Annotated in this window: 613 protein-coding genes, 11 tRNA genes and 9 pseudogenes (1 of these 633 only partly in view); 276 read left to right on the top strand and 357 right to left on the bottom strand. The window is 56.1% G+C overall.

The genetic code is table 11. The features are described from left to right. From tuf (PHA01_RS05595) to PHA01_RS29335, 8 genes are all read right to left on the bottom strand, one after another. Positions 1 to 879 (bottom strand): elongation factor Tu (gene tuf, locus PHA01_RS05595; protein WP_271893879.1); only part of this gene is annotated, 879 nt, incomplete at its 3' end. A 65-nt stretch (positions 880 to 944) separates the two neighbouring features. Further along, entirely contained in the window at positions 945 to 3,032 is a 2,088-nt protein-coding gene (gene fusA / locus PHA01_RS05590) for an elongation factor G (protein ID WP_114429381.1), read from the bottom strand. A 33-nt stretch (positions 3,033 to 3,065) separates the two neighbouring features. Further along, on the bottom strand, positions 3,066 to 3,536 hold the full coding sequence (rpsG, locus tag PHA01_RS05585; protein ID WP_099999168.1) for a 30S ribosomal protein S7: 471 nt from the start codon (positions 3,534 to 3,536) through the stop codon (positions 3,066 to 3,068). Between the two features lie 60 nt (positions 3,537 to 3,596). Then, positions 3,597 to 3,968, bottom strand: coding sequence for a 30S ribosomal protein S12 (rpsL, locus tag PHA01_RS05580; protein WP_008121760.1), 372 nt, complete (start codon positions 3,966 to 3,968; stop codon positions 3,597 to 3,599). A 494-nt stretch (positions 3,969 to 4,462) separates the two neighbouring features. Next, positions 4,463 to 5,635 (bottom strand): YcaO-like family protein, encoded by a 1,173-nt coding sequence (locus PHA01_RS05575; RefSeq protein WP_271893876.1) that lies wholly within the window; start codon positions 5,633 to 5,635, stop codon positions 4,463 to 4,465. Then, on the bottom strand, positions 5,619 to 6,425 hold the full coding sequence (locus PHA01_RS05570) for a nitroreductase family protein (protein WP_271893875.1): 807 nt from the start codon (positions 6,423 to 6,425) through the stop codon (positions 5,619 to 5,621). Before PHA01_RS05570 ends, PHA01_RS05575 begins: the two co-directional genes overlap by 17 nt. Next, on the bottom strand, positions 6,425 to 7,312 hold the full coding sequence (locus PHA01_RS05565) for an McbB family protein (protein ID WP_271893873.1): 888 nt from the start codon (positions 7,310 to 7,312) through the stop codon (positions 6,425 to 6,427). Before PHA01_RS05565 ends, PHA01_RS05570 begins: the two co-directional genes overlap by 1 nt. Positions 7,313 to 7,425: 113 nt before the next feature. Further along, positions 7,426 to 7,566, bottom strand: coding sequence for a hypothetical protein (locus tag PHA01_RS29335; protein ID WP_417020917.1), 141 nt, complete (start codon positions 7,564 to 7,566; stop codon positions 7,426 to 7,428). Between the two features lie 198 nt (positions 7,567 to 7,764). Between PHA01_RS29335 and PHA01_RS05555 the strand changes: the two genes are divergently transcribed. Then, positions 7,765 to 9,561 (top strand): ATP-binding cassette domain-containing protein, encoded by a 1,797-nt coding sequence (locus PHA01_RS05555; RefSeq protein WP_271893869.1) that lies wholly within the window; start codon positions 7,765 to 7,767, stop codon positions 9,559 to 9,561. A 17-nt stretch (positions 9,562 to 9,578) separates the two neighbouring features. After that, positions 9,579 to 9,860, top strand: a complete 282-nt coding sequence (locus tag PHA01_RS05550; RefSeq protein WP_271893867.1) for a hypothetical protein — start codon at positions 9,579 to 9,581, stop codon at positions 9,858 to 9,860. 342 nt (positions 9,861 to 10,202) lie between these two features. On the opposite strand, the gene rpoC is transcribed toward PHA01_RS05550, so the two are convergent. The 13 genes from rpoC to PHA01_RS05485 form a co-directional block, all read right to left on the bottom strand. Then, complete coding sequence (rpoC, locus tag PHA01_RS05545; RefSeq protein ID WP_112531266.1) at positions 10,203 to 14,411, bottom strand: DNA-directed RNA polymerase subunit beta'; 4,209 nt, start codon at positions 14,409 to 14,411, stop codon at positions 10,203 to 10,205. A 141-nt stretch (positions 14,412 to 14,552) separates the two neighbouring features. Next, positions 14,553 to 18,710, bottom strand: coding sequence for a DNA-directed RNA polymerase subunit beta (gene rpoB, locus PHA01_RS05540; RefSeq protein ID WP_271893866.1), 4,158 nt, complete (start codon positions 18,708 to 18,710; stop codon positions 14,553 to 14,555). 185 nt (positions 18,711 to 18,895) lie between these two features. Then, entirely contained in the window at positions 18,896 to 19,273 is a 378-nt protein-coding gene (gene rplL / locus PHA01_RS05535) for a 50S ribosomal protein L7/L12 (RefSeq protein WP_112531268.1), read from the bottom strand. Positions 19,274 to 19,320: 47 nt separating this feature from the next. Next, on the bottom strand, positions 19,321 to 19,839 hold the full coding sequence (gene rplJ / locus PHA01_RS05530) for a 50S ribosomal protein L10 (RefSeq protein ID WP_112531269.1): 519 nt from the start codon (positions 19,837 to 19,839) through the stop codon (positions 19,321 to 19,323). 344 nt (positions 19,840 to 20,183) lie between these two features. Then, positions 20,184 to 20,882, bottom strand: a complete 699-nt coding sequence (gene rplA / locus PHA01_RS05525; protein ID WP_224515642.1) for a 50S ribosomal protein L1 — start codon at positions 20,880 to 20,882, stop codon at positions 20,184 to 20,186. Positions 20,883 to 20,886: 4 nt separating this feature from the next. Next, on the bottom strand, positions 20,887 to 21,315 hold the full coding sequence (rplK, locus tag PHA01_RS05520; RefSeq protein ID WP_112531271.1) for a 50S ribosomal protein L11: 429 nt from the start codon (positions 21,313 to 21,315) through the stop codon (positions 20,887 to 20,889). 141 nt (positions 21,316 to 21,456) lie between these two features. Continuing rightward, the gene (gene nusG / locus PHA01_RS05515; RefSeq protein WP_271893862.1) at positions 21,457 to 21,987 is read right to left on the bottom strand and encodes a transcription termination/antitermination protein NusG; all 531 of its coding nucleotides are present in this window, start codon (positions 21,985 to 21,987) and stop codon (positions 21,457 to 21,459) included. A 37-nt stretch (positions 21,988 to 22,024) separates the two neighbouring features. Next, entirely contained in the window at positions 22,025 to 22,225 is a 201-nt protein-coding gene (gene secE, locus PHA01_RS05510) for a preprotein translocase subunit SecE (protein WP_106716822.1), read from the bottom strand. Between the two features lie 228 nt (positions 22,226 to 22,453). Beyond that, positions 22,454 to 22,529: transfer RNA gene (locus PHA01_RS05505), tRNA-Trp, on the bottom strand. 116 nt (positions 22,530 to 22,645) lie between these two features. Then, positions 22,646 to 23,770 carry a COG3904 family protein gene (locus tag PHA01_RS05500; protein ID WP_271893861.1) on the bottom strand — a complete coding sequence of 375 codons (1,125 nt, stop codon included), beginning with the start codon at positions 23,768 to 23,770 and terminating at the stop codon, positions 22,646 to 22,648. A gap of 251 nt (positions 23,771 to 24,021) precedes the next feature. Beyond that, positions 24,022 to 25,197, bottom strand: coding sequence for an elongation factor Tu (gene tuf, locus PHA01_RS05495; protein WP_114429373.1), 1,176 nt, complete (start codon positions 25,195 to 25,197; stop codon positions 24,022 to 24,024). Positions 25,198 to 25,286: 89 nt separating this feature from the next. Beyond that, positions 25,287 to 25,360: transfer RNA gene (locus PHA01_RS05490), tRNA-Gly, on the bottom strand. 121 nt (positions 25,361 to 25,481) lie between these two features. After that, positions 25,482 to 25,566, bottom strand: a tRNA-Tyr gene (locus PHA01_RS05485). Between the two features lie 239 nt (positions 25,567 to 25,805). On the opposite strand from PHA01_RS05485, the gene rlmB reads away from it, so the two are divergent. Together rlmB and PHA01_RS05475 are read left to right on the top strand one after the other, a co-directional pair. Continuing rightward, positions 25,806 to 26,669, top strand: coding sequence for a 23S rRNA (guanosine(2251)-2'-O)-methyltransferase RlmB (gene rlmB / locus PHA01_RS05480; protein WP_271893860.1), 864 nt, complete (start codon positions 25,806 to 25,808; stop codon positions 26,667 to 26,669). A gap of 89 nt (positions 26,670 to 26,758) precedes the next feature. Further along, positions 26,759 to 26,834, top strand: a tRNA-Thr gene (locus PHA01_RS05475). A 152-nt stretch (positions 26,835 to 26,986) separates the two neighbouring features. Here PHA01_RS05475 and PHA01_RS05470 read toward each other — a convergent pair. From PHA01_RS05470 to PHA01_RS05445, 6 genes are all read right to left on the bottom strand, one after another. After that, positions 26,987 to 27,277, bottom strand: a complete 291-nt coding sequence (locus PHA01_RS05470; RefSeq protein WP_271893859.1) for a helix-turn-helix transcriptional regulator — start codon at positions 27,275 to 27,277, stop codon at positions 26,987 to 26,989. A gap of 258 nt (positions 27,278 to 27,535) precedes the next feature. Next, entirely contained in the window at positions 27,536 to 28,375 is an 840-nt protein-coding gene (locus PHA01_RS05465) for a protein NO VEIN domain-containing protein (RefSeq protein ID WP_271893858.1), read from the bottom strand. Beyond that, positions 28,372 to 30,282, bottom strand: coding sequence for an SNF2-related protein (locus PHA01_RS05460; protein ID WP_271893857.1), 1,911 nt, complete (start codon positions 30,280 to 30,282; stop codon positions 28,372 to 28,374). The genes PHA01_RS05465 and PHA01_RS05460 overlap by 4 nt, the downstream gene beginning before the upstream one ends. 11 nt (positions 30,283 to 30,293) lie before the next feature. Next, positions 30,294 to 31,619: a hypothetical protein gene (locus PHA01_RS05455; RefSeq protein WP_271893856.1), complete on the bottom strand. Its 1,326-nt coding sequence runs from the start codon at positions 31,617 to 31,619 to the stop codon at positions 30,294 to 30,296. A 7-nt stretch (positions 31,620 to 31,626) separates the two neighbouring features. Then, on the bottom strand, positions 31,627 to 32,097 hold the full coding sequence (locus tag PHA01_RS05450; protein ID WP_271893855.1) for a BglII/BstYI family type II restriction endonuclease: 471 nt from the start codon (positions 32,095 to 32,097) through the stop codon (positions 31,627 to 31,629). Next, complete coding sequence (locus PHA01_RS05445) at positions 32,094 to 32,993, bottom strand: DNA-methyltransferase (RefSeq protein WP_271893854.1); 900 nt, start codon at positions 32,991 to 32,993, stop codon at positions 32,094 to 32,096. The genes PHA01_RS05450 and PHA01_RS05445 overlap by 4 nt, the downstream gene beginning before the upstream one ends. A 387-nt stretch (positions 32,994 to 33,380) precedes the next feature. Between PHA01_RS05445 and PHA01_RS05440 the strand changes: the two genes are divergently transcribed. The 4 genes from PHA01_RS05440 to PHA01_RS05430 all read left to right on the top strand — a co-directional run bounded on the left by PHA01_RS05440 (position 33,381) and on the right by PHA01_RS05430 (position 38,504). Then, the gene (locus PHA01_RS05440) at positions 33,381 to 33,572 is read left to right on the top strand and encodes a hypothetical protein (protein ID WP_271893852.1); all 192 of its coding nucleotides are present in this window, start codon (positions 33,381 to 33,383) and stop codon (positions 33,570 to 33,572) included. Between the two features lie 163 nt (positions 33,573 to 33,735). Further along, positions 33,736 to 35,109, top strand: coding sequence for an AAA family ATPase (locus PHA01_RS05435; protein WP_271893850.1), 1,374 nt, complete (start codon positions 33,736 to 33,738; stop codon positions 35,107 to 35,109). A gap of 4 nt (positions 35,110 to 35,113) precedes the next feature. Beyond that, positions 35,114 to 35,950: a DUF4435 domain-containing protein gene (locus PHA01_RS29330; protein ID WP_417020904.1), complete on the top strand. Its 837-nt coding sequence runs from the start codon at positions 35,114 to 35,116 to the stop codon at positions 35,948 to 35,950. A 526-nt stretch (positions 35,951 to 36,476) separates the two neighbouring features. Continuing rightward, entirely contained in the window at positions 36,477 to 38,504 is a 2,028-nt protein-coding gene (locus tag PHA01_RS05430; RefSeq protein WP_271893848.1) for a hypothetical protein, read from the top strand. A gap of 232 nt (positions 38,505 to 38,736) precedes the next feature. Here PHA01_RS05430 and PHA01_RS05425 read toward each other — a convergent pair whose 3' ends face one another. Beyond that, the gene (locus tag PHA01_RS05425) at positions 38,737 to 39,888 is read right to left on the bottom strand and encodes a hypothetical protein (RefSeq protein ID WP_271893847.1); all 1,152 of its coding nucleotides are present in this window, start codon (positions 39,886 to 39,888) and stop codon (positions 38,737 to 38,739) included. Between the two features lie 1,885 nt (positions 39,889 to 41,773). After that, positions 41,774 to 43,168, bottom strand: a complete 1,395-nt coding sequence (locus tag PHA01_RS05420) for a tyrosine-type recombinase/integrase (RefSeq protein ID WP_271893845.1) — start codon at positions 43,166 to 43,168, stop codon at positions 41,774 to 41,776. Positions 43,169 to 43,665: 497 nt separating this feature from the next. Between PHA01_RS05420 and PHA01_RS05415 the strand changes: the two genes are divergently transcribed. Then, positions 43,666 to 44,040 (top strand): VOC family protein, encoded by a 375-nt coding sequence (locus tag PHA01_RS05415; protein WP_271893842.1) that lies wholly within the window; start codon positions 43,666 to 43,668, stop codon positions 44,038 to 44,040. Positions 44,041 to 44,105: 65 nt separating this feature from the next. Then, positions 44,106 to 44,297, top strand: a pseudogene (locus PHA01_RS05410) (glycine betaine ABC transporter substrate-binding protein); the annotation flags it as partial. Positions 44,298 to 44,312: 15 nt separating this feature from the next. Here the strand turns inward: PHA01_RS05410 and PHA01_RS05405 are convergent. The 11 genes from PHA01_RS05405 to PHA01_RS05355 form a co-directional block, all read right to left on the bottom strand. Further along, complete coding sequence (locus tag PHA01_RS05405; protein WP_271893839.1) at positions 44,313 to 44,915, bottom strand: dimethylsulfoniopropionate lyase; 603 nt, start codon at positions 44,913 to 44,915, stop codon at positions 44,313 to 44,315. A 130-nt stretch (positions 44,916 to 45,045) separates the two neighbouring features. Continuing rightward, positions 45,046 to 46,035: a GlxA family transcriptional regulator gene (locus PHA01_RS05400; RefSeq protein WP_271893837.1), complete on the bottom strand. Its 990-nt coding sequence runs from the start codon at positions 46,033 to 46,035 to the stop codon at positions 45,046 to 45,048. Between the two features lie 2 nt (positions 46,036 to 46,037). Further along, complete coding sequence (locus PHA01_RS05395; RefSeq protein ID WP_271893836.1) at positions 46,038 to 46,838, bottom strand: pyrroline-5-carboxylate reductase family protein; 801 nt, start codon at positions 46,836 to 46,838, stop codon at positions 46,038 to 46,040. Positions 46,839 to 46,862: 24 nt separating this feature from the next. Continuing rightward, complete coding sequence (locus PHA01_RS05390) at positions 46,863 to 47,720, bottom strand: ABC transporter permease (protein ID WP_271893834.1); 858 nt, start codon at positions 47,718 to 47,720, stop codon at positions 46,863 to 46,865. Continuing rightward, positions 47,717 to 48,565, bottom strand: a complete 849-nt coding sequence (locus PHA01_RS05385) for an ABC transporter permease (RefSeq protein ID WP_271893833.1) — start codon at positions 48,563 to 48,565, stop codon at positions 47,717 to 47,719. The genes PHA01_RS05390 and PHA01_RS05385 overlap by 4 nt, the downstream gene beginning before the upstream one ends. Positions 48,566 to 48,577: 12 nt before the next feature. Then, on the bottom strand, positions 48,578 to 49,666 hold the full coding sequence (locus PHA01_RS05380; protein WP_271893832.1) for a quaternary amine ABC transporter ATP-binding protein: 1,089 nt from the start codon (positions 49,664 to 49,666) through the stop codon (positions 48,578 to 48,580). A gap of 85 nt (positions 49,667 to 49,751) precedes the next feature. Next, positions 49,752 to 50,603: a glycine betaine ABC transporter substrate-binding protein gene (locus PHA01_RS05375; protein WP_271893830.1), complete on the bottom strand. Its 852-nt coding sequence runs from the start codon at positions 50,601 to 50,603 to the stop codon at positions 49,752 to 49,754. 79 nt (positions 50,604 to 50,682) lie between these two features. Beyond that, positions 50,683 to 52,029: an NAD(P)/FAD-dependent oxidoreductase gene (locus PHA01_RS05370; protein ID WP_271893829.1), complete on the bottom strand. Its 1,347-nt coding sequence runs from the start codon at positions 52,027 to 52,029 to the stop codon at positions 50,683 to 50,685. Next, positions 52,026 to 53,543 (bottom strand): aldehyde dehydrogenase, encoded by a 1,518-nt coding sequence (locus tag PHA01_RS05365; RefSeq protein ID WP_271893828.1) that lies wholly within the window; start codon positions 53,541 to 53,543, stop codon positions 52,026 to 52,028. Before PHA01_RS05365 ends, PHA01_RS05370 begins: the two co-directional genes overlap by 4 nt. Beyond that, on the bottom strand, positions 53,536 to 54,447 hold the full coding sequence (locus tag PHA01_RS05360; protein ID WP_271893826.1) for a dihydrodipicolinate synthase family protein: 912 nt from the start codon (positions 54,445 to 54,447) through the stop codon (positions 53,536 to 53,538). Before PHA01_RS05360 ends, PHA01_RS05365 begins: the two co-directional genes overlap by 8 nt. Then, positions 54,444 to 55,154, bottom strand: coding sequence for a GntR family transcriptional regulator (locus PHA01_RS05355; RefSeq protein WP_417020903.1), 711 nt, complete (start codon positions 55,152 to 55,154; stop codon positions 54,444 to 54,446). The genes PHA01_RS05360 and PHA01_RS05355 overlap by 4 nt, the downstream gene beginning before the upstream one ends. Before the next feature lie 344 nt (positions 55,155 to 55,498). Here PHA01_RS05355 and PHA01_RS05350 point away from each other — a divergent pair, with 344 nt between their 5' ends. The 4 genes and pseudogenes from PHA01_RS05350 to PHA01_RS05335 all read left to right on the top strand — a co-directional run. Next, positions 55,499 to 55,894, top strand: a complete 396-nt coding sequence (locus tag PHA01_RS05350) for a hypothetical protein (RefSeq protein ID WP_271893823.1) — start codon at positions 55,499 to 55,501, stop codon at positions 55,892 to 55,894. Between the two features lie 632 nt (positions 55,895 to 56,526). Then, positions 56,527 to 56,757, top strand: a complete 231-nt coding sequence (locus tag PHA01_RS05345) for a hypothetical protein (protein WP_271893821.1) — start codon at positions 56,527 to 56,529, stop codon at positions 56,755 to 56,757. 191 nt (positions 56,758 to 56,948) lie between these two features. Then, positions 56,949 to 57,722 carry an NAD kinase gene (locus tag PHA01_RS05340; RefSeq protein ID WP_271893819.1) on the top strand — a complete coding sequence of 258 codons (774 nt, stop codon included), beginning with the start codon at positions 56,949 to 56,951 and terminating at the stop codon, positions 57,720 to 57,722. Positions 57,723 to 57,927: 205 nt separating this feature from the next. After that, positions 57,928 to 59,118 (top strand): annotated as a pseudogene (locus PHA01_RS05335) (DEAD/DEAH box helicase); the annotation flags it as partial. Positions 59,119 to 59,453: 335 nt separating this feature from the next. Here PHA01_RS05335 and PHA01_RS05330 read toward each other — a convergent pair. Both PHA01_RS05330 and sufA read right to left on the bottom strand, forming a co-directional pair. Further along, complete coding sequence (locus PHA01_RS05330; protein WP_224505996.1) at positions 59,454 to 59,774, bottom strand: TfoX/Sxy family protein; 321 nt, start codon at positions 59,772 to 59,774, stop codon at positions 59,454 to 59,456. Between the two features lie 10 nt (positions 59,775 to 59,784). Beyond that, positions 59,785 to 60,159 carry a Fe-S cluster assembly scaffold SufA gene (gene sufA / locus PHA01_RS05325; protein ID WP_271893816.1) on the bottom strand — a complete coding sequence of 125 codons (375 nt, stop codon included), beginning with the start codon at positions 60,157 to 60,159 and terminating at the stop codon, positions 59,785 to 59,787. Positions 60,160 to 60,287: 128 nt separating this feature from the next. On the opposite strand from sufA, the gene PHA01_RS05320 reads away from it, so the two are divergent. Then, positions 60,288 to 60,860 (top strand): hypothetical protein, encoded by a 573-nt coding sequence (locus PHA01_RS05320; RefSeq protein WP_271893815.1) that lies wholly within the window; start codon positions 60,288 to 60,290, stop codon positions 60,858 to 60,860. A gap of 156 nt (positions 60,861 to 61,016) precedes the next feature. Here the strand turns inward: PHA01_RS05320 and PHA01_RS05315 are convergent, their stop codons facing one another. From PHA01_RS05315 to PHA01_RS05285, 7 genes are all read right to left on the bottom strand, one after another. After that, positions 61,017 to 61,427: an SUF system Fe-S cluster assembly protein gene (locus tag PHA01_RS05315; RefSeq protein WP_417020902.1), complete on the bottom strand. Its 411-nt coding sequence runs from the start codon at positions 61,425 to 61,427 to the stop codon at positions 61,017 to 61,019. Between the two features lie 5 nt (positions 61,428 to 61,432). Then, positions 61,433 to 62,674 carry a cysteine desulfurase gene (locus PHA01_RS05310; RefSeq protein ID WP_271893813.1) on the bottom strand — a complete coding sequence of 414 codons (1,242 nt, stop codon included), beginning with the start codon at positions 62,672 to 62,674 and terminating at the stop codon, positions 61,433 to 61,435. 32 nt (positions 62,675 to 62,706) lie between these two features. Next, positions 62,707 to 63,978, bottom strand: coding sequence for a Fe-S cluster assembly protein SufD (gene sufD, locus PHA01_RS05305; RefSeq protein ID WP_271893811.1), 1,272 nt, complete (start codon positions 63,976 to 63,978; stop codon positions 62,707 to 62,709). 11 nt (positions 63,979 to 63,989) lie between these two features. Continuing rightward, positions 63,990 to 64,745, bottom strand: coding sequence for a Fe-S cluster assembly ATPase SufC (gene sufC, locus PHA01_RS05300; RefSeq protein ID WP_271893810.1), 756 nt, complete (start codon positions 64,743 to 64,745; stop codon positions 63,990 to 63,992). Between the two features lie 89 nt (positions 64,746 to 64,834). Further along, positions 64,835 to 65,041 carry a hypothetical protein gene (locus PHA01_RS05295; protein WP_271893809.1) on the bottom strand — a complete coding sequence of 69 codons (207 nt, stop codon included), beginning with the start codon at positions 65,039 to 65,041 and terminating at the stop codon, positions 64,835 to 64,837. Further along, positions 65,041 to 66,570: a Fe-S cluster assembly protein SufB gene (sufB, locus tag PHA01_RS05290; protein WP_112530944.1), complete on the bottom strand. Its 1,530-nt coding sequence runs from the start codon at positions 66,568 to 66,570 to the stop codon at positions 65,041 to 65,043. The genes PHA01_RS05295 and sufB overlap by 1 nt, the downstream gene beginning before the upstream one ends. 168 nt (positions 66,571 to 66,738) lie before the next feature. Continuing rightward, complete coding sequence (locus PHA01_RS05285) at positions 66,739 to 67,914, bottom strand: cysteine desulfurase family protein (RefSeq protein WP_271893808.1); 1,176 nt, start codon at positions 67,912 to 67,914, stop codon at positions 66,739 to 66,741. 338 nt (positions 67,915 to 68,252) lie between these two features. On the opposite strand from PHA01_RS05285, the gene PHA01_RS05280 reads away from it, so the two are divergent. Next, positions 68,253 to 68,927, top strand: a complete 675-nt coding sequence (locus tag PHA01_RS05280; RefSeq protein WP_027231414.1) for an alpha/beta hydrolase — start codon at positions 68,253 to 68,255, stop codon at positions 68,925 to 68,927. Here the strand turns inward: PHA01_RS05280 and PHA01_RS05275 are convergent. Next, positions 68,924 to 70,054, bottom strand: coding sequence for an anhydro-N-acetylmuramic acid kinase (locus PHA01_RS05275; RefSeq protein ID WP_271893807.1), 1,131 nt, complete (start codon positions 70,052 to 70,054; stop codon positions 68,924 to 68,926). The genes PHA01_RS05280 and PHA01_RS05275 overlap by 4 nt on opposite strands. 102 nt (positions 70,055 to 70,156) lie before the next feature. On the opposite strand from PHA01_RS05275, the gene tyrS reads away from it, so the two are divergent. Further along, positions 70,157 to 71,410 (top strand): tyrosine--tRNA ligase, encoded by a 1,254-nt coding sequence (tyrS, locus tag PHA01_RS05270; protein ID WP_271893806.1) that lies wholly within the window; start codon positions 70,157 to 70,159, stop codon positions 71,408 to 71,410. A gap of 209 nt (positions 71,411 to 71,619) precedes the next feature. Here the strand turns inward: tyrS and PHA01_RS05265 are convergent, their stop codons facing one another. Beyond that, complete coding sequence (locus PHA01_RS05265) at positions 71,620 to 75,051, bottom strand: YhdP family protein (protein ID WP_271893804.1); 3,432 nt, start codon at positions 75,049 to 75,051, stop codon at positions 71,620 to 71,622. Positions 75,052 to 75,159: 108 nt separating this feature from the next. Here PHA01_RS05265 and PHA01_RS05260 point away from each other — a divergent pair, with 108 nt between their 5' ends. Both PHA01_RS05260 and PHA01_RS05255 read left to right on the top strand, forming a co-directional pair. Beyond that, positions 75,160 to 75,633, top strand: coding sequence for a peroxiredoxin (locus PHA01_RS05260; RefSeq protein ID WP_112530939.1), 474 nt, complete (start codon positions 75,160 to 75,162; stop codon positions 75,631 to 75,633). Between the two features lie 117 nt (positions 75,634 to 75,750). Next, entirely contained in the window at positions 75,751 to 77,034 is a 1,284-nt protein-coding gene (locus tag PHA01_RS05255) for a M23 family metallopeptidase (RefSeq protein WP_271893803.1), read from the top strand. A gap of 32 nt (positions 77,035 to 77,066) precedes the next feature. Here the strand turns inward: PHA01_RS05255 and prfB are convergent. The 12 genes from prfB to PHA01_RS05195 form a co-directional block, all read right to left on the bottom strand. Beyond that, positions 77,067 to 78,195 (bottom strand): peptide chain release factor 2 gene (prfB, locus tag PHA01_RS05250; protein WP_271893802.1). Its coding sequence is split into 2 segments (ribosomal slippage): positions 77,067 to 78,125 and positions 78,127 to 78,195, totalling 1,128 coding nucleotides; the frame shifts between segments, so codons are not numbered across the junction. Positions 78,196 to 78,409: 214 nt separating this feature from the next. Next, positions 78,410 to 80,869 (bottom strand): penicillin-binding protein 1A, encoded by a 2,460-nt coding sequence (locus PHA01_RS05245; protein WP_271893801.1) that lies wholly within the window; start codon positions 80,867 to 80,869, stop codon positions 78,410 to 78,412. 328 nt (positions 80,870 to 81,197) lie between these two features. Continuing rightward, positions 81,198 to 81,377 carry a hypothetical protein gene (locus tag PHA01_RS05240; protein WP_271893799.1) on the bottom strand — a complete coding sequence of 60 codons (180 nt, stop codon included), beginning with the start codon at positions 81,375 to 81,377 and terminating at the stop codon, positions 81,198 to 81,200. 268 nt (positions 81,378 to 81,645) lie between these two features. Continuing rightward, a complete protein-coding gene (locus tag PHA01_RS05235; protein ID WP_271893798.1) occupies positions 81,646 to 82,011 on the bottom strand; it encodes a GFA family protein in 366 nt (121 codons plus the stop codon). 75 nt (positions 82,012 to 82,086) lie between these two features. Next, entirely contained in the window at positions 82,087 to 83,265 is a 1,179-nt protein-coding gene (locus PHA01_RS05230) for a BaiN/RdsA family NAD(P)/FAD-dependent oxidoreductase (RefSeq protein ID WP_271893797.1), read from the bottom strand. Then, positions 83,262 to 84,056 (bottom strand): YdcF family protein, encoded by a 795-nt coding sequence (locus tag PHA01_RS05225; RefSeq protein WP_271893795.1) that lies wholly within the window; start codon positions 84,054 to 84,056, stop codon positions 83,262 to 83,264. Before PHA01_RS05225 ends, PHA01_RS05230 begins: the two co-directional genes overlap by 4 nt. Before the next feature lies 1 nt (position 84,057). Next, a complete protein-coding gene (locus tag PHA01_RS05220) occupies positions 84,058 to 84,543 on the bottom strand; it encodes a GNAT family N-acetyltransferase (RefSeq protein WP_271893794.1) in 486 nt (161 codons plus the stop codon). A 10-nt stretch (positions 84,544 to 84,553) separates the two neighbouring features. After that, a complete protein-coding gene (gene gatA / locus PHA01_RS05215; protein WP_271893793.1) occupies positions 84,554 to 86,035 on the bottom strand; it encodes an Asp-tRNA(Asn)/Glu-tRNA(Gln) amidotransferase subunit GatA in 1,482 nt (493 codons plus the stop codon). Between the two features lie 15 nt (positions 86,036 to 86,050). Then, positions 86,051 to 86,533, bottom strand: coding sequence for a GNAT family N-acetyltransferase (locus PHA01_RS05210; protein ID WP_271893791.1), 483 nt, complete (start codon positions 86,531 to 86,533; stop codon positions 86,051 to 86,053). A gap of 8 nt (positions 86,534 to 86,541) precedes the next feature. Further along, complete coding sequence (gene gatC / locus PHA01_RS05205; RefSeq protein ID WP_271893789.1) at positions 86,542 to 86,829, bottom strand: Asp-tRNA(Asn)/Glu-tRNA(Gln) amidotransferase subunit GatC; 288 nt, start codon at positions 86,827 to 86,829, stop codon at positions 86,542 to 86,544. A 90-nt stretch (positions 86,830 to 86,919) separates the two neighbouring features. Further along, entirely contained in the window at positions 86,920 to 88,536 is a 1,617-nt protein-coding gene (locus PHA01_RS05200; RefSeq protein WP_271893787.1) for a hypothetical protein, read from the bottom strand. Between the two features lie 48 nt (positions 88,537 to 88,584). Further along, positions 88,585 to 89,289, bottom strand: a complete 705-nt coding sequence (locus PHA01_RS05195) for a metal-dependent hydrolase (RefSeq protein WP_271893786.1) — start codon at positions 89,287 to 89,289, stop codon at positions 88,585 to 88,587. Between the two features lie 97 nt (positions 89,290 to 89,386). On the opposite strand from PHA01_RS05195, the gene ruvX reads away from it, so the two are divergent. Beyond that, a complete protein-coding gene (ruvX, locus tag PHA01_RS05190) occupies positions 89,387 to 89,887 on the top strand; it encodes a Holliday junction resolvase RuvX (protein WP_112530924.1) in 501 nt (166 codons plus the stop codon). Here ruvX and PHA01_RS05185 read toward each other — a convergent pair. Both PHA01_RS05185 and PHA01_RS05180 read right to left on the bottom strand, forming a co-directional pair. Next, the gene (locus PHA01_RS05185; RefSeq protein ID WP_271893784.1) at positions 89,851 to 90,186 is read right to left on the bottom strand and encodes a DUF6105 family protein; all 336 of its coding nucleotides are present in this window, start codon (positions 90,184 to 90,186) and stop codon (positions 89,851 to 89,853) included. The genes ruvX and PHA01_RS05185 overlap by 37 nt on opposite strands. A 249-nt stretch (positions 90,187 to 90,435) precedes the next feature. Next, positions 90,436 to 91,344 carry a LysR family transcriptional regulator gene (locus tag PHA01_RS05180; protein WP_271893783.1) on the bottom strand — a complete coding sequence of 303 codons (909 nt, stop codon included), beginning with the start codon at positions 91,342 to 91,344 and terminating at the stop codon, positions 90,436 to 90,438. 161 nt (positions 91,345 to 91,505) lie between these two features. Between PHA01_RS05180 and PHA01_RS05175 the strand changes: the two genes are divergently transcribed. Continuing rightward, a complete protein-coding gene (locus tag PHA01_RS05175) occupies positions 91,506 to 92,369 on the top strand; it encodes an NmrA family NAD(P)-binding protein (RefSeq protein ID WP_271893782.1) in 864 nt (287 codons plus the stop codon). Between the two features lies 1 nt (position 92,370). Here PHA01_RS05175 and PHA01_RS05170 read toward each other — a convergent pair whose 3' ends face one another. Then, positions 92,371 to 94,002: an acyl-CoA dehydrogenase family protein gene (locus tag PHA01_RS05170; RefSeq protein WP_271893781.1), complete on the bottom strand. Its 1,632-nt coding sequence runs from the start codon at positions 94,000 to 94,002 to the stop codon at positions 92,371 to 92,373. A 527-nt stretch (positions 94,003 to 94,529) separates the two neighbouring features. Here PHA01_RS05170 and PHA01_RS05165 point away from each other — a divergent pair. From PHA01_RS05165 to dprA, 4 genes are read left to right on the top strand one after another with little or no spacing between them, the layout of a single operon-like run. Next, on the top strand, positions 94,530 to 95,495 hold the full coding sequence (locus tag PHA01_RS05165) for an aspartate carbamoyltransferase catalytic subunit (protein ID WP_271893779.1): 966 nt from the start codon (positions 94,530 to 94,532) through the stop codon (positions 95,493 to 95,495). Continuing rightward, positions 95,492 to 96,778 carry a dihydroorotase gene (locus PHA01_RS05160; RefSeq protein WP_271893778.1) on the top strand — a complete coding sequence of 429 codons (1,287 nt, stop codon included), beginning with the start codon at positions 95,492 to 95,494 and terminating at the stop codon, positions 96,776 to 96,778. Before PHA01_RS05165 ends, PHA01_RS05160 begins: the two co-directional genes overlap by 4 nt. Positions 96,779 to 96,798: 20 nt before the next feature. Then, a complete protein-coding gene (gene plsY, locus PHA01_RS05155) occupies positions 96,799 to 97,413 on the top strand; it encodes a glycerol-3-phosphate 1-O-acyltransferase PlsY (protein WP_271893776.1) in 615 nt (204 codons plus the stop codon). Further along, positions 97,410 to 98,543, top strand: a complete 1,134-nt coding sequence (dprA, locus tag PHA01_RS05150; protein ID WP_271893774.1) for a DNA-processing protein DprA — start codon at positions 97,410 to 97,412, stop codon at positions 98,541 to 98,543. Before plsY ends, dprA begins: the two co-directional genes overlap by 4 nt. On the opposite strand, the gene PHA01_RS05145 is transcribed toward dprA, so the two are convergent. Then, positions 98,511 to 98,711 (bottom strand): hypothetical protein, encoded by a 201-nt coding sequence (locus PHA01_RS05145; protein WP_271893771.1) that lies wholly within the window; start codon positions 98,709 to 98,711, stop codon positions 98,511 to 98,513. The genes dprA and PHA01_RS05145 overlap by 33 nt on opposite strands. A 326-nt stretch (positions 98,712 to 99,037) precedes the next feature. On the opposite strand from PHA01_RS05145, the gene topA reads away from it, so the two are divergent. The 6 genes from topA to rpmG all read left to right on the top strand — a co-directional run bounded on the left by topA (position 99,038) and on the right by rpmG (position 107,043). Then, positions 99,038 to 101,650: a type I DNA topoisomerase gene (topA, locus tag PHA01_RS05140; RefSeq protein ID WP_271893770.1), complete on the top strand. Its 2,613-nt coding sequence runs from the start codon at positions 99,038 to 99,040 to the stop codon at positions 101,648 to 101,650. Positions 101,651 to 101,661: 11 nt separating this feature from the next. Beyond that, entirely contained in the window at positions 101,662 to 103,983 is a 2,322-nt protein-coding gene (gene rnr / locus PHA01_RS05135; protein ID WP_417020901.1) for a ribonuclease R, read from the top strand. Next, positions 103,983 to 104,414, top strand: a complete 432-nt coding sequence (locus PHA01_RS05130) for a DUF983 domain-containing protein (protein WP_271893769.1) — start codon at positions 103,983 to 103,985, stop codon at positions 104,412 to 104,414. The genes rnr and PHA01_RS05130 overlap by 1 nt, the downstream gene beginning before the upstream one ends. Further along, on the top strand, positions 104,411 to 105,148 hold the full coding sequence (locus PHA01_RS05125; protein ID WP_271893768.1) for an NUDIX hydrolase: 738 nt from the start codon (positions 104,411 to 104,413) through the stop codon (positions 105,146 to 105,148). The genes PHA01_RS05130 and PHA01_RS05125 overlap by 4 nt, the downstream gene beginning before the upstream one ends. Positions 105,149 to 105,151: 3 nt before the next feature. Next, positions 105,152 to 106,327, top strand: coding sequence for an MFS transporter (locus PHA01_RS05120; RefSeq protein WP_271893767.1), 1,176 nt, complete (start codon positions 105,152 to 105,154; stop codon positions 106,325 to 106,327). A 548-nt stretch (positions 106,328 to 106,875) separates the two neighbouring features. Further along, the gene (rpmG, locus tag PHA01_RS05115; protein WP_008122896.1) at positions 106,876 to 107,043 is read left to right on the top strand and encodes a 50S ribosomal protein L33; all 168 of its coding nucleotides are present in this window, start codon (positions 106,876 to 106,878) and stop codon (positions 107,041 to 107,043) included. An 82-nt stretch (positions 107,044 to 107,125) separates the two neighbouring features. On the opposite strand, the gene PHA01_RS05110 is transcribed toward rpmG, so the two are convergent. Both PHA01_RS05110 and PHA01_RS05105 read right to left on the bottom strand, forming a co-directional pair. Then, a complete protein-coding gene (locus PHA01_RS05110; RefSeq protein WP_271893764.1) occupies positions 107,126 to 108,505 on the bottom strand; it encodes a PleD family two-component system response regulator in 1,380 nt (459 codons plus the stop codon). Between the two features lie 18 nt (positions 108,506 to 108,523). Next, complete coding sequence (locus PHA01_RS05105; RefSeq protein WP_008122893.1) at positions 108,524 to 108,895, bottom strand: response regulator; 372 nt, start codon at positions 108,893 to 108,895, stop codon at positions 108,524 to 108,526. Between the two features lie 307 nt (positions 108,896 to 109,202). Here PHA01_RS05105 and PHA01_RS05100 point away from each other — a divergent pair, with 307 nt between their 5' ends. Beyond that, on the top strand, positions 109,203 to 109,490 hold the full coding sequence (locus PHA01_RS05100) for a DUF3572 domain-containing protein (protein WP_271893760.1): 288 nt from the start codon (positions 109,203 to 109,205) through the stop codon (positions 109,488 to 109,490). An 83-nt stretch (positions 109,491 to 109,573) separates the two neighbouring features. Beyond that, a complete protein-coding gene (locus PHA01_RS05095) occupies positions 109,574 to 110,905 on the top strand; it encodes a DNA polymerase IV (RefSeq protein ID WP_417020900.1) in 1,332 nt (443 codons plus the stop codon). A 104-nt stretch (positions 110,906 to 111,009) separates the two neighbouring features. Here PHA01_RS05095 and dnaE read toward each other — a convergent pair whose 3' ends face one another. The 27 genes from dnaE to PHA01_RS04960 all read right to left on the bottom strand — a co-directional run bounded on the left by dnaE (position 111,010) and on the right by PHA01_RS04960 (position 140,954). Continuing rightward, the gene (dnaE, locus tag PHA01_RS05090; RefSeq protein ID WP_271893939.1) at positions 111,010 to 114,492 is read right to left on the bottom strand and encodes a DNA polymerase III subunit alpha; all 3,483 of its coding nucleotides are present in this window, start codon (positions 114,490 to 114,492) and stop codon (positions 111,010 to 111,012) included. Between the two features lie 394 nt (positions 114,493 to 114,886). Next, positions 114,887 to 115,570: an ABC transporter ATP-binding protein gene (locus tag PHA01_RS05085; RefSeq protein WP_112530908.1), complete on the bottom strand. Its 684-nt coding sequence runs from the start codon at positions 115,568 to 115,570 to the stop codon at positions 114,887 to 114,889. Between the two features lies 1 nt (position 115,571). Further along, entirely contained in the window at positions 115,572 to 116,858 is a 1,287-nt protein-coding gene (locus PHA01_RS05080) for a lipoprotein-releasing ABC transporter permease subunit (protein WP_271893756.1), read from the bottom strand. Next, positions 116,855 to 118,195 (bottom strand): proline--tRNA ligase, encoded by a 1,341-nt coding sequence (gene proS / locus PHA01_RS05075; protein WP_271893754.1) that lies wholly within the window; start codon positions 118,193 to 118,195, stop codon positions 116,855 to 116,857. Before proS ends, PHA01_RS05080 begins: the two co-directional genes overlap by 4 nt. A 580-nt stretch (positions 118,196 to 118,775) precedes the next feature. Beyond that, positions 118,776 to 119,045, bottom strand: a complete 270-nt coding sequence (locus PHA01_RS05070; RefSeq protein ID WP_112530905.1) for a DUF1467 family protein — start codon at positions 119,043 to 119,045, stop codon at positions 118,776 to 118,778. Positions 119,046 to 119,047: 2 nt separating this feature from the next. Then, entirely contained in the window at positions 119,048 to 119,452 is a 405-nt protein-coding gene (mce, locus tag PHA01_RS05065) for a methylmalonyl-CoA epimerase (protein WP_271893752.1), read from the bottom strand. A gap of 7 nt (positions 119,453 to 119,459) precedes the next feature. Next, positions 119,460 to 121,133: a ribonuclease J gene (locus PHA01_RS05060; protein ID WP_271893751.1), complete on the bottom strand. Its 1,674-nt coding sequence runs from the start codon at positions 121,131 to 121,133 to the stop codon at positions 119,460 to 119,462. A 20-nt stretch (positions 121,134 to 121,153) separates the two neighbouring features. Continuing rightward, entirely contained in the window at positions 121,154 to 121,993 is an 840-nt protein-coding gene (locus PHA01_RS05055) for a biotin--[acetyl-CoA-carboxylase] ligase (RefSeq protein WP_271893750.1), read from the bottom strand. A 7-nt stretch (positions 121,994 to 122,000) separates the two neighbouring features. Beyond that, on the bottom strand, positions 122,001 to 123,437 hold the full coding sequence (gene nuoN / locus PHA01_RS05050; RefSeq protein ID WP_271893749.1) for an NADH-quinone oxidoreductase subunit NuoN: 1,437 nt from the start codon (positions 123,435 to 123,437) through the stop codon (positions 122,001 to 122,003). Between the two features lie 19 nt (positions 123,438 to 123,456). Continuing rightward, positions 123,457 to 124,962 (bottom strand): NADH-quinone oxidoreductase subunit M, encoded by a 1,506-nt coding sequence (locus PHA01_RS05045; RefSeq protein ID WP_271893748.1) that lies wholly within the window; start codon positions 124,960 to 124,962, stop codon positions 123,457 to 123,459. Continuing rightward, positions 124,962 to 126,953, bottom strand: coding sequence for an NADH-quinone oxidoreductase subunit L (gene nuoL / locus PHA01_RS05040; protein WP_271893747.1), 1,992 nt, complete (start codon positions 126,951 to 126,953; stop codon positions 124,962 to 124,964). The genes PHA01_RS05045 and nuoL overlap by 1 nt, the downstream gene beginning before the upstream one ends. A 7-nt stretch (positions 126,954 to 126,960) precedes the next feature. Further along, positions 126,961 to 127,269 carry an NADH-quinone oxidoreductase subunit NuoK gene (gene nuoK / locus PHA01_RS05035; RefSeq protein ID WP_112530899.1) on the bottom strand — a complete coding sequence of 103 codons (309 nt, stop codon included), beginning with the start codon at positions 127,267 to 127,269 and terminating at the stop codon, positions 126,961 to 126,963. After that, entirely contained in the window at positions 127,269 to 127,901 is a 633-nt protein-coding gene (locus tag PHA01_RS05030; protein ID WP_112530898.1) for an NADH-quinone oxidoreductase subunit J, read from the bottom strand. The genes nuoK and PHA01_RS05030 overlap by 1 nt, the downstream gene beginning before the upstream one ends. 203 nt (positions 127,902 to 128,104) lie before the next feature. Next, positions 128,105 to 128,608 carry an NADH-quinone oxidoreductase subunit NuoI gene (nuoI, locus tag PHA01_RS05025; protein WP_112530897.1) on the bottom strand — a complete coding sequence of 168 codons (504 nt, stop codon included), beginning with the start codon at positions 128,606 to 128,608 and terminating at the stop codon, positions 128,105 to 128,107. After that, entirely contained in the window at positions 128,605 to 129,651 is a 1,047-nt protein-coding gene (nuoH, locus tag PHA01_RS05020) for an NADH-quinone oxidoreductase subunit NuoH (protein ID WP_271893746.1), read from the bottom strand. Before nuoH ends, nuoI begins: the two co-directional genes overlap by 4 nt. A gap of 18 nt (positions 129,652 to 129,669) precedes the next feature. Continuing rightward, positions 129,670 to 131,751, bottom strand: a complete 2,082-nt coding sequence (gene nuoG, locus PHA01_RS05015) for an NADH-quinone oxidoreductase subunit NuoG (RefSeq protein WP_271893744.1) — start codon at positions 131,749 to 131,751, stop codon at positions 129,670 to 129,672. Beyond that, the gene (locus tag PHA01_RS05010; protein ID WP_271893743.1) at positions 131,751 to 132,062 is read right to left on the bottom strand and encodes a pentapeptide repeat-containing protein; all 312 of its coding nucleotides are present in this window, start codon (positions 132,060 to 132,062) and stop codon (positions 131,751 to 131,753) included. The genes nuoG and PHA01_RS05010 overlap by 1 nt, the downstream gene beginning before the upstream one ends. Further along, the gene (locus tag PHA01_RS05005) at positions 132,062 to 132,682 is read right to left on the bottom strand and encodes a helix-hairpin-helix domain-containing protein (RefSeq protein ID WP_271893742.1); all 621 of its coding nucleotides are present in this window, start codon (positions 132,680 to 132,682) and stop codon (positions 132,062 to 132,064) included. Before PHA01_RS05005 ends, PHA01_RS05010 begins: the two co-directional genes overlap by 1 nt. Before the next feature lie 10 nt (positions 132,683 to 132,692). After that, positions 132,693 to 133,994 carry an NADH-quinone oxidoreductase subunit NuoF gene (nuoF, locus tag PHA01_RS05000; RefSeq protein WP_210002372.1) on the bottom strand — a complete coding sequence of 434 codons (1,302 nt, stop codon included), beginning with the start codon at positions 133,992 to 133,994 and terminating at the stop codon, positions 132,693 to 132,695. A 64-nt stretch (positions 133,995 to 134,058) separates the two neighbouring features. Continuing rightward, entirely contained in the window at positions 134,059 to 135,228 is a 1,170-nt protein-coding gene (locus tag PHA01_RS04995) for an NADH-quinone oxidoreductase subunit E (protein WP_271893739.1), read from the bottom strand. Further along, complete coding sequence (locus tag PHA01_RS04990) at positions 135,228 to 136,418, bottom strand: NADH-quinone oxidoreductase subunit D (RefSeq protein WP_271893738.1); 1,191 nt, start codon at positions 136,416 to 136,418, stop codon at positions 135,228 to 135,230. Before PHA01_RS04990 ends, PHA01_RS04995 begins: the two co-directional genes overlap by 1 nt. Positions 136,419 to 136,460: 42 nt before the next feature. Further along, a complete protein-coding gene (locus tag PHA01_RS04985) occupies positions 136,461 to 137,069 on the bottom strand; it encodes an NADH-quinone oxidoreductase subunit C (protein ID WP_271893736.1) in 609 nt (202 codons plus the stop codon). 9 nt (positions 137,070 to 137,078) lie between these two features. Beyond that, on the bottom strand, positions 137,079 to 137,660 hold the full coding sequence (locus tag PHA01_RS04980) for a NuoB/complex I 20 kDa subunit family protein (RefSeq protein WP_112530888.1): 582 nt from the start codon (positions 137,658 to 137,660) through the stop codon (positions 137,079 to 137,081). Beyond that, entirely contained in the window at positions 137,651 to 138,016 is a 366-nt protein-coding gene (locus PHA01_RS04975) for an NADH-quinone oxidoreductase subunit A (RefSeq protein ID WP_112530887.1), read from the bottom strand. Before PHA01_RS04975 ends, PHA01_RS04980 begins: the two co-directional genes overlap by 10 nt. A 407-nt stretch (positions 138,017 to 138,423) precedes the next feature. Further along, positions 138,424 to 139,635, bottom strand: a complete 1,212-nt coding sequence (locus PHA01_RS04970) for an MFS transporter (protein WP_271893734.1) — start codon at positions 139,633 to 139,635, stop codon at positions 138,424 to 138,426. Between the two features lie 336 nt (positions 139,636 to 139,971). Further along, positions 139,972 to 140,358: a hypothetical protein gene (locus tag PHA01_RS04965; RefSeq protein ID WP_271893732.1), complete on the bottom strand. Its 387-nt coding sequence runs from the start codon at positions 140,356 to 140,358 to the stop codon at positions 139,972 to 139,974. 158 nt (positions 140,359 to 140,516) lie between these two features. Then, on the bottom strand, positions 140,517 to 140,954 hold the full coding sequence (locus tag PHA01_RS04960; RefSeq protein WP_224505940.1) for an SRPBCC family protein: 438 nt from the start codon (positions 140,952 to 140,954) through the stop codon (positions 140,517 to 140,519). Positions 140,955 to 141,076: 122 nt separating this feature from the next. Between PHA01_RS04960 and PHA01_RS04955 the strand changes: the two genes are divergently transcribed. Further along, positions 141,077 to 142,147 carry an adenylate/guanylate cyclase domain-containing protein gene (locus PHA01_RS04955; protein ID WP_271893730.1) on the top strand — a complete coding sequence of 357 codons (1,071 nt, stop codon included), beginning with the start codon at positions 141,077 to 141,079 and terminating at the stop codon, positions 142,145 to 142,147. A 322-nt stretch (positions 142,148 to 142,469) separates the two neighbouring features. Here PHA01_RS04955 and PHA01_RS04950 read toward each other — a convergent pair whose 3' ends face one another. Beyond that, positions 142,470 to 144,473 carry an ABC transporter ATP-binding protein/permease gene (locus PHA01_RS04950; RefSeq protein ID WP_271893938.1) on the bottom strand — a complete coding sequence of 668 codons (2,004 nt, stop codon included), beginning with the start codon at positions 144,471 to 144,473 and terminating at the stop codon, positions 142,470 to 142,472. A gap of 378 nt (positions 144,474 to 144,851) precedes the next feature. Between PHA01_RS04950 and PHA01_RS04945 the strand changes: the two genes are divergently transcribed. Next, entirely contained in the window at positions 144,852 to 145,139 is a 288-nt protein-coding gene (locus tag PHA01_RS04945; RefSeq protein WP_271893729.1) for a DUF1236 domain-containing protein, read from the top strand. A gap of 399 nt (positions 145,140 to 145,538) precedes the next feature. Continuing rightward, positions 145,539 to 145,886 (top strand): hypothetical protein, encoded by a 348-nt coding sequence (locus PHA01_RS04940; RefSeq protein WP_271893728.1) that lies wholly within the window; start codon positions 145,539 to 145,541, stop codon positions 145,884 to 145,886. A gap of 69 nt (positions 145,887 to 145,955) precedes the next feature. On the opposite strand, the gene PHA01_RS04935 is transcribed toward PHA01_RS04940, so the two are convergent. After that, positions 145,956 to 146,032: transfer RNA gene (locus PHA01_RS04935), tRNA-Asp, on the bottom strand. 190 nt (positions 146,033 to 146,222) lie between these two features. Between PHA01_RS04935 and PHA01_RS04930 the strand changes: the two genes are divergently transcribed. After that, positions 146,223 to 146,298: transfer RNA gene (locus PHA01_RS04930), tRNA-Val, on the top strand. 146 nt (positions 146,299 to 146,444) lie between these two features. Here PHA01_RS04930 and lon read toward each other — a convergent pair. The 9 genes from lon to PHA01_RS04890 form a co-directional block, all read right to left on the bottom strand. Next, positions 146,445 to 148,865, bottom strand: a complete 2,421-nt coding sequence (lon, locus tag PHA01_RS04925; protein ID WP_271893725.1) for an endopeptidase La — start codon at positions 148,863 to 148,865, stop codon at positions 146,445 to 146,447. A gap of 334 nt (positions 148,866 to 149,199) precedes the next feature. Continuing rightward, positions 149,200 to 150,474 carry an ATP-dependent Clp protease ATP-binding subunit ClpX gene (gene clpX / locus PHA01_RS04920; RefSeq protein ID WP_008120789.1) on the bottom strand — a complete coding sequence of 425 codons (1,275 nt, stop codon included), beginning with the start codon at positions 150,472 to 150,474 and terminating at the stop codon, positions 149,200 to 149,202. Between the two features lie 139 nt (positions 150,475 to 150,613). Continuing rightward, complete coding sequence (locus tag PHA01_RS29325; RefSeq protein ID WP_417020916.1) at positions 150,614 to 150,784, bottom strand: ClpX C4-type zinc finger protein; 171 nt, start codon at positions 150,782 to 150,784, stop codon at positions 150,614 to 150,616. Positions 150,785 to 151,006: 222 nt separating this feature from the next. Then, positions 151,007 to 151,636, bottom strand: a complete 630-nt coding sequence (locus PHA01_RS04915) for an ATP-dependent Clp protease proteolytic subunit (protein WP_271893723.1) — start codon at positions 151,634 to 151,636, stop codon at positions 151,007 to 151,009. Positions 151,637 to 152,281: 645 nt separating this feature from the next. Beyond that, positions 152,282 to 153,415 carry a hypothetical protein gene (locus PHA01_RS04910; RefSeq protein ID WP_271893721.1) on the bottom strand — a complete coding sequence of 378 codons (1,134 nt, stop codon included), beginning with the start codon at positions 153,413 to 153,415 and terminating at the stop codon, positions 152,282 to 152,284. Positions 153,416 to 153,562: 147 nt separating this feature from the next. Then, entirely contained in the window at positions 153,563 to 153,907 is a 345-nt protein-coding gene (locus PHA01_RS04905) for a cupin domain-containing protein (protein WP_271893720.1), read from the bottom strand. A gap of 4 nt (positions 153,908 to 153,911) precedes the next feature. Beyond that, on the bottom strand, positions 153,912 to 155,198 hold the full coding sequence (locus tag PHA01_RS04900) for an O-acetylhomoserine aminocarboxypropyltransferase (RefSeq protein WP_271893718.1): 1,287 nt from the start codon (positions 155,196 to 155,198) through the stop codon (positions 153,912 to 153,914). Between the two features lie 263 nt (positions 155,199 to 155,461). After that, the gene (locus PHA01_RS04895) at positions 155,462 to 155,899 is read right to left on the bottom strand and encodes a CoA-binding protein (RefSeq protein WP_271893716.1); all 438 of its coding nucleotides are present in this window, start codon (positions 155,897 to 155,899) and stop codon (positions 155,462 to 155,464) included. 24 nt (positions 155,900 to 155,923) lie between these two features. Next, positions 155,924 to 156,472: a hypothetical protein gene (locus tag PHA01_RS04890; RefSeq protein ID WP_271893715.1), complete on the bottom strand. Its 549-nt coding sequence runs from the start codon at positions 156,470 to 156,472 to the stop codon at positions 155,924 to 155,926. Positions 156,473 to 156,742: 270 nt separating this feature from the next. Between PHA01_RS04890 and PHA01_RS04885 the strand changes: the two genes are divergently transcribed. Next, positions 156,743 to 157,183: a PaaI family thioesterase gene (locus PHA01_RS04885; protein WP_271893714.1), complete on the top strand. Its 441-nt coding sequence runs from the start codon at positions 156,743 to 156,745 to the stop codon at positions 157,181 to 157,183. A gap of 57 nt (positions 157,184 to 157,240) precedes the next feature. On the opposite strand, the gene PHA01_RS04880 is transcribed toward PHA01_RS04885, so the two are convergent. The 3 genes from PHA01_RS04880 to PHA01_RS04870 all read right to left on the bottom strand — a co-directional run bounded on the left by PHA01_RS04880 (position 157,241) and on the right by PHA01_RS04870 (position 160,921). Further along, positions 157,241 to 157,678, bottom strand: a complete 438-nt coding sequence (locus tag PHA01_RS04880; RefSeq protein ID WP_271893712.1) for a hypothetical protein — start codon at positions 157,676 to 157,678, stop codon at positions 157,241 to 157,243. Next, positions 157,675 to 160,374: a S10 family serine carboxypeptidase-like protein gene (locus PHA01_RS04875; RefSeq protein ID WP_271893711.1), complete on the bottom strand. Its 2,700-nt coding sequence runs from the start codon at positions 160,372 to 160,374 to the stop codon at positions 157,675 to 157,677. The genes PHA01_RS04880 and PHA01_RS04875 overlap by 4 nt, the downstream gene beginning before the upstream one ends. Positions 160,375 to 160,489: 115 nt before the next feature. Beyond that, on the bottom strand, positions 160,490 to 160,921 hold the full coding sequence (locus tag PHA01_RS04870; RefSeq protein ID WP_271893710.1) for a winged helix-turn-helix transcriptional regulator: 432 nt from the start codon (positions 160,919 to 160,921) through the stop codon (positions 160,490 to 160,492). A gap of 89 nt (positions 160,922 to 161,010) precedes the next feature. Here PHA01_RS04870 and PHA01_RS04865 point away from each other — a divergent pair, with 89 nt between their 5' ends. Then, positions 161,011 to 161,826, top strand: a complete 816-nt coding sequence (locus PHA01_RS04865; protein WP_271893709.1) for an oxidoreductase — start codon at positions 161,011 to 161,013, stop codon at positions 161,824 to 161,826. 55 nt (positions 161,827 to 161,881) lie between these two features. Next, positions 161,882 to 162,883: an NADP-dependent oxidoreductase gene (locus PHA01_RS04860; RefSeq protein ID WP_271893708.1), complete on the top strand. Its 1,002-nt coding sequence runs from the start codon at positions 161,882 to 161,884 to the stop codon at positions 162,881 to 162,883. Between the two features lie 111 nt (positions 162,884 to 162,994). Here PHA01_RS04860 and PHA01_RS04855 read toward each other — a convergent pair whose 3' ends face one another. Continuing rightward, entirely contained in the window at positions 162,995 to 163,648 is a 654-nt protein-coding gene (locus tag PHA01_RS04855) for a hydrolase (RefSeq protein ID WP_271893706.1), read from the bottom strand. Positions 163,649 to 163,801: 153 nt separating this feature from the next. On the opposite strand from PHA01_RS04855, the gene PHA01_RS04850 reads away from it, so the two are divergent. From PHA01_RS04850 to PHA01_RS04815, 8 genes are all read left to right on the top strand, one after another. Beyond that, positions 163,802 to 164,683: a LysR family transcriptional regulator gene (locus tag PHA01_RS04850; RefSeq protein WP_271893703.1), complete on the top strand. Its 882-nt coding sequence runs from the start codon at positions 163,802 to 163,804 to the stop codon at positions 164,681 to 164,683. 339 nt (positions 164,684 to 165,022) lie between these two features. After that, positions 165,023 to 165,487, top strand: a complete 465-nt coding sequence (gene rplM / locus PHA01_RS04845) for a 50S ribosomal protein L13 (RefSeq protein ID WP_112551331.1) — start codon at positions 165,023 to 165,025, stop codon at positions 165,485 to 165,487. A gap of 2 nt (positions 165,488 to 165,489) precedes the next feature. Continuing rightward, a complete protein-coding gene (gene rpsI, locus PHA01_RS04840) occupies positions 165,490 to 165,969 on the top strand; it encodes a 30S ribosomal protein S9 (RefSeq protein ID WP_112530868.1) in 480 nt (159 codons plus the stop codon). Positions 165,970 to 166,275: 306 nt separating this feature from the next. Continuing rightward, a complete protein-coding gene (gene speB / locus PHA01_RS04835; RefSeq protein ID WP_271893702.1) occupies positions 166,276 to 167,229 on the top strand; it encodes an agmatinase in 954 nt (317 codons plus the stop codon). Positions 167,230 to 167,289: 60 nt separating this feature from the next. After that, entirely contained in the window at positions 167,290 to 168,228 is a 939-nt protein-coding gene (gene argC, locus PHA01_RS04830; protein ID WP_271893701.1) for an N-acetyl-gamma-glutamyl-phosphate reductase, read from the top strand. 53 nt (positions 168,229 to 168,281) lie between these two features. Then, the gene (locus tag PHA01_RS04825; protein WP_271893700.1) at positions 168,282 to 169,133 is read left to right on the top strand and encodes an aminoglycoside phosphotransferase family protein; all 852 of its coding nucleotides are present in this window, start codon (positions 168,282 to 168,284) and stop codon (positions 169,131 to 169,133) included. A 71-nt stretch (positions 169,134 to 169,204) separates the two neighbouring features. Next, a complete protein-coding gene (locus PHA01_RS04820; RefSeq protein WP_210002326.1) occupies positions 169,205 to 169,444 on the top strand; it encodes a type II toxin-antitoxin system Phd/YefM family antitoxin in 240 nt (79 codons plus the stop codon). Continuing rightward, positions 169,444 to 169,833 (top strand): type II toxin-antitoxin system VapC family toxin, encoded by a 390-nt coding sequence (locus PHA01_RS04815; RefSeq protein WP_271893699.1) that lies wholly within the window; start codon positions 169,444 to 169,446, stop codon positions 169,831 to 169,833. Before PHA01_RS04820 ends, PHA01_RS04815 begins: the two co-directional genes overlap by 1 nt. Here PHA01_RS04815 and PHA01_RS04810 read toward each other — a convergent pair. Beyond that, complete coding sequence (locus PHA01_RS04810) at positions 169,830 to 170,927, bottom strand: COX15/CtaA family protein (RefSeq protein ID WP_271893698.1); 1,098 nt, start codon at positions 170,925 to 170,927, stop codon at positions 169,830 to 169,832. The two genes, PHA01_RS04815 and PHA01_RS04810, sit on opposite strands and share 4 nt — an antisense overlap. Before the next feature lie 186 nt (positions 170,928 to 171,113). Here PHA01_RS04810 and PHA01_RS04805 point away from each other — a divergent pair, with 186 nt between their 5' ends. Both PHA01_RS04805 and PHA01_RS04800 read left to right on the top strand, forming a co-directional pair. After that, complete coding sequence (locus PHA01_RS04805) at positions 171,114 to 171,995, top strand: hypothetical protein (RefSeq protein ID WP_271893697.1); 882 nt, start codon at positions 171,114 to 171,116, stop codon at positions 171,993 to 171,995. Between the two features lie 130 nt (positions 171,996 to 172,125). Then, the gene (locus tag PHA01_RS04800; RefSeq protein ID WP_112530862.1) at positions 172,126 to 172,344 is read left to right on the top strand and encodes a DUF2842 domain-containing protein; all 219 of its coding nucleotides are present in this window, start codon (positions 172,126 to 172,128) and stop codon (positions 172,342 to 172,344) included. Here PHA01_RS04800 and PHA01_RS04795 read toward each other — a convergent pair. After that, complete coding sequence (locus tag PHA01_RS04795) at positions 172,336 to 172,719, bottom strand: nuclear transport factor 2 family protein (RefSeq protein WP_271893696.1); 384 nt, start codon at positions 172,717 to 172,719, stop codon at positions 172,336 to 172,338. The genes PHA01_RS04800 and PHA01_RS04795 overlap by 9 nt on opposite strands. A gap of 70 nt (positions 172,720 to 172,789) precedes the next feature. Next, on the bottom strand, positions 172,790 to 173,806 hold the full coding sequence (locus tag PHA01_RS04790) for a polysaccharide deacetylase family protein (protein WP_271893695.1): 1,017 nt from the start codon (positions 173,804 to 173,806) through the stop codon (positions 172,790 to 172,792). A 168-nt stretch (positions 173,807 to 173,974) separates the two neighbouring features. Here PHA01_RS04790 and PHA01_RS04785 point away from each other — a divergent pair, with 168 nt between their 5' ends. Next, a complete protein-coding gene (locus PHA01_RS04785) occupies positions 173,975 to 175,102 on the top strand; it encodes a GNAT family N-acetyltransferase (protein ID WP_271893694.1) in 1,128 nt (375 codons plus the stop codon). On the opposite strand, the gene PHA01_RS04780 is transcribed toward PHA01_RS04785, so the two are convergent. Next, positions 175,099 to 177,333, bottom strand: a complete 2,235-nt coding sequence (locus PHA01_RS04780; RefSeq protein WP_417020899.1) for a GumC family protein — start codon at positions 177,331 to 177,333, stop codon at positions 175,099 to 175,101. The two genes, PHA01_RS04785 and PHA01_RS04780, sit on opposite strands and share 4 nt — an antisense overlap. 242 nt (positions 177,334 to 177,575) lie before the next feature. On the opposite strand from PHA01_RS04780, the gene PHA01_RS04775 reads away from it, so the two are divergent. The 5 genes from PHA01_RS04775 (at position 177,576) to PHA01_RS04755 (ending at position 182,345) form a co-directional block, all read left to right on the top strand. Further along, positions 177,576 to 178,097 carry a polysaccharide biosynthesis/export family protein gene (locus PHA01_RS04775; protein WP_271893937.1) on the top strand — a complete coding sequence of 174 codons (522 nt, stop codon included), beginning with the start codon at positions 177,576 to 177,578 and terminating at the stop codon, positions 178,095 to 178,097. Positions 178,098 to 178,105: 8 nt separating this feature from the next. Further along, positions 178,106 to 179,227, top strand: a complete 1,122-nt coding sequence (locus PHA01_RS04770) for a glycosyltransferase family 4 protein (protein ID WP_271893691.1) — start codon at positions 178,106 to 178,108, stop codon at positions 179,225 to 179,227. A 64-nt stretch (positions 179,228 to 179,291) separates the two neighbouring features. Beyond that, positions 179,292 to 180,833 (top strand): undecaprenyl-phosphate glucose phosphotransferase, encoded by a 1,542-nt coding sequence (locus PHA01_RS04765; protein ID WP_271893690.1) that lies wholly within the window; start codon positions 179,292 to 179,294, stop codon positions 180,831 to 180,833. Then, on the top strand, positions 180,830 to 182,098 hold the full coding sequence (locus tag PHA01_RS04760) for an O-antigen ligase family protein (RefSeq protein WP_271893689.1): 1,269 nt from the start codon (positions 180,830 to 180,832) through the stop codon (positions 182,096 to 182,098). The genes PHA01_RS04765 and PHA01_RS04760 overlap by 4 nt, the downstream gene beginning before the upstream one ends. A gap of 7 nt (positions 182,099 to 182,105) precedes the next feature. Then, positions 182,106 to 182,345 (top strand): hypothetical protein, encoded by a 240-nt coding sequence (locus PHA01_RS04755; RefSeq protein WP_271893688.1) that lies wholly within the window; start codon positions 182,106 to 182,108, stop codon positions 182,343 to 182,345. A gap of 43 nt (positions 182,346 to 182,388) precedes the next feature. On the opposite strand, the gene PHA01_RS04750 is transcribed toward PHA01_RS04755, so the two are convergent. Beyond that, complete coding sequence (locus PHA01_RS04750; protein WP_271893687.1) at positions 182,389 to 184,551, bottom strand: mechanosensitive ion channel family protein; 2,163 nt, start codon at positions 184,549 to 184,551, stop codon at positions 182,389 to 182,391. A 207-nt stretch (positions 184,552 to 184,758) separates the two neighbouring features. Here PHA01_RS04750 and PHA01_RS04745 point away from each other — a divergent pair, with 207 nt between their 5' ends. Next, the gene (locus PHA01_RS04745) at positions 184,759 to 185,079 is read left to right on the top strand and encodes a hypothetical protein (protein WP_112530852.1); all 321 of its coding nucleotides are present in this window, start codon (positions 184,759 to 184,761) and stop codon (positions 185,077 to 185,079) included. 138 nt (positions 185,080 to 185,217) lie between these two features. On the opposite strand, the gene PHA01_RS04740 is transcribed toward PHA01_RS04745, so the two are convergent. Continuing rightward, positions 185,218 to 185,294 (bottom strand) — tRNA-Pro (locus PHA01_RS04740). Between the two features lie 271 nt (positions 185,295 to 185,565). Further along, positions 185,566 to 186,462 carry a DMT family transporter gene (locus PHA01_RS04735; RefSeq protein ID WP_271893686.1) on the bottom strand — a complete coding sequence of 299 codons (897 nt, stop codon included), beginning with the start codon at positions 186,460 to 186,462 and terminating at the stop codon, positions 185,566 to 185,568. A gap of 160 nt (positions 186,463 to 186,622) precedes the next feature. Here PHA01_RS04735 and PHA01_RS04730 point away from each other — a divergent pair, with 160 nt between their 5' ends. The 4 genes from PHA01_RS04730 (at position 186,623) to PHA01_RS04715 (ending at position 190,128) form a co-directional block, all read left to right on the top strand. Next, positions 186,623 to 187,510: a LysR family transcriptional regulator gene (locus PHA01_RS04730; protein WP_271893685.1), complete on the top strand. Its 888-nt coding sequence runs from the start codon at positions 186,623 to 186,625 to the stop codon at positions 187,508 to 187,510. A gap of 226 nt (positions 187,511 to 187,736) precedes the next feature. Then, entirely contained in the window at positions 187,737 to 188,027 is a 291-nt protein-coding gene (locus tag PHA01_RS04725; protein WP_271893684.1) for a hypothetical protein, read from the top strand. 788 nt (positions 188,028 to 188,815) lie between these two features. Beyond that, positions 188,816 to 189,481, top strand: coding sequence for a nitroreductase (locus PHA01_RS04720; protein ID WP_271893682.1), 666 nt, complete (start codon positions 188,816 to 188,818; stop codon positions 189,479 to 189,481). Between the two features lie 74 nt (positions 189,482 to 189,555). Beyond that, complete coding sequence (locus PHA01_RS04715; protein WP_271893680.1) at positions 189,556 to 190,128, top strand: NADPH-dependent FMN reductase; 573 nt, start codon at positions 189,556 to 189,558, stop codon at positions 190,126 to 190,128. A 59-nt stretch (positions 190,129 to 190,187) separates the two neighbouring features. Here PHA01_RS04715 and PHA01_RS04710 read toward each other — a convergent pair whose 3' ends face one another. Further along, complete coding sequence (locus PHA01_RS04710) at positions 190,188 to 190,709, bottom strand: GNAT family N-acetyltransferase (RefSeq protein ID WP_271893679.1); 522 nt, start codon at positions 190,707 to 190,709, stop codon at positions 190,188 to 190,190. 254 nt (positions 190,710 to 190,963) lie between these two features. Between PHA01_RS04710 and PHA01_RS04705 the strand changes: the two genes are divergently transcribed. The 6 genes from PHA01_RS04705 (at position 190,964) to PHA01_RS04680 (ending at position 197,550) form a co-directional block, all read left to right on the top strand. Continuing rightward, positions 190,964 to 192,325 (top strand): DUF1254 domain-containing protein, encoded by a 1,362-nt coding sequence (locus PHA01_RS04705; protein ID WP_417020915.1) that lies wholly within the window; start codon positions 190,964 to 190,966, stop codon positions 192,323 to 192,325. A gap of 246 nt (positions 192,326 to 192,571) precedes the next feature. Continuing rightward, positions 192,572 to 195,670, top strand: coding sequence for an autotransporter outer membrane beta-barrel domain-containing protein (locus PHA01_RS04700; protein WP_271893678.1), 3,099 nt, complete (start codon positions 192,572 to 192,574; stop codon positions 195,668 to 195,670). Positions 195,671 to 195,778: 108 nt separating this feature from the next. After that, complete coding sequence (locus PHA01_RS04695) at positions 195,779 to 196,132, top strand: hypothetical protein (RefSeq protein ID WP_271893677.1); 354 nt, start codon at positions 195,779 to 195,781, stop codon at positions 196,130 to 196,132. Between the two features lie 27 nt (positions 196,133 to 196,159). After that, a complete protein-coding gene (locus tag PHA01_RS04690) occupies positions 196,160 to 196,912 on the top strand; it encodes a membrane-anchored protein (protein ID WP_271893675.1) in 753 nt (250 codons plus the stop codon). A 57-nt stretch (positions 196,913 to 196,969) separates the two neighbouring features. Then, positions 196,970 to 197,221 carry a hypothetical protein gene (locus PHA01_RS04685; RefSeq protein WP_271893674.1) on the top strand — a complete coding sequence of 84 codons (252 nt, stop codon included), beginning with the start codon at positions 196,970 to 196,972 and terminating at the stop codon, positions 197,219 to 197,221. A gap of 17 nt (positions 197,222 to 197,238) precedes the next feature. Next, the gene (locus tag PHA01_RS04680) at positions 197,239 to 197,550 is read left to right on the top strand and encodes a hypothetical protein (protein WP_271893671.1); all 312 of its coding nucleotides are present in this window, start codon (positions 197,239 to 197,241) and stop codon (positions 197,548 to 197,550) included. 145 nt (positions 197,551 to 197,695) lie between these two features. On the opposite strand, the gene PHA01_RS04675 is transcribed toward PHA01_RS04680, so the two are convergent. The 6 genes from PHA01_RS04675 to PHA01_RS04650 form a co-directional block, all read right to left on the bottom strand. Next, positions 197,696 to 198,253 (bottom strand): MerR family transcriptional regulator, encoded by a 558-nt coding sequence (locus tag PHA01_RS04675; RefSeq protein ID WP_112530843.1) that lies wholly within the window; start codon positions 198,251 to 198,253, stop codon positions 197,696 to 197,698. Positions 198,254 to 198,387: 134 nt separating this feature from the next. Beyond that, positions 198,388 to 198,708 carry an integration host factor subunit alpha gene (locus PHA01_RS04670; RefSeq protein WP_106716952.1) on the bottom strand — a complete coding sequence of 107 codons (321 nt, stop codon included), beginning with the start codon at positions 198,706 to 198,708 and terminating at the stop codon, positions 198,388 to 198,390. A 121-nt stretch (positions 198,709 to 198,829) separates the two neighbouring features. Continuing rightward, positions 198,830 to 199,801, bottom strand: a complete 972-nt coding sequence (locus tag PHA01_RS04665) for a beta-ketoacyl-ACP synthase III (protein ID WP_112551315.1) — start codon at positions 199,799 to 199,801, stop codon at positions 198,830 to 198,832. After that, positions 199,798 to 200,883, bottom strand: a complete 1,086-nt coding sequence (gene plsX, locus PHA01_RS04660; protein ID WP_271893670.1) for a phosphate acyltransferase PlsX — start codon at positions 200,881 to 200,883, stop codon at positions 199,798 to 199,800. Before plsX ends, PHA01_RS04665 begins: the two co-directional genes overlap by 4 nt. A gap of 76 nt (positions 200,884 to 200,959) precedes the next feature. Further along, positions 200,960 to 201,529 (bottom strand): YceD family protein, encoded by a 570-nt coding sequence (locus PHA01_RS04655; protein ID WP_271893669.1) that lies wholly within the window; start codon positions 201,527 to 201,529, stop codon positions 200,960 to 200,962. A 15-nt stretch (positions 201,530 to 201,544) separates the two neighbouring features. Further along, positions 201,545 to 202,102, bottom strand: a complete 558-nt coding sequence (locus PHA01_RS04650) for a ubiquinol-cytochrome C chaperone family protein (RefSeq protein ID WP_271893668.1) — start codon at positions 202,100 to 202,102, stop codon at positions 201,545 to 201,547. Positions 202,103 to 202,227: 125 nt separating this feature from the next. Here PHA01_RS04650 and PHA01_RS04645 point away from each other — a divergent pair, with 125 nt between their 5' ends. Beyond that, on the top strand, positions 202,228 to 202,752 hold the full coding sequence (locus PHA01_RS04645; RefSeq protein WP_417020898.1) for an outer membrane protein assembly factor BamE: 525 nt from the start codon (positions 202,228 to 202,230) through the stop codon (positions 202,750 to 202,752). Between the two features lie 55 nt (positions 202,753 to 202,807). On the opposite strand, the gene PHA01_RS04640 is transcribed toward PHA01_RS04645, so the two are convergent. From PHA01_RS04640 to PHA01_RS04605, 8 genes are all read right to left on the bottom strand, one after another. Then, positions 202,808 to 204,961, bottom strand: coding sequence for a sodium-translocating pyrophosphatase (locus PHA01_RS04640; protein WP_271893666.1), 2,154 nt, complete (start codon positions 204,959 to 204,961; stop codon positions 202,808 to 202,810). 567 nt (positions 204,962 to 205,528) lie between these two features. Beyond that, positions 205,529 to 206,035, bottom strand: a complete 507-nt coding sequence (nusB, locus tag PHA01_RS04635; RefSeq protein ID WP_112530836.1) for a transcription antitermination factor NusB — start codon at positions 206,033 to 206,035, stop codon at positions 205,529 to 205,531. Between the two features lie 3 nt (positions 206,036 to 206,038). After that, complete coding sequence (locus tag PHA01_RS04630; protein ID WP_271893664.1) at positions 206,039 to 206,500, bottom strand: 6,7-dimethyl-8-ribityllumazine synthase; 462 nt, start codon at positions 206,498 to 206,500, stop codon at positions 206,039 to 206,041. A gap of 51 nt (positions 206,501 to 206,551) precedes the next feature. Beyond that, positions 206,552 to 207,166: a riboflavin synthase gene (locus tag PHA01_RS04625; protein WP_271893662.1), complete on the bottom strand. Its 615-nt coding sequence runs from the start codon at positions 207,164 to 207,166 to the stop codon at positions 206,552 to 206,554. A gap of 10 nt (positions 207,167 to 207,176) precedes the next feature. Further along, the gene (ribD, locus tag PHA01_RS04620) at positions 207,177 to 208,274 is read right to left on the bottom strand and encodes a bifunctional diaminohydroxyphosphoribosylaminopyrimidine deaminase/5-amino-6-(5-phosphoribosylamino)uracil reductase RibD (RefSeq protein ID WP_271893660.1); all 1,098 of its coding nucleotides are present in this window, start codon (positions 208,272 to 208,274) and stop codon (positions 207,177 to 207,179) included. A gap of 5 nt (positions 208,275 to 208,279) precedes the next feature. Then, entirely contained in the window at positions 208,280 to 208,762 is a 483-nt protein-coding gene (gene nrdR, locus PHA01_RS04615; RefSeq protein WP_271893658.1) for a transcriptional regulator NrdR, read from the bottom strand. Positions 208,763 to 208,908: 146 nt separating this feature from the next. After that, positions 208,909 to 210,201 carry a serine hydroxymethyltransferase gene (glyA, locus tag PHA01_RS04610; protein ID WP_271893657.1) on the bottom strand — a complete coding sequence of 431 codons (1,293 nt, stop codon included), beginning with the start codon at positions 210,199 to 210,201 and terminating at the stop codon, positions 208,909 to 208,911. A gap of 170 nt (positions 210,202 to 210,371) precedes the next feature. Next, positions 210,372 to 211,652 carry a L,D-transpeptidase family protein gene (locus tag PHA01_RS04605; protein ID WP_271893655.1) on the bottom strand — a complete coding sequence of 427 codons (1,281 nt, stop codon included), beginning with the start codon at positions 211,650 to 211,652 and terminating at the stop codon, positions 210,372 to 210,374. Positions 211,653 to 211,987: 335 nt separating this feature from the next. On the opposite strand from PHA01_RS04605, the gene PHA01_RS04600 reads away from it, so the two are divergent. Next, positions 211,988 to 213,031 (top strand): hypothetical protein, encoded by a 1,044-nt coding sequence (locus tag PHA01_RS04600; RefSeq protein ID WP_271893653.1) that lies wholly within the window; start codon positions 211,988 to 211,990, stop codon positions 213,029 to 213,031. Continuing rightward, positions 213,028 to 213,807, top strand: a complete 780-nt coding sequence (locus PHA01_RS04595) for a hypothetical protein (RefSeq protein ID WP_271893652.1) — start codon at positions 213,028 to 213,030, stop codon at positions 213,805 to 213,807. Before PHA01_RS04600 ends, PHA01_RS04595 begins: the two co-directional genes overlap by 4 nt. 136 nt (positions 213,808 to 213,943) lie before the next feature. On the opposite strand, the gene ldtR is transcribed toward PHA01_RS04595, so the two are convergent. The 3 genes from ldtR to PHA01_RS04580 form a co-directional block, all read right to left on the bottom strand. After that, entirely contained in the window at positions 213,944 to 214,459 is a 516-nt protein-coding gene (gene ldtR, locus PHA01_RS04590; RefSeq protein ID WP_114429215.1) for a transcriptional regulator LdtR, read from the bottom strand. A gap of 138 nt (positions 214,460 to 214,597) precedes the next feature. After that, on the bottom strand, positions 214,598 to 215,026 hold the full coding sequence (locus PHA01_RS04585) for a DUF6163 family protein (protein ID WP_112530829.1): 429 nt from the start codon (positions 215,024 to 215,026) through the stop codon (positions 214,598 to 214,600). 10 nt (positions 215,027 to 215,036) lie between these two features. Next, on the bottom strand, positions 215,037 to 216,092 hold the full coding sequence (locus PHA01_RS04580) for an enoyl-CoA hydratase/isomerase family protein (protein WP_271893650.1): 1,056 nt from the start codon (positions 216,090 to 216,092) through the stop codon (positions 215,037 to 215,039). Positions 216,093 to 216,244: 152 nt separating this feature from the next. Here PHA01_RS04580 and hemB point away from each other — a divergent pair, with 152 nt between their 5' ends. The 6 genes from hemB (at position 216,245) to PHA01_RS04550 (ending at position 220,591) form a co-directional block, all read left to right on the top strand. Next, a complete protein-coding gene (gene hemB, locus PHA01_RS04575; protein WP_271893649.1) occupies positions 216,245 to 217,282 on the top strand; it encodes a porphobilinogen synthase in 1,038 nt (345 codons plus the stop codon). Between the two features lie 80 nt (positions 217,283 to 217,362). Next, positions 217,363 to 217,833 (top strand): RDD family protein, encoded by a 471-nt coding sequence (locus PHA01_RS04570; protein ID WP_271893648.1) that lies wholly within the window; start codon positions 217,363 to 217,365, stop codon positions 217,831 to 217,833. A 49-nt stretch (positions 217,834 to 217,882) separates the two neighbouring features. Next, positions 217,883 to 218,302, top strand: coding sequence for a hypothetical protein (locus PHA01_RS04565; RefSeq protein WP_271893647.1), 420 nt, complete (start codon positions 217,883 to 217,885; stop codon positions 218,300 to 218,302). Positions 218,303 to 218,416: 114 nt separating this feature from the next. Further along, positions 218,417 to 219,163: an arginyltransferase gene (locus PHA01_RS04560; RefSeq protein WP_112551303.1), complete on the top strand. Its 747-nt coding sequence runs from the start codon at positions 218,417 to 218,419 to the stop codon at positions 219,161 to 219,163. Between the two features lie 11 nt (positions 219,164 to 219,174). After that, the gene (locus PHA01_RS04555; protein WP_271893645.1) at positions 219,175 to 219,606 is read left to right on the top strand and encodes a hypothetical protein; all 432 of its coding nucleotides are present in this window, start codon (positions 219,175 to 219,177) and stop codon (positions 219,604 to 219,606) included. A gap of 82 nt (positions 219,607 to 219,688) precedes the next feature. Then, positions 219,689 to 220,591: a DMT family transporter gene (locus PHA01_RS04550; protein WP_271893644.1), complete on the top strand. Its 903-nt coding sequence runs from the start codon at positions 219,689 to 219,691 to the stop codon at positions 220,589 to 220,591. 11 nt (positions 220,592 to 220,602) lie between these two features. Here the strand turns inward: PHA01_RS04550 and PHA01_RS04545 are convergent, their stop codons facing one another. The 4 genes from PHA01_RS04545 to parC all read right to left on the bottom strand — a co-directional run bounded on the left by PHA01_RS04545 (position 220,603) and on the right by parC (position 228,090). Beyond that, entirely contained in the window at positions 220,603 to 223,749 is a 3,147-nt protein-coding gene (locus tag PHA01_RS04545; protein ID WP_271893642.1) for an efflux RND transporter permease subunit, read from the bottom strand. After that, positions 223,746 to 224,954, bottom strand: coding sequence for an efflux RND transporter periplasmic adaptor subunit (locus PHA01_RS04540; protein WP_271893641.1), 1,209 nt, complete (start codon positions 224,952 to 224,954; stop codon positions 223,746 to 223,748). The genes PHA01_RS04545 and PHA01_RS04540 overlap by 4 nt, the downstream gene beginning before the upstream one ends. Positions 224,955 to 224,980: 26 nt before the next feature. After that, positions 224,981 to 225,703: a TetR/AcrR family transcriptional regulator gene (locus tag PHA01_RS04535; RefSeq protein WP_271893639.1), complete on the bottom strand. Its 723-nt coding sequence runs from the start codon at positions 225,701 to 225,703 to the stop codon at positions 224,981 to 224,983. Positions 225,704 to 225,810: 107 nt separating this feature from the next. Continuing rightward, complete coding sequence (parC, locus tag PHA01_RS04530) at positions 225,811 to 228,090, bottom strand: DNA topoisomerase IV subunit A (RefSeq protein ID WP_271893636.1); 2,280 nt, start codon at positions 228,088 to 228,090, stop codon at positions 225,811 to 225,813. A gap of 195 nt (positions 228,091 to 228,285) precedes the next feature. Between parC and PHA01_RS04525 the strand changes: the two genes are divergently transcribed. Further along, positions 228,286 to 229,485: a hypothetical protein gene (locus PHA01_RS04525; protein ID WP_271893634.1), complete on the top strand. Its 1,200-nt coding sequence runs from the start codon at positions 228,286 to 228,288 to the stop codon at positions 229,483 to 229,485. Between the two features lie 76 nt (positions 229,486 to 229,561). Here PHA01_RS04525 and aspS read toward each other — a convergent pair whose 3' ends face one another. Next, positions 229,562 to 231,352, bottom strand: coding sequence for an aspartate--tRNA ligase (gene aspS / locus PHA01_RS04520; protein ID WP_271893633.1), 1,791 nt, complete (start codon positions 231,350 to 231,352; stop codon positions 229,562 to 229,564). 148 nt (positions 231,353 to 231,500) lie between these two features. Between aspS and rnd the strand changes: the two genes are divergently transcribed. Together rnd and PHA01_RS04510 are read left to right on the top strand one after the other, a co-directional pair. Further along, positions 231,501 to 232,691, top strand: a complete 1,191-nt coding sequence (gene rnd, locus PHA01_RS04515; protein WP_271893630.1) for a ribonuclease D — start codon at positions 231,501 to 231,503, stop codon at positions 232,689 to 232,691. A gap of 201 nt (positions 232,692 to 232,892) precedes the next feature. Further along, entirely contained in the window at positions 232,893 to 233,813 is a 921-nt protein-coding gene (locus tag PHA01_RS04510; protein ID WP_271893628.1) for a DMT family transporter, read from the top strand. 2 nt (positions 233,814 to 233,815) lie between these two features. On the opposite strand, the gene PHA01_RS04505 is transcribed toward PHA01_RS04510, so the two are convergent. Then, positions 233,816 to 234,829 (bottom strand): serine hydrolase domain-containing protein, encoded by a 1,014-nt coding sequence (locus PHA01_RS04505; protein WP_271893627.1) that lies wholly within the window; start codon positions 234,827 to 234,829, stop codon positions 233,816 to 233,818. A gap of 562 nt (positions 234,830 to 235,391) precedes the next feature. On the opposite strand from PHA01_RS04505, the gene PHA01_RS04500 reads away from it, so the two are divergent. After that, positions 235,392 to 237,770: a family 20 glycosylhydrolase gene (locus PHA01_RS04500; protein ID WP_271893626.1), complete on the top strand. Its 2,379-nt coding sequence runs from the start codon at positions 235,392 to 235,394 to the stop codon at positions 237,768 to 237,770. Between the two features lie 118 nt (positions 237,771 to 237,888). Then, on the top strand, positions 237,889 to 238,845 hold the full coding sequence (locus PHA01_RS04495) for an alpha/beta hydrolase family protein (protein ID WP_271893624.1): 957 nt from the start codon (positions 237,889 to 237,891) through the stop codon (positions 238,843 to 238,845). 148 nt (positions 238,846 to 238,993) lie between these two features. On the opposite strand, the gene PHA01_RS04490 is transcribed toward PHA01_RS04495, so the two are convergent. Continuing rightward, a complete protein-coding gene (locus tag PHA01_RS04490; RefSeq protein WP_271893623.1) occupies positions 238,994 to 239,758 on the bottom strand; it encodes an HpcH/HpaI aldolase family protein in 765 nt (254 codons plus the stop codon). Positions 239,759 to 239,943: 185 nt separating this feature from the next. On the opposite strand from PHA01_RS04490, the gene PHA01_RS04485 reads away from it, so the two are divergent. Continuing rightward, the gene (locus PHA01_RS04485) at positions 239,944 to 240,903 is read left to right on the top strand and encodes a GGDEF domain-containing protein (RefSeq protein WP_271893622.1); all 960 of its coding nucleotides are present in this window, start codon (positions 239,944 to 239,946) and stop codon (positions 240,901 to 240,903) included. 6 nt (positions 240,904 to 240,909) lie between these two features. Here PHA01_RS04485 and PHA01_RS04480 read toward each other — a convergent pair whose 3' ends face one another. Together PHA01_RS04480 and PHA01_RS04475 are read right to left on the bottom strand one after the other, a co-directional pair. Continuing rightward, positions 240,910 to 241,623, bottom strand: a complete 714-nt coding sequence (locus PHA01_RS04480; protein ID WP_271893619.1) for a class I SAM-dependent methyltransferase — start codon at positions 241,621 to 241,623, stop codon at positions 240,910 to 240,912. Positions 241,624 to 241,710: 87 nt separating this feature from the next. Next, the gene (locus tag PHA01_RS04475; RefSeq protein WP_112530811.1) at positions 241,711 to 242,031 is read right to left on the bottom strand and encodes a DUF1476 domain-containing protein; all 321 of its coding nucleotides are present in this window, start codon (positions 242,029 to 242,031) and stop codon (positions 241,711 to 241,713) included. Between the two features lie 309 nt (positions 242,032 to 242,340). Here PHA01_RS04475 and purC point away from each other — a divergent pair, with 309 nt between their 5' ends. From purC to purQ, 4 genes are read left to right on the top strand one after another with little or no spacing between them, the layout of a single operon-like run. Further along, positions 242,341 to 243,105, top strand: coding sequence for a phosphoribosylaminoimidazolesuccinocarboxamide synthase (gene purC, locus PHA01_RS04470; RefSeq protein WP_112530810.1), 765 nt, complete (start codon positions 242,341 to 242,343; stop codon positions 243,103 to 243,105). Between the two features lie 19 nt (positions 243,106 to 243,124). Continuing rightward, positions 243,125 to 243,364 (top strand): phosphoribosylformylglycinamidine synthase subunit PurS, encoded by a 240-nt coding sequence (gene purS, locus PHA01_RS04465; RefSeq protein ID WP_106716990.1) that lies wholly within the window; start codon positions 243,125 to 243,127, stop codon positions 243,362 to 243,364. A 20-nt stretch (positions 243,365 to 243,384) separates the two neighbouring features. Then, the gene (locus PHA01_RS04460) at positions 243,385 to 243,639 is read left to right on the top strand and encodes a hypothetical protein (protein WP_271893616.1); all 255 of its coding nucleotides are present in this window, start codon (positions 243,385 to 243,387) and stop codon (positions 243,637 to 243,639) included. Next, entirely contained in the window at positions 243,636 to 244,304 is a 669-nt protein-coding gene (gene purQ / locus PHA01_RS04455; protein ID WP_271893615.1) for a phosphoribosylformylglycinamidine synthase subunit PurQ, read from the top strand. Before PHA01_RS04460 ends, purQ begins: the two co-directional genes overlap by 4 nt. A 185-nt stretch (positions 244,305 to 244,489) precedes the next feature. On the opposite strand, the gene ppx is transcribed toward purQ, so the two are convergent. Beyond that, positions 244,490 to 245,998: an exopolyphosphatase gene (gene ppx, locus PHA01_RS04450; RefSeq protein WP_271893613.1), complete on the bottom strand. Its 1,509-nt coding sequence runs from the start codon at positions 245,996 to 245,998 to the stop codon at positions 244,490 to 244,492. After that, positions 245,995 to 248,226: an RNA degradosome polyphosphate kinase gene (locus PHA01_RS04445; protein ID WP_271893612.1), complete on the bottom strand. Its 2,232-nt coding sequence runs from the start codon at positions 248,224 to 248,226 to the stop codon at positions 245,995 to 245,997. The genes ppx and PHA01_RS04445 overlap by 4 nt, the downstream gene beginning before the upstream one ends. A 635-nt stretch (positions 248,227 to 248,861) precedes the next feature. On the opposite strand from PHA01_RS04445, the gene PHA01_RS04440 reads away from it, so the two are divergent. The 3 genes from PHA01_RS04440 (at position 248,862) to PHA01_RS04430 (ending at position 250,818) form a co-directional block, all read left to right on the top strand. After that, positions 248,862 to 249,113: a hypothetical protein gene (locus PHA01_RS04440; protein WP_271893611.1), complete on the top strand. Its 252-nt coding sequence runs from the start codon at positions 248,862 to 248,864 to the stop codon at positions 249,111 to 249,113. Between the two features lie 185 nt (positions 249,114 to 249,298). Continuing rightward, entirely contained in the window at positions 249,299 to 249,544 is a 246-nt protein-coding gene (locus PHA01_RS04435; protein WP_271893609.1) for a zinc-finger domain-containing protein, read from the top strand. Continuing rightward, entirely contained in the window at positions 249,541 to 250,818 is a 1,278-nt protein-coding gene (locus PHA01_RS04430) for an FAD-dependent monooxygenase (RefSeq protein WP_271893607.1), read from the top strand. Before PHA01_RS04435 ends, PHA01_RS04430 begins: the two co-directional genes overlap by 4 nt. A gap of 3 nt (positions 250,819 to 250,821) precedes the next feature. Here the strand turns inward: PHA01_RS04430 and PHA01_RS04425 are convergent, their stop codons facing one another. From PHA01_RS04425 to PHA01_RS04395, 7 genes are all read right to left on the bottom strand, one after another. After that, entirely contained in the window at positions 250,822 to 250,983 is a 162-nt protein-coding gene (locus tag PHA01_RS04425; protein ID WP_271893605.1) for a hypothetical protein, read from the bottom strand. Continuing rightward, positions 250,983 to 251,276, bottom strand: a complete 294-nt coding sequence (locus tag PHA01_RS04420; protein ID WP_271893604.1) for a hypothetical protein — start codon at positions 251,274 to 251,276, stop codon at positions 250,983 to 250,985. The genes PHA01_RS04425 and PHA01_RS04420 overlap by 1 nt, the downstream gene beginning before the upstream one ends. Before the next feature lie 108 nt (positions 251,277 to 251,384). Beyond that, positions 251,385 to 252,188, bottom strand: a complete 804-nt coding sequence (locus tag PHA01_RS04415; RefSeq protein ID WP_271893603.1) for an amino acid ABC transporter ATP-binding protein — start codon at positions 252,186 to 252,188, stop codon at positions 251,385 to 251,387. A gap of 13 nt (positions 252,189 to 252,201) precedes the next feature. Next, positions 252,202 to 253,359, bottom strand: a complete 1,158-nt coding sequence (locus PHA01_RS04410; protein ID WP_271893602.1) for an amino acid ABC transporter permease — start codon at positions 253,357 to 253,359, stop codon at positions 252,202 to 252,204. 2 nt (positions 253,360 to 253,361) lie between these two features. Beyond that, positions 253,362 to 254,558, bottom strand: coding sequence for an amino acid ABC transporter permease (locus tag PHA01_RS04405; RefSeq protein ID WP_271893601.1), 1,197 nt, complete (start codon positions 254,556 to 254,558; stop codon positions 253,362 to 253,364). A gap of 145 nt (positions 254,559 to 254,703) precedes the next feature. Next, entirely contained in the window at positions 254,704 to 255,732 is a 1,029-nt protein-coding gene (locus tag PHA01_RS04400) for an amino acid ABC transporter substrate-binding protein (RefSeq protein WP_271893600.1), read from the bottom strand. A gap of 239 nt (positions 255,733 to 255,971) precedes the next feature. Further along, positions 255,972 to 256,766, bottom strand: a complete 795-nt coding sequence (locus PHA01_RS04395) for a phosphatase PAP2 family protein (protein ID WP_271893599.1) — start codon at positions 256,764 to 256,766, stop codon at positions 255,972 to 255,974. 247 nt (positions 256,767 to 257,013) lie between these two features. Here PHA01_RS04395 and PHA01_RS04390 point away from each other — a divergent pair, with 247 nt between their 5' ends. The 3 genes from PHA01_RS04390 to copM all read left to right on the top strand — a co-directional run bounded on the left by PHA01_RS04390 (position 257,014) and on the right by copM (position 259,067). Continuing rightward, positions 257,014 to 258,189: a cystathionine beta-lyase gene (locus tag PHA01_RS04390; RefSeq protein WP_271893598.1), complete on the top strand. Its 1,176-nt coding sequence runs from the start codon at positions 257,014 to 257,016 to the stop codon at positions 258,187 to 258,189. 56 nt (positions 258,190 to 258,245) lie between these two features. Then, complete coding sequence (locus PHA01_RS04385) at positions 258,246 to 258,599, top strand: hypothetical protein (protein ID WP_271893596.1); 354 nt, start codon at positions 258,246 to 258,248, stop codon at positions 258,597 to 258,599. Positions 258,600 to 258,680: 81 nt separating this feature from the next. After that, positions 258,681 to 259,067 carry a CopM family metallochaperone gene (gene copM / locus PHA01_RS04380; protein WP_271893594.1) on the top strand — a complete coding sequence of 129 codons (387 nt, stop codon included), beginning with the start codon at positions 258,681 to 258,683 and terminating at the stop codon, positions 259,065 to 259,067. A gap of 62 nt (positions 259,068 to 259,129) precedes the next feature. On the opposite strand, the gene PHA01_RS04375 is transcribed toward copM, so the two are convergent. Continuing rightward, positions 259,130 to 259,468, bottom strand: coding sequence for a BRA0787 family protein (locus PHA01_RS04375; RefSeq protein ID WP_271893592.1), 339 nt, complete (start codon positions 259,466 to 259,468; stop codon positions 259,130 to 259,132). 335 nt (positions 259,469 to 259,803) lie between these two features. Between PHA01_RS04375 and PHA01_RS04370 the strand changes: the two genes are divergently transcribed. The 3 genes from PHA01_RS04370 (at position 259,804) to PHA01_RS04360 (ending at position 261,818) form a co-directional block, all read left to right on the top strand. After that, positions 259,804 to 260,646 (top strand): FkbM family methyltransferase, encoded by an 843-nt coding sequence (locus PHA01_RS04370; protein WP_271893590.1) that lies wholly within the window; start codon positions 259,804 to 259,806, stop codon positions 260,644 to 260,646. Positions 260,647 to 260,854: 208 nt separating this feature from the next. Next, a complete protein-coding gene (locus PHA01_RS04365; RefSeq protein ID WP_271893588.1) occupies positions 260,855 to 261,181 on the top strand; it encodes a hypothetical protein in 327 nt (108 codons plus the stop codon). Between the two features lie 151 nt (positions 261,182 to 261,332). After that, on the top strand, positions 261,333 to 261,818 hold the full coding sequence (locus tag PHA01_RS04360) for a hypothetical protein (RefSeq protein ID WP_271893586.1): 486 nt from the start codon (positions 261,333 to 261,335) through the stop codon (positions 261,816 to 261,818). A 1,052-nt stretch (positions 261,819 to 262,870) separates the two neighbouring features. Here PHA01_RS04360 and PHA01_RS04355 read toward each other — a convergent pair. Further along, a complete protein-coding gene (locus PHA01_RS04355) occupies positions 262,871 to 263,857 on the bottom strand; it encodes an MlaD family protein (protein ID WP_271893585.1) in 987 nt (328 codons plus the stop codon). Positions 263,858 to 264,034: 177 nt separating this feature from the next. On the opposite strand from PHA01_RS04355, the gene PHA01_RS04350 reads away from it, so the two are divergent. Continuing rightward, positions 264,035 to 264,664, top strand: coding sequence for a LysE family translocator (locus tag PHA01_RS04350; protein WP_271893584.1), 630 nt, complete (start codon positions 264,035 to 264,037; stop codon positions 264,662 to 264,664). An 87-nt stretch (positions 264,665 to 264,751) separates the two neighbouring features. Next, a complete protein-coding gene (locus PHA01_RS04345) occupies positions 264,752 to 265,261 on the top strand; it encodes a GNAT family N-acetyltransferase (RefSeq protein ID WP_271893582.1) in 510 nt (169 codons plus the stop codon). A 12-nt stretch (positions 265,262 to 265,273) separates the two neighbouring features. Here PHA01_RS04345 and PHA01_RS04340 read toward each other — a convergent pair whose 3' ends face one another. Beyond that, positions 265,274 to 265,930 (bottom strand): phytochelatin synthase family protein, encoded by a 657-nt coding sequence (locus PHA01_RS04340; protein ID WP_271893581.1) that lies wholly within the window; start codon positions 265,928 to 265,930, stop codon positions 265,274 to 265,276. A 269-nt stretch (positions 265,931 to 266,199) separates the two neighbouring features. On the opposite strand from PHA01_RS04340, the gene PHA01_RS04335 reads away from it, so the two are divergent. Both PHA01_RS04335 and PHA01_RS04330 read left to right on the top strand, forming a co-directional pair. Then, entirely contained in the window at positions 266,200 to 266,439 is a 240-nt protein-coding gene (locus tag PHA01_RS04335; protein ID WP_271893580.1) for a hypothetical protein, read from the top strand. Between the two features lie 137 nt (positions 266,440 to 266,576). After that, on the top strand, positions 266,577 to 266,786 hold the full coding sequence (locus PHA01_RS04330) for a hypothetical protein (protein ID WP_271893579.1): 210 nt from the start codon (positions 266,577 to 266,579) through the stop codon (positions 266,784 to 266,786). A gap of 932 nt (positions 266,787 to 267,718) precedes the next feature. On the opposite strand, the gene PHA01_RS04325 is transcribed toward PHA01_RS04330, so the two are convergent. After that, complete coding sequence (locus PHA01_RS04325; RefSeq protein ID WP_271893577.1) at positions 267,719 to 268,615, bottom strand: LysR family transcriptional regulator; 897 nt, start codon at positions 268,613 to 268,615, stop codon at positions 267,719 to 267,721. Positions 268,616 to 268,781: 166 nt separating this feature from the next. On the opposite strand from PHA01_RS04325, the gene PHA01_RS04320 reads away from it, so the two are divergent. Beyond that, positions 268,782 to 270,182 carry an FAD-dependent oxidoreductase gene (locus PHA01_RS04320; RefSeq protein WP_271893576.1) on the top strand — a complete coding sequence of 467 codons (1,401 nt, stop codon included), beginning with the start codon at positions 268,782 to 268,784 and terminating at the stop codon, positions 270,180 to 270,182. A 28-nt stretch (positions 270,183 to 270,210) separates the two neighbouring features. Here PHA01_RS04320 and PHA01_RS04315 read toward each other — a convergent pair whose 3' ends face one another. The 4 genes from PHA01_RS04315 to PHA01_RS04300 form a co-directional block, all read right to left on the bottom strand. Then, positions 270,211 to 271,788: an anti-phage dCTP deaminase gene (locus PHA01_RS04315; RefSeq protein ID WP_271893574.1), complete on the bottom strand. Its 1,578-nt coding sequence runs from the start codon at positions 271,786 to 271,788 to the stop codon at positions 270,211 to 270,213. 362 nt (positions 271,789 to 272,150) lie between these two features. Then, a tRNA-Arg gene (locus PHA01_RS04310) sits at positions 272,151 to 272,227 on the bottom strand. Positions 272,228 to 272,280: 53 nt separating this feature from the next. Continuing rightward, complete coding sequence (locus tag PHA01_RS04305) at positions 272,281 to 272,586, bottom strand: ETC complex I subunit (protein WP_112527958.1); 306 nt, start codon at positions 272,584 to 272,586, stop codon at positions 272,281 to 272,283. A gap of 76 nt (positions 272,587 to 272,662) precedes the next feature. Continuing rightward, a tRNA-Pro gene (locus PHA01_RS04300) sits at positions 272,663 to 272,739 on the bottom strand. Between the two features lie 308 nt (positions 272,740 to 273,047). On the opposite strand from PHA01_RS04300, the gene yghU reads away from it, so the two are divergent. Continuing rightward, positions 273,048 to 273,923: a glutathione-dependent disulfide-bond oxidoreductase gene (gene yghU / locus PHA01_RS04295; protein WP_271893573.1), complete on the top strand. Its 876-nt coding sequence runs from the start codon at positions 273,048 to 273,050 to the stop codon at positions 273,921 to 273,923. A gap of 53 nt (positions 273,924 to 273,976) precedes the next feature. On the opposite strand, the gene PHA01_RS04290 is transcribed toward yghU, so the two are convergent. Together PHA01_RS04290 and PHA01_RS04285 are read right to left on the bottom strand one after the other, a co-directional pair. Then, positions 273,977 to 274,978 carry a diguanylate cyclase domain-containing protein gene (locus PHA01_RS04290; RefSeq protein ID WP_271893572.1) on the bottom strand — a complete coding sequence of 334 codons (1,002 nt, stop codon included), beginning with the start codon at positions 274,976 to 274,978 and terminating at the stop codon, positions 273,977 to 273,979. A gap of 153 nt (positions 274,979 to 275,131) precedes the next feature. Next, on the bottom strand, positions 275,132 to 275,713 hold the full coding sequence (locus tag PHA01_RS04285; protein WP_271893571.1) for an HdeD family acid-resistance protein: 582 nt from the start codon (positions 275,711 to 275,713) through the stop codon (positions 275,132 to 275,134). Positions 275,714 to 275,941: 228 nt separating this feature from the next. Between PHA01_RS04285 and PHA01_RS04280 the strand changes: the two genes are divergently transcribed. Together PHA01_RS04280 and PHA01_RS04275 are read left to right on the top strand one after the other, a co-directional pair. Then, positions 275,942 to 276,703, top strand: coding sequence for a potassium channel family protein (locus tag PHA01_RS04280; protein ID WP_271893569.1), 762 nt, complete (start codon positions 275,942 to 275,944; stop codon positions 276,701 to 276,703). A gap of 188 nt (positions 276,704 to 276,891) precedes the next feature. After that, a complete protein-coding gene (locus PHA01_RS04275) occupies positions 276,892 to 277,275 on the top strand; it encodes a YciI family protein (protein ID WP_271893568.1) in 384 nt (127 codons plus the stop codon). Between the two features lie 110 nt (positions 277,276 to 277,385). Here PHA01_RS04275 and hdaA read toward each other — a convergent pair whose 3' ends face one another. From hdaA to PHA01_RS04260, 3 genes are read right to left on the bottom strand one after another with little or no spacing between them, the layout of a single operon-like run. Then, positions 277,386 to 278,078: a DnaA regulatory inactivator HdaA gene (hdaA, locus tag PHA01_RS04270; RefSeq protein ID WP_271893567.1), complete on the bottom strand. Its 693-nt coding sequence runs from the start codon at positions 278,076 to 278,078 to the stop codon at positions 277,386 to 277,388. Positions 278,079 to 278,112: 34 nt separating this feature from the next. Further along, a complete protein-coding gene (locus PHA01_RS04265; RefSeq protein WP_334311994.1) occupies positions 278,113 to 279,300 on the bottom strand; it encodes an AI-2E family transporter in 1,188 nt (395 codons plus the stop codon). Next, the gene (locus tag PHA01_RS04260) at positions 279,275 to 279,829 is read right to left on the bottom strand and encodes a CDP-alcohol phosphatidyltransferase family protein (RefSeq protein WP_271893565.1); all 555 of its coding nucleotides are present in this window, start codon (positions 279,827 to 279,829) and stop codon (positions 279,275 to 279,277) included. The genes PHA01_RS04265 and PHA01_RS04260 overlap by 26 nt, the downstream gene beginning before the upstream one ends. 178 nt (positions 279,830 to 280,007) lie before the next feature. On the opposite strand from PHA01_RS04260, the gene purM reads away from it, so the two are divergent. Together purM and purN are read left to right on the top strand one after the other, a co-directional pair. Next, positions 280,008 to 281,093 (top strand): phosphoribosylformylglycinamidine cyclo-ligase, encoded by a 1,086-nt coding sequence (gene purM / locus PHA01_RS04255; RefSeq protein ID WP_271893562.1) that lies wholly within the window; start codon positions 280,008 to 280,010, stop codon positions 281,091 to 281,093. Further along, positions 281,090 to 281,707: a phosphoribosylglycinamide formyltransferase gene (purN, locus tag PHA01_RS04250; RefSeq protein ID WP_271893561.1), complete on the top strand. Its 618-nt coding sequence runs from the start codon at positions 281,090 to 281,092 to the stop codon at positions 281,705 to 281,707. The genes purM and purN overlap by 4 nt, the downstream gene beginning before the upstream one ends. Here purN and PHA01_RS04245 read toward each other — a convergent pair. Continuing rightward, entirely contained in the window at positions 281,704 to 283,815 is a 2,112-nt protein-coding gene (locus PHA01_RS04245) for a molybdopterin oxidoreductase family protein (protein WP_271893559.1), read from the bottom strand. The genes purN and PHA01_RS04245 overlap by 4 nt on opposite strands. Positions 283,816 to 283,939: 124 nt before the next feature. Here PHA01_RS04245 and PHA01_RS04240 point away from each other — a divergent pair, with 124 nt between their 5' ends. After that, a complete protein-coding gene (locus tag PHA01_RS04240) occupies positions 283,940 to 284,587 on the top strand; it encodes a glutathione S-transferase family protein (RefSeq protein WP_271893558.1) in 648 nt (215 codons plus the stop codon). A gap of 10 nt (positions 284,588 to 284,597) precedes the next feature. Here PHA01_RS04240 and PHA01_RS04235 read toward each other — a convergent pair whose 3' ends face one another. Next, complete coding sequence (locus tag PHA01_RS04235) at positions 284,598 to 285,395, bottom strand: hypothetical protein (RefSeq protein ID WP_271893557.1); 798 nt, start codon at positions 285,393 to 285,395, stop codon at positions 284,598 to 284,600. Between the two features lie 87 nt (positions 285,396 to 285,482). Then, positions 285,483 to 286,325, bottom strand: a complete 843-nt coding sequence (locus tag PHA01_RS04230; protein ID WP_271893555.1) for an EamA family transporter — start codon at positions 286,323 to 286,325, stop codon at positions 285,483 to 285,485. Between the two features lie 163 nt (positions 286,326 to 286,488). Between PHA01_RS04230 and PHA01_RS04225 the strand changes: the two genes are divergently transcribed. From PHA01_RS04225 to PHA01_RS04210, 4 genes are all read left to right on the top strand, one after another. Beyond that, positions 286,489 to 287,337, top strand: a complete 849-nt coding sequence (locus tag PHA01_RS04225; protein WP_271893553.1) for a 23S rRNA (adenine(2030)-N(6))-methyltransferase RlmJ — start codon at positions 286,489 to 286,491, stop codon at positions 287,335 to 287,337. 69 nt (positions 287,338 to 287,406) lie between these two features. Further along, positions 287,407 to 287,853, top strand: coding sequence for a hypothetical protein (locus tag PHA01_RS04220; RefSeq protein WP_271893551.1), 447 nt, complete (start codon positions 287,407 to 287,409; stop codon positions 287,851 to 287,853). 12 nt (positions 287,854 to 287,865) lie between these two features. Further along, the gene (locus tag PHA01_RS04215) at positions 287,866 to 288,606 is read left to right on the top strand and encodes a ribonuclease T2 family protein (protein ID WP_271893550.1); all 741 of its coding nucleotides are present in this window, start codon (positions 287,866 to 287,868) and stop codon (positions 288,604 to 288,606) included. Between the two features lie 86 nt (positions 288,607 to 288,692). Then, on the top strand, positions 288,693 to 289,289 hold the full coding sequence (locus tag PHA01_RS04210; RefSeq protein WP_271893549.1) for a glutathione S-transferase: 597 nt from the start codon (positions 288,693 to 288,695) through the stop codon (positions 289,287 to 289,289). A 55-nt stretch (positions 289,290 to 289,344) separates the two neighbouring features. On the opposite strand, the gene PHA01_RS04205 is transcribed toward PHA01_RS04210, so the two are convergent. Further along, positions 289,345 to 289,989, bottom strand: coding sequence for an outer membrane protein (locus PHA01_RS04205; RefSeq protein WP_112527919.1), 645 nt, complete (start codon positions 289,987 to 289,989; stop codon positions 289,345 to 289,347). A gap of 502 nt (positions 289,990 to 290,491) precedes the next feature. Between PHA01_RS04205 and PHA01_RS04200 the strand changes: the two genes are divergently transcribed. The 6 genes from PHA01_RS04200 to PHA01_RS04175 all read left to right on the top strand — a co-directional run bounded on the left by PHA01_RS04200 (position 290,492) and on the right by PHA01_RS04175 (position 295,218). After that, positions 290,492 to 291,259, top strand: a complete 768-nt coding sequence (locus tag PHA01_RS04200; RefSeq protein ID WP_271893548.1) for an SDR family oxidoreductase — start codon at positions 290,492 to 290,494, stop codon at positions 291,257 to 291,259. Continuing rightward, the gene (gene uvrC, locus PHA01_RS04195) at positions 291,256 to 293,355 is read left to right on the top strand and encodes an excinuclease ABC subunit UvrC (RefSeq protein WP_271893546.1); all 2,100 of its coding nucleotides are present in this window, start codon (positions 291,256 to 291,258) and stop codon (positions 293,353 to 293,355) included. Before PHA01_RS04200 ends, uvrC begins: the two co-directional genes overlap by 4 nt. Positions 293,356 to 293,464: 109 nt before the next feature. Then, on the top strand, positions 293,465 to 294,049 hold the full coding sequence (gene pgsA / locus PHA01_RS04190) for a CDP-diacylglycerol--glycerol-3-phosphate 3-phosphatidyltransferase (RefSeq protein ID WP_112527913.1): 585 nt from the start codon (positions 293,465 to 293,467) through the stop codon (positions 294,047 to 294,049). A gap of 3 nt (positions 294,050 to 294,052) precedes the next feature. Further along, positions 294,053 to 294,307, top strand: coding sequence for a molybdopterin converting factor subunit 1 (moaD, locus tag PHA01_RS04185; RefSeq protein ID WP_112527909.1), 255 nt, complete (start codon positions 294,053 to 294,055; stop codon positions 294,305 to 294,307). A 3-nt stretch (positions 294,308 to 294,310) separates the two neighbouring features. Continuing rightward, positions 294,311 to 294,784 (top strand): molybdenum cofactor biosynthesis protein MoaE, encoded by a 474-nt coding sequence (locus PHA01_RS04180; protein WP_271893544.1) that lies wholly within the window; start codon positions 294,311 to 294,313, stop codon positions 294,782 to 294,784. Beyond that, a complete protein-coding gene (locus PHA01_RS04175) occupies positions 294,781 to 295,218 on the top strand; it encodes an META domain-containing protein (protein WP_271893542.1) in 438 nt (145 codons plus the stop codon). Before PHA01_RS04180 ends, PHA01_RS04175 begins: the two co-directional genes overlap by 4 nt. Before the next feature lie 58 nt (positions 295,219 to 295,276). Here PHA01_RS04175 and ndk read toward each other — a convergent pair whose 3' ends face one another. Together ndk and PHA01_RS04165 are read right to left on the bottom strand one after the other, a co-directional pair. Beyond that, positions 295,277 to 295,699: a nucleoside-diphosphate kinase gene (ndk, locus tag PHA01_RS04170; protein WP_112527903.1), complete on the bottom strand. Its 423-nt coding sequence runs from the start codon at positions 295,697 to 295,699 to the stop codon at positions 295,277 to 295,279. Positions 295,700 to 295,801: 102 nt separating this feature from the next. Continuing rightward, positions 295,802 to 297,259 (bottom strand): MFS transporter, encoded by a 1,458-nt coding sequence (locus PHA01_RS04165; RefSeq protein ID WP_271893539.1) that lies wholly within the window; start codon positions 297,257 to 297,259, stop codon positions 295,802 to 295,804. A 97-nt stretch (positions 297,260 to 297,356) separates the two neighbouring features. Here PHA01_RS04165 and PHA01_RS04160 point away from each other — a divergent pair, with 97 nt between their 5' ends. Next, positions 297,357 to 297,869 carry a DinB family protein gene (locus PHA01_RS04160; protein WP_271893536.1) on the top strand — a complete coding sequence of 171 codons (513 nt, stop codon included), beginning with the start codon at positions 297,357 to 297,359 and terminating at the stop codon, positions 297,867 to 297,869. 91 nt (positions 297,870 to 297,960) lie between these two features. Beyond that, positions 297,961 to 299,862, top strand: coding sequence for an ABC-F family ATP-binding cassette domain-containing protein (locus PHA01_RS04155; RefSeq protein WP_224505725.1), 1,902 nt, complete (start codon positions 297,961 to 297,963; stop codon positions 299,860 to 299,862). An 8-nt stretch (positions 299,863 to 299,870) separates the two neighbouring features. Here PHA01_RS04155 and PHA01_RS04150 read toward each other — a convergent pair whose 3' ends face one another. Further along, on the bottom strand, positions 299,871 to 300,536 hold the full coding sequence (locus tag PHA01_RS04150) for a GNAT family N-acetyltransferase (RefSeq protein ID WP_271893534.1): 666 nt from the start codon (positions 300,534 to 300,536) through the stop codon (positions 299,871 to 299,873). 7 nt (positions 300,537 to 300,543) lie between these two features. Then, positions 300,544 to 301,980, bottom strand: a complete 1,437-nt coding sequence (locus PHA01_RS04145; RefSeq protein ID WP_271893531.1) for an MFS transporter — start codon at positions 301,978 to 301,980, stop codon at positions 300,544 to 300,546. Positions 301,981 to 302,097: 117 nt separating this feature from the next. Here PHA01_RS04145 and PHA01_RS04140 point away from each other — a divergent pair, with 117 nt between their 5' ends. After that, entirely contained in the window at positions 302,098 to 302,733 is a 636-nt protein-coding gene (locus PHA01_RS04140; protein ID WP_271893528.1) for a helix-turn-helix transcriptional regulator, read from the top strand. Here the strand turns inward: PHA01_RS04140 and PHA01_RS04135 are convergent. Genes PHA01_RS04135 through PHA01_RS04120 form a run of 4 tightly spaced genes read right to left on the bottom strand, consistent with a single transcriptional unit; the run spans position 302,712 to position 305,864 of the window. After that, positions 302,712 to 303,263 carry a GNAT family N-acetyltransferase gene (locus PHA01_RS04135; protein WP_271893525.1) on the bottom strand — a complete coding sequence of 184 codons (552 nt, stop codon included), beginning with the start codon at positions 303,261 to 303,263 and terminating at the stop codon, positions 302,712 to 302,714. The two genes, PHA01_RS04140 and PHA01_RS04135, sit on opposite strands and share 22 nt — an antisense overlap. Further along, the gene (locus PHA01_RS04130) at positions 303,260 to 303,853 is read right to left on the bottom strand and encodes a hypothetical protein (RefSeq protein ID WP_271893523.1); all 594 of its coding nucleotides are present in this window, start codon (positions 303,851 to 303,853) and stop codon (positions 303,260 to 303,262) included. The genes PHA01_RS04135 and PHA01_RS04130 overlap by 4 nt, the downstream gene beginning before the upstream one ends. A gap of 10 nt (positions 303,854 to 303,863) precedes the next feature. Further along, entirely contained in the window at positions 303,864 to 304,313 is a 450-nt protein-coding gene (locus PHA01_RS04125) for a DNA polymerase III subunit chi (protein ID WP_271893520.1), read from the bottom strand. A gap of 54 nt (positions 304,314 to 304,367) precedes the next feature. Then, positions 304,368 to 305,864: a leucyl aminopeptidase gene (locus PHA01_RS04120; protein ID WP_271893518.1), complete on the bottom strand. Its 1,497-nt coding sequence runs from the start codon at positions 305,862 to 305,864 to the stop codon at positions 304,368 to 304,370. Positions 305,865 to 306,150: 286 nt separating this feature from the next. Here PHA01_RS04120 and PHA01_RS04115 point away from each other — a divergent pair, with 286 nt between their 5' ends. From PHA01_RS04115 to rsmA, 6 genes are all read left to right on the top strand, one after another. Then, entirely contained in the window at positions 306,151 to 307,353 is a 1,203-nt protein-coding gene (locus PHA01_RS04115; protein ID WP_114429440.1) for an LptF/LptG family permease, read from the top strand. Continuing rightward, a complete protein-coding gene (gene lptG / locus PHA01_RS04110; protein ID WP_271893514.1) occupies positions 307,353 to 308,441 on the top strand; it encodes an LPS export ABC transporter permease LptG in 1,089 nt (362 codons plus the stop codon). The genes PHA01_RS04115 and lptG overlap by 1 nt, the downstream gene beginning before the upstream one ends. Before the next feature lies 1 nt (position 308,442). Beyond that, the gene (locus PHA01_RS04105; protein WP_271893511.1) at positions 308,443 to 310,782 is read left to right on the top strand and encodes an LPS-assembly protein LptD; all 2,340 of its coding nucleotides are present in this window, start codon (positions 308,443 to 308,445) and stop codon (positions 310,780 to 310,782) included. 140 nt (positions 310,783 to 310,922) lie between these two features. After that, entirely contained in the window at positions 310,923 to 311,879 is a 957-nt protein-coding gene (locus tag PHA01_RS04100; RefSeq protein ID WP_417020897.1) for a SurA N-terminal domain-containing protein, read from the top strand. A 15-nt stretch (positions 311,880 to 311,894) separates the two neighbouring features. Then, positions 311,895 to 312,908: a 4-hydroxythreonine-4-phosphate dehydrogenase PdxA gene (pdxA, locus tag PHA01_RS04095; protein ID WP_271893510.1), complete on the top strand. Its 1,014-nt coding sequence runs from the start codon at positions 311,895 to 311,897 to the stop codon at positions 312,906 to 312,908. Beyond that, positions 312,905 to 313,726 carry a 16S rRNA (adenine(1518)-N(6)/adenine(1519)-N(6))-dimethyltransferase RsmA gene (gene rsmA, locus PHA01_RS04090; protein WP_271893509.1) on the top strand — a complete coding sequence of 274 codons (822 nt, stop codon included), beginning with the start codon at positions 312,905 to 312,907 and terminating at the stop codon, positions 313,724 to 313,726. Before pdxA ends, rsmA begins: the two co-directional genes overlap by 4 nt. Here rsmA and gmk read toward each other — a convergent pair. The 7 genes from gmk to fabD all read right to left on the bottom strand — a co-directional run bounded on the left by gmk (position 313,723) and on the right by fabD (position 320,171). Next, positions 313,723 to 314,370, bottom strand: coding sequence for a guanylate kinase (gmk, locus tag PHA01_RS04085; RefSeq protein WP_271893508.1), 648 nt, complete (start codon positions 314,368 to 314,370; stop codon positions 313,723 to 313,725). The genes rsmA and gmk overlap by 4 nt on opposite strands. A 2-nt stretch (positions 314,371 to 314,372) precedes the next feature. After that, a complete protein-coding gene (locus tag PHA01_RS04080; RefSeq protein ID WP_271893507.1) occupies positions 314,373 to 315,260 on the bottom strand; it encodes a YicC/YloC family endoribonuclease in 888 nt (295 codons plus the stop codon). A 49-nt stretch (positions 315,261 to 315,309) separates the two neighbouring features. After that, entirely contained in the window at positions 315,310 to 316,536 is a 1,227-nt protein-coding gene (mltG, locus tag PHA01_RS04075; protein WP_417020896.1) for an endolytic transglycosylase MltG, read from the bottom strand. A 73-nt stretch (positions 316,537 to 316,609) separates the two neighbouring features. Continuing rightward, positions 316,610 to 317,872: a beta-ketoacyl-ACP synthase II gene (fabF, locus tag PHA01_RS04070; protein ID WP_271893504.1), complete on the bottom strand. Its 1,263-nt coding sequence runs from the start codon at positions 317,870 to 317,872 to the stop codon at positions 316,610 to 316,612. 105 nt (positions 317,873 to 317,977) lie between these two features. Further along, on the bottom strand, positions 317,978 to 318,214 hold the full coding sequence (locus PHA01_RS04065) for an acyl carrier protein (RefSeq protein ID WP_091880344.1): 237 nt from the start codon (positions 318,212 to 318,214) through the stop codon (positions 317,978 to 317,980). Positions 318,215 to 318,475: 261 nt separating this feature from the next. Next, positions 318,476 to 319,213: a 3-oxoacyl-[acyl-carrier-protein] reductase gene (gene fabG, locus PHA01_RS04060; protein WP_271893501.1), complete on the bottom strand. Its 738-nt coding sequence runs from the start codon at positions 319,211 to 319,213 to the stop codon at positions 318,476 to 318,478. Between the two features lie 13 nt (positions 319,214 to 319,226). Beyond that, entirely contained in the window at positions 319,227 to 320,171 is a 945-nt protein-coding gene (gene fabD / locus PHA01_RS04055) for an ACP S-malonyltransferase (RefSeq protein WP_271893500.1), read from the bottom strand. A 441-nt stretch (positions 320,172 to 320,612) separates the two neighbouring features. Here fabD and rpsF point away from each other — a divergent pair, with 441 nt between their 5' ends. From rpsF to PHA01_RS04000, 11 genes are all read left to right on the top strand, one after another. Then, positions 320,613 to 321,038 carry a 30S ribosomal protein S6 gene (gene rpsF / locus PHA01_RS04050; protein ID WP_106717052.1) on the top strand — a complete coding sequence of 142 codons (426 nt, stop codon included), beginning with the start codon at positions 320,613 to 320,615 and terminating at the stop codon, positions 321,036 to 321,038. After that, positions 321,038 to 321,286, top strand: coding sequence for a 30S ribosomal protein S18 (gene rpsR / locus PHA01_RS04045; protein WP_008128538.1), 249 nt, complete (start codon positions 321,038 to 321,040; stop codon positions 321,284 to 321,286). The genes rpsF and rpsR overlap by 1 nt, the downstream gene beginning before the upstream one ends. Positions 321,287 to 321,488: 202 nt before the next feature. Further along, the gene (locus PHA01_RS04040) at positions 321,489 to 322,460 is read left to right on the top strand and encodes a DUF2232 domain-containing protein (RefSeq protein WP_271893496.1); all 972 of its coding nucleotides are present in this window, start codon (positions 321,489 to 321,491) and stop codon (positions 322,458 to 322,460) included. Between the two features lie 26 nt (positions 322,461 to 322,486). Beyond that, complete coding sequence (gene rplI, locus PHA01_RS04035) at positions 322,487 to 323,056, top strand: 50S ribosomal protein L9 (RefSeq protein WP_271893495.1); 570 nt, start codon at positions 322,487 to 322,489, stop codon at positions 323,054 to 323,056. A gap of 193 nt (positions 323,057 to 323,249) precedes the next feature. Next, positions 323,250 to 324,530 carry an SAM-dependent methyltransferase gene (locus tag PHA01_RS04030; RefSeq protein WP_271893493.1) on the top strand — a complete coding sequence of 427 codons (1,281 nt, stop codon included), beginning with the start codon at positions 323,250 to 323,252 and terminating at the stop codon, positions 324,528 to 324,530. A 266-nt stretch (positions 324,531 to 324,796) separates the two neighbouring features. Further along, positions 324,797 to 326,290: a replicative DNA helicase gene (locus PHA01_RS04025; protein ID WP_271893492.1), complete on the top strand. Its 1,494-nt coding sequence runs from the start codon at positions 324,797 to 324,799 to the stop codon at positions 326,288 to 326,290. Positions 326,291 to 326,294: 4 nt separating this feature from the next. Continuing rightward, entirely contained in the window at positions 326,295 to 327,461 is a 1,167-nt protein-coding gene (gene alr, locus PHA01_RS04020; RefSeq protein WP_271893490.1) for an alanine racemase, read from the top strand. Further along, positions 327,461 to 328,861, top strand: coding sequence for a DNA repair protein RadA (gene radA / locus PHA01_RS04015; protein WP_112527853.1), 1,401 nt, complete (start codon positions 327,461 to 327,463; stop codon positions 328,859 to 328,861). Before alr ends, radA begins: the two co-directional genes overlap by 1 nt. A 41-nt stretch (positions 328,862 to 328,902) precedes the next feature. After that, positions 328,903 to 329,508: a CvpA family protein gene (locus PHA01_RS04010; protein ID WP_112527851.1), complete on the top strand. Its 606-nt coding sequence runs from the start codon at positions 328,903 to 328,905 to the stop codon at positions 329,506 to 329,508. A 145-nt stretch (positions 329,509 to 329,653) separates the two neighbouring features. Next, positions 329,654 to 331,147 carry an amidophosphoribosyltransferase gene (gene purF, locus PHA01_RS04005; RefSeq protein ID WP_271893489.1) on the top strand — a complete coding sequence of 498 codons (1,494 nt, stop codon included), beginning with the start codon at positions 329,654 to 329,656 and terminating at the stop codon, positions 331,145 to 331,147. Between the two features lie 9 nt (positions 331,148 to 331,156). Next, the gene (locus PHA01_RS04000) at positions 331,157 to 331,909 is read left to right on the top strand and encodes an SDR family NAD(P)-dependent oxidoreductase (RefSeq protein WP_271893488.1); all 753 of its coding nucleotides are present in this window, start codon (positions 331,157 to 331,159) and stop codon (positions 331,907 to 331,909) included. Here PHA01_RS04000 and PHA01_RS03995 read toward each other — a convergent pair. Further along, positions 331,906 to 332,964: a helix-turn-helix domain-containing protein gene (locus PHA01_RS03995; RefSeq protein WP_271893486.1), complete on the bottom strand. Its 1,059-nt coding sequence runs from the start codon at positions 332,962 to 332,964 to the stop codon at positions 331,906 to 331,908. The two genes, PHA01_RS04000 and PHA01_RS03995, sit on opposite strands and share 4 nt — an antisense overlap. A 145-nt stretch (positions 332,965 to 333,109) precedes the next feature. On the opposite strand from PHA01_RS03995, the gene PHA01_RS03990 reads away from it, so the two are divergent. Both PHA01_RS03990 and PHA01_RS03985 read left to right on the top strand, forming a co-directional pair. Further along, entirely contained in the window at positions 333,110 to 333,811 is a 702-nt protein-coding gene (locus tag PHA01_RS03990) for a hypothetical protein (RefSeq protein ID WP_271893485.1), read from the top strand. Between the two features lie 43 nt (positions 333,812 to 333,854). Next, a complete protein-coding gene (locus PHA01_RS03985; RefSeq protein WP_271893484.1) occupies positions 333,855 to 334,853 on the top strand; it encodes an alpha/beta hydrolase family protein in 999 nt (332 codons plus the stop codon). 19 nt (positions 334,854 to 334,872) lie between these two features. Here PHA01_RS03985 and pssA read toward each other — a convergent pair whose 3' ends face one another. The 5 genes from pssA to PHA01_RS03960 form a co-directional block, all read right to left on the bottom strand. Then, a complete protein-coding gene (pssA, locus tag PHA01_RS03980) occupies positions 334,873 to 335,715 on the bottom strand; it encodes a CDP-diacylglycerol--serine O-phosphatidyltransferase (RefSeq protein WP_417020895.1) in 843 nt (280 codons plus the stop codon). Between the two features lie 10 nt (positions 335,716 to 335,725). Continuing rightward, entirely contained in the window at positions 335,726 to 336,424 is a 699-nt protein-coding gene (locus PHA01_RS03975) for a phosphatidylserine decarboxylase (RefSeq protein WP_271893483.1), read from the bottom strand. Between the two features lie 105 nt (positions 336,425 to 336,529). Continuing rightward, entirely contained in the window at positions 336,530 to 338,416 is a 1,887-nt protein-coding gene (locus PHA01_RS03970) for an ABCB family ABC transporter ATP-binding protein/permease (protein WP_417020894.1), read from the bottom strand. A 2-nt stretch (positions 338,417 to 338,418) separates the two neighbouring features. Beyond that, complete coding sequence (locus PHA01_RS03965) at positions 338,419 to 338,790, bottom strand: ArsR/SmtB family transcription factor (RefSeq protein ID WP_271893482.1); 372 nt, start codon at positions 338,788 to 338,790, stop codon at positions 338,419 to 338,421. 90 nt (positions 338,791 to 338,880) lie between these two features. Beyond that, entirely contained in the window at positions 338,881 to 340,128 is a 1,248-nt protein-coding gene (locus PHA01_RS03960; protein ID WP_271893480.1) for a LysM peptidoglycan-binding domain-containing protein, read from the bottom strand. Positions 340,129 to 340,302: 174 nt separating this feature from the next. Between PHA01_RS03960 and PHA01_RS03955 the strand changes: the two genes are divergently transcribed. Both PHA01_RS03955 and PHA01_RS03950 read left to right on the top strand, forming a co-directional pair. Next, positions 340,303 to 340,908 (top strand): LOG family protein, encoded by a 606-nt coding sequence (locus PHA01_RS03955; RefSeq protein WP_112527829.1) that lies wholly within the window; start codon positions 340,303 to 340,305, stop codon positions 340,906 to 340,908. A gap of 17 nt (positions 340,909 to 340,925) precedes the next feature. Further along, positions 340,926 to 341,939, top strand: a complete 1,014-nt coding sequence (locus PHA01_RS03950) for a CorA family divalent cation transporter (RefSeq protein WP_271893477.1) — start codon at positions 340,926 to 340,928, stop codon at positions 341,937 to 341,939. Here PHA01_RS03950 and rarD read toward each other — a convergent pair. The 4 genes from rarD to cysS form a co-directional block, all read right to left on the bottom strand. Further along, positions 341,936 to 342,832 carry an EamA family transporter RarD gene (rarD, locus tag PHA01_RS03945; protein ID WP_162701878.1) on the bottom strand — a complete coding sequence of 299 codons (897 nt, stop codon included), beginning with the start codon at positions 342,830 to 342,832 and terminating at the stop codon, positions 341,936 to 341,938. The genes PHA01_RS03950 and rarD overlap by 4 nt on opposite strands. A 192-nt stretch (positions 342,833 to 343,024) precedes the next feature. After that, positions 343,025 to 344,638: a citramalate synthase gene (gene cimA, locus PHA01_RS03940; protein WP_271893475.1), complete on the bottom strand. Its 1,614-nt coding sequence runs from the start codon at positions 344,636 to 344,638 to the stop codon at positions 343,025 to 343,027. After that, on the bottom strand, positions 344,635 to 345,141 hold the full coding sequence (locus PHA01_RS03935; protein ID WP_271893474.1) for a GFA family protein: 507 nt from the start codon (positions 345,139 to 345,141) through the stop codon (positions 344,635 to 344,637). Before PHA01_RS03935 ends, cimA begins: the two co-directional genes overlap by 4 nt. Then, positions 345,138 to 346,586 (bottom strand): cysteine--tRNA ligase, encoded by a 1,449-nt coding sequence (cysS, locus tag PHA01_RS03930; RefSeq protein WP_271893472.1) that lies wholly within the window; start codon positions 346,584 to 346,586, stop codon positions 345,138 to 345,140. Before cysS ends, PHA01_RS03935 begins: the two co-directional genes overlap by 4 nt. A gap of 375 nt (positions 346,587 to 346,961) precedes the next feature. Between cysS and PHA01_RS03925 the strand changes: the two genes are divergently transcribed. Then, positions 346,962 to 347,129, top strand: a complete 168-nt coding sequence (locus PHA01_RS03925; protein ID WP_112527813.1) for a transcriptional regulator — start codon at positions 346,962 to 346,964, stop codon at positions 347,127 to 347,129. Here PHA01_RS03925 and PHA01_RS03920 read toward each other — a convergent pair. Beyond that, entirely contained in the window at positions 347,106 to 347,720 is a 615-nt protein-coding gene (locus tag PHA01_RS03920) for a LysE/ArgO family amino acid transporter (RefSeq protein WP_271893471.1), read from the bottom strand. The two genes, PHA01_RS03925 and PHA01_RS03920, sit on opposite strands and share 24 nt — an antisense overlap. Positions 347,721 to 347,757: 37 nt before the next feature. Continuing rightward, positions 347,758 to 348,522 carry an SOS response-associated peptidase gene (locus tag PHA01_RS03915; RefSeq protein ID WP_271893470.1) on the bottom strand — a complete coding sequence of 255 codons (765 nt, stop codon included), beginning with the start codon at positions 348,520 to 348,522 and terminating at the stop codon, positions 347,758 to 347,760. Between the two features lie 104 nt (positions 348,523 to 348,626). On the opposite strand from PHA01_RS03915, the gene PHA01_RS03910 reads away from it, so the two are divergent. The 7 genes from PHA01_RS03910 to PHA01_RS03880 all read left to right on the top strand — a co-directional run bounded on the left by PHA01_RS03910 (position 348,627) and on the right by PHA01_RS03880 (position 352,951). Continuing rightward, positions 348,627 to 349,058, top strand: a complete 432-nt coding sequence (locus PHA01_RS03910; protein WP_271893468.1) for an NUDIX hydrolase — start codon at positions 348,627 to 348,629, stop codon at positions 349,056 to 349,058. 80 nt (positions 349,059 to 349,138) lie between these two features. After that, complete coding sequence (locus PHA01_RS03905; RefSeq protein ID WP_417020893.1) at positions 349,139 to 349,507, top strand: TIGR02301 family protein; 369 nt, start codon at positions 349,139 to 349,141, stop codon at positions 349,505 to 349,507. A 102-nt stretch (positions 349,508 to 349,609) separates the two neighbouring features. Next, a complete protein-coding gene (locus tag PHA01_RS03900) occupies positions 349,610 to 349,867 on the top strand; it encodes a hypothetical protein (protein WP_112527803.1) in 258 nt (85 codons plus the stop codon). Positions 349,868 to 349,880: 13 nt separating this feature from the next. Further along, entirely contained in the window at positions 349,881 to 350,693 is an 813-nt protein-coding gene (locus PHA01_RS03895; RefSeq protein ID WP_271893466.1) for a hypothetical protein, read from the top strand. 100 nt (positions 350,694 to 350,793) lie between these two features. After that, positions 350,794 to 351,252 carry a carboxymuconolactone decarboxylase family protein gene (locus tag PHA01_RS03890; protein ID WP_271893465.1) on the top strand — a complete coding sequence of 153 codons (459 nt, stop codon included), beginning with the start codon at positions 350,794 to 350,796 and terminating at the stop codon, positions 351,250 to 351,252. 58 nt (positions 351,253 to 351,310) lie between these two features. Beyond that, positions 351,311 to 352,108: a sigma-70 family RNA polymerase sigma factor gene (locus PHA01_RS03885; RefSeq protein WP_417020914.1), complete on the top strand. Its 798-nt coding sequence runs from the start codon at positions 351,311 to 351,313 to the stop codon at positions 352,106 to 352,108. Between the two features lie 54 nt (positions 352,109 to 352,162). Further along, complete coding sequence (locus tag PHA01_RS03880; RefSeq protein ID WP_271893463.1) at positions 352,163 to 352,951, top strand: PhzF family phenazine biosynthesis protein; 789 nt, start codon at positions 352,163 to 352,165, stop codon at positions 352,949 to 352,951. Here PHA01_RS03880 and PHA01_RS03875 read toward each other — a convergent pair. After that, entirely contained in the window at positions 352,939 to 354,273 is a 1,335-nt protein-coding gene (locus PHA01_RS03875; protein ID WP_271893462.1) for a dihydroorotase, read from the bottom strand. The genes PHA01_RS03880 and PHA01_RS03875 overlap by 13 nt on opposite strands. A gap of 76 nt (positions 354,274 to 354,349) precedes the next feature. On the opposite strand from PHA01_RS03875, the gene ygfZ reads away from it, so the two are divergent. Genes ygfZ through PHA01_RS03850 form a run of 5 tightly spaced genes read left to right on the top strand, consistent with a single transcriptional unit; the run spans position 354,350 to position 357,859 of the window. Then, positions 354,350 to 355,201, top strand: a complete 852-nt coding sequence (ygfZ, locus tag PHA01_RS03870; protein ID WP_271893461.1) for a CAF17-like 4Fe-4S cluster assembly/insertion protein YgfZ — start codon at positions 354,350 to 354,352, stop codon at positions 355,199 to 355,201. Between the two features lie 12 nt (positions 355,202 to 355,213). Beyond that, a complete protein-coding gene (locus PHA01_RS03865; RefSeq protein ID WP_271893459.1) occupies positions 355,214 to 355,858 on the top strand; it encodes an HD family hydrolase in 645 nt (214 codons plus the stop codon). Positions 355,859 to 355,862: 4 nt separating this feature from the next. Continuing rightward, positions 355,863 to 356,378: a tyrosine phosphatase family protein gene (locus PHA01_RS03860; protein ID WP_271893457.1), complete on the top strand. Its 516-nt coding sequence runs from the start codon at positions 355,863 to 355,865 to the stop codon at positions 356,376 to 356,378. A gap of 2 nt (positions 356,379 to 356,380) precedes the next feature. Continuing rightward, positions 356,381 to 357,337 carry an NUDIX hydrolase gene (locus PHA01_RS03855; RefSeq protein ID WP_271893456.1) on the top strand — a complete coding sequence of 319 codons (957 nt, stop codon included), beginning with the start codon at positions 356,381 to 356,383 and terminating at the stop codon, positions 357,335 to 357,337. A 9-nt stretch (positions 357,338 to 357,346) separates the two neighbouring features. Next, a complete protein-coding gene (locus tag PHA01_RS03850) occupies positions 357,347 to 357,859 on the top strand; it encodes a cupin domain-containing protein (protein WP_271893455.1) in 513 nt (170 codons plus the stop codon). A 3-nt stretch (positions 357,860 to 357,862) separates the two neighbouring features. Here PHA01_RS03850 and panB read toward each other — a convergent pair whose 3' ends face one another. The 6 genes from panB to PHA01_RS03820 all read right to left on the bottom strand — a co-directional run bounded on the left by panB (position 357,863) and on the right by PHA01_RS03820 (position 363,512). Then, positions 357,863 to 358,678 (bottom strand): 3-methyl-2-oxobutanoate hydroxymethyltransferase, encoded by an 816-nt coding sequence (gene panB / locus PHA01_RS03845; protein WP_271893454.1) that lies wholly within the window; start codon positions 358,676 to 358,678, stop codon positions 357,863 to 357,865. Between the two features lie 19 nt (positions 358,679 to 358,697). Further along, the gene (panC, locus tag PHA01_RS03840) at positions 358,698 to 359,543 is read right to left on the bottom strand and encodes a pantoate--beta-alanine ligase (RefSeq protein WP_271893452.1); all 846 of its coding nucleotides are present in this window, start codon (positions 359,541 to 359,543) and stop codon (positions 358,698 to 358,700) included. Continuing rightward, a complete protein-coding gene (gene nadC, locus PHA01_RS03835; RefSeq protein WP_271893931.1) occupies positions 359,540 to 360,403 on the bottom strand; it encodes a carboxylating nicotinate-nucleotide diphosphorylase in 864 nt (287 codons plus the stop codon). Before nadC ends, panC begins: the two co-directional genes overlap by 4 nt. Before the next feature lie 11 nt (positions 360,404 to 360,414). Beyond that, positions 360,415 to 361,974: an L-aspartate oxidase gene (locus PHA01_RS03830; protein WP_271893450.1), complete on the bottom strand. Its 1,560-nt coding sequence runs from the start codon at positions 361,972 to 361,974 to the stop codon at positions 360,415 to 360,417. 14 nt (positions 361,975 to 361,988) lie between these two features. Then, the gene (nadA, locus tag PHA01_RS03825) at positions 361,989 to 363,062 is read right to left on the bottom strand and encodes a quinolinate synthase NadA (RefSeq protein WP_271893449.1); all 1,074 of its coding nucleotides are present in this window, start codon (positions 363,060 to 363,062) and stop codon (positions 361,989 to 361,991) included. Positions 363,063 to 363,293: 231 nt separating this feature from the next. Continuing rightward, positions 363,294 to 363,512: a hypothetical protein gene (locus PHA01_RS03820; protein ID WP_271893448.1), complete on the bottom strand. Its 219-nt coding sequence runs from the start codon at positions 363,510 to 363,512 to the stop codon at positions 363,294 to 363,296. 132 nt (positions 363,513 to 363,644) lie between these two features. On the opposite strand from PHA01_RS03820, the gene PHA01_RS03815 reads away from it, so the two are divergent. Next, positions 363,645 to 364,883, top strand: coding sequence for an MFS transporter (locus PHA01_RS03815; RefSeq protein ID WP_271893447.1), 1,239 nt, complete (start codon positions 363,645 to 363,647; stop codon positions 364,881 to 364,883). A 56-nt stretch (positions 364,884 to 364,939) separates the two neighbouring features. Here PHA01_RS03815 and PHA01_RS03810 read toward each other — a convergent pair whose 3' ends face one another. The 12 genes from PHA01_RS03810 to rpoZ all read right to left on the bottom strand — a co-directional run bounded on the left by PHA01_RS03810 (position 364,940) and on the right by rpoZ (position 375,032). Next, positions 364,940 to 365,227, bottom strand: a complete 288-nt coding sequence (locus tag PHA01_RS03810) for a PTS sugar transporter subunit IIB (protein ID WP_271893446.1) — start codon at positions 365,225 to 365,227, stop codon at positions 364,940 to 364,942. A gap of 29 nt (positions 365,228 to 365,256) precedes the next feature. Next, positions 365,257 to 365,718 (bottom strand): PTS sugar transporter subunit IIA, encoded by a 462-nt coding sequence (locus PHA01_RS03805; RefSeq protein ID WP_271893444.1) that lies wholly within the window; start codon positions 365,716 to 365,718, stop codon positions 365,257 to 365,259. 20 nt (positions 365,719 to 365,738) lie between these two features. Further along, positions 365,739 to 367,145, bottom strand: a complete 1,407-nt coding sequence (locus PHA01_RS03800; protein WP_271893443.1) for a PTS galactitol transporter subunit IIC — start codon at positions 367,143 to 367,145, stop codon at positions 365,739 to 365,741. 165 nt (positions 367,146 to 367,310) lie between these two features. Next, positions 367,311 to 368,078: a DNA repair protein RecO gene (recO, locus tag PHA01_RS03795; RefSeq protein ID WP_271893440.1), complete on the bottom strand. Its 768-nt coding sequence runs from the start codon at positions 368,076 to 368,078 to the stop codon at positions 367,311 to 367,313. Between the two features lie 15 nt (positions 368,079 to 368,093). Then, positions 368,094 to 369,035 carry a GTPase Era gene (era, locus tag PHA01_RS03790; protein ID WP_271893439.1) on the bottom strand — a complete coding sequence of 314 codons (942 nt, stop codon included), beginning with the start codon at positions 369,033 to 369,035 and terminating at the stop codon, positions 368,094 to 368,096. Beyond that, complete coding sequence (gene rnc, locus PHA01_RS03785; protein WP_271893438.1) at positions 369,035 to 369,745, bottom strand: ribonuclease III; 711 nt, start codon at positions 369,743 to 369,745, stop codon at positions 369,035 to 369,037. Before rnc ends, era begins: the two co-directional genes overlap by 1 nt. 7 nt (positions 369,746 to 369,752) lie before the next feature. Further along, entirely contained in the window at positions 369,753 to 370,535 is a 783-nt protein-coding gene (gene lepB, locus PHA01_RS03780; protein ID WP_271893437.1) for a signal peptidase I, read from the bottom strand. An 89-nt stretch (positions 370,536 to 370,624) separates the two neighbouring features. Continuing rightward, complete coding sequence (gene acpS, locus PHA01_RS03775) at positions 370,625 to 371,029, bottom strand: holo-ACP synthase (RefSeq protein WP_271893436.1); 405 nt, start codon at positions 371,027 to 371,029, stop codon at positions 370,625 to 370,627. Continuing rightward, a complete protein-coding gene (locus tag PHA01_RS03770; RefSeq protein WP_224505670.1) occupies positions 371,026 to 371,589 on the bottom strand; it encodes a DUF2062 domain-containing protein in 564 nt (187 codons plus the stop codon). Before PHA01_RS03770 ends, acpS begins: the two co-directional genes overlap by 4 nt. 76 nt (positions 371,590 to 371,665) lie before the next feature. Beyond that, on the bottom strand, positions 371,666 to 372,244 hold the full coding sequence (pyrE, locus tag PHA01_RS03765) for an orotate phosphoribosyltransferase (RefSeq protein ID WP_271893435.1): 579 nt from the start codon (positions 372,242 to 372,244) through the stop codon (positions 371,666 to 371,668). Between the two features lie 9 nt (positions 372,245 to 372,253). Then, on the bottom strand, positions 372,254 to 374,473 hold the full coding sequence (locus PHA01_RS03760; protein WP_112551241.1) for a RelA/SpoT family protein: 2,220 nt from the start codon (positions 374,471 to 374,473) through the stop codon (positions 372,254 to 372,256). A gap of 160 nt (positions 374,474 to 374,633) precedes the next feature. Next, positions 374,634 to 375,032: a DNA-directed RNA polymerase subunit omega gene (rpoZ, locus tag PHA01_RS03755; protein ID WP_271893433.1), complete on the bottom strand. Its 399-nt coding sequence runs from the start codon at positions 375,030 to 375,032 to the stop codon at positions 374,634 to 374,636. Between the two features lie 299 nt (positions 375,033 to 375,331). Between rpoZ and PHA01_RS03750 the strand changes: the two genes are divergently transcribed. Both PHA01_RS03750 and PHA01_RS03745 read left to right on the top strand, forming a co-directional pair. Further along, entirely contained in the window at positions 375,332 to 375,907 is a 576-nt protein-coding gene (locus PHA01_RS03750) for a LabA-like NYN domain-containing protein (protein ID WP_112527748.1), read from the top strand. An 11-nt stretch (positions 375,908 to 375,918) separates the two neighbouring features. Further along, a complete protein-coding gene (locus PHA01_RS03745) occupies positions 375,919 to 376,572 on the top strand; it encodes a uracil-DNA glycosylase (RefSeq protein WP_271893930.1) in 654 nt (217 codons plus the stop codon). A 4-nt stretch (positions 376,573 to 376,576) separates the two neighbouring features. Here the strand turns inward: PHA01_RS03745 and smpB are convergent, their stop codons facing one another. Both smpB and dapA read right to left on the bottom strand, forming a co-directional pair. Beyond that, positions 376,577 to 377,065, bottom strand: coding sequence for an SsrA-binding protein SmpB (gene smpB, locus PHA01_RS03740; RefSeq protein WP_112527746.1), 489 nt, complete (start codon positions 377,063 to 377,065; stop codon positions 376,577 to 376,579). A 77-nt stretch (positions 377,066 to 377,142) separates the two neighbouring features. Continuing rightward, a complete protein-coding gene (gene dapA / locus PHA01_RS03735; RefSeq protein WP_271893430.1) occupies positions 377,143 to 378,024 on the bottom strand; it encodes a 4-hydroxy-tetrahydrodipicolinate synthase in 882 nt (293 codons plus the stop codon). A 1,531-nt stretch (positions 378,025 to 379,555) separates the two neighbouring features. Between dapA and PHA01_RS03730 the strand changes: the two genes are divergently transcribed. The 3 genes from PHA01_RS03730 (at position 379,556) to PHA01_RS03720 (ending at position 384,144) form a co-directional block, all read left to right on the top strand. Continuing rightward, positions 379,556 to 380,560 carry a M10 family metallopeptidase C-terminal domain-containing protein gene (locus PHA01_RS03730; protein WP_271893428.1) on the top strand — a complete coding sequence of 335 codons (1,005 nt, stop codon included), beginning with the start codon at positions 379,556 to 379,558 and terminating at the stop codon, positions 380,558 to 380,560. A 586-nt stretch (positions 380,561 to 381,146) separates the two neighbouring features. Further along, entirely contained in the window at positions 381,147 to 383,255 is a 2,109-nt protein-coding gene (locus PHA01_RS03725) for a lytic transglycosylase domain-containing protein (protein ID WP_271893426.1), read from the top strand. A 4-nt stretch (positions 383,256 to 383,259) separates the two neighbouring features. Further along, positions 383,260 to 384,144 (top strand): alpha/beta fold hydrolase, encoded by an 885-nt coding sequence (locus tag PHA01_RS03720; protein ID WP_334311993.1) that lies wholly within the window; start codon positions 383,260 to 383,262, stop codon positions 384,142 to 384,144. Positions 384,145 to 384,197: 53 nt separating this feature from the next. Here PHA01_RS03720 and PHA01_RS03715 read toward each other — a convergent pair whose 3' ends face one another. The 4 genes from PHA01_RS03715 to PHA01_RS03700 form a co-directional block, all read right to left on the bottom strand. Beyond that, on the bottom strand, positions 384,198 to 384,857 hold the full coding sequence (locus PHA01_RS03715) for a hypothetical protein (RefSeq protein ID WP_271893425.1): 660 nt from the start codon (positions 384,855 to 384,857) through the stop codon (positions 384,198 to 384,200). A 29-nt stretch (positions 384,858 to 384,886) separates the two neighbouring features. Next, positions 384,887 to 385,105 (bottom strand): hypothetical protein, encoded by a 219-nt coding sequence (locus PHA01_RS03710; RefSeq protein WP_271893424.1) that lies wholly within the window; start codon positions 385,103 to 385,105, stop codon positions 384,887 to 384,889. Between the two features lie 73 nt (positions 385,106 to 385,178). Then, positions 385,179 to 385,844: a BON domain-containing protein gene (locus PHA01_RS03705; RefSeq protein WP_271893423.1), complete on the bottom strand. Its 666-nt coding sequence runs from the start codon at positions 385,842 to 385,844 to the stop codon at positions 385,179 to 385,181. Between the two features lie 313 nt (positions 385,845 to 386,157). Then, entirely contained in the window at positions 386,158 to 387,273 is a 1,116-nt protein-coding gene (locus PHA01_RS03700) for a porin (RefSeq protein ID WP_271893422.1), read from the bottom strand. A gap of 402 nt (positions 387,274 to 387,675) precedes the next feature. Here PHA01_RS03700 and PHA01_RS03695 point away from each other — a divergent pair, with 402 nt between their 5' ends. The 4 genes from PHA01_RS03695 to PHA01_RS03680 all read left to right on the top strand — a co-directional run bounded on the left by PHA01_RS03695 (position 387,676) and on the right by PHA01_RS03680 (position 391,590). After that, complete coding sequence (locus PHA01_RS03695; protein WP_271893421.1) at positions 387,676 to 388,005, top strand: DMT family transporter; 330 nt, start codon at positions 387,676 to 387,678, stop codon at positions 388,003 to 388,005. A 90-nt stretch (positions 388,006 to 388,095) separates the two neighbouring features. Further along, positions 388,096 to 389,118, top strand: coding sequence for a porin (locus tag PHA01_RS03690; RefSeq protein ID WP_271893419.1), 1,023 nt, complete (start codon positions 388,096 to 388,098; stop codon positions 389,116 to 389,118). A 172-nt stretch (positions 389,119 to 389,290) separates the two neighbouring features. Then, positions 389,291 to 390,325, top strand: coding sequence for a porin (locus PHA01_RS03685; RefSeq protein ID WP_271893417.1), 1,035 nt, complete (start codon positions 389,291 to 389,293; stop codon positions 390,323 to 390,325). A 332-nt stretch (positions 390,326 to 390,657) separates the two neighbouring features. Beyond that, a complete protein-coding gene (locus PHA01_RS03680; protein WP_271893416.1) occupies positions 390,658 to 391,590 on the top strand; it encodes a tyrosine-type recombinase/integrase in 933 nt (310 codons plus the stop codon). A 78-nt stretch (positions 391,591 to 391,668) separates the two neighbouring features. Here PHA01_RS03680 and PHA01_RS03675 read toward each other — a convergent pair whose 3' ends face one another. Continuing rightward, the gene (locus PHA01_RS03675; RefSeq protein ID WP_271893415.1) at positions 391,669 to 392,847 is read right to left on the bottom strand and encodes a GAF domain-containing sensor histidine kinase; all 1,179 of its coding nucleotides are present in this window, start codon (positions 392,845 to 392,847) and stop codon (positions 391,669 to 391,671) included. Positions 392,848 to 393,182: 335 nt separating this feature from the next. Here PHA01_RS03675 and PHA01_RS03670 point away from each other — a divergent pair, with 335 nt between their 5' ends. Then, entirely contained in the window at positions 393,183 to 393,512 is a 330-nt protein-coding gene (locus PHA01_RS03670) for a hypothetical protein (protein ID WP_271893414.1), read from the top strand. A gap of 16 nt (positions 393,513 to 393,528) precedes the next feature. Here the strand turns inward: PHA01_RS03670 and PHA01_RS03665 are convergent, their stop codons facing one another. Beyond that, positions 393,529 to 394,032 (bottom strand): DUF2380 domain-containing protein, encoded by a 504-nt coding sequence (locus tag PHA01_RS03665; RefSeq protein ID WP_271893413.1) that lies wholly within the window; start codon positions 394,030 to 394,032, stop codon positions 393,529 to 393,531. A gap of 984 nt (positions 394,033 to 395,016) precedes the next feature. Further along, positions 395,017 to 395,757: a cation efflux transmembrane domain-containing protein gene (locus tag PHA01_RS03660; protein WP_271893412.1), complete on the bottom strand. Its 741-nt coding sequence runs from the start codon at positions 395,755 to 395,757 to the stop codon at positions 395,017 to 395,019. Positions 395,758 to 395,821: 64 nt separating this feature from the next. On the opposite strand from PHA01_RS03660, the gene PHA01_RS03655 reads away from it, so the two are divergent. After that, positions 395,822 to 396,247, top strand: a complete 426-nt coding sequence (locus PHA01_RS03655) for a MerR family transcriptional regulator (RefSeq protein WP_271893411.1) — start codon at positions 395,822 to 395,824, stop codon at positions 396,245 to 396,247. A gap of 89 nt (positions 396,248 to 396,336) precedes the next feature. Further along, on the top strand, positions 396,337 to 396,660 hold the full coding sequence (locus PHA01_RS03650; RefSeq protein ID WP_271893410.1) for a YnfA family protein: 324 nt from the start codon (positions 396,337 to 396,339) through the stop codon (positions 396,658 to 396,660). A gap of 35 nt (positions 396,661 to 396,695) precedes the next feature. Here the strand turns inward: PHA01_RS03650 and PHA01_RS03645 are convergent, their stop codons facing one another. Then, on the bottom strand, positions 396,696 to 398,687 hold the full coding sequence (locus tag PHA01_RS03645; RefSeq protein ID WP_271893408.1) for an adenylate/guanylate cyclase domain-containing protein: 1,992 nt from the start codon (positions 398,685 to 398,687) through the stop codon (positions 396,696 to 396,698). A 223-nt stretch (positions 398,688 to 398,910) separates the two neighbouring features. On the opposite strand from PHA01_RS03645, the gene PHA01_RS03640 reads away from it, so the two are divergent. Next, positions 398,911 to 399,063 carry a hypothetical protein gene (locus PHA01_RS03640; RefSeq protein WP_162701866.1) on the top strand — a complete coding sequence of 51 codons (153 nt, stop codon included), beginning with the start codon at positions 398,911 to 398,913 and terminating at the stop codon, positions 399,061 to 399,063. A gap of 51 nt (positions 399,064 to 399,114) precedes the next feature. On the opposite strand, the gene PHA01_RS03635 is transcribed toward PHA01_RS03640, so the two are convergent. From PHA01_RS03635 to PHA01_RS03620, 4 genes are all read right to left on the bottom strand, one after another. Then, positions 399,115 to 399,927: a class I SAM-dependent methyltransferase gene (locus tag PHA01_RS03635; protein ID WP_271893405.1), complete on the bottom strand. Its 813-nt coding sequence runs from the start codon at positions 399,925 to 399,927 to the stop codon at positions 399,115 to 399,117. Continuing rightward, positions 399,878 to 400,744 (bottom strand): helix-turn-helix domain-containing protein, encoded by an 867-nt coding sequence (locus tag PHA01_RS03630; protein ID WP_271893404.1) that lies wholly within the window; start codon positions 400,742 to 400,744, stop codon positions 399,878 to 399,880. The genes PHA01_RS03635 and PHA01_RS03630 overlap by 50 nt, the downstream gene beginning before the upstream one ends. An 83-nt stretch (positions 400,745 to 400,827) precedes the next feature. Further along, a complete protein-coding gene (locus PHA01_RS03625) occupies positions 400,828 to 401,217 on the bottom strand; it encodes a nuclear transport factor 2 family protein (RefSeq protein WP_271893402.1) in 390 nt (129 codons plus the stop codon). A gap of 221 nt (positions 401,218 to 401,438) precedes the next feature. After that, positions 401,439 to 402,350 (bottom strand): alpha/beta fold hydrolase, encoded by a 912-nt coding sequence (locus tag PHA01_RS03620; RefSeq protein ID WP_271893400.1) that lies wholly within the window; start codon positions 402,348 to 402,350, stop codon positions 401,439 to 401,441. A gap of 243 nt (positions 402,351 to 402,593) precedes the next feature. Between PHA01_RS03620 and PHA01_RS03615 the strand changes: the two genes are divergently transcribed. Genes PHA01_RS03615 through PHA01_RS03605 form a run of 3 tightly spaced genes read left to right on the top strand, consistent with a single transcriptional unit; the run spans position 402,594 to position 405,874 of the window. Next, on the top strand, positions 402,594 to 403,052 hold the full coding sequence (locus PHA01_RS03615; protein ID WP_210001910.1) for a (2Fe-2S)-binding protein: 459 nt from the start codon (positions 402,594 to 402,596) through the stop codon (positions 403,050 to 403,052). 3 nt (positions 403,053 to 403,055) lie between these two features. Beyond that, positions 403,056 to 405,212, top strand: a complete 2,157-nt coding sequence (locus tag PHA01_RS03610; protein ID WP_271893398.1) for a xanthine dehydrogenase family protein molybdopterin-binding subunit — start codon at positions 403,056 to 403,058, stop codon at positions 405,210 to 405,212. Between the two features lie 11 nt (positions 405,213 to 405,223). Next, positions 405,224 to 405,874 carry an Isoquinoline 1-oxidoreductase subunit gene (locus tag PHA01_RS03605; protein WP_271893397.1) on the top strand — a complete coding sequence of 217 codons (651 nt, stop codon included), beginning with the start codon at positions 405,224 to 405,226 and terminating at the stop codon, positions 405,872 to 405,874. Positions 405,875 to 405,880: 6 nt separating this feature from the next. Here the strand turns inward: PHA01_RS03605 and PHA01_RS03600 are convergent, their stop codons facing one another. Beyond that, on the bottom strand, positions 405,881 to 407,359 hold the full coding sequence (locus PHA01_RS03600; protein ID WP_271893396.1) for a pyridoxal phosphate-dependent decarboxylase family protein: 1,479 nt from the start codon (positions 407,357 to 407,359) through the stop codon (positions 405,881 to 405,883). A gap of 13 nt (positions 407,360 to 407,372) precedes the next feature. Further along, a complete protein-coding gene (locus PHA01_RS03595; RefSeq protein ID WP_271893394.1) occupies positions 407,373 to 408,461 on the bottom strand; it encodes a PLP-dependent cysteine synthase family protein in 1,089 nt (362 codons plus the stop codon). A gap of 88 nt (positions 408,462 to 408,549) precedes the next feature. Here PHA01_RS03595 and PHA01_RS03590 point away from each other — a divergent pair, with 88 nt between their 5' ends. Then, positions 408,550 to 410,628, top strand: coding sequence for a transcriptional regulator (locus PHA01_RS03590; RefSeq protein ID WP_417020892.1), 2,079 nt, complete (start codon positions 408,550 to 408,552; stop codon positions 410,626 to 410,628). A gap of 156 nt (positions 410,629 to 410,784) precedes the next feature. Beyond that, entirely contained in the window at positions 410,785 to 413,181 is a 2,397-nt protein-coding gene (locus PHA01_RS03585) for a glycosyl hydrolase family 28-related protein (protein ID WP_271893393.1), read from the top strand. Positions 413,182 to 413,193: 12 nt separating this feature from the next. Here PHA01_RS03585 and PHA01_RS03580 read toward each other — a convergent pair whose 3' ends face one another. Beyond that, the gene (locus PHA01_RS03580) at positions 413,194 to 413,568 is read right to left on the bottom strand and encodes a hypothetical protein (protein WP_271893392.1); all 375 of its coding nucleotides are present in this window, start codon (positions 413,566 to 413,568) and stop codon (positions 413,194 to 413,196) included. A gap of 205 nt (positions 413,569 to 413,773) precedes the next feature. Here PHA01_RS03580 and PHA01_RS03575 point away from each other — a divergent pair, with 205 nt between their 5' ends. Next, positions 413,774 to 414,544, top strand: coding sequence for a pyrroline-5-carboxylate reductase (locus PHA01_RS03575; RefSeq protein WP_271893391.1), 771 nt, complete (start codon positions 413,774 to 413,776; stop codon positions 414,542 to 414,544). 44 nt (positions 414,545 to 414,588) lie between these two features. Here the strand turns inward: PHA01_RS03575 and chrA are convergent, their stop codons facing one another. Continuing rightward, on the bottom strand, positions 414,589 to 415,998 hold the full coding sequence (gene chrA / locus PHA01_RS03570; protein WP_271893390.1) for a chromate efflux transporter: 1,410 nt from the start codon (positions 415,996 to 415,998) through the stop codon (positions 414,589 to 414,591). Further along, on the bottom strand, positions 415,998 to 416,816 hold the full coding sequence (locus tag PHA01_RS03565; protein ID WP_271893389.1) for a sulfurtransferase/chromate resistance protein: 819 nt from the start codon (positions 416,814 to 416,816) through the stop codon (positions 415,998 to 416,000). Before PHA01_RS03565 ends, chrA begins: the two co-directional genes overlap by 1 nt. 202 nt (positions 416,817 to 417,018) lie before the next feature. On the opposite strand from PHA01_RS03565, the gene PHA01_RS03560 reads away from it, so the two are divergent. From PHA01_RS03560 to PHA01_RS03550, 3 genes are all read left to right on the top strand, one after another. Beyond that, on the top strand, positions 417,019 to 418,065 hold the full coding sequence (locus tag PHA01_RS03560) for a DMT family transporter (protein ID WP_271893387.1): 1,047 nt from the start codon (positions 417,019 to 417,021) through the stop codon (positions 418,063 to 418,065). A gap of 95 nt (positions 418,066 to 418,160) precedes the next feature. Further along, a complete protein-coding gene (locus PHA01_RS03555) occupies positions 418,161 to 418,682 on the top strand; it encodes a hypothetical protein (RefSeq protein ID WP_271893386.1) in 522 nt (173 codons plus the stop codon). Between the two features lie 130 nt (positions 418,683 to 418,812). Continuing rightward, positions 418,813 to 419,307, top strand: a complete 495-nt coding sequence (locus PHA01_RS03550; RefSeq protein WP_271893385.1) for a DUF3237 domain-containing protein — start codon at positions 418,813 to 418,815, stop codon at positions 419,305 to 419,307. 426 nt (positions 419,308 to 419,733) lie between these two features. On the opposite strand, the gene PHA01_RS03545 is transcribed toward PHA01_RS03550, so the two are convergent. From PHA01_RS03545 to PHA01_RS03535, 3 genes are all read right to left on the bottom strand, one after another. Next, a complete protein-coding gene (locus tag PHA01_RS03545) occupies positions 419,734 to 420,672 on the bottom strand; it encodes an adenylate/guanylate cyclase domain-containing protein (protein WP_271893927.1) in 939 nt (312 codons plus the stop codon). A gap of 208 nt (positions 420,673 to 420,880) precedes the next feature. Continuing rightward, on the bottom strand, positions 420,881 to 421,798 hold the full coding sequence (locus PHA01_RS03540) for an NADP-dependent oxidoreductase (RefSeq protein ID WP_271893926.1): 918 nt from the start codon (positions 421,796 to 421,798) through the stop codon (positions 420,881 to 420,883). A 196-nt stretch (positions 421,799 to 421,994) separates the two neighbouring features. Beyond that, on the bottom strand, positions 421,995 to 423,029 hold the full coding sequence (locus PHA01_RS03535) for a LacI family DNA-binding transcriptional regulator (RefSeq protein WP_271893382.1): 1,035 nt from the start codon (positions 423,027 to 423,029) through the stop codon (positions 421,995 to 421,997). Between the two features lie 164 nt (positions 423,030 to 423,193). Between PHA01_RS03535 and PHA01_RS03530 the strand changes: the two genes are divergently transcribed. The 6 genes from PHA01_RS03530 (at position 423,194) to PHA01_RS03505 (ending at position 429,279) form a co-directional block, all read left to right on the top strand. Beyond that, positions 423,194 to 424,216 (top strand): Gfo/Idh/MocA family protein, encoded by a 1,023-nt coding sequence (locus tag PHA01_RS03530; protein WP_271893380.1) that lies wholly within the window; start codon positions 423,194 to 423,196, stop codon positions 424,214 to 424,216. 11 nt (positions 424,217 to 424,227) lie between these two features. Then, positions 424,228 to 425,124 (top strand): sugar phosphate isomerase/epimerase family protein, encoded by an 897-nt coding sequence (locus tag PHA01_RS03525; protein ID WP_271893378.1) that lies wholly within the window; start codon positions 424,228 to 424,230, stop codon positions 425,122 to 425,124. Positions 425,125 to 425,192: 68 nt separating this feature from the next. Continuing rightward, complete coding sequence (locus PHA01_RS03520; RefSeq protein ID WP_271893377.1) at positions 425,193 to 426,401, top strand: ABC transporter substrate-binding protein; 1,209 nt, start codon at positions 425,193 to 425,195, stop codon at positions 426,399 to 426,401. A gap of 74 nt (positions 426,402 to 426,475) precedes the next feature. Next, positions 426,476 to 427,378, top strand: coding sequence for a carbohydrate ABC transporter permease (locus PHA01_RS03515; RefSeq protein WP_271893376.1), 903 nt, complete (start codon positions 426,476 to 426,478; stop codon positions 427,376 to 427,378). 15 nt (positions 427,379 to 427,393) lie between these two features. Continuing rightward, the gene (locus tag PHA01_RS03510; protein WP_271893375.1) at positions 427,394 to 428,206 is read left to right on the top strand and encodes a carbohydrate ABC transporter permease; all 813 of its coding nucleotides are present in this window, start codon (positions 427,394 to 427,396) and stop codon (positions 428,204 to 428,206) included. A gap of 5 nt (positions 428,207 to 428,211) precedes the next feature. Next, the gene (locus tag PHA01_RS03505; protein ID WP_271893372.1) at positions 428,212 to 429,279 is read left to right on the top strand and encodes an ABC transporter ATP-binding protein; all 1,068 of its coding nucleotides are present in this window, start codon (positions 428,212 to 428,214) and stop codon (positions 429,277 to 429,279) included. On the opposite strand, the gene PHA01_RS03500 is transcribed toward PHA01_RS03505, so the two are convergent. After that, positions 429,276 to 429,449 carry a hypothetical protein gene (locus PHA01_RS03500; protein ID WP_271893371.1) on the bottom strand — a complete coding sequence of 58 codons (174 nt, stop codon included), beginning with the start codon at positions 429,447 to 429,449 and terminating at the stop codon, positions 429,276 to 429,278. The two genes, PHA01_RS03505 and PHA01_RS03500, sit on opposite strands and share 4 nt — an antisense overlap. 241 nt (positions 429,450 to 429,690) lie before the next feature. On the opposite strand from PHA01_RS03500, the gene PHA01_RS03495 reads away from it, so the two are divergent. From PHA01_RS03495 to PHA01_RS03465, 6 genes are all read left to right on the top strand, one after another. After that, the gene (locus PHA01_RS03495) at positions 429,691 to 430,650 is read left to right on the top strand and encodes a sugar-binding protein (RefSeq protein ID WP_271893370.1); all 960 of its coding nucleotides are present in this window, start codon (positions 429,691 to 429,693) and stop codon (positions 430,648 to 430,650) included. Between the two features lie 78 nt (positions 430,651 to 430,728). Continuing rightward, on the top strand, positions 430,729 to 432,270 hold the full coding sequence (locus PHA01_RS03490) for a sugar ABC transporter ATP-binding protein (protein ID WP_271893925.1): 1,542 nt from the start codon (positions 430,729 to 430,731) through the stop codon (positions 432,268 to 432,270). Between the two features lie 24 nt (positions 432,271 to 432,294). Then, positions 432,295 to 433,278, top strand: a complete 984-nt coding sequence (locus PHA01_RS03485) for an ABC transporter permease (protein WP_271893368.1) — start codon at positions 432,295 to 432,297, stop codon at positions 433,276 to 433,278. Between the two features lie 447 nt (positions 433,279 to 433,725). Further along, on the top strand, positions 433,726 to 434,826 hold the full coding sequence (locus PHA01_RS03475) for a tyrosine-type recombinase/integrase (RefSeq protein ID WP_334311992.1): 1,101 nt from the start codon (positions 433,726 to 433,728) through the stop codon (positions 434,824 to 434,826). Positions 434,827 to 434,928: 102 nt separating this feature from the next. Next, positions 434,929 to 435,141, top strand: coding sequence for a helix-turn-helix transcriptional regulator (locus tag PHA01_RS03470; protein ID WP_271893364.1), 213 nt, complete (start codon positions 434,929 to 434,931; stop codon positions 435,139 to 435,141). A gap of 251 nt (positions 435,142 to 435,392) precedes the next feature. Continuing rightward, a complete protein-coding gene (locus tag PHA01_RS03465; protein ID WP_271893362.1) occupies positions 435,393 to 437,042 on the top strand; it encodes a site-specific integrase in 1,650 nt (549 codons plus the stop codon). 324 nt (positions 437,043 to 437,366) lie between these two features. On the opposite strand, the gene PHA01_RS03460 is transcribed toward PHA01_RS03465, so the two are convergent. The 4 genes from PHA01_RS03460 to PHA01_RS03445 form a co-directional block, all read right to left on the bottom strand. Next, positions 437,367 to 438,533 (bottom strand): pPIWI-associating nuclease domain-containing protein, encoded by a 1,167-nt coding sequence (locus tag PHA01_RS03460; protein WP_271893361.1) that lies wholly within the window; start codon positions 438,531 to 438,533, stop codon positions 437,367 to 437,369. Between the two features lie 71 nt (positions 438,534 to 438,604). After that, the gene (locus tag PHA01_RS03455; RefSeq protein ID WP_271893360.1) at positions 438,605 to 439,099 is read right to left on the bottom strand and encodes a hypothetical protein; all 495 of its coding nucleotides are present in this window, start codon (positions 439,097 to 439,099) and stop codon (positions 438,605 to 438,607) included. Between the two features lie 1,072 nt (positions 439,100 to 440,171). Continuing rightward, the gene (locus tag PHA01_RS03450; RefSeq protein ID WP_271893359.1) at positions 440,172 to 441,329 is read right to left on the bottom strand and encodes a hypothetical protein; all 1,158 of its coding nucleotides are present in this window, start codon (positions 441,327 to 441,329) and stop codon (positions 440,172 to 440,174) included. Between the two features lie 111 nt (positions 441,330 to 441,440). Then, entirely contained in the window at positions 441,441 to 442,067 is a 627-nt protein-coding gene (locus tag PHA01_RS03445) for a hypothetical protein (protein WP_271893358.1), read from the bottom strand. A 210-nt stretch (positions 442,068 to 442,277) separates the two neighbouring features. On the opposite strand from PHA01_RS03445, the gene PHA01_RS03440 reads away from it, so the two are divergent. Beyond that, the gene (locus PHA01_RS03440; RefSeq protein WP_271893357.1) at positions 442,278 to 442,619 is read left to right on the top strand and encodes a hypothetical protein; all 342 of its coding nucleotides are present in this window, start codon (positions 442,278 to 442,280) and stop codon (positions 442,617 to 442,619) included. 269 nt (positions 442,620 to 442,888) lie between these two features. Here PHA01_RS03440 and PHA01_RS03435 read toward each other — a convergent pair whose 3' ends face one another. Next, positions 442,889 to 443,104 (bottom strand): hypothetical protein, encoded by a 216-nt coding sequence (locus PHA01_RS03435; protein ID WP_271893356.1) that lies wholly within the window; start codon positions 443,102 to 443,104, stop codon positions 442,889 to 442,891. Positions 443,105 to 443,403: 299 nt separating this feature from the next. Between PHA01_RS03435 and PHA01_RS03430 the strand changes: the two genes are divergently transcribed. The 6 genes from PHA01_RS03430 (at position 443,404) to PHA01_RS03405 (ending at position 456,205) form a co-directional block, all read left to right on the top strand. Further along, entirely contained in the window at positions 443,404 to 444,726 is a 1,323-nt protein-coding gene (locus PHA01_RS03430) for a DNA cytosine methyltransferase (protein ID WP_271893355.1), read from the top strand. Between the two features lie 12 nt (positions 444,727 to 444,738). Continuing rightward, positions 444,739 to 446,847 carry a hypothetical protein gene (locus tag PHA01_RS03425; RefSeq protein WP_271893352.1) on the top strand — a complete coding sequence of 703 codons (2,109 nt, stop codon included), beginning with the start codon at positions 444,739 to 444,741 and terminating at the stop codon, positions 446,845 to 446,847. Continuing rightward, positions 446,844 to 448,355 carry a hypothetical protein gene (locus PHA01_RS03420; protein ID WP_271893351.1) on the top strand — a complete coding sequence of 504 codons (1,512 nt, stop codon included), beginning with the start codon at positions 446,844 to 446,846 and terminating at the stop codon, positions 448,353 to 448,355. Before PHA01_RS03425 ends, PHA01_RS03420 begins: the two co-directional genes overlap by 4 nt. Then, on the top strand, positions 448,352 to 453,808 hold the full coding sequence (locus tag PHA01_RS03415; RefSeq protein WP_271893349.1) for an ATP-binding protein: 5,457 nt from the start codon (positions 448,352 to 448,354) through the stop codon (positions 453,806 to 453,808). The genes PHA01_RS03420 and PHA01_RS03415 overlap by 4 nt, the downstream gene beginning before the upstream one ends. Positions 453,809 to 453,814: 6 nt before the next feature. Continuing rightward, on the top strand, positions 453,815 to 454,267 hold the full coding sequence (locus tag PHA01_RS03410) for a very short patch repair endonuclease (protein ID WP_271893347.1): 453 nt from the start codon (positions 453,815 to 453,817) through the stop codon (positions 454,265 to 454,267). Positions 454,268 to 454,954: 687 nt separating this feature from the next. Continuing rightward, positions 454,955 to 456,205 carry a DNA cytosine methyltransferase gene (locus tag PHA01_RS03405; RefSeq protein WP_271893346.1) on the top strand — a complete coding sequence of 417 codons (1,251 nt, stop codon included), beginning with the start codon at positions 454,955 to 454,957 and terminating at the stop codon, positions 456,203 to 456,205. Here the strand turns inward: PHA01_RS03405 and PHA01_RS03400 are convergent. Together PHA01_RS03400 and PHA01_RS03395 are read right to left on the bottom strand one after the other, a co-directional pair. Continuing rightward, complete coding sequence (locus tag PHA01_RS03400) at positions 456,202 to 457,146, bottom strand: response regulator (RefSeq protein WP_271893344.1); 945 nt, start codon at positions 457,144 to 457,146, stop codon at positions 456,202 to 456,204. The two genes, PHA01_RS03405 and PHA01_RS03400, sit on opposite strands and share 4 nt — an antisense overlap. Then, positions 457,143 to 459,560, bottom strand: coding sequence for an ATP-binding protein (locus PHA01_RS03395; protein ID WP_271893343.1), 2,418 nt, complete (start codon positions 459,558 to 459,560; stop codon positions 457,143 to 457,145). Before PHA01_RS03395 ends, PHA01_RS03400 begins: the two co-directional genes overlap by 4 nt. 270 nt (positions 459,561 to 459,830) lie before the next feature. Here PHA01_RS03395 and PHA01_RS03390 point away from each other — a divergent pair. Next, a pseudogene (locus PHA01_RS03390) lies at positions 459,831 to 460,141 on the top strand (hypothetical protein); the annotation flags it as partial. Positions 460,142 to 460,564: 423 nt separating this feature from the next. Here PHA01_RS03390 and PHA01_RS03385 read toward each other — a convergent pair. The 6 genes from PHA01_RS03385 to PHA01_RS03360 form a co-directional block, all read right to left on the bottom strand. Next, the gene (locus PHA01_RS03385; protein WP_271893342.1) at positions 460,565 to 462,643 is read right to left on the bottom strand and encodes an nSTAND1 domain-containing NTPase; all 2,079 of its coding nucleotides are present in this window, start codon (positions 462,641 to 462,643) and stop codon (positions 460,565 to 460,567) included. A gap of 13 nt (positions 462,644 to 462,656) precedes the next feature. Continuing rightward, entirely contained in the window at positions 462,657 to 465,821 is a 3,165-nt protein-coding gene (locus PHA01_RS03380; protein ID WP_271893341.1) for an SAV_2336 N-terminal domain-related protein, read from the bottom strand. Further along, the gene (locus tag PHA01_RS03375) at positions 465,818 to 466,792 is read right to left on the bottom strand and encodes an AAA family ATPase (RefSeq protein ID WP_271893340.1); all 975 of its coding nucleotides are present in this window, start codon (positions 466,790 to 466,792) and stop codon (positions 465,818 to 465,820) included. The genes PHA01_RS03380 and PHA01_RS03375 overlap by 4 nt, the downstream gene beginning before the upstream one ends. After that, positions 466,758 to 468,611, bottom strand: a complete 1,854-nt coding sequence (locus tag PHA01_RS03370) for a caspase family protein (protein WP_271893339.1) — start codon at positions 468,609 to 468,611, stop codon at positions 466,758 to 466,760. Before PHA01_RS03370 ends, PHA01_RS03375 begins: the two co-directional genes overlap by 35 nt. Further along, on the bottom strand, positions 468,608 to 469,765 hold the full coding sequence (locus tag PHA01_RS03365) for an alpha/beta hydrolase family protein (RefSeq protein ID WP_271893337.1): 1,158 nt from the start codon (positions 469,763 to 469,765) through the stop codon (positions 468,608 to 468,610). The genes PHA01_RS03370 and PHA01_RS03365 overlap by 4 nt, the downstream gene beginning before the upstream one ends. Before the next feature lie 855 nt (positions 469,766 to 470,620). Further along, entirely contained in the window at positions 470,621 to 473,386 is a 2,766-nt protein-coding gene (locus PHA01_RS03360) for a hypothetical protein (RefSeq protein ID WP_271893335.1), read from the bottom strand. A 2,376-nt stretch (positions 473,387 to 475,762) separates the two neighbouring features. On the opposite strand from PHA01_RS03360, the pseudogene PHA01_RS03355 reads away from it, so the two are divergent. Continuing rightward, positions 475,763 to 476,340 (top strand): annotated as a pseudogene (locus tag PHA01_RS03355) (integrase core domain-containing protein); the annotation flags it as partial. Between the two features lie 18 nt (positions 476,341 to 476,358). Here PHA01_RS03355 and PHA01_RS03350 read toward each other — a convergent pair. Both PHA01_RS03350 and PHA01_RS03345 read right to left on the bottom strand, forming a co-directional pair. Further along, positions 476,359 to 479,082, bottom strand: coding sequence for an esterase/lipase family protein (locus tag PHA01_RS03350; RefSeq protein WP_271893334.1), 2,724 nt, complete (start codon positions 479,080 to 479,082; stop codon positions 476,359 to 476,361). A 146-nt stretch (positions 479,083 to 479,228) separates the two neighbouring features. Next, positions 479,229 to 480,017 (bottom strand): M15 family metallopeptidase, encoded by a 789-nt coding sequence (locus tag PHA01_RS03345; protein WP_271893332.1) that lies wholly within the window; start codon positions 480,015 to 480,017, stop codon positions 479,229 to 479,231. A gap of 270 nt (positions 480,018 to 480,287) precedes the next feature. On the opposite strand from PHA01_RS03345, the gene PHA01_RS03340 reads away from it, so the two are divergent. The 6 genes from PHA01_RS03340 to PHA01_RS03315 all read left to right on the top strand — a co-directional run bounded on the left by PHA01_RS03340 (position 480,288) and on the right by PHA01_RS03315 (position 487,865). Continuing rightward, a complete protein-coding gene (locus tag PHA01_RS03340; RefSeq protein WP_271893330.1) occupies positions 480,288 to 481,130 on the top strand; it encodes a hypothetical protein in 843 nt (280 codons plus the stop codon). 555 nt (positions 481,131 to 481,685) lie between these two features. Beyond that, entirely contained in the window at positions 481,686 to 483,176 is a 1,491-nt protein-coding gene (locus PHA01_RS03335; protein WP_271893329.1) for a D-Ala-D-Ala carboxypeptidase family metallohydrolase, read from the top strand. 33 nt (positions 483,177 to 483,209) lie between these two features. Then, on the top strand, positions 483,210 to 484,100 hold the full coding sequence (locus PHA01_RS03330; protein ID WP_271893328.1) for a hypothetical protein: 891 nt from the start codon (positions 483,210 to 483,212) through the stop codon (positions 484,098 to 484,100). 46 nt (positions 484,101 to 484,146) lie between these two features. After that, positions 484,147 to 485,229: a Tle-like phospholipase domain-containing protein gene (locus tag PHA01_RS03325; protein ID WP_271893327.1), complete on the top strand. Its 1,083-nt coding sequence runs from the start codon at positions 484,147 to 484,149 to the stop codon at positions 485,227 to 485,229. A gap of 198 nt (positions 485,230 to 485,427) precedes the next feature. Then, positions 485,428 to 486,837, top strand: a complete 1,410-nt coding sequence (locus tag PHA01_RS03320; protein WP_271893326.1) for a hypothetical protein — start codon at positions 485,428 to 485,430, stop codon at positions 486,835 to 486,837. Then, complete coding sequence (locus PHA01_RS03315) at positions 486,834 to 487,865, top strand: esterase/lipase family protein (protein WP_271893325.1); 1,032 nt, start codon at positions 486,834 to 486,836, stop codon at positions 487,863 to 487,865. Before PHA01_RS03320 ends, PHA01_RS03315 begins: the two co-directional genes overlap by 4 nt. Before the next feature lie 601 nt (positions 487,866 to 488,466). On the opposite strand, the gene PHA01_RS03310 is transcribed toward PHA01_RS03315, so the two are convergent. Continuing rightward, a tRNA-Ser gene (locus tag PHA01_RS03310) sits at positions 488,467 to 488,558 on the bottom strand. Between the two features lie 88 nt (positions 488,559 to 488,646). Then, positions 488,647 to 488,907, bottom strand: a complete 261-nt coding sequence (locus PHA01_RS03305; RefSeq protein ID WP_271893324.1) for a DUF982 domain-containing protein — start codon at positions 488,905 to 488,907, stop codon at positions 488,647 to 488,649. A 195-nt stretch (positions 488,908 to 489,102) separates the two neighbouring features. Here PHA01_RS03305 and PHA01_RS03300 point away from each other — a divergent pair, with 195 nt between their 5' ends. From PHA01_RS03300 to PHA01_RS03290, 3 genes are all read left to right on the top strand, one after another. Then, a complete protein-coding gene (locus PHA01_RS03300; RefSeq protein WP_271893323.1) occupies positions 489,103 to 489,453 on the top strand; it encodes a hypothetical protein in 351 nt (116 codons plus the stop codon). Beyond that, the gene (locus tag PHA01_RS03295) at positions 489,450 to 489,839 is read left to right on the top strand and encodes a DUF930 domain-containing protein (RefSeq protein ID WP_271893322.1); all 390 of its coding nucleotides are present in this window, start codon (positions 489,450 to 489,452) and stop codon (positions 489,837 to 489,839) included. The genes PHA01_RS03300 and PHA01_RS03295 overlap by 4 nt, the downstream gene beginning before the upstream one ends. Positions 489,840 to 489,917: 78 nt before the next feature. Further along, positions 489,918 to 490,286: a hypothetical protein gene (locus PHA01_RS03290; protein ID WP_271893320.1), complete on the top strand. Its 369-nt coding sequence runs from the start codon at positions 489,918 to 489,920 to the stop codon at positions 490,284 to 490,286. A 46-nt stretch (positions 490,287 to 490,332) separates the two neighbouring features. Here PHA01_RS03290 and PHA01_RS03285 read toward each other — a convergent pair whose 3' ends face one another. Beyond that, positions 490,333 to 490,671 carry a hypothetical protein gene (locus tag PHA01_RS03285; RefSeq protein ID WP_271893318.1) on the bottom strand — a complete coding sequence of 113 codons (339 nt, stop codon included), beginning with the start codon at positions 490,669 to 490,671 and terminating at the stop codon, positions 490,333 to 490,335. A 237-nt stretch (positions 490,672 to 490,908) separates the two neighbouring features. On the opposite strand from PHA01_RS03285, the gene PHA01_RS03280 reads away from it, so the two are divergent. After that, the gene (locus PHA01_RS03280; RefSeq protein WP_271893317.1) at positions 490,909 to 491,070 is read left to right on the top strand and encodes a hypothetical protein; all 162 of its coding nucleotides are present in this window, start codon (positions 490,909 to 490,911) and stop codon (positions 491,068 to 491,070) included. Here the strand turns inward: PHA01_RS03280 and PHA01_RS03275 are convergent. Further along, positions 491,064 to 491,750: a CerR family C-terminal domain-containing protein gene (locus PHA01_RS03275; protein WP_271893316.1), complete on the bottom strand. Its 687-nt coding sequence runs from the start codon at positions 491,748 to 491,750 to the stop codon at positions 491,064 to 491,066. The genes PHA01_RS03280 and PHA01_RS03275 overlap by 7 nt on opposite strands. A 91-nt stretch (positions 491,751 to 491,841) precedes the next feature. On the opposite strand from PHA01_RS03275, the gene PHA01_RS03270 reads away from it, so the two are divergent. Genes PHA01_RS03270 through PHA01_RS03255 form a run of 4 tightly spaced genes read left to right on the top strand, consistent with a single transcriptional unit; the run spans position 491,842 to position 496,913 of the window. After that, the gene (locus PHA01_RS03270) at positions 491,842 to 492,876 is read left to right on the top strand and encodes an HlyD family secretion protein (RefSeq protein WP_271893315.1); all 1,035 of its coding nucleotides are present in this window, start codon (positions 491,842 to 491,844) and stop codon (positions 492,874 to 492,876) included. Beyond that, positions 492,873 to 494,645, top strand: coding sequence for an ATP-binding cassette domain-containing protein (locus PHA01_RS03265; protein ID WP_271893314.1), 1,773 nt, complete (start codon positions 492,873 to 492,875; stop codon positions 494,643 to 494,645). Before PHA01_RS03270 ends, PHA01_RS03265 begins: the two co-directional genes overlap by 4 nt. Then, on the top strand, positions 494,645 to 495,784 hold the full coding sequence (locus PHA01_RS03260) for an ABC transporter permease (RefSeq protein ID WP_271893313.1): 1,140 nt from the start codon (positions 494,645 to 494,647) through the stop codon (positions 495,782 to 495,784). The genes PHA01_RS03265 and PHA01_RS03260 overlap by 1 nt, the downstream gene beginning before the upstream one ends. A gap of 7 nt (positions 495,785 to 495,791) precedes the next feature. After that, positions 495,792 to 496,913, top strand: a complete 1,122-nt coding sequence (locus tag PHA01_RS03255) for an ABC transporter permease (protein ID WP_271893311.1) — start codon at positions 495,792 to 495,794, stop codon at positions 496,911 to 496,913. 26 nt (positions 496,914 to 496,939) lie between these two features. Here PHA01_RS03255 and PHA01_RS03250 read toward each other — a convergent pair whose 3' ends face one another. Next, entirely contained in the window at positions 496,940 to 497,527 is a 588-nt protein-coding gene (locus tag PHA01_RS03250) for a TetR/AcrR family transcriptional regulator (protein ID WP_271893309.1), read from the bottom strand. A gap of 182 nt (positions 497,528 to 497,709) precedes the next feature. Here PHA01_RS03250 and PHA01_RS03245 point away from each other — a divergent pair, with 182 nt between their 5' ends. From PHA01_RS03245 to PHA01_RS03235, 3 genes are all read left to right on the top strand, one after another. Continuing rightward, positions 497,710 to 498,933 carry an efflux RND transporter periplasmic adaptor subunit gene (locus tag PHA01_RS03245; RefSeq protein ID WP_271893307.1) on the top strand — a complete coding sequence of 408 codons (1,224 nt, stop codon included), beginning with the start codon at positions 497,710 to 497,712 and terminating at the stop codon, positions 498,931 to 498,933. Between the two features lie 36 nt (positions 498,934 to 498,969). Then, a complete protein-coding gene (locus PHA01_RS03240; protein WP_271893306.1) occupies positions 498,970 to 502,188 on the top strand; it encodes an efflux RND transporter permease subunit in 3,219 nt (1,072 codons plus the stop codon). 670 nt (positions 502,189 to 502,858) lie between these two features. After that, positions 502,859 to 503,128, top strand: a complete 270-nt coding sequence (locus PHA01_RS03235) for a hypothetical protein (protein ID WP_271893305.1) — start codon at positions 502,859 to 502,861, stop codon at positions 503,126 to 503,128. Between the two features lie 45 nt (positions 503,129 to 503,173). Here the strand turns inward: PHA01_RS03235 and PHA01_RS03230 are convergent, their stop codons facing one another. Next, positions 503,174 to 503,695, bottom strand: coding sequence for a DUF1236 domain-containing protein (locus PHA01_RS03230; protein WP_271893303.1), 522 nt, complete (start codon positions 503,693 to 503,695; stop codon positions 503,174 to 503,176). Positions 503,696 to 503,866: 171 nt separating this feature from the next. Here PHA01_RS03230 and PHA01_RS03225 point away from each other — a divergent pair, with 171 nt between their 5' ends. Both PHA01_RS03225 and PHA01_RS03220 read left to right on the top strand, forming a co-directional pair. Beyond that, a complete protein-coding gene (locus PHA01_RS03225) occupies positions 503,867 to 504,967 on the top strand; it encodes a pyridoxal phosphate-dependent aminotransferase (RefSeq protein ID WP_271893302.1) in 1,101 nt (366 codons plus the stop codon). Positions 504,968 to 505,006: 39 nt separating this feature from the next. After that, positions 505,007 to 505,372, top strand: a complete 366-nt coding sequence (locus PHA01_RS03220) for a DUF423 domain-containing protein (protein WP_271893301.1) — start codon at positions 505,007 to 505,009, stop codon at positions 505,370 to 505,372. Between the two features lie 6 nt (positions 505,373 to 505,378). Here PHA01_RS03220 and PHA01_RS03215 read toward each other — a convergent pair whose 3' ends face one another. Then, positions 505,379 to 505,756, bottom strand: coding sequence for a hypothetical protein (locus PHA01_RS03215; RefSeq protein WP_271893300.1), 378 nt, complete (start codon positions 505,754 to 505,756; stop codon positions 505,379 to 505,381). A gap of 71 nt (positions 505,757 to 505,827) precedes the next feature. Next, positions 505,828 to 506,325 carry a hypothetical protein gene (locus tag PHA01_RS03210; protein WP_271893298.1) on the bottom strand — a complete coding sequence of 166 codons (498 nt, stop codon included), beginning with the start codon at positions 506,323 to 506,325 and terminating at the stop codon, positions 505,828 to 505,830. Between the two features lie 142 nt (positions 506,326 to 506,467). On the opposite strand from PHA01_RS03210, the gene PHA01_RS03205 reads away from it, so the two are divergent. The 5 genes from PHA01_RS03205 to PHA01_RS03185 all read left to right on the top strand — a co-directional run bounded on the left by PHA01_RS03205 (position 506,468) and on the right by PHA01_RS03185 (position 512,554). Next, positions 506,468 to 507,124, top strand: a complete 657-nt coding sequence (locus tag PHA01_RS03205; RefSeq protein WP_271893297.1) for a TetR/AcrR family transcriptional regulator — start codon at positions 506,468 to 506,470, stop codon at positions 507,122 to 507,124. Next, positions 507,090 to 508,253 carry an isovaleryl-CoA dehydrogenase gene (locus tag PHA01_RS03200; RefSeq protein WP_271893295.1) on the top strand — a complete coding sequence of 388 codons (1,164 nt, stop codon included), beginning with the start codon at positions 507,090 to 507,092 and terminating at the stop codon, positions 508,251 to 508,253. Before PHA01_RS03205 ends, PHA01_RS03200 begins: the two co-directional genes overlap by 35 nt. A gap of 43 nt (positions 508,254 to 508,296) precedes the next feature. After that, on the top strand, positions 508,297 to 509,904 hold the full coding sequence (locus PHA01_RS03195) for a carboxyl transferase domain-containing protein (RefSeq protein WP_271893294.1): 1,608 nt from the start codon (positions 508,297 to 508,299) through the stop codon (positions 509,902 to 509,904). Between the two features lie 23 nt (positions 509,905 to 509,927). Beyond that, a complete protein-coding gene (locus tag PHA01_RS03190) occupies positions 509,928 to 511,934 on the top strand; it encodes an acetyl/propionyl/methylcrotonyl-CoA carboxylase subunit alpha (protein ID WP_271893924.1) in 2,007 nt (668 codons plus the stop codon). Between the two features lie 92 nt (positions 511,935 to 512,026). Next, positions 512,027 to 512,554: a Dps family protein gene (locus PHA01_RS03185; protein WP_271893292.1), complete on the top strand. Its 528-nt coding sequence runs from the start codon at positions 512,027 to 512,029 to the stop codon at positions 512,552 to 512,554. 54 nt (positions 512,555 to 512,608) lie between these two features. On the opposite strand, the gene PHA01_RS03180 is transcribed toward PHA01_RS03185, so the two are convergent. Together PHA01_RS03180 and PHA01_RS03175 are read right to left on the bottom strand one after the other, a co-directional pair. Further along, the gene (locus PHA01_RS03180) at positions 512,609 to 512,845 is read right to left on the bottom strand and encodes a hypothetical protein (RefSeq protein ID WP_271893291.1); all 237 of its coding nucleotides are present in this window, start codon (positions 512,843 to 512,845) and stop codon (positions 512,609 to 512,611) included. 121 nt (positions 512,846 to 512,966) lie between these two features. Next, the gene (locus tag PHA01_RS03175) at positions 512,967 to 513,233 is read right to left on the bottom strand and encodes a sel1 repeat family protein (protein ID WP_112527615.1); all 267 of its coding nucleotides are present in this window, start codon (positions 513,231 to 513,233) and stop codon (positions 512,967 to 512,969) included. Positions 513,234 to 513,673: 440 nt separating this feature from the next. Here PHA01_RS03175 and PHA01_RS03170 point away from each other — a divergent pair, with 440 nt between their 5' ends. Continuing rightward, a complete protein-coding gene (locus PHA01_RS03170; RefSeq protein WP_271893288.1) occupies positions 513,674 to 514,021 on the top strand; it encodes a DUF2147 domain-containing protein in 348 nt (115 codons plus the stop codon). A gap of 386 nt (positions 514,022 to 514,407) precedes the next feature. Here the strand turns inward: PHA01_RS03170 and bla are convergent, their stop codons facing one another. Then, positions 514,408 to 515,298 (bottom strand): class A beta-lactamase, encoded by an 891-nt coding sequence (gene bla / locus PHA01_RS03165; RefSeq protein ID WP_271893286.1) that lies wholly within the window; start codon positions 515,296 to 515,298, stop codon positions 514,408 to 514,410. 195 nt (positions 515,299 to 515,493) lie between these two features. Between bla and PHA01_RS03160 the strand changes: the two genes are divergently transcribed. Together PHA01_RS03160 and PHA01_RS03155 are read left to right on the top strand one after the other, a co-directional pair. After that, positions 515,494 to 515,895, top strand: coding sequence for a GFA family protein (locus PHA01_RS03160; RefSeq protein ID WP_271893284.1), 402 nt, complete (start codon positions 515,494 to 515,496; stop codon positions 515,893 to 515,895). A gap of 1,183 nt (positions 515,896 to 517,078) precedes the next feature. Next, positions 517,079 to 518,587 carry an AMP nucleosidase gene (locus tag PHA01_RS03155; protein WP_370637017.1) on the top strand — a complete coding sequence of 503 codons (1,509 nt, stop codon included), beginning with the start codon at positions 517,079 to 517,081 and terminating at the stop codon, positions 518,585 to 518,587. Positions 518,588 to 518,590: 3 nt separating this feature from the next. Here PHA01_RS03155 and PHA01_RS03150 read toward each other — a convergent pair whose 3' ends face one another. Continuing rightward, positions 518,591 to 519,358, bottom strand: coding sequence for a VOC family protein (locus PHA01_RS03150; protein WP_271893282.1), 768 nt, complete (start codon positions 519,356 to 519,358; stop codon positions 518,591 to 518,593). Between the two features lie 90 nt (positions 519,359 to 519,448). On the opposite strand from PHA01_RS03150, the gene PHA01_RS03145 reads away from it, so the two are divergent. After that, positions 519,449 to 519,895: a MarR family winged helix-turn-helix transcriptional regulator gene (locus PHA01_RS03145; protein WP_271893281.1), complete on the top strand. Its 447-nt coding sequence runs from the start codon at positions 519,449 to 519,451 to the stop codon at positions 519,893 to 519,895. A gap of 2 nt (positions 519,896 to 519,897) precedes the next feature. Here PHA01_RS03145 and PHA01_RS03140 read toward each other — a convergent pair whose 3' ends face one another. Further along, complete coding sequence (locus tag PHA01_RS03140) at positions 519,898 to 520,254, bottom strand: VOC family protein (RefSeq protein WP_271893279.1); 357 nt, start codon at positions 520,252 to 520,254, stop codon at positions 519,898 to 519,900. 491 nt (positions 520,255 to 520,745) lie between these two features. Between PHA01_RS03140 and PHA01_RS03135 the strand changes: the two genes are divergently transcribed. Then, the gene (locus tag PHA01_RS03135; protein WP_271893278.1) at positions 520,746 to 521,753 is read left to right on the top strand and encodes an endonuclease/exonuclease/phosphatase family protein; all 1,008 of its coding nucleotides are present in this window, start codon (positions 520,746 to 520,748) and stop codon (positions 521,751 to 521,753) included. Here the strand turns inward: PHA01_RS03135 and PHA01_RS03130 are convergent. Further along, the gene (locus tag PHA01_RS03130; protein ID WP_271893276.1) at positions 521,741 to 523,408 is read right to left on the bottom strand and encodes an electron transfer flavoprotein-ubiquinone oxidoreductase; all 1,668 of its coding nucleotides are present in this window, start codon (positions 523,406 to 523,408) and stop codon (positions 521,741 to 521,743) included. The genes PHA01_RS03135 and PHA01_RS03130 overlap by 13 nt on opposite strands. 257 nt (positions 523,409 to 523,665) lie before the next feature. Here PHA01_RS03130 and PHA01_RS03125 point away from each other — a divergent pair, with 257 nt between their 5' ends. From PHA01_RS03125 to PHA01_RS03115, 3 genes are all read left to right on the top strand, one after another. After that, positions 523,666 to 524,277: a hypothetical protein gene (locus PHA01_RS03125; RefSeq protein ID WP_271893274.1), complete on the top strand. Its 612-nt coding sequence runs from the start codon at positions 523,666 to 523,668 to the stop codon at positions 524,275 to 524,277. Positions 524,278 to 524,328: 51 nt separating this feature from the next. Then, entirely contained in the window at positions 524,329 to 525,156 is an 828-nt protein-coding gene (locus tag PHA01_RS03120; RefSeq protein ID WP_271893272.1) for a uracil-DNA glycosylase, read from the top strand. A 93-nt stretch (positions 525,157 to 525,249) separates the two neighbouring features. Then, the gene (locus PHA01_RS03115; RefSeq protein ID WP_271893271.1) at positions 525,250 to 526,497 is read left to right on the top strand and encodes an MFS transporter; all 1,248 of its coding nucleotides are present in this window, start codon (positions 525,250 to 525,252) and stop codon (positions 526,495 to 526,497) included. 3 nt (positions 526,498 to 526,500) lie between these two features. Here the strand turns inward: PHA01_RS03115 and PHA01_RS03110 are convergent, their stop codons facing one another. After that, on the bottom strand, positions 526,501 to 527,415 hold the full coding sequence (locus tag PHA01_RS03110; RefSeq protein ID WP_112527593.1) for a DMT family transporter: 915 nt from the start codon (positions 527,413 to 527,415) through the stop codon (positions 526,501 to 526,503). 263 nt (positions 527,416 to 527,678) lie between these two features. On the opposite strand from PHA01_RS03110, the gene pepN reads away from it, so the two are divergent. The 3 genes from pepN to PHA01_RS03095 all read left to right on the top strand — a co-directional run bounded on the left by pepN (position 527,679) and on the right by PHA01_RS03095 (position 533,727). Further along, positions 527,679 to 530,324 carry an aminopeptidase N gene (pepN, locus tag PHA01_RS03105; protein ID WP_271893270.1) on the top strand — a complete coding sequence of 882 codons (2,646 nt, stop codon included), beginning with the start codon at positions 527,679 to 527,681 and terminating at the stop codon, positions 530,322 to 530,324. Between the two features lie 251 nt (positions 530,325 to 530,575). After that, positions 530,576 to 532,897, top strand: coding sequence for a PAS domain-containing sensor histidine kinase (locus PHA01_RS03100; protein WP_271893269.1), 2,322 nt, complete (start codon positions 530,576 to 530,578; stop codon positions 532,895 to 532,897). An 83-nt stretch (positions 532,898 to 532,980) separates the two neighbouring features. Next, complete coding sequence (locus PHA01_RS03095; protein WP_271893268.1) at positions 532,981 to 533,727, top strand: hypothetical protein; 747 nt, start codon at positions 532,981 to 532,983, stop codon at positions 533,725 to 533,727. A gap of 5 nt (positions 533,728 to 533,732) precedes the next feature. Here the strand turns inward: PHA01_RS03095 and PHA01_RS03090 are convergent, their stop codons facing one another. The 6 genes from PHA01_RS03090 to PHA01_RS03065 form a co-directional block, all read right to left on the bottom strand. Further along, a complete protein-coding gene (locus tag PHA01_RS03090; protein ID WP_271893266.1) occupies positions 533,733 to 536,708 on the bottom strand; it encodes a bifunctional [glutamine synthetase] adenylyltransferase/[glutamine synthetase]-adenylyl-L-tyrosine phosphorylase in 2,976 nt (991 codons plus the stop codon). Next, a complete protein-coding gene (locus PHA01_RS03085; RefSeq protein WP_271893264.1) occupies positions 536,705 to 538,105 on the bottom strand; it encodes a sensor histidine kinase in 1,401 nt (466 codons plus the stop codon). Before PHA01_RS03085 ends, PHA01_RS03090 begins: the two co-directional genes overlap by 4 nt. Continuing rightward, positions 538,102 to 538,791, bottom strand: a complete 690-nt coding sequence (locus PHA01_RS03080) for a response regulator transcription factor (protein ID WP_262293795.1) — start codon at positions 538,789 to 538,791, stop codon at positions 538,102 to 538,104. Before PHA01_RS03080 ends, PHA01_RS03085 begins: the two co-directional genes overlap by 4 nt. Before the next feature lie 159 nt (positions 538,792 to 538,950). Next, complete coding sequence (locus PHA01_RS03075) at positions 538,951 to 540,489, bottom strand: Do family serine endopeptidase (protein WP_271893260.1); 1,539 nt, start codon at positions 540,487 to 540,489, stop codon at positions 538,951 to 538,953. 137 nt (positions 540,490 to 540,626) lie between these two features. Then, entirely contained in the window at positions 540,627 to 541,208 is a 582-nt protein-coding gene (locus tag PHA01_RS03070; RefSeq protein ID WP_271893258.1) for an invasion associated locus B family protein, read from the bottom strand. Between the two features lie 7 nt (positions 541,209 to 541,215). Further along, a complete protein-coding gene (locus PHA01_RS03065; protein ID WP_271893257.1) occupies positions 541,216 to 543,810 on the bottom strand; it encodes a YadA-like family protein in 2,595 nt (864 codons plus the stop codon). A gap of 554 nt (positions 543,811 to 544,364) precedes the next feature. Between PHA01_RS03065 and PHA01_RS03060 the strand changes: the two genes are divergently transcribed. Beyond that, the gene (locus PHA01_RS03060; protein ID WP_271893256.1) at positions 544,365 to 545,255 is read left to right on the top strand and encodes an MBL fold metallo-hydrolase; all 891 of its coding nucleotides are present in this window, start codon (positions 544,365 to 544,367) and stop codon (positions 545,253 to 545,255) included. Positions 545,256 to 545,360: 105 nt separating this feature from the next. After that, a complete protein-coding gene (locus PHA01_RS03055; RefSeq protein WP_271893254.1) occupies positions 545,361 to 545,930 on the top strand; it encodes a cytochrome b in 570 nt (189 codons plus the stop codon). Between the two features lie 3 nt (positions 545,931 to 545,933). On the opposite strand, the gene PHA01_RS03050 is transcribed toward PHA01_RS03055, so the two are convergent. From PHA01_RS03050 to PHA01_RS02915, 28 genes and pseudogenes are all read right to left on the bottom strand, one after another. Next, positions 545,934 to 546,410, bottom strand: a complete 477-nt coding sequence (locus PHA01_RS03050; protein WP_417020891.1) for a cytochrome c-type biogenesis protein — start codon at positions 546,408 to 546,410, stop codon at positions 545,934 to 545,936. After that, positions 546,407 to 548,404 (bottom strand): heme lyase CcmF/NrfE family subunit, encoded by a 1,998-nt coding sequence (locus PHA01_RS03045; protein WP_271893253.1) that lies wholly within the window; start codon positions 548,402 to 548,404, stop codon positions 546,407 to 546,409. The genes PHA01_RS03050 and PHA01_RS03045 overlap by 4 nt, the downstream gene beginning before the upstream one ends. Further along, positions 548,401 to 548,844 (bottom strand): cytochrome c maturation protein CcmE, encoded by a 444-nt coding sequence (ccmE, locus tag PHA01_RS03040; RefSeq protein WP_114432062.1) that lies wholly within the window; start codon positions 548,842 to 548,844, stop codon positions 548,401 to 548,403. Before ccmE ends, PHA01_RS03045 begins: the two co-directional genes overlap by 4 nt. Further along, on the bottom strand, positions 548,844 to 550,013 hold the full coding sequence (gene ccmI, locus PHA01_RS03035; protein WP_271893252.1) for a c-type cytochrome biogenesis protein CcmI: 1,170 nt from the start codon (positions 550,011 to 550,013) through the stop codon (positions 548,844 to 548,846). The genes ccmE and ccmI overlap by 1 nt, the downstream gene beginning before the upstream one ends. A gap of 82 nt (positions 550,014 to 550,095) precedes the next feature. Further along, entirely contained in the window at positions 550,096 to 550,740 is a 645-nt protein-coding gene (locus tag PHA01_RS03030) for a hypothetical protein (protein ID WP_271893250.1), read from the bottom strand. Beyond that, positions 550,737 to 551,474 (bottom strand): hypothetical protein, encoded by a 738-nt coding sequence (locus PHA01_RS03025; protein ID WP_271893248.1) that lies wholly within the window; start codon positions 551,472 to 551,474, stop codon positions 550,737 to 550,739. Before PHA01_RS03025 ends, PHA01_RS03030 begins: the two co-directional genes overlap by 4 nt. After that, complete coding sequence (locus PHA01_RS03020; protein ID WP_271893246.1) at positions 551,411 to 551,659, bottom strand: hypothetical protein; 249 nt, start codon at positions 551,657 to 551,659, stop codon at positions 551,411 to 551,413. The genes PHA01_RS03025 and PHA01_RS03020 overlap by 64 nt, the downstream gene beginning before the upstream one ends. Before the next feature lie 275 nt (positions 551,660 to 551,934). Continuing rightward, positions 551,935 to 552,375: a hypothetical protein gene (locus tag PHA01_RS03015; RefSeq protein ID WP_417020890.1), complete on the bottom strand. Its 441-nt coding sequence runs from the start codon at positions 552,373 to 552,375 to the stop codon at positions 551,935 to 551,937. 70 nt (positions 552,376 to 552,445) lie between these two features. Next, complete coding sequence (locus PHA01_RS03010) at positions 552,446 to 553,747, bottom strand: sensor histidine kinase (RefSeq protein WP_271893921.1); 1,302 nt, start codon at positions 553,745 to 553,747, stop codon at positions 552,446 to 552,448. Between the two features lie 259 nt (positions 553,748 to 554,006). Beyond that, positions 554,007 to 554,678, bottom strand: a complete 672-nt coding sequence (locus PHA01_RS03005) for a response regulator transcription factor (protein ID WP_271893244.1) — start codon at positions 554,676 to 554,678, stop codon at positions 554,007 to 554,009. Positions 554,679 to 554,712: 34 nt separating this feature from the next. After that, positions 554,713 to 554,964: a hypothetical protein gene (locus PHA01_RS03000; protein WP_271893920.1), complete on the bottom strand. Its 252-nt coding sequence runs from the start codon at positions 554,962 to 554,964 to the stop codon at positions 554,713 to 554,715. A 93-nt stretch (positions 554,965 to 555,057) separates the two neighbouring features. Continuing rightward, positions 555,058 to 555,276 (bottom strand): hypothetical protein, encoded by a 219-nt coding sequence (locus PHA01_RS02995; protein ID WP_224505547.1) that lies wholly within the window; start codon positions 555,274 to 555,276, stop codon positions 555,058 to 555,060. Between the two features lie 145 nt (positions 555,277 to 555,421). Continuing rightward, entirely contained in the window at positions 555,422 to 559,264 is a 3,843-nt protein-coding gene (locus tag PHA01_RS02990) for a baseplate multidomain protein megatron (RefSeq protein ID WP_271893241.1), read from the bottom strand. Between the two features lie 41 nt (positions 559,265 to 559,305). Next, complete coding sequence (locus PHA01_RS02985; RefSeq protein ID WP_271893240.1) at positions 559,306 to 559,737, bottom strand: NlpC/P60 family protein; 432 nt, start codon at positions 559,735 to 559,737, stop codon at positions 559,306 to 559,308. Next, positions 559,734 to 560,612, bottom strand: a complete 879-nt coding sequence (locus PHA01_RS02980; protein ID WP_271893239.1) for a DUF2163 domain-containing protein — start codon at positions 560,610 to 560,612, stop codon at positions 559,734 to 559,736. The genes PHA01_RS02985 and PHA01_RS02980 overlap by 4 nt, the downstream gene beginning before the upstream one ends. Beyond that, positions 560,609 to 561,241 carry a DUF2460 domain-containing protein gene (locus tag PHA01_RS02975; protein ID WP_271893919.1) on the bottom strand — a complete coding sequence of 211 codons (633 nt, stop codon included), beginning with the start codon at positions 561,239 to 561,241 and terminating at the stop codon, positions 560,609 to 560,611. Before PHA01_RS02975 ends, PHA01_RS02980 begins: the two co-directional genes overlap by 4 nt. Positions 561,242 to 561,248: 7 nt before the next feature. Further along, positions 561,249 to 561,830, bottom strand: a pseudogene (locus PHA01_RS02970) (phage tail tape measure protein). 8 nt (positions 561,831 to 561,838) lie between these two features. Then, entirely contained in the window at positions 561,839 to 561,997 is a 159-nt protein-coding gene (locus PHA01_RS02965; protein ID WP_417020913.1) for a phage tail assembly chaperone, read from the bottom strand. Between the two features lie 44 nt (positions 561,998 to 562,041). Next, entirely contained in the window at positions 562,042 to 562,380 is a 339-nt protein-coding gene (locus tag PHA01_RS02960) for a gene transfer agent family protein (RefSeq protein WP_271893237.1), read from the bottom strand. Beyond that, positions 562,380 to 562,793 carry a phage major tail protein, TP901-1 family gene (locus PHA01_RS02955; protein WP_271893236.1) on the bottom strand — a complete coding sequence of 138 codons (414 nt, stop codon included), beginning with the start codon at positions 562,791 to 562,793 and terminating at the stop codon, positions 562,380 to 562,382. Before PHA01_RS02955 ends, PHA01_RS02960 begins: the two co-directional genes overlap by 1 nt. Before the next feature lie 28 nt (positions 562,794 to 562,821). Beyond that, positions 562,822 to 563,232, bottom strand: a complete 411-nt coding sequence (locus PHA01_RS02950) for a DUF3168 domain-containing protein (RefSeq protein ID WP_271893233.1) — start codon at positions 563,230 to 563,232, stop codon at positions 562,822 to 562,824. Next, complete coding sequence (locus PHA01_RS02945; RefSeq protein ID WP_271893231.1) at positions 563,229 to 563,384, bottom strand: hypothetical protein; 156 nt, start codon at positions 563,382 to 563,384, stop codon at positions 563,229 to 563,231. Before PHA01_RS02945 ends, PHA01_RS02950 begins: the two co-directional genes overlap by 4 nt. Then, positions 563,381 to 563,716: a phage head closure protein gene (locus tag PHA01_RS02940; protein WP_271893230.1), complete on the bottom strand. Its 336-nt coding sequence runs from the start codon at positions 563,714 to 563,716 to the stop codon at positions 563,381 to 563,383. Before PHA01_RS02940 ends, PHA01_RS02945 begins: the two co-directional genes overlap by 4 nt. Next, entirely contained in the window at positions 563,716 to 564,285 is a 570-nt protein-coding gene (locus PHA01_RS02935) for a head-tail connector protein (protein ID WP_271893229.1), read from the bottom strand. Before PHA01_RS02935 ends, PHA01_RS02940 begins: the two co-directional genes overlap by 1 nt. An 833-nt stretch (positions 564,286 to 565,118) precedes the next feature. Next, positions 565,119 to 566,192 carry a hypothetical protein gene (locus tag PHA01_RS02930; protein ID WP_271893227.1) on the bottom strand — a complete coding sequence of 358 codons (1,074 nt, stop codon included), beginning with the start codon at positions 566,190 to 566,192 and terminating at the stop codon, positions 565,119 to 565,121. 330 nt (positions 566,193 to 566,522) lie between these two features. Then, on the bottom strand, positions 566,523 to 567,758 hold the full coding sequence (locus tag PHA01_RS02925) for a phage major capsid protein (RefSeq protein ID WP_271893225.1): 1,236 nt from the start codon (positions 567,756 to 567,758) through the stop codon (positions 566,523 to 566,525). A 250-nt stretch (positions 567,759 to 568,008) separates the two neighbouring features. Further along, positions 568,009 to 568,160, bottom strand: a pseudogene (locus PHA01_RS02920) (HK97 family phage prohead protease); the annotation flags it as partial. Positions 568,161 to 568,170: 10 nt separating this feature from the next. Then, a complete protein-coding gene (locus PHA01_RS02915; RefSeq protein WP_271893224.1) occupies positions 568,171 to 568,449 on the bottom strand; it encodes a hypothetical protein in 279 nt (92 codons plus the stop codon). On the opposite strand from PHA01_RS02915, the gene PHA01_RS02910 reads away from it, so the two are divergent. Beyond that, the gene (locus PHA01_RS02910) at positions 568,448 to 568,747 is read left to right on the top strand and encodes a hypothetical protein (protein WP_271893222.1); all 300 of its coding nucleotides are present in this window, start codon (positions 568,448 to 568,450) and stop codon (positions 568,745 to 568,747) included. The two genes, PHA01_RS02915 and PHA01_RS02910, sit on opposite strands and share 2 nt — an antisense overlap. Before the next feature lie 124 nt (positions 568,748 to 568,871). Here the strand turns inward: PHA01_RS02910 and PHA01_RS02905 are convergent, their stop codons facing one another. The 16 genes and pseudogenes from PHA01_RS02905 to PHA01_RS02835 form a co-directional block, all read right to left on the bottom strand. Further along, a complete protein-coding gene (locus PHA01_RS02905) occupies positions 568,872 to 569,105 on the bottom strand; it encodes a DUF7683 domain-containing protein (RefSeq protein WP_271893221.1) in 234 nt (77 codons plus the stop codon). 111 nt (positions 569,106 to 569,216) lie between these two features. Next, positions 569,217 to 570,239, bottom strand: a complete 1,023-nt coding sequence (locus tag PHA01_RS02900; protein ID WP_271893218.1) for a colicin E3/pyocin S6 family cytotoxin — start codon at positions 570,237 to 570,239, stop codon at positions 569,217 to 569,219. Positions 570,240 to 570,376: 137 nt separating this feature from the next. After that, positions 570,377 to 570,643: pseudogene (locus PHA01_RS02895) on the bottom strand (HK97 family phage prohead protease); the annotation flags it as partial. Between the two features lie 22 nt (positions 570,644 to 570,665). Then, complete coding sequence (locus tag PHA01_RS02890) at positions 570,666 to 570,944, bottom strand: hypothetical protein (protein WP_271893217.1); 279 nt, start codon at positions 570,942 to 570,944, stop codon at positions 570,666 to 570,668. Positions 570,945 to 570,975: 31 nt separating this feature from the next. Beyond that, positions 570,976 to 571,254 (bottom strand): hypothetical protein, encoded by a 279-nt coding sequence (locus PHA01_RS02885; RefSeq protein WP_271893216.1) that lies wholly within the window; start codon positions 571,252 to 571,254, stop codon positions 570,976 to 570,978. A 49-nt stretch (positions 571,255 to 571,303) separates the two neighbouring features. Beyond that, on the bottom strand, positions 571,304 to 571,780 hold the full coding sequence (locus tag PHA01_RS02880) for a hypothetical protein (protein WP_224505533.1): 477 nt from the start codon (positions 571,778 to 571,780) through the stop codon (positions 571,304 to 571,306). A gap of 556 nt (positions 571,781 to 572,336) precedes the next feature. After that, positions 572,337 to 572,738, bottom strand: a pseudogene (locus tag PHA01_RS02875) (HK97 family phage prohead protease); the annotation flags it as partial. 23 nt (positions 572,739 to 572,761) lie between these two features. After that, the gene (locus PHA01_RS29580; protein WP_465248731.1) at positions 572,762 to 572,995 is read right to left on the bottom strand and encodes a DUF7683 domain-containing protein; all 234 of its coding nucleotides are present in this window, start codon (positions 572,993 to 572,995) and stop codon (positions 572,762 to 572,764) included. Positions 572,996 to 573,028: 33 nt separating this feature from the next. Next, positions 573,029 to 573,424, bottom strand: a complete 396-nt coding sequence (locus tag PHA01_RS02870; protein ID WP_271893215.1) for a hypothetical protein — start codon at positions 573,422 to 573,424, stop codon at positions 573,029 to 573,031. A 476-nt stretch (positions 573,425 to 573,900) separates the two neighbouring features. Then, a complete protein-coding gene (locus PHA01_RS02865; protein ID WP_106715840.1) occupies positions 573,901 to 574,140 on the bottom strand; it encodes a hypothetical protein in 240 nt (79 codons plus the stop codon). A gap of 626 nt (positions 574,141 to 574,766) precedes the next feature. Next, positions 574,767 to 575,261 (bottom strand): annotated as a pseudogene (locus PHA01_RS02860) (HK97 family phage prohead protease); the annotation flags it as partial. Further along, positions 575,251 to 575,619: a DUF6107 family protein gene (locus PHA01_RS02855; protein WP_114432087.1), complete on the bottom strand. Its 369-nt coding sequence runs from the start codon at positions 575,617 to 575,619 to the stop codon at positions 575,251 to 575,253. The pseudogene PHA01_RS02860 and the gene PHA01_RS02855, both read right to left, overlap by 11 nt. Before the next feature lies 1 nt (position 575,620). Continuing rightward, the gene (locus tag PHA01_RS02850) at positions 575,621 to 576,790 is read right to left on the bottom strand and encodes a phage portal protein (RefSeq protein ID WP_271893211.1); all 1,170 of its coding nucleotides are present in this window, start codon (positions 576,788 to 576,790) and stop codon (positions 575,621 to 575,623) included. A gap of 466 nt (positions 576,791 to 577,256) precedes the next feature. Next, positions 577,257 to 578,549: a DNA-packaging protein gene (locus tag PHA01_RS02845; RefSeq protein WP_465248732.1), complete on the bottom strand. Its 1,293-nt coding sequence runs from the start codon at positions 578,547 to 578,549 to the stop codon at positions 577,257 to 577,259. Then, complete coding sequence (locus PHA01_RS02840; RefSeq protein WP_271893210.1) at positions 578,431 to 578,967, bottom strand: hypothetical protein; 537 nt, start codon at positions 578,965 to 578,967, stop codon at positions 578,431 to 578,433. Before PHA01_RS02840 ends, PHA01_RS02845 begins: the two co-directional genes overlap by 119 nt. Positions 578,968 to 579,259: 292 nt before the next feature. Then, positions 579,260 to 579,892, bottom strand: coding sequence for a LysE family translocator (locus tag PHA01_RS02835; protein WP_271893209.1), 633 nt, complete (start codon positions 579,890 to 579,892; stop codon positions 579,260 to 579,262). A gap of 268 nt (positions 579,893 to 580,160) precedes the next feature. Between PHA01_RS02835 and PHA01_RS02830 the strand changes: the two genes are divergently transcribed. From PHA01_RS02830 to PHA01_RS02820, 3 genes are all read left to right on the top strand, one after another. Next, a complete protein-coding gene (locus tag PHA01_RS02830) occupies positions 580,161 to 582,311 on the top strand; it encodes a transglycosylase domain-containing protein (protein WP_271893207.1) in 2,151 nt (716 codons plus the stop codon). A gap of 308 nt (positions 582,312 to 582,619) precedes the next feature. Then, a complete protein-coding gene (locus PHA01_RS02825; RefSeq protein ID WP_271893204.1) occupies positions 582,620 to 583,204 on the top strand; it encodes a DUF1214 domain-containing protein in 585 nt (194 codons plus the stop codon). Next, entirely contained in the window at positions 583,197 to 583,742 is a 546-nt protein-coding gene (locus PHA01_RS02820) for a DUF1254 domain-containing protein (RefSeq protein ID WP_271893202.1), read from the top strand. The genes PHA01_RS02825 and PHA01_RS02820 overlap by 8 nt, the downstream gene beginning before the upstream one ends. A 46-nt stretch (positions 583,743 to 583,788) precedes the next feature. On the opposite strand, the gene PHA01_RS02815 is transcribed toward PHA01_RS02820, so the two are convergent. Together PHA01_RS02815 and PHA01_RS02810 are read right to left on the bottom strand one after the other, a co-directional pair. Next, entirely contained in the window at positions 583,789 to 585,099 is a 1,311-nt protein-coding gene (locus tag PHA01_RS02815) for an MFS transporter (RefSeq protein WP_271893201.1), read from the bottom strand. Between the two features lie 156 nt (positions 585,100 to 585,255). Beyond that, positions 585,256 to 585,447: a hypothetical protein gene (locus PHA01_RS02810; protein WP_271893199.1), complete on the bottom strand. Its 192-nt coding sequence runs from the start codon at positions 585,445 to 585,447 to the stop codon at positions 585,256 to 585,258. Positions 585,448 to 585,615: 168 nt separating this feature from the next. On the opposite strand from PHA01_RS02810, the gene PHA01_RS02805 reads away from it, so the two are divergent. Next, positions 585,616 to 586,575: a DUF2336 domain-containing protein gene (locus PHA01_RS02805; protein WP_271893197.1), complete on the top strand. Its 960-nt coding sequence runs from the start codon at positions 585,616 to 585,618 to the stop codon at positions 586,573 to 586,575. Here PHA01_RS02805 and PHA01_RS02800 read toward each other — a convergent pair. The 5 genes from PHA01_RS02800 to PHA01_RS02780 form a co-directional block, all read right to left on the bottom strand. Beyond that, entirely contained in the window at positions 586,572 to 586,919 is a 348-nt protein-coding gene (locus tag PHA01_RS02800; RefSeq protein ID WP_271893196.1) for a DUF1491 family protein, read from the bottom strand. The genes PHA01_RS02805 and PHA01_RS02800 overlap by 4 nt on opposite strands. A gap of 223 nt (positions 586,920 to 587,142) precedes the next feature. Beyond that, a complete protein-coding gene (locus PHA01_RS02795; protein ID WP_271893194.1) occupies positions 587,143 to 588,015 on the bottom strand; it encodes a peptidoglycan-binding domain-containing protein in 873 nt (290 codons plus the stop codon). After that, on the bottom strand, positions 587,990 to 589,798 hold the full coding sequence (locus tag PHA01_RS02790) for a sensor histidine kinase (RefSeq protein WP_271893192.1): 1,809 nt from the start codon (positions 589,796 to 589,798) through the stop codon (positions 587,990 to 587,992). The genes PHA01_RS02795 and PHA01_RS02790 overlap by 26 nt, the downstream gene beginning before the upstream one ends. A gap of 355 nt (positions 589,799 to 590,153) precedes the next feature. Continuing rightward, positions 590,154 to 590,480, bottom strand: coding sequence for a MocE family 2Fe-2S type ferredoxin (locus PHA01_RS02785; protein WP_271893190.1), 327 nt, complete (start codon positions 590,478 to 590,480; stop codon positions 590,154 to 590,156). A 20-nt stretch (positions 590,481 to 590,500) separates the two neighbouring features. Next, positions 590,501 to 591,559 carry a fatty acid desaturase gene (locus tag PHA01_RS02780; protein ID WP_271893189.1) on the bottom strand — a complete coding sequence of 353 codons (1,059 nt, stop codon included), beginning with the start codon at positions 591,557 to 591,559 and terminating at the stop codon, positions 590,501 to 590,503. A gap of 130 nt (positions 591,560 to 591,689) precedes the next feature. Here PHA01_RS02780 and PHA01_RS02775 point away from each other — a divergent pair, with 130 nt between their 5' ends. Beyond that, entirely contained in the window at positions 591,690 to 592,721 is a 1,032-nt protein-coding gene (locus tag PHA01_RS02775) for a LacI family DNA-binding transcriptional regulator (protein ID WP_271893188.1), read from the top strand. A gap of 94 nt (positions 592,722 to 592,815) precedes the next feature. Here the strand turns inward: PHA01_RS02775 and PHA01_RS02770 are convergent, their stop codons facing one another. Then, positions 592,816 to 593,841, bottom strand: a complete 1,026-nt coding sequence (locus PHA01_RS02770) for a methyltransferase (protein WP_417020889.1) — start codon at positions 593,839 to 593,841, stop codon at positions 592,816 to 592,818. 279 nt (positions 593,842 to 594,120) lie between these two features. On the opposite strand from PHA01_RS02770, the gene PHA01_RS02765 reads away from it, so the two are divergent. After that, on the top strand, positions 594,121 to 594,579 hold the full coding sequence (locus PHA01_RS02765) for a DUF5330 domain-containing protein (RefSeq protein ID WP_271893186.1): 459 nt from the start codon (positions 594,121 to 594,123) through the stop codon (positions 594,577 to 594,579). Positions 594,580 to 594,636: 57 nt separating this feature from the next. Next, on the top strand, positions 594,637 to 595,077 hold the full coding sequence (locus tag PHA01_RS02760; protein ID WP_224505514.1) for a SufE family protein: 441 nt from the start codon (positions 594,637 to 594,639) through the stop codon (positions 595,075 to 595,077). Here PHA01_RS02760 and PHA01_RS02755 read toward each other — a convergent pair. Together PHA01_RS02755 and PHA01_RS02750 are read right to left on the bottom strand one after the other, a co-directional pair. Next, entirely contained in the window at positions 595,074 to 595,868 is a 795-nt protein-coding gene (locus PHA01_RS02755; protein WP_271893184.1) for a DUF6456 domain-containing protein, read from the bottom strand. The genes PHA01_RS02760 and PHA01_RS02755 overlap by 4 nt on opposite strands. Further along, positions 595,865 to 596,314 carry a helix-turn-helix domain-containing protein gene (locus PHA01_RS02750; protein ID WP_271893183.1) on the bottom strand — a complete coding sequence of 150 codons (450 nt, stop codon included), beginning with the start codon at positions 596,312 to 596,314 and terminating at the stop codon, positions 595,865 to 595,867. Before PHA01_RS02750 ends, PHA01_RS02755 begins: the two co-directional genes overlap by 4 nt. A 199-nt stretch (positions 596,315 to 596,513) precedes the next feature. Here PHA01_RS02750 and PHA01_RS02745 point away from each other — a divergent pair, with 199 nt between their 5' ends. Beyond that, on the top strand, positions 596,514 to 596,813 hold the full coding sequence (locus PHA01_RS02745) for a cytoplasmic protein (protein ID WP_271893941.1): 300 nt from the start codon (positions 596,514 to 596,516) through the stop codon (positions 596,811 to 596,813). A 194-nt stretch (positions 596,814 to 597,007) separates the two neighbouring features. After that, positions 597,008 to 598,708, top strand: coding sequence for a calcium-binding protein (locus PHA01_RS02740; protein ID WP_271893182.1), 1,701 nt, complete (start codon positions 597,008 to 597,010; stop codon positions 598,706 to 598,708). Positions 598,709 to 598,927: 219 nt separating this feature from the next. On the opposite strand, the gene PHA01_RS02735 is transcribed toward PHA01_RS02740, so the two are convergent. Beyond that, complete coding sequence (locus PHA01_RS02735; RefSeq protein WP_112527519.1) at positions 598,928 to 599,365, bottom strand: Ros/MucR family transcriptional regulator; 438 nt, start codon at positions 599,363 to 599,365, stop codon at positions 598,928 to 598,930. A gap of 396 nt (positions 599,366 to 599,761) precedes the next feature. On the opposite strand from PHA01_RS02735, the gene msrB reads away from it, so the two are divergent. Next, the gene (msrB, locus tag PHA01_RS02730; protein ID WP_271893181.1) at positions 599,762 to 600,166 is read left to right on the top strand and encodes a peptide-methionine (R)-S-oxide reductase MsrB; all 405 of its coding nucleotides are present in this window, start codon (positions 599,762 to 599,764) and stop codon (positions 600,164 to 600,166) included. An 88-nt stretch (positions 600,167 to 600,254) separates the two neighbouring features. Next, the gene (locus tag PHA01_RS02725; protein ID WP_271893180.1) at positions 600,255 to 602,360 is read left to right on the top strand and encodes a S9 family peptidase; all 2,106 of its coding nucleotides are present in this window, start codon (positions 600,255 to 600,257) and stop codon (positions 602,358 to 602,360) included. 359 nt (positions 602,361 to 602,719) lie between these two features. Here PHA01_RS02725 and PHA01_RS02720 read toward each other — a convergent pair whose 3' ends face one another. Beyond that, positions 602,720 to 602,989 carry a hypothetical protein gene (locus tag PHA01_RS02720; RefSeq protein WP_271893178.1) on the bottom strand — a complete coding sequence of 90 codons (270 nt, stop codon included), beginning with the start codon at positions 602,987 to 602,989 and terminating at the stop codon, positions 602,720 to 602,722. A gap of 269 nt (positions 602,990 to 603,258) precedes the next feature. Between PHA01_RS02720 and PHA01_RS02715 the strand changes: the two genes are divergently transcribed. Continuing rightward, positions 603,259 to 603,594, top strand: coding sequence for a metallophosphoesterase (locus PHA01_RS02715; protein WP_271893177.1), 336 nt, complete (start codon positions 603,259 to 603,261; stop codon positions 603,592 to 603,594). Positions 603,595 to 603,707: 113 nt separating this feature from the next. Here the strand turns inward: PHA01_RS02715 and PHA01_RS02710 are convergent, their stop codons facing one another. Next, positions 603,708 to 604,421: a L,D-transpeptidase gene (locus tag PHA01_RS02710; protein WP_112528079.1), complete on the bottom strand. Its 714-nt coding sequence runs from the start codon at positions 604,419 to 604,421 to the stop codon at positions 603,708 to 603,710. A 318-nt stretch (positions 604,422 to 604,739) separates the two neighbouring features. Between PHA01_RS02710 and PHA01_RS02705 the strand changes: the two genes are divergently transcribed. Both PHA01_RS02705 and PHA01_RS02700 read left to right on the top strand, forming a co-directional pair. Continuing rightward, positions 604,740 to 605,618, top strand: a complete 879-nt coding sequence (locus PHA01_RS02705) for a branched-chain amino acid aminotransferase (protein WP_271893175.1) — start codon at positions 604,740 to 604,742, stop codon at positions 605,616 to 605,618. A gap of 166 nt (positions 605,619 to 605,784) precedes the next feature. Then, complete coding sequence (locus PHA01_RS02700; RefSeq protein WP_224505506.1) at positions 605,785 to 606,384, top strand: superoxide dismutase; 600 nt, start codon at positions 605,785 to 605,787, stop codon at positions 606,382 to 606,384. A gap of 50 nt (positions 606,385 to 606,434) precedes the next feature. Here the strand turns inward: PHA01_RS02700 and PHA01_RS02695 are convergent, their stop codons facing one another. Continuing rightward, positions 606,435 to 606,830 carry a PIN domain-containing protein gene (locus PHA01_RS02695; protein WP_271893174.1) on the bottom strand — a complete coding sequence of 132 codons (396 nt, stop codon included), beginning with the start codon at positions 606,828 to 606,830 and terminating at the stop codon, positions 606,435 to 606,437. After that, complete coding sequence (locus PHA01_RS02690) at positions 606,827 to 607,069, bottom strand: AbrB/MazE/SpoVT family DNA-binding domain-containing protein (protein WP_271893173.1); 243 nt, start codon at positions 607,067 to 607,069, stop codon at positions 606,827 to 606,829. The genes PHA01_RS02695 and PHA01_RS02690 overlap by 4 nt, the downstream gene beginning before the upstream one ends. Positions 607,070 to 607,242: 173 nt before the next feature. On the opposite strand from PHA01_RS02690, the gene PHA01_RS02685 reads away from it, so the two are divergent. After that, a complete protein-coding gene (locus PHA01_RS02685; RefSeq protein ID WP_271893172.1) occupies positions 607,243 to 608,061 on the top strand; it encodes a hypothetical protein in 819 nt (272 codons plus the stop codon). 109 nt (positions 608,062 to 608,170) lie between these two features. On the opposite strand, the gene PHA01_RS02680 is transcribed toward PHA01_RS02685, so the two are convergent. The 4 genes from PHA01_RS02680 to PHA01_RS02665 form a co-directional block, all read right to left on the bottom strand. Continuing rightward, positions 608,171 to 609,190, bottom strand: a complete 1,020-nt coding sequence (locus PHA01_RS02680; RefSeq protein WP_271893171.1) for an ATP-binding protein — start codon at positions 609,188 to 609,190, stop codon at positions 608,171 to 608,173. 218 nt (positions 609,191 to 609,408) lie between these two features. After that, positions 609,409 to 609,915, bottom strand: coding sequence for a putative pterin-binding protein (locus PHA01_RS02675; RefSeq protein ID WP_271893169.1), 507 nt, complete (start codon positions 609,913 to 609,915; stop codon positions 609,409 to 609,411). A 58-nt stretch (positions 609,916 to 609,973) separates the two neighbouring features. Further along, positions 609,974 to 610,666, bottom strand: coding sequence for a class I SAM-dependent methyltransferase (locus PHA01_RS02670; protein WP_271893168.1), 693 nt, complete (start codon positions 610,664 to 610,666; stop codon positions 609,974 to 609,976). A 168-nt stretch (positions 610,667 to 610,834) separates the two neighbouring features. Next, the gene (locus PHA01_RS02665) at positions 610,835 to 611,479 is read right to left on the bottom strand and encodes a response regulator (RefSeq protein ID WP_271893166.1); all 645 of its coding nucleotides are present in this window, start codon (positions 611,477 to 611,479) and stop codon (positions 610,835 to 610,837) included. 512 nt (positions 611,480 to 611,991) lie between these two features. Between PHA01_RS02665 and PHA01_RS02660 the strand changes: the two genes are divergently transcribed. From PHA01_RS02660 to xth, 7 genes are all read left to right on the top strand, one after another. Further along, positions 611,992 to 612,270, top strand: a complete 279-nt coding sequence (locus PHA01_RS02660; protein ID WP_271893165.1) for a hypothetical protein — start codon at positions 611,992 to 611,994, stop codon at positions 612,268 to 612,270. Between the two features lie 282 nt (positions 612,271 to 612,552). After that, positions 612,553 to 612,753, top strand: a complete 201-nt coding sequence (locus tag PHA01_RS02655; protein ID WP_271893163.1) for a hypothetical protein — start codon at positions 612,553 to 612,555, stop codon at positions 612,751 to 612,753. A gap of 336 nt (positions 612,754 to 613,089) precedes the next feature. Beyond that, entirely contained in the window at positions 613,090 to 613,443 is a 354-nt protein-coding gene (locus tag PHA01_RS02650; RefSeq protein WP_271893161.1) for a hypothetical protein, read from the top strand. 164 nt (positions 613,444 to 613,607) lie between these two features. Continuing rightward, on the top strand, positions 613,608 to 614,054 hold the full coding sequence (locus tag PHA01_RS02645) for a c-type cytochrome (protein ID WP_271893160.1): 447 nt from the start codon (positions 613,608 to 613,610) through the stop codon (positions 614,052 to 614,054). Positions 614,055 to 614,062: 8 nt separating this feature from the next. Beyond that, positions 614,063 to 614,989: a cytochrome c gene (locus tag PHA01_RS02640; protein WP_271893159.1), complete on the top strand. Its 927-nt coding sequence runs from the start codon at positions 614,063 to 614,065 to the stop codon at positions 614,987 to 614,989. 132 nt (positions 614,990 to 615,121) lie between these two features. Beyond that, positions 615,122 to 616,090: an aliphatic sulfonate ABC transporter substrate-binding protein gene (locus tag PHA01_RS02635; protein WP_271893157.1), complete on the top strand. Its 969-nt coding sequence runs from the start codon at positions 615,122 to 615,124 to the stop codon at positions 616,088 to 616,090. A gap of 121 nt (positions 616,091 to 616,211) precedes the next feature. Beyond that, entirely contained in the window at positions 616,212 to 616,982 is a 771-nt protein-coding gene (xth, locus tag PHA01_RS02630; protein ID WP_271893156.1) for an exodeoxyribonuclease III, read from the top strand. Between the two features lie 7 nt (positions 616,983 to 616,989). Here the strand turns inward: xth and PHA01_RS02625 are convergent, their stop codons facing one another. Both PHA01_RS02625 and PHA01_RS02620 read right to left on the bottom strand, forming a co-directional pair. Further along, positions 616,990 to 621,048, bottom strand: coding sequence for an autotransporter domain-containing protein (locus tag PHA01_RS02625; protein ID WP_271893154.1), 4,059 nt, complete (start codon positions 621,046 to 621,048; stop codon positions 616,990 to 616,992). 191 nt (positions 621,049 to 621,239) lie between these two features. Continuing rightward, positions 621,240 to 622,766 (bottom strand): helicase HerA-like C-terminal domain-containing protein, encoded by a 1,527-nt coding sequence (locus tag PHA01_RS02620; RefSeq protein ID WP_271893152.1) that lies wholly within the window; start codon positions 622,764 to 622,766, stop codon positions 621,240 to 621,242. A 476-nt stretch (positions 622,767 to 623,242) separates the two neighbouring features. Between PHA01_RS02620 and PHA01_RS02615 the strand changes: the two genes are divergently transcribed. Beyond that, positions 623,243 to 623,608: a DUF2267 domain-containing protein gene (locus PHA01_RS02615; protein WP_112527475.1), complete on the top strand. Its 366-nt coding sequence runs from the start codon at positions 623,243 to 623,245 to the stop codon at positions 623,606 to 623,608. Positions 623,609 to 623,661: 53 nt separating this feature from the next. Here the strand turns inward: PHA01_RS02615 and PHA01_RS02610 are convergent, their stop codons facing one another. Further along, a complete protein-coding gene (locus PHA01_RS02610) occupies positions 623,662 to 624,426 on the bottom strand; it encodes an SDR family oxidoreductase (RefSeq protein ID WP_271893151.1) in 765 nt (254 codons plus the stop codon). A 188-nt stretch (positions 624,427 to 624,614) separates the two neighbouring features. On the opposite strand from PHA01_RS02610, the gene PHA01_RS02605 reads away from it, so the two are divergent. The 5 genes from PHA01_RS02605 (at position 624,615) to PHA01_RS02585 (ending at position 629,859) form a co-directional block, all read left to right on the top strand. After that, positions 624,615 to 626,057, top strand: a complete 1,443-nt coding sequence (locus tag PHA01_RS02605) for a methylmalonyl-CoA mutase family protein (RefSeq protein ID WP_271893150.1) — start codon at positions 624,615 to 624,617, stop codon at positions 626,055 to 626,057. 1 nt (position 626,058) lies between these two features. Next, positions 626,059 to 628,191: a methylmalonyl-CoA mutase gene (scpA, locus tag PHA01_RS02600; protein ID WP_271893149.1), complete on the top strand. Its 2,133-nt coding sequence runs from the start codon at positions 626,059 to 626,061 to the stop codon at positions 628,189 to 628,191. Between the two features lies 1 nt (position 628,192). Continuing rightward, complete coding sequence (locus PHA01_RS02595) at positions 628,193 to 629,185, top strand: magnesium transporter CorA family protein (protein WP_271893148.1); 993 nt, start codon at positions 628,193 to 628,195, stop codon at positions 629,183 to 629,185. 72 nt (positions 629,186 to 629,257) lie between these two features. Further along, on the top strand, positions 629,258 to 629,479 hold the full coding sequence (locus PHA01_RS02590; RefSeq protein WP_106715755.1) for an AbrB/MazE/SpoVT family DNA-binding domain-containing protein: 222 nt from the start codon (positions 629,258 to 629,260) through the stop codon (positions 629,477 to 629,479). Then, positions 629,476 to 629,859 carry a type II toxin-antitoxin system death-on-curing family toxin gene (locus tag PHA01_RS02585; RefSeq protein ID WP_112527467.1) on the top strand — a complete coding sequence of 128 codons (384 nt, stop codon included), beginning with the start codon at positions 629,476 to 629,478 and terminating at the stop codon, positions 629,857 to 629,859. The genes PHA01_RS02590 and PHA01_RS02585 overlap by 4 nt, the downstream gene beginning before the upstream one ends. Before the next feature lie 54 nt (positions 629,860 to 629,913). Here the strand turns inward: PHA01_RS02585 and greA are convergent, their stop codons facing one another. After that, positions 629,914 to 630,387, bottom strand: a complete 474-nt coding sequence (gene greA / locus PHA01_RS02580; RefSeq protein WP_271893916.1) for a transcription elongation factor GreA — start codon at positions 630,385 to 630,387, stop codon at positions 629,914 to 629,916. An 81-nt stretch (positions 630,388 to 630,468) separates the two neighbouring features. Between greA and PHA01_RS02575 the strand changes: the two genes are divergently transcribed. After that, entirely contained in the window at positions 630,469 to 631,812 is a 1,344-nt protein-coding gene (locus tag PHA01_RS02575; protein WP_271893146.1) for a TIGR03808 family TAT-translocated repetitive protein, read from the top strand. On the opposite strand, the gene PHA01_RS02570 is transcribed toward PHA01_RS02575, so the two are convergent. The 4 genes from PHA01_RS02570 to PHA01_RS02555 are packed head-to-tail and all read right to left on the bottom strand — an operon-like array spanning position 631,805 to position 634,636. Continuing rightward, positions 631,805 to 632,824 (bottom strand): asparaginase, encoded by a 1,020-nt coding sequence (locus PHA01_RS02570; protein WP_271893144.1) that lies wholly within the window; start codon positions 632,822 to 632,824, stop codon positions 631,805 to 631,807. The genes PHA01_RS02575 and PHA01_RS02570 overlap by 8 nt on opposite strands. Continuing rightward, the gene (locus PHA01_RS02565) at positions 632,821 to 633,186 is read right to left on the bottom strand and encodes a type II toxin-antitoxin system PemK/MazF family toxin (RefSeq protein WP_334311991.1); all 366 of its coding nucleotides are present in this window, start codon (positions 633,184 to 633,186) and stop codon (positions 632,821 to 632,823) included. Before PHA01_RS02565 ends, PHA01_RS02570 begins: the two co-directional genes overlap by 4 nt. Beyond that, positions 633,167 to 633,409, bottom strand: coding sequence for an antitoxin MazE family protein (locus tag PHA01_RS02560; protein WP_224505483.1), 243 nt, complete (start codon positions 633,407 to 633,409; stop codon positions 633,167 to 633,169). Before PHA01_RS02560 ends, PHA01_RS02565 begins: the two co-directional genes overlap by 20 nt. 60 nt (positions 633,410 to 633,469) lie before the next feature. Then, positions 633,470 to 634,636: an acetyl-CoA acetyltransferase gene (locus PHA01_RS02555; RefSeq protein ID WP_271893143.1), complete on the bottom strand. Its 1,167-nt coding sequence runs from the start codon at positions 634,634 to 634,636 to the stop codon at positions 633,470 to 633,472. Positions 634,637 to 634,831: 195 nt separating this feature from the next. On the opposite strand from PHA01_RS02555, the gene betC reads away from it, so the two are divergent. The 3 genes from betC to betB all read left to right on the top strand — a co-directional run bounded on the left by betC (position 634,832) and on the right by betB (position 639,667). Beyond that, positions 634,832 to 636,352, top strand: coding sequence for a choline-sulfatase (betC, locus tag PHA01_RS02550; RefSeq protein WP_271893142.1), 1,521 nt, complete (start codon positions 634,832 to 634,834; stop codon positions 636,350 to 636,352). A gap of 14 nt (positions 636,353 to 636,366) precedes the next feature. Then, positions 636,367 to 638,016, top strand: coding sequence for a choline dehydrogenase (gene betA, locus PHA01_RS02545; protein WP_271893914.1), 1,650 nt, complete (start codon positions 636,367 to 636,369; stop codon positions 638,014 to 638,016). 187 nt (positions 638,017 to 638,203) lie between these two features. After that, complete coding sequence (betB, locus tag PHA01_RS02540; protein ID WP_271893141.1) at positions 638,204 to 639,667, top strand: betaine-aldehyde dehydrogenase; 1,464 nt, start codon at positions 638,204 to 638,206, stop codon at positions 639,665 to 639,667. Here the strand turns inward: betB and PHA01_RS02535 are convergent. Then, complete coding sequence (locus PHA01_RS02535) at positions 639,664 to 641,913, bottom strand: AGE family epimerase/isomerase (protein ID WP_271893140.1); 2,250 nt, start codon at positions 641,911 to 641,913, stop codon at positions 639,664 to 639,666. The two genes, betB and PHA01_RS02535, sit on opposite strands and share 4 nt — an antisense overlap. A 191-nt stretch (positions 641,914 to 642,104) precedes the next feature. Here PHA01_RS02535 and PHA01_RS02530 point away from each other — a divergent pair. Both PHA01_RS02530 and PHA01_RS02525 read left to right on the top strand, forming a co-directional pair. Next, positions 642,105 to 642,181, top strand: a tRNA-Pro gene (locus tag PHA01_RS02530). Positions 642,182 to 642,462: 281 nt separating this feature from the next. Beyond that, positions 642,463 to 642,708: a YMGG-like glycine zipper-containing protein gene (locus PHA01_RS02525; RefSeq protein ID WP_209997623.1), complete on the top strand. Its 246-nt coding sequence runs from the start codon at positions 642,463 to 642,465 to the stop codon at positions 642,706 to 642,708. A 114-nt stretch (positions 642,709 to 642,822) separates the two neighbouring features. On the opposite strand, the gene PHA01_RS02520 is transcribed toward PHA01_RS02525, so the two are convergent. Continuing rightward, positions 642,823 to 643,881, bottom strand: a complete 1,059-nt coding sequence (locus tag PHA01_RS02520; RefSeq protein ID WP_271893138.1) for a LacI family DNA-binding transcriptional regulator — start codon at positions 643,879 to 643,881, stop codon at positions 642,823 to 642,825. 219 nt (positions 643,882 to 644,100) lie between these two features. Here PHA01_RS02520 and PHA01_RS02515 point away from each other — a divergent pair, with 219 nt between their 5' ends. From PHA01_RS02515 to PHA01_RS02495, 5 genes are all read left to right on the top strand, one after another. Further along, positions 644,101 to 645,090, top strand: a complete 990-nt coding sequence (locus tag PHA01_RS02515) for an autoinducer 2 ABC transporter substrate-binding protein (RefSeq protein WP_209997625.1) — start codon at positions 644,101 to 644,103, stop codon at positions 645,088 to 645,090. Between the two features lie 70 nt (positions 645,091 to 645,160). Continuing rightward, on the top strand, positions 645,161 to 646,669 hold the full coding sequence (locus PHA01_RS02510) for a sugar ABC transporter ATP-binding protein (RefSeq protein WP_271893136.1): 1,509 nt from the start codon (positions 645,161 to 645,163) through the stop codon (positions 646,667 to 646,669). After that, positions 646,662 to 647,657, top strand: coding sequence for an ABC transporter permease (locus PHA01_RS02505; RefSeq protein ID WP_271893135.1), 996 nt, complete (start codon positions 646,662 to 646,664; stop codon positions 647,655 to 647,657). The genes PHA01_RS02510 and PHA01_RS02505 overlap by 8 nt, the downstream gene beginning before the upstream one ends. After that, positions 647,654 to 648,649, top strand: coding sequence for an ABC transporter permease (locus tag PHA01_RS02500; protein WP_271893133.1), 996 nt, complete (start codon positions 647,654 to 647,656; stop codon positions 648,647 to 648,649). The genes PHA01_RS02505 and PHA01_RS02500 overlap by 4 nt, the downstream gene beginning before the upstream one ends. A gap of 4 nt (positions 648,650 to 648,653) precedes the next feature. Beyond that, the gene (locus PHA01_RS02495) at positions 648,654 to 649,508 is read left to right on the top strand and encodes a sugar phosphate isomerase/epimerase family protein (RefSeq protein ID WP_271893131.1); all 855 of its coding nucleotides are present in this window, start codon (positions 648,654 to 648,656) and stop codon (positions 649,506 to 649,508) included. Here PHA01_RS02495 and PHA01_RS02490 read toward each other — a convergent pair. The 4 genes from PHA01_RS02490 to PHA01_RS02475 are packed head-to-tail and all read right to left on the bottom strand — an operon-like array spanning position 649,501 to position 652,869. Further along, positions 649,501 to 650,283, bottom strand: coding sequence for an ABC transporter ATP-binding protein (locus PHA01_RS02490; protein WP_271893129.1), 783 nt, complete (start codon positions 650,281 to 650,283; stop codon positions 649,501 to 649,503). The genes PHA01_RS02495 and PHA01_RS02490 overlap by 8 nt on opposite strands. Beyond that, on the bottom strand, positions 650,280 to 651,080 hold the full coding sequence (locus tag PHA01_RS02485) for an ABC transporter ATP-binding protein (protein WP_271893127.1): 801 nt from the start codon (positions 651,078 to 651,080) through the stop codon (positions 650,280 to 650,282). The genes PHA01_RS02490 and PHA01_RS02485 overlap by 4 nt, the downstream gene beginning before the upstream one ends. After that, positions 651,077 to 651,892, bottom strand: coding sequence for an ABC transporter permease (locus PHA01_RS02480; protein WP_271893125.1), 816 nt, complete (start codon positions 651,890 to 651,892; stop codon positions 651,077 to 651,079). The genes PHA01_RS02485 and PHA01_RS02480 overlap by 4 nt, the downstream gene beginning before the upstream one ends. Continuing rightward, positions 651,889 to 652,869: an ABC transporter permease gene (locus PHA01_RS02475; RefSeq protein ID WP_271893124.1), complete on the bottom strand. Its 981-nt coding sequence runs from the start codon at positions 652,867 to 652,869 to the stop codon at positions 651,889 to 651,891. Before PHA01_RS02475 ends, PHA01_RS02480 begins: the two co-directional genes overlap by 4 nt. Positions 652,870 to 653,001: 132 nt before the next feature. On the opposite strand from PHA01_RS02475, the gene PHA01_RS02470 reads away from it, so the two are divergent. Continuing rightward, positions 653,002 to 653,262 (top strand): antitoxin, encoded by a 261-nt coding sequence (locus tag PHA01_RS02470; protein ID WP_271893123.1) that lies wholly within the window; start codon positions 653,002 to 653,004, stop codon positions 653,260 to 653,262. Beyond that, positions 653,259 to 653,663 carry a type II toxin-antitoxin system VapC family toxin gene (locus PHA01_RS02465; RefSeq protein ID WP_271893121.1) on the top strand — a complete coding sequence of 135 codons (405 nt, stop codon included), beginning with the start codon at positions 653,259 to 653,261 and terminating at the stop codon, positions 653,661 to 653,663. Before PHA01_RS02470 ends, PHA01_RS02465 begins: the two co-directional genes overlap by 4 nt. A gap of 7 nt (positions 653,664 to 653,670) precedes the next feature. On the opposite strand, the gene PHA01_RS02460 is transcribed toward PHA01_RS02465, so the two are convergent. From PHA01_RS02460 to PHA01_RS02445, 4 genes are all read right to left on the bottom strand, one after another. Then, positions 653,671 to 655,287, bottom strand: coding sequence for an ABC transporter substrate-binding protein (locus tag PHA01_RS02460; protein WP_271893119.1), 1,617 nt, complete (start codon positions 655,285 to 655,287; stop codon positions 653,671 to 653,673). A gap of 13 nt (positions 655,288 to 655,300) precedes the next feature. Further along, positions 655,301 to 656,428, bottom strand: a complete 1,128-nt coding sequence (ppaT, locus tag PHA01_RS02455; RefSeq protein ID WP_271893118.1) for a pyridoxamine--pyruvate transaminase — start codon at positions 656,426 to 656,428, stop codon at positions 655,301 to 655,303. A 66-nt stretch (positions 656,429 to 656,494) separates the two neighbouring features. Beyond that, positions 656,495 to 657,373 carry a transglutaminase family protein gene (locus PHA01_RS02450; protein WP_271893117.1) on the bottom strand — a complete coding sequence of 293 codons (879 nt, stop codon included), beginning with the start codon at positions 657,371 to 657,373 and terminating at the stop codon, positions 656,495 to 656,497. 275 nt (positions 657,374 to 657,648) lie between these two features. Then, a protein-coding gene (locus PHA01_RS02445; protein WP_271893115.1) for a circularly permuted type 2 ATP-grasp protein crosses the window boundary here: on the bottom strand, positions 657,649 to 658,741 show its 3' end. 1,310 nt of this gene lie beyond the right edge of the window; only the last 1,093 of its 2,403 coding nucleotides appear in the window; its start codon lies off the right edge, out of view — the gene reads right to left on this strand; it ends in the stop codon at positions 657,649 to 657,651.

Below are 658,741 nucleotides of genomic sequence, written 5' to 3'. Positions count from 1 at the left end.
TGGCTTGGCAAGGATCTGGCCGCGCTCGACGTCTTCACGGCCAACGCCGCGGATCAGTGCACCGATGTTGTCGCCGGCCTGGCCCTGGTCGAGCAGCTTGCGGAACATCTCAACGCCGGTCACCGTCGTCTTCGTCGTCGGCTTGATGCCGATGATCTCGACTTCTTCACCAACCTTGACGATACCGCGTTCAACGCGGCCCGTCACAACCGTACCACGGCCCGAGATCGAGAAAACGTCTTCGATCGGCATCAGGAACGGCAGGTTGATCGGACGCTCTGGCGTCGGAATGTACTTGTCGACTTCCGCCATCAAGGCACGAACGGCGTCTTCGCCGATTTCCTTGTTGGAGTCTTCAAGCGCTGCCAAAGCCGAACCCTTGACGATCGGAATGTCGTCGCCGGGGAAATCGTACTTCGACAGAAGCTCGCGTACTTCGAGCTCAACGAGTTCGAGCAGCTCGGCATCGTCAACCTGGTCGACCTTGTTCAGGAACACGACGATCGCCGGAACGCCAACCTGACGGGCAAGCAGGATGTGCTCGCGGGTCTGTGGCATCGGGCCGTCGGCAGCCGAAACAACCAGGATCGCGCCATCCATCTGTGCCGCGCCGGTGATCATGTTCTTCACATAGTCGGCGTGGCCGGGGCAATCGACGTGCGCATAGTGACGGGCTGGCGTCTCATATTCGACGTGTGCCGTCGAAATGGTGATGCCGCGCGCCTTTTCTTCCGGCGCTGCGTCAATCTGGTCGTACGGCTTGTACTCACCGAAATACTTCGTAATCGCTGCCGTCAACGACGTCTTGCCATGGTCAACGTGACCAATCGTGCCAATGTTGACGTGCGGCTTGTTACGTTCAAACTTGCTCTTAGCCATCTGAGCTCTCCGTTAACTGTTCGCCTGCTCAGGCTTTACTTCAACTGTCACGCGCAACCTTATGGTTACGCAAACTTCTTCTGAATTTCCTGCGCGACTGCTGCCGGTACAGGTTCATAGTGATCGAACTGCATGGTGTACTGTGCACGGCCCTGGCTCATCGAACGCAGGTTGCTCACGTAACCGAACATGTTGGCCAGCGGCACCTGTGCATTGATGACGGTCGCAATGCCACGCGGTTCCGTACCGAGGATCTGACCACGACGTGAGTTCAGATCGCCAATCACGTCACCGACGTAATCTTCAGGCGTAACGACTTCGACCTTCATGATCGGCTCGAGCAGCTGGGCACCAGCCTTCTGCGCACCTTCGCGGAACGCAGCGCGAGCTGCGATTTCGAAGGCGAGAACCGACGAGTCCACATCATGATATGCACCGTCGATCAGCGTGGCTTTCACGCCCAGCATCGGGAAGCCTGCGAGCGGACCCGCACCCATGACGCTCTGGATACCCTTTTCAACACCCGGGATGTATTCCTTCGGAATGGCACCGCCGACGATCTTCGATTCGAAGATGAAATCGTCGCCGTCATGCGGCTCGAAGATAACCTTGATACGGGCGAACTGACCCGAACCACCGGACTGCTTCTTGTGGGTGTAATCAATCTCGGCCTTGCGGGTGATCGATTCACGGTAGGCAACCTGGGGGCTACCTGTATTTGCCTCGACCTTGAACTCGCGACGCATACGGTCAACGAGAATGTCGAGATGAAGTTCGCCCATGCCAGAGATGATGGTCTGGCCGGATTCTTCGTCGGTGCGGACGCGGAACGAAGGATCTTCAGCAGCAAGACGATTGAGCGCGAGGCCCATCTTTTCCTGATCGGCCTTGGTTTTTGGCTCGACCGAGATCGAGATAACCGGCTCGGGGAATACCATGCGCTCGAGGATAACCGGCTTCAACGGATCGCAGAGCGTATCACCCGTTGTGGTTTCCTTGAGGCCTGCGAGAGCAACGATGTCGCCGGCAAAGGCTTCTTCGATGTCTTCACGCGAGTTGGAATGCATCTGCAGCATGCGGCCGATACGTTCGCGCTTTTCCTTGACCGTATTGTCGAGCGAAATGCCCTTGGTCAGCTTGCCGGAATAGATGCGGCAGAAAGTCAGCGAACCAACGAACGGATCGTTCATGATCTTGAAGGCGAGCATGGAAAGCGGCTCGTCGTCGGACGACTTGCGGGTCGTTTCCGCATCGGTCTTCGGATCGATACCCTTGATGGCGGGAACGTCTACCGGCGAAGGCAGATATTCAACAACACCGTCAAGCAAAGGCTGTACGCCCTTGTTCTTGAATGCCGATCCGCAGAACACCGGATGGAAGTCAACGCGGCATGTGCCGATGCGGATGAGAGCGCGCAGAGCGTCATTGTCCGGCATGTTGCCTTCGAGGTAAGCCTCGGTCGCAGCTTCGTCGACCTCGACGGCAGTCTCGATCAGCTTTTCGCGATACTCTTCAGCCTGGTCCTTGAGGTCGGCAGGGATTTCAACGACGTCCCACTGCGCGCCGAGCTGTTCGTCGCGCCAGACAAGTGCCTTCATCTCGATCAGATCGACAACACCCTTGAATTCTGTCTCGGCGCCAATCGGCAGCTGCATGACGAGAGCCTTGGCACCAAGACGGGTCTTGACCATCTCAACGCAGCGATAGAAATCGGCGCCGGTCTTGTCCATCTTGTTGACGAAGATCATGCGCGGAACATGATACTTCTCGGCCTGACGCCAGACGGTTTCCGTCTGCGGCTCAACACCGGCATTGGCGTCGAGAAGCGCAATCGCGCCATCGAGAACGCGCAGCGAACGCTCTACTTCAATGGTGAAGTCGACGTGGCCAGGCGTATCGATGATGTTGAAACGGCGCATCTTGCCGTCACGGCCCTTCCAGAAGGTCGTGGTGGCAGCGGACGTGATCGTGATGCCACGCTCCTGCTCCTGCTCCATCCAGTCCATGGTTGCGGCGCCATCGTGGACTTCACCGATCTTGTGCGACTTGCCGGTGTAATAAAGAATACGCTCGGTGGTCGTGGTCTTGCCGGCGTCGATGTGCGCCATGATACCGAAATTCCGGTAGTCTTCGATTTTATATTCGCGAGCCATGATATGGTGCCTCTAGGACTAATGTTTTCGCAATTACCAGCGGTAATGCGAGAATGCGCGGTTGGCTTCTGCCATGCGATGCGTGTCTTCACGCTTCTTCACAGCCGAGCCGCGGTTGTTTGCAGCATCGAGAAGTTCACCGGACAGGCGATCGATCATCGTCGTCTCATTGCGGCCACGAGCTGCATTGATCAGCCAGCGGATGGCAAGAGCCTGACGGCGCTCCGGACGAACGTCGACCGGAACCTGATACGTTGCACCACCAACGCGGCGCGAACGAACTTCAACGTGCGGCGCTACATTGTCGAGAGCCTGATGGAACAGGGCAACCGGCTCCTGCTTGCTCTTGCTCTCAACTGACTCAAGCGCACCGTAAACGATACGCTCAGCAATCGACTTCTTGCCATGATGCATGACTGCATTCATGAACTTGGTCAGAACGAGATCGCCGAACTTAGGATCCGGATTGATCTCACGCTTTTCTGCACTATGGCGTCTGGACATATTCTTTGTCTCTTATCTGCATCGGGTTGACCTACCTGGTGGCCAAAGTCCCGGAAAATCTTACTTCGGACGCTTCGCACCGTACTTGGAACGGCGCTGCTTGCGGTTCTTGACGCCCTGGGTATCCAGAACACCACGGATGATGTGGTAACGAACACCCGGCAAATCCTTTACACGGCCGCCGCGGATCATCACGACGGAGTGCTCCTGAAGGTTATGCCCCTCACCCGGAATATATCCGATGACTTCAAATCCGTTCGTCAGACGCACCTTGGCGACCTTACGCAGAGCCGAGTTCGGCTTCTTCGGGGTCGTCGTGTAGACGCGAGTGCAAACGCCGCGCTTCTGCGGGTTTTCCTGCAGAGCAGGGACTTTATTGCGCTTGACCGGCGCAGTGCGCGGCTTGCGGATCAACTGGTTTACGGTAGGCATTCAACCTTCCCTCTTTGTAATGCGTATCAAAGCGCTAGGCTTCGGCACAAATCTCGTATCTTCGCCCGTCAGGGCCGTTTCAGCGCCATGCTCATGCACGAATTCGGGCAACTAAACCACCGCAAGGGTGGTTGCCCGAATAAAAGCAGAGGAAGCCCTAAAGGCCTCATGCGAGCGGCAAATTGCATTTCGATCGTAAAACGAACCCTGTTTGAGATGAACTCCAGAGCGTGTCGCTCCGAAACGGCCAATCTCACATCGGCTCAGATGGGCTGCTGATACTGTGTCCCCGGGCTTTCGTCAAGCCTGAAGCCACAATATTATTAAGGTTTGCAGCGTTTGCAGGCTCTTGCGGGCCTGAATGTAAGATAGTTTCGCCGGACGAGGATTAATTCAAGCAATATTTCGTTTTCTTCACAGAGATTCATCCCGATTCGGGTGACCGGACGCATTTACCGAGTCGTTCGGCTTCTTACTCTTAGAATCCAGACTGACTAACTGAATGGCATGGCAGTCAGACGTAGGGGTCTGCCCTCCGCAATTTTTGCCAACCAGCGATTCTGATTGTTATTGCCCAGGCCAGGATTCATGTGAATGAAGAAGTCGGGCGAAAAGATCTTACAGAATGTCAGTTTGTTAAGACCAACATAGCGGCTTTGTGAAAAGGCGAACAGGCTTGGCGTTATGTCGAACAATGACTTCTTCAATTCATCAAGTGACCCGTCGTCATCGTTGACACGCGACAGAGGCGCTACCTCCACATCCAGTTCGAAGTCCCGCCGGTTGGCTTTCTGAAAAGCTTCCTTGAGTTCGGTTCCGCCATACTCGGTCGTGTCAAAGAATTCCATCTGGGGAAGAAGGATGCTGGTCTGCCAGACCTCGGTGAGCGCCTTTGCAAGCGCTGACTGCCAGGTCAATGCAGCACAGGCACCGCATGCAAATTGCACGAAGTCGGATTCGGATCGCGCCCTGTAGACCACAAACAAAACATGCGCGCCCTTGAGAAACGAAATGTTGTAGCAGTTCAGTGTCCCTCGCGTGGTCAATCGCTGCAACAATACCTTGATCCTCTGATCTGCAATGTCGCCGGGCTCCAGTACAGACAGGACCTGACACCGCCCCGACGCCCACATTGCCGCCAGACTTTGCCGTTCTACAAATTCAAGTAAGGCATTTTGCAAAGCCATCGCTTTGTTCGAATGAAGCGCCGATCCCGACGTATCGCGCGTCGGGACAAACTGCTGATCAGTCGTTGCATGAAGCGTAAACAATATCCGGGGTAACCGAACATTTTGGCCGGTTCTCATGTCCAGGACCGCCACCGTGTCGAACCTGTGTGCGGCAAGCGATGTGCCGAGTTGGCCAGCACCGCAAGCCTCGATCATTGCTGCTTTCAATGCATACTTGGTTTCCCGGGATATATTCAGTTCATCAATGGTTGCACCACCGTTCGATGCGATATTCCGGAATGCAACAAAACGCTCCATATACTCCCCGAACGCCTTGAGATGTATGTCAGGTCCATAACCAAACCCGTGGCCTTGTATGCGGCTATCGTCACTTGTTCCAAAAACTGAAGGTTCGGAAATGAGCGGAGAACTCGAAGCCTCAACGACAAAGTTTGGCACCGGCGTAATGACAGGGCGAAATCTATGCTGGATTGCCATTCTGTTTCTTTTCAATTCCGAATACCTGAACAATGGCAGGCAAGAGTAACCGACCGTCCAGATGACAGATCTGTGCAATCTGACGCTCGGAAAAGCCCGACAGGACGCGAGATGAAACTCCGAATGTCTGCGCACAAGCCAACATGTTCTGATACATCGAGCCCGCTTCGAGAAGTGAAAGCCTGTAGCCGCGCGAACGGTACTTGAAGATCGATTTTTTCAAGTTGACGCAATAGAGAACACAGAAGGACGGATTTGGTATGTCTGTCAGACTGGAAAAGCCGGTAACTGAGACATGGGCATTCAACACCTCGAATGCGTTTGATACGGGAAGAAAATGGAGGGCTGACAAGCTCTGTCCACCCCGGACCCGCGGGCCAGTGATTAGAACCGCTTCTATTGTATAGAGCGCTCCGCCGGAAGGATACGGACGCCGCCTCTGCTGATCGGCCGCCAGCGCTTGAGCAAAAATACGGCTGATCAAAGAAAACTCAATGTCAATTTCAGCATCGCCATGTCGCAGCGATTCGAAACGCCCGACGCTTTCAACGGCCTCTTCCCGCGGAAGATCGATCGTTTGTGTGAGATGTGAAAATCTTGTCTCGACAAATTCGGCGCGCTTCAGGTGCGCTGGGGTCAGCGCGGGAAAACCGAATAAACTTTCAAATCCCGATCCGACAGGCGTTATACAACTCTGATGAAATTCCCTGACCTGGTACTCCACATCCTTGTCAACGAACTGGCTGGCAAAACCAATCTGATTTATTGATGCCGTTTCGTGAATTTTCATCAGTCAACTCTCCCAGTCGTATCCGGCAGCGCAAAGTCATGTTCACGCATGGACGAACTGAAGTTCGAGTGATTGGCGCGATGGCGTTGAATCGATCCGCTGTCGAGATTCATTTCGGTGATAGTACCCAGATCGTCTGAAAAGACAGGAAGCATCTCGGATGCGATCAGCTGCCGGAAGCGCGTATAAAGCAAATGCAGTGCAGCGCTCTCCTCTAGCGCCGACCTCGATAATGTGGGGATTGCAGTCGCACTGATCGCGCTGGCTTGAGCGAAGAATATATCCGCCCAACTGGAAGGCTTGAATTTGGATGATCGATCGAGCCCTGCAAGATTGTAGAGCGAGCTGAAATGATCCGGCAGCGCCATTCGGGCCGAGTAAAACCCGTCAATGACAAAGTGCCTTAGTACAAAATAGGCATGCAGCAGGAACACATCGGGTTTCCGATGACAAAGATCTACAACGAAGCGCGATAGTCCCTGATCATATTTTGCCTGGACGCAGATAAGTATTGTAGACCCCGAGATATCACCGAGGTCGTCAACGACAGCGGCATAGATAGCGTCGTTTCGCTCGATCTGGGCCGCAATCAGTGTTGCGATGGCAGGGTCTCGTGAATAGACCGCAACCCTCACATCTTCGCGATAGCGTTTCAGTATGTTGATTCTTTCGAGAAAATTCCGGCCAGCTTCCGGATCGATACTCTGATCCGAAAAAATTTGGTCAATAGCGGATTGCCCGGCCGAAGAGCCCAACGCCCTCAAACGATCCAGCGCGTCGATCATCGAGTTGTCATGTAACCGCGTCACTCCCGAAGGCGTGCATATGAATGGCATATCGTCATCGTCACCGACGATGTTGGCAAATGGCTGGATGTTGAATTGCATCGTCGATCTCTGGATTTACAGCGGTCCCTAACGCCTCTGCTCGGCGCCATCTTGAAATGTTAAAATAGGTGAAGGAGGCGGCACACCCGGTTGCTGCGCACCGCCTCTCCCGCTTAACCGCCGAAGCCCTTGGTGGAGCTTGACGAACTGCTGCTCTTGCCCGATGCACCGCAACGGCTGCTGCTATCGCACTTTGCGCTGCTACTGGAGGATGAGCTGCTTGGGCTTACGCCACTCGACCCGCCAAACACCATCGTCGCGTTGCTATCTTCTACAAAGTCAACCTGATCGCCGAATTGCCCTGGACTTAGAAAATGAATTAACACTCCAAACCTCCTTGGAAGATTTCGCTACAAATAGAAGCATATATTATTTGAAATTCATTTATATACTACGATAGTCCTATGGGTTAACGCGTGAAATTTCGATAATGTAATACGAATGGAGTTAGGTTGCATAAGATTGCATCCGTGTATCACTTATATATTTGGAATATCGTTATGAACAAGGCCAATGTATTCAACTATGTGTTTTCCCTGACATTCCAAAGCAAAAGACAATTCGCGCTACTGCTGTTTTTGATCGGAACCATCACTGTCGTCAGCGCGACGATGTCTGCCATTCCCATATTGTTCGCAATGGGCATTGATCTTTTGTCTGAGGGAAAGGGCTCGGCGACCGGTGTATCGCTGATACTGGCGTTCTCGGTGAGCCTCCTTGTTGCTTCCGTCATTTCGCAATTCGAATGGCTGACATTTGGCCCATTTAATCTGCGCCTGCAGCGGCATCTCACATTGGAAGTGTTCAATCACGCGCTTTCACTCCCCTATTATGTGATGCGGCAACACACGTCGCATGAGATTGGGCGTATCGTTGAAAAAGGCCTCGACGCCATAAGAGACATTACATCGAGCCTTGCTTTCTCCATTGCACCGACAATCGTCGAGCTCACTATCGCAGCCTGTGTGATAGCATTTATGGTTGATCCCTGGATTGCCATATTGTTGATCGCCGCTCTTGCCGTTTATGGATATCTGGCAAACCTGTCAGCGGAACGCATACGGACAGCCACAGAAAGTGCAATGGGGAGCGGGACTCAAGCTTGGACATATGGTCTCGATGCTGTTGCCAATGTGGATCATGTTCAACAAGCAAACCTGCGCCCGGCAATCATTGAACAGCTCAACAAAAAACTGAAGATAAACGACGAACACTGGAAAGTGACCTTCACGCAGCGTGTTTATTACGGCGTACTGCAAACGCTTATATTCGGCGGTGTTGTGATCTGGGTCTTGTGGCGTGGCGCGCTCGACGTATCCGCGGGAACTCTCACAGTTGGCGAGCTTGTGCTCATCAATACCTATATTGTCCGGCTGCTCCAGCCGGTAGAAACATTGGCGCGTGTTTATCGGGAAATACATGCTTCCGCCGGAGAAGCGGCTCTGCTGATGCGTCTTCTGGCGGAACATCCAATTCCTGCAACGCAGAGTTCTCATTTGCCAGTGACCAGCAGACCCTGGGCTCTGCAACTCACTAATGTGGGTGTGACGATAGGTACGACTCCCGTGATCATTGCCCTGGACCGTTCGGTCGCGCCGGCCAGCCGCCTGTTTATCGTCGGTGCTTCCGGTATGGGGAAAAGTAGTCTTCTTCGAGTGCTTGGTTGTTTGGTCCCTGTATCGAGCGGACATCTCACCATCGAGTCTGTCGACGTGACGGAGGCGAATTCAGAAGCATTCCGAAATGGTATCGCAGTGGCCTATCAGGATTGCCTTTTGTTTGACCTGACAATCAGAGAAAATATCGCACTCGGCTCCAACGCATCGAAGGGTGCAATTGATGCCATCATGTCCGAATTGGGATTGAATGACGTTATGAACCGGCATCGAGACGAGAATGAGCCGACGGTGGGGGAGCGCGGCAACAGATTGTCCGGTGGCGAGAAACAACGCATATCCTTGGCTCGCGCGCTACTCAAACCTTCCAACCTCCTGCTGTTGGACGAGCCGACAGCTTCCCTTGATGAAGTAAACAGAACACGCGTGGTTGCCGCGCTTAACAACCGGAAAGGCCGGCAGACCGAAATCATAGTTACCCACGACACAGGGCTCATCGAACCGAATGACGCCGTCCTCTATTTGCTGGAACCTGGAAAAACTCATCATGGAACCCATATCGAGCTCCTCGGCATAAAAGAATATTCTGATTTCATAAACGGCACGATCTTAGTAGAAACTGAGTCACGTTGAAATTGGGAACCAATTCTATGCCATCGGACAATGCGGAAGCAAAAACAGTTCATCTCATCGTTGCCGATGTCTGGAAGGACAAGGATGACGAGCCGCGCCAGGTTCACCTGCTGCTGATGAACGACGATGCCGACGGGCTGGTAGAACTGGCGCTGAAGATTCTCGCCAATTCCGGCTATGAGGAAGCCGAGCTTCTGGAGATCGGCACGCTGACCGAAGAGCCCGAAGAAGAACCGCACCTCTCTGCATGGAAAACCGCCCTCACCGGCCAAGCGGCGCTGATCGAGTTCAACGAGTAGGGATTGGGCTTTCTCGTCATACGTTCAATTATGTCTACCGCAGTCTACGGTTGAGCTGACGGCATGCGCACCACCTCTCTGAGCCTCGACGGATGACGCACACTTGAGCTCTGCATCGAACGGTTTGGTTTTTGGATAGCTCAAATCGATCCCTGCAAGGTTTTCGCACGAGAAGACTCGAATCCCACATAAGAACCGCCGAAACCTGCACAAGAAATGCCGATTCTGGCGCAAGAATTTCCATTCTTAGTAGAATTTTAGTTGTGCTCGATTGAGACCGTCATGAAAAAGGCCGCCGCGGATTGCTCCGAGCGGCCTCTTGGTCTGGTGTTGGCTGCCAGCTTATTCGGCCGGCTGGCCAGTCATATCCGTCAGCATCGGGCCGGCTTTCGCGGCGCTTGCTCCGGCTTCCTTGCGGCGCTCGTCGATGATCAACTCGTCGCGAGCCCCGGCAATGCGGCGGATCTGCTTGACCGTGCCGCCGGTACCTGCCGGGATCAGACGTCCAACGATGACGTTCTCCTTCAGGCCCTGCAGAGCATCCATCTTGCCGGCAACAGCGGCTTCCGTGAGGACGCGCGTTGTTTCCTGGAAGGACGCTGCCGAGATGAACGACGGGGTCTGCAGCGAGGCCTTGGTGATGCCGAGCAGCACCGGAGTGCCGTAGCCTGGCTTCTTGCCATCCTCTTCCAAACGCTCGTTAATTTCGTCCAGTTCGATCCGGTCGACGTGATCGCCGGAGATGAACCCGGTGTCGCCCGACTCGGTGATCTCGACCTTCTGCAGCATCTGACGAACAATCACTTCGATGTGCTTGTCGTTGATCAGAACGCCCTGCAGACGATAGACTTCCTGGATTTCGTTGACGAGGTAGGAAGCCAAAGCCTCCACGCCCTTGATCGCCAGGATATCGTGCGGTGCAGGATTGCCGTCGAGGATATAGTCACCCTTTTCAATGGCATCGCCGTCCTGAAGATGGAAAGGCTTGCCCTTGGGGATCAGATATTCGACGGGCTCCACAGTTTCGTCGTTCGGTTCGATGACGATGCGGCGCTTGTTCTTGTAATCGCGGCCAAAACGAACAGTACCATCGATTTCGGCGATGATAGCATGGTCCTTCGGACGACGTGCTTCGAACAGTTCCGCGACGCGCGGCAGACCACCGGTGATGTCCTTGGTCTTGGCGCTTTCCATCGGAATACGGGCAAGAACGTCGCCCGCCTTCACATGCGAACCAGGCTCGACCGACAAGATCGATTCAACCGACAGCTGGAAGCGAGCATCGCCGCCCTTTGCCAGTTTCAGAACCTTGCCGTTCTTGTCCTTGACGACGATGGCCGGCTTCAGATCGGAGCCGCGCGGCGTCGAGCGCCAGTCGATAACCACGCGCTTGGTGATACCGGTGGACTCGTCCGTCGTTTCCGTAACCGAAAGACCATCGACCATGTCTTCGAATTCGACATGACCTTCGACCTCCGTCATGACCGGGCGGGTATAGGGATCCCACTCGGCAACACGCTGGCCGCGCTTAACATTATCGCCGTCATCGACATAGATGCGCGAACCGTAGGTGACGCGGTGTGTTGCGCGTTCCTTGCCGGTCGCATCGACAATGACAACAGCCATGTTGCGGCCCATGACGACCAGATGGCCATCCGAGTTGCGCACCACGTTGCGGTTGCGGATCTGCACCGTGCCTTCATAGCTGGCTTCGAGGAACGACTGATCGACCACCTGCGCAGTACCACCAAGGTGGAACGTACGCATCGTCAACTGCGTGCCCGGCTCACCGATGGACTGAGCAGCGATAACGCCGACAGCCTCACCCTGGTTGACCGGGGTACCACGGGCCAGATCGCGGCCGTAGCACTTGGCGCAGATGCCGCCACGGGTCTCACAGGTGAGAGCCGAACGGATGCGGATCGACTGAACACCAGCCTTTTCGATGGCATCGATATCGAACTCGTCGATGATGTTGCCACCCTTGACAAGCACGTCACCCGAAACCGGATGCAGGATATCTTCAAGCGCCGTACGGCCGAGAACACGCTGGCCGATGGTCGCAACAACCTGACCGGCATCGACGATCGGCTGCATTGTGAGGCCCGTTGTCGTGCCGCAATCAACCGAAATGACGATACAATCCTGAGCGACGTCAACGAGACGGCGTGTCAGATAACCAGAGTTGGCCGTCTTCAAGGCGGTGTCGGCAAGACCCTTACGGGCACCGTGGGTCGAGTTGAAGTACTCGTTCACGGTCAGGCCTTCCTTGAAGTTCGAAATGATCGGCGTTTCGATGATTTCGCCCGAAGGCTTGGCCATCAGACCGCGCATACCGCCCAGCTGGCGCATCTGGTTCGGCGAACCACGAGCACCCGAATGCGACATCATGTAGATCGAGTTCATCTGCTTCTGGCGGCCAGTAACAGGATCGAACTCGACGGCCTTGATGCGCGCCATCATTTCGTCAGCGACCTTCTCGGTGCACTTGCCCCAAGCGTCCACGACCTTGTTGTACTTCTCGCCCTGAGTGATCAGGCCGTCATTGTACTGCTGTTCGTATTCCGTTGCCAAAGCTTCGGTTTCAGCAACCAGCTTCGCCTTGGTTTCCGGAATGACCATGTCGTCCTTGCCGAACGAGATACCGGCGCGGCAAGCATGACCGAAGCCAAGCTGCATGATGCGATCGCAGAAAATGACCGTCTCTTTCTGTCCGCAATGGCGATAGACCGTGTCGATCATCTTGGAGATGTTCTTCTTGGTCATTTCCTGATTGCAGATGTCGAAAGGCACGTTGTGGTGCTTCGGCAGGAGCTCACCGATGATCATGCGGCCAGGTGTGGTCTCATAAATCTTCGATGTCGGCTTGCCGTCTGCATCGATGCTCTTGAAGCGACCCTTGATCTTTGTATGCAGGGTCACTGCACCGCTGCCGATGGCGTGGTGAAGTTCGCCCATATCGGCAAAGGCCATGCCCTCGCCCGGCTCCTTCGCCGCAACAATCGACAGATAGTATAGGCCGAGGACCATGTCCTGCGACGGAACGATAACCGGCAGACCGTTTGCAGGGTGCAGGATGTTGTTCGTCGACATCATCAGAACGCGGGCTTCAAGCTGCGCTTCCAGAGAAAGTGGGACGTGGACAGCCATCTGGTCGCCGTCGAAATCCGCATTGAAAGCGGTACAGACGAGCGGGTGCAGCTGGATTGCCTTGCCTTCGATCAGGATGGGCTCGAATGCCTGGATGCCAAGACGATGCAGCGTCGGAGCACGGTTCAGGAGAACCGGATGCTCGCGAATGACTTCATCGAGAATATCCCAGACTTCCGGCTTTTCCTTTTCAACCAGCTTCTTCGCCTGCTTGACAGTCGAGGAGTAACCCTTGGCGTCAAGACGCGCGTAGATGAATGGCTTGAAAAGCTCGAGCGCCATCTTCTTTGGCAGACCGCACTGATGCAGCTTCAACTCCGGACCGGTCACGATGACCGAACGGCCGGAATAGTCGACGCGCTTGCCGAGAAGGTTCTGACGGAAGCGGCCCTGCTTGCCCTTGAGCATGTCGGACAGCGACTTCAGCGGGCGCTTGTTGGCACCAGTGATGACGCGGCCACGGCGGCCGTTGTCGAACAAAGCATCAACCGATTCCTGAAGCATGCGCTTCTCGTTGCGGATGATGATGCCAGGAGCGCGCAGTTCGATCAGGCGCTTCAGACGGTTGTTGCGGTTGATAACGCGGCGATAAAGATCGTTGAGATCGGACGTCGCAAAACGTCCGCCATCCAGCGGAACAAGCGGGCGCAAGTCCGGCGGGATCACCGGAACGATCTTCATGATCATCCATTCCGGACGGTTTCCGGATTCCAGGAAGTTCTCGACGATCTTCAGACGCTTCATGAGCTTCTTCTGCTTCAGATCGGAAGTCGTTGTTGCGAGTTCCTCACGCAGATCTCCGGCGATCTTTTCCAGATCCATCGAAGCCAGAAGTTCATGAATAGCCTCGGCACCGATCAGCGCGGTGAAGGAATCCTCACCATACTCATCGACCGCGATCATGTATTCTTCTTCCGAAAGAAGCTGATGCTCCTTCAGGGCAGTCAGGCCCGGCTCGGTCACGATATAGTTCTCGAAATAGAGAACGCGCTCGATGCCCTTCAAGGTCATGTCGAGCAATGTGCCGATACGGCTAGGCAGAGACTTCAGGAACCAGATGTGCGCAACCGGGGCTGCGAGTTCGATATGGCCCATACGCTCACGGCGAACGCGTGACAGCGTGACTTCCACACCGCACTTTTCGCAGATGATGCCCTTGTATTTCATGCGCTTGTACTTGCCGCACAAGCATTCATAGTCCTTGATCGGCCCGAAGATCCGAGCACAGAAAAGACCATCCCGCTCAGGCTTGAAAGTGCGGTAGTTGATCGTCTCCGGCTTCTTGATCTCACCGTATGACCAGGACAGAATCTTCTCAGGGCTGGCGATCGATATCCGGATGGAATCGAATGCCTGCACAGGCACCTGAGGATTGAAAAGATTCATGACCTCTTGGTTCATGCCGTTTCTCCATGGGGCAAAGAGTGCCCTCTACTTGCGATGGATATCCGCCGCCGCGGGTCCATCTAGATCAAATGCCGCTTCCTCAGCGGCCCGAAAAACTGGTCGGGTGCGCGAGCAATGCCGCGCACCCTTCCCTTTTTACTCTGCAGCGTCAGGCAATGCCTGCTGTTGCTGTTCTTGGGCACGAGTATCGTCCAGCTCGACATTGAGACCGAGCGAGCGCATTTCCTTGACGAGAACGTTGAAGCTCTCCGGAATGCCGGCTTCGAAAGTATCGTCGCCACGGACGATTGCTTCGTAAACCTTCGTACGACCGGCGACGTCGTCGGACTTGACCGTAAGCATTTCCTGCAGCGTGTAAGCCGCACCGTATGCTTCCAGGGCCCAGACCTCCATTTCACCGAAGCGCTGACCGCCGAACTGGGCTTTACCACCCAGAGGCTGCTGGGTAACGAGCGAGTAAGGTCCGATCGAACGGGCGTGGATCTTGTCGTCGACCAGATGGTGCAGCTTCAGCATGTAGATGTAGCCGACGGTCACCTGACGATCGAAAGTCTCACCCGTACGTCCGTCATAAAGCGTCGACTGACCTGAAGAATGCAGGCCCGCCTGTTCCAGCATCACATTGATGTCCGGTTCATGCGCACCGTCAAACACCGGCGTTGCAATCGAAACGCCACGCTTCATCTGTTCGCCAAGACGAATGATGCTCTCATCGTCATAGTTGCGAACCGGCTCGTTGCGGTCATTGTCCGGAATGATCGATTCAATCGTCATTCTCAGCGGTGCAATGTCGCCCTGTTCACCCTGTGCGTGCTGTGCCTTGTAGGCCTCGATCAGTTCCCCGATCTTCTTGCCCATTCCGGCGCAAGCCCAGCCCAGATGCGTTTCGAGGATCTGCCCGACATTCATGCGGCTTGGCACGCCAAGCGGATTGAGCACGATATCGACATGCGTTCCGTCTTCAAGGAACGGCATATCCTCAACAGCAGCGATACGCGAAACAACGCCCTTGTTGCCGTGACGGCCAGCCATCTTGTCGCCTGGCTGGATCTTGCGCTTCACAGCGACAAAGACCTTGACCATCTTCATGACGCCTGGAGGCATCTCGTCGCCGCGCTGGACCTTTTCGACCTTGTCCATGAAACGCTGCTCGAGCAATTTCTTGGAGTCGTCGTACTGGTTGCGCAGAGCTTCGATTTCGCCCTGGATCTTCTCGTCCTCGACAGCAAACTGCCACCATTGCGAACGTGGGTATTCGCCCATGACGTCCTGTGTAACGACAGTGCCCTTCTTGAACGCCTTCGGTCCGGCAACAGCAGACTTGCCATCGAGAACGTCGGCCAGACGGCCATAGACGTTGCGGTCAAGGATCGCCTGTTCGTCGTCGCGGTCCTTGGCCAAACGCTCGATTTCCTCGCGTTCGATCGCCATGGCGCGTTCGTCCTTTTCAACGCCGTGGCGATTGAAAACGCGAACTTCCACAACTGTACCGTAGGTCCCGGGCGGCATGCGCATCGAGGTGTCCCGTACGTCCGAAGCCTTCTCACCGAAGATGGCTCGCAGAAGCTTCTCTTCCGGGGTCATCGGGCTTTCGCCCTTCGGTGTGATCTTGCCGACAAGGATATCGCCCGGCTGAACTTCCGCGCCGATATAGACAATGCCGGCTTCGTCCAGGTTCTTCAGCGCTTCTTCCGAAACGTTCGGAATGTCGCGCGTGATTTCTTCCGGTCCGAGCTTCGTGTCGCGGGCCATGACTTCGAACTCCTCGATATGGATCGAGGTGAAGACGTCATCCGAAACGATCTTTTCAGAAAGAAGGATGGAATCTTCGTAGTTGTAGCCATTCCACGGCATGAACGCGACGAGCACGTTGCGGCCGAGCGCCAGATCGCCCAGATCCGTCGAAGGACCATCAGCGATGATGTCACCCTTCTCGATCCGGTCACCGACACGAACCAGCGGACGCTGATTGATGCAGGTGTTCTGGTTCGAACGCTGGAACTTCATCAGGCGATAGATATCGACGCCCGACTTGCCCGGTACGAGATCTTCCGTCGCACGGATAACGATACGGGTCGCGTCGACCTGATCGACGATACCGGTACGGCGCGCGCCGATTGCGGCGCCGGAGTCGCGAGCGACGACCGGCTCCATGCCCGTTCCAACAAACGGCGCTTCGGCACGAACCAGCGGAACGGCCTGACGCTGCATGTTCGAGCCCATCAGAGCGCGGTTGGCGTCATCGTTTTCAAGGAACGGAATGAGCGCTGCTGCAACCGAGACAAGCTGCTTCGGCGAAACGTCCATCAGATCCACGTTTTCACGCGGCGCCATCAGAACTTCACCCGCATGACGGCAGACAACGAATTCGTCCGTGAATGCACCGGAAGCGTCGAGTTCCACATTGGCCTGTGCCACGTGATACTTGGCTTCTTCCATCGCCGACAGATAAACCACGTCGTCCGTGACCTTGCCGTCGATGATCTTGCGGTACGGGCTTTCAATAAAGCCGTACTTGTTGACCCGGGCAAAGGTTGCGAGCGAGTTGATCAGACCGATATTGGGGCCTTCCGGCGTTTCAATAGGGCAGATACGGCCGTAATGCGTCGGATGAACGTCGCGGACTTCGAAGCCGGCGCGCTCGCGGGTCAAACCGCCAGGTCCCAATGCCGAAAGACGACGCTTGTGCGTGATCTCGGACAGCGGGTTGGTCTGATCCATGAACTGCGAAAGCTGCGAGGAACCGAAGAACTCACGAACAGCGGCGGCTGCCGGCTTCGCGTTGATCAGGTCCTGCGGCATTACCGTGTCGATTTCGATGGACGACATACGCTCCTTGATGGCGCGCTCCATGCGGAGCAGACCAACACGGTACTGGTTTTCCATCAATTCGCCGACCGAACGCACACGGCGGTTGCCGAGATTGTCGATGTCGTCGATTTCGCCGCGGCCATCGCGCAGATCAACCAGCATCTTGACGACAGCCAGGATGTCTTCCTTGCGCAGGATGCGAACGGTGTCTTCCGCATCGAGATCGAGACGCATGTTCATCTTGACTCGGCCAACAGCCGAAAGATCGTAACGCTCACTGTCGAAGAACAACGACTTGAACATTGCTTCGGCGGAGTCGATCGTTGGCGGTTCACCCGGACGCATGACGCGGTAGATGTCGAACAGCGCGTCCTGGCGGTTCTCGTTCTTGTCAACGGCAAGGGTGTTGCGGATATACGGCCCAATATTGACGTGATCGATATCGAGAATGTTGATCTCGGAGACGCCCGTGTCGAGCAGGACCTTGAGTGTCTTCTCGTCCAGTTCATCACCGGCTTCGAGATAAACTTCACCCGTCTCCATGTTGACGATATCTTCGGCGAGATAAGTGCCGAGCAGATCGTCTTCTGTCGCCTTGATGAATTTCAGGCCCTTTTCAGCAAGCTGCTTGGCACTGCGTGCCGTCAGCTTCTTGCCTGTTTCGAGAACAACCTCGCCCGTATCGGCATCCACGACGTCCGTGGTAGCCTTGAAGCCGCGGAAGCGATCCACGGAGAACGGAATACGCCAAGTGTCGCCATCGCGGTTAAACGTGAGCGTGTTGTAGAAAGTCGACAGGATTTCTTCCGAATCCATGCCAAGCGCCATCAACAGCGACGTCGCAGGGATCTTGCGGCGGCGGTCGATACGCGCATAAACGACGTCCTTGGCATCAAATTCGATGTCGAGCCAGGAACCGCGATAGGGGATGACGCGCGCAGCAAACAGCAGCTTGCCGGATGAATGCGTCTTGCCCTTGTCGTGATCGAAGAAGACGCCCGGCGAACGATGCATCTGCGATACGATCACGCGCTCGGTGCCGTTTACAATGAACGTGCCGTTATCGGTCATGAGCGGCATATCGCCCATGTAAACGTCCTGTTCCTTGATGTCCTTGATCGACTTCGCGCCTGTATCCTCATCGATATCAAACACGATGAGGCGCAGCGTCACCTTGAGTGGCGCAGCATAAGTCAGATCGCGCTGACGGCATTCGTCAACGTCGAATTTTGGAGATTCGAACTCGTACTTGACGAATTCGAGCATGGAAGCACCCGAGAAATCCTGGATCGGGAAAACAGACTTGAACACAGCCTGCAGACCTTCGTCCAAACGCCCGCCCTTGGGCTCTTCCACCATCAGAAACTGATCGTAGGAAGCCTTCTGAACCTCGATGAGGTTCGGCATCTCTGCGACTTCCGGAATCTTACCGAAAAACTTGCGTACGCGCCTACGACCATTGAAAGAATGGGTCTGAGCCATCGTCGCTCCTCGTCTTTATGCCAGAAACTGGCCTGTTTCTTAAAACCGCTCATGCGGCCCCGTGAACGGGACAAAACCCGTTTCCTGAAAGCAGCGAAATTGCCATCAGGAAAAGGGTTGAGTACCGGGCCCTCCGTGGAGGGTAGTTGGCGGACAGGTTGCCCTGCCCGCCAATAGTGCAAGGTTTACTTGAGTTCGACCTTGGCGCCAGCTGCTTCGAGCTGTGCCTTGATCTTGTCAGATTCTTCCTTGTTAACGCCTTCCTTGACTGCCTTAGGAGCAGCTTCAACGAGGTCCTTGGCTTCCTTGAGGCCGAGACCGGTGATAGCGCGGACTTCCTTGATCACGTTGATCTTGTTAGGTCCGGCTTCGGTCAGAACGACGTCGAATTCAGTCTTCTCTTCAACTGCAGCAGCAACTGCACCACCGCCGGCAGCGGCAGCAGCAGCAACCGGAGCAGCAGCAGAAACGCCCCACTTCTCTTCAAGAAGCTTCGAAAGTTCAGCAGCTTCAAGAACAGTCAGGTTGGACAGGTCATCTACGATCTTTGCGAGATCAGTCATTTTGGTATTCCTTTACAAGGTTCGATATATTGACAGCGAGAACGGCCTTATGCCGCTTCGTCCTTCCGGGCATAGGCGCCAAAAACGCGGGCAAGCTGAGCTGCCGGTGCGTTGACGACCTGAGCAATGCGAGAAGCCGGTGTCTGGATCATACCAACCAGCTTTGCGCGCAACTCGTCGAGAGATGGAAGTGCAGCAAGTGCCTTTACCCCATCCGGATCGAGAGTTGTTGCTCCCATCGAACCACCGAGGATGACGAGCTTTTCGTTACCCTTGGCAAATTCAATGGCGATCTTTGGTGCCGCTATCGGATCGTTGGAATAAGCAACGAGTGTCTGACCTGTGAACAGGTCAGCGATGCCTTCCGAATCCGTGCCCTGAAGAGCGATCTTGGCAAGGCGGTTCTTCGCGACTTTAACGGTGCCACCAGCATCACGCATCTTGGAGCGAAGATCGCTCAGTTGCGCAACGGTGAGACCGGTATAGTGGGCCACGACAACTGAACCAGAGTCCTTGAAGACCCCATTCAGCCACGCGACGAATTCGCGCTTTTCCGCTTTTTCCACTGTCTCTCTCCATTTGGCAGAAACGCGAGATTGCGTTACTGCCGGGTTGCCTTTTGCTGCAAGTCTTCAGTCCGAAGACCTAAACCACACAGCACTTGAGGATCCTGTCCCCCCTGCTTCGCCGAGATCGGCTGCAAGCGAAAGGCAACTACGGTTCGAACCTTGTTCATCGGGCTAAGCCCTTTAACCAAAGTTTTTCCACGTCTCATGCGGGTTCTGACGAATTAAGGCGAACCACCCGCAATCTCGGACAGGATAACCGGATTTGCATCCGGTTATCCAGGCCCCGAAGGGCCTGGAATTATTTTGTTTCAAACAGCTAAGCCTGAAACTTCAATCAACACTTACGCAATGCGTACTGTTGCTGGATCGATCTTTACACCAGCACCCATCGTCGAGGAAATCGCGACGCGCTTGACGTAGTCACCCTTGGCGCCAGTCGGCTTTGCCTTGGTGACGGCATCGGCGAATGCCTTGATGTTCTCTTCCAGCGCCTTGGCATCGAAGGATGCCTTGCCGACGCCGGCGTGAATGATACCGGCCTTCTCGACGCGGAACTCGACTGCGCCGCCCTTGGAAGCCTTCACGGCAGCCGCAACATCTGTCGTAACCGTGCCGACCTTCGGGTTCGGCATCATGCCGCGCGGGCCGAGAACCTTACCGAGACGGCCAACGAGCGGCATCATGTCCGGTGTGGCAATGCAGCGATCGAAATCGATCTTGCCGCCATTGACGATCTCGAACAGGTCTTCCGCACCGACGATGTCTGCACCGGCGGCCTTGGCTTCATCAGCCTTCGGACCACGAGCGAACACGGCAACGCGAACTGTACGGCCAGTGCCATTCGGCAGATTGACGACACCACGAACCATCTGGTCCGCATGGCGAGGATCAACACCGAGGTTCATTGCAACTTCGATCGTCTCGTCGAACTTGGCAACAGCACGCTCCTTGACCATGGCAATTGCCGAGGTCAGGTCATACAGCTTGTTACGGTCGACACCTTCACGAACTTTCGCTACACGCTTTGATAGTTTTGCCATCGTCTTAGCCCACCACTTCCAGGCCCATCGAACGGGCAGAACCTTCAACCATACGCATGGCGGCTTCAACGTCCGCTGCGTTCAGGTCTTTCATCTTCGCCTGAGCGATTTCACGCACCTTGTCGCGCGAGATCTTGCCGGCAACGACCTTGCCCGGCTCTTTCGAACCCGACTTCAGGTTTGCGGCCTTCTTCAGGAAGTAAGACACCGGCGGCGTCTTCATCGCGAACGTGAAGGACTTGTCCTGATAGTATGTAATTACGACCGGAATGGGCGAACCCTTTTCCAGTTCCTGCGTGGCCGCATTGAAGGCCTTGCAGAATTCCATGATGTTGATGCCACGCTGACCAAGCGCCGGTCCGATCGGCGGGGACGGTGTTGCCGATCCTGCCGAAACCTGCAGCTTGAGCTGGCCTGCTACTTTCTTAGCCATAACTTCCTGCCTTTAATCAAAGTGCCGGATAACCGGCGGTTGCAGTTTGGTGGTGCGGATCGAAAGCCCGGCTAAGGCTGCCTTACCTCCCACCATGTTTGCCGCTGACGCAGCAGGCGGCTTCAGAGAGCCGCCGATTGATCAGACTTTTTCAACCTGACCAAATTCCAGATCGACCGGCGTAGCGCGGCCGAAAATCGAAACCTCGACCTTGAGGCGCGAACGCTCTTCGTCGACTTCCTGTACAGTGCCGTTGAACGAGGCGAACGGACCATCGGCAACGCGAACACTTTCGCCAATCTCGAACGAGATCGAAGCTTTTGGACGCTCGACACCTTCCTGGACCTGCGTCAGGATGCGGTCGGCTTCCTTATCGGAAATCGCAATCGGCTTGCTGTCCGAACCGAGGAACCCCGTCACCTTCGGTGTGTTCTTGATCAGATGATAGGCATCATCCGTCAGATCGGCACGAACCAGGACATAACCCGGAAAGAACTTGCGCTCGGCATCGACCTTGCGGCCACGGCGCACCTCGACCACCTTTTCAGTCGGCACGAGAATCTTCTCAAAAAGATGCGACAGACCCTTCTGCCTAGCCTTTTCTTCGATCGACTCGGCGACCTTCTTCTCAAAATTCGAATAGGCGTGAACGATATACCAGCGCGCGGTCATTGCTATTTCCCAATCCCGATTTTCTTGTCAGCCTGCGTTAACGACCAAGACCGAGAATCATATCGATTCCGTATGCCATCAACTGATCAGCTGCGAAAAAGAAAATCGCAGCAAAAAACGCCATTACCATCACCATCGCGGTGGAAATGAGCGTTTCGCGACGCGAAGGCCATGTGACCTTTGCGGTTTCAGCGCGCACTTGCTGAAAAAAAGTTATTGGATTCGTTTTGGATGCCATTTACCGCTCGTGCATGTCATGTTGCTGTAAACATGCTGTGCTGCAACTTAAACAACACCATCTGTCCACACCATTGCGGCCCGTAAAGCTGATCGTTCAGCTCCACGCACCGCGTGTCTGTTAAGCCTACATAGAACCGATTCCGGTAAAACACAAGGCCCCCGGATTCGTTTCTTTCCAAACATCTGCCCATTGCACCATCCAATCGTGCACCGGCAGACTATGTGTTGGCAGGGGAGACAGGATTCGAACCTGCGACCTACGGTTTTGGAGACCGCCGCTCTACCAACTGAGCTACTCCCCTATGTTCGGGGCGTACATTCCACAAAGCGGAGAGCTTTTCAAGTCCCAAAGGTATGATCAAGCTGTCATTGACAAACTTCTCGAACCGACCCCGCTGCCGAGACGCTCGATAATTGTTTATTTAGTGGCGATTGCGCTTAGTTCAATACAGTTTGCTGGTTTTGGCTCTTTTGCACAGGCGCTCGCGCTGGAGAAATCACCCACATCGCCGGAACCGGTTATCATTCGAAAATTCAACAACTCATCATGGTTCAGAATGGAAATATCGCTTGCCGGAATTGAAAGCATTTTAGCGACAATGCCAGCGTCGACATCCATTTCATTGAAGTAAGCATTGAGTCGTTTGCGATAACCTTTGGATAGTTCGGTTGTCTTGTACGTTCCGGCCGATCTACGCCCAACGATTTTCGTATCAACGATTTTCTTTTTGCCTTTTACGATCCGGTAGCGTGTCTGATATTTTATCATCGTTTTGGTAACTGTGGTGGTGATCTGGTGAACACCCAGCTCTGCCCACAAACCGACAAAACGTTTGGTGCCGCCGGCAACGATAAATGGGCAAGCTGACATGCAAGCTGCCCAACCGGGATAGGCAAAGCCCGCATAGGCGCCATCCGAATATTTTGGCTTGCACCCTTTCTGCTCAGGATCACATTCATAGAAGCTGGTTTTTCCAACCGCAATGTCGAGCCCCCGCTTTCGGATCAAACGTCCTATTTCCATGGCCGCGTCCACCGCACCGCCATTCGATTCGATCACAATGGGCAATCGCCGCTTGCCCAACTGTCGCAGGACCTTGCGCAATCTTGAGGGGCTATCCGCCGTAATCGTACCTGAGGCCGCTATCCACTCGGGACAGGCCGGTTCGCAGCTTGCGGAAGCGTTCCGCACGATAGCAAATCGCATGGTCTGATCGGTGATCTTGAAGGGCTTGGGAGCCTTGTCTGGGGTCGACAGCCTTGCTGGAGCATACGGCTCAGAAGGTACAGCACTTTTTGCGGGAAGATCGGGTAATCGAATCGGTGCATAGGGTACAGAAGAAACCCCACTGCTCTTGGGGAGATCAGGAAGCCGAACGGGCGTATAGGGCTCAAAAAGCACCACGCCATTTTTTGGAGGCCGAACCTGCTTGGGGGGACGATTGGTCTCGGAGGGCACGAAGGAACGTCCCAATAGTCCGCCAGGAGTGTAAGGGCGGCTGATATTTCCTGGCGTGGTAAAACCCGGCTGATCCTCCGCCATGGCAGCAAGCGCCGGTGCCGTCGCTGTGTATTGCAGAGCAGGAACCATCAGGAAGACGAGCAAGAAAAGCGGGTAGCGATATTCAACGGGTACTATCTGGAACACTCTAACTCCGCAAATATCTGGACTGGCTTTGCGTCAATTAGATACCAGAAGCTGCAACGGAGAGAAGTTAGACTTTGGTGCTAAGGCCAGCATAAAAAAAGGGCGGCCCGGTGGACCGCCCCTCCCGATTTTACGATCAGAAAGTCTTATTCGATAATCGAAGAAACAATCCCTGCACCGACGGTGCGGCCACCTTCACGGATAGCGAAGCGCAGCTTCTCTTCCATGGCGATCGGCACGATCAGCGTCACATCGACTGCGATGTTGTCGCCGGGCATGACCATTTCCGTGCCTTCCGGCAAAGTCACAACACCCGTCACGTCGGTCGTGCGGAAGTAGAACTGCGGACGGTAGTTGGAGAAGAATGGCGTGTGACGGCCACCTTCGTCCTTCGTCAGGATATAGGCTTCTGCCTTGAACTTGGTGTGCGGCTTGACCGAACCTGGCTTGGCAAGGATCTGGCCGCGCTCGACGTCTTCACGGCCAACGCCGCGGATCAGTGCACCGATGTTGTCGCCGGCCTGGCCCTGGTCGAGCAGCTTGCGGAACATCTCGACGCCGGTCACCGTCGTCTTCGTCGTCGGCTTGATGCCGATGATCTCGACTTCTTCACCAACCTTGACGATACCGCGTTCAACGCGGCCCGTCACAACCGTACCACGGCCCGAGATCGAGAAAACGTCTTCGATCGGCATCAGGAACGGCAGGTTGATCGGACGCTCTGGCGTCGGAATGTACTTGTCGACTTCCGCCATCAAGGCACGAACGGCGTCTTCGCCGATTTCCTTGTTGGAGTCTTCAAGCGCAGCCAAAGCCGAACCCTTGACGATCGGAATGTCGTCGCCGGGGAAATCGTACTTCGACAGAAGCTCGCGTACTTCGAGCTCAACGAGTTCGAGCAGCTCGGCATCGTCAACCTGGTCGACCTTGTTCAGGAACACGACGATTGCCGGAACGCCAACCTGACGGGCAAGCAGGATGTGCTCGCGGGTCTGTGGCATCGGGCCGTCGGCAGCCGAAACAACCAGGATCGCGCCATCCATCTGTGCCGCGCCGGTGATCATGTTCTTCACATAGTCGGCGTGGCCGGGGCAATCGACGTGCGCATAGTGACGGGCTGGCGTCTCATATTCGACGTGTGCCGTCGAAATGGTGATGCCGCGCGCCTTTTCTTCCGGCGCTGCGTCAATCTGGTCGTACGGCTTGTACTCACCGAAATACTTCGTAATCGCTGCCGTCAACGACGTCTTGCCATGGTCAACGTGACCAATCGTGCCAATGTTGACGTGCGGCTTGTTACGTTCAAACTTGCTCTTAGCCATAACTGTCGTTCTCTCGTCATCACAACCGGTCTAGGGCCGGCACCATGTTTGTAGCTCAGACGAGACAGCGCGCCGTCCGTCAGCAAATCTGGAGCGGGTAGCGGGAATCGAACCCGCATATTCAGCTTGGAAGGCTGCTGCTCTACCACTGAGCTATACCCGCATATCTCGCTGATCCGTGCATCTTTTTGGACGCAGCAGAATACAGCAACACATAGATAGCGCATAACCGTTCCAAAACCGAATCGGGCTTTGAACTATGCGCCAGGCGTCGGTTCCGGCAGTGGTGGAGGAGGTTGGATTCGAACCAACGTAAGCCAAGCTAACGGATTTACAGTCCGTCCCCTTTAACCACTCGGGCACTCCTCCGGTCACTGCCGATGGAACCGCGCCATTTGGCACTCTGCACACAGCTTTCCGGAGACAACCGGGCTGCTGCTTGCGGAGGGCCTTATGCCGACTAGCCTCCATGGTGTCAACACTTCCCTGCAGAAAATGAACGGCTTGTGGAAATAGGCTAAAGAAATATGACGGCGGAGCAACCAACACGAGCAATTTCCGCCACAAGCATATATCGCCCGGCGCCATGAAAGGTTATATGTCGCGCCATGGCCGATCAAAAACCCACACACACACAAAAAGATTCACACTACGCAACGCTGCGTCGCCAGTTCCGCGATCAAAAGGCCGGGGGACCTCCGCAGCAAGCCGAGCGCGCATCACGACCACCCGTCAGCGGCACGCCAGCGCCGGAAGGTCTGATACGACTCTACGGCTTGCATACGGTACGCGCAGCACTGGACAATCCGGCTCGCAAGATCAAGCGGATGCTCGTTACCAAAAACGCACTGGACCGGCTGGAAATCACCAATACCGCCGCCCTGCCCTTCGACGTTGACATCGTCGAGCCTCGCGCCATCGACAAGGAGACCGGCTCAGAGGCCGTGCATCAGGGCGTGATGATCGAAGCTCAACCGTTGAAGGCGCAATCGCTGAAAGCGCTGCAGGAGAGCCCGCTACTACTTATTCTCGATCAGGTGACCGATCCGCACAATGTCGGCGCTATCATGCGCTCGGCCGTCGCCTTCGGTGCCGGTGCTATCATCACGACGGCTCGCCACAGCCCGCAAGAATCTGGCGTTCTCGCGAAAGCCGCGTCTGGCGCCCTCGAACTCATCCCCCATGTCGAGGTACGAAATCTAGCTGACGCCATCGCCGAGCTACATGAAATCGGATTCATCACCATCGGCCTTGATTCGGAAGGGCCGTTAGAGCTGGAAAATACGATGTCCAAGGGCCGGATCGCCCTGGTGCTTGGCGCGGAAGGCAAAGGCCTGCGGCAGAAAACACGTGAAACCGTCACGCACCTTGCGCGGCTCGACATGCCCGGCGCAATCAAATCGTTGAATGTATCGAACGCAGCGGCCATTTCGCTTTATGCAGCGCAGCGCTTCTTGAAGAGCAAAGATTAGAGGGCGTGGACACCGGGCCAGGTATTTATTTCCGGCAAATGACATTTTTCATTTTACAGACGGAAGGTTTGTGCTAATCGGACGCCGCTGCCCTTGTAGCTCAGTTGGTAGAGCATCTGATTTGTAATCAGAGGGTCGGGAGTTCGAGTCTCTCCGGGGGCACCATAAATCCTCTTGAAATCAAATAGTTAACTGGTCTGCGTGAGGCTTTACCCTCATTTAAAATGGTCTTTTCCGGCTTGGGGGATACCCTAGGGGTCACATTGTCACAGGCTATCAGGGCGAACCATACCGGGGCATTTTTTAGAAGTCTTCCCTTATTGTGAGGCCAGACCGGCCATAAACAAGTCAATGTCAGTTTTACGCCACAACCGGCGACCGCCAAGGTTCACGGATTTGGGGAAGCCTTCGACACGCGAAATAGATTTACCTGTCTTGGTCGTATAGCCATGTTCAAAGCGCCAAATCGTCATGACGCTAATGCCGAGCAGTTTCGCAAAGTCCGTCTGGTTATACCATTCACGCTCTACTGAATTGAATTTCGAATAGACCGCGAACCAACTGCCAGACTGGGTCCAACTCCCAGCGGCGGTATTCTCTATATTCATACTTAACCTCCATCTATTTGACGCAGAAAATGCGTCGCTACGTAGAAGATTGTGGCAAGGTGATAATATTACAAGAGTGGCTGGATGCAGCCTTCCCTATATAGCTAGCGAAATGTGTAAAAGCCGCGCCATCAGCTGAGACGCCGGTCTTTGAAATTCGGGCAAATTTAACTGCTAGCTTCGGCCCGTCTGGATACCAATCTGACCCCGGAGGCAAGGACTGTGTATCCAAACTAGTGAGCCCATCCCAGCATGCGATCATTTAGCTCCTCCAACCGGAACCTCAGTTTGTGACCAGCGTCCCTTTTCGTTGTCGCTCGGGATGTGGAGAGCGATTTCCGCTTGAGTTCTTACATGCAGATCTGGAGGCATTTTGCTCATATCCCAGATATGGAAGATGTACGCAGGACCAAACTTCTTCGCCTGTTCCCACTCATTTCGCGTAACGATGAACTTCAAAGGAGTGACGGTAGTCGACTTCACTTCGATCATTTTGTTTACAAGTCCGAATTCTCCTAAGTCAAATGCGAGGACGTCATACCCGGCCCAGTTATCGTCAAGTCCTTTCCAAACGGGCGACGCATTGATTCCTAGCTTTGTCATGCGAGCCGTTTCATGCTCAATGGTCAGTAACTCTGCTTCTCTCGCTTGATCCATTCTGGCAGTGTCCGCAAGAAGCCGGGCGTGAGCGCTGATCCCGTCCCACCACATAACAACATCGCGGGTAGGAGGGACGTCCGCCAGGCCCGCAGCTTTGAAAACGTCTCGATCATCGTCGCTTGTGAGCGAATCCAAGAAGCGCATACGGCCTTGCCGCATTGCTTTTGACCAGAGGGGCTGATGCTTTGTAACAACCGCAGAAATACATGATTGGTAGAAGACCACGCCCTGCAAGGGGCAGCCAGGATCTACGATTTCGGTCAGATATGCAGAGGCTTCCAGATCTAAATTCACGCCGTCCGGTTCTAGTCGCTCTATGAGAGCGAGGACTTCCGGAGTCGGCAGATCGGGATGCCTGACAGCATATCCCCGAAGGAGGCGCACTCCTTCAAACGCCGAAAGAGAAAACACCCGCTCTGTAGGAATTCCGAAGTTCATTCGCCTTCATCTACCGAGACCGGCATCCTGCCTTCAAGTTCGGCAATCAGATCGATCAGGTCTTGAAAATTGACATCGTAATCGATTGGGTCATCGGCCTCTTCCTCGGCGAAGGCGATCTCATGTAGATCCGGATCGTCGAGGAGAATCTGCATGTTGCGGATTTTTTCCGCCAGTCGGCGACTGACCGACAGATCCACGCTACCAATTTCAGGTGGGGCCTTCGATCGGTAGACGAAGATATCGGTCTTTTGTCCCGGCTCGAGGCCAAGCCTATGGATGCGGTCGATCGACTGAAGAAAGTGGGTGGATACGTAGCTCCGATCCACGTAGATCGCGTTGTGACATATCTTATGAAGGCTGATCCCCTCTCCTGCCGCTGCAGGGTTGGCTATTAGAGCACTACAACTGCTATCAAGATGGAAACGACGTACACGTCCTTCTCTGGTACCGGGATCCTGGTCTGACCCTGAGGGAACGCCGCCGTGCAATGTAACAGGGTTTAGGTCAACGAGAGCAGATGCCAGCGACCTAATCGTTTCGGTGAAGATGGTCCAAATCACCACTTTCTCGCCGCGCCGGGCCAACTTGCGCGCATGGTCCATGACCGCGGCCATCTTCGCAGAATAACCCTCTTCCATGACAGCATCAGCGATTCCTGGCGCAATTTCGTAATCGTCATTTCCCATTGCGGTCAGCGCTTGGCTCGGATTGACCGAAAGCTGTAGCAGCCTCATCACAGATCGCCGGGCCTTCAAAAACTGAACCTGGCCCATTTCGTGGTTTACGGAGGCTGAGAACTGCCGGAGAAACTCGCTACGAATGATCGAGTAGAGGGCAAGCTGCCCCGGCTTCATCGCTACATCCACAAAATACCGGTTTGCGGGAGGAAGCCCGAGCTCCTGCTTGGTAGTGCGCACATAGAGATTTCCCAGCACCTCCCGCGGTGGTCGACCGCGTGAAACTTCCAGTCCATAACCATGACCGGGCCAAAGAAAATCGAGCTGCGATTGAATATCCGAAGCAGCCTGAGGCATAGGCGTCCCGGTCAGAATGTCGCGCCGGACGGGAAGTGTGGCGACATTCAAAAGGAAAGCACCACGCTGTGACTGGAAGCCAGCCTTCATCCGGTGCGCTTCATCCAGAACTAGATGGACAGGTTTCCTGGCCAAGTGGGCGGTTATCACTCCCTGTTGGCGGAGCATCAGGTCATATGACATGAGAAAACGGGTCGCGCCCGATACCAGGGCAGCAGCCGTACTCTCCTCTGTCCCGTCCAGTACAGTAAAGTGTTCCGTAACATTGTTCGGCGCGTCAGGCGCCATGCACTCGTCGACGATATCTCGCCATGCCTGGAATGCAGCCTTCGGAGCAACGACGAAGAGATGCTGGCCTGGTTTCCGGGTAAGCATGTGCAGGGCAAAGAGCACAGTCGTCTTCCCTGCCCCCGGCACCGAAAAATTTGCCCCATTTGAAAGCGACAGAAGTCTCGAGAGGTCACGAAGCTGGAATGATTTCAGCTTACGCTCGGTAAAACTCAAATCGATCAGCTGAGCCTCAATCTGATCAGGGGTTATGCTCAACTGAAGCGTAGTCTGTTGAATGCGTGTCTGTCTGATTTCGGCTGCAAATGCCTGGAGCTTCTCAGATGCAATCCCATTTGGTCGGAAACGAAAATTGAGTGATTTTTGGATCGTGCGTGATCCAAATTCACGAATGATGGTCAACATATCCGGCCACGATAGCTGAACAGACGTATCAGTCAGTTGCGCGTCAATATTCCTCGACACTACGAACAGCTTGATCCTGGACCAGATGGGGACACTAGAGTCAGAAGGCAGCACCGACAGCCGGCCCACGTTTCCTGCCAGGTACTCAACACTTACGTTTGAGGCATCAATGGTCATTACGCGCCTATTCAGGAAGGTCCCAAAGAACCTGCCTTAAGATTTTCGAGCTTCTTGTCGAGCTTCGACAACAAATCGCGGATAGATACGAGCTGCTTACCAATAGCAGGATAGGTCCCCGCGCTGGCTGTGGAGAGATCGACGCCAGCCAATTTGGCATGAACTTGTGCCAGTCCCTTCAGCGCAGCGTTGCTGGATTTCTTCCCCCTCTCCTTCTCAATCGAGTTCTGAGCAGCCTCGATCAGGGCTTCGACAGCCTCCTCCCGGGTGTCATCGTTACGCAATGCATTGACGACCCCGGCGAAATCCTGGGGTGTATCCGGAGTCTGTATGTCCAGATCGAAGCCCAATTCCTCCTCGTCAGGCTCGGCTCCAGCTGGGGCGCTTGTCGAGATATCGAGCTGATCGGCGACGTCGGTCAAAACCTCTTCAGCGAGCTGCCCGAAGGCCGCGTTTAACGCATATAGCCTCCCTGGAATCTGGTCACGGTTATCAAACAAGGACCAAGCAATCGCCCGACTCGCATTCTGTAGCGCAACCGGCTTGTTCGATAACTTTTTAGGCAGATCTCCGAAAATCTGCTGCGCATCGCCGCTCACCAGAGAATATTGGCCAGGTTTCTTTGCCCACTCGTTCAGATAGAGATCCGCTTCGTCGATAGACTGGAGCAGATTCTTGATGTCCGGCTCATTACGGCGAAGCTGATCTGCAACCTGTTTGGCCGTTCGGCCCTTATTCACCTGACGGCGGACAAGCTGTGCATCACCAATCCAATCGTACTCGAGCTTTGTCTGCGGTCGCGCCTGCTCATTGGCCTCGATGTCATCGACTTCATCGGGTGTGGTATCGGGCGGTAGAACCATGCACCGAACGTAGGCCCACCGTGAAGTCACTGATTCCTCGGCAGCATACAGTTCTCGAATGGCGCTAAGGCGCCTATTGCCGTTCACGACGACACCGGTACTCGTTATCAAGATGGCAGTCCGCTGACCTTCCTTTTTCAGAACATCGACGATAGACGATACTGAGGCAGACTCACGCTTTGCCAGCTTCGCAAGGATGCTGTGCTGAACGGTTTGGACCATCGTGGATTCTTGGCCCTTGGAAAAATATCCGTGATCAAGTCCTTCTTTTCCGATTGCATCCTGCTGTTCGGAGAACGTGCGACAGTTGTCCATCCTGTAGACAGGCAGGTCGACCGGCAAGCTCGCAATCTTCAGTGGGGTCTTATCACCTCGAAAGTCGTAGAGCACATCGGTTTCCGTAGACGCTTCAATACGGTTCTTGATGAGCGCTTCCCGCTCTGACCGCGTCGTCAGTTTGATTTCATATTTCATTATTGCCTCACTCGAACGCCACAACGAGAATTGGAACGGTGATTACGCGATCGAAAAGCTTCAGTTCCCGACAGACGCGTTCTGCGTTTGCAATGTTGTCGCCGATCACGCCTGCCGCATCCTTACTCGGTAAAGCAATGGCCGCAGCCTCGATGCGTCCCTTCTGAAACAAATATTGGAGCTTCAGTAGGTCGTAGGGTGCACGGCTCATATTTCCCGTCTGCAACTGAAAGGCAAGATCTTCCTTTAAGGCAAACACCGTGAGCATCAGGTCTTGATCAAGCCGGACATTCATCGCCCAGCCCTCGTTAATAAACTCGTTCTCCACATGCTCGCGGATACGCAGCGTGGGCCGTGAGTTTTTCTCGATGTGGACCGCGGGGGCTTCAAAGACGCCGGTCAGCCATTCCTTCAGGTCCCGTCGTCCCCAAACCGCACCCGAGTTGTGGTGATCGTCATAAGTGAACGCTAGCTTCATTCGATTTCCTTGGCGCTCGGATCATAGACGGGCTTGTTCATCGGCCGCGTTCTCAGTTCGCCAGCACGCAGCTGGTGAATGCGCTCCCAAGCAACGTCGATATACGCCTGATCCAAATCGCAGCCATAAGCATCGCGCCCATGTTTCAGGGCAGCGATCGCGGAAGATCCAACGCCTACATAGGGATCAAGTACTTTGTCGCCCTTGTTAGTCAATGAGAGGACTAGTCGCTCTACCAGCCCGACGGGGAACTGGCAGGGGTGGTCTGTTTTCTCCACATGATTTGATTTTACATTCGGAATATCCCACACGTCGGCGGGGTTTTTTCCCAATGGGTTGCTCGAAATTTTTCCCTTGTTTGGCCCCTTGAAGTGCTTCTTTTCAGGATACTTAGACGGGACACGAACGGGATCCAGATTGAATGTGTACTCATCTGATCGTGTGAACCAAAGAATGGTCTCGTGCCTGCCGGAGAAACGCTTTTGGCAATGAAGCCCGTGGCCGAACGTCCAAACAATCCTATTCCGTAAATGTAGTCCATGATTCTTAAAAAGCGGGTAAAGAACAATGTCGAGCGGGAACACCTCTCCATCATCAACGTGGTTGCCAACCTGCCAGCAGATCGACCCATTGGGATGAAGAAGCCTTACCGCTTCGGCAATGCAAGCTGCTTGTCCTTCGATGTAGCGTTCCTGGGATCTCCGCTCCTCGTATTCCTTGCCGAGGTTGTATGGAGGGGAAGTGACAATCAACTTCATGGAGCCGGCAGGCAGCGCCCTCATGAATTTAAGATTGTCTTGGCACGATATCTCTGCGTGGGCATCGCGTTTTAGCCGTGTAACGGCGGCTTGCTGCCAATTCCCCCCGGTTGTCGATCTATCTGCTACAGCCACCATGACTCCTCAAAATGTTCACGCATCGTTCTATCAATGATGCCTGTTTTGCTGTTACTAGGGAAGGTCAAAGTATATCTTCTAGAGTTTTCAGCCGCCTCGTCCCCAGATGTTGTTACACAAGTCCTTGAGCGCCAGCTTTCTCAGCTCTTAGGTGGTAGCTCATGCTATCCAGCCGTTCAGAATAACTTTGCCTACTTTTCTTTCTCTGACGTCACAAATCGCGCCACATGGATATCCACTCGCCGTTGCCGCGCGAATTGCTCGTGTTTGTTGAACACGAGTGACGCAATTTAGCAAAAACGTCGCTACCCTCTCTGCGAGACCGAGGTCGCGGCACTCACTGCGGTCTAGATAGGAATTGGGGGCGTTTGATCCTCGGAGGACGAGGTGGTTAATTCCGAACACCCACTCAACCTTTTTGGTTTCGCCTTGAAGATGGTCTCAGGATTGTTGAGCAACCGTGGTCGCCTGCTTAGTGTTCTGATGCTGTCGCTGCATTATCTGATTCGGACGTTTGAACACACCCTGCAACAGCAGTTGCCAGCACCAAACAGAGCACCGCCCGCCGGTGGTGCGTAATATCTCCGTGGTAACCACTGAAGCGACTGCCTATCGGATCCGCTTGACTATCGTGATGGTTGCGTCACCGTCAGTGATAATTTGCACTTTTCGCCCGTCTCAGTCTCTGGACATCTGCTCTTATGACTGTATTGGTTACGACAACGGCAGTGGGGGAATTTGCATGAAGCTAAATAAGTTTGTTGGTCGAGGAATCCACGGATATCTCGATCTTGATTTCAATTTTTTGGACAATTTGACGTTCCTGACCGGCATAAATGGAAGCGGAAAGACAACAGCTCTAAATGCGATTGTTGCTCTGATTAGCCCGAACCTCGCGACGCTGGCTAATCTCGACTATAAGAATTTGTCCGTCGACCTAGAGCATCAAGGTCGGAAACTACAAATAAGATCGCAGAAGCGTGAAGATTCGATAATCTTTAAGGTTTCTTCAGTAAAAGAAGACCTCAAATATCCCCGATACTTGTCCGATCATGACTTCCCTAGTGCAGCGTTGGTTGAGGCAGAGTCTGAACATTACCGCGAAGTACAAGCCGCGATGAGCAGCCACCCTACCTTGCGGGCGATCGCTGCGCTGCCGACCCCAATGTTTCTAGGGCTCGATCGGCGCGCCCGAATTGAAGACGATGTGCGCAGACCTCGCGCAAATCTGCGGTACGCCCGTTTAAGCCGAAATATTTTCGGGGCGTCGCTATCCCGCAGTTTAATTGAAGCGTGTGACCTCGCGGAAACAAAGTATCGCGATGCTCTCATCGAGTCTGGAAAGTTAGCAGAGCAATTTCAACAAGAAATTCTGCTCAATCTCATTACCTTTGACGATAGCGATCGGTACAAGTTGAGCGCTCCCAGCGACGCCGATCGGAGGGAGATTACCAGAACCAAGGGTGACCTCGACGGCCTTGCAAAGATACTGCGACTACCTGAGGACGAGGTACGCGAACGTATGGGACCATTCCTGGACGAGCTAGCCGAGTTGGCTTCAAAAATACCAACGAAAACAAACGTCGAGGACGCACTTCAACACAAGCAGGGCACTGCCATGTTAAACAAATTGTTTACTTGGTCCGGCAAACAGCCCTATTTGCGGAGAATCAAAGCTCTATCAGCGACTGTAAGGAAGTACAATTCGTTGAGAGATGAAATTTTACTTCCAACAACAAAGTATTTGGAACTGGTCAACAGATTCTTAAATGACAGCGGGAAAGAAATCGCCATTACGGACAAAGGATACCTGTCTGTAAAAATTCAGGGCGTGCAACATGAGTCCCAAATAACATCGCTTTCGTCAGGAGAGGCTCAAATTTTTGTTATACTAACGCAACTCGCATTCAACCCACTGGCGCAAAAAGATAATGTTTTTATCATCGACGAACCGGAATTGTCGTTGCACTTACAATGGCAAGAATTGTTAGTTGAAAGCATGATATCAGCGAATTCGAACGTGCAGTATGTGCTCGCGACGCATTCACCCTCGATAATACTCGAGAAAGTCGCTAGCTGCGTCGACATTTCCCGCCAATTTAGCAAATTGAGCTGACATCATGATTAGCTATTCCGCTAGGGCTGTCCGCGCGATCGGATTCTTGAAGGCCGCATATAACGATATCGAAATTTTCGTCGAAGACACAGCAAATCCAACAATGTGGCTGCGGCTGATTCAGAAACTTGTTCCTCCACACATACGTCTGGAGAGTGTAACACCTCTAAGAGGCAGAGACCGAGTGGTTGATGCGTGCCGCCGCGACCAACAGGCAGATGGCCGTAGGAGGCTTTACATCATCGATGGCGACTACGATCACCTTCTAGGTCGGAAAAAGCCTCGACTGAGGTATCTTCATCGGCTGAGAGCTTATTGCTCTGAAAACATCATCGTTAGAGAACAGAGTCTTGTCGAAATTGGTCTTGATTGTTCCGTTACGGCATCCAGACATGCAGTAGCAACTAAGCTTGATTATCAGAACTTAATAGAAACCTATGAGCACTTACTAAGGGAACTATTTATAGTTTATGCCGCGACTCATCTAATTTGCTCCAAAATTCAAACTGTCGGAATTTCTATAATGGAGTTTACATCGAACAACCTTATTGATCCTAAGAAAATTCGAAAGCGTATGTCAGACGTGATACGACAGGTTCGACGAGAAGGAAAATCTCTCGAATTCTCAGTCATGCGGAAGGAAGCAAGGACGAGAGCGAGTTCGCTGCCGCTTGAAATGATCGTCTCTGGGAAGGATTACATATTCCCAATCGTGTATGTTCACATGCGCAGTAAGTTCTCATTTAGAGGTAACCAAGAACAATTGAAGGTTTTGCTGGCAAGAGAGTTTCAGCCGCTTTATTCGCCTCATCTGTCACTAGCGATCAGACGCAGCTGCTGATTTTCTGCCGTAGTCACCCCGACCCAGATTAAATGAGACCGGTCAAGTTGGCCGCTTCTGGCACTCTTTTGCAGTCCTCAAAAATGGCCGCATCGGAAAACATCTATGGAAGGGGCCACACCATATCCCAGTGCGGTCCACGGACCGTGCAAACGATGAGGCCTTGAAAACGAGTCACGTGTTTCCTACTTCACCGAAAGATTGAGCCAGCAGGGTGTGGCTCGTAACAAGGAGGTGATCCCCCCATGAAGAAGGAACCAATGGTGCGCACGGCTTTGCCGACAAGTCGCATCGCAATTAGATGAACTCTGCCGTCGCGGTTATAAGCCGCGATGATGAACGCTACCTGAGCGGTAAACAAGTCCGCCAACGCTGCGGCAACATAAGCAGCATGACGTTGTTCCGCTGGCAACACGATCCAGCAAGAGGCTTTCCGCAGTCTGTCCCCCTTTCCGAACATCCCTACCGGCGCTTGAGCGATCTCATCGCTTGGGAAGAATCGCGTGCGCGGAAGGAGGCGGCATAAATGAATATGACGCTCAAGCTGATAGCCGCTTCAATCAAGCAACTCCATCACGTGCATCCGGAATACGCGACCTTTGCCTCGAATGTCGAAGCTGCCATGCGCAAGAATTTCGAGGAATGGGGACATGCACCCTCCGAAAAGCACTGGATAGGCCTTCGCGCCATAATCCAGATAATCGAGGCGATGGCGCTGGGCGTGGCAATTCCCAAATACTACCTGTCCGGCTTGCCGACCGGCATTGGCAAAACGACCACGTTGATTGAATGCACCAAAGAACTCATCCGCATAGGTGAGACCACTGGGAATCCTGTCGGCATTCTGATTCTAACGAACACGCTTGACCAGATTCCGGTACTCATCGAAGCGATGGGACTTCAGGACTATCAATACGCGGTTCGTACCGGCGCAAAGAACACAGACTTGAACAGCCGTGGCGTCGGTCTCGACACATTGGAGGACGATGCCAGACACATGCGGGCGCAGGTCTTGTTCACCACGCAACAGAAACTCCACGCCGTCGCCAGCAAGACCGACATTCCGTCATTTAAGAACATGCCAAATTTCAAATTCCAAAGACAGCCGAGGGCAGTTCGTGTTTGGGATGAAGCTATCATTCCAGCGCTGCCGCACGTCGTGACGGCCTACGATATCGACCATTTGAAAAAGCCATTGCTCAGAAAGGGCTTCAAAGAACAGGCCGATGCTCTGGACGCACTCGTCACGGAAATGAAGACTTTGGGAGATGGCATAATCGATGTGCCATGCCTACAATTGCCCAACCCAGAGAAATATCCCGATCTATATGGCAGTGACGACGCCATAAAAACCGTAGAGTCCCTTGTTCACATGGAAGACGGCAGAGCGAATCTTCGCCACGATGTGTATAGTGGCGCGACCGTCCTTCACTATGAGGAAATCCTGCCACCCCATTTCGAGCCGCTGCTTGTCCTCGATGCCAGCGCCGACATACGAGTGGTGTACGACGCCTGGGAAATAGGCCGAAAGAACCTCGTTCGACTGCCTGCCGCCAAGAAGACTTACAAAAACCTGACCATCTACCATTGGGATCACGGTGCAGGCAAAACGTTCCACAACGTCAATTCAAAGCGGCTGACGCTTGCAGACGGTATCGCGGACTTGATCGCCTACGCTGATCCTGATGAGCCTATTCTACTCATCATCCGCAAGCACGGCAGCGTTTCGAAAGATCGCAAGAACACCCAACGTATGGAAGTCACAATCAAAGACGCCGTGGCACGTCGCATGGCCGGTGGAGGCCGGTCGGGTCCACCGCTGCACTTCCTGACGTGGGGCTATCACCTCGCCACGAACAAGTACAAAGACATCAAGCATGTGATCGTGGTCGGAATGCTGGAATACAGCGGAGCGCAAGCCGAAGCGATGGCACGTGGTTCATATGGTATGTCCGTCACGAAAGAGTTCACGGAAACTGATCTTTCCAAATTCCACAAGGGAGAAATCGCACACAACCTATTTCAAGGTGTTGGTCGTGGCATGGTCCGCAAAAGCACCATCGACGGCGACGTGCCCGAAGGCTGCACGCTCCACATTATCTATCCGCTGAAAGCCGGTAAGCGGAGCGTTGGCCACGAGATTCTCCTTAAGATATTTCCCGGCGCAAAGATTCTCGACTGGGTGCCAGCCTCCGATATGACGCTGAAGCCGACCGAGGTGAAGCTGGTCAATGAACTGGCACGCCTCGCGAACTCGTCACCGGAAGGCGGCAGGGCCACATGGAAGCAACTCGGTGCAGTGGTCGGGCTGGTAGCAAAGAAAAATTCAAATGTCTTTGAGCGGCTACGAGAACCACGTGTCATAGCAGAGATGGCAAAACGTGGAATCTGCATCGAACATCGTCAGGGCGACCGACGTGGAAATCGAGTTTACCGCTGTGCGAATCCCCGCATGTCGGATGCGTCTCGTGATGCGATAGCAATAGCGCAAGCCAAACGGGCAGGCCAACGGCAGAAGCGACAGGAACGGCACGCGCTGAAGAAAGCGGCATGACCCATGTTGATGGTCGATGGCATGTATACTTACTTCTTCAGCCGCTTGCCCCTCGCGTGGCACGTGCGTTCCACATACTTTGCTCTGTTATAAAGGAAGGACACTCTTAATAACAGGTCGAGGTATGTAGCGTGAGATGTGTCGTTGCGGGTACGTGGTGCGGTAAACGGCTCAGGGAATAAGATAGCCCCCGTCGCGCACCAATATGTGTGCCCAGCCGGTTCGAGGGCGCTCAGGTCTTTTTCACTCTGGCTTTCTTCCCACCAACGCCGGGCGTGTCGGGCTCGCCGGGGGGCGCGGCGGTCACGTCGCCGTTCGGTGATGGTGGCGGCAACTGGGTCACTGGCGTTGCGCTGATCTGGGGGAAGACCAGCTGCGAGACAATTTCCTGAAGGCTTGTAATGGCTTTTTCTTCATCAGGATCAAGCGGCCCATCTTCCGGGATTGCTTGATGAGAGATAAACCGAATCTCGATTTCCATGCCGCGCTCAACGCGGGAGTAGATCGAATTCAACGCCCATTCTAAATGCTGTTCCAGTTCGTGCTTACGTCCTGCATCCGCTTCACTCAGCTTGACTAGCTCTTTGACCTTTTTTTCAACCTCATCCGCGACAGTCTTCTTAATCTGTTTGTCGAGAAGGTCCTGAAAGTCGGTATCCTTCAGTTGTTCAATCTGCGCCGTTTTCGCTCGGATTTGATTGATTTCCTCAACCCGCTTCCACGTGTCCAGCGCCCACGTTGTGGCAGCGCCAAGTGCAGCAATTGTGGTCGCGGAGATGCCAAAGAAGAAAAGGGGATCGGACGTTGATATCTGCTTGATTTCGATTTCTTCGGTTGATCCGGTCGCAACCTCAGAGAACACCCGGATGATTTTCCGGATGGCACCCAACTCGACAATCAGCTTATCTAAATGATTGTCGAACAACGAGCGGGGAAGCAAAAAGCCTATTTCAGGCTTTTGATCAGTCGCGGCCTCCACGCCGAGTGAATCGAATGCCGCCTGCAATTGCCTCAAGTGGTTGAGAAATTTCTCCCTCGCATCGGCGAGCTCTGTAATTTCTTTCTGCGCGACCGACAAAGTCACGGGGTTATGCTGGATCAGTAGTTCAATCTGTGTGCTCAACTCCCGCGACAGCAGATTCTCCGCGTTTATCTCCCGCAGGAGATTTTTCTGCGCAGGCGTAAACTCTAGCTCTGCTTTTATAAGGGCACTTTCCAACTGTATAAATGCGTTGGAGTAAGCTTGCTGAAACGAGGGATCAGTCGGAGACCCAGCCAAATTGGCTATAGAAGTGCTTACCGAGTGAAGCAGTTCTTGAACTCTGTACTCATCTTCTTTTTCCACAAGCTTATCGACAATTTCGCGTAAACGTTCTGCATTCATGATATTTCCCCGCTTCCCCTAATCGGCAAGCAACATACAAACAATTTTTTCGGAAAACGCCAGTTCTAAGTTTTAATCCTTGCTTGTACCTAGCCGCGACCGACGCCCGGCTTAGGCCCGATTTCGATTTTGACCTCGCCTTTGCGTGTGCATGCGGTGCATCGGAGCTTCGCTTCTATGTCCGTTAAGCTCATCGACGCGGGGCTTTTCGCGGCGCGATAGAGGGCCTTGGGGTCCATAAGGACGCTGTGCTTACAGCGTTCACAGGTGACGCGGATGCATTGCCAAAGATGAGAAATCGGATAGGCGCATTGCGAGCGGGGGCCTCAAGGCTGGATGTGATCGCAACACGAGAGACAGGATAATTCTGTTCGCCGGAACGGGCAATCCCAATCAGAGTGGCAGCCTAACAGTCCTTAGGAGACAGGCAATGCGATTGCGCGAACTGCAAGAAATTTAGTATGGCGAACGCACTGGCACGCTGTAGTTTTCAGGCTTGAACGCTTTCAAGAAGGAAAAGTCTGTGCGGGTCGTGACCGATGATCCTGAGGTCTTTCTCCATGCGATCAAGAAGGCGCTGAGCGACGCGGACGGGCCGCCCATTTCATTCAGCAAGTAGCGTGGAAAAAAGACGCCGGAGTGTGAAGCCGTTGTACAAATGCTCCGTAGGATCCGGCCCACTATTGTCCCTGCATTCTGACAAAAAAGTAGATCGACGCCCAGCCAAGAAAAAAGCAGGTGAAGAACAATGTATACGCCCGGACCATGCCCGGCCCAGAAGCAGAGCGCCATCTGGAGGTTGCGAAATCATATAGGTCATAGTGTATGACGATAAACCCATTGACTGCCATGGGCACAATAAGGAGCAATATACTCAGTATACTCATCGGATCCCCGGTTCTTCGGTTACGCCACCATTATATAACCGTAACAGATTAATTACCCACTCCTCGCCCTCGTCATCAATCGGTGGAACGGGCTTTTTTCATTTTTTAAATTTCTATTCGCCGCCAATGCATGGCACATAGGACTTCAGCCGCCCGGGCGAGCCGGGCACTGGGGAACATGCCGACCCCCTACCCACGTAGCGCAAGCACATCGAGCGTGCCCACTTTCTGCCGCAATGAAGTGGCCCTAGCTGTATCCCCTGAGATTAACAGAGGCCCGTCGTGGCTGGAACAGCAGCAATATCAAAGGCTTATTTTAGGGCCTTCTGATTGCGTATCGCAAGGCCATAGTCTCGCGCACCAAGTTGGCCACCTCTCCGCGCCTGCTACGCTAACCATCTTAGCCATGTGACGATGTGGTTTGAGCGGCTGTGAGCGGCGTTGTGAACATGCCGCCTTAAGGGCAAGCGGGCTTTGGCACGAAACTTTTTTGCCTGCCACGATGGCGAAGAAAGCACGCATCTCAGCCTTCAATATGTAAAATCGATCAAATTGATATATCAGTTACATAGCCACCAATTTGCCCAGCTCTTGGCTGTTCCGGCTGTCTCACGGCAAAACGCGTCGCAGTTATCTCTTTGCGATAGAGAGGACTATGAACAATGCAATAAACATTATCGCTGCGACAGACCACATAATAGAAAGGATAGTTGCCTCTTTCTTTCTATTAGCAAAAAAGTAACTTATATAATTGTTTTCTTTGTCTATAAATACGCGGCGTCTGTCTTTATATATCACGACAAGAACCCCAAATATGCACGCAACGAAAAATGCTGCCAAGAAAAAGAAATAAAGTGTAAATAAAAAACTGCTCGATATGTCGGTCGGTACACCTTCCATGCTTGTGCATCCTTATTGAGAACCGTCAGTTACATAGTGCGATATTGTGCATCTTATCAAATCCCTGTCCAGTTATTAAGCTCCCACCGTACCAGCGCCTAAGCAGGCTGCGCCTCGCGTATCGGAATGACGTTGTCATGGCGTGGCTTCAGAGGGCCACCGCGTTCCAGTCGCCGGACGGCCTCACCCCACGCTTGCAACGCCTCCTCCTGTTCGTCGGCCAAGTCATCCACCTGATAGACATCTTTGAGCGTGCCTGCCTTCTCCGGGCTCTTGTGGCTCAATATGGCCTCTGTCACGTCGGACGGCGTTCCAAGTTTCTGCATGCCGGTTGCAGCGGTACGGCGTAAGTCGTGGGTCCAGAAATTCACGATATCGACAGGCTCGCCGCGCTCCTCATTCGCAATCGCCTGCATGGCCGCATTCAAGCGCTTCTTCACTTTGCTAAAGCCGCTAATCGGCGTGTCGCCGGTCGTGGTAAAGACATAACCCTTCGAGGTGGGCAGGCCCTCTAGAACGGCCATAGCGGCATCAGACAGCGGCACCCAGTGTTCCTGTCCATTCTTCATGGCTTCAGCTGGCACGAACCACTCGCGCTTGTCCCGGTCGATGTGCTCCCATTGCATCGTTGCCACCTCCTCCCGCCGTGACGCTGTAAGGACGATCAGTTTCCAGCAATCGCCGAACGGATAGCCCAACGTGTCAGCGGCCTGTAGGAGCCAGCGCAACTCGTCATCCGACGAGCCTTTAGCCGTGCGACGGTAGAGCAAGACGCGCTTGCGGGCTTTTACCACGGCCTTGGATTTGACGTTTTCTAGCGGCGAATGGATCAGAATGTCATTCTCGGATAGCCAGTTGAAAAAGTGGCGGACGTAGGCAAAGGCATTTTTGGCCTTGGCGTTGTGGCCTTCCGCTATGACCTCTAAATCGTGTTCGCGAACATCCTTACGCCATTCCATCGGATCGCGGTCGATCGGTAGCTTGCCCCAGATAGCGACAGGCGTTCCCGGCATGACGGTCCAGCCGCCCTCGCCGTCCGACTTCAGGCCAAGCGCATCGGATATCGTCTTGTAGCTTCGCAGCTTGGAGGCATGTTCTTTCAAATAGCGTTCCACCAGCGGCCTGAAGAGCATCTTATCTTTGTTGGCCTCTATCGCGGCTTGGCGCAGCTGTTCCTTGCGGTGTTCCTTGGGATCGATCCGGGCAGCAACATCCGGATTTTTGCGGAGTTTGTTCGCGGCGATCACAGCGTCACGCGCATCCGATAGAGAGACGGCGGGATACATGCCCAACGCGATTTTCTTGAGCTTACCCGCCACGCGGTACTTGTGCACGAAGCTCTTTGCGCCGGTCGAGCTCGCGAAAAGGTAGAGGCCCTTCTCCTTGCTGTCGGCTTCCTCTTTCACGTTAACCACGGTTTCGCCTTTTTGGTTGAGCCGTGGCTTTGGCGCTGGCCAGTTCTTGACGGTCTTGTCTGTGAATAGCGTTGCCATGACTTTCCCTCCAAGGTGACTTTCAGGGGATACTAAAACCGTGATAACGAGTGATATCCTCTGTTCGGCTTAATGTAGGCCGAACGTCCAAAACATCAAGTAGCACAAGGGTTTGTGGGAGGAAATGAGAGGCTGTGATAGGCCTCAAACTGCGATTTGTAATCAGAGGGTCGGGAGTTCGAGTCTCTCCGGGGGCACCATACAATTTCATTATGCTATTGTTTTTGTGGTCTTTCGCTGGAAACGTCTAGTTGTATCGCAAGCGAACCCGACCGCTCTCGGGAAAGTCAAAGGGACGACGAACACCCAAAGGGCACTGCCCCTCTGGACTCTCCGCCCTCTGTTCCTTGCCATGAATAGCTGAGACATGCCATTAAAGTCTGAGACGCAAAGCGGCGCGATGCACTGCTTTGTAGCGCATGCAGACCGCAAGGCAGCTGTGACATGCTCCGGTTGTCCTTCCGTCAGGCAGGCCCACACACTTCCTTGGAGAACTCATGTTTGACCACGTCAAATTCGGAGCCAGCGACTATTCAGCGAGTAAAGCGTTCTTCCTCAAGGCACTCGAACCTCTCGGCGTAGCTATTGTCTCGGAGGGACCGCCGACATACGGTGTCGAGCTTAGCCCAAAGGGTAAGGCTTCATTGTGCCTGTACCAAACCGAGGAGAAGCCGGCGCACCTTCACTTGGCGTTCACGGCCGAGAATCGTCAGCAAGTCGAAGCCTTCTATCGCGCGGCTCTGGAGGCGGGTGGCAAAGACAACGGTGCACCCGGTCTGCGCCCGCACTACCACGCGAACTATTATGCAGCTTTCGTCATTGGTCCGGACGGGCACAACATCGAAGTGGTTTGCCACGAAATCGAGGCATAGCCCGTCTAATCGAGCGACGGCCACAAGCGGGCGCCGCGCACTCGCTGGGATGGGCTTGCGAAACCGTTACACTGCTGGCCAAGCCTTTCTCTGAAAAAGTCGCTCTGGTCGTGCTGGATTATCTCAAGAAGCGCTCCTGGAGCAACGATACGGTCAACAAACTGATGGCGTAGATGACTGACAATCGGGCAATAGGTGAAGACGGGGCCAAGCATTTCTTCAAGGAAAACAAGGACATTTGGACCAAATGGGTCGCCCGGAAGCCGGAATGTTTACAGCGATTTTTCCGTACGCAACGCCCAGAATGCAAACAGCGGTTTGTCGAGGGATCGCATGGCGTGTTTGATGTCGGGGACATTATAGAACGAACCGCCAATACCGGGTGAAAACCAATCACCCATACCCTGTCTGAATTCTCCCTTCGAGAGAACGAGGTACACCTCCTCGGGCGAATGGTCATGGTCCGGGTAGCGAACATTCGGAGCCAGCAGGGTAGCGCCGAGCCACACGTCCGTGCGTTGTTCAAAACCGCCAGGGCCAAGGATCATTGCGTTGGCATGGCCGTCGACAAAATTTTCGCTCGCTGTGTTGTTGTAGGTTGAGCGACGACGCCATTCCAGGGACGGTTCAATCTTACGGAACTGGTCGACAAGACGACCCAGCGTCTGGTGCCCGGCGTCAACCTCGAGCGCGCTATCGAGATAAGAGCACACAGGCAATCTATTTCCCGGATGCAACGTCTCCGTGCCGGGTTTTTCCAGTGCCGAGAATATCTTTTGAAGAGAAAAGAGCGACTCCGGTCCTTGCGCAAACTCATTATAGGCAGCCAACGCGGCGTCGACGAACGACTGGAGAGCTTCGTTGCGGCTTGTCATTGCAGTTACCTCTCTTCTAGCGCAGCGAGTCGCCTTACGGGTCCACTACGAGGTCGGTCAGCGGCTTTGAGCAGCATGCAGAAACATGCCTGCGTCAATCTCGCGCTAACGGATCTGGCCGCCATGTTGCTCAATGCGCCATCTCTTCCCTCATCCGGCGAGGCGTTTGGCCATAAGTCCTTTTGAAGACCTTTCCGAAGCGCCCGGCGCTTTCGAAGCCGACCTCTATGGCGATGTCGATCAATGGAGCTTTGCTCTGCGAAAGCAGCGCCCGAGCCCGTTGCATTCTCAGTTCCATATAGACCTGAGCAGGCGACTTTCCTATTTTCTGCTGGAAAAGACGCTCCAATTGGCGACGCGAGACACCGGCGGAGTCCGCCAGTTTCTTGAGGCTGATGATGTTTTCGACATGCTGCTCCATCACAATAAGAATGGACTTCAGACGATCATCATTACAGTCGATATCAAGAGGCCTGCGTGGCTGCACGTCGAGCGCAGTCCGGGCTCTTTCTATCTGCAGCACCTCAAGCGCATTGCGTTCGGCGTCTTTGCTGATTGATTGGCGCACAATCAACGCCGCCATGTCGGCCGCACTACTGCCGCCGGCACACGACCCGCGTGTTCTGTCGAGCTCATAGAGCCGATCTGACCGTACGATCAGATCGGGAAAGCGTTCCTTGAAGGCCTCATAATGAAGCCAGCTAACGCACGTTTCATGGTTTTTCATCAGGCCCGCCTCAGCCAAAATGAAAGATCCGGTACATACACCGATCAGAGGCACTTTTTGCGCGTCGGCGCGCTTCAGGAACGCGATGGTATCGTAGTCGACTGGGCGCTCAACGTTGAGGAGCCCTCCGACGACCACGATGTACGTGAACTGGGCAGGATCGACGAAATCCGACGTTGGCGCCACCTCGACGCCGCAACTCGATTTGATCAGGTGCCTTGTACTGCCGAGAACCTGCCAGTCGGCGAGCACGCGGCCGGATCGATCGAGCTCGTCACTTGCGAGGCGCAGCGTGTCGACGAACATGGCGAAAGCCGATAGCGTGAATGACCGCGCCAGCACGAAGCCTACCCTCAATCGCGGCGTTCCAGAATCCGCAGGTTTGTATCTCATCGTCAATCCTCCTTGGACCTGATCGAAAGAGCCTGGGCCTTCCGGAATGCGGCATCGAGACCGGCGCCAACCGTACTGTCAAATCCCATCTGCCGCATGGCAATGATGCCAGCTGCCGTCGTGCCTTTGTAATCCACGAACGCCTTGACGGTGTCAGCCGGCGACAGACCATTGACTTCCTGAAGCCTGCCGGCCCCAATCATGACCTGCTCTGCAGCGCGGCGTGCTATGCCAGCGGGCACGCCTCGTTTGACGGCGTCCGCCATCATCGCTTCGGCGAGCAAAGCCGGGAATGCCGCACCTGAGCCGGACATCGCCGTGAAATAGTCGATATGCTCTTCCTCGCTCACCGCATCGACCAAACCGCAACTGCGAAACAGCGTTGCTATCGTATCGCTATCCTTGGGTTCGGGCGAATCTATGAAGAAGGGAGTATAGGAATATCCGAGTTCCGCTGCCGCATTGGGCAGCGCACGGCCGACACGAGTGCTGCCTGTTCTTTGCTTGATGTCTTCGACCGTCACTCCAGCCATGACCGAAATCACCAGTCGTCGGTCGGCATTGATGTCAACCGCTCTCCAGTCATCCGGCCTCACCGAGAGCACTATGACATCAGACCTCTTCACAAGTTCACTGTTGTCGCCTGTCCAATGGCAATTCACAGAATTTTCGGGTATTCCACGCCGGAACGAGCAAGTGAGCTGCTCAACGGAAATTGTGCGGGAACCGACAAGCGCTTTCGCGATGGCTGTCCCCAGCCATCCCGAACCTCCAATTATACCTACACGGCCGACATCAATCATGGCTCGGACTTCCCTCTTTGTGGTTTAAGCCGCGGTTCCAACCGGGTTACGGCCGCGTTGCAATGCGCCTCGCGTCAGCCTGTCGAGGAGAATGGCAATCGCGACGATAGCCAGACCTGCCCGCAAGCCAAGTCCCATTTCCATGCGGGTCAGGCCGCGCGTAACCTCGGCGCCAAGACCACCTGCCCCAACGAGGCCGGCCAGAACGACCATTGCCAACGATAGAAGTATGCACTGGTTCAAGCCCACCAGAAGCGTTGGCATGGCCGATGGAATTTCGATTTTTAGAAGAATAGATTTTGGAGACGCGCCGGTCGCCTGTCCAAGCTCAAGCAGGTCTTTCGGGACTTGGTTGAATGCCAGCGTCGTCAATCGCAGCATCGGTGGGATGCCGTAAACAATTGTAGCAATGATGGCAGGCACGCGGCCGAGGCTGAAGATCATGACGGCCGGAATGAGATAAACCCAAGGCGGAACGGTCTGCATGATGTCGAGCACTGGACGGATGGCGGATTCAAATCTCCTGTGCCGCGACGCGAGGACGCCTAAGGGAAACGCAATGAAAACCGAGATGATAACCGCGACCGTGACAAGAGCCAGCGTCTGCATTGAAGCCGTCCAAAAACCGACCAGCCAACAGAAGGATAAGGAAATCAATGTGATCAAAGCGACACGCACACTGGTGACGGCCGCAGCGAGAGCGACGGCCGCAAGAATGACCGCATAGGGCGGCAAGAATAACAGGGCCGTTTCGATGCCGCCCAACACGGATTCTATCAGTCTTGCCAGCCCGTCAAAGAATGGATGAAAATTGGTGTTGAGCCAATCGACGGTTGGAGCCAGGTACTTACCGGGTGATAACTGGAATGACTCAGGGTTCATCGGTCTGTCTCCTTCATACGGTCGACCGCGCTTTGTGTGAGCCGGTCGAGGACCATCGTGAGTATGACAATGGCAATCGCAGCGTTGATCGAAGTAGCGATATCCAGCGTTCGGATGGAGCCGTAGATAGTCTCACCGAGGCCACCTGAGCCAACGATACCCGCTATGACGACCATACCGAAGGCCATCATGAGGCTTTGATTGATGCCCGCCATCACGCTGGGGACCGCGAAAGGAAGTCGGATCTTGGTAAACATCTGCCACGGCGTTAGACCAGTCGCTTGGCCTAGTTCGATGAACTCACGTGGTGTCATACGGATGCCGAGTGACGTTAACCGGATCGCCGGCGGCATCGCAACGATAACAGTGGCGATAAGTGCCGTCGCCGGTCCATAGCCTAGGAGTGCGATCGCAGGAAGGAGATAGATGTAAGGCGGAAGTGTCTGAATGAGGTCGAGTACAGGCTCCAGGACACGGTCAAGTGTCGGCGAAAATCCTGCAACGACACCAATCGGAACCCCTACAAAAAGGGCGAGCACAGTCGCAGTCATCACCAGGGCGAGCGTACTCATTGTCTCGGCCCACAATCCCATGAAGGCACATAGGATAAGGGCAAGACCTGCCAACGCACCAAACCAGATATTGACCAGGCGCGATCCGAGCGCTGCAGCGATGATCGCGATCACATAGAACGGGGCCAGCTGAAGCAGCCAAAGGATGCTGTCGTACGTACCCTCGAGAACCGCGCGGATGAAGTCGAACAGGCCTTCACCGTTGTCGCTGATCCAGCTAAGCGCGATGTCTGTCCATTCATCGAACGTATCGGTAATGACTGAGATATCCATGCCATTTCCCCTCTACCCGACGTCCACTGTGGCCGCTGACGTTCCGGCAACACCGCGAAGCAGGCCACGTGTGGTCACCACACCGATGATCGCGCCGTTATCAACCACTGCGACAGCGTCGCGATCCGACTGCATCGTCAGATCGATCAGCTCGGCGATGTCAGCCTCCGGCGATGCGTGCAACAGGGAGTCCAGCTTGGCGTCAGCATGCAAACGCCTGTATTCGGCGACTGGCTGCATCACCGAATGTGCTCTGACCAGATGGATTTTTGAAATGCCCGCCACAAAGTCGGCGACGTAACCGTCGGCGGGCTTGGTGACGATTTGCTCCGCGGTGCCCACCTGGACGATCACGCCGTCCTTCATAATTGCGATCCGGTCGCCGATACGGATGGCCTCTTCAAGGTCATGCGTGATGAACACGGCTGATTTTCCGAGCGACTTTGTCAGTTGCCGGAACTCGTCCTGCAGCTGTCGGCGAATGAGCGGATCAAGCGCGCTAAATGGCTCATCCATGAGGATGATTTCAGGATCCGCCGCAAGGGCTCGGGCGAGACCGACGCGCTGCTGCATGCCGCCAGACAACTCGTCCGGGTAACGTGCTGTCCAATCGCCGAGGCCGACCTTTTCCAGCGCGGCCCGCGCGATCTCATTCCGCTCGTCCTTTGCGATGCCTCGGACTTCAAGGCCAAAGGCGGCGTTCTCGAGCACCGTCCGGTGCGGGAGAAGTGCGACGCTCTGGAATACCATGCCGATATTTCGCGCCCGCATATCTCGGAGCTCGCCGGCATTGAGGGAAGCAATGTCTTTGCCCTTCACTGTAATCTTACCGGAACTCGGCTCGATCAGCCTGTTCAGCAAACGGATAAGTGTCGATTTTCCGCTGCCGGAAAGGCCCATGATGCAGAAAATCTCACCACGCCGGACCTGAAGGCTCGCGCCGGAGACCCCGACCACGCAGTTGAACTCATTGAGAACCTGCGACTTGGACAGCCCCCGCTCGGAAACCGCCTTTGCAGCAGCCGACGAGCGAGCACCGAATATCTTCCAGACAGACTGGCAGTCCACTAGCACTTCATTGGCATCGTTGATCGTGTTCATCGCGTTCCCCGCAAGCCAGCCTTCTGCTGGTCTGATTGTTGCCGATTGCGGGCCGCCGCGTCGGGACGACCCGCATTTTTCAAGGTCACTCGCTCTTGATATTTTCCCAGCGCTTCAAAAGGTCCGCGTGTGTATCGGTCCAATCCTTCACAGCCTCGTCCATGGTCTTGCCTTCGTTAACTGCGCTGTTGATCGCGGTTATGTCGGCGAGCGGGACGTAGACGCTGGCGAGTATCTCGCGGGCATGTGGGTTTTCTGCCGAGAAACCCTTCTGCCCGATCCAGTAGTAGCTCTGGGGTGGTGGGAATACGCCCTTGGGATCCTTCAGGAACTTTACATCGTACTTCTGCATCATCCAGGACGGCTCCCAGATGGTCACTGCAATCCATTCCTTGCGATCAGTGGCCGACTTCAGTGCTGCGGTCATCGCCGCGGTACTGCCTTCAACAAGCTGAAGCTTGAGGTCATACTCTTTGACGGAATTGCTTGTGTCGCGCATCAGTCCCGAACCGGGTTCTATGCCCACGATCTTGCCACCAAACTTGTCGGCGTTTTCATTGAGCTGGTCCATGGAGTCGATCGTCACATATTTCGGGACGGCCACGCCCTGGAACAGACCGTGAGAGACTGGAGCGATTTTCTCGAGGCGTTTCTTGTTCTTGTCCCAATAGTCCTGAGCGACGTAGTCAGTCTGTGAGGCGAGGATCTGGATGTCGCCCTTTGTCAGCGCAGCGTAGGCAATGCCCCACTCGGAGAACGGCACGACCTTCACAGTGTAACCGGAGTCTTCCAGTACTTGTTTAGTGATCCCAGTGATAGGGGTGAGGTCCTCCCAGGACATCGTTCCTACGGTAATTGTCTTCTCCTCGGCATGGGCAGACAGCATGGTCATACCGACCACCGCCGCCGCGCAAAGCGCCTTCCACAAAGTCTTCATCGTCACTCTCCTGCTTTCTTGTTCCCGTTCTTGTTGAAGACCTGCGTATGGCGCGGTCTTCACATTGCGCGGTAAGGGTTTATCCCTCGCGGCCTGCACGCAATTCCTGCAAACGGATCACAGCGTTGACGCCGAGCCAGGCGAACGGCTCGGGCGGAAGCTTCGAAGGCTTCGGCTGATCCGAAAATTTATCGAGCATGTTGGAGCGGGTGCCGGTCGCCAAATCAGCGGCCATGAGGCCCGCAAGCGTACTTTTCACGGTACCGAGGCCATTCTCGCAGCACGCAGAATAGAGGCCCTCATCTACCTCGCCGAAGGCGGGTACGTGGTTCAAACTGAGACAAAGACGCCCAGCCCAACTAAATTCGAACGGCACGGCTGACAGGCCTGGAAATCTGGCATCAAGAGAGTGGCGATGCTCCTCGGCCATTTTCGCCATGCGCCGATCCGTCACTGTAATCGTTGTCTCATAAGTGTATTTCGTGCGGATCACGATGCGCGATTGACCGCCGGAGGTGATCTTGCGAACCGTGGCGCCCATTGCATCGGCCGGAAGCAGTGCCCACTGGTCTCGTCCGGACATTCTGCGGCCGAAATCATTGGCGGGGAAAGGAGCGGTCATCGACGCATAGGCGAAGATGTGCATCAGACGCCCACTGAAGTATCCAAAATCATCGATGTGGCCGTTGACAGCGACGATTACCTTCTTGGCGGTGACTTGCCCCTTCGGCGACGACGCGATCCAGATGCCATTGTCCCGTTTCAATGAGGTAACGGGTGAGCGTTCGAACAAGTCAACATTCTTTGATAGCCCTGCCGCGAAGGCACGAATGTAATCGGCAGGTTGAATCAAGACTGCGCCCGGTGTGTATAGCCCACCAAGGTAATAGTCCGATCCCGTGAGTTCGCGCATCTCAGCGGCGTCAAGAAAGGCATGTTTCTCACCGGCGTTCCTGAGGGATTCACCAAACGCCATATTCAACTTCATGCCGCGCGCAGTCGCCGCCGCATTGATTTTTCCCGATGGATCGAACGTCTCACGAGACATTCCGTATTCCGCAGCTGCTTCGGATGCGAATGCTATGGCCAGTCGGTTTTGGGCCATTTCGAGTGTGGTCGCATCGGTACCGCCGCGCGAATATTCGCCTGATGACAGATTGTGAGGAACATCGATCATATATCCCGAATTTCGGCCGGACGTCCCTTTGCCCACTTCACTTGCGTCCAGAACGACGATTTTGTCGTTCGGTCGAAGCTGGACCAGACGACGCGCGGCAGAAAGTCCAGCGAACCCCGCTCCGATGATCAACCAGTCGGCCGTCACGCTGCCTTCGAGGCTCCGGACGGGAAACGAACGCTTACTGATCGCCTCCCAGCCCGAGATGCCGTTTTCTGCCGGCAGACGTTTCACAGGCTTCGTGATCATCTCACCGTCTCGGCCACTGACCGTTCGGATACATCGATCCAGATCGTCTTCAACTCGCAGTAGTTGTAGTGTGCGAAGACCGACTTGTCGCGCCCGCCAAAACCGGATTCTTTGTAGCCGCCGAATGGTGTCGTTGCGTCGCCTTCGCCGAAGCAGTTGACGGTCACAAGGCCCGCCCGGATTTCCCGCGATAGCTTGATGGCCTGACGCAGGCTTGCCGTGTAGACGGACGCCGTCAGGCCATAGTTCGTGTCGTTGGCGAGAGCTACGGCTTCTGCCAGGGAGTTGAACGTCGTGACAGAGAGTATCGGGCCGAAAATCTCTTCCTGAAACAGGCGACTTGCCGGCGTAACTCCGTCAATGACCGTCGGCTCGATGTAGATGCCCTTTTGCGTTTCGCCGCCATAGGCGACAGAGAGCTTCTCGCTTTTTACACTGTCGAGAAAAGAGTTCACCTTGTCGAAATGATTTTTGCTGACGAGCGCGCCAATTCGATTTTCGGGATCGAGCGGGTCTCCCATCTTCCATTCGCGCATGTAGGCACCGATCCGATCAAGCAATTCGTCCTTGACCTTGGCATGCACGATGAGCCTCGACGTGGCGGAACAGTTCTCTCCCATATTCCAGAACGCGCCGTTGACTATCTGTTCGGCGACGAGGTCGAGGTCCTCGGCATCTTCGAGAACGACAGCCGGATTTTTGCCGCCGCATTCAAGGACCACGCGCTTGAGATTGGAGTCCGCAGCATAGCGCAGGAAACGACGACCTGTCGGTGTCGATCCGGTGAACGCCACCATGTCAACGTCCATATGCATGCCGATCGGTTCACCGACTTCCTTGCCCCCGCCGGGTACGACATTGAAGACGCCCGCCGGGATACCTGCTTCATGGGCAAGTTCCGCAACACGAAGCGTGGTCAGAGTTGTCTCTTGAGCGGGTTTCACAATCACCGAGCATCCGGCTGCAAGAGCCGGACCAATCTTCCAGGCCAGCATCAGGAGCGGAAAGTTCCACGGCAAGACGCAGCCCACAACGCCTACGGGTTCGCGCACGACCATAGTCAGTGCGTTCGAGCCCACGGGTGCTGTATGATCATAAAGCTTGTCGATGAGCTCGGCATGCCAACGGAGGGTATGGATTGTATCTGGGATGTCGACTGTCTGGCATTCGCGCACAGGCTTCCCGCTGTCGAGACTTTCCATCACTGCCAGTTCATGACGATGCCGCTCGAGAAGCTTGGCGAAGTTAAGCAGCACGGCCTTGCGCTCTGCGGGCGACTGGAGATGCCAGCGACCATCATCAAACGCCTCTTTGGCTTTGGACACGGCGAAATCGACATCGCTGGCGTCGCACGCAGCGATCTCGGCAAGCGTCTCGCCGGTCGCCGGATTGGTAGTTTTGAATCTCTTGCCTGAGTTTGCCGGACGGAAGGCTCCGCCAATGAAAGCATTGGTCGGAAACGGGATGTCCGCGGCAATCGCCTTATATTCGGCAGCGGTCAACGGTTCATGCATGGTTGGCTCCCGACGTGATATGGGCGACCGTGCGCTTTAGGTTGGCGACGACAGTCTGGAGGGCTCGCTTTTGCTCGGAATTGAGTGGGCGCAGCGGCGCACGAACGCTTCCGGTTTCGAGCCCGATCAATTCGCATCCATATTTGATCGACTGAACGAACTTGCCGCACTCAAGAAAATCCATCAGAGGCAGCATGGCCGTCATAATGGCGCGGCCCTTGTCGAAATTCTTTTCGAGCACGCAGGCTTCGTAGAGGGCGACATGTTCACGCGGGAGAAAGTTCGAGCCGGCGCAAACCCAGCTTTTGGCACCCCATGCGAAGAATTCCAAAGCTTGGTCATCCCAACCGCAGGAAAGCGCAATATGGGGAAACTTGCGGGCAAGCAGATGGAGATTGGCCGTGTCGCCGGAACTCTCCTTGATGGCCACGACGTTCCTGGATTTGCCGACCCGGGAGAAGTACTCATCCCCCATCACGACCCCCATACGGGCAGGATAGTTGTAAAGCATGATTGGCAGATTGGCCGCTCGGTCGACAGTGAGTGCATGGACCGCGTTCTCGCGCTCGGTCGGCAAGGCATATGGCGGGGAAGAAACGAGAACCGCGTCTGCGCCAATTTCCTTTGCTGCTTTGGCGTATTCGACCGAATCTTCTGTTCTGGTTGCGCCCGTCCCGATGATTAGTGGCAGCCTCGTACCGATCACATCCTTGGCGTAGGCCGCAAGATCGAAACGCTCTTGGGCGCTTTGAGAATAGTATTCACCCGTCGATCCACCTACGATTATGCCGTGCACTCCTGCTTCGATGAGCGATTCGAGCACTGCCGCAAAGGCGCCACGGTTGATCTGGCCATCTTGGCCGAGCGGCGTGATCGCCGGCGTATAGATACCTTCGAAAGTCACGGCACCTTCTCCATGGATGTGGCGGGTTTTTCAACGAGCGCATCCGCCCTCATTCCCTCCGGCGCGATGAACATCTCCATGTTTTCGCGCGACAATTCCCAATGCTCGAATACAAGATCGACGACTGTGTCCTCGTCGTGCGCGTTGATTGCAGCGATGAAGCCATCGTGGTGTTCCACGGCGAGTTGCAGTCGCTTGCGCATGTCATCGTTCCGCGGCCGGAAAAACGTGTGACCGATACGGGCATGGTCGATCAACAACCGGCCAAGGCTCGGCTGCAGATAGGCGTTGTAGGACATCTCACCGATGATCTCGTGAAAGCGGTTGTTCTCCAGCACCATGGCGAAGGCGTCGCCGCTGACACTGGCGCTGCGGAAGCGCTCCTGCGTATCCTTAAGATCCGACAACTGGCGGGGCTTGAAGTTCTGGACAGCCAGTCGGCCGATGGCAGCGTAAACCATCGGAGCAACAAGGAAGAAGTGGCGAAGCGTCTGATGGTTCATCGGAATGACGCGTGCGCCGCGGTTCTCGCGGATATCGACGTAACCCTCGCCCTGTAGGCGACGGAAAATCTCGCGGACAGGCGTTCGGGAAAGCCCATAGCGCTCGCTCAGACTCACCTCGTCCAGATCCTCATCAGGATCCAGTTCCATCGTTAGAATCTGCCGCTTGAGATCGTCGTAAAGGCTGTTCTTGCCGCGCTTCATCAAAACCTCCCGCTGAATTTCCGTCGATCATGCCATTTGACCAGTTCGATGCCGCAAAATTCGCATGGTGCCGGACCAAAGTCAACAAAATTGTATTTTTTGATTACACAATTTAAATACGTGAGAAATACATATCGGATAAATGGGAGTTTCGAAGGAGAAAATTTGTGCGCACGCCGGCAAACAAGCATTTGGCGGAGTGAGGTGGGTGTATGGCCGGGCGTTCTGCTGTGCTGCTTCCTCGGCTCAGTCAATCGTGGCGTCATCATGCGGTAAGGTTGTCGTCAACCTGTGCATGTTGCTATGATGTATCGGACCAGCCGATTGGCTTATTGGAGGTTGCCATGACATCCGGAAGCAACAAAACTGACAGTGAAGCCTACGAGTTGGCAAGCAGAACAGCCGATGCACAACGAGCCAAGCTTCCTGACTGGCAGCGCAATCAAATCAGCGATGCCGATATGCAAACTGGAGAAACGTGGTTTGTTTGGGGTTTTTACGGCGCGATGACCGATGACATCGAGCGGCGGAGACGGCTGCTGGTTGCTTACGTGAACAACAAATATACCGACGGAAAGAGTAGCGAACAGCTCTTCGACGAAATCTCCAAAGCTGCGCAAGAAGGAAACCGTTTGTTCGATGCGATAGCGGCAGCGGGCGGTCAGGCGTACCGGGAAGGCGGCGACGGCCATTTGGCGAACATCGCGACAATCTTTCTGAACGTGGGCAGAAACCACTAGGCAGGCGCACGCTGAGGAAAAAATCCGCGAGGCCGCCATATGGGGCTTCTGCAAAAATGGGGAGGAAAAAGACGTAACGTTTGCGTCTCTTCTCCTCCCAGCTAGGCTGACCGTTAAATCGGGGTGCAATCAAGGTCTAAAGTCGGTCAGTGCGGCGAGAATACACCCGCTGCGGGTTGCGGTATGTGTAGCTATATTGCTATCCACCGAAAGGCGTATTTCGCTTCCTTGCATGGCTTTCATGGAGAAAAAAGGGAGGAGAGAGACAAACGCATGGCGGGGGGATGCTGTGCGTTCGTAGATCTCTATCTCCTCCCAGTACAGGCCGATCATCGGCAGGACTTGGGAGTCCTCCCGATCGACCGAGGGAATAATACAACGCTGCATTGAGAACGTATGTGTGACAAAGGAACTCCCTATCTCAAGTTGCATCAATCCTAATGGTACAACTTGCCGGACGGTTGTCATAAGTCGTTTGGATGAAAGTGGTACTCCGCGCGCACAAAAAGTCCGACGCTTGCAAAAATATAGTGGTTATCAGGCTCACCTACCCACTATGGGTTGATTTCAGAGGGCCGAATCAGGTCAAATCCTGAAATGACGCGGCAACTGCGGCTGGAAGGATTGAAGAGATGACCATGAGCTTCGAGGAGTTTCAAGGTTCGCGTGACTACAGTGACGATCTCCATGCGGAAGGTTTGTGTGAAGGCGAAGGCTTCGTCTACGCCGATGGACTTTGTTGCATCGAAAAGAGCGGCGCGGTGTACTTGCTGCACAGCGATGGCCGGACACTGGTGAGCAGTGATCTGACGACGCTCGAGCGAGAGCTTTATCAGCGGTTTTATCGGGCTGCCGCAGCTTAAACACCGCGCTCGCAGCACATTGGAGATTCAATCCATTGGCGGCAGCCACTTGTCGCCTGATTGACTTGCAACAGCATTCCTTCGGTGTCTTCCCGTAGCGCTGCCATTTTCCAGAATGTTTTATGGTCTTTTTTGCCAGATCGCTTCCGGCGTGTTAGGCACGTGCCAGTCGTTCGGATATGCAGGCAGCCATGAACCGGAAAATTGAAACATTTGCTTTTCTTTCCTCCGGCACGCCGGATTCAGACGCAGCATTGCATGATCTCACTAATATCTATGGGCAGACCGAAGCCAAGGATGCCGATGTCATCGTTGCGCTTGGCGGCGATGGGTTCATGCTGCAGACGCTGCAGCACTACATGAACCAGGGCAAGATGATCTATGGAATGAACCGTGGATCGGTCGGCTTCCTGATGAACGAGTTCAGCGACACCGCGCTGAAGGAACGGGTGGAGGCAGCGCAGTCGGAGACAATCCGGCCATTGAAAATGGTAACGGAGTCCGCCGACGACGGTACGTTCACGGCGTTTGCGTTGAATGAAGTCTCTCTGCTGCGTCAGTCATACCAGGCCGCCAAGATCAGGATCAGCGTCGATGACAAGGTGCGGCTGGAAGAACTGATCTGCGATGGCGTCATGGTCGCAACGCCTGCCGGCTCGACCGCATATAATCTTTCAGCGCAAGGACCCATCCTGCCGCTTGATGCACGGCTCCTTGCCCTCACCCCGGTTTCCGCTTTTCGCCCCCGGCGCTGGCGCGGTGCACTGCTGCCGAACAAAGTGACAGTGCGGTTCGATATCCTCGAGCCAGAGAAACGGCCGGTAAATGCCGTCGCCGATCATATGGAAGTAAAATCCGTTCTATCGGTCACAGTTGAAGAAGCATCTCAACTCAGGGCGACCATTCTGTTTGACAAGAACCATTCCTGGAACGAACGAATTCTCAAGGAACAGTTCCTTTATTGACAACATCAGAATAAAATGATGCACAATTGTAACGAACTCTTAAATCTGGGCTGATCCAAGAGTTGACTTTTGCTGGCATGCGCCGTAACGCCATTGTCAGCAAACGCTGTGCAAATCGAGAGTGCCTGATGCTTTGATGCAGATGACGCCCTAGCCGACAACAGGCATGCGCAGCACCGACTGCAGATAGAAAGTTAAATCTCCATTGACCACCTTTGCTGACCTGGGCCTTTCGCCGAAAGTGCTCGATGCTGTAGAAGCAGCAGGATATACAATACCAACACCGATCCAGCTTGGCGCGATCCCGCATGCGCTGCAGCGCAAGGACGTTCTTGGCATCGCCCAGACCGGCACCGGCAAGACCGCCTCTTTCGTTCTGCCGATGCTGACGCTGCTTGAACAAGGCCGCGCGCGGGCACGCATGCCGCGCACACTCATCCTTGAACCGACGCGCGAACTCGCAGCGCAAGTCGAGGAGAACTTCGTCAAGTATGGCAAGAACCATCGTCTTAACGTCGCACTGCTGATCGGCGGCGTTTCCTTCGACGACCAGTTGCGCAAGCTTGAACGCGGCGCTGATGTGTTGATCGCAACGCCCGGACGGCTGCTCGACCATTTCGAACGCGGCAAGCTGCTTTTGAGCGCCGTCGATATTCTCGTCATCGACGAAGCCGACCGCATGCTCGACATGGGCTTCATTCCCGATATCGAACGTATCTGCAAGTTGATCCCCTTCACACGCCAGACGCTGTTCTTCTCGGCAACCATGCCGCCGGAAATCACGAAACTGACGGAACAATTCCTGCATTCTCCCGTCCGCATCGAAGTTGCTAAGGCTGCGACGACGGCGAAAACCGTAGAGCAGCAACTGGTCAAGTCAGGTAAGAAGGATTGGGAAAAGCGCGCGGTGCTGCGCGATCTCATCCGTGCCGAAGCCGACGGACTGAAGAACGCGATCATCTTCTGCAATCGCAAGAAAGATGTCTCCGAGCTTTTCCGCTCGCTGGTGAAGCACGAATTCGATGCCGGCGCCTTGCACGGCGATATGGATCAGCGCGCACGCACGACAATGCTGGCGAACTTCAAGGACAACAAGTTGAAGATCCTCGTTGCGTCCGACGTCGCCGCGCGTGGGCTGGACATTCCCGATGTCAGCCACGTGTTCAACTTCGACGTCCCGATCCATTCCGAAGACTACGTTCATCGCATCGGCCGTACGGGCCGTGCCGGCCGTTCCGGCAAAGCCTTCACACTCGTAACGCCAGCCGATGTCAAATATCTTGCGTCGATCGAAAAGCTGATCGGCGAGGATATCAACTGGTATGATGGTGATCTGTCCACCCTGCCCGTCTCGACCGAACAGGACGACGCACCGCGCCGTGGCCGCAATAGCCGCGACAAGAGCGCGCCAAAGCGCAGGCCTCGCAATGAGGGCCGTGAACGCGAACGCCCGCAGTCCGAAATCGACATCATCGCAGCGGCTGAAAAGGCCAAAGAGTTTGATGCGCAGCCGATAGTCGATGATCAGCCGATCGTTCGTACCGCTGAGAAGCCGCAAAAGGCCGCGATCAAAGCGGAAAACGAGCAGCGGCGTGCTCGCGTCCCGCATGCCGAGCCGCGCCGTGATCACCGTCGCGACCGCGATGATATGGGTTCGGCACCGATTGGCTTCGGTGATGAAATCCCGGCTTTCATGCTGATTGACACCAAAGTCTGAGAAATTTCAGGCTGTTACTTGGCCACGCGCAATGAGGCCTCGTACGCCCGCCTTGCCCATTCCGTCATGATGTCGGGGTCATCGAAAGCCTCTGCCGGGACAGACCAATAGGGCATGCCGACGGGCTTCCTGCCCTCGCGCTCATAGGTCCATTGGCGGCAATTGGCTGCCTCAAATTCGGGCGCTGAGACCTTATCTGCTTTCAAGAGAATTTCGTCACTGACTTCGAGCGCAATGATGGTGCCTTCGAAGTAGATGCCCTTGCCGCCAAACATGCGTTTGATCGTTACTGGCCCAAGCCCTGAAAACAAATCCTGAATTGCGTCATTGTCCATGACGAAAAAGTCAGGAAGCGGCTGATGCCAGCGTTTCCGGCTTGGCCGGCATTAATTCAACAGACTCCCCACAACCACAGGCCGAAGTCTGGTTGGGATTGTTGAAGACAAAGCCCGTGCGCAGCTTGGTCACTTCAAAGTCCATCTGCGTGCCCAAGAGGTAGAGCACAGCTTCCGGCGCGACGAAAACCTTCGAGCCGTCTTTTTCGACGACATCATCACCGGCTTTTGCTTCGGTAACGAGATCGACCATATATTCCATGCCTGCGCAGCCGCCCTTCTTGATGCCGACGCGAATGCCGAGCGCATTTTCGCGCGTCGCGACGATCTCGCTCACACGCTGTGCGGCGGCGTCAGTCAACGTCATGACAGAAAAACGACCCATTTCTCATCTCTCTTGTTCGAGATCGCTGGAACGATCACTCGAATAACATAGTTAGTGTTACACAACCGTCACTGCAAGTGTTCAAACTGTGCTCGACTGATAAACATGACTGGCAGAGGGCCGAAAGCATGAATTATCGCCATCTCGTTCTTTGCAGCGCAGCAGTGTTATCGCTGCATATCGTACCAGGGCTCGCGCAGGAAGCGAAACAGCCTGAAGCCCCTACACCTGCACCTGCGGAAACGCCGGTACCGAAGGAACAAGCGGCAACCGCAACGCAGACACCCCCGGAATATCTTGATGATCGGAGCAACCCCGAGGCCCTGATCAAATCGTACTACAATGCCATCAACCGGCAAGAATATGCTCGCGCCTACAGCTATTATGCTTCGGATAGCCCCCCGCAACCATTCCCGCAATTTCAGGCGGGGTATGAAACCACCGCAACGGTCAGCGTGCTGTTTGGCAAGGCTGTCGGCGAAGGCGCGGCCGGTTCGGCCTATTGGAGCCAGCCAATGGCGATTAAATCCGAGGCAAAAGATGGTAGCGTCACGGTGTTCAACGGCTGTTATCGTCTAAGATTGGCAAACCCGGCGATCCAGGGCGTTCCCTACGTGCCGCTCTCCATCTTGGACGGAACACTGCAGAAATCAGAGCAGCCATTCGAACAGAGTGTGCCGGAAGGCTGCGAAGCGCCTTAGAGCCAAAACCTGCTTAGGGTCGTTGAGATTCGCGATCATGACGAATCGAAAACGGTGGTTTTCGAGAACCGGAGCGGAGCGTACTTGAAGTACGTGAGCACCGGATCGCAGAAAAATGCCGTTTGCAGATCGTCAGGGCGTGAATATCAACCCACCCTAATACCAGCCGACGGCGACCTGCGCCTCTTCCGACATGCGATCGGGCGTCCACGGTGGATCGAATGTCATGGTGACATCGACAAAGCTCACGCCCTCGACCGCGCTAACAGCATCCTGCACCCAGCCAGGCATTTCGCCGGCAACCGGGCAGCCAGGTGCCGTCAGTGTCATTTCGATCTTGACCGAGCGGTCGTCTTCGATGTCGATCTTGTAGACCAGACCGAGTTCGTAGATATCGGCAGGAATTTCCGGGTCATATACGGTTTTCAAGGCACCAATGACATCATCGGTCATCCGCGCCAGCTCGTCGGCAGGAATAGCCGACACGGTCTCGACCTCGGCCTTCGCAGAACCGGTTTCAACGACCGGCGTTTCAGCTTTTTCCAGTGTCTCGACTTTTTCCGTCATCGTCATCACCCAAAGAATTTCCGCGCCTTTTCCAGCGCATCGGCGAGAACATCGATCTCGTCTCTTGTATTATACATCGCAAACGATGCACGGCATGTGGATGTTACACCGAAGCGTTTCAATAGCGGTTGGGCGCAATGGGTACCTGCCCGCACGGCAACACCTGCACGGTCAATCACCATCGATACGTCATGGGCATGAATGCCCTGCAGTTCGAAGGAAATAATTGCACCCTTGTCCTTGGCATCGCCAAAGATACGTAGCGAATTGATCTCGCGCAGACGTTGGTGTGCGTAGTCGCGCAAATCTTCTTCATGCGCGAGGATGGCAGCGCGGCCGATTTTCTCGACATATTCAATCGCTGCACCAAGGCCGATAGCCTGGGCAATCGGCGGGGTGCCGGCTTCATACCTGTGTGGCGGGTGGTTATAAGTGACAATATCCTCCGTCACCTCCTCGATCATTTCGCCGCCACCCTGGAATGGTCGCATTGCTTCGAGCATTTCCTTGCGCCCATAAAGCACACCGATGCCCGACGGTCCGTAGATCTTGTGGCCGGTAAAGACGTACCAGTCGCAACCGAGATCCTGCACATCGACCGGCAGGTGCACCGCACCTTGGCTGCCATCGACCAGCACCGGAATACCGCGCGCATGGGCGATACGGACGATCTCCTTGATCGGTGTCACTGTTCCAAGAACGTTCGACATATGGGTGATCGCCACGAGCTTGGTGCGGTCGGTCAGCCGCTTCTCGAATTCCTCGATGTGGAATGCACCTTGTTCATCGACAGGCACCCAGACAAGCTTGGCGCCCTGGCGTTCACGGATGAAATGCCATGGCACAATATTCGAGTGGTGCTCCATGATGGAGAGCACGATCTCGTCACCCTCGCCGATATTCGGCATGCCATAGCCATAGGCGACGGTATTGATCGACTCTGTCGCGGATTTGGTGAAAACGATTTCATCAACCGACGCTGCATTCAGAAACCGGCGGACGCTTTCCCGTGCTTTTTCATAGGCATCGGTCGCAGCGTTCGACAGGAAATGTAGCCCGCGATGCACATTGGCGTATTCGTTGGAATAGGTGTGCGTGATCATATCGATCACAGCCCGTGGTTTCTGGGCCGAAGCGCCATTATCGAGATACACCAGCGGCTTGCCATAGACTTCGCGCGACAGGATGGGGAAATCCTGGCGAATTGCATCTACGTCATAGCCGCTTTGAATGATCCTTGTATCCATGATAGCCGCGCTTTCCATATAGGTTCAGTCGATCAGACGTGTGCTGCGAGCCATTTGTCGAGAATGTCTTCGAGTGCTTCGACCAATGGCTCGTTTTCCAGCTCTTCGACGATTTCGGCAACGAAGGCCTTGATCAGAAGACCTCGCGCTTCATTTTCCGGAATACCGCGTGCACGCAGGTAAAACAGATGATTGCCATCGATCTCTGTAACTGTTGCGCCATGGCCGCAGGCAACGTCATCCGCAAAAATCTCCAGCTCCGGCTTGGCGTCGAATTCGCCATCATCCGAGAGAAGCAACGTGTTGCATGCCATGCGCGCGTCGGTCTTCTGGGCGATCTTGTTGACCTTGATCTGACCCTGAAACACGCCGCGCGCGCGATCAGTGACGACATTTCGGATGATCTGCACCGATGTTGTGTTTTCGACCAGATGACCGAGTGTCATGGTGACGTCCGTATGGCTGTCGCCGCCGAGCAAGTTGACGCCGCGCAACTGGAAATCGGAACCTTCGCCCTTCACCAGCACATGCACTTCCTGACGGACGAGCTTGCCGCCGGCATTGACGATGTAAACCGTCAATTTGGCATTCGAGCCAATCTTGGCGATGAACTGCGCCAACTGCGTTGCCTCGACACCCTGCTCGCGCAGGATGATCCAGGTAATTTCCGCATCATCAGCGACTGTCACATTGCTGACGCTGGTTGAAAAACCTTCACCCTCGCCGCCGGTTTGGCGCTCAATGATTGTTGCCTTGACACCCTTGCCGAACTTGACCGGAAAACGCACATGGCCCTGGCCGCGAAGCTGGGCGTTCTGCAATTCGAGCGGCGTTTCCAGTTCCACGCCATCGGCAAAGGCAATCGCCCAGCCATCGGTGACATAGGCCGCATTGATCTGGCCGATCGCGTCGTCGCCGTCACGAATGGCAAGCTCGCGGATCACCGAACCATCGGACAGTTTATCGCTGAACTTGCTGAATTCGACACCTTCGAGACGTGGATGGGTCAGCGCGACACCGTTGGAAACGGTCGCCACCGCAGATCCTGCGATAATCGCCGGCAAGGCGTTGGTTCCCGCGGTCCCGTCATAGGCGGGAATGTTGCGCAGCAACGTGCGCAGATCAGTGTAGTGCCAAGCCTCGACGCGACGCGAAGGAAGGCCTTGCGTCTTCAACGCTTCAATCGCGTTATCGCGGGCGCTGGCGATTTCACCGTCGCCCGGGAGCTCGCCCATCCGGTCGACGAAAGCGTCGACCAGTGCCGATTCAGCAGGTGTGGGTTGGCGTCCTGTATGAACATTCATGACGTTATTCCTCAGGCTGCCTCACCGATAATATCGGCATAACCATTCTCTTCCAGCTCGAGTGCAAGATTCTTGTCGCCCGACTTGATTACCTGCCCCTTGTAGAGAACGTGGACAGTGTCCGGCACGATATAGTCGAGCAAACGCTGGTAGTGGGTGATGACGATCACAGCGCGATCGGGCGACCGCAACGCATTGACGCCATCGGCAACGATCTTGAGCGCATCGATGTCAAGACCGGAATCGGTCTCGTCGAGAACGCATAGCTTCGGCTCCAGCAGCTTCATCTGCAGGATTTCTGCACGTTTCTTCTCGCCGCCGGAGAAACCGACATTGAGCGGACGCTTGAGCATGGCGATATCCATGTCGAGCGATGCAGCTGCTGTCTTCACGCGCCCGATGAACTCGGGAATTTTTAGCGGTTCTTCACCGCGTGCCTTGCGCTGTGAATTCATCGCTACCTTCAGGAATTCCATCGTCGCAACACCCGGTATCTCCATTGGATACTGGAACGCGAGGAAAATGCCCTTTGCTGCACGCTCGGACGGGTCGAGCTCCAGAATGGATTCGCCATTGTAAAGAATGTCGCCTTCGGTGACTTCGTAGTCACTACGGCCCGCGAGAATATAGGACAGAGTCGATTTTCCGGAACCATTCGGCCCCATGATCGCAGCGACTTCACCAGCCTTGACGGTGAGATTCAGGCCGCGAATGATCTCGGTGTCCGTGTCTGCGATCTTCGCATGAAGGTTTCTGATTTCCAGCATTGTACTACCTTTTAGATTCCGGGAATCAGCCTTGGCGATCCCTAACTTTCAATCTTGGTTCTGTCGGCCAATGACACGTGCCGTGCCGACTATGATGAGCTCTCACCGCTGAGGGTCTTGAGGCGCTCGACCACTGACGCAAGTTCCTTGCGCGCTCTGATCAGTTCCGGTTCGAGGACCCTTTCCGTCGCGGTAGACGAACGCGCAATCGTATCAGTCAACTCGTCGATCACTTCACCCAGTTCTTCATAACGCCGGCGAAGCCTGTCGAGTGCGTCAGTAGTGATTGGTGCCATTATCCGACGCTCCCCTCGAGACTGATGCCGATAAGCTTCTGCGCTTCAACGGCAAATTCCATCGGCAGTTCCTGTATGACTTCCTTGACGAAGCCATTGACGATGAGTGCAATCGCCTCTTCTTCCGGAATGCCGCGCTGCATCACATAGAACAGCGCATCTTCCGAGATCTTCGAGGTAGTCGCCTCGTGCTCGAATTGCGCAGTCGCATTCTTGGCCTCGATGTAGGGCACCGTATGCGCACCGCAATCATTACCGATCAACAGCGAGTCGCACTGGGTGAAGTTGCGGGCGTTCTCCGCCTTGCGATGGGCCGAAACCTGACCGCGATAGGTGTTGTTCGACTTACCCGCCGAGATACCCTTCGAGATGATGCGGCTCGACGTGTTCTTGCCCAGATGCAGCATCTTGGTGCCGCTGTCGATCTGCTGATGACCATTGGAAACGGCAATCGAGTAGAATTCGCCGCGTGAATTGTCGCCGCGCAGAATGACGGAAGGATATTTCCAGGTGATCGCGGAACCGGTCTCGACCTGCGTCCATGAAATCTTGGAATTAACGCCGCGGCAATCGCCACGCTTGGTGACGAAGTTGTAGATGCCGCCCTTACCTTCCGCGTCGCCGGGGAACCAGTTCTGCACCGTCGAATATTTGATCTCGGCGTCATCGAGTGCAATCAGCTCGACAACAGCCGCATGCAGCTGGTTTTCGTCGCGCTGCGGTGCCGTGCAGCCCTCGAGGTAGGACACATACGCACCTTCTTCCGCGATGATCAGCGTCCGCTCGAACTGGCCGGTATCCCGCTCGTTGATGCGGAAATAGGTGGAAAGCTCCATCGGGCAGCGCACGCCCTTCGGCACATAGACAAACGAACCGTCAGTGAAGACAGCCGAATTCAACGTCGCGTAGAAATTATCCGAAACCGGAACAACCGTTGCGAGATACTTCTTCACCAGATCCGGATGTTCGCGGATCGCTTCGGAGATCGAGCAGAAGATGACACCGGCTTTTGCCAGTTCGGCCTTGAATGTCGTGACCACCGAGACGCTGTCGAACACAGCATCGACCGCGACGCGGCCGGACTTGTAGACATTGTCGCTGGCTTCTTCGTCTTCGTCGCTGGGGCTCGCTTCGCCGACCTTGCGTACACCCGCGAGGATTTCCTGCTCTTTCAGCGGAATTCCCAGCTTCTCATAGGTGCGCAGCAGCTCCGGATCGACATCGGCAAGCGACGTCGGGCCGGTCTGGTTCTTCGGACCGGCGTAATAAACCATGTCCTGGAAGTCGATCTTTGGATAATTCACACGCGCCCACGTGGGCTCTTCCATCGTTAGCCAGCGTTCATAAGCCTTCAGACGCCATTCAAGCATCCAGTCCGGCTCATTCTTCTTGGCAGAGATAAAGCGAATGATATCTGCATTAAGGCCCTTCGGCGCCTTATCCATTTCGATAAGGGTTTCAAAGCCGTATTTGTACTGGTCCACGTCAAGCGTACGGACCCGGTCAATGGTTTCCTGCACTGCAGGCATTGGCGTTCTCCATCCACGCGGGGTTCAAGGTCCCGCAGTTGCAAACGTCAAGGCAGTATGTCGTCTTGAATATCTGCCTCTATGTAGTGCGCAATCGCACGATTTAACACCGGTATTCACCGGATTTTTTTCAATTAACGGCGATAATCCGCCAATAATCGAATTTCTTTATGCGGCATCGGCCGCGGCTGGTTTCGAGCGATCGCGTCGTGCGACCATAATCTTCAGCGCTTCCAGAAAAAGCGCGATCTCTTCGTCACTCGTATCCGGCCCTGTCGAGACCCGCAGACCGCCTGTTCCATCGCCATATCCCATCGCCGCAAGCACCTGGCTTGGCCCGACTTTTCCGGATGAACAGGCGGACCCGGCCGATAGCGCGATTCCGGCAAGATCGAAAGCGATCTGTGCCGTCTCCGCTTTCAACTCGGCCAGTGAAAACATGGTGGTGTTCGGCAGGCGGTCAACAGCCTCACCATAGATAAAGGCGTCAGGCGCGATCGCCCGCACGGTCTGTTCTATCATTTCGCGTTTCTGTGTTGGCCAGCCGCCAGAATCCAGACGTTCCCTGGCCACGCGTGCCGCTGCGCCGAACCCGGCAATAAGTGGCAATGCTTCGGTGCCGCCCCGATGGCCCTTTTCCTGTCCGCCACCGCGGATGATGGGCTTCGGCATCACCAGATCAGATACGGCCACGATTGCGCCAACACCTTTTGGACCACCGATCTTGTGCGACGACAGGATGAGATAATCCGCAGAAGATGTTGTAATATCGAGCGGAATTCGTCCGGCTGCCTGCACCGCGTCAACAATGAGGAATCCGCCGAACTCCTTCACCAAGGCGCCAATCTTCTCGATTGGCTGCAAGACACCGGTTTCGTTGTTGGCTGCCTGCACCGCAACAAGCGGCAGCCCCTGGTTGCGATCATGGGCAACAAGAAGCGCACGCAGCTGCTCCAGATCGAGCAGGCCGCTATCGTTAACACCCACCACCTCAACCTGATCTGCCGGAAACTGGCCGCCTGCAAGGATGCAAGGGTGCTCGCTTGCGCTGACATAAAGCCGCGAAAGGCGCATCGCCGCCCGCCCCATAGTATAATGTGGCGTCAGGAGGGTTGAAGCTGCCTCGGTCGCACCCGATGTAAAGACCACATGATCAGGCTTGGAGTTGACCAGCGCGGCGACATCGCGGCGCGCGGCTTCAAGAATTGTCTTGGTCGCACGGCCTTCCAGATGAACGGATGACGGATTGCCGGTCTGCATCAGCGCATTGACCACAGCATCGCGCGCTGCCGCAATCAGCGGCGCACTTGCATTGTAGTCGAGATAGGCGCGATTGCGGGCCATGCTTCTCCTGATTCCTGTTCTTTTGGTAAAAAGCGCAATTTTCTTGAAATTCAGCCTCGTACCAGCCTATTAAGCCGGTTCGAGATTAGTTCTACACCAGTTTTGAACGGTTCTAAACTGGTTTTATGGTCGCTGTTGATTGTCGTCAAGCCCGACAGATCAATAAGAGCCCGTTTGGAAAGTCGCTGCGGCGAGGCATATGGCGTGGTTTTCGAGAACCGGAGCGCAGCGTACATTAAGTACGTGAGCACCGGAAGCGCAGAAAACCGCCTCAGATGACCGCCGCAGCAGAGTTTCAAAACGGGCTCTAAGTAGCCACGGCGCAAACTGGAGTACACATGCCTGAAGTGATTTTCAACGGACCAGCGGGACGTCTTGAGGGCCGATACCAGCCTTCGACGGAAAAAAATGCCCCGATCGCGATTGTCCTGCATCCCCACCCGCAATTCGGCGGAACCATGAACAACAAGATCGTCTACGATCTGTTTTACATGTTCCAGCAGCGCGGGTTCACGACGTTGCGTTTCAATTTCCGGGGCATCGGCCGCAGCCAGGGCGAGTTCGATCATGGTTCAGGCGAGTTGTCGGACGCCGCCGGCGCGCTTGATTGGGTGCAGTCGCTCCATCCGGATTCCAAGACCTGCTGGGTCGCCGGTTATTCGTTCGGCGCCTGGATCGGCATGCAACTGTTGATGCGCCGCCCCGAGATCGAAGGATTTATCTCGGTCGCACCACAGCCAAACACCTATGATTTCTCATTCCTCGCGCCGTGCCCTTCTTCCGGACTGATCCTTCATGGCGATCAGGACAAAGTTGCACCGCCCAAGGATGTCCAGGGCCTGGTTGATAAGTTGAAGACGCAGAAGGGTATCACCATCACGCAGAAGACGATGGTTGGTGCCAACCACTTCTTCTCGGGCATGACCGACGAGGTCATCGCAGAATGCTCCGATTATCTCGATCGCCGTTTGAATGGCGAATTGGTCGAAGCCAAGCCGAAGCGCCTGCGCTAGGCAGGTTTGACGAGCACGCCCCCGGACACGGGGGCGCTGCAACCGGTTGTCGTTGGCCAGGTCAACGGCAACCCGTCCAGGGCCCGCACGGCGAGATAGGCCCAGGCTTCGGCTTCCATCGAATCGCCGTTGAACCCCAGATCCTCAGCAACGATAACCTTTGCCCCGGCATTGGCTGCGCCTTGCGTGAGATCGGCCATGATCGTCGCATTCTTGCGGCCGCCGCCGCAAATGACCCAGAGCGATGGTGTTTCTGGCGAATAGGCGCTGGCCTTGAGGACTGCATCGGCGGTCACTTTGGCCAAGGTCCGCGCGCCGTCTGAAAGTTCCAGATCGCCGAGGTCGGCAAGCGTAAAATCATTGCGATCGAGTGATTTCGGAGGAGCGAGATCGAAAAACGGTTTCGCCAGATAGCGTGTGACCGCCTGGCCTATCACCAGCCCTTCGCTGGCGATCGTACCGCCTGCATCGTAGGCGATGCCTGCCTTTTCGGAGACCCACTGATCGATCAACGTGTTACCCGGTCCGGTATCGAAGGCGACCGGATCAGAATTGCCGGAAACAATGGTGACGTTGGATATGCCGCCGATGTTGACGAAGACGACAGGCTTGCCCTTGTTGAGTTCAGGCGGAACCCGCGCAGCCAGCGCCTGATGATAGGCAGGCACCAATGGTGCGCCCTGCCCGCCATGCACCATGTCATTGGCCCGCATGTCGTAGACAACTGGAATGCCTGTCCGGTCAGCCAGCATTTTCCCATCGCCGAGCTGTACCGTCAGCGCCTGAAGCGGTCGGTGCAGAACTGTCTGACCATGAAAACCGATCACGTCGACATCGGCTTTACTCAGGCCGTGGCTCGAAAGAAAAACCGAAACCGCATCGCCGTGACGTTTTGTCAGCTCCGCTTCCATCACGCCAAGTTCACCTGGCCTCTCGGTTCTCGACCCGATTGATTTCGCATCGTCGAGACTGACTTCGATCTGGCGCTGGAAAGCACGTTCGTAGGGCATGAAGTCCGATGGACCGCGCCGCACTTCGCTTCTGCCATCAGTTTCGAGGAGTGCGATGTCGATTCCATCCATGGACGTTCCGCTCATCAGGCCGATTGCGCGCCGTATCGCTGCCAAGACACTGCCTTTCTTGTGATTCGATAGAGAATGATGTTAAACGGCTCCGTCTCTCACGGCACGCATTTCGTGCACGCCGATTCAATCTCAGGAAAATATCTAATGTCTGCCTTCAAATCCGAATTTCTGCACACGCTTTCAACGCGCGGCTTCATCCATCAGACCTCCGACGATGCTGGTCTGGATGCGCTCTTCGCCAAGGAAACCGTGTCGGCCTATATCGGCTTTGACCCAACGGCCTCCAGCCTCCACGCAGGCAGCCTGCTGCAGATCATGATGTTGCACTGGATGCAGAAGACCGGTCATCGTGCGGTGGCACTGATGGGCGGTGGTACCGGTATGGTCGGCGATCCATCCTTCAAGGATGAGGCGCGCAAGCTGATGACCCCGGAGATCATCCAGAGCAATATCGATAGCCTCAAGAAGGTCTTCGCCAATTACTTATCCTTCGGCGAAGGTCCGAAAGACGCGCTAATGGTCAACAATGCCGAATGGTTGTTGCCGCTCAATTACCTCGAGTTTCTGCGCGATGTCGGCCAGCATTTTTCCGTCAACCGCATGTTGTCCTTCGATTCGGTGAAGCAACGGCTCGACCGCGAGCAGTCGCTTTCCTTTCTTGAATTCAACTACATGATCCTGCAGGCTTATGATTTCGTCGAGCTTAACAAGCGCTATGGCTTGCGCCTGCAGATGGGCGGCTCGGATCAGTGGGGGAATATCGTCAACGGTATCGACCTCGGTCATCGCCTTGGCACGCCGCAGCTCTACGCCCTCACCTCGCCACTTTTGACCACTTCGTCAGGAGCGAAGATGGGTAAGTCGATGAATGGTGCGGTCTGGCTTAACGCAGATTTGCTGAGCCCCTACGATTTCTGGCAATATTGGCGCAACACCGAAGACGCCGATGTCGAGCGGTTCCTGAAACTCTACACGACCTTGCCGCTGGATGAGATCAGCCGCCTGGCCGCGCTGGGCGGGGCTGAAATCAACGAGACCAAGAAGGTTCTTGCCACGGAAATCACAGCGCTTCTTCACGGCCGCCATGCTGCGGAGGAAGCTGCGGAAACGGCCCGCAAGACTTTCGAGGAAGGCGCTTTGGCAACTAATTTGCCGACCGTCGAAATTGCAGGCAGCGACCTCGACGCTGGAATTGGCATTCTGGCGCTTCTCGTCAAAGCTGGTCTTGCCGGATCGAATGGTGAAGCGCGCCGGCACATCCAGGGCGGTGCTGTGCGGGTGAACGATGCCAGCATTTCCGATGAGAAGTCCCAAGTTGGGACGTCTGAAGTAACGGCAGAGGGCGTGATCAAACTCTCCCTCGGTAAGAAGAAGCATATTCTGGTGAAGCCGGTTTAGGTCGGCAGTCCATGCCGACTATCTCTCCCCTTGTGGGAGAGAAAGGATTTTCCTGGATTTAGCCTCTTTGCTAAATCCTTGGAAAACCCAAGAGAGGGGATTTGCCTCTAAAGCGCTTGATCCCCTCTCTTGCGATTTCTAGCACTTGGCAATCGCCAAGATGCTGAAATCGCTTTCTCCCCCACAAGGGGGGAGATAAGCAAAGCTCTCTACTGAAATTCAAAAATGGAACGGAAAATACCCGGCGCGATCACCGAAATCGGGTTGACGATGATCTGCGGCTGTTTCAATGGCCCGATCAATTTGTAGGTGATGCCGATCAACCCGCCATCGCGGCCATTACCAAGGAAAAGGCCAAGGATCGGGACATCGCCGAAGATACGGTTGATGCCGTAGGCGGGCATGAATGTACCTGTCAGTGACATGTTGCCCTGCGGATCGCTGAGCACGCCCTGGAACGTCGTGCCGATCGTCGAACCGCGGATAACGCCATTGGCTAGGTTGATATAATTCGAGCCTTTTTCGATTTGCGAGAAACCGCGGTCGAATGTCACTTTCGACACATCGATGTTCTTCTTCACCGCATCGTTGAGGCTCGTACCATTGGGCGCTGTGGATACAAGTTTGGCCAGACGCGGTTCGTTGACCAGTGTGAAATCGCGCGCGTCGATCTGTCCCCGCAAAGGACCATCACCCTTGGAATCGAGCGCAACATTGATGCTGCCCCCGGACATCTTATCGTAAAAACCGAAGAAGCGTAGCACCGCGCCTGCGTCCTTCGACTGCAGGCTGATAGACCGCGCACCACTTTCTGAACTATCGGCCGCCACTACTTTCTGTCCGGTTTTGGTTACGGCGTTGAAGGCAAGACCCGAAACATTTGAGCCAACGCCTTCAAAGGACAGGGAGACATTGCCAAAATTTTCGGAGTAAAAACCGGTCACGTTATCGATGTCGGCGTTGACCAGCACGCGCTGCTTGCTGTTGCTGTCATTGCCTCCGTTTTTTTTCTTGTCTGTTATCTGATTGAGCAAAGGGCGGGCGTCGAATGAACTGCCTTGCACACCGACCCGGTATCCATATTTGGTGCGGTCGACCTTTACGGCGATGTCATCACCGCGATTTAACCTGACGGTACCGAAGTTAGCCGAGGTCATGTCGCCATCCACGACATTCACATCGCCCTGCAAGCGGAAAGTGTCGCCGGAAATGTCAAGGTTGCGGATACTGGCGTTGTCTCCATCTTGCTGGAGCGAGAATTTCGCAGTCGCTTTTACGCCCGCTCCCTTGGTCCAACCGAGTTGTGCAAGTTTGATTTCCGCCTTCGTCAAGTCAGCGGTAGCGACCCGCGACCCGTCGGCCGCCTTGTCGATCTCCACGGAAATTGGGCCGGAAAGCAACGGATCAAGCGCCGGGAAAAGTGCGTTCCGGGTCTTGTCATCGAGTTGTAAAGTTACACTCTGTTCGCGCTTCGCCGTGTTTTTCCCCAAAGGTTCAAACATCGTCACTTCGGCCGGTATACCGTTCACCTTCGCGGTGGCCTCGATGCGCGCCTCATCCTGATTGACGGAGAGCGTTCCGTCAGCATCGGTTATTGTCTGCCCATCGATCTTTTTGGCGATCGAAACATTGGATAATTGCATGTCAGCCGACCATTTAAGGCTGCCGTCCGGTGCGTGCCGTGTCACCGGAAACGTCACGAGCACATTTGCCTTTACATCGCCTTTTATGTCCTCCGGGGCAAAAGGAAGGTTCTTCAAGCCGTTGATGGGTTTAAACCCGATAAATTCGGAGACGGCTGAAGCGTCGCCAACAACATTCAAATCAAGGTCGGACAGGACTGGACGCTGCGGCCCCCACGGAATGACAAGCTTTCCATCGACGATCTTCACCTCGTGATTGGCGGGCGTGATTGACGACCCCTTCTCTAGGCTTATCGTCGTATAGGCGCCTCGAACGCTGATTTTCCCGGCGGCGTTCCGAACAGCCGGTAGTTCTCCGATAATATCAAATCCCGCGTCCGTGACATTGAAATCGACTTCAACCTCATTATCCTCGAGGGGCGGCGGCTTGTCTGGTCCATTGAATCGTCCGGCCGGAAACGTCACTTTGATTGTGCTGTCCTTCGCCTCACCGTCGTGCATCTTGTCGATAAGCCAGCGTCGAGCACCCGTAGCGACCCAGATGGGCCATAGCTGCTTCACATCCGCGACCGGCATTTGGGGTATCTGCAGGTCAAGGTTCATCGCAGGTGAACCGCCGCCAAAAGTAACGCTGGCGTTGCCGGACAGCGAACTTTCCTTGCTTGCCAGCACTTCTATCTGCGAGACATCAAGGTGCTTCAACGTCAAATCATACCGGCCCGCAAGGCGCGCGTCGAAGGGAAGCGCCGGAACGGGGGAATCGGCAGGAGCTGATTTGGCATCTTTGGTGCTAAGTTCGAACTGGTAACCCGGATTGGCCGCTGACCCAGGAACAGGCGGCAGCGTCTCCCGTCCGATTGCTCCTTCGACAATACCCGTGAATCCACCGAAATGAATGTTCGACGGTTTGATCGCAATCTGGTCGACCCCGGATACGTGCTCGAAATTGATCTGCGAAGCCACTTTCATGTCTTCGACATTGCCAATTGTGACTGGTCCTTCGCTGACATTCAGCGCGCCCCAGACCCGTGAGGGCTCGGAAGCGGTCGCCGCCAAGCCATCCAGCTTCACCTCAGCCAGATTGTCGTAAGTTAGATAAGCGCCGTCTGGCTTGATGCCGTCTATATCCGGCACCGGTGGCGTGCCGAATTTACCTGCGAGCGGAATTTTGCTGACGGCCAGCGAAAAAGCTTCGATCTTCGCTCCGATCGCCGAACGCTTGGCCTGAGCGTTGATGTCGACTTGCTTTCCGCGCCACTCCACCGTGCCATTGATGGCAACCGGCCCACCGGTTTCCGATAGATCGAGATTGACGATGCGCAAGCGTTCGGGCGCTCCGGCGAGAGTAAAATCAAACGTTGTATCTGCAATTGAGATATCGCGCGTCTCGCGCTGATCAAGCAGCGATACCGCACTTTCGAGACCCGAAAAAATCGCTGCCGATGCACTGTCGAGATCGACAAGGCCGCGATCGTCCTTGGGCACCAAAGCCATGAAATCGAACGGCACAACCGAGGTGACCTTGATCTGCGCGCCGTCGAGTTCCAGCCGCTCGACCCGGATATTCCCATGTAACAGGGGCAAGGTTGCGAGGCCGATACGCACTGACCGCACATTGTTTATCTGGATACCGCGCTTTGCATCGGTGATATTTACGTCCCGCGCCTCAAGTGCAACGTGGTGGCGCTGGTCTAGAGAAATCTGCGCGGAATTGATCGTGGCATCTGCGTTCGGCCCGAGAACCGTTTGCAACGCGGTTTGCGCGCGCTGTGTCAGCGCCTCTCCCCCAATGCCGACGCGTAATATGACGAAAGCGATGCCGGCCAACACCGCGATAAGGATGGCAAAGGAGCATGTGGCACCGGCGGCGAAATGCAGCCGCGATCGCCTTCGAGGCGTCGCTACGGGAACCTCGTCTTGCTCGCAAGCAGAAGGATATTGGTGCAGTTTCGTGAAGTCCCGCTTTGTAAAGCGGACTCTTTTCGGTTTCTCTGTCAAATTCCAAAGCCAATTGAGGAATCAATTGGGAAACCGTAGACGATTCCCGCACCTCTCTATAATTGCGTAAGTAGCGATCGGGTTCAATCATCAAAGAAAGGCATTCCTATGACTATTTTGGATATCGGTAGCACCCCGCCGGACTTCACCTTGCCGCGTGATGGTGGCGGTACAATCACCCTGTCGGGCCTTCGCGGAAAGCCTGTCGTTCTCTATTTCTATCCGAAAGACGACACGAGCGGCTGCACCCAGGAAGCGATCGAATTCTCCGGTCTCAGACCGCAGTTCGAGAAGCTTGGTGCGAAGGTCATCGGAATGTCGCCAGACCCCGTCAAAAAACACGACAAGTTCAAGACCAAACATGATTTGAAAGTCGATCTCGTTGCGGACGAAGACAAGGCTATCATCGAAGCCTACGGTCTTTGGGTTGAGAAGAGCATGTATGGCCGGAAATATATGGGCGTGGAGCGGACGACTTATCTGATCGATTCGGCCGGCAAGATCGCCAAAATCTGGAACAAGGTAAAAGTTCCGGGACATGCGGCCGAAGTACTCGAAGCAACCAAGGCTCTTGGGACATAATTTGCCCGTTTTAGTTGCAATTTGATTGAAATACAGTGCAGTTGTCAGGATTTGTTAACCCTAACAGAGTGTAATCGCTGTATAAATTGAAGCTGCAAATCAACGGGCGTAGCCGCAATGAAGAAGCCTCAAAATACCAGCATCTTCGGCAGCACCAAAGAACCTCACACGATCATTATCGCGCGGGGCGAAACCGTCCGGCATTTTACCATCAAGCCGTGGATGGCACTTCTGGGTGGCACCCTCGCCCTTGGCTTAGCCGGCAGCTATCTCCTCGCGACATCCTATCTGGTCTTTCGCGACGATCTCATAACCGGCAGCGTCGCCCGCCAAGCCCGCTTGCAGCAGGCTTATGAAGACCGGATAGCTGCGCTGCGCATTCAGCTCGATCGCATCACAAGCCGGCAATTGCTCGACCAGAAATTGATGGACGGCAAAGTCAGCGAGCTCATTCAACGGCAAAGGGCACTGAGCGAGCGGCATGACAAGCTTGCGCCAGTGCTGCAGCGCGCTGAAAAAGCCGGGGCCGTATTGCCGGGAGACGCTGCCAATGCTCTTTCGATGGAGGGTAACGGTCAGGACGTGGTGAATTCCGACGATGCAGAAGGTTTTTACGGCATCGATCCAATCATTACGGGACCAACGACTTCAACACGCAAGCCGGAGCCTCGCCCCGACAAGGCCAAAACCAGCGTGGACAAGGCCGAGCTTTTGCTCAAGTCCGTCGATCATTCCTTGACCGGGATAGAATCCCGGCAGACTCAGCAAATGCAGAAGCTCTCCAACACCGCCTATGAGAGCGCCGACAGGATTATGGGAGCCCTGGCTGCGACCGGCGTGAAACCTGTTGCTGACGATGAGAATGCCGGTACGGGTGGACCATTGCTGCTGGCAAGCACAAATCCGACGTCCGGTTTCGACACAAAATTTGCCGATCTGGATGAGGCGGTACAGCGGCTCGAGAGCGCCAGGAGCCTTGCGAAATCCATTCCTATCGCCAATCCGGTCCCCGGAATGCCGGTTTCGAGCCCCTTTGGTTCACGCGCGGACCCGCTTCTTGGGATGGTCGCATTTCATTCCGGCATGGATTTTCGTGCCATATCGGGAAGCTCGGTACATGTCACCGCCAACGGAACGGTGACCGCCGCCGATTATACTGGCGGCTATGGCAATATGGTCGAAGTCGACCACGGTAACGGACTAACAACGCGCTACGGCCATTTGAGCCAGATTCTCGTAAGCGTCGGCCAGCGCGTGAAACTTGGCGATACGATCGGCAAGGTCGGCAGCACCGGCCGTTCGACGGGCCCTCATCTGCATTATGAAGTTCGCAGAAGCGGCAACGCGGTCAACCCTGTCGGGTATCTGGCGATCGGCCGAAAGCTGGCAGCCGAACTTTAAAACGACAATCAGGACGTCAGGCTACACCAAAATCACGCGATGTCTTCGACTTCGACATCCGATCCGTGCACGCGGTGGGCCAGAGCGGCCTCCATGAACATATCGACATCACCGTCGAGCACATCCTGCGGGCTTGTGCTTTCAACGCCGGTGCGCAGATCCTTCACCAGCTGATAGGGTTGCAACACGTAGGAGCGGATCTGATGTCCCCAGCCGATATCGGTCTTGGAGGCTGAAATCGCATCCGCGGCCTGTTCACGCTTTTCCAGTTCAGCCTCGTAAAGACGAGCGCGCAACATCGACCAGGCCGTCGCGCGGTTCTTGTGCTGCGAACGCTCCGCCTGACACTGCACGACAATACCCGTGGCGATATGCGTGATACGGACCGCCGAGTCGGTCGTGTTCACGTGCTGACCACCGGCACCGGATGCGCGATACGTATCGATGCGCACATCTGCTTCCGTGACCGCGATGTCGATATTGTCATCGACGACAGGATAGACCCAGATGCTCGAAAACGATGTGTGTCTGCGTGCATTGGAATCATAGGGCGAAATACGCACGAGCCGGTGTACGCCTGATTCAGTCTTCAAAAGACCGTAAGCATTGTGCCCTTTGACCAGGATGGTGGCAGATTTGATGCCAGCTTCTTCGCCATTGTGGACTTCGAGCAATTCGACTTTCATGCCCTTGCGCTCTGCCCAGCGCGTATACATGCGCAGGAGCATATTCGCCCAGTCCTGGCTTTCCGTACCGCCAGCACCGGAATGTACTTCCAGATACGTGTCGTTTGCGTCGGCTTCGCCAGAAAGCAACGTATCGATCTGGCGACGATCGACTTCCTGTTTGATCGCGCGGATATTCTCTTCCGCCTCTGTCACGATCGACTTGTCTTCTTCCTCCTCGCCCATGGCAATCAGTTCAACATTGTCGTCGAGAGATTGCGTCAGCGTGCGAATCGAATTGATGCCGTCTTCCAGCTGCTGGCGTTCACGCATCAGCTTTTGTGCTTCCTGCGCGTCGTTCCAGAGTGCAGGGTCTTCGGCGAGCTGATTCAGATAGCCCAGGCGTTTGATTGACGTATCCCAGTCAAAGATGCCTCCTCAGCAGGCTTATGGCCTGCTTGATCTCATCGACGAGGGTCTCGATTTCGGCGCGCATCGGCAATCCGTTCCTTCTCTATGCTCAAATTTCGGCGGACCATATTGACTGGTCCGCGCGATGTAAAGCGTTCAGATTTGCAAGAATTTATACAGCGATCCGCACAGAGGTGTGTTGAGATTCAGGTCAGGAAGAGCCGAAAATGGTGGTTTTCGAGCACCGGAGCGCAGAAAAACGCCATTTGCAGGCCGTCCTGGCATGAATGGAAATGCACCTAGAAGAGGCCGCCGCCTCCGCCCTGTATCGCCCGATTGACGTTCGGAGACTGCACGCCGACAGGCGAGCCCTCGGAGAACGTATCCATGCCGATGACGGAATAGCTGTCGGCAGGTCCTGTACCCGGCTTGAAGGCTTCCATGATCACATTTGGACCACCAGGCGATGCTCGCATGCCTGTCTTGCGATCGATCGGGAGGACAGCCATGCCTTCCGGTACGCGGAAATCGACGGAGCGCTGCCCCTGTAGCGCAGCTTCGGCAAAGTCCTTGAACACTGGTGCCGCGAGACCGCTACCGGTAAAACCGTGGCCCATAGGGGAAGGATTGTCATACCCAAGGTAGACACCGAAGACCAGATCCGGCGTGAAGCCGATGAACCACGCGTCTTTTTCATCGTTGGTGGTTCCGGTCTTGCCGGCAATCGGACGATTAAGGCTTTTCAGGATCGTCGCAGTGCCGCGCTGAACCACGCCTTCCATCATGGACGTGATCTGGTAGGCGGTCATCGGATCAAGCACCTGATCACGATCGTCGATCAGCTCGGGTTCCGGCTGGTTCTTCCACTCGTCCGCCGAACAATTATCGCACTTGCGTTCGTCGTGCTTGAAAATCGTCTTGCCGTAGCGGTCCTGAATCCGGTCGATCATCGACGGGGTTATCTTGCGGCCGCCATTTGCGATGATCGAATAGCCGGTGACCATCCGTAGTACCGTGGTTTCACCCGAGCCGAGCGCCATCGCGAGAACCGGCAGCATCTTGTCGTAAATGCCAAACCGCTCGGCATATTCGGCCACGAGTTTCATGCCCATGTCCTGGGCCAGTCGCACAGTCATCAAATTGCGCGACTGCTCGATACCGTAACGCAATGTGGAAGGCCCTGCGAATTTGCCGCCGTAGTTCTTCGGCGCCCAGATTCCAAGACTGCCGCCCTGATCGATGGAGATTGGCCCATCAAGCACCACCGAAGCCGGTGTATAGCCGTTATCGAGCGCGGCGGAGTAGACGAAAGGTTTGAAAGACGAGCCCGGCTGACGCATTGCCTGCGTTGCCCGGTTGAATTCGGATTCGGCAAAGGAGAAGCCGCCGACCATAGCAAGCACGCGCCCCGTATGCGGGTCCATCGCCACCGCGCCGCCTTCGATTTTCGGCACCTGATGAAGATCGAATTCCGCGTCGCTGCCCTCTTTCTTCTGAACGAAGATAACATCACCGACGTTGAACACGCTCTCCAGCGACTTGGCAGTGGTGCGCTTTTCATCAATGAGCAGGCGGAAAGCCCATTTGACATCGGCCGCTGCGATGGTGCCCTTCTTGCGTTCGGTGACAAGCTTGTCCGATGCGTCCCGCTCCGGCTGGAGCCCGATGGTGGCCTGCTCCGGTGTCACCTCAAGAACGACAGCCACCTGCCAATCGGGGACATCGGAAAACGCTTTTATCTCTGAAAGAGGAATGCCCCAGTCGCCGTTCGTCGAAATGGTCTTGTAGGCGCCGCGATAGCCTCGCGCTTCATCGTATTTGAAAAGGCCGTGCTGCAACGCTGCGCGCGCCTGCACCTGCATTTTCGGGTCGAGCGTTGTGCGAACCGACAGGCCGCCCTCGTAAAGCGCATTTTCGCCATAGCGGGCGATGATCTGCCGACGGACCTCTTCCGTGAAATATTCAGAAGCAAAGAGATAATTGCCGGTGTGACGCGGCGTAACGCCAAGTGGTTCCGCCTTGGCTACTTTTGCTTCCTCGGCGGTCACATAGCCATTTTCAGCCATGCGGTCGATCACCCAGTTACGGCGCTCGACGGCCCGATCCGGCTGCCGGAACGGGTGGTAGTTCGATGGCCCCTTGGGCAAGGCCGCCAGGTAAGCTGCTTCGGCCACGGTCAGTTCATTGACCGATTTGTTGTAATAGGTCAGCGCAGCCCCGGCGATACCGTAGGAGTTCAGGCCGAAGAAAATTTCGTTCAGATAGAGTTCGAGAATACGATCCTTGGAATAGGCCTGCTCGATGCGAAAGGAAAGAATCGCCTCCTTGACCTTACGTCCGATGGTCTGATCGTTGCTCAGGAGGAAGTTCTTGGCCACCTGCTGCGTGATCGTCGATGCACCAACCGGGCGGCGTGAGCCCCAATTCTGCACATTGGTGATGACGGCACGAGTAAGACCAGCAATATCCACACCGGGATGCTGATAGAAATTCTTGTCTTCGGCCGAGATAAATGCCGCCTTGACGCGATCAGGAACTGCCTGGATTGGCAAATAGAGCCGGCGCTGGCGTGCAAATTCAGCCATCAACGAACCGTCGGAAGAATGAATGCGTGTCATGACCGGCGGCTCATACTTCGCTAGTACTTCGTAGTCAGGCAGGTCTTTCGACATGTTGACAACGTAGAGCGCGACGGCACCCGCTCCCAGAAGCGCCATGACAGTGCCGATTCCGAAAAAATATCCGATCAAGCGTATCATTTGTATCCGGAACCCATTTCACCTGTTGGCATGTGCGTTACCAATGCATGAGCAGATCATGCAGATTGCATCGTGGAAGACACCAACCCCGAAGGCCTTCCCGGTCCGGCAATCGAATAGTGCAATGCCGGTAACTCGTTGACGCAATTGAGCGACAAATGTGACAAAGGCAAGGACAACCCGCGCGTGTTCACAATATAAATACCAATTGTGGGGTTTGGGCAACGCACGGAAGAGTGATTTTCTTTATAATCTTGAAGGCAACGAGCAGCTGCAAAGCCCCCACTGCTTCCTCTCTTCGCCGGCCGCCAGTTCAGTACCTGTTTGCCTAACTGGTCGTAATTCCGACTTTGCGCTGAATTTCTTCGATGGTTTCCTTCACGAAGAACGTTAGCCCCGCCGTGGTTGTCACAATGTGGGTCCCTGTTCCATACGGGTTGAAAGAGACGACGTGAGCGAAGTTAAGTGTAATGTGATCGCCATTGACGTCAGTCAGATTGATCCACATGGCCGTACCTCCCTGCTTGTAACGAACGTTAGGTCGTAAACTTATGAATCTGGTAGAAATGGCGCCTGAAACGGCAAGAAGATGCGAGGGAAGCGGAGGATATGGTCCATCTTTCCGGCAACATCGTCGCAAAGGACTTGAAAATGGATAAACATTTCCTTCGCCTTTGCTCCTTGTATCCGAAAAGATGGCCTCATACCATTTCCATCAGATTCATGAGTCTACGCCCTACCTCAGGGAAGCAGGATTCCCTCGTCGAGGCAATGACTTACCAGAGATTTCTCCCGTCCAGCGTTTCCACCGGCAACGAACCAATGTCGAAATTGTCAAAGAGGCGGACGTTGACGCTAATTCGTGGCTTGTCGAAATCCGGCTTGTAATCAGTCCATGTCGGCAATTGGGAAAATGTCCCGCAACCGCAGACGTTGCAGTGATGGTGCTTGCTAAAGCCATTGCGCGAATAGATCGCATCTGCCTCGGGCGTGACCGATAGCTTCACCTGATCGGGCGTATAATAAGCCCAGAGCGCGCCGCGTTTTGTGCAAAACGTACAGGTGCACGCCGTTGCAATGGCCGGCGCCTCACTGATTTCGAATTTGATTGCGCCACAGTGGCAACTTCCCAGAATTGTCATGAGCTACTCCGAGATCATTGGTTCATCCGGTAATGATAGCGATAGAGTTCACGATTGAAACCAATAATCGCGTTCCTATACGGCCTGCCCTGCAACCCAGCCAGATGACCATGCCCATTGGAAATTATAGCCGCCGAGCCAACCCGTTACGTCGACGACCTCACCGATAAAATAAAGACCTTTTGTGGATCTGGCTTCCATCGTTTTCTGGTCAAGCATATCCGTATCGACGCCGCCGAGCGTCACCTCCGCTGTACGGTAGCCTTCGGAACCTGCTGGTCTGACTTGCCATTCATTGACCGATTTTTCCACGGCAAGAAGCTGCTTGTCTGAAATATCCGCCAGATGCGTTTCTATGCTGCTGTTTTCCGCGATCAGTTGTGCCAGACGTTTTGGCAACAGTTCGCCAAGCGCCGTCTGCAGCGCTTGCCGGCCGTTGCGGGCGCGTGCAGCGCGTAATGCCTCGAAGACTTTGACACCCGGAAGCATGGCTACCGAAATCACATCACCTTCCCGCCAATAGGATGAAATCTGTAGGATAGACGGGCCGCTCAGACCGCGATGGGTAAAGAGCATGGCCTCGCTGAACCTGGTCTTGCCGTGACTCACAACTACATCGACAGAAATGCCAGACAGGGGCTTCAGTGGTACCAGGGTGTTCTCATCGAAAGTCAGTGGCACCAGCGCCGGCCGTGTTTCAGTGAGCGAAAGCCCAAATTGCCGGGCAATATCGTAACCGAAACCTGTCGCGCCCATTTTCGGTATGGATTTTCCGCCGCAAGCAACGACCAGGGACGAACACCGTACGCGTTCGCCCGACAGATCGAGTTCAAACGCATCGCCTGACTTCGCGACAGCATCGACGGTCGTGCGCAAACGGAGCTCAACCCCTGCCCGGTTCATTTCCGCAACCAGCATATCGATGATCTGCTTTGCCGAGCCATCGCAAAAGAGTTGACCGAGCGTCTTTTCATGCCAGGCAATGCCATGGCGATCAACGAACGCGATGAAGTCGCGCTGGGTGTAGCGGCGCAAGGCCGAAATGCAGAAATGCTGATTCTTGCTGATAAAGTTCTGCGGTGCCGCATTGAGATTGGTGAAATTGCAGCGGCCACCACCCGATATACGAATCTTTTCGCCGGGCGCTGCAGCATGGTCGACAATAAGAACTGAGCGGCCGCGCTTACCCGCCTCAATGGCGCACATCATGCCTGCGGCGCCAGCACCTATGATGAGGACGTCCACCTGTTTCATGGCGATGGCAAAAGCTCGCCTGTCCGTCCCGTCAGGCGGTAAGCGACCAGTCCGACCCATTCTCTGAGCGCTATCGACAGATTCTGCAGCGAATCCTGCGGATTGTCATGCGTAACGCCTATACCCTCGTCACCCGAGGTCCGGTAGTCGGAGGGCCATGGCACGACATCGAACCCGACCGTGCGAAAGATCCCCACGGAGCGCGGCATATGGAATGCCGAGGTAATCAGCACCCAGGTTTCGCCGGGTTTCGGCTTCACCATTTCCTTGGTGAAAACCGCATTTTCATAGGTGTTGCGCGACTGGCTTTCCATGATCAGCCGATCCGGGGCGATGCCGAGTGCCGTCAGCAAACGGGGTGCTGTCACGCCATCGCCCTCGCCCTTGAGCAACAAATTACCCGATCCACCCGTCACGACGACCTTGGCTTGCGGATGGCGCGCTGCGAGAATTGCCGCTTCGACAAACCGGTCGCCGCTGGAGTTCATCTCATAGCCGCCGCGGACAAGGTTCACACCGCCCTCGAAACCGCCCCCCAGCACAATGATCCCGTCGATCTTTTCCGGCAACGAGGCCGGTCGCTGAAAGCGATCCTCGAGCGGATGCATCATCAACGCGCCCAGCGACGTCCATGCACCAAGGCCGAGGATCAGAAAAGCCCCCGCCGCTGTCAGCAAAGCGAAACGCCGCCACGAGAGCAGCAGCGCAAAAAACGTAATACCGGTCAGCAATATGGAGAAATTCAGCGGCTCGGCGAAGAACCAGAGGATTTTGGACAGAGTGAAGAACATTCTATCTCAGCTCCGCCAGCATTTTTACCTTGTCCATCTCACGCTCGAGGCTCGTTGACCATTCCGGCCCCTGTTCGATGACAGTGAAGCCTTCGCGCTCGTAGAGACGGATGGCCTTCACATTGCGCGCATGGGTGCTGATCCGCGCACGCAAATACCCCGCGCCGCGAATATTGGACATCAAGGTTCGGAGAATTGCCGAACCTATCCCTTGGCCCTGAACGACGGGATCGACCCACAGATCGGAGATATAGTCGTTGTCCTCTTCCCGGGCGCCCCAGCCAAGGACGACGTTGTCCACTTCACCGACCAGAACGTTCCCGTAGGATGTTTCTGCGAAGGCGCGGAATGCCTTTTCGACATGCATTCGCATGCCAGGCAATTCGGGCTCGAACGAAAAAACGTTGGACGCCCAGGCGCGTGCGCCGACCACAGCAATGGCTGCAATGTCGGCCTCTGCTGCAGGTCGAATGCGAAATGAGGACATCTCGCTTAAGTTACCACCATTTCGGAGCGTTGAACTTGCCTGCCGCCTGTTCGATGACATAGGCGGTCTGGAACAGCGTTTCCTCGTCGAACGGCCGCCCGATCAGCTGCAGGCCAAGCGGCAGCCCGCGCGCATCGAGGCCAGCGGGGACAGCAATCCCTGGAAGACCGGCCATGTTCACGGTGACGGTGAAGATGTCGTTGAGATACATTTTGACCGGGTCAGCCGCCATGTCCTGATCGGCAATGCCAAACGCTGCCGAAGGCGTCGCCGGGGTCAGGATCGCATCGACACCCGCGTGAAAGACGTTCTCGAAGTCCTTCTTGATCAGGTTCCGCACCTTCTGCGCCTGGAGGTAGTAGGCGTCGTAATACCCGGCCGAAAGCACATACGTGCCGATCATGATGCGGCGCTTGACCTCTTCGCCGAAGCCGGTGGCGCGGGTCCTTTCGTACATGTCGACGATGTCCTTGCCTGGAACGCGCAGGCCGTAGCGTACGCCATCATAGCGGGCAAGGTTCGATGAAGCCTCGGCCGGGGCCACGATATAATAGGCAGGCAGCGCATATTTCGTATGCGGCAGCGAGATATCTACGATCGAAGCGCCGGCGTCTTTCAGCCATGCAATGCCCTGCTGCCACAGCTTTTCTATTTCTTCCGGCATACCGTCGACGCGGTACTCCTTGGGAATACCGATCTTGAGGCCGGCAAGCGGCTTGCCAATGGCCGATTCGTAGTCGGGTACAGCGATATCGACCGAGGTCGTGTCCTTCGCATCGACCGAAGCCATGGATTTGAGCAGTATCGCCGCATCGCGCACATCACGGGCAATCGGCCCGGCCTGATCCAGCGACGATGCAAAGGCGACGACACCCCAGCGCGAGCAACGGCCATAGGTCGGCTTGATGCCGACGGTGCCTGTGAATGCGGCCGGTTGGCGGATCGAGCCGCCGGTATCGGTGGCCGTGGCACCAGCGCAAAGCCGTGCGGCAACGGCAGCGGCCGAACCGCCAGACGAACCACCCGGCACAAGATCGGCATTGGAACCCTTGGCGCGCCACGGGTTTTTCACAGGCCCGTAATAAGAGGTTTCGTTCGACGAGCCCATGGCAAACTCATCCATGTTGAGCTTGCCGAGCATGACCGCGCCATCCGCCCAGAGATTGGCGGTGACGGTCGACTCGTAGTGCGGCTTGAATCCGTCGAGGATATGCGATGCAGCCTGGGTGTGAATGCCTTCGGTACCGAACAGGTCCTTGATGCCAAGCGGAATGCCTTCGAGCGCTCCGGCATTGCCCGAAGCAAGACGTGCATCCGAAGCTTTTGCCATCTGCAGCGCCTTTTCCGGCGTGGTGACGATATAGGCGTTCAGCGCCTCGTTAGCGTTCTCGATCGCCTGGATATAAGCGCCAGTCAGCTCCGTAGCGGTGATCGCCTTGGCTTTCAGCTGCTCGCGCGCCTCGGCAATGGTGAGAGCGGTCAGATCGGTCATAGTCTTTTCTGGTCCTTATTGAGCTGGCGCGAGGGTCAGCCACTTTTCGTAAAATGCACTGTGTTCGGAGTCCGGATAGTCGAGCAGGACGCCGCAACGCGTGAACCCGGATCGCTCATAAAGCCGATAAGCATCCGCAAATCCCTCGCCAGCGCCCGTCTCGAGAACAAGCCGCGTGATACCCTTTTCCTTGGCGAGTTCAGTTATGGCCTTGAGCAAGGCCGACCCGACGCGCTGACCCCGCACCGTCGGCCGGGTGAACATGCGCTTCACCTCGCCAACGTGGTTTCCGTGGTCTTTCAAAGCGCCGCAACCGACTGCCGCACCATTCTCGTCACGCGCCACGAAAACCGTCGTATCTGCACCCGCCATCTGCTCCACAGTCATCTTGAACTGGAACTCGATGGGCGAAAGCGGTAAAAGATGATCGTTCAGGTCGCTGACCAGCGCCCTGACGTCATCCTGCAGCGGCGTTTCAATGGCAACGGAAATAGCCATCGCTCAGCCTATTCCACGACTTTCGGCACCACGAAGAAATTCTCTTCATGGATCGGTGCGTTGGCAACAATATCAGCCGCCTTTTCGCCATCGTCGACAACATCCGCGCGCTTCTTCATCGCCATGGGCGTGACGGATGTCATCGGCTCCACACCATCAACATTCACTTCGTTCAACTGTTCGACAAAGCCGAGAATGGTGTTCAGCTGCCCTGTCATACGGGCCGCATCGTCTTCGGTCACGGCAATACGGGCAAGATGCGCAACGCGTTTGACGGTGGAAATATCGACAGACATTCGGGATTCCTGAAAATTCGGATCTTGGATTACGCAGCTATAGTGTCCGTTGCGGCCAAGCGCAACGGACAAGACAATTTGAAAGTGATGCTATTGCGGGGCTGGCGGGGCAGGATCCGAATTGTCCTCCTCGTCGTCAGGCACGATCACATTGTCATCCTGCGTCGGGTCGTCGGGCATCGTCGTGGTGTCGTCGTCGGGCGCAGTGACACCCGCACCATCAATTGCCGGATCGACGACCGGATCCGGGCCCTTTACCGGATTCCCGTTGACGCTCACCGACCCGTCGGATTTCTGGTCGACGATCCATTGTATGTGCCCGTTTGGCAGCTGCGTGCCGAAATCCTTCGCGAGTTTGGCAAACACGATGTAGTTCTTGATCTCAGGCTCCTGTTCGGAGGCCGTCGTCAACCGAGCAACAACCGCATCGAAATTGCTCATCTCCCAGGTGGTGTGGCTCTCCGGTTTCAGAGCAGTGAACGAGACCTCGCCTTCAACCGAAAGCTCGGTATCAGCTGTACGGACAAAGCTCCTGTCAATCACCATCTTCGGCGGGTTGGCCATGAATGCGGCAGCTGTGTTTGCTTCAAATTCGTCGGAAAACGGTTTTGCACGGCTCAAATCCATGTCGGTGACTGCTGCCCGGACAACCGTGTCGAGATCAAGACCCTCCGTACCAAACACGAATTCCACATCAGTCGGCAAAAACGGCACGCTCCACGCAGGTATCGGCAACGCAGGATATCTCAGACCGTTGGTCCGCAGCGCATAGTGATAGCCGCCGCTCTTGCTGATGCCATCGAAGTCGATTTGCTGAGCCATGGTCTTGGCAGCAAATGGTCCAACAGGAGTCTCGACGTTGAGATCGGTAAACTGATACGACCCCGCAAGCTTGTCCCAAAATGGCAGGGCGGCGAGGAGTTTTGCCTTCAGATCGGCCTGCTCCTGATCCTTCAGTGTCGTCTCGTCCATATGCGCGATGAAAAATTTCCAGAGCTCCAGAAACTCCAGGCTGCGAAAGCCCTTGCCTTCGGCATTGGCGCCGATCTGGCCTCCGCTCAGAACGATCTTCATCGGCTGTGCGGCAGTCGCGACATCCCCTGAAGGCGGCGATTTGACAGTCACAGTCTCCAGAAAATTTGTCGCGGAATGGTTGCTGTTGAAATTAACACCGCCGGATGGCGCAGCCATGCCAAGCATTTCACCCTTGGCCGAATTGACACTCGCTTCGACGTCCTGGGTAGGACTTGTCGTGTTCATTTTCACGGCGCCATAGGAAAACGACGCCTTCGAGAAAGCGCCGATTTTGGGATCGAACGTTCCGTTGATATTCGCATTGTCAACGGACCACTGAACCGCCTCACGCCCTGCCGGGGTTGTTACTTCGACTGACCCACCGGGAATCGCTGTCGATGAGACGTTCCAAGATCCGTCGGCAACTGGCTTTATCAGCAGGCTGTATTCACCGAAATCGCCCTTGAAATAATCCTGCTTGGGAAGCGTTTCGATCAACTTCGCTGTGCTGAAGGTAATGCGGTAACTGTCTCCATCGGGAACAACCGAGACGATATTCTTCTCGATTGCTCTCTTTCCAAGATATTTGGACAGAATTTCGGTAAGGGCTTTTGCACCGGAGACATCGACGGCCTGTGCATGCACCGGCGTCGTGGCAACCAGCAAACACGAGATCAGAAACAGTTTACGCACTTGTGCTCCAAGGATTGTGGATTGAGGAACGTGCTGTAGCACTATGTATCAAACCGTAAAATGCTCATTCGCATTTGCAACGATAACTTCGCTCGTACCGCCTTCCATACCGGCGACGAACTTATCCGCCGTCTGATCGATGATCGGAAATGACCCGTAGTGGCAAGGTATGACTTTGCTGAATTTGAAATAGCGCCGGCTCGCGAGCGCAGCAACTGCACCTCCCATGGTGAAGCGGTCACCGATTGGAACAATACCGATTTCCGGCTGATGCAATTCATTGATCAGCGCCATATCGGAGAAGATGTCCGTATCGCCCATGTGATAAAGTGTCGGTTCATCGTCGAAATGCAGCACAACGCCGTTGGCTGAACCCAACGAATGGGAAACGCCGTCCTCGGTCATTTGTGCGGAAGAATGCAGCGCGTTGACATAGGTTACGGTGAAACCGTCATAGGACACCGTGCCGCCTGTATTGGTCGGATCAACCCGATTGACCCCGCGCGAGCCGAGCCACGTTACCAGATCGGCATTACCGGTCACCAGCGCGCCTGTCTCCTTCGACAGATCAATCGTATCGCCCACATGATCGCCGTGGCCGTGGGTCAGGATGATGTGTTTGACGCCCTTCGCGGCTTCTTTCACGTCCACGCCCTTGGCTCTCGGGTTTCCGGTCAGGAACGGGTCGATAAGAATGGTATTTTTTGCTGTTTCAATCCGAAAGGCCGAATGGCCAAGCCAGGTAATCTTCATATCCATCTTCCTTCAACTGCAAGTGAACCCTCGCCATAGGCTTCTATTGCCGGTATGTGACAATAAAGCGATCCATGAAAGTGCGGAACCTATCAAATTGACGGTACTGACAATTGAACAGCTCGAAGAGCACGTAGCGGATGGCAAAACGGTGGCCGGCCTTGACCTCGGTACGAAGACAATCGGTATCGCCATTTCCGATCGTGGTTTTTCTTTCGCCAATCCCCGTCCCGTGCTGAGGCGCAGCAAATTCACCCACGACGCACAGGATCTGTTGAAGGCCTTGAGTGCTGACAATGTCGGCGCAATCGTCATCGGGCTGCCGGTGAACATGGACGGCAGTGAAGGTCCCCGGGTGCAGGCAACCCGCGCTTTTGTCCGCAATATGGAAAAGCTGACCGAGCTTCCATTCGTTTATTGGGACGAGCGCCTGTCGACCGTTGCCGCCGAGCGCGCCTTGATCGGAATGGATGTATCGAGACAGAAGCGCGCCGAGCGGATCGATTCAGCGGCAGCAGCTTTCATCCTGCAAGGCGCATTGGACCGTCTGCAAACCCTGCGTCAGGAAGCCGACGTGGATGGCAATTCCTCGACATAGTTTGCTGTGGTTGCTGCACGTGCAGCACGCCAAGCCTGCACCCAGGCAATGATCTGGCGACGGCGGCGAAATGCTATCAGACAGAGAACGAGACCGGTATCGACGATGCAGGCGCGTGCAACCAGTGGTGGAATCGTTTCCGGCGGAATCCCCAGCATATTTCCGTAGATTGTGAAAACCTGATCGTGCATCTCGCGGCTGAAGAAAAACATGCCCATGCTCAGATCATAGAGCGAGAGAAAATACCAACCCCACAGGAAGCCCAGAGGCCCAGCCCAAAAAATCAGGAAGCTGCGCATTCAGTTTCTCCTCGATTGGGCTGGTCTAATCATTTCGTCTTAACCCTGCGTTTTTGCAGTGCATTTTCAGGTTGTAGTGATATCGTTTAAGAAACACACCGCAACGTAAACCTTTTGTTAAGGTTAATTTATAAAAATTTAATTCAAATTGAAGGCATTAGCGAGCCCCCTTCTGCGCCGCCGATGCGATTTTTCTGGTCAGTCAGCAGATTTTTTGACAATAGAAGGCGGCACACGCAGCGCGTGCACTTAGTTCGTTGCGATTGTCTCGGCGACGAAGTCGATAAATGCGCGAACCTTCGCCGCCGGCAGATGACGCGAGGGATATAAAGCGTGCAGAGGAAACGTTTCGCCCTGCCAATCAGGAAAGAGTTCGACAAGAACTCCCTCGTCGAGCAAATCCTCAACACCTGTCGATTTAACGCGAGCAATGCCGACGCCGCCGAGGCAGGCACCCAACATTGTTCCGAATTCGGTGACCACCAATCGGCCCGCCGTTTTGACAGACACAATTTTTCCCGCTCGCCGGTAGTCCCAATCCCCGAGCGCTTCGCCGGTCAGAGAATCGCGGACTTGGATGCATTCATGACTTGCGAGCTCCAACGGATGAATCGGTCGTCCGAATTTTGCCAGATATGCTGGCGAAGCCACGGTGATCGTGCGCGTTTCCAGCAGCTTGCGGACGATGAGAGAGGATGCAGGCGGCTGGCCAAAGCGCACCGCTATATCGAAACCCTCGCCGACAAGATCACCTAGCTGTTCGCGGGTGATCAGTTCCAACGAAATTTCCGGATAGCGATCGAGAAAGCGCCCGATATTGGAAGCTAGCATCATCCTTGAAAAGAACGCATCCACGTTGACTCGCAGGCGGCCCCGCACGACAGCCGAAGATCCCGCAGTATGGGTGAAGGCGTCCTCGATGCCTGACAGAAGAGGGCCAATCTCGCTGTAGAGCCGCCGTCCCTCGTCAGTCAGCGTGACGGATCGCGTCGTCCGATCGAGTAACCGAACGCCAACGCTCCGTTCAAGCCGCGTAACGGCTCTGCTCACGCCCGATGGAGACAACCCCAGCGCATCAGCTGCGCGGGCAAAGCTGCCAGCTTCAACGATTGCAGCCAACACACCAACATTGGCAACCAGGCGTCCGTCGAAAGCCATCTCACTGCCTGTCCTCTATTCATGATCCAACGTCATGAATGATATGACATAATCGCACTTCCGGCAATAATGATAGAGCGCTTATAAATCTGGCAGCAGATACTCGTGAGGCAACATTTGTCTCGATGTATCTGGAAGCTGAGCAATGTCAGGAGATCTCGATGTACGCCATTACAGGAATAACCGGCCAGGTCGGCGGAGTGCTGGCACAGACACTCTTGGACGCAGGCCGATTGGTCCGGGCCGTTGTGCGGAATTCTGAGAAAGGTCGGTCGTGGGCACAGAAGGGCTGCGAAGTTGCCGTCGCGGAAATGGGAGATCCGTCCGCCCTCACCACTGCCTTCAAGGACGCTTGCGGCGTATTCGTCTTGCCGCCTTCGGAATTCGATCCGGCACCCGGCTTTCCCGAAGCACGTGCTGTCATCGATGCAGTTTACACAGCGATCAAGGCAGCCCGTCCGGGAAAGGTAGTCGTTCTTTCGACCGTGGGAGCACAGGCAACGCAACCGAACCTGCTGACACAAAGAACGCTGATGGAGCAGAAGCTCAGTACACTGGAAATTCCCGTGACTTTCCTTCGTCCGGGATGGTTTATGGAAAACTTCGCGTGGGACATCCCCTCCGCACGCGACAACGGCGTCATTTCAACATTTCTGCAGCCGGTAGACAAAACCTTTCCAATGATCGCTACGGCGGATGTCGGTCGCGTGGCAGCTGAACTTCTGCAACAGGAATGGCAGGGACGGCGGGTCGTCGAGCTCGAAGCTGAACATCGTATCAGCCCAGGCGAAGCCGCGGCCACATTCTCCAAGATCTTCGACCGGCCGGTTCGGGTCGAAGCTGTCCCACGCGAGACATGGGCCAGTCTGTTCAAATCACAGGGAATGAAGGACCCTATGCCACGTATTCAAATGCTCGACGGCTTCAACGAGAGCTGGATCGACTTCGAAGGCGGCGAGCAAAACTCGCTGAAAGGCAAGGTTACCCTCGAAACCGTACTCAAGGGGTTGATCGACGCCGCATAATTCAGCCCGCCGCCGGATAAAGCGAGCTGATAATATCCTTGGCGTTGTGCCGCGCATCGAGCATGCCGTAGGTCGTGCGCCACTGTCCGCCCAGACGAGTTTCGATGAAAGCGTCGGCGATATCTTCGGACTGCAGATGCCGCAGCTCGGCGCCAGCGGCCGCGAGCGCCAGTTGCTCGGTCAATATGCGCGCTGCACCTTCATCGTTCTCGGCGACTCGCATCGCAGCGCGCAGGACTTCAACGGTGCCCTGCCCGCCACGCCCGAGTTGCGCGCCGATCCAGTTGAGCACTTCGTCGAAAAGCTGCGGACCGCGCTTCAGCACACGCAGCACATCGAGTGCCATGACGTTGCCGGATCCTTCCCAGATCGCGTTGACCGGAGCCTCGCGGTAATAGCGCGCCAGATTGCCTTCCTCGATATAGCCATTGCCGCCGAGACACTCCATCGCCTCGTAGAGCATCGCAGGCGCAATCTTCGCCACCCAGTATTTGACAACCGGCGTCATCACGCGAGCAAATGCCGCCTCGCCGCGGTCTTTTGCAGCATTGTCGAACGCCCGCGCCAGACGGAGCGACAGCGCAGTCGCGCCAGCTACGTCCAGCGCCATGTCCGCCAGAACCCGCAGCATCAGCGGCTTGTCGATCAGCGGCCCTTCGAAGACGATGCGATGCCGGGCATGGTGTACTGCCTCCGCCAAGCCCGCACGCATCAGCCCGGCCGAAGCAATCGCGCAGTCGAGGCGGGTCAGCGTCACCATGTCGATGATCGTCTTGACGCCGTCGCCGGGGTTTCCGACCATCTGGCCGAGCGCATTGTCGAACTCGATTTCCGAGGAGGCATTGGAGCGATTGCCCAGTTTGTCCTTCAAACGTTGAAAACGAAAGCCGTTCGAAGAGCCGTCAGGGAGAATACGCGGCACGAGAAAGCAGGATAGCCCCTCACGCGCCTGCGCCAGTACCAGGAATGCATCCGACATCGGCGCTGACATGAACCATTTGTGCCCGGTGATGCGATAAAACCCGCTTCCGGCCGGTTCCGCCTTTGTCGTGTTGATGTGGACGTCCGTGCCGCCCTGCTTCTCGGTCATCCCCATGCCAAGCGTCAGCCCGGTCTTCTTCGCCGGCGATTTATTGCTGGAATCATATTTGCGCGGCAGGATCAGCGGCGACCATTCGCGATAGAGATTAGGCGCAGCCATCAATGCCGCCAGAGAGGCACTCGTCATGGTCAGGGGGCACAGATGCCCGCATTCCAGCTGGGATGTCAGGTAAAAACGCGCTGCCCGCGACTGATGCCGCGATCCGGCTTCCGGCTTGCCGTCTTCCCATATGGACGAGTGCAGGCCTTGCGCCACAGACCGACGCATCAACGCATGATACGCCGGATGATAGTCGACAACGTCGATTCGATGCCCCTGACGGTCATGCGTCCTGAGCTTCGGCACCTCGATATTGGCAAGCCTCGCCAGATCTTGTGCGTCGCCGGAGAGTACGAATTTGCCGTTCTGTTCCAGCTCCGTGCGCACGGATTGCGGCAATCGCTTGGTGATCTGCATCATCAGTGGATCGCCAAGATAGGCGTTGAGGCCGGTCATCGGTGGCGTCTGGTTGAGAACGTCGTGGGTTTTCAAGAAACTGTCCTGATTCAATTTTCAATGGTCGCGCAAAGCTGCTGCCTACGCGATTGCTTGCGCGTCGAACTCTTTATGGGATGAAGACTCTGACAAGCGGTTAACTCACTCAATATATGGACTCTCGGCCTTTAGTCGATATTCATCGCCATAACCTTTTCGCACTTTCAGCTTTTCCGATCAAATTATTGGGGAACGAAGCATGTTAGCGCCCAGACCGCTTGCGACAACAGGGCATCGAGCCTATAGGGGGGACTAAGGGTCGGGACCCATTAATATGATCGAAATGGCGCCTGAAACGGCAAGAAGATGCGAGGAGAGACGCGAAGGGCGGGGTCTTCCCCCCGGCCGAGCGGCTCGACACTGCAGCTTGCAGCCGCTTCGGCGTCCGGAGGATAGGGTCCATTTGCCCGCCAACTTCGTCGCAAAGGCTCGACAATGGATGAACATTGCCATCGTCTTTGCTCCTCGTATCCGAACAAATGGCCTCCTACCATTTCGACCAGATTAATAGGTCCCGCCCCTATATGACATCAAAAGAGCCCCCTCTCCTGTTTCCCCATCGCCACTTGCTTGGCATCAAGGGCCTTTCGCCTCAAGACATTATCCAGCTGCTCGATATCGCCGAAAGCGAGATCGCGGTTTCACGGCAGTCCGAGAAGAAAAAGGCGACCTTGCGCGGCCGCACTCAGATCAATTTGTTCTTCGAGGCGTCGACCCGCACCCAATCATCCTTCGAACTCGCCGGAAAGAGGCTGGGCGCCGACGTCATGAACATGGCGGTCGGAAATTCCTCGGTCAAGAAGGGTGAAACGCTGATCGACACGGCGATGACGCTCAATGCCATGCGGCCCGATATCCTGATTATCCGCCATGGCTCGGCCGGAGCCGCGGCGCTTCTCGCACAAAAGGTCGGCTGTTCGGTGGTCAATGCTGGCGACGGCGCACATGAACATCCAACGCAGGCGCTGCTCGATGCGCTGACGATCCGCCGCGCCAAGGGCAAGATCGCCCGGCTGACCGTTGCCATCTGCGGCGACGTTTTGCACTCTCGCGTGGCGCGGTCGAACATGATCCTTCTCAATGCCTTAGGCGCACGCGTTCGCGTTGTCGCTCCCTCGACCCTCCTTCCCGCGGGCATTGCGCATATGGGTGCGGAAGTCTTCCACACCATGGAAGAAGGCCTGAAAGACGCCGACGTGGTGATGATGCTGCGGCTGCAGCGCGAGCGCATGACAGGCTCATTCGTACCATCGGTGCGCGAATATTTCCGCTACCACGGCCTGGACCGCGAAAAACTCAAATACGCCAAGCCCGATGCGCTGGTCATGCACCCCGGTCCGATGAACCGCGGCGTTGAAATCGCGTCGGATGTAGCCGATGGCTCGCAGAGCGTCATTCAGGAACAGGTCGAGATGGGTGTTGCCGTGCGCATGGCGGTGATGGAAGCGCTGCTCGATCCGCGCCGAAATGCCGAAGGAGTGGCCGGATGAGCGCCACCGTTCTGCAAAATGCCCGCATCGTCGATCCCTCGCGCGGGCTCGACGAAACCGGCACGATCATCATCGAGAATGACAGGATCGTCGCCAGCGGTGCCAATGCCCGCAATCAGGGCACCCCGGAAGGTGCCGCCATCATTGACTGCAAGGGCAAGGCGGTGCTTCCAGGTCTGGTCGATGCGCGCGTCTTCATTGGTGAACCAGGCGCGGAACATCGCGAAACCATCGCGTCTGCCAGCCATGCCGCAGCAGCGGGCGGTGTCACGTCAGTTATCATGATGCCGGACACCGATCCGGTCATCGATAATGTCGCGCTGGTGGAATTCATCAAGCGAACGGCCCGCGATACGGCGGTGGTCAATGTTTATCCGGCGGCGGCGGTCACCAAAGGCCTGCACGGCGAGGAAATGACCGAGATCGGCCTGCTTCGTGAGGCTGGTGCAGTTGCTATCACGGAAGGCCGCAATTCAATCGCCAATACGCAGCTGATGCGCCGCGCGCTCACCTATGCCCGTGATTTCGGTGTGGTCCTCGCGCACGAAGCACAGGACCCGCACCTCGGTAGCAACGGCGTCATGAACGAAGGACTATATGCGAGCTGGCTGGGGCTTTCCGGCACGCCGCGCGAGGCCGAAGTGATCCCGCTCGAGCGTGACATGCGTCTGGCCGCGCTGACACAGGGCGCCTACCACGCCGCGCAGATTTCGACTGCCATGTCGGCAGAGGTGATTTCCCGCGCCAAGCAGAATGGCCTGAACGTAACCTCGGCCGTATCGATCAATCATCTCTCCCTGAACGAAAACGATATCGGTGAATTCCGCACGTTCTTCCGCTTGCAGCCGCCGTTGCGCCTGGAGGAAGACCGCCTCGCCATGGTCGAAGCCCTGCGCGACGGCACGATCGATATCATCGTATCTGCGCATGATCCTCAGGATGTCGATACCAAGCGACTGCCATTTGCCGATGCGGCAGCTGGCGCGATCGGCCTTGAAACGCTGCTTGGCGCAGCACTGAGATTGTACCACAATGGCGACGTTCCGCTTCTGCGCATCGTCGAAGCGATGTCCAGTGTCCCCGCCAGGATTTTTGGCCTCGATGCGGGTTCGCTGCGTGCGGGTTCGAAGGCGGATATGACCATAGTCGATCTTGACGAACCGTGGGTAGTGAAGGAAGAAGACTTACGGTCGCGTTCCAAGAACTCTTGTTTCGAGGGCGCACGTTTTCAGGGCCGCGTCGTACAGACATTTGTTGCAGGAAAGTCAGTCTTCACGATCTAATTTCACCTAAGGGGATATGCATGTCGGATTTCTTCACTGGGCAGGCAGGATTTCCGCTTCTCTTCTTTGCGCTCGTCTTCAGCTATCTGCTCGGATCCATTCCTTTTGGTCTGATCCTGACCCGCATGGCTGGCCTTGGCGACGTGCGCAGCATCGGTTCCGGCAATATCGGTGCGACCAATGTCCTGCGCACCGGCAACAAGAAACTCGCCGCTGCAACCTTGGTCCTTGATATGTTGAAGGGCACCGTGGCGGTGTTGATTGCCGGCATCGCCAGCCCTGAAGCCGCAATCATTGCTGGCTTCGGTGCCTTCCTCGGCCATATCTTTCCGGTCTGGTTGAAATTCAAGGGCGGCAAAGGTGTTGCCACCTATCTTGGCGTTCTGCTCGGGCTGTTCTGGCAGGGTGCGCTGATCTTCGCCGCCGTCTGGCTGATCATAGCCTACACTTCTCGCTATTCTTCTCTCGCCGCCCTTTTCGCGGCCATCATCGTTCCGATTGCACTCTACATAATAGGGGTGCACCAGATCGCAGCGCTTTTCTTCGTCCTGACGATCATCGTCTTCATCAAGCATAGAGCCAATATCCAGCGTCTTGTCTCAGGCACCGAAGGCAAGATCGGCGCCAAAGGATGAATGAAGAAAAGAAGGGCATACGCCTTTCTGACAGCCAGCGCTTGAGCTGGCTTCGGTTGATCCGCAGCGAAAATGTCGGTCCCGCGACCTTCCGCGATCTGATCGTTCATTGCGGTTCTGCGAGCGATGCATTGGAAATGCTGCCCGAACTCGTCAGGCGCGGCGGCGGCGGCCGGCCAATTCGAATTGCCAGTTTGCAGGATGCTGAGCGCGAAATGCAGGCGGCGGCAAAAATGGGTGCTGTTTTCGTCGGCATAGGTGAGCCCGACTATCCCCGCTATCTTCGCCAATGCGACAATCCCCCGCCATTGGTCGCGATCAAAGGGAATCCCGAGGTCTTCAGGCTACCGCCCGTTGCCATCGTCGGCGCACGCAACGCATCGTTGGTGGGGATCAAGTTTGCGCGGATGATCGCACGGGAGCTGGGTGAGGCCGGTTACGCGATTATCTCCGGTCTTGCACGTGGAATAGATACGGCAGCCCATGAGGCCAGCCTGGACTACGGAACCGTGGCCGTCATGGCAGGCGGGCTGGACGTCCCCTATCCTCCGGAAAACCTCAATCTCTATAAGGCAATAAGCGCGCGCAATGGGGCCGCGATCAGTGAAATGCCATTCGGTTGGGATCCCCGTGCCCGGGATTTTCCTAGGCGCAACCGTATTATCGCCGCCCTGTCGCTTGGCCTGGTTGTGGTTGAAGCCGCCGAACGCTCCGGCTCACTGATCAGTGCCCGGCTGGCGGGAGAACTTGGCAGGCTTGTTTTCGCGGTCCCTGGCTCTCCTCTCGACCCGAGGGCCAAGGGCACCAACGGGTTGCTGAAAAACGGAGCCATCGTGACAACCAGTACCGAAGACATAATAACTGCATTAACGCCACTGGTCGAACGGCCTGTTTTCGACGATCCAGCGTTTCTTGCACCAGATATGGATTTCCCGCCAATCAATCCACCCGACGAAACCGATCGGGACCGGTTCGTCAATCTCCTCGGCCCCGTTCCAGTCGATATCGACGACCTGATCCGTACGAGCGAACTACACCCGTCGGTGGTAATGCTGATTCTGCTCGAACTCGATCTAGCTGGACGTTTGCAGCGTCACTCAGGCGGACATGTTTCGCTTGTTTACGCGTGAAGCTGTCCCCAGTTCCTTCTGCAACTGGTCACTGCTTTCGATATATGCAATTTCTATAAGATACGCCAACATCTCCAGCCGGTTCGTTTTGGCCATTGCTCGTAACTCACCGAGCATTTGCTGAATAAATCTGGCGTTTTCAATTTGATCAATTCGACTTTCGCTCATAATTTGATCCTTAAATATAAATTTATATCGAAAATATGCGCTATACTTTGACTCAGAAATCTTAATTTATGCCTATATAAGCTGCTGTTTTTTATACTCTATATACGAAACCGTATATGACTCGCACAGGAATTCACCATAGGCTTGAACTCATAAGGAAAATACCATTAATTGCATAAGTTATGCGAGCAACCGCAGGTTGTAATTCACGATTTTTGATGTACAGACCTTGACGTTGTGTCGAAGCCTGTTCATTTCACAGGCCTGTTCCGAAGCTAAATTAGTGCTTTTGCAATCTGACAAGGGCAGGAAAGCTCAAATCTGTAATGAATGTTGTCGTCGTCGAATCGCCTGCCAAGGCCAAAACAATCAACAAATATCTCGGTTCGGGTTATGCGGTCCTGGCCTCGTTCGGCCATGTGCGCGATCTGCCGGCCAAGGATGGATCGGTGCGCCCTGACGATGATTTCTCGATGTCGTGGGAAGTCGACTCGGCCTCGGCCAAGAGACTAAGCGAGATTGTCAAAGCTTTGAAAGAGAGCGACGGCCTCATTCTCGCAACCGATCCGGATCGTGAAGGCGAGGCTATTTCCTGGCACGTGCTCGAAGTACTGCAGCAAAAAAAGGCGATAGGAAAGAAGAGTGTCCAACGCGTCGTCTTCAACGCGATCACCAAGAATGCAGTGCTGGAGGCCATGGCCAATCCGCGCGACATCGATATGCCGCTCGTCGATGCCTATCTCGCACGCCGCGCTTTGGACTATCTTTTCGGCTTCACCCTCTCCCCGGTGCTTTGGCGCAAACTCCCGGGCGCACGCTCCGCTGGCCGCGTCCAATCGGTAGCATTGCGGCTCGTCGCGGATCGCGAAGCGGAAATCGAACGCTTTATCCGCGAAGAATACTGGAATATCGCCGCGCTCCTGAAAACACCGCGCAATGACGGGTTCGAAGCACGGCTTGTGTCAGTCGATGGCAAGAAACTTGGCAAGCTCGATATCAAGAATGGCGAACAGGCCGGTGAGATTCGCGGCATGCTGGAAGGCGCGTCCTTCAAGGCAGCCTCGGTCGAGGCGAAGCCGATCAAACGCAGCCCCGGCCCGCCCTTCACCACATCGAGTTTGCAACAGGCGGCCTCCGGTCAGCTCGGATTTTCCGCATCACGCACGATGCAGATTGCGCAGAAGCTGTATGAAGGTATGGACCTCGGCAGCGAAACCGCTGGCTTGATCACTTATATGCGTACTGATGGCGTGCAGATGGCGCCCGAAGCCGTTCAGGCGGCGCGCCAGACGATCGGCAAGGTTTTCGGCGAAAAATATGTGCCGGAGAAGCCGCGCTTTTACGCCACGAAGGCGAAGAATGCCCAGGAAGCGCACGAAGCGATCCGCCCGACCGATTTCAATCGGCATCCCAAGGACATGCGCCAGTTTCTTGATGCTGATCAGGCACGGTTGTACGAGCTGATCTGGAAGCGAGCGATCGCAAGTCAGATGCAGTCGGCGGACATCGAAAGAACTACGGTCGAAATCGATGCGCAGAACGGCTCGCGTTTCGCACAACTGCGCGCGACAGGCTCGGTCATCAGGTTTGATGGTTTTCTCGGTGCTTATACGGATCACCGCGAGGAAGAAGACGTCGATGAAGATGGTGGACGTCTCCCGGAAATCCGCTCCGGAGAGGCTCTGGCCCGCGAGAAAATCAACGCAACACAGCACTCGACTGAACCGCCGCCGCGCTATTCGGAAGCAACGCTCATCAAGAAGATGGAGGAACTCGGCATCGGCCGTCCTTCCACCTATGCATCGACGCTCGCCACCCTTCGCGATCGCGAATACATAACCATCGACAAGCGCAAGCTCATTCCAGAAGCCAAGGGCCGCCTGGTCATTGCCTTCCTGGAAAGTTTCTTCAAGCGCTATGTCGAATATGATTTCACCGCCGATCTCGAAGAGAAACTCGATGAGATTTCCGATGGAAAGCTGAAGTGGAAGGATGTTCTGCGGGCTTTCTGGACCGATTTCTTCGGCTCTGTCGATGGAATCAAGGAACTCCGCGTTACCAATGTGCTGGATGCATTGAACGACCAGCTTGGCCCGCTCGTGTTTCCGCCGCGAGAAGATGGCAGCGATCCGCGTATCTGTCAGGTCTGCGGTACAGGCAATCTGTCGCTGAAGCTCGGCAAGTACGGCGCGTTTATCGGATGTTCGAACTATCCTGAATGCAAATTCACGCGTCAGCTTGGCGGCAGCGAAGCGGCAAACGAAAACGGCAATGGCGGCGATGAGCCAAAGCTGCTTGGCAAGGATCCCTATACGGACGAGGATATTACCGCACGCAATGGCCGGTTTGGGCCCTATGTGCAGCGTGGTGATGGCAAGGAAGCCAAGCGCGCCAGCCTGCCAAAGGGCTGGACGTTCGATACACTGGATCATGAAAAAGCTCTGGCGCTGCTGTCTCTGCCTCGTGATGTGGGCCAACACCCCGAAACGGCGAAGATGATCTCGGCCGGAATCGGGCGCTACGGCCCTTACATCACGCATGATGGGACCTATGCGAACCTGGAGAATGCGGAAGACGTGTTCTCGATCGGCCTCAATCGTGCAGTTACCGTGCTTGCGGACAAGCAGGCAAAGGGCCCGGGGCGCGGTCGGGGTACGCCTGTAGCGCTCAAGGATCTTGGCGAGCATCCCGATGGCGGCGTGATCACCGTTCGCGACGGCAAATACGGCCCCTATGTGAACTGGGGCAAGGTCAATGCCACGCTGCCGAAGGGCAAGGACCCGGCGGGCGTGACCGTTGAGGAAGCTCTTGCTATGATCGCTGAAAAAGCGGGCTCGAAGGGTACCAAGAAAGCACCGGCCAAGAAGGCAACGGCAGCCAAAAAACCTGCCGCGAAAAAACCGGCTGCGAAAAAGACTGCCACCAAAAAAGCAAGTTAGGAAAAAATCGATTGGCACGCCGTATCTCTCCCCCCAACGGAAAAAAGCGGTCTGCCAATTCTGACGCTTCCGGTCGCGAACAGCATATGCCAAGCCGCGATGAAATTCTCCAGTTTATCAAGGAAAATCCGGACCTTGCCGGCAAACGTGACATCGCCAAGGCATTCAATATCAAAGGCGATGCACGGATCGCACTGAAGGACATTCTGCGAGACTTGACTGGCGATGGCTTGGTCGAAAAGCGAGCCAAGCGGCTCGCCGTACCCGGCAGCTTGCCGAGCGTGGCAGTCCTCGACATTACCGGACGTGACGGTGACGGCGGGTTGATCGCCAAGCCTGCTGAATGGGACGCCAACCACCAGGAACGGCCGCCTGTGGTTTTCATTCGCGCCTCGCGCAATCAGAAAGGCCCGACTCCCGGTGTGGGCGATCGTGTTCTCGCGCGTATTTTTCACGGTGCCGACCCTACCGGACCTGCTTACACGGGACGTGTCATCAAGAAGATCGAGCATCGCAAGGATGCCGTTTTGGGCGTGTTGCGCAAGCTGGACAATGGCGAGTGGCGCCTCGAGCCCGTCGAACGGCGGCAAGTCGAACTCGCCATCGATCCTGCCCAGCTGAACAATGCCAAGGCAAACGATCTTGTCGAAGTCGAGGTTTCGAAAATCAGCCGCTACGGGCTTGCACTTGGCCGTATCACGCAGGTCGTGGGTTCCGTTGCGAGTGAAAAAGCCCTGTCGATGATCGCCATCCATGAGCATGAGATCCCGCATGTCTTTCCGGATAGCGTCACTGCGGAAGCCGAAAAGGCCAAACCCGCAACCATGGCGCATCGCGATGACTGGCGTCATGTTCCATTGGTGACCATCGATCCGGCCGATGCAAAAGATCACGATGATGCGGTCTATGCCGAGCCTGATCCGGACGAGAAAAATCCGGGCGGCTTCATGGCTACCGTCGCCATCGCCGATGTCGCAGCCTATGTAACCCCAGGTTCACAGCTCGACCGCGAGGCATTGAAGCGCGGCAATTCGGTGTATTTCCCCGACCGCGTCGTGCCGATGCTGCCTGAGCGTATTTCCAACGATCTTTGTTCGCTGAAAGAACTGGTGGACCGCCCTGCCCTTGCCGTCCGCATGATCTTTGATGCCGAAGGGCGCAAGATTTCGCACACCTTCCATCGTATTATGATGCGCTCGCACGCCCGGCTCTCCTACCCGCAGGCGCAGGCGGCGATCGATGGCGCGACGGACGAGAAGACAGCGCCGATCCTCGATACGATCCTGAAGCCGCTCTGGGCGGCCTATGCCGTGCTGAAGCGCGGCCGAGACGCGCGAGAGCCACTGGAACTAGATCTCCCCGAGAAGAAGATCCTGCTTACACCCGAAGGCAAGGTCGACAAGGTCGTGATCCCGCCGCGGCTCGATGCGCATAAGCTCATCGAAGAATTCATGATCCAGGCCAATGTTGCCGCTGCCGAAACGCTCGAGCGCAAGAAGCAGCCACTGATCTTCCGCATCCACGATGCGCCTTCGCTGGCCAAGCAGGAAACGCTGCGTGAGTTCCTGCGGACCATGGATATTTCACTGGCCCGCGGCGCAGAACTGCGTCCGAACCAGTTCAACCATATCCTGAAGCGCGTCGAGGGCAGCGAGCAGCAGGACCTCGTCAATCAGGTCGTGCTGCGTTCGCAATCGCAGGCGGAATACAACCCCGCGAACATTGGGCACTTCGGCCTCAATCTTCATCGTTATGCGCACTTCACTTCGCCTATCCGCCGCTATGCCGACCTCATCGTGCACCGCGCTTTAATTTCGGCATTGGGCCTTGGACCGGATGGCCTGACGCCAGACGAAGAAGCGGCATTGCCGGAGATCGCCGCCCTGATCTCGACATCCGAGCGTCGTGCCATGGCCGCCGAGCGCGACACTGTCGACCGGCTGATCGCACACTATCTGGCGGACAAGGTGGGCAGCAGTTTCGAAGGCCGCGTCCAGGGTGTTACCAAGGCCGGCCTGTTCGTCTCGCTTGCGACATATGGCGCGGACGGATTTATCCCCATTTCAACTTTGGGTGATGATTACTATCTTTACGACGAAACCAACCACGCTCTGTCCGGCGAACGCAGTGGCAAGGGTTTCCGCCTCGGTGACGTCGTCGAGGTTCGTTTGGTCGAAGCCTTGCCAGTTGCCGGCGCATTGCGGTTCGAGATGCTTTCAGAACCGCACCCGGTGCCGAGCGGCGTGCGCTCGCACCACAAGGCAAAGCGTTTTGTACGCGGAAACCAGAAACGTCCGTCTACCGTATCGCGGGGCGGACGAAGAGGCAGGTAATGGCAGAACAGATTTTCGGCGCCGATATGGCGCCCGCGAGAGAGCGCCGGCCGGTGTGGCAAGCGATGTGGCGCGGATTGCGCTGTCGCTGCCCGCATTGTGGCGAAGGCAAGCTATTTCGCGCCTTCGTCAAGCCGGTCGACCATTGCGCCGACTGCGGCGAGGACTACACCCATCAGCGCGCCGATGATTTTCCAGCCTATATCACCATCACGATCGTCGGCCACATCGTCCTCGGCGGATTTCTGGCGGTTGAAACCCTCGTCATATTGTCCAATTGGGTGCATCTGGCCATCTGGGTTCCCTTGACGATCCTGTTGTCGATAGGTTTGCTGCAGCCGGTCAAAGGCGCCATCATCGGATTGCAATGGGCAAATTACATGCATGGTTTTGGCGGCGAGACTGACGATCAGGAGCCGCGGGAACAGTGAATGATCAAGGCAACGCCATCCCGATCCAAATGGATAAGCGGTTAGTACCTATCCGGCCACGCGATGCTGCTTCGCTATTGCTTATCGACCGCTCCGGGCAGGATTTGCGCATTCTCATGGGCAAGCGGCACATGCGTCACGTCTTCATGCCGGGAAAATTCGTCTTCCCAGGTGGGCGGACGGAACCTGCGGATGGCCGCATATCCGCCATTGCCGAACTCTCCGACATTGATCAAGCAAAACTGCTGACCGGCATGGGCAGTCGCTCAAGCGTTCAACGCTGCCGGGCGCTCGCGCTCTCTGCCATTCGCGAAACCTATGAAGAGGCAGGGCTTCTTCTCGGGCGCCGGCATCCGGATGCCGTTTCGATATCGCACCCGGACTGGGCCGCTTTTGTCGAACGCGGGATTCTTCCTGACCTTTCCGTGCTGCGCTATTTTGCGCGAGCCACCACGCCGCCCGGTCGCTCCCGCCGTTTCGATACACGGTTCTTCCTTGCTTTTCGTGATGCCGTCGCCGATACCCTTCCCGAAGCAACCGGGCCGTCACTGGAACTCGAAGAATTGTGCTGGCTGCCTTTCCGCGAGGCCAACCAGCTGGATATTCCCGAGATCACCCGGACGATCATAAAGGAGGCCGAGGCGATTCTTGAAGCAAATCCCGCCCTGGACCCGGGCAACGCCGTTATTCGTTACCGCATGAAATATGGACGATTCGTCCGAGAGGTTTTTTGATTTATGGATGCAACGCCGACCACTGACCAGACAACAGTCCGGTCTTCCTGGCGCGCGCTTGTCGCGGCCATCGCCACCATCAGTTCCGTTGGTGTCGCCATCGGACTTGGCATTCCACTCCTGAGCGTCATTCTGGAGAGCCGCGGCCATTCGGCCACCATGATAGGCTTGAACGCCGCGGTCGCGGGCATCGCGTCGATTGTCGCCGCCCCCTTCGCTGCTCCCATCGCAGCCCGGTTCGGTGTAGTGCCGACCCTGCTTGGAATGTTGCTGATCGGCGGTTTCTCGTTCGTTGGGTTTCACTTCTTTACCGAGTTCTGGATGTGGGTCGTATTACGCGTTTTCCTGCATTTCGCGCTGACAATGCTGTTCATCCTTTCCGAATATTGGATCAATGCTGCGGCCCCTCCCGAAAAACGCGGGCTGGTGCTTGGTATATATGCCACCGTCCTTTCCGTGGGGTTTGCGCTGGGGCCATGGCTGTTCTCGCGCATCGGCAGCGTCGGCATCATGCCGTTTGCTGTCGGCTTCGGCATCATCATCTTCGCCATGTTGCCGGTGCTTTTCGCGTCGAAGGAAAGCCCGGATTTCCATGAAGAGGAGCATGTTCCTTTCGCACCGTTCATTTGGGCTGTGCCCACTGCGACGGCAGCGGTCTTTGTCTTTGGCGCAGTTGAAACCGGTGGCTTCGCGCTGTTTCCCGTCTTCGGCTCCCGGGTCGGCTATAGCGAAGCCAATGCGGCTCTCCTGCTCACGACCATCGGGCTCGGCAACGTGCTGCTGCAAATTCCAATTGGGCTCCTCAGCGATCACGTCAATGATCGTCGCAAGATCCTGCTTGTCTGCGCGTTGATCGGCTTGGCGGGCATGTGCGTCCTGCCATTCATCTATTCCAACTGGTATCTCGTCGCGGGATTGCTGTTTGTCTGGGGCGGCGTTGTAGCAGGCCTTTACACCGTTGGCCTGGCACACCTGGGCTCGCAGCTCACGGGGCGCGAGCTTGCCTCGGCCAATGCGGCCTTCGTCTTCTGCTACGCAGTCGGTATGCTCGTCGGTCCACAAGCCGTCGGTATCGGCATGGATCTGATGGGGCCCGCGGGCTTTGCAGTCGCTCTCGCAATATTTTTTGCCGCTTACGCGCTTTTGGTGGGCTCACGCCTGATCAGCCGCAGAGGTTAGGGTCGGGACTCTAAGCGAGTACAACTACAGCGCGCTTGGAATTATTCGCCACGGTGTTATATTGAGCCCGGAGTGAGAGGCGAGCTTTCGCCCGCCTCCCTTTCCCTATAGGTTGAATTGAACCCGGAACACAACTTGCCAGCTGGTCCGGGTTCTTTTCACTATAAGGGTGATGCTAAGTGGGCGTCGCCACATGAATCACCTCCAAGGTTGAAGGCAAGGCTCTTGCCGCAGTCGGGGGAGCCTGTCTCCCCCGATACACTGGCTGGCTCGGTGTTGTTGCTTTTGCCTTCAAAACTCGAAGTTCGACTCATCGCGTGATTTGAGTTGGTCGGCAACGAACGCAGGGTTGAATCACATCTCGTCAAATGTGGTATGAGGTTGTCCTGCAGTTAGGACACGCCGATTGATCGATTATATTGGCGCGGTGACCGACGCGGGCTTGACTTTTGGCACCATTCAGTTAAGTGTCCGGCCGAATTTCCGCTTATGGCCACGTTGCTGGACTTGAATAGCGGTCCTCAATAATCAGAACAGGTAAACTGAAAATGGCCAAGGCTGCGAATATCAAGATCAAGCTTCTGTCGACCGCTGACACCGGTTTCTTCTACGTTACGAGCAAGAACAGCCGTACCAAGACGGAGAAGATGTCTTTCCGCAAGTACGACCCGGTCGCACGCAAGCACGTTGAGTTCAAGGAAACCAAGATCAAGTAATCTTGTTGTTCCGGAAACAAAAATGCCGCCTTCAGGGCGGCATTTTTGTTTGTAAATTCCATGACCTGTTGATTGTTATTCGTCAGGCCGCGGCCGACACAACGCGATTGCGTCCGGCAGCCTTTGCACCATAGAGAGCGTCATCAGCGCGCTTCAGCAGACTTTGCACAGTGTCTTCCTTGGATAGAACGCTGGCAATGCCGATGCTGATTGTCACGGGAGCCCCGGTCCCGTTTTGATTGACGACAAACGGTGTCGCTGCGACCTCGCGCCTGATGCGCTCGGCCACAACGGCAGCGAGCGCCGAATCGGTGTCCGGCATCACGATGAAAAACTCCTCGCCGCCATAGCGGCTCGCAAGATCGCTCCCGCGCACATTCCGTCGCAAGCGCCTTGCAAATTCCCGCAACACCTCGTCCCCGCCGTCGTGACCATGCGTATCGTTTATAAGCTTGAACCGGTCGATATCGGTCATGAGAATGGACAAGGGCCGACGGCGTTCGACAGCGCGCTTGAATAGGGTTGCCAGATGCGTCTCAAGATAGAGACGATTATGCAAACCTGTCAGGCTATCCGTCACCGCCATTTCGTAGGTCTTGACGACACTGGCGCGCAAGCCATCATGATAGGCTTTACGTCGAAGCTGTGTGCGCAACCGTGCCAGCAATTCATTCGGGTTCAGCGGTCGCACCAGATAGTCGTTCACACCCAACTCCAAGGCGCGTCGGATCAATGGTTCTTCACCCCGATCTGCCACAAGGATGATAGGCAGCGACCGCGTGTTGTCGAGCGACCGCAATTGCGCACAGATGCGCAGCGGGTCGAAGTTGGTGAAGCTCGACGAAATGATCAGGCAATCATGGTTGCCTTGGATAGCGTCGAAGAATCCCGTTTGCGGATCCGTTTGAACGTCGACGACACCTTCGTCGGCCAATATGCGCTGAATTCGTTCGGCGCTTTCGGGTCGTTCGTCGATCAGCAGGACGCGGGCATTCTTGGTGCTGCCCTCACTGCCAATTGGGAACCGCAAGAGCGACTCCAATCCGACATCGCGGGTCGTAGCAACCCGTAACCGCAGCTCGTCGGTCAGGTTTTTCAACCGCACCAAGCTCTTCACGCGTGCAAGAAGTTGCAAGTCGTTTACGGGTTTGGTCAGGAAATCATCAGCGCCAAAGTTCAGTCCGGTAATCCGGTCTGTGTCCTGATCCAGAGCTGTGACCAGCACCACGGGGATATGTGCGGTAGAGGCTTGCGACTTCAGTCTACGGCAAACTTCGAAGCCGTCCAATCCTGGCATCATGATATCAAGCAGAATGAGGTCAACATTGCTGTTCTCGCATATCTCCAGGGCCTGATAGCCGTCCGATGCCGTGACGACTTCATAATATTCCGCGCTCAGCCGTGCTTCGAGCAGCTTCACATTGGCGGGAACATCGTCAACGACTAGTATGCGGGCCGTCATATTTAACTCCCCTGACGGTCAAGCGTCGCCAAGATAAGATTTGATGGTTTCGATGAACTTCGGCACCGAGATGGGTTTTGAAATATAAGCCTCACAACCGCCTTGCCGAATACGCTCCTCATCACCCTTCATGGCAAAAGCAGTAACGGCGATGATCGGGATTACATGCAGATCGTCGTCCGCCTTCAGCCATTTCGTGACTTCCAGACCCGACACCTCGGGCAGCTGAATATCCATGAGGATCAGATCAGGCCGATGTTCGCGAGCCAAATCAAGCGCTTCCAGCCCATTGCGGGTCCGGATGGTTTCATAGCCGCTGGCTTCAATAAGATCGCGGAAGAGCTTCATATTAAGCTCATTATCCTCGACGATCATAACTTTCTTTACCATCGGCAATTTCCTGTTGATCATGCTTGAAAGACGCGCGCCGTCCGTGAAGAACTATGGGACAAAGATCCGGTCGCAGCCCCAACTGTATGGATGCATTTGATAGCCTGTGATGATTGATGAAAAGGTAACTCTTCAGCCCAATCCCGAAATGCTGCTGATCATGTTTAACCAAGGATTTATTGAACATCTTCTTTTGATCATATTCAACCGGCTACAGCGAAATTTGGGTACACGAAACAGCGTGTAGGACTGTGAGACGTACTATTCTGGGTTGCAGGACCCGGCAAACCATGAACAGGCGGTGTAAATGAGGAATCAGATCAATCTCGGCGACGCGGAAACCTTGGCCATCAATGCTTTGATATTCCTGGCCGACGACAGTGAGTTGCTTGCCCGGTTCCTTGCTTTGACCGGAATTACCGCCGATCAGATTCGGACGGCGGCCGGCGAACCGGGATTTCTGGCGGGTGTTCTCCAATTCTACCTTGGGCACGAACCGACGCTAATACGCTATTGCGAGGCAACAGGCACAGATCCTGCCCTCTTCCAGGAAGCACTTCGGCTCCTTCCTGGTGGCCGGCAAGATATCGATTGAACGGTTGATAGGCTCGGCTGGTCGTTGCAAGGTAGAGACAGCTTCGCTAAGGTCTGCTCGTTCCTTTTATGTTCCGGACCCCGATGGCAACCCTCAACGATCCGAGATTTGGTTTTTGCCGTGACTGTCTGGCCGCCCAGAAGTCGGAAGGACGCCGCTGTCATCTCTGCGGGAGCCCACGTCTCGTGCGCCATCCGGAGCTTTATCGCCTCAGCATCGCGCATGTGGACTGCGATGCGTTCTACGCTTCGGTGGAAAAGCGCGACAATTCGGAATTGCGAAACAAGCCCGTCATTATTGGGGGCGGAAAACGCGGCGTCGTTTCAACAGCTTGCTACGTCGCCCGCATCCATGGTGTGAAGTCGGCGATGCCGATGTTCAAGGCTCTGGAGGCTTGTCCGCACGCTGTCGTTATCAGTCCCAACATGGAAAAATATGCCCGGGTCGGTCGCGAGATTCGGCAAATGATGCGCGATTTGACTCCTCTGGTCGAGCCGTTGTCGATCGATGAAGCCTTTTTGGATCTGTCGGGGACCGAGCGCCTGCATCACGATCCACCTTCCCGTGTGATGGCGCATTTTTCAAATCGAGTAGAACGAGACATGGGGCTTTCCGTTTCTGTCGGTATTTCCTACTGCAAGTTCCTGGCGAAGATCGCCTCGGACTTCGAGAAGCCACGCGGCTTTTCTATCATCGGAGAACAAGAGGCACCCGCGTTCCTGGCCGACAAACCTGTTACGATGATATGGGGCGTCGGCAAGGCGTTCAATGCAACGCTGGAGCGCGATGGCATTCGCACCATAGGCCAACTTCAGACGATGGAACTTGGCCCCTTGATGGCTGCCTATGGTACTATGGGGCAGCGCCTTTACCATCTATCGCGGGGACTTGATACGCGCCGCGTTGAACCTGACAGCGAGAGCAAAAGTGTATCCGCTGAAACGACCTTCAATGAAGACATCGCATCGCTCGAAGAGCTCACGCCAATATTGCGGTCTTTATCGGAAAAAGTGTCGAGGCGCCTCAAAGCGGCGGACATCGCTGGAAGGACTGTCGTCCTTAAATTGAAGACTCGGGATTTCAAACTCAGAACCCGAAACCGCCAGTTGGCCGATCCGACACAACTGGCCGACCGGATTTTCCGTACCGGCTTTTCGCTGCTTGAAAAAGAAATCGACGGCACGCGATTTCGTCTGCTCGGGATCGGCGTCAGCGACCTTGGCAACGATGATCGCGCTGACCCGCTCGACCTGGTCGATATTCAAGCGACTAAACGTGCGGTTGCCGAAACGGCAATAGACAAGCTCCGCGGGAAATTCGGCAGCAATGCTGTCGAGACCGGATACACGTTCGGCAGGGTCAAATCTCGAGTCGAAGCTCTGCCCGATGATACGGATTCAAACGAAAACCGGTGAATATCGGACAAGACTCTCCGAATCTGGAACAAGAATAGTCAAATCGGGAACAAGAATTTCTACCCGGAATTGCAATTCAGTTGTGACTCGTTGAACTGTACCCCTCAGGCCATCTCGACTTCCACAATTCCCGGTATGGCTTTCATCGCACTGGCGACCTGCGGACCGACACGATAGCGGTTCGGCAGTTCGATCTCCACTTCGGTTGCGCCATTTTCCTTGATCAGGATCAGGCTCACTACCTGGCCATCGTTCTGCGGCGCCAGATAGGGTGTAATGGCACTTAGCGGTTCGCTGGAACGCATATAGAGGCGCAATGCCTTCTGCATGCGGGTTGCCTCATCTTCGAGTGATTGCGCTGTCTGGATGCGCAGGCTGATGCCTTCAGGCCGGTCCTCGGCGCCAACAGTGACCACCACGGAGCGACCGGGTTCAAGCAGATCACGGTACTGAGAGAGGGCTTCAGAAAAGAGTACTGCCTCGAATTGTCCTGAAGAATCAGAGAATTGGATGATTCCCATCTTGTTACCGGTTTTGGTCTTGCGCTCTTGCTTGGCCGTAATTGTCCCGGCAAGACGCCCCGCGTTGGCGCCGCGTTTGACCGCCGCCGAAAACTCCGACCAGGTCTGGACGCGCATCTTTTCAAGCACTGCACGGTACTCGTCGAGTGGATGCGCCGAGAGATAAAAACCCGCCGCCTCGAATTCCCGTCGCAACTTCTCCGCCGAAAGCCAAGGTGCAGCTGCAGGGAGCTGAATGGTTTGGGCGCTTGCGGCCATTCCCCCGAATATATCGGCCTGACCGCTAACGCTGTCTTCCTGCGTGCGTTGTGCATGACCGATAATCCGGTCGAGCCCGGCAATCAGCGCAGGCCGTTCACGCCCGAAACAGTCGAAAGCCCCAGCATTTATAAGGCTTTCGAAGACGCGGCGGTTGACGACACGCGGATCGATCCGCTCGCAGAAATCCTCGAGGCTGCCGTAGGGCGTCGCACCGCGCTTCTCGACAATATGATCGACAGCCGCTTCGCCAACGCCCTTGATGGCCGCGAGCGAATAGAAGATGCGGTTCTCGCCAACCTCGAACAAACGGTAAGACGTATTGACTGATGGCGTGACGACTTCGATGCCAAGCCGCACCGCCTCCCGGCGGAAATCGTTGAGCTTATCCGTGTTAGACATGTCGTATGTCATTGATGCGGCAAGGAATTCCACTGGATAGTGGGCCTTCATATAGGCCGTTTGGAACGACACGATCGCATAGGCCGCGGCATGGGACTTGTTGAATCCGTAATCGGCGAACTTCGCGAGCAGGTCGAAGATGAAATTGGCTTGCGGCTTGGTCACACCACGCTCGACGGCACCGTCGACAAACCGGACCCGCTGCATGTCCATTTCGGCGCGGATCTTCTTGCCCATGGCACGCCGAAGAAGATCGGCTTCGCCGAGCGTATAGCCCGACATTTCCTGCGCGATCTGCATCACCTGTTCCTGATAGATGATGACGCCTTGGGTTTCCTTGACGAGATGATCGATTTTCGGATGAATCGACGCCATCTCCTCATCGCCGTTCTTACGGGCATTGTAGGTCGGGATGTTCTCCATCGGACCCGGCCGATAGAGCGCGACGAGCGCGATGATATCTTCAATCCGGTCGGGCCGCATGCCGATCAGCGCCTTGCGCATGCCGGTGCTTTCCACCTGAAACACGCCGACTGTCTCGCCGCGCGATAGCATCTCGTAGGTGAGCTTGTCGTCGAAGGGCAGATTCGAAAGATCTACTGCGATGCTGCGCCGCTTGAGGAGATTGACGGCTGTCTGCAGAACTGTCAGCGTTTTCAGACCAAGAAAATCGAATTTGACCAGCCCAGCCTCTTCAACCATTTTCATGTTGAACTGCGTAACCGGCATATCCGAACGTGGATCGCGATACATCGGCACAAGTTCCGACAAAGGCCGATCCCCGATCACGATACCCGCCGCGTGAGTCGACGCGTGGCGGTAAAGCCCCTCCAGCTTCAAGGATATGTCGAGCAAGCGCTCGACGACAGGCTCCTTGTCACGCTCCTCGCGCAGTCGCGGTTCGTCTTCGATCGCCTTCGATAAGGTCACTGGATTGGCGGGATTGGCCGGCACCATCTTGGTCAGACGATCAACCTGGCCGTAGGGCATTTCCAGAACGCGGCCCACATCGCGCAATACGGCGCGAGCCTGGAGCGTACCGAAGGTTATGATTTGAGCTACCTGATCACGGCCATATTTACCCTGAACATAACGAATAACCTCATCGCGCCGCTCTTGGCAGAAGTCGATATCAAAGTCGGGCATCGAGACGCGGTCCGGATTAAGAAAGCGTTCGAACAGCAGCGAGAACCGGAGCGGGTCAACGTCGGTGATCGTGAGCGCATAGGCGACGAGCGAACCCGCACCTGATCCACGTCCGGGGCCGACTGGGATATCATGAGCTTTGGCCCATTTGATGAAGTCGGCAACGATCAAAAAGTAACCCGGGTACTTCATCCGAGTGATGATAGATATCTCGTATTCCAGCCGTTCCGAATATTGCTCGGCTGTATGGCCTCCGGCTAGCCCCAAGGTCTGGATGCGCTGCGCAAGGCCCTCCCTTGCCTGGCGCGCCAGTTCATCGGCCTCGGCTCGCAACGCCGCCTCCGGATCGTCGCTCTCGCCCGTAAAGCGCGGCAAAATTGGCGCACGGTTCTTGGGATAATACGAACAGCGCATTGCGATCTCGACAGTGTTCTCAACCGCCTCAGGCAGATCGGTAAATAGTTCCACCATCTCATCTTCGCTCTTGAGGTAGTGGTCCGGCGTCAACCTGCGGCGATCGTCAATCGACAGGAGCGAACCGGAGGCAATCGCCAAAAGTGCATCATGCGCTTCATAATCAGCACTTTTTGAAAAAAACACGTCGTTCGTCGCGACGAGCGGCAGTTCCAGTTCGTACGCAAGTTCAACCTGCGCTGCCTCCAATGCGCGATCATAACCGCGATGACGCTGGAGTTCGACGTAGAGCCGATCACCGAACATCGATTTCAAATAGTTCAACCGCTGCCGTGCACGATCAATCCGATCATCCTTGATCGATTTGGCGATGGGACCTTCGGGACCGCCAGACAAAACGATGATACCGTCCGTACGACCTTTGAGCCATGCCGATGTGATATGCACCGGATCACCCGCTGCCGTTTCGAGGTATGCGCGGCTGACAAGGCGCACGAGATTGGCATAACCTGCCTCCGTGGCAGCAAGGAGCACGAGCGGCGCCAGTCCCAGCGCTTCGCGCCTGTTGGCGGTGCGGCTTTCCTCCGCTTGGTCATGAAAGGCAACATCAAGCTGGCAGCCAATAATGGGCTGCAGACCTGCCTTCGATCCTTTCTGGGCAAATTCGAGCGCCCCAAAAAGATTGTTAGTGTCGGTTATCGCAATCGCCGGCGCTTTGTTGGCAACGGCAAGATCAATAACTTTCGGGACCTGCAGGGCACCTTCAAGTAAGGAATACGCAGAATGGACTCTAAGATGCACGAAGCGCAGCGCCTGTTTGCTCGCGACCCCTAGACTGCTGTTGATCTGTCCATCTGCCAATTATTCTGTCTCCGAAAACCTGAACGGAGAAACTGATTCACCGCGCCGGTATAGTCCGACATGCGCGATGAAGTGTCCACCTGATTTGGGGATTTCGCTTCCTTCAACAGTGGACAGAAATGGGATCGCAGGATTTCCGATCTTAGCGATCCCTGATCTATCAGATTGCGCTCACCCACATTGCAAACGTCGCAATGAACAGGCTGACTGTAACGAATGACATAACATCCTGGAAAAGTTCGCTCATCGGTAAAACCCTTCTTCGTTGTCTGTATGTCTATCTTTTGTTCCTTTTTTGTTCCAAAGTCAAGCAGATCTAATCACCCATTGCCGCTATGGTTTTCGAAATATTAATGGAAGGTAAAATGGGGTTGCGCGATCAGAGGTTGGTGATTTTGCCATCCTTGAGCGTCACACGCCTGTCCATGCGGCGCGCCAGCTCAAAATTATGAGTGGCGATCATGGCTGACAGCCCCGACTGCCTCACAAGTGCTTCAAGTGCTTCGAACACATAGGAAGATGTCACGGGATCGAGATTGCCTGTCGGTTCGTCAGCGAGGAGCACCAAGGGTGCGTTCGCCACAGCACGGGCAATAGCCACGCGCTGCTGCTCGCCGCCGGAGAGTTCGCTGGGACGGTGCGAAGCACGCGCACCAACCTTCATGTAATCGAGTAACTGCTGCGCGCGCTCGGATGCCACCGCTGGCTTCATGCCGCGAATTAGTTGCGGCATCATAACGTTCTCCAATGCGGTGAATTCCGGGAGAAGGTGATGGAACTGATAGACAAAGCCTATGTCGTTTCGCCGTATGGCCGTGCGCTCTTCATCGGAAAGCGAACCACAGGACCTGCCATCGAGAATGACATCGCCGCTGTCTGGCCGCTCCAGCAATCCAGCCGTGTGGAGCAACGTCGACTTGCCGGCCCCGGAAGGCGCGACAAGCGCCACCATCTCACCCTTGCCAAGTGAAAAGCTGGCATCGTTGAGAATGACCAGCTCACGGCCAATCTCATCATAACGGCGGCCGACATTTGTCAGCTGCAAAATTGGCCCTGCCACCATTTTATTCGTACCTCAAGGCTTCAACGGGATCGAGCTTGGCTGCGCGCCATGCTGGAAACAGCGTCGCCAGAAATGACAAGACCAATGCCATGAGGATGACCGAGAAGGTCTCGTTGAAATCCATTTTGGCAGGCAAGGTGCTCAAGAAATAGAGTTCAGGATTGAACAGCGTCGTTCCGGAAATCCAGGAAAAGAATTCTCTGATTCGTTCAACGTTGAGACATACAACGACACCAAGAACCACACCTGCAATCGTTCCGGTCACACCTATCGCAGCACCCGTCATAAGAAAGATGCGCAGGATCGAGTTTCGCGTCGCCCCCATGGTCCGAAGGATGGCAATGTCATGCCCCTTGTCTTTCACCAGCATTATCAATCCGGAGATGATATTGAGAGCCGCGACGAGGACGATCAGCGTCAGAATCATGAACATGACATTGCGCTCAACCTGAAGGGCGGAAAAGAATGTCTGATTGCGCTGACGCCAGTCGGTCAGCAGGATCGATCGTTGTGCCGCATCCTCGATCGGTTTCTTCAATGCATCGATATTGTCCGGGTTATCGGCGAATATCTCGATCGATTGAACCTTGTTTTCCTGGTTGAAATAGAGCTGCGATTCATCGAGCGGCATAAGTACAATCGATGCGTCATACTCCGACATGCCAATCTCGAATATGGCCGTAACCGGATAGGATTTGACACGCGGAGCCATGCCAAGTGGCGTCACATCCCCGTCCGGAGATATCAAGGTAAGTTTATCACCGAGACCGAGACCCATATTTTCAGCCATACGCGTTCCGATAGCTACGCCGCCAGCTGTGTTGAATCCCTGAAACGTACCTTGGCGCACGTTTTTGGAAACAAGCTGAAGTTTCGCAATGTCTTCCTCGCGTAGGCCGCGTACCAGGGCTCCAGCCCCTGCCCCGACATTACCTTTGGCCAACACCTGTCCCTCGACAACCGGAATGGCAAAGGAGACACCGGGGACAGCGTCGACGCGTTTGATGACCGCATCGTAGTCGTCGAAAGGCCGATCCATCGGCTGCATGATAACATGACCGTTGATGCCGAGGATGCGCGTCAAGAGTTCAGCGCGAAAGCCATTCATCACTGCCATCACGATGATCAACGTCGCAACACCAAGCATGATCCCCGTAAAAGAGAACCCGGCAATCACGGAAATGAACGTTTCCTTGCGCCGGGCGCGCAAATAGCGCCAGGCGATCATACGTTCATAGGCTGAGAACGGCTTGGAACCGTTCGGCGCGGTGACTGCCTTTTCGCTCATAAAATCCCTGCCTGAACGCCCGCGAGCTTGTTAAGCGCAGCTTCGATACTCAAGGACTCACGCTCGCCGGTCGCTCGATCCTTGATCTCGACCTCGCCTGCCGCAACGCCGCGCGGGCCGACTATGACCTGTGTGGGTAGACCGATCAGATCCATTGTGGCGAACTTGGCACCCGGGCGATCATCCGTATCGTCGAGCAGGGGCTCAAGGCCAGCATTTGTCAACGCATCGTACAATTTAGCCGAAACGGTGTCGCAGGCTGCGTCGCCAGGTTTCATGTTCACAATGCCCACACCGAAGGGCGCGACGGCTTTCGGCCAGATAATGCCATTCTCGTCATGCGACGCTTCAATGATTGCAGCGACTACACGTGTTGGCCCAATACCGTAGGAGCCCATTGAAACCGGGTAGTCCTTGCCATCTGGTCCGGTTACCCTAGCGCCCATTGGTTCGGAATATTTCGTTCCAAAGTGGAAAATGTGGCCCACTTCGATACCGCGAGCAGCGAGTTGCTGCGAAGCACCGACCTTCGCCCAGGCGGCCTCGTCATGCATTTCGTCGGTGGCAGCATAGGGCGTGGTCCAACGCTTAACGATATCGGCAATCTGCGCGTCATCATTAAAGTCGGTATCGGGACCGGGCACAGGCAGATCGAGATAGGCGCGATCGCAGAATACCTGGCTCTCTCCAGTATCGGCGAGGATAATGAATTCGTGGCTGAGGTCACCACCAATCGGACCCGTATCGGCCCGCATGGGAATGACTTTGATACCCAGTCGCGAAAACGTGCGCAGATAGGCAACGAACATACGATTATATGCCGCTTTCGCACCCTCAAAATCCAGATCGAAGGAATAGGCATCCTTCATCAGGAATTCGCGCGACCGCATGACCCCGAAGCGCGGACGGCGTTCATCGCGAAACTTCCACTGGATATGATAAAGATTCAGCGGCAAGTCTTTGTAAGATCTGACATAGGCGCGGAAAATTTCGGTGATCATTTCTTCGTTGGTCGGACCGAAGAGCATGTCGCGATCACCGCGATCCTTGATGCGCAGCATCTCGTCGCCATAGGCGTCATAACGTCCACTTTCGCGCCAAAGATCAGCGGACTGTATTGTCGGCATGAGGAGCTCAATCGCACCGGAACGATTCTGCTCCTCGCGAATAATGGCGCTCACCTTGTTCAGAATCCGCAGACCCGCCGGCAACCAGGCATAGATGCCCGCCGATTCCTGGCGTATCAGACCTGCACGCAACATCAGGCGGTGGGAGACGATTTCCGCCTCCTTGGGGTTTTCTTTCAGGATGGGTAAAAGGTAACGGGAAAGCCGCATGGAGAATCACCAAATTGAACATCGCCTGAGTGCTTTAAGAATCAGGCAAAACCAAGTGCAAAGTGATGTTTCTTTACCGGCTTCCCGGAGGATTGGGAACCCGTAACGCCAAATGAAACGGGCGGGTATTTATAAGAGATTCACTGCCTTGCTGGATTTGTAAGCAAAAAATGACAAGAACGAATATTTTTCGTGACATTTCGCAGGCAGTCCGCTATTTTTTTAATCATAAGGAGAAAGTAAGAATATTTCTGCTTTCCTACGCGGTCAAAGTCTTGGGAGGATGTGACCTAGGCGCGGTTTTCCGCAGCCGCCACGCAAGTGGATTTGGTCAGACGCGATCTTTAAAATGCAAGGTGAAAGCCTTGCATTTTTTTTGTCTGAATTTGTCGAATCAATACGTTGCCGTATTTTCTTGAAGTAACTTATCACTTGCCTTCTGGCGCTTCAGCTTCCAACACTTTATTGTAATAAAATTGCGGTAGGAACGATGTGAGAGATTACTGGCGCGCGCCGCATCCAATTTCATTAGCAAGCTAATTTGATTTTTTTCGTGGCGGGTAATTCTAACGGACCAAATTTAGTCCAGTTGCGGGAAAAAAACCGGCAGATCGTTTACGCCGTAACCCAGCACCTCATTCACGACATAGAAGATGGCAAATATAATTGTAGCCACAATCGTCGTCAGCAGGAAAACTCGGCCCATGCGGTGCTTGTGCGGTGCGCTCGGTGTTGTTCCCAGCGTCACATCGTCTTCGTCGGCCTGCGTGCGAAGGCCAATTGGCAGCATTGTGAAAAGAGTGAGCCACCAGAATATGAAGTACACCGCCATTGCGGTTGCGATTGGCATTCTTATTCTTGCTCCAGTTCAATCAGCGTTCCGCTAAAATCCTTCGGATGAAGAAAAATAACGGGCTTGCCGTGCGCGCCGGTCTTCGGTTCGCCATCACCAAGAATGCGCGCACCCTGCTTTTTTAACCGATCGCGCGCTGCGTGGATATCGGGCACTTCGTAGCAGATATGGTGCATACCGCCCGACGGATTCTTGGCCAGAAACGCGGCAATGGGCGAGTCCGCACCCAAGGGTTCCAGCAATTCGATCTTGGTATTGCCAACATCGATGAAGACGACGGTGACACCATGTTCCGGCAAAGCTTGTGGCTGTGTCAGTTTTGCACCAAGTGTATCGCGATAGATCACGGACGCTGCCTCCAGGTCAGGCACGGCGATCGCGACATGATTGAGACGTCCCAGCATGGTTTCCTTATGGGCGGGTCACGAAAACCGTAACCACGGGCTTTTTACCCCAGACCTCATTGGCCGCGGCACGAACTGCCCTGCGCACTGCTTCGCGCACCATGGCAATATCCTTGCGTTTTTCGCGCGGAATACTTTGCACCGCGCTCACCGCTGCATCATACAGCAGATCCTCGAGCAGCTCACCTTCGGCGTCATTTTCCGGAAGCCCGATCGGAACGATTTCAGGGTCCTCCATGATGTTGAATTTTTCGTCCAGCAGCATCGAAACCGCAACATGTCCGACATAAGAGAGCTTGCGGCGATCAACGATGCCGACCTCTTCCTCGTCACCAATCAGCTTGCCGTCCTTGTACCACCGGCCAATAGGAGCCTGATCGATGATTTCGGCCCTGCCCGGTGCGAGTCGCAGTACGTCGCCATTGCGTACCTGCGGCACTTCCGGAATTCCCGCCATCGCCGCCAGCGAACCCTGTCCGACCAGATGCGCGGCCTCGCCGTGCACGGGTACGAGGATGCGCGGACGTACCCACTCGTACATGCGCTTCAATTCGTTGCGGCGCGGATGACCGGAGACGTGTACCAGTTGATCGCCGTCGGAAATGATGTGGATTCCCTGCTCGATCAACAGGTTTTTCGTGTCGATAATCGGCTTTTCGTTGCCGGGAATCGGGCGCGAAGAGTAGATCACCGTATCGCCCGCCGATAATGCAACGTTGCGCATTTCGTCGCGCGCAAGCTTGGCAAGCGCCGCGCGCGGCTCGCCCTGGCTGCCAGTCAAGATGATCACCATGTTTTCGCGCGGTATATAGCCGTAGTCGTCCTCGGACAGGAATTCGGGAACGCCATCGAGATAGCCGAGCTCGCTCGCTACATCGATCATACGCTTCATCGATCGGCCAAGAACCAGCGTTTGCCTGCCGGCATCGCGCGCTGCCAAAGCTATCGAGCGAATGCGCCCAACATTCGATGAGAACGTCGTTATCGCAACGCGGCCGCGGGCATTTTCTATGATCTCACGCAAGCTTTCGCCTACTTCGCGCTCGGACGGAGACTCACCATCGCGTAAAGCATTGGTGGAATCGCACATCATCGCGAGCACGCCCTCGTCGCCAAGTGCGCGAAACCGCGCTCCGTTGATGAGCGGTCCGAGCGAAGGCTCCGGATCCATCTTCCAGTCGCCCGTGTGAATGACCGTACCCAGCGGTGTCTTGATCGCCAGCGAAACGGGCTCAGGAATCGAATGGGTAACGGCAATCGCCTCGAACTCGAATGGACCCACGTTAAAAGTCTCACCTGCACGGTAGATCGTTACAGGAATATTCGGCGCACCGGGTTCCGACTGGCGCTTGGCAGCAAGCAGACCCGCCGCGAAGGGCGTTGCATAAACGGGAACGTTCAGTAAGGGCCAAAGGTCGAGCAACGCACCGTAGTGATCCTCGTGGGCATGCGTAATGACAATGCCCCTTAGATTGTGGCGTTCCGCTTGCAAAAAGCGAATATCCGGCAACACCAGATCAGCACCCGGCAGATCCGGGCCGGCAAAGCTCACGCCCATATCGACTACGACCCATTCGCGCTTGTGCGCAGGACCATAGCCATACATAGCCAAGTTCATCCCGATCTCGCCGACACCACCTAGGGGCAGGAAAACAAGTTCTACTTGATCGGAACTAGCCATTTATACTCCTAAACTAAAATCTACTCAGCGCGTGCCGATGCCACCGCACCAAAATGAACGTCGCCAGCGGCAATCTTTACCCGTTCGCCTTCATTGTCGCGAATGACAAAGCGGCAATCTTCATCGATAGTCTCGAATATACCACGCAGCACCGCTCCGTCGACTCGGACGGCGACTTCGCTGCCCACGCCTGCCGCCCGTGCGAGCCAGCGCTTGCGAATCTCCGCCAGCCCCCGGCCTTCGCCCCAGATTCTGCTGTTTTCTTCCCATGCATCGGACAGCGCCAGAAAAAGTGTTTCTGCGTCGCAATTTGCGCCGAGCTTCTTCAGCGACGTAGCTGGATAAGGGACATCGTCAGGGTAGACGACTATATTGACACCAATACCGACAACGATCGCCAAGCGATTGTCTGGCATTTGCGTCGATTCCAGAAGAATGCCCGCAAGCTTCGCACCGTCTGCCAAAAGATCATTTGGCCATTTCAGCTCAACTCGTAAAGCTGATTTACCGCGCCCGGTACGTCCCGCTCCATCGATTCCTACTTTGAATGCCGCCGCGGGACAAACAGCATCCAAGGCATCGGCAAGGGACAGCCCAGCGACGAAGCCAAGTGTCGCGGCGGTTTTCAGCTCGAAGTTTCCGGTCAGGAGCAGCGAAGCGGCAAGATTGCCATGTGAGGTCGCCCAGGCGCGTCCTCGCCTTCCGCGGCCGCTCTCCTGCTGTTTGGAGACGATCCACAGTTTTCCGGGATCGCCCGCCTGCGCACGTTCCAATGCCACGGCGTTGGTCGAGCCGATCGTATCGAATGCCTCCAGCCGAAAGCCGTCTTGCTCTGCCAGAGGCGAAAGTGAGAATCCCATCGGGCTCCTAGAAAAACGTCTTGGCGGCAGCGTTCGCAAACGTGCTGACTGGGCCGCCCACCAGGACGTAGAATAGCACCAGCAGGCCGGATACTCCAAGGACCAGGCGCAACTCGCCTGCCATGGGTACGAACGCCCCGACTGGTTCGTCGAACCACATGATCTTGATGATGCGCAGATAGTAGAACGCACCGACGACCGACGCCACGATACCAATTATAGCCAGCGCATAGAGGTTGGCCTGCATGGCTGCGAGGAAAGTATACCATTTGCCCCAGAACCCAGCGAGCGGGGGAATACCGGCCAACGAGAACATCAGGATCGTAAGAATGGTGGCCATGATTGGATTCGTCCGTGACAGGCCGGCAAGATCGCCGATCAACTCGACATTGCCCTCCTTGCGACGCATGGCAAGAATGAAAGCGAACGTGCCAAGTGTGGTGACCAGATAGATCAGCATATATATCGCGACGCCCCGCACACCGACGAGTGTACCGGCTGAGAGCCCGACAAGTGCGTAGCCCATGTGGCTGATTGAGGAATAGGCCATAAGACGCTTGATATTGCGCTGGCCAATAGCAGCGAATGCACCAAGAACCATAGATGCGATCGCGATAAACACGATGATCTGCTGCCAATCATGGGTGATAGGCTGAAAGGTCTCGACGGCAACACGTGTAAACAACGCCATGGCTGCCATTTTCGGTGCAGTCGCGAAGAAGGCGGTGACCGGTGTAGGTGCGCCCTCATAGACGTCCGGCGTCCACATGTGGAACGGTACCGCCGAAATCTTGAAGGCAAGACCCGCAAAGATGAATACGAGCCCAAACACAACGCCAAGCTGCCGCTCTGAGCTGCTTAGTGCCTGTGCGATAGCTTCAAAACCGGTGTGCCCGGTAAAGCCATAGACCAAAGAAATGCCGTATAGGAGCATGCCCGAAGAGAGGGCCCCGAGAACGAAATATTTGAGGCCAGCTTCCGTCGAGCGCGCGCTATCGCGGTTGATGGCAGCGACGACATAGAGTGCAAGCGACTGCAGTTCCAGGCCAAGATAGAGCGATAGTGTGTCATTGGCCGAAATCATCAGCAGCATGCCGAGCGTCGCCAATAGGGCCAGGATCGGGAACTCGAATTTGTCAAACTTCTCGGCTTTGGCAAAACCGACCGACATGACAAGCGTCACTATAGATCCGACCAGGGTCAAGACCTTCATGAAGCGAGAAAAAGGATCGCTGACGAAAGCGCGCCCGAAGACGTGACCGTCCTGCGGGAACAGAACGACAAGCGCTAGCGCCACAAGCAAGATGGCTACCGTAAGACTGTTGACAAGCGAATAGGCCCGCTCCCCAGAAAACGCCCCGATCATCAGTAGCGCCAGTGCGCCCACCGTTATCAGGAGTTCAGGAGCCATAAGCGTCAGGTTGGCAATCATGTCGGTCTGCATCGGCCTTGGCCTCTTCCTGCTATTTCAACGCCAGTGTGGCAGCTGAGGACAGCGCGTTATTATACTGATTGATCAGAGCGTGTACGGAACTGGCCGTCGCATCGAAGATAGGCATCGGATATACGCCGTAGAAAATTGTCAGGATCACGAGCGGGTAGATCACTGCCTTTTCACGTGGTGACATATCCAGGAGCGACTTCAGGCTTTCCTTGTCCAATGCTCCAAATATGACGCGCCGATAGAGCCAGAGCGCATAAGCAGCCGAGAAGATGACGCCACTCGTTGCAAACAGAGCAACCCAAGTGTTGACGCGGAAAACACCAAGCAATGTCAAAAACTCACCGATGAATCCTGATGTGCCCGGCAGACCAACATTGGCCATCGTGAAGATCATAAACACGACTGCATATTTCGGCATGTTGTTGACAAGACCGCCATAGGCAGCGATTTCGCGCGTATGGGTTCTGTCATAGACGATACCTACACAGAGAAACAGTGCGCTGGATACCAGGCCGTGCGACAGCATCTGGAATATCGCGCCTTGAATGCCCTGCTCGTTAGCTGCGAAGATGCCCATCGTAACGTAGCCCATGTGGGCAACGGATGAATAGGCAATCAGCTTCTTTATATCTTGCTGCGCCAGCGCAACGAGCGATGTGTAAACGATGGCGACCACGGAGAGCGTATAGATCAGCGGTGCAAAATCGGCCGAAGCATTCGGGAACATCGGAAGGGAGAAACGTATGAAACCGTATCCACCAAGCTTCAACAGGATGCCGGCCAGAATGGCGGACGCCGCCGTCGGCGCTTCAACGTGGGCATCCGGCAACCAAGTGTGCACCGGCCACATTGGCATCTTCACAGCAAATGAGGCGAAGAAGGCGAACCACAACCAAGTCTGCATCGACGCCGGAAACTTGTAGGCAAGCAAGGTCGGAATATCCGTCGTACCGGCCTGCCAGTACATCGCCATGATGGCAAGCAGCATCAATACCGAGCCAAGCAAGGTATAGAGGAAGAATTTGAAGCTGGCATAGACGCGCCTCTTGCCACCCCAAACACCGATGATGATAAACATCGGCACGAGAACGGCTTCGAAGAACACGTAGAACAGCACGATATCGAGCGCGCAGAACACACCGATCATCAGAGTTTCGAGAACCAGAAACGCGATCATGTATTCCTTGACGCGGGTCTGGATCGCTTCCCAACTCGCCAAGATGCACAGCGGCATCAGGAAGGTGGTGAGGATGACGAACAGCATCGAAATGCCATCGACGCCCATATGATACGAAATTCCGGAGTCGAGCCAGTCAGCCTTCTCGACAAACTGAAAGCCAGCTTGGCCGTTATCGAAATAGTACCAGATCGGCAATGAGAGCAGGAACGTAATGATCGTCGTCCACAAGGTCACATTGCGGATGTTGCGGCGCGCAGCATCGCTATCGTCCCGGATCATCAGGACAAGTAAGGCACCGACCAATGGCAGGAAGGTAACAGTCGAGAGAATTGGCCAGTCGGTCATCAGAAATTGCTCCCGAGCATCATCCACGTGACGAGTGCGGCGACCCCGATGAGCATCGCGAACGCATAATGATAAAGGTAACCGGACTGCAGGCGAACGACCCGGTTGGTGACGTCAACCACACGCGCGGAAATTCCGTCCGGACCATGCCCGTCGATCAGCCAGCCATCGCCCTGCTTCCACAGGAAGCGGCCGAGAGCCTTTGTCGGACGTACGAACAGGAAGTCGTAGAGCTCATCAAAATACCACTTGTTGAGCAAGAACTGGTAAAGGCCAGGATGCTGTGCGGCGAGCCGTCTCGGTGTCTCGGGTGAGCGAATATAGAAGTACCAGGCAACGATAAACCCTACCGCCATAGCAAGGAAGGGCGACATCGCCACCAGGAACGGCACGTGATGATGCTCTTCGAGGATTTCGTTTTCCGGCCCCGTGAAGATCGCGCCCTTCCAGAATTCGGCATATTCATGGCCGAAGAAATACTCGCGGAATATAACACCGGCGAACAACGCACCAGCCGCCAGAATGAACAGCGGAACCAGCATGACATAAGGCGACTCATGCACATGATGCATCACGTCGTGGCTTGCGCGTGGCTTGCCGTGGAAAGTCATGAAAATCAGGCGCCATGAATAGAAGCTGGTGAAGATCGCCGCTACGACAAGGAGGATAAAGGCGTAACTGGCCATTGGGCTGTGCGACGCGAATGCGGATTCGATAATCATGTCCTTCGAGAAGAACCCTGCCGTACCGATAAGCGTCCCTGGAATGCCCAATCCTGTCAGGGCAACAGTCCCGACGATCATCATCCAGTAGGTTTTGGGGATCAACGTTCGCAGTCCGCCCATATGGCGCATGTCCTGTTCATCCGAAACGGCGTGAATAACGGAACCCGCACCAAGAAACAGCAGCGCTTTAAAGAATGCATGTGTGAACAGGTGGAAAATGCCCGCACCGTAAGCACCGAGGCCCAAGGCAACGAACATGTAGCCGAGCTGCGAACAGGTCGAATAAGCGATCACGCGCTTGATATCGTTCTGCACGAGGCCAACAGTTGCAGCAAAGAACGCTGTGGTTGCGCCGATGAATGTCACGAAAATCAACGCAGTATGCGACAATTCGAAGATTGGCGACAGGCGCGCAACCATAAATACGCCGGCCGTGACCATGGTCGCAGCATGGATGAGCGCAGAAACCGGTGTCGGGCCTTCCATGGCGTCCGGCAACCAGGTGTGCAGGAGGAACTGCGCAGACTTACCCATCGCACCCATAAAGAGCAGCAGGCAGGCAATAGTGATCGCGCCCTGTTTGTCGAGCGCATAGCCAAGAAAGTTCAGGACAGTCTGACCACTCTCAGCAGCACCCTCTGCCGGAAGATACTGCGCAGCGGAAGCAAAAAGAGTGTCGAACTGAACTGTATCGAAAAGCACAAACAGCGAGAATATACCGAGCAGGAAGCCGAAATCGCCGACGCGGTTGACAACGAAGGCTTTGATGGCCGCTGCATTTGCGGAAGGCTTCTTGAACCAAAAGCCGATCAGAAGATAGGAAGCAAGGCCGACACCTTCCCAACCGAAGAACATCTGAACCAGATTATCGCCGGTCACCAGCGTCAACATGGCGAAAGTGAATAGCGAAAGATAGGCGAAGAAGCGCGGCCGATCCGGATCATGGTGCATGTAGCCGATCGAATATGTATGGACCAGCGCCGAGACAGTGTTGACGACAACCAGCATTACCACGGTCAGTGTATCGATACGGAGCGCCCAGTCGAAGCTTAACGAACCCGACTCGACCCAGTGTGCAACTGGAATCTTGAACGCCTCGCCATGACCAAGTGCCACGGTCGCAAACGCAATCCAGGACAGGACCGCGCATACGATCAACAAGCCGGTCGTAACATATTCGCTCGCCTTCGCACCGATCGATGAGCCGAAAAGGCCAGCAATCAAAAAGCCAAGAAGCGGAAGGAAGACAATCGCCAGATACAGCATGCCCCCGTCAACCTTTCATCATGTTGACGTCTTCCACGGCAATCGACCCGCGATTGCGATAGAACACGACGAGAATAGCAAGACCGATCGCTGCTTCTGCAGCGGCAACGGTCAAGACAAACAGTGCAAACACCTGGCCGACCAGATCGCCCAGAGCAGCGGAAAACGCTACGAAATTGAGGTTGACTGCGAGCAGGATCAATTCGACCGACATCAGAATGATGATGACGTTCTTCCTGTTAAGGAAGATGCCGAAGATCCCGAGCGTAAACAGCAGGGCAGAAACAGTCAGATAGTGTGCGATACCGATTTCCATCATGACACCTCTGTCAGGCCCTTGCCTGTTTCAACTTGTTTGACCTCGATGGCCGTTGCCGGCGTACGTGCGACCTGCTCTGAAACGTTCTGTCGCTTGATGTTCGGTTTATGACGAAGCGTCAATACGATCGCGCCAATCATCGCAACCAGAAGGACGAGACCAGCAATCTGGAAGAAGTAAACGTAGTCTGTATAGAGAATGTCGCCGAGCGCCGCCGTATTGGTGCGCGTCGCTACGTCAGGCGTTGGCTGGAATGCCACTGTGCCCAATTTCGGTGCAAAGACCGATCCGCCCAGAACGATAATCAGTTCAGCAGCAAGGATCAGACCGACGAGTGCGCCGATAGGTGCATATTGCAGCGCGCCGCTTTTCAGTTCAGCGAAATCGACATCAAGCATCATGACAACGAAGAGGAACAGAACCGCGACCGCTCCAACATAAACGACCAAAAGGATCATCGCCAGGAACTCGGCGCCGGTCAAAAGGAACAAACCTGCCGCATTGAAAAATGCGAGGATCAAGAACAACACGGAGTGCACAGGATTGCGTGCCGCAATCACCATGAACGCACTGGCGACGGTTATGAAGGCGAAGAGATAAAAAAACGCCGCCGCGATACCTGTCAGCATGGGTTCCCCCGATTTCCATTCCGGCAGGGCTTTCCTGCCATTTCTAACTTCGTCTTACAGCAATTCCGGACGGGAAACCGGTTCCCACTTCCCCGAGATTGCTCTGATGCGATTCACGCGATTTGCGCGCGTTCGCAGCCTCTTAGCCCATGTTCCGGTCCGATAGAAGCTATCGTCCCAAGGACACAAGCGCGCACGCATTTTTACCGGTAAGGCGCGTCCATTGCGATGTTGCGCGCCAGTTCCCGCTCCCAGCGATCGCCGTTAGCGAGCAGCCGGTCCTTGTCATAGTAAAGTTCCTCACGGCTCTCCGTGGCGAACTCGAAGTTCGGTCCCTCGACAATGGCATCAACCGGGCACGCCTCTTGGCAAAAACCGCAATAAATGCATTTCACCATGTCGATGTCATAGCGCACGGTACGGCGGGTACCGTCATTACGGCGCGGGCCTGCTTCGATTGTGATGGCCTGCGCCGGACAGATCGCTTCGCAGAGCTTGCAGGCGATGCAACGTTCTTCCCCGTTGGGATAACGGCGCAACGCATGCTCGCCGCGAAAGCGCGGGCTGAGCGGACCCTTCTCGTATGGATAATTCAAAGTCGCCTTCGGAGCAAAGAACTGCCGCATCGACAGAAAGAACGCCCCGACAAACTCCAGAAGCAGGAGGGATTTGGCAGCTTGTGCCAAGGAACCGGTATTCGAACTCATGGCGTAAGACCCGTGATTTTAAGGAAGGCCGCCGTCGCGATGACCATGAAGAGCGAGATAGGCAGGAACACCTTCCAACCCAGGCGCATCAACTGGTCATAGCGATAGCGCGGAACGAATGCCTTCACCATGGCGAACATGAAGAAGCAGAAGAACAGCTTGAGGAGGAACCAGACTACCCCCGGCACCCAGTTGAGGAACCACACGTCCACTGGAGGCAACCATCCGCCCAGGAACATGATAGTCATCAGCGCGCACATCAATGTAATTGCAACGTATTCGCCAAGGAAGAACAACAGGAAGGCGGTAGACGAATATTCAATCATATGACCGGCGACCAGTTCCGATTCCGCTTCAACGAGATCGAAGGGCGGACGGTTGGTTTCTGCCAGTGCCGAGATGAAGAAGATGATGAACATCGGGAACAGACCGAGCCAGTGCCAATCCAGAAATGAGCTTGGCAGCCCCACAATCGTGCCCAAACCATCCCTCTGTGAATTGACGATATCTGTCAGGTTCAATGAACCGACGCAAAGCAGAACAGTGACGATAACGAAACCGATAGAAACTTCGTAAGACACCATCTGCGCTGCAGAGCGCAAGGCGCCGAGAAAAGGATACTTCGAATTCGAAGCCCAACCGGCCATGATCACGCCGTAAACTTCGAGCGAAGAAATGGCGAGAACATAAAGAATGCCAACGTTGACATTGGCGACCGCCCAGCCCTCGTCCACAGGGATGACCGCCCACGCTGCCATGGCAAGTACCGACGAAACCAGCGGCGCCAGCAGGAAAATCCCCTTGTTGGCCCCGGATGGAATGATCGGCTCCTTGACGACGAACTTTAGAAGATCGGCGAACGACTGCAGCAGACCGAATGGCCCAACAACGTTTGGTCCCCGACGCAGCTGAACTGCTGCCCAGATCTTGCGATCCGCATAGAGCAGGTAGGCTATGATCAGCAGCATCACAACCAGCAACAGAAGTGATTTTCCGAGGATGATCAGCAGCGGCAGGATATAGGTTGCGAAAATTTCTTCCATGTCAGTTTTCTTCTCCGCCTACTCGGCCGCCTGCTTGAAGCCACTCTTGGCAAGCGCGGAACATTCGGCCATGACGGCTGATGCTCGTGCTATCGGATTGGTCAAGTAGAAATCCTTCACCGGCGATACAAAGGCAGTTTTCTCAACGGAACCAGATGCATTTGCCAGCTTCTTGACATCTGCAGGATTGCCGGCCTCGATGTGATCGATCATGGCAAGATGCGGATACTCCGCGTAGAGGACGGAACGCAAGGCTGCCAGCGAGTCGAACGGCAATTTCTTGCCGAGCACATCCGACAACGCCCGCAGGATCGCCCAATCTTCCTTGGCGTTACCCGGAGCAAACCCAGCGCGACTGGTCATCTGCACGCGACCTTCCGTGTTGACGTACGTACCAGACTTCTCGGTATATGCCGCACCGGGCAGGATTACGTCGGCGTTATGTGCGCCCTGATCGCCATGAGTTCCGACATAAACTGTGAAGGCTTTGCTTTTCTTATCCCAGTTCAGTTCGTCGGCGCCGAGAAGGAACAGCACGTCAAGCGCACCCTTCATCTCCGCGACTGTCTTGCCGTTTGTCCCCGGCACAAACCCGATGTCGAGCGCACCAACCCGGCTAGCAGCCGTATGAATGACACCAAAGCCGTTCCATTCGGCGCTGAGCGCGCCGGTGTCGGCGGCAATCTTGGCCGCAAGACCGAGCACGGACGCGCCGTCTGCACGGGATAGAGCGCCCTGCCCTATGATCACCATTGGGTTCTGGGCTTTCTTCAGCACAGACAGGAACTTCAGAGAACCGTTGGCGAGATCTACCAGGGTCTCGGCACCGCTTCCGAGATACTCGTATTTGTAGCGGAGATCTGCTTGCTCTCCGATCACGGCAATTGGCGTTCCAGCGGCCCGCCAATGTTTGCGGATGCGAGCATTGAGCAATGAAGCTTCGAAACGTGGATTGGAGCCGATAATCAGGATCGCGTCAGCAAGTTCGATACCATCGATTGCCGGGTTGAATATATAGGACGCGCGCCCATTGGCAGTATCGAGGATAGAACCATCCTGCCGCGCATCAATATTCTCGGATCCAAGCGATTGCGTCAGCAGCTTTAGAGCGTACATTTCCTCGACGGTTGCCAGATCGCCGGCAATAGCGCCGATCTTGCCGCCCTTCGTCTTGGCGACGGCGACTTTGATAGCCTCAAAGGCTTCCGGCCAACTTGCAGCAACAAGACGGCCGTCCTTGCGGACATAGGGTCGGTCAAGGCGCTGGGTACGCAGACCATCCCAGATGAAACGAGTCTTGTCGGAAATCCATTCCTCGTTTACCTGCTCATTGACGCGCGGCAGGATGCGCATCACTTCACGGCCCCGCGTATCGACCCGGATAGCCGAGCCGACCGCATCCATCACATCGATGGACTCGGTCTTGTTCAATTCCCATGGACGCGCCTGGAAGGCATAGGGCTTCGAGGTCAGTGCTCCAACCGGGCAGAGGTCGATCACATTGCCCTGCAGCTCCGATGTCATTGCATGCTCGAGGTAAGTGGTGATCTCGGCGTCCTCGCCGCGCCCGATCAGACCAAGCTCGGAAATACCCGCGACCTCCGTCGTAAAGCGAACGCAGCGCGTGCAATGAATGCAGCGTGTCATGATCGTCTTGACGAGCGGACCGATGTACTTGTCTTCAACGGCGCGCTTGTTTTCCTTGTAGCGCGATGAATCGACGCCGAAGGCCATTGCCTGATCCTGCAGATCACATTCGCCGCCCTGATCGCAGATCGGGCAATCAAGCGGATGATTGATGAGCAGGAATTCCATCACGCCCTCGCGGGCCTTCTTGACCATGGGTGTATTGGTGAAAATTTCCGGTGTCTCACCATTGGGACCAGGGCGCAGGTCGCGCACGCCCATCGCGCAGGATGCAGCCGGCTTGGGCGGCCCGCCCTTCACTTCAATCAAGCACATGCGGCAATTGCCAGCGATCGACAAGCGCTCATGAAAACAGAACCGAGGCACCTCTGAACCCGCCGTTTCTGCAGCCTGCAGAAGCGTGTAGTGATCCGGTACCTCGATTTCTTTACCGTCGACTTTGATCTTCGCCATTATTCTTCTCCGGCACGGTTGGCCGATTCGTAAGCTTCAAACAGGTCTTTCACAGAAACGCCATCGATGATCATTCCTGCGAGCAAGGCGCTCTCAATCTTCACATTGCTCATGTTAACATTTCTGAACAACACATTGGAAAGATTGACATCCTCAATCTTTGAATTGCTCAAATTCACCTTTTCAATCACGGCAGCGGACAGATTGACGTTGTGAAAACGGGTATTCGACAAATTCACGTCATCAAATTTGGAATTGGCAACGCTTGCGTCGCGCACATCAAGTACGTCACGTGTCGCATGCATCTCCATCACTCACCTGCTCCGTTCGACATCACTAGACCATTTGCCTGTCCCACCCAGTCGTCACGAGAAATTCGCCCGCCAAGTTTGAGCTGATCATCAACCTTGGCTAAGTCATCGACCGTCCATGCGGCTATTTGAGCATAAGTCCGAATACCCATGCCATTCAGAACCTGTTCAAGCTTGGGACCTATGCCGGAAATGCGCTTTAGGTCATCTGCTGCGATCTCTGATGCAGTCGCAACGGCATGAGCCAATGGATTGGTTGCGATCAAGGGGTTCATTTTATTTGCAGGCATTTTTCCAATTGAAACGGGCGCCTTTTCCTTAATTGTCGCAGCTTTCTTGCGGATGATCGTCTTCAGCACATCGATATCAGGCGAAGGTTGCGGCTCGGCTACACGCGAGTGGTTGGTCGCAGAGTTCAACCTTGTATTCATATCGAATGCACTTGCCATTGCACCGGCCCAGAATCCCCATATCTGGCTGGCGACACCAAAGCCAAGCGCAGAAGCCGCTGCCGCTGCTCCAAGCTGTGGTGTCAGCAAATTCGCGGCGGGCAGCACATGCTTTGGCATCAGAGCCGCCCAATCGGCGCTGGAGTTCTTGGTTGTTCCGGTATCTGACATCGTCCTTCACCTATTCCGCAGCGACAAGCACTGGGCTCGCGGCAGCGTTGCGTGAAAATTCATCGATTCGGCGTTCGATCTCCGGACGGAAATTACGGATGAGACCTTGGATGGGCCATGCAGCAGCATCACCAAGAGCGCAGATCGTGTGACCTTCGATCTGCTTTGTAACATCAAGCAGCATGTCGATTTCACGTTTCTGAGCATTGCCCGTAACCATGCGTTCCATCACGCGCCACATCCAGCCAGTCCCTTCACGGCATGGCGTGCACTGGCCACAGCTTTCATGCTTGAAGAAGTAGGACAGGCGCGCAATCGCGCGGACAATATCGGTCGATTTATCCATGACGATGACAGCGGCTGTACCGAACGACGATTTGACGTTGCGCAGTCCGTCGAAATCCATCGGGCAGTCCATGATATCTGCCGCCGTTACCACGGGGCAGGATGCACCGCCTGGAATAACGGCCAGCAGATTGTCCCAGCCGCCTCGAATGCCGCCCGCATGCTTCTCGATCAGCTCACGGAAGGGAATGCCCATGGCTTCTTCCACTGTGCAGGGATTGTTGACGTGTCCGGACACCATGAACAGCTTGGTACCGACATTGTTCGGACGACCAATGCTGGAGAACCATGCTGCACCGCGACGCAGGATCGTCGGCGCCACAGCAATGGACTCGACATTGTTTACTGTGGTCGGGCAGCCATAAAGACCCATATTGGCCGGGAAAGGAGGCTTCAGGCGAGGCTGACCCTTCTTGCCTTCCAGGCTTTCGAGCAGCGCTGTTTCCTCGCCGCAAATATAAGCGCCAGCGCCATGATGGACGAAAATATCGTAGTCCCAGCCATTCTTGTTGTTCTTACCAATAAGACCCGCATCGTAGCATTCGTCGATAGCGATCTGCAGCGCTTCACGCTCGCGGATATATTCGCCGCGGACGTAAATATAACAAGTGTTTGCGCCCATGGCGAAACCGGCAATAAGGCAGCCTTCGATCAGCGTATGAGGATCGTGCCGCATAATATCGCGGTCTTTACAGGTGCCTGGCTCGGATTCGTCGGCATTGATGACGAGATAGTGCGGACGGCCGTCGCTTTCCTTCGGCATGAACGACCATTTCAGACCGGTCGGAAAGCCGGCGCCACCGCGCCCGCGCAGGCCCGAGGCCTTCATCTCGTTGATGATCCAGTCACGGCCTTTGGCAATAATGCCCGCAGTGCCATCCCAGTGGCCGCGCGACATCACGCCCTTCAACGACTTGTCGTGAATACCGTAAATATTATTGAAGATGCGGTCCTTATCAGCAAGCATTTCGCACCGGTCCTACTCTCTTCGTCCATTCTTGCGGATGCGAAATCTGCATCCACCAATCCATTTATCTCGGCTTCTTGCCGAAAACCTTGATGTACTCGGCTTCGCCGCCCTTGGCCAAGGCCTTGGCTTGCTTGACCCAATCGTCTCGCTCGATGCGGCCGCCGAACTTCATATAGCTGTCGACCCAGTCGCGCTCGGCTTTCTTCCACGCCGCAACCTGCGCGAACGTATAGATGCCAAGCTCGTGCAAGAGGATTTCGAACTTCGGACCGACGCCGGAGATCATCTTGAGATCATCGACTAGCGCAGGTTTTTCGATACCGGCAGGACGATCCTTGTCTTCCAGCGAAACCAGCTTCACCGGAGCCTTGATCGTCTGCACTGCAGGCTTTTCACCCAGTGAGCCTTCAGCCAATGGGGGATTCTTGATTGTCCGCGCGACAGGTGCTGCAGCAGCAGCTGGCTTTGAAGTCGCCTCTTCCGCTGCCTTGGTCGTCTTTACCTTGGAAGGTGATTTGATCGCGGCATTGGTTACTTCATCATGCGTAACAGGTTTACCAGCATTTGACGGCGGCACACTTGCCTTGTCCGAATTGGCAGCTTTCGCACGCTTGGGTTTTTCATCGCCATTAAGCGAAGTCAGGCCAGTCTGCGGTGCAGAGAAAATACGCTTGATTTGCGGCCCGACTGGTATGGAATCGCCCTTCCCGGCATCGAACGCATCGATGATTTCCTCGAGCCGTTCGGGCGTCAGATCCTCGTAAGTATCCTTGAATACCATAATCATCGGGGCGTTGACGCAGGCGCCGAGGCATTCGACCTCTTCCCAGGACAGGGTGCCGGATTCGTTCAGCTGAAACTGGTCATGATGGATCTTGTGCTGGCAGACCTTTTTAAGATCTTCCGAGCCACGCAACATGCAGGGCGTCGTGCCACATACCTGGATATGCGCGCGGGTGCCCACTGGCTTCAACTGGAACTGCGTATAGAACGTCGCAACTTCGAGGACACGGATCAGGGGCATATCGAGCATGGTCGCGACATGTTCAATCGCCGCCTTGGTAACCCAGCCGTCCTGTTCCTGCGCGCGCATCAACAGCGGAATGACTGCCGACTGTTCACGGCCTTTTGGATATTTCTTGATTGCAAGCTTTGCCCAAGCGCTGTTTTCGCGATTAAACGCGAACGCTGCTGGTTGGACGTTATCTTCTGCGAGACGGCGGACGGACATTAACGATCAACCTCACCAAATACGATATCGAGCGAGCCGAGGACGGCGGAAACGTCGGCTAGCATGTGGCCACGGCACATGAAATCCATTGCCTGAAGATGGGCAAAACCCGGCGCGCGTAGTTTGACGCGATAAGGCTTGTTGGAACCATCCGAAACGAGGAATACGCCGAACTCGCCCTTAGGCGCTTCGACAGCGGCATACACTTCACCTGCAGGCACGTGATAGCCTTCTGTGTAGAGCTTGAAGTGATGGATCAGGGATTCCATCGAGCGCTTCATTTCGCTGCGTTTTGGCGGCACGATCTTGGCGGAGGTATTGGAAACGGGTCCTACCCGCTCCTTGCCAAGCAACTGCTCTACGCATTGGCGCATGATGCGAACGGACTGGCGCATCTCTTCCATGCGGATCAGATAGCGATCATAGCAATCGCCATTCTTGCCGATCGGAATGTCGAATTCCATTTCCGAGTAGCACTCATAGGGCTGCGACTTGCGCAAATCCCATGCAGCACCGGAACCACGAACCATAACGCCGGAGAAGCCCCAAGCCCAAGCATCGTCCAGCTTCACGACGCCAATATCGACGTTACGCTGTTTGAAAATGCGGTTCGGAGTAATCAGATCATCGAGATTCTTGACCGTCTGCAGGAATGGATCACACCATTTGCCGATGTCCTCGATCAGCTGATCCGGCAGGTCCTGATGAACGCCGCCCGGACGGAAATAAGCTGCGTGCATACGAGCGCCACAAGCACGCTCATAAAATACCATCAGCTTCTCGCGTTCCTCGAAGCCCCACAGCGGTGGCGTCAGCGCGCCAACGTCTAGGGCCTGCGTCGTCACGTTCAAAAGATGCGACAGGATGCGCCCGATTTCCGAAAACAGAACCCGTATGAGCTGGCCGCGCTTTGGCACTTCAATCACGAGCAGGCGCTCGACCGCTAGCGCATAAGCGTGCTCCTGGTTCATCGGCGCGACATAGTCGAGGCGGTCAAGATAGGGCACGGCTTGCAGATAAGTCTTGGCTTCCATCAACTTTTCGGTGCCGCGATGGAGCAAGCCGATATGTGGATCAACGCGCTCGACCACCTCACCATCCAGTTCAAGCACAAGCCGCAAAACGCCATGTGCGGCCGGATGTTGTGGGCCGAAGTTGATGTTGAAGTTGCGGACGCTGTGTTCAGTCATGGGTAAATTCCCGGTGTGATGCGTCTAATGTAATCGGCACGTTCAATTTGTCTTCGCCTTCTCATCGCCCGGGAGCACATAGTCGGTGCCTTCCCAAGGGGACTGGAAGTCAAAATTGCGAAACTCCTGCCTCAGTTCGACCGGTTCATAGACGACGCGTTTGACCTCATCGTCATAACGAACCTCAACGAAGCCGGTAAGCGGAAAGTCTTTACGCAACGGATGACCTTCGAAACCATAATCCGTGAGGATACGGCGAAGGTCCGGGTGACCCGAGAACAACACGCCGTAAAGATCGTAGGTCTCACGCTCGTACCAGTCCGCACCCAGATAAACCGGCGTCGCCGATGGTACTGGCGTATCCTCGTCGGTCGCTACCTTGACGCGTATGCGCAAGTTCTGACGCGGCGAAAGCAGGTGATAGACGACATCGAACCGCGCGGCGCGCGACGGATAGTCGACGCCACTGATGTCGATCAGCGAGATGAACTGGCACTGGGCATCATCACGCAGGAAAGTCAGTGTCGCGATGAGTTCGCTGACCTCGACCTCAACAGTCAGTTCACCATAGGCAAGCTCGACCGATTTGAGGGAGAGGCCTGCCCTGTCTTTGAGATAGTTGCCAAGTTCACTCAATGCTTCTTCAGCCATCGCCGTGTCCTATCGCTCTATCGTGCCGGTGCGGCGAATTTTCTTTTGCAACATCAACACGCCATACAGAAGCGCTTCTGCAGTAGGCGGGCAACCGGGCACGTAGATGTCGACGGGAACGACACGATCGCAGCCCCGCACCACAGAATACGAATAGTGGTAGTAGCCACCGCCATTGGCGCAAGAACCCATCGAAATCACATAACGCGGCTCGGGCATCTGGTCATAGACCTTGCGCAAAGCCGGTGCCATCTTGTTGGTCAGCGTGCCGGCAACGATCATCACGTCCGATTGGCGCGGTGAAGCGCGCGGTGCAAAACCAAAACGCTCAGCATCATAGCGTGGCATGGAGGTGTGCATCATTTCAACGGCGCAGCATGCGAGGCCAAAAGTCATCCACATCAGCGATCCAGTACGCGCCCAGGTAACCAGTGCATCCGCCGAGGTGACGAGAAACCCTTTGTCGGCGAGCTCATTGTTGATCTCGCCGAAGAATGCATCGTCGGAACCAACCGGCTTGCCGGTGTTCGGATCAAGAATACCCTTTGGTTGTGGTGCTACGAGGGTAGTGTTGCTGTCGGTCAATCCCATTCCAGCGCTCCCTTTTTCCACTCATAAATAAAGCCGATCGTCAGGACACCCAAAAAGGCCATCATCGACCAGAAACCGAACCAGCCAATCTTGCCGAAGGAGATCGCCCACGGGAACAGGAAGGCCACTTCCAGGTCGAAGATAATGAACAAGATCGAAACGAGATAAAAGCGTACGTCGAACTTCATACGAGCGTCGTCGAAGGCGTTAAAGCCGCACTCATAGGCTGACAATTTCTCGGGATCCGGCGCACTGTATGCGACCAGAAAAGGCGCAACCAACAGTGCCAGACCGATTACCAGCGCTACCCCGATAAAGATAACGATGGGCAGGTAGGAACTTAACAACTCGTTCATGATCCGTCTTTTTCCGCCTTGTGAACTCAGGCTGACAAGAATGCCATGTTATGCACATGACTGCCACAAATACGCGACAGATCACACCATTCTTGAAGAGGGTGCGATAGGGCGAGGGTTAGCGCGTTAGTGCCATGCGCGCAAGTGCAACAAAAATCGTGACAACGCCTGTATATTGACTTCATCGGTTACCTGATTTGTCTGCAAACTACCAAAATACGGCGTTTTCTCCCATATTACGCCTCAAAAGCGCGTCGATTTGCTCTTTAGAACGATATTAATCTGCAGCGGCCGTGCAGAGACCTGCGACACGAGCCTCTGACTGCGACATTCGGTCCTACAAACGATTTAGGTAGAGAATTGTGCGCCTTTCAGCGTCATTCGTTTTGGTTGAGCAAAGCCCCTCATCAGAGACCAGCGAGCGGCTCGAGGCTGAGCCTTTGCCGTTCATCGGAGTCGAGCCTGGCTTGGTTCGCCTTGCGGTCCAGAGCCCATGATCCAACAGCAACCAGGACGGCAATCACGGCGAGCGCTGATCCAACAAAAGGCAGGTTCTGATAGGACACGCCCCAAGTCAGCGCAGCCCCGCCAATCCACGCGCCCGACGCATTGCCAACGTTGAACGCTCCCTGATTGAGCGTTGCCGCCAGATTTGGCGCTTCTTCAGCCGTCTCGACCACCCGCATTTGCAGTGGCGGAACGATGATGAAGGTCAGGACACCCCAAATGAAGATAACAACGATTGCAGCTATGGGGTTGCCGCTGACTTCGGCAAAAATTGCGTGGATGAACATGAGCGCGACGAGCGTGCCAATTACAGTCGGCATAAGCTTCCAATCGGCAAGTTTTCCGCCGACGATGTTGCCAACCGTCATACCTGCGCCAAAGAGCAGGAGCACCCACGTGACCGCAGATGTCGAAATTCCTGAAACATCAGTCAGGATCGGCTTTATATAGGTGAACACGGCAAAGAGGCCTGCGGATGCCAATGCCGAAATAAGCATGGCCAGCCAGACCTGCAATTTCCCGAGCACCTTGATTTCACTTATAAAGCCCCCACCCTTCTGGTCTTCCTTGGTCGCGGGGACAAGTAGAACGATGGCTATTACAGCAGCAATACCGATCGCCACCACCGCGTAGAAGGTTGCGCGCCAACCATAAATCTCCCCCAGCGCAGTTCCTGCCGGCACGCCGAGGATATTGGCAAGCGTCAAGCCTGCAAACATCAATGCAATAGCGCTTGCCCGCTTATGGCGGGGGACAAGATTTGCAGCCACCACCGAACCGATTCCAAAGAAGGCACCATGGCCGAACGCGGTTACCACTCGTGCAATCATGAGCATCCAGTAATTGGGCGCAATCGCACAGAAGAGATTGCCGACGACAAACAGCACTGCCAATCCGATCAACACGGATTTACGCGGCAGCGCTGCCGTGGCGATCGCTATGATCGGGGCCCCGATAACAACGCCGAGCGCGTATCCGGTAACCAACAGGCCTGCACTTGGAATGGACACACCGAGATCGGCCGCTACTTCCGGTAGCAAGCCCATGATCACGAACTCGGTTGTACCGATACAGAATGAAGCTATGGCAAGGGCAAGAATCGGTAGGGGCATGAGGCAACCGCGCGCGTCTGGAGGAAGGACGATGCTGCATACAGTTGAAATGTTTCACAAATGATTTTTGTGCAACGCAGCAATGCATTTACGCGGGTTCTAGCTGATCGGATATGAAATGCGTTTTAGTTTTGATCTTAGCAAAATCCTCATTCTTCAGATGGACACTCATGCTAATCTAACAGCCAGGTGCTCCATGACCCCTTACTTGCTACCATGCCTAGTGTCGTTCTGCCTGACGTATGTGTTGCTTTATCTCGTGAGCACATACGGTAATTCGCTGTCCGGCAAAAACGGCAAAAGGTGAACCATTATGGGCGCAAAAGTGCTGCGATCTTATGGTTTTGATCCGCAATATTCCATAAGCGCGCGCTTATTCTGCAACTCTGCATTCATGATGCCTTCAAAAGCGCGGATGTGCCGATCAACTACCCTCTGCGGTAGCGATGTCTCTTCGAGCGATTGCTGATAGCTGCGATATACCAAACTCTTCGGAAACAGGTGATCGCCGCACATTTCGTACGAACCACGAGCCAGGGCAGCGTAAGCGATGTAGTCGGCATTCCTACGCGTGATGCCGTCTGCAACCATCTCCCGGATGTGAACTTCGAACTTTTCCTTAAACAGGATTTCAGCGTAGCTTCCAGCATGAGCAACGCCGGAAAGGGCGACCAGCGCGCCAATTCCAAACACCGCATGTCGTAGTTTAATAATTGTTGCCATTGATCGCTCCCTTCCAGTCAGGCCGAGCTCGCAAGTGCGTCTGCCACATATAATATCACTGCATGGCAATTACATGGAAAAAACCGTCATCGACGGAGAGACCGCCAGCAAGCTTGGAGCTTCTTTGGCCAGCTTCTATTTGACCGGATTTGTAGCCCTCATGCCTCGGGAGATGTATCGGGTCCTGGGTCGCCGCCAGCCGCTGCTACGGCCAGTCTGCGCAAATAATGATTCCAGCCCTTTTCGTGGCTGGCCCGTTCCTTCTCGTCTGGCAGTCCGCCATGGGTGAACCGCACCAGTGTGCCCCCATCCTTCTCGATGAGGTCGATCTCAATCAGGCCTGATCCCGGAGGCACATTCTCGTGGTCTTCCCAACCGAAGCTATAGGCCAGACGGTGGACCGGAATCACCTCCGTGAAATGACCGCGGGCAGTGTGAGTATCGTTCATGCTAAGGAGATAAATGCCGCCGGGATGTGGCTCGACCGTCGCCTTGGTGCCCATCCAGCGCAATATTTTATCGGGATCGGTCAGGAAGGCGAAGACCGTTGCTTGTGGGGCTGCAATCTCAATCTCACTGTGAAACGTCTCGGTCATCGGCGAGTCCTCCCGGTGCGGCTCGATGTCATTTCAACTTTGGCGCAATGTAAGGCAATCGAGATTTCGCGCAAGAAACAAAAGCCCGTGACAGGTGCCTGACGTGGCTGCATGATGGCACTATGCAACTGCCGTCCGCTCTTTCCTTTCTAATTGACGAAGCGATTGACGTGCCCAACGGCGACGCCTTCCTGACTGCGCTCACCGCACGGCTCATAGCCGACGGTGTGCCGTTGTCCGGTGGTGCGCTCACCCAAGCCGCGCCGCATCCGGTCATTGAGCGGCGCACCTGGCTGTGGCGCGCCGATACAGGAAGAGTGATTGAAGCGCTGGCTTTGGCGAGGCCTGCCGATCTTGAGCATACCCATGTCGCCCGCAACTGGCTGGCCGGCATTGGCACCGGTGCTGTGCACGAGGATTTCGCCGGCGGTCCGTCAGACGGCGCCGTGCTTGCCTGGATCGGCACTCGGCCATTCAGCGCTTCCGAATCGGAATTGTTGCGGCAGGTTGCGCGCTTTGCCGCTGCACCGCTTGCCTTGCTGGCAGCGCGTTCGACACTGGCCGCACTGCTAACGACCTACCTGGGTCGGCGCAGCGCGGCGCAGGTACTGGCCGGCCGTTTGCGGCGCGAGCCCGGTGAGACCATACGGGCAGCCCTGCTTTTTGCCGACCTTCGCGGCTTCACCGAGTTGTCGGAGTCGACAGAGCCGCAGGAGGTAATCGCCGCTCTCGACGCCTGGTTCGACCGCATCGCCGGTGCCGTCCACGCCTTCGGCGGCGAAGTACTAAAATTCATTGGCGACGGCGTGCTGGCGATATTTCCGATCGGGGAGCGCGACGCTCCCGCTGCATGCGACGCGGCATTGCGCGCAGTCGCCGCTGCCCGCGTCGGGATGGACCACCTCCATCGCACCCGCGCTGCACAAGGCGCGCAGCCTCTGTCGTTTGGTATGGCGCTGCATCTCGGCGAGATGCTTTGGGGCAATATTGGCACTGCCGATCGGCTGGATTTCACAGCAATCGGCCCCGCAGTGAATCTCGTGAGCCGACTGGAGGGCCTGTGCCGGCCGCTTGGCCGCACGGTATTGCTCTCCGGCACCTTTGCGGCGGAAACGACGCAGTCACTGATCCCGCTCGGCGAGCACAGGCTGCGCGGCATCGCTGCCCCGTGCGCTGTGTTTACGTTGCAATAATCAGCGGTTCCCAAAGGGAATTATCTACTTGAAATCACTGAGGGAAAAGTGGCGCGAGTGACGGGGCTCGAACCCGCGACCTCCGGCGTGACAGGCCGATAGACTGCCCTTTTAAATCAACAAACGTTTCAAATTTCCGCGAGCAATAACGTGCGCAAAAGCGTCATAAGTTGAAACACGTTTTTGTCTGCCTTAACGGCGGGTACTGGAGCAGCCGCTGTTGTACTGATCGAGGAGCGCATGAAATTGTCGATGCTGGCAGGAGTGACCTGATGCGCACATTCGCGGCCTTGTCTTGGCAGGAGGCAATTCTCGCAGCCGTCTATGATCCGGCTGTGGACATTGGTTGCGCCGGTCTCTTTCGCTGTCTCAAAAGGCGCACAAGCAAGCTCCGTCTGCTTTTGCGCTTGCCAAGATCGATATCGCTCACAAGCTTTGCGCCGCCCTTGCGCCGCTCCAATGTGATCTTGCGGGTATGGAAGGCCTCCAGCTCGGCTCGATGCGCTACGCTTATGAGGGTGACCTCGGGCAATTCGTGGATGAGCATCTCCATCATCCTTTCCTGACTTTTCTCATCAAGTGCGGAGGTCGCTTCATCCAGCACGATGATATCGGGAGCGTGCAACAGGAGGCGCGCGAACGCGAGCCGCTGCTTTTCGCCACCCGACAAGGTCTGGTCCCATGGTGCATCTTCCTCGATCTTGTCGTTCAGGTAATCGAGTCCCACCTTGCCGAGGGCCGCGTTGATTTTTTCCAACGTCCAGTTATCGGCGGCGGCGGGATAGGCGACCGCACGGCGAAGCGTCCCGGAGGGTATATAAGGCCGCTGCGGTAACATGAACAGCCGTTTGTCGGCGTGGAAATTGACACTGCCGTCACCCCACGGCCATAGACCTGCGACGGCCCGCACCAGCGTGCTCTTGCCTGAACCGGATTCGCCAGCCACGAGCACCCGCTCGCCAGGTTCGACTACGACCTCGGTTTCCTTGACGACGGCGGTGCCGTCGTCAAGCGACACGGAGAGATTGTTTAAGCTGAGCACCGCGTCGCCTTTGGTTTCGCCGCGCCTGATGCGTCCAAAGGCATCGCTCTGTTCCGCGCGCTCGAGCCCGTCGAGCGACATCATCAGCGAGGCGATGCGCCGTGCACAGGCGTTCCAATCGGCGAGACGGGGGTAGTTGTCGACCAGCCATCCGAACGCGCCCTGCACGATGGCAAAGGCGGAGGCAGCCTGCATTACCTGCCCAAGTGTCATGCTGCCTTCAAGAAATTTCGGAGCGCAAAGCAAAACCGGCACGACCGGCGCAAATAGGCTCGACCCCTGCGACACCAGCGCTGTGCGCATGTGCTGGCCTGTAAGAAGCGCCCATCGCCCGAGTACGTTGGCGAACGTTTTGTCGATGCCGCTACGCTCCTCCTCCTCGCCGCCGAGCAATGCAATACTCTCGCCGTTTTCCCGCACGCGCGTCAGCGTGTAGCGAAATTCGGCTTCCGCCTGATTTTTTTCCTCGGAGAGGTGGACGAAATGGCGGCCAATAACCGCCATCGAGGCGGACGTGATCGCGGCATAGAGTACCGCAGTGATAACGAGGAAACCGGGAACAGTGACCGTCGAACCTGCGATCGTCAGGGTGAGTGCCCCGCCGATAGTCCACAGCACCATGATGAACGTCGAGGCCGCCAGAAATGCGGAGATGACACCAGCGATGAAATCGACGGGCGATTCGGTGGCAATCCGCAAATCCTCCGCGATGCGGGCTTCAGGGTTTGTGTGGTCGCCGCCGACGAGGTTCAACTGATAGTAACGGCCGTTTGCGAGCCATCGCGCGATAACTGCGGTCGTCAGCCAAGAACGCCAGCGGCGCTGAATCGTCATGCGAAGGAAAACTTGTGCAACGACAAGGCTGCCGCTTCCGAGCACGAGCGGCACGAAAACGGCACTCAGGAAATAGACTGTGCTGGCATTGCGTTGCTCAATTGCGTCAAAAATTGCGCGGTTCCACACATTGATCCCATACTGGAACCCGACATTGATACATATCAGGATCAAAAGCCCGATGGAGCACAGCCAGGCCAGCCTGTCGCCACCGCGGCCCCAGTAACCGCGCGCGCTGATCCAAAAACGCCTCAGCAAGTATCTCTTGCGCGCCTGCTCGGCCTCCTCAGGTGTCAGTTCTGGATCCGGATCGATGAAATCCGGCGGCGCGCCCTGGTCATCGACCTCAGACTCGACTTCGACAGTCGATACCTTTTCCTGGCGCGACTTTTTGGCGTCACGTGGTTTTGCCCTATCGATCGATTTCGGCTTGATTTTGGCCCCGGACATAAAGGCAATAACGGCTTGAAGAACAAAAAGTTTCATGATGTCCGCTCCATATCCAGCTGCCAACTGCCAAGGTTTTTCTTCCGTTCCAGTGTTGCAACAGCCGCCAAGGCCACGGGAAACATTGTCGTTGTCCGGCTTTGCTGTGTGTCGCTCTAGGTCTCCCACGTGGACGGCAAAGCTGACAGGCAAACGCGATCGCAGGTGCGCCGTTCCGGTATCAGGCTTCAGTCTGATTTGGGTCGGTTCAGGATCGGACGAAAGTCTGATGCAGCAACGGCAAAGGTCTGAAATCCGTTGGCAAATTGCCACCGGTGGAACAAAGCTGGGGACCACAAGTTGTGGCAGCCGAAGGGAACGGTTCCACAAGGAAGAGTAATCATGAAACGAATCTTGCTTGCCACAGCCGTGATGTTTGCAGTGTCTGGTGGCGTCTACGCGCAGGATGCAGTTGTGGTTGAGGTTCCACAGCCGGCCCGCGAATATGTGATCGCGCATCCGACCGATCCTGTTATCATAGAGGGCGACGCCGCAATTGGAACCGCGGTGCCGGAGGACGTCAAACTGGTGCCGATCCCCGATAGTCCGGACTACGGCTACGTCTATGTGGATAAGCAACCGGTTATCGTGTCGATGAAGGATCGCAAGATCGTCTACATGTCGAACTGAGTTGGCCGTCAGAGAGTGTTCTGATGGCGGAATGGCTGATCCCCCTATGCATCAGCCGTGGCTTGGCCGCATGATCTCTGGAGAGGGGCGGCCAAGCCACAATAAACAAGACGCGCCATTGGAGCGGGGAGCGGCGCCTCATGGACTTATAACCCCGCCTTTGACCTTGGACGGCGGGCCGGAGCTACACTCGGTTCGGCCGTCTTCTCTTTGCTACAACTCCATCCTCATAGGACCCGAAAGCGGCGGACGGCCGCCTATAATTGCCTTGGGTGAGCGCGGGAAACGTGATTCTTTGTTTTCCCGCCAACACGCCTCTAATTGTCAATAAGGCGTCGCACTGAGGCCAAGCTGCTTTGATCCGCAAGCCGAGCACTTCAATCTGGGCGCGAGGTCCTTGTGCATGGCGCTGGGTCCGCGCGGCATAACCCGCTTCCCTATCAGAACAGCAGCCTGATCGACGACTTTGCTGACATTCGTCGATTGGTGTTTGGTAGAGAAGAAAAATGCCGGTTAATGGATATGCGCCGAACAGGTGCGGTTGAAGCGATCTCCGGTGGCGGCAGCGTCGAATCGATTGCTGCAAAAATGGGTAACAGCATCGATCAGAACGAAACGCTGCAGAAAACCTACATGCCAGTCAATCTGCCGGCTGCGCGCGCAGCTGATGCATCCCGTAAAATCGGGCGTCGGGCTATCGCATCGGAACAGAACGAGATCAAAAAGTTGAAACTGGTGGCGAAATGACAGTTGAAACTTTCAACGACAACGTTTTCCCCAAAGGGAATTATCTACTTGAAATCACTGAGGGAAAAGTGGCGCGAGTGACGGGGCTCGAACCCGCGACCTCCGGCGTGACAGGCCGGCACTCTAACCAACTGAGCTACACCCGCGCACTTTCGTACCGTACTATTTGTACGGCGTGAGCGGTCGTTTAAGGGGTTCGCGGGGGTGTGTCAAGCACAACTGGAGAGGAAAGATGCGATTGTGAAAAACTCATCCGACAAATCATAAAAGTGTCGCATCCCCTCTTGCCAATATCAGCGGAAACGCATAAACGCTCCGGAACGCACCCTTTGCGAAGGGCGATTAGCTCAGTTGGTAGAGCGCTTCGTTTACACCGAAGATGTCGGGAGTTCGAGTCTCTCATCGCCCACCATTCCCTCATCAATGTACATTTTGATATCCAACGCGCAGGCTCGCCGCCATAGCATTGTGCCGCGTGCGCGCGTCGCGGACCGCGTCGTTGGTTACGAATCAAAAAGGCCGGGCAATTTCTTGTCCGGCCTTATCTTTCAATGCTGTTTAATGAGCGATCTGAGCGCCGGCTTCATCCTCGACGACCGCAGATGGCACGTGGGCCGGTTCAGTCCATTCGATAGGCTCCGGCTGGCGTACCAGTGCGTGCTTGAGCACTTCATTGGCGTGACTGACTGGAATGATCTCAAGGCCGTTCTTCACATTGTCCGGAATCTCCACCAGATCCTTGGCGTTTTCTTCCGGGATCAGAACCGTCTTGATGCCACCACGCAGCGCGGCGAGCAGCTTCTCCTTGAGGCCACCAATGGGCAGGACCCTGCCCCGCAACGTGATCTCGCCGGTCATGGCGATATCCTTGCGGACCGGAATGCCTGTCAGTATCGAGACGATGGCTGTAACCATCGCAACGCCGGCCGATGGGCCATCCTTGGGCGTCGCACCTTCCGGCACGTGCACGTGGATGTCGCGACGATCGAACAACGGCGGCTCAACGCCGAAATCGATGGCACGCGAGCGGACATAGGATGCCGCTGCCGAGATCGATTCCTTCATCACGTCGCGCAGATTGCCTGTTACCGTCATGCGACCCTTACCGGGCATCATGACGCCTTCAATGGTCAGCAATTCGCCGCCCACTTCGGTCCAGGCTAGGCCTGTGACAACGCCAACCTGGTCTTCGCCATCGATCTGTCCAAATCGGAACTTCTCAACCCCGAGATATTCATCGATGTTTGCATCCGTGACCTTCACCGACTTCTTCTGTGTCTTCATGATTTCGGTGACTGCTTTGCGGGCCAGCTTCATCAATTCGCGCTCAAGGTTACGAACACCGGCCTCTCGCGTATAATTGCGAATGATGGCGCGGATCGCGTCTTCGGAGACAGAGAACTCCTTCGGCTGCAATGCATGATCGCGGATGGCCTTGGGCAACAAGTGCCGCTTGGCGATTTCCAGCTTCTCATCTTCTGTGTAACCGGCAATACGGATGATCTCCATGCGGTCCATCAAGGGACTTGGGATATTCAGCGTATTGGCTGTCGTCACGAACATCACATTCGAGAGGTCATACTCGACCTCGAGATAGTGATCCATGAACGTGGAGTTCTGTTCCGGATCGAGCACCTCCAGCAAAGCTGATGACGGATCGCCGCGGAAGTCCTGGCCCATCTTGTCGATCTCGTCGAGCAGGAAGAGCGGATTTGACTTCTTCGCCTTCTTCATCGACTGGATGACCTTGCCGGGCATCGAACCGATATAGGTACGGCGATGACCGCGGATCTCGGCCTCGTCACGCACGCCTCCAAGCGACATGCGAATGTATTCGCGGCCGGTAGCCTTGGCGATCGAACGGGCGAGCGACGTCTTGCCAACGCCGGGAGGACCAACGAGGCAGAGGATTGGACCTTTGATCTTGGTCGAACGAGCCTGCACCGCCAGATATTCGACAATGCGATCCTTGACCTTGTCCAGGCCATAGTGCTCGGTATCCAGAACTTCGTCAGCGAGGTTCAGATCGTTCTTGATCTTCGACTTTTTGCCCCACGGAATGGACAACAGCCAGTCGAGATAGTTGCGAACGACCGTCGCCTCGGCGGACATCGGGCTCATCTGACGCAGCTTCTTCAGCTCCGCATTGGCTTTTTCGCGCGCTTCCTTCGACAGTTTCGTCTTCTTGATGCGGTCTTCCAATTCGGCGGACTCGTCGCGGCCATCTTCGCCATCGCCAAGTTCCTTCTGGATCGCCTTCATCTGCTCGTTCAGATAATATTCGCGCTGCGTCTTCTCCATCTGGCGCTTGACGCGCGAGCGGATACGCTTTTCGACCTGAAGAACGGAGATCTCCGACTCCATGAAGGACATGGCCTTCTCCAACCGTGCACGCACGGAAAGGATCGACAACATATCCTGCTTTTCAGGAATCTTGATCGCAAGATGCGACGCGACTGTATCGGCCAGCTTCGAATAGTCCTCGATCTGTCCGGCGGCGCCGACAACTTCAGGCGAAATCTTCTTGTTCAGTTTTACATAGTTTTCAAAATCCGACACGACCGACCGAGCAAGAGCCTCGATCTCGACCGGATCTTCTTCCGGTTCTGTAAGCGTTACGGCAGAGGCTTCGTGATAATCTTCGCGTTCACTGAAACTGGTGATCTCAGCGCGGGCGATACCTTCAACCAATACCTTGACCGTACCGTCTGGCAATTTCAACAATTGCAGGACGTTGGCAATAGTGCCGACCGTATAGATCGCGTCAGCCTGTGGATCGTCGTCCGCAGCGTTCTTCTGTGTGGCAAGCAGGATTTGCTTGTCGACGCCCATAACTTCCTCAAGCGCGCGAATGGATTTTTCGCGGCCAACGAAGAGTGGAACGATCATGTGGGGGAAGACAACAATATCGCGCAATGGCAGAACGGCATAAAGCCCGTTCTCGCCACCCGCCGGTGTCTTCTTGCTTGCAACCGTCATTTTATGTCCTTTCTCAGGCCATTCGGCCAGATCGCCACGCCCGGGTACCCTTTAAGCTGCATGGCCAAATCCAAAATCGAGATCCACTTTGGCGGCGCATGCATTGAGCGGCGTACTACCGTTTATGCAGCTTAACACTTACTTGGAGTGGAGGCCCGCTTGTTTCAAGCACCCACACCCCAAGCTCATTCACAGAATCGTAATCTATCCTGCGCTCACGACAGTCCGAGCGCAATCGCTCGCAAGGCCATGCACAGAATTCGACCCAAATACAAAACAGAAAAGCTCCGCGAGACGCGGAGCCTTGCCGTTAGACTGCTCTATTTCCGATAGCTTACGCGGAAACATTGCCTTTTTCTTCCTTGCGCTCGGCATAGATATACAGAGGCCTTGAGTTGCCTTCCACGACGTCACCGGAGATCACCACTTCCTGGACACCATCAAGCGTTGGCAACTCATACATCGTGTCGAGAAGGATCTTCTCCATGATCGATCGCAATCCCCGCGCACCGGTCTTTCGAGCAATTGCCCGCTTGGCAATGGCCTTCAGCGCATCCTCATGGAACGTCAACTCGACGTTTTCCATGTCGAACAAGCGCTGATACTGCTTAACCAGAGCGTTCTTGGGTTCGGACAGAATCTGCACCAACGCGACCTCATCGAGATCCTCAAGTGTCGCGATAACGGGCAGACGACCAACGAATTCGGGGATAAGACCGAACTTCAGCAGATCTTCAGGCTCAAGTTCGCGGAAGATCGCGCCAACGCGACGATCGTCCGGTGCCTTTACCGCAGCGCTGAAGCCAATGGAGGTCTTTTCACCACGGGCCGAGATGATCTTGTCGAGACCGGCAAACGCGCCACCACAGATGAACAGGATGTTCGTCGTGTCGACCTGCAAGAATTCCTGCTGCGGATGCTTGCGGCCACCTTGTGGCGGTACGGAAGCAACGGTGCCTTCCATGATCTTCAACAGCGCTTGCTGCACGCCCTCACCCGACACGTCGCGTGTAATGGAAGGGTTGTCCGATTTACGGCTGATCTTGTCGACTTCATCGATGTAGACGATGCCACGCTGCGCCCGCTCGACATTATAGTCCGCCGATTGCAACAGCTTCAGAATGATGTTCTCGACATCCTCGCCGACATAACCGGCTTCCGTCAGCGTCGTCGCGTCAGCCATCGTAAACGGCACGTCGATGATACGGGCAAGCGATTGTGCCAGATAGGTCTTGCCGCAACCGGTTGGCCCAACGAGAAGGATGTTGGACTTCGCGAGTTCGACTTCATTGTTTTTCGATGCGTGGGCCAACCGTTTATAGTGGTTGTGCACCGCGACGGAGAGAACACGCTTGGCATGGTTCTGACCGATGACATAATCATCGAGAACAGCCATGATTTCCTGCGGCGTCGGGACGCCTTCACGGGATTTCACCATCGAGGATTTATTTTCCTCGCGGATGATGTCCATGCACAATTCGACGCATTCATCGCAGATGAAAACAGTCGGGCCCGCAATCAACTTGCGAACTTCATGCTGACTCTTCCCGCAAAACGAGCAATATAGCGTATTCTTGGAATCGCCGCCGCCGTTGCTGACTTTGCTCATTGCAGTTTCCTTTCAGTATCGGCCCTGCTTTCCCGGGTCCGCCACTTCCTCCAGGTGGAAGTGATTAGTCGTTCGTAAATTAGGCTTCCTAGCTCAATAATGGCGCCACCTCAATTCCTGGCAAGCCTTCATCAGATTTTCACTTTGAGGAAGCATCCTCCTCACGAAGCATTCCTGCGAATACTTCGATGCACTCATTGCAAACAACGAAAGTCGGACCAGCGATCACCTTGCGAACGTCATGCTGACTTTTCCCGCAGACCCGGCAATAAAGCGTGTCTGATAAACTGCCTCGGTCGCCTCGGATCATTGGAATTTCGCTCACTACGGCTTCCTTTCATCAGCCCCACTCTATCAGATCCACCACTTGCTCAAGCTGGAGGTGAACAGTTATTCGTAGAATAGGCTTCTCTAACTGACCAATAGCTTAACGTAACGTCTGCTCCGCTCTATGCAAGCTGCATGTGTGGCAGAAAGTCCGCATCGGGGTCAAAAAAACTTCATTTTTGACCCCGATGGGCGATTTAGCCGGTTACTTACTGTCACCTTCGAGCACAGCACGCGATTCAAGCACCTTGTCGATCAGGCCGAACTCGAGTGATTCCTGCGCAGTCATGAAATGATCGCGATCGAGGGTACGTTCAATCGACTCGTAATCGCGGCCGGTATGTTTGACATAAATCTCGTTCAGGCGGCGCTTCATCTTGATGATATCCTGGGCATGACGCTCGATATCTGACGCCTGTCCCTGGAAGCCACCTGACGGCTGATGCAGCATAATGCGGGCGTTGGGAAGAACGAAACGCATGTCCTTCTCGCCCGCGGTCAGCAGCAGCGATCCCATGGATGCGGCCTGGCCGAAACACAGCGTCGACACGGCTGGACGGATGAACTGCATGGTGTCGTAGATTGCCATGCCGGAGGTGACGACACCGCCCGGCGAGTTGATATACATGTTGATTTCTTTTTTCGGGTTCTCCGATTCAAGGAAAAGCAGCTGCGCGCAAACAAGCGTCGCCATGCCGTCCTCGATCGGCCCGGTTATAAAGATGATGCGTTCTTTCAGCAGGCGCGAAAATATATCATAGGCCCGCTCGCCCCGATTGGTCTGCTCGACGACCATTGGCACGAGATTCATAGCTGTTTCGATTGGGTCTCTCATCGGTGGGCCTCAGCGTTTTGGAGAATAAGGGGCTTAACCACCCCAGATTCGTGGAAGACTAACCGATACATAGGGCGTCGCCACCCGGTTTCGCAAGATGTTCAACACATGAACCTTGTCTGATCAAACTTCCGAACGTAGCACGGCGTTTTTAGCCATGTGTTTCGGAGGTGTATTTTGTTCATTTTCAATTGCAGAACGTTTGGTCGGTCAGCTTTAGTCTATATAACGCTAAGTAGCACATTAACGAATGCTAGCGCCCAGAACCTCCGCGTGCGGCGACCGGCAAGCAATCAATTCCTGGATGAAATGTGGTCCTCACTGTACGCCTGTTGGCAACCACCGGCAGGCAGCAACGGGATGTCCATAACGTTGCTATTTTCTTTGCGTCGCGATGGAACTTTGATTGGAAAACTGTGACGACCTATTCGAAATTGTCTGGCAATGATTTCAAGAAAAGAGTTTTTGTTGCGTCAGTCATCAAGGCATGGACAAAGTCGTTCCTCTGCCACTAACCGATAGTATGGGAGGGGCGATTGCTGGACGACCTTTGGCCCTTTTATTCACGTCCGCCAGCGAAAGCTGACGCTTAGCTTACAACCTGATCACATATTCTTTGCGCGTGGTTTCAATCACTTCCCACATTTATCGCAGCAACTGTATCGCTTGCCCTGTGCCCTCGAACGGAATCGGACATTTACCTGTCCACCTTCGCAACACTGCTGAATTCGAACCGCTCGGAGCGAGGTAAAACCTGCCATCACCCAATTTAGCAAGACCGTAGGCTGCATCAGAGTCCATGCCGAAGATTCCGGTCTCCTTGTGGTAGCGTCCTAACACTGCCAGTGGCAGCAATTGACCTTCTTCCTCTTTTCCATTGACTTTGGGCTGACCGGAAATGACCCCCGCCGTGGGAACAGTATCGCCGTCGATGAGGAAGAGCTTATAGTTGGGAAACTTTGCCTTCTGACCCTGATAAACAGCCATGAACCAATAGTTCGCTGTTTCGTCATATTCGAGGTTCTGCACGCCGAATTCCGTATTTCCGGTATAGACGAAATACTTCCCGTCGACGCTTTCCGGTCCGCTCTTGTGCGGCGCCGATTGCTTTAGAGTCTGGGCGTAGTCAGCCCATTTCGTCACGTCATATTGCAACAGCACCTGATGATTGTTATCATCCCGATTTATATTGCTGTATATTCCATAGGCAACTGTAAGTACTATCTTTCGCGCGTCTTTCTGGTTGAATTCCGGCCCAAAGGCGACACCATCAATCCCACTGCATCCATAGCGGTGGTCGGGACTGTCGGCTTTATCAGAAAAATCTACGGGCACCTTGTTGTCCGGCGTCAAATCTGCAATGAAGTCCTTCACGACTTCTTTCAGATAAACAGCTTTCATGGCGCCGGAAGACTCAGCATTCATATTGAGTTTATCGATCAAACTTGTATCGAATATTGCAATATAGAAGGAATTTTTTGCCTTATACTCCAAAGATCCATAAATTTTCCCGTTATGGAAGGCTATATCGCCCAAATGGCCAGTCAGGCCGATCACGCTTCCTAGGATTTTACCTTCGAGGTCAGTCTTAACGAGCGCATTTGTAAATGAACGATAGATGACCTTGTTGGCGGCGTCGACCGCCAGACCCTGAAGGTGGCCGGCATTGGCGGGGAGTTTGCCGGGAGGAATCTCGGAAGGCCAATCTGCTGCTCTTGCAAAGGAGCCAGAAAAGAGGATGGCGAGAGAGAACAGTAATTTACAAATAATATAGCGCATAGTATCCCACAATAGCCAATATAACACAATATAAATGGTAACTTTTTATATCACAACACCAAACGTCTAAAATTTAAATACTTCAATTTTCCATACAATAATCACCCAATATATGGACAATATGAAGCCTGTATGACGGGTGCCAGATCAAAGCCTGATCACATATTCCTTGCGCGTCGTCTCAAGCACTTCCCAAGTTCCGCGGAAGCCGGGACGCAGTACGAAACTGTCGCCCGCCTCGACAGGACGTTTTTCGCCGCCCTCTTCGGTGATGATCGAACGCCCGGAAAGGATGTGGCAGAACTCCCATTCATCATAGGCGATGCGCCATTTGCCGGGGGTAGCCTCCCAAATTCCCGCATAGATATCGCCTTCGGCTTCCTCGCAATTCCAAGTGCGAAACTGTGGATCACCAGAAATTACGCGCTCTGGATTCGGCGCGCCATGTTCAGGATCGATATCGTCGAAATCTATTTTAACAAAACTTTTCATGGTGTTACCCTGTCTTTGCCAGCGCTTGTTCAAGATCGGCCATGATATCCGCAACGTTCTCGATGCCGATCGAAAGCCGCACCACATCGGGACCGACGCCTGCCGCGATCTTCTGATCGTCACTGAGTTGCCGGTGCGTCGTCGAGGCAGGGTGAATGACAAGCGATCTCGTATCGCCGATATTGGCAAGGTGCGAGAAGAGCTCAAGATGTTCGACGAATTTGACCCCGGCGTCATACCCACCCTTCAAACCGAACGTAAAAACCGAACCCGCACCCCTCGGCGAATACTTCTGCTGCAGCTCATAATAGGGATCGTCCGCCAATCCCGCATAGCTGACCCAATCCACTTTCTCCTGTTGTTTCAGCCACGTAGCGACTTCAAGCGCGTTGTCGCAATGGCGCTGCATGCGCAGCGGCAAGGTTTCAATGCCGGTCAGAAGCTGGAAGGCATTGAACGGAGAGAGCGCTGGCCCGAGATCACGCAGACCGAGCACGCGGCAGGCGATAGCAAAGGCGAAATTGCCGAATGTTTCGTGCAATACCACCCCATTATATTCGGGACGCGGCTGCGACAGCAGCGGGTAGTTTCCGGATTTCGACCAATCGAAAGTTCCGCAATCGACGATGATCCCACCCATGGAATTGCCATGGCCGCCGAGGAATTTCGTTGCAGAATGCGCAATGATATCAGCACCATAGTCGATCGGTCGGATCAAATATGGTGACGCCAGCGTGTTGTCAACGATCAGCGGGAGGCCATGCCGATGGGCGATTTCGGCGATGGCTTCGATGTCGGTGATGATGCCGCCGGGGTTGGCGATGCTCTCGACGAAGATGGCGCGAGTCCTGTTATCGATCTGCGCCTCGAATGCCGCGGGATCAGTCGCGTCTGCCCAACGCACCTGCCAGTCGAAGGACTTGAATGACTGGCCGAATTGGTTGATGGACCCGCCGTAGAGCTTGTCCGACGAGACAAAGTTATCCCCAGGCTGCATCAATGTATGGAATATCAGAAATTGTGCCGCGTGACCGGATGCAACTGCTAGCGCAGCAGTTCCACCTTCAAGTGCCGCGACACGTTCTTCGAGTACCGCATTGGTTGGATTGGTGATTCGGCTGTAGATATTGCCGAATGCCTTCAGTCCAAAAAGGGACGCAGCATGATCGGCGTCATCGAAGACGAACGCCGTTGTTTGATAGATCGGCGTCACCCGCGCGCCCGTTTCCGGGTCGGGCCTGGCGCCGGCGTGGACCGCCAATGTTTCGATTCCGGGGGCCCGATGCGCCATGTTTGTCCTCCTGTTGCCAACCTTCCTGCAAGGCTATGGGATTGCGACGCTGGGGCCAAGTGCGCATTTTCGCAACCAAGGACAATCTAATTACAGCCGGCGATTGAGTTTCTTATGCCGTTTTCGGGGTTTCGTGCATGGGAATCGGCACTTCTTGCATAAGAATCGCCTAAAAGCGTTCAACTCGTGCACCGGAACGGCACCCAGGCATTTCATTTTCAGTGCTCGACGAAAATGAACTGAGCGAACGGAAAATGCCCATCCTAGACGCGCATGCCGAGCCGGGGAATTTCGATGGCCGGGCACCTGTTCATGACCACCTGGATCCCGGCTGCTTCCGCGTTGCGCGCCGCAGCCTCATCCCAAACACCGAGCTGAGTCCAGATCACACGCGGCAGCGGTTCGAGCGCCAAGGCCTCATCGACCACACCCGGAACGGCAGACGAGTTGCGGAAGACATCCACCATGTCGATCGGCTCAGGAATGTCGGCGAGCCGTGCATAGACCTGTTGGCCAAGAATGGTCTTTCCCGCCTGTCCTGGATTGACGGGTATGACGTGATATCCTTGGCCGAGAAGAAATCTCATCACCGAAAAACTCGGCCGCATTTCGTTTGGCGAAGCGCCGGTCAAGGCGATGGTTTTTACCGAAGATAATATCTCGCGAATATAGTCGTCGGAATAATAGTCATGTTCCTGCATCGGCACGCATACCCTGTTTTCCGTTTATCCAGGCGGCGCCGCCCAAAGTTCATAGAATGGCTTTAGCGTGCGCAAATGCTTCTGAACAATCGCCATGTTCTCCGGCGTCGGTTTTGCATTTTCGACCTTGGCAAGCCCGGTTTTCAATCCAGCGATCATATCGGACTTTTCCTGATCGGAAAGATTTGGCATGGCGGGAATTGCGGCGATCGCTTTGTCCACTTCGGCACGCGGATCGGGGTTGGTCGCCCAGTGATAGGTCACCATGATCGTATTGGTTGTATCCACCCAGTCCGAGAAGCTGGCAAAACCATATTCTGCTGCTTTGACATCGAGGATAGCGGTTCGCTCCGCGGCCTCCCCCCTGCCGTCCACTTCACGTACTGTCGCGGCCACGGGTGCAAATCCGAAAAGGAAACGTTTGATCGTATCCTCCGTCAGAGGCACCGGCCGCTCCGGCAGACTGAATGTCTCAACAGCTTGTATCGGGGTTGTTGTCCTCTGTGTCGCGATAGTTCCCGCATAGGCAAGCGCGAAAACGCAGCATGCTGCGACCAATCCAGGCGGTTTCATAACGTCCTCCGTCTTGAAAAGACGATGCAGAAATAGGAGCGATTAGGGTCAGGATTCATTGATCTGGTCGAAATGGTAGAAGGCCATCCTGCGGACGCCGAAACGGCTGCAAGCTGCAGTGTCGAGCTGCTCGGCCGGGGGAAAGACCCCGCCCTTCCCAGCTCTCCTCGCATCTTTTTGCCGTTTCAGGCGCCATTTCGATCATATTAATGAATCCTGACCCTAGAATAACAGTTAAGTGTAAAGAAAAAACAGCGAGGGATGGATTTTATGGCTGTAGCGATGGACGTAGAGGCGTTGACTTCCTTTCTGGAACGCGAATTTCCACAGGTGAATGCGGAAGGAATGGCCTTCACGGTAACTGACGCCGGCGAAGGTTTTGCGTCCATGCGGCTCAATCCGTCAGACCGGCATTTGCGACCGGGTGGGACGGTCTCCGGGCCCACATTATTCGCGCTTGCCGATATCACCGCCTATGTGGCGATCCTCGCGCAGATCGGTCCGGTGGCCCTCGCCGTGACAACGAACCTCAATATCAATTTCCTGCGCAAACCGGAATCGGGACCTGTCGATGCCAAAGCCACAATCCTCAAACTCGGCAAGCGTCTGGCGATTGTCGAGATTTCCATGACAAGCGGTTCGACAAGCGAACTCGTGGCACACGCAACGTCGACCTATTCGATCCCGCCCCGCCCCGTACCTTCGCAATAAGCTACTCTTCACCAAACAACCTTGCAGTCTTCACCCGGTTCCCGCCTGCCTGGCTGTCTACTCCACAACCTGCACCTTTGCCGCAGCTCTTACTCTGGCGGCAGGCAGGGGCGAGCGAGCATCGAAGAAGGTCTGGACCTCGCTGAAAGTGGCGTAGCCGTCATGGTCGCGATCGATCTCGGTGAAGTGATCGGCCGCGAAGCCCCAACCGGCATCATTTGCTGCTTGTGCGGTCAGAATTCCGTTCGCGCCAGTTGCAGAATCAAACCGGTCACGCAAATCAGCATCAAATAATCGCTGCATGTTTTCAGGTGTGATTTCGGGAGGAATGACACCGGGCGCATCAGGTGGAGGCGTTCCCAACTCCTCGGAGACACGAAGCAAAATTGGCGGGGCGGATATTGCTGCGGTGCCTGGATGCATCACCCCTGCCGAGGCAATGCTGGACAGGCCGAGGAGCGGCAGAGCGGCAAGCGCCAGACAAACGGATTTCATTGGAGAGCTCCTGAAACAATGGTGGCCGTGACGGGCGCTGCCGGCGGCGCATAGGGCGGTGCTGCATAGAAGGCGTCGAGCGCTGCTTTCATCGGCGCACGCGATCCCTCCGTATTGTATGTCATATGGCCGCCTATGAACTTCTTGACCTCTATCCGGTCCTGAAGATTGACGCTCTTCAAATCGAGGTCAGTCTGGTAGAGCGCTGTTCTGATATCGTGATAGCCGCCGACGATCAGCATTTTGGTGCCCGGTGCAAGCGTTGATATATTCGTCAGCTCCGGCAGGCTCGTCGCAGCATTGGATGTTGTAAATGGCCGTTTGTAATCCCATTTGCCGAGGAAGCCTTCTAGACCGGAAGTATAGGTTGAGTCATTTTTGTAGTTCAAATAATCGGCCCGCATCGTACGGAATTGGTTTGGAAAAGCATCGTCAAGGTAATCATCCGCGTCGTAACTGGTTGATGGCGTGTACATGCGCCCATCGAAACCTGATAAATACTGGCCTTGCAGCAAATTCTTCCGGAATATCTCGACATTGAGCAGCGAATCCGGTTCCCAGACCTTGCGGAGAATTCCAAGTCTTGTCTCGATGTCCGTCAAAAGGGCTTTGCCGCCATCCATGGCTTCAAGAGTGGGCAGCCATGGAATTTTTTTCGATTTCCCACCGGGAGGCGCTGCAGGGCGTGAAAATCTATCGGCAAAAGGCGCGAATGTTTCGGCCGTGAATTTTATCGATGCCTCGAAATACTCCCCTATCGTCTCCTTATCCCCGCGCACCTTCGCTTTTTTGTGAAAGTCTGCCACGGCCGCATAGGATGGCAGATATCCGGCGCAAGAGCGTGTCTGTGATTGGCCACAATCTGTGGAATAGTCGAGAATAGGCGAATTTAGAACGAAGCCTGCAAGAACGGATGGCTTAATGCCGGAAGGATCGTGTTCATAATCCGCCGTCCCCGCCTGCAAGAGAAGATAGGCGGCGATGGGCGTGCGGATGCCACCATAGGATTCGCCGTAGAGGTATTTCGGTGAGGCCTGGCGGTTATAGACGTTAGTATAGCGCGTGACGAAATCCCTCAGCACGCCGGCATCTTTGTCGACTTGCCAGAAATCCTTGTTCTTGTTCGGACTGATAGCCTGTGAAAGACCTGTCCCCACAGGGTCATAGAAGACCAGGTCTGTCTGGTCGAGCAGTGTCTCGGCATTGTCAACTTTGTCAAATTGCTGTGGTTTTGTGCTCTTGTACTTTTCGGGTATTTCCGGAGCATTGGATATCAGACGCTGCGGCGCCCAGGACCCCAAGTGCAGCCAGATCGAGGCCGAGCCCGGCCCGCCATTGAAGAAGAAGGTGACTGGGCGTTTTTCCTTCGGCAGATCATCGCGGGTATAGGAGGTATAGAAAATCGAGGCCTTCGCGACCCGCATTCCTTTGGCCTCGCTTTTGGGCGTATAGGCAATGAGGTGCCCGGCCCTGGCCGTGAACCAGACTGTTTCTCCGCGGATGGACATCGAATGCCGCTTCACGGAGGAGATCTCGTTGACCATTGAGGATTCGAGCGACAATTTCGCTAAACCATCGATCCCGGACGCCATATAAGTGTTCGGATCCTCAACCACATAATCCTCCGGCGCGTAGAGCTTGTAGGCTTCCTCATCCATGCCGACGCGGGTGAATATTGCAGCAGCTTCAGATATTAGTCCTACTTCCTTGAGAACCGCCGCCGCCTCCTTGACCTTCCCTTGCGCGTTCAGAGTGACCGCCTCCGCCCGCGCCGTCTGCAGCTTGATGGTTTCCCGCAAGGTGTCGCTCTTGGTCGTGAGCGCGACGAGTTCCTCTCGCGCCTTGGCGATCGTTCCCGGGTTCTGTTCGGTTCCATTGCCCAACAACGCGGCCAACCTGTCCTCGGCCGCCCTGACCGCGTCCTCCACTATTTTGAGTTTCGCCAAGGCTTTGCCGATGTCTCCGAGGTCCTTTTCGGTACCGTCACCGTTCAGCTTTGCCAGTCGCTGCTCTGCATCGTCCAGGATACCGGCGATCTCGTTGGCATCGTCCGTGAGCTTGGTGAGTTTGGTTCTGGCCTTCTGGATCGCGCCGGAATCGTCTTTCGAATCGAGTGCCGACAGGAGCGATACGAGTTTGGCGATCCCCGGTTTTTCGGAGGTACCCTCCCCGGCCAGCAGCGCTAACTGGTTTTGCGCGTTGCCCAGGTCTGTCGTCGCAGTTGAAAGCCTGTCCTTAAGGTCCTGGAGCCGCTTTTGTGCAGCGGCAATCGTCGCCGGTTCCGCCTTGTCTCCGATGAGCCTGGCAACATCGTCGGCCGCCTTGGCAATCTCGCCCGGTTTTTCCTTCGTCCCATCGCCGGAGAGGCGTGAGATGATCTCGCTCGCGGTGTTTGCGGTTTCGCCAAGGCCTTTGACTTGCGCGGCAAGCGCATCGATTTTGGCCGTAACCGGGCCAATCTCGGCATCTGTGGAACCAATCCGACCGTTGAGTTGGTCGAGTTTCGTCTGGGAGTCAGCGAGCTTTGTACTGAGGCTGGTAACTTTGTCATTCAGCGCAGCAAGCTGCGCATTGGCAGCATCGGCAAAGGTGCTGTCGGATGTCTGCACGACCGGTGCGGGCGGCGCGGACGAGTCGGAACCATCGCAGGCGGCAAGAGCAATGATCGGGACAAGCAATAAATGTTTGAAATTCATCGGGCGCAAATTCCTTTGGGATAATGCTCCCCAATCTCTGCGGCCCGCTGCAGATTGACAATTCGTCTAAAGTTTAATCACAGCGCAAAATTGCACATTTTTTAACATAAACTGGCTAGCCTGGCAGGACAGTGCGAATGGCACGCGTTCCGACCGGAGCGCCGGTCTCGCGGTCGATGGTGACCGGATCGATCTCCGTTCCTGTCTCGGCGTCGAAGAACCGGGTCACGTCGCCCCCGCCGCGGTGCTTGCGTCCCCACGCGCCGATCGCAAACAGGACAGGCAGAAAGTCTCGGCCGGCTTCCGTCAGCACATATTCGTCCCGTGGTGGACGGTCGGAATAGCGGCGTTTCTCCAGTAGTCCGTCTTCAGTCAGAGCCGAAAGCCGCGCCGTCAGCATCGTCGGCGCGATCTGGAGGCTCTTGCGGAATTCATCAAAGCGAGTGAGGCCCGTATGGGCGTCCCGCATGATCAGCATACTCCATGCATCCCCCACAAGCGCGAGGCTTCGGGCGATCAGGCATGGCTGGTTCGAAAGATTTTTCATGTCGATATCTTTTTGATAGTGACTTACTACTAAATTCATAGTAACTGATTATGCATAGATGTTCCACGACAAAATGAAAGAAAAAGGCAATGAGCAAGACACACACCCGCATCGCCCTCGTAACGGGCGCTTCCTCCGGCATCGGGCTGGTAACGGCAAAGGCGCTGCGGCGCGATGGCTATCGCGTATTCGGCACAAGCCGAAAACCGATGTCCGATACCCCGGACGGCATCACGATGCTCATCTGCGATGTAACCGATGACGCATCGGTACAGGCGGTGGTCGATGACGTTTTAAGCCGCACCGGACAGATCGATCTTCTGGTCAACAATGCCGGGATCGGGCTGCTCGGCGGCGCTGAAGAGTCTTCGGCGGCTCAAGCGAAGGCCGTGTTCGACGTAAACGTGTTCGGCGTCCTGCGAATGACAAATGCAGTCCTGCCCGCGATGCGACGCCAGCAGAAGGGGCGAATTATCAACCTGAGTTCGATACTCGGCCTCATTCCCGCTCCCTATAATGCCCTCTATGCATCGACCAAACACGCCATCGAGGGCTATTCGGAATCTCTCGACCACGAAGTTCGAACCCAGGGCATCCGCGTTGTGCTTGTCGAGCCAGGTGCGACCCGCACATCCTTCGAGGAGAACATCACCCGGCCGGACCAGCCGCTTCCCGTCTATGAGACTATTCGCGCCTACGCAGAGCAACAGATGCGCGACGTCATCGAAAAGGGTGACGCACCCGAGGTGGTCGCCGCAGCGGTGGTAAGGGCCGCCAATGCGATATTGCCCAAAAGACGCTACACTGCAGGTAAAGCAGCGGCGCAAGTCCGGTTTATACGCCGCTTCCTGCCGGAGTCTTTCGTAGACAAGAACTTGCGGAAATTCAGCCGGCTTCCCGCGTGAGACAGCGTCGCTGTCCGGCTTCGCCGGCCTACTATAGAGACGAAAGTTAGTTCTTATGAAATCATTCCTGATCGATCGCTATGTGAAAGGCGGGTCACTGCGTTTCACGGAAAGTCTGGAGCCAGAGCTGCGGGAGAATGATGTGATGGTGGCGATTCACGCCGCCAGTGTGAATGTTCTGGACACCAAGATCAGAGATGGAGAGTTCAAGCTTATCCTGCCATATCGCCTTCCGTTGATCCTCGGCAACGATGTGGCGGGCGTCGTGGTCCGGGTCGGGGCCAAGGTCCGGCGGTTCAAGCCCGGTGACAATGTCTATGCACGTCCGACGCAGGATCGCATCGGGACATTTGCCGAGTATATCGCCATGGACGAGGCCGATGTGGCGATGAAGCCGAAGAACATGACCATGGAAGAGGCCGCATCGATTCCACTTGTCGCCCTGACGGCATGGCAGGTGCTTGTCGAGCGGGCCAACTTGCAGAAGGGGCAGAAGGTCCTGATCCATGCGGGCTCGGGCGGCGTGGGTACAATCGCGATCCAGCTTGCCAAGCATCTCGGAGCGCATGTGGCGACAACCACAAGCACGGTAAATATTGATCTCGTCAAAAGCCTCGGTGCAGATGTCGTGATCGACTACAAGAAGGACAATTTCGAGGAGATCCTGCGGGACTACGACGTCGTACTGAACAGCCTTGGCACAGACACTCTTAAGAAATCCGTTGGCGTGCTGAAGCCGGGCGGGAAGCTGATTTCGATTTCCGGTCCGCCAGACCCGGATTTCGCAAAAGAAAATGGTTTCGGCTGGCCGCTGCGACTGGTCATGCGCCTTTTGAGTTTGGGCATCAGGAGAAAATCGAAACGCCAAGGCATCAGTTATTCCTTCCACTTCATGACGGCCAACGGCGCGCAGCTTGGTCAGATCACCTCGCTGATCGAGGCAGGTATCATACGACCGGTGGTGGACCGGATCTTCCCGTTCGGGAAGACCAATGAAGCGTTGGAGTACGTCGAGACAGGTCGTGCGAAGGGGAAGGTTGTCGTCGCTGTGAAGTGACGCCTCCGGCCGATAAGGGGGCCGCTCCATTACCGAGAGGGGGTGACGAGGTTCGAGAAGCCATCCGCTTTTCGCAACGTCGCTCGAAAACCTCTGCACCCCCCGCCCAGATCAGCCCGCGGTGCCAGGCACCGGCGTGTTGAGCAGCTGCTGCTCCCAAAGATACGCGATGCCGCTTCCAGCGGCATGCTGCTTGAGCACGTCCGTCAACTCTGCGGCGTGCTCGGTCCGGGCCCAATCCCGCTGCCATTCCGACGCCAGCGCCAGCCAGGTCATCATGTTCGCGCCCGCCGCGATCATGCGCTGGATGGCGACTTCGTGCGCTTCGACCGAAGTCCCTCCCGAGGCGTCGGTGATGACCGTCACATCCCAGCCTTCGCCGAGCGCCTGGATCACCGGCATGGCGACGCAGATCTCAGTCCACAGGCCGGCGATGATCAGCTGCTTGCGGCCCGTCGCCTTGACCGCGTCCACCACCTTCTTGTCTTCCCAGGTGTTGATGAACGTCCGGTCGATGACCTCCTGGCCGGGGAACACATCGGTTATTTGCGGAAAGAGGAAACCGCCCCTATCGGCGATCACGCTCGTCAGGATGGTGGGGACGTTGAAGGCTTTGGCGGCCTTTGCCAAGGCCGTCGAATTATTGACCACCGCATGCGGATCGTGGCTGTTGAGGTTCGCGAGCTGGTAGGGCTGGTGGTCGATCAGAACAAGTACGGAGTCTTCGGGACGTAGAAGAGAATCAAGGCCGTTACGAAAGGTCATTACTACTTCCTATGCTGTCGTTGTTAGTGAGATTGGTTTGCGGAAAGACATGCGCCAGCGGCGACGTTGCCTAAAAGGGACATTGCCGTTCCCAGACACGATGCGGTAGTGTCCATTTGTGGTAAGCTGTGTCGCGAAATGGGGAACGCTGAATTGGATATCGAAGAGCTACGGACATTCGTAGAAGTTGCTGATGCTGGAGGAGTTTCGGCCGCTGCGCTCCGGCTCGGCGTCTCCAAGTCGATCGTCAGTCGTCGGCTCTTCCGGCTTGAAGAGGAACTTGGCGTCCAGCTGCTTGCACGAACGACCCGGGGGGCTGCTCTCACAGAAGCCGGGGCCACGTTTCGAGACTATGCAGCAAGAGTCTCCGCCGAGATCGACGTGGCCAGGGAGACGATCCTACCCGCCGGTGATCTTCGTGGCCGCTTGCGCGTTGCTGTGCCGCTCTCTTTCGGGCAGACCCACTTCGCTCCCATCCTCGCGGAAATGGCGCGACGCCACCCCCAGCTCCAAATTCAAACCTGCTACAGTGATCGGTTCGTCGATCTCATCACAGAGGGTTACGATTGTGCGATACGAGTTGGCTATCTTCAGGACTCCAACTTGATCGCAAGACGCGTCGGACCGATCTACGGGAAGCTCGTCGCGAGCCCGGACTACATCAAGGCGCATGGGTCGCCCGAAACGCCGGAGGAGCTCGTCGCTCATGAGGCCCTCATGCAGGGTACCGAAGCCTGGCAACTCATGGATGGCGACAAGATCATCACGGTTCGTCCGCAGGGGCGCTTCAAGGCCGACAACGGCACAGCTCTCGTCGCCGCCGCAACAGCAGGACTCGGGATCGCTTACCTGCCCGATTGCCTTACCCATGACTATATAGCCTCCGGCGCGCTCGTGCCGGTCATGACGCGTTATCCACCACCCCCGGCAGGTGCATATGTCATCCGCCCGCCAGGTCAGCATCCCGCACGGAAGATACGGGTCCTCACCGAATTGCTGATCGAGTATTGCGAACCTGCTCTGCATGAAAAATGAGGCTTGAGTCAGCCTTCTCGCCGGATCGAGTCAAACTCACCTGCAAACGAGTCAGACTTCTGCTGGTCGCTACAGCCCCCATTCTTCCAGCGGTCAAATAGTGCCAAAATTATGTGGTAATATAATACCTTTTTAATAAGTACCTGTATTTGCTATGTTATTTATGATATGACACGGAAATCGTCACTTGACGCGAGCGCCCGGCGCCTTTATTGAAACCCTCGACTGCGGTGGGTTCTCCCGCCGTTTTTCATTGTTATGCGGAAATTCAAGATTCCGCATAACCCAAGCAACAAGAAAAGCCTTCTTTTATGAAGGATGATCTCAAGGACGAACACAATGGCTACCTTCACACAGAAGCCGGCAGATGTGACGAAAAAGTGGATCCTGATCGACGCCGAAGGTCTCGTCGTCGGCCGTCTTGCTTCCATCGTCGCCAACATCCTGCGCGGCAAGCACAAAGCAACCTTCACCCCGCACGTAGACGATGGCGACAATGTCATCATCATCAACGCCGACAAGGTTGCGCTCACCGGTAAGAAATTTACCGATAAGGTTTATTACTGGCACACCGGCCATCCCGGCGGCATCAAGGAACGCACTGCCCGTCAGCTGCTCGAAGGCCGGTTTCCGGAACGCGTCGTTGAGAAGGCTGTCGAGCGCATGGTTCCCCGTGGCCCGCTCGGCCGTCGCCAGATGAAGAACCTGCGCGTTTACGCCGGTTCCAACCACCCCCATGAAGCTCAGGCACCTGAAGTCCTCGACGTTGGCGCGCTGAATTCCAAGAACAAAAGGAGCGCATAAGAATGGCTGAGCTCAACTCGCTCGCAGAACTCGGTACCTCTGCCGTCGCCCCGACGCAGGCAGCTGCACCGGTTCATGTCCAGAAGCTCGATGCCAAGGGCCGTGCCTACGCAACCGGCAAGCGCAAGGATGCGGTAGCCCGCGTCTGGATCAAGCCAGGTTCCGGCAAGATCGTCATCAACGAAAAGGAATACGGCAAGTATTTCGCCCGTCCGGTTCTGCAGATGATCCTGCAGCAGCCTATCGTTGCTGCCAACCGCGCCGGCCAGTACGACGTTATCGCTACCGTTGCCGGTGGTGGTCTGTCCGGTCAGGCTGGTGCCGTTCGTCACGGTATCTCCAAGGCCCTCACCTATTTCGAACCCGCACTGCGCGGCGTTCTGAAAAAGGGCGGCTTCCTGACACGCGACAGCCGCGTCGTCGAACGCAAGAAGTACGGCAAGGCGAAAGCCCGTCGCTCGTTCCAGTTCTCGAAGCGCTAATATCGCTTCATACGGACACGAACAGAAAGCGGGCCTTCGGGTCCGCTTTTTTGTTGCGCCGAAGAGAGTCTCTCAGCATTTGATGTCCGGTTATCTCTCCCCTTGCGGGAGAGAAAGCGATTTCAGCATCTTAGCTTCTTGGCTAAGTGCTAGAAATCGCCAGAGAGGGGATTTGCAATCTTCACACTACCCCCTCTCTTGGATTTTCTAAGGATTTAGCAGAGAGGCTAAATCGAAGAAAATCCTTTCTCCCCCACCAAGGGGGAGATAAACATCGTGCATGAAATTTCCCCCGGAGCCAGATCCATGCCATCGAAGTCCATCGACCATGCCTTTACAGCGCGCAATCTGACCAGCGCGGCGACTGATCCAACCCATGCGGGCGCCCTCTCCTTCATGCGCCGGCGCTATACGAAGAACCTGAATGGTGCCGAGGCGGTCGTCTGGGGCATCCCGTTCGACGCTGCCGTTTCCAACCGGCCCGGCGCGCGGTTCGGCCCGCAGGCGATACGGCGGGCTTCGGCGATTTTCGACAACGATCCGCAATATCCGTTCCAGCGCGATCTGTTTGCCGATCTGGCGGTCGTAGATTACGGCGATTGCCTGCTCGACTACGGCAATCACCAGAAGACCCCGGCGACAATCGAGCGGGAAGCCTCAAAGATCATCAAGTCCGGCGCGTTCCTCCTGTCGCTCGGTGGCGACCATTTCGTGACGTGGCCGATCCTCAAGGCGCATGCGGCCAAGCATGGCCCCGTAGCGCTGGTACAGTTCGATGCGCATCAGGACACCTGGTACGATGACGGCAAGCGTATCGATCATGGATCGTTCGTTGGCCGCGCCGCGCGCGATGGCATCATCGATCCTGCTCATTCGATACAGGTCGGCATTCGCACCCATGCTCCCGACGATTGCGGATTGAAGATCCTCTACGGTTACGAGGTTGAGGAAATGTCCGCAGCGGACATCGCGAAGCAGATCATTGCCCGGACAGCAGGCAGAAAGGTGTATCTGACCTTCGACATCGACTGTCTGGATCCGGCCTTCGCGCCGGGTACGGGCACACCGGTCGCAGGAGGACCGTCTTCGGCGAAGATCCTCTCGGTGCTGCGGCACTTGACGGAACTCAACATTGTCGGTGCCGATGTGGTTGAAGTTGCGCCTGCCTATGACCACGCGGACGTGACGGCGATCGCGGGTGCCACAATCGCGATGTATTACCTTGGTATTCTTGCAGAAAAGAAGGATCGACGAAGCTAAGACATTGAATCGGGTTCCCGCGCCAACTATCTGAATTTCAAGCTTCCCAAGGACATCCTCATGAAACCGAAAATCTTCATCGACGGCGAACACGGCACGACAGGACTGCAGATCCGTACTCGGCTTGCAGGCCGTGATGATCTCGAGGTTCTTTCGATTCCGGAAGCCGAGCGGCGCAACAAGGATATGCGCGCGGACTTTCTCAAGGAAGCGGATGTCGCCATCCTTTGCCTGCCCGACGATGCGTCGAAGGAAGCCGTATCGATTCTCGAAGGGCACAACTCGACGAAGATCATCGACACCTCGACCGCGCACCGCGTGCATCCGGATTGGACGTACGGCTTTGCCGAACTCGATCGCGCACAGCGCCAGAAGATCGAGGGCGCAAGGCTTGTCGCCAATCCCGGTTGTTATCCGACCGGCGCTATTTCGCTGGTTCGACCCTTGCGCGATGCGGGCATCCTGCCCGGGGATTATCCGGTCACGGTCAATGCGGTCTCCGGCTATACCGGCGGCGGCAAGCAGATGATCGCGCAGATGGAAAATCCGGATGCGCCTGATCATATCGACGCAAACCATTTCCTTTATGCAATGCCGCTCAAGCACAAGCACGTGCCGGAGTTGCAGGTGCATGGGCATCTGGATCGCAAGCCGATCTTTTCGCCTAGCGTCGGCCGTTTTGCGCAGGGTATGATCGTGCAGGTGCCGCTGTTTACCGCGGACCTGGATGGCAATCCATCAATGGTGGATATCCATGCAGCGCTCAGCGCCCATTATGAGGGGCAGAACATCGTGCAGGTGGTGCCGCTGGCCGAAAGCGCCATGTTGCCCCGCCTCGATCCGGAAGAGCTACGCGATACGGACATCATGAAACTCTACGTTTTCGGAACCGAAGGCTCAGCACAGGTCAATCTGGTCGCCCTCCTCGACAATCTCGGCAAGGGTGCGTCGGGGGCAGCTGTGCAGAATCTGGACTTGATGCTGGGAGACCATCGATAACTTCACCCCGATGGACATCTGCAATTATCAGGCTGAGGTCTCCAAGGTTTCCCATGGCTGACGTGTTTCCGGAGACTTTCCCGCCCGAATGGGAAGTCTCCTCGCCCAAACTGTTCACCGAAACGCCGACGAGCCGGATCATCATGGTGCGGCTCGAAAACGGCGAACAGGCTGTAATCAAGCAGCTGACTCCAGTCGGTATACAGGAAGAATTGCGCGGCGCGCATTATCTCGATTGGCACGGCGGCAACGGGTGCGTGCGGCTGTTAGCGCTACAGGACAACAATCTGCTGCTCGAATATGGCGGCAAGCGCACACTGCTCGATCATCTCAATGAGAATGGCGATGAAGCGGCGACGTCGATCTACGTAGATGTCATGACCCGGCTGATCGCCAAGCCATACGAGGCCGCAGAAAACCCGCATGATTTCGTGCAATTGCGCGAGCAATATTCCAGTCTCTTCAAGAAGGCGGAAGCGGACAGGAAGAAGGGCATCGACAGCCTGTTCGTCGAGGTCGCGCCCATCGCGGACAGGCTGCTGAGCGATCACAGCCATACTCAGCTGCTGCATGGCGATATTCATCACGAGAACATTCTGCACAGCAAACGCGGCTGGCTGGTAATCGATCCCAAGGGGCTGATCGGCGATCCGATGTATGATACCGCCAACATGTTCTACAACCCGCTGGATCGCGACGATCTGCGCCAAAGCGAAAGCCGCATCGCGAAGATGGCGCAGACGTTCTCACTCGCGTTCGGGCGCGATATAAAAACCATTCTGGGCTTCGGCATGACCCATGCGGGCCTCTCTGCCTCGTGGCATGACGAGGACGAGAATTTTGACGAGTCGAAGCGCAGCCTCGGCGTGGCAGAGGCAATCCGGCGTGTGCTCCAGACTATTTAAAGCCTCCTTGACCAAGTTGACCAAGTGGTGTGTCCATGGTACCTTTGGTCTACTTGGTCAAGGAGAGAATTGTGAACCAGATCAATCTCTATGACGCGAAGACCAACCTTTCGAGTTTGGTGGATCGTGCGGCATCCGGCGAAGAGGTGATCATTGCGAAGAATGGTATCCCGCTCGCAAAACTCGGCCCTTTGCCGAAACAGCAGGAGCCGCGCAAGCCTGCTCATGCGCTCGGGATTTCCTATATTGCCGAAGACTTCGACGCGTTAGATCCGGAGATCGCAGCACTGTTCAATGATGATACATTGTAATGCAGCTGCTGCTCGACACACATGTTCTTCTCTGGTGGGATGAGGGCGCCGATAGACTCGGCTCTGTAACCCGCGACGCAATTGCCAATCCTGACAACCAGATCTACATCAGCGCAGCGTCGATCTGGGAAATTGCCATCAAAAGCGCCAAGGGCAAGTTGCGATTTTCCGGCTCGCCCCATGCAGCCATCGAGCGAAATGGCTTTTTACCGCACTCCATATCGCCGCATCATGCAGAACTTGCGGGACAACTCGCATGGTCGCATCCAGATCCCTTCGACCGGATGCTGATAACGCAGGCGCAATCTGACGGTTTGATATTGGTCCACGCCGACAGTGTAATTCACACCTACAAGGAAGTGCCCCAGCTTTGGGCACGCGATACCTAGCGCTCAGCGACGACTTCCGTCTCACGCGGATAAGCGCCCTTGGTCGCGCGCCAATGGGCAACGGAAAACCCGAGTATGACGATGGCGAAGAACTGATGCAGCAGCCCGAGACCGATCGGCACCTGCAGCAACAGCGTCGTGATGCCGATCGCCGCCTGCAAGGTTACCAGAACAACAAGAAGCACGGCGCGGCGTGCGTGGGTGGTACCGGGGGCTTGCCGGACAGTCGATACAGCCTGCCAGATGGCCACGATCAACACGAAATAGGCAAAGCAGCGATGCACGAATTGCACTGTCTTCGGGCTTTCGAAGAGATTGTGCCAGATCGGCTGGATCGGAAAGAGATCGCCGGGAATGACTGACCCGTCCATCAGCGGCCAGGTATTATAGGAAAGGCCTGCGTCAAGGCCAGCGACCAACGCTCCGAGATAAATCTGGATGAAGACAAAGAGCACGAACCAGCCAGCAAAACGCTGAATCTGGCGATTGGCCGGCGCTTCGGAATAGACGGCAAGGCCCCGGGCGACATACATGACCGCCGCGAAAATAATGCAGGCGAGCGTGAGATGCGTGGCGAGCCGGTACTGGCTGACGTCGACTCGGTCGACCAGCCCCGATGCGACCATCCACCAGCCGACAGCACCCTGCAGAGCGCCGAGCGCCAGAATGAAGATCATGCGCGGCTTCAACCGGCGCTCCAGCCTGCCGGTGAGCCAGAAGAACGCGAGCGGTACGGCCACGAGAAAGCCGACGCCCCGCGCGAGAAAGCGATGCGCCCATTCCCACCAGAAGATTTGCTGGAACTCCGCAAGGCTCATGCCCTTGTTCAGCTGTTGATATTGCGGGATCTGCCGGTATTTATCGAACTCCTCCATCCATTGATCATGGCCGAACGGCGGTATGATGCCATGGATAGGCTTCCATTCGGTGATGGAAAGGCCGGAGCCCGTCATCCGCGTTGCACCCCCGACAAGCACGATGGTCGCCAGGACGATCAGCACCAGATAAAGCCAGATGCGGATATATTGGCGGTTGCGCGCTTCGCGGTCCTGAACCGAGACAATCGTGCCTTGGGATAGTGTATTGGCAGCCATGCAAGACGCTCCTTATTGCGCCGATAGGTGCAGCATAAGCGGTTGCATGACAAGCGCAGTTCACGCGACACGCCGTCGCGTCCAGGTCTGCGCCGTCACGAAGGCGTCATCGCTTATTCGCCACACTGCCAGAGCAATATTGCGCCTGGCATCGTGCCCGGCAATATCCCTTTAATCTGAGAGGTTATGATGTTTAATTGGTTGAAAATCGCAGCCGGCACTGCTGCCGCCGTCATTTATGTCACCTGTGCTGCTCAGGCTGCAGACGTGTTGGCGAGCAAGGAATACAAGATCCTGCTCACTCCATCCCTCTTCGACAAGCAACCCGCAACAGTTGCCAATCAGTTCCTGACTGATCTGAAAGCCCAACTGAAGACAGCAAATTTCGATCGCAGCGTTGATGGCAAGTTCACCGAAGATGAAACGCGCACCGTGCGCTTTTATGACTCGCCCGGCACCTGCGACCTGAATGCGTCGGGCTACATGCTACGTACACGCGGCGACGATGCGGCCAGTGAAATCACGCTCAAATTCCGCTCGTCCAGTCAGTCGACGGCCGCGGCCGCTGATGTCAGCGGTAGTGTTTCCAGAGCCAAGACCAAGCTCGAAGATGACATCGTGCCGCCTTTCAAGGAAACTTTCTCGCACTCGACGACAGAACCGCTGGCTGCGACGAAAAAACTGAACAGTCTGGATGATGTAACCAGCCTCTTCCCGGGCATTGCATCACTCAATCTGCCGACGAAGGATATTTTGAGTCTTGTCGGCAAGCTCGATATTACCGAGCGTACCTATACCGGTGTCGATAGCGACCTTGGCGCAAAGGACGCGGATTTCTCGCTGACGCTATGGTATGTCGGCACTGCCGCAAAGCCTGCCATTGCCGAACTTTCCTTCAAGGTCAAATCCGATGGTGGCGCTTTCAACAACAAGGTGACGGAACGTTCGAAACTCCTCTTCGACACGTTGCAGGGCATGACCCAATGGGTGTCCAGCAGCAGTACCACGAAGACACACTGGGTCTACCAATATCAGCCAGGATTTTGCTCAAGCGTAAAACTGCTTTAGGACTACCGCGAAAAGGCTGGCCGCTCCGCTTGGAATGGCCAGCTTTTTATCACCGCAATGGCTTTTTTGCTTTCCGGCAGTTTTGTTTACCGTTAGAGGATGGCCGGAAATTGTAAGACTGGATAGCGCAATGCCTGTAAGGCTGAAGAAACTCATCGGAACATTTCTGCTCGTGGCGCTCGTCTGCGTCTACGCAATCGTCGCAACAATCTTTGCCGTTGCGCTGCTTGGCAATTCCGGTCCGTGGGTTCACCTGCTCTATTTCTTCGGGACAGGATTCCTTTGGGTCGTACCGGCGATGTTCATCATCAGCTGGATGGAAAAGGCGCCGAAGAAGAATTCACCCTGATACTCGCTCGACAAGATGCGCGCGTGAGGGCGCAGGGTCGAACCGATCGGCGAAATATTGCGTTTCGTTTTCCACCAGTCCTTCGTGGAATTCCATGATGCTCACCACATAAGACGGTACGCCGTCATAGGTGAGTACGTATTCAGTGACCCAGAGATCGCCGCTACCGATAATTCGCAGGATCGTAAAACGCTTCTTGTTTGGCTGGACGAACCGGCTCTCTTGAATGTTCTTCCGCCCTCGGATGCGTTCTCCCGATTGAGGATAATAGAGCACGGCGTCCTCGCGGTAGATTTCATGTTCGACCTTGAAATCGCTTGCGTCCGAAGCATCCCAATGGCGCTCCAGCGCCATCCGCACGGTTCGATCATCCATCTCAATCTCCCAGCTACGCTGATTGAGGATACGCCTGTGGGGAGGCGCCGACAATGTGCCTAAACTTGCTCTAGGCCTGGACCACTCGCCTTCCCGCATTGGCGATTGGCGTCGTCACGCCGCTCATCATCGTCCTGGCGTAGACCAGTTTCTGGAAGCGGCCGTTGATGGAGATGCGTGGCAGCGCCCACATATTGGCCCGATGTTCGGCGTGGATGGTGCCATGCCTTGTCGTGACTGCGGAGACAAAACCTTCCGCCGCGGCTATCTCGGCTTCGCGGCGACCTGCAGCTTTTGAAGAGCCGTAGGGATAGGCGAAATGGGCCGGCCGCTTGCCGAGTTCTTGTTCCAGCATGTCGGCGGACAGGCGCATTTCCTGCGCGACCATATCCGGAGTCAATTTCTTAAGGTTGTAGTGATGGACCGTATGCGCGCCGATCGTGCATAGCGGATCGCTGGCGATCTGGCGCATTTCCTTCCAGCTCATGACATCCTGATCGGCGGCCACGCCGCAGATCATTCCCTCTTGGGCGCACATTTCACGAAGGACCGGCAATTGCTCCAACTCGGTCAACGTGTACGAAAAATAGCGCATCAAGGCATGAAAAGTTGCACGCTTTTGAAATAGGGTTCCGCAACGCCATTCCGGTCCGCCGGGGATCCTTATGGAATCTGCCTTGGCAATGAGTTTTTCGGCGATCTCCCACCACAGTACCGCGGCACCCTCGATCAGGCCTGGCGCCGCATATATTGTGAACGGCGCATTGTGCTTCTGGAAAACCGGATAGGCGTGATTGAGGTTGTCGTTATAGCCATCGTCGAGTGTGATGGCAACAAAGCGCCGTTTGCCGGGTAGTCCAGCTTTGACGCGCTCGGCCATCTCGTCCATGGAGACGATTTCCGTGCCTTCGGATTTCAGCGACACAATGATTTGATCGAGAAAGATGGGCGTGATCGCCAGTGAACGGGTGACGCCGAGCGGACTGATACAATCCGGACGTACCCGGTGCAGCATGATGATGGAACCGAGCCCGCCAAAGCGGTCGCGTGTGCTTGAGGCAAAGCCGCTATGCCAAGCCAGTCTCATCACGGCTTTTCGTATCAAGTCGGCCGCGTGGACCATTCCTTCACCAATTCGCGTTATTTGAAGATATCGAAGGGATTCTGTTCATCAACTCTTGCGACTTAAACGTTTATATATGGTTGATCAACAAAACCTCGCCGCCTTTCGCATCTCTTCCAATGGAACGCAAGAATGTCCATCACTTCACGACAAGCAAAAATAATTGCACCGCTTGAAGCCAAAGCATTGTGGAATGAACTGGGCGAAGATTTTCTTGCCGGTCCAGCACAAACCGCCAACTGGTTTTCATTCTGGCAGTCATGCGTCAACGCAGACTGCCTTGTCGCGGCAATACATGAAGCGGACAAGCCGATTTTCCTTTTGCCGCTGGAGGTTGTGAAAAGAGGTCCCGTCCGGATTGCCGCGTTTCCCGGAGGGCCGCATGCCAATTGCAACTTCCCGGCGCTGGCGGCTGATGCTCAAATTACGGCGGCCGATCTCATTGTTCTATTTAAAGCGCTGCACAAGGTGCGGCCGGACATCGACGTTGTCTCGCTTGTGAGGCAATTGGATGAGCTTGACGGCAGGGCAAATCCGCTGATGCAGCTGCAAAGTCGCGAGAATGCCAATATCAGCCTGGGTATCACGCTGGACCGGGATTTTGAAATCGTGCTGGGCCGGCACAATGCCAAACGCAAGAAGAAGAAGCATCGTCAGAACACGCGGCGGTTCGAGGAGGCAGGGGGATATCGCATCCTGACGGCCACGACTCCCGTCGAGACCAACGCGATGCTGAACAACTATTTCGAGTGCAAGGCAGCGCGGCTCGCAAAGGCTGGGATCAAGAACACCTATGAACCGGCGGGAACCATGGAATTCTTCCTGCAGCTGTTCGCCCACGAAGTTCAGTCGGCAATGCCAGGCTTCCAACTCAAAGCACTTGAAGTGGCGGGGCAGTATCGCGCGGTTCTTGGCAAGTCTTATGCGAGAAAACAAACGTTCATCGATTTCATCGGCATCACGGAGGATGAACTGGTCAGCGCCAGCCCCGGCGAGTTCCTGTTTTTCGAAGACATTCTGGACAGTTGCGAGACGGACCTTGCGATTTACAGTTTTGGCATTGGCGACGAACCGTATAAACGAAGCTGGTCCGATCTCGAGGTGCAGAGCTACGACACCGACGTCAGCCTCACGACGAAGGGCCGCCTGTTCGCAGGATATCTCGGTGCGCGCGGCGGGCTCGTGCGCCGTATCAAGAAAAACGAAACCGTCTGGGCCGCCGTGAAAAAAGCCCGTTCGCGTCTTTTTGGAAAACGCTAGGCCGAACGTACAATCCGGCCAGAATCGAGACGCAGATGCTCTTTCTCGAAGGGTGTCAGCAATTCGGGCTCAAGCAGCTTCGCGTCATAAACAGCCTTGGCTGTAGCGGCTACGTCGGGATCGTCAGGGTCGACGACGCCGAGGATGAGTTCCGTTCCGTCGGCTAGCAGATGCTTCAGCTCGACAACAGTCGCCGGACCCGCATCGACAACGACAAGATCATAGGCTGACTGCAGGGCATTAAGAATCATTGGCAAACGGCCAACGGATTGCATGGCCTTTGATGGATCGTGGTTGCCGAGCGGAATGATCTCGGCTTGCGAATAGTGGTCCGGATGGATGACATCGCTGAAATGCTTTTCCGAAACGAGAAGGTTTGTGATGCCAGGAAGGTTCTTGTCGTCCAGCATGGAACGGCCGATTTCACCCGATCCGGTCATGTCGACGAGGATGACCCGCACGCCCCGGTCGGCAAGCTCGCGCACGAGCAGGATGGTCAGGGCCGACGCCTCATCGCCTTCCGGCGAGACTACCACGGCGCGCGCTGCACCGCTCGCCATCAAACGCATCGCGACATTCGCAATGCCCGAATGACCAGTGGGGATTGCCGGCGCTTCCGCTGGAGCCTGCGCAACCAGTGTATCCATTTCCGCCAGCTGCTCTTTCGCTTCGGAGACCGCCGGCTCTTCAGGCATTTCATGGATATCGGCGGCAAGGGGCGCGACGGGCCCTGCCACTGGCTGAGTGGGTTCCACAACAGGCTGGACTGGTTCAGGGATACTGCGAACGGCCACCGGGGGTGTTATATCTTCCGCGACGATTGCCTGTGGACTGGCCGGACGAAGCGCCTGTCCGCTGAACAGTGCCCGCAGCAAGGTGATGATGCTGAGCAGCAGCAGCGATGCAACAAATGCGGCAATTGTCATCGGGATCTTCTTCGGGAAATACGGCTCGATCGGCCTGTCGGCGCGGGAGAAGATACGCGCATCCGCTGGCAGATAGCCGCGATCCGTGCGGGACGACGCTTCGCGATAGCGGGTCAGGTATGATTCGAGCAATTGCCGCTGGGCGGTGGCTTCACGCTCCAGCGCGCGCAACTCCACTTCTTCTTCGCCCGCTTTTGAAGATTGCGTCTTCAACTCATTGAGCGAGCTCGTCAATTGGCTCTCGCGTAAACGTGCAGTTTCAGCTTCGGCTTCGAGGCTGCCAAGAACCTTGCGAGCCTCGAGACGGATCTGATTATTGAGATCGGCGAGCTGCGAACGCAGTGCCCGGATGCGGGGATGGCCGCTGAGCAGAGATGCGGAAAGATCGGCGATATCGTTGTTGAGCTGTACCTGACGCTCGCGCAGGCGCTGGATCAGCGGCGAGGCCATGACCGCTGGGAGTGTTTCGACAGGCGCACCCTTGGCCAGCGCAGCGCGGACGCTCTGGGCGCTTGCCTCGCTTGCGGCCCTGTTTGCCCGTACGCGCGAAAGTTCAGTGGAGAGTTCTGAAAGCTGCTGGGTGGCGAGAACAGCATTGTTCTGGCCTATCAGGAGGTCCGAGGAGCCGCGATATGCCGCTACCTTCGCCTCGGCATCCTTGACGCGCTGGCTGAGGTCGGCGATCTCCGGCTGCAACCAGCCGGCTGCATCGGTGTTTGCCCGGGATTTCGCCGATTGTTGCGTGGCGACATATTCGTCCGCGATAGCGTTGGCAACCGATGCGGCGAGCGTCGGATCCTTGGAGGAGAACTGAATGACAATGACACGCGAAGCCGCGACGTTATAAACGAGTAGGCGATCGCGTACGGACTGGAGAATATAGTCGTCGCGCGTCTCTTCATCCGGGTTGTTGCCGATACCAACAGCGCCAAACAGACGCGACAGCGCCGAGGGTTCAGCGCCAGCGGAGAGTTCGGGGTTTTTCGCGAGGTCGAGCTTGACGATAACGCGTTTTAAGAGGTCCGATGAACCTATGAGTTCGACCTGGCTCTTGATACCCTCCTGATCCAGCACCGGACGGTCATCCGCCTGTTGATTTGCGGGCCGGGTGAAAACCGATTCACCCGTTTCGATGAGGATGCGGGTCTCGGCGCGATATTTTGGCGAGACCAATGACATGAGCAGGAATGCCAGTGCCGTCAAAACCAGCGAGCCGACGAGTATTCGCAGCTTGTTGCGCCACAAACTGGCAAACAACGCGCCTATATCAATGTCCACATCGTTTCCGACAGAGCTCGCGGGCATTCCAGAACACTCCAATACGAATGGTATAATGGTAAAGACGCATGGTAACCAGCGGGTTAAGAAGTTGCAGTATTCAACCACAGCGTGCAGTTACCGGTCTGCCGCTGCTAAACTTTACCAGCCATTAACCCTAATGAACTGATAATCCCGCACAGAATCGAGAAAACTTCTCCGCAACGTTTGTTAGGGTTCGTGACGTGTTCAGCAAGCAGATCTTTCTGGTGGCCATCGGCGTTGTTTCCATGACGCTGGGCGGTTGCGCCAGTTACCGCCCGGCCCCGGCAGCGTTCAACGTAGCCATCAACAAGCCTTACATGCTGGACGCGGGCGACCGCATCCGGCTGACTGTGTTCGAGCAGGAAGGCATTACCAACACATATAGCGTCGACCAGGCCGGATATATCTCCGTCCCGCTGATCGGCAGTGTCCCTGCGCGCGGCAAGACCATCCAGCAGATCGCAAAGGAAGTCGCCGCCAAGCTGCGCAAAGGTTACCTGCGCGATCCGGACGTCGCGGTCGAGATCGATCGTTACCGACCGGTCTTCATCATGGGTGAAGTCGGTGCGGCCGGGCAATACTCCTACGTTCCCGGCATGACGGCACAGAAAGCCATTGCCGCGGCTGGCGGCTTTACCCCGCGCGCCCAACAGAACGACGTCGATATCACGCGCCAGTTCAACGGTGAAAGCCTGACAGGCCGCGTCACCATTTCCGATCAGGTGCTGCCCGGCGACACAGTCTATGTGCGCGAGCGGTTTTTCTGATCACGGGAATGGTCGAAAAGCCATCCCTTCGCATCGTTCACTGTTTTCGCGCGCCTGTTGGCGGAATATTCCGCCACGTGCGCGATCTCATCGAAGCGCAAGTGAAGGCCGGTCACAAGGTCGGCGTGATCTGTGACGCATCGACCGGCGGCGACTTCGAGGAAGCCTTGCTCGCAGGGCTGCGCGACCGGCTCGAGCTCGGTCTCAAACGCATTGCCATGCAGCGTCAGATCGGTCCGGGTGATGCGATGGCGGCGCTGCGGACATACAGGATCATCAAGAAATTGCAGCCGGATGTCCTGCATGGGCACGGCGCAAAAGGCGGTACCTATGCACGGCTCTTCGGCTCGTGGCTGCGGGTATCCGGTTCGCGCATTGCCCGGTTTTATTCTCCGCATGGCGGTAGTTTGCACTACGATCCTAGCAGCCTGCAGGGCCGTGTGATTTTCCGGGTCGAACGCGCAATGGAGAAGATGACCGACAGGATCATTTTCGTCTCCGCATTCGAGCAGAACGTTTATACGAAGAAAGTCGGTGAGCCGCGGTGCGGTTTCGCTCTGATCTATAACGGCCTGGCAGACAGTGAATTTGAACCGATCGTGGCATTGCATGACGCCGCCGATTTTCTATTTATCGGCGAGATGCGCGTATTGAAGGGACCCGATATCTTTATCGACGCCCTTGCGAAAGCGAACAGTCAAAGCGGCCAGAAACTGACGGCTGTCATGGTTGGCGACGGCAAGGATCGAAGTCGCCTCGTCAAACAAGCCGGGGCAGATATTCGCTTTCTCATGCCGATGAAGGCACATGAAGCGTTCAGGCTGGCCAAGGTGGTCGTGATCCCTTCCCGCGCCGAGGCCCTGCCCTATATCGTGATCGAGGCCCTCGCTGCCGGGATGCCGGTTATTGCCAGCCGGGTCGGTGGTATTCCGGAAATCCTCGGCGATGATTCCCCTGCCCTGGTGCAGCCAGACGCCAATGATCTGGCAATCAAAATGACCTATGTCATCGGCGATATCACAACCTATAAGGAGATGCTTCCAAGTATCGGAACCCTCAAGCAAAAGTTCGGTATCGAGGCAATGGCTACACGGTTGGAAGCCGAGTATTTCGCAGCGTTGGGACTCTAGATTCCTCAAGCCTTTCTTAGCGCATATGTGCTATTGACAGGCAATTCGGGCGTTCAGGTGAATCATGACAGACAGAAAAGCGGAATCGAAGCTTTCGCGGGAGGTTGTTCGCAACCTTACGCCCGACACGCCGCGCACTTCCGGCAAGAAGCCAGTGCTGAGCCCGGTCGCCTACCAGATCGCCTCGCAATATGCCAAGGACACCAATTCGCCGGTGATGATCAGCGGCATCATGCGGATCATCGAATTCCTGATCATCGTGCTGGCGGGCATTGCTGTCTTCATCATTTACGTGGGCCCATCGGCTTACACGTTCCTGCAGTATTCGCTTGCGATCCTCGCCACGGCAGTGGTCACAGTCATGCTCCTGGAGCTCACCGACAGCTACCAGCTTGCCGTCATGCGCGACCCCTTCAGCAAGTTCGGAAAACTCATCCTCGTATGGTCCGGCGCTTTCGCGATGATGTCGCTGGCGGCGTTTTTCCTCAAGACCTCGGAAGACTATTCGCGTGTGTGGTTTGGCACCTGGTACGGGTCCGGACTGATCCTTTTCCTGGTATTCCGCATAGTCATGTCGCGCCTGATCCGGCGCTGGGCCCGCAACGGCAAGATGGAACGGCGCGCTGTTATCGTTGGCGGAGGCAAGCCGGCGGAAGACCTCATCCGGTCGATCGAACAACAGCCCTATAACGACATTCGCATTTGCGGCGTTTTTGACGACCGCGATGCCAAGCGGTCACCGCCGATCGTCGCCGGTTATCCAAAGCTCGGTAATATTTCCGAATTGATCGAGTTCGCGCGCATCGCCCAAATCGATATGCTGATCGTTTCCCTGCCGATCACCGCGGAAGCGCGGGTGCTGTCGCTCCTGAAGAAGCTATGGGTTCTGCCCGTCGATATCCGCCTGTCGGCGCACAACAACCATCTGCAGTTCCGCCCGCGCGCCTATTCCTATATCGGCTCTGTCGCCATGATCGACCTGTTCGACAAGCCGATCAACGACTGGGATTCGGTGGCCAAGCGCGCCTTCGACATTTTCTTCAGCCTGTTCGGCTTGATCGTCTTCAGTCCGGTTATCCTGGCGACTGTCATTGCCATCAAACTTGAGAGCAAGGGGCCGGTGATCTTCAAGCAGCTCCGGCATGGCTTCAACAACGAGATCATCGAAGTCTGGAAGTTTCGCTCCATGTTCACCGAGATGTGCGACCCGACAGCGCGCAATGCAGTGGTCAAGAACGACCCGCGCGTGACCCGCGTCGGCCGCTTTATTCGCAAGACCTCGATCGACGAACTGCCGCAGTTCTTCAATTCGCTGATGGGAACGCTGTCACTCGTTGGGCCCCGGCCGCACGCGATCGCCGCGCATACCCGCAATCTCCTCTATAACGAGGTTGTCGACGGCTATTTCGCACGGCACAGGGTCAAGCCCGGCGTGACCGGTTGGGCGCAAATCAATGGCTGGCGCGGCGAAGTCGACACGGACGACAAGATCAAGATGCGCACGGAATTCGATCTTTACTACATCGAGAACTGGTCGTTGTGGTTCGATCTGAAAATCCTGTTCCTCACTCCCGTGCGACTCCTCAACACGGACAATGCCTATTGAGCGCGGCAATTGATCAGAACCGGCAGGCCAGCGTCGATCACGCCGCAAAAAACCGCGCTCTGATCAAACTGATTTCGACTTTTGCCGTGGGCTTCGGGGTGTTCCTGAGTGGCTTCGTCATCGATGAACCAGCGCCATACGAGCTGTACATGGCTGGCCTTATCGCCGTCTGGGTCCTATTCGGCCTGAGATTGTCGCGCACGGTCGCCGCCCTCCTCGCCATTCTGGTGGTCTTCAATCTCGGCGGCCTTGTTTCCCTCGCGCAGATGCCCGACCTCAAAGCGGCGCCGATGTACATCGCCGTTTCGCTTTTTCTCGGCTTTACGGCGGTTTTCTTCGCAGCGATCATCGATGCCGACCATCGCGTCCTGAGTGTCATCTTCAAGGCCTATATCCTCGCTGCGATCGGCACATCGCTGCTCGGTATCCTCGGTTATTTCGATGCCTTTCCCGGGGCAGAACTGTTCACGCGCTATGGTCGCGCGATGGGTGCTTTCCAGGACCCGAATGTTTTCGGTCCATTCCTCATGCTGCCACTTGCCTGGCTGGTGCATGGCGTTCTGGTGGGCAACCTTCGGGCGCTGCCGTTGCGCCTGATCCCGATCCTCATCCTGACGCTTGGCATCTTCCTGTCTTTCTCGCGTGCAGCCTGGGGAATGGCCGCACTGATCATTGGCGGCCTCGCCCTGCTTCTGTTCATCAGAAACCCCAATCCGCTGTTCCGGACGCGGATCATCCTGCTTGCAGGCCTTGCCGTCGTGTTTGTCCTGCTCGCAGTCGTCGTCGCGCTGCAAATCCCGAGCGTTGCCGACCTTTTCACCGCGCGAGCCCAGCTGGTGCAGGATTATGACGATGCGCAATTCGGACGTTTTGCCCGCCACTGGTACGGCCTGCTTATGTCGATCGACCATCCGCTCGGTATAGGCCCGCTGGAGTTTGGACCGATCTTCGGCGAGGACACGCATAATATCTGGCTGAAAGCGGCGCTGGACTATGGCTGGATCGGATTTATCAGCTATCTGACCCTTACCATGTTGACGCTGGGCCTCGGACTGCGCATCCTGTTTCGCGAGCGCCCCTGGCAACCCTTTCTGCTCTGCGCCTATCTTGTTTATATAGCGCATGTAGCCATCGGCAATGTCATCGACACCGACCATTGGCGGCATTTCTGGCTGCTCATCGGCATCATCTGGGGATGTGCCGCATTGGAGGCCCGCCACCAAAGAAATGGTCGTTTGCCAGTTCCTGATAGAAGAACGAATTGACCACCATATGATGCGTTTTAAAAACAACAAGAACAACTATTCGGACGCTGATGCCGAACTCATGCAGCGCTCTCTGGATTCAGCCATCCGGCAGCTGAATGGCCAGGACATATCAGATGACGAAATCAACACGCTGGCACGTTTTGTGCGCGCTGCCTTCATCATCGGCAACCGGGATGTGGAGTCCATGGCGAGGTTTGCGGTGAAGGCGGTTCTCATACGACGCAAGAGCCGCGCGAAGCGCTAGGGCCAGGACAGATCAACAGGTTCTGACCCTAGGGTCAGGACCCTCAATTCTCCTGCAGCTTAGCTGCTTCGGCAGCCTTTTTGCGGGCTATCGCGTCATTTGTGGCTGCCGCGGCGACATTTGCCGTATGATCCTCATTACCGGCAACCTGCACCGTTGGTGACGCAAAGCCGATGCCATTGGCTCCGAACGCTTCCCTGATCATGGCATAGGCGCGGCGGCGGATCGTGGACTGATGCCCCGGTTTTGTCATCATGGCGAAGCTCAGATTGATACCGTAGTCGCCGAAAGCCTCGACGCCCTTCATCTTGACCGTCTCGATGATCTGCGGGCCGAATTCCGGATCCTGCAGCAGTTCGGCACCGACGGCTTTCACCAGCTTTTTGACCTTGGCGATATCCGTGTCGTAGCTGACCGAAATAAGGAATTTGTCGATGACCCAGTCACGGCTCATGTTCTGCACGGCACCCAACGTGCCGAACGGTACGGTGAAGATCGGGCCGCGATGGTGCCGCAACTTGACCGAGCGGATGCTGAAGGATTCGACTGTGCCCTTGTAGCTGCCGCTCTGGATATATTCTCCCACCCGAAACGCGTCGTCGGTCATGTAGAAGATGCCGCTGATGATGTCCCTGACCAGGGCCTGCGAGCCGAAGCCGATGGCGACGCCGAAAATGCCGGCGCCCGCGATCAATGGACCGATTGCCACGCCAAGACCGGACAGAACCATCATCACGGCAATCGCGGCGATGAGCACGGCAAGAAAATTGCGCAGAATCGGCAGCAAGGTCATAAGCCGCCCGCTGCGGGCTAGTGCAGCCTCGTCGCCGCCTTCGATCCGGGCTCGTTCGATACGCACGTTGATGAGACCTTTGAGCATATGCCAGACGAGATCTGCGGCGAGCAGGATCACCACGCCACCCAGCACGCCGCGAATCATGCGACTCGCGGCCTCGTCCTCCATCAATCCAATCGTGCGAAAACGAATGACCGCGCCGAGCCAGGCAACTGCAAGTATGATGATGATCACCCTTGCTCCCCGCTCTATGAGGACTTCAAGGACCGGGTTCTTGGCTTTTGGCGCATCATCGGGACCGGAGAAGAACGATTTTACGATTGTGCTGGTTGTCCTCAAGATCGGAGGCAGGATGATGACATAGACGCCGATCCAGAAAGCCAGGCTCATGCCGGCAACCCATAACAGCCAAAGTGCGCATAGATAGAGTGTGAGCAGCCACTCCTTGGCGCGATAGGCCCGGGATGCGACGGGGGCTTCCGGGCGTTTCCAGACGGTTTCCAGCGCCACCACCAGAAGACCGAGACCGAGCGTGTAGACGATGAGGCTTCTGACGTTGGGCGTAAAATTGAGCGCGGTCATCATTCCGGCTACCGCCCAACCTGTGAAGAAGATGCCCGCGAACCAGGCAACACGGTGATACCAGAACGCACCCTGCACATCATCCATCGGAATAAGACGCGCCACGATCTCGCCGCCGTCTGCCTGCCTGCGGTCGGTTGCAAGCACAATGGCGGCCAATCGCATGATCACGCGCCAGGCTATCAGGGCGACAAGCATGGGCAGGACAAGCATGGCCAGAAGCGGCGGCCACGTAAAGGCGAGGAAGGCACCGATACTGGCCAGAGCAAAGACCACCAGCGGTGCTATGGCGGCAAAAATCGATCGGCCGATCATATGGTGCCGTTTGGGCGAATCCGCCTCGGTCGCGGCTGGCACAGCCATTTTCCGGCGCGCCCGGCTGAGAATGCGCCGAAAGAGAAATTCAGCCCCGAACCCGAGTGCAGCAAATGCTGCGAAGAGCACCAGGATCGCCCCCGGACGTCGGCCGTTGATTTCGGTCATGATCGTTGAGCGTGCCCCCGCAAATTCGCCGGGAAGTGCCGGAATGGCCTGTACGAGGCCGCGCAAGTGCGCCCGAATGGCGTTCGACCATTGCATGAAATCGCTTGCCGATGGCGCAACGGTATCCTCTTCCGCCGCCGCAGGCGGAGCACCCTTGGCAGCGATCCATGCCTTGATTTCGGGATCATCCAGAAGTTTTAAAAGCTCTTCGACTTTTTTTGGTGGCGGCTGAGTAGCCGCGGTCTGCGCCTGCGAAACTCCGGCAAGGCTCAGGAAAACAACGCAGCTCAATGCAAGCAGGATGCGCATTTTGGCGGTCATGGCTTGAAACACGGCAGTACTCATGCGTTTGCCCCCGGACAGACGTTTTGGTATATTATGAACGGAAAATAATGGCCTGTCTCACGAATAGTACAGCATTGCGTGCATCGGAATAACGTTGCCGGCTCTATTTACCAGTTCCGCCAAAATAAATGGTGCCATGGCCGTCCCGCCCTATTGCTGCCAACCGTACAGGTTTACATATAAGCTCTGCCAACACGAGGAACGGTCATGACCCGGATCGAATACAGGTTGCATGCATTTGATCTCGCGAGCCCCTTCGGCTTCGCAGACGGCAATATGTTCGGTCACCTCTTGCGGGAAAAACTCGGAAAGCTTGCGCCGGACAAGCGGGCCGTTCTGATCGAATGCGTCAAAAGATTCTTGCTCCCGGCGCTGCCGCGGCGGATAAAGACCGTTCTCGTCGGCACGCACAATCCCATCCGCATTCCTGACGGCGAGACGATCGACGATATCGAGGATTTCACGGTTGGCATCAGGGAAGATCAAGTGCTGGAAGTGGCCGCGGAACTCGCTTCGAAACACGATTGATCGAAAAACATCAAACCGGATGCGCTGTTAGAGTATTGCGGTTTTACGCAATTCCGGACGCAGAACCGGTTCCCACTTTTGCTGGTATTGCTCTCATCTGCTCCCGGAGTAGGCGTATAACCGATATCGCGGCTATACTGGTCGGAGTGGCCGGATTCGAACCGACGACCCCTTGACCCCCAGTCAAGTGCGCTACCGGGCTGCGCTACACTCCGAACCGGGAAAAGCCCTAGATTACCGGGCTTTTTTTAGCAATACCCCAAATCACAGAAAAAGAACAAACTGCACACAAATGCATGTCGTGGGACAGATCAGCATCAAAAGTCCCACAAATGCTTCAAAGATGTTCGAGGCGCTGCAAATGTCGGTGTTGGCTTCTTGCCGATGCTGCTTTTGATGCGCATCACGGAAATCGTAGAAATTGCGCCCACGTTTCGCTTTCCGAAATAGTAGCCGCCAGATGCACGGGCAAGGAAAAGGATGTGATTAGCCGCGGGAAGTCATCCACACGCCAACCAGCGTCACCGCCAGCCCCGCGAACATGGCGAGTGTCAGAGGTTCTGAAAACAGCATCCAGGCCCACAGCATCGTGACGGGTGGACTGAGGTAGATCGCCGCGCTGACCTTGGCTACGGGGAACAGCCGCAGACTGGTGTAGTAGACAGCGTAGGCGAGGAAGGTTGCGATCAGAACGAGCCAGATCATCCCGACCGCGAAATGACGGGTCATCGGTGGCGCAAGGCTGCCTTGCATCAACGCGCAAAGGCCGAAGAGAACCGAACCCATCAGTGTCTGGATGCAAAGGCTCTGATGGACAGGCATATGCCGAGCTTTGCGTTGCCTGTGCAGGACCGACGCGACGGCGAATATCAGCATCGAACCCACGGTAAGTCCGTATGCCCAGACCGGGGCGGTACCGAGACTGAGGGTGTCGAAGGACACGATCAAAACGCCGATGACGGCGATCACGGTTCCCAGCCATTGCCGTGGGGTCAGCCGTTCGCCGAGGACGGGTTGTGAAAGGGCAGCGATTGCCAATGGCAACAGGTCGGCGATGAGCGCGACCAAACCTGTAGGCACCTTCTGCTCGATAGCCAGGGCGAAGCCTCCCAGATACAGGAACACGGCCATGATGCCAAAAAGGGCCTGATCTCTGACCGCACGCATGGATATGGTCGGCCCGATCGCCAACGCGAATGGCAGAAGGATCAGTCCCGAAAGCAGCGTCCGCCAGAACAGGAGAAGCATGACGCTTGCCTCCTGGTTTGCGTACCGGATACCGACGAAGCCTGAACTCCAGCCGATGATCAGGAGGGTGGCGAGCAATGGCCATAGCAGAGGGTGGCGGATCGCGGTGGCAGAAGGAAGAGAGATGTCGGTCATTGGGCGCTCTGATGCGAGGTATACGATCAACCAATAGGCAGATCGCACGGAACGCGCACATGACAAATTTCGATGACCGCATGACTTTTCGCAAATCAGTGTCATAGAGGGCACAGTTCGTGATAAGCGCTTTAGCGAGGAGATTGAAATGGAGATGGCCATGAAAGAACTCAACAGTCGCCGCCTCGAGATCGACGCATTGCGTGCGCTTTCCGCAATCCGCCAACATGGCGGCATTACCCGCGCGGCAGTCGCTCTGGGCCTCTCGCAGTCCGCCGTAAGCCATAAAATCAAAAGACTGGAAATCAGCCTCGACTGCGACCTACTCAGCCGGAAGTCGGCAGGTCCGATGTTCACCGCTGCGGGAGGAGATCTACTCGACTACGCCGGCCGTATCCTCGAGCTGCATGACGAGGCGCTGCTCAGCCTTTCGAAGACCCCGCTAGCGGGGAGGCTTGCCCTCGGCCTCACCGAAGACACGGTGTGTACCGACCTCGCCCGCATTCTGGGCCGGTTTCGGCGTCTGCACCCGAATGTCTCAGTCCGTACAAAGGTCCGTATGAGCCTCGTTCTTCGCGCCATGCTCGAACGTGGCGAACTCGATGCCGCAATCGTCCAGGTCTTCGACCACGAGGTACGCCCCGCCGACGTGGTTCTATACCGGGAAGACCTTCACTGGGTGAAGCATCCAGATTTGTCACTCCCGCAGGACGGCCCGATTCCGTTTCTGTCGTTCGACGACGAGTGCTTCTACCGCCAATGGGCGCTCGACGTCGGTCAGGACGATGCAGTTCTCGAGACCGTCTTCGAGTGCTCGAGTGCCACGGGGATCGTTTTGGCGGTCAACGCGGCGATGGGCGTGGCATTGTTGAGTGACCGCCATATCCAAGGCGAGATGCACGTCGTCATGGACCGACTGCCTCGGCCACCAGCCCTGGCGTATGTCGTCCGCCGCGCAAGGAAATCGAGAAACCCAGCTCTAGACAGCCTAGTCGGCGAGATTGAGAGGGACACTGGCCGTCACGGAGGTTTGGCCCTTGCTGGCTGATAGCGGGGTCACAAACACGCAAGGCATATGCCGGTCGAAATATCCTCGTCCGCAATAACCCGCGGTAAAAAATGCGCTTCGTAGGAACGATCTATTGGAGTCTTACGGCAAGAGGATGAATCAAAAACAATCTGCCCCGTTTTCGCCCATAGTGATTATCCCCTGCCGGTCGGAAGTCCAGGTGAAATATGCTATGGTTTGCCTGGAGGAACGGAGGGACAGAACGTTGCCCAATCACGAGGAGAAGATTGCGTCCTACAAGACGTTGATTAATTTACATCTTAATAATGTCGAAAAAGCACAATGGAGACTGTTTGAATTGCGAACCGGATCGATAACGACCACCGGGGATGAAGTCGCTTTCAGCAGGTCATTAATTGCAGATGAAATGTGCGAAATCCGCAAGCTGGAGATGCTCCTGAAGCGGCTTCAACACCCCAAGGAAAACGACACGACAGCGTTATGGCGTATGTTGCGTCTGGGGGGCAGTTTCGGCTGGAGCCGCAAAATAAACTGAATATCGCTAGCCCTCATCAGGGGTGAGAAGAAGGAGGAGAGCAAGACAACGAGCCCCCACGCGGCTGTCTCTTCTCCTCTCTCTCCCCCCAACTGGCCGCTTTAGCGGAGGAAACATTTGTCCCAAGACCGGGGTGCTAACAGCGGTCAGCGGGGTCAAGTTACACCCGATTTGCTGTGCCGTATAAATGGCTTTATGGCCATCCACCGAAAGGGGTAATGGCGAAATTCGGGCAATCGCCGGGAAAGCTTTTCAAAAAAATGGCCGAAGCGCCAAAGCAGTGCTTCACAGGGGACTGTGGAAATGCTTCGTCGGCTCCGGCCTATTGCTGCCAATGGGCATTGGGGTAGTTGAGTTCAGGCAGCAGCAACAGTGTCGCCCACCCGCGCCCATGGGTCCAATCACACTTCCCCTCCACTCGAAACAAAGAGGGAGAACAGAAGGCACATCGCCCCCAATCCTCCCCCAGATGGCGGGTTGCAGAGTTTGGCATGCCATCACAACCAGCGCGGGTAATTTACACCAGTTTACGGGATTTCCACTTTATTTTTAACTTGTTATGCGGTGAGACCATTGGCCTTGACCCTCGCCCACATGCCTCGGACGCATCGATTCCCATATACGTTGGATGTACGTCTCCTAGACCACGGTGTGATTACGTCTCCACTGCGAATGGAGATAATGAACCACATCACAAGCGGAACAGTCGGGAGGAGACGACCATGAACAGGGACCGTACCTCATACGCCGGCAGATCGAAAGAAATGGCGAGCAGTATGGAGCCGATCATGGACGTATATGAAGCAGTCACAAGCCGACGGGCGGTGCGCGGATTCAAAGACGAGCCTGTGTCGAGGGAGGTGCTTGAGCGCGTGCTGTCCGCCGCAGCCTGGGCGCCGTCCGGGTCGAACATCCAGCCGTGGAACACCTACGTCATGACCGGCGCGCCGCTGGCCGAGCTCAAGACGTGCGCCATCGAGCGCGTGGCCCACGGCGACCCCTGGGACAAGCGGCAGTACAAGATGTACCCGGCCGAGCTGAAGTCCCCCTACGGGGAGCGCCGATCCGCCTTCGGCAAGGAGCGCTACAGCGCGCTCGGCATTGCGCGCGAGGACTGGGAGGCGCGCCAGCGGGCTGCCATCGCCAACTGGAACTGTTTCGGCGCGCCCGTCGCCCTGTTCTGCTACATCGACCGCGACCTGGGCCGTCCCCAATGGGCCGACGTCGGCATGTATCTGCAGACCATCATGCTGCTGCTCCGCGCCGAAGGACTGCACAGTTGCACGCAGATGGCGTGGTCGCAGGTTCGCGAGACGGTCGCGGAGGCCTTGTCGCCCCCGGACGAGCTCATCCTCTTCTGCGGCATGTCGATCGGGTACGAGGACCCCGCGGTAAGTTCCCCGCGTACGGGCCGTGCCCCGCTCACCGAGACGGTCACTTTCGTCGGCGATTAGTTACTGGACAAGAGCCCCTTCTATGATTCTTGCGTATGATACGTCCTTTATCATGCGAGATATTGGAGAACGCCATGACCACGCACAAAGTAGGCTATTTCATCGGCAGCCTCGCCAAGGGCTCGATCAATCGCAAGCTCGCCAACGCGTTGGTGCGGCTCGCCCCGCCGGAACTTGAAATGTCGGAGATATCCTTCAAGGACCTGCCGCTCTACAGCTACGACTATGACGCCGACTACCCTCCGGCTGGCAAGGCATTCAAGGCGGCAATCGCAGCCGTCGACGCCGTGCTGTTCGTCACGCCCGAATACAATCGATCCATACCCGGCGGACTAAAAAACGCAATCGACTGGGCGAGCCGCCCCTATGGCACCAACTCGTTCACACGCAAGCCGTCAGCGGTGATCGGCACGTCGCCGGGCGCGATAGGCACAGCAGTCGCCCAGCAGAATTTGCGAAGCGTGCTTAGTTTCTGCAACTCTCCACAGATGAATGCCCCGGAAGCCTATATCCAGTTCACACCGGGGCTGATCACCGATGACGGCGAGGTCACGAACGACACAACCGCCGATTTCCTTCGCACTTTCATGCAGGACTTCCATGTCTTCGTTGCAAGGGTTCGCTCAGTGCTGCCGAAAGATGCCTAGAGCCAGCCTACGCAACATCCTGGAGGTGGAGTCGCTCCGTATCTGTTTCAACCGGCCGGTCAGTCGGGATCGGACACTCTCTCGAATAGTTCCACAGGATTGCCGCGATAAGTCGTGGCTTTGAACATTTTGAAGTCCAGGCGTGCGGCGACGCTTTTGGACGTATCGTTCCACGTATCGATCATGCAAACGGTCCGGGTTGAAATTTTCCTCGAGTCGAACCAGACAAATACGGCTTGCATCGCCTCGGTTGCTATACCTCGACCGTTCCGGGAATACTCCACCCGCCACATGGCCTCAGGTACACCATCGTAAGACGCGCCGTGGCCTCGATGAAAGTGCGCCAGACCCACCTCGCCGATCACAGCACCAGATATGCGATCGACAATGGCAAATGGCCCGAAGTCAAACGTCGCCCAGTGTCCGATCCAACGCAGCAACCGGTACCAGATTTCTTCCTCGCTCAGCTGGGGCTGACCGGGTGTCCCCTCCGTCATAGGCTTGTTCACCCACACGGTCTTGTAGCTTTCAAAATCGCCGATGACGAGCGGACGCAAGAGCAGACGGTCTGTTTCAATCATGGTTTTGCTTGCTACGTGATTGGTTTCGCAATTGAGTTTAATATCTGCATTCGAAGGTAGCGCCAAATTCTAAACGCGCATGCTTAACCTTTTGATCCGTGAATTAACAGTTACGTACTTGTTCTTTGCCACAACGAGAGTTCTCCTGAATGCAAGGGCATTTGAACGCCGCAGAATTTGCGACGTAAATCAACCCGGGGGGAATTAAGCTCGTGACAAACATTACACGCCGAGGCTTCGCTTGCGGGATCGCCCTGATTCCGGCTTTACGCTTCACATCGGCACTAGCCCAGACCACCATCTCCCCGGAGGAAGCGCGCGCCATCGCCAAGGAAGCCTATATCTATGGTTTCCCGGTGGTAGACAATTACCGGATCGAGCATGCCTATTTCGTCGACACCAAGAACCCCGAATACAAGGGGCCCTGGAACACCCTCGTTAACATACCGCGTGTCTATACGCCGGCGGACACGGCTATCCAGACACCCAACTCCGATACGCCCTATTCGATGCTCGGCATGGATTTGCGGGCCGAACCCATGGTGCTCACCGTACCGCCTATTGAAAAGGACCGGTATTTCAGCATCCAGTTCATCGACGCCTACACCTTCGATTTCGCCTATATTGGCAGTCGCGCGACCGGCAATGACGGCGGCAGCTATCTCATCGCGGGGCCAGGATGGAAGGGCGAGACACCCAAGGGCGTGAAAGAAGTCATCCGCTCGGAAACGGAACTTCTGCTTGCCGCCTATCGTACGCAGCTTTTCAGTCCGGATGACCTCGATAACGTCAAGAAAATTCAAGGCCAATACAAAGCCGAGCCGCTATCCAAATTCCTCGGCGAGGCCGCGCCGGCTGCTGCACCCGCCATTGATTTCATCAAGCCGTTGTCCCCCGGCGACGAGACGACATCGCCGGAGTTCTTCAACATACTGAACTTCGTGCTGCAATTCTGCCCGACCGATCCGTCCGAAACAGAACTCATGGCGCGTTTCGCAAAGATTGGGGTCGGGGCAGGCAAGACCGTCGACGTCACCTCGCCGGAAATGAAAACGGCCATTGAACAAGGCATGGCCGATGCATGGGCAGACCTTGAAGGCCTGCGCAAACAGATTGACGTCGGCAAGGTCACATTCGGCGAGATGTTCGGTACGCGCGCGTACCTGAAGAATAACTACCTTTACCGCATGGCCGCCGCCAAGCTCGGCATTTACGGCAATTCCAAAGAGGAAGCGATGTATCCCGCCTATGCCATCGATGCCGATGGGAAGAAGCTCGATGGAGCCAACAAGTACACCGTGCATTTCGCGGCGGGGGAACTGCCGCCGGTCCACGCCTTCTGGTCATTGACCATGTATGACCTGCCGCAGAGCCTGCTCGTCGCTAATCCGATCAACCGCTATCTGCTCAACTCGCCGATGCTGCCGCAATTCGTAAAAGACGCCGATGGCGGCCTGACATTCTATATCCAGAACGAGAGCCCGGGCAAAGACAAGGAGCCGAACTGGCTGCCTGCACCCAAAGGGCCATTCATCATTGCGATGCGACTCTACTGGCCCAAGCAGGAAGCGCTTGATGGAACCTGGAAGCAGCCGCCGATGAAGCGGTCCACCTAGCAAGGGTACATCCCCCGATTTGCGATGCGTCGTCGCCTGCCCCAGCCATTAAGTAACAATTCCGCAACACCTTTCCCCAAAGATGAATGCTCGGCCCGATTGTATTCGAAAACTAAACCTTTCGACTTATAGTAGAGCTTTGACTCGCACGACTAATGACCGTTTTATGCATTTTCTAAAAAGCCGGCACGGCAGAGGGGGGATCCTCGACAGCTGCGTCCGAAAAAAGGTGGGATAGGTATTGGCATGACTCTACGCAAAGCTCTTCGCGCATCGACTGCGCTGACCGTAGTCTCGATTCTCGGCATGGCTGCCACGGTCTCCCTCTCGATTTTCGACGAAGCGAACGCGCAGACTTGGAATGGGGCGACGCAGGACTACGGCACCGCGACAAACTGGACGCCGAATGATGTACCGGACGCTGCCGGAGAGAGCGCTGTGTTCGCTGGCGCCGGCTCTACGGTAAATCTTGGTGGCAACACTTACTCATTGGACAGTTGGAATGTCAGCGGCGGCACCACCTACTCAATGGAAAACGGCACCGTAAACTTTATCACTGCTGGTGGAGGCTTGACGAACACGTCGTCGGGCGGCTTGGGGATATCTGCAAACATTGGTGGTGTTGGCGGCGTAACGCAGAATGGCACCGCTACACTCTTTCTCCTGGGCAACAATACCTATAGTGGCGGCACGACCGTGTTGTCTGGAATACTTGAAGCAAGGGGAACTGGTACACTCGGAACAGGCGCTGTGAGCGTCGGGAATGCGTTCGGGGGTGCCTCTGCCGAACTCCAGTTGACCAACGGCTTCAATGCTCAATCGCTGGTTATTACCAACGACGCCACCGGTCGAACAGTTTTTGTTAACGATGGCTCGGCCGGGAGCGCAAACATTACCAATAGTGAGGGTGGTACCACCAGTTTCACGGGCAACAGCACGGCCGGTAACGCAACTATCACCAACGCCATAAGCGCCAACGACCCAAGTGCTACGGAATTCAGCGATAGCAGCACTGCCGGCAACGCTACTTTTATTTTGCCGGGTGGCGATGTCAGCTTTCTGGACACCAGCACGGCCGGCAATGCCCATTTAACCGGAACAGCAACCATTATATTCCAGCAGAATGCGACCGGCGGCAATTCCCTTATCGAAATGAACTCCGACACGGGCATCGTGCGTTTTCTGGACAACAGTACGGCAGGTTCGGCCACAATTTTGAACCAGACTGGAAGCCAGGTGCTTTTTGTCGGAGCAGGCACCTCGGCGGGCAGTGCGAACATTACCAACACTGGCGTCGGATCCCTGAACAATTCGACGACTTCATTCGATAGCACAAGCACAGCGGGTAGCGCATCGATCACCAACATAAACGGTGGCAGGACGGAATTTCTCGATACCAGTAACGCGGGCAGCGCCAGGATTACTAACGACGTCGGGGGCGGCACATTCTTTGAAGCGACCAGCACCGGCGGCAACGCACAACTGGTTACAATCGGCACTGGTTTCGTCGACTTTTCACGAAGCGTTGCTGCCGCGAATACGGCTGGCTCCATCGAGGGCAGCGGCGAATTGCGGCTCGGTTCCATTGATTTCACCGTCGGCTCGAACAATCTGTCGACCACCTATTCCGGCGTGATCCAGGACGGCGGTACCAATGGCGGCACCGGTGCGTCGCTGACCAAGACCGGCACAGGAACCCTGACGCTTTCCGGCATCAACACATACACCGGCGGCACGACCGTCAATCAGGGAACGCTTTCGGTCAACGGTACCATCGGTGCCGTCAATGTTTTGAGCGGTGGGACGCTCGGCGGTATCGGTACGGTTGGCAACACGGTTGTGGCCTCCGGTGCTACAATTGCTCCAGGCAATTCAATCGGCACACTGAATGTAGCCGGAGACATAACCCTTGCTGCCGGTTCGATCTACAGTGTCGAACTCGCAGGTTCGGGTGCATCCGATCTGATCGCTGCTTCCGGCGTTGCAACCTTGCAGGGCGGTTCGGTCGCAGTCACGGCACTCGACCCGCAGACCAGCTATCAGACTGGACAAGTCTACAGGATCTTGACGGCACAGGGCGGCGTCAGCGGAGCATTCGATCCGAATGTGCTGAGCAACTCCGCATTTTTAAGCGCGACGATTCTGAACTCCGCCAATGCGGTGGATTTGACCATTGCAGTCCAGCAAACACCACCGAACCAGGGTCCTTTCGTATCGGTCGCGCAGACGCGTAACCAGCTGGCGACGGCTGGCGCTCTCGATACTCTGGTTCAAAGCGGCAGCTCGCTGGCTCTGTACAACAGCCTTCTTGTGCTCGATGCTGCCACGGCACGCGAAGCATTCGATTCATTGTCGGGCGAGATTTACGCTTCGACGAAGACAGCGTTGATCGAGGACAGCCGTTTCATCCGTGATGCTGCGATCAACAGGGTTCGGAGTTCCTTTGGCGGCGTGGCTACCCCTGCTCTGCCGATTATGGCCTATGGCGAGGGCGGCCCTGAACTCGCTCCAGCAACAACCGACAAATTCGGCGTATGGGGAACAGGTTTCGGCAATTGGGGTTCGACCGACAGCGACGGCAATGCCGCGTCCCTTGACCGCACGACTGGCGGTTTTGTCGTTGGAGCCGACGCACTCGTCTGGGAAAACTGGCGTCTTGGTATGCTTGCCGGATATAGCCGCACATCGTTCGATGTCGATGATCGCTCATCTTCCGGAGACAGCGACAACTATCATCTCGGCATCTATGGCGGCTCGCAGTGGGGCAATCTCGGCTTCCGTGCCGGTGCAGCCTATACGTGGAGCAATATCGACACACATCGCTCGGTGGAGTTCCCGGGCTTTTCCGAGGATCTGAACGCCGACTATGACGCCGGAACAGCCCAGGTCTTCGGTGAACTTGGCTACCGTATCGATACCAGCCGCGTGGCGTTCGAACCTTTCGCCAATCTCGCCTACGTTAACTTCCGGAGCGACTCCTTCTCCGAATCCGGTGGCGCAGCGGCCCTATCCGCGTCGAGCGAAACGACTGACACGACTTTCACCACGTTGGGTCTGCGGGCGTCCACCGATTTCACGATGGGAAGCATGTCGGCGACGGCGCGCGGCATGCTGGGCTGGCGCCATGCATTTGACGATGTAACGCCGCAATCGCGCCTCGCCTTCGTTGGGAGCGACGCCTTTACGATATCGGGCGTGCCAATCGACAAGGACGCGTTCGCAGTCGAGGCCGGTCTTGATCTCAAGATCACGCATAGCGCGACACTTGGTCTGTCCTATAACGGTCAGTTCGGCAGTAAAGCACTGGACAATGGCTTTAGGGCCGACCTTTCGTTCAAGTTCTAAAAGCCTGAACGAAAATTCGCCATGAAAGGCTGCAAATGGCGCTTTTGCACCCCTAACGAATTTGCGTCTGGCTTTAAGACGTTTGGCTTCCGCCTCTGAGGAAATACAATGGAACGGCCGGAAACAGACCATATCGACCAGGATGCGAATCTCGACGCCTTGGCGAACTTTGTGGACTATTCCGGCATTAACAGGGATCGGGGCGGCAGATGCCGTTTTGACGCCGACATCCTGTTCAGCAGCGACAGGACGGTCGACGAGCGCACACGCGTCCACATCAGCTTTCGCGACGATGAGGTTTCCGTGGTGCGCTTTACCGAGAAAGGTGAGTTGAACCCTGTCAATGTGCATACGGAATTCAGGCTTGCGTCATCCGTTTTCCGGTTTGAAGATGAAGAACTGCAGATTTTCGGAACGTCACCGAAAGTCGGCCAATATAAGGTCCGTATTCGGCCGTTGTAGAATTGTTTCGGACTGGAGAACTACCGAATGACCGCTTCGTTTGCGGAAACCAAGCTGCTCCTGTTCCGGAGACTCAAATACATACTGCGCCGCCCAAAGCCTCCAGTGCTGCCCGTTCCCTTTACCGGACCAGTCGTGGTTGTCGGCTCGGCTCCGGTTTCTCATAAGCCCATCGATTTTGACGAAACATTTCGTGTGATCACCATCAATGGTTCCCAGGCAGTGACCCGGAAATGGGGCATAGAAGTGCCCGACGTCACGCTTATGCAGTACAGGCAGCTCGATGGCACGAACACGAACGCCGTGGAGGTTCGCCGCGTGCTCAAGGGCGAGCGCACGGGCATGCTTTACGTGCTGTTGTGGCGCAAGGGGCTGGCGAGCCTGAACGAGCACCTGCAAGCATTTGACTATCACTATGACAGGGTTCAGATCGTCAACCGCTATCAGCGCATTGCGCTGGTGGAAAAAATCTGCGGGCTGAAGGTGCTCGAACTGGATGCAATCTCCAAATGCTCGAACGGGGTGATCGCAGTACTCTTCGCGCTATTGAACGGCGCGACAGCCGTGATCATCAGCGGAATCAATCCGCAATCGACCGGACATGTCTATAACCAGGAAAATTTGTCCCGCCTCCACGTCGAGATGGACAGCGAAATATTGTTGACGCTGCTGCGTCAGGGATATCCCGTTTATACGGCTGACCCCGAAGTAGCAAAGTCGATAGGATTGCCGCTCTGGCAAGGCAAAGCACGAAGTAATTCCGCCGCTGTCTCGCAATAGCGCGGAACATAAGCGCTGACGGTCCGTTATAGCCCTGTAATGAACAGGAGCTTCAAAATGGCAATGTTTTCCAGAAATGCAGATGATATCCAGGGCGACGTCGAAGCGCAGATCGCGGCGCTGCGCAAAGAGATTTCCAAGATTTCGGCCAGTCTTTCCGATTTGGGATCTGAACGATTTGACGAGATGAAGCGTTCCGCATCAAGGCAGGCTCGTTTCGCTGCCGATACCGCCAAGGAGAATCCTGTGGCGACGGTCGCGATCATTGCGGCTGCAGCCCTGCTACTCGGGCTTTTCTCACGCCGTTGATACAAGGATGATTTACCATGGACGACATGACCGAAGCCATGCAGGGCGAGACGGACAAGGAAAGACTGCGCAGTGAGATCGCCGATTTGAAGCGCGATCTGGCGGCGATTAGCAAAACCCTGTCCGACCGCGGTATCGAATTCCTCGATAATCTATCGGATGACGACGAAAGCTCGACTTTCGATGAAATCAGGGAGCGCGGTGCGCGCGCTGCCAGTGCTCTGGGTCATCGGGCTCAGAAAATTGCCAATACGCCAACGCAAAATTCGGTTTCGACGCTGATGATCATCGCTGGCCTCGGCGTTATCATCGGCATGCTAGCTCGCTAGAAAAAAATTTATTTTTTGCGGAACCTTTGCGACACATCCGCGTTTCTACAAAACTGGTCCCCCAACCAGCTAGGCTGCAACCCCACAGCCAACCCCGAGTCCCAGCTTCTACCCCGGTAGAAGCTGGGCTTTTTTATTGGCTGGCTTAACGGACCTGATCAAGCAGACGCTTGCATTCAAGCAGGTCAAACAGCGTTTCCTGAAGAAGTGTACGATTGTCCTTGGAGAGCCGCTTGCCGTCGGCAGCAACCGGACCCTCGTCGTCCCCCTTGATCAATCCGAAGAGACGTCTGCCTTGGGGCGCGGATTTCGACGTTCCCATGACGGCGGCCTCCTCGTCGGCGTCGACGCGGTCCTGCTCGGCGGCAAGGGCTTCTTCCTGACGGGCCGAGGCCTGCTTTTGCTGGCTGATCGCTTCGGCTGCTGCAGTATCGCCGCTGCCGAGCGCTATGATGAACTGCGTGCCGTTTTCCCTGAGAAGCCGCTGCACACCCTTGATCGTATAGCCCTGATCGTAGAGCAGATGGCGGATCCCCTTCAGCAGATCCACGTCCAGCGGGCGGTAATATCGACGACCCCCGCCACGTTTCATGGGTTTTATGTGCGTAAAGCGCGTTTCCCAGAACCGCAGGACGTGCTGGGGCAGATCGAGATCTTCTGCAACTTCGCTGATGGTTCTAAATGCGTCGGGACTCTTGTCCATGATTTCACCCTCTCAGGAGAAATTCTGATTCGACCTCTATTTCAGCGGTTTATCGACCATTTTTCAAGCGCGGCGCTAAACTACACCACAGCAATCTTGCATCCGGAGCGTGCAGAACGCAAATTCAGCGATGTTCAGGCTGTTTTTTTCTTGCGCGTCTGGTGCGAGCGCAAAATTCGCTGCTTCAGCACATTCGATGCCTTGAACGTCATTACCCGGCGCGGCAGGATTGGAACCTCTTCACCCGTCTTGGGATTGCGACCAATGCGTTCGTTTTTATCTCTTACCTGGAACGTGGCGAAAGACGATAATTTGACGGTCTCGCCACGAACAATTGCGTCACACACTTCATCGAGAATTGTCTCGACAAGCGAAGCTGATTCAGTTCGCGAAAGCCCTACCTTGCGATAGACCGCTTCAGCCAGATCAGCGCGCGTAATGGTCTTACCCCCCATACGATCTCAAAGCTCTCGTTTGTTGCAAAACTACCAGGTGACAGCGGAAGTTACAGAATGAAACCGGATCGGGCAAGCGTGTTGAGAAAGTTCGTGAACTAATTCAATGCTTAACCGCCTGCTACCACCGTAGCAGAACTGCACCCCACGTAAACCCCCCACCCATGGCTTCGAGTAGTACGAGATCGCCCTGCTTGATCCGGCCATCGGCAACAGCGGCCGCAAGAGCTAAGGGTACTGAAGCGGCTGATGTATTTCCGTGTTGGTCGACGGTGATGACAACCTTCCCGGCAGGCAGATCGAGCTTCTTCGCGGTGGCGTCGATGATGCGCTTGTTGGCCTGGTGCGGGACGAACCAATCGATATCCGCAGCAGTAATTCCTGCCTCGGAAAACGCCGCTTCGATCACATCGGTGACCATGCCGACGGCATGCTTGAAGACCTCCCGACCCTCCATCCGCAGATACCCCACCGTCTGCGTCGTGGATGGTCCGCCATCAACATATAGTTTCTGTTTATGCGATCCATCGGAACGCAGATTGGCAGTGAGGACGCCGCGATCGGAGGTCAGGCCGCGGCCCTCACCCGCTTCAAGAACAACAGCACCCGCACCATCGCCGAACAACACGCATGTCGTGCGGTCTTTCCAGTCGAGGATACGGGAAAACGTCTCCGATCCAATGACCAGAACGCGTTTGGCCATGCCGCCGCGAATATAGAGATCGGCTGTGGTCATCGCATAGACGAAGCCGGAGCACACCGCCTGCATGTCGAACGCAAAGCCATGCGTCATGCCAAGACGCGCCTGAATATCGACCGCAGACGCTGGAAATGTGTTGTCCGGCGTTGAAGTAGCCAGGATGATCAGATCGATATCGTCCGGCGTGAGACCGGCATTGTCCAGCGCAGCCCGGGCCGCTGCCTCGCCGAGCGAAGCCGTCGTCTCGCCCTCACCTGCGATATAACGCTGACGGATACCTGTGCGCTGGACGATCCATTCGTCACTCGTCTCGACAATGCCTTCCAGATCAGCATTCTTGACCAGGCGTGCCGGCTTGGCCGCCCCTATACCTTTAACAACTGATCTGATCATTTAACTTCCTGTTGTATTTCGGCTTCTGTGTCGTTGTTGGCTTCGTCTTTGAAGGCGACGCCGACCGGACCCTTGTGAAAATGCGTGAGATCCGCAGCGATCTTGTCGAGAAGCTTGTTGTGAGCCATGTCATAACCAACATCGATGGCGGAGGCAAAGCCCAGCGCGTCCGTGCCACCATGGCTCTTGATGACGACACCATTAAGGCCGAGGAACACGCCGCCATTGGTCTTGCGCGGGTCAAGCTTCTCACGCAGACGGTTGAATGCACCCCTGGCAAAAATATATCCAATCTTCGCCATCAACGTGCGGCTCATGGCCTCGCGCAGATACTGCGTATACTGCTTGGCTGTACCTTCTGCTGCCTTGAGCGCGATATTCCCGGTGAATCCTTCGGTGACAACGACATCCACCGTGCCCTTGCCGATGTCGTCACCCTCGACGAAGCCGTAATATTCAAGACTGGGCAATGGAATTTCACGCAGGATACGAGCCGCGTCCTTGACGTCATCCTGCCCCTTGATCTCTTCCACGCCGACATTCAGAAGGCCAATCGTGGGACGCTCGATGTCAAAAAGGGAGCGCGCCATGGCGGCTCCCATCACTGCGTAGTCGACGAGTTGCTGCGCATCGGCACCGATCGTCGCGCCTATATCGAGCACAATGCTTTCGCCGCGCAAAGTCGGCCATATGCCTGCGATGGCGGGCCGCTCGACATTTGCCATCGTACGCAGGCAGAACTTCGACATCGCCATGAGCGCGCCGGTGTTGCCGGCGGAAACGCAGACATCTGCCTCGCCGGTCTTTACGGCCTCGATCGAACGCCACATGGACGATTTCCAGCGGCCGTTGCGCAAAGCCTGGCTCGGCTTCTCGTCCATACGCACGGACACGTCGCAATGGTGGAAAGTCGAGGCGTTGGACAATGCCTGATGTTTTGCCAGGTGCGGCTGGACCTCTTCTTCTCGTCCAAAAATCACGAACCTGATATCAGGATGGCGCTCCAGCGCCGTTGCCATGCCGGGAATGACGATCGATGGACCGAAATCGCCGCCCATGGCATCAATGGAAATTCTGATCACTCTCGATTGTCCTGTCCTGTTCAGTGCGGATGCGCCTATCCGGGCGGCAATACTTATGCCGAGGACATAGCACCAATCAAGTCTTCTGTTTCCAATCCTTCAGACCAGCGAACGGATTGGCAGGTTTTTCGGTTTCGTCATCTTCGCCAAAACGCGCCACGACTGGCGGCGCATCCTCGATTCCGGGCTTGCGTGGATAGGGATCGATCGCAAGCTCAAAAAACTCCTCGGCGATAGCACCTGCGTCGAGCCTGTCGCCGGAAAACGTCTCCGGTGCATCGGGGCCCTCGGCGTCGATGATGAGTTCCCCATTCTCATCGAGCGGCAAACGGGCAAGTCGGGAATTTTCAGGCACGAAAAGCGTGTCGATCTCCGCGTTGACGGTCGCATCGATCGGTTCCAAAGTTACGATGCATGACTGGACGATCTCTGCCTTTACCGTACCCCGAACGCGAATGCCGTCCTTTTTCCAAGGCACGATCTGCAGATCGGCCTTGAACGATTTGACATCCTCCAATTCGTGAAAGTCGCGCAATGCATCGCGCTCACGTTGATCGGCATCGATCTTTATGGTGACTCCCTTTTGCGGCAGGCGGTTGACGGAAACAGGAAAGCTCAAGGCTCCGTCGGTTTTTCTGGTAATCATGTTGCTTCCCCCCTTTCAACTTTGCGGCGCTTGTACAGTACCAGCCTCAGGAAATATCACTTTCCCGCTTGCGAGCACATCATCGGGCTGGTTCTCCAGCAACCGGACCACCCGCCCTACATAATCTGCTAACACAGCTGCGCCTGACCAGCTATCGCTGTCTGGCCGGATATTGCGCGCAAGCGCTGCAATCAATGCCGGGTGATCATTGCTTTCAAGCGCCTTGTCGTAGGATTCGATACGGCCGTAAAACATCCGCGCCAGTTTCTTCATGCGCTTGGGCACACCCGAATCCCCGATGCCTAGCTCGCGCAAGGAATGATCGACATCCCTGAAAAATTCGTCCGTCACTTCCTGACCGATCGCTTTCAGTGCAGGGCTCCTGCCCTTGATACGCCTGACAAAAAGATAAACATGCAAGGAAAGCATTTCATACCGGCCAAGCGGCGAATCCGGTACCTCCAGGTCAGAATAAAAGCATGGCTGCCGCGCCGCTGCCACGATCGCATCGTAGAGGGCGATGGTAATCGCCTCATTTGCTTTGGCCTTGCGGCTGAATAGACTGAGAATCATGTAGTTAGGCCCTAACTTGAGTCTCCCATGCATCACGAGTCGCGTGTTGCATCGGACTTCAAGGTGGTTTACCGAAGTTCTGCGGGCAGCGAAAGACTTGCGCCCAGATTGAAATGGAGATGTCGTTGCTGCAGCGGATTTTCAAGACCGGTTGTTCAAGGGAATACCTTCTCGCCGGAACCTTTTTATTGGCTACGGGGCTCGCGGGCTGCAATACTGCCAACCTCAATCCATCGGAGACATTAACCCAAGGCTATGTCATTGACGACAAGGCACTGGAGTTCGTTCCCGTGGGCTCCAGCCGCGAGCAGGTGATCCTGTCGCTGGGCAGTCCGTCGACAACGGCGACATTCGACAACGAGGTTTTCTACTACATCTCGCAAAAAGCCCATCGCAGCGTCGCCTTCATGCAGCCCAAGGTCAAGGAACGCCGCATCCTGGCCGTCTATTTCGACAAGGACAGCAAAGTTACCAGCGTCTCCAATTATGGATTGCAGGATGGCAAGGTATTCGACTTCATTTCCCGTACCACGCCGACCGGCGGCAGGGATCTTTCGTTCCTTGGCCAGTTGCTGCAAGGTGTAGGCAAAACCCCGTCAATGCCCTCCGCCAGTGGCACGCCCACCGGAGGCGCTCCGGACAATCCTTAAAAACAAAAACCCGCGAAACATGTTCCGCGGGTTTTTGTTGGGCAAGTATCAGCAATCAGTGTGCAAGCACGGCCAAAAGCAGCAATGCAACGATGTTTGTGATCTTGATCGCTGGATTGACGGCGGGGCCCGCCGTATCCTTGTAAGGATCGCCAACAGTATCGCCCGTTACCGACGCCTTGTGCGCTTCCGACCCCTTCATGTGGCGCTTTCCATCCTTGTCAACGAAGCCGTCTTCGAAGGATTTCTTTGCGTTGTCCCAAGCGCCTCCGCCTGACGTCATCGAAATGGCAACGAAGATGCCATTGATGATAACGCCAAGGAGTGAAGCACCGAGAGCCGCGAAGGCAGAAGCCTTTGAGCCCGAAATCAGCAGCACGCCGAAATAGACGACAAGCGGTGCCAGCACAGGCAGGAGCGAAGGAACAACCATTTCCTTGATCGCAGCGCGGGTGAGAATGTCCACCGCCCTCGCATAGTCTGGCCGTTCCGTTCCCTGCATGATGCCTGGCTTTTCGCGGAACTGGCGGCGTACCTCCTCCACCACGGAGCCTGCAGCGCGACCAACCGCCGTCATTGCAATACCGCCGAAGAGATAGGGGATAAGGCCACCGAAGATGAGACCGGCAACCACGTAAGGGTTGGACAGCTCAAAGTTGACGGCACCAATGCCTTTGAAGTAGGAAAACGCCGTCGCGCCGGCCTTATCGGCCTCCGCTATGAAGAACTTCAGGTCGTTCGAATAAGCGGCGAACAGCACCAATGCGCCCAGACCGGCAGAACCGATCGCATAGCCCTTGGTGACCGCCTTTGTCGTGTTACCCACCGCATCGAGCGCATCGGTAGACTTGCGCACTTCCGGATCGAGACCCGCCATTTCGGCAATACCGCCGGCATTGTCAGTGACAGGTCCGAAGGCGTCGAGCGCCACGATCATACCGGCGATACCGAGCATCGCTGTGACTGCGATGCCAGTGCCGAACAAACCCGCGAGCTGATAGGTCCAGATGATGCCACCGACAATGACAAGAGCTGGCAAGGCGGTCGATTCGAGCGAGACCGCAAGTCCCTGGATCACGTTGGTTCCATGACCGGTAACCGAAGCCTGCGCGATTGAATTGACCGGGCGCTTATTGGTGCCAGTATAATACTCGGTGATGACCACGATCAGCGCCGTCACCACCAGACCGAGTATTCCGCAGAAAAACAGGTTCCTTCCGGTGATCAACTGACCATCGACTGTGCCAATCTCACCCCAGCCGACCGTTGCGGAAGTTGCCGCCGCAAGGCCGAGGATCGACAGAAGCCCCGTCACGATCAGCCCCTTGTAGAGAGCACCCATGATGGAATTGTTAGCGCCAAGCTTGACGAAGAACGTGCCGGCGATGGAGGTGATGATGCAGGCACCGCAGATCGCCAATGGGTAGAGCATGACCGCACTGAGGACGGGCGTTGCGGCAAAAAAGATTGCACCGAGAACCATGGTGGCGACAATCGTCACCGCATAAGTCTCGAACAAATCGGCTGCCATGCCGGCGCAATCGCCGACATTGTCTCCGACATTATCGGCGATCGTTGCAGGGTTGCGGGGGTCGTCTTCAGGGATACCAGCCTCGACCTTGCCAACAAGATCACCACCAACGTCGGCACCCTTTGTAAAGATACCACCGCCGAGACGCGCAAAAATGGAAATAAGGGAGGCGCCGAAACCGAGTGAGACAAGCGCGTCGATCACAGTGCGATCGGCGGGCGCATAACCCATTGGTCCAGTCAGAATCCAGTAGTAGACGGACACGCCGAGCAAGGCGAGACCTGCCACCAGCATGCCAGTGATGGCGCCTGACTTGAAAGCGATTTCAAGCCCCGCGGCAAGACTGCGAGATGCGGCCTGTGCCGTGCGGACATTGGCACGGACAGAAACGTGCATGCCGATGAAACCGGCAAGCCCTGACAGCACTGCGCCAATCAGAAAGCCGATCGCAGCCGTTCCGGTAAGCAGAAACCAGACTGCAAGGAAGACGACGACGCCGACGATGGCGATCGTGGTGTACTGACGTGTGAGATATGCCTGTGCGCCTTCACGAATTGCACCGGCGATTTCTTGCATGCGCGCATTGCCTTGGTCCGCCGCGAGCACCGATTTGGTGGCTAGAAACGCGTAGACAATAGACAGCAGACCGCAGGCAATGACCAAAAACAGTATTGTCATGCCACTCCCTCAGATTTTGACCGGAAAAACCCCTCCCCGGGTCACGTTCGGTACGGCACACAAAGAAATCCGCCAGGCCGGCAGAAACGCGACCGTATGTGTAAGGAGTAGCGAAGCAAATGTGAAAACGTCAAGGTCTTTCGCATCTTAGCGAAACGCAAGACGAAAGTAGGGCTAGGCAGAACGGGAGTCGAGCGGCATAAATGGAGGCGGATAGCGATAAAGGTCTGCCTGTGGAGGTTATTTACAACGAACGTATCAAATTGTTTGCAACATTTTTGAACGGGTTGGGAGTAGCGGTTTTTGCAGTACGAGGTTTGGCCCCGTTGATTTCAAGTTTCAATGGCTCGACAAGTCCGAGGCCGCTGTTGCTGTTTACCAGCACCATCTGTATTCTGGCTGCTTTCGCCCTACATTATATCGCGAGTGTTGTCCTTAAGAGGATGAGATCATGACCACGTTTCAAACGCTTTGGCTTCTTGCGATGCCTATCTCGGCTCTGATCTTTGGGCTTGTTGGTCTCTATATAATCGACAGGAACGCTAAGGAAAATCCCCGCGACCGCCATTAGCGCCGGGGGCCTTTAACACCCTTGCTCTCACCGCGAAGTTCAAAAGCAAGCCGATCCAGAACAGCATTGACCAGCTTTGGTTCTTCTTCCGAATAAAACGCCTTGGCGATGTCGACATATTCCGACACGATGACAGCCGTTGGGACATCAGCCTTGTTCTTCAGTTCCCATATGCCGGCCCGCAGGATCGCACGCAGCGTCGAATCAAGGCGTGATAGCGGCCAGTCTTCGGTCAGAGCCTGACGGATCATTGGATCCAGCGTAGTCTGATCGGCAACGACGCCTGAGACAATGGCGCGAAACCATTGCGGGTCGGCATCGAGATATTGCTTGCCGTCTACTTCCTTGCCGAGACGGTGTTCCTCGTATTCAGCTACGACCTCAAGCACGCCTGTACCCGCTACATCCATCTGATAGAGGGCTTGGACTGCGGCCAGCCGAGCAACGCCACGTTTATTCGCGGTCTTCACGAGGGGGCTTTGCTCGTCTTTTGGAGAAGGCATCGATCAGGCTCCGAGCTTGTCCTTGAGGGCAATCATGGTCAATGCAGCGCGTGCCGCAAAGCCACCTTTGTCCTTGTCCTCACGCCGTGCGCGCACCCATGCCTGCTCTTCATTTTCGACAGTCAGGATGCCATTGCCGATGGCGATGCTTTCCTCGACAGCGAGGTCCATCAGCGCGCGACAGGATTCATTGGCGACGATATCAAAATGATAGGTCTCGCCGCGGATGACCGTGCCCAGCGCCACATAACCATCATACTCGGTCCCGCCATCCTCCGCACCATCAAGGGCAAAGGAAATGACAGCTGGCACCTCGAGTGCGCCGGGAACGGTAACAACATCATAGGTGGCATTGGCTTCATCGAGGGCCAATTTTGCACCATTCAGGAGGGCATCCGACAAATCTTCATAGAATCGCGCTTCCACGATCAACAGATGTGGCGCACGCGCCTTTTTTTTCGACATGATAGCTCCAAGGGAAACTGGTTGCGGATGATTTCCGCGTTGGTTCAGGTCCTAGGCTGATTTCGGATATTCTGCAAGCCGTGCAGCGTATCGCGCCATCTGATCTATCTCGATATTGACCCTGTCGCCAACCTTGCGATCGCCCCAAGTGGTCACTTCCAGCGAATGACGAATGAGGAGAACATCGAACTCGTTGCCATTGACACCGTTGACCGTTAGCGACGTACCATCAAGCGCGACGGAACCCTTTTGTGCAATGAACCGTGCAAGTTGCCCGGGAACACGCAGTGTGAAACGAACCGCATCGCCCTCGTCCTCACGCTTGATGATTTCCGCCATCGCGTCGATATGACCGGATACAAGATGGCCGCCCATCTCGTCACCGAGTTTGAGCGAGCGCTCGAGATTGATGCGTGTTCCTGTCTTCCAGCCGGATATGGTGGTGAGTCGCAGCGCTTCTTCCCAGGCTTCGGCCTCAAACCAGCGCGCATTGGAGCCTCTTTCGGGAAGGGTCGTTACGGTGAGGCAAACGCCGGAGCATGAAATCGATGCACCGATCTCGATCGTTTCCGGGTCGTAATTGGTCTCGACGCGCAGCAGCACGCCTTCATTGAGCGGCTTCACCTGACCTATCCTGCCAATATCCGTTACAATTCCCGTAAACATCCGCGATTCCCTAGAGAGGTCTGACATATTCGCTGTAGCGGTCTTCACCGAAGCGATATTCATGTGACAGGTTGAAACCACGAGCCATATGGGATTGCAGTGCAGGTACTACAACCCCGCCTTCACTACCAATTGCAGACGGACCTTCGAAGAGAGCCAGACGATCCACCAGATCTTCCTGCAGGAACGAGCCGGCGACGGTCGCACCACCTTCAACCATCAACGTTGCGACGCCCTGTGCCGCAAGATCGTCCAGCAATTCCGGCAGTGCGGTCGCGCCGCAATCGGTTTCGGTCGCGAGGATGCGGCAACCAGCGGCTTCCAATGCCTGACGTTTGACCGGATCGGCTTCGGCATTGGCGGCGATCCAAACTGGAACAGTGCCAGCAGTTCTGACCAGGGAGCTATCGAGCGGTAAACGAAGCCGGCTATCGAGCACAATGCGGATGGGCGAACGGTGTTCCAGGCCCGGCAAGCGACACGTCAGCAGCGGATCGTCGGCAAGAACCGTTCCGATACCGACCAGGATTGCATCGGACTCGGCGCGCATGAGGTGAACCTGCGCGCGAGATACCGGACCGGTGATCTCAACCTGTCCATGCCCCTTGGTGCCGATGAATCCGTCGCTCGAAAGCGCAATCTTTAGAGTCACTTCAGGGCGTTTTTTCGAAGATCGAATCAGGTAACCGGCCAAATAATCGGCGGCTTCTGCCCGGAGCACATTTTCCTCAACGTCGATGCCGGCAGCGCGCAAGATGGCATAACCTTTGCCAGCCACGCGTTCGTCGGGATCGCTTGCAGCCGAGACCACCCGGATCACACCAGCCGTTACCAGCGCATTGGCGCAAGGGGGAGTCCTGCCGTGGTGGGCACACGGCTCCAATGTCACGTAGGCTGTGGCGCCGCGGGCTTTCTCGCCAGCTTCGAGCAGAGCCTGTGTTTCCGCATGCGGGCGCCCACCTATGGCGGTAACGCCGCGGCCGAGAATCACGCCGTCCTTGACGATCAGTGTCGCGACGGAGGGATTTGTTCCAGTCAGCCCCTGATGACTGCGTGACAAGCGAATGGCCGCTGCCATGTAGCGGCGATCAAGTTCGGAAACAGTCATCGGACTCATTCGTCCTTGACAGGCTCGGCTGCTATGTCACCGGCTGTAATCTCATCGATGACATCGTGGAAGTCCTTGGCCTCGCGGAAATTGCGATAAACCGAAGCAAAGCGGATATAGGCAATATCGTCGATGCCCTTCAGCGCGTCCATCACCAGCCGGCCAATCTCATCGGAGCTGACCTCCGGCTCGCCGGAGCTTTCCAGCTGGCGAACGATGCCGGATACGGCGCGTTCCACTCGCTCGGGATCGACCTGCCGCTTGCGCAATGCGATTTCGACCGAACGCATCAGCTTGTCGCGATCGAAAGCAACCTTGCGGCCGTTTTTCTTGACGACGGAAAGGTCACGCAATTGCACGCGTTCGAAGGTGGTGAAACGTCCACCGCAATCGGGACAGACACGCCGGCGCCTGATTACGGCACCATCTTCCGCAGGGCGGGAGTCTTTCACCTGAGTATCTTCGGACTGGCAATAGGGACAACGCATCGATGAGCTCTCTGAACACGATTCTAAAATCGCTGCAAAGATAGTGTCTTTCGGTGCGAGATTAAAGCGTTCCTGCGATACGAACTGTCAACCAATAGACGTAGGAGAACAATCTCCCCGCTGCCGGGGAGATTGTTGCCACAGTATTATCCAAGGTATGGATAGAGCGGGAAGCGGTCCGTCAGCGTAACGACCTTCTGCTGAACCGCTTTTTCTACCGCTGCATTCCCCTCGTCGGAATTGGCCACTTTCAGGCCGTCCAGAACTTCTGAGATCAGATCGCCGATTTCGGTGAATTCTGCCGCACCGAAACCACGTGTCGTTCCGGCCGGTGTGCCGAGGCGAACGCCGGACGTAACGAAAGGCTTTTCCGGATCGAACGGGATGCCGTTCTTGTTGCAGGTGATGTTGGCCCGTCCGAGTGCTGCTTCGGCACGTTTGCCGGTTGCATTCTTCGGGCGCAAATCGACCAGCATCAGATGATTATCGGTGCCGCCGGAGACAATATCTAGGCCGTTCTTCTTCAATGTCTCGGCCAGCGTTTTCGCGTTGGCGGCGACATTCTGGGCATAGGTCTTGAATTCCGGCTTCAACGCTTCACCGAATGCAACGGCCTTCGCAGCGATGACATGCATGAGCGGGCCACCCTGAAGCCCGGGGAACACGGCCGAATTCATCTTCTTGGCGATCTCCGGGTCATTGCTGAGGATCATGCCACCGCGCGGTCCGCGCAACGATTTGTGTGTCGTCGTGGTGACGACGTGCGCATGCGGGACGGGAGACGGGTGCACGCCAGCAGCAACGAGACCAGCGATATGCGCCATATCGACCATAAGATAAGCGCCGACGCTATCTGCGATTTCGCGAAAACGCTTCCAATCCCAGATGCGCGAATAGGCGGTGCCGCCGGCGAGGATCAATTTTGGCCTGGTCTCACGCGCTTGTTTCTCAATCGCATCCATGTCGAGGAGGTGATCGTCCTGTCGTACGCCATAGGAGACGACCTTGAACCATTTACCGGACATGTTGACTGGCGAACCGTGGGTAAGGTGGCCTCCTGAATTGAGATCGAGACCCATGAACGTGTCGCCCGGTTGTAGCAGGGCCAGAAAGACCGCCTGGTTCATCTGGCTGCCGGAATTCGGCTGGACATTGGCAAATTCGCAGCCAAACAGCTGCTTGGCACGCTCGATCGCCAGTTCTTCGGCAATGTCGACGAACTGGCAGCCGCCGTAATAGCGCTTGCCCGGATAGCCCTCGGCATATTTGTTGGTCATGATCGAGCCCTGTGCTTCCAGCACCGCGCGCGACACGATGTTTTCCGATGCGATCAGCTCGATCTCATGGCGCTGACGGCCAAGTTCCTTGCGGATGGAGCTGAAAATCTCCGGATCGATTTCTTCGAGCGATGCGTTGAAAAATGAATCTGCATTCGACATGGTGACAGGACCCTCATTTGCCGGTGGGGAATTCATAGGTAATTGCGGCGCATTATCATACTTAATTACCCAAGGCCAATGGCCGGTACGCGAAAAGCAATAGCCCGAAACCGCCCTAACAAAAAGACCGCCCGAAGGCGGTCTTTTTGTTAGGCATATGGCGGTATTGATCAGGTGTTCGTTCCGATCGACAGGGCGGCCTGTCCGTCCATCTCATAGATGTCGTCACGCAGGTGGACCACGCCATCGCCGGTTGACCAGGCGCTGACATAAACAAAATGCAAAGGCACCGGATTGGTGACTGCAATCGGCGTATTGACGCCAGTCTTGATCGTCGCTTCCATCGTCTGGCGATCCCAGCCCGGCGTGTCGCGCAACAGCCAGACGTTCAGGTCGCGAACATTCTGGACACGCACGCAGCCCGAAGAGTCGAAGCGCATAAGCTTGTTGAAAATGCCCTGTTGCGGCGTGTCGTGCATATAAACCGCATATTGATTCGGGAAGTTGATCTTCGTCGAGGACATGGCGTTGATCTTGCCCGGGTCCTGGCGGAACATCAGCTTGACCGCATCGTCAGTGTTCCAATCTACAGTCTCCGGCGCAATTTCCTCGCGTGTCTGCTCGTTGAACAGCCTGATCTTGTTGCGCGTCAGATAGGTCGGATCCTTGCGCATCAGCGGAATGATATCCTTCTGGATAATCGACTTTGGCGCCGTCCAGTAAGGATTGAGGATGACTTCCTGAATCTTGGAGTCGAGAATTGGCGTCTGGCGATCGATCTTGCCGACGATGGCTGTGTGGCGCTGGGCGACACGGCCAGCCTCGACGGCTTCGATCTGCGCTGCCGGAATGTTGACCATGACGTAGCGCGGGCCCTGATCGTCGCTGGCAAGCTTGCGCAGGCGTTCGAGGTTGGTGTGCAACTGGCCAAGGCGAATATCGGCCGGAACATTCATTGCAGCGAGCGAATATTGCCCCATGACGCCATCGGCCGGGAGACCGTGACGCGACTGAAAACGCTTCACTGCGGCATCGACATATGTGTCGAAAGAATTCGATAAGCCGGCTGTTTCGGCAAGATCACCGGAAATCATCAGGCGCTTGCGCATGGCAGGAACGGAAGGATCAACAACGCCGAGCTGCAACTTTACTGTCGGCTGCACTGTGGGCCAGCCGCCGCCGCTGACAATCTGATTGTATGTATTGATCGCACTCTCGGTGAAGGAAACCGTCTCCCGGCTTGCGATCGGCTGGAAGCCGGCGACTTTAGCACGGGTCGTCGAGCGGGCATCAAACTGGTCATCCCAGTTACCGCGACGCGGAGCGGCAAGAATTTCGCCAATATCCGTCTGCTGTGCAAAGGCCGATGTTGTTACTGCGGCAAGACCAGCAGTTGCCACACCAGTCAAAAAGGCGCGGCGATCAAGTGCTGATGATCCAAATTTCTTCATATTTTGTCCAACCCAACTGGAAATCTGCCGTCAACCCGCCGCTTACAAAGAAAAACAGCTCCGGTCGCGAAAATTATCAGGAACACTCTTAACAAACAGCAACATTCGCACTGATCGCGCAATTGTGATGGTTCAAATGCCGACCAGCCCTCTCCGGCTGTCTATGGAACTTCACTGAATATGTGTTGTGGCATTTCCACGGCAATATGGCGGATTAATGACTGGGTCTCTTCGGCGTCGATATCTCGAAAAACCTGGCGAAATACGACCAAAGACGAATTGACGGGCCGCGACCGATAATAGGAATATGATCCTTTACTTAAGGGATTTTATTCATGAGTATTTTTGACACACCGGAATACGCAATCCTCCGCCTGAAATCACAGATCGCTGGAAACAATGTCATTTTTGCGCTGGAGAGGCTAGCTCCACACTTCGGGTCTGACTACCGCGCACCCGACTGTGTTCGACGCGAGCAGAAGATTCTGCTGGAGCAACTCGATCTGCTGGAGACGTTGGAGCTTCGCGCAAATTTTGATCCCAATCAGCCGCGAGTTCCGGCTGGCAGCGGTGAAACCAGTGGGAGATGGTCGGACGAAAACGGCGGTTCTTCCAACCAGGTTGCGTATTTGGATAATCGCGGTCCACTGAACCAGTTCGAACTACTCACTGCGGGTAGTGGCGGCGGTGGTTTTGCGGCTGGCGCAGGCGTAGGGGCAGCGACCGGCTTGGCAGCGCCTCGACTATTTAAAAAGCCGGAAGAGTTTCCGAGCCCTCTGCCTTTCGAGGGCGGTATTGCCACCTTCAATCGCCTGTCCAAACAGAACAATCCGCGGCAACAGCCCATCATATTGTTTCGACCCAAGGATTGGGGAAGCGGCGATGAAAACAAGCCAATTCAGATGCGGCTCAGATCGGGTGTGCGTCTGGCTACAAAAGATGAAATAAAACAATATTGCCCCGAGTTTGGCCAGGTGCAAGAGCTTGCTCAGACGGCGGCAAAGGCGGCAGGGCCGAGGGTAAAATATACATCGCCATCAGACTGGGGAACGGCCGTGCATTACAAGATGAAACTGGAAGTTGTTAAAACAGCGGGCACATCTGCTGAGCTCTATGCAGAGGAGTCTTACGTTAAATACAAAGAAGAAGTTGGAGATGATTCAAGGCGATATTTGAGGGGTGCCACGTACGGTCAAAAAGGTTCGATTCGAATCGACACCAGGGGCCAGATCTACAACAATACTGTTTGCGTTTATGATCTCAAAACTGGCAAAACGGGTATCAGCTTAGCCCGTGCTGTTGAAATATACGAATCCGTCCGGCGACGTCATGAAACCATGCCGGAAGTACGCATTGTAGAAGTGAACCTAGAACAATGACAACGACTTCTCAGGTTTTCCAAACACTTAAGCCCGTGCTCGCCCGCAATCCGGATTTGGTCTTGATGGGAAGATTTCTCTTCCTCAAACCAGTCCGACACATGTTGAAGGGCATATTTATTGATCGTAGCAGTGACAAAAATGAGTTTGTTACAATTGCCGAGGTCAATCTCATATTGTTGAATCAAGGCCGGTGGAAAAATGCACGCAGTGAGCGGCTCTACGGTTTTTATGTTGAACCCAGAGAACTCTCAAAGTTAAAAAGCTTTCCTGTCATTGGTGAATCAGTGGTTCAACATGACAATAATCACCAGAGTAGCGTTGGAAGAATGCCTGTAACCTGGGACATGAGAAGAGCAATCTCCGATCACAACCAAAACCATGAAAGACCTGTACAACGGGATGATGAAGTTCGCATGGAAGTTGTGCCTTGGGATATTACCAAGCCTGCCAGTATCGATTTCATGTATGAGATGATCGAAGAAGACGTGCTACCTAACCTAAGGAAGGTCAGCTCATTCGATGACTTTGAAGCGTTTGCTGCTTCTATCGGTCAGGCAGATGAATTTCCTTTTAAAATCAGCACATTTGAGCGCATGCTGATAGCCGCAGCGGAAGGGCATTTTGATAAGGCGCAGGAATTGTGGAATTCCATCGAACAGAACCCGGTTTATCCTGCCGGAAGGCTACTCGAAATCCTTACCGCTCAAAGCCCGACGTTTCATTCAGCTCTACTTGCAGGTGGCCGCGCTTCCTTGGCGGCGATTTTCCACTAGTGGGAAGAGCAATCCGTTAAGTCGTACGGGATCGAGAATTTTTGGGAAAGAACGCCGTTTCCGCTGGAGCTTTAAACAAACAAAGCCCGCCTTCGTTCCGCACGAAGCCGGGCTTTTGCTGTGGAGCCGCATGCGCTTACATGCGGTAGGCGATAGAGTCGTTCCAGAAGCGGTCGAGACGCTGCAGTGCCTTGTTCATCGACTGGAATTCTTCCGCCTTGATGCCACCGACATGTTCGATCGATGCGACGTGGCGCTCGTAGAGACCCGCAACCAGTTCTGCGACTTCGGTTCCCTTTTCGGTCAGGCTGACCCGAACCGAACGGCGGTCGGTGCGTGAACGTTCATGGGAGATGAAGCCGAGCTCGACGAGTTTCTTCAGATTGTAGGAAACGTTCGAGCCCAGATAATAACCGCGGCTGCGCAGTTCGCCGGCGGTCAGTTCCGCATTGCCGATGTTGAACAGCAGCAATGCCTGGATGGCGTTGATGTCGCTGCGGCCATTGCGGTCGAACTCATCCTTGACCACATCAAGCAGACGACGATGTAACCGTTCGACCAACTGAAGTGCTTCAAGATATAGTGTACGCAATGCTGTATCACTTGGTGTTGAACGCTGGTTCTCACCAGACTTTCTCTGTGTGTTGTTCATAGTACCTGCCTCACTGTTGTTTCGGTGTATTTTTCTCACCGTTGAGGAGACACTATCGAATACGCATAAAATTCGACTTAAAACACAGACTTAACAGTGCGTTACCGCGAATGAATCAATTTCAATCTTAATGAAGACTTACCTGATGGGCTTTGCGTGCTGGCGCTTCTGCACGAAAAGCACAATCCGGAAGAGAATATAAAGTAGCGCCACGCAGCCATGGACGATGGCGATCTGCGGCCTGTAGAAAAAGTAATTGGAGAAAACCGTGAACATCAGCGTTTCGCCCAATGCGGCCACAAACCATATGACCGGGCCCCAGGAGACCATCATCCACAACCCGGTCGACGCCACGGGATAGAGCATGGCAAGCGAGACGGTCGCGACCTTCCATTGCCATGGCATCAGGTCGAAGCGCCAGAGCATGCCTTCATAGTAGCCGCTGAGCTGCGCCCAATAGCCGACGCCTGCGACGAGGCAATAAATGGAGACAAGTCGCAGGAACCACACGAAGCCGAGTTGGGCCATTGTCGCGTCGAATGGCAGATGAGTCGGCCTATCGCTCATGTATGTCTATTCATGTCAGTTGCAGTTCCCGCTCACCCAGTGATGCGAAATAGGCATCGACCATTTCGGGCGTTATATCGTCAATTTTTGCGGGCTGCCACACGGGCATATTGTCCTTGTCCACAAGAAGCGCACGTATGCCTTCATAAAAATCATGGTTTTCGAGCATGCGGCATAGAATGCGGTACTCCATCTGCATGCACTGATCCATGTCGAGATCGCGGCCGTCTTCGATCTGCCGGAACGTCACATGCAGGCTCATCGGCGAACGGGTCTTGATAAGATCGAGGAGCTTTTGCGCCTCCTCGCTGCCATTTACGCCGGCGGCAGCCAGGCGGATCAGACAACCGCCAAGTGTCTTTGAATCGAACAGCACCCCGATCATATCGCGGGTTTTTTCGGGCGTTTCATAGTCCGGGTTGATGGTTTTGCCGCGCAGTGCCGTTTCGGGATTGCCGGTTCTGATCAGGCTGCGCCGCAGCTTCTCCTTGTTTTCCGCCTTGATGGCGTGGGTGGCAATACCACTTTGAAGGCAATCGCCCTGGCGGATGCGATTGCCCGTCAGCGCAAGATAAGTGCCGAAATGTTCCGGAAGATGCGGAAGAAAGGCACTTCCCCCGACGTCAGGAAAGAAGCCGATGCCGACCTCCGGCATTGCGAACACGATATTTTCTGTGACGACCCGATAAGAGCCGTGGACGGAAATTCCAACGCCACCACCCATGCAGATACCATCGATCAGCGAGACATAGGGTTTCGGAAAGTGCCTGATATAGGCGTTGAGGCGGTATTCTTCGGCAAAGAATTCATAGAAGGGCCGACCGGATCGGCCGGCATGGTAGACCGCAAGAATATCCCCGCCAGCGCAAAAGGCCCGCCCCTCACCCTCGACAAGGACACAATGGACATCCTGATCGGCCGACCACGCGACAAGTGCACGATGCATCGCGCCGACCATGTTGCGCGTCAGCGCGTTCAACGCCTTCGGCCGCGTCAGGCGAATGAGGCCAGCCTTGCCTCGGCGTTCGAATACGACTTCCCCCTCGCCGCCGAAATCGATCTCCATGCACCCCTCCAAACCTTTGTGACAGAGGTTAGGAAACTCTGGCACACCGCGTCAATGGATCACATCCAGGGCCGGGCATCTTGGTCAACAGGACGTTCCCTGTTAAAACAATTCCAAACAACGAGGAAATGCCAACGTTCGGCTGAGCAATCATGAACAAACATCCAACGTTTCAAACACGTGCGGCAAGAACAGTCGATGAAATCACGCAAGGCCGCCGTCTGCGACGCATGCGCAAGGCCGATTGGTCGCGACGTCTGGTTCAGGAAAACCAGTTGACAGTCGATGATCTGATCTGGCCGATATTCCTGTGCGAGGGCACGAACCGGCGCGAAGACATCAACGCCATGCCGGGTGTTCAGCGCTTTTCCGTCGATATGGCGGTGCGTGAGGCGGAGCGTGCAGCCAAGCTCGGCATCCCCGCTATCGCCACGTTTGCCAATATCGACGCGGACCTGCGCGATGATGCGGGTTCCGGCATTCTCGATCCCGATAATCTCATCAACCGTGCGACGCGAGCGATCAAGAGCGCGGTGCCGGAAATTGGCATGATCACCGACGTCGCACTCGATCCCTTCACGAGCCACGGCCATGATGGCATCCTGCGCGATGGCATCATTGTCAATGACGAGACCGTCGAGCAGATCACCCGAGGCGCCGTGCTGCAGGCAGCAGCGGGTGCCGATATCATCGCGCCGTCGGATATGATGGACGGGCGCATTGGCGCCATTCGCGATGCGCTGGACCAGAACGGGTTTCAGGATGTAGCGATCATGGCCTATGCCACGAAATTCGCCTCGGCCTTCTATGGCCCTTACCGCGAGGCGATCGGAACGTCGGGACGTTTGAAGGGCGACAAGAAGACCTACTATATCGACCCGGCAAACAGCGATGAGGCAGTACGCGAGGCCGAGCAGGATCTCGCCGAGGGCGCGGATTCGCTTATGGTCAAGCCTGGCCTGCCCTATCTCGACATCATCCGCCGGCTAAAAGACACCTTCGCCGTGCCGACCTTCGCCTATCAGGTGTCAGGCGAATATACGATGATCAAGGCTGCCGGCGCCAATGGCTGGATCGATGAGGAGCGGGTCATGATGGAAACGCTCCTGGCCTTCAAGCGCGCCGGCTGCGATGGCATCCTGACTTATTTTGCGCCGCTCGTAGCCGAACGTTTGAAAGCCGGTTATTGAAATCTTCTTGATATTTTGTTCTCGAATTCCCAATTTCAGCGCAAACGGCAATGTGTCCGTATTGTGAAACAGGAAATGAAATGAACACCAAGACCCTTGATGGCGAAATTATCACCAACCGCCTCGATGATTGGCGGCTGTATCAGGGTGTGCGCACGAGCCGCATCTTTGCGTTCCTGATCGACTATGTGATCGTTTTCTTCCTGTGCATTCCCGTTGCCATCCTAATTGCCATCATTGGTGTGGCAACGCTTGGTCTCGGCTGGATATTATATGGCATCATGTTTCCTGTTGTCGCCCTTGCCTACATCGCGACGACGCTGGGCGGGCCACGCCAGGCGACAAAAGGCATGCAGATGATGGGATTGAAGCTGGAACGGCTTGACGGGCAGAAGGTCGACAGCTTGCTCGCCGTCGTACATACCGTCCTGTTCTGGGGACTGAATGTGGTCCTGACGCCTCTTATTCTGCTGGCAACACTGTTTCTCGATCGCAAACGCACTGTCCACGACCTTTTGCTCGGCACAGTTGTCGTTCGCGCTTATAACTAATCTCAAGGGCTCCTGATCTGGAGCCCTTCCTCATTTGGCTTTGTATATCATGAACTTACGCTCCTTCGCGTTCGCTTTTGCGGCGCTTGTACTCTATGGCCTTGGCACCACGACCAGCATGGCAGCGTCACCCGCAGGACGGTTTTGCGGCGAGATGATCTCCAGCGGGGATTATCGTGATGTGGAGACCAATCTGAATGTCGCCAGGGATGGCCATCTCTCCGGCTCCTATGAACTCGATGAGCCGGACGGCCGCGTCGAAGGCAACCTGGTAGAGAAGGACCTTGGAAGTGGCACGTCTCGCACCCTAGTCTGGACCGACAAATATGGGACCGGGCTTCTCTACCTCGATTTCTCCAGTGATTTTGACGGCTTCAACGGAAACTGGGGCGGCTCGGTCAATGGCAAGTTCGATGCGCCCAGCCACTCATGGAACGGCGCGCGCTGCGGCGGCGGTTCGGTCCGATAACAGCTACTGAACCTAACTCGCCCAAGACATACACATCTGAATACAATATAATTGAATTGACGTTTCGGGCGGTCATAGGATTCTATAGGTGTTACGACCGTCTCAGGACCTTGGATGACCCATCAGCCGCAGCAATCACCGCAGTTCTTCCTGACAGCGCCTTCGCCCTGTCCTTACCTGGAGGGTCAGCTTGAGCGCAAGGTCTTCACGCATCTCGTAGGCGGTCGCGCCGCAGAACTCAATGAGCTGCTGACACAGGGCGGCTTTCGTCGCTCGCAAAACATCGCCTATCGCCCGGCTTGCGAGAACTGCAGAGCCTGCGTATCGGTACGTATCCTGGCGGGCGAGTTCAAGCAGGACAAGTCCATGCGTCGTGTCTGGAATCGCAACCGCGATTTGATCGGGAATATCCACCACGCCGAGCCTTCTACCGAACAATATTCGCTGTTCCGGCATTATCTCGACGCGCGCCACAACAAGGGCGGCATGTCGGAAATGACGGTGCTCGACTATGCGATGATGGTCGAGGATACGCATGTGCCGACACAAATCATCGAATACAGGCGGCGCGGACCGGATTCCTTCATTACCAAGAAGGGCGAAGGCGAACTCATCGCTGTCGCCCTGACGGACGTGATGGGCGATGGATTGTCGATGGTCTATTCCTTCTTCAACCCGGAACATGCTAGCCGTTCGCTCGGGACATTCATGATCCTCGATCATATTCAGCGCGCTGCGGCCGCTGGTTTGCCGCATGTCTATCTCGGCTATTGGGTCGAGGGCTCGCGCAAGATGCAATATAAAATCCGCTACAAGCCGCAGGAACATCTCGGCACAAAAGGCTGGGAACGCCAGGATTAGAGCATGCTCCAATGAGCTTTGTACCAGCCAATTTTGTACCGCCAGTCAGACTTGACGGGCAAGGCTTCCGGCTCGAGCCCCTCGGGCCGCAGCATAATCTGTCGGATCACCAGGCGTGGTCCTCGAGCATTCCCCACATCCTAGCGACGCCGGGTTTCAGCGACTGGCCGCCGCTGCAAGGCATGAGCCTCGAAGCCAATCTTGGCGATCTCGAAGAGCACGCTCGCGATTTTACTAACCGCACCGGATTTACCTATACGGTGCTGGAAGGTTCGAAGGTGATCGGCTGCGTCTACATCTATCCCTCCAAGCAAGACCCGGCGATAACGGTCGTGAAGTCATGGGTCACCGCTGACCGCGTTCATCTCGACACACCGCTGTATGAGGCGGTTTCCAGCTGGCTCAAAACATCCTGGCCGTTTGAGCACTTCTTGTATCGTTGAACTTTGTTTTAGGGCCTCTGGACGAAGATTGTCCTTCCAGCTAGACCACGCGGCATAACAAAAATACGGGAAACGCCGCCGCATGTCTCAACTTCATCTCGATCACCGCAAAGGTCTACTTATCACTGGCCTCGGCGGATTGATCCTGTCTGCCGATATTCCCCTGCTGAGGCTCGGTGAAGGCGAGACGTGGTCGACGCTGCTTTTGCGCAGCGGCACGACGTTCATCAGCGCGTTTGTCATCTGGGCGGTATGGAGTCTTGCGACAGGCCGGGCGCGAACGATCGTCCCGGGCCGAGCCGGATTTTTGGTCGCGGGTCTCTACGGCCTCGCCTCGATCTGCTTCATGATCGCGGTCTACAATACGAAGACGGCTAACCTTGTGTTCATACTGGCGTTCAACACCGTATTTTCGGCATTATTGTCCTGGGTATTCCTGAAAGAGCGGCCGAAGACCGTCACGTTCATCGCCATGTTCTTCATGCTGATCGGCGTCGGTATAATTGTTCGCGAGGGGCTATCCTCCGGCCATGTGTTCGGCGATCTGGTGGCGCTGCTGTCCACCTTCATTCTTTCCACAGCGATTACAATCAGCCGCTCTTCGGGCAAGGATATGGGCTTCGCTGCGATCATCGGCACGATATTGCCGATGCTCGTCGCCGCTTTCATGGTCTCGCAGAATGGTTACACCGTAGCAGTACCCGGCTGGATCATTTTCAACGGCGCTGTCGTGACGACCCTCGCCTTTCTCTGCCTCGCTACGGGCCCACGGTTCCTTTCGGGACCTGAGGTTGCCATGTTCTATCTGCTGGAAACCGTGTTGACGCCGATCTGGGTCTGGCTGGTCTTTGCAGAAAAGCCTAGCGATCCGACCCTTGTGGGTGGAATCATCATCATCGCGTCACTCGTAGGTCATTCGCTTTGGCAGATGTATCACGTGCACAAGAGGTCACGGACGGCGGGATTGGTCCGCCATCCGATCTAGGAGTTTACGACCTACTCTGCCGCCTCAATAGCAGGCTTCGAAGGAAGCAGCGGAACGGTGTGTATCCCGGGTCTAACGGTGATCCCCGGCTCATCCGGCTTGTTCGGACGGAAGGACCAATGGAATACACGCGCTGTCCAGCGGCTGACATCGTCCATGATCGTATAGAATGATGGCACGAACACCAGTGACAGCACGGTCGAGATCAAGAGGCCGCCAATCACCGCAATCGCCATCGGCGCGCGGAATTCGCCGCCATCGCCGAAAGCCATGGCTGCGGGCAGCATCCCCGCCGACATGGCAATCGTGGTCATGACAATCGGGCGGATACGCTTGCGGCCTGCGTCGATGATCGCTTCATTGCGCGGTATGCCGTGTTTCACCTCTTCGACGGCGAAATCGACGAGCATGATCGCGTTTTTGGTGACGATGCCCATCAGCATCAAAATACCGATGACGACCGCCATGGAGACCGAATTGTTGGTCAACAGCAGCGCGACGGCGACACCGGCAATCGAGAGCGGCAAAGACATCAAAATAGTGAAGGCGTGGAAAATACTGCCGAATAGCAGGATAAGCACGACGAACACCAGCATCAGGCCCATGATCATGGCATCGCGGAACCCGGCAAAAACCTCGCCCATAACTTCGGCGTCGCCGGTTTCCTGAATACGCACGCCTTCCGGCATGGATTTCGCCTCAGGAAGGTTCTTGACGATGGAGAGCCCCTCGCCGATCTCCTTTCCGTTCGCCATATTGGCGCCGACAACGATACGCCGTTCGCGATTAAAACGCTCGATCGAGGATGGTCCCTGCCCGAAACTGATCTGGGCAATCGATTCCAGCGGCACCACGACTCCCGATGGTGTGGTAACGGTCAGCGTACTCAGAATGGAAAGATCGCGGCGGGATTCTTCGGTCAATTGAACGCGGATCGGTATCTGGCGGTCGCCGACGGTGTATTTGGCAAGATTCGGATCGAGGTCGCCTTGTGTTGCAACACGCAACGCGTCCGACAGCGCTGTCGTGGAAATGCCCAGCTCCGCCAGCTTGTCCATGCGCGGCGTCACGATGATTTCCGGTCGATCAAGCGCCGCCGTCGAGGAAACCGCCTGAAAGTCGCCAGTCGCAGTCATGGCGCTCTGCAGTGAGCGAGCCTGTTCGTTGACCTTGTCGCCATTGCTGCCGATGACGCCGACAGCGAATTCGCGCTCACCGCGATCATTGACGAAATTCGCCCGCAAATCAGGCACTTGCGACAGTTTGTTGAAAATATCGACCTCGACCTGCTTTTGCGTGCGTTCACGCTCGCTTTTGTGGCTGAGCTTGACGATCATCGTTGCGCGGCGGGTGTCGAGAGAGCCGGTTGGCGAGGCGCCACCGGTTATATAGGTTTGCTGGACTTCGGGAATTTCGCGTACCAGCGATGCCGCTTCGTCGGTTACCCGGCGTGTTTCATCAATGGGTGCACCTGGCGGCAGCTCGAGGCTGACCGCGACACGCGCTTCATCCTGCGGCGGCACGAAACCGGCTGGCAGAAAGCCCATGGCCCAGATGGCGATGGCAAATATGGCCACGCCACTGAGCAGCGTCAGCCATCGATAGCGCAGAGTGACGGTGAGGAAACGGGTATAGGCCTTGATCCAGCCGGTCTCCTGCTCGCCGTGATGCAGGCTCTTGCCATCGCGCAGAAGATAGGCCGTCATCATCGGCGTTATCAAACGGGCGACGAGCAGCGAAAAGAACACAGCGACGGCCACCGTCAGGCCGAACTGCTTGAAGTATTGCCCGGCGATGCCGCTCATGAAGCTGACCGGCGCGAAGACTGCGATGATGGTCATCGAAATGGCGATAACGGCGAGACCAATCTCATCGGCGGCTTCGAGCGACGCACGGTATGGCGATTTGCCGGATCGCATATGCCGGACGATGTTTTCGATCTCGACGATGGCATCATCGACAAGGATACCCGTCACCAGCGTGATACCAAGCAAGCTGATCAGATTGAGCGAAAATCCGAGCATGTCGATCGCCCAGAAGGTCGGGATTGCCGACAACGGCAATGCAATGGCTGCAATCAAGGTAGCGCGGATATTACGCAAGAACAGGAAGACCACCACGATAGACAACAATGCGCCTTCAACCAATGAACTCATGGCGGATTCATAGTTGCCGTAGGTGTAGTTCACCGAATTATCGATGATGCTGAAACGGGCGTCGGGATATTTCTGCTGCAGTTGGTCCATTCGGGCCTGCACGAGCGCATAGACATCGGCATCGCTCGCACCCTTGGCGCGGAATACGCCGAGCGATACCACCGTCTGGTTGTTCACGCGCGCAAAGGACTTTGGCTCTTCATAGGCGTCGGTGATCGTTCCTAGCTGATCGAGCCGCACGGAACGTCCCCCAGCAATAGGGATCTCCACTGCCCGTAAATCATCAAGGGTGCGCGATGCACCAAGCGTGCGGATCGTCTGCTGGGTGGTACCGAGATCGCCGCGTCCGCCGGTCAGATCGGCATTCATCGACTTCAGCGCACGATTGACATCGGCAGCCGTCACACCAAGTGCGGTCAATCGATCGGGATCCAGCGCGACACGGATTTCGCGTGTGACACCGCCATAGCGCTCGACACGGCCAACGCCTTTCAGGCCCTGGATATCACGGAGGATCTTGTCATCGACGAACCAGGAAAGCTCTTCCGACGTCATGGTTGGCGCCGAGACGCCGTAAGTCAGGATCGCAGAACCCTCCACGTCGACCGAATTGATTATCGGTTCCTTGATCGTTGCGGGAAGGTCATCGCGGATACGCGAAACTGCGTCCTTGACGTCGTTCAATGCCTTTTGTGTATCGACCTCGAGCCGGAATTCCACCAACGTCGTGGAGTTGCCTTCGGTCAAATTGGTTGTGACATTCTTGACGCCGGTAATGTTCGCCACCGAATCTTCGACCCGCTTGGCGACCTGCGTTTCAAGTTCTGTCGGCGCAACGCCCGGATCGGTGACTGAGACCGAGATCAAAGGCACATCGATATTGGGAAAACGCGTGATGGGCAGCTTGGCAAAGGCCATCAGGCCGAGAACCACCAGCACGACAAAAAGCAGGATCGACGGGACGGGGTTACGGATGGACCAAGCGGAAATGTTCCAGTTCATTTGATGGCCCCTGTCGCCTCGTCGGTTACCCGGACAGGCGTGACACGATCGCCATTGGCAACGAACGTACCGGCACGCGCCACGACATCTTCGCCCTCGCCAAGGCCTTGCAGCACCTCGACAGCACGATCACTGCGAATGCCAAGCTCAACCTTGCGGCTTTCGATGACACCATCCTTGACCACCTGCACGAGCGCCGAAGTGCCATGGTAGACCACGGCGGAAAGCGGAACGTTGACGCCTTCACGACGGGTCAACTCGACTACCGCGCGGGCAAAGTTGCCGGGCCGGATCGACGGATTCCTGTCGAGCGCGATTTTGACCGAACCGAGACGCGAGCTTGCGGTGATCTCAGGCGATATGAGGCGGACACGGCCAGCAACCGGGTCGTCCAAGCCGGACACGCGGACGGAAACCGGCATGTTTTCTTTCAAGCGCGGCAGATCGACTTCAGGAATATTGGCCGCCAGTTCGAAATCGCGATCACGGGCGATGCGGAACAGCGGGCCGGCATTGAAGGAGACGATACCACCGAGAAGTGCATTGCGGCTCAACACCACACCGCTAGCGGGTGCCCTCACATCGGCCTTCTCCAGCCGCAACAGGACATCACGCTTTTGCGCGGCAACGAGCTGCAATTGCGACTTGGTGGCTGACAGAGCCTGCCGGGCCGTGTTGAGACGGGCATTGGCGCTGTCGTGCGCGTTGGTGGCGTTGTCCAGTTCCATTTTGGAGTTGATGCCCTTCATCGACAGGGCACGCGCCCTCTCCAGTGCTTCCTGCGCCTGGCGAACAGCAATCTCCGCGTCGACGATCTGCGCCTCGGATTGGGCAATGGATGCGTCGGCCTGGGCGCGTTGCGCTTCGATCTGAGCCAGCTGAATTTCGAGCGAGGATTTATCCAGGCGCGCAAGGATATCGCCCTCTTTCACCACGTCGCCCTGATCGGCATTGAGCTCCAGAACAAGCAAACCCGCGACATCGGTGCCGACTGCCACTTCCTGACGAGGCACAATCGTCCCCGTAACGGTGAGCGTTGCGACCATTTCATTGATGCCGGCAGGGATGACATTGATGACCGGCGGCTTGGCTTCGTGGATTGCTGCCACCGTTTTGTCTTCGGCAAATCCTCTGGTCGTCATGAACGATGAGAGACCCAGGGCAAGAGCCAGGGCAATCAGGACTTTTTTTCTGTTATGGCTCATTGGAAAACCCGGGGTGAGAGCAATATTCATTTGTTTGCCAAAGGCTTTGTCGGTCGCAGCAAGCCGACGGCGAGCGCGCGGAACACCGGTTCCAGCGCCTCAAGCGGTACGCCTTGCGCAGGAAAATTACGCATGATGATCCCCTCGCCCATGGCAGCCAGTGACGCCACAGCGAGATCCAGATCGGTGACTGGATCGATCTCGCCGCGTTCCTTCGCTGCAGAAAATACTGCGAGCAGCTCTTCGCGCATCAGTCCTTCGTGAAGTTCACAGATGGCGGCAACGCTTTCGTTGCGCATGGATTCGGCGCGCACCTCGACGAAAAGACGAGCGCTGGCATCGCTTGGGCCTGGACCCTCATCATTCAGCGACATCTTGCGCACGTGATCGAGGCCAACCTTTGTGATTGCGTCGACAATATTATTTGACTGCGACATTCGTGCGAGAATTTCCGAACTTTGCTGGCGATGAGTCGCGGCAATCTTCTCGATGATCGCTTCTTTTGAAGGAAAATAACGGTAGAGCGCACCCGGGCTCATTCCGGCTTCCGAGCAAATCTCATTCATGGACGCGCCACGAAAACCGGAGCGTATGAAACAATTCATCGCGGCGGTGAGGATGCGTTCTTCCTGCGCTTCGCGATTGCGCGCGCGCTTGCCGAAGAGCTTGGCGACGAAACAACGTGGTTCGTCGTCCGCGGCATCCGCGGAAATGTTTGCAGCCTGCTTTGGCAGGGCCTGATCAACCATGGAACACCAAAAAAGAGAGAACGTTCTCTCTCATTTACACGGATGACAAAGAAAGATCAATACGAGAATGATCACTCTCGTTTCATTTTGACAAACTGAACGAGTCGTCAAGAAAACTTGCCGGAGCGTGGAAAACCCTTTGGCACCATACGACCGGCGGTGGCTCTTGGGCCCGCCCACTCCAGCAATTCGAGCTTGCCGCGAGTGAAACTGCGGCCAGACGCGTCCTGCCATGTCAGCCCCTGATCCATCGTGAAAACGCGGATATCAGCGACACCGCCATCCTTATAGCGTTGCAGACGGACACCCTTTCCGCGTGCAAGTTCTGGAATTTCGGTCATGGGAAACACTAGCATCTTGCGGTTTTCGCCGACGATCGCAACGCTGTCGCCGCTGATCGGGATGCAATGACGTGCTTCATCGGGCGCCTTGACGTTCATCACCTGCTTGCCCTTGCGCGTATTGGCGATCACCTCGGCCTCGGGCACGAGGAAGCCATTACCCACATGTGACGACAGAAGCAGCTTTCGCTCCGGATTGTGCACGAAGGCGGTCACGATATCCTGGTCGTTTTCCATGTCGACGATGATGCGGATCGGCTCACCGTGACCCCGCCCACCCGGCAGGCTGTTCGCGCCGATCGTATAGAACTTGCCGCCGGTCGTCAGGACGAGAATACGGTCGGTGGTCTCGGCGTGGAAGGCGAGCTTGAGCTTGTCGCCCTCCTTGAAGGTCAGCGTCGAGAAGTCCGCCAGATGCCCCTTCATGGCGCGCAACCAGCCTTTCTCGGAGACGACGACCGTTACCGGCTCCTTCTCGATCATGGCGTGGTGCATGTCGGTCAGGTCATGCTGCGGTGCATCGGCGAAAGTGGTGCGGCGTTTGCCAAGCGGCGTATTCGCGCCGTACTTTTTCTGCATCTCGGCGATCTGCCAGGAAATGGTCTGCCATTGCTTGGCGTCGGACCCCAGCAATTCCTCGATCTGCTTCTTTTCACCTGTCAGGCCGTCGAATTCCTTGCGTATCTCGAATTCCTCGAGCTTGCGCAATGAACGCAACCGCATGTTGAGGATGGCTTCGGCTTGATTGTCTGTGAGTTCGAAGCGGCGGATCATTTCCTGCTTCGGCTCATCTTCCTCGCGGATGATGCGAATGACCTCATCGATATTAAGGTAGGCGATCAGCATGCCGCCAAGGATTTCCAGCCGGCGCTCGATCTCGCCAAGGCGATGGCGGGAACGCCTTATGAGGACGTCCTTTCGGTGTTCCAGCCATTGCTTCAGCACATCGCGCAGCGACAGGACGTTCGGTACCTTGCCGTTCGAAAGCACATTCATGTTCAACGGAAAGCGCGTTTCAAGCTCGGTAAGCTTGAACAGGGATTCCATGAGGATTTCGGGATTGACGCTGCGGCTCTTGGGCTCCAGTACGAGGCGCACGTCTTCCGTGGACTCATCGCGCACGTCGTCCAGCAGCGGCAGTTTCTTGGCGATCAGCAGTTCGGCTATCTTCTCGATCAGCCGCGATTTCTGCACCTGATACGGAATTTCGGTGACGACGATATTCCAGGTGCCGCGCCCCTGATCCTCGACCTGCCAGCGTGCACGCAGGCGAAAACCGCCACGGCCGGTTTTGTAGGCGTCGAGAATTGCCTCTGGCGTCTCGACCATAATGCCGCCGGTCGGGAAATCCGGACCGCGAACTTTGGTCTTTAGCGGGTCCTCATCCTCGGTCTGCGACATCAGCTCTTCGACCGTCGCATCCGGATGCTTGATCAGGTGCAGCGCTGCCGCACAGAGCTCCGACACATTATGCGGCGGGATCGAGGTCGCCATGCCAACTGCGATGCCCGAGGAGCCATTGGCGAGCAGATTGGGAAATGCGCCGGGAAGGACGATCGGTTCCTCGTCTTCCTCATTATAAGTAGGGCGGAAATCAACTGCGTCCTCAGTGATGCCTTCGAGCAGCAGCATGGCGACATCGGTCATCCGCGCTTCGGTGTAACGCATCGCCGCTGGATTATCGCCGTCGATATTACCGAAATTGCCCTGCCCGTCGACAACTGGATAACGCACGGCAAAATCCTGGCTCAGCCGCACCAATGCGTCATAGATCGACTGGTCGCCATGCGGATGGAATTTACCCATAACCTCGCCGACAATACGCGCGCATTTTGCATAGGACTGATCGGGCGAAAGACGCAAGAGGCGCATGGCATGCATGATGCGGCGGTGAACCGGCTTCAACCCGTCGCGCACGTCTGGCAGCGCGCGGTGCATGATCGTCGATAAAGCATAGGCAAGATAGCGCTCTTCCAGCGCCGCCTTCAGATCGACCGGTTCCACATTATCATCGCCATTGTCTGGCGGAATCAGGCTTTTTCCCATGTCAATGGACTATCAACTCACTGAATCGCGGGCAAGCAATGATTCGCCAAGATCACAGGCTGGTGGCGATGATTGCAACGTTCAATTGCAGAGAGCTTGCGTCCACACCTCAAATCTGACTTTGTACCGCCCAAATTGCATCACAGTCTTACCGCTCCTGATGCGTTGACAGTTGAAAACAACAGGGATCAAAACATGCCTCCAATCCATCCTGTGAAATCTGGCCTGCGCCTCCTGGCCACCACCTCCGCTCTCGTCGTGGTATTTGCCGGCTCGGCCTATGCGGTCGATGGTAACGCTGTCGCCGCGCGGCTTAAGGCGGCTTACGCCGAACAAGGCGGTACAATGGAATACAGCAATGTCGAGACGCACGACTCGACTGTGATCCTTCAGGACACCAAAGTTTCGACCGCCGGTATCAAGGATGCGTTCAAAGTCGGCGATATCACGCTGAGCGATGTCACCGATGTGTCAGGCGGGGGATTCAAGATCGGCGCAATGACAATGCCGGATATCAATTTCAGCCCGGAAGGTGAGCCCGACAGCAAGATCAGCGTCGAGGGCATCAAGATGGAAGGCATCTCGCTTCCGGCCGAAGGCGCGACCGAACCGTTGGCCAAGATTCTTCAATACGAGAAGGCCGAAGTCAGGCATGTGACCGTGAACGCCAAAGGCAAGGACGTCTTTGTGGCCGACGGATTGACAGCTACGGTATCGCCGCTGACTGAAACGTCGCCTGTTGCGTTCACGAGCAACGTTGCGAGCTTCAAAGCGGACCTTTCCGATGTCCAAGACCCAAAGACCAAGAACACGCTGAAGGCTCTTGGTTATGAGACTATTTCTGGAAAGATCGATGCCGCGGGAACCTGGAACGTATCGGATGGGCGTCTGAACATCGAGAAAATGGATTTCATCGCCGACAATGCTGGCACGCTTGGCATCAAGCTCGACATTTCTGGCTATACGCTCGATTTTATCAAAGGCATGCAGGAAGCGACAAAGGACATGAAGGGCAAGCCCGATGACGCGCACGGCATGGCAATGCTGGGCCTGATGCAGCAGCTGAGCTTTACTGGCGCCTCCATACGGTTTGATGATGCGTCGGTAACCTACAAGGCACTCGACTACGTAGCGGAGCAACAGCACGCCAAGCGCAGCGATCTGATCGGCCAGGCCAAGATGATCTTGCCGATGGCCGCCGCCCAGCTCGGCAATGCCGAGTTTGCCCAAGCGCTGGGGACGGCGGTCAACACCTATCTCGATGATCCGAAGACACTCGAGATCAAGGCTGCTCCGGCAAAGCCGGTGCCCTTTGCGATTATCGCTGCCGGCGGCATGGCCGATCCGAGATCGTTGATCAAGACCCTCGGCGTCACGGTCAACGCAAACCAGTGACCGAAACTGATCCAATGAAAAAGCCCGGCAGCAACGCCGGGCTTTTTGTTTCACTGGAGTCAGTTAGAAGAGGTTTTTAAAGCTCTTTCTTCACCGGATTGAGCCGGATGTTCAGATCACGCAGCTGAGCCTGCGATACGTCCGACGGGGCGTTCATCAAGAGATCATGTGCCTGCTGGTTCATCGGGAACATGGTGATCTCGCGCAGGTTCTTGGCGCCGACGAGCAGCATAACGATACGATCGATACCGGCCGCCATGCCGCCATGCGGAGGCGCGCCATACTGGAAGGCACGGTAGAGAGCGCCAAAACGTTCCTCAACCGCTTCTCGCGAATGGCCGACAGCCTCGAAAGCCTTGACCATGGTTTCCGGCAAATGATTGCGGATACCGCCCGAGGCGATCTCGAAACCATTGCAGACCATGTCGTACTGGAACGCCTTGATCGTCAGGGGATCCTGGTTTTCCAGCGCTTCCATTCCACCTTGCGGCATCGAGAACGGGTTGTGAGCGAAATCGATCTTCTTCTCGTCCTCAAGCCACTCGAAGAACGGGAAGTCGATAATCCAGCACAGCTTGAACTGGTCGCGGTCGACGAGGTTCAGTTCTTCGCCGGCGCGTGTGCGGGCGCTACCCGCAAACGAAACAAACTTCTTGGGATCGCCAGCAACGAAGAAGGCCGCATCGCCGTCATCGAGACCGAGGTGTATGCGCAGCGCTTCGGTGCGTTCCGGACCGATATTCTTGGCAAGAGGTCCTGCCCCTTCAAGGTTGTCGCCTTCCTTGCGCCAGAAGATATAGCCGAGGCCCGGCTGACCCTCGCTTTGCGCCCAGGAATTCATGCGGTCGCAGAAAGCGCGCGAACCACCGGTTTTGGCTGGGATAGCCCAGACCTCGACCTTCGGATCGTTGGCGATCATGTTGGCGAACACCTTGAAGCCTGAACCGGCGAAATGCTCGGTCACCGCCTGCATTTCAATCGGGTTGCGTAAGTCAGGCTTGTCCGAACCGTATCGGCGCATGGCGTCGTCATAAGTAATCCTCGGGAATTCCTGTGTAACAGGCTTGCCGTCGGCAAATTCCTCGAAAACGCCGCGCAATACGGGCTCCATGGTCGAAAGCACGTCATTCTGCTCGACGAAACTCATCTCGATATCGAGCTGGTAGAACTCGCCTGGAAGACGATCAGCGCGCGGATCTTCATCGCGGAAGCACGGCGCGATCTGGAAGTAGCGGTCGAACCCGGACATCATGATCAGCTGCTTGTACTGCTGCGGCGCCTGCGGCAGTGCGTAGAATTTGCCGGGATGAATGCGGCTCGGCACGAGGAAATCGCGCGCCCCTTCGGGGGACGACGCTGTGAGTATCGGCGTTGAAAACTCGGTGAAACCGACATCGGTCATGCGTCGGCGCATGGCGGCGATGATCTTCGTGCGCGACATGATGTTCTTGTGCAAGCTATCGCGGCGCAGGTCGAGGAAACGATATTTCAGGCGAATGTCTTCCGGATAGTCGAGTTCGCCAAACACCGGCAAAGGCAGTTCCTTTGCGGCAGACAGCACCTCGATTTCCCGGGCAAAGACTTCGATCTCGCCAGTCGGCATATTGGGGTTGATCGTGTCGTCCGTACGAGCCTTGACCTCGCCGTCAACGCGGATAACCCATTCACCACGCACGGTTTCTGCCAGTTTGAAGGCTGGCGAATCCGGGTTGGCGACAATCTGCGTCAAGCCATAATGATCACGGATATCGATGAAGAGAATGCCGCCATGGTCGCGGACGCGGTGAACCCAGCCGGAAAGACGAACAGTTGAACCTACGTCCGATTTACGCAAGGCGGCGCAGGTATGGCTGCGGTAACGGTGCATGATAGTGCCTCTGATATTGGGATGGACATGCGTGGAAAGCCCCGCAAGCGGTCCAGGAATTTGCGCGGACAAGCGCATTTTGAGGGTGATTTGTCAAGATCAGGATTGGGACGGAGACAAACGCATATCCATTCGCTATAGAAATTTCATGACCATGATTACAACCACCGATCAGCTTGAACAGGCTGTTGCCGCCCTCACCCAATCCGATTTCGTGACAGTCGATACGGAATTTATCCGGGAGACCACGTTCTGGCCGGAGCTTTGCGTCATACAGCTCGCGTCGCCTGACTACACGGCGATCGTCGATGCCTTGGCGCCGGGCCTTGATCTTGCTGCGTTTTTCAAGCTGATGGCCGACGAAAAAATCGTCAAGGTGTTCCATGCCGCGCGCCAGGACATCGAAATCATCTTTCACCTCGGCAATCTGATCCCGCATCCGGTGTTCGACACACAGGTCGCGGCGATGGTCTGCGGCTTCGGCGATGCAATCGCTTACGACCAGTTGGTGCAACGGATCGTTGGAGCGCAGATCGATAAATCGTCGCGATTCACCGACTGGCGCAGGCGGCCACTATCGGAAAAGCAGCTGGACTATGCGCTGGCCGATGTCACCCATCTGCGCGACATTTATCTGCATCTGAAGAGCAGTCTCGAAGAAGAAGGCCGCACCGAGTGGGTTCTAGATGAGATGAAGATCCTCACGGCGCGCGAAACCTACGACATGCATCCGGATGATGCCTGGAAGCGGTTGAAGATGCGCCTGCGCAAGCCCGTGGAACTCGCTGTCCTGCGCAGCGTCGCCGCCTGGCGCGAACGGGAAGCGCGCGAACGCAATGTGCCACGCGGCCGTGTCATCAAGGACGACGCCATCTACGAAATCGCCCAGCAGCAGCCGCGCGATGCGGAAGCGATGTCGCGTTTGCGAACGATTCCAAAGGGTTGGGAGCGCTCCAGCATGGCAACGGGCCTGCTCAATGCCGTCAATCTAGCGCTCGATCTGCCGAAGGAAGACATGCCGCGCCTGCCAAAATCGGTGCAGTCGCCAGAAGGCGCAGGTGCTGCGGCCGAGCTTTTGAAGGTGCTGTTGCGGCTCGTTACCGAGGAGCACGGTGTTGCCGCAAAGGTCGTCGCGACCACTGACGAGATCGACAGGATCGCGGCGGAAGGCGATGCGGATGACATTCCGGCGCTGCAGGGCTGGCGGCGCGAGGTGTTTGGCGAGAAGGCGCTGCAGCTCATCAATGGCGAGCTCTGCCTCAAATTCGAGAACAAGAAGATACGCGCCGTGGAGTGGCCAGACGCAACCGCAAACAACCAAATTTCTACCGCCGATTGAAATTCTTGCGCCAGATTCGATGATTCGTGCATAGGAATCGGTCATTCATGTGCAGGAATCGCAAACTCTTGTTTGATTTCTATCCCGGACCAAAACAGGTTTGTTCGAAACCTATAGTTCGATCGTGATCGAAGCATCGAGCCACCGATTTCTTGCATTGATCTGCGCAAGATCAACGCAGCAAAAATTGAGTAAGCCATCATGACCACATCGACGCTCCCTGCTCCGTCGCTCGCCAAAGAAGTTGCCCTCCTCGCCGTTCTCGCGACGTTGTGGGGAGCGTCCTATACCTTCATCAAGATCGGCGTCGAAACCATTCCGCCGGTCACCTTTATCGCGGCGCGGACGCTCATAGCCGGCGGACTGCTTCTGGCGATCATAAAGCTGCGCGGACTATCGCTGCCACGCGACCCCGCCATCTGGAAGCGCTTTCTGATTCAGGCCTGCATCAACAGCGTCGTTCCGTTCACGCTCATCGCCTGGGCCGAGTTGACGGTGAATGCCGGACTTGCAACGATCCTCAACTCGACGACGCCGATCTTCGCCTTCCTTTTGACCGTCCTGATCACACGTCATGAAGCCGTGACAGCCCGCAAGCTTTTCGGCGTCGTCGCCGGTGTCATCGGCATCAGCCTCATCATCGGTCTTGAAGCGTTTCACGGCGTGGGCAAGGAAGCGCTGGCGCAACTGGCGATTGTGGCCGCGACCATCTCCTATGCCGCGGCGGCGATCTTCGGGAGAGGTTTCAAGGGGCTCGACCCGATGATGCCGGCTGCCGGCTCGCTCCTCTGCGGCGCGGTGCTGCTCATTCCGGTCAGCCTCGTCATCGACCAGCCCTGGACCATCGTGCCATCGACGCACTCGATCCTGGCGCTTCTTGGCCTTTCGATTTTTTCGACCGCCCTCGCCTTCGTGATCTATTTCCGCTTGATCCACACGCTGGGTTCTGTCAGCACCACATCGCAGGCCTATCTGCGTGTGCCCATCGGCGTCGGCATCGGCGTGCTCTTCCTTGGCGAGAGCCTCAATCCAACCGCATGGATTGGCCTTGTATGCGTGATTGCAGGCGTCGCAGCCATGACGCTGCCGACACGCCGGAGAGCGGCAATCACGGCAGGTTGAAACTAGCTGTCGAGCGCTTCAGCGGCGGGCACGATACGCTCGCGCACCATATCGTGCAGTTGCCGCACATAACCCGATCGTCCGGAGGGTGTTGCAGGGTCGGATGTCATGACAACCACAAGCGAGACGTGCGGCACCACATAGATCATCTGGCCGCCATAGCCCCAGGCGTAGTAGACCGGCTTGCCAGTGGCGGCTTCAGACACAAACCAGCCAAGCCCGTAGGCGTCGCCCGTAAACGGCGAACTCGTTCTCGGCTTCCACGATTCCTCGACCCATGCCTTCGGAACGATCTGCTTGCCACCACTTGCGCCGGAGGCCAAAAACATTTCACCGAATGCACGCATGGCTCGGGGCGAAAGCAGCATGTCGTTGCCGCCGAAATAGATGCCCTGCGGATCGCGCGGCCAAGGCGGGATATTGATTTCAAGCGGTTTGCCCAGCCACTCCCGGGCGTTCTCCAACGTTGAACGTCCGGTCTTGCGCGTCAGCAGCGCTGAAAGAAGGTGGGAGTTTCCGGTGGAATAAAGCATCCCGCCGCCTGGTTCATCGACAAACTCGCGCGACAGGGCATAGCGGACCCAATCATTGCTTCCGACCCAGCGGCCGTAATTTGGCCCCGAGGTGCGATCGAGACCCGATTGCATCGACAACAGATTGCCAATTGTCACGGCCTGCAATCTGGGATCGGCGTCGCGCGGCAACTTGTCTGCGAGCATCGGCGCGATGGGTTGATCCAACCCCTCGAACACACGGCGATCGATGGCAATGCCAACGAGCGCCGCGATAATGGTCTTGGAAACGGATTTCACATTGACCGGCCGGTCGGCGGCAGGCCCGCGGAATACGTGTTCCAGGTCAAGATCGCCGTGCCGCGAGATGATCAGTGCATGGAGCGACGGGAAGCCGTTGGCTGCCTCCATGATGGTATCGATGGTCGCCTTGTCCAACTTGGCGGCAGCGGGTTGGGACATGGCCCCGCGCGATGCAAATGCGACGGCGGCGAGAGACGTCATCAGGAATGCTCGGCGGCTGACTGGGAACAAGTTTTTCATTTGCCGAGATTGATGAAAGGCGCGAGCCGCATCAACACACAAACTGTCACATGGGTGTGATCGCTGGCTATCTCCCCCCTTGTGGGGGAGAAAGCGATTTCAGCATTTAGCCTCTCGGGGCTAAGTGCTAGAAATCGCAAGAGAGGGGATTTGCTTCATTGAACTATCCCCTCACTTGGATTTTCCAAGGATTTAGCAAAGAGGCTAAATCCGGGAAAATCCTAACAGGGCGAGCCACTGGTCTCGCCCGCCTTCGGCCTCCCACAAGGGGAGAGATAATCGTCTGCAACCACCCTCCCAATAAATTGGTATGGCTCTGGCACTAATTGGTCTGTTGTCAAATTGCATCTTCGCCGGAGTTTTTCATAAATCTGTCATACAGCGCGCCGGGCTTGCACTTTCGTCGAATTGCTCCGGATTGCTCACCAAGTCCAATTCAATACCACACAGCCGCTCTGTGCGGAACGTCATGCATTTTCAATGAAGCGATATTTCAGAACAATAATTTCAAGGGGTTCAATTGATGCGACAAATGTTTTTGGCCACCACGGCCTTGTCCCTAAGTCTGGCGCTCGCCGCCTGCAATGACGACAAGGGCGGCACTGACAACACTTCGACTTTCAATGGGATGAATCAGAAGATCGCTGCGCTCGATAGCGCCCAGCAACAGAACAAGGCGACCATCGACGATCAGAACAAGGAAATCGCCTCGCTCAAACAGGCGCGCGCCGATGACACGGCGGCCTTCGAGACGCGCCTTGCCGCCGTGGTGAAGACCATTGATGAACGCCCCGATATTTCGCCGGAGCTGGAAAAGCGGCTGGTCGCCCTTAAGGAGCAGATCGGCAAGATCCCTGCGTTCAGCACCGCCGAAGAATTCGAGGCTTTCAAGCAGGAGCTCAAGGATCTACGCACCGAACTCGACAAGGCACCGAAAACGGCAAAGGTCGCGGAGCTTTCCGATAGTCTGGCCGCGCTTAGCGACAAGTTCGCCAGTGCGACGGATTTCAGGGAAGTCAAGGACTACGTCGGCGGCGTCAAGGCGAAGCTCGAAGCGCTTCTCGCCGCTGCCGATCCGGAATTGCTGAAAACGCTGAAGGACACGCTTGCCGGATTGCGCACTGATCTCACAGGGAAGACGACGTTCACCGATGAGGACATCAAGGGTTTCACGGATCGCATCGCCGCGCTGGAAAAGCTGATCGAAACCAAGGCGGATATTGCAATGGTTCCCGCCCTTGCCACCGCGAAATTCGCCTGCACCACGGACGAAAAGAGCGACATTCTTACCAGCACACCGGCATCCATGCTCGACAAGAACAAGGCTCCTGCGGTGGTTCCGGGCGTTGCTAAATGGCAGGGCGGCATGGACAATCTTACCCTGACCGCGAAAAGCCGCATCAACATCGAACCGGCAAACGCGAAGGCGCTGCAGCCGCTCGCCGACAGGCTGGTCACCGACCTTGCGGAAATCACCGGCCTCACCTTGCCTGTCGTAACCGAGCCGCTGGTGCGCGACGGTGACATTGCTTTAAGCCTTTCCCCCTGCAACGAGGCGGTGAAGACGAAGATCGGCAATGAGGGTTATACGCTCAATATCGGCAAGGCGGCGATCCTGCGCGGCAATATCGCCAAGGGCGTGCGTGTGGATGAGGACAAGCGCGATTATACTGACAGCGTCTTCTATGCCTCGCGCACCCTGCTGCAGATGCTCATGCTCGATGGCAGACCAGCAAAAGCACATGCGGAGGTGAAGCAGGGTTATACGGTGGATATTCCCCGCTTTGCCCATCGCCGGCTGATGTTCGATGTGGGGCGCAAATATGCGGGTCTTGACTTCCTAAAGAATTACATCCGCTTTATGGGCTGGTACAAGATGAACACACTGCATCTGCATTTGAACGACCACAATAAAAACAAGTCAGGCACGCAATCGGCGGCATTTCGCCTGAAATGCGACAATAGTGTCTTCGCCAAACTTTATCCGGTGGGCGAAGCCACGTATTCGCGCAATGACTGGGACGAACTCGAAGCGATCGCGGCTGACAATGGGGTAAGGATCGTTCCGGAGATCGATACGCCCGGACATTCCATAATATTTGCCCGCGACCGCACCGATCTTGCCGTGAAGGATACGAACGGGAACGAGATGATCGATCCAAGAAAGCCTGAGACACTCGTCTATATCCAGTCCGTGTTCAATGAGTTCATGCCCTGGTTCAGGTCGAATCGGATACATATTGGCGGGGATGAAGTTTGGATAAACGGTCTTGGGTCGGCAGCCATCGCCTATCTCAACAAGCTTGGCGAGTTTCTTATTAGCAAGGGCAAGACCGTGGAAATCTGGGGTGATCAAGCATATCTCCCCGATCAGGACAAACGCTTCTTTGTCACGCGCTGGGCAAACAGCGAGAAAGGTCCCAGCTGGAAAGAACGGGGCTACGACTGGATCGAAGGCATGGACGGAATTCACTATATCGTTCCCTCGCTAACCGAGGTTGATTGGTTCAATCCCCTCGGCTTGAAAGGCGAAAAAATCTATGACTTTTGGTCCAACACCTACCCCACCGACAATGCATTCGGCCCTATTGGCGGGCAGCTATCGGTCTGGAACGACAAGGCGTGGGAGAGGGATTATACATGGGAGGTATTGGCGAACAACCTGTTGAAAGATGGAATTCCGGCAGGTGGCCAGGTATGGTGGCGCGGGCAAATCAAGGATGGCGACGGCAAGCTCGTGCCCTACTCCGAGATACGCAAGAGCGTCGGTGTCCTGCAATACGGCCCCGGCGTGACGCTGTTTGCAAACTCGCCCATTGAGGGTGATCCCAAGCCCGCCACCACAGCATCAATTGATGTTAAGCCGGCTTGCGTCCCCACCGCCAAGAGAACCTGCCCGTGACAAAGCCAAACATCAAGGGCACACGCTCCCGATTCAGCTTCATAAACTTGTCATCAAACCCGGCAGAATCTTTCAATGAAGCGTTATTTCACGACTATAATTTCAAGGAGTTCATTTGATGAAAAAAGCACTTGCGATTGCGTTCATAACTTTGATTTGTTCCATGTTTCTACAAACAGCCGGCAGTCATGCAACAGAGCCGGGCTCTATCGTCTTTCCTCCTCCAGAGGTGTACGGTGTCAAGGAAGAGAAGATCCAATTTCTGGTAAACGGGAGTAAAGTAGTTGACACTCTTGCTACCCCAGTCGGCAAAGGTCCAGCCCCTGTCATTCTTCTCTTGCATGGTCACACGGGTAATCGCGATGAAGCAAACATTCCCAAGTACGGCGAAGGTATCTTTAAACATGCTGCGAAACTTTGGGCGCAGAGCGGTTATGCCAGTTTGCGTATAGATTTTCGCGGCTCAGGCGAGAGCGAAACCGCTTGGGCGGAAACCACTTTTTCCCGGCAGACAGAGGATGCGGTCCAGGCAGTTTCCTACTTGCGATCCAGTCCATCCGTTGACGGCAAGCGGATCGCCGTTGCCGGCTGGAGTCAGGGCGGCATGATTGCGGCTGCTCTGGCAGCCAGAACAAAGGGGCTTCGTGGTGTTGGGCTGTGGAATGCTGTCATCAACCCGTCGCTTACCTTTGAGGGTTGGTATAGCAACAAAAATGTCAAGCTGGGCCTACCAAATGCTGACGGCCCTCAAGTTGCCGATGACAAGCGTGTCGGCAATACTGGATTGAATGGAGCCTTTTTCAAAGAACTCTATACCTTTCATCCCTTGGCCGAAATAGCGCAGTATAGTGGACCTTTGTTTGTTGCCGTTGGGACGAAGGATTTCAGCGTGGGGCCTCAGCCGGAGACGGGAAAGCTGTTTCTCAAGGCTCATAGCGGGTCAGAAGAATTAATGGTTCGGGATATGGACCATTCGTTTAACATTGGAAAAGGGTCAGCTTTGGTTGATGAAATGATCAATGCAACGCTGACCTACTTTAGGCAATATCTGGATTTGGATGACATTCTGCTGTAGCAGTTCAACAGAACGACTCGCCCTGCCTCATCGCTTCCAACATCAGGGCGTTGAGGCAGACGCCGGTACGACCGCTTCGAACAAGGCTTCTCACTCAGAGGGAGAAGCCTTTCCACGATGATCGCGCCTTGATTCGCCGGACCAAGTCTTACCCCTCGATCGCATCGAGGAATGTCTGTACGCCAAGGGTCAGATAGGCTGTGTCGACGGAAAGAGGAATATACGTATAGCCGAGACCAGCGAAGCGTTTTGCCAGTGCCGGCGTCGCTGCGTAGATTGCACAGAGCTTGCCTGCCGCCTTGGTCTTAGCGGCAATCTGCATCAGCGGCTCGATGATGGCTTCGGAAGCTGCATCCACCTCCTGCCCGTCGCTCCAGGCAATGGAGAAATCCGACGGGCCGACAAACACGCCATCGATACCATCCACCTCAAGAATGTAATCCAGCGCCTCATAGGCAGCGCGGGTCTCGATCATGGCGAAGGCAAGCGTCTCCTCGTTCACCTCGCGCAAATAGCCGCCGGAGCCACCGGCGCCATAGCTCGCGGGACGACCGCGCATCTGGCCCCAGGAGCGCTCGCCGAGCGGCGGATATTTCATCGCGGCTGCGAAAAGCTTTGCATCGTGGACGCTGTTGATCATCGGCGCGACGACGCCTTCGACACCGAAGTCCAGCGCCCGGCTCGCCATGTCGAAACGACCGACCGGAATGCGCACCAGCGCATGCTTTTGGGCGTTGCGCAGAATGCCGGTGAGCGCGGCGACGCTCGCGGTATCGTGCGGCCCGTGCTGCATGTCGAACAGCACCGCATCGAGCGGCGTGCGGGCAAGCGCCTCCATGGCAAATGGATCGGTCAGATGCGACCAGCCAGAATAAATGGTTTCGCCGGATTTCAGACGCGCTGCGAGCGACATGGGGAGATTCCTCGTGTGTGATTTTGGCGAGTATGGGAAGCTGAGAGCAGACTGGTCAAGGGCGATGGTGAAATTCTCATTTGCCAAGCCCGTTGGAACGAATGCGTGACGGAATCGATTGTAAGGTCGAAATCGTGTAAACTAACGGTGATGTGAGTCCTATCACCAATGCAATTATGGTGCAGATGACAGTTTTCCATGATGGAAACGATCCAAAATTCATAGAAGAGACTGGGCTAAGAGACGAAATTCTCTACAACCTCCTGTTATCGCAGGATGAAAGCCAGGTACTCATCTCACTCTATGACCAGAATGATGTCTTGCGCTATGCCAACAAGAGCTGGCGAGCGGCCTTCCATTTGGCGCCGGGGGAACAGCCGAGTTGGGGCGAACTCATGCGGCGTAACTACCATGCCGGGCTCGGGACAGTGCTCACGACAAAGAATTTCGAAGAGTGGCTGATATCGACTCAGTCGCGGCGCGGAAAGATGCCGTTTCGTGCCTTCGAGACAGATCTGGTCGATGGTCGATGGCTCTGGATGACGGAAACAGTCCAGCAGAACGGCTGGATGCTCTGCATCGCCAACGATATTACGCCGCTGCGCACGGATGATCGCCGCTTGCGGCAGGACCGCGATCTCGCATTGCGGGCTTCACAGACGGACGAGCTGACCGGCGTTGGCAACCGGCGTTTCATCATGACCAGGCTCGAAGAACTGACACGGCGCGAATTGCCAGCTGACGGGGTCGTCAAAGGCTGTGTCGCCGTGCTCGATATCGACCATTTCAAGGCGATCAACGATCGTTACGGGCATCAGGCGGGTGACCAGGTTTTGCTCGATTTCGCCCGGCACGCGCACAGTTTTGTGCGGCGGCTCGATTGTTTCGGAAGGATCGGCGGTGAGGAATTCATGCTGATCCTGCCCGACACGCCGCTCGAAACCGGCATCGGCATTCTTGAGCGCGTGCTGGAGCGGATCAGATTGGCCCGCCCTTTGCAGAATTGGCCGGACCTTGCTTATACATGTTCGGTCGGGATCACGGCATTGCGGGCGGACGATACGGCACAAGACCTTTTCTCCCGCGCTGACCTTGCGCTTTATGAGGCAAAGCTGGGCGGGCGAAACCACATCAGCGTAATTTGACTCTGATCAATCCGCCCGGGCCCGCTGCGCAAGCCATGCGCCCCAGAAAAGGCTCGAAAAGAAGCGCAAAGGGGCTTCGAAACCCGCAGACGATAGAAGCGAGAATACAGCTTCTTCGGATAAAGGCGGGTCAGCGCCTTGCAGAATCTTTGCCATTTTCGCCTCTATCTCGGAAGAGCTCGCACCATGCAGCCGCCATCTTTCGGCCCATGCCGCCATGAGCACGGGCTGAGACGCATATGCACGATAGTTGCCCGCGATGACGAACGGCGCACCCGGCTTCAGCCGTGTCGAGACCTCGTTCAGGATATCCGCCTTCATCTGCGTGCCCGGCAGATGGTGCAGCACGCCGATCATCACAGCCGCATCAAATGGCTCTTGTGCCGATATGTCGGAGACGTTGCCCAGCACGCACTGCACGCGGGTTTGAATGCGGGCTTCGGTAATATTCCTCTGCGCAAGCTCCAGCATCGGCTGGGACGGGTCGACTGCGACAAAATCCCAATTTGGCCCAAGCCTGGCTGAGACGATGATCTCGCCCGCGGTTCCTCCGGCGCCTGCGACCAGAATTCGAGCCGGTCGATCATGTCCGAGATGTGCAGCCAGCATGCAGGCGGTAAGTTCGTGGCATGCATCGTAGCCTGCGAGTGCGATGCGGCTTTGTCGCGCATATTCATTGGCACGGGCTGTGTCGAACTTTGCAGAGGAAGTTTCAACCATGGGGGAATCTCCAAACGACTGAGGCGTCCTGCAGACAAAAAGCCGCCCAGTGGGCGGCTTTTTGCGGCTCTAAAGGGCGGCAGGAAATCAGGGAGCGCCTTCGATCTGCTGTATGGCCTCGATCATCAGCTCTTCCATCTTGCGGCGGATGCGATGGTCGGACGTGTCGATACCGGCAGCATCGAAATCGGCACGGATCTTGCGGAAGACATCGTCGTCGCCGGCTTCCTGGAAATCAGCCTTGATGACCTCTTTCACATAGGCGTCGGCGGCTTCATCGGCCTTGCCGAGCTTTTCCGCCGCCCAGATGCCAAGAAGCTTGTTACGCCGGGCCTCCGCCCTGAAACGCACTTCTGCGTCATGCGCATACTTGTTTTCAAAGGCGTTTTCGCGATCTTGCATTGTCATCCTCTCTTGCTCCCGCAAATTGTGTCGTTAACTAGTAATACAGTCATGTATCAGGCGTTTTTCAGGCAGGTCCCGATGTTTTTGTCTTTGTCGATTCCCATATAACCATTCCGTGCAAAATCAAAAGGCTCAATCGACCATCCCTGCATCGACTAGTTTCATATTGTCGTAGAACCAGCATATAACCCATAAAACGGGGGAGCTCCATAAAGGATCATTGTAGAATGCTTGCTTTTGCGATAGTTAGCGCGCCAACATGACGGCCAAGACCCAAGGCCGACCGATAACTCCAATACCAGAGAATCCGCAATGAACCGTCGCCGCCGTGTCTACGAAGGCAAAGCAAAGATCCTTTACGAAGGACCAGAACCAGGCACACTCGTCCAGCATTTCAAAGACGATACAACTGTGCTTCACCCCAAGAAAACCCAAGTAATCGACGGCAAGGGCGTCCTCAATAACCGCATTTCCGAATATATCTTCACCCAGCTCAATCGCATGGGCATCCCGACGCACTTTATACGCCGCATGAACATGCGCGAGCAGCTGATCAAGGAAGTCGAGATCATCCCGCTGCAGGTCGTCGTGCGCAATATCGCGGCCGGCTCGCTGGCAAAGCGCCTCGGCATCGAGGAAGGCACTGTGCTGCCCCGCTCGATCATCGAGTTCTACTACAAGAACGACGAGCTCGATGACCCGATGGTCTCCGAGGAGCACATCACGGCCTTCGGCTGGGCTGCACCGCAGGAAATCGATGACATCATGGCGCTCGCCATCCGCATCAACGACTTTTTGAGCGGGCTGTTTCTTGGCGTCGGTATCCAGCTTGTCGATTTCAAGATCGAATGCGGCCGGCTTTATGAAGGTGAAATGATGCGCATCGTTCTTGCCGACGAATTCTCGCCGGACAGCGCCCGGCTGTGGGACGCGCAGACGAGCGAGAAGATGGACAAGGACCGGTTTCGCCGCGATATGGGCGGACTGATCGAGGCCTATCAGGAAGTAGCGCGCCGTCTCGGCATCATGAATGAAAACGAACCGACGCGGCCTGCGGGGCCCGTATTGGTCAAGTAACACCGGAGAAGACAGATCGATGAAGGCACGTGTCACTGTAACCTTGAAGAATGGCGTTCTTGACCCGCAGGGCAAGGCGATCGTCGGTGCTCTCGGCAGCCTCGGTTTCGAGGGTGTCGGCTCGGTTCGCCAAGGCAAGGTTTTCGACGTCGAACTTGATACGAGCGACAAGGCAAAGGCCGAGGCGAACCTCAAGGCAATGTGCGAAAAGCTTCTCGCCAATACGGTGATCGAAGATTATAGTTTCGCTATTGATTGATGACTTTTCAAGGATTCGCCATGGTAGTGACGCAAGATTTGATTTACGAAGTGTTGAGGAAGGTGCAGACGGACGTATCCTCTTTAAAGGATAATCTGCGGGAGTTGCGACAGGATAACGTTAGCATCCGTAACCATCTTCATATGTTGCAGGGCGACGTGAATAATGTGCACGGTACTGTCGGCCAGATCGTCGACCGTCTCGAACGCATTGAAAATCGTCTCGACCTTCGGGAATTCGCAGAAGCACAAGCAAGGTTTGAACCGCACCCATGAAATCAGCAGTCGTACTCCTTCCCGGCCTTAACCGTGACCGCGACATGATTGCGGCGTTGACCAAGATATCCGGCGTTGCACCGCATACGGTGTGGCAGACGGATACGGAAATTCCCGATGTCGATCTGATTGTTATCCCCGGCGGCTTTTCCTATGGCGATTACCTGCGCTGCGGCGCCATCGCAGCGCGCATGCCCGTGATGGAAGCGATCCGCGAGAAGGCGAACAAGGGCGTCATGGTGATGGGCGTATGCAATGGCTTCCAGATCCTGGTGGAAGCCGGCCTCCTGCCCGGTGCGCTGATGCGCAATGCCTCGCTGAAATTCGTTTGCCGCCAGGTGAAACTCGAAGTCACCAATGCCAATACGCCGTTCACCCGCGGCTATTCGCATGGCCAGATCATCCAGTGCCCTGTCGCGCATCATGATGGCAACTATTTTGCGGACGCCGAGACGCTGGCGCGCATCGAAGGCGATGGCCAGGTGGTGTTCCGTTATGCCGAGGGCACCAACCCGAATGGCTCGATGAACGATATCGCGGGTATCATCAACAAGAACGGTAACGTGCTGGGGCTCATGCCACATCCGGAAAACCTGATCGAAGCGGCTCATGGCGGGACCGACGGCCGTGCGTTGTTCACGGGCGTGCTGGGCGTCGCCGCCTAGGCCTGTCGGTATTCACGCTCTGACGGCCTGCAAATGGCGTTCCTCTGCGCTCCGGTGCTCACGTACCTTAAAGTACGTTGCGCTCCGATGCTCGAAAACCACCATTTTCGTCGCGTCATAGCATGAATCTCAACAGTCCTAGGGCGATCTTATAGCGTGAATGACCATGGCGCCTCATCAGCGTTTTAGCTGACAACCATCCTGATATTCTTGCCTGTCAGCCTTGCCAGCTGCTGCAGGCGGCCCTCCGGCACATCGCCGATCAGGTCCGCCTTGCTCTTGTCGATCACAAGCTCGAGCCCTTCCGCCGTCTTCTTCCATGAAAGCTTTGGCACCACACCGGCCATCGATGCGGAAAACGGATAGGTGATACGCATGATCGCGGCGAGAATCTTCGAATATTCCAGCAATCGGGGTGTCGCTATGGCAGCAAGTTCCGGGTCGGCAACACTAGTGGAAACGCCCTCGTGCCGGAAGAAATTGGCGAGCGCTATATAGGCTCGTCCGGGATGATCGATGCCGATGAAGGAGGCGTTGGAAATCATGTTCAGCGCCTGGCTTCCGCGATAATCCGGATGGGCGCGCCAGCTGATATCCGCAACCAGACAGGCGGCGCGGCGATAGCGCTTTTCATCCTCGGTTTCATCATAACCGAGGGCCGCAAATGCCTCTCCACTCCACTCCGCCAGCTCGCGCGCATAGGCCGGCGACCGGGCGCGTAAGACCGCCAGTTCTTCTGCTGCCGAGATCAGCGGGTCTTCCAGTCGATCGCTCTCCGACAGGAGCGAGTAGAGAAAACCCTCGCGCACGCCAATCGCCGAGAAGACGACCTTGGAAGGCCGCATCAACCGGATGGTTTCGAGAAGGGCTATGGCACCGTAAGACAGGAGCGAACGGCGGTTTTTGGAAACGTCCTCGATGCCGCGCATGTAATCGAGATCGCCTGCCGCAACAAGCTTGAGGAAGCGTTGGGCTTCATCGAACGGGATCTCATAATGATGCATGACGTGAAGCGGGTAGTGCTTTGCACTCATATGCAGCTTGGCGAGATTTCGCCATGTGCCGCCAACCGCATAAAACGCCCTGCCCTTGCCATTGCCGAGCAGCTTTGCCGAGGCGAGATGCTTTCTTGCTAGTTCCGTGGCTTTGTTCAAATCGCCGTCGGACATGTCCTGCAGGCGCAGACCGCCGAGCGGAAGCGTGATGCCATCGCCGATCTGACTGCCCTTGATATCGACAAGTTCCAGACTGCCGCCGCCAAGATCACCGGCAATGCCGTCCGGATCATGGAAGCCAGAAATAATGCCAAGCGCGGAGAAATAGGCCTCTTCCCTACCCGAAAGAACCTTTATCGGCTCCTTGAGTAGCGCCTCGGCTTCCCGGATGAATTGTGAGCCGTTCTCGGCCTCGCGCGCCGCAGCTGTCGCGAGAACGTCGAGTGAAACTGCCCCGGCCTGATCGGCTAGCGCGCGAAAACGACGCAAAGCACGCAGCGCGCTTTGTACCGCCTTCGCATTCAGCTTGCCGGTTTTCGCCAGCCCCTTGCCAAGGCCGCAGAGTATCTTCTCGTTGAATAGAACGGTGGGAGACCGGTTTACGCCTTCATACACCACCAAACGTACAGAGTTCGAACCGATATCGATGACAGCAGCTGGTTGACGCCCCTGCACGCGTCCTTGTGCAGCCGATATCATGCAGCCTTATTTCTCTTTGACCGCTTGCGATGCGCAATCAATCGCGGTGCTGAAGACTTCAGCGACTTGCCACGGCCTGAAAGGCTGGGATTTGTCATGAAATATTCCTGTGCGTTAAAAGCTTCTTCCCCGTCAGCAGGTGTGATCCGGCGTGACGTTCCGTCTGCTAGTAACTCGTAACTCTGCTGATTGTCGAGAAGGTTCGCCAACATAATCTGTGAAAGAACCTGTTGATGCACTGTTGGATTGGTGATCGGCACCAGCGTCTCGACGCGGCGATCGAGATTGCGGGTCATCATGTCGGCGGAGCCGAAATAAACCAGCGCCTTTTCCGACGGCATCGGTTCGCCATTGCCAAAGCAGAAGATGCGGCTGTGTTCGAGAAAGCGTCCAACGATGGATTTCGCGCGGATATTGTCGGAAAGGCCTGGAAGCTGCGGGCGCAGACAACAAATGCCACGCACGACGAGATCGATCTCTACCCCTTGCCGGCCGGCGTCATAGAGCGCGTCGATGATTTCCGCGTCGACCAGGGAGTTCATCTTCATCCAGATCGAAGCGGGCCGCCCGGCTTTGGCATGAGCGATTTCCTCGGCAATGTGCTGCATGATGCGGGGGCGAAGCGAGATCGGCGAAACGGCAATGCCCATCTCGCCGGAAGGCGGCGTATAGCCGGTGATGAAATTGAATATCTGCGCCACATCGCGGCCGATAGACGGCTCGCAAGTAAAGAATGACAGGTCGGTATAGATCTTCGCAGTGATCGGGTGATAATTTCCCGTCCCCAGATGCACGTAACTGCGCAACTTCGCCTCTTCACGGCGCACGACCAGCGACATCTTGGCGTGGGTCTTCCATTCGATGAAGCCAAAGACGACCTGTACACCGGCACGTTCCAGATCGCGGGCCCAGCGAATATTGGCTTCCTCGTCGAAGCGGGCCTTGAGTTCGATAAGCGCCGTCACCGACTTGCCGGCATCGGCGGCATCGATCAACGCACGCACGATCGGGCTGTCGTTCGATGTACGATAGAGGGTCTGCTTGATCGCCACGACGTCCGGATCGGCTGCAGCCTGTCGCAGGAACTGGACGACCACGTCGAAGGATTCGTAAGGGTGGTGAACGACGATATCTTTTTCGCGAATAGCCGCAAAACAATCACCGCCGTGCTCGCGCACGCGCTCAGGGAAACGTGGATTATAGGGCACGAACTTCAGGTCGGCACGCGGGATGCTGACGATTTCCGAAATCATGTTGAGCGCAAGCAGTCCATCGAGAACGCTGATGCGATTATCGGGAACACCGAGCTCGGTGGCGACGAAACTGCGCAGTGATTCCGGCATTTCATCGTCGAATTCGATGCGAATAACCTGACCACGACGGCGGCGCTTGAGCGCGGTTTCGAACAGGCGCACCAAATCCTCGGCCTCCTCCTCGACCTCGATATCACTGTCGCGGATGATGCGGAAAGTACCGGCACCTTTAACCTCGTAGCCGGGGAAAAGCCGCCCGGTAAACAGGCTGATCGCATCCTCGAGCGTGAGGAAACGGAAACGTCCCTTGTCGTCCGGAATTTGGATGAAGCGCTTCAACGCTTGAGGCAGACGTAGCAACGCTGTCATTGGACGATTGTCGGTGCTCCGGTTGAGGAGCATGGCGATCGAGAAACCAAGATTGGGAATGAATGGAAAGGGATGCGCCGGATCAATGGCAAGCGGCGTCAGAACCGGATAGATGGTTTCAAGGAAATGGTCTTCCAGCCAGGACTGCTCATTGGCGGTCAACCCGTCCGGACGAACGATCTCGATGTTTTCCTTGAGCATTTCCGCCCGCAAATCATCGAACCGGTGCTGCTGGGCAATCTGCAGCTTCACGACCTCATCGAGAACGAATTCAAGCTGTTCCTGGGGTGTGCGCCCATCGTCGCTGCGGTCTGAAACGCCAGCGCGTACCTGCCCTGCAAGACCGGCGATACGCACCATGAAGAATTCATCGAGATTGGCCGCCGAGATGGAGAGGAAACGCAAACGTTCAAGCAACGGCTGATGCGTGTTCTCGGCTTCTTCCAGAACGCGGCGATTGAACTGCAGCCAGGAAAACTCACGATTGACGAAGCGATCGACGCTTGTGTGCAAATTCGCCAAATCCACTTTTTCCAGGGCTTGTGGAATCGCAGTCGTATCCACTTTTTCCAGGGCTTCCGGAATCGCGGATGATTGTTCGTTCATTGGTATTCTCCGACAAAAATGTCCTGTTAAAAATGGAAGACGCTTCGGCGCCTTTGAAAATGGTCTTGGTGTCCGTCTTGGAACTCTACTGCGGCGGTCATCTGACGCGATTTTCTGCGCTTCCGGTGCTCACGTACTTAATGTACGCTGCGCTCCGGTTCTCGAAAACCACGCCCTATGCCTCGCCGCAGCGACTTTTAGGACGGACACTTCGGCGCTCACTCTAGACAAGTCTTTTGACAGTTTGATAGCAAGCGTCCTGAGATCGTCATCATATAGCTGAATCGCACTCTAGAGCGAAAAACATCCAAATGGAATCGTTCTGCCGGGTGAATTCGAGTCAAATCCATCGGCAGAATGCAGAACCGATCGATCTTCTGTGAATTATTTAGCCGCTAAATAATTATCAAATTTAAACTAATTTGCGCTGAGCATATTAACAATAACTGACAGATTAACTCGACAATACACGGAGATCATGGTCATTTATTAGCGGGCAATGAATGCCCGTGGCCGGGGCCGGCCGAGGGCAATGTCTAATCCGATGCCCGAACCTTTGATTGGACTTTTTATAACGTATCGGCGTTAACCTATTGGATTTCTTGCTTGAATGCATGAACTTCACTGGAGCGGCTATGGAAAAAATTATTTCCGTTCTTCGTGCCTTTGTCCTTATCGCACTATTTTTTGGCATACCTTCGGCGCATGCCCAAACATTAAACGTTGGCCTGACAATCGTGCCCGCGGATCGCGCTGTCGTAGCAGACGCGGCTCGAAGGCCCGACGACAAACGCAATGGTCATGTTCGCATTGTGGAGTATGTCTCCCCGGGGTACGCAGCCATTCCAAAATCCCGCCAAAAGGCATCTGCTTTTACTTTGAAATAGCTTTTTCAGCAGCCCGGCTTGAAGGATAATTGACCTTTCGGTGGGATGCCTCCAGGATTCGCACTGTTTCGCGAATGTAGAAACAAATACTGCGACATAGAACGCGTTTCCTTTGCGCGCCTTTTGTTTTAAGACAAAGCGAATGGGCGCTATGCGCGCTTGGCGAAAGGTTTCAGGAGCGAATAATGGCTGGACACAGCATCCCTCATTTTCAGAACAGCGCAGGACATGCGAGCATTGCCATCGGCGTGAAGGAATTCATGTGCGTCGGCGCCAATTCACCTTTCGACCACCCGCATGTTTTCCTCGATCTCGGCGACGACAATGAGAAGGTGTGTCCCTATTGCTCTACGCTTTATCGATATGATGCTTCGCTTGCCGCCGATGTGACCGTTCCCGAGGGTTGCACCTATGTGGATAAGGCCGCTTGAAAGCAGCACTCATCGATCTGAAAACAGAACGAAACAGGCGAATTCCAAATCCTGATCAGATCATCATTGCCGGTGCAGGTATTGCTGGCCTCACTCTCGCCCTTGCATTGAGCGCCAAGGGCTTTCATGTCCAGATATTCGAGAAAAGCGCGGCGCTCGCCGAAATCGGTGCCGGATTGCAGCTTTCCCCCAACGCGACACGGCTTCTCGCCCGACTCGGCGCGATGGAACATCTGCAATACGCATCCGTCGAACCGCAAGCCGTCTGCTTGCAGGACGGAACGAGCGGCGGCGAGTTGCTGCGGTTGCCGATTGGCGAACAAGCGACGAAACGCTGGGGTGCGCCCTATATCGTTTGTCACCGCGCCGATTTGCAGAACACTTTGCTCACCCTCGCGCGCAGTCGGCCCAACATCGCCATACAGTTGCAATCGACCGTGACGCAGCGCAAGGCTGACAGCCAAGGCATGCTCGTTCGCGTGCAATATCATGACCGCATCGAAGAACACCGCGGCGCGCTGCTGGTCGGCGCAGACGGCGTGTGGTCGAACCTGCGCACCGCTGTCTCCGACGCGGACCGTGCGCGTTATACCGGCATGGTCGCATGGCGATCATCGCTAGGGGTCGACCAACTGCCGGAATCGTTCAAGACATTGTTGCCACCCGGGGTCAACGTCGTCGCCTGGACTGGCCCCAACGCGCATCTGATCGCCTATCCGATCCGTTCCGGCCAGGTGATCAATTTTGTAGCGGTTGCGCCCGACCACCAGGCTGGCAACCGATGGCCCGTTCCTGTCGATCCGGAGAGCCCGAGCCAGAATTTCATCCGGGAATTCGCCGGTTGGCATGTGGGACTGCGCGATGTCATGCGGGCGGGTCGTCCCTGGACGCCCTGGCGGCTGTTCGAGATGAAGAAATGCCGGTTCCTGACCGAGGAGCGTGTGGTGCTGATTGGCGATGCTGCGCATGCCATGACACCTTATGCGGCGCAGGGTGCGGCGATGGCCATCGAAGATGCGTGCGCACTGGCTGATGTGTTGAGCGCGGACCGTGCCGCCTGGCCGTCTGCCCTCGCCCGGTTCAGCAGAGCCCGGACGAAGCGTATCAGCGCAGTTGTCAGGCGCGGAGCGCTCAACCACCTCGCCTATCATGCAAAGGGACCGGTGGCCGTTGCGCGTAATATCCTGCTGCGCAACCGTCCGGTGGAAAAGTTCATCAAGGGATTTGACTGGCTGTACGGATTTGATGCGGAAGAGCGAAAAGAACAGGTTTGAGTGTTATTCGGCCGGGGTTGCGCGCCGTTTCAACTCGCGGGTGATTTCGGCGATGCGATCATCGGTTTCTTTCTGGCTCTGATTGACCTCATGTCTGGCAACAAGAATCGCGCCAACGCTGATAATTGTCATCCAGAATATGATGAAGATAGTATTTGCCAGCATTATCTTAACCCTCGCCTCAATATCGTTTTACCATAAAGGTGAAGTCCGTACGAGAGTGCTCCGCCGCTCACCATGATAAACGATTGCGACACCAGGAAGAATGACGTGTGATCGCTCACGCCATTTGTAACCACGCTGACAATCGGTCCAAGAATACCAACCACGGCAGTCGCAGTAGAAAGTCTGTCAATCGCCGCAGCAACGTATTTGCGAATCTCGTTATTGCGCATTTTTTCAATTGCAATGAGCTCTTCGAGTTCACCTCTGGTGGTCTCTTGATCGTCCTCGGTCATGCAAGTCCTGATGAAATGGATTTGTCAAAAATGTGGAATTGAAAATCGTAAAGAGACGGCGGCCGGTTTGGCCGCCGCAATAAATCCGGAAAATTCGTTCCAGGACTGCTAGTGCAGGATCTGGCTGAGGAACAGTTTCGTGCGCTCGTGCTGCGGGTTGTCGAAGAACGCTGCCGGTTCATTCTGCTCGACAATCTGCCCCTGATCCATGAAGATCACGCGATTTGCGACCTGACGGGCAAAGCCCATCTCATGCGTGACGCAAACCATCGTCATGCCTTCTTCGGCCAACTGGACCATCGTATCCAGCACTTCCTTGATCATCTCCGGATCGAGTGCCGAGGTCGGTTCATCGAACAACATGATACGCGGATTCATGCAGAGTGACCGGGCGATTGCCACGCGCTGCTGCTGACCGCCGGAGAGCTGGCCCGGATATTTATTGGCCTGTTCCGGGATCTTGACGCGTTCCAGAAAGTGCATTGCCACCTCGTCGGCCTTTTTCTTCGGCATCTTGCGCACCCAGATCGGCGCGAGCGTGCAGTTTTCGAGGATCGTCAGATGCGGGAAAAGGTTGAAGTGCTGGAACACCATGCCGACTTCGCGACGCACCTCGTCGATCTTTTTCAGATCGCTGGTGAGTTCGATACCGTCGACAAGGATTTTACCGCTTTGATGCTCTTCCAGGCGGTTGATGCAGCGGATCATGGTGGACTTGCCCGAACCGGACGGACCCGCAATGACAATGCGCTCGCCGCGCATCACCTTGAGGTTGATGTCCTTCAGAACGTGAAAGTCGCCATACCACTTGTTCATGTTGATGATTTCAACAGCTACGTCCGTCTTTGAAACGTGAAGGAGCGAGCGGTCGACATGGATTTCTTCCGGGTCGATGATGTTTTCAGTGGTCATAAGCATATGCTCCTTAGCGTTTGTGTCCTGTATCGAGCCGGTTCTCCATGAACAGGGAATAACGCGACATACCGAAACAGAAAATCCAGAAGACGAACCCGGCGAAGACCAGGCCGGAAATAGGCGTTTGCGGAGATGCCCAATTGGCATCGGAAAAGTGCTGTTTCACGATTCCGAGCAGATCGAACATACTGATGACGGAAACGAGGCTCGTATCCTTGAACAGACCGATGAAGGTGTTGACGATACTGGGTATCACCAGCTTCAGCGCCTGCGGCAGGATGATCAGCCTCGTTTTCTGCCAGTAGCCAAGGCCGAGTGAATCGGCCCCCTCATATTGACCCTTCGGGATCGCCTGCAGACCACCGCGCACGACCTCTGCCATGTAGGCGGAGGCGAACAGAGCCACACCGATCAGGGCACGCAGCAGTTTGTCGAATGTCACGCCGGGTGGGAGGAACAGCGGCAGCATGTAACTTGCCATGAAGAGAACCGTTATCAGCGGGACACCGCGGATCGTCTCGATGAAGATGACGCACAGCATCTTGATGACAGGCAGTTTCGACCGCCTCCCCAACGCCAGAATGATTCCAAGCGGCAAGGAAACGCAAATACCGACGAAGGAAATCACCAGCGTGACCAGCAAGCCGCCCCACAATGGCGTCTCGACATAGGAAAGGCCAAGCCAGCCGCCAACGAGCAGGAAGAACGCCACAATCGGGAAAATGAAGAAGAACGTGATGGCGTTCAGCGCCTTGTAGGGCACTTTGGGAATGAGCAGCGGAACAAGAAGCAGCACAAACATAATGCCCACGAGATTGACGCGCCAATGTTCCTCAATCGGATAGCGGCCATACATGAACTGGTTGAAATTGGCATTCACATAGGCCCAGCAGGCGCCAGACCAGCCTTCCGGCTGGATACCGCCCTGCGCAACGGTCGCACAGACCGATCGGTCAGGTCCGACCCACGACGCCTCGATGAACGCCCATCTGATCACCGGGGGCAGGAACCACGCAATGATCAGAAGCGCGAAAATCGTAAGTACCGAATCGATGGGCGTGGCGAAGAGATTGGTGCGCACCCATTTGACCACGCCACGTTCGGCCAGCGGCGGTGTCTGCCCTTGAAGCATTTCGGTACGGACAAAGCTTAAATTACTATCTACCATGATCAGCGCTCCACCAGTGCCATTTTGGCGTTGAACCAGTTCATGAAGAGCGATGTCAGAACACTGATGCTGAGATAGACCACCAGCCAGATGGTAACGACTTCAATAGAACGATTTGTCTGATTGAGGATCGTCCCGCCCACTGCAACCAGATCTGGATAGCCGATCGCAACGGCAAGGGACGAGTTCTTGGTCAGATTGAGATATTGGCTCGTCAGAGGCGGGATGATGATGCGCATTGCCTGCGGCACAACCACGAGCCGCGTCGTCGGACCTGCGCGCAATCCGAGAGCATGAGCGGCCTCGCTCTGGCCCTTGCCGACACCACGAATACCGGCGCGGACGATTTCGGCGATGAAGGCAGCAGTATAAAAGGACAAGGCCAAAAAGAGCGACATGAACTCCGGACCGACCTGAGATCCGCCCTTCAAATTGAAAGCGCCAAGGACCGGATAGTCGAACGATAGCGGGAAACCCTTGATGGCGAGCGCCAGGACTGGCAGTCCTACAATCAATCCAAGCGAGGTCCAGCCGACTGGAAACTGTTGTCCAGTCGCCATCTGCCGCTTATAAGCCCAGCGCCGCACGAAGAACGTGCCGGCAATGCCAACCAGAAGGCCAACCCCTGCAAGCCACGCGCCCTCACCGAAGACAGGCGCAGGGAAGAAAAAGCCGCGATTGTTCAAGAACGTGTTGAACGGCAGGCTGATGCTTTGACGGGCCTGCGGCAGCACCGACAAAACGCCGGAATACCAGAAGAAAATAACCAGCAGTGGCGGAATGTTGCGGAAAACCTCGACGTAAACCGTGCAAATCTTGCGTATCAGCCAATTGTGAGAAAGCCGGCCGATACCGATGATGAAACCGATGATCGTCGCGGTGATGATGCCGGCGAAGGCAACCGTCAAAGTGTTGAGAATGCCGACCCACAGGGCTTGCAAATAAGTCGAGTCACTCGAATAAGCCAGGTACGGACTACTGCTGATATCGAAACCGGAGCGACCGTCGAGAAACCCGAAGCCCGATGCAAGGTTCGCACGCTGGAGATTGGCGATTGTGTTGTTGACCATCCAGTACACGAGGCCGGCGATCACAAGGACAGCCACCGCCTGAAAAATATAACCGCGGAATTTCGGATCGTTTAAAAGTGATACCTTGGCGCTGTCTTTGCCGACAGGCGTAATATCCTGTGATGCCATTGGCCCCTCATTTCTGTAAATGCTTGTTCTTATTATTTTTTATTATGGTAGGTGAGGAGGCCGGGCCTCCTCACCTGATTTTCAAAAAGATCACTTTGTTTGACGCAATTCCAGTTCCCATTTTTGCTGGAATTGCTTCAAGTAATCAGCGAATCGGCATCGCGTACTGCAGGCCGCCCTTGCTCCACTGGGCATTGATGCCGCGTGCAATCTTGAGCGGGCTTCCGGAACCGAGGTTCTTGTCGAAAATTTCACCGTAATTGCCAACGGCCTTGACGATATTTACGACCCAATCATTGGTCAAACCAAGATCAGTCCCAAGCTTGGTCCCGGCTTCCTGGCCAAGCACACGCTTGACTTCAGGGCTGTCACCCTTGGCCAATTCCTCGACGTTGGCTTTGGTGATGCCAAGTTCTTCTGCAGTCAACAGGGCATAATGAGTCCAGCGAATAATGTCGGCCCATTGCTGATCACCCTGGCGTACTACAGGTCCGAGCGGCTCCTTTGAAATGATCTCTGGCAAAACGATGTGATCATCCGGAGCTGTTAACGCGAGGCGGTACGCATAAAGGCCGGACTGGTCTGTCGTATAGGCATCGCAACGTCCTGAATCGTACGCAGCATTGACCTCTTCAACCTTCTCGAACACGACGGGATTGTATTCCATCTTGTTCGCCTTGAAATAGTCGGCAAGGTTGAGCTCGGTGGTCGTGCCCGCCTGAACGCAGACCGAAGCACCCGAAAGTTGCAAGGCGGAATTGATACCCGACAACTTCTTCGAGTTGATCATGAAACCTTGACCGTCATAGTAGTTGACGCCGGTGAAATCAAAGCCCTGTTCGTCACGACTGAGAGTCCAGGTTGTGTTGCGGATGAGAACGTCGATCTCGCCCGACTGCAATGCAGGGAGGCGGTCTTTCGCGGACAATGGCGTATATTTTACTTTTGTCGGATCACCAAAAACGGCAGCAGCAACTGCGCGGCAATAGTCAACGTCAAAACCCGACCATTCGCCTTTGTCATTCGGTGAAGCGAAGCCTGGAAGACCGGTGTTGACGCCGCATTGAAGGAAGCCCTTCTTCTTGACGTCGTCCAGTGTGGCAGCTGAAGCTGCGTTCGCCAGAAGGACGAGCGCCGAGGCTGCCAGAGCGCCCTTCAAAACAAGATTTTTCATAACGATTTGACCCTTTAGGTTGATGCCCATAGTTCCCACAGAGGAAAAATCATATTGGCGGATCGCTCCCCACGCCCCCCGGAAAAAGGGCCCAATATGTCTCCCATTCACGCAGCTATCGAAGGCCATTCTGACGCTTTGGTCAAGCGGTAATCTTTGCTCAATATTATAGCAATGTTAGACTTTCGACTGCTCACGAAGAGATTTTTGGATCATTTGTTGTTCAGACCCGCGTTTTGTTACCAAAAACGCTCGCCGAACCGCATAGAAGGCCAGAATTGGCTTTTCCCGAAGACGAAGGCCGTACGGCGTCCGGCCAGGAATCGGGCCAGCACAATCGTGAACAGAAAGCCGAGTGTATAGCCGGCCACGACATCTGTCGGATAGTGAGCGCGGGCAAAGACGCGGGTCAAGGCGATGAACATCGTCGCCAGGATGATTGGTATGCGCCAGCGCGGGAACCATAGAGCTAGTACACCACCAACCGCGCCCATGGTGGTTGAGTGACCAGACGGAAAACTCGCAAAATTATATCCGGCTTCGAACGGTGAAAAACTGTTGGCCCCCAGCGTATCGATGAATTTTGGGCGCGCGCGACCGATAAGAAACTTCGCAATATTGGTCAGGATTCCCGATAAAGCGATGGCCCAGAAAGCGAAGGTCGCCTGCGCATAGACGAGGCCAAAGCGGGCACGCCGGTCCTTGGCAATATTCCGCCAATCGATGCCGATCAGGCATACGCCAATGACGAAGGCGGGAATGAGATACCATTGCGACAGGCCGATATCTGTCAGATGCCGCACACCATTGAGGGGCTCATAGGTCGACAGCGTGCGCGACAGGAGCGCGTCATAGGGATGAATAAGTAGAATCAGGAAGAAGATGAGAACGACAGCCATGAACATGCCGTTCGTCCACGCGGGCGGAGAACCCGGATAAGCGGGAGAATTGATGCGGCGCAGAAAGCGGACAACGGACTGACCGACCCGGCTCAAGGCGGATTGCGTTTGTTCCTCATTGCGTGGCTTCGTCATCTTGTCTTTCCAGTCAATCAGCCTGCTCTCCTGTTGCAACAAGCACGCCGTGGCATTATCGACTTCTGCGACACCGTCTGCAAATCCACCCCGACGATCATCTGATGCGATTTTCTACGCTTCCGGTGCTCACGTACGATGTGTACGCTGCGCTCCGGTTCTCAAAAACCAACCACCTCAGCTGACACATCAGGGATGAATTTTCAAACAGTCTCTGACAAGGCACACGAAATATGGAGACGATCTCATGGAGAAGCAACCGGGCAAGGTGGCGCAAGCCGGAATCAATACGAGGCTTGCCCATGGCGGCTATGATCCACGCGACTATCACGGCTTCGTCAATCCGCCTGTTGTCCATGCGTCGACTGTGCTGTTTCCAGATGCGCAAACCATGGCTAATCACAGCCAGCAATATACCTATGCCACGCATGGAACACCTACCACCGACGCTTTGTGCCGCGCGATCGATGAGCTGGAGGGCTCCGCCGGAACAGTTCTCGTTCCCTCGGGTCTTGCGGCAGTGACGGTACCGCTTCTCGCTTTCCTCTCGCCGGGTGATCATCTGCTGATGGTCGACAGCTGCTACGGCAATACCCGCCATTTCTGCAAAACCATGTTGAAACGATTGGGTATCGAGGTCGAATTCTATGACCCGCTGGTTGGCGGCGCTATAGAGAAATTGATCAAGCCGAACACCCGTGTCGTCTTCACCGAATCACCGGGCTCCAATACGTTCGAAATCCAGGACATCCCCGCCATCGTTGAAAAGGCCCATGCGGCAGATGCCATCGTCATGATGGACAATACCTGGGCGACGCCGATCTATTTCAAGTCGCTGGATTATGGCGTCGATATCTCGATCCATGCGGCGACCAAATATCCTGCCGGTCATTCAGACATCCTGATGGGAACCATTTCGGCCAATGAGAAATGCTTCAAGACATTGGATGCGGCGCATTCGGCCCTCGGGCTCTGCGTGAGCGGTGACGATGCCTATCAGGTTTTACGCGGGCTGCGCACCATGGGCGTGCGCATGGAACGGCATGCGGAGAGCGCGCTGGACATCGCCAGATGGCTCGAGGCGCAGGACGGTGTCATCGAGGTACTGCATCCCGGTCTTGAGAGCCATGCGGGAAACGCCTTGTTCAAACGCGATTTTTGCGGTGCGGGCGGAGTGTTTTCCATTGTCATCCAGGGCGGAGTTGCACAGGCACAAGCTTTCCTCAACGCATTGAGGATTTTCGGCCTGGGCTATTCGTGGGGCGGATATGAAAGTCTCGCATTGCATGTCCATCTCGGCGGCCGGGAGATTACGGGCAAGAATTATGCAGGACCGGTCATCCGGCTGCAGATCGGACTTGAAGACAAGGCCGATCTTATTGCCGACATTGAAAACGGACTGGCTGCAGCAAAGGCGGTTTGACACGGATAAATACAAGGTGATTTCAATCCCGGTGACTTGGCCGCTATAAGGGGCAAATGAAAAGGCTCGCCGCAATCCTCGCATTTTTGACCGCGCTCAGCATTGGCTGGGTTCCGGTATTTGCGGCGCCCGGCCGCCTGGCTGTGGAACTGGGTTTGCAGGATGTTGCGACCAGGGCTTCGCAGGCGTCTGGCCATATTCATCATACCAATGGCTGCGCCGGCAAACATCATTGCCCGGGGGACGCCAAACAACAGCACCCAGCGCTGTGTGCAGCCTGTATCGGAGTACCGGCAATCACGTTTGTGGTCCCGGTTATCCCGCAACCCAAGATCATCATTCCGCGAGCCGGAGAATTGCCGCTTGTCGCGCTGGACAATGCGCCGCTCCCGCGCCCTCCCCGCATATAATTGATCATTCCTTTCGTTTTTACGCGCAGGTGAGCGGGCTACAGCCTGCGCCGGTTTGACTGGCCCATGGAAAGATCAACGATGAAAATCACATATATTCACAGTGCGGTGCTGGTCTGCGCCCTCGCCTTTACCTCACCGGTGCTGGCACAGGATCACACGACGCACAAGACCAAGCAGCACGACATGATGGCAATGCCCAAAGGCGATCAAAGCGCATCCTCCAAGGCGTTCGCCGAGGCCAATGCGAAAATGCACAAGGATATGGCAATTCCCTTTACCGGCAATACCGACAAGGATTTTGTGTCGGGCATGATCGCGCATCATCAAGGCGCCATCGACATGGCCAAGGTCGAGCTCGAATACGGCAAGGATCCGGAGATCCGCAAACTGGCCGAAACGATCATCGCAGCACAGGAAAGCGAGATCAAACAGATGAAAACCTGGCTCGCCAAGAACGGCGGCTGACCCAGACGAGAATCACCCGCCGGTTTTGGCCGGCGGGTGATTTTCAGAGAACGACTTCCAGTTTACTGGCGTATCTCGATAGTTGCAGCGCGTTTCTGCATGCTTAATTGCCAAAGACTATGGGCGGCATCGGCATAGGTCGATGACCCAATCCTGAATTCGGCTGAACGCAAAGGCAACAAATCCTCCACCACGGCAAGAGTGCGTGCGGGAAGTATATCCGTACAGGTCCATAGACGCCGGAACACAGCGCTGATCGGGACCCGCTTCTCGTTGACGTCAATCTGGGGCTCGTCACTGCCGAGCTCCCAATCCTCCAAGGCGTCAATCGCATCCTGAAAGGCATTATGCAATATGATGGGCGCATGGCCCTCATGAAGTGGGTGCAGCAAACCAGGCATTCCTGTCTCCTCACTCTTGTGTTGCAACTGCCGGGGGCTCCCGGAAGTGGAATCATAAGGGCGAGACGGCACCTATCGCAAGCCTAAACTGCTATACCATACCATTTTACTAGTCATTCTTGATTAAATCGAGTTTTCGCTACAGTTTTAAGTTCCGTCATTCAACCAAAAACTGCGCTCAATTGGCCACGCCTTTGAAAATACTAAATTTTCTAAGGACAGTCCTCCATATAACTCTAATTATTGAGTTGCGCTGGTCTAAGCGCATCGTCGATAACATCAAATAGAACCGTATTTTGCTTTTATCGATCATTGTTTTGAACTGGATTTTTTCAATGACCTATTTTCAACGCACGGCGGCGTTCGAGCCGCGACCAAATTTTTCGGCCAATTTCATACAACGTCTCGGTGGTTTTTTGACCGCCCGCATCCAGCCGATTGCGGGACGTTTTCGTTCTATGAAAGCAGCTGCATGGAGTGCGCCAAGCAGGGCCTCGGACAGGCGTATCGACTTGGGTGCGCTCCCCGAAAGCGAAGTCGCCAAAGTTTGTCATATCCTGAGCACAACGGGCACATTTCGCGACAATGCGACGCTGCTGGAACTCGGTGCCGGGTCGGGAGTGCAAACCATCGAGATGGCAACATGCGGCGCATTTGTGGGCGTACTCGCCGTCGAACCGGAGGCCGTCAATTTTACGGCGCTGCAGCGAAACGTCGATGATAACGGCCTGCAGGATATGGTCTGCTGCTTCCCGGGCGCTGTGGGTATCATCGATGGAATGGCCAATTTCTACGTGGGCCGCGACGACAAGCAGCGAAGCGGCATGAAACAGCAAAGGCCCAACGATACCAAGACCAGGATCCCGATCAACACGGTCGAAACCATCCTGCAGGACGCATGCGTTCCGCTGGAACAGATCGGTCTCGTATGGATCGATATCGAAGGCTATGAGGCGATCGCCTGCCTGTCCATGACCGGGCTCATGGAGCGCAATATTCCAATTTATGCTGTGCTTTCGCCGGAACTCTATCACCGTGATCATGGTTCGAGCTTCGTCCGCTATCTCGCCACATATTATCGCCGCTGCGTCTTGTTGACTGACGCCGAGCCACGAATCGTCAACGTATCGGACATCCCCCTCGACCAGGGAAGCGTGCGCGTCCTGCTGATCGACTGACGTCGAATCACTAAGTGGATGCTGCATTTTTTGCATCCATCTTGCCAAACTGGCGCCATTGCCGCATTCATGTCCGCGCTGTTCGCTAAAGCGTGTCGCGATCTTTCAGATTCGCTCCCGCGCTTTAGATCTTTGATTTTCACGCATGTCGTTTACGCAAAACCGCTGCACAATTTTGTGCGACATGCTCCGGTGAGGATATTGGCCCATGACGACAAGGCACCTTCAGGTGATCATTCTTTCCGCACTGCTTTCGGGCTGCGCAGGCATACAAAGCCAGCTTGATAATGAAAAAATTTCATCCTTGCATTATGACAATGTTGCCTGCCCCGCACTTGTGGCGCAACGCAACCAGGCTGTGGCCGAGATCAGCCGGCTTACCAACGGCCGCGGCTACCAGGACCCGAATGTGATCACCGGCTTCGGCCCCTTCCTGCCCGATTATCGTACGGCCAACCAGAAGCAGGCCGGCGCCTTGCAGGGACAAGCCGATTCAATGACGCGATCTATAGATCGTCGGAAATGCACTGGATAACCCAACGTTAGTTGATTGTTGAAGAATTATTGAGTTATTTTCTCATATTTTCTTCGTGAACAGATGGATTTACAACCGACTGCAAACATTGTTTCGTGTTGCCACATCCGGATTCAACAGATTGGATGGGTCGCAACTTGGGGGCACGGACATGATCTTCGGTATGACGCCGTTTACACTTTTTCATGTGATTCTAAGCCTGATCGGTATTGTTTCAGGGCTGATTGTCCTGGCGGGTCTTATTGGCTCCGACAGGAAGGAGAGCTGGACGTTGATCTTCCTGATAACGACAGTAGCCACCAGCGTAACCGGCTTCCTTTTTCCCTATAGCGGCTTCACGCCGGCCATAGGGGTGGGTATCATATCTATGATCTTCCTCATCGCGGCGATCGTTGCGCTCTATGTCTATCGCCTGGCCGGTTCCTGGCGCTGGATTTATGTGGTCAGCGCAATTGTGTCGCTCTATCTGAATTGCTTTGTTCTCATTGCACAGTCCTTCCAGAAGATACCGGCACTCAATGCACTTGCTCCGACAGGGTCAGAACCTCCGTTCGCGATTGCGCAGGGAATTTTGCTGGTGTTGTTCGTAATCGCGGGCTTTCTTTCGCTGCGAAGGTTTCACCCGATTTTCGCCTAAGAGCTGAAGCCTTCAGAACCGCGAATCAGATGCAAGCGGCGCCCTTTTCAAGGAACGTCGCTTATTTCACAGCATGTTGATGATCTGCAAACGCAGACACGATCACCCGGCGCTGCAAATCCAGTTGAATAACCGCGAAACTAAGCGTACACCTATTAGCTTAAGCGAATAGTTTGCTTTCAGCCTTTCGGATAAGCCCGCTAGGTCAATTGTTCTTCTAAGGGAGTGACAAATGGGAGACGTGACGCTTCATACCCCCCACAATGCCTGCTGCGCTACACCGCAGATTCTACAAAAAGTCCGCGAAGAAATGCCAAACAAGCCTACCAGCCCCAACAGGCTTTCGGATATTTTGAGACGAGCCAAAGGCGGTTTTGCGCATCGGCGTTTTAAGCAGCACACGAAATAATCCGCGACGAAAGTCACGGCAGAATTGACATGAAGATCGCCGTGGCCGGGCTGCAGCGATCTTTCTGTATTTACCTTGTTACTTTTGTCTACTGAAGGACGCATCAGTTCATAGGGCTTGCCTGCACGGCGGACTCGCCGCATCATTATCGAGGCTCATCGATGGGGATTGATCCTATGAAGTGCTTTCGAGCTAATTATATAGCCATTATTACTAAGTTGTTTTCGCACCGCCGCTATGGCCTGATGCGACCAAAGCCGTAGTTTATCGCGGCTCGAAGTCCTCTTAATCACTGTTTTCATTGGCAGATGTGGGAGGCACCAATGGAAGAGGATGAAAAAAAAGAAAAGGAGGATTATGCGCCCTACATGACGTCCATCTGGGGCTATCTCATAATCTTTTTGATCATCATACCAATTGTCTTGTATTTAGGCCGTCAGTTCGGAAGGTGAATTCTTGTGTCGTTAACGAGCTTCAATAAGAGGGCGAAGTCCCCTGCAATGACATATGCCCCATCGAATGATGAAAACGGGTACGCAGCCGACAATGGAATGAAGTTCTATCTGTACTGGCCGCCAGCGATGATCATGGTTCTCCTGGCCGTCGGCAGCTATGCTGTTGGAATGTATTTTTCCTAAAATTCCTATCGCGGTGCTTCGTATTCGGGGGCAGTACGGGTGGGCCCGAAGAAATATTTGTGCGGATCCTCCGCAATTTCGGAAACGCTGCGATCAATGCCTTCGACCGTGCGCCGGCTATTCGAGATGAAGCGCTGCGCATTTTTTAGCGGTTGACCAGTCAAATTGCCGAGATTGTTGAGGACGGCGACGAGCTGGGTATTCAAGTTCTTGGCTTGCTGCTGGTAGGATTGAAGCTTGGAGCGTATTTCGCTGGCCACGCTGTCCTTGTCGTCCGAAAGCTGCTTGTCGACCTTGGCCAGTGTTTCATCGACGCGCACAGAGGATTTGTTGACCCGCGAGATGACATCGCGCGCATCATTCATGAGTTCTCCGACGCTGCGAGCCTTTTGGCCATACTCGTTTATCATTTCGGTTTTGCCGGCAAGACCGTCGGTGAATTCCTTGGCCTGTTGAATGCTTGCGAGTAGCGGCCCACGCGTTTTCGCGACATATTCTTCGGTGGCGGTCGTCGCCTTGTCGACGCGGTCGATCCAGTCCTGCGCAGTCTGCACCAGCGTCTTCAGCGACGATGGATCGACGTCCATACGGGCAATGGTATCTTCCTTTTCTGCTTCTTCCAGAAGCTTGGGCTCATAGGCTTTGCCCCCCGTCAATTCGATGCGCGCCTGTCCGGCCAGTATTTCGAAGGCCAGCGTTGCCACCGTCGAGCGCGTGATGGGCGTGGTCGAGTCGATCGCGGTCTGAACGATAACGGCGTCCGGATTGGTCGAATCGATAAAGAGACGCTTCACCTCACCGACCTTCAGGCCGTTGAAGAATACCGGGCTGTTCGCGGCCAGACCCGTGACGGAACCTGGAACCCTGATTTCCAGCGTCGACGTTTCCCGCGTATCGCCATAACGACCGACCCAGTAAAAGAAACCAAACGCGAGCGCGCAGACCACAAGGCTGAAAACCGTAACGAGAAGATAGTTGGCCTTGGTTTCCATCGATTCTTTGAGGCGACTCCGCGATTGTATGAGTGATCCATTCATTACCGCCTCAAGGGACGGCAAATCAATGGCGAACCAATAATCCGAGACCAGCGCCTTGAGTTGACAACTGAAAAGAGAGAATGATGTTTGACGCCAGTGGACTGGCAAACAGCACTTGATCGGGAGCGGGTCATGACGAACTTGACGATTTTGGCATTTGCATTGGTGTCATTCATCGGCATTGCAACACCAGGGCCAACGGTGCTGCTGGCGCTGACAAACGGCTCGCGTTTCGGTATCAGGACCGCCTGTCTCGGTATGGCTGGCGCAGTGCTGTCGGACTTCGTCCTCATTGGCGCGGTGGCGCTGGGGCTCGGCGCCCTCCTCGCTGCGTCGGAATTCTGGTTCGCCGTGGTCAAGTGGATCGGCGTCGGATACCTCACCTTCCTCGGCATCATGCTGTTGCGGTCCAAGGGAACGCTCGATGTCTTGCACACGGGAGGCAGCGCAGGCTCGTCATCGCGAGCGATATTTCTGAAGAGTTTCTTCGTCGCCGTGACAAATCCGAAGGGATATCTGTTTTTCTCGGCGTTTCTTCCGCAGTTCGTCGCGCCGGAATTGCCGCAGTTTCCGCAGTACCTGGCACTAGCGGTGACCTTCGCGCTGATCGATTTCGCCGTCATGTTCGGTTACGCCGTTCTGGGTTCGCGTGCAGTGCGCCTGTTGAAGAAATCCGGTGTGCTCTGGCTCGACAGGATCTGCGGCGGCGCATTGCTTGCCCTTGCTGGTTCGCTCGCATTCTATCGACGGGCGAACGCATAGAACTTACACCAGAATAATTACCCGACGCGCAGCTGTCATGAACCCGTCCTATGATTCCTTTGATTCTTCGCGTCGGGAAATTCAACAATGGACCATCACGACCTCAACCTGCGCCCATTCCGCTTTGAAGAGATCGAAACGTTACGATCGATCGAGAAATCCGCGCGCTTGCGTTATGCGGGATGGGACGGTCTTGAGATGGTGGTGGACGCTCCGTCTATCGCAGCAGAACGTTTTCTGAGTGGTGAAACAGTCGTCGCCGAAATCGATGGAAAATGCGTCGGCTATGTCCTTATGCAGCCGCTCGACGGCTTGATGTACATCGCCAGCATCATGGTCGCTGCCGATTTCTCCGGAAGCGGTGTGGGCGCAGCATTTCTCGATATGGCCAAATCCAGGGCCAGGGAGTCGAAACTATCCGGCGTTATGCTGACGACCTTCCGGGCACCGCGCTGGAACGGCCCGTGGTTTCGTAAATATGGTTTTGAACCCATGCCGGAAGAGCGGATCGGTCCTTGTCTGCGGGCGATACTCGACCGTCACGCAACGGTTCTCGACATGTCGAAACGCGAAACGCTGTGGGTTGAATGGGCATAGAGCAAGTTTTGTTCATTCTATCAACAGCAAGCCACGCTTCTTGTCGCCATCGAACGTATCCATCGCTTTGAACAAACGTTCTCTCTTGACCAGCCAAGGCTTGTAATTTTCGTTCACGTCGAGAACAAAAACTGCGTCCTCCGCCTCCAGATATCCACCGATGGGCGAATGATGACCGCTGCCGCCGCCGAAAATCTCTTCCCGGTTGAAGTTGATAATATAGCGTCGGTCTGGATCGTTGGCGTGTTTCATATGCTCGTGAAATTGCTCGACGGTCAGGTCGCGAATGACCGAGACTTTTCGCTCAGTATGGGCACGCGCGACTTCGGCGATCTCGTCCAGGGTGAGCCCGATGATGCAAAAGCCGGTCCAGCATTTGCCCGTACCTTCGAGGACCTGCGCCTCCGTGGTTTCCTCCTCGCCAATGGAGCGGAAAGCGTTTGCGATGCTTGCCGGGCCACAGCGGGAACCATTGGACTGCCAGGTCACGTCTGAATTGAATGCAGCGGCGACCGGAAGGCGCCATGCCCGCTCTAGAAGTTCCGGTGTACGGATGACCGATGCCTCTATTGCCTTGGGTGAAACACTGGATTGGCCGGCAACAAAAACAGCGCCGCCGCCCAGCAGACCGGCGCACAGGGCTAAACCGAAAATGAGGCCACGTTTCATCACCGGCACTCGCAGATTGAGTAAGGATGAAGGTTACCGCATGGTGCCCGACGCAGCAAATTATGCGTGCAGCACCAGCGTTTCGGCCGTTTGAACAGTAGTAATAGCAAGCAACACGGCCGATCTTGCGCTATTGTCTACCGGAAGACATACTATTGACGCCGGTTGAAGTGCGTTTTTTAATGTCCCGGTCGCTGGGTCTGTCAACGGCACACCAGCGATTGAGAGACATATAAGTGCTCCCGCCAATGATGGTAGGAGGAGCCATCATGTCTCTACATCTCTTTGAAAAACTCACCTATGACGAAGACGATTGGTGCATTTTGGAGGACGCCCACATCAGGGCTTGCGACCTTCTCGGCGAGCCGCCGATGTCCTACAAAAATGCGGATCGCCTGGCACGCCACATCATGAAACTGTTCGATGCGGGCGTCCGCGACTTTGAGATAATCGCTACGATTGCGGCCCATCGTGAAATCACCTTGGATCGCCGAGCCACGTATCATTGATTGCAGCATGAAACTCTCCTTATAGCTCTTGGTCAGCAGGATCGTCATTCCAACTGATTAGCCGCTGGTGAATTGCTCGGGACTATCCTCAGGAGTAGAATCCTTACCCAACAATAAGAAAAAGACTGGGTGGGGCCATGAGAAGAAACCGAGACTATTATGATTTTGAAGAAAGACGCACGCGGTCGTTCCTGGTCAAGGTCTGCGACTATGGCGTAGCTGTCATGTTGCTGGTCGGCGTCGGCTACTCGACTTATCTGGATATTGAAGCCCGCTTCAAGCCGAGCGCTCATGAGCAGTTGGCGGCACAGGGCGTCGAAACCAACACCAAATTGGCGATCAAATAACTTCATCGCCTGATCGATTATCTCTCAGGCTGGTAGCACGGCGGTCTAGCAGGCGTGTTTGAGTTCCCGACCGCCACGTCACTTGGACAGGCTGACGATCGCTCCGCTGCGCCAGCTTGACACGTATTGTCCGCGGGAAGACAATTTGCCGTGGGGTCACAGATCCTGCAGGTGAGGTTCGGGCGTATGTGGCAGACTTCGACGGCCGAGCCTCACTGCCCCAATTTGAGGGCCATCCGCTGCAGTAACAAATCACATCGCTTTTCCTGTAGAACCAATCGCTGAATATCCGTTGTGTAGGCAAGTCGACCGCCAAGTCGACAGAGTGTCCGGCGTCCATCATCCGAGCCCAAGGAAGGCGCCGGACCTCACCTGCTCCCGATCGGCGTCAGACCTAATTTGCAGACCGGACCTTAGTCTGAGCATTCGCAGGCATTTGGTCCATATTGCCACGATCATTTTGAGAGTACTTTTGGGAGCGCCGGCACCTCCCCCGGGCCGGCGAGGCCTGCTAAAGAGGGTACCGCTTCTTTTTCACACAGCAGACCCACTGACGCTCGATCCTCCGGTTATTTGCGTTCCGGAGGGTCGGGCTTTGGCAGTTGCAGACCTGCGGCCTGACGTAATCCAGTCCAGGCGCAATGGCCGAAGGGCGGATATAGTCGAAGGTCTCTTATCCTTCAGGTCTTTGGTCATAATCAAATTTGCCGAGCCCCGGATTAATTGCTATCTTTTGGAAATCATTACATAATTCTCTTGTGCCATCCACCCTAAGTGGCATGAGGCTCGGCGTTGAGGTGTGCGACCAGAATGTACTCCGCCGAGCCTCTTTTTTTAAGCCCTGCAGCTGCGTGAAATGTCGGCCTAGGCATGGCCGTTCTGCATCAGTCTGGACCAGCCAAAGACCTGTCGTTGCGGCATCGCGCCAGCGCCTATGGCGCCGCAGCTTCCACGAGCTGTTTTTCGATGAAGTCGACAAAGGCCCGGGCCTTGGCGCTTGCCTGCCGCCCGGTTGGAAATACTGCCCACAGGTCAAGCAAGGGCAATGACCAATCCTGAAGCACAGGCCTTACCCGTCCGGATTCGAGCTCCGGCGAGAACATCCACTCGGATGCGATGGCGAGCCCAAGTCCGGAAAGCACGGCTTCCCGGATACCTTCTGCGGCGTTGACGCGGACTCGGCCGCCCACTGTGACGGATGCCTGCCTGCCGTTTTGCTGGAACGTCCAGGCCGTTCCGCCGCCGCGCTGGTCGTAAACGATCGTTTGATGCTCGGCGAGGTCTGCCGGCACAAGCGGCTCACCTGCGGTTTCCAAATAAGACGGCGCGCCAAGAACCAATCTTTTGCACTGGGCCAATTTCCTGACGGTCAGGCTCGAATCCGTGAGCTGTCCCATACGCAAGGCTATGTCTATGCCACCCTCGATCAGATCGGTGTTCCGATCGTCGAGGATGATGTCGACGTCGAGGGACGGATACTCGGCCAGGAAAGCGCCAAGGCGCGGCACCACATGCAGCCGCGCAAAGGTCACCGCCGCACAGATGCGGATGCGGCCCGACAAATTGGCGCCTGCACCGCGGGCCGCCATATCGGCTTCGTCCGCCGCCTCGATAGAGCGCCTCGCGTGTTCATAGAAGCTCCGTCCGGCTTCTGTCGGCGTCAGCCCGTGAGTTGAGCGCAGGAGCAGGCGCACACCCAGCCGATCTTCAAGCTGGGCGATGTTTTTGGAAACAGCAGGCTGGCCAACGCGCAACTGTCGGGCGGCGAGCGAAAAAGACCCGGTATCGACGACACGAACGAATGTTTCCATGGACGTCAGTCGGTTCATGTCTATTCCCTTATGAGCGGACGATACCGTTTTGTATGCCGTCCCGCGCAAATCTAGCATTGCTTATTCCTGTTTGGAATAAACCATAGTCGTGCAGCATCGCTACTCTTGATCCCGGCCCCACGGCGTAATCAGCAAATCGGCATAAAATTTCAGGAGATCCACCATGTCCCAATCCGAACATTTCGACACCGTGATCCTAGGCAGCGGCCAGGGCGGAAAACAGCTTGCCTGGCATCTCGCCCGCTCGGGTCAAAAAATTGCCGTCGTGGAACGCCGTTGGGTTGGTGGTTCATGCCCTGCAGTCGCATGTCTGCCCAGCAAGAACGAGATCTGGAGCGCGAGGGTTGCGCACCTCGCCCGCAACGCCGCCAGGTTCGGTACGCAGACGGGGCCCGTCAAGATCGACATGGCCAAGGTGCGAGGCCGCAAGCAGGACATGGTCGACCGGGAGATCGCCTTTCACCTGAAGGCGTACAAGGAAAGCGGTGCGGAGCTGATCATGGGCAGCGGGCGTTTCGTTGAGTCCAAGACGATCGAGGTGACACTGAACGATGGCGGAACGCGGCTGCTGACCGGCAGGGAGGTCGTTATCAATGTCGGATCGCATGCAGCGATCCCGAACATTCCCGGACTTGAGACAGCCCGCGCGCTTACGCATATCGAAGCGCTGGAACTCGACTACGTGCCGGCCCATCTTATCGTGCTGGGCGGCGGTTATATCGGTATCGAAATGGCGCAGGCCTATCGCCGTTTCGGCAGCCGCGTCACCATCATCGAACCGGGCAAACAGCTTATGAGCCGGGAAGACGCAGACGTTGCGACCGAGATGCAGCGCATCCTGACCGGGGAAGAAATTGAAATTCTGCTGGACGCCCGACCCGTCAATGTTCATGGCCTTTCAGGAGATGAAGTCGGCGTTACCATTCGCACGGCTTCCGGAGAGCGGACGATCACAGGCAGCGATCTGCTCGTAGCTACCGGGCGCATACCGAATACCGCCGATATCGGGCTTGAACGGACGGGCGTCGAGCTCGATGCCCGTGGCTTTATCCGCGTCAACGAGCGATTGGAGACCACAGCATCCGGTGTCTGGGCAATCGGCGAATGCGCCGGCAGCCCGCAATTCACGCACGTTTCCGTCGATGATTTCCGGATAGTCAGGGACAATTTGGCTGGCGGCAACCGCAGAACGGATGAACGACTGGTGCCCTACGTCATGTTCACTGACCCTCCCCTCGCCCGCGTGGGTTTAAGCGAAGGCGAAGCGGAGCGGAAAAACATCCCGGTCCGCGTCGCTCAAATGCCGATGGGCAATGTGTTGCGGACGGAAGCGACGGACGAAACCGAGGGCTACATGAAAGTGCTGGTCGGTGCGGCGGACGACCGGATATTGGGCTTCACCATGATCGGCTCCGAGGCGGGCGAGGTAATGGCTGCGGTTCAAATGGCGATGTTGGCGGAACTTCCATATATGCGGATGCGCGATGCGGTCATTACCCATCTGACAATAGCCGAAGGACTGGGACCGCTCCTCGGCGGCATCTCTTCACGCGCTGGGGGATAATAGATCATGAGGCCGAGCGGCCTAGAGACTACTGTTTGACAATCTCAGCAGCTGGTACGACAGGCTTTGGAGTGTCCAACTCGGCGGCTTCTCTTAACAAGGTTACAGTCCTGTCAATTATTTCGATTTCGCGTGGCATGTACCAAGGAGCCATAAATGAAACGATAGGGCGGGGATACCCGTCTCTATATCGGTCGAAATCGCCTCGATCCTTCCGCTTCTTTCTAGAGAATAGTTCCCTGTAACGTCGCGGTGTTATGCCGAAAAACGGAGCAAAGTTAACAGAGGGAAAAGATTCATATATTCCTCGCGTAGTTCCTTCGATTTTGACGGAATCTGAATGCATATCTGCAGTAAGACTTTTGGGATACGGCTCGAGAAATACGACGTGGGCCAAGCCGCTCGCGACGATATGCTTGGAACACATATGGCAGGGAAATGTCGTGCAATATATTGTTCCGCCAGCTATTCCTATGCCGAGGCGAGCAGCGTCAGTAACAGCGCACATTTCAGCATGAACTATTCGCCCATACTCAAGAGCGTCCATAAATTGGGAGTTATCGAGTGACTTTTGCATCTCAGGTATAAGTTTAAAATTCTTTCCTAAGGCAATTTCGAGAACTTCGTGGAGAAGCTCGTCTTTACGTTTATCGTTGCTGTCGCTTCCGCGCACGTATTCTCTGTCGTCATAGACCTCATTACACCAATATGTTCCGCCCAGGGCCTTTGGTACCTCATTGGCCCCGAGAGTCGCGATCTCTCCACTCTCACGAAAAATTGCTGCTCCCACTTGCCGAGACAAATCAAGACTTCGAAGCGCTGCGGAATAGGCTACAAACATTCCATATTCCATACGCGTGGGTGAATATCCATTGTATCCGAATAGAAGCTGCACGAACCGATCTATCTGCCTGTCGATGTTTGCCGTTGCGTCATTCTTACCCGCATTCAACACAACATCCGCGGATTGGAAGATTTTGCCGACTTTTTGACCAAATGGTTTGTCCTGCTCATCCTCATCCCTCATAACCAATTGCTCAGCTTTTTCACGATAAGCGTTTCGATCGGCCTTCTTATCGTCATGAGCCATAATTTTGGAGAGGTTGTCGACACGTATGTCGCGCGCGGAATAAACAGAAATCTGGAAGAATAGGGGACCGTACACTTCGCGTAATAGATCGAGTTCCGCCTCCGTCTTCAGCTGATCAATGATGTAAAGTGTGCCTCGGATGTCTGTCTTGCGTCGCTGAGGTGTTTGCTCGCTCTTTTCGATTCTCTTTTCCGCAATTTTCATCACTGAAAAGGAACCAAGGATCCCTTTTCCGTAGGTCTCTCTCAAAAAGTTACCGAAGTCGATATAGGTGTTCACCTTCTCGTATCTGGAGGTAGATAGGAGTTTCTTGTATCCTATGAGATCGGCGATAACATTAAAAAGTGCTGACAGTTTAATATGGTAGACGTCATATCCTAAAGCTTCGAATTGAGATGTGATGGAACTCACGGCAGGCAAGAGATCAGTGCCAATGGGAGATACAATTCCTAAGACAATTTCAGGATAATTTAACTCTGGACGTGTAGTGCTTTTAATGGCCTTATCATGCTGCATTTGTTAATGACATCCAACTCACTGAGTCTCTCGGAGAGAGCTACAAAGGGAAAATGATGAACCAGACTCATGCGAAAAAAGCACCCCAGTCCGATCAAGATCGGAATATGACTCTAGAACAACTTAGTTCATTATCCGTAAAAACTAAGTCCGTGTATGAAGAGGCGTTGCAGGATTTTCGCGATTCGCAGAACATGAACTCGAGTATGTATTTTATGGGTAAAGAATAATATTCTACCTTCGAAAGTGTACAGCCCCGCTCCGGCGGGGTTTTTATTGTCCTGAAGAATCATTCGGTGAACAATAAAAGAGCCCTGGACTCGAGCACTCCGGTGGCGCTATCAGCTAACTTATTGAAAAGATGGCGATCCCGACTGGATTCGAACCAGTGACCGTCGGCTTAGAAGGCCGGTGCTCTATCCAGCTGAGCTACGGGACCAATATGAGTTCCCGCGGAAAGCGATCTTCCCGGGAAAAATCGAAAACGCTATTTTAGTGCGTCCAAGGCTGCTTGCGGTCGAAGCGGAAGTTTTCCGAATAAGACACGATACGCCGGCGTGTTTCCTTGGGCTCCAGCACGACATAGTCAATGGCATTTTTCTGCGCATAGGCGATCGCCTCTTCTTTCGTCTCGAAAGTCAGGCGGATCTGGCTCTTCATGTCGCGCGATGAGGTATACCCCATCAGCGGTTCAATCTTGCGCGGCTGCTCCGGCTCGAACTCAAGCGTCCAGGTATCGGTCTTGGCCTTGCCGGATTGCATTGCGGTTTTTGCCGGGCGGAAGATACGTGCTGCCATTGAAGAGATTCCCTTGTCTGCAATCCCGATATATTACAGGCTTCAATTCAGTTCCAGCGGCATTTGCTTGGGAAAGTGGTCGGAGCGGCAGGATTCGAACCTGCGACCCTCTGGTCCCAAACCAGATGCGCTACCAGGCTGCGCTACGCTCCGTCCTTTGTTGACGCTGCTGTCCCTAGAGATATTGGCCTGAGAACGCAATAGCTCAAAACACGAAAAAAGCAGAAAACCGAACGAATGGTTTGCAAAGGCAACATGTGACACCAAAAGTCCCACATAAATTGCAAACCTCACTTGTTTGGCCGATAGTCAACGATCGGCTTCTCGGCCCATCAGCTGGCAACTTGACAGAAAAGTGAAGTCAGGAACCATAAAAGTTGACCTTTTCGTCTAGTCATCACGAGCAATAAGGCTAGATCGATGGTCAACGCAATTCACCATCGAATCCCCGGAGTTTGCAAATGAGTGCTTCCAACGATTATACGCCGCCGAAGGTTTGGACCTGGACTAAAGAGAGTGGCGGTCGCTTCGCAAATATCAACCGGCCGATAGCAGGGCCGACACATGAGAAAGACCTGCCGATCGGTCGCCATCCACTCCAGCTCTATTCTCAGGGTACGCCGAATGGTGTGAAGGTTACGATCATGCTCGAGGAACTTCTGGCGCTCGGCCACCAGGGCGCGGAGTATGACGCCTGGTTGATCAATATCAATGACGGTGACCAGTTCGGTAGCGGTTTTGTCGCGATCAACCCAAACTCCAAAATACCCGCTCTGGTGGATCGCAGTGGTCCGAAACCTATCCGGGTCTTCGAGTCCGGTTCCATCCTCGTTTATCTCGCCGAGAAATTCGGTGCGTTCCTCCCAACGGAAGCGGCCGCGCGGGCCGAATGCCTGTCATGGCTGTTCTGGCAGATGGGTAGCGCACCTTATCTCGGAGGCGGGTTCGGCCATTTCTACGCCTACGCGCCGACCAAGATCGAATATGCAATCGACCGATTTGCCATGGAAACCAAACGCCAGCTCGATGTGCTCGACCGCCGCCTCGCGGAAAGCGAATATTTGGGGGGCAGCGAATACACCATTGCCGATATTGCAATCTGGCCGTGGTACGGCGGACTGGTCAAAGGCCGGCTCTATGACGGCGCGGAGTTCCTTCAGGTGCAGGAATACAAGAACGTGGTGCGTTGGGCGAACCAGATCGACGAACGCCCGGCGGTCAAGCGTGGCCGGATGGTCAATCGCACATCTGGTGAACCTTCGACCCAGTTGCGTGAGCGTCACGATGCGAGCGACTTCGAGACGAAGACGCAGGACAAATTGGCCGCCGAAGACTGATTTGCCTGCTAGAGAAGCGTTCTGCTGGCAGTAATGGCTTGCTGCCAGCTAATTTATGCAGCTTTTTCGTTGGGGGTTCGTGCCGGATCGAAAACCTGAAAAGTGTTCCGTCCTGCAGCTTTTGCAGCATAGAGGGCGGTATCGGCATTCTTTACGACGTCGGACGGGACACAGTCATCGATGAGCGCGATACCCACCGATGCTCCAAGCTTTGGTGACTGACCGAAAAACTCCAAAGGTTTGCTCACAGAACCGACAATCTGCCGAGCAAGGTCTGTAATCGCATCCTGACCAAATTGGGATCCAAGCAAAATGGCGAACTCATCGCCGCCAATTCGGGCCACAACCTCGGTCTCGTGACATAAGGCAAGGAGGCGATTGGCGACCTCTTTCAGGCACTCATCGCCGACGGGGTGCCCCAGGCTATCGTTGATAATCTTGAAACCGTCGAGATCGATGAGGAGCAATGCGCCGCGCGGACTTTGACCGGCATCAATTTTACACAAATCTGCAAGTCTCATCTGGAACTGGCTGCGATTGGCCAGTCCAGTCAAAAGGTCGAAGTCGGCCAGATATCGTGTGCGGTCCAACAAAATCTTTTGCTCGGTGATGTCCTGTTTCATGCCAAAAATGCGGACGGGTAGGTCATTTTCGGATTCAACCGTTGCAGTAATTCGTATCCAGCGGCGATTGCCCTGCACCGTTATGATTTCGGCATCCATCTCGAAGCCGCTGCGATCTTCAATTGCTCTTTTGCGGCGCCGCTGGAGTTCTTTCGCAGTGTTCTCCGCATAGCATTCCACGATCTGGTTTCGATTGAGATTCGACCCGCGCGGCAGGTCAAAGATGTCATAGACCACGTCGGTCCAATGCAATGTCTCGTCGGGAAGGCTGCACTCCCAAACACCAATCCGGGCAGCGACCGACGCTCGTGCGAAGATTTTGCGACTGTGTTCCAGTGCAGTGGCCTGATCGCGGATTTTGGATTCTTTAGCCTGTAACTCCGCTTTCAAGCGGGCAATGACGGCGGACTCGAGCAGCGGGACATCGGACATATAAAACTCTGTTGCTTAGAGCGAGAGCGGGCATAGTGGCGCGAAAGTTGTTAATACACTTTATCAAGTGGCTTCGTCTCGCAGAAAATCGACGAGAGAATGCTGAACCTTCGTCCGCCAGCCCGCCAAAGAGTGGCGGGAACTTGAGTCGTCTCAAGTCGTCGGGCTTCGCCGCACGTGCCAGGCAAGTCGTGCAAGCGCACCGCCAACGCTGATCAGTTCAATTCCGAGCAGCAATCCGACGAGCCATAGCGCCGTGACCGGCAGGCTTGCCCAAAGCACCAGAGAGAGCAGGACACCGATCAGTCCGCTGGCCAGCACCCAGCCCCAATAGGGAAATGGACGGATCGTTAGCGCAAAGACGATCTTTGAGATGCCTTCGATCATGAAGAACACGATCAGGAGAAGCGTGACCGTCAGCAGGCCCTGCGCTGGATCACGCAGGAAGAGAAAGCCGATAAGCAAGGCAAGGATAACGGAGATGAGTTGCAGCCAAAAGTGCGGCACATGCCGCGCTCCCACAAGGCTGATGCCCTGCGCAACGCCACTGATGATCAATAGCCAGCCCAACATGATGATGACCGCCACCGACGACATAATGGGATAGATGATCGCCAGGACGCCTGCTACGACGAGAAGCGCACCTTGAATGAGGTACCACAACGAATACCGCTTGACCGTTTCCCGCATGGCCGCACGGAAAACCTCCGCGGCCGAATCCAATGACATCGACATGATCTGCTCCACTTCCCCAGTGCCCCACCTACTGCCGAAACAGCTGTATCCAGCGATCCTGAATTCTGCGTTCACTATGAACAAGTACGTAACGGTAACACCCCTGACGGCTGATGGGCCCTCGAACCAATGTCCATCTCTTCTGTTCGCAAAATTTTCGTTTGATGGTATTTGCAAACGAATTCTGCCTTATGGTTTTACCAGGTTGAACGCGATGACAGGATTGCCGTGAGCAGGTTGATATCGGAGCTGTATGAGGGAAACACCAACAGGGCGCACCGGTTCCGGTATGCGTTGTTGGCTTTCGATATTGCCACCGTCCTGTTCGTCATCGGCACATCCTTTCTTCCGCGGACCCAAGTCGTCGAATGGGCGGATACGGGTATTGGTCTGATTATTCTGCTTGACCTGATGGCCCGCTTTTCGATTGGCGAGATGACGATGCGGTCTATCTTCCGGCCCTCCACGCTTGCGGATTTTGCCGCCGTTTTCTCCTTTCTTGCCCCGCTTTCCGGTGAAGGTTTCGGATTTCTAAGAATTCTTCGGACCCTCCGATTACTTCACACCTATCAGGTTCTCGCCCGATTGCGCGTCGACTTCCCATTTATTCGCGAATACGAGGATGCGCTGATCGCCGTTCTCAATCTTTTGGTGTTCCTCTTCATCATGACGGGTGTTGTCTACGAGACGCAGCACCGGACCAATGCGGAGATCGCCAACTATGCCGACGCGTTGTATTTTACTGTCACTGCCCTTACGACAACGGGTTTTGGAGACATCACGCTCGAGGGTACGAGCGGCCGATTGATATCAGTGTCGATCATGATTTTTGGTGTGACGCTTTTCTTGCGGCTTGCCCAAGTGCTCTTCCGGCCAAACAAAGTTCGCTACCTATGTCCGACTTGCGGCCTTAGCCGGCACGATCCCGATGCAGTGCATTGCAAAGCGTGCGGGGCCATACTGAATATCGAAAACGAGGGCGAAGGCTGAGCCCGTTTTGAAACTCTACTGCAGCGGCCATCTGACTCGTTTTTCTGTGCTTCCGGTGCTCACGTACTTTAAGTACCCTGCGCTCCGGTTCTCGAAAATCGCGCCATATGTCTCGCCGCAGCGACTTTCCAAAAGGACTCTGAGGCCCGATTAGTGAAGTTTTACCGATACAAAGGGAGGGATAAAACGTGTTCTATGCCATCTTGGCCTATCACGAGGAGGAAGTGGTCGAATCATGGACCAAAGAGGAGGACGCGGCGCTGATGGCCGAACTGCTCGAGGTCAATCAGCGCCTCGTCCGCGAAAAGCTTTTGGGCCCGGCGGCACGGCTTGGTCCAACGCAGCGCGCCGTGACCCTACGTGGCAAGGACGCCGGCGTGATCACCGACGGCCCCTTTGCCGAGACCAAAGAGCAGTTGCTCGGCTTCTACATTGTGGATTGCCCGACGCTTGAGGACGCCGTCGCAGCCGCTCGCGACCTGCGCCGTGCCAATCCGACTGCCGTTTATGAAATCCGGCCGATACTGCTCTATCGCCCGGGTGCGCCGCTGCTGCCTGAACAGGAGAGTTGATAAAGCGCTCTGGAGAAATTCCGTTTTTCTCGAATCACGGAATTGCTCCAACTCTTTGTTTTTACGCAATTCCGGACGCAAAACCGGTTCCCACTTTTGCTGGACTTGCTCTAGAGCTCAAACGCCGCCTGCCCCTCATCGCTCGCGGTGACGACGCTGGCCGCAAGAGCACGGGTGATCCTCGATTTCTTTTCGAGCGCAGCGCGGTCCAGCCGTTCGACAATGCGATTGGCGGTAGAGAGCGAACGCTCGATATGGCTGACGAGGAAGTTGATGACATTGGGATCAACAGCAACCTGCCGATCCGCGAAGAGCTTGTAGAGAACGCCCGACAGCAGCATGTCGTCCGGCTCGTCGATTTCTACGGTCGTTGCCGCTTTCAGGCGCGAGGCGAGATCCGGCAAGGTCACAGGCCAGTTGGCAGGCCATTTGCGCGAGGTCATCAGCAGACTGGAGCCGCTCTGGCGCACAGTGTTGATCAGGTGGAAAAGGCCGGATTCGTCGATGGGGCCTGCGCCGATGTCGTCGATCAGGAATGGGCCCTTCTCACCCGATGCGGTACCGATGCTCTGCGCATCGAGAATGATGGCATCGGATTCCGCTTTCCAAACGGCGGCAAGATGGGTTTTGCCCGAGCCTGTCGGACCGGCCAACACGACGATGGGCGATATCCAGCCCGGCCAGCGATCGACGATATCCACAGCAGCCATGTTGGATGCGGACACGATCAGATCGTCACGGGAATAGCCGGGTTCGTGGCCAAGATCGAGCGGCAGCTGGCGCGGTGTACTTACATCGGTCATGGAGCGATGAAATACAGCCAGCAACGCTGCACTGTCATCTGATTTCTTTGGTCTTATCGTTTTTGCGATAGTCGCCTGTGTAGAGCGGGGATTGCTGATAGCGATGGATGACGAAGCGCACGAGAACGCCGACGGCGGCGGCGGTCGGCACGGCGATGAGCATGCCGGTGAAACCAAGCAACGAACCGAAGGCAAACAGCGCAAACATCAGCCAGACAGGATGGAGGCCCACGGACGAGCCGACGAGCTTCGGCTGAAGAATATTGCCCTCGATGAACTGTCCTATGCCAAACGCAATGGCGACATAGAGGACATTGATGTAATCGGGCCAGAACTGCACCAGCGCTACGCCAAGTGCGAGAAGCAGACCGACCAGCGAGCCGACATAGGGAATGAAGCTGATCAGACCGGCAAAGAGACCGATCAGCAGACCGAAATTCAGCCCGGTTACCGTGAGGCCGACCGCATATATGATACCGAGAAGGAGACACACCGTGCCCTGCCCGCGAACGAAACCGGCGATGGCTTTGTTCATATCGCGCGCTATGACGCGAACAGTATGGACGTGTTCACGAGGAACGAGCTTGTCGATCTCGGTAACCATGCGGTCCCAGTCGAGGAGCATGTAAAATGCCACGACAGGCGTGACGACGAATAGTGCCACGACATCGATCAAGGTTTTGCCGGAACTCCAGATCGACTGCAGCAAGGTGGTGAGGAAGCCAGCGCCCTGCTGGAGAAGCGAATCCAGGCTGCTGCGAATGACCGACGCATCGACACCTATGAAATCCTTCAACCATTGCGAGTCGCGATTGGCGATCAGTTCCTGCAGGCGCGATACATAACTCGGCAAACGCACGATAAAATCACTCATCTGCGAGGCGAGAACAGGCACCAGGATGATGAGCAGCAGCGCAAAGGTGACTACAAACAGGACAAGGATGACAATCGTCGCCAGCAGACGCGACAAGCCGAGGCGTTGCAGATGGTCGGCGACTGGATCAAGAAAATACGCGAGTACTAGTCCCGCGACAAAAGGCAGGAGGATCGATGAGAACAGGTAAAGGAAAAACGCCAGGAAAAGCATCGCGCCCGTCCAGAATACGGCTTGGCGACGCACGCTTGCGCCAAGCGTGGTGACCTGGACATCGACATGAATGTCCTTGTCCGGTATTTCGACCGGAACAGGATCCGTTTTAGTCTTGCTTATGCTCTTGCTCATATCCCGCCATGTGTTTCGTCCACGTCATGAGATAGGCAGTCGCGGAAGCTGCGGTCAAGAGGGCAACTATCCATACTAATACCATGCGACTGCCGGTGAGTGAAAAATCAAATGCAATATCCGCCAGTGTGACCGCGACAAGGACAATCTGAAACGCCGTATTCGCCTTGGACACCAGCAGCGGATGCATTTCCAACGGTTTGCCGATGACCGCACCGAGGAGCACTGCGCCAATTATGAAGATATCGCGTGAAACGACGATGACGACCAGCCAGACTGGCAACTCCTTCACAAAACCGAGCACCACGAACAACGAAACGAGGAGGAGTTTGTCGGCGATGGGATCGAGATAGGCGCCGAGCTCTGACCCTTGATTGTAGCGCCGCGCAATGAAACCATCGATGCCGTCGGAGACGCCGGCGATAACGAAGCCTATCAGCGCGGCTCCGACATATCCCGACAGCAAGGCCATCACGATGAACGGAACGAGAATGAAGCGGAAAATCGTGATGTAGTTGGGAATTGTCACTTGGTCCGGATTCCTCAGGCATGCATCTTAATGGTAAATGGCGAGAGTAAATGCGTTCCTCAACCCCAAACGGCGACCAAACCGTCCATAAACGGCCTTTTCTTGACGCGAGGGTTACTCAGACCTTGCAGCAGCGCCAGAGTCGTGCCATTTCGCGGGCAACAATCCGGAGCAGATCATGAATACCAAGAACGAGCCCGCCAAAGGTGGCAAAAATGGCCTTACCTACGCGCAGGCGGGCGTTGATATCGATGCCGGCAATCTGCTTGTTGAAAAGATAAAGCCGATCGTGCGTTCGACGCGCCGGCCGGGTGCCGATGGCGAAATCGGTGGTTTTGGCGGACTTTTCGACCTGAAGGCCGCAGGTTTCACCGATCCCGTGCTGGTCGCAGCCAATGATGGTGTCGGCACCAAACTGAAGATCGCCATCGATGCGGGCGTACATGACACCGTCGGCATCGATCTCGTCGCCATGTGCGTCAATGATCTCGTCGTGCAGGGCGCCGAGCCGCTGTTCTTCCTCGACTATTTCGCCACCGGCAAGCTCGACCCCGATCAGGGCGCGGCGATCGTGAGCGGGATTGCCGAAGGCTGCCTGCAGGCTGGTTGTGCGCTGATCGGTGGTGAAACAGCGGAAATGCCCGGCATGTACCGCGACGGCGATTATGACCTTGCCGGCTTTGCCGTGGGCGCAGCCGAGCGCAATCAGTTGCTGCCGTCCGGTGACATTGCCGAGGGCGATGTCATTCTTGGCCTCGCCTCTTCCGGTGTTCACTCCAACGGATTTTCGCTGGTACGGCGCATCGTCGAGCTTTCGGGCCTTGGCTGGGATGCCGACGCGCCTTTCAAGGCCGGTTCGACGCTGGGACAGGCGATGCTGACGCCGACGCGGATCTATGTGAAGCCGCTGCTTGCCGCCATTCGCGAAACCAATGCGATCAAGGCGCTGGCACATATTACCGGTGGCGGGTTCCCGGACAATATTCCTCGCGTGTTGCCGAAGAGCCTGACTGCGAGCATCGACCTGTCGGCCATCAAGGTTCCGCCCGTGTTTTCGTGGCTGGCAAAGACCGGCGGCGTCGAGCGCGATGAAATGCTGCGGACGTTCAATTGCGGTATCGGCATGATTGCCGTGGTCGCGCCCGACAATGTCGATGCGGTCCGCGAAGCACTGAAAACGCAAGGCGAAGACGCTGTGCGTCTCGGCACGATGGTTGCACGCACCGATGCCGGGGTCGTCTATCAAGGCACGCTGGCGCTGTGAGCACACCGAGGAAACGCGTCGCCATCCTGATATCCGGGCGCGGCTCCAATATGAGTGCGCTCATCGAAGCTGCAAAGAACGCAGACTATCCGGCGGAAATCGTTGCAGTTATCGCCAACAAGACAGATGCCGGCGGGCTGGAAACAGCACGGGCGCAAGGCATTCCGGCTTTTGCCGTTCCCCATCGCGATTTTCCCTCGAAGCGCGAGCATGAAAAGGCTATTTCCGAAGCCCTGCAGACAGCAAAGGCCGATATCGTCTGCCTCGCGGGTTACATGAGAATTATCTCGCCGGAGTTTGTAAGTGAGTGGGAAGGAAAGATGCTCAATATCCACCCTTCCCTGCTGCCGCTGTTCAAAGGCCTACATACGCATGAGCAGGTGCTCGAAGCCGGGATGCGCGTGCATGGCTGCACTGTGCATTTCGTGACGGCTGGCATGGACGACGGACCGATCATCGCCCAGACCGTCGTGCCGGTGGAAAGCGGCGATACGACCGACACGCTCGCTGAACGTGTGCTTTCGGTCGAGCATGCGACCTATGTGCGCGCGCTCGCGCTGGTTGCAAGCGGCAAAGCCGTGATGAAGGACGGGCGGACGGTTTTTACCGACTAGTTCACTGCCAACCGCACCCAGACCTTGTTATCATGGAAGGCAGCGCCACCATTGGGTGCTGGAGCATCGGCGCCGGTCAGGACATTGATGCCCTCGCCTCGCTCGAAAGCCGAATTGGCAAAGATGCCTTCAGAGATTACCACGCCGCGCTTGGTTACGGCCTGAATGCGCGCATGCACAACGACTTCGCCGCGATCATTACCTATCTCCACACGCGCGCCGTCTTCGATACCGAGTTCGGCCGCATCTTCCGGATGGATAAGCAGCTCCGGCCGCCTTTCCTTGACCACCGACGTCGGTGTTTCCGAGAAAGTCGAGTTCAGGAAATTATGCGCCGGAGACGTCGCCAAGCGGAAGGGGTGCTTCTCATCGGCGATTTCGATTGCCTGCCAGTAGTCCGGCCATTGCGGCAACGTTTCGAACGGGCCTTGCAGGCCCATCGATTGCGGCGGCCGGTTGGGCGACGGGCCGTTGGTCCAGTCCGGCTTGAAACGGAACTTGCCGTCCGGCCAGCTGAACCCTTTTTCATAGTGCGCCGTTTCGAAATCCGGCTGGATGTCGAGCCAGCGGGTTTCCTTGAGGACGTCGAAGCCGGGCAGATTGCTTGCTGCCATCATGTTGTCGATGAGTGTTTTTGCGTCGAGATCGAAGCCGGGGAAATCACCAACACCGAGGCGTTTCGCCAGTTCATTGATGACAAAGAGGTTCGGGCGTGTTTCACCTGGACCATCGATCAGCTTCGGACCGAGCACGATGTGCTGCTGGCCGCCGCCGCGATAGATGTCGTCATGCTCCATGAACATGGTGGCCGGGAGAACGACGTCGGCGAGTTTGGCCGTGTCGGTCATGAACTGCTCGTGCACGGCCATGAACAGATCCTCCCGCAACATACCCTGCCTCACCAGACGCTGTTCGGGCGCGACATTGGCAGGATTTGTGTTCTGCACCAGCATCGCCATGACTGGCGGGCCGCCATAGAGCGCGGCCGAATCGCCGGTGAGCGCCGGACCGATTTTGCACTGGTCTATATGCCGGACAGACGGGTCGGCAAACGCACGGCCTTCGATCTCCCGCTTGTCCATGCGGAAAATACCTGAATTCGAATGGAAGCCGCCGCCGCCCTCATATTTCCAGGCTCCGGTTACGGCCGGAATTGACAGCGCCGCGTGCATGTTGACCGCACCGTTGCGCTGGCGGGCAAAGCCATAGCCGAGACGGAAAAATGTCTTCTTGGTGGTGCCGACGAGCCGGGCGAACTCTTCGATCTCGGCGATGGTGAGACCGGTGATCGCGGCGGCCCATTCCGGCGTGCGGTCCTTCAAGTGTTGTTCGAGGCCCTTCGGATCGTCGGTATAGGCGTTGAGATAGTCCCAATCGGCAAGCCCATCGCGAAACAGCACATGCATGACGGCGCAAGCGAAAGCCCCATCGGTGCCGGGTTTGAGGACAAGCCCCAAATCCGCCTGCCGGACGGTGGCGGTCTCATAGATGTCGATGGCGACGATCTTTGCGCCGCGATCCTTGCGAGCACGGACGGCATGGGTCATGACATTGACCTGCGTCGCCGCAGCATTGGTGCCCCAGATCACGACACAATCTGACTTTGCCATTTCGCGCGGATCGACACCGCCGAGCTTGCCGGTGCCGGCGAAAAAGCCGGTCCAGGCCAGGTTGGTGCAGATACTATCGAACTGGTTGGAATATTTCTTGGCGTGGCGCAGCCGATGAATGGAATCGCGCTGCACAAGACCCATCGTGCCGGCATAGTAATAGGGCCAGACGCTCTCGGAGCCATACTCGGCTTCGGCTTTCAGAAATCGTTCAGCGATCAGGTCGAGCGCCGCGTCCCAGCTCGCTTCCTTCCAGACGCCCTCGCCCTTGGCACCGGCACGGATGACGGGCTTCAGCAGCCTTTCAGGATGATGAATACGCTCGGCATAGCGGGCAACCTTGGCGCAGATGACGCCAGCCGTGTAGCTGTTCTCTTTGGCACCGCGCACACGGCCGATATGGCCCGTATCGAGCACCTCGATGTCAAGGGCGCAGGTCGAAGGGCAATCATGGGGACAGGCGGAATGGCCCGTGCGAAGCAGGACAGGTTTGTTCATGCGATATCCTTAGCGCAAATTCCGGCAGTCACAATGCTGCTTTTTGTCTTGGTGACAAGCTTGACGCGCGCGCCGCTGCCTGATAGTTAAGCGGTCACTTTAGTATTGTAATCGGAGGAAAGAAATGTCGCTGAGGCTGTATTATCACCCGCTATCGTCTTTCTGCATGAAGGTGCTGACCGCGCTTTATGAGAAAGACCTGCCCTTCAAGAAGGAAGTTGTCGATTTCATGGACCCGGTGGCAAGCGCGAGCTTTACCGAGATCTGGCCGATCCGGCAATTTCCAGTGCTCCGGGACGAAGCGCGCGGCAAGACGATCCCTGAATCCAGCCTGATCATCGAATATCTTGACCAGCATTATCCGGGCAAGACGCAGATGCTGCCAGCCGATATCGAGTTGGCATTCAGGGCACGGCAGCTCGACAGGTTTTTCGACCTGCATGTCCAGGTGCCGATGCAGAAGATCGTGACTGATAATTTCCGGCCGGAGGGCCAGAACGACGCGTTCGGAGTCAACGAGTGCAAAAAGAAACTCGCGGTTGCCTATGGCATCCTGGAAAAGGAACTTGCGAACACCGTTTGGGCGACAGGCGATCACTATACAATGGCGGACTGCGCGGCTTCACCGGCACTTTTCTATGCCAACCTGACTGTCCCGCTCGGTGCCGAACATCCGAACGTATCGCGTTATCTGGACAAACTGACGAACCGGCCATCCTTTGCGAGAGCAGTGGAGGAAGCACAGCCTTATTTCCACATGCGGCCGGAGTAGCGCTCTTTGTTCAAACCAGCAGGTGCTGCACCCTTCCAATCGCCCAATGATAGAAACTTCCGGGCTCGGCCGGCAGATCTGTCGGCTTTTTCTTGTGGATATGGAACCCGATGAAGTCTTTGTGACGTGTCGGTTCCAGGCCGTATTTCGGGTCGAATATGCGAAGTGCATCTCGGCCGGTCCAATAGTAGAAACTTTGTTTCGGTGCAGCATCTGTGAAAAAACCGTGCCGGCGCGCCAGACGCGAGATGCCGTCATTGCCAAAGACAGTATGGCCGATCATCGCCGTCGTAACTTGTTTGCCATTCCATCGAGCCAGGGCTGGCTTGATTACACGCCGGTGAAAGCCGAGCCAATCGGGGAGAACTTCGGTTCCCTGGATATAGGCGACAAAATCGCCGATGATAGGATTACCTGTTGGCAGATATAGCGCGGAAACACCAAGCCTCGTCAGGGTATCATGCGCGAGATATGGCTTGTCCGGCGATGGAAGAAACGGCTTCAGCAGGTAAACATCCGTATCAAGCCAGGCTCCCTGGTCATACTTCATCAACATAACCCGGAACAGATCGCTGAACTGGAGAATCGAAACACCGGGTGTGATAGCTGGAAAATTACGGTTGATTCGTGCGAAGGTGTGATGGGGAAGGATTTGCTCGGCATCGTGAATTTCGACGCCAGCCGGTACATTATCAATCTCGCCATATGAAAAAAGTTTTACGCGATGCCCTGCCAGGAGCATTGATGCCAGACATATTCGGTCAACAAAACGAAGCGAGGGACCGAACCAGAAGGTGCAAATATCCAAGATTTATCCAAGTCTGAATAGGCCCGAGCAAAATGCGTAACCGCAGATAGGGCGCACATCCAATGTTTGCCAGTAGATTACAAAAATTTAAGCCAGACGCATGACGGCGGCACCCATTGCGATCAAAGCTACGGCCGCAAGGCGCTTCGGCCCGACGCTTTCCTTGAGAATGAACGCCGAAATAGCCACCGCAAACAGGATCGCTGTTTCCCTCAAAGCAGCGACCGCGGCAACTGGCGCCATGGTCATGGCCCATAGCGCAAGGCCGTAGGAGCCAAGCGTGCCTACCCCGCCAATGGTTGCGAGCCGCGTTCGCTTGAGGAAATGCGGCCATAATTCACCCGGGCGCATGATCATCGTCCAGATGAACAACGGCACTGCATTCAGCACAAAAACCCACATCGTATAGGAAGCCGGCGCGCCTGAATGGCGAACGCCGATGCCGTCGATCAGGGTGTAAGAAGCAATCACCACCGCGTTGGTAAGTGCAAAGATCGTGGTGGCGCGGTTTGACCCGGCGCGTCGTCGCGACTCCAGCGCCAGCGCAAGGACGCCGCTGCAGATCAACGCGATTCCCGCCCACTTTTGCAGGGAAAGCACTTCGCCGATCAGCGGGCCGCTGGCAATTGCAACGATCAAGGGCGCCGTGCCACGCATGATCGGATAAGCCTGGCTCATATCACCGCTGCGATACGCCGCCGCGACCAGCGCAAGATAGATAACCTGCGCGACACCGGAAGCAGCGAGGAAAGGCCAGCTTTCGCGTGCTGGTGGCGTCAAAAATGGCAGGCAGACTGCCGCTATGATGCCGGCAGATGTGACGACAACAACTGTGTTGAGGAACTTGTTTCCCTCAGATTTGACAACGGCATTCCAGCTTGCATGCATGAGTGCTGCAAACAGCACGATGAGGACGACAGTTCCGGACATTGTTGCTCACCCGCAGCACGCCAGCGATACGAGTGTGCCTGGTGCGCTGTATGACAGATTTGCGACGGATGGCAAATTCGATAAGCTGGAGTTCAACATCAAAGAAAATGATGAACTACCAGGCCCGCTTGCGACCAGGCTCGCATCATGAGAGAAGCCCAGCATGAACTACCGACACGCCTATCATGCCGGCAATTTCGCCGATGTGGTCAAACACATCATCCTGACGCGAATTGTGCTCTATCTCCAACGCAAGGAGCAAGCCTTTCGCGTTATCGATACCCATGCGGGCATAGGCCGGTACGATCTTAGCGGTGTCGAAGCTAGCAAGACCGGCGAGTGGCAGAACGGCGTCGGACGGCTGCTCGACGCCAAGATCGATGCCAAGGTTGCGGGACTCATCCAGCCCTATCTCGATATCGTACGCGCCGAAAATGCGGATGGAGAGATGCGGCACTATCCGGGATCGCCGCTGATCGTGCGGCATCTCTTGCGCCGGCAGGACCGGCTTTCCGCGCTGGAATTGCATCCGGAAGATGCCGCGTTGCTGACGGAGACATTCGAGGGCGATATTCAGGTCCGTGTGACCAAGCTGGACGGCTGGCTGGCGCTCGGCGCGCACGTGCCCCCGAAGGAAAAACGCGGGCTTGTCCTGGTCGATCCGCCGTTCGAGGTGGCAGGTGAATTCGACCGTCTCGTCGATGGGCTGGTACGGGCACACAAGCGCTTTTCCGGTGGAACCTTCGCTTTGTGGTATCCCGTCAAGGACCGGCAGGAAGTCTGGCGGTTTGTAGCCGCGCTGCACGATACCGGCATCCCCAAGATATTGCGGACCGAACTCATGATTCGCGCAACCTCGCCGGAACCTCGGCTGGATGGTACCGGCATGATCATCGTCAACCCGCCCTTTACGCTCGATGACGAACTGCGCACCATGCTCCCAGCGTTGTCGAAAATCCTCAGTGAAGAACAGAATGCAGGTTTCACGCTCGAATGGATACGCGGCGAGTAACTTGTCGCTTGACCGAAGGCAACGGCTGGTTGAGATTGCGACCAACGAGATTTCACGGAGAGTGATCCTATGACACGCGTATCATCGTTTCTTGCTGCAACCTTCGCCGTTGGCGTGGCGCTGGCTTCGGCTGCCGCTCCGGCGCGGGCCGCAGACTATGTGGAAAGCGGACCCGGTTACGACGATACGTGCGGGCAGGCACGCGTCCTCAATCGCATCATCAACAGGTTTTCCTATCAGGTACGGCATGTACCAAATCTGCCTCAAGTTGGGATCCAGGATTTCACCGACGTACGCCTGACTCACTTTGAGCCTAGCCGCGATCCGGACATGGATGCCGTGGCGCGCCACTACTGCCGCGCGACAGCACATCTCTCGGACGGTGGTCAACGTCCGGTTTGGTATCTGGTCGAAGAAGGGCAAGGTTTCGTCGGTATCGGCAATAATGTCGAATTCTGCGTATCCGGATTTGATCGCTGGCACGTTTACAACGGCAATTGCCGCACCCTTTACTAATCAAGCCAAAGCATGCCGATCGGTAAGCTGGCTCGCTATGCGCTGTTTGCGGCTCTGATCGGCATTTCGATACTTTCCTATCTGCGCGAAGAGAATGCGCCGGTAACGAACGTTCCTATTGCACCTTCTTCAGATACGCCGATAGAACGGCAGGCCGGGCAGCCCTCGCCACTGCCGTCCGGAACAGGCTTCGACTACTATGTGCTCGCGCTTTCCTGGTCACCCAGCTATTGTGCGGCGGAAGGGCCGAATGCCAATCAGCAACAATGTTCGTCAGGGCGGCCTTACGGATTTGTCGTGCATGGGCTCTGGCCGCAATATGAACGGGGCTATCCGCAGGATTGCGATACATCGCAGCCGCGCAACGTTCCCTTTGCCCAAGCCAAACAATTGTCCGATATCATGCCATCGCCGGGTCTCGTTACCTATGAGTGGCGTAAGCATGGCTCCTGCACCGGCCTGACCCAGCAGGACTATTTCTCCGTTATGCGCCAGGCAGTTAAGCGGGTTGCGATTCCAGCCGCTTACCGCCAGCCTACATCGCGTGCGCCGGTCAATCCGCAAGTACTGGAACAGGCCTTTGTTTCAGCCAATCCGGGACTTGCGAAAGACGGCATCGCCGTTACCTGCGACAGCGACTATCTGCGGGAAGTGCGCGTTTGCCTGACAAAGGAGCTCAACTTCCGCCCCTGCCCTGAAGTCGAACGTTCTTCTTGCAGGCGACGCTCGGTGGATATGCCTGCAGCGCAGTAGGTCGTGAGGCGAAAATGCCGCTCTTTGCGAAAACCAATGGCAGGTTTACGGTTCCGGCAACGAATCGCGATCAATGGGAGTCCACAGTGCCGAAAATTCTATATTCCCCCGCCTCACCCTACAGTACCAAGGTCCGTATGGCCGCGCTTTACGCGGGGGTTCCTGTCGAGAATGTGCTGGTGGACAGCAACGCCGAACCGGTGGAACTGGTCAACGCCAATCCGCTCGGCAAGATTCCAACGCTCATTCTGGATGACGGCAAGGCAATCTTCGACAGCCGCGTCATCACGCAATATCTGAACCGCATGTCGGGCAACAAGATTTTCCCGCGCAATGCCGAAAAAAGGCTTGAGGCCGAACAACTGGAATCGGTTGCCGACGGGCTTTGCGACGTGCTGCTCGCTCACGTCTATGAGCGCCGCTTCCATCCGGAGGAAAAGATCCATCAGCCGTGGCTCGACCGCCAATGGGGCAAGGCTATTCGCGTGCTTGATCACCTCAACGCCGCACCGCCGCGCCTTGGCAAGAAAATACACGGTGGGCACATCGCTCTTGCGGCTGCCCTCGCCTATGCGAGCCTGCGTTTTGAAGGCAAATGGGAAAAAGGCCGCTCAAAGCTCAAGCGCTGGCAGAAGCGCTTTGAGGAATTGCATCCGGACTTGGCGGCCCTTCTGCCGAAATAAGCGAAAAAAAGAGCCGGGCAGTTTCCTGCCCGGCTCTTTTCAAATCAGTCGTGGCTTAGAACTTGTAACCAACACCGACACGAATCTCGTTCGTTGTCAGCTTGCTGGAAACGTCGTCAAGACCGCCGAGGTCGAAGTCTTTCTTGCCGTAATCGCTGTAGCGATATTCGACGCGGCCTACGATGTTCTGCGTGAACTTGGCTTCGGCACCGGCACCAACTGTCCAGCCGACGCGCGTGTTTGAGTCACTACCCGTATCGGAAGACAGTTTGCTGTTCGTCACGGCGAGACCGCCTGTGCCGTACAACAGAACCGGATCAAGTGCGATACCGGCGCGAGCACGAACCGAGCCTTCTACGCCCTGCTTCGCCTTGATGCCGCCACGGGTCTCATCACCACCGGAGTAGCCGAGGTCGGCTTCACCACCATAGACGAACTGGCCGTTCTGGAAGTTGTAACCACCGTAAGCGCCGCCCTGGAAGCCATCGGCGTTGATGTTGCCAGAATCGTCGGTCTTGTGCTTGTTCCAGCCGTAACCGCCATAAGCGCCGAGGTAAGCGCCGGACCAATCAGCAGCAGCTGGTGCTTCGATAGGAGCCGGTGCAGGTGGCTGTTCCTGGATGGCGTCGGCGGCGAATACTGGAGCGGAGAGCGTGAACACTGCCGCCGTAGCGAGGATCGTTGTTTTAAGAGTGCGCATGGCAATCTCCTTTTTTAAACTCTTTTACACGGAGCGGGCACTGGTTGGGGGGAAGAACCAAGAATTGCATCCGCTTGACAGGGCAGACATTCGCTTTGCATTGTGGCGGCACTTGCGCCGCACTGTGAAAAGAAACTGTCGAGAAAATGGCGGAAATGCGATGTGTTTTTTATGCAACATCGCGAATTCTTCAATGATTTCAACGCTAATATAGTAAGCCAGTAACATAGATGCCAAACGATATTTGAGAGAAATTTGGTCGAAAGTTTCTCGATATTGCAGTGCAATATATTACACTTAATGGATGCTTAAGTTTTGTATTCGACTTGGCTTGCAGGAGGATGTTGTGTTGCTATACGACCCGCGTCCGCCTTGGCGCAGATAAACTTCGATGATCGATTGCATCTGTTCACTACTGACACTGTTGCGGCCTTTCACTCTCGCGCTTTCATGCTGCGATCCCTATATTCGTGATTGAATCGCCGCATGAAGGAGCCACCACTTGAAGACTGATCAGCCCGTTGTTCTTGTAACCGGTGGTGCAAAGCGGATCGGCAAGGCGATTGTCAAGGATCTGGCTGCACATGGCTTTGCTGTAGCGATCCACTGCAATCATTCCCGCGACGAGGGCGAAGAGCTTTTGACGGATATTTACGCGGCAGGTGGCACTGCGTGCGTGGTGCAGGCCGATCTCTCCGACAGCAATGCAGTGCGCCGGCTTGTTCGTGACGCACAGGATCAACTCGGTCCGGTGCAACTGCTGGTCAACAATGCCTCGATTTTTCAGGAAGACGGCATCGGTAATCTGTCCGACGACACAATCTGGGACCGGCATTTCGCCGTCCACGTCAAGGCACCCGTCCTGCTTGCGGATGCGATGGCAGCGGTGCTGCCAGCAGGCAAGGATGGTCTGGTGGTCAATATGATCGACCAGCGTGTCTGGAAGCTCACGCCGAAATTCATATCCTATACCTTGTCCAAATCGGCTTTGTGGACTGCCACGCAGACGCTTGCCCAGGCTCTCGCACCCCGGATCCGCGTCAACGGTATCGCACCTGGGCCAACCATGCCGAGTGACAGGCAAAGCCAGGCCGACTTCGATCGGCAGGTGAGCACGCTCCTTTTGAAACATGGGCCCGATCTGTCAGAATTCGGCCGCACGATCCGCTATCTATGGGAAGCCCCATCTATTACGGGGCAAATGATCGCTCTCGATGGCGGGCAGCATCTCGCATGGCAGACGCCTGATGTCTCAGGAATAGCAGAATGAACGACCCGGCAAATCAATCCAGCCCAAAACAGCTTCTCTCCGACGATGTGAAAGAAGACGATATCGATTTGCCCTCCGATGAGGATCTGGACGAACCAATCGAGGAAAGCAACGAACCTGTCCGGGACGTAGCGGCTCTGATCAGTGCAATCGAATGGGATTCGACGGTTGTCAGCGATGGAACAAGCGGCGCTGACGTGATCGCTGCGCTGGTCAAGCGCTTGCCAAACAAGCCGGGCGTCTATCGCATGTTCAACGAGGCTGGCGACGTGCTCTATGTGGGCAAAGCGCACAGCCTGAAGAAGCGTGTTTCCAACTATGCCCGCGGTCAGGGCCACAATAATCGCATCGCGCGGATGATCCGCGAAACCATGAAAATGGAGTTCGTCGTCACCCGCACAGAAACAGAAGCGCTGCTTCTGGAAGCCAATCTGATCAAACGCTTGCGGCCGCGGTTTAATGTGCTGATGCGGGACGACAAGTCGTTTCCGTACATCCTTCTCACGGCACCCAAACAGGCTGATCGGCGGCTCGCACCCGGAATTTTCAAGCATCGCGGCGCGCGCTCGAGCAAAGGCGATTATTTCGGACCCTTCGCATCAGCGGGCGCAGTCGGGCGCACGATCAATGCTCTGCAGCGTGCATTCCTTCTACGTACCTGTACGGATTCGTTCTATGAAAACCGGACGCGCCCTTGCCTGCTCTACCAGATCAAGCGCTGCTCCGGTCCCTGCACGGGAGAGATCAGCGAAGCGGACTATGACGAACTTGTCAGCGAAACCAAGGCGTTTCTTTCGGGTAAAAGCCAGGCTGTGAAGACGCATTTGTCGGATGCGATGCGCGAGGCTTCGGCAGATCTCGACTTCGAGCGCGCCGCCGTATATCGCGATCGCCTGTCAGCGTTATCGCACGTTCAGGCACATTCGGGCATCAATCCGCAATCGGTGGAGGAGGCCGACGTTTTCGCCATCTATCAGGACGGTGGCGTGACCTGCATCCAGGTGTTTTTCTTTCGAACCGGCCAGAACTGGGGCAACCGCGCCTATTATCCAAAGGCGGATTCGTCGCTCTCGGGCGCCGAAGTTCTCGGCGCATTCCTGTCGCAGTTCTATGATGACAAGCCCTGCCCTGCATTGATCATGCTTTCCGAAACGGTCGAAGATCAGGAATTGCTTGGCGTAGCGCTGACGGCGAAATCGGATCGCAAGGTCACGATCACAGTTCCGCAGCGCGGCGAGAAACGCGATCTGGTCGAGCATGCCCTCAGCAATGCGCGCGAAGCGCTTGGCCGCCAGTTGGCGGAGACCTCATCGCAATCACGCCTGCTCAAGGGCGTGGCCGAGACCTTCGGGCTGGAGAAAACACCGCGCCGCATCGAGGTTTACGACAACTCTCATATCATGGGCACCAACGCCATTGGCGCGATGATCGTGGCGGGTCCAGAAGGTTTCGTCAAAAACCAGTATCGCAAGTTCAACATCCGCTCGACCGAGATCACGCCGGGCGACGACTTTGGCATGATGCGCGAAGTGATCGAGCGGCGTTTCAGCCGATTGGTCAAGGAGCACGGTACGCCCGAAGCGAAGGATGCGCCGGCGGAGGATGTGGAGATCGATGAATTCGACGATGATTCCGATGCTTTCCCGGCTTGGCCTGACATAATCCTTATCGACGGCGGTCAAGGCCAGATGAGCGCGGTGCGCGGTATCCTGCAGGAGATGGGCATTGCCGACAAGGTAACCGCCATCGGCGTCGCCAAGGGCGTCGATCGCGACGCGGGGCGCGAACGGTTCTTCATGGAGGGCAAGCTATCCTTTACCCTTCCACCGCGTGATCCCGTGCTGTATTTTTTGCAGCGCCTTCGCGACGAGGCACACCGCTTTGCTATCGGCACGCACCGGGCCAAGCGCAAGAAAGAGATGGTAAAGAATCCGCTGGACGAAATCGCGGGAATCGGTCCTTCGCGAAAGCGCGCTTTGTTGCATCAATTTGGTACGGCAAAGGCGGTTTCGCGGGCGGCTGTCGAAGATTTGATGAAGGTCGACGGTATATCTGAAGCCATGGCCATTACAATTCGCGATCATTTTCGTACATAGGACTCTAACTATTGTAATCGGGACATAAATGCGCCCGACTCCCTGTTGATGAGCTTGACGTTTGGCGGTCGAACCCTTTTGATCGGCACTGATTTGATTGGTTGAAAATATGTCCAAAAACAACGCCTACTCTCTGCCGAATATTCTTACCTATGCCCGAATAATCGCCGTCCCTCTTGTGGTGGTATGCTTCTTTCTGGAAGGGCGCCTGCAATCTAGCGACGCGGCGCGCTGGGGCGCTCTGGCGATCTTCGCTATCGCCAGCATAACCGATTTCCTGGATGGCTATCTGGCACGCATCTGGAAGCAGACCTCGACCATCGGCCGCATGCTCGATCCCATTGCAGACAAGCTGCTCGTTTCTGCCTGTCTGCTCCTATTGGCGGCCGATGGAACGATCGCCGGCTGGTCGCTCTGGGCTGCCATCATCATCCTCTGCCGCGAAATTCTGGTGTCGGGCCTGCGCGAATATCTGGCGGAACTCAAGGTCAGCGTGCCAGTAAGCCAGCTTGCCAAGTGGAAGACCACGATTCAGATGGTTGCCATTGCATTTCTGCTGGCGGGACCTGCCGGCGACGAAATCGTCCCCGTGATCACCATATTGGGTATTATTCTATTGTGGATCGCAGCACTGATAACGCTGTACACTGGCTGGGATTATTTCCGGGCCGGGCTGAAACACGTGGTGGACTGACCAATGACCAAACTCGTCTATTTCGCATGGGTGCGTGAACGGATCGGCAAGGGCGAAGAATATCTCGACCTCGAACCCTCGATCGTCACGGTCAATGACCTGCTGACCCATCTAAAGTCCCGCGGTGAAGAATATGAATCAGCGCTTGAATACCAGGATGTGATCCGCGTCGCGATCAATCAGGAACATGTCGAACACGATGCGCCGATCAAGGGTGCACACGAGATCGCGCTTTTTCCGCCGATGACCGGGGGATAAGGCATGAGCACGGTCGAACCACTCATCCGGATCCAGGCTGAGGATTTCGATACAGCCGCCGAAATTGACCGGATGACCAGGAACCGCCGCGGTATCGGCGCGGTTGTGACATTCAACGGCCTTTGCCGGGATGAGGCCGGGACGCTGGCAGCACTTGAAATCGAACACTATCCAGGCATGGCGGAGATCGAAATTGGCCGTATCGCCGAAAAAACCCTGGACCGCTGGAGTTTAACGGGCCTGACCGTCGTCCATCGCTACGGTTTCATCAAACCTGGCGAGAACATCGTGCTTGTCGTCGCTGCCTCCGCTCACCGGCAGGCGGCTTTCGAGGCCGCGTCCTTTCTGATGGACTATTTGAAGAACGCTGCCCCTTTCTGGAAAAAGCAGCACCTCGTCAGTGGTGAAGTCAGCGACTGGGTCGAGGCGAAGGCAACCGACGAGGAAGCACTCAAGCGCTGGGAAAAAACCAAATGAACCGTGTCGCAGTTGGTTCACTCATCATCGGCTTTCTCGCCGTTCTGGTATTGCTGGTTTGGTCACTTTCCGCTCGCAGTGACGAACCGGGAGGCGAGATCAGGAATGTGACATGGCTTGCCGAAGACATCGACGGGCGCGGTGTCATCGATAATGCGCAAACGACACTGACGATCAATGCCGACGGATCTGCGAACGGATCGGGCGGTTGCAATCGCTTCACGACCAGCGCCACGATCGATGGATCCAATCTCTCTTTCAAACCGGCAGCTGCAACACGCATGATGTGTCCGCCTGCCCTGATGGATCAGGAACAAAAGTTCTTCTCCGCGCTTGAACGGACGCGGTCCTACGCAATCGATGCCGACACTGGCAAACTGCTTCTGCACGACGGCGCCGGAAAAACTATCGTCAAACTCGCGCAGCAAAACTGATTGGTTCAAAATAAAAAGCCGGGCATTTGCCCGGCTTTCTCATTCGTATGGCAGAATATCAGCCCACGATTTCAGTACCGGAAAACCAGTAGGCAATTTCTTCCGCAGCAGTCTCAGGGGCATCGGAACCATGAACCGAGTTCTCGCCGATCGAGAGGGCAAAAATCTTGCGGATCGTGCCTTCGTCAGCATTGGCCGGGTTGGTCGCGCCCATGATTTCACGGTTGCGGGCAATGGCGTTCTCGCCTTCGAGAACCTGAACGATAGTCGGGCCCGAGGACATGGACTCAACCAGCTCACCGAAGAATGGACGCTCCTTATGCACCGCGTAGAAGCCTTCGGCTTCGCGGCGGCTCATCCACACGCGCTTGGAAGCTACAACGCGAAGGCCAGCCTCCTCAAACTTCTGGGTGATGGCACCGGTGAGATTGCGGCGGGTCGCGTCGGGCTTGATCATCGAAAAAGTGCGTTCAATTGCCATTTGGTGAAACCTTGTCATTTGGGGGAATGGTGGCGCTCTATAGCGTCAGGCAGCCCATTTGCCAATAGACCTTTTGCCAATCCATTGCGGTAGCAGACTATTTCAACGTCGTTTGGGCACCGGTTCCCTCGCGGGTACTACGCTACGCTTGCCAATCGTCAGTGCTGCAATAACCGCACTCAGGGCAGCAAGGCTCGCTGCTCCAAACATGATGAGCCGGTAGGCATCGGTGAGAGCATTAGCGTCCATGGAGGAAAGTTCCGATCCGCCGAAGGCAAGCCCCAGAGCCGCGACTGCTACAAGCCCCCCGCCCCGTGCCGCCGCATTGTTGACGCCGGATGCCGTGCCGCTTTTTTCATCCGGCGCGGAATCGAAGACGGTGGTCGTCAGCGGCGGAATGCTAAGCGTCATGCCTAGGCCAACGACGATCAGTCCAGGCAGGAAGCCCATCCAATAGCCCGGATACTTGCCGGACAGACCCAGGATCACGAAGCCAAGCCCCGTAGCCAAAGGGCCGATTATCAGCGGTATCCGCGCCCCGATCCGTTCGACCAGCCCTCCGGTCCAGCGCGATCCAATCCCCATGATCAGCGAAAATGGCAACAACGCCGCCCCTGCCGCGGTCGCGCTATACTTATGGACCTCGATCAACAGAAACGGCAGCAAAAACAAGGCTGCGCTGAGCGCGGCATACAACAGCACCGTGATGCCGTTGGCACCCGCAAAATCTCGATCGCGGAACAGTGACAGCGCCATAATCGGCGCGACGGAGTGAGCTTCAGCAACAACGAACAGCACACCCACAGGAATGGCCGCAGCGATGGCGAGCCATCCGATCAAACCGTTACCCCCACCGGACGCAATCAAACCGTAGCAGAGTAGTCCGAGAGCCAGTACCACAAGCATGGAGCCGCGCAGGTCAAGGGGGTCCGATGCACCGTTGCTACGATAGTCGGACGGCAACTTCCAGGCGAAGAACAACGCGATGGCGGCAATCGGTGGATTGATGAAAAAGATTGAACGCCAGCCCACCGTATCGACCAGCCAGCCACCGAATGGAGGCCCCAGTGCCATCGTGAGAGCACCCGCCGCCGCCCACGTTCCGATCGCCCGCCCGCGCGCCTCTCCCCTGAAGGCAGCACTGATAATCGCAAGACTGGCGGGCACGAGCATCGCAGCACTCGCGCCCTGCAACAGCCGCATCGCTATCAGCCATCCGGCCGATGGCGCCAAACCGCATCCCATCGAGGCAACAGCAAAGCCCATGAGGCCGACGATGAAAATGCGTCGCCGGCCGAAACGATCACCAACCGACCCGCCGAGCAAAATGAGACTCGCAAGCATCAGCATATAGCCATTGACCACCCACTGCATGGTGGCGAGGCTCGATCCAAAACTCCCCTGAATCGCGGGGAGTGCGACGTTCACGACGGAACTGTCGATGAAGCCCAGGCTCGAGCCGAGAATCGTGGCGGGCAGAACCCAATGGGTCTTGCTTTTCGACCCTCTCGGCGGTTTCACATCAGGCGTTTCGCAGGGGAGGAGTTGCGGACCGGTCATTTCATTTCTCGCGGCAAAATGATTTCCATGGAAACACCTCCTCCTTCAGATATCATCATGTCAATAACGCCCACCTTATTTACAGAAAGCCGATGTAATGGAACAGCATTTCAGGATGCTTGCCGCATATAATCGCTGGGTAAACCAACGGCTCTATGCCGCGGCAGCCGAGCTCGACGATGAAGAATACCGGCGCGACGTGCGGGCATTCTTCACTTCGCTGCACGGCACCCTGAACCATCTGCTGGTGACTGATCGTATCTGGCTCTACCGCTTCACCGGCGAAGGCGATGCACCAAAGGCGCTAGATGCGACCCTTTTTGAAAAACTGGACGCGTTGAAGGTTGCACGAGAAGAAGAGGATGCGCGCATTATCGACTGGGTCAACACCCTGGACAGCTCGGATATTGCCGGACGCTTCACCTATACGACGGTCAGCGACATGCGAACGATCAGCCAGCGTCTTGCTCCGGCATTGGCGCATCTTTTCAATCACCAGACGCACCATCGTGGTCAGGCACACGCAATTTTGACGGCGCTCGGCAAAGCTGCACCGTCGTTCGATCTCATTCAGTTCCAGCGAACGGAAGAAGGCAGACCTTATTCATAAGGTGTTGTGACGTCTCTTTACCTCAAGCGCACGGCAGATATGCAACAGTACAGTCTTGCGGAAAAGGCATTTCCCGTGCAAAAGCGCGGCCATGCTTATTCTCGACGATATTTCCGTGCGTATGGCCGGCCGTCTGCTCATCGACCACGCCAGCCTGAATCTGCCATCCGGCACCAAGGCTGGACTGGTCGGGCGTAATGGCGCGGGCAAATCAACGCTGTTCAAAGTGATTACCGGTGAACTTCACGCCGAGACCGGCGATTTCTTCCTGCCGAAGAACATCAAGATCGGTCAGGTGGCGCAGGAAGCGCCGGGCACCGAGGATTCCCTCATCGAGATCGTGCTCGCCGCCGATACCGAGCGCACTGATTTGCTGGCAGAGGCCGAGACAGCCACCGACCCGCACCGTATCGCCGATATCCATATTCGGCTTGCGGATATCGATGCGCATTCAGCCGAAGCGCGCGCCGGCGCGATCCTCTCGGGTCTTGGCTTCGACGCGGAAGCGCAGAAGCGTCCGGCATCATCATTCTCGGGCGGCTGGAGGATGCGCGTAGCTCTCGCAGCGGTCCTTTTCGCAGAGCCAGATTTGCTGCTGCTCGACGAGCCGACCAACTATCTCGATCTTGAAGGCACACTGTGGCTCGAGGATTATGTTCGGCGTTATCCGCACACAGTGATCCTGATCAGCCACGACCGCGACCTTCTGAACTCCGCGGTGAACTCGATCATCCATCTCGACCAGACCAAGCTGACGCTGTGGCAGGGCAACTACGATCAATTCGAGAAACTTCGCAGCGAAGCACTCGAATTGCAGCAGAAGCAGCGCGTGAAGCAGGAAGCACAACGGAGCCACATGGAGGCTTTCGTCGAGCGTTTCCGTGCCAAGGCATCCAAAGCCAAGCAGGCGCAGTCCCGCCTGAAGGCACTGCAGAAGCTGAAGCCGATTTCCGCTCACATTGAAGATCACGTGATGCCATTTCATTTTCCGGAACCGGAAAAAGTGGTGGCTTCGCCTATTATCGCCATTGAGAGCGGCGAAGTCGGCTACACGCCGGGCAAACCCATTCTCAAGCATCTCAATCTGCGTATCGATGCGGATGACCGCATTGCCCTGCTCGGCTCGAACGGCAATGGTAAGTCGACGCTTGCCAAGCTTATTGGCGGTCGCCTGCCCTTGCAAAAAGGCAAGATCACCGTCGCGCCGAACCTGAAAATCTCGTTCTTCGCCCAGCATCAACTCGATGATCTGATCCCCGAGGACAATGCGATCGAGCATGTGCGCAAATTAATGCCGGACGCGCCGGAGTCCAAGGTACGCGCGCGCGTGTCGCGCATGGGTCTGGCCACGGTCAAGATGAACACGGCGGCAAAAGATCTTTCCGGCGGTGAAAAAGCCCGGCTTTTGATGGGGCTTGCCACCTTCCAGGGTCCGAACCTGCTCATCCTCGACGAGCCGACGAACCATCTCGACATCGACAGCCGTGAAGCACTGATGCACGCGCTGAACGATTTCGATGGCGCCGTCATCCTGATCGCCCATGATCGCCATTTGATCGAAGCAACCATGGACCGGCTTTGGCTGGTTCGCGATGGCGGTGTCGCGCCTTACGATGGCGATCTCGATGCCTATCGCTCGCTGGTGTTGGCCGATGCGAAAGCGGAGCGGTCGGGCAACAAGATCGTGGTCGAAGAGGGCCAGAAACTGAGTAAGGCCGAGCAACGCAAGCTTGCCGCGCAGAAGCGTGAAGCTTTGAAGCCTTTGCAAAAGAAGATCCAGGAAGCGGAAGCACAGGTGCATCGTTTCCAGAAGAAGATCGACTCGCTGCAGATTCAGCTTGCCGATCCGGTCATCTATACGCGCGAACCGGCCAAGGCGACGCAGATCGGCAAGGAAATCGGCTATGCCAAGTCTTCGCTTGCCCGCGCGGAAGAAGAGTGGCTGACACTTTCCGGCGAATATGAAGAGGCGATGACCGAACTGGCGCAGTAGCGCCAGTTTCAAGCATCGGGCTTCGGAATAACGGCGGTTGTATAAAGGCAATATACCTGCCAGCCGAGCGGTTCATAGAGTGCACGGCCATCAGGCGTTGCCACGAGTGCCGCCCGTTGTATGCCTTTTTCATGGGAAAGCATTTCCAGCCGCTTCATGACAGACCGGCCGAGCCCCTTGCGGCGATGGTTCTCATGGGTACTTATCCGATCATAGACAGCCAATTCCCCAGGAAATCCTATCCTTCCCGTGGCCGCGACCTCCCCGGCCCTGTCAAGGACATTGACGATGGTTACGCCATCATACACCTGATGGTCATATACAAAGCCATCCGGCAATGAGGTGGTTTCGCTTTGCATGGGGCCAGACAGCAACATCATGAATGCGGGAGATTGAATATGCCAACGCGCCGGCAGATTCGGCTGGACAAGCTCCGGCGGCGCACAGACCTTCAGAAAGATCGCCGGCTCGGATATGGCCTCGGCATGCTGACGGACCCAATCGGAATAATCTGAGAAAACATAGCGCCTCAACTGGTCCGGAAGACCAACTTCGACACGATAGCCCCCGTTCTCGAAAACGGGCGCCGCCACCTGACGGGTTAGCGCCCATCCCTCGACCCATGTCCTGACGATTGCAGGATCGGCCCTCAAATCTCGCTCATCAATTGCCATCGGTGATCTATAGCCGTTTTTGCATTTCGATCGCCAGTAGAGTTTTCTTGCGCGTTGGCAAGGCGAACCCGGCCACGAAAGCACCAACGCCGATGACGGTCGAAACGGCAAAGACAATTATCGTGGCGTCGCGCAGGGCCGCCGGTGTCGTGGCTTCAGGATAGCCCACGGCATTGGCAACGAGACCAGCGAGAGCGGCACCGATCGCATAACCAACGGATTGCAGGGTCGGCAACAGGGCCGAGGCGCGGTCACGTTCGCCGCTTCGCGCTGATTCCATGACCGACTGGCTGAGAAAACCCCAGCTGACACCAAAACCGGTGCCAATGGCGATCTGACCCAGCATTACGACCAACGGCCTATCGACGAAGAAGCCGAAGACGATGGTGGCAAGGCCGGCAACGAGAAGAGTTGGCCCGAGCCGGATCAACCATGCACGGCGGCGCTGGTCCTGTATGTTGGCAACGAAGATGGCAACGGTACTCCAAGCAATGGCGAACGTGGCACTGAACGCACCTGCCTTTGTCGGGCCATAACCCCAGAGGTTCTGTAGGGTCATCACCAGGTAAACGGACGTCGAGGCTTGTGCAACCGGCATGAGCAGGACAATCCATAGGCCAATGCCGACAGTGGAATTCAGAGCGAATGCATCGGACGGAAAGAGGGGTGTGCGGCTGCGCCGGTCGACGATGACTACCGAGGCCAGAACTGTTGCAGCACCCAGAACAAACAGCACTTCCGTCGCAACCGTCTGCATGATGCTGGCAAAGGCGACCAGCATGATACCGAACCCGATGGCCGCCAACCGGAGGAACGGTACGGACAGGCGTGCGATCTCGCCGGAAAACCTGGGCACGATATAGAAGACCAGTGCAATGAATATCAGGGCCAAAGGCACATTGACGAGGAACGCGGCACGCCACGACAGATGTTCGGTAAGCAGACCCGAGACCAACGGCCCACCGAAGGCAGCCACCGCCCAAACGACGGCCTCAGCGCCGAAAACTTTGGAAACGAGCCGCGAGGGGAAAAGTTCGGGAATAAGTGCGTAGCAAATCGCGGCGATGATGCCCTCGCCAAGTCCTTGAAACGCACGTCCGATCAATACCTCGGTCATCGACGAAGCGAACGCTGCGATGAGCGTGCCCGCAAGAAACACCAGCGCGGCGCCCACCAGCGCCATCCTCGCGCCTACTCGGGCCTTCAGCAATGCGCCACTGGCGCCGCCGACAATGGAGAGGACGAGATAGAGGGTGAAAGCCCAGGAAATCAGCTCGAGTCCGCCAATTTCGCGCACTGCCGTCGGAAGTGATGTGGAAACCAGGAAACCATTGAAGGCGAACAGCGCTACACCAAGGCATAGCGTCAGGGTCGCCGCCGAATATGACGGGCTCAAGAGCTCCGACCAGCTGGTACTGCCGGTTTCTTCTGTCGTCTCGTGCATGGCACTTCCTCAATTTAACAAGTTTTATATTTTTATATTCCTCCTAATAAAACAAGCAATAGCTTTTTAAATTTTTCTTGCTATCTTATGTCCATGCAGGATCGCACGACAAATCGCATGCTTTATTCGCTGAAAGTGGCCGGAGCGCAGAGCGCCGCGGTACTGGCCGACCGGCTTGGCGTTACCCCCGTGGCGGTGCGGCAGATGCTTACACGTCTCCACGAGGACGGTCTTGTGGCTTTCGAAGATAGCCGGGAGAGTGTCGGAAGGCCCAAGCGCTTCTGGCATTTGACCGATGCGGGAAACGCCCAATTTCCCGACAACCATGCCGAATTGACAGTGGACCTTCTGGCGTCGGTGTCAGCAGTCTTTGGTGATGCCGGTCTCGACCAGTTGATTTCCCATCGCGAAAAATCGACCCTCACCCAATACCGCTCGGCGCTTGCGTCGATTACGTCGCTGGAACTGAAAGTCCAACAACTCGCAGAAATTCGTTCGGCAGAGGGCTACATGGCCGAAGTCGGCCGGGACGCGGGCGGCGATCTTGTCCTGATCGAGAATCACTGCCCTATCTGCGTAGCGGCCAAAGCCTGCCAGAAGTTATGCCGGTCAGAGCTCGAGGTGTTTCAGGCGGCGCTTGGGCCGAATGTCGAGGTCAAACGTTTCGAGCACATATTGAAAGGTGCCCGGCGCTGTGCCTACCGCATCGTCGAAAAGCACAATGAGGATCGTCAGTTGGCGATGAAACTGTAAAGCATGGGGCTCATATAGTTGTTGCCCACACGCCAGTAATCACGCAGCGGCCCGCCCTCGCATGCGAATCCAAGTCGCGTCACCAGCCTGATGGACGGGGCATTGTCGGGATGAATAACTGCTGCGATGCGGTGGGTATTCAGCTTACCGAGGCAATGGGACATCACCGCTTGGATCCCTTCGCTCATTAGTCCCCGGCCGTGCCATTCCGATCGAAGAATGTAGCCGATCTCCAAGCGGCGATTGAGCGGCTCACGGTGATGATAATTGACCATGCCGATGCAATTATCGCTGTCCTTTTCGGCAACCGCCCAAGCGATGGATTCATTGGGTGACGTGGTTTTGGCGAGCACCCGTACCCAGCTCCGCGTTTCCTGAATATTCTTGCAGGCAGAAAAATCCCAGTAGCGCACGAGATTTGCATCTCCAATACAGGCGTGGAGCCCGGCATCATCCTTTGGCTCGAATCGGCGCAACCGAAGTCTTTCGGTAAGGATCTTTGGAAACGTCCCTGCCTGATCCACCATCATCTGCCCCACTTGGGCGGAGGCGGTACGTTGCTTGCTGCTGCCTTGCGACTGCGTCTCAGGCGAACGAGCCCAAAAAGACTGATCACAATCAGCGCGATGCCAGCAGGCATGGCTCGCCAGTCGACGGCGGCAGCGCCCTTGCGCAAGACAAGATCAACCTCCGCCACCTCCAGGCCGTCGAAATCGCCAGGTCCGATGGTGAAGACGTAATCGCCATCTTCGACCGGATCGATATCTCCGATGCCGTCGCGATAGACCTGCGGGCCCTGCGGTGAGCCCCTGTTGGCCGCTTTGCTGTTCTCGTAGTTCAAGGTCTTGACAAGAACGTCCTTGCCTTGCCGCGTGACGACGGCCGTCAGCGCCGAGCGCCCGACGGAAGGGACGAAATTCCGCAAAGGCTGCATGTCGACGAAGGCGCGCACCGGAGCGTCGCCCGCGGTCAAAGTTACGGTGACAGGTTTGTAGGGACCGGGACGATCATAGACGCGCCATGACCCGATTTCTTCTCCCGAGAAATTGCCGACCACCCAAGGATATCCAATCCCGAGCACGATTCCAGCGATCAAGAGGAGTAGCAAAAGCGGACGCATCAACAGTCTCTCAAGCTTTCTTTTCCCAACGCCCTTCGGCGTTCTGCTGCCAGTAGGTCAATTTGTGACCCTGTTCTTTCAACAGTTTCCATTGCGTCCTCGCCTGCTCAAGCTGTTGCTGGTCGTGGCCATCAAACATGAGGACCAGCCGCTCATAGGCTTCGACATACTGCGGCTCGGCCCCATCGACAAGAAAGCGCACGGTCGCGTTGTTGGCGTTGCCGTAACCTGTTGTCAGGATGATTGGCTGCTCCTCCGGATGAGGCTCCTGGTCAGTCGCATGGGCGAGGAATGAGGCATCGGACCAGGTCCAAAGGTGATTGTCGAGACTGTCGCGCCGCTCCTCGGAACCTGTCTGGATGACGACTCTCCATTTGCGATCGAGCGAACGCTCGACGAGACCCGGCAATGCGTTCTCCAGTGTCGATTCAGTCAGATGGTAGAAGAGAATTTCAGTCATCGATGCAGTCTGTGTGAAAGGACTGGCTCACGTCAAGCCAGTCCGTTTTAACTTCTACCCTTCGAAATTGTCGCGAACCAGCCTGTCGAGAAGGCGAACGCCGTAGCCCGAAGCCCAGGACTGGCTATACTCATTGGTCGGCGCACCTATCGCGGTGCCGGCAATGTCGAGATGGGCCCAAGGCGTATCACCCACGAAGCGCTTCAGGAACTGTGCGGCAATGATTGCGCCACCGTGACGTCCGCCAATGTTCTTCATGTCGGCATTCTTGGTGTCGATGAGTTTGTCGTATTCGGCGCCGAGTGGCATGCGCCACAGCCTTTCGCCGGTTGCCTGGCCGGCATCGAAGAGCTGTGCGGCAAGTGCATCGTCATTGGAAAACAGCCCTGCCTGATAAACGCCGAGAGCCACCATGATGGCGCCTGTCAGGGTAGCCAGATTGACCATGAACTTGGGCTGGAAGCGATCATTGCAATAGTAAAGCGCGTCTGCGAGGACGAGGCGCCCTTCCGCATCGGTGTTGAGCACTTCGATCGTCTGGCCCGACATGGACGTGACGATATCGCCAGGGCGCTGTGCATCACCATTGATCATGTTTTCAACGATCCCGATGACACCGACGACATTGACCTTGGCCTTGCGCGAGGCAAGGGCGTGCATAAGGCCGGTGACTGCGGCCGCACCACCCATGTCGCCCTTCATTTCCTCCATGCCGCCAGCGGGCTTGATGGAAAGACCGCCAGAATCGAAGGTCACGCCCTTGCCGACAAAGGCGATCGGCTTGTCTTTGCTTTTGCCGCCGTGCCATTCCATGATCGCGATCCGCGCCGGACGCGAGGAACCCTGTGCGACGCCGAGCAGCGAGCCCATGCCGAGCTTCTTCATGTCCTTCTCCGTCAAAATCTCGACCTTGACGTCAAGCTTTTTCAACTCTTCGACACGTTCGGCGAATTCGACTGGACCGAGAACATTGGCAGGTTCGTTGACCAGATTGCGGGCAAGAATAACGCCATCCGCCACCGCTTCGGCACTCGCAAATGCCTTTTTCGCAGCGTGAGGATCAGCTACCTGGATAGTGATGCTAGCGACGAATTTATCTTCCTTCTCGCTCTCGTCTTTGCCTTTCTTTGTCTTGTACTTGTCGAACGTGTAGGAGCGAAGAAGCACACCCTGGGCGAAATCGGCAGCGTTTTCGGCTGAGATATCTGTACCCGGCAACGCAAGAACCACCGAGACATTTTTGGATTTTCCGATTTTTGAAAATGCCGCGCCACCGATTTTCAGCCAATCATCGCCCTTGAGCTTGGTCGGATCGCCGCTACCCACAAGCACCAGCCGTTCCAGTTCTGTGCCATTTGGAGCGAGGGTAGATAGGCTCGTTGCAAGTTTTCCCTTGAAATCCGAGACGCTGATGATACGCGACAGCAATGCCTGTCCGACAACAGATTCGGCTTCTGCAGCTGCTTTGCCTTCAGCGGGAACAAGCAAGATTGCGGTGCCGCTTTCGACGGCTGCATATTTTGCGAAACTGATGGATGGGCGTTTGGACATGATATCTCCGGTTTGAACAAAAATGTGACTTTCATGATCATCGATCTTGATGAATGAAGGGGGTGATCGTGAAGGGATTGACTAAGACCTTGTTAACTAGCTTTCTTCGCCTATTTTTAGCCAAGCCTGACTAGATTGAACATATGTCGGGTTTATTGAACATGTAACGGGTTCGTCCCATAAAGCTCAAAATAATGCCTTGGCTCCCATGGCATAGATTGAACGGTCGGGCTTTAATGAACGGCTGGTCGAACAAGGTGGCGGAACTCTTTTTGCGAAACATGACATGCGCCTGATTGAGATATACATCTTGCGACGGATCGTCGTCATGTTTTTTGCCGTTCTGCTTTCAGCGGTCGGAATCACATGGATCGTTCAGGTGCTCGGTCGTATCAATTTTCTGACGACCAGCGGACAGAGCTTTTACTATATTCTAAAATTCAGTTCCAATCTGCTTCCATCCGCCTTTCCCGTGGTGATGCCGTTTGCTCTGGTGATTGCCGTGACGCAAACGCTTTCGACGATGAACCAGGATTCGGAACTCGTGGTCATCAATGCGGCGGGCGCGCCACGTTCCGCCGTGATCCGTCCTGTCATGCTTTTTGCGATCGTCATCGCAGCTGCATCCTTCCTTATTTCCAACTTCGTCGTGCCGTATTCGCAGATGAACATGCGCCAGATGGTGGCCGAGGCGCGTGGCGATGTGATCAATCTCGTGGTTCAACAAGGCTCGTTCCGGGAAATCGATACGGACCTTTACCTCCAGATCGAGAACCGCGATTCCAATGGCACGATCCAGGGCCTGTTCGTTTCCGATTCGCGCGATAAGACGACGGATCTCATTTATTACGCCAAGGAAGGCCTAGTCGTCCAAACCGCCGATCAGGGCCTGCTAATCATGAAGGATGGCGAGGTCCATCGACGCGATGTGCAGACCGGCAATGTGTCCATCATCAAGTTCAATACCTATGCTCTTGATCTCGCGGCATTTCTTTCGTCGGATGACAAGGAGGCCACGATCTTTCCGAAGGACCGGCCTCTCGATTACCTCATGAATCCAGATCCGAACGACAAACAATATCAACAGCGTCCGCTTCGCTACACTTCCGAGCTCTACAAGCGTCTGACTGACTGGATGTATCCGATCGTGTTTGCACTGATCTCCCTCGCCGCTGCTGCTGACTCACGCTCTCATCGCGAAGCACGCATATCCGCTTCATTTACGGCGATAACGATCAGCCTCATTGTGTTCTGGCTGGGATATTCGACCGGGCAGAGCACGGACAAGAACGCGTCGATGCTGCCAATGCTCTTCGCAATTCCAATTCTCGCAGCGCTTTCCGCGATTTATGCGCTCGCAACCAATCGCCAGATCGGTATCCCGACAACGTGGAGTAACTGGTTCAAACGTACTTTTGAAACCAGGCAGGTGGCATTTGCGAGCGCTGGAGCAAGATTGTTCGGTCGCAAGCGCGGAGGACACCGGTAATGATCGGCTGGACGCTCGGGCGCTACTTCTTCCTCCGCTATGTGACGATCACATGCTATTTCCTGATGGGCAGCTTTGCGTTGGCCCTCATCCTCGACTTTACCGAATTATCGGGAAAGCTGTCTGCGCTGCCCGACTATTCTGCGATCAGTGCCTTTGGGCTGTCGGTGATGCGCATCCCCTACATCATGCAGCAGGTGTTTCCATTCATCGCGCTGTTTGCGGCGATGGCGACGCTTATTTCGCTCAATCGTAAATATGAACTGGTCGTCGCGCGTTCTGTCGGTGTTTCGGCCTGGCAGTTTCTTCTGCCGGCCTGTACGGGCGCGTTTCTTTTCGGCCTGGCGGCTGTGCTGATCGTCAATCCGCTTGCTGCCTATGGTTTTGAGAGAAGCGAACAGATAACGGCAAACTGGCGCGCCGGAAAAGCCAATGATGTATCGGCAGATCGCGTCCCTTGGTTGCGGCAAAAAACCGAAGAGGGCGAAACGATCATCGGCTCCAAGTCGATCGTCAACCGTGGATTGCGTTTGGTCGACGCCGTCTTCATTCGACTTGACAAGAACCAGGACGTTACCGAGCGGCTGGACGCCAAGAGCGCTGATCTGGATGACGGTTTCTGGCAGCTGAATCAGGTGACGAAATTTGTGTTGGGAGAGACGCCGGTTTCCTTGGACACCGTGCGCATTCCAACGCATCTACGCCCTGAATTCGTTGAAGAAAGCCTCGCGCGACCCGAGACCATTCCTTTTTTTGAGCTGCGTAACAAAATTGCCGCAGCTCGCTCTTTTGGCTATCCAGCCAACGCTTTTGATATGCATTTCCAGTCTTTATTGGCTTTGCCGGCTCTGCTGATGGCGATGACTTTAATTGCTGCAACCGTTTCGTTGAAATTTGTCCGGTTTGGACAATCGGGGACGATGATTCTGGGTGGCGTCCTCGCAGGCTTCGTGCTTTATGTCGTCACTGTTGTGGTCAAGGCATTCGGGAATGCGGGATTCGTTCCGCCTTTTGTTGCCGCATGGACACCCGTGTTGATTGCAACATTTTTTGGGGTCTCCTTTCTGTTGCACAAGGAGGATGGTTAGAGTGGGATTGAATTTAACGCGCTCGGTGTTGCCGGCGTGGCTTGCACGGCTTGCGTGCAGCACGGCCTTGCTATGCCTTGCGGGCGGGATTTCGCTCCCAGCCTACGCCCAGACGGGTGATGCACTTGTCGGAAATGTAAAAACGGATCCAAACGCACAATTGCTGCTGGAGTCCGATGAGCTTGTCTATGACATCAACGCCAAGACCATTTCAGCGGTCGGCGGTGTGCAGATCGATTATGATGGAAACCGCCTCGTGGCGCGGAAGGTCACATATGACCAGAACACCGGCCGCCTCAAAGCGGAAGGCAAGGTCGAGATCGTCGAGAAAGACGGCAACCGCATCTATGCGGAAAATCTCGATGTCACCGATGATTTCAAGGAAGGCTTCGTCAACGCCTTGCGGGTTGAAGCGGCGGACAATACCCGCTTTGCAGCCGAGAGCGCGGAGCGCATCGGCGGCGAGCTGACGACATTCAACAATGGTATCTACACGGCATGCGAGCCCTGCCGGGCCAAGCCTGAACGGGCTCCATTATGGCAGGTACGTGCCCAGAAAATCATCTGGAACGGCAAGAAGAAGACCATTCGCTTTGAGCGTGGCCGCTTCGAAATGTTTGGCATGCCGCTGGCATTCCTGCCGGCGTTCGAGATCGCCGATCCTACAGTCAAGCGCAAGAGCGGCTTCCTCATGCCGAGCTATCGCCACGAGACGGAGTTGGGTTCCGGTGTCACCATTCCTTATTTTTGGGCACTGGCTCCCAATTACGACCTGACGTTGCAGGGAACCTACTATACGCAACAGGGCTTCCTGGGTGAGGCCGAGTGGCGTCACCGGCTGGCGAATGGTCAGTATACGATCAAGCTTGCTGGCATCGACCAGCAGGATCCTGGCGCATTTTCCGACAGCGATGAGGTTGATCAAAACAATACGACGCGGGGAATGATCGGAACGACCGGCGCGTTCAACATAAACCCGCGCTGGACTTATGGTTGGAGTGTCCTTGCTCAGTCGGACAAGGCTTTCGCCTATCGCTACGGCATCGCAGACTACGACAATTATTACATTACCGACCAAGTCTATCTGCGCGGCCTGCACGACCGCAACTATTTCGATCTCAGTCTCTACCGCTTCCATGTTCAAGAAGGCTGGGAAGATTCCAATCCGAGTTCCTCGGAGCAGAAGCAACCCTGGGTGCTGCCCAGCCTCGACTATGCCTACACACCTACGCAGTCGGTTGCGGGCGGCGAACTCAATTTCAATTTGAATTTGCAGGCCCTGCATCGCGACAAATTTGACGGCAATTTCAGCGGTGTCGATCGGACTGGCTACATAGCCGGCATAGAAGGCGACGATGGCCGTATAACCGGGGAAGCCGAATGGAAACGTTCGTTTATCACCCCAAGCGGATTGGTCATCACCCCCCTTCTCGCCCTGCGAGGCGACGGTATGTATGTCGATTCCAATACAGACGGTGTCACACGTTCTGATGCTTTCCGTCCAATGGCTACCGCTGGTCTTGAAACGAAATGGCCAATTCTGTTTACAGCGGCCAACTCGACTCATGTGCTTGAGCCAACAGCCCAGCTTTTCGTTCGCAACAACGAATCCTATCCGGGTGAAATGCCGAACGAAGACGCGCAGAGTTTTGTCTTCGATGCATCGAACCTGTTCGAGCGTGACAAGTTCTCCGGATATGATCGGGTGGAGGGTGGCACCCGTGCCAATCTCGGTCTCCGTTACTCTGGTACCTTCAACAATGGCTGGGGCTTGAATGGTATTGCAGGCCAATCGTTCCAGCTAGGCGGGCTCAATTCCTTTGCATCGCCAGATTTTGTCAATGCAGGTGCCGAATCGGGACTGGAATCCGCTCGTTCCGACTATGTTGCGATGATCGGTGCAAATAAAGGCGCGTTCAATATCACGACTGGCGGAAGGTTCGACAAGGACGATTTTGAAGTCAAGCGTGCAACAGTGGCGACCACGACCTCTGGTAAATATGGCTCTGTTTACGTGAAATACGCTTTCATTGCCGCACAGGAAACCTACGGTTTCCCCGACGACCGCCAGGAAGTCACTGTCGGCGGACAGGCAAAGTTGACGCCAAACTGGCGACTCCTCGGCTCCGGAACGTATGATCTTGTGTCAAGTACTCTCGTAAAACGTACCGCTGCGCTTGCCTATGATGACGAGTGTTTCACGTACAGCATGTACTACACTCAGGAGCAACCGGTAACTGTCAACAACGTCGAGGGCGACAAGACCTCAACGTTCGGCTTCAACATCTCCTTCCGGACCTTGTGGGGAATCGGCAAACCGGTCGATATCGGTGGGATCTAATCTTATTGTCTAAGCTGGCCGCACTTGCGACCAGTCATGCTTTTGCCTTAGTAAAGCGACAATAAAGAGGAAATGAACATCGCAAAAACAAAAACACGGTCCATTTCGCGAAAATGGTCCATGATCGGACAAGTTGAGAAATGATGGTGAGGAAGCATATTCTTGCAGCGGCGATGATCACTGCATTGAACTCTGTTCTGGCGGTTGGCGTGACATTGCCTGCTGCAGCAAGCGAGATCAAGATTGTCGTCAATGGAGCCGCTATCACCGACTACGATATTTCAAAGCGTGCTGCCTTTCTGAAACTTCAGCATAAAAAGGGCAACCTTACCCAGCAGGCGCGAGATGAATTGACCGACGAGGCACTCAAGCGTCAGGAATTGAAACGACTCAATCTGCTTGTTTCTGACAATGAAGTGAACGACGCCTATACGCGCTTTGCTACCAACAACAAGATGACGCTCAACCAGCTCAACGGTGTGTTGGACAAGTCCGGTGTGACACCGCAGCACTTCAAAGAATATATCCGTATGCAGATGAGTTGGGGCCGCGCGCTCGCCACCCGTAATCGCACACAGGGTGGAACCAGGGTGTCCGAGCAGGACGCCGTGCAACGCATGCTCAAGGACGGCGGGAAGAAGCCCGTCTCTACCGAATACCAACTGCAGCAGGTGATATTTGTCGTCCCCGCAAATAATCGCGGCATTCTCGCCAAGCGGCGAGGTGAAGCCAATGCCATGCGTGGCCGTTTCAGCGGCTGCCAGACAACACGCGATATCGCCAAGGGCACATTGGATGTCACAGTGCGCGATCTCGGTAAATTCGTAGAGCAGGAACTGCCGCCCGAATGGTCGAAGCTGGTCATATCCACGCCGGTCGGCCATGCAACGACGACCCAGGATACGGATAAGGGCGTCGAATTTCTCGGCGTTTGCGCGACCCGTCAAGTCTCGGACGATCGCGTAGCCCGCCTCGTCTTTTCCCAGGAAGCAACGGCAGCCGCGGGTGGTGATGGCAAGCCGGATGCATCAGCGGCAGCCGTAGACAAGAAATATCTCGAGGAACTGCGCAGCAAGGCGAAGATCGTCACTGAATGATGGGATTGCATTGGCATGAAAGCCGCTCTCGCCGTCAGTTCCGGTGATCCTTCGGGTATTGGACCCGACATCGCGCTCGCTGCGTGGATATTGCGCAAGCACATGCAGCTTCCTGCGTTTTTTCTGCTTGCCGACTCGGAACTAATCGCCTCGCGCGCCGTGCAGCTTGGCGTGAATGTTCCACTGGAAATCACAACGCCTGAGGACGCGGCTGCTATATTCGATGAGGCGTTGCCAATCGTGGCGCTGAAGAACCGGCAATCGGATCAACCCGGCATTCCACTGCCCGAAAATGCGGCAGGAACAATCGAGGCGATTGAACAGGCCGTTGCATTGACGCTTGCAGGCCGCTCACGCGCTGTTGTCACCTGCCCTATCGCCAAGAAGCCGCTCTATGAGGCCGGTTTCAAATTTCCGGGTCATACGGAGTTTTTGGCACATCTTGCCGGTGAGCATCTGGGATATGCTGTAACGCCGGTGATGATGCTGGCTGGACCGTTGCTACGGGCAGTTCCCGTAACAATTCACATTGCCTTGAACAAGGTTCCCGCTGTTCTCGACACAGTGACGATCCTGACTGTCTGCCGGATCACTGCGCTGGCACTCAAAAGTCAGTTCGGCATCGCCAACCCACGGCTTGCCATTGCCGGGTTGAACCCGCATGCGGGCGAAGGCGGCAGTATGGGTATGGAAGACGAAGTCATCGTGCGTCCGGCAGTGGAAACGCTGTGTGCTGAAGGTATTGATGCGCGTGGACCTCTCCCGGCGGATACAATGTTCCATGCCGCTGCACGAGCAACCTATGACGCCGCCATCTGCATGTATCACGACCAGGCACTGATCCCCGCCAAGACGCTGGGTTTCGATGACAGCGTCAACGTTACGCTCGGCCTGCCCTTCGTGCGTACCTCGCCGGACCACGGCACAGCCTTCGATATCGCAGGATCCGGCAGGGCCAAGCCTGACAGCCTCATTGCAGCGCTGCGGCTTGCTGATGAACTGGCGGCAAACCGCACACTCGACACATGAGCATAGATAGCCTTCCACCGCTTCGCGAAGTTATCCAACGCCATGAGCTGATGGCAAAGAAGTCTCTCGGCCAGAATTTTCTGCTCGATCTGAACCTCACGGGAAAAGTTGCACGCCAGGCAGGCGATCTCAAGGATCAGACTGTCATCGAGGTGGGACCCGGTCCTGGCGGCCTCACGCGTGCCCTTCTCGCCCAAGGTGCCAATGTTATCGCCATCGAGCGTGATGAACGCTGCTTGGCCGCCTTGCAGGAAATATCCGATCATTACCAAGGCAGGCTTCGCGTCATTGCCGGCGATGCCCTGGATACGGATTTCTCTGCGCTAGCAGGCGGCAGCAATGTGAAGATCGTCGCCAATCTCCCCTATAATGTCGGCACGCAATTGCTGATCAGCTGGCTTCTTAGTGAACCATGGCCACCGTTCTATGCGTCGCTGACACTGATGTTTCAACGCGAAGTGGCTGAGCGGATCGTCGCGCGCCCGGGTTCGGATGCCTATGGCCGTCTCGGCGTACTAGCTGGCTGGCGAACGGAGGCGAAGATTACTTTTGACGTCCCGCCGCAAGCATTCACGCCGCCACCAAAAGTTACATCGACAGTCGTCCATCTGGTACCGCGTGTGGCCCCGCTCGCCTGCGATGCGGCAGTGCTTGGACGTGTAACCCAGGCTGCTTTTGGCCAAAGGCGCAAGATGCTACGCCAGAGCATCAAATCACTTGGCGGTGAAGCGCTGCTTGCCAAGGTCGGAATCGACCCGACACGCCGGGCGGAAACGCTATCAATCGAAGAGTTCGTGATGCTCGCAAATGCGCTCTAGGTCAGTTTTTCATCAAGAAGACTGCTGACGAAATCGAACAGACCCGGGCAGCGGTCACGGCGCAGGCGTTCGGCGGTGACGATCGACTGGACCTGATGATAGGCGCGGTCCAGATCTTCGTTGACTATGACATAGTCGTAGGAGCGCCAACGTTCGATCTCGTTGCGGGCATTGTTCAATCGCATGTTGATGACGTCTTCAGCGTCCTCGGCACGCCGATGCAGCCGCTCTTTTAGATCGGCCATGGATGGTGGAAGGATGAAAATGCTGACAACATCGCCTTTCATCTTCTCCTGCAACTGCAGCGCGCCCTGCCAGTCGATGTCGAAAAGCATATCCTGGCCGTCCGCGAGCGCATTTTCCGCGGCCTCACGCGGGGTCCCATAGAAATTGCCGTGGACTTCTGCCCATTCGATCAACGCGTCGCTGTCGCGCAGCCGCTCGAACTCGCGTGTCGAGATGAAATGATAATGGACGCCCTCGATTTCGCTGGCGCGGCGCGGACGTGTCGTCACGCTGATCGAAAGCGCGAGCTCAAGCTTTTCTTTATCGTTCAGCAACAGCCGTGCAATTGTCGACTTCCCCGCCCCGGACGGCGATGACAGGACGAGCATAAGACCGCGTCTTTTGATGCTGTTCGGCATTGTCACTCCAAATTCTGTATCTGCTCGCGCAATTGATCCACAACAGCCTTCAGGTCAAGTCCGATCGATGTAATCGAAGCCGCGTTGGCCTTGGAACAGAGCGTATTCGCCTCGCGGTTGAATTCCTGTGTCAGGAAATCAAGCTTGCGGCCTACACCGTTGCCTTCCTTCAGAAGATCACGGGCGGCGGTGACATGCATTTCCAGCCGGTCAAGCTCTTCCTGGATATCAGCCTTCGTCGCAAGGAACGCCGCCTCCATATACAGCCGCGATTCATCCAATGCGGGCGCGGCATCGAGCAGCAGCGAGACCTGTGCAGCCAGCCGCGAGCGAATTGCATCAAACGAGCGGCTTGGATCAAGCCTTGCCTGTTCCACCAGCATCTCGATCGCCGCGATTTGTACAGTCAAAATCTCGCCCAGCGCCTTGCCCTCGGCCTGGCGATTGTGTGCCAGTTGAACCAGTGTCTCGTCCAGAACCGCCAGTACGGCTTCTTCTATCTTGTGCTGATCTTCCGGATCGGCGGTCTCCTGCGGCGCCTCCAGGACCCCGCGGAGCGCCATAAGGCCCTCCGGCGTGGATGCTGCCAGACCGTAATCTTCGCGCAGACGTGCAGCGATCGCTGCCAGTTCCTTCAGAAGTGGTTCGTTGATGATCGCCTTGGCAACACCTGCGTTGCGGTCGACGGTAACGGCCGCCTGGAAATTACCGCGCTTGAAATGCTGGCTGAAAAGGATACGGGCCTTCTGCTCGATCGTTTCAAGACCTGCCGGCAGGCGAAACCGCACGTCGAGACCCTTGCCATTAACCGACTTGATTTCCCACGAGATTTGCACCCCGGCGCTGTTCCGGAGGTGACGGGCAAATCCCGTCATGCTTTGCAATGACATGTCTACCCCCTGGAACGAAAGGCCCTGAACTTCCTCGGGCCTTCCAGTATCAATTTCCGTTGTCTGCGTCCGGCGATGCATTCTTGTCACCGGTTGCCGCCTTGGCGGCTTCATCGAGACGATTCTTCTCGACCTCGCGCCAGCGTTTCACATTATCATTGTGCTCTTCAAGCGTCTCAGCAAATACGTGTCCACCAGTGCCATCGGCAACGAAGTAAAGGTCCTTGGTCTGTGAGGGATGAGCGACGGCTTCCAGCGCGTCACGACCAGGATTTGCAATCGGCCCGGGCGGCAGGCCATTGATCGTATAAGTGTTGTAAGGCGTCGGCTTCTCAAGATCTGACTTCAGGATCGGGCGGTCCGACGGCTTGCCCTTGCCACCAAACAGGCCATAAATGATCGTGGGATCGGATTGAAGGCGCATGCGCTTGTTCAACCGGTTAATGAAGACCGCAGCAACACGTGGACGCTCGTCCGCCTTGCCAGTTTCTTTTTCGACGATGGATGCGAGCGTCACGAACTCTTCAATGGTTTTCAACGGAGTCTTGGGATCGCGGCGTTCCCATATATCTTCAACCAGCTTTTTCTGATCGACCTGCATCTTCTTGATCAGTTCCTCGCGCGTTGTGCCGCGAGAAAAACGCATCGTATTGGCGAAAAGTGAGCCTTCACTCGGCATGATTGCCGGCAAATCACCAACAAGCACTTCATCCTCACGCACCCGTTGGAAAATCTGCTCGACGGTAAGTCCTTCGGGAATCGTCAGCGAACGAAGCAGCGATTTTCCGCTGCGCAGCAGGTCCATGATCTCTCGCATGGATGCATGCGCCTTGATTTCGTACTCGCCAGCTTTCATGTCGCCCTGATGGCCATAGGCCTGAACGCCATATTTAAAGACCCGGGCGTCACTGATAATGTTACGCCTTTCCAGCCCGTCGGCTATTTCGACAATTCCGGTACCGCTTTTCACGACGTAATTGGTTGTAACGTCGCTAGGCCCAGGTTCATTGAACGCCAGCTTGCCAAAGTATACTGCGGCCGCGGCAGCAAGAACCACCAGAACGACAAGCGACAGCATGAAATTGGCAAAAACCACGATCTGGCTGCGAGCGCGTCGCGAACGTCGCTTTGGCAGAGGTGGCGGTGTGCCTGGTTCAGGACGCAAGGCTTCAGAGGCCGATTGCGGGACAATCGGCTTGCGATCCGGCGCGTTGGCGGCTGAACCGTTTGTCTCTTCAGACTGCTGATCTGAGCTCACGCAAACACCTCGGGACATGATACCGGCTGACGCCGGCAGAATCGATTGTGAATATGGCAAAAACGCGAGAGCGCTTCGCCACGAAATCAAATCACTGTTGGTAACGCCGCATCACGAGCGAAGCGTTCGTACCGCCAAACCCAAAGGAATTGGAAAGCGCGATATCGATCTTGCGTTCGCGCGGCTTGTGCGGAACCAGATCGATCTTCGTTTCCTTGGACGGCTTATCGAGATTGATCGTTGCAGGAGCGATATTATCGCGGATCGCCAACACGCAGAAAATAGCCTCCGTCGAGCCAGCGGCACCAAGAAGGTGACCGATGGAGGATTTGGTGGATGACATCGATATTTTCGAAGCGGCGTCGCCAACAACGCGTTCGACTGCTCCGAGTTCAATCGTATCGGCCATCGTCGAAGTGCCGTGCGAGTTGATGTAATCCAAATCGCCCGGGGTTATGCCTGCGCGCTTCAAAGCCATTTCCATAGAGCGCTGCGCGCCCTCACCACTCTCTGATGGTGCAGTGATGTGGTATGCGTCGCCGGATAGGCCGTAGCCGATGATCTCGGCGTAAATCTTGGCGCCGCGAGCCAGGGCATGTTCCAGTTCTTCAAGGACGACAACACCCGCGCCTTCACCCATCACGAACCCATCGCGGTCTTCATCATAGGGTCTCGAGGCAGCTGTCGGATCGTCGTTTCTGGCAGTGGACAATGCCTTGCATGCTGCAAAGCCGGCTAGCGAAATACGGCTGACTGGCGACTCCGTGCCGCCGGCCACCATCACATCGGCATCCCCGAACGCAATCAAACGCGAGGCATCGCCGATGGCGTGAGCGCCGGTGGAACAAGCGGTAACAACTGCATGATTCGGACCGCGCAGCTTATGTTTGATCGATACCTGTCCAGAAGCCAAGTTTATCAGACGGCCGGGAATGAAGAAGGGCGAGATGCGCCGGGGACCTTTGTCGCGGAGTGTATAACCTGCTTCTACAATGCCCTCAAGGCCGCCAATGCCAGACCCGATCAAAACGCCTGTACGGATCTGATCTTCATCGCTTTCCGGCGCCCACTTGGCATCCGCAAGCGCTTGGTCGGCAGCCGCAACAGCGTAAATAATGAAAGGATCGACCTTGCGCTGCTCTTTGGGTTCCATCCAATCGTCAGGATTAAATGTACCATCAGAGCCATCGCCTACCGGAATACGGCAGGCAATCTTGCAAGGAAGATCTTCAACTTCAAATTCCGTCACACGCCGGGCGCCGCTCTGGCCGGCAAGGAGCCGCGACCAGGTTAGTTCGACCCCAGATGCGAGAGGAGAAACCAGCCCAAGGCCGGTTATGACAACACGCCTCATGGCAGATCCTTAACTATCAAATGCAACATGATTGTTTCCGGCCCAACGCATGAACGAGCAAGGCTAAACACCTTATATCACGATCGCTGCGGGGCCGAACAAAAATCAGGCAGATGCTTTGTCGATGAACTTGACGGCATCGCCGACTGTCAGAATCGTCTCGGCAGCATCGTCGGGGATTTCGACGCCAAACTCTTCTTCAAAAGCCATCACGAGCTCGACAGTATCAAGGCTGTCGGCGCCCAGATCGTCGATGAAGCTCGCACCATCGGTGACTTTCTCGGCATCAACGCCCAGATGTTCAATAACGATTTTCTTGACGCGTTCTGCAGTATCACTCATGTGGAAACCTCAACCTGTTTGTTTTTCCCTATGCCTTGGTTAGCGGCACGGATGACTCTAATCAAGCAATAAGATGGTTGTTCCGCCCTGTTTAACAGCTAAAACATCCGTCCTTGCGGCTCTTTCCTTGCGGAACTGAAAGGACATCAAATCGATTTGACTGCCCAGACTGGTGCGCGACTTATCACGCTTTATTCACGGTCTCAATCTCATAAATGTGATTGAGACCGATACCGGTGGATACGATCGATGCAAACCCGATCAGATCATCGCCATACCGCCGTTGACGTGAATGGTCTGACCGGTGACATAAGATGCTTCGCTGCTGGCAAGATAGACAACCGACGAAGCAACTTCGGCGCCCGTACCCATGCGACGCATCGGGATAGCCGGCATGATGCTTTCTTTCTGCTTGTCGTTGAGCTTGTCGGTCATTGCCGATTCGATGAAACCCGGCGCAACGCAGTTGACCGTGACGTTACGGCTGGCGATTTCCTGCGCCAAGGATTTGGAGAAGCCTATAAGTCCGGCTTTAGAAGCGACATAGTTGGTTTGACCCGGATTTCCTGTCACGCCCACAACAGAGGTTATGTTGATGACACGGCCATAGCGGCGGCGCATCATCGGATGCGTGAGTTCGCGGGTCAGGCGGAAAACCGCAGTCAGGTTGACTTCAAGCACGCTGTCCCAGTCGGCATCGCTCATGCGCACGAAGAGGCCGTCTTTGGTGATGCCCGCATTGTTGACGAGTATCTCTACGCCTCCAAGATCAGCTTCGGCCTTTTCGCCAAGCGCCTTGACCTCATCTCGATTGGAAAGGTTAGCCGGGAAGATCATGACGCGATCGCTAAAATCGGACGCCAGAGCTTCTAGCTTTTCCACACGGGTGCCATGGAGACCCACGATTGCGCCCTGTGCATGAAGTGCACGAGCGATTGCCTCGCCAATACCACCCGTCGCACCCGTGATAAGAGCCTTGCGGCCTGTGAGATCAAACATTGCGCGTTCCTTTTTAAGCGTTCAAGGCAGCGACAGCCGCATCGATGTCTTCTGGCGTGCCGACAGCAATACCGGATATGTCCTTATTAATACGGCGGGCAAGCCCAGTCAGCACTTTACCGGCACCGATTTCATAGAGCGTTGTGACCCCATTATTGCCAAACCATTCTACCGTCTCGCGCCAGCGCACCTGTCCCGTCACTTGCTCAACCAGTAATGCGGCGATTTCGGTCGCAGACTTGACAGGCGCAGCGCGGACATTGGCAATAAGCGGCACAACCGGATCGTTTTTGGCAACATTGGCCAGTGCGACGCGCATGGCCTCAGCGGCGGGCTCCATCAAAGCAGAGTGGAAAGGAGCGGAAACCGGCAGCATGATCGCACGCTTGGCGCCTTTGGCAGATGCCAGCGCAGCCGCTGCCTGGACAGGGCCCTTCGCGCCAGAAATCACCAACTGACCGCCGCCATTGTCATTGGCGATCTGGACCGGGCCTTGTTTCGACGCTTCGGCACAAATTGCTTCAACATTTTCGTGTTCCAGGCCGATGATGGCGGCCATGGCGCCCTCGCCCGCCGGAACCGCCTTCTGCATTGCATTGCCGCGAATGCGCAAGAGGCGGGCCGTATCTGAAAGCGAGAATGTGCCGGCTGCACAAAGCGCCGAATATTCGCCGAGAGAATGCCCGGCGACATAGGCAACCTTATCCTTCAAGGATACGCCCTTGGACTCCAACACGCGAAACACGGCGATGGATACGGCCATCAGTGCGGGCTGGGCATTGGCAGTCAGCGTCAAAGTTTCTTCCGGGCCTTCCCAGATGATCGAAGACAGCTTCTCACCCAGAGCTTCGTCAACCTCGTCGAAAACAGCACGCGCCTCGGGGAAAGTCTCGGCCAAAGCCTTGCCCATGCCGACAACCTGGCTTCCTTGACCCGGAAAGGTGAATGCAATGGACATAAGCTGCGCCTCCAAAGGTTGCTTACAGGGTGAATCTGTCGCGCGATGTGCCTACAGGCAAGCACGAAGTCAAGCTTTGATGCCAGAGTTATAAACTGTAAGAATGGTTTGAATTAAGTTAGCAGTGCTGCTTTGTGTGGTTCGACGGGCTCACGTTTGCTTGGTTTACAAAAGTCAAATGCTCATGTTCGGATAAAATTCCAGGCCGGGTTGCTTCTTTGAACGTTTGCCCGTATAAGCCGCCCGTTCATTGCTCGGCGTCAGCTGGGGGCTGAACGGAGGGCCGGATTTCGATCCGTCGAAGCATAAAAGCTTCAGCCTCCCGTGTCTCCGCTCTCGATCGTCTCCATCAGCGTCCTTTCTTCGCCGGTCTCCGGCAGAGAGATTCGCAGAGGTTTACCGTTGATACCGGGCAATATTAACGAAGAAAGGCAAAGACAAATGGCTCTTTATGAACATGTGTTCCTTGCTCGACAGGACATTTCGCAGCAGCAGGTCGATGCGCTTGTAGAACAATACAAGGGTATCATCGAGACCAATGGCGGCTCAGTCGGGCGTATTGAAAGCTGGGGACTTCGTGCCCTCACCTATCGCATAAACAAGAACCGCAAGGCGTATTATTCGCTGCTCAACATCACTGCTCCTGCAGCAGCTGTTGCCGAGCTCGAGCGTCAGCAGCGCATCAACGAAGACGTCCTGCGTTTCATGACGATCCGCGTTGACGAACACGAGGAAGGCCAGTCGGCCATGCTCGCTCGCCGTGACGATCGCCGTGACCGCGACGACAACAAGTTCGGTGGCCGCGACGACGACCGTCCGCGCCGTCCACGCCGTCCACGTGACGAAGCCGGTGAAGGAGCAGAATAATGGTTGATATCAATCAGATCCCGACCCGCCGTCCGTTCCATCGCCGCCGCAAGACCTGCCCGTTCTCGGGTGCCAATGCGCCGAAGATCGACTACAAGGACGTAAAGCTCCTGTCGCGCTACATTTCCGAGCGTGGCAAGATCGTTCCTTCCCGTATCACGGCTGTCAGCCAGAAGAAGCAGCGCGAACTCGCTCAGGCGATCAAGCGTGCCCGTTTCCTCGGTCTGCTGCCATACGTTGTAAAATAATAAAATTGAGGCGGTGGATTTCGATCCGCCGCCCCATTCCACCATCCGCGATGGGCGCGGGTCTGGTGATCCCAGAGCAATTCCAGGAAAAGTGGGAACCGGTTTTCCGTCCGGAATTGCGTCAAAACAAATAGAAACCCGAGTTGAGGTATTGGTCTAAGGACCGCCTCTAACTGCTGAAACAAGCAGGACAGCGAGCGAAATGAAACTGACTGCAAAAGATATCGGCGTGGGTGTGTTGGCGGGTTTTGCCGCCGCACTGCTTTCGGTTGGCGTTATCACGCAATCGACCCTCGCCATGGCGCTGTTGCTGTTTTCGCCGCTGCCTATTTTTGTCGCCGCTCTCGGCTGGGGTACGGCCGCCGGGTTGATCGCCGCCCTTTCCATGGCTGTTGCCGTGTCCGTGCTTGCCGCGCCAATGGCGGCCCTTATCGTTGTCCTGATCACTGCGCTCCCCGCCGCCGCCGCCTCTTATTTTACTGGCTTGGCGCGCCCTGCTGATGAAATCGGCGGACCGAAGGACGTCATGGTCTGGTATCCACTCGCCGATACTCTGCTACGCCTGGCGCTGATTATAGCAGCCAGTTTCATCGTCATCGGCATGCTCGTTGGCTTTGGCGATGAACTTGCAGGCCAACTGGCGAAATCACTGGGGCAGCAGCTTGCCGCAAGCAACCCAGAGCTTGCCGCAAATGCCGACATTGCGCAGAGCATGGCACTGTTTGTCGTGCGTGTACTGCCCGCTCTGCAGCCTGCAGTATGGGTGACGATAATCGTCGCTAATCTTTATCTGGCGCTGCGGCTGACGGCCGCTTCCGGCAAACTACGCCGACCGCATGATGACTGGCCGCGGGCGCTGCGTATGCCTCGCTCTGCGCTTATCATCTTCGCCATCGTTTGCGCTGCTTGCTTTTTGCCGGGCGGCGTCGGCTACGCCGCAACGGCAATAGCCGGCGCACTCGGTGCCGGTTTCACGATGGCGGGTTTCGCCATACTGCATGCAAGAACGCGCGGCGCACCATGGCGTCCAGTGGCACTATGGTTCGCGTACCTCGCGGTTCTGCTTTTCGCCTTTGTGCTTTTCCTCTTCCTTCTTGCCGGTTTGTTCGACACGTCGCGCAACGCCCCGGTTTCGAAGGCTGCGAATACAACACCACCTAACAACGACAATTAACATTAGAACAGACAAGGATAATTCAAATGGAAGTCATTCTTCTCGAACGTATCAGCCGCCTCGGCCAGATGGGCGAAACAGTCAAGGTAAAGGACGGCTTCGCCCGTAATTTCCTGTTGCCACAGGGCAAGGCTCTTCGTGCCAACGAAGCCAACAAGAAGAAGTTCGAAGGTCAGCGCGCGCAGCTCGAAGCACGCAACCTCGAACGCAAGACGGAAGCACAGGCGATCGCCGAAAAGCTCGACGGCAAGTCATTCATCGCCGTTCGTTCGGCTGGTGAAACCGGTCAGCTTTACGGTTCAGTTTCGACACGCGATATCGCTGATCTGATCACCGCTGAAGGTTTCTCGATCAACCGTAACCAGGTTGAACTGAACACGCCGATCAAGACCATTGGCCTGCACAAGATCGTGCTGACACTACATCCGGAAGTCGAAGCAACGGTCACGATCAACATTGCCCGTACTGCAGATGAAGCCCAGCGTCAGGTAAAGGGCGAAGATCTTACCTCCGCCGAGGCGATCTACGGTATCGAAGAAGTTCCGCTTGCGGACGAATTCTTCGATGAGGACGAAGAAGGCGAAGAAAACGCCTGATCTTTTTTCGATAGATCATTCTTTCGAATGATCTCATCAACATTTTGAAAGTACCCGGCAGCAGTGCCGGGTATTTTTTTGCTTTTCAGGAACAAAAAAACGATTAGATTTGTTTGTCCTACCACGCCCGACCACGGCTCACCTCCCGAGCCTGTTAATGGCCGAGCTCTATCGTCAATGATGGAGATTGTTCATGAATGCCATACTAAAAGCCGCGCTCTCGCGGATGATCTACACTGGCACTTTGGTTATCACAGACTCTTCCGGTAAATCTCAAACCTTCGGTGATGGAACCGGAGAGCAATTCGCCTTTCGCATCAATAGCGCTGCGGCCGAACGAAAGATCGCATTCGACCCATCGCTACACTTCCCGGAAGCCTATATGAATGGCGATATCGACGTTCTCGAAGGCGATATTTATGACGTCCTGAAGATTATCTTCGAAAATACCGGGGCAACGGTCGCCAAGGAACCCTGGATGTTGGCGATCGAAGGCATACGCCGCGCCACCCGCCGCCTACATCAGATGAATACGCTGACGCGCGCTTCCAGCAACGTTCAGCGCCATTACGATCTGTCTGAAGAACTCTACCGGTTGTTCCTCGATACGGACATGCAATATTCCTGTGCCTACTTTGAACGGCCGGATGCAACGCTGGAAGAGGCACAACTGGCGAAAAAACGACACATCGCAGCGAAACTGCTGTTGAAAAAGGGGCACAAGACGCTCGACATTGGTTGCGGCTGGGGCGGTCTCGGAATCTACCTCGCCAAGCACCTCGAAGCCAATGTGACTGGTGTAACGCTGTCGCAAGAGCAATTCGGTATCGCCAACAAGCGCGCATTCGAAGAAGGCCTGACGGGACAAGCGCAATTCACCCTTCAGGACTACCGGACTATCGAAGAGACCTTCGACCGCATCGTGTCAGTCGGAATGTTCGAACATGTCGGTATCGGGCACTTCCCGGAATATTTCCAGCATACCGCGCGGCTTTTGAAGAAGGACGGTGTGTTCCTTCTGCACTCTATCGGGCGCTCGGATGGCCCATCCTATACAAACGCCTTCATCCAGAAATACATATTCCCGGGCGGTTATATTCCGGCACTCTCGGAAGTGCTGCCACACATCGAAAAGGCTGGTCTCGTTGTCACCGATATCGAGATTCTCCGGCTGCACTACGCGGACACTTTGCGTATCTGGCGCGAGCGATTCATGGCTAACCGCGAGAAGGCCAAGGCGATCTATGATGAACGGTTCTGCCGGATGTGGGAGTTCTATCTCGCAGCTTCGGAAGCGGCATTCCGCTGGCAAAACCTGGTGGTGTTCCAGATCCAGATTGCACATCGGCAGGAAGCCGTGCCTCTGACACGGAACTATATCGAGAAGGAAGAAAAGCGGCTCAAGCGGCTCGAATGCGAACGCAGCTCCGCCAACAGTCAGGTGGAAACCAAGGAATCAGTCGCCGGGCGGTAAGTCCGACGATCAATCTCATCACTGTCCATCCGCAGAGCGATTTGCGGATGGATTTTTTGTGCTTTCCATGGCTACCAAATTGCGACATTCCGCGTTGCGGGTATAGACTGCCATTCGCGAATCACGCGCCAAATCGGTGACTCTGAGTCAAGCTGTAAACATCCTGTTTTGTACTTCTTGCTGTGGATGGCAATGTATAGTCCGCCTCTGCATTGCGCCGTTAAAAACGCCGTGGCCATAGTGATCCACGAACAGGAAAATATAAAATGGCTGAAGCTACGGTACGCAAGATCAACGAGGCTCAAGGAGCGCTTTACCGCGAAGCCCCTAACAATATCGAGGCAGAACAGGCCCTGTTGGGTGCCATTCTCGTCAACAATGATGCGTTTTACCGTGTTTCAGACTTTTTGAAGCCGACCCATTTCAACGAACCGCTGCATCGCAAGATCTTCGAAGTCGCTTCCGATATGATTCGCATGGGCAAGATGGCGAATCCTGTAACTCTGAAGACATTCATGCCGGCTGACGCCAAAATCGGCGACATGACGGTGATGCAATATCTCGCCCGCCTCGCTGCGGAGGCGGTAACGATCATCAATGCCGAAGATTACGGCCGGGCGATCTACGATCTTGCCACGCGCCGTGCTTTGATCACCATCGGCGAAGACATGGTCAACATAGCCTATGACGCGCCGGTTGATGTGGCGCCGCAGGGCCAGATCGAGGATGCGGAACGACGCCTGTTCGAGCTTGCCGAAACCGGCCGCTACGATGGCGGATTTCAGACATTTACCGATGCGGTCAAGACTGCCGTCGACATGGCCAACGCAGCGTTCATGCGCGACGGGCACCTTTCGGGTATCTCGACAGGGATCCGTGCGCTCGATGCGCGCATGGGCGGCCTCCAACCATCCGACCTGATTGTCCTCGCCGGACGCCCTGGCATGGGCAAGACCTCGCTTGCGACAAATATCGCATTCAACATTGCCGCAGCCTATGAACCCGAACAATTGGCAGACGGTACGTTCAAGGCCAAGAATGGCGGCGTGGTCGGCTTTTTCTCGCTCGAAATGTCTTCGGAACAGCTGGCCACGCGTATCATTTCCGAGCAATCAGAAATCAGTTCGTCAAAAATCCGTCGCGGCGAGATCAGTGAAGCCGATTTCGAAAAGCTGGTTGCCTGTTCGCAGCACATGCAGAAAGTGCCGCTTTATATCGATCAGACCGGCGGTATTTCGATTGCCCAGCTTGCAGCGCGAGCGCGGCGCCTGAAGCGCCAGCGCGGGCTCGACGTTCTGGTCATCGACTATATTCAGCTCATGCAAGGGTCGTCAAAGCGCGCTTCGGAAAATCGCGTACAGGAAATTACCGAAATCACCACGGGCCTAAAGGCGCTTGGCAAGGAATTGAACACACCGATCATCGCCCTTTCCCAGCTGTCGCGTCAGGTGGAAAGCCGCGAAGACAAGCATCCGCAACTTTCCGACTTGCGCGAATCCGGTTCGATCGAGCAGGACGCCGACGTGGTGCTGTTCGTCTATCGCGACGAATATTACATCAAGAACAAGGAACCGAAGCCCGGCACAGAAGAGCATTTCAAGTGGCAAGCCGATCTCAACGAGGCGGTGGGCAAAGCGGAAGTCATCGTCGCCAAACAACGTCACGGCCCGACAGGCACGGTAAGACTGGCGTTCCAGGCGGAATTTACCCGCTTTACCGATCTTGCCGAAGATTCGCATCTTCCTGAACGGTTCGAGTGAACCTTTGGCTGCCAAAAAACCCCAGATCACCACGACCGGCGCAGATCCTCGGCTAGCCGGGGGACGGCTAACAATCGATCTTGATGCGCTTGTCGCCAATTGGCTATTTCTCGCCGAAAAATCGAAACCCGCAGAGGCCAGTGCTGTCGTCAAGTCCGACGCCTACGGCCTCGGCATTGTGCAGGTCGTACCGGCGTTATGGCAGGCTGGATGCCGCACTTTCTTTGTCGCGCTGGCCGAGGAAGGTCTGCGGGTAAAAGCTGTCGCGCCTGATGCGCGCGTGTTTGTGCTCAACGGGTTTTTCGCCGAAGCATTCGAAGCTTACGGCCAATCGGATCTCATCCCCGTTCTTGGCTCGGTCGATGAACTCGATTTGTGGAAGCGCCTGAATGCGCGTCGAAAGGACAAACTTCCCTTCGCGCTGCACGTGGACACCGGTATGAACCGTCTCGGCATTACCGTCGAGGAAGCCTTGACTTTCGCGGCTGATCTACGGAACCCAAAGCCGGTTCTACTGATGACGCATCTCGCTACGGCTGACGATCAGGCGCATGCGTTGAACCGGAAACAAATCGAATCATTTCAAAAACTTCGCAGCGCTTTTGCAGGAATTGAATCAAGCATCGCAAATTCCCCGGGCATTTTTCACGCGGCCATAGGTGAATATGAGCTTAGCCGCCCCGGCGTTGCCATGTATGGCGGCGAACCACTTTCGTCCGCCGCCAATCCCATGCGCCCTGTGGTGACGCTGGAAGCACGCATTGTACAGATCCGCACTGGACTAAAGGGCGAGACCGTTGGTTACGGCGCTACCGCGACGCTTAAACGCGACACGCGTATTGCCGTTTGTTCGGTAGGCTATGCGGATGGTTATCTTCGTTCCGCATCGGGCAGCGGTGTGCCGCTGCGCGGCGCCGTACCCAACGGCGGCGTAGGCTTTGTTGCCGGGAGCAAAGTTCCGATTATTGGTCGCGTCACCATGGATCTTACCTCCTTCGACATCACTGATCTCCCAGTAGATGCGGTCAGCCCAGGGGACTACGTCGAACTCTTCGGACACAACATTGCGTTGGACGACGCCGCTCGCGCCGCTGGAACGATCGGATACGAGTTGCTTACCAGCCTTGGGAATCGCTATCACCGGCGCTATCTCAAATCCGAAAGCGATTGATGGCCAAACCAAGAATTCAATTTATTTGTCAGAACTGCGGCGCCGTGCACACCCGTTGGGCCGGCAAGTGCGATGAGTGCGGCGAGTGGAACACGCTCGTTGAGGAAGGTACGGCTGGCGGTATAGGCAGCGGACCGGGCAAGCTCTCATCACGAAAAGGTCGTGCAGTAGCCCTGACCACGCTTTCCGGCGAAATCGAGGATGCACCGCGCATCCAGTCAGGCATCGGCGAACTGGATCGCGTTACCGGCGGGGGGTTTGTCCGCGGCTCCGCCATCCTCATCGGCGGCGATCCCGGAATCGGCAAATCCACCTTGCTGACGCAAGCAGCAGCTGCCCTCGCCCGCCAGGGTCACCGTGTCGTTTACGTTTCGGGTGAAGAAGCGGTGGCACAAATCAGGTTGCGCGCCCAGCGGTTGCACGCTGCCGACACTGACGTGCTGCTCGCGGCGGAAACCAATGTCGAAGACATCTTGGCCACCATCTCCGATTCGAAGCGGCCAGATTTGATCATTATCGATTCGATCCAGACATTGTGGACAGACGCCGCCGATTCTGCCCCCGGCACAGTGACGCAGGTGCGAGCCGGCGCCCAAGCCATGATCCGCTATGCCAAGCAGACCGGCGCGGCAGTCGTTCTCGTAGGGCACGTGACGAAAGAGGGTCAGATCGCAGGGCCTCGGGTCATCGAGCACATGGTCGATGCCGTGCTCTATTTCGAAGGCGAAGGCGGCCACCATTACCGCATCTTGAGGACCGTGAAGAACCGTTTTGGTCCGACGGACGAGATCGGCGTCTTCGAAATGTCCGACAAGGGATTGCGCGAAGTCGCCAATCCTTCCGAGCTTTTCCTAGGTGAACGCAACGAAAAGTCGCCGGGAGCTGCGGTTTTTGCAGGCATGGAGGGCACACGTCCGATACTCGTCGAAATCCAGGCGCTAGTTGCGCCCTCGACGCTCGGCACGCCGCGCCGTGCGGTTGTCGGATGGGATGGAAACCGGCTGTCAATGATTCTCGCCGTACTCGAAGCGCATTGCGGCGTAAGGTTCGGTCAGCACGACGTTTACCTGAATGTGGCAGGCGGATATCGAATAACCGAGCCCGCAGCAGACCTTGCAGTTGCATCTGCGCTCGTTTCCTCAATTGCCGGTATTGCCCTTCCCGCAGATTGCGTCTATTTCGGCGAAGTCAGTTTATCTGGTGCGGTTCGCCCGGTGGCGCATGCTGTGCAGAGGCTGAAGGAGGCAGATAAGCTTGGGTTCAAGCAGGCTGTTCTTCCCAAGGGAAGCAACGACGTTGCAAAGAACGGCAATGCTCGTCTGACAGAAACCGCTTCGCTGCCGGACCTTGTGGCCCGGATTGCAGCATCGGGACCTGACAAGAGACAACGCGACGACTGACCAGATAGTGTTGGCCAGACTGAATATGGGGACGAACTTAAATGCCAATAACGTTGCTTGACGGAATTCTATTGGGCATCACTCTCGTTTCGGCGGTTTTGGCCATGGTGCGCGGCTTTTCGCGCGAAGTTTTGTCGGTGGTTTCCTGGGCAGCTGCAGCGGCAGCCGCGTATCTGTTCTACAAGCCGGTCATTCCGTTCCTTACGCCCTATATCAGCAATGATACCATTGCGCAGATCGCAGCGGCTGGCCTCGTCTTCGTCGTTACGCTGATTGTCGTGTCGATCATTACAATGAAGATTGCCGATTTCATCATAGATAGCCGTATCGGCGCACTTGATCGTACGCTGGGTTTCCTCTTCGGCGCAGCGCGCGGCATCCTTCTCGTCGTTGTCGCCATGCTGTTCTTCAATTGGCTTGTTCCCGAGAACCAACCGGCATGGGTTGGTCAGGCAAAATCCAAACCGATGATCGATCAGCTGGGTACAAAACTGATCAGCCTGTTGCCAGAAGATCCGGAATCGACCATCCTTAATCGCCTGAAGCCCGGTACGACAGCGGCGCCGGATGCAGCACCCGACGGCACCACCACAACACCGGAGCCGAAGGAAGACATTCCACCGGAAGGGTCGACAAACCAGCCTTGATGCAGTCGAAGAACACAACTGCGTCAATATTGGCATCTATCAGGCCTTGGCGTTTACTTGGTAATGCTCCATATACGTGGCATAATGCGAAATAGGCACAATTGACTCGATCCAAGGTAATCTTGGGGCGGAAGGGCTGGCGGCAATGACCGACATTTCTCGTAACGATAATCAATTGATGTCCCTGGATGACGACACACTGCATGAAGAGTGCGGTGTGTTTGGCATTTTGGGGCATCCCGACGCCGCGACCCTGACCGCGCTTGGGCTGCACGCCCTGCAGCATCGCGGCCAGGAAGCAGCCGGTATCGTCTCCTATGACGGGAAACAGTTTTGTTCGGAACGCCGTATGGGTCTCGTCGGGGACCACTACACCAATCCGGCAACCCTTGCACAACTGCCCGGCGACCGGGCGATCGGCCATGTACGCTATTCGACCACCGGCGACACGGTTCTGCGCAACGTGCAGCCGCTTCTGGCCGAACTTGAGGTCGGCGGCATCGCCATTGCCCACAATGGCAATTTCACCAACGGCCTCACCCTGCGCCGCCAGCTGATAGCCGATGGCGCCATCTGCCAGTCCAATTCCGATACGGAAGTCGTATTGCATCTTATTGCTCGTTCACGCCACGCCTCATCCAGCGATCGCTTCATCGACGCGATCCGCCAGATGGAAGGCGGTTATGCGATGCTCGCCCTCACCCGCACCAAGCTCATCGCTGCGCGTGACCCGATCGGCATTCGCCCGCTCGTCATGGGTGAACTCGATGGCAAGCCGATTTTTGCTTCCGAAACCTGCGCGCTCGACATTATCGGTGCGAAGTTCGTCCGCGATATCGAAAACGGCGAAGTGGTGGTCTGTGAAATCCAGGCTGATGGCTCGATCAGCATCGATACATACAAGCCGCAGAACCCGAAGCGCGAACGGCTTTGCTTGTTTGAATACGTTTACTTCGCCCGTCCGGACTCGGTCGTCGGTGGGCGCAATGTCTACACTGCCCGTAAGAACATGGGCATCAACCTTGCCAAGGAAGCACCACTCGAAGCCGATGTGGTGGTTCCAGTTCCGGATGGGGGAACTCCAGCGGCCATTGGCTTTGCCCAGGCAAGCGGTATTCCCTTCGAGCTTGGCATCATTCGCAACCATTATGTCGGCCGCACATTCATTGAGCCAACCCAATCGATCCGCGCCTTCGGCGTAAAGCTGAAGCATTCGGCTAATCGTGCCGTCATTGAAGGCAAACGCGTTGTGCTTGTGGATGATTCCATCGTGCGCGGTACGACTTCGGTCAAGATCGTGCAGATGATACGCGATGCAGGTGCGAGTGAAGTTCACATCCGCGTTGCCAGTCCGATGATCTTCCATCCGGATTTCTACGGCATCGACACCCCCGATGCGGACAAGCTTCTGGCCAACCAGTATGCGGATCTTGATGCGATGTGCGATTATATCGGTGCGGATTCCCTGGCATTCCTGTCCATCGATGGGCTTTACAAGGCCGTCAGCGGGGCTCCCCGCGATCCGCGCTCACCGCTTTTCACCGATCACTATTTCACTGGCGATTATCCGACGCGGCTTCTCGACAAGGATGGGGCGAGTAACGTTCGCCAGTTCTCGCTTCTCGCAAATAACGGTTGAGTTCACTCTATGATTTCTGACGGCAGTTTTCGGCTGGACGGCAAGCTTGCGCTTGTCACCGGCGCATCCCGTGGCATTGGCTATTCGCTTTCCAAAGAACTCGCTGCACGCGGCGCCCACGTCATTGCCGTCGCCCGCACGGTGGGCGGGCTTGAGGAACTCGACGACGAAATCAAGGCAGCAGGCGGAACCGCAACGCTGGTTCCCTTGGATCTCACTGACATGCCCGCCATCGACCGGCTTGGCGGTTCCATCCATGAGCGCTGGGGCAAGCTTGACATCATGGTCGCCAATGCGGGCATTCTCGGAACGATTTCGCCAATCGGACATGTGGAGGCGAAAGTCTTCGACCGGTTGATGGCAATTAATGTCACGAGCGTCTGGCGCCTGATCCGCACCACTGATCCGCTCCTCAAGCTGTCTGACGCTGGGCGCGCCATCCTGCTAACGTCGAGCGTGGCACATACTGCTCGTGCCTATTGGGGACCCTACGCCGCTTCCAAGGCCGCTGTGGAAGTGATGGCGCGGACCTGGGCCGAGGAATCGCAACAGACGCGCCTGTGCATCAATTCCGTCGACCCCGGGGCAACCCGGACCGCCATGCGCGCGCAGGCTATGCCGGGCGAAGATCCTGAGACCTTGCCCACGCCGGCGGAAGTCGCCGCAAAGATCGTCCTGCTTTGCGATCCAGCCTTGGATGTGACCGGCACGCTTTACGACGTGCGCGACGACAGATTGCTGAGCTATAACGACCCGAGCTAACCAACGAGGCGGATGATCTTTTCCGCCTTCTCGTTTGCGACAGAAGCCCGGCCACGCCACGCCTTCGGGCTCATGCCGGTCACACGCAGGAACTCGCGATTGAAATTCGACTTCGTCTGAAAGCCGGCATCGAACATGATCCGCGTGATCGGTTCGTATGTGTCGGCGAGCGAGCGACAAGCTTCCCTCACCCTGTAATCATTAACATATTGCGAAACGCTCATCGACTTGACGCGGTTGACCGCACTCGATACTTGCCGGGCCGATAGGCCCATTTTCCGGGCAAGCCGGTTGAGATTGAGATCGACATCGCGATAGAGCGTTCGCGATTGCATCAGATCGTCGAGAGAGGCTGCTATTTGCGTATCCTCAGCACTTGGTTGGCTTGTGCTCTCGTTGTCCTCGACCTCAACGTCAGCCGATGACTGGTTGGTACCCGCCACAGTTGCCGCTGCACCCAAAACCAGCAAAGCAAGCACGTTGCCAATGGCGACAATCTGGCCGGAATGAATGCCGCCGGACTGCGCGAAGTCGAGGCTGATAATGACATCGATCACCGCCGAGGCAGCGATGGCGAAAGCTGTAACCTGCAACGCGCGATGTGAGTTGATAACGCCATCGAGGCGCGACGCGGCAAGAGCATCGGGACCCGCCGCTGCCAGCCATGTAAGCGCAACGCCATAGCCCGCAAAGATCAGAATGAGCACGAGAGAGATTGGTGCGGGCCAGAACGCGACCAGTGCCGCCACAAGCAATGGCGGCAGCGCGTGCAGCCACAATAGAGGCCGCTTTAAGGGAGAGCGCCCGGTACGCAAGCCCTCGAAGCTGAGCCAGGCCAGCGATGCTATAGCGGCTGCAAGCACGGCCTGGACCGGCAACACTTCCCTAAGATCGTAGCCCCAACGCAGACCAATGACAATCGATTGCAGGGCGTAGGCAGCAATCAGGCTAAAGAAAAACGGATTCGAAACAGTCACTTCCCGCCGTCTGATCATCTGGATCAGAAGGATGAAAAGCAGCAACGCAACGACAAAGGGCAACGGAACAAAGATCATCGTCAAGAGCCATGTAATTCGGAACGTTACTATGTTCTGAATTGCGATCGCGGACGACCTGAAATGCAATCGAGGTCGAAAATACCGGCACTATCCCGCTTCTTGAGGCAGCGCTGACAATGGCGCTGAATCTCAGGAGAACATGATGCCCGGTTTTTTCGCTTCATTGATATTGATTCTAACCACACTCACGCCCGTTGCGGCCAGTGCCGAGCCAAGCAAGCCGCTCGACAACATCAAAACGGTCGCCATAACGGGTGAGGCAAGCCGCGTCGAGTTCACCACCACGGACACGCAGCCCTACGCAGCAATTATCTCCGGCAACCGATCGGGCTGGTTTTCGAACTGGTATTCGAGCTGGTTTTCGAACGCGTGCGAAACAGATACGACAACGGAAGTGAAAGATCAGACATTGCTGATCCACGTTGCGGAATCGCCTCTGATAAGTCTTTCCGATTGCGAAGTGCGCATTAACGTCAATCTGCCGAAGAACGGCGATATCAACATCCAGCAGCAAGCGCTTTACGCAAAATTGTCCGGCGAGTATCGCAGCATTACCGTCAGCGGCAATGCCGCCGATTTCTCTCTGGACGGCTATGCATCAAGCCTCGACATCAAGGGCGATGCAGTCCGCAGCGACATGCGGTTCGACCGGACGAACCACAGCGAGACGATCCGGCTGGATTCGCATGCCTTGGACGCAAGCTTCAGCTTCGTCAAGGATACGCCCATCAGCTACGTGATCGATGCCAAGGCCTCGTTCATCGACAGCAAGCGCGAAAGCACGCCCGGGGCAAAACCGTCAATCGAGATCAGGAGCGAGTATGTCCGCGCCACGATCCGGTAGCGCCTTCAATCATCATCAACGACATCCAAATGAGGGATCAATCATGAAAATTCTCAAGCTCGCAGCAGTCCTTGCCATTGCTGCTTTTAGCACGTTTCAACCAGCGCACGCCGCAGGTCTCAAATTCATCGAGGTGCCTTCCAACGATCGTGAACCAGTTCTGACGGCTACCGTCTGGTACCCATGTGTTGGCAAACCGACAAGGGTAGAAATCGGCTTTGACTATTCGACCGCTGTCCAAGACTGCCCACTCACAGGTGAAAAACGTCCGCTCATCGTGATCTCGCATGGTGTAGGAGGTTGGTCGGGCAACTATCATGCACTTGCTGAAATGCTTGCCGATGCAGGATTTGTAGTCGCGGCCATCAATCATCCACGGGATAGCGGCCAATCGAAAACGAGAGATCTGAACGATATAGCCTCCATGACCCAGCGCCCTGTCGACATGACAAGGCTGGTCGATTTCATGCTGGACGGCTGGTCAAACGCATCGCAGATCGATCCGGCGCGAATCGGCGTTTTCGGGTTTTCAAGAGGCGGCTTCACTGGCCTCGCCATGATTGGCGGCAACCCCGACTGGAAATTGCTGCTTGATAATTGCCCGACCTACCCGGGAAACCGCTTTTGCGACCAAATTCGCCGCTCGGCAATTGCGCCTTTGGTAGGTGATCCGCGGATCAAAGCTGCGGTATTGGTCGACCCCGCGGGCGGCAGCCTATTTACCGCCGAAGGCTTGGGGAAAGTAACGGTTCCTGTCCAGTTATGGGCATCCGAATATGGTGGAGACGGTTTATCACCCAAAGATGCCGCAACGGTTGCGCATAACCTGCCTGCCAAGCCAGACTATCGCATCGTGCCGAACTCTGGTCATTTCTCTTTTCTTCCACCGTGCAGCCAGGAATTCGCGAAACTCGTGGGAAACTCCGGTGAGCCTGAGCTGTGCACCGACATGGCAGGCTTTGATCGGGTTGCTTTTCACAAGCAGTTCAACGCGGAAATCCTGGCCTTCTTCCGCAAAAATCTGATCGAAGCCGAGCAGTGAAAGCAGATTGGTTCCGAAATCAGGAAGGGGTTTCGGAACCAGCACTTTCAGTATTTGCCAAAGCGGCGCGATCTGCTGCTTCGTAGCGCTTCCATGCCCTTGCACTGAACGGTAGTGTGATGAAGAAGGCGATTGTTGTAAGCGTCAGCGTTTGCCACGTGTAGCTCATCAGGAATGCCACGTAGACCACGATGAACAGGAATGTGGGCATGACCCAGTCCGAACGCAGCCTCGTTCCTGCGGCCTTGCCACTGTAGACCGGCAGGCGGCTGATCATCAGCACTGCGACACCGACGGTATAGGCTGCGGCGGCAAAGGCGATCGCGCGCGTTGGCGCGAGACCCAGAAAGCCGAGATAGACCGGTAGCATGACGAGCATGGCTCCTGCCGGAGCCGGTACGCCGGTGAAAAAATTGTTCTGCCAGAGCGGCTTGCCGACGACGTCTAGCATCACGTTGAAGCGCGCCAAACGCAGGCAACATGCGATGCAATACAGCAGTGCAGCTATCCAGCCGAAGGAGCGCGCCTGATCCAGCATATAGGCGTAGAGGACCAGCGCCGGAGCGACACCGAAATTGACGATGTCGGCCAGCGAATCCATCTGTGCGCCGAATTTAGTGGAGCCCTTCATCATACGGGCGATGCGTCCGTCGATCCCGTCGAGAAATGCCGCGAGGAGCACCATGGACACTGCCAGTTCGAAACGATTCTCGAACGCCAGCCGGATACCCGTCAGTCCGGCGCAGATGGCCAGAACGGTAATGACATTGGGCGCGAGATATCGCATGGGAATGCGCCGGCCAACCGGTCCGGCAGTCTGCGGCTTCTCGTCAAACAATGGATCGACTTCGGTCTCGGTCATGCGCCCTGCCTCAACTGATCCGGACCAACGGAGCGCTTGCCGCGCCACCGAATTCGGCGATGACGGATTCGCCGCCGACCGCAGTCTGGCCGATCGCAACGCGCGGCGTAAAGCCCTGCGGCAGATAAACATCGACGCGAGAGCCAAAGCGGATGAGACCGAACCGCTCGCCGATCGAAATGGCAGTGTTTTCGTCGGCCCAGCAGACAATGCGGCGCGCTATAAGCCCGGCAATCTGCACGACGGCGATCTCACCATTTGGACCGTCAATCAAAAGGCTGTTGCGCTCATTCTCAGTGCTGGCCTTGTCGAGGTCGGCGTTCAGGAACTTGCCCGGCTTGTGCACGATCGTTGTTATTCGGCCGCGCACCGGGGCGCGGTTGATGTGGCAGGAAAAGACATTCATGAACACGGATATCCGGGTCATCTCCTTGTCGCCAAGACCAAGCTCGCGCGGCGGGATGGCGGGCCCCACAGCCGACACGATGCCATCTGCCGGACTGATCACCAGCTTGTCATCGGTCGGGGTCACGCGCTGCGGGTCACGATAGAAGTAAATGCACCAAGCAGTGAGGATGAGACCGATCCAGAACAGCGGTTCCCAAAAATAGCCGAGGACGATCGTCGCTACGGCAAAACCGGCGATGAAGGGGTACCCCTCCCGATGGACAGGTACCAAGGTGTTGCGTATGGAATCGACAAGACTCATTAATTTATTCCTGGTTGTGCCCGCAGCTCATCGTCCATGAAGCGGCGAGCGCTCCAAGACAAGTCGCGCGTTACTTATCGGAGATTGGCAGCTGGAGCAAACCATTCAAGCGGGCATAGCGGGCTTTCCACGCACGATAACGCCAAGGTCGTCTTCCTCCTGTACGCGGCGCAAACGCTCCTCAGCTTCCGTAGCCTCGCGTTGACGATTCCACATGGAGGCATAGAGGCCCCTCTTGGCCAAAAGTTTCGCATGGGTGCCGCGCTCGGCGATAACTCCATCTTTCAGGACAATAATGTCATCCGCACCGATGATGGTTGAAAGCCGATGAGCGATAACCAATGTCGTGCGGTTGCGACTGACAAGATCAAGCGCGGACTGAATCTCATGCTCGGTGGCGCTATCGAGCGCTGATGTCGCCTCATCCAGGATCAGAATAGGCGGAGCTTTCAAAATCGTTCTTGCAATCGCCACGCGCTGCTTTTCGCCGCCGGAAAGCTTGAGTCCGCGCTCTCCCACCATGGCGTCGTAGCCTTCGGGCAACGTTTCAATAAAAGGTCCTATCTGTGCAAGCTCCGCCGCATTGCGCATCTCGGCCTCCGTCGAAGTGATGCGACCGTAGCGGATATTATAGGCGATGGTGTCGTTGAAGAGGACAGTATCTTGCGGAACCATGCCGATAGCCGATCGCAAGCTGTCTTGCGTCACGTCACGGATATCCTGGCCGTCGATGGTGATCGAGCCTTTCTGGATGTCGTAAAAGCGGAACAGCAGGCGCGACAGGGTAGATTTTCCCGCACCGGAAGGCCCAACAATCGCTACGGTCTTGCCTGCGGGAACCTCAAAGCTGACGCCTTTCAGGATCGGGCGCTTCGGATCATAGGCGAACTGTACGTTGTCGAAACGCACGGCCCCGCGGTCGATCACCAGCGGCTTGGCATCCGGCCTGTCCATCACTTCCTGCTCGACATCGAGCAGGTCGAACATCTGCTCGATGTCCGTCAGACCCTGACGCACTTCGCGATAAATAAAGCCGATAAAGTTGAGCGGAACGGACAACTGCATCAGCATTGCATTAATGAAGACAAAATCCCCCAATGTCTGCGTACCCGCAATCACCTCCCTGCCCGACATGATCATCATGACCGCCATGCCGATGCCGAAAATCACCGCCTGTCCAAAGTTGAGCCAGCCAAGCGACGTCCAGATGCGTGTCGCCGAAATCTCATAGCGCGCCATGGCAGCATCAAAACGGCCGGCCTCCATATTCTCATTGCCGAAATATTTGACAGTTTCATAGTTGAGCAGCGAGTCGATTGCCTTGGAGTTGGCGTCCGTGTCAGAGGCGTTCATGTCCCGGCGAATGCCGATGCGCCAATCACTGGCTCTTACCGTGAACCATGTGTAGAGCCACACGGTCGCCACCACGACTGCCAAATAGGACATTCCGTATGTCACGGCGAAAATCACCGCCGTCATCAGGAACTCGATGATCGTCGGCGCTGTATTCAAGATGGTGAAGCGAACGATGGTTTCGATGCCCTTCGTTCCGCGTTCGATGATGCGCGAAAGACCGCCGGTACGGCGTTCGACGTGGAAGCGCAGCGACAATTCGTGCATATGTATGAAGGTCTTATAGGCAAGCTTTCGTACGGCATATTGGCCGACGCTGGCAAAGAGTGCATCGCGCAGCTGGTTTAAACCCGCCTGCACGATACGTGCTGCATTATAAGCTGCCACCAGCATGAGAGGACCGACGAGAAGTGCCGGCACCAGATCAGATGCCTCGAATTTCCCGTTCAAGGCATTCGTCGCCCATTTGAAGAAATAAGGAACGAGGATCAGGACCACCTTCGAGATGATCAGATACACGGAAGCCCAGACGACCCGCATTCTTAAATCAGGGCGTTCCATCGGCCACATATAAGGCCAGAGGTTACGAATGGTCTGAAGGGTTTTTCCAGACTCGTCTGAGACGGTTTTATTGGCCACTGTCAATCCTTGAAGGCAATTTCGAGTTCGGGCAACGCTTGCGTTTCCCCGATGATTGTTTCTGGTGAGCAGCAAAGGCGGGCCATGTCGTTCACGAGTGCGGCTATACTGGCAAACGCTGCCGGATCGATGCTGTAATGAGAGCTCTGGCCGGACTGCTTGTAGCGGACAAGACCGGCATCGACGAGAACCTTCAAATGCTGCGATACGGTCGATTGTGCCAGATCAAGCCCGGCGACGATATCCTTGCAACACGAAGCATCAAGGCATGCGAGCTGGCGGATAATGCGCAAGCGCGCTGGATGTGCCAACGCGGCAAGTATGCGCGCTGAATTGGCATCAGAATGATGTTGGAACGAGCCCGTGCATTTCATCGTTCATCGGCGATAAACGATATAATTTTCTGATGCAAGGAGAAATTGCGATTCTTTTTTTCGAAAACGGGCGTTAACAGCCCGTCTTTTCTATTGAACTAAAGGTTTATCTTTTTCTGGCAATGCGAAGATCTGCCCGGGGTAAATCATGTCCGGATTGCGGATCTGTTCCTTGTTAGCCAAATAGATAGTGGTGTAGCGCATGCCAGCACCATAGGTACGGCGTGAAATCTGCCAAAGACTGTCACCACGGCGGATGATCACCGATCCATCGACGTTCTGCAGTGGCGTGCCGGCTTCAGCGACTTGCGGCGCCTGTCCGTCGGTTTGTGGTACAATCGCACCAGTCTCGGTCTGCGTATCGGCACCAGGAGTTGCCTGTGCGACAGCCGAGACACGCTCGCCAGCCTCGCGCTTGAACGGAACCGCGGCTCTGGCCACGACCGTCACGCCATCCTTGCCCAGCATATCAGCACGGATGATATAGTCACCGACAGCCAGCTGCTGAACAGTCTGTACCAAAAACCGGCCATTAGGTGCTGTTTTTGTCGTTCCAAGCAGAGTGGAATTTGCGTAGACCTTTACCGCGGAGCCCGCTTGGGCATTACCAGCGACGAAAATCTTGCTGCCTTCAAGCTCGACAGCCTCGACCGTGATCAACGCTTTCTCTGCGGGAGCGATGCCCGGCTTGTTACCCTTGGGTGCAGCAACTGTTGTTGGCTGGGTGGATGAAGGTGCGGGTTCCACCGGCTCGGGCTTTGTAATCATACGGCTTGGCTGGCCGGATTGTTCAACAAGAGCCAACACCTGACCAGTCTTTGACTCTGGAATGGAAACTATCGCCGTCTCAAGTGAAGTCATGGCGCTGCCGTCTTGTGTTGTCGAACGCAAGACAAGCTGGTAGTCGCCCGGCTTCAGCGGATTATCCAGCGCGATAACAAAATCACCATTCTCAGCCGATTTGGTCGTGCCGATGACGCTTGAACGCGATAAAAGGTCAACCGTCGCATTTTTTGCGGCGTTGCCGGCGATGACGATAGTGCCTGAGGGATCGACGCGTAGAACATCGAAAGTAGGCGCGCCATTATTTGCCGTCGCTGGCGGCGGAGTCGAAACCTGTCCGGAAGCAACTTCTGTATCCGGTACGGTTGTCAGGGACTGAATTTGAGGTTCGGAATTTGCCGAGGGCGCTGCAGGCTGTGTCTGCACCGTTCCGCTCATCACAGGAGCCGGTTGCTCCAAAACGGGCTTGCCCGGCATCAAGCCAACATAGGCCGCAACCAGACCAGCAGCAACGACAGTACCAAATCCCAAAAGCGCAAATTTATTCTCGAACATCGTTCCCCGATCCTATTGTTCCTTTTGCTCTACCGTCTTTTCTGCCAAGCTACAAGAAAACCCTTTAGATTCAGACCCATTCTTTCGACGTATCCATAAAGCCGGCGTATGAAACTTTTGTCTCGCATTTGTACCGACTTGACGTTTTGTGATGTGCAAGGCACCACTCATTGTATGAGCAAGATTCGATCCATTTGTGTCTACTGCGGCTCCTCGCCGGGCCGCGACCCGATTTACAAACAAAGCGGCAAGCTTCTCGGCCAAACAATTGCTGAGCATGGGCTTGAGCTCGTCTATGGTGGCGGCACCAAAGGCATTATGGGCGCAGTTGCAGACGGAGTCATGTCTGCGGGTGGCAAAGTCACAGGAATTATTCCTAAATTCCTGATGAACAAAGAGGCCACCGAACACGCGCTTGGCCAGCTTTCAGAGCTTATTGTTACTGAAGACATGCATGAGCGCAAGCATAAGATGTTCGAGCGTTCGGACGCGTTCGTTACCTTGCCCGGCGGTATCGGCACTGTGGAAGAGATCGTCGAGATCATGACGTGGGCGCAACTCGGCCGTCATCGGAAGCCTATGGTCTTCGCCAACATCAACGGATTTTGGAATCCGATGCTGGCCCTCATCGAGCACATGAAAGCCGAGGGTTTCGTGCACACGTCACATTTGGTCAATCCGCTTGTGGTAGAGAAGCCGGAGGATATCGTACCCGCCATCCTCAACGCTGCTGCACGAGGTGACCGGGAAGGCAATGAAGCAATCATAGAGCGGCTGTAGCAAGCAGAAGGGATCTCATGGCGGACAATATTACCCCCGATCCCCCAAGCAACGCCCCCCTCATCCAAAGTGATGAGTTTGTCATCGCCCACAGCTTCCGCGACGACGGCACACTATTGCCATCCGCACATGCCGGAGCAGCAGAAAGTGCGTGGGTTTGGAAAAGCTACGGCCTTGCCGATGCGCGGGCAAGGCGCAATCTCGAAACCGACGAAAGCCTGCCGGAAGTTGTGCGGGAAGCATTCCTCTCTCCCGGCGACCAGTATCAGATCACCTATGAAGAGGGTTGGCTTTATGGTGAATTGCCGGATTTGCAGCACAAGCACTATGGCGATCCGCGGGAGCTTGGTTACTTTCGCTTCGCTTTCAACGAACGCTTCTTCATCAGCGGACGCCGTCACCCCCTTCAATCCGTCGACGATGTACGTCAGGCTATTCTCGGCGGCAAGGTAAAGCCGAAATCGCCGATCGCGCTGTTCAACGCCATCTTCCGGCGTTTTCTCGATCTTCTAAAAATAGAGATCACCAAACTCTCGGAAACCCTGGATTCCATCGAGGATCATATCGTCGGCGAGAACTGGCAGGGCGAGCGGGAACGTCTCGTGCCTGTCCGGCGTCAGATCGTTGTGTTTCACCGCTATCTCACGGCGGCGACAGGTCTATTCCGTCATATTGATCACGCCGATCGCCGGGTTTTTCCCGAAGAATTGGACGATCTGATCGAAGGCTTGTCGCGCCGCGCGGAAACGTTGCATGCGGAAGGTGAACAACTGCAGCAGCGGGCACGCCTGCTTCAGGACGAACTCCTGGCGAAACTGACGGATCAGTCAAACCGGTTTCTATATGTCCTGTCGGTGATGACCGCGGTCCTTTTGCCGAGCACTGTCATAAGCGGCCTTTTCGGCATGAATACCGGTGGACTGCCGCTTGCGGAAAGTACACATGGATTCTGGCTTATTACTGCCTTGGCACTCGGTATTTCCGGTATGGTCTATCTCGTCGTGAGAAAGATCGGCGGATCGCGAAACTAATGCGCCGGTGCCAATCGCAGCTTTCGCGCCTCATACACCATTGACCAGGTGTAGATCGCAAGGGCTGACCAGATCAGACCGAATGCAATGAGCTGTACATGCGAGAACGGCTCGTCGAAGACAAAGATTGCAATGAAGAACACGATCGTCGGCGCAATATATTGCATCAAACCAATGGTCGTATAGCGCAGGAGCTTGGCGCCAAGGGCATAGAAGATAAGCGGCACAGCGGTTGCAAGCCCTGCAAACAGCAACAAACCCGTGTCGTGCGGCGCGCCATTGGTGAAGTGGCTGGTGTTCTGCGTCAGGGTCCAAGCAATGAAACCGAGCGAGGGAACGGAAAGTATTAGAACCTCGAGCGTGAAACCCTGGATGGCACCGATCGGCAAGGTTTTGCGAAAGAAACCATAAAAGCCAAAGCTGAACGCGAGGACGAGTGAAATCCACGGGAGACCACCGGACGACACCGTCAACAGAATGACCGCGCATGCTGCCAAAGCTATGGCAACCATTTGCGCCTTCGAAAGGCGTTCGGACAGGAAGATGCCACCAAGGACCACATTCACCAGCGGATTGATGTAATAGCCCAGCGCTGTATCTACAGTGTGATTATTGCCGATGGCCCAGACGTACGTGCCCCAGTTCACGGTGATCAGACTGGCGGTCAATATAGCCATCGCCAGCATGCGCGGGGTCGTGAAGGCGACCCTCAGATCGCCAAGCAACCCAAGCCACCAAAGCAGTACGACGGCAATGGGAACCGACCAGACAATACGGTGGGCCACCACTTCCAGCGCTGGTATATGCGCGACCGATTTCAAATAGAATGGCAGGATGCCCCACAACAGATAAGCACAAAGGGCAAAAATAAAGCCCTTCTTTCCATCCGACATTCCAACGAAAGCATCGGATGTCGAATGGTTACCGGCTACGGCTCGATTGCTATCGATTTGTTGGGTCATGGTGCGAAGTCGTAGTCCGCGCGCGGCATGCCGTCTATTAAATTCGACTGATCAATCGATCAAGTCGTTTGATGTTTTCGCACAATTTTGGGACATATCGTCCCTAAAACTACAGAAAACTCTCTATTCGGCCGCTATTTTTCCCGCCAAATCCCGATTTTTCATCAATTTATAGACGATGGAATCCATTAGCGCCTGGAAGGACGCGTCGATGATATTGTCCGAAACACCGACCGTCCACCAGCGCACATTGCTGGAATCGGTCGACTCGACGAGCACGCGGGTGATGGCCTCGGTGCCGCCGTTCAATATCCGCACCTTGAAATCCGCTAGCACCAGATCAGCGATCTCGTCCTGATATCGGCCCATGTCCTTGCGCAACGCCAGATCGAGTGCGTTGACCGGTCCATGCCCCTCAGCGACGGACATCCGCGTCTCACCATCGACCTCCATACGGACAACGGCCTCCGAGACGGTCTTGATGTTGCCATTTGCATCGAAGCGCCGCTCGACCATGCAGCGGAAGGAGTCGACTTTGAAGAACTCGGGGACAGTGCCGAGCGTCTGTCGCGCCAAGAGCTCAAAACTGGCATCAGCGCCTTCATAGGCGTAGCCCTCGGACTCATGTTCCTTGACCAGCGCGATCAGCGTATCGAGCCTCGGATCCGACTTGGCCACCGGAATGCCGCGACGTTCAAGTTCATTGATGAAATTCGATTTGCCCCCTTGGTCCGAAACCATGACCTTGCGACGATTGCCGACCGTTTCCGGTGGTACATGTTCATAAGTTGCCGGTTCCTTGATCAGGGCTGACGCATGAATGCCGGCCTTGGTTGCAAATGCCGACGCGCCGACGAACGCACCCTGCGCATTGGGTGCGCGGTTGAGCAATTCGTCGAAACTGCGCGACAGGCGGGAAAGCCCTTGGAGTTTCTCGAGGCCGATGCCGGTTTCGAAACGGTTCGCCCAACTCGGTTTCAGCATCAGTGTCGGGATGATCGTCACCAGATTGGCGTTACCGCAACGCTCACCGATACCGTTGAGTGTGCCTTGCACATGGCGGACACCCGCATCGATCGCAGCAAGCGAGTTGGCGACTGCCTGCTCCGTATCATTATGGGCGTGGATGCCGAGATGGTTGCCGGGGATGTGTTTCGTCACGGCACGGACGATTTCGGTGACTTCCGCGGGCTGCGTGCCGCCGTTGGTATCGCACAGCACGACCCAGCGGGCTCCTGCACTGTAGGCGGTCTTGGCGCAGGCGAGCGCGTATTCCGGGTTAGCCTTATAGCCATCGAAGAAGTGCTCGCAATCGACGATGGCTTCCTTGCCTGCCTCAACTGCAGTACGAACGGAAGCATCGATGGACTCAAGGTTCTCTTCATTCGTGCAGCCGAGCGCTACGCGAACATGATAGTCCCAGCTTTTGGCGACAAAGCATATGGTGTCAGCTGGCGAACGGATGAGTGCTGCAAGTCCGGGATCATTGGAGGCCGAGACGCCGGCGCGTTTGGTCATGCCGAAAGCTGCGAATTTTGCATGCTTCGTACGCTTTTCGGCGAAGAAGGCGGTGTCGGTCGGGTTCGCTCCCGGATAGCCGCCCTCGACATAGTCGAAGCCAAACTCATCCAGCATGGATGCAATGACTTTCTTGTCCTCAACTGAAAAGTCGATACCAGGCGTCTGTTGGCCATCGCGCAATGTCGTGTCGAAGAGATAGATCCGTTCTTTTGTCACTCGCCCGCCTCCCCTCGCGACCCCAATAGCGGCCACTGTTCCGTGTCATGGTCGGGGTGCTGATAGGATATCATCGTTTTGAGGAATTCCACCGATTCCGCGTCGCTGTCAGATGTGTATCCGGGGAGTTTTGACAGATCATCAACGTAAGGCAGTTTGTCTTCGACGCCCCACTGAAGGGTGGGCGCCAATTCTTCAGGTTCATCGAATGCACCGATAGCAAGTGCCACACCGTCCGGTGCTTCATAGGTCAACGGGGTTCCGCAGTTCGCGCAAAAACCCCGCTTGACGTGATTAGACGATTGAAACCGCTTGGGCTCGCCCCGTGTCCACTCAAAATCCGTGCCGCGCACTGATGTCAGGGGCGCGAAAAAGTTGCCGAAGGCCTTTTGGCACATGCGGCAATGACAGATCGATGCGTCACCGAGTGCACCCTCCACGCGAAAGCGGATCGCACCGCATTGGCAACCGCCAGTGTAGACGGGCTTGTTATCCAGACTCATCGCTTTATCTCCCAGGTCGTGACACGTTCGCCGGTAGCGGGATCTTTTCCGTCCTTCAATTGAACGCCCTTTTCCAGCAACTCATCGCGGATGCGGTCGGCCTCAGGGAAACTCTTGGCTGCAAGCAAAGAGAGGCGATTGCGGATCTTGGCTTCGATTTCATTCTCGAGCTCGCGTGAGACGCTTTCTACGCTCAGATCAATGCCTAGCAGCGCGAACACAGCACGATACGCCTCAGGATCGAGGACGCGCGACTTCCTGATCGACGCCAGCCAATTGACAAGGCCTGGCGTTGCGAGGTCGTCCGACAGGATATCGACAGCCTCATCCGGAACGACACCAACGCCGGCATCGCCCACATATTCGCGAGCTTTGGCGAGGATGTTCTCTGCCTCCTCCAGCTTTCTGACACTGAAATCGATCGGCTCGCGATAGTTGGTCATGAGCATGCCAAGGCGCAGCACTTCCCCCGGCCATTTACGGCCACCGAAGGTGTCAGTCGCCAGCAATTCATGGATCGTCACGAAATTACCGGTGCTTTTGGCCATTTTCTGGCCCTCAACCTGCAGGAAGCCGTTGTGCATCCAGACATTGGCCATCCGGTCGGTGCCAAAGGCGCAGCAGGACTGGGCGAGCTCGTTTTCATGGTGAGGGAACACCAGATCGATGCCACCGGCGTGGATGTCGAAAATGTTCTTCATCGGATCGTCGCATTGCAACCCGCCACCAAATGGCTCAAGCAGCTTCGCCATCGACATGGCCGAGCACTCGATATGCCAGCCCGGGCGACCGAGACCATCGATACCCGCAGGCGACGGCCAGCCCGGCTCCCCTTCCTTGGAGGGCTTCCACAGAACGAAATCCATCTCGTCTCGTTTGTAAGAGGCAACGTCGACGCGCGCACCGGCAATCATGTCGTCAGATGATCGGCGGGAGAGCAATCCGTAGCGGGGGCCTTTGGCGGCATTCATCGCCGATGGGGAAAACAAGACGTGACTGTCGGCCACATAGGCGACGCCACGCTCGACGAGGCGATCGATCATCGCCGCCATTTCAGCAATATATTCGGTCGCGCGTGGTTGAGACGAAGGCTGCAGATTGCCGAGCGCTGCCACATCCGCCTGGAATTGCTCGTTCGTTGCTTCGGTGACCTTGCCGATCGCTTCATTCAAAGGCAGGTCCGGATAGTCGCGGGCGGCGCGAGCGTTGATCTTGTCGTCGACGTCGGTGATGTTGCGAACGTAGTTCACATGGCTTTCGCCATAGATATGACGAAGCAACCGAAACAACACGTCGAAGACGATAACCGGCCGGGCATTACCGATGTGCGCATAGTCATAGACGGTCGGGCCGCAGACATACATGCGCACATTATTCGGATCGATCGGCACAAAGGTCTCCTTCGTGCGCGTGAGCGTGTTGTACAGCTTCAGTACCTGCGGCATGTCCTGGATCTCAAAATTCGGGGTTCATCGTCAAAACGCATATCATCGCGCTGGTCTGGCGACCGGTGCGTTTTGCATCTTTATCAGGATTTTTGAGACGAAAACGGCCGGGCCAGCGAGCGCTAGCTGATAATAATCCGACAGGTAATAATAATCGTTACGGGCGACGTTTTCATGCGGGCATTTATGATCGAGTGCGGGCAAATCGTCAAGCGCTCCCGCCAAAGACGCGGTGTTGCATTTTTGCCGACTTTACGATGGTTAATCCAAATTAACCGAATAGCCCAAAATCCTCCCGGAAAGTGCCTTCTTTCCGGCCAATTTGAACGGGAATCCTGATGCCTTAGACTTTAGGGGAATAAAAGGACCAAACCCATGACCGATGCCCAGCAAACGGCAAAGCCGCGCGAAAGCGCCCGCGCCGATCATCTTACCTCGCAATACCGCGCGATCGGGCCAGCTGCGATCCTTGCAGCCGTTCTCAGCACCGTTCGCCAACGCCCACAATTGAAGTTTGCTTCAATTGTTCAGGAAACGGACTAACAGACTTAAACCAATGCCGGCCATGACGAGGCCGATCAAAACGTCAAGTACGCGCCACGCGGCCGGCTTTGCAAAAATCGGCTGCAACAGCCTCGCGCCATAGCCGAGGCCGAAGAACCATATGAAGGACGCCAGTGCGGCGCCTGCGCCATAGGCCGCACGGTTCCAACCTTCAAAGCGAGCCGACAGGCCGCCAAGCAGAACGACCGTATCAAGATAGACATGCGGGTTGAGAAAGGTCAGCGCCAGAACGGTGCCGATCGCCACTTTCAAATTGCCGTTGCCGGTGTTCGCAGCTTTCAGTACCTCGGGGTGAAGCGCGCGCCGGAAGGCAACGGAAGCATACCAGAACAAGAATACGGCACCGCCGAGCGTCACGACTGAGATGAGTGTGGGCGACTGCGCGATCAGCGTCCCAAGACCAGCGACGCCTGCCGTTATCAACAGGGCGTCGGACAGGGCGCAAATCAGGCTTAAGAGGAATACATGTTCTCGCAGCAGTCCTTGCCGCAATATGAAAGCGTTCTGCGCGCCGATTGCGATAATAAGGGACGCGCCAAGAAGAAAACCGGAGAGAGCGGCAGAAAACATCGGGTAGATATCCTCAAGAAAAGTCGGATTTAAGGGCCTAGAACAGTTTCATCTGATTGTCAGGCTCGGGCGGTTTGACGCGCGCCGGCTTCTTTGCTTCGACTGACGTCTCGACGAACCGTTCCTGGATTTCCGAACCTGTGTTGTCAACCTTGTTGACCTTGTCCGATACAGGGATCGCTTCGAAGAAATCCGCCTGAGCGGGCCTCAAAAGATCGGCGACATGGCGCGGTTCCTGCGTCTTGCAATCGAGCCACCGCGCAAAATCTTTCTGCTCTATGATAACAGGCATGCGGTCGTGGATGAAACGCAGATCCTCGCTCGCGCTTGTCGTCAGGATCGCGCCGGTGTCCATTTCGGAACCTTCTGCATTTGCCCACGGCTCATAGATGCCGGCGAATGCGATAGTTGCGCCGTTGCGGGGCCGGACCCAATAGGCTTGCGATTTTCTGTTGCCGTCCCGCCGCCACTCGTAGAAACCCGAGGCCGGGATTAGCGCACGGCGGTGACGCATTGCGGCCTTGAACGATGCCTTCTCGATTGCCGTTTCCGAACGAGCATTGATCATCAGTGGATAGTTTGCCGTATCCTTTACCCAGCCGGGAATAAATCCCCACCGCACCAGAAGCGCCCTGCGATCAGGCCGATTGCTGCCCGGCGGCGGTGTTTCACCGGCGATCACCATGAGGATCGGCTGTGTCGGCGCAATATTATAGCGTGGCGGAAACGCCTCGAGCTCCATGAGCGCGAGATAGGCCGCGATCTCTTCCGGCGTTTCGAGGAGTGAAAAACGTCCGCACATGCAGTCAATGCCTGATTTGTTTTTGGAAGTGGCGATCATCCGCATTTGAGATGCTGGGTCAAGGTGGCCTTGTCAAAACTTCTCTTACCACCTACCCCTGACATATGGACCAAATTCCCCTCTCCGCAACTGTCGACGGCGTTTCGACCGTTTGCATCCGCGATCGGGCCTTCCTCTTGGTGGAGCGAGCACGCGAACCGTCAAAAGGCTGGCTGGCATTTCCGGGTGGCAGGAGAGAGCAAGGCGAGATGCCGCAAGAAGCAGCAATTCGCGAACTGCATGAAGAAACCGGCATAACAGCAACAGAAGTAACTTATCTCACGACCGTCACCTTCGATTACTCGACGCCGGAATTTCCAACAGCGAAACCTTTCCACCTGGCCGTCTTCCTGGCGCATGATCCAACAGGAGAAGCCATCGCTGCGGACGATGCGGCGGCCGTGCACTGGCTCCGGGTGGAGGAAATGGCGAAATTCGACGTGACCGAGAGTGTTCTGGACGTCGTACATGAATTGGCTGCCGGTTTTAAAAGTTGAGGGTATTAACCACGGACGCCTTGAAGCTGCCTAGCTTTCAGGCAACAACCCTTTCGGGGAATTGGTCTCGGGGTCATCTCGTGCGGCGTGTAATAGTAATCACAGCGTTTTTGACGGCAATCGCCACGGCTGTGCCAGCTTATGCGGTCGACCCTCTATATGAGGCAAAGCTCCTACGTTTGGCCGAGGTTCTCGGATCGATCCATTCGCTGCGTAATCTTTGCGGCGAAAGGAGCAACCAGTGGCGGGATCGAATGGATTCGCTGCTCCTGGCGGAGAATCCAGACCCGGCACGCCGGGCTAAGTTGATCGCCAGTTTCAATCGCGGATATCGCACGTTCAACGAAACTTACTCAACCTGCACGAGCCAGGCGATTGCGGCGATTGACCGCTACCAAATCGAAGGAACAAGGCTTTCTTCGGAGATCGTATCGGGCTATGGAAATTAACCAGGCTTTAACTGTTGAAGCCAATGAACCGCATTTTAAACAAAACGTATGGTATTGTTTAGCGGTAGTTTAAGAATTGGCTTCGGCCAAGGATGGTATATCATGAACATGACATCGACAGACCTTGATAGGTTGGTTGCAGAAGAAAAAAAGCTGGTTGCAATCGAATATCAGAATGAAGTCTGGGCTGATGGCACGCTTGAAGGTATCGAGCCTGAAATTATGGCCGAAGCCGCTTTTGCCACCGCATTGACCGAACTGATCCGTGACAACGGCGAAGTGTCCGCATTGGCCTTGCTCGATGGCTTGCGTGAACGTATTTCTGCGGGTGAATTTTCATCTAATCGCATTCTGCAATAATTGGTGATCCTGCATGCCTGAAAAGCACTTTTCCGCTTCCGCGATCGCCGGAACCTTTTTCCTAGCGGCAGCGGTTTGTGCTTTCTCCGTTCCGGCTTTTGCTGCCGGCTTGGATACGCCGACGCAGCTCGCCTTGAGCGAGATCAAGAAAGAAGAGCTGCCCAAAGCCACCGAACCTGCGAAGCCCGGTGCCGAACAAAAACCAGCTGGCGAAACGCAGACCCAACCCACCTCTCCCGAAAAGCCCAACGCTACGCCGGAGCAGCCCGCACAGGCACCAGCGGCAACGGATGATGATGATGGTGCTGCTGCGCAGAGCAATAATCCTGCCATGCCGAATGCCAAGGAAGGCGCAGCAACGCCTCAGGTCGAATACGACGTCGCCAAACTGCCTTTCCCGGTGCAGAAAATGCGCGAGCTCATTCTGACTGCGGCCAAGTCCGGATCGATTGAAGCACTTCGTCCGCTGATCGGTTCCGGCGACGATGTCACCATGCTTTCGCTGACAGACATCGATGGCGATCCATTGGCCTATCTGAAAAGCCTCGCCGGCGATCCAGATGGCCAGGAAATTCTCGCTATTCTGGTCGATGTGCTCGAGTCCGGTTATGTCCACCTCGATGCCGGCACGGCAGACGAGCTCTACGTCTGGCCCTATTTCTTCGCCTACCCGCTCGACAAGCTCGATGCCAAGCAAAAGGTCGAACTCTTCCAGATCGTCACCGCAGGCGATTACGACGAGATGAAGCAATTCGGCACTTATGTATTCTATCGCCTTGGCATCACGCCAAAGGGGCGCTGGCGGTTTTTCGTCACCGGCGACTGATCTTACAAAGATTCATAAAAAAGTTTGCCGGGATGTCACGTTCGGCGGAGCTGTCTCGTCTTGTGTACAGGCAACTAAATGCCACATAAGGAGATAGACGATGAAACCAAGATTGAACCTCTACAATTTCCAAGAACTCATCAAGCCGATGCTCAAGATGGAAGAGAGCGTTGTTGGCAGCGGGCTCGAAATGAGCCTTATAGAGCTCGTCAAGATGCGGGCTTCACAGATCAACGGCTGCGCCTTCTGCCTCGACATGCATTCGAAGGACGCTCGTAAGAAGGGCGAGACCGAGCAGCGCCTATATTTGCTAAACGCATGGCGGGAATCGCCGCTCTATAGTGATCGCGAACGCGCCGCGCTGGCCTGGACGGAAGCATTGACGCTGATATCCAAAACCCATGCTCCGGACAACGTCTATGACGTGCTGAAGGAACAGTTCACCGAGGAGGAGATCGTCAAGCTGTCCATGTTGATCGTAACCATCAATGGGTGGAACCGCCTGGCTATCGGCTTCCGCTCTGTCCATCCGGTGGCAAAAGACAGTGCCGCAGCCTGACAATAGCGCCGAGGCGTTCAATCGCCTCAGACCGCGCCTGACCCGCATTGCCTACCGTATGCTCGGGTCAGTCGCGGAGGCGGAGGATATCGTCCAGGAAGGCTTCATTCGCTGGCATCAGGCCGACCGGTCTGATGTCCGCAGTGAGGAAGCTTTCCTCGTGCGCACCATCACGCGGCTTTGTCTCGACCATCTCAAATCCGCGCGCGTTCGGAGAGAGACTTATGTCGGGAACTGGTTGCCCGAACCCATATTCGATCCGAGCGAGGACGAATCCGACAGCGATATTACCCTGACCTTGATGATGGCGCTGGAACGATTGTCGCCCCTGGAACGCGCAGCGTTTCTTCTACATGACGTGTTCGGCCAAGATTTCAATCAGATTTCCGAGGCGATCAGTCGAGATCCAGCAACGTGCAGGCAGCTCGCGAGTCGAGCGCGCAACCACGTCCAGAAAGCAAAGCCGCGTTTTCCGGTTTCGGATGAGCAAGGCAAAAGCATCGCCACTGCTTTTTTCAATGCATCCCGCACCGGCGACATGCAGGCCCTGCAGTCCCTGTTGGCAGACGATGTCGTTCTCTACGCCGATGGCGGCGGAATTCGCTTCGCTGCAATCGATCCGATCCATTCAATGGCAAATGTCTGCCTATTCTTCGGAGACGTTTCGCGCCGGGCAGCCTATAGTTTACCGCCATTGGTGCACGAAGGACTCATCGATGGCCTGCCCGGCTTTGTGACAGCGGAAAGTGACGGGATTCCGCAAACCACTGCGCTTGAAATTGAGGACGGCAAGATCAAGGCGATCTACGTCGTGCGGAATCCTGAAAAACTTCGTCATCTCGACTTTGCGCATTGACCCTTGGCTGGCGTTCGTTAGCGTGGCGGCCATCACCCTCCAAGGATCTTATCTATGCAGTCATTGACGATGTATCAGGTGGACGCATTTACCACCGAACTCTTTAGCGGCAATCCTGCCGCAGTGCTTGTCCTCGATGACTGGTTGCCAGTAGAGACAATGCAGGCGATTGCCTGCGAGAACAATCTGGCCGAGACCGCCTTTGTGAAGCCCAATGCGGATTGCTGGGATTTGCGCTGGTTCACGCCAGTGCACGAGGCCGACTTCTGCGGACATGCGACGCTCGCGACGGCACATGTGCTTGCAAACGAGTTGGGCGTGGAGGGCGAACTGGTATTTGAGACCAAGGTCGGCGCTTTGCGCGTCAACAGGAAGAACTCAGCATACCAGCTTGATTTCCCAAGTTTTCCGCCAGAACCGATTGGCGAAATTCTTCCACTGCTCAACGAAATCACTGGAGGCAACCACGTATCGGCATTCCAGAACTTCGAAAACGTCTTTGTTGTGTTGAAGAATGAGCAGGCGGTCCTCGACTTCATTCCGGACTTGCCGGGGATCACCCAACTCGATCCTTTTGGATTCGTGATTACGGCAAGGGGCGACGAACACGATTTTGTTTCACGTTATTTTGTTCCGCATGCGGGCATTCCGGAAGATCCGGTGACTGGGTCAATCCATGCCACGCTCGTGCCCTATTGGGCAGAAGAACTCGGTAAACCCAGGCTTTCGGCGTTCCAGCGCTCGAAGCGCGGCGGACATCTGCTTTGTGAGCTCGAGGGTGACCGCGTGCTGATTACGGGGGCAGCGGTCACTTTCATGAAAGCCGAAATCTATCTGCCCTGAAGCGCCTCGCCGAACAACACCGGCTCGCCTTGGCTTGGTGTCACGATCTCGCCTTCCCACATGACCTTGTGACCGCGGATGATCGTGCCGACAGGCCAACCGGTTACCGTCTTGCCGTCATAAGGCGTCCAGCCGGCCTTTGACCCAACCTGCGCATTGGTGATGGTTTCGCGCCGTTTCATATCGACGACGGTCAAATCGGCATCGTAGCCGACCGCGATCCGCCCTTTACGGGCCATGCCGAACAGGCGGTTGGGGCCATGCGAGCTCAGATCAACAAAACGCTCGATCGACATACGCCCAGCGTTTACGTGGTCGAGCATGATCGGCACCAGCGTCTGCACACCCGTCATGCCGGATGGCGACGCCGGATAGGGCTTTGATTTTTCTTCAAGTGTGTGCGGCGCGTGGTCGGACCCGAGCACGTCGACAATCCCCTGCCCGATGCCCTTCCATACGCCGTCGCGATGACGCGCGTCGCGCACCGGCGGGTTCATCTGCAGCAACGTTCCAAGCGTCGCGTATAGGCTGGCATCGAGGGTCAAATGATGCGGCGTTGCCTCGCAACTCGCCACGTCCTTGTGATTGCCGAGGAAATCGATCTCCTCTGCGGTGGAAATATGGAGAACATGGATGCGCGCGCCGGTTTCGCGGGCGATGCGTACGAGACGCTGGGTACATTGCAGCGCCGCGATCTCGTCGCGCCAAATTGGGTGTGAAGACGGATCGTCCGGAACGCGCAAACCCTCGCGTTCGCGCAGGCGGAATTCGTCCTCTGAATGAAAAGCGGCACGGCGGCGGGTGTTTTTCAGGATAGAACGCACCCCGTCATCGTCTTCGACAAGCAGATCGCCAGTGGAAGAGCCCATGAAAACCTTGATGCCGGCAGCGCCGGGAAGACGTTCGAGTTCGGCGACATCATTTGCATTGTCGCGCGTACCGCCGACCCAGAACGCAAAGTCGCAATGCATGCGATGGTGGCCACGCCGAATTTTATCTTCCAGCGTTTCGGCGGAGGTGGTCAGCGGCTTGGTGTTCGGCATTTCAAAGACTGCCGTCACTCCGCCCAGCACCGCGGAGCGCGAACCACTCTCCAGATCTTCCTTGTGTTCGAGGCCCGGTTCGCGAAAATGCACTTGGCTGTCGACGACGCCCGGAAGGATATGCAAACCGGTGGCGTCAATGATCTCGGCAGCGGAAGCGCTGCCAAGATTGCCGATGGCAGCAATGCGGCCGTCAGCGATGCCAATATCGCGCAAGCCAACACCGTCCTGGTTGACGACAATCCCGCTCCTGAAAATCGTATCGAACGTCTGAGCCATTTGCTTTCCACTCCAGCCTTGCGAACGCGTCCCGTGCGGATTACGTAACAGGGACAGGAAAGGCAAGGGTGATCGAATGCCGCGGCTAAGTTTAAGTGGAAGAGCAATCCTGAACGTTACGGGCGAGGATGCCGAAAATTTCCTGCAAAATCTCATCACCACCGATCTCGACACGCTGCACGCTGGGGATTTGAAACCAGGCGCTTTGCTCAATCCACAAGGCAAGATCCTGTTCGAGTTTCTCGTTTCACGGAACGGCGATGGCCTGCGGCTTGATACACTGCAGACCTCTGCAGATGATTTGTTGAAGAGGCTGACGCTCTATAAACTGCGCGCCAAAGTGCAAATATCCGTGGATTCAGAGTCACTTGTTCAGATTTCCTGGGAAGATGAATCTGACGCTTTAGAAACCGATTCAACAGTGCGCGACCGGCGTTTTCCCCAAGTGCTCAACATTATGCGGTGCTATGGCGGCGAGCCTGCAGCAGACGTTCCCGAACCAATGTGGACCGCGCTGCGTATCGTCCACGGTGTAGCGGAAGCGCCAATGGACTATACGCTCGGCGATGCCTTTCCCCATGATGTTAATCTGGACCAGACTGGCGGCGTTTCTTTCAGAAAGGGCTGTTTTGTCGGTCAGGAAGTTGTCTCGCGCATGCAACATCGTGGAACCGCGCGAAAACGTATCCTGATTGTGACGGGAGCCTCGGACCTGCCGGCTACTGGTACATCCATAACTGCCAACGAACGCGAGATTGGCACCCTCGGTAGCGTTGCAGGATCATCTGGCCTTGGCCTCGTCCGGATCGACCGCGTAAAAGATGCATTGGATAGCGGCAAGGCCATTCTGGCAGGAGATATTCCGATCCACCTTGCCATTCCCTCCGAACACCGGTTTACATTTCCCGAGGCGAAGCAAGAGGCCTGATTGGGGAATAGGATGCTGCGACCGGCAAAGCCGCAACCGAGCAATTTAAAGAAAACAGAATTTCGCGCCTGGCAGCGCATGCTCTCAGGGCGGCGACTGGATTTGCTTGACCCCTCGCCGCTCGATATTGAAATCGAGGACATTGCCCAGGGGCTGTCGCGTGTTGCACGCTGGAACGGCCAGACCGTCGGTGAGCACGCATTCTCGGTAGCGCAGCACTCGCTGCTGGTCGAAGAAATCTTTGGGAAGATCGCCCCGGAGGCGACGACGGAACAGCGCCTTGCAACTCTCCTGCACGATGCACCCGAATATGTGATCGGGGACATGATTTCACCGTTCAAAGCCGTTGTCGGTGGAGATTACAAAAGCGTCGAATTGAGACTGCAACACGCTATTCATCTGCGCTTTTCGCTCGCGCCCGTCGTTCACCAAAGTCTACGTGCCCTGATCAAGCGGGCGGATGCGATTGCCGCCTATTATGAAGCGACGCGCCTTGCAGGATTTGCGGAGAAAGAAGCGGTACAGTTTTTCGGGCGTCCCCGCGGAATCAATCCGGAAGGTCTCTACTTGACGGCACTCGCAACCCAGAATGCACAAAATGCTTTTCTGCTGCGTTTTGCTATACTTAATGCGTCACGGGCACAGAGCCGGGGATAAGAACATGCCGCATATCGTTGTCTCTCCTCTGTCGCGTCTTGCCGAGTCTGCAACTCGTTTCGGCGCGCGTGATATGATCACCCTGATCAATGCCGATACGGTCGTGCCTCGCCCCATAGAGATTCTGGAGGCGCGCCATCTGTTTCTTGGATTCAACGATATTCTCGAGCCTTCGGAGGGCATGACACACCCTGTGTCCGAACACATCACCCAGTTGATCGCGTTTGGCCAGCGCTGGGACCGCAAGGCACCCTTGCTCATCCATTGCTACGCTGGAATCTCGCGCTCGACCGCCGCTGCCTACATCACAGCGATTGCGCTTAATCCGGAGCTTGATGAAGTGCTGTTGGCGCAGAAATTGCGCCAAAATGCGCCCTCTGCCACACCCAATGGCAGACTTGTAGCGCTCGCCGATGATATCCTCGTTCGCAACGGCAAAATGGTAGATGCGATCAATGCGATCGGTCGCGGTGAAGAGGCATTCGAAGGCACGCCATTCATTCTTCCACTGACGGTGTAGACGTGACGGGCACACCCAATGCCGTTGAAATCAATCTGAGCGCCGCCATAGTGGCTGTAGCAAACAATGATCCGCTGATCTTGACCACACCTTCTGGCGATGACAACGAGCGCGACGAGCTGCCCTTCGGCCCGTTCAACCCGCTGTTGCATCGAACTTTCGAGACCGGATTGCGTGAGTGGGTGGCAGAGCAGACGCCTTTACGTCTTGGCTATGTCGAACAACTTTACACCTTCGGTGATCGTGGCCGCCACAAAACCGCTGAAGATCGCGACCTGCACATCGTTTCAGTCGGTTATCTAGCGCTCACGCGCATAACCGATGACGGAGATGCCCTTCGCAAATCCGGCGCGCGCTGGCGCAGCTGGTACTCGTTCTTGCCTTGGGAAGACTGGCGCGTCGGCAAGCCCGCCATGATCGACGAAACGATCCGCCCCGCTCTGCATGCCTGGGCCGAGAAGAGCGGACTTCCCGCGCGGCTAAGCCGTTTCCGGCTCGCATTCGGAGACGATGGAATTATGTGGGATGAAGAGCGGGTACTTGAACGCTATGAACTCCTGTACGAAGCGGGACTGATAGAGGAGGCGGCGCGCGATGGGCGGGCGGAAGGCACACATCTTTCGCGTGGCCTGGGGCTTCCGATGAGTTTTGACCACCGGCGCATTCTTGCGACCGCCATCTCGCGGCTGCGCGCCAAGCTGAAATACAGGCCTGTGGTATTTGAGTTAATGCCCCCCACCTTTACCTTGACTGCGTTGCAGGAGACTGTGGAGGCGATTTCTGGTCGCCACCTGCACAAGCAGAATTTCCGCAGATTGGTCGAGACAACGGAACTGGTCGAGCCAACCGGCGCAGAACAAACGCAGGCACGAGGCAGGCCTGCAGCGCTTTATCGGTTCCGGCACAATGTGCTCGAAGAGCGCAGCGTGGCGGGATTGCGCGTTGGTGGCAGGGGATAGGAGGAAGGGATGAACGACAAGCCGACATCGCTCAATGCCGAAGGAATATCCGAACCATTCGCATCGGATAATGTTCCGTTGGAGGAATGGTCGAAAGGTACGCGCTATGGCACCAAATTTCGCTATCTTTCCGGCTTCGGTGGTGCGAACCACGTTGGTGTTGCCCTGGAAGAGCTCGCGCCGGGCAAAGAATCCAACATGAATCATTATCACATGCTTGAGGAAGAGCAGGCGTTCATCCTCGAAGGTGAGATGACTCTGCGGCTCGGCGACCAGACATATCGGATGAAGGCAGGGGATCACGTCTGCTTTCCGGCCAGCCAGAAAGTCGGACATTCGTTTTACAACCACAGCGACGCGCCCTGCCGCTTCATCATGATCGGAGAGAAAAACCCGAACGAAGTGGTTGTCTATCCCGAAACCGGGCGCGTCGGCGTGCGATTACTGAGTGAAGGCTACGATAGAGCCGCCACTATGGAGTACTGGCAAGGCGCCGATACCGAACAAAACCCACGCAGCTAGTACCTATTTCAGTAGATAAACGTGCTCATCGCCCGGGAATTTTCGCGAACGGACGTCATCCGCGTAGGCTTTGACAGCTTCGTCGATAGCCGTACCGACTGCGCCATAGACCTTGACGAATTTGGGCGGCTTCGGATTGTAGCCGAGCATGTCCTCAAGCACGAGGATCTGACCGTCACATTCGACTGACCCGCCAATTCCAATCGTGGGAATGGCGATCTCGCGCGAAATCTCAGCCGCAAGCGGTTCCACAATTCCCTCAAGCACCACTGAAAAGGCGCCAGCGTCGCTCACCGCCTTTGCATCGGCTTTGAGCAATGGCCATAGTGCCGTGTCGCGGCCTTGTGTCTTGAAACCACCGAGCGTGTTGACGGATTGCGGCGTCAGCCCGATATGCGCCATCACCGGTATGCCGCGCTCGATCAGGAAGCGGATGGTGTCAGCCATGCGCACGCCACCTTCCAGCTTGACGGCACCGCAGCCGGTCTCCTGCATGACGCGAGCGGCATTGCGGAACGCAATCTCGGGGCTCTCCTCGTAAGAGCCAAACGGCATATCGACCACGACCATCGCCCGCTTTGAGCCACGCACCACGGCACGGCCATGGGCAATCATAAGATCGAGCGACACACCGAGTGTTGATTCCATGGCGTAAAGAACCATGGCGAGACTGTCGCCCACGAGGAGAATATCCGCGTGCTGGTCGACGATGCGCGCGGTGTTCGCGTGGTAGGAAGTCAACGCAACGATTGGCTCGCCGCCCTTGCGGACACGTATCTCCGGTGCAGTGACCCGGCGCGTGACGATTTCCTGGCTCATAGCTCCTCCTTCTTCCCGTTCAACCGATAACGCGCTGGTCGATCAGACGCACCTTGCCGAAGCGGACTGTCAACAAAATGACGACTGGCTGTTTGAATTTGCCCGAAACCGGATCAAGCGTCCGCGCATCGCGAATATCAACGGATTCGATCTCGCCGCGCTTCTCGGTTTCCAGAACTGCGCGAACCGCATTGCGGATGGCCGATACGGAGCGCTGGCCTTGTCCGACCAATTCCTCCGCCTGCACCAGTGATTTCGCCAGGATGACAGCAGCCTTACGGTCGGCAGGGGTCAGCATGGCATTGCGCGACGAACACGCAAGGCCGTCGTCTTCGCGCACGGTGGCCACTCCGGTTATCTCAATTGGCATGTCGAGATCGGCCACCATGCGGCGGACGATCGTCAATTGCTGATAGTCCTTCTCGCCGAAAAACGCATGGTCCGGCTGAACGATATTAAACAGTTTGGTGACGACAGTTGTTACGCCGCGAAAATGCCCGGGCCTGATCTTGCCGATCAGTATCCGGGACAGAACCGGGTTATCAACGATGGTATGGGCGCCTTGGCGGTAAATTTCCGCAACGTCCGGCGTAAAAACGTAGTCGACACCCTCGGCCTTGAGCTTGGCAAGGTCGCCTGCCATGTCGCGCGGATAGGAGGACAGATCCTCATTCGGTCCGAACTGCGTCGGGTTCACGAAGATCGAAACGACGGTGACATCGCAGGCGTTTTTTGAATGGCGAACCAATGAGATATGGCCGATGTGCAAATAGCCCATCGTCGGTACGAGACCGATGGATTTGCCTTTGAGGCGGTGAGCTTTGAGGGCAGCGCGCAGTTCTGCAATGGTGGCGATGACCTTCATTTGATTTCGATGTCCAGTCCGATATCCAGCGTTGGTGCTGCCATGGTAATTTTCGATGTCGAGATATAATCGACACCGGTTTCTGCAATCACCTTGATCGTGTCAAACGCTATATTGCCGGATGCTTCCAGTTTCGCCCGGCCACCATTGATTTTCACCGCCTTTTCAAGCAGTTCCGGCGCCATATTATCAAGAAGAATCACATCGGCAGCGACGGAAAGCGCCTCTTCAAACTGCTTGAGGCCGTCGACTTCCACCTCGATCTTGACGAGATGTCCGGCATAGGCGCGTGCGGCGAGAATGGCCTTCGCGACACCGCCTGCGACCGCGATGTGATTATCCTTGATCAGGATCGCATCATCGAGACCGAAACGATGATTGGAGCCGCCACCGCATTTCACTGCATATTTGGCAAAGGCACGCATGCCGGGAATGGTCTTGCGTGTGTCGCAGACCCTGGCGTTGGTGTGGGCAATCAAATCAGCAAATTTTGCGGTATAGCTTGCAATGCCGCTCAAATGCATGAGGAAATTAAGCGCAACGCGTTCGGCCGAGAGGATGGCACGGGCGTTGCCTTCGATGCGCGCAAGGTCGTCACCCGGCTCGACCCTTGCGCCATCCCTGGTCAGCGCAGTGATTTTCAGCTTCGTGTCCATCAACGCAAAGGCGGTGCGGGCAAAATCCATGCCGCAGATCGTACCGGCCGCGCGGCTAGAAAGCACCGCGCTGGCGACCGCATCCTCCGGCAGGGTCGCGTTGGTCGTGATATCCCCTGCCCGGCCGAGATCTTCGAGCAGGGCAGCACGCACGGCATCCTCGATCAACAATTGCGGAAGTGATGGCGGAAGGGCTTTTTGCATATCTTCAGCCATCAGGCCAACTCCATCATTTCACTCACAGAAGCTTCGGCATCGGACAGTGTCAGAAATGTCCTGTGCTGCCACTCAGCACGTTTCTCTGGAAAGTCAGTGCGGAAATGGCCGCCACGGCTTTCCTCGCGTCGCAGCGCACTGACGGCGACCAGCTTTGCCGTCGCCAATACATTCCGAAAGGCAGCATCGCGATTGGCTTTGTCCAACTCAAGAATAGTCTTCAACCCCTGAAGCATGCCTTTGCGGTCACGAACAACACCAAAACTGGCGCTCATCGTCTTGCGGAGTGTGGTCATGGCTGCCGTATCCGCTTCGGCGGCCAGATCGTCCCGGTCTACCGAGCCCTTCGACCAATCTTCAGTATAATTTGCGTCACCCTTGCCGATCTTGGCGGCAATGCGCGCAGAAAACACGACGGCTTCAAGCAGGGAATTGGACGCCAGCCGATTTGCCCCGTGCGCTCCTGTCGAGGTGCATTCCCCGCAAGCCCACAGCCCGTTGATCGAGGTGCGCCCATCAGCGTCTGTCAGAATACCGCCCATGAAATAGTGCGCGGCAGGGATAACAGGAATGGGGTCGACAACAGGATCAATGCCGGCGTCGCGACAATACTTGTAGACTGTCGGAAACTCCTCGGCGAATGAGGCACCCACGGCCTTGGTACAGTCGAGCCAGGCACCGCGACCAGCCATGACTTCAGCATAAATCCCGCGCGCCACGACATCACGGGGACCAAGTTCCGCATCGGGATCCAGCTTGAGCATAAATCGTTCACCGGCGCGATTGAGCAGCGTAGCGCCGTGACCGCGGAGTGCCTCCGTCGCCAGGGGTGCCGGGTCTTTGTTCACGTCCAGCGCCGTCGGGTGAAACTGTACGAACTCCATATCCGCCATCATTGCACCAGCCCGTGCCGCCATGCCGATACCCTCGCCGCGTGCCTCGGAAGGATTGGTAGTAACGGCGTAAAGATGGCCGATGCCGCCGGTGGCGATCACAACCGCCCGTGAAGCCAGTTTTACCTGCGTGCCACGCCCCGCTTCTGTTCGCGCGATGACGCCGGTTACCGCGCCTTTCTCGATCATCAGATCTTCGACCACATACCCTTCCATCACCCTGATAGACGGCGTGTTTTCAACTGTTTTCACCAGAGCCTGCATGATCGCACGACCCGCCATATCTCCGCGTACCCTGACGATACGACTTTCAGAATGCGCCGCTTCGCGCGATACCTGCAGCCTGCCTTCGAGATCGCGGTCGAAGGGAACGCCGTAGCCGAGAAGATCGTGGACACGGGACGCCGCTTCGCCAGCCATCAAACGCGCGATGCTTTCATCGACGATACCGTCACCAGCGGCGACAGTATCGGCGACGTGCTTTTCTTTCGTGTCGCCTTCCGACACGGCAGCAGCAATACCCGCCTGCGCCCAGGCCGAGGATGCACCGCGACCAATGGGTGCCGCCGCAAGCACGGTGACTGGCCGGGGAGCAAGTTTCAGTGCACAAAAAAGTCCGGCAAGTCCGCCACCGATGATGATGACGGGATCGGAATGAGTGGACATCAGCTTTTCTCGTCTCAGTTCTTTAGGTTGACCATACGCTCTACAGCGAGCCGCGCCCTTTCGGCGATCAGCGGATCGACGTGAATTTCTTCACGCATGTAGACCAGGCTTTCAAGAATGTTCGGCAATGTGATGCGCTTCATGTGCGGGCAGAGATTGCACGGCTTGATGAACTTTACGTCCGGTACTTCAGATTCGATATTGGAAGCCATGGAGCATTCCGTGACGAGCAGTACCTTGGCCGGACGATTGTCCTTCACATAATCGATCATGCCTCGCGTCGAGCCGGTATAGTCGGCGATTGCCACCACTTCAGGCGGACATTCAGGATGAGCAATGATCTGGATATCCGGATCGGCTGCCCGATATGCGAGCAACTCATCCGCCGTGAATCGCTCGTGCACCTCGCAATGGCCTTTCCACGTCAATATCTTGACGTTGGTCTGTGCAGCAACATTCTGCGCGAGGAATTCGTCCGGAATACACAAAACACGATCAACGCCAAAGCTTTCGACAACTTGTACCGCATTGGCCGATGTGCAGCATATATCGCTTTCCGCCTTCACTTCAGCGGAAGTATTCACGTAGGTGACAATCGGCACCCCCGGATAGGTCTCGCGCAACAGGCGTACATCAGCCCCGGTGATGGACTCGGCCAGCGAGCAGCCAGCACGCATGTCCGGGATCAGCACAGTTTTGTGCGGATTGAGAAGTTTGGACGTCTCCGCCATGAAGTGCACGCCGCATTGAACGATGATATCAGCGTCCACACGCGTCGCCTCTTTGGCGAGCTGCAGGGAGTCACCAACGATATCGGCCACGCAGTGAAAAATCTCCGGGGTTTGATAATTGTGAGCGAGGATGACGGCGTTGCGCTGTTTCTTCAGACGGTTGATCGCAGCCACATAAGGTGCGTAGACCGGCCATTCGATCCGCGGGATATGGTGAGCGACACGTTCGTACAGATGCTCGGTTTCAGCAGCGATCCCTGGTGTATAGGCAAGGTCCGGCATCTTGAGAATGCCAAAACGTTTCGCTGCGGTTTGACCGGACACACGGTCGGTCTTGTTGCGGGCAGCGCTGGTCATATCCACTTCCTCCTGGACATTCTTTCACTCGGCAAATTGGCCAAGTTTTGGTCACCGGCCATTTATACTCACTTTGAGCATATTTATGACCAAAAGAAAAACGGCAGGGCCGTCGCGAAATACATAGGGGATTATTTTGCTGGCTTCAAGGTCGATAATCGAGCTTTTTTGTGACTCCCTGACGGGAAGGATACGCCAGGTGTAGCCTTGACGATCTTTCCGGCCCCGGAATTACCCTCCCCTGGACTGACGATAATCGTTGTAGCGGCGCTCTTGCAAATAGCGTCTTTGCGGACTGTCGCCACCAATACGAGGCGTGCAATCGGTAAACACCTTCGCATCGCGATCGCTTGGCCGATCGCACCAAACGAGTGGACTGACATTGCCGGAGTTGGCGCAACCGCCGAGGGTCATAGCGCCGATCACCAGTATCGGCAGAAGTAGTCGCATGAAATCAATCCCTTACTCACTCAGGTCAGGACCCGAGATACTCATCAAACTCATTTATGTACCAATCAACTCAATTCAATTGATTGGGATCACAAATGAGATAATCCTGCGCCTCCATAAAAGGAGACGGCCATGTCGCAGAACGAAGCAAGTGTCGTCCAAAAGTCCGGCGTGCCATGGCTCATCATCATTACCGGCTGTCTCATTGCGCTTTTGACATTCGGGCCCCGCTCCGCGATGGGATTCTTCCAACTACCGATGCTCGCCGAGAAAGGTTGGGATAGAACTACGTTTGGCATGGCCATGGCACTGCAGAATCTGTTCTGGGGTGCCGGACAGCCATTCTTTGGCGCGATCGCCGACAAGTATGGCACGTGGCGCGTGCTACTCCTGTCCGCGATATTCTATTCGAGCGGCTTGGTCATGATGGCTTGGGCCACCTCGCCGGGCATTCTCTATCTCGGCGGCGGGGTCCTCGTGGGCCTTGGCATTGCCGCGGGTTCCTTTGGCGTCATTCTATCGGCTTTTGCGCGCAATGTTTCAGCGGCCAGTCGGACCTTCGTCTTCGGTATCGGCACAGCGGCAGGATCCGCAGGCATGTTCGTCTTTGCCCCGATCAGCCAGGGCCTCATCGATCGATTTGGCTGGTCGGATGCTCTGGTCTATCTCGGCCTGGCAATGTTGATTGTTCCAGTCCTTGCCATACCCCTGCGTGGCAATTCCTCAAGCGGCAGAACCAAGGAAGCTCAATACAAGCAGTCGATTGGCGAGGCATTGAAGGAAGCACTTGCACACAAGAGCTACCTGCTACTGACGACCGGCTTCTTCGTCTGCGGGTTTCAGGTGGCGTTTATCACGGCACATTTTCCGGCCTATCTGGGCGATATTGGCATCGATGCTACCTATGCGGTACTAGCGCTGGCACTCATCGGATTTTTCAACATCATCGGTTCGCTTGCATCGGGCGTGATCAGCCAGCGCTATTCCAAGCCGAAATTCCTGGCGTTCCTCTACCTTGGGCGTTCGATATTGGTCACAGCCTTTCTACTTCTGCCGCAGACAGGAACTTCCGTGATCGTCTTCGCGATCCTGATGGGACTGATGTGGCTTTCGACTGTACCGCCGACAAATTCGCTCGTCGCCATCATGTTCGGTACCCGCTATCTCGGCATGCTTGGCGGTATCGTGTTTTTCTCGCACCAGATCGGCTCGTTCCTGGGTGTCTGGCTCGGCGGATATCTCTATGACCACTTCGGCAGCTATGATCCGGTCTGGTGGCTCGGAGTCGTACTCGGCATATTTGCGGCGATTGTCCACTGGCCCATTGAAGAGACTGCTGCTGTACGCCCTGCCCTCCAGCCAGCGGAATAGACAAATCCGCCGTTCAAGCCAATGAGCGGCGGATTTGTCTTGTGCGGTTTCCAGTCTCAGTCTCTCAGAACCGCTTCAATCTTGTCGAGCGCTTCCGCCTTACCGATACCGGTCAGAAAGGCCAGCGTGGTGATGACGGGCTTGGCAAGATCCTTTGGCAGTTGCGCGGTTGTGACGATGAGGTCGACATCATCGATCTGCCCTGCCACTTCTGTCGTCTTGCACTGCCTTGAATTGAAGCGGATGCCACGTTCCTTCATTGCATCTTCGACCGCATGCGCAACCACTGTCGACGTGGCGATACCCGTTCCGCATGCAAAAAGCACGGTTTTCTGCCGAGTCATAAGTTCCCTCCCTAATTCTTAATGCAAACTTATCGTAGAAGGCGGGACACGTCTTCCACCGATTCGGATTGGATCAGCGCCGAAATGATCTCAGGTGCCTGAATTGTGCCTGCGATCTCCTGCAACATTTCGATTTGCTTGTCCTTGTCATTAAGGGCCATCAGGAAAACTACGCTGACCTGCAGCTTCTCGTCCGGATCTTCCATATTGGAAAACAACACCGGTTCAACCAGCGTTGCAAGTGCCAAACCGGGCCTCAGCACGTGTTCAGGATCTGTGTGCGGAACCGCTACGTTGTTATCACCGCCAAGCGGCAGGCCCGTTGGCAACATGACCTCACGGGCGATTACGGCATCGGCGAAGCTTGGTTTGACATATCCCAGCGCTGACAATCGATCTGCCAAGATGCGGATGACATCCTGGTCTGTCGCGGCCTTGAGCCCGAGGACAATCGCCCCGGGATCAAGATAGTTCATCAAGGCTTGCGCCATTCATCTACTCCACTGGTGCTCTAGTCTGTTTCATCTGTCCCGAGATCGTCGGCACCGGCGGCTCGCTCCCACGCGGCTGTATTGCGTCGATAGGCCCAGAAGGCTCCGGCGATGACAATCGCCAGCACCGCAAGCCCTACAGCTCCGAGATTCTGGATCAAGGCGATGACGACGTATGGTATCCACAGGAAGCCATCGACAACGCTGGTGATTTGCACGGCATTTGCAGGCATCTGGAAGCCAGACGATTGGGCCGCAGCGGTAAAGAGCGGCGCAAGCGCGTTAGCGACGTAAAAGCCCACAGCCAGAGTGACAGTACCGACGATCACCATGCGGAAGACATTGCCCTTGAGAAGTGGCGCAGTCATGGCGACAAGGAACGGAATGACTGCAAGATCAGCAAACAGGATGACGCGGTTTCCGGGCAGAATGATCGACAAGATGATCGCGATCGGCACAAGTATGAGCGACGACGAGATTGCTGCGGGGTGGCCGATAAGGATGGCGGAATCGAGCCCCACCAGCAGTTCGCGATCGCCGGTACGTTTACGCACGAATTCCTGCGCTGCATCGGAAACAGGCAAAAGGCCCTCCATCAGGATTTTCACCATGCGCGGAAGCAGCAGCATGACGGCTGCCAGCGTCATGCCGGTCTGGAGCACCTTCGTGAGCACTACGCCGAAATCACCAGCATTGTAATAGGCGATGATGCCAAGCACGAGACCGATGATCAGACCGAGAATGACCGGTTCACCGAAAACACCGAAACGCCGTTCGAAGGTTTCGGTGTTGAGCTCGATCTTGTTGATCCCGGGAATGCGATCGATTATCCAATTGAGTACGATCGCAATTGGCAAAATTTGCGCCGATGCGAGATGCGGTACGGAAATGCCCGGGATCCCATAGAATTTTTGTACTGCCCTGGCGGACCAATCCGCAAACAGCAGGCAAAGCGCAACCATCAGCGCCGCGACAATCAAGCCATAGGTGAGGCTGTTGGTCGCTGCGACGGCAAGCGAGCCTATGAACGCAAAGTGCCAGAAGTTCCAAACATCGACGTTCAACGTGCGGGTAAGCCGCGTCAACAGCAGCGCGATATTGACCACGATGGCGATCGGGATGACCCATAGGCCCACCGATGATCCAAATGCGATCGCTGCGGCCGATGGCCAACCAACGTCCACAATGTCGCGATGAATGCCAGTATTGGTGACTATCGCCTTGGCGACATCCCCAATCGACGTAAGCATGAGCCCGAGAACAAGATTGATACCGATGAAGGCAACGCCGATTGTAACGGCAGCCCGGAACGCCCTGCCCGGTCTCGCCCCCAAAACCAGCGCAATGATGAAAATTACAATTGGCAACAGAACGGTCGGCCCCATTGCGTCGACGGCGGCTTTCAAGCCCGTCAAGATACTATCCATTCAATTCCTCCCCCGCAGTCCTCCTCGACCGCACATCACAGAACATTTGTATTCTGCAATGCATCAATGTGTACTCATATGCAATTTGCTAAGTCAACGCATGACTTTCGACAGAACACGGTTTGGCGAAATTCGGATCGCGAAGTTGCAGTTTTTCAACAAGTTTTAGAGGAGCTGGCTAGTCTCGGAGGAGGCGATTGCCGAATTCGACAATGATCGAGCAACAGCATTCAGGAAGCCATCGCGTGCTTCAGGCGGCTTTTGGGCCCTGGGTTCCCAAACATGCCGGGTGAAGAAAAAACTGGTCAGCCTGAACGCAGCGATGATCTCGGCAAGTGATGCTGCGCGCACGCTCGAGCTGACCATGAACGGTGGCATGGCAAGCAGCTTGTCCGCCCACGGCGCTCCAGCATCGCGTGAGACTGCACGTCCGGATTTCGGCGATACATAGGTCAGGTTTTCATCCGTGCCCGTAGAGGCGCAGCGTTTCAGATCCAGACCGAAACCCAGTTCCTCAAGCATCATCACTTCGAAGCGCACGAGCAGTTCGCCGGCAATCAATGTATCTTCACAATGTTCGAGGATGATGGCCAGCGTTTCGAACAAATTCTGATGCGGATCGCGCTCGGGAAGCAACCGCAGATGCGCGGCCGCCAGCTGTAGCCCGTAAAGCGCCACCGGCTGCTCTATCAATCGCGCAGCGGAAAAACTGACGGGCTCGACCTGCATCATGCCGAGATGTTCATCTATACGCGCGCGCCAGATGACGTCGACGCGATTACCCGCCTGCAACAACGGCTGCATGCGACGAGAACGCCCGCCCCGTACCAGTCCCATGTGGCGGCCGTGTTCGCGCGTCATCAATTCAAGGATAGCACTGGTTTCCCCGTGCCGCCTTGTTCCAAGGATGATACCCTCGTCATGCCATTCCATATAACGAGACTGGCGCTATGAGTTCGGGAATTCAAGGCCCATTTCGCGGTAACGCTCAGGGTCATTGCCCCAGTTGTCACGAACCTTGACGAAAAGGAAGAGATGCACCTTCTGATCGAGGATTTCCATCAATTCCTTGCGCGCGGCCTGGCCGATGGCTTTGATTGCTTGCCCCTCGTGTCCCAGAACAATTTTCTTCTGGCTGTCGCGCTCGACGTAGATCACCTGCTGAATGCGGACAGAACCGTCCTTCTTCTCTTCCCAGCTCTCCGTCTCGATGTGTGACGAATAGGGCAGCTCGTTATGCAGGCGCAGATAGAGCTTTTCGCGGGTGATTTCTGCTGCAAGCATGCGCATGGGCATGTCGGAGATCTGATCCTCCGGGTAATACCACGGACCTTCCGGCAAATTGTCGGCAAGGTATTTCAACAGATCCTTGCACCCATAGCCCTTCAGCGCCGAAATCATGAAGGTCTTGTCGAAATTGACCATTTCATTGGCCTTTTGCGCCAGTTCCAGGAGCTTCGGCGCCTCGATACGATCCACCTTGTTGAGGACAAGGATCACCTTGCGTTTCTTCTCATGGAGACTGCCGAGAATGGCTTCAGCCTCTTCGTCGATCCCCTGCTCCACATCGATGAGCACCAGAATAAGATCGGCATCCTTCGCACCACCCCAAGCAGTCGTGACCATTGCGCGGTCCAGACGGCGTTTCGGCTTGAAAATGCCGGGCGTATCGACGAGCACCATCTGCGTCTGCTCGTAGATCACGATCCCGCGAACCAGCGCACGCGTCGTCTGCACCTTATGGGTAACGATCGACACCTTGCTTCCGACGAGCTGGTTGACCAGCGTTGACTTGCCGGCATTCGGCGCGCCAATCAAAGCGATAAAGCCCGAGCGGGTTGGAACATCGGGCTTTGCGTCGACTTCTGTTGTCTGTTCTTGTTCGGTCATTATGGTTCTTCTTCCTGCGTCTTCTTACGAACGCCTTGACGATAAAGCAACGCAACCGCGGCTTCCTGTTCGGCAATGCGCTTCGAGCGGCCTATGCCGGTCGCGGGATCGAAGCCTTTGACATCGACCTTCACCGTAAACTGTGGATCGTGATCAGGACCTGTGCGGTCGACCACGCTGTAAATTGGTTGAGCGCCATTCTGCTGATGCGCCCATTCCTGCAATTCTGTCTTCGGATCGCGCTGCGCCGAATTGATTTCGCGCGAGCGGGCATCCCAATAGTGCTCTATAAAAGGTTGCGCCGCTTCCAGTCCGCCGTCCAGATAAATCGTGGCGATCAGCGATTCAACCACGTCGGCTCGCAAGCTTTTGAGCCGTTTGTCCGCAAGGCCCTTCACATCGGAGCCAGTACGAATGAACTCGTGCAGACCAATCTCGTCAGCAACAGACGCACAGGTATCGGCGTTGACGAGGGAATTCAGCCGTAGGGAAAGTTCTCCTTCCGTCGCCGTTGGATAGGCCCTGAATAGCAGTTCGGCAATCACAAGACCGAGAACTCGATCGCCCAGGAACTCGAGGCGCTCATAATCGGACCCGGCCGACGGGCGTGCACTTGCATGGGTAAGCGCACGCTCCAGACGGCCGACATCACGAAAAGTGTGCCTGGTTTTTTCCTCCAGTCTGCGCACGGCGTCGGCGGACAGGCTCATTGGCTCGTCAATTATTTTGGACGGAGTTTGGAGCGCCGTTGACGCTGTGCAGCAGACGGCTGAAGCGAACCTCCGAAGGCCAGCGCCAAATCTCAAGCGGGCTTGCTTTACCAGCGATCGAGAAGAAGATGATGTTGGCGCGGCCAACGAAATTCTCAAGCGGAACGTAGCCGACGTCAAAACGGCTATCGCTCGAATTGTCCCGGTTATCGCCCATCATGAAATAGTTTCCTGCTGGAACAATGAATTCGCGCGTATCGTCGCCCAGGCCGTTCGGCGTCAGGTCGAGCGTATCGTAGGTGATGCCGTTCGGCAGCGTTTCGCGATAGACGTCGACGGGCCGGTTGACCTCCGTCACGTCGGGATTGTCGATCTGGCCAACCTTCTCGCGCGGTACGGCCACATCATTGATGTAGAGCACACCACCCCGTACCTGAATCTTGTCACCCGGCAGTCCGATAACACGCTTGATGAAGTCCAGAGACGTGTCATTGGGCTTGCGGAATACGGCGATGTCACCGCGTTTCGGCTCACCGCTCCAGATGCGACCCGAAAACAGGTCTGGCGCAAAGGGAATCGAATATTTGGAATAACCGTAGGAGAATTTCGAGACGAACAGATAATCGCCTTCAAGCAAGGTTGGCCTCATAGAGCCGGATGGGATGTTGAAGGGCTGAAACAGCAACGTCCGGATGACCAGGGCGAGCAGCAGCGCCTGCACGATAACGCTGATCGTCTCACCAAGACCACCAGAATTCTTCACAACAGCTTTGTCGCTCACGTGTCTCATATCTCCAAAAATCAAATGTGCCCCCTCTTAGCCGCTGAAAGCGCGGGGAGCAATGCCGCTCAATGCCGCTCAATGCCGTTTGATTACGGCTATTCTTCGATTCTCTGCGCCTCGATAATCACAAATGCTTGTGCAAGGGGAAAATCATCGGTGATGGTCACATGAATTCGTGTGGAACAGCCGGCAGGCGTGATTGCCGACAGCCGTGCCGCCGCTCCATTTGTAAGTTGCATGGTGGGTGCGCCGCTCGGCAGGTTGACGACGCCCATGTCGCGCCAGAACACACCGCGCGACAGGCCTGTGCCGAGAGCCTTGGCGCAGGCTTCCTTCGCGGCAAAGCGTTTGGCATAGGACGCAGCACGCTGTTTGCGGCGGTCAGACTTGGCCTGTTCAATCGGAGTATATACCCGCTCGACAAAGCGACTGCCGTGCCGTTCGAGCGTCTTTTCGATACGCCTGATATCGATCAAATCGCTACCGATTCCAATGATCATGTCGGCTCGGTTGCCTTTTCCAAGCGGAATGTAGCCTTGTGCCGCCGATGCTGAAACTTTGCAACTGTCCAGCGCACCGGAAAATAGATGAGCAGCGCTGCGATGAGACCGAGCGGAACGGCGCCGATCAGCATAGGCTTGATCAGCGGTTGCCACAGAACGAGAAAATCCAGATGCCTGAGCATCGCACCGAGATGCGGTGGCAAGGGTTCTCCAGTCAGACTGCCACTCAGAACGAAGCGACCGACTTCCAGGGTCGCGGCCCAGATAAAAGGCAGAATCAAAGGGTTACCCAAGGTTGTGCCGATAACTGCTGCAGCGATGTTGCCTCCGATCAACCAGGCGATGGTCAGGGCAACAGCGATATGGACTCCGAGAAGCGGAATGAATGCGGCGAAGATGCCGCATGCAAAACCAGTCGCGATAGCGTGGGGTGTCGCTCGAAGTCTAAGGACACGCTTGCCGAAATAGCGTAAAGACCGACCGACGGAACGGCGAGGCCAAAGCGCCACGCGCAACCGTTCCCGCAGACAAGGTTCTTTACGCCTCTTGAAGAGCATTTCTATTCAAGTCCTTCTGCACCAAAGCAACGTATACTTTGAATGTGTCAAATCCGCTTTGGTTCATTTAGTTCATTCAGATGTTGCGACTACCGGGCTTAACAGGCGGAATTGCGGCAAGTTCAGGCGGAAGGTCGTCAGCAGGATAGGCCGGCACTTCATATTCCGCCAGCGCTATCAACGGTACTCCCACATCACTTTTTCCAGCGGACCGGTCGATGATACACGCTGCTGCCAGCACATTCGCACCCAACTCCTGCAGGCAAGTCACCGTTTCACGAATGGAAAGCCCTGTCGTCACGATATCTTCAACAATGACGACGCGCGCGCCCTTGGCAATCTCAAATCGACGAAGCTTGAAAATGCCATTTTCACGCTCGACCCAAATCGCAGGAACGCCCAGATGCCGCGATGTCTCGTAGGCTGGAATGATACCACCGATGGCGGGACCAACCACATAGTCAATTTGGCCAAGGCCGGCGCCCTCGATTTTCTCCGCGAGGCCGCGGCATACACGTTCGGTCTTGTCCGCATGCATGAAGACGCGTGCTTTCTGCAAAAAGATCGGGCTGCGCAGACCTGATGTCAGGATGAAATGCCCTTCCAGGACCGCCCCCGCCTCGCGAAAAACCTCTATGACTTCGTTTGTATTCATGCCGCCTCTCTATCCACTAACGCGCTGCGCATCGCTGACGCATTTGCTCTCTTTAAGTTTTGACAATATCCGATTGAGATGTTTGAGATTCCACACTTCCAGATCAACGATCATCTGCGTGAAATCCGGGGCTGTACGGACCATCGAAAGATTGTGAATGTTTGTCTCGTTCTCAGCAATGATCTGTGCAATTTCCGCTAGCGATCCCGGCGCATTGATCGCAGAAATGTTTATGCGAGCCGGAAAACGATCGCGGCGGCTCTCATCTATATCCCAGCGAACATCGATCCAACGTTCCGGCTGATCGTCATAGGCCATCAGCGCCGAGGACTGGATTGGATAGATTGTCATTCCTGCGCCCGGCTGGAGAATGCCGACGATCCGGTCGCCGGGGACCGCACCTTCAGGCGAGAAGTGCACAGGCATATCCGGGCTGGCGCCTCGGATCGGCAGGGCGTTCGGACCACCCGGCTCCAGACCAGCGGCCTCCGCACCTTCAGGCATTTTGAAGATCATTCCGGAAGTGTTGCGGAAATTCACCCAACCTTCCTCACGGTCGGGCGCACTCGGCTTGGGTTTGGCGTCCTGATACTCCGGATAGACGGCTTTCATCACGTCGGATGATGGCAATTCGCCACGGCCGACCGCAGCCAGAACATCATCGATCTCCTTGCGTGCCAGACGCGGCAGGCCCTTTTTCAATTCGTCGCGCGAATACACTTTCCCTGCCCGCTCGAACGCTCGCTCAAGTATCTGCATGCCGAGACCGGAATATTGCTTGCGCACAGCCAGCCGCGTGGCGCGGCGAATGGCAGCGCGCGCCTTACCCGTGACAACGATCGATTCCCAGGCGGCAGGCGGTGTTTGTGCCTTGGAGCGGATGATCTCCACTTCGTCGCCGTTATGAAGAACAGTCATCAGTGGCATGATGCGGCCATTGACCTTCGCGCCTACGCAGCTGTCGCCAATATTCGTGTGCACAGCGTAAGCGAAATCGATGGGTGTAGCACCGCGCGGCAATGCGATCAGGCGGCCCTTCGGCGTGAAGCAGAAGACCTGGTCCTGAAACAGTTCGAGCTTCGTGTGCTCGAGAAACTCTTCCGGATTGTCGCCTTCCGCCAGCGCCTCGATAGTCTGGCGCAACCATGCATAGGCATTGGTTTCAGTTGAAATGACATGGGGATTCTGTGCACTGCCGCGGTCCTTGTAGATCGAATGCGCCGCGACACCATATTCGGCAATGTCGTTCATCTCGCGGGTGCGGATCTGCAGTTCGACGCGCTGGCGTGATGGCCCAACGATGGTCGTATGAATTGAACGGTAATCGTTCTGCTTCGGTGTCGAGATGTAATCCTTGAACCGTCCCGGAACCATCGACCAGGTCGTGTGAATGATACCGAGCGCGTTGTAGCAATCGGCAACTGTATCCACGACGACCCGAAACCCGAAAATGTCCGATAGCTGCTCGAAGGAAAGGCCTTTGCTTTCCATCTTGCGGAACACCGACCAGGCTTTCTTCTGCCGGCTTTTGACACTGGCCTTGACGCCGTGTTTTTCGAACAGGCTGGAAAGGTCGGTTTCGATCTGCTTCAGCGTCGCCTTGTTCTTCTCCATCAACTCGGCGAGCCGATTGGTGACGGCGTTGAAGGCTTCGGGGTTGATGTAGCGGAATGCGAGCTGCTCCAGCTCCTCGCGCATGTCCTGCATACCCATGCGGCCAGCCAGCGGCGCATAGATATCCATCGTCTCCTCGGAGATGCGCAGGCGCTTGTCTTCCGGCACGTGGTGAAGCGTGCGCATATTGTGCAGGCGATCGGCGAGCTTGACGAGCAGGACGCGCACATCATCAGAGATCGCCAGCAGCAGTTTACGCAGATTTTCAGCCTGAACAGCCTTTTTCGAGACAAGATCGAGCTTTTTCAGCTTGGTCAGCCCCTCGACAAGTTTGCCAATATCCGGACCGAACAACGTGTCGATTTCCTGCCGTGTCGCCGAGGTATCCTCGATAGTGTCATGCAACAAGGCGATGGCGATTGTCGCCTCGTCGAGGTGCATGTCTGTCAGGATGGCAGCGACTTCCAGCGGGTGGGAAAAATATGGATCACCCGATGCGCGCTTCTGGTGGCCATGCTTCTGCATGGCATAGACATAGGCCTTGTTAAGCAACGCCTCGTTGACGTCAGGCTTGTAACGCTGGACACGCTCGACAAGCTCATACTGACGCATCATGGATGGGGGTCTCCGGAGTTACACACAAACAGAATTTGGTCGAAGAAGAATTGTTATGCCGTCTATATGGTTATTGCGTTACCAACACGCAAAAATAATGCGCCGCAGAGACTGCGACGCATCAAAAGAGATTTGATGTAGAGACGTTTAAACAGGTCTCTTAGTAGTCGTCGCTCTTCTCGGGGGCTACCAGCCCTTCGATACCGGCCAACAGTTCTTCTTCCGACATCGAATCGAAGGAAACATTGTCGTCAGCATCGGTCTCGACAGTCTCGGTCACATCGCTATCAGCAGTAACCTGCGGCACAGCGACTGCTTCCGGCTCATCAACTTCCACATGCTTCTGCAGCGAATGAATCAGATCTTCCTTCAGATCACCGGGTGAAAGCGTTTCTTCCGCGATTTCACGCAGAGCAACCACCGGATTTTTATCATTATCGCGATCGATAGTGATCGCTGCACCTTGCGAAATCAGGCGCGCGCGGTGACTGGCAAGCAGAACCAGCTCAAAACGGTTCTCAACCTTGTCAACGCAATCTTCAACAGTGACGCGGGCCATAAACTGCCCCTTTCATTTTTAACTGAATTAGCGGATTAATGGGGACATAACGTGCTTGCGCGCAAAAAACAAGCAAAAGCGCCGAAAGTTCGCGCTACATGGAACGAATCCGGTGCGGTACCTCACCGAATGTTGAGCACTTATGTCCAAAAACATATACAAATCTTCAATCAAGGTCTTGGCTTTTGCCGCAACCCGACGTAATTAAATATTCAACTTTCGTATAAGATCAGATCGGGCTTTGTTATTCTCCAGCTGATTTGAAATTGAAGCTCAGATTTTTGAAATGGAACCCTATTATGTTTGATCCCCGCGAAAAAATCGTCCTGTTTATCGATGGTGCAAATCTCTACGCAGCGTCCAAGGTACTCGGATTTGATATAGATTACCGCAAACTTCTCTCAGCTTTCCAGAAACGCGGCTATCTGTTGCGTGCCTATTACTATACTGCTTTAGTCGAAGACCAAGAGTATTCTTCAATTCGGCCATTGATCGATTGGCTCGACTATAATGGTTACAAGGTCGTGACCAAGCCTGCGAAAGAATTCACGGATTCTGCCGGCCGCCGCAAGATCAAGGGCAATATGGATATCGAACTTGCTGTGGATGCCATGCAACTTACTGATACGGTTGATCATTTCGTTATCTTCTCCGGCGACGGCGATTTCCGCTCGCTGGTTGAGGCGCTGCAGCGCAAAGGCCGCAAGGTCAGCGTCGTTTCGACGCTATCGACGCAGCCGCCGATGATTTCGGACGAATTGCGCCGCCAGGCCGATCACTTCATCGATCTGACATCGCTGCGGGCCGAGATCGGGCGTGAGCCGTCCGAACGTGCGCCGCGGCCGCGGGTCGAAGAAGAACAGGTTGATTATTGATCGCAACGGGTTTGAGCGTCGAACCCTCTCCCGATTGCCCCATATGTGTCCGCCTGCATGATTTCATCGCCGAATGGCGGGTGAAGGAGCCAGGCTGGCACAACGCGCCTGTGCCGACCTTCCTGCCCGTCGATGGCGTTGAATCGGTCAGGTTGCTCATCGTCGGACTGGCGCCGGGCCTGCGTGGCGCCAACCGCACGGGCCGGCCCTTCACCGGCGATTATGCGGGCGATCTCCTTTATAACACATTGAATGAATTCGGCTTTTCGCGCGGCACGTTCGCAGCGCGTCCCGACGATGGCCTGCAGCTGATCGATGCGGCCATCACCAATGCGGTTCGCTGCGTTCCGCCGGAAAACAAACCGGTTGGCGGCGAAATCAGCAATTGCCGGCGGTTTTTGACGCCGACCATCGAACAATTCGTCGATTTGCGCGCCATTGTCACGCTCGGAACCATCGCGCACCAATCGACGATACGGGCCTTCGCCCGGCCCGTTGCCAAGTTTCCCTTCAGCCATGGCGGCCAATCGGATATCGGCAATGTCCGGATCTTTTCGAGCTATCACTGCTCGCGCTACAACACCAATACCGGCCGGTTGACGACAGAGATGTTCAAGGGCGTGTTCGCAGAGGTCAGGCGCTATCTAGATGATATTGCTGGATAAAAACCTAGCCGCGCTCTTTCATCAGCCGTGATTTCTCGCGGTTCCAGTCGCGCTGCTTTTCCGTTTCGCGCTTGTCATGCAGCTTCTTGCCGCGCGCGACGGCGATCTCGAGCTTGGCCCGCCCCTGGTCGTTGAAGTAGAGTTTCAGCGGCACGACCGTCATCCCCTCACGATCCACGGATTGCGCCAGCCGCGACATTTCCCGCTTTGAAATCAACAGCTTGCGATGGCGGCGGGGCTCGTGGTTGAAGCGGTTTGCCTGCAGATACTCCGGAATATAGGAGTTGATCAGCCAGAACTCGCCATTCTCGAAACTTGCGTAACTCTCGGCAATATTCGACTGGTTGCGGCGCAGCGACTTGACCTCGGTGCCCTGCAAGACGATGCCAGCCTCCAGCGTGTCGAGAATCTCGAAATTGAAGCGCGCTTTACGGTTTTCCGCAATGATTTTGCGAACCGTGATGGGTTTTGAGGCAGTTTTTGGCTTGTTCATGCAATTTATATGGGATTCCTGATGTTCTTACGCAATTCCGATTGGTAAAACCGCGGCACACTTTTCCCGGAATTGCTCTAATTGACCAGACCGGCATGCCGCATCGCCTGATCGATACGCTCGGCGGTATGGGCCTCGACCTGCACCATCGGTGAACGGAGCGCGTCGTGCATCTTGCCAAGCTTCGCCAGCGCATATTTCGGCCCGGACGGGTTGGGCTCAAGGAACAGCGCCTTATGCAAAGGCATCAATTTATCCTGCAATAACAATGCCTTATCATACTCACCGGCCAGCGTCGCCGCCTGAAATTCCGCGCAAAGCCGCGGCGCGACATTGGACGTCACCGAGATGCAGCCATGGCCGCCATGGGCGTTGAAACCGAGCGCCGTCGCATCCTCACCGGAGAGCTGGATGAAATCTTTGCCGCAGGTGATGCGCTGTTCCGACACGCGCTCGATCTTGCCAGTCGCGTCCTTGACGCCCGCTATGTTTTTGAAATCATTGGCGAGTTTGCCCATCGTCTCCGGGGTCATGTCGATGATCGACCGGCCCGGAATGTTATAGATGATAATCGGCAGCGACACGGCTTCGGCTATCGCCGCGTAATGGGCGTAGAGGCCGCGCTGGCTCGGCTTGTTGTAATAGGGCGTGACGACGAGAATGGCGTCGGCACCGGCCTTCTCGGAAAACTCAGCCAATTCAATGGCTTCGCGCGTATTGTTGGAGCCCGCGCCCGCAATCACCGGCACGCGCCCGGCGGCTTCCTCGATGCAGACCTCAACGACGCGCTTGTGCTCCGCATGGGAAAGCGTCGGCGATTCACCGGTGGTGCCAACGGGTACCAACCCATTGGTTCCATTGTCTATTTGCCAGGAAACAAAGCCACGAAAGGCTTTCTCGTCGAACGCGCCGTCCTGATCGAAGGGCGTGACGAGAGCGGTGATTGAGCCTTTCAGCATGGGAAACTCCGAAATAATAATGATCAGCCCCCCGACCCTGTCCGGTCACGAGGTGGCGCACCATAGTCGCGCGAGCTTTTGGTTACAAGTTCCTTTTGGTGATGGAAATCATCAACTTGAGACAACTAAAATTCCCGCGCCAGTTGAAATTCTTGCGCCAGAATCGAGGTTTCTTGCATGGTATTCGCCAATGTTTGTGTGAGTTCGGCATAAGTTCGCGCCATTTGCGCATCCAGATCGCGACCCGAGCATCGCAAACATGCCAATTTCGGCCTTGGAACTGGATTCCAGGTGAAAATTAAAGAAACGATCGTTCAATTAAGTGATCGTTCATATGAAAGCGGTTTTAGCGATTTCATGCAACTCTACGTCATTGTCAGGTTGAACCTAGCGTTTTCTACGCGCAATATGCCCAAGTAACGATTTTTCCCTCTCAAGACCAGCATGCGGTGCGTTCAAGTAATGGCTTTTGCGCCCCTGAAACGCCCTTGCGTGGATAAGTCGGGACTTATCCACGGATGTTCGACTTTGGTAGGCTCTGGATGAGGGACACCATGTGCGTGGTTCGACAAGCTCACCATGAGGGAGGTAGTGGACTGCCTTAATATCGGTAGCGTCGGCGCATGGATCATCGTTTGCAGTTTTGGCTCCCTGCAATCAACCCACTTCCCTCATGGTGAGCTTCATCATAGCGAGCTTGCCGAGCTACGAACCACGCACATCGCTGAACCTGTCGAACCACCTCATGCCAACAAGTTACTTGAGAACTTCTGCCGAATGCCGCCCACAGCGCGTGAACCCGGAAGAAGGCAGCGCGGACCTATCCGCGCCGCCTCCTCCATGCGCGTCCCTCCCCGGGGACGTGCTCCCCGTCCATTTGCCGGCTCCACATATTTGCGAGGACGAAGCCGGCTGCGCCAACTATCATCAGGCACCTCCGCCAGAGCGGGATTGTGGGCACAATTTCCCGCGCAAGCGTCGATTGCCATGAGAACAGCCGCCGTTTGAACGGGGCATGCACAAAGCATTTTTGCTATTGCCAATTCATTTGGCCAAGATGGACTGGAATGAGGCCTTCCAGGGGGTGCCTTGAGCTTCCGCATGAGCGCGCTTCGGCACATTCGCGATGACCCCTCCCACAGGGTTCGGCCCTTCAGCTTTTAGCAATTCGTGGAATTGCCTCAGGACCGGCGAGCTTATGAATGTGCGTTGCCTTGCATTCGTCAATCGCCGTGATCTCATGTCACGGACTGGCCACCGCCCCCGGAGGCTCATGAACGGGCAACAACTATACTTGTGATTGTACACCCTTGTTCTGTACGTGCATAGCTACAATGATTGATTAAAGGCTTTCATGACTTATGCGTGGCCGGAATAGGGTAAGTACCTAGCTCGTTTTGTTTAAGCCTTATTTCGTGCGGTCTAATTGCCATCTCATCATAAAGGCGTATGGTTAATAGCGTTGGCTGCGGAGGTAGCAGGCCCTGGGGAGGACACCGGCCCATGCAGCCCGAACGGGGAGTGCATGATCATGCCTTCGACCTTACCACAATCCATTTTTGATCTGCTCAGCGTCTCGAATGGCGGATGGAACCGCTTGGTGACAGATCCGCCGATCGGCTTTAACAATAGCGGCAACGATGATCTTGAGTACACCAATCTTGTATCGGCGGCCCTTGCCAATGGCGGGACGGGCAACGACCGCATCCACATCACCGGCGCACTCACCCTCGCCAGTATTGTCAATGGCGGCGATGGCGAGGACCAGATATTCGGTGGTGTGGGTCTTGATGTTATCAATGGCGGCGACGGCGATGATTATATTCATGGCGGTGCGGGAGCGGACACGCTTTCCGGCGGCGCCGGGGACCTTGGCGGCACCGATACGCTGAGCTATGAGTTTTCCAATCTCGGTGTGAACGTCAATATGGCGCAGCTGAATGCGCTGGGCAATATCACCGTGAGCGGCGGCCATGCAAATGGCGATCTAGTCTCCAATGATTTCGAGAATGTCGTCGGCTCGCAATCACACGACACGATCACCGGCAATAATAACGCCAACGTCCTCGTTGGTCTGAACGGCAATGACGGGCTCTTTGGCGAGGGCGGTGATGACACGCTGATCGGCGGCAATGGCGATGATGTCCTCCTTGGCGACGATGGCGCCAATGTCCTCAACGGAGGTGCAGGCCGCGACGATTTGCGTGGGTCAACACAATCGGCGGATATAGACAGATTTGTCTACGAAAGCCCGACCGACAGTCTGCCGACCGGATTTGATACAATACGTGTGTCTATACGTGATAGAGTTGATCTATCGCAAATCGACGCTAACGGTATATCAACGGATGGCGATCAGGCCTTCGTCAAGGTCTCGGCCTTCACTGGAGCGCGTGGTCAACTCGTGGTCCAACGTAGCCTACATCAAGGTGACATACTGGTCGACATCAATGGCGATAAATCTCCAGATATGAAAATACATTGGAGCGAATACGATGAACACGGTGCCCATTGGTCCGCGAACTTCATCTTGTAATATAGTCAACCCCGCCGTATGCGGCGGCGCGCCGGCCGCTATCAAGAAGCGTTCATAATGCTGACCTGCACGAAGGAAAGCGCGCGGGGACGACCGCGTGCTTTTCAGGTTTGATTGAAACGCGCTTCCCTCTCCGTCATCAACTCTGTTGAAGATTGCAATCTTCAACAGAGTTGATGACGGAGAGGTTGGTGGGATGACGGCAGAATGACGGAGAGTAGTAGCCAAGGCTGCGCATCACAAACCCGTTACCCTTCAAACCCGACCTTTCCGGCTAACGCTTCGTTAATACTGCTTTCATACGTCCGCCACTATTATGCTATTGTCTTCGGATCAGGGGCAACCGCATTTGAAAGATTGCACATGCATTGTGCGTGGTTCGACAAGCTCACCATGAGGGAGAGAAGTTGATTGCAGGGAGTCAAGGCTTGCAAATTCAGTGACACTCTTGCAGCCAAAAACCTCCCTCATGGTGAGCTTGTCGAACCACGCACAGGGAATGTGCCATCGATATATTCCTTCAAACGCGATTGCCCTGCCGGATCAGGGGCTCTTCACGATCCGCTTCAACATAACCGGTAGTTTTATGCTGAGAACTTCTGTTTTGCGTCATGTTCTTCTTGGCCTCACGCTCGCGTTGAGTGCGTCGGCTGCGCACGCCCAAAATCCTGTGCCTTCGGCAGCGGTCCCTATCCCTACGCTAAAGCCTTTTGCCTCGACGCAAACCCGCGTCAGCCCGTCCATCCAGGCGGCGATGCATCCGGACCCGGTGACGACGGCGGGCATTGCCCAGCCCTCCAAGCCTTCGGCCATCGCCGGGAGCCTGAAGAGCGGGCTCGATGCCATCGCTTCGGGCGACGTGCGGCGGGCGATCGGCATCCGCAACGGCTTGCCTTCGCAGGCGCTCGACCGGCATATATTGACCTGGGCGATCGGCCTTTCCAATGCACCGGGCGTGCCGAGCTCCGAGATTGCGCAGGCCGCCGCCGAGCTACCGGGCTGGCCGGGCATGGCGACTTTCCGCAGCAATTCCGAACGGGCGCTTTTCAAGGAAAATCCGGCGCCTTCGGTGGTCATCAGTGCCTTTGGCAACACGGCGCCGCAGACGACGGAAGGCGTGGTGATCCTCGCCCGCGCCTATGTGGCCGGCGGCAACCAGCGCGCCGCACGGCAAATCCTCGGGCCTTTCTGGCGCACGAAGAAGCTCGATGACAATCAGGAAGCGATGATCCTCAAGGAGTTTTCCGGGGTCATTGCGCGCGAGGATCATCTGACGCGCATGCTGACCATGCTCTATGAGGGCAAGGTGAAATCCGCCGGGCGTGTGGCCAAGCTTGCCGGGGCGACATCGCTGTATCAGGCTTTTGCCGCCGTGCTGCAAAAGGCGCCCGATGCCGGCAAGAAGCTGGCGCAGGTGGATGGATCCTGGGCGCAGAACGCCGCCTATATCTTCGCCAAGGCGCAATATTTGCGGCGGCAGGAGAAATACAAGGAAGCGGCGGACACGATGGCTGCGGCGCCGCGCGATGCGGCTTCGCTGGTCGATCCGGATGCGTGGTGGACCGAGCGCCGGGTGCTGTCGCGCGAATTGCTGGACATTGGCGATGCCAGGCGCGCCTACCGCGTTGCCGCCTCGCACAGCGCCGAGACACCGGCCGTTGCGGCGGATGCGGAGTTTCATGCGGGCTGGGTGGCGCTCAGAGCGCTGAACGATGCGAAAACGGCGCAGAAGCATTTTGCCCGGATCGCCGAGATTTCATCGCGGCCCATGTCGGCCTCGCGCGCCTATTACTGGCTCGGACGCGCCGCGGAAGCCGGCAGCGCGGGCAGCGCCAGCGAGTATTATACGCGGGCTTCCCGCTACGGCACTACGTTCTACGGGCAGCTTGCGGCGGCGAAGCTCGGGCAATCCGGGTTGCAACTGCCCTACCCCAAGCCGACGGACGCCGAGCGTACGCGCTTTGCCCAGCGCGAGGCCGTACGGGCGATCCAGCGGCTCGAGGATACGGGTTACGATTCCCGCGCGGCGATGCTATATACGAGCCTGGCGCAGGAGCTCGACAGTCCAGGCGAACTGGCGCTGCTGGCGGTGATGGCCGAGCGCAAGGGCAATCACTACGTCGCCCTGCGCGTCGGCAAGGCTGCGGCGCAGCGCGGCATCGATGTGGGCGCGCTGTCGCATCCGATCGGCGCCATCCCCGGCAATGCCAATATTTCCGGATCGGGCACCGCCCTCGCCTACGCCATCGCCCGGCAGGAGAGCGAGTTCAACCCGACTGCGGTATCAAGCGCCGGGGCGCGCGGCCTGCTTCAGCTTTTGCCCGGGACAGCCAAGGGCGTCGCCACCCGCGCCGGCATGAGCTATTCGAAGGACCGGTTGACGACCGATGCGGCCTATAACGCGACGCTCGGCGCGAAATTCCTCGGCGAGCAGATCTCGAAGTTCGATGGTTCGTATGTGCTTACCTTTGCCGGCTACAATGCCGGCCCGACCCGGGCCAATGAATGGGTGGCGAAATATGGCGATCCGCGCGGCAAGCCGCTCGACGACGTGGTCGACTGGATCGAGCGCATTCCCTATACCGAGACACGCAACTACGTGCAGCGGGTGATGGAAAACTACGAGGTCTACAAGGCGCGGCTTACGGGCAAGGCGCAGATCGAAAGCGATCTGACCGCCGGACGGCGCGGCTGACCGCTTGGCCTTTCGCGAGATTATCTACGATGCACCGGATGGGTTGAAGCTTTACGCGCGGATGTACGAACCGGCGCGTGAAGTGAAGAGCCTGCCGCTCATCTGCCTGCCCGGCCTGACGCGCAACGCCAGGGATTTCCACGAACTGGCGCTGGTGCTTTCGGAACATCCGGAAACACCGCGGCGTGTGGTCAGCTTCGATTATCGCGGGCGCGGGCTATCGGCCTACGATCCCGATTTCACGCATTATAATATAGGCATTGAAGCCGGCGATGTGATTGCCGGGCTGGAGGTCGTCGGGATCGATCGCGCGGTGTTTCTCGGCACGTCGCGCGGCGGGCTGATTATCCACATCCTCGCAGCGATTGTACCGCAACTCCTTGCCGGCGTGATCTTCAACGATATCGGCCCGGAGATTGCGCCGGCGGGATTGCTCCAGATCAGCCAGTACTTGAACAATCCGCGGTTGCCGAAGAGCTGGACGGAAGCAGCGGAGATCCAACACGCCGTGCATGGGGTCGCATTCCCGGCGCTGCGAGATGCGGACTGGGAGCGCTTCGCCCATGCGATCTACCGCGAGATCGATGGAACTATCCGCCCGGACTACGATCCGAACCTCGTGAAAACGTTGGAAGGCGTTGATTTCACGCAGAAATTGCCTGATCTATGGGCGCAGTTCGATTTGTTGGCCGAACTGCCGCTGCTGGTCATCCGCGGGGAGAACACGCCGCTACTGGCACCGGAAACGGTGGCGGAAATGACGCACAGGCATCCAGCGCTGCAGGTGATCAATGTCACCGGTCAGGGTCACGCGCCAATGCTGGAAACCGGGCGCCTACCCGAGCTGATCGCAGCATTTGCCGCCGGGGTGGATTTAAGGGCGGTTTAGGTTGAGACTTCAGATGTCGATTATTTCTCCCCCACAAGGGGGGAGATAGGCGCTCAGCCGCTTTTGCCGGTTCTCGCTGGCTTCGGTGCAGCTTTTTTCGGCACCGCCTTCGGCTTTGCCTTCGCGACAGGCTTCACCAAGCCTGACGCCCGTTTGATCCAGTCCTCGCGATGAGCGCGACCGGGAAAGCCGATTTCCTCACTGACCCAGGCGGCCTCATCGGCAGTCCAGCCGGCGATCTGGTCGTAGTGGAAAATACCGGCCGCGAAGAGTTTCGATTCAATCACGGCACCAATACCATCGATGTCGGTCAACTTGTCGGGCTTGCCGCGGCGTGCAGTCTTCAGCAACGCCGGGCGGTTCTTGTCATCCTGCCTCGGGCTCCGCACGATATTCGCCTCGGCCTTTGCCTGGCTCTTCTTTGGCGCCGCCGTTTTGCGAGCCGATCTGCTGCGATCCGCAGGGTCAGGCGCGGGAACCGGTTCCGCCGGCGGAATCATGGCGGCGGCTTCCCTGGCAGATTTCTTCACATCGTCATTCGCAGGTGTACCGAGCAGCGACAGGGACGCAAGCCGTGCATCGGCCGCTCTGGTCGAGCTTTCAGAAACAGAATCTCTTTTTGCCGAGAACCTCTTGGAAACATTGCCTAAAATCGCCCCAATGATAAAGGCGGCGGCAATGAGGAACAGCGACGATAAAATGAACATCACCATGATTCGTTATCCTACCTTCGCTATCGAAGTCAGGCCTGGGTCGACCAGCCGACATAGAAACCGACAAGAACAGCAATCAGAAGAAAGAGCCAGAGCTCGCTGATCAAATACCACATGCCGTTGTCCTCCCAATGGCTGCTGCAGGGCCCGTCGATATTCACGCCATGGCGGCCTGCAAACGGCGATTTTCTGCGCTTCCGGTGCTCACGTACCAGAATGTACGCTGCGCTCCGTTGCTCGAACAACACCGTTTTCGCCTCGCCATAATCGCGAATCTCAACAGACCCTGGAGCAGCGGTTCCCACTTTTCGTGGAATTACTCTAATTGTTGCTGGCGCTGGCCGGCACTTCCAATTTCACCTCGCCCGGCTTGCCATTGCCCGGAAGCGCCGTGTGCAGAGCAGCATTCAGGCTATCATAACCATTCGAATTGGCAGCGGTACCCCTGATGTTGTAGGTTTCACCTGAAATTTCCACTTCGCCATTGGTCAGTTGCGCCGCTTGCGCCAACGCGAAATCGACAAGATCGAAGAAACCCTGCGGTGCGCCGCGCGCCACAGCCATTTCATCGAGAATTTCGATGCCGGGCATGGCACTTTCCGCGGCGGCGAGGATCTTGGCGCGAGCATCGCCATAGGGAACATTGCCCGAAAGCAGGATCCCTTCATCGGACTTGGTGACCGCGAAGGAAAACGGAACAGCCAGGGGCAAAAGTGTCGCCTGATTGTCGACGACGCGCACGCCCCTCGTCTCGCTCACAATTTTCAGCGCCTCCGTGAGCGCTTCCTCGGATGGTGCAATGCCCTTGAGGACGAGATCGCGGCCATCGATTTCGGCGCTCGCCCATGGATTGCCGGTCTCAAGCGCATTGTTGGCGGTCTCTGTAAGCTCACGGTCGATCGGATCTGTCAAAAACCACACAGCCAAGGCCGTCAGCAGCGCAATGGTGATGACGCCCGGCCAGAACCAGCTTTTGATCGTCTGCATATAGTCAATACTTTCTTATCCTGGAGCCCATTTTGAAACTCTGCGGCGGCGGTCATCTAACGCGATTTTCTGCGCTTCCGGTGCTCACGTACTTGAGTACGCTGCGCCCCGGTTTCGAAAACCACGCCATATGCCTCGCCACTGCGACTTTCCAAACGGGCTCTTACCCGCAATCATGTCTGCCCGCTATTTATGGCCATTTCAACACAGGGGTGTGTCCGCGTGCCATAAACATTGTAGAGCACCAGATTTCCGGCAAAAGAAAACCCGGCAGCTTGCGCTGCCGGGTCCAAATCAACCAATCCGTGAAGGATTAGAAGTTGCGCTGGAAGCGGATGATCCCGCCGAACGCGTCGTCGTTGCCACCGGCATTAAGAGAGGCAGCTTCACGCGCACCGTCGAACTTGGTGTAGTTGATTTCTGGCGTGATTGTGAAGCCAGGAACCAGCTCGTAAGCTACGTTAAGAGCGAGAGCGTATGTGCCTTCGTCTTCCCAAGCACCCTGGGCGTTGATGGTTGCCTTGTCGGTAGCCTTGACGGAGATACCGCCCCAAGCTGCCCAATCGCCTTCCCATGTGCCGAACCAGTTACGGCTGTCCTGATCGACTGCGCCCGTGACCGGATCGAAGTCGTTGTCATAACCGGACTGATAACCACCCATGATCCAAGCGGAGAACATTTCGTTGAACTTCACGTCCAAACGCAGCTTTCCAGCAAATTCTTCAACGTTGGAGTCATAACCAACAACGCCGGAGACCTTGCCCCAACCCTGCTCGAACTTCGCACCAGCAAGAACGTGTGGCATGTAGTCTTCGATGACATAGTTGCCGCCGAGGCCGGTAACATTGTCCGAACCCTGTTCAGCACCGATCATTGCGGAGAAACCATTGCCGCCAACGAAAGTGTAGCTGACCTGGTTGCTTTCGCCGGACTGGTAGTTGATCACGTCGTCGTTGATGATCGCGCCGGCATAATCTGTCCACGAACCGAAGAGTTCGTCAGCAGTACCGATGCGGAAACCGCCGAGTTCGATCCATGCCTGTGGCAGCGAACCGCCGTCATCAAGGCCGTTGGTGTACTGGAAACGGCCCTGAATGTACGAACGCAGGGTGCCGAGTTCAGTTTCCGAACGAGCGTCGAAACGAACTTCTGCACGAGTACGCTTGTACCAGGTTTCGTTGTCCTTGGCGCCAACGTTGGTGCCGTCATAGACATTGTCGCCACCAGCAGCATCGTAACGGACATAGCCGCTGATCTTCAGGCAGGTTTCGGTCCCCGGAATATAAAAGAAGCCAGCGCCGTATGCGTCGCAAACGCGAACGTATTCGACGGGCTCTGGTTCAGCGACGACGACTGCATCTGCAGCGCGTGCCCCTGATACTGCAACCAGGGCTGCAGCGGAGCCGATGAGTAGGCTCTTGATGTTCATTTCTGACCTCCAGTCAAAGTTAAAAATGGGTCTGGGCATTCCAATTTGGCTGAAGGACAACCTGTCCCCATCCCCTAAGTCCAAGAAGAAATGCGATGAACGCCCTTCCTCCCGACAGACCATACTCGCCAGCGCTGGGGTTTCAACCACGAATGTCCGCATCGGCACCTTGTGAGGGCTCTATGCCAAGCCGCTGTTGCACAAAAGCCACGAAATCGCCTCGGCTCCTGCAATATCTTTACCCCTCATTAATATTGGTAACCCGGTTTTTAATAAAATCTTGTCGGATCATGGCGGGATTGGAACTGCAAACACCCGAAGAATCGGCCATTACAGCGGTGTTGCTGGCCAATCGCTGAATCGAATCAACGAATTTCCGCTCTCCCTGAATGGTGATTTGACATGACATATCTCTACCTACTTATCGCCATAGTCTGCGAAGTCGTGGCCACTTCCGCCCTCAAACAGGCCGATGGATTCACCAGGCTTTGGCCATCGCTGGTTTGCATTGCCGGCTACGGAGCGGCCTTCTACCTGCTTTCGATACTGCTCAAAACCATGCCCGTCGGCGTTGTCTATGCGATCTGGTCTGGTGCGGGAATCGTGTTGATCGCCGCCGTTGGCTGGTTCTGGTTCAAGCAATCGCTGGATATTGCTGCGATCGTCGGGTTGATCCTGATCGTTGCCGGCGTGCTCATCGTCAATCTCTTCTCGAGCTCGGTCGGGCACTAGAGCAAGTCTTGTCTATTCAGCTGGCCAATTGGTGCGCCAGCTATCCATTTTCCAGGAGCCTCCCGTCGAATCTTGACTGGAGGTCAGAAAATGAACATCAAGAGCCTACTTCTCGGCTCCGCTGCAGCCCTTGTTGCAGTAACCGGCGCACGCGCTGCAGACGCAGTCGTCGTTGCCGAACCCGAACCCGTCGAATACGTCAAAGTGTGCGATGCTTATGGTGCGGGCTTCTATTACATCCCCGGAACCGAAACCTGCCTGAAGATCAGCGGCTATGTGCGTGCCGACATCCAGGGCGGTGACGACGTTTATTCCGGCGCCGAGCGCGACACCTATGACTGGCGTGCACGTGCGCTTCTCCGTTTCGACGCCCGTTCGGAAACCGAACTCGGTACGTTGAAGTCTTTCGCCGAGCTTCGCTACAACTTCAAGAATGGTGCGGACGCGCAGACAGTTGACCTGAACCAGGCAACCATCGAGCTTGGCGGCTTCCGCGTGGGCGCGGCCGACTCGCAGTTCACGAGCTGGACCGGTTATCTCGGCGATATCATCAATGACGACGTGGTCGCTGAGGGCAACTACGTTACCAACCAAATCAGCTATACGTTCACTGGCGGCAACGGGTTCTCGGCGTTTATCGGTGCAGAACAGGGTAATGGCGACAACCTGATCGATGACTATCTTCCGCACATCGTTGGCGGTGCGAAATTCGAACAAGCTTGGGGCACGGTCTCGGGCGTCGTTGGCTACGACTCCAATGCGGAAGAATGGGCTGGTAAGCTCCGCGTCGATGCCAAATTCAGCGATACGATTTCAGCCTGGGTTCTGGGCGGATACAAATCTAACGACGGAACTGATTTCTACGGGACCTGGAATGGTGATTTCGCTGTCTGGGGCGGTATTTCCGCCAAGGTTATGGACACCGCAGCTGTCAATGCACAGGTCGGCTATGAAGAAGAAGGCACATACGCTTTCGCTCTTAACGTAGCTTACGAGCTGGTTCCTGGCTTCACGATCACGCCAGAAATCAACTACACCAAGTTTGACGGTGCTCGCGCGGCCGATACCGACGACGCATTCGGCGGCATCCTCCGTTTCCAGCGCAACTTCTAATCCTTTGATTGGCTGACACAAACCAATGCCGGGCGTTCCGGCATTGGTTTTTTGTCCCTCAACAAGCCAATTCGACGTTCGTTGTTAGAAATGCAGGTGCCGGTCGAGAAGACCTGTCCAACCACCAACTTTGAAACGCCCAAGCCATTTTTTATTTGATTGGAGATTAGAAATGAACATCAAGAGCCTGCTCTTCGGCTCCGCTGCAGCTCTCGTTGCAGTATCCGGCGCGCGTGCGGCAGATGCGGTCGTCGTCGCTGAACCAGAACCTGTTGAATATGTTCGCATTTGCGACGCATACGGCGCCGGCTTCTTCTATATCCCCGGCACGGAAACCTGCCTGAAGGTCAGCGGTTATGTCCGTGCGGATATCCGTGGCGGCGACGATGCTTATACAGGTGTCGACCGCGGCACCTATGACTGGCGTGCCCGTGCCGTGACCCGTTTCGATGCCCGTTCGGAAACCGAGCTCGGTACGCTGCGCTCCTATGCTGAACTTCGTTACAACTTCAAGAATGGTGCAGATGCCGAAACGGTTGACCTGAACCAGGCAACCATCGAGCTTGGCGGCTTCCGAGTCGGCGCTGCCGACTCGCAGTTCACAAGCTGGACCGGCTATCTCGGCGGTATCATCTCCGATGACGTTATCGCCGAAGGCAGCTACGTCACCAACCAGATCAGCTACACCTATTCCGCCGACAACGGCTTCTCGGCATTCGTTGGTGCGGAACAGGGTAAAGGCGACTACCTGATCGATGACTATCTCCCGCATATTCTGGGTGGCGCGAAGTTCAAGCAGGGCTGGGGTTCGGTTACCGGTGTTGTCGGTTACGACTCCAAGGCTGAAGAATGGGCCGGCAAGGTTCGTCTGGACGTAACCGTCACAGAGGCTATCTCGGCCTGGGTCATGGGCGGGTACAAGTCCAATAACGGCAAAGACTTCTACGGTACCTGGAATGGCGATTACGCCGTCTGGGGCGGTATCGCCGCCAAAGTCACAGACAGGGCAACAGTCAATGCACAGGTTGGCTATGAAGACGAAGGCACAATCGCTGCTGCTTTGAACGTGGCTTACACGCTGGTTCCCGGTTTCGTTATCACGCCGGAAGTCAACTACACCAAGTTTGATGATGCCCGCCAGGCCCGTACGCGCGGTGCCAAGGATGATGCCTTCCAGGGCATCGTCCGCTTCCAGCGCAACTTCTGATCATTGGTCAACTAACAACCAACGCCGGGCTTTTTCCGGCGTTGGCCTTCCCCTCAAACCATATTCACCATTCAATTTTCAGCGTTCGTAGAGCAACGCACAGACATTTAGCGAGAGAGGATTTTTAAACCGGTCGTGGACCGAGGAGATGGTGACATGTTTGGACAACAACCAGCAAGGTTGGACGTTGATGAAGCCGGTGATGGTTTTATCAAACGAAAGTCTATTAGCCTAAAGTGGCATGGGCTTCTGGATTGCGCTTTCGGAAAAGACGGGTACAACTCGTCAGATATTTTTCCGATGTTTGTTTTATCGATTAGAGCGCAATCATTATGACGATCTCTGCCTTGGGTGTCGCCCCCTCCCCGCCCGAAACGGCGTTTCCGGTCCGGTTCCAGTACGATCTCAGCTATGCTTCGGCGGATCATGGGATCAAACGATTGGTCAAGGAGCATTCTCTCAATAATCTGACGGCGCAATATATCAGCATTCTCTGGGATGAAGGTTCGCACAAAACCAATGTCCGGTCTTTCCTTGGAGAAATCTGCGAAATATTGGGCGGCGAGCGTTTCAGCGTTTTCACGCAGGTAATGCTCGATTCTGTGATCGGTACGCTACGCGAGCGCGGCAATAGCAATGCAACCATCAATCGAAAGATGGCTGCCTTGAGCAAACTGCTGCGGAAGGCGTGCAAAATGGGCGACATTTACAATTTGCCGGAGTTCCGGCGCCAAAAGGAACGGCAGGGACGTATCCGCTTCCTTGAAGCCGAAGAGGAACAGCGGCTTTTCTCGGCTATCCGCATGCGTTGCGAAGACAGCTACAGGTTGAGCGTCTTTCTGGTAGATACGGGTTGCCGGCTTGGCGAAGCAATCGGCCTCAACTGGAACGACCTGCAGGACTCGCGCTCGACTTTCTGGCTGACGAAGTCGGGCCGCAGCCGCACGGTTCCTTTGACCAGCCGGGTGAAGGAGGTCGTCGAGATCCCGCATGGCCGGTTGAAGGGTCCCTTCGCCATGCACACGCAAGTGCGTTTTCGCGCGATCTGGAACGAAGCCAAGGCAGAAGTCGGACTTGGGACGGACGATCAGGTGGTCCCGCATATTCTGCGCCATACCTGCGCTTCACGCCTGGTGCGCGGCGGCATCGATATCAGGCGCGTCCAGATCTGGCTCGGCCATCAGACCCTGTCGATGACGATGCGCTACGCCCACCTTGCGACCAATGATCTTGACAGCTGCGTGGCTGTGCTCGAACGCCACTAGGGTCTGTCGAGATTCATGCCATGGCAGCCTGCAAACGGCGTTTTTCTGTGCTCCGGTGCTCACGTACCTCGACAGACCCTATTGCACCAGCGGCATGCGGAAGGTGAACCGCGTTTCTTCAGAGGTCGAGGAAACGTCCAAGGTCCCGCCATGCACTCGCGCAATTTCCGAGGCAATATAAAGCCCGAGCCCCAGTCCCTGCTGGCCGGCCCGCGCTTCACGCCGGAAGAACGGCAGGAATAATTGCGCCATTGCTTCCGGCGGGATAGGTTCTCCTGTGTTGGCGACCCACAATTCAAAGACGCCATTATCGAGGGAAGCATTGACGCGAATGGGACCATCCTCTGAACCGTGCATCAGGGCATTGCCGAGCAGGTTCGACAGGAGCTGGCCAATCCTGACCCGGTCACATTTCACCGGATCTTTGAAGTCGAGATGCGCCTCGACGACATGGCCGTTCCGAACGGAAGCCAATTCCTCGATGACCTGAACCAGTGTCGGCTTCAACGGTTCCGCATCGTCGAGCTCCGGCACCACGCCGCCGCCAAGTCTTGCGCGGGCCAGGTCGAGCACATTGTCGATCAGGCCCGACATGCGAACGACGCTGCCACGGATCAGTTTGACGATGTTCGTCGCCTTCTCGTCCAACGGTGAGCGAAGCAGCATACGCGTTCCGGAATCGATCGACGCGACCGGATTACGCAGATCATGGCCAAGCACAGCGACGAATTGTTCTCGAAATTCGGAAATCTTGCGCTCGTCGAGAAGCGCCGCCTCCGTCATCGCCAGACGCTCATTCGCATGCAGATGAAAGGCGATCAATTCGGCAAACAGTTTGAACATTCCGATGGTTTCGGGATTGTTGAGGCGCGCCGGCCTTGGATCGATGGCGCATAACGTACCGAACAACGCGCCGTCCGGGAGGATGATAGGCATGGAAATATAGCTTTGAAAACCATAGATCGCCGGCGTGTGATGGGTGGAATAGACAGGATCTTTCGCGACTTCATCGATAACAACCGCTTGGCGGCTATCTCGGATTTCATCACAGATCGTGGTTTTCACGGCCAGTTCACCGCCCGGCTTCAGGCCAAAACCGATCGCGTCGAGAACCTCGCAGGCGATCCAGCGATTGTCGGTTACCCGAGCAACGGCGGCAAAGCCCATGCCGGTGCTGCGGCACACGACATCGAGGATCATTGGTATGGCGTCAATCCGGCCGATCGCATCGATGTCGGCCTGAAAGTCATTGTTCATCAAAGCTTCCGATATTCCAGTCGTACCCAAATATAGTGGCTCCCCAAAATAACGCCAATGCATGTGTCAAGATCCGAGACATATCCGCTTTTTCGCGTGGAAAAAAGCGATATCAGCGCCAAGCCGCATGGTCCGGACTCGCAGGGTCGGAACTTGTTAATAGGCAAAGTACTTCCATGACACGGCGCCGCTTTCCAAGAAAAACTGCGCCGATATCAACTTCTTTCTGATTTAGTCACATAATACATCTGCATTACAGCTATCTAACCTCGACGATTAATTGACGTTGCGTCGCTCATCTGTAAGGATTTCATACGGCACACCGGAGACCTTGAATGGCACAATGGTTGGATATACTTCGCGAGAAAAACGAACTTGCGGGGCAGCTGAGCGAAAAGATACCGAGGTTCCTCGCCTATGAAGGCCTGACGCTGGATCAGGCAACACGGCTGCACATCTTTCTGGAAAATCACGCGGAAGAAATGCGCCGGTTGGCAAGGGAGATCGGCGCGGTCGATCTTGTCGATGCGCTGCATGAAGCTGCCGATGCGCTCGACAGGATATTCTCAGACCTTGCGGCTGCGGCCGAGCTCAAGGTTGCCGAGCTTCGCCAGAAAGAGGCGTATGCCAACGCGCCGCCTGCCCCGAAACTCGCTTACAGCTGAAACGAGCGGGCAGGAATCACCCGCCGAATTGACAGCGGTTGACGATCTGTCCCGCCGAAAATTTCGCGGCGCGGCGCCAGGATTCGTCCGTATCACCGCGGTAGGTGATCAATTCCCCGCAAATCGCTCGCTGGTCATCGACATTGAGCACGGAATATTTGACCCAGCCAATCAATGTGCTGGTTTTTTCGACGGCACCGATAACGACAAAACGTGCGCCGGCCTGCTTGGCCTGCCGGGCAAGCGGTTCGAAACCCGGGTTTGCCGCCGTGCATTGCGACGCCTCGCAAGGCAGCGTCACAAGTTTGAGCTTGCCGCTGGCAGCCAATTGATCGCGCAGAAAATCAGAGAGCGCCTTCAACCTGCGCTTGTGCGTGTCGCTCTGATCGACCGGTTCACCGGAAGTGTCGAGAAAGTCAAAATTTGCTACAGCAACCGGCACTGCGGGCTCGGCACGCGCCGGCGAAATAGCGACCATGGCACCGAGCACCACCGCCGCAAACGAGGCATGGACTGTCATTTCATCATCCTTTTCCGGTGCCCAGAAGAAGGATAGTTGAAACTATAACGATGTCCAATCTGACGGAAACATGACGGCCGACAACTTCCCTTGCCTCTTGACATCCCACGTTCACATTGAATTGATAGGGGACAGCTCAGCGTCAAGAGGAGCATTCATGCACGACGATGAAGAAGACGACAACATCCTGCATTACACCACGCCAATGTGGTGCCATTTGCTCATCTTCGGTTTTGCTGTCTCGATCGCTGTCGGTATCTGCCAACTCTGTTCGTAAGGTTTTGCCGGTACATTATACCGGTAAATGAACGAGGCCCGACCCTCATAAACTTGAGGGGACAAGGCCGAGCCGGGCCTCGATGCCCGCAAGGGCATGGCTGAAACTGTGAAGCCCTAGAGCAAATTTTGTCTATTCAGAGTCGTTCTGCCGGAGGGAATTTGGTTCAATGTCGAGGGGTTTGGCGAGGCCGATGTTTACCCATCGGACGAAGCCGAAGCCCGATGGAATTGGCCAAATTCACCCGGTCCTTCGGGTTTCCGGCTGGCGGACACCCACTTTGTCAGGCGGCGTCGTCCGATGGGTAAACATCGACCTCGCCACCTTTCGCGTGGATTGTCTCGCCATCCGAGAAACAGAACTGGCTCTGAATAAACAAAACTTGCTCTAAAGCCGTCTAGTGATGTTTGCGCTGTGTCTGGAACGCCAGGATCAGGACGACAGCGACGGCGAGCAGAATAGAAAGATCACGCATAACCGTAACCTCCAAATGCGAATGGACCGCGCGTCGAACCCGCGCAGGCCCCTTTGTCTGATGGTCATTTCCGGCCGGTTTATCCGAGGGTGCAACCAGCAACGAGCCCCCTTGCGGAGACATTCGCAGATTAGCCGGAACGATATATGAAATCGATTGGAGCTTCGGTCCGGAAATATCAAAATCTTATAAAGAACCTGTGGTCTTGCTGGCGAAATAGCAGATTTACCTGTCACCCCACGGCAACCGGAGAAGCGTGGCGTTTTCCCTCGTGATACTCGCCCCACGCCTGTCGGAGGATTTGCACCGAAGATGTCAGGAAGATACCGGCCATGAGTGTCGCAACCGCCAAGTCAGGCCATGCGGTCGATGTGCCCCACACTCCAAAAGCCGCAGCCATAACCACGACGTTGCCGATCGCGTCATTGCGAGAGCAGAGCCAGACAGATCGAACATTCGCGTCGCCGTCTTTATATGGCCGCAGCAGGAGAACGGAGCCAAGGTTTGCAGCGAGCGCCAAGAAACCGATCACACCCATCACCTCGGCGCTCGGAACTCCAAGGACGAAGACCTGATAGATGGTCGAACCAAAGACCCAGACAGCCATGATGGAAAGCGAGAGCCCCTTGAACAGGGCGGCTGTCGCGCGGGTGCGCAGGCTCGCCCCGATCACGGCAAGGCTCAACCCGTACGTGACGGTATCGGCAAGGAAATCCAGGGCATCCGCCTTTAGCGCCTGCGAACCCGCCAGTTGACCAGCTACCATCTCCGTCAGGAACATCGCTCCGTTGATGGCGATCACAGTCCAGAGTATCCGTTTGTAACGCGGGTCCACGCCGCCAAAGATTGGCACTCCACCGGAACAGCACGTGTCTCCAACCTTGTGGAGAGCGGCTGGCTTGTCTGCAGGAAAGACCAATGGCGGTGGGGCGCACGATGTGTCCGTTTCGTGGTTACAGCAGTGATCAGCCATGCGGTGCCTCCTTTTATATTGGCACCCTAGTCCCTATAGTGACTAGAGGTTCAAGGGGTTTTTCATGGATTTTTCAATTGGTGAACTCGCGCGGCGCACACAGGTAAAGGTGCCAACCATACGTTACTATGAACAGATTGGCCTTTTGGCACCCCCACCTCGCACGGAAGGGCAGCAAAGGCGCTACGACAAGAAGAGTATAGCGCGACTTGCCTTCATCAGGCATGCGCGTGAACTCGGCTTCAACATCGAGGCAATCCGCGCGCTTCTCTCGCTGCAGGACAATCCGGATCAATCTTGCAACGTTGCCGACAGGATCGCATCAGCGCGCCTCGCTGAAGTCGAGGACCGCATTGCCAGCCTCAGCGCCCTGCGAACGGAATTGCAACGGATGCTCGAGGAATGCGCCTGTGGCCGGGTCGCTGAATGCCGGGTAATCGAGACCTTGGCAGACAACAGCCACCGGCATGGCCGCTTGGCTGAGAGCTGATCGCATGGCATTGTCCGCAATGGCAGACGTAGTTGCATAAGCGGCAACGCCTCTAGCTCGGGCTGAGGAACCGTCTATATATGTGAGCCATGTTGACGATTCTCGTTTATGCCGGCGCCGCTGTGGCGGAAATCGCGGGTTGCTTCTCCTTCTGGGCGTGGCTCAGGCTCGACACGTCAGCCCTTTGGATCATGCCCGGCATGGCCTCACTGGCGCTATTTGCGTACCTGCTTACTTTCGTTGATACCGCCGCGGCGGGACGCGCTTATGCGGCTTATGGCGGGGTTTACATCGTCGCCTCGATCTTATGGCTGTGGCGCGTCGAAAACAGCAAACCTGATCGATGGGACGTGACTGGGGCAGTTATTTGCCTCGTGGGTGCCGCTATTATTCTGCTTCCGACGAGAGTTTAGCCCGTAGTTAGAAGCCAGCCGTCCTCGGATTGATCTTATGCCCTAAGTTCAAAGAGTTCTGTCTGGCCGGTTCGTCCCTTGACGCTGACAATCTCGATCGGGACGAGATTAAACATTTTGCCAACCGCATCGCGGACTGCGCCGCTGACGAGGATCGACGTTCCATACTGCCGGTTGAGCCCCTCGAGACGCGAGGCGATGTTCACAGTGTCTCCAATGGGCGTGTATTGCCGACGTGTCTCTGCACCCACGCTGCCCACCACAGCCGGTCCGGTGTGCAGGCCAAAGCGCGTGATGAGCTCCGGCCGACCGTCCGCGCAATTGGCGGCATTCATGGCGTCGATCGCGGCCTTCATCGCCAAGGCGCAGTGACAAGCATGTTCCACATGCCGATCATCGAGAATGGGAGCGTTCCACATAGCCAGAACGGAGTCTCCGATATACTGCACGATCGTTCCGCCGTGACGTTCGATAATCTCGTTGAGTGCTTCAAAATAGCTTGAGAGCAGAGCGACGACTTCTTCCGGTGAGCGCTGTTCGGAAATGGTGGTGAAGTCTTGTATGTCGGTGAAGAGGACGGTGATGTCTTGCCGTGCTGCCGAGCCGACAGCCGATTGACCTGCAATGACGATCCTGCGCACAAGCTCCCGCGGCACGTAAAGCGAGAACGTCTTGATGGCCGTGCGTGCCGAACTCAGCGCTTTTGCCAGCGCATTGACCTCGGATATGAAGGAATGTGCGGTACGGCTTTCGCCGAATTCGAGTTCACCAATGTGCCTTGCTTCATCGGCGAGCGCATAGAGTGACCTACTGATCAACCGGGATATGATGAGCGCTGCCAGCACGCCTGCAGCAAGGAAAGCCCCGGCGATTGCCAGGTTGCGCTTCAGCGTACGCTCGACGGACGCCACAAGTTCATCGAGTGGTGCCGATATCACCACTGTATAACCGCCGACCAGCCCGGAGATGTCCTCGCTGAAGAACTGCGCCAGGTATTCACGCCCGTTCACCGGAAAACGGACCACATCGCCAGTTGCCGGTCCACCACCCGAGCCGAGTAGAGTTGCGATTGCCGGAATGGCCGGATCGGCTTTTGCCAGGTCGGCAACCGAAAGCTCCCGTCCCCGGCGAAGCTGCCCGCGGATTTCATTCATGACAGTCTTCTCGGAGTGGACGAGCACGCGACCTTGCCGATTAAAGACATAGCCACGTGCCTCACTCGAAAGTGTGCTGACGTCGACGACCTCCCCGAGGGTAAGCAGAAGCACGTCCGCTCCGATCACAACCCGATTATCTGCCTCGGCGGGCATCGCCAATGTTATCGTCATGGAATTGGTGGCCGCCGAGACATAGGGTCCGACCGAGACTGCCTTGCCCTTGTCGACAGCTGCAATGTACCAAGGCCGAATACGCGGATCGAACATGTCATCACGGTCCGCACGTCGATATAGCTGGCGCGCATCCTTGTCGTAAAACGTCCAGGTGGTACTTGGCCCACCGTCAACTTCGGTAATCACGCGGACGGCAAATGCCGTCTCCTTTGAGGCGTTGAGGTTGGTGCGCCATTCCGGATTTGCTGTCACGTCGACAGCCTGCACGAAGCTACCGTCGGGATAGCCTGCATAGACGCTATCGATACGGAAAGTCGACTGCAGGACTTTGATCAGGAAGTCGTGCTTTGCCTTCAGATCTTGTGGCGGTGGGGTCAGCATTTCGGGAACGACCGAGGCGGTCACAACCCCGGCATAACCGCTGTTGAAGACGTTGCGGTAATCCTCGATCGCGCGAAGCCCGAGCTGGCCCATCTCGGCTTTGCCGGCCGACAGAGCCGTAAACTTGCCCTGCGCGTAGGTCATCCATATGAGCGGTAGCGAAATGCAGGCTAACAGCCCGAGGATGACGACACTCAGATGCAGCCGCAGTGGCACATCCCACGCCGAAAGGGTGCCTTTCTTCTTGCTCTCCCCAATATGCATCGCGTAGCGCCCCCCCTGAGCACGGAACGCCTCTTCGGTATCAATCGGCATTGTGGGGCGAGAGCCGGGCGGGAAGGTAAATACCATTGCCGGAAGAAAAAGAACATCACCCGACGCTCAATACAATGGATCAACTGTCATGCCCGCTGACCGATAGTTCATGGCGTCTGGATTTATGAGTACACGCTCTAATTAATTTTAGTGAGGCGACGGTTTATTGAGGAGAAATAGTGGTTTCCGCACAATACAGAGAAACGAATCGGGGACCAGTGATATGCGGAATCGCGACATTGAACCTTTGGAACTTCGGGACTTCCTCGTCATGGCTGTGTTATTGGCGGCCGTCTTGTTTGTGTTGTGGGGAACAGTTCTGACGATCGGCAATACCCGGCATAACTTCGAGGTTCAGCCGGTCGTTGCACGCTAGGGTGTGTCGATATTCACGCCCCAGCACAAATTTTCGCCATACAGAGCCGTTCTAGCGGACAGCGGCGACAATGTGGGCGCTGATCCTGCCCTCGATGGCGCCGCTTCCAAACCGTTGCATCAGGGCCTGTGCCACATGTTCTGTGGCGGCCTCAAGACCGGATGGCGAGCGGGCTTCGATCTCTTTTCGCAGCGGTGTCCCCTGGCAAAACGCGATCGCGGCATCGCGCGCTGAATCCGCGCAGCTGGTCTTGTCGAGCGTTTCCATGGCGATGGATTTGAAACCCGCGGCCGACATTTCGTCGCGGATCGCCTTCTGATCCCAATAACCGTGCGGTGTTCTTGCCATGAAACGAGGCGGGTCGTCCGGAAACATCTCTTCCAGCGCGCTTGTTACCTCTTGGGTGAATTCACTGGTCTCCAGTCTGTCCCAGACATTGAAAAAATAGTGTCCACCGGGCTTCAGGACGCGGTAAGCTTCCTTATGCCCCTGGACCTTGTCCGGGTAGAACATGACCCCGAATTGACACGCTACGGCGTCGAACATTTGCGGCTCGAAGGGAAGCGCGAGGGCGTCTGCTTGCTGCCAGACGATGCGACTATCTTCGGGCTGCCTCAAGCTTGCACGATCAAGCATCGGTTGGTTGAGATCCGATGCAACGATCCGCGTTTCCGCGTTGAGCCGGGAAGCCATGGCCCGCGTCAGGACACCGGTGCCGGCTGCGATTTCCAGCACGTTTTGCGGCTTGAACCGGGCCACCCGGTCGGCGAGATCCTGCGCATAGGGCTCGAAGATCATCGGCACAATGAGCCGGTCATAAATTTCCGGAATTGCCCCCGCGAAGATTTTGTCTGTCGCTACCATAGGCTGTCTCCATCAGGTCGGCGTAGTGTTTCTCTGAAACATCATCCAAGGGAAACATACACTCAACGCGCAGTTCCTGCGTCGCAATTGTTTGAGCGGTGCCGACGGTTGTAACCAGCGAAAAAAATCTCAAACCATGTCCGTCCTTGGCCAATGACAAGGGGATAACCGGGAGGTGCGCTCCCGCCGAAGAAACATGCCAGTCGGTGTCCACATCGGGATAGGCCAGCAGGCTCCCGATCAGTTCCTTGGTCTGGGGATCCATAACCCTGCCAACGGATTCCCGAACGACTCTAGCCAACAGGCTCTTTGCCGTTTCTGCCCAATCCGTAATAAACGGCCGCATGCCTGCCGGATCGAACATCAGGTGCAAAAGATTTCTCGGTTCCGGGCGCTTTGACAAGTCGATGAAGCAGTTGAAAAATCGGCGGGTTGCCTCATTTGTCATCACGACATTCCAGTGACGGTCCATCACAATCGCCGGAAAGGGTTCGTGTTGACGGAGCATCCGCGTGAGCGCCTCGGTTACGCCTTTCATCTCGCTGTCATCAAGGCTTGCGTCGAAATAGATTGGCGCATAACCCGCGGCGAGCAGAAGCGCGTTTCGCTCTCTGAAGGGAACGTCCAGAGCATCTGCTATATGCAACAGATTGTGACGGCCTGGAGTGCTTCTTCCACTTTCGATGAAACTTATCTGTCGCTGGGAGATGCCGGTATCGAGCGAAAGAGCGAGCTGACTTTTACCGCGGCTGCCCCGCCATGCGCGCAATTGCGGTCCAAGAACATTCGCCGTGTTCGAACTGGAAGTGAGGCTCATCTTCGGGACCTTTCTATGCGATCATCAACGTGCTGGCGGGACAATAACCGATATCCCGCCAGCGACATGCTCACCAGCCAGCACTAGAATGCGACGGGACCGACCGATCCGTACCAATGACGGACCTTCTTTGGCTCGGTTTCATCCATGTAGAAAAAATGCGTCATGACCGGTTTGACAACTGGATGGGCGCGGTCATCCGGCGTCATCGTTACAGTGCCGCGAAATACTTTGAGAGATCCACCATCCCAATATTCGGTCACGTCATGAAGCGCGGTAAATCCGGTATCGATAAAGGCACGCAGGTTCTCGCGGATGGTCTCGCGGCCCTTCCAATCGGCGATGCCCAGGTTACAGGTCGCATGTTCGACGAAACAATCAAAGCCGTCGCCAAAGGTCTTGTCATCAATCTCCTTCCAAAAGTGCAGAAGCCATTCTGGAGGGTCTTTTTTCGTAAAGCTCATCATATTCATGAGTTTCTCCATGTGCGGTGAAAAACGCAGCCAGCGGTTACGCCGGCGCAGGTTGGGAAAACTCTTCTTGCAAGAAGCCTGTCGTTGATACCGCGGGCTGCATGGGGTCATCAATTACATCCGATGTAATAGTTTTACCGACGCGGCAATTTGGATGAACTGACGGCAAAAAAATTGGCCGGACAGAGACGACGATCCCTGTCCGGCCAAGTGCCACGAAACTAGTTGGCCGCATTCACCAGATCGTCCCAGCTCCTCACCTTGTCCTGCCCGTCCAGAAACGGCATGACGGCCTCTGCCAGCTCCGGCGCAAAGAAAATGTCGTAGTGCGTGCGGTTGGGGATGATAGCGAGGCGGTTCTGCGACATGGTCTCGCGCATCCAGCCCGCATCTCTGAGGCCGCCGCCAAGCAGCTGGTAGAATTTGATTTCATGTTCGGGGCGGTACATGTCGCTGTCGGCGAAGACGAGCATCACCGGCATCTTCAATTTCGCGACATCGTCGGAGTAATCGTAGGGCTTGCGCATGAAATCACCCATCGCGCCAAGGAGCCGGGGGAAGTCCTCGGGCTTCGGAGCGACGGCAACATAGGACTTGTACATGGGCGTCTCCTTCATCATGTCGGCCATGCCCGGACTTACCGCCGCCTGCATCTTGATCATTTCAGGATAGAACCCGTCCTGCGCATAGCCGGCCGACACCAGCGCCACGCGGTCGACCATTTCGGGGTGCTGTACGGCCAGCCGGAACGCCACGCCGCCGCCGAACGAATAGCCAAGGACGTCGGCCTTGTCGTAGCCGAGCGACTTCAGGATCGTCGCCATGTCGTCACCCATGGCTTCAAGGCTCATCGGGCGATTGCCGAGCTCGGTGCGGCCATGGCCCTGCAGGTCGACGGCGATAACCTGCCGACCCTCGATGAGGCGCGGCATGATCGGCTGGAACATACCGGTGGATCCAAGCCCTCCATGCAGCAGGAGCAGCGGCGTGCCGGCGCCTTCTCCCTGTATTTCATAATAGTAGTTGATGCCGCCAGCTTCGATGTGCCCGCTTTTTACCGCGGGCGCAGCGTGAGCCGACGTGACGGTCAATGCAACCGCCGCGATAGCAAAGAGGCTTGAAAGAATTTTCATGTTCGTCTCCTCGGACAATGGGAACTTATGTGGGCCAATGCAGTTAAGACGAACAGCAGCCAGAGCACCCGACAGCCTTCCGGAAATTATTTCGAGCTGGCGACGTGCTTTCTGGTTCTGATAGCAGAAACGTGTCTTGACCCCTCGCCGGACGCCTACCATGTTCGATGCAGCCTGGACGCTCAGGACAGACCAACTCAAGCCAGCACGCCCCACGTGCGCAGCCAGATGCGGGACACGAACATGATCACCTTCAAACTCAACGGACAAGAACGGACTTTCGACGGGGATCCCGAGACCCCGTTGCTTTGGGTCATTCGCGATTTCGAAAAACTTACCGGCACAAAGTATGGCTGCGGCATTGCCCAGTGCGGCGCTTGCACGGTTCACATGGACGGCACGACGCGCCGCAGTTGCATTACGCCGATATCAACGGTCGAAGGATCGGACATCATCACGATCGAAGGCATCGAAGGCAAGGAGGCCGACGCCATCCACAAAGCCTGGGTCGCGATCGATGTACCGCAGTGCGGGTACTGTCAATCCGGACAGATCATGTCCGCCGTAGCGCTTCTCCAAACGACGCCGAAGCCCACCGACGATGATATCGATGGCGCGATGGCAGGCAATATCTGTCGATGCGCTACCTATCACCGTATCCGGCAAGCGATCCACAACGCTGCCGACACGATGGAGGGCTGAGCCATGACCATTCACAACATAACGGCTACACGCCGCTCGTTCCTCGCAGGTGCCGGGCTTGTTATCGGCTTCACGCTCGCGCCAAAAGTGTTTTCCGCACAGGCACTCGAAGGTGTCCCGGCTGGCGGCGTGGAAACGCTTTCGCCGATGAACGCCTTCGTCAAGATCGGTGCCGATGACACGGTTACCGTGCTGTCGAAGCATATCGAATTTGGCCAGGGTCCGTTCACCGGGCTGGCAACAATCGTCGCTGAAGAGCTCGATGCGGACTGGAGCCAGATGCGCGCCGTGCATTCACCGGCGGACGACAAGGTCTATGCAAACCTTGCCTTTGGGCTTCAAGGCACGGGCGGCTCGACCTCCATTGCCAACTCCTACGAGCAGCTTCGCAAGGCGGGCGCGACAGCCCGGGCCATGCTGGTATCCGCTGCGGCAACGGAATGGAACGTTCCGGCAAGCGAGATCACTGTCTCGAAAGGCCGCATCAAGCATGCGGCTTCCGGCAAGGAAAGCGGCTTCGGCGCGCTGGCCGCCAAGGCAGCGATGCAGACCCCGCCTGCCGAACCCACGCTGAAAGACCCGAAGGATTTCGTGCTTGTCGGGAAAGAGCTTCCGAAGCTCGATACGCTCAGCAAGACCAATGGCACTGCCGTTTATACGCTCGATATAACTGCCGACAACATGCTCTATGCTGTCGTCGAGCACCCCGCGCATTTCGGCGCGACGGTCAAATCCTTTGACGACGGCGAGGCGCGCAAGGTGCTAGGCGTGGTCGATGTCAAACAGGTACCGCAAGGCGTCGCGGTCTATGCCGACAACACCTTTGCCGCACTGAAGGGCCGCGCCGCCTTGAAGGTCGAATGGGATCTCTCGAAGGCTGAAACCCGATCAAGTGACCAGTTGACTGCGGACTACACCAAAATGTTCGCAGAAAAGGGTCTGCAGGCAACGCATAATGGCGATGTCGACAAGGCATTCAGCGGACAGGGCGTGCAATCGCTTGAAGCAACGATCGTTTTTCCGTTCCTCGCGCATGCGCCCATGGAGCCGCTCGATGCCGTGTTCATCAAGAGAGCCGATGGATCGGTCGATGTCTATAACGGCGCACAGTTCCCCGGCATGGACCAGAAGACCGCTGCAAAGGTCTTGAACCTCGATCCTGCGAAAGTCCGGCTGAACACGCAGATCACCGGCGGCAGCTTCGGCCGCAAGGCGCAGTTCGGCTCGCCCTACATGCAGGAAGCCGCTGCTGTTTTCGGCGCTACCGATGGCAAGCGTCCAGTGAAACACATGTGGACGCGTGAGGACGACATTCGCGGCGGCTATTATCGGCCGATGTATGTGCACAAGATGCGCGGCGCGATGGATGCCGATGGCCAGATCGTCGGCTGGGACCAGACAATCGTCGGCCAGTCGATCATGGGCAAGGCCGACCTCGATTCCACGTCGGTCGAAGGCGCGTCGGACCTGCCATACACGATCCCGAACCTGCGCGTCATCGCGCACAATACCAAGCTCGAGATACCGCCGCTCTGGTGGCGCTCGGTCGGGCACACGCATACGGGCTTCGCGGTCGAGACCTTCGTCGATGAATTGCTGCAGAAGGTCGGCAAGGATCCGGTCGAGGGCCGACTGGCGCTCTTGAGCAAAGAGCCCCGGCATACGGGAACGCTCAAGAAGGTCGCTGAAATGGCCAATTGGGGTTCGCCGGTGCCTGATGGACGCCAGCGCGGTGTTGCGATCGTCAAGAGCTTCGACACCTATGTCGCGCAGATCGTTGAGATTTCGCTCGGCGAGGACGGCGCGCCTCGCGTGCACAAGGTGTGGTGTGCTGTCGATTGCGGCGTTGCGGTCAATCCCAACGTCATCGCGGCGCAGATGGAAGGCGGCATCGGCTATGGTCTTGGCGCGGTCCTGTTCGATGCGATCACGCTTGGAGACGGGGGCAAGATCGTCCAATCCAACTTCCACGACTACCGGTCATTGCGCATCAACGAAATGCCGGCAATCGAAGTCGCGATCATCCCTTCGAGCGAAAAACCCACCGGGGTCGGCGAACCGGGTGTACCTCCGGTCGGCCCCGCGGTTGCCAATGCATGGCGGCGACTGACCAATAATCCCGTCCGGCAGCTGCCGATCGTCAACGTGCTTTCGGCTTGAGGGGACGCAGGATGAAACGGAACATCGCTTACATCTCGCTCGCAGTGTGTCTTGCGGTCAATGGCGGGCTTGCCGTGTCGAGTATTTCACGCGCCCAGGACAAGCCCGTCGTCGCAAAAGAAGAGCTCAAGCCCGCATCGTCGTTCCAATCGATCGCTGATGAAAAGCAGCGGTCGGTTGCGCTTTTCGAAGAGGCCGGCAAGGTCATCGAGCATCCGCGCTGTGTCAACTGCCATCCGGCAAGTGACAGGCCGCTGCAGGACATTTCCATGCATCCGCACCAGCCCCCGGTGTCGCGCGGTGAAGGCGGCATGGGCATGCCCGGAATGCAATGCAACACTTGCCACGGGCCGGAGAATGTAAAAGTCATCGGGCAAGCCGAGACGATCAAGAGCATTCCCGGCAATCCGAACTGGCATCTGGCGCCTATCGAAATGGCGTGGGAGGGCAAATCTCTCGGCGCCATCTGCAACCAGATCAAGGATCCGCAGCGCAATGGCGGCAAGAACCTGGACGAGATCGTCCAGCATATGGCGCATGACGACCTCGTCGGCTGGGGCTGGCATCCGGGCGATGGCAGGGAGCCGGTTCCAGGAACGCAGGAAGCCTTCGGCGAACTGATCAAGGCTTGGGTCGCGACCGGCGCTGCCTGCCCGTCGTAACTTGCTCTAGCTTCTGCTGGCGATCTCGGCTCCAAGGCGCAAAGTTTCGCGTATCAACAGGTCGAGATCGCCCTGGCGGGTGCGATGATTGTTGATTGCGACACGCAGGCAATGCTCGCCATGAACAGTCGTGTCTGAAATGGAAGCCGTCCCCTCCTCCTGCAATCTCAGCATGATCTCGGTGTTGAGTGCCTTGAGCCGTTCGCCGGAAAACCCTTCAGGACGATAGCGATAGCAGACGATATTGATGTTGGTCGTTGCGACCAGTTCGAGAAGTGGTTCGGCTTCGACCAGACTATTGAGATAGTGGCCCTGCCGGATGTTCTGGTCGATGAGTCGCCCGAATTTTTGAACGCCATGTTCCTTCAGCGACATCCAGACTTTCAACGCGCGGAACCCGCGAGAGGTCTGCAAACCGTACTCGTGCAGCCAATTGGCCGATGCGAGGCCGCGCGACGTCATCTCCAGATATTCCGGCGTCACTGCAAATGTTTCGCGGTGCGCGGCCGCATCGCGGACCAGCGCACAGCCGACTTCGAAGGGAGCATGCAGCCATTTATGCGGATCGAGCGCAACGGAGTCCGCGCGCTCTATGCCGGCAACGCGCCACCTGTTTTCGGGCGCGATGGCAATGAGCGCTCCGATGCAGCCATCGACATGAAACCAGAGCCCCTCCTCCGCTGCCAAGGTCGCGAGGCCTTGCAGATCGTCGAAGGCGCCGGTGTTGACGGTTCCTGCTGTTCCGATCACGCAGGCGGGTTGAAATCCCGCGGCACGATCTTCCGCGATTGCCGCGCGCAATGCCGAAAGGTCAATGCGCAACTCATCATCGGTACCAATACGCCGGAGCGCGCGGTTTCCGAGGCCGAGCGCCTCCATTGCCTTGCGGTGGCAGCTGTGGAGCTGATCGGAACCGTAGAAGCGCAAGGGCTTTTCCATCGCAGCGACGCCATATTCACGCACGTCGATACCAGCCTTGGCGTTCCGCGCCACGGTCAGGCCGATAATATTGGCCATCGACCCGCCACTGACCAGCGTCCCGCTGGCCGAGGCTGGCAAGCCCAGCATCTCCTTGCACCAGTTGACGACCTGTTGATCCATCAAAGCGGCGGCGTGATTGCCGCCGCCAAGGTTAGAGCCCTGGATGGCCGCCAGAAAATCGCCGAGTGCCCCGGTAAAGTTGCTCGCACCCATGTACCACGACCAGAAACGCGGATGAATGTTGCCCATGGGATAGGACATCACCGTATCCGTTACCTCGCGATAGACGTCGGCAAGTGGTGCCGGCGATTGCGGCAGGGGAGCGTCGAAAGAAGCCCTGACCTCCCCTGGCATGTCCTGCCAGACCGGGCGCTCGCGAACATTGCGCAGGTAACCGACCGCGTCGTCGATAACCTGATGCGACAGCGTCTGGACGCTCGCCCAGTCCTCCGGATCGAGCGTTTCTTCGGCGTTCCTTGCTACCGGCTTGAGCGATGTGTCCATTTCACACCTCCGGTCATTCGGCAGCGAACTGGTAGCCGGGGGTCGAGCGCGAGAGCGCCGTTTCCTCTTCATCCATTTCAGCTTCGATCCCTTCGAAGAGCGGCGTTGTCATGTAACGTTCGCCCGTATCGGGAAGCATGCACAGGATCACCGAACCAGCAGGCGCCGTTTCGGCGATGAGATGCGCGACGGCAAAGGTCGCACCGCCGGAAATGCCGGTGAAAATGCCCTCCTTTTGCGCAAGCGCCCGGGCCCATTTGATGCCTTCCGGTCCGGGAATTGGCACGACCTGATCATAGAAGCTGTCATCGATGGCTTCCTGCAACACATATGGAATGAAATCCGGCGTCCAACCCTGGATAGGATGTGGTTCGAAGGCCGGATGACTGCCGGCCGGCGCGTTGCCCGGGCCGCGTTCCTGTGCCTTGCCGCTACCGAGCAGTTGGGCATTGGCCGGTTCGCTTAGAACGATCCGTGTTTCCGGCCGCTCGCGGCGCAAGACACGGCCAACGCCAGCGACAGTGCCACCGGTTCCGTAGCCGGTCACGAAATAATCGAGCCGCGATCCGGCAAAATCATTGATGATCTCGCGGGCAGTCGTCGCTTCATGGATATCGGCATTGGCTTCGGTTTCGAATTGACGGGCGAGGAACCAGCCGTTCATCTCCGCAAGTTCCACGGCTTTTTGGTACATGCCAAAGCCCTTCTGCGCGCGGGGGGTCAGCACGACCTTGGCGCCCAGCATACGCATCAGCTTGCGGCGTTCGATGGAAAAACTGTCGGCCATGGTCACGACCAGCGGGTAGCCTTTTTGCGCACAGACCATGGCAAGGCCGATCCCGGTATTGCCGCTGGTGGCCTCGACGACGGTCTGACCCGGCTTCAGCGTGCCATTGCGCTCGGCCTCTTCGATGATGTTGAGCGCCAGTCTGTCCTTCACCGACGAAGCCGGATTGAAGAACTCGGCCTTCACATAGATTTTGGCATGATCTGGCGCCAGATTGTTGATCCTGATCACCGGCGTATCGCCGACCGTGTCGAGAATGCTGTCGAAGAGGCGCCCGCGCCCGTTCGTCGTTCTGATTGCTGCTTGGGTTGTCATGATCCTTTTCCCCTATGGTTGTTTGTTTGCGCAAACTGCGCCAGCAGCACCCAGCACGTATGGCGCCGGATGCAACTTTTCGATTTCCATGATAGAAGAAAAACGTGGGGGCATCGTGGGAACAAGCGTGGAAACGCACGTGGAATCTGCATTGGTAGCGTTGACCGGCCATGCTGCCGGCGTATGCGTGCGGATGCTTGGTCCCTTGACAATCGCCCAGAACGGGGTGCCGCTGGAACTTCCCGCGTCACGCAAGGTCCGTGCTCTTTTCGCCTATCTGGCGCTAACTCCGCACGCGGTCGGACGCAGCCGCCTCTGCGACCTGTTGTGGGATGTGCCCAACGATCCGCGCGGCGAACTGCGCTGGAGTCTCAGCAAGCTGCGCGGTGTCCTCAACGAACCCGGCCACCAAAGAATTGAAACCACCGACGACACGATCCGGCTCGATCTCAGTGGCTGTTTCGTCGATGCCCTTCACATTGCCTCGGCCGCGGAAGAAGGTATCGAGACGCTCGACCTACCGCGGTTGCGCGAACTTTCCCGGCACTTCGCCGGTGATTTTCTTGAAGGGCTGGAGATAGATCGCAGCCCGCATTTCAATCATTGGCTGATCGCCCAACGGCGCCGGTTCCGCTCCTGCCATGCTGCCGTACTTGAACATCTGGCTAAGAAACTGCCGGCAGATTCGGACGAAATCTCATCCATTCTGAATGCGTGGGTCGCGCTTGCGCCATTCGACAAGCGCGCGCATCTGGCATTGCTGGCAACGCTTGCGGAGCGCGGTCAGATAGGGGAATGCGAAGAACACCTTGCAACGGCGGCGAGGTTGTTCGACTCGGAGGGACTGGACTTCACGCCGGTACGGGAGGCATGGCCCGCAATCAAGAATGGACGACAGGCCACAACTGCAGGACACATCTACATTCCCGCCGCGCCGCGCATCGATTTGATTTCACCAACGACCCCGGTTGCCGGTGCAGACCATCACGCGTCACTTGCGGTCATGCCCTTCGTGCTGGAGACAAGCAGCGAGCTGATACGAGGCGGGCTTGCAGACGGCCTGACCCACGACATCATCACCCGCCTCGCCCGGCTGAAAAGCTTCTTTGTGATCGCACGCGGTTCGGTCTTTGCCCTGGCGGAGCGAAATATCGGCCCCGAGGATGCCGGCCGTCACCTCAACGTGGATTACGTGGCCAGCGGCAGCGTGCGGTATCTGCAAAACCGCGTTCTCGTGCGGGCCGAGCTTGTCGAAGTGCGAACCGCGCGCATCGTCTGGGCGGAGGTCTTCGATCACAAGCTTGATGACACATTCCTTGTTCTCGACGAGATCGGCAACAGGATCGTTTCGGCAATCTCCAGCGAAATCGAACTGGTCGAGCGCAACCGCGCTATCCTCAAATCGCCGAGCTCGTTGAATGCCTGGGAGGCCTACCACCGCGGCCTCTGGCACATGTACAGGTTTACGCGGCAGGAGAACGAGCTTGCGCAACACTTTTTCGGGGTAGCTGTGCGGCTTGATCCAACCTTTGCCAGAGCGCATGCGGGTCTGTCGTTCACCCATTGGCAGAACGCCTTTCAACGGTGGGGCGATTACGCGAAAGAAAGTGACCAGGCCTATGCTGCGGCTGGCCAGAGCCTTATTGTCGACGATAACAATCCGGCAGCGCACTGGGCCATGGGCCGGGCCCTTTGGCTGCGGCATCGGCAGGATGAATCGCTTGTCGAGCTTGAAAGAGCCGTAGAACTCAGCCCGAACTTCGCGCTCGGCCATTACGCGCTGTCGTTCGTCCAGTCCCAGTCCGGCGATCCGACAGCGGCGATCGGATCGTCCGACCATTCGCGGCATTTGAGCCCGGTCGATCCGCTGTTGTTCGGCATGCTTGGTGCGCGCGCCATGGCCCACGTTCGCCTTGGCCAGTTCGAAGAAGCGGCGGAATGGGCACTGAGGGCCGCCGCGCGGCCCAACGCTCACGCCATCATTCTCTCCATCGCGGCGCACTGCCTCGCACTGGCTGGGCGGATCGACGAAGCGAAGGCCTTTGCCGCTTCCATACGCAAGACGCTACCCCAGTATTGCGTCGATGATTTTCTTGCGACGTTCCAGTTCACGCCCGACACCGAGGCTGTGTTCAGGCGGGGCGCAAAACGGATCGGATTGGCCTAGGCACATCGTTATTCAAGTCCTGACGGGCTGCAAATGATGGTCTTCTGCGCTTCCGGTGCTCACGTACCAGAAGTACGCTGCGCTCCGGTTCTCGAAACCCACCATTTTCGCCTCGTCATGACTTGAATCTCAATATGCCCTCCTTCAGGGTAGGACATGAGCCGATTTACGAAATGTCTCGCCCTGATTGTAGTAGCGTGGGTCGGCACGGCACTTTTGCCGGAGGTATCGAAAGCAGATGACAAAGCCCAGCCAAGTGATTTCGGCTTTCCCCTGCCCAACCCAGAGCCAGAGTTGCCACAGGGTGTGGACGCCTTCGATCCGCCGGTCTTCCGGTTAAGTCCGTCTGCGCCCGCTATCGCCGAAATAACGAGAACTGCGGACCACGACGAAATCGTCTCGATGACTGGCGTCGAGCTGGATGGAGCAACCAGCTTCGACGTCTTTTCGCAACCGCCGTCCAGCCCGGAAGGATCAGTCATTTCGACCTCGCCGCTGCGTGCCGATGACACCGCTGCGACGGTTCTGATGCCGGCATCCCTCCCCGCCTGGTCGATGTATCTGATCCGGCCGAAACGCGATGACGCGGGCGGCAAGGCTTTCGCCATCAACCGAACTGAAAGCTGGTGGCTCGGGCCCGATAATGCTGTTCCAGGAGCAACAATTTCTGTCTATGGGCGCAATCTGGCGAGGTCCAACGGCACATCTGCATCGTTCATTTATATCAAGCCCGCCAACGGTGCCGGGCAATATGTAACGCCGGTTTCAATCAATCCCTTCAAGGTCGACTTCAAGGTGCCGAACCTCGCGGCGGGTTCCTATGAGGTATGGATCCACAATGGCCATGGAGGTCGTTTCGGCTGGAGCGGTCCGTTGAACCTGGCCATCGCCGATCAATCTCCATGGGCCCGGCAAGATCAGAAGATGATCGACGTAAGGAGTTTTGGCGCAAAAGGCGATGGTGTGACCGATGATACCGCCGCTATCGAGGCGGCGTTGACAGCGGCGGCAAGCGTTGCGCCCGCCACCATACATTTTCCGGCCGGAGTCTACCTCATCGAATCGGTGCTCAGAGCGCCGGATAACGTGCACTGGCTTGGTGACGGTATGGATGCGACCGAGATCAGACTGGGCAAAAAGGTTTCCGGCAGCATGATTGTCGATGCGAACCGCAATGCGCAGTTCGAAAAACTGACGCTCAATGCCAATGGCAATACCGGCACTACCCCGCTGCTATGGATCCCTGGCGTCGAGAACCTGCGCCTGCAAGCCATGCGGCTGAAAGCCTGGGGCGCACCGGCTCTCGAAGCGCATGACGCATCGGGCCTTTATATCGACAGCTCCGAGTTGATCGAGAATGGATCGTTCTACGGCAATAGCCGGCAGATATTCATGACCAACAATCGCTTTCGCATGACGGGATATGGCGAGTCCGTGGTTGCACTTTGGGGCGGACGCGAGTTTTCGATGGTGGGTAACGATCTCGCCAATGCTGACGAGAACCGCGACGACGGACACGGCATTGGTCGGTTCTTTGTTGCCCAGGGCCACGCCGGCAGCATGGAAAACATGTATTGGGGCGACAATGTCTCGCACCAGGCCGCCCCGCATAATTGCAACAAGGTCGACTGCAACAAGGGTGAACAAATATGTTTCGAGATGGTCGGCAGCGACCTGAAGGACGGATTCAAAGCAGCCACCGCGAACACGGTCAGCTTCTCGTCACTCGCGGCCTCCGACAAGGCCGGGGGCCAGGATCTGGTTATCGTCGGCGGCAGAGGCGCGGGCCAGCATCGGCGTATCGTGTCGGTAAACGACAATACCGCGACCTTGGACAAAGACTGGAATGTCGTGCCAGATGACACGAGCCGGTTCGCCCTTGCGGCGGCGGCTTCACAGGTGGCCATCTACAACAACACTTTTCAGGGCCGCCCAAGCTATTTCAAGCATGATTCCGACTCCACCGCCGTCCTGCTCTACGGCAATGTCTATGACGCAGTTGTCGACCGGAACAACATCTCGCAAATGCGCCATGGCATGATGACTGTCGCCTTGAGCTCGGCCAATGGCTTGAGCCCCTATTTCCTGCAATATTCCAACAATACGGTCAGCGACAGCAATAGCGGGCTTTATGTCGGCACGACCTTTACCGATTCAGGGGTTGCGGGTGTCTGGGGCGGTCTTGGCAATGTCTATCGCAAGAACACCTTCAACAGGCTCGCGCATATCGGCGTCGAATTTGAATCCTGGGGGTATAACGGGGCCGATTACAACGGAACGGTTTTTGAAGGAAACCGGTTCACCAATCTGAAATTCGGCTTCATAGATGCTTTTCAACTCATGTGGACCTACACCGGAAGCTTCAAAGCGCCACCTCTCTACAGTTCACGCAAATACAACACGATCCTCTACAAGAACGTCTTCGAGCGAGGCGCGGCATTGGGCAAGGGCAGCGTCGGATTCAAGACACTGCAACCGAAGAACACATGGTTGAACTTCGGCTCCACATGGACGGGCTTCGAGTCGGGCAACAAGGGCCCGGCCAAGAAGTAAATCAGGCGAAGATCAGCGCGGGCAAACGTCCCAGAAACCGGTTGTCCTGGCGGCGTTGGTGTAATACCAGCAATAACCGGAACGGGGCGGCGATCCCGCAATGGCGACCGCTGAGGCACCTGCAACGAAGCCGATCGCGGCGCCTGCCGCAATCGCTCCGCCCGGCCGCCAGTAACGACGCGGATTGACGACGACGACTCCGCGCCGTACTGGCGCACGGACGACGGCGCCTCTGCGAACTGTCGACACAGCGGCACATCCACGTGGGCCGCAGCCGGCAACCGTTCGCCGGGCGGCGTCGGCAGACGATACCATCATCGGGCCGGTCACCATCATCAGCACCGCAAGCGTCATCGGCGCGTGTCCTAGAAATCCTGAAAGCTTCATCGGGTCCCCCCTGGTTAGCTCGAATTTTAGCTGTGCCTGACAACGTCAAACGATCAAGGCCGCAGCACATGACAGGAAGCGCCCATATTCGACCACTTGCAAGCTGATCATATTGTTGAGGGAGAGCACAGTCCCGATCCACTTTACATGGCTCGGCGAGCTGATTGCGTTATGATACAAGAACACGTCAGACTTTGGGGGAACAATGAAACTAGGTTTTGTAGGAACGGGTGCCATAACCGAGGCCGTCATCACGGGCTTTATGAAATCAAGGTCCGATATCGAGGCTATCATTGTCTCCCCTCGCAGCCAGGACATTGCAGCACGATTGGCAACAATGTTTCCGATCGTGCGCGTGGGTCGTGACAACCAGGATGTCGTAGACAGCGCCGACATCGTGTTTCTTGCGGTGAGGCCGCAAATCGCCGAGGAAGTGGTAAAAGCGCTCAAATTCCGCGAGCACCAGCAGGTGGCGAGCTTTATTGCTACTGTCCCGATAGAGTCCCTCACCAGTTGGATTGGCGTGCCCGTAACCATTACCAGGACAATTCCCCTGCCTTTTGTCGCTGAATTGCGCGGAGCAACGGCAATCTATCCGCTCAACGACGAGATTGCCGACTTGTTCTCTTCGCTCGGCGCTTCAGTGCAGGCAAACGACCTCAAGCAATACAATCTTTTCAGCGCGGCGAGCTCGCTGATGGCCACATATTTCGGCCTGCTGGAAACAAGCGCCCGTTGGCTCGAAGCCGAGGGAATGCCCTACGATCAGGCGAGCATCTATTTAAAAGGGCTGTTCGGCGGTCTGTGCCATGCAACGGACGCATCAAATGAACAATCATTCGAGGAAATGGCTTCCGAGTTTTCGACAAACGGCGGTCTGAATGAGCAGGTCTTCGCGGAGTTCAAGGAGAATGGTGGAACGAAGGCGTTGACGCTTGCCCTCGACTCCGTGCTCAAGCGTATCGAACAGACGTGATCTAGGGGGGGCACGGCAATGCGATCTCGCTTGCCGTGCTGCCATCAGAACCGGGTAATGAGCGTCCAAGCCATCCCGGCCACAGCGCAGCCGATGAGCGTAAAGATGACGGATACTCGGAATCGAAACAATGCGAGTACAGCGGCTGCAGTCAGAAGCAGCGACGCAAAATTTATCGACCGGAAGATTGGAATATCGAGCGAGAACCATCCAACACTGAAAGTTTCGACGTCTGCAAACAGCACGTGCAGGCCGAACCAGATTGCCAAGTTTAGAATGACGCCGACAACTGCAGCAGTGATTGCGGACATGGCACCTGTCAGCGCTTTGTTGCCGCGCAAGCTTTCGACGAACGGTGCGCCAAGGAATATCCACAAAAAGCATGGGATGAACGTCACCCATGTCGTCAGCACCGCTCCGAAGGTTGCTGCAACCATTGGATTTAGGGAACCCGGAGCGCGAAAGGCACCCATGAAGCCAACGAACTGGACAACCATGATCAGCGGTCCCGGTGTCGTCTCGGCCATTCCCAGGCCATCGAGCATCTCGCCGGGCTTGAGCCAACCATAGTGCTGGACCGCTTCTTGCGCGACGTATGCAAGCACAGCATAGGCTCCGCCGAACGTTACCAATGCCATCTGACTGAAGAAGATCGCAATCTTGGAAAAGACACTGTCGAAGCCGAGAAAGGCGACAATAAGTGCGACAGGCACCAGCCAAAGTACGAGCAAGATACCTGAGACCTGCAGCGACCAAACAAGGTTGGGCCGCGCGTGACGAGGGGTGATTTCGCCAAGCGCCGAATGTCTGTCTTCCAGCACTGCACTTGCTCCGGACTTGTGGCCGCCACCGATCTGAAACAGTGGGGATCCGATCCGTCCGCCCATGTAGCCGAGCGCACCCGCTATCAAGATAATCATTGGAAACGGGACATGAAGGAAGAAGATCCCCACAAAGGCGCATGCCGCAATTGCGACCATAGCTTTGTTCTTCAGAGCCCTCCCGCCGATCCGAAACACTGCTTGAAAAACCACTGCTAGCACTGCAGCCTTTAGCCCGAAGAACAATCCTTCAATAACATCGACGCTGCCGAACGCGACATAGATGTAGCTGAGGCCAAGGATTGCGAGGAAGCCGGGTAAAACGAACAGGATACCGGCGACAAGGCCTCCGGCCGTCCTGTGCAAAAGCCATCCGATGTAGATTGCAAGCTGTTGTGCTTCCGGCCCTGGCAAAAGCATGCAGTAATTCAACGCATGTAGAAATCGATGTTCTCCGATCCACCGCTTCTCGTCGACGATGATCCGATGCATAACCGCGATCTGACCCGCAGGACCGCCAAAACTCAGAGCGGCGACCCTTGCCCAGACCTTCACGGCATCCGAGAAGGAGACGCCGTGTTCGTGTTCTTGCTCATCTGAGATTGCGCTGGACTTGCCGATAATGTCTGTCATCACACTGTCCGCTTCGTGGACGGCCAATTGTGTTTCTCGTCGGTCGCATCTCGGCTCCAGCGATAGAAGGCGTCGTAGAGCCCGAGACCGGCATTTAGCTGCTCGTGGTCATCCGCGAACATCCGCGACAGTCCAAGCGATGCTGCCAGTAGCCCAGGAGCTTCAGGGGCGAGATCAAGTCGCGCTGTATCGGCCCCTCTGACGATGGTCGCCAATCGCAGCAATGGCTCTGACGACAAGCCTAATTCTTCGACCATCACATCGAAGGTGCACCGTTCATCGCGGTGGCTCCAGAAAACGCCTTCGATGTCGTATGGTGCCGCGTTGAAGCGTTCCGCGACGGCCTCGACGTCAGTGGGGGGAACGAACAGAAAGACAGCATCCCGGTCAACGAAGCGCTTGATCAGCCATGGACAGGCGATGCGATCGATTTTCGGTCGCGCTCGTGTCACCCAGACCGTACGGCCCGTACTATCGCTAGCGGGTAATTTCGAAACCGGCACCATCTGGAAGCCAGATGCCAGCCATGCTTCGATCCCGCCCTCAAGAACATTGGCATCGATCCCCGCTTGGCGAAGCAATGCGGCCACACCGTGACTTAGCTTTCGTCCCCGTTGGCAGATCACGATGACCGCATGACGTGCCACATGGCTGAGCCATTCTTGAACGTCGCCATGGCGGCGCCTTATCGAGGCGGGGATCAGGCGGGGATCAGCGTCAAAGTCCTCATTGGTGCGGACGTCGACAAGGATAGGGCAGCCTGGGGTGCCAACCAAGCGATAGAGTTTTTCAGAAGAAATCTCGAGAAGTGAAGTCATCACGCGTCCTCCGTTGTTATTTGGACGCGATACTTCGGCTGACGCCTTGTGGGGTGATCGCAACCCCATAACTGACATAATGTCATGTGGCTTGGGCGTGTCAAGTACGCCGAGGCTCTAGCAGTCGTCCTCTGCGGCGCTTAAAGTTGTTCCCAAACCGGATGGCGCGGCTGCCCGGACGGTCAGACTGAATGGAGGCACAATGCGCATAGGACTTGTTCAAGGAGTACCGGCGGCACTGATGGCCGCAACCTTGTTCGGCATTGGGACACCTTTGGCGAAGCTGCTGTTGTCGTCAGTCAGCCCCTGGATGCTTGCCGGACTCTTGTATCTCGGCTCTGGCCTGGGTCTGACGCTCTATCGCCGGTTCACGAAGTCTCCGGCTGTCCATCTACCTCGTCACGAGCTGGTATGGTTCATTGGCGCTGTCACTGCTGGCGGCATTGTTGGACCGGTTCTGCTCATGGTTGGATTGGTCGGGATACCCGCATCAGGTGCTTCACTGCTATTGAATGCCGAAGCTGTCTTCACAGCCCTCCTCGCCTGGTTCGTCTTCAAAGAGAATTTCGACCGGCGTATCGCGCTCGGTATGATCGCAATTATGGCCGGAGCGCTGATCTTGAGCTGGCCAAGCGAAGCCCATTTCGAGGGGTTCTGGTCAGCCTGTGCGATCTTGGCAGCGTGTTTTGCTTGGGGCATCGACAACAACTTGACCCGTAAAGTGTCCTTGTCTGACGCATCGTGGATCGCATCGGTGAAGGGCCTTGTCGCCGGTTCGGTAAACCTCGGACTAGCCTTGTTGTTGGGTTCTCATTTGCCGCCTCTGCCCAATCTGATGGGTGCACTCATACTTGGGTTCGTCGCCTACGGAATAAGCCTGGCTCTGTTTGTGGTGGCGCTACGGCACTTGGCGACTGCTCGAACAGGTGCGTATTTCTCAGTTGCTCCTTTTATTGGTGCAGTGCTTGCACTGGCGATGGGCGAGCCACTGACGCCTTCGCTCATTTTTGCTGGCACCCTGATGGCAATAGGCATCTGGCTCCATCTTACGGAACAACACCATCATGATCACGTCCATGCCGAACTCGAGCACGCGCATGAGCATGTTCACGATCTGCACCATCAGCATGATCACGCGTATCCAGTCGCCGCCGATGTCAGTCATAGCCATCTCCACAGACATCCTGCCTTGCGACACACGCACTCGCATTTCCCCGATGCGCACCATCAACATCGACACAAGTCTTGACGCGGTTGGATTGAGGGCAGGTGTCCGCGCCAACCTTGACCCCACGCGTGATTCATAAGAAAGTCGGGCGACAACTTCTACGGAGAGGACACAGCATGGCCATCTCACGCAAGGAAGAGCTGCGCGCACTGAACGCAGAAGAGCGTATTTTGGTGGAGAAGTCTCACCATCCCGCGTTGCAGGAAATGAATGATGCTGACCTGTCCAACCTGGTGAAGCTTGCACGTCAACAGCGTGACAAGGCGCAAACGGAGGCTAACCGGCGTCGCCGCGAAATGCGCGGCAAGGCCGACCCGAAGGGCAGTGCAGCTTCGGCCCGGGATGATGGATCTCAGCTGAAAGTCGCGGTTCTCGCGATGACAATGCGCCGGCTGAACACTGAAGTGGAGCGACGTCGCCGCCTGGCAGCCAGCATCACACTGATCGAAAACGCACGCAATGTGCTGGCGTTGAAGCAGCAGGCGCCGACAAGAGGCGATGAATTCAATACGCGGTATGCACATCAAGGCATGCGTGCGAAGCCTAACACCAAGGTAAACAGTCTTATCCGGCCGATGGAACGCGGTCGGCAGCGCGCGGCCGCACAGGTAGCACAGGCCAAGCGCGACGCACGCTAACAGCGTGCGGGAGCAATGCGTCAGATCGAGAGACATCGCCTTCTGCCGTTCGCTCACGGTGCCCGGCTAATAAGCTGATTGTCAGGTATTCGTCAGTGACTTGGTAAGAGCGATGTGAAAGGTGCATTTTGTGACCACTATCCTGACCGATGGTCTGCCTGAACCGCTTAGGGCCATTCGAACGCGATCCTTGTTCGCCATGCGTCTGCAAGTGCAGAAGCTTCAGGTTATTGGGGACACACCAGGTGCGTTTCGCCGTATTGGTGTGATTCTTGGAGGATCGTTCGAAGGAGACCGACTATCCGGGGAAGTGCTGGAAGGCGGCAGCGACTGGCAAACGGTGCGAAGCGATGGCAGCACAACGTTGAATGTCCGTCTCGTTCTCAGAACGACGGACGACGCACTGATTGGCATGACGTATCAAGGCGTACGTCACGGTCCGACTGATGTCATGGACCGGATCGAGAAAGGTGAAGTCGTCGACCCGGCAAGTTACTATTTCCGCATCAATCCGGTATTTGAGACCGCGTCGGCAAAATACGATTGGATCAATCGAACCCTTGCTATCGGGACTGGCCACAGACAAGCCAATGGACCAATCTACAACGTCTTTGAAGTGTTGTAGTTCGACTTAGCCTGTAAAGGATGGCGACACACGCGAACCGTTCCAGTGGGCCGGGTTCAACTTTGTGATTTTAGAAGCAAATCTAGGCCCGATGGCAATGCTGCTGTAACGAGACTTGCCTAACTTGGGTATTGCCGAGGCGGTTCTCCCCCTCCGTTTCGGCTTTTCCCTAGAAGAAGAACTCAGCCGGGCTTATGTAGTCCGGCTCTTTTTTGCCCGGACTACAATGCTTATCTTAAGCACACTGCAGGAAGGAGCAATGCGATGTCTCTCAAATCCCTACTTGCCTTGGCTATCTTAGGGTTACTGCTCGCTGGTTGCCTGCACAATGATGGCAAGCCATTTGAACCGTATCATCCACCGTGGGCGGAGAAATAGTAAACCCTGCCGCAAATCACCGGAGGTTCGAGCCTCCGCACACTCGCCTTAAGGTTCCGCGCGCCGGCGCGTAAACCATCGGATGCTGCCGAGGACAGCCATCGCAAGCAATGGCCAAGCGGCCCAGAAAGTGCCCTGCCAGGAAAGCAGATTGATGCAGATGAGGGCAAAGCCAACTATCGCGAGCGCGGCCAGAACGTGATCAACCTGTCGGGCGGTGCGCATCCATGAGAGTGCGGCCACGATTGCTAAAGCGAGGATCGGCCATGGCGCCCAGAACTCACCGTCCCACGATAGCAGGTTGATGGCGAGAATACCGGCTGAGACTACGCCCAATACCCCGTAATTACGCCACTTTGGTACCACGCCAGAACCAGTGTTGCGGGTGTTGGTGAGTTCAACGGTCTTTTCATCGGACGCGCCCTTGGCGGGAAAGGGGTCCTGTTGCGCAGAACGGGCACTATCTTCCCCGATCCTGACGGCATAGCTGAGCACGCCACCTTCAATGTTCTTGACCGGTAGCTGTCCCAAGCATTCGAAACCCACCGCAACCTTGTTGCGCACGTGGTCGTACACCGTGTTGGATATGACGATGCCGCCAGCCGATGCAGATGCTTGCAGGCGTGCAGCCACGTTCACGCCATCGCCGTAGATGTCGTCGCCTTCGGCGATTACATCGCCGAGGTTGATACCGATACGAAACAACATGCGCGTGTCGTCGGGGCGGTCGGCGTTGTAGCCCGCAAGCTCGTTCTGCACATCGAGCGCTGCGCGCACCGCCTCGACCACGCTCGCGAATTCGGCGATCAGTCCATCGCCCCAGGTGTTGACGACCCTGCCGCCATGGATTTCGATCAACCGGGACATTGCATCGCGGTATTTTTTCAGGGTGTCGAGGGTTCCTTCCTCATCGGTACGCATCAAGCGCGTATAGTCCTGAACATCCGCGGAGAAGATCGTCGTCAACTTGCGACGCGTTCCGGTCATGGCGTTGTACTCTCCCAGCTCGATACCTGCAGGGGTCGCAAAGACACCCGTAGTCGTACGGAACATTATCCGCTGGAGCCGGATGTGGGAAGAGTTACATCGACGACAAGCCACACCTGATGCGATGCTTCTAGTGAAGAGCAATCAGAGGTGTTCGCGATTTCGATGACCTTTGCAGTGGCGGAGCAATCTGCCCTCCCCGTGTCGCTCACGGTCGAACCCGGATGACCGACTTCCCCGCGCGCCGTTCGGTCGCGTTGAAGGTGGCGACTGCATCGTCGAGCGTCGCGACGTTGCCGATGTTCGTCCGCAATCGTCCGTCCCGCACTCGCTGTACGATCTCGCTCAGTTGGGCACGATCGGACTCGACAACGAAGTCGATCGCCAGGCCGTCGGCGGGCCGCGCTTCGGCCGGCCCGACGATGGACACCAGTGTTCCTCCGGCTCGAATCAGGCTTGCCGACCGCTTCTGTATGTCACCGCCGATCACATCGAACACCAGATCGACTCCGCCAACGTCTTCCAGTGCGTCATTCTCGAGGTCGACAAACTCGCTCGCGCCGAAGTCGAGCGCCTTCTGGCGGTCGGCAGCGCGCCCGGTGCCGATTACGTAGGCGCCGACCTCGCGTGCAAGCTGCGTCACCATCGAACCGACAGCGCCTGCCGCGCCGTGCGCGAGGACGCTCTGTCCCGCCTGGAGGCGGCCGTGCTGTAACAACCCTTGCCATGCGGTCAGTCCCGAGATTGGCAGGCTCGCGCCGATCGTGAAGTCGACGTCGCCGGGCAGCGGCGCGAGGTTGCGTGCCTCGATCGCCAGATACTCGGCCAAGGTGCCGTCGCGATACCAGTCCGCGAGGCCGAACACGCGCTGCCCTATGGACAGTCCCGTCGTGCCGTAGCCGAGGGCGGTGACCACTCCAGCCAGCTCGTGGCCAGGGATCGACGGTGTCCGGTTACGGTCACACCGATCGGTCCAGGTCGAAGGCCACGCCAGCTCAGTCGGGACAAATCCCGACGCATGAATCCGAACAACAACGTCATTTATCGCTGCCTGCGGTTCGGGACGCTCCACCAGCTTCATCCCGGCCGTTCCCGCAGCCTCTTCCGTCACAACGATTGCCTTCATGATAATTTTCTCCTCGGCTATTTGTCGCTTTGGTGAAAATGTTGTTACCCGGTTCCAGTTGATGTCAATCCGCTTCCGTGGTCCAGGCCTGGTCGAACAGGTTGAAGTCGACAGCAGCGAGTTCGCCGGCGGTGGGCGATGGTGACCGCGTAGATATCTGATGACACCATCGAGATAACCAGCGACCTCTAACCAATCAGGTTCCAAGCCAAGGACCATCGCTTTCGCCGGGTACCAGTTCCATCGGCCAGACCAAGTCAATGCTGTCCTGCGGATAATTGCTCGCGAAAGCCGGCATGGTTGAAAGCAATGCTTCGGCTAGCTTAATGCCGAGATCGCGGAGCGAAATCCGAAAACATGTGAGAGTGGGCGACAGGAAGCGACTTTGCGTGCTTTCGCGAAAACCAACGACGGCAATGTCCCGGCCGGGATGGATGCCCGCTTCGTAGAAGCGCCGGTAAAGACCTATCGCCATGTTTTCATTCACCAGAATGACCGCGGTCGGCATCTGCTTCTGCGCCAGCATTGCGGTAGCAACCCGGTAACCGCCCTCTTCATTGCTGTTCGCCCGAAAGACAAGATCAGGATCGAAGCTGATGCCATGGGCGCTCAAAGCACGTCTGTAACCATCTACGAAAACGTAGCCAAGATTGATATCACTGGCCGGTACGCCGATTGCAATTCGCTGATGACCGAATTTGAGTAGCCGGGTCACCGCGGTTGCCGCTACGCCTTCAAAGTCAAGATCGATCCAGGGATATTGGCCGCCCGTGGCGCTGCGCCCAAGCGTGACAAAGGGGATTTTCCGCTCGAGCAGGAATGTTATTCGCGGGTCATTGCGCATTGTCGCTGAAATAATCAAGCCGTCGACGAACCGGCGTCCGACTATGCGATTGAGATAGGCACCGGGATCCTCGTCGGTTCCACACAGTAGAGCCACGAGATCGAGTTGATGCCGCCTGAATACGGATTGCACGCCTTCGAACACCGGCATGAAGAAGCTGCCGCCATTGTCCGCCGTTTCGATAGACGACTCGATCATGAAACCGATTGTGTTGGTGGTACCCTGTCGCAGGCTGCGGCCGGACTGGTTCGGGACATAACCGAGCTCTTTTGCCGCTTGGAGCACACGCTCGCGGGTTTCGGGATTGACGTCGGACTTGCCATTCAGCGCCCGCGAAACCGTTCCGATCGAAATATTTAGATGGCGGGCAAGGTCCCGAATACTCACACTTTTTTCTCCTTGGCGCGCTCGTTCTGAGGGCCGCCCCTCATAAAACACCGAAATGAGGGATTGACAAAAATAAAACTCCGATATGAAATCGTAAACGTTTACGGAAGCCATTTGCAATCGATTTCGTCGATTTTTGATGGTTTTCGTTGGGAGGAGAAAAAATGCAACGTGCCGTTTTAGTCGGCTGCGGAGCCATGAGCAAAGCATGGTTCGAGGCCGCCCGCACCATCGGCGATGTCGAAATTGTCGGCATCGTCGACCTCGACACCGGACGCGCTGAACACCGCGCCAAGGAGTTCGGTTGGGAGACGGCCGCCGTCGGTAGCAATCTACCTGATGTTCTTGGTCAAACCTCTCCCGACATTGTTTTCGATATCGTGATACCAGCCGCCAGGCATGCAACAGTTGCCACTGCGCTCGAGTCTGGCTGCCATGTTCTTTCCGAAAAACCAATGGCCGAGACTCTGGAGGAAGCGCGCGATCTCGTTCGCCGTGCGAGTGAGACAGGCCGAATTCATGCCATCGTTCAAAACCGGCGATATCTGGCACAAATCCGGCGTATCCGCAGGCTTGTCCAGTCGGGTACCATTGGCGACGTGACGAGCCTCCATTGCGATTTTTTTCTCGCTCCGCATTTCGGTGGGTTTCGCGAAGAGATGCGCCACGTTCTATTTCTCGACATGGCGATCCATACATTCGATGCTGCCCGCTTTCTTGCGGGAGACGACGCCAACGCCGTCTACGCCCGCGAGTGGGAGCCCGGCAACTCGTGGTACAGCCTGGGATCTTCAGCGGCTGCCATCTTTGAATTCTCCAATGGTGCGGTTTTCACTTATCGCGGCAGTTGGTGCGCCGACGGTTTGCGCACAAGCTGGGAGAGTGCATGGCGTGTCATCGGCAGCAAGGGATCGATTGTCTGGGACGGATACGATGACATACGGGCCGAAGCCGTCACCTCCGGCAGAGAAGGCCTGTTTTCCGAGGTGACCGCCGTCGATATCCCTCCCCTCGACGCGTCTGATCGTATCGGCGGTCACCTCGGAGTCATGCAGGATTTCATTGCAGCTACACGCGGCGGTCCGCCACCGGAGACCGTCGGCACGGAAAATATCAAGGGCCTCGCCATGGTGTTCGGTGCGATCGACAGCGCCGAATCCGGACGACGCATCGAAATTACGATCTGAAGGAGTTCGAAGTGAGCAACCCGGCAAAAGCCATCCGTATCGGTACCATGATCAAGGGAAATGCGCCCGACCCTGCTGCCTATGTCAAGAGCATATTGGCGCACGGTTTTGAAAGCTTCGAACCGTTCTTCTGGCAAGTGATGAACAAGGACCTGCCAAGACTTGCGGAGGAACTGAAGGAAGCGATCGGCGACGAGGATGTCACCATGTCGACACTGGGCATGTTCGGCAATCCGCTCGAAGATACAGAAATCGACCGTGAAACGTTGAAAGGCTGGGAAGCGCTCATCGACAATGCGCACCATTTCGGCGCAACGACGATTGCCGGATTTACGGGACGTGTTCGCGGTAAGCCAATCGAGGAAAGCCTGCCGCAATACAAGAAGGTCTGGACAGAACTGGCCAAGCGTGCTGCCGACAAAGGTGTAAAACTCGCATTCGAAAACTGCGCCATGGACGGCAATTGGGCGAGCGGCGACTGGAACATCGCGCACAATCCCGACGCCTGGGAAATGATCTTCAACGAGGTTCCAGCCGATAATATTGGCCTTGAGTGGGAACCTTGCCATCAGATGGTCTATCTGATCGACCCGCTGCCGCAAATTCGCAAGTGGGCGCCGAAGATTTTCCATGTTCACGGCAAGGACGCGACGATCCGCTGGGAAGTAATCCGTGAACACGGAATTTTCGGCAAGGAGAAATTCGTATTCATGCGCTCGCCGGGTTTCGGCGACACCAACTGGGTTGATGTGATTTCCGAACTGCGGCTTGCCGGGTGGTCCGGCTCGATCGACATCGAGGGCTGGCACGATCCGGTCTATCGCAATGAGCTCGAAATGACCGGGCAAGTGCATTCGCTCAACTATCTCAAGCAGAGCCGCGGCGGCTCATACGTCCCTAACCCCTGAAACTCGACACCGGCCAATCTTGTCGCAAAGAAGCAAGCAGGCCGGACCAGCAACAAGAGGAGGAAAGCATGAAACGAGTTATGAAATGGATCGCGGCTGCATCGCTGTTCATGTCCGGTGCCGCTCAAGCCGAGTCGGTAACGCTGGACATCTGGACTATCGATCGCCCGGATCAGTACATGTACCTGTTGAAGGACGAGTTCGAGCAGTCACATCCGGACATCAAGCTGAACATCAAGACCGTTCAGTTTCGCGACATGGTCAACGATCTGGCGCGCGCCACCGCAACCGGTGAATCGCCTGACGTGACCTATATCGACAATCCCGAAGTCGCACTCTTCGCCTCGCGTGGCCTGCTGCTGGATCTCAGCCCTATGCTCGCTGAATCGAAGGTCATCAAGAAGGAGGACATTTTCCCAGGCCCGTTATCCTCAGTCACTTGGGACGGGAAGATTTATGGCATTCCGCGTGGCGCGAATACCATTGCGCTCTACTACAATGCGGACATGTTCAAGGCGAAGGGCCTTGACCCGGACAATCCGCCCAAGACATGGGACGAGCTATACGCCGCCGCGAAAAAACTTAACGATCCGGCCAAGAATATCTATGGTTTGGCGTTTTCGGCGGTAGCCACGGAAGAAGGTACATTCCAGTTTTTGCCCTGGCTGCAGATGGCCGGCGGCGACTACAACAAGGTCGACACCGAGGGTGGCATCAAGGTTCTGGATTTCTGGGGCAAGCTGTTGGACGAGAAGCTCGCATCTCCCGATACCTTGATCCGCAGCCAGTTTGACTCGACTGGTACCTTCAATGCCGGCAATGCAGCGATGGCCATCTCTGGCCCATGGGAACTACCTCGCATGGGACGGGAAGCGAAATTCGATTATCGCGCCGCGCTTTTGCCGATTCCCCAGGAAGGCGCCACGCGCGCCTCTGCGCTCGGCGAAGGCGACAACGTTATCCTCGCCAAAAGCGAGCATCCCAAAGAAGCTTTTATCCTGCTGGAGTTTCTCTATAGCAAGATGCCCGATGTCTGGAACCGTTTTGGCTTTGTGCCTGCCGCAAATGTGAAGTCGAATGATCCAAAAACACCAGCCATCTATGCCGTCTTCGAAGAAAGCATGAAATATGCCCGCAATCGCGGTCCTCATCCTGAATGGCCCAAGATTTCCAAGGCGATTTACACCGCCATACAGTCATCGTTGACGCATCAAAGCGATGCGAAGACTGCGCTGGGTACTGCACAGAAGCAAATCGACGCTGTTTTGAACAAATAGACTTCGATCCTCGCTCCTTCGCGTGTGCGGAGGAGCGAGGATCGGAGATTTGAAGTGGCAAGCGGGAGGATACTGTGCAAGGCATCATCAGAACCATCCGGGACGGCAGCGGATTCGATATCTTGCTGCTTGGGTTTGCCCTGCTCTATCTCGTCGTTTTCTCGGCGTTTCCCATCGTCTACAATATTATCATGTCCTTGCAGACGGTTGACATGTTCACGCTCACTTCATTCAACCGCCCATTCGTGGGCTTGCAAAATTACTACGATATTTTCTCCCAGCCGGTTGCCGGTACGATCTTCTGGAACACAGTAAAATTTGTGGTCCTCTCAATTGTGTTCCAGCTTTCAATCGGCTTCGGGCTGGCACTTTTCTTCCAGCAGGACTTTCCGGGCGCCAGCTATTTGCGTGGCCTGTTCCTGGCCGGGTGGATCATGCCCGCACTCGTCGTCGGCGCAATCTGGAAATGGCTTTTCGCCGGCGATTTTGGCGTTATCAACTATGCCCTGACATCCCTCGGGATTGCCGATGAACGCATCTTCTGGCTCTCGGATCCAAACGTGGCGCTCTATGCCGTTATCATCGCCAATATCTGGCTCGGCATTCCCTTCAACATGATCCTGCTCTCGGTCGGCCTCGCGAGCATACCGCGTGACGTCTACGAGGCCGCCGAACTTGATGGCGCAGGCGCATTCGAGCGTTTTCGATCTATTACCCTCCCTCTGATGCGTGCGCAGCTTGGCGCGGTAATATCGCTCGGCGTTATCTTTACACTCCAACAGTTCGACTTGATCGCTGCTCTCACGCAGGGCGGGCCCGCGGACAGCTCCAATGTCGCCCAATACTGGTCGTGGCAGTTCTCATTCCAGACGTATGAGATTTCTCTCGGCAGTGCCGTCTCGGTTCTCATGATCATCTTCGTCATAGTGGTAGCAGCAGTCTATGTGCGCTCTACGCGTCATGAACACAGCTACTGAGGAAGGAGGACGCTGATGAAACGCTACGTTCTGCTCATCATCGGTCTGGCCATGACAGCGATCTATCTGTTCCCGCTTTACTGGATGTATTTGACGGCCCTGAAAAGCAGTACCGAGATATTTCAGTATCCGCCTACATTCTGGCCTTCAGACACGCAGTGGAACTTTCTGGAGGTATGGAAGACCCGCGAAATGGGCAGGTACATCTGGAATTCGCTGCTCATCGCTACAGGTGTTACGATCCTTGCTACGACACTGGGAACTGGCTGTGCCTACGTATTATCGCGGGTGCGTAATGTCTGGATTGAAATCGCCCTCTTCGCGATCCTGATGATGCAGGTTTTGCCGTCTTCTTTGATGGTCACACCCATCTTCGTTATGTTCAACCAGATCGGTCTTTTGGCCAGTCCGCGTATTGCTGTTATCCTGGCGCAAACCGCCAAGGTCTTGCCGCTCTACATCGTCCTCTGCCGGGCAACATTCGTGCAGGTGCCGCGTGAACTGGAAGAAGCGGCGCTCGTAGACGGATCATCGCGCATCGGCGCATTCTTCCACATCATGTTGCCCCTGGCGCGTAACGGCATTCTCGTCACATCCGTGCTGATCTTCCTGCAATCCTTCGGCGAATATGTCTATGCACGCTCGCTGATCGCCAAGAACGAATTGCAGACAGCAACGGTCGGATTGCAGACCTTCATGGGGCCGAATGCCAATGACTGGAACGGCATCATGACTTACGCGGCCATCTACGTGACGCCGATTCTAATCGTATTCATGCTGTTGCAACGGCGTATCGTCAGCGGTCTGACCGCCGGCGCACTTAAATGAGGTGAATGATGCTCCAGATCGAAATCGACCATCTGAACAAGCATTATGGCGGGTTCCATGCGCTCAAGGACGTGAACATTTCCATCAAACAGGGCTCGTTCGTCGCGCTCGTAGGTCCATCCGGCTGCGGCAAGTCCACTCTGCTGCGCACTCTCGCCGGGCTCGAGAAAACCAGTTCCGGCGATGTCCGGATTGCCGGACGAAGTGTCATCGGCAAACCGCCGCGTGAGCGCGATGTCGCCATGGTATTCCAGTCCTACGCGCTCTACCCGCACATGGATGTCGAGCACAATATGAACTATTCGATGCGCCTGAAACGTCGTCCGAAGGAAGAGATCTCGGAGCGCACGCGAACCGCTGCAGAAACGCTCGGCCTTGGCAATCTTTTGGATCGCCTGCCCAAAGCCTTGTCGGGCGGTCAACGGCAGCGTGTTGCCATGGGTCGCGCTATTGTGCGCAATCCGAAAGTGTTCCTGTTCGATGAACCTCTCTCAAATCTCGATGCGGCGCTGCGCGTCCATATGCGCAGCGAGATTCGCAAACTGCACGAGCGCCTGAACGCGACGTCGGTCTACGTCACGCACGATCAGGTCGAGGCGATGACCATGGCGGATCACGTCGTCGTTATGCGTGCCGGCGTTGTCGAGCAGCAGGGAAGTCCGCTTGATCTTTATGACCGGCCGGCGAACAGGTTTGTCGCCGGTTTCATTGGTTCACCGGCAATGAACTTTCTGCCTGCGACGGTTACCGACAATGGTGCGTTGGTACTTGACAACGACAGCGCCCAGATAAGATTGAATCGCGATATCGCTGCCGGTTGCCAATTCTGGATTGGCATGCGGCCCGAACATCTTTCCCTGAAGCCCTGCGTGAACGACATGGCCATTGATGCGACCGTCACCGGCATTGAGTCGACGGGAAGCATGACCTTCGTGGTTTTGGAGGTCGCATCGCAGCCAGTTGTTCTCGCCCACAGTGGCAGGCCCGAAACGCGCAGAGGTGACCAGCTTCGCTTGCATATCTCCTTGGATAATCTGCATCTTTTCGATCGCGAAACAGAGCTGGCAGCCTAGCGGTCCAGCAGTTTGTATATCGATAGGCGATCATTGTTCGTGATGCCGAGCTGCGTAAAGCGATGGTCGTCAATGGTAAGCGTCCAGAGCGCATTCTCGCCATTGAGATTTCGCATGTGCTTTCGCATTGCCTGAAATGCATGGTCCGCTCCGGATGAGCGGATTTTCATTTGGTTTTCACGCTGAGATTTGGCGGTTTTCCAAGAGTAGTGCCTTCGCCATTCGAACGGAATGCAATGATAATACTATATGATAATTCTATTTACTATTGAGAATCGGCTCATTAAAGTCTGCAGGCTGAATGGTGGAACGCCTTTCACCCGTTGCCGGAACCATAGGAGGTGGCCCGGCTTCGATCACCGATTGAAAACTCGGATCAACGACTGCGTTGAGCCAAATGGGAGGTTAGACATGAAATCCGCAATATCTATTGCCGCACTTTGCGCTGCGTTGATGTTTAGCGCGTCAATGCCAACTATGGCCTATGCCGCCGACAAGCCAACACTGGCTTTCGTGGTGAATGGGGCCTCCGATTTCTGGAAAGCTGCCGAGGCGGGCGTCAAGAAGGCGCAGGCCGAATTGCCCGACTACAACTTGGAGCTCAAGTATCCCGAGCAGTCCTCGGTAGCCATCCAGCAGCGTCTGATGGATGATCTCGTCACAGCCGGCGTCAAGGGCATCATGGTGTCGGCCGTAGATCCGAAGACGTCAACCGATGGTCTCAACAAGATTGCGTCCGAGACCGCCCTCTTCACCACGGATAGCGATGCGCCTCAAACTAATCGCGTCGCCTATATCGGTTCGTCCAACGTCGATGCAGGCAAACAGGCTGCAGAAATCGCGAAAAAAGCCATGCCCAACGGGGGCAAGTGTCTCGGATTTGTCGGCCTGCTCGGCGCTGACAATGCCAAGGAACGCATCCAGGGCATGAAGGATGGTCTCGCAGGCACCAAAATTGAACTAGTCGATGTTCGCGGAGACGATATTGACCAGACGCGTGCCAAGAAGAACGTCGAAGACGCTCTGGTGGCTAGCCCGGATGTTACCTGCATGGTTGGCTTTTACTCTTACAATACACCTCGCATTTACGAGGCTCTCCGCGATGCAGGCAAGTTGGGGCAGATCACCGTCGTTGGATTTGATGATGATCCGATTACGTTGGGCGGCGTCAAGGAAGGCACTGTCGCCGCTACTGTCGTGCAGCAGCCATTCGAATGGGCCTATCAGGGCATGAAAATGATGGCCGCTTACCTTAAGGGTGACAAGTCGAGCATTCCGGACAACAAATTGCTGATTATCAAGACCATAATTGTTGGCAAGGACGATGTCGACGCCTACGCTGCCAATCTGAAAAAGATGGCCGGCAACTAGGCTGTTTTCGAACAAGAGCTTGACGCGATGACTGGCAATGGTTTTACCGCAACAGGTGACGTTGATCGCGCCGAATCCATGCCGGGCACAATCGATACCTCTTCTGACGCACGTCATCAGGCACCCTTCCTCAGCTTGCATGACGTGCGAAAGACCTATCCCGGTGTTGTGGCGTTGGATGGCTTTTCCATTGAGATCAGACCTGGAGAGGTAATCGGCCTTGTCGGCGAAAATGGCGCTGGCAAATCAACGCTGATGAAAATTCTGGGCGGTGTAGCGGCCCCGGACCGCGGTCTTATCAGGATCGATGGCGTCGATCATGACCGTCTTACCGTCGAAAATAGCCTCCAGTCCGGAATTGCCTTCGTACATCAGGAACTGAACCTCTTTGAAAATCTTGACGTTGCCGCCAATATCTTCCTTGGCAGGGAGCCACTGCACGGCGGACTTTTGAAGCTGGTCGATCGCACTAAATTGCGCGAGATGGTTTTACCACTCCTCAAACGGGTCGGCGCTAACTTTACGGCCGACACCCCCGTATCGGAATTGTCGCTAGCCCAGCAGCAAATGGTCGAGATTGCCAAAGCGCTTTCGATCAAGGCAAGGCTTGTTATCCTGGACGAACCCACCTCAAGTCTTCCCTTGGCTGAAACTGAGAAATTGCTCGGTGTGATCAAAGGTCTGAAGGCAGAAGGTATCAGTGTTATCTTTATTTCGCACCGACTCCACGAGGTCGAAAGCGTAGCCGATCGAGTTATCGTCCTTCGAGATGGAATGCTGGCGGGCACACTTGCAAGCGACGCCATCAATCACGACCAGATGGTCAAGCTCATGATAGGCCGTGCTTTGAAAGCCCGTACAAATACCTCGGAGCGCGAGGCTGGTGCAGTCGCGCTGTCCGCCAAGGGCATTCGCACAGCTGCTTACCCTCATCGGACCGTCGATTTGGACGTGCTGCATGGCGAAATCCTCGGGCTAGCAGGCCTTGTAGGTTCGGGCAGGACTGAATTCGCCCGCGTTGTCTTCGGCATAGACAGGAGCCTTGGCGGAGAGCTTTATCTGGATGGCAAACATGTCCTGCTTTCTTCGTCCGCCGATGCGGTGGCCACTGGCATCTTTCTCGTCCCTGAGGATCGAAAGCTGGCTGGCATACTCCTTGATTTCGCTGTTGCGCAGAATATTTCGCTACCTAATCTTTCGGCGCATTCGGCCAATTTGATAGTTTCAGCCGCCAGTGAAAATACGACGGCGGAAGCACAGAAAAGTAACCTTGGCATCAAGGCTCCATCGGTAAAAACGCGTGTCGGCACCTTGTCGGGCGGCAACCAGCAAAAAGTCGTGCTGGCAAAATGGCTGGCGATGAAACCGAGGATCATGATTTTCGACGAGCCGACTCGCGGGATCGATATTGGAGCCAAGGCTGAAATCTACAGATTGATGCAGGCGCTCGCCGACACGGGTGTCGCGGTCCTCATGATTTCGAGCGACATGGAGGAAGTCATCGGTGTTTCCGACCGCGTCGCAGTTATGCATGAAGGCCAGATTTCCGGAATTCTGGCCAAGGATCAACTTGATCAGGAGAATGTGCTTTTGCTGGCGGTGGGCAAGGCGGCACGATAGCATCTATCAGGGTTGGAGATCACGATGAATAAAAAAGATATTGGCTTGTTGATCCTCATAGTCGTCGTCGGAGCTGTTGTCGCAACAATCAATCCTCGTTTCTTGCTGCCTATCAATCTCGCCAATACGTCGAATCTCATCGGTCTCTTCGGTATCCTGTCGATAGGACAAGCGTTTGTTATCATAACCGGCGGTATCGAACTCTCGGTGGGTTCGTTAATCGCACTACTCGGTGTTCTGTTCATCGATTTGATTGCAAATCACGGCATGCCGTGGCCATTGGCTTTCATGCTCATCCTGGTTCTCGGTGGGCTCATTGGTTTGGCCCATGGCTGGCTGATCACGCGGCTGAACCTCCAGCCCTTCGTGGTGACGCTGTGTGGCTTGTTGATTTATCGCGGGATCGCCCGGTTCTATACTGCCGATGGGACCGCCGGCTTTGCTTTCGGCCAGAACTTTCCCACTCTTGAATTCCTTACGGCCGGCCGCACCTATGGCATTCCCAACAGCTTTATAGCCCTTCTCATTATTATGGGCGTGACGTGGGTAGTATTGCACCGGTCAGTTTTCGGGCGCTATCTTTATGCCATCGGCAAAAATGAGGAAGCGGCAAGATATTCCGGGATCAGGACAGGTAGAATGGTGATGGCTGCCTATGTCATTTGCGGTGTATTGACGGCACTCTCGGCTATCTACTTTGCAATGTATACCCGCTCGATTTCCCCCGCCAGCCACGGCAATTTTTATGAACTGTATGCGATCGCGGCCGCCGTCCTCGGTGGCTTTTCGCTGCGCGGTGGTGAAGGGTCAATCGTCGGCGTGATTCTCGGCACCATCCTGCTGCAGGAATTGCAGAATCTGGTCAATCTCCTCGGCATTCCATCGTCGCTCAATTTTGCGGTTATGGGAGGGGTGATCCTTATTGGCGTACTGGTCGATCAGCAGTGGGACGTTTTTCGAGCGAAACGCCGGTTAAACAAGGCCGCGCACTCCACACCATCAAATTGAAAACGCCTAACACAGCGTTGGCTCGACCGAACGCATGATGTTCCTAGGCCGTTGTTTCGACCAGCGCTGTTGGCAGCAAGTGGCATATGGACGACACCTACATCAAGCTCAGAGGCCAGTAGATGTATCTCTACCGGACGATCGACAGCACGGGTGATGCGGTCGATTTCTGGAACCATGAATATAATGTATGGCGGAGAGGAAGGCTGCCGGGACCCAATGTCACCGCATAGCAGCACATGCCACATCTATATGTTTTCTTTGAATTAATTCGATTTCACCGTTTTTTCGCGTTGCATCAAATGTCATTGTGTTGCACAATTTTTGGTGGGTCTTTTGGCAGGTCCTATTGGAGCACATATGCCTCGCAAAGCACTGGAACTTGGTCCCCTTCATATAAAACGACTCTTGGAGCCCGGCATCCATTCTGTTGGTGGAGTCAATGGATTGCAACTCCAGGTGAAGGATACGGGTGCGCGTTCGTGGCTCCTACGCGTTCAGATTGGCAACAAGCGGCGCCACATTGGGCTCGGCGGCTATCCGGACGTTACGCTTGCGCAGGCAAGAGAGCGGGCGCGAGAGGCTCATGACAAGATCCGTCTCGGCATCGATCCCGTCGAGGAACGCCGGTCGATACGGCTGGCGCTTAAGGCCGAAAGCACAGTGATCACGTTCGAGGAAGCAGCCCAGCGCTGGCACAAGGCAAAGCGGCACGAATACCGGAATGGCAAGCACGCCGATCAGGTTCTTACCACGCTGGTTACCTACGCTGGTCCCGTGATTGGCAGCATGCGGGTCAATGAGATAACCGTGGATCACATCTACAGTGTTCTCGACCCGCTTTGGACCCAGAAGACCGAGACGGCAACGCGATTACGTGGGCGCATCGAGAACGTGTTGGCCTGGGCCACGGTTTCGGGTCATCGCACGGGTGAGAACCCGGCTCGCTGGAAAGGCAATCTCGATGCCCTTATGGCGAAACCCGGCAAGGTCAGGAAGGTTTTGCATCACAAGGCTTTGCCAGTGGACGACATGGCCAACTTCATGAAGGCGTTGCGCACGACCGAGGGCATGGGATCGCTGGCTCTTGAATTTTGCATACTGACGGCCACACGATCAGGCGAAGTCCGCGGTGCGACGTGGGACGAGATTGATTTTGGCAAGAAGATCTGGACGATACCAGCCGAGCGCATGAAAGCCGGCAAGGAGCACCGGGTCCCCTTGTCAAAACCGGTACTTCAATTGCTCCTGGAAGTGCCACGGTTCCAGAATTCAAACTTTGTGTTTACCGCCGCCCGAGGCGGACAGATTTCCGACATGACCATATCGGCCGTATTGCGCCGCATGAAGGTAGCAGCGGTTCCACATGGGTTTCGATCGACCTTCCGCGACTGGTGCTCTGAACGCACAGCCTATCCAAATGACGTCGCGGAAATGGCATTGGCCCATATGATCGGGAACAAGGTCGAGGCAGCCTACCGGCGCGGTGATCTCTTCGACAAACGCGTGCAGATGATGGATGATTGGGCTGCGTTCTGCGGATCGTAAATTAAGACCTCTGAGACAAAAAAATATTGTCTATGCAACGGCATAGGCCGGTGCTACACAAGGCCACTGCGCATGACGTGCGGTCCAACCCAAGGACTGTCCATGCCCAGAAAAAACATCACCCCTCATATTACTTGGCTTCGCTTAGCCGATTTGACTGAACGCTACGGCTGTAGTCCCAGCACCATCTGGCGTTGGTCCAAGACCCGACCGGCCTTCAAAGCGATTAAAATCGGACCCAATACGACTGTTTTCTCACTGCAGGCCATCGAAGAATTCGAAGCACAGCAGATGGAAATCGCCAATCGTGGGTAAAATTTCCAGCATTGTTGCTCGTCGATCCGAGTGCGATTCAGTTGTCGCGCTGGACTATGCTCCCGCTTATTCGAACGCGCTCAGCCGTTGCCAGGAACAGCCAGTCACAGCCCTTGAACGGCGGTCGCGTGGTCCGCCTGCTTTTTTCAGGCCTGCCACGTAAATTCATGACAACCAGACCGTCGCAACCTGCGTCATTCGCGGGGCGGTCGAACTGCGTCCAAATTCAGCTCATTTCCCAAGGAAATTCGATGACAGTCCATTCGAAGCGCCGCTCAGACAAGCGCAAAGTCCGCATCACCACCACCTACTCGATTCCTGAGCTTTCCATCCTTTACGAGAAAAACGAAGCCACGATCCGCACGTGGATGGAACAGGGCCTCAAGCCAATCGACACCTCATCGCCTTCGCTCTTTTTCGGCTGGGTGGTCAAGGATTGGCACGAGACCTGGTGGGATAACCGCCGCAAGATATGTGAACCAGACGAGTTCTACTGCTTTCGCTGCCAAGCCGTGACCAAGGCCGCGTCAGGATCGGATAATTATGCGGTCTTGAAACACAATAACTTTCGCGGAGAAGCCCTTTGCTCGGTTTGCGGCACCACGGTGTTTCGCAATCTCAGCGCCGAGCAGTTTACTCAGGCGATGGCACGCCGTCGCGTCGTTGAGAACGAAATACAACGATTCAACAAGTATGATACTTCGAGCAGTAATCCTCTGAATCAGAATGAAAAGGCGGGTTGCGGATCAGCAAGCCCGAATCCGCTCCCGGAAATGCTTCAGGAGGACCCGGTGGCAACCGTCGCAGCACGCCGTCGGCCATCCGCCATCTTGCCGCAGAATCCTTACAATGAGCGGATGAAACGCGAGTGGTTCAGCTATCTCAGGGCGACGGCGGGACGCTCCGGCAAGTCTGTCCGCAAGGACGAGATTGGGCTTGCGCGTTTCGAGCAGTTTTTCAAGTTCGAGAATTTTGGCGTGTGGAGCAAAGCCAAGGCCATCGCCTACAAGACCTTTCTTGCCGCCAGCCATTTGCAGACCGCATCGCTCGTCGCCGAACTCAAAGGAACCAAGCGCTCTCTGATATGGCTGGCGCAAAACAAGGGGTACAAAGCCAAGATTGATCTTCTCGACGTTGAGTACCTCAATCCGAGCATGCGTGAGCTGCGCGTCAGTCAGGCAAGCGCCGGCAAGACCTTTCCGTCCCTCGACGATGTCTTGAAAGCGTTTCGCATGATGCCTGCAGCTTCGATGCTGGACAAGTGTGACCGGGCTCTATTCGCACTGGTTGCTCTGACCGGTATCCGTGACGGCGCCCTGGTTTCGCTGAAGGTCAAACACTTCATTGCGTCGCTAAAGCGCATCCATCAGGATCCGCGCTCAGTCGCGACGAAGTTCGGCAAGGAGATTTTTTCGTTCTTCCTTCCCGTCGGCAAGGAGTTGGAGAAGGAATTCATGGAATGGCATGAGCTCCTCGTCAATCAGCTGAAATATGGACCGGAGGATCCCCTGTTTCCGAAGGCTGCCCACGCCACCGGCAAAGGCACGAGCATTGGTGCGTATGAGCTCGTCCCCATGCACCTCGGCGATGCGCAGACCGTTATTCGTATGTTCAAGCGAACCTTTGAACGTGCGGGATTGCGGCCTTTTACCCCCCACCGGTTTCGCGACATGCTGGTCGCCGAAGGGTACAAGCGTCAGCTTTCCATTGCCCAGTTCAAAGCTTGGAGCCAGAACCTCGGGCACGCGACGCCTAAGACTTCGCTCGCGAGCTACGGCAGCATCCCGACGGTCGAACAGGGGCAATTGATCGTTGACAGCGCCAACGAAAATTCCGAGAACGAATTTTCCCGGGAACAGTTCGCAGCAATGTTGAAGGCTATCGAAAAAAAACTTTGCTGATTGCCGCTTGAAACTCAAGGCAGTCGGAGCCACACGCTTCGACTCGCCGTCTGGAAGTAACGAGAGCTCGCAGCAACAATACAGGAGAAGTCCGGAGGCAATGACGGGAAGGCCCTTGCTACTGCGATCCAGGGCACCCACCTCCTTGCCGGCGGTATAATCCCCAACGCTTTATCGTAGGGATTACGGGTGGCAAGGGTGTCGATGTGCCGCGTCCGGCCAAGACGATCGGCTGCAAGCAGCGGCTGGATAACATAACGACCGCATTTTCGGATTTGATTGCACAGACTGATGTGCAACCAAGTCCGTAGTTCTGCTGCCAAGCTATGAAAGCAACAGCTGAAGAATCGTCTCCGTAGCAGATAACACGGTTTTGACCTCTATAGCCGTAATAGAGGGATCTCGAGTATGGGCGAACGACGAAAGCTTAGTATGCAGCGCATCGAGCAGAACGGCGGCGGCTTCAGCGATGTCTAGATCGCTATCCGAAATGCCGCTCGGGCGCTTAGTCATGGCATACTTTATTTGCATGCGGCGTGTTACGCCTGTTCTGCTATCCTTTGAGGGCACAAAATTCGTTTGCGCCTTCATCTCTGCAATGGGCGCTAGGTAATCTCCAAGGAGCTGATTGACAAGTTCTCTGCCCGAAAGTGCGGCTTGGCTCGGCGCGTCTGGTTGGTCGCTTGCGGCAGCTGCCCAAGCTCCACGGCGACGCGTTACCAGATGAGGGTTTATCTTCATCAGCTTTACATCGAGGTCATCGGGCGCGCCATGTTTTTCCGCCGAGCGGCCAGCCTCTGTTATACGCAGCCAGTTTTCAGGCTCGGCCACGTCTTCGTAAGTCGGCTCCAAAAGATTGTCTTTGATGAGTGCGGTCAGAACCCTAGCCGCCTGGGCACGTTCCTCAGAAGTAAACTTCCGACCTAATTCGCCTTCCAGCGCGCCTGCTTGATAGGGTCGGCCCAAAACGTTTATTTTGTGCGCTTTAGGAACCTTCGCATAGTAGCGCAAGAAGGCCAGTGCGAGATCGTTATCGTCGGTTTTGTTGGGCACCGTCACCGTCAAATTAAACTCCCGTTCTAAGTTTTTCATCGCGACTGCAAGCGCTTTAACCAGCCAACTCTGGGTGTGTTCTCCGAGTTTTGAATTTTGCGCTGTGAAAGCTTCCATAACCTTTTTGCGCGCGCCGTCGAGGAGTTTGTGAAATGCGTCTTTATAGTCAGAGGCGTTAGGCGCATCGTACCGCTCTATCACTCTGGAAATGTCCTGTGCTATTTCACTGAACTCGTCTCTGCAAATCTCCGCAAGCAATAAAAACATGCGAGAACCAGCCGCACCCCGGGCCACCGCCTGCATCTTCTCGTTAGTGATTTTCTTATCCAACCCTTCGACGCGTTTCTGGATTATCGCCTCAAGAGCTTCGAGCATCTGTTCGTTACGCCCCATCGTTTCGTTGCCTTCCAATCCCGTTGCGCTGTGACGGTTTTCCACTGTATCCCGAGCGTAAGAAGCAAGATGCGATTGCGTGCGGCATCGGGCCGACAATCCATATTCTTGCCGGTTCAGATCATTGCTAGCATGGTCTCGGGCACGACCCCTGTCCTCATCATCTTCCGATTGCTCGTCGATCGCTTGCATCTCTGCGTCAAGCGATAATTCAGCCACCATACGCCGTGCCAGATATCATCCTGTTTGTCGAGGTCGTCTTCGAACCGACCCTCCGCGACGCCCGAATCCCAGTCATCCTCGGATTGTTGCAGAAAGGATTCCATGACGGAATTTTCGAAGCTCGCAAAAAAACGATCAATGAGTGTACTCAATCGACTGAGTTGAAATGAGAAGCTCGACATGCTGCGCGTATCGATGGTGAACCGACATATTTCCGGGTCGTCCCCCTGTTCAATCGACCAAGTTGCAACACCGTATTCCGTAATCTGTGCGCTGGGAAAACCTCCGGCGTCGATCTCATTGATAAACCTTACCAGGTTGGATAGTTGGTCATCAAAATCAGTAAAACTTGTTGTGATGACGTCATTGCCAAGCGATATTTGCAGCACGACCGACCCCCAGTAAATTTGGTCGAGCTCAATGCGCAAACCACTCTCAGTTGTGTAGTCGCCGGTATCATCATTTTACGATTCAATATGATAAGCCAAATTAGCAAGGTAGATATGTGTGCTTTTGTGTAGCTACTTTTGTTACGGTGGCGGTAATGATGCCGAAACCAGCGATGCGGTGCTCCAGTTGCTGACACTTTTCATCGCGTCCTCCAGGATCTCAGTGCGACGCAGTCCGCAATTCCAGTGCGGCGAAGGCAACCCAGGCTCCGCCCGTTGTTGAATGTTTTTGTCGCCGCCGAAAGAACCAGAGCTGTCTGGACAATGTGGAGTCCGACGCCGAAGAACTTTTGGAGGGGAACGCGAACCTCAAGCAGATTTGCAACAAGGACGGCTCTATCAAGCCTGTTCATGAGTGGCCCGACGAGTTTTGCAACGGGTCGGTGACCCAAGTCGACACGGACTGATCTATAATGGCACTGGCAAAAACCCAACACTCATTGGCGAAGTTCAGAGCGTGAAATTCAACTTCGAGCGCTTGAAGCGTCAACAGTTGATCGGTCGGCATACAAACGTTCAGGCGTTCAAAGAAAAGGTTGTTTTGAAAACAACCGATCCCCTTCAGCAGCTGATGGAGCAGATAACCGGCAACAGCATCAGGCCGATTGAGGACTGACGTCGCAAATGAAAATGCCGATAATCACGGATTTCTAGTCGAATCCGATTGGCCAAAAAGTCTACAATCGCCGATCTGCAGCAAGAACGTCTAGCTGATTATGTTTGAAAGTCCGCTTCGCGCCGATATCTTTGAAAAACTCGGAGTTCGAGTATCCCCGAACGCTCTGCGCGAGGTTTTTCAGGGCGTTTGCAAGGCGTCCCTGGCTGTGACGCGGCTGGATGGGAGCCGTTGGTAGGCGTGAAGGCCTGAGCTTTGCAGCCTGTAGCGATCATTCTCAGCGTCCCAGGTGAAGTCTGAACGCTGAAGGTCCCGTCCGTCCGGTGCGATTTGTCGAACACAGGAATGTCCGGCGGCGCGGCTGGCACATACGGCGCCCCCCCAAGAGATGAAGCATCAGTCAAAACCGTAACTTCCAAGCAGGTGGCGGATCCAGGAAGTGCTAACCTCAAAAACCTGCCGGGATACTAACGCGCGGTCGGGATGTATTTGGATCGGTTGGTCGGCTGCCACGTCATAATAGTTCCGCGAAACTTCGCCCGGCCACGCAAAGCTCGAGTCAAATGGCACTTCAGCAAACGGATTAAAATAAACGTGCAGTCCATCAAAATGGCTTTCCTGATGAAAAGAGGAATGCTGGATGTGCACGTCGGCGCCTACAATATAGCGACCGAAATCCCACCTCTGCGTCAAAAGGTAATTCAGTTTGTCGACTTGAAAACGATGAGTTCCGAGGTCCCACATTGGTGAGCCAAGCGGAACTCTTTCCTTCTCTATCAATCTATAGCGAGTTGCTCTGACAAACCTCTCGATCTTGCTTTCAACGACTGCTTTCCCAAAAGTCCCGACCGTAGAGAAGATGACGGCACTGATCTCTTTAAAGGAATCGTTCGTGAATATTCCCATTTCGACCGGCGCCCCGGACGTCGTCGCAATCGATGTTACTTTATCTTGCCTGAACTCGGACCCTTCAAGCACCGGGGCACCGATACCGAATAGGACGAGGTTGATTAGTTCGTTGTTCTGCAAAAGGGATTGGTTGCTGTCAAAGGGGGCAATCGCGATGACAAACGGCCGACCCTGGACGTGGCTCAGCGAAGAGTATGGATGCTTCTTGCCGCCACTGCCTCGATATATGTTTATCTTGTCTCTGATTTTCCCGACAAGCTTGAGCGCACTGCGATTTTTAGGATCCTGATCGCTGGAAGGCTTCCGTTCCTTATCGCTCGCAGGCTGGTCAGATATCACAGCCTCGATGTTGAATTCATAATTCCCCGGCGCCGTCACGAAGAAATCTGGTGACGGCTTGGAATAGTCTACGCTACAGCCCAAGTCAGTCAAAGCCTTGTTGAGATAGATCTCCCACATGGATGAATTAAATGTTGATTGAAATTCCTTGACGAATTTATCCACCTCGCCCTTGCGGTCAAGAAGGCCGGCTGCCCAGTGTTGAATTACCGGCATCACCTTGGCATAGGTGGGGTTGGTTCGAATTTCGCGGAAGCTGCTATGCAGTTTTCTGTCTGGCAGTCTCGGCTCAAACAAATCTAACATTCTTTAGATCGTCCCTGATACATGATCGTGTCACTACGTCGAATCGAACGTTGGCGACCCGCAAAACGATTGGCATTGTCGCGAACCTATCGGGATGTAAGACGTTGCGGGCTAGTCCGCGAGATCGTCAAATTTGCGAATGAAGGCCGCCTGAAGTGCCGGATCCGATAAAATCGCCGTCCCATAGTCCTCTAGATACAAGGAGATGGCCGCTTGCAAGGCTTTGCGGTAGACAATCTTCTGGATTAGATCGATCGGTCGTGTCCCGGATACCCAAAGCCGCCATCCATTCCGCGTGCGGGCTTCGTGGAGGAGCGCGCATCTGATTGATTGATAAAACTCCTTGGCGGACGCATCGTCGAAAGTGCTCGAAAACGGGGGAACGCTTGACAAAAAATCTTGAAACAGCGCACTGCTGCTGCTGTACTCATGCGGTCCGAGCGTCTCTCCTCTCTTCAGGAAGCGGTATTTCTCTCCACGTCTCGTTGCCGAAAGGAACTCGATCAGCGCGCATTGAATCGAAACAATGGAAAAACCTTCCCCCTCCCAGGCACCTTGATGGTCCAGGACTTTGATCGGATCGAGATATCGAAGCTTTAGCCGTTGTAGAAAGTAATCCTCGTAGGCCGATGCCCATGCCTCCTGCTCGCCCCCGATAGCGAGCTTTTCCTTCAACCGCTTCCAGTCCTCACCACTAAGCCTACCAGCGATATAGGTTTTGCTTCCCTCGATTGACATGACCGTTGCCCCTTCATTGCCCAATAGTTTCGGAGCATAACATGAGTTTCATGCCTCGAGGCCGATGCACTTATAGACGCCGTGGGGGCATCCGCGGCTCGTGCGCAGTCCTGGATTTCCCGTCAGGTAGGTGACCCTCTAGACCTATTGCGGCGGATGAAATTTGAGTCAGTCGGATTCCATCACTCGAAGACAGGGGGCTCAACCTCATTGAGCAAATCAAGCCAGACATGGACGTTTGCGGTTGCAATTAGCGCAGCCCGTCAACTTCTCGCTCTCCATCCCGAGGCGGGTGGCTTAGGGCTTGCGCCTGGCGCCCACGCTTCGTTCGAACTCGATATCATGAGCGAGGTGCCAGGATATGTGGGGGCTGAAACGTTTGCGGCCGTCGACCCCCGCAACAACCGCAAGCTAGCAGCCGACATCACCAAGCTCAGCAAAAGACCCGAGCGCTACCGATATGTTTTCTTCATGTCGCCGCTCTTCCCGGGCAACCAGCGCCGCACACAATTCGAGCGAGACGGGGTCGAAGTCTGGTCAATCGATTTCTAGTCAATCTTCAGCACTTTGCCGATCGGACACGGCGGGAAAGTGGGAATTCACACGGCTCGGCCGTAGACCGGACAGCCCTAGGAATAGCACAGCACCGCGAAGCGGAAGGCGGGACCGCTGCCTTCGGGGCGAACGCTTCGTTGGCCCTTCTGCGGGCACCGCGGGTTATCCCATCGTCTAACTCAGAATAGCCGTCTCCAGCATCGATGGTTTCGTGGCCCATGTCTAATTTAACAAATCTCAGGAACACGGCGCGTCAACGCAAAAGTCTATCGGTGCTGCTTTCCTGAACCCGCGCGTGCGGTTTTCTCCGCTTCGTGTTCTTCGTCGAGGACTGCGTCGTAGGGTTTTATGATCTCTTGGAAATCCTCTGGCCTGATAACGAAGTATTGCTGACCGTCAGGCCAACTCACCCAACTTCCCTTGTTTACCATTGTTTCGAATGCCGCAAGCATGTTGAGCTTCGCTGCGACTAGTTTATCCATTGGCGATCCTTTAGACGGAAATGAGTGGATGTGTATCCTGCGAGACAGATCCTTTCACGCGTCATCGTATGCCCGGAGCTTGATTCTCTTGAGGAAAACGATATGTTCTCTTTTTGTTCCGAGTGGATTATTTCGCGGTTTTTCAGCGATGCGGAAAAGGCGGAATGTGACCTTTTACACAAAGAAAGATCAGCGTCACGTCAGCAAACGGTGGCATGACAGGCATTGGCCTGTTCGAAAGCCTTTTGTTTGCCACTGTGGCTATTGACTTGCGCGCCTACTGAAGGTTGGGTCCTAGAATGAAAAAATACGTTTTCGCCGATTTGTTCTCAGGGTGCGGTGGTCTCTCGTTGGGGCTGGCGCTCGCAGGCTTCAGGGGACGGTTCGCGATCGAGCGCGACGCGATGGCTTTCAGGACCTTCGCGGCGAACCTCCTCGACAGGCCGGGCGCGTCCACCCACTTCGATTGGCCAGACTGGCTCGAGAAGAAGGACTGGGACATAGAGGAGGTGCTGGAGCTCCACCGGCAGGACCTGGTGGAACTACGCGGGACGATCGACGTGCTCGCCGGCGGACCACCGTGCCAGGGCTTTAGCTTCGCCGGGCGGCGCAACGAGGACGACCCTCGTAACCTTCTGTTCAAGAGGTACGTGGAGATGGTCGAGGCCATCCAGCCGCGGGCTCTCGTCATCGAGAACGTCCCCGGCATGCGTGTCGCGCATGCCCGTCGCAACGTTGTCGACCTCCAGCCCTTGGACCCGGCGGGCCGTAAGGTTTCGTTCTACGACAAGCTTGTCGAGAGCCTGGCGGCCGCCGGCTACCATGTCGATGCGATGCTGGTTAACTCCTCCGAGTTCGGCGTGCCGCAAAAGCGATCGCGCTTGATCGCGATCGGGGTGCGGAAGGATCTTTGCAAGTGGTTGGATGGTGGCATCCTGCGGGCATTCAAGCTGCTCGAGGAGGAGAGGGTCGAGCAATTGGAGTTCCTTGGGCTGGGACCGGTGGTAACGGCATCCGATGCGATCTCCGACCTAGAGACAGCTAGCCGCCCCTTGGTCGATTGCATTGATCCAGAATCGCCGAAGCGTTTCATGGAGGGGAGCTACGGTGGACCCAAGACCGCCTACCAGGAGTTGATGCACCACGGCCATGAAGGCTCGATGGACAGCATGAGACTTGCTCGCCACACGGACGAGGTACGAGGGCGCTTTAGCAAGATCCTGTCGGAGTGCCGCAAGGGCGTCCGGATGGACGACGCCAGCCGGAAGACCTACGGCTTGAAGAAGCACCGCATCTACCCGATGTCTGGTAGCGAGCCCGCGCCGACGGTTACTACACTACCCGACGACATCCTGCACTACGTAGAGCCCCGGATCTTGACGGTGCGCGAATATGCAAGGCTGCAGTCCTTCCCCGATTGGTTCGCCTTCAAGGGGAAATATACCACCGGCGGCAAACGACGGACCAAGGAATGCCCGCGATATACCCAGGTCGGCAACGCCGTGCCACCTCTCCTTGCCCGTGCGATCGGCAATTCCCTCGCCCGCCTGCTAGACGAGGTTTCGGCCGCCCAGGGCGACGCCAGCAAGCAGCTTGCGGGACCTGCGCTGGCAACGGGTTGAGGCGGGACGATCGTGGAGTTGGAAGCGAAGGCGACTTATCCATCACGGTTGGTCAACTGGTCGGGAAATAGATCGGGCGGGGTTCGACGCCTTTTTGACGAAGGAAGCGGTCGACCGGGCGAGAACGTCTTCGAGACCAATCTGCTCCACAAGCTCGAGGATTGGGCCAAGAAGATGGTCGAGGCGCCAGGAAGCGCGCCGCGGATCCTGATGCTTGTTGGCGGTCCCGGCAACGGCAAGACGGAGGCCATCGAATCAACCATTGGCTGGCTGGACGGCGCGCTCGGCGCAAGCCAGCAGCTCACTCGAGCACTTGCGGGGTCGTTCCTGCCGGCGGGAGATGGCTTCGTCCCCCGGTTGGTACGGGTCGATGCGGGTTCACTTGGAATTCCCAAGCGCCAGCTCGCGATCTCCATCGTCCAGGACGCTTCCGCTGTTTTGGGCGCCACTGGCCGGCCCGCCGCCCAGTTGTTGCTCGACGAGCTGGAGGCGATGCAATCGGCGCCGCAGACCGAGGCATATCTGTTCTGTGTCAACAGGGGTGTCCTCGACGACGCTCTCATTGAGGCGATCGATCGAGGCTCGGACCAGTCGCGCCGGCTCCTGGAAGCGATCACCCGCGCAGTCAGCCTCGCGCCCGACGCACCCTCGTGCTGGCCGCTCGATTTGTTCCCGACTGTCGCGGCGTGGCCAATGGATGCGGAATCGCTGCTCCTGGCACCGACCCGCTGCGGCGAGGCTCCCGCGCGTTCGTTGCTACGCCATGCACTGGAGGAAAGCCGGTGGCTCCCCGCGGGCAGCTGTTCGGCCGGGCCGTCGTGCCCGTTCTGCGGGAGCCGCGAACGGCTTGCCCGCGAGCGCGAGGAAGGGTCGTTTCTGCAGATGCTGCGATGGTACGAGGTCGCAAGTGGAAAGCGGTGGAGCTTCAGGGACTTGTTCTCGCTGGTTTCCTACCTGCTAGCTGGCCACAGGGTGTCGCCCCGCGACGCGGGCCTTGATCCTTGTGGATGGGCCGCAAGGCTGGCAGGCCTCGACGAAACGGCTCGCCGTGGCGGGAAGCCGTCACGTGACACCTCGTCCTCGATATTCCAACTGGTCGCCGCGCAATACCAGCACGCGCTTTTCCATCGATGGGAACGCGACGCGGGGCCGTCGCTGCTGCGCGACATTAAGGAACTTGGGCTGGACGACGACAATACCGCGATGGGGCTATATTGGTTCCTCTCCTCGCGACGGGCGCCATACTTGCCCAGCATGATAGGCGACGTGCTGGAGGGTTTCGCCGAGTTGCTCGACCCCGCGTTGGCTGTGCCCGACACGCAGGTCCAAGTGTCTCGCAACACGCGCTTTGCGTTGCGCGAAGTTGATGTCCGGTTCAGCAGGTCCGTCCTCGAGGGACTTGACTACGTGCGCAAGCTACAAGTCTTGACGCGACTGGAGGTCGAGCTCATCGATCGGCTCGCAAGGCTCGATGCCGAACTATCAAGCCCAGGTGTGCGCCGAAGGCGCCCCTTGTCCGCGACGAACCTCCAGAGGTTCATGCGCGACTTTACCTGCCGATTAGTGCGCAGGTCGCTGGGCACGAGGACTGCCACGGCCCTTGATGCACCCATTCTCTCCGAGTTCCAAAAAGTCATCGAGGATGGCGAGGGCGAAGGCCTCTACGAAATTGCGCACGAGGTAGAACTGCTGTTGAACCGGAACCAGGATTTCGAGATCTCGCTCACGACGACGTTTGGCCAGCCGCTGCCTCCAGTGGCCCGCCGCGCCATGCTCGTCGTGCCCGCGCGGTCCGTCCGCCCCCTCCACGCCAACACAAGCGGGAGGCCGGCGTCGCCAATCCCGTTCCTCAAGGTAGGAGATGGCCGGTCGAGCCAACCGATTGCCCTCACCTACGACCTTTTCAAGGCCGTGAAGGAGCTAGAGGAAGGCATGTCCATTGCGTCCCTCCCTCGGACAGTCCTTGCCCTCCTCGACACGACGCGCGCCCGGCTCGCCGGACCCATCGTGAGGGACCGCCAGCTCCTGGAGCGGGCGCGAATCCAGATAGGATCGGCCGATAGTTCGGTGGTGCAGCGAAGGTTCGGTTTTGGCATCCGCAAGGACGGAGGGACCCGATGAGCCTGGCGAGATTCAGGGAGGAACCTTGGCGCACGTCGCATCCTGCCTACCAGGATAGTGGCCTGGCCATGTCCCCCGCCCCCGAATACGCAAGCTCTGAGGTCCTGCTTTCGTCATTGTATCGCCACGTAGGCCTCGAGGGGGCGACCGAGCGAACGGTTCCCCAGCGCGGGCGGGAGATAGACAAGGACGTGCAATGGTATCGCGACCGGCACCGGAAGCCGGAGGGCGCGGTCCTCGACCCCGACGCCTTCCACATGTTACTGCATTCAGTGCTCGAAAGCCCCAAGCTTCCGAACCAATCCTCGAAGCGTTTCGTACAGGTCACGCCGCTGGTGCCCAAAGCGGCGGCGTTCTCGGGCTCCGCGCGGCTTAGCGCCAACTCATGGCCTGCTGGCGCCTTGGTGAGGCGGATGATATGGCTTGGGTCTCGCAACCTGCCGGAGGCCGAGGCAACCTGGCAGGCGCTCTTCGAGGCGCTTGCCGTAGTCGACGACGACGATATCTTTGCCCGCTTCCTCCAAGCGGAAATAGAGGCGTGGGCGCCCAGCCCCAAGTGGGGCATGCTTTCGGCGAACGAGCAGTTCACCCTCGACATGGACGACCAAAGGAACCTAGCCTATCCAGCAAGGCGATTTGCCCGGGACCTCGGCTCGGTGATCGCCGCAAAGTCCGCGATGACCAGAAGGCAATGGACAAGCTTGCTGGAGTCAGTATTGAGGCTTGGGGCCGTCGCGCACGTCACGTGGACTTGCGACCTCCACGCGAGAATGTGGAGTTGCGTAAGAAGCGCGCTCGATGGCGCCGGTCCCAAGGACATTGACGAAGCACGTGCGTTGATCTTCCCCCGGCCCTTCCAATTCCTTTCCTATGGCGATCGCGCACTACCAGGCATGAAGGACAGGGCATCCGCCTTCCTGCAAGCTCGCCTGGGGCTGAACGCGACCCTTTGGGCGCTAGACATGGTCCAGGAGGAAGGGCATGGCCTTTCGTCCGCCCGAGAAGTCCTCGATCTTTGCGACCGCGTACGCCGCAACGCCGCTGCCTTGGCGACAATGGGCCTGGGGGACATGCTCGCGGAGGTTTCCGAGCGCGAGACCCGGACGCTCCTATGCAAGAAGGGGATCGGCTCGAACATCATGGAATTCGCTCGCCACGTCCTCGGGCAGCGACAGGCAGCCAGCCCGATCCTGAGGGGATACGACCAAGGCTTCGTGCTAAGGAAGCGCAGCGCCGGGAACGGTGCTCCCTGGATAGTTGGCATGGGGCCGGTGGCGATCCTTGCGTTGGTGCATTGCTCGCTCGCAGGGGCGAGCGGGCCTCGATCGGTCCGCCGGCTCTCGCAGCACCTATCGGCCTATGGGATCTCCGTGGACCATCGCGACATTGCCACCAACGACCTTGGCCACCAGCTGCGGATGCTGGGTCTGGTCCTCGATAGCCCCGACGCGGAAAGCGGCATGCTGCTCGTGCCTCCCTTCCCAACCGTGAAGCAGGTCATTGCATGAACCATCTCGCATCGACCATCCACGACTTGGTCCATGACAAGCTGAAGCAAGCCTCGGCCGGGAATGCCGAGGTCCGCCTGATTTTCCACGGCCCGCCCCCGGAGGTCATGTCGCGCGTCTTCGACATGCTGGCGGGATCGTCGGCGCTCGTACCGGTCCTCTTGCTACTTCCGGCCCTGGCGCCTGGCGAGGCACCCCCCCCGGCCGGTGCCTCGGGGCGGTGCGACGACACGCACCTCCTCAACCTTCGCAACTCGCCATCGCAACCAACCTTCCTGGCGTTGGTGCCGCCTGGCCAGCACAGCATGCGCTCGGTGACGTCGACGACCGACGAATTCGGCGTGGCAGCATCCAACAACGGCGGCAACGTCCCTTTCGAGGACTGGTGGGCAGACGAATTCGTCCAGGACCTGGTGCGGGAAGGCATTGCTCGATGTGGCCTCAGCGACCAAGCCCAGCGAGACGAGGCCCGTATCCTGGTGGGACGTGCGGCCACGGCCGCGGACGAGCTCGACCCCGAGCGCACCCAACGCACCAATGCCTGGCGCGTCCTTTCCCGGTTGTTCGAGACAGCCGGTTCCAAGACTGGCCTCGCGCCCGGGGCCAAGATAAGCCTCGCATGTGGCATGCCACCGCTGGGTGATGGTAGCCTGGCTGCGCGCGAGCAACTTACCGTCCTCGAGAAGGTCGCCGACGCAATGTCCGATGGCTTCGGGCCTGGTATCCGGCGCGCCAAGGACAATGCGGACCACGAGGACCTAGAGCACCTCGACGCGTTCCTCGCGCACCTGCGGAGTGTATGCGACCTACCGACCGCGTTCGAGCGCGCCACCGCGACCTACTACGCACCCGGCAATGGCCTCGAGCTTCCCATCGTACCAAGCTGGTGGACAGCGCTGACGGCGGAAAAATGGACTGAACTGCTGACCGAGGATGCCGGCGCACAAGGCGACATCCGCATCAGTTGCTCGAATCCGCTGGTCCACCTTGGCAAGGGAATGCCCATCGTCGTCGAGAGCGGCGTCACGTTGGCATTCGAGGCGGTCGGCGCCGATGCCACTGGCAGCACCCTTTCGATCGAGCGCGGCCCCAAGGGCAACGAGATCGGCCAGGTGACCATCGGGGATGGGGACGCCACCCTGGTGGACGAAGCGCTGCCCCAGCACAAGTCCCCGATGCGATACGCGGCTTCAGCCATTGGCTTTAAGCCAGGCACCATCAAGGTAATCTCGCTTTCCACCTGGCAACCAGGAATTTTCGTGGCATGCCGGCTGGCGCGCAAGCTTACACCTCCCCGCAAGCCGCCGCGCAGGCAGAAGGGGTCCCCGGGATTCGAGAGTAGTATGGTCGTGCCCGGGGGCGGACGCTACGAAATCCTGGTCTTCACCTCCCCGGGCGTCCGCGTCGACCCATTCGCGGAGGGTACTGGCGACGATGTGCAGGATCGCATGGATGCCGTCGACCAATTGCCGGTTCGACACGTGAGGTCAGGCCATCACCAGATCGAAGTCGAGGCCGAGACCAACTACCAGCTCGACATTGGCTTCCAACGCGACGCAGCGGATGGATCCATGGACCAGGAAACTTGCCGATTGTTCATTTCGGTAGAGGACGTGGTCGAGCAAGGATGCAGGAGCGAATTCGAGCGTTTGATCCGCGTCAATCGTCGCCTCGTCGATCCATCGGACGCCAAGCCCGTGGTGCAGCTCAATAGGAGCGCGCGATGCTCCAGCCTCCAGGACTGGATACTCGCTGAAGACGCCATCGCCAAGTCTTTCCTTCCGGTGGTCCTGGCAAATGACTACGTCGACTCATGGGTGCAGAAACCATGGGGAGTTGGTACTGGTCCCGTCTTTTCCAGTGGGCGGTTCCTGCACGATCCACGGCCAGACGCCACGGAGTTCGAGCCGCCCGTTGGCTTCATCGAGGCACGCAAGCAGATCGCCGCCCGCATTCGAGGCACGGGGGACCAGACCGGCCTTGTAGAGGCAGCGGAGCTCGGCAAGTGGCTCCGGGGCGACGAGGAATTTCGTTCGCTCGTGGAAATGTACGTTGATTCCTACGCGGCCTGGCTTGCTGGCTCCCCCGACGTCGCGTGCTGGGTGGACGTGGCCATCGTCACAACCTTGGAGGACGATGGCCGGACGTTGGCGCGCATACCCGACGCGGTCATACTCTCGCCATTGCACCCGTTGCGCATCGCATGGCAGGCGCTGGCGCAAGGGGTCTTGCTCGAGGCAGACACGCTCGGGAAGCCGTGTCCCGCCGCCAGTGTGCTTGATCCAGATTGCGTACCCGACGTTCTCACGATGTCGCTTCGCTCCCCCGGCGGGATAGAGCAGGTGGATTACCTGGCGGTTGAGAATGGCACCGACTACTGGTCCGTCCTCTGGAACGGCGATCGCCTTGGGCGGTTGCCAAGCCGATCGAAGGTCGCGCCCTTCGGCGAAGCCTTTGGCATCTCCGTCGGTGGAATCTCGGTCGGTTTCAGCGCGGCGCAGGTGGGAAGGGCATTGGACGACGTATCCGGGCTGCTCGCTGCAAAACCAGTTGTCGGCCTCGTCGTGGAAAGCGCCGGCGGGACGACTGACGCATGCAATGAGGGTCTGGTCGAATGGTGCTCGAACAGGTATCGCGACGGCAATGGCCGGACGCCTCGGCAGGCCGCCGGCCCGCGCCTTGTCGAGATCTACGACCACCGGCCCGTCGGGGTCCGGCCAGACGACGCAACCATCGCCAACCTGTCGGAGGACACGAGGAACAGCGTCCGGTGGTTCGATGGGCAACCCGCCCGGGCAACCCCGGACCTTGGGATCATTGCCCAGCTGGACATGTCGGAGCCCAGTGCCGCAACCGTCGCCGGCCGGTCACCCCTTGGGCATGGCGGGTTGCTTCGGCATCGTATACGCCGCCAGCTCCCCGGAGCGTTCTTGAGCGAGACGCGGCAGTCCCTCCCCACCAACGCATCGGGGTCCGTGCTAGCAGACAAGATTGGCGCCTGCATTGCCACCATGGAGAACCTAGGCGAGCGGCGAACCGGGTTGCGCTTCGCCCCGAACGTGAATGTCGTGCGCGACATGCTGGAGGCGCGCAACGCTGAGTTCGTAGCCGTCTCGTCGTCGGCGATCGATCCCGCGTGCTTCCTTGGAGGGTGGCTGGAAAATGCCTACCTTTGGGACTACGACATGCCGTCCTACTCCCATCGTGCGGGCGACACAAACGGCTACTACCTTCTCTCCAAGGTCAAACAGGCCGATCGAGAAGCCCTCTCCAAGGTCTTGGCCCGACTGCCGTCTTGCGCAGGCATCAGCGGTGACAGCGTCCAAGGCCTCCTTCTCGAGATCGCCCGCAGGGGCATCCCGACGATCCGCGGCCTTTCGAGCGACAACCATGGGGCAACTGGCGATCTCGGTCTTTTCGTGGCTGTCAGGTTGCTACAAGACCGCTTTCGCCAGCCAAGCCTGGAGGGAAGCCTGCTTCCCGTGATCGACGGAGAGGGCGAGGACGTCAATGTTTGCATAATCGTGCCAGTCGATCCGTTTCGTGGCTATTTCGCCGACCTGGCACGGTCGCTTGGCAAGGACCGGAAGGAAACGTCCCTCTCCCGGCCGGACTTGCTGGTAATAGGGGCACGGTTGTCGGGCGAGCAAGCGAAGATCCATCTCACGCCCGTCGAGGTGAAGTGCAGGCTAGGCTCGACCTTCCCCGCCTCGGAGGTCGGCGATGCGCTCGAACAAGCCAAGACCTTCTCGCGGCTTCTTTCCAATTTGCTGCCCCACGAGGGCCAGCCGGTCGCGTGGGCACTTGGCTTCCAGCACCTGCTGCTGTCGATCATTGGATTCGGCATGAGGGTCTACAGCCAGCATCCCGACGTCGCCGGGCGGGAAGCACAATGGTCGGCAATCCACGAACGCATCGCGGCCGCGATCCTGGGCCCGTTGCCCTGCGTCTCGGTCGACCAGCGCGGGCGCCTCATCATCGTCGACGACAGCCCGCGCAGCGGGGTGCGCGACCGCGACGAGGACGGGTTCGACGAGACCGTTACCATCGGGAATGGCGACGCGGGCCTCGTCGTGGCTGGCGACCCTGCCGCGTTCTACGCGGGAGTCCGGGAAAGGGTCGGCCAATGGGGTTTCCTCCCCGATCTCGCCGATCCACTGCCAGCACCGATACCGCGGCTTGCCAACGAGGCCATGGCTGCGACGGAGGCGATAGAAGAGGGCGTCGCGATTGCGCCTTGGCTGCCTACCGACCTGGAAACGCCACCCGCATCACCAAGTCTCGTCCCCGGGAGCGAGCATCCATCGAGCCACACTTCTAGTGGCGTCGTGCTTTCGATCGGGACGACGATCGATAGCTTCAGGCCGGGCGAGATCGGACTGAACGTCTCGGATACCAGGCTAAACCAGTTGAACATGGGCGTGGTCGGCGACCTTGGCACCGGCAAGACGCAGCTCCTGAAATCCCTCATCCTGCAAATCTCCAGCTCGTCCGCCGACAACCGGGCGATCCGGCCGCGGTTCCTGATCTTCGACTACAAGCGCGACTACAGCAGCCCGGATTTCGTCGAGGCTACCGGTGCGCGCGTCGTGAAACCGCATCGCCTGCCACTGAACTTATTCGACACTAGTGGGCTCGGCGACGTGGCAGCGCCATGGCTAGACCGGTTCCGGTTCTTCGCGGATGTCCTCGATAAGATCTACACCGGGATTGGCCCGGTTCAGCGCGACAAGTTGAAGCGTGCCGTGCGCACGGCCTACGAGTCGTCGCCCGCTGGCAAGCCCCCTACGCTGCGCGACGTCCACGCGGCCTACGCAGAATTGCTCGACGGAAAGTCGGACTCGCCGATGGCCATCATCGACGACCTCATCGACATGGAAATCTTCGTGCCCGATGCCGGGGACGCCGTGCCATTCGACCAATTCCTCGACGGGGTGGTCGTGGTGTCGCTGGACGCCCTGGGCCAGGACGATCGCAGCAAGAACATGCTAGTGGCCATCATGCTCAACATGTTCTACGAAAACATGCTTCGCGTGCCAAAGCGTCCGTTCATAGGCGAGGAGCCGCAGCTTCGCGCAATCGACTCGTATCTCCTGGTCGACGAAGCCGACAACATCATGCGCTACGAGTTCGACGTGTTGCGCAAACTGCTACTACAGGGCCGCGAGTTCGGCACGGGAGTGATACTTGCCTCGCAGTACCTACGTCATTTCAAGGTCAATGCCACCGATTACCGGGAGCCGCTGCTCACATGGTTCATCCACAAGGTACCGAACGTGACGCCGGCAGAGTTGTCGGCGCTGGGGCTGACGGGAGGCGCCGCGGACTTGGCAGAACGCGTGAAATCCCTGAAGGTACACCAGTGCCTGTACAAGTCGTTCGACGTGCCAGGCGAAATCGTCAGGGGCCTGCCGTTCTTCGAACTCCAGGCTCGCGAGACCGAGCAAGAGTGACACGCCATGGTCGACACGCTAACGCCCGCCCAGCGATCCGAGCGAATGTCGCGCATCCGGTCACGGGATACGAAGCCCGAGATCGCATTGAGGCAAGCCCTACACCGCCTTGGATTTCGGTTTCGAGTACGCGACACCAAGCTTCCCGGCAAGCCCGACGTCGTACTAACCAAGTACAAAACTGCGATCTTCGTCCATGGCTGCTTCTGGCACCGGCATCCAGGGTGCAAGGTCGCCACGACGCCCAAGTCCAACACGGAATTCTGGACCGACAAGTTCTCGCGCAACGTCGCACGGGACGAGCGGGTAACAAGCCAACTTGAGGAATTAGGATGGTGCGTGATCGTCGCATGGGAATGCGAAGTTGATACTCCATCGAAAGCCGGGGCCACGGCAATGCAATTCGCCAGCCTTTTGAAGCAATCCCCCCCAGGGTTTGCTGGCGTTACTTGTGAGTAATCCTTCTCGGTCAGTCCTCCTGTCCGGACGTCGCGGGTTGATCGCTCGGAGGTGTCGCCGCGCCTTCCTGCAGGACACCGAACTTAAGCGTGTAGACCTGCCAGGAACTTGCTGGTTCGGGAAGATGCTCGGCGGGTTCATTTGGCGCCTCCGTCAACCTTAGTATGGCGAATAAACCCGACAGCCGGTGACCGGACTAAGGACCCTGCTTCAAGAGATTGACTGAATTGATGAGCTGCGCCCAGTTTGCGTAGGCAACATCCGCTCCGACGGCAACTTCCTTCAAGGAGTAGGCGTAGTGCTTCGCGATGACGACACGATAGATGGGGGATAGCGGGAGGGACTTTGGCAGCTTTAACGATGCCAGTAACCAATCTCGCGACACCAAGGCGCAGCAGGTAGAATTCTTCCTCCTGCCGTTCGCCGACGTCATCGCGCCTCGACATTTGGTAGGCATGCTAGTCGAGCTCGTTGATCGCGCATCTCAAGACCAGCCAAGGCTATCGGTTTCCAGATAGGGCAAGAACTTCTGTTCTTGCTCGGTAAGCGCCTTGAAGAACTTGCTAAGCGCTTGGTCCATGGTCCTCTCAACATTCGTGAGATCAGTTTATTTCATCTAGCGATAGCACATTATTAGCCGTCCTCTTGCACAGTACCGCGAGCATGCAGGATCAGTAGGCAAGGCAGATGACCAAGAAAGTCTCGGCAAACGGACTTAAATTCGTCGACGTGTTCGCCGGATGTGGAGGACTTAGCCTGGGCCTAAAGCGAGCTGGGTGGGAATGCCTGATGGCGATCGAAAAGGACCAACATGCATTCCAGACATACCGCACGAACTTGTTGGAGGGTGCCGGGCCGAGCGCGATCGCAAGCTGGCCGAAAGGCGTAGCGATCAAACCCTGGGAAATCGCGTCGTTCAGGCAGGAATGCGCGAGCTTCCTGGACAACGCGCGAGGGAGAGTAGATCTGCTGGCTGGTGGGCCACCATGCCAAGGTTTTTCTCACGCGGGGAGGCGGCAAGTGAACGATCCGAGAAATAGCCTGTTCCTTGACTATCTCTCGTTGGTGTCGGATTTGATGCCGAAGGCTGTCCTTATAGAGAACGTAAAGGGATTCACTGCCGACTTTGGGGGCGGTCTCCCCGGGGCTGGGCGCAACTTTGCGTCCGAACTCAGGGAACGTCTCGACGTCGACTACATCATCGCGGACACGATACTGATGGCTAGCGATTTTGGCGTACCACAGGCGCGACCTCGTTTCTTCCTAATCGGCGTTCGTCGCGATCTCGAAGCGTCCGGTCAAGTTTCCACGTTCTTCGACCAACTCCGTGCCGGTTCGCCTGCCTTCCTCGCAAAACGGGGGCTCATGCCAGGAACCACCGCACGCGACGCCTTGTCCGATCTGGAAGTCGCGGTCGCTGGCAAGGTTCCATGCCCGGAGACCAGCGGGTACTTGGCTATCGCACATAGGGGTCCAAGGACCCCATACCAGCGAGCGATGAACGAGGAGCACGCAGAGACGCTTTCCGACACGAGGTTGGCAAAGCATGCTCCCGAAATCGTGGCACGTTTTGCGGACATTATTCGCAACTGCGCCGAAGATGGACGATTGAACCGCGCCATTTCGAAAGAACTCCGAGAACGGCACGGGCTGCGGAAAATGGCCTTGAGGGTCCTGGATCCGCTTTCGCCGGCGCCTACCATCACGAGCATGCCCGATGACTTGTTGCACTACCAGGAACCAAGGACTCTTACTGTCCGAGAGAACGCGAGACTGCAATCATTCCCCGATTGGTTCCAGTTCAAGGGAAAATTCACGACGGGTGGCCTTGCGCGGCGCCGGGAAATACCGCGCTACACACAAGTTGCCAATGCTGTTCCGCCTCTATTGGCCGAACAGATCGGGGCAAACCTTTCTGGTTTGCTCGGTGGCGGCTAGCGAGCCCGCTTCGCCACCGCAGCCGCTATGGCATTCAACGCATTCCGTTGCCTGGTAAGTTGGCTGCGAAAATCGACCATCCAGGCCTCGTCAATCTCCTCGTCCATCCGCCCAGGTCGGATCGCCTGCAGCGAGGCCGTCATCCCATCGTCGAGGACCGCCCGCGCGTGTGCCAGCATGTTGCGCCTTGCAATAACATCGGTGTCGTATGCAGCGAAGACCAGACATAGCTCGTTCGCTTTGCCCAGCACCATCTCCGCAAGCTTGCACACTGCCTGCCACTTGTAAGTCGACCCGAAAATTGCGTTGTCCAGGACAATGTCGCCAGGCTTTGCATTCTTCAGTCGCTTTTCAAGCTTGGCGACGTTTTCCTTCTCGTTTTGGATCAAGCTTGCGAGGCGATCGCGCCCCTTCGCCACGAAGGCGTCGTTTCCAGAGCTATAGGCCCCAGCTAGGATCTCCTCCATCAAGAGATCCATTTCAGCTACCTCGGCGATGGCTATCCCACGCATGTGGTTGAGATCGACGGCTTTTCCTATGATGGTCTCGGCAACACCCCAGAGAACCTCGTCGAAGTCGTTCCCGCGAGACGCGAGAAAGACCCCTTCGACATGGCTTTCCGCCATTCTTTTTGCCAACTCTTTCTTTTGGCTAGTCGAGTAGAAAATGATATCAGTGTACTTTAATCGGCTTCGCACGGTCTGTGCCGCCAGTGCCCCATCGATACTCTCCTCGCCGAGCTTATAATCAACGATCGCGAGATCAATGTTTCGCCCTTCCGCACGGCAATACGCATCGATCCCTTTTACGGAGATATCCTCGGCGATTTCGACCTGGAGACGAAATCCTTTGTCTTCCAAAGACATTCTCAGCATCTCGATCGCGTCAGCAATCCCGTCTGGCTGGTCGTCGATCACCAGCAGTCGAAAATCCAACCTCATGCGGGCAACCTAATCCGAATATGGGCACCGGGGTGTTCGTCATCATATGGCTCAGGCATCGCCTCGATTGTTCCTCCCATGGTCCCCACGACCTGCTTCACATGATAGAGTCCAAGGCCTGACCCCGTCTTTCCGGTCGTGACGCCCATCTCGAAGATGGAGTTGAGGGGTTTCAGGTTCTTTGCCCAACCGGCCCCATCGTCAGCCGCGTCGATCACAAGCTGTTGTTTTCCTTCACGCTTTTCAATTGACAGAGCAAGGAGGAGCTTTGACGCACCTGCCTTTCCAGCATTAGAGACCAAATTGTCGATGATTATGCCAACTTCGATCGGCTTGAACTTCCGCTCGAAGCCCTTCCCCTGCCACTCGACGCTAGCCGTCGTTCCAGTAGGCGCCCAAGCATTTCCAATCGCGTCCGTGTAGTCGTGGATGAACTGCGCCAGATCATCAGTGCGCGAGATCGCTTGCTCCTTGTACCCCCCACGGCTTGCAAATCGCGCGGCCGTTAAGATCTGGCTGTTGCGGAAGGAAACCTTGTCGAGGAAGCTCGCAATCTCTTCCTTAGGTACCTGATCCGCTCGCCGCAACTTTTCAGACATTAGCTTGATGCTGTGCTGGATAGCAGCTGCATGCATGCCAATTTGATGGTGCAGGTTGAGGATCGTATCCTTGTCCAACGAAGCCGCTGCAATCAGAAAGCTGTTTCGACCACGTTCGCTTTCCAGCATCTCTGTTGCAACGACCAGCTCCGACCTAACCGTCGCTGCATCTTGTTCAGCTTTGAGAGCCCTCGCTTCCGAGCGCTGCTCGGCGTCCCGGGCCTCGGCCTCAGCGGCCTGAAGCGCTTCAATGCGCGCACGCGTTTGATCCACACTCGCAAGAAGATCTTTGCTACCGGTCTTTTCGGCGAGAAGTTCCAGAGCGCGAAACGAATCGAGAAACGAGTCCGACCGTTCGTCGACAATACGAACCAAGTCTGGATTGAAGGCGACAACCTCGACGCCGTCGGTTGCAGCTAGCCGAGATACCAGCTGGGCGATCTTCGCGCTGCTGCTGTCGAGGCGCATTCGCGAGGTCGTTGCATCATCCTTGTCAAAGTCATCCTTCCAAGATATATCAACCACATAGCGCTCTAGGCGCTTTATGCATTTATCCACCAACGCGGTTATCAACTCGTCGACGTGCTTCGACCGGATGAAGCCACCGGCCCGGCTGGTCGCTTCATCGAAACCTGGGACGCCTAGTACGTCCACCTTCCCGACGACCTCGCGAGTTCCGAGAAACCGACGTTGTCCCTGTTGCTTGCGCTTGTTCAGCCCGAAGAAATCATCATCCTCGTTTCCAATGGGAACGACCCTAAACCCGTTGCGAAAGGCAAATATGGATCCGAAGTCGATCGACCGCACGCCCATCCTTCGAGCGAAGGTGGTCTTGGCACTCCGGTTGAGGAAGTACACGTCCGACGAAAAGCCAGCATCCTTCAAGCGCTTGTAGGGATTGACCTCCCTGATCCGGTAGACTAGGTCGCCCCGATCCTCGAGCTCGGTTTCAAGTCTCCTCCCGTTTTCAATAGACTTGACGCGAATGACTGTCGTCCGCTTTGCAAGAGCACTTAAGATCGAGTTCTCGATCAATCCATTAACGAGAAATCCTGCTGGATCGTCTGGTTCCCGCGCGTCGTTGAGCTTCTTTATCCTGTCGTCTTCGACCGCCTCCACCTTCGCGACGATCTCGATCTTGAAGTTGTCGGCCTTGGTCGAGAACGGATTAATCAATTTGCTCAATGCCCGACGCAGCTCGAGCAGTTTACTGCGATCCCACACGGATCGAAGCATGCCGATCACCAGACTGGTCCCCACGCCCTTCGGGGAATGATGCGAAACGGGGGGAAACAAGCTTACCTCGCCCAGCTTCACACCTACCTTGGCAAACTCTTGCTTTGGATCCTTCTCGTATTTCCGCCAATCCACTTCAAGCATCTGGACCTGGTTCCCCCTCGCCCTGCTATAAAGCAAGAGCGTTTGGCCAAGGCAATCACAGGAAAATCGACCGACCCCCTTCGCCCCGGCGTACACCCTGCGTCCCTCGCCAATGCGATCGCGATAGTCGGCATCCTCGGTGCCATCACGCTTGGCGGAGTAGGCCACGAACAGCCACTTGTTGAGAATGTCCTCCCGGCGCATTCCCTTGCCATCGTCTGAAATCACGATGGAGTCTTCCTCGAAGACGAGGGTGACCTTTTTTGCCCGCGCATCAAATGCATTTTTCACAAGCTCGAAGACGGCAACGAAATCGTCGGTGATCAGGTCGCGCCCAATCAAGTCCTTAAGTCCGGTGCTTATGCGGAAATGCTCAAAAGGCGTATCTTTGGCTTTTTTCGAAGTATTTTTTCGGATAGTCGCCGCATCAGCCATTGTTTACCCTGTCATCAAGGGGGAATTAGCGGTGCCGCGATGCCCCATTTGCTCGAGCTGCAAGTGACTTGCTGCCGAATTCAGCCCCGTTGACAATGGCTCAAGGACGAACAATCAGCAAGCAGTTGCAACCGAAGCGTGCACAGACTTCTTGCGTCGGGCAGTAGGCATTTGCGAGGAAAAGGCCCTGAAGTCGAGGCTTACTGCGATATCGCCTGCCAAGTATTGATGGCGGCCCGGATCGTGCCGAAATGGAAGCCAAACCCGGAGGAGAATATTCTTGCCCGCATGCCTGATCAGCGTCGGTTTCCGCGGGCGGCCGCCGAATCGATCCGTTCATTTCTCATGCTTCGCCTTGACCTGCATCTTGGATTACGGCAGGAAAATCTGCGCCAGTTGCTCGTCTGCCCGCGCGGGCATTTACCGACATCGGAGCGGCGCCTCACCGCGGCGAAATTCGCCGGAACGACCGCGACCGAGGATGGGAAGTCCTGATCCCCGCCAAAGCTTTCAAGAATGCCCATTCTTCGTTCTTTGGTTCGAAGCCTTTCCGGTTGGTCTTGCCCAACCTCCACGAGCTTAACCAGAAGCCACCGCCGCTAAGAGCAAGGCTCGATCTAGCTGAAGGTTTGGAATGCGGATCGGATGCGCGGCTCACGGTTCGAGGACTAGAATATTGCCAGATTTGGTTCAACGAGCTCATGTCACTCGCTTTCAAGAGGCGAAACATGACATAAATTCCGAACACGGCCGACGTGTACTTACCAGGGGCGAACCAGGCTTCTTCCGGATGTCCGTCGAACAGGCAAGATTAGTTTCCGATCGGTATCAGAACGCTTACGCGGATTTCCTGGCGATCTAAGTCGCACCTGCAAGAATCTCACCAGGCATGTCGACAAAAAGATCCTTAGCAGCACTCATCGCAGCAACCTCAGCCCGGCATTTCGGCGCCACTCACTTCGGACCACGAGACTTCGTTCGCCAACTTCCAAAAGGTTGCAATCTTAGTTCCGGAATAAGCCCCATCCGCGCCTAGACCGATACCACGTTGACTCCTCCCAAGCGTCCTTAATCGCCACAACCGCCTTGTCATTTTCATTGAGGATAGTGCGAGCCCATAGTTCGTTGTAGGGGGAATTACGCCCGAAAATATGCGCCAAAGCAATTTGGCCAGCGATTGGAATTACTTGCGCTGCATCACGTCCACGTTTTAAGTTCCGCCAGCCGTAACGATGGTTCCACCGGCTCATCCAATTCCAGCCGTAGTGATCTCGTGGCTTCAGATCAACAATGGTATTGGAGGTGGTATTCAGCCAAACCTTCACATTTTTCCAGTCTTCTAGCCAAGCTATGTACGTACTCCAGTTGCGGATAAAAGCCTCATGACTAACTTGGTATAATCGGGTGCTACCTGATTCACCTGCCGCCAGCACCTCAAGAAATCCCGCCCTCACAAACTCGTCCAAAGCTACTCGGAGCCGAAACTCTATTTCATGAGCCGTTCCTTTCGTCTTCTCGTCTGTCGACTGGCGCCAGCCGAGACGGTCTGCGGCTCCGGACGACTTAAGCATATCTTCGAGAGAGCTGAACCTACGGACTACCCTACCTATACTGTCCAATTCCGCGAGGCTACCGAAGGCAATCTTCAGGATTCCATCGACCTCGGCTTTCAACTCATCGGATGGAATGTTGGACGATGGCCCTTGCGCTGCCACAAACTGGATTCTCGCCTTCGTCAGTACACTATCCGCCGTCGAATTTAGGTACTTCTGCAGAAGGCTCCGTCGTTCCAGGTCTGGCGTCTCCTTCCCGCCGGTAACCAAATTCAAGTGCCGCGTGTCGATTTCGAAGAAGGCCCCGGCGTCGTGCTCGCGACGGCTGATCCAGTCATCGACTGCGTCTCTCCAGACCAGCGGGAGCAGATGCTGAAGTAATGGCAGGCAGTCCGCCTTATGCGCAGCTGCGTGGCTAGACTCACCATAGGCGTTGACAAGGAATCTCAAGGCGTCGTTCGTGTACGGGCAGTTGGCCGATGACTGGTCGAGAGGCATTTCCCAAGATCTAGCGAGCCGATACGCCGGGTCGACGATTACTAGATTGATATCGTGGTCGATTGGGCCAAGCAAATACATGGAGCTGTTAAGAACATCGGCCATTCCGAGATATTCGGAGAAGCGGTGAAGTTCTTCGGCTCTAACTGTGCAGACGACGAAGAGTCGCCCAGGACAAGAGCTGTGAATGTCACGCAAAAGCTGAATCAGCGCCGCGCGAGCTTTGGTGTCGCATGAGTCCCGGAACAACTCCTCCAATTGATCGATGTATAGCAGCAGCAAGGGCTGACCGCTTGGTAAGCCCGGACTCGCGGCAGCGTCGAAAGCAGCGAGGACCTCGTGCGCAAAGCTGAATAGGGCCGTCGTCACGCCGTTAGCTGGAGAAATAACGTGTTCTAACCACTGCCTCACGATCTCGCCGGCACCGATAGCATTCGCACTATCGGACCAGTCAACACCTAGATTGCGAGCCACGGCCCGTATCCGATCTCCACGTTGCCGCGCAGATGCAGCTTTTTTTTCGGGAGACCTCTCACGGAAATCGCCCCCCGTTTCTGACCACCCGGGGGCCGTTTCGGGAAAAGAAAGGTCAACGAAGCGCTGAAGCAACAGCCTTAGCGCGGCTTGTAGCTCATTGATTGGGTTGTTTCCGGGCCGCATTTCAGCAACGTACCATGCGCCCCACTCGCCATCGATCGCGATGCTGTCCAGCTCTCCGACGAGCCCAGTTCGGGTGAGGGAGGACTTGCCGCTACCCGAAGCACCAACGACCACAGTGAGCCGTCTTGATCTGTCAAACCCGCTGCTGTTCTGCTCCGAAAAAATCCTCTTAAGATCCTGCTTTTCTCCATCGCGGCCGCAGAAAAACCGTTGCAAATCGGGACTGAAGCTCCGTAAGCCGGGATAAGGCACTGTGACGAGTACGCCCGCCGGTGCTGGGGAAAAATACGTCTCACCGCTCCGCCAACGCCGCACAAACACATGCGCCTGCAATTCCTTATTTTCGTTCGAACCGGCAGCGTTTGCGACCATCTCTACGGCTCCGTTACTCCATAAACTGTTGCCTGATACGCTCGAGATGTCTGACATCCTCGTCGTCGAGCTCCCAGTTGGTCGGGCCCACTTCTGCTTTTAGCAAATTCCATCGACGTACCGATAACCCCTCATCGAAACGTAGGCCATCAAACCGATCGCAGTTCTTGAACAGCACGGCGATTCGCATGATCTTCGGCTCTTGAGCGAAGTACCGTCGCACAGATTGGTCGATTTTGCTGTCCCATGCCTCGAAGTGACTGATCACACTACTCTTATCCCCTGGCCGGGTTCTCAAATCGTGAGCAGCAATGATGTTCAACCTGGAATGATCGAATAACCGGATCCTTTCGTCTAAGGCTTCTAATGACACCGCCACCACTTCACCACGTTGGTCGGCAACTACCTGAAGCGCGTTTACGAGTGAGCCTCGCATGGCAGTCCCGTCAGGCATATCCTCGAACAAAACAGTGGCGCCAGCGTGTCGCATCTGCGGATCGTCGACTACGCTGACTGGCTCCGGGGGTGGCGCCACCGACTCTGCGGGCGTGCCCTTCACGTTAATCCGCGCTGCCTTCAAAAACTCAAAATCCTCGGCATAGTCAGCGAAGTAGTTTCCCAAATTGCTTCTTATCATGTTTCGGCCGTGTTCGTTCCGGCCGAGCTCCCTGATCGACGACATCAACGGATCGCGGTTCCCTGACAGAGCCTGAACGCAGGCGAGGTTGTACAAAGCGTCTATACGAACGGTCTCGTCCTTCGCGATGCGCAACGCCGCGCGGGCATATTCCTCAGCTTCGCTGAGTCGTCCAAGCCGTTTCAGCATGGCAGATATGTAGGACTGAAGTTTAGCTCGCTCATTGTTGTCCACCGTCGCTTCGGCTAGTTCGAGCGCCATCATATAAGCTTCTAGTGCTTGTTGATTGCGGCGTGCATTCGCATGGTCCACGCCCTCATTCCAAAACTCTCGCCATGACTTGCGTACTACCGAGACCGGATAAGGTCCCGTCTTTTGGCTGGCCGCTCGAACAAGCTCCTCAAGAACATCGTCCCGGTTGGTGCAACCAAATGCCCCCGCAGCTAGAGCTTCATCTCTCCGGACAGCAGAGGAAGCGAACTCCCCCGCAAAGATGATTACAGGAAGAATATGCGTATTCACCCGCTTGAGCAGATCAAAGCCAGCTCGCGACACCTCTCTCCCGTCTTCCCGACGGCCCATGTCGCTGATCACGAGATCGAATTGATCGGTGCCAAGCAGTTCCACAGCCTTCGCGGTTGTTGGGCAGTCGCTCACTTCCGCACCCAGAGACCGGAAATGTTCGCGCTGAAAAACGTTGTTACTGGGACGATCGTCGACCCACAGAATAGTAACACCCAGCAGTGGGTGAGTTGTGGCACGCCCGGCGAGCGCCGATTGGACAGCCGGGTAAAACCGACGTTCGCCGCCCGCGTCGATGTCACTGATGCGAGCCAACAGCAAGCCATCCCAAATATCGGAATTCATCAAGCTGGGCGTGAGAGGCTGGCGAGAAGTGGCGATACGCGCCAGACGACCTTCGCTGCGCCGCGATTGAGTGCGTAGAAAAGCGTTGAGCATGGCGAGGGCATTTTGAGGGCGGCCAGGTTTCGTGCGCAACGAGGTAACAAAGCGGGCAAAGGCTTGCAGCCCGTCCGGCAGCCGGTAGCGCCCGTTTTCATCGGGGGTAAAACTCTCTGTTGTCGCATGGCGTCCTGCTGTTCTGGCTAGGTGGTTCGATACGGCATCGAAAATATCAGCGGAAAGTGCCTTGAGCTCACTTTCGTGCAAAGAGCGCTGCAGGATCGGGACTGCCAGGCGGTCGATTTCATAAATGGTCGTCTGATGCTCAGAAACCCTAATCGCTGGCCGATATGCCCTGATCAACCCTGACAGGAGAAGCTGGGCTATCGGATAATGATCCACCCGTCCAAACGTTGCTTCCAACACCAAGCGCGCAACAGGGATGGTAAATGGGCCGACGCTCAGAATGACCGCGAGACGGAAGGCTTGCGGAGTTGCCTTCAGGGCGTTCACCCGGCTGGCTAAATCAGACGCGCGTTCGATCGTCGTCGGTGGATCAGGCTCAGAAACAATACTGGTATCAAGGAGGTAGACCGGGTTCGGACTGCTGCGCCCCATTTGCATGGCAGCCCAATTTCGAACAGCGCTGGCCTCCAGCGGTAACACTGGCAGAGCAAGGGTTCGACTGGATACGTCAACATCAGCCCACCAGTATGCCGACACGTCAAGGGTCGCCTCATTCTCGACTGGTCGATGTGTCCAGCACACGCCGTGTGGTGCACCGAGGGCCGTGCGTATCCACATGTTCTTGCTAAGTAAGTGAAGCAGCGAAACGCCAGAATCGGCAGCCCACGCTTTGAGTAGGCGTGGATAGACTCCGCTGCGCCAGTGCGGCGAACTGCCGTGGCTGGCAAACAGTATGAGACGGCGAGTACCGCCGGAAAAAACCCCAGCGGGCATCTGACCGCCGGCCGGAGATTCCAGAAAACTGGAGCGGAAATGCCCGGATTTCGTGGCCTTCCCGAGACGGAGTCGCCATAGGCGAACCCGTCGAAAGCCGCCCGTATCAGCCAACACCTTTGAAAAATCGTGCAAGGATTCGCGCCAAAGCTCGATAGCGGAGTCATCTTCGAGAACCAGCTCGAGCTCAAACCAGCACTCGCGTTGGGGACGAAAGACGGGATAATATGTTTGGCTACCCAAACTCCGCCATTCGGCGGTTTGTTGGGCTGTATCTTCCTCATCGATCTCGAGAACCCGGCCGGACGGCCATCGCCGGCACAGCGGGCGCAACGCGCGCATCAATTTCAGGCGGTCGGGAAGCGCGCGGGCGGCCGGTATGGCAATTGGCGAGACCCGCCGACCCGTGGTCCCCAAATTGGGAATAAAAATTGGCCGAAATTCATCAAGCGCTAGTCCTGTCGGTTGCTCCCATTCCTGCTCCGGCGGAACTGGTTTTGTCTCTTTGAATTCCGGATGTGTTGGCTGTTGTGGCGACAACTGGCGTTTAGCTGTCTTTCTTCGATTCCGCGGCTTTTTCCCGACCAGCTGTGTCAGCCAGAGCGCGTCCATCAGGTTGTCCGGCTGGACGTCGAAACCGGTTTCGTTCAGGACGGAGATCAGCAGTTTCAGTGTCATATGTAAGTCTCGCCCAGGTGACTCAGCAGCGTGGTCTTCAATTTCTCGAGATCACCCTGCGTATAACTCAGGCTAGCATCCTCGCGCAGAGCGATGGTCATAAAAATTGTGTTCAGCAGCTGATCAGTCGACACATCGCCTTCCTCGCGCTTATGCAGGAAATAGCTAATTATATCGGTGACGTCCTTGCGCTGCGTTGCGTTAAAATATTTTTGGAATTGTGCGTTGACGATCTCTTCGAGCTGTCCTTGGTCAGGTTGTGCTATCGTCACCCGGACACAGCGCCGCAGGAAGGCGGCGGGAAATTCGCGTTCGGAGTTGGACGTCATTACAACGAAAGGAAAGTGTCCGCCGCCAAGCCGACCGTCGCGAACAGTTAGCTGTTGCCCCAATGCGTCTCGCACAGTAACTTCCCGTTCGGCAAGTCGCCTCAACTCAGCAACCTCGTACTCACCCTCCTCTATGACATTCAACAGGTCGTTAGCGAAGTCCAGGTCGGATTTGTCAATCTCATCAACCAGCAGCGCCCGTGGTCTGCGTACGGCCATTAGGGCGGTGCCCAGCGGTCCGAGTACCACGTAATTTTCCACACTACCACCCGCGTGAAGGCGGCCCACGGCGTCATACTCGTAGATCCCGGAGCGGACGGTCGAACGCGAATTGATCGGCCATCGAAGGATCGGGCCGAGTTGCAATTCCTGCGCCACTTTGGTGATCAAGGTCGATTTTCCGGTGCCCGGCTTTCCCGTAAGCAGAAGCGGCCGGCGCAAGTAAAGCGCGGCGTTCACCGCTTGGATCATTGCCTCAGAAGGACGAAAGGCCTCCGCGCGGGGATCCTGGTAAAGATCTTCCTTGATGGCCTGACCGATTGGTGCGGCAGGTCGGTTAAAACGCCAAGGCGGCGGCGCCGGCAGGTTGCGGAGCTCGTCGTGTATCTTACCGTCGCCGCGAAATATCTTCCAATCCTTCATCGGTAGGTCCTTTCATGGACTTGATAGGGAAGTCGAAATCCTCGTCGTCCCACAAAGCGGTCATGTGCCCGGCCGTCCGACTCCCCGAAAGCCGCCAAAAATGCAGTTGATCCGGAAAGCGTTCCATTCCACCGGTTGTTAGCAGGTCTCGTATATCGTCGCCCATTTTCCCAAGCTCGCCATCGAATGGCTTGTGAAACCAACAGATATAGGGGGCTCCACGCTTCAAAAGATTAAGTATGTTCAGTTTGGCCGGATTGCGCGAGTCGGTGGGACAGAGTGTGAAGGCGGCGTAGTATACGCCTTCCTCAAGCGGCAGCGGCGCCGGGCTGGCTTGAACTGGTAGCACTGTCATAGCGTGTCGCCGTGGACGAAGCATCGCGTGCGTTTGTTTTGACCGCTCCGCTAATCCTCCGAACTGCCAGGCGCGATCACGGTAGTGTATTAGGCAGATCATTTCATTGCCGATCTGGCAGCCATTCGATAGTTCAATTTGATGGAAGGGAAAATCGAATAGCACAGGATTAACCACAAAGTGGACCTCGAATTCAATGTTCGGCTGGCGTCCGCTCAATGATCCAATGAATGCGCCAACCTTTTCGCCAAATTTTGTCCAGTCGGGCGTTTTGCAGCTAAACGGCTTCTCACACTCGACCAAGCTGTAGTCACGGTAACAGACCATACCGGTAAAGCCGTCCAGGGCCTCGCCCTGCTCCTCGACATCAATCAGAATAACTCGCCGTGAGGATTCGTGATTTATCTGTTTGCTAATATCCTTGCGGACACTGCCGTGGCTATATTCTTCCAGCCACGCCTTTACCGGCTGGAGACGGAGCTCTCGGTCGATTCGCATCATGAATTCGACCAGGGCATAGGACGCTTGATCCGGCGCGTCACCGCCGAAACCGGCCAGCAAATCGATCATGCTCCTTAACGAAAGTTGAGCGGTCGGCTGCGGCGCCGAAATGTGCTTGAACGTCCTCAATAACAGAGGGTAGTAATAGTCCGAGCCACGATCCACACCCGCAAGCAGTTTATAAGCCATGGTAGAAAAAACGTTGCTCGCATCGCGAAAACCAATTTCGCCTTGCCTGCCATCGGCGAGATACCTGACACAATACGGCTGGTCCTCCGCACGTTCGAAACGAACGTTCATTTCGTCGACGAAGTGCTGGTGATGGAGTGGCAGGTCCTTATCCTTTAAAACCTCCAGCAGGCTGTGAGTGAAGACGCCCATGCCGCCTGCCATAATCGCCGGCTTGCCAGGACGGGTGGCGAAATAGGCTAATTGACGGGTGGTCGTTTGGTTGTCTGGGCCGCCATCGTTACTAGCAATCGATAACTCAGTGAAATTGCCGCAGACATCGGCAAGTATTATCTGGTCACTAAAGGCAGCATATTTTTTCGCACGCAGGTGCTTAAGAAAGTTGTCGGCGTGAAAGACGCTGGTTGTGAGGTCTTCGCTGTAATCCGAATAGAAAAAGACGCGTTCGCCTTGCTGACCGACGACGCCATGTCCAGACCAGTATACGAAGAGCGTCGTGTTTGGCTCCACGTCCAACGCCATTTTGGACCGCCAGTAAGTATTAATGGCGTCGAAGCTTCCTGTGTCTTCGAACACGAAATCGTCGGCTCGAAAGGCGTCCGCGGCCGCCTCGGAGTGGGGGTCCAACGCGAGGAAGATTTTCATTTGATCCGCCTTGACCCCTTGGCTGCGGAGCCATCGAGCTATTGCCATGGCGTTTGCGCAGGGCCCTTCCAGGTCCCAGTCGCCAAGCGCGTAACGGCCAATGCCGACGATGAGGGCGTGCACGGTCATGCTTCGATCTGCGCCCTAATGGCGTTCCAGACATCCGGGTTGGTGAAATAGGCCCCGTGTGAATCCGGGAAGGGTAAGCCAGAACGCACCTCGCGGTCAGTGACCCGACCAGGGAAAAGCGGCGCAGCAACGAAGCTAAGAAAGTCGTCCCGATCATAGACGTTTAGCCAAGGGGGAAAGTTGCCGGGAATCGATGCCGGCGCCTTTATAGACCACAAAGCGTCGATCTCGTAGAAATAGGAGGACTGCGAACCGACGGTCACGAGGCATTTAATCTTCGAAACGGGGGTTTCGGCCAGCATGTCCACACAGGCAATTCCGCCGAGGCTGTGGGCCACTAGTGTCACTGGCCCGGGCGCCTCTTCGATCTTGTGGCGAATAAAATCCCGGATCTCGACGCCGCGCGACTGGTACAAAAGGATATCGCCTATCGGCAGGGAAATCATTTCATTGATGCGGTTGCGGTTGCGGCGGATTAGTGTTGTCGCAGCGCGTGAGAACAGGTTGATTAGGAATTGTCCCGGTCCTGCAATATTGCATTGCCAGTCTTCGTACAGGCGCTCCAGCATTCGCTTTCGCAGTTCACCGGCGGGACCACGGCGCCCCGCATCGGTGGCCATAACATGCATCCGGGCGATCATCGCTCGTGCAAGAGCCTTAGGTGCCTCGACAGGTTCGCCGGCTTCACCAGATCGCTGGAAAGCCAGCTTGGGGATCGGTGAGACCAATGCGATCTCCGCCCAGGCCTTGTCCCAATCGTCCCGCAAACCGCCGCGTTGTAACAGTTGCTGGAGTTCCGGACTGGGTTTGTATCCGGCGATGCGGTCCCATTGCACTTGCCAGGCCGACATCTTTCCCGGCGGTAGCGGCGCTCCGGCGAGAGAGACTCGTATCGTCAATTTGTCAAGTTCAAACAGAGGATCATCGAACAGCCATCGCCAGCGGGCCAGTTCGATCGCTTCCTTTTGGTCCGTTGTGGAATCGGGAAGCGACCGCCCCTCAAAGATCACGCCGAACGGATCACCCCAGGCGCAATCTAGCAGATCGGCCGTAATACCTGCCGCGACGCATTGCCGGCGGATCTGGTCGAAATTCGTCTTGTACCCTTTCAGGCGTACGCCCGTACCGTTCACGAAAACGATGCTTCCGGTCATTCTGTCCCCCCATCTTGGAACAATTTTTTGTCGTCAGTCCGATCCAAGACGCCATCTAGCGGGTTCAATATAAAGCTCATCCTGTAGCCACGGCCCCAGCGGATATTACCCTAGCTCGTCTGTGATCTGTAACGACGATTTTCGTGTTCTTTCTTTCGCATTCTCTTTCACTTGACACGTGATATAAAGGTTAGCTTGCTGATACGGGCACCCTTTATTTGGCAGGCTCCTGGACATTTGCGGTAACCGTGATCGATGGGGGGCGTTGATGGCTCTCCCCGAACTGTCGGTCAAGCTGAGTGTCCAAGCCCCTCTGGAATATCTGAAGTCAAACTCATGTCGCACGTTACAGCATTTACCGTCGCTGTGACACCGGTGCCCCTTATGCTGGCAATGCCAATAGACGCTAGCGCGGTAAGAAGTACGACAAGACCGGTGATTGCCAGGCAGGAAGCGCTACCGAATCCATCACACTCCATTTGCCGATGACATTGACGATTACTAGGAGGGCCAAGATAATGACCCCACACCATTCATGATTATCTTCGAAAAATTGACCATAATTCCTTTTGCCCCCTTGATATTACTAGTCTCAGCTAATCCAATCCTTATTTTCGCCACGTGCATCGACGAGAACACACGTCCGGTAAACACCAATCCCGCCCTTGAACATGCTGCGGGATTTCCGCTAAGCTCGAATGTTGGACATCCGTCGCAAGTGCCTTTTGGATCTCCGCCAACTGCCGCTTGCTCGGCAATATCCTCGTCGAAAGCGAATTCCCCGCCCCACGCGTCTGGTACGACGCCAGGAGCTCCGGCAAGCCTCTGGCGATAGCACGCAGTTTGCCCGCAGGTTTATGGGCCGCTTGCTTGTCGTGACAAATCCTTCTTCCCAATAGCGATTTCGAGCTGCTCCAACTCCGTACCGTTTTCGCATTGACTGCGAAGAAGCTCTGGGAAGGCCGTTCGGGTCGCGCTTGACAAGACCCAGCCAAGAGGGGCCTGGACCGGTGGTGGAACTCCTTCCGTGCACATCGCCAGATGAGCGAAGTACGGATCTTCGGGGCTCGCCTCGACGTGTGGTGACTGGTTAACGCTCTCGTTCTTAGATTTGTCGAGCGGGGCGTTGGTTTGCACCTGTGGGGACAGCGATGAGGTCGTCGATGGAGGCGCGGACGCAGGCGCGCTTCTTCGATTGCGAAACTCGGCACAGATCTGCACAGCGAGTTCGGCCGCGGCGCGGTTTCCGTGCGCCTCGCGCACGTTTTTTATGCCCTGGAATGGCGCAATAAATTCGTTGAGCCAGGCGTTCTGAACCTCCTCCTCATTGAGCGAAAGATAGTTTGGCGACTCATCGGGTTTATGCGAAGCGCCGGACGGCGCGCCTTCATGCTCGGCGATGCTCACCAAGCATTGTCGGTGGTCTTTGGCTTCTTTGATCCGTACTAGCTCATGGGCCTGTTCAAGGCCTGGATCGCTGCTGATCATCAGGATAACCAGCTTGACCCCAGGATGCTCGTCTCTCAATTCCGACCTCGCGGCGCGGGCGAGTTCGAGCGCAGTAAGAGCACCATAGTTCTCAAAATATCCCCCGTCGATCACCGAACCGCGTCTATCACCGAGATCGCCAGCCGGAGAGATGTATGTAAAGCGCGCGCTGTTGTGAGCGGCAGTGCTCGCTCGCACGTCCTTCCCCAGCACATGCAGCGCGTCGAGGCTATCGATGAACACATTGCGTTCAATCAGGACGTGGCCGGTGATAATGCGCTTGCCGGTTTCTTCATGTGTGGCATTGAGTAGAAGAACGGGACGCCACAGCGTTTTGCCTTCCGCTGCTGAATCTTTTTTGTAAGGAAACAAGCTCAGGAACGGTCGCGCCAGCAGGTCTCCGCTTGCATACTCGAAGCTTCTTTCGAGCGCCGTGCCGCGATCGACCTGACCAAAGTGCGGCAAAAAGCTCGACGGCGCATCGACAAACACTAGGTTCGCAAGAGCCGGCGCGAGGAAATCTGCGGTCAGAAACATCGTGGCGCGTGGACACGTCGGGTCCTTGACCCCTACCCTGCATGAACGCTTATCGCGCTCCGCCAGAGCCGCCTCAAAGGCGGTGGCGCCGACGCTGCCTCCGGAGACACCGCTGATGGCGAACAGATAGGGACGAACGCCTCCTTCTTCCTTAAACCCGTCCTCGTCCTCGAAATCGCCTGCGAGTTTTTCAAGGATCTCCGCCGTCCAATAGGCTGCTCGGATGCCACCTCCAGCCGTTGCGACGATCACCATCGGCACGGGCCCCTCCCCGTGCGTCCTGCCGTAGGCGGCCTTAGCCTGCTCGTACCAAGTACGGGCCGCGACGGCGACGGTCAGTCTGTCATCGGGCAATTCTGTAGCGATGCAATCTCCGTCACAGGTACGCACCCGGTGGAACGGATGCAGCCACGCATTGAGGACCCCAATGGCGATCAGAAAGACGGCCGCGTAGGCACCGACAACGCGAATACTGGCCCCTTGACCGAACACGCCCTTTTCAGTCAACCAAGTGACCGCAAACTCGACGGCGTTGACCAAGGCCAGGATCGCCCCCAGCGCAAAATAGGCGACCACCATCGATCCCAAGGTTCGTCCGACGGAGACGGCGTCAGTCCATGTCGCGCAGGCGAAAATTACTGCAATGAGAAACAGCCCAGCCGTAAAGAGAAGAATCTGCCGGTTCTCACGTTTGTCATTGGATGCCCTTTCTGCCTTGGAGAAACCGACCCCAATCGGCCGCCTGCGGTGCCAGCTGATAACATTCAGGAAGACGACCGCCGAGGAGCTGATCCAGAACGTTCCCCATGAAAATCCGGGTGGAAGCGATGTAATGAATTTGGCAATACCTGCGATGAAGCCCGGGATGCCGGCGAACATGAGAATCGCGACGCCTGCGCTGGTGATAAAGCTTAAGGTCGTTCTTTCGCGGGGCCTTCGCTGCGACACAACAAGTCGATCGAAGGACCAGGCCAGACCCGTCGCGGCTACTATGACCAGCGGCGCTGTCCACGCAACAAGCCACAATCTGCCTGAGGCTAACGCCGGTTCGCTTTGGGCCGCTAGAGAGAGATTGATCGCCGCGAAGAGATGCGCACAGACGCCAAGGAGACGCGGTGGCCAGAACATCCACCTGTCGTCGCCCAAAGGAGCGGGGATATCGCCGTGCATTACAGCAGCACGCAGGCCGAGGCGTGCCGTATGCCAGTTATTGGTCGCCCAATAGATTAGAGCCAAAAACAGAAAGAAGAGCCGCCACCCATTGTTCTCGGCCAAGAGGCCGACGCCGAGTTCACGCCCCTGGTCATTAGAGAACAGAAGATAAGCGGCTGCTAGGACAAGGACGAGGGGCCGCCACATGGCGGCGAGGGTCCACAGAAGGTCTGTCGCACCGGATATCAACCTGAGTAGCAGCGCACACAAACCGAAGGCGCCGGCCCAGACACCGATCTCCAGCGCCCATGCGGTCCAACTCGACCCATCCGGTTTCAAGACACGCCAAAACAGAACCGCGGCTACCAAGCCGAGGGCGAGCATAATCCACATTAAACCCCAGAAAAAGCTTGCTGCAGGGCGGCGCATCGGTGAGTTTTTCATGCCTCACCTTGCGCGCTCTGCGTTCGTGTTGTTTTGGAAGCGGCGTCGGGGACGATGAGTTTTATAGCCGACATTCTTACGCTACCAGAACGAAAGCGTGGGGCCGGTATTGTACCTATGGCACTATCAACCTTCACGAGCTGAGGATAGACACAAACATAAATTGCAACACTTTTCACCAAACCCGTCGCTGGAGCGCCCACCCTACCGGCTGCCATCCACTTTTGGATAAATAGTTGCTTGGTTTCCATGTTCGCCCCTGCCGAAATGGATATTACTTTTTCCCCGATCAAAATTATACGCTTCAGTTAAATCATTGCCAAGTATTCCAAAAGGGTTAGCAAATCGATCAAAACTAATATATCTTTGAAAGCGAAGATCGAAGTTGATGGGTTATTAGGGTTGGGGATCTTATTACATGGCGAACTTCCGGTTCGCAGTCGAGTTAACATCTATAGCATCTTTTTTTTCGCGTAGATGCCTCAACGCGCTCAGGCGCTTGCGATATTGTGTGTTTGAGCCAGTGGAGACGTAACCGTGGTTGAGTCCTTTGACGAATCGCTCAGCGGGCCGCAGAAGGCCGGTGTACGATAGTTCGTAAAGTTTATGGGCAACCAATAATGCCCGAAGCGGTGATATCTCGAGATCCGTCGCTCCAGCGTCCACGAATTGGTATGGGGTCTCCTATGAGAAAGTTACTCCTGTGAATACAGCAGCGAAGTTTCCGCTCATATGAATTGAGCATTCGATGAAAAGTACATCAACCTGCGGGATCAGACAGTTGGCCCGCAGAGAATGGCTTTGGGGTATCACGAGCGGTGACTAGTGACATACAAACAGCTGCTCAAGAGCAGCGTAAACAGGAGGGTAACCAAATGCGTTACCGGTATGGCCGATTGTACGCGATCTCAAGGCGCATAGGACTAGTTACAACAGTGCTCGCAGCTCAAGCTTGGCTTCCGGCTGAGGCAGCTAAACTGACTTTCGGCAATTATGAAGACTTTGCCAAGTCGAGTGTCCCGCAGGAAATTCTCTGGAAGGTTTTGGCCCGCAACGGGAAATCGAAAACATACACTCAAGTTTTCGCCCTAGACGGCGGCACCGTCGGCATCGCTAATTTCGCTCGGGGTGGCTTGGCTGCCCTCTATAGACTCATGGATACAAAAAAATATTTCGGGCGATCGAAGGAGGATATGGTTGCTAGCTACTCCAGTAAATGCAGACCGGGGAAGCACAGAGGAAACGATACTGGATGGGGTTGCTACTCCCAGAGATGGTGGCGCGAGGGCATGGTTCAATTTGTTAATAGCCCTGCGTCTCACAGCATCCAAAACCAGGCATGGCTCGACTTGATGAAGCCCACGATTGATCTGGCCTTGGAGCACGGCTGGACCGACAGTAGAAGTCTCGCGATCGCTACTGGAGTTGCGAACTCCGTGGGAAGTAACGGCTTCAAACAGCTTGCTACGAGATATGGTTGGCGACCTGAGCAGGTTCTATCAGGGTACATCGGAAATGACGCGCATCGAAAGAGGCGCCGGGATGCCATTGATGTCGCATTTCCTCAGTGAAGCGAGCCGTGACGGCCCGACATGATACCTTTTCAGCCCCAACAAGTTACGAGACCTAATACCGTCGCATTATCGGTCTTGTTGCGAAACCCTTTTGAGGAATGGTGTCCGAGCGTTCTCTTGTACTGGTACTCGACGAAGCGGACCATTCGTCCAGAGCGGCAATGCCTAGGTTGTCGCGCAATATTCCATGAATCCTGGTGTCGGGCCAGCAGCGAACCGCAACGTGCAGTTCACGTACCAAATGATCGACAAGGTCGCCATTGGATATTGTGCAACTTTCGAAGCACAGAACGGGAACATTAGGGGCGGCACGGGGCGCTCGAAGCTAGGACAGCTAATGGAGACAACGGTTCCTTTGAAAACACCGATGACAACTGATTGGCCCATTTTTGATTGGTGGCCAAAAGTCTACAATGGCAGCTAGTTCATAGACCCCTGCCCCAAGCGGTGGGCATAGCATCATCTTGGTCGACAACATCGGCGATCATGTTACTGGCTTCAATACCAATGCCATCCATCTGAAAGCTTAGCCGCTACAATGAAGGCACGTAAAATGGACCGCTTGGAGCGGGCTCGTCATCATGAGAAAGCATCGCCGCCGATTTGCGGGTCGGATGCGCCGCCAGGTTGCCGAACGCTTCGTAAAGTTGCTTCGGATGCTGTTCTCGATTCCCTGGTGCTTGTCCAGTTTATCCCTTACCGCCTTTGGTTTGAACGCCCTCCATGAATCGTGGTCCCCCAAGAGTCTGCCATGCTTGTAGTTTGGCACTTTCCAATCGGAACAGGTCAAATAGCCAACAGGTACCGCCGGTTTCACATTCTGCTGAAGTGTGAAGGGTCTCGAGGTCAATTGGAAGAAGTTTTTACCGTCTCTACAAGGAGGAGCACGTGATGGTGCGCACGCGTGGGGATCGTAAACGAGCGCTTGGCACACGTGCGCCGATGGCGATCCACCAAGGTCCTTTATCTCGGATTCATTAACCGACCCCCGCCGTTTTCGGGTGCTGTACGTTATCATGACTCCGCGAATGTCTGGCAACGATCGTCGATAATTCGATCTCGGCAACGCGCGTTGGCAGGGAGATGGACAGAATCGTCGAACGCCGTGGAATTCCTGCATGGTTGTCTCGGACAATGGCACTGAACTGACCTCGAATACCATCCTGAAATGCAGCAGGGACATCAGGTCGAATGCCACTATATCGCGCCGGGAAAACCGATGCAGAAGGGCTGTGTTGAAAGCTGCAACGGCAGACTTCCTGATGAGTGCCTCAACGACTATCACTTCACCAGCTATCGACACGCCCGCCAGATCATCGATCTGAACCGAGCCACACCAGCCTTGGCGGCATGACGCCCTATGAGTTCGAAACCCGGTCCATCCGTAGCGAATACCCGTCAGAAAGTCGTGCATTCATCCACCTCCATCTCCGGCACCGACCTGAAGATAACGGACGGATCCTTGCCGAAGCGAACCAGAATCTTATACGCCTCGCTCTGCGTAGGAGGCGGAAGTTTCTGAATTATGCCCCGCTGCAACCCCTGCTTGGTTAGAGGGGCATCAAGTTTCTCGATTTTTTCATAGTCGCTCCCCCAATAGCGCTGCCGAACCAAACTCTGGCATGCAAGACGAATCGCAGACTTCGCATCGTTCTGATTTTGGGTGATCGCATAAAGCTCCGAAATTGCTGAAGCAGCGATGCCAGCATATAGCTGTAAGTCGTAGTTCGAAACTCCAGGACTTTGCACGGCCTCGTCATAATCGTTGAGGTACAATGTCGCTGCCTGCCTCGCGGAAGCTTCGCTTTTGTTCAATCGCGCGTCCGTAAGTAATGCGAGACGATATTCGCCCGCCCAGTTGTCTGCGACAATGTCCTTGAACGCCGCTGAACTGTTCAAAATCGAGGAGGCACGTTCGAAGTAAACGATTGCTTTTTTTGCACGTAGACCATCATTGGAGGCCAACGCCGCTGCCAACATCGACCTGCCTGCTGCGGCGTTCATCCCAATTTCGTTCTTCGCGGCGCGTTCGGACCTTTCCAGCTGGTCTCCTAACGGCGCGTTGCTCCAATCGGCGGCCTGTACAAATGCTGCGACCTGATCGGCATATTCAATGAGATTGTCAGCCGGTTCATGAGAAGTCAAATCCAGGGCAGAATCCTCAATTGCGCGGATCAGATAGCCTTGCAACTGCTTGGTGACAAATTCTGCGATACCAATCGACGTAAGCATCATAGGCATAGCGCCCGATTGCTGACGACGTAGCCTCAGCTGGAACGTGGTCTGTCCTCGCTCTGTTTTCTTACCCCAAATTATTAGGTCTGGATTGTAGCTCGAAAAAAGACTTTCTGGAGAGGACGCGTCCTCGACGGAGCTCGTCACGCGAAGGCAGGTCCGGATAACGTGCAAACCGTACCGACGGTTGATTTCCTTCGCGAGACGACCGCTTATGTCCTCACCGTCGTTATCGAATCTTGCCACAAAGACGGTGAACCCGCCTTTCTGACCGGACGGCTCGAAATAATATCTTAAGGCGCACCAGCTTGGGGTTGCGCCCGGTGGAGCGGAGGCCACCATTATAGCTATGGCATAAACACTTGCCGCAACGGTAACTGCAAGGGGTTTGCGCCATGTCTTGTTTGGGCGGGTTTCGTAGTCCTGTACCGCGGCGGCCGGCAGTTCCCGATTCCAGTCGGCCGCGCAAACCTGATCTACGTAAGCGATGACCTTCCTAACAGTATCAGGATTGTTGTAAAGCGAATGGTGGAGACCAAACGCGCTCTCATTGAGCCGCGCGCACCAATATACGCTGTAAGCATCTGAACCGCCCGGTGTATCATATGCATCAACGGTCACATTCAATGAACGACATAGAAGTTCTCTTCCGAACAGCGACTTGCACATGGCTGCAACCAAAACAAAGGTCACGCATATAAAAAATCCAAAAGCGAGGTAGCGGGAGATCCGGGCCATAAAATGCCCCATGCCAACAAGCACCATTAAAATATATTCGCCAGGAATGGAGCAGAAAGTGCCGCGTGCTATGCATTCTTGGTACTGATGATACTGCGAGAACGAAAAGTCGACCACATAGTAAACGACTACTGCGGCAACTAGGCCCGCGGCGCTCGGCACAATTATCGTTATTGACCCTGCAACATGCGCCAAAAAACCCGCGATCTTCCCAAAGAACAATCCAAGGCTGGCTTCGTCGCGCCGACTCCGTAAGATCATTAGATTTGGCATAATTCGGTCGTCGTTTGGCTTCCCGCATCGGGTGCAATATAATAAATTGTTTGCTGCGGCGAGGGAAATGAAGAACACCAGTGAAGTCGGCAACAACAGAGTCAATAGAAACATCGCAGTATCAATTCCCAATGCGAGCCATCCTGCACATAGCAACAAACCGCCCGCCAGCAAGCCCTGATTGTTGATCTTCTTCGCTGAGTTCAGAGCTTTCGATCGAGGTGGGCCGATTGGCTGTTTCCTTAGAACCGCTTGATAGACTCGGCTAATGAGCGTGGCGGCACCGAAGACAACCGACAAAATCAAGATAGAACCGTACACGGTGGCTAGAGCGATGGTAGCGAAATCACTGGTCGCATGAACGGCCCATGCCATCGAGAGATAGATCGCGGAAACGGCCGCACCAATCGAAAGGCAGGCAGCGAAAAGCTTGTCGGTAATGCATGGAGCTCTTTCGCAAATAGAGAGAAATGGTGTGGCTAAGGTTATGATATGAACATGCAGCGTGTTCGCTGACATTGCTTGTCGTGCGTCGAGCGCAATGTTTCCGCCATGACTATGAGCAATGATGAAATGGCGCGCATTCGGGGCTGCTGCGACACTTTCGTCGAGCGCCTGGGCCAAACGCGCCGCGGCGCTCCGCCGTTCCTCTATAGAATTTGCTCCGGACCACAGAAATGCGCCGAAATCTGTCTCGGGAACCAGGCCTGACAGTCCGGAGCTTAGCGCCACTCGAAATCTGGATCCAGGCTCAAACCACCGAGAGGAAGTGGGATCGCCCGCGACTTCTCTTTGTGTGTTTCTGTCTGGGTCAAAGCCTCTGCCCCACGTCCCATGAACGAGAAAAATTTTCGCTCGCGCGGCGTTGATGGACAAGGCGTGCCTCCTAGAACCTTTTTTTCAACAGTGCGGCGCTGGTCGATTGCCCCGCCAGTCACAACCCCAGCGCCTCCGCTGCTCGGCGCAGTCTGATCGATTGGCTCGATTCCAGTTTCTGAATTGACGCAGCCGACGCTGGCGCGTCAGGCCTTTGTCAAATGCAAAACCTTGGACACATTGTCAAAGTGACTATGGAAGCCGCCCACTCCGGCCAAAGGCAGAAGTGAAGCGTAGACCTGATCGCCGAATTGGCGCAGCTCCGTCAGTGCGGTGCCGGTTTTGCCTTGGACGATAACGCTCGATTCCGACGCTGACGTCACATCGAGATCAAACAGTTTCTCAAGGTCAGAGAGCTTGGCGACGACATCGCCGAACAGATTCTTTGCCTCCAAAGCGCTCTTCTTTCCGTCAATCGTCACGGCGACGGGGCTGGACAACGCTTTCGGGTGATCGACGAATGTCTTGATCTCAAAGTGCATGGGATCGCTGAAGGCCTTGCCCCAACGGAACCCAAGGCTCTCGAAGACCGGCGCAACTGGAGCCACCGAGGCGCCAAGGGAACCGTCATCCGCGTTCAGATCAATGGCGATGCCAAATGCATGATTGGACGGCTCCTTGCTCAGCCTTCCAGAGGTCGGTTTTTTAAGGCGGAAGTTCAGTGAGCCGGCACAAGTCTTGATATGATGCATCAAACCCAAGCGCTCTATCTCAGCGAAAGCGGCCAGAACTTGGGCGTGAGCGCGCTGATGAAACTTGAGATTACCCCCATGGGTTCCCGGTATCTTTTCAAGCTGCGGTATATGCACGACTTGAATCTGATTGATGTCGAAACCGCTTGCGAATGTGATGTCGTCACCTCGCACCCATCCTGAGTGTTTCGTCTTGAAGGTGACGAGCCCAAACAGCGGATGATTATAACTTGCAATCGACATTTGCGTTCTCCCCAAGGCGCAGAACTTCATGTTGATGGTCCAAATTTTTGATAATACACGCATTACGAATTATTTCTGTAGTCACTTTGAATTAGATAAGGTATTTCTGATTGTATTTTGTAATAATTGGAGGTACTATTCTTAATTAATGGGAACCTTTATTTTCTTCTAAAGCAAATGTCGCGTTATTTGAATCGTTTTCCAGCGGGGGCGGAGGCGTTGATAGGATATTTTTCTGCGGACTTTACGTTTCGCTGCGTACGGATACTTATGATACTTTTGATGGGCGGTTGTAGCACACGCGGCGTGGCAGAATTTGAATTATACAGGTCTACAACACTGCAAGCGTCTGCAGCATCAACAGCAATACTCGATCAACTTGCCTTACAAGAGCGAGCATTGTTTTTCCAGGACAGTCGGAAGCGCGATGCTCTCCAATTTGATCCGGACCTCGCCCGATATTACACCGACGCCGTTGACCCGCCCGCCACGAGAGCCTTCCGCAACGCATTCCAAACTGTCGTAATTTATAATGACCTCCTATACGGCCTTTCATCCGGACAGACTGCGGATACTCTCGTCGCCAAAGTCCAAGCTATGAACTCCTCTCTGTCCAAAGCAGCAGTTGATACCGCGGCCTTGACCGGTCCTGGCCATCCTGCAGAAGCGGCTGCAATGGGAGCGGCGTTAAATGCAGCGTTTTCACAAGTGAAGCCTTTTCTGCTCGTTGCGCTGAAGGCTCGGTCGAGAGAACGGTTCAGATATTATGTGGTGGCCTACTATCCCGCTGTGCGAGCGATTCTAGTCGCTTTACGAAGCAGCACGAAGGACATGTTTTTGGTGCTGAATGCGCCAACGTTGAACCGCATTCGTGCCAGTCCAACTGCCGGCACTCCTGACGACCGACAACGGGTAGTGGCTTACCGAAAACTCCTCGCAGACTGGATTATCCTGATCGATGCATCAATTGACGCTCTTGCATCTGCAAAGCGAGCAGCTGAAGCACCGGCCTCCGCGCTTGACGCCGTAGAGGGGATAGCCGCGGCATCCAGCGAATTAGGAGCCGCGTCTCAGGCTGCAAGACGCGACTTGGCCGAGTTGGCCGCCAACTAAACCCGAACCAGTAACTGGTAGATGGCCAGCTGATCGTCGGGGGAAATGTCTAAACTGCAGCAGTGGAGTTGGGGGGAAATGGATCAATTCGTCTATCTCATTGAGGAAACACGAAATCGACTAAGGGCTGCATTTCAGGCGGCGGCCGGGAAGCCTGCCGTTCAGACGAGCATCGCTGCCGCGCTCCAGGATCTGGCGGACCTGCAAGGCCAACTAGAGCTGCAGAGAATGACAGCGTCTGCCGAACAAGTGGCGGCGCTTTCTGGCATTCTTAACGGCGCAATCGCTGCGGTCAGCAACGATATCTCCATGTTTCTCGTTGGTGACCTTCAAAAGATCCGCGCACAGCTTGATCCCTCATCGGGCCTTCCAGGACGGTCACTGAACTCTCTCCCAGGGGAGCCGGATCCTATCGGGACAGGGCCGCAAACACCGGGTGGCAATGGCCCGTCAAGGCCCTCCGATCCCTCGGAGACGTTCACTTGGGACGCCCCGCAACGACCCGTCATAAGTGCGGCCGGATCGCAATTCCGGCGCGTCAATGGACCGGTAGTGATGGCGCTTCAACTCGCCTTGAGCCGCTCCGGTCAAGCGGTCGATCCGGACGGCGACTTCGGTGGCGTTACGGGAAGTGCATTGCGTCGCTGGCAATCGGCTAACGGCTTCGCACCGAGCAATGGAATAACAGTAGAACAGTGGATCAAACTCACCGGTGTCTCCCCACCGTCTTTGTTTGACCTATGTTTAGGTGTGACGTCCGACTTCGAAGGCACTAAATTCGACAAAGTCGTAGGAAACTTCGACGGAGCCGGGCTTACTTTCGGGCTGATTGGATTTACGCTCGTCAATGGTGAACTGAAGCAGTTACTGACGACAATCGAAAGACTAAAGCCGGGATGCTTGTCTGAAGCATTCGGCGCCCTCCACACCGAGCTTTTAACAGCTCTCGACCTTCCGGAGACGAAAAAGATCGCGTGGGCCAACTCGGTTTCTCTCGGGCCGACCCGCTCAGAGGTCACTGAACCATGGAAGAAGGCTTTTTCCCGACTGGGCACTTATCCCGAAAATCGACGTGCCCAGATGGAACGGGCGAGAAGCATTTATTGGGAGACCGCCTGCAAACACCTCGATCAATTCATTCCCACGATCAAGGTACGTTCTGATCTCGACGCCGCCCTGTGGTATGACACAGCTGTCCAAAACAGGCTTGATGAGACCGAGCGAAAGTCTCTTGCTGCAATCGGAGCTTCGGTCGCAACAGGAACGTCCTTGCGTGAACAATTTGCCGAAGCAATAGCTGCCGGAAGCAGCACGGCTTGGAAGGAGGACGTCAAACGAAGGAAATTGACGTTTGTCGCTGGAAGCGGAGTGGTGCATGGCTCTACCTACAATCTTAACGCATGGGGCTTGACCGGTCGGGCCATAACAGCAAAGGAGTTGTCCGCACCTTCGCCGATAGCCGATCTTGTTGCGAGCGGAGCAGTTGCTTGGAACACAGACATCCTATTGCCTGACCCTGAATCCGGCGAGGCGAATGGTACAGACGTTGTGTCCCCAGTTATGTCCATGCCGTCGACGGGCACCAGTCCACATGCTGCATGGCCTCTTTATGATAAGTTCCGTGTATTCGCCGATGGCCTGGGATTACGCCATATTACGGTTGACGAACTCCTTTTTCTTGGAGGCCAGGACCGGTCCGGGCGATGCGCAAGCCTAAATACCTATCCGCCGGAGAAACTTTGGACAAACATAGGTCCCACGGCCGCGATTATCGACAAACTCCGCGGTGACGTGGGGGCTGCTGTACGTCTGCTAAGCCTTTATCGCTCGCCGAAGTACAATACGTGCATCCAAGGCAGCGCCGCCAACAGTTTCCACATGCAGTACAAAGCTATTGATTTCGTAATGCAAACTGGAAATCCGGCATCATGGAGTTCAAAGCTTAGAGCCTATCGCGCCAATGGCATGTTCAAGGGTGGGATCGGTGTTTATGGCACATTTGTCCACGTCGATACCCGTGGCGAAAATAAGGATTGGACTGGCTGAGGCTAGGGAACATCAAGAGGGACAAAGAGCATTATGGTCAACTTTTCGAAGATAATTATGGCAGGTGTGGGGTTCGTTTTTGTGGCCCTCTTGGCAATCGTCTATGTCATCGGCGAATGGAGTGTGACGGATTCAGTCGCTCTTCCTGCCTTGGCAATCACCGGTGTAGTCGTGCTTCTTGCGTCATTGGCAATGGTAGCCGTGACATTCTCTTACATGGGAATGGGGGACAACACACAAGCGCTCGCTTTACCTGAGGGATCAATCCGGGCCGTAATCGCTCTATGTCTTATCGTATTGTTTGCAATTCTCTCAATTTATCTTTTCGGGAAACTATCAAGCCCAATTCCCATCCAAACGATCAGCGGTTTGAGCTTAACCGAAAGGGCCAGTCTGGTTGAAAGGTTGCAGCCCAGTGAGGTCGTAGGACTCCCCGATCCGATTGACAATAAATATTCTGTATATGTCCGACAATCGGTTCGTGCCGAGAGCATCGACTTCGCGCAGCAACTTTTGATAATGCTCGGAACGTTGGTGGTATCCATTTCAAGTTTCTATTTTGGATCGAAAGCCACCGAATCGTACGATCGAACGGTCCCGCGCGGGACTGACATTTCTAACAGCCAACCCGTTATAACCTCGGTATCACCCAGTACTTTAAAGCGTGCCGGAACAGCCAAAACCATGCTTATCCTCGGAGAGAATCTGGAAAATGTTCAGACTGTGGTCTTGTCTAGTGGCAATGCCAGCATAAGGGGCACCGGGGTCACAGCAACGGTAAACGCAGTGACTTGCGATATGAGCTTGAATTCAGATGTTCCGGAGGGTGCCTGGACACTCAGCCTAACCGACAGTTCGGGGAAGGCTATCAATGCACCACAATCGATTACGGTCACAGCAAATGCCCAGGAGCCTGCCAACTAGAAAGCGCGGACTCAAAACACTGTATTTGGGAAGGGGGAACCGGAATATGAAGAAATTGTTGGTGCTCGTAGCATCTGCGCTTTGTGTCATTGCATTTCAACTTTTCCATCCGATCAGTCGAGCCGAAATCGGCATCTCCGACAAAATGCAAGCAGCTTGCAATATCCCTGCATTCGAGAATCTTGATGCCGAGTTTCCCGGCAAAGGGCCGAACTACGAGCGTGTCGCGGCCGACTTTCTTCCATATGCGGTAGCCGGCCTTAATGCATACCGCAAGAATGAAACGTTCGTGCTTGCAAATTATGATGATAATTGGCACGGGGTTGATCCGAACGTCGCTGGCATTTCCGTTCCCAAATGGAATGGCCTCGACTTTGCGATCTACACCCGAAATACCGACGAAGGTGTCGAGATCCTTGTTGCTTTTCGCGGCACGGATGGATTTACGCCAGCAGACAATTTTGGGGCTATTCCCGATTGGCTGTTCGGGAATGCGTCCTGGTTCACACAGTGGGTGTCGTGGTGGGATCAATATAGCGCTTCCCGCTCCGCATTTCAGAAGATCAGGACTTGGGCGGGAACCACCTTCCCGGGAAAGAATGTCTACTACACAACCGTCGGCCACTCGCTGGGGGGCGGATTGGCGCAGCATGTGGCACGTGCGTTCCCGTGCGTTAGAGCTGTAGCGTTCAACTCCTCTTGCGTCACAAACGAGTTCCGCCTGGAACAGCCCTATACAGACGCGCAAACTGTCTTGATCTATGAGGACAAGGATCCACTCTCATGGGGGTGTAACAAGTTCTTCGGAGTGAGCAAGTCCAATCAGACGTTGGTGTACGGAAAGAACAACCTAATCCTCACAAGTGCCAAAGGCCTGGTCATTCAACACTCGATGGAGGGCTACTCTGCGGGAATGTCGCGCATGGTATTGTGCTGTGCACAACGAGAGCGCCTGAGCGAGGACAGCACTTGCACCTGTTCCTCTTATATTGGCGCACAAGCGATCGCAGACACCCGGAAACTGTTCTGCGGCGAACACAGGCGAGAAATGCTAGATGAAGCTTGTGATTTCATTAACCGGCGTCCGCTCGAAGATCAGCAATGTGTGAGTTCAACGAAGCACTGCTGAGTCGCGGGCACTGAAAGTGCAAGAGAGAAGTTCAGCGGTCGAACGATGACGAGCGCCCACCGAACTTTTTGGATGCATGCCAATTTTTGGGAGACGGTCAAACTGGAGACCGAATTTCTACTTTGGAGGAAATCTATGCTGTAGCGAATCATGCATTGAATTCAAAGAGAGACTTAACTCCAATTCTGTGTGAACGACATGGTTGCCTTGAAATCCCTCCTCGACCTCCCCCCACTGCATGGCCTCTCAGATGTCTGCTCACGCTTTGGCGTGACGTTTGAAGCTTTTGGCGGAGTTGTGACGAGGATCGTTCGAAATCTCGACGAAGCCGGCAATTTCGAAGCGAGCTTTGATTTATTCTCTGCAACTCCGTTTACAGCCGACATCGACTTACTCCACTCCGGGCCATCTGAACTGACACCACAGATTGTCGATGCGATACTGTCGATCGTTCCTGCGGCCGAATGCTTCCGCTGGGAAGTTCGATCAAGTCGGGCCAACGGTGTTTTCAGCGAAGCAATGCTCACCAACAATTTTATCCCGGCACGCCTCATTACATTGTCGACAGATCCGGGGATGGGCCTCCGCGACCCTTGGTCCGGGCGAAAAGACATTCAAGAAAATCGCTATCGGTATATTCGCAATGGCTATTACGAGCGCTCGCCTCTCTTTCAATCAGGTCGAGACGTCGAATTTTTTTCAGCTTTAATCTACGTACAAACTCTGCTGGAAGCAGACTTAGATTCGGAACAAATGAAGACGCAGCCGGGCCTCGCCGATGTGAAAGCAGTCTTCGAGGATGCTCAGAACTTACAAACGTTGGCTGCGTTACAGGAGAGTGCCTACCTTCGATCAAGGTTCGGTTATTTGTATGGTAATGTGTTGGCCGCAGCGAGATCGCAAGAGGTGCTCGACATTGTTCTCAATGAGTTTGGACTCGGAAACACAATTAATAGGTATTGGGCCTTTCTTGGGAACCTCGTTTTGCTCGGTTGGCCAGATTCTATACCACATGCCCTCGTCAGTTCAGCTCGACTCGGCGGGGACATCTACCGAATGGGGCAAACGACGCAAGCCTGGCACGACGAGCAGGACGCACGGTCAATCTTCCTTGGCCTGACGAAAGATGAAATTGAATTTGAACTTGGCAACCTCACGGAGGCTGAACGAACAGCGCGCCAAGCTTTCTTACCACAGCGACAACGCGTTCTATTCGCATCGCCAGGTATGCGCGTAATCCCAGGGATCTCATCGTCAAGCCAAATTCAACTAGATTCGAGCATAAGCACAAGCGCCGAATTCTTGCATTTTGCATTGATAGTCTCCAACGATATATTGATCTCAAATCTAGACGAAACGGATCTCTCAGCGATCTTGGCGGTTCGTCCCGTAAATGAAACACGATGGATTTTTCTCGCGGTTCCGACGACTGTCACCATGCACCCTTTCCGAGACAAGCTGGGCGTATCCACCGTACGTTTGATGATCCGTATGAACTGTCTCGACATCCTGCGTCAGGCTGCAGGCGTCTCCAGCAAACTCTCTAGAGAAGCACAAACGTGGGCGGAGGCGAAAGTTTTCGTCGTAACATGGAGCGATTTGGAATGACCGGGATTTCAGTGCCGCTTATTAGGAACTGGGACGCTCTGCCTTCTAGTCTGGGGCCCGAATCCGGTGAATCAAAAAAGGTCTCGGGGCGCAAAACGCCTCGCGGCGCTCCGGCTGATCGCCAACGCGTTATTGTATTCGTGCACGGAATCTTTTCCGATCATCTCACTTTTCAAACAATGCAACAGGCTCTAGCCACCCAGATGCCTGGATGGAAATTTGCCTATTTTGACTATGATTTCCATTGCCCCCTTGTTGAAAATGGCAAAGCACTCGCAACGGCCTTAACTAACCGTTTTGGGAGCGGTACACAATGGGAGGTCGTTATCGTTGCCCACAGCATGGGCGGCCTTGTTGCGCGACTCGCAATCCTCGATCGCTTGTTACCATTCGTAAAGAAGCTGTTTCTAATCGGAACGCCAAATCTTGGGGCGCTGAGGACCGCTCAACTCACGGGACTGACGCAGATGATACGGCAGGGCTGTGGGCCACTCTTTGCCCTTTTCCTTCGAAAGCCCGGTATCCATGATTTGACTCGAGCTGCCGACATCGTGACGACTTATCGCGCTGCATTTGATAATGCCGCTAACACTGACTACATTTCTATCCCTGGCTGCTACTTTCACGAGAATCGACAGATCGCGCATCACTCCAGCGACCGTGAAACGTTCGGTTTTCAAATTCTCAATACTGCTTTCTCACTTGCAAAGGCGCTCCATCCCAGTTTCAGAATTACGATGTCACGTCCGCATGATGGTATCGTTGAGGCGGTGAGCAATTCGCTGTCCCCTTGTAACGCGGGACGATGGTCAGAGAAGGCCAGCAGCATTAACAGCCCCGGAACTGTTCCACGCAGTTATGCCCATGCTGAACATCGCGCGTGCGAGGAATTGACCCACGTACGAATTCATTGCGATAGTGACGTCATTGGGCTCGTTGCGCAGATTGCACAAGCAAATAACCTAGCCGAGTGGTGTGAGAATTGGCAGGAGCAATATGGTGGCCAGCTGAACGTTACGCCGCCATAGTTATCTACCCTTTTGGGCGTCAGGTTGCGAAAGTGAAAATTCTAGCCAACTCCCGCTAAGAAGATCGAAGCAGATTGCCGCTCGTGATACATGGTGGAAGGCGCGACCGACCTCATGGAGGCCGCCATGAAGACGCAGATCTTCTGAGTAGTGCGCTCTCGGCGGATGGCCGGCGCTTTCCCATGCTCAGCGGCGTCGGCCATCTGTAATGGTAACAAAATTTACACAATGTGCTTGTCAGCTCGCTTGGCATCGAGCGGTCGATCGCGGCAGCCAAGGACTTTTCTCAAGCCCCCTCACGCTTCATCGAGCGAGATTGCATCTTTGATTTGCGTTCGAACATTCTCGGCCAGGCCCTGACTCACGGCGCTTGAACCTTGACGAGGGTAGATTAACAGGGGACGTAACTCGACGATCTCAACAAAAAATATAAAAAACAATGGAATATCGAAATATTATGGCGGGGATAGAGGGCATTTATCGAGAAATACGAAAGATGTCTGTAGCCGACCAACCAACGGCGGGCGATGGTGGGTAGGAAGGCACGTCTTGATTAAAGCGAACTCTAAGTCTCTGTTTTTAAACGATTAATATAGATGTCTGGCGGAGAGGAAGGGATTCGAACCCTCGAGACCGTTTAACGGGTCTACTCCCTTAGCAGGGGAGCGCCTTCGACCACTCGGCCACCTCTCCGAGGACGCTGACTAAAGATGAAACCCCATGTTTGCAAGGATTTTGTTCCGCCTCACCCAAAAATCGCATTACCGGCATCAAGCCGAGATCAAAACCGCCAAGCGCTGTTCCAGACCAATATGCCGGCTTCCTTGGCGGCAGCGACGAAGGCAGTTCTCGCCTCCTCCACGCTCCCCGTCCCTTCCATCGCATCGAGGCAGGCACGCCGCGCTCTGGAAAGTTCCTTGCCGCGGTCGACTGGCCAATTCTGACGAAGGATTTCGGCGGCCTCAGCGACGGAACTCACGTTCCGCAGCTCACCCGTCTCATCAACTTCAATCGTGACAGCAAGAAAATCGAGGTTGGTCATGGTGGGTCAACGCACACAAATGGCACCTTGTTCCGCAAAGCAAAGTTCGACTAAGTGTTTCTAATCAATTCGATTTAGGTTGTCCGTGCCCTCCTTTTGCGCGGCGGGGACAAAGAGATTTCGGTGAGTCCTTTTAGGTGGAATGTTTATATCATAACCCCGATTCGTTTTCTCCTAAGCGACGTGGGGGCAAGCATGAAGCTTCGCCATTCGGCTGTTATCGCAACACTCGTTGGAACCGCGTTTTTTGGATCGTCGATCAATTCCCCCCTCGCCGCAGAAAAGTCCCCCTCGATATATTTCGCTACATCGGACGCCTTCCTGAAGCTAGGTCAGGTGCCAACCCGCAACGATATCACCATTTTCGGCGGGTCATTCGTCAAGGATGCGTTTGGCGGCGTCATCCACGTCCGATACGCCCGAAATCACAGTTTGCAGGATATCTTTCAATTTTGTGGGCGCTCGCTCGGCAAGGGTTGGCTATTGGTATCACTTGCCGATATTGTCCGACACCATTTGCAGATACAGGGGCCAATCAGAGCATGAAGAAGATTTTTGTTACGATTGCGCTGGCAGCTTTCGCGCTTCGTCCAGCATCAGCCATGAATTCGACCGAGGAGGCAGGCTTGAAGAAGCTTGATCCACAAACTCGGCTGGAGCAGCGCTGCGATGTGGAGGCGATGGAGCGCATCCGCAAGGACGAGGGAAAGTTCAACCCGGATAAAGTGCTCGCATATGCCTTCGCCGATCCGACGATGGAAGACCACGCCATCAAGACGCGCGGCGCTGCCTTTCGCAGCCGCGGCGAGTGGTACCACCTGAAATACAAATGCCAAACCAGCGCCGACAACATGAACGTCGTCGGCTTCAAATATAAAATCGGTGAACTCGTGCCGAAAAAGGACTGGAGCCAGCACCTGCTCGTACCCTAGGGTCAGAACCTTCCAGATCGCCCCTCTCGACATCAGGACGCCTGTTGAATAGCCTGCGCTCCAGTGATGGGGGAACAGATGCGATTTTCAGTTTTGGCTATTGTGTTGGTGGCTGCGATCTTGCCGGCATGCATGACAACGGGCGGCAACGTCAGCAAGAGCGGCGTGATCGCTGATGCGAAGAATCTCGTCATAGTTTCCTATCAGTGTCAGGACGCACTCGGGCGCGAGCCACATTACTCGGCTATCGAAAGCAGCGAAACCATTCTGAAAGGGCTCGGGAAATCGGCCGATGAGGCGGATGGTACCGTACGCGGCTGGCTCAGGTCGGTGATCGCTTCACCGAAACAACCGGCCGACTATGATGCGAAAACCTGCAAGGACAGGTTGCTTACATTGGCTGAAAAGGTGCGCCTCGGTTACGAATCTCTCTCGAAGCGCCAGTAAAAAGGGCGGCTTCTAAAACCACCCAGTTTTTTCTCCACCGGTGCTGTTATTGCCAGCTCTTGCCTACATAACCATTGCCATACCGCCCGCGGTTGTTTTGATAATAGCGGTGATTGCGATGGTGCCGCCGATTGTCCCAATGGGACCGGCGCCAGTCACGGCGGTTGTTATAGTGGTGACGACGCATGTCACGACGATTGTGATCCCAGTTGCGCCGGGAATGATGGCGTTTCCAATCTGCCCTGTTGTCGCGCACCTGTTCAACATTTGATGATAGCTGAATGGTCGCGGGGGACACGGGCGCGGCTTGGGATGTGACCGCGGATGTCAACAACATTGCCAATCCGAGCATGGCTGCGGAGATGGCGTTCAGTATCTTGTGCATAGATTGTCTCCTGTGAAGTGATGCAACCATTAGGTGCACCCAGTACGATGAACTTGCAATGAACGACAAAGTTCCAAGCGCCCAGGATCTCGTCCTATGGTAAATACGCTGCGTCCGAGAGCGCCGAGACCATCCCCTTCGCATCTGTAAATGCCGGTTGCAAATCTTGAATGGCGAAGTCGGAACGGGCGCCCTATGTGATCGTTGTAGGGGCGTCAACCCATTCGGAGAACCCACATGACGATACAAACTGTTCCGCAGGATGTTTACCAGCGCCATGAAAGAGAATGGCAGATGCTGCGGGAGGCAATTGCCAAGTCACAAAAGAAGACCGATGAGCCTGCCTATGTAACCCCCAAAGACAGGCATATAAATAACTCCAAAGATACGCATCAGTGATCGTTTGACCGCAACGCAGCGGCCGTTGCCGCCAGCCCGGCAAGGGCAAAGCGTTGAAAATGCTCGACGATCTGCTCCTGGACTTCAGGCTCGCCGGAGTTGAACCCCGGCAGCACCTGGGTAAATATCTGCTTGTTGCCGACGAGCAGCATGGCGAACGGAGCGATGATATTCAGTGTACAGCGCGTGACGACAGGGTCGTCATGCGGCCTGTTCAATATCTCCCCTATGATGCCGGTCACAACAAGCTTCTTCGGTAGAATTTCCTGCTTCACGAGGACCGGAAACACCGATGACGGCGAGAGAATCTCGCGGCTGAGGACACGCAGCGCCCACGACGACGACTCGGGTCCGGTAATCCTGCGAGCGATCAGACCGATAAGGCTTTTGAGTTTCTCGGTCGGCTCTCCAGGACTCTCTGCAAGCGCGACGAGCTTGTCATAGGTTAAAAGCCGGCGATGGGCTTCTACAAGCACGTCGGCATAGAGACCTTCGATCCCGCCATAGTAGTAATTCACCGCAGCCGAGTTGCTGCCTGCCCGCTCGGCAATCTCCTTGCCGGTGGCGCGATCAAACCCCTTCTCGGCGAAAACATCGCCAGCAGCTTCCAGAATCTGGGCTTTCGTTGTGGCGCCGTCTTCGCGGCGGCCGGGCAGTTTTCGAGGTGTTTTTCGGGTCATATGAGGACTCTATACGAAATTTGAAATTTTTGAAAGATGAAATTCAAATTCAAATTTGACATCTCGATGTTTTTCGCGTTATGGTTGAGAGATGAATAAGCCGCTTCGCATCATCATCCTCCTTCTTGTTCTCGCCGCGATCGGCGGCGGAGCATGGTGGTATCTGCATCGGCCCGTGGCCAATGATGCTTTGACGCTTTATGGGAATGTCGACCTGCGCCAGGCAACGCTCGCCTTCAATGGCTCGGAGCGCATTGCCGGCATTCTCGTCGAGGAAGGCGATATCGTCAAAAAGGGCCAGGTTCTGGCGCGACTCGATACCAGCCGGCTATCGCCGCAGGTGCGGGAGGCAGACGCGACTGTCGCCGCGCAACGTGCCATGGTGATGAAACTTCGCAACGGCAGCCGCCCGGAAGAAATTGCACAGGCCCGCGCCAATCTTGCATCGGCCAAGGCGGACGCGGCAAACGCCAACATCCAGTATGAACGGCGGGCTGCATTGACCGCGACTGCCACGATCAGCAAACAGGACCTCGATACGGCAAAGGCCACAGCCGCAGTTGCCGACGCGAAGGTCGAAGTTGCGCAGAGCGCGCTCGATCTTGCCGTTGCCGGACCACGCGCCGAGGAACTGCTGCAGGCCGAAGCACAGCTACGTGGTAATGAAGCTCAGCTGGCGCTGATACGGCAGGAACTTGACGACGCGGAACTCGTAGCGCCGTTCGACGCGGTGGTACGCTCGCGCCTTATGGAACCGGGCGAAATGGCAGCCCCGACGAAGCCCGTATTCTCGCTGGCGACCATCGGCACGAAATGGGTGCGGGCGTATGTCTCGGAGGTCAATCTCGGACATGTTCGTTCCGGCATGCGCGCCAAAGTTACATCCGACAGTTTCCCGGATCGCCCGCTTGACGGCTGGGTCGGTTTTATCTCGCCGGTGGCGGAATTCACGCCGAAGACCGTAGAGACGGAAGATCTGCGTTCAAGCCTTGTCTATGAGGTGCGGGTTTTCGTCGAGGACAAGGACGATATGTTCCGGCTCGGCATGCCCGCTACTGTAAAGCTCCTGGCAGGCGAAGCACCAAAGCCCCTGCCCCAGAATGCGGACAGCAAGGCAACACCATGAACGGCGCCGCGCCAGCTCAGTCAGAACCTGGGCCCGTCAAGGCGCGGACCATCCACAAGAGTTTCCGCCGTGATACGGGCGAGATCGTCAAGGCGCTGGACGGAGTTTCCTTCGAAGCGCGGCAAGGAACGTTAACTGCCTTGGTCGGACCTGACGGTGCGGGTAAAACCACGATACTGCGCCTGATTGCCGGGCTGATGGTCGCCGACAGTGGCGAGCTCTCCGTACTCGGCATCGATGTCGCTGCCGATCCGCAGACAATACAGAACCGTATCGGTTACATGCCGCAGAAATTCGGCCTCTACGAGGATTTGAGTGTCCAGCAGAACCTCGATCTTTACGCCGACCTGCACGGCATCACCAGGGAACAGCGCAGGGAGATCTACCCGCGGCTGATGGAGATGACCGACCTCGGGCGTTTCACGCAGCGCCTTGCCGGCAAGCTTTCCGGCGGCATGAAGCAGAAGCTCGGCCTCGCCTGCACCCTGGTGCGCTCGCCGGAACTCCTCCTGCTGGACGAACCGACCGTGGGCGTCGATCCCCTGTCACGGCGCGAATTATGGGAGATCGTCACCAAGCTCGTGCGCGAGGACAAACTGACAGTTGTCGTCAGCACTTCTTATCTGGACGAGGCAGAACTCTGCGACCACGCCGTCGTCATGCATCAGGGCAAGGTTCTGGCGCAGGGAAAACCCGACGAAATCACAGAAAAAGCCAGCGACTGTGTTTTCATAGCCACGCCGGGGAAAGGCACGAACGCCCGGTCGCTGCAGGCTCGGCTGTTCCGGCAGGGCGGCGTTGTCGATGCGGTGCCGGAAGCTGGCAAAGTTCGCGTGGTGAAGCAGCCGGACTTCAAGGACAACATCAAGGTTGACGGCAAAGCCATCAAACTTCTGCCGGTCTCAGCGCGCTTCGAAGATGGGTTCATGGTGCTGTTCGGTGCCGTGGCAAGCAAGAGCCATTCCAGCGAGGTAGAACTGGAGCGGCCCAAGGCGGCAGCGGGTGATGAGATCTCGGTGGAGGTCCACGATCTGGTGCGCAAGTTCGGCGATTTCACTGCGGTCGATCACGTCAGCTTTCAGGTGAAGCGTGGCGAGATTTATGGGCTGCTCGGTCCGAATGGCGCTGGGAAAAGCACGACGTTTCGCATGTTGTGCGGGCTGATGCCGGCAACCAGCGGCACGCTGCGCGTTGCCGGCGCGGACCTACGCACCTCACGGGCGGAAGCACGGCAGAAACTCGGCTACGTGGCACAGAAGTTTTCGCTCTATGGCGATCTGTCGGTGGATGAAAATCTCGATTTCTTCGCCAGCGCCTATGGTTTGCGCGGGCAGAAGAAACGCGACCGCGTTGCCTGGTCGAAAGAGCAGTTCGAGCTGGGTGACCTGGCAACGCTGCCGAGCGGACAATTACCCGGTGGTTTCAAGCAGCGTCTTGCCATGGCAGCGGCGCTCTTGCACGAGCCGGACATTCTGTTTCTGGACGAGGCGACCAGCGGCGCCGATCCGCTGGCACGGCGTGAGTTCTGGGGGCGCATTACCGCGCTTTCCGAGCAAGGCGTAACGGTGATCGTCACGACGCATTTCATGGAAGAGGCGGAATATTGCGATCGCATCATCATTCTGGATGCCGGACGTAACCTTGCTGAGGGAACACCTGCCGAAATCCGTGCCCATGCCAAGCCGAAGAACGGCGAAGAACCGAACATGGAAGACGCCTTCATCGCCATTGTCGAGGAGTCCCGGCGAGACAAGAAGGAGGCCGCGTGATGACCGCGCCCTCGCCCCAACACGGCCGCCTGCGCCGTATCCTCGCGCTGGTGCGCAAGGAGAGCTGGCAGGTGGTCCGCGACCCGAGCAGTGTTGCCGTCGGCATCGTCATGCCGATGGTACTGTTGATCCTGTTCGGTTACGGCCTGTCGTTCGACCTCAAAAACCTCCCCGTTGCGCTGGTCATGGAAGAATCCTCCGCAGAGGCGAGCGCCGCCGTTTCCGGATTCGAACTGTCAGATTATTTCCAGACACATCCGGTCAAGACCATGGCGGAGGCGGAGCGGCTGCTTGCGGACAAGACCGTCAGCGGTATCGTGCGCATACCACCGCAATTTGCCCGCGATGTGCAGAACGGCACGGCGGAAATTCAGGTCGTCGTCAACGGCAGTGATGCCAATACAGCCCGCATCGCGCTCGGCTATGCGCAAGGCGCGGTCGGCACGTGGCTGGCGCGCGAAGCAGCGCAAGGAATGGTCTTGAATTCCGGCGCATCGATCGATCTGCAGACGCGGCTTTGGTTCAACGAGGCCAATGACAGCACCTATTTTCTGGTGCCGGGTTTGATTGTCCTTGTCATGACGCTGATCGGTGCGCTGCTGACGGCGCTGGTAATGGCGCGGGAATGGGAGCGCGGCACATTCGAAGCGCTGTTTGTCACCCCTGCCCGTCCCGGCGAAATCCTGCTTGGCAAAACGGTTCCCTACTTCATCCTTGGCATGGTGGGGCTGGCCCTTTCGGTCATCGGCAGCCAGGTGCTTTTCGGCGTGCCTCTGCGCGGATCGCTGTGGATATTGGTCACCGTATCGATGCTCTATCTGCTGGTGGCGCTCGGTATCGGGCTTTTGATCTCCTCGCTCACCAAGAACCAGTTCATCGCCAGCCAGATCACGTTGATCGTCACGTTTCTGCCGGCGATGATGCTTTCGGGCTTCATGTTCGACATCAGAAGTATGCCTCTGGTGATCCAGGGCATCACCTACATCTTCCCGGCGCGCTATTTCGTCAGCGTGCTGCAGACATTGTTCCTTGCGGGCGACATCTGGGCCGTCATCCTGCCCAACGCGGTGGTACTCGCCGTCATGGCAACCATTCTGATGACTGCGTCTCTTTTCGCCACGCGCAAGAAACTCGGGTGAGACGGCCATGAAAGAATCCTTCTTCCGGATAATCGCGCTGATCCGCAAGGAATTGCTGGCGATGTTCAAGGACCCGAAAAGCCGTATCGTGCTGGTGCTGCCGCCCATCCTGCAATGTCTGATCTTTGGCTATGCGGCGAGTTACGATCTCAACAATGTGCCCTATGCGGTTCTTGATCACGATCACAGTGCCGCATCGATCGAGCTGGTTTCGAAACTGGACGGCTCGGGCATTTTCAGCCGCGTTGCGACGTTGCAGCGGACATCCGATATCGATAAATTCATCAATGACGCCCGGGTTTTGCTGGTGGTGGTCATCGACCAGGATTTCGAGAGGCGGCTCATGGCCGGAATGCCGGCCAAATTGCAGATCATCGCCGACGGCCGCAATTCCAACACGGCCGGCACCGCGCAGAGCTACATCAATACCATCGCGACGGACTTCACTGAGCAATGGCGTCAGGAAAATGGTCAGGCGGCCAACAGCGGCATCAAGATAGCAACGCGCGCCTGGTATAATCCGAGCCTTGAGACGCGGTGGTACATGATCCCGTCATTGATCGGCACGATCACCATGATGATGACGCTGATGCTGACTGCCATGTCGGTCGCGCGCGAACGTGAGGCGGGGACTTTCGATCAGCTGTTGGTCACGCCATTCAGACCGTCCGAGATCATGGTCGGGAAGGCCCTGCCCTCGATGATGGTCGGTCTCTCGCAGGCAACGACCATATTGCTCGTCGCCCAGCTATGGTTCCAGATTCCCTTCGAGGGTTCTTATTTCATGCTCTACCTGGGGCTGGTGCTGTTCCTCGCCGCGGCGGTGGGCATTGGCCTTTTCATCTCTTCGCTCGCAGGCAATATGCAGCAGGCAATGATCTACTCGTTCGTGTTGCTGATGCCATTCATGCTGCTATCGGGGCTGACGGCGCCGATCGGCAACATGCCGGAGATCCTGCAGTATCTGACAATGATCAATCCGCTACGCTATGCGATCAGCATCACACACCAGGTATATCTGGAGGGTGCAGGCTTGAGGCAATTGTTGCCGGAAATGCTCGCGCTGGTGGCCATCGCCGCGGTTACCCTGCCATTTTCGGCTTGGCTTTTCCGCAACAGGCTGACCTAACGCATCAGGCTGAATTTGAAGCGTAGTTAGTTCGAGCCTGGAAAAGACTTCATGGCTATGTCGATCAGCCGGTAAAGCTCATCCCGGCCAGCGCCGCTCGATGCCTGGACCGCAGTGCCTTGGGCGATGGTCAATAGATAGCGGGCAAGATCGTCAGGATTGCTATCAGCGGGAAGATCGTTTTCACGCTTGGCGCGTTCGAAACGCCGCGCCAGCGCCTTCTGCCCTATCTGGCGACGCTCGATAATGGTTTTTTGGATCGCTTCCGCGGCTTCACTGCAGCCCATGGCCGCATTGATACCAAGGCATCCACCAGGATTGCACTCTTCAGTCTGGGCATTGGCAAAGCCATGCAATATATCCAGCGCAACAATCCGCGCGGTCGGCTGCTCCAAGGCCTTCCAGAAGAACGCCATGTAATTCTGCTCGTAGCGCTGCAGCGCCATGCGGAAGAGCTCTTCCTTATTGCCGAAGGTTCCGTAAAGACTGGGCTTGGTGATACCCATGCCGTCGGTCAGGTCAGTGATGGACGTGCCTTCATAGCCTTTTCGCCAGAATAGCTCCAAAGCTGTCTGCAAGGCATCATCCGCATCAAATTCCCTGGGCCGTCCCATGGACAACACTCCCTAAAAGAATTATACCGCTCGGTATAAAATTCCATTGACAGCTGTTACATCGCCGCCTTATATCAACCGTTCTATACCGATCGGTATAGAACGTCAATGCTCAATTCGATGATCGAATTCAGATTCGCCATCCTCCCAATGGCGGAAACTTTCAAAGCAGGATGACCACGATGTCAATCAGCACTTTAAGAAAAAGCCTCTATGCCAGCGCCCTGGTACTGACACTTGCCACAGTCGGCGGCTCGCACTTTCTGGACATGCAGCAGAGCCACGCGGAAGGCGAAAAAAGCCAGGCCGCGCCTGCGCCAGCCACTCCTGTTTCGGTTGCGGTCGTACAGCCGAAGCTTATAACGCAGTGGAGTGAATTCTCTGGCCGGCTTGAGGCAATCGATCAAGTTGAAGTACGCTCGCGCGTCGCCGGCGCCATTCAGTCCGTTGCCTTCAAAGAAGGCGCGATCGTCAAGCAGGGCGACCTTCTGGTCAAGATCGACCCAGCGCCTTATGAGGCAGAGGTTGCGCGCGCAAAGGCGCAGGTGGCCTCTGCCGAATCGAAGCTTGCCTATGCCAAGAGCGAACTTCAACGCGGCAAGCAGCTTGTCACATCGCGCTTTGCTTCCCAGAGCGATTATGATCAGCGGTTGAACGTTCAGACCAGCGCCGAGGCGGACCTTGAAGCGGCCAAGGCCGTATTGCAGACCGCCATGCTCAACCTCGACTGGACCGATATTCGCGCACCGATCAGCGGCCGTGTCGGACGTATCGAGATCACCCCCGGCAATCTCATCGCCGAGGGACCGAGCGCGCCGTTACTGACGTCGCTGGTTTCGATCAGCCCGATTTATGCAAGTTTCGAGGCCGATGAGAACGTCGTCGCCAATGCGCTCGCCGATCTTCCCGAGGGCTTGAACAGCCGCGACTTCGTCAACCGTATCCCGGTTCAGATGGATGTGCACGGCCAGGACGGGATCACCGGTAAGCTACAGCTGATCAACAACAGCGTCGATGCAACGAGCGGTACTGTCAAGGTTCGCGCGGTGTTCGATAACGCCAATGGCAAGCTGATGCCCGGCCAGTTCGCCAAGGTCCGCATGGGTCAGGCCAACGAGCGTAACGAATTGCTGGTTGACGAAAAAGCTGTCGGAACCGACCAGAACAAGAAGTTCGTCATGGTCGTCAATTCGAAGAACGTCGTCGAGTATCGCGAAATCTCGCTTGGCGCAAAGGCCGATGGCCTGCGGATCGTCACGGCTGGATTGCAGGCGGATGACAAGATCGTCGTCAATGGCCTGCAGCGCATTCGCCCTGGCTCGCTCGTTGCACCGGAGATGGTGGCGATGGGCAGCAAGGCTCCAGACCAGCAGGCGCTGGCGGACCAGGCCAAGGTCAAACAGTAAATATCCAGAGCCCCGCATCGGGCAGGTGGAATTGATATGAATATCTCCAATTTCTTTATCGACCGCCCGATCTTTGCGGGCGTTCTTTCTTTCATCATCTTCCTCGGCGGTTTGATTTCGCTGACGACGATGCCCGTCTCGGAATATCCGGATGTCGTTCCTCCATCCATCGTGGTGCGGGCACAATATCCGGGTGCAAATCCGAAGGTCATTGCCGAAACAGTCGCAACGCCGATGGAAGAACAGATCAACGGCGTTGAAGGCATGCTCTACATGGGCAGCCAGGCGACGGCAGACGGCCAGATGACGCTGACTGTGACCTTTGCGCTTGGTACAGATCCGGACAAGGCGCAACAGCTGGTTCAGAACCGCGTTTCGCAGGCGGAACCGCGCTTGCCGGAAGAAGTGCGCAGCCTCGGGATCACCACGGTCAAGAGTTCGCCTGACCTGATGCTGGTGGTCAACCTCATCTCGCCCAATGATCGCTACGACATCACCTACCTGCGCAACTACGCCCTGATCAACATCAAGGATCGCCTCGCCCGCATCAACGGCGTCGGCGATGTGCAATTGTTCGGATCTGGCGACTATTCGATGCGTATCTGGCTCGATCCGCAGAAGACCGCGGAACTCGGCCTCTCGGCAACCGATGTTCTTAACGAGATCCGTGCGCAGAATGTGCAGGCTGCTGCCGGTACCATCGGTGCGTCGCCCAACTCGAACAGTGTCGATCTGCAGTTGACGGTGAACGCGCAAGGTCGGTTGCAATCCGAAGAGGAATTCGGCCAGATCATCGTCAAGACTGCCGCCAATGGCGCGATCACACATTTGAGCGACATTGCCCGCATCGAACTTGGCGCAGCCGACTATTCGCTACGCTCGCTGCTCGACAACAAGAGCGCCGTTGCTATCCCGATCTTCCAGGCACCGGGCTCCAATGCGATCCAGATCGCCGACGAAGTTCGTGCGGCGATGAACGAGATGAAGCTGACCATGCCGGAAGGCGTAGACTACGAGATCGTCTACGATACGACGCAGTTCGTCCGCGCCTCGATCGAGGCCGTCATTCATACACTGCTTGAGGCGGTGCTGCTGGTCGTTCTCGTTGTTATCCTGTTCCTGCAGACGTGGCGTGCATCGATCATCCCGCTAATTGCGGTGCCGATATCGATCGTCGGTACGTTTGCGGTGATGCATCTGTTCGGTTTCTCGATCAACGCACTCAGCCTGTTCGGTCTTGTTCTCGCCATCGGTATCGTCGTCGACGACGCCATCGTGGTGGTTGAGAACGTCGAGCGCAACATCGAGAACGGTCTTGCCCCGCGGCAAGCGACGGTACAGGCGATGCGCGAAGTCTCGGGACCGATCATCGCGATTGCGCTGGTTCTGGTCGCCGTGTTCGTGCCCCTCGCCTTCATCAGCGGCCTTACGGGGCAGTTCTATCGGCAGTTCGCGCTGACGATCGCCATCTCGACGGTCATTTCAGCATTCAACTCCCTTACACTGTCGCCTGCCCTTGCAGCACTGCTGCTCAAGGGACATGACCAGCCGAAGGACCGTTTGACACGCTTCATGGACCTGACGCTGGGCTGGCTTTTCCGTGGCTTCAATGCCGTGTTCACGCGGGGGGCCAACGGTTACAGCAAGGGTGTGCGCGGCGTTATTTCGCGCAAGACGGTCATGATGGGGATTTATCTCATCTTGATCGGCGCGACGGCGTTCATGTTCAAGAGTGTGCCGGGCGGTTTCGTTCCGCCGCAGGACAAGCAGTATCTGGTCGGTTTCACACAGCTGCCGGATGGAGCGACGCTTGACCGGACGGAAGCGGTCGTCCGCCGCATCGGGGACATGGCATTGAAGATACCCGGTGTGCAAAGCACGATTGCCTTCCCTGGCCTGTCCATCGCCGGTTTTACCAATAGTTCGAATGCCGGCGTTGTCTTCGTTTCTCTGAAACCTTTCGAAGAGCGCAAGACACCCGACCTGAGTGCCGGTGCAATCGCCATGGCACTCAATCAGCAAATATCCGGCATCCAGGAATCGTTCAGCGCCGTCTTCCCGCCGCCTCCCGTCCAGGGTCTCGGCTCGATCGGCGGGTTCAAGCTGCAGATCGAGGATCGCAATGGTCTTGGTTATCAGGCTCTCGACGACGCGACCAAGGCGTTCCTCGCCAAGGCGGCCACAGCGCCGGAGCTGACGGGCCTGTTCACCAGCTATCAGATCAATGTTCCACAGCTCTATGCCGATGTTGACCGTGCCAAGGCACGCCAGCTCAATGTATCGCTGCCGGAAATCTTCAACACGCTGCAGATTTATCTTGGCTCGGTCTATGTCAACGACTTCAACAAGTTCGGACGCACCTATTCCGTCCGCATGCAGGCAGAGTCGAATTTCCGCGCCAAGTCTGAAGATATCGGCGATCTGAAGGTACGATCGGGTTCGGGCGAGATGATCCCGCTGTCGGCCCTGGTCGACGTCTCATCCAGTGCGGGACCAGATCGCGCCATGCGCTATAACGGCTTCCTCGCTGCCGACGTGAATGGCAATGCGGCTCCTGGCTACTCGTCGGGCCAGGCGCGGGCTGCAGTGGAAAAGATCGCCGCCGACACCCTGCCGCCCGGCATCGGCTTCGAATGGACGGAACTGACCTATCAGGAGATCATTGCAGGAAACTCAGCCTACCTTATCTTCCCGCTGTCGATCCTGTTGGTGTTCCTCGTTCTCTCGGCACAATATGAAAGCCTGTCACTGCCGCTGTCGATCATCATGATCGTGCCACTCGGATTGCTTGCCGCCCTCACCGGCGTCTGGCTGACGGCCGGAGATAACAATGTCTTCACGCAGATCGGGCTGATCGTGCTTGTCGGACTGTCTGCCAAGAACGCCATCCTGATCGTCGAGTTTGCGCGGGAACTGGAGTTTGCCGGGTCGACGCCATTCAAGGCAGTAGTCGAGGCCAGTCGCCTGCGGCTCAGACCGATCCTGATGACGTCGCTCGCCTTCATCATGGGCGTGGTACCTCTCGTCACATCGACTGGAGCCGGTGCGGAAATGCGTAGTGCCATGGGCGTCGCGGTGTTTGCCGGGATGATCGGCGTGACGTTGTTCGGCCTGTTCATGACGCCAGTGTTCTACGTGCTCATACGTGCGATGACAGGAAATCGACAGCTGAAGAGCCACCATGCCAGCACCTTCGAAGGCGATTCCAGCCACAATTCGGGCACGATTGCCCCTGCTGCAACGCCAGCCGAGTAACAAAAATCACCAGCGGTGCAGAGCCTGCAAAGGTTCTGCACCGCTGGAGCTAAACCACTGAAACTGAAGATTTTCTCTATGTCATAGCAGCAGCATTTCATCGTCGGAAGAAGGCTATCACGGCACAGTTGAACGAGGATTAGAACTTTTTGAGTGACAAAAGGTTTCAAACTGTTACAGTTGCGTGACCAAGCCGAAATTCGGCACTGACGATCATGATCCTTCGGCACTTTCAGAGGATCGTCCAATCGGGAGCAGTCCTTATGAGCTTTGCCGCAGCAAACGATAACCGGAAGATCAGTGACGGGTTTATACCCTTCGTCACTTTTGTCATATGCACCCAGGTAGCGGCCACGATTCTGCTCGCTTTGCCAAATTGGTATTGAGGCCTCAACCCAGTCCTACAGGTTTTTCAATCCTGCCGATCCTGGCAGGAGCAATAATTATTCTCATGATTGCCGGTGTTTTTTTCGCGACTTGAGGCTGGCTTTGTGAGCCTCCCTCCCAATCCTATCATCCAACCAAAGTCTGGCTATTGAAGCTGCCAAGCAATTGGGACAGTATGGTCAGGACCTTATTGACATGATGCAACTGCAAGCGCCAATATTTGAAACCTGTTCAGTGATATTCCTAGTGTTGATCGGGAATTGACGGTCCGGCAGAGGAATCCATGAGATCATTGGCAGTATTAGCAGTTTTGCTCACGGTCTTCGTCGCCGGCTGTGTGTCCATGACACCGGAAGAGCGGCGGGCGCTCGATAACCAGACCTGTTCATCCTATGGTTTCCGGCGTGGGACCGATGCATTCGCAAATTGCCTGCTCAATCTCGATCTCGACAGGCGCGCCGCAAGCCGGGCGCAATTCGAACAGATGCAATTCAATACGCCGCTGATCATCTATGACAATCGCCATCGTTATTATCGGCACCGGCGATGGTAAACACTCGCCCGCCGGAGCGCGGGCAAGTCTCCCTCAAACAAGATATTATCTTACCCAGACAACCCGGCGTGTCTCACGTTCTATGAGTGCGGGACGATCTTGCACATATACGTATGAGTAGCGCGGCTGATCAGGCACGGCGACCAACGGCACATCCTCAGGAATGACCGTTCCCATGGTTATGTCACCATCGATGACCACCGGATCAGTCGGATTGGTCTCAATGTAGGAGACAACGTCGTCCGGAATAGCTCCGTCATCGGGCGCAGCCCCAGCATTGTCCGACAGATAGACGACCTCGCGGTTCTCCATGGAGACGATCACGGGGCGGCCATCGACATAGATGTAGCCGTAGCCCGGGCTCTCCGGAATTGGCCGCACCACGATCGTTTCGGGTACGACGTAACCCTGAGATAAGTCACCCTCTATAACAACTGGATCGGCCGGATGCGCGATGACATAATCCCGGGCAGACTGCGGCACTTCAACGACAACGCTATCCTGAGCGATCGCCAGACCGGAGGTGGCGAAAAACGCCGCTGCAGTCACTATAAAAACCTTTTTCATTATCCTGCCTCTCAATTGAACCTTTTTTGTCCCAGTGGGAGGGAAACCCCGCGACAATGGTTTGGTTCCGCTGAAAGACAATATGTGATCGCCGTTTCGAACTGTGAGTTCGGCGTAAAAGAGCGAAATTTTTGCTTTTCGCCGGCACAAAAACTGATATCGCTGTGGGACATGGAACCGCACCTGATCCCCCTGATCGACTCCCTGCCCTCGACTGTACCGTTCGTCGGACCCGAAGCGCTGGAACGCAAGCGCAACCGGCCTTTCAAAGCGCGACTTGGAGCCAATGAAAGCGGCTTCGGCCCAGCGCCTTCAGTCATTGCCGCCATACACAGCCATGCCGGGGAGGCGTGGAAATACGCCGATCCAGAAAATTTCGATTTGAAGCATGCGCTTGCAGCGCATCTCGGCGTTGTACCGGCCAATATCGTCGTTGGCGAAGGCGTCGATACGTTGCTGGGACTCGCCGTGCGCCAGTACGTGCGCGAGGGCACGCCGGTCGTCACTTCGCTCGGTGCCTATCCGACATTCAATTTTCATGTGGCCGGCTTTGGCGGACGGCTAGTGACAGTGCCGTACAGGGATGATCGCGAGGACCTCGAAGCATTGCTTGCCGCGGTAAAGCGCGAAGAGGCACCGCTCGTCTATTTCTCCAACCCTGACAATCCAATGGGGACGTGGTGGGCGGCGGCGGAGATCGAACGCTCTATCGATGCGCTGCCCAACAATACGATGCTGATCCTCGACGAAGCTTACGGCGAAACGGCACCGGCGGACGCCCTGCCGCGGATCGATGTTTCGCGGCCGAATGTCCTGCGCATGCGCACCTTTTCCAAGGCATATGGACTCGCCGGAATGCGCTGCGGCTATGCTGTCGGCGCAGAAAAACAGATCCTGGCCTTCGACAAAATCCGCAACCATTTCGGCATGAACAAGCTGACACAGATAGCCGCCCTCGCAGCGCTAAAGGATCAAGATTATCTCAAGGCGGTGATTGCACGGATTATCGCTGGGCGTGAGCGGATCGTGCAGATTGCTGCGAAGAACGACCTTGCGGCGATTCCCTCTGCTACCAATTTCGTCACTATCGATTGCGGGCGCGATGGGTCATACGCCCTCGCCATTCTCAACGCCCTGATCGACCGCGACGTCTTCGTGCGCAAACCAATGGCACCGGGTCTGGACCGTTGCATCCGTGTCAGCGTCGGCCTTGACGAAGAACTCGATTATTTCGAACGACAGCTTCCGCAGGCCTTGGCCGCCGTAAAGTAGCTGCTGAGCCCAGATAAAAACCTGGAAACGGAGAATAACTTGGAAATCAATCGGGTTTTTGCCGGTCTCGGCGGACTGTTCGGGGCTGCAGGTATCGCGGCCTATGCGGCGGCGGCCCATAGTGCGGAAGGTCATATGGCCACGATTGCGCCGATCCTGTTCATCCACGCCCCCGCATTTTTAGCGCTGTCGCTTTTGGCAAAGGTTAGTCGGCCAGCCTATTTCGGCGCGTGGGTGCTGGTGGTTGGATTGTTCTTCTTCATTGGTGATCTGATATCCCGGGACGCAATTGGCGACAGGCTCTTCCCCTTCGCCGCCCCCCTTGGAGGATCATTACTCATCTTAGGATGGGTTATCATTGCTGGGACAGCGTTCAGCCGACTGGACTTCGAGCGTTCCGAATGACTAGCACTACCAGCCGAAAACAGCGTCGATGACCCTGGGCTCTACCCGACCCTTGAGTTCCCCAAAAGCTGCCGCCGATGGAAGAGTATGTACATGACCAGTAAGCTGTCCGAGCGACTGACTTAACGCGGCGAAAGATTCAACCGTAGGAAGCGTTTCAAACTTGCCTTTCATATAGGCTACCCCCTCCTTCAGACCCGATACGTCTCCCTTCAGGCTTGAAACATCTCCCTTCAGGATTGAAACGTCTCCCTTCAGACCTGATACATCACCCTTCAGGATTGAAACATCCTCCTTCAAGCCTGCAATGCCATTGAGGATGACATCCAGCTTGCCGTCCATCTTCCCAAAAGATTTTTCCAGAAATGCGACGCGATGTTCCATACCTTCAAATGTGCCATCGCCATCGGCGGATTTCCAACCTTGTAGGTTTATGAGCCATGGCCGCCGCTCCCTTAACCTTCCCCCTTCAGCTTAGCATTGCATAATTTGTAGTAACCGCCGCCTTTTTCGATCCAGCGCGCGCCGCCAAGCGTACCGCCTTTCTTGTTAACGTGGTATTGCTCAAGGCATGTGTGCATGCGGGCCTTGGCAGGTTTCTCTGCAGCAAATTTTTCGGCTATCGACGACGGAAACGTCGTCTTTCCGGATGGGGATCTGGCTACGACTTCGGCTTTTTTTTGCGTTTCTGGCTTATCTTCAGTCGTCTTTGCGTTGGCCTCCGTCGGTGCGGAGTTGGTTGACTTGTCAGCCGCCTCAGCGGGCATGGTGCATTGCGCTTTACGGAATTCGCTCCACGAAACGCCTTCTGCTTCGCCGGCGCTCTGCGCTGCCTTGTACTTGACGCTGCACTCTTTCATGCTCAAGGCGTTTGCAGAAAGGGTCAATGATAGCGGCAGCAAAATTGCTGCAATCAGGGTAGCGAATAGACGAGGAATGCGTCGGTCAAACATAAAACCCACTCTGGAAAAATTGATTGATAAAAATCGACTCCAATTGGCCGACCGTACATGCATCCCCGCCGTACCTCCATCCATACCTTCGTCTAGCAACCTGCCTCTTGAATTAATTGAACGTTCGTTTTATTAATTCAACATGGCACGCACAACCGGATCAGATGGCGGAAGGACACGCAGCGCAATTGATATTGCTGCGAAGCATTTGATTGCCCGCGTCGGCTATGAAGCGATGTCGATGCGCCAGCTCGCTGACGAAGTGGGCGTGCAGCCCGCGGCCTTCTATCGCTACTACCCCAACAAGCAGGAATTGCTGTTTTCGGTTATGCGGGGACACATGGATCGTGTGCTTGCCGCCTGGGAAGCCGAGAGCCGCAGCGCTCATACGGCCCTAGAGAAGTTCTGCGCCTTCATTCGTTTCCATATCCGTTTTCATGTGGAGCGACGGGACGATGTGCACATTGGAAATATGGAGCTGCGCAGCCTCAGTCCGGAAAACCGGGCCATAATCGTTGAATTGCGCGCGCGGTATGAGAACAGCCTTCGGGACATACTCGACGACGGAATCGATACTCGCGAATTTGCCATCGATGACATTGCGCTGACAACCCGCGCCATTATCGCGATGATTACCGGTATCATGGTCTGGTTCCGGACGGGCGACAGGCTTAGTGTCGACGAGATTGCAGAAAAGTATGTCGAAATGGGACTGCGCCTTGTTGGCGCCAAGAAGATTGCGACAACTAAAAAGGGAGGACGAAATGTACCAGTCGGGCCTAAGATTCGGAGTCTCTGAGGAAATCGAGGCACTGCGGGAAACGGTACATCGGTTTGCGCAGGCGGAGATAGCACCGCTGGCAGCCGAGACCGATAGAGCCAATCAATTCCCCATGCACCTCTGGCAGAAAATGGGCGAGCTCGGCCTGCTCGGAATGACTGCCGACCCGGAGTTTGGCGGGTCCGGCCTTGGCTACCTCGCACACACGATTGCCGTGGAAGAAATATCCCGCGCTTCGGCATCGGTCGGTCTCTCTTATGGTGCGCATTCCAATCTTTGCGTCAACCAGATCAACCGCTGGGGCACCCCGGAGCAGAAGGCAAAGTTTTTGCCAAAACTCTGCTCGGGCGAACATGTCGGCGCGCTCGCCATGTCAGAACCGGGTGCGGGCTCCGACGTCGTTTCGATGAAACTGCGAGCCGACAAGAAGAATGACCGTTATGTTCTGAACGGTAACAAGATGTGGATTACCAATGGTCCGGACGCCAGCACGTTAGTGGTCTACGCGAAGTCCGATCCCGCCGCGGGCTCGCGTGGCATCACGGCATTTCTGATCGAGAAGGAATTCAAGGGTTTTACCACCGCGCAAAAGCTGGACAAGCTTGGTATGCGCGGTTCCAATACGTGTGAGCTCGTATTCGAGGACTGTGAAGTTCCATTCGAAAATGTACTTGGCGAAGAGGGCCAAGGTGTCAAAATCCTGATGTCGGGGTTGGACTATGAGCGCGTCGTGCTTGCCGGTGGACCTTTGGGAGTGATGGACGCCTGTCTGGACGTGGTTGTCCCCTACGTGCATGAGCGCAAGCAGTTTGGCCAACCGATCGGAGAATTCCAGCTGATGCAGGGCAAACTGGCAGACATGTACACAACGACGAATGCTTGTCGGGCCTATGTTTACGCCGTGGCGGCCGCCTGTGACCGCGGTGAAACCACACGCAAGGATGCAGCAGGGTGCGTTCTATACGCTGCAGAGAAAGCAACATGGTGCGCGCTCGAGGCGATCCAGGCGCTGGGCGGCAATGGCTATATCAACGACTATCCGACCGGACGGCTGTTGCGCGATGCCAAGCTCTACGAAATCGGTGCTGGCACGAGTGAGATACGGCGCATGCTAATCGGCAGAGAAATGTTTGCAGAGAGCGCTTGAGCCACACCACTGCACCTAATCACTGCCGATAACAGGAGACCGCATGACCGTCCTCACCTCCCAGATCAGCACCACATCCGAAACCTTTACCGCCAATACAAAGAGAATGCAGGCACTGGTAGGTGATATCCGGGCCAAGGCAGAATTGGTAATCAAGGGTGGTACCGATGAGGCGCGCGAACGCCACACGTCGCGCGGCAAGCTCCTCCCGCGTGATCGGTTAGCACAGCTTCTCGACGCCGGTTCGCCCTTTCTTGAAATTGGCCAGTTTGCCGCCTGGGATATGTATGACGATACAATTTCATCCGCCGGTCTGATTGCAGGGATCGGCCGGGTATCGGGCAAGGAAGTGATGATCGTCGTCAATGATGCGACGGTGAAAGGCGGCACCTATTATCCATTGACGGTGAAAAAGCATCTGCGGGCACAGGAGATCGCGCTGCAGAACAATCTGCCCTGCCTCTATCTTGTGGATAGCGGTGGCGCCAACCTGCCCAATCAGGACGAGGTCTTTCCGGATCGCGAACATTTTGGCCGTATCTTCTACAACCAGGCCAATATGTCGGCGGCGGGTATTCCGCAGATCGCGGTGGTCATGGGCTCATGCACGGCGGGCGGCGCCTATGTGCCCGCCATGTCGGAAGAAACCATCATGGTCAAAGGCCAGGCGACGATTTTTCTTGCCGGCCCTCCCCTAGTCAAAGCAGCAACAGGTGAAGAGGTTTCGGCAGAAGACCTTGGCGGTGCGGAAGTGCATACACGCGAGTCAGGCGTTGCCGACCACTACGCCGTGGATGATGCGCATGCGCTCGCCATTGCCCGGCGTATCGTTGGAAACCTGAATCGAAAGAAGGAGATAGGCCTCGATCTTCGCAAGGTGATTCCGCCGCTTTATGATCCACATGAACTTTATGGCGTTATCCCGAGCGATCTGCGCCAGCCCTACGATGCGCGCGAACTCATCGCCCGTATTGTCGATGGTTCGGAATTCGACGAGTTCAAGCAGAACTACGGCACGACGCTAATCACCGGCTTTGCGCATCTCTACGGCATGCCGGTGGGTATCATCGCTAATAATGGCGTGCTGTTTTCCGAGAGCGCGCTGAAGGGCACGCATTTCATCGAGCTGTGCACGCAGCGCGGCATCCCGCTGGTCTTCCTGCAAAACATCACCGGGTTCATGGTCGGGCGTTCCTACGAGGCTGGCGGGATCGCCAAGGATGGCGCTAAGCTTGTCACGGCTGTCGCCACTGCACGGGTGCCCAAGGTAACGATGATCGTCGGCGGTTCGTTTGGCGCCGGCAATTACGGCATGTGCGGCAGAGCCTTTTCACCGCGCTTCCTCTGGATGTGGCCAAATGCCCGCATTTCGGTCATGGGCGGCGAACAGGCGGCCACCGTTCTGGCGCTGGTCAAGCGTGAGGGTATCGAGCGCAAGGGAGGAGAGTGGTCAGCCAGCGACGAAGCAGCATTCCGGGCACCTATCCTTGAGAAATATGAGCGCGAAGGTCACCCGCTCTACTCCTCAGCGCGGCTTTGGGATGACGGCATTATCGACCCGGCAAAGAGCCGCGAAGTGCTGGCGCTTTCCCTCTCCGCAGCGCTGAACGCACCTGTCGAGGAAACGCGCTTCGGCATGTTCAGGATGTGATGGGAGCGAAAATAATGACAAAAATGTTCTCCAGAATCCTCATTGCCAATCGTGGTGAAATCGCCTGCCGCGTTATCCGTACGGCGCAGAGAATGGGTATCGGCACAGTCGCAGTCTATTCCGACGCGGATGCGCACGCCCTGCACGTGGCGATGGCCGATGAGGCGGTCTATATCGGACCCTCGCCCGTCACGGACAGCTACCTTCGGGCCGACCACATCATCGACGCTGCCCTGAAAAGCGGAGCCGAGGCCATTCATCCCGGCTATGGGTTCCTTTCCGAAAATCCGGGTTTTGTCGATGCTGTGGTGAAAGCCGGTCTGGTCTTCATCGGACCTTCTGCAGACTCGATCCGGGCCATGGGGCTCAAGGATGCCGCAAAGCGATTGATGGAGAAGGCCGGCGTCCCCGTCGTTCCGGGCTACCATGGCGAGGCGCAGGAACTGGTGGTGCTCGCCTCCAAAGCACGCGAGATCGGCTATCCCGTGCTCATCAAAGCGCGCGCCGGCGGCGGCGGCAAAGGCATGCGCAAAGTTGATAATCCCGATGATTTCGCCGAGGCGCTGGGGAGTGCGCGACGCGAGGCCAAGAGCGCCTTTGGAGACGATCGCGTGCTGGTTGAAAAGTACGTCGCCAAACCACGCCATATCGAAGTGCAGGTGTTTGGCGACAATCACGGCAATGTAGTGCATCTCTACGAGCGCGATTGCTCGCTGCAACGCCGCCATCAAAAGGTCATCGAGGAAGCCCCTGCCCCTGGCATCACCGCAGAGGTGCGCGCTGCAATGACCAGTGCGGCCGTCAAGGCAGCGCAAGCAATCAATTATTCCGGCGCGGGCACGATCGAATTTATCGTCGATGCCACGGAAGGGCTGAAGCCCGACCGTTTCTGGTTCATGGAAATGAACACACGGCTGCAGGTGGAACACCCGGTAACCGAGATGATCACCGGGCTTGACCTGGTAGAGTGGCAATTGCGTGTGGCGGCCGGCGAAAAGTTGCCGCTGTCTCAAAAGCAAATCCCTCTCAGCGGCCATGCTATCGAGGCGCGGCTCTATGCCGAAGACCCGGCGAAAAGTTTCCTGCCAGCCATCGGCACGCTGCACCATCTGTCATTTCCCAATGCACTGCAGGACGGCGAGGTTCGCGTCGAAACCGGCGTTCGAGCAGGCGATACGATCTCGCCCTACTATGATCCGATGATCGCCAAGCTTGTGGTGCACGGCGCCGATCGTCAGTCGGCGCTTGCCGCGATGGAGAGCGCACTGAGCCAGACGGAAATTGCCGGTACGACCACGAACGCGCCATTCCTGTCGGCGTTGATCCGGCATCAGGTATTTGCCGCCGGTGACGTCGATACGGGATTGATCGACCGCGATCTTGCAGGATTGATCGTTCCCGTCGCGACGCCGGCAGGTGCCAAGGAACTGGCCATCCTTTCTGCCAGCGGTCTCCTGAAACGACCTGTCCACGGTGACCCGTGGACTGCGTTGCGAGGTTACACTCATCATGACCGGCTGGCCTATCCGGTCATGCTGGAAGAGGCTGGGCAGATCGTACGATATGGTGTGTCAGTACTTGGAGACGAGCGCTATGCGATTTCCGGTTCAGATGCCCTGACTGAACTGCGCGTGCGACATGAACCGCAAGGCTGGCACCTCACTGGCAAGGGCATCAATTTGCGGGCGAAAACCATAGCAATACCGCATGGCGTAGCCGTCGTCGCCAATGGAATGGCAACGACGTTCAGCATCGCCGATCCTTTTCTGCTCGCTGAACAGGCAGGCAGCGCCGGAGACCGGCTTACGGCCCCGATGCCGGGCCTGGTGAAAGCCGTGCGGGTAGCCGCCGGTGATACGGTCAAAAAAGGTCAGATATTGCTGGTGCTCGAAGCCATGAAGATGGAGCACTCGATTACTGCGCCGCATGACGGCAAAATTGCCGAGATCGTGTCCGAGAATTCGCAAGTCAAAGAAAATTTTCCCTTGGTGCGGTTTGAGGAAGCACCAGTCGATACAACCAAGAATTGAGGCAGAAATGCTGGGTAACGCGTGCTAGAACTAGCGCGGCACTCGACCGAGCGTCAAATCGAAGAGTTTTCCTACTTCAAGGAGATCGACCCGTGGCTAAAAAAACCCTGCAGACCATCAAACGTGCGCCAACCGCTACACCCAGCGATCTAGGCGGTAATGCAGTACGCGATATCACTGGAGCGGTGAATGCTCTGCTCGCAGATACATTTGCACTTTATATGAAGACCAAGAATTTTCACTGGCACATGAGCGGCCCGCACTTTCGCGACTACCATCTCCTGTTGGACGAACACGGGGAGCAGATTTTCGCGATGACCGACGTTCTCGCGGAACGGGTACGGAAAATCGGTGGCACGACGTTGAAGTCCATTGGACAGATCAGCGCTCAACAACGCATCCCCGACAACGATGCCAATTTCGTCACACCGGACGATATGCTGGCGGAGCTGCGCGACGATAATAAGAGCTTCATCGGCTATTTGCGCCAGGTTCACGAGCTGTGCAGCGAACACGGCGACAGCGCCACAACGAGTATCATAGAGAACTTCATAGATGAGACAGAACGCAGGCACTGGTTCCTGTTCGAAGCAACACGTGTCGGACCGGCCGGCGTCTAGGCGTAAGCAGTAAGCGAAACAAACTCCAGCTCTCGAAGCTGGAGTTTCCAGTGCTCAATCATTGGCCTTTACCGGCCTGGCCTTCTGGTCTCGGGCCTCGGCGATAAGCGCTTCAACTGCTGAAATGTTAAGAGCTAAGGTGGCAACTTTGTTCAATGTATTGTTATCCGGAAATGCTTTTGACTTGGCAGACAACAATATCAGCTGCTTTTGAGCAGCCGTTAATCTCGATAACAATCCTTCAAGATCGTCAAGCATCACTTCCCCGTCTTTGTCAAGAATCATACGCACTCACAGCAATACTCCATACGTGACAAGACAACCAATTGTATACCCACGGTTGCAAACATTACGATATCCCGTTGTGATTGAGTTCACAATATGGGATTTTGTGCAGAATGGGTGTGCGGTTCTAGTGGGAGGTCATCCATTCGCGCGCAGCACGCAGGGCCGCAGCGATATCGGGCTTCGACATTGACTGAGCGAGTTCTGCCCGCAGTTCAGCCGCCCGGTCGCACCCCTTGATGGCGGCAATATTGAACCATTTATGGGCTGCCACAAGATCGATAGCGCAATCCCGGCCTGTTGCGTACATAATTCCCATTTCGAAGAGAATATCTGTCTGCGCCGAGCCCCCGGCGTGTCCACTATCGGTATGCTGAAGATCAAAGCGTGCCATTTTACCAAATCCCTTGTTGAACCCGAACCGTTACTTGACGAAAGCCCTGTTAGACTTCTGAGAACCGCTTGTTTTGTTGTTGGGCGTGTTCTTTCGATGCTTTCGAGAATGCAGCATAGGCTTGAAATTGCTGTTAAAGGGCATGATTAACCGGGCACAAACAAAACAAAAACAACTCGTAAATTTCGGAATTTATTAAATATAACGCACCAGCAATTGCGGGCATTTGTCGAAAATTCCCGTAAAATGCAGGTGAGCGATTTCAAGCATTTGATAACCAAAGAACAGGTTTGCCCGGCGAGGAGCGATTATAATTTCCCGCTATCGCATGGCTGCGAGGATCGAAATTCTGTCGCAAACGACCTTGAATTACGTTTACGTATGCGTAATATCGCGGGAATGCGTGGATGATGTGCAGCCACGCATTTCGGGAGGAAAGTATGAAGCGCAAAATAGTGCTGGCCTGTGCCGGTTTCATCCTCATGGCAGGCCCTGCCCTTGCGGAAGAGCCTATCGTTGGCTCTTGGAAGCGGCCAAACGGAACGATCATTCAGTATTCTTCGTGCGGTGGGGATTCCTACTGCGGAACAGTTTTGACGGGGGAATACAAAGGCAAATCGATCGGTTCGATGTCCGGCAAGGACGGATCTTACAAGGGCACGGTCAACAAGCTCGACGAAGGCAAGACCTATAATGGCAAGGCGACGGCCAGCGGGAGCAAGCTCTCTCTCTCCGGATGCGTGATGGGTGGGCTGATCTGCAAGAGCGAAAGCTTGACCCGGCAGTAGACGAGTTCAAGCGCCAGGATCAGATGCTGCTTTGCAATACGGAAAATGTTATCTTGTCGTCGGAGCAGGAGGCAGGATTCCACCCGCCTCCCTTTTCCTAGTTTATTGAAAAGTGGACCCGGACGATGACCTGCCAGCCTGTCCGGGTCCTTTTCAATTCTAGGCAACGGCATATACCGCTTAGCGCACCTCCAAATAATCTCACAGGCAGGGCCTTTGCCATGGTTGAGGTGGCCCATCCTCCTCAATGCACCGGCGGGCTCGGTGCGCTCTGCTTCGCCTACAAGACACCCAACACAAGGCTTGCTTTACCTAAAGCAGCAACGAACGCAGGGTTGAATAAATCGCCCCTCTATCCTTGCTGGGTTGTCCTTAAGCCTTTGCCCTCAGATATTCTCGGCAATCAGGCGGGCGACCTTCTTGTGAATGTCGTTGCGGCTGTCGGGCGTGCCATTCGGGTCATATAGATACACGGCCAGAAGAATGGGCTTGCGGTTTGGAGGCCAGATGACGGCGATATCGTTGGCCATGCCGCTGTCGCTGGTTCCGGTCTTGTCACCAACGCTCCAGTCCTTCGGCAGACCGGCGCGCAAGCGTTTGTCTCCCGTCTTGCTGGCAAGCATCCATGCGGTCAGCTGGTCGCGTGACGATTTGGATAATGCATCACCGAGAGCAGTCTTCTGCAGATCCTTCAGAATCGCTGACGGCGTGATCGTATCACGGTCGTCGCCAGGCTTCGCTTCGTTGAGTCCAGTTTCGCGCCTGTCCAGCCGAAACGTCGCATCACCGAGGCTGCGCGCATATTTCGTCAGTCCCTTGGGTCCGCCAAGACTGTCGAGCATGAGATTGCCCGCCGTATTATCGCTCATCGTAATGGCAGCCTCGCAGATTGCTTCGAGGGACATGCCCTCGCCGACATGCTTTTCGGTTACCGGCGAATAGGGAACGAGATCGCTCTTCTTGTAAGTGAAAATCCGGTCCAGCCGCTCCTGCTCATGATCCACGCGCGCGAGGACCGCCGCCGCCGCTAGAAACTTGAATATACTGCACATGGCAAAGCGCTCGTGCTGGCGATACTCGATGCGGTTATCGCTGCCGGTATCGTGTGCCGAAACTCCAAGGCGCGCACCGGCTTCCGCTTCGATTGCCTTGAACGCGCCGGCAAGGTCCATCCGGCTCTCCGGTGCAGCATGTATTGACCTCTGCGACAAGGCTAGGGCCGGTATTGCCAGGATTGAACCAATCAGTGCCCCGCGGCGCGTGATACGACCACTCATTTCTCATCTCCATCTCCGACAAATCAAACAGCGAGGATTCCCGCCGCGGCGCAAGCTGATATCCGAAATGGCAATTTCCAAGGAAAATTTGTGGCTCAAAAAAGTGGTGACCGCAAACTTGACCTTTGTGATCGCAACTATTATTAAACCAACAGGTTATTTAACTATAAGGTTATACATTCATCGGAGGAGAGAGTGAAAAAGACCTATCACGGAAGCTGTCACTGCAGCACTGTCCGCTTCGAGGCCGACATCGATATCGATCAGGGTACGAGCAAATGTAATTGCTCGTTTTGCGCAAAAACTCGCTTTTGGAAGGCATTTGTTGACGAAAATGCCCTTCGGGTAACCTCCGGCTCAAATTATTTGACTGAATACCAGTTTGGCAGCCGAACCATCGTCCATTTCTTCTGCCGGACGTGTGGCGTTAAACCCTTCGGCCGTGGTGAAACAGCGGATATGGGTGTGTTCTACGCGATAAACGTCGCCTGCCTGGACGATTTGATGCCTGACGAGCTGTTGAACGCTCCCGTTGAGTACCAGGATGGAAGGCACGATCATTGGGAGCGTCAACCTGCAGAAATTCGTCATTTATGAAGAATTGACGCAATACCAGTTACGTCTTGGATTACCCCATTTTCTTGAAATTCAATCGATTTAGACTAAGGTATAATTGCGGAAATTCGCGATATCTCTTATCAATCAGCTTTCAGTGTGTAGTTGTTTCGAAATGCCGAATATTGAAGTTCTTTTATCTTGTATTGTTGAGTCATCGTCGTTTGTGTGCATCCTCCCTGCATACAAAGCCTGAGTGAAATTCTGGGAGGCCAAGAATAGAAAAAGTATTGTCTATTTTATTCGTTGGTACGTCGCCTGCCTGGATTGAACAATGCAAGACCAAGACGCCTGGACAGATCCTTCGCTGGTCACAGGCAAAAAGACAGGCAGTCATGGTGGTCCCTCCATGGCTGCCTTTTGCTTTTATAGGCTTGAGGAGTTGGGCAAACATTTCCCGCTCGTCGCCGTCCGAACAAGAGCCTCTCTTGCTTGGATAGCGGGCCCGCGCCTCGACTAGTCCTGCGGGCGCCCCCTACGACTTGAGAAATCACACTTCCGGTTGAACGCGCGATGAACGAACGCATCAGCTTTCATTCAGACCGGTTGAGCCATTTTCTTGAAACCAAGAATGCAAAGCCGCATCGGACGGGGAGCAAGGGATCATGATACAATCAACCGCCCATTTATCGCTGCTTTTTCTTCGCGCGCTAATTTTCTCTGCCATTCTCATCGGTCCTGTCGTGGCTTTTGTCACAAGTTATGAGGGGCGAAACCCGTCAAATGGCGGCATAGGGCTTGTTCTCCTCGTCAGTCTGCAGAGAGTTTAGAGCGGTTTGCAATCATATTGAATCATCCTGCCGGAGGGAATTTGGTTCAAGGTCGAGGGGTTTGGCGAGGCCGATGCCTTTCCAGCGGACAAAGCCAAAACCCGAAGGGTTTGGAGCAAATTCACCCGGCCCACTGATCGAACGCGTTTCTGCGAAACGCGGATAATTCGATCAGCGGGTTTGAAGCTTGTTGGTTTGCCAAAGCAAACCAACGGCTGGGTTTCCGGCTGGCGGCCAACCACTTTGTCAGGCGGCGTCGGACGATGGAAAAGCATCGACCTCGCCACCTTCCGCGTGGATTGTCTCGCCATCCGAGAAACACGATCGATCCAATATGTGCAAACCGCTCTAAGACACCGCTTTTCAAGTGTCATGCTATGTCACTATATTGGGGCATGGACAAAAGAATCGGAACAAAGAAGCCCACCGCCATCAGCATGCCCAGCCATGTCGAAGGACGAGAATTTACCGACGCCAAGGCGGCCGTCCAGGCCCTCAGCGCTCTGTATGAACGCAATACAAAGTTTCTGCGTGATGCCTTCGATAGAGTTGCGCGAGGCGAAGAACGCGACACAATGCATTTCCGCGCTTTCTATCCGGAAGTGCGTCTTTCGACGTCGAGCTATGCGCAGATCGATTCCCGCCTTGCATTCGGCCATGTGTCGGCACCCGGTCAATATACGGCGACCATCACGCGGCCGGACCTGTTCGACAACTATCTCGAGGAACAGATAAGGCTGTTGATCCGCAACCATGGCGGTCCCGTGACGGTACAGGAATCCACGACGCCGATCCCCATCCACTTTGCCTTCCTTGAGGGCACACATGTCGAATCATCCGTAGCGGATGCATTCACCCGCCCGCTTCGCGATCTCTTCGACGTACCGGATCTCGCAGCGACGGATGATCGCATTGTCAACGGCGAATATGAAACGGACGACCTCGACAGCATCATGCCGCTCTCGCCCTTTACGGCGCAACGGGTCGATTATTCCTTGCACCGGCTCTCGCACTATACCGCGACGCGACCGATGCATTTTCAGAATTACGTGTTGTTCACCAACTACCAGTTCTACATCGACGAATTTTGCGCCTTGGCGCGTGGACTTATGGCTGAAGGTGGCGGCAGCTATCAGCGCTTCATCGAGCCCGGTAACCTGATCACCGAAGCCGGCAATGATGCACCGACGTCGGGCGTGCCGATTGGCCGGCTGCCGCAGATGCCGGCCTATCATCTCGCACGTGACGACCGTTCTGGCATCACCATGGTGAATATCGGTGTCGGCCCTTCGAATGCCAAGACGATTACCGATCATATCGCCGTGCTGAGGCCGCACGCCTGGCTAATGCTTGGCCACTGCGCCGGGCTGCGCAATACGCAAGCGCTCGGCGACTATGTGTTGGCCCATGCCTACGTGCGCGAAGATCACGTGCTGGATGACGATTTACCGGTATGGGTGCCGATCCCGGCGCTTGCCGAAGTGCAGGTCGCACTTGAACAGGCAGTCGCGGAAATCACCGGGCTTGAGGGGTATGATCTGAAGCGCATCATGCGTACCGGCACCGTGGCAACGATCGACAACCGCAATTGGGAGCTACGCGACCAGCGCGGCCCCGTTAAACGGCTGTCGCAATCGCGCGCGATCGCGCTCGACATGGAATCGGCGACAATCGCGGCGAATGGTTTCCGCTTTCGCGTGCCTTACGGAACGCTGCTGTGCGTCTCCGACAAGCCGCTGCACGGTGAATTGAAACTGCCTGGCATGGCGACGGAATTTTACAAACGTCAGGTGGCACAGCATTTGCAGATCGGCATTCGTGCCCTGGAGAAACTGGCTGAAATGCCCCCCGAGAAACTGCACTCCAGAAAGTTGCGCAGTTTCTACGAGATGGCGTTTCAGTAGAACTTATTTGCGAGGGCCAAGAAGAGCGAAAGACACGCCCTGCGGGTCGAGCGCCTGCAAAACCCACTGCTCGCCCGGAACCTCCATCGGCCCGAAGACAACCTTGCCGCCCTTGTCCTTGATCCTCGATTCAGCGGCGTTAATATCGTCCACGCAGATATAATAGCACCAGGCTGGACGGGTTGACGGCTCAGGATTGTTCATCATGGCGCCAAACATCTGTCCGTCGCGCTCCACGATCTGGTATGTGCCCATGCCGCCCATATCCATGGCTTCGCCCTTGGTCCAGCCAAACAGGCCGGAATAGAACTCAAAGGCACTCTTCCAATCGCTGGTGTTCAATTCGTGCCACCCGACTGTACCCGGTGCAGGGGGCTTTGGATTGTCGCCGCGATCTTGCATCGAGGGCTTGAACAGAGTGAACGGCGCGCCCTGCGGATCGGCAGCGATCGCGAACCTGCCGACTTCCGGTATATCTTGCGGTTCGACTGTTATCTTGCCTCCCGCATCCTTTACGCGGGCGGCAAATTGATCGACGTCATCGACCGCAATATAGCCGGACCACATTGACTCGACGCCGGTATTGCAACCTTCCGGTGTTGTCATCATACCGGCAACCGGGGCCTCACCGACTTTCAGCAACGTGTATTTCATTTGCGGATGGCCAGCGTCTTGAGCACTCCAGCCGACGACATTGCTATAGAAGCGCTCGGCAGATTCAGCATCGCTGGTCATCAGTTCGTACCAAACAAAATTACCGGAATTGGACATGATAACTCCTCCTTCTCATGATCGACCGGATTGTATAGATGGCTCGTGTCTGGATGTTGACATTTACGTTGATATCAACATATATAGGCCATGTCAAAGCCGATTTCAGTTCCTTTCGAAACAACAATTCACGTTCGCGATACGTGCTTGTGCCTTGCTGTACAACGGGCCGCGCGTGCCCTAGCCCGCCGCTTCGATGAAGCTTTGCGGCCTCATGACCTCACCAACGGGCAGTTTTCGCTGCTGATGTCGCTGAATCGGCCGTCGCCACCCAATCTGAGTTCCGTAGCTTCATTGCTCGCGATGGACCGAACCACACTTACCGCGGCCCTCAAGCCGCTGGAGCGCCGTGGCCTGGTGAGGGTCGTGGTCGATCCTGCTGACAAACGCAGCCGCCTCATGGCACTGACGCCGGATGGTATGCACCTGCTTTCGGAAGTCGTGCCGATATGGAAAAATTCACATCGCAAACTTGAAGAACTGCTAACAGACGGCGAGCATGATCGACTTTTAAACGGCTTGAAGAAGCTCTTGTGATCTCAATCAACAGCATGCGTCAAGATGTTGACCAATCGCCCGGTTGGATCGCGGACGTAGAAACGTCGCACGCCCCAGGGCTCATCTGCGATATCGTAAGCGATTTCATAGCCGCCTGTTCTCGCCCGCGCATAGACCATATCGACATCCTCCACTTCGATCGAAATGTCGGGAACAGGGGTGCCTGACCCTCCTTCGCTCGCGATGCTGATCTGCGGCCTTGCCGGAATGTCGGATGCAAATGTCAAAATCCATCCATGATCCATGACGACTTTCAGTTCCAGCAAGTTTCCGTAGAAGTCACGAACGCTGCCGGGATCAGGACATGCGAAATTTGGAACCATGCGTTTTACGATCACGGGACACCCTCCTCAATGTTGAGTCTCGTCCGAGATCTCACACTAATCATCTCTGTCATGCGTCTAAAGTCCAAAACGGCGCTGCTTGGAAATAATGGGAAAGCTGCTATATTCCGGTTTGGAGTGAGGAGCGGATTTTCACCCGCCCCTCCTTTTCTGACTAGTTGAATTGAACCCGGATGCTGAGCGACCAACTCGTCCGGGTTCTTTTCGTCGTCAGCGTGATGCTAAATGGTAACCACCACAAAGTTCACCTCCAGTTTTATCCGCAAGGCCCGTGCCGGGTCGAGGAGGCCCATCTTCTCGATGCGCCGGTTCGCTCGGCGCTTGCTGCTTCTGCTTATAAAACTCCTCCACACATGGCTGTAATTGTCGCAGAGCACAACGAATGCAGGGTTGCATAAGAGGCCGGTTAACGGCGCTGCGGGTTGTCCCGAGATCACAAGCGCTACCATCTTGATTGCGTCGCAATTGCCGGTTTAATGCGGAGCATGACGACAGAGAACAGACTATCGTGGATCAGACTTGCCGCCGTAGTAATACCGGTGATGTTTTCGCTACCGCTGGTATTGGGATTTTTCGGCGCGGCCCATCCACTGTTCGATTCTTTTGCGCATTTCCGCATGCATCTCGCGGCGCTGATGGCCATATCGGCCATCCCAGCCCTTATTTTTGGACTGTGGCGAGAAGGTTTGATGGCAATGGTGCTGGGACTGACCGCACTTGGTTCCGTGCTTGTTCCCTCCCCTGCGCCTTCCGCAGAAGCTAAAACAGCCCAGCCGGAATACAAACTGATGCAGCTGAACCTGCGCTACGACAATCGTCACCAGGCTGACGTCCTTCGGTTGATCGCGCAAGAAGCGCCCGATGTCATCACCTTGCAGGAAGTATCCACTGCGTGGCGCCCCAAACTGAAAGCGATCGAAGCACGCTATCCCTATAATCTCTACTGCCCTAACCGCAGCCATATTGGCGGCGTTGCAATTCTCTCCCGCCGTCCATTTGCGCTCGGTACCACGCCACAATGTGTCGACAGTTTGATCGGTCTCGCACGCGTTGATTTCGGCGGACGCAGCGCCGTTATTACTGCAATCCACCTCGACTGGCCGTGGCCCTATGGCCAAGCCAGCAATGTTGAGACGATCAAGCCCTACTTCGAGCGGCTTCAAGGTCCAATGATCATTGCTGGTGATTTCAACGCGACATCCTGGAGTCAGACACTTAAAACCATCACCGAGGCGAGCAAGACATCTTCAGCCGAAGGGTTGCGGCCGAGCTGGCTCGTCAACGGCTCATTGGCGCATGCGGCGCGATGGGTTGGCCTGCCGATCGATCACATCCTCGTTTCGGACCGCATTATCCAAACGCGAGTCGAGACACTGCAGCCTGTCGGCTCGGATCATTTGCCGCTGCTGCTACGCTTTTCAATTAGCGGCGTCGATGACAATGGCGGTCCGGATCAGCAGACTGTGATGAGGCAAAGCGATCACATATTCTGATAGACCGGTCCTTCGCCGCCCTGTGGTGGCACCCAGTTGATGTTCTGATTGGGGTCCTTGATATCGCATGTCTTGCAATGCACGCAGTTCTGCGCGTTGATCACGAACTTCGACCCGTTTGGCTCCTCGACCCACTCATAGACACCGGCCGGGCAGTAACGTGCAGAAGGTCCGGCATAGACTTCGAGCTCAGAGCTTTTCTGCAGGCCCATATCCTTGACGATCAGGTGAACCGGCTCGTTTTCCTCATGATTGGTGTTGGACAGGAACACCGAGGACAGGCGATCGAAGGTCAGGACGCCATCGGGCTTTGGATAGGCGATTGGCGTGTATTTGCTGGCAGGTTCGAGGGAGGCTGCATCGGTCTTGCCATGCTTCCACGTGCCGAAGGGTGACCAGCCGCCAAAGATCGTGTTGAGCCACATATCGAGACCGCCAAGCATGACCCCACCGATTGTGCCTAGCTTCGACCACATGGGCTTGACGTTACGCACACGCTTCAAATCCTTGCCGATCTCACTTGAGCGCCAAGCGTTCTCGTAAGCAATAAGCTCGTCATTAGCACGCCCGGCGGCGATCGCTTCCGCCACATGTTCGGCGGCCAGCATGCCGGAGAGCATGGCATTGTGCGAACCCTTGATGCGCGGCACGTTGACGAAGCCAGCCGAGCAGCCGAGCAACGCCCCTCCGGGGAAAGACAGCTTTGGCACTGACTGCCAACCGCCTTCAGTGATCGCCCGCGCACCATAGCCCAGGCGCTTGCCCCCTTCGAAGAGGCCACGAATGGACGGATGGGTCTTGAAGCGCTGGAACTCCTCGAATGGCGAAAGGTAGGGATTCTTGTAGTTGAGGTGCATGACGAAGCCGACGGCGACCGTATTGTCCTCAAGATGGTAGAGGAATGACCCGCCGCCCGTCTTCATGTCCAGCGGCCATCCGAACGAATGCTGCACGAGGCCCAGCTTGTGCTTCGCCGGATCAACTTGCCACAATTCCTTCAATCCGATACCGAATTTCGCCGGCTCCTTACCTTCATCGAGCTTGAATTTTTTGATCAATTGCTTGGCGAGCGAACCACGCGCGCCTTCCGCGACCAGGATATACTTTCCGAGCAGCGCCATGCCCCGCGTATAGGCCGGTCCGGGACTGCCATCCTTCTCGATGCCCATGTCACCGGTAGCAACACCGATAACAGCGCCGTTGTCGTCGTAAAGCACTTCCGAGCCGGCAAAGCCCGGGTAGATTTCTACGCCCAGTTCTTCTGCCTTGGTGCCGAGCCAACGGCAGACATTGCCCAGCGAGACAATGAAATTGCCATGATTGTTCATCAAAGGCGGCATGGCGAAATTCGGAAGACGCACCGAGCCGGAATGTCCGAGAACCAGAAAATGATCTGCCGTAACCGGCGTATTGAAGGGATGTCCTTCCTCGTCGCGCCAGCCCGGCAGGAGCTTGTCGACGCCGATCGGGTCGACCACGGCGCCCGAAAGAATGTGCGCACCAACTTCGCCGCCCTTTTCCAGGACCACAACCGACAATTCCGGATTGATCTGCTTGAGCTTGATCGCAGCGGTTAGACCAGCCGGCCCTCCTCCAACTATGACGACATCAAACTCCATGCTCTCGCGCTCTGGGAGTTCGGTTACCTCGCTCATGCAATCCTCCTAAGAATCATTCCCGTAAGCACTTTTGTGCAGTATTTTCCCGATTGGTAACGCAACAATAGCCATATGACACAGACAGTCATGCATTCCAGATGCGGCCAATTGCCCTCATTTCACGACGGTTGGCAGAATCTAAATTACTTTAACGTAAACGTCAATATTTTGCACTTTCATAGAATGTTTGCACGGGATGCGGTTTCAGTCATAATTCAGCTTATTGTCTCACATGCCAACCGATGGGAGACCTGATGAAACGATACCGCACGGACTGGATGCTGCGTGGCATGATGGCCATCTGCATGCTTTTTGTCGGTTACGTTCCAAGAGGATCGGCACAAGAAGATCCGCGGCTTTGGACGGCGGGGCCCTACTCATTTTCCGATGAGCTTGGCGGCTTCATCATTCGGTCCATCAGTGGCACGGGAACGATGCAGGATCCGATCATTCTCACGGAAGAGTTCCCCTCTGTAACGCCAACGACGCTCATCATTCGCACCGAAAAAGTAACGCAGCTTAACCCGAGCGAGGATGCCGGGATTCTATTCTATCTGCGCGTCCGGGCCACCAACAGCAGCGGTCATCCCTGGGTCGAGTTCGAGTTTGAACTACAGGAACAGCTTAACGTGCCAAGCGATTATGGCGATGGACTTTCCTTCTATCAGCCAGGTGACAAGAGGGGCATGATCAAATCGACCGGTTACGGCACTTTCAGCGACGACTTCGAGCCCTATGATCGTATGGTGTTTCGGGATGGCAAGATCGATCCCGGCTTTGGTGCGAGCTTTGATTTTCCTATCGCTGACTTCACACCCAAACGCGTGTTTTATCTGGTGCAGGAGCCACGCATTCCTTCCTCCTGACCTTGCAATTGTGCCAGCAATTTGCGACGTCAGAGACAAAAGGATTATCGCTTGACCAATTTGCGCGAACTGCTGCATTTCTATGCCGAGGCCGGCGTTGATACGCCGCTCGAAGATGCGCCGGTCGACCGCTTCTCCCAAGTCGAGACAAAGCGTGTTGCGGCTTCGCCCACGCAAGCCGCTCGACCTTCACAGCAGCAGCGACCTGAACAACCGGCGCCTAGTCAACCGGCTCCATCCATCCTCAGCAAGACCTCAGTCCCCGACGATGCCAAAATCGCGATGGCGCGGCAGATGGCTTCAAGTGCAGCTACGCTGGAGGAGTTGCGCGAGCAGCTCGCCGCATTCGACGGCTGCAATTTGAAATTCACCGCCAAGAACCTCGTGTTCGCCGATGGCAATCCTGCTGCTCCGATCATGTTCGTCGGTGAAGCACCGGGCCGTGAAGAAGATCTCGAAGGTGTTCCTTTCATTGGCCGCTCAGGGCAACTCCTCGATCGCATGTTTGCGGCCATCGGCCTCGACCGGACCAGTGTCTATATCGCCAATACCATTCCATGGCGTCCACCTGGCAACCGCACGCCAACGCCACTTGAAACGGAGATTTGCCGCCCATTCTTCGAGCGCCAGATTGAACTCGCCAATCCAAGGCTGCTCGTCGCGCTTGGTGGCCCAGCGGCCAAAGCGCTTACCAATGCGACGGAAGGTATTTTGCGCCTGCGTGGAAACTGGAAAGCCCATCTGACGACGTCCGGCATCCAGATTCCGGTGATGCCGACGCTGCATCCGGCTTATCTTTTGCGAAATCCTGCCCAAAAGCGCTTCGCCTGGCGCGATTTCGTCAACGTCAAAATTCGACTGCGTGCATTGACGGACTAGATTGGCGCAAAACTGGAATGGCCGTGTCGTAATTTCAGGCTCCCGAGCCAATCCAAGCCTGTAGTTTCGGGCATTGAAACGCAGGATACATATATGTTTCGCCAGCTCTTGCCGATAGCGGCATTATTGACCAGCACGTTTCTGATGCTGACGGCAGGGGGCCTCGCGGGAATCCTGCTCCCCTTGCGCGCGGGCATGGAAGGCTGGTCGCCGACTACCATCGGTTGGCTAGGAACCGGTTACGCGCTGGCATTCACCGGCGGCTGCATCATCGTTCCGCGTCTCGTGCGGCGTGTCGGGCATGTGCGTGTCTTTGCCGTGCTCTTGACGCTCCTCAGCATGTCGATGCTGATGCACGGTCTGATCATCGATCCTTGGGCCTGGACGCTGTTTCGGGCGCTGGCCGGTTTTTCATTGGCCGGCAGTTACATGGTGATCGAAAGCTGGCTGAACGAGCGCGTCACCAATTCGACACGCGGCATGGTGTTTTCGATCTACATGATCGTTTCCATGCTCGGACTTCTCGTTGGCCAATATATTCTGCCGTTCGGCGATCCGGCGACACAGGCTTTGTTCATGATCGGGGCGTTGATCTATGCTGGCGCCCTGGTGCCGACTGGTCTTTCAAATGCGCAGTCACCACGCCCACTGACGCAGGTATCGCTGGACCTTCCCGGGCTCTACCGGAAATCACCCGCTGCGTTGATCGGCTCGCTTCTGGCGGGGATCATCGCCGGTGCGTGGAACTTTCTTGCGGCGATCTATGGCCGCGAGATCGGCCTGTCGACTTTCGGCATCGCGACGATGATCGCGAGTTCGATGATCGGCGGCGCAATTTTCCAGTACCCAATCGGCCGTATCTCGGATTTCGTCGACAGGCGGTACGTGATGGTCGTGGCCGGGATCGGCGGTGTCGCGATATCGCTGACGATGATCATGGTTCAGCCCACTACCCCATGGGTGGTCTACACGTTGATGTTTGTTTTCGGGACGGTACTGTTTCCGATCTATTCGCTCAATGTGGCGCATGCCAACGACTTCGCCGAACCCAGTGAATTCGTCAAGATTTCCAGTGGCCTGCTCATTGTTTATGGTGTCGGCAGCATGATCGGCCCGCAGATCGCCGGGCGGTTGATGGATCTGAACGGCCCTTCGGGATTCTTTGTCACGATGGCAATCAGCTATGCGGCCTATGGTTCCTATGCGTTCTGGCGCAGCCTTCGCCGTGCGTCGCAAGCTCCCTCAGAGCGTCCCGATTTCGCCATTCGCCCGCATGACCGGCCGCATACTCCAGAGACTTTCCAGCTACACCCCCTGAGCGAGGTGGCGCAGGAAGAGTAGTGGTCATCCCTGCGGCGTCGAGACCTTGCGGGCACGTGCCCGGGCGAGGCCAAGCCGATGCTCGCGATATATGATGAAGATGCCGGCGCTGATGACGATTGCGGCTCCGGTGATCATCTCCGCTGTCGGGATGTCACCGAAGAGCAGATAGCCGAGGGCGAGCCCCAGCAACATGGAGGTATATTCGAATGGAGCGATCGCCGACATGTCGGCATGGCGGTAGCTCTCCGTCAGCAGAATTTGCGCAACGCCGCCCGCAATTCCGGCGAAGATCAGACAGGTCGCCTGAAAGGCAGTCGGCCAGACCCAGCCAAACGGAAGGCTGACCAGCGCAATGACGCTTGAGGCGATGGAGAAGTAAACGACGATGGTCGGCGTGCGCTCCGTCTGCACCAGCTTGCGCACAAGCAGCATGGCAATGGCGGCGAGCCCTGCACCGCCCAATGTCGCCAGCGCGCCGACAGCCTGATCCGCACCGAACTCGGTTTCCCCGGTGAAGAACGACATGCGCGGCCAAAGGATGATCACGACCCCGACAAGACCGAAGCACACTGCCGACCAGCGATAGAGCCGTACTGTCTCGCGCAGGAAAATTGCACTGCATACGACGGTCAGCAGTGGCGTCGCATAACTGATTGCGATGGACTCAGGCAGGGGAAGCTTGGTCAGACCATAAAAACTGAGGCTCATGGCGCTAACGCCGACGAATCCGCGCCAAAAATGGCTGAAGGGCTCGCTCGTCTTGAATGCCACAGCCATCTGTCCCTGCCACGCAATGAAGGCAATGACCGGAAAAATCGCAAAGAAGGAGCGGAAGAACACCAGTTGGCCCGCCGGAATACCGTCAGATGCTTTCAAGAGGCTCGACATGCAGACGAATACGCAGACCGAGGCGACCTTGAGACCAATTCCCAGCATGACATTGGTGCTGCGCGCGCGATCTGCGACAAGTGGTTCACCATCTCGCGGGTGAACAATAGTGGACACGGTTTTACATCCTGGAAGAAAGAGTGGTCGGCGGCGGTATGGAATTGTAAACTGATATATCTTTAGGATGGTTTAAGCGGCCACACCAGTGGGCAATCATTCACGTTGCGTTTGTGAACCAAACAAATCGGCATTTGTTGTGCCCCACAAGAAAGATCGATAGGGTCCCCGCCATCAATAAGGACAGTTAGACGATGCGTACCGATACCGGCCAGGTTTTTCATCTGGAAGATTACAAGCCCACCGATTTTCTCATTCCCGAAACCCACCTCGATTTCAGTCTCCATCCCGAGCGCACAGTCGTCAAATCCACACTGCAGATCGAGCGCAGGGAGGGTGTTGCATCCGACGCTCCTCTCATTCTGGACGGCGACGACCTCAAGCTGGTTGATATCCGCCTCGACGGGGCCGTCCTTGGCGACAATGCCTACGTAGCGACGCCAGATCGCCTAGAAATTCGCGGCTTGCCGGAAAATGGCGCCTTCACGCTAGAAATTACCACGGAGATCAACCCGACCACCAATCGGCAATTGACCGGGCTATATCGGTCGAGCGACGTTTATTGCACGCAGTGCGAGGCGGAGGGTTTTCGCCGCATCACCTATTTCCTCGACCGGCCCGACATGCTCTCCGTTTACACGGTGCGTATCGAAGCCGAACGCAGCGAAGCACCATTGCTGTTGTCGAATGGCAACCCCCAAGATAAGGGCAAACTTGCCAACGGCCGGCATTTTGCTGTCTGGCATGATCCGCATCCGAAGCCAGCCTATCTGTTCGCGCTTGTCGCCGGCGATCTTGGCGTGATTACCGATACGTTCACAACCGCTTCGGGGCGTCATGTCGATCTCGGCATCTATGTCGAGCACGGCAAGGAGCCCCGCGCGCTTTATGCCATGGATGCGCTGAAGCGTTCGATGAAATGGGACGAGGATGTCTTCGGCCGTGAATATGATCTCAACGTGTTCAATGTCGTCGCGGTGTCCGATTTCAATATGGGCGCTATGGAAAACAAAGGGCTCAACGTCTTTAACGACAAGTACGTGCTGGCCGATCCAGATACCGCGACCGATACAGATTATGCCGGAATCGAAGCGGTGATCGCCCACGAATATTTCCACAATTGGACAGGAAACAGAATCACTTGTCGCGACTGGTTCCAGCTTTGCCTGAAGGAGGGGCTGACCGTTTACCGCGACCATGAATTTTCCGCCGACATGCGTTCGCGCGCCGTCAAGCGCATCGCCGAGGTGAAGGGCCTCAAGGCGCATCAGTTCCCCGAAGATGCCGGCCCCCTCGCCCACCCGGTGCGTCCCCGCCAGTTCCGCGAGATCAACAATTTCTACACCTCGACTGTCTACGAGAAAGGTTCCGAGGTTGTGCGTATGATCCGTACCGTTCTCGGGCCGGAACTCTTCCGCAAGGGTATGGACCTCTATTTCGAGCGCCATGATGGCGATGCCGCGACGATCGAGGATTTCATCAAGGTCTTCGAGGATGCGTCGGGCGAAGATCTCAGCCAGTTTGCGCTCTGGTACGACCAGGCCGGGACTCCCAATCTCGCCATAACCTACGACTATGATCAGGCGACCAAGACCTTCGAAATCGAGATCGAGCAGTCGTTGAAGCCGACACCGGGCCAGACTTCGAAAAAGCCGATGCACATCCCCGTGCAGTTTGCGCTGCTCGGCGCCAAAGGTCGTGAGCTTAGGCCACGGTCAGCGAAGGGCGGTCTGGTCAAGGACGACGTCATCCATCTGCGCAAGCGCAAGGAGCGCTTCAGCTTTTCCGGTATCCCCGAACGCCCGGTCCCTTCACTGCTGCGCGGCTTTTCGGCACCGGTGACGCTTACCAGCGAATTGACCCGGACCGACCTCGCCTTCCTCGCCCGCAACGACGGCGATGAGGTGACGCGCTGGCAAGCCCTTACTCAACTGCTTAACGCCAAGCTGACGAGCAATGCCAAACGCGTCCGCGGCGGCAAGCCGGCGACAATCGAGAACTCGTCGATCAAGCTACTCGGCGAGATCGCCTTTAACGTAACGCTGGATGAGGCGTTTCGGGCGCTGTGCCTTAGCATCCCGTCCGAAAGCGACATTGCGCGTGAACTTGGCGCGAATATCGACCCGGATGCCATTCTTGGCAGTCGTGATGCGTTGATCAGCGCCGTGGCCGAAGCACATGCGGGGAAGTTCGCGCAAACTTATGGCGAGCTCGCGCAGGAGGGCTCGTTCAAGCCGGACGCGGCCGGAGCGGGCCGCAGAGCGCTGCGCAACGTGCTGCTCGATTATCTGAGTGTCGCCGAGAGTAGTTCGAAGCGGGCCGCGACGCAGTTCAAAAACGCCGACAATATGACAGATCGGGCTGCTGCGCTTGGTGTGCTCGTCCAGCGCTTTGGCGACAGCGATGCGACAAACCATGCGCTGCAGGCCTTCGAGGCGCGTTTCGGCAATGATCCGCTCGTCATGGACAAATGGTTCGTGGTGCAGGCGATGCAGCCGGGGAATGGAGCGCTGGACAAGGTGCGCGAGTTGATGACCCACAAGCTGTTCTCGCTCGACAATCCCAATCGCACCAGGGCTTTGATCGGCGCGTTTTCCAGCGGTAATCAGACGGGCTTCAATCGCGCCGACGGTGCAGGCTACAAGTTCTTTGCCGAGACGATCCTGACCATCGACAAAAAGAACCCGCAGCTTGCAGCACGGCTTCTGACGGCAATGCGCTCGTGGCGATCGTTCGAACCCGTACGGCGCGAGCATGCACGTGAATCACTGGCGACCATCGCTAGAGAGACGGGACTTTCGGCGGACGTGCGGGATATCGTCGAGCGGACGCTGGCCTAGAGAGGGCGTCTGCGGGTTATCCACTGCCCTGTTTATTCATCGTCCTCGGGCATCGCCCGAGGTATCTTGAGTCATTTCAAGGAGTTATGACTCGTCGTTTGATTGTAGTTTTGGCCCGCCATAAGTATTGATAAATATTTAACAAAGGGACTAGACACGCAGAATCAGTTTTGATTCACTACAGGTGCTTCGGATGTGCGGCGTGCTGAAGCAAATCACTGATTACAAAGGCAAAATGAGGGGGCCATTCGATGGCAAATGCGGACGCGTATCGCGCGCCGACGGGGAAGAATTATGCCAAAAGCCGGAACGATGCGCGGGGGCGCAACCGGCTTTCGGGTCACATAAAACTTCTCGCCGATCCCGCCTATGGCAAGCTGCTTGCCGCCGAGCCCTATCTTCGCCGCGCGATTCCACCACTCATCATCGTCTTCCTGCTCGCACTGGCTCTCGCGCGTTCCATGTCACTTCTCGGTTGGCGTGACGACACGGAGCGTACGGCCCGCGCAACCTTGTCCATGGCCGCAACCCATGTGGCGAGCGTCATCGACAATCGCATGAACGGCGGCCAAAAACTGAGCGTGGGTGACCTGCAGAACATTGTCAGCGAAATCCGCGCCAATGATCTGATCCCGTCGGGCATGTGGTTTGCCATCGCGAATGATGAAGCGAACATCGTGGTCTCATCCGATGGTGGTGACTATTGGCGTAACAAGAATCTCGAGCGTTTCGTTACCGAAGGGCAGCCGCTTTTCCTCTTTGGGGACCGGGCAGGCGCAATGCCGGTAAAAGTTGAAGGCACACCTGCCCTCGCCGCCTTCAGCCGTTCGGGCAATGGCGCTTATTCGGTCTTTGTCATGCACCCTGTCGAGGCCGTCTTCGCCGACTGGCGTCGTGTTGTGTCGATCAACGTCACGATGTTCGCCGGCACGGCAACGATCATGCTGATCGTGCTCTATGCCTATTTCAGCCAAGCGGCTCGCGCGCAGGATGCGGACGAGCTCTACCAACATACACAAGCACGGGTGGACACGGCATTGGCGCGGGGCCGCTGTGGCCTGTGGGACTGGGACATGGCGCGCGGGCGGGTATACTGGTCGCGCTCCATGTATGAGATGCTCGGCTACGAGGCCTACGACGCCATTCTCTCCCTCGGTGACATATCGTCGATCATCCATCCAGACGATGACAAGCTCTACAGCCTTGCGGCACAGGTGGCAGCCGGCGAAATAAGCCAGATGGACCGTGTCTTCCGTATGCGCCATGCGGAGGGTCATTGGGTATGGATGCGGGTGCGAGCGCAAGTTGCCGATGCAAATGTCGGCGATCTGCATCTGGTGGGCGTCGCTGTGGATGTCAGCGAACAGCACCGGTTTGTTCAGGCGACAGCACAGGCCGATCAGCGTATCCGTGAGGCGATCGAAAGCATCTCGGAGACGTTCGTTCTGTGGGATGCCGATAACCGCCTGGTCATGTCGAACAGCAAGTTCAACGAATATTCAGGGCTCGCCAATGAATGCCTGCTACCGGGTATCGGTCGCGAGGAGCTCGAGCCACGGATCCGCGCTGTCGCCCTGGAAAAGCGAATGGCCAATGAACACGGTCGCAATGGCGCGCTGACATTCGAGCGGCAGCTGGCCGATGGCCGATGGCTACAGGTTAATGAGCGGCGCACGCAGGATGGAGGCCTCGTGTCCGTGGGTACCGATATCACCCAGTTGAAAGTGCACGAAGAACGATTGGTCGACAGCGAGCGCCGCTTGATGGCGACAATTCACGATCTGAGCCTTGCGCGCAAATCCGAGATCGAACGTACGCTGGAGCTTACAGAACTCAACAGCAAATATGCCGTCGAGAAGGAGCGTGCCGAGGCCGCCAACCGGGCAAAGTCCGAATTCCTCGCCAACATGTCACACGAATTGCGCACGCCGCTCAATGCCATCATCGGCTTCTCGGAAATCATGCATTCTGGAACGTTTGGCGCGCTCGGCTCCGACCGCTACGTGGAATACGTCCACGACATCCATACCAGCGGCAACTATCTCCTGAATGTCATTAACGACATACTCGACATGTCGAAGATCGAGGCCGGGCATTTCTCGCTGGATCGCGAGGAGATCGATCTTTGCCCGCTCATCCGCGAGACCGTGCGCGTCGTGTCGCTGCAGGCACAGGAAAAAGACGTGAAGGTCGACACCAGGATCGCGGAAAGCGTTACACTCAATGCCGACCGCCGTGCCATAAAACAAATATTGATCAATCTGTTGTCGAACGCCGTGAAGTTCACCGATACGGGCGGGCGTATCTCTGTTCGAGCGCGTAAAGTATCGGGTGCACTTGTCTTCACTATCGAGGATACCGGCTGCGGTATTCCCAAAGAAGCGCTGAAGAAAATCGGCCAACCCTTTGAACAGGTGGAAAATCAATTCACAAAATCCCACGCAGGTTCAGGATTAGGCCTCGCCATTTCTCGCTCGTTGACCCAACTACATGGTGGAGCATTGAAGATACGTTCCACCGAGGGTGTCGGTACAATCGTTTCGGTGCGCATACCGGAAAGAACAGACGGGTAACCTCCCCATCTAATACTTCAGCATTAGTTGCTAGCTAGCCCGAATAAGCGTATAGTCAATCGAAATATTGAGGGAGGTGTGCCATGCTGAAGAAATTCGCATGTATGCTTTTCTTGACGTGCGCTGTTGCCCTCCCTCCACCTATGCCGGTTGGGGCACAACAAGCAGTGCCAAGCGAAGTCATAGAAGGTGTTTGCGACGTTCCGACAGCCATTAAAGAGAATTGGGATGTCTGGTATGAAATCACTGCCGTCAAGGGAAACGGGCTGTTTCCTACCCATGTGCACGATGGCATTGAATGCGTGACGACGATCAAGGGCACCGGATTTTGGTGGACCGCCGATAAAGGCGGCACCACAACGAAGGTTCCGACACAGCAGACCTTCTTGATACCTGACCTTACGGTTCACACCGGAGGAAATATGGATCAAGGCGAAATGCATTATCTGTCTACACACATTATGCGAGCGGGTGCACCTTTCCGCGACATTTGCACTGCGCTTGGCGCACCGACAAGCATGATCGTTAATGTCAATTCATCAAATCCGTTCAAGGTGATTTTTCGTAATCAGAAACCCATCGACGGTCCGTACAAGGTCAAGCAGAGCATCAAAACGCTGCCCACGGGAGCTAGTGATACGGTTCGCGGCAACGAGCCCATTTACGTCGCTGCCGTCGATGGCGCACTTGTCTTGAAGTCGGGCAGCGATACACGAACGCTGCAAGTCGGCGAAGGATTTCTGGTTGCCGCCGGTACAACCGTCATAGTGGGTAATACGGCCGAGGGCAAAGCCCGGTTGGCCATACTTGAAGTAACGCCCGCAGGCTGACATTGCTAGCTGGAGCGTATGCGCTGTATGCGGTTTGCTGCAAGCAGGGCGTCGAATGTCTTCCGCACCGATTGGGCGGTCTCCGCCAGCTGGCTTTCGACACGTTCCATATCGGGCAGATCACAGGCGCGGCAGAGCAATTCAGATAGCCCGGGCGGGAAATCCTCGCGCTTGACGTCACCGTTCAGGCACAAGCGAATGATCTGGGTGATGCCCGTATAGAGGTGAGCCGCATCGACGAGGTTGTCGGTCACGGCTAGATCGGCGAAGTCCGGTTTTAACTTCTCAACGACCTCCGCCGTGGGTTGCGCATTCGCTGGTCCATCGACTTTCCCCGTCAGCACCGCAAACTGGGCAATGAATTCGATATCGATGATACCGCCGGCAACGAGCTTCAAATCCCACGCATCGCTCGGCGGCTTCTCTGCCTCGATCATCGCGCGCATTTCGGCAACGTCCTTCGCGATCTTTGCCGGATCGCGTGGCATGGCCAGGATATCACTGACATCCTCTTCAATTTCGGTAAACAACGTCTCATCGCCGGCAACCGGCCGGGCGCGGGTCAGTGCCATATGCTCCCAAGTCCACGCGTCATTTAGCTGGTATTTGCGAAAGGCGTCGATGTGCGTGGCGACCGGCCCCTTGTTGCCGGATGGGCGCAGGCGGAAGTCGACCTCGTAAAGCACGCCTTCCGACGTTGGCGCGGAGAGTGCCGCGATCAGTCGCTGGGTCAGACGCATATAGTACTGCGAGGGCGCGAGCCCCTTCTCCCCATCGGACTCCTCTGCATCCTCATCGTGGTCATAGAGCAGGATGAGGTCGACATCAGACCCCGCTGTCAGTTCCCGGCTGCCAAGCTTTCCCATGCCAAGAATGGCAATGCGCCCACCACTGATCCTGCCATGTTTGCTGGCAAATTCGTCCATGACGGCTTTGAGGGCTCTGTCGATGACGAGATCGGCCAGATGCGAGAAGGCTTTGCCGGCCCTTCCTCCGCTGATCGCGCCGGTCAACAGCCGGATGCCGATAAGAAAGCGATGCTCGGCCGCAAAGATACGCAGACGGTCAAGAATGTCTTCGTAAACTTTGCAGGGGCCGAGAAAGCTCTCCAGCCGTTCGGCCAAGTAGGCGCGCGTCGGTACATCCGCGAAGATTGCGGGATCGAGCATGCCGTCAAAAATATGCGGCTTGCGGGTGATGATATCGGCAAGCCGTGGCGCTGCACCCATGATCAGCACAAGAAGATCGAGAAGGCGCGGATTGGATTGTAGCAGGCTGAACAGCTGGATGCCTGCCGGCAGGCCCTTTATCATTCCATCGAAACGCATCAAAGCCTCGTCGGCGCGGCTGGTTGCGCCGAAAGCCTTCAATAGCACTGGCGTCAGCTCGGTCAGGCGCTCGCGGGCCTCTGCCGATTGCGTCGCGCGGTAGCGGCCGAAATGCCAGGTGCGGATCACCCGGCAGATATCGCTCGGCCGCTCGAAGCCGAATTTCTCCAGCGTCTTCAATGTATCGGGATCATCGACGTCACCGGTGAACACCAGATTGCCCGCCTCGGCCGTCAGGTCCTGTGCCTGCTCGAACAGGGCTGCGTAGTGGGTTTCGACCGTCTTCAGGGCTGTTCGAAAATCCTCGGCAAAGGTCTCGCCATCCTTGTAACCCATCATATGGGCAATCCGCAGAAAGTTCTCGTCGTCCTCCGGCAGCATGTGCGTTTGTTCGTCAGCGATCATCTGGATGCGGTGCTCGACATCACGCAGGAAGCTATATTTCTGTGCCAGTGTGTCGCGCGCTTCCTCGCTGATCCAGCCGAGGCCATGCAGGGCGCCAAGCATATCGACAGTGCTAGAACCGCGCAGTTGCGGGAAGCGGCCTCCGGCGATCAATTGCTGGGTCTGTACGAAGAACTCGATTTCGCGAATACCGCCCCGGCCAAGTTTCACATTGTGACCGCGCACGGCAATCTCACCATGTCCCCTATGCGCATGGATCTGCCGCTTGATGGAGTGAACATCGGCAATTGCTGCATAGTCGAGATATTTGCGCCAGACATATGGAGCAAGCTCTGCCAAGAACCGCTTTCCCGCGTCGATATCGCCTGCCACCGGCCGCGCCTTGATCATGGCCGCGCGCTCCCAGTTCTGCCCACGGCCTTCATAGTAGTTGAGCGCGGCAACGACGGGGATGGCCAACGGTGTTGAGCCCGGATCCGGCCGCAACCGTAGATCAGTGCGAAACACATAACCATCAGCAGTGCGGTCCTGCATGATGCGCACCAGACGCCGCGTCAACCGTGAAAAGGTCTCGACGCATTCATAGGGATCGGTGATGGCCGGACTGTGCTCGTCGATGAAAACGATCAAGTCGATATCTGAAGAATAATTCAACTCGAATGCGCCGAACTTTCCCATCGCAAGAATGATCCAGCCGGAGTCCTTGTCCGGATGCTTTAGATCAGGAAGTTTGAGCTTGCCGGCCTCTTGTGCATCACGCAGCAGGAACCGCACCGCGGCGCCAAGACATTCTTCGGCCAACCGTGACAGCCAGAACGTCGTCTCGGGCGTCGCAAACTGACCGGACAGGTCGCCCAATGCGATGAGCACATGGCCTTTGAGCTTTGCTTGCCGAAGCGCAGTCATCAGGCCTGCTTCGGTGACATCGTCGCCTTCGCTCGTCGTTGCAATTTCCAACATCAGCGCTTCAAGGCGCTTGGACAGCGGCATCTCGAACAGTGGTTCGATGATTTGGGGGCGACGTAAGAGAATGGCGCGCAGATACGGGGAGAGGTCGAGGACTGCTGCAATAAAGGCGGCCGCAGGCTTGTTGGCTGTCAGTGTACCGACGCCAGCGCATTCCTTTTCCGCCGCACGCGCGAAGAGGTCACGGAGCAAAGCTTCGGCATTCTGCGTATCCAATGGTTCCAGATCACGCAAGGTCTGCGCAAAGAAAGGCGCACTAGCACCCGCCGCTCCGGAACTCATACATTCTCCTCTCCCACCGGAAAAACGAGGACAGCCCGTAGCCCCGGCGCATTGTCAGTCAACTCCAATGTGCCACCGTGCAATTTCATGACGGCCTTGGCAAGACTGAGACCCAATCCGGACCCCGGTTGCGAACGGCTTTCCTCCAGACGCACAAAGCGTTCGGTCGCTCGAGCCACCTGATCTGGCGGAATTCCTGGACCGTTATCGGCGACAATGACCTTGACCTTGTCATCGTGTTTTTCCACTGACAACGTTACTTCAACCGGATTGTCGCTCGCGCTCGCATACTTGATGGCGTTGTCCACGAGATTGGAAATGGTCTGGCCGATCAGCTCGCGGTTCGCCTTGACAGGCGTTTCGTCGATCGGTCCCAGCGTCAGCGTGACACCCGCCTCCTCGGCCGAAGGCTCGTATAATTCGAAAACGTCTTCGACAATTGTCGATAGTGCAATCGGCTCCATCGTTTCGGTCGAATAGCCAGATTCGAGGCGTGAGATCATCAGGATTGCATTGAACGTACGGATCAGCTGATCGGAGTCGCTGATCATGCCTTCCATGGCGGCGCGATAAGCCTTCGTCGTCCTGGCGCTCGAAAGCGCAGATTCAGCACGATTGTGCATACGCGTCAGCGGCGTCTTCAGATCATGAGCGATGTTGTCGGAAACGTGTCTGACACCCTCGTTCAGTTCCTGAATGCGCGCCAGCATCCCGTTGAGATTTTCCGACAGGCGGTCAAACTCATCTCCGGATCCGCTCACGGGAAGTCGCCCGGCCAGATCGCCGCCCATGATGCGTTGCGAAGCGACCGATACCTCGTCAATACGCTGCAGCGCACGCCGCCCGACGAAGAACCATATCAGGAATGCACCGACGCCCATGATGCCGAGAGCGGCCATGAGCGCGCGACGCACGACGAGCCGGACCTGTTCCGGCTCACCCAGATCGCGTCCCACCATGACCCTGATGCCATTCGGCATGACGATCACCCTGGCAATGGCGGTGTGGACCTGCGGATCGCTACCCTCGTTGTACCGTTCATAGGTGATGGGGCGCTCTATCCAGCCCTCCGTCTGCAAGACGCCGACCTCGATGCTCTGGACATTACCGGCAACTATGCGCCCTGCCGGATCCGTTACGAGATAGAGGTAAGCGCCCGGCTGACGTCCGCGCCGATCAATCGTTCGCACGAGGCCGACAATACCGCCCCGTTGGTAGACCTGACCGATGCTCTCGATTTCTTCATTGACGGCCGTCTCCGTCTGTGTCGTCAAAAGCCGGACGGAAGAACTGGTGATATAGAATACCAGCACCAGCGCGCAGATCGTGAACAGTACGAGGTAAAGCGCTGACAGCCGCACGGCTGTCATTTTCATCATGGCACGGAAACGGCTCATGCATTGGTTCCGGCAGTCGCCTTCAGCATATAGCCGGCTCCACGCACCGTGTGCAGCAGGGGCGTTTCGAAGCCCTTTTCGATCTTGCCGCGCAGGCGCGAGACATGCACATCGATAACGTTGGTCTGCGGATCGAAGTGATAATCCCAGACATGCTCCAGCAGCATCGTTCGAGTGACGACCTGCCCGGAATGGCGCATCAGATATTCGAGCAGACGGAATTCGCGCGGCTGGAGGATGATGACCTGACCTGCCCGTTTGGCGGTATGCGACAGGCGGTCGAGTTCGAGATCGCCGACGCGATAGACAGTTTCCGCCTCTTTCGGGCTCGATCGCCTTTGCAGGACTTCGATGCGAGCCAAGAGCTCGGAGAAAGCGTAAGGCTTGGTAAGGTAATCGTCGCCGCCCGCCCTGAGGCCGGTGACACGATCATCAACCTGACCGAGAGCAGAGAGGATCAGAGCCGGCGTATCATTGCCTTGGGCGCGTAGAGCCGCGACCACAGAAAGGCCGTCGCGGCGCGGCAGCATGCGGTCAACGACAAGGGCGTCGTAAGTTCCCTGCTCCGCCAGTGTATAGCCGGTTTCGCCATCGCCAGCGATATCCGCCGAATGCCCCGCCTCGGCGAAGGCCTTCTCCAGATAACGGGCCGCTTCGCGGTCATCTTCGATCACAAGAATCTTCATGGCAGTACATTAAGCCGGTTTTGGTGAAGGAGTGAAGTATCGCTCATCGCAGAAAGAAAAAGCGGGCGGCAGAGTTATCGAAGGATCTGCCGCCCTATTGTGCTTTGGCGCTGACGGGGTGGGGGATGCAGCGCCGCCGCAACCCTTATCTCGTGTGGATCAACCCTGGTTGATAGGCAGAGCCACAAACCGCGATTGGTCGTTGGTCTGCACCTGGAGAAGAACGGCCTTACGCCCGGTCTTCGATGCATCTGCAATCGCAGTTTCAATTTCCGCACCGGTCTTCACCGGCTTGTTGTTGACCGAGACAATGATATCGCCTGTCGTGATACCCTTGTCGGCAGCATCACCCTGGCGGTCGATATCCGTCACCACGACGCCCTTGCCATCATCGGATGGCATGACTGTCAGGCCGTAGTCGTCGAGAGCCGAAGGCTTTGCCTGTTCTTCCTGCTGCGGAGCAGCGTTGGCCTGCTGATCGTCCTGCGGGTATGGCTTGATCGCGACGTTGATCGACTTCGCCTCGCCCTTGCGCCAGACCGTGAGCTCGGCATCCTTGCCGGCGCTGATTGCCGCAATCTTCTTGGCAAGATCACGCGGATCAGCGACCTTGTCACCATTGACTGCGGTAATCACGTCGCCAGCAGCGACACCGGCTTTGGCTGCAGGACCATCGGCCTGCGGTTCGGCAACGAGTGCACCTTTTTCTTCAGCGAGGCCGAGAGATTCAGCGATTTCCTTGCTGACGGGCTGTATCTGGACACCAATCCAGCCACGCGAAACCGAGCCGGTCTTGATCAGCTGATCGACAACATTCTTGGCGGTCGTCGCCGGGATGGCAAACGCAATACCAACACTGCCCCCCGAAGGCGAGAAGATCGCCGTATTGATGCCGACAACTTCACCGTTCAGATTGAAGGCTGGACCGCCGGAATTGCCGCGGTTGACGGCAGCGTCGATCTGCAGGAAGTCATCATAAGGACCTGCGCCGATATCGCGGCCACGGGCCGAGACGATACCAGCCGTAACAGTGCCGCCAAGGCCGAACGGATTACCAACAGCAACGACCCACTGTCCGACGCGGATCTGGTTATCGTCACCGAAGGTTACATAGGTGAATTTGCGCTTGTCATCGACTTTGAGAACGGCAAGGTCGGTACGCTTGTCCTTGCCGATCAACTTGGCATCGAGCTCGGTGCCGTCATTGAGGACGACAGTATATGCCGAGCCATCTTCAACCACGTGATTGTTGGTGACCAGATAGCCGTCTTCAGAGATAAAGAAGCCAGAACCCTGTGCAGTCGGGCGAATGCGATCCGGGCGGTTTTGGTCGCGCTGCGACTTGCGTTCCATGCCGCGTTTGCCCTGCTGACCCTGCTGGCCCTGGCCAAACTCAAAGAAGAAACGCTTCATGGGATTGTCATCGGGGAGCTGGTCCATCCCGGGGAAACCCGTGCCGTCATCGGCTGTGTCATGGACGGCGCTCTTGACCCGAACGCTGACGACGGCGGGGCTGACCTTTTCGACAACATCAGCGAAGCCTGGCTGCTGGGGAGCATCGACACGCACAGCCTCAGCCTGCGCAGGAACAATGGCGCTGAGCGGTCCGGTCGCCAAAAGGCCGCCGACGAGAGCCGAGGACAACAGGGCGGCGGCAATGCCCGCGCGATAAACAGAGGACTTACGAATGTTCGGCATGAATGTATCTCCTTGGACAACTGATCGATCTTGGATCGTCTTGTAATACCAGTGATACAGATAGGAAGGTTACCCAGCCATTTCCGCATTATGACAAATTTGTAAGGTTCTGCCGAAGATAGGGCAGCTTCACTCGATCATTTTATTGCGGCAAGCGCCACGGATAGGCCTTTCAAAGGCGCTTCGAAGATGAGCGTCGTTTCTGCGGTGTCTTTATAAGATAGCTGCACGTTTGCCTCTTTGGCGATTTGCTCACGCAAGACTGGACCGACTGGTAAATACGTCACGCAAACATTGGCGTCGCAGGCATAGGTCTCAGCGATCACCGGCGCGTCGCGTCCAGGAAATTTCAACGTGACGGGCTTGTTCGTGCCGAGGCCCGGACGGGTCCGCAACACCATTATCGGTTTGCCGCCTTCGGTAGCTGCCAGCGACCAGGAGAAAGCGAGCCCGCCTTCGCCGTCGAGAATTGTCTGGGTGATATTGCAAATCTTCTTCTTGGCCTTGAGATTTTCATCGCACCGCAGTTCCCAGTTTTCGAAGGGCTGGATCGTGCGGCGATAGCGACCGAGTTCTACTCCCTGCGGAACTCTCACCTCGGACGGCTTGATGCTGTAACCGGAATTGGAGAGCTCCTGTCCGGCCGCAGGTGGGCACGGCAAACCGGACAGGAGCAGGCAAGCCAGAGAAATGGGGCGTTTCAAAGCTTGCCTGATCATTACGAGCTCAATTCAGTGTGAAGCTGATGCCGGCGCCGACACCGAATTCGCCGCCGCTGGCAGCGCCGGAAACATTCGCCCGCACCTTACCGCTTTCGCTGGTATAGCCAGCGCCGAATGCCGCGGCGCCCTGCCCTCGCCAGGCACCGCCGCCCATTGCGACGCTGATCTTGCCAGGCGTGTTGTCATAGCGCAGCGACGACGCAGCCAGCCCGACCGCCGCCGCCTGCCGAGCTTCACTGCGCACCGAACCAATATCCGAGGAAAGTTCGGCAAACTTTTCATCCGTGTATTGCTTGGACTGGTTGAGCGTGTTCGCACCTGCACTGCTGGTACGATTATCCGTATAGCTCTTAGACTGGTCCAGATACTCGTTGTATTGGTTGGTGATCTTGGCACTTTGCTCCTGCACGGTATCTTTCAGCTGCTTGACGTTCACGGCATCGGTGTCCGTCTTGCCTGCTTCAAGGTTGCTGATGAGGACCGGCGCGTTGGGATCGGCGCCCTGTAGTGCGACTTCGTTGGTCTTCGTGCCATCGGGATTGAGCTTGTATTTGACGGCGTTGTCGTCGAGCGTCTGCATCTTTTCGTTGGTGGCATTCAGCTGCGCACCATTGACGGCGTCGGTGGACGTGGCATTCACAGCACCCTGCTGAAGATTGGTAATCTTCGTGCCGCCAGTCAGTCCGCCGTCCGAGGATGCCTGGCCCTGCAGCTTGATGAGCGTCTTGGGATCTCCAGTCTTGCCGTCATACGTCACAGCGCGGTCGGTGAGGCTGCCAACGTTTGTTGTGAGGTTGGTAATATCACCCTCAACCTTTGTGACGCGGGTGTCGATTTTCGTGATGTCCGTCTTGATATTTTTGACATCGCCTTCAACACCCGTTACGCGGTTCTCGACGTCAGTCACCCGAACATTCGTGTCGTTCAACTGTGAGCCATTGACGGCATCGGTTGAAGTTGCGCTCAGGGTACCGGCCTGTAGATCTGTAATCAGGTTGTTGCCACTCACCGCTCTGGTGGCCGTATCCGTATGGCTGGCGGTGAACGCTTTCTTGCTTTCGTCCCAGATCAGCGCGTCATTGCCCAACGCGTTGAGCTTATCAGTGATGCCGTCGGTTTTCGCGTTGACAATCCTGACACTGTTGTCGAGCCCGCCCAGGGCATCGCCGACATTGTCGTGATCCTTGCTGGTTAGGGTCCCGTCCTGGTTGATGACAGTTATTCTGTAGGTCGGGCCGGTAAACACGCCGTTTGCATTCCAGCCCGCGCCACCGCCAAAAGCACTTGCCATCCCGAATATCTGCGAGCCGTTGATGGCCTCCATCGAGGTTGCGTTGACAGCGCCATTGCCGAGATTCGAGATGACCGTGCCATTTGCCCCGGCACCGGCGAGCTTTACCTTGCCGTAATCGACAACTTCGCCTGCGTCGAGCTCACCGTTGCCGTTCTTGTCATCCCAAACATATTTTACGGCCACGTCGCCAAGCTTTTTCACCGCCTCGGCTCCGGCATCGGCCAGACCCTTCAATTGACCAACGTTGACTGCGTCCATATCGTCGACGCCTGCCGACAAATTGATCAGTCTCCGTGGTCCTTTCTTGCCGGCAGTAGTTCCCGCAATATCGATTGCCGCACCATCGAGGCCCTTGGCAACCGTGATGTTTTCACCGGCCGCTGATTGCTGCACGAGTCCCGTCTTCCCGTTCGTAATATTGGTGATAGCGCTTGAATTGGCGCTGATATTTGTCTCGTTGACAATCACCCTGCCGCCCAAACTGCCAAGAGCAGAATTGGTGGCAAAGAGCTGCGAACCGTTGACGCCGTCTGTACTCACCGCGTTGATCTGGCCAGCAGCCATATTGGTTAACTGCCGCTTTTGCGTTGCGTTGCCAATACTGACCTGGCTGTAAGCGCGATTGCCCGCAAAATCATACTGGATGCCATTAATGGTTACATTTGCGGTCGAAACGGGTGCCTTGTCAGTCACCGAATTGCTGCCGAGCGCCACTCCACCAAGGTAGTTCGAGCGAGCACCCGCACCGAGGGCAGTTGCGCCGTTTACGTTGTCCGCCGTTATCGCGCCACGCCCGAGCGCCACGCCATCCGCCTCATACGACTTCGCATCTGCGCCGATCGCTATTGATGCCAGGTCACTATCGGGATCGTCGGCGAAAGTGCCCGTCCATCCCGCCTGTGCATTGGTCCCGATCGCGATTGCGTTTCGGGGCATTGTTGTTGCACCGTTGCCAATTGTGATTGAATCGACACCCTCTGCCCTCGTGGTGGTATTGCCAATGGCCATGGATTTTGTCGTCTGGTTGTTTAGACCGATGAACCCGCCATTGACGTAGAGTTCTGAACCGATCGAGAGGGCCGTCGGACCTGCATTCCGGGGCCCGTAAAACAAGACGCGGTCGGTCTGACTTGCCTTATCGCCCGGAGCGCAAGCTTGACCGACCATTGAACTGGATTGGCTTGCGGCGCCGCCACCGTCCTCGACTATCGTACAGCCCCAATCTGTGTTGTCGTTGATGTAGATGCCCGCGGCGTCCGCCGTTTGATTCAGACAGACGACCAAAGCCGCGATGGCAGCAGTCATAGGCACCGAATACCCAATCGGACCCCGTTGTGCGGAAACTCTGGTTCGCCGCAGACCAATCACGCGGCAAGCCATGCGCAGGAGCGCTATCAGGCGCCGTCGCTCAGGACGGTTGCGACGTTCCCTTTCAATACTCGCCAATTTCCAGCAGTATGACTTGGTTAATGAATCTATTTTTAGTATCAAATTTCTCATATTAACTCTCTCTAAATATCTCTTTTCGAGCAACGTATGCTCGCAAAACGGTGTACTTCTAAAATATATTGCAACTTTAGGATGCAGACACAGATGTTTAAGATATGAACTGTAATACGAACTGCAAAATATACGAGCAGCGGCACCGACTCTTAATGTAATATTAAAAATTCTATGTCGCCCAGATATAGCAATCCGATATCTGACGCAATGAAAATAATTAGTTTACACGCGTAATTTTTTTATTTTCTGACAGTATTTGATCCGTTGTTGCACCAATCCATATACTGTAAGTTGAATTCTTCGCCTTTCGCCGAGCATTTCGGTTAGTCATTGTCATCATTTGGAGTTTAATCATCATGCCGCCGCTCGGATCGACTATGCGCGTTCACCAGCCCCATCCGGGGGTTCTCGCCTTCTATGATGGCCGGATGGAAGGCGTGCGGGCTTACTCGGACAAGCCAAACTGGCTTGACGACGGCGCCTACTCACTGGGCGTTTGTTCCTACGCGATCGTGTCTGGCGGCGAAGCGCTGGTCTACGACACCAGCATTTCGCTGCCCCATGCGAGGATTATCCGTAAGACGCTAGAAGATGCCGGGGCCAGCAATATCCGGGTTGTGCTCAGCCACTGGCACGTGGATCACGTGGCCGGAAACGAAGTCTTTGCTGACTGCAAGATCATCGCCAATGAGTTGACGGCACAGGCAATGCGCGACAATTGTCAGCGGCTGGAGAACGACAACCCGCCTATCAAACCGCTCATCATGCCGAACAGCACGTTTGAGACAGAGCTGAACTTGAAGATCGGCGATATTGATGTGCAACTGCGTCACGTCGACATTCACAGTCATGACGGGACGATGCTGATCCTGCCGCAGAGCAAGCTGATGCTGGCCGGCGATGCGCTCGAAGAGCCGATCACTTACGTCGCCGAACCGAAACGACTGGAACATCATTTGTGCGACCTGGAGCGCATGGCGGTGTGGGATATCGAGAAAATCCTGCCCAATCATGGCGCGGAGGAAAAGATCGTTGCGGGCGGTTACGGACCGGAATTGATCGCGACCACGCGCAATTATGTAACCAAGCTATTACGCCTGCCCCACGAACCGGAACTGGCGGAACACGACCTCAGAACCTTTGTTGCAGAGGATTTCGCCTCGGGTGCGATCAGCTACTACGCGCCCTACGAATCCGTTCACGCGCGCAATGTCAGTGTGGTCTTGAAGGGCCGTCAGGAAGACTGACCTCACACCGCAAACCATTACAAATAATACATTTTACATTCTCGCCCGAATAATCGACGGTTTTTAGGTGTTCTATTTTGTATTGCGATTTCAGGAGTAAACATCATGCCAAATCCAGGTGTCCGCACCGCAGCCGCGGAGTCAACACAGCAAGTTTATGACAGGGGGACGATAATCCTGCACTGGCTGACAGCGGTCCTGGTGGTTTCGCTTTTTGCCAGTGCCGAGACGTGGGCGTTTTTACCTAGAGGAACGGCACTGCGCGGGGAACTGCAAACGCTGCACATTTCGCTCGGGATTTCGCTCGCCGCTACTATAATCACGCGCCTCGTCTGGCGCTTGGCGCTAGGGCGTCGGCTGCCACCTGCAACGACCGGCCTTCAAGCAATCGTCGCCAAGACCGTCCATATCGCGCTTTACGTTTTGCTGGGCCTGCAAGTGGCACTCGGCTTCCTGTTCCGGTGGGTGCAGAACGAGCCCTTCGCCTTCTTTGGCCTCTTCACCATTCCTCACGTCGCACTGGCGCCAGGCCTGCGGTCAACTTTTGGCTGGTTACACAACAATGTCGCTTGGGCGATCATCATCATCGCTGGAATTCACGCCCTCACAGCGCTATTGCATCATTACGTGCTGAAGGACCGCGTGCTGGCGCGCATGTTGCCCGCGAAGGGCTGACGATCAATCGCCCGATGCAACGAAGAGCTTCTTCAGCTGCTTTTTCTCGCTCTCTGAAAGCGGCGTCGTTTCCACAGAACTCGTACGGCGCCGGCGGATCGACAGGACGATCGCAACGCCGCCAGCAAGCAGAACAACGATCGGGAAACCCCAAAGCAACAGCGTGCTCATCTGCAGGCGCGGTCTGAGCAGAACGAACTCGCCGTAGCGCGCGACGAGGAACGCCAGTACCTGCTCGTCCGTATCGCCAGCCACCAGCCTTTCGCGAACCAGAACGCGTAGATCGCGAGCGAGATCGGCATTGGAATCGTCGATGGATTCGTTCTGGCACACCATGCAGCGCAATTCCGCTGAGATGGTACGTGCGCGCTTTTCGAGCACGGGATTGGACAGCATTTCGTCGGGCGACAGAGCCTGCGCGCCAGTCACAGCAAAGCAAAGTGCCAGGCCGAGGGCCAAGGCTGCAAACAGCGGCCTCACGACGTGGCTCGCGCCGGTTGTGGCTTGGCCTTGCCCAATTTAGACTTGGCGGGCGCGCCGATGCGCAGACGCCGATCGAGTAATGACATGCCGCCGCCAATCATCATCACCACACCGCCAAGCCAGATCAGCGTCACCAGCGGTTTCCACCAGATCCTGACCACGATGCCGCCATCCTTGGCGGCATCGCCGAGCGAAACATAAAGTTGGCTGAACATGAATGTCTTGATGCCCGCCTCGGTCGTCTGCATCTTGCGAACGGGAAAGAAGCGCTTGGCCGAGAGAAGGTCGGTCACCGGCTGCCCCTCGTCGTTCAGGATCGTGAACTTGCCCTGGTCCTCGGTGTAGTTCGAACCTTTGACCGCATCAACGCGATCGAAACGCAGTGTATACCCGCCAGCCCGAATGCCATCGCCCGGCTTCATCACCAATACGCTTTCGGTTGCAAAGGTCGTCGTGGCAACAATGCCAAGAAGCGTGATGCCAAGCCCAAAATGTGCAAAGGCGGTGCCAAATACCGAGCGCGGCAGGCCCGTGATACGCTGTGCCATCCCACGAAGGGAGGTCTTGCCGATCCCGGCCTTGATCGACAGATCGGTTACTGCGCCGAGCATCAACCAAACGGCGAGGCCGATGCCAAAGGCGGCGAGCACGCCGGAAGCCGAGGTCCTGTAGACGACGAAAGCGACGACAAGCAGCGCCACAAAAAACGCCGTCATCAATCGCTGCGCTACGGCGAGGATATCGCCGCGCTTCCAAGCCAGTAGCGGCCCGAATGGAACGGCTGCAAGCAGTGGGATCATCAACGGGCCAAATGTCAGATTAAAGAACGGTGCGCCGACGGAGATCTTCTCACCCGTCAGCGATTCCAGCAGCAGAGGATAGAGCGTGCCGATCAATACGGTAGCGGCGGCGGTGGTCAGAAACAGGTTATTGAAGACCAGCGCGCCCTCGCGCGAAATCGGCTGGAACAGCCCACCCGGCGCGAGCGTCTGCGCCCGCCAGGCGAAAAGCGCCAGTGATCCGCCAATGAACAGCACGAGGATCGCCAGGATGAACAGGCCCCGCCCCGGATCGGTGGCGAATGTATGCACTGAAGTCAGCACGCCCGAGCGAACGAGGAATGTACCAAGCAGCGACAGGGAAAAAGTCAGAATGGCAAGGAGAACGGTCCAGATTTTCAGCGCTGAACGCTTTTCCATGACCAGCGCCGAATGCAGCAGCGCCGTACCCGCGAGCCAAGGCATGAACGACGCGTTTTCGACCGGATCCCAGAACCACCATCCGCCCCAGCCGAGTTCGTAGTAAGCCCAATAGGAACCCATGGCGATACCGCCGGTCAGGAATATCCAGGCGGTCAGTGTCCAGGGACGTACCCAGCGTGCCCACGCCGCATCGATACGGCCGTCTATAAGAGCTGCAACCGCAAAGGAGAAGCAGACCGAGAAACCGACATAGCCGAGATAAAGCATGGGCGGGTGTATCGCGAGGCCGATATCCTGGAGGATGGGGTTCAAGTCCTGGCCTTCGATGGGCGCCGGATTGAGCCGCGCGAACGGATTCGACGTGCCAACGATGAACAGCAGGAAACCGCTGCCGATCCAGGCCTGCACGCCGAGGACGTTGGCTTTTAGCGTGGGCGGCAGATTATTGCCAAAGAAGGCGACGAGCGCAGTGAAGAAGCTGAGGATCAAAACCCAAAGCAGCATCGAGCCTTCGTGATTGCCCCATACACCTGTGAATTTGTAGAGCAGCGGCTTTTGCGAGTGTGAGTTTTCAAAGACGTTTTGTACCGAAAAGTCGGAGAGAACGTGCGCGGAGGTCAGTGCCACAAAAGACAGCGCAATCAGGGCGAACACAGTAAACGAAGCCGGCACCGCAACAGCCATCATGCGGTCGTCGTTGCGGCGTGCGCCAAGCACCGGCAGCACAGCCTGGATAATCGAAAGCGCCAGGGCCAGCACCAGGGCGAAATGTCCGAGTTCGACGGTCACTGCTTGCTCCCTCCCTGCCAGACACCCTTGGCTTTAAGACTATCGGCAACTTCCTTCGGCATATAGTTCTCATCGTGTTTGGCGAGCACACTGTCGGCCACAAACGCGCCGCCGGGCATAAACTTGCCTTCGATCACGACGCCCTGATCTTCCCGGAAAAGATCCGGCAGGATCCCATCATAGGTTACGGGAACGCTTTTGACATGATCGGTGACGGAAAAACTGATCCTCGTGCCATCGCCGCGCACCACGCTGCCCTTTTCGACCAGACCGCCGAGGCGGAACCGCGACTCCGATTCAACATCGGACGTCTGGATGTCGGACGGCATGCGAAAGAATGCGATCTTCTGCTGCAGCGCGAATAGCACGAGCGCTGCTGCTACCGCCAGGACGAATAGCCCTCCCCCGATCACCGAAAGCCGCTTCTGTTTGCGCGTCATCAATTGTTCTCCGGTTGGTCCGGTTCGTCGGCAAGGCCAAGCTCGTTGGCCACCGCATCGAGCCGCGCAAGCTTGTCTGCACTCAGCACTTTTCTCGCCCGGCCCAGCGCTTCCAATGCATCATTGGGCCGATTGAGAACCACATAGGATCGAACAAGCCGCTCCCAGCCTTCAATATCATCAGGCGATTGTTTCAATTTTTCGGCAAGGTTCGCGACCATGCCCTCGATCATCGCGGCGCGGTCCTGGTTGTTCATGCCCGCGGCAGCCTCGACCTGCGAGGCGTCCGGACCGGTTTTCTCGACATCGCTGACGTCCGGCGCATCACCGGCGATTTCATGATCGAGCCTCGTCAAGGCAGCCTGCGCCTGATCGCGCCACGGAACATCCGCAGGCGCTTCCGCCAACAGCTTGCGAATCAGGTCACGCGCCTCTGGCAGGCGGCCCTGCTGCATCCAGCCATCAATGATATAAAACTGCGGCCGCATGTCTTTTGGATCAAGCGTCATTGCGCGCTGGAAGGCTTCCTCCGCGCGGGCGGTGATCTTACCACCAGTCTCTGCAGCCAAGGCTTGCCCCAGGCCGAGTTGCCGGCCCGCACTGTCACCATTCAATCTTATGGAGTTTTGATACGCGGCAACAGCATCTCCGGGCCGCCCCATCCGCATATAGATCGGCGCGAGCACTTCCCAGCCCTGCCCGTCATCGGGGTTGAGCGCAAGATGCGCCTCGGCGCGGGCAACCAATTCGGCTGGTGTGCTTTGATCCGCGGGCTTCGCAAGCCGCTCCGCGAGCGGTTGAGCCGGCAAATCTGGAGAGCCGAGCTTGGTGTATATACCCCACGAAATCAACGGGATGGCAAGAACAGTTGCGAGCGTGAGCCATTCGCGAGTCGCGCTTTTCGTTGGCCGGACAATCGCCTTGTCGTCCTCCACGGCCTTGGCCGATTTGAGAAGACGGCGTCCGATTTCGGCGCGTGCCTGCTCGCTGCTGGCAGGGTCGATCAGACCGCGCTTTTCATCGGCATCGAGTTCGCGCAGCTGATCGCGATAGACCTCGATATCATATTGGTTGTCCGACACGGGCTCTTGGACGCGTCGCGTCAATGGCAAAAGCACAAGCAGCGTCGCAACTACGGTCAGAACAGCAGCGGAAATCCAGAAAACCATGGCTGAGACATACCCCCACCCCCGCGTAAAATCCAAATGGATTTAAATTGATAGGGCAATTCGCCGCAAAGGTTGGCGGCGTTCATAGCTCCAGAGGGAAGGGCGTGCGCTCCCAGATATGTTCCATCTTGTGTGCCTTGACGGTGGCCTCCTCCCATTGGTGGAGAGTTTTTGCAATGAACTCCCTCTCGCTCGCCTCCAATGCCGGAAAAAAATCAGGTGCAACCTTGGTAAAATATGGCTCTATTCTCGTGTCCTGCGGCCGCAATTGCAAAGCCTTGCTGAAATCGCCGAGAGCTGCGGCCACGAATATATTGGTGAATATGCGATCATCAAAATGACCATCAAACGTCGTCGACTTCGTGCGCTCGTGTGCGATGTAGTCATCGAACGTCTTTATTGCCCGAAGTCGTGGCAAGGCAATTCCTTCAATATGGTTCCTCATGGCCGTAACGGTATCTGGTTTGGTTACATCCCACATGCCCACAGATTGGTCGAAGAGCCATACAGGATTCCATCCCAGCATTATGTCCTTTTGTGCAGGCACAAGCGGATAAGTAACAATGTGCGGTTCGAACGACCGCTTGTCGCTGCTCCGATCAACAAAGACGCCGCGCAATATATGGTGAAGCGGCTTGACGATGAGAAACCGCCCAATGAGCACCAGATCCGAATGACGGGCAAGAAGAGGAATCAATGCCTCTTTGACCTGAGCGGTTGTAGTCATTTCCAGTACTCATCAAAATTGATTTCGACAATGATAATATCTGTAAGCTTGTTGTGAATCTTGTGAACAGCATTTCGCATCTCGATTGCTCGCGGAACGCTGACGCCCGCTCGCCCCGTTTTGAAATCATAGACACATACACGATTATCCCGTTCAGGACCCAGTATATCAATTCGAACCGTGTTCTTCAAACCGTACCTGGCCAGATTATCAGAAGACTTATCTGCTGCAATCTCCTCCGCAAACTTTAAATACGATCGTTCGGTGCGCAAGATGTTGGGATAATTTGCGTTGGCGAGCTTCTTCAAATTCGCATGTGCAGCTGTGCCAAACAACCACGGCGTCTCGTAGTCAGACCGCGGCCCGGCCCTTTTGACCGCCTCGTTTGCTAGCGACTGGACGATGCCAATTTCCGGGCAATATCTTTTAACCTCATTGTTCGTCAACAGTTGGACGGTTGCCTTCACTCGTCTTCCTGGCTGGAGTCGATCGTCCACACCCCAGTCCTTCGGACGAAACAGCAGGACCGGCTTGAGGGCCGGATCCCGCTGATTCGAGAGCCGGTTATATTCGGCAATGGCATCTTCTCCGGGCAACAGCCCGGTGGAACGTCCTCCCTCGCGCAAAAGGTGAGGTGCGAGCAGGATGCCGGAACCCGTTCCTCCGCCGACTATGCCGCCGGTTCCACCGCCACCCAAGGCCATGGGGGATGAAAGCGGGTCTTCACGACGCATGTATACCGGCTGCGCGAAGCCTGAGGATCCACCACCCTCATCGGTCCACTGCCCGCCGTCTGGATTTCCCGCGGGAACACGGGCTGGTCGGGATGGAAATTTGCCTTGCGTCCGAGAAAATATGAATCGACGATATCCAGGAAGTCCTCGTTCATCCTGATCTCGGCCTTGATCAGGGCCAGCATTGCGGTATCCTGTTGATGGGTGTGAAGTCTCATTCTCGCAGCAAGGATCCGCTGTTTGGCTGATATTCTCAGCAACATTTCTTGTGACATGAAATACCCTCGTTCTATGAAAAAATTCCTATTAAAAATTAACTGTGCGGTTCGCGGTACATGCCGCGCGATGACACAAGCTGAAATGAAACAGCCCTATCCGGAGCAGGTAACTGTTATCCGCGAGGGTTGCTCGCGGCTGATTTCGTCCGACTAAAAAGTGATGGACTAGGGGCGTCCGGACCTTAGGTCAAAGGTGTCCAGCTACCATCCTCGTTTCGGCAAGCAGTACCGCGTGCTGATTGCGGTGTCCCGTCAATGCGCACCGTATGCGTGTACTGGCGGCAATTTTGCGAGCCAACCTGATAAGGCTGCGCCGCGACGACCTCACCTGAGTGGCTGCCGCTGCTGTTTTTCCATTCGACCGTCTTGCCGGCAGGCGAATATTCCAGCGCCTGGTATTCGGCTTGCAGAGCCCGCTTGCGATCCGATGCGTCCAGAGATGGATTGTTTCCGATCAAACCGTTGCCCAGCGCTGCGAGAACCCCCGTTGTGGCGGCTTGTTTCGAGCCACCTGTCAGTTTGCTCAGCGTACTTCCGCCGTTGCTCTTGGGCGCCGACGTCGTGGAACATCCCGCCAAGACAGCGGCGGCAAGCAGGGAAATGACTATATGGAATTTCATCATCGGTCCGTTTTAGGGTGTCCTTTGTAGTGGCCTTTTATGGCCCGATTAGTCGCTCGCTTGCAAGCTCGATTCAGGTCGCGGCAACCGGAAGTGTCAGCCGCGCAGCCAGACCACCCAATTCCGAGCTCCGCTCCAGCCGGAGCGTACCTCCATATTCCCGGACCGTGTCGTTGACGATAGAGAGACCAAGGCCTGTCCCCGGCTTGCTCTCATCCAGTCGCTTGCCGCGTGTCAGCGCGTCCTTGATCTGCCTTGGCGCAAGACCCGCGCCATCGTCCTCGACGCTGATCTCAAGCCCGCTATCCACCTTCGCGAGCGTAAGCCTGATAACACTGCGGCCCCATTTTCCTGCATTTTCCAGAAGGTTGCCGACGACTTCTTCGAGATCTTCCTGCTCACCGGCAAAAATCGCGTCATCCATGTAGTTGTTAAACTGCACATCCATTTCAGGATTGAGCTTCGTGGTGACCCGCACCAGGCGGGTGAGGATCGGAGTGACCGGCGCGCGAAATACCACGCTGTCGCGCTGTGCGGCTACACGTGCGCGCTGGAGATAATGCTGCACCTGGACCTGCATCGCCTCGCTCTGCTCGGCGACAATTCGCCCTTCGCTACCGCCGATCGTCCGGCTTTCATTTACCAGCACGGAGAGCGGCGTTTTGAGCGAGTGAGCCAGATTGCCAACCTGAGTGCGCGATCGCTCCATGATGCGGCGATTGTTATCGATCAGCGCGTTCATTTCGCGTGCGAGCGGCGCGATTTCGTCGGGCAGACGTTCATCCAGCCGCGAAACCTTGCCTTCTCGAATATCGCCGAGGGAGCGGCGGACACGGTCGAGCGGACGCAGACCGAACAGGATCACGGCCGCGTTTATCAGCGTGCCGCCAAGAGCAAATATACCGAGATAGAAATAGAGTGTGTTACGGAAATGGGAGATTTCGCCTTCGACCTCGCTCAGATTTCCCATGACCCTGAACCGGGCAACGCGGTTTTCCGCGTCGAGAACAACTTCGGTTTCGACGACGGAAAGCTGCTGGCCGTTGGGACCTGGTTCTACATAGGAGCGTTGAAACGACGTATCGAAGGGAACATTGAGTGTCGAGGGCGAGTCTATCTCCCTGTCACCCAGCGAGACAGATTTGAGCGAACCTTTCAGATTGTCCGCGACAGGTTCGACAGACCAGTACCAGCCGGAAAGCGGGCTCGAATAGCGAACCTCCCCCGGGTCTGGACGACCGGCAAGCGTGCCGTCATTGACGCTGACGGAAGCGATCACGCTGAAGAGATGGGCGGAAAGAAGCTGCTTGAAGCTCTGGAGGCGTGATTCGCCATAGATCGTCGAAATGATGGTGGCGATGGCAACGAAGGAAATGATGGTCCACAGCGTCGAGAGCATGATGACGCGCAGCGACAGGGAACGCAGGCTGGGAAGATAGCTAGTCAGCGGGATTGTCACACGTCCTGCCCTATCGTTGAGCTGTTTGGCGGCCCTAGAGCCGTTCGGAAAGTCGCTGCGGTGAGGCAGATGACGAGGTTTTCGAGAACCGGAGCGCAGCGTACTTGAAGTACGTGAGCACCGGAAGCACAGAAAAGCGCGTCAGATGACCTCCGCAGTAGAGTTTCAAACGGCTCTACGACTTGCTGTCCTGCAATTTGATCCTGTATCCCATGCCGCGGATCGTCTCGATGAGATCCATACCCATTTTCTTGCGCAAGCGACCAACAAACACTTCGATCGTATTGGAATCCCGATCGAAATCCTGATCGTACAAGTGCTCGACCAGCTCTGTGCGGGACACCACCTCATCCATGTGATGCATGAGATACGACAATAACCGGAACTCAAGCGAGGTAAGCTTCAGTGTAGTACCATTGACTGTCGCCTTGGAGGTCTTGGTGTCGAGCCGTATTGGACCACAGGTGATTTCCGACGAAGCATGACCGGCAGCGCGGCGGATCAGGGCCCGCAAACGCGCCAGAACTTCCTCGATATGGAATGGCTTGGCGACATAGTCGTCGGCACCCGCGTCGATACCGGCGACCTTGTCGCTCCAGCGGTCACGCGCGGTGAGCAGTAGCACGGGCATAACGCGCCCATCCCTACGCCATTTTTCAAGGATAGTCAGTCCATCCATTTGCGGCAGGCCAATATCGAGGACCACGGCGTCATAGGGTTCGGTATCGCCAAGAAAGTGTCCCTCCTCGCCGTCGGAAGCCTTGTCGACCACATAACCAGCATCGGTCAAAGCATCGACCAGCTGGCGATTAAGATCACGGTCATCTTCGACGACGAGTATTCTCATGCAGGATTTCCCTTGCCGGCGCGGATCAGGCGAATCAGTTTGCTGGTACGGCGACTTCCACACGGCGCGGACGTTCGCCATCCTTGCCGGGGATCAGAACCACCACGACGCAGACTTCCTTACCGTTCTGCACAACCGAAGTGGCGCGCGCAAGTGTCCCGCCTTGCGAATCGGCCACCCGCTGCCCAACGGACGAGCAGTCTGCGGCGAAGGCATTACCGGCGTTGAAGGCGCCAGCGACCGAGATCAGGCCCGCGAGGGGCAGGGAGATAAAGAGGTGTTTCATCATGGCGTCATTATTATCGGTTGCTGTCTGAACGATGCATGAACGTTTGGTAATGTGACTGTCAGGATTGCCACAAGTTCACGCCTTTTAACACTATATTTCTTTACGTGTTATGAGCGTTGTCGCGCTGACGCGACCAAAAAGCGCAACAATACCGCTCAAGGCGGTCAGAAACTGCACAATAGTATCGGTGATCGCTCCTTGGTCGATGCCATCGGTGGAGATGTGAAAGAAGCTTGAACAGGAAAGCAAGATCGTCACGATCGACGCCCATACGGTTTTCGACAGATACCACGCTTTTTCAGTGCTCATTGTAAATTCCTTTTTCAAATGGGGTGAACGGGGTCTGCTGGTATTCATGTCAGGGCGAGGCGAAAGTGATCGTTTTCGAGCACCGGAGCGCAGAAAACCACCATTCGCAGACCGCCATGGCGTGAATCTCAATAGACCCTAGAAATCAATTAATCTGTAATTTGTGGCGGGCGGCCCGACCCGGCCCGACTCTGGCCGAAATCATCGCGACGCCGAAGTCGATTTCGGCTGTCAGGGTGCCAAGATCGGATTGTCGTTCAGAGAAACTGTATGTCCAGTTTGGCCCTTCCACATCAACGGATCGAACCAGTTTTTCATCCTTTCTTATTTCAACGCGGTAAGCCTCACGCTCTTCGCCAAGCGGAATATCTGGCGCGAGCCAACTATCTGCATCAATTCGTCCACGTCTTGTCCAACTGATGTGGACGTCACCATTTGCCCCTATGCGCGATCGGATTTGCACGGGTTCGAGCGGCTGGAGAGCGCGTAACCCGCCCGTTCGTTCAAGGGTGCTGAAGAACTGATCGGTGAAATCCTCTCCGGATGCGCCGATGCGCCAGGAAAGTTCAAGACCTGTCTCCTCCGATTTCAATCCAGCCGGGCCCACCGCATCAGTCATCAAGATGAATGGTGTACCCGCAGGTCTTGGCTGCGTGGCCTCGCGCTCGGTACCGCACTGGCCGCGCAATAGCCCGCTCAATCGCCACACATCACTTTGCATCTCCTCTGCGTTGATAAACTGCAGCACCTCCCAATTGCCGTCGGAACTAGCCACCAGCGCAGTGTTTGCGCCGCTGAATATCTGCGCCATCGAAGTTGAACTCAGTTCACCGTGGTAGAGTTGCACGTCGAGCGCCCGTCCGTTCAGCAACCGGCCGCTCGCTCCACCCGCCAGCGGCGCAATGAGCTCCCCCATCACCGCGCGGTTGGCAATTACAGTTCGTTGCTTGAAATCAACTGCTTCGGGTGAAGCGTAAACGCTCGTCCCACCCCAGGGATCGGCAAAAGCCGCGATGCGAAACTGGTCCGGGGGCTTTTCCACGCCCGGCCACATCGGCAGGTCCAGAAGCTCGAAATATGGCCTCCCGCGAACCGCGAATTTCCCGCCATCGGCGGGAACCGGCAGCGCACCTCGAACGGGGTAGCGGACATGTTGCGGCAAGGCTCTGGCCTCGATCCGGCGTGTGGCCCCATCTTCGATGGAGGTCACGACGAAATCCGGCGCCGAGGTGTTGCCGGCAACTCTCACCCGATCACCCGGCTTCAGGGCAGCCTGCTTCCAGGGCACTTCAAACGATGCGGTTCGTCGCGCGGCCCGGCGTGTCTGCAACGCCTCCTCAACCAGCGATTTCGCCTGTGCCGTATCGATCATGCCCGGCAGTCCGATGTTTTCCGTGCCTTTGCCGTCAAGGCGCTCGGCAAAACTCATCGCTGCCTGGTAGTCCAGCATCGGGTCGCGGTAGGCGATTTCGACGCGTGCGGGCTGATCCGTCAACTCCTGCATGCGCCAGATAACCGGTCCGCCTTCCTCTTGTTCCACAAATTCATCGATGAGCGGCGACGTGACATCCATATGCGCCGTGCTCCGGAAAACCAGGCTGTTGCCGCTCTCGAAACTATCTACACCGTAAAGGGCAAGAAGGGGTTCGATGGCAGCTCGGACGCTTGTTGGTTCTTCGATGACGTAGCCATTGACGAAACCATCCACACGGCTGATATCAATATTGGCCATACCGAAATCGCCGAGGATCGCAGCCAGCAATTCATCAAGCGCGGCACCGGAAATCCGCCCGTTGAGCCAGTGTCCTGTCGTCCAGTTGTCTCCGTCCGACCAGAGCGACCGGTTCAGCGGAAATTCCGGATAGGGCCGCGTATCCCAGGCCCAGACGTACAGGCGATCCGGATCAAGCATGGCGGCGGTGTTACCACTGTTCCAGTAGTTGAAATGCGCGCGCAGAAATCGGTTTTGCGCAAGATCGCTGCGCCCATGATCGGAAAAATAGGGATATGCGCCCTCGGACGATTTCATGTCCGGAAAGACATTCGGTTGATTGGGGCCCTTGTCAGCGGCCGGGCAACCCAATTCCGTCAGCCATATTTTTTTTCCTTCGGGCTGCCACGCTGTCGGCACCGTGCTCTCGATACCTCCCTGCCGGTTATAGTGTTTGTTTTTCCACCAGGAGCTGAGATCCTTGTAGCGATAGACCCAAGGCTTCCCCGCCCCATCTGTAATGGTCGTCCGCGTTCGCAGTGTTCGATCATCAGCCGATTTATAGTACCAGTCGAACCCTTCGCCCGAGGCAATCTGACCCTGCAAGCCGTCCAGATCATAGGGCGAGGTAAATCCGTCCGGATTTGGAACACTGTAGTCCTCGTCGCGCCAGTCGCTGAGCGGCATGTAATTGTCGATGCCGACTGCGTTGATCGCCGGATGCGCCCACAGCGGATCGAGATGAAAAAAAACGTCGCCCGATCCGTCTTGCGGATGGTGGCCAAAATATTCCGTCCAGTCGGCACCATAGGTTAGTTTGCAATCTTTGCCGAGAATGCCGCGCACGTCACTGGCCAGATCACAGAGGGCGTTGACGAAGGGAAAGCCGTTGGACTGATCCCGGATCATCGTCAGCCCGCAAAGTTCGGACCCGACTATGAAGGTCTCTACTCCTCCCGCACACACTGCCAGGTGAGCCAGATGCAGGACCAGCCTGCGATAACCCCAGTCGTCCTTGTTTCTCTTGTAGCTGACCTGATCGTTTTTGATCCGGAAATCGCTGGCTTTCGCGCTGCCGAGAAACGTTTTGACCTGGGTGGCTGCCGCTTCGGACTTGTTGGGGCTGCCTGGTTGATAGGGCGCAGGATGACACGTGATACGCCCACGCCATGGATAAGCGCCTTGCCGTGGTTCTCCATATGGATCCGGCAAATTATTGTCGGCGCGAATGTCCATCATCACGAAAGGGTAAAGGGTGACACTCAGGTTTCGCGCCTTGACATCGCGAATAGCGTCGATAACGCTTTGATCGGAAGGCGTCCCACCATAGGCCGCCCCCATGCCAGCGCGCGAAATGAGATGAGCTTGAGACCGCGCGACCGCGCCGGCCCTCCAGGTACTGCTTTCCTTGTATCCGGACTGGTCCATGACGCCGGGCTTGATTGCGCAGTTCGCTGCACGCAAATCCGCGCCGAACCAAGGCACGACGATTGCGACATGTTGCAGCGAGGGACAGAGATGCTGGAGTTCATCCATTGAGGCCTGCCAATCGGTAGTGGCACGCAGGCAATTGCGGTTCAGGCTCTTTGTCTTACCCTTTGACGGTTCACTGGTAACCAGTTGTGGGGAAAGTCCAAACTCCGTTGCGCCTGGAACCAGGGCCACCGCTTTCAGACTACTCGCGACGCTCCCCACTGCACGCACGACTTCGAACTGGAACTGCGGAATGCGATTACCATAATCGTCCAGTGGGAAGCGATCGAACACGACATAGGCCGTGTTGCGATAAGCCGGAGCATTGCCTTGTCCCTGTTTTGCTTCGATCAGCGGGTCAACCGGTTGGCTGCTTGTACCGCCATAAAAACGGATCGTGCAGCGGGTCTGGTCGAGCTCTTTTCCATCGACCCAGATGCGGCGGATCATGCTGATCGGCCCTTCCGCGACGGCAATGGCAAAATTGGCAAAGTAAGTATATTCGCTGACTTTCTGCCCGCCTTTGCCACCCTGACGCGAGGTGGTTTTCACTTCCTCGAAGCGGGTTGCCCAGATGAGCGTGCCGCCCAACCGAACCGCACCATAGACGCGCGGCAGTGCCGCACCCTCCTCGGCGGACATCGGCCGCATCGAGGACATGCGCGGACCTTCGATCGTCTGGCCGAAAAGCGCTTGATCAATCAGGTAACCGCCAACCGACGCAACGGCCGAGGCAATCGCTGCAGTTACTGTTCCCGAGGTGGTGAGAACACCAGCTGCAGCCGTGAGGACAAGTGTCGCCATGCAATTGAATTCTTTCTGGAACTACTGGATTAACACTGGATTTAACTACGATCCGGAAATGCGAACACGCCAGCGATCCGCTTGCGCCATTGCGGCACCAGAGCGGAGTCCATAACGCTGTGGCCCTCATAGGCGTGAATGAAGCGCCCGTGATCTGCAAGAATTCCGAGATGTTTGGCAGCTACACCATCGCGCCAGCGAAACACCAGAAGATCGCCCGGATCGGCCCTGATAACCGGCTTTTCGGTCATGTGCAGACGCGCCGCATCAAGCAGCGGATCGGCTGTGCCTGTCTCTGCCCAATCCATGGAATACGTGGGAACCGATTGCGGTTCCTGCCCGTAGAGTGCCCGCCAGATGCCGCGCACCAGTCCCAAGCAATCGCTACCAACCTTGCATCTCGATCCGCCGTGCCGGTAGGGCGTACCAATCCACTGGCGGGCTTCGAACAAAACTTCCTCTCCTATGCTCATGGCACCAGTGGCTTTCCATCGAAATTGCCCTTGCCATCGGCATAATTATAGGCGGCGTCGTTGCCAGGCAGATGCGGAAACCCGCGAAAATTGGCGCTGTTGGCGAACTTCGTCTTGCATTGCGCGAAGCTCTTGTCGCAGCCAGGCAGCATGGAAAACTGATCCCCGACCATGATGTCGGGTATCTGTGCGTCGCGCAGGCTGAGCCGAATGGCACTGCCATAGGGCGCCTGACTGAGAACAACATTCGCACGCCCCGCACTGTTCCCGGATATCCAGGTCAACGCACCATTGTCGAACCAGTCGGCGCTTGGAGGTTGAAGCCCGGAAACAACGATCTCCCGATCCGATATAGTCGTCGTGACGGTCCCCGCTTGGTCCCCGCCGATATGGCCGCAACGACTGTCGCCGAGTTGGGCATCGCAGAGGCGCGTGATCCGCCGGCCGCTCACCTTGTCGAGATCGACCGAGCTGCTTTTCGTTTCGGCCACGAACTTGCCACCTGAACGCGTAATCGCGCCGATGCGCGCGCTGCGCAGGAGAGTGAGTTGATCCGGCGACACCCAATTGACGAGCCACGTTTCCACTATTGCCGCGTCGTACGCCCCTCGCTCGATATCACTGTCAGAGATGCTGGCCGACGAAAGGGCGCCTTCGATCTCCGCGCTGTCTACCCCAAGCCCCAGCGAGTTGGTTGCTTCGCTGGCACTGAGGCCGGTTTGCGGCTCGCAGGCGACCCCGCTGACAAGCAACGTCCGATCATGGTCTGTGAAGCCTTGTATCACCCCGTCCTTCCGGCGGATGATCCAACAGAAACAATGTGTTGTGACTTCACCTGCAAGGTGTGATTCAAGCGCGGGAGGGATTGCCGTCATGCCTTTACCTCGATGATCGGGATGGTCGGAATCTCGCCCGCCTTGAACGATTTGATGCTGATCGTCAGCCGGTCCGTATCAAACCGCGCCGGGACATCGAAGCCGAATCCGGCCGTCACTGTTGCGCCCGCAGGCGGTATTCTACCTGGCTGGAAGACAATCTTCCCGGTGATCAGCTCGACGACGAAATCCAGCGCCTCCGTGTTTTCGACACCGTTCACAGCGGCACGCACACTGCCTCCTAGCGCCTTGGTGATCGGCCGCACATAATCGCCGTAGCGTTTTACCAGCTGGAAAGCAGCATTGGTGCCGTCGCCATTGCCAAGCAGCTGGTCGCCCGGTGCAATCATCTTTCCGGACCGGCACGACAGATGATCGAACGGATCGCGAAAACGGAAGGTATGGAGCGAACCTCTCCGTGCCTCGAAGAACGTCATGACATCATCGAGATCTGCCAGTGAGCGGACACCGGTTCCTGCATCATAATGGTGCCGGGATTGCGCCCAGCGCGAATTGCGCTGTTCGAAACCAGACGTCAGCGGGACGATCTCGTTGCGCCATTCCGGCCCGCCGGTCGCGCCAAAGGAAACGCCCGTTGGAAACCGGACATCGTGAAAAGCTGTCATGATTGGTTTCCTAGAAAGTTCTGGCGCCCTTGCGTGCCGCGCGAGCAAGCATGCCTGTAAGTTGAGCCTCGGATTTGCGGAAGGATGTGGCGTCCGGTGTCGACATGTTGAAGGTAACGTGCACCGCCGAGCCGCCGCCCTGCGTGGCGACACCAAGACGCCCATCTGCCCCGCGCGCCAGAGGCATGATCGCCTCGGTGCCCGCTTCGCCCATCAAGCCAAGTGAACCCCCTGCAGTGAAATACGTAGGGCTGGAAACAACGCCGCCCTTGGCGAAAGCTGTGGGTTGCGTTCCTACCGCCGCAGTTTTGGACGCGGCGCCCGGCTTCAACCCTCCAATGAAGTCTTTGAATACGCCGGAAGCCAGATCCTGCAGGGGCTTCAATCCGGCACTCAGCGCCATATTGGCAATGCTCATGGCCAGCTGTTTCAAAACATCACCAAGATCCCGGCCGCCAACTGCAGCACTTTTGAGTGAGTTCGTAAGCGTGCGACCGAATAGCGCTGATTATTTTTGCAATTCGTCGAGCGCCTCTTTGCAGCTGTCAGTGTCGAACTCGACCTCGACCTTGCCTGTTTTATTCTCAAGCATTGCATCTCCTATTGTTCATCCGGAAAGCACTGCATCAGACGTGCCAGATCAATCCGCGTCGGCGCAGAACGGTTAGAAGGCCTATGGAAGGCAGCATTGAGTTCGCGTGGTGTCATTGCCCAAAACTCGGCGGAGGAGAGCCGCAAGATGCCGAATCCCGCCGCCATCATGGCCGCCCAGGGAAATGGCTCGGTATGATCGTCGTTGATATTCAAAGCCTTGATCCGGCTTGCTCCGAATTTGATTCACCGAAGGTCGCGCTCAACAATTCGCCGACGATGCGGGCAAAGCCGGTTATTCCGCCGTCCGCGCGCATCTGCGCAATTGCTTCCGGCGCCAGTTCATTGCCGCCGCCACGCAGGCCCGCTCCTATGATCTTGAGAATATCGGTCGCCGAGAGCGCGCTCGTCGAAAACCGTTTCAACAGGACGGCCAGGTCTTGCGCGCCGAATGCATCTTCCAATTCCGCAAGTGCTCCTAGTGTCAGGCACAATGTCCATTCGCGGCCATCCAGGACCGCGCTGATTTCGCCGCGATGCCGGTTCACCATCAGGCAATCTCCTTGAACGTAACGGGACCCGCGGATTCCAGCGCGATCTCGAACGTGACCTCGCCATTGTAGGCACCGCCATATTCAAGCGCTGTGATCTGAAACGGTCCCTGCAGCATGCCGAAATCCGGCAACACAATCTGCCAGAGCGGGATATCGCCATCGAAAAAAGCTTGCCGGAACAGCGCATCGGACTGCGCATCTTTGAATATGCCTCCGCCACCGATTGATGCGCGCTGGACCGCACTGCCCCCCAGAAGCTCGCGCCAGCGACCGGCTGCATCGGCGTCGGTCACATCAACTGTCTCGGTGTTGAAGGCAACGCGCTTCGACCGCAGGCCGGCACAGGTCACATAGCTGCCACTGGCATCGGCAACCTTCAACAGAATATCCTTGCCTCTCTGGGCGCTCATGCGATTTCCTTTCAGATTGATTTTGAGTTCAGGCGGGGAGTTCTTCCGTCACCGCCCGGTAGCGCAGGACACCGAGATAGCCATCGCGGTTGTCCTCGGCACGCGCCTGGGAATACTGCAACCCTAGGTTGACCACCCGGTGCCCAACAAGCGTGAGTACCGATTTGTCTAACAACCGCTCGATGATGTTCATGATCGTGAATACCGATTTTCGGCCACTCGCCCGGTTCCAGATGTTAAGCGTAAACAGATGTTCGCTGCCCCGTTCGGTGCCTGTGCTCCAGTCGTAGATATTGGATGAGCCGAGCGTCACATAAGGATACTCCGCCTTCTCCGGCACGCGGTCATAGACCCGGCCCTCGATCAGTTTTTCTAGCGTGCCATCTGCCTTCAAAAGCGCGAGAAGTGCCTTTTGCAATTCCAGCCCGGCACTCGTCATGGCTTGGCCTCGTTCGTAGCCTTGCGGTTACGCTTCGAATTCGCAGCTGGATCTTTTTCAGATCTGGCAGTCGCATCTTCCGCCAGCTCGATCGCCTGCCAGCGCAAAGTCTGGATCAGGTCGGCGACGGTCATCTGCATCGTGATCTTCATCGGCTCTCCTCGCGCACGCGGCAGACCAGATAGCGCCCGCTATCGTCGGGATCGTGCAGTGTCAGGATTTGAAAAATGCGGAGCCCCTTGCGCAGGCGCATGGTGCTGGCGATGTCACTTCGCATCCGCAGTGTGATGCGATGCGTGACCTCGGGCAGGCCTTGCTCGCCGAGGATGCGCAGGCCGGACTCCATCGGTTCGATCTGCGCCCAGACGGTGGCGATCTCGACCCAGTTTTCCACGAGTTCGCCCGTGTCGTCGGCAGTGATTACGGATTTCTCAAGCAAAAGCTCGCGCGACAGACTGCCCGGATCGATGAAGAGCGCCGGCATCAGAGCGATACCTTGCGCCAGAGCCCGATTGCCCGTTCAAAAGCCGACGGATAGGAGACAGGCTGTTGCGCAGCACCATAGACACCCCGAAACTCGTACCAATGCGCAACCAGCGTCAAAATTGCATGGCGCAAGGCGTCGGGAACCTCGTTTCCGGTTTCGCCGAAACCCGCAATGAAATCTATTTCCAGCCCGCTGAGCGGCTGTGCCGGCCGGCTGCGTGCCGCAAGATAGAGTCGCGCCGGCCTCGCGTAGCCACTGAGATGGAGGTCGTGCCCGGCAATCGAAACCGGCATTCCGTCGTCGATGTAAGCTGTCACAGCGACGACGGAATGCACCGGATATTTCGCGATCCGGACGACACCGCTTTTCGGCCAGCTATCGGCATAGAACCGCCAGGTCTGGTTGATCAGTGCAAGGCCGGTCTGCACCTCGAGCGTTTCCCGCGCAGCCTTGATAAGACCAGTCAGCAAGGCATCTTCGCTATCACCGTCGAGGCGTAAGAATTGGCGCACCTCCGCCAGCGTCACCGGCTCAAGAGCCGGCGGCTTGATCAGTGTCATGGTCATGTTTGGAACCTTATTCAAAAAGGGAATGCCGCCATGGAGCGGCCGTAACCGCAACTGCAGGACGTCGCATTTCAAGGCTGTTCACACCAAAACCGTGAGCGCAATGGGATCAAAGCGTTGCTATACGCGCACTAGAACTATCGACTAAGAGATTGCGGCACGAGATACGTGTAGGGTCTGTCCGGCATGCGTCATCCAAGTATCAAAAACACCGAATTATGGACCATCTGGTGGGAAAATGAACACTGGCACAGAAACCGCTCTTTCCAAGAAAGATCGCGATAAAAAAGATGTAATGCTTGGCATACATATCATGTTTGCTATGCTCATATTCTATTCGTTGGCATTGGCATGTTATTTTTTCATCATACAATTCTCCAAAGTGGGATATTGGTACGAATATTATACAATATTACCATTTTATATTTTGACAGGACACCAGCACATATTTATTGCGATCTCATCTTTTGTTTTCGTTTATCTCGTTGAGAAAAATCTACATAATTCATATAGCATAACTGTTTATACAATAGTTATTCTTTTTGCTACGCTTTTGATTTCTGCCATTCCACATCTTATTTTGCTACTTCTGCAATTTATTTACTCAGACAAGTTTCATATTTCTCTTCATGTATTTGTAGTATTGTTCTCGTTTCCTCTGTATGCGATTTCAATACCATTGTCCGCGATTTTATTTTTTTCTACACGGAACGACCTTCTTTTTCGGCTAACATTGTATGGCTGGTCAGTCACAACACTATTCGGCTTATTATTCTTGAATGGACTCGCTGAGTGGAGTTATTCAGAAAATTCGTAGGTTTCTTGCACGCCAATCAGTGTTTTGATCGGTCAGTGCCCAGTCCTTCCATGATAGCTCTCAAGATTACCTCAAGGTTGTTCAGATGCTGCTGGCCGCCATCGCCATGCGGATCAAAATCAAATTGCTCCTTCTTGCGTCTGGACCTGGCAATTCTCTGGTCAATGTTCCTCGACAGCGTTTTCTCACCCATCTTATAATACGTGACCCGCAGAGCATCCTTCACATCGTCGGATATTCTGTTCCAGGCAGTGCTGTCCTTGTCGAAGAAGAACCTATCTGCATTCCTGACTTTCAAAGCAGCAAATGCAAAAGTCGTGTCTGTCTTGTCGAAATCGCTCAGGTCCTTGAGCAGCGTGTCGTAATGGTCAACATACTTGGCCAGATGCAACGGGTCGTCACCCCTTGCAATATGCTCGGCATCATATTCCCTCAGGAGGTCAATTGCCGTTTCCACTCTAATATTCCCCGGACCTACATCCATTGAAGCAGCATTGAGTGGTTTCTGCCACCAATCTGGTTCGCGCACTTTGATGGCATTGTAGTAATCGAGTAGCTGTTGATGGGTATTACCCGACACCCACCAGTCACCTGTCCCTTGAAGAGCGCCCCGTACGTCAGCAGCAAGATCCGGGTTGTGACGCGTGTCATACTCGTTGGCCACCGCACCTATCACGGCATTGCGCGAACCACCGAGCTTGTCGGCAACACGTTGCGCCGTCGCGGCATGTCGGGTGATAAACTTCCTTGTCTCTCCCGTGAATTTCGTGGCCGGTTGGGATGAATTGCCTTGATCCGCTGGCACGCGGCCACCGGCACGCCCCACGAGCTGGCCCGCGGTACCATCAGGTGCCTTCGGGCCAGTCTCTGGTTTGCGTCCAACCGCCACCGCACCGCCAAACCGCCCGTGGCCGGAGGCGAGCTGCGCACCACCTGTCACTCCGCCGCTCCCGCCCTCGTCGGTCCATTGCCCGCCATCGGAATTGCCGGCGGGTACACGCGGTTGGTCTGGATTGTATTTTCTGACCCAGATCTGGAAAGGCTCGTAGAGTAATGAGCGGCTTTTCAGTTCACTGTTCTCTTGGGCCAAGCTAGCCAGCCAAAGGAGGTTATGTTCCCGTGGCGGACTACGCCTCAAAGCCCCGATCAAAACTTCGTTGGCCTTGATATTCCAGAGTATTCTGAGCTGATGCGAATTGTATGGCGCCGACATGAATGTGCGCTCCGGAAACTACTGGATCGGGTGAAATGAGCAATTCGACGAAGGTCTTAGGAAGATTCGGCGTGTGCCATTCTGGCCAGGGCGAGACGAAAAATAGTGGTTTTCGAGGACCGGAGCGCAGCGTACATATTGGTACGTGAGCACCGGACCGCAGAAAAACGCCATTTGCAGGCCGTCCTGGCCTGAATGGGTTGAGGATCAGGCCGCGAACTTCAGCAGCTTGATCGCATCAAAATCCTGCACGCCGCCGCCGATACGTTTGGTCGTGTAGAACAGCACGTAAGGCTTGGCGGAGTAAGGATCGCGCAGCACGCGCACGCCAGTGCGATCCACCACCAGATAGCCCCTTGCGAAATCGCCAAAGGCAATCGGCGTCGCCTTGTCGGCGATATCCGGCATGTCCTCAGCCTCGACAAGCCCGAAGCCGAGCAGCGAAGCCTGGGCGCCGGGCGTTGCGGGCGGCGTCCAGAGATAATTGCCGTCTCTGTCCTTCAGCTTGCGGATTTCGGCCTGCGTCTTGCGGTTCATCACCCAATTGGCGTTCTGACGATATCCGGCCTTCAGCGCATAGATCGTATCGAGCAGGATGTCGGAAGCATCGGCAGTGGGAAACTTGCCGGGAACGCCCGTGGAAAGCGAGCCGAGCTTGCCCCAAGCCCAGGCGCTTTCAGCCACAACATCATAGGTCAGGAAGCCGCGCGGCTTGTTGATACCATCGCCGCTGATGAAGGCCTTGCCTTCCTGTTCGGCAAAGGCTGTCTCCACTTCCGTCGAGATCCACTGCTCCACGTCGACGGCGCTATCGTCGAGCAGCGAGGATGTCGCCGCCGGCATGGCGTAGAGTTCCATGGTGGGGAACTGCAGCTCCGCCAACTTGGAGCCTTCCGTTTGCGGGCGGATATCGGTTTCACTAACCCAGCCAACTGACGGGCCTTTGATTGAGTACGGCTTCTTCAGCACCGAACCCGACACCTGCCGCACGGAAGCAATACCTCGGATTGGCGAGATCTGCGCCAGACGCGCGCCAATCTGGGTCTCCAGTTCCTCCGGCACCAGATAGCCGCCATCGCTTGCCGAGCCAATCGTATGCGCCTTGGTTTCGATGACGCGCAGAGCGCTTTCATCGCCGCGCGGCACATAGGTTTCGAAGGCGTTCTTGTGTTCGGGCGAAGAAACCTGGCGAACACCGCCATCCAGCGCCGGACGCGCCTGTTTCAATTCCAGGTGATCCATGGCGCGCTTTCGCGCATCCACTTCGGTGTCCAGGCGCTGCATTTTATCGGTCGTCAGAACATCGACGCTCTTGCCTTTCTCGATATCGCCGAGGCGAATGTCGTTCGTGGCCTTGTATTCGTAAAATGTGCGGGAAAATTCTTCAAAACTCTCAGGGCTGCTCGCAGTCTTGGTTTCGAGCACTTGCTTGGCTTTACTCATTATTCTTCCTTTTGGTTGTTAAAATGCAGTGTTGAAAATGCGCACAGCCTCGCCGCCCCGCGCCGGCAGTCCGGACGAAGTTTCAAGGTTGTTATGGGGAAAAATCCTGCTTTCAGGATGGGTGTAGTGCCAGATTTTTGATGCGGCGGATTACTTGGGGCGGCGGGCTGAGCAGTGTGGCGCGCACCGTAATCTATGTTGCGATTCGTCTAATATTAATTTCCAACAATAATGCCCTTACAAGTTGCAACTTGAAGCCGATGGAAAGGCCATCGATGGCGCCGGAGCGCATCAGCTTCAGCACTTCAGCTGCCTTGACGACACCCTTTGCCAGCTTGCCCTCGACATAGAGCCCGCGCTGCGAACCTCCGTCCATGTGCCGATAGGCTGGTTCGGGCGGTGCGCCTTCCGATTAGTCTATGCGCCGAACGATTTCTTCCAGATACATGCGTATACCGTCGTCGCTATCGAAGCGGGTGTTGGAGTTGGCTCCTTGCCATATTCTGTTTAGTTCCTTGGAGTCGTGCACGTTTTCGAGCACATCGAGGATAAAATGTTTGATCATTTGTTGTTGCTGAGGCGTGACATGTTTGAGCGCAAAGTCGAACTCATCCTCAACCTCAGGCGATACGGCGAGTATCTGAGGATCGAACCACACACACAATTCTGGAAATTCTGGCGGTATTTTCATGGATCATCTCCGACGACTTGCAAGTGTTGGACTAGTCAATGCGTCGGACAATCTCCGCCAGAAAGGCCCGTATGCCATCATCGTGACTGAAAACGATATTCGCGTGGGCGGCACGCCAAATGCTATTCAGCTCATCGGAGTCATGCACGTTTTCAAGCACATCAAGAGCAAACTCTTTGATTACCTGCTTCTGCTGGTCGTTAACGTGAGAGAGCGCGAAGGAAAACCGATCTTCAACCTCTGGATAAGCTTCGAGAATGAAAGGATTGAACCATTGGCACAACTCTGGAAATTCTGATGGTACCTTCATTGCTTGGACTCCGATGGCTCGTCGTTGCATGGCATTGCCGTTTTTACGCGATAGCCTCGTTTTGCAATATATTTACTCTCTCAAGTTTATATCAATTTATAATCACTTAATGTTATTCATAATAATCTACAAAACAATCATATTTATCGATATCAACCATTATACCAAATTTCTCAAATATCTTTATATTATGATCTTTTTCTATCTTATAACCGAAGTACATTAACGGGTCATCTTGTGGATAGTCAAAAATTGAGCGAAAAAAATCCAGATCATCATGCAGAAATTCAATCTGATTGATAAAATCATCCCCTTCTTTTTCATATATTTCAATCGTTCTTGGCATACACATCTCCGTCCATCTTGCTTGCCGACACTACTCCAAAATGCATAATTGTAGCGGTGCGTTTACGACCAACACCATGGTTCACTAGGGTGCTAGTTCGTCCGCAACATCTTAATCTGCCTCGCTTTTCAATGCCTTTATTTCAAACTCATGATACAATTCTTCCATACCATAGTTAGAGCGCTGGTTTAATTCCCTGATTCTGATATATTTTTCCGTTTTCCGTCCTGGCTTGGCAGGTTTGGTTTTCTTGCCAGTTTTGGGATCATATTCGCCAAGATGCTTGCCCTTGTTGTTATACTTTTCAAGCGCTCCGTTCTCGTAGTCCCACTCAAAAATGTTGCCACTCTCGTCGGTCCATCGCTCTCTACGCCCCCGTCTCTTTGCCTTCTTCAACCCCGGAATACCGGTAATCTCACCAGCCGATTTAGGTTTGGGATAATATTTATGATCAGGGTTTTTCGGCCCCTCGCTCAGCACCACATTATTCATGCCGCCGGCGTGCATCGTGGCGGCGGTGTCTTCGAGCGTGGCCGTATCCATCGGCTCGCCGTTGATCGTGCCCTGGTCCAGTTCAAGCGAGCCGTTATCGCCAGGACTCAACTTGAACGTAACCGTGTCGCCACCCGGCGTGTCGATCGCGACATCTCTTGAAAAGCTGTCACTGTGACCGGTGACACGCACCGACGACCCGTCGGGGGCGTTGAATGTCTGGTTGACTGCTGCCCCGCCAGCCGGGTTCGTCATGGCGAAATAGAATCCGGCCGTGCCCAGGGCACTTCGCACGGCGCCCCGTGCAGTGGTAGCCGCAGCCTGCTTGCCGAGCTTCTGGAGCGTATAGTCGCGCGCAGGTGCCGCTGCGCTCACGGCAGCTTGCGCGGGTGTTTTCGCCGTATTTGCCGTCGATGACACAGTGCCGGCGGGTTTTTCCTTACCCCCGCCCCATCTTTGATCGAACGCCTCCTGCGAGAGCGGCTTGCCACTCGCGCCGCCTCCCCCGCCCTCCGTCCATTGCCCGCCATCGGCGTTTCCCGCCGAAACACGCGGCTGGTCGGGATTGTACTTGCGGTACCAGATCTGGAACGGCTCATAGAGCGTCGAGTGGCTTTTCAGCTCCGCGTTTTCTTCTTTCAAGCGCGCCAGCCAGCGGCAGTTGTAATCGCTCTGCGGCGAACGTTTCAGCGCCTCGATCAGAACTTATTGGCCTTGATGTTCCATAAAAGCCTGTGCTGGTTGGAATAGTCCTTGTCCGGCATGGCGTCGGCGGGCAGGCTCTTCACCTGCCCCACCCTTGCGGATGGCAGCATCGGGAAGGTCACCACGGAGATTTCCCAAAGGTCCGCCTCGTGGATATGGCGGATGCCGACACCATCCGCCTTGGCCTTGATCGTCTTGAAGCCGATGGAAAGGCCATCGATGGCGCCGGAGCGCATCAGCTCCAGCACTTCGGAAGCCTTGGCGACACCCTTGGCCAGCTTGCCCTCGACATAGAGCCCGCGCTTGTCCTCGCGAACCTCCGTCCACGTGCCGATGGGCTGCTTGGGGCGTTGCGCCCTCCGATTAGTCTATGCGCCGGACGATTTCTTCCAGATACATGCGTATACCGTCGTCGCTATCGAAGCGGGTGTTGGAGTTGGCTCCTTGCCATATTCTGTTTAGTTCCTTGGAGTCGTGCACGTTTTTAAGGACATCAAGGATAAAATGTTTGATCACCTGTTGTTGCTGAGGTGTGACATGTTTGAGCGCAAAATCGAACTCATCCTCAACCTCAGGCGATACGGCTAGTATCTGAGGATCGAACCAGACGCACAACTCGGGAAATTCTGGCGGTATTTTCATGGATTCTCTCCGACGACTTGCAAGGGTTGGACTAGTCAATGCGTCGGACAATCTCCGCTAGAAAGACCCGCAAGTCCTCATCGCTATCGAAGCGACAATTTGAATTTGCCGCCCGCCATATTACGTTCAACTCTTTAGAGTCATGCACGTTTTCAAGCACATCCGACAGAAACTGCTTGATAACCTGTCGTTGCTGAGCTGTAACCTGTGATAGAGCAAAGGCGAACTCGTCCTTGACCTCTGGGAACGCCGCCAAGATAGATGGGTTAAACCAAACGCACATTTCGGGAAATTCGGGCGGTATTTTCATGGATTGGGGCCCGCTCCCATCGCCGTCCACTGCCGGCCATCTTGGCTCATCAGTTACGCAGTATCAATTGCGCGTTTTCGTCTAGATCAATCAAGCGCTCTACCGATTTCTCCAAAATCTCTGCCGGAATCTGTACAGCAAATTTGCTATCCCCATGACTCTGAATGGCCTCCTCCGGCAATTCGCGTCTTTCAGCAGCACCCAAACCAAGACCAGGGCCGAGGTCGTGTTCGATCGTCTCGCCTTTGTTTATATAACTCTGCGCCGTATACCATTCAAAGACGGCTATCCATTCCTCATCAGGACGCAATTGCCGGACAGCCTCAAGGAAATCCTCCGCCTGTTTCAAAGCGGCTGGTGAAACGCTGACCACACCTGGTCTTTGGTATCCATCCGGAAGTGGTCCTTTGACTAATTCGGAACTCATGGAAATATCTCCGCTCGAAATGAAAAACAAAACTGAAACAACAGCAAATTTCATAGATTTAAAAATAGAAATATGGATCCTTGATGAACCCTCGCCCATCCCCACTTCCCTCCTTTACAATAGTCTGCCCATTAGCACATCCATAGGTGATCTTAAACCTTTTGTTGCCATAACTATCTTGCGAGCGGGAAATGCCTTCCGCTACACAAACACGAAGAACGGTACCTGCAATCTGATACCTGCGTTTGCCACTCCGATAAGATGAGTTTTCGTCAATTTTTCCTCCAACTCTATCCGATTGGCCGCTCTGAATCGTAGAACGGCTCCTTTGACCGCTCGACAGATTTTTAATCGGGCCGACAACACCTTCACCTCCCCCACCTCCATCCGTCCATTGCCCGCCATCGGGGTTTCCCGCTGAAACACGCGGCTGGTCGGGATTGTACTTGCGGTACCAGATCTGGAACGGCTCATAGAGCGTCGAGTGGCTTTTCAGCTCCGCGTTTTCTTCCCGCAAGCGCGCCAGCCACCGGCAGTTGTATTCGCTCTGCGGCGACCGCTTCAGCGCGGCGATCAAGACCTCGTTGGCCTTGATGTTCCACAGCAGCCTGTGCTGGTTGGAATAGTCCTTGTCCGGCATGGCGTCGGCGGGCAGGCTCTTCACCTGCCCCACCCTTGCGGATGGCAGCATCGGAAAGGTCACCACCGAGATTTCCCAAAGGTCCGCCTCGTGGATGTGCCTGATACCACCCGTATCCGCCTTGGCCTTGATCGTCTTGAACCCGATGGAAAGCCCATCGATGGCGCCGGAACGCATCAGCTCCAGCACTTCGGAAGCCTTGGTGACACCCTTGGCGAGCTTGCCCTCGACATAGAGCCCGCGCTTGTCCTCGCGAACCTCCGTCCACGTGCCAATGGGCTGGTTCGGGTCGTGCTGCCACAGCATGCGAATGCCGGCGGCACCACGTGTCTGGATCGACTTCAGAAAGGCTCCCGCCTCAATAGCGTCCTTGCCGAGATCGACCTCGCCGAACAGGCTGGCATAGCCGGAAAACGCATCCCTTTAGAATTCAAAAAATACTATTCGTAATAATCTACAAAGCAATCATACTTATCTATATCAACCATAACGCCAAATCGTTCGAAAATCTTACGGTTCCGCTCGGCATCAATTTGATATACCTGATATAGTACAGGATCGTCGTCCCTATATTCTAGAATTGAACGAAAAAAGTCAAAATCATCATGCAAAAATTCAATATGGTTTATAAAATCGTCTCCCTCTTTTTCGTACAATGCAATTATTCTTGGCATGTAAATGTTCCTTTGCTCCGAAGTCGTCAAATATTAATTGCGAACAATAATATCCTTGCAAGTTGCAACAATTTCAGCACCAAAGCTTGGCTCAAAATATACCAACTTCAAATTCTCCGATAAAATTTCATCAATAGTATTATCAATTTTTTCTGAATCAAAGTATGAAGACGCACCCCCCACTTCTGTTGCCCATGTAACCCTGTCTTTCAAGTATTCTTTACTAACATTATGTCCAAACTCTATCACTCGCGATATCACATTCTGATGAATAAAATCGTTAACTCTAAATATTGCACACCCTACGAGTTCAACATATGTCACATTTCCAAACTCGTCATTTACCTCTATATTTAAGGATGACGAAGTTCGATTGTAACTAATTTTTGTTATTTCTTTATCATGCATCGCATCTAAATTGATGTTCATTTCATAGTCCTTGCTCGCCATCTTTGTTTGGATCAAATGGGCGTCCGGGTCTTCGAATGGGTCGTCCCTCACTATCGCGATCCCAATCGTGGACATGCGGAGTGCCCTGCCCATGATCGTGATCATAGTCAATATCCTTTAGCGGTTTTCCATCAGGTCCGTATCCCCTAACTTGTCCACTTCCAGGATTGATATGTGTTGAACTTGGCGGGCCTTCATTGGGTGTTTTAGATTTCCGTTGCCCCCCTTCCTCGCTCAGCACCACATTGCCCATACCGCTGGCGTGCATTGTGGCGACAGCTCCTTCGAGCACATCCGTATCCATCGGCTCGCCGTTTATCGTGCCTTGGTCCAGTTCAAACGAGCCGTTATCGCCAGGGCTCAGCTTGAACGTAACCGTGTCGCCACCTGGCGTGTCGATCGCTACATATAGTCTTCAAAGTCCAAAGGGTTATCACCCTTGCATTATGACAGGGTCACTCACCTTGCAGATCATCAAGTCGGTCCATGATATCTGGATATTGCCGAGCTACCACCTCGAGCACTTCGAAATATTGAGCAGCCATAAGCTTACCTACCAAATTTCGTAAAGTATCGAGTGCCTCAGCATTTCGATCAGCCTGCCTATCAATCAAAAACCCATTAAAATCTTTGGCATGCAGGAGTATGATCTTAGCGATTGCATCAGCATCTTCCCGGCTAATTGGGTTCACCACGTATTTTCTCCTCAATATCCGAATATTGACATACACTCAGCAAGGCATCTGTGAAATGGTGCCCCATCCAATGTGCGGGTGGGCAATGTACTAATGCATTTTTCAATACAAATTTTTTTCGCGTCGGGGTATAACAATCCCGTCAGTTGAGTTGAGCGTCTTAAAGAGTTTGCCACTTGGCGGGTTGTAGGCCTTGTAGTTTTGCCTTGTTTTGGTCGGCTTTCTGAACTGCCACCTCTGTTGCTTGCAAGCCGATCATTTCGGTTATCGCTGCCCCATCTTCGATCGAACGCCTCCTGCGGGAGCGGCTTGCCGCTCTCGCCACCGCCAACACGCCCACCGACGCCTCCCCCGCCCTCCGTCCATTGCCCGCCATCGGCGTTTCCCGCCGAAACACGCGGCTGGTCGGGATTGTACTTGCGGTACCAGATCTGGAACGGCTCATAGAGCGTCGAGTGGCTTTTCAGCTCCGCGTTTTCTTCTTTCAAGCGCGCCAGCCAGCGGCAGTTGTAATCGCTCTGCGGCGAACGTTTCAGCGCCTCGATCAGAACTTCATTGGCCTTGATGTTCCATAAAAGCCTGTGCTGGTTGGAATAGTCCTTGTCCGGCATGGCGTCGGCGGGCAGGCTCTTCACCTGCCCCACCCTTGCGGATGGCAGCATCGGGAAGGTCACCACGGAGATTTCCCAAAGGTCCGCCTCGTGGATATGGCGGATGCCGCCACCATCCGCCTTGGCCTTGATCGTCTTGAAGCCGATGGAAAGCCCATCTATGGCGCCGGAGCGCATCAGCTCCAGCACTTCGGAAGCCTTGGCGACACCTTTCGCCAGCTTGCCCTCGACATAGAGCCCGCGCTTGTCCTCGCGAACCTCCGTCCATGTGCCGATGGGCTGGTTCGGATCGTGCTGCCACAGCATGCGGATGCCGGCGGCGCCACGTGTCTGAATCGACTTCAGGAACGCCCCGGCCTCGATCGCATCCTTGCCGAGATCGACCTCGCCGAACAGGCTGGCATAGCCGGAAAAACTGCCATCTTCCGCCACGGCCTCTACGGTCAATCCCGTGTACTTCTTCTCGAGGCGCGGCAGAAATCGCCTGTTTGTTCCCGGTTCAACGAACATTGGCGATATCCCTCTCGTCGGAGGGATTTTTGTCGATTTGCGGAGGTTTCGGTTCACCGATGCGCGCGGCGATGCGGGCGAAAATGCCAAGCGCTGTCCAGGCGGCCAGGCTTGCCGCCGTCGCGCCCATCAGCATCAATTCGGTTTTCCCGAGCTCACCGCCAATGTCGAGTTCGGCAGCGATCTTGATCCCGGCTACGCCGCCGAAAGCGAGGCCGCAGACAATGCCGACGATGAAGCGGATGGCCGCTTCGCTCTTGTCGCGCGGCAGCATGTAGGCGAGGGAGACGGCGGAGCCTGCAATAGCGCCCGCCGCCTTTGCCGCCAGTATCCAGGCGGCATCGGACCAGTGTGTCATCTTATTCTCCCTGATTTTTTGGGGCGTAGCCCACTGCTTCTCGCTTTTCCTCATCGCTGAGGAACGGCGCAGCGCCGATCCGCTGCCACAGCGCATCGCGCTCTTGGCTAAGCCCGTCGACGCGGTCGAGATCGGGCTCGATCCGCAGCTCATTGCCGAAGACAGGGCCGAGCCAGGCAGCGAAAGCTTTGGCTGTGCGTGTCACCATCGGGATCACCGTCAGGCGATAAAAGGCGCGGTTGGCCTCGGCGTAGTTGGCGTAGGTGTTGTCGCCGGAAATGCCGAGCAGCATCGGCGGAATGCCGAAGGCCAGCGCGATATCGCGGCTTGCAGTGTTCTTGGCGGCGATGAAGTCCATGTCGAGCGGCGACAGTCCCATGGATTTCCAGTCGAGCCCGCCTTCCAGCAGTAATGGACGACCAGCCTTTGCCGCCCCCGTATAGCCTTCTTCCAGCTCGCCCTTCAACCGCTCGAACTGATCTTCGGTCAGGTGACTGGTCTCCCCCGGCGCATAGACGAGCGCTCCCGAGGGCCGAGCCGAATTGTCGAGCAGCGCCTTGTTCCACGAGCCGGAAGCGTTGTGGATATCCAGCGCCATAAGCGCGGCTTCGAGCGGCGCGAAGCCGTAATGATCATCGAGCGGATGGAAGAGCTTCAGGTGCAGCCCGCGCCCCTCATCGAGCGGGATCGTGCGTTTCTGCGCGCCGACACCGTAGTTCAGCGCAATCGGCCAGCCATTGTCATCGGCAATGATACGAACGCGATCGGGTCGCAAGAGATGCAGCTCACTCGCCCCGCCGCCGCTCTGCACTCGCTCCACATAGGCGTTGCCGGAGAGCAGCAGATGGCCATATAGCGCCTCGAGGAAGCTTGCCCCGTCGGTGCCGCGGTGCGGGTTGGTCAGAAGATCGAGCAGCGGATGCTCGCTGTGCTCGGTCTTGCCCTCATAGAGCAGCCAGGGTGTCGCGCCAGCCGCTTCCGCCAGATGACGGACGCAGCGATAGGCAACGGGATTGCGCATGAAACCTTGCCGCGAAAGCCCGACATAACCGCTCGTTGACCAGCGCGCCTCGCGGTCGAATTGCAAGGCGACAAAGCCCTGCGCCGACTTCTGCTGCAGATACGGGTTCTCATTCGCAGCGCGTCGGCGCCACGGCCAGTTGAGTGCCATGAGGGAATTCTTTCTGTTGTGTGAAAAGTGTCAGTCTTGCGGACAACCGCCCACGCATCGTGCGCGACGAAGTTTCAACCCTACGTTCGTTGCCGTGCGCAGCAATTCCATGAATGTGGTCGAGATACGAGTTTCGAGGGCGGAAGCAGAAGCAGAAGCAGAAGCATCGAGGTAGCCGCTGCATCGGGAAGATTGGCCTCCCGACCCTGGGCAGGGCCTTGCCCTCGAACCTGGAGGTGCAGCAATGCGGTTTTTACCGTTTCGCATCACCCTCATTATGAAAAAGACCCGGACGAGCTACCATCTCGAGTTCCGGGTCCAATTCATAAAGTGAGGAAAAGGGGGACGGGCGAAAGCTCGTTCCCCACTCCAAGGGCAATATAACATTTTCCATCTCATTTCCAAGCGTCAAGGCGTTTCAATGAACAGAAACAGGAATTTGACGCAGACCGGCATAGCGTGAATGTCACCTCACCACGCGTATCCTCGGGCTGCCATCGCGGCGGCGCAGGAGATCGCTGAGGGCCCAGACCAGCGCGTCCACACGATCCGGAGAGCGGCCGTTCGATAAGCCATTATGCGCGAAGTCGCACATTTCATCCTCCAGCAGGGGAAACCGCGCCGCATGGCGCACCCTGCCCTGTTCGTAGAGTGCCGCGATCGGCTCGGCGCGCAGCGCCTTGCCGCGATTGGCCCGCACGGAACGCACGGGAACGCTGTCGTCCTCCGCTGCGATCACCGCCGCTACCATATCGCCGCCCTGATTGACTTCGGCAATGATCAAATCGGCCTCCAGCCTGTGAAACAGCGCAATCGCCCGTCTTGCCCATTCGTGCGGCTTGGCCGGTGCGAAACTCTCGTCAGCGAGCACCCAGGCCATGCCGTTCTCATCGAGGCCGGCCGCCACGATCCCGCAAGCGTCGGATTTCTTCGTTGCGCTGGCCGGAGGATCGATCGCAACGACGATGCGCTTCAGCTCCGGCACGTCTGACGAGAACACGTTCTCCATCATCAGCCGGGACCACAGTGCGTCCGGGCTTTCCTCGATCAACTCGCCGTCGAGTTCCTGCCGCCCGAGCCGCGTGCCGCCATAAAGGCCATTCACGTGCTTGACATAGCCCGGCGCAAGATTGGCGGCGTTCTCCTGCATTTTCATGCGGCGCACGCGAATTGCCGGATTGGCGAGCATATTCTTGAGCAATGGCAGCGGCCTTGGCGTCGTCGTCACCACCTGCCGCGGGCTCAACCCGAGGCGCAGGCCGAATTGCAACATGTCCCAGGTCTCCTGCACATGTTTCCATTTGCACAACTCGTCGCACCAGGCGGCGTCAAATTGCGGGCCGCGCAGGCTGTCCGGGTCTTCCGATGAAAACATCGACGCCGTGGCGCCGTTTGACCAAACGAGACGCCGCCGTGTCATCTCGTAGCGTGGTCTCTCTGCGCGGGAAACCTTCATGATACCCGACGGCCCGTCGATCATGACTTCGCGCACATCCGCCAATGTCTCGCCGACCAGCGCGATGTTGCATGAACCACGCGTAGCGAACGGCCGGTAGTTTTGTGCGACGCCGTTGACCCATTCCGCGCCTATGCGCGTCTTGCCTGAACCTCTGCCGCCGAGGATCAGCCATGTCTGCCAGTCACGACTCGGCGGTTGTTGCGCTGTCCTTCCCTGGCAAATCCACTCCCGTTCGAGCGCCAAGGATTCCCTTTCGTTGAAGTTCTTCCTGGACCAGTTCTCTTGCGCGGCTGTCAGCAAGTTCATCGATCCTTTCATCAATGCGTTTCAGGACGGCGCGAAGCTCATCGGCACTCAGGCTACCCGCGGTTTGCGCTCTTGTTGTTGCAAAGCGCTCTTGTAGATCGCTCACGCGTTCAATGGTGCGGGCAAGAAGCGCCAGGGCATCGAGCCTCACCTTGCCAGACGATCCCTCATCCAGCGAGGAAAGCGTATCCAGTTCCTTGCGCAGCAGATCCATGATCCGCTGGGCAAGACGCAACTGCCGGTTACCCTGTTGCATATCGCTATACGACAGACCGTCGCGTTTGAGCGCTCGCAGGAACTGGCGTTCTGTCAGTCCGAGCAGCGGCACGATCTCGACGGCGGATATGCCATATTCGCGACATAGCGCAAATGCGCTTCGCCGGCGCATGGCGGCGGCAAAATTGACTATCATGGATTGTCCTTGGAAGGAGTTCGAAACGAATCCACTCGCCCGGCTAATCCACCGGCGAGGTATTGGACTCACATTTCCGACGATGACTAAAACCTACAGGACAACCGTTACGCAGTCAAGGATTATTTTCCTAGTCTGGATCTTTTTCTTACTTCCGCTTGGCTGTGTTGAGATTCAGGTCAAGACGCGCCGAAAATGGTGATTTTCGAGAACCGGAGCGCAGCGTACTTTAAGGTACGTGAGCACCGGATCGCAGAAAAGCGCCATTTGCAGGCCCGTCCTGGCGTGAATATCACGCTGCTGCCTTTTTCCAGCCGAGAGCCAACAGCCCTGCCCCGATCATCAGCGATCCACCTGTACGGTTGACGATACGCTGGACCCTGGGCTTGCGGATGGTCTGGCGCGCCATCGATGCCATCACGGCGTAGGTTGCGGCATTCAAGGTCGCGAGAACGAGGAAGGTCGTTTCGAAGATCACCATTTGCGTGAATATCGGGCGGGTCGTATCGAGGAACTGTGGCAGGAAAGCCACGAAGAAAATAATGCTCTTGGGATTGAGGGCAGTCACCACGTAGGCGTGAAGGAAGATGCGGTGGGCCTTCTCGTTCTTTTCCGGCGTTTCGCCGGTTTCGGGATTGGCGATCGGCGCACGCCAGAGCTTGATGCCAAGATAGATAAGGTAGGCGGCACCAACCCATTTCAGCACGGTGAAGATCGCTGCCGATGCCGCGAGCAAGGCGCCAAGTCCAAGCATGGAGGCCGTCATCGCAGTGAAATCACCGAGCGCAACACCCGCAACCGTCGCCGCCGCAAAACGCCGGCCATGGCCAAGCGCATAGGAGATGACGAGAAGGATCGTCGGACCCGGAATAGCGAGAAGAATTGCCGATGCTGCAACGAATGCCAGCCAATGCTCAATGGACATGCCTATGCTCCCACTTGGAAAAATGACACCAATCCACCGGACAGGCGCAATTGCAAGTGGAAACTTTTTGGCAACAGTCCCGGTCAAATCTCCATATCGGGGGCGCTTGCCCTTGTGACATTAATCACAAAGGCGGTATTCTTTTTGCGGGATGAAATGACCATATTAAAGCCTAAACAGCCGCCTCAAGAAGCTGTTAAGTGATATCCGTTAAACCATGTGCCTTCAGGGGTAAGCATGGCTTAGCACAGGGCAGGCAAGAAGTTTGATGGACGCGCCAGGGCCGGACAAGAAACGCAAGCGATTCAAGGTCTCGCCGCTGCTTGGGCTTGATGCCTGGATCGATTCGACTCTTTACGAAACGCGCTTTCGCCTTGCAGAGTTCTGGGAAGACACCACCATCTTCTTCCGCCGCTTCCATGTTACGGGCTGGCGTCGCGCTATATTCGAAGTTCTGGGCGAAGCATTCACCTGGGGTACAGTCGGTTCCGTGCTCATGCTGACGCTGGCCATACCGGCCTTTCATGAAACCGAAAAGAACTGGCGTACACGCGATGATTTCGCCGTGACGTTCCTCGACCGCTATGGCAACGAGATCGGCCAGCGTGGTATTCTCCACCGTAGCGCGGTACCCATTGACGAATTGCCGGATCACGTCATCAAGGCCGTCCTTGCAACGGAAGACCGCCGCTTCTTCGACCATTTCGGCATTGATTTCCTCGGACTGTCGCGCGCCATGACTGAAAACCTGCGCGCCAATTCCGTTGTCCAGGGCGGCTCGACCATTACCCAGCAGCTGGCGAAAAACCTGTTCCTCAACAACGAGCGGAGCCTTGACCGCAAGATCAAGGAAGCCTTCCTTGCCTTATGGCTGGAGTCGAACCTCAGCAAGAAGGAAATCCTGCAGACATATCTCGACCGCGCCTATATGGGCGGCGGAACGTTCGGCATCGCGGCAGCTTCCGAATTCTATTTCGGCAAGAGCGTCAAGGACGTCAATCTGGCGGAGGCGGCAATGCTGGCCGGGCTGTTCAAGGCGCCGGCGAAATATGCGCCGCATGTCAACCTGCCGGCTGCCCGTGCCCGCGCCAACGTGGTGCTCAGCAATCTCGTCCAAGGCGGATTGATGACCGAAGGCCAGGTTGTAGGCGCACGCCGCAACCCGGCAACCGTGGTTGATCGCGGCCGCTCGGAGAGCCCGGATTATTTCCTCGATTGGGCTTTCGACGAGGTCAAGAAGGTTGCGCAGAAAATGCCGACCCATACGCTCGTCGTCCGCACAACGCTTGATACGGGAATCCAGAAGGCAGCCGAGGAATCCGCGGAATACCACCTTCGCCAGTTCGGCAAGGAATATCACGTCACCCAGGCTGCCATCGTCGTTCTTGAAAACAACGGCGCGGTCAGGGCTATCGTCGGCGGCCGCGACTATGGCGAAAGCCAGTTCAACCGTGCCACAGCTGCCCTGCGGCAGGCGGGCTCGTCGTTCAAGCCTTATGTCTATGCTGCTGCTATGGAAAAGGGCATGACACCGAAGACGCTGGTCTCCGGTGGCGCGGTTTCATGGGGCAACTGGTCGCCGCAGAATTACTCGCGCCAGTATCTGGGAAAAATTGACCTCACAACAGCACTGGTCAAATCCATCAATACAGTCCCTGTGCGGCTCGCCAAGGATTACCTGACGACCGCGCCTATCGTAGCCTTGACCAAGGCCTTTGGCGTTGAGTCGCCGATCAGCTCGCACAAGACCATGGTGCTGGGCACGTCCGGCATGACCGTCATGGATCAGGCAACCGGTTATAACGTCTTCGCGACTGGTGGCATCGCCGGCATGCGTCATCCCTTCACGCAGATCTTGAGCCAGAATGGCGATGTCCTTTGGGATTGGAAGAAAGATGGTGTCAAACCGCATCGGGTGCTTTCGCAAACGGCCGCAGACAACATGAACATCATGCTGTCGCAGGTGCCGGAATGGGGTACTGGCCGGCGCGCCGCTTTGCCGATGACGCGCGCGGCGGGCAAGACCGGCACCACGCAAAGCTATCGCGATGCATGGTTTGTTGGCTTTACCGGCAACTACACGGCCGCTGTCTGGTTCGGCAATGACAATTTCACGCCGACCAAGGAGTTGACCGGCGGCATCCTTCCGGCAATGACCTGGCAGCGCTTCATGAACTATGCGCATCAGAACATCGATCTCAAAGCGATCCCGGGCATCGACCCAACCATGCCGAAGCAGGACAAGGTGGCGGCGGCCAAAACTGAAGAGGCCGTTGACGACGACGCGCTGAAGGCGGAAGAGCGGCCACGGGTTCTTTCAGGCGCCACGGCGACGGCCATCCGTGAAATCGGTCAGGCGTTGAAAGCCGCACCGCAGCTCAAACTGCCGATCTTGCCCTCGAAAGTCTCCGCACTTTGATTGCATGCACCAACACTCGCGTGTACTTCTTAGAGCATCGGACGGTAAATATGACGCGTTCTGCCGGAGGGAATTTGGTTCAAGGTCGAGGGATTTGGCGAGGCCGATGCCTTTCCATCGGACGAAGCCGGAGCCCGATGGATTTGGGTCAAATTCACCCGGCCCTTCGGGTTTCCGGCTGGCGGACACCCACTTTGTCAGATAGCTTCGTCCGATGGAAAGACATCGGCCTCGCCCCCTTCCGCGTGGGTTGTCTCGCCATCCGCGAAACAGAACTGCGTCCTATTTACCGTCCGATGCTCTAATCCATGCTTCGAAATGTTCTCCTCGCCCTCATTGCGCTTGTGATTGCCGTCGGCGGCGGCACGCTGAGCGCATGGTATGCGGTCAACCGTTTCGATGGCTTTGGCGCGCTCACCGTTGGTCAATGGACCGGGCATCCGGAAGCCGGCACCCCCCTCTCCGACCCTTATGCCAAGGCGCGGGCGGCCCGCGAAGGGGCCTTTCCGCTGGGGTCGGCCGAGGGCCTCGCCTTCTATGCCTATGACGATAATCAGGGCCAGGCACTCGACCGGCGCTGCTCTTACAAAATCGAAGGCAATAGCCCCAATTCGCGTTTCTGGACGCTCTACGCAGCCGACCGCTCGCTCATCGCACTTGACCCGGGTAAGGACCGCCTGCCTGCGCTGCATTCGCGGCAAATATTCCGCCAGGAGAATGGCCGGTTCGTCGTGCTCGTTTCGCCCAAGGCTCAACCGGGAAACTGGCTGGCCACAATGGGCGCGGGACGGATGGTGCTCGTGATGACGCTCTATGATACGCCTGTCGGCAGCAATTCGGGTCTCGTCGACATGACATTTCCGGCGGTCACGAGGATCAGCTGCGATGGGTAAGCTTTTTCGCGCCCTGCTCTTTGGTCTCATCGGAGCCGGCATCGTTCACATCGCGGTTGTCCTGCTCGTCCCCTTCTATTCCGATCGCAACGCCTGGTCGCGCATTTCCGCCTATGGCGATGACTGGCAATTCCATAGCGTGACTCGGGACCGGGCACCGGGAACCGTGCCGCTAGCCTTCGATCCACTGTTTCAGGCAGCAGCCTGCCGTTTCGATATCGAGGATCTCCCCGCTCACATCACCGGCGTCGGCACGACACCTTATTGGTCAATCTCCGTCTACAACCGACAAGGCGAAAACATCTACTCGATCAACGATCGCACCGCGATCGCCGACCAGCTCGATTTGGTCATCGCGACGCCGCTGCAGATGATTGAAATCAACAAGACTAAGCCCGCAGCGGCTGAAAATTCCGTGCTTATCGAGGCCGACATGGACGAAGGCTATGTTGTCATCCGCAGTTTCGTGCCGGATGAGTCCTGGAAAGAAGAAGTCGGTTCCTTCCTGAAGAGCGCCAGCTGTACGCCGTTGCTATAAACAACGCAGCGATCGGATCCAATCGCTGCGTCGTCTCGCGGGAATGCTACTCCTCCAGAGGCTTGTGCGCTGTTTCGCGCGCAAGCAACAGCACCAATCCCGTCACGCAAGCCGCACCCGCCACGTAGATTGAGATGGCGTAGGAGCTCGAATAGCTTTTGAACAGCGCCGCCATGATCAAGGGAGCGAATCCACCGCCAATAATCCCGGCAAAAGTATAAGCGAGCGATGCGCCGGTGAAGCGGATACGGGTCGGGAATTGCTCGATGATGAATGACGCCTGCGGACCGTAAAGACACGCATGCACGATCAAGCCACCGACGGAGGCGAGCACGATCGCCAGGGTCTGCGTCGTGTCGAGGAGCGCGAACATAAGGAAAGCCCAGACTATTGCACTCACAACGCCAAGCGCGAGCACCGGTCGCCGGCCCAGTCGATCCGATAGGCTGGCAAAGAGCGGAACGGCCAGCGCGTTGAAGCCGGTTCCGATAAGCAGCGCCATCAACGCCGTGGACTTTGGCAGTTGCAGCACGGTTGTCACGTAGGTCAGCGTGAAGACAACGATCAAACCGTAGAGCACGTCGCCGCCGATGCGCGAACCGCCGGCTAGCAAAAGACGGTGCCAATGATTGGTGACGACCTCCTTGATCGGCGCTTCGGCCTTGGTATGCGCCTCTTCGAGCTGCTTGAACATCGGCGATTCTTCAACGCCGCTGCGAACCCACAACCCAAACGTGACCAAGGCAAGGCTGAGAAGAAAAGGGATGCGCCAGCCCCATGCGAGGAAAGTTTCGTTATCCATGAGTGACGTAAAGCCATAGATCAGGCCGGTCCCAAGAAGGGTGCCCAGGGCGGGTCCCATCTGTGTCCACGAGGCATTGAGCCCCCGCTGGTCCTGCCGTCCATGCTCGACAGCCAGCAAGACCGCGCCCGCCCATTCGCCGCCGAGAGCAACACCCTGCACGAAGCGCAACGTTATCAGCAGCAGCGGCGCCAGTATTCCGGCGGATCCATAGGTCGGCAGGAGGCCGATGGTCGCAGTCGTTAGCCCCATGATGATCAGTGTTATTACCAACACTGCACGGCGGCCGATCTTGTCGCCGAGGCGGCCAAAAAACAGGCCGCCGAGCGGGCGCGATAGATAGCCGATCGCGTAGGTGGAAAATGCCAGCATCGTGCCAACCATGGGGTCGACGCTCGGGAAGAACAGCTGGCTGAAGACCAGCGCCGCCATCGTGTTGTAGATGGTGAAATCGTAGTATTCGAGCGTCGTACCAACCATGCTGGCAAGGGCTAGACGCTTTGGATGAGCTGAAGGTAAGCCGATACTCTCGGCGGTGCCGGTAATTGATGACATTGAAAATCTCTCTGTTGAAATGGTGTAAGAATAAACTTAGCGCGCGTAATAATCTGCAATAGGATACGTGGCAGCCATTCGTGTCAAGCACGCAAGCGCGATAAAAAAGGTGATTTAATAAGCAAAGGTGGAATTGCTTGAATAACAGGCAGCAATTCAGCCCGGCTGCGGCATCCTGTCGAAATATCTGCGCGGTGGTTTTGGTTTAGCGCGCTTTGGCGCTTCCGGTGCATAACGCTCGTAGCGCACGCCGGGAAAAATCGTGATTTCGGCAGTTGTCTGCCGTTCGTTGTCTGCAATGGTGCGCCGCTTGTTTGCGCTGCCTGGAAATGTGATGACCAACCCCATATCGCCCATCCGTTCTAGTCGTTGATCTCCTTGATACGCCAATGCCTACGCGCGCACGATTTGCGCCATAATTTTCATTAGCCCACCGATGGTTAACGGGTTGCTAACGCTTCACGGCTAATTTTAGCCATTGTTTAACCTCGTACTGCGTCTCGTGGAGTTGTGTTCGTGAAGTATCCTGAGTTTCGGGCGCTTGAAGACCGCAGTAGCGGCAGCAAGGCTGACGATCTCCTCACCGCGTCGATTACTGCCTTCTGCTGCGTCGCAAGACCGGCAAAGAGCGATGCGCAGCAGCTCGAGGACCTCGCGGTTCCGCTCCTCGCCCTCGCCTCGCAGCGGGTGCGGCGCCATGCGGCCGCCGCCCTGTCGGAATTTTCCCATGCACCGAAACGGCTTGTCATCGCGCTTGCGGAGGACGAGGTGGATATATCTGCGCCGCTTCTGTTGCGCTCGCCGGTTCTGAATACGTCCGACCTGATCGACATCGTCGCACATAAGGGCCTTGGCCATGCACGGGCGATCGCGCGGCGCGAGATCACCGATCCCGAACTTCTGCGCGTGCTGCATGGGTTCAACGACCCTGCCATTGAACGCGCTTTGACGCCTCAATTGAATTTCGGCCATGGCAGGGAAAGCGGCATGCCAGATACCCTCTCGACCCAGGAATCGCCGCGCCTGCGCGAAACGCGTGAGGCTTTGAAGGCGCTGATGCGGGACAGCGATGCCGGCTTCTCCAGCGATCAGGCTTTGGCCGAACATCTTGTCGATGCGGCTCTTCTCGACCAGACCACCTTCTTCGAACAGGAATTAGCCAAGGCGCTTGACCTCGATACCGACAGCACAAAACGCATCATCGGCCATGGCCTGAACGCAGAACTGACGATCGCGCTGGCATCGCTCGGGCTTTCTGCCGAGGCCGCGCATCTCGTCCTCACCGGGCTGTTCGGCCTCGTCCACAAGGATCTGCATTCGCTGCGCCTCTTCGTGCAATCCTATCGCCAGATCGATCAGGAAAAAGCAGAGGGAACCGTCGAGCGCTGGAAGGCCAAGGAAAACTCGCAGAAACTACGGCAGAAACTGCGCGAGATGGCCGCGGACTTCGAGAACGGCGCCCGCAAGGTTTCCTAGTCTTTCGCGACTGGAAACAGCTCGCCCCTGTCCCCGCGATAATCCTCGATCTCGACGATCCACAAATCCCGATCCCAACGCTTCTGCTTTTCCAGATCGTCATTGATTTCCATTTCGGCCACGCCGGTCTTCAATGGTGTGAACAACCGCTCATCGGGCTTGGTTTCATCATAGACCATCTGCGGTGCGGGTCCGAACAGATCATATGAACCGTCAGCATTGCGAAACTTGATGAAGATCGCGCCCGCTTCCGCCGCGCCTTTATTGCTCAAGGCAGCGAATGCACCGGAGCCGTTCACGCGCCTGACCAGTGCGGCAACCCAGAATTCAGATGTCAGGCGCATGAGGTTTCTCTCAATTCGGGCGATGCAGTCGATGCCGATTATCTCTCCCCTTGTGGGAGAGAAAGGATTTACCTGGATTTAGCCTCTTTGCTAAATCCTTGGAAAATCCAAGTGAGGGGATAGTTCAATGAAGCAAATCCCCTCTCTGGCGATTTCTAGCACTTAGCTAGGGCTAAGATGCTGAAATCGCTTTCTCCCCCACAAGGGGGGAGATAGCCAGAGCTCAATTTATTAAACCTATTTCCTGCATCTTGGCGAGGAGCTTTTGATCCGGCTCGCCCGTCACCGGCAGACGGAACAGCTTCTGGAATTCGCTCACAGCACTTTTGGTGGAGGCGCCGACCTTGCCATCTATCTCGACCATGTCATTGCCGAATGCACGAAGGCCCGCCTGAACCCGTACAATCTCTGCGGGCGACAATCCGTCAGCGCTTGCGACGGCTGCATTGTCTTGCGCTGGACTGGTCGAAACCTTTTGGATCGTAGCCTTTTCTTGCGTCTGTTCCGGCTTCTTCTCCGGTATGGCAATGCTCGCGGTGGTCTCGCTGGCATTGTCAACAGCCTGCTCGGGTTCGATACCCATGGCGGCCGTGGCCTTGCGATAGGCATCGATGGCCGCACGGGTGCCTTTACCTGAAATCCCGTCGACAGTGCCGCTATAAAAACCAAGCGCCAGCAGTTTCTGCTGCAGTTTGGCAACTTCCGGATCGCCGCCTGGCGCCAGAACCGGGTCGCTATTGATCGCGGCGGCAATCGGGTCGGGGCTCTGCGGAATGGGAACAGATTTTACCTTGCGAATGGGCGCGTCGGCTGATTGTGCCTGCGAGGTACCGCCCGGCAACGAAATATTGCTTTGCTTGATGGGTTTGAAAACGAGTTCCGGCCGCGTGCGGAAGAACACGCCTTCATGCACATGCGGCTGATACCAGAGCGCATTGGCGGAAATGAAACCGAGCGTCACCAGGAAGGCCGTCGTGCCGCCGGCAATACCGGGATTGCTGGCGATCAGACTGCCGGTTGCGAAAACAGCCACGGCGAACTTGCCCCGCCTCGGAGCGCGCCGCTTGCCGCTAGGCCGACTTACGGGCTTCCTCATGGGAACCTCCCTCGATATCGCTTTCGATCTTGAATTCGACAATGTTCGCCTCGTCCGAAAAATGCTCGATCACCGGACCGTCCAGGGGGATGCGCACGTCTACGACGGTGCCCTGCCCCGGAGTGCTCTTGATCCTCATCTCGCCGTCATGCAGCCCGACAAGGCCCTTGACCGTGGCAAGGCCAAGGCCCGTACCCTCGTGATTGCGCGTGTAATCGTTTTGCACCTGCCGGAATGGCTGGCCCAAGGTCTTGAGGTCCGCCTCGGCGATGCCAATGCCCGTATCGCTGACGGAGAATGCCAGCATGTTGTCTTCAATCAGCGCATCGATGGTGACGACGCCGCCGCTTTCGGTAAACTTGATGGCGTTGGAAACCAGGTTGATCAGCACCTGGTTGATCGCGCGGCTATCGGCAACGACATTGCCGATCCGAGGGCTGACGCGGTCGCACAGGGTCACGCCTTTTTGCGAGGCCTGGTGCGCCATCATGTCGTGCACCATGGTCACGGCATTCTTGAAGGCAAAGCTCTCCGTGAAGATCGGATAGGTGCCCGCTTCGATCTTCGATACATCGAGAATGGCGTTGACGACCGAAAGGAGATGATTGCCTGACTGGTTTACAAGTTCCACGTACTCACGCTGGCGTCCGGCCGGCAGCTTGCCGCAAATCTCCTGCAGCAGCACATCGGAAAAGCCAATGATGGAATTCAGCGGTGTGCGCAGTTCATGGCTGACCGAAGCAAGGAAACGACCCTTGGCGATTTCGGCGGTTTCGACCTCACGGCGCGCAATTAACAGCGCATTGCGGTCAGCCACGGCCTGTGAAATATCGGTCGCGACAACGACAAAACCTGCGTCCTGGCTATGCGGAACGGCGCGCAGGCGATAGGTGGCGAAGCGCACGCTATGGGCATGTTTTGATGTCGCGCCCGGTGCAACACAACGCAGCTTGATCTCGGCTGTCGCACTCGAAGCGCCGCTCTTCATATCCGACACGAAACTCAAAAACGCAACGCGATCCGACACATGCACGCGGTCAAGCAGCGGCGTTCCAACCAGCAGATTGCGTGCGATGCCGAACTGGTCCTGCGCATTGGGCGACAGCGAGAGAATGAGCCCATCTGTCCCAAGACTGAACACGACGCCGTCGATAGCGTTCTCCAGATCGGCCACGCGATCATCGCGGCGGGCAGCAGCGCTGAGGGCAGCGAGAGTGCTGGCTGTTCTGACAATGAGTGTCGCCAGATAACCCAATGAAGCAAGCAGCACCAAGGGCGACAATGTCACGCTTTCACCTGCCCGCATCGCAACGATGAAGAGTATTGCGAGCACCCCGGCGGCAATCCCAGCCGGCAGGCGAATGGATTTGTCATTGCGGCAGACAAACCAGGTTTCGAGAGGAATGGCCGCAGCCATGATCCAAAGCAGCAAATTCGTCGACTGTGCGGTGACACCGATTGCGGCGACAGACAAGGAATAGACTGCGAGTGCACTCACGCCGACCGACGCACTGTTTTTCGATACCGAAAGCGCACCGCAAAAGATCATCGGAAGCGCCAGAACGCCGGCAACAAGGCTCAGTACCGCATCGAGTTCACCCGCGATCGAGTGGCTGGTAATCAGTGCGACAGCCAGTATCAGCGGCATGCCGAGAAACGCGCCGGCCATGCGCGCGTCCCGCTCGGCGGTGGCACCACCAGCTGCGGACGGACTGACCCAGCGCTTGCACAGGCGTTTGTAGCCTGCCGCAATTTTCGACTGTGTGACGGAGTGGATCGGCACCAACTTTTTCCTGCTTTCCGCGAAATCCGGCCGGAGCCGGATAAGTCGCGGTCATTTCCCGAATGTTCTCTGCAACATTCCTGTCGGCGTTAACTTTTGCAGATGAGGCTTTAAGGAAAGGATAAAGCCGGGCGCCCGGACGCCATGCGAACCGTGTTTCAAGCGATTGTGACGGTCATGGTAAATGAAGGGTTTCGGCTTTGAGCAGCTTTGCCGTCCGAATGGCAAAACATCGGTTTCGCGAACCGCTTTGGGGGATAATGATTCGTACGGATTATGCTATCAGTTCGCATATCCGGATTTCGTCAAGGCCGACTCGGATGGCCGGCCTCGCCTGCTTCACTGTGAAAACCTCTTACAGGGCAATCAGGATTTTGCCGTCTTCGACTTTCACCGGGTACGTCCTCAAATTGACGCAGACGGGCGCGCCCTTGGCCTGGCCTGTCCGATAATCAAAGCGCCCATTGTGCTTCGGACATTCGATGACATGGTCCATCACCAGTCCGTCGGCAAGATGGACCTGTTCATGCGTGCAAAGCCCATCGGTCGCATAGTATTTGTCTTCGGGCGAACGATAGATCGCAAAGGTCCTGCCGTTGTGATCGAAGCGAACGACATCCTCCTCATCGATATCGTCGGCCTCGCAAGCCATGATCCAGTTTTCGGTATCAACGCTGCTCATCGTCTTCCTCCTCGGTTGTTTTATTCTGCGGCCACGGCGTGCATCGGCAGCGGACGGCGGACGTACCAGCTCGGGTCTTTCACTTGTCGCAAGACGGCGGGAATGATTTCTGCATAGCAGGCCCACAGGCCCTCGTAGGCGGGCGGGCACTCGTCCTTGATCATCTCATGCAGCTTGGGAAGATTATAAAACGGCACCATCGGAAACATGTGATGCTCCACGTGGTAGTTCATGTTGATATACATAAAGCGGAAGACCGGATTGGTTTTCCAGGTGCGCGTGCTCAGACGATGATCGCGAATATCCTCCTGCATGCCGGCGTGCTGCGTGAGGTTAAAGAACTGGGCCATGAAGCCGCCGTAGAACCGGGGCAGGACCACGAACATCGCCGGCAGGATCGATTGCGTCAAAACGCACGCAACGATGACGGCAATGAATACCGCGACAACGGCTCGCGATGACCAGAAGACCTTGCGTTTCTCTCCTTCCGGAATGAAGTGGCGTCCCTCCTCGTTCAGGCTTCCGAATGCATGACGCACGATAGAGGCGATCTGGGTCAGTCCCGACTTGATGAAGAAGAGATCGAGGAACATGCCCATGATGTCGGGCGGCCGCGGGACGGCGATCTCCGGGTCGCGACCGACGAAAAGCGTTTCCGTGTGGTGGCGCGAATGGCTCCAGCGCCAGTAATGCCCTTCATGCAGGGTCATGAAGCCGTTCAGATGATAGAGAATCTCGTTGATCCGGCGCGTCTTGAACGGGGTGCCATGGGACAACTCATGCGCATGATGGTCGGCCATGGAATAGACCAGCCCGTAGACAATGAAGGCTGGAATGCACCACCAGGTATCCCACGTCACGTAGGCTACGATCCCGGAACCGACGAGAAGCGCCAGCCAAATTCCGAAATGTCTGAGACCTGCAGCATCCGACCGCTTGATGAGCTGCTTGAATTCCTTTCGATCTACGTTCGCCGAAAACCATTCGGCCTCGACCTTCTCCTCGAAGGCATCGCCCGTTATGACAGCGGCACCGTCGGCGTTGCCCACCAAGGCATAACTTCGAATTCCATCACGCATTTTCTGCCTCCCTGACGAACCTGGAAAATACGTCGACAGGCACGCTCAGACAATTGGAATGAAATATTTCCTTTCAAAAACTGTCCGTTTGAGCGACAATTGCGTGAAAGAATTATTTCATGGAGCTTACATGCGCCGTCCCAACATGACCACGCTCGCAAAGGAAGCCGGAGTCGGCCTTTCTACAGTCGACAGGGTGTTGAACGGCCGTGCCGATGTGCGGGCGGAAACCGCCAGTCGCGTTTTGGAAGCAGCCGAGAGAATCGGGTTCTATGCCACGCCGCTGCTGCGCCAGCGGTTGAAGACCGATCTGCCCCAAAAGACTTTCGCGTTTCTTCTCCAGCAGAAGACGACGGCGTTTTACGAACTGCTGGGAACTGCACTCCAGGAAGCCGTTGAAAGCAGCCCCTCGATCCGTGGAAAAGCGATCGTCGAGTTCATGGATGACCTTACGCCCGGAGCTGTTGCCGAGACGCTGAGACGCGTCGGTCGTGGCGCTGACGGCGTCGCCATCGTCGCGGCGGACCATCCGAGCGTTACGGCCGCCATCGACGAACTGGCGGCCAGACGCATCCCGGTCATCGCGATGATCTCGGATTTGACTGCTCCATCGCGCGCCGGTTATGTCGGTCTCGACAACAGAAAGGTCGGCCGAACCGCAGGCTGGCTTCTTGCAAATATGATCCCCGCCCCGTCTTCGGTGGCAATTTTCGTGGGCAGTCACCGCTATCTCTGCCAGGAAGCCTGTGAGATCGGCTTCCGGGCTTTCTTGCGCGAGAATGCGCCACATCTTCATCTTCTCGAACCAGTTGCTACATTCGAGAGTGACCAGTTCGCGTACGAGGCAACCCTCGACCTCGTCAAGCGGCATGAAAGCGTCAAAGGCGTCTATGTCGCCGGTGGTGGTATCGGAGGAGTGATGGCGGCGATGAAAGAGCTTGAAGCCGACAAGCGCCCTCGGGTTATCGGCCACGATCTAACGGAAGCGACAAGTGCTGGCCTCGTCAGCGGCACGCTCGAGGCGGTCCTTTCTCATCCCATTAAAGAAATTGCCAAGGAAACTCTAGAAATCCTTATCGCCCGCACCTCAGCGGCGCTCGATGCACCAGGCGTCACGCACCAAATTCTGCCAATGCAGATATTTACGCCAGAAAGTGTCTAGTAATGCGGCGCGGAGGCGTATTTTCTTTCATTCGACACCGATTACAACACGTTCGCGCCAAGTCTAAAGCAACCAATAGCTATATCGCGACAAGCTATTTTAATCCGATCACCATCGAATCCGGGCCGACAAGCGGTTCGACCCGCGTTTTTGAAAATCCGACTTCGTGCATCCAGGCCTGGCAGTCTTCTCCAGTGTAGTCGAACCCACCAGCAGTTTCGATCAGCATATTCAAGCTCATCAAAAGACCGAAAGCATTTTCCCGGCGATCATCATCGATGATGGCATCGTAAACAACGACTGCGCCACCTTTCGGAAGAGCATCAAATGCCTTGCTTAGAAGCGTCTTTTTCTGTGCGAGGTCCCAATCATGAAGGATGTGACCCATGACGATGACATCAACTTTCGGCAGAGGATCCTCAAAGAAATCTCCTCCCTGAAACCGCACTCGGTCCTCCACCCCGCGGTGAGCAATAAATTCTTCGAAGACTGGCTTGACCGAGGGAAGATCGAAGCCAATGCCGGTGAGGTGGGGATGGGCTTGGGCAAGAGTGGCGGGTACCATGCCCTGAGCCGAGCCAAGATCCATGACGGTTTTGTAGTCTCTCCATGGGAAGCCGCCGGCAATGGCGTGGGCCGCACCCGCGCTTATTCCACTCATCGCGCTCAGAAATCCTCGCAATCGTTCCGGATCGGCATAAATTGCCGCAAAGAAGTTTTCTCCTCCGCCCTTCGCCTCGTTCTGCAATTCGCCGGTGCGCAGGGCCTTTGTCAGCGATCCCCAGAAGCCATAGAGCCGGGCATTTGCCATCTCCAGGATACCGCCGATATAGGATGGCTTGGCTCGATCGAGAAAGATCTCCGTGTCTGCGGTGTTGCTATAGATGCCGTTCTCGCGCTCCAGCAACTTGAGAGCCACCAACGCATCGAGAAAGTCTCGAGCTGATCGCTGATGCAGCGCAAGTTTACTTTGAAGCGTCGGCAGGTCGGCCGGCGCATTCGCCAAGGTGCTAAATACGCCTAGTTCGACAGCACTCAAGAGCGTTTTGGATGCCCAAAAGCCCATACCAACCTGCATGATATGTTCTGGTGTTGCTGTGCTCACGACTTCATCCTCCATTAGCTGTTACCTGGTACACCAGGTGGTGGCGGGGTGCCTCTAGGGTGTCATTTCAACAGCGGTAAAGCAATTACCGTCATAGGATCCGGCGCGGCAACGGCGAAACTGAGCGAAAGGTTCGCATGGCTGTCGCCTCAACCCCGCCTACCCTCAGCAGTTATTAATCGTTCGTTTCTATGATCGTTCAAATGCAGAAATGCGTCTCAACGGGTTTTTGCCGGATCTGTGTCAGTGTCCACCACGAAGGGTTGAATAGCGACGCTATAGAGGACTACTGAAATGTTCTTTCTGATCAGGTTTGCGATCAAGTTCTGCTTCTGGATGATGCTGATCTCCTTGTTCATTCCCGTGGACTCGAAGGACAATCTTCAGGGCGCGGGTCAGCCCGGCCCGATCGAGGCTCTTCTGGCTGCACAGGAGACGATCAGCGATCTCAGCGATTTCTGCACCCGCAAGCCACAGGCATGCGAAACCGGCAAGGCCGCACTCTCCAATGCCGGCGTCCGCGCAGGCGAGGTCGCGAAGGTCGGCTATGAGTATCTGGATGCGCGCATGGGCGAGAATTCGAAGAAACCCGGCGCCCAAAACGCCGATACGGAATCCGGCCAGGGAGACGCCATAAAGGCGAAACTGCGCGAAATGGCCTTGCGCGAAATTCTGGATGCCGCCACCCGCCAGCGCGAAGAGGCGAACGAGGTCGACGACAAGACCCAGACCGGGACCGTCTCCCGGAAGTGATCGAGCTTTTTTGTTTCAGGCGGTGACGTAGAGCATTCAAATCACTATATGTGATGCATGGCACAGACAATTGACGATATTTTTGCTGATTTTGACTTTCTCGATGACTGGGAAGATCGCTATCGCTATGTCATCGATCTCGGCCGCGACCTGAAGCCCTACCCGGAAGAGGCGCGGGATGCCGCTCATAAAGTCAGGGGCTGCGTCAGCCAGGTGTGGCTGAAGAGCACGCTTAACAGTGACACCGATCCCGTCATCGAGTTCGTCGGCGATTCCGACGCGCATATCGTGCGCGGCCTCGTCGCCATCATGATGGTGCTCTATTCGGGCAAGCGCGCTTCCGAGATCATGGCGATCAACCCCGAAGCAATATTGAAGAAACTCGGCCTCGACGAACATCTGACGCCGCAGCGGTCCAATGGCCTGCGCGCCATGATCGGTCGCATCCGCGGCGAGGCCCAGAATGCCCTCGCCCCCGCTGAGGTCACGCAGCATTAACTCCGAATCTCGGGCCGGTAATCCTCCGTGCCCCAGTGAATGATCCGCGGGCTTCTTCGCGTAAGGGCCGGCGGATGATAGTGTCGGTCGAGTACCGCCAGAGCAGTCTTCAGGATCAGTTTTGCCGATCGCACCGGCCATTGCCGTTCGCGCTCGACAGTCTCCAGCCCTTTCAAGAAGCAGCAAACGTCGATCAGCACGCCAGACAGTTCCGGTCCGACCGCCTCCAATGCCCTCTCGACACGCTGGCGCGCCGCGAGTGCCGCATCGGTGATCTCCAGCACACCATTCGCGCGTGAACCGGACCCGGTGACGTCCCAGTTGACGCCGATCGATGGCATGAGATTGCCAAGTGTGAAATCCGATCGCAGCCGCTCGCCCGCCGTGAACGCCTCATCGTTGATCAGCGGCAGGCCCTTTGCATCCTTGCGCTTACGCAGCATCGCCAGCGGCGACTCCGCGTCATTGCTGCGCACCCGCACTGACCCGCTCGCATCGGCAATGGCAATTATCGCTTCGCTGCGATGCTGCCCGGCGTAAGGGTCGTTCGTGCATTCGAGACGGCGAAGCCAGGTGCGCCCCGCATCGCTGATCGAGACCTTGCCGTTGCTCGAAGCCCCGAGACCCTGGCTCAGTGCGAACTTCACAACGTTTGGTGTCGCGGAAATCGTGCCATAGGCGCTGCTTTCCAGCACCAGCCTGTCAAAACTTTGCGTCTCGACGATTTCGGCGGCACCTTTGGCAATAAAACGCAGCAGCCGTGCAATTTCCTTGCTGGCTGGTTCAATCACGCGCGCAGTCTCCCGCTTTCGACGTAGGCTACCCGGATGATGTTTTCTATCGTCTGGATGATGCGGTCGAATTCCAGATCCTCGCGCATGTCCTCGACCAGATGGCAGGCATGGTTGACCGTGCTGCGATCGCGGCCGAAGGCGCGCCCCACTTCGCTCATGGTCAACGCCAGTGTGACATGCGCCACATACATGCCGACTTGTCGCACCCTTGCCACTGAACGCTCACAGCGCGAATGGGAACGCAGATCCCGGCCGCTCACATTGAAAAAAGCCGACAGAATGTCGAGGACTCCGTCGCATAGCTGAAAAAGGCGCTCATCAACCGGCGCCTCCTCGTCGACCACCACAGACCGCTTGAAACGGCGTCGTCTCGGCTTCAGCGTATCGGTGACGGCTCGGGCTTCGGCTCCAGCGCGGATCAGACAGGGCAAACTCGAAGACATTCTCACTCCACTTTTCGGTCGTAGGAATATCTTCTTATATTGGAACGAGCAAGAGTGTGGATAAGTTTTCCCGCACCCCGTTGTTAACCGCCTGTTATCAATATATTTTTTGTTTCAGTATCAACTTTTATAGGAGTTTTATCCTACATCACCAGTGTTTGGCCATACTGCGTCTATCCCTCAAACAAGGAATGGACGCATGTGGGCACTCGATTGGACCAAACAACGGAGCGCGTTTATCGCGGCAAAGGACAAGCATGCCAGCGAGGCGCGGCAGCGCCTGGTTCTGCAGATATTCTGCAACGCCGATCTGGAGGGATTGATCGCGCAGGATGATGAGACAAAGACTCACCTATGCAGGCGGCTGAAGCGCCTGATCGAGCGTGAGCGCCTCAAAGGCGTCAAAGGCCACTGGAGCTACGATCTCAATCGCCACATTGGATTGAAGCAGGCGCTCGACACATTGAAGTCATCGATGCGGGAAGCTGAGCGGAAATAATCCTTTTGGACTATATAGTATTTATTTGCAAATACCAGGAGTTATATTTGATGTAATAAGATTTTACTTTTGGATTAGCCGTAATTTTACTTTTGGATTAGCCGTATAAGTCACATTGTTTAGGCGCAGTTGCAGGGTTGACAGGCCACCGCTTTGGCGACCGCCCTCGCGACGCATATTCGGGAGGGTAAATCATGTCCGTGATCATAGATCTGCTCAATCTTTTGAAAATTCACATCGACGGCCCGCAAGGTCACGTTCTCGAGGGCGATGCCCTGGTCAATGTACTTGTTGGCACTGGCGGTGACGATTATGTCGAGGGCAAGGGACTTGCCGATGTTCTGTCCGGCGGGGCCGGCATCGATACCCTTGGCTATATGTCCTCGAATGCCGGCGTCAATGTCGACTTGACCCCCAATCTGCTTGGCCTCGTGACTTTGGCAAGCGGCGGCCACGCGACGGGAGACATCATCACTGCGGATTTCGAGAATCTCATCGGTTCGAATTTTAATGACACGCTGAAAGGGACGAACGGCACCAACACGATCGCCGGGCTTGCCGGCAACGACAGTATCTATGGCCGGGATGGCGATGATATCCTGATCGGCGGTGCCGGTGCGGATAATCTCGACGGCGGCAATGGTTTTGACATCGCCGATTATTCCTCCAGCGCTGCAGGCATCCATCTTGTCGCCGATGCGGCGGGCGGTTGGACCGGCACCGGCGGCGATGCGCAGGGTGACACGCTGGTCGGGATCGAAGAAATCATCGGTACGCATGGCGACGATATCATCGACGACTCCGCCGCAACGACCCCCGTTTTCATCGATGGAGGCGGTGGCAACGACACGGAATATGGCGGCAGTGGCAATGACATATTCATTATCGAACCCGGAACCAGTCATGACTTTGGCGGCGCAGGCGACGATACATTCACCTTCAACGATCACACGTTTGAAGGCGCCTCAACAGATCCGGACCATCCTTCGGATCTGGGTGAGTTCGACGGCGGTGACGGCGACACTTTGATCGATTTCAGTGGGGTGCACGGTGATGTCAAGATCGAGTTGACAGCAGCCCCCCCGCCCCCGGAAGGCGAGATTGGTATTTTCGCAACCGCTATTGAATACGGGTTGATAGCACAACTCATCACCCAAATCGAACTCGCAACGGTCGCCAAAGTTATAGGTGCTGCGAACGTGAAATTTGGTGACGGGAATGACACCTTTAATGGAACGGACATGGACGACTCAGCGATGGGTGGCGGCGGCAATGATCTGCTCGAAGGCAAAGGCGGCGCTGACAAGCTCGACGGTGGTGCCGGAATCGATACAGCCAGTTATGCCAGCTCCGGCGCGGCCGTGACTGTCAATCTTTCCTCAAGCGGTCCACAATCTGGCGGCCATGCCGAGGGCGACACGCTGATATCCATCGAAAATCTCATCGGCAGTGGCTTTAACGACACGCTGACCGGCTCCGCCGTCGCCAACAACATCAAGGGCGGCGATGGCAATGATACGATTTCTGGCGGCGACGGCAATGACATGCTGCAAGGCGGCGACGGCCGGGATCTCCTGACGGGCGGTAGCGGCAATGACAGTTTTGTCTATGCTGCCATCTCGGGGAGTCCCTCCAGCGCTGACGAAACGACGCTCGATCAGATCACGGATTTCTTCCGTGGGGAGGACAAGATCGACCTGTCGGCTTTTACCGGCACGGCCACCTTCGTCACCGGCGGTTTCACCGGTGTCGCCGGGCAGGTGCATGTCGTCGTCCCGTCGGGAACAGCGGGCTTTGACCGAATGGAACTCGACACTAACGGCAACGGTACTGCCGATCTGGCTGTGCTGGTCAACCATCAGACCAGTTGGTCGGCGGCTGATTTCGTGCTGTGACATTTGCGCCCTGACGGGAGCGCGGCGTGGCCATACGCCATGTCGTGCTCCTGCCACATCGGAGATCACCCGCAAACGCAAAACGGCGCCTCTCGGCGCCGCTTCGTCATTATATCAAAGACCTGCTCAGCGGTCTCTTGCGCTTACACCCAAGATGCCGGACCACCGGAAACACATAAAAACCGCGCATCAGGTGTGCATCGGGGTTGGCAAAGGCCTTTAAGCGGCCTTCTTGCGCTTGCGGCCAAGGCCCATATTCTTTGCCAGGCGCGAACGGGCTGCTGCGTAATTCGGAGCGACCATCGGATAGGAAGGATCGAGGTCCCACTTCTCACGATACTGTTCAGGGGTCAAATTGTAGTGCGTCATCAGATGGCGCTTCAACGACTTGAACTTTTTGCCGTCTTCGAGGCAGACAATAAAATCATCCGCGACAGACTTTTTCGGATTGATAGCTGGCTTGGGTTTTTCCTGGATGGCAGTTACGGCTTCCAGACCACCGCCAACCCGGCCAAGAGCTGCATGAACATCAGAGATGAGGCCGGGCAGATCGCCGGCCGGGACTGAGTTGTTGCTCACATAAGCAGCAACCAATTCCGCTGTGAGTTCCAGCAGCACGTCACTACCAGTTGTGTTTGAATTGTCGAACGTGGTCATCTAAGTCCAATTCCTTCGTCTAATTTGAAATCTGGATAGGTAGATTAAAATCACCAATATAAAGTCGATAACAGGCGAAGTCTCCTACGCCATTGGTAACAATCTATTCCGGATTTCGTTGAAAATGTCAAATCAATACTTTGCCTACGAAAGAAATATTTCAAATAATCCCCAGGACAGAGATTAACCGTAAGCAGCAGGAGATAGACCCAAGAAAGCCGGAACCTGAATGCCCACGCAGTAACAAGAATGCGTATGCAAAAGGATTTGCGGCATACCACTAAGACAAAAAATGGCAAAAATGAGGAATGCCGCGCAATACTTGAAGCATTCTATAATAACAGATATTGCGATGTGTAGTGTTCATCCCTACATTTGGACAAAAAGGAACCAACGATGAACACAAAGACATTCAAGGTCGTTAAAACAGACGCCGAGTGGCGTGAACAGCTCACGCCGGAACAATATCAGATCACCAGAAATCACGGGACGGAGCGCGCCTTTTCCAGTCCGAACTTCGACAGCAAACTCAAGGGACTATACAAGTGCGTCTGCTGCGATCGTCCGCTCTATCGCTCTGAAACCAAATATGAATCCGGCACCGGCTGGCCGAGTTTCACTGCCCCTATCGAGCCTGATGCGGTCAATGCGATCGAGGATCGCTCCTATGGCATGGTGAGAACGGAAATAAAATGTGCGGATTGCGATGCGCATCTCGGCCATGTGTTCCCGGACGGCCCTCCCCCTGCCGGCCTGCGTTATTGCATGAATGGCAATGCGTTAGTCTTTGATCAGGATTGACCAGCCGGTAACTTGCTTTACACCTCTTAACGATTGCCCCCTCCGGCGGATTCTTCGATCCGCCGGGTCACTGTCGAAAGTTTTTTCCATGACCAATCCGTCCCGTTTTTTGAGCATCCCTGCGCCGCAATCCGACAAGCGCCCCATATCCGATACGCGCCACGGCATCACCCGCACAGACGATTACGCCTGGATGCGTGCTGACAACTGGCAGGACGTTTTTCGCGACCCTTCCACGCTGGATCCGGCGATTCGCACCCATCTCGAAGCGGAAAACGCTTACCAGTCATCGTTGATGGCCGACACCAAGGATCTTCAGGTGAGGCTTTTCGACGAGATGAAGGGCCGGATCAAGGAGGATGATTCCTCGGTTCCGTCCAAAGACGGGCCGTACGCCTACGGAACCTCCTACAAGACCGGCGGCCAGCAGCCCCGCTTTTTCCGTACGCCGCGCGATGGCGGCGCGGAGACCATGCTGCTTGACGGCGATCTCGAAGGCGAAGGCAAGGCCTATTTCCGGCTTGCCTCGGCGGATCACTCTCCCGATCACAGCAAGATGATCTGGGGCTTCGATGACAAGGGTTCAGAGTTCTTCACGCTGAAGGTGCGCGATCTCGCGACCCTTCAGGATACCGCCGAGACGGTCAGCGATACATCCGGTGGTGGCGTGTGGAATGCCCAGTCGAATGGCTTTTATTATACACGCGTCGATGCCAATCATCGCCCGTCCCGCCTGTTCTACCATAAGCTCGGCCAGCCCGAGAGCGAGGACCGCCTGATCCACGAGGAGAAAGACCCCGGTTTCTTCCTCGGCGTCGGTGGTAGCACGCTCAATGATTTTGTTTTCATCGATATCCACGATCACGAAACCTCGGAAATGTGGCTGCTGCCGGCCAATGACGATACCGCCGAACCGAAACTCGTCATCGAACGGCAGACAGGCGTCGAATACAGCCTTACCGAGGGCGGCGATGTCTTCTACATCCTTACGAATGCCGATGGCGCCAAGGATTTCAAGATCATGAGCGCGCCGGTGAACGCGCCGGAAAAGGCAAACTGGACCGAGGTCGTTGCCCACAAGGCCGGACGCCTGCTCCTCGGCCACTCGGCCTACAGCAATCATCTCGTCTGGCTCGAGCGTGAGAACGGCTTGCCGCGCATCATGATCCGCGACCGCCATTCGGGCGAGCAACATTCGATATCGTTTGATGAAGAAGCCTATGCGCTTGGTCTGCAGGGCAGCGCCGAATATGATACGGAGATCATCCGCTTCTCCTATTCGTCCATGACCACGCCGACCCAGCTCTACGATTACAATATGCGCACGCGCGAGCGCACGCTTCTAAAAACGCAGGAAGTTCCTTCCGGGCACAATCCGGACGACTACATCACGCGCCGCCTGCTCGCCCCGGCGCTGGATGGCGAGATTGTTCCCATCTCAATCGTCTATCATCGCGACACAAAGATCGACGGCTCGGCCCCTTGCCTGCTTTACGGCTATGGCTCCTATGGCATCACCATTCCGGCAAGCTTCAACACCAATTGCCTGTCCCTCGCCGATCGTGGCTTCATCTATGCCATAGCCCATATCCGCGGTGGCAAGGACAAAGGCTATGACTGGTACGAAAACGGCAAGCGTCTGAAGAAGAAGAACACCTTCACCGATTTCATCGCCGCGTCCGAACACCTCGTCGCGGCAGGGTTCACCAGCCATGACCGCATCGTCGCGCAGGGTGGTTCGGCGGGCGGCTTGTTGATGGGGGCCATCGCCAACATGGCGCCAGGCAATTTTGGCGGCGTCATTGCCGAAGTGCCCTTCGTCGATGTCATCAATACCATGCTCGACGACACGCTGCCGCTCACCCCACCGGAATGGACCGAATGGGGCAATCCCATCACCTCTGCCACCGACTACGCCTACATGGCCTCCTATTCGCCCTATGACAACATCGTCGCGCAGGCTTATCCGCCGATCCTTGCCGTCGCTGGCCTCACCGACCCGCGTGTGACCTACTGGGAACCGGCGAAATGGGTGGCAAAGCTGCGGGAGATCAAGACGGACGAAAATCCGGTGCTTTTCCGCATCAATATGGATGCCGGACATGCCGGTGCCTCGGGGCGCTTCTCGCGATTGGAAGAGGTCGCCTATGTCTATGCCTATGCGCTGAAGCTGGTCGGAAAAGCTGGCGTTTGAGCTGAAAGGACGTGCACGTGGCGCTTGCCGCGAGGGTCTGTAGTAACAGTTACGTACTGTCCTTCGCCCGTCCTGCATGTCAACTTCTCCCCGGGATCGCATTCCCCAGGGAGAGGTTCGATGTTCGAAGAAACCAGAAAATATACAGACCGCAGAGGCGGCCTGTTTATAACCATGCTTTGTATGGCCGGCGTTTTCGCCGGTGCCGCAGCCGCCCAGCAACCAACCGCAGCGCAGCAGAGCGCCATCAAATCCGCCTGCCGATCCGATTTCATGGCGCAATGTTCGGGTGTGCAACCGGGAGGCAAAGCCGCGCTCACCTGTCTGCAGCAGCATAACTCGTCACTTTCGGCCGCTTGTCAGTCCGCACTAGCGGCGATCGGTGGAGCAAAATCCGCGCCGGCGGCATCTTCAACCGGCACGGCAACCGCCCCGGCCGCAACCGCCCCGGCCGCAACCGCGACTGCTCCCGCCGCAGCTGCACCCGCCGCGACAGCGATGCCCGCGCCGTCTTTCACGCCACGCCAGGAGATGATGATCGTGCGCCAATCGTGCGGCCCTGATTTCCGGAGGCTCTGCAGTTCGGTCGCCTTGGGCGGGGGGCGCGGTATTGCATGCCTGAGGAACAATCTCGCCCGCTTGTCACCGACCTGTCAGAAGGTACTGACAGCAGGACGTTAGCGTCTCACGTGCCTTTCACTTCGCCGTGCTGCGGCGTCCGCGCACTTACCTGCGCGTTGAAATGAGCTATAAATACACGACGCCCGCTCAGAGCCTGACACGTGAGCATCGGAGCGCAGGAAAGCGCCATCTGCAGCCTGCCTTGGCGAATTTACGTTCAGGCTCTCAGGGAATTCGGACGCTTGGGTTTGTTCTTGAATAGCCTCGGAGATTGTAAATGAAGAGAAGCGCATTCGCCCTGTTACTCGGCCTCGGTTTCCTGGCGCAGCCCATTCTTGCTTTCACCGGCATGTCGCAAGCACAGGCTGTTCGCAAGAATGTCAGCGAATATGCCGGCCAGCGCTGCAACACGCCGCCGCGCGGCTCCGGGATCATCCTCGGGCAATATACCGGCACGACAGACAACCCCATCCTTTCCATGGGCGGCGACAATACGACGGTCTCGTTCTTTCGTTGCTTCACCTCGATGCAAGAGTGTCAAGGCTGGCTCTACACCTTGCGCAGCAAATACACCGATGGAAACTCCGTGCTGATCAGTTGCAAGAAGAGATAGGTCTGCCGCGAGGTTCGCGGCGCCGGATGTAGCTCCTCGATCCTGCATATAGTTGGTAAAAAGGGCCGGTGGAGCGATCCACCGACCTTTCGATCTGTATATCGAGCGTAAACTTATGTCACGAGAACCGGCGTCTTGTTCGGCACGCGGTCATAAAGGTCGATGATGTCCTGGTTGATCAGGCGCACGCAACCGGATGAGACGGCCTTGCCGATGGACCACCATTCCGGCGAACCGTGCAGGCGGTAGAGCGTATCGACACCATCCTTGAAGAGGTAAAGCGCCCGAGCGCCGAGCGGGTTTTTAAGTCCCGGCTGCATGCCGCCATTTCTGGCGCTGTACTGCACCAGTTCCGGTTGGCGGGCGACCATTTCATCTGGCGGCGTCCAGGTCGGCCAGTGGCGCTTCCACTGGACGACAGCGCGCCCCGACCAGGCGAAACCTTCCTTGCCGATACCAACGCCGTAGCGGATCGCCTGTCCGCCTTCGCGCACCTGATAAAGGAATTTGTCGGTCGTATCGACGACGATCGTCCCCGGCTGTTCGCCGGTCGGATCCTGCACGATCTGCCGAAGATAGCGCTTGTCCATTTTTTCGATCGGGATCGCCGGCAGTTGATAGCCGTCATCTTCGCGTGCCGAATACATGGATTGAAACGAAGCGAAAGCCGGGTCGACATCCATTTGCGGCGTCGAGAGGGGATTGCCATAGTCATCGACCTGGATGACCGGCCTGTCGTCGCGGATCTGTGCGCAGCCTGCGAGACCGGCGGCGGCGGTTGCAGTCAATGCAGCCAAGAAGCCGCGACGGGAAAGTGTGTTTTGCATCATTGAACCAGGTTGGTGACGGGAATGGGGAACGCGAAGTTGCGCCGCCTAAACGCACAATGAATATGGCGGCTAACCGTTGACAATAGGGCGCAAACAAGGCGGCTGGCCGACTGTTGCCGCGCCGCAACAAAAAGCCCATACACAATGGAATTGGCCGTTCAACTTAGGATAAACACTTCGTGAGAACGCCGATGAGGTGTTGGTTGCAAATCGCTTACGCTTTGTGATTCGACTGGCTTTTGGATTCGGCGCATTGACGTTGGTGTAAAATAGCACTTCGATGGCAAAAATTACCAGCGGGACGGAATCAGTATCATGGCGGTCAATACTCAAGCCCAAACAGTGACATGGACCTATGTCGATGGCGACTGGTACGAAGGAAATGTGCCCCTGATCGGCCCGCGCAGCCATGCGATGTGGCTGGCCTCGACGGTCTTCGATGGCGGGCGCTGGTTCGAAGGGGTTTCGCCCGATCTCGACAAGCACGCTGCCCGGGTCAACACATCGGCCATCGCCATGGGGTTGATGCCGACCATGAGCACCGAGGAAATCATCGGTCTCGCCAAGGATGGCCTGAAGAAATTCGATGGCAACACCGCCGTCTATATCCGGCCAATGTACTGGGGCGAGCATGGCGGCTATATGGGCGTCCCCGCCGATCCGGACTCAACCCGGTTTTGCCTTTGCCTCTATGAGGCGCCGATGATCGAGCCGAGCGGCTTTTCGCTCAGCGTCTCGCCATTCCGCCGCCCGACTATCGAGACCATGCCAACCAATGCCAAGGCGGGCTGTCTTTATCCCAACAATGCTCGGGCCATTCTCGAAGCGCGTTCGCGTGGCTTCGAGAATGCGCTACTGCTGGACATGCTAGGCAACGTCGCCGAGACCGGCACGTCCAATATTTTCATGGTCAAAGACGGCCATATTTTCACGCCGGCGCCCAATGGAACGTTCCTTTCGGGCATCACCCGTTCGCGCACTATCGATGTGCTGGCCGATTATGGTTTCCGCACCACGCAGACGACATTGAGCGTGCAGGATTTTCTCAATGCCGACGAGATTTTCTCGACCGGGAACCATTCGAAGGTCGTTCCCGTTATCCGTATCGAAGACCGCGATCTTCAACCGGGTCCGATCGCCAAAAAAGCCCGGGAGCTTTATTGGGAGTACGCACACTCCACGCCGAAAATTTAGCTCCCGAATTGGCCGGATCTGAAATATTGATCCGTTTCGCATTGCTCCTGAAGAAATACGGACCTATGTAACGAACGCAGGTTTTGTCAGGATTGGCGACCATCCCATTCCGGGGCCCCTCCCCGGTAGCCAATCCAGTCACAATTGAATCGAAGAGGAGACTTCCATGGCTTTCGAATTGCCCGCACTGCCGTATGATTACGACGCGCTCGCACCCTATATGTCGCGCGAAACGCTCGAATATCACCATGATAAGCACCATAAGGCTTACGTTGACAACGGCAACAAACTGGCTGCCGAAGCCGGTCTCGAAAATCTTTCGGTCGAAGAGATCGTCAAGCAGTCCTACGGCAAGAATGCCGGCCTCTTCAACAATGCCGGCCAGCATTACAACCATCTGCATTTCTGGCATTGGCTGAAGAAGGGCGGCGGCGGCAAGAAGCTTCCGGGCGCACTTGAAAAGGCCGTCGAATCCGATCTCGGCGGCTATGACAAGTTCCGCACCGATTTCATCGCTGCCGGCACCACGCAATTCGGCTCCGGTTGGGCCTGGCTCTCCGTCAAGAACGGCAAGCTCGAAATTTCGAAGACGCCGAATGGCGAGAACCCGCTGGTTCATGGCGCAACGCCAATCCTCGGCGTCGACGTTTGGGAACATTCCTATTACATCGATTATCGCAACGCTCGGCCGAAATATCTGGAAGCGTTCGTCGATAATCTGATCAACTGGGAATATGTCGAAGAGCTTTACGGCAAGGCCAAGTAAGCGGCCCGTCGATCATGTAAGGCCCCGCTTCGGCGGGGCTTTTTTATGGGCTAGTCGATTAATCGCATGCCAGCCGTCTTTGCCGCTTTAGCATCGAAGGTTGCCGCATAGGTACATTTTGCATTGTCGCAACTGCGTTCGATCAGACAATCGGCAAAGTCTGCATTCGACGACGCAAATGCCCGAAGGGCCCTCCATACTGTTTCAGACTGCTCGAGATAGAGTTCCTTGGTCCTCAGTAGCGTCTCGATAATTTTGATAATATCCGCCTTGCTGGCCGCATACCTGCCCGCCAACACCCAGACAATTTCGACAAGTGCTACGAGCGGCAAAAATCCTGGGATTTCACTGCTCAAATTCTCCATCAACTGCGTAGCTTTGGCAGATTGCTGGCGATCGTCCTGCGCGATGTAACGAATAACCACATTGGTATCGAGACCTATCACTGTGCGCTTCCCCCTTTGGACGCGATCGTTTCATTCATCTCTTCTATCGTGACCACTCTGGCCGGCTTTTTGAGAAGGCCCTTGAGCGCTGTCACCGAAAGGGTTGCCGCAACGATCGTAAATGCACCGTCAGCCGTTTGTATGAAATTGATCCGATCGCCGGTATCCACGCCAAGTGCTTTTCGCACGGCGCTGGGTATCGTGATCTGGCCTTTCGAAGTCACGGTTGCTGCAGGCATTGCATAGTCCTCAAATTGGATTTCCTTACATATAGGTAAGGATTAGCGAAATTGCAAAGGATCATGTATCGAACCTGCGCTCCTCGCCATGAGACAGTTTGTAAAGAAGACACACGCGGCGGCATAGGTTAGGTTGCACTGAATACTGGCCTGGAATGAGACCATCAGCACCAATGCCCTCGCCTCTCAAAGTCGTCCTTATTCTTGGCAGTGCCCCCGATGCCGTGCGATCGCGTGAGTGGCAGCGTGCGCCTTTCGATGCGATCGTCGCGATCAACAACGCCTGGCGAGTGCGCGACGATTGGAACTATCTTCTCCACGCCGGCGACTTTCCGCAGAGCGCGATGCCCGCGCCGGAGTTGGCGCGCAACCGTAAGATCCACACGGCGCCCGATTATGTTCCGGCACAAAACGCCTATGGCGGCTTTGTCTATGCGGGTGCGACGATGTCCCTGACATCGGCCTACTGGGCCTTGCACGCGCTCAAACCGGATGTACTCGCATTCCTTGGCTGTGACATGAATTACGACCAGGCCGGGCCAACGCATTTTTATGGTTATGGCAACGCGGATCCGCTGCGCCCGGATGTGACCTTGCAGAGCCTTGAAGCAAAAACCGGGCGGCTTATGATTTCGGCGGCACGGCAGGGGTGCATTTGCGTCAATCTTTCCTGTCTGGACGCAAGCCGGCTGGTTTTTCCGCGTGTCGATATCGACGAACTCGGAACGTGGTCGTTGAGCGATGCCCAGCTTCGCATCGACAGCGTCTTGCGGCAGGTCGACGGAACAGAATTGCAGCGTGCCGAAATTCGCGAAAAAATGCTGGGCTATTATTTCCCAAGTGGCGAGTATTGGCTGTTTTTGGACCAGATCGACAGTCGCGAACTCCGATGCCTCGACAGTATGTGGCTGGCCGCGCTTGGCCGCAAAGAGACTGCCCCTGCACTTGAATGCTGCTCAGAGACCGTTTGGAAAGTCGCTGCGGCGAGGTAGATGGCATGGTTTTCGAGACCCGGAGCGCAGCGTACATTGAGTACGTGAGCACCGGAAGCGCAGAAAATCACGTCAGATGACCGCCACAGTAGAGTTTCCAGACGGTCTCTCAGATTGAATAGTAGATTCTGACCGAGGTTCCCTTGCCCGGCGTGGAACTTATGTCCAGACTCCCTGCCATGGTCTTCATGAGTTCAACGCAGTTGGTGAGCCCAAGGCCAACATGTCCGCCAGCTTTGGTGGAGAAGAATGGCTGTTTTGCCTTGGCCAGCAGATCCGGGCTCATCCCTCCCCCATTGTCGCTAATGGTCAGGATCAGTTGCGACCGGCGCAGGAACCGTCGTCGCACGGTTCCGGTGATGGCGATGACAGGGTCGGTGCGTCCTGCAACCGCATTGATGGCATTCAGTACGAGTTCGTCTAGCAGCAAGTGGAACTGCGATGCGGGAACATTAACAGCGCGCACTTCATCACCGGCGTTTACATTCAGCGTGTTTTTGCAGTTCGTGACTATATTGTTGATGATCTGGCCGAGCGGCGCAGGCGGCACCTTGGCGCGGGCATGGCCTATCATCATCAAACCTTCATTGATCGAATCGAGCTCCAGAATTGTATGCAATGCTGCGTCGGTCATTTCTGGCGGTGGAAGTGATTTGTCATTCAGGTAACTGAGAAAAAGCCGCAACGCGGCGATTCGTGTGCGGGTCATATGGGCGAAGAGGAGTGAAAAAGACTTGATGTGCTGGTCCTTCTCGCGGTTCGTTTTGTTATACTGATGTATGGCGATGACACTCACCAACAGAATTGCCAACGCCCCAAAGAATATCAGCCTGTTTCGCGCGGCATCGATGGCAATATGAGCTGTAGCGCTCAGGGTCTGACTGTGATCGACCGCTGCACTCGACAACCCTGCGAGAGACATTTCGATCGTTGCAACCGATTGGATTGCCAGATCATATTGGTTGCCAGTGCTTGCCGCGGGAAGCAGCACCTTGTCCACGATATTGATAGCTCTATGAAGCGCGAGGATATTTGAATCCGTTATAAAAGAACTCGCATAGTCCAGCCGAGCCAACGATTTGAGATTGAAACTCAATAGTTTCGCCGCCCGCAGAATGCGCGGATCCAAAGCTCCAACTCTTTGAGAAAGCTCAAGATATCCCTTGATCTGAGCAACTTTTTCTCTTGACTCCGATGCTCGCCATTGAACCTCTGAGGCTTGGTTGAGTATGCGTTCCGTCTGCTGTCTAAAGACATCGGCGCGCAGAGTGGACCAGATACTGAACCATAGCGCAGCGCCTAGGCCGGCATAGAGAAGTAGCGGTACGATCTGGCGGGTTTTCATGATTATTGAACAGGCCGTATCACCGCGACAAACCAAACCCAGATGGAGTTGCGTCCAGGAACATAGGACGGCGGCAAGTCTTTCAGGGGCCAAACCAGATAGAACGGGCCGCCGTCATCAATCGACAGGGGCCTATACAATTGGTCATTGCTACAAAGACCGCTGGTTCTATCTTCATCCTGGCATTGCTGTTCAATTGCCAAGATAGGCGAGAATCTGCTGATTTCGTCGCTTGTGATCTTTGAGACAAAATCATTATATGCGCGTAGCTCAACCTCCGTCGCGTCGGCTAGTCCGTTCTTCGCAAGAATATCGCTTAACAATGGGCCATGAAAGCTGATCGTTGCGCCGGTGGGGCTCCAGGGTGTTCCTGTCGTTCTTTCATGCTGAGGAAAATCGTTGCGCAATTGCTCGATTGTATATGTGCTCGGCCTCTCCCCTGACGCATGTTCCACTTTGAGGATATCCGGATCTGGAGCTTGGGCATTTGCCCCTGAAAAGGCCGTCATCAGGAGAACCGACATAGTGACTATTGAGGCTCGAAAGAGACTGGACCTTGCCATTGTACTACTGCCCTTCATACTGACGCTTGCCCGAATCGCGGGAAAAAAGCACGCAAGCTCCACTGGATCCACGCGGATCATATGCAAATCCCTTCCTTGCCATCGCCGTCGTCATCCGTCTGATGCCCGACAAGCCGTACAAATGGTCATGTAACTCTACGAAGACGCGCTCAACGCCCGGCAACTGGGCGTTCTGCAAAAGGTATTCTTCACCCCCTTCAATATCCATGACGAGCAGGGTAATGCCCGCCGCGACGATGAACTCATCTACGTTGATTGACTTCAGCGTTATCGCCTGTTGAAACGGCCCCTGCGTTTCAAAGATCGAGGACATCCAGAAGTCTTCGCGAAGGTAGAACTGGAAATCGCGCGGCGCGCCTGCAGTCATGAGACCTTGAGCCAAGGTAACGTTGTTCCGATTGTTCGCCCGGATCACATTTTGCGCCAGCTCCACCATGCCCGGATGAGCGTCGAAAGCGCAGATATGGACATCCTCCGTGGCGGCGAGAACAGTGGCGATTATTCCAAGTCCAGCGCCGAGTTCCAGGATTCTGTCACCGCGGACAACTGCCTTTTTAACCCAGTAGGCTTCCTTGGCCTCGTAGGTTCCGTCGATAAGTGCCGACCAGATCGGTTCGGACACATCTCCGGGAAGAAGAGGAAGGTTTATCTCATCAGAATTCAAATAAATTTTCATGCTTCATGCACCAATAATTGTTCGCCTGTCTGAAATGACGCGCAAGCGATGGGGCGGCATACACTGCGAAGCGGCAGCTTGGTTGACCCGATCTGAATGCGGTCTCACTGGCGTGCGGAAATAAATTCAAAAATCAAATATCGAAATAACTTGTAGAACTAAGCCACACTACAGTGATTCCGGCAACTGCCCGAACTTCAAAAGTTTGGCCCGGGCGCGCTTGTAATAGCGCTCCGCAGAAGCCGCATCGATATTGAGATGCTCGCCAAGCTGATCGTAGATCGCCTTGCGGCTGATATTTGCCGGCCTTTGCATCATCCACTGGACAAGCTCCTGTTCCCTCGGAGAGAGCACCGCGTGGTAGACTTCCGGCGACATGCTGGTTTCGTGCATCAAGCCCACACAACATCCGTGATCCGCTATCGTCTGCAGAATCGCCGTCATGGTACCGGGTTTTAAGCTGTTTTTGGCAATGTAGCCGGCTACGCCAATAGTCCGGACCTCTTCCCACTCCTGTGCACTCTCGGCGCCAGTGATAACGATGTGTATAGCAGCGGGTGTTCGTTCAACCACTGTGCTTATAGTCTGCAGTCGATCCATCTCGGACCGGGGATCGTAGCCTGGCAGCCCGGGATCGATGAGAATAAGTGCAAACTGATTGGCCTCGATCAGTTCCAGCGCTGTGGCGATCGTTGCGGCGGCGTGGACGACACAGGCAGGAATCGCTGCTTGCAATTCATGCACAAGTGCGAGGCGCATCAAATGCTGGTCTTCGACGATCAATACGTCCTGTAACGAATGCTTTGTTGTCAAAAAAAACTTTCAAAATAAGTGCTTTAATTCAAAGTACTTTTTATAGCCCGATTCGGCTTCGCGCAAATAGGGACAACGCCGTCACTTTCGTCGCGAGACGTGTCGTGCGAAAGGGTACCGATTGCGATTGACTTATTGTTAACCATCACGTAGCAGGGCATTCATCCTGACGACTCGATATGAAACACACTATTTAAAACTATCATCACTTTAATATCAAAGTGTAAAGGCCGGCGAACCGGGGCATATTAAGGTATATTTTGGCGCGAAAGCGTCGCACAGAGTTTATTTTGTTTATTTTATTGGAAAAATTTACATGGGAATCGATCTATTATTTAACGGCGTGAATTCAATTCACTGTCCTGATTTGTCCCCCGATCATGGGGACAGCGCTGTCACTTTCGCCCGCCAGCGATTCGCGTCAAGACGCCGGGATGAAAGCAAACCCCATTTTTCAAGCGCCGCGACTATCGACGCCCCCTGCCACTAACGACAACTCCACAAAGGCCAGGATGGAAAAGATTCTATTGATGATCGCCATTGACTATCATGAACAGGCTCGGGCTGAAGTCGCTCGACTTGTTCTTTCATGTACCAGACTCAAGGCAGCAGGCGTCGACACCGAGCTGCTCGATAAGCGTCTCGAGACAGCAAGGGACGTCGAACGGTGCATCAGAGATGAAATGCTGCGCTGCCCCACAGAATATATTGAGAATGCTGCCGCCAAGGTCGTGCATCTACGCCGGACCTTTACGCAGGACCATGCGACAAGCGAGGCGGGTGGGCGCTAATTCTCCCATAACTATCCTGGCGGCAATTGTCGCTTGTTGCACAGAAGTGGCCCCGTCATTGGCGGGGCCGCTTTGCATTCATCGCTTCGAAAAACGTGTGACATCCATTGCTGCAGTAACGAATCCCCACGCCCTATTTGAGAAACATTTCAGAAACGAAACACCACATGCGGGAAATAGCGCCGAAACATCCGCATTCGATAAAGAGGCAGGTGGACCGATTCTACACCTGCGCGTTGCAGTCCCTCCTCTTCTGTTACCCACCAAAGGAAACCCAAGGATATGAAAACGTCTCTTTACTCAGCTCTCGGCCTCGCTATCGCCCTCGCCGTCTCCGCGCCGGTACTTGCCACGAGTGCAAGCGCTGCCGAACCGATCCATCACAAGCACCACCACTATCATCATCATCATTACGTCGTGCATCACCCGAAGCATCATGCATGGCACAAGCATCATGGAAAGCCCATCTACAAGCACGCATAAGGCCGAACACGCAAGCATAGGGGCGCTTCTTAGCCGTTCCCGAGTATATGCCGGTTATCACTCGATGATGACCGGCATTTTCATTGCACTCTGCCCGGAGACCTTTTGAAACGTCGCTGCGGCGACCGCGAGATCGCGAACGAACCGCCCGGATATGCGTGCTTTTTCACGCATTGGAACAACAAGTTCTCAAAAGTGATCGCCCCTTTTTGATCCTTGCCTCATAGCTGACCGTTATTCATCCGAGGTTCAGAGAATTGGACTTATGTCTAATATCTCAGGGACGTTTAAGTGTTGAAAGCCTTTGGCAAAAGCGGGGCTTTCACTGGAGGAACAATGAGAAAGTTGATTTCAGCCCTAAGCGCGGTTTTGGTGTCGATCGGGACACTTGTTCCAGTCGAAACGGCCAGCGCCGCGCCTATGACCATTCAGCAGCCAGTCGAGACCTCGAAGGCTGCTGCGAACCCAAATGTCGAAACCGTCCACTATCGTGACAGGTGGGATCGCCGGCATCATCGCCGCTGGGACCGCAGGCACTACGGTTGGGAACGCAGGCATCATCGCCGCTGGGATCGCAGGTACTATGGTGACCGGTATTACCGCCGCCCATACTACCGGGATCGCCCATACTATCGAACCTGGGATGACCCTTACCGTTACCGCAGGAGCGGGGTCTATCTACAGTTCTGACACCACAACCAGCCCCGGCGCCCAGACGCCGGGGCTTTTTACTATCGCTAACAAACGAAAATGTGATCAGAATGATCGCGTGCTTTTCGCAATGTATAATTTAGAGTGCCCACCGGAAGCCCTTGAAGCCACACTACTTTAGCCACAAGAGTCGGAGACACCCCATGAACAGACTGATTTCGTTTGCTGCGGCGCCCTTGCTTGCCATCGCACTCATCGCACCGGCAAGCGCCGATGCGCTCGCTGACCGCCAGGCGCTCATGAAGGATCAGGGCAAGACCGTCGGCAGCATCACGCCGATCATCAAGGGCGAAAAGCCGTACGACGCCGATGCGGTAAAGGCCGCACTGACACACCTCAACGAGGATGCGCAGAAGATCGATGTGGCGACGCTGTTTCCTGCCGGGTCTGACCAGGGCAAGACCACCGTTTCGCCGAAGATCTGGGAAGACAATGCGGGCTTTGTCGCCGCTGTCGCAAAATACAAGAAAGACGCAGCCGCGGCAGCCGAAGCCAATCCGAAGGATCTCGATAGCTTCAAGGTTGTCTTCAACCAGGTAGCCGAAAATTGCGCTTCCTGCCACAAGGCTTTCCGCATCAAGAAAGACTAGGTAAAAGGATGATGCGCAAGCTCGCATTGCTCATCATCATTTTGGCGCTGATTGGCGGGGCCGGTTTCTGGTTGCTCTCGGCGCCCTCCCATGTCGATCCGGCAAAGCTTGCCGCGGCAGCTCCCGGTGATCCGCAACGCGGCATGAGCATCTTTTGGCAAGGAGGCTGCGCCTCCTGCCATGCAGCCCCGGGTGCCAAAGGCGATGCAAGGCTGGTGCTGGCGGGCGGTGTCAACCTCGTCACGCCGTTCGGCACCTTCGTAACGCCAAACATTTCCCCATCGAAGCAAGGCATTGGCGACTGGTCCTTCGCCGATCTCGCCAATGCGATGATGGAAGGCGTCTCGCCGGATGGCCGGCATTTTTATCCTGCCTTCCCCTATACGTCCTATGCGCGCATGCAGGTGCAGGACATCGCCGATCTTTACGCTTTCCTCAAGACCCTGCCGCCATCCGATAATGTCGCCGGACCGCACAAGCTGGGTTTTCCTTTCAACGTCCGGCGTGGCATTGGTTTGTGGAAGCGGCTTTATCTTTCGCCGCAGCCCGTCCTCGCGATTCCCAACGCCACCGATGTGATCAAGCGCGGCCAATATCTGGTGGAAGGCCCAGGCCATTGCGGCGAATGCCATACTCCCCGCGATGTCATTGGCGGGCCGGACAACATGCAATGGCTGGCGGGCGCCAAGGCGCCGGAGGGCAAGGGTGTCATCCCGAACATCACCGGCGGCGAAGGTGGCATCGATTCCTGGTCCGAAAAGGACATTTCCTATGCGCTGGAGAGCGGTTTCACGCCGGATTTCGACTCGCTCGGCGGCTCGATGACGGATGTGGTCCTCAATATGGCGCATCTCGAGCCTGCGGATCGTGACGCGATCGCCGCCTATCTCAAGGCTGTGCCCGCGCATCCCAACGGCTTTCCGGCGGCGAAGTGATTTCGCCGCCTACGCCAAAACAGGCATGATTTTCCCCATCCCCGCGATTGTTCGCACGTTCTGACGTCGCCGACGCTGATCCATTGCGCCATCCTTTACCGGAGCCAACGCTATTGGAAAGGGATGCCTCGCATGATCAATCGCAGACAAACTCTCGCATTGCTGGGCGGTGCCGCCGCGGCAACCGCCCTGCCCTTCGCAGCGCATGGAGCTCCGGAACCGCCAAAAACACTCCGCATCGGCTGGCAGAAAAATGGCGTCCTGGCACTGGCCAAGGGCAATGGTGCACTGGAAAAACGTTTCGAACAGCGCGGCATCGATGTCAGCTGGTCGGAATTCTCTTCCGGCCCTCCGCTCCTCGAGGCACTCGGCGCCGGTGCTATCGACTTCGGCCCGACAGGCGATGTGCCACCGCTTTTCGCACAGGCAGCGGGCGGAAATCTGGTCTATGCCGGAACCTATCGGGGCCCACCGGCGGGTTCGGCAATTCTCGTCCACAAGGATTCGCCATTGCAGTCCATAGCCGATCTCAAGGGCAAGCGCGTCGCCTTCAAACGCGGTTCGAGCGCCCACAATTTCACGGTCAAGGCTTTGCGGACGGCCGGGCTGGCCGTGACTGACATCGTTGCATCCGACCTCTCGCCTCCCGATGCGGCCGCTGCCTTCACTGCAGGTCAGATCGACGCCTGGACAATCTGGGATCCCTATTTTGCCGTAGCCGAGAAGCGCCCGGAAGCGCGGGTTCTGGCAACCGGGAAAGGCATCGTCGAGTCCTGGTCGTTCTTTCTCAGCAATGGCGAGTTTGCCGCTTCGCATGGGGATGTTCTGGCGGATGTCCTCGATGAGCTGACGCTTGTCGGCCGGTCAGCGCAAGACAATCTTGACGAGACGGTCCGGATCCTTGCGAAGATAACCGGCGTGCCGGAGGATATCCAGAAGGTTGTCCTGACGCGCGAGGGAGCGGATCTTGGCAAGGTGGCTGGCGTTACGCCGGAAGCCGTTGCCTATCAGCAGGCATTGGCCGATGAGTTCTTTGACCTCAAGATCGTGCCGAAGAAGCTCAATGTCAGCGATATAGTATGGCGGGCCAAGCAGGCATGAGGAGTTTCCTGATTTGAAATACCAGCCGGGCGCAGCTTCCATTGCGCCCAGCTTTATCTCATGATGCTGGCAACGACTCGATGCGCTATCAGAAACGTTTCCCGCTCAGAGCCCGCTCTAAATGAAGATTGCCACATTCAACGTAAACGGTATCAACGGCCGGCTTGCCTTGCTCTTGCGATGGCTTGCGGAAGCTCAGCCGGACGTCGTGTGCTTGCAGGAGCTCAAGGCGCCCCAGGAAAAATTTCCTGAGCGGGCGATAAAGGCTGCGGGATACAGTGCGATCTGGCACGGACAGAAAAGCTGGAACGGCGTTGCCATTCTTGCCAGGGACGCCGAACCCATCGAGACCACACGAGACCTTCCCGGGGATCCGGACGATAGCCATAGCCGCTACATCGAAGCGGCCGTGAATGGTGTCCTGATCGGATGCATGTATGTCCCGAACGGAAATCCGGCGCCGGGTCCCAAATTCGATTACAAGCTGCGCTGGTTTGAACGTGTTTCGCAACGCGCTCAGGAACTGCTTGCGACAGGCGCGCCCGTCGTACTTGCCGGCGATTATAATGTCATGCCGACGGATCTCGATGTCTACAAGCCCGAACGCTGGATCGACGACGCGCTGTTCCGCCCGGAAGTCAGAGAGGCCTTCGCGAAGCTTGTCGCGCAAGGGTGGACCGATGCCATTCGCCACCTGCATCCCGACGAGAAAATCTACACGTTCTGGGACTATTTCAGAAACGCTTGGGGCCGCAATGCCGGCCTGCGTCTCGACCACTTCCTGCTCAGTCCTTCGATCGCCGATCGATTGAGCAGCGCTGATGTCGATCGTCACGTCAGAGGCTGGGACCATGCAAGCGACCATGCTCCCGCCTGGATCGTCTTGGATTAACCGCCGGTCAGAACCTCACCGTCAAATCGGCTTTGACTGCATTGTCGCTGGCGCTGCCCGAGAACTGGCCGCTATAGGTCAGGCCAAGCGTCGTGGCTTTGCCGATTCCCACATCGAGCCCTGCCTCGACAACGCCGGTATCCGGCGCAACCGGCAGGCCTTCGACGCTAAAGGGCTGCCCGCCGGCAAAGGCCAGCTTCGCGACGGGGGTTACGTCACCAAAGGCATGGCTCCAGCCGAGAAGTCCTCGCGCCGTCAGGCTGACGGTATCCGACAGGGAAAACTCGCGTGATGCTCGCAGGCCGAGTGCCGTCGTCGTCAAGTCGCTTGTCCCGCCAAGCCCGGTCAGATTGCTGATAGCGCCGCTTTCCTGAAAGCCATCGCTCTTGAGGTGCACATGGCTCACCGCGGCGAAAGGCTCGAGATCGGCATAAGCGGATCTGACCGAATAGCCGAGCTCACCGAATACCTGCACGGTCTTGGCATCGTAGGAAGCGCTGTGCCGGTTGACGAGATTGCCGAAGACCGCCATGCGGTCTGCGCCGATTTCACTCTGGGTAAGAGCCGTGCCCAGGCTCAAGCGCAGATTGTCCCATGCGGTACCGCCATAAAGCCCGACCGAATAGCTGTCGACCGAGGCATTGGAAGCTCGGCTATCGAGCGAAATGTTGCCATAACCGGCCAGCACACCCATGCGCCAATCATCCGCGACCACGCCGTCGAGCCCGGTGACGAAGCCGCCGGTATTACGGCTGTAGCCCGCCGCATTGCCGTCGCCGCCCGCATGCGCCCATCCGCCATAAGCCTCACCCCACAGGGCGGTCGTGGCCGGTGCCGGCGCTACAGATGCGAAAGCATCGCTGGTCTTGGCCGGTTGCGCCGGAGCGTAAGCCAAGGGTGACGCTATCACCGCCTGCTCCTTGACGGTGACGCCATCGAAGGCAGCGCGGATACGGTTTTGCGCCGCATTGCCAATCACGCTTGCATCCTTGGCAAGCACGCCGGAAAGCGTCGCATGGGCTTCGCCGGAGAGATTGTCATAGGGCAAGACTTCGCCGCGCTCTTTCAGGAAAATCGTATTGGTCAGCGCGTTGCCATAGCCAAGCGCCTTGACCGCATCGAACACGGCCTTCTGATTATGCGTCGCCTTGTCGGCATTCTCAATCGTTAGCCCTGCTACGGCCTGCTTCAGCATTTCGATTTGCAACCGTTTGGCTCCATCCTGTGCCGCCAGAAGGTCGGCCGCCGCCTTGTCGGCTGCCAGTTTTTCCGCCGCAAGCCTTTCCGCCTGCAACCGTTTGGCTTCATTCTGCGCCGCCAGAAGGTCGTCCGCCGCCTTGCCGGCTGCAAGTTTTTCCGCCGCAAGCCTTTCCGCCTGCAACCGTTTGGCTCCATCCTGTGCTGCCAGAAGATCGGCTTTCAGTTTGTCGGCGATTTTTGCCTTCTCCGCATCCGTAAGATCAAAGCCGAGGCTGACTTTACCGGCATCGCTGTAGTCCAGCAGCCCGATGATATAGCTGTATTCCGGCAGAACACGCTCGAACTGGCCGGACACGCCTTTTGTGGCCGTCAAGATGACGCCCTTGCGCAGGAAGAGGTTTTCAACCTGCTCCTTGCTCATCAGGGTTTTTTCGTTCTCGAGCGACACCGAGACGATGCCGCCGAGAAGTTGTGCTTTGCCATCCACACTCAACAAGTCCGACTTCAACTCTCCCGCCTTGTCCAGGTCGGGCGCGATTTCCACATCGTAGAAACTGCCCTTGGCGAACGTCGCGTCGCCCGTAACGGTCAATGTACCGATGGAATGGCCCGGCGCGACATGGCCGCCTTCCCGCATGTCGAGATTGCCGAGCTTGCCGGTGCCGGAAAGCACCCCGCCCGCAAGCACCGACGCCATATCCGAGAACCCGTCGATACTCGCCGTTCCGCCATCGACGAGCAGCCCGAGCGTCTTGCCGCTCTCTCCGACGTGCAGCGCACCGCCCTTGTTGACGTTTACATCGGCAGCGCTGCCGTCGACGGTAAACAGGCCGGTATCGTTGATGATGGCGCTGGAGATGATCGAACCCTCCCTGGCGATGGCAAGCTCGCCGCCATCGACGATCGTATCGCCGCGCCAGGTGTTCTTGCCGGAAAGCGTCAGCGTGCCCAAACCGGATTTGGTCAGACCGGCTTCATAGGTCTTCGTAGCAAGATAAGCTGTGCGGGTTTCGGTGGCTGGGAATTCAAACTTCAGCTGCGCCTTGGCCCTTTCGATATCTGCGTCAAGGATAATAGAGGTTTTTAGGAAGGCTGTTAGCTCGCCAGCAATTGTTTTTGCGAGGTTTAGATCTCCTGCTGCATGGGACAAGGCATCCCAGTAAGTCGTAGCTGCCAGAAATCTGTTGAATACAACGGCTGCCAAACGATTCTGCTCTAGCGACGCCATCGCACCGTTGATGTTCCGCTTACTGATTGCATCGGCAACGGAGGTGAGGAGCGCCGTCACCTCGCCGCGCTGCGTCTCCACGGTCTTTTGCAGTTCAGCATCAGATAGGCCAGCAGACGTCCAGCCATTGGCTTTCTTCTTTGCCTCCCAATCCTCGACCTCCTTCTGCTCCTCCTGTCGCCGCTGATCGATCGCCTCTTGCGAAATGTTGTTTGCCCAGGTATCGGCGACACCCGCACCCAGATTGACGTTGAGGCGCGACAGGAACTGGGCGGGTCCGTTCATGGCTTTCTTCAGATCAGGCAAGCCCCACCCGGTAGTGGCATTGGGAACCTTGGCATCGTCGCTCTTGAGAGGGACGGCGGATGTCGCCGAGGACGGTTGGCTGGAAGGCGTCATGCTTTGCGCGGTGGTCAAGAGCACGTCTCTTGCCTGCTCATTGGTCATATAGGGATAACGTTGCATGACCAGAGCGAGAGCTGCGCTGACAAAAGGCGCCGCAGCGGATGTTCCGCTAAATCTTTCGTAATCGCTGCCTGGGATCGCCGCAGGCACCTTGCTGGACGGTCCCATGACGCACCAATATTTGGCGACGCCGCATTTGTTGAAATATTGGCTATTATTGTCAAGAAGACCGCTCACCGCTACAATATGCTTTTCGATCTCGGGGTGAAAATAAGGCAGGCTGGCTAATATATCGGGATTGGACATCGAGGTATCGTTAGCTGTCGAAATCACATGAACATAATCATGCTGGGCGCCCGCTTCAGCGGCGGCATCGAGCCAGGTTTTGTTGCCGTCCATCCTGTACCTCAAGAAACCTGAGTAGACAGTGGTCAGTTCACCAACGCTATTTGTCCGGTTCTCCCAAGGGTGGGGAGAATTGGTCCCCCAGCTCTCATTGACGATGCGCACATTCGCCTTGGCTAATGCATCATAGGCAGCAGAGAAATAGCCATAGTCGAGATTGTCCGATCCCTGTTCGCGGTCATCATCCTTCCCATCGGTGTTCGCAGAATAGATCTCGGCGCCGAAGGCTACGCCTTGCATGCCGAATCCGTTGACCATTCCGTTCCTTGCTGCGGCAATAACGCTGGCGACCGATGTGCCATGCCCATCATTCACGCTTGGAATATAGCCGCCGCTCACATTGAAGATATCGCCCTTCTTGATCTCCTTATTATTCGGCCCGCGCGGCCCGTCGCTGGAATATTGTCCCGTGACCGCGACGGTGTGGATACCGGAATGGTTCAGCTCAGGATGAGACGCGTCGACGCCCGAGTCCAGTATGCCAACCTTGACGCCCGCTCCAGTGTATCCAAGCGCATAGGCATACTCGGCATGCATAGCACCCGACCCCCAAGCCTTTATCGTTGCACGCATTGTCGACCCGTGCAGTTTTGCGTTCTCAAGTCCCTTGAACTCCGGATCGTCGCGCCAGCTTGCAGCCGCTTTTTCAAGATCATCCGTTTTGCTGCCATCGGCCATGAAATACTTGCCCGCCTCCTGGGCCAAGGCTGGAACTGTTGGCAATGCGATAGCGATAGCAGCTGCTGACGCAAACGAAAGCAACTTGCGGCGATGGAATGAAGGCGATAGCGGAGAACGGGCGGAATCCGCCCCTGCAAATGCATACATGAAAAGCGTCCTTTAAAAAAATCAGGCAATATGAAGTGAAATAATAATAGTTGGTAGGACTTTGCGGTTGTATACTGTTCTGTCAACCGCCTAAATTCGAGGCACGGTTAATTAATATGCATGTTGCAAAAACACACACAATTTCCGATTGTTAGATTGACAGTTTAATCGTGAAAATTGCAAACCGGCGCTCACCGTCGGCTGAGGCTGCCCAATATCCCGCGCACCAGTGCGCGGCCCAGCGAACCCCCGACGGAGCGGACGACGGATTTCATCGCCGCTTCGGCCACGGTCTGGCGGCCTCTCACCTGGCCCCCGCGCGGGCCGGTCTTCGGTTCGCCACCGAGGAAATCGGGCAGCCTCCAGCCGCCAGTGCTGTCAGCGCTGGTCTCCTGCGCCTCGGCTTCGGTCTTTGTCTGCTGCGCCTTCTTCTGCAAAAGCTCATAGGCGGATTCGCGGTCGACCATCTCGTCATAGAGGCCAGCAACCGGGCTTGCGTTGATCAGTGTCTGGCGCTCGTCGCTGGTCAGCGGCCCGATGCGTCCTGCCGGCGGGCGGATCAATGTCCGCTGCACCATGGACGGAACACCCTTGTCGGCCAGCGTAGAAACCAGCGCCTCGCCGGTGGCGAGATTGGTGATCGCTTCGAACGTGTTGAAGGCCGGATTGGCGCGGAAGGTGTCGGCAGCGGTCTTCACCGCATTCTGCTCGCGGGGCGTGTAGGCCCGAAGCGCATGCTGCACGCGGTTGCCGAGCTGCGCCAGCACCGTCTCCGGCACGTCCAGCGGATTTTGCGAGATGAAGAACACGCCGACGCCCTTGGAGCGGATCAGGCGCACCACCTGCTCGACACGGGTCAGCAACGCTTTTGGCGCCTCATTGAAGAGCAGATGCGCCTCGTCGAAGAAGAACACCAAGCGCGGCTTTTCCGGATCGCCGATTTCCGGCAGCTCCTCGAAGAGTTCCGACAACAGCCAGAGTAGGAACGTCGAATAGAGCCGCGGGTTCATCATTAGCTTGTCAGCCGCAAGGACACTGACCAGACCGCGTCCATTTGTATCCGTGCGCATGATGTCGGCGATCTTCAGCGCCGGCTCGCCGAAGAATTTGGTGCCGCCCTGCTGCTCCAGCACCAGGAGCGAGCGCTGGATCGCACCGACCGAAGGTTTCGTGACATTGCCGTAGCGGGCGGAGATTTCTTCGGCGCGTTCCGCGATATTGACGAGCAGCGACTGCAAATCCTTCATGTCGAGGAGGAGCAGCCCCTCCTCGTCGGCGATCTTGAAGGCAATGTTGAGCACGCCTTCCTGCGCTTCCGTCAGGTTCATCAGGCGCGAGAGCAGCAAGGGACCCATTTCCGAAATCGTGGCGCGGATCGGGTGTCCTTGCTCGCCAAAAATATCCCAGAAGATCACCGGCGAGGCAGAATGCTCGTAAGGGTCGAGTTTGACGTCGGCGGCACGCTTGACGAGAAAATCCTTGTCTTCGCCCTTGGCGCCGATGCCAGAAAGATCGCCCTTGATGTCAGCGCAGAAAACCGGAACGCCAGCTTTCGAAAAGCCTTCAGCCAGTACTTGCAGCGTGACCGTCTTACCCGTACCGGTTGCGCCAGTGACCAGGCCATGCCGGTTGCCGAATTTCAGCAGCAAGGATTCTGCCTGCTGGTAGGTATCGTCGGGCTTGCGGCTTGCACCAAGGAAAATACTGTCATCGGCCATGTCGTTCGTCCTCGTCGCAACGGTCCACTTTATCCACGGTATAAACAGCCAAACTCCACGCGACAATGGCCAAGGCTTTATCGTGTCGGGAAAATTGCCGATGCCCGGAAAACTAGGGAATGCAAATGGAACAGAAAAATACGATTCCTGCACAAGACTTACGTGTTCCCATGCAAGAAAGTGCGAATCTGGCGCAGGAATTTCATCGTCCGATTGCAATTTGATTGTACGAAGGTGTGTTGAGATCCGCGATCATGACGCGGCGAAAACGGTGCTTTTCGAGAACCGTTGCGGAGCGTACTTGAAGTACGTGAGCACCGGATCACAGAAAAGTGCCGTTTGCAGACCGTTATGGCGCGAATATCAATTCACACCTAGGGTTGATAGAATGATCCAGATTGACTTAAGCGCTTGTGCGGAGGAATATTCCCGCATATTACGTAAACGTAATTCATATCAGACGGGAGATTGAACTAATGGACGAACTTATCGCGCGTATTTCCGCCAATGTCGGCACCGATCCGGACACGGCTCGCAAGGCTGTTGGCCTCATTCTGGCATTTCTGCAGAAAGAAGCGCCAGCCGACAAGGTTGACCAGTTGATTGCCGGCGTTCCCGGCGCTGAAGCTGCCATTGCCGAAGCCAACAACAGCGGCGGCGGACTTTCCGGCCTGATGCCGGGCGTCATGGGCCTCGGTTCCAAGCTGATGGGCATTGGCCTCGGCATGGGCGAAATCACCGGCATCTCCAAGGAAACCATTGCTTTTGCTCGTGAAAAAGCCGGCAGCGGACCAGTCGACGAGGTGGTGAATTCCATTCCGGGTCTGAGCCAGTTCGTTTAAGCCGACCTCATCGCCAATCCTGAACGCGCGCTTTTCGGCGCGCGTTTTTGTTTTCAGGTCCGGTTGATCGAGACACCTCCGTCAACCAGCATCGCCGAGCCCGTGCTAAAACTCGAAGCATCGGACGCGAGATAGAGCACTGACCTGGCGATTTCTTCTGGTGTTGCCCGCCGCTTAAGCGCATGTAGTCCCTCAACAAAAGCAAGCTTCTCCGGCGTATCCACCCAGGCCTCCGCCATGCTGGTCGCGGTTCCGCCGGGCAGAATCGCATTCACTCTGATCCCTTGCGGACCAAGCTCTGCGGCGAGTGTCTTCATAAGACCGATAACCCCTGCCTTGCTGGCTGCGTAGGCCGCAGTGCCCGGCATTCCCACCGTGTAGCCGACAAAGGTCGACGTGAAGATCAGCGAGCCACCGCCGCGTCTCTGCATCGCAGGGATCTGGTATTTCGCTCCGAGGAAAGCGCCCGTCAGATTGACGTTCAGCGCCTCCTGCCAGCCTTCGAGCGAGACGTCCGACGTCGGTCCCATTTCTCCATTTGCGCCGGCATTGTTGAAGGCGATATCCAACCCGCCAAAGGTGCTTTCCGCCAATTTAACCAATGACTTGGCATAGGCTTCATCGCGGACGTCACCGGCCAGGGCGATGGCTTTTCCACCGTCCCATTCGATCGCTGCGACCAACTTGTCAAGCTCATGCTGGCGTCTTGCGGCCACGATGACATTCGCGCCTTCGCCAGCAAAGAGCCTTGCTGTTTCATAACCGATGCCAGAACTCGCGCCGGTCACGATGGCCGTCTTTCCGATTAACATGTTCATTATTTTGACCTTTCGCGTTTGAAGTTGACGCCAGCCTTTCACGCCCGCTCCGCTCCAGCCACCCGAAACCGGATACAACGAAAAATCTCTAGTTTTCAATAAGTTGCGCCAGCGGCACTTTGCTTTGTTGCGAAGCAGCATGACTCCTCCTAAAGTCGCAAAAACAATGCGCGCAACAGGGAGAAAGCATGGACGCGTCACTGCTCAAGCAAACTGAATTTGCGCCGATTGACCGGGATGGCTGGGTTAAACTTGCGCAAAAAGCCCTAAAAGGCGCGGATTTCGATGAATCCCCGATCTCGAAGACCGATGATGCTATCGCCATCGAACCTCTCTATGAACGACGCCGCAACGCGCTGCTGACCCCGCGAAAAAATCCCTCGAAGCCTTGGCATATCGTACAACGTATCGATGATCCGGATCCGGTTCGTGCCAACAGGCAGCTTTTGGAAGAACTGGAGAATGGAGCCACCGGCATTGCTCTGGTGTTCGAGGGCGCCCCGAATGCTTTCGGCTATGGCCTCCCCTCGACGCGCGAAGCCGTCGACAAGGTGCTCTATGGCGTTCATCTCGACATGATCCATCTGCGCATGGATGTGCATCCGAAAAGCCGTGCCTGTGCCGACTGGTTCGTGGATTACATGCGTCCCCGCGATGTCAATCCGAAGACGCTGAGCTTCTCGCTTGGCATCGATCCCGCTGCCACTCTGGCCGGAACGGGCCGTCTGCGCATGAGCCTTGCAGCGCTGAAAGCCTCGCTGCCACAATCGCTTTCCGGCTTTTTCTCATCCGATCTACCTGGAATCGTGCTTGAGGCGGACGGCCGCGTCTACCACAATGCAGGCGCCACCGAGGCGCAGGAACTCGGTGCGATGTTGTCCATCACCACTGGCCATTTCCGGCTGTTCGAAGAGGCGCGTCAGCCCATTGTCTATGCTGCCCCACATATCGGTTTTGCACTTTCGGTCGACCAGGATCAGTTCCTTTCGATCGCCAAGATTCGGGCTTTGCGGCGTCTGTGGGCGCGCCTGCAGGAGACTTGCGGCAGCATGCGTCCCTCGCAAGCAACGATCCATGCCGAAACATCGTACCGTATGATCACGAGGCTCGATCCCGAAACCAATATATTGCGTAATACGATTGCCGGCTTCGCTGCGGCAGTCGGCGGTGCAGATTCGATTGCGGTTTTGCCCCATACGATTGCCCATGGCTTGCCCGATGCCTTTGCGCGTCGCCTCGCCCGCAACACACAGCTCGTCATTGCGGAAGAAAGCAATCTGGCCTTCGTTGCCGATCCGGCTTGCGGTTCAGGTGCGGTGGAAAGTCTGACGGAGAATCTCTGCGAGGCGGCATGGAAGGAATTTCAAGCGCTTGAACATGACGGCGGCATTCTACAAAGCCTTGTCGATGGCAAGTTCCAGGCTCGTATCATCGCGGCACGGAATGCCCGAACAGAGGAATACCGTTCCGGCAAACGTGCCATCGTGGGCACAACGCTCTTCGCTGCCCGGCAAGAACGGCCGGTCGCCGTGCTCGATGCACCCCATATGCCTTTGCCGACGGATGGCGTCGTTCATTGCGAACCGCTAACCTTCCCGCGCATCGATGAAACCTTGCAGGCATCTGAATAAAATGAGAATTCCGGACTTCACCAAGATCGATTGGCAAGAGCCGAAGCCCCTCGCCCCAACGCCGGAGGCCGCAGCCTGGATCACGCCTGAGGGTATCCAGGTCAAACGTTCCTATGGCGATGCGGCGCTACGCGGGCTGCCTCATCTGGACAGCTTTCCAGGTGCTGCACCATTCATCCGCGGCCCCTACCCGACGATGTATGTCCAGCAGCCCTGGACGATCCGGCAATATGCCGGCTTCTCGACCGCCGAGGAATCCAATGCCTTTTACCGGCGCAATCTTGGCGCCGGCCAGAAAGGCCTTTCCGTTGCTTTCGATCTGGCCACCCATCGCGGTTATGACAGTGACCACCCCCGTGTCGCAGGCGATGTCGGCATGGCGGGCGTCGCCATCGATTCAATTCTCGATATGCAACAGCTGTTCAACGGTATTCCGCTTGGCGAAATGACCGTTTCCATGACCATGAACGGGGCAGTGCTGCCAATTCTAGCGCTCTACATCGTTGCAGCTGAAGAAGAGGGCGTCAGCCAGAAGCAGCTCGCTGGAACCATTCAGAACGACATTCTGAAGGAGTTCATGGTACGCAACACGTATATCTATCCGCCGCAGCCTTCGATGCGGATTGTTTCGGACATCTTTTCCTACACGTCAGAAAATATGCCGAAGTTCAATTCGATCTCGATTTCCGGTTATCACATGCAGGAAGCGGGGGCGACCGCCGACCTTGAGCTCGCCTACACCATCGCCGACGGCATAGAATATGCGCGCGCGGGCGTTGCGGCTGGTCAGGACATCGATAGTTTTGCACCGCGCCTCTCCTTCTTCTGGGCGATCGGCATGAATTTCTTTATGGAAGTCGCGAAGCTGCGTGCTGCGCGTCTGCTTTGGGCTGTGTTGATGAAGAAGAACTTCAATCCGAAAGACGAGCGTTCGCTCTCGCTGCGCACCCATTCGCAAACCTCGGGCTGGTCGCTGACAGCACAGGACCCTTACAACAATATTGTGCGCACCATGATCGAGGCCATGGCTTCGACACAGGGGCATACGCAGTCGCTGCACACCAATTCTTTTGACGAAGCGCTGGCACTTCCAACCGATCACTCGGCTCACATAGCCCGCAGCACACAGCTGGTCTTGCAAAAGGAGTCCGGCACGACGCGCACAATCGATCCTTGGGGCGGTTCATTTTATGTCGAGCGGCTGACGCATGACCTCGCTGCCCGTGCCCTCGCCCACATCGACGAGGTCGAAGCGCTGGGCGGCATGGCCAAGGCCATCGAACAGGGCATTCCGAAGATGCGCATCGAAGCCGCCGCCGCCCGCACGCAGGCACGTATCGATAGCGGCCGGCAGCCGGTCATCGGCGTCAACACCTATCGCCCAACCGAGGATATGGAAGTCGACGTGCTGAAAGTCGACAACGCGGAGGTGCGCGCGCGCCAGCTTTCCAAGCTGCAGCAGTTGAAGGGAACACGCAACGTTGCCGCGGTCGATGCAGCCTTGTCTGCGCTGACGGCCGCTGCGAAGGCGGGCAAAGGCAATCTGCTCGATCTCGCTATTCGGGCCGCACGGGCACGCGCAACCGTCGGCGAGATATCGTTGGCACTGGAGAAGGCCTATGGGCGGCATGTAGCCAACATCCACACGATTTCCGGTGTTTACCGCAAGGAGGCCGGGAAGAGCGAAGTCATCGACCGCGTTGAAGCCAAGGCGGTCGCCTACGAAAAACGCACGGGGAGGAAGCCTCGTCTTCTTGTCGCAAAGATGGGACAGGACGGCCACGATCGCGGCCAGAAGGTCATAGCAACTGCCTTCGGCGATCTCGGATTCGAGGTCATCGTTGGCGCCATGTTCCAGACGCCTGAAGAAGTTGCGGACCTCGCCATCGAGAGCAACGTCGATATCGTTGGCGTCTCATCGCTGGCAGCTGGACATCTGACGCTTGTACCGGAACTCAAGCAGGCGCTGAAACGCCGCGAGCGGGAAGATACTCTTATTATCGTTGGCGGTGTCATACCGCCGCAGGACTTCGATGCGATCCTCAAGGCAGGTGCAACGGCTATTTTCCCTCCCGGCACTGTAATCGGCGAGGCTGCGGAGAAACTGATCGACACCTTGCTGGATTCATTGTGAAATGATTTATGTCTACGCGCTGCAGGACGATTATCTGATGCCCAGTGCTGCGCTTGCGGGGGCCGAGCTGCCACCGAATGCAGTCTGGATCGACCTTATCAACCCGACGCATGAAGAGGACGTCCAGGTTGAGAACTGGACCAAGGCGACCATACCGACCCACGAGGATATGATCGAGATCGAGGAATCCAGTCGCTTCTATGCCGAGAATGGCGCGCAATATCTGACCGCCTCCATCCTGCACTCCACGGAATTGAAGCATCACGGTATTGCTCCGGTATCTTTCATTCTCACAGGAAAGCGGCTTGTCACAGTCCGCTATACCGATCCGAAGGCGTTCATTCTGTTCATTGGCCGCGCGACCAAACCGGGGAACGGTCTCATTACACCCAAATGCAGCGGCATCAGCATTCTGCTGGGATTGATCGAAGCTGTCACGGACCGAATTGCGGATATTCTCGAAGGTGTAGCTGGTGAAATTGATGTGAATTCTCACGCGATCTTCCGGCGATCGGAAAATGACAAGCCGATGACAACGAAGAACTTCAGGGACAGTCTCAACAATATCGGTATTCAAGGTGCGTTTCTTTCCAAAATTCGGGAAAGCATCGCCGGCGTCAGCCGCCTTCTCGTTTATACGGCGGCCATTCCGGAAGAGGCTCTGGGCAAAAAAGATATACGGGCAACGATCAAGTCGCTGGAGCGCGACACGCAGTCGTTAAGTACCTATGTCGACTTCCTTTCCAACAAGGTGACCTTCCTGCTCGACACGGTCGTTGGGCTCATCTCGATTGAGCAGAACGCCATCATCAAGATCTTCTCCGTCGCCGCCGTGGCCTTCATGCCGCCAACGCTCGTCGCATCGATTTACGGCATGAACTTTCATTTCATGCCAGAACTCGACGAGGTCTGGGGCTATCCGATGGCTATTGCGCTGATGATTGCCTCAGCGGTCATCCCGCTCCTGATCTTCCGCAAAAAGGGCTGGTTGTAAGGCCACAATTTCCAGCTTGTATGTGTCGTACACTCACGTTATACCTCGCGTTATAACATCGGAGTTAAGGCCATGAACGTAACCGTGAGGAAAATCGGAAATTCGGAAGGGGTTATCCTGCCGAAGGATGTGCTTGAGAGGAACCATCTGAAGGCCGGAGATCAGCTGGAAGTCATTCAAACTGCCGACGGCATAATTTTGAAGCCTACTGACGATTCGTTCGAACGTCAGATGGAAGCTGCGCGCAAAATGATGGACAAGTACAAGACCGTTTTTCAAAAGCTTGCTGAATGAGTTGGGAATTCCTTTCCCGCTTGTCGGTGGAAGCAATGCATGCGGAGCAGTTGCATCGTCATGGCGGGGCTCACGGTTTGAGAGACGAAAATGCCCTCGAATCGGCTTTGGCTCGCGCCGAAAACAAATCTAATTATGGCGATCCAGACATAGCAGAGCTAGCCGGAGCTTACATGTTTGGCTTGGCCAGAAACCATGCCTTTGTCGATGGAAACAAGCGTACGGCGCTCGCCGCAGCCCTCGCCTTCCTCGTGATCAACGGCTATGTGCCGACTGCCGATCCCGGTACACTTTACACGTTTGTGATGAACGTCGCCGCTGGCGAAATTGACGAAACTGGCGCGGCAGCCTTCTTCCGCGATCACATCGAGCCGGTATGAAAAACGCTTTAAATTGAATCTCTTGAGGCCCACTGCTCAAAGCAGGATTCAACTTCACGGTGCAGTATCGATCGCTGTTATCTCCCACTCGCGATCATTCAGCACGAAACTGTCGCCAACGGATTTGCCAAACATCGCCTTCGCCATGGGTGACACATGCGAGATCTTGCCATGGCTGGCGTCCGCTTCGTCCTCTCCGACAATTGCCCAGGTTTGTGTCTTGTCGTCTTCGTCGGCGATTGTGACTGTCATGCCGAACCGGACTACGTCGCTATGCGGATCGGGGCGTGAGACTTCGGCTGATTCCCTGCGTGCGTTCCAGTAACGCAGATCGCGTGAGGCTCGCGCAATCAGATCGCGGTCAGCCTCGGCGTTGCCTTTGGCCAGCGCCTCATGCGCCGCTGCAAGTTCGGTATCTATGTGAGCGAGGCCCTTATCCGTCACCAGATTTCGGTGCGGGCTTATCGGTCGCTCGCCGACATCGATCGAGGAGTTGCTATCGTCTTCCTTTGTGAAGGCCCTGCTCATCAAACGAAGGTAGGCCTTGCTAGGCCTCACAGCAAGTGCAATCCTCCAGCGCTCGTCTCATTCTCTTCCGCGGATAACAATATGATCAACCGACGCTTCGTCCTGACTGGTCTGGCCTCGCTTGCCGGCGTCGGCATTCTGCCGCGGACCCCGCAAGCACAGACCGCATCAGGAATAATCAACGCCGTGGAATTCGGGTTGAACCCGGGGGGGCCCGACGACCAGACGATCAAGCTGAATGCGTTGCTGACCAAAGCTAGTTCGTCCGGTCAGCAGATATTCCTGCCATCTGGAGCCTATATTGTCTCGGGTGTCCAGTTTCCCGCCTATGTCAATCTGCTCGGTGTTTCTGGCAAGTCACGTCTTCTGTTTGGAGGCAAATCTGGTCTGATAAGGGCTAGTGGTTCCGACCATATTCAACTCAACGGTCTAGTAATCGACGGTGACGGCAGGCCTCTAGGTGATGGCGTTCGAGGCCTCCTCGAAGCCAGCAACGTTGCTCATCTCGTGTTGGATGATTGCCAGATTGTCGGTGCGCGCAAAAATGCCGTGGACCTCTTCAAATGCGGTGGGCGTATTGAGGGCACGCGTATCTCCGGCGCCAGCGATGCGGCCATATTTGCCGCGGACTCCACCGGATTGGAGATCGCCGGCAATGAGATCCACGATTGCGGTAATGGCGGCATTCTCGTCCAGCGTTACGAGCAAGGCCGAGACGGCACGATCATTACAGGCAACCGCATTAGCAAGACCAGGGCGGATGCAGGCGGCACCGGTCAGAACGGCAACGCCATCAATATCTTTCGCGCGAACAATGTCATCGTTTCCAACAATGTCATCAACGACAGCGCCTTTACCGCGATCCGCGGCAATAGTGCCAGCAATCTGCAGATCACCGGGAACAATTGCAGTGCGAGCGGCGAAACCGCGATTTATTCTGAGTTCGCTTTCGAAGGCGCGGTCATCGCCAACAATCTCGTCGATGGTGCTGCAAACGGCATATCGATGGTCAATTTCGACAGCGGCGGGCGGCTCGGAACCTGCAGCGGCAACGTAGTCCGCAACCTCTCGACCAAGGGCCCTTATCCCGGCACGTTCGGCATCGGTATCAGCGTCGAAGCCGACATCTCGGTTACCGGCAATGTGGTTGAAAACGCCCCGCTCTATGGCATACAGCTCGGCTGGGGCGCCTATATGCGCAATGTAATTGCGACCGGGAACATCGTCCGCACGTCAGGCGAAGGCATCTATGTCAGCGTGGTCGAAGGTGTCGGCTCGGCCATCATTAGCGATAACATCATCCAGGGCTCCCGGAATGGCGGCATCGTCGGTCATAGCTGGAGTGATGTCTCGGTCAAGGATTTGAGCCAGAAGAGCGCCGAAATCTATCCAAACCTTACTGTCGAGCGGAATATCGTCAATTGATATCGGCGTCTGTCAGCGCTTCTGTCGGGCTGATGACACCATAAGTAATGCCGTTCCAGTTGCGCATTTCGCGATCGGCAAACCGGTCGAGCTTCGATTCCAGTTCGTCCTCGTTGCGATAGATCCGGGCGAGGACCGTGGCGATGATTGCCTCGGATGCCCGCGCGCTCCCGTCATCGCACTTGATAGCGATACCCAGCCCAAGTCCGGGTAATGCACCGGCGTAAACGCCTTCAGCACCGCCCTTTACGAATATGCGGTTTGGAGCCATCTCCATTAAAACCGTGCAGGCGCGATTGGTGCCCGCGACATAATATGGTGCTGCCATCGCCGCATCGACAAGGCGCCGCGCCGCAGCGGCACGGACCGGCTCGAACCCCGTTCCCGTCGCCATACGGGCGAAGCCGTGCGCCAGGTTTTTCAACGGAATGGCATAGGTCGGAATTGAACAACCATCTGTCCCGCAGCGATCCAGCGTGTGCGGTGCGCCGGTGACGCTTTCCATCGCATCGCGCACCATATCCTGTTCGGGCGAGCCCAAGGCAGAATAGCCGTGCGTTTCGATGCCAAGATGCCGGCATGTGCACAGGAACCCTGCGTGTTTGCCGGAACAATTATTATGCAGCGGCGTCGGCTCCTGGCCACTTTTGGCCAGCGCAATCAGCACCGGCTGCTGCGCCGGCCAATGCGAGCCGCACTCTAGCGCCGAAACATCGAGCCCGGCGCGGCCCAGCATATCTGCGGCCTTCGCCACATGTTGTGGCTCGCCCGAATGCGAGGCACAGGCCATGGCGAGTTCCTCGTTACCGAAGCCATAGGCATCCGCCGCGCCGCTCTCGACCAGCGGCAGTGCCTGAATTGCCTTGATCGCCGAGCGCGGAAAGGTCGGTCGCTCGATGTCGCCTAGCGAGAAGACGATCTTGCCGCCGCCATCGGTCACGATCACCGCGCCACGATGACGGCTCTCCACCGTTTCGCCGCGAAAAACTTCAACCAGTATCGGATTGCTCATGTCGACGGTTCCATATGTGTGCGTGGTGACGACGCTAAGCCAAGAAACACCAGCATTGCTAGATTCAGACGAACAAGATCGTCGTCACTCAATCGTCCGATACACATCCCGATTTTGGATTTCGGCACGGATGAAATTTTATCCACCATGACCCAGGATTGATGGCGCAAGCCATTATCAGGATTTGGATCTATCATTGGTCGGGCAAACGGTACCTGAAGGTCGATGCTCGTCAACGTGCATATAACGATCGAGTTCGTCTCGTCAAAACTATCATTGTGAACAATGACCACAGGTCGAGGTTTTCCTGCATAGTCTTTGCCCCCGGCGACCGTCCAAACGTCACCGCGTTTCATCATCATTGTCATCAAAGTCAGAAATTGAATCAATAAATGCCTGATCGTCTGCCTCAGTCGGACTGTTGGCAATCGCCAGCGACTGCCTGTGAGCTTCTTCCTTAAATTCCTTCGAATTTACATCCGGCAGCCAAAACTGGACTGGACGCAAGCCCTGTGCGCGCAAGCGCTCACGATGCTCCTTGACCTTCTGCTGAGAGGTCTTTTTCGGTTGGGCGGACGAACGCATATCATGCTCCTGATAGGTTACATGTAACCTATCACAGCTTTGCTTGTGATGCTACCAGCCTTATTTTATCCGCTCCAGCACCGAAACATAATTGGCGACCGCTGCGCCGCCCATATTGAAGATGCCCGCAAGCTTGGCGCCCGGCACCTGTATGCCGCCGGCTTCCCCAGTCAGCTGCATGGATGACAAGACATGCATGGACACACCGCTGGCCCCGATCGGATGCCCCTTGGCTTTGAGGCCACCGGAAGGATTGACCGGCAGGCGGCCGTCCATGGCTGTCTGGCCTTCGAGTGCTATCTTGGCGCCCTCGCCCGGCTTCGCCAGTCCCATTGCCTCATACTCGATCAGTTCGGCGATGGTGAAGCAATCATGGGTCTCGACGAAGGAGAGGTCATCGATGGTCACGCCAGCTTGCTCCAGCGCGCGTTTCCAGCCTTCCGAACAACCCTCGAACAGCAGGATATCGCGCTTGGAGATCGGCAGAAAATCCTGAACGTGGGCAGCCGCACGAAATGCCACAGCACGCTTCATCTTCAAGGCAGTCTGCGTGTCGGTCAGCACCAGCGCTGCTGCACCGTCGGAGACGAGAGAACAATCGGTACGCTTCAACGGACCCGCAACGAATGGGTTCTTCTCGCTCTCCTGCCGGCAGAACTCATAGCCAAGATCCTTGCGCATCTGCGCGTAGGGATTGTTGACGCCGTTCTTGTGGTTCTTGGCAGCGATCATCGCCAAGGCGTCGGATTGATCACCGTATTTCTGGAAATATGCGGCCGCGATCTGGCCGAAGACTCCAGCGAAACCGGCGGGAATCTCGCCCTCTTCCGGCAGATAGGACGCTTTGAGCAAATTCTTGCCGATTTCCGGACCGGGCGTCGATGTCATCTTCTCGACACCCACGACAAGTACGACCTTGGCGTTGCCCGCACGAATGGTCTTGATGCCCTGATGCACGGCTGCCGAGCCGGTTGCACAAGCGTTTTCAACACGCGTCGCTGGCTTGAAACGAAAGGCATCGCTCGCCTGCAGAACCAGGCTGGCGGTGAAATCCTGGGGAGAGAAACCAGCGTTGAAATGACCAAGCACGATCTCGTCTACGTCTTCAGGACCAATGCCGGCGTGATCGAGTGCCCCTAGCGCAGCTTTGACGATCAGGCTTTCGACAGTTTCGCCCTCCAGCTTTCCAAATGGCAGATGCGACCATCCAACGATACAGGCAGTCATTTCCATTCCTCCAAAAACTCTTTCCCTTGAGCTAACCATGAAACCTGCGCGATTCAAGGCAAACATACGAGCGTTGATCGTTTAGGCCAGAAATATCGGTCGTCATGCGGTGCGCAATGGCGTAACTGAAACAGCGACCATCATTGCCATATGGAAAATGCCATAGAGACGAATTTTGCCCCTGCCGGAGCCTGTATGAGACCGAACATACTTATTTTAATGGTTGATCAGCTGAATGGAACACTTTTTCCAGACGGCCCGGCAGAATTCATCCATGCACCACACCTGAAGACATTGGCCAAGCGTTCGGCCCGCTTTGCGAATACCTACACTGCCTCGCCGCTCTGTGCCCCTGCCCGTGCTTCTCTGATGTCGGGTCAGCTACCATCGCGCACCCGTGTCTATGACAATGCGGCAGAGTTTGTCTCGGATATCCCGACCTATGCGCATCATCTGCGCCGCGCTGGTTACTATACCGGCCTCTCCGGCAAGATGCATTTCGTCGGTCCGGATCAACTGCATGGCCTTGAAGAGCGCCTGACAACAGACATTTACCCCGCGGATTTCGGCTGGACACCAGATTATCGCAAGCCGGGAGAACGCATCGACTGGTGGTATCACAATCTTGGCTCGGTCACAGGCGCGGGCATTGCCGAGATCACCAACCAGATGGAATATGACGACGAGGTAGCGTTCCACGCGCGGCAAAAGCTGTTCCAGCTATCGCGTGAATCGGATGATGCATCGCGCCGGCCATGGTGCCTGACAGTTTCCTTCACGCATCCGCACGATCCTTATGTGGCGCGGCGCAAATATTGGGACCTTTATGAGGGGTCGCCCGCGCTCGATCCGAAGGTCGGTGCCATTCTGTTTGAAGAACAGGATCCGCATTCAAAGCGGCTACTCGAGGCATGCGAGCACGATTGCTTCGACATAACGCCCGACCAGATCAGGCGGGCACGTCAGGGCTATCTCGCCAATATCTCCTATATCGACGACAAGATCGGCGAAATTCTCGAGGTCCTGCAGACCACACGGATGCTGGACGACACGATCATCGTATTCACGTCAGATCACGGCGACATGCTGGGCGAGCGCGGACTTTGGTTCAAGATGAACTTTTTCGAAGGCTCGGCGCGCGTTCCGCTGATGATCGCGGGCAAAGGTATCGCTCCCCAATTGATCTCGGACCCCGTCTCGACACTTGACATCAATCCGACGCTCGGCGCGCTTGCAGGAATCGATATCGCCGAAATCCTGCCATGGACCGACGGTGAAGATTTGACACCTGTCATGCAAGGCAAGGCGCGCATTGGTCCCGTCCTGATGGAATATGCGGCGGAAGGCTCGAACGCGCCGCTCGTCTGCATCCGCGAAGGCGCCTACAAGTTCGTGCATTGCGAGATCGACCCGCCGCAACTCTTTGATCTTGAATCGGATCCGGACGAACTGACCAATCTCGCAACCGATCCGGCGCATGCCAAGCTGGTCGCAGATTTTACGACGAAGGCCCGGGGCCGCTGGGATATGGCGCAGTTTGATGCCGCGGTGCGCGAAAGCCAGGCGCGGCGCTGGGTGGTCTATGAAGCGCTGCGCAATGGCTCATACTATCCGTGGGACTATCAGCCCCTGCAGAAGGCCTCCGAGCGTTACATGCGCAATCATATGGACCTGAACGTTCTGGAAGAGAACGCCCGCTACCCGCGCGGCGAGTGAGCATGACAAGCATTATGGAAGCGGATTTCGTCATCATCGGTTCTGGTTCTGCGGGTTCCGCGATGGCTTACCGCCTGTCGGAGGACGGCAAATACTCGGTGATTGTCATCGAATTCGGCGGTACGGATATCGGCCCATTCATCCAGATGCCGGCGGCACTGTCCTTTCCGATGAACATGAGCACCTATGATTGGGGCTTTATGTCCGAACCCGAGCCGCACCTTGGCGGGCGCCGCTTGGTCACGCCGCGTGGCAAGGTCATCGGCGGCTCCTCCTCGATCAACGGCATGGTTTATGTACGCGGCCATGCACATGATTTCGACCATTGGGCGGAAAGCGGCGCGAGCGGCTGGTCCTATGCAGACGTACTGCCCTACTTCAAACGCATGGAACACTCGCACGGCGGCGAGCCGGGATGGCGCGGCACGGATGGCCCCATGCATATACAACGCGGGCGCCGGGACAATCCATTGTTCCACGCCTTTGTCGATGCCGGCCAACAGGCGGGTTTCGAAATTACCGAAGACTACAATGGCTCGAAGCAGGAAGGCTTCGGCGCCATGGAGCAAACCATCCACAATGGCCGCCGCTGGTCCGCGGCCAATGCCTATCTTCGGCCTGCGTTAAAACGCAAAAACGTGAATCTGGTCAATGGTTTCGCCCGGCGTGTGATCATTGAGAATCAACGGGCGGTCGGTGTCGAAATCACCCGGCGCGGCAGGACAGAGGTGATACGCGCCCGGCGCGAAGTGGTTGTCGCCGCCTCGTCCATCAACTCACCCAAGCTGCTGATGCTCTCCGGCATAGGCCCCGCCGCTCATCTGAAAGAGCATGGAATCGACGTCGTTGCCGACCGCGCCGGTGTCGGCCAGAACCTGCAGGACCATATGGAGGTCTATATCCAGCAGGAAAGCCTGAAACCGATTACTCTGAATTCCAAGCTCGGGCTCTTCTCGAAGGCGATGATCGGCGCCGAATGGCTGTTCTTCAAGACCGGGCATGGTGCAACCAACCATTTCGAATCCGCGGCTTTCGTCCGTTCGAAACCCGGCGTGGACTATCCGGACATCCAGTATCATTTCCTGCCAGCGGCTATCCGCTATGATGGCCGGGCCGCGGTAAAGGGTCATGGCTTCCAGGCGCATGTCGGTCCGATGCGGTCGAAGTCGCGCGGGAGTGTGACGCTTCGCTCATCTGATCCATTCGAGAAACCCAAGATCCTTTTCAACTACATGTCGCATCCCGACGACTGGGAGGACTTCCGCCACGCCGTACGGTTGACGCGCGAGATTTTCGGACAAGCGGCACTCGATCCCTATCGCGGCAAGGAGATTTCACCGGGTGCGCATGTGCAGTCGGATGATGAGATCGACGATTTCCTGCGCGAACATGCGGAGAGCGCTTTCCACCCCTGCGGCACCTGCAAAATGGGTTCGGCAAACGATCCGATGGCGGTTGTCGATCCGCAGTGCCGGGTGATCGGCGTCGAAGGACTGCGCGTTGCCGATAGTTCGATCTTCCCGCGCGTTACCAATGGCAACCTCAACGGCCCTTCGATCATGGCCGGTGAAAAGGCTTCCGATCATATTCTTGACCGCGATCCCCTGCCTCGCTCCAATCAGGAGCCGTGGATCAATCCGCGCTGGCAGGTGAGTGACAGATGAGCTATCCCATGTCTAACCTTAAAGATTGCTATGCCGATCAAAGGCCCGGCTCAAAAATCCGTCAGGACGAGCCGAAAATGACGGATTGCGAGAACCGGAGCGGAGCGTGCTCTTCGTACGTGAGCACCGGAAGCGCAGAAAGCCGACGTTTGCAGGCCGACCTCACGGATTTTTTTTGGAGAACACCATGCGCGCACAGCCATTAGCATCGCATTTCATCAATGGCCGCTTCGTCGAGGACAAGGAAGGCAAGCCGCTTGATGTGATCTATCCTGCAACGGGCGAGATCATTGCCCGGCTCTTTGGCGCGACACCGGCGCTGATCGAGCAGGCGGTGCAGGCCGCCGCCGCAGCGCAACCAGCCTGGGCCGCGCTGAAGCCGGTGGAACGTGGCCGCATCCTGCGCCGCGCCGCCGATATCCTGCGCGCCCGCAATGCCGAAATCGCCGAACTCGAAACACTCGATACCGGCAAGGCTATTCAGGAAACGCTGGTTGCCGATCCCGCGTCCGCAGCAGATGCGCTGGAATTCTACGGCGGCATCATCGCCGGGTTCAATGGCGAGATGATCGAACTTGGCGGATCCTATGCCTACACGCGCCGCGAGGCCTTGGGCGTTTGCGTCGGCATCGGCGCATGGAACTATCCAATTCAAGGTGCGGGCTGGAAGTCCGCTCCAGCGCTTGCTGCCGGCAATGCCATGATCTTCAAGCCGTCCGAGAACACACCACTGTCGGCCCTTGCCTTGGCTGAAGTCTACAAGGAAGCTGGCCTGCCCGATGGTCTGTTCAACGTGTTGCAGGGTTTTGGCGATGTCGGCTCGCAGCTGGTTGATCATCCGCTCGTCGCCAAGGTCTCGCTGACCGGCTCGGTTCCGACAGGCAAGCGCGTGCTGGCACAGGCCGGATCGCATATGAAGCACGCAACCATGGAACTCGGCGGCAAATCTCCGTTGATCATTTTCGACGACGCCGACGTGGAAAACGCAGTCGGCGGTGCACTCCTTGGCAATTTCTATTCAACCGGCCAGGTGTGCTCCAACGGCACGCGCGTTTTCGTGCAGGGTGGCATCAAGGAGCAGTTCCTCGACCGTCTGACCACGCGCACGAAGGCGATTCGCCTCGGTGATCCACTCGATCCGGATATCCATCTCGGTCCGCTGGTCAACGCTTCCCAGCGCGACAAGGTCGTGTCCTATATCGAAAAGGGTAAGGCCGAAGGTGCCACGCTGCATTTCGGTGGCGGCGTTCCAAAGATGCAGGGCTTCGAGGGCGGATGCTTCGTCGAACCGACCATCTTCACCAATGTAACCGATGATATGGTGATCGCGCAGGAAGAAATCTTCGGGCCGGTGATGGCAGTCCTCGATTTTCAGGAGGAGGACGAAGTCATCGCCCGCGCCAACGATACGGAGTTCGGCTTGTCAGCCGGTGTGTTCACCAAGGACCTGTCGCGCGCGCACCGCGTGATCAGCCAACTCAAGGCAGGCACCTGCTGGATCAACACCTATAATCTTGCACCGGTGGAAATGCCGTTCGGTGGCTTCAAGCAATCCGGCGTTGGCCGCGAGAACGGCCTTGCCGCGCTTTATCATTATAGCCAGATCAAGTCGGTCTATGTCGAAACCGGCAAGGTAGAGAGCCCTTACTAGGGCCTCTTCCCCACGTAATCCACGTATTGCGTCAAGGCGCTGACAAGGTGGTAAAAGATCGAGGCCGGAACATCTTCGGCCTTGGCGCGGCCCGTCTCGTCGATGAGGTCGATCCACAACCCCTTTGGAGCAGGTTCGATATGCCAGCGGAAAAGACGCCCTACTCGAGCCTCAACTTCAGGCTTCAAGTCCGGACCGCCATTGCCGTCAAGCGCCATCGCCGCTTTGACTGCTTCGGTCTGCGGCCAGCTGCGTGAATTTGTGTCGAGCGGCAGGCCGTGGCGCGAAACCGCACCGTATGCAAGACCCGTCGCCCGGTTCAAGCCATTGGCGATAGCCGAGGAATATAGCTTGCGTGCAAAACGGACAATGTCTTTCTGGCCCGATGCAGCAGCGAAATTGACCAGCAGCGAGGCCCATTCGAAATGGTGACCGGGTTCGGTCCATTCGCCCTGCTCGCCTGGCGCACGCTCCCAGTCATTGCTGAAATATTCGCCAAGTGTCCAGGTTTCCGCATCGAACATGTGATGACGGAAGAGATCGACGATTCGTGCCGCCCGCTGCAGATAATCGCGATTGCCCGTCACGGCATGCCAGGCCAAGAATGATTCAAGCAAATGCATATGCGGGTTCGACCGGCGCAAACCCTTGTCATCCGGCGTTTCCAGAAAGCCTGTCAGCCGTGCGTCCGCGAGGTATTCATCGATGAATACGAAGGTCTCCGTGCCGAGAGCCAGCGCCTTTTTATGCCCGGCCCTATGTGCGTGAGCGAGCGCCAGGAGCACAAATGATTGGTCGTAGGCATCTTCGGTAGCGTCAAGAACGCTGCCATCTGGATTAAAGGTTTTGATCCAGCCGCCGCGATCCGTGCGTCCATTGGCCGTAATGAAATCGATCCCATGGTCAATCAGCGCATGAGCCGGTCCGTCCCAGCCCATTTCGTGGGCCACGGCAAACGCGTAGATCTGCCGCGCCATTGTTCGCATGCGTTTTGGTTTCGTGATGGGTGTCGCTTCAAATGACATCGCTTCGTAGAAGCCACCATGGCGGTCATCTACCCCTACCGTCGACCAGAGAGGAAGGGTCTCGCTGAACAGCCAATGCCGCACCCTGTTGCCATAAGCTCCGACCTGGGGCAGGCGATCCTGCGCGGGCGTAAATTTTGTTTCGAGACGCCCTGTCTTCTCCAGTTGCTCGACGATTTTGCGGACATTCTGGCTCTCATTGACCGGCGCGACGAATGTCGCATCCGCCGTGGCGACCACAGCCGTGTCACGCAGCCCGACCGCAGAAAGCAGACGGCCGTCACTCCGTAGATAGCTATGCTCGCAATCGATCGCCACCACATCGCCCACAATTACATTGCCGTTGCCATCGACCGAACCAACCTCCAGTAGCGATTGCCAGGAACCAAGATCATTCCAGCGGAATTTCGCCGGAACAAGTGCGATGTCCGAAGCCCGTTCCATGATGGCATAGTCAACCGAAATGGATGGTACGGCAGCATAGAGATCGTGCGGCAGATACGTGCCGGATATGTTGGTGTCCGCCTTGTCGAGCGCAGCAATGGCGCCCTCCCAAATATCGGCAGCATGTGTTTTGAAGGCATCGCGCATGATACTAGCGCGGAAGAGGAAAATACCCGCATTCCAGAGGAAATTTCCGGATTCAAGGTATTGCTTGGCGGTGTGCTCGTTGGGTTTCTCGACGAAACGCACCACATCGCGGATAGTCTCCGTCAGCGGGCCCACTTCGATATAGCCAAAGCCGGTTTCCGGTCGGTCCGGCTGGATACCGAAAACGACGATCCGCCCGGCTTTCGCCGCTTCGATACCCGCCTCGACCGTGTTCCAGAAGTCACGATCCGTGGTGATCTCATGATCAGAAGGCACAACCAGAACAAGTTCATCGCCATGCTCGCGCAGGGTTACTTCCGTTGCCAGCACGACTGCAGACGCGGTGTTACGGCCCATCGGTTCGAGAATCGGCCGGCCACCGGCAAGATCAATTCCGGCAAGGTCTTGGCTGATTCGGTTCGCATGCCGTTCCGAGGCCAGCAAATACACCGGCACAGCGCCAGCTTCGACCCGGGCGCCCATGCGCTTGACCGTTCGCAGCAGCATCGAGCCTTGCCCGGAAAGATTGTGGAATTGTTTGGGAAAATCCTCACGCGACAGCGGCCAGAGCCTCGAACCAACACCGCCGCTCATGACAAAGCTGATGATCTTTTGCTTTTCTGCCGCCATCGATCGCATTCCCGCTGTTCGAGCGCCCCAAACCTCGCTTTTTCAATCGATACAAGACTTTGCGCTTCGATCACAGTAGGCAAATTGGCTGTTTTACCTGTGCAAGTGGATTACCACTCGTGTAACTGATGTGAGAAGGAAACAACTTGCAGGCGCTGAAACCGGACGTTATATACCCCGCGTACTGGTCACGGAGTGTAGCGCAGCCTGGTAGCGCACGTCGTTCGGGACGACGGGGTCGGAGGTTCGAATCCTCTCACTCCGACCAGTGAAAACAGTAGCTGGCTACCTCTTCCCAAATCCCACGGCAACGATTGGTCATTTTCCGCCTATGTGGAGCGCGCCATTGGCTCGTCGTCAACCCTTCCCCACTTAACCACCTTAACCTCTAACGTCTCAACTGGACGCGGATCGCCAAGACATGGCCCGCTGCGGCGCGAATTTTAGCACTATTGCCTAACGTGGTTTTTGCGACGTAAGATATCTACGGCTTCGCTATTCCAGCGTGGGGGCCAAGCAAATTGTGGAATCGCAAAGGGGATTGTTGATATGCGAACATTAATTGCTGCTGTGGCGGCATTGTTTATGCTTTCGGCCTGCACGACGACAGAAAAAGACCTCAGTATTGGCACGGTGGCAGGCGCGGCAATCGGCGGAATCGCCGGTGGCGGCAAAGGTGCTTTGATTGGCGCCGGGGCTGGCGCTCTTGGCGGACTGTTGGTTCGAAATCTGCGAAACGGCAACTGTCAATATCGTAACAGTCGCGGTCATATTTATACAGCCCGTTGCAGGTAGTTTCCCGATAACGGGGTATCTCTCAGCGACGCGACGTCCTGCCTAAACACTTTTCATCAAGACTTTGACGCCCTGCTTCGGTGGGGCGTTATTTGTTCACGCGGCCGAAGCCGCCTACGCTATATCCTTGATGGCATCGAGAGGTCCCTTGAGCGCGGTCCGCGGCGGCACAAGTTCCGGCTGGATGAGGTAAGTCTGCACTGACGGACGGTTCTCCGCCATGATCTCGAACGCCTTCGTGATCATCCCTTCGATATCCTGACGGATCATGATAACCGGGAACGGCAGAAACGATCCGAACGGATCGTAATCGTAACAGCCGACCACAATATCCATGAAAGCTTCGTTCGGGTGCTGGGCCATGAAACGCAGAAGGCCTTCGAAATTGATGGACGAATTGATGAACAATCCTCGCGGCAGCTTCCCTTCCCGCTCGTAGAAGCGTTCGAAAGCGATCTGCGCCATATTGGGGGAGTAGCCGGTCGGTTCTATGCATTTGTCTGAATCGCCCTGCATCAGTTCGCGTTTGATGGCGCGAAATCCGCGAATACGTTCCCGGCTCGCGTGATCGTCGCGGCCGCCAAACAGATACAGTTCGTCGGGGCCAAGTTTCAGATCATCGCTGAAATGGCGAATTATCGCCTCCGTCAGCATGCGTGCGCCCTGATAATTATCGCTGATCACGGAGGGCGCCTTGCTGCCTGGCAGATCGATATTGACGTGTTTGAGGCCGGACCCGATGCAAACGGCATGGACACCGTCGGGATCTGTAGCGCCCGCCACGATCAGCTCGTCGACCGAATAGGAAATCAGCGTTTCCACCGTTCGCCTTTCCTCCTCCGGATCACGGCAGGCACTGACGACGATGGGACACTGTCCACGGCTGCGAACATGCGCCTCAAACGACTGTGCCATCGATGAAAAATAGCGGTTGTCGTGAACAGGCAGCAGAAGGCCGACAAGGCCAGACCTCGAACTGCGCAGCCCCCGCGCTTGCAGGTTCGCGGTGTACTGATGCTGATCGGCCAGATCGCGTATCAGCTCAGCTGTAGTTTCCTTGATCCGGCGCTTGCGCCAGGTGCCGTTGAGAACCGCGCTGACCGTCGATGGCGAACTCCCGGAAAGCACCGAAAGGTCGTAGATCGTCGCCTTTTTCTTCGGTTGATGTTCCATGATTTCTCCTACTGCCAAACACCGCTTGACGAAAGTGGCAAACTAAATGATATTCATTGCACCATCGATTGTGCAAAAATGCAACATCGGTGGTGCAGACATCGCAGCGTGAGGAGGCGGTGATCGAGCGTGGGTTTTCCAGGGCCATTCCGGTTCTGCCAATGACCGCAGCCCGATTGGATGTTAAGCTCCCGTGGGGAGCACATGGAGGAGGAAACAATGAAAAGATTTGTAATCGCCGCCGTTGCGGCATCGCTGTCTTTGGCGGGCGCCTTCACGGCCCTTGCCGCCGACAGCGGCAAGGTTGGTATCGTCGTCAAGATCGGCGGTATTCCATGGTTCAACGCCATGGATGCAGGCATCAAGGAACAGGGCAAAAAGCTCGGTGTCGATGCCTTCATGGTCGGGCCGACAAGTGCCGATCCAGCGCTTCAGGTTCGCGCCATCGAGGATCTGATTGCGCAAGGCGTGAAGGTCATCGGCGTTGTGCCGAACGATGCCAAGGTTCTGGAACCGGTGCTCAGCAAAGCCAAGGAAAAGGGCATCATCGTCATCACCCACGAGTCGCCGAGCCAAAAGGGCGCCGATTGGGATTTCGAACTCGCCTCTGCGACCGGTTTCGGTGAAGCGCACGCCAAGCTTCTGGCGGAAAAAATGGGCGGCAAGGGCGAATATGCCGTTTTCGTTGGATCGCTGACCGTTCCCCTGCACAACGCATGGGCTGATGCTGCCAACGAATATATCAAGAAGAACTATCCGGACATGAAGCTCGTCGGCGAGCGCTACGGCGTTGCCGAAGACGTGGACAAGAGCCGCTCGACGGCGCTCGACCTCATTTCGGCGCATCCCGACCTCAAGGGCTTCCTGGCGTTCGGCAGCCAGGGTCCGATCGGTGCAGGTCGCGCAATCGAAGAACGGCGCAAGACCGGTGAAATCTTCGTGCTGGGACCTTTCTCGCCGGGCCAGGGACAAAAGCTCATTAAATCCGGTGCCATCTCGGGCGGATTCATGTGGAATCCGAAGCAGGCAGGCGAAGTCTTTGTCACGCTTGCTGACAAGCTGATGAAGGGTGAAAAACTGAAAGACGGCGACGATATCGAGGGTCTCGGTGTAATCCACCCTGACGTCGAGAACCATAACATCATCGTCGACCAGCTTGTGCCGATCAACAAGGAAACCGTGGCCGATCTGGCCAAGATGGGTCTTTGATCAGCACTGGTTCTGCTGCCGGTGTGACTACGCCGGCAGCATCAAGTCTCCGATTTTGACAGGCACCATAATGGCGGACATTCCGGGCACGGGCGCGAAGCCCCTCTTGTCGTTGCACAATATCAATATGACCTTCGGCGGCATCAAGGCGCTCAAGAATGTGAGCTTCGAAGTGCTGCCGGGTGAAGTCCATTGTCTTGCAGGGGAAAACGGGTCCGGCAAGAGTACGCTCATCAAGATCATAACCGGGGTCTATCGTCCGGAGGACGGCGCCGTCATCGAATATGACGGGCAAACCTATTCGCATATGTCTCCCGTCACTGCCCAAGCCAGCGGAATTCAGGTGATCTGGCAGGACCTCGCCCTGTTTCCTGAAATGACCGTTGCGGAAAACATCGCTTTCCAGACCGTGATCGGCCGCTGGCCGCGGTTCGTCAACTATCGCACCATGCGTGATATCGCGGTCAAAGCGCTCCAGCGCCTTGGGGTCGCGCTGGATGTCGATGCACCCCTAAAAGATTATTCGATTGCGCAGCGCCAGATCGTGGCTATCGCCCGCGCGCTCGTCGGCGAAGCGAAGCTCGTTTTCATGGACGAACCGACAGCTTCCCTGACGCAGTCCGAAACCGATCATTTGATCGAGATCGTCCGCTCGTTGTCGGCGTCGGGTGTTGCAGTTGTATTCGTCAGCCATCGTCTGGCCGAAGTACTGGAAATCTCCAACCGTCTCACCGTGCTGCGTGATGGTGCCCTGGTCGGGGTCTACCCCGTGGAAGGAATGACACAGTCACGTGTTACCGAGCTGATGACCGGCAAGAATTTTGATCAGCAAGTGCGGGCAAAGTCAGTTCGGGATAATCCGATCGTTCTCGAAGTCAAAAGACTTTCGCGCCCGGGACAATTCCACGATATTTCATTCAACGTGCGCAGCGGTGAAACGCTCGGTATAACCGGACTGCTCGGCGCAGGACGAACGGAACTTGCGCTAGCGCTGTTCGGAATGCTGAAGCCCCGGTCCGGATCTGTCTCGCTGCATGGCAAACCTGTACGCTTTTCCTCTAACCGCGACGCGATCAAGGCAGGCATCGCCTATCTCTCCGAAGACCGCCTGTCGCTTGGACTTATTCAGCCGCAGTCAATCGCTGACAATCTGGTGATAGCCTCGCTTGATCGCATCAAATCGGGCGGGCTCTTGTCCGACGATCGAAAACGACAGCTGGTTGCGCGGTGGATCGCCGATCTCGGTGTGAAGATCGGCCGGCAAAGCGATGCGGTCTCGACCTTGTCCGGTGGCAATCAGCAGCGCATTGCGATCGCCAAATGGTTGGCAACGGACCCGAAGCTCCTCATCCTCGATGCGCCGACGGTCGGTGTCGATGTGGGCGCCCGCGCCGGCATCTTCGAAATCGTGGCGAAGCTCGCCGAGAGCGGTCTTGCCATCATCCTGATCTCGGATGAGGTTCCCGAAGTTTATTTCAACGCGGACCGGGTCCTGCACATGGCGCAAGGCCAGATTGCGGGATGGTTCGATCCGCAGTCGTGCAGTCTCCAGGACATCGAGGCCGCCGTCTATGCGTAAGCTCGTTCAATCCCACGCGACCGAGTTCGCGCTGCTCGCCGTCATAGCCGCCATCTGCGTGGTTCTTTCGCTGACCACGGACAGTTTCTTTTCCTTGGGTAACGCATTCGATCTTCTGAACACAAGTTCCGTCAACATCATCTTCGCCGTCGGGCTTCTGGTCGTGCTGATTGCGGGCGGCATCGATATCTCGTTCGCGGTTGCCGCGTCGGTTGTTCAATACGTCACCGCCCTGATCCTCGGTTACATCGGTGGCGGCGGCTGGATCAGCGGGCTCCTCATCGCCGGAAGCCTCGGCATATTGCTCGGGGCATTCAACGCCTTTCTGATCCACCGCTTTCGCATCATTTCCATCGTCGCCACCATCGCCACCTTCAATATCTATTTCGGGCTTTTGATGTTCTTCACGCAAGGCGTATCGATCTACGATCTGCCCGATTGGCTGACTGAGAGGGTGGTGTTGTTCGAACACGAGATGGCCGACGGAACATGGGCGGAGATAACCTTGCCCGTCCTCGTCATGGTGATCTGTGTCGTTGCGACATGGCTGTTCACAACGCGAACCACGACCGGGCGGCAGCTATATGCCTTCGGTGATAATCCGGAGGGCGCTCGCCGCTTCGGCATCAATATCGGAGCCATGCAATTCATCGCGTTCGGATGGCTCGGGATGATGGCAGGGATAGCCGGTCTGATCCAGGCCCATTACGCGCAGGAGGTTGTGCCCAATGCCCTTTACGGGCGGGAACTCGACGTATTGGCGGCGGTCGTTCTTGGCGGCGCAAGGCTTGGCGGCGGCAAGGGATCGGTTCTGGGCTGCGTCCTCGGCGTCCTACTCATCGCCATCACCCAGAATGGATTGAACCTCCTCGGCGTATCGCCCTTCGCCTTCAAGATGATCGTCGGCGCGATCATCCTAATCGCCATCACGCTGTCGAACACAAGCATCGAAAAGTTGCTGCCGTTCATGCGAGGAGCCCGCCGATGAACACGGCCGTCAACCGCATCAAAGAGTTTCTCGGCCCGGAAATAGCAGGACCGGGCTTGGCCTTCGTGGCCGTGATGCTGTTCTTCAGTCTCGCGTCTCCGCAATTCCTCAGCTCTGCAACGTTCGGATCGGTAGCGTTCCAGCTGCCAGAACTTGGCCTGCTGACCCTTGCGATGCTGCTTCCGGTTTTGACCGGCGGTCTCAACCTCGCAATCACTTTCACGGCGAACCTCGCGGGTCTCACGGTCGCCTGGGTGCTTCAAGCCAATGGCGGTGTCGACGCAGGCATGGCTTCGTTCGTCTTGGGGTGCATCCTGGCAATCGCCGTGGGCGCTGCGACAGGTGTCGTGATGGGTCTGGTCATAGCCTATACGCGCGCCCATCCCATTCTCGTCTCGCTGTCGATGATGATCTTTGTTCGTGGTCTCGGCGAGTTCCTGACCCGTGGTGGCGATATTTCGGGATTTCCTGCCTTCCTGCAGCCAATAGGTCACGGCAGCCTTGCGGGCATTCCCATACCACTCCTGATATTCATCGTGTGCGTGCTCGTCTGGCACGTGCTGTTGACGCGGCTGAAGCTCGGCTTCAACACCTATATGATTGGCTCCAACATCGACGCAGCGCGCTATTCTGGCGTCAACACCCGCAAGGTACTTGTGCTGGTCTACACACTCTCTGGCGCAATGTCCGCGGTCGCAGGCATCATCATGCTGGCGCGTTTCAATTCCGTGCGCGTCGGCCACGGCGAGTCCTACCTGTTGATCACCGTTCTCGCCTGCTTCCTCGGCGGCGTTAATCCGTTCGGCGGGTTCGGACGTGTGATCCCGGTCTTCGTCGCCCTGGTGGTGCTTCAGCTTCTCTCGTCGGGACTCAACCTCATGGGAGCCAACCAGCATCTGGCAACCGCGGTCTGGGGCATCCTCCTGATCGCCGTCATGATCCTACGTTGGCTCGCCGCTCAGCTCATGATTTTCAATCGCAGAAAAGGATAAGAAAATGTCTGTTCACGGATTTGGCGTTCACACCAGCATGTGGACGATGAACTGGGACCGCGCCGGTGCCGAAAAAGCCATTGCGGCAGCGGTGAAATACAAGATGGATTTCATCGAGATCGCACTGCTCAACGCTCCGGCCGTCGATGCAGCGCACACACGCGCGCTTCTGGACAAGCATGAACTGCCGGCCGTCTGCTCGCTCGGTCTGCCGGAATCGGCCTGGGCCTCCGTTCGTCCCGACGCTGCAATTGAACATCTGCGGGTGGCCATCGACAAGACCGCCGAAATGGGCGCCGTGGCGCTTTCAGGCGTCATCTTTGGCGGCATCGGAGAGCGGACAGGCGTGCCGCCTACGGAAGGCGAATATGAGAATATCGCACGCGTGCTCACCGCGGCGGCGAAACACGCCAAGACACTCGGCATCGAGCTTGGCGTAGAGGCGGTCAACCGCTATGAAAACCATCTCATAAATACCGGCTGGCAGGCGGTGCAGATGGTCGAGCGCGTTGGCGCCGAAAACATCTTCGTTCACCTCGATACGTATCACATGAATATCGAGGAAAAAGGCGCTGCCAATGGCATTCTCGACGCGCGCGAACACCTGAAATATATCCACCTTTCCGAGAGCGACCGGGGAACGCCGGGTTACGGCAACTGCCCGTGGGACGAGATTTATGCGGCGCTCGCGGCAATAGGTTTCAAGGGCGGGCTTGCGATGGAAAGTTTCATCAATATGCCGCCGGAAGTTGCCTACGGCCTGGCCGTGTGGCGCCCCGTTGCCAAGGATGAGGCAGAGGTCATGGGCAATGGCCTGCCCTTCCTGCGCAACAAGGCGGAGCAGTACGGTCTCATCTGATCAATCGGGGCACGGCATCGATCAACACCCGCGTCGCTTTTGCTTGCGGCGCGGTGAGCACCCCTTCCGTGGTGCCGTTTTCGACGATACGGCCTTCATCCATCACGATCATCCGGTCGGCGAACGCCCGCACGACGGCAAGATCGTGTGAAATGAAGAGATAGGCGACACCTGTCTCATCCTGCAGATCGAAGAGAAGGTTGAGGATTTGGGCGCGTACTGAAACGTCGAGTGCGGAGACAGGTTCGTCGAGCACGATGAGATCGGGCTTGGTCAGGATTGCCCGGGCGATAGCGACCCGCTGGCGCTGGCCACCGGAAAGTTCGAGCGGCAAACGTTGTTTGGACTCGGTGCCAAGGCCAACGCGTTCGAGAACCGCATCAATGGATGTGTCAAAATCCTTTGGTTCGGCAAGTCCGTGTATCCGCAAAGGATCTTCCAGAATGCGGCGAACGCTGGCCCGAGGATTGAACGCAGCCAACGCATCCTGAAACACCATCTGAAATTGCGAACGCATGCGCCGCAGGGGTTCGCCATGCAACCGCGTGATATCCCGGCCATGAAGTTGGATCGAACCCGCATCCGGGTTTGCAAGCCGCATGATCAGCCGCGCCAGCGTCGTCTTGCCGGAACCCGAAGCGCCAACGATCGCCAAGGTTTCACCTTGCGCGATGGCGAAAGTCACATCCTTCAGCCCTGCCGCGCCGCGATCGCCAAAGCGCCTGGCAAGATTGTTGACCTCCAATACCGGCAATGCACGCGAGGTTTCCGTCATTGCAGCTCGCTCGCATCGATCTCGGTTAATCGCTTACGGCGCGGCGTATCCAACCCGATATGCGTGCCGATCAAAGCTTTCGTATAGGGATGCTCCGGTCGGCCAAGCACCTTGGCCGCCGAACCCGCCTCCACCAGCTTGCCTTTGTAAAGAACCGCGATCTGGTCGGCCCGCTCGGAAGCCAACGCGATATCATGCGTGACGAACAGCAGCGTCAGGCCGCTATCGCGCACCAGTTCGTCGAGCAGATTGACGATGTGTCTCTGGACGACCGTGTCGAGCGCGCTGGTCGGCTCGTCGGCGATGAGCAACGAGGGATTGCCCGCCAAGGCAGCGGCAAGCGCGATACGCTGCTTTTGTCCGCCGGAGAACTCATGCGGATAGCTGTTGAGCCGCGAGAGTGCCTTCGGGATGCGCACGCGATCAAGCAATTCCACCGCCCGGACCCGCGCCGATATCCAACCTGTTCCCAGATGCGTCATAACCACTTCGGCGATCTGGTCGCCTACCTTCATCACCGGATCGAGACTGCCGCTCGGGTCCTGAAACAGCACGCCAATGTCCTTGCCGAGTTTTGGAACATGCGAGAACCCCGGAAACTCGATTGCCCCCCCTGTTCTCGCCGATCTGGGCAACAGACCTGCAATCGCCATGGCCAGCGTGGACTTTCCCGAGCCGCTCTCGCCAATGACGGCCAGCCTACCCCCCTTGGCAAGATCGAGAGACACATCATGCAAGGCGGCGGTATCGCCATAGCTTACACAAAGATTCCGGACATGCAGGTAAGTCTCTGTCATGGCTGCAATCTTTCGGTCCGTGACAGCCCTCGCCCAAGCAAATGTACGCCCAGAACAGTGACCACCAGAGCGATACCCGGAACAATCGAAAGATAGGGCGCGGCGCGCAAGACTGTGCGGCCTTCGGCGATCATGCTGCCCCACGTCACCCGGTTAGGGTCGCCGAAACCGAGGAACGACAATGCAGCTTCGATGAGGATCGCAGTGGCGACGGAAATGGCCGCAAGCGATACCGTTGGCCCGAACGCATTGGGAAGCACTTCGCGGAAGGCGATTTCGAGCGGGCGCATGCCGAGTGTGCGCGCCGCGGCAACAAAATCGCGCTCGCGCAACGACAGGACCTCCGCCCGCGTTACCCGGGCGGCTTGCGTCCAGGTTCCAAGGCTGATGGCAAAGATCAGCGTCGGAACGCTCGGGCCAGTGACACTGATCGCGGCAAGTGCCAGAAGGAAACTCGGCACGGTCTGGAAAGCTTCGGTGATGCGCATCAGTACTGAATCGGCAAGACCACCCGAATATCCGGCCAGCGTGCCAACGATGCTGCCGACGACCAATGCCGCAGCCGCAGAGAAGCAGGCGACCAGCAGTGTCGTGCGCGTGCCATGCAGTAGACCGGCAAACACGTCACGGCCAAGACGATCGGTACCAAGTATGTGTGCACCGGATGCGAAGGGGCGCAGCATAGGCTCACCGGTAATCGCCAGAGGGTCACCCGGCGCGATCCATGGCGCAAGCAACGCCATCAGGATGAGCGCCGCGAGCACGACTGCGCCTGCGCGTCCCTCCCAGTTGAGCATCCGCGAAAACCTCATCGCCCAACCCTTACGCGCGGATCAAGCTTGCCATAGGCGAGATCGACGAGGAGATTGACGATGACCACCGTGATGGCGCTGCACAGAATTACCCCGAGCAGTAACGGCGTATCGCGGCGCGCCACTGCCTCTGCCGCCAATCGGCCGAAGCCGGGAATGGCAAACACACTCTCCACCACGACGCTGCCGCCCAGCATCGCCGCGGCCTGCAAGCCAAGCATGGTAATAACCGGCAAAACTGCATTGCGCGCCACATGCCGCCAGATGATCCGCCCCCGGCTCAACCCACGCGCTTTCAGTGCGTTGACTAAAGGATCGCGCCAGATCTCGCTCATCCGGTCGCGCATCAAGCGCAGGTAAAGCGCGAGGTAGACCATGGCGAGCGAAGCAACCGGCAGGATCAGATGCGCGCCGATATCGGCAATGCGCGCAAGACCTGTCTTCCCCGACGCGACCGATTCAATGCCGCCGATTGGCAGCCAGCGCAAATCGACTGCAAAGATCACGATAAGCACCAGACCTAGCCAGAAGCCTGGAACCGCATAAAGCGCGAGCGAACCGATCGACAAAAAGCGGTCGCGAAACGATCCAGGATTTGCCCCGGCGACCACGCCGAGCAGCGACCCGATGAAGAAGGCCAGCGCCGTGGCCACGCCCATGAGCATCAATGTGACGGGCAAGCGTTCCAATATGACCGAGGCAACAGGCCGTTCGAAGGCTGTGGACCAGCCAAGATCGCCTCGGGCGAGCGCCGATGCGTAGGCCTTGAAGCGGTAAGCTGGCCCTTGGTCGAGGCCCCATTCCTGGCGCAGTTGTGCAATCTGCTCAGCGTCCATGCTGCCGGATCGAGCCACATAGGAATCCACGGCATCGCCGGACGCCGCCTCAAGCAAAAGGAAGCTCCCGGCCAGCACTACGAATAGAACTGGAAGCGTCGCCAAGAGACGTCTCAGGAAAAAGGAAACGAGAGGCGGCAAGGAGGACTCCGGCTGGCGCGAATAAGTGTTGAGTCTAGAGGGATTGCCGGGGAAAAACAAACGCGTTTGCATGAACAAGCCGGGTCGTATATACAAATTAGCATATACGCTTCTCTTTCACTGGATATGCATATGCCGCAGATTGCAAAAGTGTTTAACTCGGGCAATTCGCAGGCCGTTCGCCTGCCGAAAGAATTCCGCTTGAATGTCGACGAAGTTGAAATTTCTCGCGAGGGCGACGCGCTCATCCTGCGTCCCCACAAGCCCGACAAGGAGGCCTGGAGCTCGCTTAAAGCGGCTCTCGACCATGGTTTCAGTGAAGACTTTTTTGGTGATGGGCGCGAGCAACCACCCGAACAGGGCCGGCCAGAACTGGACGACCTGTTCAAATGATGCGGTATGTTCTCGATACCAACGCTGTCATTCACTTGGTCTCGCGTAGATCGGACACTTTGGTCCGCCTCATTCTCGAAAAACGCGAAGGGGAGATTGGTATCCCCTCGATCGTTGCGCACGAACTCTATTTTGGCGTTTATAAAAGCCAGAAAGTTTCCTTCAATCTGGAAGCTCTGCGCCTGCTTCTCACTGATTTTCCCATTCTGGAATTCGATCAGGAAGACGCACGCGTATCGGGAGAGTTGCGCAGCGCACTCGCCCAAACCGGTGCGCCGATAGGACCTTACGATGTGCTTATCGCAGGGCAAGCCAAAGCCCGTGACTTGACCGTCATCACCAACAATGTACGCGAGTTCAAAAGACTGGACGGCCTGAAGGTCGAAGACTGGACGGCCTAGGTTTCCGCTACCCCTTCAGCCACACATCCGACCAGTTGGATACGGCCCAGCGCGGATTGTTCGAGACATTCTGCACGCTGTCGCGCGCCACGGTAATGAAGGAGAATTCGGCGACATTGATCAGCGGCAGGTCGTCGGCCACCTTTTTCTGAAGCTCCTTGTAAAGCCCGGCGCGCTTGTCGGCATCGATCTCGGAGGCGGCATCCTTGATCAGCTTGTCGACCTCCGCGTTTGCATAACCATACTGGTTGGAGAAAGGCACGCCCGCCGGCAGGCCGCCTTCGAGAAGGATCGTCGTCGAAATCGCCGGATCGGACCGATAGACCGGCGTCGCGACGGTAATGTCGAAATCATGGTCGGTATAGACCGCCTTCAGGTGTGCTGGCGTATCGTTGCTGACGATCTGCGCATCGATGCCGATCTTGGCCAGCGCCTGCCGAAGATAGTCGCCGAACTGCTTGGTTTCATTGAAGAAAGGCGCAGGCAATAGCTTCAACTTGAAGCGGTTTCCGTCCGCACCGCGTTTGTAGCCAGCCTCATCCAGCAAAGCCTCGGCTTTCGCAGGGTCAAAAGCGTACTTCGTCACATTGGGTTCGAAAAATGTCTTGTCGTAGGCTGGCACCGGCCCCGTCGAGGACTTCGCATAGCCCAGGAAGATCGTTTTGACGACGAAATCATGATCGATCGCATGCGCCAGTGCCTGACGCACCTTGACATCAGCGAGTTCCTTGCGGCGATGGTTGATTTCGACGATCAACTGGTAGGTAAGTCCCTCATAACCGTTGGAATAGACCTTCAGGCCCGGCACCTTGGAGATGCGTTCGAGATCGGCGAGCGGCACGGCAGAGAATGCAGCCAGCTGGATCTCCTCGGCTTCGAGCGCATTGCCTGCCGCCGCGCGGTCTGGCAGGAATTGATAGACAATCTCGTCGACGAGCGGCTCGTCCTTCTCCCAATAGGCGGCGTTGCGCTTGAGCAGGTAATATTCGCCAGGCTTGTATTCGCCGAACTTGAATGGCCCTGTGCCGACCAGCTTTTGATTGGCCGGGTTCTTGGCGATATCCGTGCCCTCATAGAGGTGCTTTGGCACGACCGAGGTGACCACAGGCAGGGCGTTGCGGATTAGCTGGAATGGCGTCGGTTGGGAAAATTTGAAGACAACGGTGTGATCGTCCGGCGTCTCGACACCTTCGAGGTTCTTGAACACCACCCGCCCCAGATTTTGCAGCTTCTTCCAGACTTCCAGTGCGGAAAACGCCACATCCGCCGAGGTGAATGGCTTGCCGTCGTGCCAGGTAACGCCTTCGCGCAGTTGGAACGTGGCGGTGAGTCCATCAGCTGATCCCTCCCATGAAGTTGCAAGTCGCGGATCAAGACCATCCTTTCCATCATAGGACTGTTCGGCCAGCGGCTCGATGACCTTGCTGGCGACGAAGAACACACCATTTGATGCGACGATGGCGGGATTGAGATTTGCCGGTTCGCTATCCCCGGCCACAATAAGACGCCCGCCTTTGACAGGTGTAGCAGCCTGCGCTCGGGCCCATTCGGGCAAAAGCGTCATTGCTCCAACACTCGCGGTGGTCGCGAGAAAACTGCGCCTGTTCAACAGGATACGGGACATTGTTGCAATCCTCTCAATCAATGGAAAATGGTTCCGATAGAATCCCGCTCAACGCGGCGATGAATTGTCGGGCGAAGTCAGGCTGTGCCGAAGCGCCCATATGACCAACACGGAGCACCCTGCCCGCAGTCTCCCCGCGCCCGAGCGAGACAAGAATGCCATGGTCGTGCAAAAGGCGATCGCGCAAAGCCACATCGCTGATGTTTTCCGGCACCCTGAAAACAGTCGCCGTCGGAGAGCAGAAAGCTTCTTCCTTGGGCCATAAGGGCAGCCCAAGCTCGAACAGGCCCTTTCGCGTGATCGCCGCGGTAAGCGCGTGGCGGGCCCACACGTTTTCGGGGCCCTCCTCAAGATAGCGGTCGAGCGCGGCATTCAGCGCATAAATCTCGCCAATGGAAGGCGTAACAGGAAAAGGCTTTCCGGGTTCCGATGCACCCTTCCAGGCAAGGAGGCTCAGGAACGATGCCACCGGCGCGTCCGGATTGGTTTCGATCTTCGCCCAGGCGCGTTCGCTCAACGCAATCAAGCTCAAACCAGGCGTACTGCCAAGACATTTCGACGGCGACGTGATGAAGATATCGGCATGCGCTTCCTGTGGATGCACCTTCAGACCGCCGAAGGATGACACGCCATCGACAATGAGGTAGGCGCCATGCTCCGCGACGATCGCACCGATGTCGTTCAAAGGATTGAGCGTGCCGGACGGCGTATCGTGGTGGCATAGCGCCACAACCGAGATATCGGGCCGCTTTCTCAATGCCTCGCGAATCGTCTGCGGATCGATGACATCATCATAGGGTACAGCGAGCTCGATGACTTCCTTGCCATACCGTGATGCCCAGATGGCAAAACCCCTGCCGTAAACACCGGAAACGAGATTAAGGACGACATCGTTTTTCGAAATCAATGCGCCTGCCGCCGCCTCGATACCAAGAATAGCCTCACCCTGCATGATCACCGGAGCAGTATCGCAGCGAAGCGCCTGACGCAGCTTTTCGGTGACGTCCGCATAGAAGATTTGAAATGCCGGGTGATAGTCATAGAGCACCGGCGATCCCAGCGCCGCAAGGACTTCAGGATAGGCAGGAACGGGACCAGTGGTGAGCATCAGGGGCGGAATGGGAAGCATGGTGCAGACCATATTCTCGGGATTTCCAGAAACCAAGAAAAACCATTTCAATAGTATGCGGAATATGGATGCCGATTCTCACTCCAGCGGGATTACATCGACAGACTGTTTCCCCTTTTGCGAGCCGCTTGTCTTGAGCACGCCCACAATGGGTGACACATCGGAGTAGTCGCGGCCATAGCCAATGGTGATGTGATCGTTCCCCGCAACCATATTGTTGGTCGGATCCAACTCCTGCCATCCGGCTTCCCGTCCGCACCATGCGCGCACCCAAGCGTGCATCGCGTCAGCGCCTTCCAGCCGCTCCTTGCCCGGCCGCGGGATTGTTCGCAGAAAACCGCTGACGTAACCGGCGGGAATGCCTAGTCCGCGCAGTCCTGCAATCATCACGTGGCTGAAATCCTGGCACACACCCGCCTTCAGATCGAATGCCTGACGCGCGGTCGTGCGCACGTCTGTCGCATCACCGTCATAGGTGAAGTCCGCATGGATGCGCTTGTTGAGATCATTGACCACTTCCATCACTGTCCGCGCATCGACAAGGCTTTGCGCGGCGTAGGCCGTGATATCCGGGTCGATCGCTGCATGGGCGCTCGTGGCCAGGAAATGGTGCGGCGCATCGGCGGCAATCGACCAGACGCTGCGTATCTCCTTCCGAAGTCCGGCAAGATCGGGCGAAACATCAAGCATATTCTGCGGCCGCGTCACATTCACCCGTGCCATCATCGTCACATCCAGCGTCTCGTGCGGATTGCGATAGACGATCGAGGTCACGCTGGTGGAGAAAAAGTCCGTAAATTCGGAGCGCTCCGCCGAAACCGGATCGAACGAGAGGCTGGAGGCAACAATGCGTTGAATGCCGGGCATCGCCTGCGGCATGACCCGGATGTGGTGCCGCCCACCCGCAGCAGAGCGCTCGTAGTCGTAGTGAAGATGAAGGCGGATATTGTAAAGCATGCTAGGCCGTAAACTCATTGTAGGGTCGAAATGGTGTGAGGCTTTTCGTTCGGATACGAGGAGCAGAGGCGATGGAAATATTTATCCATTTTCGAGCTTTTGCGACAAAGTAACCGGGCGAAAAGACCATATCCTCCGGACGCCGAAACGGCTGCAAGCTGCAGTGTCGAACCGCTCGGCCGGGGGAAAGCCCCCACCCGTCACGCTTCTCCTCGCATCTTCTTGCCGTTTCAGGCGTCATTGTCGATCCTATAATGAGTGTACGGCCTAAGCCTTCAGGCGAAATAGGTGTCGGAAATCATATTGGAAAGATTGCCCAATTCGAATTCTATTGTCTCGAGCTTTTCAGGCGTGAGGTCGTTTGCCTCCATAATCGCAAGCTCCGTATGTAGACGCAGCACTTCCTTGGAAAATTGAGGCATGTGAGTGTCCGCATCACGCGCGGGCAGCAGACCAAACTCCGTCTTAAGCGCGTCAAGCTGGAAGATGATCGAGCGCGGATTGAGTGGATCGAGCCCCAGAAGGTCGAGCACGCTGAGACGGCCTGAGTAGACGCTGTACTGGCGCCGATGGGTCATGACACTGTCGCCGATCTCGAGCAGCATTTCCAGCGCACCCTCGGCCGCATCATCCCGCGACAGCGTCGCCAGAATGCGCGTCATCTGGATGCCACGCTCCAGGCGGCGGCCGATTTCGAGGAAGCGCCATCCTGTGAAACGATACATGTTTTCATGCACAAGGCCGGAGAACCCGGCGAGCTTGCGCAGGATAATCGTCATGGCACGCGTGGCATCATCGCCCGGCGAAACCGCATCGGAAAACCGGTGGATCGTCTTCGACAGGTCGCGCAATGCCAACCAGCCGTCGGGCGAGAAGCGGTCACGGACGCGGCCTGCGCTGAGCATGGCGCCGTCAATGGAACGCTGCAGTCCCTTTGGAATCGCCGTATCGAGATTGACGCCAAGCGGTTTCAGGTAGGCCCGCATTTCGTCAAGCAACGGAGTTTCCATGTTCGCAGCTTCTGCGTAGCGGGCATGGCAGGCGCGCAGGATCCGCGCTGTCCCTTCAGCGCGTTCTATATAGCGTCCCATCCACATCAAATTCTCGGCAGCGCGGCTAGGTAGCGTGCCCGGCACATTACGCCGGAATGTATCATCCTCGCGCGGCAGCAATGTATCCTTGGGAACGGATCCACTGCTGGTAATCCAGACATCGGCAGCCTGTCCGCCCCGCTGCATGGCAATCGCCGCCGTGTCCATCGTGCGTCCGACCCGGGCAAAGCCGCCGGGCATGAAGCTCCAGCCGTCCTTGTGGCGCGCTGCAAAAACGCGCAGCACGAATGGCCGCGGTTCCAGCTTGCCATCGACA

The organism is Candidatus Phyllobacterium onerii (assembly GCF_028331445.1).
Lineage (GTDB): Bacteria > Pseudomonadota > Alphaproteobacteria > Rhizobiales > Rhizobiaceae > Phyllobacterium > Phyllobacterium onerii.
This window is presented reverse-complemented; position numbering and strand designations above follow the sequence as displayed.

Coding starts and splice junctions, on each gene's coding strand:
- fusA (WP_114429381.1), bottom strand. CDS start 3,032: ATGGCTCGCGAATATAAAATCGAAGACTACCGGAATTTCGGTATCATG.
- rpsG (WP_099999168.1), bottom strand. CDS start 3,536: ATGTCCAGACGCCATAGTGCAGAAAAGCGTGAGATCAATCCGGATCCT.
- rpsL (WP_008121760.1), bottom strand. CDS start 3,968: ATGCCTACCGTAAACCAGTTGATCCGCAAGCCGCGCACTGCGCCGGTC.
- PHA01_RS05575 (WP_271893876.1), bottom strand. CDS start 5,635: ATGGCAATCCAGCATAGATTTCGCCCTGTCATTACGCCGGTGCCAAAC.
- PHA01_RS05570 (WP_271893875.1), bottom strand. CDS start 6,425: ATGAAAATTCACGAAACGGCATCAATAAATCAGATTGGTTTTGCCAGC.
- PHA01_RS05565 (WP_271893873.1), bottom strand. CDS start 7,312: ATGCAATTCAACATCCAGCCATTTGCCAACATCGTCGGTGACGATGAC.
- PHA01_RS29335 (WP_417020917.1), bottom strand. CDS start 7,566: ATGGTGTTTGGCGGGTCGAGTGGCGTAAGCCCAAGCAGCTCATCCTCC.
- PHA01_RS05550 (WP_271893867.1), top strand. CDS start 9,579: ATGCCATCGGACAATGCGGAAGCAAAAACAGTTCATCTCATCGTTGCC.
- rpoC (WP_112531266.1), bottom strand. CDS start 14,411: ATGAACCAAGAGGTCATGAATCTTTTCAATCCTCAGGTGCCTGTGCAG.
- rpoB (WP_271893866.1), bottom strand. CDS start 18,710: ATGGCTCAGACCCATTCTTTCAATGGTCGTAGGCGCGTACGCAAGTTT.
- rplL (WP_112531268.1), bottom strand. CDS start 19,273: ATGACTGATCTCGCAAAGATCGTAGATGACCTGTCCAACCTGACTGTT.
- rplA (WP_224515642.1), bottom strand. CDS start 20,882: ATGGCAAAACTATCAAAGCGTGTAGCGAAAGTTCGTGAAGGTGTCGAC.
- rplK (WP_112531271.1), bottom strand. CDS start 21,315: ATGGCTAAGAAAGTAGCAGGCCAGCTCAAGCTGCAGGTTTCGGCAGGA.
- nusG (WP_271893862.1), bottom strand. CDS start 21,987: ATGACCGCGCGCTGGTATATCGTTCACGCCTATTCGAATTTTGAGAAG.
- secE (WP_106716822.1), bottom strand. CDS start 22,225: ATGGCATCCAAAACGAATCCAATAACTTTTTTTCAGCAAGTGCGCGCT.
- PHA01_RS05500 (WP_271893861.1), bottom strand. CDS start 23,770: ATGGCGGAGGATCAGCCGGGTTTTACCACGCCAGGAAATATCAGCCGC.
- tuf (WP_114429373.1), bottom strand. CDS start 25,197: ATGGCTAAGAGCAAGTTTGAACGTAACAAGCCGCACGTCAACATTGGC.
- rlmB (WP_271893860.1), top strand. CDS start 25,806: ATGGCCGATCAAAAACCCACACACACACAAAAAGATTCACACTACGCA.
- PHA01_RS05470 (WP_271893859.1), bottom strand. CDS start 27,277: ATGAATATAGAGAATACCGCCGCTGGGAGTTGGACCCAGTCTGGCAGT.
- PHA01_RS05465 (WP_271893858.1), bottom strand. CDS start 28,375: ATGAACTTCGGAATTCCTACAGAGCGGGTGTTTTCTCTTTCGGCGTTT.
- PHA01_RS05460 (WP_271893857.1), bottom strand. CDS start 30,282: ATGACCATTGATGCCTCAAACGTAAGTGTTGAGTACCTGGCAGGAAAC.
- PHA01_RS05455 (WP_271893856.1), bottom strand. CDS start 31,619: ATGAAATATGAAATCAAACTGACGACGCGGTCAGAGCGGGAAGCGCTC.
- PHA01_RS05450 (WP_271893855.1), bottom strand. CDS start 32,097: ATGAAGCTAGCGTTCACTTATGACGATCACCACAACTCGGGTGCGGTT.
- PHA01_RS05445 (WP_271893854.1), bottom strand. CDS start 32,993: ATGGTGGCTGTAGCAGATAGATCGACAACCGGGGGGAATTGGCAGCAA.
- PHA01_RS05435 (WP_271893850.1), top strand. CDS start 33,736: ATGAAGCTAAATAAGTTTGTTGGTCGAGGAATCCACGGATATCTCGAT.
- PHA01_RS29330 (WP_417020904.1), top strand. CDS start 35,114: ATGATTAGCTATTCCGCTAGGGCTGTCCGCGCGATCGGATTCTTGAAG.
- PHA01_RS05430 (WP_271893848.1), top strand. CDS start 36,477: ATGAATATGACGCTCAAGCTGATAGCCGCTTCAATCAAGCAACTCCAT.
- PHA01_RS05425 (WP_271893847.1), bottom strand. CDS start 39,888: ATGAATGCAGAACGTTTACGCGAAATTGTCGATAAGCTTGTGGAAAAA.
- PHA01_RS05420 (WP_271893845.1), bottom strand. CDS start 43,168: ATGGCAACGCTATTCACAGACAAGACCGTCAAGAACTGGCCAGCGCCA.
- PHA01_RS05415 (WP_271893842.1), top strand. CDS start 43,666: ATGTTTGACCACGTCAAATTCGGAGCCAGCGACTATTCAGCGAGTAAA.
- PHA01_RS05405 (WP_271893839.1), bottom strand. CDS start 44,915: ATGACAAGCCGCAACGAAGCTCTCCAGTCGTTCGTCGACGCCGCGTTG.
- PHA01_RS05400 (WP_271893837.1), bottom strand. CDS start 46,035: ATGAGATACAAACCTGCGGATTCTGGAACGCCGCGATTGAGGGTAGGC.
- PHA01_RS05395 (WP_271893836.1), bottom strand. CDS start 46,838: ATGATTGATGTCGGCCGTGTAGGTATAATTGGAGGTTCGGGATGGCTG.
- PHA01_RS05390 (WP_271893834.1), bottom strand. CDS start 47,720: ATGAACCCTGAGTCATTCCAGTTATCACCCGGTAAGTACCTGGCTCCA.
- PHA01_RS05385 (WP_271893833.1), bottom strand. CDS start 48,565: ATGGATATCTCAGTCATTACCGATACGTTCGATGAATGGACAGACATC.
- PHA01_RS05380 (WP_271893832.1), bottom strand. CDS start 49,666: ATGAACACGATCAACGATGCCAATGAAGTGCTAGTGGACTGCCAGTCT.
- PHA01_RS05375 (WP_271893830.1), bottom strand. CDS start 50,603: ATGAAGACTTTGTGGAAGGCGCTTTGCGCGGCGGCGGTGGTCGGTATG.
- PHA01_RS05370 (WP_271893829.1), bottom strand. CDS start 52,029: ATGATCACGAAGCCTGTGAAACGTCTGCCGGCAGAAAACGGCATCTCG.
- PHA01_RS05365 (WP_271893828.1), bottom strand. CDS start 53,543: ATGCATGAACCGTTGACCGCTGCCGAATATAAGGCGATTGCCGCGGAC.
- PHA01_RS05355 (WP_417020903.1), bottom strand. CDS start 55,154: ATGAAGCGCGGCAAGAACAGCCTTTACGACGATCTCAAGCGGCAGATT.
- PHA01_RS05350 (WP_271893823.1), top strand. CDS start 55,499: ATGACATCCGGAAGCAACAAAACTGACAGTGAAGCCTACGAGTTGGCA.
- PHA01_RS05345 (WP_271893821.1), top strand. CDS start 56,527: ATGACCATGAGCTTCGAGGAGTTTCAAGGTTCGCGTGACTACAGTGAC.
- PHA01_RS05340 (WP_271893819.1), top strand. CDS start 56,949: ATGAACCGGAAAATTGAAACATTTGCTTTTCTTTCCTCCGGCACGCCG.
- PHA01_RS05330 (WP_224505996.1), bottom strand. CDS start 59,774: ATGGACAATGACGCAATTCAGGATTTGTTTTCAGGGCTTGGGCCAGTA.
- sufA (WP_271893816.1), bottom strand. CDS start 60,159: ATGGGTCGTTTTTCTGTCATGACGTTGACTGACGCCGCCGCACAGCGT.
- PHA01_RS05320 (WP_271893815.1), top strand. CDS start 60,288: ATGAATTATCGCCATCTCGTTCTTTGCAGCGCAGCAGTGTTATCGCTG.
- PHA01_RS05315 (WP_417020902.1), bottom strand. CDS start 61,427: ATGACGGAAAAAGTCGAGACACTGGAAAAAGCTGAAACGCCGGTCGTT.
- PHA01_RS05310 (WP_271893813.1), bottom strand. CDS start 62,674: ATGGATACAAGGATCATTCAAAGCGGCTATGACGTAGATGCAATTCGC.
- sufD (WP_271893811.1), bottom strand. CDS start 63,978: ATGAATGTTCATACAGGACGCCAACCCACACCTGCTGAATCGGCACTG.
- sufC (WP_271893810.1), bottom strand. CDS start 64,745: ATGCTGGAAATCAGAAACCTTCATGCGAAGATCGCAGACACGGACACC.
- PHA01_RS05295 (WP_271893809.1), bottom strand. CDS start 65,041: ATGGCACCAATCACTACTGACGCACTCGACAGGCTTCGCCGGCGTTAT.
- sufB (WP_112530944.1), bottom strand. CDS start 66,570: ATGCCTGCAGTGCAGGAAACCATTGACCGGGTCCGTACGCTTGACGTG.
- PHA01_RS05285 (WP_271893808.1), bottom strand. CDS start 67,914: ATGGCCCGCAATCGCGCCTATCTCGACTACAATGCAAGTGCGCCGCTG.
- PHA01_RS05280 (WP_027231414.1), top strand. CDS start 68,253: ATGCCTGAAGTGATTTTCAACGGACCAGCGGGACGTCTTGAGGGCCGA.
- tyrS (WP_271893806.1), top strand. CDS start 70,157: ATGTCTGCCTTCAAATCCGAATTTCTGCACACGCTTTCAACGCGCGGC.
- PHA01_RS05260 (WP_112530939.1), top strand. CDS start 75,160: ATGACTATTTTGGATATCGGTAGCACCCCGCCGGACTTCACCTTGCCG.
- PHA01_RS05255 (WP_271893803.1), top strand. CDS start 75,751: ATGAAGAAGCCTCAAAATACCAGCATCTTCGGCAGCACCAAAGAACCT.
- PHA01_RS05245 (WP_271893801.1), bottom strand. CDS start 80,869: ATGATACGCTTGATCGGATATTTTTTCGGAATCGGCACTGTCATGGCG.
- PHA01_RS05240 (WP_271893799.1), bottom strand. CDS start 81,377: ATGTGGATCAATCTGACTGACGTCAATGGCGATCACATTACACTTAAC.
- PHA01_RS05235 (WP_271893798.1), bottom strand. CDS start 82,011: ATGACAATTCTGGGAAGTTGCCACTGTGGCGCAATCAAATTCGAAATC.
- PHA01_RS05230 (WP_271893797.1), bottom strand. CDS start 83,265: ATGAAACAGGTGGACGTCCTCATCATAGGTGCTGGCGCCGCAGGCATG.
- PHA01_RS05225 (WP_271893795.1), bottom strand. CDS start 84,056: ATGTTCTTCACTCTGTCCAAAATCCTCTGGTTCTTCGCCGAGCCGCTG.
- PHA01_RS05220 (WP_271893794.1), bottom strand. CDS start 84,543: ATGTCCTCATTTCGCATTCGACCTGCAGCAGAGGCCGACATTGCAGCC.
- gatA (WP_271893793.1), bottom strand. CDS start 86,035: ATGACCGATCTGACCGCTCTCACCATTGCCGAGGCGCGCGAGCAGCTG.
- PHA01_RS05210 (WP_271893791.1), bottom strand. CDS start 86,533: ATGGCTATTTCCGTTGCCATTGAAACGCCGCTGCAGGATGACGTCAGG.
- gatC (WP_271893789.1), bottom strand. CDS start 86,829: ATGTCTGTCGATATTTCCACCGTCAAACGCGTTGCGCATCTTGCCCGT.
- PHA01_RS05195 (WP_271893786.1), bottom strand. CDS start 89,289: ATGAAGATTACCTGGCTTGGCCATTCGGCCTTTCGGATTGAAACAGCA.
- PHA01_RS05185 (WP_271893784.1), bottom strand. CDS start 90,186: ATGCGCAGCTTCCTGATTTTTTGGGCTGGGCCTCTGGGCTTCCTGTGG.
- PHA01_RS05180 (WP_271893783.1), bottom strand. CDS start 91,344: ATGGCTTTCGACGGACGCCTGGTTGCCAATGTTGGTGTGTTGGCTGCA.
- PHA01_RS05175 (WP_271893782.1), top strand. CDS start 91,506: ATGTACGCCATTACAGGAATAACCGGCCAGGTCGGCGGAGTGCTGGCA.
- PHA01_RS05165 (WP_271893779.1), top strand. CDS start 94,530: ATGACATCAAAAGAGCCCCCTCTCCTGTTTCCCCATCGCCACTTGCTT.
- PHA01_RS05160 (WP_271893778.1), top strand. CDS start 95,492: ATGAGCGCCACCGTTCTGCAAAATGCCCGCATCGTCGATCCCTCGCGC.
- plsY (WP_271893776.1), top strand. CDS start 96,799: ATGTCGGATTTCTTCACTGGGCAGGCAGGATTTCCGCTTCTCTTCTTT.
- dprA (WP_271893774.1), top strand. CDS start 97,410: ATGAATGAAGAAAAGAAGGGCATACGCCTTTCTGACAGCCAGCGCTTG.
- PHA01_RS05145 (WP_271893771.1), bottom strand. CDS start 98,711: ATGAGCGAAAGTCGAATTGATCAAATTGAAAACGCCAGATTTATTCAG.
- topA (WP_271893770.1), top strand. CDS start 99,038: ATGAATGTTGTCGTCGTCGAATCGCCTGCCAAGGCCAAAACAATCAAC.
- PHA01_RS05130 (WP_271893769.1), top strand. CDS start 103,983: ATGGCAGAACAGATTTTCGGCGCCGATATGGCGCCCGCGAGAGAGCGC.
- PHA01_RS05120 (WP_271893767.1), top strand. CDS start 105,152: ATGGATGCAACGCCGACCACTGACCAGACAACAGTCCGGTCTTCCTGG.
- rpmG (WP_008122896.1), top strand. CDS start 106,876: ATGGCCAAGGCTGCGAATATCAAGATCAAGCTTCTGTCGACCGCTGAC.
- PHA01_RS05110 (WP_271893764.1), bottom strand. CDS start 108,505: ATGACGGCCCGCATACTAGTCGTTGACGATGTTCCCGCCAATGTGAAG.
- PHA01_RS05105 (WP_008122893.1), bottom strand. CDS start 108,895: ATGGTAAAGAAAGTTATGATCGTCGAGGATAATGAGCTTAATATGAAG.
- PHA01_RS05100 (WP_271893760.1), top strand. CDS start 109,203: ATGAGGAATCAGATCAATCTCGGCGACGCGGAAACCTTGGCCATCAAT.
- PHA01_RS05095 (WP_417020900.1), top strand. CDS start 109,574: ATGGCAACCCTCAACGATCCGAGATTTGGTTTTTGCCGTGACTGTCTG.
- PHA01_RS05085 (WP_112530908.1), bottom strand. CDS start 115,570: ATGGTGGCAGGGCCAATTTTGCAGCTGACAAATGTCGGCCGCCGTTAT.
- PHA01_RS05080 (WP_271893756.1), bottom strand. CDS start 116,858: ATGAGCGAAAAGGCAGTCACCGCGCCGAACGGTTCCAAGCCGTTCTCA.
- proS (WP_271893754.1), bottom strand. CDS start 118,195: ATGCGGCTTTCCCGTTACCTTTTACCCATCCTGAAAGAAAACCCCAAG.
- PHA01_RS05070 (WP_112530905.1), bottom strand. CDS start 119,045: ATGCCAATCGCAACCGCAATGGCGGTGTACTTCATATTCTGGTGGCTC.
- mce (WP_271893752.1), bottom strand. CDS start 119,452: ATGCTGGGACGTCTCAATCATGTCGCGATCGCCGTGCCTGACCTGGAG.
- PHA01_RS05060 (WP_271893751.1), bottom strand. CDS start 121,133: ATGGCTAGTTCCGATCAAGTAGAACTTGTTTTCCTGCCCCTAGGTGGT.
- PHA01_RS05055 (WP_271893750.1), bottom strand. CDS start 121,993: ATGGGATTCTCACTTTCGCCTCTGGCAGAGCAAGACGGCTTTCGGCTG.
- nuoN (WP_271893749.1), bottom strand. CDS start 123,437: ATGCAGACCGACATGATTGCCAACCTGACGCTTATGGCTCCTGAACTC.
- PHA01_RS05045 (WP_271893748.1), bottom strand. CDS start 124,962: ATGACCGACTGGCCAATTCTCTCGACTGTTACCTTCCTGCCATTGGTC.
- nuoL (WP_271893747.1), bottom strand. CDS start 126,953: ATGCTGTATCTGGCGATTGTCTTCCTTCCGCTTCTTGGCTTTTTGATT.
- nuoK (WP_112530899.1), bottom strand. CDS start 127,269: ATGGAAATCGGTATCGCACACTATCTGACTGTTTCTGCCCTGCTGTTT.
- PHA01_RS05030 (WP_112530898.1), bottom strand. CDS start 127,901: ATGCTGACAGGTATCGCGGCGGCGTTTTTTTATCTCTTCGCCTTCATA.
- nuoI (WP_112530897.1), bottom strand. CDS start 128,608: ATGAGTTCGAATACCGGTTCCTTGGCACAAGCTGCCAAATCCCTCCTG.
- nuoH (WP_271893746.1), bottom strand. CDS start 129,651: ATGGAAGAAATTTTCGCAACCTATATCCTGCCGCTGCTGATCATCCTC.
- nuoG (WP_271893744.1), bottom strand. CDS start 131,751: ATGGCGAAGATCAAAGTCGACGGTAAAGAAATCGAGGTACCGGATCAC.
- PHA01_RS05010 (WP_271893743.1), bottom strand. CDS start 132,062: ATGGAGATGCATGCGACACGTGACGTACTTGATGTGCGCGACGCAAGC.
- PHA01_RS05005 (WP_271893742.1), bottom strand. CDS start 132,682: ATGTCAGATACCGGAACAACCAAGAACTCCAGCGCCGATTGGGCGGCT.
- nuoF (WP_210002372.1), bottom strand. CDS start 133,994: ATGCTTGCTGATAAGGACCGCATCTTCAATAATATTTACGGTATTCAC.
- PHA01_RS04995 (WP_271893739.1), bottom strand. CDS start 135,228: ATGTCCGTCCGCCGTCTCGCAGAAGATAACGTCCAACCAGCAGCGTTC.
- PHA01_RS04990 (WP_271893738.1), bottom strand. CDS start 136,418: ATGACTGAACACAGCGTCCGCAACTTCAACATCAACTTCGGCCCACAA.
- PHA01_RS04985 (WP_271893736.1), bottom strand. CDS start 137,069: ATGGCTGAAGAAGCATTGAGTGAACTTGGCAACTATCTCAAAGACAGG.
- PHA01_RS04980 (WP_112530888.1), bottom strand. CDS start 137,660: ATGGGATTGACCGACAGCAACACTACCCTCGTAGCACCACAACCAAAG.
- PHA01_RS04975 (WP_112530887.1), bottom strand. CDS start 138,016: ATGAACGAGTTGTTAAGTTCCTACCTGCCCATCGTTATCTTTATCGGG.
- PHA01_RS04970 (WP_271893734.1), bottom strand. CDS start 139,635: ATGCCCCTACCGATTCTTGCCCTTGCCATAGCTTCATTCTGTATCGGT.
- PHA01_RS04965 (WP_271893732.1), bottom strand. CDS start 140,358: ATGGCAACAATTATTAAACTACGACATGCGGTGTTTGGAATTGGCGCG.
- PHA01_RS04960 (WP_224505940.1), bottom strand. CDS start 140,954: ATGACCGAGACGTTTCACAGTGAGATTGAGATTGCAGCCCCACAAGCA.
- PHA01_RS04955 (WP_271893730.1), top strand. CDS start 141,077: ATGCAACTGCCGTCCGCTCTTTCCTTTCTAATTGACGAAGCGATTGAC.
- PHA01_RS04950 (WP_271893938.1), bottom strand. CDS start 144,473: ATGTCCGGGGCCAAAATCAAGCCGAAATCGATCGATAGGGCAAAACCA.
- PHA01_RS04945 (WP_271893729.1), top strand. CDS start 144,852: ATGAAACGAATCTTGCTTGCCACAGCCGTGATGTTTGCAGTGTCTGGT.
- lon (WP_271893725.1), bottom strand. CDS start 148,865: ATGACGGTTGCAAGCAAGAAGACACCGGCGGGTGGCGAGAACGGGCTT.
- clpX (WP_008120789.1), bottom strand. CDS start 150,474: ATGAGCAAAGTCAGCAACGGCGGCGGCGATTCCAAGAATACGCTATAT.
- PHA01_RS29325 (WP_417020916.1), bottom strand. CDS start 150,784: ATGATCCGAGGCGACCGAGGCAGTTTATCAGACACGCTTTATTGCCGG.
- PHA01_RS04915 (WP_271893723.1), bottom strand. CDS start 151,636: ATGAGAGACCCAATCGAAACAGCTATGAATCTCGTGCCAATGGTCGTC.
- PHA01_RS04910 (WP_271893721.1), bottom strand. CDS start 153,415: ATGCGCTATATTATTTGTAAATTACTGTTCTCTCTCGCCATCCTCTTT.
- PHA01_RS04905 (WP_271893720.1), bottom strand. CDS start 153,907: ATGAAAAGTTTTGTTAAAATAGATTTCGACGATATCGATCCTGAACAT.
- PHA01_RS04900 (WP_271893718.1), bottom strand. CDS start 155,198: ATGGCGCATCGGGCCCCCGGAATCGAAACATTGGCGGTCCACGCCGGC.
- PHA01_RS04895 (WP_271893716.1), bottom strand. CDS start 155,899: ATGCAGGAACATGACTATTATTCCGACGACTATATTCGCGAGATATTA.
- PHA01_RS04890 (WP_271893715.1), bottom strand. CDS start 156,472: ATGAAACCGCCTGGATTGGTCGCAGCATGCTGCGTTTTCGCGCTTGCC.
- PHA01_RS04885 (WP_271893714.1), top strand. CDS start 156,743: ATGGCTGTAGCGATGGACGTAGAGGCGTTGACTTCCTTTCTGGAACGC.
- PHA01_RS04880 (WP_271893712.1), bottom strand. CDS start 157,678: ATGAAATCCGTTTGTCTGGCGCTTGCCGCTCTGCCGCTCCTCGGCCTG.
- PHA01_RS04875 (WP_271893711.1), bottom strand. CDS start 160,374: ATGAATTTCAAACATTTATTGCTTGTCCCGATCATTGCTCTTGCCGCC.
- PHA01_RS04870 (WP_271893710.1), bottom strand. CDS start 160,921: ATGAAAAATCTTTCGAACCAGCCATGCCTGATCGCCCGAAGCCTCGCG.
- PHA01_RS04865 (WP_271893709.1), top strand. CDS start 161,011: ATGAGCAAGACACACACCCGCATCGCCCTCGTAACGGGCGCTTCCTCC.
- PHA01_RS04860 (WP_271893708.1), top strand. CDS start 161,882: ATGAAATCATTCCTGATCGATCGCTATGTGAAAGGCGGGTCACTGCGT.
- PHA01_RS04855 (WP_271893706.1), bottom strand. CDS start 163,648: ATGACCTTTCGTAACGGCCTTGATTCTCTTCTACGTCCCGAAGACTCC.
- rplM (WP_112551331.1), top strand. CDS start 165,023: ATGGCTACCTTCACACAGAAGCCGGCAGATGTGACGAAAAAGTGGATC.
- rpsI (WP_112530868.1), top strand. CDS start 165,490: ATGGCTGAGCTCAACTCGCTCGCAGAACTCGGTACCTCTGCCGTCGCC.
- speB (WP_271893702.1), top strand. CDS start 166,276: ATGCCATCGAAGTCCATCGACCATGCCTTTACAGCGCGCAATCTGACC.
- argC (WP_271893701.1), top strand. CDS start 167,290: ATGAAACCGAAAATCTTCATCGACGGCGAACACGGCACGACAGGACTG.
- PHA01_RS04825 (WP_271893700.1), top strand. CDS start 168,282: ATGGCTGACGTGTTTCCGGAGACTTTCCCGCCCGAATGGGAAGTCTCC.
- PHA01_RS04815 (WP_271893699.1), top strand. CDS start 169,444: ATGCAGCTGCTGCTCGACACACATGTTCTTCTCTGGTGGGATGAGGGC.
- PHA01_RS04810 (WP_271893698.1), bottom strand. CDS start 170,927: ATGGCTGCCAATACACTATCCCAAGGCACGATTGTCTCGGTTCAGGAC.
- PHA01_RS04805 (WP_271893697.1), top strand. CDS start 171,114: ATGATGTTTAATTGGTTGAAAATCGCAGCCGGCACTGCTGCCGCCGTC.
- PHA01_RS04800 (WP_112530862.1), top strand. CDS start 172,126: ATGCCTGTAAGGCTGAAGAAACTCATCGGAACATTTCTGCTCGTGGCG.
- PHA01_RS04795 (WP_271893696.1), bottom strand. CDS start 172,719: ATGGATGATCGAACCGTGCGGATGGCGCTGGAGCGCCATTGGGATGCT.
- PHA01_RS04790 (WP_271893695.1), bottom strand. CDS start 173,806: ATGAGACTGGCTTGGCATAGCGGCTTTGCCTCAAGCACACGCGACCGC.
- PHA01_RS04785 (WP_271893694.1), top strand. CDS start 173,975: ATGTCCATCACTTCACGACAAGCAAAAATAATTGCACCGCTTGAAGCC.
- PHA01_RS04780 (WP_417020899.1), bottom strand. CDS start 177,333: ATGCCCGCGAGCTCTGTCGGAAACGATGTGGACATTGATATAGGCGCG.
- PHA01_RS04775 (WP_271893937.1), top strand. CDS start 177,576: ATGACGCTGGGCGGTTGCGCCAGTTACCGCCCGGCCCCGGCAGCGTTC.
- PHA01_RS04770 (WP_271893691.1), top strand. CDS start 178,106: ATGGTCGAAAAGCCATCCCTTCGCATCGTTCACTGTTTTCGCGCGCCT.
- PHA01_RS04765 (WP_271893690.1), top strand. CDS start 179,292: ATGACAGACAGAAAAGCGGAATCGAAGCTTTCGCGGGAGGTTGTTCGC.
- PHA01_RS04755 (WP_271893688.1), top strand. CDS start 182,106: ATGATGCGTTTTAAAAACAACAAGAACAACTATTCGGACGCTGATGCC.
- PHA01_RS04750 (WP_271893687.1), bottom strand. CDS start 184,551: ATGAGTACTGCCGTGTTTCAAGCCATGACCGCCAAAATGCGCATCCTG.
- PHA01_RS04745 (WP_112530852.1), top strand. CDS start 184,759: ATGACCCGGATCGAATACAGGTTGCATGCATTTGATCTCGCGAGCCCC.
- PHA01_RS04735 (WP_271893686.1), bottom strand. CDS start 186,462: ATGACCGACATCTCTCTTCCTTCTGCCACCGCGATCCGCCACCCTCTG.
- PHA01_RS04730 (WP_271893685.1), top strand. CDS start 186,623: ATGAAAGAACTCAACAGTCGCCGCCTCGAGATCGACGCATTGCGTGCG.
- PHA01_RS04720 (WP_271893682.1), top strand. CDS start 188,816: ATGGACGTATATGAAGCAGTCACAAGCCGACGGGCGGTGCGCGGATTC.
- PHA01_RS04715 (WP_271893680.1), top strand. CDS start 189,556: ATGACCACGCACAAAGTAGGCTATTTCATCGGCAGCCTCGCCAAGGGC.
- PHA01_RS04710 (WP_271893679.1), bottom strand. CDS start 190,709: ATGATTGAAACAGACCGTCTGCTCTTGCGTCCGCTCGTCATCGGCGAT.
- PHA01_RS04700 (WP_271893678.1), top strand. CDS start 192,572: ATGACTCTACGCAAAGCTCTTCGCGCATCGACTGCGCTGACCGTAGTC.
- PHA01_RS04695 (WP_271893677.1), top strand. CDS start 195,779: ATGGAACGGCCGGAAACAGACCATATCGACCAGGATGCGAATCTCGAC.
- PHA01_RS04690 (WP_271893675.1), top strand. CDS start 196,160: ATGACCGCTTCGTTTGCGGAAACCAAGCTGCTCCTGTTCCGGAGACTC.
- PHA01_RS04685 (WP_271893674.1), top strand. CDS start 196,970: ATGGCAATGTTTTCCAGAAATGCAGATGATATCCAGGGCGACGTCGAA.
- PHA01_RS04680 (WP_271893671.1), top strand. CDS start 197,239: ATGGACGACATGACCGAAGCCATGCAGGGCGAGACGGACAAGGAAAGA.
- PHA01_RS04675 (WP_112530843.1), bottom strand. CDS start 198,253: ATGGACAAGAGTCCCGACGCATTTAGAACCATCAGCGAAGTTGCAGAA.
- PHA01_RS04670 (WP_106716952.1), bottom strand. CDS start 198,708: ATGGGGGGTAAGACCATTACGCGCGCTGATCTGGCTGAAGCGGTCTAT.
- PHA01_RS04665 (WP_112551315.1), bottom strand. CDS start 199,801: ATGATCAGATCAGTTGTTAAAGGTATAGGGGCGGCCAAGCCGGCACGC.
- PHA01_RS04655 (WP_271893669.1), bottom strand. CDS start 201,529: ATGATTACCAGAAAAACCGACGGAGCCTTGAGCTTTCCTGTTTCCGTC.
- PHA01_RS04650 (WP_271893668.1), bottom strand. CDS start 202,102: ATGATTCTCAGTCTATTCAGCCGCAAGGCCAAAGCAAATGAGGCGATT.
- PHA01_RS04640 (WP_271893666.1), bottom strand. CDS start 204,961: ATGACAATACTGTTTTTGGTCATTGCCTGCGGTCTGCTGTCTATTGTC.
- nusB (WP_112530836.1), bottom strand. CDS start 206,035: ATGCCTTCTCCAAAAGACGAGCAAAGCCCCCTCGTGAAGACCGCGAAT.
- PHA01_RS04630 (WP_271893664.1), bottom strand. CDS start 206,500: ATGTCGAAAAAAAAGGCGCGTGCGCCACATCTGTTGATCGTGGAAGCG.
- PHA01_RS04625 (WP_271893662.1), bottom strand. CDS start 207,166: ATGTTTACGGGAATTGTAACGGATATTGGCAGGATAGGTCAGGTGAAG.
- ribD (WP_271893660.1), bottom strand. CDS start 208,274: ATGACTGTTTCCGAACTTGATCGCCGCTACATGGCAGCGGCCATTCGC.
- nrdR (WP_271893658.1), bottom strand. CDS start 208,762: ATGCGTTGTCCCTATTGCCAGTCCGAAGATACTCAGGTGAAAGACTCC.
- glyA (WP_271893657.1), bottom strand. CDS start 210,201: ATGTCGAATGCAGATTCATTTTTCAACGCATCGCTCGAAGAAATCGAT.
- PHA01_RS04605 (WP_271893655.1), bottom strand. CDS start 211,652: ATGAAGAAATTTGGATCATCAGCACTTGATCGCCGCGCCTTTTTGACT.
- PHA01_RS04600 (WP_271893653.1), top strand. CDS start 211,988: ATGAGTATTTTTGACACACCGGAATACGCAATCCTCCGCCTGAAATCA.
- PHA01_RS04595 (WP_271893652.1), top strand. CDS start 213,028: ATGACAACGACTTCTCAGGTTTTCCAAACACTTAAGCCCGTGCTCGCC.
- ldtR (WP_114429215.1), bottom strand. CDS start 214,459: ATGAACAACACACAGAGAAAGTCTGGTGAGAACCAGCGTTCAACACCA.
- PHA01_RS04585 (WP_112530829.1), bottom strand. CDS start 215,026: ATGAGCGATAGGCCGACTCATCTGCCATTCGACGCGACAATGGCCCAA.
- PHA01_RS04580 (WP_271893650.1), bottom strand. CDS start 216,092: ATGGAGATCGATTTCGGCGGCGAGGGGGAAGTCGTATTCGAACGCCGA.
- hemB (WP_271893649.1), top strand. CDS start 216,245: ATGAACAAACATCCAACGTTTCAAACACGTGCGGCAAGAACAGTCGAT.
- PHA01_RS04570 (WP_271893648.1), top strand. CDS start 217,363: ATGAACACCAAGACCCTTGATGGCGAAATTATCACCAACCGCCTCGAT.
- PHA01_RS04565 (WP_271893647.1), top strand. CDS start 217,883: ATGAACTTACGCTCCTTCGCGTTCGCTTTTGCGGCGCTTGTACTCTAT.
- PHA01_RS04560 (WP_112551303.1), top strand. CDS start 218,417: ATGACCCATCAGCCGCAGCAATCACCGCAGTTCTTCCTGACAGCGCCT.
- PHA01_RS04555 (WP_271893645.1), top strand. CDS start 219,175: ATGAGCTTTGTACCAGCCAATTTTGTACCGCCAGTCAGACTTGACGGG.
- PHA01_RS04550 (WP_271893644.1), top strand. CDS start 219,689: ATGTCTCAACTTCATCTCGATCACCGCAAAGGTCTACTTATCACTGGC.
- PHA01_RS04545 (WP_271893642.1), bottom strand. CDS start 223,749: ATGAACTGGAACATTTCCGCTTGGTCCATCCGTAACCCCGTCCCGTCG.
- PHA01_RS04540 (WP_271893641.1), bottom strand. CDS start 224,954: ATGAGCCATAACAGAAAAAAAGTCCTGATTGCCCTGGCTCTTGCCCTG.
- PHA01_RS04535 (WP_271893639.1), bottom strand. CDS start 225,703: ATGGTTGATCAGGCCCTGCCAAAGCAGGCTGCAAACATTTCCGCGGAT.
- parC (WP_271893636.1), bottom strand. CDS start 228,090: ATGGGAAAAAGCCTGATTCCGCCAGACAATGGCGATGATAATGTGGAA.
- PHA01_RS04525 (WP_271893634.1), top strand. CDS start 228,286: ATGCCTCCAATCCATCCTGTGAAATCTGGCCTGCGCCTCCTGGCCACC.
- aspS (WP_271893633.1), bottom strand. CDS start 231,352: ATGCACCGTTACCGCAGCCATACCTGCGCCGCCTTGCGTAAATCGGAC.
- rnd (WP_271893630.1), top strand. CDS start 231,501: ATGACCATGATTACAACCACCGATCAGCTTGAACAGGCTGTTGCCGCC.
- PHA01_RS04510 (WP_271893628.1), top strand. CDS start 232,893: ATGACCACATCGACGCTCCCTGCTCCGTCGCTCGCCAAAGAAGTTGCC.
- PHA01_RS04505 (WP_271893627.1), bottom strand. CDS start 234,829: ATGACGTCTCTCGCCGCCGTCGCATTTGCATCGCGCGGGGCCATGTCC.
- PHA01_RS04500 (WP_271893626.1), top strand. CDS start 235,392: ATGCGACAAATGTTTTTGGCCACCACGGCCTTGTCCCTAAGTCTGGCG.
- PHA01_RS04495 (WP_271893624.1), top strand. CDS start 237,889: ATGAAAAAAGCACTTGCGATTGCGTTCATAACTTTGATTTGTTCCATG.
- PHA01_RS04490 (WP_271893623.1), bottom strand. CDS start 239,758: ATGTCGCTCGCAGCGCGTCTGAAATCCGGCGAAACCATTTATTCTGGC.
- PHA01_RS04485 (WP_271893622.1), top strand. CDS start 239,944: ATGACAGTTTTCCATGATGGAAACGATCCAAAATTCATAGAAGAGACT.
- PHA01_RS04480 (WP_271893619.1), bottom strand. CDS start 241,623: ATGGTTGAAACTTCCTCTGCAAAGTTCGACACAGCCCGTGCCAATGAA.
- PHA01_RS04475 (WP_112530811.1), bottom strand. CDS start 242,031: ATGACAATGCAAGATCGCGAAAACGCCTTTGAAAACAAGTATGCGCAT.
- purC (WP_112530810.1), top strand. CDS start 242,341: ATGAACCGTCGCCGCCGTGTCTACGAAGGCAAAGCAAAGATCCTTTAC.
- purS (WP_106716990.1), top strand. CDS start 243,125: ATGAAGGCACGTGTCACTGTAACCTTGAAGAATGGCGTTCTTGACCCG.
- PHA01_RS04460 (WP_271893616.1), top strand. CDS start 243,385: ATGGTAGTGACGCAAGATTTGATTTACGAAGTGTTGAGGAAGGTGCAG.
- purQ (WP_271893615.1), top strand. CDS start 243,636: ATGAAATCAGCAGTCGTACTCCTTCCCGGCCTTAACCGTGACCGCGAC.
- ppx (WP_271893613.1), bottom strand. CDS start 245,998: ATGATATCGGCTGCACAAGGACGCGTGCAGGGGCGTCAACCAGCTGCT.
- PHA01_RS04445 (WP_271893612.1), bottom strand. CDS start 248,226: ATGAACGAACAATCATCCGCGATTCCGGAAGCCCTGGAAAAAGTGGAT.
- PHA01_RS04440 (WP_271893611.1), top strand. CDS start 248,862: ATGGAAAAAATTATTTCCGTTCTTCGTGCCTTTGTCCTTATCGCACTA.
- PHA01_RS04435 (WP_271893609.1), top strand. CDS start 249,299: ATGGCTGGACACAGCATCCCTCATTTTCAGAACAGCGCAGGACATGCG.
- PHA01_RS04425 (WP_271893605.1), bottom strand. CDS start 250,983: ATGCTGGCAAATACTATCTTCATCATATTCTGGATGACAATTATCAGC.
- PHA01_RS04420 (WP_271893604.1), bottom strand. CDS start 251,276: ATGACCGAGGACGATCAAGAGACCACCAGAGGTGAACTCGAAGAGCTC.
- PHA01_RS04415 (WP_271893603.1), bottom strand. CDS start 252,188: ATGACCACTGAAAACATCATCGACCCGGAAGAAATCCATGTCGACCGC.
- PHA01_RS04410 (WP_271893602.1), bottom strand. CDS start 253,359: ATGGTAGATAGTAATTTAAGCTTTGTCCGTACCGAAATGCTTCAAGGG.
- PHA01_RS04405 (WP_271893601.1), bottom strand. CDS start 254,558: ATGGCATCACAGGATATTACGCCTGTCGGCAAAGACAGCGCCAAGGTA.
- PHA01_RS04400 (WP_271893600.1), bottom strand. CDS start 255,732: ATGAAAAATCTTGTTTTGAAGGGCGCTCTGGCAGCCTCGGCGCTCGTC.
- PHA01_RS04395 (WP_271893599.1), bottom strand. CDS start 256,766: ATGACGAAGCCACGCAATGAGGAACAAACGCAATCCGCCTTGAGCCGG.
- PHA01_RS04390 (WP_271893598.1), top strand. CDS start 257,014: ATGGAGAAGCAACCGGGCAAGGTGGCGCAAGCCGGAATCAATACGAGG.
- PHA01_RS04385 (WP_271893596.1), top strand. CDS start 258,246: ATGAAAAGGCTCGCCGCAATCCTCGCATTTTTGACCGCGCTCAGCATT.
- copM (WP_271893594.1), top strand. CDS start 258,681: ATGAAAATCACATATATTCACAGTGCGGTGCTGGTCTGCGCCCTCGCC.
- PHA01_RS04375 (WP_271893592.1), bottom strand. CDS start 259,468: ATGCCTGGTTTGCTGCACCCACTTCATGAGGGCCATGCGCCCATCATA.
- PHA01_RS04370 (WP_271893590.1), top strand. CDS start 259,804: ATGACCTATTTTCAACGCACGGCGGCGTTCGAGCCGCGACCAAATTTT.
- PHA01_RS04365 (WP_271893588.1), top strand. CDS start 260,855: ATGACGACAAGGCACCTTCAGGTGATCATTCTTTCCGCACTGCTTTCG.
- PHA01_RS04360 (WP_271893586.1), top strand. CDS start 261,333: ATGATCTTCGGTATGACGCCGTTTACACTTTTTCATGTGATTCTAAGC.
- PHA01_RS04355 (WP_271893585.1), bottom strand. CDS start 263,857: ATGGAAACCAAGGCCAACTATCTTCTCGTTACGGTTTTCAGCCTTGTG.
- PHA01_RS04350 (WP_271893584.1), top strand. CDS start 264,035: ATGACGAACTTGACGATTTTGGCATTTGCATTGGTGTCATTCATCGGC.
- PHA01_RS04345 (WP_271893582.1), top strand. CDS start 264,752: ATGGACCATCACGACCTCAACCTGCGCCCATTCCGCTTTGAAGAGATC.
- PHA01_RS04340 (WP_271893581.1), bottom strand. CDS start 265,930: ATGAAACGTGGCCTCATTTTCGGTTTAGCCCTGTGCGCCGGTCTGCTG.
- PHA01_RS04335 (WP_271893580.1), top strand. CDS start 266,200: ATGTCTCTACATCTCTTTGAAAAACTCACCTATGACGAAGACGATTGG.
- PHA01_RS04330 (WP_271893579.1), top strand. CDS start 266,577: ATGAGAAGAAACCGAGACTATTATGATTTTGAAGAAAGACGCACGCGG.
- PHA01_RS04325 (WP_271893577.1), bottom strand. CDS start 268,615: ATGAACCGACTGACGTCCATGGAAACATTCGTTCGTGTCGTCGATACC.
- PHA01_RS04320 (WP_271893576.1), top strand. CDS start 268,782: ATGTCCCAATCCGAACATTTCGACACCGTGATCCTAGGCAGCGGCCAG.
- PHA01_RS04315 (WP_271893574.1), bottom strand. CDS start 271,788: ATGCAGCATGATAAGGCCATTAAAAGCACTACACGTCCAGAGTTAAAT.
- PHA01_RS04305 (WP_112527958.1), bottom strand. CDS start 272,586: ATGGCAGCACGTATCTTCCGCCCGGCAAAAACCGCAATGCAATCCGGC.
- yghU (WP_271893573.1), top strand. CDS start 273,048: ATGAGTGCTTCCAACGATTATACGCCGCCGAAGGTTTGGACCTGGACT.
- PHA01_RS04290 (WP_271893572.1), bottom strand. CDS start 274,978: ATGTCCGATGTCCCGCTGCTCGAGTCCGCCGTCATTGCCCGCTTGAAA.
- PHA01_RS04285 (WP_271893571.1), bottom strand. CDS start 275,713: ATGTCGATGTCATTGGATTCGGCCGCGGAGGTTTTCCGTGCGGCCATG.
- hdaA (WP_271893567.1), bottom strand. CDS start 278,078: ATGACCGATGTAAGTACACCGCGCCAGCTGCCGCTCGATCTTGGCCAC.
- PHA01_RS04265 (WP_334311994.1), bottom strand. CDS start 279,300: ATGAGCAAGAGCATAAGCAAGACTAAAACGGATCCTGTTCCGGTCGAA.
- purM (WP_271893562.1), top strand. CDS start 280,008: ATGAATACCAAGAACGAGCCCGCCAAAGGTGGCAAAAATGGCCTTACC.
- PHA01_RS04245 (WP_271893559.1), bottom strand. CDS start 283,815: ATGAACAAACCTGTCCTGCTTCGCACGGGCCATTCCGCCTGTCCCCAT.
- PHA01_RS04240 (WP_271893558.1), top strand. CDS start 283,940: ATGTCGCTGAGGCTGTATTATCACCCGCTATCGTCTTTCTGCATGAAG.
- PHA01_RS04230 (WP_271893555.1), bottom strand. CDS start 286,325: ATGTCCGGAACTGTCGTCCTCATCGTGCTGTTTGCAGCACTCATGCAT.
- PHA01_RS04225 (WP_271893553.1), top strand. CDS start 286,489: ATGAACTACCGACACGCCTATCATGCCGGCAATTTCGCCGATGTGGTC.
- PHA01_RS04220 (WP_271893551.1), top strand. CDS start 287,407: ATGACACGCGTATCATCGTTTCTTGCTGCAACCTTCGCCGTTGGCGTG.
- PHA01_RS04215 (WP_271893550.1), top strand. CDS start 287,866: ATGCCGATCGGTAAGCTGGCTCGCTATGCGCTGTTTGCGGCTCTGATC.
- PHA01_RS04205 (WP_112527919.1), bottom strand. CDS start 289,989: ATGCGCACTCTTAAAACAACGATCCTCGCTACGGCGGCAGTGTTCACG.
- uvrC (WP_271893546.1), top strand. CDS start 291,256: ATGAACGACCCGGCAAATCAATCCAGCCCAAAACAGCTTCTCTCCGAC.
- pgsA (WP_112527913.1), top strand. CDS start 293,465: ATGTCCAAAAACAACGCCTACTCTCTGCCGAATATTCTTACCTATGCC.
- moaD (WP_112527909.1), top strand. CDS start 294,053: ATGACCAAACTCGTCTATTTCGCATGGGTGCGTGAACGGATCGGCAAG.
- PHA01_RS04180 (WP_271893544.1), top strand. CDS start 294,311: ATGAGCACGGTCGAACCACTCATCCGGATCCAGGCTGAGGATTTCGAT.
- PHA01_RS04175 (WP_271893542.1), top strand. CDS start 294,781: ATGAACCGTGTCGCAGTTGGTTCACTCATCATCGGCTTTCTCGCCGTT.
- ndk (WP_112527903.1), bottom strand. CDS start 295,699: ATGGCAATTGAACGCACTTTTTCGATGATCAAGCCCGACGCGACCCGC.
- PHA01_RS04165 (WP_271893539.1), bottom strand. CDS start 297,259: ATGACCGGTCCGCAACTCCTCCCCTGCGAAACGCCTGATGTGAAACCG.
- PHA01_RS04160 (WP_271893536.1), top strand. CDS start 297,357: ATGGAACAGCATTTCAGGATGCTTGCCGCATATAATCGCTGGGTAAAC.
- PHA01_RS04155 (WP_224505725.1), top strand. CDS start 297,961: ATGCTTATTCTCGACGATATTTCCGTGCGTATGGCCGGCCGTCTGCTC.
- PHA01_RS04150 (WP_271893534.1), bottom strand. CDS start 300,536: ATGGCAATTGATGAGCGAGATTTGAGGGCCGATCCTGCAATCGTCAGG.
- PHA01_RS04145 (WP_271893531.1), bottom strand. CDS start 301,980: ATGCACGAGACGACAGAAGAAACCGGCAGTACCAGCTGGTCGGAGCTC.
- PHA01_RS04140 (WP_271893528.1), top strand. CDS start 302,098: ATGCTTTATTCGCTGAAAGTGGCCGGAGCGCAGAGCGCCGCGGTACTG.
- PHA01_RS04135 (WP_271893525.1), bottom strand. CDS start 303,263: ATGATGGTGGATCAGGCAGGGACGTTTCCAAAGATCCTTACCGAAAGA.
- PHA01_RS04130 (WP_271893523.1), bottom strand. CDS start 303,853: ATGCGTCCGCTTTTGCTACTCCTCTTGATCGCTGGAATCGTGCTCGGG.
- PHA01_RS04125 (WP_271893520.1), bottom strand. CDS start 304,313: ATGACTGAAATTCTCTTCTACCATCTGACTGAATCGACACTGGAGAAC.
- PHA01_RS04120 (WP_271893518.1), bottom strand. CDS start 305,864: ATGTCCAAACGCCCATCCATCAGTTTCGCAAAATATGCAGCCGTCGAA.
- PHA01_RS04115 (WP_114429440.1), top strand. CDS start 306,151: ATGCGCCTGATTGAGATATACATCTTGCGACGGATCGTCGTCATGTTT.
- lptG (WP_271893514.1), top strand. CDS start 307,353: ATGATCGGCTGGACGCTCGGGCGCTACTTCTTCCTCCGCTATGTGACG.
- PHA01_RS04100 (WP_417020897.1), top strand. CDS start 310,923: ATGATGGTGAGGAAGCATATTCTTGCAGCGGCGATGATCACTGCATTG.
- pdxA (WP_271893510.1), top strand. CDS start 311,895: ATGAAAGCCGCTCTCGCCGTCAGTTCCGGTGATCCTTCGGGTATTGGA.
- rsmA (WP_271893509.1), top strand. CDS start 312,905: ATGAGCATAGATAGCCTTCCACCGCTTCGCGAAGTTATCCAACGCCAT.
- gmk (WP_271893508.1), bottom strand. CDS start 314,370: ATGCCGAACAGCATCAAAAGACGCGGTCTTATGCTCGTCCTGTCATCG.
- PHA01_RS04080 (WP_271893507.1), bottom strand. CDS start 315,260: ATGTCATTGCAAAGCATGACGGGATTTGCCCGTCACCTCCGGAACAGC.
- mltG (WP_417020896.1), bottom strand. CDS start 316,536: ATGTCCCGAGGTGTTTGCGTGAGCTCAGATCAGCAGTCTGAAGAGACA.
- fabF (WP_271893504.1), bottom strand. CDS start 317,872: ATGAGGCGTGTTGTCATAACCGGCCTTGGGCTGGTTTCTCCTCTCGCA.
- PHA01_RS04065 (WP_091880344.1), bottom strand. CDS start 318,214: ATGAGTGATACTGCAGAACGCGTCAAGAAAATCGTTATTGAACATCTG.
- fabG (WP_271893501.1), bottom strand. CDS start 319,213: ATGTTTGATCTCACAGGCCGCAAGGCTCTTATCACGGGTGCGACGGGT.
- fabD (WP_271893500.1), bottom strand. CDS start 320,171: ATGTCCATTGCATTCACCTTTCCGGGTCAAGGAAGCCAGGTTGTCGGC.
- rpsF (WP_106717052.1), top strand. CDS start 320,613: ATGGCTCTTTATGAACATGTGTTCCTTGCTCGACAGGACATTTCGCAG.
- rpsR (WP_008128538.1), top strand. CDS start 321,038: ATGGTTGATATCAATCAGATCCCGACCCGCCGTCCGTTCCATCGCCGC.
- PHA01_RS04040 (WP_271893496.1), top strand. CDS start 321,489: ATGAAACTGACTGCAAAAGATATCGGCGTGGGTGTGTTGGCGGGTTTT.
- rplI (WP_271893495.1), top strand. CDS start 322,487: ATGGAAGTCATTCTTCTCGAACGTATCAGCCGCCTCGGCCAGATGGGC.
- PHA01_RS04030 (WP_271893493.1), top strand. CDS start 323,250: ATGAATGCCATACTAAAAGCCGCGCTCTCGCGGATGATCTACACTGGC.
- PHA01_RS04025 (WP_271893492.1), top strand. CDS start 324,797: ATGGCTGAAGCTACGGTACGCAAGATCAACGAGGCTCAAGGAGCGCTT.
- radA (WP_112527853.1), top strand. CDS start 327,461: ATGGCCAAACCAAGAATTCAATTTATTTGTCAGAACTGCGGCGCCGTG.
- PHA01_RS04010 (WP_112527851.1), top strand. CDS start 328,903: ATGCCAATAACGTTGCTTGACGGAATTCTATTGGGCATCACTCTCGTT.
- purF (WP_271893489.1), top strand. CDS start 329,654: ATGACCGACATTTCTCGTAACGATAATCAATTGATGTCCCTGGATGAC.
- PHA01_RS04000 (WP_271893488.1), top strand. CDS start 331,157: ATGATTTCTGACGGCAGTTTTCGGCTGGACGGCAAGCTTGCGCTTGTC.
- PHA01_RS03995 (WP_271893486.1), bottom strand. CDS start 332,964: ATGATCTTTGTTCCGTTGCCCTTTGTCGTTGCGTTGCTGCTTTTCATC.
- PHA01_RS03990 (WP_271893485.1), top strand. CDS start 333,110: ATGCCCGGTTTTTTCGCTTCATTGATATTGATTCTAACCACACTCACG.
- PHA01_RS03985 (WP_271893484.1), top strand. CDS start 333,855: ATGAAAATTCTCAAGCTCGCAGCAGTCCTTGCCATTGCTGCTTTTAGC.
- pssA (WP_417020895.1), bottom strand. CDS start 335,715: ATGACCGAGACCGAAGTCGATCCATTGTTTGACGAGAAGCCGCAGACT.
- PHA01_RS03975 (WP_271893483.1), bottom strand. CDS start 336,424: ATGAGTCTTGTCGATTCCATACGCAACACCTTGGTACCTGTCCATCGG.
- PHA01_RS03965 (WP_271893482.1), bottom strand. CDS start 338,790: ATGAAATGCACGGGCTCGTTCCAACATCATTCTGATGCCAATTCAGCG.
- PHA01_RS03960 (WP_271893480.1), bottom strand. CDS start 340,128: ATGTTCGAGAATAAATTTGCGCTTTTGGGATTTGGTACTGTCGTTGCT.
- PHA01_RS03955 (WP_112527829.1), top strand. CDS start 340,303: ATGAGCAAGATTCGATCCATTTGTGTCTACTGCGGCTCCTCGCCGGGC.
- PHA01_RS03950 (WP_271893477.1), top strand. CDS start 340,926: ATGGCGGACAATATTACCCCCGATCCCCCAAGCAACGCCCCCCTCATC.
- rarD (WP_162701878.1), bottom strand. CDS start 342,832: ATGTCGGATGGAAAGAAGGGCTTTATTTTTGCCCTTTGTGCTTATCTG.
- PHA01_RS03935 (WP_271893474.1), bottom strand. CDS start 345,141: ATGAGTCTGGATAACAAGCCCGTCTACACTGGCGGTTGCCAATGCGGT.
- cysS (WP_271893472.1), bottom strand. CDS start 346,586: ATGCCGCAGGTACTGAAGCTGTACAACACGCTCACGCGCACGAAGGAG.
- PHA01_RS03925 (WP_112527813.1), top strand. CDS start 346,962: ATGACCGATGCCCAGCAAACGGCAAAGCCGCGCGAAAGCGCCCGCGCC.
- PHA01_RS03920 (WP_271893471.1), bottom strand. CDS start 347,720: ATGTTTTCTGCCGCTCTCTCCGGTTTTCTTCTTGGCGCGTCCCTTATT.
- PHA01_RS03915 (WP_271893470.1), bottom strand. CDS start 348,522: ATGTGCGGACGTTTTTCACTCCTCGAAACGCCGGAAGAGATCGCGGCC.
- PHA01_RS03910 (WP_271893468.1), top strand. CDS start 348,627: ATGGACCAAATTCCCCTCTCCGCAACTGTCGACGGCGTTTCGACCGTT.
- PHA01_RS03900 (WP_112527803.1), top strand. CDS start 349,610: ATGAACATGACATCGACAGACCTTGATAGGTTGGTTGCAGAAGAAAAA.
- PHA01_RS03895 (WP_271893466.1), top strand. CDS start 349,881: ATGCCTGAAAAGCACTTTTCCGCTTCCGCGATCGCCGGAACCTTTTTC.
- PHA01_RS03890 (WP_271893465.1), top strand. CDS start 350,794: ATGAAACCAAGATTGAACCTCTACAATTTCCAAGAACTCATCAAGCCG.
- PHA01_RS03885 (WP_417020914.1), top strand. CDS start 351,311: ATGCTCGGGTCAGTCGCGGAGGCGGAGGATATCGTCCAGGAAGGCTTC.
- PHA01_RS03880 (WP_271893463.1), top strand. CDS start 352,163: ATGCAGTCATTGACGATGTATCAGGTGGACGCATTTACCACCGAACTC.
- PHA01_RS03875 (WP_271893462.1), bottom strand. CDS start 354,273: ATGGCTCAGACGTTCGATACGATTTTCAGGAGCGGGATTGTCGTCAAC.
- ygfZ (WP_271893461.1), top strand. CDS start 354,350: ATGCCGCGGCTAAGTTTAAGTGGAAGAGCAATCCTGAACGTTACGGGC.
- PHA01_RS03865 (WP_271893459.1), top strand. CDS start 355,214: ATGCTGCGACCGGCAAAGCCGCAACCGAGCAATTTAAAGAAAACAGAA.
- PHA01_RS03860 (WP_271893457.1), top strand. CDS start 355,863: ATGCCGCATATCGTTGTCTCTCCTCTGTCGCGTCTTGCCGAGTCTGCA.
- PHA01_RS03850 (WP_271893455.1), top strand. CDS start 357,347: ATGAACGACAAGCCGACATCGCTCAATGCCGAAGGAATATCCGAACCA.
- panB (WP_271893454.1), bottom strand. CDS start 358,678: ATGAGCCAGGAAATCGTCACGCGCCGGGTCACTGCACCGGAGATACGT.
- panC (WP_271893452.1), bottom strand. CDS start 359,543: ATGAAGGTCATCGCCACCATTGCAGAACTGCGCGCTGCCCTCAAAGCT.
- nadC (WP_271893931.1), bottom strand. CDS start 360,403: ATGCAAAAAGCCCTTCCGCCATCACTTCCGCAATTGTTGATCGAGGAT.
- PHA01_RS03830 (WP_271893450.1), bottom strand. CDS start 361,974: ATGTCCACTCATTCCGATCCCGTCATCATCATCGGTGGCGGACTTGCC.
- nadA (WP_271893449.1), bottom strand. CDS start 363,062: ATGACCAGCGCTGCCCGCAACAAGACCGACCGTGTGTCCGGTCAAACC.
- PHA01_RS03820 (WP_271893448.1), bottom strand. CDS start 363,512: ATGCGACTACTTCTGCCGATACTGGTGATCGGCGCTATGACCCTCGGC.
- PHA01_RS03815 (WP_271893447.1), top strand. CDS start 363,645: ATGTCGCAGAACGAAGCAAGTGTCGTCCAAAAGTCCGGCGTGCCATGG.
- PHA01_RS03810 (WP_271893446.1), bottom strand. CDS start 365,227: ATGACTCGGCAGAAAACCGTGCTTTTTGCATGCGGAACGGGTATCGCC.
- PHA01_RS03805 (WP_271893444.1), bottom strand. CDS start 365,718: ATGGCGCAAGCCTTGATGAACTATCTTGATCCCGGGGCGATTGTCCTC.
- PHA01_RS03800 (WP_271893443.1), bottom strand. CDS start 367,145: ATGGATAGTATCTTGACGGGCTTGAAAGCCGCCGTCGACGCAATGGGG.
- recO (WP_271893440.1), bottom strand. CDS start 368,078: ATGGAATGGCATGACGAGGGTATCATCCTTGGAACAAGGCGGCACGGG.
- era (WP_271893439.1), bottom strand. CDS start 369,035: ATGACCGAACAAGAACAGACAACAGAAGTCGACGCAAAGCCCGATGTT.
- rnc (WP_271893438.1), bottom strand. CDS start 369,745: ATGAGCCTGTCCGCCGACGCCGTGCGCAGACTGGAGGAAAAAACCAGG.
- lepB (WP_271893437.1), bottom strand. CDS start 370,535: ATGAGACACGTGAGCGACAAAGCTGTTGTGAAGAATTCTGGTGGTCTT.
- acpS (WP_271893436.1), bottom strand. CDS start 371,029: ATGATCATTGGAATCGGTAGCGATTTGATCGATATCAGGCGTATCGAA.
- PHA01_RS03770 (WP_224505670.1), bottom strand. CDS start 371,589: ATGCTCTTCAAGAGGCGTAAAGAACCTTGTCTGCGGGAACGGTTGCGC.
- pyrE (WP_271893435.1), bottom strand. CDS start 372,244: ATGAATACAAACGAAGTCATAGAGGTTTTTCGCGAGGCGGGGGCGGTC.
- PHA01_RS03760 (WP_112551241.1), bottom strand. CDS start 374,473: ATGATGCGTCAGTATGAGCTTGTCGAGCGTGTCCAGCGTTACAAGCCT.
- rpoZ (WP_271893433.1), bottom strand. CDS start 375,032: ATGGCCCGCGTCACTGTTGAAGATTGCGTTGACAAGGTTGAGAACCGT.
- PHA01_RS03750 (WP_112527748.1), top strand. CDS start 375,332: ATGTTTGATCCCCGCGAAAAAATCGTCCTGTTTATCGATGGTGCAAAT.
- smpB (WP_112527746.1), bottom strand. CDS start 377,065: ATGAACAAGCCAAAAACTGCCTCAAAACCCATCACGGTTCGCAAAATC.
- dapA (WP_271893430.1), bottom strand. CDS start 378,024: ATGCTGAAAGGCTCAATCACCGCTCTCGTCACGCCCTTCGATCAGGAC.
- PHA01_RS03730 (WP_271893428.1), top strand. CDS start 379,556: ATGCCTTCGACCTTACCACAATCCATTTTTGATCTGCTCAGCGTCTCG.
- PHA01_RS03725 (WP_271893426.1), top strand. CDS start 381,147: ATGCTGAGAACTTCTGTTTTGCGTCATGTTCTTCTTGGCCTCACGCTC.
- PHA01_RS03715 (WP_271893425.1), bottom strand. CDS start 384,857: ATGGTGATGTTCATTTTATCGTCGCTGTTCCTCATTGCCGCCGCCTTT.
- PHA01_RS03705 (WP_271893423.1), bottom strand. CDS start 385,844: ATGCAGACGATCAAAAGCTGGTTCTGGCCGGGCGTCATCACCATTGCG.
- PHA01_RS03700 (WP_271893422.1), bottom strand. CDS start 387,273: ATGAACATCAAGAGCCTACTCATCGGCTCCGCTGCAGCCCTGGTTGCA.
- PHA01_RS03695 (WP_271893421.1), top strand. CDS start 387,676: ATGACATATCTCTACCTACTTATCGCCATAGTCTGCGAAGTCGTGGCC.
- PHA01_RS03690 (WP_271893419.1), top strand. CDS start 388,096: ATGAACATCAAGAGCCTACTTCTCGGCTCCGCTGCAGCCCTTGTTGCA.
- PHA01_RS03685 (WP_271893417.1), top strand. CDS start 389,291: ATGAACATCAAGAGCCTGCTCTTCGGCTCCGCTGCAGCTCTCGTTGCA.
- PHA01_RS03680 (WP_271893416.1), top strand. CDS start 390,658: ATGACGATCTCTGCCTTGGGTGTCGCCCCCTCCCCGCCCGAAACGGCG.
- PHA01_RS03675 (WP_271893415.1), bottom strand. CDS start 392,847: ATGAACAATGACTTTCAGGCCGACATCGATGCGATCGGCCGGATTGAC.
- PHA01_RS03670 (WP_271893414.1), top strand. CDS start 393,183: ATGGCACAATGGTTGGATATACTTCGCGAGAAAAACGAACTTGCGGGG.
- PHA01_RS03665 (WP_271893413.1), bottom strand. CDS start 394,032: ATGACAGTCCATGCCTCGTTTGCGGCGGTGGTGCTCGGTGCCATGGTC.
- PHA01_RS03660 (WP_271893412.1), bottom strand. CDS start 395,757: ATGGCTGATCACTGCTGTAACCACGAAACGGACACATCGTGCGCCCCA.
- PHA01_RS03655 (WP_271893411.1), top strand. CDS start 395,822: ATGGATTTTTCAATTGGTGAACTCGCGCGGCGCACACAGGTAAAGGTG.
- PHA01_RS03650 (WP_271893410.1), top strand. CDS start 396,337: ATGTTGACGATTCTCGTTTATGCCGGCGCCGCTGTGGCGGAAATCGCG.
- PHA01_RS03645 (WP_271893408.1), bottom strand. CDS start 398,687: ATGCCGATTGATACCGAAGAGGCGTTCCGTGCTCAGGGGGGGCGCTAC.
- PHA01_RS03640 (WP_162701866.1), top strand. CDS start 398,911: ATGCGGAATCGCGACATTGAACCTTTGGAACTTCGGGACTTCCTCGTC.
- PHA01_RS03635 (WP_271893405.1), bottom strand. CDS start 399,927: ATGGTAGCGACAGACAAAATCTTCGCGGGGGCAATTCCGGAAATTTAT.
- PHA01_RS03630 (WP_271893404.1), bottom strand. CDS start 400,744: ATGAGCCTCACTTCCAGTTCGAACACGGCGAATGTTCTTGGACCGCAA.
- PHA01_RS03625 (WP_271893402.1), bottom strand. CDS start 401,217: ATGAATATGATGAGCTTTACGAAAAAAGACCCTCCAGAATGGCTTCTG.
- PHA01_RS03620 (WP_271893400.1), bottom strand. CDS start 402,350: ATGAAAATTCTTTCAAGCCTCTTTGCTATCGCGGCGGTTGCATTGACC.
- PHA01_RS03615 (WP_210001910.1), top strand. CDS start 402,594: ATGATCACCTTCAAACTCAACGGACAAGAACGGACTTTCGACGGGGAT.
- PHA01_RS03610 (WP_271893398.1), top strand. CDS start 403,056: ATGACCATTCACAACATAACGGCTACACGCCGCTCGTTCCTCGCAGGT.
- PHA01_RS03605 (WP_271893397.1), top strand. CDS start 405,224: ATGAAACGGAACATCGCTTACATCTCGCTCGCAGTGTGTCTTGCGGTC.
- PHA01_RS03600 (WP_271893396.1), bottom strand. CDS start 407,359: ATGGACACATCGCTCAAGCCGGTAGCAAGGAACGCCGAAGAAACGCTC.
- PHA01_RS03595 (WP_271893394.1), bottom strand. CDS start 408,461: ATGACAACCCAAGCAGCAATCAGAACGACGAACGGGCGCGGGCGCCTC.
- PHA01_RS03590 (WP_417020892.1), top strand. CDS start 408,550: ATGATAGAAGAAAAACGTGGGGGCATCGTGGGAACAAGCGTGGAAACG.
- PHA01_RS03585 (WP_271893393.1), top strand. CDS start 410,785: ATGAGCCGATTTACGAAATGTCTCGCCCTGATTGTAGTAGCGTGGGTC.
- PHA01_RS03580 (WP_271893392.1), bottom strand. CDS start 413,568: ATGAAGCTTTCAGGATTTCTAGGACACGCGCCGATGACGCTTGCGGTG.
- PHA01_RS03575 (WP_271893391.1), top strand. CDS start 413,774: ATGAAACTAGGTTTTGTAGGAACGGGTGCCATAACCGAGGCCGTCATC.
- chrA (WP_271893390.1), bottom strand. CDS start 415,998: ATGACAGACATTATCGGCAAGTCCAGCGCAATCTCAGATGAGCAAGAA.
- PHA01_RS03565 (WP_271893389.1), bottom strand. CDS start 416,816: ATGACTTCACTTCTCGAGATTTCTTCTGAAAAACTCTATCGCTTGGTT.
- PHA01_RS03560 (WP_271893387.1), top strand. CDS start 417,019: ATGCGCATAGGACTTGTTCAAGGAGTACCGGCGGCACTGATGGCCGCA.
- PHA01_RS03555 (WP_271893386.1), top strand. CDS start 418,161: ATGGCCATCTCACGCAAGGAAGAGCTGCGCGCACTGAACGCAGAAGAG.
- PHA01_RS03545 (WP_271893927.1), bottom strand. CDS start 420,672: ATGACCGGAACGCGTCGCAAGTTGACGACGATCTTCTCCGCGGATGTT.
- PHA01_RS03540 (WP_271893926.1), bottom strand. CDS start 421,798: ATGAAGGCAATCGTTGTGACGGAAGAGGCTGCGGGAACGGCCGGGATG.
- PHA01_RS03530 (WP_271893380.1), top strand. CDS start 423,194: ATGCAACGTGCCGTTTTAGTCGGCTGCGGAGCCATGAGCAAAGCATGG.
- PHA01_RS03520 (WP_271893377.1), top strand. CDS start 425,193: ATGAAACGAGTTATGAAATGGATCGCGGCTGCATCGCTGTTCATGTCC.
- PHA01_RS03510 (WP_271893375.1), top strand. CDS start 427,394: ATGAAACGCTACGTTCTGCTCATCATCGGTCTGGCCATGACAGCGATC.
- PHA01_RS03505 (WP_271893372.1), top strand. CDS start 428,212: ATGATGCTCCAGATCGAAATCGACCATCTGAACAAGCATTATGGCGGG.
- PHA01_RS03500 (WP_271893371.1), bottom strand. CDS start 429,449: ATGAAAATCCGCTCATCCGGAGCGGACCATGCATTTCAGGCAATGCGA.
- PHA01_RS03495 (WP_271893370.1), top strand. CDS start 429,691: ATGAAATCCGCAATATCTATTGCCGCACTTTGCGCTGCGTTGATGTTT.
- PHA01_RS03490 (WP_271893925.1), top strand. CDS start 430,729: ATGCCGGGCACAATCGATACCTCTTCTGACGCACGTCATCAGGCACCC.
- PHA01_RS03485 (WP_271893368.1), top strand. CDS start 432,295: ATGAATAAAAAAGATATTGGCTTGTTGATCCTCATAGTCGTCGTCGGA.
- PHA01_RS03470 (WP_271893364.1), top strand. CDS start 434,929: ATGCCCAGAAAAAACATCACCCCTCATATTACTTGGCTTCGCTTAGCC.
- PHA01_RS03465 (WP_271893362.1), top strand. CDS start 435,393: ATGACAGTCCATTCGAAGCGCCGCTCAGACAAGCGCAAAGTCCGCATC.
- PHA01_RS03450 (WP_271893359.1), bottom strand. CDS start 441,329: ATGTTAGATTTGTTTGAGCCGAGACTGCCAGACAGAAAACTGCATAGC.
- PHA01_RS03445 (WP_271893358.1), bottom strand. CDS start 442,067: ATGTCAATCGAGGGAAGCAAAACCTATATCGCTGGTAGGCTTAGTGGT.
- PHA01_RS03435 (WP_271893356.1), bottom strand. CDS start 443,104: ATGGATAAACTAGTCGCAGCGAAGCTCAACATGCTTGCGGCATTCGAA.
- PHA01_RS03430 (WP_271893355.1), top strand. CDS start 443,404: ATGAAAAAATACGTTTTCGCCGATTTGTTCTCAGGGTGCGGTGGTCTC.
- PHA01_RS03420 (WP_271893351.1), top strand. CDS start 446,844: ATGAGCCTGGCGAGATTCAGGGAGGAACCTTGGCGCACGTCGCATCCT.
- PHA01_RS03415 (WP_271893349.1), top strand. CDS start 448,352: ATGAACCATCTCGCATCGACCATCCACGACTTGGTCCATGACAAGCTG.
- PHA01_RS03410 (WP_271893347.1), top strand. CDS start 453,815: ATGGTCGACACGCTAACGCCCGCCCAGCGATCCGAGCGAATGTCGCGC.
- PHA01_RS03405 (WP_271893346.1), top strand. CDS start 454,955: ATGACCAAGAAAGTCTCGGCAAACGGACTTAAATTCGTCGACGTGTTC.
- PHA01_RS03400 (WP_271893344.1), bottom strand. CDS start 457,146: ATGAGGTTGGATTTTCGACTGCTGGTGATCGACGACCAGCCAGACGGG.
- PHA01_RS03395 (WP_271893343.1), bottom strand. CDS start 459,560: ATGGCTGATGCGGCGACTATCCGAAAAAATACTTCGAAAAAAGCCAAA.
- PHA01_RS03385 (WP_271893342.1), bottom strand. CDS start 462,643: ATGGTCGCAAACGCTGCCGGTTCGAACGAAAATAAGGAATTGCAGGCG.
- PHA01_RS03380 (WP_271893341.1), bottom strand. CDS start 465,821: ATGACACTGAAACTGCTGATCTCCGTCCTGAACGAAACCGGTTTCGAC.
- PHA01_RS03375 (WP_271893340.1), bottom strand. CDS start 466,792: ATGAAGGATTGGAAGATATTTCGCGGCGACGGTAAGATACACGACGAG.
- PHA01_RS03370 (WP_271893339.1), bottom strand. CDS start 468,611: ATGACCGTGCACGCCCTCATCGTCGGCATTGGCCGTTACGCGCTTGGC.
- PHA01_RS03365 (WP_271893337.1), bottom strand. CDS start 469,765: ATGACCGGAAGCATCGTTTTCGTGAACGGTACGGGCGTACGCCTGAAA.
- PHA01_RS03360 (WP_271893335.1), bottom strand. CDS start 473,386: ATGAAAAACTCACCGATGCGCCGCCCTGCAGCAAGCTTTTTCTGGGGT.
- PHA01_RS03345 (WP_271893332.1), bottom strand. CDS start 480,017: ATGTCGATTGCAAGTTATAATCATCCGCTGTTTGGGCTCGTCACCTTC.
- PHA01_RS03340 (WP_271893330.1), top strand. CDS start 480,288: ATGATACTTTTGATGGGCGGTTGTAGCACACGCGGCGTGGCAGAATTT.
- PHA01_RS03335 (WP_271893329.1), top strand. CDS start 481,686: ATGGCGCTTCAACTCGCCTTGAGCCGCTCCGGTCAAGCGGTCGATCCG.
- PHA01_RS03330 (WP_271893328.1), top strand. CDS start 483,210: ATGGTCAACTTTTCGAAGATAATTATGGCAGGTGTGGGGTTCGTTTTT.
- PHA01_RS03325 (WP_271893327.1), top strand. CDS start 484,147: ATGAAGAAATTGTTGGTGCTCGTAGCATCTGCGCTTTGTGTCATTGCA.
- PHA01_RS03320 (WP_271893326.1), top strand. CDS start 485,428: ATGGTTGCCTTGAAATCCCTCCTCGACCTCCCCCCACTGCATGGCCTC.
- PHA01_RS03315 (WP_271893325.1), top strand. CDS start 486,834: ATGACCGGGATTTCAGTGCCGCTTATTAGGAACTGGGACGCTCTGCCT.
- PHA01_RS03305 (WP_271893324.1), bottom strand. CDS start 488,907: ATGACCAACCTCGATTTTCTTGCTGTCACGATTGAAGTTGATGAGACG.
- PHA01_RS03300 (WP_271893323.1), top strand. CDS start 489,103: ATGAAGCTTCGCCATTCGGCTGTTATCGCAACACTCGTTGGAACCGCG.
- PHA01_RS03295 (WP_271893322.1), top strand. CDS start 489,450: ATGAAGAAGATTTTTGTTACGATTGCGCTGGCAGCTTTCGCGCTTCGT.
- PHA01_RS03290 (WP_271893320.1), top strand. CDS start 489,918: ATGCGATTTTCAGTTTTGGCTATTGTGTTGGTGGCTGCGATCTTGCCG.
- PHA01_RS03285 (WP_271893318.1), bottom strand. CDS start 490,671: ATGCACAAGATACTGAACGCCATCTCCGCAGCCATGCTCGGATTGGCA.
- PHA01_RS03280 (WP_271893317.1), top strand. CDS start 490,909: ATGACGATACAAACTGTTCCGCAGGATGTTTACCAGCGCCATGAAAGA.
- PHA01_RS03275 (WP_271893316.1), bottom strand. CDS start 491,750: ATGACCCGAAAAACACCTCGAAAACTGCCCGGCCGCCGCGAAGACGGC.
- PHA01_RS03270 (WP_271893315.1), top strand. CDS start 491,842: ATGAATAAGCCGCTTCGCATCATCATCCTCCTTCTTGTTCTCGCCGCG.
- PHA01_RS03265 (WP_271893314.1), top strand. CDS start 492,873: ATGAACGGCGCCGCGCCAGCTCAGTCAGAACCTGGGCCCGTCAAGGCG.
- PHA01_RS03260 (WP_271893313.1), top strand. CDS start 494,645: ATGACCGCGCCCTCGCCCCAACACGGCCGCCTGCGCCGTATCCTCGCG.
- PHA01_RS03255 (WP_271893311.1), top strand. CDS start 495,792: ATGAAAGAATCCTTCTTCCGGATAATCGCGCTGATCCGCAAGGAATTG.
- PHA01_RS03250 (WP_271893309.1), bottom strand. CDS start 497,527: ATGGGACGGCCCAGGGAATTTGATGCGGATGATGCCTTGCAGACAGCT.
- PHA01_RS03245 (WP_271893307.1), top strand. CDS start 497,710: ATGTCAATCAGCACTTTAAGAAAAAGCCTCTATGCCAGCGCCCTGGTA.
- PHA01_RS03240 (WP_271893306.1), top strand. CDS start 498,970: ATGAATATCTCCAATTTCTTTATCGACCGCCCGATCTTTGCGGGCGTT.
- PHA01_RS03235 (WP_271893305.1), top strand. CDS start 502,859: ATGAGATCATTGGCAGTATTAGCAGTTTTGCTCACGGTCTTCGTCGCC.
- PHA01_RS03230 (WP_271893303.1), bottom strand. CDS start 503,695: ATGAAAAAGGTTTTTATAGTGACTGCAGCGGCGTTTTTCGCCACCTCC.
- PHA01_RS03225 (WP_271893302.1), top strand. CDS start 503,867: ATGGAACCGCACCTGATCCCCCTGATCGACTCCCTGCCCTCGACTGTA.
- PHA01_RS03215 (WP_271893300.1), bottom strand. CDS start 505,756: ATGGAACATCGCGTCGCATTTCTGGAAAAATCTTTTGGGAAGATGGAC.
- PHA01_RS03210 (WP_271893298.1), bottom strand. CDS start 506,325: ATGTTTGACCGACGCATTCCTCGTCTATTCGCTACCCTGATTGCAGCA.
- PHA01_RS03205 (WP_271893297.1), top strand. CDS start 506,468: ATGGCACGCACAACCGGATCAGATGGCGGAAGGACACGCAGCGCAATT.
- PHA01_RS03200 (WP_271893295.1), top strand. CDS start 507,090: ATGTACCAGTCGGGCCTAAGATTCGGAGTCTCTGAGGAAATCGAGGCA.
- PHA01_RS03195 (WP_271893294.1), top strand. CDS start 508,297: ATGACCGTCCTCACCTCCCAGATCAGCACCACATCCGAAACCTTTACC.
- PHA01_RS03190 (WP_271893924.1), top strand. CDS start 509,928: ATGTTCTCCAGAATCCTCATTGCCAATCGTGGTGAAATCGCCTGCCGC.
- PHA01_RS03175 (WP_112527615.1), bottom strand. CDS start 513,233: ATGGCACGCTTTGATCTTCAGCATACCGATAGTGGACACGCCGGGGGC.
- PHA01_RS03170 (WP_271893288.1), top strand. CDS start 513,674: ATGAAGCGCAAAATAGTGCTGGCCTGTGCCGGTTTCATCCTCATGGCA.
- bla (WP_271893286.1), bottom strand. CDS start 515,298: ATGAGTGGTCGTATCACGCGCCGCGGGGCACTGATTGGTTCAATCCTG.
- PHA01_RS03155 (WP_370637017.1), top strand. CDS start 517,079: ATGGACAAAAGAATCGGAACAAAGAAGCCCACCGCCATCAGCATGCCC.
- PHA01_RS03150 (WP_271893282.1), bottom strand. CDS start 519,358: ATGTCCAATTCCGGTAATTTTGTTTGGTACGAACTGATGACCAGCGAT.
- PHA01_RS03145 (WP_271893281.1), top strand. CDS start 519,449: ATGTCAAAGCCGATTTCAGTTCCTTTCGAAACAACAATTCACGTTCGC.
- PHA01_RS03135 (WP_271893278.1), top strand. CDS start 520,746: ATGACGACAGAGAACAGACTATCGTGGATCAGACTTGCCGCCGTAGTA.
- PHA01_RS03130 (WP_271893276.1), bottom strand. CDS start 523,408: ATGAGCGAGGTAACCGAACTCCCAGAGCGCGAGAGCATGGAGTTTGAT.
- PHA01_RS03125 (WP_271893274.1), top strand. CDS start 523,666: ATGAAACGATACCGCACGGACTGGATGCTGCGTGGCATGATGGCCATC.
- PHA01_RS03115 (WP_271893271.1), top strand. CDS start 525,250: ATGTTTCGCCAGCTCTTGCCGATAGCGGCATTATTGACCAGCACGTTT.
- PHA01_RS03110 (WP_112527593.1), bottom strand. CDS start 527,415: ATGCTGGGAATTGGTCTCAAGGTCGCCTCGGTCTGCGTATTCGTCTGC.
- pepN (WP_271893270.1), top strand. CDS start 527,679: ATGCGTACCGATACCGGCCAGGTTTTTCATCTGGAAGATTACAAGCCC.
- PHA01_RS03100 (WP_271893269.1), top strand. CDS start 530,576: ATGGCAAATGCGGACGCGTATCGCGCGCCGACGGGGAAGAATTATGCC.
- PHA01_RS03095 (WP_271893268.1), top strand. CDS start 532,981: ATGCTGAAGAAATTCGCATGTATGCTTTTCTTGACGTGCGCTGTTGCC.
- PHA01_RS03090 (WP_271893266.1), bottom strand. CDS start 536,708: ATGAGTTCCGGAGCGGCGGGTGCTAGTGCGCCTTTCTTTGCGCAGACC.
- PHA01_RS03085 (WP_271893264.1), bottom strand. CDS start 538,105: ATGAGCCGTTTCCGTGCCATGATGAAAATGACAGCCGTGCGGCTGTCA.
- PHA01_RS03080 (WP_262293795.1), bottom strand. CDS start 538,791: ATGAAGATTCTTGTGATCGAAGATGACCGCGAAGCGGCCCGTTATCTG.
- PHA01_RS03075 (WP_271893260.1), bottom strand. CDS start 540,489: ATGCCGAACATTCGTAAGTCCTCTGTTTATCGCGCGGGCATTGCCGCC.
- PHA01_RS03070 (WP_271893258.1), bottom strand. CDS start 541,208: ATGATCAGGCAAGCTTTGAAACGCCCCATTTCTCTGGCTTGCCTGCTC.
- PHA01_RS03065 (WP_271893257.1), bottom strand. CDS start 543,810: ATGACTGCTGCCATCGCGGCTTTGGTCGTCTGTCTGAATCAAACGGCG.
- PHA01_RS03060 (WP_271893256.1), top strand. CDS start 544,365: ATGCCGCCGCTCGGATCGACTATGCGCGTTCACCAGCCCCATCCGGGG.
- PHA01_RS03055 (WP_271893254.1), top strand. CDS start 545,361: ATGCCAAATCCAGGTGTCCGCACCGCAGCCGCGGAGTCAACACAGCAA.
- ccmE (WP_114432062.1), bottom strand. CDS start 548,844: ATGACGCGCAAACAGAAGCGGCTTTCGGTGATCGGGGGAGGGCTATTC.
- ccmI (WP_271893252.1), bottom strand. CDS start 550,013: ATGGTTTTCTGGATTTCCGCTGCTGTTCTGACCGTAGTTGCGACGCTG.
- PHA01_RS03030 (WP_271893250.1), bottom strand. CDS start 550,740: ATGACTACAACCGCTCAGGTCAAAGAGGCATTGATTCCTCTTCTTGCC.
- PHA01_RS03025 (WP_271893248.1), bottom strand. CDS start 551,474: ATGCGTCGTGAAGACCCGCTTTCATCCCCCATGGCCTTGGGTGGCGGT.
- PHA01_RS03020 (WP_271893246.1), bottom strand. CDS start 551,659: ATGCTGGCCCTGATCAAGGCCGAGATCAGGATGAACGAGGACTTCCTG.
- PHA01_RS03015 (WP_417020890.1), bottom strand. CDS start 552,375: ATGATGAAATTCCATATAGTCATTTCCCTGCTTGCCGCCGCTGTCTTG.
- PHA01_RS03005 (WP_271893244.1), bottom strand. CDS start 554,678: ATGAGAATACTCGTCGTCGAAGATGACCGTGATCTTAATCGCCAGCTG.
- PHA01_RS03000 (WP_271893920.1), bottom strand. CDS start 554,964: ATGAAACACCTCTTTATCTCCCTGCCCCTCGCGGGCCTGATCTCGGTC.
- PHA01_RS02995 (WP_224505547.1), bottom strand. CDS start 555,276: ATGAGCACTGAAAAAGCGTGGTATCTGTCGAAAACCGTATGGGCGTCG.
- PHA01_RS02990 (WP_271893241.1), bottom strand. CDS start 559,264: ATGGCGACACTTGTCCTCACGGCTGCAGCTGGTGTTCTCACCACCTCG.
- PHA01_RS02985 (WP_271893240.1), bottom strand. CDS start 559,737: ATGAGCATAGGAGAGGAAGTTTTGTTCGAAGCCCGCCAGTGGATTGGT.
- PHA01_RS02980 (WP_271893239.1), bottom strand. CDS start 560,612: ATGACGGCAATCCCTCCCGCGCTTGAATCACACCTTGCAGGTGAAGTC.
- PHA01_RS02965 (WP_417020913.1), bottom strand. CDS start 561,997: ATGGCGGCGGGATTCGGCATCTTGCGGCTCTCCTCCGCCGAGTTTTGG.
- PHA01_RS02960 (WP_271893237.1), bottom strand. CDS start 562,380: ATGGTGAACCGGCATCGCGGCGAAATCAGCGCGGTCCTGGATGGCCGC.
- PHA01_RS02955 (WP_271893236.1), bottom strand. CDS start 562,793: ATGAGCGCCCAGAGAGGCAAGGATATTCTGTTGAAGGTTGCCGATGCC.
- PHA01_RS02950 (WP_271893233.1), bottom strand. CDS start 563,232: ATGACGAGTGCCGGGCTGGAATTGCAAAAGGCACTTCTCGCGCTTTTG.
- PHA01_RS02945 (WP_271893231.1), bottom strand. CDS start 563,384: ATGAAGATCACGATGCAGATGACCGTCGCCGACCTGATCCAGACTTTG.
- PHA01_RS02940 (WP_271893230.1), bottom strand. CDS start 563,716: ATGCCGGCGCTCTTCATCGATCCGGGCAGTCTGTCGCGCGAGCTTTTG.
- PHA01_RS02935 (WP_271893229.1), bottom strand. CDS start 564,285: ATGACCATGACACTGATCAAGCCGCCGGCTCTTGAGCCGGTGACGCTG.
- PHA01_RS02925 (WP_271893225.1), bottom strand. CDS start 567,758: ATGAGTAAAGCCAAGCAAGTGCTCGAAACCAAGACTGCGAGCAGCCCT.
- PHA01_RS02910 (WP_271893222.1), top strand. CDS start 568,448: ATGGATCATCTCCGACGACTTGCAAGTGTTGGACTAGTCAATGCGTCG.
- PHA01_RS02915 (WP_271893224.1), bottom strand. CDS start 568,449: ATGAAAATACCGCCAGAATTTCCAGAATTGTGTGTGTGGTTCGATCCT.
- PHA01_RS02905 (WP_271893221.1), bottom strand. CDS start 569,105: ATGCCAAGAACGATTGAAATATATGAAAAAGAAGGGGATGATTTTATC.
- PHA01_RS02890 (WP_271893217.1), bottom strand. CDS start 570,944: ATGAAAATACCGCCAGAATTTCCCGAGTTGTGCGTCTGGTTCGATCCT.
- PHA01_RS02885 (WP_271893216.1), bottom strand. CDS start 571,254: ATGAAAATACCGCCCGAATTTCCCGAAATGTGCGTTTGGTTTAACCCA.
- PHA01_RS02880 (WP_224505533.1), bottom strand. CDS start 571,780: ATGGGCGAGGGTTCATCAAGGATCCATATTTCTATTTTTAAATCTATG.
- PHA01_RS29580 (WP_465248731.1), bottom strand. CDS start 572,995: ATGCCAAGAATAATTGCATTGTACGAAAAAGAGGGAGACGATTTTATA.
- PHA01_RS02870 (WP_271893215.1), bottom strand. CDS start 573,424: ATGAACATCAATTTAGATGCGATGCATGATAAAGAAATAACAAAAATT.
- PHA01_RS02855 (WP_114432087.1), bottom strand. CDS start 575,619: ATGACACACTGGTCCGATGCCGCCTGGATACTGGCGGCAAAGGCGGCG.
- PHA01_RS02850 (WP_271893211.1), bottom strand. CDS start 576,790: ATGGCACTCAACTGGCCGTGGCGCCGACGCGCTGCGAATGAGAACCCG.
- PHA01_RS02840 (WP_271893210.1), bottom strand. CDS start 578,967: ATGATAGTCAATTTTGCCGCCGCCATGCGCCGGCGAAGCGCATTTGCG.
- PHA01_RS02835 (WP_271893209.1), bottom strand. CDS start 579,892: ATGTCCATTGAGCATTGGCTGGCATTCGTTGCAGCATCGGCAATTCTT.
- PHA01_RS02830 (WP_271893207.1), top strand. CDS start 580,161: ATGGACGCGCCAGGGCCGGACAAGAAACGCAAGCGATTCAAGGTCTCG.
- PHA01_RS02825 (WP_271893204.1), top strand. CDS start 582,620: ATGCTTCGAAATGTTCTCCTCGCCCTCATTGCGCTTGTGATTGCCGTC.
- PHA01_RS02820 (WP_271893202.1), top strand. CDS start 583,197: ATGGGTAAGCTTTTTCGCGCCCTGCTCTTTGGTCTCATCGGAGCCGGC.
- PHA01_RS02815 (WP_271893201.1), bottom strand. CDS start 585,099: ATGTCATCAATTACCGGCACCGCCGAGAGTATCGGCTTACCTTCAGCT.
- PHA01_RS02810 (WP_271893199.1), bottom strand. CDS start 585,447: ATGGGGTTGGTCATCACATTTCCAGGCAGCGCAAACAAGCGGCGCACC.
- PHA01_RS02800 (WP_271893196.1), bottom strand. CDS start 586,919: ATGCGCCTGACATCTGAATTCTGGGTTGCCGCACTGGTCAGGCGCGTG.
- PHA01_RS02795 (WP_271893194.1), bottom strand. CDS start 588,015: ATGAGGAAGCCCGTAAGTCGGCCTAGCGGCAAGCGGCGCGCTCCGAGG.
- PHA01_RS02785 (WP_271893190.1), bottom strand. CDS start 590,480: ATGAGCAGCGTTGATACCGAAAACTGGATCATGGCTTGCGAGGCCGAC.
- PHA01_RS02780 (WP_271893189.1), bottom strand. CDS start 591,559: ATGCGTGATGGAATTCGAAGTTATGCCTTGGTGGGCAACGCCGACGGT.
- PHA01_RS02775 (WP_271893188.1), top strand. CDS start 591,690: ATGCGCCGTCCCAACATGACCACGCTCGCAAAGGAAGCCGGAGTCGGC.
- PHA01_RS02770 (WP_417020889.1), bottom strand. CDS start 593,841: ATGGAGGATGAAGTCGTGAGCACAGCAACACCAGAACATATCATGCAG.
- PHA01_RS02765 (WP_271893186.1), top strand. CDS start 594,121: ATGTTCTTTCTGATCAGGTTTGCGATCAAGTTCTGCTTCTGGATGATG.
- PHA01_RS02760 (WP_224505514.1), top strand. CDS start 594,637: ATGGCACAGACAATTGACGATATTTTTGCTGATTTTGACTTTCTCGAT.
- PHA01_RS02750 (WP_271893183.1), bottom strand. CDS start 596,314: ATGTCTTCGAGTTTGCCCTGTCTGATCCGCGCTGGAGCCGAAGCCCGA.
- PHA01_RS02745 (WP_271893941.1), top strand. CDS start 596,514: ATGTGGGCACTCGATTGGACCAAACAACGGAGCGCGTTTATCGCGGCA.
- PHA01_RS02740 (WP_271893182.1), top strand. CDS start 597,008: ATGTCCGTGATCATAGATCTGCTCAATCTTTTGAAAATTCACATCGAC.
- PHA01_RS02735 (WP_112527519.1), bottom strand. CDS start 599,365: ATGACCACGTTCGACAATTCAAACACAACTGGTAGTGACGTGCTGCTG.
- msrB (WP_271893181.1), top strand. CDS start 599,762: ATGAACACAAAGACATTCAAGGTCGTTAAAACAGACGCCGAGTGGCGT.
- PHA01_RS02725 (WP_271893180.1), top strand. CDS start 600,255: ATGACCAATCCGTCCCGTTTTTTGAGCATCCCTGCGCCGCAATCCGAC.
- PHA01_RS02715 (WP_271893177.1), top strand. CDS start 603,259: ATGAAGAGAAGCGCATTCGCCCTGTTACTCGGCCTCGGTTTCCTGGCG.
- PHA01_RS02710 (WP_112528079.1), bottom strand. CDS start 604,421: ATGCAAAACACACTTTCCCGTCGCGGCTTCTTGGCTGCATTGACTGCA.
- PHA01_RS02705 (WP_271893175.1), top strand. CDS start 604,740: ATGGCGGTCAATACTCAAGCCCAAACAGTGACATGGACCTATGTCGAT.
- PHA01_RS02700 (WP_224505506.1), top strand. CDS start 605,785: ATGGCTTTCGAATTGCCCGCACTGCCGTATGATTACGACGCGCTCGCA.
- PHA01_RS02690 (WP_271893173.1), bottom strand. CDS start 607,069: ATGCCTGCAGCAACCGTGACTTCGAAAGGCCAGATCACGATACCCAGC.
- PHA01_RS02685 (WP_271893172.1), top strand. CDS start 607,243: ATGCCCTCGCCTCTCAAAGTCGTCCTTATTCTTGGCAGTGCCCCCGAT.
- PHA01_RS02675 (WP_271893169.1), bottom strand. CDS start 609,915: ATGACGGCCTTTTCAGGGGCAAATGCCCAAGCTCCAGATCCGGATATC.
- PHA01_RS02670 (WP_271893168.1), bottom strand. CDS start 610,666: ATGAAAATTTATTTGAATTCTGATGAGATAAACCTTCCTCTTCTTCCC.
- PHA01_RS02660 (WP_271893165.1), top strand. CDS start 611,992: ATGGAAAAGATTCTATTGATGATCGCCATTGACTATCATGAACAGGCT.
- PHA01_RS02655 (WP_271893163.1), top strand. CDS start 612,553: ATGAAAACGTCTCTTTACTCAGCTCTCGGCCTCGCTATCGCCCTCGCC.
- PHA01_RS02650 (WP_271893161.1), top strand. CDS start 613,090: ATGAGAAAGTTGATTTCAGCCCTAAGCGCGGTTTTGGTGTCGATCGGG.
- PHA01_RS02645 (WP_271893160.1), top strand. CDS start 613,608: ATGAACAGACTGATTTCGTTTGCTGCGGCGCCCTTGCTTGCCATCGCA.
- PHA01_RS02640 (WP_271893159.1), top strand. CDS start 614,063: ATGATGCGCAAGCTCGCATTGCTCATCATCATTTTGGCGCTGATTGGC.
- PHA01_RS02635 (WP_271893157.1), top strand. CDS start 615,122: ATGATCAATCGCAGACAAACTCTCGCATTGCTGGGCGGTGCCGCCGCG.
- xth (WP_271893156.1), top strand. CDS start 616,212: ATGAAGATTGCCACATTCAACGTAAACGGTATCAACGGCCGGCTTGCC.
- PHA01_RS02625 (WP_271893154.1), bottom strand. CDS start 621,048: ATGTATGCATTTGCAGGGGCGGATTCCGCCCGTTCTCCGCTATCGCCT.
- PHA01_RS02620 (WP_271893152.1), bottom strand. CDS start 622,766: ATGGCCGATGACAGTATTTTCCTTGGTGCAAGCCGCAAGCCCGACGAT.
- PHA01_RS02615 (WP_112527475.1), top strand. CDS start 623,243: ATGGACGAACTTATCGCGCGTATTTCCGCCAATGTCGGCACCGATCCG.
- PHA01_RS02610 (WP_271893151.1), bottom strand. CDS start 624,426: ATGAACATGTTAATCGGAAAGACGGCCATCGTGACCGGCGCGAGTTCT.
- PHA01_RS02605 (WP_271893150.1), top strand. CDS start 624,615: ATGGACGCGTCACTGCTCAAGCAAACTGAATTTGCGCCGATTGACCGG.
- scpA (WP_271893149.1), top strand. CDS start 626,059: ATGAGAATTCCGGACTTCACCAAGATCGATTGGCAAGAGCCGAAGCCC.
- PHA01_RS02595 (WP_271893148.1), top strand. CDS start 628,193: ATGATTTATGTCTACGCGCTGCAGGACGATTATCTGATGCCCAGTGCT.
- PHA01_RS02590 (WP_106715755.1), top strand. CDS start 629,258: ATGAACGTAACCGTGAGGAAAATCGGAAATTCGGAAGGGGTTATCCTG.
- PHA01_RS02585 (WP_112527467.1), top strand. CDS start 629,476: ATGAGTTGGGAATTCCTTTCCCGCTTGTCGGTGGAAGCAATGCATGCG.
- greA (WP_271893916.1), bottom strand. CDS start 630,387: ATGAGCAGGGCCTTCACAAAGGAAGACGATAGCAACTCCTCGATCGAT.
- PHA01_RS02575 (WP_271893146.1), top strand. CDS start 630,469: ATGATCAACCGACGCTTCGTCCTGACTGGTCTGGCCTCGCTTGCCGGC.
- PHA01_RS02570 (WP_271893144.1), bottom strand. CDS start 632,824: ATGAGCAATCCGATACTGGTTGAAGTTTTTCGCGGCGAAACGGTGGAG.
- PHA01_RS02565 (WP_334311991.1), bottom strand. CDS start 633,186: ATGATGATGAAACGCGGTGACGTTTGGACGGTCGCCGGGGGCAAAGAC.
- PHA01_RS02560 (WP_224505483.1), bottom strand. CDS start 633,409: ATGCGTTCGTCCGCCCAACCGAAAAAGACCTCTCAGCAGAAGGTCAAG.
- PHA01_RS02555 (WP_271893143.1), bottom strand. CDS start 634,636: ATGACTGCCTGTATCGTTGGATGGTCGCATCTGCCATTTGGAAAGCTG.
- betC (WP_271893142.1), top strand. CDS start 634,832: ATGAGACCGAACATACTTATTTTAATGGTTGATCAGCTGAATGGAACA.
- betA (WP_271893914.1), top strand. CDS start 636,367: ATGGAAGCGGATTTCGTCATCATCGGTTCTGGTTCTGCGGGTTCCGCG.
- betB (WP_271893141.1), top strand. CDS start 638,204: ATGCGCGCACAGCCATTAGCATCGCATTTCATCAATGGCCGCTTCGTC.
- PHA01_RS02535 (WP_271893140.1), bottom strand. CDS start 641,913: ATGGCGGCAGAAAAGCAAAAGATCATCAGCTTTGTCATGAGCGGCGGT.
- PHA01_RS02525 (WP_209997623.1), top strand. CDS start 642,463: ATGCGAACATTAATTGCTGCTGTGGCGGCATTGTTTATGCTTTCGGCC.
- PHA01_RS02520 (WP_271893138.1), bottom strand. CDS start 643,881: ATGGAACATCAACCGAAGAAAAAGGCGACGATCTACGACCTTTCGGTG.
- PHA01_RS02515 (WP_209997625.1), top strand. CDS start 644,101: ATGAAAAGATTTGTAATCGCCGCCGTTGCGGCATCGCTGTCTTTGGCG.
- PHA01_RS02510 (WP_271893136.1), top strand. CDS start 645,161: ATGGCGGACATTCCGGGCACGGGCGCGAAGCCCCTCTTGTCGTTGCAC.
- PHA01_RS02505 (WP_271893135.1), top strand. CDS start 646,662: ATGCGTAAGCTCGTTCAATCCCACGCGACCGAGTTCGCGCTGCTCGCC.
- PHA01_RS02500 (WP_271893133.1), top strand. CDS start 647,654: ATGAACACGGCCGTCAACCGCATCAAAGAGTTTCTCGGCCCGGAAATA.
- PHA01_RS02495 (WP_271893131.1), top strand. CDS start 648,654: ATGTCTGTTCACGGATTTGGCGTTCACACCAGCATGTGGACGATGAAC.
- PHA01_RS02490 (WP_271893129.1), bottom strand. CDS start 650,283: ATGACGGAAACCTCGCGTGCATTGCCGGTATTGGAGGTCAACAATCTT.
- PHA01_RS02485 (WP_271893127.1), bottom strand. CDS start 651,080: ATGACAGAGACTTACCTGCATGTCCGGAATCTTTGTGTAAGCTATGGC.
- PHA01_RS02480 (WP_271893125.1), bottom strand. CDS start 651,892: ATGAGGTTTTCGCGGATGCTCAACTGGGAGGGACGCGCAGGCGCAGTC.
- PHA01_RS02470 (WP_271893123.1), top strand. CDS start 653,002: ATGCCGCAGATTGCAAAAGTGTTTAACTCGGGCAATTCGCAGGCCGTT.
- PHA01_RS02465 (WP_271893121.1), top strand. CDS start 653,259: ATGATGCGGTATGTTCTCGATACCAACGCTGTCATTCACTTGGTCTCG.
- PHA01_RS02460 (WP_271893119.1), bottom strand. CDS start 655,287: ATGTCCCGTATCCTGTTGAACAGGCGCAGTTTTCTCGCGACCACCGCG.
- ppaT (WP_271893118.1), bottom strand. CDS start 656,428: ATGGTCTGCACCATGCTTCCCATTCCGCCCCTGATGCTCACCACTGGT.
- PHA01_RS02450 (WP_271893117.1), bottom strand. CDS start 657,373: ATGCTTTACAATATCCGCCTTCATCTTCACTACGACTACGAGCGCTCT.